General features: G+C 62.5%; 805 protein-coding genes, 3 tRNA genes, 3 rRNA genes, 48 pseudogenes and 2 riboswitches (2 of these 861 only partly in view). Of the genes and pseudogenes, 447 read left to right on the top strand and 412 right to left on the bottom strand.

All coding sequences use genetic code 11. The features are described from left to right. The 8 genes and pseudogenes from G5S42_RS08480 to G5S42_RS08445 all read left to right on the top strand — a co-directional run. Window positions 1-190, top strand: the final stretch of a protein-coding gene (locus G5S42_RS08480) for an alpha/beta fold hydrolase (RefSeq protein WP_008919381.1). It extends 650 nt beyond the left edge of the window; 190 of the gene's 840 nt are visible here — the last part of the coding sequence; the start codon falls outside the window, past its left edge; it ends in the stop codon at window positions 188-190. A gap of 2 nt (window positions 191-192) precedes the next feature. Continuing rightward, complete coding sequence (locus G5S42_RS08475) at window positions 193-549, top strand: NIPSNAP family protein (RefSeq protein ID WP_176106349.1); 357 nt, start codon at window positions 193-195, stop codon at window positions 547-549. Continuing rightward, window positions 546-1,730, top strand: coding sequence for a quaternary amine ABC transporter ATP-binding protein (locus tag G5S42_RS08470; protein ID WP_176106348.1), 1,185 nt, complete (start codon window positions 546-548; stop codon window positions 1,728-1,730). Before G5S42_RS08475 ends, G5S42_RS08470 begins: the two co-directional genes overlap by 4 nt. Next, the gene (locus G5S42_RS08465) at window positions 1,723-2,658 is read left to right on the top strand and encodes an ABC transporter permease (RefSeq protein ID WP_176106347.1); all 936 of its coding nucleotides are present in this window, start codon (window positions 1,723-1,725) and stop codon (window positions 2,656-2,658) included. The genes G5S42_RS08470 and G5S42_RS08465 overlap by 8 nt, the downstream gene beginning before the upstream one ends. Window positions 2,659-2,743: 85 nt before the next feature. Further along, entirely contained in the window at window positions 2,744-3,766 is a 1,023-nt protein-coding gene (gene proX / locus G5S42_RS08460; protein ID WP_176106346.1) for a glycine betaine/L-proline ABC transporter substrate-binding protein ProX, read from the top strand. Between the two features lie 113 nt (window positions 3,767-3,879). After that, complete coding sequence (gene pcaC, locus G5S42_RS08455; protein ID WP_176106345.1) at window positions 3,880-4,272, top strand: 4-carboxymuconolactone decarboxylase; 393 nt, start codon at window positions 3,880-3,882, stop codon at window positions 4,270-4,272. A gap of 326 nt (window positions 4,273-4,598) precedes the next feature. Further along, a pseudogene (locus G5S42_RS08450) lies at window positions 4,599-4,769 on the top strand (IS256 family transposase); the annotation flags it as partial. A 132-nt stretch (window positions 4,770-4,901) separates the two neighbouring features. Then, window positions 4,902-5,660, top strand: a pseudogene (locus tag G5S42_RS08445) (ISNCY family transposase); the annotation flags it as partial. Between the two features lie 41 nt (window positions 5,661-5,701). On the opposite strand, the gene G5S42_RS08440 reads toward G5S42_RS08445, so the two are convergent. The 5 genes from G5S42_RS08440 to G5S42_RS45720 form a co-directional block, all read right to left on the bottom strand. Continuing rightward, a complete protein-coding gene (locus G5S42_RS08440; protein ID WP_246391872.1) occupies window positions 5,702-7,480 on the bottom strand; it encodes a recombinase family protein in 1,779 nt (592 codons plus the stop codon). A 23-nt stretch (window positions 7,481-7,503) separates the two neighbouring features. Next, window positions 7,504-7,755, bottom strand: a complete 252-nt coding sequence (locus G5S42_RS43790) for a recombinase family protein (RefSeq protein ID WP_217709863.1) — start codon at window positions 7,753-7,755, stop codon at window positions 7,504-7,506. Continuing rightward, window positions 7,752-7,895, bottom strand: a complete 144-nt coding sequence (locus G5S42_RS43785) for a hypothetical protein (protein WP_217709843.1) — start codon at window positions 7,893-7,895, stop codon at window positions 7,752-7,754. The genes G5S42_RS43790 and G5S42_RS43785 overlap by 4 nt, the downstream gene beginning before the upstream one ends. 143 nt (window positions 7,896-8,038) lie before the next feature. Continuing rightward, on the bottom strand, window positions 8,039-8,449 hold the full coding sequence (locus tag G5S42_RS08430) for a helix-turn-helix domain-containing protein (RefSeq protein WP_312883543.1): 411 nt from the start codon (window positions 8,447-8,449) through the stop codon (window positions 8,039-8,041). 215 nt (window positions 8,450-8,664) lie between these two features. Further along, entirely contained in the window at window positions 8,665-9,039 is a 375-nt protein-coding gene (locus G5S42_RS45720) for a DUF5372 family protein (protein ID WP_376776868.1), read from the bottom strand. Between G5S42_RS45720 and G5S42_RS08420 the strand changes: the two are divergent. Next, window positions 9,006-9,728: pseudogene (locus G5S42_RS08420) on the top strand (transposase family protein); the annotation flags it as partial. The gene G5S42_RS45720 and the pseudogene G5S42_RS08420 overlap by 34 nt on opposite strands. Window positions 9,729-10,031: 303 nt before the next feature. Here the strand turns inward: G5S42_RS08420 and G5S42_RS08415 are convergent. The 3 genes from G5S42_RS08415 to G5S42_RS45715 form a co-directional block, all read right to left on the bottom strand. Continuing rightward, window positions 10,032-10,487: a hypothetical protein gene (locus tag G5S42_RS08415; protein WP_176106343.1), complete on the bottom strand. Its 456-nt coding sequence runs from the start codon at window positions 10,485-10,487 to the stop codon at window positions 10,032-10,034. 36 nt (window positions 10,488-10,523) lie between these two features. Next, window positions 10,524-11,072: a hypothetical protein gene (locus G5S42_RS08410; RefSeq protein WP_176106342.1), complete on the bottom strand. Its 549-nt coding sequence runs from the start codon at window positions 11,070-11,072 to the stop codon at window positions 10,524-10,526. Window positions 11,073-11,169: 97 nt separating this feature from the next. Next, window positions 11,170-12,693, bottom strand: a complete 1,524-nt coding sequence (locus G5S42_RS45715; RefSeq protein ID WP_176106341.1) for a TniQ family protein — start codon at window positions 12,691-12,693, stop codon at window positions 11,170-11,172. Window positions 12,694-12,826: 133 nt separating this feature from the next. Between G5S42_RS45715 and G5S42_RS08400 the strand changes: the two genes are divergently transcribed. Next, a protein-coding gene (locus G5S42_RS08400) for an IS5 family transposase (RefSeq protein WP_176105867.1) occupies window positions 12,827-13,638 on the top strand; the annotation gives its coding sequence in 2 pieces (ribosomal slippage) (window positions 12,827-13,175 and window positions 13,175-13,638; 813 coding nt in all). Here G5S42_RS08400 and G5S42_RS08395 read toward each other — a convergent pair. The 4 genes and pseudogenes from G5S42_RS08395 to G5S42_RS45710 all read right to left on the bottom strand — a co-directional run. Further along, window positions 13,627-15,063 carry an AAA family ATPase gene (locus tag G5S42_RS08395; RefSeq protein ID WP_176106340.1) on the bottom strand — a complete coding sequence of 479 codons (1,437 nt, stop codon included), beginning with the start codon at window positions 15,061-15,063 and terminating at the stop codon, window positions 13,627-13,629. The two genes, G5S42_RS08400 and G5S42_RS08395, sit on opposite strands and share 12 nt — an antisense overlap. Further along, window positions 15,060-17,228, bottom strand: coding sequence for a TnsB C-terminal domain-containing protein (locus G5S42_RS08390; protein ID WP_176106339.1), 2,169 nt, complete (start codon window positions 17,226-17,228; stop codon window positions 15,060-15,062). The genes G5S42_RS08395 and G5S42_RS08390 overlap by 4 nt, the downstream gene beginning before the upstream one ends. 83 nt (window positions 17,229-17,311) lie before the next feature. Beyond that, a pseudogene (locus G5S42_RS08385) lies at window positions 17,312-17,525 on the bottom strand (IS256 family transposase); the annotation flags it as partial. Continuing rightward, window positions 17,519-17,644, bottom strand: a pseudogene (locus G5S42_RS45710) (IS256 family transposase); the annotation flags it as partial. The pseudogenes G5S42_RS08385 and G5S42_RS45710, both read right to left, overlap by 7 nt. Before the next feature lie 719 nt (window positions 17,645-18,363). On the opposite strand from G5S42_RS45710, the pseudogene G5S42_RS44170 reads away from it, so the two are divergent. Both G5S42_RS44170 and tssJ read left to right on the top strand, forming a co-directional pair. Next, window positions 18,364-18,492, top strand: a pseudogene (locus tag G5S42_RS44170) (type VI secretion system baseplate subunit TssG); the annotation flags it as partial. Window positions 18,493-18,518: 26 nt separating this feature from the next. Then, window positions 18,519-19,040: a type VI secretion system lipoprotein TssJ gene (tssJ, locus tag G5S42_RS08375; RefSeq protein ID WP_176106337.1), complete on the top strand. Its 522-nt coding sequence runs from the start codon at window positions 18,519-18,521 to the stop codon at window positions 19,038-19,040. 13 nt (window positions 19,041-19,053) lie between these two features. Here the strand turns inward: tssJ and G5S42_RS08370 are convergent, their stop codons facing one another. Beyond that, entirely contained in the window at window positions 19,054-19,647 is a 594-nt protein-coding gene (locus tag G5S42_RS08370; RefSeq protein ID WP_176106336.1) for a ParB-like protein, read from the bottom strand. 86 nt (window positions 19,648-19,733) lie between these two features. Beyond that, window positions 19,734-19,871, bottom strand: coding sequence for a hypothetical protein (locus G5S42_RS44165; RefSeq protein ID WP_246391870.1), 138 nt, complete (start codon window positions 19,869-19,871; stop codon window positions 19,734-19,736). Between the two features lie 177 nt (window positions 19,872-20,048). Between G5S42_RS44165 and G5S42_RS08360 the strand changes: the two genes are divergently transcribed. From G5S42_RS08360 to G5S42_RS08310, 11 genes are all read left to right on the top strand, one after another. After that, window positions 20,049-20,627 (top strand): DUF8082 domain-containing protein, encoded by a 579-nt coding sequence (locus tag G5S42_RS08360; RefSeq protein WP_176106335.1) that lies wholly within the window; start codon window positions 20,049-20,051, stop codon window positions 20,625-20,627. Continuing rightward, on the top strand, window positions 20,624-20,818 hold the full coding sequence (locus tag G5S42_RS08355; protein ID WP_176106334.1) for a DUF8082 domain-containing protein: 195 nt from the start codon (window positions 20,624-20,626) through the stop codon (window positions 20,816-20,818). Before G5S42_RS08360 ends, G5S42_RS08355 begins: the two co-directional genes overlap by 4 nt. 41 nt (window positions 20,819-20,859) lie before the next feature. Next, the gene (locus G5S42_RS08350) at window positions 20,860-21,639 is read left to right on the top strand and encodes a glucose 1-dehydrogenase (protein ID WP_176106333.1); all 780 of its coding nucleotides are present in this window, start codon (window positions 20,860-20,862) and stop codon (window positions 21,637-21,639) included. Window positions 21,640-21,899: 260 nt separating this feature from the next. Further along, window positions 21,900-22,655 (top strand): hypothetical protein, encoded by a 756-nt coding sequence (locus G5S42_RS08345; RefSeq protein WP_176106332.1) that lies wholly within the window; start codon window positions 21,900-21,902, stop codon window positions 22,653-22,655. Between the two features lie 130 nt (window positions 22,656-22,785). Beyond that, entirely contained in the window at window positions 22,786-23,106 is a 321-nt protein-coding gene (locus G5S42_RS08340; RefSeq protein ID WP_176106331.1) for a DUF4148 domain-containing protein, read from the top strand. Window positions 23,107-23,241: 135 nt separating this feature from the next. After that, window positions 23,242-24,192, top strand: coding sequence for a ketopantoate reductase family protein (locus G5S42_RS08335; protein WP_176106330.1), 951 nt, complete (start codon window positions 23,242-23,244; stop codon window positions 24,190-24,192). Beyond that, window positions 24,189-24,581, top strand: a complete 393-nt coding sequence (locus G5S42_RS08330) for a VOC family protein (protein ID WP_176106329.1) — start codon at window positions 24,189-24,191, stop codon at window positions 24,579-24,581. Before G5S42_RS08335 ends, G5S42_RS08330 begins: the two co-directional genes overlap by 4 nt. 3 nt (window positions 24,582-24,584) lie before the next feature. Next, window positions 24,585-25,046 carry a MaoC family dehydratase gene (locus tag G5S42_RS08325; RefSeq protein ID WP_176106328.1) on the top strand — a complete coding sequence of 154 codons (462 nt, stop codon included), beginning with the start codon at window positions 24,585-24,587 and terminating at the stop codon, window positions 25,044-25,046. Then, window positions 25,046-26,266: a CaiB/BaiF CoA transferase family protein gene (locus G5S42_RS08320; protein WP_176106327.1), complete on the top strand. Its 1,221-nt coding sequence runs from the start codon at window positions 25,046-25,048 to the stop codon at window positions 26,264-26,266. Before G5S42_RS08325 ends, G5S42_RS08320 begins: the two co-directional genes overlap by 1 nt. Then, window positions 26,266-27,099 (top strand): shikimate dehydrogenase, encoded by an 834-nt coding sequence (gene aroE, locus G5S42_RS08315; RefSeq protein WP_176106326.1) that lies wholly within the window; start codon window positions 26,266-26,268, stop codon window positions 27,097-27,099. The genes G5S42_RS08320 and aroE overlap by 1 nt, the downstream gene beginning before the upstream one ends. Window positions 27,100-27,196: 97 nt before the next feature. Continuing rightward, window positions 27,197-28,108 (top strand): LysR family transcriptional regulator, encoded by a 912-nt coding sequence (locus tag G5S42_RS08310; RefSeq protein WP_176106325.1) that lies wholly within the window; start codon window positions 27,197-27,199, stop codon window positions 28,106-28,108. Here the strand turns inward: G5S42_RS08310 and G5S42_RS08305 are convergent. The 5 genes from G5S42_RS08305 to G5S42_RS08285 form a co-directional block, all read right to left on the bottom strand. After that, window positions 28,089-28,682 (bottom strand): EAL domain-containing protein, encoded by a 594-nt coding sequence (locus tag G5S42_RS08305; protein ID WP_312883542.1) that lies wholly within the window; start codon window positions 28,680-28,682, stop codon window positions 28,089-28,091. The genes G5S42_RS08310 and G5S42_RS08305 overlap by 20 nt on opposite strands. 148 nt (window positions 28,683-28,830) lie before the next feature. Then, window positions 28,831-30,192, bottom strand: a complete 1,362-nt coding sequence (locus G5S42_RS08300; protein ID WP_176106324.1) for a metallophosphoesterase family protein — start codon at window positions 30,190-30,192, stop codon at window positions 28,831-28,833. A gap of 214 nt (window positions 30,193-30,406) precedes the next feature. Continuing rightward, the gene (locus tag G5S42_RS08295; RefSeq protein WP_176106323.1) at window positions 30,407-31,699 is read right to left on the bottom strand and encodes an NRAMP family divalent metal transporter; all 1,293 of its coding nucleotides are present in this window, start codon (window positions 31,697-31,699) and stop codon (window positions 30,407-30,409) included. A gap of 167 nt (window positions 31,700-31,866) precedes the next feature. Further along, entirely contained in the window at window positions 31,867-32,559 is a 693-nt protein-coding gene (locus G5S42_RS08290; protein WP_246391868.1) for a PleD family two-component system response regulator, read from the bottom strand. A 15-nt stretch (window positions 32,560-32,574) separates the two neighbouring features. After that, window positions 32,575-33,408: a class II glutamine amidotransferase gene (locus tag G5S42_RS08285; RefSeq protein WP_176106322.1), complete on the bottom strand. Its 834-nt coding sequence runs from the start codon at window positions 33,406-33,408 to the stop codon at window positions 32,575-32,577. Window positions 33,409-33,656: 248 nt separating this feature from the next. Between G5S42_RS08285 and G5S42_RS08280 the strand changes: the two are divergent. The 3 genes and pseudogenes from G5S42_RS08280 to G5S42_RS08275 all read left to right on the top strand — a co-directional run. Continuing rightward, window positions 33,657-33,885: pseudogene (locus G5S42_RS08280) on the top strand (nitrate reductase); the annotation flags it as partial. Next, window positions 33,879-34,049: pseudogene (locus G5S42_RS44160) on the top strand (MFS transporter); the annotation flags it as partial. The pseudogenes G5S42_RS08280 and G5S42_RS44160, both read left to right, overlap by 7 nt. A gap of 86 nt (window positions 34,050-34,135) precedes the next feature. After that, window positions 34,136-34,807: a SagB/ThcOx family dehydrogenase gene (locus G5S42_RS08275; protein WP_176106321.1), complete on the top strand. Its 672-nt coding sequence runs from the start codon at window positions 34,136-34,138 to the stop codon at window positions 34,805-34,807. 45 nt (window positions 34,808-34,852) lie between these two features. Here the strand turns inward: G5S42_RS08275 and G5S42_RS08270 are convergent, their stop codons facing one another. Together G5S42_RS08270 and G5S42_RS08265 are read right to left on the bottom strand one after the other, a co-directional pair. Further along, window positions 34,853-35,164 carry a hypothetical protein gene (locus G5S42_RS08270; RefSeq protein ID WP_176106320.1) on the bottom strand — a complete coding sequence of 104 codons (312 nt, stop codon included), beginning with the start codon at window positions 35,162-35,164 and terminating at the stop codon, window positions 34,853-34,855. A 135-nt stretch (window positions 35,165-35,299) separates the two neighbouring features. Then, on the bottom strand, window positions 35,300-36,241 hold the full coding sequence (locus tag G5S42_RS08265; protein WP_176106319.1) for a cation diffusion facilitator family transporter: 942 nt from the start codon (window positions 36,239-36,241) through the stop codon (window positions 35,300-35,302). Window positions 36,242-36,451: 210 nt separating this feature from the next. Here G5S42_RS08265 and G5S42_RS08260 point away from each other — a divergent pair, with 210 nt between their 5' ends. Both G5S42_RS08260 and benC read left to right on the top strand, forming a co-directional pair. Then, the gene (locus tag G5S42_RS08260) at window positions 36,452-36,937 is read left to right on the top strand and encodes an SgcJ/EcaC family oxidoreductase (protein WP_176106318.1); all 486 of its coding nucleotides are present in this window, start codon (window positions 36,452-36,454) and stop codon (window positions 36,935-36,937) included. Between the two features lie 191 nt (window positions 36,938-37,128). Beyond that, window positions 37,129-39,702, top strand: a complete 2,574-nt coding sequence (gene benC, locus G5S42_RS08255; RefSeq protein ID WP_176106317.1) for a benzoate 1,2-dioxygenase electron transfer component BenC — start codon at window positions 37,129-37,131, stop codon at window positions 39,700-39,702. Here the strand turns inward: benC and G5S42_RS08250 are convergent. After that, the gene (locus tag G5S42_RS08250; RefSeq protein ID WP_018437509.1) at window positions 39,699-40,604 is read right to left on the bottom strand and encodes a helix-turn-helix domain-containing protein; all 906 of its coding nucleotides are present in this window, start codon (window positions 40,602-40,604) and stop codon (window positions 39,699-39,701) included. The genes benC and G5S42_RS08250 overlap by 4 nt on opposite strands. 111 nt (window positions 40,605-40,715) lie before the next feature. On the opposite strand from G5S42_RS08250, the gene G5S42_RS08245 reads away from it, so the two are divergent. Genes G5S42_RS08245 through G5S42_RS08235 form a run of 3 tightly spaced genes read left to right on the top strand, consistent with a single transcriptional unit; the run spans window position 40,716 to window position 43,609 of the window. Continuing rightward, the gene (locus G5S42_RS08245; RefSeq protein WP_176106316.1) at window positions 40,716-41,549 is read left to right on the top strand and encodes an SDR family NAD(P)-dependent oxidoreductase; all 834 of its coding nucleotides are present in this window, start codon (window positions 40,716-40,718) and stop codon (window positions 41,547-41,549) included. A 21-nt stretch (window positions 41,550-41,570) separates the two neighbouring features. Next, window positions 41,571-43,280, top strand: coding sequence for an FAD-dependent oxidoreductase (locus G5S42_RS08240; protein ID WP_176106315.1), 1,710 nt, complete (start codon window positions 41,571-41,573; stop codon window positions 43,278-43,280). Continuing rightward, complete coding sequence (locus G5S42_RS08235) at window positions 43,274-43,609, top strand: NIPSNAP family protein (protein WP_176106314.1); 336 nt, start codon at window positions 43,274-43,276, stop codon at window positions 43,607-43,609. Before G5S42_RS08240 ends, G5S42_RS08235 begins: the two co-directional genes overlap by 7 nt. 411 nt (window positions 43,610-44,020) lie before the next feature. On the opposite strand, the gene G5S42_RS08230 is transcribed toward G5S42_RS08235, so the two are convergent. Next, window positions 44,021-44,776, bottom strand: a complete 756-nt coding sequence (locus G5S42_RS08230) for a TetR/AcrR family transcriptional regulator (RefSeq protein ID WP_176106313.1) — start codon at window positions 44,774-44,776, stop codon at window positions 44,021-44,023. Here G5S42_RS08230 and G5S42_RS08225 point away from each other — a divergent pair. From G5S42_RS08225 to adhP, 9 genes are all read left to right on the top strand, one after another. Next, entirely contained in the window at window positions 44,766-44,903 is a 138-nt protein-coding gene (locus G5S42_RS08225) for a hypothetical protein (protein ID WP_176106312.1), read from the top strand. The two genes, G5S42_RS08230 and G5S42_RS08225, sit on opposite strands and share 11 nt — an antisense overlap. A gap of 188 nt (window positions 44,904-45,091) precedes the next feature. Further along, window positions 45,092-46,162 (top strand): VOC family protein, encoded by a 1,071-nt coding sequence (locus G5S42_RS08220; RefSeq protein ID WP_176106311.1) that lies wholly within the window; start codon window positions 45,092-45,094, stop codon window positions 46,160-46,162. A 34-nt stretch (window positions 46,163-46,196) separates the two neighbouring features. Beyond that, window positions 46,197-47,153 carry a fumarylacetoacetate hydrolase family protein gene (locus G5S42_RS08215; protein ID WP_176106310.1) on the top strand — a complete coding sequence of 319 codons (957 nt, stop codon included), beginning with the start codon at window positions 46,197-46,199 and terminating at the stop codon, window positions 47,151-47,153. Then, window positions 47,150-49,129: an acyl-CoA synthetase gene (locus G5S42_RS08210; protein ID WP_176106309.1), complete on the top strand. Its 1,980-nt coding sequence runs from the start codon at window positions 47,150-47,152 to the stop codon at window positions 49,127-49,129. The genes G5S42_RS08215 and G5S42_RS08210 overlap by 4 nt, the downstream gene beginning before the upstream one ends. A gap of 580 nt (window positions 49,130-49,709) precedes the next feature. Continuing rightward, on the top strand, window positions 49,710-50,447 hold the full coding sequence (locus G5S42_RS08205) for an OmpW/AlkL family protein (protein ID WP_176110430.1): 738 nt from the start codon (window positions 49,710-49,712) through the stop codon (window positions 50,445-50,447). Window positions 50,448-50,672: 225 nt separating this feature from the next. Then, a complete protein-coding gene (locus G5S42_RS08200; RefSeq protein ID WP_176106308.1) occupies window positions 50,673-53,651 on the top strand; it encodes a molybdopterin-dependent oxidoreductase in 2,979 nt (992 codons plus the stop codon). A gap of 11 nt (window positions 53,652-53,662) precedes the next feature. Then, window positions 53,663-54,526, top strand: coding sequence for a 4Fe-4S dicluster domain-containing protein (locus tag G5S42_RS08195; protein WP_176106307.1), 864 nt, complete (start codon window positions 53,663-53,665; stop codon window positions 54,524-54,526). 37 nt (window positions 54,527-54,563) lie between these two features. Further along, complete coding sequence (locus G5S42_RS08190) at window positions 54,564-55,223, top strand: TetR/AcrR family transcriptional regulator (protein WP_312883541.1); 660 nt, start codon at window positions 54,564-54,566, stop codon at window positions 55,221-55,223. 102 nt (window positions 55,224-55,325) lie between these two features. Next, window positions 55,326-56,351, top strand: a complete 1,026-nt coding sequence (adhP, locus tag G5S42_RS08185) for an alcohol dehydrogenase AdhP (protein WP_176106305.1) — start codon at window positions 55,326-55,328, stop codon at window positions 56,349-56,351. A gap of 472 nt (window positions 56,352-56,823) precedes the next feature. Here the strand turns inward: adhP and G5S42_RS08180 are convergent, their stop codons facing one another. The 3 genes from G5S42_RS08180 to G5S42_RS08170 all read right to left on the bottom strand — a co-directional run bounded on the left by G5S42_RS08180 (window position 56,824) and on the right by G5S42_RS08170 (window position 59,871). Continuing rightward, on the bottom strand, window positions 56,824-58,548 hold the full coding sequence (locus G5S42_RS08180; protein ID WP_176106304.1) for a cytochrome c biogenesis protein DipZ: 1,725 nt from the start codon (window positions 58,546-58,548) through the stop codon (window positions 56,824-56,826). A 170-nt stretch (window positions 58,549-58,718) separates the two neighbouring features. After that, window positions 58,719-59,477, bottom strand: coding sequence for an alpha/beta fold hydrolase (locus G5S42_RS08175; protein WP_176106303.1), 759 nt, complete (start codon window positions 59,475-59,477; stop codon window positions 58,719-58,721). An 88-nt stretch (window positions 59,478-59,565) separates the two neighbouring features. Beyond that, a complete protein-coding gene (locus tag G5S42_RS08170; protein WP_176106302.1) occupies window positions 59,566-59,871 on the bottom strand; it encodes a putative quinol monooxygenase in 306 nt (101 codons plus the stop codon). A 108-nt stretch (window positions 59,872-59,979) separates the two neighbouring features. Here G5S42_RS08170 and G5S42_RS08165 point away from each other — a divergent pair, with 108 nt between their 5' ends. Further along, window positions 59,980-60,939: a GlxA family transcriptional regulator gene (locus G5S42_RS08165; protein ID WP_176106301.1), complete on the top strand. Its 960-nt coding sequence runs from the start codon at window positions 59,980-59,982 to the stop codon at window positions 60,937-60,939. 87 nt (window positions 60,940-61,026) lie between these two features. On the opposite strand, the gene G5S42_RS08160 is transcribed toward G5S42_RS08165, so the two are convergent. Continuing rightward, window positions 61,027-62,496, bottom strand: coding sequence for an HD domain-containing phosphohydrolase (locus G5S42_RS08160; protein ID WP_176106300.1), 1,470 nt, complete (start codon window positions 62,494-62,496; stop codon window positions 61,027-61,029). Window positions 62,497-62,659: 163 nt separating this feature from the next. Between G5S42_RS08160 and G5S42_RS08155 the strand changes: the two genes are divergently transcribed. Beyond that, window positions 62,660-63,439 carry an alpha/beta fold hydrolase gene (locus tag G5S42_RS08155; protein ID WP_176106299.1) on the top strand — a complete coding sequence of 260 codons (780 nt, stop codon included), beginning with the start codon at window positions 62,660-62,662 and terminating at the stop codon, window positions 63,437-63,439. Here the strand turns inward: G5S42_RS08155 and G5S42_RS08150 are convergent. The 4 genes from G5S42_RS08150 to G5S42_RS08135 all read right to left on the bottom strand — a co-directional run bounded on the left by G5S42_RS08150 (window position 63,436) and on the right by G5S42_RS08135 (window position 67,670). Beyond that, window positions 63,436-63,591 (bottom strand): hypothetical protein, encoded by a 156-nt coding sequence (locus tag G5S42_RS08150; RefSeq protein ID WP_376776867.1) that lies wholly within the window; start codon window positions 63,589-63,591, stop codon window positions 63,436-63,438. The two genes, G5S42_RS08155 and G5S42_RS08150, sit on opposite strands and share 4 nt — an antisense overlap. A 121-nt stretch (window positions 63,592-63,712) precedes the next feature. After that, a complete protein-coding gene (locus tag G5S42_RS08145; RefSeq protein ID WP_376776944.1) occupies window positions 63,713-65,122 on the bottom strand; it encodes a c-type cytochrome in 1,410 nt (469 codons plus the stop codon). Between the two features lie 16 nt (window positions 65,123-65,138). Next, window positions 65,139-66,914 carry a GMC family oxidoreductase gene (locus G5S42_RS08140; protein ID WP_176106297.1) on the bottom strand — a complete coding sequence of 592 codons (1,776 nt, stop codon included), beginning with the start codon at window positions 66,912-66,914 and terminating at the stop codon, window positions 65,139-65,141. Next, the gene (locus tag G5S42_RS08135) at window positions 66,915-67,670 is read right to left on the bottom strand and encodes a gluconate 2-dehydrogenase subunit 3 family protein (RefSeq protein ID WP_176110428.1); all 756 of its coding nucleotides are present in this window, start codon (window positions 67,668-67,670) and stop codon (window positions 66,915-66,917) included. 938 nt (window positions 67,671-68,608) lie between these two features. On the opposite strand from G5S42_RS08135, the gene tnpA reads away from it, so the two are divergent. The 6 genes and pseudogenes from tnpA (at window position 68,609) to G5S42_RS08105 (ending at window position 72,755) form a co-directional block, all read left to right on the top strand. Beyond that, window positions 68,609-69,040, top strand: a complete 432-nt coding sequence (gene tnpA / locus G5S42_RS08130; protein ID WP_217709861.1) for an IS66-like element accessory protein TnpA — start codon at window positions 68,609-68,611, stop codon at window positions 69,038-69,040. Beyond that, window positions 69,037-69,384: an IS66 family insertion sequence element accessory protein TnpB gene (tnpB, locus tag G5S42_RS08125; RefSeq protein WP_074295443.1), complete on the top strand. Its 348-nt coding sequence runs from the start codon at window positions 69,037-69,039 to the stop codon at window positions 69,382-69,384. The genes tnpA and tnpB (G5S42_RS08125) overlap by 4 nt, the downstream gene beginning before the upstream one ends. A 51-nt stretch (window positions 69,385-69,435) precedes the next feature. Next, window positions 69,436-70,981 (top strand): annotated as a pseudogene (gene tnpC, locus G5S42_RS08120) (IS66 family transposase). 11 nt (window positions 70,982-70,992) lie between these two features. Beyond that, window positions 70,993-71,589 carry a plasmid pRiA4b ORF-3 family protein gene (locus tag G5S42_RS08115; protein WP_176110426.1) on the top strand — a complete coding sequence of 199 codons (597 nt, stop codon included), beginning with the start codon at window positions 70,993-70,995 and terminating at the stop codon, window positions 71,587-71,589. Between the two features lie 82 nt (window positions 71,590-71,671). Beyond that, window positions 71,672-72,007 carry a DUF3331 domain-containing protein gene (locus tag G5S42_RS08110; protein ID WP_176106295.1) on the top strand — a complete coding sequence of 112 codons (336 nt, stop codon included), beginning with the start codon at window positions 71,672-71,674 and terminating at the stop codon, window positions 72,005-72,007. 310 nt (window positions 72,008-72,317) lie between these two features. After that, a complete protein-coding gene (locus tag G5S42_RS08105) occupies window positions 72,318-72,755 on the top strand; it encodes a hypothetical protein (RefSeq protein WP_312883540.1) in 438 nt (145 codons plus the stop codon). A gap of 182 nt (window positions 72,756-72,937) precedes the next feature. On the opposite strand, the gene G5S42_RS08100 is transcribed toward G5S42_RS08105, so the two are convergent. Both G5S42_RS08100 and G5S42_RS08095 read right to left on the bottom strand, forming a co-directional pair. Beyond that, window positions 72,938-74,719: a winged helix-turn-helix domain-containing protein gene (locus tag G5S42_RS08100; protein ID WP_176106294.1), complete on the bottom strand. Its 1,782-nt coding sequence runs from the start codon at window positions 74,717-74,719 to the stop codon at window positions 72,938-72,940. Between the two features lie 348 nt (window positions 74,720-75,067). Continuing rightward, a complete protein-coding gene (locus tag G5S42_RS08095; protein WP_176106293.1) occupies window positions 75,068-75,427 on the bottom strand; it encodes a hypothetical protein in 360 nt (119 codons plus the stop codon). Window positions 75,428-75,840: 413 nt separating this feature from the next. Here G5S42_RS08095 and G5S42_RS08090 point away from each other — a divergent pair. Both G5S42_RS08090 and G5S42_RS08085 read left to right on the top strand, forming a co-directional pair. After that, a pseudogene (locus G5S42_RS08090) lies at window positions 75,841-76,794 on the top strand (GlxA family transcriptional regulator); the annotation flags it as partial. Window positions 76,795-76,881: 87 nt separating this feature from the next. After that, window positions 76,882-77,619 (top strand): response regulator transcription factor, encoded by a 738-nt coding sequence (locus G5S42_RS08085; protein ID WP_176106291.1) that lies wholly within the window; start codon window positions 76,882-76,884, stop codon window positions 77,617-77,619. A 21-nt stretch (window positions 77,620-77,640) separates the two neighbouring features. Here G5S42_RS08085 and G5S42_RS08080 read toward each other — a convergent pair whose 3' ends face one another. Then, entirely contained in the window at window positions 77,641-79,452 is a 1,812-nt protein-coding gene (locus G5S42_RS08080) for a winged helix-turn-helix domain-containing tetratricopeptide repeat protein (protein WP_176106290.1), read from the bottom strand. 545 nt (window positions 79,453-79,997) lie between these two features. On the opposite strand from G5S42_RS08080, the gene G5S42_RS08075 reads away from it, so the two are divergent. The 3 genes from G5S42_RS08075 to G5S42_RS08065 are packed head-to-tail and all read left to right on the top strand — an operon-like array spanning window position 79,998 to window position 83,888. Then, entirely contained in the window at window positions 79,998-82,796 is a 2,799-nt protein-coding gene (locus G5S42_RS08075) for a PAS domain S-box protein (RefSeq protein WP_176106289.1), read from the top strand. Beyond that, complete coding sequence (locus tag G5S42_RS08070) at window positions 82,796-83,167, top strand: response regulator (RefSeq protein WP_176110423.1); 372 nt, start codon at window positions 82,796-82,798, stop codon at window positions 83,165-83,167. Before G5S42_RS08075 ends, G5S42_RS08070 begins: the two co-directional genes overlap by 1 nt. Before the next feature lie 31 nt (window positions 83,168-83,198). Further along, complete coding sequence (locus tag G5S42_RS08065) at window positions 83,199-83,888, top strand: response regulator transcription factor (RefSeq protein ID WP_176106288.1); 690 nt, start codon at window positions 83,199-83,201, stop codon at window positions 83,886-83,888. Window positions 83,889-84,137: 249 nt separating this feature from the next. On the opposite strand, the gene G5S42_RS08060 is transcribed toward G5S42_RS08065, so the two are convergent. Beyond that, entirely contained in the window at window positions 84,138-84,626 is a 489-nt protein-coding gene (locus G5S42_RS08060; protein WP_312883539.1) for a hypothetical protein, read from the bottom strand. Window positions 84,627-85,075: 449 nt separating this feature from the next. On the opposite strand from G5S42_RS08060, the gene cyoA (G5S42_RS08055) reads away from it, so the two are divergent. Genes cyoA (G5S42_RS08055) through cyoE form a run of 5 tightly spaced genes read left to right on the top strand, consistent with a single transcriptional unit; the run spans window position 85,076 to window position 89,863 of the window. After that, window positions 85,076-85,981, top strand: a complete 906-nt coding sequence (gene cyoA / locus G5S42_RS08055) for a ubiquinol oxidase subunit II (protein ID WP_176106287.1) — start codon at window positions 85,076-85,078, stop codon at window positions 85,979-85,981. 7 nt (window positions 85,982-85,988) lie between these two features. Further along, window positions 85,989-87,986 carry a cytochrome o ubiquinol oxidase subunit I gene (gene cyoB, locus G5S42_RS08050; protein ID WP_176106286.1) on the top strand — a complete coding sequence of 666 codons (1,998 nt, stop codon included), beginning with the start codon at window positions 85,989-85,991 and terminating at the stop codon, window positions 87,984-87,986. After that, entirely contained in the window at window positions 87,964-88,584 is a 621-nt protein-coding gene (gene cyoC, locus G5S42_RS08045; protein WP_176106285.1) for a cytochrome o ubiquinol oxidase subunit III, read from the top strand. Before cyoB (G5S42_RS08050) ends, cyoC (G5S42_RS08045) begins: the two co-directional genes overlap by 23 nt. 2 nt (window positions 88,585-88,586) lie before the next feature. Continuing rightward, window positions 88,587-88,919 (top strand): cytochrome o ubiquinol oxidase subunit IV, encoded by a 333-nt coding sequence (cyoD, locus tag G5S42_RS08040; RefSeq protein ID WP_176106284.1) that lies wholly within the window; start codon window positions 88,587-88,589, stop codon window positions 88,917-88,919. 38 nt (window positions 88,920-88,957) lie between these two features. Next, window positions 88,958-89,863 carry a heme o synthase gene (cyoE, locus tag G5S42_RS08035; protein WP_176106283.1) on the top strand — a complete coding sequence of 302 codons (906 nt, stop codon included), beginning with the start codon at window positions 88,958-88,960 and terminating at the stop codon, window positions 89,861-89,863. A 65-nt stretch (window positions 89,864-89,928) separates the two neighbouring features. Here the strand turns inward: cyoE and G5S42_RS08030 are convergent, their stop codons facing one another. From G5S42_RS08030 to G5S42_RS08020, 3 genes are all read right to left on the bottom strand, one after another. After that, on the bottom strand, window positions 89,929-90,342 hold the full coding sequence (locus G5S42_RS08030; protein ID WP_246391866.1) for an SCO family protein: 414 nt from the start codon (window positions 90,340-90,342) through the stop codon (window positions 89,929-89,931). 229 nt (window positions 90,343-90,571) lie between these two features. Further along, window positions 90,572-91,069 (bottom strand): DUF6436 domain-containing protein, encoded by a 498-nt coding sequence (locus G5S42_RS08025; RefSeq protein WP_312883538.1) that lies wholly within the window; start codon window positions 91,067-91,069, stop codon window positions 90,572-90,574. 269 nt (window positions 91,070-91,338) lie between these two features. Then, window positions 91,339-91,647, bottom strand: coding sequence for a hypothetical protein (locus tag G5S42_RS08020; protein ID WP_176106281.1), 309 nt, complete (start codon window positions 91,645-91,647; stop codon window positions 91,339-91,341). Between the two features lie 692 nt (window positions 91,648-92,339). Between G5S42_RS08020 and G5S42_RS08015 the strand changes: the two are divergent. Beyond that, window positions 92,340-92,996: pseudogene (locus tag G5S42_RS08015) on the top strand (GlxA family transcriptional regulator); the annotation flags it as partial. A gap of 86 nt (window positions 92,997-93,082) precedes the next feature. Here the strand turns inward: G5S42_RS08015 and G5S42_RS08010 are convergent. Then, window positions 93,083-93,376: a MarR family winged helix-turn-helix transcriptional regulator gene (locus G5S42_RS08010; RefSeq protein WP_176106280.1), complete on the bottom strand. Its 294-nt coding sequence runs from the start codon at window positions 93,374-93,376 to the stop codon at window positions 93,083-93,085. A gap of 17 nt (window positions 93,377-93,393) precedes the next feature. On the opposite strand from G5S42_RS08010, the gene G5S42_RS08005 reads away from it, so the two are divergent. After that, a complete protein-coding gene (locus G5S42_RS08005; protein WP_176106279.1) occupies window positions 93,394-94,233 on the top strand; it encodes a hypothetical protein in 840 nt (279 codons plus the stop codon). 83 nt (window positions 94,234-94,316) lie between these two features. Here the strand turns inward: G5S42_RS08005 and G5S42_RS08000 are convergent, their stop codons facing one another. Beyond that, window positions 94,317-95,522, bottom strand: coding sequence for a mechanosensitive ion channel family protein (locus G5S42_RS08000; protein ID WP_217709860.1), 1,206 nt, complete (start codon window positions 95,520-95,522; stop codon window positions 94,317-94,319). Between the two features lie 1,107 nt (window positions 95,523-96,629). Between G5S42_RS08000 and G5S42_RS07995 the strand changes: the two genes are divergently transcribed. The 3 genes from G5S42_RS07995 to G5S42_RS07985 all read left to right on the top strand — a co-directional run bounded on the left by G5S42_RS07995 (window position 96,630) and on the right by G5S42_RS07985 (window position 99,833). Continuing rightward, the gene (locus G5S42_RS07995; protein WP_176106277.1) at window positions 96,630-97,562 is read left to right on the top strand and encodes an SMP-30/gluconolactonase/LRE family protein; all 933 of its coding nucleotides are present in this window, start codon (window positions 96,630-96,632) and stop codon (window positions 97,560-97,562) included. Window positions 97,563-97,780: 218 nt separating this feature from the next. Next, on the top strand, window positions 97,781-98,578 hold the full coding sequence (locus G5S42_RS07990; protein ID WP_176110418.1) for a 3-hydroxybutyrate dehydrogenase: 798 nt from the start codon (window positions 97,781-97,783) through the stop codon (window positions 98,576-98,578). A gap of 19 nt (window positions 98,579-98,597) precedes the next feature. After that, complete coding sequence (locus G5S42_RS07985) at window positions 98,598-99,833, top strand: DUF3734 domain-containing protein (RefSeq protein WP_176106276.1); 1,236 nt, start codon at window positions 98,598-98,600, stop codon at window positions 99,831-99,833. 376 nt (window positions 99,834-100,209) lie between these two features. On the opposite strand, the pseudogene G5S42_RS44155 reads toward G5S42_RS07985, so the two are convergent. From G5S42_RS44155 to G5S42_RS07950, 7 genes and pseudogenes are all read right to left on the bottom strand, one after another. Then, window positions 100,210-100,416: pseudogene (locus tag G5S42_RS44155) on the bottom strand (DJ-1/PfpI family protein); the annotation flags it as partial. A 167-nt stretch (window positions 100,417-100,583) separates the two neighbouring features. Further along, window positions 100,584-101,357, bottom strand: coding sequence for an enoyl-CoA hydratase (locus tag G5S42_RS07975; RefSeq protein WP_176106274.1), 774 nt, complete (start codon window positions 101,355-101,357; stop codon window positions 100,584-100,586). A 29-nt stretch (window positions 101,358-101,386) separates the two neighbouring features. Next, window positions 101,387-102,613: a CaiB/BaiF CoA transferase family protein gene (locus G5S42_RS07970; protein ID WP_176106273.1), complete on the bottom strand. Its 1,227-nt coding sequence runs from the start codon at window positions 102,611-102,613 to the stop codon at window positions 101,387-101,389. Window positions 102,614-102,642: 29 nt separating this feature from the next. Further along, window positions 102,643-103,497, bottom strand: a complete 855-nt coding sequence (locus G5S42_RS07965) for an enoyl-CoA hydratase-related protein (RefSeq protein ID WP_217709858.1) — start codon at window positions 103,495-103,497, stop codon at window positions 102,643-102,645. A gap of 67 nt (window positions 103,498-103,564) precedes the next feature. Continuing rightward, window positions 103,565-104,887, bottom strand: a complete 1,323-nt coding sequence (locus tag G5S42_RS07960; protein WP_176106272.1) for an acyl-CoA dehydrogenase family protein — start codon at window positions 104,885-104,887, stop codon at window positions 103,565-103,567. Then, the gene (locus tag G5S42_RS07955) at window positions 104,884-105,843 is read right to left on the bottom strand and encodes a 3-hydroxyacyl-CoA dehydrogenase NAD-binding domain-containing protein (protein ID WP_176106271.1); all 960 of its coding nucleotides are present in this window, start codon (window positions 105,841-105,843) and stop codon (window positions 104,884-104,886) included. Before G5S42_RS07955 ends, G5S42_RS07960 begins: the two co-directional genes overlap by 4 nt. A 21-nt stretch (window positions 105,844-105,864) precedes the next feature. Then, a complete protein-coding gene (locus tag G5S42_RS07950; protein ID WP_176106270.1) occupies window positions 105,865-106,782 on the bottom strand; it encodes a DUF5050 domain-containing protein in 918 nt (305 codons plus the stop codon). A gap of 409 nt (window positions 106,783-107,191) precedes the next feature. Between G5S42_RS07950 and G5S42_RS07945 the strand changes: the two genes are divergently transcribed. Continuing rightward, window positions 107,192-108,487: an NAD(P)/FAD-dependent oxidoreductase gene (locus tag G5S42_RS07945; RefSeq protein ID WP_176106269.1), complete on the top strand. Its 1,296-nt coding sequence runs from the start codon at window positions 107,192-107,194 to the stop codon at window positions 108,485-108,487. Window positions 108,488-108,612: 125 nt separating this feature from the next. On the opposite strand, the gene G5S42_RS07940 is transcribed toward G5S42_RS07945, so the two are convergent. Genes G5S42_RS07940 through G5S42_RS07930 form a run of 3 tightly spaced genes read right to left on the bottom strand, consistent with a single transcriptional unit; the run spans window position 108,613 to window position 111,389 of the window. Further along, on the bottom strand, window positions 108,613-108,933 hold the full coding sequence (locus G5S42_RS07940; protein WP_176110414.1) for a DUF3331 domain-containing protein: 321 nt from the start codon (window positions 108,931-108,933) through the stop codon (window positions 108,613-108,615). A gap of 44 nt (window positions 108,934-108,977) precedes the next feature. Then, on the bottom strand, window positions 108,978-109,961 hold the full coding sequence (locus G5S42_RS07935) for a cytochrome d ubiquinol oxidase subunit II (protein ID WP_176106268.1): 984 nt from the start codon (window positions 109,959-109,961) through the stop codon (window positions 108,978-108,980). A gap of 33 nt (window positions 109,962-109,994) precedes the next feature. Then, entirely contained in the window at window positions 109,995-111,389 is a 1,395-nt protein-coding gene (locus G5S42_RS07930) for a cytochrome ubiquinol oxidase subunit I (RefSeq protein WP_176106267.1), read from the bottom strand. Window positions 111,390-111,713: 324 nt separating this feature from the next. On the opposite strand from G5S42_RS07930, the gene G5S42_RS07925 reads away from it, so the two are divergent. Then, the gene (locus G5S42_RS07925; protein ID WP_176106266.1) at window positions 111,714-111,968 is read left to right on the top strand and encodes a hypothetical protein; all 255 of its coding nucleotides are present in this window, start codon (window positions 111,714-111,716) and stop codon (window positions 111,966-111,968) included. 57 nt (window positions 111,969-112,025) lie between these two features. Here the strand turns inward: G5S42_RS07925 and G5S42_RS07920 are convergent, their stop codons facing one another. Continuing rightward, window positions 112,026-112,415 carry a potassium channel family protein gene (locus G5S42_RS07920; RefSeq protein ID WP_176106265.1) on the bottom strand — a complete coding sequence of 130 codons (390 nt, stop codon included), beginning with the start codon at window positions 112,413-112,415 and terminating at the stop codon, window positions 112,026-112,028. Window positions 112,416-112,673: 258 nt separating this feature from the next. Here G5S42_RS07920 and G5S42_RS07915 point away from each other — a divergent pair, with 258 nt between their 5' ends. From G5S42_RS07915 to G5S42_RS07885, 7 genes are read left to right on the top strand one after another with little or no spacing between them, the layout of a single operon-like run. Next, window positions 112,674-113,204, top strand: coding sequence for a lecithin retinol acyltransferase family protein (locus G5S42_RS07915; RefSeq protein WP_176106264.1), 531 nt, complete (start codon window positions 112,674-112,676; stop codon window positions 113,202-113,204). A 48-nt stretch (window positions 113,205-113,252) separates the two neighbouring features. Continuing rightward, on the top strand, window positions 113,253-113,495 hold the full coding sequence (locus G5S42_RS07910) for a hypothetical protein (protein ID WP_176106263.1): 243 nt from the start codon (window positions 113,253-113,255) through the stop codon (window positions 113,493-113,495). Continuing rightward, a complete protein-coding gene (locus G5S42_RS07905; protein WP_176106262.1) occupies window positions 113,495-113,977 on the top strand; it encodes a hypothetical protein in 483 nt (160 codons plus the stop codon). The genes G5S42_RS07910 and G5S42_RS07905 overlap by 1 nt, the downstream gene beginning before the upstream one ends. Next, window positions 113,974-114,246 (top strand): YtcA family lipoprotein, encoded by a 273-nt coding sequence (locus tag G5S42_RS07900; protein WP_176106261.1) that lies wholly within the window; start codon window positions 113,974-113,976, stop codon window positions 114,244-114,246. The genes G5S42_RS07905 and G5S42_RS07900 overlap by 4 nt, the downstream gene beginning before the upstream one ends. Window positions 114,247-114,257: 11 nt before the next feature. Further along, on the top strand, window positions 114,258-115,313 hold the full coding sequence (gene mdtN, locus G5S42_RS07895; RefSeq protein WP_176106260.1) for a multidrug transporter subunit MdtN: 1,056 nt from the start codon (window positions 114,258-114,260) through the stop codon (window positions 115,311-115,313). Between the two features lie 10 nt (window positions 115,314-115,323). Beyond that, window positions 115,324-117,390, top strand: coding sequence for an FUSC family protein (locus G5S42_RS07890; RefSeq protein ID WP_176106259.1), 2,067 nt, complete (start codon window positions 115,324-115,326; stop codon window positions 117,388-117,390). Then, a complete protein-coding gene (locus G5S42_RS07885) occupies window positions 117,387-118,886 on the top strand; it encodes an MdtP family multidrug efflux transporter outer membrane subunit (RefSeq protein WP_246391864.1) in 1,500 nt (499 codons plus the stop codon). Before G5S42_RS07890 ends, G5S42_RS07885 begins: the two co-directional genes overlap by 4 nt. Before the next feature lies 1 nt (window position 118,887). On the opposite strand, the gene G5S42_RS07880 is transcribed toward G5S42_RS07885, so the two are convergent. From G5S42_RS07880 to G5S42_RS07850, 7 genes are all read right to left on the bottom strand, one after another. Continuing rightward, a complete protein-coding gene (locus G5S42_RS07880; protein ID WP_281374984.1) occupies window positions 118,888-119,445 on the bottom strand; it encodes a response regulator transcription factor in 558 nt (185 codons plus the stop codon). Continuing rightward, window positions 119,439-120,250 (bottom strand): IS5 family transposase gene (locus G5S42_RS07875; protein ID WP_176105867.1). Its coding sequence is split into 2 segments (ribosomal slippage): window positions 119,439-119,902 and window positions 119,902-120,250, totalling 813 coding nucleotides; the frame shifts between segments, so codons are not numbered across the junction. Before G5S42_RS07875 ends, G5S42_RS07880 begins: the two co-directional genes overlap by 7 nt. A 40-nt stretch (window positions 120,251-120,290) precedes the next feature. Next, the gene (locus G5S42_RS07870) at window positions 120,291-120,479 is read right to left on the bottom strand and encodes a hypothetical protein (protein ID WP_246391860.1); all 189 of its coding nucleotides are present in this window, start codon (window positions 120,477-120,479) and stop codon (window positions 120,291-120,293) included. A 19-nt stretch (window positions 120,480-120,498) separates the two neighbouring features. After that, the gene (locus tag G5S42_RS07865; protein WP_176106258.1) at window positions 120,499-120,870 is read right to left on the bottom strand and encodes a response regulator; all 372 of its coding nucleotides are present in this window, start codon (window positions 120,868-120,870) and stop codon (window positions 120,499-120,501) included. Window positions 120,871-120,881: 11 nt separating this feature from the next. Then, window positions 120,882-123,314, bottom strand: coding sequence for a PAS domain-containing protein (locus G5S42_RS07860; RefSeq protein ID WP_176106257.1), 2,433 nt, complete (start codon window positions 123,312-123,314; stop codon window positions 120,882-120,884). Between the two features lie 90 nt (window positions 123,315-123,404). Further along, window positions 123,405-128,777 (bottom strand): trifunctional serine/threonine-protein kinase/ATP-binding protein/sensor histidine kinase, encoded by a 5,373-nt coding sequence (locus G5S42_RS07855; protein WP_246391858.1) that lies wholly within the window; start codon window positions 128,775-128,777, stop codon window positions 123,405-123,407. A 538-nt stretch (window positions 128,778-129,315) separates the two neighbouring features. Further along, entirely contained in the window at window positions 129,316-130,035 is a 720-nt protein-coding gene (locus G5S42_RS07850; protein ID WP_446686551.1) for a DUF932 domain-containing protein, read from the bottom strand. A gap of 1,055 nt (window positions 130,036-131,090) precedes the next feature. Between G5S42_RS07850 and G5S42_RS07845 the strand changes: the two genes are divergently transcribed. Next, window positions 131,091-131,564, top strand: coding sequence for a DUF6130 family protein (locus G5S42_RS07845; RefSeq protein ID WP_176106255.1), 474 nt, complete (start codon window positions 131,091-131,093; stop codon window positions 131,562-131,564). A 360-nt stretch (window positions 131,565-131,924) separates the two neighbouring features. Here G5S42_RS07845 and G5S42_RS07840 read toward each other — a convergent pair. Both G5S42_RS07840 and G5S42_RS07835 read right to left on the bottom strand, forming a co-directional pair. Further along, window positions 131,925-132,629: pseudogene (locus G5S42_RS07840) on the bottom strand (epoxide hydrolase); the annotation flags it as partial. 137 nt (window positions 132,630-132,766) lie between these two features. After that, window positions 132,767-133,801, bottom strand: coding sequence for a GlxA family transcriptional regulator (locus G5S42_RS07835; protein WP_176106254.1), 1,035 nt, complete (start codon window positions 133,799-133,801; stop codon window positions 132,767-132,769). Window positions 133,802-133,907: 106 nt separating this feature from the next. Between G5S42_RS07835 and G5S42_RS07830 the strand changes: the two genes are divergently transcribed. From G5S42_RS07830 to G5S42_RS07815, 4 genes are all read left to right on the top strand, one after another. Then, a complete protein-coding gene (locus tag G5S42_RS07830; protein WP_176106253.1) occupies window positions 133,908-134,267 on the top strand; it encodes a tautomerase family protein in 360 nt (119 codons plus the stop codon). Further along, a complete protein-coding gene (locus G5S42_RS07825) occupies window positions 134,264-134,740 on the top strand; it encodes a hypothetical protein (RefSeq protein WP_176106252.1) in 477 nt (158 codons plus the stop codon). Before G5S42_RS07830 ends, G5S42_RS07825 begins: the two co-directional genes overlap by 4 nt. Next, a complete protein-coding gene (locus G5S42_RS07820; RefSeq protein ID WP_246391856.1) occupies window positions 134,737-135,237 on the top strand; it encodes a hypothetical protein in 501 nt (166 codons plus the stop codon). Before G5S42_RS07825 ends, G5S42_RS07820 begins: the two co-directional genes overlap by 4 nt. A 115-nt stretch (window positions 135,238-135,352) precedes the next feature. Continuing rightward, on the top strand, window positions 135,353-136,327 hold the full coding sequence (locus G5S42_RS07815; RefSeq protein WP_176106251.1) for an alpha/beta fold hydrolase: 975 nt from the start codon (window positions 135,353-135,355) through the stop codon (window positions 136,325-136,327). A gap of 295 nt (window positions 136,328-136,622) precedes the next feature. Here the strand turns inward: G5S42_RS07815 and G5S42_RS07810 are convergent, their stop codons facing one another. The 7 genes and pseudogenes from G5S42_RS07810 to G5S42_RS44150 all read right to left on the bottom strand — a co-directional run. Beyond that, window positions 136,623-137,534, bottom strand: coding sequence for a LysR family transcriptional regulator (locus tag G5S42_RS07810; RefSeq protein WP_176106250.1), 912 nt, complete (start codon window positions 137,532-137,534; stop codon window positions 136,623-136,625). Window positions 137,535-137,593: 59 nt separating this feature from the next. Then, entirely contained in the window at window positions 137,594-138,382 is a 789-nt protein-coding gene (locus G5S42_RS07805; protein WP_176106249.1) for an enoyl-CoA hydratase/isomerase family protein, read from the bottom strand. A 29-nt stretch (window positions 138,383-138,411) separates the two neighbouring features. Continuing rightward, entirely contained in the window at window positions 138,412-139,305 is an 894-nt protein-coding gene (locus G5S42_RS07800; RefSeq protein ID WP_217709857.1) for an alpha/beta hydrolase, read from the bottom strand. A 34-nt stretch (window positions 139,306-139,339) separates the two neighbouring features. Next, a complete protein-coding gene (locus G5S42_RS07795) occupies window positions 139,340-140,521 on the bottom strand; it encodes an alpha/beta fold hydrolase (protein ID WP_176106248.1) in 1,182 nt (393 codons plus the stop codon). Between the two features lie 33 nt (window positions 140,522-140,554). Beyond that, on the bottom strand, window positions 140,555-141,265 hold the full coding sequence (locus G5S42_RS07790) for a flavin reductase family protein (RefSeq protein ID WP_176106247.1): 711 nt from the start codon (window positions 141,263-141,265) through the stop codon (window positions 140,555-140,557). A 35-nt stretch (window positions 141,266-141,300) separates the two neighbouring features. Continuing rightward, window positions 141,301-141,753: a MaoC family dehydratase gene (locus G5S42_RS07785; protein ID WP_176106246.1), complete on the bottom strand. Its 453-nt coding sequence runs from the start codon at window positions 141,751-141,753 to the stop codon at window positions 141,301-141,303. Window positions 141,754-141,996: 243 nt separating this feature from the next. Beyond that, a pseudogene (locus G5S42_RS44150) lies at window positions 141,997-142,215 on the bottom strand (alpha/beta fold hydrolase); the annotation flags it as partial. A gap of 834 nt (window positions 142,216-143,049) precedes the next feature. On the opposite strand from G5S42_RS44150, the gene G5S42_RS07780 reads away from it, so the two are divergent. After that, complete coding sequence (locus G5S42_RS07780) at window positions 143,050-144,642, top strand: MDR family MFS transporter (protein WP_176106245.1); 1,593 nt, start codon at window positions 143,050-143,052, stop codon at window positions 144,640-144,642. A 190-nt stretch (window positions 144,643-144,832) separates the two neighbouring features. Here the strand turns inward: G5S42_RS07780 and G5S42_RS07775 are convergent, their stop codons facing one another. The 5 genes from G5S42_RS07775 to G5S42_RS07755 form a co-directional block, all read right to left on the bottom strand. After that, entirely contained in the window at window positions 144,833-145,546 is a 714-nt protein-coding gene (locus G5S42_RS07775) for a TetR/AcrR family transcriptional regulator (RefSeq protein WP_176106244.1), read from the bottom strand. Between the two features lie 250 nt (window positions 145,547-145,796). Further along, window positions 145,797-147,161, bottom strand: a complete 1,365-nt coding sequence (locus tag G5S42_RS07770; protein WP_176106243.1) for an MFS transporter — start codon at window positions 147,159-147,161, stop codon at window positions 145,797-145,799. Window positions 147,162-147,213: 52 nt separating this feature from the next. Beyond that, the gene (locus G5S42_RS07765; protein ID WP_176106242.1) at window positions 147,214-148,500 is read right to left on the bottom strand and encodes a CaiB/BaiF CoA transferase family protein; all 1,287 of its coding nucleotides are present in this window, start codon (window positions 148,498-148,500) and stop codon (window positions 147,214-147,216) included. A 1-nt stretch (window position 148,501) separates the two neighbouring features. Then, window positions 148,502-149,278 (bottom strand): enoyl-CoA hydratase/isomerase family protein, encoded by a 777-nt coding sequence (locus G5S42_RS07760; protein ID WP_176106241.1) that lies wholly within the window; start codon window positions 149,276-149,278, stop codon window positions 148,502-148,504. A gap of 239 nt (window positions 149,279-149,517) precedes the next feature. After that, complete coding sequence (locus G5S42_RS07755) at window positions 149,518-149,814, bottom strand: DUF1330 domain-containing protein (protein ID WP_013091864.1); 297 nt, start codon at window positions 149,812-149,814, stop codon at window positions 149,518-149,520. 158 nt (window positions 149,815-149,972) lie between these two features. On the opposite strand from G5S42_RS07755, the gene G5S42_RS07750 reads away from it, so the two are divergent. The 5 genes from G5S42_RS07750 (at window position 149,973) to G5S42_RS07730 (ending at window position 154,618) form a co-directional block, all read left to right on the top strand. Beyond that, a complete protein-coding gene (locus G5S42_RS07750; RefSeq protein ID WP_176106240.1) occupies window positions 149,973-151,379 on the top strand; it encodes an NAD-dependent succinate-semialdehyde dehydrogenase in 1,407 nt (468 codons plus the stop codon). 45 nt (window positions 151,380-151,424) lie between these two features. Continuing rightward, complete coding sequence (locus G5S42_RS07745; RefSeq protein ID WP_176106239.1) at window positions 151,425-152,321, top strand: beta-keto acid cleavage family enzyme; 897 nt, start codon at window positions 151,425-151,427, stop codon at window positions 152,319-152,321. Window positions 152,322-152,436: 115 nt separating this feature from the next. After that, window positions 152,437-152,916, top strand: a complete 480-nt coding sequence (locus G5S42_RS07740) for a tautomerase family protein (RefSeq protein WP_246391851.1) — start codon at window positions 152,437-152,439, stop codon at window positions 152,914-152,916. Window positions 152,917-153,289: 373 nt separating this feature from the next. Further along, complete coding sequence (locus tag G5S42_RS07735; RefSeq protein WP_176106238.1) at window positions 153,290-154,309, top strand: zinc-dependent alcohol dehydrogenase family protein; 1,020 nt, start codon at window positions 153,290-153,292, stop codon at window positions 154,307-154,309. A gap of 21 nt (window positions 154,310-154,330) precedes the next feature. Beyond that, entirely contained in the window at window positions 154,331-154,618 is a 288-nt protein-coding gene (locus G5S42_RS07730) for a hypothetical protein (RefSeq protein WP_176106237.1), read from the top strand. 169 nt (window positions 154,619-154,787) lie between these two features. Here the strand turns inward: G5S42_RS07730 and G5S42_RS07725 are convergent, their stop codons facing one another. The 8 genes and pseudogenes from G5S42_RS07725 to G5S42_RS07695 all read right to left on the bottom strand — a co-directional run bounded on the left by G5S42_RS07725 (window position 154,788) and on the right by G5S42_RS07695 (window position 160,452). After that, on the bottom strand, window positions 154,788-155,015 hold the full coding sequence (locus G5S42_RS07725; RefSeq protein WP_176106236.1) for a helix-turn-helix domain-containing protein: 228 nt from the start codon (window positions 155,013-155,015) through the stop codon (window positions 154,788-154,790). A 25-nt stretch (window positions 155,016-155,040) separates the two neighbouring features. Continuing rightward, window positions 155,041-155,205 (bottom strand): annotated as a pseudogene (locus G5S42_RS44145) (IS5/IS1182 family transposase); the annotation flags it as partial. Window positions 155,206-155,224: 19 nt separating this feature from the next. Continuing rightward, window positions 155,225-155,392: an Arm DNA-binding domain-containing protein gene (locus tag G5S42_RS45705; RefSeq protein ID WP_176106235.1), complete on the bottom strand. Its 168-nt coding sequence runs from the start codon at window positions 155,390-155,392 to the stop codon at window positions 155,225-155,227. A gap of 31 nt (window positions 155,393-155,423) precedes the next feature. Next, window positions 155,424-156,512, bottom strand: coding sequence for a fatty acid desaturase (locus G5S42_RS07715; RefSeq protein WP_176106234.1), 1,089 nt, complete (start codon window positions 156,510-156,512; stop codon window positions 155,424-155,426). Window positions 156,513-156,671: 159 nt separating this feature from the next. After that, window positions 156,672-157,460: a CDP-diacylglycerol diphosphatase gene (locus G5S42_RS07710; RefSeq protein WP_176106233.1), complete on the bottom strand. Its 789-nt coding sequence runs from the start codon at window positions 157,458-157,460 to the stop codon at window positions 156,672-156,674. Between the two features lie 101 nt (window positions 157,461-157,561). Continuing rightward, a complete protein-coding gene (gene iaaH, locus G5S42_RS07705) occupies window positions 157,562-159,016 on the bottom strand; it encodes an indoleacetamide hydrolase (protein ID WP_176106232.1) in 1,455 nt (484 codons plus the stop codon). A 191-nt stretch (window positions 159,017-159,207) separates the two neighbouring features. After that, complete coding sequence (locus G5S42_RS07700) at window positions 159,208-159,423, bottom strand: DUF6566 family protein (protein WP_176106231.1); 216 nt, start codon at window positions 159,421-159,423, stop codon at window positions 159,208-159,210. A 324-nt stretch (window positions 159,424-159,747) separates the two neighbouring features. Further along, entirely contained in the window at window positions 159,748-160,452 is a 705-nt protein-coding gene (locus G5S42_RS07695) for an NADPH-dependent FMN reductase (RefSeq protein ID WP_176106230.1), read from the bottom strand. Between the two features lie 497 nt (window positions 160,453-160,949). On the opposite strand from G5S42_RS07695, the gene G5S42_RS07690 reads away from it, so the two are divergent. Beyond that, window positions 160,950-161,663 carry a J domain-containing protein gene (locus G5S42_RS07690; RefSeq protein WP_176106229.1) on the top strand — a complete coding sequence of 238 codons (714 nt, stop codon included), beginning with the start codon at window positions 160,950-160,952 and terminating at the stop codon, window positions 161,661-161,663. Between the two features lie 365 nt (window positions 161,664-162,028). Beyond that, window positions 162,029-162,667: an arsenate reductase/protein-tyrosine-phosphatase family protein gene (locus tag G5S42_RS07685; protein WP_176106228.1), complete on the top strand. Its 639-nt coding sequence runs from the start codon at window positions 162,029-162,031 to the stop codon at window positions 162,665-162,667. Here the strand turns inward: G5S42_RS07685 and G5S42_RS07680 are convergent. Further along, window positions 162,664-163,002: an H-NS histone family protein gene (locus tag G5S42_RS07680; protein ID WP_176106227.1), complete on the bottom strand. Its 339-nt coding sequence runs from the start codon at window positions 163,000-163,002 to the stop codon at window positions 162,664-162,666. The genes G5S42_RS07685 and G5S42_RS07680 overlap by 4 nt on opposite strands. 789 nt (window positions 163,003-163,791) lie before the next feature. On the opposite strand from G5S42_RS07680, the gene G5S42_RS07675 reads away from it, so the two are divergent. Continuing rightward, a complete protein-coding gene (locus tag G5S42_RS07675; protein WP_176106226.1) occupies window positions 163,792-164,100 on the top strand; it encodes a hypothetical protein in 309 nt (102 codons plus the stop codon). Between the two features lie 101 nt (window positions 164,101-164,201). Here the strand turns inward: G5S42_RS07675 and G5S42_RS07670 are convergent, their stop codons facing one another. Continuing rightward, window positions 164,202-164,480: a hypothetical protein gene (locus G5S42_RS07670; protein ID WP_176106225.1), complete on the bottom strand. Its 279-nt coding sequence runs from the start codon at window positions 164,478-164,480 to the stop codon at window positions 164,202-164,204. Between the two features lie 791 nt (window positions 164,481-165,271). On the opposite strand from G5S42_RS07670, the gene G5S42_RS07665 reads away from it, so the two are divergent. The 5 genes from G5S42_RS07665 (at window position 165,272) to lra1 (ending at window position 169,278) form a co-directional block, all read left to right on the top strand. Then, on the top strand, window positions 165,272-165,886 hold the full coding sequence (locus G5S42_RS07665) for a copper-binding protein (protein ID WP_176106224.1): 615 nt from the start codon (window positions 165,272-165,274) through the stop codon (window positions 165,884-165,886). Window positions 165,887-166,032: 146 nt separating this feature from the next. Continuing rightward, on the top strand, window positions 166,033-166,266 hold the full coding sequence (locus G5S42_RS07660; protein WP_018434370.1) for a hypothetical protein: 234 nt from the start codon (window positions 166,033-166,035) through the stop codon (window positions 166,264-166,266). Between the two features lie 162 nt (window positions 166,267-166,428). Continuing rightward, window positions 166,429-167,181, top strand: coding sequence for an SDR family NAD(P)-dependent oxidoreductase (locus tag G5S42_RS07655; RefSeq protein ID WP_176106223.1), 753 nt, complete (start codon window positions 166,429-166,431; stop codon window positions 167,179-167,181). A 78-nt stretch (window positions 167,182-167,259) separates the two neighbouring features. Continuing rightward, window positions 167,260-168,438, top strand: a complete 1,179-nt coding sequence (gene rhmD / locus G5S42_RS07650; RefSeq protein WP_176106222.1) for an L-rhamnonate dehydratase — start codon at window positions 167,260-167,262, stop codon at window positions 168,436-168,438. A gap of 57 nt (window positions 168,439-168,495) precedes the next feature. Then, window positions 168,496-169,278, top strand: a complete 783-nt coding sequence (gene lra1 / locus G5S42_RS07645) for an L-rhamnose 1-dehydrogenase Lra1 (RefSeq protein ID WP_176106221.1) — start codon at window positions 168,496-168,498, stop codon at window positions 169,276-169,278. Window positions 169,279-169,297: 19 nt separating this feature from the next. Here lra1 and G5S42_RS07640 read toward each other — a convergent pair whose 3' ends face one another. Further along, window positions 169,298-170,293: a LysR family transcriptional regulator gene (locus tag G5S42_RS07640; RefSeq protein WP_176106220.1), complete on the bottom strand. Its 996-nt coding sequence runs from the start codon at window positions 170,291-170,293 to the stop codon at window positions 169,298-169,300. Between the two features lie 121 nt (window positions 170,294-170,414). Here G5S42_RS07640 and rhaM point away from each other — a divergent pair, with 121 nt between their 5' ends. The 6 genes from rhaM (at window position 170,415) to rhaS (ending at window position 176,372) form a co-directional block, all read left to right on the top strand. Next, complete coding sequence (gene rhaM / locus G5S42_RS07635; protein ID WP_176106219.1) at window positions 170,415-170,732, top strand: L-rhamnose mutarotase; 318 nt, start codon at window positions 170,415-170,417, stop codon at window positions 170,730-170,732. Window positions 170,733-170,740: 8 nt separating this feature from the next. Continuing rightward, entirely contained in the window at window positions 170,741-171,634 is an 894-nt protein-coding gene (locus tag G5S42_RS07630) for an amidohydrolase family protein (protein ID WP_176106218.1), read from the top strand. A 48-nt stretch (window positions 171,635-171,682) separates the two neighbouring features. Then, window positions 171,683-173,212, top strand: coding sequence for a sugar ABC transporter ATP-binding protein (locus tag G5S42_RS07625; protein WP_176106217.1), 1,530 nt, complete (start codon window positions 171,683-171,685; stop codon window positions 173,210-173,212). Next, window positions 173,209-174,264, top strand: a complete 1,056-nt coding sequence (locus G5S42_RS07620; RefSeq protein WP_176106216.1) for an ABC transporter permease — start codon at window positions 173,209-173,211, stop codon at window positions 174,262-174,264. Before G5S42_RS07625 ends, G5S42_RS07620 begins: the two co-directional genes overlap by 4 nt. After that, complete coding sequence (locus G5S42_RS07615) at window positions 174,257-175,282, top strand: ABC transporter permease (protein WP_176106215.1); 1,026 nt, start codon at window positions 174,257-174,259, stop codon at window positions 175,280-175,282. The genes G5S42_RS07620 and G5S42_RS07615 overlap by 8 nt, the downstream gene beginning before the upstream one ends. A gap of 79 nt (window positions 175,283-175,361) precedes the next feature. Further along, window positions 175,362-176,372: a rhamnose ABC transporter substrate-binding protein gene (gene rhaS, locus G5S42_RS07610; RefSeq protein WP_176106214.1), complete on the top strand. Its 1,011-nt coding sequence runs from the start codon at window positions 175,362-175,364 to the stop codon at window positions 176,370-176,372. An 88-nt stretch (window positions 176,373-176,460) separates the two neighbouring features. Here rhaS and G5S42_RS07605 read toward each other — a convergent pair whose 3' ends face one another. The 3 genes from G5S42_RS07605 to G5S42_RS07595 all read right to left on the bottom strand — a co-directional run bounded on the left by G5S42_RS07605 (window position 176,461) and on the right by G5S42_RS07595 (window position 179,722). Then, a complete protein-coding gene (locus G5S42_RS07605) occupies window positions 176,461-177,612 on the bottom strand; it encodes a CmpA/NrtA family ABC transporter substrate-binding protein (RefSeq protein ID WP_176106213.1) in 1,152 nt (383 codons plus the stop codon). A gap of 7 nt (window positions 177,613-177,619) precedes the next feature. Beyond that, entirely contained in the window at window positions 177,620-178,195 is a 576-nt protein-coding gene (locus G5S42_RS07600; protein WP_176106212.1) for an ANTAR domain-containing response regulator, read from the bottom strand. Between the two features lie 285 nt (window positions 178,196-178,480). Further along, a complete protein-coding gene (locus G5S42_RS07595; protein ID WP_176106211.1) occupies window positions 178,481-179,722 on the bottom strand; it encodes a cyanate transporter in 1,242 nt (413 codons plus the stop codon). A gap of 203 nt (window positions 179,723-179,925) precedes the next feature. Between G5S42_RS07595 and G5S42_RS07590 the strand changes: the two genes are divergently transcribed. Continuing rightward, window positions 179,926-180,669, top strand: coding sequence for a GntR family transcriptional regulator (locus tag G5S42_RS07590; RefSeq protein WP_176106210.1), 744 nt, complete (start codon window positions 179,926-179,928; stop codon window positions 180,667-180,669). Window positions 180,670-180,875: 206 nt separating this feature from the next. Here the strand turns inward: G5S42_RS07590 and infA are convergent, their stop codons facing one another. The 3 genes from infA to G5S42_RS07575 all read right to left on the bottom strand — a co-directional run bounded on the left by infA (window position 180,876) and on the right by G5S42_RS07575 (window position 182,294). Beyond that, window positions 180,876-181,154, bottom strand: a complete 279-nt coding sequence (infA, locus tag G5S42_RS07585) for a translation initiation factor IF-1 (protein WP_176106209.1) — start codon at window positions 181,152-181,154, stop codon at window positions 180,876-180,878. A 135-nt stretch (window positions 181,155-181,289) separates the two neighbouring features. Then, on the bottom strand, window positions 181,290-181,571 hold the full coding sequence (locus G5S42_RS07580) for a hypothetical protein (protein WP_176106208.1): 282 nt from the start codon (window positions 181,569-181,571) through the stop codon (window positions 181,290-181,292). Between the two features lie 504 nt (window positions 181,572-182,075). After that, window positions 182,076-182,294, bottom strand: a complete 219-nt coding sequence (locus G5S42_RS07575; protein WP_176106207.1) for a hypothetical protein — start codon at window positions 182,292-182,294, stop codon at window positions 182,076-182,078. A gap of 237 nt (window positions 182,295-182,531) precedes the next feature. Between G5S42_RS07575 and G5S42_RS07570 the strand changes: the two genes are divergently transcribed. The 3 genes from G5S42_RS07570 to G5S42_RS07560 are packed head-to-tail and all read left to right on the top strand — an operon-like array spanning window position 182,532 to window position 183,693. Next, window positions 182,532-183,176, top strand: a complete 645-nt coding sequence (locus G5S42_RS07570) for a helix-turn-helix transcriptional regulator (RefSeq protein WP_026228479.1) — start codon at window positions 182,532-182,534, stop codon at window positions 183,174-183,176. Between the two features lie 58 nt (window positions 183,177-183,234). Further along, the gene (locus tag G5S42_RS07565) at window positions 183,235-183,462 is read left to right on the top strand and encodes a DUF1653 domain-containing protein (protein WP_176106206.1); all 228 of its coding nucleotides are present in this window, start codon (window positions 183,235-183,237) and stop codon (window positions 183,460-183,462) included. 36 nt (window positions 183,463-183,498) lie between these two features. Then, entirely contained in the window at window positions 183,499-183,693 is a 195-nt protein-coding gene (locus G5S42_RS07560) for a YqaE/Pmp3 family membrane protein (protein WP_013092013.1), read from the top strand. Between the two features lie 60 nt (window positions 183,694-183,753). Here the strand turns inward: G5S42_RS07560 and G5S42_RS07555 are convergent, their stop codons facing one another. Beyond that, window positions 183,754-184,062: a 2Fe-2S iron-sulfur cluster-binding protein gene (locus G5S42_RS07555; protein WP_176106205.1), complete on the bottom strand. Its 309-nt coding sequence runs from the start codon at window positions 184,060-184,062 to the stop codon at window positions 183,754-183,756. A gap of 305 nt (window positions 184,063-184,367) precedes the next feature. Between G5S42_RS07555 and G5S42_RS07550 the strand changes: the two genes are divergently transcribed. Then, window positions 184,368-184,658 (top strand): DUF1488 family protein, encoded by a 291-nt coding sequence (locus G5S42_RS07550; protein ID WP_013092011.1) that lies wholly within the window; start codon window positions 184,368-184,370, stop codon window positions 184,656-184,658. A gap of 25 nt (window positions 184,659-184,683) precedes the next feature. Here G5S42_RS07550 and G5S42_RS07545 read toward each other — a convergent pair whose 3' ends face one another. The 7 genes from G5S42_RS07545 to G5S42_RS07515 all read right to left on the bottom strand — a co-directional run bounded on the left by G5S42_RS07545 (window position 184,684) and on the right by G5S42_RS07515 (window position 191,502). After that, entirely contained in the window at window positions 184,684-185,217 is a 534-nt protein-coding gene (locus tag G5S42_RS07545) for a cytochrome b (protein ID WP_176106204.1), read from the bottom strand. A 123-nt stretch (window positions 185,218-185,340) separates the two neighbouring features. Further along, on the bottom strand, window positions 185,341-186,642 hold the full coding sequence (locus tag G5S42_RS07540) for an NCS2 family permease (protein WP_176106203.1): 1,302 nt from the start codon (window positions 186,640-186,642) through the stop codon (window positions 185,341-185,343). Between the two features lie 163 nt (window positions 186,643-186,805). Next, window positions 186,806-187,300 (bottom strand): YaiI/YqxD family protein, encoded by a 495-nt coding sequence (locus G5S42_RS07535; protein ID WP_176106202.1) that lies wholly within the window; start codon window positions 187,298-187,300, stop codon window positions 186,806-186,808. Window positions 187,301-187,439: 139 nt separating this feature from the next. Further along, window positions 187,440-187,706 carry a DUF4148 domain-containing protein gene (locus G5S42_RS07530; RefSeq protein WP_176106201.1) on the bottom strand — a complete coding sequence of 89 codons (267 nt, stop codon included), beginning with the start codon at window positions 187,704-187,706 and terminating at the stop codon, window positions 187,440-187,442. Between the two features lie 227 nt (window positions 187,707-187,933). Continuing rightward, a complete protein-coding gene (locus G5S42_RS07525) occupies window positions 187,934-188,704 on the bottom strand; it encodes a slipin family protein (protein ID WP_176106200.1) in 771 nt (256 codons plus the stop codon). Beyond that, window positions 188,701-190,371, bottom strand: a complete 1,671-nt coding sequence (locus G5S42_RS07520; protein WP_176106199.1) for an NfeD family protein — start codon at window positions 190,369-190,371, stop codon at window positions 188,701-188,703. The genes G5S42_RS07525 and G5S42_RS07520 overlap by 4 nt, the downstream gene beginning before the upstream one ends. Before the next feature lie 84 nt (window positions 190,372-190,455). Further along, window positions 190,456-191,502 (bottom strand): AraC family transcriptional regulator, encoded by a 1,047-nt coding sequence (locus tag G5S42_RS07515; RefSeq protein ID WP_176106198.1) that lies wholly within the window; start codon window positions 191,500-191,502, stop codon window positions 190,456-190,458. Window positions 191,503-191,723: 221 nt separating this feature from the next. On the opposite strand from G5S42_RS07515, the gene G5S42_RS07510 reads away from it, so the two are divergent. From G5S42_RS07510 to G5S42_RS07470, 9 genes are all read left to right on the top strand, one after another. After that, entirely contained in the window at window positions 191,724-192,857 is a 1,134-nt protein-coding gene (locus G5S42_RS07510) for an acyl-CoA dehydrogenase family protein (protein WP_176106197.1), read from the top strand. Window positions 192,858-192,968: 111 nt separating this feature from the next. Next, on the top strand, window positions 192,969-194,660 hold the full coding sequence (locus G5S42_RS07505) for an AMP-binding protein (RefSeq protein WP_176106196.1): 1,692 nt from the start codon (window positions 192,969-192,971) through the stop codon (window positions 194,658-194,660). A gap of 151 nt (window positions 194,661-194,811) precedes the next feature. Beyond that, the gene (locus tag G5S42_RS07500; RefSeq protein ID WP_176106195.1) at window positions 194,812-196,353 is read left to right on the top strand and encodes a CoA-acylating methylmalonate-semialdehyde dehydrogenase; all 1,542 of its coding nucleotides are present in this window, start codon (window positions 194,812-194,814) and stop codon (window positions 196,351-196,353) included. A gap of 49 nt (window positions 196,354-196,402) precedes the next feature. Beyond that, window positions 196,403-197,320 carry a 3-hydroxyisobutyrate dehydrogenase gene (mmsB, locus tag G5S42_RS07495; protein ID WP_176106194.1) on the top strand — a complete coding sequence of 306 codons (918 nt, stop codon included), beginning with the start codon at window positions 196,403-196,405 and terminating at the stop codon, window positions 197,318-197,320. Beyond that, complete coding sequence (locus tag G5S42_RS07490) at window positions 197,317-198,117, top strand: enoyl-CoA hydratase (protein WP_176106193.1); 801 nt, start codon at window positions 197,317-197,319, stop codon at window positions 198,115-198,117. The genes mmsB and G5S42_RS07490 overlap by 4 nt, the downstream gene beginning before the upstream one ends. Then, on the top strand, window positions 198,114-199,286 hold the full coding sequence (locus tag G5S42_RS07485) for an enoyl-CoA hydratase/isomerase family protein (RefSeq protein ID WP_176106192.1): 1,173 nt from the start codon (window positions 198,114-198,116) through the stop codon (window positions 199,284-199,286). Before G5S42_RS07490 ends, G5S42_RS07485 begins: the two co-directional genes overlap by 4 nt. Window positions 199,287-199,859: 573 nt before the next feature. Continuing rightward, entirely contained in the window at window positions 199,860-200,189 is a 330-nt protein-coding gene (locus tag G5S42_RS44140; protein WP_246391849.1) for a hypothetical protein, read from the top strand. A 178-nt stretch (window positions 200,190-200,367) separates the two neighbouring features. Next, a complete protein-coding gene (locus G5S42_RS07475) occupies window positions 200,368-200,550 on the top strand; it encodes a CsbD family protein (RefSeq protein WP_176106191.1) in 183 nt (60 codons plus the stop codon). A 260-nt stretch (window positions 200,551-200,810) separates the two neighbouring features. After that, complete coding sequence (locus G5S42_RS07470) at window positions 200,811-201,905, top strand: AI-2E family transporter (RefSeq protein WP_176106190.1); 1,095 nt, start codon at window positions 200,811-200,813, stop codon at window positions 201,903-201,905. A 17-nt stretch (window positions 201,906-201,922) separates the two neighbouring features. Here the strand turns inward: G5S42_RS07470 and G5S42_RS07465 are convergent, their stop codons facing one another. From G5S42_RS07465 to G5S42_RS07455, 3 genes are all read right to left on the bottom strand, one after another. Further along, window positions 201,923-203,209, bottom strand: a complete 1,287-nt coding sequence (locus tag G5S42_RS07465) for an MFS transporter (RefSeq protein ID WP_176106189.1) — start codon at window positions 203,207-203,209, stop codon at window positions 201,923-201,925. A gap of 66 nt (window positions 203,210-203,275) precedes the next feature. Beyond that, entirely contained in the window at window positions 203,276-204,112 is an 837-nt protein-coding gene (locus G5S42_RS07460; RefSeq protein ID WP_176106188.1) for a siderophore-interacting protein, read from the bottom strand. A 64-nt stretch (window positions 204,113-204,176) separates the two neighbouring features. Continuing rightward, the gene (locus G5S42_RS07455; protein ID WP_176106187.1) at window positions 204,177-205,010 is read right to left on the bottom strand and encodes a PadR family transcriptional regulator; all 834 of its coding nucleotides are present in this window, start codon (window positions 205,008-205,010) and stop codon (window positions 204,177-204,179) included. A gap of 272 nt (window positions 205,011-205,282) precedes the next feature. On the opposite strand from G5S42_RS07455, the gene G5S42_RS07450 reads away from it, so the two are divergent. The 4 genes from G5S42_RS07450 to G5S42_RS07435 all read left to right on the top strand — a co-directional run bounded on the left by G5S42_RS07450 (window position 205,283) and on the right by G5S42_RS07435 (window position 208,759). After that, the gene (locus G5S42_RS07450) at window positions 205,283-206,224 is read left to right on the top strand and encodes a DUF5996 family protein (protein WP_176106186.1); all 942 of its coding nucleotides are present in this window, start codon (window positions 205,283-205,285) and stop codon (window positions 206,222-206,224) included. 73 nt (window positions 206,225-206,297) lie between these two features. Continuing rightward, window positions 206,298-206,375 (top strand) — tRNA-Gln (locus G5S42_RS07445). A 603-nt stretch (window positions 206,376-206,978) separates the two neighbouring features. After that, complete coding sequence (locus G5S42_RS07440; protein ID WP_176106185.1) at window positions 206,979-207,848, top strand: NmrA family NAD(P)-binding protein; 870 nt, start codon at window positions 206,979-206,981, stop codon at window positions 207,846-207,848. Between the two features lie 122 nt (window positions 207,849-207,970). After that, on the top strand, window positions 207,971-208,759 hold the full coding sequence (locus G5S42_RS07435) for an AraC family transcriptional regulator (RefSeq protein WP_176106184.1): 789 nt from the start codon (window positions 207,971-207,973) through the stop codon (window positions 208,757-208,759). A 65-nt stretch (window positions 208,760-208,824) separates the two neighbouring features. Here the strand turns inward: G5S42_RS07435 and G5S42_RS07430 are convergent, their stop codons facing one another. Next, window positions 208,825-210,426, bottom strand: a complete 1,602-nt coding sequence (locus tag G5S42_RS07430) for a DHA2 family efflux MFS transporter permease subunit (RefSeq protein ID WP_176106183.1) — start codon at window positions 210,424-210,426, stop codon at window positions 208,825-208,827. 226 nt (window positions 210,427-210,652) lie between these two features. Here G5S42_RS07430 and G5S42_RS07425 point away from each other — a divergent pair, with 226 nt between their 5' ends. Together G5S42_RS07425 and G5S42_RS07420 are read left to right on the top strand one after the other, a co-directional pair. Then, window positions 210,653-211,327 (top strand): alpha/beta hydrolase, encoded by a 675-nt coding sequence (locus G5S42_RS07425; RefSeq protein ID WP_176106182.1) that lies wholly within the window; start codon window positions 210,653-210,655, stop codon window positions 211,325-211,327. Window positions 211,328-211,515: 188 nt separating this feature from the next. Beyond that, window positions 211,516-212,568, top strand: a complete 1,053-nt coding sequence (locus G5S42_RS07420) for a rod shape-determining protein (protein ID WP_176106181.1) — start codon at window positions 211,516-211,518, stop codon at window positions 212,566-212,568. Between the two features lie 389 nt (window positions 212,569-212,957). Here the strand turns inward: G5S42_RS07420 and G5S42_RS07415 are convergent, their stop codons facing one another. The 3 genes from G5S42_RS07415 to G5S42_RS07405 form a co-directional block, all read right to left on the bottom strand. Then, window positions 212,958-213,407 carry a hypothetical protein gene (locus tag G5S42_RS07415; protein WP_176106180.1) on the bottom strand — a complete coding sequence of 150 codons (450 nt, stop codon included), beginning with the start codon at window positions 213,405-213,407 and terminating at the stop codon, window positions 212,958-212,960. Next, window positions 213,394-213,960 carry a lysozyme gene (locus G5S42_RS07410; protein WP_176106179.1) on the bottom strand — a complete coding sequence of 189 codons (567 nt, stop codon included), beginning with the start codon at window positions 213,958-213,960 and terminating at the stop codon, window positions 213,394-213,396. Before G5S42_RS07410 ends, G5S42_RS07415 begins: the two co-directional genes overlap by 14 nt. 96 nt (window positions 213,961-214,056) lie before the next feature. Then, entirely contained in the window at window positions 214,057-214,485 is a 429-nt protein-coding gene (locus tag G5S42_RS07405) for a hypothetical protein (protein WP_176106178.1), read from the bottom strand. A 209-nt stretch (window positions 214,486-214,694) separates the two neighbouring features. On the opposite strand from G5S42_RS07405, the pseudogene G5S42_RS07400 reads away from it, so the two are divergent. The 3 genes and pseudogenes from G5S42_RS07400 to G5S42_RS07390 all read left to right on the top strand — a co-directional run. After that, window positions 214,695-215,216, top strand: a pseudogene (locus G5S42_RS07400) (RNase A-like domain-containing protein); the annotation flags it as partial. Window positions 215,217-215,220: 4 nt separating this feature from the next. Continuing rightward, window positions 215,221-215,532: a hypothetical protein gene (locus G5S42_RS07395; protein WP_176106177.1), complete on the top strand. Its 312-nt coding sequence runs from the start codon at window positions 215,221-215,223 to the stop codon at window positions 215,530-215,532. A 441-nt stretch (window positions 215,533-215,973) separates the two neighbouring features. Then, a complete protein-coding gene (locus tag G5S42_RS07390) occupies window positions 215,974-216,762 on the top strand; it encodes an alpha/beta fold hydrolase (RefSeq protein WP_176106176.1) in 789 nt (262 codons plus the stop codon). Window positions 216,763-216,828: 66 nt separating this feature from the next. Here the strand turns inward: G5S42_RS07390 and G5S42_RS07385 are convergent, their stop codons facing one another. Next, the gene (locus G5S42_RS07385; protein ID WP_176106175.1) at window positions 216,829-217,230 is read right to left on the bottom strand and encodes a hypothetical protein; all 402 of its coding nucleotides are present in this window, start codon (window positions 217,228-217,230) and stop codon (window positions 216,829-216,831) included. Window positions 217,231-217,615: 385 nt separating this feature from the next. Here G5S42_RS07385 and gltA point away from each other — a divergent pair, with 385 nt between their 5' ends. The 4 genes from gltA (at window position 217,616) to G5S42_RS07365 (ending at window position 222,803) form a co-directional block, all read left to right on the top strand. Beyond that, entirely contained in the window at window positions 217,616-218,914 is a 1,299-nt protein-coding gene (gltA, locus tag G5S42_RS07380; protein ID WP_176106174.1) for a citrate synthase, read from the top strand. 304 nt (window positions 218,915-219,218) lie between these two features. After that, complete coding sequence (locus G5S42_RS07375) at window positions 219,219-221,501, top strand: amylo-alpha-1,6-glucosidase (RefSeq protein WP_176106173.1); 2,283 nt, start codon at window positions 219,219-219,221, stop codon at window positions 221,499-221,501. After that, window positions 221,498-222,124 (top strand): DUF429 domain-containing protein, encoded by a 627-nt coding sequence (locus tag G5S42_RS07370; protein WP_176106172.1) that lies wholly within the window; start codon window positions 221,498-221,500, stop codon window positions 222,122-222,124. Before G5S42_RS07375 ends, G5S42_RS07370 begins: the two co-directional genes overlap by 4 nt. Window positions 222,125-222,146: 22 nt before the next feature. After that, complete coding sequence (locus tag G5S42_RS07365; RefSeq protein WP_176106171.1) at window positions 222,147-222,803, top strand: hypothetical protein; 657 nt, start codon at window positions 222,147-222,149, stop codon at window positions 222,801-222,803. A gap of 5 nt (window positions 222,804-222,808) precedes the next feature. Here G5S42_RS07365 and lhpH read toward each other — a convergent pair whose 3' ends face one another. Both lhpH and G5S42_RS07355 read right to left on the bottom strand, forming a co-directional pair. Next, window positions 222,809-223,816, bottom strand: coding sequence for a trans-3-hydroxy-L-proline dehydratase (gene lhpH, locus G5S42_RS07360; RefSeq protein ID WP_176106170.1), 1,008 nt, complete (start codon window positions 223,814-223,816; stop codon window positions 222,809-222,811). Window positions 223,817-223,844: 28 nt separating this feature from the next. Then, window positions 223,845-224,966, bottom strand: a complete 1,122-nt coding sequence (locus tag G5S42_RS07355) for a branched-chain amino acid ABC transporter substrate-binding protein (protein WP_176106169.1) — start codon at window positions 224,964-224,966, stop codon at window positions 223,845-223,847. A 186-nt stretch (window positions 224,967-225,152) separates the two neighbouring features. Here G5S42_RS07355 and G5S42_RS07350 point away from each other — a divergent pair, with 186 nt between their 5' ends. Then, complete coding sequence (locus G5S42_RS07350) at window positions 225,153-225,875, top strand: haloacid dehalogenase type II (protein WP_176106168.1); 723 nt, start codon at window positions 225,153-225,155, stop codon at window positions 225,873-225,875. Window positions 225,876-226,658: 783 nt separating this feature from the next. Here the strand turns inward: G5S42_RS07350 and G5S42_RS07345 are convergent. From G5S42_RS07345 to G5S42_RS07325, 7 genes and pseudogenes are all read right to left on the bottom strand, one after another. After that, window positions 226,659-228,359 (bottom strand): hypothetical protein, encoded by a 1,701-nt coding sequence (locus G5S42_RS07345; RefSeq protein WP_176106167.1) that lies wholly within the window; start codon window positions 228,357-228,359, stop codon window positions 226,659-226,661. A 121-nt stretch (window positions 228,360-228,480) separates the two neighbouring features. Then, complete coding sequence (locus G5S42_RS07340; protein ID WP_176106166.1) at window positions 228,481-230,130, bottom strand: AAA family ATPase; 1,650 nt, start codon at window positions 230,128-230,130, stop codon at window positions 228,481-228,483. A gap of 559 nt (window positions 230,131-230,689) precedes the next feature. After that, window positions 230,690-232,417 carry a TnsB C-terminal domain-containing protein gene (locus G5S42_RS07335; protein WP_512882185.1) on the bottom strand — a complete coding sequence of 576 codons (1,728 nt, stop codon included), beginning with the start codon at window positions 232,415-232,417 and terminating at the stop codon, window positions 230,690-230,692. Window positions 232,418-232,504: 87 nt separating this feature from the next. Then, window positions 232,505-232,585: pseudogene (locus G5S42_RS46170) on the bottom strand (hypothetical protein); the annotation flags it as partial. Between the two features lie 160 nt (window positions 232,586-232,745). Further along, window positions 232,746-232,976, bottom strand: a pseudogene (locus G5S42_RS46165) (hypothetical protein); the annotation flags it as partial. Window positions 232,977-233,125: 149 nt separating this feature from the next. After that, window positions 233,126-234,070 (bottom strand): hypothetical protein, encoded by a 945-nt coding sequence (locus G5S42_RS07330; RefSeq protein ID WP_176106164.1) that lies wholly within the window; start codon window positions 234,068-234,070, stop codon window positions 233,126-233,128. A 73-nt stretch (window positions 234,071-234,143) separates the two neighbouring features. Then, window positions 234,144-234,971 (bottom strand): TnsA endonuclease N-terminal domain-containing protein, encoded by an 828-nt coding sequence (locus G5S42_RS07325; protein WP_176106163.1) that lies wholly within the window; start codon window positions 234,969-234,971, stop codon window positions 234,144-234,146. Window positions 234,972-235,665: 694 nt separating this feature from the next. Here G5S42_RS07325 and G5S42_RS07320 point away from each other — a divergent pair. Then, the gene (locus G5S42_RS07320) at window positions 235,666-236,640 is read left to right on the top strand and encodes a hypothetical protein (protein WP_176106162.1); all 975 of its coding nucleotides are present in this window, start codon (window positions 235,666-235,668) and stop codon (window positions 236,638-236,640) included. A gap of 490 nt (window positions 236,641-237,130) precedes the next feature. Here G5S42_RS07320 and G5S42_RS07315 read toward each other — a convergent pair whose 3' ends face one another. After that, entirely contained in the window at window positions 237,131-238,042 is a 912-nt protein-coding gene (locus G5S42_RS07315; RefSeq protein ID WP_176106161.1) for a TniQ family protein, read from the bottom strand. A gap of 475 nt (window positions 238,043-238,517) precedes the next feature. Here G5S42_RS07315 and G5S42_RS44130 point away from each other — a divergent pair, with 475 nt between their 5' ends. From G5S42_RS44130 to G5S42_RS07295, 8 genes are all read left to right on the top strand, one after another. Then, window positions 238,518-238,745, top strand: coding sequence for a DUF6471 domain-containing protein (locus tag G5S42_RS44130; protein ID WP_246391844.1), 228 nt, complete (start codon window positions 238,518-238,520; stop codon window positions 238,743-238,745). 193 nt (window positions 238,746-238,938) lie between these two features. Further along, the gene (locus G5S42_RS45445; protein WP_312883536.1) at window positions 238,939-239,343 is read left to right on the top strand and encodes a BPSL0761 family protein; all 405 of its coding nucleotides are present in this window, start codon (window positions 238,939-238,941) and stop codon (window positions 239,341-239,343) included. Between the two features lie 267 nt (window positions 239,344-239,610). Continuing rightward, complete coding sequence (locus tag G5S42_RS07310) at window positions 239,611-240,165, top strand: hypothetical protein (protein ID WP_176106160.1); 555 nt, start codon at window positions 239,611-239,613, stop codon at window positions 240,163-240,165. Beyond that, complete coding sequence (locus G5S42_RS45440) at window positions 240,089-240,280, top strand: DUF6471 domain-containing protein (RefSeq protein WP_312883535.1); 192 nt, start codon at window positions 240,089-240,091, stop codon at window positions 240,278-240,280. Before G5S42_RS07310 ends, G5S42_RS45440 begins: the two co-directional genes overlap by 77 nt. 268 nt (window positions 240,281-240,548) lie before the next feature. Next, window positions 240,549-240,845 (top strand): BPSL0761 family protein, encoded by a 297-nt coding sequence (locus G5S42_RS45435; protein ID WP_312883534.1) that lies wholly within the window; start codon window positions 240,549-240,551, stop codon window positions 240,843-240,845. Between the two features lie 16 nt (window positions 240,846-240,861). Further along, entirely contained in the window at window positions 240,862-241,299 is a 438-nt protein-coding gene (locus G5S42_RS07305; RefSeq protein WP_176106159.1) for a hypothetical protein, read from the top strand. A 740-nt stretch (window positions 241,300-242,039) separates the two neighbouring features. Further along, window positions 242,040-242,477, top strand: coding sequence for a hypothetical protein (locus G5S42_RS07300; RefSeq protein WP_176106158.1), 438 nt, complete (start codon window positions 242,040-242,042; stop codon window positions 242,475-242,477). Window positions 242,478-242,600: 123 nt separating this feature from the next. Continuing rightward, on the top strand, window positions 242,601-242,789 hold the full coding sequence (locus tag G5S42_RS07295; RefSeq protein WP_176106157.1) for a hypothetical protein: 189 nt from the start codon (window positions 242,601-242,603) through the stop codon (window positions 242,787-242,789). Between the two features lie 803 nt (window positions 242,790-243,592). Here G5S42_RS07295 and istB read toward each other — a convergent pair. Together istB and G5S42_RS07285 are read right to left on the bottom strand one after the other, a co-directional pair. Next, window positions 243,593-244,459, bottom strand: a complete 867-nt coding sequence (istB, locus tag G5S42_RS07290; protein ID WP_176106156.1) for an IS21-like element helper ATPase IstB — start codon at window positions 244,457-244,459, stop codon at window positions 243,593-243,595. Continuing rightward, a pseudogene (locus G5S42_RS07285) lies at window positions 244,456-245,019 on the bottom strand (Mu transposase domain-containing protein); the annotation flags it as partial. The pseudogene G5S42_RS07285 and the gene istB, both read right to left, overlap by 4 nt. Between G5S42_RS07285 and G5S42_RS07280 the strand changes: the two are divergent. From G5S42_RS07280 to G5S42_RS43770, 6 genes are all read left to right on the top strand, one after another. Next, complete coding sequence (locus G5S42_RS07280) at window positions 244,989-245,354, top strand: DUF5372 family protein (RefSeq protein WP_176106155.1); 366 nt, start codon at window positions 244,989-244,991, stop codon at window positions 245,352-245,354. The pseudogene G5S42_RS07285 and the gene G5S42_RS07280 sit on opposite strands and share 31 nt — an antisense overlap. A 215-nt stretch (window positions 245,355-245,569) precedes the next feature. Then, window positions 245,570-245,980, top strand: coding sequence for a helix-turn-helix domain-containing protein (locus G5S42_RS07275; RefSeq protein WP_312883527.1), 411 nt, complete (start codon window positions 245,570-245,572; stop codon window positions 245,978-245,980). A gap of 143 nt (window positions 245,981-246,123) precedes the next feature. Continuing rightward, a complete protein-coding gene (locus G5S42_RS43780; RefSeq protein WP_217709843.1) occupies window positions 246,124-246,267 on the top strand; it encodes a hypothetical protein in 144 nt (47 codons plus the stop codon). Continuing rightward, a complete protein-coding gene (locus tag G5S42_RS44120) occupies window positions 246,264-246,923 on the top strand; it encodes a recombinase family protein (protein ID WP_246391842.1) in 660 nt (219 codons plus the stop codon). The genes G5S42_RS43780 and G5S42_RS44120 overlap by 4 nt, the downstream gene beginning before the upstream one ends. Then, the gene (locus G5S42_RS45430; protein ID WP_312883633.1) at window positions 246,829-247,626 is read left to right on the top strand and encodes a recombinase family protein; all 798 of its coding nucleotides are present in this window, start codon (window positions 246,829-246,831) and stop codon (window positions 247,624-247,626) included. Before G5S42_RS44120 ends, G5S42_RS45430 begins: the two co-directional genes overlap by 95 nt. After that, window positions 247,583-248,320: a helix-turn-helix domain-containing protein gene (locus tag G5S42_RS43770; protein WP_217709853.1), complete on the top strand. Its 738-nt coding sequence runs from the start codon at window positions 247,583-247,585 to the stop codon at window positions 248,318-248,320. The genes G5S42_RS45430 and G5S42_RS43770 overlap by 44 nt, the downstream gene beginning before the upstream one ends. Window positions 248,321-248,361: 41 nt before the next feature. On the opposite strand, the pseudogene istA reads toward G5S42_RS43770, so the two are convergent. Continuing rightward, a pseudogene (gene istA / locus G5S42_RS07260) lies at window positions 248,362-249,060 on the bottom strand (IS21 family transposase); the annotation flags it as partial. A gap of 137 nt (window positions 249,061-249,197) precedes the next feature. Between istA and G5S42_RS07255 the strand changes: the two are divergent. Further along, window positions 249,198-249,797 (top strand): annotated as a pseudogene (locus tag G5S42_RS07255) (IS91 family transposase); the annotation flags it as partial. A gap of 75 nt (window positions 249,798-249,872) precedes the next feature. On the opposite strand, the gene G5S42_RS07250 reads toward G5S42_RS07255, so the two are convergent. Next, window positions 249,873-250,019 (bottom strand): hypothetical protein, encoded by a 147-nt coding sequence (locus G5S42_RS07250; RefSeq protein ID WP_176106154.1) that lies wholly within the window; start codon window positions 250,017-250,019, stop codon window positions 249,873-249,875. A 1,232-nt stretch (window positions 250,020-251,251) separates the two neighbouring features. Between G5S42_RS07250 and G5S42_RS07245 the strand changes: the two genes are divergently transcribed. After that, window positions 251,252-252,709, top strand: a complete 1,458-nt coding sequence (locus G5S42_RS07245) for an NCS1 family nucleobase:cation symporter-1 (protein ID WP_176106153.1) — start codon at window positions 251,252-251,254, stop codon at window positions 252,707-252,709. A gap of 54 nt (window positions 252,710-252,763) precedes the next feature. Here G5S42_RS07245 and G5S42_RS07240 read toward each other — a convergent pair whose 3' ends face one another. Continuing rightward, on the bottom strand, window positions 252,764-253,381 hold the full coding sequence (locus G5S42_RS07240; protein ID WP_246391841.1) for a PDC sensor domain-containing protein: 618 nt from the start codon (window positions 253,379-253,381) through the stop codon (window positions 252,764-252,766). A gap of 959 nt (window positions 253,382-254,340) precedes the next feature. Here G5S42_RS07240 and G5S42_RS07235 point away from each other — a divergent pair. Continuing rightward, window positions 254,341-254,625, top strand: coding sequence for an HU family DNA-binding protein (locus tag G5S42_RS07235; protein ID WP_176106152.1), 285 nt, complete (start codon window positions 254,341-254,343; stop codon window positions 254,623-254,625). Window positions 254,626-255,180: 555 nt separating this feature from the next. On the opposite strand, the gene G5S42_RS07230 is transcribed toward G5S42_RS07235, so the two are convergent. Next, window positions 255,181-256,083: a LysR family transcriptional regulator gene (locus G5S42_RS07230; RefSeq protein ID WP_176106151.1), complete on the bottom strand. Its 903-nt coding sequence runs from the start codon at window positions 256,081-256,083 to the stop codon at window positions 255,181-255,183. 119 nt (window positions 256,084-256,202) lie between these two features. Between G5S42_RS07230 and G5S42_RS07225 the strand changes: the two are divergent. From G5S42_RS07225 to G5S42_RS07210, 4 genes and pseudogenes are all read left to right on the top strand, one after another. Then, window positions 256,203-256,611, top strand: a pseudogene (locus G5S42_RS07225) ((R)-mandelonitrile lyase). A 277-nt stretch (window positions 256,612-256,888) separates the two neighbouring features. Then, window positions 256,889-257,104 carry a tautomerase family protein gene (locus tag G5S42_RS07220; protein ID WP_176110402.1) on the top strand — a complete coding sequence of 72 codons (216 nt, stop codon included), beginning with the start codon at window positions 256,889-256,891 and terminating at the stop codon, window positions 257,102-257,104. A gap of 10 nt (window positions 257,105-257,114) precedes the next feature. After that, window positions 257,115-258,311 carry an arabinose transporter gene (locus G5S42_RS07215; RefSeq protein ID WP_176106150.1) on the top strand — a complete coding sequence of 399 codons (1,197 nt, stop codon included), beginning with the start codon at window positions 257,115-257,117 and terminating at the stop codon, window positions 258,309-258,311. A 292-nt stretch (window positions 258,312-258,603) separates the two neighbouring features. Continuing rightward, window positions 258,604-259,419, top strand: a pseudogene (locus tag G5S42_RS07210) (methyl-accepting chemotaxis protein); the annotation flags it as partial. Window positions 259,420-259,750: 331 nt separating this feature from the next. Here the strand turns inward: G5S42_RS07210 and G5S42_RS07205 are convergent. Then, window positions 259,751-260,938: a porin gene (locus G5S42_RS07205; RefSeq protein ID WP_176106149.1), complete on the bottom strand. Its 1,188-nt coding sequence runs from the start codon at window positions 260,936-260,938 to the stop codon at window positions 259,751-259,753. Between the two features lie 753 nt (window positions 260,939-261,691). On the opposite strand from G5S42_RS07205, the gene G5S42_RS45700 reads away from it, so the two are divergent. After that, on the top strand, window positions 261,692-261,844 hold the full coding sequence (locus G5S42_RS45700; RefSeq protein ID WP_176110400.1) for a GMC family oxidoreductase N-terminal domain-containing protein: 153 nt from the start codon (window positions 261,692-261,694) through the stop codon (window positions 261,842-261,844). Window positions 261,845-262,362: 518 nt separating this feature from the next. Here G5S42_RS45700 and G5S42_RS07190 read toward each other — a convergent pair. Continuing rightward, a protein-coding gene (locus G5S42_RS07190; protein ID WP_176105867.1) for an IS5 family transposase occupies window positions 262,363-263,174 on the bottom strand; the annotation gives its coding sequence in 2 pieces (ribosomal slippage) (window positions 262,363-262,826 and window positions 262,826-263,174; 813 coding nt in all). A gap of 98 nt (window positions 263,175-263,272) precedes the next feature. Between G5S42_RS07190 and G5S42_RS07185 the strand changes: the two genes are divergently transcribed. The 4 genes from G5S42_RS07185 (at window position 263,273) to G5S42_RS07170 (ending at window position 267,408) form a co-directional block, all read left to right on the top strand. Then, window positions 263,273-263,731 (top strand): GMC oxidoreductase, encoded by a 459-nt coding sequence (locus G5S42_RS07185; protein ID WP_176106147.1) that lies wholly within the window; start codon window positions 263,273-263,275, stop codon window positions 263,729-263,731. Between the two features lie 934 nt (window positions 263,732-264,665). Next, complete coding sequence (locus G5S42_RS07180) at window positions 264,666-265,214, top strand: carboxymuconolactone decarboxylase family protein (RefSeq protein ID WP_176106146.1); 549 nt, start codon at window positions 264,666-264,668, stop codon at window positions 265,212-265,214. A gap of 92 nt (window positions 265,215-265,306) precedes the next feature. After that, window positions 265,307-265,729: a cupin domain-containing protein gene (locus G5S42_RS07175; RefSeq protein ID WP_176106145.1), complete on the top strand. Its 423-nt coding sequence runs from the start codon at window positions 265,307-265,309 to the stop codon at window positions 265,727-265,729. 326 nt (window positions 265,730-266,055) lie between these two features. Next, window positions 266,056-267,408 (top strand): MFS transporter, encoded by a 1,353-nt coding sequence (locus G5S42_RS07170; RefSeq protein WP_176106144.1) that lies wholly within the window; start codon window positions 266,056-266,058, stop codon window positions 267,406-267,408. A gap of 86 nt (window positions 267,409-267,494) precedes the next feature. Here the strand turns inward: G5S42_RS07170 and G5S42_RS07165 are convergent. Next, window positions 267,495-268,070 (bottom strand): annotated as a pseudogene (locus tag G5S42_RS07165) (transposase); the annotation flags it as partial. Between the two features lie 140 nt (window positions 268,071-268,210). Between G5S42_RS07165 and G5S42_RS07160 the strand changes: the two are divergent. Beyond that, window positions 268,211-268,867: pseudogene (locus tag G5S42_RS07160) on the top strand (porin); the annotation flags it as partial. 507 nt (window positions 268,868-269,374) lie between these two features. Here G5S42_RS07160 and G5S42_RS07155 read toward each other — a convergent pair. The 5 genes from G5S42_RS07155 to G5S42_RS07135 form a co-directional block, all read right to left on the bottom strand. Continuing rightward, window positions 269,375-270,760, bottom strand: coding sequence for an MFS transporter (locus tag G5S42_RS07155; protein WP_176106142.1), 1,386 nt, complete (start codon window positions 270,758-270,760; stop codon window positions 269,375-269,377). A gap of 745 nt (window positions 270,761-271,505) precedes the next feature. Further along, window positions 271,506-272,297: a carboxymuconolactone decarboxylase family protein gene (locus G5S42_RS07150; protein ID WP_176106141.1), complete on the bottom strand. Its 792-nt coding sequence runs from the start codon at window positions 272,295-272,297 to the stop codon at window positions 271,506-271,508. Window positions 272,298-272,314: 17 nt separating this feature from the next. Continuing rightward, the gene (locus G5S42_RS07145; protein ID WP_176106140.1) at window positions 272,315-273,127 is read right to left on the bottom strand and encodes an SDR family NAD(P)-dependent oxidoreductase; all 813 of its coding nucleotides are present in this window, start codon (window positions 273,125-273,127) and stop codon (window positions 272,315-272,317) included. Window positions 273,128-273,188: 61 nt separating this feature from the next. After that, window positions 273,189-274,304 (bottom strand): amidohydrolase family protein, encoded by a 1,116-nt coding sequence (locus tag G5S42_RS07140; RefSeq protein WP_176106139.1) that lies wholly within the window; start codon window positions 274,302-274,304, stop codon window positions 273,189-273,191. After that, a complete protein-coding gene (locus G5S42_RS07135; RefSeq protein WP_176106138.1) occupies window positions 274,294-275,139 on the bottom strand; it encodes an SDR family NAD(P)-dependent oxidoreductase in 846 nt (281 codons plus the stop codon). The genes G5S42_RS07140 and G5S42_RS07135 overlap by 11 nt, the downstream gene beginning before the upstream one ends. 264 nt (window positions 275,140-275,403) lie before the next feature. Here G5S42_RS07135 and G5S42_RS07130 point away from each other — a divergent pair, with 264 nt between their 5' ends. After that, window positions 275,404-276,438 (top strand): substrate-binding domain-containing protein, encoded by a 1,035-nt coding sequence (locus tag G5S42_RS07130; RefSeq protein ID WP_176106137.1) that lies wholly within the window; start codon window positions 275,404-275,406, stop codon window positions 276,436-276,438. A gap of 242 nt (window positions 276,439-276,680) precedes the next feature. Here the strand turns inward: G5S42_RS07130 and G5S42_RS07125 are convergent, their stop codons facing one another. Together G5S42_RS07125 and G5S42_RS07120 are read right to left on the bottom strand one after the other, a co-directional pair. After that, complete coding sequence (locus G5S42_RS07125; RefSeq protein WP_176106136.1) at window positions 276,681-277,151, bottom strand: hemerythrin domain-containing protein; 471 nt, start codon at window positions 277,149-277,151, stop codon at window positions 276,681-276,683. A 171-nt stretch (window positions 277,152-277,322) separates the two neighbouring features. After that, complete coding sequence (locus G5S42_RS07120) at window positions 277,323-278,231, bottom strand: LysR family transcriptional regulator (protein WP_217709851.1); 909 nt, start codon at window positions 278,229-278,231, stop codon at window positions 277,323-277,325. Between the two features lie 92 nt (window positions 278,232-278,323). On the opposite strand from G5S42_RS07120, the gene G5S42_RS07115 reads away from it, so the two are divergent. From G5S42_RS07115 to G5S42_RS07100, 4 genes are all read left to right on the top strand, one after another. Next, window positions 278,324-280,306 (top strand): flavin-containing monooxygenase, encoded by a 1,983-nt coding sequence (locus G5S42_RS07115; RefSeq protein ID WP_246391839.1) that lies wholly within the window; start codon window positions 278,324-278,326, stop codon window positions 280,304-280,306. Further along, complete coding sequence (locus G5S42_RS07110) at window positions 280,296-281,216, top strand: isocitrate lyase/PEP mutase family protein (protein WP_176106135.1); 921 nt, start codon at window positions 280,296-280,298, stop codon at window positions 281,214-281,216. Before G5S42_RS07115 ends, G5S42_RS07110 begins: the two co-directional genes overlap by 11 nt. A gap of 328 nt (window positions 281,217-281,544) precedes the next feature. Next, window positions 281,545-281,763, top strand: a complete 219-nt coding sequence (locus G5S42_RS07105) for a type II toxin-antitoxin system Phd/YefM family antitoxin (protein WP_176106106.1) — start codon at window positions 281,545-281,547, stop codon at window positions 281,761-281,763. An 11-nt stretch (window positions 281,764-281,774) separates the two neighbouring features. Then, window positions 281,775-282,164, top strand: coding sequence for a type II toxin-antitoxin system VapC family toxin (locus tag G5S42_RS07100; RefSeq protein ID WP_176106105.1), 390 nt, complete (start codon window positions 281,775-281,777; stop codon window positions 282,162-282,164). 425 nt (window positions 282,165-282,589) lie between these two features. Here G5S42_RS07100 and G5S42_RS07095 read toward each other — a convergent pair whose 3' ends face one another. The 8 genes from G5S42_RS07095 to G5S42_RS07060 form a co-directional block, all read right to left on the bottom strand. Next, complete coding sequence (locus G5S42_RS07095; RefSeq protein WP_018434036.1) at window positions 282,590-283,432, bottom strand: SMP-30/gluconolactonase/LRE family protein; 843 nt, start codon at window positions 283,430-283,432, stop codon at window positions 282,590-282,592. A 39-nt stretch (window positions 283,433-283,471) separates the two neighbouring features. Next, window positions 283,472-283,762 (bottom strand): putative quinol monooxygenase, encoded by a 291-nt coding sequence (locus G5S42_RS07090; protein ID WP_176106134.1) that lies wholly within the window; start codon window positions 283,760-283,762, stop codon window positions 283,472-283,474. A 68-nt stretch (window positions 283,763-283,830) separates the two neighbouring features. Continuing rightward, window positions 283,831-285,303 carry an aldehyde dehydrogenase gene (locus tag G5S42_RS07085; RefSeq protein WP_176106133.1) on the bottom strand — a complete coding sequence of 491 codons (1,473 nt, stop codon included), beginning with the start codon at window positions 285,301-285,303 and terminating at the stop codon, window positions 283,831-283,833. Window positions 285,304-285,356: 53 nt separating this feature from the next. Continuing rightward, on the bottom strand, window positions 285,357-286,394 hold the full coding sequence (locus tag G5S42_RS07080) for a zinc-dependent alcohol dehydrogenase family protein (RefSeq protein ID WP_217709850.1): 1,038 nt from the start codon (window positions 286,392-286,394) through the stop codon (window positions 285,357-285,359). Window positions 286,395-286,482: 88 nt separating this feature from the next. Then, window positions 286,483-287,253 (bottom strand): SDR family oxidoreductase, encoded by a 771-nt coding sequence (locus G5S42_RS07075; protein ID WP_176106131.1) that lies wholly within the window; start codon window positions 287,251-287,253, stop codon window positions 286,483-286,485. 115 nt (window positions 287,254-287,368) lie between these two features. Continuing rightward, window positions 287,369-288,565 carry an ABC transporter permease subunit gene (locus G5S42_RS07070; protein ID WP_176106130.1) on the bottom strand — a complete coding sequence of 399 codons (1,197 nt, stop codon included), beginning with the start codon at window positions 288,563-288,565 and terminating at the stop codon, window positions 287,369-287,371. Then, the gene (locus G5S42_RS07065; protein ID WP_176106129.1) at window positions 288,562-290,139 is read right to left on the bottom strand and encodes a sugar ABC transporter ATP-binding protein; all 1,578 of its coding nucleotides are present in this window, start codon (window positions 290,137-290,139) and stop codon (window positions 288,562-288,564) included. Before G5S42_RS07065 ends, G5S42_RS07070 begins: the two co-directional genes overlap by 4 nt. Further along, a complete protein-coding gene (locus G5S42_RS07060; RefSeq protein ID WP_176106128.1) occupies window positions 290,132-291,166 on the bottom strand; it encodes a substrate-binding domain-containing protein in 1,035 nt (344 codons plus the stop codon). The genes G5S42_RS07065 and G5S42_RS07060 overlap by 8 nt, the downstream gene beginning before the upstream one ends. A 775-nt stretch (window positions 291,167-291,941) precedes the next feature. Here G5S42_RS07060 and G5S42_RS07055 point away from each other — a divergent pair. The 9 genes from G5S42_RS07055 (at window position 291,942) to G5S42_RS07015 (ending at window position 302,827) form a co-directional block, all read left to right on the top strand. Then, on the top strand, window positions 291,942-293,324 hold the full coding sequence (locus G5S42_RS07055) for an MFS transporter (RefSeq protein WP_018434045.1): 1,383 nt from the start codon (window positions 291,942-291,944) through the stop codon (window positions 293,322-293,324). Between the two features lie 135 nt (window positions 293,325-293,459). After that, the gene (locus G5S42_RS45120) at window positions 293,460-294,482 is read left to right on the top strand and encodes a zinc-dependent alcohol dehydrogenase family protein (protein WP_026228409.1); all 1,023 of its coding nucleotides are present in this window, start codon (window positions 293,460-293,462) and stop codon (window positions 294,480-294,482) included. Window positions 294,483-294,503: 21 nt separating this feature from the next. Next, the gene (locus G5S42_RS07045; protein WP_018434047.1) at window positions 294,504-295,997 is read left to right on the top strand and encodes an NAD-dependent succinate-semialdehyde dehydrogenase; all 1,494 of its coding nucleotides are present in this window, start codon (window positions 294,504-294,506) and stop codon (window positions 295,995-295,997) included. A 338-nt stretch (window positions 295,998-296,335) separates the two neighbouring features. After that, on the top strand, window positions 296,336-296,644 hold the full coding sequence (locus tag G5S42_RS45695) for a transposase (protein WP_217709849.1): 309 nt from the start codon (window positions 296,336-296,338) through the stop codon (window positions 296,642-296,644). A 785-nt stretch (window positions 296,645-297,429) separates the two neighbouring features. Further along, on the top strand, window positions 297,430-298,812 hold the full coding sequence (locus tag G5S42_RS07035; RefSeq protein ID WP_026228410.1) for an MmgE/PrpD family protein: 1,383 nt from the start codon (window positions 297,430-297,432) through the stop codon (window positions 298,810-298,812). Between the two features lie 261 nt (window positions 298,813-299,073). Continuing rightward, entirely contained in the window at window positions 299,074-299,916 is an 843-nt protein-coding gene (locus G5S42_RS07030) for a hypothetical protein (RefSeq protein WP_026228411.1), read from the top strand. Window positions 299,917-300,008: 92 nt separating this feature from the next. Next, window positions 300,009-300,668 (top strand): aspartate/glutamate racemase family protein, encoded by a 660-nt coding sequence (locus G5S42_RS07025; RefSeq protein WP_018434051.1) that lies wholly within the window; start codon window positions 300,009-300,011, stop codon window positions 300,666-300,668. Between the two features lie 219 nt (window positions 300,669-300,887). Further along, window positions 300,888-301,685, top strand: a complete 798-nt coding sequence (locus tag G5S42_RS07020; RefSeq protein WP_176106127.1) for an HpcH/HpaI aldolase family protein — start codon at window positions 300,888-300,890, stop codon at window positions 301,683-301,685. 176 nt (window positions 301,686-301,861) lie between these two features. Then, window positions 301,862-302,827 carry a 2-hydroxyacid dehydrogenase gene (locus G5S42_RS07015; RefSeq protein ID WP_176106126.1) on the top strand — a complete coding sequence of 322 codons (966 nt, stop codon included), beginning with the start codon at window positions 301,862-301,864 and terminating at the stop codon, window positions 302,825-302,827. 71 nt (window positions 302,828-302,898) lie between these two features. Here G5S42_RS07015 and G5S42_RS07010 read toward each other — a convergent pair whose 3' ends face one another. Beyond that, window positions 302,899-303,828, bottom strand: coding sequence for a LysR substrate-binding domain-containing protein (locus G5S42_RS07010; RefSeq protein WP_018434054.1), 930 nt, complete (start codon window positions 303,826-303,828; stop codon window positions 302,899-302,901). A gap of 879 nt (window positions 303,829-304,707) precedes the next feature. On the opposite strand from G5S42_RS07010, the gene G5S42_RS07005 reads away from it, so the two are divergent. Then, the gene (locus tag G5S42_RS07005; protein ID WP_176106125.1) at window positions 304,708-306,129 is read left to right on the top strand and encodes an aldehyde dehydrogenase family protein; all 1,422 of its coding nucleotides are present in this window, start codon (window positions 304,708-304,710) and stop codon (window positions 306,127-306,129) included. A gap of 557 nt (window positions 306,130-306,686) precedes the next feature. Further along, entirely contained in the window at window positions 306,687-307,763 is a 1,077-nt protein-coding gene (locus G5S42_RS07000; RefSeq protein ID WP_176106124.1) for an alpha/beta hydrolase, read from the top strand. A gap of 193 nt (window positions 307,764-307,956) precedes the next feature. On the opposite strand, the gene G5S42_RS06995 is transcribed toward G5S42_RS07000, so the two are convergent. The 8 genes from G5S42_RS06995 to G5S42_RS06960 form a co-directional block, all read right to left on the bottom strand. Next, on the bottom strand, window positions 307,957-308,304 hold the full coding sequence (locus G5S42_RS06995) for a BON domain-containing protein (protein ID WP_084598334.1): 348 nt from the start codon (window positions 308,302-308,304) through the stop codon (window positions 307,957-307,959). Between the two features lie 244 nt (window positions 308,305-308,548). Beyond that, window positions 308,549-309,337 carry a 2-oxo-tetronate isomerase gene (otnI, locus tag G5S42_RS06990; RefSeq protein WP_176106123.1) on the bottom strand — a complete coding sequence of 263 codons (789 nt, stop codon included), beginning with the start codon at window positions 309,335-309,337 and terminating at the stop codon, window positions 308,549-308,551. Window positions 309,338-309,373: 36 nt separating this feature from the next. Then, window positions 309,374-310,024 (bottom strand): 3-oxo-tetronate 4-phosphate decarboxylase, encoded by a 651-nt coding sequence (gene otnC / locus G5S42_RS06985; RefSeq protein ID WP_176106122.1) that lies wholly within the window; start codon window positions 310,022-310,024, stop codon window positions 309,374-309,376. Further along, window positions 310,024-311,301: a 3-oxo-tetronate kinase gene (gene otnK, locus G5S42_RS06980; RefSeq protein WP_176106121.1), complete on the bottom strand. Its 1,278-nt coding sequence runs from the start codon at window positions 311,299-311,301 to the stop codon at window positions 310,024-310,026. The genes otnC and otnK overlap by 1 nt, the downstream gene beginning before the upstream one ends. 463 nt (window positions 311,302-311,764) lie before the next feature. After that, window positions 311,765-312,646, bottom strand: coding sequence for an NAD(P)-dependent oxidoreductase (locus G5S42_RS06975; RefSeq protein WP_176106120.1), 882 nt, complete (start codon window positions 312,644-312,646; stop codon window positions 311,765-311,767). Next, window positions 312,643-313,560, bottom strand: a complete 918-nt coding sequence (locus G5S42_RS06970; RefSeq protein ID WP_018434062.1) for an NAD(P)-dependent oxidoreductase — start codon at window positions 313,558-313,560, stop codon at window positions 312,643-312,645. The genes G5S42_RS06975 and G5S42_RS06970 overlap by 4 nt, the downstream gene beginning before the upstream one ends. A gap of 341 nt (window positions 313,561-313,901) precedes the next feature. Beyond that, a complete protein-coding gene (locus G5S42_RS06965; protein WP_018434063.1) occupies window positions 313,902-315,383 on the bottom strand; it encodes an aldehyde dehydrogenase in 1,482 nt (493 codons plus the stop codon). Between the two features lie 151 nt (window positions 315,384-315,534). After that, window positions 315,535-316,989, bottom strand: coding sequence for an aldehyde dehydrogenase family protein (locus tag G5S42_RS06960; protein ID WP_018434064.1), 1,455 nt, complete (start codon window positions 316,987-316,989; stop codon window positions 315,535-315,537). A gap of 228 nt (window positions 316,990-317,217) precedes the next feature. On the opposite strand from G5S42_RS06960, the pseudogene G5S42_RS45690 reads away from it, so the two are divergent. Continuing rightward, window positions 317,218-317,691, top strand: a pseudogene (locus G5S42_RS45690) (transposase); the annotation flags it as partial. A gap of 250 nt (window positions 317,692-317,941) precedes the next feature. On the opposite strand, the gene G5S42_RS06950 reads toward G5S42_RS45690, so the two are convergent. Then, window positions 317,942-319,126 carry an MFS transporter gene (locus G5S42_RS06950; protein WP_176106119.1) on the bottom strand — a complete coding sequence of 395 codons (1,185 nt, stop codon included), beginning with the start codon at window positions 319,124-319,126 and terminating at the stop codon, window positions 317,942-317,944. 795 nt (window positions 319,127-319,921) lie between these two features. On the opposite strand from G5S42_RS06950, the gene G5S42_RS06945 reads away from it, so the two are divergent. Continuing rightward, entirely contained in the window at window positions 319,922-320,419 is a 498-nt protein-coding gene (locus tag G5S42_RS06945; RefSeq protein WP_176106118.1) for a cyclophilin-like fold protein, read from the top strand. 62 nt (window positions 320,420-320,481) lie between these two features. On the opposite strand, the gene G5S42_RS06940 is transcribed toward G5S42_RS06945, so the two are convergent. Then, the gene (locus G5S42_RS06940; RefSeq protein ID WP_176106117.1) at window positions 320,482-321,375 is read right to left on the bottom strand and encodes a LysR family transcriptional regulator; all 894 of its coding nucleotides are present in this window, start codon (window positions 321,373-321,375) and stop codon (window positions 320,482-320,484) included. A gap of 316 nt (window positions 321,376-321,691) precedes the next feature. On the opposite strand from G5S42_RS06940, the gene G5S42_RS06935 reads away from it, so the two are divergent. Together G5S42_RS06935 and G5S42_RS06930 are read left to right on the top strand one after the other, a co-directional pair. Further along, complete coding sequence (locus tag G5S42_RS06935; RefSeq protein ID WP_084598335.1) at window positions 321,692-321,970, top strand: DUF4148 domain-containing protein; 279 nt, start codon at window positions 321,692-321,694, stop codon at window positions 321,968-321,970. A 285-nt stretch (window positions 321,971-322,255) separates the two neighbouring features. Beyond that, the gene (locus G5S42_RS06930; protein WP_176106116.1) at window positions 322,256-323,281 is read left to right on the top strand and encodes an XdhC family protein; all 1,026 of its coding nucleotides are present in this window, start codon (window positions 322,256-322,258) and stop codon (window positions 323,279-323,281) included. 187 nt (window positions 323,282-323,468) lie between these two features. On the opposite strand, the gene G5S42_RS06925 is transcribed toward G5S42_RS06930, so the two are convergent. The 4 genes from G5S42_RS06925 to G5S42_RS06910 form a co-directional block, all read right to left on the bottom strand. Next, the gene (locus G5S42_RS06925) at window positions 323,469-324,521 is read right to left on the bottom strand and encodes an NAD(P)-dependent alcohol dehydrogenase (protein WP_176106115.1); all 1,053 of its coding nucleotides are present in this window, start codon (window positions 324,519-324,521) and stop codon (window positions 323,469-323,471) included. Window positions 324,522-324,898: 377 nt separating this feature from the next. Continuing rightward, window positions 324,899-325,675: an SDR family oxidoreductase gene (locus tag G5S42_RS06920; protein WP_176106114.1), complete on the bottom strand. Its 777-nt coding sequence runs from the start codon at window positions 325,673-325,675 to the stop codon at window positions 324,899-324,901. 208 nt (window positions 325,676-325,883) lie between these two features. After that, window positions 325,884-326,714, bottom strand: a complete 831-nt coding sequence (locus tag G5S42_RS06915) for an SMP-30/gluconolactonase/LRE family protein (protein ID WP_176106113.1) — start codon at window positions 326,712-326,714, stop codon at window positions 325,884-325,886. Between the two features lie 266 nt (window positions 326,715-326,980). Continuing rightward, on the bottom strand, window positions 326,981-327,271 hold the full coding sequence (locus G5S42_RS06910; protein WP_176106112.1) for a putative quinol monooxygenase: 291 nt from the start codon (window positions 327,269-327,271) through the stop codon (window positions 326,981-326,983). A 350-nt stretch (window positions 327,272-327,621) separates the two neighbouring features. Between G5S42_RS06910 and G5S42_RS06905 the strand changes: the two genes are divergently transcribed. The 11 genes from G5S42_RS06905 to G5S42_RS06855 all read left to right on the top strand — a co-directional run bounded on the left by G5S42_RS06905 (window position 327,622) and on the right by G5S42_RS06855 (window position 339,942). Next, the gene (locus G5S42_RS06905) at window positions 327,622-329,256 is read left to right on the top strand and encodes a GMC family oxidoreductase (RefSeq protein ID WP_176106111.1); all 1,635 of its coding nucleotides are present in this window, start codon (window positions 327,622-327,624) and stop codon (window positions 329,254-329,256) included. 133 nt (window positions 329,257-329,389) lie between these two features. Beyond that, the gene (locus G5S42_RS06900) at window positions 329,390-330,868 is read left to right on the top strand and encodes an NAD-dependent succinate-semialdehyde dehydrogenase (protein ID WP_176106110.1); all 1,479 of its coding nucleotides are present in this window, start codon (window positions 329,390-329,392) and stop codon (window positions 330,866-330,868) included. 32 nt (window positions 330,869-330,900) lie between these two features. Then, on the top strand, window positions 330,901-331,917 hold the full coding sequence (locus G5S42_RS06895) for a sugar ABC transporter substrate-binding protein (protein ID WP_018434076.1): 1,017 nt from the start codon (window positions 330,901-330,903) through the stop codon (window positions 331,915-331,917). A 140-nt stretch (window positions 331,918-332,057) separates the two neighbouring features. Further along, complete coding sequence (locus tag G5S42_RS06890; protein WP_018434077.1) at window positions 332,058-333,026, top strand: sugar ABC transporter substrate-binding protein; 969 nt, start codon at window positions 332,058-332,060, stop codon at window positions 333,024-333,026. A 9-nt stretch (window positions 333,027-333,035) separates the two neighbouring features. After that, window positions 333,036-334,607 carry a sugar ABC transporter ATP-binding protein gene (locus G5S42_RS06885; RefSeq protein ID WP_312883532.1) on the top strand — a complete coding sequence of 524 codons (1,572 nt, stop codon included), beginning with the start codon at window positions 333,036-333,038 and terminating at the stop codon, window positions 334,605-334,607. 11 nt (window positions 334,608-334,618) lie between these two features. Next, window positions 334,619-335,857: an ABC transporter permease subunit gene (locus tag G5S42_RS06880; protein WP_157646332.1), complete on the top strand. Its 1,239-nt coding sequence runs from the start codon at window positions 334,619-334,621 to the stop codon at window positions 335,855-335,857. A 186-nt stretch (window positions 335,858-336,043) separates the two neighbouring features. Next, entirely contained in the window at window positions 336,044-336,247 is a 204-nt protein-coding gene (locus G5S42_RS06875; protein ID WP_176106109.1) for a hypothetical protein, read from the top strand. Window positions 336,248-336,381: 134 nt separating this feature from the next. Next, window positions 336,382-337,707, top strand: a complete 1,326-nt coding sequence (locus G5S42_RS06870) for an MFS transporter (RefSeq protein WP_312883531.1) — start codon at window positions 336,382-336,384, stop codon at window positions 337,705-337,707. Window positions 337,708-337,965: 258 nt separating this feature from the next. Then, window positions 337,966-338,928: a sugar ABC transporter substrate-binding protein gene (locus G5S42_RS06865; protein ID WP_176106107.1), complete on the top strand. Its 963-nt coding sequence runs from the start codon at window positions 337,966-337,968 to the stop codon at window positions 338,926-338,928. 394 nt (window positions 338,929-339,322) lie between these two features. Continuing rightward, window positions 339,323-339,541, top strand: a complete 219-nt coding sequence (locus G5S42_RS06860) for a type II toxin-antitoxin system Phd/YefM family antitoxin (protein WP_176106106.1) — start codon at window positions 339,323-339,325, stop codon at window positions 339,539-339,541. Between the two features lie 11 nt (window positions 339,542-339,552). Then, the gene (locus G5S42_RS06855) at window positions 339,553-339,942 is read left to right on the top strand and encodes a type II toxin-antitoxin system VapC family toxin (RefSeq protein WP_176106105.1); all 390 of its coding nucleotides are present in this window, start codon (window positions 339,553-339,555) and stop codon (window positions 339,940-339,942) included. Window positions 339,943-340,035: 93 nt separating this feature from the next. Here G5S42_RS06855 and G5S42_RS06850 read toward each other — a convergent pair whose 3' ends face one another. After that, window positions 340,036-340,923, bottom strand: coding sequence for an amidohydrolase family protein (locus tag G5S42_RS06850; protein ID WP_176106104.1), 888 nt, complete (start codon window positions 340,921-340,923; stop codon window positions 340,036-340,038). A 297-nt stretch (window positions 340,924-341,220) separates the two neighbouring features. Beyond that, window positions 341,221-342,138 (bottom strand): LysR family transcriptional regulator, encoded by a 918-nt coding sequence (locus G5S42_RS06845; RefSeq protein WP_176106103.1) that lies wholly within the window; start codon window positions 342,136-342,138, stop codon window positions 341,221-341,223. Window positions 342,139-342,162: 24 nt separating this feature from the next. Between G5S42_RS06845 and G5S42_RS06840 the strand changes: the two genes are divergently transcribed. Then, window positions 342,163-343,683: an MmgE/PrpD family protein gene (locus tag G5S42_RS06840; RefSeq protein WP_246391833.1), complete on the top strand. Its 1,521-nt coding sequence runs from the start codon at window positions 342,163-342,165 to the stop codon at window positions 343,681-343,683. Window positions 343,684-343,903: 220 nt separating this feature from the next. Continuing rightward, window positions 343,904-344,135, top strand: a pseudogene (locus G5S42_RS44090) (ISKra4-like element ISBte1 family transposase); the annotation flags it as partial. 123 nt (window positions 344,136-344,258) lie between these two features. Here G5S42_RS44090 and G5S42_RS06835 read toward each other — a convergent pair. The 3 genes and pseudogenes from G5S42_RS06835 to G5S42_RS45685 all read right to left on the bottom strand — a co-directional run. Beyond that, window positions 344,259-345,857 carry a GMC family oxidoreductase gene (locus G5S42_RS06835; protein ID WP_018434086.1) on the bottom strand — a complete coding sequence of 533 codons (1,599 nt, stop codon included), beginning with the start codon at window positions 345,855-345,857 and terminating at the stop codon, window positions 344,259-344,261. A gap of 422 nt (window positions 345,858-346,279) precedes the next feature. Then, entirely contained in the window at window positions 346,280-347,767 is a 1,488-nt protein-coding gene (locus G5S42_RS06830; RefSeq protein ID WP_176106102.1) for an aldehyde dehydrogenase, read from the bottom strand. Window positions 347,768-348,169: 402 nt separating this feature from the next. After that, window positions 348,170-348,305 (bottom strand): annotated as a pseudogene (locus tag G5S42_RS45685) (IS91 family transposase); the annotation flags it as partial. 248 nt (window positions 348,306-348,553) lie between these two features. Between G5S42_RS45685 and G5S42_RS06825 the strand changes: the two are divergent. Continuing rightward, window positions 348,554-349,570, top strand: coding sequence for a zinc-dependent alcohol dehydrogenase family protein (locus tag G5S42_RS06825; RefSeq protein ID WP_176106101.1), 1,017 nt, complete (start codon window positions 348,554-348,556; stop codon window positions 349,568-349,570). A 166-nt stretch (window positions 349,571-349,736) separates the two neighbouring features. Here the strand turns inward: G5S42_RS06825 and G5S42_RS06820 are convergent, their stop codons facing one another. Then, window positions 349,737-350,648 carry a LysR family transcriptional regulator gene (locus tag G5S42_RS06820; protein ID WP_176110392.1) on the bottom strand — a complete coding sequence of 304 codons (912 nt, stop codon included), beginning with the start codon at window positions 350,646-350,648 and terminating at the stop codon, window positions 349,737-349,739. A gap of 686 nt (window positions 350,649-351,334) precedes the next feature. Between G5S42_RS06820 and G5S42_RS06815 the strand changes: the two genes are divergently transcribed. The 4 genes from G5S42_RS06815 (at window position 351,335) to G5S42_RS06800 (ending at window position 356,659) form a co-directional block, all read left to right on the top strand. After that, window positions 351,335-351,937, top strand: a complete 603-nt coding sequence (locus tag G5S42_RS06815; protein ID WP_176106100.1) for a (2Fe-2S)-binding protein — start codon at window positions 351,335-351,337, stop codon at window positions 351,935-351,937. Continuing rightward, window positions 351,937-354,189 (top strand): xanthine dehydrogenase family protein molybdopterin-binding subunit, encoded by a 2,253-nt coding sequence (locus tag G5S42_RS06810; protein ID WP_018434092.1) that lies wholly within the window; start codon window positions 351,937-351,939, stop codon window positions 354,187-354,189. The genes G5S42_RS06815 and G5S42_RS06810 overlap by 1 nt, the downstream gene beginning before the upstream one ends. A 27-nt stretch (window positions 354,190-354,216) precedes the next feature. Beyond that, window positions 354,217-355,581 carry a c-type cytochrome gene (locus G5S42_RS06805; RefSeq protein WP_176106099.1) on the top strand — a complete coding sequence of 455 codons (1,365 nt, stop codon included), beginning with the start codon at window positions 354,217-354,219 and terminating at the stop codon, window positions 355,579-355,581. Window positions 355,582-355,918: 337 nt separating this feature from the next. Further along, window positions 355,919-356,659: an SDR family NAD(P)-dependent oxidoreductase gene (locus G5S42_RS06800; RefSeq protein WP_217709848.1), complete on the top strand. Its 741-nt coding sequence runs from the start codon at window positions 355,919-355,921 to the stop codon at window positions 356,657-356,659. A gap of 132 nt (window positions 356,660-356,791) precedes the next feature. On the opposite strand, the gene G5S42_RS06795 is transcribed toward G5S42_RS06800, so the two are convergent. The 3 genes from G5S42_RS06795 to G5S42_RS06785 all read right to left on the bottom strand — a co-directional run bounded on the left by G5S42_RS06795 (window position 356,792) and on the right by G5S42_RS06785 (window position 360,403). Continuing rightward, window positions 356,792-358,147, bottom strand: a complete 1,356-nt coding sequence (locus G5S42_RS06795; protein WP_176106098.1) for an NAD(P)-dependent oxidoreductase — start codon at window positions 358,145-358,147, stop codon at window positions 356,792-356,794. Between the two features lie 185 nt (window positions 358,148-358,332). Next, entirely contained in the window at window positions 358,333-359,331 is a 999-nt protein-coding gene (locus tag G5S42_RS06790; RefSeq protein ID WP_176106097.1) for a LysR family transcriptional regulator, read from the bottom strand. A 211-nt stretch (window positions 359,332-359,542) separates the two neighbouring features. Further along, window positions 359,543-360,403 carry a fumarylacetoacetate hydrolase family protein gene (locus G5S42_RS06785; protein ID WP_176106096.1) on the bottom strand — a complete coding sequence of 287 codons (861 nt, stop codon included), beginning with the start codon at window positions 360,401-360,403 and terminating at the stop codon, window positions 359,543-359,545. 1,019 nt (window positions 360,404-361,422) lie between these two features. Here G5S42_RS06785 and G5S42_RS06780 point away from each other — a divergent pair. The 7 genes from G5S42_RS06780 to G5S42_RS06750 all read left to right on the top strand — a co-directional run bounded on the left by G5S42_RS06780 (window position 361,423) and on the right by G5S42_RS06750 (window position 372,305). After that, window positions 361,423-361,713, top strand: a complete 291-nt coding sequence (locus tag G5S42_RS06780; RefSeq protein ID WP_176106095.1) for a DUF1330 domain-containing protein — start codon at window positions 361,423-361,425, stop codon at window positions 361,711-361,713. 702 nt (window positions 361,714-362,415) lie between these two features. Then, a complete protein-coding gene (locus tag G5S42_RS06775) occupies window positions 362,416-363,798 on the top strand; it encodes an MFS transporter (protein WP_026228425.1) in 1,383 nt (460 codons plus the stop codon). Window positions 363,799-363,953: 155 nt separating this feature from the next. Further along, window positions 363,954-366,140 carry a cytochrome P450 gene (locus G5S42_RS06770; protein WP_176106094.1) on the top strand — a complete coding sequence of 729 codons (2,187 nt, stop codon included), beginning with the start codon at window positions 363,954-363,956 and terminating at the stop codon, window positions 366,138-366,140. A gap of 1,127 nt (window positions 366,141-367,267) precedes the next feature. Continuing rightward, a protein-coding gene (locus G5S42_RS06765) for an IS3 family transposase (RefSeq protein ID WP_176106093.1) occupies window positions 367,268-368,403 on the top strand; the annotation gives its coding sequence in 2 pieces (ribosomal slippage) (window positions 367,268-367,532 and window positions 367,532-368,403; 1,137 coding nt in all). Window positions 368,404-369,225: 822 nt separating this feature from the next. Continuing rightward, window positions 369,226-370,080 (top strand): MurR/RpiR family transcriptional regulator, encoded by an 855-nt coding sequence (locus G5S42_RS06760; RefSeq protein ID WP_176110388.1) that lies wholly within the window; start codon window positions 369,226-369,228, stop codon window positions 370,078-370,080. A gap of 306 nt (window positions 370,081-370,386) precedes the next feature. Then, window positions 370,387-371,715: an aspartate aminotransferase family protein gene (locus G5S42_RS06755; protein ID WP_176106092.1), complete on the top strand. Its 1,329-nt coding sequence runs from the start codon at window positions 370,387-370,389 to the stop codon at window positions 371,713-371,715. 35 nt (window positions 371,716-371,750) lie between these two features. After that, window positions 371,751-372,305, top strand: coding sequence for a carboxymuconolactone decarboxylase family protein (locus G5S42_RS06750; protein ID WP_176106091.1), 555 nt, complete (start codon window positions 371,751-371,753; stop codon window positions 372,303-372,305). Between the two features lie 157 nt (window positions 372,306-372,462). Here G5S42_RS06750 and G5S42_RS06745 read toward each other — a convergent pair whose 3' ends face one another. After that, window positions 372,463-372,771, bottom strand: coding sequence for a DUF4148 domain-containing protein (locus G5S42_RS06745; RefSeq protein ID WP_176106090.1), 309 nt, complete (start codon window positions 372,769-372,771; stop codon window positions 372,463-372,465). 319 nt (window positions 372,772-373,090) lie between these two features. On the opposite strand from G5S42_RS06745, the gene G5S42_RS06740 reads away from it, so the two are divergent. The 4 genes from G5S42_RS06740 to G5S42_RS06725 all read left to right on the top strand — a co-directional run bounded on the left by G5S42_RS06740 (window position 373,091) and on the right by G5S42_RS06725 (window position 376,704). Further along, window positions 373,091-373,516 (top strand): OsmC family protein, encoded by a 426-nt coding sequence (locus G5S42_RS06740; RefSeq protein ID WP_176106089.1) that lies wholly within the window; start codon window positions 373,091-373,093, stop codon window positions 373,514-373,516. Window positions 373,517-373,708: 192 nt separating this feature from the next. After that, complete coding sequence (locus G5S42_RS06735) at window positions 373,709-374,338, top strand: TetR/AcrR family transcriptional regulator (RefSeq protein WP_176106088.1); 630 nt, start codon at window positions 373,709-373,711, stop codon at window positions 374,336-374,338. 58 nt (window positions 374,339-374,396) lie between these two features. Continuing rightward, on the top strand, window positions 374,397-375,950 hold the full coding sequence (locus G5S42_RS06730) for an MFS transporter (protein WP_176106087.1): 1,554 nt from the start codon (window positions 374,397-374,399) through the stop codon (window positions 375,948-375,950). Window positions 375,951-376,434: 484 nt separating this feature from the next. After that, entirely contained in the window at window positions 376,435-376,704 is a 270-nt protein-coding gene (locus tag G5S42_RS06725; protein WP_176106086.1) for a YodC family protein, read from the top strand. Between the two features lie 78 nt (window positions 376,705-376,782). Here G5S42_RS06725 and G5S42_RS06720 read toward each other — a convergent pair whose 3' ends face one another. Then, window positions 376,783-377,094 (bottom strand): superinfection immunity protein, encoded by a 312-nt coding sequence (locus tag G5S42_RS06720; RefSeq protein ID WP_176106085.1) that lies wholly within the window; start codon window positions 377,092-377,094, stop codon window positions 376,783-376,785. A 168-nt stretch (window positions 377,095-377,262) separates the two neighbouring features. Between G5S42_RS06720 and G5S42_RS06715 the strand changes: the two genes are divergently transcribed. Both G5S42_RS06715 and G5S42_RS06710 read left to right on the top strand, forming a co-directional pair. After that, window positions 377,263-378,720, top strand: a complete 1,458-nt coding sequence (locus G5S42_RS06715; protein WP_176110387.1) for a M20 family metallopeptidase — start codon at window positions 377,263-377,265, stop codon at window positions 378,718-378,720. Window positions 378,721-378,811: 91 nt separating this feature from the next. Continuing rightward, window positions 378,812-379,915, top strand: a complete 1,104-nt coding sequence (locus G5S42_RS06710; RefSeq protein ID WP_176106084.1) for a malate/lactate/ureidoglycolate dehydrogenase — start codon at window positions 378,812-378,814, stop codon at window positions 379,913-379,915. Window positions 379,916-379,933: 18 nt separating this feature from the next. Here the strand turns inward: G5S42_RS06710 and pdeR are convergent, their stop codons facing one another. Both pdeR and G5S42_RS06700 read right to left on the bottom strand, forming a co-directional pair. Then, a complete protein-coding gene (gene pdeR, locus G5S42_RS06705) occupies window positions 379,934-381,937 on the bottom strand; it encodes a cyclic di-GMP phosphodiesterase (protein WP_176106083.1) in 2,004 nt (667 codons plus the stop codon). Window positions 381,938-382,142: 205 nt separating this feature from the next. Then, window positions 382,143-386,684: a DEAD/DEAH box helicase gene (locus G5S42_RS06700; RefSeq protein ID WP_176106082.1), complete on the bottom strand. Its 4,542-nt coding sequence runs from the start codon at window positions 386,682-386,684 to the stop codon at window positions 382,143-382,145. 271 nt (window positions 386,685-386,955) lie between these two features. Here G5S42_RS06700 and G5S42_RS06695 point away from each other — a divergent pair, with 271 nt between their 5' ends. The 3 genes from G5S42_RS06695 (at window position 386,956) to G5S42_RS06685 (ending at window position 390,232) form a co-directional block, all read left to right on the top strand. After that, window positions 386,956-388,011 (top strand): aldo/keto reductase, encoded by a 1,056-nt coding sequence (locus G5S42_RS06695; RefSeq protein WP_176106081.1) that lies wholly within the window; start codon window positions 386,956-386,958, stop codon window positions 388,009-388,011. A 149-nt stretch (window positions 388,012-388,160) separates the two neighbouring features. Next, window positions 388,161-389,207 (top strand): YncE family protein, encoded by a 1,047-nt coding sequence (locus G5S42_RS06690; protein WP_217709847.1) that lies wholly within the window; start codon window positions 388,161-388,163, stop codon window positions 389,205-389,207. Between the two features lie 20 nt (window positions 389,208-389,227). Then, the gene (locus G5S42_RS06685; protein WP_176106079.1) at window positions 389,228-390,232 is read left to right on the top strand and encodes a sterol desaturase family protein; all 1,005 of its coding nucleotides are present in this window, start codon (window positions 389,228-389,230) and stop codon (window positions 390,230-390,232) included. 75 nt (window positions 390,233-390,307) lie between these two features. On the opposite strand, the gene G5S42_RS06680 is transcribed toward G5S42_RS06685, so the two are convergent. From G5S42_RS06680 to G5S42_RS06670, 3 genes and pseudogenes are all read right to left on the bottom strand, one after another. Beyond that, a complete protein-coding gene (locus G5S42_RS06680; protein WP_176106078.1) occupies window positions 390,308-391,645 on the bottom strand; it encodes an ABC transporter ATP-binding protein in 1,338 nt (445 codons plus the stop codon). A 4-nt stretch (window positions 391,646-391,649) separates the two neighbouring features. After that, window positions 391,650-391,793 (bottom strand): annotated as a pseudogene (locus tag G5S42_RS06675) (ABC transporter permease subunit); the annotation flags it as partial. Beyond that, a complete protein-coding gene (locus tag G5S42_RS06670; protein ID WP_176104964.1) occupies window positions 391,739-391,897 on the bottom strand; it encodes a hypothetical protein in 159 nt (52 codons plus the stop codon). The pseudogene G5S42_RS06675 and the gene G5S42_RS06670, both read right to left, overlap by 55 nt. Before the next feature lie 1,051 nt (window positions 391,898-392,948). Here G5S42_RS06670 and G5S42_RS06665 point away from each other — a divergent pair. Beyond that, window positions 392,949-394,445 (top strand): carbohydrate porin, encoded by a 1,497-nt coding sequence (locus G5S42_RS06665; RefSeq protein ID WP_176106077.1) that lies wholly within the window; start codon window positions 392,949-392,951, stop codon window positions 394,443-394,445. 144 nt (window positions 394,446-394,589) lie between these two features. On the opposite strand, the gene G5S42_RS06660 is transcribed toward G5S42_RS06665, so the two are convergent. Next, the gene (locus G5S42_RS06660) at window positions 394,590-394,931 is read right to left on the bottom strand and encodes a carboxymuconolactone decarboxylase family protein (RefSeq protein ID WP_176106076.1); all 342 of its coding nucleotides are present in this window, start codon (window positions 394,929-394,931) and stop codon (window positions 394,590-394,592) included. Between the two features lie 116 nt (window positions 394,932-395,047). Here G5S42_RS06660 and G5S42_RS06655 point away from each other — a divergent pair, with 116 nt between their 5' ends. Beyond that, window positions 395,048-396,025, top strand: coding sequence for a cupin domain-containing protein (locus G5S42_RS06655; protein ID WP_176106075.1), 978 nt, complete (start codon window positions 395,048-395,050; stop codon window positions 396,023-396,025). 25 nt (window positions 396,026-396,050) lie between these two features. On the opposite strand, the gene G5S42_RS06650 is transcribed toward G5S42_RS06655, so the two are convergent. Both G5S42_RS06650 and G5S42_RS06645 read right to left on the bottom strand, forming a co-directional pair. After that, a complete protein-coding gene (locus G5S42_RS06650; RefSeq protein WP_176106074.1) occupies window positions 396,051-396,623 on the bottom strand; it encodes an FUSC family protein in 573 nt (190 codons plus the stop codon). 72 nt (window positions 396,624-396,695) lie between these two features. Then, complete coding sequence (locus G5S42_RS06645; RefSeq protein ID WP_176106073.1) at window positions 396,696-398,123, bottom strand: aminotransferase-like domain-containing protein; 1,428 nt, start codon at window positions 398,121-398,123, stop codon at window positions 396,696-396,698. 344 nt (window positions 398,124-398,467) lie between these two features. Here G5S42_RS06645 and G5S42_RS06640 point away from each other — a divergent pair, with 344 nt between their 5' ends. The 3 genes from G5S42_RS06640 to G5S42_RS06630 all read left to right on the top strand — a co-directional run bounded on the left by G5S42_RS06640 (window position 398,468) and on the right by G5S42_RS06630 (window position 401,220). Beyond that, window positions 398,468-399,700, top strand: a complete 1,233-nt coding sequence (locus G5S42_RS06640; protein WP_176106072.1) for an NAD(P)/FAD-dependent oxidoreductase — start codon at window positions 398,468-398,470, stop codon at window positions 399,698-399,700. Between the two features lie 35 nt (window positions 399,701-399,735). Beyond that, window positions 399,736-400,884: a branched-chain amino acid ABC transporter substrate-binding protein gene (locus G5S42_RS06635; RefSeq protein ID WP_176106071.1), complete on the top strand. Its 1,149-nt coding sequence runs from the start codon at window positions 399,736-399,738 to the stop codon at window positions 400,882-400,884. Window positions 400,885-401,049: 165 nt separating this feature from the next. Then, a complete protein-coding gene (locus G5S42_RS06630; RefSeq protein WP_246391831.1) occupies window positions 401,050-401,220 on the top strand; it encodes a hypothetical protein in 171 nt (56 codons plus the stop codon). 38 nt (window positions 401,221-401,258) lie between these two features. Here G5S42_RS06630 and G5S42_RS06625 read toward each other — a convergent pair whose 3' ends face one another. Further along, window positions 401,259-401,672, bottom strand: coding sequence for a DUF3175 domain-containing protein (locus tag G5S42_RS06625; protein WP_176106070.1), 414 nt, complete (start codon window positions 401,670-401,672; stop codon window positions 401,259-401,261). 62 nt (window positions 401,673-401,734) lie between these two features. Continuing rightward, the gene (locus tag G5S42_RS06620) at window positions 401,735-402,241 is read right to left on the bottom strand and encodes a PRC-barrel domain-containing protein (protein WP_176106069.1); all 507 of its coding nucleotides are present in this window, start codon (window positions 402,239-402,241) and stop codon (window positions 401,735-401,737) included. A 325-nt stretch (window positions 402,242-402,566) separates the two neighbouring features. Between G5S42_RS06620 and G5S42_RS06615 the strand changes: the two genes are divergently transcribed. Further along, complete coding sequence (locus G5S42_RS06615; RefSeq protein WP_176106068.1) at window positions 402,567-402,878, top strand: hypothetical protein; 312 nt, start codon at window positions 402,567-402,569, stop codon at window positions 402,876-402,878. An 85-nt stretch (window positions 402,879-402,963) separates the two neighbouring features. After that, window positions 402,964-403,260: a hypothetical protein gene (locus tag G5S42_RS06610; RefSeq protein ID WP_176106067.1), complete on the top strand. Its 297-nt coding sequence runs from the start codon at window positions 402,964-402,966 to the stop codon at window positions 403,258-403,260. A 27-nt stretch (window positions 403,261-403,287) separates the two neighbouring features. Here the strand turns inward: G5S42_RS06610 and G5S42_RS06605 are convergent, their stop codons facing one another. After that, window positions 403,288-404,568, bottom strand: a complete 1,281-nt coding sequence (locus G5S42_RS06605; protein ID WP_176106066.1) for a DNA topoisomerase IB — start codon at window positions 404,566-404,568, stop codon at window positions 403,288-403,290. 123 nt (window positions 404,569-404,691) lie between these two features. Here G5S42_RS06605 and G5S42_RS06600 point away from each other — a divergent pair, with 123 nt between their 5' ends. From G5S42_RS06600 to G5S42_RS06575, 6 genes are all read left to right on the top strand, one after another. After that, window positions 404,692-405,036, top strand: coding sequence for a chemotaxis protein (locus G5S42_RS06600; protein ID WP_176106065.1), 345 nt, complete (start codon window positions 404,692-404,694; stop codon window positions 405,034-405,036). Between the two features lie 150 nt (window positions 405,037-405,186). Beyond that, window positions 405,187-405,738, top strand: coding sequence for a type 1 glutamine amidotransferase domain-containing protein (locus G5S42_RS06595; protein WP_013091830.1), 552 nt, complete (start codon window positions 405,187-405,189; stop codon window positions 405,736-405,738). A gap of 80 nt (window positions 405,739-405,818) precedes the next feature. After that, window positions 405,819-406,391: a DUF4142 domain-containing protein gene (locus G5S42_RS06590; RefSeq protein WP_176106064.1), complete on the top strand. Its 573-nt coding sequence runs from the start codon at window positions 405,819-405,821 to the stop codon at window positions 406,389-406,391. Next, complete coding sequence (locus tag G5S42_RS06585; RefSeq protein ID WP_176106063.1) at window positions 406,388-406,732, top strand: DUF1488 family protein; 345 nt, start codon at window positions 406,388-406,390, stop codon at window positions 406,730-406,732. The genes G5S42_RS06590 and G5S42_RS06585 overlap by 4 nt, the downstream gene beginning before the upstream one ends. 100 nt (window positions 406,733-406,832) lie before the next feature. Continuing rightward, complete coding sequence (locus tag G5S42_RS06580; protein WP_176106062.1) at window positions 406,833-407,414, top strand: glycine zipper 2TM domain-containing protein; 582 nt, start codon at window positions 406,833-406,835, stop codon at window positions 407,412-407,414. A 370-nt stretch (window positions 407,415-407,784) separates the two neighbouring features. After that, the gene (locus G5S42_RS06575) at window positions 407,785-408,237 is read left to right on the top strand and encodes a PA2169 family four-helix-bundle protein (RefSeq protein ID WP_176106061.1); all 453 of its coding nucleotides are present in this window, start codon (window positions 407,785-407,787) and stop codon (window positions 408,235-408,237) included. Between the two features lie 91 nt (window positions 408,238-408,328). Here G5S42_RS06575 and G5S42_RS06570 read toward each other — a convergent pair whose 3' ends face one another. Next, window positions 408,329-408,667 (bottom strand): BON domain-containing protein, encoded by a 339-nt coding sequence (locus G5S42_RS06570; RefSeq protein ID WP_176106060.1) that lies wholly within the window; start codon window positions 408,665-408,667, stop codon window positions 408,329-408,331. 510 nt (window positions 408,668-409,177) lie between these two features. Here G5S42_RS06570 and G5S42_RS06565 point away from each other — a divergent pair. Together G5S42_RS06565 and G5S42_RS06560 are read left to right on the top strand one after the other, a co-directional pair. Beyond that, a complete protein-coding gene (locus G5S42_RS06565) occupies window positions 409,178-410,659 on the top strand; it encodes an RNA polymerase factor sigma-54 (protein ID WP_176106059.1) in 1,482 nt (493 codons plus the stop codon). Between the two features lie 165 nt (window positions 410,660-410,824). Next, the gene (locus G5S42_RS06560) at window positions 410,825-412,000 is read left to right on the top strand and encodes a pyridoxal phosphate-dependent aminotransferase (protein WP_176106058.1); all 1,176 of its coding nucleotides are present in this window, start codon (window positions 410,825-410,827) and stop codon (window positions 411,998-412,000) included. Between the two features lie 9 nt (window positions 412,001-412,009). Here G5S42_RS06560 and G5S42_RS06555 read toward each other — a convergent pair whose 3' ends face one another. Together G5S42_RS06555 and G5S42_RS06550 are read right to left on the bottom strand one after the other, a co-directional pair. Continuing rightward, window positions 412,010-412,807 (bottom strand): sulfotransferase family protein, encoded by a 798-nt coding sequence (locus G5S42_RS06555; protein WP_176106057.1) that lies wholly within the window; start codon window positions 412,805-412,807, stop codon window positions 412,010-412,012. 193 nt (window positions 412,808-413,000) lie between these two features. Continuing rightward, the gene (locus G5S42_RS06550) at window positions 413,001-413,990 is read right to left on the bottom strand and encodes a ferritin-like domain-containing protein (protein WP_176106056.1); all 990 of its coding nucleotides are present in this window, start codon (window positions 413,988-413,990) and stop codon (window positions 413,001-413,003) included. 217 nt (window positions 413,991-414,207) lie between these two features. Between G5S42_RS06550 and G5S42_RS06545 the strand changes: the two genes are divergently transcribed. Together G5S42_RS06545 and G5S42_RS06540 are read left to right on the top strand one after the other, a co-directional pair. After that, window positions 414,208-415,947 (top strand): S10 family serine carboxypeptidase-like protein, encoded by a 1,740-nt coding sequence (locus G5S42_RS06545; protein WP_176106055.1) that lies wholly within the window; start codon window positions 414,208-414,210, stop codon window positions 415,945-415,947. Window positions 415,948-416,042: 95 nt separating this feature from the next. Next, window positions 416,043-416,789, top strand: a complete 747-nt coding sequence (locus G5S42_RS06540) for a FadR/GntR family transcriptional regulator (protein WP_176106054.1) — start codon at window positions 416,043-416,045, stop codon at window positions 416,787-416,789. A 44-nt stretch (window positions 416,790-416,833) separates the two neighbouring features. Here the strand turns inward: G5S42_RS06540 and G5S42_RS06535 are convergent, their stop codons facing one another. Together G5S42_RS06535 and G5S42_RS06530 are read right to left on the bottom strand one after the other, a co-directional pair. Continuing rightward, complete coding sequence (locus G5S42_RS06535; RefSeq protein ID WP_176106053.1) at window positions 416,834-417,973, bottom strand: Gfo/Idh/MocA family protein; 1,140 nt, start codon at window positions 417,971-417,973, stop codon at window positions 416,834-416,836. Between the two features lie 3 nt (window positions 417,974-417,976). Then, window positions 417,977-418,744 (bottom strand): sugar phosphate isomerase/epimerase family protein, encoded by a 768-nt coding sequence (locus G5S42_RS06530; protein ID WP_176106052.1) that lies wholly within the window; start codon window positions 418,742-418,744, stop codon window positions 417,977-417,979. Window positions 418,745-418,978: 234 nt separating this feature from the next. Here G5S42_RS06530 and G5S42_RS06525 point away from each other — a divergent pair, with 234 nt between their 5' ends. The 6 genes from G5S42_RS06525 (at window position 418,979) to G5S42_RS06500 (ending at window position 426,999) form a co-directional block, all read left to right on the top strand. After that, on the top strand, window positions 418,979-419,971 hold the full coding sequence (locus tag G5S42_RS06525; protein WP_176106051.1) for a LacI family DNA-binding transcriptional regulator: 993 nt from the start codon (window positions 418,979-418,981) through the stop codon (window positions 419,969-419,971). A gap of 216 nt (window positions 419,972-420,187) precedes the next feature. Continuing rightward, window positions 420,188-420,931, top strand: coding sequence for a (Fe-S)-binding protein (locus tag G5S42_RS06520; protein ID WP_176106050.1), 744 nt, complete (start codon window positions 420,188-420,190; stop codon window positions 420,929-420,931). Next, window positions 420,928-422,331, top strand: a complete 1,404-nt coding sequence (locus tag G5S42_RS06515) for a lactate utilization protein B (RefSeq protein ID WP_176106049.1) — start codon at window positions 420,928-420,930, stop codon at window positions 422,329-422,331. Before G5S42_RS06520 ends, G5S42_RS06515 begins: the two co-directional genes overlap by 4 nt. Next, window positions 422,318-422,902, top strand: a complete 585-nt coding sequence (locus G5S42_RS06510; RefSeq protein WP_176106048.1) for a LutC/YkgG family protein — start codon at window positions 422,318-422,320, stop codon at window positions 422,900-422,902. Before G5S42_RS06515 ends, G5S42_RS06510 begins: the two co-directional genes overlap by 14 nt. A gap of 69 nt (window positions 422,903-422,971) precedes the next feature. After that, window positions 422,972-424,741 (top strand): VRR-NUC domain-containing protein, encoded by a 1,770-nt coding sequence (locus G5S42_RS06505; RefSeq protein ID WP_176106047.1) that lies wholly within the window; start codon window positions 422,972-422,974, stop codon window positions 424,739-424,741. Continuing rightward, complete coding sequence (locus tag G5S42_RS06500) at window positions 424,738-426,999, top strand: ATP-dependent DNA helicase (RefSeq protein WP_176106046.1); 2,262 nt, start codon at window positions 424,738-424,740, stop codon at window positions 426,997-426,999. The genes G5S42_RS06505 and G5S42_RS06500 overlap by 4 nt, the downstream gene beginning before the upstream one ends. Window positions 427,000-427,055: 56 nt before the next feature. Here G5S42_RS06500 and G5S42_RS06495 read toward each other — a convergent pair whose 3' ends face one another. Beyond that, window positions 427,056-429,665, bottom strand: a complete 2,610-nt coding sequence (locus tag G5S42_RS06495; RefSeq protein ID WP_176106045.1) for a mechanosensitive ion channel domain-containing protein — start codon at window positions 429,663-429,665, stop codon at window positions 427,056-427,058. 420 nt (window positions 429,666-430,085) lie between these two features. Continuing rightward, window positions 430,086-431,513 (bottom strand): sigma-54-dependent transcriptional regulator, encoded by a 1,428-nt coding sequence (locus G5S42_RS06490; RefSeq protein ID WP_176106044.1) that lies wholly within the window; start codon window positions 431,511-431,513, stop codon window positions 430,086-430,088. 1,326 nt (window positions 431,514-432,839) lie between these two features. On the opposite strand from G5S42_RS06490, the gene G5S42_RS06485 reads away from it, so the two are divergent. The 7 genes from G5S42_RS06485 to G5S42_RS06455 all read left to right on the top strand — a co-directional run bounded on the left by G5S42_RS06485 (window position 432,840) and on the right by G5S42_RS06455 (window position 438,829). Then, window positions 432,840-433,109, top strand: coding sequence for a hypothetical protein (locus G5S42_RS06485; RefSeq protein ID WP_176106043.1), 270 nt, complete (start codon window positions 432,840-432,842; stop codon window positions 433,107-433,109). 184 nt (window positions 433,110-433,293) lie between these two features. Continuing rightward, window positions 433,294-434,496: a CpaE/TadZ family protein gene (locus G5S42_RS06480; protein WP_176106042.1), complete on the top strand. Its 1,203-nt coding sequence runs from the start codon at window positions 433,294-433,296 to the stop codon at window positions 434,494-434,496. Window positions 434,497-434,632: 136 nt separating this feature from the next. Further along, on the top strand, window positions 434,633-436,072 hold the full coding sequence (locus tag G5S42_RS06475) for a nicotinate phosphoribosyltransferase (protein WP_176106041.1): 1,440 nt from the start codon (window positions 434,633-434,635) through the stop codon (window positions 436,070-436,072). 7 nt (window positions 436,073-436,079) lie between these two features. Further along, window positions 436,080-436,643, top strand: a complete 564-nt coding sequence (locus G5S42_RS06470) for a nitrogen fixation protein NifQ (RefSeq protein WP_376776866.1) — start codon at window positions 436,080-436,082, stop codon at window positions 436,641-436,643. A 50-nt stretch (window positions 436,644-436,693) separates the two neighbouring features. Next, a complete protein-coding gene (locus G5S42_RS06465; RefSeq protein ID WP_376776865.1) occupies window positions 436,694-437,101 on the top strand; it encodes a winged helix-turn-helix domain-containing protein in 408 nt (135 codons plus the stop codon). A gap of 288 nt (window positions 437,102-437,389) precedes the next feature. Further along, complete coding sequence (locus tag G5S42_RS06460; RefSeq protein WP_176106038.1) at window positions 437,390-437,875, top strand: nuclear transport factor 2 family protein; 486 nt, start codon at window positions 437,390-437,392, stop codon at window positions 437,873-437,875. Window positions 437,876-437,968: 93 nt separating this feature from the next. After that, on the top strand, window positions 437,969-438,829 hold the full coding sequence (locus G5S42_RS06455) for a 2OG-Fe(II) oxygenase (RefSeq protein ID WP_176106037.1): 861 nt from the start codon (window positions 437,969-437,971) through the stop codon (window positions 438,827-438,829). An 8-nt stretch (window positions 438,830-438,837) separates the two neighbouring features. On the opposite strand, the gene G5S42_RS06450 is transcribed toward G5S42_RS06455, so the two are convergent. The 3 genes from G5S42_RS06450 to G5S42_RS06440 form a co-directional block, all read right to left on the bottom strand. Beyond that, complete coding sequence (locus G5S42_RS06450; RefSeq protein ID WP_176106036.1) at window positions 438,838-439,275, bottom strand: GNAT family N-acetyltransferase; 438 nt, start codon at window positions 439,273-439,275, stop codon at window positions 438,838-438,840. Between the two features lie 37 nt (window positions 439,276-439,312). Next, the gene (locus tag G5S42_RS06445; RefSeq protein ID WP_176106035.1) at window positions 439,313-440,752 is read right to left on the bottom strand and encodes an MFS transporter; all 1,440 of its coding nucleotides are present in this window, start codon (window positions 440,750-440,752) and stop codon (window positions 439,313-439,315) included. A gap of 244 nt (window positions 440,753-440,996) precedes the next feature. Next, a complete protein-coding gene (locus G5S42_RS06440; protein ID WP_176106034.1) occupies window positions 440,997-441,881 on the bottom strand; it encodes an isocitrate lyase/PEP mutase family protein in 885 nt (294 codons plus the stop codon). Between the two features lie 200 nt (window positions 441,882-442,081). Between G5S42_RS06440 and prpR the strand changes: the two genes are divergently transcribed. The 3 genes from prpR (at window position 442,082) to ahpF (ending at window position 446,582) form a co-directional block, all read left to right on the top strand. Beyond that, window positions 442,082-444,103 (top strand): propionate catabolism operon regulatory protein PrpR, encoded by a 2,022-nt coding sequence (gene prpR / locus G5S42_RS06435; protein WP_176106033.1) that lies wholly within the window; start codon window positions 442,082-442,084, stop codon window positions 444,101-444,103. Between the two features lie 149 nt (window positions 444,104-444,252). After that, window positions 444,253-444,816: an alkyl hydroperoxide reductase subunit C gene (gene ahpC, locus G5S42_RS06430; protein ID WP_176106032.1), complete on the top strand. Its 564-nt coding sequence runs from the start codon at window positions 444,253-444,255 to the stop codon at window positions 444,814-444,816. 173 nt (window positions 444,817-444,989) lie between these two features. Further along, the gene (gene ahpF, locus G5S42_RS06425) at window positions 444,990-446,582 is read left to right on the top strand and encodes an alkyl hydroperoxide reductase subunit F (protein ID WP_176106031.1); all 1,593 of its coding nucleotides are present in this window, start codon (window positions 444,990-444,992) and stop codon (window positions 446,580-446,582) included. Window positions 446,583-446,692: 110 nt separating this feature from the next. On the opposite strand, the gene G5S42_RS06420 is transcribed toward ahpF, so the two are convergent. Together G5S42_RS06420 and G5S42_RS06415 are read right to left on the bottom strand one after the other, a co-directional pair. Next, entirely contained in the window at window positions 446,693-447,106 is a 414-nt protein-coding gene (locus tag G5S42_RS06420) for a DoxX family protein (protein ID WP_176106030.1), read from the bottom strand. Between the two features lie 97 nt (window positions 447,107-447,203). After that, window positions 447,204-447,929, bottom strand: a complete 726-nt coding sequence (locus G5S42_RS06415) for a pirin family protein (protein WP_176106029.1) — start codon at window positions 447,927-447,929, stop codon at window positions 447,204-447,206. 138 nt (window positions 447,930-448,067) lie between these two features. Here G5S42_RS06415 and G5S42_RS06410 point away from each other — a divergent pair, with 138 nt between their 5' ends. After that, a complete protein-coding gene (locus G5S42_RS06410; RefSeq protein ID WP_176106028.1) occupies window positions 448,068-448,979 on the top strand; it encodes a LysR family transcriptional regulator in 912 nt (303 codons plus the stop codon). A 15-nt stretch (window positions 448,980-448,994) separates the two neighbouring features. Here G5S42_RS06410 and G5S42_RS06405 read toward each other — a convergent pair whose 3' ends face one another. Next, the gene (locus tag G5S42_RS06405; RefSeq protein ID WP_176106027.1) at window positions 448,995-450,011 is read right to left on the bottom strand and encodes a 1-aminocyclopropane-1-carboxylate deaminase; all 1,017 of its coding nucleotides are present in this window, start codon (window positions 450,009-450,011) and stop codon (window positions 448,995-448,997) included. 133 nt (window positions 450,012-450,144) lie between these two features. Here G5S42_RS06405 and G5S42_RS06400 point away from each other — a divergent pair, with 133 nt between their 5' ends. From G5S42_RS06400 to G5S42_RS06360, 9 genes and pseudogenes are all read left to right on the top strand, one after another. Continuing rightward, the gene (locus G5S42_RS06400; RefSeq protein ID WP_176106026.1) at window positions 450,145-450,657 is read left to right on the top strand and encodes an Lrp/AsnC family transcriptional regulator; all 513 of its coding nucleotides are present in this window, start codon (window positions 450,145-450,147) and stop codon (window positions 450,655-450,657) included. Between the two features lie 156 nt (window positions 450,658-450,813). After that, window positions 450,814-451,572, top strand: coding sequence for a peptide-methionine (S)-S-oxide reductase MsrA (gene msrA, locus G5S42_RS06395; RefSeq protein WP_176106025.1), 759 nt, complete (start codon window positions 450,814-450,816; stop codon window positions 451,570-451,572). Window positions 451,573-451,879: 307 nt separating this feature from the next. Next, the gene (locus G5S42_RS06390; protein ID WP_176106024.1) at window positions 451,880-452,779 is read left to right on the top strand and encodes a MipA/OmpV family protein; all 900 of its coding nucleotides are present in this window, start codon (window positions 451,880-451,882) and stop codon (window positions 452,777-452,779) included. A gap of 106 nt (window positions 452,780-452,885) precedes the next feature. Continuing rightward, a pseudogene (gene katE / locus G5S42_RS06385) lies at window positions 452,886-455,018 on the top strand (catalase HPII); the annotation flags it as partial. Window positions 455,019-455,306: 288 nt separating this feature from the next. Beyond that, complete coding sequence (locus G5S42_RS06380) at window positions 455,307-458,873, top strand: response regulator (protein ID WP_176110385.1); 3,567 nt, start codon at window positions 455,307-455,309, stop codon at window positions 458,871-458,873. Window positions 458,874-458,907: 34 nt separating this feature from the next. Further along, entirely contained in the window at window positions 458,908-459,753 is an 846-nt protein-coding gene (locus tag G5S42_RS06375; RefSeq protein ID WP_176106022.1) for a CheR family methyltransferase, read from the top strand. 37 nt (window positions 459,754-459,790) lie between these two features. After that, complete coding sequence (locus tag G5S42_RS06370; protein WP_176110383.1) at window positions 459,791-460,408, top strand: chemotaxis protein CheB; 618 nt, start codon at window positions 459,791-459,793, stop codon at window positions 460,406-460,408. Between the two features lie 9 nt (window positions 460,409-460,417). Beyond that, on the top strand, window positions 460,418-461,545 hold the full coding sequence (locus G5S42_RS06365) for a hybrid sensor histidine kinase/response regulator (protein ID WP_176106021.1): 1,128 nt from the start codon (window positions 460,418-460,420) through the stop codon (window positions 461,543-461,545). A 103-nt stretch (window positions 461,546-461,648) separates the two neighbouring features. Further along, complete coding sequence (locus tag G5S42_RS06360) at window positions 461,649-462,473, top strand: helix-turn-helix transcriptional regulator (protein WP_176106020.1); 825 nt, start codon at window positions 461,649-461,651, stop codon at window positions 462,471-462,473. A 72-nt stretch (window positions 462,474-462,545) separates the two neighbouring features. Here G5S42_RS06360 and G5S42_RS06355 read toward each other — a convergent pair whose 3' ends face one another. Beyond that, entirely contained in the window at window positions 462,546-463,487 is a 942-nt protein-coding gene (locus G5S42_RS06355) for a LysR family transcriptional regulator (RefSeq protein WP_176106019.1), read from the bottom strand. Window positions 463,488-463,679: 192 nt separating this feature from the next. Here G5S42_RS06355 and G5S42_RS06350 point away from each other — a divergent pair, with 192 nt between their 5' ends. The 5 genes from G5S42_RS06350 to G5S42_RS06330 all read left to right on the top strand — a co-directional run bounded on the left by G5S42_RS06350 (window position 463,680) and on the right by G5S42_RS06330 (window position 467,592). Next, window positions 463,680-464,879 carry an amino acid aminotransferase gene (locus tag G5S42_RS06350; protein WP_176106018.1) on the top strand — a complete coding sequence of 400 codons (1,200 nt, stop codon included), beginning with the start codon at window positions 463,680-463,682 and terminating at the stop codon, window positions 464,877-464,879. 97 nt (window positions 464,880-464,976) lie between these two features. Further along, complete coding sequence (locus tag G5S42_RS06345) at window positions 464,977-465,771, top strand: class II aldolase/adducin family protein (RefSeq protein WP_176106017.1); 795 nt, start codon at window positions 464,977-464,979, stop codon at window positions 465,769-465,771. A 71-nt stretch (window positions 465,772-465,842) separates the two neighbouring features. Next, the gene (locus tag G5S42_RS06340; RefSeq protein WP_176106016.1) at window positions 465,843-466,826 is read left to right on the top strand and encodes a 2-dehydropantoate 2-reductase; all 984 of its coding nucleotides are present in this window, start codon (window positions 465,843-465,845) and stop codon (window positions 466,824-466,826) included. 203 nt (window positions 466,827-467,029) lie between these two features. Next, window positions 467,030-467,311 (top strand): hypothetical protein, encoded by a 282-nt coding sequence (locus G5S42_RS06335; RefSeq protein WP_176106015.1) that lies wholly within the window; start codon window positions 467,030-467,032, stop codon window positions 467,309-467,311. 53 nt (window positions 467,312-467,364) lie between these two features. Next, a complete protein-coding gene (locus tag G5S42_RS06330) occupies window positions 467,365-467,592 on the top strand; it encodes a hypothetical protein (protein ID WP_176110381.1) in 228 nt (75 codons plus the stop codon). 44 nt (window positions 467,593-467,636) lie between these two features. Here G5S42_RS06330 and G5S42_RS06325 read toward each other — a convergent pair whose 3' ends face one another. From G5S42_RS06325 to G5S42_RS06310, 4 genes are all read right to left on the bottom strand, one after another. Continuing rightward, complete coding sequence (locus G5S42_RS06325) at window positions 467,637-467,822, bottom strand: hypothetical protein (protein WP_013091772.1); 186 nt, start codon at window positions 467,820-467,822, stop codon at window positions 467,637-467,639. Between the two features lie 21 nt (window positions 467,823-467,843). Next, the gene (locus G5S42_RS06320; protein ID WP_176106014.1) at window positions 467,844-469,580 is read right to left on the bottom strand and encodes an FAD-dependent oxidoreductase; all 1,737 of its coding nucleotides are present in this window, start codon (window positions 469,578-469,580) and stop codon (window positions 467,844-467,846) included. Between the two features lie 399 nt (window positions 469,581-469,979). Next, the gene (locus tag G5S42_RS06315; RefSeq protein ID WP_176106013.1) at window positions 469,980-471,953 is read right to left on the bottom strand and encodes an AI-2E family transporter; all 1,974 of its coding nucleotides are present in this window, start codon (window positions 471,951-471,953) and stop codon (window positions 469,980-469,982) included. A gap of 143 nt (window positions 471,954-472,096) precedes the next feature. Then, the gene (locus G5S42_RS06310) at window positions 472,097-473,377 is read right to left on the bottom strand and encodes a DUF445 domain-containing protein (RefSeq protein ID WP_176106012.1); all 1,281 of its coding nucleotides are present in this window, start codon (window positions 473,375-473,377) and stop codon (window positions 472,097-472,099) included. A gap of 209 nt (window positions 473,378-473,586) precedes the next feature. Between G5S42_RS06310 and G5S42_RS06305 the strand changes: the two genes are divergently transcribed. Further along, window positions 473,587-474,789, top strand: coding sequence for a metallophosphoesterase family protein (locus G5S42_RS06305; protein ID WP_176106011.1), 1,203 nt, complete (start codon window positions 473,587-473,589; stop codon window positions 474,787-474,789). Further along, window positions 474,786-477,407 carry an AAA family ATPase gene (locus G5S42_RS06300; RefSeq protein WP_176106010.1) on the top strand — a complete coding sequence of 874 codons (2,622 nt, stop codon included), beginning with the start codon at window positions 474,786-474,788 and terminating at the stop codon, window positions 477,405-477,407. The genes G5S42_RS06305 and G5S42_RS06300 overlap by 4 nt, the downstream gene beginning before the upstream one ends. Window positions 477,408-477,441: 34 nt before the next feature. On the opposite strand, the gene cobJ is transcribed toward G5S42_RS06300, so the two are convergent. The 4 genes from cobJ to cobG are packed head-to-tail and all read right to left on the bottom strand — an operon-like array spanning window position 477,442 to window position 482,025. Next, window positions 477,442-479,196, bottom strand: a complete 1,755-nt coding sequence (gene cobJ / locus G5S42_RS06295) for a precorrin-3B C(17)-methyltransferase (protein WP_176110379.1) — start codon at window positions 479,194-479,196, stop codon at window positions 477,442-477,444. Beyond that, entirely contained in the window at window positions 479,193-479,924 is a 732-nt protein-coding gene (locus tag G5S42_RS06290; protein WP_026229202.1) for a precorrin-2 C(20)-methyltransferase, read from the bottom strand. The genes cobJ and G5S42_RS06290 overlap by 4 nt, the downstream gene beginning before the upstream one ends. A 12-nt stretch (window positions 479,925-479,936) precedes the next feature. Next, the gene (locus G5S42_RS06285) at window positions 479,937-480,563 is read right to left on the bottom strand and encodes a precorrin-8X methylmutase (protein ID WP_176106009.1); all 627 of its coding nucleotides are present in this window, start codon (window positions 480,561-480,563) and stop codon (window positions 479,937-479,939) included. Then, window positions 480,556-482,025, bottom strand: coding sequence for a precorrin-3B synthase (cobG, locus tag G5S42_RS06280; RefSeq protein ID WP_176106008.1), 1,470 nt, complete (start codon window positions 482,023-482,025; stop codon window positions 480,556-480,558). The genes G5S42_RS06285 and cobG overlap by 8 nt, the downstream gene beginning before the upstream one ends. A 311-nt stretch (window positions 482,026-482,336) precedes the next feature. Here cobG and cbiE point away from each other — a divergent pair, with 311 nt between their 5' ends. From cbiE to G5S42_RS06230, 10 genes and pseudogenes are all read left to right on the top strand, one after another. After that, window positions 482,337-483,560: a precorrin-6y C5,15-methyltransferase (decarboxylating) subunit CbiE gene (gene cbiE / locus G5S42_RS06275; protein WP_176106007.1), complete on the top strand. Its 1,224-nt coding sequence runs from the start codon at window positions 482,337-482,339 to the stop codon at window positions 483,558-483,560. After that, window positions 483,560-484,660 carry a cobalt-precorrin-5B (C(1))-methyltransferase gene (locus G5S42_RS06270; RefSeq protein ID WP_176106006.1) on the top strand — a complete coding sequence of 367 codons (1,101 nt, stop codon included), beginning with the start codon at window positions 483,560-483,562 and terminating at the stop codon, window positions 484,658-484,660. The genes cbiE and G5S42_RS06270 overlap by 1 nt, the downstream gene beginning before the upstream one ends. Continuing rightward, a complete protein-coding gene (locus tag G5S42_RS06265) occupies window positions 484,657-485,403 on the top strand; it encodes a cobalt-precorrin-6A reductase (protein WP_176106005.1) in 747 nt (248 codons plus the stop codon). The genes G5S42_RS06270 and G5S42_RS06265 overlap by 4 nt, the downstream gene beginning before the upstream one ends. A gap of 20 nt (window positions 485,404-485,423) precedes the next feature. After that, the gene (gene cobM, locus G5S42_RS06260) at window positions 485,424-486,152 is read left to right on the top strand and encodes a precorrin-4 C(11)-methyltransferase (RefSeq protein ID WP_176106004.1); all 729 of its coding nucleotides are present in this window, start codon (window positions 485,424-485,426) and stop codon (window positions 486,150-486,152) included. 175 nt (window positions 486,153-486,327) lie between these two features. Further along, window positions 486,328-487,332: an AraC family transcriptional regulator gene (locus G5S42_RS06255; RefSeq protein WP_246391829.1), complete on the top strand. Its 1,005-nt coding sequence runs from the start codon at window positions 486,328-486,330 to the stop codon at window positions 487,330-487,332. Window positions 487,333-487,334: 2 nt separating this feature from the next. Then, a complete protein-coding gene (locus G5S42_RS06250) occupies window positions 487,335-488,516 on the top strand; it encodes an alpha/beta hydrolase family protein (protein ID WP_176106002.1) in 1,182 nt (393 codons plus the stop codon). Window positions 488,517-488,735: 219 nt separating this feature from the next. Next, window positions 488,736-489,011 (top strand): DUF1488 family protein, encoded by a 276-nt coding sequence (locus G5S42_RS06245; RefSeq protein WP_013091756.1) that lies wholly within the window; start codon window positions 488,736-488,738, stop codon window positions 489,009-489,011. A 321-nt stretch (window positions 489,012-489,332) separates the two neighbouring features. Then, window positions 489,333-489,968: a carbonic anhydrase gene (locus tag G5S42_RS06240; protein WP_176106001.1), complete on the top strand. Its 636-nt coding sequence runs from the start codon at window positions 489,333-489,335 to the stop codon at window positions 489,966-489,968. Between the two features lie 129 nt (window positions 489,969-490,097). Next, window positions 490,098-490,739: pseudogene (locus tag G5S42_RS06235) on the top strand (DMT family transporter); the annotation flags it as partial. Between the two features lie 199 nt (window positions 490,740-490,938). Beyond that, window positions 490,939-491,682 carry a DUF4148 domain-containing protein gene (locus G5S42_RS06230; protein ID WP_176106000.1) on the top strand — a complete coding sequence of 248 codons (744 nt, stop codon included), beginning with the start codon at window positions 490,939-490,941 and terminating at the stop codon, window positions 491,680-491,682. 31 nt (window positions 491,683-491,713) lie between these two features. Here G5S42_RS06230 and surE read toward each other — a convergent pair whose 3' ends face one another. Further along, window positions 491,714-492,493, bottom strand: a complete 780-nt coding sequence (gene surE, locus G5S42_RS06225) for a 5'/3'-nucleotidase SurE (protein WP_176105999.1) — start codon at window positions 492,491-492,493, stop codon at window positions 491,714-491,716. 118 nt (window positions 492,494-492,611) lie between these two features. Here surE and G5S42_RS06220 point away from each other — a divergent pair, with 118 nt between their 5' ends. The 5 genes from G5S42_RS06220 to G5S42_RS06200 all read left to right on the top strand — a co-directional run bounded on the left by G5S42_RS06220 (window position 492,612) and on the right by G5S42_RS06200 (window position 497,026). Beyond that, window positions 492,612-493,787, top strand: a complete 1,176-nt coding sequence (locus G5S42_RS06220; protein WP_176105998.1) for an epoxide hydrolase family protein — start codon at window positions 492,612-492,614, stop codon at window positions 493,785-493,787. Between the two features lie 66 nt (window positions 493,788-493,853). Next, window positions 493,854-494,468 (top strand): HAD family hydrolase, encoded by a 615-nt coding sequence (locus tag G5S42_RS06215; RefSeq protein ID WP_176105997.1) that lies wholly within the window; start codon window positions 493,854-493,856, stop codon window positions 494,466-494,468. A 49-nt stretch (window positions 494,469-494,517) separates the two neighbouring features. Beyond that, entirely contained in the window at window positions 494,518-495,477 is a 960-nt protein-coding gene (locus tag G5S42_RS06210) for an aldo/keto reductase (protein ID WP_176105996.1), read from the top strand. Between the two features lie 172 nt (window positions 495,478-495,649). Further along, entirely contained in the window at window positions 495,650-496,594 is a 945-nt protein-coding gene (locus tag G5S42_RS06205; RefSeq protein ID WP_176105995.1) for a metallophosphoesterase family protein, read from the top strand. A 36-nt stretch (window positions 496,595-496,630) separates the two neighbouring features. Then, a complete protein-coding gene (locus G5S42_RS06200; RefSeq protein WP_176110378.1) occupies window positions 496,631-497,026 on the top strand; it encodes a cupredoxin domain-containing protein in 396 nt (131 codons plus the stop codon). A 43-nt stretch (window positions 497,027-497,069) separates the two neighbouring features. On the opposite strand, the gene G5S42_RS06195 is transcribed toward G5S42_RS06200, so the two are convergent. After that, window positions 497,070-498,137, bottom strand: a complete 1,068-nt coding sequence (locus G5S42_RS06195; protein WP_176105994.1) for an aromatic acid exporter family protein — start codon at window positions 498,135-498,137, stop codon at window positions 497,070-497,072. 578 nt (window positions 498,138-498,715) lie between these two features. Between G5S42_RS06195 and G5S42_RS06190 the strand changes: the two genes are divergently transcribed. Next, complete coding sequence (locus tag G5S42_RS06190; RefSeq protein ID WP_176105993.1) at window positions 498,716-499,471, top strand: hypothetical protein; 756 nt, start codon at window positions 498,716-498,718, stop codon at window positions 499,469-499,471. Next, the gene (locus tag G5S42_RS06185) at window positions 499,428-500,624 is read left to right on the top strand and encodes a GGDEF domain-containing protein (RefSeq protein ID WP_217709846.1); all 1,197 of its coding nucleotides are present in this window, start codon (window positions 499,428-499,430) and stop codon (window positions 500,622-500,624) included. Before G5S42_RS06190 ends, G5S42_RS06185 begins: the two co-directional genes overlap by 44 nt. Before the next feature lie 12 nt (window positions 500,625-500,636). On the opposite strand, the gene G5S42_RS06180 is transcribed toward G5S42_RS06185, so the two are convergent. The 3 genes from G5S42_RS06180 to G5S42_RS06170 form a co-directional block, all read right to left on the bottom strand. Further along, window positions 500,637-501,287 (bottom strand): glutathione S-transferase family protein, encoded by a 651-nt coding sequence (locus tag G5S42_RS06180; protein WP_176105992.1) that lies wholly within the window; start codon window positions 501,285-501,287, stop codon window positions 500,637-500,639. A 109-nt stretch (window positions 501,288-501,396) separates the two neighbouring features. After that, window positions 501,397-502,872 carry a sodium:solute symporter family protein gene (locus G5S42_RS06175; RefSeq protein WP_176105991.1) on the bottom strand — a complete coding sequence of 492 codons (1,476 nt, stop codon included), beginning with the start codon at window positions 502,870-502,872 and terminating at the stop codon, window positions 501,397-501,399. Continuing rightward, complete coding sequence (locus G5S42_RS06170; protein ID WP_176105990.1) at window positions 502,869-503,084, bottom strand: DUF3311 domain-containing protein; 216 nt, start codon at window positions 503,082-503,084, stop codon at window positions 502,869-502,871. Before G5S42_RS06170 ends, G5S42_RS06175 begins: the two co-directional genes overlap by 4 nt. 351 nt (window positions 503,085-503,435) lie before the next feature. Here G5S42_RS06170 and G5S42_RS06165 point away from each other — a divergent pair, with 351 nt between their 5' ends. Beyond that, window positions 503,436-504,110 carry a MarC family protein gene (locus G5S42_RS06165; RefSeq protein ID WP_176105989.1) on the top strand — a complete coding sequence of 225 codons (675 nt, stop codon included), beginning with the start codon at window positions 503,436-503,438 and terminating at the stop codon, window positions 504,108-504,110. Between the two features lie 131 nt (window positions 504,111-504,241). On the opposite strand, the gene G5S42_RS06160 is transcribed toward G5S42_RS06165, so the two are convergent. Continuing rightward, window positions 504,242-504,541 (bottom strand): hypothetical protein, encoded by a 300-nt coding sequence (locus tag G5S42_RS06160; RefSeq protein WP_176105988.1) that lies wholly within the window; start codon window positions 504,539-504,541, stop codon window positions 504,242-504,244. A 173-nt stretch (window positions 504,542-504,714) separates the two neighbouring features. On the opposite strand from G5S42_RS06160, the gene G5S42_RS06155 reads away from it, so the two are divergent. Further along, window positions 504,715-504,960, top strand: a complete 246-nt coding sequence (locus G5S42_RS06155) for a DUF6723 family protein (RefSeq protein WP_176105987.1) — start codon at window positions 504,715-504,717, stop codon at window positions 504,958-504,960. 46 nt (window positions 504,961-505,006) lie between these two features. Here G5S42_RS06155 and G5S42_RS06150 read toward each other — a convergent pair whose 3' ends face one another. Continuing rightward, complete coding sequence (locus tag G5S42_RS06150; protein ID WP_176105986.1) at window positions 505,007-505,243, bottom strand: hypothetical protein; 237 nt, start codon at window positions 505,241-505,243, stop codon at window positions 505,007-505,009. Window positions 505,244-505,425: 182 nt separating this feature from the next. On the opposite strand from G5S42_RS06150, the gene G5S42_RS06145 reads away from it, so the two are divergent. The 6 genes from G5S42_RS06145 to G5S42_RS06120 all read left to right on the top strand — a co-directional run bounded on the left by G5S42_RS06145 (window position 505,426) and on the right by G5S42_RS06120 (window position 510,554). After that, window positions 505,426-505,758, top strand: coding sequence for a hypothetical protein (locus tag G5S42_RS06145; protein ID WP_176105985.1), 333 nt, complete (start codon window positions 505,426-505,428; stop codon window positions 505,756-505,758). A 61-nt stretch (window positions 505,759-505,819) separates the two neighbouring features. After that, window positions 505,820-505,996, top strand: a complete 177-nt coding sequence (locus G5S42_RS06140; protein ID WP_176105984.1) for a hypothetical protein — start codon at window positions 505,820-505,822, stop codon at window positions 505,994-505,996. Between the two features lie 52 nt (window positions 505,997-506,048). Further along, window positions 506,049-506,594 carry a cupin gene (locus G5S42_RS06135; RefSeq protein WP_176105983.1) on the top strand — a complete coding sequence of 182 codons (546 nt, stop codon included), beginning with the start codon at window positions 506,049-506,051 and terminating at the stop codon, window positions 506,592-506,594. A 278-nt stretch (window positions 506,595-506,872) separates the two neighbouring features. After that, window positions 506,873-508,954: a transketolase gene (tkt, locus tag G5S42_RS06130; RefSeq protein ID WP_176105982.1), complete on the top strand. Its 2,082-nt coding sequence runs from the start codon at window positions 506,873-506,875 to the stop codon at window positions 508,952-508,954. Window positions 508,955-508,990: 36 nt separating this feature from the next. Then, window positions 508,991-509,464, top strand: coding sequence for a ferritin-like domain-containing protein (locus tag G5S42_RS06125; RefSeq protein WP_013091733.1), 474 nt, complete (start codon window positions 508,991-508,993; stop codon window positions 509,462-509,464). Between the two features lie 127 nt (window positions 509,465-509,591). Continuing rightward, window positions 509,592-510,554: a universal stress protein gene (locus G5S42_RS06120; RefSeq protein ID WP_176105981.1), complete on the top strand. Its 963-nt coding sequence runs from the start codon at window positions 509,592-509,594 to the stop codon at window positions 510,552-510,554. 25 nt (window positions 510,555-510,579) lie between these two features. On the opposite strand, the gene G5S42_RS06115 is transcribed toward G5S42_RS06120, so the two are convergent. After that, entirely contained in the window at window positions 510,580-511,542 is a 963-nt protein-coding gene (locus G5S42_RS06115) for a LysR family transcriptional regulator (RefSeq protein ID WP_176105980.1), read from the bottom strand. An 88-nt stretch (window positions 511,543-511,630) separates the two neighbouring features. Here G5S42_RS06115 and ilvD point away from each other — a divergent pair, with 88 nt between their 5' ends. The 11 genes from ilvD to G5S42_RS06060 all read left to right on the top strand — a co-directional run bounded on the left by ilvD (window position 511,631) and on the right by G5S42_RS06060 (window position 526,916). Next, complete coding sequence (ilvD, locus tag G5S42_RS06110) at window positions 511,631-513,346, top strand: dihydroxy-acid dehydratase (protein WP_176105979.1); 1,716 nt, start codon at window positions 511,631-511,633, stop codon at window positions 513,344-513,346. Window position 513,347: 1 nt separating this feature from the next. After that, complete coding sequence (locus tag G5S42_RS06105; protein ID WP_176105978.1) at window positions 513,348-514,730, top strand: MFS transporter; 1,383 nt, start codon at window positions 513,348-513,350, stop codon at window positions 514,728-514,730. After that, on the top strand, window positions 514,720-515,637 hold the full coding sequence (locus G5S42_RS06100; protein WP_176105977.1) for a TauD/TfdA dioxygenase family protein: 918 nt from the start codon (window positions 514,720-514,722) through the stop codon (window positions 515,635-515,637). Before G5S42_RS06105 ends, G5S42_RS06100 begins: the two co-directional genes overlap by 11 nt. Continuing rightward, window positions 515,638-516,924, top strand: coding sequence for an aconitase X (locus G5S42_RS06095; protein WP_176105976.1), 1,287 nt, complete (start codon window positions 515,638-515,640; stop codon window positions 516,922-516,924). Next, entirely contained in the window at window positions 516,921-517,391 is a 471-nt protein-coding gene (locus tag G5S42_RS06090) for an aconitase X swivel domain-containing protein (protein ID WP_176105975.1), read from the top strand. The genes G5S42_RS06095 and G5S42_RS06090 overlap by 4 nt, the downstream gene beginning before the upstream one ends. A 34-nt stretch (window positions 517,392-517,425) precedes the next feature. Beyond that, on the top strand, window positions 517,426-518,751 hold the full coding sequence (locus G5S42_RS06085) for an FAD-dependent oxidoreductase (RefSeq protein WP_176105974.1): 1,326 nt from the start codon (window positions 517,426-517,428) through the stop codon (window positions 518,749-518,751). Window positions 518,752-518,917: 166 nt separating this feature from the next. Next, window positions 518,918-520,324 (top strand): MFS transporter, encoded by a 1,407-nt coding sequence (locus G5S42_RS06080; protein ID WP_176105973.1) that lies wholly within the window; start codon window positions 518,918-518,920, stop codon window positions 520,322-520,324. A 108-nt stretch (window positions 520,325-520,432) separates the two neighbouring features. Beyond that, window positions 520,433-521,623, top strand: coding sequence for a porin (locus tag G5S42_RS06075; RefSeq protein ID WP_176105972.1), 1,191 nt, complete (start codon window positions 520,433-520,435; stop codon window positions 521,621-521,623). A 408-nt stretch (window positions 521,624-522,031) separates the two neighbouring features. After that, window positions 522,032-522,319: a hypothetical protein gene (locus G5S42_RS06070; protein WP_176105971.1), complete on the top strand. Its 288-nt coding sequence runs from the start codon at window positions 522,032-522,034 to the stop codon at window positions 522,317-522,319. Beyond that, window positions 522,316-526,119, top strand: coding sequence for a tetratricopeptide repeat protein (locus G5S42_RS06065; RefSeq protein ID WP_176105970.1), 3,804 nt, complete (start codon window positions 522,316-522,318; stop codon window positions 526,117-526,119). The genes G5S42_RS06070 and G5S42_RS06065 overlap by 4 nt, the downstream gene beginning before the upstream one ends. A gap of 248 nt (window positions 526,120-526,367) precedes the next feature. Then, window positions 526,368-526,916, top strand: a complete 549-nt coding sequence (locus G5S42_RS06060) for an aspartate carbamoyltransferase (protein ID WP_176105969.1) — start codon at window positions 526,368-526,370, stop codon at window positions 526,914-526,916. A 226-nt stretch (window positions 526,917-527,142) separates the two neighbouring features. Here G5S42_RS06060 and G5S42_RS06055 read toward each other — a convergent pair whose 3' ends face one another. Continuing rightward, window positions 527,143-528,204: a DMT family transporter gene (locus tag G5S42_RS06055; RefSeq protein WP_176105968.1), complete on the bottom strand. Its 1,062-nt coding sequence runs from the start codon at window positions 528,202-528,204 to the stop codon at window positions 527,143-527,145. A 128-nt stretch (window positions 528,205-528,332) separates the two neighbouring features. Between G5S42_RS06055 and G5S42_RS46040 the strand changes: the two are divergent. The 3 genes and pseudogenes from G5S42_RS46040 to G5S42_RS06045 form a co-directional block, all read left to right on the top strand. Continuing rightward, a pseudogene (locus tag G5S42_RS46040) lies at window positions 528,333-528,446 on the top strand (chromate resistance protein ChrB domain-containing protein); the annotation flags it as partial. Window positions 528,447-528,615: 169 nt separating this feature from the next. Continuing rightward, window positions 528,616-529,875: an MFS transporter gene (locus G5S42_RS06050; protein WP_176105967.1), complete on the top strand. Its 1,260-nt coding sequence runs from the start codon at window positions 528,616-528,618 to the stop codon at window positions 529,873-529,875. Then, a complete protein-coding gene (locus tag G5S42_RS06045; RefSeq protein WP_176105966.1) occupies window positions 529,872-530,930 on the top strand; it encodes a YncE family protein in 1,059 nt (352 codons plus the stop codon). The genes G5S42_RS06050 and G5S42_RS06045 overlap by 4 nt, the downstream gene beginning before the upstream one ends. A 165-nt stretch (window positions 530,931-531,095) precedes the next feature. Here G5S42_RS06045 and G5S42_RS06040 read toward each other — a convergent pair whose 3' ends face one another. Further along, window positions 531,096-531,734, bottom strand: coding sequence for an alkyl hydroperoxide reductase subunit F family protein (locus G5S42_RS06040; protein ID WP_176105965.1), 639 nt, complete (start codon window positions 531,732-531,734; stop codon window positions 531,096-531,098). 473 nt (window positions 531,735-532,207) lie between these two features. Beyond that, window positions 532,208-533,041 carry an oxidoreductase gene (locus G5S42_RS06035; RefSeq protein WP_176105964.1) on the bottom strand — a complete coding sequence of 278 codons (834 nt, stop codon included), beginning with the start codon at window positions 533,039-533,041 and terminating at the stop codon, window positions 532,208-532,210. A 94-nt stretch (window positions 533,042-533,135) separates the two neighbouring features. On the opposite strand from G5S42_RS06035, the gene G5S42_RS06030 reads away from it, so the two are divergent. Beyond that, complete coding sequence (locus G5S42_RS06030) at window positions 533,136-534,107, top strand: AraC family transcriptional regulator (RefSeq protein WP_176105963.1); 972 nt, start codon at window positions 533,136-533,138, stop codon at window positions 534,105-534,107. A gap of 9 nt (window positions 534,108-534,116) precedes the next feature. Here G5S42_RS06030 and G5S42_RS06025 read toward each other — a convergent pair whose 3' ends face one another. From G5S42_RS06025 to G5S42_RS05995, 7 genes are all read right to left on the bottom strand, one after another. Next, window positions 534,117-534,590: a YbhB/YbcL family Raf kinase inhibitor-like protein gene (locus G5S42_RS06025; RefSeq protein ID WP_176105962.1), complete on the bottom strand. Its 474-nt coding sequence runs from the start codon at window positions 534,588-534,590 to the stop codon at window positions 534,117-534,119. Window positions 534,591-534,748: 158 nt separating this feature from the next. Continuing rightward, window positions 534,749-535,045: a hypothetical protein gene (locus G5S42_RS06020; protein ID WP_176105961.1), complete on the bottom strand. Its 297-nt coding sequence runs from the start codon at window positions 535,043-535,045 to the stop codon at window positions 534,749-534,751. A 198-nt stretch (window positions 535,046-535,243) separates the two neighbouring features. Further along, window positions 535,244-535,672 carry a VOC family protein gene (locus tag G5S42_RS06015; RefSeq protein WP_176105960.1) on the bottom strand — a complete coding sequence of 143 codons (429 nt, stop codon included), beginning with the start codon at window positions 535,670-535,672 and terminating at the stop codon, window positions 535,244-535,246. A gap of 63 nt (window positions 535,673-535,735) precedes the next feature. Beyond that, entirely contained in the window at window positions 535,736-536,842 is a 1,107-nt protein-coding gene (locus tag G5S42_RS06010) for a hypothetical protein (RefSeq protein ID WP_176105959.1), read from the bottom strand. Between the two features lie 223 nt (window positions 536,843-537,065). Continuing rightward, window positions 537,066-538,166 (bottom strand): cell division protein ZapE, encoded by a 1,101-nt coding sequence (gene zapE, locus G5S42_RS06005; RefSeq protein ID WP_176105958.1) that lies wholly within the window; start codon window positions 538,164-538,166, stop codon window positions 537,066-537,068. Between the two features lie 230 nt (window positions 538,167-538,396). Beyond that, window positions 538,397-540,232 (bottom strand): thiamine pyrophosphate-requiring protein, encoded by a 1,836-nt coding sequence (locus tag G5S42_RS06000; protein ID WP_176105957.1) that lies wholly within the window; start codon window positions 540,230-540,232, stop codon window positions 538,397-538,399. 99 nt (window positions 540,233-540,331) lie between these two features. Next, complete coding sequence (locus G5S42_RS05995) at window positions 540,332-541,234, bottom strand: YihY/virulence factor BrkB family protein (RefSeq protein ID WP_176105956.1); 903 nt, start codon at window positions 541,232-541,234, stop codon at window positions 540,332-540,334. A 159-nt stretch (window positions 541,235-541,393) separates the two neighbouring features. On the opposite strand from G5S42_RS05995, the gene G5S42_RS05990 reads away from it, so the two are divergent. The 8 genes from G5S42_RS05990 to G5S42_RS05955 all read left to right on the top strand — a co-directional run bounded on the left by G5S42_RS05990 (window position 541,394) and on the right by G5S42_RS05955 (window position 550,594). Next, complete coding sequence (locus tag G5S42_RS05990; RefSeq protein ID WP_176105955.1) at window positions 541,394-542,476, top strand: ligase-associated DNA damage response exonuclease; 1,083 nt, start codon at window positions 541,394-541,396, stop codon at window positions 542,474-542,476. 10 nt (window positions 542,477-542,486) lie between these two features. After that, complete coding sequence (locus tag G5S42_RS05985; protein WP_176105954.1) at window positions 542,487-544,160, top strand: ATP-dependent DNA ligase; 1,674 nt, start codon at window positions 542,487-542,489, stop codon at window positions 544,158-544,160. 445 nt (window positions 544,161-544,605) lie between these two features. Next, window positions 544,606-545,082, top strand: coding sequence for a response regulator (locus G5S42_RS05980; RefSeq protein ID WP_176105953.1), 477 nt, complete (start codon window positions 544,606-544,608; stop codon window positions 545,080-545,082). A gap of 269 nt (window positions 545,083-545,351) precedes the next feature. Further along, window positions 545,352-546,218, top strand: a complete 867-nt coding sequence (locus G5S42_RS05975) for a glucose 1-dehydrogenase (RefSeq protein ID WP_176105952.1) — start codon at window positions 545,352-545,354, stop codon at window positions 546,216-546,218. Between the two features lie 85 nt (window positions 546,219-546,303). Next, window positions 546,304-546,621 carry a hypothetical protein gene (locus G5S42_RS05970; RefSeq protein WP_176105951.1) on the top strand — a complete coding sequence of 106 codons (318 nt, stop codon included), beginning with the start codon at window positions 546,304-546,306 and terminating at the stop codon, window positions 546,619-546,621. Between the two features lie 150 nt (window positions 546,622-546,771). Further along, window positions 546,772-547,332 carry a (2Fe-2S)-binding protein gene (locus G5S42_RS05965; RefSeq protein ID WP_176105950.1) on the top strand — a complete coding sequence of 187 codons (561 nt, stop codon included), beginning with the start codon at window positions 546,772-546,774 and terminating at the stop codon, window positions 547,330-547,332. Then, the gene (locus tag G5S42_RS05960) at window positions 547,329-548,336 is read left to right on the top strand and encodes an FAD binding domain-containing protein (RefSeq protein ID WP_176105949.1); all 1,008 of its coding nucleotides are present in this window, start codon (window positions 547,329-547,331) and stop codon (window positions 548,334-548,336) included. The genes G5S42_RS05965 and G5S42_RS05960 overlap by 4 nt, the downstream gene beginning before the upstream one ends. Next, a complete protein-coding gene (locus tag G5S42_RS05955) occupies window positions 548,333-550,594 on the top strand; it encodes a xanthine dehydrogenase family protein molybdopterin-binding subunit (RefSeq protein WP_176105948.1) in 2,262 nt (753 codons plus the stop codon). Before G5S42_RS05960 ends, G5S42_RS05955 begins: the two co-directional genes overlap by 4 nt. Window positions 550,595-550,638: 44 nt before the next feature. Here G5S42_RS05955 and G5S42_RS05950 read toward each other — a convergent pair whose 3' ends face one another. Continuing rightward, window positions 550,639-551,061, bottom strand: a complete 423-nt coding sequence (locus G5S42_RS05950; protein WP_176105947.1) for a PRC-barrel domain-containing protein — start codon at window positions 551,059-551,061, stop codon at window positions 550,639-550,641. 294 nt (window positions 551,062-551,355) lie between these two features. On the opposite strand from G5S42_RS05950, the gene glgX reads away from it, so the two are divergent. The 3 genes from glgX (at window position 551,356) to G5S42_RS05935 (ending at window position 556,069) form a co-directional block, all read left to right on the top strand. After that, on the top strand, window positions 551,356-553,569 hold the full coding sequence (glgX, locus tag G5S42_RS05945) for a glycogen debranching protein GlgX (RefSeq protein ID WP_176105946.1): 2,214 nt from the start codon (window positions 551,356-551,358) through the stop codon (window positions 553,567-553,569). A 162-nt stretch (window positions 553,570-553,731) separates the two neighbouring features. Next, window positions 553,732-553,908, top strand: coding sequence for a DUF2934 domain-containing protein (locus G5S42_RS05940; RefSeq protein ID WP_176105945.1), 177 nt, complete (start codon window positions 553,732-553,734; stop codon window positions 553,906-553,908). A 94-nt stretch (window positions 553,909-554,002) separates the two neighbouring features. Beyond that, window positions 554,003-556,069: an AI-2E family transporter gene (locus G5S42_RS05935; RefSeq protein WP_176105944.1), complete on the top strand. Its 2,067-nt coding sequence runs from the start codon at window positions 554,003-554,005 to the stop codon at window positions 556,067-556,069. 46 nt (window positions 556,070-556,115) lie between these two features. Here the strand turns inward: G5S42_RS05935 and G5S42_RS05930 are convergent, their stop codons facing one another. The 5 genes from G5S42_RS05930 to G5S42_RS05910 form a co-directional block, all read right to left on the bottom strand. Further along, the gene (locus G5S42_RS05930) at window positions 556,116-557,717 is read right to left on the bottom strand and encodes an efflux transporter outer membrane subunit (protein WP_246392128.1); all 1,602 of its coding nucleotides are present in this window, start codon (window positions 557,715-557,717) and stop codon (window positions 556,116-556,118) included. A gap of 70 nt (window positions 557,718-557,787) precedes the next feature. Further along, window positions 557,788-559,377: a DHA2 family efflux MFS transporter permease subunit gene (locus G5S42_RS05925; protein ID WP_176105942.1), complete on the bottom strand. Its 1,590-nt coding sequence runs from the start codon at window positions 559,375-559,377 to the stop codon at window positions 557,788-557,790. Beyond that, window positions 559,374-560,570, bottom strand: coding sequence for an HlyD family secretion protein (locus G5S42_RS05920; RefSeq protein WP_176105941.1), 1,197 nt, complete (start codon window positions 560,568-560,570; stop codon window positions 559,374-559,376). The genes G5S42_RS05925 and G5S42_RS05920 overlap by 4 nt, the downstream gene beginning before the upstream one ends. Before the next feature lie 140 nt (window positions 560,571-560,710). Continuing rightward, entirely contained in the window at window positions 560,711-560,884 is a 174-nt protein-coding gene (locus G5S42_RS05915) for a hypothetical protein (RefSeq protein WP_176105940.1), read from the bottom strand. A gap of 39 nt (window positions 560,885-560,923) precedes the next feature. Then, entirely contained in the window at window positions 560,924-562,549 is a 1,626-nt protein-coding gene (locus tag G5S42_RS05910; protein ID WP_176110374.1) for an FAD-dependent oxidoreductase, read from the bottom strand. A gap of 266 nt (window positions 562,550-562,815) precedes the next feature. On the opposite strand from G5S42_RS05910, the gene G5S42_RS05905 reads away from it, so the two are divergent. Both G5S42_RS05905 and G5S42_RS05900 read left to right on the top strand, forming a co-directional pair. Next, window positions 562,816-564,960: a hybrid sensor histidine kinase/response regulator family protein gene (locus tag G5S42_RS05905; RefSeq protein WP_312883530.1), complete on the top strand. Its 2,145-nt coding sequence runs from the start codon at window positions 562,816-562,818 to the stop codon at window positions 564,958-564,960. A gap of 153 nt (window positions 564,961-565,113) precedes the next feature. Then, complete coding sequence (locus G5S42_RS05900; RefSeq protein WP_176105938.1) at window positions 565,114-565,401, top strand: hypothetical protein; 288 nt, start codon at window positions 565,114-565,116, stop codon at window positions 565,399-565,401. 119 nt (window positions 565,402-565,520) lie between these two features. On the opposite strand, the gene G5S42_RS05895 is transcribed toward G5S42_RS05900, so the two are convergent. The 3 genes from G5S42_RS05895 to G5S42_RS05885 form a co-directional block, all read right to left on the bottom strand. Beyond that, a complete protein-coding gene (locus tag G5S42_RS05895) occupies window positions 565,521-566,540 on the bottom strand; it encodes a class I fructose-bisphosphate aldolase (RefSeq protein ID WP_176105937.1) in 1,020 nt (339 codons plus the stop codon). A gap of 97 nt (window positions 566,541-566,637) precedes the next feature. After that, entirely contained in the window at window positions 566,638-567,057 is a 420-nt protein-coding gene (locus G5S42_RS05890) for a secondary thiamine-phosphate synthase enzyme YjbQ (protein ID WP_176105936.1), read from the bottom strand. A gap of 15 nt (window positions 567,058-567,072) precedes the next feature. Further along, entirely contained in the window at window positions 567,073-567,393 is a 321-nt protein-coding gene (locus G5S42_RS05885) for a thioredoxin family protein (protein ID WP_176105935.1), read from the bottom strand. A gap of 172 nt (window positions 567,394-567,565) precedes the next feature. On the opposite strand from G5S42_RS05885, the gene G5S42_RS05880 reads away from it, so the two are divergent. The 5 genes from G5S42_RS05880 to G5S42_RS05860 all read left to right on the top strand — a co-directional run bounded on the left by G5S42_RS05880 (window position 567,566) and on the right by G5S42_RS05860 (window position 571,949). After that, window positions 567,566-567,862 carry a DUF2628 domain-containing protein gene (locus tag G5S42_RS05880; protein ID WP_176105934.1) on the top strand — a complete coding sequence of 99 codons (297 nt, stop codon included), beginning with the start codon at window positions 567,566-567,568 and terminating at the stop codon, window positions 567,860-567,862. A gap of 78 nt (window positions 567,863-567,940) precedes the next feature. After that, window positions 567,941-568,384 carry a hypothetical protein gene (locus G5S42_RS05875; RefSeq protein ID WP_176105933.1) on the top strand — a complete coding sequence of 148 codons (444 nt, stop codon included), beginning with the start codon at window positions 567,941-567,943 and terminating at the stop codon, window positions 568,382-568,384. A 235-nt stretch (window positions 568,385-568,619) separates the two neighbouring features. Further along, window positions 568,620-569,963: a sugar efflux transporter gene (locus tag G5S42_RS05870; protein WP_176105932.1), complete on the top strand. Its 1,344-nt coding sequence runs from the start codon at window positions 568,620-568,622 to the stop codon at window positions 569,961-569,963. 216 nt (window positions 569,964-570,179) lie between these two features. After that, entirely contained in the window at window positions 570,180-571,214 is a 1,035-nt protein-coding gene (gene gnd / locus G5S42_RS05865) for a phosphogluconate dehydrogenase (NAD(+)-dependent, decarboxylating) (protein ID WP_176105931.1), read from the top strand. A 36-nt stretch (window positions 571,215-571,250) separates the two neighbouring features. Then, complete coding sequence (locus tag G5S42_RS05860; protein ID WP_176105930.1) at window positions 571,251-571,949, top strand: HAD family hydrolase; 699 nt, start codon at window positions 571,251-571,253, stop codon at window positions 571,947-571,949. 63 nt (window positions 571,950-572,012) lie between these two features. Here the strand turns inward: G5S42_RS05860 and G5S42_RS05855 are convergent, their stop codons facing one another. Both G5S42_RS05855 and G5S42_RS45115 read right to left on the bottom strand, forming a co-directional pair. Continuing rightward, complete coding sequence (locus G5S42_RS05855; protein WP_176105929.1) at window positions 572,013-572,552, bottom strand: ankyrin repeat domain-containing protein; 540 nt, start codon at window positions 572,550-572,552, stop codon at window positions 572,013-572,015. A 114-nt stretch (window positions 572,553-572,666) separates the two neighbouring features. Next, a complete protein-coding gene (locus tag G5S42_RS45115) occupies window positions 572,667-572,795 on the bottom strand; it encodes a hypothetical protein (protein WP_255208912.1) in 129 nt (42 codons plus the stop codon). Window positions 572,796-573,018: 223 nt separating this feature from the next. Here G5S42_RS45115 and G5S42_RS05850 point away from each other — a divergent pair, with 223 nt between their 5' ends. Next, window positions 573,019-575,412 (top strand): phosphoketolase family protein, encoded by a 2,394-nt coding sequence (locus tag G5S42_RS05850; protein ID WP_176105928.1) that lies wholly within the window; start codon window positions 573,019-573,021, stop codon window positions 575,410-575,412. A 10-nt stretch (window positions 575,413-575,422) separates the two neighbouring features. Beyond that, window positions 575,423-576,574 (top strand): acetate/propionate family kinase, encoded by a 1,152-nt coding sequence (locus tag G5S42_RS05845; protein WP_176105927.1) that lies wholly within the window; start codon window positions 575,423-575,425, stop codon window positions 576,572-576,574. Between the two features lie 24 nt (window positions 576,575-576,598). Here the strand turns inward: G5S42_RS05845 and G5S42_RS05840 are convergent, their stop codons facing one another. Beyond that, window positions 576,599-576,853, bottom strand: a complete 255-nt coding sequence (locus G5S42_RS05840) for a BON domain-containing protein (RefSeq protein WP_176105926.1) — start codon at window positions 576,851-576,853, stop codon at window positions 576,599-576,601. A gap of 139 nt (window positions 576,854-576,992) precedes the next feature. Between G5S42_RS05840 and G5S42_RS05835 the strand changes: the two genes are divergently transcribed. After that, entirely contained in the window at window positions 576,993-577,388 is a 396-nt protein-coding gene (locus G5S42_RS05835; protein ID WP_152852785.1) for a PaaI family thioesterase, read from the top strand. Window positions 577,389-577,520: 132 nt separating this feature from the next. Beyond that, complete coding sequence (locus G5S42_RS05830; RefSeq protein ID WP_176105925.1) at window positions 577,521-578,216, top strand: YceH family protein; 696 nt, start codon at window positions 577,521-577,523, stop codon at window positions 578,214-578,216. A gap of 41 nt (window positions 578,217-578,257) precedes the next feature. Here the strand turns inward: G5S42_RS05830 and G5S42_RS05825 are convergent, their stop codons facing one another. The 6 genes from G5S42_RS05825 to G5S42_RS05800 form a co-directional block, all read right to left on the bottom strand. Then, window positions 578,258-578,776: an SLATT domain-containing protein gene (locus G5S42_RS05825; RefSeq protein ID WP_176105924.1), complete on the bottom strand. Its 519-nt coding sequence runs from the start codon at window positions 578,774-578,776 to the stop codon at window positions 578,258-578,260. 22 nt (window positions 578,777-578,798) lie between these two features. Further along, entirely contained in the window at window positions 578,799-579,842 is a 1,044-nt protein-coding gene (locus G5S42_RS05820) for a rod shape-determining protein (protein WP_176105923.1), read from the bottom strand. Window positions 579,843-579,988: 146 nt separating this feature from the next. Beyond that, complete coding sequence (locus G5S42_RS05815) at window positions 579,989-580,846, bottom strand: IclR family transcriptional regulator (RefSeq protein ID WP_176105922.1); 858 nt, start codon at window positions 580,844-580,846, stop codon at window positions 579,989-579,991. Between the two features lie 85 nt (window positions 580,847-580,931). Further along, window positions 580,932-581,660, bottom strand: coding sequence for an SDR family NAD(P)-dependent oxidoreductase (locus G5S42_RS05810; protein ID WP_176105921.1), 729 nt, complete (start codon window positions 581,658-581,660; stop codon window positions 580,932-580,934). 13 nt (window positions 581,661-581,673) lie between these two features. Then, entirely contained in the window at window positions 581,674-582,975 is a 1,302-nt protein-coding gene (locus G5S42_RS05805; RefSeq protein WP_176105920.1) for an MFS transporter, read from the bottom strand. Window positions 582,976-583,058: 83 nt separating this feature from the next. Next, window positions 583,059-583,580 carry a 2,4'-dihydroxyacetophenone dioxygenase family protein gene (locus G5S42_RS05800; protein WP_176105919.1) on the bottom strand — a complete coding sequence of 174 codons (522 nt, stop codon included), beginning with the start codon at window positions 583,578-583,580 and terminating at the stop codon, window positions 583,059-583,061. Window positions 583,581-583,910: 330 nt separating this feature from the next. Here G5S42_RS05800 and G5S42_RS05795 point away from each other — a divergent pair, with 330 nt between their 5' ends. Beyond that, window positions 583,911-585,329, top strand: a complete 1,419-nt coding sequence (locus G5S42_RS05795; RefSeq protein ID WP_176105918.1) for a Do family serine endopeptidase — start codon at window positions 583,911-583,913, stop codon at window positions 585,327-585,329. A gap of 63 nt (window positions 585,330-585,392) precedes the next feature. On the opposite strand, the gene G5S42_RS05790 is transcribed toward G5S42_RS05795, so the two are convergent. The 6 genes from G5S42_RS05790 to G5S42_RS05765 form a co-directional block, all read right to left on the bottom strand. Next, a complete protein-coding gene (locus G5S42_RS05790; RefSeq protein WP_246391823.1) occupies window positions 585,393-586,910 on the bottom strand; it encodes an efflux transporter outer membrane subunit in 1,518 nt (505 codons plus the stop codon). Further along, a complete protein-coding gene (locus G5S42_RS05785; protein ID WP_176105916.1) occupies window positions 586,903-590,100 on the bottom strand; it encodes a multidrug efflux RND transporter permease subunit in 3,198 nt (1,065 codons plus the stop codon). The genes G5S42_RS05790 and G5S42_RS05785 overlap by 8 nt, the downstream gene beginning before the upstream one ends. Window positions 590,101-590,111: 11 nt before the next feature. Then, window positions 590,112-591,335, bottom strand: coding sequence for an efflux RND transporter periplasmic adaptor subunit (locus G5S42_RS05780; RefSeq protein ID WP_176105915.1), 1,224 nt, complete (start codon window positions 591,333-591,335; stop codon window positions 590,112-590,114). A 346-nt stretch (window positions 591,336-591,681) separates the two neighbouring features. Beyond that, window positions 591,682-593,148, bottom strand: coding sequence for an amino acid permease (locus G5S42_RS05775; RefSeq protein WP_176105914.1), 1,467 nt, complete (start codon window positions 593,146-593,148; stop codon window positions 591,682-591,684). 260 nt (window positions 593,149-593,408) lie between these two features. After that, complete coding sequence (locus tag G5S42_RS05770) at window positions 593,409-594,224, bottom strand: hypothetical protein (protein ID WP_246391822.1); 816 nt, start codon at window positions 594,222-594,224, stop codon at window positions 593,409-593,411. Between the two features lie 631 nt (window positions 594,225-594,855). Further along, window positions 594,856-595,278: a hypothetical protein gene (locus G5S42_RS05765; protein WP_176105913.1), complete on the bottom strand. Its 423-nt coding sequence runs from the start codon at window positions 595,276-595,278 to the stop codon at window positions 594,856-594,858. A gap of 709 nt (window positions 595,279-595,987) precedes the next feature. Here G5S42_RS05765 and G5S42_RS05760 point away from each other — a divergent pair. After that, a complete protein-coding gene (locus tag G5S42_RS05760) occupies window positions 595,988-596,392 on the top strand; it encodes a helix-turn-helix domain-containing protein (protein WP_176105912.1) in 405 nt (134 codons plus the stop codon). Window positions 596,393-596,462: 70 nt separating this feature from the next. Here G5S42_RS05760 and G5S42_RS05755 read toward each other — a convergent pair. Both G5S42_RS05755 and G5S42_RS05750 read right to left on the bottom strand, forming a co-directional pair. Continuing rightward, window positions 596,463-597,419 (bottom strand): annotated as a pseudogene (locus G5S42_RS05755) (pyridoxamine 5'-phosphate oxidase family protein); the annotation flags it as partial. Between the two features lie 43 nt (window positions 597,420-597,462). After that, window positions 597,463-598,104, bottom strand: a complete 642-nt coding sequence (locus tag G5S42_RS05750) for a glutathione S-transferase family protein (RefSeq protein ID WP_176105910.1) — start codon at window positions 598,102-598,104, stop codon at window positions 597,463-597,465. Between the two features lie 109 nt (window positions 598,105-598,213). Between G5S42_RS05750 and G5S42_RS05745 the strand changes: the two genes are divergently transcribed. Beyond that, window positions 598,214-599,128, top strand: coding sequence for a LysR family transcriptional regulator (locus tag G5S42_RS05745; RefSeq protein WP_176105909.1), 915 nt, complete (start codon window positions 598,214-598,216; stop codon window positions 599,126-599,128). Between the two features lie 136 nt (window positions 599,129-599,264). After that, the gene (purU, locus tag G5S42_RS05740) at window positions 599,265-600,140 is read left to right on the top strand and encodes a formyltetrahydrofolate deformylase (RefSeq protein WP_176105908.1); all 876 of its coding nucleotides are present in this window, start codon (window positions 599,265-599,267) and stop codon (window positions 600,138-600,140) included. 55 nt (window positions 600,141-600,195) lie between these two features. On the opposite strand, the gene G5S42_RS05735 is transcribed toward purU, so the two are convergent. The 10 genes from G5S42_RS05735 to G5S42_RS05690 form a co-directional block, all read right to left on the bottom strand. Beyond that, the gene (locus G5S42_RS05735) at window positions 600,196-601,053 is read right to left on the bottom strand and encodes a glycine betaine ABC transporter substrate-binding protein (protein WP_176105907.1); all 858 of its coding nucleotides are present in this window, start codon (window positions 601,051-601,053) and stop codon (window positions 600,196-600,198) included. Between the two features lie 183 nt (window positions 601,054-601,236). Further along, window positions 601,237-602,430 carry an FAD-binding oxidoreductase gene (locus G5S42_RS05730; protein WP_176105906.1) on the bottom strand — a complete coding sequence of 398 codons (1,194 nt, stop codon included), beginning with the start codon at window positions 602,428-602,430 and terminating at the stop codon, window positions 601,237-601,239. Window positions 602,431-602,464: 34 nt separating this feature from the next. After that, complete coding sequence (locus G5S42_RS05725) at window positions 602,465-603,751, bottom strand: aromatic ring-hydroxylating oxygenase subunit alpha (RefSeq protein ID WP_176105905.1); 1,287 nt, start codon at window positions 603,749-603,751, stop codon at window positions 602,465-602,467. A 73-nt stretch (window positions 603,752-603,824) separates the two neighbouring features. Further along, the gene (locus G5S42_RS05720; protein ID WP_176105904.1) at window positions 603,825-604,604 is read right to left on the bottom strand and encodes an adenine nucleotide alpha hydrolase family protein; all 780 of its coding nucleotides are present in this window, start codon (window positions 604,602-604,604) and stop codon (window positions 603,825-603,827) included. Next, window positions 604,601-605,788 (bottom strand): electron transfer flavoprotein subunit alpha/FixB family protein, encoded by a 1,188-nt coding sequence (locus G5S42_RS05715; protein WP_176110370.1) that lies wholly within the window; start codon window positions 605,786-605,788, stop codon window positions 604,601-604,603. Before G5S42_RS05715 ends, G5S42_RS05720 begins: the two co-directional genes overlap by 4 nt. Window positions 605,789-605,795: 7 nt before the next feature. After that, entirely contained in the window at window positions 605,796-607,721 is a 1,926-nt protein-coding gene (locus tag G5S42_RS05710; protein ID WP_176105903.1) for a (Fe-S)-binding protein, read from the bottom strand. A gap of 2 nt (window positions 607,722-607,723) precedes the next feature. Beyond that, window positions 607,724-609,787, bottom strand: a complete 2,064-nt coding sequence (locus G5S42_RS05705) for an NADH:flavin oxidoreductase (protein WP_176105902.1) — start codon at window positions 609,785-609,787, stop codon at window positions 607,724-607,726. A 25-nt stretch (window positions 609,788-609,812) separates the two neighbouring features. Then, on the bottom strand, window positions 609,813-610,352 hold the full coding sequence (locus tag G5S42_RS05700; protein WP_176105901.1) for a DUF5943 domain-containing protein: 540 nt from the start codon (window positions 610,350-610,352) through the stop codon (window positions 609,813-609,815). Window positions 610,353-610,386: 34 nt separating this feature from the next. Next, entirely contained in the window at window positions 610,387-611,358 is a 972-nt protein-coding gene (locus G5S42_RS05695; protein WP_176105900.1) for a dipeptidase, read from the bottom strand. An 18-nt stretch (window positions 611,359-611,376) separates the two neighbouring features. Further along, on the bottom strand, window positions 611,377-612,651 hold the full coding sequence (locus G5S42_RS05690) for a serine hydroxymethyltransferase (protein ID WP_176105899.1): 1,275 nt from the start codon (window positions 612,649-612,651) through the stop codon (window positions 611,377-611,379). Between the two features lie 418 nt (window positions 612,652-613,069). Between G5S42_RS05690 and G5S42_RS05685 the strand changes: the two genes are divergently transcribed. Further along, a complete protein-coding gene (locus tag G5S42_RS05685; RefSeq protein WP_176105898.1) occupies window positions 613,070-614,065 on the top strand; it encodes a GlxA family transcriptional regulator in 996 nt (331 codons plus the stop codon). 114 nt (window positions 614,066-614,179) lie between these two features. On the opposite strand, the gene fdhA is transcribed toward G5S42_RS05685, so the two are convergent. Further along, the gene (gene fdhA, locus G5S42_RS05680) at window positions 614,180-615,379 is read right to left on the bottom strand and encodes a formaldehyde dehydrogenase, glutathione-independent (RefSeq protein WP_176105897.1); all 1,200 of its coding nucleotides are present in this window, start codon (window positions 615,377-615,379) and stop codon (window positions 614,180-614,182) included. Between the two features lie 279 nt (window positions 615,380-615,658). Between fdhA and ampC the strand changes: the two genes are divergently transcribed. Then, on the top strand, window positions 615,659-616,840 hold the full coding sequence (gene ampC / locus G5S42_RS05675; protein ID WP_176105896.1) for a class C beta-lactamase: 1,182 nt from the start codon (window positions 615,659-615,661) through the stop codon (window positions 616,838-616,840). 59 nt (window positions 616,841-616,899) lie between these two features. On the opposite strand, the gene G5S42_RS05670 is transcribed toward ampC, so the two are convergent. The 7 genes from G5S42_RS05670 to G5S42_RS05640 form a co-directional block, all read right to left on the bottom strand. After that, window positions 616,900-618,318 (bottom strand): MFS transporter, encoded by a 1,419-nt coding sequence (locus G5S42_RS05670; RefSeq protein ID WP_176105895.1) that lies wholly within the window; start codon window positions 618,316-618,318, stop codon window positions 616,900-616,902. 164 nt (window positions 618,319-618,482) lie between these two features. After that, window positions 618,483-618,746, bottom strand: coding sequence for a hypothetical protein (locus G5S42_RS05665; protein ID WP_176105894.1), 264 nt, complete (start codon window positions 618,744-618,746; stop codon window positions 618,483-618,485). 92 nt (window positions 618,747-618,838) lie between these two features. After that, on the bottom strand, window positions 618,839-619,495 hold the full coding sequence (locus tag G5S42_RS05660; protein WP_176105893.1) for a sarcosine oxidase subunit gamma: 657 nt from the start codon (window positions 619,493-619,495) through the stop codon (window positions 618,839-618,841). Next, window positions 619,485-622,487: a sarcosine oxidase subunit alpha family protein gene (locus G5S42_RS05655; protein WP_176105892.1), complete on the bottom strand. Its 3,003-nt coding sequence runs from the start codon at window positions 622,485-622,487 to the stop codon at window positions 619,485-619,487. The genes G5S42_RS05660 and G5S42_RS05655 overlap by 11 nt, the downstream gene beginning before the upstream one ends. Then, on the bottom strand, window positions 622,484-622,819 hold the full coding sequence (locus tag G5S42_RS05650) for a sarcosine oxidase subunit delta (protein ID WP_176105891.1): 336 nt from the start codon (window positions 622,817-622,819) through the stop codon (window positions 622,484-622,486). Before G5S42_RS05650 ends, G5S42_RS05655 begins: the two co-directional genes overlap by 4 nt. A 17-nt stretch (window positions 622,820-622,836) precedes the next feature. After that, window positions 622,837-624,081, bottom strand: coding sequence for a sarcosine oxidase subunit beta family protein (locus G5S42_RS05645; RefSeq protein WP_013091654.1), 1,245 nt, complete (start codon window positions 624,079-624,081; stop codon window positions 622,837-622,839). Between the two features lie 45 nt (window positions 624,082-624,126). Beyond that, complete coding sequence (locus G5S42_RS05640; RefSeq protein WP_176105890.1) at window positions 624,127-625,521, bottom strand: L-serine ammonia-lyase; 1,395 nt, start codon at window positions 625,519-625,521, stop codon at window positions 624,127-624,129. 326 nt (window positions 625,522-625,847) lie between these two features. Between G5S42_RS05640 and G5S42_RS05635 the strand changes: the two genes are divergently transcribed. Continuing rightward, window positions 625,848-626,930: a GlxA family transcriptional regulator gene (locus G5S42_RS05635; protein WP_176105889.1), complete on the top strand. Its 1,083-nt coding sequence runs from the start codon at window positions 625,848-625,850 to the stop codon at window positions 626,928-626,930. Window positions 626,931-626,946: 16 nt separating this feature from the next. Here G5S42_RS05635 and G5S42_RS05630 read toward each other — a convergent pair whose 3' ends face one another. From G5S42_RS05630 to G5S42_RS05620, 3 genes are read right to left on the bottom strand one after another with little or no spacing between them, the layout of a single operon-like run. Then, window positions 626,947-627,942: a GlxA family transcriptional regulator gene (locus G5S42_RS05630; RefSeq protein WP_176105888.1), complete on the bottom strand. Its 996-nt coding sequence runs from the start codon at window positions 627,940-627,942 to the stop codon at window positions 626,947-626,949. A gap of 20 nt (window positions 627,943-627,962) precedes the next feature. Beyond that, window positions 627,963-628,865 carry a choline ABC transporter permease subunit gene (gene choW, locus G5S42_RS05625; protein WP_176105887.1) on the bottom strand — a complete coding sequence of 301 codons (903 nt, stop codon included), beginning with the start codon at window positions 628,863-628,865 and terminating at the stop codon, window positions 627,963-627,965. After that, window positions 628,858-630,033: a quaternary amine ABC transporter ATP-binding protein gene (locus G5S42_RS05620; protein WP_176105886.1), complete on the bottom strand. Its 1,176-nt coding sequence runs from the start codon at window positions 630,031-630,033 to the stop codon at window positions 628,858-628,860. The genes choW and G5S42_RS05620 overlap by 8 nt, the downstream gene beginning before the upstream one ends. Window positions 630,034-630,133: 100 nt before the next feature. On the opposite strand from G5S42_RS05620, the gene G5S42_RS05615 reads away from it, so the two are divergent. Next, complete coding sequence (locus G5S42_RS05615; RefSeq protein WP_176105885.1) at window positions 630,134-630,289, top strand: hypothetical protein; 156 nt, start codon at window positions 630,134-630,136, stop codon at window positions 630,287-630,289. Between the two features lie 5 nt (window positions 630,290-630,294). On the opposite strand, the gene G5S42_RS05610 is transcribed toward G5S42_RS05615, so the two are convergent. Then, window positions 630,295-631,422 (bottom strand): VIT1/CCC1 transporter family protein, encoded by a 1,128-nt coding sequence (locus G5S42_RS05610; RefSeq protein WP_176105884.1) that lies wholly within the window; start codon window positions 631,420-631,422, stop codon window positions 630,295-630,297. 101 nt (window positions 631,423-631,523) lie between these two features. Further along, entirely contained in the window at window positions 631,524-631,835 is a 312-nt protein-coding gene (locus G5S42_RS05605; RefSeq protein ID WP_176105883.1) for a DUF4148 domain-containing protein, read from the bottom strand. A 408-nt stretch (window positions 631,836-632,243) separates the two neighbouring features. Between G5S42_RS05605 and G5S42_RS05600 the strand changes: the two genes are divergently transcribed. Next, window positions 632,244-632,615 (top strand): BON domain-containing protein, encoded by a 372-nt coding sequence (locus tag G5S42_RS05600; RefSeq protein ID WP_176105882.1) that lies wholly within the window; start codon window positions 632,244-632,246, stop codon window positions 632,613-632,615. Between the two features lie 123 nt (window positions 632,616-632,738). On the opposite strand, the gene G5S42_RS05595 is transcribed toward G5S42_RS05600, so the two are convergent. From G5S42_RS05595 to G5S42_RS05580, 4 genes are read right to left on the bottom strand one after another with little or no spacing between them, the layout of a single operon-like run. Next, entirely contained in the window at window positions 632,739-633,308 is a 570-nt protein-coding gene (locus G5S42_RS05595; RefSeq protein WP_176105881.1) for a helix-turn-helix domain-containing protein, read from the bottom strand. Next, window positions 633,281-633,445, bottom strand: coding sequence for a hypothetical protein (locus G5S42_RS05590; protein ID WP_176105880.1), 165 nt, complete (start codon window positions 633,443-633,445; stop codon window positions 633,281-633,283). Before G5S42_RS05590 ends, G5S42_RS05595 begins: the two co-directional genes overlap by 28 nt. Next, entirely contained in the window at window positions 633,442-633,828 is a 387-nt protein-coding gene (locus tag G5S42_RS05585) for a HepT-like ribonuclease domain-containing protein (RefSeq protein WP_176105879.1), read from the bottom strand. Before G5S42_RS05585 ends, G5S42_RS05590 begins: the two co-directional genes overlap by 4 nt. After that, window positions 633,825-634,115: a nucleotidyltransferase family protein gene (locus G5S42_RS05580; protein WP_176105878.1), complete on the bottom strand. Its 291-nt coding sequence runs from the start codon at window positions 634,113-634,115 to the stop codon at window positions 633,825-633,827. Before G5S42_RS05580 ends, G5S42_RS05585 begins: the two co-directional genes overlap by 4 nt. 199 nt (window positions 634,116-634,314) lie before the next feature. On the opposite strand from G5S42_RS05580, the gene G5S42_RS05575 reads away from it, so the two are divergent. Continuing rightward, window positions 634,315-635,709 (top strand): LLM class flavin-dependent oxidoreductase, encoded by a 1,395-nt coding sequence (locus G5S42_RS05575; RefSeq protein WP_176105877.1) that lies wholly within the window; start codon window positions 634,315-634,317, stop codon window positions 635,707-635,709. Between the two features lie 48 nt (window positions 635,710-635,757). Next, window positions 635,758-636,354: a flavin reductase gene (locus G5S42_RS05570; protein ID WP_176105876.1), complete on the top strand. Its 597-nt coding sequence runs from the start codon at window positions 635,758-635,760 to the stop codon at window positions 636,352-636,354. Between the two features lie 64 nt (window positions 636,355-636,418). On the opposite strand, the gene G5S42_RS05565 is transcribed toward G5S42_RS05570, so the two are convergent. From G5S42_RS05565 to G5S42_RS05540, 6 genes and pseudogenes are all read right to left on the bottom strand, one after another. Then, on the bottom strand, window positions 636,419-637,567 hold the full coding sequence (locus tag G5S42_RS05565; RefSeq protein WP_176105875.1) for a DUF1501 domain-containing protein: 1,149 nt from the start codon (window positions 637,565-637,567) through the stop codon (window positions 636,419-636,421). A gap of 5 nt (window positions 637,568-637,572) precedes the next feature. After that, the gene (locus tag G5S42_RS05560; protein ID WP_176105874.1) at window positions 637,573-639,093 is read right to left on the bottom strand and encodes a DUF1800 domain-containing protein; all 1,521 of its coding nucleotides are present in this window, start codon (window positions 639,091-639,093) and stop codon (window positions 637,573-637,575) included. 83 nt (window positions 639,094-639,176) lie between these two features. Further along, window positions 639,177-639,686 (bottom strand): periplasmic heavy metal sensor, encoded by a 510-nt coding sequence (locus G5S42_RS05555; RefSeq protein WP_176105873.1) that lies wholly within the window; start codon window positions 639,684-639,686, stop codon window positions 639,177-639,179. Then, on the bottom strand, window positions 639,683-640,099 hold the full coding sequence (locus G5S42_RS05550; protein WP_176105872.1) for a hypothetical protein: 417 nt from the start codon (window positions 640,097-640,099) through the stop codon (window positions 639,683-639,685). Before G5S42_RS05550 ends, G5S42_RS05555 begins: the two co-directional genes overlap by 4 nt. Then, window positions 640,096-640,692: pseudogene (locus G5S42_RS05545) on the bottom strand (RNA polymerase sigma factor); the annotation flags it as partial. The gene G5S42_RS05550 and the pseudogene G5S42_RS05545, both read right to left, overlap by 4 nt. A 238-nt stretch (window positions 640,693-640,930) precedes the next feature. After that, entirely contained in the window at window positions 640,931-641,248 is a 318-nt protein-coding gene (locus G5S42_RS05540) for a YXWGXW repeat-containing protein (RefSeq protein ID WP_176105870.1), read from the bottom strand. A 210-nt stretch (window positions 641,249-641,458) separates the two neighbouring features. Here G5S42_RS05540 and G5S42_RS05535 point away from each other — a divergent pair, with 210 nt between their 5' ends. Beyond that, window positions 641,459-642,145, top strand: coding sequence for an HAD family hydrolase (locus tag G5S42_RS05535; RefSeq protein WP_176105869.1), 687 nt, complete (start codon window positions 641,459-641,461; stop codon window positions 642,143-642,145). Between the two features lie 209 nt (window positions 642,146-642,354). After that, window positions 642,355-642,594 carry a hypothetical protein gene (locus G5S42_RS05530; protein ID WP_176105868.1) on the top strand — a complete coding sequence of 80 codons (240 nt, stop codon included), beginning with the start codon at window positions 642,355-642,357 and terminating at the stop codon, window positions 642,592-642,594. Between the two features lie 96 nt (window positions 642,595-642,690). Here G5S42_RS05530 and G5S42_RS05525 read toward each other — a convergent pair. Both G5S42_RS05525 and G5S42_RS05520 read right to left on the bottom strand, forming a co-directional pair. Next, window positions 642,691-642,879: pseudogene (locus G5S42_RS05525) on the bottom strand (carboxymuconolactone decarboxylase family protein); the annotation flags it as partial. A 226-nt stretch (window positions 642,880-643,105) separates the two neighbouring features. Next, window positions 643,106-643,258 (bottom strand): hypothetical protein, encoded by a 153-nt coding sequence (locus tag G5S42_RS05520; protein WP_176104963.1) that lies wholly within the window; start codon window positions 643,256-643,258, stop codon window positions 643,106-643,108. 223 nt (window positions 643,259-643,481) lie between these two features. Between G5S42_RS05520 and G5S42_RS05515 the strand changes: the two genes are divergently transcribed. After that, window positions 643,482-644,293, top strand: a protein-coding gene (locus G5S42_RS05515) for an IS5 family transposase (protein ID WP_176105867.1) whose coding sequence is annotated in 2 segments (ribosomal slippage) — window positions 643,482-643,830 and window positions 643,830-644,293 — 813 coding nt in all. Because the reading frame shifts where the segments join, the coding sequence is not laid out codon by codon here. A 180-nt stretch (window positions 644,294-644,473) separates the two neighbouring features. Here the strand turns inward: G5S42_RS05515 and G5S42_RS05510 are convergent. Continuing rightward, on the bottom strand, window positions 644,474-645,904 hold the full coding sequence (locus tag G5S42_RS05510; protein WP_176105866.1) for a mannose-1-phosphate guanylyltransferase/mannose-6-phosphate isomerase: 1,431 nt from the start codon (window positions 645,902-645,904) through the stop codon (window positions 644,474-644,476). Here G5S42_RS05510 and G5S42_RS05505 point away from each other — a divergent pair. Further along, a complete protein-coding gene (locus G5S42_RS05505; protein WP_376776864.1) occupies window positions 645,893-647,467 on the top strand; it encodes a chondroitin 4-O-sulfotransferase in 1,575 nt (524 codons plus the stop codon). The genes G5S42_RS05510 and G5S42_RS05505 overlap by 12 nt on opposite strands. Before the next feature lie 444 nt (window positions 647,468-647,911). Here the strand turns inward: G5S42_RS05505 and G5S42_RS44080 are convergent. The 6 genes and pseudogenes from G5S42_RS44080 to G5S42_RS05480 form a co-directional block, all read right to left on the bottom strand. Continuing rightward, window positions 647,912-648,119, bottom strand: a pseudogene (locus G5S42_RS44080) (glycosyltransferase family 4 protein); the annotation flags it as partial. Between the two features lie 111 nt (window positions 648,120-648,230). Further along, window positions 648,231-648,572: a cytochrome o ubiquinol oxidase subunit IV gene (gene cyoD / locus G5S42_RS05500; RefSeq protein WP_176105865.1), complete on the bottom strand. Its 342-nt coding sequence runs from the start codon at window positions 648,570-648,572 to the stop codon at window positions 648,231-648,233. After that, a complete protein-coding gene (gene cyoC, locus G5S42_RS05495; RefSeq protein ID WP_176105864.1) occupies window positions 648,573-649,178 on the bottom strand; it encodes a cytochrome o ubiquinol oxidase subunit III in 606 nt (201 codons plus the stop codon). Then, window positions 649,178-651,199, bottom strand: coding sequence for a cytochrome o ubiquinol oxidase subunit I (gene cyoB, locus G5S42_RS05490; protein WP_176105863.1), 2,022 nt, complete (start codon window positions 651,197-651,199; stop codon window positions 649,178-649,180). The genes cyoC (G5S42_RS05495) and cyoB (G5S42_RS05490) overlap by 1 nt, the downstream gene beginning before the upstream one ends. 3 nt (window positions 651,200-651,202) lie before the next feature. Next, window positions 651,203-652,096: a ubiquinol oxidase subunit II gene (cyoA, locus tag G5S42_RS05485; protein ID WP_176105862.1), complete on the bottom strand. Its 894-nt coding sequence runs from the start codon at window positions 652,094-652,096 to the stop codon at window positions 651,203-651,205. A gap of 390 nt (window positions 652,097-652,486) precedes the next feature. Further along, entirely contained in the window at window positions 652,487-654,043 is a 1,557-nt protein-coding gene (locus tag G5S42_RS05480; RefSeq protein ID WP_176105861.1) for an NADH-quinone oxidoreductase subunit M, read from the bottom strand. A gap of 681 nt (window positions 654,044-654,724) precedes the next feature. On the opposite strand from G5S42_RS05480, the gene G5S42_RS05475 reads away from it, so the two are divergent. From G5S42_RS05475 to G5S42_RS05465, 3 genes are read left to right on the top strand one after another with little or no spacing between them, the layout of a single operon-like run. Continuing rightward, window positions 654,725-655,459, top strand: a complete 735-nt coding sequence (locus G5S42_RS05475; protein ID WP_176105860.1) for an ABC transporter ATP-binding protein — start codon at window positions 654,725-654,727, stop codon at window positions 655,457-655,459. Further along, window positions 655,449-658,028 (top strand): FtsX-like permease family protein, encoded by a 2,580-nt coding sequence (locus tag G5S42_RS05470; RefSeq protein WP_176105859.1) that lies wholly within the window; start codon window positions 655,449-655,451, stop codon window positions 658,026-658,028. Before G5S42_RS05475 ends, G5S42_RS05470 begins: the two co-directional genes overlap by 11 nt. A 26-nt stretch (window positions 658,029-658,054) precedes the next feature. Continuing rightward, on the top strand, window positions 658,055-659,224 hold the full coding sequence (locus G5S42_RS05465) for a lipocalin-like domain-containing protein (protein WP_246391820.1): 1,170 nt from the start codon (window positions 658,055-658,057) through the stop codon (window positions 659,222-659,224). Between the two features lie 72 nt (window positions 659,225-659,296). Here the strand turns inward: G5S42_RS05465 and rrf are convergent. The 5 genes from rrf to G5S42_RS05440 form a co-directional block, all read right to left on the bottom strand. Next, a 5S ribosomal RNA gene (gene rrf / locus G5S42_RS05460) occupies window positions 659,297-659,410 on the bottom strand. A 202-nt stretch (window positions 659,411-659,612) separates the two neighbouring features. Further along, window positions 659,613-662,492: ribosomal RNA gene (locus G5S42_RS05455) — 23S ribosomal RNA — on the bottom strand. Window positions 662,493-662,809: 317 nt separating this feature from the next. Then, window positions 662,810-662,885: transfer RNA gene (locus G5S42_RS05450), tRNA-Ala, on the bottom strand. Window positions 662,886-662,932: 47 nt separating this feature from the next. Next, a tRNA-Ile gene (locus G5S42_RS05445) sits at window positions 662,933-663,009 on the bottom strand. Between the two features lie 74 nt (window positions 663,010-663,083). Beyond that, window positions 663,084-664,614: ribosomal RNA gene (locus G5S42_RS05440) — 16S ribosomal RNA — on the bottom strand. The 16S, 23S and 5S rRNA genes sit together here with 2 tRNA genes alongside, the layout of an rRNA operon. Window positions 664,615-665,197: 583 nt before the next feature. Between G5S42_RS05440 and G5S42_RS05435 the strand changes: the two genes are divergently transcribed. After that, the gene (locus tag G5S42_RS05435; RefSeq protein ID WP_176105858.1) at window positions 665,198-666,142 is read left to right on the top strand and encodes a flagellar brake protein; all 945 of its coding nucleotides are present in this window, start codon (window positions 665,198-665,200) and stop codon (window positions 666,140-666,142) included. Window positions 666,143-666,207: 65 nt separating this feature from the next. Here the strand turns inward: G5S42_RS05435 and G5S42_RS05430 are convergent, their stop codons facing one another. The 4 genes from G5S42_RS05430 to cobW form a co-directional block, all read right to left on the bottom strand. Next, the gene (locus G5S42_RS05430) at window positions 666,208-666,747 is read right to left on the bottom strand and encodes a vWA domain-containing protein (protein WP_176105857.1); all 540 of its coding nucleotides are present in this window, start codon (window positions 666,745-666,747) and stop codon (window positions 666,208-666,210) included. Between the two features lie 131 nt (window positions 666,748-666,878). Further along, the gene (locus tag G5S42_RS05425; RefSeq protein WP_176105856.1) at window positions 666,879-667,970 is read right to left on the bottom strand and encodes a magnesium chelatase ATPase subunit I; all 1,092 of its coding nucleotides are present in this window, start codon (window positions 667,968-667,970) and stop codon (window positions 666,879-666,881) included. After that, a complete protein-coding gene (gene cobN / locus G5S42_RS05420; protein ID WP_176105855.1) occupies window positions 667,967-671,785 on the bottom strand; it encodes a cobaltochelatase subunit CobN in 3,819 nt (1,272 codons plus the stop codon). Before cobN ends, G5S42_RS05425 begins: the two co-directional genes overlap by 4 nt. Window positions 671,786-671,798: 13 nt before the next feature. Continuing rightward, window positions 671,799-672,890, bottom strand: a complete 1,092-nt coding sequence (gene cobW / locus G5S42_RS05415; protein ID WP_281374983.1) for a cobalamin biosynthesis protein CobW — start codon at window positions 672,888-672,890, stop codon at window positions 671,799-671,801. Between the two features lie 203 nt (window positions 672,891-673,093). After that, window positions 673,094-673,371: riboswitch (cobalamin riboswitch) on the bottom strand. 80 nt (window positions 673,372-673,451) lie between these two features. Beyond that, window positions 673,452-673,720: riboswitch (cobalamin riboswitch) on the top strand. Window positions 673,721-673,964: 244 nt separating this feature from the next. Here cobW and cobA point away from each other — a divergent pair. The 5 genes and pseudogenes from cobA to bluB form a co-directional block, all read left to right on the top strand. Then, a pseudogene (cobA, locus tag G5S42_RS45425) lies at window positions 673,965-674,690 on the top strand (uroporphyrinogen-III C-methyltransferase); the annotation flags it as partial. Window positions 674,691-674,732: 42 nt separating this feature from the next. Continuing rightward, on the top strand, window positions 674,733-675,188 hold the full coding sequence (locus G5S42_RS45420; RefSeq protein ID WP_312883632.1) for a cobalamin biosynthesis protein: 456 nt from the start codon (window positions 674,733-674,735) through the stop codon (window positions 675,186-675,188). Continuing rightward, on the top strand, window positions 675,185-675,787 hold the full coding sequence (gene cobO / locus G5S42_RS05405) for a cob(I)yrinic acid a,c-diamide adenosyltransferase (RefSeq protein WP_018421084.1): 603 nt from the start codon (window positions 675,185-675,187) through the stop codon (window positions 675,785-675,787). Before G5S42_RS45420 ends, cobO begins: the two co-directional genes overlap by 4 nt. Window positions 675,788-675,790: 3 nt before the next feature. Continuing rightward, entirely contained in the window at window positions 675,791-677,116 is a 1,326-nt protein-coding gene (locus tag G5S42_RS05400) for a cobyrinic acid a,c-diamide synthase CobB (RefSeq protein WP_176105853.1), read from the top strand. Continuing rightward, window positions 677,100-677,759, top strand: coding sequence for a 5,6-dimethylbenzimidazole synthase (bluB, locus tag G5S42_RS05395; protein WP_176105852.1), 660 nt, complete (start codon window positions 677,100-677,102; stop codon window positions 677,757-677,759). The genes G5S42_RS05400 and bluB overlap by 17 nt, the downstream gene beginning before the upstream one ends. Window positions 677,760-677,797: 38 nt before the next feature. On the opposite strand, the gene G5S42_RS05390 is transcribed toward bluB, so the two are convergent. The 8 genes from G5S42_RS05390 to G5S42_RS05355 all read right to left on the bottom strand — a co-directional run bounded on the left by G5S42_RS05390 (window position 677,798) and on the right by G5S42_RS05355 (window position 690,000). Next, window positions 677,798-678,412, bottom strand: a complete 615-nt coding sequence (locus tag G5S42_RS05390) for a DUF4136 domain-containing protein (RefSeq protein ID WP_176105851.1) — start codon at window positions 678,410-678,412, stop codon at window positions 677,798-677,800. A gap of 42 nt (window positions 678,413-678,454) precedes the next feature. After that, on the bottom strand, window positions 678,455-680,941 hold the full coding sequence (locus G5S42_RS05385) for a CHASE2 domain-containing protein (protein WP_176105850.1): 2,487 nt from the start codon (window positions 680,939-680,941) through the stop codon (window positions 678,455-678,457). A gap of 66 nt (window positions 680,942-681,007) precedes the next feature. After that, entirely contained in the window at window positions 681,008-682,459 is a 1,452-nt protein-coding gene (locus tag G5S42_RS05380) for a FecR family protein (protein WP_176105849.1), read from the bottom strand. After that, complete coding sequence (locus G5S42_RS05375; RefSeq protein ID WP_176105848.1) at window positions 682,456-683,196, bottom strand: response regulator transcription factor; 741 nt, start codon at window positions 683,194-683,196, stop codon at window positions 682,456-682,458. Before G5S42_RS05375 ends, G5S42_RS05380 begins: the two co-directional genes overlap by 4 nt. Before the next feature lie 1,032 nt (window positions 683,197-684,228). Beyond that, entirely contained in the window at window positions 684,229-687,747 is a 3,519-nt protein-coding gene (locus G5S42_RS05370) for a DEAD/DEAH box helicase (RefSeq protein ID WP_176105847.1), read from the bottom strand. A gap of 218 nt (window positions 687,748-687,965) precedes the next feature. Further along, window positions 687,966-688,505, bottom strand: coding sequence for a cytochrome b (locus G5S42_RS05365; RefSeq protein ID WP_176105846.1), 540 nt, complete (start codon window positions 688,503-688,505; stop codon window positions 687,966-687,968). Continuing rightward, entirely contained in the window at window positions 688,502-689,611 is a 1,110-nt protein-coding gene (locus tag G5S42_RS05360) for a catalase family peroxidase (protein WP_312883529.1), read from the bottom strand. The genes G5S42_RS05365 and G5S42_RS05360 overlap by 4 nt, the downstream gene beginning before the upstream one ends. A gap of 116 nt (window positions 689,612-689,727) precedes the next feature. Next, window positions 689,728-690,000, bottom strand: coding sequence for a DUF4148 domain-containing protein (locus G5S42_RS05355; RefSeq protein ID WP_176105845.1), 273 nt, complete (start codon window positions 689,998-690,000; stop codon window positions 689,728-689,730). 166 nt (window positions 690,001-690,166) lie between these two features. Here G5S42_RS05355 and G5S42_RS05350 point away from each other — a divergent pair, with 166 nt between their 5' ends. From G5S42_RS05350 to G5S42_RS05340, 3 genes are all read left to right on the top strand, one after another. Then, a complete protein-coding gene (locus G5S42_RS05350) occupies window positions 690,167-690,892 on the top strand; it encodes an anti-sigma factor family protein (RefSeq protein WP_176105844.1) in 726 nt (241 codons plus the stop codon). 158 nt (window positions 690,893-691,050) lie between these two features. Further along, a complete protein-coding gene (locus G5S42_RS05345; protein WP_176105843.1) occupies window positions 691,051-691,569 on the top strand; it encodes an RNA polymerase sigma factor in 519 nt (172 codons plus the stop codon). Continuing rightward, window positions 691,566-692,417 carry an anti-sigma factor family protein gene (locus tag G5S42_RS05340; RefSeq protein ID WP_176105842.1) on the top strand — a complete coding sequence of 284 codons (852 nt, stop codon included), beginning with the start codon at window positions 691,566-691,568 and terminating at the stop codon, window positions 692,415-692,417. Before G5S42_RS05345 ends, G5S42_RS05340 begins: the two co-directional genes overlap by 4 nt. A 34-nt stretch (window positions 692,418-692,451) precedes the next feature. Here the strand turns inward: G5S42_RS05340 and G5S42_RS05335 are convergent, their stop codons facing one another. Beyond that, entirely contained in the window at window positions 692,452-693,363 is a 912-nt protein-coding gene (locus tag G5S42_RS05335; protein ID WP_176105841.1) for an AraC family transcriptional regulator, read from the bottom strand. A 229-nt stretch (window positions 693,364-693,592) separates the two neighbouring features. On the opposite strand from G5S42_RS05335, the gene G5S42_RS05325 reads away from it, so the two are divergent. Together G5S42_RS05325 and G5S42_RS05320 are read left to right on the top strand one after the other, a co-directional pair. After that, on the top strand, window positions 693,593-694,498 hold the full coding sequence (locus tag G5S42_RS05325; protein WP_176105839.1) for an NmrA family NAD(P)-binding protein: 906 nt from the start codon (window positions 693,593-693,595) through the stop codon (window positions 694,496-694,498). A gap of 5 nt (window positions 694,499-694,503) precedes the next feature. Further along, window positions 694,504-694,674 carry a hypothetical protein gene (locus tag G5S42_RS05320; RefSeq protein ID WP_217710220.1) on the top strand — a complete coding sequence of 57 codons (171 nt, stop codon included), beginning with the start codon at window positions 694,504-694,506 and terminating at the stop codon, window positions 694,672-694,674. Window positions 694,675-694,706: 32 nt separating this feature from the next. On the opposite strand, the gene G5S42_RS05315 is transcribed toward G5S42_RS05320, so the two are convergent. From G5S42_RS05315 to G5S42_RS05300, 4 genes are all read right to left on the bottom strand, one after another. Beyond that, on the bottom strand, window positions 694,707-695,051 hold the full coding sequence (locus G5S42_RS05315; protein WP_312883528.1) for an ester cyclase: 345 nt from the start codon (window positions 695,049-695,051) through the stop codon (window positions 694,707-694,709). Window positions 695,052-695,120: 69 nt separating this feature from the next. Beyond that, window positions 695,121-695,807 (bottom strand): NADPH-dependent F420 reductase, encoded by a 687-nt coding sequence (locus G5S42_RS05310; RefSeq protein ID WP_176105836.1) that lies wholly within the window; start codon window positions 695,805-695,807, stop codon window positions 695,121-695,123. An 11-nt stretch (window positions 695,808-695,818) separates the two neighbouring features. Further along, window positions 695,819-696,481, bottom strand: a complete 663-nt coding sequence (locus G5S42_RS05305) for an NADPH-dependent F420 reductase (RefSeq protein WP_176105835.1) — start codon at window positions 696,479-696,481, stop codon at window positions 695,819-695,821. Window positions 696,482-696,499: 18 nt separating this feature from the next. After that, complete coding sequence (locus G5S42_RS05300) at window positions 696,500-697,993, bottom strand: aldehyde dehydrogenase family protein (RefSeq protein ID WP_176105834.1); 1,494 nt, start codon at window positions 697,991-697,993, stop codon at window positions 696,500-696,502. 24 nt (window positions 697,994-698,017) lie between these two features. Here G5S42_RS05300 and G5S42_RS05295 point away from each other — a divergent pair, with 24 nt between their 5' ends. Together G5S42_RS05295 and G5S42_RS05290 are read left to right on the top strand one after the other, a co-directional pair. Further along, on the top strand, window positions 698,018-699,085 hold the full coding sequence (locus G5S42_RS05295; RefSeq protein ID WP_176105833.1) for a LysR family transcriptional regulator: 1,068 nt from the start codon (window positions 698,018-698,020) through the stop codon (window positions 699,083-699,085). 831 nt (window positions 699,086-699,916) lie between these two features. After that, on the top strand, window positions 699,917-700,321 hold the full coding sequence (locus tag G5S42_RS05290; RefSeq protein ID WP_176110364.1) for a nuclear transport factor 2 family protein: 405 nt from the start codon (window positions 699,917-699,919) through the stop codon (window positions 700,319-700,321). Window positions 700,322-700,774: 453 nt separating this feature from the next. Here G5S42_RS05290 and G5S42_RS05280 read toward each other — a convergent pair. After that, window positions 700,775-700,972: pseudogene (locus G5S42_RS05280) on the bottom strand (IS21 family transposase); the annotation flags it as partial. Between the two features lie 130 nt (window positions 700,973-701,102). Next, window positions 701,103-701,720, bottom strand: a complete 618-nt coding sequence (locus tag G5S42_RS05275; RefSeq protein WP_176105832.1) for a hypothetical protein — start codon at window positions 701,718-701,720, stop codon at window positions 701,103-701,105. A 515-nt stretch (window positions 701,721-702,235) separates the two neighbouring features. Here G5S42_RS05275 and G5S42_RS05270 point away from each other — a divergent pair. Continuing rightward, a pseudogene (locus G5S42_RS05270) lies at window positions 702,236-702,370 on the top strand (IS481 family transposase); the annotation flags it as partial. Between the two features lie 41 nt (window positions 702,371-702,411). Here the strand turns inward: G5S42_RS05270 and G5S42_RS05265 are convergent. The 4 genes from G5S42_RS05265 to G5S42_RS45680 form a co-directional block, all read right to left on the bottom strand. Next, window positions 702,412-704,466 carry a recombinase family protein gene (locus G5S42_RS05265; protein WP_176105831.1) on the bottom strand — a complete coding sequence of 685 codons (2,055 nt, stop codon included), beginning with the start codon at window positions 704,464-704,466 and terminating at the stop codon, window positions 702,412-702,414. Further along, window positions 704,463-704,606 carry a hypothetical protein gene (locus tag G5S42_RS43765; RefSeq protein WP_217709843.1) on the bottom strand — a complete coding sequence of 48 codons (144 nt, stop codon included), beginning with the start codon at window positions 704,604-704,606 and terminating at the stop codon, window positions 704,463-704,465. The genes G5S42_RS05265 and G5S42_RS43765 overlap by 4 nt, the downstream gene beginning before the upstream one ends. 143 nt (window positions 704,607-704,749) lie before the next feature. After that, window positions 704,750-705,160 (bottom strand): helix-turn-helix domain-containing protein, encoded by a 411-nt coding sequence (locus G5S42_RS05255; RefSeq protein ID WP_312883527.1) that lies wholly within the window; start codon window positions 705,158-705,160, stop codon window positions 704,750-704,752. Between the two features lie 215 nt (window positions 705,161-705,375). After that, window positions 705,376-705,693: a DUF5372 family protein gene (locus G5S42_RS45680; RefSeq protein WP_176110362.1), complete on the bottom strand. Its 318-nt coding sequence runs from the start codon at window positions 705,691-705,693 to the stop codon at window positions 705,376-705,378. A gap of 26 nt (window positions 705,694-705,719) precedes the next feature. On the opposite strand from G5S42_RS45680, the pseudogene G5S42_RS05245 reads away from it, so the two are divergent. The 3 genes and pseudogenes from G5S42_RS05245 to tatA all read left to right on the top strand — a co-directional run. Further along, window positions 705,720-705,950, top strand: a pseudogene (locus tag G5S42_RS05245) (integrase core domain-containing protein); the annotation flags it as partial. A gap of 660 nt (window positions 705,951-706,610) precedes the next feature. Beyond that, window positions 706,611-708,896 (top strand): hypothetical protein, encoded by a 2,286-nt coding sequence (locus tag G5S42_RS43760; protein WP_217709841.1) that lies wholly within the window; start codon window positions 706,611-706,613, stop codon window positions 708,894-708,896. A gap of 374 nt (window positions 708,897-709,270) precedes the next feature. Then, the gene (gene tatA / locus G5S42_RS05235; protein WP_176105829.1) at window positions 709,271-709,483 is read left to right on the top strand and encodes a Sec-independent protein translocase subunit TatA; all 213 of its coding nucleotides are present in this window, start codon (window positions 709,271-709,273) and stop codon (window positions 709,481-709,483) included. Between the two features lie 607 nt (window positions 709,484-710,090). On the opposite strand, the gene G5S42_RS05230 is transcribed toward tatA, so the two are convergent. Further along, on the bottom strand, window positions 710,091-711,209 hold the full coding sequence (locus G5S42_RS05230; RefSeq protein WP_176105828.1) for an NAD(P)/FAD-dependent oxidoreductase: 1,119 nt from the start codon (window positions 711,207-711,209) through the stop codon (window positions 710,091-710,093). 106 nt (window positions 711,210-711,315) lie between these two features. Next, entirely contained in the window at window positions 711,316-712,707 is a 1,392-nt protein-coding gene (locus G5S42_RS05225) for an MFS transporter (protein ID WP_176105827.1), read from the bottom strand. A gap of 122 nt (window positions 712,708-712,829) precedes the next feature. Here G5S42_RS05225 and G5S42_RS05220 point away from each other — a divergent pair, with 122 nt between their 5' ends. The 3 genes from G5S42_RS05220 to G5S42_RS05210 all read left to right on the top strand — a co-directional run bounded on the left by G5S42_RS05220 (window position 712,830) and on the right by G5S42_RS05210 (window position 716,626). After that, window positions 712,830-713,699 carry a LysR family transcriptional regulator gene (locus G5S42_RS05220; protein ID WP_176105826.1) on the top strand — a complete coding sequence of 290 codons (870 nt, stop codon included), beginning with the start codon at window positions 712,830-712,832 and terminating at the stop codon, window positions 713,697-713,699. 882 nt (window positions 713,700-714,581) lie between these two features. Next, window positions 714,582-715,868 (top strand): N,N-dimethylformamidase beta subunit family domain-containing protein, encoded by a 1,287-nt coding sequence (locus G5S42_RS05215; RefSeq protein ID WP_312883631.1) that lies wholly within the window; start codon window positions 714,582-714,584, stop codon window positions 715,866-715,868. 341 nt (window positions 715,869-716,209) lie between these two features. Next, window positions 716,210-716,626 carry a class I SAM-dependent methyltransferase gene (locus tag G5S42_RS05210; RefSeq protein ID WP_312883526.1) on the top strand — a complete coding sequence of 139 codons (417 nt, stop codon included), beginning with the start codon at window positions 716,210-716,212 and terminating at the stop codon, window positions 716,624-716,626. A gap of 146 nt (window positions 716,627-716,772) precedes the next feature. Here G5S42_RS05210 and G5S42_RS05205 read toward each other — a convergent pair whose 3' ends face one another. From G5S42_RS05205 to G5S42_RS05195, 3 genes are all read right to left on the bottom strand, one after another. Beyond that, window positions 716,773-717,810, bottom strand: a complete 1,038-nt coding sequence (locus G5S42_RS05205; protein WP_246391814.1) for a glycosyltransferase family 2 protein — start codon at window positions 717,808-717,810, stop codon at window positions 716,773-716,775. A 760-nt stretch (window positions 717,811-718,570) separates the two neighbouring features. Further along, window positions 718,571-719,323, bottom strand: a complete 753-nt coding sequence (locus tag G5S42_RS05200; RefSeq protein ID WP_176105823.1) for a nucleotide-binding protein — start codon at window positions 719,321-719,323, stop codon at window positions 718,571-718,573. A gap of 9 nt (window positions 719,324-719,332) precedes the next feature. Continuing rightward, a complete protein-coding gene (locus G5S42_RS05195) occupies window positions 719,333-719,797 on the bottom strand; it encodes a hypothetical protein (protein WP_176105822.1) in 465 nt (154 codons plus the stop codon). Window positions 719,798-720,688: 891 nt separating this feature from the next. Between G5S42_RS05195 and G5S42_RS45110 the strand changes: the two genes are divergently transcribed. Next, the gene (locus G5S42_RS45110; protein WP_281374982.1) at window positions 720,689-720,880 is read left to right on the top strand and encodes a transposase; all 192 of its coding nucleotides are present in this window, start codon (window positions 720,689-720,691) and stop codon (window positions 720,878-720,880) included. 264 nt (window positions 720,881-721,144) lie between these two features. Then, window positions 721,145-721,453 (top strand): IS66 family insertion sequence element accessory protein TnpB, encoded by a 309-nt coding sequence (gene tnpB / locus G5S42_RS05185; RefSeq protein ID WP_368614379.1) that lies wholly within the window; start codon window positions 721,145-721,147, stop codon window positions 721,451-721,453. A gap of 38 nt (window positions 721,454-721,491) precedes the next feature. Here tnpB (G5S42_RS05185) and G5S42_RS46160 read toward each other — a convergent pair whose 3' ends face one another. Next, entirely contained in the window at window positions 721,492-721,719 is a 228-nt protein-coding gene (locus tag G5S42_RS46160) for a hypothetical protein (RefSeq protein ID WP_512882028.1), read from the bottom strand. A gap of 110 nt (window positions 721,720-721,829) precedes the next feature. Here G5S42_RS46160 and G5S42_RS46155 point away from each other — a divergent pair. Both G5S42_RS46155 and G5S42_RS46150 read left to right on the top strand, forming a co-directional pair. Further along, window positions 721,830-722,266, top strand: a pseudogene (locus tag G5S42_RS46155) (IS66 family transposase); the annotation flags it as partial. Between the two features lie 105 nt (window positions 722,267-722,371). Beyond that, window positions 722,372-722,479 (top strand): transposase domain-containing protein, encoded by a 108-nt coding sequence (locus G5S42_RS46150; RefSeq protein ID WP_512884382.1) that lies wholly within the window; start codon window positions 722,372-722,374, stop codon window positions 722,477-722,479. 432 nt (window positions 722,480-722,911) lie between these two features. On the opposite strand, the gene G5S42_RS05175 is transcribed toward G5S42_RS46150, so the two are convergent. The 7 genes from G5S42_RS05175 to G5S42_RS05145 form a co-directional block, all read right to left on the bottom strand. Beyond that, the gene (locus G5S42_RS05175; RefSeq protein WP_246391813.1) at window positions 722,912-723,334 is read right to left on the bottom strand and encodes a transposase; all 423 of its coding nucleotides are present in this window, start codon (window positions 723,332-723,334) and stop codon (window positions 722,912-722,914) included. A 314-nt stretch (window positions 723,335-723,648) separates the two neighbouring features. Further along, window positions 723,649-724,107: a universal stress protein gene (locus G5S42_RS05170; protein WP_176105821.1), complete on the bottom strand. Its 459-nt coding sequence runs from the start codon at window positions 724,105-724,107 to the stop codon at window positions 723,649-723,651. Window positions 724,108-724,109: 2 nt separating this feature from the next. Beyond that, a complete protein-coding gene (locus tag G5S42_RS05165; RefSeq protein WP_176105820.1) occupies window positions 724,110-724,481 on the bottom strand; it encodes a hypothetical protein in 372 nt (123 codons plus the stop codon). A gap of 771 nt (window positions 724,482-725,252) precedes the next feature. After that, window positions 725,253-726,359 (bottom strand): IS5 family transposase, encoded by a 1,107-nt coding sequence (locus G5S42_RS05160; protein WP_376776852.1) that lies wholly within the window; start codon window positions 726,357-726,359, stop codon window positions 725,253-725,255. A 342-nt stretch (window positions 726,360-726,701) separates the two neighbouring features. Then, window positions 726,702-727,676 (bottom strand): LysR family transcriptional regulator, encoded by a 975-nt coding sequence (locus tag G5S42_RS05155; protein ID WP_176105819.1) that lies wholly within the window; start codon window positions 727,674-727,676, stop codon window positions 726,702-726,704. 198 nt (window positions 727,677-727,874) lie between these two features. After that, window positions 727,875-728,270, bottom strand: a complete 396-nt coding sequence (locus G5S42_RS05150) for a response regulator transcription factor (RefSeq protein ID WP_176105818.1) — start codon at window positions 728,268-728,270, stop codon at window positions 727,875-727,877. Window positions 728,271-728,426: 156 nt separating this feature from the next. Next, window positions 728,427-729,083: a response regulator transcription factor gene (locus tag G5S42_RS05145; protein WP_176105817.1), complete on the bottom strand. Its 657-nt coding sequence runs from the start codon at window positions 729,081-729,083 to the stop codon at window positions 728,427-728,429. A gap of 331 nt (window positions 729,084-729,414) precedes the next feature. Here G5S42_RS05145 and G5S42_RS05140 point away from each other — a divergent pair, with 331 nt between their 5' ends. Next, window positions 729,415-730,353 carry a GlxA family transcriptional regulator gene (locus tag G5S42_RS05140; protein ID WP_176105816.1) on the top strand — a complete coding sequence of 313 codons (939 nt, stop codon included), beginning with the start codon at window positions 729,415-729,417 and terminating at the stop codon, window positions 730,351-730,353. Window positions 730,354-730,473: 120 nt separating this feature from the next. Then, a pseudogene (locus tag G5S42_RS05135) lies at window positions 730,474-730,641 on the top strand (SDR family NAD(P)-dependent oxidoreductase); the annotation flags it as partial. Window positions 730,642-730,913: 272 nt separating this feature from the next. Here G5S42_RS05135 and G5S42_RS05130 read toward each other — a convergent pair. Then, window positions 730,914-731,555 carry a DsbA family protein gene (locus G5S42_RS05130; protein ID WP_176105815.1) on the bottom strand — a complete coding sequence of 214 codons (642 nt, stop codon included), beginning with the start codon at window positions 731,553-731,555 and terminating at the stop codon, window positions 730,914-730,916. A 630-nt stretch (window positions 731,556-732,185) separates the two neighbouring features. Further along, window positions 732,186-732,386 (bottom strand): copper chaperone, encoded by a 201-nt coding sequence (locus G5S42_RS05125; RefSeq protein WP_176105814.1) that lies wholly within the window; start codon window positions 732,384-732,386, stop codon window positions 732,186-732,188. Between the two features lie 326 nt (window positions 732,387-732,712). Between G5S42_RS05125 and G5S42_RS05120 the strand changes: the two genes are divergently transcribed. Together G5S42_RS05120 and G5S42_RS05115 are read left to right on the top strand one after the other, a co-directional pair. Further along, the gene (locus G5S42_RS05120) at window positions 732,713-733,747 is read left to right on the top strand and encodes an LLM class oxidoreductase (RefSeq protein ID WP_376776863.1); all 1,035 of its coding nucleotides are present in this window, start codon (window positions 732,713-732,715) and stop codon (window positions 733,745-733,747) included. Next, the gene (locus tag G5S42_RS05115) at window positions 733,725-734,114 is read left to right on the top strand and encodes a nuclear transport factor 2 family protein (RefSeq protein WP_176105813.1); all 390 of its coding nucleotides are present in this window, start codon (window positions 733,725-733,727) and stop codon (window positions 734,112-734,114) included. The genes G5S42_RS05120 and G5S42_RS05115 overlap by 23 nt, the downstream gene beginning before the upstream one ends. 134 nt (window positions 734,115-734,248) lie before the next feature. Here G5S42_RS05115 and G5S42_RS05110 read toward each other — a convergent pair whose 3' ends face one another. The 3 genes and pseudogenes from G5S42_RS05110 to G5S42_RS05100 form a co-directional block, all read right to left on the bottom strand. Further along, window positions 734,249-735,766 (bottom strand): CoA-acylating methylmalonate-semialdehyde dehydrogenase, encoded by a 1,518-nt coding sequence (locus tag G5S42_RS05110; protein WP_176105812.1) that lies wholly within the window; start codon window positions 735,764-735,766, stop codon window positions 734,249-734,251. 266 nt (window positions 735,767-736,032) lie between these two features. Beyond that, window positions 736,033-741,543 carry a trifunctional serine/threonine-protein kinase/ATP-binding protein/sensor histidine kinase gene (locus tag G5S42_RS05105; RefSeq protein ID WP_176105811.1) on the bottom strand — a complete coding sequence of 1,837 codons (5,511 nt, stop codon included), beginning with the start codon at window positions 741,541-741,543 and terminating at the stop codon, window positions 736,033-736,035. A 125-nt stretch (window positions 741,544-741,668) separates the two neighbouring features. Next, window positions 741,669-742,064, bottom strand: a pseudogene (locus G5S42_RS05100) (TolC family protein); the annotation flags it as partial. 999 nt (window positions 742,065-743,063) lie between these two features. On the opposite strand from G5S42_RS05100, the pseudogene G5S42_RS05095 reads away from it, so the two are divergent. From G5S42_RS05095 to G5S42_RS05070, 6 genes and pseudogenes are all read left to right on the top strand, one after another. Continuing rightward, a pseudogene (locus G5S42_RS05095) lies at window positions 743,064-743,153 on the top strand (3-oxoacyl-ACP reductase); the annotation flags it as partial. An 89-nt stretch (window positions 743,154-743,242) separates the two neighbouring features. Beyond that, on the top strand, window positions 743,243-743,476 hold the full coding sequence (locus G5S42_RS05090; protein ID WP_176105810.1) for a tautomerase family protein: 234 nt from the start codon (window positions 743,243-743,245) through the stop codon (window positions 743,474-743,476). Continuing rightward, window positions 743,422-744,060 carry a DUF3331 domain-containing protein gene (locus G5S42_RS05085; RefSeq protein ID WP_312883525.1) on the top strand — a complete coding sequence of 213 codons (639 nt, stop codon included), beginning with the start codon at window positions 743,422-743,424 and terminating at the stop codon, window positions 744,058-744,060. Before G5S42_RS05090 ends, G5S42_RS05085 begins: the two co-directional genes overlap by 55 nt. 92 nt (window positions 744,061-744,152) lie before the next feature. Beyond that, the gene (locus G5S42_RS05080; RefSeq protein WP_176105809.1) at window positions 744,153-744,839 is read left to right on the top strand and encodes a type 1 glutamine amidotransferase domain-containing protein; all 687 of its coding nucleotides are present in this window, start codon (window positions 744,153-744,155) and stop codon (window positions 744,837-744,839) included. 1,413 nt (window positions 744,840-746,252) lie between these two features. Beyond that, window positions 746,253-746,525, top strand: a complete 273-nt coding sequence (locus tag G5S42_RS45105) for a DUF4148 domain-containing protein (protein WP_312883524.1) — start codon at window positions 746,253-746,255, stop codon at window positions 746,523-746,525. A 587-nt stretch (window positions 746,526-747,112) separates the two neighbouring features. Then, window positions 747,113-748,051 carry a LysR family transcriptional regulator gene (locus tag G5S42_RS05070; RefSeq protein WP_176105807.1) on the top strand — a complete coding sequence of 313 codons (939 nt, stop codon included), beginning with the start codon at window positions 747,113-747,115 and terminating at the stop codon, window positions 748,049-748,051. Window positions 748,052-748,182: 131 nt separating this feature from the next. On the opposite strand, the gene G5S42_RS05065 is transcribed toward G5S42_RS05070, so the two are convergent. The 8 genes from G5S42_RS05065 to G5S42_RS05030 form a co-directional block, all read right to left on the bottom strand. Continuing rightward, the gene (locus tag G5S42_RS05065; RefSeq protein ID WP_176105806.1) at window positions 748,183-749,013 is read right to left on the bottom strand and encodes an intradiol ring-cleavage dioxygenase; all 831 of its coding nucleotides are present in this window, start codon (window positions 749,011-749,013) and stop codon (window positions 748,183-748,185) included. Between the two features lie 84 nt (window positions 749,014-749,097). Further along, window positions 749,098-750,168 (bottom strand): maleylacetate reductase, encoded by a 1,071-nt coding sequence (locus G5S42_RS05060; RefSeq protein ID WP_176105805.1) that lies wholly within the window; start codon window positions 750,166-750,168, stop codon window positions 749,098-749,100. A gap of 17 nt (window positions 750,169-750,185) precedes the next feature. Next, window positions 750,186-751,073 (bottom strand): FAD synthetase family protein, encoded by an 888-nt coding sequence (locus G5S42_RS05055; RefSeq protein ID WP_176105804.1) that lies wholly within the window; start codon window positions 751,071-751,073, stop codon window positions 750,186-750,188. Window positions 751,074-751,173: 100 nt separating this feature from the next. After that, window positions 751,174-752,727: a 4-hydroxyphenylacetate 3-hydroxylase N-terminal domain-containing protein gene (locus G5S42_RS05050; RefSeq protein ID WP_176105803.1), complete on the bottom strand. Its 1,554-nt coding sequence runs from the start codon at window positions 752,725-752,727 to the stop codon at window positions 751,174-751,176. A 39-nt stretch (window positions 752,728-752,766) separates the two neighbouring features. Then, window positions 752,767-753,348, bottom strand: coding sequence for a flavin reductase (locus G5S42_RS05045; protein WP_176105802.1), 582 nt, complete (start codon window positions 753,346-753,348; stop codon window positions 752,767-752,769). Window positions 753,349-753,496: 148 nt separating this feature from the next. Beyond that, window positions 753,497-754,369, bottom strand: a complete 873-nt coding sequence (locus G5S42_RS05040) for an ABC transporter substrate-binding protein (RefSeq protein ID WP_176105801.1) — start codon at window positions 754,367-754,369, stop codon at window positions 753,497-753,499. 82 nt (window positions 754,370-754,451) lie between these two features. After that, a complete protein-coding gene (locus G5S42_RS05035) occupies window positions 754,452-755,192 on the bottom strand; it encodes an SDR family NAD(P)-dependent oxidoreductase (protein WP_176105800.1) in 741 nt (246 codons plus the stop codon). 324 nt (window positions 755,193-755,516) lie between these two features. Beyond that, on the bottom strand, window positions 755,517-756,479 hold the full coding sequence (locus G5S42_RS05030) for a SphA family protein (protein ID WP_176105799.1): 963 nt from the start codon (window positions 756,477-756,479) through the stop codon (window positions 755,517-755,519). 805 nt (window positions 756,480-757,284) lie between these two features. On the opposite strand from G5S42_RS05030, the gene G5S42_RS05025 reads away from it, so the two are divergent. Continuing rightward, window positions 757,285-757,542: a RidA family protein gene (locus G5S42_RS05025; protein WP_246391811.1), complete on the top strand. Its 258-nt coding sequence runs from the start codon at window positions 757,285-757,287 to the stop codon at window positions 757,540-757,542. A 100-nt stretch (window positions 757,543-757,642) separates the two neighbouring features. Here G5S42_RS05025 and ilvB read toward each other — a convergent pair whose 3' ends face one another. Genes ilvB through G5S42_RS05010 form a run of 3 tightly spaced genes read right to left on the bottom strand, consistent with a single transcriptional unit; the run spans window position 757,643 to window position 761,037 of the window. Then, window positions 757,643-759,508, bottom strand: coding sequence for a biosynthetic-type acetolactate synthase large subunit (ilvB, locus tag G5S42_RS05020; RefSeq protein WP_176105798.1), 1,866 nt, complete (start codon window positions 759,506-759,508; stop codon window positions 757,643-757,645). Beyond that, entirely contained in the window at window positions 759,505-759,759 is a 255-nt protein-coding gene (locus G5S42_RS05015; RefSeq protein WP_176105797.1) for a hypothetical protein, read from the bottom strand. Before G5S42_RS05015 ends, ilvB begins: the two co-directional genes overlap by 4 nt. Before the next feature lie 48 nt (window positions 759,760-759,807). After that, the gene (locus G5S42_RS05010) at window positions 759,808-761,037 is read right to left on the bottom strand and encodes an MFS transporter (RefSeq protein WP_312883523.1); all 1,230 of its coding nucleotides are present in this window, start codon (window positions 761,035-761,037) and stop codon (window positions 759,808-759,810) included. A gap of 142 nt (window positions 761,038-761,179) precedes the next feature. On the opposite strand from G5S42_RS05010, the gene G5S42_RS05005 reads away from it, so the two are divergent. Then, window positions 761,180-762,100, top strand: a complete 921-nt coding sequence (locus tag G5S42_RS05005) for a LysR family transcriptional regulator (RefSeq protein ID WP_176105796.1) — start codon at window positions 761,180-761,182, stop codon at window positions 762,098-762,100. Window positions 762,101-762,164: 64 nt separating this feature from the next. Here the strand turns inward: G5S42_RS05005 and G5S42_RS05000 are convergent, their stop codons facing one another. From G5S42_RS05000 to G5S42_RS04980, 5 genes are all read right to left on the bottom strand, one after another. Then, the gene (locus tag G5S42_RS05000; protein WP_176105795.1) at window positions 762,165-763,688 is read right to left on the bottom strand and encodes an efflux transporter outer membrane subunit; all 1,524 of its coding nucleotides are present in this window, start codon (window positions 763,686-763,688) and stop codon (window positions 762,165-762,167) included. After that, window positions 763,685-764,761 carry an HlyD family secretion protein gene (locus G5S42_RS04995; RefSeq protein WP_176105794.1) on the bottom strand — a complete coding sequence of 359 codons (1,077 nt, stop codon included), beginning with the start codon at window positions 764,759-764,761 and terminating at the stop codon, window positions 763,685-763,687. Before G5S42_RS04995 ends, G5S42_RS05000 begins: the two co-directional genes overlap by 4 nt. Before the next feature lie 12 nt (window positions 764,762-764,773). After that, on the bottom strand, window positions 764,774-766,381 hold the full coding sequence (locus G5S42_RS04990) for an MFS transporter (RefSeq protein WP_176105793.1): 1,608 nt from the start codon (window positions 766,379-766,381) through the stop codon (window positions 764,774-764,776). A gap of 404 nt (window positions 766,382-766,785) precedes the next feature. Beyond that, window positions 766,786-767,322 carry a G/U mismatch-specific DNA glycosylase gene (mug, locus tag G5S42_RS04985; RefSeq protein WP_312883630.1) on the bottom strand — a complete coding sequence of 179 codons (537 nt, stop codon included), beginning with the start codon at window positions 767,320-767,322 and terminating at the stop codon, window positions 766,786-766,788. A 31-nt stretch (window positions 767,323-767,353) separates the two neighbouring features. Continuing rightward, entirely contained in the window at window positions 767,354-768,325 is a 972-nt protein-coding gene (locus tag G5S42_RS04980; RefSeq protein WP_176105791.1) for a GlxA family transcriptional regulator, read from the bottom strand. Window positions 768,326-768,744: 419 nt separating this feature from the next. Between G5S42_RS04980 and G5S42_RS04975 the strand changes: the two genes are divergently transcribed. From G5S42_RS04975 to G5S42_RS04960, 4 genes are read left to right on the top strand one after another with little or no spacing between them, the layout of a single operon-like run. Next, on the top strand, window positions 768,745-771,606 hold the full coding sequence (locus G5S42_RS04975; protein ID WP_176105790.1) for a 2-oxoglutarate dehydrogenase E1 component: 2,862 nt from the start codon (window positions 768,745-768,747) through the stop codon (window positions 771,604-771,606). A gap of 6 nt (window positions 771,607-771,612) precedes the next feature. Then, window positions 771,613-772,224, top strand: a complete 612-nt coding sequence (locus G5S42_RS04970) for an AraC family transcriptional regulator (protein ID WP_176105789.1) — start codon at window positions 771,613-771,615, stop codon at window positions 772,222-772,224. Further along, window positions 772,218-772,517, top strand: a complete 300-nt coding sequence (locus tag G5S42_RS04965) for an ArsR/SmtB family transcription factor (protein WP_176105788.1) — start codon at window positions 772,218-772,220, stop codon at window positions 772,515-772,517. Before G5S42_RS04970 ends, G5S42_RS04965 begins: the two co-directional genes overlap by 7 nt. Further along, window positions 772,517-773,446, top strand: a complete 930-nt coding sequence (locus G5S42_RS04960; protein WP_176105787.1) for a LysR family transcriptional regulator — start codon at window positions 772,517-772,519, stop codon at window positions 773,444-773,446. The genes G5S42_RS04965 and G5S42_RS04960 overlap by 1 nt, the downstream gene beginning before the upstream one ends. Before the next feature lie 60 nt (window positions 773,447-773,506). Here the strand turns inward: G5S42_RS04960 and G5S42_RS04955 are convergent, their stop codons facing one another. From G5S42_RS04955 to G5S42_RS04935, 5 genes are all read right to left on the bottom strand, one after another. Further along, window positions 773,507-774,817: an HlyD family secretion protein gene (locus G5S42_RS04955; RefSeq protein ID WP_176105786.1), complete on the bottom strand. Its 1,311-nt coding sequence runs from the start codon at window positions 774,815-774,817 to the stop codon at window positions 773,507-773,509. Between the two features lie 34 nt (window positions 774,818-774,851). Further along, window positions 774,852-776,372 (bottom strand): efflux transporter outer membrane subunit, encoded by a 1,521-nt coding sequence (locus G5S42_RS04950; RefSeq protein ID WP_176105785.1) that lies wholly within the window; start codon window positions 776,370-776,372, stop codon window positions 774,852-774,854. Window positions 776,373-776,426: 54 nt separating this feature from the next. Then, window positions 776,427-776,864 carry a MarR family winged helix-turn-helix transcriptional regulator gene (locus G5S42_RS04945; protein ID WP_176110353.1) on the bottom strand — a complete coding sequence of 146 codons (438 nt, stop codon included), beginning with the start codon at window positions 776,862-776,864 and terminating at the stop codon, window positions 776,427-776,429. Between the two features lie 106 nt (window positions 776,865-776,970). Continuing rightward, on the bottom strand, window positions 776,971-778,533 hold the full coding sequence (locus G5S42_RS04940; RefSeq protein ID WP_176105784.1) for a DHA2 family efflux MFS transporter permease subunit: 1,563 nt from the start codon (window positions 778,531-778,533) through the stop codon (window positions 776,971-776,973). A gap of 84 nt (window positions 778,534-778,617) precedes the next feature. Further along, a complete protein-coding gene (locus tag G5S42_RS04935) occupies window positions 778,618-779,055 on the bottom strand; it encodes a MarR family winged helix-turn-helix transcriptional regulator (protein ID WP_176105783.1) in 438 nt (145 codons plus the stop codon). Window positions 779,056-779,255: 200 nt separating this feature from the next. On the opposite strand from G5S42_RS04935, the gene G5S42_RS04930 reads away from it, so the two are divergent. Next, the gene (locus tag G5S42_RS04930; protein ID WP_176105782.1) at window positions 779,256-779,678 is read left to right on the top strand and encodes a VOC family protein; all 423 of its coding nucleotides are present in this window, start codon (window positions 779,256-779,258) and stop codon (window positions 779,676-779,678) included. 195 nt (window positions 779,679-779,873) lie between these two features. After that, window positions 779,874-780,584, top strand: a complete 711-nt coding sequence (locus G5S42_RS04925) for an SDR family NAD(P)-dependent oxidoreductase (protein WP_176110351.1) — start codon at window positions 779,874-779,876, stop codon at window positions 780,582-780,584. A gap of 30 nt (window positions 780,585-780,614) precedes the next feature. On the opposite strand, the gene G5S42_RS04920 is transcribed toward G5S42_RS04925, so the two are convergent. From G5S42_RS04920 to G5S42_RS04900, 5 genes are all read right to left on the bottom strand, one after another. After that, on the bottom strand, window positions 780,615-781,562 hold the full coding sequence (locus tag G5S42_RS04920; RefSeq protein ID WP_176105781.1) for a LysR family transcriptional regulator: 948 nt from the start codon (window positions 781,560-781,562) through the stop codon (window positions 780,615-780,617). Window positions 781,563-781,743: 181 nt separating this feature from the next. Further along, window positions 781,744-782,844 (bottom strand): NAD(P)H-dependent flavin oxidoreductase, encoded by a 1,101-nt coding sequence (locus G5S42_RS04915; protein ID WP_176105780.1) that lies wholly within the window; start codon window positions 782,842-782,844, stop codon window positions 781,744-781,746. Window positions 782,845-782,901: 57 nt separating this feature from the next. Continuing rightward, window positions 782,902-784,185: an MFS transporter gene (locus tag G5S42_RS04910; protein WP_176105779.1), complete on the bottom strand. Its 1,284-nt coding sequence runs from the start codon at window positions 784,183-784,185 to the stop codon at window positions 782,902-782,904. Continuing rightward, entirely contained in the window at window positions 784,182-785,390 is a 1,209-nt protein-coding gene (locus G5S42_RS04905) for a YbfB/YjiJ family MFS transporter (RefSeq protein WP_176105778.1), read from the bottom strand. The genes G5S42_RS04910 and G5S42_RS04905 overlap by 4 nt, the downstream gene beginning before the upstream one ends. Before the next feature lie 119 nt (window positions 785,391-785,509). Continuing rightward, window positions 785,510-786,442 carry a LysR family transcriptional regulator gene (locus tag G5S42_RS04900; protein ID WP_176105777.1) on the bottom strand — a complete coding sequence of 311 codons (933 nt, stop codon included), beginning with the start codon at window positions 786,440-786,442 and terminating at the stop codon, window positions 785,510-785,512. 334 nt (window positions 786,443-786,776) lie between these two features. Here G5S42_RS04900 and G5S42_RS44065 point away from each other — a divergent pair, with 334 nt between their 5' ends. Further along, window positions 786,777-787,112, top strand: coding sequence for a hypothetical protein (locus G5S42_RS44065; RefSeq protein ID WP_246391809.1), 336 nt, complete (start codon window positions 786,777-786,779; stop codon window positions 787,110-787,112). Window positions 787,113-787,233: 121 nt separating this feature from the next. After that, the gene (locus tag G5S42_RS44060) at window positions 787,234-787,461 is read left to right on the top strand and encodes a cytochrome b/b6 domain-containing protein (RefSeq protein ID WP_312883522.1); all 228 of its coding nucleotides are present in this window, start codon (window positions 787,234-787,236) and stop codon (window positions 787,459-787,461) included. Between the two features lie 436 nt (window positions 787,462-787,897). Here G5S42_RS44060 and G5S42_RS44055 read toward each other — a convergent pair whose 3' ends face one another. The 3 genes from G5S42_RS44055 to ribA all read right to left on the bottom strand — a co-directional run bounded on the left by G5S42_RS44055 (window position 787,898) and on the right by ribA (window position 789,797). After that, window positions 787,898-788,026, bottom strand: coding sequence for a helix-turn-helix transcriptional regulator (locus tag G5S42_RS44055; RefSeq protein ID WP_246391807.1), 129 nt, complete (start codon window positions 788,024-788,026; stop codon window positions 787,898-787,900). A 231-nt stretch (window positions 788,027-788,257) separates the two neighbouring features. Beyond that, window positions 788,258-788,983: an integrase arm-type DNA-binding domain-containing protein gene (locus G5S42_RS04885; RefSeq protein ID WP_246391805.1), complete on the bottom strand. Its 726-nt coding sequence runs from the start codon at window positions 788,981-788,983 to the stop codon at window positions 788,258-788,260. A 163-nt stretch (window positions 788,984-789,146) separates the two neighbouring features. After that, window positions 789,147-789,797: a GTP cyclohydrolase II gene (gene ribA, locus G5S42_RS04880; RefSeq protein ID WP_027193807.1), complete on the bottom strand. Its 651-nt coding sequence runs from the start codon at window positions 789,795-789,797 to the stop codon at window positions 789,147-789,149. 314 nt (window positions 789,798-790,111) lie between these two features. On the opposite strand from ribA, the gene G5S42_RS04875 reads away from it, so the two are divergent. Next, window positions 790,112-790,564: a CBS domain-containing protein gene (locus G5S42_RS04875; RefSeq protein WP_176105776.1), complete on the top strand. Its 453-nt coding sequence runs from the start codon at window positions 790,112-790,114 to the stop codon at window positions 790,562-790,564. A 274-nt stretch (window positions 790,565-790,838) separates the two neighbouring features. On the opposite strand, the gene G5S42_RS04870 is transcribed toward G5S42_RS04875, so the two are convergent. Continuing rightward, window positions 790,839-791,186 carry a DUF4148 domain-containing protein gene (locus G5S42_RS04870; protein ID WP_176105775.1) on the bottom strand — a complete coding sequence of 116 codons (348 nt, stop codon included), beginning with the start codon at window positions 791,184-791,186 and terminating at the stop codon, window positions 790,839-790,841. A gap of 227 nt (window positions 791,187-791,413) precedes the next feature. Further along, complete coding sequence (locus tag G5S42_RS04865; RefSeq protein WP_176105774.1) at window positions 791,414-792,043, bottom strand: DNA-3-methyladenine glycosylase; 630 nt, start codon at window positions 792,041-792,043, stop codon at window positions 791,414-791,416. A gap of 324 nt (window positions 792,044-792,367) precedes the next feature. Here G5S42_RS04865 and G5S42_RS04860 point away from each other — a divergent pair, with 324 nt between their 5' ends. Then, window positions 792,368-792,727 (top strand): BON domain-containing protein, encoded by a 360-nt coding sequence (locus G5S42_RS04860; protein WP_176105773.1) that lies wholly within the window; start codon window positions 792,368-792,370, stop codon window positions 792,725-792,727. 285 nt (window positions 792,728-793,012) lie between these two features. After that, window positions 793,013-794,095: a calcium:cation antiporter gene (locus G5S42_RS04855; protein WP_176105772.1), complete on the top strand. Its 1,083-nt coding sequence runs from the start codon at window positions 793,013-793,015 to the stop codon at window positions 794,093-794,095. A gap of 36 nt (window positions 794,096-794,131) precedes the next feature. On the opposite strand, the gene G5S42_RS04850 is transcribed toward G5S42_RS04855, so the two are convergent. After that, the gene (locus G5S42_RS04850) at window positions 794,132-795,025 is read right to left on the bottom strand and encodes a LysR substrate-binding domain-containing protein (protein WP_176105771.1); all 894 of its coding nucleotides are present in this window, start codon (window positions 795,023-795,025) and stop codon (window positions 794,132-794,134) included. Window positions 795,026-795,517: 492 nt separating this feature from the next. On the opposite strand from G5S42_RS04850, the gene G5S42_RS04845 reads away from it, so the two are divergent. From G5S42_RS04845 to G5S42_RS04810, 8 genes are all read left to right on the top strand, one after another. Next, window positions 795,518-796,612, top strand: a complete 1,095-nt coding sequence (locus G5S42_RS04845) for an ABC transporter substrate-binding protein (protein WP_176105770.1) — start codon at window positions 795,518-795,520, stop codon at window positions 796,610-796,612. Between the two features lie 5 nt (window positions 796,613-796,617). Further along, entirely contained in the window at window positions 796,618-797,601 is a 984-nt protein-coding gene (locus G5S42_RS04840; RefSeq protein WP_176110350.1) for an ABC transporter permease, read from the top strand. After that, window positions 797,598-798,470 carry an ABC transporter permease gene (locus G5S42_RS04835; RefSeq protein WP_176105769.1) on the top strand — a complete coding sequence of 291 codons (873 nt, stop codon included), beginning with the start codon at window positions 797,598-797,600 and terminating at the stop codon, window positions 798,468-798,470. The genes G5S42_RS04840 and G5S42_RS04835 overlap by 4 nt, the downstream gene beginning before the upstream one ends. A gap of 25 nt (window positions 798,471-798,495) precedes the next feature. Continuing rightward, complete coding sequence (locus G5S42_RS04830) at window positions 798,496-799,590, top strand: ABC transporter ATP-binding protein (protein ID WP_176105768.1); 1,095 nt, start codon at window positions 798,496-798,498, stop codon at window positions 799,588-799,590. A gap of 62 nt (window positions 799,591-799,652) precedes the next feature. After that, the gene (locus G5S42_RS04825) at window positions 799,653-800,465 is read left to right on the top strand and encodes a transporter substrate-binding domain-containing protein (RefSeq protein WP_176110348.1); all 813 of its coding nucleotides are present in this window, start codon (window positions 799,653-799,655) and stop codon (window positions 800,463-800,465) included. Between the two features lie 62 nt (window positions 800,466-800,527). After that, complete coding sequence (locus G5S42_RS04820; protein WP_176105767.1) at window positions 800,528-801,295, top strand: amino acid ABC transporter permease; 768 nt, start codon at window positions 800,528-800,530, stop codon at window positions 801,293-801,295. Between the two features lie 2 nt (window positions 801,296-801,297). After that, window positions 801,298-801,954 (top strand): amino acid ABC transporter permease, encoded by a 657-nt coding sequence (locus G5S42_RS04815; RefSeq protein ID WP_152854273.1) that lies wholly within the window; start codon window positions 801,298-801,300, stop codon window positions 801,952-801,954. Window positions 801,955-802,417: 463 nt separating this feature from the next. Then, on the top strand, window positions 802,418-803,008 hold the full coding sequence (locus tag G5S42_RS04810) for a winged helix-turn-helix transcriptional regulator (RefSeq protein ID WP_176105766.1): 591 nt from the start codon (window positions 802,418-802,420) through the stop codon (window positions 803,006-803,008). A gap of 41 nt (window positions 803,009-803,049) precedes the next feature. Here the strand turns inward: G5S42_RS04810 and G5S42_RS04805 are convergent, their stop codons facing one another. The 4 genes from G5S42_RS04805 to G5S42_RS04790 form a co-directional block, all read right to left on the bottom strand. Continuing rightward, window positions 803,050-803,508, bottom strand: coding sequence for a MarR family winged helix-turn-helix transcriptional regulator (locus tag G5S42_RS04805; RefSeq protein WP_176105765.1), 459 nt, complete (start codon window positions 803,506-803,508; stop codon window positions 803,050-803,052). Window positions 803,509-803,765: 257 nt separating this feature from the next. Further along, on the bottom strand, window positions 803,766-804,038 hold the full coding sequence (locus tag G5S42_RS04800; protein WP_176105764.1) for a hypothetical protein: 273 nt from the start codon (window positions 804,036-804,038) through the stop codon (window positions 803,766-803,768). Window positions 804,039-804,107: 69 nt separating this feature from the next. Next, window positions 804,108-804,554: an Ohr family peroxiredoxin gene (locus tag G5S42_RS04795; RefSeq protein WP_176105763.1), complete on the bottom strand. Its 447-nt coding sequence runs from the start codon at window positions 804,552-804,554 to the stop codon at window positions 804,108-804,110. 108 nt (window positions 804,555-804,662) lie between these two features. Further along, a complete protein-coding gene (locus G5S42_RS04790; RefSeq protein ID WP_176105762.1) occupies window positions 804,663-805,109 on the bottom strand; it encodes an Ohr family peroxiredoxin in 447 nt (148 codons plus the stop codon). Window positions 805,110-805,508: 399 nt separating this feature from the next. Between G5S42_RS04790 and G5S42_RS04785 the strand changes: the two genes are divergently transcribed. After that, window positions 805,509-806,213, top strand: a complete 705-nt coding sequence (locus G5S42_RS04785) for an SDR family oxidoreductase (protein WP_176105761.1) — start codon at window positions 805,509-805,511, stop codon at window positions 806,211-806,213. Window positions 806,214-806,299: 86 nt separating this feature from the next. Here the strand turns inward: G5S42_RS04785 and G5S42_RS04780 are convergent, their stop codons facing one another. The 3 genes from G5S42_RS04780 to G5S42_RS04770 are packed head-to-tail and all read right to left on the bottom strand — an operon-like array spanning window position 806,300 to window position 810,331. Beyond that, entirely contained in the window at window positions 806,300-807,604 is a 1,305-nt protein-coding gene (locus tag G5S42_RS04780) for a c-type cytochrome (protein ID WP_176105760.1), read from the bottom strand. Window positions 807,605-807,621: 17 nt separating this feature from the next. Then, window positions 807,622-809,874: a xanthine dehydrogenase family protein molybdopterin-binding subunit gene (locus G5S42_RS04775; protein ID WP_176105759.1), complete on the bottom strand. Its 2,253-nt coding sequence runs from the start codon at window positions 809,872-809,874 to the stop codon at window positions 807,622-807,624. 1 nt (window position 809,875) lies between these two features. Further along, window positions 809,876-810,331 (bottom strand): (2Fe-2S)-binding protein, encoded by a 456-nt coding sequence (locus G5S42_RS04770; protein ID WP_176105758.1) that lies wholly within the window; start codon window positions 810,329-810,331, stop codon window positions 809,876-809,878. 350 nt (window positions 810,332-810,681) lie between these two features. Between G5S42_RS04770 and G5S42_RS04765 the strand changes: the two genes are divergently transcribed. Beyond that, window positions 810,682-811,080 (top strand): hypothetical protein, encoded by a 399-nt coding sequence (locus G5S42_RS04765; RefSeq protein ID WP_176105757.1) that lies wholly within the window; start codon window positions 810,682-810,684, stop codon window positions 811,078-811,080. Window positions 811,081-811,331: 251 nt separating this feature from the next. Here the strand turns inward: G5S42_RS04765 and G5S42_RS04760 are convergent, their stop codons facing one another. Both G5S42_RS04760 and G5S42_RS04755 read right to left on the bottom strand, forming a co-directional pair. After that, entirely contained in the window at window positions 811,332-812,276 is a 945-nt protein-coding gene (locus G5S42_RS04760) for a peptidoglycan DD-metalloendopeptidase family protein (RefSeq protein WP_176105756.1), read from the bottom strand. Between the two features lie 426 nt (window positions 812,277-812,702). Next, a complete protein-coding gene (locus G5S42_RS04755; protein ID WP_176105755.1) occupies window positions 812,703-813,881 on the bottom strand; it encodes a porin in 1,179 nt (392 codons plus the stop codon). 526 nt (window positions 813,882-814,407) lie between these two features. Here G5S42_RS04755 and G5S42_RS04750 point away from each other — a divergent pair. Further along, the gene (locus G5S42_RS04750; protein ID WP_176105754.1) at window positions 814,408-815,520 is read left to right on the top strand and encodes an OpgC domain-containing protein; all 1,113 of its coding nucleotides are present in this window, start codon (window positions 814,408-814,410) and stop codon (window positions 815,518-815,520) included. Window positions 815,521-815,642: 122 nt separating this feature from the next. Continuing rightward, a complete protein-coding gene (locus tag G5S42_RS04745; protein ID WP_176105753.1) occupies window positions 815,643-816,515 on the top strand; it encodes an alpha/beta hydrolase in 873 nt (290 codons plus the stop codon). A gap of 7 nt (window positions 816,516-816,522) precedes the next feature. Here G5S42_RS04745 and G5S42_RS04740 read toward each other — a convergent pair whose 3' ends face one another. Continuing rightward, window positions 816,523-817,617, bottom strand: a complete 1,095-nt coding sequence (locus tag G5S42_RS04740) for an AI-2E family transporter (RefSeq protein WP_176105752.1) — start codon at window positions 817,615-817,617, stop codon at window positions 816,523-816,525. Between the two features lie 343 nt (window positions 817,618-817,960). Here G5S42_RS04740 and G5S42_RS04735 point away from each other — a divergent pair, with 343 nt between their 5' ends. Further along, window positions 817,961-818,248, top strand: coding sequence for a DUF3331 domain-containing protein (locus G5S42_RS04735; RefSeq protein ID WP_013091570.1), 288 nt, complete (start codon window positions 817,961-817,963; stop codon window positions 818,246-818,248). 274 nt (window positions 818,249-818,522) lie between these two features. Further along, on the top strand, window positions 818,523-821,108 hold the full coding sequence (locus G5S42_RS04730; RefSeq protein WP_176105751.1) for an adenosylcobalamin-dependent ribonucleoside-diphosphate reductase: 2,586 nt from the start codon (window positions 818,523-818,525) through the stop codon (window positions 821,106-821,108). Between the two features lie 518 nt (window positions 821,109-821,626). Here G5S42_RS04730 and G5S42_RS04725 read toward each other — a convergent pair. Beyond that, a complete protein-coding gene (locus G5S42_RS04725) occupies window positions 821,627-822,004 on the bottom strand; it encodes a hypothetical protein (protein ID WP_176105750.1) in 378 nt (125 codons plus the stop codon). A 259-nt stretch (window positions 822,005-822,263) separates the two neighbouring features. Here G5S42_RS04725 and G5S42_RS04720 point away from each other — a divergent pair, with 259 nt between their 5' ends. Then, complete coding sequence (locus tag G5S42_RS04720) at window positions 822,264-822,452, top strand: hypothetical protein (protein ID WP_176104962.1); 189 nt, start codon at window positions 822,264-822,266, stop codon at window positions 822,450-822,452. 176 nt (window positions 822,453-822,628) lie between these two features. Here G5S42_RS04720 and G5S42_RS44050 read toward each other — a convergent pair. From G5S42_RS44050 to G5S42_RS04705, 3 genes and pseudogenes are all read right to left on the bottom strand, one after another. Continuing rightward, window positions 822,629-822,739, bottom strand: a pseudogene (locus tag G5S42_RS44050) (cation:dicarboxylate symporter family transporter); the annotation flags it as partial. 171 nt (window positions 822,740-822,910) lie between these two features. Next, window positions 822,911-824,086, bottom strand: coding sequence for a UxaA family hydrolase (locus G5S42_RS04710; RefSeq protein ID WP_176105749.1), 1,176 nt, complete (start codon window positions 824,084-824,086; stop codon window positions 822,911-822,913). An 89-nt stretch (window positions 824,087-824,175) separates the two neighbouring features. Then, window positions 824,176-824,517, bottom strand: coding sequence for a UxaA family hydrolase (locus G5S42_RS04705; RefSeq protein ID WP_217709839.1), 342 nt, complete (start codon window positions 824,515-824,517; stop codon window positions 824,176-824,178). Between the two features lie 268 nt (window positions 824,518-824,785). On the opposite strand from G5S42_RS04705, the gene G5S42_RS04700 reads away from it, so the two are divergent. Continuing rightward, a complete protein-coding gene (locus G5S42_RS04700; RefSeq protein WP_176105748.1) occupies window positions 824,786-825,544 on the top strand; it encodes a GntR family transcriptional regulator in 759 nt (252 codons plus the stop codon). A gap of 115 nt (window positions 825,545-825,659) precedes the next feature. Next, window positions 825,660-827,138 carry a sensor domain-containing diguanylate cyclase gene (locus tag G5S42_RS04695; RefSeq protein ID WP_176105747.1) on the top strand — a complete coding sequence of 493 codons (1,479 nt, stop codon included), beginning with the start codon at window positions 825,660-825,662 and terminating at the stop codon, window positions 827,136-827,138. A 57-nt stretch (window positions 827,139-827,195) separates the two neighbouring features. Here G5S42_RS04695 and G5S42_RS04690 read toward each other — a convergent pair whose 3' ends face one another. The 3 genes and pseudogenes from G5S42_RS04690 to G5S42_RS04680 form a co-directional block, all read right to left on the bottom strand. Then, complete coding sequence (locus G5S42_RS04690; protein ID WP_176105746.1) at window positions 827,196-827,498, bottom strand: putative quinol monooxygenase; 303 nt, start codon at window positions 827,496-827,498, stop codon at window positions 827,196-827,198. Between the two features lie 104 nt (window positions 827,499-827,602). Beyond that, a pseudogene (locus G5S42_RS04685) lies at window positions 827,603-829,010 on the bottom strand (heavy metal sensor histidine kinase). Beyond that, window positions 829,007-829,676: pseudogene (locus G5S42_RS04680) on the bottom strand (heavy metal response regulator transcription factor). The pseudogenes G5S42_RS04685 and G5S42_RS04680 overlap by 4 nt, the downstream one beginning before the upstream one ends. 247 nt (window positions 829,677-829,923) lie before the next feature. Between G5S42_RS04680 and G5S42_RS04675 the strand changes: the two are divergent. From G5S42_RS04675 to G5S42_RS04665, 3 genes are read left to right on the top strand one after another with little or no spacing between them, the layout of a single operon-like run. Then, window positions 829,924-830,553 carry a DUF5666 domain-containing protein gene (locus G5S42_RS04675; RefSeq protein ID WP_176105745.1) on the top strand — a complete coding sequence of 210 codons (630 nt, stop codon included), beginning with the start codon at window positions 829,924-829,926 and terminating at the stop codon, window positions 830,551-830,553. A gap of 42 nt (window positions 830,554-830,595) precedes the next feature. Next, on the top strand, window positions 830,596-831,246 hold the full coding sequence (locus G5S42_RS04670) for a cytochrome b/b6 domain-containing protein (RefSeq protein ID WP_176105744.1): 651 nt from the start codon (window positions 830,596-830,598) through the stop codon (window positions 831,244-831,246). Next, window positions 831,243-832,049 carry a molybdopterin-dependent oxidoreductase gene (locus G5S42_RS04665; RefSeq protein ID WP_176105743.1) on the top strand — a complete coding sequence of 269 codons (807 nt, stop codon included), beginning with the start codon at window positions 831,243-831,245 and terminating at the stop codon, window positions 832,047-832,049. Before G5S42_RS04670 ends, G5S42_RS04665 begins: the two co-directional genes overlap by 4 nt. On the opposite strand, the gene G5S42_RS04660 is transcribed toward G5S42_RS04665, so the two are convergent. Next, window positions 832,046-833,014 (bottom strand): AraC family transcriptional regulator, encoded by a 969-nt coding sequence (locus G5S42_RS04660; protein ID WP_176105742.1) that lies wholly within the window; start codon window positions 833,012-833,014, stop codon window positions 832,046-832,048. The two genes, G5S42_RS04665 and G5S42_RS04660, sit on opposite strands and share 4 nt — an antisense overlap. 337 nt (window positions 833,015-833,351) lie before the next feature. Between G5S42_RS04660 and G5S42_RS04655 the strand changes: the two are divergent. The 3 genes and pseudogenes from G5S42_RS04655 to G5S42_RS04645 all read left to right on the top strand — a co-directional run bounded on the left by G5S42_RS04655 (window position 833,352) and on the right by G5S42_RS04645 (window position 836,103). Next, a pseudogene (locus tag G5S42_RS04655) lies at window positions 833,352-834,403 on the top strand (NAD(P)-dependent alcohol dehydrogenase). Window positions 834,404-834,871: 468 nt separating this feature from the next. Further along, window positions 834,872-835,150 (top strand): hypothetical protein, encoded by a 279-nt coding sequence (locus G5S42_RS04650; RefSeq protein ID WP_176105741.1) that lies wholly within the window; start codon window positions 834,872-834,874, stop codon window positions 835,148-835,150. Continuing rightward, window positions 835,147-836,103 (top strand): LysR family transcriptional regulator, encoded by a 957-nt coding sequence (locus G5S42_RS04645; RefSeq protein WP_026228225.1) that lies wholly within the window; start codon window positions 835,147-835,149, stop codon window positions 836,101-836,103. The genes G5S42_RS04650 and G5S42_RS04645 overlap by 4 nt, the downstream gene beginning before the upstream one ends. A gap of 33 nt (window positions 836,104-836,136) precedes the next feature. Here G5S42_RS04645 and G5S42_RS04640 read toward each other — a convergent pair whose 3' ends face one another. The 6 genes from G5S42_RS04640 to G5S42_RS04615 all read right to left on the bottom strand — a co-directional run bounded on the left by G5S42_RS04640 (window position 836,137) and on the right by G5S42_RS04615 (window position 842,583). Next, window positions 836,137-837,282 (bottom strand): nucleoside hydrolase, encoded by a 1,146-nt coding sequence (locus G5S42_RS04640; protein WP_176105740.1) that lies wholly within the window; start codon window positions 837,280-837,282, stop codon window positions 836,137-836,139. 169 nt (window positions 837,283-837,451) lie between these two features. Then, window positions 837,452-838,933, bottom strand: coding sequence for a glucose-6-phosphate dehydrogenase (zwf, locus tag G5S42_RS04635; protein WP_176105739.1), 1,482 nt, complete (start codon window positions 838,931-838,933; stop codon window positions 837,452-837,454). Window positions 838,934-839,167: 234 nt separating this feature from the next. Beyond that, on the bottom strand, window positions 839,168-840,100 hold the full coding sequence (gene lhpI / locus G5S42_RS04630; RefSeq protein WP_176105738.1) for a bifunctional Delta(1)-pyrroline-2-carboxylate/Delta(1)-piperideine-2-carboxylate reductase: 933 nt from the start codon (window positions 840,098-840,100) through the stop codon (window positions 839,168-839,170). 83 nt (window positions 840,101-840,183) lie between these two features. Then, window positions 840,184-840,468 (bottom strand): hypothetical protein, encoded by a 285-nt coding sequence (locus tag G5S42_RS04625; protein WP_176105737.1) that lies wholly within the window; start codon window positions 840,466-840,468, stop codon window positions 840,184-840,186. 89 nt (window positions 840,469-840,557) lie between these two features. Next, the gene (locus G5S42_RS04620; RefSeq protein ID WP_176105736.1) at window positions 840,558-841,190 is read right to left on the bottom strand and encodes a cysteine peptidase family C39 domain-containing protein; all 633 of its coding nucleotides are present in this window, start codon (window positions 841,188-841,190) and stop codon (window positions 840,558-840,560) included. Window positions 841,191-841,242: 52 nt separating this feature from the next. Continuing rightward, window positions 841,243-842,583, bottom strand: a complete 1,341-nt coding sequence (locus G5S42_RS04615; RefSeq protein ID WP_176105735.1) for an NAD(P)/FAD-dependent oxidoreductase — start codon at window positions 842,581-842,583, stop codon at window positions 841,243-841,245. A 234-nt stretch (window positions 842,584-842,817) separates the two neighbouring features. Here G5S42_RS04615 and relB point away from each other — a divergent pair, with 234 nt between their 5' ends. The 3 genes from relB (at window position 842,818) to G5S42_RS04600 (ending at window position 845,578) form a co-directional block, all read left to right on the top strand. Further along, window positions 842,818-843,072 carry a type II toxin-antitoxin system RelB family anti-toxin gene (relB, locus tag G5S42_RS04610; protein ID WP_018433135.1) on the top strand — a complete coding sequence of 85 codons (255 nt, stop codon included), beginning with the start codon at window positions 842,818-842,820 and terminating at the stop codon, window positions 843,070-843,072. A gap of 1 nt (window position 843,073) precedes the next feature. Next, window positions 843,074-844,411, top strand: a complete 1,338-nt coding sequence (locus tag G5S42_RS04605) for a type II toxin-antitoxin system HipA family toxin (protein WP_176105734.1) — start codon at window positions 843,074-843,076, stop codon at window positions 844,409-844,411. 312 nt (window positions 844,412-844,723) lie between these two features. Further along, on the top strand, window positions 844,724-845,578 hold the full coding sequence (locus G5S42_RS04600) for a helix-turn-helix domain-containing protein (RefSeq protein ID WP_176105733.1): 855 nt from the start codon (window positions 844,724-844,726) through the stop codon (window positions 845,576-845,578). A gap of 40 nt (window positions 845,579-845,618) precedes the next feature. On the opposite strand, the gene G5S42_RS04595 is transcribed toward G5S42_RS04600, so the two are convergent. Further along, window positions 845,619-847,466 carry an ATP-binding response regulator gene (locus G5S42_RS04595; protein WP_176105732.1) on the bottom strand — a complete coding sequence of 616 codons (1,848 nt, stop codon included), beginning with the start codon at window positions 847,464-847,466 and terminating at the stop codon, window positions 845,619-845,621. Further along, the gene (locus tag G5S42_RS04590) at window positions 847,436-848,005 is read right to left on the bottom strand and encodes a putative pterin-binding protein (RefSeq protein WP_176105731.1); all 570 of its coding nucleotides are present in this window, start codon (window positions 848,003-848,005) and stop codon (window positions 847,436-847,438) included. Before G5S42_RS04590 ends, G5S42_RS04595 begins: the two co-directional genes overlap by 31 nt. Before the next feature lie 181 nt (window positions 848,006-848,186). Here G5S42_RS04590 and G5S42_RS04585 point away from each other — a divergent pair, with 181 nt between their 5' ends. Beyond that, complete coding sequence (locus tag G5S42_RS04585; protein ID WP_176105730.1) at window positions 848,187-849,134, top strand: phosphoribosyltransferase; 948 nt, start codon at window positions 848,187-848,189, stop codon at window positions 849,132-849,134. Between the two features lie 17 nt (window positions 849,135-849,151). On the opposite strand, the gene G5S42_RS04580 is transcribed toward G5S42_RS04585, so the two are convergent. Next, window positions 849,152-850,819, bottom strand: a complete 1,668-nt coding sequence (locus G5S42_RS04580; RefSeq protein WP_176105729.1) for an ATP-binding domain-containing protein — start codon at window positions 850,817-850,819, stop codon at window positions 849,152-849,154. Between the two features lie 234 nt (window positions 850,820-851,053). Between G5S42_RS04580 and G5S42_RS04575 the strand changes: the two genes are divergently transcribed. After that, a complete protein-coding gene (locus tag G5S42_RS04575; protein WP_176105728.1) occupies window positions 851,054-851,680 on the top strand; it encodes a glutathione S-transferase family protein in 627 nt (208 codons plus the stop codon). Window positions 851,681-851,796: 116 nt separating this feature from the next. Then, a complete protein-coding gene (locus G5S42_RS04570; RefSeq protein ID WP_176105727.1) occupies window positions 851,797-852,378 on the top strand; it encodes a Fur family transcriptional regulator in 582 nt (193 codons plus the stop codon). A gap of 157 nt (window positions 852,379-852,535) precedes the next feature. On the opposite strand, the gene G5S42_RS04565 is transcribed toward G5S42_RS04570, so the two are convergent. Next, on the bottom strand, window positions 852,536-853,048 hold the full coding sequence (locus G5S42_RS04565) for a response regulator (RefSeq protein WP_176105726.1): 513 nt from the start codon (window positions 853,046-853,048) through the stop codon (window positions 852,536-852,538). A 548-nt stretch (window positions 853,049-853,596) separates the two neighbouring features. Between G5S42_RS04565 and G5S42_RS04560 the strand changes: the two genes are divergently transcribed. Next, window positions 853,597-854,328: a ribonuclease activity regulator RraA gene (locus G5S42_RS04560; protein ID WP_176110344.1), complete on the top strand. Its 732-nt coding sequence runs from the start codon at window positions 853,597-853,599 to the stop codon at window positions 854,326-854,328. Between the two features lie 48 nt (window positions 854,329-854,376). Here the strand turns inward: G5S42_RS04560 and G5S42_RS04555 are convergent, their stop codons facing one another. Beyond that, window positions 854,377-855,147 (bottom strand): TetR/AcrR family transcriptional regulator, encoded by a 771-nt coding sequence (locus G5S42_RS04555; RefSeq protein WP_176105725.1) that lies wholly within the window; start codon window positions 855,145-855,147, stop codon window positions 854,377-854,379. 117 nt (window positions 855,148-855,264) lie between these two features. Between G5S42_RS04555 and G5S42_RS04550 the strand changes: the two genes are divergently transcribed. The 3 genes from G5S42_RS04550 (at window position 855,265) to G5S42_RS04540 (ending at window position 859,747) form a co-directional block, all read left to right on the top strand. After that, window positions 855,265-856,806: an MDR family MFS transporter gene (locus G5S42_RS04550; protein WP_176105724.1), complete on the top strand. Its 1,542-nt coding sequence runs from the start codon at window positions 855,265-855,267 to the stop codon at window positions 856,804-856,806. A gap of 420 nt (window positions 856,807-857,226) precedes the next feature. Continuing rightward, on the top strand, window positions 857,227-858,417 hold the full coding sequence (locus G5S42_RS04545) for a hypothetical protein (RefSeq protein WP_176105723.1): 1,191 nt from the start codon (window positions 857,227-857,229) through the stop codon (window positions 858,415-858,417). Between the two features lie 256 nt (window positions 858,418-858,673). Further along, window positions 858,674-859,747, top strand: a complete 1,074-nt coding sequence (locus tag G5S42_RS04540) for a TAXI family TRAP transporter solute-binding subunit (RefSeq protein WP_176105722.1) — start codon at window positions 858,674-858,676, stop codon at window positions 859,745-859,747. A gap of 42 nt (window positions 859,748-859,789) precedes the next feature. Here the strand turns inward: G5S42_RS04540 and G5S42_RS04535 are convergent, their stop codons facing one another. Continuing rightward, complete coding sequence (locus tag G5S42_RS04535; RefSeq protein WP_176105721.1) at window positions 859,790-861,229, bottom strand: aminotransferase-like domain-containing protein; 1,440 nt, start codon at window positions 861,227-861,229, stop codon at window positions 859,790-859,792. A gap of 110 nt (window positions 861,230-861,339) precedes the next feature. Between G5S42_RS04535 and G5S42_RS04530 the strand changes: the two genes are divergently transcribed. The 3 genes from G5S42_RS04530 (at window position 861,340) to G5S42_RS04520 (ending at window position 863,912) form a co-directional block, all read left to right on the top strand. Then, entirely contained in the window at window positions 861,340-862,227 is an 888-nt protein-coding gene (locus tag G5S42_RS04530) for a DMT family transporter (protein ID WP_176105720.1), read from the top strand. A 118-nt stretch (window positions 862,228-862,345) separates the two neighbouring features. Then, window positions 862,346-863,254, top strand: a complete 909-nt coding sequence (gene sapR, locus G5S42_RS04525) for a sap1 transcriptional regulator SapR (protein WP_176105719.1) — start codon at window positions 862,346-862,348, stop codon at window positions 863,252-863,254. Between the two features lie 76 nt (window positions 863,255-863,330). After that, window positions 863,331-863,912 carry a GNAT family N-acetyltransferase gene (locus tag G5S42_RS04520; protein ID WP_176105718.1) on the top strand — a complete coding sequence of 194 codons (582 nt, stop codon included), beginning with the start codon at window positions 863,331-863,333 and terminating at the stop codon, window positions 863,910-863,912. Window positions 863,913-863,962: 50 nt separating this feature from the next. Here the strand turns inward: G5S42_RS04520 and G5S42_RS04515 are convergent, their stop codons facing one another. Further along, entirely contained in the window at window positions 863,963-864,517 is a 555-nt protein-coding gene (locus tag G5S42_RS04515) for a putative glycolipid-binding domain-containing protein (RefSeq protein WP_176105717.1), read from the bottom strand. A gap of 187 nt (window positions 864,518-864,704) precedes the next feature. Here G5S42_RS04515 and G5S42_RS04510 point away from each other — a divergent pair, with 187 nt between their 5' ends. From G5S42_RS04510 to G5S42_RS45100, 3 genes are all read left to right on the top strand, one after another. Beyond that, window positions 864,705-865,577, top strand: a complete 873-nt coding sequence (locus tag G5S42_RS04510) for an urea transporter (protein WP_176110342.1) — start codon at window positions 864,705-864,707, stop codon at window positions 865,575-865,577. 167 nt (window positions 865,578-865,744) lie between these two features. Next, on the top strand, window positions 865,745-866,521 hold the full coding sequence (locus G5S42_RS04505) for a class II aldolase/adducin family protein (protein WP_176105716.1): 777 nt from the start codon (window positions 865,745-865,747) through the stop codon (window positions 866,519-866,521). Further along, window positions 866,439-866,765 carry a 4-oxalocrotonate tautomerase gene (locus G5S42_RS45100; RefSeq protein WP_176105715.1) on the top strand — a complete coding sequence of 109 codons (327 nt, stop codon included), beginning with the start codon at window positions 866,439-866,441 and terminating at the stop codon, window positions 866,763-866,765. Before G5S42_RS04505 ends, G5S42_RS45100 begins: the two co-directional genes overlap by 83 nt. A gap of 165 nt (window positions 866,766-866,930) precedes the next feature. On the opposite strand, the gene G5S42_RS04495 is transcribed toward G5S42_RS45100, so the two are convergent. The 7 genes from G5S42_RS04495 to garD form a co-directional block, all read right to left on the bottom strand. Then, the gene (locus G5S42_RS04495) at window positions 866,931-868,169 is read right to left on the bottom strand and encodes a porin (protein ID WP_176105714.1); all 1,239 of its coding nucleotides are present in this window, start codon (window positions 868,167-868,169) and stop codon (window positions 866,931-866,933) included. A 78-nt stretch (window positions 868,170-868,247) separates the two neighbouring features. Continuing rightward, complete coding sequence (locus tag G5S42_RS04490; RefSeq protein WP_176105713.1) at window positions 868,248-869,600, bottom strand: TRAP transporter large permease; 1,353 nt, start codon at window positions 869,598-869,600, stop codon at window positions 868,248-868,250. A 13-nt stretch (window positions 869,601-869,613) separates the two neighbouring features. Beyond that, on the bottom strand, window positions 869,614-870,123 hold the full coding sequence (locus tag G5S42_RS04485; protein WP_176105712.1) for a TRAP transporter small permease: 510 nt from the start codon (window positions 870,121-870,123) through the stop codon (window positions 869,614-869,616). 167 nt (window positions 870,124-870,290) lie between these two features. Beyond that, complete coding sequence (locus tag G5S42_RS04480) at window positions 870,291-871,283, bottom strand: TRAP transporter substrate-binding protein (RefSeq protein ID WP_176105711.1); 993 nt, start codon at window positions 871,281-871,283, stop codon at window positions 870,291-870,293. 610 nt (window positions 871,284-871,893) lie between these two features. After that, a complete protein-coding gene (locus G5S42_RS04475) occupies window positions 871,894-872,823 on the bottom strand; it encodes an SMP-30/gluconolactonase/LRE family protein (protein ID WP_176105710.1) in 930 nt (309 codons plus the stop codon). Continuing rightward, a complete protein-coding gene (locus tag G5S42_RS04470) occupies window positions 872,823-873,674 on the bottom strand; it encodes an NAD-dependent epimerase/dehydratase family protein (RefSeq protein WP_176105709.1) in 852 nt (283 codons plus the stop codon). Before G5S42_RS04470 ends, G5S42_RS04475 begins: the two co-directional genes overlap by 1 nt. 100 nt (window positions 873,675-873,774) lie before the next feature. Next, window positions 873,775-875,364, bottom strand: coding sequence for a galactarate dehydratase (garD, locus tag G5S42_RS04465; RefSeq protein WP_176105708.1), 1,590 nt, complete (start codon window positions 875,362-875,364; stop codon window positions 873,775-873,777). 255 nt (window positions 875,365-875,619) lie between these two features. On the opposite strand from garD, the gene kdgD reads away from it, so the two are divergent. The 3 genes from kdgD to G5S42_RS04450 all read left to right on the top strand — a co-directional run bounded on the left by kdgD (window position 875,620) and on the right by G5S42_RS04450 (window position 879,053). Beyond that, the gene (gene kdgD / locus G5S42_RS04460; RefSeq protein ID WP_176105707.1) at window positions 875,620-876,537 is read left to right on the top strand and encodes a 5-dehydro-4-deoxyglucarate dehydratase; all 918 of its coding nucleotides are present in this window, start codon (window positions 875,620-875,622) and stop codon (window positions 876,535-876,537) included. Between the two features lie 189 nt (window positions 876,538-876,726). Next, window positions 876,727-878,085, top strand: a complete 1,359-nt coding sequence (locus G5S42_RS04455; RefSeq protein ID WP_176105706.1) for an MFS transporter — start codon at window positions 876,727-876,729, stop codon at window positions 878,083-878,085. Window positions 878,086-878,309: 224 nt separating this feature from the next. Further along, complete coding sequence (locus G5S42_RS04450) at window positions 878,310-879,053, top strand: FadR/GntR family transcriptional regulator (protein ID WP_176105705.1); 744 nt, start codon at window positions 878,310-878,312, stop codon at window positions 879,051-879,053. A 143-nt stretch (window positions 879,054-879,196) separates the two neighbouring features. Here G5S42_RS04450 and G5S42_RS04445 read toward each other — a convergent pair whose 3' ends face one another. Further along, window positions 879,197-880,780 (bottom strand): aldehyde dehydrogenase (NADP(+)), encoded by a 1,584-nt coding sequence (locus G5S42_RS04445; protein WP_176105704.1) that lies wholly within the window; start codon window positions 880,778-880,780, stop codon window positions 879,197-879,199. A 231-nt stretch (window positions 880,781-881,011) separates the two neighbouring features. Between G5S42_RS04445 and garL the strand changes: the two genes are divergently transcribed. The 4 genes from garL to G5S42_RS04425 all read left to right on the top strand — a co-directional run bounded on the left by garL (window position 881,012) and on the right by G5S42_RS04425 (window position 884,263). Next, window positions 881,012-881,812, top strand: coding sequence for a 2-dehydro-3-deoxyglucarate aldolase (garL, locus tag G5S42_RS04440; RefSeq protein WP_176105703.1), 801 nt, complete (start codon window positions 881,012-881,014; stop codon window positions 881,810-881,812). Beyond that, window positions 881,809-882,738: a 2-hydroxy-3-oxopropionate reductase gene (locus G5S42_RS04435; protein WP_281374981.1), complete on the top strand. Its 930-nt coding sequence runs from the start codon at window positions 881,809-881,811 to the stop codon at window positions 882,736-882,738. The genes garL and G5S42_RS04435 overlap by 4 nt, the downstream gene beginning before the upstream one ends. Window positions 882,739-883,129: 391 nt before the next feature. Continuing rightward, complete coding sequence (locus G5S42_RS04430; RefSeq protein ID WP_176105701.1) at window positions 883,130-883,963, top strand: RNase A-like domain-containing protein; 834 nt, start codon at window positions 883,130-883,132, stop codon at window positions 883,961-883,963. Window positions 883,964-883,972: 9 nt separating this feature from the next. Then, complete coding sequence (locus G5S42_RS04425) at window positions 883,973-884,263, top strand: contact-dependent growth inhibition system immunity protein (RefSeq protein ID WP_246391803.1); 291 nt, start codon at window positions 883,973-883,975, stop codon at window positions 884,261-884,263. A 201-nt stretch (window positions 884,264-884,464) separates the two neighbouring features. On the opposite strand, the gene G5S42_RS04420 is transcribed toward G5S42_RS04425, so the two are convergent. The 3 genes from G5S42_RS04420 to G5S42_RS04410 form a co-directional block, all read right to left on the bottom strand. After that, a complete protein-coding gene (locus tag G5S42_RS04420) occupies window positions 884,465-885,763 on the bottom strand; it encodes an MFS transporter (protein ID WP_176105700.1) in 1,299 nt (432 codons plus the stop codon). 45 nt (window positions 885,764-885,808) lie between these two features. Continuing rightward, window positions 885,809-886,606: an NAD-dependent epimerase/dehydratase family protein gene (locus tag G5S42_RS04415; RefSeq protein WP_176105699.1), complete on the bottom strand. Its 798-nt coding sequence runs from the start codon at window positions 886,604-886,606 to the stop codon at window positions 885,809-885,811. A 364-nt stretch (window positions 886,607-886,970) separates the two neighbouring features. Then, a complete protein-coding gene (locus G5S42_RS04410) occupies window positions 886,971-887,792 on the bottom strand; it encodes an alpha/beta fold hydrolase (protein ID WP_176105698.1) in 822 nt (273 codons plus the stop codon). A gap of 530 nt (window positions 887,793-888,322) precedes the next feature. Between G5S42_RS04410 and G5S42_RS04405 the strand changes: the two genes are divergently transcribed. From G5S42_RS04405 to G5S42_RS04390, 4 genes are all read left to right on the top strand, one after another. Next, entirely contained in the window at window positions 888,323-889,735 is a 1,413-nt protein-coding gene (locus G5S42_RS04405; RefSeq protein WP_176105697.1) for a cytochrome ubiquinol oxidase subunit I, read from the top strand. A 22-nt stretch (window positions 889,736-889,757) separates the two neighbouring features. After that, the gene (cydB, locus tag G5S42_RS04400; RefSeq protein WP_176105696.1) at window positions 889,758-890,762 is read left to right on the top strand and encodes a cytochrome d ubiquinol oxidase subunit II; all 1,005 of its coding nucleotides are present in this window, start codon (window positions 889,758-889,760) and stop codon (window positions 890,760-890,762) included. Further along, the gene (locus G5S42_RS04395; protein WP_176104961.1) at window positions 890,737-890,934 is read left to right on the top strand and encodes a hypothetical protein; all 198 of its coding nucleotides are present in this window, start codon (window positions 890,737-890,739) and stop codon (window positions 890,932-890,934) included. Before cydB ends, G5S42_RS04395 begins: the two co-directional genes overlap by 26 nt. Window positions 890,935-891,370: 436 nt before the next feature. Continuing rightward, complete coding sequence (locus G5S42_RS04390; RefSeq protein WP_176105695.1) at window positions 891,371-892,114, top strand: response regulator transcription factor; 744 nt, start codon at window positions 891,371-891,373, stop codon at window positions 892,112-892,114. A 38-nt stretch (window positions 892,115-892,152) separates the two neighbouring features. Here G5S42_RS04390 and G5S42_RS04385 read toward each other — a convergent pair whose 3' ends face one another. Both G5S42_RS04385 and G5S42_RS04380 read right to left on the bottom strand, forming a co-directional pair. Next, window positions 892,153-894,048: a hybrid sensor histidine kinase/response regulator gene (locus tag G5S42_RS04385; protein ID WP_176105694.1), complete on the bottom strand. Its 1,896-nt coding sequence runs from the start codon at window positions 894,046-894,048 to the stop codon at window positions 892,153-892,155. Between the two features lie 239 nt (window positions 894,049-894,287). Next, window positions 894,288-894,446 (bottom strand): hypothetical protein, encoded by a 159-nt coding sequence (locus G5S42_RS04380; protein WP_176105693.1) that lies wholly within the window; start codon window positions 894,444-894,446, stop codon window positions 894,288-894,290. Here G5S42_RS04380 and G5S42_RS04375 point away from each other — a divergent pair. Beyond that, window positions 894,445-895,236, top strand: coding sequence for a hypothetical protein (locus tag G5S42_RS04375; protein WP_176105692.1), 792 nt, complete (start codon window positions 894,445-894,447; stop codon window positions 895,234-895,236). The two genes, G5S42_RS04380 and G5S42_RS04375, sit on opposite strands and share 2 nt — an antisense overlap. A gap of 268 nt (window positions 895,237-895,504) precedes the next feature. Beyond that, complete coding sequence (locus G5S42_RS04370; RefSeq protein ID WP_176105691.1) at window positions 895,505-898,921, top strand: alpha/beta fold hydrolase; 3,417 nt, start codon at window positions 895,505-895,507, stop codon at window positions 898,919-898,921. 236 nt (window positions 898,922-899,157) lie between these two features. Here G5S42_RS04370 and G5S42_RS04365 read toward each other — a convergent pair whose 3' ends face one another. Both G5S42_RS04365 and G5S42_RS04360 read right to left on the bottom strand, forming a co-directional pair. Then, window positions 899,158-900,594: an FAD-binding oxidoreductase gene (locus tag G5S42_RS04365; protein ID WP_176105690.1), complete on the bottom strand. Its 1,437-nt coding sequence runs from the start codon at window positions 900,592-900,594 to the stop codon at window positions 899,158-899,160. Between the two features lie 11 nt (window positions 900,595-900,605). Continuing rightward, window positions 900,606-901,580 carry an isopenicillin N synthase family dioxygenase gene (locus G5S42_RS04360; RefSeq protein ID WP_176105689.1) on the bottom strand — a complete coding sequence of 325 codons (975 nt, stop codon included), beginning with the start codon at window positions 901,578-901,580 and terminating at the stop codon, window positions 900,606-900,608. A 238-nt stretch (window positions 901,581-901,818) separates the two neighbouring features. Here G5S42_RS04360 and G5S42_RS04355 point away from each other — a divergent pair, with 238 nt between their 5' ends. From G5S42_RS04355 to hutC (G5S42_RS04335), 5 genes are read left to right on the top strand one after another with little or no spacing between them, the layout of a single operon-like run. Then, a complete protein-coding gene (locus G5S42_RS04355) occupies window positions 901,819-902,646 on the top strand; it encodes a transporter substrate-binding domain-containing protein (RefSeq protein ID WP_176105688.1) in 828 nt (275 codons plus the stop codon). Between the two features lie 50 nt (window positions 902,647-902,696). Beyond that, window positions 902,697-903,347, top strand: a complete 651-nt coding sequence (locus G5S42_RS04350; protein WP_176105687.1) for an amino acid ABC transporter permease — start codon at window positions 902,697-902,699, stop codon at window positions 903,345-903,347. A 28-nt stretch (window positions 903,348-903,375) separates the two neighbouring features. Beyond that, entirely contained in the window at window positions 903,376-904,038 is a 663-nt protein-coding gene (locus tag G5S42_RS04345; protein ID WP_176105686.1) for an amino acid ABC transporter permease, read from the top strand. A 13-nt stretch (window positions 904,039-904,051) separates the two neighbouring features. Then, window positions 904,052-904,939: an amino acid ABC transporter ATP-binding protein gene (locus G5S42_RS04340; RefSeq protein ID WP_281374980.1), complete on the top strand. Its 888-nt coding sequence runs from the start codon at window positions 904,052-904,054 to the stop codon at window positions 904,937-904,939. Further along, complete coding sequence (gene hutC, locus G5S42_RS04335) at window positions 904,936-905,748, top strand: histidine utilization transcriptional repressor HutC (protein ID WP_176105685.1); 813 nt, start codon at window positions 904,936-904,938, stop codon at window positions 905,746-905,748. Before G5S42_RS04340 ends, hutC (G5S42_RS04335) begins: the two co-directional genes overlap by 4 nt. Before the next feature lie 20 nt (window positions 905,749-905,768). Here the strand turns inward: hutC (G5S42_RS04335) and hutC (G5S42_RS04330) are convergent, their stop codons facing one another. From hutC (G5S42_RS04330) to G5S42_RS04315, 4 genes are all read right to left on the bottom strand, one after another. Then, window positions 905,769-906,548 (bottom strand): histidine utilization transcriptional repressor HutC, encoded by a 780-nt coding sequence (gene hutC / locus G5S42_RS04330; protein WP_176105684.1) that lies wholly within the window; start codon window positions 906,546-906,548, stop codon window positions 905,769-905,771. Window positions 906,549-906,660: 112 nt separating this feature from the next. Continuing rightward, window positions 906,661-907,341, bottom strand: a complete 681-nt coding sequence (locus tag G5S42_RS04325) for a methyltransferase family protein (protein ID WP_176105683.1) — start codon at window positions 907,339-907,341, stop codon at window positions 906,661-906,663. Window positions 907,342-907,364: 23 nt separating this feature from the next. Then, the gene (locus tag G5S42_RS04320) at window positions 907,365-908,201 is read right to left on the bottom strand and encodes an arylamine N-acetyltransferase family protein (protein WP_176105682.1); all 837 of its coding nucleotides are present in this window, start codon (window positions 908,199-908,201) and stop codon (window positions 907,365-907,367) included. A gap of 86 nt (window positions 908,202-908,287) precedes the next feature. Then, window positions 908,288-908,965, bottom strand: a complete 678-nt coding sequence (locus G5S42_RS04315; RefSeq protein WP_176105681.1) for a hypothetical protein — start codon at window positions 908,963-908,965, stop codon at window positions 908,288-908,290. Between the two features lie 280 nt (window positions 908,966-909,245). On the opposite strand from G5S42_RS04315, the gene G5S42_RS04310 reads away from it, so the two are divergent. The 6 genes from G5S42_RS04310 to G5S42_RS04285 form a co-directional block, all read left to right on the top strand. Beyond that, window positions 909,246-910,769: a carbohydrate porin gene (locus G5S42_RS04310; RefSeq protein WP_176105680.1), complete on the top strand. Its 1,524-nt coding sequence runs from the start codon at window positions 909,246-909,248 to the stop codon at window positions 910,767-910,769. Window positions 910,770-910,950: 181 nt separating this feature from the next. Next, on the top strand, window positions 910,951-912,045 hold the full coding sequence (locus G5S42_RS04305) for an NHL repeat-containing protein (protein WP_176110336.1): 1,095 nt from the start codon (window positions 910,951-910,953) through the stop codon (window positions 912,043-912,045). Between the two features lie 37 nt (window positions 912,046-912,082). Then, complete coding sequence (gene efeB, locus G5S42_RS04300; RefSeq protein ID WP_176105679.1) at window positions 912,083-913,387, top strand: iron uptake transporter deferrochelatase/peroxidase subunit; 1,305 nt, start codon at window positions 912,083-912,085, stop codon at window positions 913,385-913,387. A gap of 71 nt (window positions 913,388-913,458) precedes the next feature. Beyond that, window positions 913,459-914,490, top strand: a complete 1,032-nt coding sequence (locus G5S42_RS04295) for an iron ABC transporter substrate-binding protein (RefSeq protein WP_176105678.1) — start codon at window positions 913,459-913,461, stop codon at window positions 914,488-914,490. Then, on the top strand, window positions 914,491-916,095 hold the full coding sequence (locus G5S42_RS04290; protein ID WP_176105677.1) for an ABC transporter permease: 1,605 nt from the start codon (window positions 914,491-914,493) through the stop codon (window positions 916,093-916,095). Between the two features lie 57 nt (window positions 916,096-916,152). Continuing rightward, window positions 916,153-917,017, top strand: the 5' portion of a protein-coding gene (locus tag G5S42_RS04285) for an ABC transporter ATP-binding protein (RefSeq protein WP_176105676.1). 191 nt of this gene lie beyond the right edge of the window; 865 of the gene's 1,056 nt are visible here — the first part of the coding sequence; it begins with the start codon at window positions 916,153-916,155; the stop codon falls past the right edge of the window.

Genomic DNA, 917,017 nt, shown 5'->3' with positions numbered 1-917,017 from the left:
GACCTTGATTGCCACGGGTGAGGACGACCAGGGCTCGAACCCAAGGATGGCGCGGTACATGCACGAATGCATAGAAGACTCACAACTGGAGATCTTGCCGGGCTTACGTCATTCGATCCTGATTGAAGCGCCAGAGCTCGTTGGAACCTTGCTGCGTCGTTTCTTTGCAGAAGCTATGTCGAGGAGTTGACCATGGTAGTGGAAGAGCGCATTTACAGCATCCGAAGCGGCGCAATGCTGCGCTACCTCGATCTCGTGCGCAACGAGGGGATTGCAATCCAGCAGCGGATACTGGGCCGACTGATCGGATACTTCACGACAGAAATCGGCACGCTGAGCCAGGTTACACACATGTGGGCCTATGCGAGCCTCGAAGACAGAACCCGCCGGCGCAGCGAGTTGGCGCAAGACCCTCAGTGGCAGGCATTTGTGCCGCGACTCGCGCAATACATCGAGCGTGCGGAGAACCGCATTCTGGTGCCGACCGATTTTTCCCCGCGGCCCGGATTCGCACATCATGCGACGACACTCGAGGAGACGCAGTCATGACCGAGCGCCTGGTAATCGAACATCTCTACAAGATTTTCAGCGACAGGCCCGAACCTGCACTCGCCATGTTGCGCGCCGGAAAATGTCGCGCTGATGTGCTGGAGAAGCTGCGGCACGTCGTCGGTCTCGATGACGTCTCGCTAAGCGTTCCTTCCGGAGCGATCTACATGATCATGGGTCTGTCGGGTTCAGGAAAGTCGACGCTTGCCCGTTGCATCAATCGGCTTCACGAACCGAGCGCGGGCAGGATCCTGCTCGATGGCGAGGATCTCTGCGCGCTGGGAGACAAGGAGTTGCGTGAAGTACGGCGAAACCGGATTTCGATGGTTTTTCAGCATTTCGCGTTGCTTCCGAACAGGCGCGTGATTGAGAACGTCGAGTTTGGTCTCAAGCTTCGGCGGATGCCAGCGGCACAACGTCGAAGACGTGCTGAGGAGGTACTCGCTGTGGTGGGGCTGTCGAAGTGGGCGTACCACATGCCGCATGAGCTAAGTGGCGGTATGCGCCAGCGTGTGGGTCTCGCCCGCGCGCTCGCGACGGAAGCCGACATCCTGATCATGGATGAAGCGTTCAGCGCGCTCGATCCACTGATTCGCACCGAAATGCAGGAGGAACTGCTTCGCCTGCAGCGCACCCTCAACAAAACGATTCTCTTCATTACGCACGACTTCCAGGAGGCGCTCAAGCTCGGTACACGCATCGCCATCATGTCAGAGGGACGGGTGGTGCGTGAAGGTTCACCGCAGTCGATCGTACTGGATCCGGGAAGTGATTACGTCGCCGCATTTACGCGTGAGGTGGACCGTGCGCGACTGTTCGACGCGCGCTCCGTCATGACGGCGCTATCACCCGTGTGGCGAGATGCGGGCCGGATCCTCATGGCAGCGAGCCCGCTTGGGCAAGGGCCAGGGTTCGTGCTCGACGCCGAAGAGCGCGTGCTTGGGGTCCTGACAGGCTCCGAAATGGCGCAGGCGCGTGACGGTCGAGCCATCCCTGAACCAGACAGGCGGTTTGCATGTGTTTCCGCATCGACGCGTTTGGTGGACGTGGCACACCAGTGCGGTCAGGGGAGTCCGATCGGGGTGACCGACACAGACGGCAAACTCATCGGACTTCTGGACGCGAGCCAAGTTCTCGCAAGAATTGGCGCCGGCAGTGGCGCAGAGGTACATCATGCTTAGTGCTGACCAGCTTGCAATTTTCCCGGTGGATCAGTGGATTCAGGAATGCGTCCACTGGATGGCCACTCACTTGCGGCCTTTGTTTCTGACGATTCGATGGCCAGTCGAGCAATTGCTGAACTTCAATGACAGCATTCTCCATGCCGTGCCTTTTCCTGTGCTCGTAGCGCTCACCTTTGCCGTGTTCTGGCGTTTGGCGGGTTTGCGCGTGGCGTTATTTGGTTGTGTGGTCCTTGTTGTCATCGCCATGCTCGGAGTGTGGACCGAGGCGATGACAACACTGTCCCTTATCGCGACGGCCATTCTTTTCTGCGCGTTACTTGGCATTCCGATCGGAGTTTTATGTGCGCGCAGTCCACGCGTGTGGATGGTGGTGCAGCCTGTACTGGACATCATGCAAACCACGCCAACCTTTGTTTATCTCGTGCCAGTCGTGATGCTCTTTGGTGTCGGTACTGTGCCGGGAGAAGTTGCCGTCGTGACAGCGGCCATGCCACCACTGATCCGTTTCACGCATCTTGGAATCAAGATGGTTGAAACCGAAATCGTCGAGGCGGGTAAGGCCTTTGGTGCGGACAAGTGGCAGCTCCTATGGGAAGTGCAATTGCCGCTCGCGATGCCGACGATTCTGGGGGGACTCAACCAGACCGTACTGACAGCCATGGTGATGTCGGTCGTTGTATCGATGATCGGCGCGGACGGATTGGGACTGGTGGTGTTGCAAGGTCTGGGGCGGCTGGACGTAGGACGTGCGGCGGTAGGAGGGATCGCGATCGTCCTGCTCGCGATGATGCTCGATCGCTTTTCGCAGAAGATCGCCAAAAAACAACCTGACAAGCAGCGTCATTTTCGCACTGTCCTCAAGCGCTTTTTCCGGGGAGGTCACGAGGAGGCACATACGCCCGGCGATGCGCGTGAAGCGCTGTAAGGGCGTGCATCAGTGCAGCAACGGGTTTCCCGGGAGCATGTTGTGTCATTCGACGAATGAACATTTGAACGATGGAGGAGTATCAATGAACGCATTGGCAAAAGTGATCGCTGCGGTTGCGACCGGTTTTTTGTTCGCCGGTACGGTGGGCGCGCAGACACTTCCGGGTAGTGGAAAGACCATACGCTACGCGCAAGATGACAGTCTTGGCGGGAACTACGTAGTCGCTCAGATAACGTCGCAGGCCCTCAAGAAACTCGGCTACGACGTCCGGCTGAGCACCATGGATACGACGTTGTTTTTTCAAGCGGTCGCGCAAGGTGACATGGACCTGGCAACAGACGTGACGTTGCCTCAGCGCGAGCCGGGGTTTCGCGCGATCGCGCAGCAGGCGGCGGTGGTCGGTGACGGCATGATCATCGGTGGAGGAATCAACGGCTATCTCGTCGACAGGAAAACTGCGCTTGCTCACAACATTACGAATCTGGAGCAGATGAAGGATCCGAAAATCGCTGGGCTGTTCGGCCGCGATGGCAAGGCGGAAATGATCAGTTGCGATCCTGCCTGGAGTTGCGGCGTCGTCGTGGACTATCAGCTCGACAAGTTCGGCTTGAAGCAGACAGTCAGTCCCGTGCGAGGCAAGTACGAAGCCCTCATGGCAGACGTCATTACGAAGGTGCAAAACGGGAAACCTGCGTTTTACTACGCATGGAGTCCATCGTGGATGACCAATGCTTTGAAACCCGGCACCGATGTCGTATGGTTGCCCACTCCACAGGACGCGCTTCCGCCCAATATCCCGAACCGCGGTACGGCATTGGTCAATGGAGTGGTCGGCTGCGCTGGCGGAGCCAATCCGTGCCGAATGGCGATGGGCTCGTGGAACTATGACACGGTGGCAAACAAGGCATTTCTGGCGGCGAATCCCGCGGTCAAAGCCCTGATCGAGCAAATCCGGTTTCCACTCGCAACGTGGTCTGAATGGGAAGGCGCGATCAGTAAGGATGGCGGGTCCGTGAGCGTTGTGAAGAAGCTTTCGGATGCGTGGATCGCGAGCAACCAGTCTCAATTCGATCAATGGGTCGCCACAGCAAGCAAGGCTCATTGATTTTACGGATCTCCTCATCAACGATTCGAGAAGTTTGGCGCAGATTTCGATAACGGGGCAGGGCATTAGAAGTCGTGAGACTGCCACGCCCCATATCCGAACAGGAGATTCGCATGAGTCAGGAATTATTTGAAACCGGTATGAAGATCCGCCGAGAGGTGCTGGGTGACGCGTATGTCGACTCCGCCATGGCGAATGCGGATGACTTCAACATGTCGATGCAGACACTCGTCACCCAGTACTGCTGGGGGGCGGTGTGGAGTAGGCCAGGGCTGGATAGGCGGACACGCAGCCTGCTCAATCTGGCAATGTTGACAGCCCTTAACCGTCCGCATGAGCTGAGGCTTCATATTCGGGGGGCTCTCAACAACGGGGTAACAAAGGAAGAGATCCGTGAAGTCTTTCTACAAACCGGAATCTACGCGGGGATCCCCGCGGCGATCGACAGCTTTCGGGTTGCGCGAGAAGTATTCAAAGACGACTTTGAGAATTCTCAGGTTTCTTGATACGTTTTCCGACGACTCGAAGATCAGTTGCAGATTGGAGCTGTCGAAGCTATCGAGGCTAGTGATATACCCGATCGCTTCACATATGTATGACTTGCGGGCGGCCACATAATCCTCGAAGCGACGCATATTGTCGTGCGGTATGTCGCGTGGACGTCACCTCCGCAATGACGCGGATGCCCTTGAATGTCAGTGCACAATGGCGGATTCAACCGGTGGATGCAACACAATGAACGCTGCATGAGCGACGGGAGCGTTGCATCCACCGATGCCTGTCAGATTTTTAGTGTGCCGAGGTCATGAGACGATAACGGAAATAACGTCCTATGACCGAAGCAACAGTGACCAAGAAGAGCAAGAACCCGAAGGCGCCGAAGCTGTTCCCCGACGAACTGATCGATCAACTGCTGGCGCAGGTGCAAAGCAAGGATGCCGAGTCGATTCTGGGCGAATCAGGCCTGGCCGGCCAACTCAAGAAGCAACTGTTCGAGCGCGTTCAACAATTTGACATAATGCAAATGTCCGTCGCGCAGCATGTGGGTCCCAAATAGAAATGTCGGGTTTCCGCTAAATAGAAATGTCGTGTTCTGGGTAGGTTAAGCGCCGGACATCTGCTCAGGGAGCCGGCGATGAACGCGACTGGGACGATCACGATGACGATGCGTGAGATCGATCGGCTGAAGGTCATTCAGGCCGTGACGGAGGCCCGGCTCAAGCCGGGCCAGGCCGCCGAACGCCTGGGGTTGAGCGTGCGCCAGATCGAACGGCTGGTGCTGCGTTACGACGCGGCCGGCGTGGCCGGGCCGGTGTCAGGCAAGCGTGGGCGTGCGGGCAATCACCAGCTGCCTGCTGGCAAGGCGCAGCGGGCGCTGGCGCTGATCCGCGAACGCCATGCGGATTTCGGGCCGACGCTGGCGCGCGAGAAGCTGCGGGAATGTCATGGCATCGAACTGGCGGTCGAAACGGTGCGCACGCTGATGATTGCCGCGGGACTGTGGGTGCCGCGCAGGGATCGCCCGCCGAAGGTGTACCAGCCGCGTAATCGCCGTGCCTGTCTGGGCGAACTGATCCAGATCGACGGCAGCGATCACCACTGGTTCGAGGACCGGGCGCCCGCCTGCACGCTGCTGGTATTCATTGACGATGCGACCGGACGGCTGATGACGCTGCACTTCACGGCGACGGAGTCGACCTTCAGCTATTTCGAGGCACTGTCGAAGTATCTGGGCGCGCACGGCAAGCCGGTGGCGTTCTACAGCGACAAGGCCAGCGTCTTCTACGTGAAGCAACGCTCGGAGACGGCGGGCAAAGGCGTCACGCAGTTCGGCCGGGCCCTGTACGAACTGAACATCGACGCGTTCTGCGCGAACTCGAGCCAGGCCAAGGGCTGCGCTGCATAGTGCACCTCATAGGTCGGTTGAGTTGGTGTTTATGCGGCCGAGCGTCGGCCACGGGTCTTTCCCTGGTGCTGGAATTTCACCGGCGCTTCGGCGCCGGGCGGTTCGAAGAGATAGCCGCCCTTGTCGTCGTAGCGATGCGCTATAAGCAGGCCTGCACGACGCCATGTCTTGATTGTCGTCGGCATCACGTTCAACCGCTCTGCGATCTCGTCCAGGGTGAGCATTCCGCGTGCGCGCAGCCTGTCATGATGACTGGGTAGCTTGTGGGATAGTCGAAGCCGCGTGATCATTCTGGAAGTAAACCGCTTGCCCCAGCCGGAGGCGAGCCCCTGACGGTTAAGCTGCTCTGCCGTTTCACTCTCGGTGTACTCGTTGAGAAGCCGGTCCATTTCGGCAATGACTGCGCGAGGGGTTTGCCGCAATATCCACGCCGGCTTGGACAGCGGCACATGTAGCGTATGCGTGGCGCCGCCATTAAAGCGTATCTGAACGCAGATGTCTGCACCCTTGAGCAAAGTCGCGTCGGCGATGAGCAGTCGCGCCATGCGCTTTCGCTCGCGATCCGGTGTGCGCGGATCGTTCCATAGACGAGGGAAGTCTCTGGCGAGTGTCATGATGTTCGCACGCTGTTTATCGTTAAGTCCTGCGCGATCAGCTTCGCGCTGCTTTTCGTAGTGATCCTGAGCTTCGGTAAGAGCGCGTAGCGCCTGATTCCATTCCGATTCAAGCGAGTCCGCGACCAATCGATTCGCTGGATCCACTTGCATATAGCGGCGCCGCGCCAGATCGGCCTCGTAGCGTGCTCGTTCGAACTCCTGGCGGTGCAGTCGGTCGCGCTCGTCAGAACGGCTCTCGAGTTCTTCCTGTACCGCAAGCGCGACTTCAAGCGTGACCGGCGTGACTGTCTCCACGAGCAGCCTGCCGATGGCCTTGTCAAGCTCGCCACCGTGAACATGCTGGCACACCGGCCGCCCATGTTTGACGCCGTGGCGCTGGCACATGTAGTCCGGCACCCTGTGTGTGCCCTTGACGTGATAGCGCACTGTCATCCGCTCACCGCATCTGGCACATATCGCCAGGCCCTGCAACAGCGCCGGGCCCTCACGTGGTGCCCCTCTTTCCCGATCGATGCCCAGTGCGTGAGCATTCTCGCGCAACACCTGAACATTCTGTTCAAACTCTTCCCAGCTCACATAAGCCTCGTGGGCGTCGGGAATCAGCGACAGCCATTCCGCAGAGGGCAGCCGGGCGGAGACTTTCTGCCCATCGGGATGGTTTCGATAGCGCGTGCGCCCGAAGCAGTACGCACCTGCGTACCGCGGATGATGCAGAACCCACAGTACGCGTGAGTGCTCGAGCTCGCTCCACAGCACATCATCTTTGCGAACTCCGTGATGGACCCGATGCGGGAACAGAAGGCCCTGCTCACGAAAGGCCTTGACGGTTGCAGTGGCCGAACCGGTGCGCCGAAACGTGCGGAAGAGATGACGGATGCTTTCCTGGATACGTGCGTCGGGATCCAGACGAACGCGCGATTCGGTGTCGTAGACAAAGCCGATGGGCAAGCGCGTCTCCAGCTCGCCGCGACGTGCCTTATTGAGGATGCCGCCGCGCAGTCGTGCCCGCATGACGTGCAATTCAGCCTCGCTCATCGTGCCCTTCAGGCCAAGCAGCAATCGGTCATTGAAGTGCGCGGGATCGTAGACGCCATCCTCGTCAAGGATCAGACAGTCGGCCAGTGCGCAAATTTCTAGTAGCCGATGCCAGTCGGTGGAGTTGCGCGCCAGGCGCGACACTTCGAGCCCCATCACAATTCCGGCGCGGCCCAGGCTCACCTCAGCGACCGGGCGCTGGAACCCCGGCGATCAACCGAGGACGCGCCAGACAGTCCGAGGTCCGAGTCGATGACGACCACCTGATCAGTGCGCCATCCGAGCGCAATCGCGCGTTGTCGCAGGTTGTATTGGCGCTCGGTGCTCTCGGTATTCTCAAACAGCTGTCGCAACGTAGACTGCCTGACATACAGGTAGGCGTTTCTCTTCAGATGCCGGGCCTGAACTTTCGCGTGCGTCTGATCGGTCATGCCATCACCTCCGCTGTCGCAATTGCCATCGTCGCCACGACGGCGACCAGATTCTGTTCGAGACCGGCAGGCAGGTTCAGCCCACTCGGGCGCGCAACCGGTAATGGACTAAACGGAAACGCTTCGGTCACAGACTTCATCCAGATCGCCATGCCTTTGAACATGAACAGCGCACGGCCACGCATCAGAGTGGGACCACCTCCGCCGGGCTCGAGAGCCTCCTGCCGCAAGATCTCGTAGCTTTGGCTCAGGGACTGGGTATCGCGCGCCGTTACGGGAGGATTTACCGTAGTTTTTTTTTCAAACGCGCCAGGGCGCGTTCCACGGTGCGTCGATGCACCGCCGTGCCAAACTGTTCCGCAATCAGATCAACCAGCTCCTGCACTTCCGGCTCAGCGTGAGTCACGCGCGCTTCTTCGATGAAGCGCATCACCTCATCGGTGATCTTGTGAGGTCCGTGTGGGCCGCGCTTGACCGGCAGCAGACCGGCCAGGCCATCGCGCTCGAAGTCGGCCTGCGCCTTGTAGAAGGTCGGCCGGCTGACTCCGAAGTGTGCGGCGGCATCCGCGACGGTTTGCCCTTCGACGCGTACGCGTCGCAGCATTTCGTATCGGACTTGAACCAGATCCCGGGGATCGAAGAAGTCGCTGTCAATGAAGGCAGGATCATCGATGTCATGAGGGCGCGGATTCACCGTGCCACTCTCTTCGAGAGCAGTGAGTTTGGGATCGGGCTTTCGTGTACGAGTCATATGTAATGTAAATTATGCCCATATATAGCCGATGTCAAGGTGATTTTCGAGAACTCCGTCAGGCACTCCCCGTAGAAGAACGGATAGACACTTATTCTGGTCCGAGACGAAGCACATCGGTTTCTGAAAATGGCATAATTTATTTTACACATATGGCATTATTTGCTTGACAGCTTGCGCCTGCCTGCCCGCCTTTTGGCTTGTCTGCTTGTTTCTCTGTACCGCGCAATTAGCATGGTCAACTGCAACAGATCTTCGATGCGGAAATGCGATCGCCCCGCCGAAACCGTCTCGAATGCATTGGGCGCCGCGGCGCTCGTCCAGGCTGCCGGCATACGTTTCAGGTCACCGCGGTCGTCGTGGAAGTAGACGCGGTCTTCTCCCCAAGTGTTGCGCCGATCCGCAAGCGCGAACTCTCGCCCATACAACGGATGGAAGGGATGCGTGACCCGGAATAACTGTGCTTCATCGGTCAGATCGCGTGCAGTTGACTGCTTTTGCCAAGGGACGCGTGGAACGCGCCAACCAGACACTGCAGGACCGGCTGGTCAAGGAGCTGAGGCTGCGCGGGATCAGCACGCGGGAAGCCGCGAATGCGTATGCGCCCTCCTTCATCGCTGACTTCAACCGGCGGTTCGGCAAGCCACCCAGGAGCGACTACGATGCGCACCGGCCGCTGCACGCCGACGAGGATCTGCGGCAGATCCTGGCCTATCGTGTGCCGCGCAGGATCTCGAATGCGCTGACGGTGCAGTATGACCGTGTGCTGTACCTGCTCGATGACACGCCCGTAAGCCGGGGGCTTATGCATGAATATGTTGAGGTCGTCGAGTATCCCGATGGCGTGATCGAGGTGCAGGCCAGTGGTGCGGCACTGCCCTACCGTCAATACGACCGCATCACGCGGATCGATCAGGGCGCGGAGATCGAGAACAAGCGCCTCGCGCACGCACTGGAAGTCGCACGCCGCGTACAGGCCATCCGCGATGATCGGCGTGCGGCGGGCTCACCATCGCGCACGCACTGCGGCGAGCAGGTTCAGGCAAAGAAGGCGCTGGTAGGTCTGAAGAAGCAGCGCGCAATCGGGGTTGCCGACATCAATCAGGCGATTCTCGAAGTCAGCACGAACAGGACGGAGGGACGGGGGGCGGCTTCGCCGCCCCACCCCAAAACCTCAAATAAAAACAAAAAACGGCAAGTCAAATGCGACATTTCTAGTTAGCTGGCACCACGACGTTTGAACTTAGCGGGGACACAGCAAGCAACCTGTCGTCCGTTTCCGGGCCGCGAAGCGTGGCGGTGATAACACCCGTTATCACGCCGTGGACGGATGCGCGCAACCGCCGGCAAATATCTGGCCTAACATGGTTGATCAATCCCGGATTTGACGAGGTAGCCATGGACACGATCGTGGACGACGAGTACGAGTGTTTTACATGTTTCAGGCGAATCTGGCAGAGTATGTTCAATATTTCACGGGGATGGGAGCGCGTGGACTTCAGCAAAGCCTTGCCCGAGGTTGACATCATCGATACTTACGGTCTCGAGTGTTACTGCTCCAAGCGCTGTCTGGGGAGTACGCCGCGACGAAGTTATGACGGAAGAGAACGTGCCAATCTGTCACCCGGGGGTGGGTCCTGTCGAAAGCTGCGCCAAGTGCCGCGGCCCCGTCGATATGAGCGAGTTTCATCTTGCGTATTTGGAGAACGAATCCGTCGACGAAGGGACCTTCGTTTCCAGAACGATCGACGTCATCTATCTGGCGGTTGTCTGCAATCGATGCCGCCCGCGTAGCATCCTGCGATCGACCTATGAGTGCCTCGTAGATCCGACAGCTCAACCCGCCGATTAAGACCGCACTCTCGAGATGATCGAGAAAACCATAGCCAGCGTCGTGTGCGACCACTGCCATGGGTGTTAGCGGCACTGACCAGATTTCCGGAACGCTGCCGCCGGCAGTGATGCGGCTGCGCAGGATCAAATGCAAATCCTAGCGGTTCCCGGCCGGGGGGGCGGCTCAGGGTTGCCTCGGTGCGGGGAGCGCACGGATGGCCTCCATGCCGGATAAAAATTCACGTGCAAGTTTCCGGTTTTGCGAGTTATGTCCCATCCGGGCTTCCCGTAGTAGCGAGTCCCCAGACAGCGGCACCCCGACAGCATGAAGCTCCTGCGCTGCACGCTCAAAACGGATCTCCTGTGAATGGTCGCATTTGGAAGACAACAGGCGCAGTTTCTCCCGGAGGGCTGGCACTGTCCGTAACAGGTAGCGCGTCGACCAGTACGACAGACCGGCGCGCTCCGCGAGTTCGGTGAGCATGCATCGAGTACCTGTGTCATGAAGCTCAAGCGCTGCTTCGACGGCACTCAGCCTGGACGTCCATGTTGCGCGGCGCATTTCTTCCTTTTCGGACACCAGGCGGGTAGTACCCGGGGTTGGCTTCACCGCCCGCGGTTTGTAATGCAGAATGGTGCGCGACCATTGCTGCTCAAGCCACTTCGGGTCGCGGATTCGCGCACGATGTCCTGCGGCCGACTGCCACGCCAGAACCCACGCGCTGTGAGTCATTCCAGCGTCGCAATCTCCAGACAGCCGTCGCCTGAGATATACGCGATCATCCCGCAGTGAAGGGACGGTTAGGGCTCTGGTCTGAGGAAAGTGCTTTTTAAGCCAATGCGGATCTTTCAGCCGAACGACCCAATATGATATTCCTGAGCCATAGGACGGTGCTCTCAACGGCGCCTCGGACTTCCGGCGCAAAAGGGCCGCTTTCGCCTGGGCGAGGTCGGGTACACGCTTCCTGTAGAAATTTGTCGGCGGCAACGTCGAACGATGCCTGATGCCGATCAGAGCGACGCTTGCTTTTGTCGGTGGGTCCGGCGCGCAGCGTATGGTCGCTTAGTTGATCTAGCCATTCCCGGTCCCGGACTCGCGCCCGCTGTGCGGCACTACAGTGCCGCACTAGGCTCACCGCGTAGCTGGAAGGGCTCGTTGCCGCGACTCGAGCGAGATGGTGTCGGATGGCCGCGCGGTCCGCAGTCACGGATGGAAGCGGGCGACATTTGCTCTGCGGGAACCGTTGCGCAAACCACTCGGGGGCACAAATTCGCACTATCCAGTAATGGATGCCGAAATGCGACGGAGAGGTGTGCGGTGAACGGTTCGTCAGTTCGGACAGGATGTCGCACGCTCGCCCGACGCTTGTCGCCATGCGTAGCGATGTTGGTTCGGGCGCGGTCGTCTGTTCTGGTGCCTTGGTACGCGCCGCGCCCCGGGCCGCTGTCTTAAAGTCGATCCCTAACGCTGCGAGAAGGGCGCAGCATGCAGGCGCTCGCATTCCGTCGACTGATTTATTCTCCTCCAGCAACAGCCATGGATCTCTAATCAGCGTATTTGAGCCGGCTTCCGTTTCGTCGCCCCACGCGTCAAAGAGACATGTTATTGCGCTTGTTCCGTGCAGCTTGGATTGAAGGAATGCGCGCATCTGTTTGCGATCCCATGTTGTGCAGTGGTTGGCAAGTGCGTCGAGGCTGACCGCTGCGTGTCGCACCTGCAGCGCAGTGGGCGTAATCGTTTCCCTGTCTTGCGAGAGGGCGAACCCGCAGGGGCAGGTAAGGCGCGGCAATGGACTGCGACCATTCATGTCCGGGAAAAAAGCACGTCCACACCGGGGGCAGGCGGAACGCAGCGCAACAAGGTGCATGGGACAGTACCTTACCAGGGGTAGCTGATGGAATCGATGCCAGTAGGGTTCGCCGAAATTCGAGAGGTCGGTGACGAGACAAGCAGGACAGTACCGGAGGCCATTGACAGGCATGCTTCGTACTAGTCCAAGTCGCTGCACTGTGCGTCGTGGCTTTCCATAGGCACCGCAGAGCAGAGGAAGTGCAGACGTGCCCTGCAGAACGCCGGAACCGGGTGACGAACCATCAAATGAGAGCCAGTATGGGAAGGTCGTGAGATGTAGCAGGGACGCTTCGAAAGTCGTCCCGAGGGACGTCAATAAAGATCCAAGCTCCGGTGAATAATCGGGCCCATCTGTGATCTGTCCGCCTGGTGCGGATGTGTAGCCCGCGGATCGGCGCAGGTCTTGCCAGGCCCACTCCCCATTTAAAAGGCGGAGGCGTTCCAGCCAAGACCCGAGAATCCCGTCAGGCAGGGGCGGTGGACGGAAGGGAAGGCTAAACATGACGGAGTCAATTCGTTGGGGATGCGAGCGGATTCTCTACTGGGAATAAGAAACCTTAACAAAATGAACAAAGGGGCTGTTTACTCTCGATGAATCCTGTTAACCTTTTCATTGTTTCGACGACGAAAAGGACATGGCTAAACCCATACTCGACGACGAACTTTGGGCACTCATTGAACCGTTACTGCCCCCTCCCAAACCAAGGCGAAGCCGTTATCCTGGGCGCAGGCCGCTCGATGATCGTGCGCTGCTCACTGGCATCCTATTCATCCTTCAGACAGGCCTGCGCTGGGACCTGCTGCCACGCGAGATGGGCTGCGGCAGCGGCATGAGTTGCTGGCGCCGTCTGCGGGACTGGCAGGCTGCTGGCGTCTGGGACCGACTGCATGAAGTCCTGCTCGCCAGGCTGCGCGCGGCTGACCAGATTGACTGGTCGCGTGTCGTCGTCGATTCCTCCTCGATCCGCGCCGTGGGCGCAGGTCAAAAACGGGACCGAATCCCACGGACCGCGCGCGACCCGGTTCAAAGCACCACCTCATCACCGAAGCGCAGGGCATCCCGCTCGCGGTAATTCTCACGGGCGCCAACCGTAACGATGTTACCCAGCTTCACCCACTGGTTGACGCCATCCCACCCATTGCTGGCAAGCGTGGCCGGCCGCTTTCGAAGCCCCGCATTGTTCAAGGCGATCGGGGCTACGATCACGACAAATACCGCCGTCCGCTACACGCAGCCGGCATCGCGACTGAAATCGCCCGACGCGGCGAGCCCCACGGCAGCGGACTGGGCAAAACACGCTGGGTGGTCGAGCGCACCATTTCGTGGCTTCATAACTTTCGACGACTGCGCATCCGCTTCGAACGTCTTGCATTCATCCATGAAGCCTTCATGAAAATTGCCTGCTGCATCATCTGCTGGCGAAAGCTGAAGAACTCATTTTGTTAACGCCTCTAAGTCCGACGGGTTTCTCCGGGTGGCCGTTCGCGGTCCTCCCGGTCGGCGCTTAGCAGGAGTTGGCGAGGCTTCCGATGCGAGGTCGTCGAACTCCTCCACCCCGGTGTCGGTATCCGCGCCGAGTGGAAACTCGCCAATTGAATCAAGCAGCGCCTGCACCTTGGGATCACGGAAAGTGAGGTCTTCGAATTTATTAAGGCGATCTGGGTCACCGGAAAGAAGTGCGCTCACGGCCGGTTGAAGTATCGCCATGTCAGTACCCATCACGCGGCGAAAACCATCGGCGTCGACGTGCTCAACGCCGCCGATCGCATTGCGCTGTGCGATCTGGAAAGCGGCGACGGCAAACCCTGTATCTCCGGCAGAGACCTCAAACCAGGCCTTCAATGTATCCTTGGTCAATCGCGCGTGCTTTTTCGTGTACGTGTACTGCCAATGAACATGGCAAAAGTCACACCATTCCGCGCTATTCCTGATCATCGGTGTCAGGGATACACTTCCCGTCGTTACTGTCTTTCTGGCATTGCGGACATCCTGCAGCAGGACCATGCCGATGGCGGGCGTCGCGAGCACGAGAAGGCTGATTCCGAGCCTTTCGATGATGGTGCCAAAAAGGTTCAAGGTGTACTCTGCATTCGCCCCCCTTGCGGCACCAAGGTTCTGCAACTCATCTATCGCCATTAGTGATAGCGACACGGCTGTTGCCACAGTTCGCATCAATTCGACCATGGGTGCGATGTTGCGGATCGTGCGTGCTTTCTCAGCGTTCTTGCTGCCTGTAATCCGGTCAATCTCGACAACGAATCCTATGCACAGACTCTTCAGCGTTGCGTCATGTGGAATGCGAAGAACAATATAGACAACCTGAAGGGCAACGAGCGATTTTCCGTGGTAGTGTTTATGGTGTATCGCCTCGGGGTAGTGCAACAATATGGCATCAAGAAATGTCGTCTTGCCCATCCCGGTGATACCGAAGATACCGTAGCCCTTTGCCGACGACTTCCAGTTTGCCGGAAAGGGCACTCCGTCGTCACCCGCCGCAATTGCGTGTCGACGCTGCATGTCGACACTAGTAACCGGATTCCGCGCGACATAGGATTCCCGAATCATGGTCGTTATTGCGAGAGCCGCCTTCGCGTAGTCGGTAAATGGATAGACCACATCACCTATCGTGCTGAGTTCCATCAGACGGACGATTTCAGGTGAGTTGCGGGTGGCACGTGTCGGTTTCGGTGGGTTGTTTTCCAACTTGGCGAGAAGGGCGTTGCGATCCGGGTCAAGGGGCGGGAGCGCCTCGATAAACGGATTGCCATCAAAGCGAACGACTCCCGTTTTGTGATACTTTGCGTCTACAATAACGGGCGGCCTGTCTCGGTCAGAGAGGAACTGGAATTTGTCTTCTGCGCGAACGGTCATTTGCGCCTCCTGCGCTCTTGAACCTTGGACAATAAAGCTTCCTTTTCCTGCTGCTCAATCTTTTTCCAGGCAGAATCCTTGCTTGTACTTGCGTGAATCGAAGCACCGGCATTTTGGGAGTATCGGCGCGTGAGCCGCCTCTTGACATCAGCGGAATCACTGGCGGCCGCCTGGCCGCCTTTCGCAGGTCTCCCGCCACGCTTCCTGCTCGTCTGTTCGGCGACCGCGGCACCCACGCGTGATCGAGTTGCTTCATGCTCGGAAGATGCCCAAAGTTCTGACTCAATGCGCGACAGCGCCTCCTCCTCATCCAGTGCCAAACCACGTATTTCGTTTGCCGCACTAATTTTTATTCTGAATTTGGCCCATGGCTCCCGGCTCGAAGGAACAAACACCTCTCGCGGAAAGGTTTTGTCAACGCGAACAGAGACGGACTTGCCGCGTTTGGTTGAATTAAGAGCTATGACCTTTGCAGCAGTGTTGACAGGCTGATAGGACCTGTTTCGGTAGCGGAGTTTTCGCTCCGTGATCGTGGCGGTATCGGTGCCGAGAAGGAGCCGCTGATAGTCCGCGTCGGGCAGGGGCGGAACCCGCATGCCCGTGATGTTTTCAAGCCCCCATAGATAGGCGGCCTGCGGCGTGGGCACGACGCCTGCTTGCGTGAGGTCCTTGTTGCGTCTCAGCGAGCGATGTGGTCTGTTATTGTGCTCGACTACAAGCTCAATCAGGATCCGGTAAGCATCCGACAGAGTGTAGATTGCAGCAGTTTCTGCCTTAAGCGCCGCAGCTTTGGTCTCTCGATCTATTGGTCGATTGGCGTAGGCCCCCTGGTTGCTGGCCATCCTTTTTTTGAGTGTCCTGATAAGGCGCTCAACGATGGCTTTTCCGTCTGGGCACCGCGGTGGAAGAATCTGCAGTTCGATCCGGAGGTCATCTGCAATCGCCTGCTTGGCGGAGGCGCAGACTTGGTCGGGTCCTCGATCTTCGCAGATACACGCGCTCATTCGTCCGCGAGGCCAGCGTCGCTCGTCGACGTCGACATCAAGATCCGAAAAGCGCGATTCCCTGTCAGTGAACATAATAAGCAACAGGTAGCGCAACTCTTCATAGGAAGGGGGGCGTAGCGAAAGATAAACTGCGGGTATGTATCGGCTCCATCTGTCGATTGCCAGATAGATTGTCGGTTTACCGACGCAAACAGTTGGGGACTTTCTTGAGACAAGATGAATCCGTCCGCGCGTTGAGTCGATTTCGGTTATCTCGCCAGGACCGATCGCGACCAGTCCGCTCTCATAATTCCGCCCGTCCTCAACTGAGCCAGCCGCGAGATCACGTATAAACTGAAACGCCTCGTCTGTGTAATAGCGGAGTTGCCTGAGGGTCACTGGTACCTGTCTCAATTTTTCAACATATTCCGCCATGATATGCGGGTTTCGGGCACGGAACTCATTTGCAAGGTAATCGACGTGAATCTTGGAGAGGCTATGCCCATCCCGATTCTTTTCCAGCGCGAACCTGTGGAGCATGTCGGCAATATCGTCACTGGATACTACGAAGTCGTTTACGCCAAGGGTCGACGTGTTCGCCGATTTTCTGCCTCTCCTGGCCGGTTTTTTTGCGAGGGACGAGGTGGTAGCGGCGTTGTCGGACTGCCTTTCATAGAGCGGCGATGGTCCATACGGTAAGGGGAGCAGTGCAGATTTGATGCTGCCAAAATAATAGTAGCGAAGCAGGAGTTTTCTGAGCGTTACTTCGCTCATTTGTATCAGCTCTGCACGACGGCTGATGTGTCGAGTGAAAAAGTACCTGTTAAGGTTCTTTTCCTGTTTGAAGGCGCAAACCAAGGGCTCGATAATGGCCCAAGAGTGCTCCAGTTCACGGTCCTTTTCGGAGTCTTTCGCGGGAGTGTCGCTGAGTGCGGCAGGTAGAGCGACACGTCCCCAGCAGGAGTTGGCTTCGCCGGCAAGTTTCTCGATATCGGCACGGTCGACTCGCCGCGGTCGACGCGCGGTCCGGACCTCTACAGGCTCGCCGATGCGCATCACGTAAACGCAAGTCCGGAATACATGAGTGACTCGGAGGTACTGAAATTCAGGTGCAGTCCCGCTACGCAACACAAGTCCAGCGGCAAGCGCCGGATTCCGTTCGACTTTGAAGTCAATCATGAGCTCTCTGTCGCAGTACGAGTGGGAGATTGCGAGCGAGATAAGGTCAAGTCTGGTGTATGGGCCGTTGATAGCGGGCGACGTCAAGCGGCGAGTTTCTGCTGACCCGGTTGATCGTCTTGCACCGGCTCGCCGTCCTGGAAGGCAATGCCCTCCAGCAACAGCTGGATCTGTTCGGGGCCGTTGATGCGGCGCCAGGTTTTCTCGGCATTCCTCGATCAGCTTGAATGCCAGACCGAGGAAGGTCGGTCGCGACACGCAGTTGCGTGTACGCGTAGTACGGTGGCGCACCGTCGCTCATCGGCCCATTGCGCCTTCAGACGGCTCACCACATTGGCCGACAAGCCTTTGGCGTCCTCACCCAGCAGCACGCTCAGCGCTTCGCTCATGTCGCCCGTCGAGATGCCTTTCAGATAAAATGTTTTTTCGACCAGGTCTTCAAGCAGGACGTTCGTGGCGTACTCCTTTAGAAAGCGTTCAGAAAAACGCTTCGCGATCGCAGCATTCGGTGTGTAGCGGTGGACGTACCATGTTCGTACGAATCGAAGTGTATCGACGACGGTTTGTGAGATTGCGGAGCTGTCGACCAATGCCCACACAACTCCTCTTTCGTTGCACCACGCCTGTCTGATCATCAGCAGGCTCTGCTCTCGTACGTCGAGGCTCTTCTCAGCGTGCAATAGGTTGACCGCTTTGTATGCCTTCTCAGAACGCTGTTCCGTTATCAGGAAGTCGAAAGTGAGCGGTTCAGGTACACCGCGTCGGCATGGGTGAGCGACGCCGAACTGATACGCGAGCTGCAGCGTCCGGCTGAGATCGAGAATCGGCCACCGCTCCCTGATGTCTTTGATGGTTCGCTGGCGCTCTAGCAGATAGAAAAGTGTGACTGATGCAGCGTCAGTCAATTCATAGTTGCGGCTGACACGAATCCCATGCACTACCCTTCCCGTGCCACTTGTCGGCAAGTCTTGAAGCTCACGCCACGCCCTGTAGTTCGCGCCTTCCCCAATGCCCATCCCCTTGCGAATGCAGGAACGGATATAAGGCGGGTATAGGGCCGGGTCATTCGGCCAGTCCATAATGCATACAGCATAGTTGTTTTGACGAAAATATCCACGACTTTAGGAAACCAGCGCCCGCGCCGCGCCTCGGCTGGACGACCGTGCTGCCCGCCGCGAGAGAGCGCCTGATCAACGTCGCGCTCGGGGTTTATCAAGCGTTTCCGAAGCCCGCGGCCAATCCATACCTGACTCGATCCGCGTGATGAACAACGCGCCCAAAGGACTATCGATGAATCTTCGTTCTACCGTTTCCACGGTTGCGGCCGTTGCGCTGCTGTCCGCCTGCGGCGCATGGCAATCCATGTCGGACGCGTCGTCGAGCGCGTATCACGCGGTGTTTTTCAAGCGGATCAAGGTGCTCGACGTCGATCTGTCCGCGCGCGAAGCGCTGAACCCCGACGACGCCGGTCGCGCGACATCGGTCGCGGTGCGCGTGTATCAGTTGAAGGACCGTAAGGTGTTCGATGGCGCGTCGTACGAGGATCTGCTGAAGAACGACCGCACGCTGCTCGCGCAGGATTTGCAGGCGAGCATGGCATCGGTGCTGAATCCGGGGGCGTCGGCGAGCCTGTCGCAACCGATGCAGGCCGATACGAACTATGTGGCGATCGTCGCGTTTTATCGCAATCCCGGCAACGGGGATGGCTGGAAGTATGTGATCGAGAAGAAAAAGCTCGACGCGGACAAGCCGTTGAAGATCTCGTTGATGGATCAGTTTCTGGTGACGGCGGGCAATCTGGCCCACGATTGAGTGAGCCACCGGCTCAATCCTTTCGACCGAGATAGCCCGGCAGTCCCAATGCCCGGTCGCTCTTTGCCAGCTTCAAGGCTTCCTTGAGCAAAGCCGAGAACTTTTCGTCGTTATCGGGCCGCGGCAACATCGCGCGAAAGAAGTCGGACCAGCGAAATTCTTCCAGCGGGACATTGGTTTTTTCATAGCCGCCGGCATCGCGGACCGCCGCCGCGAGGCTTCGGTATTCATCGTCCTTCATTTCCCACACGTGCCTGGCCAATTCGGCAAACGGCCGGCGCACCCCTTGCGCGTCATACGGAAAGGTCCATCGTTCGTTTTCCATGCTGAGCCAGAACGACGCCCACGTGTACGAGGAAAGATCCCGCACCAGCACGACCGGAACCGAGCGCACGCCAACCTGCCACAGCGCCGCCGCCACATGGTGATGATCGATGGCGAACGGTATGCCGTTCGGTCCGCAGACGACCGGTATCGGCTTTTCGGCAATGGCCATTTGCAGGTCATGGGCGCTCAGCGATCGGTATTGGCGGGCTTTTTCCCGGACCTCGCGCGCGCCGTGGGTGATCTGCGTCGGACGCAGATCTTCGATTTGCCGCGTGTCCATGTCGGTCTCCGTGTCGGGATGCGATCACGCGGATTCCGCAAAATTCATGCCGCAGCACGAAGCGTCGCTCGCGTTCCGCCAGACGTCTACGGCGCGTCGTCCACGCACAGCACCGGATCGCTGACCAGACAATCCGCATCGGATGCGCCAGGTGCTCCGCCGCGCGTTTTCAACGACGTCTGCTGCGCGGCGATGCGCAAGCCTTTGGGCAGCAGCACCCACATGCGCAGCCGCTCTTTGGTGCGGCTCGCCTGGGTCTGCGCGGTTTGACCGAAGCCGTAGAAATAGTCCGCTCTGACCGCGCCCTGAATCGCGCATGAAAACGAGTCTCGCCGAAGCGCTGCGGATGCTGGGGGCGTAAGCTGGCGTGATCGGCCAGGCGCCTCTCGATCGGAACCCGCATGAGCGATCCGGTATTTGCCAATCCGAGTAGGCGTTGCTTCGCGATGCTCGTCAAGGCACTTGCGAGGCGGCCAGAAGACCGCTTCGGTTCGGCCGCGGAATGGCTCGCGAGCTTGAGGTCGTTGGCCGTCTCACCCGCCGCGGCCGACGATGACCGGACTATCGTGACGCCCTCCGCGTATTGGTCCGCGTCCGCAGCCTTGCCAGCGCATGCGACGGGCGGCAGCAACCCGCCGATGCCTGTGCCTTCGGCGCCGCGCAACTGGCCCCCTGAGATGCTCGCGCGCATCGAACGCCAACTCGCGATCCACATGGGCCCGCTCGCGAGCCTGCTGGTGCGACGCGCGGCCACCCAGGCGAACGACCTGCCAGCGCTCGGCGCGCAACTGGCGGCGGTGTTGCCCGACACGGCGCGGCTCGATTCGAGCAGGCCTTCGCGCGGCCGACGGCGGGCTCGCCCGATATGTCGATGGTCGCGTCGTCATCGCCGGGCTCAGGCCTCGCGGTGGCTCCGGCTGCGGCGAAGGTATCGGCTGTATCGCCCGCGAGCGCCGCAGGTAGGGCGCCGGGCAGTGTGATCGAGCAGGCCAGCATCGATGCCGTCGCCGTTAAACTGGCCGTCTATGTGGGGCCGAACGCGAAGATGATTGCCAGTCGCGAGGCGCGGCATGCCGCAAGTTTCGACGAGTTCGTTCAACGGGTCGAAGCTTGCATCAGCGGCGCCGCGCAGCGCCGCCGGTTCCGGCACGATCTCGATTCATCGGGTTAGCTTCACGAATCGAAAGCTGCTACATCGAATCCAAAAGGGGGATGAAGTTGAACCACAGTCTGCAGATGTTCGACCTGAGCGGGCGTCGCGCGCTCGTTACCGGATCGAGTACCGGTATCGGTTATGCGTTGGCACAAGGGCTGGCAGGAGCTGGTGCGGAAGTCGTGCTGAACGGCCGCAACGAAGCGAGGCTGGCGGAAGCGGTCAGCCGCCTGCGCGACGCAGGCGCGATCGTGCATGGGCGATGTTTCGACGTGACGGCTCCGGAGGCGGTGGAAGCGGCGGTGGCGCAGATCGAAAGCGAGATCGGCGCGATCGATATTCTCGTGAACAACGCCGGCATGCAGCGGCGCGCGCCGCTCGAGCAGTTCTCCCACGCGCAATGGGAACAGCTGATGAAGACCAATGTGGATAGCGTGTTTCTGGTCGGGCAGGCGGTCGCGCGCTACATGATCGCGCGCAAGCGTGGCAAGATCATCAACATCTGCTCGGTGCAAAGCGAACTCGGCCGGCCCAATATCGCCGCCTATACCGCGAGCAAAGGCGCCGTGAAAATGTTGACGAAAGGCATGGCGATCGATTGGGGCCAGTATGGCATTCAGGTCAATGGCCTCGGCCCCGGCTACATCAGGACGGAACTGACCGACGCGCTCGTCAACGATGAAGCGTTCAGCAACTGGCTGGTCAATCGCACGCCTTCGCGACGTTGGGGCGATGTGCAGGATCTGGTCGGCGCGGCGATCTTTCTCGCGAGCAGCGCGTCGGACTTCGTCAACGGTCATGTTCTTTATGTCGATGGTGGGGTGACGGCGACGCTTTGACTGGCTTTCAGGCCGCCGCCGCAGAGGCCTGCAAGCCTCCCCGGCACCACCTTCACGGCATGCAGGTCGGGTATGCGGTGTCGGGCGATGTCGCGCGCAACGCGTGATAGGGCGATGATGCGGCGAATCGAATCGGGAATAAGCACCGCATCTCGGTGGTCTTGCAGGTAAGACTGACATCGGATGGGTGATCAAATGAACCTGATCGACGAGGCGGCGTTTGCCCCGCACGTGACATACGGCATCAACGGGACGTTCGCATGACGTTGCGGATGCAAGCCGCTCTGCGGCGATTGCAACTCGGCTCCGGCGTGGTGTTGCTGGTCTATCTCTTTCTCCATCTGCTCAATCACGCACTCGGAATCTGGTCGCTCGAACTCGCCGGACGCGGTCTGGTTCTGGCGCTGCGGCTCTGGCGCAGCGCGCCTGGAACGATCGCGTTATACGGAGCGGCTGCGCTGCATTTCGTGCTGGCGATGCGAACGATTTATGCGCGCCGTCACTGGGCGTTGCCTCCGGCGGAGTGGGTGCGTCTGTGGGCAGGACTCAGCCTGCCGCTGCTGCTGATCCGTCATGCGGTGACGACCCGGCTCGCGTCCACGCTCTATGGCTTCGAACCGGACTACGAGCGTGTCGTGATCCAGTTGCTGACGACCGGTACGCAGGGTTTGCAGCTTGCGCTGCTCGCGCCCGGATGGATACACGGATGCCTCGGACTATGGTTTCGCTTGCGTCACATGCGATGGGCGCTTCGCATGAAGCCGGTGCTGTTGACATCGGTCATCGTGCTGCCATTGCTGTCCGCCGCAGGCTTTGTCCGGATGATGCGAGCCGTCGAAGCGAAGCGGGCAGTCCTTCCAACTCCCGATCCGAAACTGATTGCGCATCAGCTTGCGCTGAACGCATGGCGTCACGATCTCGTGGCCTTGTATCTGGCTCTGATCGTCGGCGCGTTCGTCGCAGGTCAATTGCGCAATGGGATCGAACGTCGGAAATTGCGTGGTAGTTCTATTTAGAAAGACCGGGAATATCCGACGAGAAAACTCCGTCTACCGGATGTGCATCGCGTAACACTCACGATCTGACGAGACGGTCCGAAGTGAATACGGATGCGCGAATACATTCTCAGGTCAAAAGGAGCACATCATGAAATCGGAATCGTTGAGTCAATACGCGGTTTACTCGCTACTGAGCTGCGTGTTCGCCGGTGCGATGATGATGGCGGGCTGCACAAGCGCGGAGGCGCAAACTGTATCGGAGCCCGAGCCGCATCAACTCACGCGCGCGGAGGTTATGCACGAACTCGAGGAGCTGGAAGCGGCGGGATACAACCCGTCGATGGGCGATGATGGTTCGTATCCCGCCGATATTCAGGCCGCGGAAGCGAAGGTGGCCGCGATGCATCGAGCGGACAGAGCCGCGGCGATGAACGCGGGACAGAGCGGTCAGACGGTCCGCACGCATTGAGGGGAAAGACTGGAACGTTGATCCACCTCCGCTGGCGTACCGTAACATTAAAATTTGCAATGACCCTATTGCGTTCATTGAATTGCCAGCATGAGATAGGAATCGTATCTTCGTCTCTAAATCACGGAGACATCTATGAAGATCGCATTCCTGGGAGCCGGCGCGTTGGGTTGCGCGATCGGCTCCGCGCTGACTGAAGGCGGCCATCAGACGTGGCTGGTCGACCGCTTCGCGGCGCACGTCGAGGCCATGCGCCGCGACGGCCTGCTAGTCGACGATGCCAACGGCTCACGCCGCGTAAAAGTCCGCGCGACGATGAACCCCGCCGAAGTCGGGCCGGTGGACCTCGTCATCGTGCTGGTCAAGTCCTTCCACACCGATTCGGCAATGCGCGGCGCGCTCGATCTCGTCGGACCCGACACGCTCGTGTTGTCGCTGCAAAACGGCCTCGGCCATGAAGACGTGCTCGGCGAAATCGTCGGCCGGGAGCGCGTGCTGGCGGGCAAGACCTATGTGGGCGGCGTGCTGAAGGCGCCCGGGCACATCCAGTCGGGCGTGAACGGAAAGCTGACCATCGTCGGCGAGCTCGATGGCCGGGTCACCGACCGGGTCCGCGCCATCGCCGACGCGTTCAACAGTGCGGGGCTGACGACCACGATCAGCGACAACATCCTCGGCACCATGTGGGACAAGTTGCTGATCAACGTCGCGACGGGCGCGATCACCGGCATCACCGGTCTGACGTATGGGCAACTGTACGAGGAGCCCGTTCTGAAAGCCGCCGCGTTGGCGGCGATCGAAGAAGCGATGGCAGTCGCGAAGGCCGCCGGCATCCGTCTTTCGATCACGAAAGCGGAACAAGCCTGGACGCTCGCGGCCGAAGGACTCTCGCCCGCGTTCAAGACCTCGATGCTGCAGAGCCTCGAAAAAGGCTCGGTCACGGAAATCGACTTCATCAACGGAGCGGTCGTGCGGTGGGGCGAGCGCCTCGGCGTGCCGACGCCGGTCAATTCGACGCTGGTCGCGTGCATCAAGGGCATCGAGCGCGCGATGACCGACCGTCAGCGAGAAGGAGCGACGGCATGAGCGGCGCGAAAGCCTATCTGGAGCACGTCGCCATCTGGGTGACGGACATCCACTGGCATATCCGCTTCTTCGAACAGGTCTTCGGCATGACCATGCGCGAGGTGGATGGCACGCGCGACGAGCCGCGTCAGTACTGGACGCTCGGTGGACTGCAGTTCATCAGTGATCCGCGCTACGAAGGTCCCGAGGGCCGGCTCGCGCATCTCGGCGTGATGTGCGAGGACATCGAGGCTTCGCTCGCCGCGGCGCAAGCGTTCGGCGTAAGTCAAATGCCGCAAGGGCGCAACTGGCTGCGCCTGCCGGATGGACTCGCGGTCGAACTGATTCAGGCCAAACCCGCCACGTGCGTTGCGCGGGCGCTGGCGATCAATCCACGCGCGGAGGCGTAAAGCATGAGCACGATCATCGAAAAGTACTGGGACGATGCGAACGAAGGCGACGAGTGCGTGAGCCCGACCTATACCGTCACCAAAGAACGCATTCTCGCTTACGCCGATCTGACCGGCGATCACACTCCCGTGCACGTCGACGAGGAATATGCGAACGCGAGCCACTTCGGTTCGATCGTCGCGCACGGGCTGTTCGGCCTGTCGATCGCGGATGGCCTGAAGACGCAGAGCGACTATCGCTTCCTGCCAGGCATGTCGCTCGGCTGGACGTGGGATTTCCTGCTGCCGATCAAGGTCAACGACGTGCTTCACGTCAAGTTCCGCGTCGGCAACATGCGCGCGAGCAACAGCCGTCCGGACTGGGGCATCGTCGTGCTGCTGTCCGAGCTGATCAATCAGGACGGCCTGGTCGTCCAGCGCGGCGAACATCGGCTGATGGTGCCACGCCGTCCGGGAGCGAACTGATGCAAGCCCGCCCCCTCGAAGGTATTCGCGTCGTCGACTACAGCCACTTTCTTGCTGGTCCGTACGTGGGCCGCTGCCTCGCGGCGCTCGGCGCCGAAGTGATCAAGGTGGAGCGTCCCGGCAGCGGCGATGCCGGCCGGCAGCACGCGACCATCCTCGACGACCAGCAAAGCGCCTACTTCCTGCAATTGAACATGGGCAAGCGCGGCGTCAGCGTCGACATGAAAGATTCGCGCGGCAAGGAGTTCATGCGGCGTCTGTGCGATTCGGCCGATGTGTTCATCGAAAACTATCGGCCGGGTGCGCTCGACAAGCTGGGCCTCGGCTATGCCGCGTTGTCCGAACGCAATCCGGGTCTCGTGTACTGCTCGATTTCGGCGTACGGTCACACCGGGCCCGACGCGCATCGCGCGGGCTTCGGTCTGATCGCCGAGGCGAAGAGCGGCATCATGCAGATGGTCGGCAGTCCCGGCGAACCGCCGCCGCTGATGCGCATTTCGCTCGGCGATATGTACACGGGCATTCACGCGGTCGCCGCGATCAACGCCGCCTTGCTCGGCCGCGTGAAGAGCGGTCGCGGCCAGCATATCGACATGGCGTTGTACGACACGCTGGTGTCGATGCACGAATACGCGGTGCAGTGCTACACGATGCAGGGCGTGCTGCCCGAGCAGACGGGGCACGACATGCCGACGTCGACGCTGTACGGCGTGTTCCGCGCGGCCGACGGCGATCTCGTGATCGCCGCGCAGGTCGACGATGCGTGGAAGCGGTTTGCTTCGCTCGTCGAACAGCACGGCGGTCCGGCCGGCTTCGGCACCGATGCGAGGTTCCACAGCCTGAACGGACGCAACGCCCATCGCGACGAAATCCTCGCGGTCGTGAAGCCGTGGGTTGCGGCGCGGCCGGTCGCCGGCGTGCTGGCGCTGCTCGATGGCGTCGACGTGCCTTGCGCAAAAGTGCAGCGCATCGATGAAGTGGTCAACGATCCGCAGATCGTCGCGCGTGGCATGGTGATCGAGCAAGACCATCCGCGCTTCGGAAAGCTGCGCCTGCCTAACCTGCCGTTCCGCTTCTCTGACTGCGACACGTCGATCCGCGAAGTCGGCCCGGATCTCGGTCAGCACAACGCGCAAGTCGCGCAGTCGTTGGGCTTCAGCGCCGCGGAAATCGACGCGATGCAGACCCAGGGCGTGCTGTTTTCGAAGAGGAGTGCGTGATGAGCGACCAATACGCGGTGATCGGCAATCCGATCGGCCACACGAAATCTCCGCTGATTCACGGTCTGTTTGCGCAGGCGACCGGACAAGACATCAGCTACTCGGCGATCCAGGGTCCAATCGAGCCCGCCGATGCTTTCGCCGAGACCGTCAAGACGTTCATCGCCGCGGGCGGCAGAGGCATGAACGTCACCGCGCCTTTCAAGATGCAGGCGTTCGCGATTGCCGACGAGCGCAGCGAACGGGCCACGCTCGCCGGCGCCGTGAACGCGCTGAAGTTCGAAAACGGCCGGATCATTGCGGAGAACTTCGACGGCGTCGGTCTCGTGCGCGATATCGAAGTGAACCTCGCTCAGCCGATGGCGGGCAAGCGCGTGCTCGTGCTGGGTGCGGGCGGAGCGGTGCGTGGCGCGTTGCTGCCGTTCATCGCGGCGCGTCCGGCGCAACTGGTCGTCGTGAATCGGGATGTGCGCAAGGCAGAGGCGTTGGTCGCGCAAGTCGCGAGCAGCCGCCCATTGATCGCATGCGGCTACCGGGAACTCGACGGGATGGGGCAGTTCGACCTCGTCGTGAACGCAACATCGGCGAGCCTGACCGGTCAGTTGCCTGCGGTTCCCCCGGACGTGTTCAGCCGAGCAGGAACCGCGTACGAACTCGCGTATGGAAAGGGGCTCACGCCGTTCCTGCGGCTCGCGCGAAATGCGGGCGTGCAGGGCATCGCCGACGGCGTCGGCATGCTCGTCGAGCAGGCTGCCGAAGCGTTCGAGTGGTGGCGCGGCGTTCGACCGCAGACGCAAGCGATCATCGACCGGCTGACCGTTCCGCTCATTTAATGCATGCGGTGGGGCGAGGAGGCCCAGCTCACGGACGCCCGTTCATGGGGCATAGCGCAATGGATACAATGGCGATATTGCAAATGACAATACCGCCATGAGTACCACTGAGCTTCCGGACCTCAAGCTGCTTCAGCTTTTCGACCTGCTTTACGACGTGCGAAGTGTCACGCGCGCCGCTGAGCAACTCGGGCAAAGTCAGCCGACGGTCAGCATCTGGTTGGGTCGCTTGCGCGAGCATTTGCAGGACCCGTTATTCGTTCGCACGCCGGGCGGTATGACCCCCACTCCGCAGGCTGACGCGTTGATCGGACCGTGCAGGGAAATTCTCGAGTCGCTGCGCCGGTTCGCTGCGTGGGAGATATCTTTCGATCCCGCCACAGCCAAACGACGGTTTCGAATCTGCATGACTGACGCGAGCCACATTACGCTGCTGCCGCGAATGTTGGCGCATTTGCGGGCGCAGGCGCCAGGCGTTCGGCTCGAAGCGGCAAGGATCGACGGCAATACGGAGCGGGCGCTCGAATCCGGCGAGGCGGATCTTGCGATCGGGCATGTGCCCTGGCTGGGCGGCGGTATGTACCAGCAACAGCTTTATATGCAGGACTGGGTATGCCTTGCCAACCGCAATCATCCTCGCGTGCGTGCGCGGCTGAGTCTGAAGCAATACCGCAGCGAGGGGCATGTCGTCATTGCGGCTGGCACGGGCGGGCAACTGCTCGAACAGGCGTTATTGCGCGAGAACATCGAACGCGACGTCGTGCTCGAATTGCCCGGCTTCCTCGGACTAGGATCGATCATCAAGTCGACCGATCTGATTGCTACCTTGCCCCGCCACATTGGCGAGACGCTGGCGCGGGCGAATGACGTCGTGGTCCATTCGTGTCCTTTCCCGGTGGACAGGTTCGCGGTGCGCCAGCACTGGCACGCGAAATACCATCACGAAGCCGGCAATCGCTGGCTGCGCTCGGTCGTCGCGGATCTGTTTCTCAATGGGAGCAGAAGCTAGTTGCCCCGGCTGCTGCTGACGAGGGCACAGAGTATTCGCACTGAACCGGATTCTCCGCCTTCATCGGCTTCGTCAAAAAGAACCCTTGCACGAAGTCGCAGCCTGCCTCGCGCAGCGCATGCCACTGTTGATTCGTTTCGACGCCTTCGGCCGTCACTTTGATGCCGAGTTCGTGCGACATCTGGATGATGCCCCGGACGATCGACGCGGCCGCCGAGTCGCGGCCCAGCCTGGCCGTGAACGAGCGGTCGATCTTCACGATGTCCGGCGAAAAATCGGCCAGATAGCGCAGGCTCGAGTATCCGGTTCCGGAGTCGTCGATGGCGATGCGCACGCCCAGGCGCTTGAGCGCCATCAACGTTGCCTGCGCGAGTGAGGGGTATTCCATCAACGCGCTTTCGGTCAGTTCGATCTGCAGGCAGCGCGGCGGTACCCGGTGTTTTCGCAGCGCCTGGTCGACTATCGCGACCAGCGAGTCATCCCGCAGCTGACGCGCGGACACGTTCACCGACACCGACAGCTCTTTTTTGCCGGCGGCCCGTTTTCTAGGGCACGAGGCCGCTTTGAATCTCACGCTGTTCTCCGACTACCGGGTTGAGCGACGGCTCGAACGCTGCGAGCCGCCTCACTTTTACGATTACGGTAGATCTTCGCGAATCTGTAATGCGGGAAAACCAGCGGGAGCCGCGGATCGCATCGGATCGAGGCGAGTTGCGCACCTGTCAGTCTTCGCGAGGCTGGACCCGCGCGAATTGACGAATGCGCTCGGCAAGAGCGGGTATGCCCGAGTCGCGAGCGACATAGTGCGCGACCTGCCGGGTGGCCAGATCGATGGTCACCTGATCGTCGGGGGTTTTCGTGTTGGGGCCGTCGACCGCGGGATGGTATTCGATGCGCAACTGCCTCGCGTTGGCGACGAGCCGTAAATAGCCGAAGTTGCGGTCGTCGTAGCTTTCAAGGACGACCGCATCGGTGTCTTTCGACGCGGCCTGGATCAGCTGCGGCGCGCGAAGCGGCGGCTGTCCGTTGGTGGTGAGCTGCTGCACCGCGTGACCCCCGTTGCCACAAACGATGTAAGGGATGTGGGTGCCATCGGAACGGGTTCGCGTAAAGCGCTGATAGTTGTGCGCGTGTCCCGCGAGGTCCGCATGTGGCCAGATACCGACCTCATCGCAAACCGTGTCGATCTGCTGTTGCATTTCCACGCTCCAGCCGTGACGCCCGCGCGCCACATACGGCGGATGGTGATGCGCGAACAGCAGCGCGCCTCGATAGTTCTCTTTCTTCACCCGCAATAACGCCGCTTTCAGGAACTTCAGCTGACTGTTGCCGATGTCACGGTCCGCGATCACACCGGGGTCCTCGAGCGTATTGCTGTACAACGCGATGATGCGCACGAACGGCGCCTCGAACGTGAAGAAAACCCCTGGCTGAATTTGCGCGGTCCGTGAAAGGTGGCCCGCGTCGGGAGAGACCTGGAAGCAGTCGGAGCAAAAGTTCCTCAGAAACGCCTGCAGGCTTTTCTCATGCTTCAACGGCGAAACCATTCCGTCGTGGTTGCCGGCAGCGGCGAGAATCGGCGCATGGTAGTTGCGGTACGGTTCATAGAACTGATCGTAGTAGTACTGCGCCTCGCCAAAGCTGTAGACGATGTCGCCCAACAGAAAGTTGAATTGCGGCACCTCGGCGGGATCGGCTTCGTCGAAGTCGCTGACCATCTTGTCCGCGACTTCGTTCTGGGTGGCCGGACCCTTCGTACTGCCGCAATCGCCGGTGGCGTGAAAGACGATCTGTCCACTCTGGCTAATCGTATCGATGAGCTGCTGGTTGTTGTTCACCACCTCCGCAAACGTCAGCCGGGGCTCGGTGCCGCCGCGCGGCGGCGGAAACGGCAGCGCCTTCAGCTTGTGCTCGCGGTTCAGTTCGTCGATGACCTTGTAGGCCGCGGTATCGGATGCGTGCCTGACCACGAAGGTTTGCGGGTCCGGCGTGGGCTGCGGCTGCGAGAAAACCGGCGCGGCGAGAATCCTGCCACTGCGGTTGCCGCGTGAGGGTGACGATTCGTCTGAACGCTTCTTCGGCATGTGCAATCCTCCTTGGTCGTCGATCGGGAGCGGCCACGCGGTTGTCGGCAAACCGTCAGCATGTGACGGCACTGTCGATGGCCAGATGCACCGTTCAGACGAACGTATAACCAGGAAGTTCAGATGCGGCTGCCGTTGCGCAACCCGTACGGCGCGAATTGCTAAGCATGGTTTTCCCGTACGAAAACCGGGTTCGTGGTGAACACGCGTCTGGTTACGACGGCACGAACACGCCAACCGCCGCCAGCGCCATCGCGAGCGTTGCGAGCCATCCTCCCCACGCCAGCACGCCCTTGACGGCGAACTGTCCCATGACCCGCCGACTTCGCGCGATCAGCATCATGACGACCATGATCGGCACCGCGGTAACGCCATTGATCACCGCGCTCCAGTACAGCGCGCGGATCGGGTCGAAATGCATAAAGGTGATAGCCACACCGCCGACGATGGCCAGTGCGATCACCGCATAAAATTCGCGCGCGAGCGTCAGATGCAACGCCAGACTGCTGCGCCAGCGAAAGCTGCCCGCGGCGGCGTAGGCCGCCGAGCCGGCTAGAACCGGCAGTGCGAGCAGGCCGGTGCCGATGATGCCGAGCGCAAACAGGACGTAAGCAAAACGCCCGGCAAACGGCTCGAGCGCTCGCGCGGCATCGGCCGAGGTTTTTACTTCGATGTGGTGCAGATGCAGCGTAGCCGCCGCAGTCAACATGATGAAAAATGCAACGAAGTTCGACACCCCCATGCCGACCCACGTGTCGAAGCGGATTCTTCGCAACTGCGCCGGCGCCTGGTGCGGCACGCGGCGCAGCGGCGCCTGTTCAGGTGCCGAGCGCATTTCTTCGACTTCCTGCGACGCCTGCCAGAAGAATAGATACGGACTGATCGTCGTACCCAGCACCGCGACGATCATGGTCAGATAGTCCGACGTCAGCGAGATGCGCGGCAACACAATCGCGCGCGCGACTTCGCCCCAAGGGATGGGCACGATGAGAGCGACCGCGACGTACGCAAGAAGCGATACGGCGGTCCACTTCAGAATCCGCGCATAGCTATCGTATGGGACAAAAATCTGCAGGATGACCGAGAACGTCCCGAGGCCGACGACATAAAGGTGCTGCGGACCTGGGAGCAGCAGTCCGGCCGCGGCGCCCATCGCCGATAGGTCTGCGGCGATGTTGATCACGTTTGCCACGACGAGCAGGGCAACCGCGCCGTACAGCAGCCACGCCGGATAATGCGCGCGGATGTTCGACGCGAGGCCCTTGCCGGTCACCCGGCCAATCTGCGCGCTCACCAGCTGGATTGCGGTCATCAACGGATACGTGATCAGGATCACCCACAGAAGGTTGAACCCGAACTGCGCGCCGGCCTGCGAATAAGTGCCGATGCCGGATGGATCGTCGTCGGCCGCGCCCGTAATCAGGCCGGGGCCCAGGCGTCTGATCCAGGATCGCTCGACGGGGTCGCGTACGGCGGATTCCGGCTCGATCAGTTTATCGTCGTTCATATATATGTCACCTCGCCGCCACATTTAGCAAATTGCGGGCCCGGGGTGTTCGGGGCGGCGTTGCGCGGCTTCGGCAAGCAGATGCGAAGCGCGGCTTCGGTGAAAGTGCGCGGAATGCGAGCTTCTATAGGGGAGGAACGAACCTTGGGCCGTGCCGACGGACACCGTCACCCATGATGCGCTGGAGCCTTCGTCTGCAACTGGATCAAGTCGATTGCGTAAAGCAATTCTTCGAGCACGATGGGCTTGGCAACGACGGCATCGACCTTGCCAGCGAAACTGACCGCGTCTTCCGGCCGCGCCAGCGCAATGATGTGCGGCTTATCGGTGCTTGTATCGAAGCTCTCCACGAACCACAACGCTGTCGTAATCGAATTGACGGGAACGTCGAGGATGATCAATTGGCGCGACGGCTCGAGCCATATTTCATGCCAATGGTCGAAACCGAGCGCTTTGGAGCGCCCATATCCCTTTACATTGAGCAGAACCCGCAGAGAATCCCGGACCGCCTTGTCGTGCCCAACGATGACGACCGCGCCGATGCATTGTGATGGTCTCTTCACTGCGTGGGCCGTCGCGGCCCGCAGTTGCCACTGACAGCGCTGCCATTGCACCCGGGACAATTCGTAGTCGCGCTGCGCTTTCGACAGCGCATTCAGCGATGTTGCCGGGTTACTTCTCAACTGTTGCAGATCGCGAGTCGCCTGGTCCAGTGCGGTGCAGGCAACGCAGAAGGCGAGCTTGTCTTCTGCCGTCGGTCCCGGATTCGAAGATGACACGCCGCGTTTCTCCCGAGCCGGTATGCACGTTTTGTGCCGTAGACCTTGCTCATTCCCGCAGCATAGGGCGGCAGGGCGCAAAATTCCAGGCGCGGCTCAGTCCATTCGCGGCTTGAACGCATACTGCTCGATCTCGCCGCCGCGTGCGACCACCGCCGTGCTCTCGGGAATTTCCTGCCAGATGCCCGGCAAGTCCGAGAGCGGCTCGGACAGCACGAGGAACGCATTCTCGCCGGCCGTCCTGATGCGCTCGTCGTCGGGATACAACTCGCGCAGATGGCGGAACGAGGTGCTGTGAAACAGCGAGCGCGACTGGCCTTCGCTCGAATAACGGACCGCGATGATCTGCTCGCCGTCGGTCGCGCACACGGTCATGTTCAGCGGTTCATCGACGCCATGCCGGCGGCCGGTGGCTTCGACGAAGCCGACCATCCGCTCGAGCGCGGTGACGGGCGTGAGCTCCAGCCCGAAAGTCAGCGCCAGAAAAAACAGCACCTCGGAATCGGTCGAGCCCTCGATGGACGGGAACAGATCGGGGTCGATCTGCACCATCAGATCGCGGCGCACCTTCGGGTAGTTGCGCACCAGCCCGTTGTGCGCGAACAGCCAGCGGCCGTGGCGGAACGGATGACAGTTGGTTTCCTGCGACGGCGTGTCGGTCGCCGCGCGTATATGAGCAACGAATAGCGGCGAATGGATCGCCCGGGCGGCCTCGCGTAGATTGCGGTCGCTCCATGCGGGCTGAATGCAGCGGTAGCGAAACGGAATGTCGGTGGGATGGCCATACCAGCCGATCCCGAAGCCGTCGCCATTGGTGGTGGTGGCGCCGAGCCGCGAATGCATGCTCTGATCGATCAGCGAATGCCGGGCGTTGAACAGCACGGTTTCGAGCTGAAGCGGATTGCCGGTATAAGCGAGCCAGCGGCACATGATTGGCCTCCTGTCGGTTGCGCATGACAAACCTACACCACCGCACGGGCGGCGTTTGTAGGACCAAAGTCCGATTGAGGGAGACTTGATGCATGTCACCATAGACAAAGACGTTGCGCGCTAAGGTGCGTCCGTGCCGGGCATCAAGGCAGCCCTCCATGCACGAAGCGGACGTCATCCGCAGTTTGTCCGTTTCAAATCCCTTTCGCGACCTCGCGCCGACCTAATCCGATAGAGGCAGGACGCACATGAGCCATTTGCTGGACAGGTTACGTTACTTTACGGCCCCCCGTCCGCAGTTTTCGGATGGTCACGGTGCTGTCGCAGATGAAGACCCGGCAATGGGAGGACGCTTACCGCAAACGCTGGCAGCACGACAAGATAGTTCGTTCCACTCATGGAGTGAACTGCACGGGGTCCTGCTCATGGAAGATCTATGTGAAGGGCGGCATCGTCACGTGGGAAACGCAGCAGACGGCCTTGGCGGATTCCTGCTGCCGATTATCTTCGGCATCCTGCTGGATTTTTTCAGGGTGCGTTCCACCTGCTTCATGTTCCTGTACGGGATCGTCTGGGTTTCGCTGATCTTGATCTATCTGTCGGAAGTGCGGCGTACACCGGTCGCGGGTTCCGTGGCCTAGCCGTGTTCGCCAACGCGCAGCACTGAGATTCGCGCAGGCTGCAGGCTCTGCCAGCCAGCCTGCTTTTTTGCTGATGGAGGTGACCGATGAAACGCCGTGAACTGTTGGTTGCGCTGGCCGCAGGCGCGCTCGCCGAGGGTTCTACCAGCCTGGCGCAGGGCGCCCAGGCGAAATTCACCGATCAGATCGAGTTGCCCAAGCCCAACCTCACAGGCACGGTGTCCCTCGAGGAAGCCATCGCGAAGCGCAGGTCCGTGCGCCGATTCGCGTCGAAGCCGCTGCCCGTCGAAGTCATCGGCCAATTGATGTGGGCGGGGCAGGGCATCACCAGCTCGGACGGTAAGCGCGCGGCTCCGGCGGCCGGCGCTTTGTATGCGCTCGAACTTTACGTGGTGACCGCCGCGGAGGTGATGCACTATCTGCCGGAAGGCCATCGGGCCGAGAAGCGCGCCAGCCACGACCTGCGCCCCGCACTGCGAGCGCTTGCGGTCAACCAGGCGTCGGTCGAGGCGGCCCCGGCCTTGCTCGTGGTGGCCGCCGACCCCAGCAGGCTCACCGCGAGATATGGCGGGAGAGCCAATCTGTATGCCGATCTCGAGGTCGGGCATTCGACCCAGAACATGCTGCTGCAGATCGTCACGCTGGGGCTAGTCGCCGTGCCCGTGGGCGCCGTCGACGGGGCTCCGGCGGCGCGCAAGCTCGGGCTGCCTCACGGCCAGACCGTCCTCTATCTGATCCCGGTAGGCTATCCGGCCTGAGTCGTTCGGAGAGGCACGATCAGTTCGATCAAACCTTCGCGAGTTTTACGGTCTCCAGCGTCGGGCGATGATCGGCCAACGCCTGGGGCTGCACTCGCTTTGTTGCACGACCGGCAGTAGCGTATCGACACAGTCCAGCGCGTCCGTCAAGCGCCCGAGCACGATCAGCGAGCGCGCCGCATCGAGACGACCGTGAAACATCGCGTCGCGCGGTCCGGCCCGTTCCACCATATCGATGAGCTGCCCCATCTCGGCCTTCACGCGCGCGCGGTCGATAGGCCAGTGGCGGTCAATCCAGTTCCGAAGTGCCCGAACCAGCACCACACAATCGTCGTACTCACACTGCAAGCTATCCATTGCCACCCTCAGCCGTATCCCGGGTCGGCCTGACCGAGCCGTTCATTGGGGGAACAAACCATCCCCATCTCGCCCGCATCTATGTGTCAATCAAGCAAGCGGCGCGCCACGTGTCGCCGGTGCTGTGCATCGTTGCTAGAGCGGGGCTCGGCCATGTTCTCGCAATTCGGGCTCGAAGAATATCCATCGAGCGGTTGGAAAGCGCTCCTTCAATTCGTGCTCGATGCGGTCGATCGTGCGCACCATCTCGTTTGCATTGTCGTGCGGTTCGAGTTCGGCCTGAATCGCAACCACCAGATCCTCCGACCACTTCAAGGCGATCAGACTGACGATGCGACGGACTTCGCGGCGCTCGCTGAGCCACGCGCGCATCTCCTGGCGTATGCGCTGGTGCGCCGATTCACCCACGAGAAGCGATTGGATCTCGCGCATCGAGAACAGCGCCGTGGCCATCAGCACGATGCCGACGCCGACACTGCCGAGCGCATCGTAAAGCGGATTGCCGGTAAGAACCGTAATGCCGATCGCGATGAGGGAGACGAGCACGCCCGTTACCGCGGCGGCATCCTCGCTGACCGAGAGCATCACGGACGGCCTGCCGCTTTCCCTGAACCAGTTCAGTAGCCCGCCGGCGCGATGCCGCGGCTCGATCGTGCGAATGGAGGCTCTGAGAGCGACTGCCTCGATCACGCCGGACACGCACAACACGCCGATCGCGAGCAAGGGCTGTTCGAGCCGTGAGTAATGGATTGCTCGAAAGCCGCCGATCACCATCGACACAACGCCGCCGAAGATGAAAAGCTGCATCGCCACCAGCATTGCGTAGACATAGGTCGCGCGTCCGAAGCCGAGTGGATGTTGCTCGTCGGGCTCGGCTCGCGCGGCGCGGTGACCGACGAGCAGCGCAACCTGGTTCAGACAGTCGGCGCTGGAGTGTACGGCTTCGGCAAGTGCGGACCCCGAGTTGGTGTAGAACGCGACGGCGAACTTGCACACGGCGACGGCGATATTCGATGCGAGGGCGTAGTAGACCGCCCGTGGCGCAGATGATATGGGCCGCCCGGACCCGGCCCTCATGACCCTATCTCCTTGTTCAAATCGAAAACGGGCGATTCCCGACCTTGGAGATTGAACAGCAAAAAGCAGACCTCGAGACGCGAGACGCGAGACGCCTGTCGACTACAAGAGAGTCCAACCGATCACGCGTCCGTTGCAGTGTGCGAGCTGGAACGTTCCCATTGACCCTCTGTCACATCTATTGAGGAAGCTGACGAACGGAGACGCAACATGATTTCCCACGCGACGACTGCCGGCGATCAACCGAACCGGCCGACACTGAGTGCCGACGCATCCGCAACGCGGCAGGCAAGCGACGCGGTCGCGCGCTTCGTCGAGGAACTCCAGGCCGGCTGGGACCAGCATGACGCGGACCTGTCGAACCGCCACTTTGCCGCGGACATCATCTGGGGCAGCCCGTTCGGTGCATCTGTTCGTGGCTACGCGGAACTGCATCCGATCCATGCGCGATTGAAGCGATCCGGAAAGGGTGGCAATGCTTCCCGCTTCGAGATCGTCGGTGTTCTTGCGCCGGCTCCGGACGTGGCGGTCGCGCAAGTTCGGCGCGTAGCGCTCGGCCCGGACGGACAGGTGGCGGAACCGTCCGATGACCTCGCGGCGTCGTTCTCCGAGATGGCCCTTTACGTACTGGTGCGCCGGGACGGAGTGTGGTGGGTCGCGGCAGGGCAGAACACGCCCATTCGGCCCGCTCCATAGCGTGACGACGGGACGCTTGCGGGCTTCATATCGGCCTTCCGGTGGCTTTTTCGTCTTATATTCCCCCTTTCCTGGATGCAGGTTTTGTCCTGCTAAATAGAAGGTCTGTCCGTTGAGCATGTGACAATTTGGCCCTACAGTGCGTCTACTAAAAACAGTCTGACCGTTCGGTTCAGCACACGGAGCGCACTATGGTCTATCAGATCACCCTCAATTTTGAAGACGGCGTAACTCGGCTTATCGACTGCGAACAGGGCGAGCGCATTACCGACGCCGCGATTCGCGCCAAACTCAATATTCCCCTCGATTGCCGTGACGGCGTGTGCGGTACCTGCAAGGCCGTATGCGAATCCGGCGAATACACGACGGGTGACTGCACGGATGAAGCCATCAGCGCGGAAGAGCTGGCCCAGCGCAAAGTCCTGACCTGCCAGATGAGCCCGAAGTCCGACTGCGTGATCCAGATCGCGTCGAGCTCGACAGGCAAGAGCGCTCGCATGCACCAAGGCCGTCTGACGTCGATCGAGCGCGTTTCGGAAAGCACCATTGCATTCGCCGCCAAACTCGAAGACCGAGTTGGTCTCGAATTCAAGGCCGGTCAATACGTGAACGTGACGGTTCCGGGCACGGATCAGACCCGCAGCTACTCATTCTCCTCGGGGACCCAAGACCGTGACGTCTCGTTCCTGGTGCGCAATGTGCCGCAAGGCCTGATGTCCACGTGGCTCGCCGAGAAGGCGAAGGTCGGTGCTGCGATCGAGTTCAAGGGTCCATACGGCGGTTTCTATCTGCGTGAAATCGGGCGTCCGGTTCTGATGCTGGCCGGTGGCACGGGGCTCGCACCGTTCCTGTCGATGCTTGACGAGGTCCTGAAGAGCGGCGGCAGCAAGTATCCGATTCACCTGATTCTGGGCGTGAATACGGACAACGATCTGGTGTGCGTTGATCAACTCGAAAGATACGCAAAGCAGATCCCCGGTTTCACGTACGCAACGGTCATCGCGGACAAGACGAGTGCTCACCCGCGTAAGGGTTGGGTCACCGATCACATCGAGGCCGCTCACCTCAATGACGGCGAAGTCGACATCTACCTGTGCGGGCCGCCCGCGATGGTCGATGCAGTAAGCAAGTATCTCAAGGACCAGAACGTGAATCCCACGAGTTTCCATTATGAAAAATTCGCTACGGCAGCGCCTGCACAAGCTGCTGCTCCGGCTGCGGCTTCTGTAGTCGTATCGCAAGCGGTGGATGTGCCCGTTTCGACCTCGGACGCGGCCAGGGCTCTCGAACTGGGCTTGCTGCTCGGTCGCCTGAACGCAGATCAGATCCAGAAGTTCGGGGCCTTCGCTGCGGCACAGAAGGCGCTGGTTCAAGCAACGGGCGATGATCAGCTGGTCAAGCTGTACGCAGAATTCGCACAAGACGATTTCGTGATGAAGGCGCTGGCCAAGCACGTGAAGCATGATTCCGGGGCTATGTCGGCTCTGGCTGAAGAAGCCAAGGCCGGTGGTTGCCCGTTCCACGCGATGATCGACCAGGCGCCGGCGACCGCGCTCCCCCCATACTCGCATGAATTGAAGTGGCCCGAGGGTATGGAGCCGTTCAAGGTCGTTGACGACGGTTCGCAGGGCGACCCCTACGCTCACTACGAGTGGATGCGTGAAAACGCGCCGGTTCTGCGCTGCCAGTCCACGACGTCCGACGTCTGGTTCATCTCGCGTTACGAAGACGTGTTCAAGGCCGTCCGTAACACGAAGCTGTTCTCGTCGGAAGTGGTGAAGCCGGTGCCGCTTACGTTCCTCACGCTGTTTGACGGTGAAGCACACTCGCGTCTGCGCACGATTCTGCAACCGTCGTTTACGCCGCTGGCAATCGATCCGTTTGTTGAAGCGGTGACCGCACGTGCCAACGAACTGCTGGATGCGATGATCGCCAAGGGCGGTGGCGACGTGGTTCAGGACTTCTCTATTCCGCTGTCGATTCGCACGATTTCGGCCATGCTGGATGTTCCGGCAGAAGACGAAGAGAAGATGAAGTTCTGGTCGGACGAAACCTTCTCGTACTTCGGGCGTATTGCACGTAACGCGCTGGGCACCGGTACCGATGAGCAGAGTGCTAATGATTTTTGGGAATACCTCCGCGTCCAAATGCTGAAGCTCATGGACACGGACAGCCAGTCGATTGGCGCGCACATCGCACGCATGTGGAAGGACGGGCTGCTCAGCGAGAAAGAGGCAAAGGAGCTGTGCTCGTTCGTGTTCATCGCCGGTCACGACACGACGACTATCCTGGTGGCCAACGCGTTCCGTATGATGGCCGAGCAGCCGCACCACCTCGAACGACTGCGCGCCAACATGGACGACTGCGAGAAGTTCGTGGAAGAGACGGCACGCTATCGTGGCACTGTTCAACGCGTGTCCCGCGTGACGACCGCTGAGACGACGGTCGCCGGCGTTCACATCCCGAAAGGTTCGATCATCCGACTGCTGCTGTCCTCGGCCAACCGTGACTCGCGCAAGTTCCCGGACGGTGAGACGTTCAACATCGACCGCGATAACGAAGCACACATGGGCTTCGGAAACGGGATGCACAAATGCCTGGGTATGCCGCTGGCGAAGCTGGAGACGCTGCTGTCGGTGCGTGCGCTGGCACAGAAAGTGGGTTCGATCTCGCTCGATGCCACGAAGGAAATCAAGTACGTGCGTGGCAACAACTTGACGAACTCGGGACCGGAGCACCTGTTTGTCAAGCTCACGGGGCGCTAACCCAGCAGGAATCGCTCCTGGGCAGTAGAACGATACTCGGTTGGCCGTTCTCCCACCTGTTTGCGGAAGAAACGGCCGAAGTAGGCTTCATCCTGGAATCCTAGTTCGTTGGCGATTTGCTTCACGCTCATCGTTGAATAGCCGAGTAGTCGTTTTGCTTCATGGATAGAACGTGCGTCGATAGCCTCGATCGCTGAAGTACCAAATGCAGCATGGCAGATTCGGGAAAGTTGGCCCGTGGTTACGCCCATGTCTTTGGCGTACTCACCGACTGCCCGACGTTCCCGACAGTGCTTGTCGAGTAGGGCGCGGAATTTTTCAATTCTGTCGGCCAGTGTTCGTTGCTCGGGATTCGCAGCCAGTTTCGCACTTTCGCTAAGACGTCCGACCTTAACGAATAAAGCGATCATCCGTGCAGCACCCGCAGCGAGCTGCCAACGCGCGTCTACCAGCGTCTCTTGTCGGATCGATTGAAAAACGGTCTCTAGCGGGGTGCCCTTGTCAAGGTTGAGTATTCCCGACAGAACTGCCGGAGTTCGAACGAATTCCAGTAGATCTGGGGCCAAGGCCATGATCACGGATTCGAGTGCTGGCTGAGCCGCCGTAACAACGTGTCCCTCAATGTCGTTCGCGAAGTGGAAGTTATGCACCGATTGTGCAGGGACCGCGATGAGGCAGGGGGCCTGAAATGTCCAGGTCCTGCCGTCAATCGAGGTCTCTCCACCACCGTGGGTGATGTATAGAACCTGGATGAGGGCACGGTGGACGTGAGGCTTGATTTCGAAGTCAAAAAGACTGGCACGTAGTGAGATAGGCTCGTAATGAACCATATCGTCATGAGGGGCATTGCTCTCCGCTCCGTAGAGCACGAAGTTCGAAATCGCATTTTGCTCCTGTTGCACAGTTTGTCCTGTTATTTGAATGGTTTCTCCATTATCACATAGTTGGCCTGCGTGTCAAATGGCGGAGCGATTCTCTATAGAAGTAACCTTTCCAAAAAGTTGGGTATCCATATGAGTCAAGAAATCCAGAATCCGGTGCAGCCTGGGCTGCACCTGAATGGCAAGATCGTTGTCGTGACGGGCGCAGGCTCGGGTATCGGTGCCGGCATCGCACAGGCGTTCGCGCGCGTGGGGGCCCACGTTGCTCTCGTGGATAAAAACTTCGAAGGTGCGAAGGCCGTAGCCTTGTCGCTGCGTGATGAGGGTCTGGTTGCATTGCCGTTCGCTTGCGACGTATCGGATGAGAAGTCGGTAGCCGCTGCCGCTGACGATGTGCGTGCCACGATGGGTCCGGTCAACGCCCTGATCAACAATGCGGGCTTGCTCCGCGCAGGTTCGCTGGAAACGGTTTCGATCGAGGACTGGAATCTCTCACTGTCCGTGAACCTGACGGGCTATCTGCTGTGCGCTCGTTCGTTCGGCAAGGATATGCTGGCCGCAGGCAAGGGCAGCATCGTTCACGTGGCTTCGATCGCAGCGCTCAACCCGCAAACGAATAGCGGCTCGTATTCGCCGGGTAAGGCAGGTGTGCTCCTGCTCTCGCGTCAACTGGCGGCAGAGTGGGGCCCCCGTGGTGTGCGCTCGAACTGCGTGCTCCCGGGCATGATCCGTACTGCACTGTCGGCCAAGTTCTATGAAGAGCCGGGTTTCGAAGAGCGTCGTGCGCAAGTCGTGGCCTCGCGTCGTATCGGTGAACCGGAAGATCTGGCAGGACCCGCACTGTTCCTAGCCTCGGACCTCGCGGCCTACGTCAACGGCGCAGAGATTCTCACCGATGGCGGTCTGAACTGCATGCTCATGGACCAGGTTCCACGTCCTGGTTTCAACGCAGTGCCTGCAAAGTAATCAACAACAAGGAAGTCAGACATGACGAAGATAACTTGCGATTTGGTGGTCGTTGGTTCCGGTGCAGCCGGACTTGCTACGGCAATCACTGCAAAGAAGCGCGGCCTCAATGTTGTGGTCGTGGAAAAGGAAGCAGTGTTCGGTGGCACAACCGCACTGTCAGGCGGCGTTCTCTGGATTCCGCTCTCCCACTATGGCCGTAAGCAGAATCAGGCAGACTCGGTAGAGAAGGTCAAGCAGTACCTGCAGGAAGAAGCGGGCAAGAATTACGACGACGCTGCTGTCTCGTGCTTTATCGAGAACGGCGCGAAGATGGTGGACTTCTTCGAGAAGGAAACCGAGACGAAGTTCGTACCCACGATGTATCCCGATTACAACCCGCATAAGTCAGGTGGACAGGATATCGGCCGCTCGATTTTGGCCGCACCGTACGATATTCGTGGCCTCGGCAAGGACATGAATCGTCTGAAGCCGCCGCTCGAAACGATCACGTTCATCGGCATGATGTTCAATTCGAGCAATGCCGACCTCAAGCATTTCTTTCAGGCAACGAAGAGCTTCAAGTCATTCTGCTACGTGGCAAAGCGTCTGGCCACACACGTCAAGGAACTGACGCTCTATCGTCGCGGCATCAACGTCACGAGTGGTAATGCGCTGGCCGCACGGCTCGCGGCCTCGGCGCTGAAGCTCGGTATTCCGATCATGACCTCGACGCCGGTTCGTGGTTTGCTGACCGAAAATGGCAAGGTCACGGGCGTGCACGCTGTGGGCTCGGACGGTGAAGTCCAGATCGTGGCAAAGCACGGTGTCGTGCTCGCAGCAGGCGGGTTCCCTCACGACCCCAAGCGACTGGCCCAAGTCTACCCGCACGTCAAGAATGGGGGCACCCACTTGAGCCCGACGCCGGAAAGCAATACCGGTGACGGCGTCAACATGGCCGAGAAGGCTGGTGCGGCACTGGGTATGGGCTATGCCGACGCCAGCGCATGGATGCCGGTGTCGAAGGTGCCGCTCAGTGGTGGTCGTACCGGCGTGTTCCCGCACCTGCTGGACCGCTACAAGCCTGGCATTATCGGTGTGCTGTCCAATGGCAAGCGCTTCACCAACGAATCAAATTCGTACCACGACGTTGGTGCAGCACTGATGCGTGCATGCGAAGGCAAGCGTGAAACCGCGATGTGGCTCATCTGCGACAAGGATGCGCTGGCGAAATACGGTCTGGGCTACGTCAAGCCTGCACCGATGCCGACCGGTGGTCTGATCAAGAAGGGCTACCTGATCAAGGGCAAGACCCTGCGTGATCTGGCGAAACAGTGTGGTATCACCGCGGACACGCTGGAAAAGACGGTCGCTGAATACAACAAGGGCGCGGTCGTCGGCCAGGATATGCAATACGGTCGCGGCACGACGGCGTTCAACCGCTATCTGGCTGACCCGGAAAACAAGCCGAATCCGTGTGTCGCACCGGTCCAAAACGGTCCGTTCTACGCGGTCAAGGTGCTGATGGGCGACCTCGGCACGTTCGACGGTATCGAAACTGCGGTCACGGGCGAAGTGCTGCGTAAGGATGGTTCGCAGATCGCAGGTCTGTACGCAGTGGGTAACGACCGCAAGTCAATGATGGGCGGGGCTTATCCGGGCGCTGGTATTACCCACGGTCCGAACATGACGTTTGGCTACGTCACGGGCAACACGATTGCAGACAAGGTGAATGGGAAGGGCGCATGGTAAATCTCGCAAAGCCGCTGGTCGATCACCGGACGTACACGATCGCACTTCGCAAGATGCCGGAGTTTCTGGAGGTGTTCAATCGATTGGCCATGCCGATTCTGCTCGAAACGCTGGGCCATCCTTTGGGTTTCTGGACATCGATGGTTGGGCCACAGAATCAGTTCACCCATTTGTGGGGCTATGAGGATCTGGCCGACTACGAGCGCCGTTGTCGAGCCCGTGACACACACCCGGACTTTCCCAAGTATCTGGCGGCGTCGGGCCATCTGATTGCCGCGCAAACGACCCAGCTTATTCGCGCTACATCGATGCCCGGCGTCGCAAAATAACAGCATTGCAGCTGGGGCCTAGTGAAGCGATAAGGTATGCGATTTATTAATGGACGAGTCCAGGCTGGGCCCCGGTATAACTTAGGTGAAGCGTTGCGGTTTCCGTTCGGCCCGTGCACCATGGTGCGCGTACACCATCCATGAGGCCGCTGCTTGCGATTGCAACAACCATGAGATCGCACTGTGCTGTCCGCAATTCGCACGCTGCACGGGAACAGGGCAGTTACACGCTTTGAGGAATGAGTCGGTGCGAACGGCGGGGGAACATGCATGCCTTCGCTTTATCTGCTGGTTGCCTCGCTGATTTTTCCGTCGACGCAGAATGCGATCCGGCTCATATGCTCAGCGCTTCGCGAATCAGCGAGGTATCACTGCGAGACGCTCGACAACCACGGCCGGGACACTATCAACTCAGCCCTGATCGACGGCTTCCTCGACGGCGGGCAACGGACGCGTAGCGATCTTTTCCGCCTCCGCGCGCTTCAGCCCGAGCGTTTGCAGCAACATCGCTGCCGTGCGCTCGGGAAAATGCTCGCCGCTAAAGCCCAGTTCTGTCAGCACGCCCGCCGCGCTCGCGCCCGGCACGACGAAGTTCAACTCGGCGGCGATGGCACACAGAACCGTGCCGCCCACTGCAAGAAATCCGATAAACGGGTCCGCCACGACGAACCGCTTCGCCGCAATCCCGCTGCCGATGTCGCGCAGCAGTCGCTGACCGAGTCCGCGGCTCATTGCGCGCGCAGAAAACCCTTCACGTATCAGAAAACGTCCCCACACGGGATCATGCCGCGCCCGAAGGACCGTATGGCGCACCGAGACGGCGACTACTTCTGCGGGGTCGGAAACGCCGCCTGTAAGGCGATCGAGCATGTTCGCGAATTCTTCAAACACGTTGTCGACGAGCGTCGCATAGATCGCTTCCTTCGATTCAAAGTGGTTGTAAAACGAGCCGAAGCCCACGTCGGCGGCCTCCGTGATTTCGTTGATCGCCACGCCCTCCATGCCCTTTTCGGCCACCAGCCTGAGAGCAGCGTCGAGCAGACGGGTTCGCGTCTCGCGCTTGCGACGTGCACCGCGCGGCTCCCGTTCTTCGGCAACGGGTACGGGGGCGACGCACGCCGCAACGGTGGAACGCTTGCCTGCCCGGCGATTTGTCGTGTTGGTCATCGTGATTGCCGATCTGGACATACCGCGCAGTATAGATTTGAATCTCTATATTGACAAAAACATCAGCGATGAGTTTAATGTCATCAAAGGCCTCGACGAGCCGATTCCACCAGAACCGATGGAGTGATCATGGAGACAGCAGCCAGAAGCGGTGCCGCCCCGCGGCGTTGGCATTGCGCCGCCCGCGCGCCGATGCGGGCATCCGGACCCGCTTTCGATAGCGCGTCGGCGAAGCATCTATTGCGGTTCGATCCTGCCGCCGATGCGGCAGGTTTCAAAGTCGAATCGGCCATTGCGACAGAGTGAGGTTCCGACATGAAACTGACTACTGCACAGCCCGCTCGTCATCCTCATCCAACTGCAAAAGCGACCGCATTGGCCTATCTGGTATTCGAGCGACCGGACCTCGAACAAGCGGAGCGTTTTCTCAACAACTTTGGGCTTCGAACGGTATCGCGGGACGAGGCGCTGCTCCTTCTGCGCGGGACAGACGCTTCGCATTTTTGTTATGTGGTGCGTAGGGCGTCGAAAGCGCGGTTTGTAGGGTTCGGCCTGCAAGTCGGCAGCCGCGAGGAGCTTGATGCGCTGGCGAAGCTGCCGGGCGCGTCCGAGGTAGAAAACTCCGCGCTACCGGCCGGCGGCTGCGTGGTGCGGCTGACAGACCCTTCCGGTTTCGCTATCGATGCGATATGGGGCCAGGCGCCCGCGTCAGCGTTGCCGCACCGCCTGCCGTTGCCATTCAATTCCGTCGACGCCACCGTTCGCGTCAACGATACGCAGCGACCGCCCGAGCGGGCTCCAGAGGTCATCCGGCTAGGGCATGTCGTACTGGAACTCGCCGACTTTCAGGAAACCTGTGCCTGGTACACGCGGCACTTCGGGTTCATCCCGAGCGACGTACAAGTGCTTCCCGACGGCTCGCCGGCGGTCGCATTCATGCGTCTCGATCTTGGCAGCAACCCGGCCGATCATCACACGCTAGCGCTTGCTCAGGGATTCGCCGCGACCTACAGCCATAGCGCTTACGAGCTCATCGACGCGGACGCGGTCGGTATGGGCCAGCGCGTTTTGCGCGACAGTGGCTGGACGCACGCGTGGGGGATCGGCCGACATATCCTCGGCAGCCAGATTTTCGACTACTGGCGAGACCCGTGGGGCGACAAGCACGAACACTATTGCGACGGCGACCTGTTCACGTCCGATGAGCCGACGGGAATCCATGCCGTGAGTCGCGAGGCAATGGCTCAGTGGGGGCCGACCATGCCGCGCAGCTTCACGAAGCCCAGATTCACGCCCGCGAGCATTGTGATTCTATTCAGAAACTTGCGTCGCAGCCCTGACCTGACTCTGAGCAAGCTGCGAACGCTGGCAAAGATTTTCGCCTGAACCAGGCATCCCTACTGATCCGGAGAATTGAACAATGGCACTTCACGTCCTGCATTATCTTCATCATGGCCGTGCCCAGTGGGGCGTGGTCGCAGAGGGCGCCATCACGCCGATTCCAGGCGAATACGAGTCGACCGCCGCGTTCATCGAGGCCAATCCGGTCGAGCGACTCATGATACTCAGCGGGCCGTCAATTTCCGAATCGGAGGTGCAGTGGCTGTCGCCCGTGACCGCCAACCAGCAGTTCATCTGCCAGGGCGCGAATTATCGCCAGCATATGATCGAGTCCGGCATGGATCCGGACGTCAAGAAGTTCAACATGATTTTCACGAAGGCACCGAGCTGCATCGTTGCGGCGAACTCGGCCGTCGTGAAACCACACGCGGTGCGATTCCTCGACTATGAGATCGAGCTCGGTCTCGTGCTCAAACGAGACATCACATCCGGTGAAACAGTCACCGAGGAAAACCTTCACGAGTACATTGCGGGCGCTGTGATCGTCAACGACTATTCAGCACGCGATATCCAGATTCCGCAGATGCAGTTTTACAAGGGCAAGAGCTACCGGACATTTGGCCCTGTCGGTCCTTACCTCTGCCTGCTCGAGAAGCACGACATTCCGAAGCTGAAAGAACTCGTGCTGACGCTGACGGTCAACGGAACCGTCCGCCAAAACGACACGACTGCTGGCCTTGTCTATGGCCCGGCAGAGACCCTGACTGAGCTTTCCCGTGTGCACGACCTCCGCACAGGTGACCTGCTCGCAACCGGCACACCATCTGGATGTGCGCTGAGCATTCCTTCGCCGGAGAAGCAGCGCGCTGCGGCGCAGTTGCCCGAAGAAGAAAAATGGCGGCTTTTCCTGAAGATGCAGGAGGACAGGCCTCAGTATCTTCAGGTTGGAGACGTTGTCGAGGCATGGATTGTCAGCCGCGACCGCTCCATCAATCTTGGCGTGCAGCAAAACGTCGTTGTTGAAGAGGCAGTATGAAAGACGCCGTAAAAGGACAGGATGTTCTCGCTATCGAAGCATCGGGACAACTGCCGGAGCTTCCGTCGAGCACCTACGAAATGATCTGCAGGGGCGCTGCCATCAATCCATCGGCGCCCGCGCTTTCCTTCTTTCGAACAGCCGATGACTATGCCAGCCCGGAGTGCTGGACGTACAGCGACCTGTTGCGTGATATCAGGCGCACTGCAAACATGTTTTCGCGACTGGGCGTGGAAAGGAACGCCGTCATCGCCTATGTGCTGCCGAATCTGCCTGAAACGCACTTCGTGATCTGGGGGGGCGAAGCGGTGGGCATTGTCTGCGCGATCAACCCGCTGCTTGAACGCGAAGCCATCGGCGAGTTGTTGAAGGCATCGGGTGCCAGCGTGCTCGTAACGCTCGCGCCGTTCCCCGGGACTGAACTATGGCAAAAAGTGCAAGCGGTTTTGCACCACGTCCCCGCCATAAAAGATCTGGTGCTCGTTAATCTGGCCGATCGGATACCGGGAGAAAAAGGATTAGAAGCCCGGATCCTGCAACGCGGCGAAACTGCAAGCCTGCATGGCAAAGGCGGCGTGCGCAGCGCGGTTCCAGCGCAGATCCGGGTCCATGATTTTGGCATCGCAATAGCGAACGAGTCAGGAATATCGCTCGACGACTCGCCCTCGGCGCGGATCGACGATATCTCGTCCTGCTTCTGCACGGGCGGCACCACGGGACTGCCGAAGATCGCGATGCGCCGGCACCGCAACGAGGTTGCCAATGCGTGGAACACGGGGCGGTTTCTCGGCGAAAGCATCGGTCCGGGCAAAACGATATTTTGCGGACTGCCGCTATTTCATGTGAATGCCGTGATGGTGACAGGTCTGCTGGCGTTTTCGCGCGGCGCTCATGTCGTTCTCGGCACGCCGCAAGGATATCGCGGCGACGGTGTTGTAAAGCGCTTCTGGGAAATCGTTGAACATTACCGCATCAATTTCTTCAGCGGGGTGCCAACGCTCTATGGGTCACTGCTCGAAGTTCCTGTTGGCGAGCACGACATCAGCTCGCTCGAGTATGGGCTGTGCGGTGCCGCGCCGATGCCAGTCGAATTGCTTCGCAATTTCGAGCATCGCACGGGGATCCAAATCCTCGAAGGCTACGGACTCACTGAAGGCGCCTGCGTGAGCAGCGTTAATCCACCGCTTGGCGAACGCAGGGCGGGCTCGATTGGCCTTTGCGTTCCGGGTCAGGCAATGAAGGTCGTGGTGGCCGATGAGGCCGGCCGGTATACACGCGATTGCGCGGCAGATGAAGTCGGGCAGCTGGTGATCTCCGGACCGAATGTGTTCGTTGGATATTCCAGGCCAGAGCAGAACAGTGGGATCTGGATGGAACTCGGCGACGGCGAACGTTGGCTCAATACCGGCGATCTCGGGCGCCGCGATGCCGACGGGTACTTCTGGCTAACGGGCCGGAAAAAGGAGTTAATCATCCGGGGCGGCCACAACATCGACCCTGCGGCTATCGAAGAAGCCTTGCATCGTCATCCGGCGGTACAGATCGCCGCCGCGGTGGGCCGGCCCGACGCGCATGCGGGCGAGTTGCCGGTTGCCTATGTCCAGCTCAAACCAGGCGTCACGACAACCGAAGCGGAACTGGCCGCATTCCTGCGCGCCAGCATCAGCGAGCGGGCTGCGCTTCCTAAGGCAATCCGCGTCATCGATACGATGCCGCTGACAGGCGTCGGCAAGATCTACAAGCCGGCGCTGAAATGGCGAGAAATGGCGGACGCATTGCGATCCGCACTCGTTGAAGCCGGCATCAACGATGCAGCGGTGAGCATCGTCGAAGACAGCGCTCGCGGGCTGACGGCTCATATCGAGCTTAACAGCGCCGAGCTCGAAGGACTGGCGCGCGCGACGGTCGGGCGCTTTCCATTCGGTTTTTCGCTGTCCGTCGCGGCGAGCCCGGGCGGTAACGCGGGTCACGCCTAACCGCCAGTGGCATGGGTTGTCGAGCCAGAGCAGTGGCTTTGGGTTGGAGAGGAAGATGGGTACTGAATCGGAAATGACTTTGCGATCGCTTGTTGAAAAATGGCTCGGGCCAGTTTCGGCAACGCCGCTGCGGATTACCCGATCGGGCGCGCGCAGTCGAATAAGGGAGTCTACGTACACATCGAAGTGGTTCTGCCGGGGCAAAGGGTTGGCCTGTTTTTCTTCCGGCACTCCGATGGTTCGTGGCGGGTGTTCCCGCCGGAGGCTGCGCGCCCGTCAATTCGGTTTCACTGACATATCGGGTTATCGAGAGCGCGTCGGAATTTCACGCCAGGTATAGACCTGTAACCGGACGCTTCTGCTGGAGGCACGAAGAAGAAGCGCGGTGGATGGCATCAGCAGAGACGTGAAGGCGCGTCATTTCACTTAGTACGACTGCATAAAAAGCGGGCGTGATGTGATTCGATGCAATCGAATGAGAGCTATGCCGACGCTAGGCCGTCACGGGCGCCCCAAGCAGCGCCCTGAGCGGTAGGCGACAAAAAAAGTATTCAGCCAATGAGACAGGAGAAGACACTTGATGAAAGACAGGAGAACGGTTCGATCCGCTGGTTTTGCGGTGTGCCTCTGTGCGGCCGCGCTTGCTGGTAATGCGAACGCCCAGACGGCTGGGAGCTTTACCGTGGCGACCGGATGGCTCCACGTCGCGCCACAGAGTAGTGCAACGCCGCTGACCGTGGAAAGCGTGGGTGGGATGACAGTGAACCAGCAACTGCCCGGTACTGGGGCGCACGCGACGTCCACGGACACAATTGGGATCACGACCGAGTACTACGTCACCGACCACATCGGCGTTGCGACGCTCATCGGGCTCCCACTGACGGTGGATCTGGTCGGGGATGGCGCGCTCGCGAAGTATGGCACTCTGGGCTCGACGCGGCCGATTCCGCCCGCGCTTGTCTTTCGATATCACCTGCTTTCCGCCCAGTCAAAGTTCCGTCCTTTCATCGGGCTGGGCGTGAACTATACGTGGTTCACCCAGGTGCGTACGACTAACAGCCAATTTGTCACTGACAGTCTGGGACCGGGTGGCTCGGCGCACGCATCCCTCAGTTCGTCCTGGAATCCGGTATTCGAGATCGGGGCTTATTACGCGATGACGAACCACTGGTCAGTAGGAGCCAGCGTCGGTTACGTTCCCGTAAAGACTCACCTTACGCTGGACGGCACAACGGCTAATGGGACGCAAATCGTTTCGAAATCGACGATCCGTCTCAATCCGGTAAATGTTTTCCTGAATGTCGCTTATACCTTCTAGCCCGCAAGGACAGCATTTCAGGCGCCGGACACGGCGGAATACGTTCAACCAGTTTTGAGGTTCAAATGCACAACAAAACGAGGAAATGCGATCATTCGATACACGCTAATGACGCCCCGATGGACGTAACGCTGCGGCGTACGGTTCCGGTTGCGCGCGTGGGAATAATGGTTGTGCAAGCGCTTTGGCCATCTCCTGCTTCAATGTTTCATCTCGGGTGAAACCATGAAGCGACAAGTGCTCAAATCGATTCTGTTCGCGCTGCCCAAAGTACTCGACCTGACGGCACGCCGCTTTCCCGCCTATCGTCAGCGCCTCAAGGAGCGGGACATCGTCGCCCAGATTGGGCTGATGGACCGGAGCCTCGGCCGCGTCGTCGAAATCAGGAACGGTCGCATCCGATCGCGCGCTTGCACAGGTTGGCAAGCCGACGTGAGTATTCTGTTCAAAGACGTCGGCACGGCCCTGAAATTCCTTTCCCCACGGCAGGACCATGCTGAAATCATTCATGCGGCAAAGAACTTCAAGGTGGTGACGGAAGGCGACGATGAACTGCTGGTGTGGTTCATGCAAACGCTCAGTATGATGCAAACCATTGGACTGCCGATGGGCACGCCAATGCGGGACGGCACACGCCGGTACACGACCTGCACGAACGGTGGCCCATTGTTCGTGTACGTGAAGGATGGTCGCATCATTCGGGTGACGCCCATCGATCTGGACGGCAAGGACGCCGCCAGCTGGGAAATCGAGGCGCGCGGGCGCCGCTTCAGCCCACCACGGCGAGGTCTGGTCGCGCCGCACGCATTGGCGATCAAGTCGCTTGTCTATTCCGACAAACGGATTCTTCGTCCGTTGAAACGCGTTGACTTCGACCCTGATGGCGAGCGCAATCCGCAGAACCGCGGCAAGTCGGGCTACGTGCCGATCAGCTGGGACGAGGCGCTGGACATCGTCGCGAAAGAAATCAACCGGCAGAAGCGTGTTCACGGTCCCGGCTCGATTACGTTCCCCATGTCGTCGCATCATCAGTGGGGGAACGTCGGCTACTACCTCAGCGCGCTCACCCGCTTCGCCAATCTGATTGGCTTCACGCGGGTTGCCGCGAATCCGGACAGTTGGGAAGGCTGGTACTGGGGTGCGATGCATCACTTCGGCAATTCGATGCGCGTCGGTGTGCCGTCAGGCTATGGCGGCATTGAAGACTGCCTGAAGGAGGCGGAAATGATCGTCTTCTGGTCTTCCGATCCGGAAAGCACTAACGGGGCGTATGCGGGCTTCGAGGGTACGCCGCGGCGCCTGTGGGCCAAAGAACTGGGCATCGAGTTCGTGCACATCGACCCACACTGCAATCCGACCTCGCAGTTGCTGGGCGGGCGTTGGATTCCCATTCGACCGCAAACCGATGCAGCTCTCGCGACCGCGATCATGTACGTTTGGGCCGTGGAGGGTTTATACGACGAGGACTACGTTGCCAACCGCACGACCGGCTTCGACGAGTGGCGCGCCTATCTGCTGGGCGATACGGACGGCGTGCCGAAGACGCCCGAATGGCAGCAGTCCGAGACCGGCGTGCCCGCGAAGGATGTGCGGGCGCTCGCTCGCCTGTGGGGAAAAAAGAAGGTCTATCTCTCTGTTGGCATGACAGGCGCGGGTTTCGGCGGGGCAGGACGCGGCGCGACCGGGGCGCAATGGGCGCGCTGCATGATCATGATGATGGCGATGCAGGGATGGGGTAAGCCGGGCGTCAATTTTGGGTGTCTGCAGTTGGGTGCTCCGCACGACCTCCACTTTTATTTTCCCGGCTACGCGGACGGTGGGATGTCTGGCGACCTCGCATGGACCGCCAATGCCGTCAACAACTATCAGCGCATGCCGCACATCCTGACGATGAATCCCGTCAAACAGATGGTCCCGCGGCAGCAGCTACCCGATGCCATCATCAACGGCCATGCGACAGGATACCTGTGGGACGGTATGTCTCAGGAAGCGCAGTTCGCGCCGTTCAGCTACCCGATGCCGGGCTATTCACCGATCCACATGATCTATCGCTATGGTGGCTCTTCTTTCAGTACCGTCACGAAGTCCGGACGCTGGGCCGATGCTTATCAGCATTCCAGCATTGAGTTCGTGGTGAACCAGTCGATCTGGATGGAAGGGGAGGCGCAGTTCGCCGACATCATTCTGCCGGCCTGCACGTCGCTCGAGCGATGGGACATCGGCGAGTGGTCGAATTCGGGCGGCTATGCGCATCATGGCTTCAACACCGTCAATCATCGCATGGTGACGATGCAGCACAAATGCATCGAGCCTTTGGGCGAATCCCGCTCGGACTACGATATCTTCGCCGCGATTCTGACCCGTCTTGGCCTGGGCGGCGTGTTCACCGAGGGCTGCGGCGAACTCGATTGGGTCAAGCGGGTATTCGAATCGTCGGATCTGCCGGATCACGTTTGTTGGCGCGAATTCTGCCGCAAGGGCTATTTCGTCGTACCGTCTGAAAAGCCCGAACTGCGCCATCCGGTGGACATGCGTTGGTTCGCGGAAGGTCGTCGCAAGGATTTGCAGGAACCGCATCCCATGCCGTCGCAGTATGCCGAAAAGTTCGGCATGGGGTTGCAGACGCCGAGCGGCAAGCTCGAGTTCATACCCGAGTTGCTGAAGCGGCACACCGCCGACAACCCCGAGCGGCCCGCACTGAACAGGTATATCCCGTCGTGGGAAGGTCTGCGCTGCGAGCGGGCCGGGCGCTATCCGCTGCAATTAATCGCAACTCACAGCCGCTACAGTTTTCATACCCATTGCGACGGCAAAAATTCGTCAGTCAACAGCGTCGAGGATCATCGTGCGCTGATCGGCGGGCATCGCTTCTGGCTGCTGAGGCTCGGGTTCGCAGACGCGGCCGCGCGGGGCATTGCTCATCGTGACCTCGTCAAGGTCTACAACGACCGCGGCGCCGTAATCTGTGCGGCTGATGTATCCGCTCTGTTGACCCCAGGCGTCGTCAAGTCATACGAGGCGAGCGCGGAATTCCAGATGATCGAAGTGGACGGCGAACGTGTCGAGATTGGCGGCTGCATGAACATGCTCACGCCCGACCGCTCGCAAACGGCAGGCACCAGCAGCATGAGTCCGAACTCATGCCTCGTGCAGGTCGAAAAATGGAAAGGCGCCGATGCGTTCCTGCTCGGTCGTGCAGCGTGAGGAGAAACGCCATGAGCAAGTGGAATCTGGTTATCAAGGTCGGGCGCTGCGAAAACTGCCAGAACTGCGTGATCGCAGCTCGCGACGAGCACGTTGGCAACGAGTTTCCCGGTTACTCGGCACCGGCTTCGGCCGATACCGAAAGCAGCATTCGCATCATGCGCCGCGTACAAGGCGATTCGCACATGGTCGAGACGACGTACCTGCCAGTGATGTGCAACCACTGCGACGACGCACCATGCATGCGTGTAGGCGGCGACGCCATTCGCAAGCGCGCCGATGGCATCGTCATCATTGATCCGGACAAGGCGCGGGGCAGAAAGGACATCGTCAAGGCCTGTCCATACAAGGCGATCGTATGGAATGAAGCATTGCAACTGCCGCAGACATGGATCTTCGACGCCCATCTGCTGGATCAGGGTTGGCAGCACCCGCGATGCGAACAGTCCTGCCCAACGGGCGTTTTCGAAACCGTCAGGCTCGATGACGCCGCGATGGCAGAGAAGGCAAGACGGGAAGGACTCAAGGTTCTGGAACCGAGACTAAAAACCAGTCCGCGCGTCTGGTACAGCGGCCTCGATCGTTGGGAAACCTGCTTTATCGGCGGCAGTGTCAGCGCGCAGGTGGGGCAGGTCGTCGAGTGTGTCGCTGATGCGGCCGTTGCGTTGTACTGGTGCAATCGGAAGGTCGCCGAAACCGTCACCGACGCGTTCGGCGACTTCCGGTTCTCGCGGCTCATCAAAGATAGCGGCCATTATCGGATCGAGATTCGTCATGCGCTGGGCAATGCGTCGCGCGAATGCGTGTTGGGCGAGAGCGTGTATGTCGGCGAGATCGGCCTCGTTCAGTCGACGAATGCGGTTGAGGTCGACTGATGCCGGCGCTGTGTATCCATCCATGAGACCGGTACGCGTGACACGCGCATGCAAAAAAGAGCAGACCCGAGAGCGCCTGCTCGACGCAGCGCGCCGTTCGTTCATCGAGCGGGGCCTGGCAGCGACGAGTGTGGAACACATCGCCGAGGCGGCCGGTTACACGCGTGGCGCCTTCTATTCAAACTTCAGCAGCCAGCTGGAACTGCTACTCGAATTGCTGCAACGCGATGTAGAAAAGACGTGTGCGGACTGGCAGGCGATCATCAAATCGCCTGGCGCGCCGGACCAGGAAAAGGGTCGCGCACTCGCGCGTCTGAGTTGCGCTGAATTCGACAATGATTGCTTCCCGCTGTGGGTCGAAGCGGGCCTCCTTTCGTCCCGCGATAGCACGGTTCGGGAGCGGGTCACCGGGCTGCGGCAAAAGAAGCTGGCGAAGCTGGCTGCGTGTCTGTGCGCAGGCGCGCGTCCAGGCGACGGCGGCTGGCCTGCTCAACCTGAAGCGCTCGCGGCGGCCCTCCTCAGCCTCTGCGACGGCATGCGTTTCTTCCGGCTGTGCAATCCGGAAGGAATGACGGACGATTCGATTCGAGCCATTTTGGCGGCCTTGTTTTCCTGCACTTCGTCTGGTCCGGTACTGGAGAATCTTGAGTCGCCGGATGATGCCGGTGCAACGGTCCGCTTCCACTTACGCTCTTAGATCAATACGTTAGGGCGGGTCGTTTACATTGATCTATCGCAAAGCATTAGCGGGCCTGGCGAGGATACTCGTGAGAATCACAAACTCACTGAGGAGCGACTGATGGCTCAATTCATGAAAGCTGCGGTAGTCCATGCCTTCGGCGAGCCGCTGCGGATAGAAGAAGTGGCGGTTCCTGCGCCCGCTGCGGGTCAGATTCTCGTCAACGTGAAGGCGTCCGGGGTCTGCCACACCGATCTTCATGCCGCCGATGGTGACTGGCCGGTCAAGCCTCGCCTGCCGTTCATCCCTGGTCACGAGGGTGTCGGATATGTCGCGGCGATTGGCGCGGGAGTCACGCACGTGAAGGAAGGCGACCGCGTTGGCGTGCCGTGGCTCTATACCGCATGCGGTCACTGCGAATACTGTCAGACGGGCTGGGAGACGCTTTGCCACGAGCAGCAGAATACCGGCTATTCCGTGAACGGCAGCTACGCCGAATATGTGGTCGCCGATCCGGACTACGTAGGTCATCTACCGAACGGGGTCGCGTTTGACGAAATCGCGCCGATCCTCTGCGCCGGGGTCACCGTATACAAAGGCATTCGGGTCACGGACACCCGGCCCGGTCAGTGGATCGCCATCTCGGGCATCGGCGGCCTCGGTCATGTCGCGGTCCAGTACGCCGTCGCGATGGGCCTGCATGTCGTTGCCGTGGATGTCGCGCCCGACAAGCTGGAACTTGCGCGCAAACTCGGTGCGCAAATCACCATCGACGCCTCGACGTCCGATCCTGCCAGCGAGGTCCAGAAACAGATCGGTGGCGCACATGGCGTTCTCGTGACCGCTGTCTCGCGCGGTGCGTTTGCGCAAGCGCTCGGCATGGTGCGTCGCGGCGGTACCGTCGCGCTGAACGGCCTGCCGCCCGGCGACTTTCCGCTGCCGATTTTTTCCACGGTACTGAATGGCATCACGGTTCGCGGTTCCATCGTGGGCACGCGTCGCGACCTGCAGGAATCGCTCGATTTCGCGGCCGACGGAAAAGTGCGCGCACATATCCACCATGAGCGGCTAGAGAACATTAACGAAGTGTTCACCGCATTGCGCGAGGGCAACGTCGACGGCCGCATCGTACTCACTGAACTTTGAATGAGCCACTGCCTGGTGCCGATATCGCGCGCCGTGCGCGTCCAGTTGACGGTTCATCGCTGACCAAATGACCGACGGCATTGATCCACGTCAGCTGGGCTCGGTGCTGCACGAGTAGTCTTCACGAGTTGCACGTCAATCGGTGCGCGCGTGCGAGTCCTCCCGCGAGACAGCCGGGGCGACTGCGCGCGCCCTCAGCCAATGTCGCGCTGAAATGGGCCGCAGACCTTCCCAGGGGCGGAGGGCGACACCCGAAAATATATCTCCCAACCGACACGGCGCAATGCGCGGACCGACCGCCGTTCGCACGGCGTCATCCGGACGTTTGAGATCAGCTCAGCGACAGGAAGCTCGCGCGAACCTCGGGCGAGCACCCTTGTGGATGCTGCGAGGCGGCGAAGTTTCCACCCTGTGGGGAGGCGGTTACGGTGTGAAGGTGGGGGATGAGGCTCTTCTTGCGCCAAGGTGGGACTCAGCCGAACGTGAACGCGTAAGCCAGCACGCCCGGGTCGAGAAACGTGATTTCGAAGGTGCGTTCGCCGCTGCCATGGGCTTGCCGCACGAGCTGGTAGAGACGCTGCCCGGTGACCGTTCCGTTGCCATTCACATCGATGTCCGTGCCGCGGTCGGCACCTGGCGCCTTGCCGTCGATCAGCACGCGAAAGCGCACGGGCTGGCCGTCGCCGCCGGGCCCCAGCACCATATGCAAGTCACGGCCACGGAAGCGATAAACAATGCGTCCGTCAGGGCTGTCAAGCCGCGCAGTTTCGTCGCCCACCAACCAGCGCCCGTCGAGCGACCACTGGTTGACCTTCAGGGTCTGGGCCGCGTGATACGTGGCAGTCGCGTCCTGCGCCACCGGCCCACCGGCGAAGTTCTGTGCGCGTGCGTAGCCCACGTAGGTTTCCGGCGAGCGATTGGCATCGCCCGAGCTGGCGGCGGCCTGTGCGACCTGCGCGACCGGTTGCACGTAGCCGTCAGGCAGGTTCTTCTGGCCGGCCTCGGCGAGCAGCCGGCGGATCACGTCCTCGCTTTGCTTGTAGTCGCCCTCGCCAAAATGGTGGTGACGAATATGCCCCTGCGGGTCGATGAAGTAATGCGCAGGCCAGTACTCATTGCTGAAGGCCTTCCAGATGGTGTAACCGTTGTCGAGTGCGACAGGGTAGTTCACGCCCAGGTCCTTCACGGCGTGGGCGACGTTGCCCGGATCTTTCTCGAACGCGAACTCGGGCGCGTGCACGCCGAGCACCACCAGGCCGTAATCCTTGTACTTGTCAGCCCAGCCCCGCACGTACGGCAGCGAGCGGATGCAGTTGATGCAGGAGTAGGTCCAGAAGTCGACCAGCACCACCTTGCCGCGCAGCGACTGCGCCGTGAGCGGTGGGCTGTTGAGCCACTGGGTGGCGCCATCGAGCGCGGGCAAATCGCCTTCCACCGGCAGCGTATCGCCGGCCTTCACGGCGATCTGCACGAGAGGCGCAGGACGCGCCGCGTCGATCAGCTTCTGTTCGATGCCGCCCGTGCTGGCCAGCGACACGCGTGTCAGCAGCCCGGTATCCAGCCCCAGCGCGATGGTGGCCACACCCGCCAGCACGGGCACGCCAAGGGCGCGGCGCACCCATTCGCCCGCGCCCAGCGAACGCTTCATCAAGGCGAAGACGCGTCCGCCAATCAGCAGCGCCAGCGCGAGCGAGGTCGCCGCGCCCGCCGCGTAGGTGAGCAGCAACAACGTTGTCTGTACGCTGGCGCCTTTGAGGGCCGCACCCGTGAGCAGCAGGCCCAGGATCGGGCCCGCGCAGGGCGCCCACAGCAGCCCCGTGGCCACGCCCAGCCCGGCCGCCGAGAGTACCGAATCGTCCTGGCTCCCGGTGCGCTCGGTGAGCTTGTTGCCAAGCACCACGAACGGACGCGTGATCCATTCGGCGACGCGCTCCGACAGCAAGGTCAGGCCAAGCACGGCGAGCACGGCGAGGGCGACGAAGCGGCCGTACTGGTTGGCGCGCACGGCCCAGCCGCCGCCGACGGCGGCCAGCGTGGCGACCACGGCAAAGGTCAGCGCCATGCCTACTAGCATCGGCAGTCCATTGCGCGCGAACGGGCGGTCTGCTCGCGAAAATACGAAAGGTAGCACCGGCAGGATGCACGGACTCAGAATGGTCAATGCACCGCCGAGGTAGGCAAGGATCAGTAATAGCATGGTGGGGACATCCGGGAAGGGTTGTGGTCATGTGCCAAGCTGAGTGGCATGCACCTGCGATTGACGCGATTTGAGAACCACCGTGGCTATCTGTGATGGGGCGGGCCGACTGGCGACGTTGTCGGCGGTCGGCGCAAAGCCGACAGGTGCCCCATCGAGACGATCACCGGTCAGTTCGTCGACTTCGCCGCAGCCTCAATCACTCGCGCGACCGTGGCTGGCTGAGAGATAAAGACAGCGTGGCTTGCGCTCACCTCGGTCACCTTGGCACCCGAGCGCTGATACATCCAGCGCTGAAGCTGAGGGCTCACCATGTGATCCTGTGTAGTCAGGATGGCGTAGCTGGGCTTGGTTCGCCATGCCGCCACGGAGACCGGCGCGCCCAATGCTTTCTCGGCGAGTTGGTCCTGTGAGTCCGCCAGGAATTGCGCGTCCGAGGGCGAGACGTCCGCTGCGAAGTTCTCACGAAACTTCGCAGGCGGGAGGAAGAAATACTTATCCGGCGTCGCTCGCATCGCATCGTTGGGCGCGGCGAACTTTTGCAAAAGCTGGCCGCTGGCTTCGCCCGCATCGGGTTGCAGTGCGGCCACGTAGACGAGCGAGCTGACCTTCGGGTCCGCACCTGCCTCCGTGATCACGGAGCCGCCGTAGCTGTGACCGACCAGCACCACCGGGCCCTGCTGCTGATCAATGACGCGCCTGGCCGCATCGACGTCCTCGGCGAGGCCCGTGAGCGGTTCTTGCACGATCGCCACATGGTAACCATCCTTGACCAGGAGGTCGTGGACGGCCCGCCAGCCGGAACCATCCACCAGTGCGCCGTGGACAATGACAACATCTTTCGAGGCCGCCTTCGCCTCGGCGTGCGCCATCGCGGTGCCCAGGGCAATCAGGGCGGCAATGGCCAGTTTGTTTCGCAGTGCAGACATTTGAAGCTCCAAGGTTTTACCTAAGTGCCGTCGTTTCGCGCAATCGCGCTTGACGGGCGAGGATTGATCGGTGATGGCTAACCGCGAATCACGGCAGCCTGTTCTTCATAGCCAGAACGTCGATCGGTTCTAGCGACGGAGGGCTCGCAAGCATCTCGTCGACCCGAGCCATCAGGGCACCGGCCATGCTCCCGTGCAGGTGTGCCTGGCGATCCTCTTCGCTCGCAAAGGCGTCGAAGACGCCGAACGTCGTCGGTGACAGTCTGAGGGCGAACCAGATCGGTGTGGTCGCCTCCCGATTCGTGAGTTCGAGGCCAGTGTCGAGGAAGTCTGCGACCGCCTGCTCCTTGCCCGGCTTGGCTTCAAGTCGTACGAATAGCGCTTTCGTGATCATCTTTGCTCTCCAGTTCCGCGTGATCCATTCACCCGGTGAGCCAAACTTTACAAATGGAGCGCCTGGGAGAATACTGTCTCAATCGACAATTTTGGTATCAATCCCGCCATGCGAATATATGTCCTCGCGCTCGAGGGGGTGTTCGACACCGGCCTCACCACGGTGCTCGACGCCTTGACGACGGCCAACGAACTCGCGCGCGCGACGGGGATGGCCACACCGGGCTTCGATATCACCGTTGTAGGGATGCGCTCAGAAGTGCGCACCGCGCTTGGGCTGCAGGTTCCCGTCCGCGATATGAGAGATGCGGCCGCCCCGGACTGGGTCGTCGTACCCGCGCTCAACAGGACGACGACGGACCTGCTCGTGCCTTCGCTCGGCCGGGCCGACGTGATCGAAGCGCTAGGTGCATTGCGCTCGTGGCACCATGCCGGCGCCCATATCGGCGCTGCCTGCACGGGCACCTTCGTGCTGGCCGAAAGCGGCTTGCTCGACGGGGGCGAAGCCACCACCACCTGGTGGCTCTCGCCGGTGTTTCGGCAACGTTACCCGCGCGTGCATCTGGATGTGCATCGCATCGTGGTTCCCAGCGGCGACACAGTGACGGCAGGGGCCGCCCTGAGCCATCTCGACCTGGCGCTCTGGTTGATCCGCAACAACAGCCCGGAGCTTGCGGCGTTGGTGGGCAAGTACCTCGTATTCGATTCGCGACCCTCGCAGTCGGCCTTTGCGATCTCCGATCACCTGGCCCATTCGGACCCGCTCGTCGAGCGTTTCGACCGCTGGGTGCGCGAACACCTCGACACGGCCATCGCCCTTGACGACGTCGCGAACGCATTGGCTACGTCCACGCGAACGTTGACGCGGCGTCTGAATGAAGTGCTCGGTAAAACGCCCGTCGAGTACATACAGGATCTGCGGGTCGAGCGCGCCGTTCATCTGCTGAAAACGAGCAAGGACAGCGTGGATCGCATCGCCGAGCAGGTCGGCTACGCAGACGGCGTCACATTGCGGACGCTACTTCGGCGGCGGATAGGTAAGGGGGTCCGTGAGTTGCGGGGGTCGTGAGTCTTATCGACTATTGGAGTATGCGGTGGCCGTGGGCGCGTCAGTACCAGCAGCCTTTAGGAAACGGCTGATCGGCCGCCAGCCCGCTCACAGCAGCCCCATGGTCGAGCCCTTCAATGTCGCCGCAGCACGCGTGGAGCAGCCGAGCTTGCGAAACACGCTTTCGACATGGGTGCGCACCGTGCTCGGACTCAGCGCCAGTTCGCGAGCGATCTCCTTGTTGCTCGCACCGAGGCTGATCGCACGTAGCACGTCCGTTTCACGCGCCGACAGACTCGCCGCCTGCTGCCGCGAGCGGGTGCCGCCACGTGGCGTAGGCCTGGAAACGATCAACGCATCGACGACATCGCTATCGAATCGTCCCTGGTCCGCTTCCGCGCGTAACACCTTCTCTGCTTCGTCCGCCGGCATGGCGTCGCGCCAGGGCCGCAGGGAGCGCAGGGCGACCCACGCCACTGACGCGGCGAGAATACGCGCCTCGAGCGTCAACGCTTCGCCGCTCACGCCTCGAAAATACCCAGAGCCGTCGAGCCGTTCGTATGCGTACGATGCAAGCTCGGCGACCTGCGCGAGCGCCCCGGTCTGCTTGCCCGCGCGCGCGGTCCAATACGGGACGAGCCGTACTTTTTCCCACGCGGATGCGGATAGACGTCCCGCCGATTGCCACAGCGCATTGGGCACTGCCGCGCGCCCTATGCCGTGAATCAGGCCTGCGCAGTAGAGGCGGTCCTGTGCCGCTGCGTCGAGCGCGAGCCGTGCGCAGCACGTGGCGGCCGTCGCCGCGACTGCGCGCGAGAATCCCGTCATCCACGGCAGCTTGAGATCGATGACGTCGGCGATGAGTTCGGCCGACGTCGTCTGGCGCATCTGCGGCGTCATCAGCTCGTTGTCGGCCCGAGCCACTTCGGTATGCTCCAGAGCATCCAGCCATTGCGACGCCTGCGCGATGACGATCATCGCCAAACGCCGCGGATAGCGCGCGTCGGCCTGGTGGGCGATCGATTTGAGCGCACGCCCGAGTCCGTAGACACGGCTGAATATTTCCAGGTCGCCGGCCAGCCACACCACGAATACGGCATCCGGCACCGCGGCGCCGGGCAACCGGTCTGGCATGCCGCTGCCGTCCCACTTCTCGAAGATGTGCCGCAGGGTGGCCTCGGTCTCGCGCTCAAGTCCCATGATCCGCGCGACTTCGCTGGACACCTCGCAATGGATCTGAGTCAGGGGCGTCAGAGCGACCCTCACCCCGCCGAGCGCTTCAAGCGGTCCTGCCCAGTCGGGTCGCAGCGCCAGCATGGCCTCTCGCCCCGCGACATCGTCGCCGAGCACATCGGTGAATCCCGACGCATTCGCGGTGCAACCGGACCAGCGCAACAGCGAAGCCTCCACCGCCGCGGTGCGGCTGGATTCGTCGAGACCGGACGCGCGGGCCAGCCGGGCCGCGAGCCACGCCGTGCGCGACGAGTGGTCGGTCGGTTGGCCCATGCTGAGGTCGCCGATAAAGGCAAGCGCTTTGACCGCGTCGAAAACACGAATTGCGAAACCGTCGTCGTTCATCTCTGACGATGCCCCTAGGACTCGGGCCTAAATGGCGTCCATCCAGGATGGGCACGATGCCCATCGCCGGCTTGCGGCGGGGTCGGTTATTTGACCGATACCGTCCGGACAGGCTGCTCGCGATACTGGTGGCTCACTCTACACCCTTGAGGAAACGCCCATCATGAACCATCAGTTGAAGAGATATCTCGCTTCGGCGCTATTGATCGGGAGCGCATTTTCGCTGAACGCCGCCCTTGCCGCCCCGCCGCAGGATCTGAAAGGAACGAATATCGTCCTGGTGCACGGCGCTTTCGCCGACGGATCGAGTTGGGACAAGGTGATCCCGTTGCTCGAAGCGCGCGGTCTTCACGTGGTTGCGGTTCAGAACCCGCTCAGCTCGCTTGCGGATGACACGGCAGCCACCCAGCGCGCAATCGACCAGCAAACCGGTCCGGTCGTGCTCGTCGGCCATTCGTGGGGCGGCGCCGTAATCACCCAGGCCGGCAACGACGACAAGGTCAAGGCACTCGTGTACGTCGCCGCTCTCGTCCCGGATAGCGGCGAATCGGTCAACGACTTGTTCAAAGGCAAGCCGGCGACGCCCGGGGCGGGCGAGTTCAAGAAAGACTCCGCGAATTTCCTGACGTTGTCCACCAAAGGCGTGGTGAACGATTTCGCCCAGGACCTGCCGCCGGCGCAAGCGCGCATCCTCGCCGCGACCCAGGGCCCCTGGTTCGCGGGCGCCCTGGACGACAAGGTGGGCACCGCAGCGTGGCACACGAAGCCGTCATGGTACCTGGTCGCCAACCAGGATCGGATGATCGATCCGCACGCCGAGGAAGCGATGGCCAAACAGATCGGCGCAACGACGACGCATGTCAACTCGAGTCACGTCCCGATGTTGAGTCAGCCGAAGGCGGTTGCCGACGCGATCATCGCAGCGGCAAGCAAAGTCCGCTAACAGTGGCATTGGCTCGCGCCGGTGTTGCTGGTGCGTTCGTTGCTGCGGTAGGTAATACCCGCATCGACGTAAAGCGCGACGGCGCTTTGCGCCGCCGCTGTTTCCGCTAGCGACAAGAGAATCGGTGCAGAAATCAGAAGCTTTTTGATCATGTGCTATCACGACCATTAACAATGGACCGTTACACGAGTGGAACGGCCCAGCCGGCCAGCGACGGGTGCTGGAAGAAAACGCGACTGAAAGCGCCAGCGAGTTACTGCATTGGCGTTAGCGTTAGTGCTTGAACGAGGCGCCCGGCGGCAGTTCGGGCGCGTTGACGGCCACCATCTTGCGGACCTTGGCGACGTCGTCGGCGATGACCGGCGCGCCGGTGTTGCCCCAGTTGAAGCGCACGAAGGTGGCCACATCGGCTACGTCCTGATCGGACAGGCGCCAGCCGAACGCCGGCATCGTGAACGGCGAGGGCGCCGATTTCGTGCCTTCGAGCGTGTTGCCGCTGAGCAGTACATGAATCAACGATGTGGGGTCTTTGCCCTGCACCACCGGATTGCCGCCGAGCGCCGGAAACACGCGCGTGTAGCCGCGCCCGTCGCTGCGGTGGCAGGCCATGCAGTTGTCGCGATAGACGGCTGCGCCGCGTGCGCTCGCGTCGCCGCTTTGCAGCGCGTTCGCGGCGATGGCGTTATAGGCGTAGGGCGTTTCCTTCGGGTCGTTCGAGGGCAGTGTCTTGAGGTACCGAGCCATCGCGAGCAGGTCCGCATCGGTCATGTGCTGCATGCTGTGCTGAACCACGTCGGTCATGCCGCCGAAAGCGGCCGTGTGCAGATTGCGGCCCGATTTGAGGAACTGCACGATGTCGTCCTCGGACCACGCGCCGATGCCCGTGCGCGCGTTGCCGCGCAGGTTCGACGGCACCCAGCCGTCGATCGGTGCGCCGCCCGCGAGGAAGTCGTCGCCTTCGAGGTCGGTGAGCGCGAGTTCCTGCATCGTGCGCGCCCGCGGTGTGTGGCACGCGCCGCAATGGCCCAGGCCCTGCACGAGATATGCGCCGCGCGCGACGACCGTGTCGCTATAGTGCGAGCCGTCGAACACCTGCACCTTGGGCGCAAATAGCGTGCGCCAGATCGAAAGCGGCCAGCGCATCGAGAGCGGCCAACGGATTTCCGCGGCGCGGTTCTGTGCGTGTACGGGCGCGACGCCCTGCATGAAGTACGCGTAGAGCGCCCTCGTGTCGTCGTCGGAAAGGCGCGCGTACGACGGGTAGGGCATCGCCGGGTAGAGCGTTTCGCCGTTCGGGCGCACGCCCTGGCGCACGGCTTTCGCGAAATCGTCGTAGCTCCATTTTCCGATGCCGCTCCCGGCGTCGGGCGTAATGTTCGTGGAGTAGATCGCGCCGATGGGCGTATCGAACTTCAGTCCGCCCGCGAAGGGCTTGCCGCCCTGGGCGGTATGGCAAGCGATACAGTCGCCAGCGCGAGCGAGGTACTCGCCGTGCGCGACGAGGTCGGGGTCTGCGGGCTTGGCAGTGGCGTTGGCGGCACGGGCCGTGAGCAGCGCAAACGCCATGGATAACACAGCACAGGCGGCGAGCGTGATCGCCGCCTTCGAAACGGGGTTCAGGCGGCGCAGTGCGCCGCGTGCGCTTTTACGAGCGAATCGCATGGGGACCAGGTTTTTCTTCATGATCGTCATGGGCTTCTCATACGCTCACCAGAGGGCCGGGGTTCTTCAGATACTGGCTGCGAATCGCTTTCGCGGACCAGTAGGCGAGAGCGGCGACGAGGCCGGTGGGGTTGTAGCCGATCCCCTGCGGGAACGCGGATGCGCCCATCACGAACACATTGGGCACGTCCCAGCATTGCAGATAGCGATTGATGACGCTCGTCTTCGGATCGGTGCCCATCACGGCGCCGCCCACGAGATGAGTGGTCTGGTAGCGGCGCGAGTCGAAGTGCGCGCCGAATTCGCGCGTGTAGACGTTGATGGCCTTTGGGCCCATCGCCTCGGCGATCTTCTGCATCTGGCCCGTCACGTACCGCGCCATCTTGATGTCGTTGTCCTTCCAGTCGAAGGTCATGCGCAAGAGCGGTTGACCGTACGAGTCGCGATAGGTCGGATCGAGGTCGAGGTACACGTCGCGGTACGACATATTGGAGCCGTGCGCGTCCATCGAAATGGTGTGCGCATAGTGGTCCTTCACGGCCTTCTTCCACCCGGCGCCCCAGTTCGGCGTGCCCGGGGGTGTGGCGATGCCGCTGATCGGCTTCACGCCCGCCTGGTTCACCCAGAGCGGCGAGCCGCCGACGAAGCCAAGCGGCCCGTGGTCGAAGTTGTCGGCGTTGAAGTCGTCCACGGCCACGCCGTTGCCGCCCGCGCCGATGAACGGATTCGTCCACGTGTCCTTGTCGAAGAAAGCCGTGATGGTCGAGAGGTTCTGGTATGCGAAGTTGCGGCCCACCACGCCTTCGCCCGAAATCGGGTCATAGGGCTTGCCGATGCCCGAGAGCAGCAAGAGGTGCACGTTGTGATACTGGAACGCGGCGACGATCACGAGATCGGCGGGCTGGAACACTTCCTGGCCCGCGGGATCGACGTAAGTGACGCCCGTGGCGTGTTTTTTCGTGTCGTCGAGCTCGACGCGCAGCACGTGGCACTTTGAGCGGAGCTCGAAATGCTTCTCCTGCTTGAGCGCGGGCAGGATGTTGAGGTTCGGCGAGGCCTTTGAGTACATGTAGCACGCGTAGCCGCTGCAGTAGCCACAGAAGTTGCATGGGCCCATCTGCACGCCATAGGGGTTGGTGTACGGGCCCGAGGTGTTGGCCGAGGGTAGTCGGTAGGGATGCAGGCCGAGCGCTTTCGCTGCGTCGTAAAAGCGCTGCGCGGAATACGTGTTCAATTGCGCGGGCAACGGAAAGTTGTCGCTGCGCGCCGCCTCGAACACATTGCCGTCGCCGACCACGTTGCCCTGCACCTTGTACGCCTGGCCCGAGGTGCCGAACACCTTCTCGGCGAAGTCGAAGTGCGGTTCCAGTTCGTCGTAGCTCACGCCGTAGTCCTGGATCGTCATGCCTGCGGGGATAAACTTCTTGCCGTAGCGCTCCTCATAGTGGCTCTTCATGCGCAGCTCTTCCGGCGTGATGCGGAAATGCACGCCTGACCAGTGCAGGCCCGCGCCGCCCACGCCTTCGCCGGGCAGGAACGCCGCAAGCTGGCGGTAGGGCAGCGCCGTGTCGTTCACGCCGTGGCGGATCGAGACCGTGGTCTTTGAAAGATCCAGGAAGAGCTTCTTGCGGACGTTGTGCGTGAGCTCGTCGATTGTGTTGGGGTATGCGCCGTCCGGGTAGGTGTCGCGGTACTCGCCGCGCTCCAGCGCCACCACCTTCAGGCCCGCCTCGGTCAGTTCCTTTGCGAGGATCGCGCCGGTCCAGCCGAAGCCGACCACCACGGCATCGACATGCGGTTTCTTCTGGGTCATTTACGCACGCTCCCCGTTGATCGAAACCGGGCCGTACGGATAGGGCTTGCCGTTCTGGTTCACGAAATCCATGAAGTCGGCGCGCGCGCCGGGGAAGCCGATCATCTTCCACGCGGCCATGTCGCGGTTGCCGCCGTGGATCGGGTCGCAGAAGTAGCCTTCGCGCGTGTTCTGCAGCAACTGGCCGAAGAACACGGAGGCGGGCACGCCGTCCATGTCGACCTTGCCCGCTTCGAGCGCCGTCAGCACGCTGTCGCGCGTATTGGCGTCGAGCGCGTCGAAGTCCTTGCCGTAGGCCTTCGAGCAGTACGCGTTCACGGCCTTGATGGCGAGCCGGTAGATGTCGCGCGGCACGAGCTTCAACTGATAGCCGAGTTCGGGCACGCCTTGCTGAAACGGCCCCTGCATGTACCAGAGCGCGCCGTGCGCGTAGGGCGTGTCCATCTGCCGATCGATGAATTCGGGCACGCCGGCCGCTAGCGCGCCAGGGCCTTCGGAATCCGCGGGAATCATGCGGTCCACGGCCGCTTGCAGGAACGCCCACTCACGGGCGTCGAAAAAGCGCGGCTTGTAGTCTCCGTGGACTTGATGCGCCACACCCGCGGACTCGGAAGGCTGGCCGCCTTGCTGCGCAGTACCGGGGGAAGCTCGCGAGCCGCGTTCGCAGCCGGCAAGTGCTCCTGCAGGAACGAGTACTGCCGCCGTGCGCAGGAAGCCGCGGCGTGACGTGAGAGGAGAGTCTGACATAGTTGAAATCCGTATCAAAACTGCGCGGCCTGTTTCGACTGAGACGGCAAGCGGAGACTGGCTCATATAAACTGCGTGAAATGCTCAACGCGTGGCGCTGCATCGTGCGCGTGGATGCATGTTGCGTTCGCTGCCGCATGCGTCCTCACACCTGGAACGAGTATTAACAACAGGCGCCTGCCTTGCCTGAGACGCTCGGAAGTGTTCAATTCGTAAACTCTTCTGTTCTTTTCCTCATTCATTTAGGACGTCTTAGACAAAAGGATAATCGGAGATTTCAAGACACACCATTCTCCGATGGTGTAAACGCTCGATGTTCAAGTTCACCAATTGGTGAAGCAGACCACTGATTGCTCCGGTTCTCAGGGAGCGATAGCAACGAGGGTTAGATCGCGGTCACAATCAGCGGTGCGCCGATGAGCACGACCTCGAACCCGATCCGTAGGTCCGGAAGCAACGGAGACGATGCCCATTGCGGCACCCGGTTGCCCACGAATCTCGGTGGTATGTGCATGACGAGCTGGCCGAGGAGATCCAGGCCACCAAGCGGGGAGACACTCAACGCCGCCGCGTCAATGGCTTTAAAGAAAATTAGTCCCTCGGGTTGCGCAGGTCAGCCGCTTTCCTGAAATCCACAAGAAGGCTTTCCGCCTACGAGCCAATCTAGAGTAGGCCACGCGAAGACGCAAATACACTTTGGGTTAGCTATGACATGACGCTACTTCCCATCGACACATAGATGTAGGTAAGCCATTGTGCAGTGGACCGCCACACCGCTTGCATCCTAGAGTTGCTGTCATGTCGCGCTGTTCACTCACGGCATCGAACACATGATTCGCCGTTCAGGGTGAATTGGATGAAGTGTCTCAAACACGGTAAGCGTCATTCCGTGGCCGCATGGACAGAGCTGATGCCGGTGTCCAAAGTGATGCCCGTTACTTCAAGTGATGGGGACTACTTTGGACACACGGAATGCGCGATCATCGAACCGCAAGGGCCGACCGAATTACACACCAGAGTACCGACGGCAAGTTGCCGTCGCGGCGTGCGAGCCGGGTATTTCGGTGGCCAAGCTCGCGCAGGCGCACGGACTGAATCCGAATATGGTGTTCAAGTGGCGCCGGCAACTGCGGGCGGGCCTGTTTGAAGGGGTGGCGCCCAGCACAGCGGTGTTGCTGCCCGTAGCGTTACCCGATGCACCGACCGGCGAGACCGCAGAACCGGCGTCGCTCGCTCTAGAGCCTGTCGAGCCACATCGCGAGAGCGTACCGGCGGCGTCGGGCATCGAGATCGAACTGAACGGTGCCCGTGTACGCGTCACGGGCATGGTCGACCCCGTGCAGTTGCGCCTCGTGCTGCGCTGCCTGATGCCAGCATGATTGCGCCGCCAGGCGGTACCCGCGTATGGCTGGCAGCGGGCGTTACCGATATGCGCCGTGGCATGGATGGACTTGCCGCGCTGGTGCAGTCAGCACTCGGTCGTGATCCGTTCTCGGGGCACATCTTCCTGTTTCGCGGGCGTCGTGGTGACCTCATCAAGATTTTATGGTGGAGCGGCGACGGCATGAACCTGTACGCGAAACGACTCGAGCGTGGACGCTTCGTGTGGCCGCAGGCGGACTCGGGAACAGTCCATCTGTCAGCCGCCCAACTGTCGATGCTGCTCGAAGGGATTGACTGGCGGCATCCCGAGCGGACGTGGCAGCCGACGCACGCGGCATAAGGCAGGGTGCGGGAGCCCACAGGCGCGTGGCCTTCATTTACACTGTCATGCATGCCAGCCAGCCATCTGCCCGATGACATCGCCGCTCTGAAGCGCATCGTTGCCTCGCGCGACGAGACCATCGCGCAGTTGCTGGCCGAGATCTCGCGACTGAAGCGATGGCAGTATGGCCGCTCATCTGAGCGCATGACAGAACTGATGGACCAGCTGCAGCTCGCGCTCGGTGAGCTGCCTGTTCATGAACCAGATATGGCCGCACCGGCGAAGGCGCCTGATGCCGACGCGACTGCGGATACGTCGGCCACTACGAACCTTGTCCCACTGCGCCGCAAGTCACGGCACTTCCCCTGCCCATCTTCCTCGCGAAACAGTTGTGCATGCGCCGTCAAACTGCGGATGCCCGGAATGCGGCAAACAGATGCGTGCGCTGGGCGAAGACGTCTCGGAGGTGCTCGACTATGTGCCCGGCTACTTCAAGGTACTGCGTCACGTACGTCCGAAGCTGAGCTGCCCGCGCTGTGCCGCAGTAGTACAGGAGCCGGCACCTTCGCGGCCGATAGCACGCTCGATGGCGGGTGCGGGGCTGCTCGCACAGGTCGTCGTCGCGAAGTACGCTGACCATATGCCGCTATATCGGCAGGCCGGCATCTATCGCCGTGCGGGCATCGAACTGGACCGGGCAACACTGGCTTCGTGGGTGCGTGAAGCGGCTGCCCTGCTGCAACCCCTGTCCGACGCACTCGGTGGTTACGTGCGCGCCGCAGACAAGATCCATACCGACGACACGCCCGTGCCGGTGCTGGAGCCGGGGCGTGGCAAGACACGCACGGCGCGCCTGTGGACCTATGTGCGCGATGACCGCCCGGCAGGAAGCCACGCGCCACCAGCCGTCTGGTACAGGTACTCACCCGACCGCAAAGGTGAGCGACCTCGGGAACATCTGGCGGGCTACACGGGAATCCTGCAGGCAGATGCCTTCAGCGGGTACGACGCGCTGTATCGTGACGGCACGGTCATCGAGGCCGGGTGCTGGGCGCATGCGCGGCGCAAGTTCTATGACCTGTACAAGCTGGACAGCTCACCAATTGCCGAGGAAGCACTGCGCCGAATTGGGGCGCTGTATGCCGTTGAACGCGAGGTTCGAGGCCAGACGCCGGACGTGCGCCTGTCTGCGCGTCAGCTGCGCTCGGCCCCATTGCTCGCTGATCTGAAGGCCTGGTACGAACACACGCTGTCACAGGTATCGGCGAAGTCGGGGCTGGCGAAGGCGATTAAGTACTCGCTGGGGCACTGGCATGCGCTCACACGCTATTGCGAAGACGGGCGCGTCGAGGTGGACAACAATACGGCGGAGCGCGCGATCAGGCCGCTGGTTCTCGGCAGGCGCAACTATCTGTTCGCTGGCTCCGACGGCGGTGGCCAAAGCGCGGCGGTGATCTATAGCCTGATCGGTACGGCACGCCTGAACGGCATCGAGCCGTTTGCCTACCTGCGCACGGTGTTTGAGCGCATCGCCGATCATCCCATCAACCGCATCGACGAGTTGCTGCCGTGGCGCCTGAAGCCGGCTGCATACATCGAGCAGCAAGCCGCCTGACAATCAATCCGATGGTCCAACCCCGCAAACCTGCCGTGCGCTCGGTCAAGGCGCCAGTGCCCGACTACGTACTGCGCGTTGAGCTGAAGTACATCAAGCCGGCGATCTGGCGACGAATCATCGTTCCCGGCTCGATCCGGCTGGGCAAGCTGCATGTCGTGCTGCAACTAGCCATGGGCTGGGAGGGCGGGCACCTGCACGAGTTCGTCTTCGGCGAAACCAACTATGGTGAACCTGATGACTTCGGATTCCAGAGCGATCCACCGATGCTCAATGAAGCACGGGTCACGCTGGCGAAGGCGCTGGGCGGGCTGAAGTCATTCACCTACATCTACGACTACGGTGACAACTGGCAGCATCGGATCAAGGTCGAGAAGGCGCTGATGCCTGATCCAGACATGCGCCGGCCGCTGTGCCTGGACGGGCAGAATGCGTGTCCACCGGAAGATGTCGGTGGAGTGCCAGGATATGCCGACTTCCTCGAAGCGATCACCGATCCGACGCACGAGGAGCACGACCACTTCCTCGAGTGGTGTGGCGGCAACTTCGATCCCGCCGCCTTCGATCTCGTGCTCACGAATCAGCGGCTCTCAGAGGTCAAGTTCTGATCGTCAAGACGGCCTCAGATTGACGCTTACCAAACACGTGGATACGCGGATGATTGAAACGGGCCGATTTCAGGAGTAGCTAATGATGACGAGAGAGTGCTCTGAAGTAGAAGTAGCGCGTGTCCAGATTGAAGTTCTTGAACAGTTTGAAGATACTCTCATTATCCGGTGGGTGGAGCCAGGGCGATGCCACTATGGCGAGCAGCGCTGGCGCTGTCGTTTTGCGAGGACCCCCGGTGTGTGCGTTTTGTCGCAACTTGCAATCCGTCGCGGTGATGCGGTGTTTAGTCCCGCCGAACGCCCTGCTCGGGCGAACGCATCTGCGATGATATCTGTGGATGCGTTTGGGCTATTCAACTTGGCATCCCGAGAATATCAGTGGACGCGCGACCTCCGGCGACTGACTCACCGGCCGTAGCGAGAAGGCTATATTGGCGCTCTGATTTTGTCTGACAAGACGTTGGCTCCGCCGCTGCGGAAGTGTGAACTTGGGCTATACCATAGTGCAATTGAAACGCGTACCGGCTAACGGTTAATCTTCCTTTTGAAAATGAACGATCAGGAGAGTCAAGAGATAGCTAGCAGTGAGGCAGCGCGCAGTGTCGGCTGCAGGCGATTATCCCGCCACGTCCGAGAAGAGCCGCGTGAGCGGATCTCGCGGCGCAAATGCGATCGTGCGACGATGGGATTACTGAATAGTTGAACCGATTTTCCAAAGGTAGGTATCCGTGAAAGTCTCTCATTTCATTCGATGCGCAGCCATCGGAACAACCATCGTATCGAGGGTAATACACGCACACGAGATCGGTGCAAACTTCGATTGCCGTGCTGGTCCGCACACATTCATTGAACAGTTGGTCGAAGGAAAGGAGATCGATCCGCGACCGATGAAAGTGTCGGACAATGCGGTCAACGTGTATCGGGTGAAACCGAATCAGAACTTCACCGCTTTTGGATTCAGGGTGCGGGCCGTTTTTGGCTACGCCCATAACGACGACATGTTCATTCAGAGGCGAGGCGGAGCTGAAGTGCCCCACCAGGTCTATGGGGTCGTCGTGATGGCCGGGAAAGATACGGTCAACAATCGCATCAGTGAAGCCGGAAGCCCGGCGACAGTGAGAGAGGTCATGCCGCTTGTCATGTCGGCCGTCGTTTGTGAGAAATAGCTTGACTTCGACGGCCCGATGGCCTGAAGGAGCCACTCTAATCGTTGGTCAACGAGAAGGTGGTCAGGACCAGCCCCGACAGCCGAGCGCCTCGCGTACTGGCAGAGACGGCAAATACATTCGGCTTGTCCGTGGAGATGACATCTGCTGTAGTGGTGCAGGCAGCCATGCGCAGCCTAAATTCATTCCTGTGCACGTGGCTCCTGGCTAGGCGTCAGTGGCGGTCGATCTTGCAACCATTCGCTGCGCCCCATCTGTGCGATGATTTCGCAAAACCGCGGATAGCGATACAAGCAGGACGCCATGGGAAAGTATCTGGATAATTGCAGGTAATTGGGATCGCGGATTTCGTAGACTTCGCGGGCGTAGCGAATCGCCTCATCCTCCCTCGCCACCGCGCAAGCCGCGATAGCGAGTACCGTCGGCGTAACATATTCACGACGCGCTCGGGCCTGCATTTCCGCGTAAACCGCGTCGGCCTCAGTGGCTTTGTCCCATTCTGCGAGGGCCACGACAAGCCAGGCCATAGGCCAAGGGTGCCGGCCGGACATCGCCAAAGTCGCTTCTCCCGCCGCGACGGATGTTTCGAACTGACCGTTCACCAGCAGTGCCGCCTGCAGCACTCCATTAGCAAGCCAGCTCTCGGGATCGAGTTGGACGGCGCGCCGGCTGACCTCCACACCTTCCCCGGTCTTGCCTGCGACAATACAAGTCAGAGCGTATATGGCGTGCGCGTAGGCCGATAGCGGGTCCGCTGTCAGTGCTAACCTTGCTTGCTCCATTCCCTCCACCAGCCGCCCTTCCGAGTACTGGAGATAAAGAATTCCGTACCAGCAGAGTGCCGGGATGTACTTCGGATTCAGCTGTAGTGCGCAAAGAAACTCATGCTCGGCGTCCGCCGTGTTCCAGGCCCCGATCAGGGCGGCGAGAGCCAGGGCGCAGTGTGCTTCGGCAAGCGATGAATCCAGTGCCACTGCGTGTCGAGCGGCCTCTATGCCCTTTGGCATGAAAGACCGAGGATCTACAAACCCGTACCAGCAAAGGGTTGTGTAGCAATCGGCAAGACCGGCCCACGCCAATGCATAGTCTGGATCGAGATCCACTGCCCGCTGGCAACAGGCGAGGGCATGGGCAATAGCGGGCCCCCTCTTGTAGAGCAGAGCGTGACCCTTCAGGTAGGACTCGTAGGCCTCGAGATTCGGGGTTCGAGGGTACACCAGGGTTTTCGTACCCCACGGGAACGTGATCTTCAAGCGCTGCACGATCGCCTGGGCAATCTCCTCCTGAATTGCGAACACTTCCTTCATCTCACGGTCATAGTGCTCCGACCAGAGATGATATCCGTCTACCGCAGACACGAGCTGTGCCGTGATACGCAGCCGATTACCAGCTCTGCGCACACTTCCCTCGAGAACGGTGCGGACGTTAAGTTGCTCGCCGACAATGCGCAGGTCGATGTGTTTACCCTTGAACGAGAAGGCGGAGCTCCGCGCTACGACGTGAAGCTCCCGGATCTGGGCTAACGCGTCGATGATTTCTTCAGTGATTCCGTCGGCAAAGTATTCGTGCTCCGGATCTGCGCTCATGTTGACGAACGGCAGCACCGCGATGGAATCGTTTATCACACTCTCGGTGGGGGCTGGCGTGGCGCTGCCTGCGGTTACGGGTGCGACCAGCCGGTAGCCTCGTTTCGAGATCGTCTCGATGACGCGTGGATCGCGGGCATCGTCGTCAAAGGCGCGACGCAACTCGGCGATGCAGCGCTTCAATACATCCTCGGTCACCACGGTCCTGGGCCACACGGCTTGAAAAAGCTGCTCTTTGGAAACCGTGTCTCCTGGGTGCTGGGCCAGGCACACCAGGACTTCCATTACTTTGGGCTCGAGGCGAGTGGTCCTGCCCAGGGAAGAGATGCTGTTGAGGCTCGGGGTCACCACCCAGTTCCCCACTCGGAGGTCGTCCATCGGGTCTCTCCTCCAGCCGGTCGGTTGTCAGAATTATAGCTTTGCTGAATACCGTTCGCACGGGCATTCGCGGACGCAGAGGAGCTGTAGGGCGATCTCGCCGTGGAGCGCGTCTGTCGCGGTGGTTGCAATGCAATTCGCGCTGGTCGATCAGACCGGCGCGCACACCCTAAAGCGGTGTTTCAATGCGTGCTTGCAAGGCGCCTGGATCTCCCCGTGCGCATCTCCCGATGCGCTGATGCGCGGCTACGGAGACGCGCTTGCATAGCTCCCTGGCGAGCTGGGCACTGATCTTCAGGTTGTCGCAAAGGAATCTGCGCCCCTGTTGCAGCGCGACGCGTCTGAAAGTCATCGGTTGCCAGCAGCCGGATCCGGATGCAAGGCAGCCTTGGCATCCCGGATTTCGACGAGCAATACGCCGGCATAGAGCGCCTCGGTTGCCGCCAGCGGGCTGGTCGGGGTGCGGCGAGCGGGCACCCTCGAGCGCGTGATGCGCTTCGAGCAGTTCCCGGAAGAGGTGCGCACGTCAAAGGCTGGCGAATGATTCCATCGAACGATGGTACCGTCCTCACCAAAATTCCACCGCGACATTACCGTCTTCTCACGACTTTCGGGCACATCCACACCAATAATGCTCCCGTCGTAACCATATTTTTGAAGGAGATGGTGTGGACGCGGCGCGATGATCAAGACCGGACTGTTGACCATAGCCTCATATTTATCGAAAGGACCATGATGAGCATGTACGCAAGAGATTTGCTCGAACTACGCCGAGATGATCCGGCGTCGATAGAACTACGGAAGATGGCGATGAACATCATCGCCGCCGGCACCCGAGATCAACGTGAAGGCTGCTGACATGAACGCTCTCGAACGGTGGCGCTCACGACCGTTGCAGGTCCGTGCCTTGACTCGCTGCGATGAATGCGGCGAGTTGAAGGAGAACGCCAAGAAGCGCGTGAACTATTGCTCGAATATGACGGTCGTCTGTTGTGCAAAGTGTACCGCGGAGATGACTGAATTTCATGAGGCGGAGCGAGTCAGAAAACTGCGATTTCCGATAAATGTCGGAGGCCGGACGAGCGCCGACAGAGCGTCAACTGACGTGATGGAGAGCGAACATGTGCCGGATTGGCTTTCTGATCAGTGAGGGTTTTCAGATCATGGATCTCGCGACCCAGTCGGTGTTCGAGTGGGCGAACATCGTGGCGGATGAACCGTTCTACGCGCTTGAAAACTTTTCCGCAGTAGGCGGAGAAGTGCGTTCGTCACTTGGCCTGACAGTGAGCACACGATCATTGCATGGGCACGTTGACGTGGACACGTGGATCGTTGGCGGGGTCATTGATCCGCTCAGTTCGCCGCCTCCTGACACTATAGTTGCGTTCCTGCGCAAAGCGAGCATCAGCGCGAGGCGCATAGGCGCGATCTGCACCGGCGGATTCATGCTCGCGGAAGCAGGCTTGCTGGCGCGGCGGCGCGCCGCGACGCATTGGGCGTATGGGCGCGCAATGCAGGAACGTTTTCCGGATATCCACGTCGAGGAAGACCAGATCTACATTGTCGATGATCCGATCTGGACGTCCGTGGGCATGACGGCGGGCCTTGACCTGGCACTCGCGATGGTAGAAAAGGATCTGGGTGTGGAAACGGCCCGTGCAGTGGCGCACAGGCTTGTCATGCCTCAGCGGCGGGCGGGCGGCCAGTCGCAGCATTCCGAAATGCTGAACCTCGCACCGAAATCCGATCGGATCCAGAATGCCCTGAACTATGCGCGCCAGAATCTGAGGCGTTCGCTAACGGTAGAGGAGTTGGCCGAAATCGCTCACCTGAGTCCGCGGCAGTTCAGCCGTGTGTTTACGCTCGAAACGGGAGCGTCCCCGGCCAAGGCTATTGAAAGACTTCGGCTCGAGGTTGCGCGGCTGATGATCGAACAAAGCCGGCATCCGCTTGAGGTCATCGCTAGAGAGACCGGTTTTCGCGACTGCGAGCATATGCGCGACGTTTTCATGCGCGGGGTTGGCATTCCGCCTCAGACGGTCCGACGCGACGCGCGCATGGGAGTCCGAGGTACCTCGCGGATTCAACCGGTCGATGCTACGCGACCGCATCGGATTGCAAGTTCGAATGATTCATCCAGGTGCCTGTGAATGGAGCTTGTTATGACACCCTGCCACGCAGTTGAACGCGAATCGGAATCGTCGTCAGCGCACGACACGCCGGTGGTATTTGTCGTCGACGATGACGTTTCGGTGCGTGAGTCGCTCGAAGCAATGGTTCGCTCTGCCGGCCTCATTCCTGAGATGTTTGCTTGCGCGCAGGACTTTCTTGGGCGCCCGCGTCCGATGGTCCCGAACTGCCTGGTGCTGGACGTCAGTCTTCCCGAACTCGGCGGCCTCGACCTGCAGAAACTGATTGCAACCGAGCGTACCGACATGCCGATCATCTTCATGACCGGCTTCGACGAGGTGCGCACGGCGGTGTGGGCCATGAAAGCCGGGGCGTTTGATATTCTCACCAAGCCCTTTGACGACCATGTCCTGCTCGATGTCATTCGCCTGGCTATCGAGCGCAGCCGTGCGGCAATGCGCGAGGAGGCCGAGTTGCAGGCGATCCAGGATCGCTACACCGCGCTCAGTCAACGCGAGCGCGAAGTGATGGCGTTGGTGGTGACCGGCCTTCTGAACAAGCAGGTGGGGGGCCAATTGGGCATCTGCGAAATCACTGTGAAGATGCACCGCAGGCACGTCATGCGAAAGATGAGCGCCCGCTCGCTCGCCGATCTGATAAGCATGGAGTGGAGACTTCATCCTGAACTCGCCCCACGGGCGGTGCTGCAACGCAGCTTCGTGAGCGATGGGGGGTATTGCGCCGTGGCAGCAAGTCCGTTATTCGAATAGAGCAGCCAGTTGCATGACCATCTAAAGAGCCTTGTCAGGTGGAGCAGCGCGCAAAATTGTGCTGCGTGGCTCCTGCGCAACCGTTAGCGGCGGCTCATCGCGCAACCAATCACTGTGCCCCATCCGTGCAATGATTTCGCAAAACTGCGGATAACGATACAACCGGTATGACAAAGGAAAATATCTGGAAAAGTAAAATAAATTGGTGTCGCGGATTTCGTACGCTTCGCGGGCGTAGCGAATCGCCTCATCTTCCCTCGCCGCCGCGCAAGCCGCGATAGCGAGTGACGTCGGCGTAACGTATTCACGACGCGCTCGGGCCTGCATTTCCGCGTAAACCGCGTCGGCCTCAGTGGCTTTACCCAAACTTGCGAGGGCCACGGCAAGCCAGGCCATGGACCAAGGGTGCCGGCCGGACATCGCCAATGCCGATTCTCCCGCCGCGATGGACGCTTCGAACTGACCATTCACCAGCAGTGCCATCTGCAGCACCCAGTTAGCAAGGAAGCTCTCCGGATCGAGTTGGACGGCGCGCCTGGCGGCCTCCACGCCCTCCCCGGTCTTGCCTGCGACAGTACAAGCCAGTGCGTATATGGCGTGTGCGTAGGCCGATAGCGGGTCCGCTGCCAGCGCTAGCTTGGCCTGCTCCATTCCCTCCACCAGCCGCCCTTCCGAGAACTGGAGATAAGCGCTTCCGTACCATCCGAGTGCAGAGATGTACTTCGGATTCAGCTGTAGTGCGCAAAGAAACTCATGCTCGGCCTCCGCCGTGTTCCAGGCCCAGAGCAGGGAGGCGACACCCAGGACGCAGTGTGCTTCGGCGAGCGACGGATCCAGTGTCACCGCGTGTCGAGCGGCCTCTATGGCCTTTGGCATGAAAGCCTGAGGAGCTGCAAACCCGTAGAAGCAAAGCATCGAGTAGCAATCGGCAAGATCGGCCCACGCCAATGCATAGCCTGGATCGAGATCCACTGCCCGCTGGCAACAGGCGAGGGCATGGGCAATAGCGGGCCCCCTTTTGTAGAGCAGGGCGTGACCCTTTAGGTAGGACTCGTAGGCCTCGAGATTCGGGGTTCCAGGGTTCACCAGGTTCTTCGTACCCCACGGGAACGTGATCTTCAAGCGCTGCACGATCGCCTGGGCAATCTCCTCCTGAATTGCGAATACATCCTTTAGCTCACGGTCATAGTGCTCCGACCAAAGATGATATCCGTCCACTGCAGACACGAGTTGTGCCGTGATACGCAGACGGTTTTTCGCTCTGCGCACGCTTCCCTCGAGAACGGTGCGCACGTTAAGTTGCTCGCCAACAATGCGCAGGTCGATGTGCTTACCCTTGAACGAGAAGGCGGAACTCCGCGCCACGACGTGAAGCTCCCGGATCTGGGCTAACGCGTCGATGATTTCTTCAGTGATTCCGTCGGCAAAGTATTCGTGCTCCGGATCTGCGCTCATGTTGACGAACGGCAGCACCGCGATGGAATCGTTTATCACACTCTCGGTGGGGGCTGGCGTGGCGCTGCCTGCGGTTACGGGTGCGACCAGCCGGTAGCCTCGTTTCGAAATAGTCTCGATGACGCGTGGATCGCGGGCATCGTCGTCAAAGGCGCGGCGCAACGCAGCGATGCAGCGCTTCAATACATCCTCGGTCACCACGGTCCTGGGCCACACGGCTTGAAAAAGCTGCTCTTTGGAAACCGTGTCGCCCGGGTGCTGGGCCAGGCACACCAGGACTTTCATTACCTTTGGCTCGACGCGAACGGTCCTGCCCAGGGAAGAGATGCTATTGAGGCTGGGGGTGACCACCCAGTTCCCCACTCGGAGGTCGTCCATCGGGTCTCTCCACCAGCCGGTCGGTTGTCGGAATTATAGCTTTGCTGAATACCGTCCGCATGAGCATCCCCCTACGTCGAGGCGCTGTATGGCGAAGGTCGACAACTACCGTCAAGGCTCCATCGAAATTATCAAAGGCAGGCCGGAATACTATGCGATGTCGAACGCGTTCGAAGTTGCGAACTGCGTCGCGCTCGTACGAGAGGATCGTCGTCGGCAAGAACCTCAAGTGCGGTATCGATGGCGAGATCTCCGCGCATTGGATTCGAGTTACGCCACCGGGGGGCTCTGATCGCCGAAAGCCGTCCTCACCAAAACTCCACCTCGACATCACCGCCTCCTCACGACTTCCGTGCACCTTCTCACTAATAATGGTCCCATCGGAACGATTTATTCTGAATGGAATACTTAATATTTTTCGAGCCATAGGCGTGTGCGCCTTTTCGGACGTCCAGAAACGCAGCACGAGTTCGCCGAACGCCGCCCCGGCTGCTGGTGCCGACCGAGCGCTGTCAGGCCAGCACATCCTGCAGAGAAGAACCGCAATGGAAGATGAGCTCAGTCGAACTGTGGATGCGCTCCCGGGCCTGGTATGGACCGCAGTGCCGGACGGCCGCATTGAATTCGTCAATCGCCCCTGGTGCGAATATACGGGGCTTTCCGTAGAGCACGCGTGCGGCGAGGGCTGGCAGTCGGCGATCCATCCCGAGGACCGAGCCGCACTGCTGGAGGTCTGGCGAGTCGTCGTTGCTTCCGGCGTGCGGGGCGAGGCGGAAGCGCGAATGCGTCGCTTCGATGGCACGTATCGCTGGTTTCTATGCTGTGTCAGCCCAGTCGTCGATGCTGCCGGAAAAGTCGTGAAGTGGTGCGGTATCAACACGGATATCGAGGACCGTAAGCAGGCCGAAGCTGCGCTGCGGGCAGACCAGGAGCGCTTTCGGCTAATCGTAGACGGGCTGCCTACGCGTGTGATTCTTTTTACGCCGGAGGGAGAGGTATGTCACGCCAACCGCCATACGCTCAAATATTCTGGCGCGACGGTTGAAGAACTAAAGCAGTGGACTAGCAGAGACTTTACCCACCCGGATGATCGACGCGCGACTGTTGCCCGTTTTTATGCGTCGATCAGAACCGGCGAGCCATACGATTTTGAGTCCCGCCATCGTCGCGACGACGGCGTTTATCGGTGGTTTCGCGTACAGGGCTTTCCGTTGCGGGATAAGGAGGGGCGAATCGCTCTTTGGTACTTCTTGCAGACGGACATCGACGACCGTAAGCGGGCCGAGGCGTTGCTTGCAGGCGAGAAGCGCCTGCTCGAAATGGTCGCCATGGGCCTGCCTCTGCCCACGGTTCTCGATGACTTATGCCTGTTGGTCGAACAGATCGCGAGCGACAGCTTCTGCAGCATCGCGTTGATCGATCCCGGCGAAATGACATTCCAGCGGGTGAACGCGCCAGGCCTCGCTTTGACCTACACCTATCCGTCGAGTGGCGGCCGCGTCCACCTGGACATGGGACCCTGCGGATTAGCAGCATCCCTCGGCGAGCAGATAGTCGTATCAGATATCGCGACCGAGTCACGCTGGCCACGGGCATGGCGCGACCTGACTCTCGCGCACGGTCTGCGCGCGTGTTGGGCGACGCCGATTCTGTCGCGTACAAACGAAGTGCTGGGAACATTCGCGATATTCCGGTCGGAGCCTGGAATCCCCACTCCGTTTCAAACCGATCTCACAGGACGGCTTACACACCTCGCGAGTATCGCGATCGAGCGTGCACGGAGCGAACTCGCACTGAAGCGAAGCGAGGAGCGTTTCCGTGCGATCGTGGACACGACACCGGAAAGCGTGACGGTCCTCGCTAACAACGGTACGGTATTGTGGATCAATTCGGCTGGACGCCGCGCTTTGGGATCGTTGCGTGCGGAAGGCGCGATCGGTGCGTCTTACTTCGATTTCGTTGCTCCTGAACATCGCGCGCGGTATGTCGAGTTCAACAGAAACATTTGCTCGGGAAGGGATGGCGTCCTGGAGTTCGACTTAATCTCGCCACACTGCGAGCGAAGGCACCTCGAAACCCATGCCGCGCCGATGCACGACAGCGACGGCGCGATCGTGCAATTGGGCGTCACACGTGACATCACCGCACGCAAGCAGGCGCAGGAGCAATTGCGCAAGAGCGCGGCGTTGATGGCCAAAGTGGAGCAGCTCACATTGAGCGGAAGCTTTAGCTGGCGCCCAGAGACTGGTTCATTCACCTGGTCGGAACATCTCTATCGAATCTTCGGCCTCGAGCCAGGGGTGACAATCACGCTGGACACGATCGCCGCGCGAGTCCACCCTGGCGATCTTCATCTGCTGCATGAAATGATCGAGCGGGCGCAGGATGGCCAGCACCTGGAATTCGAGCACCGCCTGCTGCTGTCCGACGGCTCAGTCAGATATGTGCGCATACAGGCCCACGCCACGCGTAACGCGCAGGGCCGGCTGGACTACATCGGCGCCGTACATGATGTCACCGAACGCCGCGAGTCCGAAGAAGCGCTCTATGGCCTGCGCGCCGAATTGGCGCACGCAAGCCGGGTCAACAGCCTGGGAGCGCTGACCGCCTCGATTGCGCACGAGATCAACCAGCCGCTGGCCGGCATCATGACCAACGCCAACACAGGCTTGCGCATGCTGAGCGCACAGCCACCGAATGTCGAGGGCGCGCTCGGCACCGTGAAGCGCACGATCCGGGACGGACAGCGTGCCTCGGAGATGATGACACGTCTGCGCGCGCTATTCAGCAAGAGGGCGGTAACAGCGGATGCCGTCGATCTGGTCGAAGCCGCAAACGACGTCATCGAACTGCTGCGCGCAGAGCTTCGCAAGAAGCGGATCGTGCTACGACTGGAGACGGCCGACAACCTGCCGACGGCCATAGGCGACAGGGTCCAGCTCCAGCAGGTGGTGCTGAACCTTCTTCTCAACGCCATGGAGGCGATGAATGGCATCGATGACCGCTCACGGCAGATGCTGGTCAAAATAGAGCGCGACGATGGTGACCACGTACGACTCGCTGTGACTGATTCCGGCGAGGGCATCGCCCCGCAGCATGCGGACAGGCTCTTCGACGCGTTTTTTACGACCAAGAGGGAAGGATTGGGCATCGGGCTGTCCGTAAGCCGCTGCATCATCGAGCGCCACGGTGGTCGCTTGTGGGCCACCTCGAACGAGCGTTTTGGTGCCACCTTTTCATTCTCGATCCCGTGTCGAGCCGAACGCATGGCGGCCGCGGACGGTTCTGCAGACAAGGGCCTGCAGCTGCGCTCGGACATACAGCAGATCGTGAGCGACCCGTGATGATCGAACGCTCGCTTATCGCGGTGGTCGACGACGACGAGTCGGTACGCGAATCTCTACCTGACCTGTTGGGCGAGTTCGGCTTCGCGTCGCGCGCCTTTTCTTCGGCGGAGGCGTTCCTGGCCTCCAGCTGTGTTGGCGAGGCGCGCTGCCTGATCCTCGATATGTGCATGCCCGGTATGTCCGGCTGGGACCTGCAGCGCAAACTGCAGCAGCGCCGCCAAACCGTTCCGATCATCTTCATCACGGCGCATGGCGATGAAGCCCTCCGCCTACGCGTGTTAGAAAAGGGCGCCGTTGAATGTCTCTTCAAGCCATTCAGCGATACCTCTCTACTCGGGGCGATCCGGGCCGCGCTCTACGCCAAATAATTCATCCAGGTGCCTTAGAATGGAGTTCTCAATGACACCAGCATATGTAGTCGAACGTGAATCGGAACTCTCGCTGGCGCAAGCCATGCCGGTCGTCTTCGTCGTCGACGACGATGTCTCGGTACGTGAGGCGCTCGAAGCCATGATCCACTTTGCAGGTCTCAGGGCAGAGACGTACGCCTGCGCACGGGACTTTCTCGAACGTCCACGCGTCCGGGCCCCGAGTTGCCTGGTGCTGGACGTCATGCTTCCCGATCTCAGCGGCCTCGACCTTCAGAATCTCATTGCCGCCGAGCGTACCCACACACCGATCATCTTCATCACTGGCTACGGCGACGTGCCTATGACAGTGCAGGCCATGAAAGCTGGAGCGCTTGAATTTTTCACCAAACCCTTTGACGACCAGGTCATGCTCGATGCTATCCGGCACGCCATCGGGCGCAGCCGCGTGGCATTGAGCGAGGAAGCCGAGATGCAGTCGATCCGGGATCGCCACGCCTCACTCAGTGGGCGCGAGCGCGAGGTCATGGCGTTGGTCGTGACCGGGCTCCTTAACAAGCAGGTGGGAGGCGAGATGGGCATCGCCGAGATCACTGTCAAGATGCACCGCAGGCAGGTCATGCGAAAGATGAACGCACGCTCGCTCGCCGAACTGATCAGCATGGCGCGAAGACTTCATCATGACCGCGCGCCCAACGCCGCGCTGCAAAAAGTCGCGTAAAGCGGTCGGCATATCGCCGGAAGACTACGCGAGCGACCTGACCATGCATCAGGAAGCCGTGTGCGCGCCAGCTCCCGCTGCTCCCGATCGGCTAGCGACGAATCGAGCATCGATCCGGGGGTGTCTAGCACTGATGCTGCGCCGCGTTCGTATGAGCGATTGCACGTAAGCGCCTTGCGTCTGACCCACAAAGGGTCGACGCTGGCCGCCTGGCGCTCTGATTTGGCCGATACAATGCGGCTCACAAGCTCATGTTTGGTCGTTGGTCGTGCGTTTTCTTACGCTCAAGTGAACGCCAACACTGTCTCCCGCCAACGACGCGATGGCGAATGATGCAACGCACGCTGCTTTGGCAATGCACTCAATCGTCGAGAAGATTGCGATGGCAACGTAGCGCGTGTACTCAAGGGGTAGCGCTGGTGCCAAGGCGAATACGCTCACTCCACAGATGAACGTAAAGAACTGACGGGCAAAGCGCAGGTTGGCTACGGCAGCCGTGCCAGTGAGGCCGAGCAGTACCTCCGACGCCACCAAGGCAAGCAGCGCGGTTGGATCAAGCGCGCCACCAAGCTCCAAAGGTGTCTCAATCACTGCCCAGACGCATACCGCGATGACAGATGCGCTGAAAAGCAGGTCCCATTTTTTCGCTAACTCGACGGGTTCTTTGGGAATACGTTCGGATAAGACGTCCTTGTAGTCCATCGGGTCGATCATGTTGGTTGCTTTCTTGGGATGCACGAGAAATCCTCCTCTGAGCGGGACACGTGTCCTCATGGCGCACCCGCCATGAAGAAAAGTCACGTTCAATGCACTAAGCGGGCGTTGCGGTTAAAGGTTGATAGTTCTGCTGCCACGGCTCTAGCGGCACCTTACGGTTTATACATATCGCGTGCATTTACGAAGAATCTTTCGCCGACTAGGGGATGTCATGCGTGGACGTGCGGCAGACCTGCGTTTGGAGCGTCGGCCTGTGAACGAATTTAGGCCATGCCCTATGTGGCCGCAATGACACTTTGGGTGAGGTGTGAATAGAGATTCACTCGTGTCGATGCGGCGATGTTCCCACACCATTGTGCATTTGAGTTGTGCGCCACCTTGCGCTTAAGCTTTTCTCCATCGAATGAAGTTCCTCTTCCTTCAACCCTTTCCCTGCCGCTTTCAGAGCGGCCATAGAGCAAGGTGCCTGTATGAGAGAAATCTGCCGGAAAGTTCTTCGTCCCGCTGCAATAATCGCAGGGCTGTCAAGCCTCGGTGGCTGCAGCTGGGTCCTGTTCAACACGAAGGGCAGTGTCGGCCTTCAGGAGCGCGACCTCATCATCCTATGCATCGCGTTGATGCTGATTGTGGTCTTGCCGGCCATCGTGCTGACCTTTGTCTTTGCGGGGCAGTACCGGTCGTCGAATCACAACGCCACGTATATGCCCGAGTGGGCACATTCAACGCGGATCGAAGCGGTGGTGTGGGGTATCCCGATCCTGATCATCGTCACACTGGCAATCATCGTGTGGAAATCGACACACGAGCTGGATCCGTACCGGTCGCTCGACGTGCCCGGCCAGCCCATCAACGTCGATGTCATCGCAACCGACTGGAAGTGGATCTTCATCTATCCAGAGCTGGGAATCGCCACGATCAATCAACTGGTATTTCCGGCACATCGCGAGGTGACGTTCAGCATCACCTCCAACTCAACAATGGGGACCTTCTTCATTCCCCAGCTCGGCGGCCAGATTTATGCGATGGCAGGCATGCGGACCCAGCTGCACCTCATGGCAAACGAGGAGGGGAAATTTCGTGGCATGTCGGGCAATTTCAATGGACCCGGTTTCTCCGACATGAAGTTCATCGCGACCGCCACCAGCGAGGCTGACTTCCAGCACTGGGTGAAGCAGGTCCAGACATCGCCTAACAGGCTCGATTTCAACACCTTCCAGAAAGTGGCAAGGCCCAGCCAGGGTACTGCGATCGTCCAGTTCTCGCAGGTTCAGCCGGGCCTTTTCAAGGCGGTGATCGACCAATATGTTGGCCCGGGAGCGGACGCCGCGGCGCAAGCTGCTCTCGACGTCAGCGCTTCGTCGAAAAGAGAGGAGTAACACATCCATGTTCGGCAAATTGACATGGGCGGACGTGCCGCTGCACGAGCCCATCATCGCGGTCACCCTGGCGGGCATCGTGCTCGGGGGCGTGGCTGTTCTGGGCGCGATCACCTACTTCAGAAAATGGACGGTGCTCTGGAACGACTGGATCACCTCGGTCGACCACAAGCGTATTGGCATCATGTACATCTTCGTGGCGATCGTGATGCTGATCCGCGGCTTCGCCGACGCCATCATGATGCGGACGCAGCTTGCGCTCGCCGGTCCCGGGCACCTGGGCTACCTGCCGCCGCATCACTATGACCAGATCTTCACGGCGCACGGCGTGATCATGATCTTCTTCGCCGCGACGCCGTTCGTCGTGGGCCTGATGAACATCGTCGTGCCGCTTCAGATCGGGGCTCGCGACATGGCGTACCCATACCTGAACGCCTTCAGCTTCTGGCTGTTCGTCGTGGGTGTCGTGCTCGTCATGCTGTCGCTCGGCGTCGGCGAATTCGCGCAGACAGGCTGGGTCGCTTATCCACCATTGTCGGACATAAAGTTCAGTCCCGGAGTGGGGGTGGACTACTACATATGGTCGCTGCAGGCATCGGGTCTCGGAACGCTGTTGACGGGCGTTAACCTCTTCGTGACCATTCTCCGGATGCGCGCGCCGGGCATGACGCTGATGAAGATGCCGATCTTCACGTGGACGGTGTTCGTCACGAGCGTGATCATCATTGCCGCCTTCCCGATCCTGACCGTTGCGCTCGCTGCGCTGGCGCTTGATCGCTACCTGGGCTTCCATTTTTATACGAACGAGTTCGGCGGTAATCCGACGATGTACGTGAACCTCGTATGGGCGTGGGGGCACCCAGAGGTGTACATCCTCGTTCTCCCGTCATTCGGAATCTTTTCCGAGGTTACCTCGACGTTCGCCCGAAAGAAGCTGTTCGGCTACAAGTCGATGGTGGGCGCGACGCTGGCAATCGGTATCCTGTCGTTCCTCGTCTGGCTGCACCACTTCTTCACGATGGGTTCCGGCGCGGACGTCAACAGCTTCTTCGGCATTATGACGATGATCATCGCGGTTCCAACCGGTGTGAAGATCTTCACGTGGTTGTTCACGATATACCGCGGGCGCGTCGAGTTCACGACGCCTATGCTCTGGACGCTGGCGTTCCTCGTGACGTTCACGATTGGCGGCATGACCGGCGTTTTGCTCGCCATTCCGGGGGCTGACTTCCTGCTTCACAACAGCCTGTTTCTCGTCGCCCACTTCCACAATACGGTCATCGCAGGCGGGTTGTTTGGCTATTTCGCCGGCTTGAACTACTGGTTCCCAAAGGTCTTCGGCTTCAAGCTTAACGAGCGTCTCGGCAAATACTCGTTCTGGTGCTGGGTGATTGGCTTCTATCTCGCGTTCATGCCGCTTTACATGCTCGGCTTCATGGGCATGACCCGGCGCCTGAATCACTATGACAACCCCGCCTGGACGCCGTATCTCCAGGTCGCGTGGGTGGGCGCGGTCTTCATCCTTGCGGGGATTGGACTCCTCATCGCGCAGATTCTCGTCAGTATCCGCGAGCGCAAGCAGAATCTCGACGTCACAGGCGATCCATGGAATGCACGCACGCTGGAGTGGTCGACGTCGTCGCCGCCGCCGTTCTACAACTTCGCCGTGGTTCCGTGCGTGGATGCCGTCGACGCATTCTACGTGGCGAAGAAACGCGGACTGCCGCCGCGCCCGAAGAAGTACGAGCCGATTCATATGCCGCGCAGCACCGGTGTGCCGTTCATCCTCGGTGTATTCATCCTGCTGCTGTGCTTCGCGCTGATCTGGCACATCTGGTGGCTGGTGGGGGCCAGCTTCGTTGCCACAATCGCGACGGTGATCGTCCGCTCTTATAACGACGATATCGACTATTACGTTCCGGCCGACGAAATCGCACGGATCGAGAAAGCACCCGTTGCTCTCATGAAACGAGATCTGAACCATGTCTACGCAAACACTAATTGAAACAATCGAGACTGAGGATGAGCATGCGCGTGATGGCCACGACACGGGCTCGCGCAAGGTGCTGGGCATGTGGATCTACCTGATGTCCGACTGCATCCTGTTCGGTTCACTGTTCGCGTCGTACGCCGTATTGAGCGGCGCATTTGCAGGTGGCCCCGGCCCGAAGGGCATCTTCGAGCTGCCGTACGTGCTGGCCGAGACGTTCGTGTTGCTGCTCTCCAGCATCACCTGCGGCTACGCGATGCTTGCCGTGCACCGCCGCGATCAGGACACCGTGCTCCGATGGCTGACCCTGACCTTCATTCTGGGCGCCGTCTTCATCGGCATGGAAATACACGAGTTCCATCACCTGATCTCGCTCGGCTTCGGACCGCAGCGCAGCGGGTTCCTGTCTGGCTTCTTCGCGCTCGTCGGCACGCACGGTCTGCATGTCGGGTCCGGCCTGCTCTGGATGGCGGTGCTCCTGCATCAGGTGGCGATCAAAGGACTGACACCCACCAATGTGACACGCCTCTCGTGCCTGAGCCTTTTCTGGCACTTTCTGGATCTGGTCTGGATCTGCGTGTTCACGATTGTCTATCTCATCGGAGCATTCTGACCATGGCAAGCGATGCGACTACCCGCGCCGGCCACGCCCACGGCAGCGCGAATTCCTACAACACGGGCTTCATCCTCTCGATCGTCCTCACGGCCATCCCGTTCGCGCTGGTGATGCATCCGATGCTGCCGCGTGCGACGACGCTTCTCGTGGCGGTGATATTCGCGGTCTTGCAACTCGTGGCGCACCTCGTGTACTTCCTGCACATGAGTCGTTCCTCGGAGGGCGGCTGGAACCTGATCAGCTTCGTGTTCACGCTGGTGATCCAGTTCATCGTCGTGGCGCTCTCGGTCTGGGTCATCTGGAGCACGCACTTCAACATGATGATCCACTGATGCGCCGCGCACATCCGACGAAGAACACCCCCCGGACCATGTATCGACCTTACCTGCAACTGACGAAGCCCGGCATCGTGATCGGCAATCTTATCGCCGTCACGGGCGGTTTTCTGCTGGGTTCGTACGACAGCATCGACTGGCTCCGGGGCGCTCTGGTGGCCGTCGGTGTCATGCTGGTCGTCGCGTCCGGGTGTGTGGTCAACAACGTGATCGACCGGGATATCGATGGCCTGATGGCCCGGACACGCAATCGCCCAATGGTGACCGGCAGCGTATCAGTGCCGTCCGCCTTGCTGTATGGCGTCGTGCTCGTCCTCGCGGGCATGAACGTGCTCTACGCGGGCACGCGGTGCGTCCTGCCCCTCGCGCTGATACTCGTCGGCTACGCCGTGTATGTTGGGCTGTATAGCCTGTACATGAAGCGCAATTCGATTTACGGGACGCTAGTCGGCAGCATTGCCGGTGCGATGCCGCCAGTGGCCGGATACTGTGCGGCGAGCACCAGGTTCGACGCCGCCGCCGTCACATTGCTAGTCATGTTCAGTCTCTGGCAGATACCGCATTCGTATGCGATTGCGATCTTCCGGGCCCAGGATTATCGCGCGGCTTCGATTCCCGTTTTTCCGCTTGTCCGAGGCTTTGCGGCGGCGAAGCGCCACATGTTGGCCTACATTGTCGCCTTTACGGCGGCCACCCTGACGCTCGGCTTCCTCGGCTATGCCGGCAAGATCTATATGCTCGCCGCGCTCGCCGCGGGGTTGTACTGGTTCGGGCTCGGCGTCGCGGGATGCACCGCGGCAAACGAGGGCAGATGGGCACGCAAGATCTTCTTTGCGTCGATCATCATCGTCAGCGTATTGAGCGCCGCGATGTCGGTGGATGGCTCCGCGCCCCAACCGGCAACCCATCTCGCGCTGATTGCGAGGGGTTTCGGCGGGTAGCGCGGCGAGCTTGCTGTACGCGAGCAACTGCGGGTTCGGCAGTGGCATTGATGGGTCGCTCGTGCTTACTGGTGTGCAGACGAACGCATTCGGCGTCCGGCATTTTCCTGGAGCAGAAGTCTCAGGTCGTTCGCACTGTCCTCGGCAGGTTCCTCATATTGCAGCGCGAAGCGCACCACACCCTTCGCGTCGATTACGTAATCGGGTCCGATAAACGTCGGGTCGAAGGCTGCGGTGTAGGCCTTCAGAATCGACGGCGTGTCGCGCTCAGGATCGATCGAGATAAAGAGTACCTTCGGCCCCTTACCCTGATCTCCGAGCGACCGTTTGATCTGTGCAGCGCGAGCCAGGGTCGTTGGGCACACGTCTGGACACCGCGTGTATCCGAAGAGAAGCAAGACCACATTGCCCCGGAAGTCCTCCAGCGTTCGCGGATTGCCGCTGGTATCGCGCAGATGGGACGTCCCCGGCAGCTTCATCGAGGACAGGTCGACACCGTGCAGCTTCGATCAGATTCTTTTGCCGCACGCCGCCACGGCGAGCAGGAGCGCAGCACCGAGCAGACGGCGGCGACGTGATGACGGAGCACTTTGGAACGGGCGGCGCTTCATGGTCTCGTACATGCTGAAATTCCATGAGGAGGAGGCAGGGGCGAAGCTGGTCGCGTGCGGAGCACAGCGTGTCGTTAGCGCGACCAACGATACACCTCTATGCGTGCTGGCCGCGGGCGGCATTCCACGGGCAATAGCAGCCGACGGCGACCATCGGAGCAGGTTCGACATGTGCACCTGCGACCAGCTTGTCGAGAATCGGCTCCACGAAACTGTTGTTCGAACTACAGACAAGACCCGCGCGATAGGGTCCCGCGTAGGCGAGCTTGCCATCCGCAGCCCAAATGGCGATAGCGGGACTGGCCGGTATGCGCTCCATTCCTTCGATTCCCGGTAAAGGCTTGAGCTTGCCTCGCAGGAAGGCCGGTAATTGTCCGTGGGTACCGGGCTTGCGCACGCTGTAGAAGTCGATATCCGCGCCTCTGAACATCGTGATCAGATAGTTCAAGTGGGCGTCGGTGTTCTCGTTACAGCTTGCGCAGTCGGGGTCCCAGAAATGCACGACACGAATGCGTCCGGTATTGCCTGCCAGGTCCGGCGGCAGACGCAGGTCGGAGTCTAGGAAGAGAACAGCCTGATTCGAGTAACTGGTCACTCCACCAACGCCGAAGTATCGCCACAGTGCTACGCCGGTCCCGACCAGAATGCATACAGCTGCACAGAGAAACAGGATGACCGGGCGGCGACGCAGCAGGGGAACGGTTGATCGAGGGAGTTCCCCGGTATTGGCTGGAAACATGTGTGGCAGGCGAGGTATCGAGTCTTGTGATCAGCGGCGGAACCGACCATAGACGGTGTGACCGAAGATTCGGTTGCCGCTCGCAAAGTGCAATAGGGTCGTGCGGCTGGTCGAACAAATATTTCCTAAAGGTCACGATCCCGAGGCTGGCGAACGAGGTCGATAGCCTCCCTCAATGTCATGGCGGTTACACCATTCTTCTGCGTTTTGATGCGAGGCAGTGTTATGTAGGTGCGGGATATCTCACGGTAATACTCGTCATGGGCCTGCTCACATAACCAGTTGAGTCGTTCGCTGTCCGCATTGCTGGTATGGGCCTCGGCCAGGTGCCTGCGAAGCAGCTCGATCTCGTTGGCGACTTGTCGAAGGGTATCGGCCACCTCACCCGTCATCAATTCCGCCTGTTTCCTTATCTGTTCAAGATCAACGCACATGATCAGGTATTGTAAGTAATGCAATAACGTCGCCGAACAACGTCCTCTTCTCACGCGGAATGAGGCCCTTAACGTAGTCTCTCGCATCGAACGAGCCAGCTGCTTTGATGAAGTCCACAACAAGGCTTCCGTCTACGAATGAATTTAAAGTAAGCCCCGCGCAGTCGCAATAGTACTTTGGGTTACATATGAGATGGCACCTGGTGCCACCCGTACGAAGGTTTAGCTAGTCCATTGTGCATTGGAGTGGTGCACCTCCTGCACGTAGAGTTTCGGTCATGTCTCGCTGTCCACTGACGGCATCGGATGTGTGACTTCCGCGGTCATGCTGGTCCGGATTGGCCTGTTGTTCCCGGCGATGTTCGGCGAGAACCTGTACCCTCGCGATTTCCGCGGCGGGGTGAACGGCAGGATCCACGCGGGAGGGTACGCGAACCAGTCAAGCGGTTTGAGCGGCGCGAATATCGGCATTGCCGGGCACATCTCCCGGAAAGCGACGAGATCAGTTTGCAGGCGAGGTCACATGCATGTGCACGGTCGCGGGGTCGAGATTACCTGGGTCGCTCGCGAGGTGAAAATACAGCAACGCAGTAAGGATAGCGATGCACATTGCGATTCCCGAATACTTCGCATCGACGCTGTTGATCGCGCGGATCAGAGCACGCCGCCGGCGCGCGGTAGTGTGAAGGCCCGCAGTCATAGGCTTGCTGGCGCAGCGGCGCGCCACGACGCATTGGGCGTATGGGCGCGCAATGCAGGAACGTTTTCCGGATATCCACGTCGAGGAAGACCAGATCTACATTGTCGATGGTCCGATCTGGACGTCCGCGGGCATGACGGCTGGCCTTGACCTGGCACTCGCGATGGTGGAAACGGATCTGGGTGCTGAAACGGCCCGTTCAGTCGCGCACAGGCTTGTCATGCCTCAGCGGCGGGCGGGCGGCCAGTCGCAGCATTCCGAAATGCTGAACCTCGCCCCGAAATCCGATCGGATCCAGAATGCCCTGAACTATGCGCGCCAGAATCTGAGGCGTTCGCTGACGGTAGAGGACTTGGCCAAAATCGCTCACCTGAGTCCGCGCCAGTTCAGCCGTGTGTTTACGCTCGAAACGGGAGCGTCTCCGGCCAAGGCTATTGAAAGACTTCGACTGGAGGTAGCGCGGCTGATGATCGAACAGAGCCGGCATCCGCTTGATGTTATCGCGAGAGAGGCCGGTTTTCGCGACTACGAGCATATGCGGGACGCTTTCATGCGCGGGGTTGGCCGTCCGCCCCAGGCAGTCCGGCGCCACAAACGCATGGGTGTCCGAGGGATTCTGCGGACTGACCCGGTCGATGCAACACCATAGAGGCTGGCGGGGGCAGCGTTTGCAGCTGACGGTCGGCTACAGGCAGAACAATTCGTCAATAGACATTTCTTTTCAGCTACCAGCCTTCACGGCTCCCCAAAAGCTACCGCAAATTCATCCGAATAAATCTCCGCGAGTGCAACGCGCAGCGCCGCCGCTCGTTCCTCGCCATAGATCTCTTCAAAGCGACGCTGCGCTTTTCGCCAAAGGCGATTGGCCTCAGCAAGCTTCGCACGGTCGGCGGCTGTCAAATCGACGCGCCGGCTTCTGCCATCGTCCTCGTCGGGCCGCAGCGCGAGATACCCGTCGCGTTCGAGCGGCTTGACGTTCCGTGCAAGCGCCGATCGGTCAAGCACCATTGAGTAGGCGAGTTCGGTCATGGTTGGGCGAAGACTCCATGGAAGACCTTAGTAGACGTCGCAAATTCTTGCAGGCCGGGATCCTCGGTTCTATGGGTTTCATCTTGGGTTCCGCCGGCATACCGAAGGTTTCAGTTGGTGGCGAATCCGGCATACAGCAACCATTGCTCGATGAGGCTATTGCTGCCCACGGCGGATTGGACAGATGGCGAGAATTGACGCAGTTTTCGGTACGCATGTCGCTTTATGGACAACTGTTTGATCGAAAGGGTCATGGCGGTGGTGAACTCGCACATCTTGTCTGCGAGGGAACCACCCGCGAACAGTATTTTCGAATGACGGGCTTCCGAGAACCCGACCTACGCCTGACGTACAGGCCTGACCGCGTAGCTTTGGAGCGGACAGACGGGACGTTGTTACAGGCGCGCATCAATCCGAGTGACGCATTTGCAGGTCACACCGCCATGTCCCAGTGGGATGATCTGCATCTCGCGTATTTCTGCGGATACGCCAATTGGAACTACTTCGTCGTTCCCTTCGTGTTTGCAGATCCGGGTTTCGAATGCGTGGAGGACGATATCTGGCAGGAAAATGGCGAAACATGGCGTCGACTCCCCGTCATGTACCCGTCCGAATTTGTGACTCATACACCTGTGCAGACCTTCTACTTCGACGGTAAAGGCCATTTGCGACGACTGGACTATGGCCCGACTCTGGCGGGCCCGGGGCACGTCGCCCATTACTGCGATGAGCACAAGATCTTCAACGGCATCGTGATGCCCACGAAGCGCCGCGCTTACCGACTTGAGGCCGACGGCAACGTCGTCAAATCGCTCTTATTGGTAGGTCTTGATATTTCGTCGGCCGAGTTTTCATGATCCGTGAGTAGCGTTCGTCTGCCCCGTGGCGATGATGTGCATCTGCGCGGCTGCCGTGAGTTGAGGACGGGGAAGACGTCAAATCATGCCAACTTGTGATGGATTGCCTCGATACAGCGATGTAGCCACTGCATCAGTCCATTCTCTGCCATGTGGACCTCTGGAGACACCTGCATCAGGGCTTGTCCTTTTCGTTCGCGTGCCTCGAGCTTTGCAGCGAAAGCGTGTGCGACATCGGCATGTTGTTTAAGGAGATTCATCACGGCGTGGTCTGGTAATTCATAGACGATTACATAGGTCCGTGCGACGAACGTAACCATTGAAGCAATACCCGCGATTGGTCCGCTCTCGCCGAAGTATTCTCGAGGACCAAGACGGACGATGTCGTAGTGGCCACCAGAGTCTTGCGTTGCGGATGCCGCGACGACTCCATACCCGACAATTGAAATGGATTGTGAGCACGTTCCGGCGCCAAGCAGCACTTGTCCGGGTGCGCATTCGCGACGAACCAGAGATTTTGCTAGTTGAATCCGTTGGTCTTTAGAAAGCATCCCGAATATACCGATAGCTTCAACTAGTCGATATGCGAGTGTTCCGCCTGGGATGTCGGCGAATTCGTTCCCATGTTCCAGTGGAACGGTAAACGACTCCAGATGGCGATGAGCTGCGTCATAGAATTTGTTCAGCACCTCTACTTCTGATCGTTCACCCGTTCTGGAAAAGGTGATGCCGTACATGGCTGTTCTTCGACCGATGGAGGTCGTAGCCACGCTCGGCTTAGGATCTTTGGAGATGCCAACACAGGTTTGCAGGGCGAGTTCGAGGGCATGAACAACTTCAGACGGTCGAAGCTGCGTCGTGGTCTCAAACTTGGCGACTGTTGCGTGAGGACCGAGAGGGAAGCTGCGGTTTACGATTCGCGATTTGGCGATGACACTGTTTGGCACGACGACCATGTCGCGGTTTGCTTTGGCTATGTGGGTCGCGCGCCAGGTAACTTCAACAACTTCCCCGTCCGCTACCTCATCCAACGTTACGGAATCTCCGACACGATAGGGAGACGTAGCGTTAATCAACAAGCCGGAAAAAAGGTCTGAAAGGGTGCTTTGGAGCGCGAGGCCAAGGATGATGGCTAAAGCGCCAGAGGTGGCCAGGACCCCCTTGAGCGGGATGTCGAATACATCGGCGACAATTGCGATCACTGCTCCAAGATAGAGCAGGGCTGCGATTACGTCCAGCGTGAACCGGTTCTGACGCAGTCGATAGCCAACAACGTAGTAGGCTCGCACTACGGCCATAGTCGTCGCGGCTGCTAACAGCCACCATCCCGTTTCAAGGACTCCGTGAAGAAAGTGAACGGATGGGTCCGAAAATCGATGCGCGGCTTGGGTGGGGACGATGCCATATCGAAGCATCGACACTGTCAGAAGCACGAATAGGGCGCATTTTAGTGCCGCATGCAGGACGGGCTGCCGTCGGCCAGGCGACCAAAGCAGGACCAGTACATTTATCACGGCTGCCCCGCATGGATAGAGTATCTGGTTCAATGGCTCGTTCACGGTAGTGGGCTCTGACTCAATTGCGATGGGCGTTACCACTCGCTACGGCGGAAATGGCTCGTATGGGCCGACGCCAATGAGCGGAATATCGGAGCCCGTATTTCGCATCGCAGGTTTCATCCCCGTAAATCCGAAGCCGAGAGATTCACCGTTGGTTCCGGCGGCCTGCAATTGCTCTCGCTTTATCTACGCCAGCGCTCAAAGATGTTGCTCTTGACGAAACCTTAGGTTGCAAGCGGGCGCGATGCAATAGCACGATGGTGTTAGCAACACCATATCGAATGGAATGAGTGTCGTGTAACACCTAATCCAAAGTGTAATTGTGACTGTCCTCGGCATACCCTAAACTGTGTTCGAAGGCCGGCGCTCAAAATGAGGCACATGCATGGTCTTCCCGCTATGTCGAGGGATTTTTCCCATGTTCGGGCGTTAACTGTGTATATGCATCGACATGTATTTCCATGTCATTGAAGGTGCAGATGCAGGTGCAGGTGCACATTGGCGCTCGAAGCTTGTTCAGCAACGAGGACCGGCACCCGAACGTGTTTCGGATTACAGAGACGTGCAATGTCTCGGTCAAGCGCAACGTCATATGCTGACTGGCCAGGCAGTCGAGCCGTCGTGCGGCCCTCGTGGTCATCCAGATGTCCGTGGGTTCCGCGGTCGACGAATGGGTGATTCGGTGCAATGCGTTAGGCAAAAGACGACCCGGTGAAAGCGTTTAACGATTGAATCCGAATGTCCGTTGAACATTGAGAAGCGTCCTGCTGTGGGACTAAGGATCTGACTCGGAGCTGGACGACGACAGTTATTTTGACTAGATGGAGGGTACTTACTGTGGCTACGAAGAATGGCGGTACGCTATATGTCCTGCAGGCACGTCCACCAGCGATCATCGCTCTGTTGCCGGACGGTTCACACGAGGTCGTTATCGCGAATCTCACGCGCACGCCCGACGGCATCAAGGTCGATGCTGAAAACCGGGTGGTGTACTGGACTAACATGGGAACCGGCATCCATCTGGTCGACAGCGATCCGGCTTCCGGCGCAGTTCCCCCCAATGACGGAACTATCGAAAGCGCGAAGCTCGATGGAAGGGAGCATCGTGTACTGGTGCCTTCCGGCCTGGCCGGGACGCCTAAGGAACTGGCGCTGGACAAGGAGGGCGGTCATCTCTATTGGTGCGATCGCGAAGGCATGCGGGTCATGCGCGCGCGGCTGGACGGTACTGAGGTGACGGAACTCGTCCGCACCGGGAGTTTCCCGGAACATACGGGCGATGCGACCCGCCATTGTGTAGGCATCGCATTGGATACGGCAAACGGCCATGTCTATTGGACTCAAAAGGGATCGCCGGATGCCGGAGAGGGCCGCATCTTCAGGGCTGGCATTGAGCTGCCGCCCGGTGCGACACCCGATCAGCGCCCGGATGTCGAATGTTTGCTGGCCGATCTGCCCGAGCCGATCGATCTCGATATCGATCACCGCGATGGCGTACTGTACTGGACTGACCGTGGCGACGATACGCATGACGGAAATACACTAAATCGCGCAAAAATCACGGCGTCCGGACTGGTTGATCACCAGGTGCTCGCCCGCGCGCTGGAGGAAGGCATTGGTGTGTCTCTGGATCCACTGGGCCGCCGCGCATTTGTGACCGATCTGGGGGGCAACGTCCGCGAGCTGAACATCGATACGAAGCAAGAGTCGCGATTCACTACAGTTGCTCATCTGGGTGTGCTGACTGGTATCGATTACGCCGACATCTAAGTCCGATCCCGTGGGGCTGCACGTGCAGATGGCTGAAACTGTTTGGCGCAGTGTTGCCGGGAGTTGCACCGGGCCTACGAGATGTGAAGGTGTGCGTCCCGTGGCGGACCTCAGGCTGGGGACTTTCACGAAGTTGCATTCGAGTAACTCAATGGGCGTCGAGTGAAAAGCGTGCGCGCGGAACATTCGAGCCGTCACAGTCAATTTGGGAGATGCTGATGTCTATGTTGAACAGGAGTCTCATCGGAAGAGTTGCACTGGTTACCGGCGCCGCAAGCGGCATCGGCAAACAGATCGCGTTGACGCTCTCGGCTGCGGGCGCGGCGGTTGCGATCGCCGATTTGAATCAGGGCGGGGCGAACGCCGTGGCCGAGGAAATCAAACAGGCTGGCGGCAAAAGCATTGGTGTGGCGATGGACGTCACGAAGGAAGATGCCGTCAACCAGGGATTCGACACGGTGGCTGCGGAATTGGGCGCAGTCGACATCCTGATTTCAAACGCCGGCATCCAGATTGTCAATCCGATCGAAAACTATGCATTTTCCGACTGGAAAAATATGCAGGCGATTCACGTCGACGGTGCGTTCCTGACTACCAAGGCCGCATTGAAGCACATGTACAAGGACGACCGCGGCGGTGTCGTGATCTACATGGGGTCCGTGCACTCGCATGAAGCTTCGCCGCTGAAATCCGCTTATGTGACCGCCAAGCACGCGTTGCTCGGCCTCGCGCGCGTTCTTGCGAAGGAAGGGGCGAAACATAACGTACGCTCCCATGTGGTTTGCCCGGGGTTCGTGCGCACGCCGCTCGTCGACAAGCAGATTCCCGAGCAGGCCAAAGAACTCGGCATCAGTAAGGAAGAAGTGGTCAAACGCGTGATGCTCGGCAACACCGTAGACGGCATGTTCACCACGGTAGACGACGTCGCACAGACGGTGCTGTTCCTGTCCGCGTTCTCGAGCGCAGCTTTGACCGGCCAATCGTTCATCGTAAGCCATGGCTGGTATATGCAGTAAGCCCGCAAGGAGAGGCGTCATGGTGCAAAGCAACGTCAGGCGGGTCGGCGTCGGCGCCCCCGGAAATGGGGTGGGTGAGCGTGCCCAAGCGTCGGTGGACGTTCGCGCCAGTCCGCGTATCGAGTTGCCCCAGTACGAGACGATCGCGCTGATGTTACAGGGCGGGGGCGCGCTGGGGGCCTATCAGGCAGGCGTCTATCAGGGCCTTGAAGAAGCAGGTATTCGCCCGAACTGGCTGGCCGGCATTTCGATTGGTGCGTTGAACGCGGCGATTATCGCCGGCAATGCGCCCGAGCACCGGGTGGCACGGCTCTCAGAATTCTGGGAGACGATCTGCCAGCCTGCGTTCGGAATGCCCATACCGGCCGCGATCGAGGACACGTTGTTCAACGTGCATGACGGTGTGCGTAAGAGCTTTACGGCATTTCAGGCTGCGAGCGCGATTGTCAATGGCCAAAAGGGATTTTTCGTACCCAGGTTTCCGCCGCCCGCTTTCCACTCAACCGGGAATCCGCAAACGGCAAGCTTTTACGACACGAGGCCGCTCAAGGCCACGCTCGAGCGGTTCTGCGACTTTGACCGAATCAATTCGGCGGAGGTACGGGTTTCGGTGGGCGCCGTGAACGCCCGCACAGGAAACTTCGCCTATTTCGACAATACCCGCATACCGTTGCGTGCCGAGCATTTCATCGCGTCCGGTGCTTTACCGCCGGGCTTCGCGGCTGTGGAGATCGAGAACGAGTATTACTGGGACGGCGGCCTTATGTCGAATACTCCGCTATTCGAGGTTATGCAAGCGACGCCACGTCGCGACACGCTCGCTTTTCAGGTTGATCTGTGGAGCGCGACCGGGCCGGTGCCGAGCGATCTAAGCGAAGTCATGGGACGCGTCAAAGATGTCCAGTACTCCAGCCGCACTCGTCTCGTGACGGACTTGCTGCAACGAACTCAACATTTTCGGCGCGTGGTGCGGGAGTTGCTCGAGAAGTTGCCCGCGGGAAGCGAAAAGGATCGCTGGTACGAACTCGCACAGGAAGTATCATGCGACAAGCGCTACAACATCATTCATTTGATCTACCGAGACAAGGAGTACGAAGGCCATTACAAGGACTATCAGTTTGGTATTTCGACAATGCGGGAACATTGGCGAACCGGATTGGCCGATACCAGGAGGACCTTGCAGAATCGGGATTGGTTGGATATGCCGATCAACGACCTCAGCTTTGTTACGCACGATATCCATCGGGACGATTGATGCATTCGTCCGGTGCAGATGCCAAGCTCTTCATGAGACAACATGCAACATGTATTACGGCGACCCGCAGGCCGTACTTACCCAGAAGATGCGGGCGATCAAGGAAGTGGTCGTCTAAATTCAGGAACTCGATCCGTTCTTTCTGAGGAGTTGGGACATTGCCTTGCCCGAAATTGTTAAGTTCGACATGCCACCCTCTGCGGTTACCCGACATATTGCCTTGCTGGAATCACATCTGACCGCATAGTTGCTCAATTGGAACATTGCACCCAAAGTGTTATTGCGGCTGCGCTGGGCTTCTCTTAACTTGCTGTGTAGGTGAAAGCCTTGCTATGAATTTCGAGGAAAGCAGCCGACTTAATCAATTCTACAGACTCGCCCAATGCGTCGCGCCGCGCCGCTGCGCCAGCAAGCCTGCTTCCACGAGCACGACTCCGCCGGTGCAGATTGCGCCTATGCGCCTCGCGCTGATGCACGCTTTACGCAGGAACGCAACTATAGTGTCAGCGGGCGGAGAACTCAGCGGATCAATAACCCCGCCGACGATCCGCGTGTCTACGTCAACGTGCCCGTGCAATGATCGTGGCGGGCGTGCGGCCGTGTCGCGAGGAGCATATACACAGATATAGGCGCACGCTGTGCCTTTATGGGACGCCGGGGACATCGCCCGGTGGATCATTTGCACGGCAGCAGGTTCACGCTGACTCGGCGGTATTGGTGAGTGGTTGATTGGCGATGCGAGGCACACCATCAACCCTTCGGGCTCTTCGTAAAATCGGGCGCACGTTTCTCGAGAAAGGCCGAGAATGCTTCCTTGGCCTCTGCTGAGCTCACCTGTGCAAAAAACGTCTGGTTTTCACTCTTCACAGCCTCCTGGAGCGGCTGAAGCACAGCCTGCTTGATGAGTCGTTTGGTAGCGAGCAACGCGCTGCCCGGTTTTGCGGCGAGCTTATGTGCTGTTGCAGTAGCGGTCTCAAGTAGATCGCCGTCGGGCAGCACGCGAGTCGCGAGGCCCAGTTCCACTGCTCGCGACGCAGTGAAAGGCTCCCCGAGCAGAAACAGGTCCGCTGCCCCTAGATGTCCTACGCGCGCTGGTATCGAAAAGCTCGACCCGAATTCCGGCACCAGCGCAAGGTTGATGAACGGCAACTGGAACTTCGCAGTTTCGCCCGCGTAGACGAAATCGCAGTGGGTCAGCATCGTGGTTCCGCCGCCGATCGCCGCGCCTTGCACGGCCGCCACGATGGGCTTTTCGAACCGGATGAGAGCCGAGATCAGGCGGCCCTGCGGAAAGTCACCCAGCCGGGGCGGATGCTTGAGAAAATCCCCGACGTCGTTGCCTGCGCAGAATGACTCGCCCACGCCGTGCCAGAGCACGACGCGGACTTCTTCGTCTTCGGCGGCCTCGTTGAAGATGTCCGCGAGATTCGTGTACATGGCTCCGGTCATGGCATTCTTCTTCTCGGGGCGATTGAAGGCGACCCGCAGGACGCTGCCGGTTCGCTCGGTGATGATGTCGCTCATGCTTGCTCCTTTCTTTCTGTGCTCGTGTGTCAGGCGGCGTGTTGCTTCATGCTCGCCACCGCGCCGCTCGCGCGCAGGCCTTCGACGTCGTTTGCATCGAAGCCCAGCTCGCGGAGGATGTCGTCGGTATGCTCGCCAAGATCGGGCGCGCGTCGCGCCGGCACTTTGTCGACGCCATGAACCCGGATCGGATTGCTGATCGTCGAGGTCAATTTTCCGCCGGCGCCCTCGAGCGGAACGATGACATCGTTGGCTCGCAGCTGCGGGTCGTCGATCACCTCTTGTGGTCCGCGCACGGCGCCGTACGTGACGTGGAGATTGCTGAATGCCTCGTGCCAGTGCGCCATCGGCTGCGCGCCGAAAACCTCGTCCAGGATGGCCGTAAGTTGCGGCATGTTCGCCGCCACCTTCGCCGGATCCGTAAACCGTGCATCAGTCAGCAGATCCGGGCGTCCGATGGCTTTCGCGACGGCCGCCAACTTGTCGTGCATCACCACCAGGACGAACCAGGTGCCGTCTGAGGCGCGGTACACGTTGAGCGCCGCATTCGCGGGATGCGTGCGATCGTGCGGTGCTGGAAACGTCGCGCCGGCCAAGGCGGCCTGGATCGCAACGCTGGCCGACCAGACGCCTGAGGCAAGGAGCGAAGTCGTGACGTAAGAGCCTTTGCCCGTGCGCTCTCGGCGGTAAAGCGCCGTGACGATCGCCGAATAGATTCCAACTGCCGTCGCGTTGTCGCCGCTTCCGGCCACCGGCCAGGTTGGTGGCGCGCCCGCGTCACGCGTCATCGACAACAGGCCGCTACGCGCCCAGAACGCGGTCAGATCGAAGCCGGGCAGATCGGCATCCGGGCCGCTTTCGCCAAAGCCGGTGATATCCGCATAGATCAGTCGCGGGTTCCAGCGCGCCAGATCGTCGTACTCGAGATTCAACTTCTTGCGGGCCGGATGTGGCGTATTGACGGTGAACACATCAGCCCATGTGACGAGCCGCTGGAGCACTTGCTGGGCGCTGGGCGACCTCAGGTCGAGCGCGATGCCGCGTTTATTACGATTGGCGAGATGCCACTGATACGGCTCATCTGCCATCGGTTGCGACGGGATCTGGTGCCCGTGTCGCCAGGGGTCACCGCTCGGAGGTTCGACCTTGATCACATCGGCGCCGAAGTCCGACAGCATGACGGCGGCGCCGGGCGCAGCGATAAAGCTCGAAAAGTCGACCACCTTCAGTCCGGAAAAAATATTGTCGCTTGCCATTGGGTCACTCCTGAATCGAGTTGTCTGCTTCACCGTCCCACGAACTGCGGGGCGCGCTTTTCGAGGAAGGCGGAGGTGCCTTCCTTTTTGTCATCTGTACCCGCGCACAGCCCGAAGTAGGAGGCTTCGAGAGCGAGACCTTCGCTCTGGTTCGCGTCCAGGCCCTTGTTCACCGCTTCGAGCGATAGCCTCACCGCGACAGGAGCGTTCGAGGCGATCATCTTCAGAATGGCTTCAGCGCGTCCAATGAGATCGGCCGCGGGAACCACCTCGTTGACGAGCCCGATGCGCCATGCTTCCTGCGCACTGATGAGCTCCGCGGACAGAATGAGCTGCAGCGCGCGGCCTTTCCCGACAAGGCGCGGCAGCCGCTGCGTGCCGCCTCCGCCTGGCAGCAGCCCGAGCTTTACCTCGGGCTGTCCGAGCTTCGCGTGCTCCACGGCGATGCGGAGGGTGCACGCCATTGCCGTCTCGCAGCCGCCGCCGAGGGCAAAGCCATTGATTGCGGCGACCACCGGTTTGCCGAGGTTCTCGATCAGGTCGAGCACGGCTTGCCCAAAACGGCTCGACTGCTCCGCTTCGATCGCGCTCGCGTGCGCAAGCTCACTGATGTCCGCGCCGGCGATGAACGCCTTATCGCCCGCGCCGGTGAGAATGACGCCGCGCACGACGGTGTCCTCGCGTGCATCCTCGAAAGCCGTTCGCAGATCCTTCCATGTCTGCGTGCTCAGGGCATTGAGGACCTTGGGACGGTTGACGGTCACGTATGCGATCCCATTGCGCTTTTCGTACAGAACGTTCGCGAGCGTGACGACTCTCGCCTGCGGATCATCAGGCACTACTACTACGGGTGAAGCTGGGGCTGTCACTGTTGTCGATGACATGTTTAGCTTTCCTTCTAATTCGGGTGAATCGGGGGACGGCGACGAACTCGCCGTCACGCCTGCAGTCTTAGATAAACGCGCTAAACCCAGTGATCGCTTTCCCGACGATCAGGTTCTGCATCTGGTAGGTGCCCTCGTAGGAATAGAGCGCCTCGGCGTCGGCAAAGAAACGCGCGACGTCGTAGTCGGCGAGAATGCCGTTGCCCCCAAGCAGCTCTCGCGCCCACGAAACGGTCTCACGCGCCTTGGACGTTGTGAACGCCTTCGACAGCGCGGCTTGCTGGTCCGTCAGTCTGCCTTCGTCGGCGAGCTGTGCCGTGCGAACCACCATGCCCTGGCACGCGGTGACGTTGGCGAGCATCTTCGCAAGAAGATCCTGAATGAGCTGGAACGAGCCGATAGGCTTTCCGAACTGCAATCGCTGCTGGGCGTACTGCAGCGCGTGCTCGTACGCACCCATCGCGCATCCCGTCGCTTCCCATCCAACGTAGTACCGCGTCCCACGCAGCACGCGTGCGGTGTCGCGAAAGGACTGGTCGCCCGATACGAGCCGGTTCGCTTCCGGCACCCGGCATTCCTTCAACGTGATCTGGCCGTTCTGAACCACCTTGAGCGCGATCTTGTTCTCCATCTTCTCGACGCTGAAGCCGGGTGTGGTCTTGTTCTCGATGATGAAGCCCTTGACCTGGTTGTCATCGACGTCGCGCGCCCAGATGATCGAGATATCGCACCAGGGTGCGTTGCCGATCCACCGCTTCTGTCCGTTCAGAATCCAGGTGTCGCCCTTGCGCTTCGCCGTGGTGGTTAGTCCGCCTGCGGCTCCCGAGCCGATCAGCGGTTCGGTCAGGCCGAAGCAGCCGATCTTGTCCATGCGTGCCATCGGCGGCAGCCATTTTTGTTTCTGCTCCTCTGATCCAGCGACCGCGATCGAACCCATCGCCAGGAAGTTATGGACGCCAAAGAAGGTCGCAATCGAGGCATCGATCCGCGCCATTTCTATCCCAATCAGACCGACCAGCAATTGGCTCCCGCCGGCGCAGCCGTACCCCTGGATGCCGAGGCCGCCGAGATTCAGTTCCTTGACGGCAGGCAGCAGCTCGAACGGAAAGGCGTCCTCGATCCAGTACTTGTTGATGATGGGCGCGACTTTGGACTCCATGAATGTGCGCACCTTCCGAAGAATCGCTCGCTCGGCTGCGTTCAAGGTGTCTGCGTAGTAGTAGAAATCACTGTTCGGTGGCGGAAGCTCCTTGGCGGCTTTGCTGTCTGTTGCAGCGATGGACATTTTGCGACTCCTGTTGCTATGACTAGAAGGTGGGAAGAAAGACCTGTCAGTCGGGTGAGCAATCCGGAAGGTTGTGCCTGGGCTCACGCGACCGGAGGGAGTCATTTCGTCTGTTTCGAATCGCCAACCTTGCGGCGTAGCTCGAGCAGACCGAGCAGAACCTCATCACGCTGCGCCTCCAGCTCTTCGATGGAGCGCGATCCGGCCTCAACGTGGACGCTGTCTACGAGCTTCTTTTGAACCTCAGGACTCAGGACCGGCTCGCCGAGCGTCTTCCACCACGCCGTCATCGGGCCGCTGAACTGCTGGAAGAAGTGCTCGATGCCGCCAGGGCCCCCGCCAAGATGGTTGAGCATCATGTTGCCCATCACGCCCCAGCGCAGGCCCGGCCCCCAGCACAGGGCGGTGTCGACGTCGGCGGCGCTCACCACGCCCTCGGCGACGAGGTAATAGACCTCGCGCGCCAGCGCGGCCTGCAGCCGGTTCGCGACGTGGCCCGGCATCTCCTTGTTGACCCGCACCGTACGCTGCCCGATCGACGTATAGAATTCGGCTGCGCGCTGGATCGTCGCTTCGGAGGTCTTCGCCCCGCCGACGATCTCGACCAGCGGGATCAAGTGGGGCGGATTGAACGGATGGGCGATGACGCAGCGCTCGGGATGCGTCGCGGCGCCCTTCTGGATTTCGCTCATGGTGAGCCCCGACGAACTCGAAGCAACGATCACGTCGGCAGGCAACAGCTCGTCGAGTTGTCCATAGAGCTTCTGCTTGAAATCGATCCGCTCGGGTCCGTTTTCCTGGACCAGGTCCGCGCTCACGAGTGCTTGTTCAAGCACGGGCGTGAATGTGAGGTTCGTGAGCGATGCTTCGGGCGAAAGGCCCAATCTCGTGAGCGCCGGCCACGCGGACTCCACGAATTTATTCAATGACGCTTCCGCATTCGGTGCTATGTCCGTCGCCACGACATGCAATCCTTTGGCGAGAAACAGCGCGGCCCAGCTCGCGCCAATCACGCCTGTGCCGATGATGGCGACGCGGCGAATGGGCTTGGTGTCAGTCATGTGATTTCTCCGATGTACGGGTCAGACTTCGGCGTAGGCAACGCCGGTGAGGTTGCCCTGGGCGTAGAGAAAGTTGCGCAGATTGCTGCCATCGAGTTGCGCTGAATAGACCGATCCTCCCAGATCCGTGACGAACATTCGGCTACCAGCAACGTCGAGCGTGATACCGATCCCTTCCAGCAGATGCGTGATGACGATCTCGGGCGTCGCCGCTTCGTCGACCGGGGCGCGATTAACTGTGTTTCCGCGCGGGGGATCGCCGCGGTCCGTCCAATAGAGGACGCGGTTCTCCTCGTCGAACTCGAGATCGATCGGTTCCGGCAGATGGTCGAACAGCACGTCGATGTCGGAGCGGGTGGCCGCATCTTCGCCACTCGGGATCTCCAGATTCGCGCGGAGGATGCGGCCCTGGTCGCCGTTGTCAGGGCCCTTTTGTGTCCAATAGAGCTTCTGGTGCACGCGATCGACAGCGACTCCGACGCACCATCGGTTCTGGTCGTGGCGGTCGTTGTCGCCGCGCCCGGTCTCGACCAGTGTTTCGATATCAGAGCCGTCGCAGTTGACGCGCATCACGCGCATGCCTTCGCGGTCGCACCAATAAAGTTTTCCACCGTCGCGGTCGAGCTGGATCTGCTTTGGCGTATGCGTGAGGCCTTGGGGGACGATGACCACGCGGTTGTTGCCGTCGAGGTCGGCGCGCTCGATCGATCCGTCATTGGCGCTCAGAGCGTGACCCATGTTGGTCCAGTAAATGTGGCCGGCGTGCGCGTCCACTGCAATGCCATCGGGGAGGTGGCAGTCCGTGACGATCGTCTTGCGGTCGGATCCATCTGGATTCATCGAGTAAATCGAGTTGCTGCTCAATTCGAGGAGAAACAATCGTCCCGAGCAAACTGTGTCCTGAGAAACGCTGCTTGAATTGGTGTGAGTCGTAGTCATGTGCCATCCTTAACGTTTTGCCGGAGGTGATGTGAACGCAGAACATCGGGCAGAGAGCGAGCGCCACAGGTATCGGAATTTTCGCTCGCCGAGGCGCGCGATGCGCCCGTGACGTTGAGCGACTGGCCGGGGTTTGAACGACGCCGGTGTCGGGGGCGTTGTTCATGGACATCAATCTATGTGGTGATCGGCATCGACTCAATTGCACGATGGTGTAACGACACCATCGTGTCGATGGGAAGACTTGTCGATCAATCCTGCGCCCAAGGTGTAATTGCGGACCTCCTACTGCATATCCTATTTTGCGAAAGTACCGATGAGTCCCATTGGAGGAACCGCTATTGCCAACCAGTGCATTGTCGTCGGCACAGGTTAATCGAAATCGTTCTTCGTTTATTGAGTGATTGCTATGAAAAAGCCAACTCGTATCGTTATCGTAGGTGGCGGAATCGCCGGGATTCTGCTTGCAACCAGACTCGGCGACCGGTTAGGCCGGTCGGGTGAAGCAAGCGTGACTTTGATCGACAGAAGCCCGACGCATATCTGGAAACCGATGCTGCACACGATTGCGGCAGGTACGCGCGATGTGAATCAGCAGCGTGTAATCTATCTTTCCCATGCGCGCGAACACGGCTTCACGTATCAGCCGGGAGAAATGTGCGGACTGGACCGACAAGGACGTGAAGTTCAACTTGCCGCAATCGAATCGCACGATGGCGGCTTGATGCTCGAGCGGAGAACAGTTCCATACGATGTGCTGCTGCTGTCCATAGGCAGCCGCGCGAACGACTTCGGCGTGCCTGGAGTCCTCGAGCATTGCCATCTTATTGACAGTCAACAGCAGGCAGAGACATTCAACGTCGCATTGCGCGAGCATTCTCTTCGTTCCGTGGTCAAGGATGAGGAGCTCAGGATTGCGATCGTGGGCGCTGGTGCTACCGGGGTCGAGTTATCGGCCGAGCTCAGTCATCTTTTCGAGCTCGCGGCCAGCTACGGCGATCCTGCGATTAGAGACAGGCTGCGCTTGACGCTTCTGGAGGCCGGACCACGCGTGCTTCCCGCATTCCCTGCGGAGATCTCGTCAGCCAGCCAGCAACGGCTCGAGAGAATTGGCTTTCGCGTTCTGACCTCGACTGGAGTCTCCGCTGTGGAACCGGGAGGCTTTGTGTACGGAGACGCCAAGCTTGCCGAAGCGGATTTGATGGTATGGGCGGCAGGCGTGAAGGCTCCCGATTTCATGAACCGGCTTGCTGGCCTCGAGACCAACCGGTCGAACCAGATCGTGGTGTCGGGCACGCTGCAGGCCTTGGGCGACGAGAATATTTTCGTGCTCGGCGATTGCGCTTCGCTCACGCCGCAAGGTGCGCAGCGACCGCTGCCTCCTACTGCGCAGGTGGCGACTCAGCAGGCCGAGCACCTGGTGCGCCATTTGCCGGAATGGGTCCTTCACAACAAGCCTCTTCCTCGCTTCGTATTCCGGGACTTCGGATCGCTCGTGTCATTGAGCGAGTACGACTCGTTCGGTACGCTGGGTCGTTTTGGATTGTTTCCTGGGGGGATCATTCGGGGCAAGCTTGCCCAGCTCAGTCACGCGATGTTGTACCGACGCCATCAGCAGGCGCTGCACGGTTTTCGCCGGGCAACTCTGCTCTGGACGGCGGAGCAAATCAACGGATTGGCTCAACCGGCGATTCGACTCGCTTGACGGGCTTTCGCGGTCCAGCAGCTGTTCATGTTCGCCGCTCTTTGGAGCGGCATGTTACTTTCCGATGCGAGCGACTTGAGAACGACGCTGCAGCGCAGCGTCGCTAATGAGGAAGAGCGTCGGAATTATATGCGACGTGCGGATTCCGTTGAGTTGAAGCCAACGCCGCGATTTGAATAGCCAAACGCTTCAACAGAGATCATCGCCGATGCATTTGCTGGAGTGGGGCGCTCGGCGGGGCGAAAGACGGCGTCGCCGCGGCGGATTGCACGCCGCGACACGACGCACACGCCCGGCGCATTCGCATGGCGAAGACGCCAGCGCTGCTCCCCATAGTGACATCGTCCAGGCTCCACCCAGCGAATGATGAGTGTGGTCTCGGACTGTTCGAGAATTTCGACCTGGACTCGTGCGTCGTCTAACGTAGCGTACTCTGACGTTTTCACTGGCTGCTCCTGGAATGGGGCTTTTTCGCTGAAATCGCGTGCTGTCACGCGTGGGGCGTCTCGATAACCTTGCCGCGGAAGATCGCATACTGGTGCAGGTTGTAGCCGATCATCACCGGGAACACGAGGCCGATTCCGATCAACATGAACGCGAGGGTCAGGGTGTCCGACGCGGCTTGCAAGATCGTGAGCCTGCCCGGAATGAAGTAGGGGTAGAGGCCAATCGCAAGGCCCGCGAACGACACGATGAAAAGCGTTATCGCCGCCCCGAAGGGCCCGCGGTCGCGTCCGCGATAGAGCGACGCCACGAGCCAGCCGTACGAGAGGACGGCGAGTACGCCGAGCACCGCAAGCGGCGCGAACACCCCCGGCTCGGACCAGCGGGCATGGACCGCCACGCTGTCGAACCAGGTCGCCGCGGTGAGCACGATCGCGGCCGCGACGGTGAACTGTGCGCTCAACAGGGCCAGCCGGCGGGCCCAACGTTCGAGCGGACCGACCGCCTTCCTGGCGAGCCACGTCGCGCCGAGCAGGCTGTAGCCGCTGACGACCCCGATGGCTGTCACCGTGATGAACGCAGTGCTGGATCCTCCTGGCACGAACCCCGTGATCACCTTGCCGAGTACGATGCCCTGCGAGATGGCCGCGACGAGGCTGCCCACGCCGAACACGACGTCCCATAGGCTTCCGTGCTCCGCGCTATGGCGGAATTCGATGGCTGCACCCCGCATGATCAGCCCGGCTATCATCGCCATGACGGGCAGATAGAGCGCTTGCATCAAGGCCGCATAGGCAGCCGGGAACGCGCCGAACAGGGCGCCTCCGACCACGACCAGCCATGTCTCATTCGCATCCCACACGTGACCGATGGTTTGAACCATCACGTCCCGGTCTCCGCGATTTCTGCTCAGCAGAGTGAGCATACCGACACCAAGGTCGAATCCATCGGTCACGACGTAGAAGGCCAGCATCAGGCCGATCAGGCCGAACCACGTGAGGGCCAGCAGGGAATGAGTGGTGCTTTCCATCGAACGATCTCCCTTGAGTTTGAGAAGGAAGTTTCAGTATTCGGCCGCCATCGTTTGGGGCGTGATGCTCGTGGTCGTGGGCGGTGTGGCAGCGAGATCGGGACCGTTCTTCAGCCAACGCCGCGCGAGTAAGAAGAAGCTGATGAGTAACACGACGTCGAACACGAAGAACATCGCCATGCTGGCCGTTACCGAGGACGCGGGCACGGCGGACACGGCTTGACTCGTTCGCAGCAGTCCGTAGACGACCCATGGCTGACGTCCCACCTCGCGTACGATCCATCCGGCCTCGACGGCAACGTAAGGCAGCGGGATGCACAGTACCCATGCGAGCAGGAGCTTGCGCTGCGCAAGGAGGCGCTCGAGATTGCCGCGCGCTTTGTGCAGCGCATACGCGCTCCAGAGCGCGAGCAGCATGAACGCGAAGCCGATGCCGGCCATCACCCGGAACGCGTAGTAGAGGAGCGGCAGCATCGGCGGTTGGTCGGTGCGCGGGAAGTCCGTGAGCCCCGAGACCCGTCCGTGCAGCGAGTGCGTGCCGAGAATGCTCAGGAGGCCCGGCACTTCGATCGACCAGTCATTACGCTGTTTTTGCTGATCGGGCCATGCAACGAGCGACCATGCGGCGCCTGTGCCCGGCTTGTTGGTCTGCCAGTGCCCTTCGATGGCGGCACCTTTCGCGGGTTGAGTCGCGAACACGCTGGTGCCGCTGGAGTCTCCCAGCCAGACCTGAAGCGGTGCAACGACGACGAGCACGCCCAGTGCGATCTTGAAGGAACGCGCAAAGAATTCAGGGTGCCTCCGGCGGAACAGGTGGTATGCCGAGATGCCTGCGATCACAAACATCCCGGTTTCGATCGCGGCCGTCCACATGTGAGAGACGGCCCACACCATGTCGGGGTTGAAGATGGCCGCTGCATAGTCCGTGATCACGAGCTTGCCGTTGACGACGGTGATACCGGCGGGCGTCTGCATCCACGAATTGGCGACCATGATCCAGAATACGGAAATGCTGGATCCGAGCGCGACCATCGCCGTGGCAAAGACGTGGACGCCACGTGACACACGTCCCCAGCCGAGCATCATCACGCCGATGAATCCGGCTTCGAGCATGAACGCCATTGCGCCTTCGAAGCCGAGAATATTGCCGACGAACTGGCCACTGAACTGTGCGAAGCCGGACCAGTTGGTACCGAACTGAAATTCCAGCGGAATACCAGTCACCACTCCGATCGCGAAATTGAGCGCGAGCAGCTTGCTCCAGTGGCGGGCGTGGCGGTAGTACATCACGTCGCCGGTGCGAATCCACATTACTTCGATCAGCAGCAGAAATGCCGACAGACTGACAGTGAGGATAGGCCACACGATGTGGAAGATCGTGGTCATCGCGAATTGCGCGCGCGAGAGTTGGAGTACGTCAGTGAGCATGATGACCGTCCCATTGCGGTGTGCGATTGGCTACGTTCGAGCGACGTCAGCGTTGGGAGACGTTGCCCGTATAGAGCAACTTTAGGCCGTTGATGTTGCGCGGCTCAATTGCACGAAGGTGTAACCACACCGAGGCGCCGAAGGAAAGAAGGCCACCGAAACCTGCTACCAAAGTGTAGTTGCGACTGTGGCCGGCGAGGCCTAAATTGGTGCGCAGCCTAAACTTTCTTCGCGAATGCCAGCGAGATGGCGGTCAGATCGGCTCGCTATACAAGGTCTTTGTCTTGGGACCTGTCTGGATGGTGCTTGCGGCGCCCCTTCATCATGAAAAGCGAAATCTTCACCCCCATTGCGGCGCGCCTTTGTAGCGCTTACATCACAGGCCAGGTGCGACGCATTATCCAGATCGCGACGAGCGCCAGACAGTGGGCTGCCGTTGCCGGCGGCCCTATGACACCGGCCGGTTACTTGATTCTCGCGTTCATGGTCGGCGCCATGCTTCTGGCCGCACTACTGACGACCTGTTGGGCGCGTGTTGGCATTGGCAGCGTATTCCGGGTGGGCTGCTGGTTTTCGTGAAGCCGGAGCGGCTTCGTCATTTTTGCCAATGTCGGACTTGCCGCGGCCGCATAGGAGCTAGGCATCATCTTGCGTGCGGGCGTGGCGCGCTGCCTCCTGAACCGCGTGCACGAACGCGGCTGTGACCATACTCGTCACCAATACGCCCTGCACTCCGATCAGCACCGAATCGATCCGACCCACGACGGTGGTGGGCACCACGTCGCCGTAGCCGATCGTGAGCGCCGTGATTATGCAAAAGTAGAGGACTTTCCCAAACGAGGATGGCGTTTCGCTTGCCGTTTCGATTGGACCGCCGGCGTAGTACATCACCGCCGAAAGCACAAGAAACAACACAAATAACGCTGCAAGCGGCGCATGGAGGTACCACAGAGTCCTCGCAAATTCTTCGAACACATGGCCAGCCTTCAGTGGGGCGGGCGCGGAACGCCCACGATTCTTATCCATGGATCATCTCCAACAGTCTTCGTACACCAGGCGAGGTTAGGCCCGCGGCGGAGCGGGGAGCCATTGCACGATGGTGTTAGTCACACCTTCGGATCTCAGCAAATACGTGTCTTGCACCCCAAGGTGTAATTGCGCCTGCGTTGGGGACGCCCTAGATTGGTTCGCAAGCCGCCACTCCAAACGAGCCCGCTTTTTCATGCACTGGCATGGCTCGTTTGTAGCATCGGCCGTTTGCCCCCGAGGACCTGGAGCTGAGCAATGAATCGTAACCGCCACCAATCAGGCACTGAATACTGCGCACAACGTGCAGCCGCCTATACATCGACCGACGTCGCGCTCGGCGACTCAAATGACGAACCCGCTCTCGGTGCCCACCTGATCACGAAACGCCACGGCTACGAACATCACGGCATTTATGTCGGTAGCGGCAGGGTCATTCACTACGCGGGTTTCGTGAAGTCCGTGCGTCGCGGCCCCGTCGAGGAAGTCCCGCTCGACGAGTTCGCGGATGGTCACACGGTTGCCGTGCGTCGGCGTCCGTACCCGAAGTATTCCGGCCTCCAAACCGTGCTGCGCGCCCGCTCGCGGCTCGGCGAAGACCGCTATCGCCTGCTGACGAACAATTGCGAGCACTTCTGCGCATGGTGTCTGGTTGGTGAAAGCCGCAGCGAACAGATCCATGCATTCCTCAAACATCCGGGCGCAGGCGTCCACGCGCTGCTGTGTCTCGTGAGCGCCCTCATCGGCATCCGGCTCAAAACCGATCGCGCAGCGGTTACTGCGGCGTGAATCCCCTCACTTGAGTTTGATACGGACAAAGGCGCGAAGGAGGCCACCATGAGCCCGACCGAAATGACCCTGCGCTGGGCCGTCGAGAAATGGCTCGCGCCTACGCTCGCGATGCGCGCGCATGTCGTGCGGGTTCGCGGCACTGGCATGCATCGGCGCTGCGTGTGCGTCGAAACGGTGCTTTCCGGCGGTCTGCTGTCGATTTTCTTCTTCCGTCACGACGATGGATCGTGGAATGTATATCCGCCAGCGCCAGCGCGGCCTGCCATGTCCGGGTGGAGGGCTGTGTGATGAACCACGGCTTTGGCAATTTGACGAAGCGCGTTCCCGGCGAGCACTACGTGTCGGGAGTCTCGGTGGATGCCGACGATCTCGCGCCCAGATCGGAGCGCCTGCTCAAGGTATCAATCATTGTGGTCTGTTGCTGGACACTGATTGAGGCACCGCTCGAACTGAGTGGGTCGATTGATTCAACCTCACTGCTCGCTGTGGTGGCGTCGAAGGTACCGGTTTGCCTCATTGGTTTCGCTGCCATTGTCGACCTGCGCTTGACCCGTCACGTCTTCGCATTCATTTGCGCCGCAAGTGTATTTGCCGTAGCACCGGCGTTACCTCTCGAGTACACGCACAGCATTGCCCTTGCTCTCGTCTCGACGGTCGAATGCCTCGGTAAAGGCGCATGTGTTGTCGCGTTCGCTCTGGCGGCGTGGAACGGAGACAGTGTCAGCGAACGTTTGAGCGAAGGTCACCCTACGGCCAACGACCCGCAATGAGCCGCTCGAGTGTCGTTAGTCTGGCATTGCTGACAATGCCCGCTGTGTTGCTCAGCGGTTGCGCATTTGCGCCATCGATCCCGCTGTTGGGTGCAGCCTTTCCGGACTGGTTGTTCTGCATTCTCGGCGGCATCACGGGGACTATTCTCGTCCACCTCGCATTGAGCCGGCGCGGTGCGATCCTGGCGCTCGCACCGCTCGCCGTCAGCTATCCGGCGCTGAGTGCGCTGCTCGCGATGGCCGCCTGGTTGGCGTTTTTTCACCGTTGACGTGGGCCAAAATGACTGACGACGCTCGCGCCGCGCGGCACATGAAGAAGCTTCCTGCCGCTGCGATTGTGCTGATTGCCATCGGCTTGCTGGTCGTGGTTCTGTGGCGGCTCGATCACGCACCGTCCACCGACGACGCGTATGTGTACGCGGACACGATCAGCGTCGTTCCCGAAGTCAGCGGCCGGATCATCGAGCTTCCCGTACGCGACAATCAGGCCGTCAAGCAAGGCGATCTGCTACTGCGTATCGACCCGCGCCCCTATCAGGCTGCGCTGGATCAGGCGCGCGCACGGCTCGACACGCTCAACAACCAGATCGTTTTGACGCAGCGTACGGTCCATGCGCAGCAATACAACGCGGATTCCGTGCAGGCTGCCGTCGAGCGGGCCCGCGCAGTGGCAAATCAGGCCGAGGACACACTGCGCCGTACTGAACCCTTGCTCGCGCAGGGTTATGTATCCGCCGAGGAAGTCGATCGCGCACGTACTGCGCAGCGCTCCGCGCAGGCGGAACTCAATGCCGCGATGCGCGAGGCGCAGCAGGCTAGCGCGGCAGTTAGCGGCGTTGATGCGCTGGTCGCGCAGCGCGCGGAGGTCAGGGCACAAATTGCCCTTGCCGAGCTGAATCTCGAGTTCACGGAGGTGCATGCGCCGTTCGACGGTCGGGTGGTCTCGCTGCGCACGACGGTCGGGCAATTCGCATCGGCACTGAAGCCTGTTTTTACGCTGATCGATACGCGGCATTGGTATGTCGTCGCCAACTTTCGGGAAACGGAGTTGAAGGGCGTCCATGCAGGGACGCCTTCGACCGTGTACCTGATGAGCGACACCGCCAGACGTTTCACTGGCGTGGTCGATTCGGTCGGCTATGGCGTGCTGCCAGACGATGGCGGCGTAGTGGAACAGGGTCTTCCGAGCGTGCAGCGCACCATCAACTGGGTGCATGTATCGCAGCGCTTCCCGGTCAAGATCGCCGTGCGCAATCCCGATCCCGAGCTGTTCCGCATCGGTACTTCGGCGGTCGCAACGCTCAACCGCGGCGACGCGGCGACATCCAGACGTTGAGGGCGACGTGATGGCGACAGCCGACGTACATTCATCGGGCTTGCGGCGATTCTCCCGCTTTCTCGTCGATGAGAACCGCGCTCAACCGGGGCGTGCAAACGTGATGCTGCGCTGCGTATTCGCGTGTGCGATCGTCATTACGATATCCATGACGTTACAGGTGCCGTTTCTCGCGCTGTCGTTACTCGTCGTGTTTTATGTCACACAGTCGAACGTGGTGATGACGCGTCTGGTCGGCGTCGTGTTCGTGGTCGGTGTGACCTTGGCCATCGGTAGTGCGATTCTTGTGCTGAAGCTGACGTTCGATTACCCGTTGCTGAGAATCCTGCTGTCGGCAGGACTGTTCTTCGTTAGCGCTTATCTGATGCGGGTGGCAAAAATCGGTGCTGCTTTCTTTGTCGTCGGCATCGTGGTGATCTATGTCCAGTCGTTCGTGGACCTGACCGATCACGCCGAGGCGCTCGTACGGATTGTGCTATGGGTGTGGGTCGCTGTGAACTACGCGATTGCGATCACGCTGCTGATCAACACGTTATGTCTGCCTGCGGAGCCTGTAGAGCAACTCGAAGATGCCATGCTTGGGCAACTTGCGGTAACGCGCTTGGCTCTCGCGCACCTCGAGCGTGGCGAGCGCGGTGTTGTAGCGCTCAACGCGCGAGCAATACAAGACGGAACTCTGACGCTGCAACGTCTGCTGCGGTTCGCGACGATGCGGGACGCCAATTACCGGCGCCGGCAGGCGTTTCATCTGGCGCGTGTCGCAACGGTGTCGCGGTTGTATGCGGCGGCGGCTCATTTGCCCGAAAGCATGGCGAATGTCCCGGCTGGCGTCCTGCATGCACTGGGCGGCGCATACGAGCGTTTCGCCCACGCCATTCGCACGGGGGAGCGCTTCACCGTGCCGGAGCGGCTCACGAACATTGTGGACCTCGGCATGCCAGGTGCGGTCGAGGAGATGCGGGAAGCGTTTCTCGCATTTGCCAGCAGATCGGCGGCGCCCGATTCGACGGAAACGGAACGGGAAAAACAGCGTTTTCTTGTCCCTGATGCGTTCTCGAACCCGGTCTATCTGCAGTTCGCGTTGAAAACACTACTAGCGGCGATGGTCGGCTACCTCTTTTACCTGGCGACTGGTTGGCAGGGCATACACACGATCATGCTGTCGTCGCTGATCGTCGCGCAACCAAGTCTCGGCGCGACGAGTCAGCGCGGGATCCTGCGGATTGGCGGTGCAGCGCTCGGCAGCGCGATCGCGCTCGCGATGGTGGTATGGGTGGTGCCGCGCCTCGACGGCATTGTCGGCCTGCTCATGATGTCGTTGCCGGTGATTGCGCTGGGTGCATGGATCAGCGCGGGATCGGAGCGGATCAGCTATGCGGGCACCCAACTCATGTTCACGTTCGGGCTGGCCTTGCTCGGTCAGTTCGCACCGACGACGAATCTCACCGAGATCAGGGACCGGATAGTCGGCATTCTGCTGGGGGTGGCGATATCGACCGTCGTGCATGCATCGATATGGCCCGAAGCGGAAGGCGAGGCGCTGCGTCAACGTGTCGGCGCTCTGCTGCGCAAGCTTGCCGCCAGTTTGCGACAGCAGGAAGACGCAATCTCGGCGCCCAATGCGCTTTGGGCTGAACTTGCAGATTGTGAGGCGATGGCCGCTCGCGTCGCGCTGGAGCCTGGCTGGCAAATGGGCGAAGGGCAGCGGGAAGGTTTTCAGCACCATGTCCAGACGGTGCTTGCGCAGACCCGCGAAATCCTGCTGGCTGCGGGCGCTTTCGAAGCGGAACGCCGGTCGCAGCCGAATGGGGAGGGTAGTGCGCGGCGCGCCGCAGCGATCTGGGCAACGACGGTCGCGGTATCGCTGGAAGGGTACGCAAGCAACTTGACCGGGGGCCAGCAGTCAGTGCACGCACCGGTTCCCGTTTTCTCCGATGAGGAAGCGTTGTTGCTCACGGATGCAGCGAAGCGTGCATACGATCGGTTGACTGCACGGGCGACGCGTCTGATGGGACTGGTGTCGACCCTGCCGGCATGGCGCGATCATCAGTTCTTCGACAACGGGATCGCGACATGAACACCGCAATCGCGACCGGCTCTTCTGATCCGCTAGCGTATCGTTTGCTGCGCAAAGGCGTACTGGCCGTATTGGCGTGCACATTGTCGGCCTGCGCGCTGATCCGGCACGATACAAAACCTTATGCCGTAATCGCCCCGGAACAAATCCGCATTAGCGGCGACATTCATCTCGAACCAGGCGATTGGCCAGCCAGGCAATGGTGGAGCGCTTACGGCGATCCGCAACTCGATTCGTTGATCGCGCGGGCACTTACCAGCTCGCCGACGATCGTGATCGCGCATACGCGCGTCGCGCAGGCGAAATCGGATATCGATCTGGTGCGCGCGGGGACGAATCTGCAGGTTACGGCGCTCGCCGCGCTCGACCGTCAGCGCGTGTCGTCGAACGGCTTCCTCGGGGCCTACTCGACGAACGAACCTGCGATCGGTGCGACGGGGCCGTGGTACACGGAGGGCATCGTTGGGCTCGGCGCGAGCCTGGACATCGATATCTGGGGCGAGCAGCGCGCGCAAGTTGAAGCTGCGATCGGCGTGCACAACGCTCGGCTGGCGGAAGTCGCCGGCATTGAACTCGAAATGTCCACGGACGTCGCGCAGATTTACTATGGTATCCAGACGACGTATCAACTGATCGATCTGCTCTCGCAGTTGCAGGATGTCGCAGCGTTCGATGTGGATGCACACGCGACACGTGCCGCACGAGGCCTGGAGCCCGTCACCCAGACCGAGCTGGCGCGTGCGCAACTGTTGGCGACGCAAAGGCGGCTTGTGGCGGCGCGCGCCAGCGTCACGCAATTTCGTGAATCGCTGCGTGCGTTGCTTGGCGCAGGTCCGGACGATCTTTCCGACATCAGGCCCGTCGCGTTGCCGCTGCAGCAGTCCGCATTGCCGCCGACACTGTCATACGAACTGCTTGCTCGTCGTCCGGACCTGCAAGCGCTGCGTTGGTATGTGCAGTCTTCGTTCGACCGTATCGACGCCGCGAAGGCCGCGTTTTATCCGAGCTTCGACGTCAAGGCGTTTTTTGGCCTCAACGCGCTGCACCTTGCGGACCTCTTTACACATGCCAGTCAGCAGATCAATCTGATTCCCGGTCTGTATCTGCCGATCTTCGACGGCGGCCGGCTCAACGCCAACCTGAGCGGCGCGCGCACGGCGAGCAACGCGCTCATCGCGCAGTACAACGAGGCCGTGCTGAACGCCGTGCGCGACGTAGCCGCAACGGGTAGCAGACTTCAGGACCTCGACCAGGAAGCCGTGCTGCAGGCAGAGAAAGTCGACGCGGTGTCGTTCGCCGAGGCCAGTGCGCAGGCTCACTATGAAAGGGGCGTTGCGAGCCGACTGACGGCAATGGACGCTCGCCAGGCAGTGTTGCTCGAACGCATCTCCATGCTGGAGCTCGACGGGCAGCGCCTGAGTCAGGCGATCGCGCTGTCGAAAGCGCTCGGAGGAGGCTATCGCGACGAGGCACCTGTTGAATTGCGGGTAAGGTGACCTAGCCTTCACGCCCGTGCGTGCTCTGGGTTAGTCGTCCCGCGATGTTGACGAGTTCGGGGAGCGAGCGCGCGTCCATCTTTCGCATCACGTGTCGGCGGTGCACCTTCACTGTGATCTCGCTGATGCCCAGTTCGGCTCCGACCTGTTTGTTCAGCAGGCCGGATACCACTAACGCCATGACCTCCCGCTCGCGTCGACTGAGTGAGGCGTAGCGATCACGGATCGACTGCATCCCGGCTTCTTCGGTCAGCGCCGCGCGGCTGCGCTCGAGCGCGTGCCGGATGGCGTCGAGCAGCACCTGGTCGTCGAACGGCTTGGTGAGAAATTCGGCCGCTCCCGCCTTCATGGCTCGCACCGTCATCGGCACGTCGCCGTAGCCGGTGATGAAGATGATCGGCATGTCGGTACGTTCGGAAGCAATCAGATTTTGCAGGTCGAGGCCGCTGAGATCGGGCAGGCTGACATCCAGCACCAGACAGTTCGGGACCATCGCGCGCGTGCGTTCGAGAAAGTCCTGGGCGCAAGCAAAGGTCTCTGCCCTAAGAGGCGTTAACAAAATGAGTTCTTCAGCTTTCGCCAGCAGATGATGCAGCAGGCAATTTTCATGAAGGCTTCATGGATGAATGCAAGACGTTCGAAGCGGATGCGCAGTCGTCGAAAGTTATGAAGCCACGAAATGGTGCGCTCGACCACCCAGCGTGTTTTGCCCAGTCCGCTGCCGTGGGGCTCGCCGCGTCGGGCGATTTCAGTCGCGATGCCGGCTGCGTGTAGCGGACGGCGGTATTTGTCGTGATCGTAGCCCCGATCGCCTTGAACAATGCGGGGCTTCGAAAGCGGCCGGCCACGCTTGCCAGCAATGGGTGGGATGGCGTCAACCAGTGGGTGAAGCTGGGTAACATCGTTACGGTTGGCGCCCGTGAGAATTACCGCGAGCGGGATGCCCTGCGCTTCGGTGATGAGGTGGTGCTTTGAACCGGGTCGCGCGCGGTCCGTGGGATTCGGTCCCGTTTTTGACCTGCGCCCACGGCGCGGATCGAGGAGGAATCGACGACGACACGCGACCAGTCAATCTGGTCAGCCGCGCGCAGCCTGGCGAGCAGGACTTCATGCAGTCGGTCCCAGACGCCAGCAGCCTGCCAGTCCCGCAGACGGCGCCAGCAACTCATGCCGCTGCCGCAGCCCATCTCGCGTGGCAGCAGGTCCCAGCGCAGGCCTGTCTGAAGGATGAATAGGATGCCAGTGAGCAGCGCACGATCATCGAGCGGCCTGCGCCCAGGATAACGGCTTCGCCTTGGTTTGGGAGGGGGCAGTAACGGTTCAATGAGTGCCCAAAGTTCGTCGTCGAGTATGGGTTTAGCCATGTCCTTTTCGTCGTCGAAACAATGAAAAGGTTAACAGGATTCATCGAGAGTAAACAGCCCCTTTGTTCATTTTGTTAAGGTTTCTTAGACCAGCAAAGCGAATCATGGCTTCGAGCGACTCACGCACCGAGACATCGTCATCGACGACGAAGACGACCGGCGTGGCTTGCGCCGACGACGATTTCGAGGCGGCTTCAACTGCACGAGCGGGTATCATTTCGAACTCCATTCACAGGCCCCGGGGTGAATCATTCGACCTTGAGCGCGGCCTGGATCGCCCCGAGAAGGGCGGTGTCGCTGAAGGGTTTGAGCAGACAATCGACGGCACCTTGTTCGAGCATGCGCGGGCGCAGCACCTCGTCCCCATGCGCCGTGATGAAGACGATCGGAATGGCTTCCCGGCGCCGCTTGAGCTCGTGCTGAAGGTCCTCGCCGGACATGCCGGGCATGGCGACGTCGAGGATCAGGCAGCGCACTTCACCGGCGCATCCGGAGGCCAGAAATTCTTCTGCCGACCCAAATGCCCGGGTTGCGAAGCCGAACATATGCAGCAGGTCGGGCAGCGATTCGCGCACCGACTCGTCATCGTCGACCACCGCGATAAGCGGGCGCTCTGTCATCACAGATTCCTTTAGGGTCGCTCCGCGTCCGCGCGCGCGGACTGTCCTGTGGGCGCGGACCGCTCGGCGGCGGCCACGCTGTCCGCCCGACACGGAATGGAGAAAGTAAATGTGGCGCCGCGGTCTTTGTTCGGGGAGGCCCACAACCGGCCGTCGAGGCTTTCGATGATGCAACGGCTCACGGACAGGCCGATGCCCATGCCTTCCCGCTTGGTCGTAAAAAGCGGATCGAAGAGCTTGCCGGCAAGCTGCGGGTCGATGCCCACGCCCGAATCGGTCACAGAGAGCCGCACGTGGTCGCCATCGTCGGGCTCGATGCTCACCAATATCTGCCGTGGCCGGTCGTCGACGCCATTCATCGCCTCCACCGCGTTGACAAGAAGGTTGAGCACCACCTGCTGGAACTGGATCTTGTCCCCGGCGACAGTCGGCAGATTGTCGGCCGTCTTCAGATGCAGCACGATCCGCTTGTTGCGAATCTCGCCTTGCAGCAGATCAATCACCTCCCGAGTCGCTTCGACCAGATCGACCGTATCGGTCGTGATGGATTTGTTGCTGAACAGCGCGCGCAGGCGTCTCATTACCTCGGATGCGCGGTGCCCGTCGCGGATCGTGCGTCGTACCGTCTCGAGCGCGCCTTCCACATTGGGCGGTTCTGCACTCAGCATGCGCAGACCGGTGCTGGCGTTGGTCACGATGCCAGTCAACGGCTGGTTGATCTCGTGCGCGATCGAGGCCGTCAACGCGCCTTGACTGTTGACCCGGCTCAGATGGGCCAATTCGGCGCGCAACGCGAGGAGCGCATCTTCGGACGCCCGACGCTCCGTCATGTCCTGCGCGGCGCCGATGTAGTCCAGCGAGCCTTGCGGGTCGCGCGTGGCGTGCGCCTGTATGTGAATGTGCCTGACCGGGCCGTCGGGCAGCAGCAGGCGGATTTCGAACTCCAGATCTTTGCCATCTCGCGCCCGCTCGATCATTTCGTCAAGTAGATGGCGGTCGCCAGGGTGGAAGCGGGAGGCGATCGTGTCTATCGTAATCGGCACCCCCGGTTGGATCCCGAAGATGCGGTAAAGCTGATCTGACCATGTGAACGCGCCGGTTTCAAGGTGCCAGCAGAAGCTTCCGCTCGAACTGAGCTGCTCCACTTTGGCCATCAGCGCCGCGCTTTGGCGTAAGCGCTCATCCGCCTCCTGGCGCGCAGCGATGCTATGTGCCCGCTCGATGGCGATGCTCGCGATGTGCGTGAACTGTGCGATCAGTTCGCGCTGGATAGGCGTGGGATCGCCGGGAGCGGACCGAAATAGCGTGAACGTTCCCAGCACTTCGTCGGTACGCGACAGGATCGGCGTCGCCCAGCAGGAACGCAATCCATGCGCGAGGCTGCGCTCGCGCCACGCCTTGGTCCAGCGCGCGTCCGACGCGACATCGGGCACGATCACCTGCGCCTTGAGGGACACCGCCATGCCCAGCGGGCCGGAGTCAGAGGAGGTGGCACGCGTACCGGCACGAGGGAGGAAACGCTTCGGGAGACCGGGAGACCCCAGATGCAGGCACGCGGTGTCGTGTGTCTCTTGAAAGGTGACTCTGCAGACGCAGTCGGTCGCGATCTCTTCGACCAGTCGGCATAGGTCGTCGAGAACGTTCGGCAAAGGCTGCCCTGTCGCGACCATCTCCAGCAGGCGATTCTCGCCCTCGAGCAGCGCCTCGGCACGCTTGCGATCATCGATATCCGTCTGAAGGAAATACCAGAGAGCGATTCGGCCCTCGTTATCGCGCAACGGAAAGCCTTGCACGCGGAACCATCGGTAGACTCCATCGGCACGGCGATGGCGCGACTCCGCATCATAGGGCTCGCCGGTGCTGATCGACGCCCGGAACCGGGCGATCACCGCCGCCCGATCATCGGGATAGGTCAGGCCGTTGGTTTTCCATCCCCGTAACTCCTCGAGGGTCGAGCCGGAAAATTCGAGCGTATGACGGTTGGCATGCAAGACGTCCCCGTCGCGCGAGAAAAGGATGACCCGGGTGGGGAGGCCATCGACGATCAGTTCGAAGCGCTGTTCCTGCGCGCGCAGCGCAGCTTCGGTCTGCTTGCGGTCCTCGATGTCCGAGTTGATCCCACACCACTTTACGGCTTGACCGGTAGCATCGGTGATCGGACTGGCTCGGCATGTGAACCAGCGATACACGCCATCGAAGCGACGCATGCGCGCTTCCGCCTCGCCCCGCTCGCCGGAGGCGAGGACGGTTCGCCAGGCTTCGATCAGTCCCGGCTGATCATCGGGATGGAACGCCGTCTGCCAGCCTTCGCCCGACGCTTGCTCGACGGAAAGCCCCGTATATTCGCACCAGCGTCGATTGACGAACTCGATGCGGCCGTCAGGAAAGGCTGTCCAGACCAACCCGGGGAGCGCATCCACAGTACGCCTGAGTTCGTTTTCCATCGCGACCCCATTCTACAGCGTGCCTCACGATACAACGATCGGCTTTTGGGAACCGGGAGTCAATATACCTTGGTGTCGGTTTGGGCCGGCTTATGCTGAAACGGCCGGATCGATGGGCAACGTGAATTGAAAGATCGCACCGCGGTCGGGGTCGTTGCTCGCCCACAGGCGGCCGCCATGTGCCTCGACGATTGAATTGCAGATCGGCAGCCCCATGCCCATTCCGCTGGCCTTGGTCGTATAAAACGGCTCGAAGAGGCGCTCGAGGTTCTCCGGGGCGATACCCGGGCCGGAGTCGCGCACGGCCACACGGACGACGCCCGGCTCGGTCATCGCGGTGTCGATCGACAATTCCCGCGGCCCTGTGTCAACCGCACTCATTGCATCGATGGCGTTGATAATGAGATTCAGGATCACCTGCTGTATTTGCACGCGGTCGCCCTTGACGGGCGGTAAATCCTCCGCAAGCCGCGACCGCACGGAAACGCCGTTCCGGTTAGCCTCGCCGGACGTGAGCGCCATCACCTCGCGGATCGCTTCGTTGATCTCCACGATCTCATTGCTCATAGGGGCCTTGATGACAAGGCCATGAATCCGCTTGATCACCTCGCCTGCACGCCTCGCGTCACGAACGATACGATCGAACGCCCGACGGGCTTCCTCGACATTAGGTGGGTCGAGACCCAGGCAGCGCAGACCTGTCGACGCATTGACAGTTGTCGCAGCAATCGGCTGCTTCATTTCGTGGCTGATCGACGCTGCGAGTTGCCCAATGGCAGTGACGCGGTTCGCATGCGCGAGCTCGAGCTGCATCTGGCGCGCCTGAGCTTCCGCCCGTTTGAGCTCGCTCAGATCGAGCACAAACGCGATAGCTTGAGTCGCGTTCTCGCCGAGCATGGCAATGCCGACCAGCACCGGCACGCGGCTGCCATCCTTCCTGAAGTACTCTTTTTCGTAGGGCTGCAATATCCCGGTCTTCTCCAGCTTCTCCCATTCAACACCGCTGCGCTCGAGCCACTCAGGCGGCGTCAGGTCCCTCCATCTCAGACGCCCCACCAGCAGATCGTCATGGCCGTATCCCAACATACGAAGGAACGCGTCATTGGCTTCGAGGATCCGACCTTCGAGATCCCCGATCAAAATCCCGACGATGTTGGAATCGACGAGGCGCCGGATCTTTGCTTCACGTTCTGCAAGGTCACGGTAAAGGCGCGCGTTTTCCAATGCGATCGCCGCCTGCGACGCGAGCAGCTTCAGCAGGGCGATGCGCTTCGGAGCGAAGACGCCGGGCGTGAGGTTGTTCTCCAGGTAGAGCACACCGATCAGCCCGGCCTGCTTGAGCAACGGCAGACAAAGGACTGAGCGAGCGCATTTCTGGCGGAGATAGGGATCGTCGGAGAAGCGGTTTTCGGCTGAGGCATCGTCAATGATGACAGGTTCACGCGTGCTTGCGACGTAGCGCAAGAGCGAGTCCGGCAAGGCCACCGGTCTCGGTGGCTGTTGCTGCAATTGCACGATGACCCGGCCACCTTGAATGGTGGCTTCGGCCTCGACGCGCAGCAGGGCGCCCTGTGGAAGGATCAACAGACCGCGTTCGGCGCCAGCATGCTCGATTGCAGTCGTCATCAAGGACTTGAGCAGGTTTTCGAGCACCATTTCGCCTGAGATTGCCTGAGCCGTCTTCACGATGGTCGCGAGATCCAGCTGCTCGCCGCGTTCCTCGATGGTCACGCGTGAGACAGGCGCGGCTTCGGGTTTGCTCAAGGGGTAGAGCCGATCCAGTTGTTCGACCTTGCCGTGCGCGCCCCATTGGGAATAGCAGTCCCGCGCCTCACGCAAATAAGCGTACGCGGCGCGTTCGAGGCCAGCGGCAAAGCAGCATTGCGCAGCGAGCTCGTTGGCCAGTGCCTGGTCCTGGACGAATCCCTGCTCGCCTGCCGAGCGGGCTGCATGCTCATAGAACCGCATGGCCTGCATTGCGTGCCCGTTCAGACGGGCCAGTTCGGCGCGCAGCAGCAGATGCTTGTGCGCAAACGTGATCGGGCAGCTTTTCGCCCATCTTGCGAACGCCTCGATATTTGCGGTGATGTCCGCCTTGATCTGCGCTTGTCGATCAGCTGATGCAGAGCCGTGAACCGCGGCGAGCGTGAGCGAATGATAAAGGCAGTAGTTCGCGAACTGGATGTGGCAGCGTCCGGACCAAAGCAGTGGTTTGGCCTTGTCGGCGCACGCGAGCGCCTTCTCAGGTTCGCCCAGCAGATAATGGCGCTGGACCTGCAAAATCCAGTGGAAACAGTTGACCACGGCAATGCCGCCTTCCGTGATCTGAGCATCGATCGCGGCGTCCTCCATCACCGTCGGGTCGCGGGTGCGGCCGCGAAGCCTCTGGATGAAATGTTGGATGCTGGACAGAATATCGTGCACGTGACGGAAGTGGATTCGTTTCACGAACTCGATTGCGTTGATCGAATCGAGCCACGCCTCATCGAGGCGATAGCCGCGTGCCAGAAGGTCCGTCAGCCGATGTTCGAGGCTGAAGCTGGCATAGATGACTTCGCCTGTTTCTTGCGCATGTCGCATGGCAGTATCGACGCACCCTAATGCGACCTCGATCGGTTGCGTCCAGAGAACCGCCATTTGCAAGAAAAAGTGCGCGGCCACTTGTTGAGCCGCGAAACTATGTTTCTCCGCGACGGCGACCGACAACCGGGCGAACGCCTCGCCGTCCCGGTATCGGTGGAAGTATGGACCTAGAAGAATGGAGATGAACGCATAGGCGATGACAGCCGATTCGGTCGTGCCGTATTGCAGCGTCACGACGACCATTCGGCAGGCAATCGTCTGGGCGAGGTTCATATCGGTGAAATAGGCGGTCTGCCCTAGCATATGGTAGATCTGCATGACCTCTCGCATCTCGGGGTCTTCCATCATCGGGAGGTCAAGGAGGCTTTCAATCGGGCGCGCGCCGAGGCGCATGAAGACGGCATCGTACTCTGCAGATAATTCGTCATCCGTAGGATGATCTGGCAAGTCGATGCCGAACATTTCCAGACATTCGCGAGCGGTTCTGACTGCGGACGCATTGTCGGCATTCACCAGCTGCAGGACCATCCTGAGCCGGTAGGCCTCGGCGCGGTGGATTTTCGATCGCGCTCGAAGCAATATGTCATCGATCCATCGGGTGGCTTCGCTGAAATGGGAGAGTAGAAACTCGCATTCGGCCCGTTCGAACCAGACGCTGAAGGTCAACTCGTAACAGTCGTCCCACCCTTGCTGCGAAAGCAGCGACGCAGCGGCCGCGAGATAATTGCAAGCCGAACGATACGCGGTCGAGGCCTTCGCCTTCTTCGCGGCATTGAGGTTGAGGGTCGCTGCGCGATGTTGTTCGGACCGTTCGATCATCAGCTCGGATCCATGATTCAACTGGTTCACGAGATCAAAAATCCTGGTCGTAATGTCCGCTTCATCGAGCTTCGACAAAAGCAGGCGGCCAATGCGCAAGTGATGCTCTGCGCGGGATTCGGTCGGAATCAGTGCATAGGCGGCTTCTTGCACCCGGTCATGGAGAAACTTGAAGCTGCGGTCCATGGACACGATCGCGCCGGCCCGGACGGCGTCGGCGAAATCCGCAAGGACTTTGGCCTCGGAGTCGCCCCAGACGCTCGCCAGGGTGCTGAAGTCCGCCTGGCTGCCGAGGCACGCCAGCAACTTCAACGCGTCCTGTGCACGAGGCGAGAGCCTCTGCAGTCTGCAGATCATCAGCTCTACGACGTTTTCGGTGAAGCCCTTCGCGTCGATGTACTCGAGATTCCACCGCCACGAGGCTGAATCAGGCTCGAACTCGAGAAGGCCTTCCTCAACGAGATTCGTCAATAACTGGCCCGCGAAGAATGGATTGCCGCCGGTTTTCCGGTGCAGCAGTCTGGCTAGAGGCAGGGCTTGCTCGCGCGTGCATCTGAAAGCGTCGCAAAGCAGTTCGCCGAAGTCCTCCGGCGAGAGCGGGCCGAGTACGATCTCATGCACCATGGTCCCGGCCTTGCGAATCGAACCGAGCATATCCATCAGCGGATGCCCGGTCGCGACTTCGTTGTCGCGATACGCGCCGATCAATAGCAAGTGGTGCGTGTCCGCATGGGTGATCAAATATTCGACCACGGTTAATGTGGCCGGATCGAGCCACTGCAGATCGTCCAGGAAAATCACGAGCGGATGCTCGGCGCGCGCGAACACGCCAACGAACTTTTGAAAGACGGATTGGAACCTCAACTGGGTTTCCAGTGGCGAGAGTATGGGAACGGGAGGCTGGGGCCCGATCAAGCTCGCGAGTTCGGGAATCAGATCGGTCAGCAATCGCCCGAGTTGGCCAACGGCTTCTGCGATCGCATCGCGCCAGCTCGCAATTTCGGCATCCTGGCCGTTCAGAATTTGTCGGATCAGTTCGGCAAATGCCTGGGCCAATGTTGAGTATGGGATGTCTCTCAGGCGCAGGTCGAATTTTCCCGAGATGAAGATACCCCGGGGCAGCACGATCACCTTGTGCAACTCATTGACGACGGAGGATTTTCCAATTCCTGAGTAGCCGGATACGAGGACCAGCTCGCGCGTGCCTTGCACCGCAACGCGCTCGAATGCAGCCAGAAGCGTCGCGATTTCACTGCAGCGCCCGTAGAGCTTCTCGGGGATCAAAAGCTGTCGCGTTGTATCGTGCGTTCCGAGCGGGAAAGGATCGATCCGATGAGCGGCTTGCCATTCAGCCAGACATTTTCTGAGATCCCACGCGAGGCCGGCCGCGGTTTGATAGCGATCCTCGGCGGGTTTCGACAGCAGTTTCATTACGATGGCCGAGAGCGGGGCAGGAATGCCTGAGACGCGCTCATCCGGCGCAGCGGGCTGTCGCGCGATGTGGCAGTGCACCCATTCCAGGGGATCCAGCGCAGTGAATGGAAGGGTTCCGGTCAACATCTCGTACAACGTGACCCCGAGCGCGTAGAGATCGCTGCGCGAATCGATCGACCGGTTCATCCGGCCGGTCTGCTCGGGCGCCATGTACGCGAGGGTTCCCGCAATCAATTCGGGATGTTCCGGGCTCTGGCGTTCGCGCGGGAGTCGCGAGGCGATGCCGAAGCCGGTGAGCCTAACCTCGCCCGTTGCGTCGTTCACCAGGATATGCGCCGGCTTGATGTCCTTGTGGATGAGGCCGCGCTGATGAGCCTTGCCCAAAGCAGTGACGATGTCAATGGCGAACTGCAGGAAGCGTTCCAGTCGAATGGGAGTGCCTATCAGCCGGTCGAGCGGAACGGCGCCCGAATCCTCCAGAACCAGCACGGCCTGACCGCCCTCAGACACTAGTTCGAGCGGCCGTACGGCCCAATCGCCGGAAAGCTCTTCCTTCAGATCGTATTCGTGAGCCAGGCGTTCGAGGCTCGCGGGCGAGCAGCCGGTAGCCAAAGGTCGCAACTCCATGACCGAAGTCGGCGCGCCATCCGGGCTCAAGCGCGATGCGCGCGAGAAGATTCGCTCGCCATCCTCCCATAAGACCTGGCTGCTATCTGCAATCGAGTGGGACCGAGGCTCAGATGACATGCTCTGGAGGAATCGCTTTCGTGACGGAGGCCAAAGTCATGGTTTCCGTGTTTTGCAGCTCGGGCACCGCAATAAGAGGGCGATAGACGGCGTCGCCTGCGCGAGTGACTTGCCCGCTCAGTGTTCGAATAGATTCCGCTTTTGTGCGCAGCGCAACGTCGCCAGAACGGTTCGCCTTAGCGGCACGCTGCCGCATCGCTCCATGCGACGGTGGCGGGCAAGCGGCTTTAGCAGTGCAACCAGCTCGTTCACATGACCGAGCACCTTACCGATGATGTCATGGTCCGCAGACATTTTTCGGGTTATGCCGTATGACCGTTGATTCGAATGGTAGCAGAAGCATAAAGGCACTTCTGCGCGAGAGAACACCTGGCGTAGAGCTTCTCCGTCTCGCGACTTATGCAGTCACTGAAAAAATTCATCGATTGCATGAGAGGTGAGCTATTTCGGGCAGTGGACGCTCGGTCAGAGAGGGAGACTGCGATTGTTTGCAACGCGGCGAAAAGCTCGCCAAGTCGGAGCGCGGTTTCTTTGGCGCGGGCGCTTCGGCATCGGTTGGGTCGTAACGCCACGCGAGTGCGGATCGGGCGAACGCCTGTTGTTCGTCGCGATCGAGCGTCATGGCGCGCATGCCTTCCTTTTGCTCGTGGATCAGGTCGAAGCCCTCAAGGACGTCGAAAGCGCCATTGATCACGTTCTGGATGACGTTCCTTTGTGTGGCACGCGGATATCGGCGATGTTCTCGCCCGCGACCATGCCGTTCTGGCAGACAAACCGGAATGTGCCCGCCAGCATCTGGTAAGTGCTGGGTGCCGTCGTGCGAGTTCAGCAGCACGATTTCGTCGGCTTCCTCGCCGGGGATCTGGTCGGCGTGGCGAAGCCGCAGCATGTGTTTGGTGAATTCGCGCTTGCCCTGATCGCGTACGCGGGTCTGGCAGATCATGAACGGCTGAAAGCCTTCGTTGCGCAGGCCGCGGAGCACATCGATGGTGGAAATGTAGGTGTAGCGCTCGGAGCGGCTTTCGTGCTTGCCGTCCGCGAAGATGGAAGGGGCAACGTGGGGAATCTGGTCGTCCGAAAGCGGCGAGTCAGCGCGCAGCATCGGGGACCCGTAATGGAAAGAGGAAGCGAGTTGCATGGCAATCTCCACAGTCAAGGGTGAGGACCTGAACCGGGCGAGGGGAGGTGTCTTGCTATTGCGGCTGGACACTTCCCGGTGGAACTCGGGGTTGGCGTTGCTACCGCCTGGCTCCCGGGTTCCCGCCCGTGCGACTGGAGGAGTCGATCGCGCGCGTGTGTCAAGGAAAAAGGCGAGGGAGGGGTGCGGGCAACACGGTCCCTTGCCCCTTGATGCGCGCCCGCTATCGGCTACTGTGGCGGGTCAAGGGCGGGAGGCTGGGAGCCGGGTGCATGCCATGCCTCGGGTTGACCGGGCCTGCAGGTGTGGTCCTACGGGCGCGGCCGCGTAGACCACCCCTCGCTAAAAAGCGACGGGGTTGACTGCTGCGCCCGGAACTGATGACCGACAACCGGCGCCATCAGGTGATTTACAACCGTGCGCGGCGGCAGGCTAGGATGGCACCTCGAGCAGCCGGATTGATGGCGGTCGTGCGGTCCGCGGCTCCACGGCCAAGCGGCCGTGCGGCCTCTCCTAGCGAAGGGATCGGGAACTTGCTGATACCGCGACGTGGGGCCGGTCTTCGGCCACAGCGGTCGTTGGTCCCTCAAAGTATCAGCGGCTGATACGGGTCCTCAGCTGACGACGGTATCGGGCCGGTCTGGGCAAGCGGCAGCTTCAGTTGACGTCGAGCGGCTGTGCACGACCTCAGAGCCTCCGTGAGAGTGCTCCCATCAGAACGGGCCGTTGTCAGAGCCTCAACCGACGTTCGCTCATGGTTCTGTCGCTGACCGGCAACCGGGCGTCACGTTGAGCATCGACTGATTCTCAGCGCAGGCGTCCGCCCCGCACCGCATCCTTTTGTATCCCGCTGTATCTACACCGGTCAGGGATACGCACGCTTACGCACAGCCGACTTTCTGACATCAGCGGGATACGCTCACCCGCTCAAATACGCCATCGCTGTCCCAGAGCTTCGGAAGTCACATCTGTCCAACTGCCATGACATGGCCCAGCGATTCCAAGCTAAGTTATTCGGACTTTCTCTACTTGGGGATCAACTAGTGAGAACGCAAATGAACATGCTGATCAATACGCTTGCCGCAGTTACGGCTGGTGCCGTGCTCGCAACGAACGCCTTCGCCCAGAGCACCGGGGAGGTCGGGATCGCTTCACCGTACGCCGCCATCAAAAACGAGCCCCAGCCCAAACTGATCGTGGATCCCACGCCGCTTCCGGCAGGGCTGGCCCACGGGATCGTCTGGATCCAATATCGGGTGGAGAACGTGCATATCGTTCCGGTGTTCGGGGCAGCCGCGCTTACCGTGTCTCCACGAATCGGGCATCTGCACGTACACATCGACGATTTACCTTGGGGTTGGGTAGAAGCGAATGATGTCAATACAATCAGCGTCGCGGGTCTGCCACCCGGCCAGCACAAGATGCTCGTGGAGTTGGTCGACGCTCAACATCACGTATTCGCTGATTGCACGGAGTGCCGGCGGACGGTGACGTTCACGGTCCCTGAGGGCACGCCTCATTCGCACTGAAGGGCTGTCAAGACCCTCTTCGCTGGTTCCTCGCGAATGACGTCCAACGCATCGTGAATTATGAGCGTTCTACCCGATGACTGAGTGTTCTTCTTTGACATGGGACGGCCCGTTACAAGGCAGAGCGCGCGCCCGAATGTCGAACCGTCAACGTATGCGGGCGGCCGTTTGTGGCCGCTTGCACTCGCTGGAGCATGACGCTGTCCAGCGGCCGTCCGCGCGAATGTTTCCAGTCCGTGTCGCGCAATCAGGATCACATCGCCGCCGCGCGAGCTGATCTGGCCGAGATTGATCACTGCTGCGTTCGATTTGCCCGACAGCGTGAGCGCTCCGACACTTGCGTGCTGGAGCGCTTCGCATTTACGCGCGCAAGGGCCTTAACCCCGTACGCACTTCATTCGCGAAGATCATCGGTTCTTCCCAGGCGGCAAAGTGCCCGCCAGTTTCGGGCTTGTTGAAGTAAATCAGGTTGTGATATGCCTTATCGGTCCAACTCTTTGGCGCCTGGTAGTTCTCTCCCGGAAACGCGCTCACAGCGGCGGGCACATTGACGTCGGCCGCGAGAAAGAAGTTCGCGTGCGATTCCCAATAGAAGCGAGCCGCCGAAACCCCGGTATTGGTGAGCCAATAGAGTGTGATGTCGTCGAGCACGTCGTCGCGCGTGAGCGCACCTGCGGCATGACCGTTGACGGGATGACCGAGCATTGCCGCGCTCAACGCCGCAGCGGGCTGGCCGTAGCCATCGCCATGATCGAGCAGCCAGGACGCCAGCGCGACCGGCGAGTCGGCGAGTCCGTACAGCGTCTGCGGGCGTGTGCCCATTTCGAATGCGTAGCCGCGCTTCTTCTTGAAGTTGGCGCTCAACTGTTCATACGCGTGCTGCTCCTCGTCCGATAAGCCGGCAGGCATCGCGTCGCCCGCGGCGAGCGACTTCAGAACCTCTACAGGAACGGAAGCAGGGAAGTTCACGTGAATCCCCATCAGTTCGGGCGGCGCCTGTTTAGCCATGATGTTCGTCACGATGCCGCCGAGATCGCCTCCCTGCGAGGCAAATCGTTGATAGCCCATTGGGTGTTGCGCTGCGCATGAAGTGCGCGACGTGCAGCTTCACGAAGTCATGCGTGCCCGTAGGTTTGCGTCCCGGCGCCCGGTTCGCGATCGCGTAAGGGAGTGACCACTGGGGTGCGTAACGTCGTGACGTCTCAGTCGCCTTTGCTGTCCGGCTCGGCTTCCATATTCATTGCGCCACGCGAAGACCTCATTCGATATTCACTCGGAGACAATCCGGTCTTGCGCTTGAACAATTGTCGAAATGTGCTGATATCGCCATAACCGACACGTTGGCTCACGGCCTCGAGTCCAATTGGGCGCGTTTCCAGCAGGCGTTTCGCGACCTCGATGCGCAGGTTTTGCAAATACGTCAACGGTGCCAGCCCGACGGCTTCCTTGAAACGGCGATTGAGCGTGCGTTCGCTGACAGCAAGCGATACCGCCAGATCGCTCAACCGGAATCCCTGCTGCAGTGTAGCCTCCATCTGCTGCTGGGCGCGCGCGACGAGCGTGTCGGTATGCCCATGTTCTTCGAGAAGCGTTGCGAAGGAAGCCTGCGAAGTGCGGTTCATGTCGATCAATAGCGCCTTCGCGGTCATCGTAGCGAGTTCTTCGCCGGCGAATGTTTCGACGAGCCGCACAGCGAGATTCAGATACGAGGTCACGGAGCCTCCCGAGATGATGCCGTCTTGCGCGATCAGCAGTTCGTTTGCGCGAACTTCGACGCGCGGATAGCGGCGCGCAAAGTCCGACGCTCTCGCCCAGTGCGTCGTTGCGGCGCGGCCATCCAGCAGGCCGGCCTCGGCGAGCAGGTAATTCGCCGTGCAAAAAGCCGCCAGGACAGCGCCTGCCTTGCGTTGGCGCCGCAGCGCGGAAGACAGTTCGTTCAACTGCTTGCGGCGCCCGATGAACTCGTCGATGTTCGAGAAAAACGGTGCCGTCAGCAAAACGGCGTCCGCCCGTTTGCGCGGGTCGATCTTGCCGTCGACGTGAATGGTCTGACCCGACGCAGACCTGACGGGATGACCGTCGAGCGATTCCACGCGCCATACGAACAGGGGCGCGGATGTCGTTCCCGGTGCAGTCTTGCGCGCATGGAACTGATTAGCGGCGCTGAAGACGTCGACAGGGCCCGCGACGCCGGACGCGAGGATGCCGTCATAGACCCAGATGCGCACGATAGCCATAAGCGTGTCCGAAGTTCCACGAATAATGGCGATGCTGCCACTTTTGGGCGAACCGGTAAACCCCGATCATGGCCACATTCCATGAACTGAAAGCAGGAGCAGCGCCATGCCAATGATCGATGCACTGTGGCCCGAGGATGCCTTGACGTCCGAAGCCGAAGCGCGCCTCGTCAGGGAACTGACCGACATCCTCATCAGGGCCGAAGGGTACGATCCCGCCAGCCACGTCGCGCCGCGCGTCTGGGTCTTCCCAACCGAGATACCCGATGGCGCTTGGGGTACGGGCGGCGCAATCTGGATGCTGCCCGATATTCATGCGCTGCTGGCGGGCGATTCGGAGCGCGACGCAGGCGTCGCCCGGCTTGCCCGACGCCGCCTCGAAAAAGCGCGCATTACGCTCGAAGCGGCGCTCAATTCCGCCAGCGCAGGCATTGCGAGCAAATCGTCACTGGAGCGCCCAGCATGAAATTCAATGACACAGCCCCCGTAATGGCACCCGCAGGCGGTCCGCCGCTCTGGCTGACGAACCTCGCTGAAAACGCGACGCTCGAGGCCTCCGTGCTGAAGCGTCCGATCGAAGGACGAGCCGATATTCTCTCCGTGATCAAACACGCGGTCTCACTCTACGAATTCCAGCAACACAGCTATAAGGGCGCGATTGGCGATAGTTTGTATATGGAGTCCTATCGCTCGCAGATCCAGGGTATGCCGATCGAGACGGTGGTCGTCGCGCACATGAACGAGCACGGCGAGACGGAGTCCGTGGTCATTAGTCATCGCCCGCTCAACGCGGTGCTGCTGTTTTCGAAACTTATGTGGGAGCGCGTCGATGAGCGCTTTCGTGATCGCTATCTGAGCGGACCGGAAGCAGCGGCACTGAATAAGGTATCGGACGCGGCCTCACGCGAGGACGGCTGCACTGGAGCGACTTCTCGATGACAGATGCTCCTGATGGCGTACGCGAACGCTATCGCACGACCGATCTGATCGAGCGGCTGAAAACTGCAGTCACAGACGGTGTTCGAGGCCGTGCGATGAAACGGCTTCTTCTTAACTTGACGACAGCCACTGTGCTGATCGCTTCTGCTGGAGTTTCCATGGCCCACACCACTCCGATGCCAGCCACGCCGACCACGAAGATACTAGCGATTGGTACTTTTCCACCGGGCACGGACATGCAGCTTGTCCAAGACATTCTTCCGTCCGAAGCTCGCGAGACGGCGCAACTCTACCTCGAGGGCAAGATTGATCAGTGGTATTCACTGCAAGACCGGGCTGGGGTGGCGTTCATTTTGAACGTTAACGACGTGAGTCAAGCGCATGAAATGCTCGAGGCACTTCCATTGGGGAAAGCGCACTTGATGACATTCTCGCTGCTCCCAATAGGCCCACTGAAGCCGTTGGGTAAGCTTTTGAATTCGCCTTCGCCCCAGTAGAAAGCGCTGGAGCGTACAGGGCCGCTGCGCCACCGCTTTGGGGCGCCCCGAGGAATTCCGAAGCAACGAAGCGCCTTTAGCTGGCGCAATTTCGCACTAAACGAGAGTGACGATCATGTTCAAACTAGTTACGAAGCCGACAGTCTTCCCCGCAGTAGCTGTGGGCGGTGCCGCATGCCAGATTGTGCCGGCATCATCCTCGTCGGCGCCGAAGGTTGAGGTCGGCGAGTTGCAGGTCAATCCCGACATCAAGCTGCGTCATATGGTCTATCGGCCCGCGCATCGCAAGGGTACGGTGTTGTTGCTGCACGGCTTCCCGGAGACGATGTATGCGTGGAAGCCAATCGCGGAATCCCTGTCGAGCGACTACGAGGTGCATGCTTTTGACTGGCCTGGCTACGGGCAGTCTTCGCGTCCAGGCGCCGATCGCTTCGGCTACGCGCCGTTGGATTATGCGCATGTGCTCGCAGACTATGTCCGCACGTCCGGCATCGACAGTTCGAAGCTTGTGATTTATGCGACCGATATCGGGGCCCTGCCTGCGCTGCTGGCGGCATTGGAGCAACCGGATATCGCCAGCGAGATCATCGTGGGTGACTTTGCCCCGTTCAACCGTCCACAGTACATGTACGAAAGCCTGCAGGGCCTGAAGTCAAAGCCTTCGTCCGACGCCGTGCGTGCTGCGATGAACAAGAACCGTGACGAAATCCTGGCAAACACATTCTTCCGCGGCATGTCGGCGGAGGAGCGCTACGCGTTGCCGCGGGAGTTCACGGACGATATGGCGAAAGGTTGGGGCGGTGATGTCACGTCGGCAGATGCGTTCTTCCACTATTACTCCCATTTCACCCGCGACCAGGACTACTTCGAAGCGAATATGGCAAAGCTGAAGATCCCCGTGAAGGTCGTGTGGGGTGAGCAGGATATCTATATCAAGAAGGAAATGGGCGTTGAGTATGCGAACCGTAACGGCTTAAAGCTTTCGATTCTCCCTAAACTCGGCCATTTTCCGCATCTGCAAGCGCCTGAGCAGACAGTGGACGAAGTTCGGGCCGCGTTTAGCGCGGGCAGCAATCCTGTCAGTGACTAGTGGGAATGCGCGAGTGATGCACACGCGCTTCCCGACACCGCGGTGGCCTCGTTTGCCGCGCTTTCGGTCGCGCAATCCGAAAAGATGCTCCAGACAGCGATCCGCGAAGTGTCCGGCATGCCCGCCGACGTCCGGGCTTTTTCACGCTCGATCGGAAAGCGCGCTGCCCGCGCTTGAGCGGTTCGTTGCTGCTAGAAACGGCTTGCGCCCTGGCCAGCGTTGGCGTGATAACCACGCCCGAGCGAGTGGCAGAAGTGAAGCCTCGCCGATTTCGCGCCCGCGCATCCCTGTCACCTCACCGACGACGCAAATGTTCGTCCCGTTCGAATAGTTCCACGAGCCAGTCGATGAAGACGCGCACTTTCGCGCTCAGATAACGGTTGGGTGCGTAGATCACATGCACGGGGATAATCGGTTGCCGCCAATCCACGAGGAGAGGCACGAGTTTGCCCGCCACGATTGCGTCGCGCACCGAGTAGGTCGGCGCCTGGATGACGCCGAGACTGGCGAGGCCAGCCGCGAGATATGCATTCGTATCGTTGACGACGAGCCGATGACTCAAGTGGAGTCCCTTTTTCCGATCGTCATACAAAAACGGGAACGACGGGGGGTAGCCTGCGGTGGACGGAATCATGCCGATCGTCGGCAGATTGCATAACTCGTCCGGTGATGCCGGCGCGCCGTGCGCGTCGAGCAGCGCGGGCGTCGCGCATGTAGTGAAACCGAAACTGCCGATCTGCCGGGCCACCATGAACTGCTCGTCGACCGTGCCGGCGCGGATCGCGCAGTCGAAGCCTTCGGCGATCAGATCGGCGCGTTCATTGCCGACTTCGAGTTCGATTCCGATCTCGGGATAGGTGCGGTAAAAGTCGTCGAGAGCCGGGACCACCACGAGCGCGCCGATTGCCGTCGCGGCCTCCACACGGAGTCGGCCCGACGGTTTCATGCGCGCATGCGTGGTCGACGATTCGATATCCGCGAGTTCCGCAAGCAGGCGCACGACGCGCTCGTAGTAGATCGCGCCTTCCGGGGTGACGGTGACCGAGCGGGTCGTCCGGTGCAGCAGACGGACCTTCAGTTCTTCTTCCAGCTTCTGGATGAGCCGCGTCAGCGACGCATTCGGCATGTCGAGTGTTTCCGCTGCCTTCGTGAACGTGCCGGCTTCCACCACACGGACGAAGGCGTTCATCGCTGCGATGCGGTCCATGATCGGCGTCTCCGTTATATAAGGAAGACGCCATTAGACCGCAAATCGCGACCCCGCTGCTATTGACCGGTGAAGTCCATGACCGGCCTCGGACGTCCGGCCTTCAGCGCCTCGACGGCGGAACGGATGCCCCGCTGTGCGTCGTCGGATTCGAACAAGGGCATCGCAATGTCGAACATCGCTTCGTCAGCGGCCGCGACACCGCCCCCCGCCCACGCGCGCAGCAGCGCCTTGTGCGCGGCATAGGCGCGCGTGGGGCCGTGTGCGAGCTTGCGCGCGAAATCGGATGCAGCCTTCAGCAGATCGGCGTCGGCAACGACGCGATTGACGATGCCGAAGCGTTCCATCGTCGCGGCCGGGACTTTCTCCGATGTCAGCGCCCACTCGGATGCACGCGCTCGACCGGCGCGCTCCGCGACCCGATAGATGCCGCCGAGCACGGTGACGATGCCGAGCGTCTGTTCGGGATGGCCGAACGTCGCGGATTCGGCCGCCAAGATAACGTCCGCGCGCAACGCGAGTTCGAAGCCGCCGCCGAAGCACAGCCCTTGCACAGCGGCGACGACCGGCACCGGAAGACGCTCGAAGCGGTTAAACACGGACATGTAGTGCTCGAAGCGCGCACGCAGCTCACGCACGTTCGCATCGGGCCACGTCATGATGTCGCCGCCGAACGAGAAGTTTTCGCCTTCGTTGCGCACGAGCACAGCGCGCGCGTCGCTGCGCTCGATCGCGGTGACTGCTGCGGCCAGCTCGTCGATCATCTGGTCGTCGATGCGATTTTGCGGAGGGCGGTCGATGACGATCGTCGCGAGCCCTTCGTCGAAATGGACAGTCAGGTGAGCCATGGAGAGATCCTTTGTCGTGGGGATGGACGTTAGGCGAGGTGCTGTTTGAACCACTCGACAGCGGCTTCGCTGGAAAGGCGGAACTGCGACAGATACGGGTCGAAGTGTCCACCTTCGATCGTCACGAGCCGCTTGGGCTGCAGCGCGCGTTCGTAGGCTGCGAGTTCGAGGTCGGTCAACGTGATCGTGTCGCTCGTCGCGACCACCATCAACAGCGGCGTTGGCGAAACGCGCGCGATCCATTGGCCCGGCTCGTACATTCGTGCGGCACGCGTCGAGCGAACCGTTACGTTGTTTTCCCAGGCTCCATCCGGCAGCGGCTGCAAATAAAATTCGAGAGCGTCTTTCGCTCGATACGACGCGGCAACCGCGGGATCGCTACTGACGACCGCCTGACGCCGCGGCGGCTCGCCGCGCAATTGCGCGCGATCGTCATCGGCAAACGCTTCTTCGAGGGCGGCGACATTCTCCGGCGCAATGCGGCGCAGCCCCTGTTCGTAGCCGCTGATCGTCGGTACTTGCGCGACGACGCAGCGCAGCCGACGCTCGGTCGCGCCGAGCACGATCGCGTGACCGCCCGCGTAGCTCGTGCCCCACAGGCCGATCCGCTTCGGATCGACGACGTCAAGCGTTTCGAGGAAGCTGATCGCGCGCCGCCAGTCCGCGATCTGACGCCACGGATCGATGTCGTGACGGGGCGTGCCTTCGCTCGCGCCGAAGCCGCGATGGTCGTGCAGCAACACCACGAAACCGGCTTCCGCGAAAGCGCGCGCGAACGGTTCGAGTCCGTGTTCCTTCACTCCCGCGTAGCCATGTGCCATCGTGATCGCGGGGCGGCGTCCGTCGCCGGCGGGAACGAACAGCCAGCCGCGCAGCTTGACGCCGCCGTCCACTTCGAATTCAACGTCGGTACGTTTCACCATTTCAATCTCCAGGGAATGTGACTCAGCGCGCGGATTACGCGCTGCGATAAAAGAGGCTCGCGTCGACCACGCCTTGCAAACGATGGCCGAGTTCAGCCGAGAATCTGAGCGCACCGCCGAGCGGACGATGATGGATCGCCACGTGCACGATCTTGCCTTGCGGATTCGTCGTCAGGACGGTAATGCCGCGCATCTGTTCGCCGCCGAAGGCCTGCACTTCCCATTCGAGGTAATCGCGCAGCCCGCTGTGTGCCTCGTGCGTGAAGGAGAGCGACTCATAGATCCGGCTCGCGGTGGTCATGACGGTCTTGACCTGATCGATGCCGACGACCGGCTTCGCGAGCACACTCGCTTCGAGCATCACATCGGGCGAGAGCGTCTCGGCGAACGCATCGGCGGATTTCTGCCCGAACGCGCGGGTCCATCCTTGCGGCGACACCGGCACGTCTGGAGCGTTCAGCCCTGCCCCGTTGGCCTCGATGTTCGCGAGAAAAGATCCGACGGCATGCGCGATCGCGGCGGGTTGCTCGACGTGCGGCCAGTGACCGGCGCGCTCGATCGATGTGACGTGCGGTGCCCTGAAACGTGGCGTTACGCCGAGCGAGATCATTTCGGCCGTGGCGAAGGTGTCTCCATCGCCGCGGATGATCAGCACCGGGCCGAGGTATCGCGAAGGGTTCGCACCCGTGGGATGGCCTTCGTTCCAAAGGTCGGCGAAGGTGCCTGTCGCGTTTGCATCGACACGGTCGCCCAGTTGCCCAAGCCGCTCGAGTTGAGCGTCGTCGAGATTCACCGACACGTTGCGACGTAACTCGCGTTGCGCGGCCGGATCGCCGCCGAGCGCATGGAACCCGCGCATCGCTTCGGCCGGCAGACGGGTGCCGCGCAACGGTACCGGCGTCAGAAGCACGAGGCCTCGTACCTGCTCGTTTAGCCGTACCGCGACGAGTTCGGCGATCTGCGCTCCCATGCTATGACCGATCAGCACCACCGGCCGCAACAGCGCGCGGATCTGCGTCGTGATGTCCGCGGCGAAACTATCGAGACTGTATGGGCCGGGGTCGGCGGCGCGCGCCCCCATTCCCGGTAGATCAACGCACAGTGCGCCGGATGCGCGCTCGCCGAGATGCTGCGCGAGGTCGTCCCAGACTGCGGCACCGTCGAGGAATCCGTGGATAAACACGAGCAAGGGCCGGCTCGGATGAGTGGGATTCATGGATGTTCCCTGTCAGGCTGTTGGAATTGAAAATCAGCGAGTCGCGCCGGATGCGGACCAGTTCGCCGCGTCGATCGGCGAGTAACCGTCCGCGAAGTCATCGAGCCGGCCGATGCGGTGGTCCTGGAGCCGCGCGAGCACCTGCGGGTCGAGCGGCGTCGTGAACGCGCTTTGCACGACCGTGTATTCGGCGGCAAGGCGACCGACGGCTTGCAGTGCCGCGGTGTCGATGCGGCCGCGATCGAGGTAAAGGTCGTCGCGGATCTGAAAGCGCAGCACTTCGCCGAACACCACATGGTCGTGCTGGTCGCCGATCGGGATGATCCGATCGACCTTGCATTCGAGCGCGATGGGCGCGGCCTTCACGCGCGGCGGCCGGACCATCAGCGATGCCGCCTTTTCCAGGCCAACTGCTTCGAACTCGTCGACGTCGGACGGGAATTCGAAAGCGCTGCGGTGCATCGCATCCGCGAGTTCGAGATTGACGATGTTGACGACGAATTCGCCGGTGTCGCGAATGTTGATGAATGTGTCCTTCAGCGTGACGCCGTCGGAACGCGGTTGCATCGAGATCGAGATCATCGGCGGCTTGCGGCCGACCGCGGTGAAGAACGATATTGGCGCGAGGTTCGCGACGCCCTCTTTTGAAAGCGTGCTGACCCACGCAATGGCGCGCGGCAGAATCGAGCCGATCAACAGCTTGTAGTTCGCGGCGGCGTCCTGGGTGGAGGGATCGACGATCATGATGGAGGTCCTTGCGAAGTGACGGGCAATCGGCGTTACGTAGGCCGGCGTGCGACGATCAGTTTTGCGGTCATGTCCTGCACGATCTGGCCGTGCTGATTGATCGTTTTCGATCGCAGCGCGACGGTTCCGCGATCGGTGCGTGAGCGCGAAGGGATCAGTTCCACCACTTCGCTTTCCACGTGCAGGATGTCGCCGGGGCGCGTCGGCGTCTTCCATTCGACTTCGCAGCCGGCTCCGAGTACGCCGTTGATCAGCTTCGGGCCCTCGCTGACGAGCAGACGCATCGTGATCGCCGCGGTATGCCAGCCACTCGCTGCGAGGCCGCCGAACATGGTGCCGCGGGCGGCTTCCTCGTCGAGATGGAATGGCTGCGGATCGAACTCCGCGGCGAACCGCTTGATAGCGGCCGCGCTGACTTCGTACGTACCGGTGATGGAGGTGTCGCCGACCTTGAGGTCGTCGAAATAAAGCGCCTGCCGATTCATGAATGTCTCCTCTTGAGCCAGGGATGCGGGAGACCGGCTGGTAGCATTGGTATCCCGTGTGTCGTGCAGCTACTGTAGGGAAGGGCTCGGCGAGGAGTAAGAGGGTGCCGCTGAATGGATTATTTCAGGCGGATCAATAATTGAACGGGCTGCGGGCGCCCGGGTTGCCGCGAGGTTAGCCGCTCGAGTGCATGTTCGCGCGCCGCATACTGAGGTGCGCAAACATGCACGTTGGCTTCGAAACTAGTAGCGAGCCACTTCGATTATTGCGTCCGCAAACGCCTGCGGTGCCTCCTGGGGCAAATTGTGACCAATGCCGCCCCCGATAGTACGTTGCGTATATCTGCCGACGAATTTCCCCGCATACGACGCGGGCTCCGGATGAGGGGCGCCGTTCGCATCGCCTTCCAGCGCGATCGTCGGCACGCTAATCACAGGTGCTGCTGCGAGGCGATCGTTGAGTACCGCTTATTTGCGTACAATCAAATCCGTGCATCCATAGCGCATTTATATGAGCGGCCGCCGATATCGCAAAGGACGTAGAAACTACGGTTTCAGGACACCACTCGAAGGAATCGCCGTGCCGTCAGTCGCGTTCGTCGGGTTCGATGGGTTTCACGCCATGTCGCTCGCCGCGCAGCCGGTGTTTTCGTTTGCCAATCAGAAATTCGGTGAATCGTTCTACGAAATCGTCACGCTGTCGGAACGTGGCGAGCCAGTCAGACCGATCGGTGGCCCCACGGTGATGACCGAACCCATACGGCTTCGGCTGGGGATACCGCGCCTTCGAACCCAGGCCAGAAGTTGTTTGCGAATACCTCGGAGCGGCAGAGGACAGCCAGAAGCAGTTGCTGCTCGCGTTTCAGTTGGCAAGGCAAAGGCTAGCGGAAGTTGCGGAACGCAGAATGCCGCCATCTAATGGAGAGCGTATCGAGATTACTGGCCAGGATCTTTGAAGTGCACCGCGGCAGTGCACATATCCGGCAGGTTCGGCCTATGCAACGGACGTTCACCGTTTAAGCTGACCGGACACACAGAAACCGCATGCGCTCACATCAACGCCGTTGACCACCGCCGTCGCGAGGGCGCTCCGATCGCGCAATCGCCCCAGCCTTGCGACTTGCTTGCGCGCATGCAGGCCTCTCACGAACAGCCGGGACTCAGCCGTCACGTTCGCGTTTGAAGGCGTACCATCACTGCACAACGCATGAACGTTGCACACGCGGGGCCGACCGGTTCAACGAAGCCGGGCGCCGCGCAGCAGATCAGCCGCTTCTCAGCGGCGAGGAGCGCTTCATGGCCACTGGCATCGAACTTGACGATAAACGACGGCAACTGCTGCCATTTCGCGAGTCGATATTGGCGATGCTAGGAGTCGCATCGGTTTCGATGCTGATCGCGCTCGACCAGACCATCGTTGGCACCGCGATGCCGCGCATCGTCGCGGAGCTCAAGGGTTTCGAACTCTATGCATGGGTCGCGACGGCCTACATGCTCACGTCGGTCATCACAATTCCGATCTTCGGGCGTCTGGGCGATCTGTTCGGTCGCAAGCCCTTCATGCTGTCCGCCATCCTTGTCTTCACCCTCGCATCGGTGCTCTGCGGGATGGCGACCAACATGCTGTTTCTGGTGCTCGCGCGCGGACTTCAGGGCATCGGTGGCGGCATCATGCTGGGGACGGTGTTCGCGACCGTCGCCGACCTGTTCCCCGATCCGAGGCTACGGCTGCGTTGGCTGGTGTTCGTGACTTCGGCGTTTGGCCTTGCGAACATGGTCGGGCCAATGCTCGGGGGCATGCTGACTCAGCACGGAAGCTGGCGGCTCGTGTTTTTCGTCAATGTGCCGGTGGGTGTGGTGGCGCTGTTCCTCGTGCGTGCTTTCCTTCCGCACTTGCGCCATGCCCGCAACGGCGCGCGGCTGCGCCTCGACTGGCTCGGCGCATTCGTCGTCGCCGTGACGTTCGGCGCGCTGCAGCTGGCGATCGAGCTCTTGCCGAGGCAAGGATGGACTGCTTCTACGATCATACTGGCCGTGATCGCGCTGGTCTGTACGCTGACGCTTTTCTTCTGGGAAAAGCGCATGGGCTATCCGATCATCCCCGTGGACATGCTGCTCGACCGCAGGCTCGGTGCGCTTTTTGCAATGTCAATGCTCGGCGGGTTCGCGCTGTTCTCTCTCGTTTTCTACGTGCCGCTGCTGTTTCAGGGCGGCTATGCGATGTCTCCGCGTGCCTCGGGCATGCTGATCACGCCGCTCCTGCTCGGCACGACGGTCGGCAGCTTCATCAATAACCGCGTGGTCACGCGCATCCGGCGCGCCAACGCGATCCTCTACGTCGGCTTCGCGTTGTCCGCTTTTGCGAGCCTCGCGGTGGTCGTGCTGCGAGGCCACGAGCCGTACCTCGTGTGGATGGCGTGCATGGGAGCGAGCGGCCTGGGGTTGGGCCTCGTGGGCACGAGCCTCACGGTCTGCTCGCAGCAGATCGTCTCGCGAGACCATCTCGGCGCCGCCACCGCATTGCTGCAGTCGCTGCGCACATTCGGCGGCATGCTTGGCACGGTGATGACAGGCGCGCTGCTGGGGCACCTTTACACGATGGGCGTGAATCGCTCGCTAGATTCATACCAGGCGGCGCAGTGGTTCAAGTCGTTTGCAAGTCCCGAACTGCTCGTGGACCGTGCCGAGCAGGCCGCGCTGATCAGTCGCCTCGTGAGCGCCGGGCACGCCGGCGACGCGATGATGAACTCGGCGCGCAGCGCGCTCGTGGATTCGATCCACACTGGCCTCATCGTGGCCGCTGTGGCTGCGATGGTCGGCTTGTGTCTCGCGTGGTTCGTGCCGCCGGTGCGGGTCGGCTATCTCGAGGCGCAGCCACAAAATAGTTGACGATGGGTTACCCCGGTGTCGGCTGCTGCCTGCGAGCTCGTACATGGTTAGCGACGTTCCGTGGTAGCTGGGGCACAGCGTGACCATGCTGGGAGTGCGACTGAACTCCGCAGCGTCCCTCGTTGATTACGATGTCGAACACCTCCAGAACAGTATGCTGCGCGGCGCTCACATTTGACAGCGACGACGGCTACGCTTTGGCGCGCTTGCGCGCTGTGCGGGTCACCACAGGCTTTTCAGAGAGCATGCACTGCTGAATCACGCGCTGGAGATGATCCGGGCCGGCCGTGATCGCGCTTAGCAAAGTCATCAAGACGAAATCGATCAACTTAGGTATTGCGACCTTGGTGTCCGCCCTCGGTGCGCGGTTCGCCAGGATCAGCGTGGCGAGACCATGTTCCATGCTCCACGCGGCATGAGTCACTAGCTTGAGATCGGCATGGGCCCAGCCACTCTCGATAGCTAGTGCCTCAATCGTCTCGGAAAACAACCCAAAAGACCTGTTACTTTCCTCGGTGAGTTCTGGATACGCCTGATGCGCCACGATGCGAGGTCCGATCATCAGACCGAACAGTCCATTGTGGCGCTGCGCGAACTCAACATACACCCGCATCATCCGGTACGCTTTGGCAAGTGCGGTGTCGTCGCTGTCACGGATCGCAACGCGCAACGCAGCGAGGTCGCGATATCCACTCGCCGCGATCGTGGCCAGAAGTTCGTCGATACCGGCAAAATGTCGCGAGGGCGCGGCTTCTGATACGCCCACCATTCGCGCGAGGTAACGAAGACTCAGATCTTGTGCAGACACATCCTTGAGCGCGTTGCGCCCCGCTTCGATGAGCGCATTGCGCAGATTGCCATGGTGGTAATCCGCGTTCTTTGTGATAGATGACTTAGGACTCACGTGGCCTTCGTTGGTGGAGCAAAACAAGGAATCGATTATAAATTCTGCGCAAAGAGGCAAGCAATATCCGGATGGGCCGCTAGACAGGCGAGCATCACTACGCGCATTCTGGCGGCTTGCTGGCGTGGCTGGATGTCAGGCTACACCGCATGCCCATCTGCTCCAGGCAGACCGCGCCGAAGGCCGCCTTTTAGCGCGCAACGCGGGCGCTTGCCATGACTACCCGGTCCGCCCCGTTGGCATCGACTGATCAAGTGGAGCATCGAGCCGATACGTCGTCAACGGGCGATTGCCTCCTGACAATGTGTTGCACGCCAAAAAGAAGAACCGCTACGCCGATTGCCTGGACACACGCAATCATTATGAACCCGCTCGCATAAGTTCCAGTCGCGTCGCGGACATATCCGATAAGAAAGGGTGTAACGAAGCCTGCGACGTTGGCGACGGAACTGATCAACGGCACGCCGACCACTAACGACTTACCGCTGAGGAGGCCGACAGTCATTTGCCAGAAGAGCGTTATACCCGCTCCAGTTCCCGCGAAGCCCAGCGCAAGGAGAAAAAACGTCGCGATGGGGCTGCTGTGCCATACGAAGACGAGCGCCGAAAGGCTCACCGCAGTAAAAAACGACGCCAGCGCACAGAAGAGCCGCCGACGCTGCGCACTGCCCCCGATGCTACAGATAAGCACATTGCCCAATGCCCCTAAAATGCAGGCACCCGCGACTGCACGGCCGATCACTTTGTATCCGCCGAATCCCGCCTCGCGAAGTATCGTCGGGGAGTAGAAAAACAGTGCGGCCGTCGCGGCGAGGAGGGAGAAGTAGGCCGCGCTCAGGATCCAGACGGCGGGGCTGAAGAAAAGAGGCCGGTCCTCGTCGTGCGCATCGTTCATCGTTTCGGCGCTATTTCGGAGATCGTCCTCGACGAGCGTACGCTGGCGCGCCGAAAGCCACTTGGCGCCGCGAGGCAGATCCGGAGGTATCATGAACGCAACGCACGCCAACACGACTGTAGGGATGGCCTGAGCGAAGAACATCCATCGCCAGCCTTGAAAGCCGGCCAGTCCGTTCATGTGCTCGAGCACGAAGCCTCCCGTTAGGCCGATCGTGACCGTCGAGAAGAGCGATCCTGAATGGAAGATGCTGAAGTTGCGCGTGCGCCTTGTTCCCGGGAACCACGCATTGAAGTACAACACGACACCCGGGTAGAATCCGGCCTCGAACACACCGAGCAGGAACCGCAATGCGTAGAACGTCGGCGCGTTATTGACGAACGTCATCGCGACACTGGTCAGTCCCCACGCGCCGGCGATACCAGCAAGCACGGCACGCGCGCCAACTTTCTTTTGTAGCATCGTGGTAGGGACGCCGAACAGCACGTAGCCGACGAAGAAGAGGCCGGCGCCCAGTCCATAGACTGTCTCGCTGAATCGCAGATCCACGACCATTTGCAACTTCGCGAAAGCAACGTTCGAGCGGCCGACCCACGCCAGCATCCATAAACCAAACAGTATCGGCAGTATCCTCCATTGCGCCGAAGCGTAGGCTTTCCGAAGGAGGGCGTTGTCATCCGACGATGACGCCTCTATGCAGGCTTGTTTCACCACTTCCATCCAGTCCTCCGACGTGATGTGTTGACACCGGGAACGAGGCGTACCTCGGCGATCAAAGATCGTCCGCCACTTTCTGCAATTCACGCGCGTGCGGAACAACGGACGCGCCGATCTTCTTCGTTAATGGCGGCGGTCCACCGACCAGAATGCCGCTATCGGTTGCATTGCGGATTTCGGCATCCGCGAGGCCCGCTTCGCGGAAAACCTGCTCGTTGTGCTCGCCGCGAAATGCGGGCGCGCTGCGCATTCCAAGCTCGTCATCTGAAAAGTGCCATGGATAGCCGTGTATCAGATATGAGCCGCCGCGGCGATCCGAAATCTCGTGCACCGCACCCCATTGCTTGGCCCAATCGGTCTCGGCCAATTCCTTCAGCGTACGAATCTGGCCGATCGCGATTTTGGCCTCGTCGAGTTGCGCATCGAGCGTCTTCAGATCGCGGAATGACCGCATCCAGGTCTGGATCACTGCGTGCAATGCCTTGTAGTTCCGCAGGCGGTGCTCAGCGGTGCAGAAACGCGGATCGTGCGCCAGGTCCATACGACGCATCGCCTTCAGGTAATTCGGAAACGTGTTGCTGCCGACGATGCTTTGCGCCGCCACAAACTCTTCGCCACCCGGGCCGACGAAATGAGGGCCGTCGGCGGCACCGAGGATGCCCGGCTCCGCGCCCGTATCGACACCCGCGAGATCGAGGTGAGCGCGCTCGTTGATCGACAGCATCACGGCCGCCATTGCGACGTCGATGTACTGGCCGCGCCCGGTGACTTCTCGCTTGCGCACTGCCGCGAGCACGGCGATGGTCGCTTGCAGGCCCGCATAGACGTCCGCATGCGACAGGGGATCGGTCCATCTACGGCCGTCGCTGGCGTTATCGAAATGTCGCAGTGTGTTGTGCGTGAATCCCGTTTCGGCTTGCACGGTCGGCGCATAGGCCATGCGCGACGCCCATGGACCGTGTTGGCCGTAGCCCGTGATCGAAACGTAGACCAGCTTGGGATTGCGCTGCGCGAGTGTCGCGTAGTCGAGTCCAAAACCCTTGAGCGTGCCAGCCCGAAAATTCTCGACGATGATATCGGCCTCGTCGCACAGGCGTAGCACGAAATCGCGTGCGCCCGGTGCGTTCAGATCGATGCTGATGTTGCGTTTGCCGCTATTTTGCTGAGCGTAGTAGCCGGACATGCCGTCGCGATTCGGAAATGCGGCGCGCGACACGTCGGGTCGCGGTGGCTCGATCTTGATCACATCGGCACCAAGATCGGCTAGCGTCCGCGCGCACAGCGGGCCGGCCAGCACGCGGGAAAAATCGACGACCTTGAGTCCTTCGAGCGGTCCGGTCATGTCAATTCCCTTTGAAAATAGCGGAGCCAGGACCAGTCTTATCGAAGGCCTCCAGTCCGCGTTTAAGATCCTGCGACGCCCAGATCGGCTTTTGCAACTCGAACATCGCTTCGTCGGCGGCGGCGACCCCCTCATTGACCGCAACACGCACGAGTTGCTTGGTGGCGGCATGCGCGACGGTCGGGCCGGCGGCGAGTTCCTGCGCAATCGACAGCGCCACTTCATCGAGCTTGTCGTCCGGCACAACGAGATTGATCAGGCCCCAGCGTTCGAGCGTGGCCGCGTCATACCGGCGACCGAGCAACGCGAGTTCTTTCGCGCGTGCCGGACCGGCTCGCATCACCTGACGCTGAATGCCGCCGAGCAGCGGGTGCAAACCTAGTGCGACCTCAACCGAGCCGATCTTTGCCGATTCGGCGACGACGCTGAAGTCGCAGGCGAGCGCCACTTCGAATCCGCCGCCGAGGCATGTTCCGTTCACCGCGACAACAATCGGGATCGGTAGTGTCTCGAAGCCACGCAGCACCTCGAGCGGATCCATCAGCGCTTTGCCTTGCGTGGCAATGCGATCGGGAAAAAGCGCCACTTCAGCGCCGGCTGAGAAGTGCCGCAGACCACTGCGCAGCAGGATCGCGCGCGAGCCGCGTTTCACTGCCTGATCGAATTCATCGAGCAGGGCGCGATACAGCGTCGGGCCCATCAGGTTGTGCGGGCGACGGTTCATTGTAAGGACCGTCACGGGGCCTTTGATTTCTCTCTGAACAAGTGCTTCGTCCATTCTTTGTTCCATTTCGTCAGATTCGGACATTTCCACATCCACATGTTAACGAGCATAACATCGCAATAAAAACATTGATGTCGGCATTTTCTGGTTGAAAAGAGGTGACAACCGAAGAGATTATTTCCCGTGTCGTAGCGGCAATTAATCAGGCTACGGCGCGGTACGAGGCGCGGTATGTGACGCGATATAAGTACTATGGCGAACCAAGATGGCCTTAGCGGTTACTTCGAAACGTCTCAATCTTCGAGACCGGCGACTACGCGCGCATCTCTTTCAGCGCCGTCTCCCAATACCGCTAGCGCTTCCTGATAAGCCTCACTCTGGAACGTGGCGAGAGCCTGCTCGAAGCTCGGGAATTCGACCACGACGGTGCGTTCTTTGAGGCCGGCCTGAAATGCAACGACTTCGCCGCCCCGCACCAGAAATTTTCCACCCGCCGCTTTCACCACCTGTGTCGCGAGGACACCGTACGCCGCGAGTTTGCTTGCGTCATGGACCGCCCGATAAGCCGCCACCCAATATCCTTTTGCCATTTCGCTCTCCGGTTGAAGGTGCATACAAATGTTAACGGCACAAACATCAATATCAATGAGGGTTTTTCCTGGCTAAAAAAAGCTGGCGCGGATACGTGTTAACGGTGTTAGCATGTGCCGACGCATTGACTCGATGCCAATTTTTCGCGGAGAACTTCATGCCATACACGACTACCAATCCAGCAACCGGCAAACTGCTTGCCACCTACGACGACATATCCGACGAGTTGCTCGAAACGAAGCTCGCTGCCGCGCAGCGCGCTTTCGAAACTGACTGGCGCCATCGTCCCGTCAGCGATCGGGCGCGCATCATGACGCGCGCGGCGGCGCTGTTGCGCAGGAAGGCCGACGAATACGCGGGCTATCTGACGCTGGAAATGGGCAAGCGCAGCGGCGAAGCGCGCAAGGAAGTGGAATCGTCTGCAAACATTCTCGACTACTACGCAAAGCATGCGAGCACCTATCTGCAACCCCGTCCACTCGCGGAAGCGCCTGGCGCAACCGTGCACATCGAGCCAATCGGCGTGCTTTTCGGTATCGAGCCATGGAATTTTCCGTACTACCAGATCGCGCGCGTAGCCGGCCCGCAACTGATGGTCGGCAACGTCCTGGTGCTCAAACATGCGGAAAGCGTTCCGCAATCCGCATTGGCCTTTGCGCGGTTGTTCGAGGAAGCGGGCGCGCCCGAAGGCGTCTATACGAATCTGTTCATTTCGATCGACCAGGCGGGGCGTGTCATTGACGATCCGCGCGTCCAGGGCGTGACACTGACGGGCAGCGAGCGCGCCGGCGCTGCCGTTGCTGAGCGTGCCGGCCGGAATCTGAAGAAAGTCGTTCTCGAACTGGGCGGCAGCGATCCGTTCATAGTGCTCGAGGATGCGCCGCTCGATTGGGCGATTCAAAGCGCGGTCGCGGGGCGAATGCTCAATGCGGGTCAATGCTGCGTAGGATCCAAGCGAATCATCGTGGTCGGCAAGGCGCGCGGCGACGCTTTCCTCGAAGGCTTCGCAAAGCAGATGGCCGCGCTCTCGACGGGCGATCCAGCCGATCCAGCCACCGCAGTCGCACCGCTGTCCTCCGAGCGCGCATTGAATCTGCTGCTTGAGCAAGTCGATCGCGCGGCTTCGCACGGCGCGTTCATCGTGTGTGGCGGAAAGCGCGTCGAGCGCCCGGGCTTCTATTTGCAGCCGACTGTCCTGACCGACATCTCGCCACAGAATCCCGTGTTCGCCGAAGAGCTGTTCGGCCCGGTGGCCGCCTTTCACGTCGTCGAGGACGAAGCCGCCGCAATTGCGCTTGCCAACGGTACGCCGTACGGTCTCGGTGCGTCGGTGTTCACTGCGGATACCGAGCGCGGCGAGCGGGTCGCCGCGCAGATCGACAGCGGCATGGTGTTCATCAATCAGCCGTTCGGCACGGCGGCCGAACTGCCGTTCGGTGGTGTCAAACGTTCAGGCTTTGGCCGGGAGCTGTCTCAGTTGGGCTTCGACGAATTCGTCAACAAAAAGCTGATCAGGGTTGCACCCGTTGGGGCGGCGCCGTTCGGCCCCGCGCGGGCCGCGTGAACGCACGATGGCATTGCTCAATTCCCACCTTTTTGAACGAACATCATGACAGGCAAGACGATTATCAGTTGTGCACTCACAGGAAGCGACGATACACCGCGGCTGAACCCCGCAGTGCCCGTGACGCCTGAGCAAATCGCCGATGAGGCCATCGCTGCGTGTGAAGCCGGTGCGAGCATCGCGCACATTCACGTACGGGATCCCAAAACAGGCGCTCCGAGCACTGAGTTGTCGCTTTATGGTGAAGTCGTCTCGCGCATCCGCGATAGCGGGTGCCCGATTTTGATCAATCTGACGACGGGCCCAGGCGCACGTTTCGTTCCCAGCGACGAAGACCCGAATCGGGGAAGCGAACTGAGTACGATGATGACGCCCGAGGCGCGCGTGCGGCATGTGCTCGGATTGCGTCCGGAAATCTGCACTCTGGACATTGCGACCATGAACTTCGGCAGTCGCGCGTTCGTGAACGTGCCCGACCATTTGATCAAAATGGCAACCTTGATTGAAGAAGCGGGGGTGAAGCCAGAAATCGAGGTATTCGATCTGGGCCATGTGCGGCTGGCGCGCCACCTGATAGAAACGCAGGGCATTCTGCAGGCTCCGCTGTTTCAGCTGTGTCTTGGCGTGCCATGGGGCGCGTCCGCCGACACCGAGAGTCTTCTGCAGATGAAACGCTATCTGCCCGAGAACGCTCGCTGGTCGGCATTCGGCATCTCGCGCGCTCAATTTCCAATCGTGGCGCAGAGTGTGATTCTTGGAGGACATGTCCGCGTCGGCCTCGAGGACAACCTTTATCTTGCCAAAGGGGAACTGGCGCCGGGCAACGCCGCACTGGTCAAACGCGCGGTCAGTATCGTCAGAAGCATTGGCGCGGACGTGGCAACACCTGACGAGACGCGCAACATACTCGGCCTTCCCCGTCGCGAACAGATGCGGGACTGAATTCACTAGAAATGCTGCGTTGCGAAATCATTGGTTTCAAACGGTAGCCTATTCTTTGGCTATTCATACCGCCGCCTCACTCTGTCTGGTTCATCCTTTGTTTCAGGAGACCTGGATGCTCTGGCATAAGGAACGCGGCATCTATCGATGCATGGAGAGAAAAATGCCTTTGTGGAATATCTATCATCCCGTCGGTGCCTACACGGCAGAAGACAAGCAGGAGATGGCGAAGCGAATTGCCGACATTTACATCATCCCTCGCTTCTATGTCGGTGTACTGTTTCACGAACAGCCGAAAGACTCCTTCTTTATGGGGGGAGTGTCGCGGGACGATTTTGTCAGAATCCGATTAGATCAATTCGCCAGGCACATTGCCAAGGACCCCGTGTGGACTGAGTCGTGGTTGCGCAAGGCGAACGCTGCGATTGCGCCATTTGTCCAGGAGCGGGGCTATCACTACGAGTTGCACGTCGGCGAAACGCCGCGAGAACTGTGGTTGATCGATGGCATTCGACCACCTCGGCCTGACACGGAAGCTGAGAAGAAATGGAAGCTGGAAAACCGGGCGTCGCCATATGAGCCGAGCGAGGGTTGAGTGCATTAGTCAGATCTGGAACTAGCCGGGGCATGAACTCAATCGACTGCGGTGAAAGCCGGGCTTTCGCCGCAGTCTCTCTACAGGTATCGCTCGATACCAAAAGGGAGAATTGTTTGGGTGGCCCGAATTTTTCCATGGTCAAGCGGAGTGATTGTCGGACGGGCTCGATCCGGGCAGCGCGACAAACCGACCGCCACGCCTCCTATTGACCACCTCTTACTATTCGCCGAGGAAGTGCGGCCGTAGCAGTACGCGTAGCGATGTGGCGAGTCGGCGTCCGTCGTGAAAGTGTCTGGCACCCATCGTTGCCAAAGGGCGCGAGCCGTTGGGCATCGTACGTTCATACCTACGCAGGTGAAGGAGACAGTACATGAAGGCCCTGATATTCGAACGCAATGGGGAGCCGTCAGAAGTAGTTCACTGGCGTGATGCGCCCGATCCCACGCCCGGGCCGGGCGAAGTCCGCGTGAGGATGCTGCTGGCGCCCGTGCACCCGTCTGACCTGCACGTCATCCGTGGCCGTTTCGCCAGTCAGCGTCAGCCGGAACTGCCGGCTTCACCGGGATCCGAGGGCGTCGGCATCATCGACGCCGTGGGCAACGACGTGCCGCGCACGCGGATAGGAGAGCGTGTCGTCTTGCTGGACGTGCCCGGAACCTGGAGAGAGCAGGTTATTAGTCCGGCCGACCGTGCGATACCTGTACCGCAGGCGATCTCCGACGAGGACGCAGCACAGGCACTCATCAACCCGATGACGGCATGGGCGATGACGGTGAGCGAGCACCAGCTCGGGTGCGGCGACTGGCTTGTGCAGAGCGCGGCCGGCTCGACGGTCGGTCGGCTCGTCCTGCAGATCGCGAAAGCGCAGGGGTTCCGCACCATCAACCTCGTTCGCCGCGAAGAGCAGGTCGCGGAAATCAAGGCGCTTGGGGGTGACGTCGTGCTATGCACTGCGGACCAAAACTGGTCCGAGCAGTTGAAGACGGCCACTGGCGGCAATGGCATCGCGAAGGCGATCGACTGCGTCGCCGGCCGCACGGGCGCCGCGCTTGCGCGTCAATTGGCCCCGAATGGATGCATGCTCGTCTATGGAGCCTTGTCGTCGCATCGTCAGACCGACCCCGCAGCCTTTGAGATGCCGATTTTCGCCCCAGCGCTTGTCTACTCGTCTGCCGAGGTTCGCGGCTGGTTCATCTTTTCGTGGCTCGCACGCAAGGGGGCAAGTGAAGGCGGTCAGATGCTGCGCAGTCTGCTCGACGGTATAGCCCGGGGCACCTTGAAGCCGCCGGCAGCGCGCCGCTACCGACTCGACCGAGCGCACGAAGCCTTCGCTGCCGCCGAAAGCTCCGCACACGATGCCAAGCCGCTGCTAGCGTTCGCGGATCTCTAAGAAGCACTAGCACAATAAATTTTGAAGCTGTCGTCAGCAGATGACGCAGCAGGCGACGTTCATGAACGCCTCGTGGACCAATGCGAGTCGTTCGAAACTAGCGCGCCGTCGCGTGAAGGTGTGGAATCAGGCGAATGGGCGCTCAACAACGCATCGGATTTTGCCGGGGCCACTGCCATGCGGGTCGCGCCGGCGGGCGATTTTCGGGTGACGCTGCCGGCAGCTTGCGGTGGCTTGCGATATACCGCCCTTATCACCGGAAAGCCGCCCAACTTGCTTGAGCCAGTTGCGAGCTTGCCGGAGCGCTGAGAGCTAGCGCCTAGCGAGTGATGGACGCCCGGTTATTGGAGAGGCAAATCGCCCTCGCGAGACCAAAGTGTCCGCCTCGGCCAAGGTCGCCGCAGCCGCGGATGTGGCGATTCGCCTAAAGCGGCGTCCGTCATGGGATCCTTTGGGCAGCGCCAGCCCGCTACGCCTACTACTCACTGGCGACGGCCAACAGCCGGCTACGCAGCAGGGCGATTGTCCGTTCAACCTCTTTAGGTGTCAGTCTTTCCATGTAAGCCACCGCTAGAAGGGTCAGCGGATGGACGCCCAGCACGTCTGCCAGTTGCTCGATTTTTCCCAATGTTGGAGATTTCAGACCGCGCTCGACCGTGCTGATGTAAGTGCGGCTGGATACCAGTCCGAAATCTTCCTGTGTCACTTCAGCGGTCTGTCCTGCATCTCAGGTCCCGCGTACCTGACACGCTCTTTGCCGAACTGGGCGCAGAAATCAGTGTCGCGTCGAGTATCGAGCAGGCCTTCATGATCAGACCTTTCTCGCGGAGAATCTCGTTGACCAGAACCAGCATTTCTACCACCACTCCCCGGTCTTTAGGAAGGTGACGAAACCGAGGGTGGATGAAGTGAACGCTACTGCGCCTTAGGGTGGATGCCAGACGCGACCAGCTTGGCAGCAGCGTTGCGAAGTTGACGGGCGTCCGCTATCGATACATCGGGGAATCGGCCGAGAGTGTAACTGCAGTCCTTGCCATCCAACCGGTCGTCATATTTCCAGACTTTCGAGCCCGAGACCGACACCCGCAACTACATGGAATCGCGATCACGAAGTTTATAGGGCTTGCTCAGCGGTTTGGCGTTCTGCAGGAGCGGGTAGGTGAGCCTCATGGAGTTCTCCTTGGCGGACAACTACCATAAATTTTACCCGCAATTTACCCGCAAAACCGGCGGAAGCAGGCGGATTTCGTCGGCCTGAGTCGGACGTGCCGATCGCCACCGGATGCGCCACCGAAGCGAATCCATAGCGTCTGACCCATTCGCTGTAACCCTTAACCAGAAAGGCCCCGGAGCGTTCTATGTACTGCTGGCGGGACGTTTGATAGACCGTCCGCAGCGCGAACCACGGCACCTGAGGCAAGTCATGATGAACCAGATGATAGTTGTTGTTCAGAAACAGCAACCGCCAAAGCCATCCCGCTTCGTTGATGACCGTGCGATGCGCGGGCTCCTGCGCAATCCGATGCTCATGAAACGAACGCACCGATGCAAGCGCGAGCGAGCCGTACCCAGCACCGACGATAAACACCCACGCCGGTATCCCGCACATCTGCTGCAACCACACTGTGAGTGCAACCAGCGCGGCGAGATGCGCGAGCCATGCGGGTAGGTCGCGCCAATCGCCGTCGCGAATCTTGTCGAGTGCCTGCGCACCGGTCGCGGCAATCGCAAACGCCGGCCCGACCAGCAAGCGACCCGTCAACGTATTGCGGAAAACCAGCAACGCACGCATCGCGATGCCCGCACGTTGCCACTCCGCTGCGCTAACGAAATAGCTTTCCGGATCGCTGCCGGGCTCGGTCAAGCGCGCATCGTCGTGATGGCGCAGATGCGACTCGCGATATACGTGATATGGGAACCACACCGCGAGCGGCGCAAAACCGAGCAGCGCGTTGACGAATTGCGAGCGCGTCGGATGACCGTGCAGCAGCTCGTGCTGCAACGACATGAACCACGCGCCGAAAATGGCCAGCAGCGCGGCCGTCAGTGGCAGACCCAGCAGAGGCGCGTGCGCGGCGACGCCGAACCAGCCGCCGTAGATCGCGACGATCAGCGCCCATGTCGGCCATTGCGTGCGCCAGGTCCGGCTTGCGGCCAGACGGTCGATATCGTTGCGCTGGGTGTCGTCGAGATAGGTCGCCATCGTTGAATCGGTCCGAGTGCATATTCGAACCCGCGGCTGTAATTCGCAGGTCCAGACCGATCGTACGGGGCGACGCTGTGCGCCCGAACCATTTTATTGAGCAATGCATCTGCTCAATCGTGGAAAAGCGGGCGCGGATAGCGTGTATCCGGTAAGCGTTCAATGATCGTCAGCGAAGCGGCACGCGTGATCGAGCAGCCCTTCGGCCGTGCCGCTGCCGCCATCGATGTCGATACCGCTGTTGACGATCAGCCAGCCATCCCGAGCCGCCGATGGTCCCGCGCCGGTCACGAGGATGGTTTGCGTGGCCATCGTCGCCGGATCGGGATTGTCGCGCGCGACGATCCTGAACGGGTCGTTTGCGCCGCCCAGCGAGCTCACGCGCATGATCCTGTAGCGCTCGCCATCGAGCGTTGCCCAGCGCCATTCGCCGGGCGCGTCGTGAGCGTGACCGGCGAGCGCGGCGCTGACTTCACGCCGCATGCAATCGATGTGGATATGCAGCTGGTTTTGCGAGCGACGGTATTCGGAGTTGATTTCGAGGCCGAGCTGATCGTCGGGCATTTCGCGTTTGACCGCTTGCTGCACGAAATGGCGCGAATCCCACGCGTCGCTCCAGTAGTCTTTCGCATCGGGCGCGAGGATCAGCGGACTTTCGATGCCGGTGATGCGATCAGTCGGCATCAGCAGAAACTGCGAGCGGCCCACAATGTCCTTCAGGACGACATAGCGTTTGTCGAGATCGACGAGCGAGCATTGCCCCGGCGTGCCGGTGGCCTGCTGCGACGGCACGCAGCGGATGTCGACGATTTTCCACAGCGCGTTGGAATCGACCGTCGCGAGGCGCGCGCAGGCGCTGGCGGCGAGAGCGACCGTGAGCACGGCGGTCGAATGAACGATGCGGCGCGCGAGGCCGCGAGATGAGAGGGCGGTGGCGAGGTTCGTCATCGTCGCTAGGGTGGGTTCGGGCGGGGAAAGCGTTGGAATGCGGGCTGTAATGCGCAGGCATTAAAACACAAACCACATGGCGCCGACGTGAAACACGGGCTTCACAGTACCGGCGCCGGCAACGCTCCCAGTACCTGTTCGATCGCGACGCCGATGGCCAGCAGCCGCCTGTCCGAGCCGAGCGGTCCATCGAGTTCGAGGCCGACCGGCAGCCCGCTCGCGCTGATGCCCGCCGGCAGTGACAGCCCCGGAATGCCGGATGTGCTGGCCGGGTCGGTATTACGCAGGAACGCCTCCATCGTATCGATCGGCGGACCGCCGTCGATCGTGACCGTCGACGAGCCATTCAAATCGTCGATCGGCACCGCGACGAGCCGCGTCGTAGGAAACAGCAAAGCATCGAGACCGGCATTCGCGAACGTCGCCGCGACGTAGTTCTGCAGCCGCGGCCGCCAGTAATTGAGCGCCGCCGAATAGTGCGAGCCGAGCACGTCGGCGAGCACGTCGTCGTAGATCGCGCGCACGTCCGGGCTCGCGATGCGCACGGCCAGTTCGGCGACGGTCTGCACCGGCGCCTGATTCGCGACGAGCCACGCGCGCACGTCGTCGCGCGCTTCGTGAATGGCGAGCGGACCGCCGACCATGCCGTTCAGATGCTCCAACTCGGTCATCGCGACCGACACGAATGTGACACCCGCGGCTTCGAGCTTTTGCAGCGCTGCGCGCGCGACGTCTTCGACCTGTCGTTCGAGAGCGTCCCACAGCGGCGCGGGCAAGCCGATGCGCAAGCCTTCGAGCGCAATCGCAGGCAACGCGCCGTCGCCGGTGATCACGCCGTCGAGCAGCGCCAGATCAGCGACGCTGCGCGCCATCGGGCCCACGGTGTCGCGCGTATGGCTGATCGGCACGACCGCATTCGGGTCGTGATAGCGCCGCTCTGCGCCGCCGTTGCCGACCGAAGGACGAAAGCCCGCGGTGCCGGTCAGCGCGGCCGGGATGCGGGTCGAGCCGCCGGTGTCGGTGCCCAGTCCGGCGGGCGCGATGCGCGCGGCGATCGCCACCGCGGTGCCGCCCGACGAGCCGCCTGGCATCAGCGACGGATCGTACGGGTTACGCACCGGCCCCGCGTGCGCGGACAGGTTGGTGCTCGTGATGCCGAACGCGAGCTCGTGCATATTGGCCTTGCCGAGCACGATCGCACCCGCGTCGACGAGGCGTTGCACCGATGGCGCGTTGGTGTTCGGCACAAAGCCGGCGAGCGCGGGCGTGCCAGCCGTCGTCGGCAGGCCCGCGGTGTTGATGTTGTCCTTGACGACTATGGCGAGGCCGCAAAGCGGCAGTCGCGCCCGCTCCGCTGGCGTCAATGCGTCGATGCGCTGCGCGGCGGCGAGCGCGCCGTGGAAGTCGAGCGTGGTGAGCGCGTTCAGCTGAGTGAGCGCGGCGGCGCGCGCGAGCAGGGTGGCGACGTAGTCGGCGGCTTTGAGCCGGCCGGATTGCAGCGCCTCGACCGCTTGTGCCGCGCTGAGCGCGAGTTGTGCATCGACGGTCCATGTCATTACGGGCGTCTCCGTATCGATGGATGCGTCGCGGGCGGCGCGAGGTTCGACTGCATCCGTCGAAGAAGCGGACAGGTCACGCGGGCAGACAGCGAACGCAAGGGTTCAGCTATTCTGGCACATCCGCCTGAAAGCCGATGCCGGGCGATGCACAACGCGCGTCGCGCTCGCTGTCATCGATATCGATGCGCTTACCGGTGATTGTCGATCCACATGCGCCCCCAGTCGGACGCATAGGCGAGCGCATGCTCTTCGTCGAAGAAGTAGTCGAGCGCGTCGAACGAATAAGCTTTGCGCGTATTCTCGTCGCGCTGCTCGATCGTCAGATTGGCGGCGAATAATCCGTTGGGGAGCAGTTGCGTTGCCGCTTCGACCTCGTAGCCCTTGTAGCGGATGTGTGAGTTCATGATCTTGACTTGTCTGTGTGTCCGCGCGTGTCGTGCGGAATACCAATGCGTGCGGCGCGGCCCTGTCGTTGCCGAAGGTGTGTGAAGCGGCGGGCAGGGTCAAGCGTAGGGCGCGCTGCGCAGCGGGTGAACCAATCTTTCGTCGGAAGCAAATCAGCGCGGGGCGGGAGTGGTAAGCAGAAGCCCGGATCGGATCAAAGTCGCTGTGTTCGGTGACTCTATTCGCGCGGGGTCGCGATGTCTGTTATGTGGCGCACGGTCGCTCGGCGCAAAGCGTGGCGCCGTGCGCGATGGCGGCGGCGTCACGGTGCCCGGGAGAGTGTTTCAGACCGCGTGCAAGACGCGCGCGGAACGGCTGTCCGCGGCGATCGGGGTGGTGGTGCCTTGTGCGGATGCCCGGCTCGCGGCCGAATGGCTGGACGCGGTGGGTGCGCCGTGCGCACGCTGTGCATTGAACGCGAGCGCGAACTGCGCGGCTTGCTGGCCGACGGTCGAGAGTTGTTCGATCACTTTCGGATCGGAGCAGCTGTCGACGCTATCGAAGCGCGTCTCCAGCGTATTGATGCCGGCACCGAACGGCGTAGGCCAGCCACGCAGCGCATGCACGATCGAGCGCAGCGACGTCAGCACGGAGCCCGCCGCCTGCCAGCCGTAGGCGGTGACGATGCAGCCCACCGCGCGGCCATCCAGATACGGGCGCTCGTCGGCGCGCAATTCCTCGAGCGTGTCGAGCGCGTTTTTCACGAGCCCGGATACGCCGCCGTGATAGCCGGGTGTCGCGATGATCACCGCGTCCGCGCGACGCACAGCGTCGATCAGCTCGAGCTGTTCGGCGGTGCGGGCCGGCTGTTCCGGCGCGTAGTGCGGCAGGCTATGCAGGAAACTGCCGCCGAACAGGCGGGTTTGCGCGCCGGCGGCTTCGGCGCCGCGCAACGCGAAGGCCAGCGCGCGCTCGGTCGACGAGGCCGCGCGCGTCGTACCGCCAATACCGACGATGAGCGGCGGGCGGGAATGATCGGATCTGCTCAACGAAATGCTCCTTCGATTGCGGTTCACGCTGCGGTTGACGGCGCGGTCGATGCGGGACTCATGCAGCGTCAGCAACGCACGTGCACGGCCGTGAACGGACCGGCCGGAGCGAACCGGACTTTGAAGTGTCATCTTAATGAGCGAGCGCCGCGCGGCTAAGCGACTTTTTGTTCTAACGATATAACCATGCGGCCACAGCTCGCCGAGTCGCTCTGCAATGCACGTGAGCACGCGGCCGATAAGCATATGGCGAATCGTTGGTTGGGCGCGTGCGGGCAAGACCCTAAGATGGACTTGTCTCCTCCATAAATCTCCTTAGACATGGGACTCGGCCTCGCTACGCAAGTGGTGGGGCCTTTTTTTCTTGGGTCGCCGGCGGACGATGCGCCATTGCGGTAATGCCGATTGCATGCGCGTGCGTGGTACCCGCTTCACGATGACGCCGCTTTTTGCATGCTACGATGCCCGCAGTGATTTTCCGCGAGATCGAGCCCAGCATGGCAACCCTGTATGACACGCTCGGCGTGCCCGCGCACGCCACCGACGACGAAATCAAGCGGGCTTACCGCAAGGCCGCGATGAAGTGGCATCCGGATCGTAATCACGGTGCCGAGGACGTGGCGCGCGCGGCGTTCCAGGAAATCAAGGACGCGTACGCGATCCTGTCGGATGCCGAGCAGCGCAAGGTCTACGACACTGTCTACGCTGAGCAGATGCGCGAGTGGGAGGCGCAGCACACGCGTCGGCAACGCGCGCAGGCGAAGCGTGAGGCGGCGGCGCGCGCAGCCGACGAAGCCGCGTATGCGGAGATGGTGTCGATCGCGATCCGCTTCGCCGACCAGGGCCACAATCGCGACGTGCTGTTCGGCGTGCTGCTCGGACGGCAATGCGAACTCCAGCGCGCCGCGCAGATCGCCGACAGCGTCGCGGCGTTGCAGGCGGCGCGCCGTGACGAGGCGGACGCCTCGCAAAATGCCCAACGCGCAGGGAAGGCGGCGAAGGGCGCGGAAGCGGCGCAAGCTGAGGCGGCCGAGCCCGAACTGGCGAAAACCGCGCACGATACCGGCACGGCTTCAGAAACCGCTTCTCACGACACGCCGCATGTCAAACGCGCGAATCACGCGAAGCGCGACGAGACCGCGAGCGACATCCATCCGGCCGGCGCGCTCGGCAATCTGTGGTTCCAGTTCCTCAACAGCCTGAAATTCTGACGTGTCGCGACGACCCGGGTCGCCCGCGGCAACCTCATTCGAGGCAACGCCTGCCGCGTATACCCTTACCCCCAGGTCCGCGCGCTGGCGACCGCGACCGGACAAGCCGAGCGCGCCGAACCGCCGGTACGGCGGCAGCATCGCTTGATCTGGCAAATATTCAAAAAGGGTGCTGAAAGTGGGGGCAGGACACTGGTACACTGCCCATCGTTCGCAAAGTTGTGCTCTGTGCCCCGGACTCGAGATAGCTGGCGCGAATCCCGTGGCGCAAATAAAAAAGACGCAGTAGTGTCACGGGGGCGCAAGACTGGAGCGGCACAATTCCGCCCAGAGGCTAAATAAAAAAACATCGGTACGGGGTAAGCGTGTCCAGAAAATATAAGGTGTTGTTTCTCTGCCGCGATAATTCGATCCGCAGCATCATTGCAGAAGCTTTACTTCGCGAACTGGCGGGGCACCGGTTCGAGGCGTTCAGCGCGGGCCCTGAACCGGCGGCGCGCCTTCATCCACTTGCGGTCGCGCAATTGCAGCCCGGCATTTCGGGGCGCGCGGTGCTGAGCCCCAAAAGCTGGCTGGAATTCACCGGTGAATGGGCGCCGCGCATGGATATCGTGATCGCGCTCGACGAATTCGTCGGCGGACTGCATGCGCCGGTATTTCCCGGCACGCCCGCGTTCGTCTATTGGACCATTGCCGATCCGCTTGCGGGCGGCCACGGGTCCGCTGACGAGCACGCCCGTCTTTTCGACAAGACCTTCTGGCAGATCGTGCGGCAGGTCAGCGCGTTTATCGAACTGCCGCAATATGCGCAGCCTGCGTCGAATCACGCGAATCACGCGAATATCGCCGATCCGGCGAATGCCATCAATGCGGGGAATACGGTGAATGCCGCGAATACCGTGAATATGCCAGGCGGTGGCGCAAAACCGGTGCGTGGCACGGCGGTTCGTTTCGAATCCGCAGCCATGGTGTCCGCGCCTTCATGCGCGGCGGCCTGCACCTAGCGGTTATTCGGGCGCGCGAGCCGCGTGCCGGCGAACGGGTCATTCGACCAGTCCACCTGTTTTTTCGGTTGGGTTTTCGGTTGGGGTGCGGGCGCCGGCTTTGCGGCCAATTCGAAATGCTCAATGCTCTGGCCGGCACTAATGGCTTGCTTCAACCATTGCGGCATTTCGCCATTGCCATCCCAGCTGTCTCCGGTCGCATTGCGATAGCGCTCAGCTTTTTTGGCCAATGACTCGGTTGCCAGCGCCGCGGCGAGGTCTTCTGGCCTGATACCAAACTCTTCCATGCGATGGCGGAGATACGCAATCATGCTATCTCGCTTCCTTTCGTCCATAGGATATTTGTCCTTCTAAAACGTGCAGCGTACTGTCGAAGACAGATTGCGGGGAAAAAGCTGCGAAGCGTCGAGCCCGACTGAATGGGGCCGCCCCGCGGTGGGGTTGTCAATTGACGGAAATGCCATGTGCCGGGTTAAAAAACGTTGCTCCCCGAATTGCAGTACGGCTTCGGACGAAGTCGGCCGCTGGAACAACCGGCCCTCGAACTGAGAGTCTCGATCAGCAAATATTTCAGCATGTCGCAGCGCGGCGAACGAGGCCGGTAAGCCTGACGTTCGCGATGAAAAACTCTGAGTCTCGATGCAATGATTGCGAATGGATGGAGTCACTCCACGCTGTCCGTCTTTCACCGGACTTTCGTCGATGTGCGGGTTCGCTATTTTGTGCTTTGTAGCAACATCATAACGCAATGCGCGAGCAAAGCACGCTTAGTTCACGTTGAATTTATCAGTGAATGCGGTTTATCGAACGGTGCGGACGATCGGTCACTCTGCTGGAAGCTCCTGGATTGAATTCCGGGTGGCGCGACCTATAAAAGAAAGACGAAAAGCTGCGCAACGCAGACTTACAACCGCCTTATGCGCACCGATTCCGCCGACGCTCCGGGAAAGCGTCGAGCATCGGTTGCCAGCGCGGTAATTCTTCATCTGTTTAGTTCGGTGACCCGTCGCAGCAGTAGCGCATTGGCATCGACCCGTTCCTCGGCCCCATTGGGCAGGCTGGCTGTTCGCGGATCAATTCTTGTGGAGGACGAACACTGCTGCGCCGGATCGAGGAGTCCGGAAATGAGAGCACGTATATTGATGATTGCCGCGACCGCCGTCCTGTTTCTGGTACCGGGGAAAGCCGCCGCGGAGGAGCTGAGCGGCCAGGCGGACCCCGGCATGTCAGGTCGCGCGATGATGCAGTTCAATGCGAACGAATCGGCGCAGGCGACGACCGACATGTCCTACGGTCGGAGCTGGGACCCGCGCGAGCAGGGCGTGCGCAACGCGTCGTATGGCGGTGTTGCGGCGGGCGAGTCGCAAGCGGGTGGCCGGCGCAGCCAGTCCTGCTCGTTCAGCACTGAGTGCAAAACCTATTTCGGTCAATGACCGGTCCGCGAGCGGCAGCAGGGCGCGCCGGATGAGCGCGCCCGCAGTGGGGCGCCGCGCGCCGCCACAGTGCATGCGCTTCACCGCAAGCGCATGCCATTTCACGAGAATGCCAATTCCCGCGGAACATCAGCGCTGCGCTCGCCGAGGCGCGCGACGATATCGTCGACGCCGGGTGCCGTGGCGCGGTTTTCCGCCGGATCGTAGTAACCGCGGAACACTTCCAGCAGAGCGCGCCATGACCCATGCCAGCGCGTTTCGCGTAGACAGACGCCGGTCGGATCGGCAATACGCAATACGCCGTTGTCCGGATAGAAAGTGAGCGTGACGAGACGGCCGTCGATGACGCAGGCGGCGGTGCAGGGGCGAGTCGTGACCATGTGTGTGGTGTCCTTTCGATATTCCAATGTTTGTGCGTTAAACGCCGACGCGAGCTACAGCAAACGCTGTGCCTGCGATGCCACATGACTGTGACCTCGACGGCAAAATTCGCTCGATCGATCCGGCCGTGTTGCGCAGTATTCCAATGATTGACGACAATTTTTTGTATTCGTCGCGAAGTGATGCGCAATAGCGTCAGTGTCATCCATTAAGGGTTTATGCTGAGTCGTTCGCCGATTGCCAATTCGTCCACAGTCGAAACAACGACCATCATATTTTTATGGCAAATGAATCGCCACTCGTCATAAAAGATTTGACGCAGCAAGCCCGATTAATCCGGAATTGCGATGCGCGATCCCTTATCTTGCCATTCCTTTACCCGTTTGCTAGCATCCCCGAGACAGTTTGAAACAGTCATAACGTAGGGCAATTTCCGGCCCCACTTACATTGGGTCGCCCGGTGGTCCATCTCGTTGCGAGGCACCTGTTATGGCTAGCTCTCAACCCCTGCGCTGATGCTTCGCGAACGCGTGCGCAAAGCCGCGCGGGCTCTTTGGCGCGCGGTCACCCGCTACCACGCGCTTTTCACGCGCAGTTTTGCGAGACAAATCGGCGCATCAGAAAACGAACCGTTATTGGTTTCAAAAAGTGCGTACCCTGTCTGATAAAAGCGATTAATAGTGCGCTTTCCTTTTTATTCGGAGCGACCGCAGTTGCCGCTGCTGCGCGTAGTACGCGATCTGCGACAAACCATTTGCCGTAACAACGACGCAATCAATAGGAGCAGTTCATGGCTTCCAATACAACGGGCTCCGGGCTCATGCGGGCGAAGGCGATCACGGTTGCGTTAGCGGTTTTGGTTGCGGCGGCGGGTTCGGCGTTCGCGCAGGACAACGCGGCGTCCGCGCCGGAACAGCGGGCAATCGGCGCCGCCGCGCTGCTGCACGTTCAGGCGCGCGTCGTCGCGATCGATCCCGCGACGAACAGCGTGACGCTGCGCGGCCCCCACGGCGGCGACGAAACCTTCGACGTGAATCCGCAAGCCGCCGACATCAGCAAACTGCATATCGGCGACATGGTGACGATTGCGTACAAAAAGGCGCTATTGGTCGGCGTCGACAAACTCGCGCCGAGCGGAATTCGCCAGCGCATCGATACCGAAGTCACGCAGCCCGCGGCCAACGGTGTGGTTGCATCGGCGCGGCGCGTCGAAGTCGTGGCGACAGTGCGCAAGATCGATCGCAAGCAGCGCACGATCACGCTGCGCGGGCCGTCGCGCACCGAAACGCTCGACGTGGCGCCGGATATTCCGCTCGAAAGACTGAAGGTCGGCGATTCGGTGCGCGCGGTGTTCGTGTCGGCTATCGCGGCGTCGGTGTCGCGCAACGGCGCGGACGTCAAATAACGGCGCTCGGGAAGGCTTAAATAAACTACGCTGAAGCGTATCGAGGCGCGCGGAGTCGAACCGCAACCGGGGGTTCGATGGCGCGCGCCGGCCATCGCGGCTCGGGTTTCACCAGGGTCATCGCGTCGCGCGCGAAGGAGCGGGGAATGGAACAGAGCGAAACGGAAACCACTGCCGAATCGGAGCGCAAAAGGCTCGTCCGCAGCAAGATCCACGTGGGCCTCGCGGCGGTCGGCACGTTGTCGTCGGTGTTCGGGATCGGCATAGCGATCATCGGCGGCATCAACTTCGACCGGACCAAGGTGCTGGTCGGTGTCGGCATCATCGTCGTGTCGACCATTCTGTATGTGTCGATGCTTTTCGTCGCTGCCGATGACTAGCATCTTCGCTTCCCATTAGCGCTCGATCCCGCTGCCGATTCACTTTTGCTATCGCCCCCTCCGATAGTCGAATTGTTGGTGCATCGCACCGCCCGTATATTGACTGCAGCGATATACAACAACTCGACGGCGCGCCGCACGGCGGCCCACAGGAGCACAGCAATGAATCGGATCGATCTGGAGGGGCGCGCGGTCGTTATCACCGGCGGCGCGCGCGGCATCGGCTACGCGGTCGCGCAGCGGGCGTTGCAGTCGGGCGCGTCGGTGGCGTTGTGGGACGTTGATAGCGAACGCCTCGCGCGCAGCCAGCGCGAGCTGAGCGAACTCGGCAAGGTCAGCGCCGTCACGGTCGAGCTGACCGACGAAGCCGCGGTCCAGCAAGCCACCGCGCAAACGGTCGCCGAGCACCGCTCGATCGACGTGCTGATCAACTGCGCGGGCATCACCGGCGGCAACGGCACGACATGGGAGCTCGAGCCGGACCTGTGGCGCCGCGTGATCGACGTGAATCTGATCGGCCCGTACCTGACCTGCCGCGCGGTCGTGCCGCAGATGCTGAAGCAGGGCTATGGCCGCATCGTCAATATCGCGTCGGTGGCGGGCAAGGAGGGCAATCCGAATGCTTCGCACTACAGCGCGTCGAAAGCGGGCTTGATCGGGCTCACCAAGTCGCTCGGCAAGGAACTCGCGACCAGAAACATCCTCGTCAATGCGGTCACGCCGGCCGCGGCCAAGACCGAGATCTTCGATTCGATGTCGCAGCAGCACATCGACTACATGCTGTCGAAGATTCCGATGAACCGTTTCCTGCTGCCGGAAGAAGCGGCGTCGCTGATCCTGTGGCTGTCTTCCGAAGACTGCGCGTTCAGCACCGGCTCGGTGTTTGATCTGTCCGGCGGCCGCGCCACTTATTAATCGCGCTGCTCGAGCATTGCACACGCGTCGAACGCGCGTTGTCGAGCCGCTTCGACGCCTCTCTCACGGAGCCCTTTCATGGCCATGCCTACCATCCGGCACGTGCGTGCCTTCATCGTTCGCGGCGGCGGCGCGGACTATCACGACCAGGCCGGCGGGCACTGGATCGACGATCACATCGCGACGCCGATGGCGCGTTATCCCGAGTACCGTCAGAGCCGCCAGTCATTCGGCATCAACGTACTCGGCACGCTGGTCGTCGAGATCGAGGCGAGCGACGGCACCGTGGGCTTCGCGGTGACGACCGGCGGCGAGATCGGCGCCTTCATCGTCGAGAAGCATCTCGCGCGTTTTCTCGAAGGGCAGCTCGTCACCGACATCGAGAAGATGTGGGATCAGATGTACTTCGCGACGCTGTACTACGGGCGCAAGGGCGTCGTGCTCAATACGATTTCCGGCGTCGATCTCGCGCTGTGGGATCTGCTCGCGAAGGTTCGCAAGGAGCCCGTGTATCAACTATTGGGCGGCCCGGTGCGCGACGAGCTGGTGTTCTATGCGACCGGCGCGCGGCCCGATCTCGCGAAGGAGATGGGCTTCATCGGCGGCAAGCTGCCGTTGCAGCACGGTCCCGCGGAAGGCGAAGACGGACTCAGGCAGAACCTCGAGAAGCTCGCCGATATGCGTTCGCGCGTCGGCGACGACTTCTGGCTGATGTACGACTGCTGGATGAGCCTCGACGTGCGCTACGCGACGCGGCTCGCGCAAGGCGCGCACGAATACGGCCTCAAATGGCTCGAGGAATGTCTTCCTCCCGACGATTACTGGGGTTACGCCGAACTGCGCCGCAACGTGCCACGCGGCATGATGGTGTCGACCGGCGAGCACGAGGCGACGCGCTGGGGCTTCCGGATGCTGCTGGAGATGCAGTGCTGCGATCTGATCCAGCCCGACGTCGGCTGGTGCGGCGGCATCACTGAGCTAATCAAGATTTCCGCGCTCGCCGATGCGCACAACGTGATGGTGGTGCCGCACGGTTCGTCGGTGTACAGCTATCACTTCGTCGTCACGCGCCATAACTCGCCGTTCTCCGAGTTTCTGATGATGGCGCCGAAAGCCGACGAAGTCGTGCCGATGTTCAACCCGCTGCTGCTCGACGAGCCTGTGCCGGTGAACGGGCGCATGAAGGTGCCGGATACGCCGGGCTTTGGCGTGCGGCTCAATCCGGAATGCGCGCTGGTGCGGCCTTATCAGCATTGAACGAGTTGAATGCTTTGAACGTAGGCCGAACGGCGAACCCTGGCAAAGGAGACTAAGGTGCTGCTCAAGGACAAAGTCGTGATCGTCACCGGCGGCTCGCGCGGCATCGGACGCGCAATCGCGGTGGCCTGCGCCCGCGAAGGCGCGGACGTGGCGATCAACTACTGGGGTGACAACGACGCATCGTATGGCCGCCGCTCGGCGGTCGAGGAAGTGGTCGGCGAAATCGAGGCTTTGGGGCGGCGCGTGATCGCGGTGGAAGGCAACGTCGCGGCGCGCGATACCGGTCAGGAGCTGGTGCGCCGTACGGTCGACGCGTTCGGCAAGGTCGACGTGCTCGCGAGCAATGCCGGCATCTGTCCGTTCCACGCGTTTCTCGACATGCCGGCCGATGTGCTCGAATCGACGGTCGCGGTCAATCTGAACGGCGCGTTCTTCGTCACGCAAGCGGCCGCGCAGCAGATGAAAAAGCAGGGCACCGGTGGCGCGATCGTCGCGACGAGTTCGATCAGCGCGTTGGTGGGCGGCGGCATGCAGACGCATTACACGCCGACCAAGGCCGGCGTGCATTCGCTGATGCAGTCGTGCGCGATTGCGTTGGGGCCGTACGGCATCCGCTGCAACTCGGTGATGCCGGGCACGATCGCGACCGATCTGAACGCCGAAGATCTCGCCGACGAAGCAAAGAAGACCTACTTCGAGCAGCGCATTCCGCTCGGCCGCCTCGGGCATCCCGACGACGTCGCCGATTGCGTCGTGTTTCTCGCGTCGGACCGCGCGCGCTATGTGACGGGCGCTGCGCTGCTCGTCGACGGCGGCCTGTTCGTGAACCTGCAATAAGCGACGCGCGATGCGGGCGTCAATTGACCGTGGCGGGCGCAGTCAGCGTGCCGGGTGCGATGGCGGGATTGTCGCGCGCGAGGTTGCGCGAGAAGCTGCGCAGCAGATCGATCAAGCGCAGCGCCGGCTCGGCGAGCGGCTCTTCCTTGCGCGTCAGAATGCCGAAACCCGCGAGGCTCTTGCCGATTTCCAGCGGCAGCGCGACGAGCAGCCCGCCGCGCACATGATCGCGCACGACCGATTCCGGCAGCATCGCGACCGCATCGTAGTTTTCGAGCAATTGCAGCGTCGCGAAGATCGATGCGCATTCGGTCAGATTGACTGGCGTGGCGAGCCCCGCGCGCGCGAGTTCTTCCTCGAACAGCACGCGCGCCGGACTCGTGATCGGCTGCGCCACCCACGGCCACGCAACCAGTTCGCGCAACGTGATGCGCGTGCGCCGCGCGAGCGGATGCACGGCGCGCACGACCAGCAGCAGCGTTTCGCGCGCGAGCGGCTCGAAACTGAAGTCGTTGTGCTGCAAAGGATTGGTCAGGCGCCCCAGGGCGAGATCGACCTCGCGGCGATGCAGCAATTGCACGACCTGGTCGCTCGTTTCACCGAGGATGCGCACGTTGAGCAGCGGGCTTTCGGTCTTCAGCACGGCGACCGACATCGCCAGCAGATCGGGCGCGGCGCCCATGATCGCGCCGACGGTCAATTGCCCGTGACCGCCGCGGCGTTTGACATCGAGGTCTTCGGCGAAGCGTGTGAGTTCGGCAAGCGCGCGGCGCGCGTAAGCGAGCGTGACGACGCCGAGCGGCGTCGGCGTCATGCCGCGGGCGTTGCGCTCGAACAGCAGAAAGCCGAACGCTTCCTCGATATCGCCGAGCATGCGGCTCGCGCTCGGTTGCGCGACGTTGACGGCCTCGGCGGCATGATGCAGGTTGCGGGTGTCGTCGAGCGCGACGAGCAGGGCGAGATGCTTGAACTTGAGACGATTGACCAGTGCGACGGCGGCTGAATGTTGGCTCATGGTGCCAGTAGAGGTGCCCGTGCGATTCGGTTTATGGATCGCCCAATCCCAACAACGGATTGAGAGGCTATCGATGCAGGAATTATAGTCGTTCGAAGAAGTCGACAGGAGACAGGCCGCAATGGAGACGATCGCTTTCCGGATGGTACTGAACCCCGGCATGCGCGAAGAATACGAACGGCGTCATACGGAGATCTGGCCCGAGCTCGTTGACGCATTGCACAACGCCGGCGTGCGCGACTACCGCATTTTCTTCGACCCCGACACGCATCATCTTTTCGCGGTGCTTTCGCGCACCAGCGATCACACGATGGATCAGTTGCCGCAACTCGACGTGATGCGCAAATGGTGGGATTACATGGCCGACATCATGCAGACCGCGCCCGATCACACGCCGCTGTCGCAGACGCTCGAACCGGTCTTTCATCTCAGTCATTGAGGTGCCGCATGCAGGTTGTCGATTCGCATATCCATCTGTGGGATCTGAAAACGCATCGCTATCCGTGGCTGGAGAATCCGGGCGTGTCGTTCGTCGGCGATGCGCGGGAGCTGAAGCATGACTATCTGCTCGAGCATCTGCTCGGTGAAGCGGGCGACATCGACGTGCTGAAGCTCGTGCACGTCGAAGCGAATCACGATCCGGCCGATCCCGTCGAAGAAACGCGCTGGTTGCAGTCGATCGCGGATCGCGACGCGTCGCGCGGCATGCCGAATGCGATCGTCGCGGCTGTCGATCTGTCCGCGCAGAACGCACCGGCGTTGCTCGAAGCGCATGCGTCGTTCGCGAATACGCGTGGCATCCGGCAGATTCTCAACGTGCACGACAACAAGCTGTTCGATTACGTCGGCCGTCACTATATGCGCGAGCCGCAGTGGCGCGAGCATTTCGCATTGCTGCGCCGGTTCGATCTGTCGTTCGACCTGCAAATCTATCCGTCGCAGATGGAAGAGGCGGCCGCGCTCGCGCGTGCGCATGCGGACACGCTGTTGATCGTCAATCATGCGGGCATGTTCGTCGATCGCAATAGCGTGGCCGGTTATCGCGCGTGGCGCGATGGCATGCGCTTGCTGGCGGCCTGTCCGAACATCGCGGTGAAGATCAGCGGACTCGCGATGTTCGATCATCACTGGACCGTCGAAAGCCTGCGCCCGTATGTGCTCGAAACGATCGATACGTTCGGCGTCGAACGCGCGATGTTCGCGTCGAACTTTCCGGTCGACCGGCTGTTCGGTTCGTACACGGATTTGTGGCACGCGTATGCGTCGATCGTTGGCGATGCGAGCGAGGCTGAGAAAGACGCGCTGTTTCGGCGTAACGCGGAACGGTATTACCGGATTTGACGCGCCGCCGCGTCGAGCAGAACACAGCCGAAAAAAAGGAGACACGCAGTGCAGCCATCCCCATCCGCGGTGCCGCGACTCGAATTGCGGCACGCGAGCAAATCCTTCGGCCGGGTGCGCGCGCTGTCCGACGGCGACCTCGTGCTGTGGCCCGGCGAGGTGCATGCGCTGCTCGGCGAGAACGGCGCGGGCAAATCGACAGTCGTGAAAATTCTCGCCGGCGTGCATCAGCCCGAGGCCGGCGAATTGCTGGTGAACGGTGAGCCGCGCCGCTTCGCGACACCCGCCGAAGCCCGTGACGCCGGACTGGCGGTCATCTATCAGGAGCCGACGTTGTTCTTCGATCTGTCGATCGCGGAGAACATCTTCATGGGCCGGCAGCCGGTCGATCGCTTCGGCCGCATCCAGTACGACGCGATGCATCGCGAAGTGGACGGACTGCTTGCGTCGCTCGGCGTCGAACTGCGCGCGGATCAACTGGTGCGAGGTCTTTCGATTGCGGATCAGCAGGTGATCGAAATCGCCAAGGCGTTGTCGCTGAACGCGAGCGTGCTGATCATGGATGAACCGACGGCCGCGTTGTCGCTGCCCGAAGTCGAGCGGCTGTTCGCGATCGTGCGCAAGCTGCGCGAACGGGACGTCGCGATTCTGTTCATCACGCACCGGCTAGACGAAGTGTTCGCGCTGACGCAGCGCGTAACGATCATGCGCGACGGCGCGAAAGTGTTCGACGCACTGACCGCCGATCTGAGCACCGACGCGATCGTCGCAAAGATGGTCGGCCGCGATCTGGAAACGTTCTATCCGAAGGCCGATTGCACGCCTGGTGAAGTGCGTCTGTCGGTGCGCGGCTTGACGCGCATCGGCGTGTTCAAGGACGTCTCGTTCGACGTGCGCGCGGGCGAGATCGTCGCGCTCGCGGGTCTGGTCGGCGCGGGGCGCAGTGAGGTCGCGCGCGCGATCTTCGGTATCGATCCGCTCGATGCGGGCGAAGTGTGGCTGTGCGGCAAGCGGCTCGACACCGGTAAGCCCGCGGCCGCTGTGCGTGCCGGGCTCGCGCTGGTGCCGGAGGATCGTCGCCAGCAAGGCTTGGCGCTGGAACTGAGCATCGCGCGCAATGCGTCGATGACGGTGCTCGGCCGGCTCGTGCGGCATGGTCTCATTTCGACGCGCAGCGAAACGCAGCTCGCGAACAAATGGGGCACGCGGCTGCGCCTGAAAGCCGGCGATCCGAACGCGCCGGTCGGCACGCTGTCGGGCGGCAACCAGCAGAAGGTCGTGCTCGGCAAATGGCTCGCGACCGGCCCGAAAGTGCTGATCATCGACGAACCGACACGCGGCATCGACGTCGGCGCAAAAGCCGAGGTCTACAGCGCGCTGGCCGAACTCGTACGCGACGGCATGGCCGTGCTGATGATTTCGAGCGAGTTGCCCGAGGTGCTCGGCATGGCCGATCGCGTGCTCGTGATGCACGAAGGCCGCATCAGCGCGGAGATCGCGCGCGCCGACGCGAACGAGGAGCGGATCATGGGCGCCGCGCTCGGTCAGGGACTCTCACCATTGGGACGTGCAGCATGATGCGCCATTCGACCCATCCCGCGCCGGTCCAGCAATCGCTGCCGAAACGTTCGGCCGCTTCGTCGGGCGGTCTCGTCGCGAGCATCGCGAAGAGCCGCGAAACCACGTTGTTCGTCGTGCTGATCCTGCTGATCGCGGGGACCGGGCTTGCGAAGCCGCAGTTCCTGAACATGCAGAATCTGCGCGACGTGCTGCTGAACGTGTCGATCATCGGGCTGCTGACGGCGGGCATGACCGTCGTGATCCTGATGCGGCATATCGATCTGTCGGTCGGCTCGACGGTGGGTGTCAGCGCGTATGCGGTAGGGAGTTTGTACGTTGCGTTCCCGCATATGCCGGTGCTCGTCGCACTGGCCGCGGGACTCGCGATCGGGCTCGTCGCGGGCGGCATCAATGCGCTGCTCGTCGCGGTGGGGCGCGTGCCTTCGCTCGTCGCGACGCTGTCGACGCTGTACATCTTTCGCGGCGCCGATTACGCATGGGTGCACGGCGGCCAGATCAACGCGACCAGTCTGCCCGACGCGTACTCGCGGCTCGCGACCGGCACGCTGTTCGGTATTCCGACGCTCGCGCTGATCGCGGTCGTCGTGCTTGCCAGCCTGTCGGTGTATCTGAAGCAGTTTCGCGGCGGTCGCGAGCACTACGCGATCGGCTCGAATCCGGAGGCCGCGCGGCTCGCGGGCGTGAACGTCGAGCGTCGCGTGATGTCGGGCTTTTTGTTGTCCGGCGCGATTGCGGGCTTTGCGGGCGCGTTGTGGCTCGCGCGCTTCGGCACCGTCGATGCGAGCACCGCGAAGGGCATCGAATTGCAGGTCGTCGCGGCGGCGGTGGTCGGCAGCGTCGCGATCACGGGCGGCGTCGGCACGATCCTCGGCGCGACGCTCGGTGCGCTCGTGCTCGGCGTGATCAGCATCGCGCTGGTCGTGCTGCACGTGTCGCCGTTCTGGGAGCAGGCGATCCAGGGCGCGCTGATCGTCGCCGCGATCGCCGCCGATACGCTGCTGGCCCGCTCCGTCGCCAAACGCATGATGAGGAAACGCGATCATGGCTAAACCCGATTCCGCGCTGCTGACGCGCAAGCGCGAAACGCCGCTGCAATGGGAAGTATTGCTGGTGATCGTGCTGATCGTGTCGCTGGTGTTGGGGCGCTGGCTGTCGCCGGTGTTTCTGACCGGCGCGAACCTGAGCAACGTGTTCGCCGATCTGACCGAGATCGCGCTGATGGCGCTGCCGATGACGCTGATCATCGTCGCGGCCGAAATCGATCTGTCGGTCGCGTCGGTGCTGGGCGCATCGAGCGCGTTGATGGGCGTGCTGTGGCACATGGGTCTGCCGATGCCGGTCGTGATCGTGCTGGTCCTGATCGCCGGCGCGTTGGCGGGTCTGCTGAACGGCCTCGTGATCGTCAAGCTGAACCTGCCGTCGCTCGCGGTCACGATCGGTACGCTCGCGCTGTTTCGCGGTCTCGCGTATGTGCTGCTCGGCGATCAGGCAGTCGCGGATTTTCCGGCCGCGTATACGGCGTTCGGCATGAACACGCTTGGGCCCACGTTCATTCCGTTGCCGTTCGTGATCGTGATCGTCGCGGCCGTGCTGTTCACCGTGCTTTTGCAAGCCACCGCGTTCGGCCGCAGCCTCTATGCGATCGGCGCGAATCCGACCGCCGCCGCGTTCTCCGGTATCGAGGTCGCGAAGATCCGTTTGCGTCTGTTCGTGATGTCGGGTCTCGTCAGCGCGCTCGCGGGCATCGTCTATACGCTGCGCTTCACCAGTGCGCGCGGCGATAACGGCGAGGGCTTCGAGCTATCGGTGATCGCGGCGGTGCTATTCGGCGGCGTCAGCATCTTCGGCGGACGCGGCTCGATGGTCGGCGTGCTGTTGTCGCTGCTGATCATCGGCGTGCTGAAAAACGCGTTGACGCTCGACGACGTATCGAGCGAAACGCTGACCATCGTGACCGGCGTGCTGCTGCTCGCGTCGGTGCTGATTCCGAACCTCGTCGCGCGCTGGCGTGCGGCGCGCGACCGGCGTTTCATCGCGAAGTCCGCAGCAGCGTCTTCTTCATCCTAGTGGTCACCGTTCGTACGAAGCTCCCAAGGACCGATAACCCGGACCCCTCTCTGTCCAACAACAACGCAGGAGACACTTCATGTTCAAACCTCTACGTCACACCGGCATGGCCGCGCTATGCGCCGCGTTGCTCGCGATCAGCTGCGGCGGCGCGTTCGCCGCGGACCTGAAAAGCGGGTTGAAGATCGCGTTCTTGCCGAAGCAGATCAACAACCCCTATGAAGTGATCGCCGACGACGGCGGCCTCGCCGCGATCAGGGAGTTCGGCGGCGTGGGCAAGGCGGTGGGACCGTCGGATGCGGGAGCATCGTCGCAGGTGTCGTACATCAATACGCTGATCACGCAGCACCAGGACGCGATCGTGATTGCCGCGAACGATGCGAACGCGGTCGTGCCGTATCTGAAGAAAGCGATGGGGCAGGGCATCAAGGTCGTTACGTTCGACTCCGATACCGCGCCCGAAGGCCGCCAGTTGTTCGTCAATCAGGCGAACGCGGAGGGCATCGGCCGCGGTCAGGTGCAACTGGTCGCGAAGCTGATGGGCGGCGAGGGCGAGTTCGCGATCCTGTCGGCGACGCCGAACGCGACCAACCAGAACACGTGGATCAAGTGGATGGAGGAGGAACTGAAGAAACCGGAGTACTCGAAGATCAAGCTCGTCAAGATCGCTTACGGCAACGACGACGATCAGAAGTCCTTCGTCGAAACCCAGGGGCTGCTGCAGGCGTATCCGAACCTGAAGGCGATCGTCGCGCCGACGACGGTCGGCATCGCGGCGGCGGCGCGCTATATCTCGTCGTCGTCGAGCAAGGGCAAGGTGGCGGTGACGGGCCTCGGCACGCCGAACCAGATGCGCGCGTTCGTGAAGAACGGCACCGTGACCGCATTCCAGCTGTGGGATCCGAGCGAGCTCGGCTATCTGGCCGCGTACGCGGCGGCCTCGCTCGCGTCGGGCAAGATTTCGGGTAAGGAGGGCGAATCGTTCGATGCCGGCAAGCTCGGCAAGCGCACGATCGGCGCGCAAGGCGAAATCATTCTCGGACCGCCGACCACGTTCGATGCGAGCAATATCGACAAGTACAACTTTTGAGCTTCGGCGACGCCGACTGTCCACTTGACCGCCGTTGGCGGCGCGTGGGCAGTTAGCGCATCAGTACGAGCGTTCGCGTGCGGTCTGCTCAGCGGCGGATCGCGAAACGCTGTCCATACGCGGCGGGCGATGATCCGCTTCCCCATACCTCGCCATCGATCAATTCCCTTGTCACATCCTCGCCAGGCACCCGCACGTTCACGCGCGCGGCGGCCTCGCGATACAGCTGCGTCTGGTTGATGCGCTCGGCGATCGCTTCGTAATCGTCGCGCGCATCGATGATCCCCCAGCGCTCGAACTGCGTAAGGAACCACGCGCCTTCGATTGGATGCGGATAGTTGACCGCGCCGTCGTCGAAGAAACGCATCGGCAGGCGGCGCGGGTGCGCCGTGTCGACGTGGTCACCAAGGCGCGTCGCGATCAGCGATTCGTCGATACCGATGTAGTCGGACCGCGCAAGCCAGCGCGCGATCTCGTCGCGATGCCCGGCGCCGTCGAGCCAGCGGCACGCTTCGAGCACGGTCTGCACGAGCGCGCGCGTCGTGCGCGGATGCGCGTCGACGAAATCGCGTCGGCAGGCGAGCACTTTCTCCGGATGCTCGGGCCACACCTCGCTGGTATAAGCGATGGTTCTGCCGACGCCGTGCGCCTCGGCCATCGCATTCCACGGCTCGCCGACGCACAGACCGTCGAGCCGGTCTTCGGCGAGCGCCGCGACCATTTGCGGCGGCGGAATCGCGACGCTGTCAATGTCGCGCAATGGATCGACGCCTTGCGCCGCGAGCCAGTAGTACAGCCACATCGCGTGCGTGCCGGTCGGGAAGGTGTGCGCGAACACCGGCTTGCGGCCGAGCGTCGCGAGCGCCTCGCGCAAAGTCCCGTGCTTCGCGAGCGCCTCGGCGAGCCGATTCGACAGAGTGATCGCCTGGCCGTTGCGGTTCAGCACCATCAGCACGGCCATGTCGGTGCGCGGTCCGCCGAGGCCGAGCTGCACGCCATACACAAGCCCGTAAAGCGCGTGTGCGGCGTCGAGATCGCCCGACAGCAGCTTGTCGCGCACGGCGGCCCACGACGGCTGGCGGCACAGTTCGAGCGTGAGTCCGTGCGCATGGCCGAACTCGAGCAGCTTCGCGGCGATCAGCGGCGCCGCGTCGGACAACGCGACGAAGCCCAGCCGCAGATGGGTCTTTTCAGGCGGCTCGGCAGAGGCCGCCGCGGTGACGGAAGTGGCTGGATTCATGAGCGCATCATTTGAGCGAGCCGGCCGACGCGACGACCTCGCGCGCGACCTCGGCGAGTTTGACGCCCTGGTTCATCGCGCGTTTGCGCAGACTCGCGTAGGCGGCCGGTTCGGTGAGTTTCTGCTGATCCATCAGCAGGCGTTTCGCGCGATCGATCAGCTTGCGCTCGGCCAGTTCGTTTTCGGCCTGCGCCAGCCGCTCGCGCAATTGCGACTCCTGCGCGAAACGCGCTAGCGCGACTTCGAGAATCGGCGCGAGCCGCTCGGTCGCGAGGCCTTCGACCAGATACGCGGTGACGCCCGCGTTGACCGCTTCGCGGATCAGTTGCTGGTTCGCGTCGTGGCTGAACATCAGCACGGGGCGCGGCGCGGTCGCGTGCATCACGGCGAGTTGTTCGAGCGTATCGCGCGACGGCGACTCCGTATCGATGATGATCACGTCGGGTCGCTCGTCCTGCACCGCGCGATGCAGCGCCTGCGGCGTCGCGGTGCCGGCCAGCATTTCGCAGCCGAGACAGGCGAGCGCGTCGCGCAGATCGCCGATGGGTTTGTCGGTGTCGGTGACAAGGAGAACGCGCAGCATGGAGTCAGGGGAAGGGACATCTGACTACCGGTAAAGCAATGGATATGCCAGTCACCGCGCGACGGGGATTGGCGACGCGTGTGAACAGCGTTGCGCGTAAAAATACGCGGGCCGATTGGGATTTTCTTGCTGGCGATGGCTGCGAATCATCCGCGAACGAGGTGTGCGGCCACGTCGGTCGCGCTGCACCGGCAGGGGGCATGCGGGACAGCGGACGCCCGATGCACCGAAGCGGCGCATCGCGTACGAAACGGTCGAGGCTCAAAGGCTCAAAGGCTCAAAGCCTCAAAGCCAGCGCGAATAACTGCGTGGAGAAAACAGCAAGGTCACCGCCATCATCGCGGCGATGCAGCCGCCGAGCATGATCCACGCGGCGGCGAACCCGCCGCTCCAGCCGCGTACGATGCCGGCGACGAGCGGCGTGACGGCCGCGACGATAAAGCCGACGCCCTGCGTGAACGCGACCAGCTGGCCGGCCACGCGATAATCGCTCGAATGATCCATCGCGGTCACGAGCGTCAGCGAAAACACGCCGCCGAGCCCCGCGCCCGCGATGCCGACCCATAGCAGCGGCGCGGCGTCGGGCTGTGCGATCAGGCCGAGCACGCCGGCCAGTTGCGCGGACAAGCCAAGCATCAGCCACGGTCGGCGATCGCGGAACGACGCGGCGGCCAGCGGCAGCAGCAATGCCGACGTGGCCTGGAAGACCGTCATCGCGGCGAGCAGCGAGCCGCTCGCTGAGACGCTCATGCCGCGCTGCTGATAGAACGCCGGCAGCCACGCGACCAGACTCGTATAACCGCCGTTGACGATGCCGAAGTACAGGCCGAGCGTCCACGCGCGCTGAGTGGTCCACGGCGAGAACGCCGGCGCGGGCACGGCAGGGGTGCGCACGGCGATGTGGACCACGGCATGCCGCCGCGTCAACAGCCACCAGCCCGTGAGCGCGACGCAGGCCGGCAGCGCCCACACCGCGAGCCCCGCATGCCAGGAATGCATCGCGCGGCTGACCCACGGACTCAGACTCGCGCCGAGGCCGCCGCCGCCCATGATCGACGCGGAGAACACGCCCATCGCGAGTGGCACGCGGGCGTGGAAACGCTGCTTGATGACGGCGGGCAACAGCGCCTGAATCGCGGCGACGCCGGCGCCCGCGAGCAGCGCCGTCGAGAGCAGCGTGAAGCCGCTCGACGCCAGCCAGCGCGCCGCGCATGCAAGCGCGATCGCGACGAGGCCGAGCGCGACTCCGCGCGTTTCGCCGACGCCGCGCGTCAACGCCGCCGCGCCGAATGCGCCGACGCCCATCGCGACGACCGGCAGGCTGGTCAGCAATGACGCGCCGTAGAAGCTCAGGCCGGTCGCGTCGCGAATCGTCGTCATCAACGGGCTGATCGAGGTCAGCAATGGCCGCAGATTGATGCCGATCACGACGATCGCGCCGAGCCACGCGAGGTCGTGCCATGTGAGCGCGGCGCGGGCGCGGTTTGCGGAGGTACTGTGGGGAGCAGCGCTGGTGGGCAAATTCATGGCGAGCCTGAGAGCCGGACTGCGGAAAACGTTGCAGTCTCCGTTTTGGTCAACCATAGTAACCGAATATGGTTAACCATTTGCGCGAATGTCCGGTATAAGCGGCGGCGTAGCCAGGCAGATTGGCGTCGTGCGCGGGGCATCGCTAGAATGCTGCGGCGTTGTTCCGTTCTTGTTTTCCACCGTCCACGGTCACTGAAATCATGGCTGCGCGTTCCCCGCGTTCTTCCTCTGCCGAATCCGCTTCATCCGCTTCCCTTGCGAGCGGCGACGCCTCGCCGAGCGTCGAAGAGCGCATTTATGCGTCGATTACCTCGGCCCTGCTGCAGGGGCGTTTGCGGCCCGGTGCGCAACTGGTCGAGCGCGATCTCGCGGCCGCGTTCGGCTGCACGCGCGGCGCGCTGCGCAAGGTGCTCGCGCGGCTGGGCTTCGAGGGCAAGCTCGTGCTCGAGGCGAATCGCGGCGCGTTCGTGCCGTCGCCGTCGGAGGAGGACATTCGCCAGGTGTATCGGGCGCGGCAGATCGTCGAGGCGGGCATCGTCGCATCGCTTTGCGGTGCGCTGAGCGCCGCTCATAAACGGCGCTTGCGCGCGCATGTGCGCAGCGAGGAAAAGGCGCTGCGCGCGGGCGCCATCGATGAATCCGTGCGCCTCGCCGGCCAGTTTCACGTGCTGCTGACGGAGCTGGCGGGCGGCACCGAGTTGCTTGGACTGGTCGGGCAACTGGTCGCGAAGACCGAGCTGTACAAGGCGCTGTTCGATCCGTCGAAGGGTTCGAGTTGTTCCGCCGATGAGCATGCGCGGATCATCGACGCACTCGATGCCGGCGACCTGCAAGCCGCGTTGACGGCGATGCGCGAGCATCTGTCGGAGTTGGAGGAGCGGGTGGTCGAGCAGGTGCGCAAAAGCGCGGATGGGGAGGATCTGGGGGCGGTGTTCGGAGTTTAGCGAGACGCGCCGCGACGTGCGTGGTCGCCCAAGCGGCGCGCCGCCAGATTCCAGTCAAGACGCCGCGCGTTCGTTCGAGCAGAACGCGGAGCCGAAGGTGGGGCGCGAGTCTGTAGGGTCTCGCGCTGACTCTCGAGGTTCGGGCGGGCTGCCCGCGTCACCTGCAATGGCATGGCAGGTACGCAGGGCGGCGCCGTCACCACTGCTTATCTACGCCGCGCACCCTGCGACGCCGGTCGTGGCGCACCGCCACCGCTCTGGCGTTCGTCCTTGTGGCGGAAATTGATCCGCCCCTTGGTCAGGTCGTAGACCGACATTTCGAGCGTCACGCGATCGCCCGCGAGAATACGGATATGGTTCTTGCGCATGCGTCCGGACGCATAAGCGCCGACCACGACGCCGTTGTCGAGCGTCACGCGGTAGCGGCTGTCCGGAAGCACTTCGTCGACGATACCGTCAAGTTCAATCAGTTCTTCTTTCGCCATGCATCACTCCTGGTCGATGGGATAAAGGGGAAATCGGCCGCGGGCATTGCGAGCGGCGCGACTGTGGATTCGTTGGAAAAGCAACGGCGCCCAAACGCACGCTGCGCGACATGAGTGACGCGCCGATGACGCCGCTCAAAGATCGGTGACCGACTGACCGCTCACCTGGCCGTCGATCAGCCGTTCCGCATGCGCCATGCACGCGATGCGCGCCTTGCCCATGCCGTCGAACGGAAACAGATACTGCAGACGGAACACCCGGCCGTCGGCCGCCGGATTGGCGCCGACGCGGCAGATGCGCACCGATGCGTCGTAACCGGCGCCAGGATCGCGCGTCGCTTGCGCGCCCGGCGGGCGGCGCGGATAAACGAGCGGGTGAATTTCGTAACCCTTGTAGGTCTTGACTGCTGAATTCATGAAAACGTGTCCTGTATTGCGTGGTCCGCGCGCCGCGTGCGGGGCGCTGCTTCCGGCATCGTCTGCTCGAGGCGTCGCGACGCGGACCGGCGGCGCAGCACCCGATGGGCGCGCCGCGATGAAAATGGTTGGCACAGGCCTGCTAGACCCGGCGGGCTCAATGACAATGGCTCGAGCGGTCGCGCGAAAACGCGGATTCGACCGAAAACGCTGAAGCGGCGCGCCAATTCGTGCGCCGGACGCATGATGCTGAACGACCGCTCGGTGTACTTCTCGCGACGGCGAATGCGGACGGCGCATTGCCGGAGTGACGGGATCGCCGATAAGGGGCGGTCGAACTGTCGGGGGTGGTGCGGAGATGCCGGGTTGAGACTGCCTGGTGCTGCCAGTGCTATATGGGTGCGAGGTGCAACTATTGCAATATGATGCCTGAAATAGGGCTGATTGGATAGTGCAAACTTCAGTGCACGGCCGGAACGCCCGCCTGGCGGGGCTTCGCGGGCGTCAGCGCGACGTCTCGGCGACGCGCTTCTGCAATTCGCGCGCGGCCGCCAGCGGCAAGCGCGCATCGTCCCAGCCGGCCAGCCATTCGACTTCCTTCGCCGTGAAGACCTGACCATAGTTGCGCAGTGCGTACTGCAGCGAATCGATGACGTGATTGCGAATGATCTCAGGCGTACGCGTGTCGTCGAGCACGGCGCGAAGCGCTTCGAGTGTGGCCATCGGTCGGCTCCGTTCGGTTGGATGTCGGTGGTTCAGCGTTTATCGCACGAAAAAAATGCGCTCGCGAGGTGGACAAAATTGCCGTCCGGCGGCGATTCGCGGCGCCAGCGCGAGGCCGCTACAATGGCGGCTTCCTGAATGGCGGACCGAGCGTGCGCGCCGAAGCCTGCTGCTGGCATCTGGCATCGTCGGCATTCGCGATCGCGCGCCGCCTCCTTCGAACCTCGCGGTTTTTCCTTGCGCAACCCGAACGTGTCTCCTGTCAAAGACCTGCTGTTAAAGCGCTACGCGCCGATTGCCGACGGCATCGCCGCGCTGCTCTATCCGTGCGCCGAAGTGGTGATTCACGATCTGCGCGATCAGACCATCGCGTATCTGGCGAACAATCTGTCGCGGCTCGAGGTGGGCGCGCCGTCGGTGCTCGACGACGCGCACTTCGCGGCGCGCGGCCAGACCATCGGTCCCTACGAGAAACTGAACTGGGACGGGCGCCGCATGCGCTGCGTGAGCAACATCCTGCTCGACGACGATGGCAAGCCCGCCGGCATCCTGTGCGTGAACTTCAACATCGCGGTGTTCGAGGACGTGCGCTCGACGCTCGATCTGTTCATCAAGGGCGGCACGATGACGGACGCGCCAGGCGACGATCTGTTCCGCGACGACTGGCAGGACCGCATCAACACGTATCTGCACACGTGGTTGCGCGACCGGCAGATCGGCATCAATGCGCTGACGCGCGAGCACAAGCGTGAAATCGTCGAAGCGCTGCACGCGCAGGGCGCGTTTCGTGGCCGCAGCTCGGCGAACTACGTGGCCGCGGTGCTGACGATGGGTCGCGCGACCGTCTACAAGATCCTGAAGCAGATGAAAGAGGGCGGCTGAGTTCAGGCGCGCGGTGCTTGAAAATGCTTCGATGACGCTCAAAATAAGGACATACGCGATGCGCTACCGACATTACAAAGGCGGCCTTTACGAACTGGTCTGCGAGGCCACGCTCGAATCGGATCCGACGGTCACGATGATCGTCTACAAGGCGGCCAATGGTACGATCTGGACCCGTCCAGCGACGGTGTTTTTCGAGCTGGTCGAGCAGGACGGCGTCAAGGTCCCGCGCTTCGCGCCGCTCGATGAGTTCAACGACGAAGCAGATGCGTCCCGCTCGGACTAACGCATGCTGCCTTAACGACAGGAACAGGAAAACCGAATGCGTCTTTTGCTTGCCATCATTCTGCCGTGGTTGCAGTTTTTCACGATCGGCCGTCCGTTTGCGGGCATCATCTGCCTGATTCTGCAAATCACGGTGATCGGCTGGGTGCCGGCGGCCATCTGGTCGGTGTATGCGCTGAGCCAGTACAACACGGACAAGAAAATCGCCCGCGCGATGGGCAATGGGCGGTAACACGCGGCGTCTGAAGCGTCGGCGAGTGTGGGCGCGTCGCGCTCACGCTCGCGCCATCATTCACCCCACCGGTATTACGACCGCATCCGGCACTTCGATCACCACGTCGGTTTCCGCGATCGCCACGCACGGCAGGATATAACCGTCCGCCTTTTCCTCACGGCTCACCCCGGGCCATTCAATCGAATAGCGCACACGCCCGGACGTCATCCGGCACAAGCAGGTGCGGCACGTGCCGTTGCGGCACGAACGCGGCAAACGCAGATTCGCGAAAGCGGCGGCTTCGAGAATCGTCAGCGAATCGGGCGCTTCGAAGCTCTGGCCGAGCGGTTCGACGCGAACTACAGGCGGGCGGGTGGGGGCGGACATCGTGCAGGTTAGTCACTTGGTGCGCGACACTTTACACGGGATCGGACGCCGCTTGATACCGCACTGCAACATAGGCAAATCAGTCGTGTTGTCAAGAAAAAATCGGGGAAATCTTGCACCTGGCCCGAACTCGTCTAAAGTGAATCAATTCACCTCCGCGTGGCGCGAACTGACTATGCCGCGATGAGATGACGGCCCGCGTCGACTGCATGGGACAAGGAGGAACGAGCGGCTGGCGCGATAGCGAGCAATCAGCGCGTGCATTACCCAAGCGCATCGTACGCGCACTCTTCCAGGTGACTCCCATGCAGATCCAATTTCCGAACGAAGCCCCTGAATATTCAGGTCGCGAACTTACCTTGGCGTTTCCGGCAATGGTCGATGGGCAGAGGGTGGAGTGCATGATCACCGCGGAAGCGCTCGAGGATCACTTCGGCGCCGCGTCCCCCCGGCAGGAGGACATGATCGTTGCGTTCGACACGCACCGGCCGCGCATCGAGGCGGCCACGCGCCGGCTGTTGTCGGAAACGCGCGCGCAGTGTCTCGTGCTCAGAAGCGGCTACGTGCGTTTTTATGAGGCGAACTGGCGTAACTGACTGCACGCAGCCAACCCCATCGCTTTCAAATGATCCGCCGCAGCGCCCGATCCTTGAACACCACATGGTGCGCGATGGCGGCGAGCGCATGCAGTCCGATCACCCAATAGAACACGTTGCCAAGCCACTCGTGTGCGTCGTTCAACAGCGGCCGCGCGATCGAATCCGCACGCACCAGCGTGAAGCTGATGTCCGTCCACGCGAGCGACACCGGCCGCCCGCCCGCGTTGACCATCAGGATACCGAGCAGCGGCTGCGCGAAGATGAACACATAGAGCGCGAGGTGCGCGGAGCGCGCGACAAAAGCGAGCAGCCGGTTGTTTTCGAGTTCCTCGGGCGCGCCGGCCCACAGTCTCCAAAGCAGCCGCAGCACGGCCAGCACGAGCACCAGCGTGCCCGCCCAGAAATGCACGCCGGTCCAGAACTCGCGGCCGTCGGAGCCGCGCGGTCCGCGGATTTCGATGGCCAGATAGGCCAGCGCGACCAGCAGAAAAATCATCCAGTGGAAGAAAATCGCGGGCCTCGTGTAGCGGTCCGTCGTGCGGTTATATGAGGACATGGCGGCTCCTGGGGGCGACCCGATCTATCGCGACCCGATCGATCGTCGTTCGAAACATCGGATGATAAACGGTCACCGAACCCGAGGACACTTTCGACCACGCAACCGAACCGCGCGACGTCCTCACTCGCTGCCGAGATAGAAATACCGGAACAGGAAAATCGCCGCGATGATCCACACGACCAGCTTCACCTGGCGCGCCTGGCCCGTCAGCAGCTTGAGCGCCGCGTACGAGATGAAGCCGAACGCGACGCCGTTCGCGATCGAGTAGGTGAACGGCATCAGCAGCGCGGTCAGCGCGGCCGGCACGACTTCGGTCGCGTCGTCCCACGGCAGGTCGACCAATTCGCGCAGCATCAGGCACGACACGTACAGCAGCGCGGGCGCGGTCGCATACGGCGGCACCACTTCGGCGAGCGGCGCGAAAAACAGCGCCGCGACGAACAACAAGGCGACCGTGATCGCGGTCGCGCCGGTACGGCCGCCGGCCTGCACGCCGGACGCGCTTTCGATATACGCGGTCGTCGACGACGTGCCGAGCATCGAGCCGGCGAGAATCGCGGTGCTGTCGGCGAGCAGCGCGCGATTCAGCCGATGCATCTTGCCTTCGACGAGCAGCCCCGCGCGGTTCGCGACGCCCATCAGCGTGCCGGTCGCATCGAACAGCTCGACGAGGAAGAACACCAGTACCACGTTCAGAATGCCGCTCGACAGCGCGGTGCGGATATCGAGCTGGAACAGAGTCGGCGCGATCGACGGCGGCATCGACAAGACGCCGTGAAACTGGTTGCCGCCAAAGAAAAAGCTCAGGATCGTCACGCCGACGATACCGATCAGGATCGCCCCGCGCACGCGCAGATGATCGAGGGTGACGATGCCGAAGAAGCCGATTGCCGCGAGCACGACGTGCGCGTCGTGCAGATTGCCGAGCGTGACGAGCGTGGCCGGATTGCCGACCACGACGCCGGCCGACTTCAGCGAAATGATCGCGAGAAAGAGGCCGATACCGCCGGTGATCGCGATCCGGATCGAATGCGGGATGCCCTTGACGATCACCTCGCGCACGCGGAACAGCGTAACGATCAGGAACAGGCAGCCGGAGATGAACACCGCGCCGAGCGCGGCCTCCCACGTGTAGCCCAGGCCCTTGACGACCGTGTACGCGAAGTACGCGTTCAGGCCCATGCCGGGCGCGAGCGCGATCGGGTAGTTCGCGTACAGACCCATGATCAGCGACGCGAGCGCGGACACGATGCAGGTCGCGACGAACACCGCGCTCTTCGGCATGCCGGCGTCGCCGAGAATCGCCGGGTTCACGAAGATGATGTAGGCCATCGTCAGGAAGGTGGTCACGCCGGCTAGCACTTCGGTGCGCAGGTTGGTGTCGACGGCGTCGAAGCCGAAGTAGCGTTTGATCGAGTCCATGTGGCGGGTTTTCTCTTTCGTCGTTCGGAAAGTGTTTTTGTGATTTAGGCAGTCGCCGCGCGGCCCGGCAAAACGGGCCGCGCGGCGGTGTTACGGCGGAATTGTAAACACCAACGGCGGCGCCTCGTCGCTTGCGGCTGCGCCGGCAGCCCTCTCGGGCCCGTCAGGCGGGCGGTTTGCCGGGCGACTGTGGCGCCGGCACATCACCGCGCGGCGCATGACGCGCGAGCCAGCGATCGAGTTCGCCAGCAAACGTCTTGCCATCCCGCGCGCTGAAGGCGGACGGACCGCCCGTGTCGACGCCGCTCGCGCGCAACTGGTCGAGCATCGAGCGCATGCGCAGCCGTTCTTCGATCGTGCCGGGCGTGAACCAGTTGCCGCGCGGATCGAGCGCGTGGGCATTTTTTGCCAGCACGGCGGCGGCGAGCGGGATGTCGCCGGTGATCACGAGGTCGCCCGCGACGACGCGCTCGACGATCAGCTGATCGGCGGCGTCGAAGCCGGCCGGCACCTGGATCGCGCGGATCAGCGGCGACGGCGGCACGCGCAGGAACGCGTTGGCGACCAGCGTCAGCGGCATGCCGGTGCGGCGCGCCGCGCGATAAAGCATGTCCTTGACGACGGCCGGGCAGGCGTCGGCATCGACCCAGATTGGCATGGTGCGGATTCCGGCTAGGTGCGGCTGGTTTGCTGCGTGGGAGTTGGAGGGACGGGATGATACCTTGCCGCGACGCAAAGGGTTTCCCTGCCGCCCGCGGCGGGCGGCATTCAGGCTGCGGGTGCGGCAGCGACTGCTGTTACTGCACTGTCGTCGGTTCGAGGCCTTGCCGCTCTGCGCGGCGTTGCGCGACGATCCGGCCGGCTTCCTGCGCGTTCTCCGGATAGTTGACCCAGTCGTTCGGATCGTAGCCGGCGGCAAGCCATTCGATGAGTTCGGCGCGGACCTGGGCGCGCGTTTTCGGCGCCGACGGGTCGTTGGGCTGCATCACCGCTTGCGCGTAGACAGTGCTGATACTCACGGCGGCAACCAGCGCGCCGAGTCCAATGCGGGAGAACAGATTCATGGCGGGCTCCTACGGAGCAGAAAAACAGCCGGGCCTGGTCATTTTTCGGTGCGCGCCGGGTGAGGCGGTAGAAAGCAGCGCACCATTTCTGCCGGCAAATCGAACCCGCCGCGAGCCGCGTTCCCCACGTTAGCGCAAGCAACGCGGAAAGCGGCGGGTTTGCTTAAAACTTCAAAAGTTCGGCGCTAGTCGATGCCAAATGGGCGTCCTGACAAAGTCTCGTCCTATCACGTCGAAGGCTTGTTGAACCGTTCCATCACCGCGCTCACCAGGTCGATCGGCAGCGGAAACACGATCGTCGAGTTCTTGTCGGCGGCGATCGTCGTCAGCGTCTGCAGATAGCGCAGCTGCATCGCCTGCGGCTGGCGCGCCAGCGTCTGCGCTGCTTCGAGCAGCTGCCTCGACGCCTGCAACTCGCCTTCCGCGTGAATCACCTTGGCCCGCCGTTCGCGCTCGGCCTCAGCCTGACGCGCGATCGCGCGGATCATCGTTTCGTTGATATCGACGTGCTTGATCTCGACGATCGACACCTTGATGCCCCACGCATCGGTTTGCGCGTCGAGCACCTTCTGGATGTCGGTGTTCAGCTGCTCGCGCTCGGACAGCAGCTGGTCGAGGTCGTGCTTGCCGAGCACCGCGCGCAGCGTCGTTTGCGCCAGCTGGCTGGTCGCCTCGAAGTAGCGCGCGACCTGGATCACCGCCTTCTCCGGATCGACGACGCGGAAATACACGACCGCGTTCACCTTCACCGACACGTTGTCGCGGGTGATTACGTCCTGCGTCGGCACGTCGAACACGACGGTGCGCAAATCCATCCGCACCGCCTGCTGCACGATCGGAATGATCAGCACCAGTCCGGGCCCCTTGACCTTCCAGAAGCGGCCGAGCATGAACACGACGCCGCGCTCGTATTCGCGAAAAATCCGCACCGACGACGCGATCAGCACGGCCACCAGCAGGATCAGGATGCTGCCGAAGCCGAATGTGAAGCCGATCATGAGGGTTCTCCTTGTCCTTGTATTGGGGCGGCCGGTTTGACGGGCACCACGGTCAGCGTGAGGCCGTTGCGCGCCGTGACGCGCACGCTCTGCCCCGGCGCGGCCGGCGTCGTGCTCGACACGCGCCAGCGCTCGCCGTGCACGCGCGCCCAGCCGCCCAGCGGGCCGCTGGCCGAGTGTTCGGGTTCGGGCAGCAAGCCGCCGTCCAGCACCACGCCGACGCAGCCGATCAGCGCCTCCGAGCCCGTCACGACCGGCCGGCGCCGCGCGCGCAGCGCGAGCCGCGACACGCCGAGCACGAACGCGACGCTGAACACGACGACCGCGGCGATCAGCGGCAGCGGGATGCCGTAGCCGGGCACATCGGTATCCATCAGCATCATTGCGCCGACCACGAACGCGACCACGCCGCCGAAACCGAGCGAGCCGAAGGTCGGCAGGAACGCTTCGCCGATCAGAAAGGCGATGCCGAGAAAGATCAGCCCGAGGCCGACATAGCTGACGGGCAGCATCTGCATCGCGAACAGGCCGAGCAGCAGGCTGATCGCGCCGACCACGCCGGGCAGCACGAAGCCCGGATTGGCGAATTCGAAGAACAGGCCGTACATGCCGAGCATCAGCAGAATCAGAGCGACGCTCGGATCGGTGATCACGGCGAGGAAGCGGCTGCGCCAGTCGGGTTCGAGCGTGATCAGCGGCGCATGCGCGGTCTGCAGCGTGACGCTGCCGGCGCTCGTGACGACTGTGCGGCCGTTCAGCTGGCGCAGCAGGTCGGGCACGTCGCGCGCGACGATATCGACGACGTGCTGCGCGAGCGCTTCTTCATCGGACAGGCTGACCGCTTCGCGGACCGCGCGCTCGGCCCAGTCGGCGTTGCGCCCGCGCATCTGCGCGAGGCCGCGGATGTAGGCGGCGGCATCGTGGACCTGCTTGCGCAGTTCGGTCGATTGGGTGTCGAGCGGCAGCGCGCTGGCGGCTTCGGATGATGCGCCGGGTGCCGCAGGCGCGGACGCGGACCCGGAAGCGCCGCCGGGCAGCGTGCGCATGTCCGGCAGTCCCGGCGTGCCTGGAGTGCCCTGCGTTCCCGGCGTTCCAGGTGTGCCCGGCATTCCCGGCGGGCCGCCGCCACCGGGTGGCTCGTTGCCGCCGATGCCCATCTGGATCGGCGTCGCGGCGCCGAGGTTGGTGCCCGGCGCCATCGCCGCGATATGGCTCGCGTAGACGATGTAGGTGCCGGCACTGGCGGCGCGCGCGCCGCTCGGCGCGATGAAGGTCGCGACCGGTACCGGGGAGGCGAGGATCGCCTTGATGATCTGCCGCATCGACGTGTCGAGTCCGCCGGGCGTATCGAGTTGCAGCACCGCGAGTTGCGCGTGCTGGCTCTCCGCGCGCTGTAAACCCCGCACGATGAAATCGGCGGTGGCCGGCCCGATCGCGCCGTTCACCGGAATCACCTCGACGCTGTTCGAGGTCGCGGCGCCGACGTTGGCCGGTGTCGCCGCATTGGCCGCTTGCAGCGGCGCCAGCGCTCCGCACGTCGCGAAGCCGAGCGCGCACAGCACGCCGAGCACGGCGATGCCGCGCATCAAACGGCCCGCGGTGCCGCCGTGGATAAGCGGCGTGCGCGGACCGGACTGCCGGAGCGGGAGACGCGGAGTCGTGTTCATCGCTGACGGCCGTCGCGCCAGCCGGTGCGAACCAGCGGCGCGGGCCCATACCTCGATCAAGGCTGGCCGGTTGCCGCTTAAAGCTTAGTCCGATTCGGCGCGACGCGTGAGATCGAGCCCCGTGGCCCGGGCCGGCCGATAGTCGGTCGGGCGCATGCCGGTCCATTTGCGGAACGCGCGATGAAACGCACTCGGCTCGGCGAAGCCGACGGCGTTCGCGATATCGGCGATGGTGCGCTGTGTGCGCTGCAGTTCGGCAATCGCGATGTCGCGCCGCAGCGCGTCCTTGATCGACTGATACGTGTGGCCCTCCTGCTTCAGGTGCCGCCGCATCGTCGCCTCGGCGACGTGCAGGCGCGCGGCCATCTGATCGGCCGCGGGCCAGCCGGACATCGGCAGTGCGCGCAGCGTCTTGCGCACGCGCGCGGCGAGCGAACCGGGATTGCGGTACTTGACGATGAAGCTGCCCGGCGCATCGCGCAGAAACGGGCGCGCCGAGCGCGAAGTCTGGATCACCGGCAGCTCCAGAAACGCGGGGTCGAGATCGACGTACGACTCGGGCTCGTCGAAATGCATGTCTTCGCAGAACATCAGCCGGTATTCGTGCGCGGCCGGCGGCGCGGCGCAGCGAAAGCGCGCTTCGAGCAACGGAATGCGCCGGCCGACGAGCCAGCAGACGAGTCCGTACACGAGGATGAAATACGTCGCGTAAGCGAACATCGCCGGCTTGCGCGCGCCCGCGCGTTCGACGAACTTCAGGCGCACGCGCTCCGCCTCGGTGTCGATCGTCGCGCCGAGATCGTCGAGCACCAGCCGCATGAAGCCGACTGCGCGCGCGAGCGCTTGCGCGCCATTGCGCGCGCCGAGCGCCATCTGCGTCATCGCGATGAAGCTGCCGCTTTTCATCGGATGCGAATCCTGGCCGAAGAACTCGTCGTCGAGCGCGCGCGCGATGCCGGCCCACAGCGCGCCGTATTGCGCCGACGAAACGCGGCTTTTCGGCGACGCGAGCATCGGCGCGGCGATGCCGGCCGCCTCGGCGAACGCTCGCGCATCGAGCCCGCGCGCCGTTGCGAGCGCGAGCGTTTCCTCGACGAGACTGACGGAGATCGTGCCTTTGTCGCTTTTCATCGGAATTCGGTTTATCTGGCAAAAGCGCTCAGCATCGGTTGGCTCGTGGTTCGTGAAACCCCTGAAATGACGAAGCCCCATGCACGCGCATGGTAGCAGGATGGCAAAAGCGCTCAGCAAATGTGAGCGGAGCGAGCATCGAGTGGCGCGAGCCGCTTGCCTACACTTGCCGCATCACCGAGATCGCCAGCACGGCCGTCAGCACCCACGAGGACGCAGTCATGGACAGCTTCTACACCGACGAACAACGGATGATCCGCGACGCCGCGCGCGACTTCGCGACCGAGTGTCTGGCGCCGCACGCGGCGCAATGGGATCGCGACGCGCAACTGCCGGCCGAGGTCGTTGCGCAGATGGGCGAACTCGGTTTTCTGGGCATGATGGTGCCGGCCGAGTGGGGCGGCTCCTACACCGACTACGTCGCCTACGCGCTCGCGCTCGAAGAGATCGCAGCCGGCTGCGCGGCCTGCGCTACGCTGATGAGCGTGCACAACTCGGTCGGCTGCGCGCCGATCCTGAACTTCGGCAGTGCCGCGCAGAAGGACCGCTATCTGCGCGACCTTGCGACTGGCCGCACGATCGGCGCGTTCTGCCTGACCGAGCCGCAGGCGGGCTCCGAGGCGAACAATCTGCGCACCCGCGCGCAGTTGCGCGACGGGCAGTGGATTCTGAACGGCAGCAAGCAGTTCGTGACCAACGGCGCGCGCGCCGGGCTCGCAATCGTGTTCGCGGTCACCGATCCCGAGCGCGGCAAGCGCGGCCTGTCGGCCTTCATCGTGCCGACCACGACGCCGGGCTTCGACGTCGGCCGGCCGGAGCACAAGCTTGGCATTCGCGCGTCCGACACCTGTCCGATCTCGCTCGATCACTGCGCGGTGCCCGAGGCCAACCTGCTCGGCGAACCGGGCGAGGGTCTGCGCATCGCGCTGTCGAATCTCGAAGGGGGGCGCATCGGCATCGCCGCGCAGGCGGTCGGCATCGCGCGCGCCGCGTTCGATGCCGCGCGCCGCTACGCGAGCGAGCGCGAACAGTTCGGCAAGCCGCTGAAGGACCATCAGACCATCGCCAACATGCTCGCCGACATGGCGACGCGCCTGAACGCCGCGCGCCTGCTCGTGCATCATGCGGCGCGGCTGCGCTCGGCGGGGCGGCCGTGTCTGTCGGAGGCGTCGCAGGCGAAGCTGTTCGCGTCGGAGCTGGCCGAGGAGATCTGCTCGAACGCTATCCAGATTCATGGCGGCTACGGCTATCTGGAGGACTATGCGGTGGAGCGCCACTATCGCGATGCGCGCATCACGCAGATTTACGAAGGGACGAGCGAGGTGCAGCGGATGGTGATCGCGCGCCATGTTTGAGGGCGGCGTTTGAGCGCACAATAGCCTGGCCGTGATGCTTCGTTGAGCGGAAGAGCGGCAAAAACCAGCGGCAAAAAAACTGAGCGCCCAGAGCGCCACCTGGAGACGACGATGACAGCAGCGAAAGCCTTTCTCGAAGCGCGCGATCTGCTAGTGCGCCATCGCACCGACTACGAGCGCGCGTACCGCGAATTCACGTGGCCGGCGCTCGGCGAGTTCAATTGGGCGCTCGACTACTTCGACGCGATTGCGCGCAACAACGACAACCCCGCGCTGTGGATCGTCGACGATCCTTCCAGCGACGGCCTGCGCCTGTCGTACGCGCAGATGTCGGAGCGCTCGTCGCGGATGGCGAACTTTCTGCGCAGCGCAGGCGTCGGTCGAGGCGACCGTGTGCTGCTGATGCTGCCGAACCGCGTCGAGCTATGGGACGTGATGCTTGCCGCGATGAAGCTCGGCGCGATCGTGCTGCCCGCCACCACGCAGCTATCCGCCGACGACGTGCGCGACCGCGTGCAGATCGGCGGCGCGAAGTTCGCTGTGGTCGACAGCGCGGAGCTGGGCAAATTCGATGCGCTAGACGTGCCGCTCACGCGCTTCTCGGTCGGCGCACCGCGCGACGGCTGGATCGATGTCGCCGCCGCGTACGAGGCGGCGCCGGATTTCACGCCGGACGGCGTCACCCACGCCAGCGATCCGATGCTGCTGTACTTCACGTCCGGCACCACGTCGAAGCCGAAGCTCGTCGAGCATACGCATCAGAGCTATCCGGTCGGGCATCTGTCGACGATGTACTGGATCGGCCTGCAACCCGACGACATCCATTGGAACATCAGCTCGCCGGGCTGGGCCAAGCACGCGTGGAGCTGCTTCTTCGCGCCGTGGAACGCGCAGGCCTGCGTGTTCGTGTTCAACGTCCCGCGCTTCGTGCCGAAAGACACACTCGCCGCGCTGGTGCGCTTCAACGTGACCACGCTGTGCGCGCCGCCGACCGTCTGGCGCATGCTCGTGCAGGAGCCGCTCGGCGACTATCCGGTGAAGCTGCGCGAGATCGTCGGCGCGGGCGAGCCGCTGAATCCGGAGGTCATCGAGCGCGTCAAGCACGCGTGGGACATCACGATCCGCGATGGCTACGGCCAGACCGAGACGACCTGCCAGATCGGCAATTCGCCGGGCCAGCCGGTGGTGGCCGGCTCGATGGGGCGTCCGCTGCCGGGCTACCGCGTCGAACTGCTCGATGCCGACGACCAACCCGTGACCGAAGGCGAAATCGCGCTGCCGCTCGCCGAACGGCCGCTCGGCCTGATGACCGGCTACGCGAACAATGTGAACGCGACCGCGCAGGCGATGCGCAACGGCTTCTATCGCACGTCGGATGTCGCGCTGCGTCGCGACGACGGCTACTACGTGTACGTCGGCCGCTCGGACGATGTGTTCAAGTCGTCCGACTATCGGCTGAGTCCGTTCGAACTCGAAAGCGTGCTGATCGAACACGAAGCGATCGGCGAGGCGGCCGTCGTGCCGAGCGCGGACGCGTTGCGCCTGTCGGTGCCGAAGGCGTTCGTCACCGTGCGTCAGGGCTATGAGGCCGGTCCCGAACTCGCGCGCGCGGTGTTCGCGTTTTCGCGCGAAAAACTCGCGCCATACAAGCGGATCCGTCGTCTGCAATTCAGCGAACTGCCGAAAACGATCTCCGGCAAGATCCGCCGCGTCGAGTTACGGCGCCGCGAAATGGAGCGCGCGGCCGAACCCGCGCGTCTGCCCGACGAGTACTGGGAAGAGGATTTCCCCGACTTGCGTTGACTGTCTTCATTCCTCGCCATTGCTGGTGTTGCCGCCCCGGTCTGAATCGCACGCGTCGAATTCGAGCTTCGGATTCAATGCGTCGGGGCACTGTTTTTTCCTTCCCTATCGCTGTCCGGCCGCCGCGCGGCCATCGCACAGGAGTTTCAGCATGAGCACCCTTGCTTCGAACGAGACCAGCCGCGACGTCGCCGGCGCCGTGGCCACCGTCAAACTGCTGATCGACGGCGAGTTCGTCGAATCGAAGACGACCGAGTGGCGCGACATCGTGAACCCGGCCACCCAGGCGGCGCTCGCGCGCGTGCCGTTCGCGACCGTCGCGGAAGTCGACGCGGCGGTGCGCAGCGCGCACGCCGCATTCAAAACGTGGAAGGACACGCCGATCGGCGCGCGCATGCGCATCATGCTGAAGTACCAGGCGCTGATTCGTGAGCATATGCCGCGCATCGCGAAGACGCTGTCGGCCGAGCAGGGCAAGACGATTCCCGATGCCGAGGGCGACATCTTCCGCGGTCTGGAAGTCGTCGAGCACGCGTGTTCTATCGGCACGTTGCAGCAGGGTGAATTCGCCGAGAACGTCGCTGCTGGCGTGGACACCTACACGTTGCGTCAGCCGCTCGGCGTCTGCGTCGGTATCACGCCGTTCAATTTCCCCGCGATGATCCCGCTGTGGATGTTCCCGATGGCGCTCGTGTGCGGCAATACCTTCGTGCTGAAGCCATCCGAGCAAGACCCGCTGTCGACGATGCAGCTCGTCGAACTTGCGCTCGAAGCCGGCGTGCCGAAGGGCGTGCTGAACGTCGTGCACGGCGGCAAGGACGTGGTCGATGCGATGTGCGCGCATGAACTGGTAAAGGCGATTTCGTTCGTCGGTTCGACGGCGGTCGGCACGCACGTGTATCGCCTCGGCAGCGAACACGGCAAGCGCGTGCAAGCGATGATGGGCGCGAAGAACCACGCGGTGGTGCTGCCCGACGCGAACCGCGAACAGACGCTCAACGCGCTCGCGGGCGCCGCGTTCGGCGCGGCCGGTCAGCGCTGCATGGCGACTTCGGTGGCGGTGCTGGTGGGCGCCGCGCGCGAGTGGCTGCCCGAGCTCGTCGCGAAGGCGAAGACGCTGAAGGTCAATGCGGGGCACGAGCCGGGCACCGATGTCGGGCCGGTCGTGTCGCGCGCGGCGAAGCAACGCATTCTCGGTCTGATCGACGCGGGCGTGAAGGAGGGCGCGACACTCGCGCTCGACGGCCGGGATGTGAGCGTGCAGGGCTATGAGCAGGGTAACTTCATCGGCCCGACGGTATTCAACGACGTCACGACCGACATGGAAATCTACCGCACCGAAATCTTCGGACCGGTGCTCGCGGTGGTCAACGTCGCGACGCTCGACGACGCGATCGCGCTCGTCAACGCAAACCCGTTCGGCAACGGCGTGGGCCTGTTTACGCAAAGCGGCGCGGCGGCGCGCAAGTTCCAGAGCGAGATCGATATCGGCCAGGTCGGCATCAACATTCCGATTCCGGTGCCGGTGCCGTTTTTCAGCTTCACCGGCTCGCGCGGCTCGAAACTCGGCGATCTCGGTCCGTACGGCAAGCAGGTCGTGCAGTTCTACACGCAGACGAAGACGGTCACCGCGCGCTGGTTCGACGACGACACCGTCAGCGACGGCGTCAACACGACGATCCGCCTGCGTTGAACGCATTGAACGCATTGAACGCATTGAACGCACATACGGAGACGACACCATGAAAATAGGCTTTATCGGACTCGGCAACATGGGCGCGCCGATGGCGCTGAACCTGCTGAAGGCGGCCCACGCGCTCAACGTGTTCGATCTCAGCGCACAGGCCGTGCGCACGCTCGTCGATGCGGGCGCGCAAGCGGCCGGCTCGCCGAAGGCCGCCGCCAGCGACGTCGAATGCGTGATCACGATGCTGCCCGCCGCGGCGCACGTACGCAGCGTGCTCGTCGCGGACGACGGCATCCTCGCCGGCATCGCGGCGGGCGTGCCGATCATCGATTCGAGCACGATCGATCCCGCCAGCGTGAAGGCGTTTGCCGAACTCGCCGCGGCGCATGGCAACAGCTTCGTCGATGCGCCGGTGTCGGGCGGCACGGGCGGCGCGGCGGCGGGCACGCTGACCTTCATGGTCGGCGGCAGCGCGAGCGCGTACGAGCAGGTCAAGCCCGTTCTGCTGGCGATGGGAAAAAACATCGTCCATTGCGGCGATACCGGCACCGGCCAGGTCGCGAAGATCTGCAACAACCTCGTGCTCGGCATCTCGATGGCGGGCGTCGCGGAGGCGATGTCGCTCGGCGAGGCGCTCGGCATCGACACGAAGGTGCTCGGCAGCATCATCAATACGTCGACCGGGCGTTGCTGGAGTTCGGACACGTATAACCCGATGCCGGGCGTGATCGAGACCGCGCCTTCGTCGCGCGGCTATACCGGCGGCTTCGGCACCGACCTGATGCTGAAGGACCTCGGCCTCGCCACCGATGCCGCGCGCGGCGCGCGTCAGCCGGTCTATCTCGGCGCGCTCGCGCAGCAGCTTTATCAAACGATGAGCACGAACGGCGCGGGACGTCTGGACTTTTCGGCGGTAATCAAGCTGTATCGCTCGCGAGAGCGCGGCGGCGACGGCCAGGGAGGCACCCAATGATCGAGCTCGATTACGCGCACGACGGCGCGGTTGCGTTGATCACGTTGAAACGGCCGCCCGCGAACGCTTTCACGCCCGACGGTTTGCTGCAATTGCAGCGCACCGTCGAGCAGTTGAACGCCGATGCGCGCGTGCGCGCGCTGGTGATAACCGGCGACGGCCCGAAGTTCTTCAGCGCGGGCGCCGATCTGAACACCTTCGCCGACGGCGATCGCGAAGTGGCGCGCGCCGCGGCGGCGCGTTTCGGCGCGGCGTTCGAAACGCTGCAAAACGCGCGGCCGGTCGTGATCGCGGCGCTCAACGGCTATGCGATGGGCGGCGGTCTCGAATGCGCGCTCGCATGCGATATCCGCATCGCCGAGCAGCATGCGGTGCTGGCGCTGCCTGAGACCGCGGTCGGACTGCTGCCGTGCGGCTGCGGCACGCAGACGCTGCCGTGGCTGGTCGGCGAAGGCTGGGCCAAGCGGATGATCCTGACCGGCGAGCGCGTCGATGCGGCGAGCGCGCTGCGCATTGGCCTCGTCGAAGAAGTGGTGGAGCGCGGCGCCGCGCGTGAAGCCGCGCTGAAGATGGCGCAGCGGGTCACGGGTTTGAGCCCGCAGGCGGTCAGCTTCAGCAAGGAGCTGATCCATCAGGCGCGGCATGGCGTGCCGCGCGCCGCCGCGCTCGCGCTCGAACGCGAGCGTTTCGTCGATCTGTTCGATGGCGCCGATCAGCGCGAGGGCGTCAACGCATTCCTCGAAAAACGTGCGCCGCGCTGGCAGACGAGCCATGCACCAAGGGAGACGCAGCGATGAGCACTTTGCAAAGCGTTGCGGTCGAAGCGCGCAATGCGCCGAATACGCAAGCCGAAGCGGACGTGCTGTTTCGCGTCGTCAACCGTGTGGCGATCATCACGCTGAACCGCCCTGCTGCGCTCAACGCGCTGTCGCACGCAATGGTGCGCGAGCTCGCCGTGCTGGTCGAGCAATGCCGCACCGATCCCGGAATCGTCGCGCTGGTGCTGAAAGGCGCCGGCGACAAGGGCTTTTGCGCGGGCGGCGACGTGCGCGAGGTGCATCGGCTCGCAACGCAGGGCGACCCGCGCTGGCTCGCGTTCTTCGTCGACGAATACCGGCTCGACTACGCGTTGCACACGTTTCCGAAGCCGGTGGTCGCGCTGCTCGACGGTATCGCGATGGGCGGCGGCATGGGCCTCGGCCAAGCGGCGCGGCTGCGCATCGTGACCGAGCGCAGCCGCATCGCGATGCCGGAGACGCGCATCGGCTTCGTGCCCGATGTCGGCGCGAGCCGCTTTCTGAACGTGATGCCGGCCGAGCTTGCGCTGTATGTCGGTCTGACCGGCGCGACGCTGGCGGGCGCCGATGCGATGCGCCTGCAACTGGCCGACCTGTGCGTGCCGGCCGACTGGCTCGCGAGCTTCGAGGAACGTTTGCAGCGCATGCCGCACGACACGTCGGACACCGGGCGCATCGACGCGTTGCGCGCCGTGTTCGAGCCGCCGTGCAACATCGTGCCGCACGCGCCGCTCGGCGCGCTGACGCAACTGATACTGCGCCACTTCGACCGGCGCTCGGGCGTCGAGCGCATCGTCGCGACGCTGCGTCAGGATCTCGAACGCGAACCGCCGCGCGAGGTGCGGCAATGGCTGCAAGCGACCTACGAGGCACTGAGCGCCCATTCGCCGACGATGCTGCACGTGACGCGCGAAGCGCTGCTGCGCGGTCGGCAGATGACGCTCGCCGACTGCTTCCGGATGGAGCTCGGCATCGTGAAGCGCTCGATTGACGAAGGCGATTTCCGCGAGGGTGTGCGTGCGCAATTGATCGACAAGGACCGCCGGCCGCGCTGGTCGCCGGCGACGCTCGCCGATGTGCAACCCGAGCGCGTGCGGCATTTCCTGAGCTTGCCGTGGCAAGGCGGCGCGCATCCGCTGGCGGCGCTGGGCGCGGGGCATGGCGACTGACTTGTGCGGCATCGCGCATGCCGCAAGGTGTGCGCGGTGAGCGGGGCCCGGCGTCGGCGCGCGAGCCTGGAGCGCGAGCGCCATTGGCTCTGCCTGGCATCACGAGTCCCAACGTCCCACCCAGCAGCCGCCCGATACTGATTGTGGTGTGGCGTACACAGACCACGCGCGCCAATTGACATCCACCCGGGCGCAATCTTAGATAGAGAGTTCATCCCCGTCCCGACTGGCACAGCCTGCTCACAGCCCTCATCACGGGCACTCTTCCGACCTACGGTGCGTTCCCACGGCACCGTTGCCGATTTTCTCGATCTATCGTTTCTTCGATATCGACAAGCAATGGTGGACCCGAGAGACGTGGGACGAGTATCGCAACAGCTCCGCGGGCGACGGAGTCGGATGAAAGGTCTTTGCTCGTACTGTCGATCCATGCGTTGGGGCGCTGTTACGAAGTGTTGCAACTACAACTTTACCTGAGGGCCGGTTATCCGATTTACTATGCCGTGCCAGAGGATATTCTGAAGGCCGAAATCTTGCGGTCTTGCGCGAAGAGAAAATCCGCCGAGCATCTATGTGATCGACCGTACCAAGCTTCCCGCATGCTTCATCAATCACGATGCGGGGCTGCTGAGGTTCGAGGGCATCGATCTCGACGGGGGCAGCCGGGAACCGCCGCTGCCGGCGAGCTGCATGCTCGACGAACGCAGGGAGCGCTACCGTAAGCGAGTGCTTTCGTTCAAGCCCGCGGATGACGATGCCGCGCTGCGGAACCTTTTGAATGGCGCAAAGAACAAGGCACTTTTCCGGCATATCTTTCACGGCTCGAAAGGTGATCATCCTGAACCGGCTCACGGCAAGGATGACGCCAGCGACGCCGCGAAGGGCGCCGTCACGGTCAAGTGACGAAGCGTGGCGCAGTAGTATCGGGAACGCGGCATGCTAGCAATTTTCAGGTTGCTCCGACGCGGATCGTTTCGTCAGAAGCGATCCGCGCCATCACGAGGCGCGTCGCGCCGTACGTTGGCTGTTTCGTTGCAACGCCAGCAGGCAACTCCACAGTCAAACCTAGCAGGAAGGCACCATGGACAGGAATCGTGTAGAAGGCACAGCGAAGGAGCTCAAGGGCTCGGTCAAGGAAGCGATTGGCAAGGTCACCGGCAATCGCGCGAAGCAGGCCGAAGGAGCGGCCGAGAAAATCGCCGGCAGGATCCAGGCGAGAATCGCCGAAGAAGCCGAAGAGGAACGTGAGCGCGTGAAGAGCTAGCGCGCCACGGTTTCGTCGCGGTTTCGTGCATCCCAGCGGTATCTATCCGGACAGCCCGGTTTCGGGCGCAGCAAAGTCAGGCACGCGAGCCGTGCACTGACGCACCACGTGCGTAGCGCCTCGCACGCCGTCGGTGCTCGTCGCGTCGCGCCCTCGCGGCGCGGTGTTCGACACACGTATCGTGTAAATTTCTGTTACGGTCCAGAGTCAGCCGGCGCATTCTTTGCGTCGGTACCGCATCGCCCATTCGAGGACGCCTCATGCTGGGATTCGACGTCGGCGCGGCCAGGAAAATCTGGACCGCGTCTCTGCTCGCGCTGCTGTTTTTCGTCATCTATGTCGCGTCGACGACGGTGCTCGTCATCGTGTTCGCGGTGTTCTTCAGCTATCTGATCTACCCGATGGTCGCGCTGGTCGAACGCGTGAGGCCGCGCCGCGTGCCGCGCGTCATGTCGATCGCGGTCGTGTTCGTCGTCGTCGTTGCGCTGCTCGCGGTGGTCGGCTCGGTGTTCGGAGTGGAATTGCAGGATCAGGCGACGCGCCTCTTTTCGCAATTGCCCGGGCTGCTACGCACCGACGTGCCGAACCGTTTGCCGTTGCCGCATTTTCTCGAACCGCTGCGCGAGCGGATCGTCGATTTCCTGCGCAGCCAGATCGAGACCGGCTCCGACAAGGCCGTGCCGTTGGCGCGCAGCCTCGGGCTCGGCGTCGTGCATGCGGCGAGCAACCTGATCTATCTGGTGCTGATACCGATCCTGAGCTTCCTGCTGATCAAGGACGGCGAACGGATGCGCGACGCGTTTCTCGCGTTGCTGAACCGGCGGCATCGCGTGCTGTGGAACGAGATCGTCGACGATGTGAACGTGCTGCTGTCGAAGTACGTGCGCGCGCTGCTGTTCCTGTCGCTCGCCACGCTGTTTTGCTACGGCGTCGCGTTCTCGCTGCTTGGCGTGCCGTACGCATTTCTGCTCGCGGTCAGCGCGGGGCTGCTCGAATTCGTGCCGTTCGCGGGGCCGCTGGCCGCGGTCGCGATCACGCTGGTGGTCGCGGTCTTCAGCGGCTATCCGCACCTGTTGTGGCTGGTGATTTTCATCGGCCTGTACCGGCTGTTTCAGGACTACGTGCTCAATCCGTATCTGATGAGCGAAGGCGTCGAGCTGAGTCCGTTTCTGGTGATCGTCGGACTGCTCGCGGGCGACCAGCTCGGCGGCGTCGCGGGGATCTTTCTCGCGGTGCCCGTGATCGCGACGCTAAAAATCGTGATTGGCCGGGCGCGGGTGTTTTACGCGGCGTCGCACGAACAGGGCGAAGCCGCGCGGCGCGCGCTGACCGGCAGCACCGACGACGAGGCGTAGCGCGCGACCTTGCATCGTTAACCTTCTTCGGCGATGTGGGCTTCAATGCCAGCAGTGCGAGGCATCGTCGCGCCAGCGTCGCTGGCCGGCGCCGCTTCGCGCGGCGCAGCCTTCACACGCGAGACCCACAGCACCGCCGCGCACGCGACCGCCACCGCGGTCCAGCCGACGGTTCCATACCCGGCGATGCGGCCATCGGCCGACGTGCTCAGCATCAGCCCGCCGAGCCACGCGCCGGTGCCCGTGCCGAGCGCCTGCAGCGCGCTGTTCGCGCTCAGGAACGCACCGCGTCGGCTGGGCTCGGGGACCGTGGTCAGCAGCGCCTGCATCGGCACCATGCGGCCGTTCATCAAGACGAGGAAGCACGGGAAGAACAGCACGAGCGCGTAGAACGGCAGGTCCGGCAGATGCGTGACGAACAGCACCGGCAGGAACGACAGCAGCGCCGCGCAGCGGAACACGCGCTGCGAGCCGAAGCGGTCGGCGAGCCTGCCGACGAGGCGCGACGTGAAGAAGGTCGCCGCGCCGCCGCCCATATACAGCCACGACAGCTGAGGCGGCGCGACGCCGTGATTGGCGACCAGCATCGGCGAGATGAACGGAATCACCAGCATGTGCGCGATCATCATCACGAACGTCAGCGCGAACGCATTCAGATGCCGCGGGTTGCTCAGCAGTCCCCACAGCTCGGGCAGCACTGCCGCGAGCGGCGGCTGCCTGCGGCTCAGATGCGCGGCCAGCGACGGCACCTGTCGCGAGGCCGCGAACCACACCAGCAGCGACAACGCGACCAGCAGGAAGAACGGCGCCGCCCAGCCGAACTGCGCGCCTAGCATCACGCCGGCCGGCACGCCGGCGATCGCCGCGAGCGAGAACGCGGTCATGATGGTGCCGGTCGCGGCGCCGCGCCGTTGCAGCGGGATCACGTCGCCGACGATCGCCATGATCACGGAGCCTAGCACGCCGCCCGAGATGCCGGCGAATGCGCGCGCAGCGAGCAGCAGCGCGAAGCTCGACGCGAGCGCGCATGCAAGGTTCGACAGCACGAACAGCGCGTAGATGGCGAGCAGCAGACGGCGCCGATCGAAGCGGTCGATATACGTCGCCGCGAACAGGCCCGACAGCCCCGAGCACCACGAATACGCGGACACCGCCGTCGCGAACGCGGCCGGCGCGATCTGGAACGCGCTCATGATCTGCGGACCGAGCGGCATCATCACCATGAAGTCCATGATGATCGTGAACTGCGTGAGCGCGAGCACCCACAGCAGATGCCGTTCGTGTCGTGCAGTGATTGAGTACATCGGTTGATTTCCTTTTGTTGTTGTTCGAAGTACGCCGCTGATGCCGCGCGCCACGCGAGCAGGAGCTCAGTCGTCGATCGTTTCGTGGACCGCGACGGCGCCCTGTTTCCAGTAGCTGGCCGCGCGAATCCGCGCTTTGTCGACGCCGCGCTCGCCGCACAGATGCTGGCGCACCGCGCGGATCGTCGCCGCCTCGCCGGCGGCCCACACGTAGCCTTCGCCGTTCTCCGGCAGCCAGGTGTCGCGCACCGCGTGCAACAGCGCTTCGCCGCGCGCGCCAGTCTGCGTGTCGGCTTCGCTGCGATAGCACCAGACGAGATGCAGCTCGGCCTGCGTCGTGAACTCGATGCGCGCCGACGGATCGGCGACCTCGATTACCGCGGCGACGCGCGTGCCCGCCGGCAACTCTTCGAGACGTCGTGCGATCGCGGGTAGCGCGGTGTCGTCGCCGATCAGCAGATGCCAGTCGAAGCCGGTCGGAATCACCATTGAGCCGCGCGGGCCGCCGACGCCCAGATACTGGCCGACCTGCGCCTGCGCGGCCCATGTCGCTGCGGGCCCCGCGTCGTGCATCGCGAACTCGATGTCGAGCTCGCGGGCGTCGCGATCGAAACGGCGTGGCGTGAAATCGCGCGCGGTCGGCCGCTTGCCTTCGGGGAACACCGGGCCGTCGGCGCCGGCTTGCGGCAGCGTCGGTTTGTCGGCGCCCGGTTCGGAGAAGAACACCTTGATGTGGTCGTCGAACGACGCTGACACGAAGTCGTGCAGATCGTCGCCGGTGAAGGTCACGCGAATCAGGTGGGGTGTCAGCGCGCGCACCTGCTTGACTTGCAGCAGACGAAACTTCAGCGGATGCCGCACGCGATGGACGGCGAGGTCAGGGCGAGTGAGTTGTTTTTGCATGAGGGTGGTATTCCTGCTCGGTTTGGGAGGACGCGCGGGTTGTCTCGTGGACGAGTGCGCGTTGTCAGACGGTCGGCTCGCTGTCGTTGCCGGTCTTAGCTTTGTCGCCGTTGCTGCCGCCTTCGATGTCGTTGGCCGCGCGCATCAGGATCGCGGCGATGCGGCGCTGCTCGTCGGCCGGCGCGTTGTCGCGGCGCAGCAGCGCGTTCTTCAGCGTGCGGCGCGCTTCGTTCAGCTCCGGCACCCAGCCGCCTTCGCTGACGTCTGCCGGCTCTTCGCCGGCCAACGCGCGGCGCACCGAATCCATCTTGCGGGCGATATGCGAGAGCCGCGCGAACATCAGTTCGACGCGCTCGCGGTTCGCGGCCAGATATTCGCGGCCCGCATCCGCCAGCTCATAGCGCTTGCGGTTGCCTTCGAGCTGCACGGTGACGTAGCCGAGCTCTTCGAGATAGGTCAGTGCCGGGTAGACCATGCCGGGGCTCGGGCTATAGAAACCGTTCGAGCGCGTCTCGAGCGCCTTGATCAATTCGTAGCCGTGACTCGGCTGCGTGTCTATCAGCGATAGCAGCAGCAGTTGCAGATCGTCGGAGCTGAATTTGCGGCCACGCGGGAAGCCATCGCCGTCGCCGCCGAAACCACCATATCCGCCCATGCCGCCGGGGCCGCCATGACCGCCGAAGCGCGAGCCACGGCCGCCGAAGCGCTGCGCGTGATGACGGCCGAAGCCGTGAAGCAAAACGTGGAACAGAAAGCGGTGACGAGGGTCGGGCGAAGTGGCGGTGTCAGCCGCGTCGCGGCCTGCTGAGCCGCCCGCATGCAGCGACGGATGGCCGAAGCCCGCGTGACAACGGTCCTGCGCGCCGCGCGGGCCGGAAAAACGATGAGGATGACGCATCTGGGAATCTCCCATGAATGTCGTAAGATGCATCGTAAGATATATATCTTACGATAGTCTGTCAAACTATTTTTTATCCGTGCGCTCACAGAACGCGCTCGGCCGAACCGAGTAGTGCGGGAGCAGGCCTGCGCAACCGGTAACCATCGGATTGCGCGATAGGTGACAAGACTTTGCGTCTGGCGTAAGGTCATTCAGCGACCAGCGCACCTTGAAGGACTGGGGCGCGCGTCATTTGGCGATGACACAGACGAATATGTGATGGAGCCTCTATGAGCGCGACCTGGACTGATATTCCGTACGACGCCTGGCGCGGCACATGCACCGCGTTGCACCTCTACACGCAAATCGCCGGCAAATACAAGCTCGCCCGAACTCCATGGCTGAACCATTCGTGGCACGCTACGTTGTACGTTAGCGCGCGTGGCCTGACGACGTCGCTTATCCCCGATGCGAGCGGCGTGGAGATCGAGTTCGACTTTCTCGAGCATCGCGTGGTCGGCAGCGCTGCCGATGGACGCAAGGCGCACTTCGCGCTCGGACCGATGTCGGTTGCACAATTCCACGCCAACTTTTTGGATCTGGTTGCGCAACTCGGTGGCAAACCCGTGTTTCACGGCCGACCCAACGAGATCCCGAACGCCGTGGCGTTCCAGGACGACCATGCAGCGCGCCCTTACGACGCGGATGCCGTGACCCGTTTCTTTCAAGCGCTCGTCACGGTCTGCTGTGTGCTGGAGCGGTTTCGTACCGGCTATATCGGCAAGGTTAGCCCGGTCCATCTTTTCTGGGGTAGCTTCGATCTCGCCGTGACGCGTTTTTCTGGACGCCGCGCGCCTCTCCACCCCGGCGGCGTTCCGGCGCTACCCGATGAAGTGACGCGCGAAGCCTACAGCCACGAAGTATCGTCGGCCGGATTCTGGCCGGGGGGACCGGCGACACCTTTCCCGGCGTTTTACTCTTACGCTTACCCGTCGCCTGACGGCTTTGCCAAGGCAACACCCCTGCCGGCCGGCGCCTATTTCGACGACAAGCTCGGCGAATTCATCCTTCCGTACGAACGGGTCCGCACGTCGAACGACCCCGAGCGAGCGCTGCTGGCTTTTCTCGAGAGCACCTATCAAGCCGCCGCGGATCTCGGCGGCTGGGACCGGGCGGCGCTCGAATGCCGTGGAGGTGAGCCGCTCAGGCCGCGACCGGTGGATCACCATTGAGCGAACCCATCTCACCAGATCTGCGAGACCCTTTGCTCTTTGCGAATCCTTTGGTAGGATCTCGCCCCTACGTAGGGGAGTCGCCAAGCTGGCCTAAGGCACCGGATTTTGATTCCGGCATTCGAAGGTTCGAATCCTTCTTCCCCTGCCATCACTCTCCCTCGAGCCCTGGATCTATCCAGGCGTCAGTCTTTCTAGCTGACATCGCGCACTTCGCTCTCTGAGCGACGACACCACCCTACATGCAATCGAGCCCTTCACACTCGATGCGTCCCATTTTCAGACATCCCGCCAACGTCGATCTTCTGTGAGCGTCCGATTTTGCGACACTTCGCAGCTGCACATGACACCTCGCTTTCCCCGCGCCTCGGTGCGGCTCACTATTCCGGCTGTAGCACAATGCTCGGCCTCGCATTCGAAGGTCGCCGCCATGCCGGGCGACACAGGCACGCCACCTATCCCACTTTCCAGTGAAGGTCGGCCAACTTGTCCGTCGTTTCACCGCGGACGCTACGCGGCGCTGGTGCAGGATGGAATGTAGTCATCGGATGAAGGACCGGCGCAAACACGTCTCAGGTGTTGTGTCCGGCCTGGTTCCCTGATCTGGTGTTTCTGTATAGAAAAGCGACGCTCCGAACGGTTGGCTTGATGACACGGAGTCACTAAACAAATGACATCCATGCTCTCGCGAAATCGCCGCGCCACACCGAGAATTCTTCCCATCACGGCATCCGCCGTCATCGAGGAGAAGAGCATGTTTGCAATTACCGGTGTGACAGGACAGGTGGGCGGCGCGGCGGCACGCGCGTTACTCGACGCGGGGCACGCGGTGCGTGCCGTGCTGCGCGACGAAAGCAAAGCGGCACCGTGGCGCGAGCGTGGCGCCGAAATCGCGATCGCGTCGTTCGACGACGCCGACGCGCTCACCGCCGCGTTTCGCGGCACGGCCGGCGTGTTCGTCATGATCGCGCCGAACTTCGCGCCGCTGCCCGGTTATCCGAACGCGCATGCGGCGGCCACGGTGCTGAAGGAGGCGCTGTCGAAGGCGCGGCCGGGGAGGGTGGCGGCGTTGTCGTCGGTGGGCGGGCAGCGCGAAACGGGGCTCGGCCTGATCACGCAGGTGCATATTCTCGAGCAGGCGCTCGCTGATCTGTCGATCCCAACCGCGATCCTGCGGCCGGCCTGGTTCATGGAGAACTCGCTGTGGGACATCGACCCGGCGCGCACATCCGGCGTGATGCCGAGCTTTCTGCAGCCACTCGAACGTGCGTTTCCAATGGTCGCGACCGCGGATATCGGCCACGTCGTTGCGCAGACGCTCACGCAGTCGTGGCAGGGGCGGCGCGTGATCGAGATCGAGGGGCCGCGGCGCTATACGCAGCGCGACATCGCCGAGATGCTCGGCGACCTGCTCGAACGCCCGGTCGAAGCGCGCACGGTGCCGCGCGAGCAGTGGCAAGCGCAGTTTCAGGCCCAAGGCACCGAGTGGCCCGCGCCGCGGATCGAGATGCTCGACGGCTTCAACTCGGGGTGGATCGGTTTCGAGGATGGCGTGAACGAGCGGGTGGTCGGGACGACCTCTTATCGGACGGTGCTGGAGCAGTTGGTGAGGCGGGAAGGATAAGCCGGGTCTCGTGCGGGGCCGCGCTCGAGGCTGCCGGACCGTATGAAGCCGCCCCGCAACCGGGCCCCGCGCGCGTGCTAATCTTGCTCCCTTCGCGGACGTCCCGCGTCAGAGCAGACACCATGACGGAAGCCTTCGATCCGGACGGCATCGAGCAAGCGGTCTTCGTGGTCGGCGAGCGCCATGCGACGCTGGACGAGCCGTGGCGCGCGTATCGGCGCGCGCATCTGATTCACGTCAGCGAAGGCGTGCTGACGGTGCGCACGAAGTCCGGCCGCTGGGTCGTGCCGCCCGCCCGCGCGCTGTGGATCGCCGCGAATACGTTGCACTGCCTGCACGCGAGGCGGCCCGTGCAGTTGTATTCGCTCTACGTCGCGACCGATTCCGCGATGGACGACCCCGCCGACCCTGCCGCCGACCCCGCGCCGCTACCCACGCAAACCGGCGCGCTCATCCCCGACACGCTGGTGCAGGCGCTGCTCGCCGCCGCGGCCGATCTGCCGCACGATCACTTTCCCGACGAACCCGCCCGCCGTCTGCTGCAGGTGCTGCTGGATCGCGTCGCCGGCTTGCCCGCCGCGCCGCTCGGCCTGAACTGGCCGGGCGATCCGCGCGCGCAGCGCATCGCCGAGGCGCTTAGCGCGAATCCCGCGCAATCGCTGGTGCTCGAGGAACTCGCCGCGGCTGCCGGCGTGACCGCGCGCACGGCCGCGCGTCTGTTCGCGAAGGAAACGGGGCAGACCTTCGGTCAATGGCGCCAGCAGTTGCGTCTGCTAGCCGCGCTCGAACATCTCGGCGCCGGTGAGAGCGTCACGCAGGTGGCGCTCGAAGTCGGCTATAACGACGTGTCGTCGTTTATCGCGGTGTTTCGCGATGCGTTCGGCGACACGCCGGCCCGCTATTTCCGCTGACGCAACCTCGCGGCCACTGCGCAGCCACCGCGCGAGCGTCGCCGTCGCGCGAAACCGAAGCTGCGTCAATGCGCGCCGGCCGCATCCGGGCCGCCGCCGCCTTTGGCAGGCCGCGTGATCCAGATCAGCGGAATGATCAGCACGAAGATGATCGCCGACACAAAGAAAATGTCGTTCAGGCCCATCATCGCGGCCTGGGTGTTCACGGTGAAATCGAACAGCGCATCCGCCGATTGCGGACTCAGATGCAGCACCGACTCCGTGTTGTCGATCTGCTGCGCGAACAACGGGTTGTCGACCGACGCCTGTTCGGTGAGCCGCACGTGATGCAGGATCGTGCGGTTGTTCCATGCGGTACCCGCGATCGACGTGCCCACCGCGCCGCAGAACACGCGCACGAAATTCGACAGACCCGCCGCCGCCGGAATCCGGCTCTGCGGCTGGCCAGACAGGATGATCGCCGTCAGCGGCACGAAGAACAGCGCCATCGGAATGCCTTGCAGCAGCGTCGGCAGCACGAGGTGCCACGTGTCGACCTCGATCACGTACTTCGAGCGCATGTAGAACACGATCGCGAAGCCGACGAACGCGACCGTCGAGATCACGCGTGCGTCCGAATGCGGCAGCACGCGGCCGAGTATCGGCGCGAGAATGATCGCGAAGATGCCGAGCGGTGCGGTGACGAGACCAGCGTCGATCGATCGGTAGTTCAGATACTCCTGCATCCATTGCGGCAGCAGCACCAGATTGCCGAAAAACACCCCGTATGCAACCGAAATCGCGATCGTGCCGCCGAGGAAATTGCGCTGCTGAAAGAGCCGCAGATCGACGATCGGGTGCTCCTCGGTCAGCTCCCAGACGAGGAAAAACGCAAAGCTGATCAGCGCGACGAGGCCGAGAATCGAGATCACCGGCGACGAGAACCAGTCGAGATCCTTACCCTTGTCGAGCATGATCTGCAGCGACGCGACCCACGTGATCAGCAGGCCGAGACCGACCACGTCGATCGGCGGTCTGCGGGTCGGCGATTCGCGATTGCGGTAGATCATCCACGTGACGCCGGCCGCGAACAGGCCGACCGGGATGTTGATGTAGAAGATCCACGACCAGCTATAACTATCGGTGATCCAACCGCCGAGCGCCGGACCCGCGATCGGACCGACGGTGGCGGTCATCGCCCACAGCGCGAGCGCGGTCGACGATTTCTCTTTCGGATACGAGCCGAGCAGGATCGCCTGCGACAACGGAATCAGCGGGCCGGCCACGGCGCCCTGGAATACCCGCGCGAGCAGCAGGATCGGCAGCGTCGGCGCGACGCCGCACAGCCAGGACGCAAGCGTGAACGACAGGATCGCGCCGACGAACAGCTTGACCTGGCCGATGCGCTGCGTGAGCCAGCCGGTCAGCGGAATCGCCACTGCGTTGGAGGCCGCGAACACGGTGATCACCCATGTGCCTTCGTCGACCGAGACGCCGAGGTTGCCTGAAATGGTCGGAATCGCGACGTTGGCGATCGACGTATCCAGCACGTTCATGAAGGTGGCGAGCGCCACCGCGATCGTCGCGAGAACCAGCCGGCCGCCTTCGAGAGGCGCGGGCGGCGGCGGTGGCGCGGGGGGCTGAGGCGGCGGCGACGCGGAATCAGACGCGGCGTTGGGCTGGCTCAAACGGTGTTCTCCGGATTGTTTTGCCTCGGACCGCGCGTCACGGCGGCGGCTCCGTCGATGCGCAAAAGCATACCCGCATTCGCCCGCCGGCGTCGGCCACAGCAGCTGCCACAGCAGCGGCCGATGCGGGTCCCGGCGACGCGAACGCTGCACGCGGCGTATGCTCCCGGCTAAGGCTGAGCCACCAAGGCCAGAACCACTAAACCACGGAAAAAAGGACGCCACCATGAGTTGGCAGCAATTCGAACACGGCTGGCGGCGCGCGCCGCACACGGCACCGCGGAACGCGCCCGCGACGAGCCTCGTCGTGCTGATGCACGGCGTCGGCAGCAACGCGCGCGATCTGATGCCGCTCGCCGATATCTGGAGCGAGGAGCTGCCCGGCACGGCGTTCGTGTCGCTCGACGGCACCGACCCGTTCGACGGCGGCTTCGGCGGCCGCCAGTGGTTCAGCCTGCGCGACGTCGACGGGGCGAACCGCGAGGCGCGGGTCGTCGCCGCCTACCCGGCGCTGCGCCGGGTGCTCGATGCCGAGCTCGCGCATTGGCAGTTGTCTTTCGATCGGCTTGCGCTGGTCGGTTTTTCGCAAGGTTCGATCATGGCGCTGCATCACGTCGCGTCGAGCGCGGAGGGCGCGGCGGGCGTCGTCGCGTATTCGGGGCGGCTCGCCTCGCCGATCGTGTCGTCGAACCGCGCGACGCCGCTCACGCTGGTCCACGGCGAGGACGACGAGGTGATCCCGGTGCGCGAACTCGAATTCGCGGCCGACGCTTTCAGCGCCGCCGGCTATCCGGTCGACGCCTACATGCTGCCCGGCGTCGGCCACACGATCACCGCCGACGGTGTCGCGCTCGGCCGTGACGCGCTGGAACGCGCGCTGGGCAAGCTGTCGCGCGATTGACACAACTCCGATAGAAAGCGGGCCTAAAGATTCTGATGAGCTTGCCGTCATACGGGCAATAGCTTGAAAATCACCCCCGCCGCGCGGGAAGCGCAACGCCCAGCGGGCGTGTCGCGCGGCTTCGGGGACCCGGGGGCGCATTTCCAGACCGCCCAAGAAGGCGGATAACGACACATCAGAGCCTGCATATGGCCAGACCGACGCCGCATTACCCGCTCTTTGAGCGACTGTTCCGCTACTCCGTGGCGGTGGATCTCGGCACGGCCAACACCCTTATCTATACCGACGACGGCGGCGTCGTGCTGAACCAGCCGTCCGTCGTGTGTTTCGAGACGCAGCCCTCGAGCGGGGCGAAACGGATCGCCGCGATCGGCGCCGAGGCGCACCAACTGCTCGGCCGCGCGCCGCGCAATCTCGAAACGGTGCGGCCGATGCGCCACGGCGTCATCGCCAACTTCACGGCCGCCGAACACATGATCAAGCAATTCGTCGACATGGCGCGGCCGCGCTCGCTGTTCAGCCGGCGCGCGGCATTCACGCTGTGCGTGCCGGCCGCGGCGACCCATGTCGAGCGCCGCGCGATCCGCGAAGCGGCCGAGGCGGCCGGCGCGTGGAAGGTCAGCCTGATCGGCGAATCGCTGGCGGCCGCGCTCGGCGCGGGCCTGCCGGTGCGCGATGCGACCGGCTCGATGGTGGTCGACATCGGCGGCGGCACCACCGAGGTCGGCGTGATCGCGCTGGGCGGCACCGCGTATAGCGGCTCGGTGCGGGTCGGCGGCGACAATTTCGATGCGGCGATCATCAGCTACGTGCGCAATCTGTACGGTGTGCTGCTCGGCGAGCAGACCGCCGAGCACGTGAAGAGAGCCATCGCCTCGGCCGTGCACGACGTGCCGCTCGAGCAGATCAACGCAACCGGCCGCAGCGTCGACGACGGGCTACCGCGCACGGTGCGGCTTAGCAACCGCGATATTTCGGAGGCGATCGAAGCGCCGCTGAGTCAGGTGATCGGCGCGGTGAAGCGCGGGCTCGAATCGGCCCCCGCCGAACTCATCACGGACATCGCGTACAAGGGCATCGTGCTGACCGGTGGCGGTGCGCTGCTCCGCAATCTGGGGCGGCGTTTGAGTGACGAAACCGGCCTCGACGTGCACGTCGCCGACGAACCGCTGACCTGCGCGGTGCGCGGCGCTGGGGCGGCGGCAGCGGCGGGGTGGGTGGATGAGGCTGGGGGCGAGTGAGTGGTGGGCGGGGGCTTGGTTGTCTGCCGAATTGCATTCCACCCCATTGCATCGCAGGTGCACTAGCGCGACAGTCCCGCGCTTGTGCGAAAGCGCGGCCACGTGATATTGACCCAGACGACAACACTCGCGCGGCCCGATGATGCAAGCATCGGCGCATGCGTATCTGCGAAGTTCACGAAGCAAACGTGCGAGAGTGTGCTCATTGAGCTTGCTCATTGGACCGTTTGGGGGCGGGGCCGCGGCAGTTGCACGCCCATGCGTAACCCAGCGCTCCGGCCATGGCGTAGCCGCGAAGGCCGCATCGTACCGGTTCGTTGCATGACACGACGCGCGATCTACAGCGCCGAAGCGCCCAAGGTAAAAGCCCCGCCGAAGCGGGGCATCTGCTATTTATGTTGCCCCAAGGCTTCCTTGAGCGCTGCACATTTCGGCTTGTCTGAAGTCTCGATATCATCAGGACAGGCGAGCCAACTATAAAACTCTAGTTCTTGTGCTGATATCTTTAAACGGCATTCTGCAATTTGAAAGTCCGTATCCGGCGAATAGTCGTCTCCCCAATCATTGAATGCTCTTCCTAAAACATCGCAATCTGATTTGAGGCGACTTTGCCAAATATTGAAATTACGATCTAGCGCGACTTGCTTTTCGCCTTTTGTCAATGGCCTGATTGCCTGGTACAAACGCATCGCTCCAGATAACGCCCGATCCGTATCAATGCTGGTGCAAGCCAGAAAGTCGTCGCGCGTCTTTGCCTTGGCGTCGCAGGCAGCGTCAGCAAATGCGGAAATCGAAACGCAACCAATGAGAGTTGCGGCTAAGACGTTAGTGACTCGCATCGTAGATTCCGTCTCTGAACATTTTTGCCTCAGCGTGTCGGCGTTTCAGTAAGCCGCCTGGGTGAGCCCCGCTCGCACTGGTATATTCCAAAAATTTTGCGGGCACTCTGTCATAGTGACCAGTGTTTACCAGTTTCAGCAGACTTTCCTTGGTATGCCCCCGAACGTTATAGACAAAATCGACGAGCGAGTCATATTCGTATTGATAAAGCGGAAGTAGAATCCTTTGATTTATTATGCGCTCTGCAACCTTGATATCCTCACGAATTAGCGCGAAGGCTTGAGGCACCGTGACACCCGCTAACCACGGAGTCTCCGATGCGGAGCCATTGATCGGCCCCATATGTACCAAATGGCCGTATCCGATCGTGGTATTTCCGCCCCGGCCGCCGCCATCATTGTCGTAAAGGTGTGCACGAAATGCTTCCCACTGCGCGGTGAACTGAATCAGATTTTCGGTGACGGTCCACGGCTTGCCATGCCTGTCGCAACGCAGGTCAACGCACGAATGCGGGTTTGTGTCTGTTAGTGCGCTTCCAATTGCATCAGGCATTACGCCCCCCGTGATCAATGAAATCTGAACCGATCGGGTCCCGTCTGTACTGTAGCGCCCGGTGCGTTCCCGTGAATCTGCGATAGATGGCCGACATTAAGCCTCCCTGTGTCCAAGGTACACCGCTAGTTGCTGCCCGTCGCGTGTTCTGTGGCGGGCTGTACGTCCTGCGTGATCGGTAACGCCATGTTTCAGTTCGCCCGACGGGAAACGGACCGTATAGGGCGTCTGTGGAAGCGAACGGCCATCGCTGTCGCGCAGCGTGAACTGCTGGTCGAAATGCTTCTGTGAGCGTCCGCGACAGTTGCACGCCCATGCGTAACCCAGCGCTTCGGCCATGGCGTAGCCGGATTTCATCTTACGGACCCTGTCAAACGGAAAGAACTCGCCGGTTTCGGCGTTCAGGGCCTGTGCGTGCGGCATCGGCGGGAAGTTCGAGTAGATCGAATAGGTGATACGGCAAAGGTCGCATTCTTCCTCGACTGTCCAATCCGTTCCACTGCTTTGCTGTTTCAGTAGCTCCATTGCACTCCTCAAGAGTTTTCAGGTAATGCCTCGCGAATTAACCATCGAAGCGGACCCACGGTCAATCACATTAATTCGGGATAAGCCCGTTTTGACAACTATTTACGATTTCGTTGATCGCAACGAGACATTACAATCATCCATCGCCCATTCCGTGCCGCTGTGGTCGCCTGCTAGCTTGGCAGTCCCAATAGCTACTGGAGTTCGGAATGTCGTATCAACAGGATTCGGATGGCGTGCGCGTTGTGCTCAGTGCGCCGCAACTGGCGGCGGTGCTCTCCCGCCAGTCGATCAGCCCCACGGAGATGCTTTCCAACCGTCTATGGGGCGGTTTGCAGGTTGTCGGCGGAGTGCTTGAAATGATCGGAGCGGCAGGGCTTTGTGTGCTGCCGGAACCGACGATGACGAGCAAGGCCGGATGTGTTGTGTTCGGCGTACATGGCTCAGATACCGCGTCGGCGGGTTTGCGCCAAATCTGGACGGGCCAAGACACGGCCACATTGATCCAACAGGGCACAACGAAGCTGGCTGCGGCGATGAAAGCCAGTCCTGATATAGCGAACAATATCGGCTTGTCGGTTGATATCGTCGTGCCGTTCAGCTTTGCCGGTTCGATTAGAGCGGTACGCGCGGCCAGCGTTACGATGGGCCGGATCAATCTGATTGAGCATGAGGCCCAAGCTGGCAGCCGGGTTGGTGGGCATACAATCGCAAAGCATGTAGGACGAACAATCAATGGAACTAATTGTAAGTCACCATATCGATTGCGGTGATCGCGATGAAAATGGAATGTATGAATATTATTACGAGTACGGTATTTATGAATTTGGCAATGGGAATGTTAGTTATATGGCCAGAGCCTATGTGGACGAACCAGGCGACGCACATTTCCTAAAGATGAAAGGAGACGGCGATCACGATTGGCGAACAATCACGGAGCGGGACAAAGATGATTCCCTGTTTAAAGAGGCCGTCACGTATCTAAGAAGTATCGGGAAATCCAATATACGGTGTTTTATGGGGCGCGCTGGTTATGTGGATCTTTAGGAAACGGCCGACTGATGAAGCGCGCTCCAGGTGAGTGGTCCTCCTTTGTCGCCACGCGTGGATGGATTGATGCCGTCCGGCGCTTGCTCGCGCGGCGATGCTAGCGGAAGAGCTGAACACAGCGGCCTCGTCCAGAGCAAGCGATGTAGCGCATTCGTTTTTCCGCATGGTGCGTCTTTCTTCCGAGGGCGCTCTATCAGCGCTTGGAAGGGGGCACCTTGCAGACGCCTGCCCGCCGTGTCGCCGACGCTTATGTGACAATACGCATCGCGTCCCATTTTCGGAGCCGCCGATACGCTCGTTTCCCAATGCCCGTTGGCCGCCCAGCACGCATCCGCGCCCCGAAGCCGCGCCGCCTTTACACCACCCGTGAATCAATCCGTCTTCACTTCGTCTCTGTCGTCCTCACCATCCTTCATCGACCTACGTAGCGGCTTGCGCATGCCTTACATCGAGGTCGGCGCCGGCGAACCGCTGCTGTTCGTGCACGGCTCGTTGTGCGACTACCGCTACTGGCAGCCGCAACTGGCCGGTCTGTCGAAGCGCTATCGCTGCATCGCGGTCAGTCTCACGCATTACTGGCCAGTCACCGATAGCGCGTCGGACCTGCCGTTCAGCTGGAGCAGCCACGCCGATGAAGTGGCGGAGTTCATCGCTGGTTTCGGCGCAGGGCCCGCGCATGTGGTCGGGCATTCGCGCGGCGGTTGCGTCGCCTATCATTGCGCGCGACGCCATCCCGAACACGTGCGTACGCTGACGCTCGCCGATCCGGGCGGACCGCTGCAGATCGCCGGACGTCCGCCCGCGAGCCTGCCGGAGCCGGTCAACGCATTGCGCGCGAAAGCGGCTCAACTGATAGAAAGCGGCGAGGTCGAAGCAGGCTTGCAACTGTTCGTCGATTCGGTGAGCCGCCCCGGCTTCTGGGCAATGAGCACGCCGGGTTTTCGCCGCATGGCGACCGACAACGCGCACACGCTCGCGCGGCAATTCCGCGATCCGCTACCCGCCTACGTGCCCGAGGACGCGGCCGACCTGCGCTGCCCGGTGCTGCTGATCGACGGCGAGAAAAGTCCCGACATGTTCCACCGCACGGTGACCGCGCTGCAGGGATGGTTGCCCGATGCACGCCGCGAAACGGTACGCGGTGCGTCGCACGGCATGAACCTCGCGCATCCGTCCGCGTTCAATCGTTACGTGGATGAATTCATTCAGGCGGTGAGCGCGCGCTGAGGAAGTGAAGCGAGGATCAACGGCGATCGGCCGGCGCGCGTCGCCGCCGATCGCCCGTTGACTGCATCAAGCCTTGCGATGCGCGTCCTTGTCGAGCGCGCGTTCGGCCGCTTCGCCGACGAGCCCGTGATAGTACAGATGCACGCCGATCGCGAGCGAATCGTTGCGGATTTCGTGGAACACCTTCCATGCCTTCACCGGGTCAGTGAACAGCAGATAGTGCGCTTCCCGCGCGATCAGATCCGCGACTTCATGCAGGCCGTGTCCATGCAGCACGTCGACGAGCGCGTCGAGACTGCGATGCGTGCGCGCGTCGGTGCGCGGATAGAGCATGTGCAGCACCGCGACGTTCTGCGTCTTCAGCGCCGCCGACAACGCCACGACGATGTCCTGATGATTCAGCGCGGTGACCGTGTGGCCTTCGGTATGGACGTGATCCGGAAACAGCGTTTCGAGAGAGGCATTCATTTGTATTCGTCCTGCTTTTCTGTGTGATCAAAAAAGCCCGCTTCGAATCGCGGGCGGCAAGCATCAATGCACGAATTGAGTATCGCAGACAGATCCAGATCGACGCAGTCTGCTGGCAACAAAACATTGTTGCAGCTGGTGTTCCGACTTTCGAACAACTTTCGTCGGCAGCGCGATGCCAGCGCCCCATGCCAACAACCAATGTTGCGCACGCGGAGATGGTCTGTTGCGAGCAATCGACGCAATCAACGACACGCCGGCCCGTAGAATGCGCAGCGGAACCTCAGCATGCCTGTACTGGTTCGAGAGCGCCGAGGTCGCGCCTCGCCGTACGACCGCGATGCATGCCGGAACGACTGCGGTATCAAGCAAAAGGAACACGTAGATGAACTCGAAGTCACACGCCACGCTGAGCTTTTCCGACAGCGACCAGACCATCGATCTGCCGATCTATCAGGGCTCGCTCGGCCCCGACGTCATCGACATCCGCAAGCTGTACGGCCAGACCGGCAAATTCACGTACGACCCGGGCTTCATGTCGACGGCGGCGTGCAACTCCGAAATCACGTATATCGACGGCGACAAGGGCGAGCTGCTGTACCGCGGCTATTCGATCGACAACCTCGCGCAGAACGCCGACTTCCTCGAAACCTGCTACCTGCTGCTGAAGGGCGAATTGCCGAACGCGCAGCAGAAAGCCGAATTCGAGAACACCGTCAAGCAGCACACGATGGTGCACGAGCAGATGCAGTTCTTCTTCCGCGGCTTCCGCCGCGACGCGCATCCGATGGCGATTCTGGTTGCCGCGGTCGGCGCGCTGTCGGCGTTCTACCACGACTCGCTCGACATCACGAGCCAGCAGCATCGCGACCTATCGGCGATCCGCATGATCGCGAAGCTGCCCACGCTGGTCGCGATGGCTTACAAGTACAGCATCGATCAGCCGTTCGTGTATCCGAAGAACGACCTGTCGTACAGCGCGAACTTCATGCGCATGATGTTCGCGAATCCGGCCGAGGAGTACGTGGTCAACGACGTGCTGGTGCGCGCGCTCGACCGTATCCTGATCCTGCACGCGGACCACGAGCAGAACGCGTCGACGTCGACCGTGCGTCTCGCCGGTTCGTCGGGCGCGAATCCGTTCGCGTGTATCGCGGCGGGTATCGCATGCCTGTGGGGCCCGGCGCACGGCGGCGCGAACGAAGCCGCGCTGAACATGCTGGAAGAAATCGGCTCCGTCGACAACATTCCCGAGTTCATCAAGCAGGTGAAGGACAAGAACTCGGGCGTGAAGCTGATGGGCTTCGGCCACCGCGTGTACAAGAACTACGACCCGCGCGCGAAGCTGATGCGCGAAACCTGCCACGAAGTGCTCGAGGAGCTGGGCCTGCACGACGACCCGCTGTTCAAGCTCGCAATGGAACTCGAAAAGATCGCGCTCGAAGACGAATACTTCGTGTCGCGCAAGCTGTACCCGAACGTCGACTTCTACTCGGGTATCGTGCAGCGCGCGCTTGGCATTCCGACGTCGATGTTCACGTGTATCTTCGCGATGGCGCGTACGGTCGGCTGGATCGCGCAGTGGAACGAAATGATCGCCGATCCCGAGCAGAAGATTGGCCGTCCGCGTCAGCTGTTCGTCGGCGAGACGCTGCGCGAGGCGAAACCCGTCGCAAAGCGGTAACAGGCCGGATAGACGTCCAACAACGCGTTTAACGACGGTCCCGAACCCACGGCTCAAGAGGCCGTGGGTTTTTTTGCATTCCGCGCATCCCGCCGCCTGCACGTCCTGTGCCACCGAAAACGGCGTCAAAAAAATGGCGCAATAAGCCGAAACTCCTACGCGATAACTTCGTCTGACGCCCTCAGAGCCTCTACAATCGGATGGGCTGGCCAACCAGGGGCGGTCAAGCCGGCCAACCCGGCGGCGAATCCGGGGCGAGACCCGAAGTGCAACTGAAAGCAGCATCGAATTCATAGGAGCGACCTTGAAACAGCAGCCAGAAGCCCTCGGCGGGCTGACCCACTCGGGCGGCGTCGATCATCGCGATCCCGAGCAGGACGGCGTCTTCATCCCGACGGAAAACCTCAACGTCGCGAGCGCCACGCAGCACGTGCTCAAGTCGGGCGACACCTTCATCGTCAACGATCCGCTCGGCGATATCACCGGTCACGACGACGGCCTGTTCGTCAACGACACCCGCGTGATGTCGCAACTGCGCCTGACCTTCGGCGGGCGCGCGCCGTCGCTGCTGTCGGGCAGCGTCAGCAGCGACAACGCCACGTTCACCGCGCATCTCACCAACCGCCCGCTGCCGCCGCTCGGCGGCGACAGCACACCCGAAGGCGTGATCCACGTCCAGCGTGTGCGCGTGCTGTCGGGCACCGTGCTCAACGAGGCGATCGAGCTCACGAACTACGGCACGCGCGATGCGACCGTGCCGCTGTCGATTTCGTTTTCCAGCGATTTCCGCGACATGTTCGAAGTGCGCGGCCTGAAGCGCGACAAACAGGGTCGCGTGCAGCCCGCGCGTGTCGAGAATCAGCAGGTGCTGCTCGGCTATGTCGGTCTCGACGACGTCGCGCGCAACGTGCAGATCGCGTTCTCCCCGCAGCCGGACAAGCTGTTCGCCGACCGCGCCGACTACACCGTCAAGCTGCCCGCGCAGGCATGCGTGTCGATCTATCTGTCGGTGGCCGTGCACGTCGTGCCGATGAGCAGCAGGCCCGGCGCCGACGTGTCGCAGCCCGTGCACGCGCTGAGCGAAGCGCATATGTCGCAGATCGACGCGGAACGCCCGCGCGTCGGCCGTGCGGCGGTGCGCGCGGCGCTGGTGGATGCCCACCTGGTGATGCGCGAGCGACGCCGCGCGAGCGCGCGCGTGCGTTCGAGCAACCCGCTGTTCAACGCATGGATCGACCGTTCGTTCGCCGACCTCGAACTGCTGACGACGGATCTCGCGACCGGCCCGTACCCGTACGCGGGCATCCCATGGTTTTCGACCCCGTTCGGCCGCGACGCGGTGATCACGTCGCTGCAAACGCTGTGGCTGCAGCCGCATCTCGCGGCTGGCGTGCTGCGCTTTCTCGCCGAGCATCAGGCGCGCGAGAACTCGCCGTTTCGCGACGCCGCGCCGGGCAAGATCATGCACGAGATGCGCAAGGGCGAAATGGCCGCGGCCGGCGAAGTGCCGTTCGCGCTGTACTACGGCGGTGTCGACACTACGCCGCTGTTCATCGTGCTGGCCGGCGCCTACGCGGCCCGCACTGGCGACGTCGCGTTGATCGATGAATTGTGGCCCGCGCTCGAGCGCGCGGCGCAGTGGGTCGCGGGCGTATGCGACAAGAACCGGCACGGACTGCTCGACTACCAGCGCGAATCGGATGGCGGCCTCGCGAATCAGGGCTGGAAAGATAGTCACGACTCGGTGTTTCATGCGGACGGGCGCTTCCCCGACGGCCCGATCGCGCTCGTCGAAGTGCAGGCCTATGCGAGCGCCGCGTTCGACACGATGGCGCGCTTCGCGAAGCTGCGCGGTCTGCGCGACGCGGCCGCGCAGTATGCGGAGCGCGCGAAGAAGATCCGTCGCTGCGTCGAAGAAAAGTACTGGATGGACGAGGTCGGCTTTTACGGCATCGCGCTCGACGGTCATGGCGAGCTGTGTCGCGTGATGGCATCGAACGCGGGACATCTGCTGGCGTTCGGCCTGCCCACGCGCGAGCGCGGCGAAGCGTTGGTGCGCGCGCTCGACTCGACGCTGTTTCATACCGGCTGGGGCGTGCGCACGCTGGCGGCGAGCCAGGCGCGCTTCAATCCGATGGCGTATCACAACGGCTCGGTTTGGCCGCATGACAACGCGCTATGCGCGCGCGGGCTGTCGCGCTATGGCGCCAAGGGGTCGGCCGTGAAACTGCTGCAGGCGCTGTTCGAGGCCGCGGTCAATTTCGACATGCGCTTGCCGGAACTGTTCTGCGGCTTCCCGCGACGCCGCGGCGAGCCGCCCACGGCCTATCCGGTCGCGTGTTTGCCGCAGGCATGGGCGGCCGGTTCGCCGTTCATGATGCTCGAGGCGTGTCTTGGCATCACGATCGACGCCGAGCGCCGCGAAGTGCTGATCGAACAGCCGATGCTTCCCGAAGGTATCGACTGGCTCGAGGTCAGCGATCTGCGGGTCGGGGATTCGTCGGTGTCGATCACGTTCCGCCGGATCGGCGAGAAGGTGGTGGCGTCGGCGGAGCAGGGCGATGTGAGGGTGGTGGCGCTGCTTTGACGCCGCCGACCGTCGCGGGCATCGATGTCGGCGGGGACCGGAAGGGCAACCATCTGGTCATCCTGCGCGGCACTCGGATATTGTGCAAACTCGGCAACGCGACCGCCGAACAGATGCTCGAGCGGTGTCGCGCGCACGAGGTGGCGGCGGTCGGCATCGATGCGCCGTGTCGTTGGCGAACGGGCGCCGCGGGAAGGCTTGCCGAGAAGGCACTCGCGCGGCAGCGCATCTTTTCGTTTGCGACACCGGCTCGCGAACTGGCGATGGCCAGCAAAAGCGGCTTCTATGGATGGATGTTCAACGGCGAGCGCGTCTACGACGCATTCGCCGCGCACTTTGCGCTTTTCGGGGGCGGCAAAGAAATCACGGGTCGCGTGTGCTTCGAAACGTTTCCTCACGCGATCACGTGCGCTTTTCTCGGGACGGACGTCGCATCCGCGAAGCAAAAGGGCCCGCAGCGCCGGGCTATTCTCGAACGGGAAGGCATCGCGACTGCACCGCTGACATCGATCGACCATGTCGACGCGGCCCTATGCGCGTTGGCGGCACGTTATCTGCTGGAAGGCAGAGTCGATACATACGGTGACGAGTCGGGCGGATTCATCGTGGTGCCTGGACTTTGACGCTCACATTCTCGGAGGACGGGTGCACTTGGCACGACGTATTGGAGTATTGCTGCTATCCCTGGCGGCGTTGGGTTCGACCGCGGCGTCGGCGAACGACATTCAGTGTGCAACCACACAGCAGCCCGCTGAGCGCGTCATTTGCGATCACGCGATCCTGAACAACGAGTACGACGACATCTTCGCGCAACAACAGGCACTGCTCGGCAGCGGCAAACTGTCGTCCGCGCAGCTGGCGCAGTGGCGGCACGCGCGCAACGCGTGTATCGACGTGCACTGCGTGGATGGCGTATTCGACAAGTGGAAGACCATGGCGCGGGCGCTCGAAGCCGGTCCTCAGGCGGCCGCATCTGTCGTGGTGCCTTCGCAAACCACGCTGGCGCCTGTCGGCCCCAATCCGCAAGCGCCTGCTGTCGCGTCCGCGCCTGAAGTGCCCCAGGCGTCCCCGGCCTCGCCGACATCGGAGGCTTCTCTGGTACGTCAAGGTAGTGCCGCGGGTGTGGCGCTTCCGCAACCGGTCGCGCCGGTGGCTTCAGCGCCGGTGGCTGCCTCCGCGGCGCCCAGTGCGACCAGCAGCATGACCGGTCTGCCCGGCATGGGGGGCGGCCTGATCGTGGTCCTGCTGGTTGCGCTCGGGGCCGGTGTGTACTTCGCGCTTCGGAACCGGAGGAGCGCTTGAGCCGATTATCGGACGAGGAAACCGTAAGTTAGCGGGTCACGCTCGTCCACGATCCAGGTAGCGAAGCCGCAAACATGGGCGCTGCCCTCGACCTCGGGGATGACCGCCTTGAAGTCGCCGACGGTCGTCTCGCTGAGTACGCGCCCCTTGAAGACAGTACCGATGATGGACTCGTTGACGAGCGTCTCGTTCATGGCCAGTTCGCCGCGCAGATAGAGCTGCGCGACGCGCCCGCCCGTCCCTGAGCCGGTGGGCGAACGGTCCACCTCACGGTCGGCGAACACGCAACAATTGGCTTGCGTGGAGCCTTCGTGCCGCGGCGCATTGGCAATGATGGTGCCGTAGATGTGGTTGATTTCCGGGATGTCGGGATGCTCAACCGGGTAAGCGTGATTTGCGGCTTGTTTTACCTCGGCGCCAAACCTGATGAGTTCCTCGACTGAAGACTCGCGGACCGCGAGGCCGTGCGGTGCACCGTCCGTATAGAAGTAGAAGGCACCACCGAACGCGATGTCACCCCTGACCGTGCCAAACGACGGCGTCTGAACCGTGACATCCGCTTCCCAGATGAACGATGGAACGTTCACGAAACGTACGTTGCCGGCGTGTTCACCATCCCATTGCACGAAGGCCTCGATGAAACCACAAGGAGCGTCGATGCCAATGCGGGTCTCGGGAATCTGGCGCTGAACCCACCCCAACTCGACCGCCGCGGTGGACAGCGCGATCACGCCGTGCCCGCAGTGGTCGCTATAACCCTCGTTGTGGACGAAGATGATCCCGAAGTCTGCCGTGGGGCTAACGGGTTCGGTCAGGTATCCGCCGTACATGTCCGCATGACCACGCGGTTCGAACATCAGCGCGGTACGAATTTCGTCGGCGTTCTCTTTCAGCCACGCGCGACGCTTGACGATGGTGTCGCCGGGAAGACGAGGCAGCCCGCTCGTCACGATACGGAACGCTTCGCCGCCGGTGTGAACCTCGACTGTTGAAATTGTGCGGGTGATTTTCATGGGTGCTTTGGGGTTGCTCGATTGAACGTCACTGCCCGTACGGCACCGGAAGGCCGTTTCTGATCACGTAGACGGTCGTGGGTGCGCCCTTCAGATCGCCGTTTTCATCGAACGAGTAGGTGCCTGCCACGCCCTTGTAGTCGGTCTTTGCCAACTGGGCGGTCAGCTTTGCCTTGTCGGTCGTGGTGCCTGCTTTGACCATCGCATCGGCCAGCAGTTTTACGCCGTCGTAATAGCTGACCGCATAGACCTGCGTGTCGGTGTTGAAGGCGGTCTTGTATTTCTGCAGAAACTCGCGGCCGGCTGGGGTCTTGTCGAGCGCAATGCCGCCCTGGGCGCAATACACGATGGAGGCCGCGTCACCGGCGACCTTACCCATATCGGCCGAGCAAATGCCATCGCCGCCAAGCAGCTTGGCACGCAGCCCGCGTGCGCGCATCTGCTTGGCCATCGGCGCGCCCTGAGCAGCGTATCCGCCGAAAAAGACGACATCCGGATTCTTGGCCTTGATGCTGGTCAGAATGCCGAGGAAGTCAGTCGCCGACGAGTTCGTGAACTGTTGGTCCACGATCTGAATTCCGTTTGCCTTGGCCTCTTTGATGAACTGCTCGGCCACGCCTTGCCCATAGGCCGTGCGGTCGTCGATCACCGCGGCGGTCTTGGCCTTCAATGTCTTGGCCGCAAATTGGCCCATCGTCCCGCCTAGCTGCTCGTCGCTCGCGCCGATACGGAAGATGTTCTTGAAGCCTTGCTTCGTCAGCGCCGGATTGGACGCAACCGGCAGCATCGGTACGCCACCCGTGTTATAGACGCGCGATGCCGGAATCGCCACGCCCGAGTTGTACGGGCCCAGCACGGCGATCACGCCGCTGTCGACGAGTTTCTGCGCGACCTGAACGCCGATCTTCGGGTCTGCCTGATCGTCTTCGGAGTCCAGCTTGAACGTTACCTTCTGGCCAGCAACCGTGACACCGCTCTTGTTGAGTTCGTCGATAGCGAGGCGGGCGCCGTTCTCGTTGTCCTTTCCGTTCGGCGCCTGCGGGCCCGTGAGTGGAGCTGAGTGACCGAAGGTGACCACCGATTGAGCGTTGACGGATGCGGAGATGCCGGCGGCTGTCAGGACAGCCATTGTTATGACGAGGGGGCGCATAAAGTCTCCAGGTGTTGGACCGGTTGATCAGATTAGCTCCGCTTCGGCGTGGGATCGCATTCGGGAAAACGCCAGGGTTTGCGAAGAGAAATGACGCTGTCGCTTCGCTGCTGCATTAGAGTTCTGGTTCCGGCAGTTGCTCAATCCATTGTGATTTTCATCATGGACATCTGACAGGAGGGAGTCGTGAAACTGACCGATTTCGAGGCACTGACTTTTGACTGCTACGGCACCTTGATCGACTGGGAGAGTGGCATCCTTGAAGCCCTGCAGCCTCTGCTGGAGCGAGCCAGGACGCCGCTCACGCGCGACCAGGTTCTGGAAGCCCACGCTCGCCACGAGTCGTCGCAGCAGATATTCACGCCCGCGAAGCGCTATCAGGAACTGCTGTCCATCGTGTATAAGCGCATGGCAGAGGAATGGGGCCTCCCCTACACCCACGAAGAATGCGTGGCGTACGGTCGCTCGATCAGAAACTGGCCAGCATTCCCCGATTCGGCGGCCGCGCTGCAATATCTGAAGCAGCACTACAAGCTGGTCATCCTGTCGAACATCGACAACGAAAGTTTCACCTACAGCAACGCGAGGCTGCAGGTTGAGTTCGACGCGATCATCACGGCAGAGGACGTCGGCTCCTACAAGCCGTCGCCGCGCAACTTCGAGTACATGCTTCAGAAGCTCGATCAGCGGGGCATCAGGAAGGGAAAAATCCTTCACACCGCAGAAAGCCTTTTTCATGACCACAAGCCCGCAAACGAGTTCGGGCTGGCGTCGTGCTGGATTTACCGTCGTCATTCGAAGCCGGGCTTCGGCGCGACGATGGACCCGGGCTCGCAGCCGAACCTCGACTTCCGCTTCAACAGCATGGCTGACTTCGTCGACGCGCATCGGGAAGCGCTGGTGGAGTGAGCTTACGGGTGATCGGAACAAACTCTTCGCGGCTGGAAGCCGCCGCCAGGGAACTCGGCGGCGCCGCGCTTGCGCTGTCTGCGGACTTGCGCGATCCCGCCGACGTCGGCCGCGCAATCTGGAGTCACTGAAGGGCGCCAGAGCTGGTGGCTCGCAAACGAAAGCTCTCCTGAGGACGTTATCTAAACTATTAAAAGCAAAGGGATTGCCATTTTTTTAGATACATGCTTGTTGCAATGAATATCGGCCCAAGGCATGTTCGCTTCATTTTTCGCGTGGCAAACGAAATCTGTCCTGGCCTTGCAATCAAAGTTGTCGGGCCGTTCGCCACATCGTCTGTTGAGCCCTAATGGTCGTGCACCTTTAGGTTTCGGTGCGACGCCGGACAACTCGTTGGATGGCGCGGGTCTGTACCTCTACCTTTGGGGTGAGAGCTGAAACTGCCCGGAGCCGCGCTCGCTCCTGAACGCGGTATCTGCTTCACTATAGCCTTGACCGAAGCCGCCGCACGCTGCAGTCAACAATCCGCCCCATTTTCGCGAGAAAGATGATGCCAGGAAAGCCTCTGCAACACGTGGTTGCAAGGCCGGCCGTTCATATGGAATGAACCTACGACCTGTGTACCCCGCAACTACTGTTATCCAATTGCTTGACGGCCAAGCCGTGCGTGTGGATGGGCCCGCGCGTCTATAGTGAACGCGAACTGCCTGGCTCACACACCGGCATTGATCGCGATATGATCGAGACAGGCGGTGTTCATTGCGTCCGCACAAGACCCCTACGTCATTTTCCTTTCGTCACGGTCCGGTCAGCCAACCCTCTGGTGTTGCGAAGAACAGAACAAATGTCTTGCCACCGACCGTCGCTTTTCAGACGCGCGAGCGTCTTGCTAAGCACTGTCGGACAGATGCCGTTACTCCTCCCAACATCCGCCCACGACGTTCCGCGTCCAAGTTTTTCGACGATACAGTCAACCAGCAGGCGAGCGCGTCGATGCAAGCTCGACCGGGAAACGTCACACCTGTTTACGATAGGTTGGATGGTCTTCCATTCTGCCTCTGAAAGCTGCCAACCCTTAGCCCTGGGTGGAAAATCGACGATCGTTGTTTTGGCTCTTGTGTTACCGAGCACGGAGCGGATTTGCGCCCAACGGCCGTCAGCATTTAATTTTTGATAGGCGCCTAGGAGCGTCGTTCGGGACACGCCTCTAGAAGTCACGATATCTGACCAAGTCTTCCCGGTTCCAAGTTTTTCGATGATGCTGTCAATAACCAGGCGAGCGCGGTGACACATATATTGGGAGTTGCCGTTGGTCCCGGTAACAATAACCTTGATAGCCTTCCACTCGACATCCGAGGTTCCCCAGTTCCAGCTCCAATATCGTGGCAAAAGTTCAGGATCTTTTGTCCTCGCCAGAAACCGTTGAACCTGTCTCCCGGTTGCGATTGGGCAAATGTCCATATTATCGTTATTCCGCGATGACCTCTCGGCGGTATTTCGACGCCGAAGTAAAATGGTTCGGATCTCTCGCCACCGACCATTCCTTACCATACTATAGTACGCTTCAAGTACCGCAACCCCGGGGCGATTGACCGCGCTCCATGGCTTTCCTTCCGTAAGTTTTTCGAGAATCGCGTCTATAACAAGTCGCTGTTGCATGGGATCGCGTCGGCTAGATTTTGTTGCTATCGGCTCAATCAATCCCCATTCGATATCGGACAATGATGAAGTTCCATTCTGTCTCGATAAATCAAAATCCGTTAATCGACGGGCTTGAACCTCCCGCAAACCACTTGCGTCAAAGCGGATCTCGTTTTGATCGGATTGCGCCCATTCTGTTGGAGTTTCCTTGGGGCGAAGCGTCAATATGCGAATTCTTCTTGCAAATATGACATTCCCAACCTGTTTTCCATGTATAAGGCAGGTAATGTCTGCCTCCGGAAGATCAATTCCGATTTTACCTTGGCGTGCAAACTTATAAACGCTTATCCATGCTCGATACGCAGATGGAAAGGCAAAGAACCAATTAATACGATTCATGCCGCATTTGCTGCTTCTTAGAATAAAATGTTTCGCTTTTGCGTGAAGGCAGGCAACATATTTATCGTTTAGTAATTCGGGGTGACATAAACGCTCAAATCCGTTTACGCAGTAAAGATATTTAAAAATTACCGAGGGAGGTGAAAACAAATCGCATTGTAGTACCCAGCTTGGAACAAAAATGGTAATTAAGTTGCTTATGAAGCGATAGACAATATGATGTATTGTTGCGTTTTTCGGGATTGAATAGCCATCGGCATATTGATTTGCTGACGCACGTTGCCACGACGTAAAATTCGTTGCCACCCTGAGGTGGATATTTTCCTCGATATTTTGCTTCTTCTTGTAGGCGGTCGCTATGTCAATAAAATTGTTCTTTCCGTTAGCAGAAACGTCAACGACAAAGTATTCGTTGTTTTGTCTATAGATTCGATCGAACCACATGGTAGCTCCCTGATACCTCGCTGAACGTATCGATTCAGCCAAGTGATGGGCAATGTCGAGCGGCGTGGATCGAAATACCTAGCGTGGGCTCGACATAAGAGCGGTGGAAAGTGGACGGTGTTCACTCCTCAAGCGAAGCGTCAAAATCGAATAGCGCGCCCATGCTGCGGAGTTTGCTGAAGACAGAACAACCTTCTTCTCGGGCAGCGCGAATGGCTAACCGGTAGTCATCGGGCGCCAAATCCGGGTTTGCGATGGCTGAATCTGCTTTCGCTTTCCGTTTTGATGGATGGGTTGGAATGGTCTTGCCGACGAGGGCTGCTTTGGTCGCTTCATGAACGTTTTTCGCCTTTCCTTTTAATTCAACCTGCTTCGCTTTCTCAAGAGCGCGATGAGGCTCCATACCCGAGCTCACGAGTTGATTTGCAACTGCTGGCGCGAAGTTTTTGTCGCCAGGGCGAAGAGAGGCGCTCGGATCACGGGGGCTTTGATACTGGAACTTTACTTGCTGTAAAAGTAATTCAAATTCAATCGGAGCGATATCCTGGTACTGTTCAAGCGCTGTCTTATCGCCAGACTGGCATGCGGCGATCATCGGATGAATGAGGGTGAAGTGGTTTTCCCATGCTCGCTTGATGCCCTGTTCAGTTATGGTCTCGCTCCCGTCGAAGATTGCCTCTAGTTGAACCGCCACGAACAGCTTCAACGCAATATCAACCAGTCCCTGGCAATAGGCATACATTAGCTTTGACAGCTCTGGGTTGAGTTCAGTCGGTTTACGCAACCACTGAAGAGGCCAGAACGCCTCGATGAAATGCTCCCACTCGCCACGCTCTTCACGTTCGAAGTTGTGGGTTGCTTCCAAGAGATTCCAAGGAGTAAACCCGCTTCCGACCGAACGTCGGCCGGGACTGAAGTCCAGTCCCAATAGCTTGCTCGCTTTGCTCGTTCCAACGAATAGTACCGGTACACCTAACTCGTTGGACGCAGCAACAAGCACGTTTAATAAATTTAGCTTCCCTTTTCCATCGTATTTCAGTCTATGTATTTCGTCAACGATTAACAAACCAACGTTACACAGGTGCATAAGTCGCGCGGTGTCATTCATCATAATTGTTTCGTTAGCGTACTTTCTCGACGAAATATCCTTGTAGGGTACAGCGTCCGGAGCCAGTGCTTTTAACTGACGTTGGATTGCAGTTGCGAGCCCCTTCACAGAAGTGCCATCTGCAGGAGCTTCTACGTGAAGCCATGGAATCTGAGTAACTCCGAGTTCTGGATGAAAAATAGCAGGGAAATAGAAGTCAAGTATGCGTAGGAGGGTTGTAGTTTTTCCTATGCCAGAAACACCAACAAAAGAGCTGGATCTTTGTGCAAAGTCTTGCTCGTCCATTCCGTCAGATCTGAGAATGTGGCCCGCCTGTCTAGCTTCATAAAGCTGCTGGAGGATGGCGACGTGCGAGGCCGTGCGAGGAACTCTACCTACATAGCCTTCTCTTATTATGGTATCTATTGCATGAGCGAGTCGAATGTGTCGCTCTAAGGGAACATGAAAATTTAACAGGCGTGCGATCATCTTGAATCGTTGTTGTGGCGGCCATTCTCTTTGTTTCGGATCAAATTTTGGCCTCGCCCAAAGAAAATCATGCCATTCATCGGTATCCGGAGATCGAGGCAATGCTTCGATAAGTTGATTTCCCTTGTAATGCGGAATGTCCTCTGTCCGGTATCGTGCCGTGACGATATACGATCCAGTGTTTTCGGAACTCACGTCGCACCTCCTGTCTTTTGTAAGCAATGCGTATCCCCGCTACTTGGTAGCTTCGAGCCAATACTGATTTGAATGCGTACGGACTTCATGAACTGTCGAAGACGCATCGATTCCATGTTAGAGATGAAGAATGGGGTGCGGAGATCAGGATGGAATCGGAGGAGACTCGAAGTTTTCCCCATGCCAGAAATACCGATGAAGCAAGCTGAACTTTGTACAAAGCCGTGCACGCCTCTTTCATCAAACTTTGGGAGGGCTGCGACCTGCTGAGCGTTGCGTGGAACCCGACCACTACAGTCACCTCTTAGCATCGTCTCGATTGCACGAGCGACTCGGGTACGCCGCTCCGAGCGTACTTCGAGATCTTGCAAGGGTGCGATCATCCGGAGTTGTTGATGTGCGGACCGCGCGCTTTCGGTTAAGATCGATACGCCAAATGGTGCGGAGAAGTTCACCCCATTCACCGTCCTGCGGATATCGGGGCAGCGCTTCGACAAGTGGATTCCGCTGATACTTTGGGAATTCCTGACACCGTGTCATGACGACACGTGAATCGGTACTATTTCTGAAATTCACGTTGCAACTCCTGTCTTTTCAGAGCAAGGCGTTTCTCGATGCTAATCGGCTTCGGCACATTCTCGACGTTTTTGTCATGTGGGTACGAACCGGGATCAACCGATGAAGAAACTTTCCTGTTGCCATTGGACGCATCAAATTGCTTGGTTTCAGATGGGACGGCGACTACACTCGACGACGACCCCGATGCCTCGCAACCGGCTACATCCTGATCTTCGCCGCCGATGTTAGGCATGGCTGCCTCCGTCTGACGTCTTGCGGTTTTTTCCGCAGATCGTTCAGAAGCCGTATCGGCCGTGCGAGAACTTCTTGATCTACCTTTGGTAGCCACTTTCATTGCTGCATGTGCCGGAACCGTGATCGCAGACGTGTCTTTTCTGAAATCCGAGCGCCTTTGCTGATTGTCCTGCTCGTCGTCTGCAATCACTTCTTTTAATTTACGAATAACGTACTCAACCTCTGGAAAAGAATATCCTTTGTAGCATTCGGAACGTTTGGTCAACTTACATCTATATGCCAATTTTCCGTCGTTGGGATCGTAAGCAACGATTGTGTCAACCAGGCGCCGGTCAAACGACACCGAAACGTCTGATCGTCCTCTGTTTGCGGCCGCTATGAACCAACCTTTCTTTTCGAGTTCGGGACAGGAGTAGTAGCAATGCTTGAAAAGGATTCCCCGTTCTGTGATTTTTCCCTCTGAGCGTGGTAGTAATCTAAGATGTAAATAGTCTTCACTGTACCGTTGAATTTTGCCAACCCGTGTTATGACACTGTCATTCCAGAGTTCGATCGGGACCGGTCGGGTTCGCAAAATGACTTCCGGCGAAGCTTGATAATTTTTCATCAAAGTGTGGTTGTGCAATCGAATCGATAGCAATATGACGCTAGTAAATTGATCAACGGTGAGGCACGCATCATTCTTAAAATGCTTTCCTCGCCGACGTTTCGCGTTGCTTGGTGGGTCGTAGCCGGGGACAACGGAAGCGATTCGAACGTGGGTTAATCTAAAACCGCATTCGACGGTTCCCTTTGTTTGTGGACTCAACGGCGAAGCATTGATAATTGTCCCTTCCATTCCTTCGCATATCCGGTTGCTATTGCGAGAGATCATTTCTGCGCAGTCACCCAGAAACTTAGAAGGAAATATGCCATCGGCGGGGTAATCCGAGGGATCGTACGGAATGTCATGCTTTCTGCACAAGGCTTGCTTGTCCTCCGCGATGCTGAGAATCGCTTGCATTGCGGATTCCCAGGATGCACTCTCTAAGCCGACATAGAACCCGACGCAGAGTCGGCTCCATCTGTCGTAAATCAGGTACATAGTCGGTTTTCCGATGATATTTTTCGGGTTAGCCTTTGCAACCAACCATACATCGGCGATTGTGGCGTCGATTTCATATATGTGGCCCGCGCCAATCGCGTCGTACAGTGCGCCGGTCAAATGTTGGTTGTGGTCGCGATTAAAATCTTTTTTTCCTTTTCGCTTACGCAATATAAGTGCTAAAGGAAACGAACGTTTAACGACCTGGCGAAATTGATGATCCGATGGCCGTTCGCCTAGTGGTTTGTTGTCTGATTTTCCATTTCCGTCGAGATAGGAATAGTAATTGCCCAGCATCCAGGAAAATGTGTCTGCGAGCGTTGCTGTCGGATTTTTAAAATAGTGTTTTTTAATGGAAAATTTTATGTTTTTAATGTCCTGTTCATTCATTTGGTACGTTTCGTATTTCTCGGTGCGACGTCCGCGGCGATTGGTTTGATAGTGCTGACTTGTGCCAATATCGGCGAAGGCAGGGAGCAGTGCATCCTCTGTCAAACCCCCAGTCCAATACATTCGTAGATACTTGTTTACTGTTGTTTTTGAAAGCTCGGTCTCCTCGGCTACTTTTTTTTACCAATATTCCGCGCTGCCTCGGATTGTAGATCTCCGGGTTGGAGATCAAGGGCTTTATCGCCTCATACGCGGATTTTTTTCGCGCGTCTGCTGCAGGGGAGCGAAAGGTAGGTTGGCAGTGGACGCCGGTTTTGACCACGAATAGACGACGGTCCTTAGCCTGCTTTACCAGGTCAGAGTAGTCGCGCAGCCTGGGCCAACAGTTGTCATTGGTAAGATCGAAGACCCAGGCGTCATTCTCGAATACGTCCAAAAGTCGGAAGCGCGTTCCATTCTCGTCTGCGAAGACGTCGTTCCTGACCAGAAGTATGGGTGGGTCGAATGGTTGCCCGTTCGCCGCGCGCTTTCCGACGAGGGTGAGAGGACACGATCTCATGGTCTTACTTCCCAAATGCAAATCATCGGAGGCGGTTGACGCGGATCACAAGCGTTGGGCCGAAGTTGCTGAGCTGGATGTTCCTCGCGAGTCGGCGGTCTGCTTGTTCTTAAGGGTCCGAGGGCCGGTTTCCGTTCAAATCCGCAGATCTAACCCTCGAAATGGATGTGGAAGCCCACGCAAAGTCGACTCACGCTGTCGAAAATTGAATACATAGTCGGTTTTCCGACGATCTCTTTATTTGGGCCTGTCCCGGCCAGGCGCACATTGGCGATCGTAGCGTCAATTTCGTGCAGGTGGTCCGCAGCGGTTAGGTTATGCGGCGTGCTGGGTGAGTGTTGATTATGGTCACGATCGAATGCTTTAGTACCTTTCCGATTACGGAATACATGTTCCAAAGGAATCGATGCTTGGTCGATGCAGCGAAATTCGTGAGTGAACGGTCGCTCGCCTCGCGGGATTGTATGTTGTTTACGCATTTCATCGAGGGGCGGAAAGCGATCGACTAACATCTGGCGGACTTTTTCGCTGTAGTATTCTTTACTCCCGTCGTCATATACTTTGAGGGGACGCCCGCACCAATCGTTCAGATCATGCTGGCTCGAATCAATTGCCTCGAACGGAGGGAGCAGTGCATCCTCCGTCTGACCACCGATCCAATATCTCCGTAGGTAGTCGTTTATTGTTTTCTTTGAAAGACGGGTCTCTTTGGCTGTCTTTTTTACTAACCGCCGGCGCTGTTCCGGATCATAGATAGCAGGGTTCACGACCAAAGGATGTATCGTTTCATATGCCGCTCTATTTCGCGCCACTGATGAAGGTGAGGTGGGCGTCCGGTTGCCGACGCCGGTTTCAATCACGAAGAGACGACGGCGATCAATCTGTTTGAGCAACACAGAGTACCGGCGGCCGGTTGGAGAACTATTGTGATTGGTGAGATCGATGACCCAGGCGTCATCTCGGCAGACATCCAGGAGCCGGAAGCGGGTTCCGTGTTCGTCCTGGTAAACCGCGTTTATCGGAAGCTTGGGTAGGGCATACCGTTGATGTTTCGCGATGCCTTTGCTGACGGGGTGGGGAGTTGGCGATTCCATGATTTCATTTCCAAGAATGCGAATCAGCGGCCTAGGTTGACTCGATTGGTGAGGGATAGGCCGGGGTGACGAATTACCTCGCGGCTGCGAATCGGTGGTCGCGCGATGTCGCGTTGAACCTGAATGCGGCGAGCGGGCAACTCGCGAGATCCGGATTGTTAAGATCACAAAGCAGGATGCGCTCATGCATAAGGATCTTCGCAATCCTTAACCCATCGCCGGTACGGAGGCCGTGGCGGATTTCAAACGACTGGCAATACTGCCACAGGGGACTATTTCGTTTTGAAAATTCCAGTTCGTTCGCCATGCAACGCACGCCCCCCAGCAGGGCGTCTGGGTAGGATTCCTCTTCCCCGGGCTTAATAGTTCCACCGCGAATCCATTCGATGTTCCTCATCTTTTGTTGGGGTATCTCTGAGTCGCATATTAGTCGATGGGGTATGTCCATCCCGGCAAAATATTTTTGGACGATTGTTAGTTTTTCGATTGTTCTCTCGTCCTCTGCATCCTCCGCGGTCTTGCAATCGTACGTCTCGAGACGATCGACAGCGTCAATTTCTCTTACCACGAAGAAATCTACAGTCATCACCGTAGGGACCTGGGTTCCGGGATAGTAGGGATGCTGGATTCCAAGATGGCTTGCGAGTTCCAGAGTTATGTCCCTGTCCAGCGGATACTGTTCCCGTATTTCCTTAACTGTTTTCTGCCATTCCAATCCGTAGAAAATTTGGGCTTCCAGAGTGGACATTAGATGTACTGTTCGCCCGAGTTTGTTGCTGTATATTCGGTTAACGTTACCGTCTGACGAGAAGTCGAACACTTCCAACCATGGTTTATAGGTTTGTTTCGCTCCGGAGCCGCGTCCTTCCGCCTGCCATCGCGTGATGATCCCTTCGTTCATCTTTCTTGGTCCGCGTCCCATTCACTCCTCCGAGAAATCTATGCGCCGAACGACGCTATCAGGTATCCTCGTGAATCTTGCACTGGTGCGTCGCGAGACAATTGACAGCATCAATTTGACTTACCACGAAGAAACCTACAGGGATCACCGGAGGCGCTTGGCTGACCTGTGTCTCGGTTGAATCGATACTGTTCCGTTATGTCGAGAACGATGGTCGGCAATATGAGGCCGCGGAAAGTATTGGATTCGGGCGTTGACATTAGGTGTACAGTGCGCCCGAGTTTGGTGCTGTATGTAAAGTTGACACTGCCTTCTGACCAGAGGTCGAACGCTTCCAACGAGGGGATTATAGGTTTGCTTCACTCCAGAGCAGCGTCCTTCCGCCCGCCATCGCTTGATGACGTCCTGAGTCATATTTCTTGTTCCGCGTCCCATTTACTCCTCCGAGAAACTATGCGCCGAAAGACACCGTCTGGTCGGCGCACGCATTAGCGGTTCCTGTATACAGAGATTGTTCTTTTATGTAGATAACGATTAACTGCCACGACAGGCCGTATGTATCAGTTTAGTTTCGGCTTTAGCGGTACTGCGCGCCCGGGGTTCGTGCTGCGCCGCATAGGCGGAGGGCGCTTCTTTTTTAGGCATACGATGTCTCCAAGCTGTCGAGTTGTCACGTAACATTTTGGGAGGAAAAATGTTCGTAGATCTTGCCCGGTCCTTTACACCCATATCGCTGGTTGAGCGGTGCGCTGATCACTGTCTGCAGCTTGATCCGGGAGACTACTTAAGGTGGAACCACGCGACGCGCGAAAGGGAATTAGATGTCGTCAGATGGCTTCTCTTCTTTCGACTTGTTGCAGAAATCGCGGGCAGTAGCAGGCCGCACACGATGGCGCAAGCTATGTGTAACCTAACGGATAGCCCTCTCGCGGTAAAGCAACGTTTTGTTCGGATGAGTCGATTTATCGGTTCATTCGATGCCTCGGCGAGGCGCAAGAACGGTGTCGTCGCTTCGAGTAGGACCAAATTCGGAGACAGGTGTGCGCTTTTTGATGAGCTGATTGACGCGCCAATTTGGAAGATAGCAAAGAGATGTTCGTGGGATCTGACGGATCTTGATGCACTGTTGTCGAGCGTGGAAGGGATGGGATTCGAGATCACCGAGACGCATGATCTGGAAACTTCTTTCTCGTGCGGAGATATTTTTCATAGTACAAGGGAAAGAAAGGTGCGCGGCTACTTCGGTCGATCGAGTCAGTGGGCGTTGCTGAATACGGTTTTTTTTCGCATGAGGCGGGCCGAGGCGGTCGGTGATGTCGAAGGATACATCGATGGATATTATGAAATGCAGGGATATCTCGAGTGTGGCCTTTTACTCGCAGTACTTAGGAAGGGACGGTATGACAAGTTGCAGTCCGCCTTTTTCACTAACCTATGCCAGATGTTTAGTATGTTCTTGTCTCACTGGCATTCCCGAATTCGGATGAACTCCAGTTCTAACATTGAGATAGTTCATTTGGTTAATGACCTTCGTGAGCGGGGATTGCCAGTCTGGGGTCTGTCAGTGGAAAAAAGCGGGAAATTGCGCAGCATTGCTGGTCGAGCAAAGGAATTTGAGTTGTGGAAGAGTAAGCTCGTCGCGGCTAGCAAAGATATCGCATCCAGTTGATCGAATTCTTCGCAACTCTTCAAGCCTACATCGTGGTGATGGAGTGCTCCGCAGGCGCTCGCTCCATGACACGCAAGTCCATCCGGTTCGGACATGCAGTCTGGCTGATCTCTCCTGCTTCGGGGCGCCAGTTGGTCAACGGCCATAAGGATGGCGACCGAGTAGGCAGCGCTGCTTCCGTTGGTGAAGCCGACGTCGGCGCCCTAGCCTGTGGTCTCAAAGCTGCATCTGATGCTTCCACGCGAGCGACTTGAACATCCTGTGGCTGTGTGGGGCGCGATGCTCCAGGCGCCGCGTAAGTCTTCAGCACGAGCGAATTGCTAGGCTGCCCACGGGCTTGAATGTCGACCGTAATCTGTGTTTGCGAACGGGGGCGCCAGCGTGACATGTCAGTGAGCAGCGACAAATCGGATCGAGTCGCAGACTGCCGTGGCGTGGAGCGCTGGTTCCGGTGGATGAAGGGGACGATTGCGCAAGCAATTGTGACAATCTAGGGTTTGTGTGGTGTCTGGTCTTTAGGCCTCCACGCGGTTTGAAGAAAGAGACGAAGCAGGATGTGGCGCAACTGCAAAAGTAAATATGGGTGAGCGCCGCGCAACAGCGTTGCCGGCCACGCATCTGTATCCAGGGACGTCAAGCCGAGACCGATTCTTTGGAGGAACTCGAGTCCATAGAAACGACCAAACTGAGCTACCATCGGGTCCACATGCCAATGGCGATGTTCGTGCGTGGCGGCGATCGAAGAAACGATGGCGCAATACTCTAAACTCGCTGTGTCCCAGGTGTGCGCGGGCAAGTCCGTTGTGTCTAACACGGCTCTCGCCAGGCGTCTCATGCTCTGCTCGTCGAGGCCCCAGTTGCCAGGTTGTCCCGTGACCTCTTGGGGAAGCTTGGCGTTGCCTGCCGACAGTTTTGGCAGCACTGAAATACCTGAGATATGGAGTGTCTTTCCGTGATGCGGGCACACAAAAACGCCGGGCAGCATGTGTTGCGTGTGCCAGTAACTTTCTCCGTTACGGTCGCGGTCTTCATGGCAACATTGTTCGCAATAACGTCGGCACGAAAGCGCCTCGATGTGAAGCCCGAGAGTAGAGCGGAGGCGAACGCTATTTCCGCGCGCTGACGCTGACAGTAAATCACGCGCGAGGATGGAGCGCTTTTGTGTCGACAGACCTATCGCTGCATAAGGGAAAACAGTATGGTTTATTAGCAACTCCTGAGTTGGAACGCGGGTGAGGCGCGAAATGCCGTTGAAAAACGAAGGGTAAACGAAAGACAAATCGCCTGACCCATCCCCTAGCAAATGAACCAGTGCAGTCGGCGATAAGCCAAGATGGTGGCAAGCCCGAATAAGCAGACCGCCTAACAATTCGTCCGGATAAGGCGAGGGGAAATACAGCATACGAAGTCAACCGGTATTTCGAACGGGGTGAACCCGCGCGGGTTGCCGACTTTGTCCATTTTTGAACGTCACCATTGCTGACTCGTACGATGTTCTTGAGCGATGCGCGCTTTCTGGACTCATAGTGAGGCGAGGTCTCGGCTAGAGATCTACGAGCTTTCAGGGGCCAAGCTGCCGATTTTTATCCAATGGGCCGCGCATGAATGGGCGTAGAGGACGAAGTGATCGCGCACATTGAACCACCTCTTACGGTGGAGATGGCGGGACTAGTGCAACTGAATCCAAGTCCGCGTGGCACTCAATAACCAGCCGAAAGGGGCCTAGCAGCATGTAGCGCGCAGGGCATCAATCTGCACGTTATTTTCCAGGTGGCATGGCGATCCCAAAAAGGATGTAAAAATCCCATATGTGGGATTATAGAGGCATATCCGAGAGAGGCAAGGAATAATGCGCCTTTTTTGCGGGGGCGCGGCGGATGGATTGGTATCAGGTAGCGAGAAACGTGCTTCGTGCGGAGCTTGTTCGGCACGGCGTTAGCTATCGACAACTAGCCGTATCACTCGCTGCCATTGGGGTCAGCGAGACGGAGCGTTCTATCGCTAACAAGTTGTCCCGCGGTAGCTTCAGCTTTGCCTTTTATCTGCAATGCATGAGAGCGTTGGGACGAACAGATTTCCGCATAGACCTTACTGACGTAACGTAACTCCGTTATTGCACCTGCCGGGCTTGGCCGCTCTTCTGGACAACATAAACCATGGTGCCTTCAGACTGCAGATTCTCTCGGCGCGGCTTGTTGGGAACACCGGCGTGAGTCGCGCTTTGACGTTTTAATACATCCCCCAACATCGCTTCCGACTTGAACATCTCGTATATGAGACTATAGTCTTGTTATCAAGATGACGATTGGCAGGTGCGAACTGGCCGGTGTGGACGTGCCGTCAGGGCGCGCGGAGAGCGAAATGACGACACCTGCAGAACGCACACGCTCGGTGCACGGGACCAGACAGTTCCTCGAGATACTAGCTGGTCACACCGGCCGGTTTAATCATGCGCTTGTCCGGACTCTGGCTATTCGACTGTTGCGCCACTTTCCGTCAGACGCCGACATCGCACACTCAAGCCGTTCACTTCCGACAATATGGGGAGCGTTGCACGGGGGCGATTCGGGTCCGTCAATGTCGGAATCGAATGAGTCTAACAACGAGACATTGTGTCCGGACGCCCAACATGTTCGCCAAGTCGGGGATGACGCAGTGAGTCGGAGGATTGTGAAGCGCACCGACAGCGACGCGAGGTCTTGACGATCTGGCAAACCGATGGACGAGCATAACGGGTGGTGGTCCTCGCGAAGGTGCGCTGCATGCCAATACGGCTGCGCCCGCCCCGGGCTGCGGTGCCGGAGGATGCGAGGGACCACGTGGCAGGAGCACCGCACGGGTAGTCCGCTGGGGAGACGCCCCGTTCGATCGACTGCATGAAGTGGAGCATCATTTGGGTGGCATGTCTGCGCGTCGGTCTCAATGGCCGTCTTGGTGGCGATCCTTCTCAAGCACACTCACTGGTGAAACATGCTCGAATATCAAGATAAAGTCGTGCAGGACGTTGCCGCGTGTACCTGTGATCGCTGCCAGCGCCGCATGACGCCCGACGATCCAGAGTGGCAAGAAATTCTGTCAGTCTCTTTCCGCGGAGGCTTCGATTCGATTTTCGGTGATGGGTGCACGGTCGAAATCGACCTGTGCCAGCAGTGCGTCAAGGAAACGCTCGGAGCATGGCTGCGGATCTCGCCACCTGAGTCGTGGATGGACCCAGTGTGGCCCCACGACCTGCATGTCAAGGCCAAAAAGTCTGTCAAAGCGTATCCCGACGCCATTCGGAAAATGAGGGATTGTCTCGGTGAACAAGGTCGCTTCTATACGGATCATGATCTGGCATTCGCTTGGGCTAGTTACTCCGATAGCTTGTGCGCGTCATGGTTATCATTGCCTGATGACGCAATCGAACTGACAACGAAACTGCGCCAATTCCTACCAGCTAAGGCGGGCAGTGCTGCCCAACGTCTCGGTGAGCTGGGCGGGAGTCAACCGGGCATCAAAGGCACTCCGCGAAGGGAGCGAGACTGAACGATCTATCGCGAACAAGCTGTCTAGAGGTAGCTTTAGCTTCGCGTTTTACTTGCAGTGCATGAGGGCATTGGGTCGAGCGGATTTTCGCGTGGACCTCACAGACGTAACCTAACCCCGACTTCATCTTCTGCGTGGGCTTTATCACCTTGGCAGCACCCCGAGTGTGGCGCCGATGCAGCCGACAGGTTGCAGGTGCGGTGTAGATGATCAGGAGAGTCCCCTCGCCGTGGTCGCGTTACTTTTTGTGCCGCCAGCGTTCCCCCATCGGAATGCAGTATGCCTGGAAATGCCACTTGCCGCAGCTTGCATATCTCATATATGAGACTATAATCATGTAAATGGGATTGTTTTGAGCTAGCCCCCGTGTCGTGCGGCAAGCAATGGAGGGTGCGATGACGACGCCTGCAGAACGGACCCGCTCCGTGCGTGGGACGAGACAGTTACTCGCGATACTTGCTGGTCATACCGGCCGGTTTAACCACTGCCTTGTCCGTACCCTGGCCATTCAACTCTTGCGACACTTCCCGTCAGACGCCGACATTGAGCTCTCAAGCAATTCACTTCCGACGCTGTGGGGAACGTTGAGGGAGGATTACTCTCAATCGCCGACGTCCAGATCGGATGCGCTGGCTACCAAGAAGTTGCTTCACAGCTCTCGCAATTCCCAGAGTCGCTGAAGGGGAGGTGAGTCGGATGCTGCGAGTCACCGTTGAGTTGCTACCTTGTGGAAGTGAATGCGCGAAGCGTGTCATCGCAACGGCGGACATTGCGCGGCTGGGCGACGGCGCACTTGGGGACTATAGGGTGATCTTGCAAGAAGCGTCGCTCGGTGTGGTCGGCGAGCCTGCATTCGTCCGAGATTATCCGCGATGGGCGAGCAGTGTATGGGATCTCACTGCGCGCTGCGTCGCGGCTGCCCTCAATGACGGTCGCGAAGAACTTCCACCGCGACCTGTGAAACCCGCAGTGACGGTCCGGACGAACGATGCGGGCCACCATTACGTGCGGCTGGACGAGATCCCGGAGCCCACTCGAACATTCTTTGATCAGAACCTGAGCGGTTCGTCCATTCCCGATCACGGCTGCGCCTATGCGCACGATTGGTTCGACTTTCTTGGCGGCCAACGCTGACGAGATGAGTCGCACGAGCCGGCCGCCTGACCAGCGTCGGGCACTGTTTATCGTCAATATAGTCTGTGGTCCTGACGATTGAAGGCGGAGCCATCTGGGCGATCGCTCGTGCCGCATGATAGCGGCGGGAGGTGCGTTTCCGGTACCGGACGAGATGAGGAATGGGATGGGAGATGCATGTGGAGAATCGTGGCCTGGCGAGCCCGACCCCGAGCGCGTGTTGATGCGCATCCGGGCGCGGCTCGAAAGCGGTCAGCCAGCCGGACAAGTGGATCCAGTCGGTCTGGAGGCACGGATCGTCCATGCATACGAGGATGCTACGGACGTGTTTGAAAATTCCGTGATCGGGATTCAATGGCTGCTGACGCCTAACCAGGCACTCGGAATGGCCAGACCGGTCGACTGCTGTCGGCCGTAATTGGGGTGGACCGTGTCCAAACGACTCTCGAGCGCATCCGCCATGGGATCTGGGTCTAGCCCCGTTATTGAGTCAGGATGTACAGGAACAAAGATGCTGGTCGGCACCTCGATTTGCTCGCCAAGGGACCCCGGGAGTGTGATTTTCGCGGCGCAGGTAGAGGCGAGAGGTGCGTTACACGGCTAGGCATGCGCTCAAAACTCAACGAACTTGCGAGGGCGCTGTTTGCTCTGGTCGGTGGCAAGGAGGCGGTCGTTTCGGCGGGCGATGTAGTGTGGTCGGCCATGCATAGTGAACCCGAAAATTGATCACGGAGCGGGCGATGGAGAAAGCGCAACGAGACGACAGGACAAAGGTGGAGGCCGCACCTTTGCGCGACGGGATGGAGGCGAAGGCGGCACAAGCGGTGCTCAACGGTACGAATTGGTTGACGGCACAGACGGTCGGTAAGCGGGAGAGCGCGGGAGTAAGTACGGAGGCGGCGGACCAGTGGCAGGCGGAAGGTAAAGTGTTTGCCATCGAGTGGGCTGGCGAGACCTTGTATCCCGGCTACGTCTTTGACGTGCTAGGAAATCCGATTGCTGAAATGGTGGAGATCCTGAAGGTGTTCAAGGGATACACGCCTCTTCGGATCGCCTCATGGTTTGAGTCGACGAACAGCATGTTGCACGGCAAGCGCCCGCGCGAAGTCATAACGTCGGCCCCTTCGGCTGTGCTGGAGGCTGCGAGAGACCATGTGGCAGGGGAGGTGCATGGTTAGTCCGCTGCGCAAGTTGCGGATGACTGAGATCGGCATCTGCAATGAGCACTTGCACAACCTGCGCGATCCTTTCGCGCTGGACGGGCACGCATTCGACGTCAATTTCCGCATAGGAGGTTCCGCATGATCCAGCTGACCGAGCGTCTCCGCCGCCAGGAAACCATGCGGACCGTGTTGGAGCTGGGCGAATGGCTGACCGCAGCGCAGGTCAACGCGCGGCAAAAGAGGCCGCCTTGCAGAAGGTCTCAACCTTACAGCACACCCTCTAATTTCGCGGTAAAAACGCCGTCCGGCTCGAACAGATCTGTATAGGGGCTCCTGGTGGGCAGATCGTCTGCCTCCTCATGCGCGGGAGTAATATCCGTGGCGCTCATGACATGTTCGCGAGCGTGTACGGCGGCGGCGTGTGCCGCCCGCGAAAGCGCGTTCCATCATGCATCCACTTTCAGATGATTAGGTCAGCGCCTCACGATATGTCGCATCTTCATAGCGTCTGCCGTGTCGGGGTTGAGGCACAGCGCTCCTAATTCTCCCTTGCCTTGGACCGCAACATCACCTACGGCGGCCCTGTGGATTCTACTGTTACTTGCAGGTCTAGAGCGGACCGATTGAAGGGAGCGAACCAGCCATCCCCACGTTCGAATTCGCAGACCGACGGAGCTGTCGCGGGTGACGTGCCCGGCTGCCCATTTGCCGTCGGTTTGAGCCAGCACTGCATATGGCCGCCCTCGGGCAATAGGGAGTCGCTCGGCGCGGTCTGTCGGGAACAGGCGCGTACCTTGACCTTGATGCTTTGATCGTTGAGCCCATTCGAGAATTCGTAATACGTAATCCGTCCGCGACAACTTTTGTTGACATGAAAATCTCATATGTGAGACTATAGTCTTGATAATTGCTTGCCTATCAGCGTGCTGGCGGCGATCCTGCGCCTAGGCACACGGGGAGTGAGTTGGGGCGTTTGCAAACCCAGATGCTCAACGTGTGGGGACTGCCTGCACCTATGCCACTTGCCGTTGCGCGATTGGGATGCAACAAATCACCGACTGGCTGTCAATCCCGCCCGTAATTTCCCCAGAAGTGTCGAAGTAAAAATCCCCACCCTGTGTAACCGGTGATCAGCCGGAGGTGTGATCGGACGAACTCCGTTTTGGACGACCTGGCCGTCGACGGACTGGTTCGGCGGGTACCTGGTTGAGCGAAGTTGGCCGGTTGCGTAAATGTTCGGGCAGCAGATCGGCGTGTTCGCGCAGACGATACGATGAGCCCTCGATGTGAATGACGACCGCATGATGCAACAGACGGTCGAGCAGCGCCGCCGCAACCACGCTGTCGCCGAACACTTCGCCCCACTCACCGAAGCTGCGGTTCGACGTCAGGATGATTGCGCATCGCTCATAGCAGGCGTTGATGAGCTGGAAGAACAGGTTGCCGCCGTTCAGGCCGACAGGGAGGTATCCAATCTCGTCAACGATAAGCAGACTGTTGCGCGCAAGGAAGCGTACGCGCTGTGCGAGGTTGCCTTCACGCTCGGCCTTGACCATCGACGCGACGATCTCGGCAAGCGTGCCGAAGTAGACGCTCTTGCCGGCGCGTATGGCCTCGACGCCAAGCGCTATGCACAGGTGCGATTTGCCGGTTCCAGGCGGACCAAGGAAATGCACGGCCTGGCGTCGTTCGATGAAGTCGAGTTGCGCCAGTGCCATGACGCGATCACGATCGAGGCCCGGCTGGAAGCTGAAGTCGTAGCCAGCCAGTGTCTTGATCGTTCCCAGGCGCGCTGTCTGCAGCGCCATCTTGATGCGGCGGGTTTCGCGCGTCGTGAACTCCTCGCCCAGCAGCGTTTCGAGCACCTCGAGCATGGAGCTGTCGCCCTGTTCGAAGCGCGCCAGGGTCGCATCCAGCGCCTCCAGTGCACGTGGCATACGAAGGCCGACCATGTACCTGCGGATGCGCTCAAGTGTTGATGCCGGCACGTTGTTCATGCGGACCTCCCGGCATTGGCAAGACGTCGCGCCACCTGGTCATAAAACGACAGCGGGCGACGGCTCACCACCGGCGATGCTGGCGGCACGGTGTGCTGCGCCGCCGACTCGTGCCGATGATGCGAGCGTCGATGTCCCGGTAGAAGCGAGGTCCGTCGTCTGCCTTCGAGTACGGGATGAACAGCGAGCAGTTCGCCGTCCTCGTAGATTCGAACCTCATGAGCCAGGCTGTGAACCTCGAGTGTGCGTCGGCGTGTCCGGTCAGGAACGCTGTAGTAGTTTCCGCCGACGGAGACGAGACCCTCGTGACTGACACGCCGTTCGAGGCGGATCACACCATTGAAGAGGCCGGCAGGCAACGCCTGGAGCGCCGCGCGCTCCTCGCTGAAGTGCTGGGCCACGACGCGCTGCGTGGTGCCATGCACGCGAACATTGGCGACGGTATCGAGCCATTCACGCAGTTGCCGGTTCAGATCGCCGAGATTCTGGAAACGGCGTGCGAGGAAGAAATCCTGCCGGATATAGCGGTATGGACGCTCGATTTTGCCCTTGGCAAAAGCAGTCAACTGCACGCGATCTGACCGATGAAGCACAGTTATTCCGGGTCACGCATCCCTTCCATCCGTTGTATGGGCGAGAGTTCGCGCTTGCGGATCGGCGCAACACTTGGGGAGAAGACCGCGTCTACTTCCACGACGACCGCGGTGACCTGAAACGTATGCCGGCAGCCTGGACGAGCGCCGCGGCGCCCAATGCATTCGAGACGGTTTCGGCGGGGCGATCGCATTTCCGCATCGAAGATCTGTTGCAGTTGACCATGCTAATTGCGCGGTACAGAGAAACAAGCAGACAAGCCAAAAGGCGGGCAGGCAGGCGCAAGCTGTCAAGCAAATAATGCCATATGTGTAAAATAAATTATGCCATTTTCAGAAACCGATGTGCTTCGTCTCGGACCAGAATAAGTGTCTATCCGTTCTTCTACGGGGAGTGCCTGACGGAGTTCTCGAAAATCACCTTGACATCGGCTATATATGGGCATAATTTACATTACATATGACTCGTACACGAAAGCCCGATCCCAAACTCACTGCTCTCGAAGAGAGTGGCACGGTGAATCCGCGCCCTCATGACATCGATGATCCTGCCTTCATTGACAGCGACTTCTTCGATCCCCGGGATCTGGTTCAAGTCCGATACGAAATGCTGCGACGCGTACGCGTCGAAGGGCAAACCGTCGCGGATGCCGCCGCACACTTCGGAGTCAGCCGGCCGACCTTCTACAAGGCGCAGGCCGACTTCGAGCGCGATGGCCTGGCCGGTCTGCTGCCGGTCAAGCGCGGCCCACACGGACCTCACAAGATCACCGATGAGGTGATGCGCTTCATCGAAGAAGCGCGCGTGACTCACGCTGAGCCGGAAGTGCAGGAGCTGGTTGATCTGATTGCGGAACAGTTTGGCCTGGCGGTGCATCGACGCACCGTGGAACGCGCCCTGGCGCGTTTGAAAAAAAAACTACGGTAAATCCTCCCGTAACGGCGCGCGATACCCAGTCCCTGAGCCAAAGCTACGAGATCTTGCGGCAGGAGGCTCTCGAGCCCGGCGGAGGTGGTCCCACTCTGATGCGTGGCCGTGCGCTGTTCATGTTCAAAGGCATGGCGATCTGGATGAAGTCTGTGACCGAAGCGTTTCCGTTTAGTCCATTACCGGTTGCGCGCCCGAGTGGGCTGAACCTGCCTGCCGGTCTCGAACAGAATCTGGTCGCCGTCGTGGCGACGATGGCAATTGCGACAGCGGAGGTGATGGCATGACCGATCAGACGCACGCGAAAGTTCAGGCCCGGCATCTGAAGAGAAACGCCTACCTGTATGTCAGGCAGTCTACGTTGCGACAGCTGTTTGAGAATACCGAGAGCACCGAGCGCCAATACAACCTGCGACAACGCGCGATTGCGCTCGGATGGCGCACTGATCAGGTGGTCGTCATCGACTCGGACCTCGGACTGTCTGGCGCGTCCTCGGTTGATCGCCAGGGGTTCCAGCGCCTGGTCGCTGAGGTGAGCCTGGGCCGCGCCGGAATTGTGATGGGGCTCGAAGTGTCGCGCCTGGCGCGCAACTCCACCGACTGGCATCGGCTACTAGAAATTTGCGCACTGGCCGACTGTCTGATCCTTGACGAGGATGGCGTCTACGATCCCGCGCACTTCAATGACCGATTGCTGCTTGGCCTGAAGGGCACGATGAGCGAGGCTGAATTGCACGTCATGCGGGCACGACTGCGCGGCGGCATCCTCAATAAGGCACGTCGCGGCGAGCTGGAGACGCGCTTGCCCATCGGCTTTGTCTACGACACCGAATCGCGCGTTCGTCTGGATCCCGACGCACGTATCCGGGGAAAGCATCCGTCATCTCTTCCGCACGTTTCGGCGCACCGGTTCGGCCACTGCAACCGTCAAGGCCTTTCGTGAGCAGGGCCTTCTGTTCCCGCATCGGGTCCATCACGGAGTTCGCAAAGATGATGTGCTGTGGAGCGAGCTCGAGCACTCACGCGTACTGTGGGTTCTGCATCATCCGCGGTACGCAGGTGCGTACTGCTTCGGGCGCACGCGCTATCGAAACCATCCCGATGGGCAGAAAGTCTCCGCCCGGCTGCCCTCTGCGGAATGGCTGTCGCTGATTCCCGACGCCCACGAGGCTTATGTGAGCTGGGAAGAGTTTGAACAGAATGTTCAGGTGTTGCGCGAGAATGCTCACGCACTGGGCATCGATCGGGAAAGAGGGGCACCACGTGAGGGCCCGGCGCTGTTGCAGGGCCTGGCGATATGTGCCAGATGCGGTGAGCGGATGACAGTGCGCTATCACGTCAAGGGCACACACAGGGTGCCGGACTACATGTGCCAGCGCCACGGCGTCAAACATGGGCGGCCGGTGTGCCAGCATGTTCACGGTGGCGAGCTTGACAAGGCCATCGGCAGGCTGCTCGTGGAGACAGTCACGCCGGTCACGCTTGAAGTCGCGCTTGCGGTACAGGAAGAACTCGAGAGCCGTTCTGACGAGCGCGACCGACTGCACCGCCGGGGAGTTCGAACGAGCACGCTACGAGGCCGATCTGGCGCGGCGCCGCTATATGCAAGTGGATCCAGCGAATCGATTGGTCGCGGACTCGCTTGAATCGGAATGGAATCAGGCGCTACGCGCTCTTACCGAAGCTCAGGATCACTACGAAAAGCAGCGCGAAGCTGATCGCGCAGGACTTAACGATAAACAGCGTGCGAACATCATGACACTCGCCAGAGACTTCCCTCGTCTATGGAACGATCCGCGCACACCGGATCGCGAGCGAAAGCGCATGGCGCGACTGCTCATCGCCGACGCGACTTTGCTCAAGGGTGCAGACATCTGCGTTCAGATACGCTTTAATGGCGGCGCCACGCATACGCTACATGTGCCGCTGTCCAAGCCGGCGTGGATATTGCGGCAAACCCCTCGCGCAGTCATTGCCGAAATGGACCGGCTTCTCAACGAGTACACCGAGAGTGAAACGGCAGAGCAGCTTAACCGTCAGGGGCTCGCCTCCGGCTGGGGCAAGCGGTTTACTTCCAGAATGATCACGCGGCTTCGACTATCCCACAAGCTACCCAGTCATCATGACAGGCTGCGCGCACGCGGAATGCTCACCCTGGACGAGATCGCAGAGCGGTTGAACGTGATGCCGACGACAATCAAGACATGGCGTCGTGCAGGCCTGCTTATAGCGCATCGCTACGACGACAAGGGCGGCTATCTCTTCGAACCGCCCGGCGCCGAAGCGCCGGTGAAATTCCAGCACCAGGGAAAGACCCGTGGCCGACGCTCGGCCGCATAAACACCAACTCAACCGACCTATGAGGTGCACTATGCAGCGCAGCCCTTGGTCTTGGCACGATACGCCTTGCACGCACGCGGCGTAAAACTGTAGTGCCCGGCGAATGCAATCATCTTTGCGTTGTACACGACGTGCCTCTCGAGCTCGCCGAGCACCGCGGTCTTCATCCGGTCATAGAGAATCTCGCACGGCAAGCCACCCAGATGGGCGAACGCTTCCATGTGACAGCGCAGCACGGTCTGCAAATCCTGATGTTCGACGAAACGGCCCCATAGATACCGGCTGTGTCCCAGCACGATCGAGAACAGCCAGATCGAGCGGCGGTGGCCGGGTGTGTCGTCGAATTCAACGTTGAAATGGGCGAAGTCCACCTGCGCCTGCTGACCGGCCGGCGTCTCGAAACGTACTTCAAAGCCACGCTGGCGCGGTGGCCGTATCTCGCGCACCAGATCGCCCAGCGCGGTGCGGCTGCCCGGATAGCCCATCGCCCGGATCTCCCGTAGCAGCCGCTCGACACTCAGTTCGGGGAAGGCACGCACCCGCTCGGTCACATAGCTGACGAACGGGTCGACGACACAAGGTCGCGGCGCACGCGGGCCGTAGCGCGGCGCCTGAACGCCGTCCCGGATGTACTTGCGAACTGTCTTGCGATCCATACCAAGCCGGGCGGCAATGGCTGAGACATTCAGTCCCTGCCGATGCAGTTCCAAGATCGTCATCACATCTCCCAGATCGATCATCGAAATCCCCGTCAGCGTGGACCTGAACGGGACATCGTCGGTGATCAGGCGACGAGGTGCGCGTCTACGCCGCGCACCTCTTCCTTCAACCAACTGGGGATTTTTACTTCGACAAGTGGGGATTATTTATCCGACAGCGACACCGCTTCGTCGAAGCGCTCACCGATGCCCACCGGCACGGCCAGCTGCAGTTCTTCGGTGAGTATGCGGCGCTCGCCGATCCCGCCACCTTTGCACGGTGGCTGGCACCGCTGCGTGCCTGCGATTGGTTTGTGTACGCCAAGCGTCCCTTTGCGGGACCGGAAGCGGTGCTCGCCTACCTCTCGCGCTATACGCACCGCGTCGCGATCTCCAACCAGCGTCTGCTCGCCTTCGATGAGCGCGGCGTGACGTTCCGCTGGAAGGACTATCGCGAGAATGGGCGCACCCGCTACAAGACCATGACGCTGGACACCGGCGAGTTCATGCGCCGCTTCCTGTTGCACGTGCTGCCCGGCGGGTTCCATCGCATCCGTCACTACGGGCTGCTCGCCAACCCGGTGCGCCGCGCCAGTCTCGCCAAGGTGCGTGCGCTGCTGCATGTCACGCCCGAACCTGACACGGCATCCGACGACACCGGCACCGAAACCCGGCCCACCTTCATCTGCCGGCACTGTGGCGCCCCGATGATCGTCATCGATATCCTCGAGCGCACCGCACCGATTCGCGCACCACCCATCTCGCGGGGCGCAACATGAACGCTACTGTTCCATGCTTACCAACGTCGGCTTTGCGGCAACGCGACCCACGAGCAGACGTTCGCGCCCGCCGCTTCAAGCACTCCCTTGCACGCCGACTTCGTCATCATCGTCGCGCGAATTCATCGCATCATCCAGGCGCCTGGGCACTTCGAGCATCCCGTTTGCGCCGCCTTGCTCTATCAAAGGTGAGGATGCAGGACCATCAATCGCCATAGCCATCCAAGACTCTGACCGTAACGGACCACTCCGCGGTTTCCTCCCTCGAGGCTTATTCGACGCCTGCCCGCAAGCGCCGCACGGTCCTGGGCGTATGGGCAGGCATCGAATAACCCTTAACGACAGTACGCATTCGTTGAACTCGGTAGCGGCCGTTCGTAGCCCCGTCTCGGCGAACGGCCGGTGAGCGCCCGTAAGCACGCATGTCGGCGTCGACACACGAGCGTCAGCATTGGCCGATCTACTGTCACTGAAACGCCGGCCCGGATGTCCGCACTGCTCCGTCAGCTGCCCCGGAAGGCCGGACGGGGCGCCGGCGGCAGTGGGGCGCATTTGCTGCCCCGGCGGGCGTCGGGATCAGCCTGGCATGCGTGGGCGGGACGGGGGCCGGCGGATCGCGGCGATAACCGGAATTATCGCGGCGTGAGTGCCCCGCCTTTTACTTCACAGCCCGCTTCGGACATCCGGGCACGAGAGGAGCACGGCTATAAGGACAAGAAAGATTAGCTTAATAGTCGGATCGAGTTTCGATTTTCCAAGCAAACTTGACCGCTCCGCGTGCAGCACAGGCTTGCTGGCGCGCACATGAATTGTGCGATTCACGGACATCACGGAACCGTGGCTGTCGACCGCGTGGCGCCTCGCGATTCTGCATCTGGATAGCCTGGGCGCTCAGCGGCTCGGCTCGCAGGACGGCGAGCCGGTCGGATTGAGCCAGGACGCTAGCCGCTACGTGTCGCTGGCGTACCTGGAACGGACCGGTCCGTTTGCGGATTACGTCGTGCATGAGGCCGCACACGTACTGCACAATTGCCGCCGCACCGCGCTTGGTCTACCGGAGCGTCGCCACTGCCTAACGGCGCTCGACATCGCTTTCCATCAGCGCGAGACCTTTGCCTACGCTTGTGAGGCCCTACAGCCGGATTTGCGATTGCGCAGGATGGGGAGTCCCGACAGGTGGCGCGCTGCTCGTCGGTCAGCCACTCGGTGCTTTCGATAACGGGCTTCATGTCGTCGTAGGGCTCATGGAAGAGTATCAAATACCGAAAAAGTACATTCCATGTTGATGTGCGGGGTTCGCTCACGCCAGGATGCATCTCCGTCAGGGTTAACCCATTTATTTCGGCGCTGCAAAGCACATACAGTTGTTGATACGAGCCTGCTTCAAACGCCGCGCGGCGCCGCGCGTCGTCTGGCAGTGTTTCCCCCGTTGCGCGAATTTGAGGAGATCACAGATGGAAATCCGAAATCCTTCGCCCGGCCTTTACAACGCAGATCTCGCACCCGCCAGGGTGCGCAACTGGGGGGCCTTCAGCATATTTAACGTATGGACGTCGGACGTGCACAGCCTTTGGGGCTACTACCTCGCGGCCAGTCTGTTTCTGCTGTGCGGCAGCTTCATCAACTTTGTGGTGGCGATCGGACTCAGCTCACTCGTGATCTATGGGCTGATGAACCTGATCGGCTATGCCGGCGAGAAGACCGGAGTGCCGTATCCGGTTCTGGCGCGCGCGTCTTTCGGCGTATGGGGTGCGAACCTCGCCGCATTGGTGCGTGCGGTGGTGGCCTGCTTCTGGTACGGCGCGCAGACAGCGGCGGCTTCCAGCGCGATCGTCGCGCTGTTAATTCGCAGCCCGAGCCTGATGCATTTCCAGACCACCTCGCACCTGCTTGGCCACTCGACGCTTGAAGTGATCTGCTACGTCGTCGTGTGGGCGCTGCAACTGCTCATCATCCAGAAGGGCATGGAAACGGTGCGCAAGTTTCAGGATCTGGCCGGCCCGGCTGTGTGGATTGCGATGCTGATTCTGGCCGTCGGCCTGTGCGTGAAGGCCGGCGGATTCTCATTTGAGCATGGCATTCCTATGGCCACGCTGCTCCAGAAGACCGGGGACGCCGGCGTCAGCGGCGAACCCGGTTCGCCGTGGGCATTGATGGCCGTAGGCGCGACATGGATTACGTACTTCGCCGCGCTGTACCTGAACTTTTGCGACTTCTCGCGCTACGCAAAGGACCGCGACGCGGTCAGGAAAGGTAATCTGTGGGGTCTTCCGGTCAACCTGATCGCGTTTTCGCTTGTCGCCGGCGTGACCACCATCGCAGCCTTCAAGGTATACGGCGAAGTTCTGCTGCACCCGGAGCAGATTTCAGCCAGGTTCGATAGCTGGACGCTCGCGCTGATCGCTGCGGTGACGTTCGCAGTCGCCACGCTAGGCATCAACGTCGTGGCCAATTTCGTTTCGGCGTCGTTCGACATCTCCAACACGTTCCCCAGGCGCATCAGCTTCAGGACGGGCGGTCTGATTGCTGCGGCCATCGCACTGATCCTCTACCCATTTGCGCCGTGGGAAGGCAACGCCGCGCATTTCGTCAATGCCATCGGCGCGACAATGGGCCCGCTGCTGGGGATCATCCTCGTGGACTACTACCTGGTGGCCAAGGGCAGCATCAACGTCGCGGCGCTCTACGAGGAATACGGCGAATATCGCTATGAAGGCGGCTGGAATGTCAACGCGCTGGCCGCGGCGGCAACCGGTAGCGTCTTTTCGACCTTCTTGCCGAACCTCAGCAATCTGCTGCCGGTCTGGTGGAACACTTATGGCTGGTTCTTTGGGGTCCTTATCGGCGGCGGAATGTATCTGATTCTCGCGACGCTGCGACCACGCACAGCGATCGCTCCGACACGCGTTTGACGTCTTTTCATCGGGATCAGGTAGTTGGCGCGGACCATTGCGCCGGCTTGCGATTCATTGTCTATCGCGCTTCACTTCGTCGGACGTAATGCAGGTGGCAATCTGTGACGCTGTTTCGCAGCCGTCCGGACGGTTGATGCGCCGCGTCGCCTGGATCGACGTCTGACGCGAAATTCGGCCGACGACCGGATGACTGAGATAGAGCCCGACATCCGCGTGCTCACGATGCACCCAAAAATGCTCACGGTCGCTCAGGTCAACGTCGCCAGAAAACGGAATGGTCGATGCGATCACGCATCCGTCTGTGCCCACGACCGTCACCTGCAGCGCGGTATCGGCCGTAACGAGTCCGTAGGCCTGGTACTTCTTGATGTCGAAGGTCGTGGGCGAACTCTCGTACCCGAACTTGATGATCAGCGCGATCTCGTCGATGTCGTGGATCGCCTTAAGGGTATGCGTTTGCAGCGCACCCGCTTCCGTTCGTGCCGCGATGCGTGCGTCTTGGAGGGCAGCGTCAGTTTCGACACGTAGCCTCTCGAGGATCATGATCCACAACACGGCGAGAATCAAAACCGTCAGAACGGGCAGCAGGATGAGCGCGCGTTGCGGCGCGCCGGCTTTGTCGGAGCCAGTCGGTCCGATCCATCCGGGAATTTTCTGGAGTCTGCTCACGTCTGGCGCGGCTCCTTGCGTGAGCCTTACTCGCTGCTGGGTGACGCTGTCGCGCGTCGACCCGGCCTTGACAGAAGAAGGGACCTCGCCCCTCGTTTTGCTGCACATTATTACGGCATCCTCGCCCGGAAGTTAATGACGATTTGCGAAACAGCACGGACGTGCTCATCGCGTCAATGACGGGACTCTTCCGCTTCAACGCCATGACGTCCCGCAGTCTCGCTTTTCGGACTCACAAACCTTCGCGCGCGAGGGGGCCCTGCGCAAGCTGGCAGCAAGACATCGTCAACGGGACGAGCACCATACTGTTGTCGTCGGTTCCCAAACGCGCACAGACCGGCGGCGGCCACCGGGATATTCACCTGTACGTGAGGTCCGCAATTTGCGCTATATGCGTGCTCGTAGCGCGACAAGCACAAGCGATGAGTCTGGCGGGATCAAGGGGTGAGATGAACAAGCAGCAGAGGGAGAAGATCGGGGCGGTGGCCGACAAAATTGTTCTGGACATGATGACAATTGCTCTCACATAGGATGAGGCGGTCGCGGTATTTGGTCTTGCCGCCAACGCAACGATTGACGAAAGGAATGTCCGCAAATGAGGGGCGGATAGTTGGGGCTATCCGCCCCTTCATTTCTGGACGTTTTATTAGTTAGATAATTACTTTATTGATTTTCGGGGCAAGGTAGCCGGCTGTGGGGCCGGCGCCGGCCCGCCACGGCGAAACCTGTGGTACGCGAGCGAACGGTGTCGCTTCCCTGGGAAATCGACGTCGCCTGCCTGTCCCTCGCCGCAGCCGTCCATTGAACCAGGCACCGCCACCAAGCCGGAATGTGTTCGTCGCCGCTGGCGCGTGACCACGCCTTGGCCAACCGCTTCCGTGCTTGCCCGCGCCGGTTGGCGCACGCCGGCGGATCGGGTAGGGTGACGGCTTCACTTCCCCACTTCTGGAGGACAAACAATGAACAGGCAGGAACTGGTCGATGCGGTCGCCGCGAAGACGGGCACTACCAAAGCCGAAACCGCTGAAACGATCGATGCGCTGATCGGCACCATTACCACCGCGGTCACGCAGGGCGACACCGTGCAGCTGATCGGGTTCGGGTCGTTTTCGACGGGCGCGCGGGCCGCGAGGGTGGGCCGGAATCCCTCGACCGGTGCCGAAATCCAGATTCCTGCGGCGAAGACGGTTAAGTTCACCGCTGGCAAGGCATTCAAGGACACAGTGAACGGCGTCCGCGGCTGACAATGGCTGGCAAACAGTTCTGCCAGCATTGCCAATGGTCCAAAGGATGGGTCCCGGGAACTCCACGGCCCAGACAGACGTTATGGCGCTAGCGCCGTTTCACCGATGCCGCGCTCACTGCCGTTGAGGTGTCCCAGCTACGCAGGATCAGCCTGATGCGTCATCGCTCGGCAATCGGTGCAGCACGGCCCACGTTCACTTGATATCGCCCCTTCTGATTAGCGGAATTATCGTTGGGCGAGGGCCGCGTATCTTCCTCTGCCAGCCCGCTTCGCCACGCGGGGCGCAGCGGGGACCACGGCCATAAGTACAAGAAAACTCATCGTAATGTCGCGATGATGCGGCGTTCTTCCCTGGATATCAGGCCTACTATCAAAGCCGTTGGGCGGCATCGCCGGCTTCCATTGCGCTTGTCGATGCATTGATGCAGCGCCCTTGAAGTGATCGAGCTTAGCCGGGCTTCTTGGAACACTGGCGGCTTCGGCGAGTTGCGCAACGTGATCAGCTGGAAGGTCCGTGGAGGCACCGGCGTGGCCGAAGCCGGCCAGTGAAAAGTTACCGCCCCCGACGCCTGTATCCAGCCTTAAGCGCATCCATGACGAGTTGCACCGCCCGGGACGATTTTCGCCGACTCGTATAGTAGACGTGGTGCCCGACAAAGGTTGGGAACCAGTCTGCGAGAGCCCAACTCAGCCGGCCAGCCTTCACATGAGCGTCCGCGAGATCCTTCGGTACATATGCAAGCCCGAAGCCGCCTAGCGCCGCATCGATCATCTGATACACGTTGTTGAACGTGAGCTGGCCCTCGACCCGGACCTGCAATTCACGCCGTCCTTTACAGAGTTCCCAGGGAAGCAGCGAATCCCTCGTTGGCAGTCGCAGGTTGATGCAGTTGTGCAGGGTCAGGTCGTGCGGTGTCTTCGCAAGGGGTCTTGACTGCAAGTAGTCGGGCGAGCCCACGATCGCCATCGTCATGTCCGGCGCAATGCGTACGGCGATCATGTCTTTGGCCACCTGGTCGCCAAGCCGCACGCCGATATCGTAGCGATCCGCGACGATATCCGCGAGGCCGTAGTCGTTCACCAGTTCGACCTTCAGCTCGGGATACTGGCGCAGGATGGTCTGCAGTCGCGGCCAGACATAAGTGTTCGCCGCATAGTCCGTCGTCGTGATCCGCACCGTTCCCGCCGGCCTGTCCGTCATCGCCCGAAGCGACTCGAGTTCCTCCTCGATTTCTTCGAATCGTGGCCCGATCGACGTGAGCAACCTTTCCCCCGCTTCGGTCAGCGAAACGCTGCGCGTCGTGCGCGTCAGCAGTTGCAGGCCCATTCGCTCTTCGAGGCCGCGCACTGTCCGGCTCAATGCGGATTGCGAGACGCCCAGCTGCGCGGCAGCCCGCGTAAAGCTGCGCTCGCGCCCGACCGTCATGAAACCGACCAGATCGTTGAAGTCTTCCATCGATTAATGCTCCACAGCATAAGGGCATGCCGATATTGCCATCTAGTCGCATGAATGGATAGTCGGTAGATTAACGACATCGGCTTTTACGCCTTGACAGCACATTGAGAGGATCAGTCATGGAACTGAAACGCGCGGGCTCACAGCCCTCGAAAAAAGGCCCGGAAGAGTGGTTCACCGGCACGGTACGGCTCGATCCACTCAACGCTCCTCCACCGCCGGCGCGTCTCGTGCGCAGGCGTCACATTTGAGCCGGGCGCGCGTACTGCCTGGCACACCCATCCGCTCGGCCAGACGCTGATCGTGACGGCAGGATGCGGCTGGACTCAGTGTGAGGCCGAGCCGCATGTCGAAATTCGCGCAGGCGACGTCGTTTGGTGCCCGCCCGGTCATAAGCACTGGCATGGCGCTACTGCAACCACGGCTATGACTCATATCGCCATCCAGGAAGCGCTCGACGGCAAGAACGTCGACTGGCTGGAGAAGGTGACCGATGAGCAATATCTGGGCAGCGGCGCGCAAAACTGACCAGACTCGTCCTCATCGCGGCCGTGATTCAGACTCCCTGACCGCATCCGCCGTCAACTTCGAGTCCGCTGGTATCAAGATCGTGCGTAACGGTTCGCAGCCCTGCGGCGGAGCAACGCGGCGCTTCAGCGGCCAATCGTGAGTCCGCCGGTTCTTTCAAGTCAACGCGGCTGCAGAGGAGCGATTTCGTACGAGCGGACCAGCGGACCGCGAGACACAGCCATTTGCATGACCAGACGCCGGTCATCGCGTTCGATCCGGCGGAAAAGCGCATGTCATCGTCAAAGCGTGGCCCGGGAAGACCGAGGAACAAAAGCGACGTCAGGCCGAGGCAATCACTCGTGATGTGATGGATATCCTCGGATACGGCGCTGAGTCCGTCTCGGTCGCTTTTGAGGAAGTCACGCCGGACCGATGGAAGCAGGACGTCTATCGTCCCGATATCAAGGCACGTTCAGACAGGCTCTACAAAAAACCCGGATACAAAATGTAAAGGTACCTCTATGTCCCATACACCTCTGGCGAGCGCGGCCGAAGGTTCTGTTGTCGCTACGCTGATGCCGGTAATGACCGCCGTGCTCGTCGGCTTCGCGATCATAGGCATTGCGCTTCCGGGTCTTCCTTTACACGTGAGCCACCGTCTTGGCTTCGGGACCTTCGTAGTTGGCCTGGTGGCGGGCGCGCAGTTCGCCGCTTCGCTCGTCTCGCGTGTCTGGGCCGGGTCCTATTCCGATAGACGCGGCGCCAAGCGCGGCGTGTTCGCCGGTCTGATTGCAGCGTCAGCGGCAGGGCTGCTCTATTTGTTGTCGCTCGCCTTCGTTACGGTCCCGGCGCTATCCGTCGCGATCCTGCTGATCGGGCGCGCGGTGCTCGGCGGGGCGGAAAGCTTCATCATCACCGGTGCCGTCGCGTGGGGCCTCGGCCTCGTCGACAAGCGACACGCCGGGAAAGTGATCGCCTGGGTGGGGACAGCGATGTTCGCGGCATTGGCGCTGGGTAGCCCGATTGGAGCCACCCTGTACACATTGTTCGGATTTGTCGCGATAGCGTTGATCACGGTGCTGCTGCCGCTGATCGTACTCGCGCTCTTGTTCCGGATGCCGGCAGTGGCGCCGCACGCCCACACGGACCATGCGCCCTTCGGCACAATCATCGGAGCCGTCTGGCTACCGGGGCTGGGCGCAGCGCTGGCCAGTATCGGCTACTGCACGATCCTCGCGTTCAGTTCGCTCCTCTATACCGAGAGGCAGTGGCAGCCGGTTTGGATGGCTTTCACTGCCTTTGGTGTCGCACTTATCGGTGCGCGCGTGATCGCGGGTCATCTTCCTGACCGGTTCGGCGGTGCGAGAGTCGCTTTAATATTCGTGATAGTCCAAGCGACCGGTATGCTGCTGATGGGAGTTGCCGGGACGGCTCTCCTCGCGTCCGCGGGAGCCGCGCTTGCCGGTCTCGGCTATTCACTCGTCTATCCCGGACTCGGCGTTGAGGCAGTGAGGGGTGCATCGGCTAGAAATCGCGGGATGGTGATGGGCCTCTATACAGCATTCCTCGATCTGGCGATGGCCGCGGGCAGTCCGGCGCTCGGATGGGTGGGTGGGCACGCGGGCTTGCGTGCAGTTTTTCTGGTTAGCGCGATGACCGTCGTTTGCACCGCTGGCGTCGCTGTCAAGCTGCTTCGTCAGCACCGCGTAGCCCGATGAGTCTGCATGGAAGCCGCCTGCTCTTCCGTAAGTGGCAAGGGCAAATCGTCTTATGGCAAACGGAGGAGTGTATTTGCCTCAGACAGCGTGTTCTCGGCGTCGACAGAGGCAATGGACCGCCGTCACCGCGCGCACGATCACTTGTTCGCTTTCACAGCAGACGCCCGCAACAAGCACGTGTGCGTGATCTGCGTTGGCATAGCGCTTGAAAAAGGTGCGAGGTGAGTCAACTAAAGACATGGACTCACCCGGGCTCGATGTGAAACTGGCGACCAGTGACAGCCAAGGAGACGGCAACGACTTTGTCGGTCAGGTGGTGACCACAATGACCGAGATCAGTGACAGCTCGTCGAAGATCGCCGATATCACCGGACTCATCGAAGGCATCGCTTTCCAGGCCAACATTCTTGCGTTGAACGCAGCGGTCGAGGTGGCACGCCCCGGCGAACAAGGCCGTGGATTTGCTGTAGTTGCGAGCGAAGTACGCTCGCTTGCACAGCGCTCATCGAGCGCGGCTAAGGAAATCAAGGAGCTGATCGGTGCATCGGTGCAGAAGATCCACGAGGGCTCGGCGGCAGGCGACGCTGGCAAGACGATGACGGAAGTGACGCGGGCCGTAGCACGCGTGACCGACATCATGGGGGAAATTGGAGCGGCATCGACCGAGCAGAGCTGGGAATCGAGCGGGTCAACCAGGCGATCACGCAGATGGACGAAATTACGCAACAGAACGCGGCGTTGGTCGAGCAAGCCGCTGCGGCTTCGAAGTCGCCGGATGGATCAGGGCCGGCTGCTGAACGAAGCGATTGCGTTTTTCCGGCTCGATGAGGCGGCTCAGGTCTCGACAAATGCTCATCGGGTCGCCTCCGCCAAGGGAAAGTCTGGACCTGCTGCGCGATCTGTAGAGTTGCCACGCCCCGTAACGGCAGCCGTTTGTCAGAAAGGGCAGTCCGGCGAGTTGCCCGTGGCCTTCGCAACAACGTCAGCGGCTGGAAAGTCATCGGATGAAACTCGGCAGACTTTCGTCACGCGTCACCCGACCAACGCGCGAGCGCAACGATCAGTGATGACGCGAGACCATCGGGCGGCGCTACACCGCGTGATATAGTCGTCAGGGAGAGGATGGTCAGGGTAAGTGAGCCCGGTACTCACCGAATCGGTGGCGTGTATTCCGGAGTAAGCGTCGATGGTTTATCCATCAAAAGAAGATTGCCATGAAGCTCTTTCTATGACTTCGGCCACCGGAACGGGCTTTCCCTCTTAAATCAAGTTCGCATTTCGACGCATGACATCTCCACATTGTACGTCGCTTCTTAAGCAATCTCGCGAGACAAGATCGAATGGAAGAGTACTACGTCCGCCCGGAGGAGATCGGATCGCTCAATCTTCCCGGCTCCTCGAACAATGTCCAGAAATAGAAGGACGCACCGGGAAGTTGTCTAGAACTTGTGACGTATTGCCACCCGGAATACAGCCTGTCGATCGTTGCTCGATGGCGTGATGCCATTAATTGACGCGACGGCGGCATTGCCAGTCGAGGAGGCGCCGCTTGCCTTTTGATACACTCCGATTGCGTACACATCTGTTCGCTTCGACAGGAAGTAGTCGACGCCAAGCGAACCCTGGTTATACGTCGCGCCTTCCACGCCATTTGCGCCACTATTCCTTGTGTAGACATACGAAGCACCAGCCAGCAGTGCCGGGGTAATCTGATATTTAAAGTTCAGCTCCGCGTTGTTGAACGTCGCAGTTCCGCTAATGCCGCCCGCCGGAACTGGACCTGACGTTCTGTCACCTAACGACATAAATTTGACGTTTGAATAGACCACCCCAACCGTTGCTGCCCCGATGCCGTATGCCGCACCTGCCGCGAAGACCTGCTGTGTATGGGCTGACGCGTATCCTGAGATCGTGGGCGACGCGCCGAAATTCGATCCTGGAACGCCGTTTACCGTAGGCGCGACAGTACCGCCAGCACCATAAAAAGAAGTATTCGGGTTGCGTACGTTCAGATATCCAATGCCTAACGTCAGCGGACCGTTCGAGTAGCCAGCGCCCAGCGACCAGATCTGATTGCGGGTGACATTTCCAGCAACGCCACCCAAAGCGTACACCCCGCCAAAGCGCAGCCCGCCATAATTGGCGCTGGTGTATTTGATAGCGTTGTTCGTCCGCGCAGTATTGTTCAAGTTGTCGGTATCGCTTGGATGCGCGACATATGTGCCTCCCCATTGTTCGCCCGCCCCAAGAGGACCGACATAGTCGACGACCGAATCGTACTGGCGACCCAGCGTTAAGGTGCCGTATGGACTCGACAGCCCCACATAAGCTTGCCGACCGAACATTAGGCCGCCTTGCCCAAGCTTCCCGCTATTGACGTCGAAGCCGTTTTCGATTGTGAATATTGCAGAAAGTCCTCCGCCCAGATCTTCGGTCCCTTTCAGACCAAATCGACTGCCTTGGATCACACCACTATAGAGGTAGTATTGCCGGTGACCATCTGAGTTGGTATTGATATTGAGGCCTTCGTCGACGATACCGTAAAGGGTAACACTGCTTTGGGCGAGCGCAATTCCGCTTGTCATGCCGAAGACCAACCCGACCCCTACACAATACAGCTTTCTCATGACTCAATCTCCATTGATTTATAAAAACCAAATTTATTTCTTGCCGTTATTTTTTATCGATCTTCAAGACCTCTTCCTCGTTTTTATAAAATTCACGCTGGACACCATTAATCAACAAAAGTTTCCGAAGTTAAACGTATAAACCGAGGCGAACAAATTTCCTTTGGAAAGGTAATTCACACTACTAATTTATAGTGAGAACATTTAAGCCGTTCAAACCGCCTACGGCGGAGGGGTAAAGATCAATTCCAACGGCGGTGGTCCGTCATCGCCATTCTGTTATATGAAAATGAAATGTTGCCGCAGCGAGCGTTAGTACCGCGGCACTGCCGGCCGAGACGAATGTGCCCAGTACTTGGTGCGCTTTCCACAATGTCAAGTGCCGCCTCGTCCTCTTATCATCAGCTGATAAACATTCAATAATGTGTAGCACTACGAAGTGCATGGTAGCGACAATGACGATCTGAGCAGCAGAGGCTAGACGTCCCCCTCTTGTCTGTGAATTACACACATTCAAAGGCAGCAAATGCGTGGGAAGCGACGATCCCATTCTAAAGACGCGTCAGACTGCGCACTAGATCGCCCTTTGGTAAGGACCATTGCTTACGGCGCAAAGGCAGGCTGCGTCTTGGCAAACCGTCTATCAGAAGGTTCTGGGACCAAGATGCTGCTCCTCGAAGCGGCGCCGAAATCCGACAGATTCTGGGTTCACACACCTGCTAGCGTCGCGAAGCTGTTACGACAAAGAGCTCAATTGGAACTCTTTACCGAGCCAATGCCCGCGTTAGACGGACGAAAGATGTACTGATCTCGCGGAAAAGGATTGGTGGATCAAGCTCGATCAACGGGATGATATACATCCGTGGTCATCCTGATGACTTCGATAACTGGCAAAGGCTGGGATGACCCGGCTAGGGCTATGAGGATGTCTTACCGTTTTTTAGAGAAATTGAACACAATGAGCGTGGAGCGAATAAGTATCGAGGGGTTGGGGGACCTTAGTGGATTAGCGACCCTGCCGTCAAGGAAGTGAGCTCCTACGACTTCATCGAAGCGTCCAGAAGATTCGGGATCCCGGGAACCGACGACATTAACCTTGAGGGTTCACGGTATCTTATGGCGCGCGGTGGGTATATGGTGTTGGGAAAATCCCAGGTAGCTGCCTTCGTCAAGAGCAGGCCGGAGGTTGATTGTGCTCACATTCAGATCTGCTTCCGACCGATGACTTTCATCTTTCATGCGGACGGACATGTCAAGGTAGACAAAGATCCGGGCCGTCGGGGTATCGGCATTCATACGGCGCCCAAGAACGATGGGCAAGGTTACCCTGCGCTCGAGCAATGTTGCTGAGGTCCCCATCTTCAACCCGTATTTCCTGACGGACGAGGAGGTTGTTCGCGCGATGGTAAGCGGCCTAAGAGGCGTTAACAAAATGAGTTCTTCAGCTTTCGCCAGCAGATGATGCAGCAGGCAATTTTCATGAAGGCTTCATGGATGAATGCAAGACGTTCGAAGCGGATGCGCAGTCGTCGAAAGTTATGAAGCCACGAAATGGTGCGCTCGACCACCCAGCGTGTTTTGCCCAGTCCGCTGCCGTGGGGCTCGCCGCGTCGGGCGATTTCAGTCGCGATGCCGGCTGCGTGTAGCGGACGGCGGTATTTGTCGTGATCGTAGCCCCGATCGCCTTGAACAATGCGGGGCTTCGAAAGCGGCCGGCCACGCTTGCCAGCAATGGGTGGGATGGCGTCAACCAGTGGGTGAAGCTGGGTAACATCGTTACGGTTGGCGCCCGTGAGAATTACCGCGAGCGGGATGCCCTGCGCTTCGGTGATGAGGTGGTGCTTTGAACCGGGTCGCGCGCGGTCCGTGGGATTCGGTCCCGTTTTTGACCTGCGCCCACGGCGCGGATCGAGGAGGAATCGACGACGACACGCGACCAGTCAATCTGGTCAGCCGCGCGCAGCCTGGCGAGCAGGACTTCATGCAGTCGGTCCCAGACGCCAGCAGCCTGCCAGTCCCGCAGACGGCGCCAGCAACTCATGCCGCTGCCGCAGCCCATCTCGCGTGGCAGCAGGTCCCAGCGCAGGCCTGTCTGAAGGATGAATAGGATGCCAGTGAGCAGCGCACGATCATCGAGCGGCCTGCGCCCAGGATAACGGCTTCGCCTTGGTTTGGGAGGGGGCAGTAACGGTTCAATGAGTGCCCAAAGTTCGTCGTCGAGTATGGGTTTAGCCATGTCCTTTTCGTCGTCGAAACAATGAAAAGGTTAACAGGATTCATCGAGAGTAAACAGCCCCTTTGTTCATTTTGTTAAGGTTTCTAAGGCAGATTCGGATGATCATGGCCATGAAACCGATGGCCTCCCGCGTCATAGACGAGCGACTTCCCGGCAAGGCGATTCGGACCGACGATCACTGGCTCGAATTCATGCGGAAGACATGCAACACTGCGTCGCACCAGACGAGCACGTGCAGAATGGGCAATGATGCAATGTCAGTCGTGGATGAAAGGCTTCGCGTGAGGGTGGTGGATGGATTGAAGGTAGTGGATGCGTCGATCATGCCGCACGTCACCTCTGGCCACACGAACGCACCGTCTCTGATGATCGGGGCGAAGGGCGCAGCGATAATCATCGTAGATGCGGTGTCCAGGGCGCGTCAGTTAGGTATAAGTTTGCTTCGACATGCACCCGCGTCTTTTGGAGCAGTCGTCGATGACAACTCGTTGCGCGTGTTGACAGGCGCGCCACACTGGAGGCCAGCAACGCGGAAGCTTTCGAGAGGCATGGAATGACGTCGGCTCGCACAGGCGCGTAGCCGCTGAGTGAGTTGTGTATCAGGTGGATTTTACTCTGCTTTCCACTTGATGCTCTCGAGCATTCCCTGCGGTCGTTTTAGCGTTCCGTGAGTTCCTGCCAACCGGGTCGATTGCCCATCACAACGTTGAGCGTCAGCACCAAATCTGCGGTTTTCGGCAACGCAAATCCTTCGCGAGAACGGTATGGCCGTCGTCCGTTGCAGGTTAGGAATGAGGTCACGAATCTTTGCTTTTAAGGCAATGATGCTTGGCGCTGGGGCGTCTAGTTTAATCGATGGCAGATTTCTAGAATTGTTTCTGTCAGAACGCTTCACGCAACCCTGCCTCGGAAGCTTTCCTTAGTGAACTGGAGACGATTGGAAATGTACGACGCGACGACGGAAACGCAGCTGCGGGAGGCTCGAGCATTGACGCCTGCGGAGAGCGTGACGCGGTGGCTGGAGTCTTTTGTGAGCCGCCGAATCAGACCACCTGCCAAAAACTTGCGCGAGTTGTTGGCCCCGTGATGGTGCCCTTTTAAGCGCCGGCGTGCAGGCGGCCGCTGACACGCTCTTCGTAGAGTCGCCGCGCTCGATTGATGAGATTGCCGAGATCCGAAGACGTCTGCCTGGAAAGCGTGTGTCCAACCTGGCGTCGAGCGAAAAGACCCCGATCCTGTTCGTGGATGATGTGGCGCGTTGGGCTTCAGGCTCATGTTGGTTCCCAACTTCGCCACACTCGCAGCGATTAATGCGATGAGAGAAGTGCTGACAGAGATGAAGTCGACTGGGGCAGTCGCTGGAGTAGTAGATCGGTGCGCGAGCTTCAACGAGTTCACCGCCCTCGGCGGCCTCAGGCAATTCCAAGAGATTGAAAAGCGACATGGCGTTCCTTCACCCTCAACAACATTTTGAAACTGAGTATTGACCTTATGCGTATCTCAAAGTGGACCATAGAACAACAGGCACAACCAGCTGAACTCGTCGAGGCGATCGTTGAGCGCCGTGGTGGCAAGCTGATAGACCTTGATCGCGCTCTGCTTTGGAGTGAACCGCTGGCCCGCGCCTGGAACGTGTATCTGAAGGGGGTGCGCACTGAGCTTGGGGTCAGCCGGAAGCTCCGGGAGCTGGGCATTTGCACCGTCGCGCTAATTACCGGTGCCCGCTACGAATATCATCACCATGCACCAGACTTCCTGGCTGCCGGTGGAGCGCAGGAAGAACTCGAATCATTGAAGGCATATCTTGAACGGAACAACATTGATGCGCTTCAGGGAATGGACGAGGACGAAGCGCTGGTTGTTCGCTATGCGGAACAGATGACGCGCAATGTACAAGTCGATGATGCTTTTTTCGAGACTCTGCGACAACGTTTCAACACGCAAGACCTCGTGGAAATTCCAGCGTCAATTTCGACCTACAACATGGTCGCGCGCTTTCTCGTAGCACTCGGTATAACGCCAGAAGAAGAGATCAGGTAACGAATTTACCGAATCGCCAGCTCTTGACCCTCCTGGTCGGCTGCAGCTTGCGTTGACCACGCGAAGTTTATAGACTCTGATGGTGCAAAAACATGACTGCGACAACTCACTTCTCTCACGTGCACCCCGGCGACACGGCGTTCAAAAGCGGCGGCCTGCGGGACTTTTTCGTTTATCGTGACCTTGGAATCGCCACGGCTACGGAAGGAAAAGTTGTAGCACATCTCGTCCGCGCGAACGCCGAACCCGAAGCGGGAACCGGATGGCACGTTCACAATGCCGAGTTTCACATCGTGTACATGCTCAAGGGCTGGGCGAAATTCATGTACGAGGGGCAAGAGACTTTAGTGTCCGCGGGTGATTGCGTACATCAACGTCCGGGAATCCGACACTTTCTATTCGACTATTCGCCGGACATGGAATATCTCGAGGTAGTTGGCCCAGCCGACTTCTCCAGCGTCGGCGTGGAAGGACCGTGTTCAGTGCCGGCGCCGAGCGGGTGGAGTACGGACTGAGAGTTTCGGGTGAGGTCTCTTGTTGGTGCCATTCCGAAAGTGTGGATCAGTGTTTCCTGTCTTCACTGTGCCAACGTGCTTCCCATTGAGCGCAATGCTCGTTTGCGCTCCGTCGCCGGCCCACGCTTCCCCGTATGGAGGATTACATTCTGAGCGCCGAGTCGATGTTTGAACATCAAGGTAGAGACTATCGCGGTGTTCTCAGTCAAGTTTACCTCGCCTTGCAATTGAGGCTCATGACAAAGGCAGGGAGATGCTTAGAAAATTCCACTTCGCCGGCAGTAGGCGCGGACAAAGCCGCTCAACTATAGTAAGGAGACGAAAATATGCAGACGCTCGAACAAAGCAAGACGAGTGATGAAGATGAAAGCAGCGTCAATGCAATTGGACGTTCCGATGAATCTCTCGAACGGCGAACGATTGGGAGGGCAACAAAAAGGCTCGTTCCATTCATCCTCCTCTGCTATTTCATTGCATACCTGGACAGAACCAACATCGGCATTGCTGCGCTCCAGATGAACAAAGACATCGGGATCACCGCGTCTCAATTTGGATTCGGAGCGGGGCTGTTCTTCCTGATGTATTTTTCCATGGAAGTTCCCTCAAATATTTTGATGACCCGTTTCGGAGTTCGTCGGTGGGTCGCGCGTATCATGTTCACGTGGGGCGTCGTCGCGGCGGGAATGGCTTTCGTCAAGGGAGCGAATAGTTTTTACGCCATGCGGGCGCTACTCGGGGCGGCGGAGGCCGGTTTTTTCCCCGCAATGCTTTACTACTTGACCACATGGTTTCCTGCCGCGTATCGCGGCCGTGTGATTAGTTACCTGCAAGTCGCTGGCCCTATGGCGTTCCTCATTGGCGGTCCAATCTCAAGTGCTCTTCTCGGTCTCGATGGGTTTCTCGGATTACGTGGCTGGCAGTGGATGTTCATTCTCGAAGCGGTGCCCGCAATACTCCTCGCGGGGCTCGTTCTTTCCAGGCTGCCAGACAACCCGAAAAGTGCGAAATGGCTGCCCTCGGACGAAAAGGACTGGCTTACCTTCACGCTGGCCGCGGAAGAAAAGCGACGCATGGATGTCCGCCAGTACTCTGTACTGCAGGCGATGCTGGAACCGCGGATCCTCCTTCTGGCCCTTGTCCATTTCAGCATTGTTTTGACCGTGTTCGGCGTTGGCTTCTTCCTTCCACAGATTGTGAAGCACTTCGGCTTGAACAACTTCCGCACGGGGCTGGTGTCCACCATCCCGTACATCGCTGGATGCGCTGGCATTGTCTGGCTCGGCCGTCGGTCTGATGCCAAGAAAGAACGTCGGTTGCATACCGCCGTTCCGCTGTTCGTGGCGGCTGTCGCTCTGATCGCGGCTGCGACCACGCAGACGCTCGAAGTGAAAATGGTAGCCTTCAGCTTTGTGGCATTCGGCGCGTATGGCTGTGTTTCGGCATTCTGGACACTTCCATCGACGTTTCTGAGCGGTACTGCGATCGCTGGAGCGATAGCCATTATCAGTTGTGTTGGAGCTTTGGGTGGTTTCGCGGGACCTTGGGTGATGGGTCTCGTAAAAGACGCAACCGGTAGTTTCTCCGGAGGGCTGTACTTTCTTGCAACGATGAATGTCATCGCAGCCGTTATTATCTTATCCTTGTCGAGCTTGAAAGAGTATGACGCGAAGAGAGGGTAGTAGAGTGGGCGGCGCGCTAGCGCCGCTAACAATTGATACTTTCGAAAATTTATAGCGGTCTTTGTCAACGTAGTTGCCGCGTCACTTCACGCACACTGCTTTAATTCGGTCCGAGGCATTCGCTCCGGATTGAGCCAGACTTCGTCCTTCAATTCCCAATTACGGATCGAGCGAAACCACCGTTGATGGTTGTGCGCCATGGTGCCATGGCCTGCGCATAGACGACTTCCCGCTGCGTCAACACTTCGGTAGCGACGCCGCTTTGACGCTGCGCCGGCGTGACGAATTTCAAGCCATTGTGTTTGTACTCGTGGTTGTACCAACGAACGAACTGCTGCGTCCAGGCACGAGCCTCGTCGAGACTCGCGAACGCCTTGCGCGGGTAGTCGGGCCGGTACGTGCACGTGCGGACCAGCGCTCTCGGCGTACGGGTTGTCGTTACTCACGCGTGGTCGGTTGAACGAAGCCATCACGCCCAGGTTCTGGAGCGTGGCGAGCATCGTCGCACCCTTCATCGCGCTACTGTTGTCCGAGTGCAGCACCAGAGGACGTCCCGCCAGCCCCTTTGCCGGACGCGTGCGCCGCATAAGCAACGCGGCAAGTTCTGCAGATTCCGCTTCCTGCACTCCGGGGCCCACAATCTCGCGGCTGAACACATCCAGCGCACATCAAGCAACTCGAGGAGGAGTTGCAGCGCAAGGAGAAGGCACTGGTAACGGATATGCCGCACTCGTAGCGGATATCCGCGGTTAGAGTTGCACCAAAACAGTGAACCTAGAAACAATCCTACGGAGATCATTCGATGCAAAAGTCGCTTCTCGCTCTGACAGCATTGGGCACATCTTCAGGCGTGGCTCACCCGCAGAGCAGAGTGACCCTTTACGGCTTCATTGATGAAGGTTTCAACATCAATGCGAATGCAGATGGCCACCACTTGTATAACGTGTCGAGCGGCGTGCTGTAGTGCAGCCGTTTCCTTCTGCGCGGCACGGAAGACCTCAGCGGTGGCGTGAAAGCTATCTTCGTGATCGAGAACGGTTTTGACGTGAACGCCGGCAAGCTGGCTCAAGGCGACCTCATGTTCAGCCGTCAGGCTTACGTCGGCATGTCGAGCCAGTTTGATATGGTCACGCTGGGTAGCCAGTACGACTCCGTCGTCGACTACGTCGGTCCGCTGGAAGTAGGCGACCAGGCGGGTGGCGCCATCGCGGCTCACCCGGAAGACGTGGACAACTTCAACAACACATGCCGCACCAACAACACGGTCAAGTACATAAGCGCGAACTACAACGGTCTAACGCTCGGTGGCACGTACAGCTTCGACGGCATCGCCGGCAACATGTCGGAAAACCAGATCCGGTCGCTGGGGGCCGGATACAGCAACCGTCCTCTCGTCCTCGGCGTCGGCTACCTGAACGCGCGTACACCGACAAACTCCGGTGGCCTGTTCAATAGCAGTGCACGATTCCATCCGACCAGACGGCATCGTCGCAATTTAGCATCGGTTAGATGTGTTGATGGTTCATCGACTTCCGCATTCTTAATTAACAATGTTCCGGAATCCGCATAACAGGTCTTTTTGGTTCTGGTGGAAAGATGCACCAGACTCCATCTCGGTGACGATAAAGGAACATCGCCTTCGAGCCTGTTCCATTGTCTGCGACAACGCAAACGTAATGCCCAATCCTCGATCGCCAATAGTGGCTGACTCTGAAGCCTCGCTCAGGGTCTGGCGATAAGCAATCTTGGATCATTGTCCTCAGTGATCGTCCTGCTATTTCCCATTCCCTTCTCCATTTGTTTCGACTTCATCATTCTTCTAGAAGCGGTTTCAAAATGAGTAGTGGGGATGTTGCTCACTTCATATCAGACAGGGCATTGATTGGACACGGTCGGATGAAGACCCAATCACTGTCACCGCGAGCAGCCGGCTGTACGCGTCGACCAGTTTTCTTATTACAGGACATTAGGTTCGAAGAGTGCCGGGGGTGCGTCGTTCCGGAATGCCGTGCAACCCTGACTCGTGCCCATCGTCGCAGACCGATCGGCTAAGCAAGACGTCCTTTGTCTCGGGCAGGAACTGAATCAGCAACAGATTTACTACCGCAAATCCAGTGACGTACCATCCTGGCGCGAGCGGTGTATTTAACGCGCTAATCAGCCAGGCACACATTAGCGGAGTGGTGCCGCCAAGGATCGCAACCGTAATCTGGTATGCAAGCGCGTGCGCTGTCGCGCGAGACTGCGTCGGGAACAACTCTGTACTTGTGACGGTGCACGTGGCTCCATACAGACCGATACCGATTCCAATTGCGATCTGGCCGAGCACCACCCAAGGTAGAGAACCATTGGCGGCCAACCAGACGGACGGGTAAGCGACCAATGCTATCCACAGAGCGCCAGCTGTCAGCAACCTTTTACGTCCGAAACGATCGCTAAGTGTTCCCGCAGCAGCGCCAAGCAAGGAGTACGTCAATATGCCGGCGCCATTTGCAAGTAGCGCAGTTTTTGAGTCTAGTCCAACCTGCCTCATGAGGAAGGTGTACATGAAGCCGAGGAGAAGGTACGCAGCCACAGCCTGGATAGGCATGAGCATCGCAACATAAAGCATCGACTTTCTTGCTGACCGCGTCAAGCCTCGATACTTGTCTTCAAACACTGCACTCTTGCGCGCCAACTCGTATTCAGCAGGATCGTCCAAACCTTTACGCATCACAAATCCGAATATACCGATCAGCCCGCCGAAGAGGAACGGGATTCTCCAACCCCACTCGAGATAGTCCGCTTTGCCGATCAAGCTTTGAAATCCGAGAAGGATCGCTGTCGCAATGGCCAAGGGGAGCGTCGCGAAGGTGAACGCAATGCCCACCCATTGGCCTCTACGCCCTTGAGGCGCCGATTCCACGATGTAAATCATGCTTCCGGTAAATTCACCGCCCATCGCCAGCCCTTGCGCGAACCTCGCAGCTACGAGCAAAATCGGCGCTGCAATTCCGATCGTGTCGTATGTTGGGAGCAACCCGATAGATGCCGTACCAGCAGCCATCAACCATATTGTGATCACGAGCACTCGGACCCGTCCGACCCGGTCCATCAAATAGCCAAACAGGACGCCGCCGAATGGCCGCGCGCCGAAGGCGACTGGATATACAGCGAATGTACTCAGGATTGCCGCTAGGGGCTGCCCCACTGGAAAAAAGTGTTTCGCCAGGAATGGGACCGACAGTCCAAATACAGTGAAATCGTAGATCTCACCAAGATTCCCAATGGAAATGGCGCCAATTTTGCGCACAGCTTCACTGAATTTCACTAGGATGTCTCCTGTTTGATCCTGTTTTGCGGCGTTTTTCATTGACGCCCGTTTTGAATTGGCATCCAGACGCGGCCGGGGATGTCTGAAGCATGCCGCGCACTAAATGAGTGGCGGGTACTTTCTTGAGCCCATATCAAGTGCATAAGCTGCGTGAAGGCTCATTGGCTGGAAACGAACGCCCGATGTATTTGCGACTTCCGACACCAGGTCCGATAAGCCGAAGTTGAAGTGCCGGTCCTGGTCTTGCGAGCAGTGTTCTGTCCTGAATTCATTCTAGGACCGGGCGGCGGCGGATAACAGGCGGCCGCACGGTAAGGAACGTTGCCCCGGACGCAAAAGTGAGAAAGGCTCCTTGCGTGGCTAATACCTGTCGGCCACTGTCAAACGATCTAAAGGTGCCCAATATCATCCAAACGGCTCGGGGCTCAATTCCTGGAAGGCGGAGAAATTGTCGGGTGAATCAGGCCGAGCGAATGCCTTCGCCCGACCTGATCTCCCCCGGGGGCGGACGCGATGCGCATCACCAAGGCTATCCTAATATCAATCCTATCGATTTCCGGGCGCGCTTGACGGAACTGAGCACAGCCGCGTCTCCCGGTACAAGACAGGCTGTCAAGCCGGTTGAAACGGCATCACTGCTCGGCGCACGGCCGGCGTCGGAGCGCCGAGAAGCTGCCGCTCCTTTGCTTGAAAGGCGTCTTTGCTGCCTGCGCCGAAAGTCCGCCGGCGCCGCTATACGGAAAACAAAATGGCGTCTTTAAGCCGATTTCGAACGGGCTCCGAGTTACTGTCGAGGGTTGTCGTGACCGTAAAGCGCCTCGGCGCCAAGGATGTATCCAGACAGGCCGGTCATCGCAGCGAGATGGAAAACCTCGAGAATCTCGGCCCGGGTTGCTCCCTGCTTCAGGGCTCCTCGGATGTGAATGACCAGCCCCGGTTCGTACATGTGAGTCACCGTGCAGTCGATGCCGATGCAGACAAGTTCACGTTCTTTGTCCGTTAGTGAACCGTTCGTCCAGGGCTCGGCAGATAACTGTGCGAGAGCGGTGAAATAGTCCGGCATCGCCCTGACAATGACATCGCGCTGGTCGTTCCAAAAGCCGCGCGCGCGGATGAATTCTTCTTTGACGGTCTCCGATTCGGCAGTAATCGGCGGAAGCTCAGCATCGGGGTGGCCAAGCGACCGCAATTCGCGCATCAACACCGGCACCGCGAAGTACAGCGCGTGGTTAGCGATGCCGACGATCGTCAGCAGAACGTCGAATATGTCCTGCTCGGAAGCGCCTGCCGCGACCGCCCGATCGGCGTGCCGTCGAACTCCATCGCTATCGAGCGCCGTTGAGGTTGCGTGCAGTGCCAGAAGGATTAGCTCCTTCACGCGCGGGGTCAGCGCTGGAGCCGTTTGCGCCGATTGCCAGAAACGCTGAGCCGCTGAGTAGTTCGACGGCGCGATAGTTCGAAGCTTCTTTACTACCGCCGGGCTGCTGAAGATGCCGTCTAAATCTGCGGCGCCGTCAATGTTGGCCGAGCCTCCTGCTGCGTCGCCTGTGCCGTCGAGATTTCGGTCGTTTGTCATATTGATTTTCCGCTGTTTCAGTAGCCGATCCGCATGAGCATGCCGCCGTCCACGGGCAGGCTGACGCCAGTTATGAAAGAAGCCTCGTCGGAGGCGAGGAAGACTGCCGCATTGGCTACGTCCCAGCCAGTTCCCTGCTGCCCGCGCAAAGGCACCTCCCGGCTGCGCCTGGCCACCAATTCCTCTCGTGAGCCGCCGAGGAGTTTCACCCGCTGGTCGACGGACATCGGCGTGTCGATGACACCTGGCAGGATCGCGTTTGCCCTGATGCCATGCTCAGCATGTTGGATGGCCAGTTGCTGCGTGAATGCAATCAGGCCGGCCTTGCTGGTTCGGTAGGTAATGTTCGGCCGCGTTGTCTCGATGGCAGACACGGACGCCACGTTGATGACCACGCCCGACTGTTGCTGACGCATGATCGGCACGACATATTTGGCAGCCATCACGGCGCCGCGCAGGTTAATGCTGGTGATGCGATCGAAGACGTCATCGGTGATCTCGTCGATGGGGCGGTCTCCACCCGCGATTGAAACACCTACGTTGTAAAACAGGATGTCGATACGCCCCCACCGCGCCACCGCGAATTCGGCAGCCGCTTTAAGACTTTCCGAGACCGTCACGTTCGATTCGAATGCTTCCGAGCTTCCGACCGTATCGCCGGCGAGTTGGATCGTCTCGCGGGCGGAATCGAGATTACGGTCGACAGCCAACACGGTTGCACCTTCCTGCATGAATCGCAGGGCTGTTGCTCTGCCCGTTCCTACACTTTGGCCCGGGAACTGCCCGGCGCCCACCACGATGGCAACCTTGCCCTGCAGTCGTCCACTCACGAATGTCTCCTGGTTGTAATCTGACCGTGCACTAGTCTCACGTGTTGTTGGAGCCGTCTCATCACCGGTTCGATGACGACATAACCATACTCGACTCCGGCAAGCGATAGAACGTCTGTGCCGAGCGCCAGAATATGTTCGCCCTGTCATCACGGCTATATTCTGCCGTTAATCTCTTGAGCGCGTTCAGGCCGATGCCATAGCCATAACTACCTTTGTCAACGGGGAAGTTGCTGCCGTACATGCATCGGTCGGGCCCGAAGGTGTCGATGCACGTGTCGATCCAAGGGCGCCAGGCGTCGGCAAGCTCGTCAGAACTGGGCGCGCGTTCGCGGTCCGAAAACGCAAAACCACCAAGCCGCATCCCTAGACCGCTAAGTTTCACCATGACATTGGGACAGTCCGCTAGCTCCTGCAGACCCAGTTTCCAGTGCGTGAAAACCTCGGCTTGTCGATTCGCGTACGCTGCAATGCCGAGGACTCCGCCACAGTGGTTTAACACAATCTGGGTCTGCGGGAATGCGCGCGCAAGTCCGGCGACCCTCGAAAGCTGGTGGAAGAAAACCCAGGCTTCGAAGCTCAGCCCCAATGGGGCAAGATGCGCGAACCCGCGGCGGAAGAGGGGTTCGTCCATCATGGATTGCGTAGTGGGATAGAGGGGGTTCGTAAGCGAGGCGTCTGCATCCCAGGTCAGGGACTGTCGCACGCCTCTAAACCGACCGCCCGTGTCGATTGGGCCGCCAGCCAGCGAGATGTGGCGTTCCAGCACCGGTCGAATGGCATCCCCCAGCGTCAAATCCGCAAATCCAACAATCCCGGCGCAAACACGAGCGTCGCCGTAGATTCCACTCGCACTCATGGCGGCGACGCCGTTGGCGAATTCTGTTTCACCAAGAGGTTGCAAGTGCGCTGGGACATCAGCTCTAAGCATCGATCGGGCTTGCACAATTACCGTGGCGCGAACATTGTGGCCATCGCGGATATCGCACAGAAGATCGTCGAAAAGATACCGCGAGCCCGGCCGGTCGTACAGGTGGTGGTGCGAGTCGATAACCGGAAGAGCCGGATCCAACGCCATTTCGCTGTGCGTGGCCAACCATTCAGCGCGGACGGGCAGGTGCGTTGACGAGTTGGTCACAGCGCTTTTCTCGGAACAATATTGCTGTTCAGCGGGCATCGGAGTCAACGTTCCCCGGTCGCGCTGCCGTCACTCCGCCATCGACGACGAGTTGTGTCGCCGTTATGTATCCTGCTTCGTCACTTGCCAGGAAGACTACAGCATTCGCGACGTCCCAAGCGTCGCCCATGCGGCCCATTGGAATGAGCGCATTGCGCTTGGCTGCCAGGTCTTCGGCATTCGCTGTACCAAGCTGCTGCGTGAGTCGATGCGCTACAAGTGGCGTGTGCATCATTCCAACCACGACGCTGTTTACGCGAATGCCTTTCCTGACATAGGCGATAGCCGTCGCGCGGCTCAGTGTCTCGAGGCCAGCCTTCGAAGCGGCGTATGCCACGTGCACTCGTCCATCGACCTGAAAGCTCATGCTCGCAATGCTGGATACATTGACAATCGCACCTCCCCTGCCTTCCGCGGCGAACTGGCGTTCCATCACCGGCAGGACATGCTTGCATCCGAGGAATGCTGTCTTCAAATTTCGGTCAAGCTGACCGTCCCATTCATCGACCGACATCGAAACCGGCGTACCGGGTGCGCTTCCGCCAACGTTGTTGACAAGGATGTCTATGCGGCCGTATCGGCTAAGGCACTCGGCCACGGCCCTTTCAACCTCCTCGCTGGAGGTCATGTTGGCCAGCCAGCCGGTCCAGTCCGCGCCTGCTTCCTGTTCCATGGCGGCTGTTGTACCTGATAGCGCCTCAGCACTATAGTCAACGCCGAACACCTTGGCGCCCTGACGCGCCATCAGGACGGCGGTCGCGCGGCCGTTTCCCCAACCTTCGGCGACCGAGCCAGCGCCCGCGACAAAAGCTACCTTTCCGTGCAGATTCAGCATGAGTTTGATGCCCTCCTTGGATAGAAGGTTAGAGGCGCATGAATTCTGCAGCAACTGGCGGACGCGGTAAGCACCTTGCGGTCTGTCGCAAGAATCGGATCGGAACGGCGCACGCGAAACCAACCGGATCGAACTCATCGTTAGCTTTGCTCAGTGCGCAAAGCTCCTTTCTCCGGTACAGACTGTCCCGGTTCAAGATTCGAGACTAGAGTCTGGCGCGGAGGCCAACGAGGCCGATAAAGAAATAAATTCTCAAGGAGACATATGGCTCTGCGCAACACTTCGCCCGGCCGCCGCGCGGTCGCTACCTTCTCGTTATGTGCGGCCGCACTCGCTGGCACGGCAAGCGCCGCAGACAGCTCAGTTTTGATCGGTGTCGTTTTTCCAACCCAGAATCAAGCTCGCTGGGCGATCGAAGAAAAAATCTTCGTCGCGCGGGCGCAGGCGAACGGCGACAAAGTAATCTTCCAATATTCGAACGAGAGTGCCGCGACCCAGAAGAATCAAGTCGAGAGCATGATTCAGCGCGGCGTCAAAGTCCTGGTGCTGGTAGCCATCGACCCGGTAGCAGCAGCCGGCTTGGTCAAGGAAGCCCAGGCCAAGGGCATCAAGGTCATCGGCTATGACCGCTTCGTCGTCGGCGCCACGCCCTCGTACAACATCGGACGCGACTACTATGAAACCGGCAAGCTTCAAGCCGCGACGGCGCTGCAAATTTCCCCCTCCGGCCAATATGCGCTTATTCGCGGCGATAAGGCGACCTTGGCGCAGGTTGAGATGTCGAAGGCCTACAACGACGTCCTAATCAACAAGGCGGGTATCAAGGTCGTGTACGACGCCCTGACTCCTAACTGGGAGACCGCATCAGCTCAGCGCGAGGTGGAGGCGGCGCTGCAAAAGAACCCGAACATTAAGGCAGTCGTCACCATGTGGGACGACGGTGGGCAGGCTGCGGTCCAGGCCTTGAAATCGGCCGGCAAGAAGCCCGGCGACGTCTACGTCTCCGGGACCAACGCTTCGACGCCGAGCTTGCGCTACATCGCGCAGGGTTGGCAGACTCAATCAGTGTGGGCTCCAATCGACAAATTGGCGCTGACAGCTGCCGATGTTGCGCACGCGCTCGGGACGGGGGCGGCTCCGCCTGCTCCGAGTGCGACCGTCAACGGCGTGCCGACCTACTATGCGCCGCAGGTCAACATCACCAAGGCCAACCTCTGCGAGTTTGTGAGAAAGATCGCCCCCACCGGTTGGGTGACAGCCAAGGAGGTCTTCGGCGCTGACAGCAAAAGCTGCAGCTGACTTCTACCTGGGTTGCGCCGACAGGACAAGGCCGCAGGAAACCGCGGCCTCGGCGCTGGCAGTGCCAGCAGGAATGAGGCGGCGTCAACTGGCAGACGGCGCTGGCGCCTCTCTTCCAGACGTGCGTGTTTCTTGTGAACGTGAAGAGCGGCGAGGGGTGCGCGCTCTACACAGCTGAGCGACTTCCAACTGCGCGGTCTGCATCAATCTCGTCTCTATTCAGCCATCTTTACCGATTGCGCCTAGTCTGCCGAGTGCACCGAGTGCAACGTAGACTCTTCCAAGGCCATGTGGTCATGCATAAGGAGGGCAAAGTCGTCAATTGCGGCGATCAGGTCCTGACCATCTTTCGCAGATGCGCCCTCCGCAGATGTTTCAAGCTGCGCTTGAATGTCCAACCATTGCAATTCGATCCAGGCGTGGTCTTCTCGCAGGCGTTCGATGACCTTGTGCACCGTCGCATCGGTGCCGGCCAGCAGTGGTGGAAAGACGAACTTTTCCTCGTCGTAGTGGTGCTCGCGTGAGGCTCCAGTGAAAAAGTCGATCACTTCGCGAACCTGGCCGCGGACAGTCTCGTTAGAAGGCGCGGTTGGTAGCAACTGTGCAAGCAGCTTGAGCCGCTCCAGATGTAGAACGATCGCCCGATGGGTCTCATCGAGAGATTCATAAACATTCATCGACATTGTTTGACGATTCGATGGCCTGGATTTCACGGCATTCTCCATACACTTGGCACGTTACCAGTTTGCCGCATCCGCTGTTGCGTGGGTCGCCAAGGTCCTTGGCACGCCCCGCGAGAAGGCTCGGTGAAGCATATCGATTAACAGCGAGTCTGGTGGCCGGGAAAAGGGCTCCTTTTGTGGTGCCATCCGGTTCTACCAACGTCAAGCGGGCTCGTCTCCGTGGCTGAAGGCCTCGACCAAAAAATCGACGAACGCTCGGATCTTGCGAGAAAGCCCACGGCTAGAAGGAAACACTGCATACAGATCGGCGTCGCCGGGCCGAGGGTTGACGATATAGTCGCCTAAAAGCTTGATCAAACGCCCATCTGCCAACGCGCCGCGCACCATCCATTCGTGCGCGATTATGATGCCAACGCCAGCCTCGGCCGAAGCCAGCAACACGAGGCCGTTGTCGGACCGGATGTTGCCGTGCACTTCAACATTCTCAATCTGCCCCGCGCGGGTGAAGCTCCATTGGTTGCTGTATGACGGAGCGGCGAACACCAGGCACTTGTGACGGCTCAAATCCTGGGGAGTTTGCGGTGGGCCGTAACGCTCGAGGTACGCCGGCGCCGCGCAGACGATTCGCCGCGTCGGACTGAGTCGACGGGCCACGATCTCGGCGTCGGGAATTGCTCCAAGCCACATTGCCACATCGATGTTGTTGGCAACCAGATCGCATCGCTCGTCGTTAACGGTGATGTCTAGTTCCAGTTCAGGATGGCGCGCCAGAAAGGCCGGCAAGGCTGGGACAACGACCGTCGTTCCGGCTGTTACGCGCAGCCGCACTCGTAGAACGCCTTTGACTTCCTCATGTATCGACGTGACCTCGGACTTCGCCTTGTTCAAGTCGTTCACGATCGCCGTTACCCGTTCGTAAAACTGACGCCCGGCATCGGTGAGCGCCAGGCTGCGAGTAGTGCGGTTGAGCAGGCGGGCTCCCAGTTCGTCCTCAAGGGACTTGACCTGACGTGCCACGGAACTGACCGAATATTGATTGCGTGCCGCGGCTGAGAAGCTTCCCGCCTCCACGACCTTGATGAAGGTTTTAATACGTGCGAAGTCGTCCAACAGATGTCCCCTCGGCAGTCGATATAAATAAGCGTTGATCTTTGCGCGCAAGGCAAGGGTCATTGGCGCGCACGCGGCTAGGCGCATGCCGCATGTTTCCCTACATTAAAGGGCATCGGGCGAACCGGCAATACGGTGTCTCGCCTACTTATTACGACTGGAGCATCGCGATGGCTGAAAGTTCTTACGGAGTCAAGGAATCGTCCGTTCAATCCATGCCGGATATCGAGCGTGTGCAGCACTGGCTGTCTAGTTTCGACGAGGCGCTGCGCGGACTTGACGCGTCGGCTTTGGAGGCGCTGTTTATCGAGGATGCCCATTGGCGCGACCTGCTCGCGTTCACTTGGACCATCACGCCATCAGACGGCCGTAAAGCCGTCGTTGACCGCCTACTGAGCGAGCAACCACGCGTTCAAGCTCATGGTTTCAGAATTGCCGAGGGTCGGACCGGCCCACGGCGTCTGACGCGGGCCGGCGTAGAAGTGGTAGAGGCCATCATGCACTTCGAAACGGCCGTGGGCCGGGGACAAGGCGTCCTGCGCATGCCGACCGCTAATCCGGGCCGGGCCTGGGTGATCAGCACGTCATTGCGCGAGCTCAAGGGCTTCGAAGAGCCGATTGGGCCGAATCGACCGGATGGGTCGCAACAACGTACTTTCGGCGGTGAACCTTGGGGCGAACGCAGAGCCAAGGATCAGCTCTATGTCGACCGGGAGCCAGCGGTGCTCATCGTCGGCGGCGGTCACAACGGCATCGAACTGGCCGCGCGGCTGCGTCTGCTAAACGTGGATGCACTCGTCGTGGAGCGGCTTCCGAAGGTTGGCGATGTCTGGCGGCGGCGGTATAGCGCGCTGGCGCTACACAATGGTATCGAACTGAATCACCTGCCTTACTTGCAGTACCCGTCCAGCTGGCCCCGGTATCTCCCCAAAGACATGCTGGGCGATTGGATAGAGTCGTATGCGAGAACGATGGAGTGTAACGTCTGGACAAACACGACGTTTGTCGAGGGACGATTCGACGAGAAGCGCGGCGTCTGGAACGCCCGCGTGCGACTGGGCGATGGGCCGGAGCGCATACTCCATCCGCGCCATCTGGTATTTGCGAACGGCGTGGTTGGAGAGCCCAATGTGCCAGACGTACCGGGGCTGAGGGACTTCAAGGGCGAACTCATTCACTCGCATCACTTTGACAGCGGCGCGAAATGGGATGGCAAGAAGGTCATGGTGCTCGGCGTGGGCAACACTGCCCATGACATCGCGCAAGACCTTCATGCCCATGGCGCAAAGGTCAAGATGATTCAGCGCGGGTCACTGACGGTGTTTAGCGTGAAGTCGGCCAGTATCAACCATTCGATCTATTACAACGAAGGGCTGCCACTCGATGATTGTGATCTGATCGTCAGCTGCAACACATTCGAGGTTCTTCTGCGCGGCTACAAAATTGCCACGCAGCGCATGCTCGAAAACGACAAGGAACTGCTCGATGGGCTTCAGGCCAAAGGCTTTAAGCTAGACATTGGTGCAGAGGGTGGTGGTCACCAAATGAAGGTTCGTGCGAGTCACGGCGGCTACTACCTCAATGTCGGATGCTCGGACCTCATCGTCAACGGCGAGATCGGCCTGTTGCAATACAGCGATATCGAGCGGTTCGTTCCCGACGGCGCTTTAATGAAGGACGGTCGGATAGAGCCGGCCGACCTGGTCGTCACGGCCACGGGCTATCAGTTGCCCCATGCGGTCGTGCAGCAACTGCTGGGCAATGAAATCGCGCAGAAGCTCGGCCCGGTCTGGGGCATGGACGAAGGCGGAGAAATGTGCAACATGTACAAACCCACGCCGCAAAAAGGGCTGTGGTTCACCGGCGGCGGATTCGCCCAGGCGCGCATCTGGACCCACTACATTGCGTTGCAGATTAAGGCACGCGAGGCTGGTATCGTCACCGACGAAAAGCTTCCAGAACCGCCGAAGCTGCATCCGATGACTGGCAGAGCGATTCCCTATGGCCAACAATCTCCGGCGGCGACCACTGCGCTGGCCTCGAGTGGCGCAGCGGCTGGCACCGATGGACTCTAAAGATCAAACCCGCACGGCTTCCCCCGGGCGAAAGCTGCGGGCGCTGCTACGGTCCGGCCGAACGCTCATTGCCCCGGGCGCCTTCAGCCCGATGCCAGCCAAGCTGGTGGAGCAGGCGGGCTTCGAGGCCGTCTACATGCCGGGGGGCGGTACGGCAATGGACCGCCTCGGCGTCGCAGATCTCGGCCTCATCTCGATGACGGAAATGGTGGCTAACGCCGCCGCGATCACCCAGTCCGTCAGCATCCCGGTGATTGCGGACGCCGACACGGGTTTCGGCAATGCACTCAACGTCCAGCGAACGGTGCGGGAATACGAGCGGGCTGGCGTCGCGGCGATCCATCTGGAAGATCAGCAGTTCCCCAAGCGATGTGGACACCTTCTCGGCAAGAGTCTGATCCCGCTGGAGGAAGCGGCGCTGAAAATTCGCGCGGCTGTCGAGGCACGCTCCGATCCGGACTTCATGATCATTGCGCGCTGCGATTCACTGGCGGTTGCGGGCATGGACGAGACCGTTCTACGTTGCAAGGCATATCTGGACGCCGGCGCGGACATGCTGTTTGTCGAATCGCCAAGCACACTGGAACAAATCGCGCAAATTCCTCAATCGATCCCCGGTGACCATCTGTTCAACGTGGCCGCCAGCGGCAAGACGCCGTTTCTAACGCCGGACGAATTATGTCGCCTCGGCTACCGGTTAATGATTCTGCCAAATTTCACCACCCTGGTCGCCATCAAGGCCATGGCTGAGGCGCTGGCCGAGATTCGGCGGGTAGGCACCGTTACGACCATCCTTGATCGATGCGCCAGTTTTTCTGACTTCACCGCGCTCGGCGGGCTGCCCCGTTTGCGGGAACTCGAGCAACGCTTCGCACCTTCGACGCAGATGCCCGCGGATCGCATCGACTGAGAGCGCTTTCATGCACATTCCCGGATGGACGTCCGAGCTTAAGCCTCAACCAGACGAACTGCTCAGGGCAAATTGGAGCGTCGCGGCGGGGATCCACGTACGGGTCAATTCGTGGAACTTGCTACGCCAGCCATCACGAAATCCAATATCGCGAAATGCGTACCACAATGATAAGAGGCGTGGGGGCGAAAGAGATCACAAGGCTCCTTTGTAATTCACGGAGTGGTGCTTCTTGCCAGCTTGCCTCGACCGGCCGTTGCGGATAAAAGGTGGCGCTTTTGTAAGCCGCTAGTAGCAGCTATGCGGTGAGTGAGATCGGGGAGATAAGATGGAAAAGCGCATCTCGAAGGCGACGTTTAAGGCTAAAGCTTGTGAACTGTTCCGCCAAGTCGAGGCTCTGGGTGAAAAGGTGGTTGTGACGAGTCGTGGCAAGCCAACCGTAGAAATTCGCCGTTATACGTCGGGTCGCGATGATCCGATAGACGTTCTTCGTGCTGGAATCGTGTACTTCGATCCGGAAGCCACACCCGACCTAACTCAGAGTTGAGAGAGCGCTCCATGATTGTGCTCGATACTTGCGCCTTGCTGCTGTGGCTGTGCGACCAGGGCAAGCTGAGCGTAGCAGCTCGTGAGGCAGTCGAGCGTGGAATGGAAGCGAGCGAAATTGCGATTTCGAGCATCAGTGTGCTTGATGTCGGCAAGTTCATTGAAGACGGGCGACTCGCATTGTCGGTGAGCACCCGAAGCTGGCTGTTGACATTGGCTACGATAGAGGGAATGCGCGTGATTCCCGTCGATTTCTCGATCGCCGTACGGGCGGCGAACATTTCGGTGCCGCTCACGTCCCATCAAAAAGTCATCGTTGCCACGACCATTGCGCTCGGTGGTGCCCTCATTACTCCAGACGCTTATCTCCGAACGCACACCTATGTGGACTCAATTTGGTGAGCGGACGGGGCCCGGGCCGATTGGCGAGTTGGATGTTGGCCCCTCGTCATCGGCCTCGATTTGCCCATAGGAGGGTTGGCTACAGCACGGCTTTCTATGGCCTAGGGCAATGGTCGAGGCGATACGTCTTGATCGCGTTACCGCGAGAGATTTTCAGTCAATCTCATAGTGGTCCACTTTCTCGTAGCCCTTGCTATTGCGCCCGAGAACTGGAGGACTGGCGCCGCAAACCGCCGCTGACGTCCCGCAAGGGTACGCAACGACTGCGCCCGCCGGGGGCTGTGCGAAAGCGCTCGGACCGGTAAGCGTCAGCGTTAGGCGGTATGTCGATCGGGACTTACTTCGTCGTGGTCGACATACCGTCAAACATTAGTTCTCTCCAGCGAAATCGGACGAATGCCGCGCACTATCGATAGTGAATAAGGTTAGGCAGGCTGCCCAACATCGATCTTTGCGCTGAATAGCGCGCTTTTTGGTTTTGCCAGTGCCACTTCCTCGTTGGCGCCCAGGAACGCAGTCATGTAGAGGGTGCGACCGTCCTCCCCTCCAACAACGCAAGATATGGCGCGCCCGTCGAAGGCAAAGCGATCGGTGATCTCTCCACCGTCAAGCACACGAAGGATCTCGCCCGAGTTATAGCAGCCGACCCAAATTGCACCCGAGGCATCGGCGCACATGCCATCGGGGCCACGCTCCCCCAAATGTGCGAAAACGCGTCGGTTGATGAGCTTGCCGTCGGTCGTCAGATCAAAGGCCGTCACGCGGCCCACCCAGGTTTCGTTGACGACCAGAGTGCGGCCGCCATTGATAATGACAGCCCCATTGGGGAAGTCCATGCCCGTAGCGATTTCGGTGATGCTGCCATCTGGATCGACGCGGTGCATCCTGGCCGGCTGTGGCGCCTCACCTTTGTTGTAATGGTAGCCGTAGTTACCGAGGTAGATTCGGCCGTTCGCGTCGATCGCGAAATCATTGATCCAGTAGGGAATGACGGCTGAGAGATCCGCGTAGACGGAGAGCTCGCCGTCTTTCCACTGCATCAGTTTTCGGTCCCCGTGCGAGGAAATGATCAGCCGGCCATCCGGCATGAAACCCAGACCCGCGGGCATCAAAGGGATCTTGCACACCAGTTCGCGCTTGCCCTCCGGCGTCACCGTATAGACTGCCCGGCCGAAAACGTCTGACATCCAGATCTTGCCGTCTCGCCACTTCGGCGCTTCCAGGAAGCAGAAGCCGTCGGCTACCAGTTGCGCTTGTCCAATTCTCACGGTTTGTCTCCTTGGTCTTCTAGATGCGTGGAGTGCAAATTACCGCACATGATCCAGAGCGAAAAACTCCGCATACTCAAGCCAGTCGCTCGCAAGCTTTCGGTAGGCTTCAATGTGAGGCGCGGCGACATGGGCCTGGAATGCGGTATCGTTCGCCCACCGCTCAATGACGACGAAGCGCCTCCGGTCGTTCCTATCCTGATGCAGATCGTACTGCAGGGCGCCGGCCTCATTGCGAACCGGATTGACGAGCCCCCCGAGCGCTGCCTTCAGACGCTCTTCGTATCCGGGCTTGGCGATTGATATGGCGACGACTGACACTTCTGACATGGAACACCTCTGGATGGACAGAATATTTTGAGAATGCCGAAACCCGCGCGACGCTCGTTGTGCGTGAACTAGGGGCGAGGGCAGTAAGCGTAGCCCTCGGGTACACCGATCGCCTTGTATTCAAAATATGGCTCGAACCCTTCCGGGCCAGCCTCGCGTCCTAGCCCGGAGGCCTTGACTCCGCCTATTGGCGAGAGGAAGCCAACGCCGCAGCCATTGATCTCGACGATTCCAGTCTTGATACGCTGTGCGATAGAAACAGCGCGCTCGACGTCAGCCGAGAACACGGCGCCGTTGAGCCCATATTGAGAGTTGTTGGCGATGGTGACGGCATGATTCTCATCGTCATAGCAGAGGATCGACAAAACCGGTCCGAAGATCTCTTCCTGCGCGATAGTCGCGCCAGGATCGACATCGGTGAACAACGTGGGCTGTACGAACCAACCATGTGAGAGGCCCGGCGGAAGGCCAGGCCCACCCTTGGCGAGGCGCGCGCCCTCCTTGATGCCTTGGGTGATATAACCGGACACACGGTTCATCTGTCGGCTCGACACCATCGGACCAATCTGGGTCGCGGGATCATTCGGATCTCCGACGGGCATCGTATCCAGCAGCGCCCCCAGCGCCTCGACGACGTCGTCCCTGCGCCGACGAGACACCAGGATGCGGGTCTTCAGGCTGCAGATCTGGCCGGAGTTGCGGAAGGCACCGACGCGAAGCTTTTCAACGGCATCCTCAATGTCGGCGTCGTCGAGAATCAGTGCGGCCGATTTGCCGCCTAGTTCGAGCGTGATCGGGCGCAGCAGCGCGCCGCACCTTTCGGCCAGATGCCGGCCAGCAGCCGTTGATCCCGTGAACGAAACCTTGTCGATACCAGGGTGGAGCGCGAGATACTCGCTCGGGCCCCGGTCGGCAGGCAGCACGCTGACCACACCCTCCGCAAAGCCTGCTTCGTCGAGCATCTCGGCCAGGAGCTGGCCGGACAAGGCCGTTTCCGGCGCTGTTTTGACAATGACGCAGCAACCCGCGAGCAAAGCAGGGCCCAGCTTCATCGTGATGCTCATCATGGGTGCATTCCACGGCACGATGGCGGCTACCACGCCTTTGGGCTGACGGAAGACCTGACCTTGGCCCGTTGCCGCTTTGCGCAGCATGCTAAGGGGTAAGTCGCGAGCGATCTCGATGAAGGCGTCGAGCATCAACAGCGGGATCTGTGCCTGTTGGGTCAGCGATGCCGTGATCGGGCTGCCCATCTCACGCGTGATGACCTCCGCGACTTCACTGCGTCGTCGGGCCATGATGTCACGTAAGCGCGCCACCGTCGCGATCCGTTGATCCATGGACAAATTTGGCCAGGGCCCGAAATCGAATGCGCACCGCGCCGCAGTGACCGCCTTGCCCATGTCAGCCGGTGAAGCCGCCGCGACACTCGCAATGACACTCTCCGTCCACGGCGAGACGATATCGATTCGATCATCGCTAGCGGGTGGCAGCCACCGGCCGCCGATGTAAAGACTGTTATCGCGTGCTTGCCAGTTCATAAAGTCGTTCCCTTCCATCAGATCAGGTGGGTTTTTTAAGGTAGGTGCAGCGGTCAGAAAAGGAACACGCCCTTACCGCTCGACTGTGCGTCGAGTACCCGATAGGCTTGCTCCGCTTGATCCAGACGCCAGCGGTCGGTGAAGAGGCGATCCAGGTCGAGGTTGCGGGAAACGATGAATTCGGCGCATTGATACTGTTGCACGGTCGACATCGTGTACGAGGTCATGACCGTAACCTGGCGGTCCAGTAGTGCGCGAGTTTCAATAGAGACCTTGCTGCCGATGCCGACCATGCAGACTTTCCCCCAGACGGCGGTGCTGTCGATGCCCGCCTGAGCGGCCTGCGACGAACCGGAGGTCTCGACGACCATCTCGATCCCGTGGCCCGAGGTCAGGTCTCGCAGCGCCTCACAGACGTCAACGTCGTTGGCATTGATCGTCTGCGCAGCGCCGAATGACTTTGCGAGAGCGAGGCGATCATCGTCCAGATCGATGGCAATCACCCGGGCACCTCGGGCGGTTGCCAGCATGGTCGCCGAAAGACCTACGGGCCCTTGGCCAAAAACGGCGATGGTTTCATTGCCACCGGGTTTCAGACGCTCCAGCGCCCCCCATGCCGTTCCAGTCCCACAGGCAATGGCAGCGCCCGCCTCGAAACTCAGTGACTCGTGCAGGCAGACCCGTGTCGAGGCCGGCACCTTCATGTACGGCGCGTGCGCGCCATGCGCATTGGCACTGTACGTCGTGCGGGTCGCGGGACGGCACAGTTGCGGCCAACCCGTCCGGCAATGCGCGCAGGTTGTGCAGCCGTGGTAGTGGTGCACCATCACGCGATCACCGGGCTTGGCGACATGCTTCGGCACACCTGGCCCAACTTCGACGACGACGCCACAGGGCTCGTGACCGCCAATGAAGCGTCTTTCGAGCGGGATTTCGGAATCGTGGGGCGCCCGGTACGGATGCAGGTCGCTGCCGCACATGCCGGATGCTTTAATCTCGACCACCACCTCACCGTGGGCCGGCGTGGGGTCATCAACCGACGCGAGGACGACCTGGCGGTCACCAAGAAAAAACAAACCTTTCACGCCCATCTCTCCCGCTGAAGTTGCGCAAACCAGGCGCCAGATTCATGGCGCTGGATGAGTTCTAGTTCTTGGACCTATCAAATAAGGGCGTCGATTACTGAGTCGTGTAACCGCCGTCGACAGCGAGTGCCTGGCCGATGACGTAAGTCGAGCCCGAGCTGCAAAGCCAAAGCACAGCATCGGCAATTTCTTCGGCGCGGCCCATGCGCTTGATGGGGACGCTCTTCTCGACAAGTTCAAGGTCAAGATCGTTGGATTCCGACATGCGCATGACCTGCGGGGTCACCATGGTGCCGGGGCACACCGCGTTCACCCGGATGCCGCGAGCAGCGTATTCCATGCCGACGCTCCGCGTCAGACCCACCACGCCATGCTTGGCGGCGTGGTAGCCGGGACGGCCATAACCGCCAACCAGGCCGGCCAGAGACGAGCAGTTCACGATAGTGCCGGAGCCTTGGCTTTCCATCTGGAGCAGTTCGTACTTCATTGCGTTCCACACGCCTTTGAGGTTGACCGCCATCAGACGGTCATAGTCGGACTGGAGGATCTCGGTGAAATCCGTCGCACGCGGCACGATGCCCGCATTGTTGTAGGCTGCGTCCAGCCTGCCGAAAGTCTTGACCGTTTTCTCGACCATTTCCTTCACCTGGCGATCGTCACTGACGTCGCAGCAAATGCCGAGCACTTCGCGCCCCTCGTCCCTTAGACCCTTGACCGCCGCCTGCAGGGCCCCCTCGTCGATATCAACCAGCGCGACTTTTGCTCCGCTCGCCGCAAAAGCCTTGGCGGTGGCGAGGCCGAGGCCAGCCGCCGCGCCAGACACCAATGCAACTTGGCCCGAAAAATCATAGGTAACGTTACTCATGAAAACTCCTGTCACATTGTGAGTGCACGGCATGGAGTGCCGCAACAGATAAGGGTTTGCGATAGATTTCTTGATCGCAGCCGCTGGACGCACTACGCGTCTAAGGTCCCTGGGTTTACCGTGTCGAGCGGCGTCGCGTCAAATAGCCGTCTAGCCCGACAGCGAAAACGAGAATGAGTGCCTTCACGACGTTCTGTGCATAGCTGGAAACGCCCAATAACGACATTCCGTTATCGATCGTTGCAAGCAGGAAGGCACCGAGCAAGGCACCGCGCACCGAGCCGATTCCGCCTCGGAGCGACACGCCGCCGATGGTCGCCGCCGCGATCGCCGTGAGTTCAAGATTGATGCCTGAATCAGCCGTCGATGTTCCTACCCGTGCGATGAGCATCGTTCCCGCGATGCCGCAGATCGCCCCCATTACGACGAAGCCAATCAGGACGGTTCGTCGGACGTTGATGCCGGCGTACACGGCAGCCTCACTGTTTGACCCAACAAGGAAGGTCTGGCGTCCGAACTTCGCGCGCGTCAGGATGATGTCGAGTAATACCGCGATCGCGCCAATCCACAAGATCGCATTCGGCACGCCGCCGCCGCCGATGTAAAACCACAAAAGACCTCCGGCGGCAGCCACGCCAAGGCCCAGAGGAGCCGCGGCCGATCCAAATGAAACGGCGCCGTGCTCTTTTGTCGAGCGGTATCTCGCGTAGGTGCTCCAGACAGCTAGTAAAACGACTGCCGCGATCAAGCCGAAAGTCATGAGGGGCGACATGCGACCCTCCGTCAGGTTCGCGAAGTCCGCATCGACGGGGCCAATGGCCGCCGCGTTGGTCCATGCCAGCCCCAGGCCTCGCCAAAGCAGCAATCCCGCGAGTGTGACGATGAACGCCGGCACGGACAGTCGTGTCACGACGATGCCCTGCACCAGGCCGATCGCCACACCTGTGCCGATCGCGGCCAGCACGCTTGCCGCCACACCGTACCCGGACATCTGACATTCGGCGGCGACCAGGCCGGCCAAGAATGCAGTGCTGCCAATCGACAGATCGATTTCACCCATGATGATGAGAACCGTGACGCCCGCGGCGACCACTGCCACAGCCGCAGTCTGACGCAGCAGAAGCGACGCGTTGGCCGACGAAATGAAAACACCGTCGGACATGACCTGAAAATAAAAGAACAGGATCACCGACGGCAGCAGGAGCGCCATCGCCCGCGACTTCATCAGCTCGATCAACAGCGCTTTTGATCTCGGCGCGGCTGCAGGCTGTGAGAGCACTGCCGCGTTTGAAGACAGTTCTTGCGATTTCATGCGTGCAAAGCTCCTGTTGCCGCGGATAGAAGCTCGTGGGACGTGACGCCGCGTGCGAACTCACCTTGGATTCGCGACTTGTACATCACGAATACGCGGTCCGCCTCCGCCAAGATCTCTTCAAGGTCGCTTGAAATGATCAGAACGCCCACGTCTCGCTCTCGTGCGATCGACTGCACCTCTTTGTAAATGTCGACGCGGGCACCGATGTCGACACCCAGGGTTGGCTCGTCAAGGATGAGTACCTTCAGTCCCTTGAAGAGGCAGCGCGCGAGGAGGACCTTTTGCTGGTTGCCGCCACTCAGTGCGTTGAGCGAAACACCCGGGTCGGCAGGGCGCACGCCGAGCTTTGCGATCATGTCGGCCACGTGCCGGCGTTCCCGCGGAATGTCGATGAGTAACTTAAACATCGAAAAGTCCTCCAGCATGGACGCCGTCATGTTGTTGCTGATGGACTGGCCGCGCATGACGCCCTGAGACTTGCGGTCTTCCGCTAGCAGCGACATGCCACGCCGGCGTGCTTCGTGCGTATTGCGAGGCACTCCTCGGTGCCCCGCAATGACGCACTCGCCAGTCACTGGTCCGGGCCACGCGCCAAACAACGCTCTCGCCAACTCGGTGCGCCCCGCGCCGACGAGTCCGTAGAGCCCAACGACTTCGCCCGGATAGACCTCGAGGCTGACGTTGGTCGATCGAGCCCGGCGTTGCGGAGCGTCGACGTACACCGATAAGTTCTTCACCTGCAGAACGGGCGCTCCACGGCGCGAGCGCGGACTCGACGGCTCACGTTGGGCGTTGGCCTCAAAGGTTTCACCGAGCATCGCTTGCACCAACTCGGCCTTAGCGGGAACCGAATTGAACCGACCCGTGACGGCGCCGTTTCTGAGCACAAGGATTCGGTCGGCGATCTGCCCCAGTTCATCCAGCCGATGCGTGATGTGAACAATGCCGACGCCTGCGTCGCGGATCAATCTGAGTTGCTCGAACAGCAGATCGGTTTCGACATCCGTCATCGCCGCCGTCGGCTCATCCAGGATGAGCACGCGCGCAGATCGATGCAGCGCTGCCGCCAGGACGATGAGGCGTCGCTCGGACGGTGTGAGGATGGCGCTGCGCGCGCGAGGATCGACATTGAGGCCGAACACTTCAAGGGCTTCCCGTGCCATGCGGACCGCTGCTGTCTCGTCATAGAGTCCAAAGCGCCCCGGCAGCCGGGACGCAAACATATTCTCCGCAATCGACAGGTGCGGAATGACATGCAGTTCCTGCGGCACCAGCACGATGCCGGCCTCTTCGCTAGCGCTGAGCGAAGCAAAGTGCGCGGGGGCTCCGTCGATCTCAATCGATCCCTCGTACTCTCCCTGTGGAATGATTCCCGAGAGGATTCTCATCAGTGTCGACTTGCCTGCGCCGTTCTCCCCCAGCACCGCGAGGACTTCGCCAGCTCGGATCGCGATATCGACACCACGGAGGACCGAAACACTTCCGTAAGACTTGCCGAGCCCGCGCCCCTCGAGCAGAGCGCCCGTTTTTGCGGGCTGATCGGAGCCCAGCCCGGGGACGCTCTTATTCACAGCTCTTACCCTCCGGCCCAAAGACGTCCTTGGCAGTGACCCAGCCCGCAGGCGCGATCTTCGTGATGAACTCGCAAAGATTGGCCTTGGTGACGTTGACTTGCGGCACATAGAATGTGGGCACGCCATTCACCGTCGTAGTGGGGGCGGGTGGCGCGACGCCCGTTCCAAGCGCGTGAGCGACGTCGGCAGCCTTCAGCGCAGTTTTGTCGATCGGAGCCCACACGGACTGGGTCTGCCAACCCTGCGCGATGTAGCGAAGGCTCGGCGTCGAAGCATCACTGCCGGAGACATAAACCTCGCCCGGCTTTTTCCCGGCGGATTTCAACGCCTGCACGGCAGCCTGGCCACCGTTGTCCCACATGACGACGACCGCCTTAACATTGCGATTTTTTTGCAGTGCCGCCTCGACCTCTCGCTGTGCCGTCGCAGTTTCCCAACCCGGGGTCAGCGTGTCGTACACCACATTGATGCCAGGCTTGTTGACCAGGACGTCGTTGTAGGCCTTCGACATTTCGACCTGTGCCAGGGTCGCCTTGTCACCACGAATCAACGCAAAGTCGCCAGAAGGGAACAGTTGCTTCGCCGTGCTGGCCTGAAGATTCCCAGTTTCGTAAAAGTCCCGGCCCACGTTGTACGACGGCTTGGCGCCGACGACGAAGCGGTCATAACCGATGACCTTGATTCCTTTCGCCTGCGCCTCCTTGACCAGGTCAGCAGCCGCCACTGGATCGATCGCCACCAGCACGAGGACCTTCACGCCACGCTGAATCATGCTTTCGACCTGATTTTTTTGCGTCGCAGCACTTTCGTTGGAATACTGAAAGATGACCTTGTCGCCGTTCGCCTGCGCTCGGGCGACGAAGATCTTTTCCTCTGTCGCCCAGCGAGCTTGATTCTGGGTTGGAAAAACGACGCCGATTAAAACGGAGCTGTCTGCTGCGCTTGCCGTGCCAGCGAATGCGGCCGTACAGAGCGAGATGGCAGCGACCGCGCGACGGCCGAGGGAGCTGGTATGCAGAGCCATATGTCTCCTTGAAGGATTCTTTCTTTATCGGCCTCATTGGCCTCTGGGACAGACTCTAGTCTCTAACCTTGAGAGAGGACAGCGCTTGCCGAAGAAAGGAGCTTTGCAGTAGAGACAAAGACCGACGGGATCGGTGCCACGAGAGCGAACAAACGAGTTGAAGTGGAAGGCCTAACTAATGAGTTACGATCGAGATCGCCAGTCACTAACAAACACTCCAGCGTTGGCTACCTGAATTCCCGGCCCAGACATGGCGGATGCCCGCGCGAAATCCGCGATCGGCGGTGGTTTCGAGAGCGTCGCATATGAACGTCTTGCGCGGCCGAGAACCCAGTTATGGACAGCGGCGCGGAGGCCGAGGTTAGCGGAGCTTACCAACGGACGAAGAAAAACAGACTGTACGCATAAGAGGCAACGGCGCAAAGTAGACGCATAACGACGGCTACAAGACTAGTCACTCCGGAGACAACTTGCATCAAGAGCCCGCCTCATTTTTGACCTGCCGCAATACATTGCGGCCGTGTTGTTCGAATCGTGCGCACATCACGGCGCCTTCACCGACTTGCGCTTCAACAGACCAGGTGCTCGAAACGCTGAGACTGGTTTGGTCTAGCTGCGAGGTGAAGAATGCCGCTGCGCGGACGCACAAATATGGCCCAATATTCGTCCAACTCCATTCACAGCGCCTATTGCTCTGAATTGGAAAATGCCTAGAAATGTGGTGATGTAACGCGCAGGCAATGACCGGCGTGTGGATTTGACGGAGACACTTTTAATGACTAACAACGTGAATGCTGGCGCGCGACTCGATCGCCTCCCGATAGGGGCTTTCCATACACGCGTCTTATGGCTAGTCGGCATGGGTATGTTTTTCGACTCATTCGACAACACCCTGTCGAGCTCAGTGCTGGCAGCAATGCTCCATAGTGGTTGGTCTACATTGCAGCTGAACTCGCTTTTCATGTCTGCCACCTTTGTCGGGCTCACGATCGGTGCGGGGCTTGCCGGTTGGCTGAGCGATCGGTTCGGGCGGCGGTTCGCGTATCAATTTAATCTCGCAATCTTCGGTGGAATGGCGCTTCTGTCCGCCTTCGCTCCGTCCATGCCGTGGCTTATCGCGCTCCGCTTCGTGATGGGTCTGGGCATGGGTGCCGAGTACGTGATGGGTTACGGGCTCGTTATCGAGTTTGTGCCGCCCGCCAACCGAGGTAGATATTTGGGTCTGCTGGCGTTGATCGGTGGATCGGGCGTCTTCATCACCTCTGTGGTGGCCACGATTGTGATTCCGTGGCTGGGCTGGCGTCCGATGTTTGTGATTGGCGGCATCGGTACGCTGTGGGTTTGGTGGATGCGTCGTCACCTGCCTGAGTCTCCTCGGTGGTTGGAGCGCGTTGGCCGCAATGCGGAAGCAGAGGAGATTCTTCGAGCCATCGAGAACGAGGCCGGCATTAGCGACCCGCTCCCCATCGGACGCCAGTCGCGAGAAAGGGAACCGCATTGGGTGCCGATCTCCGCGCTATTCTCGCGGACCGTCATCCGGCGCACCATGCTGGCCATTATTGTCAACGTCATCTGCCTGTTTGGTTCATATAGTCTTACGGGCTGGATGCCGACCTTCTTTGTTAAGCAGGGTATGAGTGTTACCCATTCCCTTGGCTTTAATGCCGCCATGATGGGTGGCTGGATCGCCGGGCCTTTGTTTCTCGCTTACATCTCTGATCGCATTGGCCGGCGCAGTGCGATTATGTTGTTCGGCGCTGTATGCGCATGTCTGGGGACAATCTATCCGTTCCTGAGTTCTCCTATCGCCATCGTTCTTTGTGGCTTCCTGCTGGTTTCGGCAGTTGCAATCTTCTTGACGTTGGGCCTTGGTACGACTCCAGAGCTGTTTCCGACCGAATATCGATTCCGTGGTGGTGGCGTCGCTCAAATGATCGGTCGACTGGGTCTCATCGGGTCGCCGTTCATCGTGCTGGCGCTTTTTAATCGATTCGGCATTACCGGCGTCGTTGGCGCCATCGCAGGGGCTTATCTCTTTGTCGCGTTGCTCATGTTGGTGGCCGGGATCGAGACGAATCAACAGTCTCTCGAGGCGTTAGAGCCTGAGGAGAGCTCCGATACGACCCAGGTACTGGCACATACTGCCTCGCGACGCTAGACGTATCCAGCGCGTTGGCGCGGCCCGACAACAGCTTCCGAGTATCGGCGCAACCGCTCGGGCGGTTTTCGGGCTGCGAGTCAGCTCACCGCAATGTGCTCACTGTTGAATTAAGACTGAAGAGGAAATCAAGGCATGCGTGGCGTTGTCTTTCGTGGAAACTGTACTCTCGAGCTTGCGACTTTCCCTGATCCGACGCCGGGCGTCGGTGAGGTCGTCTTAGAGATCAAAGCGTCCGGTATGTGCGGCAGCGATCTACACTTTTACCGACAACCGGAAAACGTAGCCCGGCGTTCTGTTATCGGCGGCCACGAGCCGTGTGGAGTCGTGGTTGCAGTCGGCCCCGGCGCCATCGGACCTCATGCACGCGTTGGTGCGCGGGTCATGGTTCATCACTACAGCGGTTGTATGGGATGCCCCGACTGCCGTTCGGGATGGCCGCAAATGTGCAGAACAACGCCTGTAACGGTATACGGCACGGATGCGCACGGCGCGCACGCGCCGTACATGAAAGTTCCCGCAGACACGTTAGTGCCACTGGACGAACGACTCAGTTTTGAAGCGGGCGCGGCGATCTCGTGTGGCACAGGCACTGCATGGGGTGCGTTTGAGCGCATCGGTCTAACCGGCCGAGACACTGTCGCCGTGTTCGGCCAGGGGCCCGTCGGTCTATCCGCAACGCTGCTTGCTAAGGCTCAAGGCGCTCGCGTCATCGCCCTTGACATCGACGAAAGTCGACGCAACACAGCAAAATCCTTCGGTGCGGATGCAGTGATTAATCCCCGTGACGGTAGGGTTGCCGAGGCAATCCGGGAACTGACGGGAGGGAAGGGTGTCAGCGTCGCGTTAGAGACGTCCGGCGCGGTGACGGCAAACCAGGACGCTCTCGACTCAGTAAGTCCATGGGGCACGGTATGCCTCGTCGGCATTGGCTCAGAATTCAGCTTCTCTCTGGCCAAGTATCTGCGGACTCAAGTGCGCATCCTGACCTCTTGGACGATGTCAATTCAAGGTCAGCGAGCCTGCGCGGACTTTGTCGTGGCGCGAGAAATCGATCTCGACAAACTGTTCACGAACCGCTGGCGACTCGACCAGGCAGAAGAGGCATATCAAGCTTTCAATCGTCAAAGCGGCGGTAAGGGTGTGTTTTTGATGTAAGGCGGGACTTCGACAATCTGGATGTCGTTGCTCGAAGAACAAGATACAGGGAATCAGATGACGACTACGCGAGCGGATGCGGTCAAACGGTATCCGAAGCTAGGTCAGCTTATTGCTGGCGAGATGAAATACGGTGATGGTCGATCGACCATGGACGTCATTGATCCGACAACGGGCATTACTCTTGGCCCGGTTTCAATGGCGACCGAAGCTGACGCCGATGAAGCGGTTGATGCGGCGAGTGCGGGTTTCGGTGTATGGAGAAAGACATCCGCTTTTGAGCGAAGCAGACTATTGCGCAGGGTTGCGGACCGCATGCGGGAGCGAGCTGAGGCGCTCGCGGAGCTGCTGGTGCTTGAACTCGGCAAACCATGGAACGAGGCTCTTGGCGAGGTTGAAGTGGCGGCGGGGATGTGGGAGTGGGCCGCCGAGGAAGGCAGGCGCGCGTACGGTAGGGTGATTCCGTCACGGGAAGGCAACGCGCGCCAACTTGTGCTCGTCGAGCCCGTAGGACCTGTGGCTGCTTTTGTCACCTGGAATGGACCGCTCGTTACGCCGTCGCGCAAGATGTCGGGCGCTCTCGGGGCCGGTTGTTCTATCGTTCTTCGAGCCTCTGAAGAGGTGCCCGCGTGCGCGTTCGCGCTTGGGCAGATTGTGTATGAATGCGGCCTTCCAGCGGGCGTTCTCTCAGTCTTGTCAGGAGATCCGGTGATGCTTTCGAACAAATGGCTCGAAAGCCCCGTTACACGCGCCGTGACGTTTACCGGTTCGACGCAAGTCGGAAAGTTGCTGTCGCAGCAAGCCGTGGCACATATGAAGCGACCCATCATGGAGCTGGGCGGCCATGCACCAGTCTTGGCGTTTGACGGAATTGATGTTCAGACGTTCGCTGAGCGGGCGGTCGCCGCTAAATTCGCCAACTCAGGGCAGGTGTGCTTCGCGCCGACCCGGTTCTATGTTGAACGTTCTATCTATGCAGATGTCGTCGACGCGATGACTGCCGAGGCGAAGAAGATAATCGTTGGGTGTGGATTTGACCCTTCGACCCGCATGGGGCCTCTGAAGAGCGAGAGGCGGCTCAGGGCAGTGGAAGAGCTTATTGCGGATGCGAAACGGTGCGGTTTCAGGGTCACCACGGGAGGCACGCGTCTTGACCGGCCAGGATTCTTCTATGCACCAACTATTGTTGCTGATGCGACTACCGAAGCGAAGCTTTCGAACACCGAACCGTTCGGCCCGATCGCGGCGTTGACCCCCTTCGACACGTACGACGAGGCTATCAACTTGGCTAACCGCCTGCCATATGGCCTCGGGGCTTACGTGCATGCTCGTGAGTTCGAGACGCTTCATCGAGCCACTGACGATCTCGAAGCCGGTAACGTCATTTGCAACGGATGGAGGGTCACTTATCCTGAAACGCCGTTTGGAGGCCACAAGGAGAGCGGCATGTTCTCCGAGGGCGGAGTTGAAGGGCTGCGAGCGTTCCAGAACGTGAAGTACGCGTCGCTGTCTTGATGTCACCGAGCTGTCAATGGTGGCGTTTGGGTCTACGGTAAACGTAACCCCAGTGGGGAGAGGCGGCAATCGGCGACTGCACGTGGCCCCTCACCCCGAGTGCCTGCGTGATACCGGGCCAAAGAGACTTCGCCGGGGCGCTATTTCCACACATTTCACGACCCCAGTGAATCATCACGCGTGGTTTGTCAGTGTCAGGCTGTGAGTTCCGATGACGATGACCACCTTGTCACACAGGACCCCTGCCCGGCGTATCTCGTGGATGCCGACCATGATGTATGGGCACGGCCCGGGGCTCATAGGAGCTGCTCGCTTTCAACGCAATCGTGGTAACCGGAATGCACACTTATAATCCACTGAGCGACGCCGAGTGGGAGAGTATCTCCAGTCTGTTTCAATATGACGAGGCGAGACGTTTTGGGAAAGCACCTCGGCATCCACGTGATATCTTGAATGCCGTCCTGTGGGTGACAATACAGCAGAAACCATGGAGCTGCTTGCCCCTTGGCATGCCGCCCGGTAAGACTTGCTACATCAAATGGTTTCAATGGCATCGAGACGGAACATTGAAACGGGCGGAAAGCATACTTGGACGAAGTTTCAATGACGTCGGTATTCGCTGCGCTAACGACGCCGAGCTTCGCTGATTTGCCAAGGTCACGCTTGAGCGTAGGGACTTCGCTTTTGAGCACGATGTAAGCGACTCGGTTTCGGCATAGGCGTTGTCGTAGCTGCCCTCATTGCGGATTGCACACCGGCTCCAAGTCACGGCTCCTACGTCATGACGGTCGCAGACTCCCAATCAGCATTCCGGATGGTGGTTGCGGGAGAACTGCTGGGCGCGGTCGACGTCTCCGGGCTTGCGCGTGATGCTGGCGCGGCGGTCACCACACATCAGCCGCCGAATAGAAGAAGCGGTGAATCGCTCGCACACCTATCTCCTGCGCCAGTCAGATATCTTAACGACGGTCAAGAGCCGCATCGGGGTTCCACATTCACGAGGCTACGCGACCGACTAAGGAGCGATTCCCGCCAGATTCCATCGGCAAGGTGCGATATTGCGTTCTGTTTTCGATCGAGAGAGAGGCCGCTCTGGGACCAATTCGTGTGCCAGTTTAATTGGCACAAAACGGGCACGCCGCGCGATAAATTGTAACTGTATTGATCGGGCCGCTGGGCGTGAAGTCGGCAGTGACGTTAGCGCAGCTTACCAGGCTGTAGAAGAAAACGAACTGTACTTAAACAGCCCCGACGCGCAGAATTAACAGCACGATAAAGGTGCAGCCAGAAGTGAGGCTGCGCAGAGGGGCGACGAGCGGCGGTTTGACTTGGCGTCACTGGAGACTCCCCACCTGTGAGCAACGGCCCAACTTGCGTTGGCATGCTGAGTCGCGAACACTTCGCTGTAACGGATTATCTGAGCATTTTATTCATGAACGATGACATGGACCTTTGCCAGCACTTCGGTAACTTCGTAGCCAATGCTCGCTACGAAGACCTGTCTGATGACGCCATCGAGGGCGCGAAGAAGACGATTCTCGATACATTGGGCGTGACGCTTGCAGCGAGTGGCATGGAACCAGCGGTACGGGCGTTGGTAGAGCTGCTGCAACAGGGCGGTGGAAGTGCGGAAAGTACCGTTCTTGGTTTCGGTGGGAAGCTGCCTGCAATTTCGGCTGCGTTCGCGAACGGCTCCATGGCGCATTGCTTGGACTTCGACGACCAGACTCCGTGGGGCGCGCACGCGGCTAGTTCCATCGTCCCGTCCGTCTTCGCGATCGGCGAGCGCATGGGAGGCGTTTCGGGAAAGACATTGATTACAGCGGTAGCAGTCGGTCAGGATCTCTTTGCGCGACTGCGTTGCAACGTCGGCTGGAATCAGAACTGGAACCTGTCGTCCATGGTTGGCGCATTTTCCGCTACGGCATCCGCAGCCTATATCCTCGGGCTCTCTGCCGAGCAAACAGCTCACGCACTTGGCATCGCCAGCCAGCAGTCCTGCGGGACGATGGAAGTCATCTTCGCAACAGGCAGTGACCTACGCGGGATGTACGCTGGCTTTACAGCGAAGGGTGTAGTGATTGCAGCGCTTCTCGCACAAAAAGGCATTACTGGGATCAAAACGCTGTTCGAAGGGAAGGCAGGGATTTTCAACGTGTACTTCGGCGGAAAGTACGACCGCGAAAAAATGCTTGACGGCTTGGGTGAGCGGTTCCTCGGTGGAACCACCCTATATAAGGCTTGGCCTGCGGTTGGGAATTCGCACACATACATACACGCCACCATTGAATTGATGAGGGAAAAGGGAATCGCGGCGAAGGATATCGAGACGATCCGAACCTTCGTCGGTGATTTTACGTACACCATGTGCACGCCGTTGGATGTCCGCCGCGCGCCAAAGACGCTCGTGGATGCAAAGATGAGCCTGCCTTTCATCGTTGGTATTGCGGCGAGCAAAGGAAAGATGGACATCACCGACTTCAGCGAAGCAGCGCTGGAGGATCCCGAAGTACTGGCGATGGCGGCGAAGGTCGTGCCGGTGCAAGACCCCAATCAGAATTGGACGTTCAAGCTGCCCGATGGGCGGATCGAGATCGTGACGCGAGACGGTCGGGTCTTCGAACGCCTTGGGGACAACATTCCTGGCAGTTCAGAAGCACCGCTTAACTGGGAACAGCTTACCGAAAAATTTGCAAGTTGCGCTTCAGTCGCGGCGGTCCCGCCATCGGAGACCGCCATCAAGAGGGCTCAGCAACTCGTGCGGACGCTGGAGAATTCCAGCGACGCCACCGAGGTGATTCGGGCGCTCGCGTAAGGACTTCTCGTTTGCTCGGCGAAAAGGGAGCCCGACGGCTTGGAATGGCACGGTTGCCTCTGCGGATAGGAGTGGTGCAACAAACACCCCCCAGAGAAAATGGTCGCTGCCGAACAGCGAGCTGTTTAGGCTAGAGAAGTTGAAGAGATTTTTGACGAAAACCGTAGGACAACGAATTCAACTCCCTGCGGATAACTTTAAATCACGCCGTCAGGCGTAGCCGCGAGAACGCGGCTTGCTTTAGACCACAAGGAGGGTCAAATGCGAGTTTCAGAGGCCTCGACGACAGATTACGGCAGAATTGGCAGCAATATGCGGGAAGGTGTTCTCGAACAAAAGTTTCTGCTGCAGGGAAAGCCCGGTTCTCCAAATAACTACCTCATCAACGTGGGACGCACGGGCTCGGGCGGCTGGACGGCACCGAGCCACCGACACAATTTCGATCAGGTTCGCTACGTGATCAAAGGCAGCTTCCCCTATGGTGAGGGAAAAAGCATGCCTGAAGGTTGGGTCGGCTATTTTCCCGAAAGCGTGTACTACGGACCGCAAGACCGCCCAGAAGGGTTGGAAATGATGGTGGTCCAGTTTGGTGGTTCGAGCGGTTACGGCTTCGCGAGTGTGGAAGAGCGCGAGGCAGCAAATCAGGAGCTGAAGACTAAAGGTGAATTCAAGAACGGGATCTTCACCTGGTACGACGAGTCAGGCAAGAAGCACAATCAGGATGGCTTTGAAGCTTGCTTTGAAAAAGTGATGGGTCGCAAGCTCGAATATGCGAAACCTCGCTATGAGGACCTCGTGCTCATGAATCCGGCCAGTTTCGAGTGGATTCCGGAAGCAACGAAGGGCGTTTTCCTGAAGTGGCTTGGGTCGTTCACGGAACGTAACACCCGGCTTGGCTTTGTAAAGATTGAAGCCGGTGCGACCTTTGCGGCTGGCATGCAATCGTCGATCGAGCTCCTCTTTTTGAGCAAGGGAAAAGTCAGCTTCGAGGGGAAAGAATTCGGTCTTCACACTGCGTTCGAGTTTGAGGCCAACGAAGGTCCGGTGCCGCTCAAGGCGGTTGAGGAGACCGAGTTCTTCCGTCTGGTGCTTCCGACGTTCTGACGCTGGTTATTGGCGCGTGGTTAAGCCGCGCTGCCTACAGAGCCGCAGCCGCATCCAATCACTTCATATTTTTTGCGAATTTGGATCAAGTTATGACTACCATCGCCGTGGTTCACACCGGGCCGGTTACGGTCCAGCCCATCAAGGATCAAATCAGCGAGCAAATCCCTGAGGCGCGCGTTATCAACATCATGGACGACAGCTTGCTCAACGACGTCCGCGCGGCCGGCCATCTGACGCAGGAGGTTGCTAGTCGAATCCACTCGTACATGGCTAACGCGCAAGCGATGCATGTTGACATCATCCTGAATGCCTGCTCGTCCGTGGGCGAAGCCGTTGACTCGGTGCGCAACTTTGTCAGCACCCCCATCGTGAAGATCGATGAAGCGATGGCGGAGGAAGCGAGCTCGATCGGTCGTCGCATCGGGGTGGTTGCGACCGTGTCGACCACGCTCGAGCCCACTGTCCGCCTGATTAGGAAGAAGGCCGACGAACTCTCACGCACTATCGAAGTCAGCGAGCGAATCGCCGACGGCGCTTTCGAGGCTCTTCTCAGTGGTAACGCTGCACTGCACGACGAGATCGTGAAGAATACCATCTCGGCATTGGCGGAGGAGGTCGATGTAGTCGTGCTGGCCCAGGTTTCGATGGCGCGACTAGTCCCGCAATTGGAAGGAGTTCGCGTTCCGGTGTTGTCAAGCCCGCGTAGCGGCGTCGCCGCCCTGAAACGTGCGCTCAGCCACGTGCGTTAGCCGGAAGCTTTTGAAGTTATTAGTAAGTAGTCGGTTGGCATCGGTTTGAGCAGGTATCCATGCTTTGTTGGCTTGGAGATCCAGAAAGTGCGATTGAAGTTCTCGGGCGCAATGAAATGCGACAGGGCAACAGGCAGTTAATGCAGTTTCTAGCTATGCTAAGTATGAGCCGCTCGTCTGATAGTCGAATTCTTCTGCGTCTGAAATTGAGGGGACAAAATGAAAGTAGCTGCGCGGGATCTGGTTCGGAACGTCGTTAAGGAAAAGCTCGCACGCGATGAGGTGGCGCTCTCGATGACCGTTCGCCTGGTAAGGACAGCGGAGATCGTGGCGATCGCGAAAACAGCTGGCTTTGATACGTTCTACATCGACCTGGAACACAGTACCCTGTCGATTGAATCTGCCGCTCAGATTTGCATGACGGCCATGAACGCTGAGATCGCCCCGTTCGTTCGATTGCCGAACCTATCTCCAGATGTCATTGCGCGGATTCTGGATGGTGGCGCACTCGGCGTGATTGCGCCGCATGTAGAGTCCGCGGAGCAGGCCAGGCAGGTCGTCCGTGCGGCAAAGTTCCCGCCGCTGGGGGAACGCTCGCATGGTGGAGTGCTGCCGCATATGGGCTTTCGTTCGCTTCCAAGCTCGGAGGTCGGCCAAGCCGTGAATGACGCGACGATGGTCGTCATCATGATCGAGACCAAGGAAGCGCTTGCCGCGATCGACGAAATTGCCGCGATTGACGGTGTCGACTTGCTGTTCATCGGAACGAACGACCTTTGCGCATCGTTGGGCATCCCGGGTCAGTTCGAGCACGAGATGATTCGCGATGCTTATTCGAGGGGCATGGCAGCTTGCCGCAAGCACGGAAAACACCTCGGTGTTGGTGGTCTCAACTCGCATCCGAAACTCGTCGCTCAATTCGTTGAGATGGGCGCCCGCTACGTTTCTGCTGGCACGGACATTTCCTTCCTGCTCAGTGCTGCGAGCGCCAAGGCAGCGGTGATGCGAGACCTCTGAGCGGGCGTTCCAGCAGGAACGTCTGGCGCGGCTGGAACCGGCGAGCGGCAGGCTTGCGACTAGTTTCAGTTGTGCTTTCAGTTCAGGTGATCACGAGCCCGCCAATGAGGACTGGCACCCCCGTCTTGCTAGTCGGCCGACTTGGGACGCTGCCACATATCTTGAGGATTTTTTGAATGAAAAAGATCGTAGTCTACAAACCACTCCCAGAAGAAACGATTCAATACCTGCGCTCTCACGCAGAAGTGACGATTGTCGATCCGAAGCAACCTGGCGCGCTAATTGAAGCACTCAAAGATGCCGATGGGGCAATCGGAACCGGCGTCAAAATGAATGCCGAAACGCTGGATGGTGCAACCCGTCTCAAGGTGCTTTCCACTGTTTCGGTTGGATTTGATGCTTTCGACGTCGACTATCTGAACCAGCGTGGGATTTTGCTAACCAACACACCGGATGTTCTCACTGAGTCCACTGCCGATACTGCGTTCTCGCTGGTCTTGCTTACCGGACGACGCTTGGCCGAACTGGCGTCATATGTGAAGGCTGGTAACTGGACGAAGAAGATCGCTGAGGATCGGTTCGGGGTGGATGTTCACCATAAGACGCTGGGCATCATTGGGTTGGGGCGTATCGGGACGTCGGTTGCTCGACGCGCGGCCTTGGGTTTTGAGATGAACGTCCTGTATACCGATCGAGCCGTCAACGCGCTCGCCGAACGCGAGTACGGCGCGAAGAAGGTCGGATTGGACGAACTACTGAAATCGTCCGATTTCGTTCTCGTGCAAGCGCCGTTGACTCCGGAAACACGCAATCTGATCAGCACGCCACAACTCAAAGCGATGAAGCGCAGCGCGTTCCTCATCAATGCATCACGTGGTCCGATTGTCGATGAGCCGGCACTGATCGAGGCGCTGAAGGATGGCACCATCGCGGGCGCCGGTCTCGACGTATATTGGGAGGAACCTCTCCCGGCAGAGTCGCCGTTGCTGAAGTTGGACAACGTCGTGACGCTGCCCCACATAGGCTCTGCGACACACGAAACTCGTCAAGCCATGAACAGAAATGCGGCAGAGAATCTTATCAGCGCGCTGGATGGCAACCTGAGCGCGAACATGGTGAACCCGGATGTATTAAAGCGTTAGCACATCCTGGCGTCTCATACAAATCCTGCGGCCTCTGGAGCGTCGAACGACCCCAGAGGCCGCGGGCCATATTACTTCGACAGATTCTTCACGATCTCGATCATCTTGTCGAGGACAGGGTCATTCTGCCGGTGCACCCATCCGAATATGAACCTTGTCGAATAGTTGAGGTTCATCAGTGGAACGACCGTCACGTCGCTAGGGTACTGGAAGTTCTTCCCCATGACCGCCAGTCCGATACCCATACCAACGGAGATCAGGTTAAGCTGAGACGCAATTGTGCTGACCTCCTGAACGATATTGGGCTCGAATCCTGCCGCCTGACAGAAAGCATAGAGCTGTCCGTAACTAAGGCTACTGCTCGACTTAGGATCTACCACTAGCGGTTCGTCGGCAAGATCTTCGAGCGTGAGTGACTTTCGACGCGCAAATCGGTGGTCGTTGGGAACCGCTACACCAACACTGCCTGTTTGAATGCATACGGAATCCAGGACGATGCCTTCACGCTCCATGTTGATCTCGGTACGTCGCTTTCCTGGATGTGGATTGGGTCCCAGATGCATGAAACCGGCATCAATTTTTCCTTCCGCGAGAGCCTTCGCTTGTTGAGAGGTAGACACCTCCACCAAGGACAGATTGATTTCGGGATAGGTCGTACGAAAGAGCTTCACGGCGGCCTTGAATAGCGAATGCATCAGGGTGAGAGACCCGTAACCTATTCTTAGCGTCCCCGTCATGCCGTGTCCCACACGCTTTGTGAGGACGATCGCTTCATTCAGATCGTCCATCACTCTTACGAGTAGGGGAAGTAGGGTGCGGCCAGCTGCGGTGAGCTTAACGGTGTGCGCAAGCCGTTCGAAAAGCGGCGTCCCCAATTCCCCCTCGAGATCCGCGATTATCTGAGAAACGGCAGGCCGGGTAATGTGCAGGCGCACGGCTGCTCGCCCGAAGTGTTCTTCCTCCGCCGCAGCTATGAAGTAACGAAGGTGTCGAAGTTCCATCTTTGTCGTGTCTCCTATGCAACTGCTAAAACCGACCTTCAGCTTGTCCGGTTTGTCGCATGTTGCGGCACACCTTCTTTGACTTCGGCGGTCGGTTAGCGCCGCTTACCAATGCACCATAATAGCTGACTTGACCCTACGCCTGTGCGATTTCAAACTTCTATCATCGTCGCTGCCAACGCTGAAACCCGTCATGGTATCGATGACCGCGTCGGCGGGTTGACGGACTGGCGCGGGCCGCCGGGCGAGGATTGCTTGCGGCGCGACTTCCTGGTTGCCGTTGGATTTGGATGGCGGCTAGGTGGTCCTAACTCATGGAAGCGGGAGTAGATCAGTGAACGTTTCGGGAAGATCGCTGCGCGCCCTCGTCGAGAGGTGGATTGGGGCTGCCGATGGCATACGAGTTACTCACTTCAACCACAGTCGCGATGACCAATTCAGATTCGTGCGTGTGGAAGGTGTTTCGAATCCTGAGATAGCGTTTATTTTCTTTCGCCACGGCGACGGCAGCTGGTGTGTTTTCCCCCCAGACGGTAAGCGACCGGCGATGAGTCTGCAGGGCTAGGCGCGGGATATAACGCTTTCGATGCGACGGGACGGCGCAGTGTGCGCTCCGTCGTGAAATCGCTATTACCTCGGCCCCGCGTGCTGAACATCATAGCTGTTGGGCTGGTCGATAACGAATACTCACCCATCCGAGCGGGTCAGCAGGAACGCGCCGCGGAGGTAACCGCTTCAAGAGGTTAGGGATTTCGTGGCGACGAAGGAAGGAAGGTAAAGGCGCCGTCGAACTGGATACGCTTCACAGAGCAGACTTTCTTCCGGTCCAATATGTACATAGGGCGGAACGTCGGCCGATTGAATTAACAGGAGACTTATATGCGGTCGTACGAAAAGTGCTACATCAACGGAGAGTGGGTCTCTCCACTCACCAGCAACATATGGACGCTGGTCAACCCGGCTACCGAGGAGCCGTTCGCAACTGTCGCACTGGCAGGTGCCGAGGACGTTGACGTGGCTGTAAAGGCCGCGCGGGCTGCATTCCCGTCGTATAGCAACACATCGAGGGCTGAGCGGGTCGACTTGCTTGAAGCAATTATCGAGCGCTTCATTCGGCGCGAACATGATCTGGCAGAAGTAGTGACGCTCGAGCTCGGTACGCCGGTCTCACAGAAGATTCATGCGCCTGCAGCTCTCGCGTCGTTCAAGCAGGCATTGGCTAGCCTCAAAGATTACGAATTCGAATATCATCTCGGCCCCAACACGGTTCGTCGCGAGCCGATTGGCGTTTGCGGCCTGATCACCGCTTGGAACTGGCCACTTCAGCTGCTCGCCACAAAGCTCGCGTATGCACTCGCGGTCGGCTGCACGGTGGTCCTGAAGCCGAGCGAGTTCACCCCACTCAGCGCAATCCACCTCACCGAGGTGCTTCACGAAGCGGGCGTACCGAAGGGCGTCTTCAATCTGGTGCTCGGTGATGGACCGGTCGTCGGAAACGCCATCAGCAAGCACGTGGACATCGATATGGTGTCGTTTACGGGTTCGACCAGGGCCGGCGTTTTGATTGCAGAGGCGGCTGCGCCGTCGGTAAAACGCGTCGCTCAGGAACTTGGCGGCAAGTCAGCGAATGTCATCCTTGATGATGCAGACCTGCGGGCGGCCGCGAAGTGGAACGTGACTCGTGCCTTCTCGAACACTGGGCAATCGTGCCACGCGCCTTCCCGAATTTTGGTGCATGAAAGTCAGATGGACGAACTGCTGGACTTGCTTGAAAGTGAAGCGGAAGCGATCAAGGTCGGCAATCCGCTAGACCCACAAGTGAGCATGGGGCCGGTCGTGAATAAGTTGCAGTTCGACCGGGTGCAGGAATACATCAAAATCGGCATCGAGGAAGGTGCAACCGTCCGCGTAGGTGGCGTTGGTCGCCCGGAAGGACTTCAACGTGGCTACTTCGTGAAGCCGACGATTTTTGCGAATGTGAAACCGGAAATGCGTATCTCACAAGAAGAGATATTCGGCCCGGTGCTCGCGGTGATTCCTTACTCCACGGAAGAAGAGGCCGTTCAGATCGCAAACGGGACGCCATACGGTTTGGGTGGCTACGTCTTTACGACGAATCGTGAGAGAGGCGTGTCGGTGGGCCGTCAATTGCGCGCGGGCCGCGTCTTTCTCAACGGTGCGGTAAGCAATACCGAGGCGCCGATGGGCGGATATAAGCGTTCTGGGAATGGTCGCGAGATGGGCGTTTTCGGCCTCGAGGAATATCTGGAAGTTAAGGCGATGATCGGTTTCGACAATTAGAAAGCCGGCGTCAGCTCCAAGTCCCGCAGTCGGCTAATCGTACTCGGGCTCCCCGTGGTTCCTACCTCTCGTAAGAAGCGAGGTCGGCACTGGCCAGCGCGGAATTCAGGAGTTCCCCGGGCTCAAAGCAAGACGGTCCATGGGGTTACGGCGGTTTTCAAACCACAGCGGGTAGCGGTCGAAAATCTCCCGTGGCGCTGGCGAGCACAGAGGCGGCAGACGATGCAAAAGCACCTCCCTATCTGGCGACAATCGCCAACGCAGAGTCGTGCGATGGTCGCGCCCACGCTGAATCGGATAGAGGCGCAATTCTTGATGTTTACGAGAATGCTGCCTACTATGCAAAATTCGCTGGGAGCCTCCTGAGGTTCGACAAAGACACAAACATTTCTCATATTCTGAGGTGGGCAAACTGCGGACGACAAAGCAGGATGCTCGGGCCTAATAGCCGGTTAGCATGTCCGCGTCATTACAAAACGCTTCTTCATAAGTGAGCGGTCCAGACCGTTTACTCTCGGTGGCGCCTGGCCGGACCTATCTATTCCGGAGGTCTAATAATGGACGACGATATTAAGCGCCAAGTGAGCGTGGACATTGGGCGACGGAACCTGCTGAAACTAACTGGCGTCAACGCAGCGGCCGCTGGCGTGTTGTCCCTGTCGAACCGCATAAGTTTCGCCCAAGGCACTTTGGCGTGGGATAAGACGTTTCCCCGAAGCGACCGCGTCGATCAGGCCAAGGTGCGATTCTATAACCGACTCGGCATCAACCTGGTCGCGGACATGTATGTACCCAAGAACCTCGATCGTTCGCGGCAATCCCCAGCGATCATCGTTGGCCATCCGTTTGGGGGCGTGAAGGAGCAGACGTCAGGTCTCTATGCACAGCATATGGCCGAACGGGGTTTCATTACCGTAGCCTTTGATGCATCCTACAATGGCGAGAGTGGTGGCCAGCCGCGTTCCATTGCCTCTCCAGAAGCCTTCGTTGAAGACTTCAGTGCCGCTGTAGATTTTTTAGGCGTTCACCCTGCGGTGGACCGGAATCGCATTGGTGTCATTGGCATCTGCGGGAGTGGGGGGTTTGGACTCAGCGCGGCGCAGATCGATCCTCGCATAAAGGCCGTCGTGACCATCAGCATGTACGATATGGGCCGCGACCGACGGCAAGGACTCGGCGATACGATGTCCGAGGCAGATCGCAGGAAAGCGATTGAAACCATCGCCCTTCAGCGCTGGATCGAGGCGGAGAAAGGTGAGAAGATTTTCGTCATCGGCACGCCTGAGGTCATCAGCACTGATTCACCTGCGGTTGCGCGCGAATTCTATGACTACTATCGCACGCCCCGAGGCTTCCATCCGCGATCGACGACAGCTATGTCCCTCACCAGCGACGGCGCGCTGATGCAGTTCTATCCCTTCCAGAATCTTTCGTGGATTTCTCCGCGTCCAATTCTGCTCATTGCCGGTGAAATAGCTAACTCGAGATACTTCAGCGAGGCCGCATTTAAGGAGGCAAAAGAGCCGAAGGAACTCTATATCGTCCCGGGGGCGGGACATGTAGACTTGTATGACCGGCTGAATTTTATCCCGTTCGATAAGATTCAGTCATTCTTCACCAAACATCTCGTATAAGGATTCCAATTGCTAGGCAGAGTCGGAAACCATAGCGCCGACGCACCTTCCGGCATCTCCCTGCTATGAAAGCATTATGTTGGCATGCAGCGGCGACAGTGATAGGAGGTCAAAGCCTTCCGGAACACTTCGATCTCCAACGCAGCGATAGATCGTCGAACGCCAATGCATGCCGAACGCTAACGCTGACGGACTACTGTTGCACCACGCTCAGTTTGTTCGATACGGAAGTTACACCCGGTACGCTCTTGGCGGCGTCACCTGCAACGTCAATCTGACTTCGGGTAGGAACTGACCCGGTCAGCACCACTGCACCCCCGCGCGCCCGTACAGAAATACTCGACACGTTCAGACCTTGCGTCCTCGCGAGCGCGCCGCGCACCTTGCGAGCCAATGCCCTGTTCGTCTGGTTGCTTCCCTTGTCGCTGGGCGCAGTCGCTGTTGTTTCCGTTGCCGGATTGCTGCTCTGGGCGCATACGCTGGATGCGATTGTCAGCGCTATGATCGAAGTCAACGCTTTCAAAAGGCTGAATGATTTCATATTCCGTTCTCCATACTTTCGTTTGGACGGCATTGAACTGGATCTCTCCATAAGAGAATTTGCATTCCACGTGAAAGCGACCAACTAGGAAATCGTGTTGCGTGGCTCAATGTTTTTACTTCGATTCTGAATTGGGGTCAATCGGTTTCGAAACTCTCAAATTGACTATTCGCCACTCCTTGAAATGCTGCGATGGTATTTTGCACAAGCCGCTTAAAGATTGCGGCAGCTATGGCCGATCTTCTCAAAGATACGGATTTAGCCAGCCGAGGCCTTGGGACGTGCCAGCTTTCGGCCGATACTCGCAGCCGATCCACCCGTCGTAACCGAGTGCGTCAACCAGTTCGAACAGATGTGGATAGTTCAGCTCGCCGAGATCTGGTTCGTGTCGTTCCGGGACGCCCGCAATCTGAATATGGCCGATGCCTGCATTCGGACGCACCATGTCTCGCTTGAGTTTCACAGAGACATCGCCTTCGACAATCTGGCAGTGGTAGACGTCGAACTGCACCTGTAGGTTCGGTGCGCCGATCTCGCCACATACGGCTTGAGCATCGTCTTGGCGATTCAGGAAAAATCCCGGAATGTCGCGCGTGTTGATCGGTTCGATGACGATTGTGACGCCGTGTGACAGCGCCTCTTTCGCCGCGTACTCGAGGTTCTTTAGGTACACCGCGCGGGGCCTGTCGCGTGGCTCGCCGGCGGCAATGAGACCGGCCATTACATGAAGCTTCGTATTGCCTAGAACGGCCGCATATTGGAGCGCTTTCTGAATACTTCGCTTGAACTCTTCCTCGCGGCCCGGCAATGACGCGATGCCGCGTTCGCCGACCTCCCAATTTCCAGGTGGAGCATTGAAGAGCGCCTGCGTCAGTCCATTGTCTGTCAGGCGCGCTTTGATCTCTGCGGCAGGGAACTCATACGGGAACAGAAATTCGACCGCCTTGAAGCCGTCTTTGGCGGCGGCCGCGAACCGGTCCAGGAATGTGTACTCGTTGTACATCATCGTCAGGTTGGCAGCGAATTTTGGCATATGCCTCGTCTCATGTTTGAAATGTTGGTACGGTGCTTACCAGCGCGCGCCGAACGTCTTCCGCAATTCGTCGATGGCGGATTCCGGTAGCGGTTCAGGACGCGGCCATGTCGAAAGATAAAGTTCTGCCGTTTCTTCCAATTCCTCCAGCGCGTAGCTCGCCTGTGACACGGACTTTTCCCAAACCACCGGCCCGAGTCGCTCAAGCAATACCCCGCGCACTTTCGAAGCGAGTGTAGCGACTTCCTCGGCAACGGCGGGGTCGCCGGGACGACGGTAGCGGACCAGTGGCACGTGGCCGACCTTCATTACGTAGTACGGCGTGATCGGCGGAAGAATGTCGTCGTTCCTCCATACACCCGCGAGCGTCAGCGCGACAAGATGTGTCGAATGCGTATGCACCACCCCGTTTGCTTCCTTGTTGTTCTCGTAGATCCTGCGATGCAGAGCCAACGTCTTTGACGGTCGTCCGCCCGAAATATGATTGCCTTGTAGGTCGACCTTTGCGATGTCGTTGGGATCGAGGCGTCCGAGGCATGCGTCGGTCGGCGTGATGAGCCAACCATCGTGGAGACGCGCGCTTATGTTACCCGCACTCCCTACCGTGTATCGGCGCTCGTATAGGCTTTGACCGATGATGCAGATTTCTTCACGTATGCTGCTCTCACTAGCTGAGATTGTCGCCATTACAGTGCCTTCAGCGCCTTCGTGAAAAAATCGGTTGTGCCAAAATTGCCAGACTTGAGTGCGAGCGCGAGGGGTGCCTTATCATTCGCGCCGACGGATTGCGTCGCGGGTACGCCGGGGTCGATCTGGGGCCCGATACGTAGCGTGCGCACGTTGAGTGCTTGCACCACTGCGCCGGAGGTTTCGCCTCCGGCAACAACGAACTTGCGCACGCCGATATCGCGTAACCGTCGTGCGATTGTCGCGAGCGCCTCTTCGACGAGGTGCCCAGCCTTTTCGACGCCCAGTTTCTTCTGTACGGCCCTCACATCTTCTGGCGATGAAGTAGCGTAAATCAGCACTGGCTCGCGCTTGTTTAAATAGCTCCGCGCAAACTCCACGGCACTATTAACCACGTCGTCGCCGCGCGAAATCGCCATCGGATCGATGTGGAAGCTCGGCTTCGAGGTGCGCCACGCTGCGACCTGTGCATTGGTAGCCTTGGATGCACTGCCGGCCAGAACAACGGCCTCGCCGTCGATTTTCGGCAGGTCGCCGGCTTCTCCGGAGTAGACGAGCAAGTCGGCTGAGTGGAAATTTTGAGGCAGACCGAGCGCAATTCCTGAGCCTCCGGTGACCAGGGCGAGATCTCGGCACGCTTTGCCGAGCGTATATAGGTCCGCGTCGCACACGGCATCGGCGATGGCAAGCCGAACGCCGTCTTCTTTCAACTCGTCGATGCACGCGCGGATCGCGTCCACACCTTTCGCGATTATGTCGTAGCGTATCAGCCCAACTTTCGACTTGGTTTGGCGTTGCAAGACGCGCACGAGGTTGGGGTCGGTCATTGGCGTGAGCGGATGATTTTCCATCCCAGACTCACTCAACAGTACCTCACCGACGAACAGGTTGCCGCGGTAAATCGTTCGGCCATTTTCAGGGAATGCGGGACAGGCGATCGTGAAGTTCTCGCCAAGTGCGTCCAGCAGGGCATCCGCGACAGGACCGATATTACCCTTGTCAGTAGAATCGAAAGTGGAGCAATACTTGAAATAGTATTGGCGGCAGCCTTGCGTTCGGAGCCAGTCTAGTGCCTCAAGCGATTGGCGGACGGCCTCTTCGGCCGAGATCGTGCGCGACTTGAGCGCGACGACAATGGCGTCGGCTTCAATATGCGTCCCGGCGGCGGGCACACCGATGGTCTGTACTGTGCGCATTCCGCCTCGCACAAGCATATTGGCGAGATCGGTCGCCCCGGTGAAATCGTCGGCAATGCAGCCAAGCAGTGCGTTCGCCATTACCTAACTCCCTTCAATTTTCGAATGCAATATCGTGCTCACGCGAGCGCCATCGCCAACTTGGCTCGCGCAGGAGGCAATCGTGGCTTACTGACGTCCGTTACCGAGACCATGTTGATGCGTTGAGGCTGACCCGGCGACCGGAGCTTGAACCCCGTTCTTCACAGTAAGTTGACGGCCACTTGCAGACAGACTGTGTGAAGGCTCTGCGGCACGCGATGCTTGAAGTGACGCGAGTGCGCTGGTTCATATCCAGTACCACATAGCCGGCCGGCGATAACTCTAAATTGATGTACCGCTAGTCCAACCGGGAATCGCCGTCCGCAGTGCCCAGCGGCGCACGGTGGGGCAACAGAGTTCTCGTTTCATTGGCAAGCCGACGTCCCGCTTCGCATGACCGCGCGAGTACTCAGCCCCACGCGCAGTCGCGCCACTGTCATATCAGGCGACCGCGACTATTCGGTCAGGCTGCGCCCGGGGCAGGAAGTCCCGAATCGGCTTCCCAAATCTCGGCTAACGCATCGATGGTTCTCGATTCACCAAGTCGATTCGAAGCTGCATCGAGCGTTGAGCGAGCCATCGTAGCAATGAGCATTGGTGCCCCGTATCGCATTCCAACGGCTGACGCTTTTCTCAGGTCGTTCGCACAAGCGCCGAGCGTTACATCCGCGGTTCGTTTATTAGCGGCCAACGCCGGAAGTACGCGTGCAGACGCGCTGTTATAGCCGGAACTCTTGTTTAGGACAGTCGCCATGTCGCCCATCGCAAGCCCGTTTCTTGCACCCATCGCCGCACATTCGTAGGTGATGAGGCGATTACATGCAGCAATTGCGGCGACGATCAGCCGCATGGCGTGACCAGTGCCGACCTCGCCGCAGTGGATGACTTTCGGGCAGACAGCCGTCAGAACATCGCGCACTGAGTCGAGCACGGTCACCGGGCCTCCGAAGAAGATGGCCGATCCTTCCTCGATTGCTTCGGTATTCTCGGTGTGAAGGGGGGCGTCGACATACGTGATCCCGCGTTCGCTAAAATCTTTAGCGAACAAGCTGGTTTCGTCGGGGTCTCCTTGGCTCATGTCTACGAGGATTGGGCTTACTGCGGAGGCTGAATTGATCCAATCCGAGCGTCGAAGCAGTGAGTCGCGTGCCGCGTCTGAATCAGTGCACAGGACGACGATTTCCACGCCTTTGGTCAAGGCTGTAGCGCTGTCTGCCTTCTCTGCACTTTCGCAACGAAGAGGCCCGCCATCTACGTCGAGGACACGAACTTTATACTTGCTCGCCAACTGGCGAACCACAAACGCAGCGATGTTGCCGCTTCCTGCCAGTCCTATCGTGGTCACTTTGCGTCTCCAGTCTCTGCGTTCGTCGGCGCGTCGACAAACTTGGTATCGGCCATCGACTCAATGACGCCAATCATCTGCTCAAGCTGAGCGTCTTTACCCAGTGCATTCAGTCCAATCTGCAAGATGGATCGGGCTGCGCCCCCAATCGGCATCGGAACTTTCTGTTCGGCCGCGAGCGTGATTGCCTGATGGATGTCTTTCACCTGTAGAGCCAACCAGAATTTCGTCGATTGACGCCCCTCGGCGATGGCGGGCAGCATGCCTTGAGACGTGTAATTTTTTGCGGTCGTGGCGTTGATCGCTGCTGTCATTGTTTGAAGGGGAAGGCCAAACTTGCGTCCCATCGCCACGACTTCGAGAGTGGCGAGTCGGCAACTGACATTCATCATGTTGTTGACGGTCTTCATTGTCTGACCGTTGCCTACGCGCTCTCCACAATGGAAGACGTTTGGACTAATGGACTGCAAAACAGGCAGGACCTTCAGGAATGCGGCGTGCGGACCAGAAGCAATGATGGAGATGGTTCCGGCGATGGCTGTGGCCATTGCTCCCGAGACAGGGGCGTCGAACAGCGGCACACCGATTTCTTCAAGTTGACGGGCAAACTCTCTCGTGTCGGCGGGGACGCCGCTGGTCTGATCAACGACAATTTTGCCAGCGGAAAGGCCCTCAGCAAGACCGTTCGGCCCGAAGAGGACAGCTTTGACATCCGAGCTTCTGGGCAAACAAAGTAATACCACGTCGCTGTTGCGTGCGAGTTCTGCTGGCGTTGCCGCCGCAGCTGCACCGAGTTCGACAAAGGAATCTACAGCCGTCTGATTCAGGTCGAACACGCTTAGCGGAAATTTGCCGATCAGATGACGGGCGAGCGCGCCACCCATGGCGCCCAACCCGATATACCCGATGCGCATGTATCTCCTCCTGATTTTTGCGTTACTGCCGATGCTGTCCTCGGCGGACCGCCGCTCAAATGCGGCATTCCAATATCGTGCGCCCTGCGGCGATCATGGTCGAGTGGTTTTTTCTCTGCCGTAAGGTAAGCGCGGCTTACCGGGTTAGGGAAAGGCAAAGTGACCTTCGCCATCACCTCAGCATCCTCGTTGAAGCGTTGCTGAGTGGACTGAGGAGACCTGGGCAAAAAAAAGGCCGCTGACGCAGCCCCAAGCGTGGATACCCTCACGTAGTTACCTTAAGTTCCAGGAGCATGGCGCGCCTTCGAGCGCTTGGAGGGCCTTGTGGGCGTCATGCTTTTCTAGCGCTGAACAAACGGATTCGCTGGCGGACCTGCCGCGGTGGACAGGAATACGCTTTTGGTCTCGAGAAATTCATGAACTGCCTCGATCCCATTCTCGCGGCCGAGGCCTGACATCTTCATCCCGCCAAACGGCATCATGAAGCTGTATGCTCGGTACGTGTTGACCCAGACTGTTCCTGCTTTGAGCGCCTTCGTCATGCGCATCGCCCGGCCGATATTTTCCGTCCATACGCCAGCCACGAGGCCGTATATGACGCTGTTGCCCAATTGAACTGCATGATCTTCGTCTTCAAAGCCGATGATAGAGAGCACTGGCCCAAAGACTTCCTCTTGGGCAATACGCATGTCGTTGGTTACGTCGGTGAAAATGGTCGGCTCGACGAACTGGCCACCGGTCAGTTCGGGGCCAACCGCAGGCTTTCCGCCGAGAACGCAACGTGCGCCGTCTCCTCGAGCGATTTCGATATAGTCTAGTACTTTCGCATACTGTGGCGGTGTGGCGATCGGACCTACGTTGGTCGTTGGCTGCATCGGGTCCCCGAGCTTCACATCCCGCGCAAGCTCGATTAGTCGCTCAGTGAAGCGCTCCTTAATCGACTCCTGAACGAGAAGTCTTGAGCCGGCAATACACATCTGACCTGCGGCACCGAAGATGCCTGAGACGACGCCGATAGCTGCAGCGTCGAAGTCTGCGTCTTCAAAGACGATGTTCGGTGACTTGCCACCCAACTCCATGGCGACTCGCTTCATCCCGCGCGCCGCAGTTTCATAAATCCGTGCGCCCGTGACGTCGGACCCGGTGAAGCTAATCTTGGCGACATCCTTGTGCTCGACGAGTGCAGCGCCGACTTCGCTACCGAAGCCAGTGACGACGTTCAACACACCGTCGGGTAGGCCGGCCTCCTTGGTGAGAGCAGCGAACTCCAGTGAGCTCACGGACGCGAATTCAGATGGTTTGACTACCACGGCACATCCGGCTGCCAGCGCGGGAGCGCACTTCAACGCCAGGAATTGAAGGGGCGAATTCCACGCAGTCAATGCTGCTACGACGCCAACGGGCTCATGAGTGGTGAATGCGAAGACATTTGCCTTCTCGACTGGCATGACCGAGCCTTCAATCTTGTCCGCCAAGCCGCCGTAGTAGTACCAGTACTCGGGGATGGTCTTCAACTGCCCCTGCATCTCCGAGAGAACTTTACCGTTGTCGCGGGTTTCAATCTCCGCCAGATTCTTGGCGTTTTGCGCGACGAGGTCGCCTATGCGACGCATGATCTTGCCGCGCTCCGTGGCGGTCATTTTGCTCCACGGACCAACGGTCATTGCCCGCTTTGCAGCTTCTACGGCGCGCGCAGAATCTTCGGCTGTGCCGCGTGGAATTCTCGCCCAAGTCTCGCCGGTATAAGGATTAGCCGTGTCAATCCACTCGCCGTTCGCAGGGTCTTTGAATTCCCCGTTGATCCAGAGCTGATACTTCTTCATCCGTCTACCTCCATTGGTCAGCTATTTCTTTGAACACACCGGCGCTCGTCCAATAGCGCCGTTCTCTCGGCATAACTGCCACTACTCGTTCCGACCCGGACCTGCGACAGAATCGGGAACACACCACGTCAATGTGTCGGTGTGCAGCAGATCAGCGAACCAGGTCAGGCAAACCAGCGGCCTTCTCAGCCAGTCCATACACTGATTTGATCTCAAGGTATTCCTCGAGTCCGAAAACGCCCATCGAACGGCCGATCCCTGACTGCTTATAACCGCCCATCGGAGTCACCGAATTGGTTGCGGCCCCATTAACGCAGATTCTTCCAGCGCGCAAGCCCTTGGCGAACTCATAGCCTCGCTGAAGATCGCCCGTGAACACGTAGCCGCCCAACCCGTAGATCGAATCGTTGGCGATCTTCAATGCCTCATCCTCAGTTCGATAAGGGATCACCGCCAAGACCGGGCCGAAGATTTCTTCTCTTGCGATGGTCATGTCGGCTGTAACGTCACTGAACACGGTCGGCTGAACGAAGAAACCCCGGTCCAAACCGGTGGGAGATTCAAGGCCACCGCAGACCAGCCTCGCGCCCTCGTCGATGGCGGACTGAATGTAGCGTTTGATGCTTTCGTACTGTGTACGATTGATCACCGGTCCCATCGTCGTTGCGGGGTCACGGGGATCGCCTATGCGAAACTTACTGCATTCGTCTACCAGGTACGGCAACACCCTCTCAACCTGGTCCTCGTGGATCAGCATTCGGCTGGGCGCGTGGCAGCTCTGGCCGGTGTTGAAAAAACAGCGCGCGATATTCCAACGCGCGGCAGCCTCCAGATCGGCATCTTTGAGTACGATGTTGGCAGACTTGCCACCGAGCTCCAACGAAACACGTTTGACCGTGCGGGCCGCTGCTTCGCCGACCTTGATGCCGGCGCCTGTTGACCCGGTAAAGGACACCAGGTCCACATCGGGATGTCGCGACAGCGCTTCGCCTACCACGCTGCCGCGCCCAAGAATCAGGTTGAAGACCCCGGGAGGCAGTTCCGCCTCGTCAATGACCTCTGCCAGCAGAATGCTGCTGAGTGGAGACGCATCTGAGCCTTTCATGATGGACGTGCAGCCAGCCGCAAGCGCATAGATGAACTTGATCACCGGCGTCTGGATTGGCCAGTTCCAGGGAGAGATCAGCGCGCAGACGCCGATGGGCTCGCGGCGGACGATGGTATCTTCCACGCGCGTTTCGAATCGGTAAGACTGCAGCAGATCGCGCGCAACCTTCATGTGTGCGATGGGGCCAGTGACCTGCGCACGCGCCGAGCGGGGCACGCCGACTTCACGGGCAAGAACCTCAGAGAACTCGTCCAGACGCCGCTCGTAGGCCGCGATGATGCGGTCGATGATGGCAACCCTCTCGGCAATGCTGGTGTGCGAAAAGCTCTCAAACGCGCGGCGCGCGGCGACCACGGCACGTTCTACGTCCTCAGGCGTGCCGCCGTTGGCGGCGGTAGCGAACACGACTCCGGTGTTAGGGTCCACCATTTCGCGCTTGTCGGATCCGGATGGAGCCACCCAAGCGCCGTCGATGTAGTGATATGGATAGTTCGTCATGGTTCACCTTAAGAAATCAATTTGAGGGTAGCGCGCACAGGTGGTCGCCAGGGGTGGCGCTGGATAAAGGAATCTTCATCTGCTGTGGTGAGTCCACTGTCCCTTGCGACGGTCTGCTCAGTCAGCAACGACTGGGGGACGAGAACCTGGTGAGGCCGACCAGATCGGTAGAGCGTGTTAGCCACTTTCGGTTGGACCTGGTATCCCGGCTGGATGAGCAAACGCAAGCGGTCGACCTGCGAGAGCGGGCCTCGCGCAGGTTACGACGGTTACACGCGCAAACAAGGCAGCAACGTTCACATGGCCGTGGATACCTTGGGACGGTTCCTTGCTGTGCATGTGACTCCGGCCAATGAACGGCAGCGCGCGCGAGTCGGGGAACTGGCGCGTTAGGTCCAACGGGCCAGGGGCCAAACGGTCAAGGTGGCGTTCGCCAACCAGGGAGATACCGGCGAGGAACCAGCGCAGGCAGCGTTTGATGAGGGAATCGGGCTTCAGGCAATCAGGTTGGCGAAGGCGAAGAAAGGTTTCGCGCTCTTGCCACGCCGCTGGGTAGTGGAGCGCAGCCTCGGCTGGCTGAACCGCTTTCGGCTGCTTGCTCGAGACTACGAGCGCTTGTCCGAAACCCTTGCCGGACTGCACTTTAAGGCCGTCTCCGTACTGATGCTGGTTCATTTCGTAAACCTTCCGAATAGTGCCTAACGCGCTCCAGAATCAGGCTGGATCGCGGCTTTGGGACTGTTCGGCAGACGCACGCGTGAGACGTGCTTTATGAGGGAAGCTGCATTCTCATAATTCTGTACAGGCACGAGCGAAGCGTCGAGTCGGATTTGCTTGTCGAATGGAAAGCTGGGCTTACCACGGCGAGCTTTCCGTAACGCTTTGGTTGATATACGAACCTCAAGACCTCGACTCGATGGTTCACGTCAAGGCTGGCCCCGTTTCCCATTCTCTACGTGTCAGGCTGGATCCGCTTTCCGCTGCCGATAATAATCGCGGAGAAGAGCATCAGCGCGACGCCACCGATGAATGCCGCGCCAATGGAGAAGTGGTCGATCAGCGCGCCGCCGAGTTCAGCACCAAGCATGATCGAGAGCTGAATAGACGCGACCATCAGTCCGCCGCCGCTTTCCGGCTTGTCCCTTACGGCCTTCGACAGCCACGTTGACCATGCGACCGGGATTGCCGCGTTTATCGCGCCCCACACAATCACTAATATCGCGACTGCCCACAGGTTGTGGCCAGCGGGAAGCAGTGCGAGCGTCACGCCAGCCAGTGCCAGCGGCATCCCCATCATAAGCCGATAGAGACGCTTATTCACGACTGCGCTGGCGCCATACGTGCCTGCGAAGCCAGCTAAACCCATCCCAAGCAGGAGGAAGGACAGCTCCGACGCGTCCGCGTGAGTGTAGGTCTCAAAAAATGGCCGGAAATATGTGAAGACAGCAAAAGCACCACCGAACGTCAGCATCACAGCCAACATCGCGAAAGCTACGTGTGGTCGCCGAAGCAGAGACAGAACGTTGCCGCTGGGTTGCTGCGTCCGTTCCGGCATCGACGGAACCGTGGTCAGCAACAGCACCAAATTCACGACAACGATGGGAGACAGCGCCCAGAAAACGCCTCTCCAGCCGATAACGCTTCCGAGATAGCTACCAATCGGCGCAGCAAAAGCTGTGGCAACTGCATTGCCGGTATACAGGCCCCCCAAGGCCTTGGGCACAGATTCTTCCGGAACGAGCTGCATGATGGTGGCGGTCGCTAGCGACCAAAAGCCGCCCACCGCGATTCCCAGGAGGGCTCTGGCGACCATCAGGGTCGCAAAGCTGCCAGCCTCGGCGATAAGGACTAGCGACACCAACATGAGTGCCGCGAGAGCCGCCAGAACGTATCGGCGGTTAAGGCGACTGGCTACTGATGGAATTAGTAGGCTCGTCATCACGGCGAACAGGCCGGAGATCGAGATAGCTTGACCGGCCATACCGACGGACGCGCGCAGGTCCGAAGCGATGGGCGTCAGCAGACTAATGGGCATAAACTCAGAAGCGATCAGCATCGCAGCGCACATCGCCATCGATGCTACTGCACCCCATACCTGGCGTCTTGAGGCTGCGGCCTGATTTATCAAGGTAGACATTGAACTTCCTTTCTCTAGGTTGTCCCCCTAGTTCTCGCCTGCCGAGGGCGCGCCGGACAAAAGGAATGCACGACCGGCCAATCGGATTGGCAGTCGATGTAGCGCCGGGCAATGGAAAACGAACGCATACGCATTTGCCTGCGCACGCGGACACGGATTGCGAGAATCTGTTTCGAGGTCGAATTTGACCTCGAAAGAAGGGGTGATGCTTTCGTTACAACCGGCAGCGAGCTACTGCTGAACCGAATGCACGTAGTTTAGCTACGTCACCTAGTGAGATAAACCGGCGTTGAGTCATTGGACTCATGAGTCATCGTAATCAATTGGGACAAGCCCTAGTCGACCTCGCTAGCTTCCCGTTTGCCGGGGTGCGCACTCAGCGTGCTACGGTGCGCAAGATTGCTGCGGGCAGTCCACCGAGGCTCTTGCGCCTGCGGTGATGGTGCGCGCCTTAAAGGGTTTGCGGTCAACTGATTAGCCTGAGTGATAGGTCCTATCAGAATTCACCACCTAGTTCTGCGTCGCCTTCGTAGTTAGATTACGTTGTTCAGGCGCACCAAACTGACGGGCATGATATTCGGCGTCCCTGTTGCCTTTGAGGAGTTCAAGGCAGTTGGTGCGGCAGAAGGGCGTCCCGGTCACTGTTTGCTCGGGCGCGCTTCGTCTATTGCCCGCGTCACCTTTGCTTGTTGACGGCCGCCATTCGACGCACTAATGCGCCGAGCCGAATTGTGAATGCGGGCCCATTTACATTTCGAGTAACTGTCACCACTCGGTATGTCGCTAGGAGCCCGCATGTCCGTACGAGAATTCACGAGAGGGCTTTTGCTTGTAGCCATGCTATCTCTTATCTTCGCAAGAACAAGTGCCGCGGGAGGTGAGCCGCAGAGCATTTCGGCGCAGACATCTTCCGGCGGCGCGGGCGTATCCGGCCAGATGAAGATCAAAGTCAACGTAGCAGGAAAGGAACTTCAGGCAACGTTAGCCGATAACCCGACCGCGCGTGATTTCGCGGCGCTTCTTCCGATTCGAGTGTCGATGGATGATTTATTCGGGCGTGAAAAGGCAGGATCACTTCCCAGAGCGATCTCTACAGGCGGACCAAGTAGCGACGTCTACCAAGTAGGAGACATTGGTTACTGGTCTCCTGGGCACGATATCGCGATTTACTATCGTCAGGACGGGGAGAAGATTCCGTCTCCGGGCATCATCAAAATCGGGCACTTTGACTCGGGAGTTGCGGCCCTCAACGTGCCGGGGTCAGTCGAGGTCTCGATCAAGCGTGTTGAATAGCCAGGCGTGCTGGTCGCGCACTGCCTGGCCCATCACTTGGAAAAGGCCGCTTTTCCCTCGGCCTATGAACGGTGCTTCAAGGCGTCGATGACGAGTTTGAAAGCCCGCGAGATTTGGCGCCGGCTGGGGTAATAAGCGTGATATCCGGGCCACACTGGGCACCAATCAGTCAGAACGCTGCGGAGTTCGCCCTTTTGGATATGTTCAATTACAGCGTCTTCCGGGACGAATGCTAAGCCAAATCCATCCAGAGCCGCTCTAACCATTTGTGGCTGAGTATTGAACGTAAGCTGTCCACCAACGCGCGCTTGCGTTTCGCGCTTTCCCTTCTTCAGTTCCCACGCGTATAGCGCTTTGGTGGTAGTCATGCGTAACGTTATACATTCATGATTCAGAAGGTCCTCGGGTGTCTTCGGAACCTCCCTGTTCTGAAAATACGAAGGAGCGCCGACGATGGCCATCGGAATGTCGGGGCTGATGCGAACCGCGATCATGTCCTTTGCGACTTGGTTTCCGAATCGGATGCCAATGTCGTAGCGTTCTTCGACGATGTTAGAAAGGCCATAGTCGATGGTAACCTCTACCTTGATGTCGGGGTACGAAGGTAGAAGTCGTCGCAGCTTGGGCCAAATGACCGTTTCGACTGGGTGGTCAGTTGCGGTAATGCGCACTACGCCTGCAGCTTTATCCCTGAAGTCTGCGAGAGCCGCCACGCTGGCATCAATCTCATCGATTCGCGGTGCCACTGCCTGGAACAATTCTTCGCCAGCATCAGTGGTCGAGACGCTTCGAGTTGTACGTGTCAGTAGACGTACGCCCAATCTGGCTTCGAGGTCACGTACGGTGTGGCTCAGTGCCGACTGGGACACCCCAAGTTTGGCCGCAGCGCGTGTAAAGCTTTTCTCGCGAGCGACCGCGAGGAAGACAAGGATGTCATTGAGGTTTTCTCGAGCCATCTTGCGTTATCCGGTGATGTTGAAAGCAAGCTTATGCGCGTGTTGATGCGGTAGCGGCTAACTAGATGAGCTAAGCAGGCCAGTTGATTCATGACCAATACTAATAAGCCCAATTGGCCGCAGCCACTTAATCGAATAGGTGAAAACCCTTATATTATGCCCTGAAAGAGGTCACTGACAACCGTGCGCGGTGGCCTTTTAAAACGAGCACGGGTCAGGAGGAGCAATGATCGGGTGCGGAGACATCATCCTGACGGCGGAGGGTTCTCAACGAAGTCGTCGGGCGTGCCTTTACTAATCTTCTGGAGTAGCAGCAATGAATCGACGTCTTACTATCCTTCTCATGGCCATTGGTCTTTCCACGCCTCTCTTGGCTGCGGCACAAACTTCGGCGGCACAGGGCTTGACGCGCGAACAAGTTCGGCAAGAGATGGCCGAGTATGCCGCTGCAGGTTGGAATCCTGCACGCCAGAATCCGCGTACGTGGGTCGACGACGCTCAGGCAGCCTCTGCAAAGGTTATGACCGCAAGAGCAGACGTAGCCTCGCCCCAGCTCGCACAAAGCAAATCGGACGACGCAGGTCACTGCAACTAACTTCTCTGGTCAAGCGAAATGCATGGAACTATCAAGCGCCATGACCGCTTCCCTTTGGCATTGGCGGACAGCCGGGCAGCGAGACGACCGTCTCGCTGCCCGGCAATTGTTTCGGGCAGACAGGGCTGGCAGCGCTTACACGTTTGCGTCTGTCATGCGAACCGGTAACGTACCGACAGGGATTTTGAAGTTTGCTTCGCGGAATCTCGAGAGACCGCTTACCGCCATATCCTCGCGCTCGCCAAGGTCGAGCGACGGCACAAATACTTTCAGTCGACAGGGACCATGGATAGCGTTGATGTCGAGGTTTTAAGAGCGGCCATTTCCTGGCATCAGAATCGAATGCCCGTCATCATGGCAACTGTAATAAGGACTTGGGGATCTGCGCCTCGTCCGGTAGGTTCGCTGCTAGCACTTCGTCTGGACGGCTTGATAAAGGGCTCTGTATCGGGTGGGTGCATCGAGGACGATCTGGTGCGCCAGGCGAAGGACGGCAGGCTCGACTTCCAGCGCATCCAAACCGTCAAATACGGCGTGTCTGCCGAGGAAGCGCACAGATTTGGATTGCCATGCGGTGGCACACTTGAGCTCGTGCTTGAGCCGTTGAATAACGACTCCAAGCTTAACGAAGTGTTCACTGCGATCCTGTCTGGGCAAACGCTTTTACGAACCCTGGATACATTGACGGGGAAAGCTCGATTGAGTTCGGGCGACACACCGGGCCGCACCTTCTACGACGGCCGATACCTTCAGGCAGCGTACGGGCCGCAGCTTCGTGTCGTTCTCATCGGAGCAGGGCAATTATCCGAATATGTTGCGCGTATAGCGCTGCCACTTGGCTATAGCGTCATTGTCTGTGATCCACGTGACGAATACTCAGAAACCTGGGACGTAGCTGATATCGAGGTTAGCCGTGAAATGCCGGATGACCTGCTGATTCGCTTGAAGGTCGATAGCAACACAGCGGTATTGGCGCTTACCCACGACCCAAAGCTCGACGATATGGCACTTTTGGAGGCGTTGAAGTCTGATGCGTTCTACGTTGGCGCCGTTGGATCGCGCTCGAACAGTGGGCGCCGGAAAGAGCGTCTGAAGCTATTTGATCTGAGCAATTCTGAAGTTGACCGACTTCACGCGCCCGTGGGCCTCCACATCGGCGCACAAACACCACCGGAGATTGCTGTCGCGATTCTGGCCGAAATGACAGCGGTGCGTCGTAATGTACCTGTCGTGCAAACGCACGCCGCTCGGAACCGTAGCGACTCGACGTCTGTATGCAAGGTGGAGTTATGGGATGAGGTTCTTTCATGAACTCGCGAACGTATAGCGAATCAATGGCAATCGTTCATTTCCGTAAGCGCCGAAGTTACGACGGCGAAACGTGCCGATCTAACGAGAGGCGCTCCCGATTACCTTTGAACGAGAGCGCTTCTGCTGTTCGGATCGGGGATCGTTGCGCCTTCGCCCTTTCCGGCCCAACTCTATCGTTGACGTGAAATTACGCGGGAATCTCCAGAGACGCCATGTCAATCACGAAGCGGTAGCGAACGTCGGCGCGCTCCATCCGTTCCCATGCCTCATTGATTTGGTCCATGCGAATCATCTCACAGTCAGGTAGCACGTTTTTGCGTGCGCAAAAATCGAGCAACTCCTGCGTTTCGACGATGCCTCCGATCGGCGAACCGGCAATTCGTCTACGACCGACAATCAGCGGCACCGTGCTAGGTTCGTCAAGCGGTCCCACCTGACCGACCAGTACCAAAGTGCCGTCGACATCGAGCAACGGCAGATACGGATTCAAGTCGTGGCGAACCGGAACGGTATCGATAATAAGGTCGAAATTTGATGCGGCCTTTTCCATGGCTGTGCTATCGGTCGATAGCAGGAATGCGTCAGCGCCAAGCGCTTTTGCATCGCTAGCCTTGTCAGCCGTCCGACTCACTACCGCCACAACGGCACCCAGCGCGGACGCGAGCTTGACCGCCATATGTCCAAGACCGCCCAAACCGATGACTCCGACGCGGCTTCCCGGCCCAATATTCCAGGTGCGCAAAGGGGAGTAGGTCGTGATGCCGGCGCAGAGCAGCGGAGCGACCTTGGACACATCGAGTCCTTGGGGAACGCGGAGGACAAAGTCCTCGCGAACGACGATATGTTTGGAATAGCCACCTTTCGTTGGTTCGTTGGTAATGCGGTCGAATCCGCAGTACGTTTGCGTGTTCCCCTCGCGGCAAAGCTGCTCCAGCCCCTTGCGGCATTGGTCACACACCATGCAGCTATCAACCATGCAGCCGACAGCGACATAGTCCCCGACCTTATAACGCTTCGCTTGCGGTGCGACATCAATGACGCGCCCGACGATCTCGTGACCAGGCACCAGTGGATAGTTGGACCATCCCCAGTCGTTCCGCGCTTGATGCAGATCTGAGTGGCATACACCGCTATAGAGGATTTCGATTGCCACATCGTTGAAGCGTAGTTCGCGGCGTTCGAAGTCGTATGGTTCAAGAAGCGACTTGGCCGTTTGAACGGCGTAGCCTCTGGTCTTCATTGCGATACCTCATGGGGGAAGGATGGAGGAGCCCTATGTTGGGTCGGCTCGGTCGTGCTGCTCGGACCGTGAGGGATCGGCACGCAGCGTATTTTCTGTCTATGGCGCACTCGCTTGCGCACCGCGAGTGCCTTGATACGCGATTCTATGAAAGGATGAGGACGATATTAAGATGCAGTGTTTGCATGGTCCGATGAGCCAATCTCACGAATCGTGAGGCGTCTTATGAAACACGAACGGTGATCTGGGGCGGATGCCGGTGAGTTCTGTTACGCACGCAGGAGTCGAGGAGTGTCAAGTCCGCCACAGCATTGTTAGTTGGAAGGCGAGGGCGGTGACGCCGCCCTCGCGTGGACGCTGTGTGGATCTACCGACGATCAGAGGCCAGCGGTTTGTCCACCGTCGACCACCACGGCGTGACCGATTGCGAATCCGGCAACGTCAGAGCATAGCCAGAGAACGGTGTTGGCAATCTCTTCGGGCCGGCCCAAGCGACCGATCGGCTCCTGTGCAATCATTCGCTTGCGGTTCTCTTCGGTCCCTTGGGTAAATCGGCCGATCATCGGCGTATCGATGATGCCCGGGCATACGGCGTTGATGCGCACGCCGTCCTTCGCGTATTCAAGAGCTGCAGACTTCGTGAGGCCAATGACGCCGTGCTTGGCGGCGCAGTATGCGCCTTGACCTCGAATGCCGACAACCCCAGCACCGGAGGAAGTGTTCACGATTGCACCGCCGCCGTTTTTGAGCATGAGCGGAATCTGGTGCTTCATGCAATAGAAGACGCCTCCGAGGTTGACGCGAAGATTTCGCTCAAACGTTTCAACGCTGACGTCGGCAGTGTATGCGAGCGGTTGCTCGATGCCGGCATTGTTGAATGCGAAATCCAGTCGACCAAACTTCTCGATGGTAGCCGCGAGTGCAACCTGCACGTCTTCAGGATTCGAGACGTCGCATCGCACGGCAAGGGCGCGACCGCCTTGCTCCTCGATCATCCGCGCAGTCGCCTTGGCACCATCTTCCGAAAGGTCGACCACGACAACGTCTGCGCCCTCTTGGGCAAAGGCCAACGCAGTAGTTTGCCCGATGCCGTTTGCAGCACCCGTGACAAAAGCGACCTTCCCCTCATAATTCCACTTGCGATGAGTCGTCATTGATTCCTATCTCCATTAAGCTGCTCGCGTTGGAAGCAAGCAATGTTTCCCCAGAACTTACGTACATTCGGAGTGTCGTTATTGTGGCCGGCGCAACGGCACAAAGTGAGGCCGTTGATGGCGCTGAGCGTCGAAGATCGAGCCGCACCTCGGGATGAGACGATGAGCGAATCGTCGTTTACGTGTATCTGCATGATCAACGCCACTGCTAAGCGGATAGCTCTGCCTTATAAATCGCGCTGCGAGGCTCCCGAGCTCGCAACTGTTCGTCGGTACCGAGGTACACACAGCAATAGAGTGTGGTTCCACTTTCGCCGCCGATTGCGCACGAAACCGCGTTACCTTCAAACTTGATGCGATCAGTGATTTCGCCGCCTTCAAGAACGCGGATGAACTCGCCCGTGTTATAGCAACCGACCCAGATGCCGCCGCGCTCGTCTGCGCAGATTCCATCGGGTTGCCGGTGCCCCAAGTCCGCGAATAGTCGTCGGTTAGATAGTTCGCCGTTTTGGTCGCGGTCGTACGCGGTGAGCTTTCCACACCACGTTTCGGCTACGACGAGCGTGCGTCCCTCGTCCATGATCACCGCCCCGTTGGGAAACTCGAGTCCGGTGGCCGCCACACGAACCGAGCCGTCGGGGTGAACGACGTGCATCTCGGTGGGCTCTATCGGCGCGCCGCCGAAGAGGTCGTAGCCGAAGTTACCGACGTAGACGCGACCGATTTCATCAATGACCAAATCGTTGAGGTCGCCCGCTGCTATGTTCGCCAGGTCTGCGTAGACTGACAGCATGCCTTCGGAAACGCGCATCAGCTTTTTGTCGGCGCACGACACAACGATAGGGGTGTTATCCGGCAAGAAGCCGATTCCCGCTGGGCGTCCCGGGACCTCGCAGACCACGCTACGTGTACCATCCTCAAGCACGGTATACAGTTTCGAACCAAAGACGTCTGATACCCAAAGACGACTATCTCGCCACCGTGGCGCCTCGAGGAAGACGAAGCCCTCAGCCACAAGCGTCGCCTGATGCTCTTTCATGACATTCTCTTCTGATGGAAATAAAGCGGTGGTGTCTCCTTCTAAATTAGGTTATTGCCTGAAGTGTCGGTAGGTCCAGTTCGATTTCATTGCGTCGACGGTAAGCTTTCCTGACAGGCAAGTCTACAGAGGACGGGGGGAACCTAAGCAGATCCGACCGGCGCTATGTAAGCGAATAACGAACATGAACCGCACCTGAAAGGGCAGACGAATGAGGCGGATCGTTCGCGATCCGCCTTCCCGGCGTGGGGTGCCGACCGCCTGAGCTACTTCCCTTTCCTCAGGACATGGATCTTGTTGCTCTCGACCCAACCATCTACTTTCTTCAGATATGCTGACACGTGGGGCGAACTACAATGGTTATCGAAGGTCTCTTCGCTCTCCCACCGCTCGATGAAAACGAAGCAACGGGGCTCCCGCATATCGCGATACATCTCATATTGAAGCATCCCCTGCTCTTGGTGCGTTGGGGCTAGCAGCCCTTCAAGAGCGTCCGCCAACTTCTCCTCACATCCAGGCTTTGCCACTGAAATGGCAACCGCGGATACCTCGGCCATGTTGTCCTCCGGAAAAGAGAAAAAAGGAATCGCGAGGATATATGGGCGAACTTAATAAAGGAAGTGTTCACTTGTGCGCCCGCTTCCGATTCGTTGATGTCTCGTCGGAAGGTAGCGCACCATGATCAGGTTATACCCTTAAGACAGAGATGTTCTGAATCGCGTGCCGGACCGCGACTAGCGCGGCGAACGCGCTACACCGGGCATCTGAAGGCGATAGAAACAAGAACAGCCAGGGGGGTTTAGCGCAACTTACCTTGGTAGCCAGAAAAACGAACTAGACCTAACCATGGGGGCGGAAATAATCTTCAAACAAACGGAGACACCCTTCTGACACGCAGCTCATCGGCATGGAAACCTACGACTACATCATCATTGGCGCCGGCTCGGCCGGTTGTCCTATCGCTCGCGGTCTCAGCGACAACCCCGATAACAAGGTCCTGCTCCTCGAAGCCGGCCCGCCCGCTGACCGATTTTGGGTCAATACTCCTGCTGGCATGGCAAAGCTGTACTTCCACAAGGACTTGAACTGGAACTACTTCACGGACCCGATGCCCGCACTTCGCAACAGAAAGATGTATTGGCCTCGTGGTAAGACGTTGGGCGGTTCGAGCTCGATCAACGGAATGATTTTTATCCGTGGACACAGGAGCGACTTCGACAGCTGGAGAGACCTTGGCAATCCGGGCTGGGGTTACGACGACGTGCTTCCATACTTCAAGAGGATGGAACACAACGAGCGCGGTGCAGACGAATATCGCGGCGCGACTGGACCGCTGTGGGTCAGCGATCCCGTAAAGAAGATGGCAAGTTCTCACGACTTCATTGAGTCGGCGGAGCGTGTGGGTATCCCTCGTACCGACGATTTCAATGGTGCAGTGCATGATGGTGTTGGCTTCATGCAGCATACCATTCGAGACGGGAAGCGTTATTCCGCGTACACGGCGTTCGTTGAGCCGGTACGCAATCGACAGAACCTTACTGTTCTCACTGGCTGTGCCGTTCAGCGCATCGTGTTGGAAGGCAATGTTGCTACCGGGGTCGAGGTCCTCTGCAACGGGGAAATAAGGACGTTTGTCGCAGCGAGAGAAATAATTTTGTCGGCGGGTTCGCTCAATTCGCCTCAGGTGCTCATGCTGTCGGGCATTGGGCCCGGCGAGGAGCTGCAGCGACATGGGATTCGTACCCGCGTGGAGTCTCCGGGCGTCGGGCTCAACCTGCAGGACCACTTTTACGTGCACGGAAGCTATAAATCCACACCAGACAGTTCCTACAACACAGAGCTCGCTGGTCTGAGAAAGTACCTTGAAGGCGCTCGTTATCTGCTGACACACAAAGGCTATCTGGCACTTGGCTCTTCGCAGGTGGGTGCGTTCGTAAAGAGTCGGGCTGACGAGCCCTACGCTGATTTGCAGATCAGCTTCAGGCCGATGACGTTCACGTACCACCCAGGTGGCGAGTGCGAAGTTGACAATGAGCCTGGTATGGGTGTCTCCGTCTACCTCCTGCGTCCACGTGCTGCTGGGACTGTGACACTGCGTTCAGCGAATCCCGCAGACTCCGCCGTATTTAAGCCCAACTTTCTGACGAATGAAGACGACAATCGGGCGATGATTTTCGGCGTGAAGAAGATTCGGGAAATTATGTCAGCGCAGCCGATGGCATCGCGTGTCATTGAAGAGCAGATTCCGGGCCCCGCTGTGAAGACAGATGAGCAGATTCTCTACTGGATGGAGATGACGGGTAACTCTGCCCACCATCAGGGCGGTACTTGCAAGATGGGGCGTGACCGTCTCGCGGTAGTAGACGAGCGTTTGCGCGTACGCGGAGTCGAGCGTCTTCGCGTGGCGGACGCATCGATCATGCCGCATCTCACTTCCGGGAATACCAATGCCCCTTCAATCATGATTGGCGTAAAGGCGGCAGACATGGTCTTGCAGGACGCTACCCCACGGCGACTTATCAAAGACACGGTTGCCGCTTGATCGGCGCTTTCGGGAAATATTTGGCTGGCGTGAATAGGGCAGCCGATATGGGCGACGAATGTAGCGGGAAGTGGCAAGAGCGTTCGTAAGGCGCATCGTATGCGCTTCAAATTTAGCGAAGAGGATTTCAGTAATGTCAACCACAAGCCAGCAAACTGCCGATAGCGAAGCGCGGCGCGAATACCCGCGCATCGGTTTATACATCGACGGCGAGTGGATCTACGACCGACAGACGGCGACCGAGGTCAGAAACCCGAGTACGGAAGAAATCCTGGGCCCTGTACCGAAGGCTACTCCAGACGATCTTGCACGTGCCTTGAAAGCAGCTTCGCGCGGATTTCTCGCATGGCGCGACACTCCTCCGCAGCAACGGGTGAAGGTAATACAGAAGGCCACGGCGCTGATGAGGGAGCGACTCCATTCAATCGCAACCGCGATCACGCTTGAGAATGGCAAGTTGTATTCCGATGCCTATGCCGAAGCCGACCGGTCCCTCAACTTCTTCGAGTGGAACGCGGCGCAATCACTACGTGACTACGGATTGATCGTTCCCGGCGAGGCGCAGATGCAGAAGTTCATTCTGCGTCAACCGATCGGTCCTGTCGCAGCATTTACTCCGTGGAACGTACCTATCAGTTCTGCTGCGCGAAAAGTGAGTGCGGCCTTGTCGGCCGGTTGCTCGGTGATCTTGAAAGCTGCGGAGGAGACTCCTGGAGCCGCGTGTCTCGTTGTCAAGGCTTTCGAAGACGCAGGGCTGCCTGCGGGAGTCTTGAATCTCGTATTCGGAAATCCTGCGGAGATCTCGTCGACGCTTATCGCCTCGCCCGTAATCAGGCTGGTGACGTTTACTGGCTCTGTGCAAGTCGGCAAACATCTGACCCAACAGGCTGCGGCCGCCATGAAACCCGTGTTGATGGAGTTAGGTGGTCATGCACCTGTGCTTGTCTGCGAAGGTGTTGACGGTGCAGCAGTTGGGCGCCTCGCAGCACGAGGAAAGACAAACGCTAGCGGACAAATCTGCGCGTCTCCATCGCGATTTATCGTTCACCGCAGCGTGTATCAAGACTTCGTGTCGGCATTCGCTGAGACAGTGAATAGCGTTCAGGTCGGAGATGGGTTCCGCAAGGACGTGCAGATGGGTCCCGTTGCCAGCGCTCGCCGACTGGCGGCAATGCAGTCACTCGTGGATGACGCTAGGAAGCGAGGTGCGCGGATCGCGGCCGGGGGCAATCGTATCGGAAACATCGGCTACTTCTTCGAACCAACCGTGCTCGCGGATGTTCCGTTCGATGCAGACGCCATGACGACAGAGCCGTTTGGTCCGCTGTGCGCCTGCGTATCCGTCAATGACCTCGGCGAAGCCATTACGTTGGCAAACAGCCTCTCCGTCGGCTTGGCAGCGTATGCATTCACCAACTCGTTGCAAGACGCTGAGCGCATCAGCCGAGAGCTCGACTGCGGGGTGTTGTCAATCAACCATTTTGGCACGCCAGACGCAGATACACCTTTTGGAGGGGTGAAGGACAGCGGTGTCGGTCGTGAGGGCGGTCCGTCGACGCTGGACGCTTACATGGTCACCAAGACAGTTTTGCAAAAGACCTCGCGAGTTTGAGGAGAGACAAAAAATAGACTCGAAATTGCTCGATGACGGGCAAGCTGCTGGACAAAATTAATCCATATTGGAGACAGACGATGGGCAAGTTTCGAAAGCGTGTTCTCGGCATTGCGGCAGCAGCCCTGTTGTTTTCGTCAGTGGGCGCGGCACAGGCGAAGGAAATCACGGTCGGTTACGTCGCTGCAGGTCTGCAGTATCCGTTCAATGTTGCCGTCGCGAAGGGGTTCGAGGACGCTGCCAAAGCGGCTGGTGTGAAAGCAATTGTCCTGGATCCGAAGACCAGCGTCGAAAGACAAGCCAACGCTATTGACGACCTTGTTTCGCAGAAGGTCGATGGTATCGCCTTTCTCCCGCTAGATGGCGTCGTCGCGCAAGGCTGGGCGGACCGTGTATCTGCCCATGGGATTCCTCTGGTCTCGGTTGCCACCGAGCTGGGCGACCCTCAGAAGCGACCCATCAAGGAGGTATATCCGAAGCTCGCAGCCCTTGTCGCGAGTGATGAGATTCACACCGGATTTAATGCCGGCGAGATTGCAGCGGAGTTGCTTCCGAAAGGTCGCGTAGCCAACATCGCCATCGTGGAGGGTGCACCGGGGTATCCGCAAGTCTGGCAGCGCACCAAGGGCTTCAAGGACGGTCTTGACAAGGCGGGAGTCAAGTATCGGATCGTAGCGTCGCAACCCACAGACTGGACGGCAGAGAAAGGCGAGGCGGTTTGTCAAAACATCCTGACTGCTCATCCAGACGTCGACCTTTTCTACAGCCAGGCCGATGACATGGTTATCGGTTGTGCGCGCGCCGTACATGCGGCTGGTTCAAAAGCAAAACTCGTCGGGTGGGGCGGTTCACGCCTTGGAATTGCTGCAATCAAGGCCGGAGAAGTTGACGGCACAGTGTGCGTAGCACCGGAGGAAATGGGGCAACAAGCGTTCAAGGCGCTGTACGCGGTTGTGAAAAACCCCGACATCCAAAAGGCCAAGTTCATCGAAATCCCGACGCCAGGTGTGACGAAAGAAAATATTTCGAGTTGTATTCCCCAATGGTAATAGGGGCCGGGCATCGTGAGCATTACCTGCGCCAATGTATTCTGACAGAGACATCAGGGCTTACGAAAAGAAGGCCGCTGAGCCACTCGAAATCGATTCGATTGGTTATGCGGGCCAAGACAACTTAAGTGGAGACAGAAATGAAAAAGTGTTTAAAGAGTTTGGCCTGCATCGGCCTGGCTGGTACTGCGGCGCTTCTTACAAACGCCGCGCTTGCCAAGGATATCACGCTGGGCTACGTGGCTGCAGGGATGCAATATCCCTTTAACGTGGCCGCGGCGAAGGGGTTCGAGGCGGCTGCGAAGGCGGCAGGCGTCAAAACTATTGTTCTTGATGCGAAGACTAGCGTGGAGAAGCAAGGAAACGCAGTCGATGATTTGATCGCTCAGAAAGTCGATGGTATCGCTGTGCTGCCAATCGATGCGGTGGTGGCTCAATCATGGGCCGATCGCGCTACTTCGCACAACATCCCGTTCGTCGCGGTCGCAACGCAGATTGGTGATCCTCAAAAGCACGCAATCGCCGATGTCTACCCGAAGCTGACCGCGCTCGTCGCCAGCGACGAGGTGCACGTTGGATATGACGCGGCGCAGATTGCCGCAAAGCTGCTCCCGAAGGATCGGACGGCGAAAATCGCAATTGTCGAGGGAGCTCCTGGCTACCCCACGGTATGGCAGACGACGAAGGGGTTCAAAGAAGGTCTGGACAAAGCCGGTATCAAATATCAGATCGTCGCCTCTCAGCCTACCGACTGGACCCCGGAGCAGGGTGAGTCCGTATGCCAGAACATTCTCACGGCGCACCCGGACGTTGACCTCTTCTTCAATCAGGCAGACGACATGGTCATCGGCTGCGCCCGAGCCGTGCGTGCTGCAGGATCGCACGCAAAGCTCGTCAGCCGAGGCGGATCCAAGCTTGGAATCAACGCCGTCAAGGTGGGCGATGTCGATGGCACGGTCTGTATTCAACCGGGAAAAATGGGAGCGCTGGCGTTCAAAGCGCTGTATGCAGCAGTGCAAAATCAAGGCGTGCAGAAGGCTAAGTTCGTCGATGTCGACACGCCAGAGGTGACGAAAGCGACGCTTTCCAGCTGCGTGCCTGAGTGGTAAGCAGGATTGATGTCAACCGAGGCGGTAGGAGGCAACGAAATGGTAAATGAGATTCCACTCTTGCAGCTACAGGGTGTGACGAAGACGTTCCCGAACGGTCTTGTAGCGTTACGCGGAGTAGACCTTGACGTTTCGCGTGGCACGGTGCATGGGCTCCTGGGCGCTAATGGCGCCGGGAAGTCGACCTTGATCAAGATCCTTTCTGGCTCGTTGCCAGCCTCGGGTGGGCAGATCGTTTGGAAGGGCTCGGCCGTTGAGTATTCGAGTCCGAAAGCGGCGAATGACATGGGAATCGCGACGATTCACCAGCACATTCCCTTGGTCCCGACTCTATCGGTACTCGAGAACGTGTTCTTGAGCGAGGAAGGCCGGTGGCGCCGCAATTCGGCGATTCGGACGCGCTATTCCGACCTGTGTCAGAGAATTGGATATTGGCTGGATCCAGACGGCCTGGTCAGCGACCTCTCCATTGGTCAACGTCAAATGGTTGCGATTCTGCAGGCCCTGGGAACGGGGGCTGATCTGATCGTCATGGACGAGCCGACCGCTTCACTCGCGGCAAACGAACGGGAGGTCGTATACAAAATCGTGCGGCAACTGTCGCGTGTCGAAAACAAGGCCATTCTCTTCGTTTCACACTTCCTGGACGAAGTCGTGGCGCTCACCGACCGAGTGACCATTCTGCGGGATGGACAAGCCGTGGTTGACGCAGCGACCAGTGAACTCGACGAATCGCGTATCGCAGAGGCTATCGTTGGTAGGCAGATCGTTGCGCTAGAAAAAGCACCGCCGAAAAAGATCGAGGCTGGAGCTCCGGTGTTGCTCGAGCTGAAAGATTTGGCGTCGATCGGCAAGCTGGAGCCGATCTCGTTGAGGGTGCGGGCGGGGGAAGTCATTGGAATCGCAGGTCTCCTTGGTTCAGGCCGCAGCGAGCTACTCCATGCGATTTTTGGTGCTGATCCGGATGCTACTGGTGAGGTCCTGGTCGATGGCGAGAAAATTCGGAAGTCGACTGCTTCGGCAGTTCGGGCGGGTCTCGGGTTGGTACCTGAAGACCGGATGGCACAAGGTCTCATACCCGGCTTCGAAATTTGGCGCAATACGACCCTCCCAGCGCTCGATGGTGTTGCGCGCGGTCGCTGGCTCCCGGACAAAGCACGTGAACTGGAACGTGGAGAGGAGGCTATCCGGCGCCTATCTATCAAGGCGAGTTCGGCTGACATTCTCGTGACAGAACTAAGTGGTGGCAATGCGCAGAAAGTGACGATTGCCAAATGGTTATTTAGCGACGTGAAGGTGTTCCTCCTGGACGAGCCTACCGCTGGCATCGATATTGGAGCGAAGACGGACATCTTGTTGCTTGTTCGAGAGCTAGCGGCGGCTGGCAAGGCAGTCGTCATTGTTTCTTCTGAATTCGAGGAAATCCTTGCGGTGAGCAGTCGAATACTCGTCATGCGTGACGGACGTTGCATCGCCGAGCGCGTCGGCCACGAGACCTCCGAGCACGAACTGGTCTTGCTGGCGGGCGGTCACAGTGCGAATTCAGACGACGCACAGCAAAGTAACGCGCAACCCTTGTAGAGCGAGTAATCATGAATCTCACAACTTCAACACATTCCAGCCCCGCTCGCGGTAGCGATGCATCATCGGGTGGACCAACGGGCGGCAGCTCACCAAAAGTTCAGGGACAAATGACCGATTGGCGCCGCTTGTTCAGCCTGCGCGAGATGGGCGTTTATTACGCTCTCGTCTTGCTCGTATCAGGAATCTCGTTTGTGACGGTTTACACGGGACGCCCGAGCTATCTCAGTTTGGGAAACATCTCGAATGTTCTATATCAGGCGTCGTTGGTGGCGATTATCGCTGTCGCAATGACGGTGATCCTGATTACGGGTAACTTCGATCTTTCTGTCGCATCCGTGGCGGCCCTTTCTGCAGCGGTACTTGTGAGTCTGGCAGATACACTTGGGTTTTGGCCAGCAGCGGGCGTGGCGATGCTGGTTTCGGTTCTGGCAGGCTTACTGAATGGTGCGATCGTCCAGTATCTTGGCATTAATGCATTCATCGTTACATTGGGTACGCTCACCGCAATCCGTGGCGTTGTCCAGATCTACACCGATGGGCAATCCTTGTCGGTGCAAACACCTGAAGCATTGCAGGCAATGCGAATGTTTGAATCGGGTCGTTTTTCGATTGCGATTCCGCTGCTTATCATTGGAGCCGGCTTGTTCCTGGCGGGTCTCTGGTCTCTGGTGCGAGCACGTCGTCAGGCGCATAACGTCCCCGTGACGTCGGTTGGCATGGTCATTGGCGGCGTATGCTGTTTTGCTCTTGTGTGGGCGGGCGGACTGTCGCTTTCGATGCCGAAACCTGTCGTGTATATGCTCGTATTCACGATCGTCGTCTGGTTTGTGCTGAATCTGACCACTATCGGTCGCCGCGTGTACGCGGTGGGTGGTAATCCTGAGGCTGCCCGTTTGTCAGGGATCAACGTTCAGAGATACAAGATGGCGGGGTTCATTCTCTGTAGCGCGGCGGCTGGCTTCGGCGGTGTTCTTTTCGGCAGCCGACTTGGTGCGGTGAATCCAACCGCAATGCAAGGCGCAGAACTCACTGTCATTGCCTCGGCCATTCTTGGTGGAACATCACTGTTTGGTGGCGCCGGATCGGTCATCAAGACGCTCGCAGGTGCACTGCTGCTGTTCACGCTGACGAACGGATTCAACATCCTGAACCTGGGCGCGAACTATCAAGGCGTCATCGAGGGAACAGTGGTTGTCACGGCAGCCGCTATCTATACGGTAGGGGGCGCTCGTCGACGGAGGCGATAGAAGCCGCTCTCTGGCGTCGGGAGATTTACGCTCCAGATGGAAAATGACGGATGTCTTGCAATAAATTCTTTCCATGCAGGCCGCCGGACAGAAGGCTAGAACGCGGCGGCCTGCCGAAGCCGGGTTTATTCCGATGCAAGAACGTTGGACGCAGTCTCGAATCGCGCACTGGTTCAGGAGCCGTTCGTGAATAGTACCGGTCAAACCTACATCGACTCTCTCACGGCAGCCGACAGGGAGATTCTGTCTGAGGGGCTGTGCGCATTGTTACGCGAACGATCGGTGGCTTACGAGATTGCGGCGAAGGTAGCACTTGCCCAAGGGTTGGCGAAACCTGATGTTACCGACTTCGGACTTCCCGACATTCTTCGTCTCAGTCGAATCTTATAAGAGCGGTGCCACCAGCTAAGCGCGTCCAGTTCTGTCTGTCAGGGGCATCCAACATAACTCGGACGGCGACCGCCGGTTGAAGCAATGGTGAACTGGCTATCGCGCGTCTAATGCGCAGGTTGATTGGAGGAAACGTGGCAAAGCAAAGTGCAATTCGTACACTGTCGGCCGGCTCCATCGGCAACTTTGGAGAAATTTACGATTTCGCGGTGTTCGGATTTTCGGTTCCGATTCTTTCGATTCACTTTTTTCCAGGCAGTGATCGTACTGCGGCATTGCTAAGTACCTTTGCCGTCTACGCAGTCGCCTTTTTCGCTCGACCGCTAGGGGGGCTGTTGTTTGGTGTTATGGCAGACAAGGTCGGTCGCGTGAAGGTCATGGCAACGACAGTCTGGTTGATGGCGCTGGGCACAGCCGTGATAGGCCTTCTGCCCACCTATGCTCAAGTTGGCATCGCGGCCCCTGTACTCCTAGTCGCGTGCCGAATCGCTCAAGGACTTGCGCTGGGCGGCGAAACCACCGGAACCACCAGCTTTATTCTCGAATCCGCACCTGACGACCGCAGAGGAGGATGGATAGGCCTTACCTTGGTCTTCTCGCATTTGCCTAATGCTCTGGTAGCCGGGTTGTTGATTGCCCTTCAAGTGGGAGCCGGTGCAACTTCGTATTCAGACTGGGTCTGGCGTGTACCGTTCCTTGCGGGCGGACTGATCGGGATTGTTGGATTCTGGCTCCGCCGCAATCTGGACGAGCCCGAGGAGTTTAAGCAGGCCACGCGAAGGACTGGTTCGAAGAACCCACTTGGAACGGCGCTCCGAGCAGGTGGTCTTCGAGGGATGCTCAACGTCGCAATGATTCAACCTATCCAGACGGTCGGTTCATATCTGCTTCTGGGTTTCATGTACACGTTTCTTGTGCGTGTGGCGAAGCTGGAGCCGGCGACCGCGCTTTTTACAAACGGTGCGGCCATCGTTGTGTTGTCGCTCATGATTCCGATTGGCGGGGTGCTAAGTGACCGTTTTGGCCGAAAGCGCATTCTTACCCTAGGAGCCTTGTGGCTAGCCATCGCCGCATATCCTGGCGTATACCTCGCCGCCACCGGAACTATTAGCGGTGCACTTCTGGGTCAGTTGCTGCTTACGGTCGGAGTTGGCTTGTATGGAGGGGCTTGTTTTGTCGCCGCGCCAGAATTCTTTCCGACTTCATTTCGTGCGACCGGACATGCGATCTCGTATCAGTTGAGCGTTGCCGTCTTCGGGGGTGCTACGCCCTTCATTGCAACGCTTCTTGTTCGCGGATTCGGGTCTCCTCTTGCACCTGCATATTACGTTGCTTTCGTTGCGATCGCCTGTCTCATCTTGACGCAGTTTGTCCCGGAGACCAAAGGCGTGCGGCTGCGTACGTCTGCAGGCTTGACTGCGGCAGGCAGCACGTTCGGCGTCCCGAAAGAGACTAGATGAGATTTGCAAGGGGCTCCGCCCGCCCATTGATGTCATGAGCCAGTCCGGAGATTGAAGCCGGTAACTAGCGCAGAGGACGCGAACCCAAGCAGGCAGGTCTTCGTTACGACCATCGTCGTCGTTGTTCGGGTGATACGCCAGTTCAGTCGGACGAAAGAAATTGCAGTGTCGTTCAAAGAATAGTCGCACTCGTAAGTGGTATCGCAGATTAATCGAGCACATTTATTTAATACGTATAACTAAGTAAAAGGAGATAAGATGAGAGGAGTTTGCAAGTGGTTAGTCGCGTTCTGCGGCGCAGGGGCAATGTGTCTTGGTAGCGTGCAGGCGAAGACCCTCACGCTAGGCTACGTGGCTGCAGGGATGCAGTTCCCCTTTAATGTATCAGTAGTAAAAGGATTTACGGAAGAAGCGAAGAAAGCCGGTGTGAAAGTTATTGTTCTTGATGGGAAAGCTAATGTTGAGACCCAAAGTAACGCTATCGACGACTTGATAGCCCAGAAGGTGGATGGCATCGCAATCCTTCCCATTGACGGTTTGGTCGGGAAGAGTTGGGCGGATCGTGTCGCGGCACACGGTGTACCTTTCGTCTCCGTGGCGACCGAAATTGGAGATCCCCAAAAGCGACCAATTAGAGAAGTTTACCCAGAGGTCGCCGCACTAGTCTCAAGCGACGAGATACACACAGGCGAAATCACCGGCGAAATGGCGGCTACACTGTTGCCGAAAGGCCGCGTGGCAAATATTGCTATCCTCGAAGGGGCACCCGGTATGGCTCAAAATTGGCAGCGAACAAAGGGGTTCAAGACGGGCCTTGAGAAAGCCAGCGTTAAGTACCGGATTGTCGCGTCGCAACCCACTAACCTGACGCCTGAGCAGGGCGAGTCAGTCTGCCAGAATATTTTGACGGCTCATCCCGATGTGGATCTGTTTTACAACCAGGCGGACGACTTGGTGATTGGATGCGCGAAGGCGGTACGCGCAGCTGATTCTCACGCCAAGCTGGTTGGTTGGGGCGGCTCTCGTCTTGGGGTAACCGCTATCAAGACTGGCGACGTCGACGGCACAGTGTGCGTCGAACCGGAGAAAATGGGGCGACTCGCATTTAAGGCACTGTATTCCGCTGCTACGAACCCGAACGCACCTAAAGGTCAATTCGTGGAGGTTGATACGCCAGCCATCACAAAATCCAATATCGCGAATTGCGTACCACAATGGTAAGTGGTGTGGGCGGGGAGGGTCACAAGGCTATTTACGGTGTTTGGGTGGCCCCCGTTGGCTAGCGGATGACCGGTTACGGCCGCTGGGGGCTCTTAGGCGTTGCCCGACGCACCGTGAAGTGATCGCCCGGCTCCACGTTTTCGAAGGAATCAAACGAAGTGCAGCGCGGGGTCTGCCGCGCCGTGCAACATTCCAGTGATATTGTTGCATAGACGGCTAGTAGCCATTGGGAGTTGTGACGTGGAGTTACGGGTTGGGGAATCGGAAGATTTCCTTTGTAATCCACCGAGTGGTGCTTCTCGCGCGCTTGCCTCGACCAACCGTTGCGGATAAAAGTGGGGTTTTTGTAAGCAGCTAGTAGCAGCAATGCGGTGAGTGACATCGGGGAGATAAGATGGAAAAGCGCATCTCGAAGGCGACGTTTAAGGCTAAAGCTTGTGAACTGTTCCGCCAAGTCGAGGCTCTGGGTGAAAAGGTGGTTGTGACGAGTCGTGGCAAGCCAACCGTAGAAATTCGCCGTTATACGTCGGGTCGCGATGATCCGATAGACGTTCTTCGTGCTGGAATCGTGTACTTCGATCCGGAAGCCACACCCGACCTAACTCAGAGTTGAGAGAGCGCTCCATGATTGTGCTCGATACTTGCGCCTTGCTGCTGTGGCTGTGCGACCAGGGCAAGCTGAGCGTAGCAGCTCGTGAGGCAGTCGAGCGTGGAATGGAAGCGAGCGAAATTGCGATTTCGAGCATCAGTGTGCTTGATGTCGGCAAGTTCATTGAAGACGGGCGACTCGCATTGTCGGTGAGCACCCGAAGCTGGCTGTTGACATTGGCTACGATAGAGGGAATGCGCGTGATTCCCGTCGATTTCTCGATCGCCGTACGGGCGGCGAACATTTCGGTGCCGCTCACGTCCCATCAAAAAGTCATCGTTGCCACGACCATTGCGCTTGGTGGTGCCCTCATTACTCCAGACGCTTATTTACGAACGCACACCTACGTAGACTCAATTTGGTGAGCGCAGCGGCCTAGGCCGAACGGCGGGTTTGTCGTTGGCCCCTCGTCATCGGCTTCGATTTGTCCATACGAGGTTTGGTTACGGCACACCTTTCTATGGCGTAGCGCAATGGTCGAGGCGATACGTCTTGATCGCATTACCGCGAAAGATTTTCAGTCGGTCTTCACGAGACATATAACGTGTTGATCGGTCGACAAGACTTACCCATTGACGATAAGTCGCGGCCAGTTCGAGTACCGGCCAATCACCTCCAAAGAGGACGCGGTCCACACCAAAGCAGTTGATGACATCGTCAATCAGCGGGAGTACCTGTTCTTCTCTCCATTCTTGATGGTCAGCCTGCGTCAAGAGTCCAGATATCTTGCACACAACGTTTGGGAACGCTGCTATCTTGTATAGTTGCTCACGCCAAAAGTCGAGACGTTTCTCCTTCACTTCTGGTTTAGCCATGTGATCGAGCACAAAAGACACCGACGGACAACGCCCTACCAGCTCTACGGTGTGCGCAAACTGGTGCGGATCGATGCAAAGATCGAAGGTGAGGTCGTACCTGGGCAGCAGATTGACGGCGTCTACGAAGGAGCGCTGCAAGATTATGGACGAGTCGGGCATATTCTGAATGAGGCGTCGTACGCCCCGAACGGCCGGCAGACTGGCAATACGAGCGATTTCTGGCTCGATAGAGACACCTTTCTCCAGCGGTAGGCAGGCGACGCAGGCAAGGATTCTGGCGTCGTGCGCCGCAGTCTGAGTGATCCACGCTGCTTCGTCGAGATACTGCGGCATGTCCACGTCTGCCTCAACTACAACGAAGCCCTCGACATGGTAGGGGGCAGAATCGCTCGAAAGATCGTCGGCAGTCCAACTACGATTAAGTTTGGTTGCGCCGGTCGCCCATGATGAGCCACTGGACCACGAGTAGCCAAAGCGCTCTCGGTCGATCAGGTGGATGTGTGAGTCGATGATGGGGAAGTCAATCATGTAACTGGTTTGACATGATGGATTTTGAAGTCTGGGCTCGTTGCGACATCGCACGAGATCTGCATTTTCGTGAGCGTCACCGCTGGCTGTAAAACGACGCCGAGCCGCAGCTGGAACGTAGGATTAACGTCCGAGCGTACATGAAAACGCGGCTGGAATTGCTGGTTTTTGTTTGTGTATCGATAAGCGGCGCTTATCTACGACAGCGGGCAGTAAAAGCATGCTTGAGGACGCAGCTAAGCTTGCGGGTATGCGCAGCAGCCTATACTCCCGTGCGCGCACCGCGGCGATCGACGTTCATCCACGGAGAAGTTCACTCCTGGCAAACCATCTAATCAGATGCTCGCGGAAGCCCTCGGCCGCTGGCGACAGGGCGCGGTTCGATGAGTGGTAGAGGCAAACCTGCCTCATGACTTCGGGGTTAACTATCGGCCGCGATACCAAGCCGAATCGACGGCCGAGAATGCCAACGTATGCTGGAGCAATCGTGAAGGCAAGTCCCTCGGCAGCCATGCCGAAGGCAGTGCTAATGTTGTCGACGATCTCGATTGGTGTGATTTGTTCGCTTTCGACATATTCAGCTTGCGTGAGTGAGATTGTCCGCTCATAGTCGCGCCCTGCCACAACCAAAGGGTACTGCCTCAATTCAGCCCAGGAGATTTCACGATGTTCAACCATCGGGCTATCGGGAGCGAACCAAAGCACCCAGGCGCTCTGAACTATATCGAAGCGGACGACGTCCTCCGTCACCGCTTGGTCTGATCCAATGGCGAAATCGACAGCAGCGCTCTTGACCGTACTCAGTAGGTTCTCTACTGCGGTATCACGAATTCGGACAAGAACCTTTGGTTGGCACTCACGGTAAGCCTTGATCGCCGCCGGCAAGACGGTACTGGCCAAGATTAAGGGTGCCGAAATACGGACGATCCCGGCAGCTCGATTCCGAATGTCCTCCGCCGCCGCCTCTGCAAGTTCAAGATGTGCCAGTGCGCTTTTGGCAGATGAATAAAATTCGCGCCCGGCCGGCGAAACGGACACGCTTCGGGTCGTGCGATCAAAAAGTCGAAAACCTATTGATGTCTCGAGCTCGCTGACCAGTTGGCTGACCGCGGATGCGGACAGGCTCATCCGCTCGCCTGCTTTTGCAAAACTGCGGACGTCAGCAACTGCTACGAAAGCGCCGAGCTGTCTCGGGGTAAATCTAGGAAGGCCCATGGTGTCGGGAGACGTATTTAGATTATGAAACGACTCTTAACGAAACATCACGATTCATCGCTTGTTCATCGGTACATCTCCCATAAAACTCTTCTACAAGTGTTCCGGAAGGACGAATGGGCGATTATCCTGGTGCCTTATCAACCTATATCCCAATCCATTATGCTATACAGTCCTGACCTTTGCCACGTATTCGCGAACCACGTTGGGAAGACCCGCTTCGAAGATCTTTCCAAAGCAGCCGTCGATGCGGCAAAAAAGTCCATCCTTGACATTGCGGGTGTAACTCTCGCCGGCAGCGGTATGGAGCCGGCTGTGCGAGGGGTCGCCGATGTCGTTTTAGATGCGGGAGGGCGTGAGGAGTCGTCTGTGTTCGGGTTCGGAGGAAAGGTCCCAGCGCAGTCGGCAGCTTTCGCAAACGGCGTGATGGCGCACTGTCTTGATTTTGATGATCAGACACCCTGGGGGGCGCACCCGGACAGCTCCGTGGTTCCGGCGGCACTCGCGCTCGCAGAACGTAAAGGGGCGATATCCGGTCGTGACCTGATCACCAGTGTAGCGATTGGTCAGGATCTGTTCGTCCGCTTGCGCTGCAATGTGGAGTGGCGTCAGGACTGGAACCTTTCGTCGGTCGTTGGCGCGTTCTCTGCAACCGCTGCGGCTGCTTATATTCAGAGGTTGTCTCGAGAGCAGATCTCGCACGCGCTCGGGATTGCCAGCATGCAGTCTAGCGGGACCATGGAGGTTATTTTTGGCATTGGAAGCGACCTGCGCGGTATGTATGCCGGGTTTACAGCGCAAGGCGCGGTATTGGCGGTGCTCCTGGCTGAGAAGGGTATAACCGGTGTCGCGAATCTCTTCGAGGCGAAGGCAGGCATTTTCAATGTCTACTTCGGAGGGAAATACGAACGCGACAAGATGGTCGAGGGGTTGGGCAGAGACTACCTGGGCGCGTCAATGCTTTACAAGGCGTGGCCGGCTGTTGGGAATGTGCATACATACATCCACGCGACAATCGAATTGATGAGAGAACATGGTCTGAAAGCGTGCGACATCCAGCAGATCAAGGTGTTCGTCGGGGATTTTCACCAACGCATGTGCTATCCGTTGGATCTTCGCCGCACGCCGGGGACACTCGTCGATGCGAAATTCAGTCTCCCATTCTGTGTGGCCTTGGCGGCGACGCGTGGCCAGATTCGAATATCCGATTTCAGCGCCGCAGCCCTTCATGACCCGCAGGTGCTTGCAATCGCCCAGAAGGTTGTCCCCCTGGAAGACAGCAGTCTTGACTGGAAGGTGAAGATCCCCGATGGGCGCATGGAGATTTTGACGCGCGACGGCCGGCGCTTCGCTCGGATTGGTGACAACGTGCCGGGCAGCCCCGAAGCGCCAATGTCGTGGGAGCAGATCGCCGCGAAGTTCCGCGACTGTGCGTCGGTTGCGGCCAACCCTCTGTCCCGAGAGAGAACTGAAAGAGCAATCGACCTGGTGCTCAATCTTGAATCACTTGACAATACGAGCGCCTTCCTCAGTACGTTTTCTTAGCATGCCCCGTTCGTACACGGGTGGTGCCTTCGCGTCGCACTTGAGAGATTTCAACGGAACAGATATTTTCTATATGCGTTCGGTACGATAAGAGAAATTACCATGAAGCGATTCGAAGGAAAGGTGGTTGCCACCACAGGTGCTGCGTGTGGTATCGGTCTAGCGTGTGTGCGATGGTTGTGGGAGGAGGGGGCTGCTGTAGCTTTGGCAGACAGCGATCGGAGACCGCTACCGTCATGGGGGCCGATTACCTCGAGCTTCGTCGAATCGGCGGTCAACCAGGTGGTCAGCAAGCGCTTTGTGAAGCGGCAGCAGATGGCGTGGCGGCCCGCACTCGCGCATCTCTTCTGCGGGTGAGGACGGTGGTCCTGAATTACCAATTGAGAACACGCATCGAGCGATGGTATCCGACGCTCGCGGTCAACAGTCACGCTGACAATATCGCGCCATAGTGCGCCGCTTTGGCGCGGTCTCCGTCCCCCGAACTCCCATTGCCCCATCGATTTACGTGCTCAAGCCCAGGTTCCTCAGGGCAGTTGGCAGGCTGAGTGCAGCCAGCTTGGTTTTCGCACCTATCAGTTTTTGAGTTGCCGCCCCAGCTTCTCGCCGATCATCATGCACGCCGCGTTGATGTTTCCGCTGATCAGGTCAGGCATCACCGACGCATCGGCGATCCAGAGGTTCTCCAGTCCTCTTACCTTGAGGTCGGGCGTCACTACTGCCATGTCGTCGACTCCCATGCGGCAGGTGCCCGACGCGTGGTACGCCAGCCCGGCGCGGGCCTTCACGTACTCGACCAGCGCGGCTTCGGAGGTAGCGTGTGGGCCTGGTTCGACCTCCTCCATCACCATATCGGCCAACGGCGACTTGGAGACGATACGACGCAGAAGTCCTATCGCTTTCACCAACGTTTCCACATCTCCGGAATTTCCCAGAAGGTTGGGTTCGATTAACGGCGCTGTCTTAGGGTCCGCGCTGGCGAGGCGGATGGTGCCCCGGCTCAAGGGATAGCTCTTGTCGAGCACCATTGAGAACGAAGGATAGGGCAGCACCTTCAAGCTCTTGTAGAACTTGAGCTCGTCGTCGTTGACCGCGCCTGCGACCGAGAAGAGCATATGTACATCCGGTATGGGTTCCGTGCTTGAAGTCCTCAGGAATCCCATGGCCTCTGTAATCGTGGCAAGCGGTCCTTGCCCCGTCAACAAGAACTTGGCTCCAAAGCCTGCCATTCGCAACCAGTTGCTTGTTGGGCTGTAGCTCGGCCGCTTCACGCGCCAACTCGGCCTAATGAGGGGGTGCTCCATCAAGTTGCGTCCAACGCCAGGCTGATGCAGAACAACATTGACGCCAAGCGCTTGCAGTTCCGCTCCATCGCCGATGCCCGATAGCATCAGAAGCTGTGGCGTATTGATCGCTCCGCCGCACAAGATGACGCGGCCAGCCCGGGCCTCGTGCACGACGCCATCGCGCTCGTAGGTGACGCCCGTAACCCTACCTTCCTTTACCAGTAGTTTGTGTACGAGCGCATCCGTGACCAGCTTCAGGTTCTTGCGCTGCAACGCCGGTTTGAGCCATGCATCGGCCGAACTGACTCGCATTCCGCGGTGCTGGTTGAATTGTCCGTAGCCAACCCCTTCTTGCTGCGCACCGTTGAAATCGTGTGTGCGCGGAATGCCGGCCGCTTGTGCAGCATCGAGAAACGCCTCCGTGAGCGGATGGCAGTGCCGCACCTCCCGGATGGGCAGCGGACCAGAATCGCCACGGATTGAGTAGTCAGGCGGCGAATGGTAGCCGGGCTCGCAACGCTCCATGTCCCGGAACAGAGGCATGACGTCATCGGCCGACCAGCCGACGTTGCCCATGGCAGCCCAACGGTCGTAGTCGGCACGGGCGCCGCGCACATAGTTCATGCCATTGATACTACCGCTGCCGCCCACAACGCGTCCGCGCCGCCAATGGTCGGTTCGCATATTGCGAGTGGAGTCGGACTGGGACCAATAGCCCCACTCGAAGCGTGAGAAGTCAAGATAATAGCTGAGGCCGAACGGTTTCATGAGCCATACATCCGGGGGGCCGGCCTCAAGGACGAGAACGCGCCGCGAGGGGTTCTCGCTGAGGCGAGCAGCCACGACGCAGCCCGCGCTTCCCGCACCGACGACAATGTCGTCCCACATGTTTGAATCTCGATCCACGTAATTCACTTTGTCTCTAATCCGTGCGTGCAACTATGTTCAGAGGTCGGGGCGGCGTGCGTCCGACACTGGCGTTTTCCTACCAGCGGCAGGGAATTGGGTCGCTTAGTGGTTTGTCGCCGATGCGGCTGCGACTGGTGGTGGAGAAATGGTTCGGCGGACTGGTCTGGGCATCTCTCGATGCAAGCGTTCAAGACAGGATTGGAACGAACATCCTGCTCATGTCCCAAAAAGGATCCACGGCCGCCGCCATAGGTCGGGACGGCTTGACATGTTTAAAGCGTCAAGGCCGATGCCTGTTCGGGCTTATGTCCTGATTGCACTGTGCTATCGCGTTCCCTGGTTGTTGTCAGTGAGGCACGCAGATCGAAAGATTCGAAACTAGTCCACGATCAAATGTCGGATCATCGTTGAACGAAAGGATTTTCCGGCGTGCTCGACGCAGTTGAAATCATGATGCTTTTCGTTTCGAGGTAATCGTTGATCGCCTCCATTCCGCTCTCGCGCCCAAGGCCCGATTGTTTCATTCCGCCAATTGGCGTCGTGAAGCTGTAGGCTCGGTACGTGTTGACCCAGACCATCCCGGCCCTTAGCGCCTTCGACATCCGAATTGCGCGCCCCACGTCTCGCGTCCACACTCCGGCCGCCAGCCCGTAGATGACGTCATTGCCAATTTTTATCGCGTCGTCCTCAGTGTCGAAGCCGATGATCAATAGTACGGGGCCAAATACCTCTTCCTGGGCAATGCGCATGCTGCTCGAAACATCAGTAAATATCGTGGGTTTCACGAATTGTCCCGCGCCCAATCCCGCCCCCTTCGCAGCCTCTCCCCCGAGAATACATTGGGCGCCCTCAGCTTTGGCGAGATCGATGTAATGCAGAACCTTCTCGAATTGAGGTGGGGTAGCAATCGGGCCGATGTCCGTGTCCGCGCGCATCGGATCACCCAGCTTCAGTTTGCGTGCAATACCGAGCAAACGTTCGGTGAAGGCATGTCGGATAGAGTTCTGCACCAGCAGCCTCGAACCTGCAGTACACATCTGCCCGGACGCCCCGAAGATGCCGGCGACCGCCCCGATGCAGGCGCTTTCGAGATCCGCGTCGTCGAACACAATGTTCGGTGATTTACCTCCTAGTTCCATCGACACCCGCTTCATCGTGCGTGCCGCGGTTTCATATACCTTGGCGCCGGTCACGTCGGAGCCGGTGAACGTGATCTTTGCCACGTCCGGATGCTCGACCAGCGGCGTACCTAGTTCCTGTCCAAGCCCTGTGACAACGTTGATCACCCCGTCTGGCAGACCCGCTTCCTTTGTCAACGCTGCGAACTCAAGGGAATTTGCCGATGCGTACTCGGACGGCTTCAGTACGACAGAACAGCCCGCCGCGAGTGCCGGCGCACACTTGATGGTGGAAAACATCAAAGGGGAATTCCACGCGGTAAGTGCTGCCACTACTCCAACGGGCTCACGACAGGTGATCGCGAGCATATCGGGCTTGTCGACAGGGACCACACTGCCTTCAATCTTGTCGGCCATGCCAGCAAAGTAGTACCAGTGTTCAGGAAGGTACTTCAGTTGCCCTTGCATCTCCGCGAGAATCTTGCCATTATCCTTGGATTCGATTTCAGCCAAACGCTGCGCGTTTTTGGCATCCGCGAGCAGGTCGCCGATCCGGCGAAGAATTTTTCCGCGCTCCGTCGCAGTCATGCGACTCCACGGTCCGTGGTGCATCGCATCGTACGCAGCCGCCACGGCGCGGTCGGCATCTTGGCTGCTGCCCCGCGGAATCCGGGCCCACACCTTCCCGTCGTACGGATCCACTGAATCGAGCCATTCAGCGCGCGCGGGACTCACCCACGCTCCATTAATCCAATGCTGGTACGTCTTCATTTCGCCTGTCGCTAATGTAAGTGAGTCGATCCAGATCAAGGCGCGCGCAAACGCACTTCGTTACACCCAAGTACCGGCGCGCGCGTTATGCCTTTCCTGCTGGCTTGTCCGAACTAAGCCCCCATACGTACGGAATCCATGCAGTCTGGGCAACGTCGACCGAAACCACTGCTCCGGTCATACAGCGTCTCCGGCAGAGGGAATTGTTTTGAATGTGGCATCAGTCTCGCCGCACATCGCTTGATCAACAAGCAATGAATTATGAGCAATCAATAAGTTGGACTTCACAATCACAAGAGGACCGGTCAGACCACCGCGTATGTCCACGTTACGCCGAGACAACTCAATGGCTTTATCACCCATTGAAAGGCCATTGGAAAGCGGTACAGCACTACGCACCGGTCAGTGCACATGGCTCTGATCAGGTGGCGCCCGCGGCAGGATGGCCAGGCGTGTCATCAGCCAGCGCACCCTCGAGGTGGACCGTGTGGCCTTTGCCGCACACTGAGCAGTCGCGCAATGATCTACCGGTAAGGCGCAGCTACCCGCGCGCTGCGTCGTTCAAGCCATCGATCGCGAGGCGTCGGCCATCTTCGCTGCGTGTCGAAGAATCGGCGTTCCGTGACCCCGTGGGACTCATTTGCTGATGCCGAGTGTGCATTTGTCAGAGCTCTTGCGGGTCAATTGATGAGACACGTTTATAGGGCCTTGCTGCTCAAGTAATGAATGATCGAGCGTACCGCACCCTAGAATGAGTATTGGTAAATGACGTGAGGAATCTGAGAAATGCTAGGAACCGTTCTGTATGGACCGGGAGATGTACGTTTCGAGGAGCGTCCGACTCCGACCATCCTGAAGCCGACTGATGCCATCATCCGGCTGTCGGCTAGCTGTATCTGCGGATCGGACCTGTGGCCTTATCGCGGACTAAACGAGATCACCGAACCGATGGCGATGGGGCACGAGTACTGCGGCATCGTTGAAGAGGTCGGTAGCGAAGTTACCTCGGTCCGTCCAGGACAATTTGTAATTGGCTCGTTCTGTCTGTCAGACAACACTTGCCCACATTGCCGCTTTGGCTTCCAGTCGTCTTGCCGACAGCGTGAGTTCATGAGCGGGGCGCAAGCACCACGTGCGCGGGTGCCGCTTGCCGACGGCACACTGGTAGCGACATCCGATCTTCCCGCCGATGATCTGATTCCAAGCCTGCTTGCCGTGTCCGACGTACTGGGAACTGGGTGGTACGCGGCGGATGCGGCGGATGTAAAGCCCGGCTCAACCGTTGCCGTGGTCGGCGACGGCGCGGTGGGGCTCATGGGAGTGCTCGCGGCGAAGCAGATGGGCGCAGCGCGCATCATCGCGATGAGTCGCCACAAAAGCCGCCAGGCGCTCGCGCTCGAATACGGCGCCACCGACATCGTTACCGAGCGCGGCGACGAAGGCGTGGCGCGCATCCAGGAACTGACACAAGGCGTGGGCGCAGACTCCGTGCTGGAGTGTGTGGGGACGCAAGAGTCGATGCTTCAGGCAATCAATAGCGCGCGTCCGGGCGGGTCGATTGGTTACGTCGGCGTGCCGCATGGCGTCGCTTTGGAGGGGGAGCGGCTCTTCTTTGGCCAACGGCGGCTTCTCGGCGGCCCCGCGCCAGTGCGTCGCTTCCTGCCTGAACTGATCGACCTGGTGCTTGCGCGAAAGATTAATCCAGGCAAGGTGTTCGACCTCGAATTGCCGCTCGCGGAGGTGGCAGAAGGCTATCGTGCAATGGACGAGCGGCGTGCGATCAAGGTATTGCTGCGCCCATAGTCAGGGGTCGGTCTGACCGGCCGCGTATCGCGGCCGGCCGAAACAAACATACCCCGATGGAGTTTTTGTGCTCCAAGGGGCGTGCTTGTAGGCGATGTGGCTCGACCTTCGCCTTGGGTGCATGGAGAGAGGGCTAACGAGTCGCGCCATCATGTTGGCTTCTAATTCACCGCCTTGTCGGGCTTGAGGCGGTTTGGCGCAGCGCTTGCACCACCAGCGAAAACGCTGGCGATGGCTGACGCCTGCTGGGGTAATACAGGTGGTAGCCATCGAATTTTGGGCACCAATCCTCCAGCACGCGTACGAGTCGGCCGGCCTCGATATGATCCATCAGTTCGTCGTCGGGCAGCAGGGCGATGCCTAGTCCCGCTAGCGCCGCGTCCACCTGAGGCTGAGCGGTGTTGAAGATCAACTGACCATCGACGCGTACGTTCAGACGGCGTCCTCGGCGCTCGAAATCCCACACGTACAATCCGCCGGACGTAATCATGCGTTGATTGATGCAGTCGTGCGTCGTCAATTCATCTGGAGTCTTTGGGATCGGGTGCACAGCAAAATAGGCCGGCGACGCGACCACCGCCAGTCGCAGTGGCGGGCCGATAGGTACGGCGATCATGTCTTTGTCGATCGTGTTGCCGAGACGAACCCCAGCATCGAACCTGTCAGCTACGATATCGCGAAAGCCGTAATTCACGTCGAACTCGATCTTGAGGTCCGGATATTCGCGCAGTAGCGGCGTGAGTTTGGGCAGCAAGATGCTGTGGAGCACGTTGTCACCACACGTGATGCGCACGGTTCCCCCGGGCTTGGCGCGCAATTCAGTCAAGGCCTCGAGTTCCGCTTCGATCTCCTCGAAGCGATTACCGATTGCAGCCAAGAGGCGCTCGCCTGCCGTGGTCGGCGAGACGCTTCGTGTGGTGCGCGTGAGCAGCCGGATTTGTAGGCGCTCCTCCAGACCGCGAATGGTCTGGCTTAGTGCCGATTGGGTCACGCCTAACGCTGCGGCGGCGCGGGTAAAGCTGCCTTCGCGCGCCACCGTGACGAAAGCCAATAGATCGTTGAGGTTGCGTCTAGCCATCATGCAGTCTCGTATTTGGGGTATTAATTAGTCTATCTTATGTGGCCTTTTAGACATTGATTAGATAATCAAGGAACTATTCGAGGCTTCTCCTGTTAGTCGCACGGTCGCGCAAACTGCGCGCGAAACAATCTCCTCTTCGTAGTGGGTGCGTCTTTGCAACGAGCATGTGTGGGTTCGTGCTGATCGCCTCGGAAATCATCCCCGTTAGCCTGCCGACGCAGATGGCTGCGACTGTGCACGCCACAACCTGAATGACGATGCGAGGCATCGCCATCTCCGGCGCATCCGCGGTAATGGCGAAGCTGGCCATTTCCGATTGTGCGACTACCCTGAATCGAAAAGACGTTTTTGCCCGAGTTAGCGGGATTAATGGCTCTCTCCCGAGCACTCATCGCGCTCGCGCCCAATCTTTGATTTGTTTTCGGACGGGCGCCTGCGCTAGGCGATCACGCGTCCTTTTCGTCCGCGAGGCGTCACGATAGGCGGCGCCTCTCGACATGAGGCCAGCCCATGATTGATAAGTGCGTCTTATGTCCCCGTTAAGGCTTTTTAACTAATCAAATCCGGCTGCGTCTAGGAAAATAGCGTGTCGTCCAGCGAAGACGGAATGTCAATACGGGACGGTACCTGTCTGTCGGATCTCGTTGCGCCGGGGCCGACTTCAATCGAGCAATTGGAGAGCTATGAAGCTTCAGATCAACGGCAAGACCTATGAGGTAGAGGCGGATGCCGATACGCCCTTGCTGTGGGTGATCCGCGATGAACTAGGTCTGACGGGTACGAAGTACGGCTGCGGAATCGCGCAGTGCGGAGCCTGTTCCGTGCTCATCGATGGCGCAGTGGTACGTTCCTGCGTAACCCCAGTAGAAGGTGTCGCGGGGCGGAGCATCACGACGATCGAAGCCATCGAAAACGATGAGGTCGGTAAGCGCGTCGTCGCAGCCTGGGTCAAGCATCAAGTTCCACAGTGCGGCTACTGCCAGTCCGGTCAGGTTATGGCAGCAACCGCGCTCCATAAGCAGAATCCTCGTCCGAGTGACGATGACATCGCGGCCGCGATGACCAATCTGTGTCGATGCGGAACCTACAACGCGATCCGCGCGGCAGTCCATGAAGTGGCGGGCGGCGCGCCACACACGGCTAGTTCGGCGGCTGGCAATCCCGGGCAGTTGGCGGCACATCCGGCAGGCGAACCGGTTGCGGCGACTACTACGATTGCGTTGGCTAACATTGGAGCTGTCAGCGCACGCGTTCGACAAGGGACGGTCGACGAGGAGCAAAGCTAATGACGAACCTGCTGGATAGCCCGTCGGAGCAGTTCCCGATCGAAGAGCAGCCGCGCAATATTTCACGACGGCGTTTTTTGCTCGCGTCCGTGGGGACGGCGGCTGGCGCCTTGGTCCTCGGTTTTGGTCTGCCGGTCGGTCGGGCGCGCGCGCAAGCCGCGGCGAACTCGGCGCCGGGTACGAACGTACCGGCTTTTCTCGAGATACGGCCCGACAGCACTGTCAGGCTGCAAAGCCCATTCATCGAGGGCGGCCAGGGCGTTTTCACGGCCATGGCGCAGATCGTCGGCGAAGAATTGGACGTAGACCCTGCGACGTTCATCGTGGATACCGCTCCTCCTGGACGGCAGTTTCAGGTCATGGACATTGGTACACGGTTTACCGGGGGCAGCATGTCCGTCCGGTCGAGTTATCCGACGATGCGTCGGCTGGGTGCGCTTGGCCGCGCAATGCTGCTGCAGGCGGCGGCTCAACATCTGCGCGTACCGGTCGGCGAACTGACGACCCAGCCGGGACGGGTGATCCATGCGTCATCGGGCCGATCGCTCAGCTATGGAGAACTCGCAACGAGCGCAATGGACCTGCCGGTTCCTCAACCGGATAGCGTGAAACTAAAGAATCCGAGCGAGTTTCGTTGGATCGGCAAGCCCATGGGGCGGCTGGATGTCCACGAGAAATCGACAGGTAAGGCGATTTACAGTATCGACGTACGCGTGGATGGCATGTTGCACGCGGCTGTCCAGCACGCGCCCAGACTTGGCATGACCGTTGGTTCCATCCGTAACGAAAGCCAGATCAAGGCAATGAAGGGGGTGCATTCCGTTCATCGTCTGCCCGGCGCAGTCGCGGTTGTCGCGGAACGTTGGTGGAACGCCAAACGCGCGTCCGAGGCCGTTCAGGTCGAATGGCACGAGCCTGGACCGGAATCGACGCTGCGCTACATGCCTGCCGACTTCTCGACGCAGGCGTTTCGCGACCGACTGGCCGCCGAACCTGGATCGGGCGATACTGCCGAGACTATCGGCGACGTCAGTCGCGCACTAAAGGACGCGCACACGACCGTCACCGCGACCTATCACAGTCAGTACCTCAATCATGCGCAGTTGGAGCCGCCTTCATCGCTCGCGCGGTTCAATGCAGACGGTACCCTCGAGGTGTGGCTGCCCAACCAGGCGCCGGACTTGTTTCTGGCCGATATGGTCAAAAGAACTGGACTCGATCCGGCGAAGATTACGATTCATTCACCGTTGCTCGGCGGCTTCTTTGGACGACATTTCATCTACAACACCGCCAGTCCGTATCCGCAGGCTGTCCAGCTTGCAAAGGAGACCGGGCGTCCAGTCAAGGTGATCTGGAGCCGCGAAGAAGAGTTCCTCCGTGACATATTGCGGCCAATGGCGGTGGTTCGCTTCCGCGCGGGGCTCGATGAGAACGGGATGCCTGTTGCCCTCGAAGCAGTGAGCGCCACCGAGGGACCCACCGAGGGGATCGCCAACAAGCGCGACACGAAGCTCGATCCGACCGCACTCGAGGGACTGACGGGCAAAGCCTATACGATTCCGAATCGACGCATTGCGCAGCTCTATGTAAAGACGCCTGTGATGCTCGGCTACTGGCGCTCCGTTGGTAATTCCCACAACGACTTCCTCTACGAGACGTTTCTCGATGAGTTGGCCGATAAGGGCGGCCACGACCCTTACGATTTGCGGATGCGGCTTTTGCAGGGCAATCAGCGGTTGACGCATCTGTTGAGCGCAGTCGCCGAACTCTCGGGAGGATGGAAGCGTGGACCATTCACCGCCGAGGATGGCACCCGGCGCGCACGCGGTGTCGCAATGGCGTCGCCTTTCGGCTCGCAGACCGCGGCTATCGCGGAGGTGTCTATCGAGAATGGTCACGTCAAGGTCCACGATGTATGGGAAGCAATCGACCCGGGAAGCATCGTGAATCCGGCCATCATTGAGCACCAGGTTAGCGGTGCTGCCGCACTGGGGCTCTCTGAGGTTCTGCTGGAAGAGGCCGCTTACAAGAAGGGTATGCCGGTTGCACGCAACTTCGACATGTACCCGATCCTTCCGCCCGCTCGCATGGCACGCGTGCATGTCCGGATCGTCGAGAGCGGTGCAAAGATGGGGGGCATCGGCGAGCCTCCACTTCCAGCCGTTCCGCCTGCGGTCGCGAATGCCGTGTCGAGACTGACCGGTCAGCGTGTGCGCAGCATGCCGCTGTCGCAATACAACTTCAAGGCGTAAGTAAGGTCGCAGGGACGATAACAACAGATGACGAAAAGTCGGTCCAAAAGAATCTTCGCTGTGTTGGCGGTGGTTTGCGTCGCGGTTGGCGTGACGTGGTTCGTCACGCGCAAGCCGTCGTCGTCTTTCGACGGGATTGCGGACACAAATCCGCCATCGGTGGAATTGATCCAACGTGGTGAATATGTCGCCCGTCTAAGCGATTGCGTGGCGTGCCATAGCACCCCGGAAAGCGCGCCTTTCGCCGGCGGCCTTGAGATGGCGACGCCGATGGGCTCGATCTTTGCCACCAACGTCACGCCCGACCCGCAAACTGGAATAGGCAGGTACACCCTTGCCGATTTCGATCGGGCAGTCCGTCATGGTGTCGCAAGCGATGGACATCGACTCTACCCGGCCATGCCGTATCCGTCCTATGCAAAGCTCAGCGACGACGATCTGCGAGCGCTCTATGCCTACTTCATGCACGGCGTCGAGCCGGTTCACGCGGCAAACAGATCGTCTGATATACGTTGGCCGTTGAATATGCGTTGGCCGCTAGCGCTGTGGAACGCGGTGTTCACGGCGTCGGCCCCGTATCAGGCTAAGACGTCGGGAAGCGCAGATATGCAGTGGAACCGAGGCGCGTATCTCGTTCAGGGTCCTGGCCATTGCGGCAGTTGCCATACGCCGCGCGGGTGGGCGTTCAACGAAAAGGCGCTCGATGAAGTCAGTCCGCTCTTTCTCTCTGGCTCGGTGCTGGATGGATGGTATGCCCCAAGCCTCCGGGCGGACCACAATACCGGCCTTGGTCGATGGAGCGAGGCCGACATCTATCAGTTTTTGAAAGCTGGGCGCAACCCGCACGCCGTCGTCTTCGGATCGATGACCGACGCGTTCAACAACTCGACGCAGTTCATGACAGATCAGGACCTGCAGGCGATCGCGCATTACCTGAAATCGCTACCTGGCGATGCGAATCGGGACGGGGCGCCGTGGACATACGATGCCGCGTCCGATAGGACTCTGGCCGCCGACGAACGATTGAAGATTCCCGGTGCCCAGACGTTCCTGGCGAAATGCAGCTTCTGTCACGGACAGAACGGACGCGGTCAGGGACAGTGGATACCGCCGCTTGCAGGGAACGCATCGTCGATGACAAGCGAGAACGCCTCCAGCATCAACGTGACCTTGAACGGCTCGGCGCGAGTTGTCGCAAATGGTGTTCCCGATTCCTATCGAATGCCGCCGTTCCGTAATCAGCTTTCCGATGAGGAAATCGCGGACGTTCTCAGTTTCATCAGGACTTCATGGGGTAATAGAGGCGGCGCGGTGAAACCGGAGGAGGTCAAAAAGCTTCGCGAACGGACGAATCCGGCGAGCAGCAATGTCATCGTCCTGCAAATGCGTTGAGTGTGGTGCAGCCAAGCGTTCTACTTTGGAGCCATCGGTTCGCGTCGTGATGCCCACGGCGGCGGCGATCACCTGATGACGCATTCGGGGAGACCATTGAGACGATCTCACGACTTCGCCTACGTTGGCAGTAACACGCCGGCCGAAATCTCCGTGCGTGTCATGACCGAAATCTTGGCCGTAAGGAACGGCGTATCGCTACCTTCGGATGTATCGGTCGCGCACGCTAAACTCGGGTGAGTTGTTGCGCGCGAACTGGAAGCAGGTCGGGCATTGACCTGGTCCACCTAGCGTTTATGCGCGACACCTGTTTGGGATCGCAGACATCGAAAGGCTGATGACATTCATGGCACGCATATTTATTACTGGCTCTGCCGACGGCCTCGGTCAGGCCACGGCGCAGACTCTCCTTGCGGAAGGGCACCAGGTGGTCGTTCATGTGCGCGCCCCACAGAGGCTCGTCGCCGTACAGAATCTTATCGATCGAGGCGCGGAGGCAGTTGTCGGAGATCTTGCTGACTTTGATCAGACACGCGACATTGCCGAGCAGGTGAATGAACTCGGACCAATGGATGCCATCATCCTCAACGCGGGCGTGTACTCCGGTCCCACGGTACTTCCTGTCAATGTCGTCGCGCCCTACATAATCACAGCTCTGACTGTTCGACCGCAACGCTTGATTTTTCTAAGCAGCAGCATGCACCGCAACGGACGGCCGTCGCTCGCCGGGATGGATTGGACCGGGCAGCGTGTTACGGGCTCATACTCGGACAGTAAGCTTTTCGTCACCGCGCTTGCTGCCGGTGTCGCGCGACTGTGGCCTGACGTCTTCTGCAATTCTGTAGATCCCGGTTGGGTACCCACCAGGATGGGCGGCCCCAATGCTCCGGATGATTTGCGGTTAGGACATCTCACGCAAGAATGGCTTGCCACTAGCGATGACGTTGAGGCACAGACTACGAACGGGTACTGGCATCACCAACAGAAGGCTGATCCGCACCCCGCGGCGCGCGACATCAATTTTCAAATCCATCTGGTCGATCAATTGGCTCGAGCCACTGGACTTTCATTGGCGTGAAAATAGGCGGCCCTAGAGTACGAGTTGACACGGCGTTACATTCCAAATCGCTGCGTGCAGTGACGAACCTGGCGACGAGTAGGACGCAACTAATCTAACCCATTGCGGCAGGTCTGCCGCATCGGGCACCTACTAGACAGCGAACTGCACAGCGGCGGACATATTGTGATAGAACACCGTGAGCACAGGAGTCAAGTCATCCGGATCGGCAGTATTGAGTGCGTGCTCCCAAATATTTCTGACGGCGTTCGCAATCAGCAGCGGTGCGCCGAGCCGAATGGAAAGTGAGCAAATTTGATTTAAATCCCGGACACTCTCCTTGAGTTTCGTGTCCTTGATCGGGACACCCTCAGCGAGGGCCGGTAAGAGCGTTCGGGAACACTCGCTCCATCCTGAGCTGGTGTTGATGACATTCGAAATCGCCCGCATAGACAAGCCATACTTAAGGCCCATCATCGCGCACTCGTAAGTAATATGCAGACACAGTGCTGCGATTGCGCTTTCAAGGAGGTCCTCTAATGATGGTTTGCCGGTGCCAACGGACGCCGTCGCTTCGCCAGTGCACGCTCGTGATTGATCGCCTGTTGCCTCCTGTAACCGAGAGCCTAGTTGTGTGCCGGCAAGCATTTCAATTACTCTGACCATATCCTCGAGACGGGCTTTGCTTGGGAGTGTATTGGCGCCGATCTGCAAAAGGCCTCGAACGATGGTTGTGACGTACATCGGAGTACCAACTGCCATGCCCAGCGATAGTGCCTGATTAACGTCCTTGAGCATTAGTGCCAGTGCGAAGTTCGTCGATGTTTTCCCTTCAACAAGGGCGGGCAGCATTTTGTCCGTCGTCTGATTTCTGGCTACGCCTTTATTGAGGGAAACTGCCAGCTCCCTTAGAGGTATCCCTGCTTTTCTGCCCAGCACAGCAACCTCAAGCGTTCCGAGGCGACATGCTGCGTTCATCGCATTATTTACGATTTTCATTGCCTGTCCGTCGCCAACTAGAGTACCGCACCGATAAATCGTCTCAGTAATTAATTTCAGTACGGGTTTCGCTCTTTCGAATGCCTCGTCGGCACCGCCGACCATTAGGGTCGCCCCGCCTAGTGGGACCATGTGCGGACTTGCGGACACGGCGGCGTCGACAAATGTGATGTCGCATTTCTGCAATTCGTTCGCGATCTGCCTCGTCTCCTCTGGTACACCGCTCGTCTGATCGATAAGCAATGAACCGCGCGACAACCCAATGGATAAGCCAGTTTCGCCGAATATCATGTCCCTAACATCAGAGCTTCTTGGCAGGCAGACTATGATCGTCTGACAATTCTCTGCTAGTTCAGCTGCTGATTTAGCAACATGGACTCCTGCTTCGTCCGAAAAGGCCACGCGAGCTTCGGCACTGATATCCCAAACCCAAAGCTCTGCTGATCCAATGAAACGACGTGCAAGTTGGCTCCCAAGCGCGCCCAAACCGATATAGCCCACTTTAATCATTTTCGTCTCCACTATCTAAATTTCAATTCGAATTCGTAATTCGCGGTACCAACGCCATCAGGAATCGTGCGCAAAGCCCCGAGCGCAATCTCTCTAGGAGCGCTTGATAAATGCGCGAACGGCGGTTCACGACTTGAGCGAGCTCTTGCAGATTGGTCTCATGAGCACCGGGAATTTCCGACTGCTCATTCTGTACAAAGCTCTTTTCCCACTGCCTCAAGATGAGCGATGAAGTCACGATGCATGTCATTGAGCGGCGCCGTTTCCCGAAAAATCACCGCGATGTTTCGTTTCAATGCTGGAAAGGTGATGGGCAAAACCTTGATAGACCCTTCCTTCACTTCGACGATCGTGGAGTGTGCGGGCAAGAGGGCCAGGTGATCACTCTCCGCGACCAAGGTTTTGGTGAATTCAATTGACCCGCACTCGATAAACTGTTGCGGCGGGGGCACCCCTTCGGCCTCGACAAGCTTCTCGAATACGGCTCGCTGATGCCATCCGATCATCGGACTCACCCACGGAAATCGCGCGAGGTCAGCCCACGACGGTTCTACTAACCCAAATAGGTAGTGATCAGGTCGTGCGAAAACGCAGAGGCGGTCGCGAAAAAGTACGCGCTGCTTAAGCCCTTCAGGAAAGATGTCGAAAAACTCAGTCTGTGCGATGACGAAATCAAACTCGCGGCGGAAGAGCCCCAGCAACAGATCGACCTGGCGTCTTTCGATGACGCGCAACATTACATTGGGAACCTGCGCTTTCCAGCGAGCGACCGCAAGAGGGAGCACCCGGCTCGCAATACTCGGTAACGTGCCGACCGTTACGACGTTAGTTGCTGCAGAGTCAGCCCGAAGCCGCGTTTCGGCGAGATCAATCTCATCTCGGATGAGCTTGGCATGAGAATAGACGAGTTCGCCGAGGGGAGTCGGAATAATTCCTGTTGGTGTCCGGGTCAGCAGTTGCATTCCCAGTTCGTGTTCCAGGCGGTCCATTGACTTGGTTAGCGCAGGTTGCGAAATGGACAACTTTTTGGCCGCTTTGGAGAGGCTTCCCTGTTCGATGGCCGTCACCATATACAGGAGCTTGCGCGGGTCCATGGCTAGTCCAGGGAGCGCCGCGCTCGCTCCATTTTCAGATTCGCTTTGTGGGGTGATCTTCGCGCGATCAGGCATGGCTGCTATCGTCATGGCATATCTCTGTCTATCCGTGATATCAGATAATCGGAGTAATGCGAGTTGCTTCGCAGACGTCCTTCGTTAAAAACGACCGGAACTGAGAGGTTGTCAGTCGTCTTGTTCAAGTTCGCGGGTAGTCAAGATTTAGCCGACCGTTGTAGCCACCGGCGCCCTAAGCTGGTCGGAGCGCCAAACTAGCGTAACCCCTAAGCCTGTCGAACGCCTAGACGAAGCGATTCGTGAGCGTCCCCAGACCCGTAATAGAGATTTTAACCTCGTCACCCGCCTTCAAGAATCGGGGCGGATTAAACCCTATGCCAACGCCTGCAGGGGTGCCAGTCGCGATGACGTCGCCGGGCTCCAGCGCCAGCCCAGCCGAGATTGTGGCAATGAGAGCCGGTATGGGGAAAATCAGATCTCGCGTGTTCGCGTCCTGACGAAGGTCACCGTTGACCCAGCATTTGACGTCAAGTCCGTCAGATTTCACCTCATCGGCCGTAGTGACCCATGGCCCCATAGGACAGAAAGTGTCGAGCGATTTACCAAGAAACCACTGTTTGTGCTGTCGCTGACGGTCGCGAGCAGTCACATCGTTGATAATGGTGTAACCCCAAACATGATCCATTGCATTCGCAGCCGCGATGTCACTACCGCCCTTGCCGATAACGATAGCAAGTTCCGCCTCGTAATCGACGCAGTGGGTGACATGCGAATGCAGTTGCACGGCGTCTCCGTTCCCGACAATTGTTGACGGAGGCTTGCTAAAAACCGCAGGATATTCGTCGATTTCGGCTCCCTTAACCGCGCCGGCTTCGTAACCGCTGCCTGCGAACTCCTTCGCATGCTCACGGTAATTTTTCCCGACACAGAAGATGTTGCGACGAGGAATAATCGGCGCAAGCAGCTTGATTTGGTCGAGTGGGATTTCTTCGCCCTTGGCGGCCGCGGACAACAGCTCCGCAGTCTGAGCGATGATCTGAACCACGTTCTGCACTGAGACATCGAACGGCCGAATGACGGACTTTTCCAAGTCGACGATCCCGAACCGTTCAGTCTTCCCCAACGAAAAGCGGGCGAGTTTCATGCAATTGCTCCCGGAGTCTTAAGAAGTATTCGAAACTAGAATGTCGACAAGACAATTAGTAGCAGCGCGGTCTGTTTTCAATACGGAAATCTTGATGGGCTCACATTCGCTTTAAGCTAACATGGACACCACAGTCTGTATTCATTTTAGACCGTAAACAATTAGCCCGTTAAAAGTTACATCAATTTCCGTCGTTTGTTGCAGGCCAGGTCGCTCATTTTGAACTAGTCAGCATCCGGAAAAACCAAAATTTAGTGTCTTTCTCTGTAACAAGTTCCGAGCAGTTTGTGTTAATCGCCCGACTGCGAATCGGGAAGTCCCATACGGGGCTCGTTGGATTAATAAAAATCAAATCCCAGTAGCGACGTTTTTGGTTATTGGGTTTTTCGGTGATTTCTTTGAAATCCCATCAAAACCGTCATGCTTATCCTCGTCGGCGGTGCTTGCCAACTGCCGGCGCCTGACTAACCGGCGTCGAGCACGCAGTTGTCGGTCGTGCCAACGTCTCCGGTCAACAGGAACTTCTGCGTCAGGACGCCTCGCGCATGCTTTCTCCATCCCGCGAATCAAGTTTGTCGCTTCATTTGCTTCCGCCCGCTGTTCGCATTTGGGTGCGAGACATCCTCACTGCTTGCCGTAAGTCTAGGTTTCCGTTTTGCCCTTAACTAGACTAGGGCGGCAGCCGATATAACTTAAGGTTATTACTGCGTAGGCAAGCCTTGACCGCCCCCTGTCCGTTGCTGATCATGGTAATGGGATGAGGCAAATCTGGCGTATTTGTCTGGTAAACGATCTAAATGTTTTTTTAATGAAACTAATCGATGACTGACGCGACAGCGGAATCAATCGTTAAACTCGCAAAAGCCAAGGGTTGAAGAAAGCTGAGCTCTTCGACAGAAAAGGCAAAGCGCTCCCGAGATCATGGAGGATTTCAGTCGCTATTCACCAAACAAAGTGCGCGACTGAAACGGACAAATTCTAACTTTCAGTGTGGAACGCACTGTGCAATTGGAGGTGTTATGTCGAAGGTTTATTGGATTGCTGCGTACCGGGCTATCAAGAACGCCGACGCCCTTGCGGCTTATGGGAAATTCGCGGGCGCGGCCATTCAGAGCGGGGGTGGCCGCTTTCTCGCGCGCGGCATCCCTGCGCAAGTATATGAGCAAGGATTGCAAGAACGCACAATCGTAATCGAGTTCGACAGTCTGGAGCAGGCAATTGCTACGCACGACGGGAGTGCGTATCAGGCAGCTCTCAAGGCATTGGGCGATGGTGCGGAGCGCGACATCCGCATCATCGAGGCAAACTGAATTTTTTCGGCAGACATTCGACATTCTTGTTTTTAGACGAGAACTTCAGGCAGTAGAGGCGTTGTCGAGTCGGGCAACTGCACATCCGTCCACCTTGCGCACGTATCGCGCTCCTTGAAATCATCAGCGAGCGGCTTGGGCCGCGAGAATACGGTTCTCAGACGCGGCAACGAAGGAGTCTAGGGCCCCGCGAGCCAAGAATTCATACGACAGCGCCGCTGACATCAATCAAGCAGGCTGATGGCGTTCCTGGGAATCCGGCACGGCTACGAGCGGATACCGGAGTTCTAGGAACGGCAGGGAGACGGGCGGAAAGCGAAGTGTCAGTACCGAAAGCCCAAAAGCGCGCCGAATCGCGATACTTCTCATAACCTGCAGTCATATTGGGGTAAGCATACACGTTGGGCCCAATTGAGGTGACGGATATGATGGTTCTATTGGTTTCAATAGTAGGTGTTCCATCATTTCCGTAATCTAGCCGGATCGCAGTTCGAGACAATACCAAGCAACTTCATGTTGCGGATTAAGGAGACAGATACATGAAAGTCGATCATTTCAACAGATTCCGGTCTATTGCAGGGTGGCATCGGCACACGCAAGCTCGATAAATCAACTTATGTGCGACGGAGTGAGATTCGCCGTCGATTTCGGGTTTCGTCTAAATACCTATGACAGATCTCCGAATATTTTGGGAGCTTACGGATGAACAGTGTGAACGCAGGTGCCCGACTGGATCGCCTTTCAATTGGACCGTTTCATCGGCGCGTTTTATGGCTCGTCAGCATGGGTGTATTTTTTGACTCATTCGACAACACGTTGTCGTCCTCAGTTCTCGCAGCGTTGCTTAAGAGTGGTTGGTCGACTCTCGAACTCAATTCTCTATTCATGTCTGTTACCTTCGCTGGGTTGACTATCGGCGCGGCGGGTGCGGGCTGGTTGAGTGACCGTTTCGGTAGACGTTTCGCGTATCAATTCAATCTGTTGATCTTTGGTTGCATGGCTGTGGCTTCTGCGTTCGCTCCTTCCATGCACTGGATGATTGTGATGCGCGGGATCATGGCACTTGGCATGGGCGCCGAATACGTAATGGGCTGGGGCTTGATAACCGAGTTCGTGCCACCCCCGCAGCGCGGTCGCTATCTGGGCTGGTTCGGTTTGTTCGCGGGAATTGGTGTATTCGTCACATCTGTCATCGGCTGGCTGATCATTCCTAAGTTCGGCTGGCGTCCAATGTTCTTGATTGGTGGTATCGGCACGCTGTGGGTGTGGTGGGAGCGTCGCAAACTGCCAGAGTCACCACGATGGCTCGAGCGAATCGGTCGCGGCGGCGAGGCCGAGGCGATCATGCAGCGCATCGAGAGCGAAGCGCAGTTGTTTGAACCGCTGCGACCGTTTGTCATTGTTCCTCAACCAGAGCCCAAGTACATCCCTGTCGCGGTTCTGTTTTCGCGTCCAATGATTCGACGCACGGCACTCGCAATTATGATTATGGTTGTCGGTCTATTCGGTTCGTATACGCTTTCGGGTTGGATGCCGACTTTCTTTGTCCAGCAGGGTATGAGTGTTACGCGATCGCTTGGTTTCAACGCGGCGATGATGGGCGGCTGGATTGCAGGGCCCCTCATCTGCGCAGGCATAGCAGATCGAATCGGTCGGCGTTGGGGGCTTGTGCTCTTCGGCTTGGTGTGCGCGGGCTTTGGTGCTGCCTATCCATTTCTCAACTCCGACGAATTGATTGTATTAGGCGGGTTCCTGTTGGTATCCGCGGTCGCGTCCTTTTTGATCTTGGCCTCCGGATGTAGTCCTGAGCTGTTTCCGACTGAGTGTCGTTTCCGCGGAGCGGGGTTGGCCCAGTCAATTGGGAGGGCGGGACTGATTGTGTCTCCCGCGATCGTGCTCACTCTGTTCAACAACTACGGAATTGGAGGCGTCATCGGAGCCCTTGCTGCTGGGTATGTAGCGGTGGCTCTGATCATGACATTGGCTGGTGTGGAGACGAACCAGCGCTCTTTGGAGGCTCTAGACCCTAGTGCAGTGCCGGAGCCGTCGTCTGATGCAATTCTGAGTCCAATTCGACATAAGTAATGTGAGTTCTTCGTACAGTGTCCAAAAGACGCTCGGGTAATTGCTTGGGGAAGTCAGTCCACGCCAGGGGAAGAACGCGTAGAGATACGGAGACTTCACCATCGCCTTGTTGAGGACGGATCGCGAAGCAAGTTGTGCAGTAGGTTTTGACCAAAATGTTTGACCTCGCTGGAGAAAATATGTCGTGTACGCCATCCCCCGATTGGGACCCCCTTGATCCCGCACATCATGGTGATCCGACGGAGATCCATGCTCAACTTCGTGAAAAATGCCCAGTGGCTTGGAGCGAGCGATTTGGTGGCTTTTACGCGCTGACTCGCTACGAAGACGTCACCAGGGCGGCGCAAGATTATGAAACCTTCACCAGTGCTCAGAAAACACCTATCCCGGAGGCTACCGGTCCGGACCGGCCGCCGCGAGCCCCCGCAGAAGTCGACCCGCCAATCCATGGGGATTTCCGAGATCTACTAAACAGGTTCTTTACGCCTGATCGCATCCGTCTGCTTGAGCCGGTGATCCGAAGAGCCGCGCGTGATTTACTTGGTCGGTGCATTTCTATTGGAGAGACCGACGCAGTCGAGTCCTTCACTTTTTTTATGCCGATCCAGGTGCAGTGCATCTTCCTCGGGATCTCAGTTGAGGATGCTCATACGATCAAGACAATCATCAACAGGATTATCGACGCCGGCGCAGCTGGCGATGTCGCTGTCCACAAAGAAGCGAACGACCAGATTTATACGTATATTGACGGCGTGATAAACGCCCGTCGAAAGACTCCTTACGACTCTAATGACGTAATCAGCTCGTTATTGAATGAGACTGTCGGTGGTCGAAAACTCACGCAAGAGGACGTCGCGGGAACTATCCGGCTCTTCCTCCAAGCGGGACATGGCACGACAACGAACGCTCTTGGAAGTATTATTCGCCATCTCGCGTCGACGCCTGAGGATCAGAAGCGTCTGAGGAATGAGCCAAAACTGATTCCCCAGGCGATCGAAGAGATTCTTCGGGCATGGACACCCGTTCGGCTTGTGGGGCGCAGGACGACCTGCGACGTCGAGGTTGAAGGCACGATCATTCCCAAAGGTTCGAAGGTCGGCTTGATGGTATCAGCCGCGAACCGAGATGGCGCCAAGTTTGCCGATGCCGACACTGTGGATTTTGACCGCAAGCCAAACCCACATATTGCATTCGGTTATGGGGTTCACCGGTGCATCGGAGCGTCATTGGCTCGTGCGCAACTACGCGTTGCTGTTGAGGAGTTGTTGTCGATGACAGACGACTTCATACTCACAGGGGAACCCGAATTCAGTACGTGGTCTCATTTGGGCCCCTCCAAGCTGCCCATAAGATTCGTTGCGCGTTCGGCCGATATGGCAACAATCAGCGTCCGGGCTGGCCACAAGGAAATGGCGTTGACCGTCAGTGACATTCGCCCCTTGGCTGAGCGGATCATCGAGCTTACTCTGCGTCCCGCGACAGGCGCTGAACTGCCAGAGTGGACGCCGGGTGCTCATATTGACCTCGTTCTCCCTGGCGACATCATCCGTTCTTACTCGCTGACCGGAAATCTTGCGGATAGAAGCAGTTGGCGAATAGCCGTACTGCACGAAGTGGGCGGACGGGGTGGCTCCGATATCATCCATCGAATGAAGTTGGGGGACGCCGTGCGTGTCCGTTGGCCCTTGAATAACTTCGAATTGAAACCGGCTGAGTGCTATCACTTTTTCGCTAGTGGGATTGGTATCACACCAATCTTGCCAATGATTGAAGCCGCTCAAAGACAGGGGCGACCATGTCGGCTGGACTACGTAGGGCGCAGTGGCGATCAACTTGCTTATCTCGAACGTATCGCTGCCTTAACAGAAGCACATGTTCACTTCACGTCTGAGACTGGACGGCCAAACCTGTCCGAGTTGCTCACAGAGAGCGGGGACGATGCTGAGGTTTACGCCTGCGGTTCGGAAGGATTTTTGCTTGATTTAGAAGCGGCAGCAACAGCTGCTGGACGATCGTTTCACACCGAATGGTTTGCGCCGAAGCCAGGTGCGCGCCAAGCAGCTGAAGGTGCGCTAGAGGCGTTCACTGTGAGGCTGGAACGCTCGAACCTTGAGGTGACGGTTGTTCCGGGACAGTCAATTATCGATGCGTGTGCAGAAGCGGGAGTAGTGATTCCATCGTCATGCTTCGAGGGCACCTGTGGTTCTTGTTTGTCAACGGTGTTGGAGGGGGTGCCGGACCATCGCGATTCGTTTCTTCTTCCAAATGAGCGCAGGGGCAACCGCTTGATAGCGCCTTGCGTTTCGAAATCGATGACAGACTGGCTAGTCCTGGATCTTTGATATCGGTCCGGCCGCGTTCCGCAGATCCGGTGCTTTTCGCTGCAGCCGCAGCAATGTTTTCCGCATACGTCACGTGTAGCCGCCCGGTTAGAAGAGGCGCGCACTGCCTTATGCAATGCGCATAACTGTGTGCTATAAGAACTCGACTAGCAGGAGCGCCCATATTTCAGTCTATAAGGCTACAATGCCGCACAATTGCTTCCAGGTAACCTTGATGTGACGCATATCACTTTCCCAGCGATGAGCACCTAGCTGCGAGTAGTGAGTATCTGTCGCGATGAATCGAAGAATCGAAATGGCGATCCTATAGCTTTGGGTCTGTCTGCTTGTCGCAGCGGTGCATCTAGCACCGCTTGCAGGGGAGACTTCTGACATTGGAACCGGTGATTCTAGGCGGTCGACTATCGACGGTTCTTTTTTTGTGTCGATCCGAGCGGCCGCGCTCCTGCCCTTTAGAGGACCGGCCGGATCAAAAGTGTGAATTCATCGATCACGACAGCTTCCGTCCGCGGCGTGACGCCGCCAACCTCAGCAAGCAACACTGATGACGCAGAACGTGACCTCGCCCCAAGTCGGCTCTGGCCGAATCGCGAGCGTTCTACGTTGCGGCGAGAACCGTTCAAATATCTCAACCGGACGCAAGTTTTTCGTTGTATCGGGTACGCCACGACTCGAACATAGCATTCTTTCCATCAAGAGTTTGACTTTGGAATTCTCGATCATTGAGTCTCTCTTCGAGAGACCGAAGACAACGTGGTATTTCGGGGAATCCCCTCAGCGCTTTATCGATGTATGCTTTGGCCGGCTTTGAGAAAGTGCTGCCTGCACTGACGAGAGCGTGCTGCAAACGGACGTTGTCAGTCACGAGTATGTCTGGAGGGGAGTCCTTCGCCGCCAACTCATAGATCGCTCTGTGCTCCCAGAGAAGCGCAGGACTGTCGAATATCCTAATGCATAACCAAGAGGGGCGCGGGATTTCGAACACGAATAACCAACTGCCCGAGGGAACGCCTACATACTTACCGGCGTATGTGGTGATAAGAGGTGGCCGCGCAAATTCGGACAGCCGGATAAGTGGAACGCTCGGGGCCTGAGCCGGCGATAATGCCGACAAAGGAACCTGGAAGATGACGAAGAGAACCCGACGGACACACTCAGCCGCGTTCAAAGCGAAAGTGGCGATGGCGGCGGTCAAGGGCGAGCGCACGCTGGCCGAACTGCCGCAGCAGTTCGATGTGCACCCGAACCAGATCACCGAATGGAAGCGGCAGTTGCAGGAACGTGCCGCCGATGTGTTTGGCGCAGGCGGCACGGCGTCGAGCGAGCCACAAGTCGATTTGAAGGAGCTCCATGCGAAGACCGGCCAGCTCACGCTGGAGAACGATTTTTTAAGCGGCGCGCTCAACAAAGCGGGATTGCTGAGCGCAAAGCGATGATCGATCGTACGCACGCATTGCCGATCTCGCAGCAGGCGCGACTCGTTGGTATCGCAAGATCGAGCGTGTATTACCGGCCGCAACCGGTGAGCGAGGCAGACCAGTTGCTGATGCGCCGGATCGATGAACTGCACATGGAGTTTCCGTTTGCCGGAGCGCGGATGCTGGCGCGACTGCTGCGTCGCGACGGACATGAGATTGGCCGCAGGAGTGTGCGCACGCTGATGAAGCGCATGGGTATCGAGGCGCTGTACTGCAAGCCGAACACGAGCCGACGCAATGCGCAGCACAAGATCTGGCCGTGTCTGCTGCGGGGCATGACGATCAATCGGGCAAACCTGGTCTGGGCACTGGATACGAGTTATATTCCGATGGCGCGCGGCTTCGTGTATCTGACCGCCGTGGTGGACTGGGCCAGCCGGAAGGTACTGGCCCACCGCGTAGCGATCACGATGGAGGCGATGACCGCTGTCGAGGCGTTGGAGGAAGCGTTCACGAAGTACGGGCAACCTGAGATCGTCAATACCGACGAGGGCGCCCAGTTCACCGCGACAGTGTTCACCGAGGCAGTGCTCAGTCGGGGCATCCGCTTATCCATGGACGGCAAAGGCGCCTGGCGAGACAACGTGTTCGTCGAGCGCGTGTGGCGAAGCGTGAAATATGAAGAGGTTTATCTGAAAGCCTATGAATCGGTCAGCCATGCCCGCCGTTCTATTGGCGACTACCTGAACCTTTATAACCACAAGCGGCCCCATTCAAGTCTGTCCGATCAGACGCCGGATGAGGCATACTTCGCGACGCTGCCTGCGATCAAATTGGCAGCATGACTGCCTCGGACGTTCCACTTATAAATCGCAGAAAACTGTCCGAACGAGTGAGGCGACCTCTATAAACCATATCCGCGTGTCACCGCTAAAATCGGCAAACTCCAGTTCCGTGTATGGCAGGTGGACCATTTGCTCCTCCGCGAGACGCCTCTATATTGGACCGCACGCATACCAATGTTACCTCGTGGAGTGGTGTCCAGTACTCAACGCAACGACGTGAATTTGCAATCGCTATATCCCGGGTTCGTAACAGAACCGAGGGTTTCGGGATGACCTGAAATCAACGCTCGACGCATCTGCTTGTCGAGCAGTTGGCGGCAGGCATGGGGTGCGATGCGGTAGGGAACTAGCCCCGAAACCGCGTGAGAGCCAATCGGGGGCGTGTCCACACTACGCTTGATAATGTCTTTAAGATCAAGCAATTATGTTGGTTTTCGTTAGGTCAGGTCAAATTGCGAACGATAAAACTCAGGCCACGTTTATTTGCAAAAATTTTTTCTAACTTATTGATTTCATGGATAGTACGTTTGCGCTCCGCTTTTGCACGTCATTCGGACAGGCGTTTATATTTTTTACAAAGCAGGGGAAGGGCGCTTGCCGAGAGATGCAGAGTTGACTGCAATCCCTTATGGAGACGGGAGTCGAACGTCTAGGTCGATTATTCAAGTTAGTTTTATTTGCGAAAAATCGTGACGACAACTTTGTTTGCGAAAGAACAGATTTCGTTTGTCGCTCACCAGAGCGTCTTCGCGCCGTTGAAACACTGCTACCCGGTGGTAACATTTGTTGTCATCTCTTACCCCGGCGCCGCGCCACCTCAACATGCCAGACAGCTTCGATCAGCTCGTCGCCCTGATCCGGGCGCGCTTCCCCGAACTGAGTCCGCAGTTCCAGATGGGGGCGGCCTTCCTGCTCGATCATCCGGACGAGGTCGCGGTGTCGTCGATGCGCAAGGTGGCCGAGCGCGCGCAGGTGCAGCCGGCGTCGCTGGTGCGGCTGTCGCAGCAACTGGGCTTTCCCGGTTGGAACGAATTGCGCGATCTGTTCGTCGCGCGCGTGCGCACGCGGCCGGAGCCGTTGACGAGCCGGGCGCGCTCGATGGTCAAATCGAAAGATGCGCTCGCGAACGACCTGCTCGTCGCGCAACAGCACAATCTCGAAACGACCGCCGCGCATAACGGTCGCGTGATCGTCGAGGCCGCGCGGGTATTGCGGCGCGCGCCGCACGTTCACGTGGCGGGCTTCCGCTCGTGCTATCCGGTGGCGTTCGGCCTCGTCTATGGCTACCGGCTGTTTCGGCCGTCGGTATCGCTGCTCAACGGCGAGGCCGGCACGCTCGAAATGCAGCTGCGCACGATCGAGCGCGACAGCGCGACCATCGTCATCAGCTTCGCGCCGTATTCGGTCGAAGCCGCGCGCGTCGCCGAAGCCGCGCTCGAAAAAGGCAGCAAGCTGATCGCCATCACCGACAGCGCGGTGTCGCCGATCGCGCTGAACGCCGACAAGGTGCTGATCTTCTCGCACGAAAGCCCGTCGTTCTTTCCGTCGCTGGTGGCCGCCACCGCGATCACCGAAGCGCTGGTCGCGCATCTGCTCGCGCTCGAAGGCGCGGATGCGCTCGAGCAGCTCGCGCTCGCCGAACAATCGCTGCATGCGAAGGGCGCGTACGTGCCTTGAACGATTGCGTGAGGGCACGCCGCGCTCCAGCCGGTGCCGTCCAACAACGTTTGACAACAAATGTTGTATAGGCGTATAAATACGTACCGATTGTTGAATATCGGTGCGGCCCGTGGCGTCGATGCAGCGACGATCCGCACGATTCCGACGACGAAAACACCTTAGGGACCGTGCTGTTCGGCAGTGCGGGCGTGTCGATGAGGCGTATCGCCAGCGGCAATGCGTGTTCGACACTTTCATCGCGTGAGCGACGCCCGAGCCGGCCTGCGTCTCAGTCCGCACCTCCATCAGCAGGAGCTGAACATCATGACCAACGTTTTTCATCGTTCTCCGAAGCAGTCCTTGCCGGTGGCCGTCGCGGGCGACGGCATCGAAATCATCGACTCCACGGGCAAGCGCTATATCGACGCGTCGGGCGGCGCCGCCGTGTCGTGCCTCGGCCACAGCAACCAGCGCGTGATCGACGCGATCAAGCGGCAGGCGCAACAGCTGCCGTACGCGCACACGTCGTTCTTCACGACGGAGCCGGCCGAGGAACTGGCCGACCGGCTCGTGGCGAGCGCGCCGGCCGGACTCGAGCACGTGTACTTCGTGTCGGGCGGCTCGGAGGCGATCGAGGCGGCGCTGAAGCTCGCGCGTCAGTATTTCGTCGAGAAGGGCGAGACGCAGCGGCGTCATTTCATCGCGCGTCGGCAGAGCTATCACGGCAACACGCTCGGCGCGCTCGCGATTGGCGGCAATGCATGGCGCCGCGAGCCGTTCCTGCCGATCCTGATCGAAGCGCATCACGTGAGCCCGTGCTACGCGTATCGCGAACAGCGCGCGGACGAAACCGAAGAAGCGTTCGCGCAGCGTCTGGCCGATGAACTCGAGCAGAAGATTCTCGAACTCGGCGCGGACACGGTCGCCGCATTCGTCGCGGAAACGGTGGTCGGCGCCACGGCGGGCGCGGTGCCGCCGGTGCGCGAATACTTCCGCAAGATCCGCGCGGTGTGCGACCGCTACGGCGTGCTGCTGATTCTCGACGAGATCATGTCGGGCATGGGCCGCACCGGTTATCTGTTCGCGTGCGACGAAGACGGCGTGGCGCCGGATATGCTGACCATCGCCAAGGGCCTTGGCGCGGGTTATCAGCCGATCGGCGCGACTCTGGTCAGCGACCGCATCTATCAGACGATCGTCGGCGGCTCCGGCTTCTTTCAGCATGGCCATACCTATATCGGCCATGCGACCGCGTGCGCGGCCGCGCTCGAAGTGCAGCGCGTGATCGCGGAAGACAATCTGCTGGCGAACGTGCAGGCGCGTGGCGAGCAGTTGCGCGGCCGGCTGCGCGAGCTCTATGCGCGGCACCCGCATATCGGCGACGTGCGCGGGCGCGGCTTGTTCGTCGGCGTCGAACTCGTGAAGGATCGCGGTACCAAAGAGCCGTTCGACGCCAAACTGAAACTGCACGCAACGATCAAACGCGAAGCGTTCGCGCGCGGCCTGATGGTGTATCCGATGGGCGGCACCGTCGACGGCAAGAGCGGCGACCACGTGCTGATCGCGCCGCCGTTCATCTGCACGGAGCGCGACATCGACGTGATCGTCAGCCGCCTCGACGATGCGATCGGCGCGTCGCTCGCCGCCGTCTAAGCTGTTCCGAACCATTGCCCTTAGCGAGAACCATGATGACCGAGCGCTTGCCTCACTTCGAGATGTCCACCGCCACGCCCGAGCAGAAGGCGGTGCTCGACGAAATCCTGTCCGGCCCGCGCGGCAACCTGAACGGGCCGTTCCTCGGCTGGATCCATAGCCCCGAACTTGCGCAGCACGCGCAACGCCTCGGCGCGTTTTGCCGCTACCAGACCGGGCTGCCGCTGCGGCTGTCGGAACTCGCGATTCTGGTCACCGCTTCGCGCTGGCAGGCCCAGGCGGAGTGGCACATCCACTATCCGATCGCGCTGCAGGCGGGCGTGGCCGCTGCGGACGCCGAGACGATCCGCCAGGGGCGCCGCCCCGAGTTCGCCGATGCCGACGACGCACTGATCTACGACTTCGCAAGCGAACTGTATGAGACGAGGCGCGTATCGGACGCGACGTATGCGCAGGCGGTCCGGCGGTTCGGGCATCAGGTCGTGATCAACCTGGTCGGCCTGCTCGGCTACTACGCGCTGGTCGCGATGACGCTGAACGTGTTCGACATGCGCGCAGTGGGACAGCAAAACCTGCCGTTTCCCGAATAGCGCTTTTACCGACGGGCGGCCGCGCAGCAGCGCCGCACCCGCCAACGAAAAAAGCCCCGGTTGCCGAACTTCGCAACCGGGGCTTTTTACTGCGTGCTGCCTTAACTGCCAGCGTGCCTGGTTATCACGCTTAGTCAAGACGCTTGGTTACCACCTTTTAGTTACCGCGATACGTCGAAAACAGACGTTGCTGCACCGTCGCCGGCGCACCTGCGTCCGACGAACTGGCCTTCGCGCCGCCGACATCCTGCGTACCCTCCGCCGAAGCGGTGACGATCGTCGAGTCATGCGGCACGGCCTTCGGATACGTGGTGTCGTTCTGGTTCAGAAGGCCCGCTTTTTGCGCGGCTACGAGTTCGGCGCGCACCTGAGCGCGCGTGATCGGACCGTTTGCCTGCTGGGCGAACGACACTGCCGGAACGATAAGAGCGGATGCGACGACAACTGCGGAAAGAAGCGATTTCATGACGACCTCCAAGATTGTGTGGTGGACCGGTTTGAATTGCATTTCCCGATCCGTTGAACGCAGTCTATTTCTTACGAGGTCGGCAAAAAAGCGGCTTTCTGGTGAAATATTGTTGCGGGTTTTGACATAGTGGAAAGGGCGCTTTTCCGCGCCGAAACACGGAAGCGCCTATCATTGAAATCCGGTCCACACCGGCGCCTGCAAGCCGCGCGGCACCTGCGACCGATGCCCAGGCACGGACACATCCGGGCGGACCGCCGCGGCGGGCATCATCTTCGGTCGAGCAGCGTGCGCGGCAAGGCATCAACAGGAGAGAGCAATGAAGCGCAAGGCATCGGCAGTCTGGCAAGGCGGCCTGCAGAACGGCAAGGGCTCGATTTCCACCGACAGCGGCGTCCTGAAGGACACCCAATACTCGTTCGCGACGCGCTTCGCGGACGGCATCGGCACGAATCCGGAAGAGCTGATCGCGGCTGCGCATGCGGGGTGTTTCTCGATGGCGTTGTCGGCGGAGCTGGGCAAGGCCAACATCACGCCGGAGCGGATCGGCACCACGGCCACCGTCACGCTCGACAAGGACGGCGGCGGCTTCACGATCACCGCGGTGCATCTCGACGTCACCGTCAAGATTCCGGGCGCAGACAAGGCCGCGTTCGACAAGGCCACGGCGGACGCGAAGGCCGGTTGCCCGGTGTCGAAGGTACTGAATGCAACGATTACAATGGATGCGAAGCTGGAGACCTAAGCCTTTGCTGTCACTTTCAGCGCAACGAAGCCGGCGAAGGGCGATGCCCGCCGCCGGCTTTTTCATCACGGTCGTCGGAATGAACGGATGACCCCGACGCGAGTAGGCCTACGGAAGGCCGTCCTTGATTTATTGAACACCCAGTCATAATATCCACAGACCGACGCCAACGTAGCAACGAGGTCATCGCAATTGAGTCATTCCAGGCAAGCCGCGAAAAAGGCCGGCGAAACATCCCAGCGCGGCCGTCCGCGCGAGTTCGACACGGACACCGTGCTGGCGAACGCAAGCCAGGTGTTCTGGGATCACGGCTACCACGCGACGTCGATCGACGATCTGTGCAAGGCCACCGGTCTGCTGCGCGGCAGCCTGTACGGCGTGTTCGGCGACAAGCACGGCATCATGCTCGCCGCGCTGGAGCATTACTCGGAAGGCGCGGTCGCACGGCTTGCGCAGCGGCTGAGCGCGACGGCTGATCCAGAGCAGGCGCTGCGCGACGCGCTGCTGCACTACGCGCGGGTGTCATGCGCGTTGAGCGGCCGGCGCAGTTGTTTCATCACGAATACGACGCTCGAAATGCAGCCCGATGACGAATTGCTGCGCGCGCGCGTCGCCGCGATTCAGCGGCGCATGGCGACCCTGCTCGCGGCGGCGGTGATTCGCGGGCAGGCGAGCGGCGCGTTCGATTCGTCGCTGGACGAAAAAGCCGTCGGCGATTTCCTGCTGTGCGTGATGCAGGGCCTGCGGGTGATGGGACGGGTCGCGCAACAGCAAGATGCGCTGATCGGTATCGTCGATGTGGCGATGCGCGCGCTGGTCTAGCAGCTCGTTCGCGAACACCGGCGCAAAAATTTTTTAACCATTTCTTGAACGATTGGTCATGAAAAGAGAAGCGATCAAGTCCGCTCCGGCGGCATTCGGTGGGTCCGCTAGCGGCGCGGCCTGCCCAGCCGGGGCGGTGACTGTGCCCGGCCCCGCGATGGCAGGCATGGCTGTCGCCGCCAAAGCGGCGGCGCCCGGCTTCCCGCGCCAGGCGCTCGCGCTCGCGGTGCTGTTCGTCGGCGCCTTTCTCGCGCCGCTCGATTACTTCATCGTCAACCTGGCGCTGCCGTCGATTCACACGGGCCTGAACGCGAGCGACGCGCAGCTGCAACTCGTCGTCTCGGCCTATGCGTCGGCCTACGCGGTGCTGCTGATCACGGGCGGGCGCCTCGGCGATCTGTTCGGCCGCCGTCGCATGTTCATGACGGGCATGGCGGCTTTCGTGATCGCGTCGGCGTTGTGCGGCTTCGCGACCAGCGGCCATATGCTGGTGATCTCGCGCATCGTGCAAGGCATCGCGGCCGCGGTGATGGCGCCGCAAGTGCTCGCGACGATTCGCGCGGTCGTACCGTTGCATCAGCAGACGCGCGTGATGAGTCTGTATGGCTTCGTGTTCGGCTTGTCGTCGATCGTCGGGCAGCTCGGCGGCGGCGCGCTTATCACGTATCACCCGTTCGGGCTCGACTGGCGCGTGATCTTTCTGATCAACATCCCGATCGGCATTGCGGCGTTCATCGGCACATGGAAGTTCGTGCCGGAGAACCAGCCGGCCACGCATACCGGCGTCGATCTGAAGGGCGTTGCGCTGCTGTCGGCGGTGCTGCTGCTGGTCATCTATCCGATGACGCACGGCCGCGAAGCCGGCTGGCCCGCGTGGACTTTCGCGATGTTCGCGCTCGCGGTGCCGGTGTTCGCGCTGTTCGTCGCGACCGAACGGCGCGTCGAGCGCGGCGGTGGCCATCCGCTCGTCGATCTGCAACTGTTCCGCAATCGCGCGTTCGCGCTCGGTCTGGTGCTCGCATTCCTGTTCTATTGCAACAGCGCGTTCTTCCTGACCTATGGCATCTTCCTGCAGACCGGCCTGCACTGGACGCCGCTCGCGTCGGGCATCGCGATCATGCCGTTCGCGCTCGGCTTCGTGATCGGGCCGCTGACGTCGCCGGCCGTGGTCAAGCGCATCGGCGCGCATGTGCTGACGCTCGGTTTCTCGATGATGACGCTGGGCTTCGCCGTGACCGGCTGGTCCGCGACTCGATCCGCGACGCCCGATCTGCTGTTCTACTGCGGGCTGGTGTGCGCGGGTGTCGGACATGGTCTGCTGTTGCCGTCGATCATGCGCATCGTGCTGCAGGAGGTGGTGCCCGAGAAGGCGGGGCTTGCATCGGGTGTGGTGTCGTCGACGTTGCAGATCGGCTCCGCGTTCGGCACCGCGGCGGTGAGCGGCGCGTTCTTCGGGGCGCTCGGTGGCAGCGCGGCACCCGCGTCGTATGCACACGCGTTTCAGCTGAGCCTGGCTATCAATGCCGCGCTGATGTTCGTGTGTATCGGCCTGAGCGTGCTGCTGGTGCGTCATCAGCAAAGCGTACGGCGCTCAGTCGCTCCGGCGGTTTGAAATTGAGCCATTGGTAATCGTTTTCATTAGCTGGCTCGCTCAGCAAAATCGTTCAATTTGAACGAAGCGGTATAACGAACTACGTGGCATTTACCGGCGATCTACTCGTTCACAGGTAATTCTGATTTAGATCAAAGAGGTCTTTCTGATTAACGGCTCAACGCTATCGCGTCGGGTTTTCTAATCAGAGGAAACCGGCGTCGTATTTTCTACCGGCCTGCAAACGGCCTGCAGTAACTGTTGCGTTTGTGCGGTAGCGCACATAGGGTTAGCCGCAATGTTTTCGCCGAGAATGTTTTGGGAATGCCGGGAACTTTAACCATTGGGCATCAACCGCGGTTCCAGTGAAAACGGTATCAATAAAAAGCGCTTGCCGCGTTTAAATTCGATTGTTAATCTGTCTAAACTTTAGAGCATCAATTCAACAGGTCGAAGTCGTTAAAGCCGGGCTCAACTTAAAAACGCTCAAGATAGGGGGACCAAGATGCTGACCGCTACCATTGACGCATTCCAGACAACATCCGCCGCCTTCAACGTGGGCGACGTCGTCAAGTTAAAAGAAGGGGGCCCGCGCATGACCGTGACGTATGCAGGTCCGGTCGCGCGCAATCCGGGCGACTGGCTGATCTGCGAGTGGTTCGATGAACACGGCGAACTGCGTCATGAAACCTTTGCCGTGCAAGCCGTGCGTGCGGAACCGCGCTCGATTCCGGCGGGCTCGGTACAGTGGAGTCGCATCGGGCGCGCGGCCTGAGTGACGCACGTGCGCTTCAATCAAGCCGTTTCCTGTTATTCGTTTATTGCTCGTATTGCGCGAGCCGCCCGAATCGTTTCAGCGCTCGGGCCGGTCGCGCGCGGCCTCGCGTCGCCGCACGCGCAGCGTCAGTGCCGATGAAAACGCGCGCAAGGTCGACATCTTGCGAGTCTGGGCGACGTCGCTCGCCAGGCTCTCCGCCGGATTCGGCTGTAGCGCCCAATACAGCGCGAGCACCCAACCAAGCACGGTCCAGCCGAGGCAGGCGTTAAATAGCGCGAGCGTCAGCACGTCACGACGCTTGCGCCGGTCCGCGATGATCGCCGGCAGAAAATACAGCGCTAGCGCGAACGCCGCGCCGATGGCCTGAACGGCCACGTTGCCACTCATAAAAGCTCCTGATGCGCGATGCAAGTAGTGATTGTCGCGCGAATGGCCGCCGCCCGCCGCGCACCCTGCGCGTTCCAGTCCCCACCCAATCACCGCAAGGGGTTCAGCCCGACACGCATCGGGACTATGATGATCGTTTCGACCGAACAGTACTTCACGGACCCGATCATGATCACCGACACGACCCAGCAGGCCCACCTCAATCCGGACACGCTACGAGCATTCGTCGAGCGCAAGTGGAACGACGAGATCGTGCCCGCGCTGACGGACTACATCGCGGTGCCCGCGAAGAGCCCGGCCTTCGATCCCGACTGGGCGAAGCATGGTTACCTCGAGCGCGTGATCACCGACGCCGCGAAATGGGCCGAGCAGCAACCGGTGCGCGGCCTGAAGCTCGAAGTGATCCGTCTGCCGGGACGCACGCCGGTGATCTTCTTCGAGACCGCCGCGACCCGCTCGGGCAGCACCGAAACCATCGTGCTGTACGGCCACCTCGACAAGCAGCCCGAGTTCGATGGCTGGCGCAACGACCTCGGTCCGTGGACGCCGAAGCTCGAGGACGGCAAGCTGTACGGCCGCGGCGGCGCGGACGACGGCTACGCGATCTACGCGAGCCTGACGGCGCTCGCCGCGCTCGATGCGCAAGGTGTCGAGCGTCCGCGCTGTGTCGGGCTGATCGAAACCTGCGAAGAGTCGGGCAGCTACGATCTGCTGCCCTACGTCGACGCGCTGCGCGAGCGGCTCGGTAACGTCGGGCTGGTCGTGTGTCTCGATTCGGGCGCGGGCAATTACGATCAGCTGTGGCTGACGACGTCGCTGCGCGGGCTCGTCGCCGGCGATCTCGAAGTGCAGGTGCTCGACGAGGGGATTCACTCGGGGGTCTACGGCGGCATCGTGCCGTCGAGCTTCCGCATCATGCGTCAACTGTTCGACCGTCTCGAAGACTCCGCGAACGGCACGCTGCTGCCAAAGGGTTTTCATTGCCCGGTGCCGGCCGATCGTCTGCGCGAAGCGGAGGCTGCCGCGAGGATTCTCGGCGATGACGTGTGGAAGAAGATGCCGTGGGCATGCGGGCAGGACGGCCGTCAGGTGCTGCCCACCACGACCGATCCACAGGAGGCGCTGCTCAATTCGACGTGGCGTCCTTCGCTGTCGGTGACGGGCGCGGCCGGCTTGCCCGCGCTCGCCGACGCCGGCAACGTGCTGCGTCCGCGCACCGCGTTCAAGCTGTCGCTGCGTCTGCCGCCGACCATCGAAGCGGAAAAGGCCGTCGCCGAACTGAAGGCGCTGCTCGAATTCGATCCGCCGTACAACGCGAAGGTCACGTTCAAGCCGGATGCGGGGGCGGCGAGCGGCTGGAACGCACCGGAGGTCGCACCGTGGCTGGCCACCGCGCTCAGCGATGCATCGCGTCAGCATTTCGGCGCAGACGCGGCCTACATGGGCCTCGGCGGCACCATCCCATTGATGAACGTGCTGAAGGCGGGCTTCCCGAAGTCGCAGTTCATGGTGTGCGGCGTGCTTGGGCCGAAGTCGAATGCGCATGGGCCCAACGAGTTCCTGCACGTGCCGTACGGCAAGAAACTGACGGCCGCGGTTGCCGAAGTGATCGCCGCGGCGCCGTGAGTCGTGGCCTCGTTTGAGTGGGGCTCGGGCGCGACCCGGGCCCGTGCTTACTGATGCTTTCTTCTCCGTTCGAACCACACCGATAAGCTGAATGACCGACTCCCAGACTGACCAAGCCAACACGCCCCGGATTCCGGCCGATCAACTGCATGCCTACGTCAGGGCGATCTGGGAGCGAGCGGGCAGTGCGCCGCGCGAAGCGGAGCTGATCGCCGATCATCTGGTGGCCGCGAATCTGACCGGACACGACTCGCATGGCGTCGGCATGATCCCGCGCTATGTCGAATCGCTCGCCGACCAGCAACTGCAACTTAATCGGCATGCCGACGTCATCAAAGACGCGGGCGCGGTGCTGACCGTCGAAGGCGGCAAGGGCTTCGGTCAGGTGATCGCGTTCGAGGCGATGGAGCGGGGCATCGAGCGCGCGCGGCGGCTCGGCATCTGCGCGGTGGGCTTGCGCGGCGCGCATCATATCGGCCGCATCGGGCACTGGGCCGAGCAGTGCGCGCGCGCCGGCCTGGTGTCGTTCCACTTCGTCAACGTGGCGGGCGATCCGCTCGTCGCGCCGTTCGGCGGCGCGGACCGCCGCATCGGCACGAATCCGTTCTGCGCCGCTTATCCGCGACCCGGCAAGCCGCCTCTCGTGCTCGACTTCGCGACCAGTACCATCGCGTTCGGCAAGACGCGCGTCGCGTATAACCAGGGCAAGCACACGCCACCCGGCGCGCTGATCGATCACGAAGGCATGCCGACGCTCGAACCGAAAGTCATGCACGAAGCGCCGTTCGGCGCGCTGACACCGTTCGGTGGCCACAAGGGTTTCGGGCTCGCGGCGATGTGCGAGATTTTCGGCGGTGCGCTGTCGGGCGGCTTCACGACGCACGCCGACACGCTCGGCACCACGCACGCGATCATCAACTGCATGCTGTCCGTGATCATCGATCCGACCGCATTCGACGCGCCCGATGCGCAAGCCGAAGCCGATGCGTTCCTCGCGTGGGTGAAGGCGTCGCCGCTCGCGGCGGGCACCGAGCGCATCTACGAACCCGGCGAACCCGAGCGCGTCACGCGCGCGCAACGCGAGGCCGCCGGCATTCCGATCGACGCGGCTACGTGGATGCAAATTAACTCCGCGGCGCGCGCCGTCGGAATGAGTGCGGACGAAGTGGCAGGCTGGTCCGCGCGCCTCGGCTGAAGCGCGCGACAGCAAGGTTCAGGCGATCAGCCTGAGCTTGCGCCTATCGAGCAGCCAGCGCTCGAATTCGGCGGCGGGCATTGGCCGCGCGTACAGGAAACCCTGCACGTAATCGACGCCCAGGCCCTTCATGAAGGTTTCTTCCGCATCGGTTTCGATCCCCTCGGCGACGACCTGGAAATCGAGTTCCTGCGCGACCGCGACCATCGAGCGCACCAGCGCCTGTGCCTTCATATCAGCGTGGATCGAGCGCGTGAAGCTGCGGTCGAGCTTGATCACGTCGAGCGGAATACGGCCGAGTTGCGACAGCGACGAGTAACCGGTGCCGAAGTCGTCCAGATGCACTTGCGCGCCGAGCTGGCGGAACTGCTTGATCAGTTCGATCGCGGCCGCTTCGTTTTCGATCAGACAGCTTTCGGTCAACTCGAGATCGACCAGGCAGGGATCGAGGCTCGCATGCTGCAACGCCTCGGTGAAATGGCGGACCACGGCCGTATCCGTGAGCTGTCGCGCCGACACGTTGATCGCGACGCGCAGGTCATAGCCGGCCGCCTTCCAGCGGGCCGCCTGTTTCGCGGCGGTCTCCATCACCCAGCGGCCGAGCACGCCGATCAAGCCGGATTCCTCGGCATAACGGATGAATTCCGCGGGCATGATCTGCCCGCGCTCCGGCGAGTTCCAGCGCACCAGCGCTTCCGCGCCTTGCACGGCGCCCGTGGCGAGGTTCAGCTTCGGCTGATAGTGCAGCGCGAACTGGCCTTCCTCGAGCCCGCGGCGCAGATTCGTGTCGAGCCACATGAACTCAGCGACGCGGCGGTTCATGTCCGGCGAGAACACGCGATGCGTACGCTTGCCTTCGTCCTTCGCGACGTACATCGCGGTGTCGGCCGAACGGATCAGCGATTCGAGCGTTTCGCCATGCTCGGGCCAACGCGCGATGCCGATCGAGCAGCCGGTATAGACCTCGACGAGCCCGACCGCGAACGGCATGCGCATTCGATCGAGAATGCGCTGCGCGGTGTTTTCCAGGCCATGCGCGGAGCCCTTCGCCGCGAGCACGATGAACTCGTCGCCCCCGAGGCGCGCGAGCGAGTCGCCCGGATTCAGACAGTTGCGGATCGCGTCCGACACATCGCAGATCAGCCGGTCGCCGAACACGTGGCCGTAGTGATCGTTGACCTTCTTGAAGTTGTCGAGATCGAGAAACAGTACGCCGATGGTTTCGCCGGGCGCGGCCTGTTCGATCGCGATCTGGATGCGCTCCTGGATCGCGTTGCGATTGGCGAGGCCGGTGAGCGGGTCGGTGGTGGCCTGCTCGATCAGCCGGTCCTGCGCGAGCCGTTGCTCAGTGATGTCGGTGCCCGAGCAGATCAGGAACTGGTCTTCGATGCCGCTGCCGCTGCTCACGAACTTGTTGCGAAACAGGAACAGCCGCTCCCCATGCACCGTTTTGATGCGCCGTTCGATCTCGTACGGTTCGCCACGGTTGAAGAAGTGCGCGCTGACCTGGTTCGAGACCGCGCCGTCGTCTGACGACATGAACAGCGTCCAGACGCTGCGGCCGATGATGTCCTCTTCCTTGAGCCCGGTCAGCTCCTCGGCGAGCCGGTTGAAGCGTTGTATCCGGCCGTGCCGGTCGACGATGACGACGACCGAATTGACCTCGGAGACGACCTGTTCGGCGAACGACAGACCGTGCAGCAGTGCGCGCGCGACGGATTCGGTGTCGGCATGGGTCGAGGCGGTGCCGCCCCAGCGATGACAATCGAGTTTCTTGCCGACCAGATGCAGCCGCAGCGGCGCGCCGTCCAACTGCACGTCGACGACTACGTGCGAGGTGACGCCGCTCAGCGCGCGGATCTGGGAGGCTTGGCAAGAGTTGAGGGGAATGGCGACGCCGGCAGCCGCGTGGCCGTGCGCCGGCGCGAGTTCCAGCGTGTCGCTGGCCGCCGCTAGGCGCCAGCGAGGGCTGCTCGTGCCGAACCGCGCGTGAAGCACCTGGTCGTGTAGCTCGTCGCTCATGAAATCCCCGGAGAGTGCCGGCGGTCGCTATCAAGGCGGGCGGCGGCAGACGGTCTTCCTCATACTAAAGTGAAACTGTCCCATTGTATCCAAGCGTGACAATTCGAGCGACGAATCATTAACGTTTTGCTAACCAGGAGCACGAGCCGGGGTGGCCGCGCGCGGCGGCACGATGGCATGGCAAAACGAGGCCACGGTGACGTCGTTAGAAGCGGTGTGTGAGCAGCGCGCGGGCGCGTTCGCGGTCGATCGGATTGGCGTCGAGCGCCGCGTCGAAGCAGAACTTGCCGGCCACCAGCGTGGCCGCCGGCACGCCGTCGCGATACAGCACGCGGTTGCCGGTCACGGCCGGCACCTTGTCGCCGACCAGCAGCGTGCCGACGAGATTCAGCGGATCGGTTCCCGCGACGCAGATAAGCGCACCGTCGTTCGCTTGCCGCCGCACCTCGCGCAGCAGCGGAATCGCCTCGGGCAGCGCGAACTGCTCGCCCGCGAGCCCGTTGACGAAACGCCCGCCGCGGATCACGCCACGCGCCTCGAGCCGCTGCAGCACGCGCAGCAGATCGCGCCACGGCGGCAGCCATTCGGCCTCGCGTTCGAGCACGCGCCAGAACACCACGCCGTAGCGGCGCAACAACGTCATTGCGACGTGTTCGAGCACCTCGGGCGGCAACTGACTGCGCCGCTCGGACGGATTTTCCGGCGCGACGGCGGACGGACGGCTTACGAGCGCCCAACGCCCGGCGTCGTCCATGCCGCCGATCAGCGCGCTCGCTCGCGCGCGCCGGCTGCTGGAAAACGCGTTGCGTTTGGCGACCGGCTTCAGCAACGCGCGCAGACCCGCGAAGCTGTCCGAGTTCGCGAGGCCGGCCGCGACCAGCTCGCCGAGCGCGTTTTCGAGCTCCATGCGCAGCACGCGCACCTCGGCGAGCAGTTCGTCGAAGAACATCGCGCCGTGTTGCGCGAGGGTGTCGTGCACGCTTTGCGCGAGCGCCGACAACTCGACCTGGCGCGCGGGATCGAGCAGCGCGCGCCAGGCGCGCAACTGCGCGCGCGGCAGCAGCACGATCGGCGTGCCGCGGACCGGACCGGCGGCGCCGCGCGCCCGCTCGGTCAGGCGGGTCCAGACGATCTTGCCGGCGCGGCATAGCTCATCGAGCGAACTGCTGGTGTAGGCGCGCACCCGCGCGGGCAGGATGTCCTCCTCCCATGCGCCGGCCGCGGCCTGGAAGCCTTCGAGCTGGTCCAGCGCGGCGGCGAGCGCGTCGCGGCCTTCGGCGCGCGTGGTCGGCGTCAGATGCTGCCATTCGAACAGGAAGCGCATGAAGTCGTGCCGCTCGACCGGCTCGATCTCACGCCGCAGCCGCTTCACCGTGTAGCGATGGATGCGTGCGAGCAGGTGCCGCTCGCACCATTCTTCGTGGCTCGTGTGCGGCGTGAAGCGGCCGCGCAACAAGTAGCCTTCGGCCTCGAGACGGATCAGCGCCGGTTCGATCCGCGCGGCCGGCCATCCGAGCGGGCGCGCGATCGCGTCGACCGTCAGCGGGCCGAAACCGGTCAGCCGCGCGCGCAGCACGTCGACGAGTGCGTCGTCGGCGCTCCAGCTTTCGGTGTAGCCCTTCGGGGCGCTCAGCGGCGGCGTGTAGCGATTGCGCGCGACGCCGGGGTAGAGCGCTTCGAAGCAGGTCAGGCGTTCTGCGGGCAGCCACAGTGCGCCGTCGCTGACGTCGTCGTTGCCCGTGCTTGCGTCTGCTTGCGCGGCGAGCGGCAAGCGCGTCGCCCGGCCGGCTTTCGCCAACGCCGCAAGCAGAGTCGGCCAATCTTCATGCGTGCGCGCCTCGGCTTCTGTGATGCAGGCGAGGCCCGTCAGCGCTTCGTGCATTTCGTCGGCGTTGCGTGCTTGCGGCCAGGCCTCGTCGCGCACGCTGTCGATCGCGGCGGCGTCGAGCGCGCCGAGATCGTCGGCGCTTTCAGGGTCGGTCCAGCGGCGGTTCAGCACCGCCTGGGTGCGGCGCTCCTCGATCGGCGCGTCGTCCAGGTACGCGTACGGTTTCGCGGTCAGGATTTCGGCGGCGAGCGGCGACGGCGCCGGCAGATCACGCGCGACGAGCCGCAACTCGCCGTGCTCGATCTGGCGTAGCAGCGCGAGCCAGCGTTCGCTGTCCATCGCGTCGTGCAGGCAGTCGTCGATGGTTTGGTCGACTAATGGGTGGCGCGGCACCTCGCGTTCGCCGACGACGTTCTCCAGACACGCGGCCTGTTCGGGAAACACGCTTGCAAGCAGATCCTCGCTACGCATGCGCTGCAGTTGCGGCGCGGTCTTGCGCCCGCCCGTGTAGCGCGGCAGGCCGAGCGAGGTCGTCGCGTTCCAGCGCCAGCGCACGCCGAATAACGGCGCATCGAGCAGCGCCTGGGTCAGCAGATGCTCGGCGCTGTTCGAATGCAGATAGCGCCACACCTCGTCGAGCACGAACGAGTGGCTGCCGGTCAGCGACAGCACGATCGCGTCTTCGGTGGCCGCCGCCTGCAGCTCGAAGTTGAAGCTGCGGCAGAAGCGCTTGCGCAGCGCGAGCCCCCACGCGCGATTCACGCGGCTGCCGAACGGTGAGTGGATCACGAGCTGGGTGCCGCCCGATTCGTCGAAGAAGCGCTCCATCACGAGCGTGCTCTGCGTCGGCAAGACTCCGAGCGCGGCGCGGGCGCGCGCCAGGTATTCGACGATCTGGCGCGCGGCCGGTTCGTCGAGCGCGAGGTTGTCGGCGAGCCAGGTGATAGCGTGGTCGAGACGCGGCGCGGTGGGCTCGAGTTCGCTTGCGGCTACGGCGGTTGCCGTGGTTGCTCGTGTCTCGCCCTCCGTCAGCAACGCTTCGACCTGCTCCCGCAATCTCGCAACCGCGAACGACAGCTCGTCGCTGCGCCCCGGCGCCTCGCCGAGCCAGAACGGAATGTTCGGCGGCTGGCCTTGCGCATCCTCGACCCGCACGCGGCCGCTTTCGATGCGCAGAATCCGGTACGACGCGTTGCCGAGCTGGAACACATCGCCGGCGAGGCTTTCGACCGCGAAGTCCTCGTTGACGGTGCCGATATTGAGCGCCTGCGGTTCGAGCACGACCGCGTAATCGGCGTTCTCGGGAATCGTGCCGCCCGAGGTCACCGCGACCAGCTTGCCGCCGCGCCGGCCGCGCAACGTGCCGCTGACCGCATCGCGATGCACATACGCAGCACGCGGACCGTGGCGGCTCGTGTAGCCCTCGGCGAGCATGCGCAGCACCGCGTCGTATTGCTCGCGCGGCAGATCCGCATACGGCGCGGCACGCCGCAGCATGTCGAACAGCGCATCCTCGCTCCACTCGGCGCTCGATACCTCCGCGACGATCTGTTGCGCGAGCACGTCGAGCGGCGCGCGCGGGATGCGCAACGCATCGAGCTCGCCACGCCGCACGCAATCGAGCAGCGCCGCGCATTCGAGCAGATCGTCGCGCGAGGCCGGAAACAGCCGCCCCTTCGGCATGCCGCCGACGTGGTGTCCCGAGCGGCCGACGCGTTGCAGGAACGGCGCGATCGCGCGCGGCGAACCCATCTGGCAGACGAGATCGACGTCGCCGATATCGATGCCGAGCTCCAGCGACGCGGTCGCGATCAGCACGCGCAGCTCGCCGCGTTTCAGGCGCTGTTCGGCGTCGAAACGATGTTCTTTCGCGAGGCTGCCGTGGTGCGCGGCGACCGCGTCCTTGCCGAGCCGCTCGGTCAGATGGCGGGCGGCGCGCTCGGCCATGCGGCGCGTGTTGACGAAGATCAGCGTCGTGCGATGCTGCGCGACCAGTTCGGCGAGCCGGTCGTAGACGCGCTCCCACACTTCGTTGGCCATCACCGCTTCGAGCGGCACCGGCGGGATCTCCAGCGCGAGGTCGCGCGCGCGGACGTGACCGACGTCGATCACCGCGCACTCGGCCGGCACGTCGCTATCGAGGCTCGCGCCGCCGACCAGAAACCGCGCGACCGCGCTGACCGGCTTTTGCGTCGCCGACAGCCCGATGCGCGGCAGGGGCCGGCCGCAGAGCGCGTCGAGCCGTTCGAGGCTCAGCGCGAGATGACTGCCGCGCTTGCTGCCCGCGAGCGCGTGAATTTCATCGACGATCACCGTGCGCACCGTCGCCAGCATGCGGCGGCCCGAATCGGAGCCGAGCAGCACGTACAGCGACTCGGGCGTCGTCACGAGAATGTGCGGCGCGCGTTTTTTCAGCGCGTTGCGTTCCTGCTGCGTGGTGTCGCCGGTGCGCACGGCGGTGCGGATGTCGAGCGGCGGCAGGCCGAGCGCGTCGAGTTCCGCGGCGATGCCTTGGAGCGGCAGTTGCAGGTTCAGACGGATGTCGTTCGACAGCGCCTTCAGCGGCGACACGTAGACGACCAGCGTTTCGTCGGGCAGCACGCCGTCGTTCGCGAGGCCTTGCGACACCAGGTCGTTCAGCGCGGACAGGAACGCCGTCAGCGTCTTGCCGGAGCCGGTCGGCGCGGCGACCAGCGTCGAGCGGCCGCTGCGGATTTGCGGCCAGGCGGCGGCTTGCGCATCGGTCGGGGCGGCGAAGGTTTTCTGGAACCAGCTGGCAACGGCCGGGTGAAAGCCGGCGAGCGCCTGCGGAGCTGGCGGTAAGGCAGGTGCGACGGGCCGCGCCGCGTTCGCGGTGGAGCGGGCCTTGCGGGAGCGGGGCGCCGCGTCGAGTGCGGCGGCAGTTTTTGCCGAAGTCATGCTCGTGTAGATGAGGGCGGCGCGGGGGATATCCAGTGGGGGTGGCTGGATCAGTACTCGCTAATGGCGCCCGTTTTTGCAGTTGCTGGGCATTCCACGCTGCCGACGCAATAGCGGTCAGTCTCGCAGGTTTTCGGCGCTCGTGTGCGGCGCGTTGGGCGTTGCGTAACTGCTGGAATTCGTAGTTTCGCCGCGTGCGCCCGTCCTGCCAGCCACCGCCATTTGCAGTACGCTTGACGATTCTCCCTGTCCCCACGATGGAGCGTCGACGATGCGATATAACCAGTTGGGCCGTACCGGTGTGTTTGTATCGGAGTTGTGTTTGGGCACGATGACCTTCGGCGGTGGCGAAGGCATCTGGCGGCAGATCGGCGATCTGCAGCAAAGCGACGCGGAGCGGCTGGTCGGCCGGGCGCTCGACGCGGGCATTAATTTCATCGACACGGCCGACGTCTACGCGGGCGGCCTGTCCGAGCTCATCACGGGCAACGCGCTCAAAAATCTGAAAGTGCCGCGCGACAAGGTCGTGATCGCGACCAAGGTGTTCGGCCAGACCGGCGAGTTCGCCAACGCGCGCGGTGCGTCGCGCTATCACATCCTCGACGGCATCAAGGCGAGCCTGAAGCGTCTACAACTCGATCACGTCGACCTCTATCAGATCCACGGTTTCGATCCGGCCACGCCGATCGAAGAAACCGTGCGCGCGCTCGATACGCTCGTGCAGCACGGCCACGTGCGCTATGTCGGCGTGTCGAACTGGGCCGCATGGCAAATCGCGAAGGCGCTCGGCATCGCCGAGCGGCTCGGCACCGCGCGCTTCGAAACGTTGCAGGCGTATTACTCGATCGCGGGCCGCGATCTCGAACGCGAGCTCGTGCCGATGCTGCAAAGCGAAGGCCTCGGTCTGATGGTATGGAGCCCGCTCGCCGGTGGTTTTCTGAGCGGCAAGTACGGACGTGAACAGCAGGGTGAAGCGGGCAGCCGTCGCACGACTTTCGATTTTCCGCCGATCGATCGCGAGCGTGCGTACGACTGCATCGACGTGATGCGCGAGATGGCCGCGGCGAAGACCGTATCGGTCGCACAGATCTCGCTGGCGTGGCTGCTGCATCAGCGTGTCGTCAGCACGGTGATCGTCGGCGCGAAGAAGATCGAGCAGCTCGACGACAACATCGCGGCGACCAACGTCGCGCTATCCGCCGATGAGCTCGCGAAGCTCGCCGAGGTCAGCGCGCTGCCCGCCGAGTATCCGGGCTGGATGCTGGAGCGGCAGGGCGAACAGCGCCGGCAACAACTGGCCGAGGTTCGGCATGTCGTGCAGCGATAGCGCGACGGCGTTCTCGCGAACGAAGGCCTGAATCTTCATCGTTGGGCGGCGCGAGTTCGAGGCTCGCGCGGCCGCGATCTTCATCACATTTGCCACGCGATTGCGCGTAGACTTCACACGGCAGGTCTTCTTCCGCATCGGCCGCACCGATGCCCAGCGTCGTATTTCAGAGTCCTATCCGGTTCGTGACATTCGCATTCGCTTCGATTACAAAAACCGGCGCTTTCGTGGCGTTGGCTTGCTGTTCGCTGACATTGCCTCATCTCGCCCACGCCGCCGACAACGTGATCGTGCTCGACTCGGGCGAAGCGCAGCTTACGTTGATCGATCCCGTCACGCACAAAGTGATCGGCACCGAGCCGACCGGCAAGGAGCCTCATCATCTGATGATCACGCCCGATGGTCGTTCGCTGATCGTCGCGGATGCGTTTTCGAACGACCTGATGTTCGTCGACCCGCACAGCGGCCGGGTGCAACGCCGTGTCGCGGGCATCGAAGACCCGTACCAGCTTGGTTTTTCGCCCGACCACAAGTGGTTCGTCACCGCGGGCCTGAGGCTCGATCGCCTCGATATCTATCGCTACGATGGCGAGAACGTGACGCTCGCGAAGCGGATTCCGCTCGCGAAGACCCCGAGCCACCTGACCTTTGCAGCCGATAACCGCACCGTGTTCGTCACGCTTCAGGGCACGGGCGAGGTCGCGGCGATCGATCTGCCGACACAGTCAGTGTCGTGGACGCTGCATGTGGGCAAGACGCCGGCCGGACTCTGGATGACCCCGGGCGATCGTTATCTGCTCGTCGGCATGACGGGCGAAGACAATGTCGCGGTGGTCGACTGGAAGAACCGCCAACTCGTGAAGAAGATCCACACGGGCCGCGGCGCGCACAACTTCCGCAATCTCGACGATGGCCAGCATCTCGCCGTGTCGAATCGCGTGGAGAACACGATCAGCATTCTCGATTACAACACGCTGACCAAAGTGGCCGACATAACCGGTTTGATGCCGGGCCCTGACGACATGGAACTATCGGCGGACCGGCGCTATCTATGGGTCACGTTCCGCTTCGCGAGGCACGTCGGCGTCATCGACCTGAGCACGCATCGGCTGGTGGATACGATCGTGGTGGGGCGCTCGCCGCACGGTCTTTATTTCGCCAACCGCGCGCCGGTCTACGCGCCCAATCCCGACTGAGGCAACCCGAAAGGCTTTACATGATTCACGAACTCGTCGCTCAACTCGACAATGGCATCTCAGCCCTGCAGACGCTGCTGTACGTCGACGTGGTCCAGCCGATCTTCTACCGCTTCAATCTGATGGGCTATGACGAAGACACTTACGACGCGCTCTACTGGGTGATCGTCGGCGCGATGCAGATACTGGTGTCGTACCTGGTGTTGCGCCCGCTCGAAGCGCTGCGCCCGGTGGAGACATGGGCGGACCGCAGGGCGTTGCGCGCGGACGTGGTCTACACGTGGATCGCCAAGCTCGGCATCGTCAATCTTGCGTTCTTCTTTCTGCTGCAGCCGTTCTTCAATCATTGGCAGAGCCTGATGGCGATCCACGACGTGCCCAACATCGACGTCGATGATTTGTGGCCGGGCGTCACCGATCAGCCGCTCGTGTCGTTTCTGATCTACCTGATCGTGCTCGATTTCGCCGGCTACTGGTATCACCGCTGGCAACATCGGTTCGGCGTGTGGTGGGAATTGCATGCGGTTCATCACAGTCAGCGGCAGATGTCGCTGTGGGCCGACGACCGCAATCACTTTTTGGACGACATCTTGCAGGCGGCGTTTTTTGCGGCCATTGCGCTGTTCATCGGCGTGCAGCCAAACCAATTCGTCGTGCTCGTCGCGCTCGGCAATTTCATGCAGAGCGTGCAGCACGTGAATGCGCGCCTCCCGTATGGATGGCTGCTCGAACGCCTGATCGTGAGCCCGGCGTTTCATCGGCGTCATCATGCGATCGGCTATGGCCACGAAGGCACCCGCTACGGCTGCAACTTCGGCGTGCTGTTCCCGTGGTGGGACATGCTGTTCGGCACCGCGTCGTGGGAGCGCGCCGTCGAGCCGACCGGCATCCGCGATCAGCTGCCCGCGCCGCATGGTGCCGCGCGTTCGTATGGGGATGGGCTGATCGCTCAGCAGTGGTACGCGTTCGGCCGCATCGCCGGGCGGCTGCGTGGCCGGCCCGGTGCGGGCGAGATCAATCCGTGAAGATCGGTGCGAACTGGAAAATGGCCGCGGAGCACCTGCGTCGGGTTCTCCGCGGCCATTTCGTTTCGGCCCTGCTTAGGTCTCGACATCCGCGAGACTGAAGGTTTCCGTCTTGTCGTTGTACGAGAAGATTTCCGCGTAACGGCCCCAGTCGATCACCGCATCGAGGGTTTCCTGCGCCGCGCTGTCGGACAGCAGGTCCTCGAGCTCCTGCTCGAAGCGCACGCGCGGCGCGCGATGTCCGGGCCGTTCGTTGAGGACCTTCCTGATTCGCGCGGCGAGCGGCACACACTGCAACAGATGATCGGCGAACATGATCTTGCGCTCCTGCGTGCTGCCCTCGGCGAATCGATGCGCGGGCGGCGTGAGGAACACATCGCCCTCGCTGACTTCGGCAAAGCCGAGGTACTGCAGCATCTCCGCGATCGGGAACAGTTCGTCGACTTCCAACTGCAGCGTGCGCGCAATCTCGGGCATGTCGGCGCGGCCGTTATAGGGCGCTGCCGCAAGCGTTTCGATCAGACCAGCCATCAGGTTCGTCGACACGTTCGGCAACCAGCTGCCGGGTTCGAGTTCGCGTTTGGCCGCGGCTCCAGTGGGGCGCGCGGTCATCTTCGCGTAGATTTCGTCGACGAGCGCGCGAAAATCCGGATCGAGCCGGTTGCGCGGATGAGCGAACGGCACCACGGTCTCGGCCACCACGCGCCCGGGGTTCGACGACAGTACGAGGATGCGATCGCACATGAAAACGGCTTCCTCGATGTTGTGCGTGACTATAAGAACCGCCTTGATCGGCATGCGGTCCTGGTTCCACAGGTCGAGCAGGTCGGTACGCAGCGTTTCGGCGGTCAGCACGTCGAGCGCGGAGAACGGCTCGTCCATCAGCAGGATGGTCGGATCGACGACGAGCGCGCGTGCGAAGCCGACGCGCTGCCGCATGCCGCCCGACAGCTCGCGCGGATACGCGTTTTCGAAGCCGTCGAGACCGATCAGATCGATCGCCGCGAGCGCGCGCGTGCGCCGCTCCTCGATGCCGACGCCGAGCGCCTCCAGCCCCGCTTCGACGTTCTGCAGCACCGTCAGCCACGGAAACAACGCGAAGGTCTGGAACACCATCGCGACGCCCTCGGCTGGACCGTCGAGCGGCTTGCCCAGGTAGGTCACGTTGCCGCTCGTCGGCCGGATCAAACCGGCGATGATGCGCAGCAGTGTCGACTTGCCCGAGCCCGAGCGGCCGAGCAGTCCGACGATCTCGCCCTCGCGCAGCGTCAGATTCACGTCGTCGAGCACCAGCAGCTCGCTCTGATTTTTATGAAAGCCGCGGCTCACGTGCTCGATGTTCAGCACCTGCGCGCCCAGGCGCGGCGACGACGGGAGCAGGTCGGCGGGGATGGCTTGAATGACGTTTTGCATGGCTTTACTCCTGGTCGAGTCGGAGCCTTGATTCGGCGAAGGCATACAGGGGGCGCCACAGCGCGCGGTTGAACAGCGTGACGAATAGCGCCATCACGGCGACGCCAAGGATGATCTTCGGAAAGTCGCCGGCGGCATCATGTCGAGCAGCCAGGACTGCGGCGCGTTGCCCGAACTCGTGGTCTCCATGCGGAACTTGTCGGCCCACGCGACGAGCGGACGGAGCAGCAGCTGGTCATAGGCGAGGATCACGTATTTGTGAGCAGCGAAGTCGTGCTGCCGTACAGGGCGGTGGCCTGCGCATCGATTCGCGACGGATCGTTGAGTTGGAACATGACGAATTGCAAGTTGATGAAAGGGCTTATTCAGCAAGCAACGGTCACGACGAGGCAACACCACAATCTTTCGATGATGGCGTCGATTCGTGACAGGAGCTTGGCAAAACATCGCACGCTTGGCGCGGCGTCAGGGTGCTAGCTGCTTTCCTTCTGTAAGGCTGAAGGGAAGGGGCATAAACAACAACTGTCACTGTCGGGCATGTCGGCCCCTCGTCGGGTTGAACTGCGCGCATACGCGCAGCGTGGCTCTACCGAACTCGTCCGAACCCGCGAGCAGGCGCGGGTATGGGCGAGCGCCGGCCGCAAACCCGAAGGCTTGCGAGGGCGTGCCAGCGTGGACGAGCGAAGGCCGCGTCCACATGGCGCTAATGATCGAGGTGCACGAAGGGGCTTTGCTGCGGCGCGCACCGTTCTGCCGGTCAGGCAGTGAAACTGTTCGAAGATTGACTACTGCAGGTGTCCAAGGCATCAGCCTCATTTGAGAAAACGGGCGAATTCCAGACGCGGTAAAGAACCGGAGTCAACCAGATTCTGTAAGCAGAGCCAACATTCTTCGAAAGAACCCGAGGCCGTCCTTGTGCGATTTTTACTTGCGCTTTTTGGGAGCATGTCAATACAATCCGCCCCAACGTATCGAAGGAGTCGTCCATGGACCCGTGTCCAGAAAGTGGAAGTCCGATGCCGGCCAGCACCGGCAGCACCACCGCGAGATAGTCGCCGCAGGTTCACTCCTTCGCCGCTGACTCGCTGAAGTCGGGTTAGCGCGCTTCAATTCCAACCGGCCTTGCCGTCGGTTTTCTGTAGCACGCCTGCTCTTTTTTTGACCGTCGTTTGCGAGCCTGCTTGCAGAGGCGATTGCGCTTTCGCATTTGCGCTTGCTGTTTGCCGGATCTTTCACACACGTCCATGCGCATGTGCGAATAACGACGGAGCGATCCGCCTATAACTCCAATCCCCAATAACCGATGAAAAATATCGACAAGCGCAGACTACTGGGCTCCGGCGGTTCGATCGCCGTGACTGCGGTTCTTTCCCTCGGCCTCGGCCCTTGCGCGTTCGCGCAGACACCCGGCGACGCCACCCCGGCGCAAGCGGCGCCATCGACTGCACCGGCCGCACCGGTTCCCGGCGCCACGGACAACGCGGCGCCCGCCGGTCAGACCGTCGCAGCGCCGACCGGATTGTGGGAGCGCTCGAACCTGTTCGGCGAAATGGGCGGCCTGCGTCCCTGGCTCGGCAACTACGGCGTGACGTTCAATCTGCAGGAGACCAGCGAATACATGGGCAACCTGTCGGGCGGCACGAATCGCGGCGGTGCCTATCAAGGCTTGACCGGGTTCGGACTCGTCGTCGATACGGAAAAGGCCTTCGGATTGCCGGGCGGCACCTTCAACGTCTCCGGTCTGCAGATTCACGGCACGAGCCTGACCGCCAGAAATCTGCAAACACTGCAAACTGCGAGCGGCATCGAAGCCGACGCCGCGACCCGTCTGTGGGAACTGTGGTATCAGCAGTCGCTCGGCAACGTCGATGTGAAGATCGGCCAGCAGAGTCTCGATCAGGAGTTCATGGTCAGCCAGTACGCGGCCACCTTCATGAACGCAACGTTTGGCTGGCCGGTGCTGCCGGCCGTCGATCTGCCCGCGGGCGGACCGGCCTATCCGCTGTCGTCGCTCGGCGTGAGGGCGCGCGCATCGTTCGCGAACGGCGTCACCGTGCTGGGCGGCGTATTCGACGGCAACCCGGCGCCAGGCGTCGGCGATCCGCAAAAGCTCAACGCGAGCGGCACGAACTTCAATCTCGGCAACGGCGCGCTCGTGATCGGCGAACTGCAGTACGCGATCAACCAGCCGTCGGCGAATCCTTCCGATCCGAGGCCGGCTGGCCTGCCGGGCACCTACAAGCTTGGCTTCTGGTACAACAGCAACCACTTCGCGGATCAGGGTTTCGACACCGGCGGCCTGTCGCTGGCGAATCCGGCGAGCAACGGCATGCCGACGAATCATCGCGGCAACTACAGCTTCTACGCGGTTGCCGACCAGATGGTGTGGCGCGCGGGCCCCGACAGTCCGCAGTCGGTCGGCGTGTTCGCCCGCATCATGGGTGCGCCGGGCGATCGCAATCTGGTCGATCTCGGCGTCAACGCGGGCGTCACACTCAAGGCGCCGTTCAAGGGGCGCGACAACGATGTGGTCGGGCTTGCGCTCGGCTATGCAAAGATCGGTTCTCACGCGCAGAATCTGGCGAGCGCGCAGGCGCTGTACACGCCGGGCTATCCGTCACGCAGCGCGGAGACGGTGCTCGAAGCCACTTATCAATACCAGGTCGCGCCGTGGTGGATGCTGCAAGCGGACTTCCAGTACTTCTGGCGGCCGGGCGGCGGGATTCCGGACCCGGACGATTCGTCCCAGCGCATCAGGAACGAAGCGGTTCTCGGCTTGCGCACGACAATCCAGTTCTGAGGAAAGGTCGCGCGGCTGGCTGATACTCGCTTCATCAATCGCTTCAACAAAGGCCGCGCGCCGCATCGCCGAACATGATCGGTCGATGCGGCGCGTTACGAGGCACGCCGACTTGGCGAGCGCCCCGGCTCATCATCGACTCGCTTACCCCTGCGCATGCGCGGCGACCGCGTCCAGCGTGCGCGCCGAGTACACCAGCGTCGCGCCCGCGTTGACCGCCATCGCGACGCCGAGCGCTTCGGCGATTTCCTCGCGGGTCGCGCCGTGCTTCAGCGCCTCGGCCGTATGGACCGTGATACAGCCGTCACAGCGCAGGCTCACCGCGACCGCGAGCGCAATCAGCTCGCGCGTTTTCGCTCCGAGCAGATCGGTCTTCTGACCGGCATTCGACATCGCCTGATACGCCTTTACGCTGTCCGGCGCGAGCTTCGACATTTCGCCGATACGGCCGAACAGTTCCTTGCGGTAATCGATCCAGTCCAACATGGCAGTGCTCCTTGGTCCGTTGCGCGCCAGCGGTTGCCGGCGTCGTGGAAACAGTATTGCGCCGCGCCGCGATATCCTGAATACTCATTCGACTCAACTTTTAGCGCGCTCGTCTCATGGACACGCTCAGTCGCCTGATCGACCTTGCCCGGCCGCAAGCGAGTCTCGATCTTCGCTGCCTGCTATCAGGCGCATTCGATATCGATCACGCGCCGCTGGAGAGGGGCGTCGCGCCGTTTCATCTGGTGCTCGACGGCAGTTGCGTGATCGAGACCGCCGCCGGCGAGCAGCTCGAATTGAAGGCCGGCGATTTCATGCTGTTTCCGCGTGGCGCCGCGCATCGCGTGCGCGACGTGAAGCGCTCGTCGGGCGGCCTGCCGCTGACGCTCGGGCACGACGGCATGCTGCCGGTGCGGCGCAACGACGGTGAGGAAGCCGCCACATCCGCGCAGACGCCCAACCACACCGCGACTCATGAAGGCGTCGATCTGCTGTGCGGCCGCTTCGTCTATGCGCCCGGTTCGTCGGCGTTGCTGCTCGATGCGCTGCCCGATCCGCTGCGCGTGTCGCTCGGGGACGCGCAGACGCTCGATGCATTGCAAACGCTGATCACTTTGATGCGCGGTGAAGCGGCGCGGCGTCAGCCTGGCGCGCTCACCATCGTGACGGCCTTGAGCCACGCGCTGTTCGCAATGGCACTGCGCGTGCACGGCGAGCGCAATGCGGACAGCGCCGGCATGCTCGCGTTGCTGACGGACGCACGACTCGGCGCATCGGTGCAAGCGATGCTCGACGCACCCGAACGCGCGTGGACGATCTCCGAACTCGGCGAGCGCGCGGCGATGTCGCGCGCGACCTACGCGCGCCGTTTCAACGAGCGCGCGGGCATGACCGTGATGGATTTTCTGACGCAGATCCGCATGGCGATCGCCAGCGACCTGCTGTTGCGCACGCAACGCAGCGCGGCGGACATCGGCGAGGCGGTCGGCTATCAGTCGGAGGCGGCGTTCGGCAAGGCGTTTGCGCAATGCGTCGGCGTGACGCCGGGACGTTACCGGCGTCGCGCGCAAACGGACGATGCTCCGGATGACTGACTAAAGAGTCGAGGCGCGCGTGATTCTATTTGGGCGTTTCGCCCTTGCTGAACGCACGTCTTTCGAGCGACGCCATCAGCCGCGCGACCACGAGCGCGCAGACCGTCCCGAGCGTCACTTCGGCAAGCCGCAGAAAAGCCTTGTCCCACGCGGGGCCGATGCCCGGCGCCAGCAGCATGATCGTCGCGGTGATGCCGCCAAGGCGCGCCGCGCTGCCGACGTTGACGACCCAGCAGATCAGGATCGCGGCCGCGACGGTCGCCGCGTACGCGGCAAAATGGCCGCCGCCCGCGAGTGTGCCGATCAGCCCGCAAATGCCGCCGACCATCGCGCCGATGAACTGGTCGCGCGACAGCTTGCGAGTGTCGATATAGCTGTGCTGGCTCACCGCGATCGCGGTGATCGCGGCCCAGAACGCCTGCTCGGTGTGCAGCGCGCGGCCGATGCCGAACGCGAGACTCGCGCCCGCCACCGCCTGCACGGCCATGAAGCCGCCCTCGATCAAGCGGTCGCCGAGCGGCAGCGTCTTCAGGAACGCGAACAGCGCATCGGCGGCGGGCGTGCGCGAGGAGGGGCTCGAATCGTCGGACGGAGTCATCGGATGAAGGCGGCTCGCAGGGGCAGGGTCGTGCCGTATTCTAGCGGCTCCGCCCGATGCTTCCACCGCAGTCTAGATCGTGCCGAACAGCGCGCGCGGCCGGTCGCGCAGCGTGTGCGCGAGAATTTGCAGGCCGCGCGTCAGCTGCTCGCGCGACTCGGCGCAAGCGAGATTGATGCGCACGCCGTGTTCGACCGTCGAGCGATCCACCGCGAACGCAGAGGCCGGCATCGTGTTGACGCCGCGCGCGAGCGCGTTGGCCGCGAAATCGTCCGAGCGCCACGGCGGCGGCACGCGCAACCACACGAACATGCATGCGGGATCGCTCTTCAGATGCTCGGCGGGCAGTAGTTCGCGCGCGATCTCCTGGCGAGCGCGCAACTCGGCCCGTTGCGCGTCGAGGATCGTCTGCGCGGTGCCGTCCTCGATCCAGCGCGTGGCGATCAGCGTGGACAGCGGCGCGGGCATCCACGCGGTCGTGCGCACCGCTTCCGCGGCCAGCGCCGCGCCATGCGGCGGCGTGTGCAGATAGCCGATGCGCAGGCCCGGTGCGAGGATCTTCGAGGTCGACGTGATGTGGAAGGTCAGCTCCGGGCACAGGCTCGCAATCGTCGGCAAGCGCGCTTGCAGCAGCGGGCCGTACACGTCGTCCTCGATGATCACGATGTGATGCCGGCGCGCGATCTCGGCGAGCGCCGCGCGACGCGCGAGGCTCATCGTCACGACGGTCGGGTTCTGCAGATTCGGCACCGTGAAGATCGCCTTTACGCGCCGATGCCGGCACGCGTCTTCGAGACGGTCGGGCAGCAGCCCTTCGTCGTCGCTCGGAATGCCGACCAGTTCGAACTGAAACACCGGCGCGAGGGCTTTCAGGCCATAGTAGGTCAGCTGATCCGACAGGATCACGCCTTCATGCCCCATCAGGCTGCTCAGCACCGCATACAGGCCATGCTGCGCGCCGCTCGTCACGACCACGCTGTCGGCGCTGGGCGTGAAGCCGGGCGCGGCGAGCCATTGCGCGCCCGCGGCCCGCGCCCATTCGGGGCCCTGCGGCGGCTGATATTCCTGGGTTTGCGGATAGCGGGGATCGTGCGCGATCTGCGCCATCGTCCGCGCGAGCTGTGTGAGGAATTCACCGGTGGCGGGCCGGTTCACGGTCAGGTCCAGCACGGCGTTCGCGTCGGCGTGGCCGCTTGCAGATGTGCTGTCGCTGCGGGCATGCACGGCAGGCATGGCGCCGCCGGTGACGATCGAGCCGCGCCGCTTGCTCGCGACGATCAGCCCCCGCGCCTGCAACTCCTTGTACGCGCGCGACACGGTGGAGACATTCAGGCCCAGCTCCAACGCGAGCTCGCGCTGCGGCGGCAGACGGCTGCCGGGCGGGTAGAGGCCGCTGCGGACTTGTTCCTCGAGGCTGCGCGACACTTCGAGATAAGTCGGCTGACGGCCCTTTGTCTGGAGCACGTCCTCACCGTTTGTGTGGTCAATTGCGCTTTTCATCCAGCGTGAATCTCCATGCAAAATCCCGTTCGAGCGTGCAGGACCCTGCCAATACTAAACCCCTTCGTCGTCGCATCGGCAACTGGAGGTACATCGCACTGCACGATGCCAGCCCGTTTCGCTCGGGGAAAGTACCTAAGTCCACACAAAGCCAAATTAATTGCACACAAAAAAACTTTGTGTGAGTATTAAAGCATGATTTGTGTGGCGTTGTGTCGAAAGACGACGCGCAACTGTGGTACAGGAGGGACGGTCGTGACAGAGCAGCAGAGCACGCTCCTGCCGGTCGATGCATCGGGCGGAAGTTCGGGTCGGGCGGCCAGTGCGGCCGGGCGGCGCACGCGATGAGCGAAGTCGCCGTTCTGGGCGCGGGCTTCATCGGCCTGTCGAGCGCCTACTGGCTGATGCGCGACGGTCACCACGTCACGCTGTTCGACGCGCTCGGTCCGGGCGAGGCCACGTCATACGGCAATGCGGGCACGTTCGCCAACTATGGCTGCATTCCGGTGAACAACCCGGCGGTGTTCCGCAATCTGCCGCGTTTCCTGTTTTCGCCGACGAGTCCGCTGCGGATTCGCTGGCGCTATCTGCCGCAACTGGCGCCTTGGCTTGTGCGCTTTCTATGCGCGTCGATGCCGCGGCGCTACGAGCACAGCGCTCGAGCGCTCGCAAGCCTGCTGTCGCGCGCGTTCGACGGTTACCGCGAGATGCTCGAAAGCGATAACCTGTCGCGCTTCGTGCGGCCGCGCGAATGCCTGTACCTGTATTCGAATGCGGCGTCGTTCGACGCGGCCCAGCCGTCGCTCGCGTTGCGCCGCTCGCTCGGCGTGCGCTTCGAAAACTTCGATCGCGCCGGCATTGCCGCACTCGAACCGAATCTCGCGCCGATCTTTGCGCACGGCACGTTGTTCAACGGCAGCTGGTTCCTCGGCGACCCGCACGGCTTTTTGCAGGCGTTGCACGCGGCGCTGCTCGCTCGTGGCCTCCGGCATGAGCGCGTCGCGGTTCGCACGCTCGTGCCGGGCGCCAACAGCGTGCGCATCGTCGACGACGCAGGTCGCGCATATGATGCCGCGCAGGCGGTCGTCTGTGCCGGCGCATTTTCCGGCCGCTTCGCGCGCCAATGCGGCGACCGCGTACCTCTCGATACCGAGCGCGGCTATCACGTGCGCTTCCCCGGCACGTCGTCGCTGATTTCACGGCCGTGCGGCTGGGCCGAGCGCGGCTTCTACATGGTGCCGATGGACGGCGGCATCCGCGCCGCGGGCACCGTCGAACTGGGCGGCTATGGACCGCAGCGCAATGCCGCGCTGCTCGATCTGATCACGCGCTCCGCGCGGCTCGCGCTGCCGCAATTGCCTCAACCGGATAGCGACTGGCTCGGTTTCCGGCCGAGCCTGCCCGACGGCCTGCCGGTCGTCGGAGCGTCGAGCGCGTCGCCGCGCGTCGTCTACGCATTCGGTCATCAGCATCTGGGCGTCACGCTGGGCGGCGTGACGGGCAGCGTCGTCGCCGATCTGGTGGCGGGGCGCGTGCCGCCGGTCGATCTCGCGCCTTACAGCCCACGTCGTTTTTAACCACCGCAACTGCTGCACGGAAGAGGACGGACATCATGAAACGCAGAAACCTGGTTGTCGCACTCGCCCTTGGGATGTTGTGCGCGCATGCGCCGTCGTACGGCGCCGAGCCGCAAATCGTGAAGATCGGTTTCGTCGGACCGCTGACCGGACCGGTCGCGCGGGTCGGCAAGGATCTGCAGAACGGCGCGCAGCTCGCGGTGGATGAAGCGAACGCGAAGCATCCGATGATCGGCGGCAAACCCGTCAAATATGTGCTCGACGTGCAGGACGATCAGGCCGATCCGCGCATCGCGATCCAGGTCGCGCAGAAGCTCGTCGACGACGGCGTGGTCGGCGTGATCGGCCATTACAACTCGGGCTGCAGCATTCCGGCCTCGGCCGTCTATCACACGGCGAACGTCGCGATGATCACGCCGGGCTCGACGAATCCGGCGCTCACGGCGCAGGGTTTCGCGAACGTGTTTCGCACGATGGGGCACGACGGCGTGGGCGGTGTGATCGCGGGCGAGTTCGCGGTGCAGCAGTTGAAGGCGAAGCGCATCGGCATCATCGACGATCGCACCGCGTTCGGCCAGGGCCTCGCCGATGCGTTCGAGAAGGGCGCAAAGCAGGCGAACGGCAATGTCGTCGATCGCGAATTCACGAACGACAAGGCGGTCGATCTGCGCGCGATCCTGACTTCGTTGAAGCAGAAAAACGTCGACCTGATTTTTTTCGGCGGACTCGACGAGCAAGGCGCGATGCTGGTCAAGCAGATGCGCTCGCTCGGCATGCCCGCGCAACTGTTTGGCGCGGGGGCGCTGAAGAGCAACGCGTTCCTGCAGATTGCCGGCAACGCGGGCGAGGGGACGCGCGATCTCGAGCCCGGTCCTGCGCTCGACAAGCTGCCGTCCGCGCAGGAGTTCGGCAAGCGCTACAAGGCGCGCTTCAATCAGGATGTCGAGCTGTATGCGCCGTTCGCCTACGACGCCGCGCTCGCGATGATTCAGGCAATTCAGAGCGCGGACTCGCTCGATCGCGCGAAGATCGTCGCGGCTTTCCCGAAAGTGAACGTAACGGGCGTGACGGGGAAAATCGCGTTCGATCCGCATGGGGATCTGATCAAGCCGCCTTATACGCTGTTCGAGGTGCAGCAGGGGCAGTGGAAGAGTCAGCGGACCGTGGGCGGCGGTGGGGTGTGAGGTCGATCTGATCGATTGTCTTGACCCACGCAAACAGTTCTGCAGTTTCGACACCTTCAATGACGACTCGCTTGCCCATAAATCGCAGGTGAGATCGAATCACCGATAAGGGGGATCGGCGGCGCGATGGGGATGGTCAATAGCTTCGTGGACGAGGGACCGCCGATGCGTGCGTTACTGGAACGCTTTCGCCGCGCGCCATCGGAAATCGCGAGCGGGCACGCGACGTATATCGGCGCGGTGCTGTCGGCTTTCGACGAAGCGGATAACCCGCCATCGTCTTCGCCGGGTCATGCCGTGCAGAGTGCATTCGGCATTCAGCCTGGCGACGACTGAAGCGTCTGGCCGCGTAATGCCGCCGCGATCCCGGCAGCTCACCGCGGCTCGCGTCCAAACGCTTCGCGCAGCTTGCGCTTGGCCTGTTGCAACGTATCGCGCCGCTCCTTCGGCAGGTTTCGGCCCGCCCGATTGACGTAGAAATTGAGCATCGACATCGCCGATTGAAACGGCGTGCCCTTGCGTCGTCGGCTCACCGTCGACGAGTGCTTCAACGATTGCGCGATGGACTCCGCGCTGCCGGTTTTGAAAATATTCTTCTGGATGTCCATCGCGTCGCTCGTTTCCATCACATGATGCGACCATTTCTTCGCGCCGGATGCGCCGCTCGACTTCGCGGTTTTGGCGCGATGCGCGGCCTGCGCCTGCGCATGGCGCTGGCGCGGTGGCCGTCCCGACTTGCCACGCGACACAGGGCGTTTCGATCTGCTGCTGGTCTTTCGGGTCGCCATTGTGTTTGCTCCTGAAGCGGAATGCCGGACTGGCCACGCATCGGAAATGGTCGGTTCGGCGATCAGAGCTTCACGCCGCCGGCCTCGGGTGCATCCGACGAACCCGGGGGAATTTCACCGACGCCCACGTCGTTGCGGTTCGTATAGACGTCGCCGCCCCAGTACGGTTCGCTGCCGTAGTACTGATGCACGGTGGTGGCCCACGTCTGATCCGCCATCGATGGCCAGTGATCCTTATCGAATCCCGGTGCGTTCTTCACGCGCTCGGCCACCATGTTCAATACGAAGCATTTTTCCTGCGTATCGAGCGTCAGCGCACTCCACGGAATCGCGAGCAGCTTGTCGCCGATGCCGAGAAAACCGCCGCTCGACAGCACTGCATACGCGATGCGGCCCGACCGCACGTCGAGCATGATGTCCTTGATCTTGCCGATGTGCTCGCCGTCGCTGCTGATGACCTTGTTGCCGTCGAGCGTAGCCGCAGCCATTACGTCCGGGCCTGGGCCTTCCGCGGTCGCGGCGCCTTTGCCGACGATGTTCGCGCCTTGCGTCTGGGTCTGCATCACCATGATGGGCTCCTTTGATGGGGTGAATGTACCGAGACATTTAGCAACGGCCGTTCCATCGGGCCGTGCGGCGCAGTTGCTCCCCCGTTACTCGGCAGTTTCTCGATACCAGCCGGCGCCGCATTCTCCCGACGAGGCGCCGCGCGCGTAAAGGATGCGAGCGCGTTTGCAATTATTGCGTCCATGCCGACGCAAGCGCTGCCCGGCGAAGCGCGAAGCGCGCATGCGACGCATGCATCGCGCGGCATAGGCCTTGCTCGACTTTCAGCGATGGCGGCAGGAACTGAAGGATCACAACCGTCCTTTTTACTTCATGGAGAGAAGCCAGATGAGCAAGTATCCGAAGGCATGGCTGGTCGCGGCATGTGTGGCCGCGTCGGGCGCCCTCGCGTCGGGCGCCGCGTTCGCGCAGACGGGCGGCGGCAACGGCAATAGCGGCGCCGGCGGCGGCAATGCGCATGGCGCGGCGACCGCCGCGCCGACGGCGGGCAACGAGCCCGCACCGAATGCGATGGGCAGCACCGGGGGCTCGACTTCGTCGATGAAGCACCATCACAAGAAGTCGAAGGCAACGAAGCCAATGAACGACACGACGAACACGCCCGGCGCCGATGCCAGCAGCGATACAAAGGGACAGTAACGCTGGATCGATGCGCAAGCGGCGATGCACCGTTGCGTTCGTCGTGACGCACGGACGATGCCGCTTCGCATCGGGGGAGAATATCGTGACCAGGAACATTCACTATCAGGCGAACATCTGCGGGGGGGACTTCGCGCACGTTCGCGAGTGCTTCAGCAACTGGAAATCCGAGACGCTCGTGTATCGTCGGCAACAGCCGATGTTCGAAGGCAAGCAGGAAGTGCGGCCGTTGTCGGAGCGCGTGTTCGACAACGGCGAAGTCGCGCATAACACGCTCGCGAGCGTTTGTTCGCCTGGCGACGAGTATGCGCTGGCGGCGGAGATACGGGACGGCGAGCGCGATGTCTGGCTCGTGATGGCGGCATTCGAGGAAGACGTTTGAGCCTTCGCCGATTCATCGCCGAGCCCGTCACTGGGCCGCCGGTTTCGATTCAGATGGAAGTTCCAGCCCAGTGTGCATTTGGGCCGCGGCGCTTTCGTGTTTCGCGGCCGGGGATTTCTTGCGCACCACGCGCGATTTTTTCAGCAGACTCGTCAGCGAACCGTTGATGGTGTCGTCGGCCGGCGACTCCCGCGTCTTGCGTCCTTTCCCACTGGTCGCGCGCGCGAGTTTCGCCGCGCGTTTTTCCGCCTGCGCCAGCAGCACCGCGAAGGCCACTTCATCCACCTTGAGTCCGCGGCGCGCTTGACCTGGCGCGAGGCTCCGCAATTCGTCGGCCTCGAACGCGCTGATGATCGCCGGGTGGATATAACAGCGCCGGCAGACAGCGGGCGTATTGCGCAGCAGGCTCGCCACGTCTTTCACGGTTGCGACGATATGACCGCGCGCTTCGGCTGCGCTGCTGCACATCAAACGGCGCAATGCCGCCAGCGCATATACGCTGCCGGCCCATGTGCGGTAGTCCTTCGCGGTGAAGTCGGCGCCGCTCACGCGGCGCAGGTAGTCATTGATATCGGCCGAGCCGACGCCGTGGCGCGTGCCGTCTTCGTCGAGATACTGGAACAGGTCGTGGCCGGGCAGCTCCGCGCAACGTCGCACGATGCGCTTGACGGTTGGATTGTCCACGGTCACGTCGTGCTCGATGCCGCTCTTACCGCGGAACTGGAGGCGCAATTGACCGGCCTTTATCTTCACGTGCCGCTTGCGCAACGTCGTTAATCCGAATGACTGATTGTCGCGCGCGTATTCGGCGCTGCCGACGCGAATCAGCGTCGTGTCGAGCAACTGCACGATGGCCGCGACGACCTTGTCGAGCGGCATGCCGGTCAGCTTCAGGTCACGCGCGACACGCGCGCGGATTTTCGGCAATGCGCGGCCGAACTCGGCCATCCGTTCGTACTTGTCGGCGTCGCGCGTTTCGCGCCAGCGCGGGTGATAGCGGTACTGCTTACGGCCGCGCGCGTCGCGGCCGGTCGCTTGAAGATGACCTCGCGGATCGGGGCAGATCCACACGTTTTCATAGGCGGGGGGAATCGCGAGCGAGTTGATGCGCTGGATCTCGTTCTCATCGACGATGCGCCTGCCGTTCAGGTCGAAATAGCTGAAGCCGTTCCGCTCGCGCTTGCGCGTGTAGCCGGGTTTCGTGTCGTCGGCGTGGCGCAGGCCCGGCGGCATCGGCTGCGGTGCGGTGTTGTCGGTCGCGCTCGCCGGGTTGCGTGATGCGGTCGTGGAATGAGTCGCGGTAGTCATGGTCGCAAGTAGAAGTTTCAAGCGGCTGAAGCAAGGGGAATGCCATTCACCCTGAACCGGGGCGCTCGAGCGGAACGGTCCTTGCGGAATAAGTCGACGTGACCAACTGGAAAGGGGGCTTTCATGACCAGCACACTTAATCCCGATGAAGAGCCGCAGCGGACTGTCAAGCAAACCTCCGGCACGACGGGCGCGCTGGGTCCCAGCGACTCGTCCGATAGCGGCAGCGACGTGGCGGGCGCGAAGCGTCACGATTTCGACGTCGATACGGAGCTCGACAATCACGCGCTCGAAACCGGCGACGCGGAGCTCGGCAGCGATACCGATCGCTCGGGTACGGGCGAGCGCGCGTCGGCCGACGGCGATTCGACGTTGGAAGCGGATCGCGATATCGACACCGACCACGTCGTCGATCCGCGAGTGCCTCCGGGCGCGGAGCGATCCGGTGAAGAGGAAACCGATGTCTGACCGGGTTGCGTTTCGCGCACGAAGCGGCTCGCGCTGACCGGCGCAAGCGGGCACGCGTCTTGCGGGACAACGTTTTAGTGAAGGCGCCGCGCTATGCACCTGCATAACGAGCAAGCGGGCGAGCGCGGCGCCACTGTAAGGAGAGGACGCATGACTGATGCACTGAATGGCTACAAGGTAGCGGTACTCGCCGTAGACGGCTTCGAGCAAGCGGAACTCGTGGAGCCGAAACGCGCGCTCACCGAGGCGGGCGCGACGGTCCACGTGATTTCGGCGAAGCCGGGCAAGATCCAGGGCTTCAAGCACGTCGACAAGGGCGACACCGTCGATGTCGATGCGACGTTCGACAAAGCCCGTCCCGAAGACTACGACGCGTTGGTGTTGCCGGGCGGCGTCGTGAACGGCGATGCGTTGCGACTGCTGCCGCAGGCGCAGGCTTTCGTCAAAGCGGTCGACAACGCGAAGAAGCCGATCGCGGTGATCTGCCACGGCACCTGGCTGCCGGTATCGGCGGGGATCATCAAGGGGCGCACGGTGACGAGCTGGCCTAGCCTGCAGGACGATATTCGTAACGCGGGCGGCACGTGGGTCGATCAGGAAGTGGTCGAGGACGGCAATCTGATTTCGAGCCGCAAACCCGCCGACCTGCCCGCATTCAACAAGACGCTGATCGGGCAACTGACGAAGCGCAAGGCGGCTTGATCGAATGCGGCGCGCTGGCTTCGACGCCGGCGCATCGTGATTCGACACTGCGCATCGGCGATTCGACAGGGAGAAAGTGCATGAAATTCCGGTATTCCCTACAAGTGTTGACCGCCGCGCTGGCCGCGTTGGGCGCGAGCGCGGCAACGATCGACACGGCCAGCGCGCAGGCGAGCGATGCGCCCGCGAGTGCCGCGCCGGCCGGTAAAACGACGCTGTCGCCCGCGGATCAGCAGTTCGTGCTCGAAGCGTCGAAGTCGGACGCCACCGAAATCGCCGCCAGCAAGATCGCGCTGAAGAACTCGAACGATCCGCAGGTCAAGAAGTTCGCGCAACAGATGATCGCCGACCACACGAAGCTCGCGCATGCGATGGCCGCGCTGGTCGCGAAGAAGGGCTTCAAGCCGACGCCGTCCGCGGATTCCGCGCTGGTCGGCAAACTGCAGACGTTGAAGGGCTCCGGGTTCGATGCGGCCTACGTCGAGCAGGTCGGCGTGGAAGCGCATCAGCGTGCGGTGGATCTGTTCCAGCAGCAAAGCGAAAGCGGCACCGACGCGCAACTGAAGGCCGCGGCCATGCAAGCGCTGCCAACCATCAAGCATCACCTCGAGATGGCGCAGCAACTGGCCGGCAACTTGAAGGGCTCGTCATGAACGCGATCCTGCCACGGCCTGCTTATGAGGACTCTCTGATGCAGATCACTTTCCCCGACGACGACCCGGTCTTCGACGGCGCCAATCTGACCGTGCGGTTTCTTGCGCGCGTCGATGGCGAGCCGGTGGTCTGCTTGATCACCGCCGAGGCTCTGGAAGATCATTTCGGCGCGGAATCCGCGCTCGAACCTGCGTTGATGGCCGCCTTCGACAGAGGCCGTCAGCGCATCCGCTCGGTCTGCGCGGAAGCGCTCGACCAGAACAACGGAGAAGGCGTGGTGTTGCATAGCGGACTGTTCAGAGTGGAAGGCATGGAACCGGATCGCGGCACCGCGGCGTAGGGGTGCCGCGTGTCGCACTGACTGGGCGCGCTGCTCGTGACGCGCGCCACCCCGGCGACGGTATGGTCCGTGAACGCCAATCAACGATAAAGGAGGCGTAATGTCACTCATCGTCGCAGCACGCTTCACGACGTTTCCGGCCGCGGAAGGCGCGGCGCAAAAGCTTTTCGAGGCGGGTTTCGTCGAAGAGGACGTCACGCTGTTTTTCGTCAATCCGCGCGGCCAGCATGCGCGCTTCCCGATCGGCGGCGACACCGATGCCGACCCCGGCGCGCGAGAGGCGCCCAAAGGCGGAGGCCTGGGCGTGACGATCGGTGCGGTCATCGGCGCGGTGATCGGCGTGGCGATTTTCGCGGCGTTTTCCGCACCGCTGCTGGTGTCGCCGATCGCGGCGGGCGTCGGCGCGTATGTCGGCTCGCTGATCGGCGCGATGTTGCGCACCAAGGAGCATGGCAAATCGGACTATCGCGTGCCGTATCACGAGGAGGCCCGCAAATCGGGCGTGCTCGTCGCCGTGCACGTGTCGCCCGACAATCAGCTCGATGCCGCACGCGTGCTGCGTGAAGCGGGCGGCGTGTCGATCGAGAAGGCGACCGGCCGCTGGCAGCAGGGACACTGGGCCGATTTCGATCCGCTGAAGACGCCCGAACCGGTCAAGGAATTCGCGGAGAAGCGCGAGTGATGTAAGCGATGCGGTATGCCAACGGAAAACGGCCCGATGACGATGATCGGGCCGTTTTCGGTTTACCGCGCGATTTCGACGTCGCGTTACACCCACGGTTGCCGCATGTCGTGCGGCGGCTGAAATCGTTCGAGCTGCCTTTCGCTATTCGTCGGCCAGCATGAGGAAGGCGTGATGCCGTCATGCGAGCGGCCGCAACTGCTGTGCCACTCCAGCGAAGATCGAAACGCGGCGCCAAGCGTGTATGCCGGGCACGCGTGATGCGAGCTCTCCCATGCAGCCCGCCGCGCGTCGAACCGATTCATCGCGACGCACATAAAAAGCTCCGCGCGGCGGATTCCGCGATGAACGAAACCCTTGGAGGTATTGAATGGCTACCAACGTTGTTTCCGTATTGAATGACCTGGTCGAAACGTCGAAGGATGGCGAAAAGGGCTTTATGAAGGCAGCCGAGGATGCGCACGACGAAGAGCTGAAGATGCTGTTTCGCTCGACAGCAGACGAGTGCTCGCGCGGCGCGCGTGAGTTGCAGGATGTCGTTCAGACCCTGGGCGGCAAGCCGGAAACCGGCGGCAGCATGACCGGTGCGCTGCATCGCGGCTGGGTCGACGTCAGATCGGCGGTTTCGGATCGCAGCGACCATGCGATTCTCGCCGAGTGCGAAAAGGGCGAGGACGTCGCGAAGAAGCGCTATCACGATGCGCTCGAAAAGGATTTGCCGGCCGATGTGCGTGCGATCGTCGAGCGGCAATACCAGGGCGTACTGCAGAATCATGATCGCGTGCGCGATCTGCGCGACCGGTATGCGGCGATGAAGCGTTGATCGACGCATCGATGCAATAGAAAGAGCCGGCTCCGCAGCCGGCTCTTTTCGTTCCGCTCAGTCGAATCGGCGTGAACCGATCATGCGGATATCAGTCGGCGGCCACCTTCAGATGGTTCTTCACGCTCTCGACACCCTTCACGTTCTGCACGACATCCTCGGCGGCGGTCTTGTCTTCGGCCGATGGCACCGAACCCGTGAGCCACACGACACCCTTGCGGGTCTTCACGTGGATATGCGTCGATTTGACGTTCTTCGCGGCAAGCAGATCGGCCTTGACCTTGGTCGTAATGGTGCCGTCGTCGATATGCTGGCCGACGCTTTCCGACGCCGCGGGCGGAGCCGAAGCGCTGGTCTGGGCGTTCGCGTTCAGCGCGAACGCGACGACAGCGATACTGCCTGCGGTCTTCAGAAGCTGGATCGTCTTCATGGTTTTCTCCTTCAGGTGGTGATGAAAATGGCGGTCTTGTTGCCGGTGGCCGATCGCGGCGCAAGCCGCTGATGACACACGTGGGGTCGTGGCCGCTACGGTACCGTCAGGGGCCCGTTTCTCGACACCGGGCGCCGTACTCGCATCCACGCATGACTGGCGTGTCTACGAAGGGCGGCGTCCCTCCACACAACGCTGCTCCGCATGTATCGTGCCCGGCCGCTGGGGTCCCGGTGACACCGCTCGCGAAAGCCGTATCCATCAGGGTTTTTCGACTGATGAATAGGGCTGCGTTGCGACCGTGCCCGAGGCCGTCCGAGGTGTGAAGAAAAGGGACCGGAAATTGCCAGCCGTTTGTAAAAACCGGCGCTCGCGGTCCCGTTAATTCCTCGGCCTGAATAAACAAAGCGTAATCAAAACAGCGTCTTGCGCGACCTGGTACGGACGTTGCATTGAAGAGTGCACTCGGCTCATTGAGTCTTTGACTACCAACGAACGGGATCAACTCCAATGCCTTCAATCGAACTACGCACAAGGCAGTCTCTTGCACTGACGCCTCGTCTTCAGCAGTCGGTGCGTCTCTTGCAATTGTCGGCTCTCGAGTTCCAGCAGGAATTGCGCACGGCGCTCGATACCAATCCGTTCCTCGAATACGACTCATCCGAAGCAGAGGACGTCGCGCTCGCCGGCACGACGCCGGCTGATGGCGAAGACGCCAACGTGCCCGCCGCCGATGCGCTAGCCGCCGAGCCGGACGGACTGCCGGCGGAAAACTCCGCTAGCGATACGCTCGAAAGCGCGGGCCAGGACGACATGCCCGCCGATTTTTCCGGCGACTACGGTTCGCGCAGTTCGGCGCGCCAGAACGGCGACGCGGACGGCAGCGACCCGGCTGAATGGGCTCGCTCGCAACCCACGCTGCGCGAGCAGTTGCACGACGCGTTGCGCCTATACCGGCTCGACGACCGCGATCGCGCGGTGGCCCGTTTCATCATCGAGGCACTCGACGAAGACGGGTATATGCGGCAGTCGCTCGCCGACCTCGCCGACAGCGTCGATCTCGAGCCCACGCTGACCGAGGAAGAACTGCTGGTGGCGTTGCGCCTCGTGCAATCGCTCGATCGTCCGGGGCTCGGCGCGCGTTCGCTGTCGGAATGTCTCGCGCTGCAGATCAATGCGCTGCCCGCCAACACGCCGGGGCGCGACGTCGCGCGGCAGATCGCCGAGCATCATCTGGAACGTCTCGCGCGCCGCGAGCAGGCCGAGTTGCAAAAGCAGATCGGCTGCAGCGCGGAGGAACTGCGCGTGGCCTGCGCGCTGGTGCGCAAGCTCGATCCGAAGCCGGGCAATTGCTACGGCCGCGCCGAGGATAACTATGTGGTGCCCGACGTGATCGTGCGTCAGGCGCGCAACAAGTGGGTCGTGTCGATCAATCCGGCAGTGCAGCCGCGCGCGCGAATCCATCGCATGTATGCACAGCTGTTCGCGCAGTCGGCCGGCGCGAGCCGCTCGCCGCTCGCACAGCAGCTGCAGGAAGCACGCTGGCTGATCCGCAACGCGCAGCAGCGCTTCGACACGATCCAGCGGGTGGCCGAATGCATCGTCGCGCATCAGAAGGCCTTCTTCCAGTACGGCGAGATCGCGCTGAAGCCGATGGTGTTGCGCGACGTCGCCGACGAGCTGGGTCTGCACGAATCGACGATCTCGCGGGCGACGGGCAACAAATATATGGCGACGCCGCGCGGCATCTTCGAGTTCAAGCATTTCTTCCCGCGCGAGCTCGGCACCGAAAGCGGCGGCACCTGCTCGGCCGCGGCGGTGCGCGCGCTGCTCAAGGAGATGATCGCCGCAGAGAACACGCGCGATCCGCTGTCGGACGTGACGCTCGCGAAGATGCTCGCGGATCAGGGCGTGCTGGTCGCGCGGCGCACGGTGGCGAAATACCGGCATCTGATGAAGGTGCCGCCGGCGGAACTGCGCCGGCAGCTTTGACGCACCGAAGTTTTAACGGGGGTTTGAAGCAAAGCAGTCGTTCAAACAGCAGTACATTGCGCACAGGGTCATGCGAGGTTGTCCGCTCGCATGACCCTTTTTCGTATCTGGACGTTTCGCCGGCGTGCCTTTACATTGGCGGGTCGAATGGAACGGGTGAGCGCAATGAAGTATTCGAATCTGGTCGAGCGGCTGCAAGGGCGTCGCACGTCGGCGTGGGAAATTCATCGGGTCGCGCAGCAGGCGGCAGCGACGGGCGAAGACGTGATCGTGCTGAGCGTAGGAGACCCCGAGTTCTCGACGCCGGCGCCGATCGTCGAGCGCGCGATCGATGCGCTGCGCGCGGGCGATACGCACTATACGGCGATGGCCGGTCGCGAGCCGCTGCGCGCCGCGATCGCCGCCGAGCACGCGCGTACCACGGGCCGTGACGTGAGCGCGGCCAACGTGGTGCTGACCGCCGGCGCGCAAAACGGCGTGTTCGCGGTGTCGCTGTGCCTGCTCGAAGCGGGCGACGAAGTGATCGTTCCCGAGCCGATGTATCTGACCTACGAGGCCTGCGTGCGCGCGGCGGGCGCGACGCTGGTCGCGGTGCCGGTCGATCCGGCGCGCGCGTTTCACGTCGATTGCGACGCGCTCGCAGCGGCGATCACGCCGCGCACGAAGGCGATCTTCTTCGCGACGCCATGCAATCCGACCGGCGTCGTGATGCAGCGCGCGGATCTCGAGCGCATCGCGCGGCTTGCGTGCGAGCACGACCTGTGGGTGCTGTCCGACGAGGTCTATGCGGAACTGACGTTCGAACGCGACCATGTGAGCATTGCGTCGCTGCCCGGCATGGCGGAGCGCACGGTCACGATCGGCAGCTTGTCGAAGTCGCACGCGATGGCGGGATGGCGCGTCGGCTGGGCAATCGGGCCGGCGACGCTGATCGAGCACATGGCGCGGCTCGCGCTCGCAATGCTGTACGGCCTGCCGGGCTTCATCCAGCAGGCCGCATTGACGGCATTGGAGAACAGGGCCGAGTTCGTCGCCGAGATCCGCGAGATCTACCGGCGGCGGCGCGACGTCGTGTTCGAGCGCTTGCGTCGCGTGCCGGGCTTGCGATGCCTGTTGCCCGAAGCCGGCATGTTCGTGATGGTCGACGTCAGCGGGACCGGGCTCGATACGACCGAGTTCACGTGGCAGCTGTTTCGCGCGCAAGGCGTGGCCGTGCTCGACGCGAGCGCGTTCGGGGAAACGGCGAACGGCTTCGTCAGGTTGGGGCTGGTGGTGGGCGAGGATCGATTGATCGAGGCGTGCGACAGGATCGCGCGATTCGTGGAAGGGGTGCGCGGCTGAGAGGCCACCTCAGGCCGCCGCATAACCCAGCCGGCGCGCCTGGCTTCCCGCGAGAGCGAGCAGGGTGTCGTCGCTCGCGGCCGTATCCGGAATCAGATATAGATCGCCGATATCGGTCACCGGATCGCTGAACGGCGTCGGCGAGCGGCGTTGCGAGATCAGGAAGTCGCTGATCGGCGATGCATCCGCGAGGCCGAGAAACTGCCCGATGCTGGCCGCCGTCTCACACGGTTCTTCGATGACCTTCCGGTACGACACGGTCAATGCGTGAGGCGCCGGGATCTCTTCGAAGAATGCGTTGATCTCGCCGACGTATTGCCCCCACACGCGGATGCCGTCTTCGATCGATCCGGTCCAATGCTTGTGCAAGAGCGAATTGGCCACGTGGCGAGGATCGCGGTGGATATGAATGAAGCGCGCCTGCGGCAGCAGTTCGCGTATCAGACGCAAGCAGGAACCGGAGCGCGGCAGGCGTTCGATCGAGCCCGTTCGGCCCGACAGTACCGTAGGGTCGGCGTACGACGGATGCTTGTCGCCCCAGATCGGCGCGCCGAACTTCAGTTCTTCGCGATAGAAGCGCTCGACCCACCCGCCCAACGTACGATGGCCGAATGCGAGCAGGCGGTCGCGTGAACTCTCGCCGAGCAGATCGGCGCGATGGCAGCCGACTTCGAGGAAGTCCTTCAGCAATGCAAAGACGCGGCATTCGTTGGTCAGCTGGATCAGAGGATGCGCGTTCAGCACGGAACAAAGAAAGGTCGTTCCGGACCTGGGCGAGCCGACGATGAACAGCGGGAAAGACTCCATTGCGCGCTCCTTGTCGTTCGTCTGGGTTCCTAGCTTACGCAAGCCGCATGGCGTCAGCCTGACGCGGGCATGACTCCCGCGCCATTCGCTGCGATGGCGAGTGACTTCGACCGTCAAGCAGCGATTCGCAATTCTCGAATGTGGGGCGCGCGCCGGCAGAACGCGTATGCGTTCCGCGTGGCTTACTCGCGGTTTACCTTTTCTTGCGCACGAACTTCAAGCCGAAGCGCACCAGCCGCGGCATCGTTTCGGGCCGCAACAGTCGTGGGTCATACCCCGCGAAGCGACGTTCGTTTTCCTGAAGACACAGTTGCATCAATTCGGGCACGCTGATATCGACATCCGTCACTGACTGCGCGCCGTTGACCGTGAAGTTGTTATCGTGCTCGTGGACGTTGCCATCGGCATCCATCGCACGCGCGAGCCCGATGCGCTCCCAAATCAGAAACGCCCACACGCCCGCCACCTTGAGCTCGAAGCGGATGCGCTGCCACCACGAAAGCTGCGCGCGATGCCAGGCGACCCAGTTCGCGAACAGCAGAATGTGGCGGCACTCTTCCTGCATCACCGGCTCGAACGTCTCGGTCAGTTCCGGCGGAAACAGGCCCGAGCGCCGCGCCACCTCGAACAGGCCGAACGCGAAGAAGCTGTCGATACATTCGCTATAGCCGGTCACGAGGTAAGCCCGTTCCGTGTCTTTCGGATAGATGTACGGCGGCTCGCTCGCGAGCTCGATGCCATACGCATGCACCATGCGCGACAGCACTTCCTTATGGCGGTTTTCTTCCCACGCGTTAAGAGCGAGCGCGTCGCGCAGGTCCGGGGTGTCGAGCGTCGCCGCGTAGGCGGCCATGCGCAGGCGCGCTCTGCCTTCGGTTTGCACGGCGATGTCCCAGATCGGCAGATCGACGATGCGCTTGAGCGTCGCGGCTTCGAGCGGCGGCCATGCGAGCACGGACGGGCGATACGGATTGAAGGTTTCGCGAAACATGCGGCACATTTCGCGCCGGTGCACGTCCGAGCCGGGCGTCAGCGGGCCGCTGACGGCGCTCGTCCAGTGCCGCATCGCGTGCTCGGCGACGTCGAGGGTCGAGGCGTCCGGCTGTTCCTGCGGCAGGTGTGGCGCGCGAAAGCCGGGGATCAGCGCGGCGGCGTCGAATGCATCCAGTACCAGTTGGTCCATTGGGTATTCTCGGCAAGGCGACGAAGGCGCTGTCGATTCTGCCATGACTGCGCAGGTGTGCGCCACGTGGAGGAAAAAGCGCTTTATAACGTTGGCGCGTGCCGTGACATCGACGGTTGACGCCGCGCAGACTTGCGTCAAGAATCGAACGCCGGCTTTGCCCCGGAATCTGGCTAGACGGAATTCCACCGCACTTCGACTCGTCGCGGACGACTTCATGATTCTTCGCTTCTCTTCCTCATTGCGCCGCTTGCTGACAGTGGCATTGCCGGGCGCCGCGCTGACGGTGGCGCTTTCCGTCGCCGCTGTGGTGCCATTCGGCGAACGGTGCATGGCAGCCGGACAGGCCGATGCGAGAGGAGGCACGGACGCCGCCGCCTCCGCGCCGACCGCGCAGCAGGTCGGCGAATCGAACGAGCCGCACCCGATGACAGCGCGCCCGAACGACGAGCCGCGCAAGCGGACGGCTGCGTCGAGTGCACCGGACTCGGCCGACGCGACGGCGAGGCCACGCAACGATAGGGTGTCGACGCCGGCGATTCCGGTGCCGCCCGAAACCACCAGCGTGACCACGCATTCGCTTCGCTTGAACGGTCGCAAGCTCGACTACACGGCGAGCGCCGGCAATCTGTTGCTGCACGATAAGTCCGGCGTGCCCACCGCGAGCGTGTTCTATGTCGCGTACACGGTGCCGACCAAAACGCCGGCGACGCGTCCGATCACCTTTCTGTTCAACGGCGGCCCAGGCGCTGGCAGCGTATTCCTGATGATGGGCTCGGTCGGCCCGAAGCGGGTGCGCACCGCGAGCCCCGCGAGCACGCCGCCCGCGCCGTACACGCTCGAAGACAACCCCGACAGCCTGCTCGAGGTCTCGGACCTCGTGTTCGTCGACGCGGTCGGCGCGGGCCTGTCGAGACCGGTCGGGCATGGCACGGGCAAGGACTTTTGGGGCGTCGATCAGGACGTCAGTGCTTTTGCGCAATTCATCGACCGTTATCTGACGGTGAATCAGCGCTGGAATTCGCCGAAGTACCTGTTCGGCGAATCGTACGGCACCGCGCGCGCGGCGATGCTCGCTTATCAGCTGGGGCAGAACAATATCGCGCTGAACGGCGTGATCCTGCTGTCGTCGGTGCTCAATTCCGCGGCGTTCACGCCCGGCACCGATTTCAAGAGCGTGAGTTATCTGCCGAGTTTCGCGGCGATCGCGTGGTATCACGACAAGGTCACGCCGAAGCCCGCGAACTTGACGGCGTTTCTCGATGAAGCGCGCGCGTTCGCACGGGGACCGTATGCGCAGGCGCTCGATCAGGGCGATGCGCTGCCCGACGATCAGCGCGACGCGATCGCCGCGCGCGTCGCGTACTTCACCGGTCTCGACATGGGCTTCGTGACGCGCAACCGTCTGCGTCTTTATCCGTCGCGCTTTCGAAACGAGTTGCTGCGCAACGAGTCGCGCAGCGTAGGGCGCTACGATGCGCGAGTCGAAGGCCGGAATTACGACGATGCAGCGGAAGATCCCGATTTCGATGCGTCGGTGAACAGCGTGTCGAATGCGTTCAATGCGGCGCTTCATCAGCATCTGTCGGAAGACCTGCATTACACGCCGACCGACCGTTATCTGGTGTTCAGCGACGACGCGTTGAAGCAGTGGGACTGGAAACACCGTGAATGGTGGGGCGAACGGCTGGAGCTGCCGTACGCGGGCGGCGATCTAGCCGAAGCGATGAGGCAGAATCCGCAGTTGCGGGTGCTGTCGCTGAACGGCTACTTCGATCTCGCCACGCCGTTCTACGCGACCGAATATGCGCTCGCGCATCTCGGCCTCGACCGGTCGCTGCGCGAGAACGTGCGGATTGCCTACTATCCGACCGGCCACATGGTGTACCTCGACGATGCCGCGCTGCACGCGATGAAGCGTGATCTCGTGAGCTTTTATACGGCTCAGCCGCGTTGAGATCGGCGAATCGGCGCACGATGTCGAACGGTATAATTCCACGCACCGTGCAGTAGCCGCGCGCCTTGTCAACTGCGCTTCATCGTTTGCCGCTTATGCCATTCACCCCGATTCCGTCCTTCGCGCGCAAGCGCATTTCCGACGTGGTTTCCGACCAGATCAAGCAACTGATCTCGGAGGGCTCGCTGATGCCCGGTGACCGGCTGCCGGCCGAGCGCGATCTCGCGGCGCAGCTCGGCGTGTCGCGGCCGTCGCTGCGCGAGGCTCTGATCAGGCTGGAAGCGGACGGTTACATCGAAACGTCGGGGCGCGGCGGTTTCACGGTGGTCGACGTGACCGCGCCGATCATCTCGAAGCCGCTTGCCGAACTGCTGCTGCAGAATCCGCGTACCAGTGCCGACATTCTGGAGCTGCGCCAGGGGCTCGAAGCGATTTCGACGGTCTATGCCGCGCAGCGCGCAACCGCCACCGACCTGAAGAAAATCCGCGCGGCGTTCGAGGCCTTGAAGGCTGCGTCCTTGTCGCGCGATCGCGCGAATCTCGCCGAACTCGATGCCGCGTTTCATCTCGCGATCGCCGACTCCACGCACAACGTCGCGCTGGCGCACGTGATGCACGGCATTCACACGCTGATTCGCGAGGGCATGCGCCAGTATCATCGCTTGATCGATTACGACGATGCGATGGAAAAGCAGTTGATGAGCCAGCACCAGGCGATTTACGACGCGGTCGTCGCACGCGATGCGCCCAAAGCACGCAAGGCCGCCGAGCGGCATCTGGCCTTCGTGCGCGAGATTTACAAGGACGATGCGACGAAGCCGTCGGCTGCCGTGATTTCCTGAGTTGCCCGGCCACGCGAAACCTCTGGCGACGCAGGCGAGGCGGGTCAGTCGGCGAGAAATACCTCTTCGCCTCGTCCCAATGGCACGACCACGGGTCGCTGCACGGCGGTGTCGATATCGATGTGCCGTCCCTCGCGCGAAGAGCGTTCGAAGGCATCCAGCACCTCCAGCACATGCAACGCCAGTTCGCCGCTCGCGCGATGCGGCCGATCCCGACGCAACGCCACCGCCATGTCCAGCACGCCCACGGCGCGGTAGTTGGCCACGTGCGCGCCGCTCCTCAACGTGAAGTTGTCGACACCAAAGGGATGATGCTGTGTGTCGAGCGGCTTGAAGCCACTATCACGTTCGGCCACGCGCGGACTTCCGCCAAAGAAATTCGGGTCGACGCCCAACAGCGTGCCTTCGGTGCCATAGATCTCGATGGGCGCACGCTGATGGGCCCACACGTCCCACGAGGCACTCATCGACACGTTGGCTCCGCTCGCAAAATGCAGGATGCCGTTGACCGTCGTGGGCACCTCGACATCGATGATCTGGCCGCGAAGCGGCTCACTGGAGATGATGCGCTGTGGAAAACCGATGCTCGCGCACGCGGTCACGCGTGCTACCGGTCCCAGCAGGTTGACCAGCTGGGTCACGTAATACGGGCCCATGTCGTGAATGGGACCGCCGCCCGGCTTGAAAAAAAACTCTGGATTGGGGTGCCAGGATTCCATGCCGCGGGACAACACGGCCACGGCCCCGCCAATGGCGCGCCCGATGCGGCCGGCATCGAGCGCCTCGCGGCAGGCCTGATGGGCAGCGCCGAAGAAAGTGTCAGGTGCGCAGCCCACCCGTAATCCCGACGCCTCGGCTCGCGCCAGCATCGCGCGTGCGGACGCGAAGTCGGTAGCCAAAGGCTTTTCGAGGTAGACGTGCTTGCCCGCCTCGAGAATCTGCAGGCTTACCGGCACATGCGCGTGCGGCACCGTCAGGTTGATGACGATTTCGATGTCGGGGTCGGACAGCAGCGCGTCCACCGTCATCGCGGCAACGCCGTGCTGCGCGGCCTTGTCCCGGGCGGCTTCCGGACGCAAGTCGGCGCAAGCCTTGACGCGCGCGAACTCGGAATTTGCCGCGCCGGTGAAATAGGCATCGCTGATGTTGCCGCAACCGATGATGCCGATGAGGACAGGTTTCATGGATCAGGCTCCGAGCTGGTGCAGATAGGCAAAGGCATTGCGGGCGAAGCGTTCGCCGTCGCTGGGATTGTCGTGCTCGGCGGCGAGGAAACGCGCACCCGCTTCGCGGCAGGCCGCGGAGAGCGTGGGCCAATCCATGACGCCGTGACCCACGTCGGCCCAGCCGTCTTCGTCCAGTTTTTCACCCGCGGGCGCGAGGTCTTTCGCATGGGCCGAGACTACACGGCCCGTATAACGGCGCAGCCACGGCAGCGGATCGGCGCCGCCGCGAACGAGCCACGCTACATCCACCTGCCAGCCGAGCGGGCTTGCCCCGGCGGACTCGAACAGCAGTTCCAGCGCCGTGGCGCCGTTCTCTTTCGCTCTCAGTTCCCAATCATGGTTGTGGTAAGCGAGACCGATGCCCTGATCGGCCAGCCGATGAGCGAGCTCGCCCAGCTCGCTGCCGAGCGCCCGCCAATATGCGGCATCACCGTCGCGCTCGGCTGGCGGCACGGCGGGCATGACCAGCTGGGTGAAACCGATCGTCTCGCACGCCGCGATCACTTCTTGCAAACGCTCACGCAGCATGGCCATGCTGAGGTGACTGGACGAGGCGCTCAGGCCGCGGGCCCGAAGCTTGTTCCGGGTATCGGCCGCATTTTCCAGCAAGGACCCGATCAGCTCGACCTGGCGAAATCCGGCTTGGGCTGCAATGTCGAACTGCCGGTCGAGGTCGCCCGCATTACGCAGGCTGTAAATCTGGATGGAAATGGGCAAGGCTTGATTCATGGTCGTCAGTCCAAGGAGGCAAGGGATGCGGCACGGATTGGAGCAGCGATTGCAGTGAAGCAGTGCAGGTCAGAGGGTAAGCGCTTTCCTGCTTCTCCGGAACATGGGCTTTACCCCTATGCAGGCAGATAGAGCCACGACCCCGGCAATTTACGTCTGCATCTCCACTCAATTTGCTTTCTGAGTAATGCGTATCGGGAAAAAATTTTCCCAGCGGTGCTACAATTGTTACCTATGCGAAGCAAACCCTCTATCGAAGCCGTAGCCCGCGAAGCTGGCGTGTCGATTGCCACGGTGTCGCGTGTGCTCAACGGGACGAAGCCCGTGTCGGCGGCCACGCGTGAGCGGGTCGAGGCGGCTGTGAGCGCACTGGACTACCGCGTCAATCCGTTCGGCCGCAGCCTGAGTACCGGGCAGAGCCGCATTCTGCTGATGCTGATGCCGGATTTCGCCAATCCCTATTACGCCGAGATCGTGCGCGGGGCCGCCGCGGTCAGTCGTCAGGCTGGTTACACGCTGCTTCCGGCCGACCTGGAAGCCTGGGCGGGCACAGCGGACGCGTCGCTGCCGACGCTGCTCGGCAGTCTGAGCGACGGCGTCATCAATCTCGTGCCGATGTCCGACCAGGCAGCCCGGCGCGAAGCGGCGAATGGCAAGCCGTGGGTCAATTGCTCGGAGTTCATGCCCGGTAGTGATGTGCCTTATGTCAGCATCGATCACCGCCAGGCCGCGACGGACGCAGTGCAGTACCTGATCAACAAGGGCCACCGGCGCATCGGCTTCATCACGAGCGATGAGCGCTTCCTGTATGCGCGTCAGCGCCGCGAGGGCTATGACGCGGCACTGTCGCGCGCCGGCCTCGCACCTGCGCCCGAGCTTGTCTGTGTGACTGGCGACAACAGCTACGCCGCCGGAAGCCAGGCGGCGGCAAGTCTGCTGGCGGTGGTGGACCCGCCGAGCGCGGTGTTCGCCGTGTCGGACACGTTGGCGATCGGCGCGATCAAGTGCTTTAGCAAGGCCGGCCGGCGGGTGCCGCACGACGTGGCGGTAATGGGCTTCGACGATGTGCCCATCGCCGACATCTTCGAGCCGGGGCTGACCACCGTGGCCCAGCCGATGGTCGAACTGGGCGCCGCGGCCGCCGAAATGCTGCTGGCGCTGCTGGACGGCCGACGCCCCGCGCCGCGCATCTTGCAGCATCGGCTGGTGCTGCGGGAGTCGGTTTGAGCGGTGGTGTTGGAGAACGAACGCGGCGGCTCGATGGCCGACGAACAAGCTCCCGCTGTCCAAGGTCGCGCTTACTCTGCCGTGGTGATCGGGCCGCTCGAATTGACACCGCCAACCGCCTTTCTTATAGTCTTGGTCAGACCAACATGACCAAGACGGCCAGACGGGCCGCACCGGTCAATCGACATCATCCCCGCCGCATTTCCTGAAGGCCCTATGAAAGTCGCGCTGTTCATCCCGTGCTTTATCGACGCGTTCTATCCCGAGGTCGGCATCGCGACGCTCGAACTGCTCGAACGTTTCGGCATCGAGGTCGACTATCCGCAACAGCAGACCTGCTGCGGCCAGCCGATGGCCAATAGCGGCGCGCATGCGGACGCCGCCGCCACCGAGCGACTATTCGCGCGCAACTTCGCCGGCTACGACTACATCGTCGGGCCGTCCGCGAGTTGCATTCATCACGTGCGAGAGCATCTGACCGCGCTCGAGCAGACCGATGAAGTGAAGAAAGTGCGCGTAAGCGCTTACGAGTTGGTCGAGTTTTTGCACGACGTGATCGGCGCGCGCGAATTTCCGTGGGCCGAGTTTCCGCATCGCGTCGGTCTGCACATCAGTTGCAGCGCGCTGCGTCATCTGAGGCAGGCGTCGGCGTCGGAAATTGCCGGCACGCCGTTTTCAAAGCCGCGCGCATTGCTCGAAGGCGTGAGTGGCATCGAGTTCGTTAAGCCGGCGAGGCCCGACGAATGCTGCGGTTTTGGCGGCACGTTCTCGGTCACCGAAGAGGCGGTGTCGGTGCGCATGGGGCAGGACAAGGTGCGCGACCATCTGAATGCGGGTGCCGAGTACATCGTTTCGGCTGATATGTCCTGCCTGATGCACCAACAGGGTTGCGCCGAACGCATGAAGGCCGACGCGCGCTTCATTCATATCGCGCAGGTTCTCAATGGAGCACGCGCATGAGCGGCGACCATCACCGCATCGATCACGCCAAAGCCGCGGGTTCTTTTATCGGCAAAACCGAGCATGTCGCGTTTCACGACAAGCGTCTGTGGGACCTGCGCGAGAAGCGCGACGCGCAGGCGCACGGCATTGCCGAATGGGAAACGTTGCGCTCGCTGGCGTCGGGCATCAAGGAGCACACGCTGTCGCATCTGGCCGACTATCTGGAGCAGTTCGCGGCGGCGGCCGAGGCCAATGGCGTGGTCGTGCATTGGGCGGCGAACGCGGAAGAGCACAACGCGATCGTCCACCAGCTGATGTCCGAGCGCGGCATGACGACGCTCGTGAAGAGCAAGTCGATGCTGACCGACGAATGCCGGATGCGCGAGTATCTCGAACCGCGCGGCATTACCGTGATGGAGACCGACCTCGGCGAGCGCATCCAGCAGCTCGATCATCAGGACCCGAGTCATATGGTCGTGCCGGCCGTGCACAAGCTGCGCGCGGACGTGGCCGAGCTGTTCGGCCGTACCATCGGCACCGATCCGAAGAACAGCGACATCCATTATCTGGCCGAAAGCCAGCGCATGAATACCCGGCCGTATTTCGTGCGCGAGAAAACGGCTGGCATGACCGGCTGCAATTTCGCGGTGGCGGAAACGGGCACGGTCGTCGTCTGCACGAACGAAGGCAATGCCGATCTTTCAGCGAACGTGCCGCCATTGCATATCGCATCGATCGGGATCGAGAAGCTGATACCGAAGGTGTCGGATCTCGGCGTGTTCGTGCGCATGCTGTCGCGTAGTGCGTTGGGTTCGCCGATCACGCAGTACACATCGCATTTTCGTGCGCCGCGGCCGGGCACCGAGATGCATTTCATCCTCGTCGATCATGGCCGTTCCGAACGGCTCGCGATGGAGGACTTCTGGTACTCGCTCAAATGCATACGCTGCGGAGCGTGCATGAATACGTGTCCGGTGTATCGACGCAGCGGCGGCCTGTCGTATGGCGGCACCTATTCGGGGCCGATCGGCGCGATCATCAATCCGACTTTCGATCTGAAGCGCTATAGCGCGCTGCCGTTCGCATCGACACTCAACGGCAGTTGCACGAACGTGTGTCCGGTGAAGATCAACATTCACGAGCAGATCTATAAATGGCGCGCGGTGATCGCCGAGCAGCACGAAGTGCCGTTCGTGAAGCAGGAAGTGCTGAAGATGGCGGGGCGTCTGCTATCGAGTCCGACCTTGTATCGCGCGACGGTGGCGTCGATGGGCAGCGCGTTACGGCGGCTGCCGAATTTCGTGCTGTACAACCCTCTGAATATCTGGGGCCGGCAGCGCGAATTGCCGGAAGCGCCGAAAATGACTTTCCATGCCTGGTACAAAAAGAATCGCGGAGGCGGCAATGACAACGCGTGAGGCTTTTCTTGCCAAAGTACGCGCCGCGCAACCGGCCGCGCGGCCGCGTCCCGACGTGCCGCTGTTCGATGCGGTTGGCGGCGATCTGCGAGCGCGTTTCACAGCGGCGCTGCAAACGATGGGCGGCACTTGCGTCGAGGCGGCAAGCGCGAGCGACGTTAGCGAACTGATTCGCGAGCGTTTTGGCGCGGCGGTATCCATTGCATCGGCGAGCGCGCAAGTGCCGGGCACGCGCGTGATCGGCGCCGATACCGACCCCGCGTCGCTGCAGGACGTCGACGTCGGTGTGGTGCGGGCGCGCTTTGGCGTCGCCGAAACCGGCTCGGTGTGGTTCAGCGAGCGCGAATATGTGGTCAATGCCTTGGGCTACATCGTCCAGCATCTGGTCGTGTTGCTCGATCCCGCGCAATTGCTCGATGGACTGCAAGAAGTCTATCGTCGCGACGATTTTCGCAGCGCGCGCTACGCGGCGCTGGTTACCGGCCCGTCAGCCACCGCCGATATCGAGGGCGTACTGATTCGCGGCGCGCAGGGCGTGCGCTCGTTGACGGTCGTGTGGCTCGCAGCCTGACGCGCGGCAGTTACCGCGCCGGACTTTGCTATCATCACTGTATAAACATACAGGTCCTGCACAAAGTCCGTGGCAACCGATGCTCGCTCAGAGATCCGCTCTGAGGCCCCTTACTACCTCCTGAATTTCGAGCGCGCGCTGGCGTGGCTCGCCGCGCGTTACGACGACCTGCTCGACGACGAAGAGCACGCTTTTCTGAGCACTTTCGCGACATTGCCGCAGGCATCGCGTGCGTTGCTGGTGCGCATGCTGATGCGCAAGGGCATGTTGTTTCGCGCGAGCCGCCTCGTTTATGACGAAATCGGCTGTCCGTTGCAGGCGGCGATGCCGATGACGGTGCATCGCTGGATCGACACCGAACCGGCTCTGTCGCTCGACGATCTGTTTGCCCTCAGCACGCGTGCGCAATTGCTGGAGATGTTCGCGCACGCGTTCGCGCGAATTCCCGGCGCAAAGGCATTGCGCAAACCGGATCTGCTCGAAACGCTGCGCGCGTTTTACGAAGCTGAAAGCCGCGAAGCGCAAGCATGCCCATCACGTCCGCTCGCCGCGTGGCACGACGCCACTACGGACCGCGTGCTGCACGTTGCGATCGCGCCGTTGTGCGATCGCTTGCGGCTGATGTTCTTCGGCAATCTATATCAGGACTGGTCGGAGTTCGTACTCGCCGATCTTGGCGTGTTCCAGTACGAGAAGGTCGCGTTCGGACCGTCGTCGCGCGCGTTCCAGAAACGCGCGGACATCGACGTTTATCTCGCGCTGCACGCGTGCCGCGAAGTGCTCGAATGGCTACCGGTCGACACCGGCGCCGCCACGCTTGAAGAACTGATCACGACCGTCCGCTCGATCGATACCGCGAATCCGTGGCTAGAAACGCGTCGCGGGAAACTGCTGTTCCGGATCGGCCAGGAGTGCGAGCGGCGCGAACAGTGGAGCACCGCACTCGAGGTGTACGACGCATGCGCGTGGCCGGGTGCGCGTCATCGACGCATGCGCGTGCTCGAGCGCAGCGAGCGTGACGGCGCAGCGCTCGCGCTGGCTTTGCAGGCCGATGCAGCGCCCGAGAGCGAAGAAGAAGCGCAGCGTGTCGCCCGGATGTTGCCGCGCCTGCGGCGCAAATGCGGCGTGCCCGTGCCGCGCGCGGCGGCGGCGCGACGGGTGGAGCGCGGCACGCTGGTGCTGCCGAAGCCTGACACGCCGGTGCCCGTCGAATACGTGGTGCGCGATCATCTGAGCAGCGACGCCGCGCCGGTGCACTACGTCGAGAACGCGCTGATCAATTCGCTGTTCGGCCTGCTGTGCTGGGAGCCGGTGTTCGCGGCGCTGCCCGGCGCGTTTTTTCATCCGTTCCAGCGCGAACCGGCCGATCTGCACGCGCCCGATTTTCACGCGCGCCGCGCCACGCAGTTCGCGGCCTGCTTCGCGCAGCTCGATAGCGGTGTCTATCGCGACACGATTCTGCGGCATCTGCATCAGAAGACCGGTATGCAGTCGCCATTCGTATTCTGGGGACTGTTGACGCCCGAACTCGTCGCGCTTGCGCTCGACTGTCTGCCCGCCGCACATCTGAAGCTGTGGTTCGAGCGCTTGCTGCGCGACATTCGCGGCAATCGTTCCGGCTTGCCCGACCTGATCCGGTTCTGGCCGGCCGAGCGTCGCTATGAATTGATCGAGGTAAAAGGCCCCGGCGATCGTCTGCAGGACAACCAGATCCGCTGGCTCGCGTACTGCGCGCAGCACGGCATGCCGGTGCGCGTCGTCGACGTGCGCTGGGCCGGGCAAGAGGCGCAGGGCGAAGCGGACGTCGCGACGCGAGCCGAAGCGGAGCGCGCCGTATGAGCTACGTGGTGGCCGTCCGCGCGATGTGCGAATTCACCGCGCGGCGCGGCGATCTCGATCTGCGCTTCACGCCCGCGCCGACTTCGCTCGAAGGCATTGCCGGTCATCAGATGGTCGCCGGCCGTCGCGCGGGCGGCTACGAAACCGAACTCACGCTGACGGGCACGCATCGCAGTCTGACCGTGCGTGGCCGCGCAGACGGCTACGATCCAATCGCGAACCGGCTCGAAGAGGTGAAGACCTATCGCGGCGATCTCGCGCGCATGCCCGCCAATCATCGCGTGCTGCACTGGGCACAGGCGCTCGTCTATGGGCATCTGCTGTGCGAGGCGCGCGGGCTCGCCGAGCTGACGGTCGCGCTGGTGTACTTCGATATCGGCAGTCAGAAGGAAACCGTGCTGACACAGCAGCACAGCGCGCGCGAACTCGAAATCTTCTTCGTCGACCAGTGCGAACGATTTCTCGATTGGGCCGTGCAGGAAGACGCGCATCGCGCTGCGCGCAATGCGGCGCTCGTCGAGTTGCAGTTTCCGTATGGGCAGTTTCGCCGTGGGCAGCGCGAGCTCGCGGTGGCCGTGTATCGTGCGGCGCGCGACGGCAAGCCGTTGATGGCGCAGGCGCCGACCGGCATCGGCAAAACGCTGGCAACGATTTTTCCGTTGCTCAAAGCCTGCGGCGAAGACCGGCTCGATCGCGTGTTCTTTCTGACCGCGAAGACGCCGGGCCGCGCGCTTGCGCTCGACGCGATCGATTCGCTGCACCATAGCGCGCCGCTGCCGCTCAGAACGCTCGAACTCGTCGCGCGCGACAAAGCCTGCGAGCATCCGGACAAGGCCTGCAACGGCGAGTCATGTCCGCTCGCGCGCGGCTTTTACGATCGTCTCGATGCGGCGCGCGCCGCGGCGCTGGCGACGCCGCGGCTCGATCGCGCGGCGGTGCGCGAGGCCGCGCTCGCGCACGACGTGTGTCCGTACTATCTGGCGCAGGAGCTCGCGCGCTGGGCCGACGTGACCGTCGGCGATTACAACTACTACTACGACGCGAGCGCGATGCTGCATGCGCTCGCGCAGATCAATCAGTGGCGCGTGGGCGTGCTGGTGGACGAAGCGCACAACCTGCTGGAACGCGCGCGGCGCATGTATACCGCGTCGCTCGATCAAAGCGCGTTCCGGCTCGCGCGCAACAGCGCGCCGGCGGCGCTGAAGAAGCCGCTCGAACGTTTGCAGCGCGAATGGAATGCGCTGAAGCGCGCGCAGACGGCCAGCTACCAGGTGTACGCGGAGATCCCCGGAAAGTTGCTATCCGCCGCGCAGAATCTGATTGGCGCAGTGACCGATCAGCTCGCCGACGCGCCGTTGTCGATCGACGAACACGCGCTGCGCTTTTTCTTCGATGCGATGCACTTCGTCGCGCTCGCCGAGCAGTTCGGCGAGCACTCGATGTTCGACGTGACATTGAGCGCCGACCGTTACGCGCCGCGCGACAAGACCAGTGCGACGCTATGCGTGCGCAACGTGATCCCCGCGCCGTTTCTCGCGCCACGCTATGCGGCTGCGCGTACCACGGTGATGTTCTCCGGCACGCTGAATCCGCAGCATTTCTATCGCGACACGCTTGGGCTCGCCGACGACACGCAATGGCTCGATGTCGAAGGACCGTTTCGCGCGGAGCAGTTGCAGGTGCACGTAGCGGCTCATGTATCGACGCGCTGGCGCGATCGCGAGCGCTCGCTCGCGCCGATCGCCGAACTGATTGCGAAGCAGTACGACACGCAGCCCGGCAATTATCTCGGGTTCCTGAGCAGTTTCGATTATCTGCAACGCGTGGTCGCGCTGCTGCGCGAGCGGCATCCCGGCTTGCCGGTGTGGACGCAGGAGCCCGGCATGGACGAAGCCGCGCGTGATGCGTTTCTCGCGCGCTTCAGGACGATGAATCAGGGGATCGGCTTCGCGGTGCTCGGCGGCGCGTTTTCGGAGGGAGTGGATCTGACCGGACAGCAACTGATCGGCGCGTTCGTTGCGACGCTCGGTCTGCCGCAGGTCAACGACGTCAACGAGCAGATGCGCCGTGCGCTCGATGCGCGCTTCGGCAATGGCTACGACTATATGTACCTGTACCCGGGATTGCAGAAAGTCGTGCAGGCGGCGGGGCGCGTGATCCGCACCGAACAGGATCGCGGCGTCGTGCATCTGATCGACGACCGCTTCCGCAGGCCGGAAGTGCGGCGGCTGTTGCCGCGCTGGTGGCAGGTTCGCTAGCGCTGCGCTGCGCGGCGCTAGCGAACCTTTACGCGTGCGACGCGCGGCGTGTCACGTCACGCGTGCGGCGAGGTCGAGCCCGGATTGGCGGGCGTGCCGGGGCCACCGGCCGGGCTCGGATCGACGGGGATCTGATCGTCGCGCGGCGCGTCGCCCTTGTGCGGAGTGTGCTCGCCGCCATCAGACTGTCCAACGTGGTGGATGCGCGGCACGCCCGCATCGACCTTGGCCTTGCTCGCCGGGTCCCACGTGAGCAGATGGCGCTGCGGATTCGCGATCTCGATGCCGAGCTCGCTGAAGCGCTCGAGGATGCGCCGGTTGAACTCGCGTTGCACGCCCCAGCGCGACGTATCGCGGCATTGCATCTGGCCGGCCAGCGTGATCGCCGAACCGTCGACCGCATCGACGCCCCAGAACGAGAAGTTCGCCAGGATGCCGTCCTTGAACTTGTCATCCGCGCGCAGCGACGCGCCGATTTCCTTCAGCGTGTCGATCGCGCGCTCGACGTCCTGGCCGAACACGATATTCACGCGCACCGCCGCGTTGCCGATGCCGCGATTCGTGTTGTTCACGGTCGACACCGAACTGAACGGCACCGTAAACAGCGAGCCGTCGCTGCCGCGCAGGCGCACGGTGCGAATCGACAGATATTCGACGGTGCCCGACACGCCCGCGAGCGTGACCCAGTCGCCGACCTGCATCGCGTTTTCCATCAGCAGGAAGATGCCGGTGATGAAATCCTGCACCAGCTTCTGTGAGCCGAAGCCGAGCGCGACGCCGAAGATGCTCGCGCCCGCGAGCAGCGGGCCGATGTTCACGCCGAGTTCGCTCAGCCCCGTCAGCACGACGACGAGCGCGATCACGCAGAACAGCGCGCTGCGCAGCATCGGCATCAGCGTGCGCAGGCGCGCGGCGCGCACCAGATCGCCGCTGCTCGTCCAGTCGTCGAGGCGGCGCTCGGCCGACACGTTGACGACCTCCCACACCACCAGCGCGATGATCGCTGCGACCGCGATCGTCGCGAGCGCCGAGGCGAGGCGGTGGCCGATCGTGCCGCTGCGGAACAGATCGACGACATCGACGCCCCACGCCTGCAACAGCACGAACGCGGTGACAATGCCGATGACCCAGCCGATCACGCGCCGCAGCGCCGGATAGTATCGATACGCGTGCTGATGCACGAGCGAGCGCGACGCTTCGTCCTGCACGTGGAAGATGCGCGCGAGCGCACCGAAGATCACGATCGACACGAGCCGCGCGCCGATCAGTATCGCGAGCGTCATGCCGCCGATATTCACGAGCGCGTGATAGCCGTTCTGTACGTCGAAGGCCCACACGAACCACAGGCCCATCACGATGACCACGGCAACCCAGGCCCACGCGTCCGCGAGCGCGTTGCCGAACATCTGCAACGACTCGTGCGCGGAAAAGCGAATGCGAATCCGGTTGGCAACCGGCTTCGCACAGTGCAGCACGAGGATCGAGATCATCACGTGACCGACCAGCGCGACCACTTTCAGCAGCGCGAGATGCGCGGCGTCGTTCATCCCGAGCGCCTGCGCGACTTCGGCAAGCGCGACGCCGGCGCCGACCACGCCGACGATCCGCACGATCCAGCCGAGGATGAACGCGGCCCACGCATCGCCCATGCGCAGCAGCCGCAGACGCGGCGCGCTCGGCTGCAGGAAGAACGCGCCGACGATCACGACGCAGCGGCACACCACATAGACGTCGATCAGCGAATCGAGCGCGCGGTCCTGCGGCGTGCCGTTGTCGGTGATGATCGAAATCACCGCGCTTGCCGCGGCGACGAACACGGCAAGCGGAATCAGCCTGACCAGCGTGATAAGCAACGAGCGCGGCAGACGTTGCAGCAGCGTCCAGTGGTGCGTCGCGTTGCGCTTGCCTTCGGCTTCGATCGCGCGGCCTTTCTCGGATGGCGTCGCGTACGGCGCGGCGGGGCCAGTGGCGACGGCTTGCGCCTCTGCCTCGAGCACCGGCGGCACCGACGACCGAGCGGGCAGCGGCGGCGTGTTCGTCGGCGTATGACCGGCCGGCGCGGCGCCGTTGTCATCCTGCTGCGCGGCTTCGCGGCGCGCGGCGATCGCCCGGTAGACCCGCCGCAGCAGCCGGCGCGTCAGCCATTCGAGCAACAGTGCGGGAATCAGCGCGGCGAGCAGCGACGACAGCACCTTGAGCAGCACCACGCGCGCGTGCGGGTTGGCGAACTGCCAGTTCCACCATGCGCGCACCGAAGCGACATCGAGCAGCGCGGCGATCGAGCCGCGCAGCGAGGTCGCGAGATAGCCGACGTAATGCGCGCCCTGACGCGCGATCTGCGACGCGAGGCCATTGCTTTTGAACGCGGCAGGCACGAGCGAGGCTGCGCCGCTGGCGGCGGCCGGTGCCGACGCCGCGGCCGCCGGCGCGGAAGCGGGCGGCGCGCTCAACGCGCCGGCCGCGGCGATCGCCTGCAGCGTATCGGCGACCTGTGCGCGGCGTTTGGGGTCGTTCAGGACGGAGAGCGCGTCGCGAGCCTGCTGAGGTGTCAGCGTGACGGCGGCGGAAGCGGGCGTGGGATGGGCGGGCTCAGGCGCGGCGGCAAACACGGGCGCCGCGCCGGCGACCAGAAAAATGAAAAAACAGATACGGAGAAATTTTTGCATGGGATGTAGAGCGGGACGAAGCCAGGGCGGACGATTGTGCCGGAACGCAGGGCTGTTTCAGCGGGGCGACCCCGGACGGACACGGGTTCGGGCGCTGAAGTTCCTGCGGCGGAGGCCCGCCGGACGGGCGAAAGGGCCGCGAGGGCGGCGCTCGCCGGATGGGGCGTTGAGCCGATAGCATAGCCGATGATGGCCGGCAGGCCCGGCGAAGTCGGCAGAAAGCCTGTCCGGAAGGCCCCGTGGGCGAGGCGGCGCAAGGGGTAGGAGGCCGCTTGCCGGGTGGCAATGCTGGCGGTGACGCGGGGACGCGCCGTATGACTACGCTAGCGGCAAGCAGAGCGCTTGTGAGTCTTCATCGACCAATTGCTGTCACCATGCGCTGCTAAGCGTTCACTGCAAAAAAAACGCTTAAATCCGCGCTCATGCCAACGACGAAGTCTGGCGCTCGGCTTCGTCGCCGGCATCGGGACCGCTGCTCGCGCCGCGTCCGGGTGGCTCCTGATGCAGCCGGTTCGCGTGCATCAGCCGGTACAGCGTCGCGCGCGAAATGCCGAGTTCGGCGGCCGCATCGGACAGCTTGTAGCCGTGTCGCAGCAGCGCGTTCTCGATCGCATCCTTTTCGGCCTTGCTGCGGATTTCCGCGAGCGTGACCGCCGGGCCATTGTCGGCCTCGGGCAGGCCCAGGTCGCTCGCCGTGATGAAGCGGCCCTCGCTCATCACGACCGCGCGGCGCACGCAGTTGATCAGCTCGCGCACGTTGCCGGGCCACGGATAGTTCGACATGGCGACGATCGCGTCGCTCGACAGCCCGCGCAGCTTGCGCGCGCCGTCCTGCTTGTACATGCTGAGCGCGTAATTGGCGAGCAGCTTGATGTCGCCGCCGCGCTCGCGCAGCGGCGGCTCGACGAGTCGCAGCACGCACAGCCGGTGATAGAGGTCTGAGCGGAAACGGCCGTCCTCGACGGCGCGCTCCAGGTCGACGTGCGTGGCCGAGATCACGCGCACGTCGACGCTGATCGGACCGTTGCCGCCAAGCCGCTCGATCGTGCCTTCCTGCAGGAAGCGCAGCAGCACCGCCTGACATTCGTGCGGCATGTCGCCGATTTCGTCGAGAAACAGCGTGCCTTCATGCGCACTCTCGATGCGGCCGATCTTGCGTTGCAGCGCGCCGGTAAATGCGCCGCGCTCATGGCCGAACAGTTCGGCCTGCAACAGGCTCGGCGGAATCGCCGCGCAATTGATCGCGACGAACGTGCGGCCCGCGCGCGGCGAGCGATCGTGAATAGCACGAGCGGTCAGCTCCTTGCCGGTGCCCGATTCGCCTGCGATGAACACGGGTGCGTCGGTCACGCCGCATTTGTCGATGCGCCGGTAGAGCTGCTGCATCGGCTCGCATTGACCGACCATGCCGTGACGGCCGACCGACGGCTCCGGCGCGACGCGCGGCTGACGCAGGTTCGACAGCCCATGAGCGTGGCCGAGCGCGAACACGAGCCGCTCGTTGAGCCACGGCTGCGTGACGAAGTCGAAGCAGTAATCGAGGATGAAACGGCTGACCAGTTCGTTGTCGGCCTGGCCCGGCACGATCTGCGCGACCCAGTTGGTCTCGACGCGGCGCATGCACAGCGCGAACGCGGATAGCTGCTGAGACGTGCAATCTTCGGGCAACTGAACGAGACCAACCTTGATGTTGCCGCGTTCGATCATGCGTTCGGCCACGGCCGTGCTTTTTGCGTGCACGGCTTGCCATCCCGACGCGGCCAGAAACTCGGCGAGTTTCTGGTCGGGCGCGTTCGCCACGTACAGAACGGTGCGTTCCGCGTCGGCCGGCGTGCAAGTCGTAGTCATGATTCCCCCCGTTCGATCCTCAGGACTGCTGTGCGGCGTTGTGAGATTCAGGCGGCCAGTTACTGCACTCCGGCTGCGACGCATTCACGGCAGCAGCGAACACGAACAAGGGACACTGCAAGCGCGGCGCGAACCGGAACGCGCTGCATGGCGGACCGATTCATGCAATGGCGGCGACCTTGTCGTTCATTGCTGAAACTGCCCGGCGACTTTATCCCCGAATCGTGAAAACCACTTGAACCGTGGCTTGCCTCGTTGACCTGATACAAGCGCTCTGATTGGCGCATGGCCTAACGATAAGCGAAAGCGCCTGAAAGCGCCAGATAAAAGAATCATGGATCAGGAATGCGTGTTGGCTTTCGGATTAACACGGATCACTAATGAATAAACGGTCAAGGTCGGTTATGCGAGGAATCGCACATTGCGTAGCAATTGCCCTGGTATTAAGGCGTGACTAAAACTGACGAAGCGTAAGCAGTCGTGTTTCACAGTTGCGACAGATTGGACAGCACGAGTCGACTGCGCTTTGCGGTGCCGGGCGGGACGCTTTTGCAACCTCGAGGAACGGCGAAGCCGCGTGTAGCCGGCCTTGCGGCCAGCCTGGAGGCTGGCGGGAGGCGGCGGGGAGCGCGCTTTGCCGCCAGCGCGCGGGGAATTGGCGTGTCAGAAACGAATCAATGCGCGCTGCGCCAAAAATCGGGCAGGCCCGCGCCGCGCCGAAAGCAAACCGATTTCACGGCAGCGTGAAGCTTTGACGGGCGCCTTACCGCTTGTTAAGCGGGTTGGCATAAGCGTTGCAATAAGGTCTGCACAGAAAAATGTTTTGCAGCCAGGTCGACGGTACGGGGAAAACCGGATTAAAAAAGACTGGCGGTAAAAAGCTCACTCGCAGGCATGGTCGGGGAAGCCATCAAGTATCTGCGGGAGCGCGGCGGGGCCTTATTAAATACGTGAGAAAAACGGTTGAGTGGCGGACCGGTATGACGGCCATTCAAAACCGGACGACAAAAGGGCATCGACTTCGCCGTTTTTCCTTTTCGACTTTTTGTCCTGACGACGCGAAAAGGATGGCGATAACGACAGGCAACGCGCTGGCAACATTCGCGAGCGACGCGCCGCAAAGGGAAGGGGCAGCGCCGGATCAGGACCGGCCGGCGCGATGAAGCGGGGAGAGAGGCCATCGTCTCCACAGAGAGACGAATGTACGAAGTGAACCAGGGGCCGTGTCCGTGGGTTGGCACGGGCACGGCAACCTGGCCCGACGGCCGGGGCACTGCGACGAAGCGGCGTGACCTGGCGCAAATCCGATCGACATCGGGGGCTGTCATGAAACCACAACTGATTCGCAGGCTGGCCGCTTCGGACGGAACGGGGCGCACTTACCGGCGGTATGTCGCGGCGTCGCGCGCGCGCTTTTTCGCGCAAGCGGCGGGCTCGTCGGTCAATCTGCTGACGCTTGTCGTCGCCGAGGCGCTCGAGCGCCGCGCGCAGGCCGAGATCCGTCGCGGCGTGCTGCGCGACGGGCTGTACGAGATGTCGGTGCGCGCTGAACGCAGCGCGGCGCATCGGCGTGACGACGATGAAGACGACGTTTGACGCCTGCTGCTCGATACCGGCTCGCGACGGCCGTACGGGAATTCGATAACACCGTTTGCCGGCTGATGGTTTTCACGGAGGAGCGCCGCGCCAAGGATTTCGCGCCGAAGCCTGCGTCGTCAATCGTGAACAGACGACTTGAATAAAAACCCGCGCATGACGCGCCACGCGCCGCAGAGCTGCCATGATCGACATCTTCCTGATTGCCGCGAGCATTGAAAACGCGCAGCGCATCGTCGTGCGGCTCGAACAGAGCGGCGTGCGTTATCGGCTGCACACCGCATACGGTTCGGCCCGGCAACTGCCGATCCACGCGCGCATGCTCCGCACAGCCGACCTGCTGATCGTCGACGACGCCCGTCTGAACGTCCGCGGACTCGACGGCGTCGAGGAGGCGCTTGCCTGCGCGCCGACGCTGCATTGCATGCTGGTGACGCCGGCGCCGTCCAGCGCGCTGATCGACGCGGCGCTGCGCGTCGGCGTGCGGCAGGTGCTGTCGTGGCCGCTCGACGCTCACGCCGTCGCCGATGCGCTCGCGCAGATCGAAGCTCGGCGTCGCGCGCCCCAGCGGCGCCACGCGCGCGTGGTCACCCTCGCGTCGAGCAAGGGCGGCAGCGGCACCACGCTGATCGCGGTCAATCTCGCGTGCGCGCTCGCCGCGCGGCGTGAGCGGCGCGTGCTGCTGATCGACCTGAGCCAGCAATTCGCCGACGCGAGCCTGCTGATGGCGAATCGCCCGCCGCCGATGACGCTCGCCGATCTGTGCTCGCGCAATGAGCAACTCGACGCGGCGCTGTTCGACGCATGCGCGATGCACGTGCGCCCGAACCTCGATCTGCTCGCCGGCGCCGGCGATCCGCTGAAGGCCGCCGAACTGCTGCCCGGCCAACTCGAGCGGATTCTGACGCTGGTGCGCCAGCGCTACGACGCGGTGCTGATCGACGTCGGCCCGAGCCTGAATCCGTTGACGATCCGCGCGCTCGCGCATAGCGACGCGATCTGCATGGTGGTGCGGCAGAACCCGCTGTACCTGCATGGCGCGCGCCGCATGCTCGATATCTTTCGCGAGCTGGGGCATCCGGCCAGCAAGGTGCGGGTCGTCGTCAATCAGTACGACAAGGATGCGCAGATCAATCTGCCGATGCTCGAACGCACGCTCGGCGCAAGGGTCGCGCATCAACTGCCGCGCGACGATCGGCACGTCGACGAGGCGCTGAGCCTCGGCGTGCCGCTGGTCGCGTGCGCGCGCGACAGCGGGCTCGCGCAAGGCATCACCCTGCTCGCGAACATGCTGTGGCCGGCGGGTGCGGAGCGCCGCAGAAGCATGCTCGGCCGGCTGCTCGCGACGTGGCCGAATCTGCCGCCGCAATTGAAGCCAGGGGTCTAGGCCGACGACGAGCGCTATCGCGCATACCGTAGTAAGGTGAGATGCAGGGTCATCCTGCGGCCTATTCTGAAGAGGTAGAGCGGCTCGCGCCGTCCGGTCACTCGAGCGAGAAAATCACGTGAGCGCAGCACCGTCCATGCAAAACGCGCAGGGTTTCAGCGACCTCGCGTCGATCCTGTCCAATCCGATTCTGAATACGGATTCGTACAAGGCATCGCACTTTCTACAATATCCGCCCGACGCGACGGCAATGTTCTCGTATATCGAATCGCGCGGCGGACGTTACGAGCGCACGCTGTTTTTCGGCTTGCAAATGCTGCTGAAGGAATACCTATGCCGGCCGGTCACCGGCGCGATGATCGACCAGGCGCGCGCGTTCTTCAGCGCGCACGGCGAGCCGTTCAACGAAGCGGGCTGGCGCTACGTCGTGCAGCAATATGGCGGCCATCTGCCGGTGCGGATTCGCGCGGTGCCCGAAGGCTCGGTCGTGCCGACGCACAACGTGCTCGTCACCGTCGAATGCGACGATCCTCACGTGTTCTGGCTCGCGTCGTATCTGGAGACGATGCTGATGCGCGTGTGGTATCCGATCACGGTCGCGACACAAAGCTGGCATCTGCGCCAGACGATCCGCGCAGCTCTGCTGAAAAGCAGCGACGATCTCTCGCAGTTGCCGTTCAAACTGCACGATTTCGGTGCGCGCGGCGTGTCGAGCGCGGAGTCGGCCGCGATCGGCGGCGCGGCGCACCTCGTCAGCTTCATGGGCTCGGATACGGTGCTCGGCGTGGTTGCGGCGAATCACTACTACCACGACAGCATGGCCGCGTTCTCGGTGCCGGCGGCCGAGCACAGCACGATCACGGCGTGGGGCCGCGAGCGCGAAGTCGACGCGTATCGCAACATGATCGCCCGCTTCGGCAAGCCGGGCGCGATCGTTTCGGTGGTGTCCGACTCTTACGACCTGTTCGCCGCGCTGAACGCATGGGGCGGCGAGTTGAAGCAGGCCGTGCTCGATTCCGGCGGCACGCTGGTGATTCGCCCGGATTCCGGCGATCCGTGCACGATCGTGCTGTACACGCTGCGCTCGCTGGAGGCGTCGTTTGGCTCGCAGACGAACAGCAAGGGGCGGCGCGTGCTCGACCACGTACGCGTGATCCAGGGTGACGAGGTGAACCCGGATTCGATCCCCGCGATTCTTGCCGCGATGGACGAGGCCGGCTTCGCCGCCGACAACATCGTGTTCGGCATGGGCGGCGCGCTGTTGCAGAAGATCAACCGCGATACGCAGCGCTTCGCGATGAAGTGCTCCGCGATCCGGCTCGGCGACACGTGGCACGATGTGTCGAAGGACCCGGTCACGGATCACGGCAAGCGCTCGAAGAAAGGCCGGCTCACGTTGCTGCGCCATTGCGGCAGCGGCGAGTACCGGACGGTCAAGTTGCCGATCGTGTGGGACGAGCGCACGGTGGCGGGCGAGTGGGACGAAGTGCTCGAGACGGTGTTCGATACGGGCCGCTTGCTGGTCGATACGTCGCTGGCCGAGATTCGAGGCCGCGCCTATGCGGAGGAAGTTTGACCCAGCCATGCCTGACGATCCGTTGATGACCGACTGCATGCATGCGTGGCTACGCGGGTCCACCGAACCGGAGGACGCCGATGCGCGTCTGTTCGCCAAACTGATCGCCGCGCGCGACGCTCGCAACGAACTCGCGTTGCTCGGCCTGCAAGCGCATGCATGGCGCGCGCTGCTAGCGAGGCACTTCGTCCGTGCGCGCATTCCGGCATTGCCGCTTCCGGTGGTCCCCAGCGAACACGCGAGCTTCGTCCATGCACTGCACGCGCTGCTCGTCGCGAGCGCGAGCAGCACGGTCCATCCCGACGACGCGCATTGTCTCGCGACGATCATCGCCCATGCGTGTTTGCGTCCGGATCATCTATGGCGCGACCTTGGCCTCGCGGGCCGCGATGAAGTGACGTGGATGCTCACGCGCTACTTCCCGACGCTGGTCGAGCGCAACGTCGATAACCTGCGCTGGAAGAAATTCCTCGCCGCGCAATGCGCGATCTGGTTGGGTCTGCAACCGGGACCCGCGCCGGGTTGCCCGGGCTGCGAAGACTACGGGTACTGCTTTGCACGGCAGCCTTGAAGCGCGCCACTGAGGGGTCGGCGCGAAACCGTTCGTGTATGCTTGCGCGCATGGCCGACACCGCAAAACCCGCTAAAAGCAGAGCCGCTCCGGCGACGAAGTCCGCCAGCACGCGTCCCGAGGTGCGCTTCAGAATGCGCATCCGCAACGGCGATGCGGTTGCACTCGGGCCAGGCAAGGTCGATCTGCTCGAAGCGGTGCGCGAATATGGATCGATCTCGGCGGCGGCGCGGAGTCTCGACATGTCATACCGGCGCGCGTGGCTGTTGATCGACGAGCTGAATCGCTCGCTGAAGTCGCCGGCCACGCAATCGGAGCAGGGCGGTCAGAGCGGCGGCGGCTGCACGCTGACGCCGGTCGGCGAAACCATCATCCGGCTGTATCGGGACGTCGAGGAAGAGGCGCGGCGAAGCTGCGCGAAGCAGATCGCCGAACTGGTGAAACTGATCCGCTCGTGAAGGGCCACGATTGCGGCGGCGCTGGGAGTGGCGGCGCTCGTCGCGGCGTCGATGGCGGCGGTGGTGTGGGGGGCTCGCCGGGCGGGCGGAGGTGGCGCGTTTCAAGGCGGCGGTATCGCAAGGGTAAAGCCGTCGTCGGCTCGCGCCGGCCCCCCATTCACACCGTTTTCCTATATCGTGTGCGCCATGCCCGCCGCCTGCCGCGCGCGGGCTGTTTTTCCGGAGCGTGGCGCGACTCTGCGCGTGCATGACACGTGATGCGCTCCCGCAATGCACCACACGACATCAATGAGCCATCCCAACATCGAACTGATCGAGCGTTTCTACACCGCCTTCCAGCAACGCGACGCCGAGACCATGGTCGCCTGTTATGCCGACGACGCCGTCTTCAGCGACCCCGCCTTCGGCGAGCTGGTCGGCGACGAAGTGCGCGACATGTGGCGCATGCTCGTCAAGCATGCGCAGGACTTCACGCTGAGCTTCAGCGACATCGAGGCGGACGACCGTACCGGCCGCGCACAGTGGGTGGCGCGCTACCGTTTCGTCCAGACCGGGCGCGACGTCGTGAACCGGATCGAAGCGCGTTTCGTGTTCCGCGACGGGCTCATCGTCGAGCATCGGGACCGCTTCGATCTGTGGCTGTGGATGCGCCAGGCGATGGGCGTGCGCGGCACGCTGTTCGGCTGGTCGCCGTTCGTGCAGCGGATGCTCAGGCAGCAGGCGCGCCGGGGGCTGCTGCACTATCGCGGGCAGTTGAATCGCGAGCGCGGCTAGGCGCGTGCGGGCGGCGGCGCGCGCATCGCGCTTGCTATCATCGAAGCACGCGCGTGCCCGCACGCCTTGCCGGGCCGCCGCACAGGAAACGCTATGCGAGTCGTCGATGCCGCCTGGCAAGAATGGCTGAGCAGCAATGTCGCGCGCGGCTGCACGCCGGGCTCGATGATCGACGCGATGGTGCAGGCCGGCTTTGCCGACGGCGAAGCCCGTGTGGCGGTCCACCATGCGTTCGACCGGCGCGCGTGCGGCCCCCCAGCGCCCGCCACCGTGGCCGATCCCGCCACCAATCCTTATCGATACGACGCTGCGCCGCTCGCGCGCGGCAACCTGATCCGCGCCGCTGACCGCGACGTACGCGTGCTGCTGCGCTGTGAGCGCCCGCAGCTGGTCGTGTTCGCCGACGTGCTGTCTGCCGTGGAATGCGCCGAGCTGATCGAACGCTCGCGGCATCGGTTGAAGCGCTCGACGACGGTCAATCCGCTCACCGGCCACGAAGACGTGATCCGCAGCCGGACCAGCGAAGGCGTCTGGTATCGGCGCGGCGAGGACCGGTTGATCGCGCGAATCGAGCGACGCATCGCGAGCCTGACGAACTGGCCGCTCGAAAACGGCGAAGGCCTGCAGGTGCTTCATTACGACACGCGCGGCGAGTACAGCCCGCATTTCGACTTCTTCGCGCCCGATCAGCCGGGCAGCGCGAGCCATACCGCGCAGGGCGGCCAACGCGTCGCGACACTGATCATCTATCTGAACGACGTCGCGGACGGCGGAGAGACGGTGTTTCCCACGGCGGGCCTGTCGGTCGCGGCGCGGGCGGGCGGCGCGGTGTATTTCCGCTACATGAACGGTGAACGCAAGCTCGACCCGTCGACGCTGCACGGTGGCGCGCCGGTGCTGGCCGGCGACAAATGGATCATGACGAAGTGGATGCGTGAGCGCGCGTACGGCTGAGGCGGCGCCTATTCGGCCGCTTTATAAACATCCGGCCGATGCAGCTCCATATACCGCTCGGGGTTCGCGAGCGACGTGAACCCGTGCGGCGCATAGACGTGATGCGCGTCGGTCGTGACCAGCACGACTCTGCGCAGACTGGCGAGCGACGGGCTCGCAAACATATGTTTCATCAGCGCCGACGCATACCCCTTGCCGCGATACGCCGGCAGCACGAACACGTCGCACAGGTAAGCGAAGGTCGCCTCGTCGGTGATCAGACGCGCGAACGCGATCTGCTCGCCGTCGACAAAACCGCCAAAGCACAGCGAACCGGCGACGGCCCGCTCGAAGATCGCGCGCGGCATGCCCTTGGCCCACGGCGTTTGCTGCGACAGGAACGCGTAGACCATGTCGAGGTCGAGATCGTCGATGCGGCTGGAAATCGTCAGTTCGCTTTCTTGCACGGGGTGTCTCCTGGTTCGCGTAGCGGCGGCGTGTGCCTTAGCCCTTCGCGGCAGTCTCGCCACCGCGCGAACCCCCGCCAATGCTCTGTCCGGCATTGCGCGCGAGCCCCATATAACCGATCACCGACAGCAGCGTCAGCACGCCGGCGAACAGGAACGCGAGGCGGAAATCGTCGAGCGTGAACACGTGGCCGGTCGTCTCGCCGTTGAACAGCGCCGCCACGCGCAGCGACACCGCGCCGAACGCGATGCCCAGACCGATCGTCATTTGCATGGCCGCGCTCCACAGCGTGCTCGCCGCACTCATCTGCGTCTGCTGGATATCGGCGTAGGCGAGCGTCGCCAGCGTCGACAACTGCATCGAGCGCGTGACGCCGTACACGAACACCACGATCAGCACGAACACGAGCGGTACGTCCGGCGTCAGCAGTCCGCACAAGGTGATGAAAATGCCTGCCACGACCACGTCGACGATCGCCACCATCCGGAAGCCGTAGCGCTGCAGGATGCGCGTGGTCAGCGCCTTCATGCCGAGGTTGCCGACCGCGCTCGCGAGCAGCAGCAGCCCCGAACGGAACGCCGACAGCCCGAAGCCGACCTGGAACAGCAGCGGCATCAGATAGGGCACCGCGCCGATGCCGATGCGCGTGAATGAACCGGTGACGACGGTCACCGAGAACGTCGGCACCTTCAGCGTCGACACGTCGACGAGCGGATGCGAATGACGCTTCGCGTGCAGGAACGCGATCGCGCCGACCAGCAGACCGCCCGCCACGACCGCGATCGCGAGCCACGCATTGGTGGCCGGCTGGCTCGCGAGCTCCGCGCCGTACAGGATCGCGGTCAGCGCGACGCCGCTCAGCAGCAGGCCGACGACGTCGAGAGGCTTGCGTTCGGTGCCGCGCAGGTTCGGCACGATGGCGAGCGCGACGGCGATCGCCGCGAGACCGAACGGCACGTTCAGCAGGAAGATCCAGCGCCACGACGCGTAAGTCGTGATGAAGCCGCCGATCGGCGGGCCGACCACCGGCGCCGCGATGGCCGGCCAGGTGATCGTCGAGATCGCCTGCATCATGCGGGCTTTCTCGGTGCTGCGGACCACGATCAGACGGCCGACCGGCACCATCATCGCGCCGCCGATGCCTTGCAGCAGCCGCGCGGCCGTGAACTCGGGCACGTTCTGCGACAGCCCGCACAGCACCGACGCGACCGTGAACACGCCGATCGCGCTGACGAACACCGTGCGCGCGCCGCAGCGGTCGGCGACCCAGCCGCTCGCCGGGATGAAGATCGCGAGCGCGAGCATGTAGGCGGTCATGCCGAGGCTCAGGCTGTTCGGACCGACGCCGAACGAACGCGCCATCTGCGGCAGCGCGGTGGCGATCACCGTGGTGTCGAGGTACTCCATGAAGAAGGTGGCCGCGACGATGTACGGCAGCCAGCCGACATGCGCGGTGCGGGTGCCGCTGCTGCTCATCGCGCGAGCTCCCGCGGCGCGCTGGTAGGTGCGCAAAGACCATTGACGGGCCGGCGCGCGGCGCGCGAAGCGTGTGACTTCATGGTGCTTGAGATTACCTGTCGTGTGCGTTTTTGTGCTTCGGGCTGGCGGTGACATCAGCTTGCCTGATTTTCAGCCCCGCTTTCCAGCCCTGAATCCTAACGCAAGAAAGGATCCCTTTTCACGCAGGCGTGCAGCGCGCCGCCGCGCCGCCGCCGTTGCGTCAGTCCTTGGCCGCGTATTCCTTGTCCAGCCGGTCATACAGCGGCTTGTTGACGAGCCGCTGGCGCTCGCTGAACGGCGCGACGATCGTCGCGTCCTCGTCGAGGCGGCCGTTGCTTTGCAGCGTGCCGAGCGCGCGCTGCATGCCGAGCACCGCACCCTGCAGCGCCGCGTTCGCGTACAGCACGATGCCGTAGCCGAGCTTCGCGAGCGCGTCGCGCGACTGCACCGGCGTCTTGCCGCCGATCACGATGTTGATGAGCTGCGGCACGTCGAACAGCCCCGGCAGACGCTCGATGTCGGCGAGCGATTCGGTCGCCTCGATGAACAGGATGTCGGCGCCGGCCTCGATGAAGCGATGACCGCGCTCGATCGCGTCCTCGATACCGTGGACCGCCGCCGCGTCGGTACGCGCCATGATCTGCAGGTTCGCGTCTTCGCGCGCGTCGACGGCCGCGCGGATCTTGCCGACCATCTCGCTCGTCGCGACGACTTCCTTGCCCGCAAAGTGGCCGCATTTTTTCGGCATTACCTGGTCTTCGAACTGGATCACATCGGCGCCGCTGCGCTCGAGCACGCGCACGGTCTGGCGCACGTTCAACGCGTTGCCGAAGCCGGTGTCGGCATCGACGATCAGCGGCAGCGCGACCGCGTCGCGGATGCGCGCGGTGTGCTCGGCGACTTCGGCGAGGCCGATGAAGCCGAGATCGGGCAGACCGAGCGACATATTGGTGACGCCCGCGCCGGTGATGTAGACCGCCTCGAAGCCGGCGTCCTCGATCACGCGCGCGCTCATCGCGTTGAACGCGCCGGGCACGAGCAGGCCCTGACGCTGGTTGACCTTGGCGCGGAAGGCGGCGCGGCGGGTGGCGGAAGTGGTGGTCATGATGCGGGTCTCCAGAAGGGAAATCGGTAGTGGAACGCGGGCGACATTCTGCAGGAAACGTGCCATTGGCGCGCATTCCACGCGTTGTGCCGATGGAACAACGGTTTGCGCGCGGTGGGCTCGGCCTGGGCGTTCGTGGCACAATCGTTGAAACGTTTCATGAAACGTTTCGCGGAACGTTTCAATCAAGGAGAGCCGCGGTGTCCACGTTCACCCCATTCGTCGCGAACCCGAGCCCCGCTGTCGATGTCGGCCGCCCCGGCGTCGCACTCGTCAGTATCAGCCGACTGCAATCGCTTTGCGAGGCGGTAGCGCCGCGCTATGCGGGCCGCGCGAAATTCTTCACGGTGCGGGAGGGTTACGGCGCGGCCGTCGCCGCGCTGCAGGCGTACGTGGACGCAGGTTCCGTCGATGTCGTACTGTCCGCCGGCTCGAACGGCGCGTATCTGCAAGAGAATCTCAGCGTGCCGGTCGTGATGGTCAAGGTGAACGGCTTCGACGTGTTGAGCGCAATCACGCGCGCCACCGCCACGTGGCCGCAAGCGCGCATCGGGCTGGTGCTGCATGAAGCGATCGCGCAGGAGCTGGCCGATCTGAGCCCGCTGCTGAATGTCGATCTGCGGCAGCGCGCGTACAGGTCGATCGACGAAGTGCGGCTCGCGGTCGATGAACTCGCCGCGCAGGGCTGCCGCGTGGTGGTCGGCGCGGGCATGGCCTGCGATCTGGCCCAGCAGGCCGGCATGGAAAGCGTGTTCCTGTACTCGCTCGCCGCGGTCGAGGAAGCGTTCGAGCGCTCGGTCGAACTGGCGCGCGTGAGCCGCCAGAAGGAATCGAAGCGGGTGCGCCTCAATACGATCGTTGCGCATCTGCGGGACGGCGTCGCCGCGTTCGACGAAGCCGGCCAGCTCGAAGCCGTCAACCCGGCGATGCTCGACCTGCTCGGTTCAGGCTCCGCACAGGCGGCCCCGCACTACGACGAGGATACCCCCGCGCGGGTCGGACGCGCGCTCGCGCCGCTGTTGCGTGAGACGCGCGTCGCCGACCAGCCGGTCGACGAACGCATCGAGCAGATCGGCGGGCGCCCGCTGATCGTCAGCTGTGTGCCGATCGTCGAGCAGGGCGCGCGGGCCGGGTTCGTCGTGACCGCGCAGGACGCGCTCGTTGCGCAACGGATCGACCGCTCGCTGCGTACCAGCCAGCGGCCGAGGCATCTGGTCGCGCGGCATCGGCTCGACGATCTGATCGGCGCGTCGGTGGCGCTCGAGCGCGTGCGCCGGCTCGCGCGCGCCGGCGCCGCGCACGACGCGACCGTGCTGCTGAGCGGCGAAAGCGGCACCGGCAAGGAACTGGTCGCGCAGGGCATCCATAACGCGAGTCGGCGGCGCGGCAATCCGTTCGTCGCGTTCAACTGTGCGGCGCTGCCCGAGGGGCTGATCGAAAGCGAGCTGTTCGGGCACGAGGAAGGGGCGTTCACGGGCGCGCGACGCGGCGGCAAGCCGGGGCTATTTGAAATCGCCCACACAGGTACCATCTTTCTCGATGAAATCGGCGAAATGCCGGGCGCGCTGCAAAGCCGGTTATTACGAGTGCTGCAGGAACGCGAGGTGATGAAGCTCGGCGCGGGCCGCGCGACGCCGGTCGACGTGCGAGTGATCGCCGCGACGCACCGCGATCTTCATGCGCTAGTCGAGCAGGGCGCGTTTCGCGCGGATCTGTATTTCAGATTAAATCTGCTTCAGATAAAATTGCCGCCGCTGCGCGAACGCCGCGCCGACATCGCGCCGCTGGCGCGGCATCTGCTGGAGCGCAGCGCGCTGCAGTACGGCTTGTCGGCGGCGGCGCTCGGGCGGGTGCTCGCGTTTCTCGACCCGCTTTTCGCGAACTACGCGTGGCCCGGCAACGTCCGCGAACTGGAAAATCTGCTGGCGCGCGCGGCGATTTATATCGGCGACGGGACCAGCGAGATGTCCGGGAACTCGACCGCCGACGCCTTGCCAGACTGGTTGGCGGTGTTTCCCGAGTTCGGCCGGATCAGGCCGGCCGGGGACGAGCGAATCACGGAAGCGTCTCAGGACGCCAGGCCTGGCAGCACGGCGCCCCGCGCCAGCCCCAGCCGCGAGGATGCGCTGCGCGCCCTCGAACAATCCGGCGGCAATCGTGCCGCCGCCAGCCGCGCGCTCGGCATCGGCCGAACCACGCTGTGGCGGCTTCTGAAGGGCTGAAACGCCGCGCCATTCGTCCCGATAGTCTCGACCGACCAAACTAATAGGGCGCGACTATCGAACTCATTAACACAATCCACTTTACCTATTAAGTGTAGTCTGAGATACTGACTCTACTTTCCAACCACCCTCCAAAGAGGATTCAGCAAATGCCGATCATCAACAGTCAAGTCAAACCGTTCAAAGCACAGGCTTACCACAACGGCGATTTCAAGACCGTCACTGAAGAAGACCTGAAGGGCAAGTGGTCGGTTTTCGTGTTCTACCCGGCGGACTTCACCTTCGTGTGCCCGACCGAACTGGGCGACCTGGCCGATCGTTACGAAGAGTTCAAGAAGATTGGCGTTGAGATCTACAGCGTGTCGACCGATACGCACTTCACGCACAAGGCATGGCACGACACGTCGGACACGATCCAGAAGATCAAGTACCCGATGCTGGCTGACCCGACGCTCGCTATCTCGCGCAACTTCGACGTGCTGATCGAAGAAGAAGGCCTCGCGCTGCGCGGCACGTTCGTGATCAACCCCGAAGGCGAGATCAAGCTGTGCGAAATCCACGACAACGGCATCGGCCGTGACGCTGGCGAACTGCTGCGCAAGGTTCAGGCTGCGCAATACATCGCGGCTCACCCGGGTCAAGTGTGCCCCGCCAAGTGGACGCCGGGCGCAGAAACGCTGACCCCGTCGCTCGACCTGATCGGCAAGATCTAAGGTCCGCGCAGCTCACGCTGCACTCGCAGTCTGCATCTGCCGGGGTCATCCCGGCGCATCACCGCGCGAATCGCCTGCTACGGCGTTTCGTGCGTTCCCCGGGCCCAGCATGTCCTATCCGGATGTGCGCGGCGCCGGGACACCAACACCCCTCGTCACGGAATCGCAACGCCATGCTTGACGCCAATCTCAAGACTCAACTGAAGTCGTACCTCGAAAAAGTTAGCAGGCCTATCGAGCTCGTCGCATCGCTTGACGACAGCGCGAAATCGCAGGAACTGCTGGCCCTGCTGAACGACATCGCGACTCTGTCGGAGCGCGTTACGGTGATCGAGCGTCGCGGTGACCACGAGCGCAAGCCGTCGTTTTCGATCGGCGAAGCGGGCAAGGAAGCGGGCATTCGTTTCGCCGGCATTCCGATGGGGCATGAATTCACGTCGCTCGTCCTCGCACTGCTGCAGGTCGGCGGCCATCCGGTCAAACTCGACGATGCGGTGATCGAACAGATCCGCAGCCTCGACGGCGACTATCAATTCGAAACGTATTTCTCGCTGTCGTGCCAGAACTGCCCGGAAGTCGTGCAGGCGCTGAACGTGATGGCGTTGATCAATCCGCGCATCCGTCACGTCGCGATTGACGGCGCGCTGTTCCAGAACGAAGTCGAAGCGCGCCAGATCATGGCGGTACCGACGATGTTCCTGAACGGCGAGACCTTCGGCCAGGGCCGCAGCGGCGTGAAGGAGATCCTCGCGAAGCTCGACACCAACGCCGGTGCGCGCGCCGCGAAGGAACTGGAAAAGAAGCCGGTGTTCGATACGCTGATCGTCGGCGGCGGCCCGGCGGGCGCTGCGGCGGCGATCTACTCGGCGCGCAAGGGCATCGCGACTGGCGTCGTGGCCGAGCGTTTCGGCGGCCAGGTGCTCGATACGCTGGCGATCGAAAACTTCGTGTCGGTGACCGAAACCGAAGGGCCGAAGTTCGCGACCGCGCTCGAACAGCACGTGAAGGCCTATGACGTCGACATCATGGACGTGCAGCGCGCCGAAGCGCTGATTCCTGGGCGCATCAACGAAGTGCGTCTGGCAAACGGCGCGGTGCTGAAGGCGAAGACGATCATCCTCGCGACCGGTGCGCGCTGGCGCGAAATCAACGTGCCGGGCGAGCGCGAGTACCGCAATCACGGCGTCGCCTACTGCCCGCACTGCGATGGCCCGCTGTTCAAGGGCAAGCGCGTCGCGGTGATCGGCGGCGGCAACTCGGGCGTCGAAGCGGCGATCGACCTCGCGGGTCTCGTGCGCGAAGTAACGCTGCTCGAATTCGGCGCGACGCTGCGTGCCGACGAAGTGCTGCAACGCAAGCTGCGCAGCCTGTCGAACGTGACGATCGTCACGCAGGCGCAGACCACGGAAATCACCGGCGACGGCAAGAAGGTCAACGGTCTGGTCTATAAGAACCTCGCTTCGGGCGAAGTGAAGCAGGTCGAACTCGAAGGCGTGTTCGTGCAGATCGGTCTCGTGCCGAACACCGAATGGCTGAAGGGCACGGTCGAGCTGTCGAAGCATGGCGAGATCGTCGTCGATGCGCGCGGCGCGACGTCGGTGCCGGGCGTGTTCGCCGCCGGCGACGTGACCACGGTGCCGTTCAAGCAGATCGTGATCGCGGTAGGCGAAGGCGCGAAGGCATCGCTGTCCGCGTTCGATCACCTGATCCGCCACAGCGAAGAAGTCGCGGCGGTCAGCGAAGCGGAAGCCGAAGCAGCAGTTTGATCCGGTAGATCAGAGACGCAAACGGCGGCCCGCGGGCCGCCGTTTCAGTTTGCGCACGAAAAAAGACCCGCTGTATGCGGGCCCTTTTCGTTAAAGCACGGAAATCGGTATCAACGCCGGTCGAACGAATACTTGCCGGGGCCGGTCACGCACAACAACAGCAAGCCACCGATGATGCCGATGTTCTTGTAGAAATGAATCATGTTGTCGTATTGCATCGCGCCCGTCATATTCCAGTAGTGATGGCCGATGATCGCGGTGCCGAGCGTATACAGCGCAAGCAGCAGCGCCAGCGGTCGCGTGAAGAAACCCACCAGCAGCGCGACGCCCACGGCCAGCTCCATCACCACCGCGATAACGGCGGACAACTCCGGCACAGGCGCGCCGGTCGACGTCATATAAGCGACGGTGCCGGAAAAGCCGGTCAGCTTCGACCAGCCGAACATCACGAACAGCACCATCAGCAGGATTCGAGCGACGAGAACCACAGCGTCTTTCTGGTTTTCAAACAGCGTATAGCGCATGATTTTTCCCGTTAGGGTAGAGAGTTGAAGCTCGCTGAACATCGTCGTCCAGCGAGCCACGTTCAAGATTGAGTCATTAACGGCGCAAGCGGAGCGCTTATGCCCACAGTGCCGAGGTCTCGATGTTGCGCAGGTCGAACACGAGCACTTCCGCGTCGCGGCCCTGCGTGAACGTCAGCGCTTCTTCGCCACGCACCCGTGCCCCGTCGCCCTCGCCAAGCTCGACGCCATTCACCGTGACGCTGCCGCGCGCCACATGAACATACGCATAACGGTCCTTCGCGAGTTCGAGCCGCGCGGTTTCGTCACCGTTGAAAAGACCCGCATACACACGTGCGTCCTGTTGCAATTGCAGCGAACCGTTCGCACCGTCCGGCGACAGCACCAGCCGCAGCACGCCGCGCTTGTCGGCCGCGCCGAAGTGCTGTTGCTGATAGCGCGGCTTCGTGCCTTGCTGAGCCGGCGCGATCCAGATTTGCAGGAAATGCACCGGCTCGCTCTTCGAATGGTTGTATTCGCTGTGCGCCACGCCGGTGCCCGCGCTCATCAACTGGATGTCGCCCGGCACGATCACCGAGCCCGTGCCCATCGTGTCCTTGTGTTCGAGCGCGCCTTCGAGCACGTACGAAAAGATCTCCATGTCGCGATGCGGATGCTTGCCGAAGCCTTGCGCCGGCGCCACACGGTCGTCGTTGATCACGAGCAGGTCGGAGAAGCCGTTCTGCTTCGGATCATGATAGTGCGCGAACGAAAACGTATGGCGCGAGCTGAGCCAGCCGTGTTCCGCGCGGCCACGTTGGTTGGCGTGTCTGATTTCGAGCATGCTGTTTTCTCCTTGAGTTTTGTCGTGTGATCCGGGCCAGATGTTTGGCTGCGATCGATGAATGACAGTGTAGGTCAATCCGGATCGTTATAATCATGGTCAAACCGGAAACACTGTCACAATGAAGTGGACAATACGATGCAACTCGATGACATGCGAATCTTCGTCGCGACCGTCGACGCCCACAATTTCACCGCCGCGGCAAACCGGCTGTCGCTGTCGAAACAGTTCGTGAGCCGCCGTGTGATGGCGCTCGAGGAAGCGCTCGGCGTGCAACTGCTGATTCGCAATACGCGCAAGCTGGCGGTGACCGATCTGGGCCAGGAGTTCTACGAGCGGGCGAGGCGCATCCTCGGCGAGGTCGAGGACGCCGAGCAGGCGATGTCGTTGCGCCGTGCCGGGCCGCGCGGGCTGCTACGCGTGAGCGCGCCGATGTCGTTCGGCATGACGCATCTGTCGCCGCTCGTCGCGGCGTTTCTGCGCGAGCATCGCGACGTGCGCTTCGATATGGAACTGAGCGATCGCGCCGTCGATGTGGTCGGCGAGGGCTTCGACATGGCGATCCGTATCGGCACGCTGGCGGATTCGTCGCTGATCGCGCAAAAGCTGATCGATGTGAGGATGATCGCGTGCTGCAGCCCCGGTTATCAGCGGCGGCGTGGCAGCCCGGCCGTGCCGGCCGATCTCGTGAATCACGATTGCCTGCTGTACGGCCACGGCGGCGCGGTGGGCTGGGAGTTTCGGGTCGACGGCGCGGTCAGGAGCGTCGAGGTGCGCGGGCCGTTGCGGGCCAATAACGGCGAGCTGATTCGCGATTCGGCCGTCGCGGGACTGGGCATCGTCCGGCTGCCCGATTTCATCATCGCCGATGCGCTCGCCAGCGGACAGCTCGTGCCCGTGCTCGAAGCGTTCCTGCCGTCGGCGACGGGCGTCTATGCCGTGTATCCGCAGCATCGGCAAAGCTCGGTCACGATCCGGGCATTCGTCGAGTTTCTGCGCAAGCATTTGAGGAAAAAGCTCGCGGCCGAACCGCGGACGCCCGGCGGCTAAATCTTCTAAACCCCATCAACCGTCGCGGAAGATGAAGCTGTACGCGCTCAACGCCGGCACGCCGCCCAGGTGCGCATACAGCACGCGCGAGCCGGCCGGAAATTCGCCGTTACGGACCTTGTCGATCATGCCGTGCATCGACTTTCCCTCGTACACCGGATCGGTCAGCATGCCTTCGAGCCGCGCGCACAAACGGATCGCCTCGAGCGTGCCATCGTTCGGCAGACCGTATTCCGGGCCGCCGTAGCGTTCGTCGAGCACGATGTCTTTCGCGGTGATGTCGCGGCCCAACTCGACGCTCTCGGCGGTCCGCTTCGCGATGCGCGTGATCTGCTCGCGCGTCTGCGCCGGTTTCGCCGAGGCGTCGATGCCGATCACCCGATCGGCGCGGCCGTCGGCGGCGAAGCCGACCACCATGCCCGCCTGGGTGCTGCCCGTCACCGAGCACACGACGATGTAGTCGAATTTGAAGCCCAGTTCGGCTTCCTGCTGGCGCACCTCTTCGGCGAAGCCGACGAAGCCGAGCCCACCCAGCGGATGATCCGAGCAGCCGGCCGGAATCGCGTACGGCTTGCCGCCGGCCGCGCGCACGCTGTCGAGCGCGTCTTCCCAGCTCTTGCGAAAGCCGATGTCGAAGCCGTCCGGCACGAGCCGCACGTCGGCGCCCATCATGCGCGACATCTGGATGTTGCCGACGCGGTCGTACACCGCATCCGAGTAATTGACCCAGTTCTCCTGCACCAGCACGCATTTCAGGCCCAGATGCGCGGCAACCGCCGCGACCTGGCGCGTCTGGTTCGACTGGATGCCGCCGATCGTCACGAGCGTGTCGCAGCCCTGCGCGAGCGCGTCGGGGATCAGATATTCGAGCTTGCGGGTCTTGTTGCCGCCGAACGCGAGGCCGCTGTTGCAGTCCTCGCGCTTGGCATAAAGCTTGACCTTGCCGCCGAGATGCTCGCTCAGACGGTTGAGCGGCTGGATCGGCGTGGGCCCGAAGGTGAGCGAGTAGCGGGGGAAACGTTGCAGGTTCATCGCGGCTCCGTGGTGGGTGATTTCCGTGGGTTCATGTTAGAAAAAATCATCGGAAATGAGCTTGCGAAAAAAATCGCGCGCACGTACTTTTAAAAATTAGCGAATGTCTTCTTCACCATAAAAGTTCGTACACATGGCCGTCAGCGCAACAAAAGTTCGTACTGGGTCGAAACCATCCGATCCCCACCGCGCGCTCGATCGCATCGATCGGGCGATCCTGCGGCAGCTGCAAACCGACGCGTCCATTTCGAACGTGGCGCTCGCCGCGAAAGTCAAGCTGAGCGCGCCGGCGTGTTTGCGGCGCGTCGAACGCTTGAAGGAATCGGGGCTGATTCGAGGCGTGGTCGCGCTGCTCGACCCGAAGGCGGCGGGCGCGGGCATGCTGGTGATCATCGGCGTGGTGCTCGATCGCTCGACGCCCGAGTCGTTCGCCGAATTCGAAAAGGCCGCGCAGAAGGTGGCCGGCTGCATGGAGTGCCACGTGGTAACCGGCGAGTTCGACTATTTCATGGTGATCCGCACGCGCGACAGCGACAGCTTCAATCGCCTGCATGCGGAGCAGTTGCTGTATCTGCCGGGCGTGCGGCAGATCCGCTCGTTCATGGTGCTGAAGGAAATCCTGTCGACCACGAAATTTCCGCTGTAAGGCGCTCGGCCACCCGGCCGCGCAGCCGACCGCAAAAACGCGCATGCTGTCATAAACGCCGCGCCCGCGCGACCAAGCTTCGGCGCACCCGCGTGCGGCCTGGCTGCACGGTGGCAAGGCGGGGGCGCGCGTCTGCACTTTTTCGGAGCGACCATCATGACTGGCAACAGACCGCAATCCCTTACATCGCTCGGCGGCAACTCTAAACGCTCACGTGCGGCCGCGCTGTCGTTGCTGCTCGGCGCCGCCGCGTTCGCGTTGCCCTTCGTGCAGCGCGTCGCGTTCCCGGCGGAGAACGCCGTCGTCATTGCACCGCCCGCGCTCGACGAACCGCTCCCGGCCAGCACCGCGCACGAGGAAACCGCGGTGCTCGCGGGTGGCTGCTTCTGGGGCGTCCAGGGCGTGTTCCAGCATGTGCGCGGTGTCACGCGGGCGGTGTCCGGCTATTCGGGCGGCTCTCGCGACACCGCGCAGTACGAGACCGTCAGCGGCGGCGATACGGGGCACGCGGAATCGGTGCAGGTCACCTTCGATCCCGGCAAGGTCACCTACGGTCAGTTGCTGCAGGTGTATTTCTCGGTGGTTCAGGACCCGACCGAGCTGAATCGTCAGGGGCCCGACAGCGGCACGCAGTACCGCTCCGCGATCTTTCCGCTGAACGACGCGCAACGGCGCGTCGCGCAAAGCTACATCGCGCAGTTGGACAAGTCGCACGTGTTCCCCGCGCCGATCGTCACGAAGACGGAGCCGTACAGGGGCTTCTATCCGGCCGAGTCGTATCACCAGAACTATCTGACCTTGCATCCCGATTCGGCCTATATCGTGTTCAATGACATGCCGAAAATCGCCAACCTGAAGCGCCTGTTCCCCAGCCTGTATCGCGACAAGCCGGTGCTCGTCGAAGTAGGGCAATGACGCGGCCGAACGGTTGCGTCGCGCTCGTCATCAATCTTCCACAGACTTGGCGCATATCTTGCGAAGCCATGCTCCGTGGGCCGTTGTCCGCGCCACCGCGGCGCGCAAGCATCATGCGCAGTGGCCACATGACCGCGTGGGTCACGCGGGCTCGCCGCGCCTCGTGCGCATCGCGCCGCCCGCGACATCGATTGGAAAAATTACACGCCGCAAGTAGCAGTGCGGCGGTCGTCCGTGCTTTTTGGGTCCGCGCTGGACCCCGGGCGAAAACCTAACCTCATCGCGATGAGCGGATCGGAGGCTTCCGGTGGTGAATAGCCGTAGAAAGAAGCGGGGCGCCTCGCCCCCCCATAAACAAACCGGCATCGCGGCGAGCTTCTTCGTCGCCGCGACCTTGAGTGCGATGGCCTGCGTGCCGGGTGTGGTCTTCGCGCAGACGCCGTCGCCGCTCGGCGAATGGCAATACTCGGTGGGCGTTCCGCTGCAGAAGATGTGGCAGCCGAACATTCCCGACTGGCAACTGCGCTTCGGCGTGGCCACGTCGTTCCAGCCGCGCTTCGAGGGATCGGACCGCTATCACCTGGTGGCCGGTCCGAGCATCGACGTGCGTTACAAGGATCTGCTCTTTCTGTCGAGCGGCGAAGGCTTCGGCGTGAACTTCGCGCAGGGCGAGAACTGGCGCATGAGTCTCGCCGCAGTCTACGATCTCGGCCGACGCGCCCAGGACGATCCGCAGGAACTCAACGGGCTCGGCAACATCAACCCGGCGGTCGGTCTGAAGCTCTCGGGCGAGTACGTCATTTCGAAGGATTTTCCGCTCGTGCTGCGCGCCGATATCCGCCGCTATTTCGGCGGATCGAACGGCTGGATCGGCGATCTCGGCGCCTATATGCCGATGCCCGGCAGCACCAAACAGTTCTTCTGGTTCGCCGGGCCGAACGTGGTGCTCGCGGACTCCAAGTACATGAACAGCTGGTTCGGCGTCAATCAGGAGCAGGCCGCTCACTCGCAGTATCCGCAGTATCACGCGAGCGCCGGCTTCAAGTCGGTGGGTTTCGGTGTCAGCGCGATCTGGCTGTTCAGCAAGCACTGGTTCGCGACCGCCGACGGCGCGTTCGAGCAGCTCGTCGGCGGCGCGGGCAACAGTCCGATCACGCGCAGCCGCGCGACCGGTGTCGCCGACGTGTCGATCAACTACCGGTTCTGACGTAGCGCGCCGCGCAGCCCTTGCGCCGCGACTTCGTAGGTATAGCCCTTGCTGACTCCGTAATCGCGCGCCGCGACGCCTTCGTCGCCGCGCGCCCGAACACAAGGAGTCGATTCCCATGGCAGGTAAAGCGAATACCCCGAAGCCCGCGGCCCACGCAAACGGGGCGGCGCAGTCGAACGACGCGAAATCGAACGATCTCGAACGCAATCGCGTGAAGCCGCAAGGCGAGGCGCTGAGAACCAATCAGGGCGTCAAGATCGCCGACAACCAGAACACGTTGCGCGCGGGGCCACGCGGCCCGTCGCTGCTCGAAGATTTCATCATGCGTGAGAAGATCACGCACTTCGATCACGAGCGCATTCCCGAACGGATCGTGCACGCGCGCGGCTCGGCCGCACATGGCGTCTTCAAGGTCTACGAATCGATGCGCGAGTACACCAAGGCCGCGTTTCTGCAGGACCCGGCTACCGAGACGCCGGTCTATGTGCGTTTCTCGACCGTGCAAGGTCCGCGCGGCTCGGCCGACACGGTGCGCGACGTGCGCGGCTTCGCGACGAAGTTCTACACGCAGGAAGGCAATTTCGATCTTGTCGGCAACAACATGCCGGTGTTCTTCATCCAGGACGCGATCAAGTTTCCCGATTTCGTGCATGCGGTGAAACCGGAAGCTCCGAACGAAATGCCGACCGGCGGGTCCGCGCACGACACGTTCTGGGACTTCGTTTCGCTCGTGCCCGAATCGGCGCACATGGTGCTGTGGACGATGTCGGATCGCGCGATCCCGCGCAGCTTACGGACGATGGAAGGCTTTGGCGTCCACACGTTCCGCTTCGTCAATGCAGAGGGCAAGGCGCGCTTCGTCAAGTTCCACTGGCGTCCGCTGCTCGGCTCGTATTCGCTGCTGTGGGACGAAGCGCAGAAGCTCGCGGGCAAGGACCCGGACTTTCACCGGCGCGACTTATGGGAAGCGATCGAACGCGGCGATTATCCCGAGTACGAACTGGGCGTGCAGATCGTCGAGGAAGCGGACGAGCACAAGTTCGATTTCGATCTGCTCGATCCGACCAAGCTGATTCCTGAAGAGCTGGTGCCGGTGAAGATCATCGGCAAGATGACGCTCAATCGCAATCCGGACAACTTCTTCGCTGAGACCGAACAGGCCGCGTTCCATCCGGGGCATATCGTGCCGGGCATCGATTTCACCAACGACCCGCTGCTGCAAGGGCGCTTGTTCTCGTACACGGACACGCAGATCAGCCGTCTCGGCGGCCCGAACTTTCACGAGATTCCGATCAACCGGCCGGTCTGTCCGTCCGTCAACAATCAGCGCGATGCGATGCATCGACAGGCGATTCACGTCGGCCAGGCGTCGTACGAGCCGAACTCGCTGAACGACGGCTGGCCGAAGGAAACCGATCCGGCCGCCGAAGATGGCGGCTTCGACAGCTATCAGGAACGCGTCGAGAGCACGAAGATTCGCGTGCGCAGCGACTCGTTCGCCGATCATTTCTCGCAGGCCGCGCTGTTCTACAACAGCATGTCGCAGCCTGAAAAAGACCATATCGCGGCGGCCTATCAGTTCGAACTGGGTAAGGTGACGAAGCCCGAGATTCGCGCGCGCCAGGTCAACGAGATTCTCGCGAACTTCGACGCCGGTCTCGCCGCGAAAGTGGCCGTTGGACTCGGTCTGCCGGCGCCGAAGCAGGGCACGGCCAGGCTGGTTGGGCCGAAGGCATCGCCGGCGTTGAGTTTGCTGAATCGCGTAAAGCCCGGCATCAAGACCCGCAAGATCGCGCTGCTCGCCGCGCCCGGTTCCGATGCCGCGGCGATCAAACAGCTGCAGCAGGCGCTCAAGGGCGAAGGCGCGACGCCGATGCTGATCGCACCGACGCTCGCCGGCATCGATGACCTCGCACCCGACGCGACGATCGCCGGGCTGCCGTCGGTGATGTTCGACGCGGTGATCGTCGTCGGCGGCGAGAAGGGGGCGAAGGCGCTATCGCAATCGGGCGATGCGAGGCACTTCGTGCTCGAAGCGTTCAAGCATCTGAAGGCGATCGCGGCGCTTGGCGCGGGGCGCGATCTGCTCACGGCCGCGCAGTTGCCGGCGCAGTCGGACGGCGTCGCGACCGGCGAGGACTCGCAGTCGGCCGATGTGTTGAAGGCGTTCCTCAATGCCGCGGGGCAGCATCGCGTGTGGTCGCGCGCGGCGCAGGCGGAATCGGTGCCGGCCTGAGCGGGCCGGGCAGGTTGCGCTGCCGCGTTAGCCGCTAAACGGCGCTGAGCGTAGCCGCAATGCGGCGTGTCGATGATGTGTGTTCGATGCAGGAACCTGGCCGGTGCGAGCCGGCCAGGTTTCTTTATTTGCCGCGCCCTGCCAGCAAGCTCAACCAGCCGCCTTCCGTTACAGGATGAGTGTCGTCCTTGTATGATGACGGCGGTCGCTTCGCGGTACTCAACACCGTGCGCAAACCCCGCAAAATATTCCGCATCGACCCGATTCGCCATGCCACTTACAGAAAAAATGACCGCATCGCAGGCCGTCGATCCACTCCGTTTCCGCCGCATCCTTCGCCGCAATATCGCGCTGCCCTTGGGCGTCGGCCTCGTCACGATGGCGCTGTTCGTCGGCCTGATCGCTTATCTCGTGTCGACAATGAGTTGGGCCGAGCACTCCGAGCGCGTGATCGGCGACGCCAACGAAATGCTGCGGCTCGCGGTCGATCGCGAATCGTCGATGCGCGGCTTCCTGATCACCGGTGACGAGAGTTTCCTCACGCCGTATGAAAACGGCGGCCCGAAATTCAAGGCGCAGCTCGAAACCTTGCACGAGCAGGTCGCCGACAACCCGCTGCAAATCGCGCGGCTCAAGCAGATCGAGGCGCTGCAGCAGCGTTGGACCCACTTCGCCGAGGAGATCATCGACGCGCGCCGCCGCAATCTGGACTATGAGAGCGCGATCGCAGCGGGGCGCGGCAAGGTGGAATTCGACGAAATACGCCGCGAATTCGGCGATTTTCTCGATGTCCAATTGCGCCTGCGCCAGCAGCGCGCCGAAGCGACGCGCAATGTGACGGCGACGCTGGTCGGCCTGTTCCTGCTGTTCAGCCTCGGCGTCAGCGGCCTGCTCGCATGGCGGGGTCGTCGCGAACTGCTGGACCTGTCACAGACCTACGACGACGTGCTGCGTCAGCAGGCCGAGCAGACCACGCTGCTCGAGCAGCAGGTCTGGTTGCGCTCGGGCCAGCGCCTGCTAGCGGACAAGGTCGTCGGCCAGACGAGCGCGCCGCTCGTCGGCCGCGCGATGCTCGAGTTTCTCGCCCAATATCTCGATGCGGTCGTCGCCGCGCTGTACGTGCGCGACCGGCAAAGCGGCACGCTGCGTCGCATCGCCGCGTATGGATACAGCCGCGACAGCGAACAGACCGCCGCTCTGAGTTTCGAGGAGGGCGAAACGTTGGTCGGCCAGGCCGCGCGCTCGCACCGCACGCTGGTGCTGCGCGACGTGCCCGCCGATTATGTGCGGGTCATGTCGGCGACGGGCAGCGGCGCGCCGCGCAATCTGCTGATCCTGCCGATCGACAACGACGGCCAGGTCAACGGCGTCATCGAAATGGGCTTTCTGCGCGAGGTGAGGCCGCGCGACGAAGAGTTCATGGAGCTGATCCGCCACAGCATGGGCGATTTTCTCGAAGCGGCGCTGTATCGCGAGCGCCTGCAGGATGCGCTCGCCGAGACGCAGCAGCTCAACGAGGAGTTGCAGGTCCAGCAGGAGGAGTTGCGGGTCTCGAACGAAGGTCTCGAGGAACGCGGCCGCGCGCTGATGGAATCGCAACGGCGCCTCGAAGCACAGCAGGCCGAGCTCGAACAGACCAACGTGCAGCTCGAGGAATACGCGCAGCGGCTGGAGCGGCAGAAATCTGATCTGCTGCGCGCGCAGAACGATCTGGCGGCCAACGCGGAGCGCCTCGAACAGTCGAGCCGCTACAAGTCCGAATTCCTCGCGAATATGTCGCACGAATTGCGCACGCCGCTGAACAGCTCGCTGATTCTCGCGAAGCTGCTGCAGCAGAATCGCAGCGGCAATCTGACCGACGAGCAGGTGCGCTACGCGGAGACTATCCACGCGTCGAACAGCGATCTGCTCGTGCTGATCAACGACATTCTCGACCTGTCGAAGGTCGAGGCGGGGCAGTTGACGGTCGAACCCGAAACGGTGTCGATCGAGGCGACGCTGCAATCGCTCGACGAAATGTTCCGGCCGATCGCGGCGACCAAGCACTTGCGGGTCGCTTTCGACAAGTTGCCGGGTACGCCGGATACGTTCGTCACCGACGGTCAGCGGCTCACGCAGATTCTGCGCAACCTGCTGTCGAACGCGGTGAAGTTCACCGAGCGCGGCGAGGTCACGCTCGAGGTCGCGAAGGTCGAGGACAACGTGCTGCGCTTCGACGTGCGCGATTCCGGCATCGGCATTCCGGCCGACAAGCTCGACATGATCTTCGAAGCATTCCAGCAGGCCGATGGCTCGACGAGCCGTCAATATGGCGGCAGCGGTCTCGGGCTGTCGATTTCGCGCGAGTTTTCGCGGCTGCTGGGCGGGCGCATTACGGTCGCGAGCGAAGTCGGCAAGGGCAGCGTGTTTTCGCTGTGGCTGCCGCTCGATACGCGCGAGGCCGCGGACAGCGCGATGAACGCGGGCATGGGCATGTGCATGGGCATGGGCGCGCAGGCGACGGCGGAAGCGCCGTTGCTGCACACGCCGCTCGACGCCGCGCCCGCCGCGGTGATCTCGCCGGCGAATGGTCTGGCAAACCGGGCGTCGCCCGTCGCTTCGCGCGACGCTTTGCAGCCCGGCACCGTCGAGCCCGCTGCTGCGCCAATTGCCGACGATCGCGACAACCGCACCCGCGCAGGCCGTCTGATCGTCGCGGTCGAAGACGATCCGCCGTTCGCCGCGATTCTGCGCGATCTCGTGCACGAACTCGACTTCGACTTCGTGCACGCGAGCGACGCCGCCAGCGGCCTCGCGCTGGTGCGAGACATGCGGCCGGCCGCGGTGCTGCTCGATGTCGGTTTGCCGGACCGCTCGGGCCTCACGGTGCTCGAATGGCTGAAGAACGATCCGCTGACGCGCCACATTCCGATTCATATCGTGTCGGCTACCGATCACGCCGACAAGGCGCTGCACCTCGGCGCGATCGGCTACACGCTGAAGCCGACCGCGCGCTCGACGATGGAGGCCGCGATCCGCCGCCTCGAAGCGCGGCTGCAACAGCGCCTGAAGCGCGTGCTGGTGATCGAGGACGACGCGCCGATGCGTGCAAGCATCCGCGCGCTGCTGCAAAGCGAGAACACCGAGATCGTCGCGGTCGCGACGCTCGCCGAGGCGTTCGAGCAACTGTCGACGGTGGCGTTCGACTGCGTCGTCACCGATCTCGCGCTGCCCGACGGCACCGGCTACGATCTGCTCGAACGTCTCGCCGCCAACACTGCGCATGCATCGCTGCCGGTGATCGTCTACACAGGCCGCATGCTGTCCGACGAAGAGGAGCACCGGCTGCGCCGCTATTCGAAGTCGATCATCATCAAGGGCGCGAAATCGCCGGAGCGTCTGCTCGACGAAGTCACGCTGTTCCTGCACAGCGTCGAGTCGTCGCTCGCGCCGGAGCAGCAGCGCATGCTGCGCACCGTGCGCCAACGCGACAACGCGCTCGAGGGCCGCACGATCCTGCTCGCCGAAGACGATGTGCGCAACATCTTCGCGCTGTCGCACGTGCTGGAACCGCTCGGCGCGAAGCTGTTGATCGCGCGCAACGGCCGCGAGGCGCTCGACGAACTGGAGAGCGGACCGGAAGTGCATCTGGTGCTGATGGACGTGATGATGCCCGAGATGGACGGCCTGACCGCGATGGGCGAGATTCGCCGCAATCCGCGCTTCGCGCATCTGCCGATCATCGCGCTGACCGCGAAGGCGATGGCGAACGATCGCACGCGCTGCCTCGAAGCGGGCGCCGACGACTACGTGTCGAAACCGATCGATGTCGACAAGCTCGTCGCGCTGTGCCGCGTGTGGCTGCGGCAGCGCTGAGAGCGCGAGCGCAAGCATGCAAGCGAGAAACGCGATGAAACCGTCCGCATCTGACGTACCTCAGCGTCTCAGCGATTTCGACATCGAGCTGCGGCTGCTGCTCGAGGCGATCTATCTGAAGTATCAGCACGACTTTCGCCACTACGCGATGTCGTCGCTGCGCCGCCGCCTCACGCAGGCGCTCGATGAATTCAACGTGGAGACGCTGTCGCAATTGCAGGACCGCATCATGCGCGACGGCAACGAGTTTTCGCGGCTGTTCCGCTACCTGACCGTGCAGGTCAGCGACATGTTTCGCGATCCGTCGTATTTCCTCGCGCTGCGCGAACACGTGCTGCCGCGCCTGCGCACCTATCCGTCGATCAAGGTGTGGGTCGCGGGATGCAGCACCGGCGAGGAGCTGTGGTCGCTGAAGATCCTGTTCGACGAGGAGGGCCTCACCGAGCGCACGCTGTTCTATGCGACCGACATCAACCCCGACGCGCTCGCGCGCGCGGAGGCGGGCATCTATGCGCTCGAACGCATCCAGGGCTTCACGCAGAACTATCTGGCGGCGGGCGGTACCCGTTCGCTGTCGGACTACTATCATGCAGCGTATGGCGGCGCGCGCTTTGCCGGCTCGCTGAAAGAGCGCGTGGTGTTCGCCGATCACAGCCTGTCCACCGACGAAGTGTTCCTCGAAGCGCATCTGGTGTCCTGCCGCAACGTGCTGATCTATTTCGATCGCGGCTTGCAGGATCGCGCGTTGGGGCTGTTCGAGAACGCGCTGGTGCGGCGCGGCTTTCTCGGCCTCGGCAGCAAGGAAAGCCTGCGGTTTTCGCGTCACTACGCGGCGTTCGACGAGTTCCGCGCGGCCGAGCGCATTTATCAGAAGCGTTAGCGAGGTCGCGATGCCATCCTTGAACGTCGAACCTGCGATGACCCAGACCGCCGATGCCGGCGGCGCCGCGCACACGCACGCGCCACGCGGTTACGAGCTGGTCGTGATCGGCGGGTCGGCGGGCGGCATCGAGGTGCTCAACGTGCTGCTCGCCGCGTTGCCCGCGCGCTTCGCGGCGGCCGTGATGATCGTCATGCATCTGCCGCCCGATTCGCCGAGCTATCTGGTGCCGGCGCTCGCGCATCGCTGCGCGCTGCCGGTGCTCGAACCCGATGCGGGCGAGCTGCTCCTGCCGGGCCGCGTGCACGTCGCGCCGCCCGGTTACCACATGCTCGTCGAAGTGGACCGCACGGTCGCGCTATCGACCGATGCGGCGGTGCGCTTCTCGCGGCCGTCGATCGACGTGCTGTTCGAATCGGCCGCCGCGGTGTACGGCGAGCGGCTGCTCGCGATCCTGCTGTCCGGCGCCAACGACGACGGCGCGCTCGGCCTCGAACGCGTGCGCACGCTCGGCGGCACCGCATGGGTGCAGGACCCCGCCAGCGCCGGTTCGGCGGAAATGCCGCGCGCGGCGATCGCGCGTGGCGCGGCCGACGCGATCTACACTCCCGAAACCCTGGCCAAGCGCCTTGCCGCGCTGCCGACTTCGCTCTGATCCGGTGCCATGACGAACTCACCTGTGAACATCCTGATCGTCGACGACATCGCCCACAACATCACCGCGCTCGAAGCATTGCTCGCGCGGCCCGACGTCGCGGTGCTGGTCGCCGACTCCGGCACCGCCGCGCTCGATCTGCTGCTCAAGCACGAAGTCGCGCTGGCGATTCTCGACGTCAATATGCCCGGCATGAACGGCTTCGAGCTGGCTGCGCTGATGCGCGGCAGCCCGCGCACCTCGCACGTCCCGATCATCTTCCTGACTGCGACCGCGCAGGACGCGTCGCGCACGTTCCGCGGCTACGAGGCGGGCGCGGTCGATTTCCTGTACAAGCCGTTCGATCCGCGCATCCTGCAGTCGAAGGTCGACGTGTTCGTGCAGCTGGAGCAGCAGAAGCGCCAGCTCGCCGCGCAACTGGTGACGACGCGCCAGATGCTCGAAGCGAACGAAATGCTGATGGCGGTGCTCAGTCACGATCTGCGCACGCCGCTCGGCGCGGTGCTCGCGTCGGCCGAATACCTGATGCGCACGGCTGCCGACGAGCAGGCCGCGACCGTTGCCGCGCGCGTGAAGAACAGTTCGCTGAGGATGGCGCGGATGGTCGATCAGCTGCTGAACCTCGCGCGCCTGCAAGGCGGACGTCTGCCGTTGCAGCCGCGCTCGATCGACCTCGCCACACTGTGCCGCTCGGTCATTGATGAATGCGCGTCGCAGAAGAGCGGCAAGCAGATCGTGTTCACCTGCACCGGCAATACGGCCGGCGCGTGGGATACCGATCTCGTGTGGCAGGCGGTGTCGAATCTCGTCAGCAATGCGCTGCATCATGGCGCGCCGGAGGGTGATATCGGCGTGGAGGTCGATGGCGACGCCGAGGATTGCGTGCGGCTGAAGGTGTCCAATCGCGGCACGATTCCGGCCGAGGTGTATCCGCATCTGTTCAAGGCGTTCGGGTCGAACGGCAACGGCGCGCGCTCGCGCGAAGGGCTCGGGCTTGGTCTGCATATCGTCCAGGAGATCGCGCGCATGCATGGCGGCGACGTCAGCGTCGGATCCAGCGACGAGGCCGGCACGACCTTTACGATCGAATTGCCGAGGGTGGTGGCGTTGCAGCGAGGGTCATTCACCCGGCGATAACGCGTCGCTAATGAGTCGCTCACCGTGGCAGCCCTGCGCCGCGCGCCGGCTGTGCTACGCTTGCCGCAACCCAATCCACGCAGCGCAAGCACGAATCCCCATCATGCGTTCCTGGCGCCTCGCATCACCGCAGCGCAGCGGTCAGATCAGCACCGCGCGCGCCACTGACCTCGTCATGGCGATTTCGCACCCGGATGCCGACGCGCTCGCCGCGAGCATTCTGCAGACGGTGGGCGAATCATTGTCGCTGCCCGTTTCGCAGTGCACGATCTTCGCGTACGAGTTCGATGCGCGGCCGCGTACGGTGTCGGCAGCAGATCATCGCGGCGGGCATTTTCTGCGCGACGTCGCCGAACGCTACGCCGCCCATTTTTATGCGCTGGACGGCAATCGCGCGATCATCGGCCAGACCCACGACAGGCGGCGCAGCGCTTCACGCGATGCGCTGGTGTTGCATCAGCAGCGCGGCGACGAAATCGAGAATGAAGCGTATCGCGCGGTCTGCTACGCGCAGCCGAACGTATCGGACCGGCTGTCGTTGCTGGTGCAGCCCGCGGATAGCGTGTGGCTGTCAATCAACCTGTATCGCGACCGCGCGTACGGCGTGTTCACGCCGGGCGATCTGGAGCGGATCGAAAGCGTCGCGCCGCTGTTCGCGCATGCGGCCAAGGGTCATTACGCGCTGAATGGGCAGCATCAGCAGGGCACCGGCGCGGCGATGCTCGCGCGCGTGCGGCGCGCATGTCCGGCGCTGACGCCGCGCGAACTCGACGCGTTGCGTGGCACGCTCGAAGGCGCGAGCGCCGCCGAGATCGCCGGGCAGATGGGTGTGAAGCCGGCGAGCGTCGTCACGTATCAGAAGCGCGCATATGCGCGGCTCGGGATTTCGAATCAGCGGCAGTTGTTCGCGCTGTGTATGCAGCCCTAGATGCACGATGCACGATGCGCGCTGCGCCGAAGCGCGGGTCGCCTGGCGCTTCAGACCCGCTTCAAGCCCGCTTCAACTCCGCTTACCCCGCGCGTCGGCCTGCGTCTCCCGATCCCAGCGTTTCAACCACGGCACCACGAAATCCGCGAAACCATCGGCCGATGGCGACAGCGCCCGTTCGGTCGAGCGATACACGCACACCTCGCGAATCGTTTCCGGATCGACGATGCGCTTCATCACGAGCCCGAACGTGCGCGCGAGCGGCGCCACATAGGCCGGCGCGAGCGTGACCGCCAGCCCTTGCGCGGCGAGGCCGAATGCGGTGGTCACGTTATCGACGACATCGACCGGAATGATGCGTGCCTCGACCGGCAGATTGGCGCGCATCTGATCGACCGCGCGCTCGTGGTCGCGGCCGGTCGCGACGATCGGCACGTCGCGCAGATGTTGCCACTGCACGCGGCGGCGAGCGGCGAGCGGATGCGCGGCCGCGCACCACATGACCCACGGACTCGCGAACGCGGCCTCGGAGCGCACGCGCGGCCCGCTTTGCCGGTCCGGGCCGATCGCGAGATCGATATCGCCGCTTTCCACGCGCTCCACCAGTTGCTCGACCACGGTATCGCAGACCCGCACGACCACCTTCGGCTTGCCGCGCGCGTACGCGGCGATCGCCGCGGGCAGCGCCGTCGATGCGATCACGAGCGGCGCGCCGACCCGCACGATGCCGGCCGCGCGGTTGCGGATGTCGTCGGCGGATTGGGCGGCCATGCGCACGTGGCGCAGCACCGATTCGGCCGACGCCAGAAAGTCCTGCCCCGCGCTGGACAGCGCGACACGCCGCGTGGTGCGATCGAACAGCCGGAAGCCGAGCTCCGTTTCGAGTTCGGCAAGCAGTTGGCTGACCGCCGACGAAGTCAGCCCGAGCCGCTCTGCCGCGGCGCCGATGCTGTGCAGATCGACGATGGCGAGGAACGCTTCGAATTGGCGGATCGTGACGCGGGTAAGAGGCATACGATCGATTCTAAAGTAAAACTTACGAATCGTGAAAAATCGATTGATTGTGCGCGGCCCGGCGGCGACCGACACTCGTGCGGGTCGACTTAGCCCGGCAAACCCGCTTAGACTTAAGGTTTGCCCTGTCGTCACGCGGCGCGCGGACGACCGCTACAACAGGCCTGCACAGGCCGCCTTCAAGGACCCGTCATGTTCGACCATATTCCCGCCTATCCGGGCGACCCGATTCTGAGCCTGAACGAAGACTTTCAGCTAGACCCCCGGCCGAACAAGGTCAACCTCAGCATCGGCATCTACTTCGACGACGCCGGCAAGCTACCGGTGATCGACGCGGTGCGCCGCGCCGAAACCGCGCTGCTGGACGCGATCGGCCCACGCTCGTATCTGCCGATGGCGGGTCTGCCGCTCTATCGCGACACCGCGCAGGCGCTGGTGTTCGGCGCCAATAACGCGGCGCGCGCCGAAGGCCGGATCGCGACGCTGCAAACGCTCGGCGGCTCGGGCGCGCTGAAAGTCGGCGCCGATTTCCTGAAGCGCTATTTCCCCGGCTCGCAGGTGTGGATCAGCGACCCGAGCTGGGAAAACCATCGCGTGATATTCGAAGGGGCGGGCCTGACGGTCAACACCTATCCGTACTACGACCCGCAAACGGGCGGCCTGCGTTTCGCCGAGATGCTCGCCGCGATCGACGCATTGCCGGAAAAGAGCGTCGTGCTGCTGCACGCGTGCTGCCATAACCCGACCGGCGTCGATCTGAGCCCGGCGCAATGGGCGGAACTGGCGCCGGTTTTGCAGCGCCGCAAGCTGATCGCGTTCGTCGACATGGCCTACCAGGGTTTCGGCGCGGGTCTCGAAGAAGACGCCGCACCGGTGCGCCTGCTCGCCGACGCGAACGTGCCGCTGATCGTCGCGAACTCGTTCTCGAAGAATTTCTCGCTGTATGGCGAGCGTGTCGGCGCGCTCAGCGTGGTCTGCAAGAGCGCCGACGAAGCGGCGCGCGTGGCGGGTCAGCTGATGTCGGCGGTGCGGGCGAACTACAGCAATCCGCCGACGCACGGCGCGCGTCTCGTCGCCAACGTGCTCGCCGATGCGACGCTGCGTGCGTCGTGGGAAGCCGAGCTCGGCGCGATGCGCGAGCGCATTCTGGCGATGCGCAACGTGATCCACGCGGGGCTCGACGGACGCGTCGATGAAGTGATGCGCGCGCGCTATGTCGCTCAGCGCGGCATGTTCACGTACACGGGCCTGTCCGAAAGCCAGGTCGAGCGTCTGCGCAACGAATACGCGGTGTACGTGCTGCGCTCGGGCCGCATGTGTGTCGCCGGGCTGAACGCGCGCAACGCGGACTATGTCGCGTCGTCGATCGCGGCGGTGGTGTCGGGCGACTGAAGCCGTCCGGCGGTCCAGCCGCTGTTGCGGCACGCGTGAATAGGGTGGCGGCGCGCATGGGCGTGCCGTCACAACCACAATCATGGAGACACTGACGATGGCCACGACCCTCGAAGCGCAGCCGACAAGCCCGGCCAGACCGGCCGCGATGCATCCGGACGAATGGCAGGCGCGAGTGCAGCTCGCCGCGTGCTACCGGATTTTCGATCTGCTCGGCTGGACCGAGATGATCTACAACCACATCACGCTGCGCGTGCCCGAAACCGTCAGCGGCGCCGAGCGCCACTTCCTGATCAACCCGTTCGGGCTGCACTACAGCGAAGTCACCGCGAGCAATCTGGTGAAGATCGATGCGCAGGGGCGGGTGCTCGACGGCTCGCCTTTTCCGGTGAATCCGGCCGGCTTTGTCGTGCACGCGGCGATTCACGAAGGCTTGCCCGACGCGCACTGCGTGATGCATACGCACACCACATCGGGCGTCGCGGTGGCCTGTCTCGAAGAGGGCCTGCAGCAGACCAACTTCTATAGCGCGCAGTTGCACGACCGGGTCGCGTATCACGACTTCGAAGGCATTACGATTCATGCGGAAGAGGGCCCGCGGCTGCTCGCGCATATCGGCGACAAACAGGCGGTGATCCTGCGCAACCACGGTCTGCTATCGTGGGGACGGACGTTGCCGCAGACCTTCGCGATTCTGTGGACGCTGAATCGCGCGTGCGAAATCCAGATGGCGACGTTTTCGATGGGCCGCGCGCGGCCGGTGCCCGAGGAGATCGCGATTCGCTGCTCGCGCGACGCGTTGCAGTTCGACCCGCGCCACGGCGCCGGGCAGGACGTGTTCGATGCGCTGGTGCGGCGGGTCGACCGGATCGATGCGAGCTACCGGCAATGATTGAAGCCACGCATAAAAGAGCGCGACAATCAACGCTGCGATAAACACAGCAACAGGCAAGGATTCAGGCGATGAAAGTAGCGATCTACGGCGCCGGCTCGATCGGCGGCTGGATGGGAGTAAAGCTCGCGCAGGCTGGGCATCAGGTCAGCGTGGTCGCGCGCGGCGCGACGCTCGACGCGGTGCGCCAGCACGGTCTGCGGCTGATCGAAGGCGGCGTGATCTACGCGGAGCAGGTGAAGGCGAGCGACAAGCCGGCCGATCTCGGCGTGCAGGAGCTGGTGGTAATCGCGGTGAAGGGCCCGGCGATGGCGGCGGTGGCCGCGCATATCAAACCGCTGCTCGGACCCGAGACCATCGTGCTGACGGCGATGAACGGCGTGCCGTGGTGGTTCTGCGACGGCCTCGGCGGCGAGCTCGCCGGCCAGCGCCTGAAGACGATCGATCCCGACGGCGCGATCGCAGCCGCGATCCCGGCCGCGCAGACGGTCGGCTGCGTCGTGCATGCCAGTTGCCTGACCGACGCACCCGGCGTGATCCGGCATCACCAGGGCAATGGGCTGATCGTCGGCGAGGCGTCGGGTAAGGCGAGCGAGCGTGTCGAGTTGCTTGCCGCGCTGCTGCAGGCGGCGGGCTTCCATGCGACGGCCTCCGCGCAGATCCAGCGCGACGTCTGGTTCAAGCTATGGGGCAACATGACGATGAACCCGGTCAGCGCGATCACCGGCGCAACGACGGACCGGATTCTCGGCGACGAACTCGTGCGCGGCTTCGTCACGCACATCATGCTGGAGGCGAAGGAAATCGGCGCTCGCTTCGGCATCCCGATCGACCAGGCGCCCGATGACCGTCACGCGGTCACGCTGAAGCTCGGCGCGATGAAGACGTCGATGCTGCAGGACGTGCAGGCCGGCAAGGCGGTCGAACTCGATGCGCTGGTCGGCGCGGTGCGCGAACTCGGGCAGCTGACGCATGTGCCGACGCCTTATACGGATGCGTTGCTCGGGCTCGCGCGGCTGCATGCCAGTACGTTGGGCTTGTATCCGAAGCAGTGAGGTTGTTGTCGTAACGCCTTCGCTTCGAAGAAGGAAGAAATGCCGCGCGTTGATCGCGCGGCTTTTTTGTGGGCATTCGCAGAATAGCAGGGTGCCTTCAAAACGCATCGAACGTCGCCGTTCTTTAGTCAGCGGTGTAACGACCGCCACGGGCACACGGGCAATTACGCGTCGCTGTGGCCGTCTGCAACTGGGAGACAGCGATGGGTATCAATGTAAATGGCCAACTGCTCGGCAGCGGAGTCGATCTGAATGCGGGCGACTCCGCGTTCTGGTGGGTGGGTCCGATGAACTACGGCGAAATCCTGTGGGCGGCAGCGATCCCCCTGTCGGGACCGCCGTGGGACAAGAACGTCGAAGTCCGCAACCTTTCCAACGATTGCGACGCCGAAGGCAATCGCGTGGTGCTGCTGGAAGTGCATAACAAGAGCGCAACCGACTATGCTTCCTACGGACTCTTCATTGCATGGACCGACGCAATATGAACCTGGCCGCTGTGCATCCGCTCAATTCCATCGAACATGACGAGGAGTCCTCCATGAAGGTCCATATCGAATACGATCAGCAAGGCAATATCAAAGCGATCGCCGTGCTGGCCAGCGGCGGCCAAAAGCGCGGGATGCTCAAGGCGAGCGCTGGCCACAGCATCGCCGAAGTCGATTTTCCCGACGGCAAGCATCCCGGCGATCTCGATCATTTGAAGGAGATTCGCCAGCGCTATCGCGTCGAGCCGCATGCCGGCGGTCATCGGCTCGCGGAAAAATAGTCGGCTCGTTACCGCCTCCAGGGAGGCGGTTTTTTTTGCCTGCGCTAGGCCGCGACGGCAGCTGGCAGCTTCGCCGCTTCGATCAACGACAACGCGCGCCGCGGGTCGTCGAGTTCGGTCAGGCACAACAGCGCGAGGCGCGCCAGATACAGCGACGCCTGCGCTTCGCCTTCGTGGGTCAGCGTGTTGCACAGCGTCGTATAGACGAGGTCGAGATCGGAATCGGTCATGGTGTCGAGGGTCCTTGCGCGTTAGTTCTGCGGCGTCAGCGTGGCATCGAGCGCGTGCCGCACGGCGGCCGCGCTGCCGTTGCGCCAGCGCGCCAGCACGTGGCCGTCGGGGCGGATCAGATAGACGGTGCCGGGCTGTGCGTCGAGCATGTGGTGCAGACGGCCGGTTGGATCGATCGCTTGAGGGCTGATTGCCGAATGCGCTTCGGCCGTGACGATATCGATCAGGTTGAACGGAATGTCCTGGCTGGCTAGCATGCTTTGCAGTTGCTGCCACGACTCACCGTCGTTCGCGTGGTCTGGGTCGAAGCGCAGCGCCGTAAAGCACGGTCCGAGCAGGTCGGTTAGGTGAATGCCGAGCCGTGCGCCATCCTGCGATCGTTTCAGCAGCCTGCACTCGGGCAGCACGGTGCCGGGCGCGGGGCCGCGATCGAATGCATCGGCCTTGTCGCCCACGAAGTTCAGCGGCGATTGCCGATACGCGATCGCATGCGTCTGGCGCGGATTGATCAGCGGCCGCACCGCCGCATGACGCTCGGCGAGTCCGAGCACGGCCGTGCGCAGCAGATCGAACGCGAAGGTCGGCGGCGCCATGAATTCGGTGCTTTTCATGCCGTAGCTCAGATTCTCGCGCGCCGCGTACACACGTTCGTCGGTATAGCTATCGAGCAGCGCTGGCGACGCGCTCCCGTTGATCACGCAGCCGAGCTTCCAGCCGAGATTGTCGGCGTCGTCGATGCCGGAGTTCGCGCCGCGCACGCCGAAGATCGGCACCAGATGCGCGGCGTCGCCCGCGAACAGCACGTTGCCGTGCCGATAGCGGTCGAGCGTCAGCGCATTGGCCTTGTAGATCGTGATCCAGATCGGCGACCACGCGCCGGTTTCGCCCATCGAGTCGAGCAGGTTTTGCACGCGCGGCATCACGTTCTCGGGCAGCACGGCGGCGTCGGGGTCTTCGTCGTCGCGCAACTGATAGTCGATACGCCACACGTTGTCGGGCTGCTTGTGCACCAGCACCGTCGAACCAGGATTCGACGGCGGATCGAAATAAGCGAGCCGTTCTGTCGCGCGCGTGCTGTCGAGTTCGATATCGACGATCACGTAGCGGCCTTCGTAGGTCGTGCCGGTAAGCTTAAGCCCGAGCAGGTCGCGGATCGTGCTGCGTCCGCCGTCGCAGGCGACGACCCACGCGGCGTCCATCTGCCAGCTCGCGCGTTGCGAATCGGCAGATTCGGCGCTGCGCAGCGTCAAGGTCGCGCCGCCTCGCGGCCGTTGCGCGAGGCCCGTCACACGCGTTTGCCAACGCACGTCGATCAGATCGGCGTGCCGTTCGATCTCGTCGAGCAGCAGTTGCTCGATCTGATACTGCGCGATATTGATCATCGGCGGCAGCGACTGCTCGTCGTCCTGATGCATCGCGAAGCGGAACACCTCGGTGTCGCGATAGAAGCTGCGCCCGCCGGTCCACGCCAGCCCCTTTTGCAGAAACCCCTCGACGACGCCGAGCCGTTTGAAGATTTCGAGGCTGCGTCGCGAGATGCAGATCGCGCGGCTGCCGGTGCAGACGCTGTCGTCGGCCTCGATCAGCACCGAGCGCACCCCCTGGCGCGCGAGCGCAATCGCGAGCGTCATGCCGACCGGACCGCCGCCGACGATCGCGACGGCGCGCGTTTGTGGATCGCGTCCGTCGACGAGCGGCGGCAGCGCGGCGGGATAACGGCGCGGCGCGAACGGATAGGGTTTGAACGGACGGGTCATGCGTGTCTCCGGTTTGCTTGCGTTATCGGCGCAGTATGCGGCAGCGCGCGTGCGCGGCTGTCCGCATTTTGGGTACGACGCCGCGACGCGAGTTGACCCCGTCCAGGCTTGCGTCAGTGGGCCTTCAGGAATTCGACGATCAGGCCTGCGATTTCCTGCGGTCGTATCGTTGATGCGCGTATGGTTTTCGAAGCCGTTGAGCTTCAGCGTACTCAGGATATTGAAGCCGAGTTCTCCCAGAACGGATTCAAGGCAAGCCTCGACGGACCATGAGAATGGGATTCGAGCGAGGCTTAACATAAGCCCTGAGCGGGGCGGTGCGCGCTAGCCACAGCCGCAGATGGATGCTCGAAGCAAAAATCCTGGTTTTTCGACCTGGCCTGCTTCGGGCCAGCAGCCTCAGCCCGCGCTGGCCGTCTGCGATTGCTGCCGCATGGGCTGCCCGCTCGTCGCCGCGTGACAAGCCTGGATCATCGCGCGGAACGTCGGCGACGCATGCAGCTCGCCGCCCGCATCGAGTTCGGCGCTGTCGTCCGGCGCGTCGCCGACGCCGACCACCAGCGTCGCGCGTGGCCGCCATTCGCGCGTGCGCCGCAGCATATTGCGCAGATACGGCGGCGACTCGGGCGCGTCGAGCGACACGATGCAGATGATCGAGGTGTCCTTGAAGCTCGGCTCATCGGCGCGCGCGCTGCGATAGCCGGAGTGCGTCGCCATCAGCGGCGCGAAGCCCTGGCGGTTCAGCAGTTGCACGGCGATGGCCGTCGTCACTTCGTCGAATGCGCCGCGGCCGGGCACGCACAACACCGCCGCCTTGCCCGCTTCGTCCGCCTGTGGCGAGCGCGACAGCGGATCGCTGCCGTAGCGCTCCGAAGCACCCGCGCCCGGCGACGCCAGCTCCGGCGCCCCCGCGAGCAGCGCGTTACCCGCACCAGCCGATTCGGCAGGCGACAGCGTATCGCGCAGCCCGTCGGCGATTTCGAGGTTCTCGACGATATCGGCGAGCGCGTCGTTGATCCGCTGCAACTGCCCGGGCATCAGCACGCCGCGCTGCGCGTCGTTGCGCGCGAGCCGCAGGCCTTCGAGCGCGACCTTGTCGTAGTAGTCGATCAGCGACATCTCGCGCAGCAGCCGTTCGGCCTGCACGATCGCCTCGTGCGGATCGTCGGCGAGCAGGCGCTGATAGAAGTTCTGCGCGGGCGTCAGCGCGGGCTGATCGCCGAGCAGCACGGTCAGGAAGTTCAAGCGGTCCGCGTAGCGCCCGAGCGTGACGACGCACAGCGTGAGCGGCGTCGACAGCACGAGGCCGATCGGCCCCCACAGCCAGCTCCAGAAAATCGCCGCGACCACCACCGCGAGCGGCGACAGGCCCGAGCGATGACCGTACAGCAGCGGCTCGGCGATCTGCCCGGCGACCACGTCGACGACGATGAACAGGATCAGCGTGAGGACCGCCATCGTCCATTGCGGCTGGATCGCGGCCGCGAGAAACACCGCGAGGATCGCGGCGATCCAGATGCCGATGTACGGCACGAAGCGCAGCAAAGCGGCGATCACGCCGAACAGCAGCGCACCCGGTACGCCGATGATCGCGAGCCCGATCGCGATGATGCCGCCCGCGCTCAGATTCACGCCGAGCTGCGCGACGAAATAGCGTGACAGGCGCCCGGCGGCGTCGTTGATCGCGGTGGTCGTGCGGTGCAGATCGCGCGAGCCGAACAGGCTGATCAGACGGTCGCGCAAATCCTCGCGCTGCAACAGGATGAAGATCGTCACGACGAGCACGATGAAGGTCGTCTCGATCGGCGCGATGGCCGGCGTCAGCGCGCGCTGCGCGAGCTGCACCGGCGTCGGCGCGGGCTCGTGCACCTCGACCTGTTGCGGCACCTGCGGCGCGTTGCGCGCGGCGCGGCCGGTCGGGCGCGGCGGCGCGGGACGCGACGGCGCCATGCGCTGCAACGCGCTGGCAGCGCTGCTCATCAGCGAATCGGCGCGGCCCACGGTCTTTTCCTGCACGGTTTCGATCTTCTGCTCGATCGCTTCCTGGTACTGCGGCAGGGCGTTCGCGAGCTGCACGAGCTGCGCGCCGATCAGCGCGCCTATCGCGAGCAGCGACGCGAGAGCGAACAGCACCGCGATGAAGATGGACGGCAACTGGCCCATGTGCAGACGCCGCAGCATCTGCACGAGCGGCGCGAGCAGGAAGCTCAGCAGCACCGACAACGTGATCGGAATCAGCACCTCCCGCCCGAAGTACAGCGCGCACACGACCACCACGCCGGTGATTAGCGACACGAGGCCATGCAGGCCCGGCGTGCCCGGCGGATAAACGCGATTGGGGCGCCCATGCGGCGGCGGTAGCGATATTTTCATGTAAACACAATTCCGGTTGGGACGCGTTGACGACCGAGCGGAGCACTGGTCGTCCGCAAGACATATGCCCGAATTGTAGGCGGTTTGGTGGGAGCAGGGCTCAGGCGCGGCTGCGCGGCGGGTCGGTCGATGAGCTCGAATCGTCAGCCTACATGCACCCGCAATATCTCCAGCAACTGCGAACTCACATACAGCAGCAAGCCGATAAATCCGCCGACGATCGTCCCATTGATGCGGATGTACTGCAGATCTTTGCCGATATTCATCTCGACCTGCCGTGACATCTCATGCGCGTCCCAGTTCTTCACGGTATCGCTGATATGGCGCGTCAGGAACTGCGCAAAGTCCGGCGCCATCGCGCGTGCGGCTTCTTCGAGGTGATCGTTCAGCGATTGCCGCAGCGCTGGGTCGCGCGCGAGTTCGCGGCCGACCCACGCGCCCATCGCGGCGACACGCGCATGCAGTGCCGAGTCGGTGCTTTGCAGATCGCGCTTGAGCCACGCGCGCAGTTCGCCCCACATGTCCTTCACGTAGCTGCTGAAAGCCTCGCCTTCGACCAGATAGCGCTTCAGCGCTTCGCCCTGTTGCAGAAAAACCGGATCGGTCTTCAGCCGCACGATCAGCTTCTGCACCACCCGGTCGAACCTGTCGCGCAGCTCGTGCGTGGGGTTCTCGGCGATCTGTTCGAGCATACGGTTCGCGGCGCTCGCGATCGCTTCGGCGCCCTTGTCGCCGATCCACGCCGACGGCAGAAACTTCTCCATCGTCGGATACTCGCTTTTCACCCAATCGACGATGCGCGCGGCAATGAACTCGCGCGCCGGCGCTTCGCGCAGCACCGCGATCACCTGATCGATCGCGGTGTCGAGCAGTTCCTGATGACGGCCGTCGCGCGTCAGCGTGTCGAGGATCGCGCCGAGCGATTGCGACAGATCGACCTTCGCGAGCACGTCGCGCAAGCCGTCCTTGATGAAGTTCTGGATGCGCGCGTCGTCGGCCACCTCGAGGATGCCGCCGGTGAGGCGCACCACGTAGTCGCCGAGGCGCTCGGTGTTGGCCGATTCGCTGAGCCACGCGGTGATGCTCTGCGCCGGATCGTGCCGGCGGATCAGACCGACCAGCGACGGCACGTCGAGAAACTTGTCCTGCACGAAGTGCGCGAGGTTGTCGGCGATCTTGTGCTTGTTGCGCGGGATGATCGCGGTGTGCGCGGACACGACCGGAATCGGTACGCGGCGAAACAGCGCCGCGACCGCGAACCAGTCGGCGAGCGCGCCGACCATCGCGGCCTCGGCGACGGCCTTGATGCCGTCGACCCACAGGCCGCGCGGCAGGAACGCGGTGACGACGAAAACGCAGGCGGCCGCAAGCAGCAGCAGTAAAGGCGTGCGCTTGGCCTTCTTCAGTTCGGTGGTCTTGTCCATCGGGCGCGGTTGATCGTGTCGGGCGGCGGGCGGCTGAAAGGTGGCGCGGCAGCCGGTTCGGTTGCAATGATGCGGTACGGCCCGCGCACGCGTCCAGCCTGGATGCGCGCGCGCAATACGCGCCGGGGCTTCGGCAAGGTAACATTCGCGGTTGGGCTCGTCGTCGTGCCGTACGCAAGACGACGCAACGCAATCGCAATGGAGGCACAGTGATCAGGTTTCTGCACACCGCGGATTGGCAGATCGGCACGCAGTTCGGTCAGTTCGAAGCGGACGAGGCCGCGCATCTCGCTCAAGCGCGCTTCGACACGGTGCGCCGCATCGCCGAAGAAGCGGCCGCGCGCAACGTCGACGCGGTGCTCGTCGCGGGCGACGTGTTCGATCTGCAGACGGTGTCGGACACCGTGATCCGGCGTTTGTTCGCGGCGCTGCAAGCGTTTTCCGGAACGTGGATCATGCTGCCGGGCAATCACGACGCGGCGCTGGTCGAAAGCGTGTGGACCCGCGCGCAGCGGCTCAATTGCGTGCCGCCGAACGTGCGCGTCGTGCTCGAAACCGGCGTCGTGCTGCTCGACGCGTGCCGTTGCGCGCTGCTGTGCGCGCCGCTCACGCAGCGCATCACCTACGACGACACCACCGCATTCTTCGATTCCACCGAGACGCCGCCCGGCTATCACCGCGTGGGGCTCGCGCATGGCAGCGTCGGCGGCATCCTGCAGGAGGGCATCGATTCGTCGAACCCGATCGCGCCGACGCGCGCCGCGAGCGCGCGGCTCGACTATCTGGCGCTCGGCGACTGGCACGGCCATCTGCGTGTCGACGAACGCACGTGGTACGCGGGCACACACGAACAGGACCGTTTCCGCGCGAACGAGCCGGGCTTCGTGCTCGACGTCACGATTAGCGAGCCGGGCGCGATGCCGCAGGTCGACGCGGTGCGAGTCGGGCAATACCGGTGGCATCGCTGGGACGAGACGATTTCGGTGCCGACCGACATCGACGCACTGAAAGCCCGCCTCGCCGAACTCGGCGCGAATGACGTGCTGCGCATCGAGGTCGGCGGCACCGCGGCGCTCGCCGATGCCGAGGCGCTGCATGTCGCGGTCGAAGAGGCTCGCGCGTGCGTGCGCGCGTTGCGGGCCGATCTGAGCAGCCTGCACGTGCTGCCCACCGCCGACGATCTCGCCGAACTCGGCGCGCAAAGCGGCTATCTCGCGAAGGTGGTCGCGCGGCTGCGCGGCTTGCAGGAAGACGCGCAGGCCGATCCGCAGCAGGCGCGGCGCGCGGCCGAAGCGTTGCTGCTGCTGGCGCGCTTTCAGCGCGAACAGTGGCACCGCGATTCCCATGCCGCACCACCCGCGCAGGCGCGCGATCGGCAACCCGAAGCGCCGCGTGAAGGAGCCTGCGCATGAAGCTGCAACGTATCGCGATTCAGGAATTCAGGCAGTTCGGCGGGCAGATCGTGATCGACGATCTGCAGCCCGGTCTCAACCTGTTCGTCGGCCCAAACGAGGCCGGCAAAAGCACGATTGCCGAAGCGGTGCGCACGGTGTTTCTCGAACGCTACAAGGCCTCGCATTTGAAGGACCTGTTGCCGTGGGGGCTCGCGAACGGGCAGCCGTCGGTCGAGGTCAGCTTCGAACTCGATGGTGTCGCGTGCCGTCTGTCGAAACAGTTCGTGTCGCGTCAGCGCTGCGAGCTGAGAATCGGCCAGGCCGTGTATAGCGAGGACGAAGCCGAAGACAAGCTCGCCGCGCTGCTCGGCTTCTCGCGCGCGGCGCGCGGTCCGATGAAAGCCGAGAACGCCGGCGTGCCGGGTCTGTTGTGGGTGCAGCAAGGCGGCACGCAGGAGATGCGCGATTCGACCGGGCACGCGGCGCAGTATCTGCGCGACGCGCTCACGCAACTGTCGGGCGGCCGCGAAGCGGGCGGCGAGGACGCGCTGATCGCGGCCGTGCAGCGCGAGCTGCGGCAACTGCTGACCGCGCGCACGCAGAAATCGACCGGGCCGCTTGCCGAGGCGGAGCAGAAGCTCGCCACGCTGATCGCGAGCCGCGACGAGCTGCGACAGCAGCGCCAGCAGTTCGACGACAACATCGCGCGCCTCGCCTCGCAACAGCAGGCATTCGACGACGCCGAGCGCCGGCGTCCGTGGGAGCTTCACGAGCAGAAGGCCGCGCTCGCGCAGCAACGTGCCGCGGCGGTCGAACAACTCGAACGCGGTCTCGAAGGGCTCGCGCAGTCGCTGAAGATCGGCGAGGCGGAACTCGCGTTGTCAGTGCAGCAGGAGCAGGGTGCGCTCGAACTGGAGGCGGCCATCGCGCGCGAACGCGAGCAGCTCGACGCGGCGCGCGCCGAAGTCGCGGCTGCGCAAACCGCGCATGCGCAGGCGCAAAGCCGCGTGGCGCAATTCGAGCAGGCGGCCGCCGAGGCGAACCGCGCGCTCGAACTCGCGAACGCGGCCGTGACCGCCGCCGACCTGCGCAGCCAGGTCGATTTCTATCGGGCCGAGAGCCAGCGGCTCGAAGCGTCGATCGGTGAGGCGGACAAGGCGAACGCGGCGGTGCTGCAGGCCGCGCGCGACGCGGCGGCGCTCGAACTCGACGACGCGCAGTTCAAGCGCCTCGTCACGCTCGACAGCGAATTGACTGTGCTGCGCGCGCGGACCGAAGCGGCGATGACGCGCATCGAGTACAGCTTGAACGGCGAGTTACGCGTCGGCGCTGAGACGATCAGCGGCACAGGCGTGCTGCGTGTCGACGAAGAAAAACGCATCGGCCTCGGCGAGCTCGGCGAATTGCGCGTGATTCCGGGCGTGTCCGATCTGTCCGCGCGATTGTCGGAGTTGGCGTCGCTCGAGGCGAAACACGCGCAGTTGCTGCTGACGCTCGGCGTCGCGTCGGTGGGCGATGCGCAGGCGCGTCACGAGCAATGGAAAACGCTGGTCGCGCAACAGAAGAGTCAGACCGGGATACTCGCGGTCCATGCGCCGCAAGGCATCGATGCGTTGCGCGCGGCGCTGGCATCGACGGCTGCGCGCTTGCAGGCGTCGAGCGAGCGCCTCGCCGGTCTTCCCGACGTGTCGGCGGCGCCGCCGCTCGACGACGCGCGCCGCAATGCCGATATCGCGCGCGACGCGTTGGAGGCCGCGCGCAAGGTGCTCGCGCAGGCGGCGGGCGCGCAATCCACCGGCGTCGCCAAGGCCGATTCGCTGACGGCGCAGCTGCAGCGTAAAGAAGCGCAGCTGAACGACGAAGCGTTCCGACGCAACCGCGCGCAGTGGCAGGCGCATATCGTCGAGCAGCGCGTGAAGGTCGATGTGCTGAAGAACCAGCGCGGCGAGCGCGAGCGCGAACTCGATGCGGCGCGTCTGGACGATCCCGTGGCGGAGGCGAAGCGCTACCGCGCATCGGCGGAACTCGCGCGCAACGAGCAGCATGAGCGTCAACTGCGGATCGCGGAGCTGCGCAGCCAGCTCGAAACGATGGGCGCATCGGGTCTCGGCGAACGGCTTGCCGTGCTCGAGGCGCAGGTCGAGCAGGCCACGCGCCGCAAGGACGAACTGAGCCTGCGCGCGAGCGCGCTGAGTCTGCTCGACGAAGTGCTGGTCGACGAACGCGACGCCGCGCTCGCGCAACTGCGCGCGCCGCTGACCGAGCGGCTCGGTCATTACCTGAAGCGGATTTTTCCGCAGTCGAGCCTCGCGCTCGGCGACGATCTGATTCCGGCGATGCTCGATCGCGACGGCCGCGCGGAACTGCTCGACGCGCTGAGCTTCGGTACGCGCGAACAGCTCGGCATCCTGACGCGACTCGCGTACGCGGACCTGTTGCAGGCCTCAGGCCGGCCGACTCTGCTGATGCTCGACGATGCCGCGGTCCACACCGATGCCGCGCGCCGCGACGCACTCAAACGCGTATTGATCGACGCGGCGACGCGGCATCAGATTCTGGTGTTCACGTGTCATCCGGAGTTGTGGGACGACCTGGGCGTCAGGCAGCGGGCGGTGCAGGATCTGAAGATGGCATGAGCGGAGCGGGCTGGCACCACCCGGTACGGCCCGCTTACTCGTACCACCGCGGCGTGTACACCCACTGCGCGCCGTTGTCGCCGCAAGCGAATTTTCTCGTCAGCGACGACCCGACGATCACCATCGTACGCATATCCACGTCGGCCGAGCGCAGCTCGCCGAGCGGCAGCGTGCGCAGCGTGCCACCGGGCCGGCCGATGTCGCGCCCGAGCACCACCTGGGTCGATGGCGCGCGATATTCCCGCACGATATCGAGCGCCTTGTCGAGCTGCCACGGACGCGCGCGCGAAATCGGGTTATAGAAGGCCATCACCAGATCGGCTTGCGCCGCATGGCGCAGGCGGGTTTCGATGATCGTCCACGGCTTCAGGTTGTCCGACAGCGACAGCATGCAGAAGTCGTGGCCGAGCGGGGCGCCGGCCTGCGCGGCGGTCGCGAGCGCGGCCGACACGCCCGGCACGACCGATAGTTCGACGGCGGCCCATGCGTCGTTGCGCGAAGCTTCGAGCGCTTCGAGCACGGCGGCCGCCATCGCGAACACGCCGGGGTCGCCCGAGGACACCATCACGACCGAGCGGCCTTCGCTCGCCAGCTCGAACGCGTGCCGCGCGCGCTGCAATTCCTCGCGATTGTCGGTGCCGCGCACACGCTGATCGGCGCGCAGCGGGCCAGCCATTTTCACGTAGGTGTCGTAGCCGAGGATGTCGGTCGCTTCGTTCAACGCGGTGCGCGCGGCCGGGACCATCAGTTCGGCACAACCGGGGCCGAGGCCGATCACGGTCAGACGGCCGCGCGGGCGGCCGAGCGTCGCCGGGTCGATGGCGAGTGAGGAGAGGGCGAGCGCGACGTTCGGGTATGCGTCGTCGTGCAGCGTTTCGTGGGGGACGCGTAGCGCGGTATGCAGCAAGCGTGCGGCGCTCGTTTCGCCCGGTTCGGCGCTGGCATCCGCGAAGCGTAGCGGCACTTCGAGAAGCCGTGCCGCTTGCGCGAGCGCCGGGTCGGTCATGCTCGGCGACGGCGCGAGCAAGGCCGCGAGCGAAAGCATCGCGAGACCGTGCGCGCTCAGTGCCGCGCGCACGCGTGCGACGATCGCATCGGCGCAGTCGGCATCGTCGCTGACGACAGCCGCCACCACGCTGCGCGGATGAATCACGAGCTCGTCTTCGCGCCCATCCCACGCGCGCGGCGTCACGCGAATCGCGAGACGCGCCGAGTCCGAGCGCGGCAGTTGCGCGTCGTCGAGCCACGGGGCGTCGCCTTCGATGCGCGTGCTTTCGCCCGCCAGCAGATCCGACACGAAGCGCTTGCCCTGGCCGAGATCGGCGAGCGCATAGCCATCGGGTGGATTGAGCACGCAGGTGCCGAAGCGCAGCTCGCCGCTCGTCGTGATCGCGGGCTGCACGGCCAGCGCGGCAGCGATGTCGCGCGCCATCAGGTTGACGCCCGCGAGGCCGCCGAGCAGCGGCACGACCGCGCTGCCGTCCTCGGCAACCGCTAGCACCGGCGGCTCGGCGCCTTTGTTCGACAGCAGCGGCGCGAGGCAGCGAATCACGATGCCGGCCGCGCACAACGCGACGATCGGCGTGCCGCGCGCATACAGCTCGCGCAGATGCGCACCGAGTTCGCTGTACGACACGTCGGCCTCGACGCGGCCTTGCAGCGCGTGGACCTGACATGCCGCAGCAACGCCGGCCGCGGCATGCGCGCCACGTTCGACATACAGCGCCTGAATCCGCCGCGCCGTCGCGAGCGCGCCCGTGCCGAGAATCACGATCGCGGGCGCGTTCATCCTTGCCATTTCTGCCCCGGCACAACCAGCAGCGAGAAATACGGCGATGCCATCGGATCGACTTCGGCGAGCGGCACGATGCGCTGATTGCGCATCGTCGCGCGTTCGACGTACAGCGCGCGCTGCGCGAGTCCAAGTTCGTCGAGCACGCGCCGCACCTTGTCGAAATTGCGGCCGAGTTTCATGATGACCGCCGCGTCGGCATCGGCCAGACGGCGGCGCAATTCGTCTTCGGGCAACACCCCCGACAGCACCGACAAGCTCTGGTTGCGATACACGAGCGGCGCGCCGAGCACCGCCGCGCCGCCGAGCATCGAGCACACGCCGGGCACTACCTCGCTGTCGTAGCGCGCCGCGAGCCGGTCGTGCAAATACATGTACGAGCCGTAGAAAAACGGATCGCCTTCGCAGACCACGGCGACGTCGCGGCCCGCGTCGAGATGGCCGGCGACGACTTCGGCGGCGGTGTCGTAGAAGTCCGCGATGATCGCTTCGTACGACAGCGGCGGTTCGAGCGCTTCGGTCGTGACCGGATAGACGAGCGGCAGATGCTGCTGCGCGTCGTGCAAATGCGCCTCGATGATGCCGAACGCGTTGCCCTTCTTGCCCTTCGCGACGAAATATGCGACCACGGGCGCCGCTTTCAGCAGCCGCAGCGCTTTCAACGTCAGCAACTCCGGGTCGCCGGGACCGACACCGATGCCGTATAGCCGTCCGCGGCTCGTTATCTGGCTCGTCATTTATTCGACCTCCGTCGCAAGCGCGTTGACCGCGGCGGCGGCCATCGCGCTGCCGCCGCGCCGTCCGTGCACGACCACGTACGGCACGCCGCGGCTGTTCTCCGCGAGTGCCGCTTTCGATTCCGCCGCGCCGACGAAGCCGACCGGAAAGCCGAGAATCAGCGCGGGCTTCGGCGCGCCGGCATCGAGCATGTCGAGCAGATGGAACAGCGCGGTCGGCGCATTGCCGATCACGACGACGCTGCCCGCCAGACGCGGGCGCCACAATTCGAGCGCGGCGGCCGAGCGCGTGTTGCCGATCTCGCGCGCCATCGCGGGCACGTCCGGGTGCGTCAGCGTGCAGGTCACTTCGTTGTTCGCGGCGAGCCGCGCGCGCGTAATGCCTTGCGCGACCATGCCCGCGTCGCACAGGATCGGCGCGCCTTGCGCGAGCGCGCGGCGGCCCGCGCTGCCTGCGCCGGCGGAGAACGCGAGGTCGTCGATCACGTCGACCATGCCGCACGCGTGGATCACGCGCACCGCCAGTTTTTCGAGGTCGGCGGGGATGCGCGCGAGGTCGGCTTCGGCGCGGATCGTCGCGAACGATTGGCGATAGATCTCCTGACCGTCGCGAATGTAATCAAGCATGTGGAGTACTCCGGGCGAGGCGCGCGAGCAGCGCGGCGGCCTCGTCGATCGTCAGTTGGGGCGCGACGCATTGGCCGAAACCGGGGCGGTCGTCGCGTCGATAAAGGTCGTAGCGGCCGGGCGCGGCGGCGAGCAGCGTGTACGGCGCGCGATGCGCGGCCGCGCACGAGCGCGGGCAGCCGGTCAGATGCACGTCAACGCCTGCGGGTAAGCGTTCGGCGAGTTGCAGGGCGTCGGTCTTGGTGTCGGCGAGGCCCTTCGCGCAGCCGGCCGAACCGGCGCAGGCGATCACATGCGTGATGGCCTGCGCCGGATCGGAGGCGAGGCCGAGTGCGCTCAGCTTCGCGAGCACGGCGGGCACGGCGTTCGTCGCGATGTCCGGCAGCAGCACGCTTTGCCACGGCGTTGCGTGCAGCATGCCGTTGCCGTGTCGTTGCGCGAGCGCGGCAAGGCCGCGCAGCGTGGCCGCGTCGATCCGGCCGAGCGGCGGCTGGCCGCCGACGTGCCACATGCCGTCGCTGCGCTGTGCGTGCGCGCCAAGCCGCAGCGATGCGTCGGCGGGAATGTGGCGTTGCCAGCGGCGCAGCGATGCGTCGCGCGCGAGCGGGAAATCGACGTAACGTTGCGCGTGTCGCAGCAGCGCATCGGCGGAGTGCGTGGCGAGCAGGTCGCGCATGCGGGTCGCGTCGGCGGCGGCGAGGTCGAGGAACGTGTGCAGCAACGCGCGCACGAGCGCGGGCACGCGCGACGGCGGGACGGCCGCGAGGGCGCCCGTGCCGTCGGCATCGGGATGGCCGCCGGCGTTCGCGTTATTGCCTGTCGAGCCGGGGCACCCCGCGAGGCCGAACACGAAGCGCACGCCTTGTTCCTCAGCCGAGGCGGCGAGCCACACGTCATGCGGATGATCGACTCGCGCGAGTCGTTCGCCGCCGTCGAGCAGCAGCGCGAATTTCGGCGACAACGCGGCGAAACGCGCATCGCTTTGCAGCAGCGTGAGCAGCTCCGCGCACAGCGGCGTCGTGTCGAACAGCGCGTGCGGATCGCGGCCGGCGGCGGGGCTGATCATCACGTTGCGGACGTCGTCGGCGTAACTGAGCGCGGTGGGGACGGTGGTGTGAGGGTCGTTCGCGGTGGACGGTCCAAGCCCCGCGCCAATCAGCGCCGCGCTCAACGCAGCTTCGTGTCCGCTACGCACGCCGCGCAGTTGCAGATTCGCGCGATTGGTCAACTCGGCGACGCCGTTCGCGTGCCGTGTGCTTGCATCGGCGATCGCGTGTGCCTGCGCCGCGCTCAGCACGCCGCCGGGCAGTTTGATGCGGCAGATGCCGCCGTCGCGTGCGGGGACGATGCGCAACAACCCCGGACATGCCGAGGACCGCGGTGTCGTGACCGCGTGGGACGAAACGGTGGGAGGCGAAGCTCGATTCAATGGGGCACCGGGTTTAGCGTCGCGCGACGGCATGGTGGCGGCCTCGCTGCATGCTGCCCGATGAGGGCCGGCGTGAACCATGCGGCCGAAAAGCGCTTCGGGCTGACCGTGGGCAATGAAAGCGGCCATTATATCTTTACGCAATGGCCGCAGCGCCTGTTTGCCGGCCATCGCACGATGCCGCCGATCGCGGCGCACGGCGCCGTGCCGCGGACCCGCGGGCCACATGGCGGCGGTATCATGCGGACTTTCGCAACCCGCGGTCCGAGCCTGCGCGCAGCCGCATGCATGACGCGGCGCGGTGCAATCGCTCAAAAATCGACGCAACTGATGAGGATGGATGCATGCCGGCATGGCTGACCGTAGTGGGCATTGGCGACGACGGCTTCGCCGGTTTGGGGCGGCCCGCGCGGCGTGCGTTGCTGAGCGCGTCGGTCGTGTACGGCGGCGAGCGCCATCTGGCGATGCTGCCCGCGCGGCTCGCCGCGCGCCGTGCCGTGTGGCCGCGTCCGTTCGATCTCGCGCCGTTGCTCGCCGAGCGTCCGCATGCGGTGTGCGTGCTCGCGAGCGGCGACCCGATGCTGTTCGGCGTCGGCGCGACGCTCGCGCGGCAGTTGCCGGCCGGCGAATTGCGCGTGCTGCCCGCGCCGTCGTCGCTGTCGCTCGCGGCCGCGCGGCTCGGCTGGCCGTTGCAGGATGTCGCGACCGTGTCGCTGGTGGGCCGGCCGCTTGCCGCGCTGAATGTGCATCTGCATGACGGCGCGCGTCTGTTCGTGCTGAGCGCGGACGGGCGCACGCCTGCGGCGCTGGCGGCCTCGCTCGCTACGCGCGGCTTCGGTGCGACTCACATGACGGTACTCGAACATCTGGGCGGCGAACGCGAACGGCGCGTCGATGGCCGCGCCGATCAATGGCCGGGCGGCGAGATGGCCGCGCTCAATTTGATCGCGCTCGACTGCCGCGCGGCGGCGCAAGCGCCGCGTCTGCCGCTGACCTGCGGCCTGCCCGACGACGCCTTTATCCACGACGGCCAGTTGACCAAGCGCGACGTGCGCGCCATCACGCTCGCGCGCCTCGCGCCCGCGCCCAGTGAGTTGCTGTGGGACGTCGGCGCGGGCAGCGGTTCGATCGGTATCGAATGGATGCGCGCGCATCCCACTTGTCGTGCGATCGCGATCGAAGCGAATGACGCGCGGCAGCGCTTCATCGAACAGAATCGCGATGCTCTGGGCGTGCCCGGTCTGCAACTCGTGGCCGGCCGCGCGCCGGACGCGTTGCGCGGGCTGCCCGCGCCGCATGCGGTGTTCATCGGCGGTGGGGTGACGGTGCCGGACGTGCTCGACACCTGCTGGGCGCAATTGCGCGATGGCGGCCGGCTCGTCGCGAACGCGGTCACGCTGCAAGGCGAGGCGGTGCTCGCCGCGTGGCGCGAGCAGCATGGCGGCACGCTGACACGCATCGCGCTCGCGCACGCGCAACCGCTGGGCGGCTTCGATACATGGCGCCAGGCGTTGCCGATCACGCTGCTCGACGTGACCAAACCCGCCAAACCGTCAGCCGATTCGTGATGCGCGACGAAACCCCCGAACAGCCGGCGCCGCTGCGCAGCGGCTATACGACCGGCAGCTGCGCGACCGCAACGTCGCTGGCGGCCGCGCGTCTGCTGCTGGCGGGCGAGGTCAGCGAGGTCGCCGAGATCGTGTTGCCGAAGGGCCAGCATGTGCCGATGCGGCTCACGTTCTGCCGTCTCGTGGAGATGGACGGCGAGCGGATCGCCGAAGCCGGCACGATCAAGGATGCCGGTGACGATCCCGACGTGACGCATGGCGCGCTCCTGTTCGCGCGCGTGCGCCTCGTGCCCGAGCCCGGTGTGATTTTTCGCGCGGGGCCGGGCGTCGGCACGGTCACGCGCGCGGGGCTCACGCTGGCGGTCGGCGAACCGGCGATCAATCCGATCCCGCGCCAGATGATCACGCAGCACCTCGACGAACTCGCCGCGCACCACGCGTATCACGGCGGCTTCGAAGTGACGATCTGCGTGGAAAACGGCGAGGCGCTCGCGCTCAAAACGATGAACCCGCGGCTCGGCATCGTCGGCGGACTGTCGATACTCGGCACGACCGGCATCGTGCGGCCGTTTTCGTGTTCCGCGTATATTGCGTCGATTCATCAGGGCATCGACGTTGCGCGCGCGAACGGCTACATGCATGTGGCCGCTTGCACCGGCAACGCGAGCGAGGACGCGATGCGCGCGCACTACGGCCTGCCCGATATCGCGCTGATCGAAATGGGCGACTTCGTCGGCGCGGTGCTCAAGCATGTGAAGCGCGCGCCGGTCGAGCGTCTGAGCATTTGCGGCGGCTTCGGCAAGCTCAGCAAGCTCGCGGCCGGCCATCTCGATCTGCATAGCCGCAACTCCAGCATCGATCTCGAACAACTCGCCGGCTGGGCCGCCGAGCAGGGCGCCGACGCCGAGCTGCAAGCGGCGATGCGCGCGGCCAACACGAGCCAGCAGGCGCTCGCGCTCGCGCACGCGCAACAGGTGCCGCTCGGCGATATCGTTTGTCAGCACGCGTTGGCCGTTGCACGCGATATCGTGCCGCCGCAGGTCAGCGTCGAAATCTTCGCGATCGACCGGCAGGGCAAGTTCGTCGGAGTAGCCCGATGACGCGCATCCTGCTTCTCGGCGGCACCGGCGATGCGCTGAAGATTGCGCGCCAACTCGGTCGCGCGCATGTGTACAGTCTCGCGGGGCTCGGCAAGGTGCCCGACGACCTGAAGTGCGCGGTGCGCGTCGGCGGCTTCGGCGGCAGTGAGGGGCTGGCGCGTTACCTCGCAAGCGAAGCGATCGGCCTCGTGATCGACGCGACGCATCCGTACGCGGCGCGGATCAGCGCGAATGCCGTCGAGGCGTGTCGCGTCGCGAAGGTGCCGTGCTGGGCGCTGCGGCGTCCGGCGTGGCAGCCGCAAGCGGGCGACGACTGGCGCATGGTCGATGACTGGAACGAACTGATCGATGCGCTCGCGCTGTTCAGACGACCGCTTTTCACGCTCGGACGCGAACCGCTCGCGCATCTCGACGAGATTCCGCCGTATCAATTCTGGACCGTGCGCGTGCTCGATTCGCATCCGGACACCGCGCGCTCGCGCATCCTCGCCGCGCGCGGACCGTTCACGCTCGACGGCGAACGCGCGCTGTTCGCGCTGCAGGCGTTCGACGTCGTCGTCAGCAAGAACAGCGGCGGCGGCGCGACCGAGGCCAAGCTCGACGTTGCGCGCGAACGCGGCTTGCCGGTGATCATGCTGCGACGGCCGGTGTTGCCCGACGTCGATCGCGAGTTTGGCAGCGTTGCCGATCTTCTCGATGCGTTGCCCGCGCAGGTGGATTCGGCTTCGGCTTCGGATCAGTGAGCAAATAACTGGAGTACTGAATGACAGTGTTTTTTATCGGCGCGGGTCCGGGCGACCCGGAACTGATCACGGTGAAAGGGCAGCGTCTCGTGCGCAGTTGCCCGGTGATCCTGTATGCGGGGTCGCTGGTGCCGGCGGCGGTGCTCGAAGGTCATAGCGCCGAACAGGTCGTCAACACCGCGGAACTCGATCTCGACCAGATCGTCGCGCTGCTCGCGGCGGCACACGCGAAGGGCCAGCATGTCGCGCGCGTGCATTCGGGCGATCCGTCGCTGTACGGTGCGATCGGCGAGCAGATCCGCCGCTTGCGCGAGTTGGACATTCCTTACGAAATCGTACCCGGCGTGACCGCGACGGCCGCATGCGCGGCGGCGCTCGGCTGCGAGCTGACGCTGCCCGGCGTGTCGCAAACGCTGATCCTCACGCGCTACGCGAGCAAAACGTCGATGCCCGAAGGCGAGCAGTTGGCCGATCTCGCGCGGCATCGCGCGACGCTGGCGATTCACCTCGGCGTGCGGCATCTTGTACGCATCGTCGATGAATTGCGGCCGCATTACGGCGGCGCGTGTCCGATCGCCGTGATTTATCGTGCGAGCTGGCCCGACGAGGAAAAGATCACCGGCACGCTCGACGATATCGTCGCGAAAGTGCAGGGCAGCGCGATCGAGCGCACCGCGCTGATTCTGGTCGGGCAGGTGCTGGCCGCCGAAGGTTTCGCCGATTCGACGCTGTATGGGAGCGGCAGTTGACGGTGCCGTGACAGCCTCTTGGGTGCCGGAAAGCGGCGTGGCTTGTCGATCATAATGTGACGCAGCGCGCGAGCGTGGCCTTCCGTTTCCTGGCAAAACGCGAAAACGCGAAAGCGCGAAAATCCGCAAGTTCTGCACCGCCACGCGGCGTGCAGACCGCTATCGTGGCGCCATGATGAAGCCCAACACCGAACGTGATTACCGTCGACGGATCGCTCGCGTGGTCGAGGCCATCCTGGTCGAGCCCGGCGCGCGACACACGCTCGACAGCCTCGCGGCCGTCGCGCATATGTCGCCATACCACTTCCACCGGATTTATCGCGCGTTGATGGGCGAGAGCGTCGTCGATACCGTCAAGCGTCTGCGGCTCGCCGAGGCGGCGCAGCGGCTGACCGACGCCGCGCAAGTCACGGCGGTCGCGCACGACGCTGGCTACGACAGCCCCCAGGCGTTCGCGCGTGCGTTTCGCGATTTCGCCGGTGTATCGCCGAGCGAGTTCAGGACCCGGCAGCGGCATCTGGTGGGGAATCCGGCGGCTTCGGCGGCTTTGGCGCGGACGCGGCGAACGGCGCATGCGCGCATCGCGCGGCATGGCGAAGGCGATCGCATAGGCGTTGACGGCTGCAGCGACGAATACGCTGAAAACCAAAGCACGCCCGCATTACCATCCGTCGAAGTCATCGAGATCGCGCCGCTCGACGTGCTATGCCTTCGCCATGACGGCCCGGTCGCGACGATCGGCCAGACCTTCCACACGCTGATGACGACGTTGCGCTGCGACGAGAACCCGGTGTTGCAACAGCGCGTCGGCATCTGCGCGCGCGATCCGTCGATGGCTGGCGGGCTTTGCTACCACGCGGGAGTCGTCGCGGGGTCGCCGGCGGCGTGCAGCGATGCGATGCGACGGCTCGACGATGCCGCGCAACGCTCGCGTGTTGCGGGGCCGCCACCGGGCATCGAGCCGCTGCGGCTCGAAGGCGGGCTGTACGCGGTGCACCGCCTCGTCGGTCCTTATGCGCTGATCTCGCCGACTTTCAGGGCGCTGTACAGCGGCTGGCTGCCCCGCAGCGGCTACCGGCGCGATCAGCGGCCGGGGCTCGAACTGTATCGAAGCGCGCCCGATCGCGGCGCGCTGGACCCCTGCATTACCGATCTGCTGATCCCCATTCGCGAGGACTAACCATGATGCGTCGAAGCTGTGCCGCGCTGTCGAGCGCGGTGGTGGTGTCGTTGAGCGTGGCATTGTCGGGGGCGCTGGGCGGCGCGATGTGGGCTGCGTCGCCGGCGCATGCCGACGCGCGAACCGCATCCGCCGACTGGCATGTCGGCGAGACGAGCCGCGTGTTTCATCCCGACGTGGCCCGCAACTGGCGCGGCGCGCAAACGCAGGCGCTGATCACGCGCATCTGGTATCCGGCCGATGCGACGCAAGCCGAGACGCCCCACGATATCGGCGCGCCCGGCCATCCGATGTTCGTCGGCCACGCCGCCGCCGACGATGCGCCGCTGTCCACCGCGCAGCCGAAATACCCGTTGCTGCTGCTGTCGCATGGCACCGGCGGCAGCGCGGACAGTCTCGACTGGCTCGCGGCATCGCTGGCCGCGCAGGGCTATATCGTCGCGGGCGTCAATCATCCGGGCAACAACGCGCTGGAGCCGCGCACGCGCGACGGGTTCATCCTCTGGTGGGAGCGCGCGACCGACTTGAGCGAAGTGCTCGACGGCGTGCTCGCGGACCCGCGTTTCGGTCCGCGCATCGACACGACGCGGATCGGCGCGCTCGGCTTTTCGCTCGGCGGCTACGCGGTGCTCGAAGTCGCGGGCGCACGTACCGATCGCGCGGCGTTCGAGCGTTTTTGCACGTCGCCCGAAGCCGATGCGATCTGCTCGCCGCCCGAAGCCGCGAGTCTCGCGCACGCGCCGGACGCGCCGGCGTTGACGGTCGACGGGCTATCGGCCGAAACGAATGCATCGCGCGCGCGTTCGGGCGACTCGTATCGTGATCCGCGCGTCAAGGCGGCGTTCGCGATCGCGCCCGCGCCCGGCGAGGCGTTCAACAGTTCGTCGTTCAAGGAAGTGACGATTCCGGTCGCGCTGCTCGCGGGCGAGGCGGACACGACGGCGCCCGTCAACACCAATATTCACCGCATCGCGGGCTTCATGCCGCAAGCGACGGTGACGATGGTGCCGGGCGCCTCGCACTACACCTTCATGGATGTGTGCGAGCCCGAGCTGATGGAGCGTCTGGCGCCGATCTGCAAGGACGGGCCGGGCGTCGATCGCGCCGCGATTCATGCGCGAACCGCGGCACAGGTACGTGATTTCTTCGCGGCGACGCTGCCGGCGCGCGGGCGTGAAGATTGAGTATTGCGGGACATGAAGGGCGTAGTATCGGTATGTTGAGTGCGTCGACGGCCCGGAGGAGGCCTTACTGCGGCGCATCGGCGCGGCCGCGCATGACGGCCGCTCAGGTGTATGCACCTTGCGCAGAATGCGTGCTCGCGCCAGGGCAGCCGGCCAGCCGGCCGGTTTGGGCATGAGCGTTGCGTATTCGGATTTCCCTTTGACACACGGAGGACAACCATGAGGATCGAATTCACCGGACGGCGGGAAGTGGTGGCTGCTGCGCGCGTCGCCTACGAGGCCAATGTGGACGGGAAGGACGTATGGTGCAGCGTGTCGCTCGACGCGCTCAATGACCATTTCGGCAACGGCAGCCTCGGCAACGGCGCCCCGTCGGCTCACGATCTGGTGGGAACGTTCGAGGCGAACCGCGCCCGCATTGAAAATGCTACGCGGCGGGTGCTCGAACGCAACGGGGGACGGTCCGTGGAACTCGAAACGCGCGACTTCGATTGAGCGGCCCGCCTGCGCGTATCGGGTCAACTGATTCGCGCCGCGGTGGAAAGGACTCTTCCACCGCGGCGACTATATCCGCGACGCCGGCGCGGCTACAGTATCGACGCACACATTGCTTCATGCGTGTGAGCGAGAGAGTTGGACCCGGCTGCCGGCAGCCGGGTCTTTTTTTATGGGCGCGTCCAGGCACACCATTATTTCGCTGGCAATTCGCCGCTGGAGCGTCCGACGATTAGCACGGTGATTCGCGCGACGAGTGAAAGGCTGCGGTATAGTCGCGGCAAACTTTAAATCCGTCTCTTCGATTCTCTGGAGAAAATCGTGCAGGAAATCATCGAAGGTCTGATCCGCTTTCAACGCGAGGTCTTTCCACAGCAAAGCGCGCTCTTCAAGCGTTTATCGACCGCGCAGAATCCCAGCACGCTCTTCGTGACCTGTTCGGACAGCCGCGTGGTGCCGGAACTGCTGACGCAGACCGAGCCGGGGTCGCTGTTCGTGATCCGCAACGCGGGCAACATCGTGCCGTCGTATGGCCCGGAGCCGGGCGGCGTGTCGGCAACCGTCGAATATGCGATCGCCGTGCTCGGCGTGACCGACATCGTGATCTGCGGCCATTCGAACTGCGGCGCGATGACGGCGATCTCGTCCTGCACGAACCTGGAGCACATGCCGGCGGTCGCGAGCTGGCTGCGTCACGCGGATGCGGCGAAAGCGATCAACGCGTCGCGTCACTATTGCTCGGATGCGGAGCGTCTCGCGGCGCTGGTCAAGGACAACGTGATCGCGCAGCTGGCCAATATCCGCACGCATCCGTCGGTGGCGGTCGGACTCGTGAACAAGACGCTGCGGCTGCATGGCTGGATCTTCAATATCGAAAGCGGCGAAATGCTCGCGCTCGATGGGAATACCGGTAACTTTTTGTCGCTTACAGAGAATCCGGAAATTTATGCGGGTTGACGTGGCATTTAAAACGGGTTTTTGCTTTGAGAAATTAACAGCCCGAGCTTGCTGAAAGCCTTGCCTAAAAAGAACGCGGCGCAGCGGATTTTCCGGTGCGCCGCGTTGTTTTTTGAGGGTTGACCGGCGCTGCTCGGCTCATCGGGCCTGTTCTTTGCCGGGTTGCCGTATATGCCGCTCGGTGAGGCGGTCGCGATCGTCTATTCGGAGACCTTGCTCGTGATCGTGCTGGCGCCGCTGCTGTTGCATGAAACGCTGAAGCCGCGCGACGCGCTGGCCGCGGCGGTCGGTTTCGCCGGCATGCTGCTGGTGGTGCGTCCCGACGGCTCGCATTCGAGCTGGCTCGGCCCGGCGCAGCTGATTGCGAGTGCGTTGTGCGGTGCGCTGTCGATCATCCAGATCAAACGCATCAAGGCGAGCGACGATTCGGGCACCACCGTGCTGTACTTCACGCTGGTTGGCACCGCGGTGATGGGTGTATCGCTGATCTTCGCGTGGCGCACCCCGTCGTTCGATGCGCTCGCGATCATGGCGCTGCTCGGCGCGCTCGCGACGGCGGGACAGTTGCTGATGACGATGGCGTTCCGCGATGCCGACGCCGGCGCGCTCGCGCCGTACAACTACACGAGCATCGTGTGGGCCGCGCTATTCGGCTACCTGGTGTGGGGCGAGACGATTGGCGGGATATCGATGCTGGGTATCGCGTTGATCGTCGGCAGTTCGGTTGCTGTCGCGATGCGCCGCAAGACCGAGGAAGGGCCGCTCGTTTAAGCCCTCTTGGGACTCCGATTAAAGGGCCCGTTTGCACAGAAGAATACCCGTCGGATTCGGACACACCCACGACCAGATCCGCCGATTCGTCAGTTGTTGGGTCTAAAAGGAAAACACTGTCCTTCGGATCGCCGACACTTTGACTAATGGGTCGTCGATCTGTCGGAATGGGGAGCGTGCTTTGTACAGCGAACCGAGAATGATCGTGTTGACGGGCCTCGTCTTCGGCGCGGTGACGATTGGGGCCTACGTGTCGCAGTTGGACAACGACTGGTCGTCCGGCCGGGACGTGAGCCTCGTCGCCGATGGCGAACGGGGTGTCGGCGCGACGGGCGCGGCGGCGACGCGGCACCATGCGCTGCGCGACGACGTGACTGCGCTGCGGTCTCAGCCGGCCGCGTCGATCGGAGCGCAGGCAGGCGACGCACTGGCCATCGCGGCGCTACAGTACGCGCGGGAGTCGAACAAGCCGCAACCGCAGGTGCAACCGCAGCCGCAGCCGACGAATCTGCCGCCACAGCCCGCGGTCACTTCGAACCGGACCCAGGCGCCGCCCGCGGCAAAGACCGTGCGCGCACACCATAGCCGGATTGCATCGGGCACCACCACGAAACCGCATTCAGCGCAAAGCGCTGTGACGACATCGGGTACTCACGCACGGGGCAGCAGCTACCGGAAAAGTTCTACTGCCGAGCGCTCCGGCAAGAAAGCGGCTGGCGTGATGCCAGAGGCGCGGCCGTCGCCGCCACATGCAACGCAAGGCGTCGAATCGGCGTGGTCGATGCCGCGCGCGGGGCAGACCAGCGAGGCCGTGACTCAAGCGGTTGCCAACAGCGGCCCCAAAACCCGCGCCGAGGTAGAGGCCGAACTCGTGCGCGCGAGAGAGAACGGCACGATGCCCGCGTTCGGCAGACCCGCACCGTCGGGACCTGGAGCGCACTGAAGCAGGGCGCCGCGCCGCGTCCCATCAACCTTTAGATCAACGACGCGGCGAGCCGCGCGAAGGTGGTCTCGTCGGTGCGATCGAACGCGAGTGGCGTGACCGATACGCGGCCCGCCGCGACCGTCGCCGTTTCGCTGTCGGCATCGTTCTCGCGCGGGCCGCGATCGAAGCGCAGCCAGTGATACGCGATGCCGCGCGGATCGACTTCCGGCAGCACCTCGATGTCCCTGACGAGCCCGACGCCCTGGCGCGTCGGCGTCAGCGGACCGGCATCGGCGGCATCGACGTCCGGGAAGTTGATGTTCAGGCAGGTCGGCGCCGCATGCTCGATCGCGAGCAACTGACGGATCACGCCGGGCGCGAGCGTGCGCGCGGTTTCCCAGCGCACGCGCCCGCGATCGGTGAATACCTGGCTCAGCGCGAACGACGGCAGCCCGAGCAGCAGCCCCGTCATCGCCGCGCCGACCGTGCCCGAAAACATCGTTTCGATGCCGAGATTGCCGCCGCGATTGACGCCGGACAGCACCAGCGTCGGCGGCGCCTCGCGCATCAGATGACGCACGCCCATCACGACGCAATCGCCGGGCGTGCCGGTCACGCCGAAACGGCGTTCGCCCTGGCGGCTCACGCGCAGCGGCGAATGCAGGCTGATCGAATGCGACGTACCGCTCTGGTCGTGCTCGGGCGCGACCACCCAGACTTCGTGCGCGAGCTCGGCGGCAACCGCTTCGAGCACGGCGAGGCCGGGCGCGTCGATACCGTCGTCGTTCGTCAGCAGCACTCGCGGCACCTTGGATTTGTAAGCGGACATCGATTCAATCTCCTGTGGGTCGGTCAATGGATCGTAGGGAAGGGACGCCCATTATCCGGCTTTCATTCGACGCGCGTACGATGACGTTGAGCCGCTAACCGACCCAGGACGACCCGCCATGCAGATCGACCCGTTTGAGATTGCGATCGCCGATCAGGACATCGACGATTTGCGCCACCGCATCCGTGCGACCCGCTGGGCGCCCGCGACGCCCGCGCCCGCGTGGCAGCAGGGCGCCGACCCGGCCTGGCTGCGCGAACTCGCGACCTATTGGGCTGGGCAATTCGACTGGCGCGCGGCCGAACGCAAGTTGAACCGGCTGCCGCAATTTCTCGCCGACGTGAACGGCCAGACCGTGCACTTCGCGCATCGGCGCGCCGCGAGCGTCACACCGGGATTCCAGGCTTATCCGCTCGTGATCACGCACGGCTGGCCCGGTTCGTTCTTCGAGTTTCACGCGCTGCTCGATCAGTTGTGCGATCCGGCCGCGTTCGGCGCCGATCCCGCCGACGCCTTCGACGTCGTCACGCCGTCGCTGCCGGGCTTCGCGTTTTCGCCTGCGCCCGCGCAGGCCGGCATGTCCGCGTTCCAGGTCGCGGACCTGTGGGTGTCGCTGATGCGCGGGCTCGGCTACGAGCGCTTCGGCGCGCAGGGCGGCGATCTTGGCGCGGGCGTGTCGATCGCGTTGGCCGCGCATCATCCGCGGGTGGTCGACGGCATCCACCTGAACTTCCTGCCGAGTTCCTACGAGCCGGCGATCGGCGCGGCGCAGCGGGAGCTGACCCCGGCCGAGCGGGACTATCTGCGCGAGAAGAACGACTGGGCCGCACTCGAAGGCGGCTACGCGCATCAGCACAGCACCAAACCGCTGACCGTCGCCGCGTCGCTGAACGATTCGCCCGTGGGACTCGCCGCATGGATCGGCGAGAAGTTTCGCGCGTGGAGCGATTGCGACGGCGACGTCGAAAGCGTGTTCTCGATCGACGAGCTCCTGACCAACATCTCGCTGTACTGGTTCACGCAGTGCATCGGCCCGGCGATGCAGATGTATTGGGAAAACCGCCTGCAGCCGATGCGTTTCACCGACGGCGAGCGCATCGACACGCCAGTCGGCTTCGCGCTGTTTCCGAAAGAGATCAATCATCCGCCGCGCAGCTGGCTCGAACGAACCTTCAACGTCGTGCAGTGGAGCGAAATGCCGGCCGGCGGGCACTTCGCGGCGATGGAAAAGCCCGAGTTGCTGGCGGCCGAGATTCGCAAGTTCTTCAGGCCGTTGCGGCAGAAAACACGTTAGGCCGCAGCGTAGCGCGCAAAAAGCGCATCGCACACGGCGCAAACTTCAACCCGGGAGACCCACGGCATGAGCGCACCCGTCACGCTGCTTCTGTTCGACCTGGAAGGTGTGCTGTCGCACTACGACCGCGCCGCGCGTGTCGAGCGTCTCGCGGCGATCGCGGGCTGCACGGAAGAGACCGTGCGTCATGCGATCTGGGGCTCGGGACTCGAGGCGCGCGCCGACGGCGGCGAAATCAGCGACGACGAATATCTGCGCGAACTCGGCGCGCTGCTCGGTTATCCGGTGAGCCGCGCCGAATGGCTCGACGCGCGGCTCGCGTCGATCATGCCAAACGAAGCGGCGCTCGCGCTGGCGTCGCGCGCGGCGCAGCGTTGCCGCATCGCGATACTGACCAACAACTGCCGCCTGCTGACCGACCACATCGCTTATCTGAATCCGCCCGTGGCGCGGCTGTTCGGGCCGCACGTCTATTCGTCGGCGGTGTTCGGCGCGGCGAAGCCCGCCGCGCAAACCTATCTGCGCTGCGTCGAACGGCTCGGCGCGGCCGCAACGGAGACGCTGTTCATCGACGACAGCGAGGCCAACGTGGACGGCGCGCTCGCGGCTGGGTTGCAGGCCTACCGGTTCGTCGACGCGGATGGCCTGGCGGTCGAATTCGCGCGGCGGGGTGTGCTTTAGCCGCTGCGATGACGGTCGAACTTCCACGCACGAGGGCACCATAACCGCTATGGCACTTGCGTCGAACCACGATCACCGCCGCCGCTTTCTGCGCGCGGCGCTCGGATTACCGGCAACACTCGCGTGGTCGCGCGTCACGTCCGCACAGACTGAAACACCCGCGCAATCCGGTACCTCCTTACCCCGCATGAACCGCCGCGCGATCCCGTCCACCGGCGAAGTGCTGCCCGTGATCGGCTGCGGCACGTGGCGCACCTTCGACGTCGGCGACGATGCCGCCGCGCGCGCCCAACTCGCCGACGTACTGCGCATCCTGTTCGAAGCGGGCGGCTCGGTGATCGATTCTTCGCCGATGTACGGTTCGTCGGAAGCGGTCGCGGGCGCGCTGCTCACCCAGCTCGACGCGCATCGCAAGGCCTTCGTCGCCACCAAGGTCTGGACCGAGGGACGCGCAGCCGGCATCGCGCAGATGGAGGAATCGCTGCGGCGTTTTCAGCAGCCGCATGTCGATCTGATGCAGATCCACAATCTGCTCGACTGGCGCACGCAGCTCGCGACGTTGCGCGACTGGAAAGCGCGCGGCCGGATTCGCTATCTCGGCATCACGCATTACACGTCGAGCGCGTTCGACGACGTCGCGGCGGTGATGCGCAGCGAGAAGCCCGACTTCGTGCAGATCAACTACGCCGCCGACGACCGCGCGGCCGAGCAACGCATCCTGCCGCTCGCGGCCGATCTCGGCATCGGCGTCGTGATCAATCAGCCGTTCGGCGGCGGTGGTTTGCTCGCGCGCGTGATGAAAACGCCGCTGCCCGCATGGGCCGCGGAAATCGGCTGCACGAGCTGGGCGCAGATTCTGTTGAAATTCGTGCTCGCGCAGCCTGCGGTGACGGTCGTGATTCCCGGCACCGGCCGGCCGCAATACATGGCGGACAACGTGCGCGCGGGATCGGGACCGCTGCCCGACGCCGCGATGCGCGCGCGGATCATCGCGGCGGTCGGCGGCTGACGCGATGCGCAATCCAGTGCGCAATCCGTCACGGTGTTTACGCGCCGCTTTCCATTTGCATACACGCGCCGCGTCCCGCAAACGCCGCACGATCCGGGAATAAAACCCGCCACACGACAGTCATGCCTCACGAACCGGGTTCGGTTCGGCGAATCCCTATCGTGAGGTCATCATGTCGTCACAACATTCATTCGATCCGGCGCGTCGCGGCGCGCTGAAGTGTCTTGCGTTCGGTGGCCTGGGCACCGTGTTCATGCTGTCGGGCGGCGTGCTGACGCCGGTCGAACTCGCGCTCGCGGCCGACGCGAACACCGCGACGCCAGTGGCGGGCACGCCGCTTTTCCTGCAGATCAGCGACACGCATATCGGCTTCAACAAGGAAGCGAATCCCGACGTCGCGGGCACGCTGAAACAGACGATCGATTACGTCAACGCGATGCCGTCGCGGCCGCCGCTCGCGATTCACACCGGCGACATCACGCATCTGTCGAAGCCCTCTGAATTCGATCTGGCCGCGCAGCTGATGTCGGGATTGAAGATCACCGAGCTGCACACGGTCCCCGGCGAGCATGACGTCACCGACGGCCCCGGCACCGAGTACTTCAACCGTTTCGGCAAGGCGTCGGATAACCGCGGCTATTACAGCTTCGATCATCAGGGCGTGCATTTCGTCGGCCTCGTCAACGTGATGCATTTCAAGCCGAATGGCCTCGGCGGTCTCGGCAGCGAGCAGCTCGAATGGCTCGAAAACGATCTGAAAGGCCGCACGTCGAGCACCCCGGTCGTCGTGTTCGCGCACATGCCGATGTGGACGATCTACGAGCCGTGGGGCTGGGGCACGGGTGACGCGGGACAGGCGATGGACTATCTGAAGCGCTTCGGTTCGGTGACGGTGCTGAACGGTCACATTCACCAGATCGTGACGAAGGTCGAAGGCAACGTGACGTTCCATACCGCGCGCTCGACCGCCTATCCGCAACCGACCGCCGGCCAGGGCGAAGGCCCGGGGCCGCTGAAGGTCGCGAGCGACCAGTTGCCGAAGATGCTCGGCGTGACGAGCGTCAGCATCGCGCGTCATCCGCTGAAGGCGACGCTGGACGACACGACGCTCGCCTGACCGTACGCGCTACTTTTACGCTCGAGGAGATCAATGATGCCAACCAACCTGATGGACCGAGTACTCGCAGTTGCGCTCGGCGGTGCCGCGATTCTGGCGGTGTCGGCGGGGCTCGGCTTCGCGCAAACCACCATGCCGATGCAGATGCCGATGAAGCCGGCGCAGCAGCAGACCGTCGCGGCGACGCCTAACGCGATGTTCATGAAAAACTTTAATTTCACGCCGACGGATTTGACCATCAAGGCGGGCACGACGGTCACATGGAAAAATCTCGACGGCGAGCCGCACACCGTGGTCAACGACGCGGGGCTGTTCCGCTCGGCCGCGCTCGATCAGAACGACACCTATCAATTCAAATTCGATAAACCGGGCGTGTACAAGATCTTCTGTGGCATTCATCCGAACATGAGGGCCACCATTACCGTGCAATGAGCGGTGCCATGAGCGGCGAGGCGAACCTGGCAACCCGCGCCGCTCACGCGGTATGCAGCTCGCTCAACCGGCACAGCAGAATCCCGTAGCCGGTCAGATGTCCGAGGTACACGCTCGTAAACACGTTCGACGCGGGCAGGTCCTCGGTCAGTTGACGCAGGTCCTCGATATGCAGAGGCGGGGCGTCGAGCGGCGGACGCTCGACTCGCAGGTCCGCCGCCTCGGCCAGTTGCCGGTGAGCGCTGACGAGCCGCGCGAGCCGCGCGAGAAACATTTCGCGCCACGCGGCATCGAGCGCGGCGAACTGATCGTGAAACGTGTCCATCGTTTCCAGAAAATTGACCAGCGAATCGAAAGTCTCCTGATAGCACGCGAACACCGGCAGCCTTGCCGCGTTGCGCTTCAGATGTGGCGACACCCACGCCTGCTCGAGATCGGTCTTCAGCAGCAGGTGAGCCTGCTTCAGGTTCGTGCTCAGCGTGCGCAGCTTCGAGGCCGCCGGCTTGATCTGCACTTTGTCGAGCTGAGCCGCGGCTAGTTGCGCGACGACATCGGTGGCCTCTTCGTTGCCGTCGTTGACGAGCGTGTTCGCCCAGTAGCCGTGATCGGGCGGAAACGCGATCTGCTGGATCACGAAGCCGAGGAACATACCGAGTACCACGCCGATCAGACGCTGCTCGAGCAGAGGGAGATGTTCGCCCGTATAGAGCACGAGCGTGATCGGCACCGTGATGCTGGTCATCTGGAACAGCGACGGCCGCAGCGCGACGATGCTGAAGATCACGAGCGGCAGCAGTGCCGCGCCCATCCACAGGTGCGGTGCGGTCAGCCAGATCAGCAGCGTGCCGATCGGCATCGCCACCACGTTGGAAAACACCCGCTTGTAGAAGTAGCTTCGCGCCGCCGAAATCGAGCTACCGAGCGCCAGCGTCAGCATCGTCGAACCGGCGAGCGGCACGGCCGCGTCGGGAAAACCGAGCAGGTACGGGATGCCGAAACCGATCCACAGGCCGAGCGTCAGCTTCGTGTACCTGGCGGTTTCCGAAAGAGAAAAGCGCGCGAGCGCGCGGCGCAGCGGCGTGAGGGGTTGGTGCTGATGCCTGTTCGACATGATTCTCATGCTGACCGATGAGGTGGGGCCGGGCCGCGTCAGGCCGCGCCGCGTCAGGCACGGCGCGCGTTCGCGACATGCGCGCAGGTGACCTTACCACCGGGCGCGAACGGTTTCGGGAATTCGCACGCTATCAGGTTCGCGAGATGCTGCTTAAGGGCGCGCGGCGCTCAGTCCCACGAGGGTTTCAAACGGCGCTGTCGGGGTGCGCGTGAGTGCACCTTCAGGCGCGGTTGTTGCATGCGAAACGGCCACCGCTATGGCGCGTTTCGCTGAACCCGCGTCGCATCGGGCGTCGCGGTGTCGGCAGGCGCGCGGCTGGCTGTCGAGCGATTAGGGAGTTGGAGTTTTTACCAGCTTTGCGCACTTTTTTGCCAACTCACGCGGTATCCGGCGGCGTCGTTCGAAGCACCTGGAAGCGACGCGGAAACGCAACGCTGCTGTGTTGTCGGCGGTTCGCGACAGGATTACATTCATTGAGCATTGCGTGCGGCGGCAGCCCGCGAGCGCGGCTTACGCGGCGGCTCGTCAGTGCGCCAGCTGGTCAGCAGGAAGTGGCATACCCGGAGCGTATTGCGATGGCTACCGATCCCGACGATACCGACTTGCGTCATTCCACAACGGACGGCCGTTCCTCCTTCGAACCCGACGGCACGGACGAATCGGGCGTCCCGCCGCCGCGCTTCGGCCGCCTCGCGCTGTGCCTCGCGGCGGCCGGCGCGCTGACCTTTGGCGTGATGGGCACCGTCGCCTACGGCGTCTGGTTCAACCAGGATCAGCAGACCTACGCGGATGCCATTGCGGGCGCACGCCAGGCGCTCGGTTCATCGGCGCCCGCGGTGCCGACGGTAGCCGTCGCGCACGCGCCGCAGGAGGCCGCCGCGCCCGCCATCGCGCAGTCAGCCACCCAGCCCACCGCGTCAGACGTCGCGCTCGCAACGGCCGGCTCGAACGGCGGCTTCGAGGACACCAACCCGGCCGTGTGGTCCGGGCAGGTCCACCCGAGTACGCCCGAGTCGAATCTCACCGCCGCGCTGGCCGATACACCGGTGGATACCTCGGGGGATCTGTCGGCGGGTCTGTCGGACCACCCACCCACCGCCCCGATTGTTCCGACGCCACCGCCGCGCTCCATGCGGCACGTCGCGAATTCGACCGCGAAGCCCGCGGGCGGTCAACATGCGAAAGAAACGCGCGTCGCGCAGCAGGAGCGGCGCGCGTCGTCGCAGCACAACGGCGGTCTGTTTGCGCGGATCGGACAGTTCTTTCGACGCGTGAGCTATCGTCAACATGACAACGGCCGACAGCAACCAGATCCGTACTCCCATCCCTGAGCACGGGGTCGCCGGGTCAGCGGGGCAAGCGGGGCTGCGCGGCGCCGCACGCGCGCGCGGGCCAGTGTGGCGCTTCCGGCCGGGGCCCGCGAGCGTCGCCGTGGCCGCGCTGTTGTGTCTGCTGTTCGGCCTGCTGTATGTGGCGATGCAGATCCGCACGGTGTTTTCCGATCAGCTGAAGCAGGAGTACGCGGGCCTCGTGCTCGAAGCCGCCGGGCGCGTCGACAGCGCGCGCGAACAGTTGGCCGCGTGGCAGCACATGGCCAACACACCGGCGAGCCACGACGGGTCGTTCGTGCCGGCCTATGATGCGGCGCGCGCGGAACTCGCGCGGCGTTTCGCGTCGCTCGCGGCGCTCGTCAACGCGAGTCCGTCGCCGGCGCCGCCCATTCCGTCGATGTCGCCGGCCCAGGCGACGCCCGAAGCCGTCGCGGCGGTGCGCGGCAGCGTCTCGGCCTACTGGCGCGCGCAACGCGACGCGGCGAGCGCCGACGTGCGGCTGCGCGTCACGCACGTCGCGCGCACGCTGATCGCGCTCGCCGCGCTGCTGTTCTGCATGCTGATCACGGCGCTCGGCATGTACGCGAAGCGCAACCGCCAGCTCGCGGGGCAGTCGCACGAGTTCGAACTGGCGTCGCTGCACGATTCGCTGACCGGCCTGTCGAACCGACGCAAGCTGCTCGGCGCGCTCGACGCCGCCGCCAGAAGCGCGCGGACCGCGGCCGTCGAGCCGCGCCTCGCCGTGCTGTATATCGACCTCGACGGGTTCAAGCAGGTCAACGATTCGTTCGGGCATCGCACCGGCGACGAATTCCTCGCCGCGGTGTCCGCGCGGTTTCGCGCGTCGGTGCGCAAAGGCGATCTGGTCGCGCGCATCGGCGGCGACGAATTCGCGGTGCTGGTGCGCACCTTCGCCGGCGATGACGAGCTCGCCGAGATCGCGCGCCGGCTGATGGCCTGCGTGGTCGAGACCGACGAGCAGATGGGAATCGGCCGCGTGCGCGCGAGCGTGGGCATCGCGAGCTATCCCGACGACGTCGACGATCACCGCCGTCTGATCGCCGCCGCCGATGCCGCGATGTATCGGGTCAAGCGCGACGGCAAGAACGGCTTCGCGTTCGCGGCGCAGACGGGCAGGGAAGCGACGATGTGAACCTGTCGAGCGTCACTGAGCCTCGTTGCGCCACTCCGTCAGCTTCTCGCGCTCATTGAGTTCGATGAACGCCGGCCGCGCGCGCAGCATGCGGATATAGCGCGCGAGATGCGGCCAGCCCACCGTCGCCGGGTGCGGCATGTTGCGGGTCCAGCGCATCAGCACGAGCGCGAGCAGATCGGCGGTGCTGAGCTGCTCGCCCGCGAGGTACGCGTGGCCGCCGGCGAAATGCGCGTCGAGCCGCTCGCACGCCGCTTCGATGCGGCGTTGCGCGAGCGCGCGCACCGCGTCGGCGCCGGCCGGGTCGCCGTCGCTGCCGGCGTAGAACCAGTCGCGCATCGCGGGCAGCAGCGTGTTCGCGAGGTAGATCATCCATTCGAACCATTCGCCGCGCGCGGCCGACCCCGGCGCGGGCGCGAGCCCGGCGTCGGCGTGGCGCTCGGCGAGCAGCATCAGCAGCGCGGCCGATTCATGCCGGGGCACGCCATCGACGACCAGCGTCGGCACGCGTCCGGCCGAATTCAAACGCAGATACTCGGGATCGTGCTGCTGGCCCGCGTCGATATCGACGAGGCGCGCTTCGAACGCCACGCCCATTTCCAGCAGCATCCAGTGCACGGGCATGCTGGCCGCGCCGGGCGAGTAGTAGAGAACGTAGGACATGTCGGGCTCCGTGGGTCGAGGGATGAGCGGTCGAACCGTGAACCGGAAGAATAAGGGGCTGTCGCCGAAGCGAACAGCCCCTTCAGATGCATCAGGCGCTAGCTGTCTTTCAATGCGCCGACGCGTGCTTCTCCTGCTCGGCCGCGCTCGGCTGCGTCACCGCGCTGACGATCACGAACACGATCACGTTCACCGCGAGCGCGAGGAAGCCGATGTTGACGTCCTTCAGCGCCTCGGGCAGGAACGGCATCAGTTGACCGACGCTCCAGTGCAGCGTCGTGGTCAGCGTGACCACCGCGACGCCCGCGACGATCCCGCAGAACGCGCCTTGCCTCGTCGCGCGGTTGCGCGGGAACAGGCTGCAGATCACGGCCGGGAACAGTTGCGTGACGAAGCTGTAGCCCATCAGCAGCAGCGCGACGATGGTTTCGCCGCCGTTCAGCGTGAAGAAGACCGCGACCAGCGCCACGATAGGCACGAGGACGCGTGCGATCATCGCGACCGACGCGTCCGACGCGTTGCGGTTCACCATGCCGCGGTAGACGTCGTTGGCGAGCAGCGTCGAGGCCGAGGTCAGGATCATCGAGCCCGGCACCAGCGCGGTCAGGATACCGGCCGCGCCGATCACGCCGACGAACCACGGATCGAACGTCTGCAGCGACAGGCGGAACAGCGACAGGTCGATGTCGGCCCCTTTCAGACCCGGCACGCGCAGCGTCGCCGCGAAGCCGACGAAGAACACGAACAGCAGGATCAGCTGGTAGAGCGGCAGGATCGCGGCATTGCGGCGGAAGATGCGCTCGTCCTTCGCCGTGAAGATCGAACCGAACGTATGCGGCCACATGAAGAAGCCGAGCGCGGTCAGCAGCACGGTCGACTGGAACCATACGACGCTCGAGCCGTGCGCCGGGAAGGTCAGGAAGCCGGGCCGGGCGGCGTCGATGGTGCGGAACATCGCGGCGAAGCCGCCGTAGTAATGCAGCGGCAGATAGATGCCGAGGAACAGCACGATCGCGAGGATCAGCAGGTCCTTGACCACCGAGTTCCATGCGGAGCCGCGCACGCCAGACACGATCACGTAGGAGGTCACGACGATCGCGCCGATCCAGATCGCCGCCGTCGACGAGATCACGCCATAAGACGCGGTCGCGACGATGATGCCGAGGCCCTTCAATTGCAGCACCAGATACGGAATCAGCGCGGCCACGCCGACCAGCGCGACCAGCGTGCCGAGCGCCGGGCTTTCGTATTTGCGCGTGAAGAAGTGCGGCTGCGAGACGAGGCGGTGCGCTTTCGCGTAGCGCCAGATCGGCGGCAGCATCCAGTACGACAGGATGTACGCGAGCGTGCCGTACGCGAGGATGTAGTAGACCGGTGCGCCCTTGCCGTACGCAAAGCCGCTGCCGCCGAGGAACGTGAAGGTCGTATAGATTTCGCCTGCCATCAGCAGGAACACGAACGCGGTGCCGAAGCTGCGGCCGCCCACGCTCCATTGCTCGAGGCTCATGTCGTGGCCGCGCCTCGCGCGCACGCCGAGGAACAGCGCGAACAGCGTAACGGCAGCGATGATGACGAGTGCGCTCATGGACGAACCTCCTCGCCATTGGCGGCGACGCGCCGGTTGGACGGATCGAGGTTGTAGACGATCGCCATGATGATCGCGCTCAACACCACCCACATGACGATCCAGGCCAGCACGAACGGCATGCCGAACACGATGGGCTCGACCCGATTGACAAACGTAACGCCGACCAGAATGCCGATGAACGGCAACGCGGCAAGTATACGAAGAAGCATGCGGGCAACTCCTCGAACGGGTAGTTATGTGTCGTTGAAATTCCGGCTTCGCTGATGACTGTATGCCGGATACTTCGCTCCCGTAAAGCAGGTCAAAATAAATGCGAGGATTTCGACCGTTGCAATTGCATCTTTCCCGCACGGATTGCTGCGGTGCAAAGCGGGACGCGGCGTGACGCGCCATGTATCGCGCGGCTTTTTTACTGGGCGACTGGCGCGCCGCGATATGATCTGCGAGCATTCCAGCATTTTCCGGTCCGCGCGATGCGTGCCGGATTCATGACCGGCACCGCGCCCAGGCGCGACCCCCCGCGAGCACATGCAGGCACACGCAGACACACGGACACGCACATGGTCGAAAGTCTGATCTCGGACATTATGTTCGGCTTCATCGGCATGATCAGCATCATCAATCCGTTCGGCGGCGCGTTCGTGTTTCTGGATCGGACCGCATCGTTGACGCTCGACGAGCGCGACGCGCTTGCCCGCAAGGTCGCGATCAATGCCGCCTGCGTGCTGCTGGTGGCATTCTTCATCGGCACGCCGATCCTGCATTTCTTCGGTATCTCGATGGAAGCGCTGCGCATCGGCGGGGGGCTCGCGCTCGCCGTGGGCGGCTGGCAGATGCTCAATGCGCCCGACACGCCGGCCGAGCAGACGGACGTCAAGCGCGTCGATGCCGAGACCGCGAAGGCCCGTGCATTCTTTCCGCTCACCGTGCCGCTGACCACCGGGCCCGGCTCGATCGCGACCGCGATCGCGCTGTCCGCGAATCGTACGCACAAGCTGTCGGCGTTCGTGATGTCGAGCATCGCTTCGGTCGCGATCACGTTCGCGGTGGCCGTCTGCGTATATCTGATCTATAGCCGCGCCACGGTGTTGGCGCGCTATCTCGGCGTCGAGGGCACCAAGGTCGCATTGCGGGTGTCGGCGTTCCTGCTGCTGTGCATCGGCGTGCAGATCATCCTGACCGGCGTGTCGGAATTCCTGACTCCGATCGCGACGATGCGGGCGACTACCCCGTAGCGACGCGTCGCGCGCCGATGAAGACCGAGGTCGTCGTCCTTGTTGCCGTCTTCGTGTTCGATAAGGTCGGGCGCGCTCATGGCAATGAGGATAACTGTCGATCCTCCCATATTGGCCGTCCCGACATGGGCTCAATCCGCGATGCACGGCAACCGTCGGCGCCATGCGTGCAACGGCGGCGGCGCCGCGGGCGGGTCGCCTTCCGGTGGTCCGTTGGGGTCGTCGAGCGGATCGTCCGGGATCGGATCGGGGTCGATGTTCGGCGGCGGCGTCTTAGGCGGGATCTCAGGGTCGACCTCGGGCGGCGTCGGCACATGCAGATGCAGCGGCAGCGGCAGCGTCTGCGTCGAAATCCGCGCCAGGGTGGGTGCGTCCAGGTCGAATGTGCCGATTGCACGGGGCGCTTGCCGGCTCGTGTCAGGTAAATCCATCAGGGTCTCCACAAAGTCTTCGTTCAGACGCGCAATGCTCGTGCCGCATGACGACGGATGTCGTTGCGTGGAACGTGACTTGCTGAAAACCCGCACACGCCGCATCGCGATGCCCGCACGCGCCCGGCTCGCATTGGACATCACCCACGCAAAGCACAGGAAGAGGAACGCATATGGCGCGACACAAGGCCGACGTTGCTGACGACGAGTTCGAGATTTTCGCCAGCTATCACGGAACAGGCGACGGCCGATACATAGGTGGACTGAAGGTCGTGAGGAAAGCGGACAGGCGGATTCTGTTTCCGTTCGACGGCGCACCGCAGATCGGCCCCTATGCGACCGCCGACGAAGCTCGCCGCGCCGCGATCGCGTATGGCCGCGAGATCGTCGCGGCCGATCGCGCCGCACCCGAAGGCTGAGCGCGCGGCCGGTGCGGTGCCCGTTCCGCGACACGTGCGGACGCGATCAAGGCATACCGCCGAGCGACGGCGAAATCGTGCTGCCACGCGCGGGATCGTCAGGATGTTCGTCGGGCTCGATGGGGCGCGTCGCCAGCGGCGGGTGATCGCGATAGCAGGTGTCGACCGAACCCTCGACGAGGCAGTTCTGGAACGCATCGGCGTCGCTCTTTTGCGCGAACGTGTACAGCGTGCGCTCGACCTGCACCTCGGTGCCGGATACGCGAATAGTCGTGATGCTCATAGGGTTCTCCTTTTTACAAAGCGAACGTGCGGCGCTACTGCCACCGAGATCGCAATGGCCGTGCCTGTCGCGCTGCGCTTGACTTCCTCGGCAAGGCTCGAATGTTGCTGCATGAACCGGGTGGCTGTTCGACATGCCGCGTCACGACGCGAATCGACGGCCGAACACACGAGGAGGGCGTGATGCCAGATCCCCAATCGACCAACGCCGACACCCAGCAGCAGGCCGCCACCCCAGGCGGCGAGCAGTCCACGAGGCCGGATGAACGCGCCGCCCCCGCGATATCCGACGAAGTCAAAGCCCGCAACAGGCCGAGTGGCACGCACTACGTCGAGCCGAGCCCGCTCGGCATCGAACCGGTCGTACAGACCGGCGTGGATAAAGCGACCAATCCGCCACGTTCGAGCGAGAGCCCGCGGCACGGCGCCGAGGTGCCGCTCGGCACCGGCGAGCACGCCGAACCGCCAGGGGGCGGCGGGCGCGAATCGCATCGCAAGCAGCCGGGCGAGCAATGACGCGGCGCGTTGTGAGCCAGCCCGTGCATCCAGTCCGTCAACCTTCAACCGGAGAAAGCGCATGCAACCGGACAACTCAACCGAATCGATGAACCCCGGCGACGAAGCGCCGCCCAACACACCAGGCGCGGGCGAAGACATTTGCCGCGCCTGCCACGGCACCGGCACGGTAGACGGTGCTCGCTGCACCGTGTGCGGCGGCACGGGCAAGGTGCTGCAGGGCATCGGCGGAGGCTAGCCGGTGCTGGAGCGCCGGTTCGCGGCAACCGCATCACAAGCCAGGAGCAATCATGTTCAACGAGTCAAAGCACGGCTTCGACGCCGCGCAGACCGAATACGAAGCTTTCATGCTGGAACCGCACGGCTGGGTGCCGAACAACAGCAAGCTGCCGGTCGTGCTGTACCGGCGCGCGCTGTCGCCCGGCAGCGGCAATCTGCCCGCCGCGTTCGAAATCCTGTTCGAGCGCAATGCATGGCCCGCGCAGTGGCGCAACAGCATCTTCGACTTCCATCACTTTCACGCGACCGCGCACGAGGTGCTCGGCGTGACCGACGCGAGCGCCGAAGTGATCGTCGGCGGACCCGGCGGACGGGTGGTGAGGCTGCATACGGGCGACGTGCTGCTGCTGCCGGCCGGCACCGGCCATTGTCTGCAATCGTTCGAGCCGCATTTTCAGGTGGTGGCGGGCTATCCGTTGGGGCAGCAGTGGGACATTCGCCGCGAAGCGCTGACGCCGCAGGAACTCACCGAGATGCTGGCGCTGCCGTTTCCGCCGCTCGATCCGATCGACGGCAAGCATGGTCCGGTGGTCGAGCTTTGGCTGCAGGCGGCGTGAACTTCGTGGTTCGCGAAGCAGCCGGTCTGCTGCGGGGTGGCGTGCAGAGTTGCGCGGTTAGGCGCATCATCTGTGGGCTTCGCCGCGATTTTCCCGCGCGCTTTCGGCAGTAACGTCGGCACGTGTGCGGTTCCACGTGAGGCTTTGCGTCCCGCTTCGTGTCCTCGTGGATACGCCCGGACGCGCGCGTTTTCCATGACGACACGATGCGCCGATCCGTCCGCGCGCTCAGCGGTGTGCGTCGGCCGTCTCCCGAAATGCCGAACAAGGAGCGTCCCATGCAAAACGATCCCTCCCTCGATCAGCTGTGCATCAACACGATCCGCACGCTGTCGATGGACGCCGTGCAGAAGGCCAATTCCGGCCACCCCGGCACGCCGATGGCGCTCGCGCCGATCGCCTATCACCTGTGGCAACACCATCTGCGTTACGACCCTGACGAGCCGCTGTGGCCGAATCGCGACCGCTTCGTGCTGTCGGTCGGGCATGCATCGATGCTGTTGTATTCGCTGCTGCATCTGGCCAACGTGAAAGCCGTCGACGAACACGGCAAGCCGACCGGCGCGCCGGCCGTGTCGCTCGACGACATCCAGCATTTCCGCCAGATCGACAGCAATACGCCGGGCCACCCCGAGTACCGGATGACGACCGGCGTCGAGACCACCACGGGACCGCTTGGCCAGGGGCTCGGCAATAGCGTCGGCATGGCGATGGCCGCGCGCTGGCACGAGAACCACTTCAACCGCGCGGACGCGCCGCTGTTCGATTACCGCGTGTACGCGATGTGCGGCGACGGCGACATGATGGAAGGCATCTCGCACGAGGCGGCCTCGCTCGCGGGGCATCTGAAGCTGTCGAACCTGATCTGGATTTACGACAGCAACCGCGTGACGATCGAAGGCCATACCGACCTCGCGTACAGCGACGATGTGGCAAGCCGCTTTCACGGCTACAACTGGCACACGCTGAACGTCGGCGATGCGAACGACACCGCCGCGTTCGAAAAGGCGCTGGTCGAAGCGAAGAGGGTGACCGACCGGCCGACGCTGATCGTGGTCCACAGCATCATCGGCTGGGGCGCGCCGCACAAGCAGGACACCGCGTCCGCGCACGGCGAAGCGCTCGGCGTCGACGAAGTCGCGCTGGCCAAGAAGTTCTACGGCTGGCCCGAGGACAAGTTCTTTTACGTGCCCGAGGGCGTGCACGAACGTTTCGCGCAAGGCATCGGCGCGCGCGGCAAGGCAGCGCGCGAACAATGGCAGGCGAAGTTCGACAGCTACAAAAAACAGTACGCGGAGCTCGCGCGCGAATTCGCGCAGATGCAGGCGCACGAATTGCCGCAGGGCTGGGACAGCGACATCCCGAGCTTCGACGCCGATCCTAAGGGGATCGCGACACGCGAATCATCGGGCAAGGTGCTCAATGCGATTGCCGCGCGCGTGCCGTGGATGATCGGCGGCGCAGCCGACCTGTCGCCGTCGACGAAGACCAACCTGAAGTTCGAAGGTGCCGGCAGCTTCCAGGCGGATAGCTATGGCGGCCGCAATCTGCACTTCGGCATTCGTGAACATGTGATGGGCGCGGTAGTCAACGGGCTCGCGCTCTCGAATCTGCGCGCGTACGGCTCGACGTTCCTGATCTTCAGCGACTACATGAAGCCGCCGATCCGCCTGTCCGCGATCATGGAAGTGCCGGCCATCTATGTGTTCACGCACGATTCGATCGGCGTCGGCGAAGACGGTCCGACGCATCAGCCGATCGAGCAGCTCGCATCGTTGCGCGGCGTGCCCGGCCTCACGGTGCTGCGTCCCGGCGACGCGAACGAAGCGGCCGAGGCGTGGCGGGTCGCGCTGACGCAGCCGCATCGGCCGGCGTGCATCGTCGTGTCGCGCCAGCCGCTGCCGACGCTCGACCGCAGCCGCTATGCGTCCGCGAGCGGCGTGAAGCGCGGCGCGTATGTGCTCGCCGATGCGCCCGATGGCAAGAAGCCCGAGGTGATCCTGATGGCGACCGGCAGCGAGCTGTCGATCTGCGCCGACGTGTACGAGAAGCTGAAGAGCGAGGGCATCGCGGCGCGCGTCGTGTCGATGCCGTCGTGGGACATCTTCGAGCGCCAGGACGGCGCGTATCAGGAGTCGGTGCTGCCGTCGGACGTGGAAGCTCGCGTCGCGGTCGAGCAGGCTGCGTCGCTGGGTTGGGATCGGTATACGGGGCGGCTCGGCGCGCAGGTCGTCATGCATACGTTCGGCGCGTCGGCGCCGATTGCGGATCTGAAGAAAAAGTTCGGTTTCACGCCGGAAGCGGTTTATCAGGCGGCGAAGCAGCAGATCGAGCGGGTGAAGAAGGGGAGGGGCGCTTGAGCGTGGGGCGACGGTTTGAGTGAAAGGAGAGTTCAAATGGCCGAGATCAATAAGGAGGACGTGGTTGCGGTGCTGAACCGGATTCTCGAATCCGAGTTGGCCGGCGTCGTCCGATATACGCACTATTCGTTGCTTGTTTTCGGATTCGGACGCATCCCGATCCGGGAGTGGTTGCGCGCTCAGGCGGATGAATCGTTGTTGCACGCACAGCAGGCGGGCGAATGGATTACCACGCTGGGCGCCTATCCGTCGCTGGCGATCGGTCCTCTGCTCGACTCGCATACCTTCGATATCGCTTCGATCCTCCGCGAGTCGTTGCAAGCCGAGAATGTCGCGTTGCAGTTGTATCGCGATCTGCTGGCGCTGGTGGAAGACCGCTCGGTTGCACTCGAGGAATTCGCCCGTCAGATGATCCACGTCGAAGAGATGCACGCGGGCGAGGTCGACAAGATGTTGCGCCGCCCTGGGGAAATGACGACGTCGGAGGAACGGCAGGCACCCCGGGCTTGATCGTAGACGGCCCTCTGTGATGAGCGGGGCATCGCAGAGGGGCCGGTCAGGCGTCGCGTTTCGCGTAGATCTCGTAGTCGACGCCATTCGTCACCACGCCGCCAAACCTGCGAGTACGGAGCCAACCATGAATTCCCCCCATTCAGGCGACGCCATCTCGACGCTGCCGCGCAGAGTGCTGATCGCAGTCGATTCATCGGAAGCATCCCGACAGGCGCTCGACTACGCGCGAAACCTCCTTCCCGCCGGATGCGACGTCCGCCTCGTGAGCGTGGCCGAGAATCCCCATAAGCTATTTCCGACCGGCCGGCGCGTCGGCCACATGCTGGATCTGGCGCGCGATGAATTGCTCCGCGATGCGCTCGAGGCGCTCGATCGGGCGACGCAATCGCTAGCCGCGTGTGATGCACGTATCGACTCGGAAGTCATCGACCTCGCGAAGCGCGGTAACGACGTCGTGGATGCCCTGATCGATGCGGCCGACACATGGAGAGCCGACCTGATGGTGATAGGCTCGCGTCAACACCAGGGGTTGCAGCGTTGGGCCGAGGGTACGGTGTCCGAACGGCTGACGAGACGTCTGCGCTGCCCGATGCTGGTCGTCCCGCAGAGCTACAGCACGACGCAAAGCGAGTTGCCCGAGCGCATCCTGTTCGCGGTCGATGGAAGTTCTCTGTCGATGTCCGCGGTGCGGTACGGAATACGGTTCGCTACGTCCGACACCGAATTGCGAGCGGTCTATGTGATCGATCGCGCCGTGCGGCTCTCCGATTGGATCCCGATCGATTCGCTCGAGGACTCGTTCGTCGGCGAAGGCAAGGAGGCAATAGCCGCTGCCGAGCCGGTTCTGGCGCGCGTGTCGGCGCGGGTCTCGACAGCGCTCGTCAGGACGAACCGAACCGACGATGATGTTGCTCATGCGATCGTGCGCGAGGCGGCCGGCTGGGAGGCGCAACTGATCGTGATGGGTACGCATGGCAGGCGCGGCATCACACGCTGGATACTCGGCAGCGTCGCTGGGCGGGTCTTGCAAATCACGCAAACGCCAATTCTGCTGATCCACGCTGGCGACGCCACTTCCGCATCGTGAGCGAGTAGCGCTGATACAGCCCGGACTATGGCGCTGCGTTCAAGCGCGTCCGTTTCGTATTCGGCAACGGCTCGTGCTGCATCGGCCCCTTGATGAGCTCGCTCATCGCGTCGCGAATCCAGCGGTTGGCCGGCTCGTGATGAAAGCGCGGATGCCAGTGCAGATAAAAGTCGTACTTGGGCGCGGGGAAGGGTAAAGGCAGCAGCTTGACGTTCACGAACTCCGCGAAGCGCCGCCCGACCGCCTGAGGCACCGCTGCAATCATGTCCGAGCCGGCGACGACGAACGGTACGCCGATAAAACGCGGCACGCTGAAGCGCACGTTGATGCGAATCCCGAGGCGTTCGTGCGTGCGAGCGAGCACGTCCTGCTCGCGGCCTTCCGGATGCACCATCACGTGCGCGGCCGCGCGGTACTGATCGAGCGACAGCGTGTCGCCGATTTCCGGATGATCTTCGCGCGCAATACACACATACGAATGCCGGTACAGCGCTTTGCGCTTCAGCGATTCGCTGTTCAAACCCGGAAAGTAGCCGATCGCGAGATCGACGTCGCCGCTCGCCAGACCTTCCTCCAGCTCCGGCATGCTGAGCGCGACCGTTTTGATGGTCACGTGCGGCGCGGTCTTGTCGAGAAAGTTCTGCAAGCGGGGCAGGAACACCATTTCGCCGATGTCCGACATACACAGCACGAAGCTGCGCGACGACGCGGCCGGACGGAATTCGGGCATCGGCAGGATTTCGGTCTGCACGAGATCCAGCAGCCGCGCAACTGGATCGCCGAGCGCCTGCGCGCGCGGCGTCGGCTCCATGCCGCGGCCGGTGCGCACGAACAGCGGGTCCTCGAACAGCTCACGCAGCTTCGATAACGCATAGCTCATTGCCGGCTGGCTGAGCCCGATGCTCACGCCCGCCTGCGTCACATGCCGCTTTTTCAGCAACGCATCGAACACTTTCAGCAGATTCAGGTCGACCTGACGAATATCCATGGTTTGGATGATGCCTATCGATGTCACATAATTGAAGGATTTTATCGCGCTTCCTAACATCGTTTCCACAACAAAGGAGTGAGACGCCATGTCCGATGGACGCAAGCCGCAACGCCCGTTGCGCAGCAATTTCCCGCGAGGTTCGTATCTCGGCGCGGTGCGCGCCGCCCAATGGCGCAATCTCGGCATCAGCGAGGAAGACCTCGACAAGCCCAAGATCGCCATCGTCAATTCCTCGTCCGAACTCGCTACCTGCTTCAGCCATCTCGACGGCATCGCCGCACAACTGAAACAGGCGATCCGCGCGGCGGGCGCGCTGCCGTTCGAAATCCGCACCGCGGCGCCGAGCGACTTCATCACCGGCGCGGGCGCGCGCGGCGCGTACATGCTGGCCGCACGCGACCTCGTCACGAACGACATCGAAGTGGCCGTCGAAGGCGCGCAACTCGACGGCATGGTGTGCCTCGCTTCGTGCGACAAGACCGTGCCGGGCCAATTGATGGCCGCCGCGCGGCTGAACATCCCGAGCATCGTCGTCGCATGCGGCTATCAGCCGAGCGGCGAATTCCGCGGCGAGCATGTGGACATCGAGGACGTGTTCGTCGGCGCGATGCATACGCTGACCGGCACGCTCCCGGTCGAGGACCTGATCGGCATGAGCCAGAACGCGATTCGCGGGCCGGGCGTGTGCTCGGGTCTCGGCACCGCGAACTCGATGCACATGGTCAGCGAGGCGCTCGGCATGTCGTTGCCCGGCAGCACGCCGGTCGCCGCCAACAGCGACAAAATGTTCGCGTCCGTGCACGAAGCGGGCGCGCGCATCGTCGAGATGGTGCGCGACGACCTGAAGCCGCGCGACATCCTGACGCCCGGCGCGTTCGCGAATGCGGTGAAGACGGTGCTCGCGGTCGGCGGCTCGATCAACACGGTCAAGCACTTGCAGGCGGTCGCGGCCGAGGGCCAGCTCGACGTCGACGTGTACGCGCTGTTCGAGGCATTCGCCGCGCAGATTCCGGTGCTGACCGGCGTGCGTCCGGTCGGCTCGCACACGATCGAGCAACTGGAGGCGGCGGGCGGCGGGCGCGGCGTGATGAAGCGGCTCGAAGCGTGGCTCGACACCGGCGCGCTGACGGTGACCGGCCGCACGGTGAAGGACAACCTGGCCGAGGTCCGGATCGCCGACGACGACGTGATCCGCCCGCCGGAGCGCGCGTTCGCGAACCATCCGGCGATCGTGCTGGTGCGCGGCAACCTGGCCCCGCAGGCCGGCATCGTGAAGTTCGGCATCTCGCCGACCAAGCAGCGCGCGTTCACCGGCGAAGCGATCTGCTTCTCCACCTCCGACGATGCGATCGCGGCGATCAAGGACGGCCGCGTGCAACCGGGCAAAGTCGTCGTGATGCACGGCGCGGGCGTGTGCGGCGGCCCGGCGATGGGCGGCGGCGCGTCACGCGTGGTGTTCGCGATCGACGGCGCGGGCCTGTCCGAGCAGGTCGCGATGCTGACCGACGGGCATCTGTCGGGCCTCGTCTGCAAGGGGCTGGTGGTCGCGGAAGTGTCGCCGGAGGCGGCGACCGGCGGACCGCTCGCGTACGTCGAGGACGGCGACACGATCGAGATCGACCTCGAGCGGCGCGTCTGCGATCTGAAGGTGGACCAAGCCGAGCTGGCGCGGCGGCGCGCCGCGTGGCAGCGTCCCGCGCCGGTCAACGACACCGGCTGGCTGAAAATCTATCGCGCGACGGTTGGCACGATGCCGCAAGGCGCGGTGCTCGGCGCGGATCGCCCGGCGCGGGAGCGCTGAGATGGGCGACCAAACCGTAATCGACATCGGCTCGGTGATCGAGCGGCAGCAGACGAACCGCTTCGGTGTGCTGCTGATCGTCGCGATGGGCGTGATGATGATGACCGAGGGCTACGACCTCGCCGCGATGGCCTTCGCGGCCCCGGCGCTGAGCCGCGCATGGCATCTCGAGCACGGCGTGCTTGGCCCGGTGTTCGGCGCATTCGTGTTCGGCACGATGATCGGCGCGTTCGTGCTCGGCTACCTCGGCGACGTGATCGGCCGCAAGCGCATGATCGTGATCGGCAGCGTCGTGCTTGCGGGGTTCACGCTCGCGGCGTCGCGCGCAACCGCGCTCGACCAGATGCTCGTGCTGCGGTTCCTGGCGGGCATCGGCATCGGCGGCGTGGTGCCGAACGCGATCGCGTACACGACGGAGTTCGCGCCGAAGCGCTGGCGCGCGACGTGGGTCACGCTGATGTACACCGGCTACACGATCGGCAGCAGCGTCGGCGGGCTCGTGTCCGCGTGGCTCGTGCCGAAGTTCGGCTGGCAGGTAGTGTTCGTGATCGGCGGCATCGCGCCGCTGGTGTCGAGCGCGATGTTGTGGTTCGCGGTGCCCGAGTCGATCCGCTTCCTGACGCTCAAGGGCCGTCACGCCGAAGTCGCGCGAATCGTCGCACGTATCGCACCGGGTTTCCACGTCGCGCCGGGGGCGCGCTTCGTGACCGGCGGCGCTTCGGGTGGTGACGCACATGGCGACGGCCGCGACGGCTCGCTGCGGCTGCTGTTCGCGGGCCGGCTGCGCGCGCTGACGCCGGTGCTGTGGGCCGTGTACATCGCGAACTCGATGGCGCTGTTTTTCCTCAGCAGCTGGCTGCCGGTGCTGATCGAAAGCGTGGGCCTTGCGCCGCGCGAGGCGGCGCTCGTATCGACGATGTTCCAGCTTGGCGGCACGCTCGGCGGCCTCGCGCTGATGCGCTTCGTCGACACGCGCGGCGCCATCATCATCACCGCGCTGCCGCTTGTCGGCACGCCCCTCGTCGCGCTGCTCGGCACCGGACTGCCCGGCCCGATGCTGGTGGCAGCCGTGTTCCTGACCGGCTTCACGGTGGTCGGCACGCAGTTCGGCCTGAACGCGGTCGCGGCGCTCGTCTATCCGACCGCGCTGCGCGCGAAAGGCACAGGCGCGGCGGTCGGCATCCAGAAGATCGGCGCGATCGCCGGGCCGGTGATCGGCGGGATGCTGATGTCCGCGCATCTGCCGGTCGAGCAGCTGTTCTTCCTCGGCGCGGTGCCGGTCGCGTTCGTCGCGGTGCTCGCGTTCGCTCTCGGCCGTCTGCATCGTCGCCGCGACGATGCAGCGCCGGACAACCCTCAAACAGGAGCAGCCCATGCCGCTTGAAGTCGTTCCCATTGACGCCGCGCGTCCGGACTTCGTTGGCCTCGCCAGAGGCATCGATCTGACGGCGCCCGTTTCCGAACAGCTCGCGTGCGCGATCGATGCCGCGATGAACCGCTACGCGGTGCTGGTGTTCCGCGGACAGCCGCTCACGCAGGACCAGCAGCTCGCGTTCGCGCGCTCGCTCGGGCCGCTCGATCTCGGCTTCAAGCGCGTCGCGCGTCCGCATGCGCGGCTCGCGTATCAGGAGCTCGCGGACATTTCGAATGTCGACGAATCCGGACAGATCGCGGACCGCGCGCACCGGCGCATCGTCGGCAATCTGGCGAACCAGTTGTGGCATAGCGACAGTTCGTTTCAGCAGCCGGCCGCGCGCTATTCGATGCTGCATGCGGTCGTCGTGCCGGAGTCGGGCGGCGAGACCGAGTACGCGGACATGCGCGCCGCGTGGGATGCGCTCGAGCCGCGCGAGCAGCGCGAACTCGAAGGGCTCGAAGCGGAGCACTACGCGCTGCACTCGCGCTTCCTGCTCGGCGACACCGACTACAGCGACGAGCAGCGCAACGCGCTGCCGCCGGTGCGCTGGCCGCTCGTGCGCGAGCACGCCGGTTCGGGACGCCGGCATCTGTTCATCGGCGCGCACGCGACGCATATCGCCGATCGCACGCTTGCCGAAGGACGCGTGCTGCTGATGGACCTGCTCGAACACGCGACCGCGCGCCGCTTCGTGTATTCGCATCGCTGGCAGCCCGGCGATCTCGTGATCTGGGACAACCGCTGCACGTTGCACCGGGGCCGCCGTCACGATCTGTCGGTGCGCCGCGAGCTGCGGCGCGCGACGACGGTCGACATCGACCGGCACGCGGCGCCGCAAGCGGAGCTACTTGAACCTGTCCACGGAGTGCGCTAAATGCAGCTGAACGACGACGAACGGGCGATGCTCGACGGCCGCGACGGTGCGGCCGTGCAGCGCGCGATGGATCTGCTGGTGCGCTACGGCGAAGCACTCGGCGCGCCGAGGCTGGTGGACACGAACAACGTATGCGGCACGGTCGGCGCGACGATGCCGTTCCTGCGCGATTACGCGGCGAAGCACGGCGGCCTCGACGCGGTGTTTTCCGAATTCAACCTCGATAGCCCTGAGGTAGTCGAGGTGCCGAAGGCCAAGGTGTTCAGCAGCCATCTGCAGCAGGGCCTCGACCCGCAGCATGCGCAGCGTCAGGGCATCGACGGCGAGGTCGTGAAGCTGTACCGCCAGGGCGAGGCATTCACGGGACGGCTCGGCATCCAGCCACTGAACACCTGCGCGCCATATTTGACCGGCAACGTGCCGGTGCGCGGCGAGCATTGCGCATGGATGGAGTCGTCGGCGGTGATATACATCAACGCGGTGCTCGGCGCGCGCACGAACGCGGAAGGGCGCGAGAGCACCGGCGCCGCGATGCTGACCGGCAAGATTCCGTACTGGGGTCTGCACCTCGACGAAAACCGTAGCGGCACGCATCTGATCGAGCTCGGCATCGACGTCAAGACGGTGCAGGACTGGGGGCTGCTCGGCTACTACGTCGGCGAACTCGTGCAGGACCGCATTCCGGTGATCGACGGGCTGCGCGACGTGCCGAACCTGCCGAAGCTCAAGCACTTCGGCGCGGCCGCGGCGTCCTCGGGCGGTGTCGAGATGTATCACATCGTCGGCCAGACGCCGGAGGCGCGCACGCGCGACGAAGCGTTCCGCGGCCGCAAGCCGCTCGAGGTCATTCGCTACGGTGCGGCCGAGCGGCGCCTCGCGTACGAGCGCGTGAACACCACCGCGAAAGACGCGCAGGTCGACTTCGTGATGCTCGGTTGTCCGCACTATTCGATCGAGCAGATCTGGGAGGTCTGCCAGCTACTCGAAGGCCGCCGCATCGGCGCGAATACCGAACTGTGGATCTTCACCGCGCGCGCGACGCGTCAGCTCGCGGACCAGGCCGGCTATACGAAGCTGATCGAGGACGCGGGCGGTGTATTGATGACCGACACGTGCTCGGCGATCGGCCGCGTGATGCCGAAGGGCACGCGCGTGGTCGCACTCGACTCGGCGAAGCAGGCGCACTACCTGCCCGCGATCATGGGCGTGCAGGCCTGGTTCGGCACCACGGCCGATTGCATCGAGGCCGCGGTGAGCGGCCGCTGGACAGGAGGGCTGGCCGCATGAGCACGAACCAGGAGACGACAGACACGTTAGGCACACCTGAGCCGGCCGCACCGATCGTGCTGCGCGGGCGCAAGGTGGTCGGCGGCTATGTCGAGGGCGAGGCGCTCGTCACGCGCGATCGCATCTCGGGCTGGGGCGGCATCGATCCGCGCACCGGCACGATCATCGAAACCCGTCACGAACTGCGCGGCCAGAGCTTCGCGAACAAGGTGCTGGTGTTTCCCGGCGCGAAGGGTTCGTCGGGCTGGTCGAGCCAGTTCCATATCGCGCGGATCGCCGGCACGGCGCCGGCCGCGATGCTGTTCAACGAGATGACCACGAAGATTGCGCTCGGCGCGGTGGTGAGCCATGCGCCGTCGCTGACCGACTTCGACATCGATCCACTCGACGTGATCGAAACCGGCGACTGGGTGCGCGTCGATGCCGAGCGTGGCGTCGTCGAAGTGCTCAAACGCGGCCGCGCATGATCTTGCTGCGCGGGACGGTTCGCGCGCAACCGCGATGGTTTTTCAAGGAGGAAATGTTTTGAAGACTGGTACTCGTATCGTCCGCCGCGGCGGCCAACCGACGGGCTGGAAACTCGACGCCGACGTGTGCATCGTCGGCGCGGGCATCGCCGGCACGTCGGCTGCGCTCGAAGCGGCCGCGCTTGGCCGCAAGGTCGTGCTGGTGGACAGCCTGCCCGCGCTCGGCGGCCAGGCGGTCAACTCGATCATCGGCACGTTCTGCGGGCTGTTCTCGAACGGGCCGCAGCGTTTCCAGGTGACGCACGGCATCGCGGACGGCATCCTGCGCGATCTCGGCGAGAAGGGCGCGCTGCACTACAAGGAAGGGCCGCTGACGACCGTCGTGCTGTACGACGAAGTTGCGCTCGCGCGCTGGATCGAGCAGAAGATTCTCGACGCCGGCATCACCGTCGTGCTCGGCGCGGTGCTGCGCAACGTCGTACGCGAAGAGCGGCGGGTGCGCGAGCTGGAAGTCGCGACGCGTTACGGCGACGTGCGCATCGCGGCGAACGGCTTCGTCGATGCGAGCGGCGATGCGGCGCTCACGTGGCTCGCAGGCTTCGACTGCCAGGAGCCGGAAACGCCGATTCGCGGCACGCAGATGATCGTGCTCGAAAACCTCGACGAAACCGATCTGCCGACGCCGCCCGCGTTTCGCGAGCGCGTCGAGGAAAAGGCGCACGCCTATGGGCTCGAGCGCAAGGACGGGCTCGTGTTCTACTTCCGTGGCCGCAATATCGGCATCGCGAACATGACGCACATCGAGACGCCGCTCGAACCGATGGCGGCGTCGCACACGGCGCTCGTCGGCCGCGACCAGGCGGACCGCGCGTTCGAGTTCCTGCGCGGCGAGTATCCGCACATCTATCGCAACGCCCACATCCGCAGCTATGGTCTGCCTGGCATCCGGCAGACGCGCTGGATCGTCGGCGCGCAGCAGTTGAGTTCGGAAGACGTGATCGCCGCCCGGCAGTTTCCCGACGCGGTCGCGCGCACGTCGTGGCCGATCGAATTGCACGATCGCGCCGAAGGCTATGAATGGAAGCCGTTCGGCGACGACCATCTGCATACCGTGCCGTTCGGCAGCCTCGTCGTGAAGGACGCGGACAACCTGATCGCGGCCGGCCGCTGCATCGACGCGGATGCGACCGCACTGTCGAGCGTGCGGGTGATGGGGCCGTGCATCGCGATGGGCGCGGCGGCCGCGCACGCATTCGATCTCGCCGACGGCGGCAGTGTTCACGACATCGATCGCGGCATGCTGCGCGAGCGGCTCGCCGACAACGTCGATCGCATCGATCCGCCGCATCTGAAGAACTGACGCATGATCCGCCGGCGGCGCGGCAATACCAAAGAGGTGCAGCGCGAGCTCCGCGAGGAGGCTCCCGGCGAGCACCCACTGCCGCGCCAGCCAGAGACGATATGACGGAACCGCGCGACGCGCCGGGATCTGCCCGGCCGCCGACGCGGCACCTCTGGAGGAGACGATGATTCAAACCCTGCCCGATGCGCGCACGGTGGACGTGTCGCGCCTGATCGACGAACAGAAGATCGGCCGCTTCGCGATCCTGCTGATCGCGTCCACATGGCTCGTGATGCTGACCGACGGCTACGAGCTCAGTGCGCTGGCGTTCGCCGCGCCTTCGCTGATTCGCGCGTGGCACATCGAGCGCAGCGTGCTCGGTCCGGTGTTCGGCGCCAACATCTTCGGCATCATGGTCGGCTCGATCCTGTTCGGCTATATCGGCGACCGGATCGGGCGCAAGCGCGCGATCCTGCTCGGTGCGTGCTGGTACGGGCTCATCACGCTCGCGACCGCATGGGCGGCGAGTGTCGACCAGCTGCTGTGGCTGCGCTTCGCCGCGGGCATCGGCATCGGCGGCGCGGTGCCGAATGCGTTCGTGCTGGTGTCGGAATTCGCCCCGAAGCGGCTGCGCGCCACCTGGGTCACGCTGATGTTCACCGGCTACACGCTCGGCGCGGGCTTCGGCGGCGGCGTCGCCGTGTGGCTCGTGCCGCACTTTGGCTGGCCCGCGGTATTCGTGGTCGGTGGGCTCGCGCCGCTCGTGGTGGCGGCCGGGCTGTCGTTCGTGATGCCGGAGTCGCTGCGCTATCAGGTGCTGAAAGGCTGGCCCCGCGACGGCATCGCGGCGACCGCCGCGCGCGTGCGGCCCGAACTCGCGTTGGTGCCCGGCGCGCAGTTCGTCGTGACCGACGAGCGCCGCGTCGCCAGGTTCTCGCCACGAATGCTGTTCGCCGGCCGCCTGCGCTACGTGACGACCGCGTTGTGGCTCGCGTACATCGCCAATTCGATGGCGCTGTTCTTCCTGCAGAACTGGCTACCCGTGCTGATCGAGGCGACCGGCGTCGCCGCGCATCGCGCCGCGCTGATGACGACGCTGTTCTCGGTCGGCGGCACGCTCGGCGGCCTCGTGCTGATGCGCTTCATCGATCGCCACGGCGTGAGGCTCGTCACCTGTCTGCCGCTCGTCGGCTTTCCGCTCGTCGCGGCGCTCGGCATGGACCTGAATACGGCTTTGCTGACCGCCGCCGTGTTCGGCGTCGGCTTCTGCGTAGCCGGCACCCAGGCGGGTCTCAATGCGGTCGCATCGATCGTCTATCCGACCAGCTTCCGCTCGAAAGGCACCGGCACCGCGATCGGCGTCGCGAAGATCGGCTCGATCTCGGGCCCGATGATCGGCGGGATGCTGCTCGCCGGACATCTGCCGGTGCGCGAGCTGTTCCAGGTCGCGGCGCTGCCGGTCGTCAGCGTCGCGGCGCTGATGTTCGTGCTGGGTCGCATGTACCGGCCGGGCGATGCGCACGACGACGGCCTCGCCGACCACGATCTCGCGCACGGCGCCGAGCCGCCGCTGTCCGCGGCCGAGCGGTAGGACCAGCAGCAGCGGCAGGGCCGGCTGTGCGCGGCGCACCGTCGCGCACGAGGCTCGCTGCCGCCCTTCATCCGCATCACCCAATTACATCGAAACCGGAGAAGCACAATGAAAACAGCAGTCTGCACTGCTGCGGTGGTTTGCGCCTTCGCGGCGCCGCTCACGGCCGACGCGCAAAGCTCGGTCACGCTGTACGGCATCATCGATACGGGCATTGCCTGGACGAATACGGTCGCGTCGTCGATCAAGGCGCAAGGGGCCTCGCGCTGGTCGATGGCGACCGGCTGGGGCAGCGGCGACCGCTTCGGCTTCCTCGGACGCGAGGACCTCGGCGGTGGCCTGTCCGCCGTGTTCCAGCTCGAAGCGGGCTTCAGCGGACTGAACGGCACGTCGTCGCAGGGCGGCCGGCTGTTCGGGCGACAGGCGTACGTAGGGTTGGCGAGCAAGCAGTACGGCAAGCTGACGCTCGGCCGCCAGTACGACTACACGTTCGACTACGTCGCGCCGCTGATGTCCTGGCTGATGTTCGGCAGCATCTACGGCGCGCACATCGGCGACGTCGACGACAGTTTCCAGACGTTTCGCCTGAACAACAGCGTCAAGTACGAGGTGAGTCCGCTCGCGGGTCTGAAGCTCGGCGCGCTCTACGCGTTCAGCAACCAGGCGGGCGGCGACGCCGGCCAGGGCTTCGCCAACAACCGCGCGTACGGCTTCGGGGTCGACTACCTGCGCGGGCCGTTGCATGTGGTCGCGAGCTACCTGCAGCTGAACAATCCGTCGGCGGGGCTCGCGTCGGGGAACAATCCGAACGGCGCGATCGGCGACGAGTACAGCGGCTCGACCAGCATCTTCTATAACGCGGGCTTCGTCGAGCGCCAGCGGATCTCGGCGCTGGGCGCCGGCTATACGTTCGGCGCTGCAAACGTGAACTTCATCTTCACCAACACGCTGCTCGACTATCGTGGCGGCCACAGCCTGCGTGTCAATAACTACGAGATCAACGGGCGCTACTACTTCACGCCGGCGCTGATGGCGGGGCTCGGCTACATCTTCACCGATGGCGATGGCTATACCGGCAGCGGCGCGACGTCGTTTGCAACCGGCGAGCGGCCAAAATGGCATCAGGTGGACGCGGGCATCAGTTACCTGCTGTCGAAGCGCACCGATCTGCATATGTCGATGGTCTATCAGCGTCTGGCCGGCGATGCGAGCACCGTCGCAATCAACTTCTTCGGACCGGCTGGGGCGGGGCGCAATAGTCAGATTGCGGTGCTGGCGGGGTTGCGGCATCGGTTTTGAGCGAGGCGGCAGCGGTAACGCTGAGCCCGCAAGTTCACAGCGACCCGCCCGACTCAACCGACGAACTTCCTTAGCCGACCCAACTCAACCACAAGACCCCGCGCCACCTTTACGACCGCTTCCAGGGTCAAACGGTCCTTTCATAGAGGCGGCAAAAGGGTTCACCTGGTGGGCTCCGCCAATGGCTCTTCCACGTAGCGCAAGATGGTCTCCACGAGGTCTTCGCGGGGGTACGTATTCTGTGTCACGATCAGCGCGCTGGTGGTCGAATGCGTCCGGTTGCCGTGCAACTCCCAGCCAACTGTCGGAATGGGTCGCATTGTCGAGGGCGAGGCAAACTCTGGGCGGACGCTGGCATTACACCCAGCCATCGACTATTCTCGACAAGACGCACGTTTGGAGCGGCCAATGGCTATCGAACGATTCCTTGTCTACGGCCTTGCAGCGATTTTCTTTGTCGTCGCAATTGCAAGACTGAGGCGATCGAACGTCCTGAAGGCAAGTAAGGTCCAGGGAAATATCGTTGTCGGGAACCAATCAGGCCACCTGACGCAAACCTATTCGGAAATGGCCGCGCCATCGGGTAAAGAAGGTCCAAGCCGGACTGCCCCGCACGGTGACCGCGTTGCGTGGGTGATCGGAATCGTGGGCGCATTGATCGCGGCGGCTCAACTGGTTCACGATATTCGCAAATGAAATTCCCCCGCCTTTTTCGTTGGGGCAGTTATGCGGTGTCCTCCGAAAAGATCGTTGGGAACGTCTTCGTCGGGTCGAATTCCGGTCTTGTTTATCAGGTGTACGACGGCCGGCAGCCATCACCACCGCCTATCGTGGACTGGGCCTCGGGCTTGCCCAAGCAGGGCGACCCTTTTGAAGTTTTCAATCTACTCTCCTGGCGGTGCAGGCTTGCGGACGACCTGATCGGCCGGGGTCCCGAACTCGACGAACTCCTCAGTTGGGCTCGATCGGGACAACCTTTGCGCATCAGGTTTCTTGTGGGTGCCGGAGGCAGTGGCAAGTCTCGCCTGGCCGCCGAACTTGCCGAACGACTGAAAGCGGAGGGCTGGTATGCCGGCTTTTCTGCGCTTGAGCAAGGCGCGTCCCTTCCTGTTTCTGACAAGGGGCTATTGGTCATATTGGATTATCCCGAAGCATGGCGCGAGCAGGTGAGGAGTCTGCTTCGTGAAGCAGGTCGGGAAGACCGGCAAAAGCCGTCCGCGCCGGTTCGGATTCTGTTGTTGAGCCGTCGCCCTTTCGACGAGTGGAGACAAGACGTCCTCGATGCCCGTGCTTCACACATCTGTGACGCGCATGAGGTGGCAATCCGCGCGCTTCCCACAGTCTCAGCGACGGTTTTGTTCAAGCGTGTCGCCTCTCGACTCGCCCAGCATCGTGGCTACAGCAAGCCACAGTTCGATGGTGCTGCAATCGACAATTGGCTCTCCCAAAGCCCGGAGCTTTTTGCATTACCCCTGCTGATCACGGCCGCGGCCGTCCACTTCGTGGACTCACCTGACGAGACGCTCGACCTGACAGCGCCAGACATCGTCGCCGCTCTGATCGATCGTGAGCGCACCCAGCTAGATCGAGTCGGACGCAATACAGGGTGGGGAGAGCATGGCGCCTCCCGGTTGGTCGGGCTCGCGGCTTTGCTTGACGGCCTCGACGCTTCAACGATGCGGCGACTTGCTGCACCTGAGCTCGGGATCGGGCTGCCGGCTCCTCAGTATGTGGTCGATGGGGTGCGTCTGCTGGGCTGGTGCAGAGACAATCGATTTCCATCGCCAGCGCCTGACATCGTTGCAGCCGAACTGCTGCGACAGGTGCTCATCGATGCTCAGGACCGTCGCGCTGACTGGGTATGGGCGACACTGTCTGAAACCGGAGCGGATCACATCGAACTCTTGAGCAGGCGTATGCACGACTTGGTTACTCTGCATGGACCTGCTGAACGGATCTTGCGTGACTCGCTTGTTGAAGCGGTCACGGGGAAACCTGAACGTGCCAAAGCATGGCGGGGCTTTCTTGAGGCCAACGCAGTCGGCTTCCGGCTAAGTCCGGTTGGTATCGCAGTTGGCCAGGCGCTGCTTGGTATGGCTGATCTTCCAGCTGCCGAACGCGCAGAAATTCTCAACGATCTGTCAAATCGCCTCGGCGACGCCGGCGATGGCGGGCCCGGGCTAGCCGCGATCCGCGAAGCGGTAGAAATCCGGCGGCGTCTCGTAGAGATGGACCAGCGCCAGTTTGCCCCCGGTCTTGCTGCGAGCCTCAACAACCTGTCCGTCCGTCTCAGTGATGCAGGTGATCGCGCGGGCGCGGTAGCTTCAGCCCGCGAGGCAGTAGATATCTTTCAGTCTGTCGCGCAGGAGAACGAAAGTCAGTTCGCACCCGATCTCGCCATGAGTCTCAATAGTCTTTCTGACTTCCTGGGCAACGTCGGCGATGACGTGGGCGCATTGGCTGCGATCCGTCAGGCGGTAGAGATCCGGCAGAGTCTCATGCGGGAGAACCCGGGCCGCTTTGCACCCGATCTCGCCATGAGCCTTAACAACCTGTCGCTCCGCCTTCACAATGCCGGTGATGGCGCAGGCGCACTGGCCGCGATCCGCAAAGCGGTAGAAATCCGGCGGCGTCTCGTGCAGGAGAACCCGGGCCGCTTCGCACCCGATCTCGCCATGAATCTCAACAATCTGTCTGTCCGCCTTCACGATGCTGGCGATGGCGCAGGCGCGCTGGCCGCGATCCGCGAGGCGGTGACGATCCGGCGGCGTCTCGCACAAGAGAACCCGGGCCGCTTCGCAGCCGATCTCGCCATGAGCCTCAACAACCTTTCACGCTCCGTCGGCGATGCCGGCGATGGCGCCGCCGCGCTGGCCGCGATCCGCGAGGCGGTGAAAATCTATCGCTTTCTCGCGGAAGAGAACCCGGACCGCTTCTCGCCCGAGCTCGCCGGCAGCCTCCACAACCTGTCGCTCCTCCTGGCCAAAGCCAGTGATGGCGTAGGCGCGCTGGTCGCGATCCGCGAGGCGGTGGAGATACGGCGGCGTCTCGCCCAGGAGAACCCGAGGTACTTCGCTCCTGATCTAAGCGTGAGCCTTAACGACTTGTCGCTCCGCCTCGACGATGCCGGCGACAGTGCCGGCGCACTGATCGCGATGCGCGAGGTAGTGAACATCCATCGTTTTCTCGCAGAGGAGAACCCAGACCGCTTTTCGCCCGATCTCGGCAGCAGCCTCCACAACGTGTCGCGCCGCTTGGCCGATGCCGGTGATGGCGGCGGCGCACTGGTCGCGATGCGCGAGGCGGTGGAGATCCGGCGGCGTCTCGCACAGAAGAACCCGGGCCGCTTCGCTCCCGATCTAGCCGGGAGCCTTAACGACCTGTCGCTCCTTCTCCGTAATGCCAGGGATGGTGCGGGCGCGCTGGCCGCGATCCGCGAGGCGGCGGAGCTCCAGTGGCATCTCGTACAGGAGAATCCAGACCGTTTCGCGCCCGACCTCGCAACCAGTCTTTACAACCTGTCGCTCCACCTCAAGGATGCTGGCGATGGAGCGGGCGCGCTGGCGGCGATCCACGAATCAGTTCAGATCCGGCGGCGTCTCGCACAGGAGAACCCCGGCGGCTTCGTACCTGCTCTTGCCGCGAGCCTCCAAGCCCTTTCGAACTGTCTTGATACTGAGGGCGATGGCCCGGGCGCATTGGCTGCAATACGCGAGGCGGTGAAGCTCCGGCGACGGCTAGTACAGGATGACCGGGACCGCTTTGCAGCCGATCTCGCCATGAGCCTCAACAATCTGTCGGTCCGCCTTGGCGATGCCGGCGACGGCGCGGGGGCACTGGACGCGATCCGTGAGGCGGTGAATATCTATAGTCCTCTCGCAAAAGAGGACCCGGGCCGCTTCGCATCCGCTCTCGCCATGAGCCTCAACAATCTGTCGCTCCGCCTTGGCGATGCCGGCGACGGTGCGGGGGCACTCGACGCGATCCGTCAGGCGGTAAGAATCTATAGTCCTCTCGCAAAGGAGGACCCGGGCCGTTTCGCTCGCGATCTCGCCGCCACATTCCACAACCTGGCGAGCTGTCTCCACAATGCGAACGATAGCGCGGGAGCACTTGCCGCGATAGCCGAAGCGGTCAACATCTATCGCTCGCTCGCAAAGGAGAATCCGGGCCGCTTTGCGCCCAGTCTTGCCAAGAGCCTCCACAATCTCTCGGACCGCCTCAAAGACACGGGCGATGGCGCGGGTGCGCTGGATGCGATTCGCGAGGCGGTGGAGATCCGTAGGCGTCTCGCACACGAGAACCCAGACCGCTTTGCACCTGACCTTGTTAGGAGCCTCAACAACTTGTCGGCCCGCCTTATGGATGTCGGCGATGATGCCGGCGCGCTGGATGCGTCGCGAGAGGCGGCCGACATCTCGCGGTCTCGCTCTCAGGGGCAAGGCAACAGTGGCCTGCATGGCATCCGTCGCGTTTCCGACGGCGACCCCGCCTGAGTTAGTCCCGTTGACTTCGGCGAACGCTTGCCTCTCGCGTTGCCAGTCCAGTTATTTCCTTTTGCTGCGCGGCAGTCTGGTCGTTTTCCGTTATTTCGGGCGAGTCATCGCCCACATATCCAGTTGCGGAAGAGGTGAACGACTACCGAGGCGTACGCCCGTAGTCGACCCTGAAGGGAGGTTCGCCAATACCGGAAACGGACAGTGAACGCTAGACTATGCGTTCTCTCTTTCGATTGGAGCAAACCATGTCGCGCCCGTCGGCGGCTGTTGTCGCGGTCTCAACCGCGGTCCTTCTCGGGATAGCTGTTCTTTCGTCGTCCGCCATCGCCGACGTTACGCCACGCCAGAGGGAAGTTGAGCAATACGGCACGGAGGTAATGCCGTTCTCCCTTGCAGCCACCACACACATCTTTACGAAGACGGCCAATGGCGGAACCCAGCAGGTCGTCACGAAGCATCATGATCCGAAGCAGGCCGCCATGATCCGCGGACACTTGGCCATGATCGCCCGGCAGTTTTCGGAGGGAGATTTCAATGCGCCGGTGCAGATCCACGGCAACGACATGCCGGGCCTAGCCGTACTACGTGCCGCGAAGCAGGGTGAACTGACGATCCACTATCACGACTTGCCTGATGGAGGCGAAATCGTATATCACGCGGACGAGCCTCGCCTCATCATGGCGCTACACGAATGGTTCGACGCCCAGTTGTCCGATCATGGCCACGACGCGATGGCAGGGCACGATCCAGGCATGATGCACCATCATCCGGCAGACGCCTCGACAGCGGAATAGATAGCGCACACGATCAGGATGCGAATGATTGGCCGGTCCGATTTCCCGCCCGGTCAGTGGCGGGTCAGCGCCGGACCTTTGACTTGTTACGAATTCAGAAGTGAGCGCCGAAGGGCCGCTTGTGGCCGTACCAAGCCCCACAGCGTCCGCCTCAATCCGACCTTGAACGTCCGGTTGCCGATACCTGGCGTGGGAGCCATATCCGGTCTTCAAGCCGTGCGCACAACTAGTGCGGATGCCGATGATGAATATCGGGGAAATGTGCGTGCGAATGGGTAACAGGCAGATGCACGTGAGGATGTGTGTGCGGCTCGTCACCGGCATAAGGAAAATCATGCTCGTGCTGATGATGCTCGTCATGACGATGCCGGTGCGTGTGTTCGAGAAACTCATGACTGTGCTCATGCTCATGCCGTTCGCGCACATGCAGCCAGATACCCAGCGCCATCAGGGCCGCGGCACTCCAGAAAGACAGGTTGGGCAGGGCGGGCCATATGATCAGCGAAAGGATCACACCGAAAAGCGGCGCTACAGAAAAGTACGCGCCTGTACGCGCCGTACCGAGATGCCGAAGCGCGATAACGAACAAGACGAGGCTGATGCCGTAACCGCTGAGCCCGGTCAGCATCGCCGCCGCCATGGTTCCTGCTGAAGGAAGCGAAGCGCCAGCCGCGAGCGCGATGCCGAGATTCACGGGACCGGCCACCAACCCTTTGAGACACGCGATCACCATCGCGTCGTTCGCCGAGACCTTGCGCGTCAGATTGTTGTCGATTGCCCAGCACAGGCACGCGCCGACGATCAGTAACGCACCTACCGGCACGCCTGTCTGGCCCGGATGCCACGACAGAAGCACGCCGCCCGCAACGATCGCCACCATCCCGAGAAAAACCTGAATGTCGACATTTTCCCGGAAGACCACCCAGGCAATCACTGCGGTCAACACGCCCTCGAGGTTGAGCAACAACGAACTCGTTGCCGCTGGTGTGGTGGACAGCCCCAGCATCAGCAATGCAGGCCCGGCGACGCCGCCCATCGCTATTGCCCCGATCAGCCAGGGTAGCTCGCCTTTGGTGATGCGGTGGTGCGCGCCGGACTGATGCCCGCGCGACCGGAAGGCGCGCCACGCGATGCCGACGCCAAGCCCCAGGCCGCTACCGAGATAAAACAGGCCTGCGAGCATGAATGGGCTGACCGAGCCGAGCAGCGCCTTGGCCAGCGGTGTCGCGGCGCCGAACAGCGCCGCAGCGGCCAAGGCGGTGAATATCGCGGCGTATCCTGATTTCACAACTTCAACCTCATGTTCGCAGCAGAAGGGACAGTTTACAGACCATTGCTGAGGTGACGGATCAAACTCGCAGCAGGCAGCCAAAAGCTTGCTTGTAGAAATCGTTACTGCGACGTAACGTAATCTACATGAGCACGCTTTCAACCTGGTTGCTACTGGTGCTGACTCTTCCGACAGAGAACGCCACCGCGCGGATGCGTTACTGGCGTGCGCTGAAAGCCCGCGATGTACACGCATTTCGCGGCCAGTGAAAAAGGCAGCGAAACGGGAAGGCGCCCATGAGCACGACGAGCGCACACGTGCCCGGCTGTACGCGTGGTCAGATGGCCAGTACGTCAGCCAGCTTTTCAACATCACCAACTGGGAACGCGGCTTAGCGGCTAAAGGCAGCGACGCGCGCATAGCACTGTCATGCGATGCAACGTCTCATCGGCGACGCTTCACTCCCGGCTCTCCAGTCTGGTTCTGCCGGGCGGCGTGGAAGGTGGCGCGTTGACACTGCTTGCGGCTCGCGGTTTGCGGGGTATCTGCGATGGATTCGTCGCGGTGCTGCTGCCTGTCTATCTTCTCCGGCTCGGATTCGGCCAACTGACTGTCGGGTTGATCAGCACCACAACGCTATTCGGTTCTGCTCTCGCCACGGTTCTGATCGGCTTTGTGGGCAATCGCGTCGCCCTGCGCTTGTTGCTGCTGTTTGCCGCGGCGCTGATGACAGCTACAGGTCTTGCGTTCGCCAGCCTTTCTTCGCTGTGGCCGCTGCTGGTCGTCGCTTTTATCGGAACCCTGAATCCGGGTTCCGGCGACGTAAGCCTGTTCCTTCCACTGGAACATGCACGGCTCGCGGAATCCGCTAGTGGCGACGCGCGTACTTCGCTCTTTGCACGCTATAGCCTGATCGGCGCATTGTCGGCGGCGGTGGGCGCGCTCGCTGCCGCACTGCCGGACAGGATCGCTACGGGTCTGGCCGTCTCGTCACTGTCCGCGACGCGAGCCATGTTCGTGGTCTATGCGCTGACGGGGTTTGCCATCTGGCTTCTCTACCTGCGCTTGCCCGCGCGCGTGCCGCAGGCGCGTGTTGTGCGTGCGCCGCTCGGACCGTCACGCGGGATCGTGATCCGCCTCGCACTGCTGTTCAGTGTCGACGCGTTCGCGGGCGGTCTTGTCGTCAACTCGCTGCTCGCGCTGTGGCTGATCCAGCGGTTCGGGCTTTCGCCCGGCGCAGTGGGCCAGTTCTTCTTCTGGGCCGGCATGTTGAGCGCTGGGTCCCAACTCGTCGCAGCGCCGCTTTCGCGAAGGATTGGTCTGCTGAACACGATGGTGTTCACGCATATGCCATCCAGCGTCTGCCTCATCGCGGCCGCGTTCTCGCCGTCGCTCCCACTGACTCTGGCGCTGCTTCTCGCGAGAAGTGCCCTGTCACAGATGGACGTGCCGACCCGCAGCGCCTATGTGATGTCGGTAGTGACGCCCATGGAACGTCCTGCCGCCGCGAGCTTTACCGCCGTCCCGCGAAGTCTTGCGGCGGCGCTCGCGCCTGTGCTGTCGGGTACGTTGCTTGGCCTCGGATGGCTGGGCGCTCCGCTTGTCGCTTGCGGCGTGCTCAAGATCGCCTACGATCTTTCGCTGCTCGCAGCGTTTCGCCACATCGAACCGGAAGGCGGGTCGCCATGACGCGCACGCGCCCCTGCGGGCCACCAGCCATATCGCTTTACGTCTTCCTGCTCGTAGTGTCGGCGGCGGCAGGCATTCTGGTACACGTCATTTCAGCAGCGCGCGCCGCGCAGTCGGAGGCCCGCCTGCCGCTCGATCACAGCGCCGACGTCCCGTTGCCGGGCCGCGCCACGCGTCTGGACTACGTAAGCCATGACGCTGACCGGCACCTGCTGTTCATCGCTCATCTTGGCGACAGTGAAGTCGTGGTGTTCGATACGCTCAGGTCGAGCGTTGTGTCCCGCGTCGCCGACATTGCGTCAGTACATGGGGTACTGGCCGTGCCGGAACTCGGGCGGGTGTATGCATCGGCGACCGGCACCAACGAGGTCGTAGCGATCGACGAGGCCAGCATGCATGTGGTGGCGCGTGTGCCGGGTGGCATCTACCCCGACGGCATCGCATATGAGCCCGACTCCCAGAAACTTTATGTGTCGGATGAGACGGGCGGCACGGTAACCGTGGTCGATACGCACACCAACCAGCGAAAGAGCACTATCCAGTTGGGTGGAGAAGCGGGCAACACGCAGTACGACCCCGACTCGCACCACATCTTCGTCAATGTGCAGACGCGGCGGCAGCTCGTCGAAATCGATCCGTCGACCGACACGATTATCAGCCGGATCGATCTGCCTGGTGCGAAAGGCAACCACGGCCTCGCCATCGTTCCTCAATTGCATCTCGCGTTCATCGCGTGTGAAGACAATGACAAGCTGATCGTGCTCGACCTGCTGACGAAGCGCGTCACTCAGACTTTCGACGTCGGAGGCGGGCCTGACGTGCTCGCTTACGATCCGGGCGCGCATCTGCTTTACGTGGCCGGCGAAGCCGGCATCGTGTCGATGTTCCGCGTCTCGGAGTCTGCCGTATCGAAAGCAGGTGAGGGCAGGGTAGGACCCAACGCCCATGTCGTCGGCGTCGATCCCGCGACACACCGCACTTACTTCCCGCTGAAGAACGTCGATGGTCGGCCCGTGCTTCGCATCATGGCGCTTGCATCCACGGGATCGCGGTAGCGGTGCTTGCGTCGGCGCTCCTCGAAGCTCATTTCGGTGGCGCGTGGATCAATCTGATCGTACGCGATCGCGCGAGCGAGGGCATGACGATGCTGCTCGCGATCCATGAAATGGGCTTCGCGCGCGAGGTTTCGTCAAAGGTTGGTTTTCTGTGCGACGGCTCGGTTACGACTTGCTCGCCGCACGCAGTGCCGCTCTCATGCTCATTTCTATGTCGAGAAGTCTTGCGCCGAGCTCCACGAAGCTGCTGCGCCCCTCGCCGAAGACCTCGCCGTTCATGTAGATCGTCGGCACGACGCTAATTTCACGCGCGGACAGCTCACTTTGAAAAATTCCGCCGTCGATCGTAACGTTGTGAATCCGTGGATTGATCACCGCCATCATGTTCAGCGCTTGCACAACGTCCACACAGCTTCCGCACGACAACGAAATATAGGTTTCGAAATAGTAGTCACGTTCCAGTGTTCGAATCCGTTCGATGGTCGTACTGTCGGCTACGACGGGATGCCCTCCAACCTGGAGAATTGCAAGAACAAGGGACGAAAATTCAGGCCCTGTTGGGGTGGCGGCAAACTGAATGCAGGCATCTGCTCCCACCTGCCTGATTGAAAACGATGGCTTGCGCTCGTCGCCGTGCTGCTCCTCGACGACCGTGACCAGGTCGGTCAACGACGCAATTTCGTTCAGCATCGCCAGCATTTCGTGCGATGTTCGACTACCGCCCGGCGACACGATTAATTCGACGGGTCTGCGAAGGTTTCGCAAATACGTCTGCAGTTGTGACCTGAGATCGATGTTCAGCATTTGAATTTCGATTCCGTAGCAACCTGCACAGGGCTATGTGAGGAGCCTAACGCCACAACAACACGCGAGTGCCCACAACCGGCGGCGCCGGTCGGTGGGTAGAGGGTGCCTCGCAATGCTCCCCCCGAATGTCGGGACGATTTGGTGCGCTATCGCACACATTCAAAGCGTTCGCGAATTATCTCCAATGATTGTCACCGTGCCTGCTTCGGCGGCAACTTCGGCCAGCGTCGAGAGTGACAATGCCACCGAAGCGTCCGAAGCGCAACTGATCTTCAAAGCTCGATGACGTATGACTGGCCGGGTTCCAGTGCGCAAATTGTCAGAAAGCGAAGTGGGCGTTCCGGGTCGCAGCTGCTAAAAAGCGTATGTTGCACGTCGCTGCCTTTCTCGTCGAGGTGCTTGGGCGGGACAACCCAGTCGACGCCGCCTGACAGTGAGGCCGCCCGACCGCGTCAACAAGACGGCGTTCATCAGCCATCCGTCGAAACGGTGATAGCCTCCCACGCACCGATTTCCGCGTTCAACGCCGACATCTTGTCTCGAACGAGACCGAGTGCGTCGCTACCGAGCAAAAGATGCGCGGGCGGATGTTCCGCTGCGATGGCGGCCAGCATTGCGCGCGCCGCTTTCCTTGGATCTCCCAATTGCTTGCCGCTTTTTTCCTCGCGGGCTTGGCGGATGGGATCGAAAATATCGTCGTAATCCGGAATCGAGCGGGGCGTTCGGGTCATCGAGCGGCCCGCCCAGTCTGTGCGAAACGAGCCCGGCGCCACCGCCGTCACGGCAATACCGAAGGGCTTGACCTCTTTGCCGAGCGCCTCGGAGATGCCCTCTAACGCAAACTTGCTGCCGCAGTAGTAGGTGATTCCCGGCATCGTGATGTAGCCGCCCATCGATGTGATATTCACAATGTGACCGCGGCGGCGCTCACGCATGAATGGCAGGACGGCCTTCATCATCGCGACCGCACCAAATACGTTCACATCGAACTGACGGCGCATCTCCGGGAGCGGCGATTCCTCCATGATGCCCTCGTGACCGTAGCCGGCATTGTTGACCAGCACATCGATGGGTCCGACGCTAGCCTCGATTTCCGCCACCACGCCGTCGATCGCGTCGAAGTCGGTCACGTCGAGCACGCGTCCCCAAGCGGCGTTCGCGGACAGGGACTCGAATTCGCGCTTTGCCTGGGCAGTTCTCACCGTACCGACGACCTTGTGACCCGTCGCCAGCGCTTCCTGTGCGAGCACGCGGCCAAAACCGCTGCTGACGCCAGTGATGAGCAGAGTTTTGCTGGATGTCATTGAAGCTTCTCCCGAAAGTCGATTGGAGAGTGCATACTAATCTGACAGACGAGGCAAAATAAGCCGAATTCCGCTGAGTTTCTTGCACAAAACTATGAGCACGCCACGCGCTTCGACCCAGCACCCAGCTCTATCCTCGCGCAGCCAGAAACGCATGGTTGCGCTGCTGCGCGCGTTGGCGCCCGACGAGGGTTACAACCTGACGGCGCTGCCGAGCGTCCGCATCTTGCGGTCGAACCGGGCGCTATCGCGCACGCCCGTTCTGTACGACCCCGGTATCGTGATCGTCTGCCAGGGCCGCAAGCGAGGCTATTTCGGCGACCAGCTGTACCTGTATGACGAGCATCACTATCTGGCCGTATCCGTGCCAGTGCCATTCAGCATGGAGACCGACGCAACCGAGGAGCGACCACTGCTCGCGCTGTATCTGCACCTCGATTTCGCCTTGGCCGCCGAACTTGCGGAGCGGATCGACCGCGAAGGGGGGGCTGAGCGCACACCAGCACCTCGGAGCATGATGTCGACGCCGATGGATGACGCGATGCAAGCGTCCGTGCTGCGCTTTCTCGAGGCGATGCATCGGCCACTCGAAGCTGCTGTGTTGGGTGCAGGGCTGCTGCGTGAGCTGTATTTCCGGGTGCTCACGGGGGCCCAGGGAAGCTCGTTGCGCGAGGCCTTGGCGATGCGAGGACAGTTCGGCCAGATAGGCCGCTCACTCCGCGTGATTCATGCAAGCTATGCGCAGCCTCTCGACGTAAGGCGACTGGCCGACGAAGCGGGTATGAGCATTCCGAGTTTCCACAGCCACTTCAAGGCCATTACACAGGTGTCGCCGATGCAATACGTGAAGTCGACGCGACTTCATCAGGCTCGCCTGTTAATGGTGCGCCAGGACCTGACCGCGGAGGCCGCCGGACACGCTGTGGGTTACGCGAGCCCGTCCCAGTTCAGCAGGGAATTCAGGCGTCTGTTCGGCTTGACGCCGGCAGCGGAGGCTAAGCGGATGCGCGAGAGCTTCGCGATCCCGGCTGTATTCGCTGATACGTCTTATGTGTCGTCGCACTGATGCCAGCGCTCATCGCTTCTGATAGGTGCCGATCAGTTCGGCCTGCGTGAGTACGTGCCCGTGCATGGCCTTCTCGAGAGCGGCCTTGCTGGGGCTTTTCAAATCGGGCAGTACGGTGTCGAGCGCATACAGCTTGTGGAAATAGCGGTGGCGTCCCACGGGCGGACACGGGCCGCCGTAAGCGGCACGCTTGAAGTCATTGGTGCCTTCGAGCGTGCCGCCCGGCAAAGCCTGTGCATCAGCGCCATCGGCTAGCCCGGTTGCTGTCGGCGGGATGTTGTAGAGCACCCAATGTACCCAAGTCATTCTCGGCGCGGCGGGGTCCGGCGCGTCGGGGTCGTCGACGATCAGCGCCAGGCTTTTTGCGTTCGCGGGCACGCCGGACCACGCGAGCGGCGGGGATACATTGGCGCCCTCGCAGGTATGCTGCACCGGAATCTCGCCGCTCTGTCGGAAGGCTTGCGACGTTAGCGTGAGTGTCATGGCAGCCTCCTCGTTGGGTCGCGACCATGCTTTTATTCTAGGTCAGCGTCCACCGAAGTCGCGCGCGGCGAGTGCACGCATTCGCGGATCGAACGACCGCATGCCGGGGCAGAGGCGACGTTCGATTTACCGCGCGGGGTTGCCAGCCGAGCTTGCGCTTATTGGCCGGCTGGCGACTTCGTGGATGGGGTCGCCAGTGAGTTGTTGACCCCGTAAGCGGGCTGGCGGGACGTGGAACTACTGTCCGTGCTCATCGTGCTCATCGGCTGGCCCGAGTTCGGCGATGCCGAGCCGCTGTCCGAGCCGGTGGCGCCAGGCGTGCCGTAGCCACTCGTTGGAGCGGCCGGCGACTTCGTGGATGGAGTCGCCAGCGTGTTGTTGCTTTGGGCATATACGCCGCTCGACAGCATCAGGGCGGCGACAGCCGCGATCAATGTGCTGGTTGCCTTGTTCATGAAGCGCTTCTCCTTTAATGGATTGCGATATCGACGCAAACGATGCTCACGTACGTTTCCGTCAGGGTCGCGAGACTCCAAGTTTAGGAAAGCGAGGGCTGATAGTTATGCGCATTATTCACAATGGTGAATATCGATTTCAGGAATTAACCGGGCAATCCGATGCGCGCTCGTCCCTGATCTGCGCGGCGGCCGTCATCATTTCTTGTCCCGCAGCCAGGGCGTATACGTGATTCCGATCAGCAATCCTTCCGGCCCGATAAAGCGGCTGACAGTCTGGCCCCATGGCTCATTCCGGTTTCTGACCAGCATTCGATACCCTTGCGATTCAAGTTCTGCCGTTGCCGCTTCGACGTCGTCGACATCGAACTCGATCCAGGCTTGCGGGATGGGTACCTCGGGAGGCCACGCTTCGGTGCCGAAGCAAGACTGAGCGGCGTGAGAGAGCGGCCACAACGCGAAAGAGTTTGCGCCGTTCAGGCTCTCCGTATGGAGATAGCCGCCGTTCTCTTCCTTGAAGGGGATACCGAAGGCCCGGCCATAGAGATCGCGGCTTGGCTGGGCCTCGGTCACGATCGGGCCAAAGCCTGCGATGAATAAGGCGGTGGTAACTGGGATCTTTTCCATGGCTTCTCCTTTGCCGCGAAAGAGCGGCGGGTGAGCGGCAGGTGAGCCGCTTACATTCGCTCGTCAATTCGCCGGAATCGTCACCACCGGCGCCTTACTGCTCGTATCCGACTCCGCGAGCGCCATCAGATTCTGCACGACCGTAAACGCGTATTTCGAGTCGAAGTCATTGCGCTCGACCCAATACACCGAAGGCCCATATGCGATCGACACATAAGCATCGGCCGGCGCGACCTTGCCCGAATGCACGATGATCGTCGGCCTGGTTTCACCGCCGACCAACCCGACGGTCGGCTTCGTCGAACCGTCGCTGATGCGCTCCTGCGGCACCTGCACCTGCGCGCCGAGATCGCTGAGGATGCCGAGCACCGAGCGCGTGACCATCGTAATGCGCTCGCCCTTCGCGGAAGTCGACGACGGCCCATAAACGACCTCATAGCTACGTGTCTTCGTAGACAGATGCAGCAGCCTGCGCACGCGCGCGACATCGGCGGCCGTGCTCGGCGACTCGCCGCTGGTGGTCGCGCCGATCGACAGGAACACGGCCAGTGCGGGGCTTTGGCCGCCTTTGAGATCGGCCTTCACATCGAGCTGACGTGTCTCGACGTTCAGTTCGCCCGCCAGTTGCAGACGACGCAACGCCTGCAGCAATTCGAAGAAGCCCGGCGCGCCCGCGCTGTTGTTGCCGCCGAGCACATCGCCGTTGCGCAGACCGCCGATCGATTGCGCGGTGATGCGCAACAGCAGATCGATCGGCACGCCGCCCTCGGCGAGCGGCAACACGAGCGCCGGCGCGAGCGGCCGGATATAGGCGGACGCGAACGCTTCACCGGTGGTCGGCGTGAACGTGAAGGTCGGCCGGTTCGAGTACGACACGCTGCCGGTCGCCTGCGCGTAGTTCGGCATGGTGCCCGAGCCGGCGTTGAGCGTCGCGCCGCCGGTGGTGTCGAACGTGTAGGCGGCGATGATGCTGCTGACGGTCAGGAATGCGGGCGCATCGCCGTAGCGCAGACCGATCACGGCGGCGAGGATCGCGCGTTTCTTCGCGTCGCCGAGCGCCCGCGCATAGTCGACCTGATCGGCCTTCAGACGCGAGGGGCCGATATGCACGCAGGCGGACGTGAGGCAGGCCGCGCACAATGTGGCGGCTACGGAAGCGGTTCTGAGCATGGACGGGCGCGAGCGGCGGTAATCCGCTGAACAATGGGGTCTGCGCTCGGCGGTAGCAGAACCCATTCCCGCGCAAGCGGCGGGCCGGGTCAGCGGGCGGCTTCGTTGTCGCTCCGGCGCCGCGCGCGGCGGCGTCGCGCGTGCGTCGATGCGCAAGGGCGTTGGCACGCTTTACCGCTGCCTTGCAAGAATTGCAGAAATGCGCAGGGTGGATGCCCGGCTTTCAAGCTTCGGCGTCGATCCCGTCTTGCGCTTGGTCCTCGCCGCCTCGCTCGAGCGCGCTGCGATACGCGCGCGATTGCATCTCGGCGAGCCGGCTCAGCGTACGCGACAGATCATGCGCGCCTTCGAGGCCGATCAAGGCGGTCCCGATCGGCTGATCGGACGCGATGAAGAGCGCGCGCTTGCGGTCGTAGAAGATGTCGATCAGCCACACGAGGCGCTGCAGCGTATGCGACTGCCTCAATGCTTCCGTATGCAGACGATCGACGATCAAGCCTTGCCATTGCTCGGCGAGATCGAGGTAGTCGAGGTGCGAGCGGCTCGCGACACATAGCTGCTCGAAGTCCGCCCACAGCAGCGCGCTGCCGGCCGCGCGCGCTTCGAGCGGGCGGCCCGCCGCGCTCAGCTTCACCGGTTCGATCGCAGCGCCGCTTTCATGGCTCGTGAAGATCTCGCGCAACGCGGCCTCACTCGACGCATCGAGCGGCGCGAAAAAGCGCGGCACCTCAGCCGCTTCGCCGCCGAAGCGGTAATCGCGCGCGCCGTCGAAATGGATCACCTTGAAAGCGCGTTTGATCTGCGCGATGGTCGGCACAAAGCGCTCGTGAAACTCGGGTTCGGGCAGCAGATCGTCCGGTGCGTAGTTCGACGTCAGCACGATCCGCGTGCCGAGGTTGATCGCGGTGTCGAGAAAGCGGCCCATCAGGAACGCGTCGGCGATATCGTGCACATGGAATTCGTCGAAGCACAGCAGCTCGATACCGTCGAGCCATTGCCGCGATACGTCGCCGAGCCGGTCGTCGCCCCGCGGCGCCTGGACGAGCCGGTGGTTCATCTCGCGCAGGAACTCGTGGAAATGCAGGCGCCGTTTGCGGCACCGCGCGAGCTCGAACAGCGTATCGACGACGAGGCTCTTGCCGCGCCCCGGCAAGCCATGACAGTAGACACCTTGCGGCCCGAACGCGGCGGTGGACCATGCACGCCGTGCCCGCTGCTGCGCGCCGAGCAACGCGACGAGCGCGCTGATCGCCTCACGCTGGCGGGGATCGGGCGTGATGCCGCGTGCGGTCAATGCGCGTGCGATGCGGGTTTCGTCAAGCATGGGCGAGAGCGTCCATGCCAGGTGATGCAAATGATGCGACTTGCGCGAATGACGCAGAATGGGCCACCGCGAAAACGGCGAGGACGTGTGTGAGCATGAGGTAAGGGGCGGCGTGATGGGCTGCGCTGAAGCAGGCCCAATGAGCGCGTGCACGAAGCGCGCGCCATTTTACCAGTCACGTCCCCTGTCGAACCGTTGGCGCGCGCACACGTCGTCGAGCCACTACCGCATCATTTGTCGTGATGCCCCGGCAGCACCGCACCGAGCACCTGCCTGGCCGTCTCGACCACCACGTTGCCCTGATCGGGATCGCCCTTCAGCAAGGTCTCGGCAAACGCTTTGGCCTGCGCGAGTGTGACGTGCGGCGGTAGCGGCGGCACGTTCGGATCGGACTTCACCTCGATCACGACGGGACGATTCGACGCGAGCGCGTCGTCCCAGGCGGTCGCCATCTGCTCGGGGTTGTCGACATAGATGCCCTTCAAACCGATCAGCTCCGCAAAGCGGTGATACGGCACGGAAGGAATGTCCTGCGACACCTCGAACTTCGGATCGCCTTCCATCACGCGTTGCTCCCATGTGACCTGGTTCAGATCGCCATTGTTGAGCACCATGCAGATCCAGCGCGGATCGCTCCAGCCTTGCCAGTACTTCGCGACCGTGATCAGCTCGGCCATGTTGTTCATCTGCATCGCGCCGTCGCCGACCAGCGCGATCACGGGCCGCTCGGGGTACGCGAACTTCGCGGCGATCGCATACGGCACGGCCGCGCCCATCGACGCGAGGCCGCCCGACAGCGAGCACATCATGCCGCGCTGCACCTGCAGATCACGCGCGTACCAGTTCGCGACCGAACCCGAATCGCTGGTGACGATCGCGTTCGACGGAATGCGCTTCGACAGCTCCCATACCGACAGCTGCGGATTCAGGCCATCCTTCGCGGGTTCGTGCGCGCGTTTTTCCAGCGTCTTCCACCAGTCGGACACCCAGCCTTCGATGCGCTCACGCCACAGCCGATCCTGCTTCTGCTCGATGAGCGGCAGCAGCGCGCGCAGCGTCTCGACGCTATCGCCGACGAGGTTCACTTCCATCGGATAACGCAGGCTCAGCATGTCGGCCTTGATGTCGATCTGCACGCCGCGCGCGTCGCCTTCCTTCGGCAGAAACTCCGAGTATGGGAAGCCGGAGCCGATCATCAGCAACGTATCGCAATGGGTCATCATGTCGTAGCTCGGCTTCGTGCCGAGCAGGCCGATCGAGCCGGTCACCCAAGGCAGATCGTCGGGCAGCGCCGCCTTGCCGAGCAGCGCTTTCGCGACGCCGGCGCCGAGTTTCTCGGCGACCGCGATCACTTCGTCGGTCGCGTGCAGCGCGCCAGCGCCGACCAGGATCGCGACCTTGCGGCCGGCGTTCAGCACGTCGGCGGCCTCGCGCAACTGCTGGTCGCCCGGCACGACGCGCGGACGCGCGTATCCGATGCCCGAATGCAGCGTGCCGTGCTTGCGCCCCGGCGGTTCATACGGAATGTCCTGCAGATCGTTCGGCAGTATCAGCGCGGTCACCGCGCGCTCGGCAAGCGCGATACGCACCGCCCGATCGACCAGATGACGCACCTGCGCGGGCATCGTCGCAAAGCCGACGAACGAGCCGGCCACGTCCTTGAACATCGCCGGCAGATCCAGCTCCTGCTGATAGTGTCCGCCGATCGCCGCGCGCGCCTGCTGACCGGCGATCGCGAGCACCGGCATGTGATCCATGCGCGCGTCGTAGAGGCCCGTCAGCAGATGAGAAGCGCCGGGCCCCGAGGTGGCGATGCACACGCCGAGTTCGCCGGTGAACTTGGCATGCGCGGCGGCCATGAACGCGGCCATTTCTTCGTGGCGGACCTGGATGAATTCGATCGGGCCCGGCTGATCCGTGCCTCTATGGCGCTTTTTCGCTTCGCTCTGCGCGCGGTTCAACGCGCCGAACACGCCGTTGATGCCGTCGCCCGGATAGCCATAGATACGCCGCACGCCCCATGCATGCAGCCGCCCGATGATGAAATCGCCAACGGTTTCAGCCATGATCCTCGCTCCCTCGATATCCAGTCGATGCCGCCGCGTGGAACGGGCGGCTTTGGTCGGTATCGAACGAGCAAGGGCTGTTCCTTGCGACTGGCTCGCTCAGCCGGTCTTGATCTTCGGCTGCGGCGCGTCGAGCGGTTCGGTGCCGAAGCGCTCGTACTGCGATATCACCTGCGCGCCGAACAGCAGCAGCGTGGCGAGCCATTCGAAGCTCAGCAGGATCACGATCGCCATCGTCAGCGAGCCATAGACGAGGCTCACCTGCGACAGCGTGGCGAAATACCAGACCAGCACGTGCCGCGTGACCTCCCACAACACGCCGGCCACCACGCCACCGATCAGCGCGTGTTTGAGCGACGGACGTCCGACCGGCATCACCAGATACACCGAAGTCAGCACGAAGATTTCACCGGCGAGCCCGAGCAGATACAGCAGCACTCGCGTGAAGCCCTGCAACGACACATGCAGGCCGAACAGTTGCAGACCTTCGGCGCCGATCGTGTCGAGCGCGCTCGATACGAACGTGACGATCAGCAGGCCAACGCCGAGAAACATGATGTAGCAGTAGGGCAGCAACGCCGAGACCAGGAAGTGGCGCCGCTTCACGACGACGCGGTGCACGAAGATCAGCGACATCGCGTTTTCGAGCACGGTGAAAGCGAGCGAGCTGAAGAACAGCATCGTCAGCAGCAGCACCCAGCCAATCACCGCGCGATGCTGCAAAAAGTTCGACAGCTCACGCACGAGCGCGGCCGATTGCCCGGGCACGAGCCAGCGCAGCAGATGCGACAGCGCTTCGAGCACCAGCTGCTGCGGCACCACGCGCGACAGCACGATGACGACCAGGATCAGCAGCGGCACGATGGACAGCAACGCGTAGTATGCGACCGCGCCCGCGAGCAGCAGCCCCTGGTTCGCGCGAAACGCTTTCAGCGTTTGCAGCAGGAAGCGCCCGGGATGCCTGGCGATAAACAGCGCATGCTGGTCGAGCAGGATGGGCATGAGGCCTCGCGGTGCGCGCCGGGCGCTGCCGGATGGCAGCCGCTCTCGACACGCGTGTGTGCTTTATATACCGTAAGCAGAAACGGGGCCATCAATGGCGCGGCATACAGTTTGCTTGGCCGCGTTCGGAAGATCGCCCGCCATTCCCGAGGACAGCCGATGGATCAGCCGCCCCGTCAGAACAACACCGCGCCGCAAGCCAATGATCTGGTGGTCGCGCGGCCCGAGGGACTGTATTGCCCGGCCGGCGATTTTTACATCGACCCATGGCGGCCGGTCGAACGCGCGGTGATCACGCATGCGCATTCCGACCATGCGCGCTTTGGTCATCAGCGCTATCTGGCGACGCGCGCGGGCGCGAGCGTGCTGATGGCGCGGCTGCCCGGCATCGCACTGCACACGCTCGACTACGGCGAGCCGCTCATGGTTGGCGCTGCGCGCGTGTCGCTGCATCCGGCCGGGCACGTGCTCGGCTCGGCACAGGTGCGCATCGAACACGCGGGCCGCGTATGGGTCGCATCCGGCGACTACAAGCTCGAAGCCGATCCGACCTGCGCCGCGTTCGAACCGGTGCATTGCGATACCTTCATCACCGAGTCGACGTTCGGCCTGCCGATCTATCGCTGGGACACGCCGCAAAGCGTGTTCGATTCGATCGATTCATGGTGGCGTCACAACGCATCCGAAGGGCGCGCGTCGGTGCTGTTCTGCTATTCGTTCGGCAAGGCGCAACGCGTGCTCGCGAGCGTCGATGCCGCGATCGGGCCGATCTTCTGCCACGGCGCGCTCGAGCCGCTCAATCGCGCGTATCGCGACGCGGGCGTGCGTCTGCCGCCGGTCAATCTCGTCAGCGAGATCGCCGCGAAAGACAAGGCCGTGTTCAGACAGGCGCTGATCGTTGCGCCGCCGTCCGCGCAGAACAGCGCGTGGCTCAAGCGCTTCAGCGATTACAGCGATGCATTCGCGTCGGGCTGGATGCGCCTGCGCGGCGCGCGGCGCCGGCGCGGCGTCGATCGCGGCTTCGTGCTGTCCGATCACGCGGACTGGCCGGGTTTGCAAACGGCGATCCGCGAAAGCGGCGCCTCGCGTGTGATCGTCACGCATGGCTCGATCGAACCGATGGTGCGCTGGCTCAACGAGCAGGGCCTGCAGGCGAGTGCGTTCGACACGCAATACGGCGACGATACGGTCGAAGCCGATGCGGCCGGCGCCGACGAAGCGCCGGCGGCGAGCGAATCATGACGGATACCGTATGAAACGCTTCGCGGCCCTCTACACCGCGCTCGATGCGACCACGTCGACGCACGACAAGCTTGCGGCGCTGACCAGTTATTTCTCGGTGGCCGAGCCTGAAGACGCGGCATGGGCGTCGTATTTCCTCGCGGGCGGCAAACCGCGTCAACTGGTGCCGACGCGTTTGCTGACCGACATCGCGCGCGAGCGCGCCGGCTTGCCCGAGTGGCTGTTCGAGGAGTCGTATCACGCGGTGGGCGATCTGGCCGAAACCATCGCGCATATCCTGCCGCCCGCGTCGCGCGACTCCGAGCTGGGTCTCACGCAATGGATCGAGCAACGCATGCTGCCGTTGCGCGGCCTGCCGCCCGACGAGTTGCGCACGCGTCTACTCAGTTACTGGGACGAACTCGACTGGGGCGGCCGCTTCCTGCTGACCAAGCTGATCGGCGGCGGCTTTCGTGTCGGCGTCGCGCGGCAACTGGTGGTGCGCGCGCTCGCCGAAGTGGCCGGCGTCGATCACAAGCGGATTGCGCAACGAATGGTCGGCTGGACCGATTCGCGACAGAAGCCCGATGCGGCGCGCTATCTGCGTCTGATCGCGCCGCAGACCGACGACGATACGCAAGCTCATGCGCGTCAACACGATAGCGACCTGGGCCTGCCGTACCCGTTTTTTCTCGCGCATCCGTTGCAGACCGATCCGGCGACGCTCGGCGATCCCGCGCATTGGCTGATCGAATGGAAGTGGGACGGCATACGCGCGCAACTCGTCAAACGCGGCGGGCGCGTGTGGTTATGGTCGCGCGGCGAGGATCTGATCACCGATCGTTTTCCCGAGGTCGCGGCATTGGGCGAGTCCTTACCCGATGGGTATGTGATCGATGGCGAGATTCTCGCCTGGGAACCCGGCGCGGCCGCGCCGTTGCCGTTCGCGCGGCTGCAACCGCGCATCGCGCGCAAGACGCTGACTCGCAAGATCCTTGCGGATTCGCCGGCAGCGCTGCTCGCGTACGACCTGCTCGAAGCGAACGGCCAGGACCTGCGCATGAACGCGCTCGTTGATCGGCGCGCGCGGCTCGATGCGTTGAGCGCGTCGGTCGATGGCACGCTCGCGCGCGGTCTGCTGCGCGTATCGCCGCTCGTCCGTGGCGCGGATTGGAGCGCGCTCACGGCCTTGCGCGAGGAGAGCCGCGCGCGCGGCGTCGAAGGCTTGATGCTGAAGGAGCGCGAATCGATGTATGGCGTCGGCCGCACCAAGGCATCGGGCACGTGGTGGAAATGGAAGATCGAGCCCTATGCGGTAGACGCTGTGCTCGTGTACGCGCAGCGCGGTCATGGCCGTCGCGCGAGTCTCTACACCGACTACACATTCGCGGTGTGGGACGAAGCCGACGGCGTGCGCACGCTCGTGCCGTTCGCGAAGGCCTATTCAGGGCTTACCGACGAAGAGATGCATCGCGTCGATGCGATCGTGCGCAAGACCACCGTCGATAAATTCGGCCCGGTGCGCAGCGTAACGCCGACGCTCGTGTTCGAGATCGGCTTCGAAGGGATACAAGCGAGTTCGCGCCATAAGTCAGGCGTGGCCGTGCGTTTTCCACGCATGCTGCGCTGGCGTACCGACAAACATATCGACGACGCCGACACGCTCGCGATGCTGAAGGGCTTTATCGATAATCGTGCGGGATAACCCGCAGAGCACAAACCCCTAACACGTCGAGCATTTTTTTATCGGCATCGTCGCTTATCCTTTGTTTATGACCGCGTCATCGATTCGCGCCATAAGAGCGCTCGCGGCATGCATTGCGTGGCCCCCTCAATCCGTTGGAATACCGATGTCGTGCGACGCCCCTGAGCGAGGCGGATCGCACAACGACAGTGCGTCAGACGATGTTGCGCAGCACGCACATCGCTGTCGCCGTCATTCAAACGCCGTGATGTATGGGCACGCTAAATCCCGCATACCAGGTAATTGCAACGCTGGAGTGCGGGACGACGCGTGCCGGCCGCGCATCGTCCGAATGAAGCGGAAATAGCAAAAAAACCTGGCCGCAGTCCGGCAGACGCAATGGGATCGAATCTTGCGCGCGTGGCGCGAGATGCCCTTCAGGGCGAATGTAAAAGGGCGAGAAAAAATGACTGTGTTCAACGACAGCGTGGACAGCAGCGACGACGTGCTCGTATGGCGGCCGATCCGCTATGCGATGGCCGCGCATCGTCGCGTGCTGGTAGTCGACGATTACCGGGAAGCAGCGGACGCGCTGCAAATGCTACTGACGGCCGACGGCTTCGAGTGCCGTGCGCTCGACGATCCGTATGCCGTGTGTCAGACCGCGTGCGAGTGGCAGCCGTTTGCGGTGCTGCTCGACATCAAGATGCCGGGGCTCGACGGGCTCGAACTTGCGCGGCGTCTGCGCGCGCATCCGCAGACTGCGCATATGCTGCTGGTTGCGTGTACCGCGTTCGCGTCGCGCGAGGATCGCTCGCTCGCCAAGGCGGCTGGCTTCGACGCGCATTGCGCGAAACCATTGACGCCCGAGCGTCTGTTGCGCGTGCTCGAATCGGCGGCCGCGTTGCATGCGGCGGAGCCATCATCTGAATCAGGCTGTTAGCGAAAACTTGCTGACCGTTCTGTCATTTCTGCAGGGTCGTCGTCGGAAATCGCACTCGGTGCGGTGCGAATCCGTTTGTCATTTGTTTGCCATCTGGCTGCCACCGTTCTATCCGCCGCAGCTTCCTTAGCCATGCGAGCCCCTACGTTGCAGTTCACGCAGGGGTTTCACTTCGCTCGCACACGCAGGCCCACTCGTTGCTAAAAGACCGATGACGCGGCGCGCTCGGGCGCGCCGCCGAGGGTCATTTGCAACGAGGGAGATCAGACATGAGCGACAAGCAACGCCCGGCACCGCCGTTTCCTGAACAGCAGCAGGACCAGACGCCCGGCCGCACGGCCGGCATGAACCCGCAACCGGATCACGGCGAGAAAACCTACGAAGGTTCGGGGCGTCTCGCTGGCAAGGCAGCGATCGTGACCGGCGGCGACAGCGGCATTGGCCGTGCGGTCGCGATCGCGTTCGCGCGTGAAGGCGCCGATGTGCTGATCGCCTATCTCGACGAAGAAGACGATGCGCGCGAGACCGCGCGCTGGGTCGAGGACGCCGGTCGCAAGGCGGTGCTGGTCGGCGGCGATATCCGCGATCGCCAGCATTGCGATGCGATCGTCGACAAGGCGATCGAGGCTTTCGGCCGGCTCGACGTGGTGGTCAACAACGCGGCGTATCAGATGAGCTATCCGTCGCTCGACGCGATCAGCGACGAAGAATGGGACAAGACCTTCGATACCAACATCGGCGCGATGTTCAGGATCACGCGCGCGGCGGTCCGCCATATGAAGCCGGGCGGCGCGATCATCAACACGTCGTCGATCAATGCCGATCATCCGAACCCCGGCCTGATCGCCTATGCGACGACCAAGGGTGCGATTCAGAACTTCACCGGCGGCCTCGCGCAATTGCTCGCGGAAAAGGGTATTCGCGCGAACTGCGTGGCGCCGGGACCGATCTGGACGCCGCTGATCCCATCGACGATGCCGCCCGACAAGGTCGAGCAGTTCGGCAAGCAGGTGCCGATGAAGCGCCCCGGACAACCGGCGGAGCTCGCGGCCGCGTATGTGATGCTCGCGTCGGACGAAGCGAGCTACATCTCGGGCGCGACGATTGCCGTGACAGGCGGCGCGCCGATTATTTAGGTTGGCGAACCGAAGGCGGCGAGGCTGCCGGCGAGCGCATGGCGCTTCTCGCAGTGGTTTCCATAACGTCATAAGGGAGAGTGACATGAAGATCGATGTATCCGTCAAACTGGGGGCCGCGCTCGTGTCGGGCTGCCTTGCGCTAGGTTTTGCGCAGGCGGGCTTCGCGCAGACCGGTTCCAATCCGTCTACGCAACCCGGAAAGTCCGCCGCAAAACCGGGCGCAAGTCTGGAAGAATCGCGCACGCCGGATACGACCGGTACGAACGACGCGAACGGTAATGTCGGCGAGTCGGGGGGCGCGACCAATGGTGTCGCCGGCGGCGGCAATGGCCGCACCACTACCGACAAGCGCTTCAAAGGCGCGACGCCGCCGCGCGCGGGAAGCGCGGCGGGGCAATAAGCGTTCAGCCGGGCGCGTCGAGCTGCGACGCGCCGCACGCCGCGGCGGCATCGCGCTCGCGCGCTGCCGCCGTTTTGCATGGGTTCGAGTTGCATGGAGTTTCGTCGCGCGCCGCGTTGCTTGCGCGACGCCTTGTGAGGAGGAAATCCGATGGCTACCCCCGATGCTGAAACCGCGCAGGCCGACGCGCCCGCGTCGCATGCATTGACGTTCGAGATCAACGGCGAGACGCGGCACTTCGACGTTCTAGCGTGGACCTCGCTGCTCGATCTGCTGCGCGAGCATGCGCACCTGACCGGCACCAAGAAGGGCTGCGATCACGGCCAATGCGGCGCGTGCACGGCGCTCGTCAATGGTCAGCGGATCAATACCTGCCTCGCGCTCGCGGTCGTGTACGACGGTGCATCGATCACGACCATCGAAGGTCTCGCGAACGGCGATACGTTGCATCCATTGCAGCAGGCGTTCATCGAACACGACGCGTTCCAGTGCGGCTACTGTACGCCGGGGCAAATCTGCTCGGCGTACGCGATGCTCGAAGAAGGCCATGCGCGCTGCGCGGACGACGTGCGCGAGCAGATGAGCGGCAATCTGTGCCGCTGCGGCGCATATACGAATATCGTCGCCGCGATTCTCGACGCGGCGCATTTCGGTGACGAGGATGCAAGGCAAGCCAGTCCGGTCGCGAATCAGCGCGGAGCGCGGCCATGAACCACTTCTCGTACACGCGCGCCGAGGCGGTGCAGGATGCGCTCGAACGGCATCGGTCGGACAAGGCCGCCGCGTTTATCGCGGGCGGCACGAATCTCGTCGACCTGCTGCGCGAAGACGTGGCGCGGCCGGCTTTGCTCGTCGACATCAACCGTTTGCCGCTCAGGCGGATCGAAGCGTCGGCGCAAGGCGGCCTGATGATCGGCGCGCTCGTAACGAACAGCGCGCTCGCGTATGACGATACCGTCGCAGCGCGCTACCCGCTGCTTGCGAAAGCGATCCTGGCCGGCGCGTCGCCGCAGATTCGCAATGTCGCGACGGTCGGCGGCAATCTGCTGCAACGCACGCGCTGCTACTACTTCTACGACGTGGGCACGCCGTGCAACAAACGCGAACCCGGCAGCGGATGCCCGGCGCTGCACGGCGTGAACCGCATTCACGCAATCCTCGGCGCGAGCGAACACTGCATCGCCGTGCATCCGTCCGATATGTGCGTCGCGTTGGCGGCGCTCGGCGCCACCGTGCATCTGATCGGCAACGACGGCGTACGCACGTTGCCGTTCGCGGATTTTCACCGGCTGCCGGGCGACACGCCGCATATCGATACCAACTTGCGCGACGACGAACTCGTGACCGCGATCGAGCTGCCGGCGCAAGGCTTTGCCGCGCATCACGCGTACGTGAAGGTGCGCGACCGCGCATCGTATGCGTTCGCGCTGGCGTCGGCCGCGGTCGGTGTCGAACTGGATGACGACTCGCGCATCGTCGATGCGCGTTGCGCGCTCGGCGGCGTCGCGCACAAGCCGTGGCGCGATCCCGCCGCCGAAGCCGCACTGCGCGGCGAGACGCTGAACGCGCGGACGGTGCGCGATTTCGCGGGGGCGCTGCTGCGCGATGCGCGCCCCCAGCGCGACAACGCGTTCAAGATCGAACTCGCGGCGCGCGTGATCGTGCGCGCCTTCGGCGAGGCCACACAACGTTCGTTCGAGGAGGCCGCGCGATGAACCGTGCCGAAACCTTGCCATCGACAGGCAGCCCGAAGCACGCGATCGGCGTGCCGCATTCGCGTGTCGACGGCCTCGCCAAAGTGACCGGCGCCGCGCAATATGCGGCCGAGTTCTGCGCCGAAGGGCTCGTACATGGCGTCGTCGTGTCGGACACGATCGCTTCGGGCAAGATCGTCTCGATCGATACCTCGGCCGCCGAAGCGCTGCCCGGCGTGCTGCTCGTGCTCACGCATCGCAAACGCCCGGCGCTGCCATCGGACGTCGATGCGTTCAAGGACATGATCGCGCCGGCCGGCACGCCATTGAGACCGCTGTGGGACGAGCGCGTGTGGTACAGCGGGCAGCCGGTCGCGCTGGTGGTCGCGCAGTCGCTCGAACTCGCGCGCTACGCGGCGTCGCTGGTGCGGGTGCGCTCCGAGGCCGCTTCTCATCAGACCGATATCGAGGCGGCGTTGATGAGCGCCGTACCGCCGTCGGCCGAGAAGGGCGGCTTCGACCCGCCGCCGCCCGAGCGCGGCGACCCGCGCAAAGCGTTGGCCGATGCCAGGGTGCGTGTAGATGCGTTCTACACGACGCCCGCGCAATACCACAATCCGATGGAAATGCACGGCTGCACCGTGGTGCCCGATGCGCAAGGACACTTGACCGTCTACGAGAAGACTCAGGGCGTCGTCAATACGAAGGGCTATCTGCAGCGCGTGTTCGGTTTGAAAGACGACGAAGTGCAGGTGGTTTCGCCGTTCGTCGGCGGCGCGTTCGGCTCCGGCTTGCGGCCGCAATATCATCTGGCGCTCGCGGTGATGGCCGCGCGCGAACTGAAGAAACCCGTGCGCGTCACGCTGACCCGGCAGCAGATGTTCACCTTCGCGCATCGGCCGCAATCGGTGCAGCGCGTCGCGCTCGGCGCGTCGGCGGATGGCCGCCTGCAGGCGGTGATCCACGAGGCGGTGTCGGAAACCTCGCGCTATGAGGAGTTCTGCGACGTGGTGGTCAACTGGGCCGGGCAGCTGTATCGATGCGACAACGTGTCGATGGGCTACAAGGTCGCGAAGCTCGACGTGCCGACGCCAGCCGACATGCGCGCGCCCGGCGCGACCCAAGGGCTCTTTCCGCTCGAAGTCGCGATGGACGAACTCGCCGAGGCATTGCGGATGGACCCGCTCGAATTGCGGCTCGTCAACTATGCGGAGCGCGACGCGAACAAGAACCTGCCGTTTTCGAGCAAGGCGCTGCGCGACTGCTATCGCGAAGGCGCGGCGCGCTTCGGCTGGGCCGGGCGGCCGCTCGAACCGCGTGCACGCCGCGAAGGCAACGAGTTGATCGGCTGGGGCATGGCAACCGGTGCGTGGGACGCGATGCAGAACAAAGCGGCCGCCCGTGCGGTGCTGACGCCCGATGGCTGCGTCAGGGTGTCGAGCTCGACCGCCGATATCGGCACCGGCACCTACACCGCGATGACGCAGATCGCCGCCGATGCGCTCGGCGTGCCGCTCGCGGACGTCAGCTTCGAACTCGGCGATACGCGGCTGCCGAAGGCGCCGATCGAGGGCGGATCGTGGACGGTGTCGTCAGTGGGCAGCGCTGTCGATGCGGCCTGCACGCGCCTGCACAATCGTCTCGTCGAACTCGCGCGCGAACATGGCGGTGCGCGCTTCGCGTCGGTGGATCGCGAAGCAGTGCGGCGCGAGCGCAACCGGCTCGTGTGCGGCCCGCACGCGGACGACTCGATCGCGATCGCGACGCTGCTCGAACGCGCCGGACTCGATGAACTCGAGGAGCAGGCGAGCGTGGAGCCGCACGTCAAGCAGCAGGCATATTCGATGGGCACGCATTCGGCGGTGTTCGCCGAAGTGCGCGTCGACGAAGCGCTCGGCACCGTGCGCGTGACGCGCGTGGTCAGCGCGGTCGCGGCGGGGCGCATCGTCAATCCGAAGACGGCGGGCAATCAGATCGCGGGCGGCGTCGTGTGGGGCATCAGCATGGCGCTGCACGAGCACGGCCAGTTCGATCACGTGCTCGGACGGCAGATGAATCACAATCTCGCCGAATACCACATGCCCGTGAATGCCGACATTCACGAGATCGACGTGCTATTCGTCGAAGAGCGTGACGACATCGTCAATCCGCTCGGCGTCAAAGGCGTCGGCGAAATCGGCGTGGTGGGCGTGGCCGCGGCGGTCTGCAACGCGATCTGGCATGCGACCGGCAAACGCATCCGCGATTTGCCGATTACACCCGACAAGCTGCTCGGCTGACGGCCCGTAGCCGCGTCGATCGATTCGACGCGGCAGCGCCGCGCTCAATCCGCGTACTTGAACTCCGGCAACGCCTCGAGCGATTTCTTCGTCCCGTCGGGCAGCACGATACGCCGGTTGTCGATCTGCAGATCATTGAACGGCACGGCGACCAGATGCTTGCCCAGGCCGAGAAAGCCGCCGACCGACAGGATCGCGTAGGTGGTGCGCTCGGTGCCCGGCGATACGATCAGATCGTCGAGCGTGCCGATATTGTCCTTGTTGCGGTTGTACACGTCCGCGCCCGACAGCTTCGACGCGCGATATCCGCTCGCGAGCTGCACGACGTCGGTGCGTTTTTCGGTGATCGCTTGCGGAGCGCCTTGCGCGAACGCGCTGCCGGACGGACCCAACGCGGAAATCAGCGTAATGGCGGCGAGAAGCGATGCGGAAGCGGCCAGCGGTTTGATCTGCGTGTTGCGCATCATCTTGGTTCTCCCTGATTGCTGTCGTGGCTTTTCGATGGCGCGGAACGCGTGCGCCTTGCCGCTATGCTGCAAATCTCATGCCGCGATTTTTGATCTGAGGGAAAGCAAGCCCGTCAGGCCCAAAAGTTGCTGTTCGAACTCGCCTGCTGGGTGCGCGCTGTGCAATGTCCGGCGCGTTCGCCCCGAATGCCTAAACTTGAATAGCGCGCAGCCCGGAACACATGGGAAGGCAGTTGAAAAAAGCACATGCATGCCCCCGAGATACCAGCCTCCTTGCATCCACTGAGAACATCTATGTCATCCCCAGCCAGCTACTCGACGCGCATTTCCGAAGGCACGCCATTTCCGCTCGGCGCGACATGGAACGGCAGCGGCGTCAACTTCGCGCTGTTCTCCGCGCACGCGACGAAGGTCGAACTGTGTCTGTTCGACGAATCCGGCCAGCACGAACTCGAACGCATCGAACTGCCCGAGTACACCGACGAGGTATGGCATGTGTTCGTACCGAATCTGAAACCCGGTGCCGTCTATGGATATCGCGTGCATGGCCCCTACGAGCCCCAGAACGGGCATCGTTTCAATCCGAACAAGCTGCTACTCGATCCGTATGCGAAGGCGCACATCGGCGAGCTGAAATGGGCGCCGGAAATTTTCGGCTATACGCTCGATTCGGAAGAGCTGGACCTGTCATTCGATGAGCGCGACAGCGCGCCCTTCGTGCCGAAATGCAAGGTGGTCGACGCGAATTTTTCGTGGAGTCATCCGGAGCGCAACGCGCTGCCGTGGGAGCGCGTGATTCTGTACGAGACGCACGTGCGCGGCTATACGAAACGTCATCCGCAAGTGCCCGAGCGTTTGCGCGGCACGTTCGCGGGTTTGGCGCAGCAGCCGGTGCTCGACCACATCCGCAGCCTCGGCGTGACCACGGTCGAGCTGATGCCGATCCAGACCTTCGTCAACGACAAACATCTGCTCGACAAGGGGCTGACGAACTACTGGGGCTACAACACGATCGGCTTTTTCGCGGCCGATCCGCGTTTCTTCGCGTCGTCGACCGAGTCGGTCGGCGAGTTCAAGGAGATGGTCGACCGCTTTCACCAGGCCGACCTCGAAGTGATACTCGACGTCGTGTACAACCACACGGCCGAAGGCAATGAACGCGGCCCGACGATCTCGTTCAAGGGCATCGACAACGCGTCGTACTACCGGCTGATGCCCGACGAGCCGCGCTACTACATCAACGACACCGGCACCGGCAACACGCTGAACCTGTCGCATCCGCGTGTGCTGCAGATGGTGACCGACAGTCTGCGCTACTGGGTCACCGAAATGAAAGTGGACGGTTTCCGCTTCGATCTCGCGACGATCCTCGGCCGCGAAGATCACGGCTTCGACGAAGGCGGCGGCTTTCTCGACAGCTGCCGCCAGGACCCGGTGCTCTCCAGCATCCGGCTGATCGCCGAGCCGTGGGATTGCGGCCCGGGCGGCTATCAGGTGGGCGGTTTTCCGCCGGGCTGGGCCGAATGGAACGATCGCTTCCGCGACACCGCGCGCGCCTACTGGAAGGGCGACGAGAGCACCGCCGCGGATCTCGCCACACGCATCACCGCGTCGGGCGACAAGTTCAATCACCGCGGCCGGCGGCCGTGGGCGAGCGTGAACTTCATCGCCGCGCACGACGGCTTCACGCTGAACGATCTGGTCTCGTACAACGACAAGCACAACGACGCAAACGGCGAGGACAACCGCGATGGCCATGCGGACAACCGGTCGTGGAACATGGGCGTCGAAGGACCGACCGACGACGCCGACATCCGCCAGCAACGCGAGCGCCAGAAGCGCAATCTGCTCGCGACGCTGCTGCTGTCGCAGGGCACGCCGATGATCCTCGCCGGCGACGAATTCGGCCGCACGCAGCAGGGCAACAACAATGCGTATTGCCAGGACAACGAGATCAGCTGGGTCGATTGGGATGCGATCGACGACGACGGCCGCGGGCTGACGGAGTTCGTGCGCAAGCTGACCACGCTGCGCCACCGCTTGCCGGTGCTGCGGCGCGGCCGGTTTCTGACTGGCGAATACAACGAGACGCTCGACGTGACCGACACGCGCTGGCTATCGCCGGACGGCACCGACATCACGGACGAGCAATGGGCCGATCCGGCGATGCGCTGCTTCGGCCTCGTGATCGACGGCCGCGCGCAAGCGAGCGGAATTCGCCGCCTCGCGTCCGACGCGACCTTGCTGCTGGTGCTGAACGCGCATCACGACGTCGTCAATTTCACGCTGCCCGACCTTCCCGAGGGCGAGAGCTGGACCTGCCTCGTCGATACCAACATGCCGGTGCGCGCCGAGCTGCCGCAATTCAGCGCGGGCGATTCGTACCAGGTGACGGGCCGCTCGCTGCTGCTGTTCGCGCTCGAAGCGCCGAGCCGCGCGACCCAGCGCGTATTCGACCGCCTCGAAGAGCAGTTGACTTCCGACGAAGGCGACTCCGCGCCAGGCTAGGTCCTGGTGAGTGAGCGACGCCAGTTCCGTTGCACTCCGTTGTACAAGCGGGCCGCAGCCCGGGTACAACGTTTGCTCCCTCTGTGGTTGACGACATGCACGCGTCTCCGTTCTTCGCGACGATAGACGCGCGAACGCAAACAGCCAGGCTGGGGTGAACAAATGGAACAGGAACCGAGCGTCGACGAGCAGATCCGCACGCGCGCCTACTATCTGTGGGAGCAAGCGGCCGAGCCGAAGGGCACGCCCGAGCAATACTGGGAGCAGGCGCGCAGTGAGATCGAGAAGGAGGCACCACCGGTCGAGAGCGGGCCGGTGTCGGGCGACACGATGAAATAGGCATTACTTAGCCTTCCGGAGTAACGAGACTCTGAGCCGGCGCATCGCGCGCGGCTCGGGGACCGCTTTCCCATGCCCGATCTTCCTTCACAAGATGAACGACACACCCGAGCCGCGCGCCACGAGCCCCGCCGCGCGTATTCAGGCAGCGACCGCCGCCTTCGGTATCGAGGGCCTCGTCACATTCGTCGTCGCGGTGATCGCGGTCGCATGCCTGTACTTCGCGAGCGCGGTGATGATTCCGATCACGCTCGCGATCCTGTTGAGCTTTCTCGTCGCGCCGCTCGCCGATGCACTGGCCCGGCTCAAACTCGGCCATGTCGCGTCGGTGTGCGCGGCGGTGCTGATCTCGGTGTCGGTCATCGCGCTGTTGTGCGCGGTGATCGCCACACAGTTGACCGATCTCGCCGCCGGCATGCCGCGCTATCAGGCGACCATCCATCACAAGCTCGATACCGTGCACAGCCTCACGATCGGCAAGCTGAACCGTTTCGCGAGCGAGGCAGGGCAGGCGTTGCAGCCCGCGACGATCGAGCCGCCGCAATTACCAGCGCCGAACGGTGCGGCGGCCGCGGCGAGCCCGCAGGCATCGACGGCGGTGCCGGTGGAAGTGCGCGAGCCGGTGCCGACGCCGTTCGAGCTCGCGCGACGGGTATTGTCGCCGGCCATCAGTCCATTGGAAACCGCGTTCATCGTGTTCGTCGTCACGATCGTGATCCTGCTGCAACGTGACGACCTGCGCGATCGCGCGATCCGGCTGTTCGGCTCGCGCGACCTGCATCGCACGACCACGGTGATGGACGAGACCGCGCGGCGCCTGAGCCGCTACTTCGTGTCGCAGCTCGGCGTGAACACCGGCGTCGGCGTCGTGATCGGCGCGGGGCTGTTTCTGATCGGCGTGCCGAGCCCGGTTCTGTGGGGCATTCTGGCGGCGCTGCTGCGGCTCGTGCCCTACGTCGGCATCTGGATCGCGGCGATACTGCCCACCGCGCTCGCGGCCGCGGTCAGTCCCGGCTGGGAGATGGCGATCTGGTCGCTGGTGCTGTTCGTGGTCGCCGAGCTCGCAGTGGGGCAGGTGGTCGAGCCGCTGCTGTATGGGCGCAGCACGGGCCTGTCGCCGTTTTCGGTGGTGGTCGCGGCGATCTTCTGGAGCTGGATCTGGGGGCCCATCGGACTGATCCTGTCGACACCGTTGACGCTGTGTCTGCTGGTACTCGGCCGGCATGTGCGGCGTCTGGAGTTTCTCGACGTGCTGCTCGGCGATCAGCCCCCGCTGACGCCGGTCGAAAACTTCTATCAACGCGCGCTCGCCGGCGATCCGGATCAACCGATCGAGCAGGCCGAAGTGCTGCTGCGTGATCGCTCGTTGTCGGCCTATTACGACGAAGTCGCGATCGGGGCCTTGCGGCTCGCGGCCAGCGACGTAACGCGCGGCAGCGTGACGAGCGCACAGCTCGCGCGCATCGAATCGACGACCAACGAGCTGGTCGACGGCCTCGACGGCTACGAGGATCGCGAGCCCGCACCGCTCGCGACGCAGTCGCACTGGGGCGCGGCGGGGCCGCTCGCGCCCACCGACGAAACGCGGGCCGCGCGGGCGATGCCACGATCGCTCGACGCGGCGAACAGTGGCATGAGCACCGCGACGGTCACGCCGGAGGAGACCCACGGCCCGCAGCAGGAGCCGGGCAGCGATCCTTCCGTCATAGAGCCCGTATTCGCGTGGCATGCGCCGACGAGCCGCGCGTTGTGCCTGCCGGGCCGTGGCCCGCTCGATGCGCTCGCGACGATCATCCTGCTGCAGTTGCTCGGCAAGCACGGCTTCGCGGCGCGCTCGCTGCCGCACGAGGCGGTGTCGCGCGCGTCGATCGATAGCCTCGAGGCCGACGACGTCGGCATCGTCTGCCTTCTGTATCTGCAGATCGACGGCATTCCGTCGCATCTGCGCAATCTGATCCGGCGCATCCGCGCGCGCTTGCCGAACGTGTCGATCGTGGTCGGCCTTTGGGCGCCCGAGGATACGCAGCAGTGGAGCGCGGAGCAGCAAGAGTCGCTGGAAGCGGATTGCGCGGTGACGTCGTTGCAGCAGATGCTAGCCGCGTGCCGTCATCTCGATGCGACGCGAACGGTGATTGAGGAGCCACAGTTCGAGCATGGCTGACGCCTTGCGGCCTTGCCGTCTTGCGGCCTCGCCGCATCGCGGCCGGTTATCCGCCACTGCCTGGCGCCGCCGCCGCGCCAGCCGCTCCCGCCGCATCCGCATCGCTCTGCCAGCCCCCGCCTAGCGCCTTGTAGAGCGCCACCAGATCGGTGCTGACCTGGGTCGTGCCTTGAGCGTATTGCTCGCGTGCCTGCGCGAGCTGCCGTTGCGCATCGAGCACGTTGATGAAACTCGTGAGCCCCTTGCGATAGCTGTCGCGCGACAGATCGAACGAGGTCTGCTGCGCGCTGACGCTGTCGGCGAGCGCATCGCGCCGCGCCTGATCGGTGCGATAGACGACGAGCGCGTTGTCCACGTCCCGCAGCGCGCTCAGCACGGTTTTGCGGTAATCGAGCGCGGCCTCGGCCTGCTCGGCCTTCGACATGCGCAGATTGGCGACCAGCGCGCCGCCCTCGAAAATCGGCAGCGACACGGTCGGTCCGAACGAATAGAACAGGTGCGACCAGCGCGCGAGATCGCGCGCATTCGTCGCGCGCGTGCCGGCCTTGCCGGTCAGCGACACGTCCGGATAGAACTGCGCGACCGCGACGCCGACACTCGCCGTTGCCGCATGCAGGTTCGCCTCGGCGCGGCGGATGTCGGGCCGGCGCCGCGCGAGCGTCGACGGCAGGCCTACCGGCACGACGGGCGGCACCGGCGGCACGGTCTGCGGCGCGCTCAGCTGCGCTTCGAGCGCACCGGGCGGCTCACCGATCAGATACGCGAGCGCGTTCAGCGCCTGGGCGATCTGCTGGTCGTATTGCGGCAACTGCGTTTTCGTTTGCGCGAGCTGGGCGCGGGCGCTTTGCACATCGAGCTGGCTCGCGAGTCCGACCTTCGCCTGGTTCTCCGTCAACGCGACGGTTTCACTTTGCTGCTCGACGAGGCTCACCGCGATGTCGTGCAAGGTCTGCGCGCCGCGCAACTGCATATAGGTCTGTGCGACCTCGGCTTCGAGCGATAGCAACGCGTCGTTGCGGCTTTCGTACGCGGCCTCGGTTTGCGCGTTCGCGGCCTCGACCGAGCGACGCACACGGCCGAACAGATCGAGCTCCCAGGTCGCGTCGAAGCCGACCTGCCACAGATTGATCGGCGCCGTGAGCTGATCGAGCAGGTTGTTCGCGCCGTTTTGCAGCGCGGCGCCCGCGCCCGGTGCGATCGCATTGACCGGCGAATTCGGCGCGCCGAGCTGATCGACCTTATCGAAGGCGCCGTTCTCCTGCAGAAAACCTTTGAGGCCCAGCTGCTCGCGCTGATAGCTGCCGGTCGCGCGCAGGTTCGGCAGACCCTGGGCGGCCGCCGCTTGCACCTGGGTGCGCGCTTCGACGATGCGCAGCACCGCCTGCTGCAAGTCCAGGTTGCCGAGCGCCGCGCGAGCTATCAGCGCGTCGAGCGTCGGATCGTTGAAGCTGCGCCACCAGCGCGGGTCGGGATCGGTGTCGAGCGTCGGCACCGAAGCGACGTTGGCCGCCGTTGCGGATGATGCGCCGCTTGCGGCCGCATCGCTCGCAGCGGTGCGCTGGGTATCGTGCCACTGCGCCGGCACGTCGGCGTGCGGCGCATGAAAGTCGGGGCCGACCGTGCAGGAAGCGAGCAGCAGCGCGGGCATGCCGACGACGACACACGCAATCAAACCCGTAGCGGAATCGGGAACGTTGCGCCTTAAACGAAGCTTCACTTCAAGGTCCTCCGCCGCCGGACGCTTTGACCGGTGAAAAGAAAATCGTGATCGGAATGCAAAGCGTGCAGAAAATCGCGAGGAACGCGAACACGTCGACATAGGCGAGGAACGTCGCCTGCGAGATGTACGTGGTGTACAGATGGCCGTTTGCGGTTTGCAGCGCCTGCGAATGCGGCATGCCATTCATGTCGGCGATCCTCTGGGCGTTGCGTTGCAAGGTATCGTTGTAGTTCTGCGAAAGCGGCGACATGAACTCCGACAGGTGCGCCATGCGCGCCTGCGTGCGCTCGCGAACCATCGCGGTCGACAGCGAGATGCCGATCGAACCCGCGACGTTGCGGAACATCGTAAACAGCGCGGACGCGTCGTCGTTGAGTCGCGGCGGCACCGTCAGATACGCAAGCGTCGTGATCGGCACGAACAGGAAGCCGATCGCGAGCGACTGCGCACTGCGCATCTTCACTAGCGTGAAGTAATCGATGTCCGGCGTGAGCGTATGCGAATACGCGAGCGCGCACGCGAGCAGCCCGAAGCCGGTCGCCACCAGAAAGCGCGTCTGCACGTGCGGCATCATTTTGCTGATCAGCGGAATTTCCATCGTGATCAGCACCGCTCCCGGCGACAGCACGAGGCCCGCGAGCATCGCCGTATAACCGAGCTGCTGCTGCGCGAGCTGCGGCACGAGCACCGCGCTGCCATAGAGAATCGTTGCGAACGCGGCGATCGTCACGCAGCCGAGCGCGAAGTTGCGGTCCTTCAGACAGCGCAGATCGACGACCGGCTTTTTCGTGTACAGCAGCCAGTAGGTCGCGCCGACGATGCCCGATACCGCGAGCACCGTAAACATGCGAATGAAGTTCGATGAAAACCAGTCGTCGTCCTCGCCGCGATCGAGCATCACCTGCAGGCAGCCGAGGCCGACCGCGATCAGAACGATGCCCACGTAATCCACTGACACGCGCAGGTCGCCCTTGCGTTTCCATGGCGGGTCCTCGACCAGCTGCATCACCGCGAGCGAGGTCAGCACGCCGAACGGCACGTTCACGAGGAACACCCAGCGCCACGAAAAGTTGTCGGTGATCCAGCCGCCGAGCGTCGGCCCGAGCACCGGCGCGACGACGATCGCGACCGCGGAGATCGAGAACGCGCGGCCGCGCTGCTGCGGCGGAAACGTGTCGAGAATGATCGACTGCTGGTTCGGTTGCAGCCCGCCGCCGAAAAAGCCCTGCAAACAGCGGAAGATGATGAGCTGCCACAGATCGGTCGCGATGCCGCACAGAAACGAGCACACGGTGAACGCAATGATGCAGACGAGGAAATAGCGCTTGCGGCCGAGCAGCCGGCCGAAGAAGCCCGAGAGCGGCAGCACGATGCCGTTGGCGACCAGATACGAGGTCAGCGTCCACGTCGCTTCGTCGTAGCTCGCGGACATCGTGCCCGCGATATGCGGCAACGCGACGTTGACGATGGTCGTGTCGAGCACTTCCATGAACGCCGCGAGCGTGACGACGATTGCGATCAGCCACGGATTCGCGGATGGCTTCCAGTTCGACGATTCGTCGCCTGGCGCGGCATCGGACGCCGTCATTTCAGGTACACCTTCGGCTTAACCGACAAGCCGAGCCCGAGCGGATGATCGCGCGGCAGACCTTCGTCGATGATGATCTTGACCGGCACGCGCTGCACGATCTTCACGAAGTTGCCGGTCGCGTTTTCGGTCGGGAACGCCGAGAAGCGCGAGCCGCTGCCGAGTTGCACGCTATCGACATGGCCGCGCAGCTCGAGCTTCGGATACGCGTCGACGTCGACCTTGACCTTGTCGCCGGGGCGCATGCGTTCGAGCTGCGATTCCTTGAAGTTCGCGGTGATCCACACCTGCGGCGTGACGATCGAGAACAGCGACACGCCCGCGGTGAGGAAGCTGCCGAGCTGCACGTTGCGCCGTGTGATCCAGCCATCCGACGGTGCGCGCACCTCGCAATACGACAGATTCAGCTGCGCCTGTTCGAGCTGCGCCTCGGCCTGATGCACCTGCTGGCGGCGTTCGTCGACGCTGGCCTCGGCCTCGCGCAACTGCTGCGGCACGAGGCTCGCGGTGCGCTGCTGCGCACGCGCCTGCTCGACGCTCGCGCCGGCCGACTGGCGCTGCGCGTCGGCGGTATCGACGTTCTGCTGCGTAGTCGCGCGCGGATCGACCGAGTGCTGACGCTGCCAGGCGGCTTGCGCCTCGCGCAGATTCGCTTCCGCCGACGAGGTCTGCGCCTTCGCCTGGCGGTACTGCGCGGGATACTGCACGCGCGCGATATCGAGCTGCACCTGCGCGGCGTTCAATTGCGCCTTCGCAAGGCCGAGCTGCGCCTTCGCCTGATCGACCTGTGCCTGGTAGTCTCGCTTGTCGATCACGAGCAGCAGGTCGCCCTTGTGCACGAACAGGTTGTCGTCGACCGCCAGCGTCACCACGTAGCCGGAGACTTTCGGCGCCATCGTGATTGCGTTGCCATCGGTGTAGGCGTCGTCGGTCGTTACTTCGTTGCGGGTCGCGAACCACCAGACGAAGCCGACGATGCCGATCAGGATCACGACCGCGCCGAGGATGATCAGCGGCTTTTTGCCGGGCTTTTTCTGCTGGCTGTCCTCGTCGCCGTTGTCCTTGTTCTTGCCGTTGCCGCCTTTGCCGTCGTCATCGCGTGCGTCGTTGCCGTCGCGGCGCGCATCGCCGTGCGACGCATCGCGCCCGGATGCTTCCTTCCCGGTGCTGGCCGAGCCGGTCTCGTCTGACATGGTGAGTCGTTTCCGTCGTTCCAGGGGGTTGAGAATGGGGGAGTGCAGTAGATGCCACCCGCGGCCGCCGTGATCACAGCAATGCACGAGGCCGCGGGCGCTCGGGAAACACGGGCAGCGCGCAGCGCGCCGCCACGCGCCTATTGACCGGCGGGCTTGTCGTGCCCGGCCTTTGCCTTGTCCTGCTCCGGCTCGATCTTCGTGGTGCCGCCGGTCGAAGGCGGGTCGCTAGCCGGGAAGCTGTCCTCGACCTGTTCGTCGATCTGCTGTTCGCTCTTTTCCGAGTGCGGATGCTGTTCCTTGTGTGTCGTCATGGTGGCTCCTTTCTCAACGTTGAACGGCAAGACGATGGCTCACGACGCCGCCGCTTGCGGCGCGCTGCCGGCCGTCGCGCCGATGATCGTGAGCGCTTCGGCGCGCGACAGCCCGCCGCGCATCGCGTCCGAAAGCCGCGCGGTCAGCGCGTCGCGCTCGCAGGCGAACACCGCGTCGACATTGCCGTCGCGCACGTACAGCGCGATGAACTGGTGATGATCGAAGTCGCCATCGACGACGATCTCATCCCACTCGCTCGCGTGACCCAGGTATTCGAAGTTCTTGCCGTAGTGATAGGTCCAGAAGAACGGCACGTCCGCATAGCGGGTACGCAAGCCGCACATGTTCTGAGCGGCGATGCGCGCATGCTGCTGCGCGACGCGCCAATGTTCGATACGCAGCGGCTCCTGGTTCTCGTGCAGCGAGAACACGGCGATATCGCCGGCCGCATACAGACCGCACGCGGCGCTCATGCCGGCATTGACGACCACGCCGCCGTCCTTCTGCAACGGCAGTCCTTCGACGAACCCTGTAGCCGGCGCAACCCCCGTGCCCAGCAGCACGACATCGGCGGCGATGGCTTCGCCGTCCGCGAGCATCACCGTATGCACGTTGCCTTCCTCGCCCTCGAGCGAGGCGACCTTCGCGTCGAGATAAAACTTCACGCCATTGCTTTCGTGCAGCGCGCGAAACATCTGGCCCGCGCGCTCGCCGAACTGCTTCACGAACGGCACCTTGTCGCGCGAAATCACGGTGACGGGCACGCCGTGCTTGCGCAACGCGGATGCGACTTCGAGGCCGATGAAACTGCTGCCCAGAATCGCGACGCGGGTTTGCGATGCATCGTCGCCGAGCGCGTCGATCAACGCGGCGGCATCGTCGAGGTGCCGCAGCACGTGCACGCCGCCGAGTTCGCAGCCTGGAATGTCGGGCACTTTCGGCACGCTGCCGGTGGCGAGCAGCGCGGTGTCGTATTTGAGCGGCTCGATGCTCTGCCCGCCATTACCCGCGCCGGCTTCGAAATGGATCGTGCGCGCGGGCACGTCGAGCCGCGCGACCTTCGCGACGATCCGTTCGATGCCGTGCGTGTGCAGCCAATCGGGCGGCAACAGCGGCGGCACGTCGGCGGGTGGCATTTCGAACGATGGAACGAATTTGCTCAGCGAGGTGCGGTCGTACGGCGCGTGCGCTTCGTCGCCGATCAGCGTGATGCGGCCCTCGAAGCCGAACTCGCGTAACGCGGCACAGGCGGCGGCGCCGGCCGCGCCCGCGCCGATCACCACGTAGTGCTTGCGTTGCGCGGCGGCATCGAGCGCGGGCGTGCGCGCCGCCGCATCCGGCGCGGCGATTTTTTCCGCCGATACGAGCACGTCGTCGCCATCGAGCGTGACCGGGTAGCGATCGAGCGGCAGCAGCGGGGGCGGCTCCAGCACGTTGCCGGTCGTGACATCGAAGGTGCCCTTGTGCCACGGACAGATGATGCGGCCGTGGCACAGCGCGCCCTCTTCGAGCGGGCCCCCCGCATGCGGGCAATCCGGGGAGTACGCGCGCACGGTGTCGCCGTCGCGCACGAGCAGGATCGGCGTGTCGTCCACGGTGACGCGCACCGCGCGCTCCGCCGGCAATTCCGATAGCCGCGCAACGCGGCGGGCAGTCGTCGACATGGTGAGGCCTCGCGCATGGAAAGGCTCGCGCAGCGCAGCGAGGCGCGTCGCGAGCAGGAACGGACGTGGGCTTGCCATCAAGCAGCGATAGGGCAGCAATCGGTGTGCCCGCGCGGCTTAGCGAAGTGATGCAGCGAACCCGCTTGGGAAGATAGGCCGAGTTGCGGTAAATTTCGAGGCAGGGGAATTAGCGCGCGAACAGCGGCGTGCGAATTCACAGGCAATGCCTTCCCTGACCGTAGCCAACTTTGATGGAGCAGGTGACCGTGCAGCGTGCAGAACGTGTCGCAGTCGATGTGCCGATGCCGTCACGCAACTTCGCGGCGACACGGCGCATGTTGCTGATCGTGCTGGCCGTGTCGATTGTGTTTCCGTTGGCCTGCCTCGCGGGCTACGGCTACTTCGACTACCAGCGCCGGATCTCCGATGCGAACGATATGATCGACCGCCTCGCGCGCGTGGCGCAAGAGCAGGCCGTCAAGGTGCTGGATCTGAACCGGCAGATGGCCTCGCGCGTGATCGAGCTGCTCGGCGATTCCGACGATGCGCAGATCCGTACGCGCGAGCGCGAATTGCATGAGCGCCTGCAGAGCATTGGCGGCGACTTTCCGCAGGTGGCATCGATCGCGCTGCTCGGCGTGAACGGCGAGCTGCTCGTGTCGAGCCTCGCGTATCCGGCGCCGGCGGTGCAGATCGGCCAGCGCGACGATTTTCTCGCCGCGAAGGCGATGCGTCCGGAGCCGTATTTCTCGCTGCCGATGTTCGGCCCGCTCTCGAAGGTGGACGTCTTCACGACCGCGATCGGCCGCTCGGACGCGAACGGTCGGTTTCTCGGCGCGGTCACGGTCGCGCTGCGCAACGAATATTTTTCGCGTTTCTATCACGAACTGACCAACGGCGATCAGTCGCTCGCGCTCGCACTATACCGGCAGGACGGCAATCTGCTGGTGCGCTATCCGCCATGGCCGGCCGGCGCGCGGCCGTCGATGCACAGCGCGTTCATGTCCGCGTTGCGCGAAAAACAGCTGTTCGGCCACGTGCGTCTGGATTCGAGCGTCGACGGCGTCGAGCGGCTGCTCGCGTTTCGCCGCGTCGGCGACTACCCGTTGTATGTGATGAGCGCGTACGCGACGTCGTCGATCGTGGCGGCATGGCGCATGCACTTTCTGTTGATCGCGGCGCTGACGGCGATGCCCTGTATCGCGATCTGGGCGCTCGTGCTGTATTCGCTGCGCCAGCTCGAAGCGGAGCGCCGCGCGTGGGAGCGCTGGCAGGGCGAGGTCGCAATGCGTCTGTCGGCCGAAGCGTCGAGCCGGCAACTGCAGCGCATGGGCGCGCTCGGCAATCTGGTCGCCAATGTCGCGCACGATTTCAACAATCTGCTGATGGTGGTGTCGGCCAATACCGAGCTAGCGCGGCTCAAGCACTACAACGATCTCGAGAAGGAAGTGCAAGCGGTCGAGCGTGCCACCGCCACGGCCGAAGCGCTGACACGGCGTCTGCTCAGCGTCGCGCGCAAGCAGCCGCTGAAGCAGGAGCCCGTCGAGCTTGCGCGCTGGCTGCCGGCCGCCGTGCCGCTGATCAACGCGGCGCTCGGCGACACGATCGAGCTGGCGCTGCGCATACCGGAGGGCCTGTGGCAGGTGCTCGTCGATCCGACCGATCTCGAGTTCGCGATCGTGAACATCGCGATGAACGCGCGCGATGCGATGCCGCGCGGCGGGCGCTTCGTGATCCGCTGCCAGAACAATCGGCTGGTCGGCAGCGACACGCTGCTGCCGGACGGCGAGTACGTGCTGATCGCCTGCTCCGACGACGGCGAAGGGATGCCCGAATCGGTCGCGCGACGCGCGTTCGAGCCGCTCTTCACGACCAAGCTGCGCGGCTCGGGCACCGGCCTCGGGCTCGCCCAGGTGCTGTCGATGTCCGAGCAGGCCGGCGGCACCGCGAAGATCGACAGCGTGCTGGGCAGCGGCACGACGATACGGATGTTTTTGCCGCGCTATCGTGAGCGCGCCGCAACGGCCGGCGCCGATGCGCGCCAGCCGCTGCCGGCCGCGGCCGGGGTCATACTGCTTGTCGAGGACAACGAGGACGTCGCGGCCGGCGTGACCGCGGTGCTCGAAACCTTCGGCTGCGAGGTCCATCACGAGCCGACCGCCGACCAGGCCTTCGACGTGCTGAGCGCCGGCGAGCGCTTCGAGCTCGTGCTGTCGGACATCCAGATGCCGGGCAAGCTGAACGGTATCGACCTCGCGGAGAAGATCCGCAGCGCGTGGCCGTCGCAGAAGATCGCGCTGATGACCGGTTACGCCGACGAGCTCGACCGCGCGCGTCGGCTCGGCATCGCAATCCTCTCGAAGCCCTTCAATATCGACGAATTGCATGCGCTGGTGGCGTGCGGCCCCTGAAGCCGCGGCACGCCGTTCGCGCATTGCGTGCATGTGCTTTTCCTGTCGTGCTGTGCTGCGGCACAGCCCTTGCTGAAAAGACTGCGAGGTTTGCGCGTGCGGCTGCCGCGCGCCCACTTCGTTTCGACCCTCTCGACACCCAGGAGAATCGCCATGAAGATCAGACACGCAGTGCTCGTTTCCACCTTGCTCGCGGCTTCGTCGCTCGCGATGGCCCAAGGTGCCGGCGGTGGCGCCGGTGGCGGCGGGGGGCCGGCTGGCACCGACCCGAACACCAACGCCGCGACCTCGTCGCGCGAGGGCGGCGATGCGGGCCCGGCGACGACGGCTACGCCTGCGACCCACCATCACATGAAGAAGCACTCGAAGTCGAAGAAGCCCATGACCGACTCGACGAATACGCCGGGCGCCGACGCGAGCAGCGATACGAAGGGGCAGTAAGCGCCGCGTATTGAGGCAGAAGAACGGCAGGAGCCGCGCGCCGGTCCCCCGGCGTGTCGGCTCCTGCGGTTTCGTACAGAAGCGTGATGACGGGCGATTCGCGCTGCGCCCGCCGGCGCTCAATCCTTTTCCATCGACGGGTCGTACTTGCCGAGCGCGGCCGCGCCATTCAGACGCGCGCGCTTGAGCAGCGCCTGCTGCGCTTCCTTTACGTTGCCCGGCTGGCCGCGCCACGCATTCAACGGCGGCTCCTGCAACGCGCGCCCATACGAAAAGCTCAGATTCCACGGCAGCGCGCCGAGCCGGTTCATCGCGCTGAGATTGGCGGTAGCCTCCTCGGGCGACTGTCCGCCCGACAGGAACACCAGACCCGGCACGGAAGAGGGCACCGTGCGCATCAGCACGCGCACGGTCGCCGCCGCGATATGCGCGGTGCTCGACTGCTGCTCATGCTCGGAGCCGGCCAACACCATGCTCGGCTTCAGCACGATATGTTCGAGCACGACGCGATGCCGATGCAGCGCATGAAACACCTCGTGCAACACGGCCTCGGTCACTTCGGCGCAACGCTCGATCGTGTGATCGCCGTCCATCAGCACCTCGGGTTCGACGATCGGCACGATGCCGGCTTCCTGGCTGATCGCCGCGTAGCGCGCGAGCGAATCGGCGTTCGCCTCGATCGCGAGCCGGCTCGGCAGGCTCGCGCTGATGTTGTAGACCGCGCGCCACTTCGCGAAGCGAGCGCCTTGCCGCTTGTAATCGACGAAGCGTTTGGCGAGACCGTCGAGGCCTTCGGTGATTTCGTCGCCCGGAGCGAGCGCGAGCGGCACTTTGCCGAGGTCCACCTTGATGCCGGGCACGATGCCGTTCGCCGCGGCCACTTGCGGGAACGGCGTGCCGTCGTCGGCTTTCTGGCCGAGCGTTTCCTGGTAGAGGATCACGCCGCTCACGAACTCGCCGAGGCCGGGTGTCGTCAGCAGCAGGTTGCGATACGCGCGACGGTTTTCTTCGGTCGATTCGAGGCCGATCGTCTTGAAGCGTTTGGCGATGGTCGGGCCGCTTTCGTCGGCGGCGAGAAGCCCCTTGCCCGGTTGAATCATCGCCTTGACGGTGGCTTGCAGCTCGCTACGGGTGTCCATGAGGTGTGCTCCCTTGGGTAGGCTCCGTACGATGCGGTGTGCGGAGAAGTGCCGGTGACGGTTTCCTTTGCGTGACGGGTGGGTGCGAAAGCGGACTTTATTCGCCGAGCAGATGCAACACGATATCGCGCGGCTGTGGCTGACGCCGATGTTCGAACAGATAGAGCCCCTGCCATGTGCCGAGCACCATTCTTCCATGCTCGACGGGCACCGATAGCTGCACCTGCGTGAGTGCCGTGCGCAGATGCGCGGGCATATCGTCGGGGCCTTCGGCGTCGTGCTCGTAGCGCGTGTCGTCCTCTGGCGCGAGGCTCTCGAAGTAGCGCTGCAGATCGCGCCGCACCGATGGATCGGCGTTCTCCTGAATCAGCAGCGACGCCGACGTGTGCCGGCAAAACACCGTCAGGAGACCCGTACGGATGTCCGTATCGTCGACGAAGCGGCGCGCGTCGTCGGTAAATTCGACCAGGCCGCGGCCACGGGCCTGGACACGCAGATGATGGATGACCTGGCGCATGATGGAGCTCGAATGTCAGAGCGACGCGAATGCGTCCTCGATGTCCTCGGCGCTGCGAGGCCGCACCACGCGCGCGACCTCGGCGCCGTCGCGCATCAGCACGAGCGTCGGCCACAGCTTGACCTTGAACGAGCGGCCGAGCGGGCGGCCGGGACCGTCCTCGATCTTCAGATGCCGCAGGCCCGCGTGCGGCGCGAGCGCCTGCCGGATCGAGGCCTGCGCGCCCTGGCAATAGCCGCACCAGTCGGTGCCGAATTCGACGACGGTGGCGCCGGGCAGCGAGTCGAGCTCGGCGCGGGAAGGGGCTTTCGGGGAATAAGCTGTCGAGGAGGTCATGCGTGCTCCGCTCTTGATCTTGATCTGCCAAGGGTAGCAGCTATGCTGCGGATCGTCAGCGCAGCGGCCGTATGCAGCCGATGCGCGTGATGTCGCCGCGGCATGTTAAAAAGCGGTGCGCGCGTGCTCGACCGATCGACGCGCCGCGTCATCGCACGGAACCTCGCAAAACATGAACGCCCGAATCTATCTGCAACATCCGCAGCACAAGGACGCAATCGCGGTCGCGACCGGCTTCAGCTGGGGCGCGTGCCTGCTCGGCTTCATCTGGGCGCTGTCGAAAAGAATGTGGTTCGCCGCGTTCGTGATGCTGGGCATCAACGTGATTCTGCTCGGCATCGGTCTGTGGGGCGAGACGGCGGACCTGATCGGCTTCGCGCTGTCGATCGTGTTCGCGTTCGCGTGCGGCGCGTATGGCAACCGTTGGCATCGCTGGACGCTCGAACAGCGCGGCTACGTGACCGTGTGATGCGTTCGCGCTGGAGCGGGGATTGCTGCGCGCAGACGTGTGATCGAAGCTGAGTTCAACCCGTGATGGAGGCGTTTCATGCTCATTGGATCGACAGTCGCTGGTCTCGCCGTTTCGTTGGGGATGTTGGCCATCGCGCCGCTCGCCCACGCCGCCGACGCGGCGCCCCCTGCCACGCTCGCCGCCACCCCCGCCACACCAGCGTCCGCTCCCGCCGACGACACCTTCCTGCTGACGATCTTCCTGCGCCACGACGAATCGAAGCCGCTGCCGAAGATCAACGATCAACTGCGCGAGCAGGGCTTCTTCAAGACCTTTCCGCCGCCCGGCATCGAAGTCGTGTCGTGGTACGTGATGATGGGCATCGGACAGGTCGTGACGCTGCGCGTGCCCGCGAGCCGGCTGCGCGAAGTGAACCGTGCGATCGAATCGACCGCGTGGGGCGGCTATCACACCGAGTTCTATCCGACCTACGACTACAAGGCGCAGGCGCAGCAAATGCGCGCAACTGAGGGCAAGTAGCGGCGAGCGTGCCTGCAGCTTGCCGCTAACCGCACGCATCGGCGCGGCACGGCGCGAGCAGCGCTGCGCACGGGCGCGCGCATTCCACATTTGGGACGGCTGTTGCGCGGGTTTACGCGGGCCGCGCTCCGGGTCGATAATGCCCCGGTCGTTTTGGCCCCGAGCCCGCGACGCCTATCGTGCCGTCGAGCGCATCGAAGCGCAGCGAGGCCGCTCCACCTGACCCTCCGTCCCCGTGTTGAAAACTGCGCGTTTTTTCGACCTGCTTCGCATTCCTGGCTTCAAGCCGCTCGCTGCCGCCACCCTGATGCTCGGTGTGGCGATGTCCTTCACCGCACCGTATCTGTCTCTGTTCGGCATCGAACGCGCCGGCATGACGCCGTTCCGGCTCGGCGTATTCATGACGCTGATCGCCGCGAGCGGCGTGCTCGCGAGCACGGCCGCCGGGCGCTGGAGCGACCGGAGCGGGCGGCACCGGCCGTTGTTGCTGGCGGCGCTGATCCTGGCCGCGCTCGGCTACCTGTGTCTGTGCGTGGTGCGAGATTACCGGCTGCTGCTCGTGGTCGGCATCGTTTTCATCGGCGCGGGCGGCTCGGCGATTTCGATGGTGTTCTCGTTGAGCCGCGCGGCGCTGCCGGTGCCGGACCCGGCCGAACGTGTGTTCGCGAGCGCGACGCTGCGCACGATCCTGTCGGCCGCATGGGTGTTCGGGCCGTCGGTCGGCGCGCTGGTGCTCGCCGCGACGAGCTTCACCGGGCTGTTCCTGTTCGCGGCCGCGAGCTTCGCGACCTGTGGCTTCATCGTCTGGCGCATGCAGGAGCCGCAGAGCCATCTCGGCGATCACACGGTCGAGGACACCGCGTCCGAGCCGTCCGCGTCGATCACGGTGCCGCCGCTGCGGCAACCCGGCGAGGATGCGCACGAAACGCTGCCAGCCGCGTCGGCGAACGACATCCTGCGCTCGGTGACCGCGCTGACCTTGCTCGGCCTCGCCGCGAACGCGACGATGATCGTGCTGCCGCTCTACATCGTGCACGGGCTGAACGGCACGCATCTCGACGTGTCGGTGATGCTCGGTCTCGGCGCGCTGACCGAGATCCCGATGATGCTCGCGCTCGGCGCGAAGTCCTCGTCGCTGCACAAGCCGAACTGGCTTGCCGCGTGCGCGGCCGTGCATGCGGTGTACTTCGTCGCGATGTCGCTCGCCGGCAACGTCAGCGTGCTGATCCCGATGCAGATGCTGAACGCGTTCGTGGTCGCCGTGACCTCGTGCCTCGGCATGACCTACGTGCAGGATCTGATGCCGCATTCGCCCGGGCGCGCGACCGCGCTGTTCTTCAATGCGGCGCGGGTCGGCTCGATCCTGTCGGGGGTGCTGTCCGGGCTGCTCGTGCAGGCGTTCAGCTATCGCGGCACGTTCCTGTTTTGCGGACTGCTGGGGCTGTGCGCGCTCGTGCTGTTCGCGGTGCCCGGCTATCGCTATCCGCTGATGTGGCGCGCGGTGAAGCGCTTCGCGGCCGAGCAATACGCGAAGCTGGCCGCGCGACGCGGCACGCGCCTGCCCGAGCGCAGCGAATGACGCGCGACACCGCCGCATCCGCCTTCGTGCGGATGCGGCGCGCCTCCAGCCGCGCGGAAATTTGACCCGCGCCGCACCTCCGCAAAAAAGTGCGGCTTATTTCGACCCATTCGGCGCACCTCGCGACACAGCGCCTATGCTTAAGGGCAACCACGCCGCCGCAACACGACGACCAGAAAATCGGACAGCGCAACGCAGCATCTTCCGGAGCGAGCTATGCAGCTAGGCATGATTGGATTGGGACGGATGGGCGCCGACATGGTGCGGCGCCTGACCAGCGGTGCTCAGCAATGCATCGTGTACGACGTGCAGCCGGCGGCCGTCGACAGGCTGAAGCAGGAAGGCGTGGCCGGCGCCAGCTCGCTCGAAGACCTCGTCGCGAAGCTCGCCAGGCCGCGCGCCGTGTGGCTGATGGTGCCCGCCGCGGTGGTCGACGCGACGCTCGACAAACTCGTGCCGCTGCTCGAACCGGGCGACATCGTGATCGACGGCGGCAACTCCTACTATCACGACGACATCCGCCGCGGCCAGCAGCTCGGCGCGCGCCAGCTTCACTACGTGGACGTCGGCACGAGCGGCGGCGTGGCGGGGCGCGAGCGCGGCTACTGCCTGATGATCGGCGGCGAGGCCGAGGTCGTGAAACGGCTCGAACCGATCTTCTCGGCGCTGGCGCCCGGCGTCGGCTCGGAGAGCGCGACACCGGGCCGCGCGGCGGCCGCGAGCACCGCCGAGCAGGGCTTTTTGCATTGCGGCCCGCAAGGCGCGGGGCATTTCGTCAAGATGGTTCATAACGGCATCGAGTACGGGCTGATGGCCGCTTATGCCGAGGGCCTGAACGTGCTGCGCCACGCCGACGCCGGCCGCCACGCGCGCGAAGCCGATGCGGAGACGTCGCCGCTGCGCCACCCCCAGCAGTATCAGTACGATCTGAATCTCGCCGACATCGCGGAGGTGTGGCGGCGCGGCAGCGTGATCGGCTCGTGGCTGCTCGACCTGATCGCCGGCTCGCTCGCCAGCGACACAGAGCTGAAAGGCTACGCGGGCCGCGTATCGGATTCGGGCGAGGGGCGCTGGACCGTCGCGGCGGCCATCGACGAAGGCGTGCCGACGCCGGTGCTCAGCGCGGCGCTGTTCGCGCGCTTCAGTTCGCGCGGAGAAGCCGATTTCGCGAACCGCGTGCTGTCGGCGATGCGGCACGATTTCGGCGGCCATGCGGAAAAACCCGTCGCGCCGGACGGCGGGCTGAAGTAGCCGAGGCGATCCACGAACCTGCCACGAGGAACCGCGATGCCAGTCACTTCCGCGACGCCGCACGATGTCGTATTTCTATTCGATTGCGATAACACGCTGCTCGACAACGATCACGTGCTGCAGGATCTGCGCGCGCACATGATGGGGCAGTTCGGCGAAGAGAACAGTGCGCGCTACTGGGAAATCTTCGAGAACCTGCGCACTGAACTCGGCTACGCCGACTACCTCGGCGCGCTGCAGCGCTACCGGACCGAGCATCCACGCGACACGCGCCTGCTGCTGATGTCGTCGTTCCTGATCGAGTATCCGTTTGCGAACCGGCTCTATCCGGGTGCGCTCGACGCGCTGCGGCATGTCGGCAAGTACGGGCCGACGGTGATCCTGTCGGACGGCGACGTCGTGTTCCAGCCGCGCAAGATTTCGCGCTCGGGCCTGTGGGACGAAGTCGAAGGACGCGTGCTGATCTACATCCACAAGGAGTTGATGCTCGATCAGGTGATGGATTGCTATCCGGCGCGCCATTACGTGATGGTCGACGACAAGCTGCGGATTCTGGGCGCGATGAAGAAGGCATGGGGCGCGGAGCTGACGACCGTGTTTCCGCGCCAGGGACACTATGCGTTCGATGCGAAGGAGATCGCGAACAATCCGCCCGCGGACGTGAGCGTCGGGCGAATCGGCGAGTTGGCGGAGATCGACGTGGAGACGCTGTTGCGTAGCGGGAAGGGCAACTAGGCGGCGCCGCGCGCGATGTGCGGGCACCGCTTCAGGGGTGAAGCCGCGGGTGAAGCCGCGAGATCAAGCGCCCAGCGCTTTCAGGCGCGCCTGGGTATCGGCGGCGCCCATCCGTGCGGCGGCATCGGCCGCGCTGACGCCGTTCGCGTCGCGCGCATGCGGGTCAGCGCCGTGCGCGAGCAGCAAATCGACGATTGCGGTGCGGTTGAACATCGCGGCGATCATCAGCGCGGTGCGGCCATCGGGCGATGCGCCTTCGACGTCGGCGCCATGCGCGAGCAAGGTTTCAATCACGTTGTCGAAGCCCTTGAACGCGGCGCCCGCGATCGGCGTCTGTCCCGCATCGTTGCGCAGGTTCGCATCGGCGCCCTGTTCGAGCAGCGTGCGCACCGCGTCGACGTGGCCGTGGTAGCTCGCGAGCATCAGCAGGCTGTCGCCGCGTTCGTTGCGCAGATTCGGCGGTACGCCTTTTTCGATGACAGCGGCGAGCATCGTCGCATCGCCGCGTCGCGCGAGGTCGAAGACTTCGCGGGCGAGCGCCTGCAATTCAGGATCGGGCTGCGAAGCGGGCGGGTTGTTGGTGTGGTCGCTGTGGTGGGCCAAAGCTCTCTCCTTGCGTTGAATGAGCGGCGCGAGGCAAATGTCACGCCAGGTCTTGCAAAGAGCATACACATTCCGCGGCGCTCGCGTCCGCGTGCCGACAGCGGCGCCGCTGTGCTAGGCGTGGCTGAACAGCTTGACCAGCAGCCCGAATACGCCTATCGGTATTCCGACCGCCACGAACGTCAACACGAGCGTCAGGACCAGAACCTTAAGCACTTTGAGCGCACTGGGAGATCTCGACATGGCGGCCATTGACCTGAGACAGAGGATCACGAAAAGAAAGCAGACAGCGCAAGGCAATTGCAGTACGAATGCCACATTCAGCGCGAGATACTGCGAGGGGTAGAAAAACATTCGCCCCCGGTTTGAGCAGCTTAGTACATTCGACCCGTGCCCCACGGCTTCGTTTCGATTGCACCGCATCATCCGCCAACCAGCCTGACAGTTCTTTTCGAGGAGTGACGCCATGGCCGAAGCAACCTCGCATCCCACCCCACCGCAAGTTCTGGACCCCGATACGCTGCGCAACCTCGATCGCTACTGGCGCGCGTGCAATTACCTGTCGGTCGGCATGATCTATCTGCGCGACAACCCGCTGCTGCGCGAACCGCTGAAGCCCGAGCACATCAAGAACCGGCTGCTCGGCCACTGGGGTTCCGACGCCGGCCAGAGCTTCGTGCTCGTGCACCTGAACCGGCTGATCCGCAAGCACGATCTCGACATGATCTTTCTGTCCGGCCCCGGTCACGGCGCGCCGGCGAGTCTCGCGCACTGCTATCTGGAAGGCACCTACTCTGAGGTCTATCCGGACCGCAGCGAGGACGAAGACGGCATGCGGCGCTTTTTCCGGCAATTCTCGTTCCCGGGCGGCGTCGGTTCGCATTGCACGCCCGAAACGCCGGGCTCGATTCACGAAGGCGGCGAACTCGGCTACTGCCTGTCGCACGGCTACGGCGCCGCGTTCGACAATCCTGAGCTGATCGTCACCGTGATGATCGGCGACGGCGAAGCGGAGACCGGACCGCTCGCCACCTCGTGGCATTCGAACAAATTCCTGAATCCGATCCGCGACGGCGCGGTGCTGCCGGTGCTGCATCTGAACGGCTACAAGATCGCCAATCCGACGCTGCTCGCGCGCATTCCGCGTGAAGAGCTCGAGGCATTGATGGTCGGTTACGGGCACAAGCCCTATTTCGTCGAAGGCGACGATCCCGACACGATGCATCAGCAGATGGCGGCGACGCTCGAACAATGCATCAGCGACATTCGCGCGATCCAGCAGAACGCGCGGCAGAACAACGACACCACGCGGCCGCGCTGGCCGATGATCGTGCTGCGCTCGCCGAAGGGCTGGACCGGGCCGAAAGAAGTGGATGGTCACAAGGTGGAAGGCTCGTGGCGCTCGCATCAGGTGCCGGTGGCCGATGCGGTGACCAATCGCAAGAGTCTGAAGATCGTCGAGGATTGGCTGCGCAGCTACGGTCCCGAAACGCTGTTCGATGCGAACGGCCGGCTCGTCGAAGAACTGCGCGCGCTCGCGCCCGAAGGCGCGCGCCGCATCAGCGCCAACCCGCACGCGAACGGCGGCCTGCTGTGCAAGATGCTCGACATGCCGTCGTTCCGCGATTACGCGGTGGCCGTGAAGAAACCGGCGGCGGCGTATACGTCGCCGACCGCGGTGCTTGGCACCTTCCTGCGCGACGTGATGCGCAAGAACATGTCGAACTTCCGGCTGTTCGGCCCCGATGAAACGTCGAGCAATAAACTGCATGCGGTTTATGAAGTGTCGGGCAAGACCTGGCTCGATCCCCTCGAACCGAGCGACGCCGACGGAGGCTACCTGTCGCCCGACGGCCGCGTGATGGAGATGCTCAGCGAGCACACGCTCGAAGGCTGGCTGGAAGGCTATAACCTGACCGGCCGTCATGGGCTCTTCGCGACCTACGAAGCGTTCGTGCACGTGATCGACTCGATGTTCAACCAGCACGCGAAATGGCTCGAAAAATCCAAGCGCGAGCTCGGCTGGCGGCAGCCGGTGCCATCGCTCAATCTGCTGATCACGTCGATCGTGTGGCGCCAGGATCACAACGGTTTCACGCACCAGGACCCCGGTTTTCTCGACGTGGTCACGAACAAGAGCCCGGAAGTGGTGCGCATCTATCTGCCGCCCGATGCGAACTGTCTGCTGAGCGTTGGCGACCACTGCCTGCGCTCGCGCGACTACGTCAACGTGATCGTGTCCGACAAGCAGCCGCATCTGGATTATCTCGACATGGACGCGGCCGTCATTCATTGCACCAAAGGTATCGGCATCTGGGACTGGGCGTCGACCGACCAGGGCGCCGAGCCGGACGTGGTGATGGCGTGCGCGGGAGACATCGCGACGATGGAAGCGCTCGCCGCCGTGCAGATCCTGAAGGAGCACTGCCCGACGCTGAAGATCCGCTTCGTCAACGTGGTCGATCTGTTCCGCCTGATGCCCGAGCGTGCGCATCCGCATGGACTGTCCGACCGCGATTTCGATTCGCTGTTTACGACCGACAAACCGGTTATCTTCAACTTCCACGCGTATGCGGCGCTCGTGCACAAGCTCACGTACAACCGCAAGAACCACGGCAACATGCACGTGCATGGCTACAACGAGAGGGGCAACATCAATACCCCGCTCGAACTCGCGATCATCAACGGCGTCGACCGCTTCACGCTGGCGATCGATGCGATCGATCGCGTGCCGACGCTGCGCGGTGTCGGCGATCATACGAAGGAGTGGCTGCGCGGGCAGATCATCGAGCATCTCGCGTATGCGCACGAGGAGGGGATCGACAAGGAGGAAATCCGCAACTGGACGTGGAAAGGCTGAGGGGGACACCATGCACGACCACGATCAGGAACGCACGATCCTCGTGTTGAACAGTGGGTCCTCGTCGCTGAAGTTCGGGCTTTTCGCACCCTCGGCCGACGACCAAACGCTGCTGCTCGAAGGCGCGGCCGAGGGTATCGGCCGCACCGATGGCCGCCTGCGGATCAAGGCGGCCGATGGCCGCGTGCTGTTGCAGCAGGACCAGAAGCTCGACTCGCAGACCGAGGCGCTGCAACAGCTTTCGCAACTGCTCGTGCAACAGCATCATGCGCGGCCCTCGGCGGTGGGGCATCGCGTCGTGCATGGCGGCCCGCATCTGCGCACGCACCAGCGCATCACCGACGACGTGCGCCGTCAGTTGCTCGACGCGCTGCACTTCGCGCCACTGCATATCCCGCCGGCACTCGAGTTGATCAACGAAGCCACGGAGATTTTCCGCGACGCTACGCATTACGCGTGCTTCGACACCGCGTTTCATGCGACGCTGCCACCGCGCGCCGCGCGGCTCCCGCTGCCGCGCCGTTATGCGGACGCCGGCGTGATCCGCTATGGCTTTCACGGGCTGTCGTACGAATCGCTGGTCAAGCAACTCGGCGCGGCTTTGCCGTCGCGCGCGGTGTTCGCGCATCTCGGCAATGGTGCGAGCCTGTGCGCGCTGCTCGACGGCCGCTCGGTCGATACGACGATGGGCCTGACGCCGACCGGCGGCATCCCGATGGGCACGCGCAGCGGCGATCTCGATCCGGGCGTGCTGCTGTATCTGATGCGCGCGGAACGGCTCGACGCCGATGCGCTGGACACGCTGCTCAATCGCCAGAGCGGTCTGGCCGGTTACGCGGACGGCGAAAGCGACATGCAAGCGCTCCAAAAAAGCGCGGCGGCCGGCGATGCGCACGCGTCGCTCGCGCTCGATGCGTTTGCGACCGGAGTGCGCAAGACGATCGGCGGATACGCGGCACTGCTTGGCGGCATCGATCTGCTGGTGTTCACCGGCGGGATCGGCGAGCACAGCGCCGAGGTTCGACGGCGCGTATGCGACGGTCTTGCGTTTCTCGGGCTCGTCGAGGGCGATCCGGCGGGCAAGGTGAAGGTGCTGCACACCGAGGAGGAGAAGCAGATCGCGCGGCATTGCCGGGAACTGCTGCAAGCAGGCCTGAGCTGAACGGCCTGACCCGCCTGGGCCGCGTTATGCCGATTTGACGACGGTCCGGTCCGCGATGCCGGTGACGCCGAACAACCGCGTCACGTCTTCGAGCATCGCGGTGCGCTGTGCTTCGCGCTGAAGCTCACCCGACAGCGTGATGCGTCCGTGCGTGACCTTCACGCGCACCGCGCGCGGCGGCACGGCCGAGTCCCACGCGAGACGGCGCGCCGCTTCAGCGGCGATCTGCGCGTCGGTCAGGCGGGCAGGCTCGCCAGATTTCCAGCTAGCGGAGCGCATCGAGTCTCCACGAAACAGAATGTCCATCCCTTCACACTAGCAGATGCGGCGGGATTTGCCCGCGTGCGCGCCTGGCCGCTGCCGCGCGCGTTTCAAGGGTATGCTCACGGTTCGTTCCGACCGAGCCCACGCCCGAATCATGTCCGACTTTCCCATCGACAACCCGTTTCTCGAATCGCTCGGCGTGCGTCTGACGCAATGGCGCGACGGCTACGCTGAGCTGCTGATGCCGATCGACGCGAGCAAGCTCAATCGTCAGGGCGTGCTGCAAGGCGGCGCGATCGCGACGCTGCTCGATGCCGCCGCAGGCTACGCGGGCCTGTATGCGCAGCCGGGACAGCCGGCCCGGCATGGCTTCACGCTGTCGCTGACCACCAACTATCTGGACAAGGGGCTCGGCGCGACGGTCACCGCGAAGGGCTTTCTCGAACGGTCGGGCCGCTCCATTTTCTTTTCGCGCGCCGAAGCGTGGGTGGACGGCAAGCTGCTGATCGCGAGCGCGCAGGGCACCTTCAAGTATTCGAAGACCGCCTGACGCGCGGCGGCGCCGGCAGCGCAGATTCCCGCACCGCGCGAACCGCGCCGCGTTTATCATAGTGGCCACCTGACAGAACGCGCCGTCCAGCCGCGAACGGCGCGCGCATCTTCCACGAGACCTCGCATCCCCATGAATTCGACTCCCGACGCTCCTTCCCGACCCTCGCTGCGCGCGCTGACCGCGCTCGAAGGACGTGTTCTCGGTGTGCTCGTCGAAAAACAGAACACAGTACCCGACAGTTATCCGCTATCGCTGAACGCGCTGACGCTCGGCTGCAATCAGAAGACCGGCCGCGCGCCGGTGATGAACGCGACCGAGGCCGAGGTGCTGACCGCCATCGACGGCTTGAAACGCCTGAGCCTCGTGTTCGAGGGCAGCAGCAGCCGCGTGCCGCGCTTCGAGCACAACATGAACCGCGTGCTCGGACTGCCGGGACAGTCGATCGCGCTGTTGACCACACTGCTGCTGCGCGGCCCGCAAACGGCCGCCGAATTGCGCCTGAACAGCGCGCGTCTGCACGGTTTCGCCGATATCTCGTCGGTCGAAGCGTTTCTCGACGAGCTGGCCGCGAACGATCCGCCTCGCGTCGTCCGGCTGCCGCGCATGGTGGGCGAGCGCGAGAATCGCTGGATGCATCTGTTGTGCGGCGAGGTCAGCATCAGCGAAGCCGCGCAGTCGGCGGTTGCCGAGGACGACAGCGTGCCGCTGTCCGCATTCGAGGCGCTGAAGGCCGAGCAGAAGCGTCTCGCCGATGAAGTCAGCCGTCTGCAGGCCGTCGTGCGGCGCATGGCGGCCGAGCTGGGTATCAGCGCGGACGATTTGTGATGTGAATTGCACACGGAAACGGAAACGTAAAGCCGCCCGTTTCACGCATCGCGCCGACGCGGCCTGTCCGCCAGCAACGTGCGCTGCGTGCGATAGAAGATCCGCGGCGGCACGTTCGGCGAGTCTTCTGCGAGACGGTCGAGTTCGGTACGGATCCCGGTGAGGTAGTGCGCTTCGCGCGCATCGGCGTCGCCGGCAAACACCGCTTCGAGCCGCCGGCGCACCGCGCCATAGCGCGCACCGGCCGCGCGATGCTTCTCGGCACGCTCCGCATAGCGCAGGAACGTTTGCAACGCCGCGGAAATCGCCGCCGTCACGCTGACGAGTCCAACGAATATCCGCATCTCGAACGACACCGGCGGCACGCTCAACGACGCGAACACCGCCGTGCCGACGAACGCGGTCAGCGCGGTCACGAGCCAGCCCATGCGGCGCTCGCGCGCGGACAGCAGATCCGCCATGTCGTAATGGCTCATCTGCGATTCGCGCGCGCGGCGAATCCATTTCAACAGCAACTCGGTTTCGTCGACGGGCGGCTCGTAGGCGGGCAGGGTCGTCATCGTTCAGTGGTCGGCACGCACATCAATCGTAGGAAAACGAGCTGCCGAACTTCTCGATCCGCTCCAGCGCCATGCCCGAGCCGCGGACGACGCAGGTCAGCGGCGCCTCGGCGACGAACACCGGCAGGCCGGTTTCCTCGGCGAGCAGTCGGTCGAGATCGCGCAGCAGCGCGCCGCCGCCCGCGAGCGTGATGCCGCGCTCGGCGATGTCCGCGCCGAGTTCCGGCGGCGTCTGTTCCAGTGCGATCTTCACCGACGACACGATCTGGTTCAGCGGATCGGTCAGCGCTTCGAGAATTTCGTTGCTCGACACCGTGAAGCTGCGCGGAATGCCCTCGGACATGTTGCGGCCTTTGACCTCCATCTCCATGACCTCGGAGCCCGGAAACGCGGAGCCGATTTCCTTCTTGATCGCCTCGGCGGTCTGCTCGCCGATCAGCATGCCGTAGTTGCGGCGGATGTAGTTGACGATGGCGTCGTCGAACTTGTCGCCGCCGACGCGCACCGAGCCCTTGTACACGATGCCGCCTAGCGAGATCACGCCGACCTCGGTGGTGCCGCCGCCGATATCGACGACCATCGAGCCGGTCGCATCCGACACCGGCAGGCCAGCGCCCGTCGCGGCGGCCATCGGTTCCTCGATCAGATAGACCTGCGAGGCGCCCGCGCTATGCGCGGCCTCCTTGATCGCGCGACGCTCGACCTGGGTCGAACCGCATGGAACGCAGATGATGATGCGCGGCGAGGGTGCAAAGAGCCGCGCCTCGTGCGCCATCTGGATGAAGCGCTTGATCATCTGCTGGGTGATGTTGAAATCGGCGATCACGCCGTCTTTCATCGGCCGGATCGCCTCGATGTTGCCCGGCACCTTGCCGAGCATCTGCTTCGCTTCACGGCCCACGGCGAGGATGATCTTCTTGCCGTTCGGCCCGCCTTCCTGGCGGATCGACACGACCGACGGCTCGTCGAGAACGATGCCCTTGCCGCGCATGTAGATAAGCGTGTTCGACGTGCCGAGGTCGATCGCGAGGTCGTTGGAAAAGTAGCCGCGCAGAAAACCGAACATGCGTATTCCTGTCTTTGCGAAGGCGGGCGCGCGAGCGCCGCCGGGAGCTTGTCGGGGTCTGCCGCTTGCACGCGGCGGGCGGCCAGAGCGGCCGCGCGACAGCAAGAATAGCAGTTTATCGACGGCCGCGGCCGCACTATCGTCCGCTATCTGCCGCTTGCCGGGCCCAGCCGCGCCGCGATCGTGCGGCATGCCGCAAGCAGCGGCTCGATGTAAGTAGCTTGCACATCGTCGCGACGGCGGAAGGTCGGCATGCTGATGCTCACGCAGCCGGCCGCGCGGCCGTCCGGGCCGAGAATCGCGGCGCCGTAGCAGCAGATCGATGCTTCGTTCTCCTCGTGATCCTCCGCGTAGCCGCGTTGCGCGGTCGCATCGATCTCGCGGCGCACGGCGTCGAGGTCGGTCAGCGTGTGCTCGGTGAAACGCGCGAGTGGCGCGTTCTTCAGCAGCGCCTCGCGCTCGGGCAACGTGAGTGTCGCCAGATACGCCTTGCCGACCGAGCTCGACGTCAGCGACACGCGCGTGCCGATGCGCGAGGCCATGCGCACCGCGTGCGGGCTTTCGAGCTTTTCGATGTAGACCATCTCACCCTGACTCGGCACCGCGAGGTGGATCGTCTCCGACGTGAGGTCGCGCAACGCCGTCAACGCATCGACGGCCGCGAGCCGCAGGTCCGAGCGCTCCCAGCTATGGCTCGCGAGATTGATCAGGCGCGGTCCGAGGCCGAAGGCGTTGCCGCTGCCGCTCGCGATGATCAGCCCTTCGGCCTGCAATGCGGCGACGATGCGATGCACGGTCGGGCGAGGATAGCCGCTCGCCGCGCTCAGTTTCGCGACGTTGGGCGGAGTTGGCGCATCGGCGATCAGTTGCAGCACCGCGATGAACTTCGAGAACGCGGCGGCGCCGGCGACGGCCTTGGAGTCGGTCTTGTTTTCAGCGTGCCGGACGGCATCATGGCGGGCCGCGCCAGCGTGCGAGGAAGGTTTGGAAGCGGAACTGGACATTACACAGAGGCAGGGCAGGGGTACGCAATTATGCCTTTATCGATGGCCTCAATCGACGGTGACGCCGCTTCACGCAACGACTCGCTCACGCGACCAGATATCCGCCGTCGACCGGAACGATCGCGCCCGTCATGAACGATGCCGCCGGCGTGCAGAGGAACACCGCGACCTGCGCGACTTCTTCAGGCGTGCCCCAGCGACGCAGCGGTGTGCGCTCGAGAATTGCCTGCGAGCGGGCAGCGTCGTCCTGCAACGCCTGCGTGAGCGGCGTTGCGATCCAGCCCGGCGCCACCGCATTGACGCGAATGCCGTCGGCCGCATACGCGATCGCGAGCGACTTCGTTAGCTGCGCCACCGCGCCCTTGCTCGCGCTATAGGCGGGCACGAGACCGCCGCCGAAAAAACTCAGCATCGACGCCGTGTTCACGATGCAGCCCGCCGATGCCTTCAGCAAGTCGCGCGCGGCCGCGCACACCCGCATCGTGCCGTTCAGATTGATATCCATCACGCGTTCGAATACGTCGAGCCGATGTTCTTCGACGCGGCTGATCACGCCCGCGCAGTTGACCACGATGTCGAGACGCTCGAACGCGTTAACCGCTGCGCTTACCGCCTCGGCCGAGCGCACGTCCAGCGTGACGCGCGGAATCTCGCGATCGAGCGTATCGGGTGCGCGTTCGGGCAGCGGCAAACCGGCCGCAACCGTGTGCGCCCCGAGGTGCGCGAGCGCGTTGGCGATTGCCGCGCCGATGCCGGACAAGCCGCCGGTCACGAATGCGGTCTTGCCTTCGAGTAGCTGATTCTGGAATGTCATGTGAGAAGCCGCGTCAGGTGGGTTGGGTCTCGATCGAGGTCGCGAGCGGCGCGGGCGCGACTTCCTTGACGACGAACAGATAGACGAGCGCCGCCGCGAACGCAACCGCCGCGCTGATCAGGAGCGCGTTGACGAACGAATGCGTCCGATCGACGACGATGCCGGTGATCACCGGCGCGAACGAGCCGCCCAGATAGCCGCCGAAGTTCTGCATGCTGCCGAGCGACGCCACCAGATGGCGCGGCGCGGCGACGCTGACGAGCGCCCATGCGCTGCCGCTCGACAGGTTCACGAACAGCATCGCGAGCGACACGTAGACGATCGCGAGCGTCGTGCTCGGCGTGTAGGCGGCCGGCACCGTGAACGCGGCCGCGCCGACGAGGCCGATGCACAGCGGCCACTTGCGGCTGCGGATCGGCGCCATGCCGCGCTTCAACAGATAGTCGGCGATCACGCCGCTGCTCGCCATGCCGATCGTGCCGAACACATAGGGAATCGCGACGAGCCAGCCGGTGTGCGCGATGCTCAAATGACGCTCGCGCTCCAGATAGCCGGGCAGCCAGGTCAGATAGAGCCAGACCATGTAGATCACGCCCATGAAGCCGAAGATCATGCCCCACGTATTGCGCAGCTTGAACAGCGCGCCCCATTCGGACCAGCTGAGGCCCTGCGGGTTTTCCTGGGCGGTTGCGCCTTCGTTCAAATGCGCGGTTTCGGCTTCGGTCAGCGCGATCTCGCTGCGATTACGATAGACGACGTACCATGCGAGCGCGACGATTATGCCGACCACGCCCATGATGACGAACATCGTTCGCCATCCGAAGGCCAGCATCAGCACCGTGAGCAGCGGCGGTGCGATCATCGGCGCGATGGTGGATGACGAGATGAAGGTGCCGATCGGCGTGCCGCGCTCGCGTACCGCGAACCATTCGCTGACGACTTTCGCGCCGGCCGGAAAGAGCGGCGCCTCGGCGATGCCGAGCACGACCCGCGCGCTCAGGAAGTGATTGAGCGTCTGGATGAAGCCGCCCGCGACCTGGGCGATCGACCATACGAGCATGCCGAGGCCGAGCATCACGCGCGAGCCGAAACGGTCGAGCAGTGCGCCGACCGGCAACTGAGCGAACGCGTACGACAACGAGAACGCGGACAGCAGCAAGCCCATCTGCGAAGCGGACAGATGCAACTCCTCGCTGACCAGATGATTCGCGATCGACAGCGTGCTGCGGTCGAGATAATTGACGATGCCCGCAACCGTCAGGAAGACGACGGCCACCACCTGGATACGTTTCAGACGCTGCGACTTCTGAAGCATGCTTGTCTCCTGCGCAATGTGTCCTGCTGGGTGGGATGGTGTTGCTGTGACGCCTGGTATTGCAGAGTCGTCGGGCGCGTTGTTTACCGGATGAACTGATCGACGTAGTCTTCGCCGAGCCCGATCGCCGCGTAGTGCTTGCGGCACATGTCGATCTTCGTGAACACGTCTTCGTAGCCGGTGTGGTTGCCGTACGGATCGCAATAGAACATCACGCCGTTGACCTGGAAGTACGTGATCATTTCCTCGACGTCCTCTGGCACATACAAGGTATGCGTTTCGCCCGGCGGCTCGTACACATAGCTGCCTTCGGTTGCGACCCAATCATGTTCGAGATAGCGCCAGTGGCCCTTGAGCACCATGCCGTGCACGGCCTGCGGATGACGATGCCGGCTCAGCACACCCGAGCGGCGCACGCGCAGCAGATTCATCCAGTATCCCTGCGACGCGTTCAGGCACAGCGGACGGAACGACACGTTTTCGGCCTGCGGGACCCACACGCGTTCGTCGGTCGGAATCGCGAAGGGCACGACGATTTCCTTTTGCGCTTCCTTCGGGAACGGCAGCTGGTACGGCGTCAAATCGGATTGATTGGCCTCTGGCATGGGGAAATTCCTCGCGAAGTGTGCCAAAAGAACTTCATGTCCACATGGTGGATATCAAGTCCACGATATGGTTATTATCGGAACCGGTTTCGGCGAGGTCAATCCTGGGGAAATCACCGGTCGGGCACGATAAGCCACTCGTGCATTCATCCTCACATCGCGCGACAGGTGCATGCGCAACGGTGGCCACAAGCGCGCACGGCGCGCAAATGACCCACAAATCAAGGCTTCTTCGCCTGTTCTGATCGAGCACCATCTTTAAGCCTTGTTTAAGAGGAGGCCACTACATTACGCATCCATCTCGAAATTTTCGGCAATATTCCCTTGACTATGACCACGAAAAAATACTGGAGCGGTAGCGCTGCGATTTGCGTAGTACTCGCCTTTGGCGGCGCGTATGCACTGAGCCATCGCAATGCCGATGCATCCGTGAGCGACACGCAGGGCTCGACGTCGTCGCTGCATGCGGTGTCCGATATCGTCGGCTCGCGCTCGTCGGCGCCCGACTTCTCCAGCATCGTCACGCGCTATGGTCCGGCGGTCGTGCATATCGGCGTCAAGGAAGCCGCGTCGATCGACGAGAACGGTCAACGCAAGAGCGGCGGCGAAGCGCTCGGCTCGGGCTTCATCATCAGCCAGGACGGGTACATCCTGACCAACAATCACGTCGTCGACGGCGCGACCAGCGTGAGCGTGAAGCTCACCGACGGCCGCGAATTCCGCGCCCGTGTGATCGGCAAGGACAAGACCACCGACGTCGCCGTCGTCAAGATCGACGCGAACAATCTGCCGACCGTGAAGATCGGCAACCCGGACAGCAGCAAGGTCGGCGAATGGGTCGTTGCAATCGGCTCGCCGTACGGCTTCGACAGCACGGTGACCTCGGGCATCATCAGCGCGAAATCGCGCTCGATGTCCGACGATAGCCCGATCCCGTTCATCCAGACCGACGTGCCGGTCAATCCGGGCAACTCGGGTGGTCCGCTGTTCAATCTGAATGGCGAAGTGATCGGCATCAACTCGATGATCTACTCGCGCACCGGTGGCTTCCAGGGTCTGTCGTTCGCAATTCCGATCGATGCGGCGATGCACGTGAAAGACCAGCTCGTGAGCACTGGTCACGTGACTCGCGGCCGCATCGGCGTGGCCGTGCAGCCGCTCAGCGCCGACAAGGCGAAGGCGCTCGGCCTCGACTCGACGGGCGGCGCACTGGTCGGCTCCGTCGATCCGAATGGTCCCGCGCACGCAGCCGGTCTGCGCCAGGGCGACGTGATCGTCGGAGTGAACGGCAAGCATATCGATAACACCAGGGAATTGGTCGGTCAGGTTGCGCAACTGTCGCCGGGCAGCAAAGCGACGATCAGCGTGTGGCGCAACGGCAGCGAAAACAAGCTGTCGGTGACGGTGGGGACGCAGCAAGCGTCGGACTTGGCGTCGGCCGAGCCGCGCGAAGAGCAGCAGCCCCAACCGCAGCAGCAAAACCGTCCGCGTCTGGGCGTCGCCGTGCGCCCGCTGAGCCGCGACGAACTCCAGCAAGCGCAGCTGCCGGGCGGCGTGGTGGTGCAGCAGGCCACCGGTCCGGCCGCCGAGGCAGGCATTCAGGCGGGCGACATCATCGTTGCCGTCGATGGCAAGGTGATTCGCGGCGTCGAGCAGTTGCGCCGCATGATCGCGCAGGCGGACGAAAGCGTGTCCGTCACCGTGGTGCGCGATGGTGAACAAGCGTCGGTCGACGTGACGCTTGGCTGATGAGTAGAACCCGCCGGTGCAATGCCGGCGGCGGGCACGACGCGCTGATGCAGCGCGCGTGCCTCAGTTGGACGGCTGGACCCCATCCGCGTGAGACGTGCTGTGCGATACGTTCGGCGGCTCGTCGGGTCCGCCCCCCAACGCGACGTAGAGCGACACGCCATTCTGCAAGGCCGTCGCCCGAAGCTGGATCAGCTGCTGCTCGGCGGCAAACTGATTGCGTCGCGCATCCACAACCTCGAGGTAGATCGAGATCCCGTTTTCGTAGCGCAGCTCCGCCGTTTCGGCGAGCTGCCGCTGCGCCTGCACCGCCTGCTCCTGCGCCGCGATCTGCTCCTTGTAGCGTTGCCGTGCGACCAATGCATCGGAGACCTCGCGAAACGCGTTCTGCACCGTGCGCTGATAGTCGGCGACCAGTTCGTCGCGCCGCGCGCGCGCCTGCGCGAGTTGCGCCTGGCGCTGTCCCGCATCGAAGATCGGCATGCCGACCAGCGCGCCGAACGACCACGCCTGTTTGGCCGGCACGAACAGATCGCCGAGTTCGGGCGACACATAACCGAAGCTGCCCGTCAGCGCGATGCGCGGGAAAAAGTCCGCGCGAGCGGCGCCGATGTCGGCATTGGCCGCGCGCAGCTGCTGCTCGGCCTGCTGGATGTCCGGCCGGTCGATCAGCAACGCGGAGGGCAGGCCCGCATCGAGCTCGCGGAACTGCGCGGCGTCGGCGATAGGCGGCGCTTGCGGTAGCGCCTCGTTCAGCGGGCCGCCGATCAGCACCTCGAGCAGATTGCGCTGCTGCGCGGTGGTCCGTTGCAGCTCCGCGAGCTGCGTTTGCGCCTGCGTGACGAGAATGGCGGCCTGGTCGTAATCGACCATCGACGTGACGCCCGCGTCGAGCCGCATCTTCGCGACTTCCAGCGCGTAGCGCCGGCTGTCGAGCGTCTGCTGCGCGAGCGCGATGCCTTCTTCCCCCGAACGGATCGCGTAGTAGTTCGACGCGACATTGCCGATCAGCGACAAACGAAACGCGTGCTGCGCGTCGACGGTGGCCAGATACCGACGCCGCGCCGCTTCGCTGGTGTTGCGCACGCGCCCCCAGAAATCGAGTTCGAACGACGTCACCGCGGCCTGCACGTTGTACTGGTTGAACTGGACCGAGATGTCAGTGTTGTCGAACTCGGGATCGATCGAACCGAGCGGCGCCTTCGTGCGGGTCGCAGCCGCGTTCGCATTGACCTGCGGCAAACGCGCGGCGTTCTGGATGCGATAGAACGCGCGCGCCTGCTCGATGCGCGCGATCGACGCGGCGAGATCGCGGTTGTGCTCGAGCGCGGCCTCGATCAGCAGCTTCAGTTGCGGATCGGCGAAGAAGGTCTGCCAGTCGACTTCGCTTGCCAGATGCGCGGTGGCCGGATTGGCGGTCTCCGTCGTGTCGAAATGATCGGCGATCGGCAGTGAGGGCTGCTGATACTTCGGCGCAAAGTTGCAGGCGGCGAGCGCGCAGCAGAAGAGGGGCAGCAGCAGGCGCTTATGAAGGCACCGATGAAGGCTCTGATGAAGGCTCTGATGAAGGCTCTTACGCATCGCGCTGCCCTCCACCCAATTCGCCCGGCGTGGCCGTTGGCCGATCGTCATCGTCCAGATCGATGCTGCGCTTCTTGCGGCTCAGCCAGCGACGCGCGGCGACATAGAACAACGGCGTAAAGAAGATGCCGAACATCGTCGCGGTCAGCATGCTGCCCATCACGCCGGTGCCGACCGCGCGCCGGCTCGCAGCGCCCGCGCCGGTCGCGAGCACGAGCGGCAGCATGCCCAGCACGAACGTGACGCTAGTCATCAGAATAGGGCGCAGACGCTGCTGCGCGCCGTTCTTCGCGGCGGCGTGCGCGTCCTTTCCTGCGGCTTCCTCCTTGATCGCGAACTCGACGATCAGAATCGCGTTCTTCGCGGCAAGGCCGATGATCGTCACGAGGCCGATGTTGAAGTACACGTCCGCGGACAGTCCACGCAGCATCGTCAGCACTACCGCGCCGATCACGCCGAACGGGATGATCAGCAACACCGCGACCGGAATCGCCCAGCTCTCGTACAGCGCCGCCAGCAGCAGGAACACGACCACGAGCGACAACCCCAGCAGCATGCCGATCTGCCCGCTCGCCTGTTTTTCCTCGAACGCGGTGCCGGTCCATTCGTAGCTCAGGCTGCCGGTCAACACGCGCGACGCGATGCGTTCCATCTCGGCGATCGCCGCGCCGCTCGAACGGCCGGGCGCGGCCTGCCCCGACAGCGTCGCGGACGGAAAGCCGTTATAGCGTTCGAGCTGCTGCGGCCCGGAAATCCAGCGCACGTGCGAGAACGCCGAGAACGGCACCATCTCGCCGCGGTTGTTGCGCAGGCGCAGCGCGCTCACGTCCTCGGCGCGCATGCGTTGTTCGGCGTCCGCCTGCAACAGCACGCGCAGCACGTTGCCCTCGAACACGAAGTCGTTCACGTAGTTCGAACCGAACGTCAGCGCAAGCGCCTGGTTCACCTGGCCGATCTGCAGACCGAGCGCGCGCGCCTTCACGCGGTCGATCTCGACATACAGTTGCGGCGCCTCCGGCATGCCCTCGGCGCGCACGCCGGCGAGAAGAGGGCTTTGCGACGCCTCGATCATCATGCGCCGCGCGGCCTGTTGCAGCGCTTCGCCGCCGACGCCGCTGCGATCCTGGATCTTCATCGTGAAGCCGGTCGCGGTGCCGAGCGACGGAATCGGCGGCGGATCGAGCGCAAAAATGATCGCCTCGGGAATCTGCCGGAACGCGGCGTTCGCGCGACGCACCAGCGCGCTCGCCGAATTCTCCTCGCCCGAGCGCTCGTCCCACGGCTTCAGATCGACGAACGACAGCGCCGCCGATTGCCCCTGGCCGAAGAAGCTGAAGCCCGTCACGGATGCGACGTTGCGCACCTGCGGCTGCGTTCGCAGAAATGCCTCGACCTGATCGATTGCGCGCTGCGTGCGCTGGTCGGTGGAACCCGGCGGCCCGGTATAGGTGACGAAAATGTATCCCTGGTCCTCGGTCGGCAGAAAGCCGGTCGGCAGCCGCGTGAAGAAAAACGCGGTGATCGCGCAAGCCGCGACGAACACCAGCAGCCAGCGCAGCGGCGAGCGCAACATCGCATCGACGCCGCCGATATAGCGCGTGGTGCCCGCTTCGAGCCCGCGATTGAAGCCGCCGAACACGCCGTGCAGCAGACGTGAGGCCGGGTTCTTCGGCCGTTCGTTGGCGGCCGCCTCGCTGCGCAACATCGCCGCGCACAACGCCGCGCCGAGTGTCAGCGCCAGCACCGTCGACAGCAGGATCGACACCGCGAGCGTGACAGAAAACTGCCGGTAGATCCCGCCCGTCGAGCCCGGAAAGAACGCCATCGGAATGAACACCGCGACGAGCACCAGCGTACTCGCGATCGCCGCGCCCGAAATCTGCCCGATCGCTTTCACCGTTGCGCGCGGCGCGCCGAGCCCTTCCTCGCGCATGATGCGCGCGACGTTTTCGACGACGACGATCGCATCGTCGTTGAGGATACCGATCGCGACCACCATGCCGAACAGCGACAGAATGTTGATCGACAGCCCGAACAGATAGAGCCCCGCGCACGTGCCGATCAGCGCGATCGGCACGACGATCGTCGGGATCACGGTCGCGCGCCAGTCCTGCAGGAACAGGAACACCACGACCGTCACGAGCAGCAGCGCCTCGACCATCGTGCGGATCACGCCCTGCACCGAGGTCGTGATGAACGGCGTGGTGTCGAATGGCACGGTCCACGTGACGCCGCGCGGGAAGATCGTCTGCAATTCGCGCATGCGCTGGCGCACCGCGTTGGCGACCGCGAGCGCGTTCGCGCCGCTCGCGAGCTGGATCGCGATGCCGGCCGACGCCTTGCCGTTGACGGTGAGCAGGTTGCCGTAGCTGTCGTTGCCGAGTTCGACGCGCGCGACGTCGCCCACCCGCACGGTCGAGCCATCCGGATTCGCGCGCACGATGATTTCGCGGAACTGCTCGGGCGTCGTGAAGCGGCTTTGCGTGACGATCTGCGCGGTGAATTCGGAGCCCGGCGCGATCGGCTGATCGCCGAGGCCGCCGCCGGCGGTCTGGCTGTTCTGCTCCTGGATCGCCTGCAGCACCTCGCTCGCCGACAGACCAAAGCCCGCGAGCTTGCGCGGATCGATCCAGATCCGCATCGCGTACGACGAGCCGAATAGCTGCACGTCGCCGACGCCGTCGATCCGGCGCAGCTCATTGACGATGTTGTTCGACGCGAAGTTGCCCATCGCGACGGCGCTGGTGGAACTGTCGGTCGCCTGCAGCGCAAGCAGCATCAGAAAGCCGGATGACGCCTTCGTCACGCGCACGCCGACCTGTCGGACTTCGAGCGGCAGGCGCGGCTCGACGCGGCTCAGACGGTCCTGCACCTGGCTGCGCGCGACGTCGAGATCGGTGCCGGGCTTCAGCACCACGGTGATCTGCATCGTGCCGTTCGAGCGGCTCACCGACGACATGTACAGGAAATTGTCGATGCCGTTCATCTCGTCTTCGACGATCGACGTGACGGTACGCTCGAGCGTGTTCGCGTCGGCGCCGCTGTACACCGCGGTGATGCTGAGCGACGGCGGGGCGACGTCGGGGTACTGCTCGACCGGCAACAGCGCGAGCGCGATCGCGCCGAACAGCACGATGAACAGCGCGATGACCCACGCGAAAACCGGCCGGGCGACGAAGAATCGATTCATCGGGCCGCCCGTCAGTGCGCGGCGGAAGCGGGGGCGGCGGGCTTGGCCAACTGCGCGGCCGGCTGCGCCGCTGGCGAAGCATCGGGCGCGGGCCGCGCGTCGACATGCTGACCCGGTTGCACCTTCTGCCAGCCGTCGACGATCAGGCGCTCGCCGGGCTTCAAACCACCGCGCACGGTCCAGCGTCCTTCGCCCTGTTCGCCGAGATCGATGTTGCGGCGGACCACGGTGCCGTCGTCGGCGACCAGCGCGACGCTCGCAACGCCGTTGTCGAGCTGCACCGCCCGCTCTGGAATACGGATGCCCTGCAGAGTGCCCGCCGCGATGATGCGCCCGCGCACGAATTGCCCCGGCAACAGCGTGCGGTCCGGATTCGCGAAGCGCGCGCGCACCGTCTGCGTGCCGGTCGATGGATCGATGACGAGGTCGGCGAAGTCGAGAAAGCCGCGCTCGTTGTAGACCTGGCCGTTGGCGAGGATCAGTTGCACCTCGACGTGCTTCATGCTGGTCGGCTTGCGCGCGCCCGCCTGGATCTGCTGCTCGACATCGAGCATCACGGTATTCGACTGCGTGAACACCGCGTTGATCGGCGTCAGCTGATTGACCTGCGTAAGCAGCGTGGCCGCGCCCGCGCTGACGAGCGCGCCTTCGGTGACGAGCGCGCGGCCCGCGCGCCCGGCGATGGGCGTGCGTATGATGCAGCGATCCAGCCGCAGTTGCGCAAGCGCAACCGCGGCTTGCGCATCGGAGACATTGGCCTGGGCCTGCTGCATCGTCGCGAGCGCGGCGTCGTATTCCTGCGCGCTGACCGCATGACGGCCGACGAGCGGCTTGAACCGCTCCACGACCGACGCCGCGTTGTCTCGCACGGCGGTCGCGCGCGTGAGCGCGGCCTGCGCCTGCTGCAACTGCGCGCGATAGTCGCTCGCGTCGATCTGGAAGAGCGGGGCGTTGGCCGGCAGGTCCGTGCCTTCCTGATACAGCGTGCGCTCGACGATGCCATCGACGCGCGCGCGAATCTCGGCGGTGCGCACGGCCTCGATGCGGCCCGGCAACTCGACGACATCGGCGACAGGGGTGGTGGAAACCGTTTCGACCAGAACGGGAACCGGCGGCGGCATCGACGCGGCGGTGGGAGTCTGCGACCGGTCGTTGCAGGCGGCAAGCAGGAACGGCAAACCGGTGATCAGCAGCGACACGGCACGACTACGCAGGCGGAATGCGGAACAAGGCAAGAGAAACTCCTTTGATCAAGGCAGTCTTTTTTGCGCGTGAGATCGGTGACGGTTTTTCCGGTTTGCGGTCGAATTAACTATTCGGAACGAGTGTGGGCGCGTTAATGCGCGGGAAAATATTTCCGTTGATCCTACCGTGTCTGGGTGGCTTGTCAATTTATTCTTGGTGGTCGCGAGTGGGGAGGGCTTGCCGCTCGCAAGCGAGACACCGCGTGGGTTGCCGAACAGAGACGCAGCGCGCATGTCCAAAGAGACCGGCAGGGTGAATGGCAATCGTCAATTACATGTCAATTGCCATCCGGCAATCGCCGCTAATTAATGGCATGCAATTGTCACCCAATAACAGTCACGTATGCTTGCGCTCAGGATGGCGCAACACCGAATGATTGCGGCCGTACGACAGATAAATCGTCATGCCGATCACGAGCCACACGACGAGCCGCAGCCACGTGACGAGCGGCAGGCCGACCATCAGCAGCACGCAGAACAGGATGCCGAGCACCGGCACGACCGGTACGCCGGGCGCCCGGAATGGACGCGCCGCCTCGGAGTCGCTGCGCCGCAGATAGATCACCGCGCCGCACACGAGCACGAATGCGAATAGCGTGCCGATGCTGACCATCTCGCCGAGCACGCCGATCGGCGTCAGCGCCGAGACGATCGCGACGACCGTACCGATCAGGATCTGGCTCAGATAAGGTGTGTGCAGACGCAGATGCACCTTCGCGAAAAAGTGCGGCAACAGACCGTCTTGCGACATCGTGAAGAAGATGCGGCTTTGTCCATAGAGCAGCACGAGTATCACGGTGGTTAGCCCCGTCAACGCGCCGATTTTGATCAGTATCGCGAACCACGTGAGCCCGATCGTGTCGACGCCCTTGGCGATCGGATCGGGAACGTTCAGCTCGGTGTAGGGAACGAGGCCGGTCAGCACGGCGGCGACGAGGATGTACAGCACCGTGCAGATGATCAGCGAGCCGAGAATGCCGATCGGCATATCGCGCTGCGGCTGTCGCGCCTCCTGCGCGGCGGTGGACACCGCATCGAAGCCGATGAACGCGAAGAACACCACGGCCGAGCCGCGCAGAATGCCGCTCATGCCGAAACTGCCGAACTGCCCGGTATTGGCAGGAATGAACGGATGCCAGTGTTCCGGCTTGATGAAAAACAGGCCGATCGCGATAAATGCGACCACCACGGTCAGCTTGACCGCGACCATCACGTTGTTCAGGCGCGCCGATTCCTTGGTCCCCAACACGAGCAACGTGGTCAGGATCGCGATGATCACCACCGCCGGCAGGTTGATCACGCCGGTGACCGTCGAGCCATCGGCCAGTTTGACGACGGTGCCGGGGGCGGCGGCGAGGGTAGGTGGAATATCGATACCGACATTGCGCAACAGGCTCACGATATAGCCGGACCAGCCGACCGCGACGGTCGCGGCGCCCATCGCGTACTCGAGGATCAGGTCCCAGCCGATGATCCACGCGAAGATTTCGCCGAGCGTCGCATACGTGTACGTGTAGCTGCTGCCGCACACGGGCAGCATCGCCGCGAGCTCCGAATAGCACAGGCCGACGAACGCGCACGCGATGCCGCCCAGGATGAACGACAGCGTGATGGCCGGGCCCGCGAACTGCGCGGCGGCGGTCCCCGTCAGCACGAAGATGCCGGCGCCGATGATCGCGCCGATGCCCATCGCGGTGATACTCGTCGCGCCCAGCGTTTTCGACAGATGGCGGCCTTCTTCGACGTCGGCGCTGGCGACGATCTCAGCGATGGTTTTGCGTGCCATGTAACCGGTATCGGCCATGATGAGTCGTCCCTTTTTCAGTGTTGATTAGGCACGAACCGGTCAGACTGTCATCGGCTCGCGGAGCACGACAAAAACATCCGTCGCCGCGCACGGCAACGGTCACGGCAAGTGCAAAGAAAGCGTCTAACGGAAAAAGTCTGAATTCAGTCTATGCCGGATTAAAAGCAAAGTGAAATCGGCTTGCTTCGTCGGGGCGACGGGGCAGTGGCATGGCTGGCGCGCGCAGCAGCGGGCGTGCTGCGGGCCGATGTGCAATCTCAGCCGATCCGCCCGCGCCGCAGCACGCCGCTCAGGCCGAGCGAGTGACCAGGGTCGTAGTAGTGAATCAGGAGCGTGCGCCGCTGCCCGTTCTGTACGTCGAGGTTCGCATGCTGAAGCGCGAAGCCATTGAATTCGTAGACGCTGCCGGGTTTGACCGGAATGCGCTTGCAGTTGCCGACACGCAGATCATGCAGGGTATGCCAGCTGCGCCAACTGAGCGGCAGGCTATGCAGGAAGCCATGACGCATCTTGCAGATCAGGTTGGTCAGCGTCGTGACCGACAGGCGCGGCTTGCAATACATCACGAGATCGCCGTTGTGAACGCCGTCGGGTGCGAGCTGAAGCGGAACCAGCAGCGTCAGCAGGTGCGAGTCGTAATGGCGGCAGTGGCTTTCCGCCAGCGAAGTCTTGCTCGCGCAGCGCAGTACGTGGAACGGCTCGGTCGGTAAGTTTGTTTGCCCGATTTTGGCGGCCATCGCGCGCGCATTCGCGCAGATCGACTGCTCGAGTTCGCGAAAGGCCTGAGCGCGACGCAGCATCTCGGCGATTTTCGCGCCGGATTGCGAGCGCGGTGCGGTGGTGTCAAACAGATGGTCGATGAACTGGTTGATTTCGGCGATCGTCTCCTGGGGAATCACGTCATCAAAAGATTTCAAGGCGACGCTTTGGTCGATTCGAATCCCGTTAATCTCAGTGTGCCCACGCACGTCTGTCAGGGTGTCCATAGCCCAGATTTCCATTCGTTTTTTTGCTCTACAACCGTAATGAAAAATATTCCCTACTAGCCGCGCACAATGTGCGGAAGCGTACATAAAGCCCTCAGGTGATTGATTCCGATCATTAAATCTGAAGTCGGATTTCTCTGACCGCTTTTCTAAATCACGTTACGAGAATTTGGAAATGGCTGCGACTACGACGATGCGCGCCGGTGTTCAGAAACCCGACATCTGTATTTAGCGGAAACACGACATCTGAATTTAGCCATTACAAGATTTGATGTTGATAATTTATCTTATGTCAAATGCCATATTCGTCGGAGACGGCCACCACTGGGACACCGACGATGCCCCGTCCCGATGGCGATGCATCCAAAGCGCGCGTTTCCTTCATACCGCAATCGACACCCGGATGCTGGACGGTTCAGTAATCGTCAACAAAACTGCCTCGACAATTTGATGTCAACCTTACCGCGCGCTCAATCAGATCCTTCACGACTTACCATCCTCCACGCGGACCGGGAGATTTCATGCACACCAGCCGAAATTAGACAATCGTTAAATCCTTCTTGGTGCACCACGAGAATAAGCTTTCAAGCTAACGCGAATACCGCTGTCGCCGCTCAAGCGGATTTTTAATCGTTGTCTATTGCATCGTGGCTCAGAGACGTTTCGCATATTCTCTCGACCCGCGAGCGTCTCGTCGCGCTCGGAGACTGCGCATGCGCTACGTGCATTTCGACGCGGCGTACGGACACAACGCGTTCGCCGCGTTCCCATTTGCCTCGGTCTGCGATGCATGTTCGAACACCCGCAGACGCTCGGCATCCGCAATCAGTCGTTTCTTGGTCGTCGAGCGTCCCGCCGATCCGAAGCCCATCACCTTTTCGTATTCATGCGGCCTGTCGTGCCTGAAACGATTAAAGAAGTCATCACCCGGCAGGCCGTTATCGAGGCTCATCAGGCAGCCGTAGTCGAGCGACGCGCAATCGCTCAGCGAGCGCGCCGCGTCGGCCAACGCGCGATAACGGCTTTGCAACGGTTCGTCGCGACCGAAAAGCGCGTGCAGTTCCTGATAAGACACGAGTCTCTTGCGCCTGGCGGCACGCAATAGCATCGCGGCGATATCGCGGGTCCTATCCGTGTTCATGTCATTCTCCTTACCGCCTGCTGGCTGATGCCCGATGGCACCGACGCAAACGCTGTCCCCTTTGATCGATTTATGCGTATTGAGTCAAAAAGTGCCCGGCGAAAAAGTATTTCCGGGTATTGAGCGACGCAGTCAAATTAAGCAGACGGTTACTGGAGTCGGGATTCACAGCGACACACTCTGCGCGAATGTCCCGTTTCCCTATAATCCGCCTGGAAAAGCGCCGCGAAACGGTTTTCAATCTTCAGAACCCATTTTTCGCAGATTTCCAGCGAACACCAGCCTGCATCGAAAAATGCATTCGAATTGCATTCGCAAAACAGAAATCCACGCATTCAAACGATTCAGTCTTCCGGCATGCCGCGCGCACTGACAAGCCCTAAACGTCAAGCTCTATGCGGCTTGGAGGTATTGGCGCTAGCCGCGCGAGGCAGGCCGGATTGATCTTTTGTTTAAATCAGTTCAATCAGGTTAGCAAACGTGAAATTCAATCGCAAGGAAGATCTTTACGTGAAGAAAGAAAAACACAGTGCGAACGTCTTAGCCGAGGATTACGTCGTTTTCTATCAGAGGAATGACGCGATTGATTTTTTATTCTTTTAGACACAGCGGGCGATTTTTCGATTATCTGTAAGTGGCGTGCCCTCTTCTCTGTCTACACCAGCAACCGATTGCAGTCCGGTCAGCGACCCAACGGCGGAGTTCTCCAATGCATCGACCGAATGACGATTTACCGACCGTCGCACGGCGTCTCACGGCGGGCAAGAAACTGCTCGACGGCATCGCTGCGGCCGAGGTCGCGAAACAGATGGGAATGGCAAAGACCACCGTCGAACGATATCGCAAGCTGTTGGAGCAAGGTGGGCTCGACGCGCTCAGAAACATGAGCGTCGGCGGCCGCCATTCCGCGCTCGCGGTGGCGGATCTGGACTGGTTGGCCGAGGCGCTGAGGGCCTCGCCGCGGGACTATGGCTTCGACTCCGATGGCTGGAGCAATGCGCGCATGCGCGAGTTGATAAGCCGCCAGTTCGGCATTTCTTACTCGCGGGTCTATGTATGGCAACTGGCCACCAGACTTGGCGTGTCTTACCGGCTCGGCCGAAATGCACACTGAAACGGCGGCCGCACCCAGCTAACCCACGCGCGTGCGCATCGGCTCAGGCGCTTTCCCGGACCTTTGGCAGAAACTGCGGCGCGAGTTCGACCTGCGACCATTGGAACGGCAACGCGCCGCGGCTGCGGCGCACTTCGTCCACATGGAACCGCACGAGCCGCTGCGCGCCGGCAAATGCCGCGAGTTCGTCGCCGTCCCAGATGATCTCCGCTCGCACCGCCAGATAAAGCAGATCGCCGGTTGCGAAGTCGATGACCAGCAGGCCCGCGCGCGGATCGTGCACGAGGTTGCCGATCGTGTTGAAGAAGCGGTTGCCGCTGTAGTCGGGCGTGGTCAGCGTAGTTGCGTCGTCCACGCGCACGAAGCCCGGTGCGCCGCCGCGGTGCGAAACGTCGACCCCCTTCCCCACCCCCGCTTCCTCGCTCAGATTCGCACTGGCGATAAAGAACGTGTCCGCGCTCGCGAGCAATTCGCGGTCGGCACTGCCCAGCCGCTCGGCGATCTCGGGCTGCGCGCGCGTCGCGGCCAAGTCCCGCTCGATGAAAGACGGCGTACGGCTCTGGATGTACTTCGGGCAATTGCCGAAACTCTGCATGACTTCGAACTGCAACGTGTCGCCTTGCACGGACCGTACGACACCATTCACCCGATTGCGGCGCCGCGTGCGCGGCTCGATGCCCAGCGCACCGAGCTGCGCGCCTTCGCGCCACGCCGCGGCGAGCGGGTCGCCCGGCAATGCGCCGCCTTCGATGCGCAGCGTGCGCGCATCCGGTGACGTGACGAAGCCCGGCGAACTCGCGCGTAGCGTCGCCCACGGCTGACCGCTCGCATCGACGCCGCCGATCACGAGGAACGGCTGCGCGGCAAAGAACTCGCGATGCTGCTCCGGCATGAAACGGCGAATGCCCCGACGCCCCATCGACTCCGCCACGTCACGCACACCCGCGCGCTGCTGCGCATCCTGCTCGCCGGCATGAAACGGCGACACGTCGGCTCCCCAGTTATTGAGCGGAACGAACTCGGACATGATCTGACTCCCTTGCAAGATCTGAAGCGGCTCCAAACGCGTATCACGCCGCCAGCAAACCCGCCTTCGTCGACGGCATCGCGATGAAACGCGGCAATGCTTCCACTCGATCCAGCCACGCACGAATGTTCGGATACGGCTGCAACGACACACCGCCCTCGGGTGCGTGAGCGATATACGTGTGCGCAGCGATATCGGCGATCGTCACGTGTGTGCCAGCCACGAACGGCTTGCCGGCAAGCTCCGCGTCGATCACGTCGAACAGCTTGACGGCGATCTGCTTTGCACGCTCGTGGTCGAGCGGCGCGCCGAATACGGTAACGAGCCGCGCCGCGCACGGCCCGTATGCGATCTGGCCCGCCGCGAGCGACAGCCAGCGCTGCACCGCCGCGGCGCCGAGCGGATCGTCCGGCAGCCACGACGAATCACCATAGCGCTTCGCCAGATAGACGAGAATCGCGTTCGAATCGAACAGCGTCAGCTCGCCGTCCTGAATCGTCGGCACCTGACCGAACGGGTTTAGCGCGAGGTACTCGGGCTTGCGGTTCTCGCCCGCCTTCATGTCCAGCTCGACCACCTCGAACGGCAGATCGAGCAGCGACAGAAACAGCTTCACGCGATGACCGTGGCCTGACAGCCGTGTCGTATAGAGCTTGATAGGCTGGGCGGGTCGGGTGGCGGACATGGAGGTCTCCGGACAGGTTGAATGACACGCCCAGCATAGGGCGTAGGCACTGTCGCGCGGAAGCCCGATAATCCGGGAAACACAGTCAAGCGAGAATGGACAATCGATCATGGCCGATGTGCGCAACGTCAACCTGAACCGCCTCGCGATCTTCGTCGCGGTCATCGACGCGGGCTCGCTGAGCGCCGCCGCGACTCGGCTCGGACTCGCGAAGACGATGGTCAGCACGCACATGCAGCGGCTCGAGGCGGAGGTCGGCGCGAGCCTGCTGGTGCGCACCACGCGGCGGCTCGGCGTCACCGAGGCGGGCCGCACGTTCTACGAGGCGAGCGTGAAAATTCTGCGCGCCACCGAGGATGCGCTGAACGCACTCGGCGGAGAAACCTCGCCGGTGCGCGGCACGCTGCGCGTCAGCGCGCCGAACGACTACGGCGCGCTCGTCGTCACGCCCGCTCTGGTCGAATTGCGCCGCACGCACGCGCAGCTCGACGTCGAGCTTCTGAGCAGTGACCGCTACGTCGATCTGATTGCCGACGGCATCGACGTCGCGATCCGGCTTGGTCGTCTCGCGGACTCGAACTATCGCGCGGTGAAGCTCGGCAGCTTCGTCAAGTGGCTCGTCGCGAGTCCCGAGTTCCTGCGCACGTGGGGCGTGCCGAACACGCCGGCCGCGCTGGAGACGCTGCCCTATTGCGCGTTGTCGGTGCTGCCGCATCCGTTGACGCTCGATCTGCGGCACGTCGACGGTAAAACCGCGAGCGTGCGCTGCGCGTCCGCGCTGCGTGTCAACACGGCCGATGCCTGCCGGGCGGCGACGCTCGCGGGCGGCGGCATCGGTCTGCTGACGGATTTTTCGATCGCGGACGACGTCGCGGCGGGACGGCTGATCCGGCTGCTGCCCGAATGGGCAACCGCGCCGGCGAGCATCCAGGCCGTGTTTCCGCCGACGAGTCATCCGCCGGCGAAAGTCCGCGCGCTGATCGATACGCTGAAGCGAAGGCTCGGAGCGGACCCTGCCGACTAGTGCGGCAGATCCTCCTGGCGTTCCCATTCCAGCGCAACGGCGGTTAGCTTCTATCCCCGCGATCACCCGATTTGCTCTACTGCGACGATGCGCGCCGCGCCCCGCGGCCTCGCCTGATCGTCAATGTGGAGAGCTCATGTCCGCCATTTCCCGTTCTGCTCAAGGGGTCCTCACCGTCGCGTGTCCGAGCGCGGCGGGCCAGGTTGCCGCCGTCGCCGGCTTTCTCGAACGGCATCGTTGCTATGTCGACGAACTGACCGTATTCGACGACGAACTCAGCGAGCGCTTTTTCGTGCGCTGCGTGTTTCACCACGTCGATCGCGACGACGCGCTGCAGATCGCCGCGCTCAAGCAGGAATTCGCACCGATCGCCGAACGCTTCCGGATGACGTGGGCGATCCACGATCTGTCGGTCCGGCCGAAGGTCCTGATCATGGTGTCCAAACTCGAACACTGCCTCGCCGATCTGCTGTTTCGCTGGCGCATGGGCGAGCTGAAGATGGACATCGTCGGCATCGGCTCGAATCATCGCGATCTCGAACCGCTCGCGCGTCAGCACGGCCTGCCGTTCCATCATCTGCCGATTACCGCCGACACGAAGCCACAACAGGAAGCGCAACTTCTCGAACTGTTCGAATCGTGCGGCGCCGAGCTGCTGATTCTCGCGCGCTACATGCAGATCCTGTCCGCCGAAACGAGCCGCGCGCTCGCCGGGCGCGCGATCAATATCCATCATTCGTTCCTGCCCGGGTTCAAGGGGGCGAAACCGTATCACCAGGCCCATGCGCGCGGCGTCAAGGTGATCGGCGCCACCGCCCATTTCGTTACCGACGATCTCGACGAAGGTCCGATCATCGAGCAGGGAGTCGAACCCGTCGATCACTCGTACAGCCCCGAACGGCTGCTGACGACCGGACGCGACGTCGAATGCATTACGCTCGCGCGCGCGGTGAAGGCGTTCGTCGAGCGGCGCGTGTTCATCAACGGCGAGCGCACCGTCGTGCTGAGGTAAACAGAAAACGCCGCTGAAAAGCGGCGTTTCATCAGGCTGCGCAACGCTTGCCGGCTTACTTCACCCAGCTATCCACCCGATCCGAGTGCGCGCTGATCCAGGCGTCGGCGGCCGCGGCCGGCTTTTCGCCGTTCTGCGTGGCCAGCATCACCGCGTCGATTTCGCCCGGCTTCCATTGGAACTTCTTCAGGAACGCGACCACCGTCGGCGCTTTTTTCTCGAGTTCCGGATTCACCACGCTATCGACGTGCTCCGCTTCACCGAACACCTTCTTCGGATCGTCGAGGAATTTCAGCTTGTACTTCGCGAACATCCAGTGCGGCTTCCAGCCGGTCACGATGATCGGCTTGCTGGCCGCCTCCGAGCGCGCCAGTTCGGCGGTCATCGCGCTGCCGGAACTCGGCATCAGCTGATAGTCGAGCCCGTAGGCTTTGATCGCCTCGCTGGTTTTCTGCATCACACCCGCACCAGCGTCGATGCCGACGATGCGCGCGCCGAATTCCGTCTTCTTCGCCTGCAGATCGCCAACGCTCTTCACGTCCACGTTGTCCGGCACGATCAGCCCGATCTTCGCGTCGTTGAAGTTCGGCCCGAGGTCGACCACCTTGTCCTTGAAGTTGTTCCAGTACGCGCCGTGCGTGACCGGCAGCCACGCGGACAGCGTCGCGTCGAGATCGCCGCGCGCCACACCCTGCCACATCACGCCGGCCGCGACCGGCACCAGCTGCACCTGATAACCGAGGCGTTTTTCGATCACCTCGGCGGCCACGTTCGACGTCGCAACGCTATCGTCCCAGCCCTCCACGTAACCGATCTTGATGGTCGGCTTCGAATCGGCCGACACGCCCGCACTGACCGCCGCCAGCATCATCCCCAACGCGCTTGCCACCACTACCTTTCCGATCAGTCTCATCGACGTTCTCCCGTTGATACATTTGCCCATTGACGCGTTTGCCATCGAACCGCAGATCGCGCATTTAGAATCGCCAACCAGAATTGCCGGGTAGCGTTGTTTTGCGACATGCAGTTGTCTGCATGCGACTTCCACGCAAATCCGCGCAGTATTTGCCGTGTTCTTGTGGTGTTGTCAATCGTATTACTTGTCGACGACGAGATCGCTCAGCGGCTTGCTACAGCACAGCAGCACCATGCCCTGATCGATCTCGCGCTGACGGATACCGCCCGCGTGCTTCATCGCCACTTCGCCCGACACGAGCTTCACCTTGCAGGTGCCGCACATGCCTTGGGTGCACGACGCCGGCAGCCGCACGCCCGCCTGCTTCGCCGCTTCGAGCACATGCTGGCCGGCGCCGCATTCGATCTCGCGATGACTGCGCGTAAAGCTCACCTTGTAGCGTGTTCCGGTTTCGACCGGCGCCGCCGGCGCATCGCGCAGCGCGTCCGCGACATGCGCTTCGGTCAATTGCGCGGCCACCTCGCTGACGGTCTCGAACGAGAAGCTTTCCTCGTGATAGTGCTGGCGGTCGAAGCCGCCCTCGTCGAGCAGTTTGCGCACCGCTTGCATATACGGCGCGGGGCCGCAGGTGAAAATTTCCCGCTCCAGAAAGTCCGGTGCAATCAGCTTCAGCAGCGGCAGCGTCAGAAAGCCGGTGATGCCGGGCCAATTGGTGCGCGCGCCCACGCGCTCACAAACGAACGCTGTGCGGAAATGCGCCTGATTCGCGGCGATCAGATCGAGCTCGCGCGCGAAGATGATGTCGTCCGGCGTGCGCGCGCTATGCACGAAGACGATATCGCTGTCCTCGCCGAGTTCATGATGCGTACGGCTCATCGACATCAGCGGCGTGATGCCCGAGCCCGCCGACAAAAACAGGAACTTGCGCGCCGGATGCCGCGCGCAGGTGAACTCACCGGCAGGCCCCAGCACGCGTATCTGCATGCCCGCATGCAGATTGTCGTGCAGCCAGTTGGACACCGGGCCGCCCGGCACGCGCTTCACGGTGATCGAAATCGTATGGGGCCGCGTGGGCGGCGACGAGATCGTATAGCAGCGATTGACCCGCTCGCCGTCGATCTCCAGCTCCAGCGTAATGAACTGCCCCGGCTCGAACACGAACGCCCGGCCGGATGGCGCGCGGAAGAAGAAACTCTTCACGTCGTGCGTTTCGCTGCGAACCTGGCAGCACTCCAGCGTGTCGTCGGAATCACTGCTCCAGCGCGCCGGCAGCGCATCCCAGAAGCCCGGCTGGGTGACGCGGCTCGGCGCGCCAGCTGGATTCTCAGAAGTCTGCTCGATGTCCGGTTGAAACATGGCCTGATCGCGCATCATGGTTGTCCCCCCGCTCGTCATTGCGGTGTTGCACTCAGCGCGCGAACGACACGACTTTCTCGTCGTGCGCTGCTCGCGGGTTCGCGTCGTAATCCGCGAGACGGCCGATATACCATTCGCAGAACTTTTCGACGAGTCCTTCGGTGAATGGCGAATACGGACCCGGCTCATACGCGCTGCTCGTCGCGCCGCGCTGCGAATATTCGACGAGCGCGCGATCCTGGTCGTTGGTCGCGCGCCACACGGCGGTCAGATTGTCGACGTCGTAATCGATGCCTTCGCGCGCGTCCTTGTGCACGAGCCATTTGGTGCGCACCAGCGTCTTGCCGGCCGACAGCGGAATCACCGAGAAACTGACGATATGGTCGCTCATGAAGTGATGCCACGAATTCGGCTGCGTCCAGAACGACAAGCCGCCGAGATCGGCCTCCTTGAAACCGCCGAGCAGTTTCTTCGAGGCGACCTTCGCGTCGAGCGTCTGCGATTCGCCGTCGCGATCGAGCGGCAGACGTTGCGTGCGAAACCCGGTGACCAGATCGGCGAGCCGCTCGATTTCCGCCGATGGCAACTGCATCGCCTCCCACTGCGCGGTGCGGCGCGCGACCGTCGCCTCGAACGCGGCCATGCCCTCCTCGTTCGCCGGCGTGCGCTGATAACCGAAGCCGTATTCGTACAGCGAGACGGTCAGCTCCGGATGATTCGCGACGCAGTGATAGCACTCGCGATTGTTCTCCATCGTCAGCTTCCAGTTGCCCTCCTCGATGATGTCGATCGACGCGGCGATCTTGCAGCCGGCCAGATCGTGCGGCAACAGATACGGTTCCATCGCGGCGCGCATCACAGCAAAATCGGCGGGCGGCTGCTCGGCTAGGCAAATGAAAATCAGCCCGGCGAGATTTTCGACATGGACCGCTTTCAGGCTATGTTTGCAGCGGTCGAACTGCTCGCCCATGTGTTCGGCGAACATCAGGTCGCCATTGAGGCTATACGTCCAGCTGTGATAAGGACAGACGATATTGCCGAGCGAGCCCTTGCCGGTATTGCACAGACGCGCGCCGCGATGGCGGCAGACGTTATGAAACGCGCGCACCTGCATGTCGTCGTCGCGCACGATCAGGATCGAGTCGTCGCCGACCTCGACCGTCACGTAGTCGCCCGGTTCGGGCACATCGGGTTCGACCGCGACCTGAATCCAGTGCTGGCGGAAAATCGCGTCGATATCGAGCGCGAATATTTCCTCGCTCGTATAGAACGGCGCTTCCAGCGTGTAATTCTGCTTGCGGCGTTCGATCATTGCGCGAACGTCTGCGGAAACTTTCATTGTGTGCTCCGTTGCGTGTCACGTCTGGCGCCGCGCCAGGCCCTCCTGGTCGCATGCTGGCCCGAGCCGGAATTCAGTAATCCACCAGTTGATGCTCGCGCAAATACGCGAGGATCACTTGTGCTTTTTCGACGCAACTCCCTTCAATTACGACGCTGCCGCCGCGGCTCTCGGTCGTCGTCGCCGACAGCATGCGTGCGTGGCCCGAGCGCTTTTCGGCGGCGGCGAGCCGCGCTGGTTTCGCGGTGGCGGGGCCGATGGTCCATGCGGACTGTTCGGGAGTAGTGCCGTGCGGCGCGGCGGCGCCCGGCGCGGCGGTGCGCTCGATCTTGCCTTCGCGCAGCCGCGCATATGCGTACGACGTCGCGGCGTTCGCGAGCGGATGCACGGCGATCAACGCGGGCAGCCGCACTTCGACGCGCCGTCGCAGGCCCTTCGGCATGAACTGCCGGACCTGCGCGCAACCGTCGCGCACCGCCAGATCGACGGCGGCGCCGACGAGCGGTACCGCCAGCGCATGCGCGACGCGATACGGCAACATGCCGCTATCGAAGCCGCCTTCGGCGCGCGTGCCGCTCAGCACCAGCTGGTAGCCACGCAAACGCGCGGCGAGTCGCGGCGCCGGATCGGCGTCCGGTGGCATGTCGAGCACTTCGACCGAACGCGCGCCGAGCGCCAGATACTCGTTCAATGCGGCGTTCGACGGATCGCCCGCATGCAGCACGTCGAGCGTCGCGCCGTGCGTTCTCGCGAGCGACAGCGCCAGCGTCAACGCCGCCGCATCATTGCGGCTGTAGCGCGCGACGCCGCTGACCGGATGACGTCCGATTGAAACCAGCACGGCGATCTTCATGCGAGCACTCCTTCGGCAAGCTTGCCCGGCTGCAGCAGTGCGGCCGAGGTGGCGCGCGCGCCGCGCGCCGCGGCCGCGGCTTCGTTGAGCGCCGCGATGGTTTCCTGCGCGTCCGCGATCACGGTCAGATTCGCGCGCTTCGCGATCGGCGCGCTCGCGTCGAGATTCACCGCGATCACATGGCGGCAATCCTTGATGCCCTGCAGATGCTGAACAGCGCCGGAAATGCCGAACGCGATATACACGCTCGCCTCGACGGTCTTGCCGGTCGCGCCGATCTGCTTGTCGCGCGTGAACTTGCCGTCGTCGACGGCGACCCGGCTCGCGCCGATCGCCGCGCCGAGGGTCGTCGCGAGCCGCTCGAACGCGGGTACGTCGCTCACGCCGTTGCCCGCCGATACGATGAAGTCCGCCTCTTCCAACGCGACTTGCGCCGCATCGATTTCGTCGATGCCGAGATCGCGTATTGCGCGCTGCTCGACCGGGCTATCCGCCTCCCGCTCGAAGCGCCACGCGACCCGTTCGCCCGCGCCGACGAACGGCAGCTTCGGATCGACCGCATTCGGTGCGAGCAGCACCACTTCAGGCAGCGCGCGGCTTGCGAGCGCCGTATTCGCGCGAATATAGGTGGACACGTGCGCTGCATCGATCTCGACGACGTGCGTCGCGATGCTTGCATCGGCCACCGACGCATAACGGCGGCCCAGGTCGCCGTCGCCGGTGGCGTTGTCGGGCAGAAAGACGTGGGCGGGCGCGTAGGCTGCGACGCAGGCCGCCAGCGCATTCAGCTCATCGTCCGGCGCGTAGGTGCGGCGATCGAACATCGGCAATTCGATCAGCTTGTCGGCGCCGAGCGCGGCGGCATCGCCGGTGAATTCGCCGAACACGAGCAGCACGACTTCGGCTTGCAAGTCCGCGATCAGCGCGGCGGCGGCAAGCGTTTGGCGCGCATGTTCATCGAGCGCGCCCCGATCCGCGTGCGCCGCAACCAGCAGCACATGGCGCGGCGTGGCCGTCGTGCGGCGCGGCTTCGGCTGTTCGTGATGCGCGGCGTGACGCGCTTCAGCCAGCGACGCACTGCCGCCGGCATCCGCCACGCCAACGGCGCCGAGCGTGATGCGCCGGAGTCCCTGCGCGGTCACCGTGAACGGCCGGCGCGGATCGATTCGTTTGAGCGTATTCATCATCGCGTTACTCCAGCGCCGCGGCGACCAGTTCGGCCACGTCGAGTACTTCCGGGCGCGGCCCCACTACTCCTTCGAGCATCGCCGTGCAATTCGGGCAGCCGACCGCGACGATCTCCGCGCCGCTCGCGCGCGCGTCATCGATACGGATGTCGGGAATCCGCCGTTTGCCGGGGATATCGGTCAACGGTGCGCCGCCGCCACCGCCGCAGCAGCGCCCGCGCATCCCGTGTCGCTCCATCTCGACCACCTTGATGCCGATGCTCTTCAGCACACGGCGCGGCGCTTCCGTCTCACCGTTGTAACGGCCCAGATAGCACGGGTCGTGATACGTGATGTTGCGATCCGCCACGGCGGCGGCCACACGCGGCGACAGCTTGCCGCTCGCGATCAGTTCGTCGATCAGCGCCGTGTGGTGCTGCACCTGATAGAAGCCGCCGAGCGCGCGATACTCGTTGCGCAGGCTATGCAGCACATGCGGATCGGCGGTGACGATGCGTGCGAACGAGTACTTGGCGAGTGTGCCGATCAGCGTACGAGCCAGTTGCTGGAACGTCGCTTCGTCGCCGAGACGCCGCGCGGTGTCGCCGGTATCGGTTTCGACGCCGCCCAGCACCGCGTAATCGACACCCGCGCGGTTCAACACCTTGACCAGCGCGCGCAGCGTGCGCTGATAGCGCATATCGAACGCGCCTTCGCCGGCGATCAGCAGCACGTCTACGTGACGACCGGGTTGCGCCACCTGCACCTGCAGATCGACGGCCCAGTCGTAACGCGCGCCGATGTCGTAGCCGTTGCTGCTGCCGGTCTCGCGCAGATTCGCGAGTGTCGCCGGCCCCTTGCCCGGCACGCTGCCCTCGACGAGCGTCTGGTTGCGGCGCATGTCCACGATCGCGTCGACATGCTCGATCAGCATCGGGCACTCCTGCACGCAGGCGCGGCAGGTCGTGCACGACCACAGCGTGTCCGCTTCGATCAGCGTCGAAATGAGCGGCTTGCCCGGCGCGCCCCCATGCTTGCCGATCGGAATGCCCGGCGTCGGGCTGCCCGCGTATTGCGCGTCGGTGCCGCCGACCATGCCCGTCACCAGATCCTGAATCAGCTTCTTCGGGTTCAACGGCTGTCCCGCCGCGAACGCGGGGCACGCCGCTTCGCATTTGCCGCATTGCACGCAGGCATCGAAGCTCAACAACTGGTTCCAGCGGAATTCGATCGGCTTGCCGACGCCGTATTCCTTCGCGTCGAGCAACGGTGTTTTCAGCGCGGTGGGCGGCACGGCATCGCGAGCGTGACGCGCTGCGGTGGAATCGGCAAAGCGCTCCTGACGCGGATGAAACGCGAGGTGCAGCAACCCGGCCAACGCATGCTTCATCGGACCACCGCGCGCCGCGCCGAACGTCATCGTGAACGCGCCCGCCGCGATCAGCAGCGCGACGATCACCGCGAGCGCACCGGACATCGCCGTCGCAGGCAATGCGATGAACAATGCCAGACCGAGCGCGAACGAACCCAGCAGCAGCGGCAACTGATCCCAAGGTCCACGCGAGAGCCGCGCCGGCACCGTCTTCGCGCCATGCCGGCGGCGCCAGACGAACACCGTGCCGATCAGCATCGCCAGCGCGGCGACGAAGATCAGCTTGTCGAGCCACGGCGAGTAGATCGCGAAGCCGTAGTTGACGAACACGAGCGCCATCGCGAGGATCGCTCCGCCCGCCGTCGCAACGTGCGTGCGTGCGATGTACGGATCGCGCGCAACCACATGATGCAGGTCGACGAAGTAGCGTTTCGGGATCGCGAGCAGATTGGCCCAGCCGTAGGCGCCCGCGACGGTCGCGCGGCCTTCGCGCCAGTAGGCGGCGCGGCGTGCCAGCGCGAACGCGAGACCGGCCACCGACACCCACAGCAGGACGGTGATGACAAACACGGGGCTCATCGTCAGAAATCCTTGCAAAGGCGCAGCGCGTCGTAGATCGCGCCGTGAATGTTGTGCATCGAGATGCAGTCGCCGACCCGGAACAGCAGGAAGCGGCCATTGCCGAGTTGCTCGTCCAGACACGGCTGCGGTTCGGACGCGAACAGCTTGTGCACGTCCACCTGCCCGCGATTGACCGATTCAGTCTTCAGCTTCCAGTAAAGCTGATCGTTCGGCGTACTACCGTTTTCGATCACCACCTGATCGACCGCGCGTTCTTCCTGCTCCTCGGTGTACTCGTTGCGGATCACGGCGATCTTCTTGCCGTCCTCTTCGTACACCTTGTCGAGCCAGTAGTTCGGCGTATGGATCACGCCTTGCGCGTACAGACGGCGATAGAAGATCGGGAATGTGGTGCCGCCGACGTCGTCGGCAACCTTCACATCGGGCGTGACGATCTCCACGTTGCCGCCACGGCTCGCGATGAAATCCGCGACGCCCGCGCCCGCATGCGTGCTGACGCCGTCGTACACGAGCACGTTTTTGCCCGGCTCGACCTTGCCGGCCAGCACGTCCCACGAACTGACCGCGAGCCCCGCTTCGACACCCCACGCCGCGACCTGCGACGTGAACGCCGAACCGCCGGTGGCGAGCACGACGATGTCGGGCTTCTCGGCCATGATGGTCCGCTCGTCGGCGGCGACACCGAGGCGGCGGTCCACGCCGAGGCGCTTCGTCTCCATGTCGAACCAGCGCACGATGCCCGCCATCTGCTCGCGCTGTGGCGCTTTCGCCGCCAGCATGATCTGGCCGCCGACGTGATCGTTCTTCTCGAACAGCACCACGTCGTGACCGCGCGACTTCGCGACGCGCGCCGCTTCGAGCCCCGCCGGCCCCGCGCCGACCACGACGACTTTGCGCTTCGGTCCGCGCGACTTCGCGATCACGTGCGGCATCGTCGCTTCGCGTGAGGTCGCGGCGTTCTGCACGCACAGCACGTCGAGCCCGTTGTACTGACGGTCGATGCAGTAGTTCGCGCCAACGCACTGCTTGATTTCGTCCTCGCGGCCATCGCGGATCTTGATGACCATATGCGGATCGGCGATCTGTGCGCGCGTCATGCCGACCAGATCGACCATGCCGCTCGCGAGCAGCCGCTCGGCCTGGCCCGCGTCGCGAATGCTTTGCGCGTGCATCACCGGCACCTTGACGACCTGCTTGATGCCGGCCGCCAGATGCACGAACAGCTCGGGCGGCAGCGCCATCGGCGGCATGCAGTTGGCGAGCGTGTTGTGGGTGTCCGCGCCGGAACCAATCACGCCGAGATAATCGATCAGACCGCTCTCGCTCATCGCCTGGGCGATTTCCTTCAGCTGTTCGTGATCGAGCCCGTCTTCATGAAATTCGTCGCCGCACATGCGCAGGCCGACGCAAAAGTCGGCGCCCACCGCCGCGCGCACCGCCTGCAACACTTCGACGCCGAAACGCAGGCGGTTTTCGAGCGAGCCGCCCCATTCGTCGGTACGGAAGTTGGTACGCGGGCTCCAGAACTGATCGATCAGATGCTGGTGCGCGGCCGAGATTTCGATGCCGTCCATGCCCGCATCCTTCACGCGCTTGGCGGCCGCCGCGAAGTCGCCGATGATGCGGCGAATCTCCTCGACCTCGATGATCTTCGCGTTGCCGCGATGCACCGGTTCGCGCACTCCCGACGGCGACATCAGATGCGGCCAGTGCTCGCCGTGAAACGCCGAGCGGCGTCCCATGTGAGTGGCCTGAATCATGATCTTCGCGCCATGCGCGTGCATCGCTTCGGCGAGCCGCGCGAGCGGATCGACGATCCTGTCGGTGGCGAGATTCACCGACTTCCACCAGCCTTGCGGGCTGTCGATCGACACCGGGCTCGACCCGCCGCACACGGCGAGTCCGACGCCGCCCTTGGCCTTTTCCTCGTAGTAGCGGATATAACGGTCGCCGGGCAGGCCGCCCGGTTCCGCGTAGACCTCCGCGTGCGCGGTACTGACGATGCGGTTGCGCAGCGTCAGCTTGTTCAACGTGAGCGGCTTGAAAAGGTTCGGGTAACGCATCGCGATCGACCTCGGAATGCTCGGATTAGATTGACGCCAGCGGCGACACTTCGAATACGCAGTACTCGTGTCCCTCCGCCGCGCAGCTTGCTTCTTTCGATTGCGACGGCGGGCCCTTGCGCGCGCCGTCGGGCGCGGTGTCGTTGACCCAGTCCATCGCGCCCGCGAACCAGCCGGCGAACATGTAGCAAAGCTTGCCAGTCTTGCCCGGTTGCGCGAGCACGAACGACGAGTGCCGTAGTTCGATCCGCGCATGCGAGCTCGCCGGATCGGCTTCGATGATCCTGAACAGGCCCCAGCCGCGCTGCGACAGACGGTTCAGGTAGTGCTCGAATACCGCCATGCCGGTGAGGCCATGCTGTTTCGCTTCCTTCTCGCACCAGAAATGGGCGGACTTGTAGCCGGCCTTGTAGAGAATCTCGGCGTACGTGTCGCGGCCGAGCGCTTCCTCGACGGCGACGTGGTTGTTGGTGAAGAAATGACGCGGCACGTAGAGCATCGGCAGCGCGTCGGTGGTCCAGACGCCGGTGTCCGGATTCACATCGATGGGCAGTTGAGGTTGCATGTGGGAACTCCGTTTTTATCCGCTGTAAGAAGGCTCACACCTTCCAGACTTCGCCGAACACCCGTACCCAGTTCTCGCCCATGATCTTGCGGATGCGCGTCTCGCTCCAGCCGGCGCGTTCCATCGCGGCGGTGAGGTTCGGAAACTCGCCGATCGTGCGAATGCCTTCGGGATTCACGACCTTGCCGAAGTTCGTCAACTGGCGATAACGGCCCTTGTCGTGCGTGATCCAGTCGAAGAACTCGGTGCTGTAGCCCTGCGTGAAATCGGTGCCGATTCCCACCTGGTCCTCGCCGATCACGTTCACCACGTACTCGATCGCCTCGAGGTAATCTTCGACGGTCGCATCGGGGCCGCGCTTCAGGAACGGCGCGAACATCGTCACGCCGACGAAGCCGCCCGCATCGGCGATCTCCTTCAGCTGCTCGTCGGTCTTGTTGCGCGGATGCTCCTTGAGGCCCGACGGGCAGCAATGCGAATAGCAGACCGGTTTGTTCGACGCCGCGATCGCCTCCGACGAAGTCTTGCCGCCCACATGCGACAGATCGACCATGATGCCGACGCGGTTCATCTCCTGAATCACTTCGCGCCCGTAACCCGAGAGACCGCCGTCGCGCTCGTAGCAGCCGGTGCCGACGAGGTTCTGCGTGTTGTAGCAAAGCTGCACCACGTTGACGCCGAGATCTTTGAACGCTTCGATATAGCCGAGGTTGTCCTCGAACGCATGCGCGTTCTGGAAGCCGAAGATGATGCCGGTCTTGTTCTCTTTCTTCGCGCGCAAGATGTCGTCGGTGGTACGCACCAGCGTGAGGATCTCGCTGTGCTCGCGAATCTGCTGCTTCATTTCGGCGATGTTGTCGACGGTCTTCTGGAAGCTTTCCCAGACCGACACCGTGCAGTTCACGGCGGTGACGCCGCCCTTGCGCATGTCCTCGAACACCGAGCGCTCGAACTTGGAAATGTTCAGCCCGTCGATGATGATGCTGTTCTCGTGCAGTTGACTCATCGTTTGCTCCACGCGTATTCAGTAGATGGGAAAACGGTCGCACAGCGCGAAAATTTCGCGGCGCACGCGTTGTTCGGTTGCGGCGTCGCCCTCGGGGGACGCACGCAGCGCATCGAGCACCTCGACGATCAGACGCCCGACCTCGCGAAACTCACTGACGCCGAAGCCGCGCGTCGTGCCCGCCGGCGTGCCGAGACGAATGCCGGAGGTGACGGTCGGCTTCTCCGTATCGAACGGAATGCCGTTCTTGTTGCAGGTGATGCCCGCGCGCTCCAGCGCCTGCTCGACCTGATTGCCCTTGAGCCCCTTCGGCCGCAGATCCACCAGCAGCAGATGGTTGTCGGTGCCGCCCGTCACCAGATCGACGCCGCCCGCTTTCAGCACTTCACCGAGCGCCTGCGCGTTCGCGAGCACGCTGTCGATATAGGTTTTGAAGCCCGGCTGCAACGCCTCACCGAAGGCGACCGCCTTGCCGGCGATCACGTGCATCAGCGGGCCGCCCTGCAAGCCGGGGAAAACGGCGGAGTTGATCTTCTTCGCGATCTCTTCGTCGTTGGTCAGCACGAAGCCGCCGCGCGGACCGCGCAGGGTCTTGTGGGTGGTCGACGTGACAACGTGTGCATGCGGAACCGGATTGTCATGACGGCCGGCCGCGATCACGCCCGCGATATGCGCCATGTCCACCATGAGCTTCGCACCGACGCCATCGGCGATCGCGCGCAGCCGCGCGAAGTCGAGCGCGCGCGGATAGGCGGAGAAACCGGCGATCAGCAGCGTGGGCTTGTGCTGCTCAGCCAGTTCTTCGATCTGGTCGTAGTCGATCAGCATCGTGTCGCGCCGCACGCCGTACTGCACCGCATTGAACCACTTGCCCGACAACGCGGGCTTCGCGCCGTGCGTCAGATGCCCGCCCGCGTCGAGCGACATGCCGAGCACCGTATCGCCCGGCTTCGTCAGTGCGAGCATCACCGCGCCGTTCGCCTGCGCGCCGGAATGCGGCTGCACATTGGCGAACTTCGCGTCGAACAGTCGCTTGATACGATCGAGCGCGAGCGTCTCGATCTCGTCGACGTATTCGCAACCGCCGTAGTAGCGCTTGCCCGGATACCCTTCCGCGTATTTGTTGGTCAGCACCGAGCCCTGCGCGTCGAGTACGGCGCGCGACACGATGTTTTCCGACGCGATCAGCTCGACTTGCGACTGCTGACGCTCGAGCTCTTTCAGAATGGCGCCGCGCACCGCCGGATCGCGCGCCGGCAGCGAGTCTTCGAAGAAGGGATTCGGGTTCGACATGGAAGGTCCGTAAGAACGTTGACGGGAGGCTGTTGCGGGTTGCCGGCGGATCGCGCCGCCGCTTTGCCTTGGATCTATTCTTGACGGTCGGCCCGCGCGTCGATTTACGAATTCAGACGCGTTCTTTGCCTTTTCCGCCATGCGCGTCCTTTTTCGACAAGTCGGCGCAGTCCGCCTGCGCGGGGCTGCACTACAAGGCAGTCTTACTGCGCCGTTCGGGTGCGCCGTACCGCCGTCGCGGCGCCGTTCTGGTGCCGCGTGGAAGCGATTTCATCAGTGGGTTGCCTAGCCATTCCACGCTTTGTGCGCAGCATCCAAGGGTTTAGCCTGATGGCACGGTAGTTGCCCTGATATTCAGAATTGAGATAGTCGCCTTCCCCGCGGCGACGCGACATTCAAATCAGGATTTCCCGTTCCCATGTCCACCGATCGCACGGCATCGTTGTCGCATTTCGCATTCATGCCGGTTCCGAACTTCACGATGATCGCGTTCACCAACGCGATCGAAGTGCTACGCATGGCGAACTACCTGACGGGCCAGACGCTTTACCGCTGGTCGATCGTGAGTCCCGCCGGCGGGCCGGTCACGGCGAGCAACGGGCTTTCCGTCGATACGGGTCCGGTCGAATGCGTCGGGCAACCCGATATCGTGTTCGTGGTCGGCGGCATCGACGTGCAGCGCTCGACTACCGCCGAGCATCTGTCCGCGCTGCGCCGTTTCGCGCGCATGGGCTGCATGCTGGGCAGTCTGTGCACGGGCACCTATGCGCTCGCGCGCGCCGGTCTGCTGGCCGGTTATGCGTGCGCGATTCATTGGGAAAACATGTCGGCGCTGAAGGAGGAGTTTCCCGACACGCGCTTTCTGAAAGAGCTGTTCGTGATCGATCGGGATCGGGTGACTTGCACCGGCGGCGTCGCGCCGCTCGACATGATGCTGAACCTGATTTCGCCACGCGTCGGTACCGCGCGCGTCACGCAGATCGCCGAGCAGTTCATCGTCGAACACGTGCGCGACACCAGCGCGCAGCAGAAGATGCCGCTGGTCGCGCGGCTCGGCTCGGCCAACAAGTCGCTGTTCGAAGTGATCTCGCTGATGGAGAACAACATCGAGGAGCCGCTGTCGCGCGAGGAACTGGCGCGGCTCGCCGGCATGTCGCAACGGCAGTTGCAACGGCTGTTCCGCGAGCACCTGGGCATGACGCCGACGCATTACTACCTGACGCTGCGCCTGCGGCGCGCACGCGAGCTGCTATTGCAGACCGACATGTCGATCATGCACATCACGATGGCGTGCGGCTTCCAGTCGGCCTGCCACTTTTCGAAGAGCTATCGCGATGCGTTCGGCACCGCGCCGACCCGCGAGCGCCGCAGCCAGGCGCCTTCGCTGTCCAATGCGCCAGTGCTGGCGGCTTGATCAATGAAGATACGCGCTGAACGGCGTACCCGTTCAGCGCGTGCGTAAGACAACGCGCTGCGTGGACCGGCAGCCCACCCAGCGCTTCGGCGGCACTCTGGCGGCTGGCGAACCTCAAGCCGCCTTCAAAAGCCCATGCGGGTCGATCACAAACTTCTTCGGCGCGCCGCCGTCGAATTGCCGATAGCCCTCGGGCGCATCGTCGAGCGATACCACCGTCACGTTGACGATATCGGCGATCGGCAAACGATCCCACAGGATCGCCTGCATCAGATTGCGGTTGTACTTCATGACCGGCGTCTGCCCGGTGTGGAACGAATGCGACTTGGCCCAGCCCAGGCCGAAACGCAAACTGAGGCTGCCCTTGCGTGCGGCGGCGTCGGCCGAGCCGGGATCGTCGGTCACGTAGAGGCCGGGAATGCCGATCGCGCCGGCCGCGCGGGTGATTTCCATCAGCGAATTGAGCACCGTGGCCGGGGCTTCCTCGTGTGAGCCGCTGCTGCCGTGACCGTGCGCTTCGAAGCCGACGCAGTCCACCGCGCAATCCACTTCGGGCTTGCCGAGGATCCGCTCGATCTGTTCGCCGAGCGTCGCGTCCTTCGACAGATCGATGGTCTGGAAGCCCATCTTGCGCGCGTGCGCGAGGCGCGCCTCGTTCATGTCGCCGACGATCGTGCAGGCCGCCCCCAGCAGGCGCGCCGACGCGGCCGCCGCCATGCCGACCGGTCCCGCGCCCGCGATATAGGCTGTCGCGCCGGGCTTCACGCCGGCCATCACCGCGCCGTGATAGCCGGTCGGCAGAATGTCGGACAGGCAGGTCAGGTCGCGGATCTTCGCCATCGCCTGCGCCGGGTCCGGGAATTTCAGCAGATTGAAGTCCGCATACGGCACGAGTACGTATTCGGCCTGGCCGCCAATCCATCCGCCCATGTCGACATAGCCATACGCGCCGCCCGCGCGCGACGGATTGACGTTCAGGCACACGCCGGTATGCTGTGCCTTGCAGGTCGGGCAGCGTCCGCAGGCTACGTTGAACGGCACCGACACCAGATCGCCGATGCTCAGCGTTTCGACGTCGCGCCCTACCTCGATCACTTCGCCGGTAATCTCGTGCCCGAGCACGAGGCCGACCTCGGCGGTGGTGCGGCCACGCACCATGTGCTGATCGGAGCCGCAGATATTCGTGCTCACCACCTTCAGGATTACGCCATGGCCGATCGAACGGCCGCGTGGATCGACCATCTTCGGATAGTCGATCGACTGCACTTCGACCTTGCCCTGCCCCAGATACACGACGCCGCGATTGCTGCTCATTGTCTCGTCTCCATGTTCGTGAGCGGCGCGCCCGCACGCTGCATGGCGCGCCGTTCCACCAGCGTAGCGGCCGCTCGCAGCGGCACCTGTGCCGAACCCGACACGCGTTTGGCCACAACCGACAACGCCGGCATCGCTCGCGCTGCGGGCCCACAACTTTTTCTTTACCCCCGCGCAACATATCCTCGTTTGCCAGCGTTTCGCAAAAGCCCGATAGTGCTGCGTCGGCCGAATCGCCGATCCGCCGACTCACACTCCCCGACCGAGGACCCGTTTGCAATGAAGACCCGAGCGCTCAAACTGATAACAACCGCGACGTTCGCGCTGTTCGCGCTGTCCGCGATCTCACCCGCCGGTCGCGCGGCCGAGGCCGCCGCCGCGCAACGCCAATCCACCGTCGATGCGGCGATCCGGCCGCTGATGGCGAAGTACCATATCGCCGGCATGGCGGTTGGCGTGATCGACGACGGCAAGCCCTACGTGTACAACTACGGCGTCGCATCGACGCAAACCGGCAAGCCGGTCACACGCGACACGCTGTTCGAACTCGGCTCGGTCAGCAAGACCTTCACGGCGACGCTCGCGTCGTATGCGCAGCTCGACGGCAAGCTGTCGTTGGCGGACGGCACGGAGCGCTATCTGCCGACGCTGCGCGGCCGGCCGTTCGGCAAAGTGAGCCTGCTGAACCTCGGCACGCACACGCCCGGCGGTCTGCCGCTCCAGGTTCCGGACGACATCCACAACGACGCGCAATTGCTGCAGTACTTCCACGACTGGCAGCCCGCTCATGCGCCCGGCACATTCCGCACCTACTCCAATCCCAGCATCGGCACCCTGGGCCTGATCACCGCGAAAAGCATGGGGCAGGACTTCACAGTGCTAATGCAGCAACGCGTGTTTCCGGCGCTCGGCATGAAGAGCACCTACATCGACGTCCCAGCGGCAAAGATGCCGGACTACGCGCAGGGCTATGCCAAAGATGGTGCGCCCGTCCGCCTGACGGGCGGCGTGATTGCCGCCGAAGCGTACGGGGTGAAGTCGACCGCCGCCGATATGCTGCATTACGTGCAGGCGAACATGAACCTGCTTCCGCTCGACAGCCAGCTCCAGCGTGCGATCACGGACACGCATACCGGCTATTTCCAGGCGGGCGTGTTGACCCAGGATCTGATCTGGGAGCAGTACCCGTATCCAGTCGCGCTGCCGACCTTGCTGGCCGGCAATTCGGCGGAAATGGTCCTCGACGGCAAGCCGGCGACCGAAATCAAACCACCGCTGCAGCCGCAGCAGAATGTCTGGATCAACAAGACCGGTTCGACCAATGGCTTCGGCGCGTATGTCGCCTTCGTGCCGCAAAAGCGCATCGGCATCGTGCTGCTCGCCAACCGTAATTTCCCGAACGAGGCGCGCGTGAGCGCCGCGCATCAGATCCTCACGGCGCTGGATGGCGGCGAGCATTGATGGATTGAGTACGACGGGACGGGGTACGGTCGCGTGCGGCGCGCTCCGTCCCGTGACTTTCATTCCCGCACAGCGGTCAACGCGCTGCGCGCATCGGCTTCGACCGCTTCGGACATGAGTGTTTCCAGCGCCATGCCACGCGTTTCGATCCCGAGTATCCACACCGCCGCCGCGGCGACCACGAAGCACATCGCGCCCAGCGAGAACACACCGCCCTGTCCGAAGACCGGCAGCACGACGCCCACGACATAAGGACCGATGAGCGAGCCGACCCGGCCGACCGCGGACGCGAAGCCCGATCCGGTCGCCCGCGCGCCGGTGCCGTAAAGCTCGGGGGTGTACGTGTACAGCACCGCCCACATCGAGAACATGAAGAACTGCATCGCGAGTCCGGCACAGATCAGCAGCCCCGGCGTCTGCACATGGAGCGCCGTTTGCCCGTAGACGTACGCCATCACCGCGCTACCCGCGAGCGACGCGATACAGGTCGGCTTGCGGCCCCAGCGCTCTACGAGCCACGCCGCGCAGATGAAGCCGGGCACGCCGCCCAGGGAAATCAGCACCGTGTACAGCACGGACTTCGTCACCGCGAAGCCAGCCTGCTGCATCAACGCGCCGAGCCACGACGTCAGCCCATAAAAGCCGAGCAATGCGAAGAACCACAGCGTCCAGACCATGATCGTGCGACGCCGGTACGCCAGGCTCCAGATTTCGCGTAACGCGCCAGTGCCCTTCGCCGCCGCGGGTTCCGCCAGCATCACCGGTGCTGGCAACTGGCTCACGTTCGCCGAGCGCATCACCTTGGCCTCGATGCCGGCGAGAATACGATCGGCTTCCTCATGACGGCCACGATGTTCGAGCCAACGCGGCGACTCGGGCACCACACGGCGGACGATCAGCACGAACACCGCCGGAATCGCGAGCAGCGCGAACTCGCTGCGCCAGCCGAAGTTCGGCAGCACGAAATACGACACCACGCCCGACGTGATGAAGCCGAGCGGCCAGAAACCATCCATCAGCGCAATCAGGCGGCCGCGCGATGCGGCGGGCACGAACTCCGACAGCAAGGTCTGCGCGATCGGAAACTCCATCCCCATGCCGACGCCGAGCAGCACGCGATACAGGATCAGCACATCGACGCTCTGCGCGGTCGAACACAGATACGACGCCAGCCCCCACAGCACCATGCTCCATTGAAACACGGGCCGGCGTCCGAAGCGATCCGCCAGCAGACCCGCCACGGCCGCGCCGAGCACCATGCCGAAGAAACTCGCACTGGCGACGAGCCCCGTCGTCGCGGTCGACAGATGGAACTCGTTCTTGATCGAACCGAGCACGAAGGTCATCGTGGCGAGGTCGACCGAATCGAAGAAGAACGCGATCGCGACGATGATGAAGAGGGTTCGGTGATAGCGGGAGAACGGCAAGCGTTCGAGCCGGGCGGCTGCGCTGGCGCGAAGCGGGAAAGCAGTGGACATGTGATCCCCTCGTGGATACGGCGGTTGACGCGGTGACTTCCGCGTGGATGGGGCAAACTGTGTCCTCAGTAGATGCCGACATAAATCGGCCACATAGAAGAAATGCGTCGTCGGGATGGAACAGAGGCGTCGTGACGCGTCCGCCATGCCGCCAGGTTTCGGCGCTACGTGCGCAGCCGCGCATGCGCGGCGGTGGCGATCCGCGCCAGCGCCTCTGCGCTCAGACGGGCCGCGACTTTTTCGACGTACGCGTGATGCCGCGCTTCGAGCGGCGCACCGAGTTGCCGTGCGAGCAGATAACGGATCAGCGCGATGCGGCGGTGGCGCAGCGCGATGCTTTGATCGAGCAGCGCGAGCGCGGCACTGGCATCGTGCTCATCGCACGCGCGCGCGGTGAGACGCGCGGTGGCGACCCGGGTCGACGTCATGGCGGAAGACGGGGAAGAAGAGACGGAAAAAACGGCGGCCGGGGCGCGCACACACCGGCCGCCATCGATTGGCAAAGCCCATCGTGTCCCGCTCAGGACATCAACGGCTCGGCGGCGTCGAGCATGATCCTGACGAAGTAATCCGCGAAGCTGCGGCGCACGACGATGTCGAAACTGTCGGCGCCCGTGGGCAGCAACGTGATCGACGCCTTGAAATAATGGCTCTGCGCGCACTGCCCCACGCCGAATAGTTTCGGATGCAGATCGAGCGGGCAGCCGCGCGCGAGCACGTCGCGCGTCCGGGTGCCCTTGATTTCGAGTACCGTATAGCCGCTGCCGACATCGACCGCCGAGGCGAACACGCCCGCGAAAGCCGCGCCGAGCAACGCCAGCAACGGCGCCGTGCGCGTCGCATCATGCGCGGCCTCCGAACGCACGAGCCATTCGTCCGGGCCGAGCCACAGCATGTCGTAGCCGTTGCCGCGCGCGACGGTGTTTGCCTTCTCCGGCGGCTTGCAGCCAATCACCTGTTCCACCGCACGGATGAACGCCGCGTCGCGCATATCGCCGCGCACGTTGACGAGTTCGAGAAACGGCCGCTCGCCGAGCCGGAACGCGGCAGTCGCGTTGGCCTGATGCTGTTTCAGCAGGCCATCCACACCGACCAGCGGCGACTCCTGCCACGCGCCGTTCTGCCGCCCGACCGTACGGTCCACGATCGATACCGTTCCGCCTGTTTCATTCCACATGTTGACGTGCTCCTTCGCTGTCGTAGAACACCGGACTCGCGATTTTCGCCGCGATCTGTTTGCCGCTCGCGAGCGGAATCGTGACCGTCGTGCCGATCTTGTCGAGGCCGCCGTTGACCACCGCCATCGCGATCGAGCGCTGCAGAATCGGGCTGTAATAGCTCGACGTGACATGCCCCAGCATCGGCGCGGTATCGCCCTGGAACGGACCAGCGACGATCTGCGAGCCCTCGGGTATCACGAACGACGCATCCTCCGATAGCAGCCCGACCAGTTGCTTGCGGCCCGCCTTCGCGGTGTCCGAGCGGGAGAGCGAGCGCTTGCCGAGAAAGTCTTTCGACTTCGCAACGAGCCCGCCCATGCCGAGGTCGTGCGGCGTCATCGAACCGTCCGTGTCCTGGCCGACGATGATGTAACCCTTCTCCGCGCGCAGCACGTGCATCGTCTCGGTGCCGTACGGCGTGATGCTGAACTCCTCGCCCGCGGCCATCAACGCTTCCCATACCGCGCGTCCGACGTTGGCCGGCACGTTGACTTCATAGGCGAGTTCGCCCGAGAAGCTGATGCGCATCACGCGCGCCGCCGCACCGGCGACCGTGCCTTCGCGATACGTCATGAACGGGAACGCCGCGTTCGCGAAGTCAATGTCGTCGCAAACCTTTTGCAGCACCTTGCGGCTCTGCGGTCCGACCACCGCGAAGGTAGCCCAGTGATCGGTGACCGACGCGAGCCGCACGCGCAGGTCGGGCCATTCGGTTTGCAGCCAGCGTTCGAGCCACGTGAGCACACGCGCCGCGCCGCCGGTGGTGGTCGTCATCATGTAGTGCTGATCGGCGAGGCGCACGGTCACGCCGTCGTCGAAGATCATGCCGTTCTCGTCGAGCATCAGGCCGTAGCGGCATTTGCCGACTTCGAGCTTGGTCCACGGGTTCGTGTACACCCAGTTCAGCAGCTTCGCGGAGTCCGGGCCCTGAATGTCGATCTTGCCGAGCGTCGACGCATCGAGAATGCCGACGCTCGTGCGCACCGCGAGCGATTCCCGCGCAACCGCCGCGTGCAGGTCCTCGCCTTTCTTCGGGTAGAACCACGGCCGCTTCCAGTTACCGACGTCTTCGAACGCCGCGCCGTGTTCGACGTGCCATTCATGAATCGCGGTCTTGCGCACCGGGTCGAGCAATTCACCCAGCTCGCGGCCGGCAAACGTGCCGAACGTGACCGGCGTGTAGTTCGGCCGGAACGTCGTGGTGCCGGTCTCGGGAATGGTCTTGCCGAGCGCCTGCGCGAGAATCGCCATGCCGTTGATGTTGCCGAGCTTGCCCTGGTCCGTGCCGAAGCCCATCGCGGTGTAGCGCTTCACGTGTTCGACCGATTCGAAGCCTTCGCGCGCGGCGAGGAAGATGTCGGCGGCCGAGACGTCGTTCTGGAAATCGACGAACTGCTTGGGCCCGCGCGTGGCCAGCTCGCGTCCGCCGACGAGCCACAGCGGCTCCAGCTTCGTTTCGCTCAGCTCGGCGACCTGCACCGGCTTGGGCCGCGCGACGATGTGCCCGACTGCGCGCGCCGCTTCGACGCCGGCATCGACCGCGAAACGGATGCCCTGGCCGAGCGTGAAGTCGCCCGCGCAGGCGCCGACGCTGGTCTCCGGCTGGACCGCCTTGCCCGGCACGAAGCAGGCCTTGTCGTCATGCCAATGGGCCTTGCCGCCCGACTGCGCGAACAGATGCAGCACCGGGCTCCAGCCGCCCGACATCGCGAGCAGATCGCACGGCAGTTGGCCCTGTTGCGCCGTGATCTGCCCTTTCGCATACGACGCGAGCGACACCGACGCGACGCGCAGCTTGCCATGCGCCGCCGTGACGACCGTGCCGTTCAGCACCTTGATGCCGTGGCGGCGCGCGAGCGCGGGCAGCGTGCCCTTCGATTCACCGGCGCGCGGATCGATCACGCTCACCTGCGCGCCGGCCGCTTTCAGGTCGAGCGCGCATTGATAGCCGTCGTCGTTGTTGGTGAACACGACCGCGTTGCGACCCGGCAGCACCGCATAGCGATGCAGATAGGTCGATACCGCCGACGCGAGCATCACGCCAGGCAGATCGTTATTGCCGAACACGATCGGCCGTTCATGCGCGCCGGTCGCGAGAATCACGCGTTTCGCGCGGATCTTCCACAGCAGTTCGCGCGTGCCCTTGCGTTGCGACACGGGCAGATGATCGGTCAGGCGCTGCGTGACCGTGACGAGGTTGTGGTCCTGATAGCCGAACGCTGTGCTGCGGCTCAGGATCTTCACGTCGGGCAACTGCCGCAATTCGTCTTCGATTTTCTGCACCCACTGCAGCGCGGGCTTGCCGTCGATCTCCGCGCCACACGACAACAGCGTGCCGCCGAGTTCCGGCTGATCGTCGACGAGCGTCACGCGCGCGCCGGACAACGCCGCCGCGTGCGCGGCCGCGAGCCCGGTCGGGCCGCCGCCGACCACCAGCACGTCGCAATGCGCGAAGCACTTGTCGTAGCGGTCCGCGTCGCGCTGTTTCGGCGCGGTGCCGAGGCCGGCCGCGTCGCGGATCGCTTCCTCGTACTTCGGCCAGAGTTTGCGCGGCCACATGAAGGTCTTGTAGTAGAAGCCCGCCGGAATGAAGCGCGCGATCTTCTGGTTGATCGCCATGCGGTCCTTCTCGATGCTCGGCTTCGCGTTCACGCTGCTCGCGACGAGCCCCTGGTACAGCTCGACCTCGGTGGCCCGCGCGTTGGGCACCGTGTAGGCGCCGGTCTCCAGCTGCACGACCGCGTTCGGCTCCTCGACACCCGCGGTCACGATGCCGCGCGGCCGATGATATTTCCAACTGCGCGCGACGAAGTGCATGCCGTTCGCGAGCAATGCGGACGCGAGCGTATCGCCCTGATAGCCCTGGTATTCGACGCCGTTGAACGTGAAGCTCAGCGCGATCGCGCGGTTGATGCGGCCGCCGGTTGGGAGTCGGTCTTTCTGGCTCATGATGCTTTGCCCTCTTGTGCCTTTGCCTGTACGTTGGCTGCCCGTGGATCGCTACTGTCTAACGCCAGCAACGGACGCTCGAACGTCTGATAACCCTGGAACGCATAGCTGACGGTGTCGCGCTGCGCCTTGAACCAGCGGCGGCAGCCCTGCGTGTGGAACCATTGCTCGCGATGCACGCCGCGCGGGTTCTTGCGCATGAACAGGTAATCGCCCCATTCCTTGTCGGTCAGCGATTCGGTGTCGAGCGGGCGGGCGATGTCCGCCTCGCCGCCGCAGGAGAATTCGGTTTCGGCGCGGGGACCGCACCACGGGCATTCGATCAGCAACATCTGTGTCTCCTCGTCGACTAGTGGGCCACGGCGGCAGCGCCGTGCTCATCGATCAGATGACCGGTATAGAACCGGTCCAGCGAAAACGGCGCGTTTAACGGATGCGGTTCGTCCTTCGCGATCGTGTGCGCAAAGACCCATCCCGAACCGGGCGTCGCCTTGAAGCCGCCCGTCCCCCAGCCGCAGTTGAAGTACAGCCCCTTCACATCGGTCTTGCTGATGATCGGGCACGCGTCCGGCGACACATCGACGATGCCGCCCCACTGCCGGTTCATCCGCACGCGAGAAAACACCGGGAACATTTCGACGATCGCCTCGAGCGTGCCCTCGATGATGTGGAAGCTGCCGCGCTGCCCAAACCCGGTGTACTGATCGACGCCCGCGCCGATTACCAGATCCCCCTTGTCGGACTGGCTGATGTACGCGTGGACCGCGTTCGACATCACGACCGTGTTGACCACCGGCTTGATCGGCTCCGACACCAGCGCCTGCAACGGATGGCTTTCGAGCGGCAAGCGCACGCCGGCCATGTCGGCGAGCGTCGACGTGTTGCCGGCCGTGACCACCGCGACCTTCTTCGCCTTGATGAAGCCCTTGGTCGTGTCGACGCCCGTCACCTGGCTGCCGTTACGGCGAATGCCGACCACCTGGCAGTTCTGCACGATATCGACGCCGGCCTGATCCGCGCCGCGCGCGAAGCCCCAGGCCACCGCATCGTGCCGGGCCACGCCGCCGCGCCGCTGGATCGATGCGCCGAGCACCGGGTAGCGGCTGTTCAGATTGATGGTCGGTTCGAGTTCCTTGATCTGCGCGGGCGTGAGAAATTCGGCGTCCACACCATTCAGCCGGTTCGCGTTGACGCGGCGTTCGGTGTCGCGCACGTCCTGCAGCGTATGCGCGAGATTCATCACGCCACGCTGGCTGAACATCACGTTGTAGTTCAGATCCTGCGAGAGCCCTTCCCACAGCTTCATCGCCTTCTCGTAGAGCCCGGCGGATTCGTCCCACAGATAGTTCGAGCGCACGATCGTCGTATTGCGCGCGGTGTTGCCGCCGCCGATCCAGCCCTTCTCGAGCACCGCGACGTTGCGCACGCCGTGTTCCTTCGCGAGGTAGTACGCGGTCGCGAGACCATGCCCGCCACCGCCGACGATCACGACGTCATACTCACGTTTAGGCTCGGGGCTGCGCCATTGCCGCTCCCAGTTCTCGTGATACGACATCCCGTTGCGCAGCAGGCTGAATATCGAATAGCGGCTCATCGTGGGTCCTTTGCGGTTTTGCAGATACGGTATAGCGGTAGCGGTTCAACACTCGATGACGTTCACGGCCAGCCCGCCGCGCGACGTCTCCTTGTATTTCGTCTTCATGTCGGCGCCGGTTTCGCGCATCGTGCGGATCACGCTGTCGAGCGACACCACGTGCTTGCCGTCGCCCTTCATCGCGAGGCGCGCCGCGTTGATCGCCTTGATCGCGCCCATCGCGTTGCGCTCGATGCACGGAATCTGCACGAGCCCGCCGACCGGGTCGCAGGTCATGCCGAGGTTGTGTTCCATGCCGATTTCGGCGGCGTTCTCGACCTGCGCGGGCGTGCCGCCCATCACTGCCGCGAGCGCCGCGGCAGCCATCGAGCAGGCCACGCCCACTTCGCCCTGGCAGCCCACTTCGGCGCCGGAGATCGACGCGGTTTCCTTGTAAATGATGCCGATCGCAGCGGCGGTCAGCAGGAAGTCGACGATGCCGGCGTCGTTCGCCGCATGCATGAACTTCACGTAGTAGTGCAGCACCGCTGGGATCACGCCGGCCGCGCCGTTGGTCGGCGCGGTGACGACCCGGCCGCCCGCGGCGTTTTCCTCGTTGACGGCCATCGCGTACAGGTTGACCCAGTCGAGCATCGACAGCGGGTCGCGCAGCGATTCCTCCGAGCGTGCGCGCAAGCGCTCGCACAGTTCGGCCGCGCGGCGCTTCACGTGCATCGGGCCGGGCAGTTCGCCGCGCACCTTGCCGCCGCGTTCGACACACGCGGCCATCGTGCGCCAGATTGCCAGCAGGCCCTCGCGCACTTCGTGTTCGGGCCGGGTCGCGCATTCGTTGCGCAACGTCACTTCAGCGATCGACAGGCCGCTTTCGCGGCACACGCGCATCAGATCGTCGCCGGTGCGAAACGGATACGGCACCTCGGCGGTCGCGCGGCGTCCATTCACGCGATCGCCGTCGCGATTGACGACGAAGCCGCCGCCAATCGAGAAATACTCTTTCTCGACCAGCAACTGGCCGTTCTCGTCGAAGGCCTGAAAGCGCATGCCGTTCGGATGCACGACACCCGAGCCCGGTGCGCCCGGCATCAGCTTGCGGTAGAAGCCGACATGCTCGCGCTCGTCGAACGCGACTGGATGCTTGCCGAGCAGCACGAGCTGCCTGGTCTCGCGAATCGTCCGCAGCCTCGGCTCGATCAGGTCGGGGTCGATCTGGTCGGGCAGATTGCCTTCGAGGCCGAGCAGCACCGCCTTATCGGTGCCGTGGCCCTTGCCGGTCGCGCCGAGCGAGCCGAACAGCTCGGCTCTGACGCGCCGCACGAAGCCGAGCAGATTCGCGTCCTCGACATGCGATGCGAAGCGGCATGCGGCGATCATCGGCCCAACCGTGTGTGAGCTCGATGGACCGATGCCGATCTTGAACAGATCGAAGACGCTGACGTTCATGGCTTGCCTTGTGCGTTGTGTCTTGCGAGTTGCGATGGCCGGAAGCGCTTCGACTCGACTGATGCGCCCGGATGGAAAGTGCGTCTATTGCACCGCACGGCAGGCCCGATCGATAGAATAAAAACGGCATCGCAATGGGATGGCGTCGTCAAATGACCCGCCACGCGGGCCTCCCGGCGGATTTGCGATGACTTGCGACGCATTCGCGAAAGGCGACCCGACGCCGGCAGGCAATGCTGAAGGTCCGTGGTGCTATGCTTGCCTACAGCCTTTTCGGTCAACGTTCGTTCCTCTTTCGCAGCTCTGATCACCGACCCGCCGCGCGCATGAATTCCGCTGAAACGCTTGCCCCTTCCTCACTCGACACCGCCGCGAAGCAGCGCATCCGCTTCGGCATCATCCTGCTGCCGAACTTCACGCTGACCGCGTTTTCGGGTTTCGTCGATCTGCTGCGCCTGTCGGCCGACGAAGGCGACTTCAGCAAGCCGGTGCGCTGCTCGTGGAGCGTGATCGGGGAAACCCTTGCTCCGGTGCGCGCGAGTTGCGGCATCCAGATCACGCCGTGGGAAACCTTCGAGACCGCCGAAAAGTTCGACTATGTGGTGGTGGTCGGCGGACTGCTGCACTCGGGGCCCGCCGCGAGCGAGGCGACGCTCGCGTTCATCCGCCGCGCCGCCGCGCGCGACGCGACGCTGGTCGGCATGTGCACCGGCGTGTTCTCGCTGATGCGAGCGGGCGTGCTCGACGGCCACCGGATCTGCGTGAGCTGGTTTCACTACTGGGATTTCATCGAGCGCTTTCCGTCGGTCGACGAACAGATGCTGGTCGCCGACCGGCTGTTCGTGATCGACCGGCGGCGCATCACGTGTTCGGGCGGGCGCGCGTCGATCGACGTCGCCGCCGCGATCCTGCTGCGGCACTTCGAAACCGCGACGGTGCAGAAGGCGCTGCGCATCCTGCTCGTCGACGACCTGCAGAAAGGCAACGCGCCGCAGCCGCATCCGCCTGGTCTTGCGCCGGCCTCGCATCCGAAGGTCAAGCGCGCGATCCTGCTGATGGAGCAGCACGTGGGCCGCGCGCTGTCGCTCGACGAACTGGCGGGCAAGCTCGATCTGTCGCCGCGTCAATTGGAACGGCTGTTCAAGGCGCAGACCGGCAAGGCGCCGCAGGCCTACGCGAAGCAGGTGCGTCTGCGCACCGCCGCGTGGCTGCTGACGAGTTCGGACAAGACCGTCGCCGATATCGCGTCGAGTTGCGGCTTCTCGGACGCGTCGCACCTGGGACGGGAATTTCGCAAACAGTTCGGCGTGCCGCCGATGATGTATCGCGAGCAGCGCGGCACGGCTGAGCAAGTCGACGACGGCTCGTGCTACGACGAAACCTTTCCGGGCCGCGCGCAGGCGATCTGAATTGACGCGGCGTGCGCTACTCCGGCATGCGCCGCTCTACGCTCGGCGCATGCCCGAACTGCGCGCGGTACGCCTTGCTGAAATGACACGGCGAATGAAAACCGCACACCGCGGTCACGCGCGCGATCGATGCATCGGTATTGCGCAGCAGATCGCGCGCGCGGCGCAGCCGCAGGCTCAGGTAGTAATGCGTCGGCGACACGTTCAGGAACAGCTTGAACATCCGCTGCAAATGGCGCTGCGACAGGTTCACGAGCCGCGCGAGTTCATCGAGCGATAGCGGCTCCTCGATGTTCGCTTCCATCAGCCGCACCACTTCGATCAGTTCGGCGCGCGACAGGCCGACCCGCGCATCGACCGGAATATGCTGGCAATCGGTCGAACCGCGAATCCGCTCGACGATGAACTGCTCGGACACCTGCGCGGCCACCGCGGGCCCGAGCCGCATGCCCACCAGATGCAGCATCAGATCGAGCGGCGCGGTGCCGCCTGTGCAGGTGAGCCGGTCGCGGTCGATCACGAACAGCTCGTCGTCGAAGTGCACATGCGGATAGCGCTGGTGCAACGGCGACATGTCCTCCCAATGCACGGTCGCCCGATAGCCGTCGAGCAGCCCGGCCGCGAGCAGCGCATACGGGCCCGTGCAGATGCCGCCGAGCGGCACGCGGTGCGCGGCCGCCTCGCGCAGTTGCGTGATCACCGCGTCGTTCACATACTCGCGCACGAGCCAGCCCGCGCATACGAACAGCAGGTCCGGCATGCCGGCCTCGGCGAGCGTGGTGGTCGGCTTCACCGTGATGCCGTTGCTCGCGCGCGCCGGCTCGCCATCCGGTGTGACTACCGACCACCGGTAGTGCTGCGCGCGGCCCACGTAGTTCGCCATGCGCAGCACCTCGACCGCGCTGGTGAACGCGATCATCGAGAAGTTCGGCAACGTCAGGAAGCCGACGTGCGCGACGGCTGACAGCCGCGCATTGGCTTGTTCGGCGGTGGCGATTGCGTCGCGCTTCATGGACGTATCGGATCAGGCCATCAGCCGTGTTGCGCCGCCGGCTCGCGGCGCACTTTCAGCGCCTGGCGCAATCCGGCGAACAGCGGTGCGCGTGCCTTGCCCGGCGCCCGGCCGAAGCTTTCGGTGATGCGGTCCAGAATGATCGCCAGCATCACGACCGACATGCCGCTTTCGAAGCCGAGCCCGATATCGAGCCGCTGGATGCTCGCGAGCACGTCGTTGCCGAGACCGCCCGCGCCGACCATCGACGCGATGATTACCATCGACAGCGCCATCATGATGGTCTGGTTCACGCCGGTCATGATCGACGGCAACGCGTTCGGAAATTGCACCTTGTAGAGCAGCTGCCACGGCGTGCAGCCGAACGCCTGCCCCGCTTCGACGATTTCATGATTGACGTGCTTGATGCCGAGCGCGGTCAGACGCACCGCGGGCGGCATCGCGAAGATCACCGTCGACAGGATGCCGGGCACGCGGCCGAGGCCGAACAGCATCGCAGCCGGAATCAGGTAGACGAACGCGGGCATCGTCTGCATCAGATCGAGGACGGGGCGCACGATCATTTCGACGGTGCGGCTCTTCGCCATCCAGATGCCGAGCGGTACGCCGAGCACGAGACTGATCACCGTCGACGACAGCGTGAGGCCGAGCGTGATCACCATCTGATCCCAGAAGCCGGTGCCGTAGATCAACAGCAGCGCGGCCAGTGTGAACAACGCGAAGCGCCAGCCGACGCGCCACAAGCCGATGCCGACGAAGAACGCCATCAGCGCCCACATCGGCACGGCCTGCAAACCGTGCTCGACGGCCGCGGCGAAACTCTCGATGACCTTGCCGATCGTGTCGAAGGTCTTCGCATCATGATCGAGCAGGTAGTGAACGCCGTGATCGACCCAGGCGCCAAGCGGAATGATTTCAGACATGGGAACCTCGATGATGCGTGAGAACGCTCAGCACGTTCGTCTTGTTGACCGAGCCGCAGTAGGAGCCGTCCGCTTCGACGACCGGCAGCGGCGCGCGGCTCGCCACCACGCGCTCGACCACGTCGTTGAGCGGCGTGCTGCGATGGATGCATTCGATCTGGTTGAGCTGCGGCGACACGCTGCCCGTCGCATCGCGGCACACGAAGCCGCGTATCCTGCGCTCGCTGTCGAGCACGAACGCGTAGTCGGCGCTGCCGTTCAGCGTCGCGGCGACGCTCGACGCGTCGATCTGCGGCGCGTGCATCAGCGGCACGTCGTCGGTTTGCATCAGATCGCCGGCCGTCAGATAGCGGCTCGTGTCGATGCCTTCGAAGAATGCGCGCACGTAGTCGTCGGCCGGGTTCTTGATGATTTCCTGCGGCGTGCCGATCTGCACGACGCGCCCGCCTTCCATGATCGCGATGCGCGTGCCGATGCGCATCGCCTCCTCCAGATCGTGCGATACGAACAGGATCGTGCGCTGCTGCTCGCGCTGCAGATCGAGCAGCACGTTCTGCATTTCCTTGCGCTTGAGCGGATCGAGCGCGGAGAACGCCTCGTCCATGATCATCAGCGACGGGTTGACCGTGAGCGCCCGCGCGAGCCCGACGCGCTGCTGCATGCCGCCCGACAGCTCGGCGGGCAGCTTCTGCGCGAACGGCGCGAGGCCGACCTGTTCGAGCACCGCCAGCGCCCGCGCCTCGCGCTGCTTGCGGCCGACGCCCGCGACCTCGAGGCCGAACGCCGCGTTGGCCAGCACGGTGCGCTGCGGCATCAGCGCGAAGGACTGGAACACCATGCTCATGTCCTTGCGGCGCAGCGCCGTCAGCTCGGCGCGCGGCACGCTCGCGACATCGCGGCCGTCGATCAGCACCTTGCCGGCGCTGGGGTCGACGAGCCGATTGATCAGGCGAATCAGCGTCGACTTGCCGGAGCCTGACAGGCCCATCAGCACGAAGATTTCGCCCTCGCGAACCTCGAACGACGCGTTGTGCACGCCGACGATCTGACCGGTGCGGGCAAACACCTCCTCTTTGGTGGCGCCGCTGGCCAGCATTGCGAGCGCCTGTTTCGGGTTGGTGCCGAACACCTTGCACAGCCCTTCGACCACGACCTTGGGGGAATTCATCGAATGCTCTCCTCGCTTGCGGACGTCGCCCGCGCTGTGCCTACATAGTTGCTAGAAAAAAGTGCGGCTAGCCGACTATTTCCGACAAGCACATGAGGAAATGCGACACCCGGCCGCGCCGCGAGCGCTCGACGCGGCGACGAAAGCCTTGTGGCAGAAGGGATTGGCGCCGGGTGGCCGGCGCGCGGAGGATGTCGCGACAGAGCAAGCGGTGCTCCCGGACGGCAGCGAGCGCGACACGGTGCCCGCGGGTTGAACCGCTCAGGAGATCGACACGCCCAGCAAACGTCCGACGCCGAACGTAAATCCCGCCGCGAACAGCCCGATGATGATCTGGCGCATCGCCGAAAATCCCGCGCTGCGGCCGTTGAACAGCGACGTGAACACGCCGATCGACGCGAGCGCCAGCATGCTCAGCACGACACACTGCACGATCGCGCTGACGCCGTGCGACCACAGAAAAGGCATCACCGGAAAAATCGCGCCCAGCGAGAACAGACAGAACGACACGCCCGCCGCCGACCACGGGTTGCCGCCCAGTTCCGCCGGATCGAGACCGAGTTCCTCGCGCGTGAGGGTGTCGAGCGCCTTGTCCTTGTCGCGCATCATCTGCGCGGCCACGCGTTTCGCCTCGTTCGCGTCGAGCCCCTTCGCGCGATAGATCAGCGCGAGCTCGTGCTCCTCCGCTTCGGGCTGCTCTTCGATCTCCTCGGCTTCCTTGGCGATCTGGGTGCTCGCGAGTTCGCGCGCATTGGTGACCGACAGCCATTCGCCGAGCGCCATCGAACAGGCACCGGCGATCAGCCCGGCGAGGCCGGTCAACAGGATCGCCTGGTTGCCGGTGCCCGCGCCGGCGACGCCCATGATCAGGCAGAAGTTCGACACGAGGCCATCGTTCGCGCCGAGCACGGCCGCGCGCAGATCGTTGCCCGACGCGGCGCCCTTGTGCCACGACTCGGCTGCGGCGATGCGCGCGCCGGGCGACAGGTCGGGGTTGCTGGTGCTGGCGAGCGTCTGCACGACCGCCGCGTGGTGATGCTCATCGGCCGACATGTGGCCTGCGTCGCCTTGACCTCGATATTTGTTGCGGTCCGCGTATTCGGCGGCGGCAAGAGTAGGCAGCACGAAGTCCGCGCCGCACACGCGCACGAGCCCCTTCATCAAACGCGTTTTGATAGCATGACCGCGGCCTTTCGGTTCGATGCCGTTGGCTCGGAGCTTGTCGGCCCACACTTGCGCGTGACTGTGTTCGGATTGCGCGAGATCCTGATAGATCTGCTTGCGGGTCTCGTCTTTCTCGACGCGCGCGAGCGTCTCATACAGGGCGGCGCTGTGCAGTTCGTCGGAGAGGTTCGCCTTGTAGCGTTTCACTTCATGCTTCGTTGCCATGATCACGTTCCCCGCGGATCGCGTTGCTGACGGCAAAGCCTAACCGAAGCCGCCCGGCGTCTCGTCGGCGCTGAATACCGCGCCGGGCGTGGGCTTGTCCGTTACTGGCTGGCCGGCGCACCGACGCCGGCCTTTTTCTGCGCCGCCTGCAGCTTGTCCGGATAGTTCGGATCGTTCTGCGCCGGCTGGTAGCCCGCGTCTTCGAGTTTCTTCAGCTCGGCGTTCTTTTTCGCGCGAGCCTGTTTGCGCGCTGCCTTGCGCTCGGCCTTCGTTGGCTTCGGGGTGGTTGTCGTCGCGCCTTCCTGGGCCGCGGCATCCGTCGAGCCCTGAGCGAGCGCGAGCGGAATGGTGCCGGCCATCAGTGCGACGGCCGAAACCCCAAGCATGATTCGTTTGATGGCGAAGCTCTTCATAACTGAGATCCCTTGGTTGATTGGTAATAACGTACGAGTCCGTCTGCGAATCGTGAAGCACCACAGCGGGTCGCGCAGCCTGGACGCGAACCCGTCAGGGAAGCTTACAGGCAAATGGCGGGATGCGCGCTGTAAGGGTCGGCGGGCGCGTTCGTCGCTTCGTCACGAACCGCTCTGCTACCCGATCCATCACAGTGATCTCCGGCATTGGGCGATCAGACATTCATTCGTGATGCGGTCTTTTGGCAAGACCGCCCCGTCAGGAGTATCGTTTAACCGCGCCGGAAGCGCCGAAACCACCACTCCTCTACAAGACAGGCACTTCCCAGAGCTCAGACCAGCTCGACAAAAGCGCGACGTTTCTAACATGCAACGAAGCGACATCAACTTATCGAGGATGGTGAAACCGTGAAAACACTCAATCTTTTGAAGGTGCTCGGTATTGCATTGTGCGTGGCAACGGCATCCAGCGCCTACGCGCAGGCAAGCGACGCGCAGGCGCCTGCCGCCACGGCAGCCGCGCCGGCCACGACCACCCAATCGACGCGTGCGGCGGATCGCAAGCTCGGCCGCGACGTGCGGCGCGCGCTCTCGAGAGCGCAGGGCTTCAACGTGTCGAATGTGTTCGTGCGGGCGCGCGGCGGCGCAGTGACGTTGACCGGCTCGGTGCCTGAGAGCGGCATGATCCAGCAGGCTGCCGACGTGGCGAAAGGCGTGCCAGGCGTGACCTCGGTGACCAACAAGCTCACCCTGAATTTCCCGTCCCGCGGAGGTGGTTGAAGCTGAGCGTCGGCATTCGACTCGCAAACGGGAGCGCCGCGAACCTGCGATGCATGCGGCGTCTCCCGCTAATCCCCGGTCGTCGTCCTGCTATCTGGACTGCTGGGCACGATCCGGCACAGCTCAGCGCCGCACCAAGCCCACCACATATCTGCACACCTGAGTGCCAGCATTGAAGAACTCGCAGTCGACCGGCGCACCGAGTTGCAGGCAGTCCCCCGCTTCCAGCTGGTACGTCAGCGAGCCCTCGCGAAACGTCAGCACCCCTTGCGTGACCCAGATCTGCTGATGCTGAAACGCGAACGCATCCGACGGATAAGGCACCCTCACCCCGATCGGCAATTCGATTTCGAGCAGCTCCAGCACGCCGCCGGTGGGCGGTGAAATACGCCGCCGCGTATAGCCGGTTTCGGGGTCTTCCCACAGCGACTGGTCCGCATGACGCACGAGCCGCTCGCCGGTCTGCTCGGCGAGCGCGAGCAATGTCGACAGCGTGAGCCCGAACGCGCCCGACAGACGCCCGAGCACCGTCGCGGTCGGACTCGCCTCGCCACGCTCGATCTTGCTGATCATCGCCTTCGACACACCCGAGCGCTCGGCCAGTTCGGCGAGCGACCAGTTGCGCGCCTCGCGCTCGGTCTTTACGCGCGCGGAGATCGCCTGGGTCAGATCGATTGCGGAAGTTTCGGACATGGAAGGGGCGTCGGTGCGGAGGTGGGGGTACGGGCATAGCCGATCATCGTGGCGTGACAGCGCCCATTGACGAGTTCGTTGCCGCCGGCGGCCGAGATAGTTGCCTTCAGTTCCGTTAACTCGATCCGCTCGGTCATTGCTTCAATCCGTCGTCCTTGCGGTCTTCATCTTTGGCATCCCGGCACGCAGCAGGCAGTTGTTTGAGTAGCTCCGGTAGCGCCGTTTGCACGGTGTCCCACACCACATCAAGGTTGATATCGAAGTATCCGTGGGCGATGCGGTTGCGCATCCCGCGCATGCTGCGCCACGGCACTTCGGGGTGCGCCTGAGCGAAGTCCGCATAGCGGTCCATTACTTTCGTGGGGGCCTCGCCAAGGATGATGAGGCTCATGACGACGGCCCGCTGGGTGCGCTTGTCTACAAGGAACTGATCCTTGGCCTGCCCCTTCACGAAGCTGCAAGCATCAGTGGCGGCCTGCTGCATGTGGTCGAGGTAGTCCGGCAAGCGGTTCTCGTTCATACCGGCTGCGCCTCCGCTAGCACCTTGGCCCGGGACTTCTGCGGCAGGTCGGCCGGGGTCAGCAGATCGACGTGGACGCCGAGTAGCGCTTCCAGTTCATCCTGCAACCCCCCAAGGTCGAACAGCGTCGCCCCGGGCAGCGCATCGACCAGCAGATCGAGGTCGCTGCCGTCCCGGTCGGTGCCATGCAGCACCGAGCCGAACACGCGCGGGTTCGCTGCGCGGAAGCGGCTCGTCGCTTCGCGCACTACGCTGCGCTTCATCTCGAGTACAACGGACGGTCGCATGGGCATCCTTTCTTGTCGAAACTCATCGAGACGATAAGCGATTGAGTCGAGACTCGCAACGCCTTCACCTGCGCCATGCCGGTTGCTTTGGAGGGCTGGCTGCCCCCGCAGGCAGCCAACGATGTCTTGCATAGTGATTTTTCGTCCACTATATTAAACGAAATCCATCGTCCGAACCGCTCACCAGCCGGAACACACCATGCCGAAGCAAATCGTACTCAACGCGTTCGACATGAACTGCGTAGGTCACATCCAGCAAGGGCTGTGGACCCATCCGCGCGATCAGTCCACGCGCTACACGGACCTGCAGTACTGGACCGACTATGCGCAAAAGCTCGAAGCGGGCCTGTTCGACGGCATCTTTTTCGCGGACGTGGTCGGCGTCTACGATGTCTACGGCGGCAACCCCGATGCCGCGATCCGCGGTGCCGTGCAGGTGCCGGTCAACGATCCGACGCTGCTGATTCCGGCGATGGCCGCGGTCACGCGGCATCTGTCGTTCGGCGTCACGTCGAATCTATCGGTCGAGCAGCCGTTTCTGTTCGCGCGCCGCATGTCCACGCTCGATCATCTGACGCGCGGCCGGGTCGGCTGGAATATCGTGACCGGCTATCTGGACAGCGCGTCGCGCGCGATCGGCTTGACCGGTCAGATGGCACACGACGACCGCTATGATCTCGCCGACGAGTACATGGAGCTCGTCTACAAGCTGTGGGAATGCAGCTGGGAGGACGACGCGATGCTGCGCGACAAGGCGCACGGCGTCTACGCGGACCCGTCGAAGGTCCACGTCATCCACCACCACGGCAAGCAATACCGCGTCGATGCGATGCATCTCGCCGAGCCGTCGCCGCAGCGCACCCCCGTGCTGTATCAGGCCGGCTCGTCCGCGCGCGGCAAACAGTTCGCGGCGGCACACGCGGAGTGCGTGTTCGTCAACGGGCAGGCGAAGCCGGCGGTCAAGTCGATCGTCGACGACCTTCGCGCGCACGCGGTCGCCGGCGGCCGCCGCGCCGACGACATCAAGGTGCTGCTCGGCCAGACCGTCATCACGGGCCGCACCGATCAGGAAGCGCAGGAGAAATTCGACGAGTACCGCCGCTATGTAAGCTCGGAGGCGGCGCTGGTGCACGCGGCCGCATCGCTTGGGATCGACTTCGCGCGTTACGACATCGACGAGCCGATCGAAACCGGCAAGAGCCAGGCGATCGTGTCGAACGTCGAAGCGATGACGCGCGCGGCCGGTCCGCAATGGACGAGGCGCAAGCTGCTCGAACAGATGGTGCTCGGCAGCCGCCAGCAGCCGCTCGTCGGCTCGGCCGAGAAAATCGCCAGCGAGCTGATCACATGGACCGAGGAAGCCGGCGTCGATGGCTTCAATCTGTCGCGCACCGTCGTGCCCGAGTGCTTCGACGATTTCATCGAACTGGTCGTGCCGCTGCTGCAGGAACGTGGCGCGTATAAGCGCGCGTACCGCGACGGCACGCTGCGCGAAAAACTGTTCGGCCATGCGCGGCTGCCCGAGACTCACACCGCGGCGCGCTTCCGATCGCCGGCTTGCGCGGCGGCACCGGCCGACGAGGCTCGCGGCTGACGCGATCACCGTTGTCTTAGCGAACCCCGACTTCCAGCAGAGGCCTTCATGCTTGACAAGAGCACGTTCCGCGACGCGATGGCCGGTCTTGGCGCGGCCGTCAACATCATCACCAGCGACGGCGAAGCCGGCCTTGCGGGCTGCACCGCGTCCGCGGTCTGCGGCGTCACCGACGAGCCGCCGACGCTGCTCGTCTGCATCAATCGCGGCAGCCGCAATAACGCCGCGTTTCGCAGCAACGGCAAGCTCTGCGTGAACGTGCTGAGCGCCGAGCAGCAGGCGCTTGCCGCGCACTTCGCCACGAGCGCGCTCGCGATCGAAGAGCGCTTCGCGGCCGCGCAATGGGACAAGCTTGAGACCGGCGCGCCGGTGTTGCAGGACGCGCTCGCGTCGCTCGATTGCGAGATCGGGTCGGTGACTGAAGTCGGCACGCACACGGTGTTCTTCTGCGCGGTGAAGGCCGCGCGCACGCGGGGCGCGGGCGATGCGCTGATCTACTACGGACGCCGCTACCATCGCGTCGGCGAGCGCTCGGTGCACGCGACGCATCAGGTCGCGGCGAATCAATGCGAAGCGTCCGCCTGCGCGTTGAGTTCGCACGGCTCGTTGAGATCGGCGGACCGCCGCGATCGTCCGGCCGAATAGCGCGTCTGCGGCGCGGACCGGATCGAGCGCAATACTTTCGCTCGCCGCGCCGACCATCGACTCGTCACGCCCGTACGACGCCCGTCATCGGTCCGCCCGCCACGGTCCGGCCAAACAGCGCTGCTGCCGTCCGTTGCGGGTCGAGCCCGAGACTTTCACTCGCGGCGCCTGCGATCAACGCATCGAGCGAGGTGGTCGGCTTCAGGTCACGCGACTGATACAGCTGATACGGCGCGAGCCCCGGCCAATCCGCTATCACGCGACCGCCCTGCACCGAGCCGCCCAGCACCATCGCGACCGAGCCGGTGCCGTGATCGGTGCCGCCCGTGCCGTTCGCGGCCGCGGTCCGGCCGAACTCCGTCGCGACCAGCACCGTGGTCTTGCTCCACGATGGTCCCATGCCGTCGCGCAACGCCGCGAGCATCGTGTCGAGCGCCTTCAGCTGATTCGCGAGCCGCGCGTTCTGCGCGCTGTGCGTGTCCCACCCGCCGGTCTCGATCATCGCGATGCGCGGACCGTCGTCGCGCGCCAGAAAACTCGCCGCGAGCTTGCCGAGGCTCGCCGGGTCCTGACGTGCGCCGGCATCGCCGGCGACGCTGCGCGCCGCCATCGCCGATTCCCACAGCGGACGCAACTGCGCGTCCTGCTCGTAGAGTTGCGACACGCGGGCGAGCAGATCGTCGGACGCCTGCGGCAACCCCGACGGCGCATACGACGTCACCGAAGCGGGGCCGCGCAGCGCCATCGGCACGGTCGGCGCGAACGCGATCGCGTTCGCGCGGGTCGCGGGCAATTGCGCGGCGAGCCGGTTGAGCCAACCATCCTTCGTCCGATACGGCGATGTGCCACCCGTTTCCAGCACGTTCTGTCCGTCGAAATGCGAGCGGTCGCGGTACGGCGAAGCGACCGCGTGCACGAATAGCGCCTCGCGCTGCGCGTACAGCTTCGCCATTTGCGCGAGCGCCGGATGCAACGCGAACGTGCCGTCCAGATGCGGCGCGTTCGACGCATCGATCGCGAGTGGTCCGCGCAAACTCGCATACGCGGGGTCCGCGTAAGGCACGACGATGTTCAGGCCATCGGCCGCGCCGCGCTGGATCACGAACACGAAGCGGCGGTCGGTCGCGACATGCGCGAACGCTATTCGCGGCGACACGAGCAGTGCGCCGGCACCAGCGGCGGCGACGCTCAGAAACTGGCGGCGTGACAGCATGGCGTTCACCTCCGTTGAAAATCGGGCGATACGAGCAGCAGCGCGATCGCCGTCGCCGCGCTTTCCGCGCGCGACACCGCCGTGGCCGTCGGCTCGCTGAGCGAGCCAGCCAGCAAGGTCTGCCCGAGCGAGCGCGCATCGAGCCGGTCGCCCACGCGCGAAGCGAAGCGTTGCGCGACTTCGACGCGGCGCACGAGCGCATCGGGTGCGGCCCAGCTCGCGGCGATATCGTCGTAGCCGGCGGGCGAACCGGGTCGCCACACCGGCTGCCCTAGCTGCGTCAGGATCGGCGCGCTCTGCAGATTACCGAGGTCGTGCCAGCCGAGTCCGCGCATCGACGAAATGGTCCACTCCCACGGCGTCTTGAACTTCACCGCGCCCGGCGACCACGCTTGCGGCATATCGATCAACGCGCGATAGACGGTCGGCAGATCGCCGTCGCTGCGGGTGAACGCATCGGCCAGACGAACGCTCACGCCAGCCGGCGGATTGTCGGCGACGAAATGGCGCGCGAGCTTCGCGCCGATATGCTGCGCGGTGGCCGGCGCGTGCGCGAGGTCGTGCAGGATCGCGAGCGCCTGCTGCTCGCCGGCTTCGTCGTAGCGGCGTCCCATGATCGTGCGCGAGCCCGGTTCATGCAGCGCCTGGCGAAACACGAAGCTGCCGGGTTCGCCGCTTGGCTCCATCGTGCGCCGGTTTGCATTGGCGCCGCCGTTCCCCGGATTGCCGACGAGACTCCAGCCGGTCAGCGCACGCGCGAACTCGGTCACGTCGTCCTGGCTATAGCCGCTGCGCACGCCGAGCGTGTGCAGTTCCATGATCTCGCGCGCGAGGTTCTCGTTGAGTCCGCGTCTGTTGTCCGGATTGCGCTGCGCGGCGCGCAGCGCCGCCATGCTGTCGGGACCGACCGAGCGGGTCTGGTCGAGGAACAGCTGCATGGCCGGATGACGCTCGACGGCCACCAGCATGTCCTCGAAACGGCCGAGCACGTGTGGGCGAATCGCTTCCGCTTCGAACGACCCGGCAAGCGCCGCGACGCCGGGTTTTTCGGCCGACACCGCAAAGTGGTTCGCCCAGAAATGCACGAGGCGTTCGACAAATGGCGTCTGCGTACTCAGCGCGCTTGCGACGCGCGCATTGACCGACGAGCGGTACAGGTCGAGGATTTCGACGCGAAACGCCTTTCGTTCGGATAGCTTCGCAGCTTGCGCGTCGGTCTGGCTGGCTGCTGCCGCGTTGCTGGCGATGTTGGTTGCGATGTTGTTCGCGTTCCGGTTCGAGTTGGATTCCTCGCCCGCCTTCTGCTTCGCCTGCTGCTCGATCTGCATGCGCTGCTGCGCGAGCTGCGTCGACAACGCGATCGAATCGGGCTGATTCGCCCACGCGTCCGGCCTCGGCTGGTACTGCTCGAACTGGGCGAGCAGCCATCCCTTCGGATCGGCTGGCGGCGTATCGTCGGCGCGTGCGCCGAGGCCGAAGCGGTTCAGTGCGACCGCCGCGGCATTCAGGTTCGGTGAGTGGGCCATACGATCCTCGTCGGCAGGTAAGACGCCTGCATGTTCGTTAAACGGCCGACGCGCCGGAATCCGTCGCCACCGCACGCATTTTTTTATTCGCCCGAGGCGGCATTCGCCGCCGGTTTCCTTGCGTTCGGCGCCGGCTGCGCTTCGCGCCATTGCCCGCGCAGCTTCAGGCTCTCGGCGAATTTGACACGCTCCTCGGGCGTCAGCGTCGCCGCGAAATCGGCGACGCTCGCTTCGACCATCGCGCGCAGGCTGCTGTCGGCCGCGCGGGTGCGCGCGAGCGCGGCATCGAGCGCGGCGCGATCGAACTGCGGCGCGGCCAGCAAACGCAATACCTCACGACGCCCTTCGCGAGCGTCACGCGCATACTGGCGCCCGTCGCGCCGCGCGTTCTTCAAGCCGTCGATAAACGCCTGCCGCTGCTGCGCCGACAGCGGCTCGGCGGCGAACCGTAACGCGCGCTGGTCCTGCGTCACCGGCTGATTCGCACCATGCGTGGCGAACCACTGATACGCGCCGCCGGCGATCGCGCCGAGCAGGAACACGTTGAGCACCGCGGAGCCCAGCAGCGCAAATTTCCACGAGCGCCCGTTCATTCGCCGCTCCAATCGGCGGAGCTGCCGCCGAAGCTCGAAGTCAGATACGAGGATTCATGCAAGACCGGCGCGTTCTCGGTCAGCACGAAGAACGACACCGCGAGCGCGCCAGCCAGGCCACCGAGCAGCCCGACGCCTGCCACCGCCGCGCCCGACCACCACAAACGCCAGCGCGCGGCCGGGCGTCGCGACGGCGCGCCATCGATGATGCGCCGTTGCAGTTCGAGACTCGGCGGCTCGATCCGGTCCGCGGCGAGCCATGCATCGAGGCCGGCCGCATCGCTCAACACCGCGTCGGCTTCGTCGCGATGCGCGCGCGCCCACTCCTGCGCGGCCTCGCGTTCGCGCTCCGGCCAGCGACGCGCGTCGGCGCCGTACGCTGCGACGATCTGATGGAATCTTTCGGGCGTCATGACTTGTCCTTGCTAAGGCCGCTGCCGGCCAGTTGGGCGCGCAAACCGCGGCGCGCGCGGCTCAGCAGACTTTCCAGCGCATCGACGCTAATGCCCATCAAGGCGGCAGCGTCGACGTTCGACATCTCCTGGTAATAGCTCAGCACGAGCGCTTCGCGCTGTCGCGCCGGCAGCGCGGCGAGCGCCGCGCGCACGCGCGCGTGGTCCGCGCGTGCTTCGAGCCGCGCGTCGGGTGGCGCGGCGGGATCGGCCGCGTCGGGCAGTTCGTCGCTCGGGTCTTCACGCTGACCGCGCAAACGGTCATAGCAAAGATTGAGCGCGACCCGATGCATCCACGTGTCGAACTTCGCTTCGCCTTCACGCCAGCGAGCCGCCTGTTTCCAGATTCGCACGAAGACCTCCTGCGCGACGTCCTCCGCTTCCATGCGATCGCCGAGCATGCGTGTGGCAAGCGCGAGCAGCCGCGGCAGTTTGCGCGCGACCAGCGAGCGGACCGCGCCGGGCTCCTCGCGGCCCACCCGCGCGATCAGCTCGGCGTCCGGATCGGGCGGCGCGTCGCTCAAGGCGTGCGGCTCCGTCGCGACATCACGCGCGCGCGTTCGCGTGCGGGCCGCATCACGGGATCAACGTCGTTCACTTGCCGCCGCTCCTTCGACTATCGTTTTGTTATGGTTTTCGTGCGCTACGGCGCTAGCCGGCCGGGTATCACGTATGCGGTCAATATACGACGACCGCCGGCCGGTAATAGGCCGGACGTGCCGGATAGACCACACAGCCAGCGAGCGAGGCCGCCAGCAGAATCATCACGAGTGTTTTCATCGCAAGCCTCGCTCAAGCCCAATGTCCTTCGATCCAGCGCCAGTGCGGCCCACGTTGCGCCCAGTGCCCGGGCACCCAGTGATAGCCGACCCGCACCGGCTGCCAGTGGCCCGGCGCCCACACATAGCGGCCGTGCTCCCAGCGCCAGCGGCCCTGATCCCACACATAGCCGTCCCGAGGCGCGGGCACGAGTTCGACGCGCGGCGGCGGCGGCGCCATTGGCGCGATCACCACTTGTGCGAAGGCGGGTGCTGCGGTCAGCGTGGCCGCGCAGCACAGCGCGGCGCTGAGCGTGGAACCGAGCAGGCGACTCATGCGGTTTGAGATCATGTCGTTTTCTCCCATAGGACCGAAAAGAGCCGGAGCCAGAGTGGCTCCGTTTCTGCTTCAACGGGTCAGCGGGGAGAAATCCGTCGCTCTGTCTGCAAAAAAAGTGCGACGGGAAGGAAGCGTTTCACTGTCGGGCGGCCATCGCGCTGCGGCCCGCGAGCCGGTGGGGTATCCTTGCCGCTTTAGCGAACCTCATCCGTACCCTCCCCGATGGCCGATTTTCCTTTCGACGCCGTGCTCTTCGACTGCGACGGCGTGCTCGTCGATTCCGAACCCATCACGAACCGCGTGCTCACCGAGATGCTCGGCGAGCTCGGGTGGCATATGAGCGTCGAAGAGACGATGCGCATTTTCGTCGGCAAGATGGTCAAGGACGAAGCGGAACTGATCGAGGCGCACACCGGCTTTGCCATCACGGCCGAGTGGCTGGCGCAGTTCCGCGCGCGTCGCAACGTGGCGCTCGACAAGGAGTTGCGCGCGATCGACGGCGCCTCTTTCGCGGTGCGCGCACTGCACCATACGTTGAACGGACGCATTGCGGTGGCGTCGGGCGCGGATCGCATCAAGATCGAATTGCAGCTCGTGAAGGCCGGCCTCCTCGACTGCTTCGACGGGCGCATCTTCAGCGGACACGAAACGCCGCGCAGCAAGCCGTTTCCCGACGTCTACCTCGCCGCGGCCGCGGCACTCGGCGTCGAGCCGGCACGCTGCGCGGTGATCGAGGATACGGTGACGGGAGCGACCGCGGGCGTCGCGGCCGGCGCGACGGTATTCGGCTATTGCCCGACGCACCTCGGCCATAGCAGCGCGACCGCGTTGCATGGCGCGGGCGCGGTGCACGTGTTCAGGGACATGGCCGAGCTACCGGCGTTACTCGCGGGATGGAGTACGCGCTGATTCGGCCGACGTGTTGGCAGTTGAACGACACCGGCCTGACGCGAGTTGGCCAACCACAACCGGTTTTCGGCTGCGCAGGTGCGGTCGATCAGCGCTTGCGCCAGTACCGACGTTGAATCCCGCCGCATGGCATGTTGCGTGCAACTGGAACGCCCGAGCGCAAGGCATTTGCGCGCTCGATACCCATCCAACGTTGCCGGAGATTCATCATGTCCAACTTGACCCTTGCCGACCTGTCGCGCTGCGACGACCTCGACCACGCAGCTGCGCAGTCCGTGCGCGGCGGGTACTCGCGCGAGTACCCGCCTTCGTGTTACAAGCCGCCGGTGTGCAGCCCGCCTCACTACGAACCGCCGCACTACAACCCATGCCCGCCGGTGCACTTTGGGTGTGGACCGGTCTACACCCCGATCTGCCATCCGGAACCGGGCAAGATCGTGCCGCTGTAAGCACGAGGCCTCGCGCCGTTGCGTACGACGGCGCAAGCCTGTATGTGTTGCGGCCCAGGTCGGTATGACCGGGCCGCAGCGTGCGTTTCGTGCGCTTTACTCGAAAGCAGGATCGATTGGCACGCGATAGCCGACCGCAAGCCGGTTCGTTTCGTTAGCCATTCCGACGATCGCCTGCAGTTCACCGAACATCTCGTCGGTCATGCCGGCGCGACGCGCCACCGCCGTGTGGCTCGCGACGCAATAGCCGCAGTTGTTCGTCACGCTGACCGCTACCGGAGCGAGTTTGGGAGCAAGTGGACAATTCCTGACTTACTGAACTTGACGACCTATGATCAGGCGAAGTGTGCCGCTTGACTTTGCGACACGTCTCGATCAGAGATGCCTATCGGGCCCAAGTAAGTCCCCCCCAACGCGGGACATATTCATTGCGAAAATCTTTCCAGCTGCTTGATGCGGTTCTCGGTGAGGGTTGCATCATATATTCCCTGCGCGAAAACCCGCGCCTCTGTTATCCGTCGCTGACGCCGGCTTCGGCGTTCAGGGCCTGAGCGTGCGGCATCGGCGGGAAGTTTGAGTAGATCGAATAGGTGATACGGCAAAGGTCGCATTCTTCCTCGACTGTCCAATCCGTTTCACTGCTTTGCTGTTTCAGTTGCCCCATTACACTCCTCAATATTTTCAGGCGATACCTCGCGAATTAACCATCGAAACGGACCACGGTCAATCGCACTAATTCGGGATAAGCCATTTTTGACAACTTTTTACGATTCTGATGATGAGCATTGTTCAACGACAGCTAAGAAACCTTAACAAAATGAACAAAGGGGCTGTTTACTCTCGATGAATCCTGTTAACCTTTTCATTGTTTCGACGACGAAAAGGACATGGCTAAACCCATACTCGACGACGAACTTTGGGCACTCATTGAACCGTTACTGCCCCCTCCCAAACCAAGGCGAAGCCGTTATCCTGGGCGCAGGCCGCTCGATGATCGTGCGCTGCTCACTGGCATCCTATTCATCCTTCAGACAGGCCTGCGCTGGGACCTGCTGCCACGCGAGATGGGCTGCGGCAGCGGCATGAGTTGCTGGCGCCGTCTGCGGGACTGGCAGGCTGCTGGCGTCTGGGACCGACTGCATGAAGTCCTGCTCGCCAGGCTGCGCGCGGCTGACCAGATTGACTGGTCGCGTGTCGTCGTCGATTCCTCCTCGATCCGCGCCGTGGGCGCAGGTCAAAAACGGGACCGAATCCCACGGACCGCGCGCGACCCGGTTCAAAGCACCACCTCATCACCGAAGCGCAGGGCATCCCGCTCGCGGTAATTCTCACGGGCGCCAACCGTAACGATGTTACCCAGCTTCACCCACTGGTTGACGCCATCCCACCCATTGCTGGCAAGCGTGGCCGGCCGCTTTCGAAGCCCCGCATTGTTCAAGGCGATCGGGGCTACGATCACGACAAATACCGCCGTCCGCTACACGCAGCCGGCATCGCGACTGAAATCGCCCGACGCGGCGAGCCCCACGGCAGCGGACTGGGCAAAACACGCTGGGTGGTCGAGCGCACCATTTCGTGGCTTCATAACTTTCGACGACTGCGCATCCGCTTCGAACGTCTTGCATTCATCCACGAAGCCTTCATGAAAATTGCCTGCTGCATCATCTGCTGGCGAAAGCTGAAGAACTCATTTTGTTAACGCCTCTAAGTCCGACCGTCCGCACAGGCTTTATATCGCCGGCCCGTCGACCATCTGCTCGATGCTCACCCTTCGCGCGCGCCGTCAGTGTCCAGATCCGCTCGCATGAATAGAAAAAGGCCACCGGTCTTTCGACCGATGGCCTTTGAGGCGCGACGCCGGGGCTAAACCCCGAGGGTTTTAAACCTTCGCCACGCGCCCGTACGTATCCTCGAACCGCACGATATCGTCCTCACCGAGATACGCGCCCGACTGCACCTCGATCAACTCGAGCGGAATCCTGCCGGGGTTCAGCAGCCGGTGAGTAACGCCGAGCGGAATATAGGTCGACTGGTTCTCAGTCAGCATGATTTCCTTGTCGCCGTTCGTCACGACCGCGGTGCCCTTCACGACGATCCAGTGCTCGGCGCGATGATGATGCATCTGCAGACTCAGCTGCGCGCCCGGATTGACGACGATGCGCTTGACCTGGAAGCGCTCGCCGCTATCGATGCCCTCATACGAACCCCAAGGCCGCACCACACGACGATGCGTGACCGACTCGTGCCGCCCCATCGCATTGAGCTGCGCGACGATCTTCTTCACGTTCTGCGCCTGGTCACGATTAGCGACCAGCACCGCGTCCGCGGTCTCGACGATCACGACGTTCTCGAGCCCAATGGCGGCCACGAGCCGATGCTCGGCGCGAATATACGAGTTGCTGACCGCGTCGGTCAGCACGTCGCCGATCAATGCGTTGTTCTGCGCATCGCGCTCGGCGATGTCGGCGAGCGCAGTCCACGAACCGATGTCGTTCCAGCCGAGGTCGGCGACCGCGACGACGGCCGCGCGCTGGGTCTTCTCCATCACCGCGTTATCGACGGAAATGTTCGGGCAGGCCGCAAACGACTCGGCATCGAGACGCACGAAATCGTAATCCTGCTGCGCGTTCTGCAGCGACAACTCGGCCTGACGCGCGATCTCCGGCTCGTAGCGGCGCAACTCGTCCATATACGTCGACGCTTTCAGCATGAACATGCCGCTATTCCAGTAGTAGCGGCCCTCATCGATGAAGCGCTGGGCGGTCGCGGCATCGGGCTTCTCGACGAACGAGTCGACCGCGAACGTCTGCGTGCCGTCGATCAGCGGCGCACCCGCGCGAATGTAACCGTAGCCGGTATGCGGCTCGGTCGGCGTGATGCCGAACGTGACCAGACGTCCATCTTTCGCGATCTGCGCCGCCGCTTCGACTGCCTTGACGAAGGCGGCCTCGCCCGCGATCACATGATCGGACGGCAGCACGAGCAGCAACGCGTCGGGCGTGTCGCGCAATGCGAGCAACGCGGCCACCGCGATGGCCGGCGCGGTGTTGCGACTTGCCGGTTCCAGCACGATGTTTGCGGAACCCACGTCGACCTGGCGCAGTTGTTCGGCGACAAGAAAACGCTGCTCGTTGTTCGTGACGACGATCGGCGCGGTGACACCATCGATGCCGCCCAAGCGCAACACGGTTTGCTGGACCAGCGTGTGTTCGCCTGTCAGTGCGAGGTACTGCTTCGGATAGCCGCCGCGCGACATCGGCCACAGTCGCGTGCCGCTGCCGCCGCAAAGAACTACGGGATGGATGTGCATGTTTTCAGGTCCTCGTTTGTGTCTTATGAATCGACTGCATCGGGCATCTGCCTCGTGATTGCGTCGCATCTTGCAGGCCGTCTCTGTTACGGCGCCCGATATTCTTTCCCCACCCACTCCATTCGCACCGATTCGAGCTCGCGCGGCAGGCGCGCCGAGATCGGTGCGCTGCGCGGCAATTCGACGAAGCCGAGACGCCGGTACAGCGCCTATGCGCGCTTGTTGCTCACCAGTACATCGAGCCTTTTCGGGGGCTGCGCGGCTTTATATCACAACTGGTTGTTACACCTCGGGCCCGCCGTTGGATTTAAAATTGAGGCTACCCAACACATAGCAATGACCTACGTGAGCAAACCTCTGTTCTTCATACATCCGCCGAAATGTGGCGGTTCCACTGTTATTTCCTTTTTTGACCTTAATCTCGATCGCGATAAGTTCATCAATTTCGTATGGGGTGGTGTATCTCAGGAAAAAACGCGAGAGCGATTTTTGGCAAGCGGAATCGGCGGCGGTCATGATCCTATCGGCATTCATCGAGACCTAAAAATGCCGTTGGAATATTGCAGTATTTTGCGCGAACCGCTCAGTCGGCAGACCTCGCATTACTGGTTCGCGCGTAATGGAAAAAACGGGGGCGTCGCGCGCGGAGTTTCCGTTTCCGAGGCTGAAGCGCTGGCGCAAGGCGGTGAATTGTCTCTGGACGATTGGGTGGGCGAATCGTGCGGCGGCAAGAATCTGTTCGTGCAAATGCTGAGCGGTCATGGCCGTGTGAACCGTGAAAGCCTTGAAATCGCGATTGAGAACGTCCGGCAACATATCCCGACAGTCGGTCTCTGTGAAGACATGAGCGATTTTCTGCTTCGTCTTTGCGGTAGAACCGGAATGCGTTTACCGTTCTTCATCCGTACGAATGTGACGGAAGGCGTGCCCAAGGAGCGCTCGCCGCTATCCGAGCGAGCCCGTGAAAAATTTGTCGAAGACAATCACCTGGACTACGAGTTGTACCAGTATGTGTGCGATGAGATCGCACGGGAAAGGGAGTCGTACGGCGCTATCTATACCCAGGCCATAGAAGCTGTTCGCCAGATTCAGCGGCGGATCGATGCTCTCGACAATCCCTATATTTATACCGGCAAGTCGAACATGTTCGGGTTCGACGAAAATCATCTACGTATGGTGCGCGAGGTTGCTACTTCGGCTGATCTCTCTCCGATCGATGCATATATCGAGCTGGCGCAATCGCGTCGCCGCGAATGCGGCGACCTGTTCGATGGTTTCGTGGACGCAGTGAATGACGACATGGTGCACGGCTGGGCGGTGAATCTGAGCGTACCGGACAAATGCGTACCGATTGAAATATGGGTACGGGAAAAGCTGGTTGCGACGACGCTGACTGGCAACCCGCGGCCGGATGTGGCTGCTGCCGGCTATGCGTCCGAGCGTTGTGGCTTTGCTGTTCGGTTACCGGAGGAGGCGCAGGAGGGATTCAGAGTCAAGATTGCGGGATCTGCGCAAACGATACGATCTGCGGGGACCTGGCAGCGGGGTTGGCATGTGGCGTGAGACGCCGTCCGGGTCCGGTCGTGCTCGCTCGCGTTTGAGCACTACAACGAACGTCATTCTCGTAGCGTGCGGAAGTACCACGCGCCACGCGAGCTCAAGCGCACGACCGATTCATTAAATCAAGCGTGAGGCGGTGTCCGGAGATTCAGGGGGCTGCTCCAAGTATGGCGTCTCGGGGCAAGTACGGCGAACGTGGGACGCGATTGCCGAAGGCGGCCAGACGGTGTTAGTTGCCGCAGCGGAAGGTTGGCGTCTGTCGTATAAGGTCTTTGGATTCTCCTTGTCATGCCTCCAGGGGTACCATGGTTTGACCGGAAGTTCCTAATACCTTCTACTGCAAACAGATACGCAATGTTCCGATGCGCTCTACGCGCGTAGACGCTGTGCTTGAACCTGACAGGGGCTCAGTCCGCTGGCGCCCCGGCATCGACGCGACGGATCGAAATCGCACTCACTCTCGAGTATCGGTACTTTGAACTCGAGCGCTTCGGCGAGCGGCATCCCGCAACCTTCGACGAACGACGGAAAAAGCAGTGCCCTGACAGTGTTGCAGATACGCATGTAGCTTTTCGTCGAAGCAGTGGGCTTCTTCTATTACGACGGCCTTTGGCGATTCGCAACGCTCCTGCATATCGATGACGTTTTCGTATTCCGCGCACCACGAGCACAGTAAAAAACAAACCGTCCAGACAAAGCAAAAGCCCCGCAAGATTTCAATCTTGCGGGGCTTTGTTACCGATGCTAACGCTAAAGCGTTATCCGCTTAGCGCGACATCATGTTCATACTGACGTTATGCATCACCCACAACGTGCCGCCGACCACGATAACCGCGGTCAGCACGGTGAACACAAACGCCGTCACGTTCCAGCGCTGCGACGACGACGTGTTCATATGCAGGAAGAAGACCAGATGCACGAGGATCTGCACGACCGCGAGGCCCGCGATCGCGAACAACGCGCTCTGGCCCGTCAACGTACCGGTCATCACGATCGCGAATGCCGCGACGGTCAGAATGACGGAGAGCACGAAGCCCGTCATGTAGCTGCCGAAGCTGCCGTGACCGCCTTCCGAGTGTGCGCCATGGGCGCTATGGCTATGGTCCATTTAGATCACGCTCGCAAGATAGACAAAGGTGAAAACGCCGATCCACACGACGTCGAGGAAGTGCCAGAAAAGGCTCAGGCACGTCAGACGGATCATGTCGCGTTCGGTCAGGTCGCGATGACGCATCACTTGCAGCGCCAGCACCACCATCCAGATCAGGCCGAACGTCACGTGCAGACCGTGCGTGCCGACCAGGGTGAAGAACGACGACAGGAACGCGCTGCGGCTCGGACCCGCGCCGTCGGCGATCATGTGCGAGAACTCGCGCAATTCCAGTACGAGGAACGAGAGACCCAGCAGGAAAGTCACGCCGAGCCAGCCGAGCAGCGCGCCCTTGCGGTTCTTGTGCGCGCCGAGCATCGCGAAGCCGTAGGTGATACTCGAGAGCAGCAGCATCGTCGTTTCGAGCGCGACGCCGGGAATCTCGAACAGCTCCTTACCGCTCGGACCGCCCGCGAACTGCTGGCTCATCACCGCGAACACTGCGAACAGTGCCGCGAAGATGATGCAGTCGGTCATCAGGTACACCCAAAAGCCGAACACCGAGTGCGACGGCACGTGGTCCGGCGCGAGATGCGGCTCAACCGCTATAGTCTTCTGTAACATCAGTCCACCTCCAGCGCGACCTGCTTGCCGACGCTTGCGCCGACACCGGCCACGGCGCCAGCACCGCCGTTGCGTTTCTCTTCAATCAGCGCGACAGTGTCCGCCGGAATGTAATAGCCGTCGTTGTCCATGAAGCTGTAGACGATCACGGTGACGATCGTGCCAATCAGGCCAACGATCGCAAGCCACCAGATGTGCCACACGGCTGCAAATCCGAGCACCAGCGAGAACAGCCCCACCAGCAGACCCGCGGACGTATTCGACGGCATGTGAATGTCGCGATACGCCGGCACTTTGACGCCGCCCTTGCGCGACTTCATTTCGCTGAACGCGTCAAGCGAGCGGACGTCCGGGATGTGAGCGAAGTTATAAACCGGCGGCGGCGAGCTCGTCGCCCATTCCAGCGTATGACCGTCCCACGGATCGCCCGTGAGGTCGCGGTTTTCCATCTTGTTGCGATTGCGGATGCTGACGACCAGTTGCAGCAGCTGGCAAGCGATACCGATTGCGATCAGCACCGCGCCGAACGCGGCGATGATCATCCACGGATGCCAGTCCGGGTTGTCGTAATGGTTCAGACGACGAGTCGCGCCCATGAAGCCGAGCACATACAGCGGCGTGAATGCGACCCAGAAACCAATTTGCCAGAACCAGAACGCGGCCTTGCCGAGCTTCTCGTTCAGCTTGAAGCCGAACGCCTTCGGGAACCAGTAGTTGAAGCCGGCCAGATAGCCGAACAGCACGCCACCGATAATCACGTTGTGGAAGTGAGCGATCAGGAACAGGCTGTTGTGCAGCATGAAGTCCGCGCCCGGGATCGCCAGCATCACGCCGGTCATACCGCCGATCGTGAACGTGATGATGAAGCCGATCGTCCACAGAACCGGCGTCGTGAATTTCAGACGGCCCTTGTAAATCGTAAACAGCCAGTTGAACACCTTAACGCCGGTCGGAATCGAGATCACCATCGTCGCGATGCCGAAGAACGCGTTCACGTCCGCGCCCGAACCCATCGTGAAGAAGTGATGCAGCCACACGAGAAACGACAGCACCATGATCGCGCAGGTCGCCCAGACCATCGTCTTGTAGCCGAACAGCGGCTTCTTCGCGAAGGTCGCGACGACTTCCGAGAAAATACCGAACGCCGGCAGGACCAGGATGTACACCTCGGGGTGACCCCAGGCCCAGATCAGGTTCAGGTACAGCATCGCGTTGCCGCCGGCTTCGTTCGTGAAGAAGTGCATGCCGAGGTAACGGTCGAGACCGAGCAGCGCGAGCGTGACGGTCAGGATCGGGAACGACGCCATGATCAGCACGTTCGCGCACAACGAGGTCCACGTGAACACCGGCATCTTCATCCACGACATGCCCGGAGCGCGCATCTTCACGATCGTCACGAAGAAGTTCACACCAGTCAGCAACGTGCCGACACCGGAGATCTGCAGACTCCACAGGTAGTAGTCGACGCCGACACCTGGACTGAACTGCAATTCCGACAACGGCGGATAAGCGAGCCAGCCCGTCTGTGCAAATTCACCAACCACCAGCGAAATGTTGATCAGGATCGCGCTGACTGCCGTCAGCCAGAAGCTCAGCGAGTTGATGAACGGGAAAGCGACGTCGCGCGCGCCGATCTGCAGCGGCACGATGATGTTCATCAAACCGATCATGAACGTCATCGCCATGAAGAAGATCATGATGACGCCGTGCGCGGTGAAGATCTGGTCGTAGTGATGCGGCGGCAGATAGCCTGGGCTCAGGTACGACAGCGCCAGTTGCATACGCATCATGATTGCGTCGGCAAAGCCGCGCAACAGCATGATGAACGCAACGACGATGTACATGACACCGATCTTCTTATGATCGACGGACGTCAGCCATTCGCTCCACAGATAGCGCCATTTGCCGAAATACGTGATTCCGCCGAGCACCGCCAGTGCGGCGAGGGCCATGCCGGCGCCCGCCGTGACGATGATGGGCTCGTGATACGGAATCGCATCGAGAGTTAGTTTTCCGAACATGAGTTACCCCTTAGGCGCACAGTTGGCGTCTTTCATGTTGTCGATGACGTTGCCGTTGTTGTATTTGGCAATGATGTTATTGAAGAGCTTCGGATCGACGGTCGAGAAGTACCGCACAGGGTCCTTTTCGCTCGGCTCCGACACCGCGTGATAGCGGTCCATGTCGAGGCGGTCCGACGAAGCGCGCACCTTCTCAACCCAGGCGTTGAATTCTTCAGGCGACGAGGCGAGCGTACGGAACTTCATGTCCGAGAAGCCCTTGCCGCTGAAGTTCGCCGCGAGGCCCGCGTAGTCGCCGGTGTGATCGGCGATCAGGTGCAGGCGAGTCTGCATGCCTGCCATCGCGTAGATCTGGCCGCCCAACTGCGGGATGAAGAATGAGTTCATCACCGTGTCCGACGTAATCCGGAAGTTCACCGGCGTGCCGACGGGGATCGCGAGCTGGTTCACCGATGCGATACCGAGGTCCGGATAGATGAACAGCCACTTCCAGTCGAGCGCGACGACTTCGACGTTGATCGGCTTGACCTGAGACTCGAGCGGACGATACGGGTCGAGCTCATGCGTGCTCTTCCACGTCAACACGGCGAGGAACAAAATGATCAGCGCCGGAATCGTCCAAACGACGACTTCGATCGCGGTGGAATGCGTCCACCCCGGTTTGTATTCAGCGTTTCTGTTCGACGCGCGATAACGCCACGCGAAAAACAGTGTCATCAGAATGACCGGCACCACGACAATCAGCATGGCCCACACCGAAGTCGCGATCAGATCACGCTCCGCGAGTCCCACACTCCCCTTCGGATTCAGAATATCGAGGTTGCTGCAACCCGAAAGCAGCAACATGAGGCTGACGGAAACGAAACTTGCCGGCCTTCTCAGCGCCCGTCCTTTCATATCCACTGCCTCGTTTTTTTGACTTCAACGAACGTCATTCGACGGCTCTCCAGTAATAAGCGCTCGCATAATAGGGGGGCAGCGAATGCTAATAAACACTCGAATTTGCAACGATCTATTGCATCGCGCCGCAGTGCGACACGTTGCCGCATTCCCCGCACACCCTATTCACCAGCGTCGTTTGCGACGCTTCAAAAACGAAGCATCGAAAGTTGACGCATCGCAAGATCCCCTTCAAATAAGCACTGGAAAACCGCCGGACGCGCAGCGGTTTCGCAGTACTTCGTCGAGCATGCATTCACAAAGGGATTCGTAGCGACGGGCAAAAGCGCAAAAGCGTCGCCGCATCCTGACGCGCGGATGCGACAACGGTTCTTGCGCTCTGTTCTTTTAACCCGGATTGTGCGTGGCGACGGGTGCCGGTCCGGGCGCCGCCGCCTGCAGATGCTCGCCAGCTTCGGCCCGCACGTTGTCAGAAGGAAGCGCCGAGCGTTCGGATTGCGCTAGCAGCGTGCCGACCGACGGATCGATCGCATCGGTAAACGGCTTCGGATTGAGACCGATCGCGAGCACCAGCAGCGCCAACGCACCGAGCAGCGCGAACTCGCGCTTGCCGAGGTCCTTCAGATTCGCGACGCGCGCATTGGCGATCGCGCCGAAGATCACGCGCTTATACATCCACAGCGTGTAGGCCGCGCTCAGGATCAGCGTGGTCGCGGCGATCGCGCCGATCCAGAAGTTGAAGCGGATCGCGCCCATCAGCACCATGAATTCGCCGACGAAACCCGACGTGCCCGGCAGACCGATGTTGGCCATCGAGAACAACATCACGAAAGCGGCAAAGCGCGGCATCGTGTTGGCGACGCCACCGTATTCGGCGATCGATGCGCTTTTCGTGCGGTCGTACAGCATGCCGGTGCACAACAGCATCGCGCCGGACACCACGCCATAGGAGATCATCTGCACGATTGCGCCGGCCTGGCCGAAGCGGTTGAAGACGAACAGACCGAGCGTGACGAGGCCCATATGCGCGACCGTCGAATACGCGAGCAGGCGGCGCATGTCGGTTTGCACGAGCGCGAGCAGGCTCGAATAGATCACCGCGACGAGCGACAGCGTGATCATCATCGGCGCAAAGAAGTGGCTCGCTTGCGGCGCGATCGGCAGCGCGAAACGCAGCAGACCGTAGCCGCCGATCTTCAGCATGCCGATCATCACCGCGGCGCCGGTGGGACCGTCGAGGTGCACGTCGGGCAGCCACGTGTGCAGCGGCCACATCGGCACCTTCACGCCGAACGCGGCGAGGAAGCCGAGGAAGATCAGCGCCTGCGGCACCATGTCGAGATGCGCCTCGCGCCACACGGCGAGGTCGAAGCTGTGCGTCTGGCTATACAGATAGAGCAGCGACATCAGCATCATCAGCGAGCCGAGCAACGACACGAAGAAGAACTTCACCGCCGCATACGTGCGGTTCTTGTGACCGTACGTGCCGATCAGCAGATACAGCGGGATCAGCGTCGCCTCGAATGCAATGAAGAACATCATGCCGTCGAGCGACGTGAACACGCCCTGCATGAAACCCGACAGCATCAGGAACGCGCCGTAGTACTGCGCGGTACGCTGGGTGATCGACTCCCACGACGCGATCACGATGATGATCGTCGTCAGCGCGGTCAGCGCGACGAGCCACAGCGAAATCCCGTCGATTCCCACATGCCATGCGATATCGAACGTCGGCGACCAGCGGACGTTCTCGACGAACTGCATCGAGGTCACGTCGTTGCGGAAATTCGCCACGACCGGAATCACCGGCAACAAACCCGCCACCGCGCCGATCAGCGCGAGCCAGCGCGTGCGATTACGCGCCGCGTCGGACCCGGCGCGCAGAACCACGAAGCCGGCGACGATGGGGATCCAGATGAGAAGACTTAGGAGAGGCAATGGCATGTGCTCTGTCAAAACTTGAAGTACAAAACGCTGCGTCAATGCCGCCAAAACAGCAGGCATTGAAATTGGAATGTAAGTTGGAGTGCGCTGAAATTGACGCGTGGAGGGGTTTCCCGCTACACGTTTACCCGCAGCCGACCGACCGAGGGTGGGAGATTACCAAGATAAGAATAATTTTGCATCGCAGCAGCCAATAAATCCCTTCAGATTAGATTGTTGCGACCTGGACGCTTGCAAAACGCATCAAAATGTGCGTTTTCACTTTGTTACAAAGACCCCGCAGGGTCTTGAGAATTTGGCAGCAAAAGCTGGCAATTACCGGGAGGTTGGCCGCTTTTAGGCATCGCCTGTTTGTGGGGCCGGTTCGGCTGGAACGGATCGTGCTGAACGGTGCTTTTCGGCCCGCGGCGACGACCCGCATCTGAACAAGAATTTGCGTTGTCGACGACAAAAAATTTTTTTGTCCGGGCGGTCTGAATCGACCGGCGAAAAGGGGCAACGATAGCGAGCGCCTCGGATCAAGATGCGCTAAAACTGCGCCACCGAGGCGCGCCAATCTTCCAATCACCTTACGAAAATCAACGTTTCGCCTGGTAGCTGCTGCGGAAATCCGCGCGGCGAGGCACACTCATTTCGCCTGGCCGGCGCCCCTCGCCCGGCCCCTTTTCCGGACCTCCTCGCATGGCGCTTCGTGACGACGACGTCGTACCCGCACTCGAATGCCGCGGCCTCAGCAAGCGGTACGGCACCGGCCGCATCGTGCTCGCGCAGCTCGACTTCACGCTCGCTGCGGGAGAGTTCGTCGCGATCATGGGCGACTCGGGCGTTGGCAAGTCGACGTTGCTCAACCTGATCGCCGGACTCGACCGCGCCGATAGCGGCAGTGTGCTGATCGACGGACGCCCGGTCGAGCAACTCGACGATAACGCCGCGACGCGTCTGCGCCGCCAGAAGCTCGGCTTCGTATTCCAGGCGTTTCATGTGCTGCCGCATCTGACGCTCGCGCAGAACGTCGCGCTGCCACTGCTGCTCAACGATCTGCCGACGGCCGCCGCGCTCGACATGCTCGCGGCGGTCGGGCTCGGCGGACGCGGCGACGACTTTCCGCGCGATCTCTCCGGTGGCGAATTGCAGCGCGTAGCCATTGCACGCGCACTCGTGCATCGTCCAACGCTGCTTCTCGCCGACGAACCGACCGGCAACCTCGATCCCGCGACGGCGCACGACGTACTCGGCCTGTTCCGCGCGCAAAGCAAGGCGACGGGCGCGGCGACGATCATGGTCACGCATTCGGAAGCCGCGGCAGCCGTGGCCGACCGGGTGTTGATCCTGAGCGACGGCGGCTTGCATGCCGCGCGCGATAAAGCCGCGAACGTCGCGCACGCCGCGGCCCGCTCGACCGACGATGGCCGCTGACCTTCAGCCACTGCCGCGCGCGCCCGGCTATCGCGTTCTCGCAGGCTGGCTACTGGCCGCGGAATGGCGCAGCCATCGCGGACGCGCACTCGTCGCAATCGCGACGATCGCGCTCGGCGTCGCGCTCGGCTACGCGGTGCAACTGATCAACAGCGCGGCCTTCAATGAATTCTCCGCGGCCGCGCGCAGTCTGTCCGGGGAAGCGGACCTGCAAGTGCGCGGCGCGCAGCCTTTCGTCGACGAGTCCCTTTATCCGCAGCTGGCCAACGAGCCGGGCGTGGCGCTAGCGAGTCCCGTGCTCGCGCTCGACGTCGCGGTGCCCGGCCGCAACGGTGCACTGCCCGTTCTCGGGATCGACGTCTTCAAGGCGAGCCGGATCACGCCCGATCTGATCGGCGTAGCCTCGCCTGAGCGCCCGTTCGACACGCTCGCCTCCGATGCGATATTTCTGTCGACGGCCGCGCAGCAATGGCTGAACGTCAAGACCGGCGACGACGTGACGCTGCGCGTCGGCACCTCGGATCTGCAGTTGCGCGTCGCGGGCGGGCTCGTGCGCACGCGGCCGGGTCAACGGCTCGCGGTGATGGACATCGCCGCCGCGCAATGGCGGTTCGGCAAGGTGGGCAAGCTGTCGCGCGTCGACGTGCAGCTCGAGCGCGGCGTCGATCGGCAACGCTTCAAACGCGATCTGCAGCAGCGACTCGGCAGTGCCTGGGTAGTCGCCGAAACGCGCGATACTGAGAGCCGTACCGATCGCCTGTCGCGTGCTTATCGGATCAACATGAACGTGCTCGCGCTGGTCGCGCTGTTCACAGGCGCGTTCCTCGTGTTTTCGACGCAGGCGCTCGGTGTCGTGCGACGCCGCTCGCAGTTCGCGATGCTACGCGTGCTCGGCCTCACGCGAGCTCAGCTATTGCGGCAGATCCTGCTCGAAGGCGCGCTGCTCGGGCTACTCGGTTCGTTGTTTGGACTTGCGCTCGGCTACGCGATGGCAAGCGGTGCGCTGCGCTTTTTCGGCAGCGATCTTGGCGGCGGCTATTTTCCGGGTGTGCAACCGCGAGTCGGTTTCGAGCCGCTCGCGAGCGCGGTGTTTCTCGCGCTCGGGGTCGCGGTGTCGGTGTTGGGCAGCGTCGCGCCCGCCATCGACGCGGCACGCGCACGGCCTGCCGCGGCACTCAAGGCCGGCGCCGAGGAAACCGCGCTGGCGCGGCTCGCGACGCCGTGGCCGGCGTTCGGCTGTTTGCTGGCGGCCGCCGCGCTGACGCGCGTGCCGCCGTGGTTCGATGCGCCGATTGCTGGTTATCTGGCGGTCGCGTTGCTGCTCGTCGGCGGCATCGCACTGATGCCGCGCGTGACCGCGCTGATTTTTGGTGCGGCGAGCCATGTGCGCGGCGCGCGACGCCGCGCGGGCGCGACGACTACGCTCGCGATTGCGCGTCTCGCGAATGCGCCGGGGCAGGCGTCGATCGCGATGGGCGGCGTGCTGTCGAGCTTCGCGCTGATCGTCGCGATGGCGATCATGGTGGCCAGCTTCCGCGTATCCGTCGACGACTGGATCTCGCATCTGCTGTCCGCGGATCTCTATGTGCGCCTAACCTCCGGCGGCAATAGCGGTGACAGTGGCGGCTTGCGGCCCGACCAACAGACGCGCATCGCGACGGTCCCCGGCATCCGCCATGCTGCGTTTTCGCGCATCACGCATCTGACACTCGATCCCGCCCGCCCGGACGTCGCGCTGCTCGCCCGCGAGATCGATGCGGCCGATCCGGGTGCGACCCTGCAGATGACCGGCGCGGTGCTCTCCCCGTCCGCGCTTCGCACCGGAGACATGCCTATTTGGGTTTCCGAAGCAATGGTCGACCTGTATGGGTATCAGTCAGGTCAACGCGTGCGGTTGCCGCTCGGCGAGCAGGGCCAGACGTTCGTCGTCGCCGGTGTCTGGCGCGACTACGCGCGGCAGAGCGGCGCGATTCAGATACGGCTTGGCGATTATCGGCGGCTCACCGGCGACTCCACCGCAACCGATGTCGCGGTGACTGTCGAGCCGGGCGTGAGTGTCGAACGCGTCGTCGCAAGTTTGAAGGCGTTGCCGTTCGGCGCTTCGCTCGATTTGTCGCAACCGGGGGAGATCCGTGCGCGCACGCTGGTCATCTTCGATCGAAGTTTCGCGGTCACGTATCTGCTCGAGGCGGTGGCCATAGTGATCGGCTTGTTCGGTGTCGCCGCGACGTTTTCCGCGCAGACGCTCGCGCGCGCCCGCGAGTTCGGGATGTTGCGCCACGTCGGCGTGACGCGCGCGCAGATTTTTGCGATCCTCGCATCGGAGGGCGGCCTGCTCACCGCATCCGGCATTGCGCTGGGTTTCGCGCTTGGTTTCGCGATCAGCCTGATTCTCGTGTTCGTCGTCAATCCGCAGTCGTTTCACTGGAGCATGTCGCTGCATGTGCCGTGGTTCGTGCTGGGCACGGTCGCGTTGGTGATGCTAGTGCTGTCGTGCACGACGGCGGTGGTAGCGGGACGGGGTGCGGTGTCGGTGGATGCCGTGCGCGCGGTGAAGGAGGACTGGTGATGCGAGTTGTGCGGCGTGCGTGGGGGATGCGATTGCTTTGGAGTCCCAGCAAATCTTCACTCCCATACCCTCATCGAACTTTTCGGAGCCTACTTTGCGTTGGCATAGCCGCTGCGTCGCCCTCTTTTGCCGCTAGCAGCGACTCCTCTGCATCCACGCCGGCCGCCTTCGCGATAGTCACGCCAGAACATCTGATCTCGTTTCCGCGGGACACCGGTGCCCATCCGGAATTCCGCACCGAATGGTGGTACGCGACGGGCTGGCTCACGACACCCGACCACCAACCGCTCGGATTCCAGATCACGTTCTTCCGTTCGGCGACTGGTCACGATGCCGCCGACCCCAGCGCCTTCGCCCCCTCGCAACTGATCATTGCGCACGCTGCGCTGAGCGATCCGGCCATCGGCCATCTCGTTCACGATCAACGCATCGCCCGGCAAGGTCTCGGGCTTTCCTACGCGAAGCCCGACAACACCAACGTCAAACTCGACGCATGGAAAATGATTCGCGCCGCGGACGGTCACTACGACGTCATCGCCGACGCAAGCGGATTCTCGCTACACCTCCAACTCGCGCCAACGCAGCCTCCGCTAATTCAGGGCGAGCGCGGTTACTCGCGCAAAGGAGCGCGTCCCGAACAGGCAAGCTATTACTACAGCGAACCGCAACTCCGCGTGACGGGCACTGTGGTGCGCCCGGCCGCGGGTGCAAACGACTCGACGCGCAATGCTGCCGTGACGGGTACCGCATGGCTCGATCACGAATGGTCGAGCACGTTGCTCGACGCCAATGCGGTCGGATGGGATTGGCTCGGCGCCAATTTGACGGACGGCTCGGCGCTCATGATATTCAAGATCCGTAGCCGCGATGGACATGCAACATGGGCCCACGCGACGCTTCGCAGACCCGATGGGCAGGTAACGAACTTCGGCCCCGGCGAAGTTGCGTTCACGCCGCATCGCATGTGGCGGTCGCCGCACACAAATACTTTGTACCCGGTATCGATGACGGTTAGAGCCGGAACTCTGACATGGCAACTCGATCCGCTGATGGACGATCAGGAACTCGATTCACGACAGTCGACCGGCGCAGTGTATTGGGAAGGCGCGGTGCGAGTGAGCCAACAGAATGCCGATGTAGGGCGGGCCTATCTGGAACTGACGGGTTACGCGGATGTGCTGCGGATCGGAAAGTAGTGAAGCGCGCGGAATCGACCGCGTAAACGCAAAAACCCCACCGCTGCGGGTGGGGTTTCTGGCTTTGGGGGAGCCTGACGATTACCTACTTTCACACGGGCAATCCGCACTATCATCGGCGTGGAGTCGTTTCACGGTCCTGTTCGGGATGGGAAGGGGTGGGACCGACTCGCTATGGTCATCAGGCATGACGGGGTGCTGCGTCGCTGTCGGGTTGGGCTCAACCCGGCGCCACAGCCAATCGGGAAGAAGCGTAAAGGATTCGTGTGTTTGGGGTTGTGTTGTTGCTGGCACAACACTGATCTCAAACTGCATGTCTTCATCCCCTTCGGGGATCGGACACCCGTAAGCGCTAAAGCGCTAACGGTTGTCGAGACACACCTGTTATAGGATCAAGCCTTACGGGCAATTAGTATCAGTTAGCTCAGTACATTACTGTACGTGCACACCTGACCTATCAACGTCCTGGTCTTGAACGACCCTTCAAGGGGCTCGAAGCCCCGGGGATATCTCATCTTAAGGCGAGTTTCCCGCTTAGATGCTTTCAGCGGTTATCTCTTCCGAACATAGCTACCCGGCGATGCCACTGGCGTGACAACCGGTACACCAGAGGTTCGTCCACTCCGGTCCTCTCGTACTAGGAGCAGCCCCCTTCAAATATCCAGCGCCCACGGCAGATAGGGACCAAACTGTCTCACGACGTTTTAAACCCAGCTCACGTACCTCTTTAAATGGCGAACAGCCATACCCTTGGGACCGGCTACAGCCCCAGGATGAGATGAGCCGACATCGAGGTGCCAAACACCGCCGTCGATATGAACTCTTGGGCGGTATCAGCCTGTTATCCCCAGAGTACCTTTTATCCGTTGAGCGATGGCCCTTCCATACAGAACCACCGGATCACTATGACCTGCTTTCGCACCTGTTCGACTTGTCAGTCTCACAGTCAAGCACGCTTATGCCATTGCACTATCAGCACGATTTCCGACCGTACCTAGCGTACCTTCGTACTCCTCCGTTACACTTTGGGAGGAGACCGCCCCAGTCAAACTGCCTACCATGCACTGTCCCCGATCCGGATCACGGACCAAGGTTAGAACCTCAAACAGATCAGGGTGGTATTTCAAGGACGGCTCCACGCAAACTGGCGTTCACGCTTCACAGCCTCCCACCTATCCTACACAGACCGGTTCAAAGTCCAATGCAAAGCTACAGTAAAGGTTCATGGGGTCTTTCCGTCTAGCCGCGGGGAGATTGCATCATCACAAACACTTCAACTTCGCTGAGTCTCGGGAGGAGACAGTGTGGCCATCGTTACGCCATTCGTGCAGGTCGGAACTTACCCGACAAGGAATTTCGCTACCTTAGGACCGTTATAGTTACGGCCGCCGTTTACCGGGACTTCAATCAGGAGCTTGCACCCCATCATTTAATCTTCCGGCACCGGGCAGGCGTCACACCCTATACGTCCACTTTCGTGTTTGCAGAGTGCTGTGTTTTTATTAAACAGTCGCAGCCACCAGTTTATTGCAACCCCTTCACCCTCCTGGCGCAGGCCAGTCAAGCTACCAGGGCGTACCTTATCCCGAAGTTACGGTACCAATTTGCCGAGTTCCTTCTCCCGAGTTCTCTCAAGCGCCTTAGAATACTCATCTCGCCCACCTGTGTCGGTTTGCGGTACGGTCACTGTGAAACTGAAGCTTAGAGGCTTTTCCTGGAACCCCTTCCAGTTGCTTCGCTTCCGAAGAAGCTCGCGCCACACCCTTGAGTCCTGTGCCCGGATTTGCCAAGGCACCCTCTCCAATGCAGCGACCGGGACTTCCAACACCCGGACAACCTTCCGCGATCCGTCCCCCATCGCATTTCACAATGGTGCAGAAATATTAATCTGCTTCCCATCAGCTACGCATTTCTGCCTCGCCTTAGGGGCCGACTCACCCTACGCCGATGAACGTTGCGTAGGAAACCTTGGGCTTACGGCGAGGGGGCCTTTCACCCCCTTTATCGCTACTCATGTCAGCATTCGCACTTCCGATACCTCCAGCACACTTTCCAGTGCACCTTCGCAGGCTTACGGAACGCTCTCCTACCATGCACATAAATGTGCATCCGCAGCTTCGGTATATGGCTTAGCCCCGTTACATCTTCCGCGCAGGACGACTCGATCAGTGAGCTATTACGCTTTCTTTAAAGGGTGGCTGCTTCTAAGCCAACCTCCTGACTGTTTTAGCCTTCCCACTTCGTTTCCCACTTAGCCATATTTGGGGACCTTAGCTGGCGGTCTGGGTTGTTTCCCTCTTGACACCGGACGTTAGCACCCGATGTCTGTCTCCCGTGATTGCACTCTTCGGTATTCGGAGTTTGCTATGGCGTAGTAATCCGCAATGGACCCCACAACCATGACAGTGCTCTACCCCCGAAGGTGAGACACGAGGCACTACCTAAATAGTTTTCGGAGAGAACCAGCTATTTCCAGGTTTGTTTAGCCTTTCACCCCTATCCACAGCTCATCCCCTAACTTTTCAACGTTAGTGGGTTCGGTCCTCCAGCACGTGTTACCGTGCCTTCAACCTGGCCATGGATAGATCACCTGGTTTCGGGTCTACACCCAGCGACTGGACGCCCTGTTCGGACTCGCTTTCGCTACGCCTGCCCTAATCGGTTAAGCTCGCCACTGAATGTAAGTCGCTGACCCATTATACAAAAGGTACGCCGTCACCCCTTACGAGGCTCCGACTGTTTGTATGCATGCGGTTTCAGGATCTGTTTCACTCCCCTCCCGGGGTTCTTTTCGCCTTTCCCTCACGGTACTGGTTCACTATCGGTCGATCACGAGTATTTAGCCTTGGAGGATGGTCCCCCCATCTTCAGACAGGATTTCACGTGTCCCGCCCTACTTCTCGTACACCCAGTTCTTTCCCGCTGTTTTCGTCTACAGGGCTATCACCTGCTATGGCCGCACTTTCCAGAGCGTTCGACTAACAATGAAAAATAAAGAGTACAGGCTGATCCCATTTCGCTCGCCACTACTTTGGGAATCTCGGTTGATTTCTTTTCCTGCGGTTACTTAGATGTTTCAGTTCACCGCGTTCGCTTCACGTAGCCTATGGATTCAGCTACGGATACTCCATTAGGAGTGGGTTTCCCCATTCGGACATCTCCGGATCAAAGCTCGTTTGCCAGCTCCCCGGAGCTTTTCGCAGGCTACCGCGTCCTTCATCGCCTGTGATCGCCAAGGCATCCACCACATGCACTTGTTCGCTTGACCCTATAACGGGTGTGTCTCTCACCACCTTCACTGGGAAGGCAGCGTTTTTCACACACGCTACAGGTTGAGTATTCGTGTTGCGCCGTATTCCAAAGCGATCTCTCGATCACCTTTAAAATACATCGATACAATCACAACCCTGATTCACCTACTCACGCACCCATCTCCAGGTACGCTTTCGTGAATCTCTTTACTACTTCTTCCTGATTGTTAAAGAACGACAGCCGATATAAAGCCTGTGCCTCATACCGCGCTGACTGGCTCAATCGCCAATGCGCAACGCTCTGCCTTCATGCAGAACCCTGCGCATTGAGGATTGGTGGAGGATGACGGGATCGAACCGACGACCCCCTGCTTGCAAAGCAGGTGCTCTCCCAGCTGAGCTAATCCCCCGGTCATACCCTACTCAAGGGTGTCCCAGTCAGCACCACAGACAAAGATGGTGGGTCTGGATGGATTCGAACCATCGACCCCCGCCTTATCAAGACGGTGCTCTAACCGACTGAGCTACAGACCCCTGAGTCTGTCTGCGTTGCTTCTCTAAACCACAGCCGATAAGCGTGAGCGCTTGCGCAGCAATGCAAGCTCTGGAAAGGAGGTGATCCAGCCGCACCTTCCGATACGGCTACCTTGTTACGACTTCACCCCAGTCATGAATCCTACCGTGGTGACCGTCCTCCTTGCGGTTAGACTAGCCACTTCTGGTAAAACCCACTCCCATGGTGTGACGGGCGGTGTGTACAAGACCCGGGAACGTATTCACCGCGGCATGCTGATCCGCGATTACTAGCGATTCCAGCTTCACGCACTCGAGTTGCAGAGTGCGATCCGGACTACGATCGGTTTTTCTGGGATTGGCTCCACCTCGCGGCTTGGCAACCCTCTGTTCCGACCATTGTATGACGTGTGAAGCCCTACCCATAAGGGCCATGAGGACTTGACGTCATCCCCACCTTCCTCCGGTTTGTCACCGGCAGTCTCCCTGGAGTGCTCTTGCGTAGCAACTAGGGACAAGGGTTGCGCTCGTTGCGGGACTTAACCCAACATCTCACGACACGAGCTGACGACAGCCATGCAGCACCTGTGTGATGGCTCCCTTTCGGGCACTCCCGCCTCTCAGCAGGATTCCATCCATGTCAAGGGTAGGTAAGGTTTTTCGCGTTGCATCGAATTAATCCACATCATCCACCGCTTGTGCGGGTCCCCGTCAATTCCTTTGAGTTTTAATCTTGCGACCGTACTCCCGAGGCGGTCAACTTCACGCGTTAGCTACGTTACCAAGCCAATGAAGGCCCGACAACCAGTTGACATCGTTTAGGGCGTGGACTACCGGGGTATCTAATCCTGTTTGCTCCCCACGCTTTCGTGCATGAGCGTCAGTATTGGCCCGAGGGGCTGCCTTCGCCATCGGTGTTCCTCCACATCTCTACGCATTTCACTGCTACACGTGGAATTCCACCCCCTCTGCCATACTCCAGCGCTGCAGTCACCAATGCAGTTCCCGTGTTAAGCCCGGGGATTTCACATCGGTCTTACAGCACCGCCTGCGCACGCTTTACGCCCAGTAATTCCGATTAACGCTCGCACCCTACGTATTACCGCGGCTGCTGGCACGTAGTTAGCCGGTGCTTATTCTTCCGGTACCGTCATCCCTCACGGATATTAGCCACGAGGTTTTCTTTCCGGACAAAAGTGCTTTACAACCCGAAGGCCTTCTTCACACACGCGGCATTGCTGGATCAGGCTTGCGCCCATTGTCCAAAATTCCCCACTGCTGCCTCCCGTAGGAGTCTGGGCCGTGTCTCAGTCCCAGTGTGGCTGGTCGTCCTCTCAGACCAGCTACAGATCGTCGGCTTGGTAGGCCTTTACCCCACCAACTACCTAATCTGCCATCGGCCGCCCCTTGAGCGCGAGGTCTTGCGATCCCCCGCTTTCCTCCACAGAGCGTATGCGGTATTAATCCGGCTTTCGCCGGGCTATCCCCCACTCCAGGACACGTTCCGATGTATTACTCACCCGTTCGCCACTCGCCACCAGACCGAAGTCCGTGCTGCCGTTCGACTTGCATGTGTAAGGCATGCCGCCAGCGTTCAATCTGAGCCAGGATCAAACTCTTCAGTTCAAACCTGTTACTGTTTTCGGTTCCGCAGTTTCCTGCTTATGAACCGGTCGCTCACTCAACGTACTGACGATGATCAATCCGTCTTTCGACAGATAAAACCTTCCTCTAATACTGTGTGAGGCTTCTGATACTTTTGCCTTGCAGCAGATCCAACGGATCCGCCGCCGCATTCCGCATCAAGCGCCCACACTTATCGGCTGTTAGTTTTTAAAGATCGATCCGCCCAACCCGCAGCACCTGAACCACCACCCGGCACTGCTTCGTTTGCGTCGCTGCGTCTGCAGCAGAGAAGCGAGATTATGGAGAGCGGTCGGCAACCCGTCAAGCCCCTTCTGCGAATTTCTTTTGGGAGCAAAGACACTCGTCTCCATCTCCTTGCCCACACCCGCAAAAGAGTCAACTCACGTCAGACCTAAAAAGAAGCAAAAATAGTTAGTCCTCCAATTCAATCCACTGAAGTCCAGATACCGACAAAACAAAGTAGTCCGTGCACAGCTCGAATCCGCCACCGCTCCCCAAGTTAAAGTTTTACCCTTCCTCGCCGTCAATCAGATCATCCCGCCACTTAAATTAGCTGCCGACTATGGACAATCCCGTCGACGCACACGTCGAGGAAACCCAGCGCGCCGCTGCATCGCCGGCGCTCGAACCCGATTCGGTGCCGGTAGGCACGCCGCTCCCATGGCCGATCGTCGATGCCGACGGTACGCTGCTGTTCGCAAGCGCGACGACGCTCGCGACCACCGACGAACGCGCCTTTCTGTTTCAACACTTCCACCCGCACCGCGGCGACCTGTACGACCTCGGCGCACAACAACCGCCGGCGCCCACGACCCAGCCCGACGAGACCGGCGAGCTGACGCTGAAAGACATGCACCTCGAGATCGGCGCCCTGATCGGCATGCGTTCGCAACTCGGCAGCGGCGCGCCGATGCACCCATGCCGCATCATCGGTTTCGCACCGAATCATGCGCTGTTCGTCACGCCGCCGATGCAGCAGGGCCAACCGCTGCCGCTCACGCCCGGCGAGAACGTCGAGCTCGTCGCGATCGCGAGTCAGGCCGTGTTCCGTTTCGTCTGCACGGTCGAAGCAGTCTGCCGCGTGCCGTTCGACTATGTCGTGTTGTCGAGACCCGGCATGGTCCGCCGGCTACGCGAGCGCAAATCGATCCGCGTCCACGCGCATCTGCCCGTGCGGTTTGGCATCGGTGGGGCCGGCGACACGTACGAAGGCCTTGGCCTCGCCAAAGGCATCAGCGCACTCGGCATGTCGTTGTGCGCGTCATGGACACTGGGCGAGGTCGGCGAGCGGCTACGCATCGCGTTTCGGCTGAAGTCGGCCGAATACGATTCGCAGATCGAGACGATGGCAGTGATCCGCAACGTTCAGAAGGGCAAGACGCCTGGCGAGCCGTCCATGCATGGGCTCGAACTGGATCAACTCGATTCCGCTCAACAGATGGCGATGAAGGTGTTCGTGTTCGATCGTCAGGAGGATGTGCAGCATTGGTCCAACGGGCTGAAATAGACGCTCCGGCTGGCAACCAACGCGCGCGCGGACGGAGCAGTCCGAGCTCGCTGCGCACACATCGATCAGCCGATCAGCTGTTCCGGCGTCAACCGCCGCGCTCCCCACGCATTGGCGAGCACTTCGCAACGGCCGAGCCGTATCGCACCACGCTCGAAATCGACGAACACGACTTCGTCGGCGTCGGCCGGCCGCGCGGGTTCGTCGCGCGTGCGGCCGTCGGTCAGAATCCAGAGCCAGCGCTGCTGGGCCGGCCGTCGCCGCGCGCAGCGCTCGAGCAAATGCGCGGCGCTCCGCACGCCCGACGCGAGCGGCGAGCCGCCACCTCCGCCCACGGGCGCGAGCCATCGCTCGTTCCACCAGCGCGGCACGGCGGGGCCGAAGCGTATGTCCGCGCCCGCACCGCCGAAGCAGATCAGTGCAGCCTCGGTGCGCATCGCACTCGCACGGTCGAACAAGGCAGTCAGTAGCCCCTTCGCGAGCGCGAGGCGTTGGCCGGCCAGCATCGACCCGGAGCAATCGAGCACGAAGCAATGCAGCACACCGCCGCGCGGCGCTTCGCGTGCGAAACGCAGATGCTCGCGACGCAGCGTGCGCTCGCGCATCGCGGCGAGCGTCGGTGGCCAGGCAATGCGCCGGACCGGTTCGCCGCGCGATGTGTCGCGCGCACCCGCCCCCGCACCTTGCGGCCATCGAAAACCGCTGCGCGAGTCAGCGGCGGCGCCCTTCCGATGGCTCAGCGTTTTTTTGCGTCGAGCGGAATGACGCCTTTGACAGGCACAGTCGCGGTCGGCTCGGGCGGCAGGTAACCCCAGTCGGAGTCAGCGGAAGATATCGCCGTATCGCCGGACGCACCCTCGGCGACGCCCTGTGACCGCGCCTCGCTTTCCGGCTGACGCTGATTCACATGTTGCGAATCATGCTGACGTCGCCGATGAAGCAACACCGCATCGGCGACGCGCTCCACATGTCCGACAGTCACCGCATCCGTCTGTTCGAACGCGGCCAGCGCGCGCGCCGCGCGCAGCATCACGAGGTCGGCGCGCAGGCCGTCGACGGCCGCGTCGATGCACAACGTGCTCACGCGCGCATGGACGGTGTCATCGAACGCCAGCAGCGGCAGCGCCGCGCGCGCCGAGCGAATTCGCTGCACGTATGAAGCCTGCCGCTCCGCATAAGAGGCACGAAACCCCGCGGGATCGAGATCGAACGCGAACCGCGCTTTGACGATCGCCTGCCGCACCTGCGGCTCGAACGCGTTCTGCAACTCCACCATCAGACCGAAGCGGTCGATCAGCTGGGGCCGCAACTCGCCCTCTTCGGGATTCATCGTGCCGATCAGCACGAAGCTCGCGTCATGACTGTGCGACACGCCATCACGTTCGACGGTGTTCACGCCGCTCGCCGCCGCATCGAGCAACGCATCGACGAGCGCATCGGGCAGCAGATTGACTTCGTCGACGTACAGCACGCCGCGATGCGCCTTCGCGAGCAGCCCCGGCGAGAAGCGCACCGAGCCGTCGCGCAACACGGTTTCGATATCGAGCGTGCCGATCAGACGATCCTCGCTCGCGCCAAGCGGCAGATTCACGAGCCGCCCTTCCGGCAGCAGTTCGGCGAGCGCGCGCGCGGCGGTGGACTTCGCGGTGCCGCGCGGTCCGCTAATCAGTACGCCGCCCAAGCCCGGATCGATCGCGGCGAGCACCAGCGCCTGTTGCAACGAAGTCTGGCCAATCAGCGCCGCAAACGGAAAAACCGGCCGCGACGCGGTGCCCGATGAGGAGCCGGCGCCACCCAGGTCGTCCGTTCCTCGCATCGCTCCATTCATGTTTGTCTTCCTTCGATCTGCTGTTCGCTCGCAAGCAGATGCGCTTCCACCTGCGCGCGATAGTCGCTCGGCTGCTGCCACAGCCCTCGCTGCATCGCTTCGAGCAAACGCTCGCAGATCGAATGCAGCGCATGCGGGTTGTGCCGTTGCATGAACGCGCGGGTGTCGGCGTCGTTCAGATAAGCATCGGCGACGAGCGCGTATTGATGATCGGCGATCACGCGCGCGGTCGCGTCGTAGCCATACAGATAGTCGACGGTCGCGGCGATCTCGGCCGCGCCCTTGTAGCCGTGGCGCTTCACGCCATCGAGCCATTTCGGATTGACGACGCGCGAGCGGATCACGCGCGCAATCTCCTCCTGCAGCGTCCGCACGCGCGGCGCGGCCGTATTGCTGTGATCGGCGTGATAGACACTCGGCTGCTGACCGGCCAGATGCCGTACCGCCGCGACCATGCCACCCTGAAACTGGTAGTAGTCGTTCGAATCGAGCACGTCGTGCTCACGGTTGTCCTGGTTCTGCAGCACCACATCCAGCGCTGCGAGGCGCGCGCCAAACGCTTGATGCGCTTCCTCGCCCGCGCTCTTCTGCGCATACGCATATCCGCCCCACGCCTGGTACGCGTTCGCCAGATCGGCGTCGCTCTGCCACTCGCGCGAGTCGATCATCTGCTGCAGACCCGCGCCGTACGCGCCGGGTCGCGCGCTGAACACGCGCCAGCCGGCGCGCTTGCGCGCATCGACCGGGTCCATGCCGCGGGCGATCAACGCATCGCGTTCGCGCTGCACGCGCGCGCGAATCGGATTCAGCTCCGCGGGCTCGTCGAGTTCGGCAACGGCTTGTACGGCCGCATCGAACAGATGCATCACGTTGGCGAACGCATCGCGAAAGAAGCCGGATACGCGCAGCGTGACGTCGATACGCGGCCGGTCGAACGCTTCGATCGGCATGATCTCGAAGTCCGTCACGCGATGACTGCCCGGTGCCCACTTCGGCCGCACGCCGAGCAGCGCGAGCGCCTGGGCGATATCGTCGCCGCCGGTGCGCATCGTCGCGGTGCCCCAGACCGACAGGCCGATCGCGCGCGGATAATCGCCATGCTCCTGCAGATGCCGCTCGATCAGTTGCTGTGCCGATTTCAGGCCGAGTGCCCACGCGGCTTGGGTCGGCACCGCGCGCGTGTCGACCGAATAGAAGTTGCGGCCGGTGGGCAATACGTCGGGCCGACCGCGCGAAGGCGAGCCGCTCGGACCTGGCGGCACGAAACGTCCTTCGAGGCCGCGCTTGAGCTGCGTCATTTCCTGCGGACCGCAGGCGTCGAGGCGCGGCAGCACGTCGTCGCGCAGGCGCGCGATCACCTGTGCCGCTTGCGGCAGACTTTCGTCGCCTGCGGGGACGGCCCGCGAACGATCCGCGTCATCGCAATCGACACCGCAGACGCCGCGCAACAGCTCGCCCGCAAGCAACTCCAGCCGCTCGCGGGTATCGCCGCAATGTCGCCACGGTGCGTCGCTGATCCGCTGCAAAACTTCGGGACGCCGGCCGTCCCATGCGGCGGCCCAATCCACCCTCAACGGATCGAACAGATGATCGATGCGCAGATCGCGCGCCAGCGCGTCGACGAGCCCTGCCTTGCCGCCCTGTCCATCGCCGATGGGAAAGCGCCCGAGCGCGAGCAGCGTATCGCGCCGCTGCACGCCGCGCGGCGACTGCCCGAACGTATGCAGGCCATCGCGAATCTGCGCTTCCTTCAGCTCGCACAGCCACGCATCGACGCGCGTGAGCAGCGCGTCTTCATCGTCCTGTCCGTTCGGCGCCGCGAGACTCAGCTCTTCGTGCAGCCGATGCTCGACGATCGTCGTCAGAATCGTGCGACGCAAGAGCTTTGCGCGACGCGAATCGACCATCAATGCTTCGTAGTATTCGTCGACCTGGCGTTCGAGGTCTTGCAGCGGCCCGTAGCTTTCAGCGCGCGTAAGCGGCGGCATCAGATGATCGATGATCACCGCCTGCGCGCGCCGCTTCGCCTGGCTGCCCTCGCCCGGATCGTTGACGATGAACGGATACAGATGCGGCATCGGCCCGAGAATCAGATCGGGCCAGCACGCATCGCTCAGCGCGACGCTTTTGCCCGGCAGCCATTCCAGGTTGCCGTGCTTGCCGACGTGCACGACCGCGTCGATGCCGAACTGGTGGCGCAGCCAGAAGTAGAACGCGAGGTACGCATGCGGCGGTACGAGCTCGGCATCGTGATAGCTCGCATAGTCGCCTTGCTCGCGCGAACGCGAAGGCTGAATGCCGACGAACACCTGCCCGCAGCGCCAGCCCGCGATCATGAAACGGCCGCGCCGCAGCGTCGGGTCCTGGTCGGGCTTGCCCCAGCGCGCGTTCAACGCGTCGCGCACGCTCGCCGGCAACGCGTCGAAATGCGCGCGATAGTCGTCGAGTGCGAAGCTTTGCAGGGCCGGACGCAGATCGCGGACGACCGGATCGTTGGTCACGCCCTCGGTCAGCCTGTTCAACAACGCGTCGCCGCTGTCTGGCAATTCGCCGACACGATAGCCTTCATCGCGCAGCATCGACAGAATGCCGACCACCGATGCCGGCGTATCGAGTCCCACGCCATTGCCGATGCGCCCTTCGCTCATCGGATAGTTCGCGAGAATCAACGCGACTTTCTTGTCGGCGTTATCGAGCGAACGCAGACGGCACCAGCGCCGGCTCAGCTCGGCGAGAAAGCGCACCCGTTCGAGGTCGGGCTGATAACGAACCACGTCGACCTGCGTATGCGCACAGCGATACGCGAGCCCCTTGAAGCTGATCGCGCGCGTGATGATGCGCCCGTCCACTTCGGGCAGCGCGACGTGCATCGCGATATCGCGCGAATTGAGGCCGTGGTTGTCTTTCAGCCAATCGTCGCGATTGCCGCCGCTCAGGATCACCTGGAACACCGGCGCGTCGCCGGCGAGTGCGAGCGGCTCGGGGTCGTCGATCGCGGACGCGGCGAACGCGGTGGTGTTCAGCACCAGCGCGACGCCATGTTGCGCGCACAGCGACTGCACGACATCGCGGCTCATCGCATCCTTCAACGACGTGATCGCGAGAGGCAGCGGATTGAGCCCTTGCGCTTCGAGCGCATCGATCAGCGCATCGAACACCGCGGTATTGGCGGCCTGCAGATGCGCCTTGTAGAACAGGATCGCGACAACCGGCGCGTCCTGCCGCCAACGCGCCTGCCAGTCGGCAACGGTAGGCGTATCGCGCTCGGGGTGATACAGCGACGCGGCCGGCAATGCGCGCGGCGGCTCGGGCGCGCGCCCCCAACCGAGCGCGCGGTACGCGATGCAGCGCAAAAACGCCTCGGCGTTCTGCGGACCGCCCTCGCGCAGATAGCGCCACAACTGCTGACACAACTCGGCGCTCGCGGTGCTGCGCGCGAGCAGGTTCGGGTCCTCCTGCAGATCGCCGGAAAACATCGCGAGCGTTTGCTGTTTGCGCTGCGCGAGCGCGACGACCTGCTCGATGCCGTACGGCCAATACGCTTCGCCGCCGAGATGATCGACGACGACCACGCGCGCATGCTGCAACACGTCGTCGAGATAGAAATCGACCGAGGCCGGCTGACGCAGATACGTGACGTTCGCGAGCCGCAGGCTCGGGAAGCCGTCATCGAGACGCGGCACCACGCTCGCGAGCAGCGACAGCGTGGTGTCGGCGGAACTGAGCACGACGATCTCGGCGGGCCGCTGATCGATGCGGATCACGCCCTGCGTATCGTCGACGAAACCGCCCGGCGTCGTGCGCAGCAAATGCATGCTGGTGCGCCCGTTATGCCGTCGCGTTCGACGTCGCGCCGAGCGCCGCGTCGAACGCCTGTTGCAGCGCGGGTTGATCGAGGTCTTCGCCGATCAGCACGAAGCGGCTCAGGGCGTCGTCGCCGCTTTCGCCCGCCTGCCAGCGCCGGTCGAAGTAGCTGTCGAAGCGCCGGCCAACGCCCTGGATCACGAGGCGCATCGCCGCGCCCGGCAGTGCCGCGAAGCCTTTGACACGGTAAATCGTGTGGCTTTCGACCAGCGTCTGCAACGCGGCGAGCGCCGCGTCGCGCGACGGCACCGATGCCTGCACGACGACCGAATCGAATTCGTCGTGATGATGATCGGGGTCGTCGGCGGAACCGTGGTGGTCGTGACGCAGATGGATCGTCTGTTCCGACGCCGCTTCGAGCCCCAGCAGCGTATGCAGGTCGAGCTGCCCCCGCTGCGCGCGCACGATCTTCACCTGCGGCGGAATCTCCGCGCGGATCGCGGCTTCCACTTCGTGCTGCCGCGCGTCGTCGATCAGATCGGTCTTGTTCAGAATCACCAGATCGGCGGCCGACAACTGGTCTTCGAACAGCTCGTGCAGCGGCGACTCGTGATCGAGATTCGGATCGGCCTTGCGCTGCGCATCGACGGCGACCGGGTTATCGGCGAACTGGCCGCTTGCGGCGGCGGGGCCATCCACCACCGTCACCACCGCGTCGACCGTGAAGCCGTTGCGGATCTGCGGCCAGTTGAACGCCTGCACGAGCGGCTTCGGCAATGCGAGCCCCGAGGTTTCGATCAGCACGTGATCGAGTTCGTCGCGCCGCTCCGCGAGCTTTTCCATCACCGGGAAAAACTCTTCCTGCACGGTGCAGCACAGACAACCGTTCGCGAGTTCATACAATTGCCCTTCGGTCTCGACGCCGTTTTCATCGCAACCGATGCCGCAGCCCTTGAGGATTTCGCCGTCGATGCCGAGTTCGCCGAACTCGTTGACGATCACCGCTATGCGCTTGCCGCCCGCATGCTGAAGGATGTGCCGCAGCAACGTAGTTTTGCCACTGCCGAGAAAGCCGGTAACGATCGTGACGGGAATCTTGCGCAATTGAGTTTGCATCGTGAGGTCCATCCCTTTGCGTTGCATCGGTCTGCCGCAAGTTCCGCGCATCGGTCGGCATCGGCTGGCGAATGGAGCGAATGAAGCACGCGCAACAGTACCAGCGATCACCAGACACGGGGACGAACGACGGCATTGCCGCGACAACGGAAATACAGAAAGCGGAACTGAGGTCATGAACGCGCCGCCGCATCCCCGCGGCGGTCGTTCTGCTTCTTCGGGCCGGTATCCGGGCTGGCGAAAGCGCCGCTTCCCCTTCCCGGACGAGTGGTTTCTCGTCCAGTGGTGATATGTCGACGCGACCTTGCGCGAGGACATCGAAGCCGGCACCGCGGCGCCCGGCTATCAAGCCGGAACCGCTTTTCGCTTACCGTTGCGGGGACAGCACAGGTTAGCCGCTCTAGCGCAGATGGCTCCCTGTTTCCCGTTTAACTGCATGCGCACGAACGCGCACGCGAGCACCCAAAGTGCGTGCGAGTGTAGGCCCCCGGGCATGCGCAGTCAAGGAACGCGGGGCGCCGGAAAGCGCCGCCGCGGCTTATCCGGCAAGGCGTCATGTGCTATCGTATGCGCGCGTTTGGTGCCCGCACATGCGCTCGCATGTGCAGTTAAACGGGAAACAGGCAGCGCGTCGCGCGTTCAACCTGTGCTGTCCCCGCAACGGTAAGCGACCTGCGGCGCGCGGTTCGATTCAGCTTCGATTCCGCTGTGCCGCGCATGCGTTTTTTGATGCCACTGTCCCCGCGAATCCGCAGATTCGCAAACCGGGACGGGAAGGCGAAGCGCGTGAGGCCGCCAGCCCGGATACCGGCCAGACGCGGAGGCGGCGCCGCATGCATGCGTGCATCGGGTTGCGCCGCCGGCCGCCGGAATCCGCGGGGAACGGATGTGAAGGCGTAGTAGCGCGGCATCGCGCGTGTCGTGGCGTTCTCACTGAAGAATCCGCCGCGAACCGCACGAGTGGCCGCGCCCGGATTCGCTGTACCGCATGACATCCATATTCACCGCCGCGCGCACCGTCGCACGCCGCCACTCCCCTCCCATCTCCGCATGGCATGCGCCATGCACGCCGCGATGACGCGCGCCTGGCTGATCGGCGCCGGTCCCGGCGACGTCGAACTGATGACGCTGAAGGCCACCCGTGCGCTCGCGCAGGCCGATGTCGTGCTGGTCGACGATCTGGTCAATCCCGACGTTCTGCAGTTCGCGGGCGCCAACGCGCAAGTCGTATACGTCGGCAAGCGCGGCGGCCATCCGTCGACTCCGCAAGCGGACATCGTCGCGCAAATGCTCGGGCATCTGCGCGCGGGACGCAGCGTGGCGCGGCTCAAAGGCGGCGATCCGTTCGTGTTCGGCCGCGGCGGCGAAGAATTGCAGGCGCTGCAGGCGGCTGGTGTTGAAGTCGACGTGATCAACGGCATCACGGCCGGCATCGCCGCGCCCGCGACGCTCGGCATCGCGGTCACGCATCGCGATTACGCGCAGGGCGTCGTGTTCGTCACCGGCCACGGCGCCGGCGGTGGCGAGCCGGACTGGGCCGCGCTCGCCGCGACGCAGATGACGCTCGTGATCTATATGGGCATGCGGCGGCTCGGCGAAATCGTCGGCGCGTTGCTCGCGGCCGGCATGTCCGCCGATACGCCCTGCGCGGCGATCGAATCGGCGACGCGGCCGGAGCAGCGTCACGTGCTCGCGCCGCTGCGCGAGTTTGCCGAGGCGGTCGTGCGCGCGGGGCTCGGCTCGCCGGCGATCGTCGTGATCGGCGGCGTGGCCTCGTTCGCTCTTGCGCGTGATGCGGCCAAACGCGACGGCCGAGTCGCTCACGAACAAGCTGCGAGCGCGATTAAAACGCTGAGCGTCGGCATAGGTTGCCGCTTGCACAGCGATGCGGCTGACATCGAAGCCGCCGTGCGCGCAGCACTCGGTTCGAATGCCTTCGAGCAGATCCACACCATTGCGACGATCGACGCCAAAGCCAACGAAGCAGGTCTGCTCGAATTCTGTTCGCGCCATCAACTACCGCTGCAACTGTTCAGCCGCGAGCAGATCGCCGCCGCACCGTTCGCGTCGCCGTCGGCGGCCGCGCGCGCGCATCTTGGTGTCGACGGTGTGTGCGAACCGTGTGCGCTACTGGCGGCAGCAGCGTCGGTCCGCGCGACAATCACGCAAAACGCACGTCTGGTCGTACGCAAGACCACGCACGCCGGCATTACCGTCGCGATTGCGGCGGCGAGCGACAGCGCACCCGGCGACGTAGCGCCCTTCCATCCCGCCCCTCAAGACCAGGACCTCCGATGAAAACCGATCCCGAATCGCATCAACGCATGACCGAACGGCGCCGCGAAGGCCACGAAAAGAAGCAGGCCAGCGCTACCGTCGAAAAAGGCCTGCTGATCGTCAACACCGGCACCGGCAAGGGCAAGAGCACGGCCGCGTTCGGCATGGCCGTGCGGGTGCTCGGCCACGGCATGCGGCTGGGTGTCGTGCAGTTCATCAAGGGCGCGCTGCATACGTCGGAGCGCGATTTCCTCGGCGCGATCGCGCAATGCGATTTCGTCACGATGGGCGACGGCTATACGTGGAACACGCAGAACCGCGAAGCCGACATGGCAACCGCGCGCAAGGGCTGGAACGAAGCGCGGCGGATGATCGAAAGCGGCGACTATCAGATGGTGATCCTCGACGAGCTGAACACCGTGCTGAAGTACGAGTACCTGCCGCTCGACGAAGTGCTCGCCGTGATCAATGCGCGCGCGCCGATGCTGCACGTCGTCGTGACCGGGCGCCATGCGCCCGACGCGCTGATCGAAGCCGCCGACCTCGTCACCGAAATGCGCGCGATCAAGCATCCGTATCGCGAGCAGGGTGTGAAGGCGCAGCGCGGCGTGGAGTTCTGAGCGATGTCCGCGCCCCCCAAGGGGACTCGCTCCGCAGCGTGCCCCGCGCTGTTCATCAGCGCGGCCGCCTCGGGACAAGGCAAGACCACGATCACCGCGGGTGTCGCGCGCTATCACCGGCGGCTCGGACGTCGCGTGCGCGTGTTCAAGACCGGGCCGGATTTTCTCGACCCGATGATCCTCGCGCGCGCGAGCGGCGCGCCGGTGCTGTCGCTCGATCTATGGATGGTCGGCGAAAGCGCGTGCCGCAACCTGCTCGCGCAGGCGGCACAAGAAGCCGATCTGATCCTGATCGAAGGCGTGATGGGCCTGTTCGACGGCACGCCGAGCAGCGCCGATCTGGCGACCACGTTCGGCGTGCCGGTGCTTGCGGTGATTTCCGCGCAGGCGATGGCGCAGACCTTCGGCGCGCTCGCGTTCGGCCTTGCGCGCTTCAGACCGCAACTGCCGTTTCATGGCGTGCTCGCGAATCGCGTCGGCTCGACCCGGCACGCGCAGATGCTGCAGGAAGCGCTGCCGCCTGAACTGCGCTGGTGCGGCCACATCGCCACGAGCGACGAGATCACGCTGCCCGACCGGCACCTCGGCCTGCATCAAGCCGATGAAATCGACGATCTCGAAGCGCGCCTCGAACGCGCGGCGGATACGCTCGCGTCGACCGCGCTCGCCGAACTGCCGCCGCCGGTCGATTTCGGCACACCGTCGCCCGAGGTGCTGCCGCGTCTGCTCGAAGGCACGCACATCGCGATCGCGCGCGACGCCGCGTTCTCGTTCATCTACCCCGCCAACGTCGCGCTGCTCGAAGCGCTCGGCGCGCGGCTCAGCTATTTCTCGCCGCTCGCCGACGAAGCGTTGCCCGCCGACGCGCATGCGCTCTATCTGCCGGGCGGCTATCCCGAACTGCATATGGCGACGCTCGCGGGCAACATGAGCAGCGCGGCATCGATCCGCGCACACGTCGTGGCGGACAAACCGGTGGTCGCCGAATGCGGCGGCATGCTCTACCTGCTCGACACCCTGACCGACGCGCAAGGCACGCGCACGCGGATGCTCGGCCTGCTGCCCGGTCACGCGACGATGCAAACACGCTTCACGTCGCTCGGCATGCAGCAGATCGACGGCCTCCACGGCACGCTGACCGGCCACACGTTTCATTACTCGAAGCTCGCGACACCGCTCGAACCGCAGCGCTTCGCCACCCGCGCGCACAGCGACACCCCCGGCGAAGCGGTGTTCCGCGTGGGCCCGATTGTGGCAACCTATATGCACGCTTACTGGCCCTCCAACCCGGCTTTCACGGCCGCCCTCTTTCATGGCGAAGCCTTTTGACGACTCCGAGCGCGAGGCGGTCTATCGCGCGATTTACGAACGCCGCGACATGCGCCACTTCGTGCCCGATCCGGTCGATCCAGCGGTGCTGCGGCGTCTGCTCGACGCGGCGCATCACGCGCCGAGCGTCGGCTACATGCAGCCGTGGCGCATCGTGCGCATCACCGATGCGGCGCTGCGCACGGGCTTGCGCGACATCGTCGAGCGCGAACGGCTCGCCACCGCCGACGCGCTCGGCAAGCGCCGCGACGAGTTCATGAAGCTGAAGGTCGAAGGCATGCGCGACTGCGCGGAGCTGCTGGTGATCGCGTTGATGGACGGGCGCGAGCGGCACGTGTTCGGCCGTCGCACGCTGCCGGAGATGGACCTCGCTTCGGTCGCGTGCGCGATCCAGAACATGTGGCTCGCCGCGCGCGCGGAAGGACTCGGGCTTGGGTGGGTGTCGCTGTTCGATGTCGACGCGGTGCACCGGCTACTGGCGATGCCGGAAGGCGCGCGGCCGGTCGCGATTCTGTGTCTCGGCCACGTCGATGCGTTCTACAGCGAGCCGATGCTCGAAACGGAGCGCTGGGCGAGCCGTCTGCCGCTAGCCGATTGTGTGTTCGAAAACCGCTGGCCACGCGGCGAACCGGTGCCGGAATAACCGACACGCACGGCTCCGGCGACTCGAAGCTGCGTTGTTTAGCGCTGCAGCGGCTCCATCGACTCGACGTTCGGCGCACCGCTCGCCTTGTCGATACTGAGCTTCACGCGCCAGTCGGCCGGCGCGTCGTACGGCAGCTTCGCAAGCGCGGTTTTCACGAGCAGCGGCAGCGCACGCAGCGGGGCCGCGTCGCGATCGCTATACACCGCGCTGACCTTGTAGCGCTCGGTGCCGCTCGCATAGTCGAAAAAGCGCAGCGTCAGCGCGTGCTGATACTTGCGCCCGAAAAGCAGCGCGCCTGGACCGTCGCTACCCGCGCCGCAATCGGGCGGCTCGCAACCCGCACCGCCGATGCCGATCGACGCCGGCCGCGTGCTATACGCGATCGACAGCAGGTAATGCGCGGGCTTGCCCGCTGTATCGACGAACCCGTGCTTCGCCAACTCGTCGCGCAGCAGCTTTTCGACTTGCGGATGGTCGGCGCTGTCGTCCTGCGCCTGCGTGCGCGCGAGCGAATAGGTCTGCTCGCCTTGCAGCGCAACGGCGTGGTCGGCGCTGTTAGCGCAGACGGTGTGCACGTCGGCGCCGAGGCCCGCGCAAGCGGTGAGGCTCGCCGCGGCCAGCGCGGCACAGAGGTGAGCGATCTTCGCCATTTTCTGTCTTCTCTCTAGTCCATCGAATCCATCACGAGCGCATCAGGCGCGCGGTGCGCTCGTTTCATCGAGCGGCGCGTCGTCGAGCGCGGGCAGCCAGATCGTAAACGCCGTCCCCTCGCCGGGCGCGCTGACGACTTCGACGCTGCCCCCGTGGCGCGTAACGACGGTTTTGATGAACGCCATGCCGAGTCCCGCGCCGCCCACTTCCGGCCGCTCTGCCTCGTGAAAACGGCGAAAGCGCTCGAATAGCCCCGCCTGCTGCTCCTTCGGGATGCCATAGCCCTGGTCGCGAATCGTGCACGCCACGCGTGCCGCCCCGCTGCCCTCGCGCCTCGCCGCCGGCTGGCTCGCGAAGCTGCACACGATGCGCGTGTCGGGCGGACTGTACTTGACCGCGTTGTTCAGAATATTGACGAGCGCGCGTGTCATCAGCGAGCGGTCGGCGCAAATCCAGGGTTCGTCGTTGCTGTCGTCGCCGGTTTCGGTATGCAGCGTGATGCGCTTCGCGTGCGCCTGCGGCCAGACCTCGTCGCTCGCATCGATGACGAGTTCGGTCAGGCTCAGCGGCTCGAGCACATAGGCCTGCGATTCGGCGCGCGCCAGTTGCACGAAGTCGTCGGCGAGCGTGAGCGCGCGTTGCGCGTAGCGTTCGATGCGCTCGAGCACGCCGCGCGCGAGCGCCGGCTCGGTCCGCGCGCGCTCGATCTCGACTAGCGCAATGATCGACGTCTGCGGCGAACGCATGTCGTGCGACAGCAGTCGCAGCGCGTCCTCGCGCTGACGCTCGGCCGCATGCAGCGCCGACACGTCGACCAGACCGGCGATCCAGCCGGTCGTCTCGCCCTGCGCGTTGGTGCAGGTCGCATAGCGCAGCAGATGGTCGCGCTCGTTCGTGTCGCGCACCTCGACACCCTGCGCCATCAGCGCCGCGAACTCGCCGCGCGTCGGATCGAGCGGCGCCGGCCAGTGCGCGTGTGCGTGCACGTTGCGCTGGTTGTCCGAGGCCGCGCCGGTATCGATCGTCTTCACGAGCGTGAGCCCGCCGAGCACGTTATGCATCGGCTGGCCCTCGGGCATCGGCGCGCCGAGCCGCGCGAAATGCGCTTTCGCCGCGTGATTCGCGATCAGCACGACGCCGCCCACATCGCTGACGAGAATCGGCTCCGGCATGCTGTCGAGGCTGTCCCACACGAAGCGCTTCATGTCCTGCACCCGTTGCGCGGCCTCAGCCATCAGCGCCATGTGCTGCGCGAGCACGTCGCCGCCGAACTCGCGGCGGCGCTTCGGCGTTTCGGGCAGCAGATGCGGCTCGTCGGCGAGACGTTGCAGCTCGCCGCGCAGATACGCCATCGTCATTTCGAGGCGTCGCCAGTTCCAGATCGGGTAGACGATCGCGACGCTGAGGATCGCCGGCACCGGCGACATCCACAGCCTGCCGCCGTACAGCAGCAGCGCGCTGCCGGCCACGGCGAGCAGCACCAGCGCGCCGGTCAGCATCAGCGAGCGGCGCGGCGACAGTACGAGGAAGCCGCCGAGCAACGCGGCGAGCGGCGCGAGTGCCGCCGCGAACACGATCCACAGCGCGACCGGCTGGATCTCGCGGCCGGTCAGCAGCGTGTCGAGCACGTTCGCGTGGATGTAGACGCCTGGCAGCGGACCGAGCTCGCCCGACACAGGCGTCGCGAAGCGGTCGTACAGACCCGACGCCGTCACGCCGATCACGACGATGCGCCCGCGCAACTGATCGGCCGGCACCTTGCCGGCGAGCACGTCGGCGAAACTGAAGCTCGCGTAGTTCGCGGCATTCGGGCCGAACGGTATCAGGAAGCGGTCTTCGCGGCCGTCGTCGCTGCCGCGCGCGGGCTCGTTCGAGCGACGCGGCGGCAGCCCGTTGCGCAGATGCAGCTTGCCGTGTTCGACCGCGTCGGCGACGAGCACCGTCAGTTGCGGCCAGCGCGAGTGCTCGTCGCCCTGGAAGCGCGCGACGCTGCGCACGATGCCGTCGCTGTCCACTTCGAAATTGATGTGACCGAGCCCGGCGGCTGCCTGCGCGAGCGGCGTGACGGGTTCATCGACGGTGCGCTCGCCGCTCGCATCGGGCGGCGTCAGCAGCACGGGCAGATAGGTCGGGCTCAGCGCGATGGCGTGGGCGAGCCGGGCGTCGTCGACGTTGGGCTCGGTGAACAGCACGTCGTAGATCACCGCGGCAGGTTTGGCCGCGGCGAGCCGATCGAGCAGCCGCGCATGCACGCTGCGTGGCCACGGCCAGCGGCCGAGCGCGTCGATGGTCGCATTGTCGATTTCGACGACGACGATGTCCCACAGCAGCGGCTGCGCGCGCAGCTTCAGAAACTGGTCGTACACCAGCAGATCGATGCCCGCGCCGACGCGCCCGAACGACGTCAGCAGGATCACCGCGAGGCCGAGGCAGCCAACGCTGAGCCACTCGGTCAGAAAGCGCCGGCCGGCCCGCCGTCCGAGACGGGCGCGCGGATCGAGGCTCAGTCGCGTAGAAGTGGCGGGCAAGGGACGATGTAGTCGGGAACCAGAGGACGGACCGGCCAGCAGGCCGGCTCCGAGAATCTACCAGCGTCAGCGCGCCAGCGTAAAGGAGCGGACCGGGCTGCTCTTTTCGTAGAAGCGCCCGTTGTCGAACTGCTCGGCGACGATCGTCCAGTAGTAGACACCTGGCGGCAGATCGCTGATCACGAGCTCGCCGCCCGCGAGATCGGTGCGATCGATCACGGGATGGCTTAGATCAGCCGTCATCGCGAGCACGAAGCGAAAACGCGTCGGCACGTTGCTGTGGCTGACGAACCAGCGGAACTCGTAGTCGTGGCTGCCCGCGCGCTGCGCGGCCGAAGCGTCCAGCCCGAGTTGGCGGCGCTCGAACGCATACACGCTCGGCAGGCCGTCGAGGCCGTTGCTATCGGTCGACGCAACACGCACGAAGTACGTGCCGTCGGGCAGATCGCCGAAGTCGGCGTGGGGCACGCTCACGCGTAGATCGCGCACCAGGTCGAGCTGATCGGCATCGTGCGAAATCTGCAGCCGATAGCCGAGCGCTTGCTCGGCCGGGTTGACGTCGAACGCGACGGTCTTGCCGTCCTGCACGCGCGCCGGCCGCGCGAGCGAAGGTGCCGGCAACAGTTGGAGCGGACTGCCGACCGCTTCGCCCGAGTGCGTGACGTTGCCGAAGCTCGCCTTGACCAGTTGGTCGGACGCCTGCAGCGGCCTGCCCGGCGCCGGCGCGGCGCTCTGGCCGTGCTGCGTGGCCGGATCGACGCCGACCGCGCCATCGAGCACGGCCACCGCGGTGGTCTGCGTGTCGCCGTTGTAATCGACGCGGAAGCGCGTACCGCGCACCCCGGCGACCACCGAAGGCGACCGGATCTGGAAGCGATCGTCGCGTCGCGTCGCATGCGTGACCTGGCTTTCGACCTCGCCCGAACGCAACTGGAAGATGCGATCTGCCGCGCCGGTCAGCGTGATGTGCCGCAGCCTCTCGATATTGAGTTCGCCGTTTTGCGCGACCGTCACATACGAGCCGTCGGGCAGTTCGAGCGTCGCGAACCCGTTCGCGCCGGTGCGCAAGTGATCGCCTTCGGCAAGCGTTTCACCGCTCTTCAACGGCAGATAAGGGCTCGTGTCGAACGCGTGCTCGACCGGACCGCTGGTCGCGACCACGCGCGCCGTGTCCCGATCCTGGCGCAGCCTTTGGAACGGCAAACGCAGCACGATGCCGGCCGGCATGCGGCGCGGCGCGGGCACGTGATTGAGCCTGCTCAACAACGCCCAGTCGGACGGGTCGGCCATGTAGCGGGCGGCGATGTCGTACAGCGTGTCGCCTTCGTGCGTGGTGTACGAAGCGTAGACCGGCAACGCCTTCGCACCGGCCTTGCCGCGCGCGGGCTGCGCGTGCGCGAGCGCGCTCCAACCGGTCGCGCCCGTTGCGATCAGACAGGCCGCGGCAAGCCACGCGGCGGCGCGGCGGCCGGAGATAGCGCCGCTGCCCGACGCCGCCCCACCCACGCAGACCGTCACGCCTTCCCCGCTTCTTCAGTGGGTTCGTCGTCGGCGGTAGGTGGTGTGTCGGCTTCGATCCGCTCGAGGCGGTAGCCATAGCCGTAGATCGGTGTGAGCCGATAACCCTGCTCCGGGCGCAGACCGAGCTTGCTGCGCAACATCGACACGTGGGTGTCCATCGTGCGCGACGGGATGTCGGTGGCCTGCTTCCAGATCACGTCGAGAATGTGTGCGCGCGACAGCGGCCGGCTCATATGCTGAAACAGCAGCAGCGCGAGTTCGAACTCTTTCTGCGTGACGGAGACCGGCGTGCCGCGCACGACGACGTGCTTGGCGCTCAGGTCGAACTCGAAGTCACCGAACACTTCCCTGGTTGCCGGCGGCTTCAGGTAATACGCACGCCGCAGCAGCGAGCCGACCCTGGCGAGCAGCACCGCGCCCGACACGGGCTTGACGAGATAGTCGTCGGCACCGATGTTCAGAATCGAAGTGATGTCGGATTCGCGGCCGCGGCTCGTCATGAACAGCACCGGCAGACGCTCGGACAGGCTCTCGCGCACCCACCGAAGCACCTCTTCACCGGACATGTCGGGAACGTTCCAGTCGAGCACGAGCAGGTCGAACGTCTGGCGACGCAACTGGCGCACGAGTTCGCGCCCTGCGCCATACGCATGACAGACGTGTCCAGCGGCGGATAGCGTTTGACACACAAGGTCGGCCTGAGCCGAATCGTCTTCGAGGACAGCAATTCTCATAACACCCCACAACGTAACAGCGCCTTTCGCGGCTGACGGCCGGCGCACCGGCTGACGACCGGGATGACGACATAGCGCCGCCGATCCAGCTTTCCATTAAATTCCGGCTGCTACTTTCTGACTAATGGTCCCTCGCCGTACCCCGCCATGACGCTGGTTTCACGAAGCTGAAATCAGCGCATAAATGTCATTTCCATAGCGATTTATGCAGGGCATGATAATCGAAAACCCTCTTTCATCCCGCTTACCGTGGACCGGCAATCCGTCGCGAAAAACCCTAATCGAAAACGATTGGCGTGTTTCTTAGGTTCCTCCGGTCTGCCAGCACTGCGAGGCACCCGGACGGACATCACAATGCGGGCCGCAGATCCTTGCTGGAGCGGCTTTTCGGCAATGCCGCTTATCCGCTTTAAGATTCCTTTCAGATACTCTTATTTAACAATTGCGTGTTCAGTATAAGAATAATCTCAGAATAAATCGTTTAAACATTGTTAGATTTCGTCTCGGGGCGAGTTGTCATTTGATGCAATCCTTATGCAGTGCGCGAGACGCGCAGCCCGTTTTTGTATGAGGCGTTCGAGTGCTTCACATTGATGGCCAATGCGATGACGCAATGCGTCAAAGGCAGTCAGCGGATGATGCCGGGCGCGCGTGTCGCGGGCAAAAAAAAAGCGGCGTTGCCCCTGTCGAAGCAACGCCGCCTAAAGAACACTACACACGCTCGCCGGGGTCTAGCCGCACGAGTAATGTCACGTTAGCCCGGCGCGAAGCCGCGCTCAAGAAGAAAGAACTTCCTTTGTAACCGCTGGGAAAGTAGTTATTACGCCTGGTCCGGAAGCACGCGACGCGCAAGTCTTGCACAGCGCGAGTTCGAAATTGGTATGAGTTGAAGCCTCCCGCGGCGGCCATTTACACACGCAGACGTTTTGTTACAGTCCGGCCCCCTTTAACGTTGCTGCAGCGCATCAGATTCCCAAAGCTGGGATGCTGCGCATTGCCTCTGCATTGCCTCGTTCGATCGTCAGCTCGCGCTCACCGCGCGCCCTCGATTTCCGGTATCGGTGCGAACAGCGCGTCGAGATCGTCGTCCGAGAACTTCGCGGCGCCTGCCGCGTCTTCCGCGAGAATGCTGTCGGCGAGCCCGGCCTTGTGTTCCTGCAGCTCGACGATCTTTTCCTCGATGCTGCCGGCCGCGATCAGCTTGTAGACAAATACCGGCTTGTCCTGTCCCAGCCGATGCGCGCGGTCGGTCGCCTGGTTCTCGGCGGCGGGGTTCCACCATGGGTCGTAGTGGATCACCGTGTCGGCGGCGGTCAGGTTCAGCCCCACGCCGCCCGCTTTCAGGCTAATCAGAAACAGCGGCACCTCACCCTGCTGGAACCGCTCGACCGGCGTCACCCGATCAGCCGTGTCGCCCGTCAGCATCGCGTATGGGATCGCGGCCTCGTCGAGCGCCTCAGCGATCAGCGCGAGCATGCCGGTGAACTGCGAGAACAGCAGCACGCGACGACCTTCCTCGATCAGCTCGGGCAGCATCGACAGCAGCAGATCGAGCTTGGCCGAGCGCATCGCCCGCTCGCCGCCGCTCGCGGCCGCGCCGTCCGTGATGCCACTCGGGGTGCGCACGAGCCGCGGATCGCAGCACACCTGGCGCAGCTTGAGCAACGCATCGAGCACGATGATGTGACTGCGCGCGAGCCCCTGCGCGCTGACCGCAGCGCGCACCTTCTGCTGCATCGCCGTGCGCACGGTTTCGTACAGGTCGCGTTGCGCGCCTTCGAGATCGACCGGGCACACGATCGTCGTCTTCGGCGGCAGTTCCTTCGCGACCTCGTCCTTGCGCCGGCGCAGCGTGAACGGCCGGATGCGGCGCGCAAGCAACGCGCGGCGCACGTCGTCGCCGTTCTTCTCGATCGGGTTGCGCCAGCGTCGCGTGAAGTCCTTCTGGCTGCCGAGAAAGCCCGGCAGCAGAAAATCGAACTGCGACCACAGCTCACCGAGATGATTCTCGAGCGGCGTGCCCGTCAGACACAGCCGATGCCGCGCCCGCAAGCCGCGAATCGCCTGCGCGGCCTTGGTGGTCGCGTTCTTCACGTACTGCGCTTCGTCGAGAATCAGCAGATGATAGTCGTGCTCGCCGAGCACCTTCTGATCGCGCCACAGCAGCGCATAAGTGGTCAGGATCAGCTCGTGTTCGCCGATCTGCTCGAAGCGTTCCTTCCTGTGCGGCCCGTTCAGGGCCAGCACCTTCAACTCCGGTGCAAAGCGGCGTGCTTCCTCGCGCCAGTTGTGCACCAGCGTGGTCGGCACGACGATCAGCGCGGGCTGCGTGAGCCGCCCCGCTTCCTTCTCCGCGAGAATGTGCGCGAGCGTCTGCACGGTTTTGCCGAGCCCCATATCGTCGGCGAGCACGCCGGCCAGATCCTGTTCGCGCAGGAACTGCATCCAGTTCAGGCCCTGGTGCTGATACGCGCGCAGCTCGGCCTTCAGACCGCGCGGCACCGCCACTTCGCGCAAGCCGGGTCCGGCTTGCAGACGGCGCGCGAGCTCGCGAATCGAAGCGTCGCCGCTGAACTGCCAGCGACCGGTGTCGTGCAGCGCATCGAGGCGGCCGGCATCGACCGCGGGCACGCGCAGCGGCGCGCCTTCGGCAAGCGCGCCGCCGAGCGAATCGAACAGATCGACCAGCACCCGCACCACCGGCTTCAGTCGATCGGCGCGCAACCGCAGACGCTTGTTCTCCTCCGTCTTCAGCTCGATCGGCTCGTCGTCGCGGATGCTCTCCAGCGCGCCAGACAGCCAGCGCCGGTCGCGCCGGAACAGATCGGCCAGCAGCGGCTCGAGCCGCACGTTGCGCTCGCCGACGCGGATGCCCATCTCCAGATCGAACCAGCCGTCGCCGGCTTGCTGCGCGGTGCCGTCGATCGAGTCGATCTCGATCACGTTGTAGCGGAACTCGGGCGCCATCGTCACGCGCCAGCCCTTCGCGACCAGATCCGGCACCGCGTCGTTGACGAACTCGGACCACGCGTCGGCATCGGGCAGACCGAGCATGGTGTCGGGCAACAGACGCGCCGCCTGCATATTGCGCGTCGGCACCTTCTGCAGACCGGTCTTGCGCAATTCCAGCAAGCGCTTTTTCTCGACGTCGTAGCGCCGGCGGATGTGAATCACGTCGCCGCCCGGCAGCGGCACCAGCGTCACGCTGCTGTCGGCGTTGATGCTGACGCCGTCGTATTCGAAGCTCGCCGCGGCCAGCTCGACCGCGGCGGACTTGTGCTCGGCGGCCTTCGCGGCCTTCGCGGTTGTTGCGGCCTTCGCCGTTTTCATGCCCTTCGCGGTGCCCGGCAGCGCGTGGCTGTTCAGCGTCAGCACCGGCACCGGCTCGACATCGATCACCCGAATCGCGGGCGCGTCGTGGGTCGGCGGCAGCGGCAGCTCGGGCGCGATCTCGCGCAGCACCGACGCGACGAGCGGCGCCTCGGCGAGCGAAATCGGCGGCATCGCGAGGTAGTCGGGCAGTTGCTGGAACGGCAGCGACAGCGGCACAACGCCCGCCTCGTTGGCGACGCCGTCCACGTACCAGACCGGCTCGGTCGGCAGCACCATGCTCGCGCGCGGTTCGGTGCGCAGCACCGGGCGCAGACGCTCGTCGGCGAGCGGCTCCCATTCGATGCGCCCGGGCCGGTCGGCGGCGCGCGCGAGCGGCGTCGGTCGGGCCTCGCCCGGCGCGATCCTGAAGTCGAAGAACAGGCGGCCGGTCGCGATCAGCTTCTGCAACGTTTCCGCGCCACTCGTGCCGCGCAGCACGAACTGACCCAGGTCCTCGCGCGAGCGGCCGAGCCACAGGCCGCGCAGAATCGACAGGTCTTCGTCGGACACGAAGCGCGGCTGCCTGTGCAGCGCGCCTTCGACGTCGCCCCAGCTGTCGCCGACTTCGACGATCACGCCGTCGGCGTCGCAACGCGCGCGATGCAGCACGACCTCGTGGCGCAGATGAAAACGCGACCAGTTGAGCCGATAGGCGAGCGTTTCCCTGCTCGGGGCCTCCACCTTGCGGGCGGCATTTTTTTCGGCGGCGGCGTCAGCCGCGCGGGCTCGCGCGCGAAAACGCTCGAGCCAGCTGACCAGTTCGGGCCGCACACCTGGAGTCGAAGATGGTGATGGTGATGGCGCCGGCGGCACGCCCGGGACCGTGATCCGTCGCGCGACGAACACCTCCGACGTCGCCGGGCCGCTGTCGTCCTCGACCTGCGTGATGTGATCCATCTCGTCGTGGTAGTCGAGTTCCGCGAGCAGCAGCGCCGCGACGTGCTTGCAATTGCGCCCGACCGGGCACGTGCATTCGCCTTTGGCCCACGGCGACCCGCCATCGGTACGAAATCGGACCCGTGTCCGGTAAGGCTGGGGCTGCGAGCCCTGCACGTCGCCCGACAGCGTCTCGCCCTGCCATTTGACGTTGCTGACCGCGCCCACCGAGCGCGCCTTGGCGACGGTGTGCTCACCGAGCCATTCCGCAATGCTTTCCCGATCGAAGAAAACTGACGACATCCGCGTGCATTCCTGTTCAAACCGGCGAAGGCAAGCGCGCGCGGGTCGAACCATGCGACGGGAGACGCTCGCTCGCGACGCCCGGCCGATTCTGAACAGCTGCGATTTGCCTGTGGTAACCGGCCATTTTACGCGTTGGACGAAAATCGCTGGGCCGGCCGATCTGGTCGAATCGAGAACGGCCCGAACGAGCCGCGGCGCGGCCGGTTCGGCCGGGATCAGCGTCCTGCGCGGGCCATGCTGCCCCACACCCCGTCGCGCAGGATCAGCCCATGCAGCAACGCCGCCGCCAGATGCAGCAGCACCGTTGCGAACAACGCGAACGCGAGCCACGTATGCAGCGCGCGCAGCAGCGCGAACAGCGCGACGTCGTGCGGTGCGATCGGCGGCAGATGCAGCGGACCTAACAGCGTGACCGGATAGCCGGCCGCCGACAGCATCGCCCAGCCGATCAGCGGCATCGCGAGCATCAGCCCGTACAGCACGACGTGCGACGCATGCGCCGCGATTCGCTGCGGCTTCGACATGCGCGTGGGCAATGGCGGACTGCCGCGCATCACGCGCACCGCGAGCCGCACCAGCACGAGCAGCAGCAACGCGATGCCGAGCGGCCGATGCAGCGCGACCAACGCATCGTGGGTGCGCGATACCGTCGCGACCATGCCCACGCCGATGAACAGCATCGCGACGATCAGCGGCGCCATCGTCCAGTGCAGCAGCCGCGCGAGCGGACTGAAGTGAGTGCGATCGCCGGTCATGAGTGCTCTCCGTTTGGCTGGGTTCGATGGAGCTCGGGATGCAGCGCCTCCTCGCGCGTGCGGCGTTGAAACGACTGCGCGTAGGCCGCCGAGCGCGCGGCGAGCAGCGGATCATCCGATGGCGCGATGCCGGCCGGCACGATCGTCGGATCGAAGTTGACGTCGCGGCAGGCGCCGTCTTCCTGCGACGCCGTGCGTTCGATCACGAGCGTCCCCGCGTCGATGCGCTGACGGTCCTCGGGCCATTGCAGCGTCGCGTCGTTCGTCGGGTCGCCCGGCTGCGCGACGGTCAATATCAGATGCCAGCGCAAGGGCCCGTGTTGCAGACGCTCGTCGAGATCGGCGGCGAGGAAGTTCTTTTCGGCCTGTTGCTCGGCGGTGATCGGCGCGTATGGCGTATCTGGCACGACGGCCCAGCGCACCGCGCGCGTCGTGCCGTGAGCATCGGTAAACAGAAACGCGTCGATACCGTAGTACGCGGCGTTCGCGAGGCTCGACGACGGCGCGTGCGACTTGACCCAGCGCTGGAACGGCTGCGTTTCGGGATTGGCCGCGTAGAACGCCTTCAGCTTCGCGGGGTCCGGTTTGCCGGTCGCGGGGTCGGGCTTCGAGGCCAGCAACTGCTGATAAAACTGCGCGGGCGTGTGCACCGCGAACACCGGCGTCGAGTTCATGCCGGTACGCCACTGTTCGCCATCGTGAAGCCGGAACTGCAGCGCGAGACTGCGCACCGGCGAGCTCGTATCGGGTGCGGACGGATTGCCGCCGGGCACCGCGAAGCGGCCCGACACCGGCGTGCGGCCCGGCGCGAACACTGCCGCGTGCGACAGCGCCGCGCCATTGCCGTTGCTGTCGAAATAGCCGTCCACGCATAGGCCTTTGGCGTGATTGCGTCGATAGCCGGGATGCTGGCCCGCGACTGCTTCGAACGTATCGATGATGCGCGGAGCGGTGAGACGCGCGGGCGTGAGCCAGCCCGCGGTGTACGCGAAGCCGCCCGCAAGCGCGAGCACGACCGCGCCGATCGCGGCGAGCCGGCATGGCACGCAGATCGGCCGCGGGCCGGAGCCGGGGGGATGAGGTTTGGGTCGGGAGGGTTGTGTCACGGAGACTCCTTGCCGGATGGATACCAACGTACGGGCAAACACGCCGCGCAACGATCTATTCCATCCGGCACCGGCGCGCCCGTTCAAACCCCATTCGCGCGCCGGTGGCCGATGCTTCAACGGGTGCCAACAGCTGGCGCGCCCGAGTTCGCGACGTGGCTCGCGGCGGCCGCCGCTTGCGTGGCAAGCGCAATCTTGTGCTGCTCGACCTGACGTGCGAACACGGGACTGACGTCGGGGTACGACGCGTCGGTGACGTAGTCGAGACCGTTCTGCTGGGCCTCGATCAATTCCTGGTACACCTGAGCGCGTGTCTTGGCCTGCGCAAACGCGCTCGACGAAGCGGCCAGAACGACGAACGACAAAGCGACGAACGAAAGCTTTTTCATGATCGACTCCAGTGAGTGTTGTGCGGGTTCGCACCAGGGAGAACCACGAGTCCGCAGCGTTTATTCCTGTATTCGCCGCGTGAAAAAAACATCGCCGGCGCGGGGAATAAATGCGCAAGCGCCTGTGTTTGCACTTGGATAGCAGCAGTCAACACCGCGCATCACCATGACCTCGACTCATCGCCCGTCCGGCACTCCTCCGTCCGAAGACGACATCCAGGCCTATGCCGACGGCACGCTGACGCCCGAACGTGCCGCGGCGCTGCGCGACTATCTCAACAAGCATCCGGCGGAAGCACGGCGGGTGGCCTTTTACGACCGCTTGAACGCACAGATCCAGGCGACGTTTCAGACCACTGAGGAGCCCGCGCATGAGTACCTGCGCGGATCGCGCCGGCTTCGCATGCGCGCGCAACCGGCCGGTCCCGCGCGTCGAACGCTCGTCGCGTTCATAGGCCTCGCGCTGATGGTGATCGCCGTCAGCGGCTGGCTCGCGGCGGCGCAGGTATCGGCACAAGCACTCGACAACGCCGCCGTGATGGCGCTCGCCGAAGCCAGCGCGCGGCCCTTTTCGTCGGCATCGCCAACGCGCGCCGATCCGGCCGCGCCGGATCTCGGCGCGGTCGGCCTGCGCCTCGTCGAGCAACGCGTGCTGCGGCTCGGGCCATTGCAGCGCGTGGACGAGCTCGTCTATCTGAACGGCGATCAGCAGCCGGTGGTGGTGCTGTCGGCGGCGGCGCCGTTTGCGCGCGAAGAGCCGCAGTGGGCCGCGCGCCGCATCGGCGAATTGCGGCTGTTGACGTGGACCGCGCGGCGGCAGCGTTTCGTCGTCGCGGGCGATGCGCGCACCCACGGCCTGATGCGCGCCGCCGATCTGATGACCGCGCGCTGACGCCGGTGCGCGCGGCCCTCGCGGAATAAAATGCACTGACAGGTGTTTGCAGTACGAACGCATCGCGCGACGGAAGCTTCCGCGACCGGCCCGGTGCGTATCGATACCGACGCGAGTGAAGCCGATGCCACCCCCACGCCCCCTGACCGGGACCGACCATGGATGTCCGTGACGAGCTGATCGAGCACGTGCCGCGTCTGCGGCGCTATGCGCGGGCGCTGATCAACAATCGCGAGCTCGCCGACGATCTCGTGCAGGACACGCTCGAGCGCGCGCTCGGCCGCACCCGTCTGTTCCAGCCGGGCACCGATCTGCGCGCATGGCTGTTCACGATCATGCACAACGTGTTCGCGAATCAGGCGCGCAAGGCGGCGGCGCGCGCGGTCCACGTCGCGGTCGATGACGACAGCATCGCCGAAAGCGAGCTCTCGGTGCCGTCGGGCCAGACGCGTTCGCTCGAAATGCGCGACCTCGACTACGCGCTGCAGCGGCTGCCGGTCGAACAGCGCGAGGTGGTGCTGCTGGTCGGTCTCGAGGAGATGAGCTATGCCGACGTCGCGCTCGCGCTGAACATTCCGATCGGTACGGTGATGTCGCGGCTGTCGCGCGGACGCGAACGGCTGCGAGCTTTGATGGCGGGCGCCCAGCCCGGTGCGAAATTACAGGTGGTGCGATGAGCGAGCCGCAAATGCCGATCGGCGAAGAAGACTTGCACGCGTACGTGGACGGCACGCTGTCCGGCGAGCGCCGTGACGAGGTCGAGCGCGCGCTCGAACAGAATCCGGAGCTGGCCGCGCGCGTCAGCGATTACTTTTCTCTCAATGGGCTGCTTCACGAGCGCTACGACCGCGTGCTCAGCGAGCCCGTGCCGAAGCGTCTGCAGACCGTCGCGCCGCGCCGCTCGCGGGCGGCCGCGAACTGGCCGCGTTATGCCGCGCAGTTCGCGGGCATGGCTGCCGCGCTCGTGCTCGGCCTAGGCATCGGCATGCACAGGAACGATCTGATTCCACCCGTTCCGATCGATCGAACCGATACCCGGGCCGACACCCAAGCCGGCGATCGTGCGGTCAGCGCGACCAGCGCCGAGGGTTTCGCGCGCCGGGCGGCGGTCGCGCATGTCGTCTACATGCCGGCGATCGACCGGCCGAGCGACATGAGCGCCGATCACGAGCAGGACTTCGTGCAATGGCTCGCGGACCGGCTCGGCACCGAGGTCCATCCGCCGATGCTGTCGAAGAGCGGTTTCATGCTGTCGGGCGGCCGCCTGCTGCCCGGCGACGACGGACCGACCGCGCAGTTCATGTATCGCGGACCGAACGGCGAGCGTGTCACGCTGTGCATCTCGCATCGCCGCGAGAACGCGAATACAACGGCGTTCAAGCTGTATCAGGCGGGGCCCGTCAACGTGTTCTATTGGGTCGACGGCGATTTTGGCTATGCGGTGTCGGGCGGAATCGATCGCAACGAGCTGTTGCAGCTCGCGCATGATGTCTATGCGCAGTTGACGGGTGCGGCGCATGGTTGAATCGAATGCGTTCCGCGCCGCGCGGTTCCGCGCATCAACGTAGTGTCTTCGCCTGCTCCGACGTCACCGCGTCATCGCGCGCGGCGACGCGCAGTTCACGCGGCGTTGCACCCAGCAAACGCGACATCCAGTGCGCCATATGGCTCTGATGCGCAAAGCCCGTCTCGAGCGCGATCTGGCTTGCGCTGAGGCGTCCTTGCAGCAGCAGCGTTCGCGCGCGCTCCACCCTGCGCTGTACCACGTACTGATGCACGGGCACACCGAGCGTGTCGCGAAACAGCACCTTGAAATGCGGCACGCTCAGTTGTGCCTGCATGGCGAGCTCGTCGAGCGTCAAACGCTGATCGAGATGCGCGTCGATAAACTCGATCACGCGCGCGGCCGTACGCGGCGCCAGCGTCCGCCGCCGGTTGGCGGGCAGCGGTTCGACGCCGATCAGACGCACCAGCATCGCCGTGCACAGACTTTCGGCGTACAGCGGATCGGATGCATCGTCCGCTTCGAGCTCCGCGCGCAGCGCCCAGGCGAGATGCTGAAAGCGCGCGTCGCGCATCTGGAAGCGCGGACGCAGCTGCGCGTCGGCCGGTTTCAATGCGAGTTGCTCGACGGTCCGTCGCGCGAAGTCCTCGGCAAACCAGACGCTGAAAATCGTGCAGGCGGCATCATCGCTCCACTGACCTTCGAGCCCCGCGGGGATCACGTCCGCGTCGCCGTGCGCCTGAATCCGCGTATGGCGGCGCGCATCGCACAGACAGCGCGCGGTCACCGGCGCGCCGACGTGCACTCCCACACGGTGATGGACGAACGCCGGCATCCGATGCAAACCGGCCGACACGTTGACCAGATCCGCACCGAAACCATGCCAGCCGAGCGCCCTGCTGGTGCGTACGGCGATGCGCGAGCCGCTGTGCGGCGCAGGCGCGGGAATCGGGGTGACGGCATTCATCGCTTGTCTCCTGAGTGACTTGAATGACGGCGAGAAACCTGCATTGTGCGGTGTTTTCGGCGGCTTCGCCGGCGTGACGGAATTTCGTAACACGCCAACCGCCAACGCGATCCGCGCGACATCGCAGTAAAAAATCATCCATATCTGCGCAATGTCATCCGGATCTGAGCGCCTCGCGGGCACCGCGTCCCTACCATCACGCCATAGCGATCCTCACAAGGAGCACAACGTGTTCGTCATTTTCGGAGCGGCCGGTCATGTGGGACAGGCGAGCGCAGCCGCCTTGCGTCGCGCGGGCCAACCAGTACGCGCGGTGGTGCGCGACGCAACCCAAGCGGAAGCGCTCGCGGCAATCGGCTGCGAGATCGCGCGCGCCGACCTCAACGACGCGGAATCGGTCGCGCGCGCGATCGACGGCGCGCAGGCGGTGCAATGGCTCTGTCCAGTCCCGCGTGCGCATGACGATCCCGCGGCCGCCATGCGGCGCATCATCGACGCGGGCGTCGCCGCCTTGCGCACGGCCGCGCCGCCGCGGCTCCTCGCGCTATCCGACTACGGCGCCGAGCACTCGGACGGCACCGGCATCACGACGCTGTTCCACTACCTCGAAACGCAGTTGCGCAACGTCGCGTCATCGCTGATCTTGCTGCGCGCCGCCGAGCACATGCACAACTGGGCGCGCGTGCTGCCGGTCGCGCTCGGCCGGGGCATGCTGCCGAGTCTGCATGATCCGCTCGACAAGCTGTTTCCGACCGTCGCCGCCGAGGACGTCGGCGCGCTTGCCGCGCAGTTGCTGCTCGATGAAGCGCCATCGCGCGAGACGCCGCGGGTGGTCAGTATCGAAGCGAAAGAACGGGTGAGCGCGCTCGACGTCGCGCGCACCCTGGCGGAACTGTCGGAGCGGCCGGTGATCGCCCAGCGGGTGCCGCGCGACCAATGGGGTGGCGTGCTGCGCGGCGCCGGGCTCGGCGAGCGTCACGCGCAATTGATCGTCGATCTGTACGACGCGCACAACGCTGGCCGCATCGACGTGGAGGCGAACGTGAGCGAGCGACGCTTCGGCGCCACGACGTTGCGACAAGTATTGGAGGCGCTGCTATCGCGCGTGGGCGGTACGCAAGCGGCGGCGCGGTGAGCTGCGTGGACGTCCGGCAAGCGGACGGCGTGGCGCGAGCAGCGGCGTACCCAGACTCACGCGCCGAGTGGTGGCTGCGCGCGGCGATAACGCTTTCGAGCCTGATCGGCTGCCGCGCGCTTGCGAACCTGCTCGCCGCGATTCCCGATAGCAACGACGATTTCGGCGTGTTCTAGGTTGCTGGCGTTCCGGCTTACTGCGGCTTTTGTCACACTGCGCGCGGCGCGGTCACCGTGGCCCATCTCTCGACAATCCTGCGATTCGCAAATCGCCACAGGACGAAGCCGTGGAACTCGATCTTCTGTCCGGACGCCGCGTCGGTCGCGCGCCAGGTGTTTCTGACCATCACCTTGTCCCGCTCAGCGAGGATGTCTTCGACAGTGACATGCAGGTCCGGCCATTTTTTGTAAAGCTCCGTCATCATCTCAATCGCGGCTTCGGGGCCGACCTGGGGACCTGACGGTTCGTCGTGGTCGAGGAAATCGACGCTCAGGTTCTGCCGCGCAACTTCCGCTTTCTTCCGGTTCACGAAGTTCTCGAAGTGCTCGATCACGAACTGCTTCATTTCTTCAAGCGTGAATCCCGGATCGCCTGCCGGTGGCACGGGTAATGGCTGCATGGCTCACCCCTCGCTGGTCAATAGCTTGAACGCATGCCGCCATTCGTTGCGCAGGAAGCCCGGTAGACACCACAGCATGCAAAGCGGTTCGAGCGCGCGAGCCGAGACAATGCTTCCGCAGTCGTAGGGTTCCCAGCCGAACTCGCGGATGATCGCGGCAACCCGTTCCTTCGCCTGTTCGTCGTTGCCGCAGAGGAACATGGTCGGCGTTCCTTGCGGGAACTGCGGATCCACCATCAGCGCATTACCGACGCTGTTGAATGCCTTGACCACGTGCGTACGAGGAATCTGGGCCTGAATCTGCTCGCCGACTGATTCGTTCGGACCTGTCGTATATCTCAGCACGCCGTTGACCGGTGGTTCATCGGCGAGCGGATTGGTGGCGTCGATCAGGGTCTTGCCGGCGAGATTGTCCGCTCCCGCAAGCTCGATCACGTTTCCCGCAATGCGGCCAAGGACTGCCAGCACCACGATGTCGCCGAAGCGGGCGGCCTCGTCGAACGTACCGGTCCTTGCGCCGGCGTGATTGCGCGCCCATTCCTGCACGTCGTTCTTGCCGGGCGTGCGCGTACCCAGCATCGGTTCGTGCCCATGCTTGAGAAAACCTGCCGCCAGTGCCCGCCCGACATCACCTGAACCCAATACACCAACTTTCATTTCACCCTCTCCTCCGCCGGCGATCGCCAGCATCACCTGCGCGATCAGGAACGCGCGCCGCCAGGCACGTTTTCCGCTATATCGCGCAATAACGAGAAGCCGATTCTCGTGCCGAACCCGCGTGTGTATGCGAGTTGTACGAGCAGCATGGCGGCAGGTTCAGTGTAGCGCGCAAGCGTGAGGGGCCCGGCGTCGATCGGCTCGGCGCCGATGTCGCCAACCAGTTGCGCGACGACCGTCCGCGCGTTTGCGTCGTCGCCGCAGACAAACACACCTACCCGCTCGCCACCGACCCTTACTTCCGTCGAATGCAGCAACTCCGCGAAAGGCGGGATGGCCTTGACCACTGTTGCCCAGGGGGCGAGCTTTGCGATCTCTTCGGCGCCGGAAGTCGTCGTGCCGACGACGAGACCACTCATGTCGGGCCTCAGCGCATTGGTACAGTCCCACAACACCTTCCGCCCGGGTGGCGTGCCGACCTGCGCGAGCGCGTCGGCCGCGGCGCCCCAGGGCGTCGCCAGCACCGAGACATCAGCGAATCGCACCGCTTCGGCGACACTGCCGACCTCCGCGCCCAGCTCCGCCGCCGTTGCCCGGAGCTTCTCTGTGTCGAGACTGAAACTCAGCATCACTGAGTGCCCTTTGCCGAGCAGATGCTTCGTGAGACCGGTTCCGACATTTCCCCCACCGATGATGCCGATTTTCATGGTCGAGCCCCCCTATCGTCAGGCCTGCGAAATGTTTGCCCAGATGGACTTGTATTGCGTATAGCTCTCGAGCGCTTCGGCACCTTGCTCGCGGCCGTAGCCTGACATCTTGTAGCCGCCGAAGGGTCCGCTCGGGTGGTACTTGTGCCAGGTGTTGATCCAGACCGTGCCGGCCTCGATGCGATCCGCGAGCCGCAATGCGCGGCCCAGATCGCGAGTCTGGATGCCTGAGGCGAGCCCATACGGCGTGTCATTCGCGATGCGCACGGCCTCCTGTTCGCCCTGGAACGGAATGACCGGCAGCACCGGTCCGAAAATCTCCTCGCGGCTGATGGCCATATCGCTCGTCGCGTCGGCGAACACCGTGGGCTCGATGAAGAGCCCCTTGCCGTTGATCCGGCGGGTGCCGCCACCGGCTACGAGGCGGGCCGCCGATGACTTGCCGGCGTCGACGTACCGCTGCACCTTGTCGAATTCCGCTCTCGACGCAATCGGCCCGACCTGTGTGCGCGGATCGAGCGGATCGCCCAGCACGGCGGCCTGCGCCATCCGCGCCAGCTTTTCGACGACCTCGTCGTAGACCGGCCGCTCCACGAGCAATCGCGAACCGGCGACGCAGACTTCGCCCTTGTTCCAGAAGACACCCCAGAAGGCCGTCTGGACTGCCGTATCCACATCGGCATCTGCAAACACGATGTTCGGCGACTTGCCACCGAGCTCCATCGTCGTGTGTTTCAGCGTGTCCGCGCCGTTGCGCATAATCGTCTGGCCGACAGCGGTCGAACCGGTAAAGGCGATCTTGTCGACGAGCGGGTGTTTCACGAGCGCGTCGCCGAGCGATCCGCCGGGTCCCGTGATCAGGTTGTAGACGCCTTCCGGCACCCCTGCATCGAGCATCACCTGAGCGAGCGCGAGCGCGGTCAGCGGCGTGTCGGACGCCGGCTTGTGCACGAGGGTGTTGCCGGCTGCCAACGCCGGCGCAACTTTCGAGCAGGTGAGCGCCAGCGGAAAATTGAAAGGCGTGATCGCTGCGACCACGCCTAGCGGTTCGCGACGCGTCAGGATACGGATGTGTGGTTCGTATGACGTGCGATAGGCGCCTCCCATCGCGTGCATCGCGATCCCGCCGAAGAAGCGGAAAAGGCCCGCGCAGTGGGGCATGATGACGTCGACGAAATCGCGGTACGGCATGCCCATATCCATCGATTCACGCAACGCGAAATCTTCCGCCCGCTCTTCGAGCAGGTCGGCCACGCGAAACAGGATTCTTGCCCGCGCTTCATGATGCATGCGCCGCCAGGCGCCCGTCTCGAATGCCCTGCGTGCTGCTTTGACCGCCGCGTCGGCGTCCGTCACAGTCGCCTTCGCGAACTCCACGACCGTCCCTTCGGTGGTCGGATCAATGCTCGAAAGGGTCGAGCCGTCGGATGCGTCACGCCAGTTGCCGTCGATGAGAAGCTGACCGCGCGGCATGCACTTGCGCCGCGGGAGCGCCGTCGATTCCTGGACCATGATCGACCTCCTGACTGTTGCCAAGTGGAGACCATTTTCAGCGCCGGGGCAGTGCTCGTCTATGCTACCCGGAGAGAAAACAGTTGTGAGCGGAGGTGCAAAATGAAAGCGGACGGAGCCAGCTCGATTGACCTCTTGCGGGCATTGAAGACGTTTACCGCGACGGTCGATCTGGCGAATTTCTCGGCCGCCGGCCGCCAGCTCGGGGTCACACCCGGCGCTGTGAGCAAACAGATTGGCATGCTCGAGGCGCTGGTCGGCTGCCGGCTGTTTCAGCGGACCACGCGGCACCTGTCGGTCACCGAGCAAGGGCGGCGGCTTTACGCGCAGGTGCGGCAGCCGACGCAGCAGATCGAGGACGCAATCACGACGTTGTCATCCGACGAAACGCAGTTGAGCGGACCCGTGAAGGTATCGTTGCCGATCGCATTCAGTCGCGCGGCGCTGCTGCCCGTGCTGGGCCGATTCAGGGAGCGCTTCCCCCTGATCGAGCTCGATCTGCGTTTCGATAATCGCCGCGTGGACCTGATTTCGGAGGGCTATGACTGCGCGATCGGTCAGCTCAAGGATACGGATTCGAGTGTGGTCGCGCGAACGCTCGCACCGTTGACGTTGATTCTCTGCGCGGCGCCGGCATACCTTGAACGGCATGGGGAGCCCTCGTCCGTCGAAGAGCTGGAGCACCACGAGCTTATTTCGTTTCGTTCGCCGAATACCGGACGAATTCAGACGTGGAAGTTTCAGGCGCGCACGAGCGAGATCGTGCTTCAGCCTCGCTCCCGCCTGGTCGTGACGGACACCGAGGCCTTGACCGAACTCGCCGTCGCGGGCTGTGGCATCGCCCTGTTGGGCGCACATCACGCGGCGCCGTTGATCTACGCCGGCAGACTGAAGCATGTACTGCCGGGATGCGCCGAGCGGCGCAGCGACATCTGCGTCTACTACCCCGCTCGCAGGCATCTGCCGCCACGCGTCACGGCATTTGTTGAATTTGTCGTGGCGGAAGTGCGGGAAAGCGAACCGGTGAAGCGCGCGATCGCGATCGGACGGCGGCAGCAGGCCACGCAGGCGGAAACACAGGCTCCCGGGTAGGCTGCCGGGCGACGGAACGGGGAGCGGTCCTTTCCCAATTTTCTCTATTCGTTCTCGTCGAAGTAGTGAAGCGGCCTTGCCCAACAGGCCTCTGCCAACAAACCTACGCCAAAACCTGCGCTGAGTTCCGTTGCGGTTCCTAGGCTAATTAGTGTTGCGTTTCACGACAGACGACCCGAAGGTGGCGAACCTGTCGCGGCATGACGGGGAGGCAGTCCCAAAGCAAAACACGTTCGGAGCAGATCCAACACCCACTCAATTGACAACAACCCGCCGCAAACCCAATGCTGGGCCTAATTCGGGTCCCATAGCGGCCGCCGATCCCGTCAGCGATACCGGCATTCCCCCCCGGCACTCAACGGCCTTAGGTGGGCCGCATCGGAAAATCAGCTCCGCGCGCTTAAGAAAGATCGTCCAAGCCTTGCATCTCCAGATGACTTCGGAGGTTGATGCCGCCAGCGATACCGTCAGGTCACAGCTGCCTTGAGCCTGCCGGCGGCTGGTCGGCCAATGCGGACGCTCGCCGGTCAGGCGCCGTGTGGCTGCTGCATGTCCCTTTGCTGTCGTTGGCAACCAGGTGCCGGCGAATGTCGCCTTCCGGGGAATGCGAACGAGTCTTCACGACCCATCTCTGCCTCTCGACCCGGCCGGACCTCGACGGCGGCTGTCAGGATTCCGACAGCCATCCATGAGCCTGGAGCGTCCAGCAGGTTCTAAGATTTTTGCTGCTTGGCGAGCACGATTTCGGTGACACAACTATGATGATCTTGTACGGATCTCGATTCCGCTGCGATGCTGGAAGATCTCCAAATGGCGATTATGGGAGGCGCGATGATCGAGCAACTCAACGTTCAATTGGTGCAGCAGGCATACGATGCATTCAGCAAGGCCGATATCGAGGGCGTCCTGAAAACGCTCGCCGATAATGTCGACTGGTTCATACCTGGGCCCACTGAAATCATCCCATTCGCCGGCAGAAGGCACGGCCCTCAGGAGGTCGCGGAATTCTTCAGTGCGCTTGCTGCGACTCAGACTGCCGAACGATTCGAACCTCTCGATTTTATTGCCAGCGAAGACAAGGTGGTCGTGCTTGGGGTCCAGCGCTGGCGCGTAAATTCAACTGGCATTACGTATGAAGATGAGTGGGCTCACGTCTTCACAATCGAAAACGGAAGAGTCACAAAATTCAAGGAATACCACGACACGGCGCGTGAAGCGGCGGCCCATCGGCCATAGAGATCATTGGCCTACAAGGTTAGATCACGTATGGCAAATCTGGATGCCGAATTCGACCTAGTCCCGGCGATTTAGCGCAACGCGGAAGGCTGTCCATCTCCGCAACAAGAACGCGGATCAGGTGTTGCCCGGCCCATAGCGAGGGGGCGTCACCGCAAAGCGGCGAAGGGACCCCGACGCGTTAAGCGTCACGCCGGCACGGTAGCCACGAAGCTGCATCGGGCGGGATGACCCGCGCAGCGCGACGGCAGGGATACATCGCGAATACATCGGTGGTGCTTTGCGCGAAGCGCAATGCACGCCGGCAGGCAGCGCGGGAACGAATTACAACGTGCCGAACTTCCACCGCATTATCGTCTTTGAAACTCTCTTTCTCGTCGTTTTTGCTTTGGCAGAACTGGTCCTGAAGCGCCACGATTCATTGCCTGTTTCAACGATGTGGCAATGGTGGGTGTCCACGGCGGTCTTCATGTTGTCGTAGATGCCGCGACGCGGCACGCCGCCGAACGCGGCAAATGCGCGTGCGTGCGCATCGAACAACATCTCGTGACTCCGTGTGGGATATGCGATCAGCCAGAAGGCGCGGCTGGCGTTCAGTTTGACGTGGGCGACTTCGAGACGGCGCCGCAGACCGCCGATGAAGGCGTACTCACAGCTTATTTCATCTATCGCGCGCAGCAACTCCTTTAACGCGAGTGGCTTCTTGAGACGTAGATCGCCAAGCCCGCGCTCGACCTGGACGACCGGATGGCGTTGCGTGCGGCGCTATTTCAGGGTCGAGCTAAAAAGGCGGCAAGCTCAATCGTCCGGCTGGCGCCGAACCGGCAACCACGTCCCCGCCGGACAACGGAGCCAATAGCCGCTCCACACGCGGCCGCGCCACCGCCAACGCAGTCCCGATCCCGCCCAGCAGCCCCACCCCGTACAAGGCTAGAAAGGCCGTATAGGACATCGCCGGGGCGATAAGGCGCGCCACGCCTACAAAAGACGCATAGAGCCACGACACCGAACTGATGGCCCCCAACAAGACGCATATCGTCGCCGCCCGACGTGGGCGACGCTGCGGTGTGGTCAGCATCGGAAACGCGACTCGATGCAGCAGCAAGCCGTTCGCCGTCAGCAGGCATACCACTGTCAGCTTTGCAGCCAGCTTCGGCTTGGAGACCAGCACAGCCATATGTAAGCCGGTGCCAAGCAGGATCATAGCGACGCCCGTTATCCAGAGCAGGCCGAGCAACCCTGGAATGGTACGTCCGGTGGCTTCCAGTCTGACGGCATCAATGCGCCGAGCGGTGAGCAGCGCCACGTCTTCCCGCAACACGCGCGCGATGGCGAAGGCGAAGACGAGGGTGTGGCTATATAACAAGAGCTGGCGAGCGGTGATGGTAAGCATGTTCATGACGGGCCTCACTTCCTTATGAGGGTTTCGCGGACCGACTCCTGCCCGGCGGTCGGTGATCGTTTTTTGAGGCGCGTGGCCTTCCAATTTCCGACCAGAGCCCACTGTGCCGACGGTTGCATTTAACGGCTTGCCGACTCTACCGTTCTAATCGTCAGTCCGGCTGGTGAGCGTCGCGGCTACTGCTCGACAAAGCTTCGGGAATCTGGCCAGCTGCTACTCCCCGTATGATCTTCCGGCAGTTCCGGGCGCTTCGTTGCGGACACAACGAACGTCGACAGTTTTGCGAACTTGCTCACGGCAGGGTCTCTCATAGGGCCTTGTCATTTTTTGATAGTGCAAGGAAGATGATAGATGGGCCATATGTTTTTAGTACGCGCGTTGGGAAAAAACCTGTTGTGTTGTTTGTGTTGTGTTGGAAAACGAACATAACGAGGACAAGTAAAAAAACGGTTCTAGAGGTACGCAAAGAGGTTGTCCTCGCAATCTTTTTATTCAACAACAGCGTATCTGTCCCACTGCTGCGTGTGCTGACCGATCGCGGCACGGAACACTGCGGCAATCCCGAGCATCACGAATATGAGCTGTATCTGGCCGTGGAGGATATCGATCACACTCGTACCAAGGCCAAGTCGCCGCAGACCAAGGGCTGCGCTGCATAGTGCACCTCATAGGTCGGTTGAGTTGGTGTTTATGCGGCCGAGCGTCGGCCACGGGTCTTTCCCTGGTGCTGGAATTTCACCGGCGCTTCGGCGCCGGGCGGTTCGAAGAGATAGCCGCCCTTGTCGTCGTAGCGATGCGCTATAAGCAGGCCTGCACGACGCCATGTCTTGATTGTCGTCGGCATCACGTTCAACCGCTCTGCGATCTCGTCCAGGGTGAGCATTCCGCGTGCGCGCAGCCTGTCATGATGACTGGGTAGCTTGTGGGATAGTCGAAGCCGCGTGATCATTCTGGAAGTAAACCGCTTGCCCCAGCCGGAGGCGAGCCCCTGACGGTTAAGCTGCTCTGCCGTTTCACTCTCGGTGTACTCGTTGAGAAGCCGGTCCATTTCGGCAATGACTGCGCGAGGGGTTTGCCGCAATATCCACGCCGGCTTGGACAGCGGCACATGTAGCGTATGCGTGGCGCCGCCATTAAAGCGTATCTGAACGCAGATGTCTGCACCCTTGAGCAAAGTCGCGTCGGCGATGAGCAGTCGCGCCATGCGCTTTCGCTCGCGATCCGGTGTGCGCGGATCGTTCCATAGACGAGGGAAGTCTCTGGCGAGTGTCATGATGTTCGCACGCTGTTTATCGTTAAGTCCTGCGCGATCAGCTTCGCGCTGCTTTTCGTAGTGATCCTGAGCTTCGGTAAGAGCGCGTAGCGCCTGATTCCATTCCGATTCAAGCGAGTCCGCGACCAATCGATTCGCTGGATCCACTTGCATATAGCGGCGCCGCGCCAGATCGGCCTCGTAGCGTGCTCGTTCGAACTCCTGGCGGTGCAGTCGGTCGCGCTCGTCAGAACGGCTCTCGAGTTCTTCCTGTACCGCAAGCGCGACTTCAAGCGTGACCGGCGTGACTGTCTCCACGAGCAGCCTGCCGATGGCCTTGTCAAGCTCGCCACCGTGAACATGCTGGCACACCGGCCGCCCATGTTTGACGCCGTGGCGCTGGCACATGTAGTCCGGCACCCTGTGTGTGCCCTTGACGTGATAGCGCACTGTCATCCGCTCACCGCATCTGGCACATATCGCCAGGCCCTGCAACAGCGCCGGGCCCTCACGTGGTGCCCCTCTTTCCCGATCGATGCCCAGTGCGTGAGCATTCTCGCGCAACACCTGAACATTCTGTTCAAACTCTTCCCAGCTCACATAAGCCTCGTGGGCGTCGGGAATCAGCGACAGCCATTCCGCAGAGGGCAGCCGGGCGGAGACTTTCTGCCCATCGGGATGGTTTCGATAGCGCGTGCGCCCGAAGCAGTACGCACCTGCGTACCGCGGATGATGCAGAACCCACAGTACGCGTGAGTGCTCGAGCTCGCTCCACAGCACATCATCTTTGCGAACTCCGTGATGGACCCGATGCGGGAACAGAAGGCCCTGCTCACGAAAGGCCTTGACGGTTGCAGTGGCCGAACCGGTGCGCCGAAACGTGCGGAAGAGATGACGGATGCTTTCCTGGATACGTGCGTCGGGATCCAGACGAACGCGCGATTCGGTGTCGTAGACAAAGCCGATGGGCAAGCGCGTCTCCAGCTCGCCGCGACGTGCCTTATTGAGGATGCCGCCGCGCAGTCGTGCCCGCATGACGTGCAATTCAGCCTCGCTCATCGTGCCCTTCAGGCCAAGCAGCAATCGGTCATTGAAGTGCGCGGGATCGTAGACGCCATCCTCGTCAAGGATCAGACAGTCGGCCAGTGCGCAAATTTCTAGTAGCCGATGCCAGTCGGTGGAGTTGCGCGCCAGGCGCGACACTTCGAGCCCCATCACAATTCCGGCGCGGCCCAGGCTCACCTCAGCGACCAGGCGCTGGAACCCCTGGCGATCAACCGAGGACGCGCCAGACAGTCCGAGGTCCGAGTCGATGACGACCACCTGATCAGTGCGCCATCCGAGCGCAATCGCGCGTTGTCGCAGGTTGTATTGGCGCTCGGTGCTCTCGGTATTCTCAAACAGCTGTCGCAACGTAGACTGCCTGACATACAGGTAGGCGTTTCTCTTCAGATGCCGGGCCTGAACTTTCGCGTGCGTCTGATCGGTCATGCCATCACCTCCGCTGTCGCAATTGCCATCGTCGCCACGACGGCGACCAGATTCTGTTCGAGACCGGCAGGCAGGTTCAGCCCACTCGGGCGCGCAACCGGTAATGGACTAAACGGAAACGCTTCGGTCACAGACTTCATCCAGATCGCCATGCCTTTGAACATGAACAGCGCACGGCCACGCATCAGAGTGGGACCACCTCCGCCGGGCTCGAGAGCCTCCTGCCGCAAGATCTCGTAGCTTTGGCTCAGGGACTGGGTATCGCGCGCCGTTACGGGAGGATTTACCGTAGTTTTTTTTTCAAACGCGCCAGGGCGCGTTCCACGGTGCGTCGATGCACCGCCAGGCCAAACTGTTCCGCAATCAGATCAACCAGCTCCTGCACTTCCGGCTCAGCGTGAGTCACGCGCGCTTCTTCGATGAAGCGCATCACCTCATCGGTGATCTTGTGAGGTCCGTGTGGGCCGCGCTTGACCGGCAGCAGACCGGCCAGGCCATCGCGCTCGAAGTCGGCCTGCGCCTTGTAGAAGGTCGGCCGGCTGACTCCGAAGTGTGCGGCGGCATCCGCGACGGTTTGCCCTTCGACGCGTACGCGTCGCAGCATTTCGTATCGGACTTGAACCAGATCCCGGGGATCGAAGAAGTCGCTGTCAATGAAGGCAGGATCATCGATGTCATGAGGGCGCGGATTCACCGTGCCACTCTCTTCGAGAGCAGTGAGTTTGGGATCGGGCTTTCGTGTACGAGTCATATGTAATGTAAATTATGCCCATATATAGCCGATGTCAAGGTGATTTTCGAGAACTCCGTCAGGCACTCCCCGTAGAAGAACGGATAGACACTTATTCTGGTCCGAGACGAAGCACATCGGTTTCTGAAAATGGCATAATTTATTTTACACATATGGCATTATTTGCTTGACAGCTTGCGCCTGCCTGCCCGCCTTTTGGCTTGTCTGCTTGTTTCTCTGTACCGCGCAATTAGCATGGTCAACTGCAACAGATCTTCGATGCGGAAATGCGATCGCCCCGCCGAAACCGTCTCGAATGCATTGGGCGCCGCGGCGCTCGTCCAGGCTGCCGGCATACGTTTCAGGTCACCGCGGTCGTCGTGGAAGTAGACGCGGTCTTCTCCCCAAGTGTTGCGCCGATCCGCAAGCGCGAACTCTCGCCCATACAACGGATGGAAGGGATGCGTGACCCGGAATAACTGTGCTTCATCGGTCAGATCGCGTGCAGTTGACTGCTTTTGCCAACGGGATCGTCGAACGGCTGCACAAAACCATGCTCAACGAGTTCTATCGTGTGGCCTTCCGAAAGAAGATCTACGAATCGATAGACGTGTTGCAGACTGATCTTGATGCGTGGCTCGACCAGTACAACAATGAACGTGAACATCAGGGACGATGGTGTTACGGCAAGACCCCGATGCGCCCCTTTCTCGATTCACTGCAACTCGCCAGGGAGAAACTCATTCCCCATTGATCGCGTCTTCTCTATCGGCCCAGACTACCTGTCAGATCGAGTTCCAGCTAACACACTTCAGCTATGGGATTCGTGAAACAGGGGCAAGGTCACTTTCCGGCCCTGAACGCTCCCCAAGATCATTGGAAAGATAAGGAATTGGAAGCGTCGCAGCCGCGGAGCAGGCAGGACCGCCCCGTGGAAAAGTGCTCATCGTCCACCACCCTCTGGACGTTCGTCGCTTCCAATTCGCAGACCGCGAAAAAAGTAACCTGCGGGCGCCTTTTTATCGCAAGAATAAGCCTATTTTCCGCCGTGCTCTAACCTCCGGCCCACTTCCTGCCGACATCCAGTAGTATCTCTTACCTGATGAGAGGCTCCAAAAGGTAATTGTTACCGAATCCCTATCACTTATTCCCTTTTTGCGAATTCGCTCGCTGACTGCGCAAAGGCAGGTCAAGTGAGGATCGCTCCGGTAATCGAAATCCCTCCGACAAGCAGTTCGATAGAAAACGCGGCGCCTTGATGAACGCCTGCGAGCCGTCGTCCGATCGTATTGCAGCGGTTTGATAAGCATACCGAATTAAAAGATGCAACCACTTTCTGGCGCACGTCAGACCCGTGTGACTCGAGTGCTTACCAACTGAATTTGGCCGGGTCTTCCGGCTGCGGATTATTTCTGTGATCAATCGACGACGATTTCTCGGCTGCCTGACGGCAGCTGCAAGCAGCTATGTACTGGTGGCGTGCGGTGGCGGGAGCAACAGCGACGCCACTGCGCCTGGCAGCAACAGCAGTGCGGCCAAGGCAAACGCCAGCGTATCCACCTCACCTAACGGCACGGCAACCCCGCCGGCAGCGTCCATTGTCGACGCCTCCGGCATCGTGTGGACGACCTCGAACGGGTATATCTACAGGAACGGGACCAAAGACCCCTACTCGTACAACGTCACAATGCTGCTGTGGTACAACGGCAGCGTCTTCCAGCAGAACACGAGCGGGGATTACTATGTGTGGCTTGGGACGGGGTGGACAAACTCTGTCGATCCGCGTCTTATTGCGGCCAACGGTACGACTTCTGCCAACGGCACGACAACCCCGCCGGCGTCCGCCATTGTCGACGCCAGCGGCAGTGTGTGGTTGACCGCCAACGGGTATATCTACAGGAACGGGACCAAAGACCCCTACTCGTACAATGTCGTGATGCTGCTGTGGTACAACGGCAGCGTCTACCAGCAGAACACGAGCGGAGATTTCTATCAGTGGATTGGGTCGGGATGGACACCGGCTTCTAATCCCTGCCTCGGGGGCACTTCGGCCAACGGCACGACAACCCCGCCTGCGGCGTCCATTGTCGACGCCAGCGGCATCGTGTGGATGACCTCCAACGGGTATATCTACAGGAACGGGATCAAAGACCCCTACTCGTACAACGTCGCGTTGCTGCTGTGGTACAACGGCAGCGTCTACCAGCAAAACACGGGCGGGGATTTCTACAAATGGCTTGGGACGGGCTGGACACCCTCAGTCGATCCGCGCGTCGGGGGTAATATTTCGGCCAACGGCACGACAACCCCGCCGGCGACGTCCATTATCGACGCCTCCGGCATCGTGTGGACGACCTCCAACGGGTATATCTACAGGAACGGGACCAAAGACCCCTACTCGTACAACGTCACAATGCTGCTGTGGTACAACGGCAGCGTGTACCAGGAAAACACGAGCGGCAATTTCTATCAGTGGCTTGGGTCGGGATGGACGTCGTGTATCGATCCGCGCCTTGGCGGCACTTCGGCAGACGGCACGACGATTCCGTCCGCCGCCTACATCATCGACAAGTCCAGCAACATCTGGACGCTTTCGAACGGCTATATCTACAAGAACAAGGTCAAGGATCCGTCCTCCTCCAACGTGAGCCTGCTGTTGTGGTATGGCGGCATGATCTACCAGTCGGGGACGGGCGGGCAGTTCTCTGTCCTGACATGGAATGGCAACTGGTTACCGTGTACGGACCCGCGTATCGCCGCGGCGGCGACGCCGGGCGCGTTCTACGGCATCAACGGGCACTACGATTATACGTTTACGCCCGCGCAGGTCGTCGGCGCGCTGCGTGCGCTAGGATGCACGACGTATCGCGTCGGCGTTTTCAACACGCCGACCCAGATAAACGCGTTGGTAGCCCTGGCAAGCGCTTTCAAGTCCGCCGGACTGACGCTTTTCCCGCTCGTCGAATACGGGCTCCGTGACACAAACAACAACCTGTACACGAGTGAATCGGCGGCCTATCAGGCTTCATTCTCAGGGGCTGCGGCGATTGCCACGGCGCTGGCGCCGTATGGCGTCACGATGTACGAATGTGGCAATGAACTGACCCGCGACGGGGCGATCATCCTGAATTCGGCAACAGCCGGAACAGGCAGGGGCGACTTCAACAACGCGAACTGGCCGATGTTGCGCGGCGCGATGCGCGGCATGATCGATGGCATCAAATCCGTGCAGCCGAACGCCAGGTGCGGCATCAACTTCTGCGTGGCGGATATTGCCGCCTCCGACATGCTATGGGATGGCCTGCAGCCGGATGGAACGAGCGGTTACCCTAAGGTTCGCTGGGACATCACGACGTGGCACAACTACCAGCCTTATGGCGATATCTTCGATGTAGGCTCGGACGGTGCCGGTCCAGGCTTCAACCTGCCGATCTACTGCAAGGCGCGCTATGGAGTGCCGTTCATCATCTCCGAATGGAACGCCGCCCCCGAAGATACCGAAGCGTTCCGCGCGACCTACGTCAGTCAGCAACTCGGCGAATTCTATGCGGCGCGCAAGACGTCTGCGGTTCAGTCGGTGATGTACTACGACTTGACGAGTGGTGACCAGACGTTCGGCATCGTCTCGAACAGTCTGGTACCGATCCAGCCGACTTACGGTGCGTTCCAGAGCTTCGTCGCAGCGAATCCTGACACCTGAGCCGATGCGGACGCCAGAGTCGGTATTCGCGATCGTCACGGCACTAGCATGTCTCGATATGCCGAATGTGCGTAAACGCTAGCGTTTTCACACCTGGCTTCTGCGTTTGAGAAGGTCCGCAATTGCGTCGGCAGCGAACGCTTCGAACGCTGCGAACGCAAATCACGGCTGGGACGACCGGAGCTTTCTTGAGTCTGCGGGTGACACGCATTGGTGGCGGCAATCACGGTTTCGATTCCGCAAATGGCTCAATGAGACGGGATCGCTTCGGAGCTTGACAATGGGGGCTACACCGGAACCCGCTACTAATTTCCGGAACGTGCGGAAAAGCTGCGCGTCATCGTTCAACGTTTTTCTAGTTCTAGAGGTTTGATATGGGAAGTCTCAGCATCGGTCATTGGCTAATCGTTCTGGCCATTATTGCGCTTGTTTTCGGCACCAAGAAATTACGTACCGCCGGTTCCGACCTGGGCGGTGCCTTCAAAGCATTCAAGGAAGGCATGGGTGGTGGGTCACCGTCGACCACTAATGGAGCCGCGGCCCAGCCGACGATTGATGTTCAGGCGAAGGATGTAATCGCGAAGTAACGGACCCGCCACATTAGCATCCAGAGCCACAGCCTCCGGTTTACAGAAATTCGCTCGTTTCTGCGGTGTGCTCGGTACAAGCCCCGATCTCGCCGATATCCTGCCAGGCGGCCGCGCCGAGATCGTCCCACTCAATGTGAACAATAACGAGCCTGCGGTGCCGGCTCCAAAGGCAGTTGATGGTTGAGAGTGTGAGTCCGGCGATGCAGGTAGCAGGTGTCCGGCCGCTCGATAGCTCCACCGTCGGCAATCCGCCACACATTGCTGACCTAAAATCCAGCCCGCTCCAATGTCGGCTCTGGCCGACAACTGGGGTTGAGCACCATGCGGGTTTCGAAGTGGACGGGTCGTTCGAACGACCACCGCATGGCTCAGGCGAGCGGCAGAAAGTGGCCGGTTGTACGCATTCAACTCCCGTCATTGAAAGCCGCCGTTCCCTACGGCAGCGGCAGCTTTGTGGCGCCGTATCTGAATGGGTACAACCGGCCAATAGGCGACGGTCGTCGCCCTTCGGTCGGAGACCTTCAGGCGGCCGGAGGGCATTGGCAAGCGGTCATCAAACCGAGGCCGTTCATGGCGGTCCGCCTGAATGGGGTCACAGCCTTGCTTAATCGGCAAAGCGCTGTGAGCGATACGGGTCCAATAGATTCACAGCCACGCCGTCAAGCAATTCAGTCGCGATAAGCTGCGACAATCCGGCTGCCAGACTGATGCCCGCGTTCGTTGTGATCGAAAACACGCCGGGCAGGTCTTCAGAACGGCTCACGACGGGCAGTCCATCAGCGGGAATGACGCGACGCGTTTCGGTGACTTTCTCTACAACGGCGTCCTTTAAGCCGGGCAGCACGCGCGCGGCGACACGTACAAGCTCCTCGGGGTCGGGCGTGCTTGGATCGCCAACGGGCGAACCGGAGAAGTGCTTGGCGATGACCACACGACCGTCGATGCGCTGGATCGCGTGAACATGCGCGCCAAGAATGACCGAATCGAAAATCCGTGGCAACGGCGCGAGATGGACGACGCTCCCCGTGCTGTGGATGAGCGGTGCCTTAAGCCCCGTGCCTTCGACGAGTTCCGGGTTCGCGATGCCGCCCGCGAAGATGAGGATATCGGCCTCGCGCTTGCCACTTCCGCTTTGGATCTCGTAACCGCCCGCCGTCTTGGTGAAGCCTTGATACGCGTCGTGCGGCGAATATTGCGCGCCTCGTGCGACCGCCGCATCGAGCATCATTGACGTCAGTTGCACAGGCGACATCATCCCTTCATCGGGCGTGTAGAAAATGTCCGTTTCGGCTCCCGGCTCAAACCCCGGCTCAATCTCGCGTGCCTCGGCCGCGGTGACGCGGTACGTCGGGCTGCCCCAGCGCAGGCGCCGGTCCAGTTCCGCCGCGAGTTCCCGTGCCTCCTCGGTGCCGGGCTCGGCGCTTTGAAAGCAGCCTGACCAGCGAATCGGCAGACCGTCGATTTCGCTTTGCAGGAAACGCCAGCGCAGGTGCGACAGGCGATGCAGACTGAAGTAATGCTGCGCGCCAACTTCGCCAAGCGAGTCCGCATTGCGGAACTTCGTCTGATTCGTTATCCACGCGAATGATCCAGAAGTGGCGCCTCTCGCGACTTCGTTCTTGTCGAGCACGGTGACGCGCGCGCCGCGTTTCGCGAAATCATAAGCGAGTGTGGTGCCGATGATGCCAGCGCCGATGATGATGACTTTAGGTGCCGAATTCATAGAGTGCCTCTTTGCATTGGTGCAAGAAGTGTTGCCAGGGTGAGATTCTTAAGTCCGAGTTGCTGTGGCTGACCGGCGTCAGCGATGGCTACGCCGTCCTTTCCGCTCAGCTGCGAGCCTCTCTTCGCTGCAGAGAGTGTTCGCTGGCGCTCGCTGCCATGCTCGGAGCATTCGCCGCGCCGAGCGACACGTTACGGGTCTCGGGAGCCATGCGAACCGATACGAGCAGGCCAATCAGGCTGATCCCACCCGCGATAAGCAGACCAGTCGCGCTTCCAAAATGGACTAGCACGGTAGGAAGGAGGAACGTTCCTGCCGCGGCTCCGATGCGGCTTGCAGACATCGCGAGTCCCATACCGGTTGCACGAAGATCAGTCGGAAAAATCTCGTTCGGGTAGATGAATTGCAGCCCGGAGCCGGCAGCTTCGGCCACCGTGAAGAGAACGAACAAACCGATCGCAACCGTGGCAATGTTCGACATCGGCGTTGCCAGAAGAAAAAGCGCGAGCGTTGCAAGAACGAAAGAGACCAGACAAAGCGTGCGCCGACCGACGCGGTTGACGACGAACATGCCGATCGCAGTTCCGACGATGGCAAATGAAATGATCACGAGCGAGCCGGCGAGTGGCTGAGTGACGCCGAGCGATTTCAATAGCATCGGTTGAAACGTCTTGATTGCGAACGAAGGCGCAATCTGACACATCCAGAAGATCGAGCAAAACACCAGCATGCGCCCATAGCCTCGCGAAAGCAGTTCGCGAATTTTGGACAGCCCAAGGCCACGCCTAGAGGTGCTCACGCGCGTTTCAGCAACGAGTGCATCGAAGTCAACCTGTGGCCCAAGGTGCTGTGCCACGATGCTACGAGCCGCCTCTACGCGTCCTGCGGAAATCAACCAGCGCGGCGACTCGGGGATGCTCAGGCGCAGCAGCAGGAATATCGCCGAAGGGATCGCAGCGCTCGCAAGAATGTAGCGCCATACACCGCTATCACTACCGCTAACGATCAGACCCGTTGCAAGGCTTATGGTGTATCCGACCCAGAGCAAAAGCACGAGGCTCGCGAGCACCGGCCCGCGAAGCTTCCGAGGCAGAAATTCAGCTGCGAGCGCGGTCGCTATGGGATAGTCCGCGCCCAGCGCAACCCCCATGACGAAACGAAGGACGAACAACGTCGTCACGTCATGTACGAACAGGTGCGCGAGTGAGCAGATAACGAATACGGCCAGATTAAGCACATACATCTTCTGGCGGCCGAAGCGGTCCGTCATGGGTCCGAAAACCAGGCCGCCGGCGAACATGCCGATCAGGCTCGACGCGCCGATCAGACCGATCTGCAGCGCGTTCAGCGCGAGGTCCTTCGCAATGAACGGCAGCGCTACAACGATGATCCCTAGCAGATACCCGTCACAGAACGGTCCCCCTGCCGCCACGAGGGCTATCCTCTTATGAAAGCGGCTCGGAGGTAAATCTTCGATGCCGACGAGTGCCTTTCCCATATGTGCCTCCAAACGTTACCGAATCAAATGACGGGATTTGTTTTTCTATTCAGCTAGGCTAAGGTGGGGGCACAATATCGGTCAATGTCAGATTTTATTCACCAGATATCGAAGGATTCGATATGCTGTTCAGGGAGGAGATCAACACGTTCCTGGCGGTGGTCCGCTCGGGAAGTTTGCTTCAGGCGGCCGAGATCGTATCTACGACGCAATCGACCGTCTCGTATCGGATCCAGTCCCTCGAGCGCCGGATAGGGCATCCGCTGCTCCTGCGCTCGCGGGGAACCAGGGGCATAACACTGACCTCCGAGGGTGAGCGTTTTCTCGACATTGCCGAGCGCTGGAAAATGCTTGAAATTGAGGCCGAGCAACTTCAGGCCGACCAGGTACGACATCTTGCTGTGGGTTCCGTAGACGCGGTCGCGATCAACGTCCTGCCTCCGTTTGTCGCTGCGCTCTGCGATGAGACACCGCCCGTGCGTCTGCACATGGAAAGCTCGCGCTACTTTCAACTCGCCAACCGGGTTGCATCTGGTCATTTGGACGTAGCCTTCACGCTGTCCCCATCCGAACACATCGATCTTATTTCAAGGAAGGTCCGGGATTACGCGATGCTTGTGGTCTACGCTGGCTCGGGTAAGACCTCGTTGCCGGAAGCCCTCGACATTACCGACCTCGAACCGTCAAGAGAAATTTATCTGCCGTGGTCGCCTCAGTTCGACATGTGGCGCAGCCGCCGCGGATTGTCGCGGCACGTAAATTGGGTTGAGAAAGCACACATGCTCGCGCCGATGCTCAGAAATGCAGCGTGGGCCCTCGTTCCGAGTTTTTTGACGACCCCATTGGCGAAGGAGACGGGCTGCACGATCCACCGGATCGCGCTAAGTCCGCCCGACCCACTTTCTCTTTTTATGATTTTGCGCAAACAGAGTAGCGACGCTACCGGACGTCAGCAACAACTTATCGAAATGGCTCTCGCCGCCCTCAAATGAATTGGCGCGGCAACAGCACGATGAACCGGCAAGGATCGTGATCGGCTTGGCTGTCTGGGATTCTTGACGGTGGACCAGAAACGCTGCGCTGGCCATTAGCATCAACGCCGCCCCTCCAGGCTCCGACGATCACTAAGCGAGCATGATGGACCAATGACCGTTTTGCCTTGCAAGCTGCCATGCGCCGTTGCTCGCTTTGAACGACCGGAGAGGGTCGATACTGTTGAAAAAGTCACTGCTCGTCCTTCGCGCTAGGTTTTTAGGGGTCTTCTTACCCTTGGCCGGTGTGCGCGAGCGGTCTGTGGGCCGATCTGAGAGGTCGATTTTCTCGCGGCGGGACTGATAAAACCACGCAGCGACTTTTTCAACAGTATCGGCCGAGAGCAGCCCGACGCGTCAGGAAACAGCAACACCGCGAGCCTGACGGCGAATTTCTCCGACATGCTGGCAAGCGTCGGATAGTCCGACTCGTTGAACAGCCCGATGATCAAGCATTTCGATGTCGCTCGGCGCATACCGCGTATCTTATGTCGCATACCGTGTAATTGAAAGCGGAGCGCGGGAGGTATCATTTTGCCAATTCCGAACAGACCCAAAGGGCGCCCAAAGCATTCACGTCGCAGTGAGTAACCCCGCGTCAAATTGCCCCGGTGCGGGACATGGTTGCCACTATGACCCGCCATCTCGTCCACGTGCAGCTTCGTCAAAGATCGGAGAAAGTGATCGATGAGGTTATATCCGCTCGCGCCCGCCTACGATGCCGGCGGCATTTTCGAACTCGCCGTCGAGCCAGGGCGCCGCTTTTCTGTTGCAATCTACCGGCAAGGCATCGGAGAAGCGCTCGAGTTCCACTGCGGCATCCTTGTAGAGGACCGCGGCGCGATGGATTGCGACAGCGTGAGTGGCCAATGGGTGCTGACTTCGCCGCGCGGACGAACCGCAACGCGTTGCGACGCTGCATGGCGGTGGCCGAGCTTCCGGTTTCGCTTCGATCGTGCCGATGCGACGTCGGGGGTGTATGTCGCGGTGGCTTACGAGGTGCGCGCCAACGGCGAGCCCGTGCGCCCGCTGGGGCGCAACTGCGCCGCGCACGAGCCTCTATACGGGCTGCCGCCGGACAGCAGAAGTATGGCAATGTTGGTCGCGCGCCCTCCTCGACCATCGGCGTCGGTCGCTTACATCGTGCCTGTCGCGACGTATCAAGCGTACAACTCGATCGGCGGCGGCGGTTTTTATCACGATCCCGTTCGACGTAAGAAACCTGTCACGACCGTGACCCTGCTAAGACCAGGTGGCGGCTTCGGGGCGCAGTTCGGCGAGCCTGCCGACCCCTATGAACCTCGGTCCCCGCGCCAACAGTTCCCGCACTGGGACGCGAAGTTCGTGCGCTGGCTGCAGGCGAAGAACATTGCTTGCGACTTCTACTCCGACCTGGATCTCGATGATGGTGACCGGCTTGATCTAACCCAGTATCGCTGCGTGCTTAGCGTGGGTCATCATGAATACTGGAGCGGGCGCATGCGTGACAGGATGGCCGGCTTCATTGCAAACGGCGGACACTATGCGATCTTTAGTGGAAACACCTGCTATCGGCCAATCGAATTTTCGCGCGGCAGCCCTCACGCTCCCGATCTGCGCGTGACTCGCCTCGCGGAAAATTGGCCCGGTCACGACGAAAGCGACCTGATCGGGCTCAGTTATGGTTATGGCGGCGGCTGGTGGGGAGAATGGCGTCTACTGCGTGGTGGCTGGATCCGGCGCGAGCGCCCAGCAACCGGATTCCGGGTCGAGGACGCGAGTCACTGGGCGCTCGCCGGTACGGAGTTGAACAACGGAGACATTTTTGGTGCCGAAGATCGTCTGGTGGGCTACGAAGTAGACGGCTTGCCGCCGAACCCCAATGGTTTCCACGTGCTTGGCATGACAAGCGCGCTGAATGGATGGGACGTCGGCGGACGCGGCGTATTTGGCGTGCTGCAGCGGGCGGCTGGAAGAGGAGTTCAGCCGGGCATCGTCTTCAACGCAGGCACGACAGATTGGGCTCGCGTGCTCATGGATCCGCACGCCGAAAGTCATGCTGTCGTCGACCGTATCACCAGCAACGTCTTCGAACGCTTGCTGGCCAATCCGAGCAATCGCGACAGACAGTCCGTTACAGCACAGGCTTAATGACGATTCTGCCGCGCACCTAAAGTCGCGCGGGGATATCTGGTGCTGGCCTGAAGAAGCCACGTAGCGTCAGTTGGTTTGACATGAGAGCCGACCATGCTTAATCCGCCAGATAGAAGAGGAGTGTACGGCTTCCTCGGTAAAGCCATAAAGTGGCCTGTTAAAAGGTTTGTCCCCCAGCGATCAAGGCCACGATACTGCCGGCTCACAGCGTCTCAATCTCGGATGCGACGTGGAATCAGGCGTACGGCTCGGGCACCTGGGATTATCTGGGGACGACGCAGGAGATTGCCCGCTATAGCGTGATCGCCGGGTGCAAGCACCTGAAACCCGCCGCGCGAGTGCTCGACGTTGGATGCGGCGCTGGTGTTCTTGCAAGTTGGCTTTCGGGCGCCTCGATTTCTAGCCATTTCGGCGTCGATCTTTCCGAAGTCGCCATTGAGCAGGGCCGCCAGGCGAATATCGATGGAGCGGAGTTCGCCGTCGCCGATGCCGCTACCTTCGAGCCTTCGCAGGTATTCGACGTTATCGTCTTCAACGAGATGCTTTATTACCTGGAAGAACCGGAGGAACAGATTCGTCGACTCGCGCGCTGTCTCGCGCCCGGGGGGCTATTGATCGTCAGTATCTGGTATCACGACGACGGAATACGGACGTGGAACAGGTTGAAGGCTGCCTTCGACGAACTCGAGCGTGTCCGTATCACACACGCGTCGACGCGATTCAAATGGGACGTGGCCGTGCTGAAGTTGCGGTAAATTTTGCACGCATGCATCTGATCAAATGCCGCCCCTGAGCGGCCGCCTCGAGCCACGCTGTTCTGGAAAATCGCAGGCATCGCCCGCGCCCCAAAGGGCGCCCGCACCCTCCGTTGCGGACGTGCCGGCATCCGTCGCGTCTCAGCTCAAAGTCCCAAAGTCACGGCGCGGCGTTTGTTTCTGAGTACGAGAAAGTGAAAATGCTTCGCAAGGAATTGCGCGGCGCAACTGAGGACCCAAGGGTGATGCATTGTGTGCCGAAAGGCTTGTGCGAAACGTCTTTCACGAACTGCCTCGGTGACATCGACCCAGCGAAGCTGGGTTTCGAGGGTTCGCTGCCGATGCGCACACGCGTGGGCTAATCTTCCTGACAGCGCGTGCGATGCGCGGAAACGCGCGTTTGCTTCGAGCATGCCTCGAAGCGCCCGTCGATCCGCTGACTTGTCTGTGGAAAGCGAATCATCACGTCTGCGATAGTGGTAACCCATAGCCGGATAGACGACCATTTCCGCTTCGTGCCTGACCAACATGCGCAACAAAAGATCGAAGTCTTCGGCGGAGCGAACCCGCTCGTCATACCGAAGCTCGGACAGCAGTTCGGTTCTGATCATGGGCTGCAGATAGCCGAGTTGCGGCGCTTTGACAAGCGCAACGGCATCGACGGTCCTCGCGGTCCGCAGGCCAAGCAGCGAATACCCGGTCAGCGAGCCGCTTTCGCTCATGATGAGCAAGTCGTCCGCTACAATGCCCGCGCCGTCCGATTCGGCCCTTGCGAGCATCGACTGAAGGCGTCCGTCCGCAAACACATCATCACTGTCGAGGATCGTGATCCAGCGTCCTCGCGCACATGCCAGCGCACGGTTGCGCGCGACCGAGGGCCCCGCGTTGGAAGAAGATGTGAGGAGAACGATACGTGGGTCGTTAGCAGCAGCGGCGCGGACAATCTCAGTGCTGGCGTCGGTTGACGCATCATCAACAACGATCAGTTCCCAATCCGCGAGGCTCTGTCTCTGGACCGACCTGATCGCCTCTCCGATCCAGTTCTCTCCATTGAAGTTGGCCATCACGACAGTGACAGAAGGTGCCAACGCGGAAATGCTCGTACGATTCGCGGTGGCTGGCTCCTTGTCGTCGAAACCGCTTTGAAGTACCGCCGATGCGAGATTTTTGCCCTTTAAGCTCATAGTCATGGTTCTGACGCAAGTTTGCAAAGATTGTCGGACAGCGTTCTGCTGAAGTCGGGATAGGCGGAAATAGCGCGGGCGATGCCGTATCGCACCCCAAAGCGAGGGTGGAGATTTTCCAGATCGACGGGTTGCCTGCGACGATGCCCTCGCAGTCGGACTCCCCAAGTAATAGAGGCAAAGCCCCGCTGAGTCGACAGATAATTGGTGGTCTCGGTGCGCGCCCCCACATATAACGATCGAATGGTGCGGGTTTGTCCTGGATAGGTGTGCGACGTATTCAGCACTGCCGATGGCAATGAACAGGCCGAGGAATCCTGTGAGATCCTGCCAACACCACGGCGGTTTTACACGCAGGTCAGATGAAATCTGACCGTCCTGGCGCGGCCCGAACATATGCAAAACAGGTTGAAGCCAATTTAACGCAGAAGCCGAGTGAAGCGCCACTTTCCATATGTAAGTAGTGTAAGTGGCAGTTGAAACGCAACAGCGAACGTCACGTATTCGAATCGGTCCTGAGTCGATGCATGGCGGAGGGACTCGTCGGCGGTGAAGGCTTCGCCGTCGATGCGAGCATCGTCAAGGCCGACGCCAATCGTGCTCGGTATCCCGGGTGCCGACGTCGCCAACTGGAGGGTGAGCGAAGAGCATTTCGATGCTAGCCTGGATTGTCCAGGAGAAAGAGATCCCGCTGTCGGCTCCTCCAGTCGCACGGGCGGGAACCCGCAGGCTGGCCTCGTCCGGAACATCGCCGGAGACTTCATGAAACAGGCGGGTGAGCGGATCGGCCGATCTCGATTGCCTGGTTCTCATGAACCGTCCGGTCAACGCCGATGACCTTTGAGAACATCGCGTCGCACAGCTCCCGCCAGCGGAAGAGCTCCGCGCGCTGCCCGATATGCATGGTCTCCGACGCCTTGCGGATCGAGGTGCGCTGACTACGCAGTTCGTCCGCGACGCGATCCGCGAGATCGGGAAAATCCAGCGACCGGCCCTGTGCCTCGACGGCCTTGCGCAGGTTCGACTCACGGTATAGCGTGAACTTGTCCGGCGTGCCGAAGTAACCATTGCGCACGACATGTGTGAGCGCCCGCGGGAATGTTTCGCCAAACTCAAGCAGCAGTTCGAGACTGTCGCGCTGGCGGTTAATGACCCATAACACGACGAGACGCCGGGCCATGTCATCCAGCGTACTGGCTAGCGTTCCGCCGTACCGGGCAACGCCGGCCTGACTGCGCGCCGCCGTATTGACGATGACCGTCGCATCCCGATGCTCAGCGCAGAAATCGACGAAATCGATCCAGCCGCCCGCCTCATCCAGATCACATGAGGCGCATTCGATTTCATCATGGACGGCTTTCATGACATCGGGATTTGACGTGTCCGTCTCCACCAGCACGGTGTGGACATCCGTGCGCCAGAGATATTCGACCAGCGCCAGCGTGACGAAACTCTTGCCAACGCCGCCCTTGCTGCCGCCGACCATATAGATAGCAGGATCTTCCATTGCCATTTCGTACCTTTACAGGTTTTCGGTATCCGGCCTGATCGGAAATCCGAGGAAGCCCTGGATCTCTGTGCGTTCCGGCCGGGTGATTCCCCCATCCCCTTTCCGTTGTGATCCGACGCGCGCATGGCTCGAATGTGATGGCTTCGCCTGAGTGCCCTTCTTCACGCGAGGTGATGTCATGGCGGCATTCGTAGCGACGTGCCGCTCCACCTGCACGGCCTTTTCTTCCCTGGCAGCGCGCTGCATCGCGTATCGCAACGTTCCAGCGCTGATTTCAACACCGTCCTGGGCGATCTGCTGGACGATTTCTTCCTGCGTGTAGCCGTTTCTCTGTGCATCGATAATTTGAGGCTGCATGGACCTCATTGCGTCGCGGACATCGACGCGGTGCTCATGCGCGGGCTTTTCCGGCAGTGCATCGAGACGGCGCGCTGCGGCGTCCCATTGCGCCTGGGTAAAGCTTTTCGCCGTCGGCATGATTGGCTCCTGCACACTCCTTCCATGCCATCTTGCAAAGGGGACTGGCACGCGTCAATACGTGGAAACAGGCTCGAACCGGCGTGATGGAATGTTCTGGATTGAATAGGACTTCTCTGGAATAAAAAACTTTTTTTGCGCCGTCGCGCGCGCGCAACGTACCGGGATTTGCGCGTCGATCAATACGAGTGCATCGGCCTTCAGTTCGAATGATCAGAGGCTCTGCGTTGACAACGGGCCGCACATGAAATCCGTCACTCGCCAATTTGCGTCGAATGATCGCTGGAATTGATGTGACGTGTCGGTCCGATGTCATTCCTGCGGGACCGTGCGGAAATGTCTTTGTTCAATTTGCGCGAGCGTCTGCATTCTGGCACGCGGATTCAATACGACTTTTGAATTTTTCTGTGCGGAGCACGGCAGTCCATGCTCATCCACGTTGCGTCATCCGTCACCTTCGCGATGCCGGTCAATCATCTATTTGCGTGGTGGGGGAAGACCCACTCACGCGATACGATATTTTTTCTGCCGGGCCAGTTCGTTTTGCTGCGTGGACGAGTAGATTTTTTTTGCAGCAGGTGGTCATTTTTTTGCGCGACCATCGGTGACCACACTCAAAGGATTTGCGGATGACAAAAGAAAGAGAATAACGACGAGGGATGGCAGGATAGGCAATCGCCGGTTTTGGGCGCCCAAGGATCAACGCTAAGTGAAGAACTCGATTAGCTGCCGACGCGATACCCTCTTTCGAAATAAAACCTTGCCAGACACGTCCTGGCCGTGGAGGTGAAATAAGCGCTTGACGATGAAAACGCAAACAGCATTCGGAGGAGCACAGTAAGCGGCTCGCGGTGGCCGTTGTAGACGGCCGCAAGTATCGGCATCAAAGTGATGTCCATCATTTTCGAAGTGGTGGACACCATTTTGTCAGAGCCAACACAGAGGCCCGGTAGCCGTAAAGGTCGCCCGAACCATAGTGCCGAATTCCGTCGTCGCCTGGCGATGGCAGTTTGCGAACCGGGGGTGTCAATCTCCAGGTTGGCCCGCAAGAACGGCTTGAACGCGAACCTCGTGTTCACCTAGCGGCGCCGATATCTGGCGGAACAGCAAGCCGAGGCGGTGCAACTCGTTCCAGTGGCAATCGTGAACGAGGTGTCATCGGTCAATGAACCTTCTGCGCTGCCAGAGTCTGAGGTCGTGAGGCCCGCTGCGCCGGCCGGGTCAATCGAGGTTCGGATCGGCCGGGCACTGGTTAAGGTCGACGGTATTGTCGACGCTGAGATGCTTCGGACAGTGTTGGGGAGCTTGCGCTCGTGATTTCTCTGCCAACGGGTACGCGTATCTGGCTTGTTGCGGGCATCACGGCCATGCGCTGCGGCTTCCAGGGCCTGGCTGCCAAGGTGCAAGGCACTCGAGGAGAATCCGCTGGGCGGCAACCTGTACATTTTTCGCGGGCGCCGCGGCGATCTCGTGAAGCTTCTGTGGGCGACCGACGACGGGCTTTGGCTGATCGCAAAGCGTCTGGAGCGAGGCCGTTTTATCTGGCCACAGGCCGATGGCGGCAAGATTCATCTGACGAGCGCACAGTTGTCGATGTCGCTCGAGGGCATCGACTGGCGACAGCCACGACGCACCGCCGCACTCTCGATGTTGTAAACCGCGAGGAAGGCTCGTAAACTGCGACGCATGCCCGATCAAGCGCCGCTGCCCGATAACGTCGCCGAGCTCGTGCCATGGTGCTCGCGCAACAGGCATCGCTGCTTGAGCACCAGGCATCGATCGCGAAGATGGTGCAGGAACTCGCCGCGCGAGATGACGAGATCGAACGCCTGAAGGCGCAGATCGACAAGCTCGAGGCGCAGCTGGAGGACCTGACGGGCGGCCGTGGTGCTGCCGAGGCGCGTAACAGCGAGACGGGACACCGAATGCGCCGGCCAGCAAATCGGCTTCGCGAGAGCCGCTCCCGCCACACCTGCCGCGCGAGGAGATCGTACTCGAGCCTGATCCGCTCTGCCCCAGATGCGCGACGAACATGCATTCGCTGGGCGAGGCGCTCGGGCTCGGCGGACCTGCGGCAGTCTGGTTCACGTACTCGTCGGACCGCAAGGGTGTTCATCCGCAAACGCATCTCGCCAACTTCGAGGGAATCCTGCAGGCGGATGCCTACGCCGGCTTGATCACCTGTATGCGAACGGCGACGTGCACGAAGCGGCGTGCTGGGATCACGCGAGGAAGTACATATACGACGTTCACGAGCGTACACCGACTCCAGATACCCGGAAACTACTCGAGATGATTGGCGAGCTCTACAGCATCGAAGCCGACATTCGCGGCAAACCACCCGATGAGCGGTTCCCTGTGCGGCAGGAAAAGAGCAAACCGCTGCTCAACACGTTCGAATCGACGATCAGGGCCAAGCTTGCGACGCTGTCGAAGAAGTCCACGCTCACGGGCGCGATCAACTACTCGCTGAACCACTGGGCGGCACTCACGTTCTACTGCGAGGACGGATGCGCCGAGATCAGCAACTACCTGTTCGTCGGCTCCGACAGCGGCGGTGAGCGTGCGGCGGCGATGTACAGTCTCATCGGTACGTGCGAACTCAACGAAATCAACCCACGTGCCTATCTCGAATACGTGCTCACTCATATTGCGGACCACAAGGTCAACCGCATCGACTAACTGCTTCCCTGGAACGTGGCCGTCAAACTGAATCCGGCCACTCCGCCCCCGCCCGCCGTTTGACCGGGCAGATCCAGATAGATCGTGTCCACGATCATGGAACGATCTCACGTGATCTACCCGGACCTCCTCACGCCCTCACATCATGCTCCACGCGCGCGCGGATCGGGGACCGGCCCTGCCGAGCCGCTTACGCTTACTTTCAAAGATGAGCAAGGTACTGCCGTCTGGATCACGCAGGTTTTTTGCGCCGGTGATTTGCACGGTATGGCTGTTGATGCGCCAGCACCGCCCAGCCTATTCGGGCGAGCTTGGTGGCCATGGCGACGATTGCGACGTTCAACGGACGCCGCTGTTTCATCTGCTCCACCCACTGCCCCGGCTCTTTGGTCCGATAGATAATCCTGCGCGTTCCATGAACCAGCAAAGTCCTCAGATATGTGTCACCTCGCCTACTGAGTCCTCACAGCCTGATATCCCGCCCAAGCCAGTCTGGCCCGGCACAAGACCCAGCCATGCAGCAAACTCGCGGCCGGATCTGAAGGCTTCGGCGTGTTCCATCGTTGCCACTGCCGGCGTCGAAGTGAGTAGCCCTACGCAACGAATTGCTGCGATCGCTTTGGCTGAGTGATCTTCCTTCATCCACTCCAGCAACCGGCGCTCGATCTGACCGACCTGCCGGTCGATCGTATCCAGGCCTCTCCACTGCTCTCGCAGCGAGTCGATCAATACCGCGGGAAGACGTCCTGACAACCTTTCCAGAACTCCGGCCATCCCCTTTTCAACCGTTGCCCTACCTCCTGCCGTATCGCCATGGTTCGTCTGCATAACATCATCCTTCGTTTGTGCGCGCATCGCTTCGTTCCTCGGAATGGACCCAAGGCTATCGTGCTCCGCCCACGAACGGCGGCGATGTTGGAATCAACTCAACGTAAGATCATGAGGCACACGACGAACTGCGGTGCGGCGGTGTCGGGCCAATCTGAAAAAGCGTCTATCGCGCATCTGGCACTTTGCGCCTTTACAAAAGTATTGACGCGTTGCAGCGCGGGCGGATAGACAGCAGCCAACTGATTTTGCACGTATTTGATTTGGCGAGCAAAGGCAAACCCACGGCTAGCTTGGGTGCGGCTAGCCGGAGAATTGACCGGAAATCAAAGTCACCCCGGTTAGCCTTTGTCCCATGTCTCGATCAGTACCGCACACGGCGACCGATCAATGACCTCCCCGCTCGTCGACGGGTTCGCCCAGCGGCGTAGCCGCGACAAATGGTGATGTCCCATCACAATGACCTCCGCGGTCAGCAGCCGGGCTTGTTCGATGACGACGTCGGCCGGAGAATTTCCCGCGCAGAGGTGCTGTTCCACGGTGAGATTCCGGTCGGCAAGCTGGGCGGCTGCTGCAGTCAGAACGGCTTGTGCGAAAGATGTCTGCGCCCGTGCAGGCGGATAATTCAGGCGATCGGGTGCGGTGCCACTTTCGCTACCGGGAGGCAAAAAGTAGGATGGGTCGACAACGCAAAGAAGGTGTACGGTTGCCCTGCCTGGAGCCGCCACGCGGCTGGCCAGGTCGACGACGCGGACACTCTGGGCTGTGCCGTCCAGCGGAACGAGGAGGATATTGAACATGGCTAGAGATACCCTTTGAAGATACGATTGACATGCTGGGTGCCATCGCCGCCTGGAAGCGTGTCGGGCCAGTAGTTCCTGACATCCTCAAACTGGTTCGGCCAACGGCAGAACTCCTGCAAGATGCCGGTCTTCCTGAGGCGTGCCTCCGCGACAAGCGCGATAACCTGCGGCTGCCGACCAAGCGCGCCATGCGAAGCTTGGAGCAGCATGGAAAGCTCGTTCTCCGGGCCACGAACTCCGTAAAAGGCGTTGTGATACACGGAAGCGCGGTCGCGCCGATACGGCCGATGAACCTTCGCCCGCACGCGTGCCCGTAAGAAGACCCCCGAAAACCTCGTGAGGGAGACGGTCATTGGGTTCTTCCACAGCATCGACCCATCCTCGTCCACAAGCGAGCCGGCACCAGGAGCGATCGCTTTCGCGGCAGGTCAGTGCAAGCCGTAGGTTTTATGATTCTGCACCGATGCGCTCCGATGGCTGAATGAAGTTCAGGCTCGGTCGCAACCCGGAGTCATGCGTTCACCTGGACACGCTGTGCGCGCCAATCCGGCGGTTGAGTTCAACGACGAGAAACTATGGTCGCCGCGCCTCGATGAGGGGATTCACACGCTCGGTGAATCGCTCTTTTTTCCCGCTGTGTGTGCTCGATCGCGATCAATCGATGCGCGCGGCGCCAACCCTTAGCAACCTCAACTGCCAAAAAACAGGTCGCAGAAACTCGCCGGACCCACACAGGCATTAGGGTCCCTGGCCGGAGCCAAAGCCCGGCGCCACGGCGCGCGATTCGTATTCGCCTCGGATGTATTCGCCGCGGACGTACCCGCCTCGGCCGCCTGTTGAACATCCGCATGCGCGGGGGCAAGGGGTTCTGCGTGAACAGCGAAGCTGGCCGACAGCGAACATGCAAAAAGAACAGCAGTAAGCAATTTCATTTCGATCTCTCTAGCAAGGTGATGGAGGGGCGCCTCCCCGGGGAAACACCTAGCAGGCTGTTGAAAAGCGCCCCGTCATGACGACCGAAGCTATGTTCAGGAGACTTGCGCGTGCGATATTGCGCTGAATTAACGGTTCACCGCGCGATCTGCGCGGGGCAGGCGCACGCATGCGGCTCGTCTGGCGCGCAGTCTTCGCGCATTGGCGGCTCATCGCGTCGCTCCTCGCGGCACCATCCCTGGCATTCGGGCCATGCGGGTCAGATTGCTCGCAACCATCGTCAGCTTGAAGTGCTGGTCGACGCGCTTGAGGCCGCGATAGACCGTCTGCCGGATCCGCCCGATGGTTTTGCCCCAGCCGAAATGCTCTTCGATTCGTTTGCGGATGATCTGGCTAGTCCGGTAGCCCGCATGCCGCGAAGTGCGACCGTCGATGGCGCTGCCGCCCCAACGCTCATCGTTGCGCGCGACATGCGGTGTCACGTTGCGAGCGCGGCAATCGTTCACGAAGTCACGGGTGTCATACGCCTTGTCGGCGCCAACTGTCTTCGCATGAGTACCTGGCACGCAATCGAGCAATTGCAATGCGCTGGCCCGCTCGGCAAAACCATCTGCGTGACTAACCACGGCGCCGACCACCAGCCCCGAGCGATTCTCCATCAGGATGTGCCCGTGGTAGCACAGGATGGCCGGGCTCTTGTGGCTCTTCTTGAACAATCGCGCCTCCGGATCAGTAGTCGACTCGTGCGTGGCATTGCTACGTCGCTCGCCTTTCCAGTCGGTGTCGGCGTTGCGGCCACCGCCGGCTGGCGGACCATCGTCCGGGCCGTCCTTGCGGCGGAAGCTTTTGTGACTGGCCCACGCCTGAATCAGCGTGCCGTCCACCGAGAAATGCTCTCTCGACAGCAAGCCCCGCTTGTCCGCCAGGCTCATGACTTCGGTGAAGAACGCTTCCACGACTTCATGCTCCAGAAGCCGGTCGCGGTTCTTCGAGAACACCGAGTGGTCCCACACGGCGTCCTCAATCGCCAGCCCGACAAACCAGCGGAACAGCAGGTTGTAGCGCATCTGCTCCATCAGCATGCGCTCGCTGCGTACGGAGTAGAACACCTGCAACAGCAGCGCCCGCATCAGCTTCTCAGGCGCAATCGAGGCACGACCGGTGTCCGCGTAGATGACGCTGAACAGCCCGTTGAGCCGTTTCAACGCATCATTCACCAGCAACCGGATCGGTCGCAACGGGTGATCTGCCGGGACGAAGTCCTCGAGCTTGACCGTCGTGAACAGGGGTTCCTGCATCTCGTCCATTCCGCGCATCGCATCCGCTGCCAAAGATCATGAACACGATATCCATAACGCCCGTCCTTCAAACCCCGTTTACACGGGATCCAAATTCAACAGCCTGCTAGGCAGATTAATCACCTTCAATAGCCAAGAGAATCCCATAGCCTCGGGAATGATCCTTCCATTCCATGGGAGTATCGAGAAGCTGGCTTACGGGACGTCGTCAACGAGTGGTGGCAAATATCGCAATGAGGCGTCGCTGCGATACCACCTCCTCAAATACGCCCACACTATTGCGGGCATCTCCTCTCCCAGTTAGGGCTGCGGGCGTCCATTTCGCAAATACGGCGCGAGTGGGGGGGCATCAACACGCCATCACGAAATCATCTCGAGATCTTTGGTCCGCACGGCCGGTCGCGGCACGCGCATTACATCAATAACTGTCGACCTGGCAGGAGCCCGAAAGAACTCAGTGCAGAAGTCGACGAACATCCTGATCCGTGCCGAGATCAGTTCCCGATGAGCATAGAAAAGGCATATTTCAATGCTGCTTTCCGATGCCGTACATTCCGGCAGGACGTGCACGAGATCTCCCCTATCAATGTCGTCGCGAACCATGGTTTCAGGCAGCGTGGCAATGCCGGTACCTTCGAGCGCTGCCGCGCGAAGCAGCAGCTGGTCACCTTCCATCGACGACATGGGCAAAACGCTCACCTTCCGGACACCCTCATAGAGATCGATGAACTCCGCATTTTTCTTTCTCGTTTCCGGATCGATCAGTAAAAAATGATTGGCGACCTGCGCAGCGGATTCCGGTGCGCCATATTGCTCGAGATAGGCCGGAGCGGCGACGAGAATGCGAGGCGAGTGCGCTAGCGTCCGGCGAATTACGGTGGACTGCTCGACCAGCTGAGGCGGAAGAATGGCGATATCGAAACGGCCATCGAACAGGTTCGCGGGGTGATCCTGAACGGAAACCATCAGATTCACATGAGGCGCGATGGCTCGATAGCGCCGCACCAACCGTGGGAACACCCCGTTCACCAGCATGGGGTGCACGACAAGGCTCAATTTTCCGCCATTGACCTCGTGCTCCATCGCAATGCGCCGGTTAGCCTCGTCGAGCTCTTCGAGCAAACGGCAACAAATCAGATAGTACGAGTGTGCTGCGTCTGTCAAGGAAACGGACCTCGTGGTCCTGAGCAGGACTCTCGTCTGGACGCATTCTTCAAGCCTGGCGATCGCTTTTGAAACAGACCCGGTGGTCACATTCAACGATTCGGCGGCCTTGCTGAAACTCTGATACCTCGCAGCAGCGACGAATGCACGCAACATGTAAAGCTGGTCCATCTCGCACCTCGCAAATTTCGCTCTGGTCGACGATTCAAGCGTAATCGCGTAAGCCGCGCGGCGGTATCGTCCAATATGATGTGACGCCTGATGCAGGCGCGTGCGCGTCTAATACATCCGGATGGCCTGAACCAGCGGCCGGCATAGCGGCAGATCCCTCAGGCCAGATAGCGCCCAATTTCAGAGCGTTCGGCCACGTCATTGCGTTAGCAGTTCACTAACCCGTGCGAGAAGTCCCGCGTCATCCACAGGCTTCGAGAAGAAGCCTGCGGCGCCGTTACGATTTGCGCGCTCCAGCACTTCCGGGGTCGTGTACGCGGTAATGAAAATGACGGGGATAGGACGCTTCCACAGCTTGATCGACTCGAGTAGCGCAAAACCATCCATGCCTGGCATCTGGATATCGGCGACGACGAGTTTCAGTTTGGAGCGGCGCGTATCGCCCAGAAGATGATGCGCGGACGCGTAGTCGATGACGTTCCAGTTCGCCGAACGCAGCGAACTGGACAGTGCCATCCTGACGGACTCATCGTCGTCCACAAGGCCGATCATTGCAGACGAAAGCGCTGGTTTTATCTGGGGTCCGGTGGCCATCGAAATGATGCAGAAAGATTGAATCTTTCTGCAAAATACAAGCCGGCCGATTGAGCAGCAATCACACCTTCGAATGATTCTTGTGCCAGTCCGTATTAGCTGGGGGAGATCCGCGCGCTGACGCAGGCAGCCACCGCGCAACGAATGGGCAAATGCTTATCTGGCGCTCTGAGGAGCCTGCACTTGCTGCAACTTCTTGATGAGCTCGGCGACAGAGCGCGCATTGAGCTTGTGCATGGCCTGCGCCCGATGGATCTTGACCGTGACCTCGCTGAGACACAGGCGGTCGGCAATCTGTTTGTTCAACAGACCCTCCGCAACCATCCCGATCACCTCGCGCTCGCGGGAGGTCAGTGAATCGTAGGCTTGACGAATGCCCGCAACGAGCTTCGCCTGGCGCCGCAGTTCGCCATCGCGCTTGAGCGCCGCAGCGATCGTATCGAGCAGATCCTGATCCTTGAATGGCTTTGTCATAAAATCGAAAGCACCGGCTTTCATCGCCTTGACGGTCATGCCGATATCGCCGTGTCCCGTCAGAAAGACGATGGGAAATCGAATGCTCTCTTTAAAAGCTTCCTGCTGAAGCGTGAGACCGCTCTCGCCTCGCAATCGAATGTCGAGAATGAGACAGCTCGGCACATCCGGCATCTTCTCGGCGAGAAATTCGTCAGCCGATGCGAACGCTCGAACCTCGATGCCCACCGACCTCAGCAGACTGGTGAGCGCGCCTCGGATAGACTCATCGTCGTCGATCACGTACACGAGCGAGTCTGGTAGTTGTTCACTTCGCGTCCCAACGCTATCGTGTGTCATCGCTCGATCTTCGAAATGTTCGTGACGGCGTAAAGCTGCCGATGCTCGCCTTATGGTAAGCAATATCGAGACTTATCGCTACCGCTTGCAAACTGTGAGCATTGCTTTCCTTTGAAGCAGGCGCCCCCATAAATCATACTCGTCAACCCGGCTCCTTATGGCACACCACGCCTGAGAGCTTCACGGGTCATACCGGCGTATGAGGGACCGCATGCCGGCAAGATACAGCTTCAGCCATTCGGAGAATGGTCAGGGTGGCGCTGCACGCCTAACCTATATTACGAACGGGTCATCGCGCTGTCGGCATCGTCGGTCAGAGTGGGTGCGCAAAATGAAAGTCGCTCTTGTAGTGCATGATGGTGTTCAGGCGATGGACGTGGCAGGCGTGCTCGACGTGTTCGCCGAAGCGAATCGTTTACTCAGCGAGCCACGTCGGTATCAGGTGTCCCTCGTCGGAGAGCACGCAGGCGCGGTGGCCTGTTCGAACGCAATGCAACTGTGCGTGCCGTGGGCTTACGCGGACTTTCGCGCAAACCTCGATCTTCTGCTGGTGACAGGCGCCTTTCACGCAACTCACGTCCGGCCGAAGCAGGATTTTCTGGACTGGCTGCGGCGACGCGCACTCGAATCGAAGCGATACGGCTGCGTTTGCAACGGCGCATGGCTGCTGGGGCGCGCAGGTCTGCTCGATGGCAAGGAGATCGTTGCGAATTGGGCCGACGCGAGCCAGATGGCCGGCGAATTCCCGCGCGCCCGGATACGTCCCGACAAGAATCTGATCCGCGACGGACGCCTGATTTCATCTGGCGGCGCGACTGCCGGACTCGACCTTGGCCTCTCTCTCGTCTCGCAAGACTGGGGCCAGACGCTCGCCGAACAGGTGGCAAGGCGTCTTGGCGCCAAACTGCACAGCGAGTCCTGCGAACGCAATCCTTGCATTGCCACGCCAGGCGATGAAAGCACGATTATCAGAAGAGTACAACGCCATATCGACGACCATCTGTCCGATGTACTTTCGATAGAGCAACTCGCCGGCGCGGTCCATGTAAGCCGGCGCACGCTATCCAGGATCTTCGCGAAGCATCTCCACACGACCCCTTCTGCATTCGTGGATCAGGTCCGTGTCGGTGCGGCGAAGAAGCTCCTGGAGGAACGCAACATTCCGATGAAAACCGTCGCGTTCGATTGTGGCTTTTTGTTTCAAAGGCTCCTCGAGCTCACCCCCCGGCAATACCGCCAACAGTGCCACCCGACCGAGGTCGCCGCCTGAGTGATCGCCGCGTGCGCAGCGTCGTCAGCCCGCCGCGATTTGTTCTCATGACGCAAGACTCTTTGTCCATGGTGTGTGTTCGCATGAGCAACCGATGCGCCTACAGTGCTCCTTCACCGGATCCGTCGATTCGAACGGCCGTCCGGCCGACTTACCCTTACTGCGAGATACACAATGAGCACTTCCAGGATCGTCATCGTCACCGGGGCATCGCAAGGCATCGGCGCGGAAACCGTCGAGGCCTTCCGCGCGCAGGGCCATCGCGTGGTCGCCACGGCCCGTGGCCTGTTTGCAACACCCGCAAGGTACTCGTCCATCGTCTTTAGCAGGGCTGGCCATTCACCTCCCCCCGCCACGATCGCGTGCGCATCGAACACCATTCTCAGTGGCTTTACATCCCTCGCCGGATGGCGTCGGAATAGTGCTGGACGAGTTCGACGATTTCGACGCTATTGTTCGTTGCAGTCCGCTCCTTATTGATTTCCGCCCGGTCCGCAATTCGAAACGGGCTGTGCAATCGCTTGCGCAGCCCGTTTCGAACAACCCAGGATCAAACGCGATCAGGCAACCAGCCGCTCGATCTGGTTGAATCTTTCTTCGAGGGCGTTGACGCTCGCGTAGCCCGAATTCACGGCGTACATCCGACCTTGCTCTTCAAGCAGCAAGGTCGGAAACGACGCGACCCCAAGCGCCCGCGCGCGCGCGAAATCGCGCTGCGTCTCTTCTATCGCTTCTGCCCCTGCCCATGCCAGGTAGAACGAGTCGGCATTCACCTGAACGCCTACGGCCGCCAGCGCCGTCGCTGCGATATCGCTCAACACGCGAGCGTCGGTCGTATCCAACCCCTGCACATAGAAGCCATTCTGAAACGCGCGAAACACCGAAAGCAAAGCATCGCCACTGACGAACCGGCGCGCCGCCACAACGGCACGGCAAACCGGCTCGGTATCGTAGACGAACCCCTCGCGCGCCATGAACGCTTCGCGGTTGAACGGCAAGCCGCTCAGCGCTTCCACGCGTTGCCAGTGCTGCAGCCGGAAACGCTTGCCGGCTGCATCGAGAACATCGGTCGCGCCCGCGCGAATGCCGCCGACCACGATTTCCAGTTTCAGATCCGACACGCGCGCGACGAGCGCTGAGAGTTCCTTGCCAAAGCCATAGCACCACGAACACATCGGATCGCCGACATAGATTAGTTTCATTCTTGCTCGCCCAAATGAAGAGACAACGCGGGGCCCGCAGGACCCCATGCCCCGCATCGCTCCCAGCCATCGCAATGACTATAGGGTTGCGGTCTGACTCGATAAACGCAGTAGCCAGAACTTCTTTTGTTACATGGCGGAAAGACGCAATGCGGCTCACGAGCGAGCCCGCGCGCTTGTACCGGGCTGGAACATGTCCGAAGCCGGTTGATCACCTGCGCGCGTGCCCCCGGACTGGTCGCGGTCCCTCGATGGAATGAAACTTTTCCACCACGAACCGCGGCTGAATGCGATATGCGCAACGTGGCGCGCTCGCGGCGCAAATGCCTGAGGGCGGCCGCCGGCGACGCGATCGTCGACAATCGCGGCACGCGGCACCTTCCGCAGATCAGGATCATCGGGACCGAATCGCCATTGCAATCGGCAATCGGCAATCGGTGTCACGGCATGGGTCGCGCCGGGACCCGACGTCACCATGAACGCGCCGACCTTTCCACTCGCGCCGGCGTGCCCGCAGCGATGAAACCGGCGGTCGGTTCGTTGGCGGGTACGACGAGGGTGATCCGACGCTCGGGCTCATCGGCGTGGCAGTTCGTTAAACGGAACACCGCGGCTGACCGTCGGTTGCCCCTACCATTCGGCAATGCCTACGTCCAAGTCCTCGTCGTAGAACGCCACGAGAAACTCTTCTGGCATCAACCACGAATCGACGCTCACGGTTTGTGCGCCAACATCGACATCGACCTTCGCATCGGCATCCACGGACTTCATCGCATGCACGATCGTCGGAAGATCGTCGTTGCGGATCTCAGTTTTCATCGCGAACTTCATTTTCCACCTCTCTGTATGGGGAACCAGTCTGGACAACTATAGGATCAACGTCCACTGCCACCAATCAGGGCCGCCTCAATTCACTCTTTACACGGCGTAATCAAAGCCCCGTCAATCCGGTGCATGCGGGGCAAGCGCCGCGGCCGTTGAAGCTGCGCGCGTTTCTCGACTTCATGTCGCGGCGCCTCGAGGCGCGCATGTCCACCGCTTGAATTCCCCGCGTTATTGCGCGCGAGTATCAACTGTTGTTCATCGCAGGCGGTTTCTGTCAGCGTCGTTCGTGCGTAATCTTGGCTCGCAATAGGGAAAACGCAAGGCGAAACGCAATGGATATGTCAGCAATCACCGCCATCAAGGCTTCCGCGCCCATCGAACCCGCGCTTTCGGAGCAGCCCGCGTGGCGCCGGGTGTTTCGCGAGGGGGCACTCACGGTCGGACTCATCCTGCCGCTCGAAACGCATCCGGACTCGCCTTTCCCGACCATGCGCGATCATGTCGCCATGGCGCAGCGCGCCGAGTCGATGGGTGTTGCCGCGCTGTGGATGCGCGACATCCCGTTCTACGACCCCGCGTATGGCGACGCCGGGCAGATTTTCGAACCGCTGGTGTATATCGCCAGCCTTGCGGCAGTGACGAGCGAGGTCGCGCTCGGCACGACCGGCATCGTCTTGCCGATGCGCGACCCGCTCTTGCTTGCCAAGCAGGTGAATTCGCTCGACCAGTTGACGAATGGAAGGCTGCTGTTAGGCATGTCGTCGGGAGATCGGCCCTCCGAGTATCCTGTTTTCGGCATCGACTTCGATACGCGCGGCGAGCGGTTTCGCGACGCCTTCCAGACCTACCGCACGGTCGGCGAGCAACCCTTTCCTGTGTTCTCCTCACTCCGCTTCGGCAAATCGGATGGCACGCTCGACATGCTGCCCAAGCCGCAGTACGGACGCATCCCGGCGATTGCGGTTGGACGGGCGCAGCAGAGTCTCGAATGGATCGCGGCGCATATGGACGGTTACCTCGGCTTCGTGCCCCGCCCCGACGCGCTCGATGCATTCGTGCGCGGCTGGAACGAGCACGTCGCTCACTCGATGGGCCGCGAAGCCTTCAAGCCGATTGCGTTTGGCGGCTACCTCTATCTGCACCCAAGGCCTGACTACCCGTTCCGCACCATCAGGGGCGGATTCGTCATCGGCAGCCGCTCGCTCAGATACTTTCTCGAGCAGGCACGAGAAGCGGGCGTCAGCCACGTCGCGCTGAATCCGAAAGTCACGCCGCGCCCGTATGCCGACGTATTGGACGAATTGCACAGCGAAGTACTGCCGTACTTTATCCCGGAGGTTTCTCATGCAACACGCGAACATACGTGAAGCGCTGCATGCGCACTGGCAAGCGTCGGCGGCCGGCGATCTCGAAGCCGAACATGACATCTACGCCGACGACGCCATCTGCGACTATCCCCAATCGGGCGAACGCATCCATGGGCGCAGGAATTTGCAGGCCTTACGCGGACATCACCCCGACAGGCCGTCCGGTTTCAAGGTCAGACGAATGCAGGGAGAAGGCAATCTCTGGGTGACCGAGTACACCATCACATACCAGGGGCGATCTGCTTTCACCGTGAGCATCATGAAGTTCCATGACGGCAAGGTCGTGCACGAAACTCAATATTTTTCGGATCCCTTTGAGGCGCCCGGTTGGCGCAGCCAATGGGTTCAGAAGATCACACCCACTTAGCCGATAACCAACTTGGCTTTAGCCCCTGGACGCCTTCCAATGGCCCAGGGGTGCACCCGTACAAAAGCGAGTGGTAGCCGGCCATGCCCGGCCGGCCAACTTCGAGCGCGCGGCGTATTCACGCCGCGCTTCGCTCACTTCGACGCGGGCATGGCGAATTCAGCGCCCTTGTCGATGCTGTCGGGCCAGCGCTGCGTCACGCTCTTGTAGCGCGTGTAGAAGCGTACGGCTTCCTCGCCGTAGGCGTGATGATCGCCGAACAGCGAGCGCTTCCAGCCTCCGAACGAATGCCACGCCGACGGCACTGGACTCGGGACGTTGATGCCCACCATGCCGATCTGAATCTTCCTGGTGAACGTGCGCGCCGCTGCGCCATCCGCTGTGAACAGGGTGACGCAATTGCCCAGTTCGTGCGCGTTGACAAGTTCGATTGCACTGGCGAGATCCGGGACGCGCACCACCGAAAGCACCGGCCCGAAGATTTCTTCCCGGTAGATTTTCATATTCGGCTGCACGTTGTCGAAGAGCGTGCCGCCGAGGAAGAAGCCCTCTTCGTGCCCCGCCACGGTATGGCCACGCCCGTCCACGACGAGCTTCGCGCCAGCCTCGACGCCCGCATCGATATAGCCCCGCACCTTGGTGCGATGTGCGGCGCTGATAAGCGGCCCCATGTCCAGATCGGGCTCCATGCCCGAACCGATGCGCAGCGCGCGCACGCGCGTGGCGAGACGCTCGACCAGTTCGTCGCCGATGCGCCCTACCGCCACCGCGACCGAAGTCGCCATGCACCGCTCGCCCGCTGAGCCGTATGCCGAGTTGATCAGCGCATCGACGGCTTGATCGAGATTGGCGTCGGGCATCACGACGAGATGATTCTTCGCGCTGCCCAGCGCCTGCACGCGCTTGCCGCGTTTGGCGCCCTCCGCGTAGATATATTCGGCCACCGGCGTGGAGGCGACGACGGACATCGCTGCTACGTCGGGATGCTGAATCAGCGCGTCGACGGTGCCCTTGTCGCCATTCACCACGTTGAAAACACCCTTGGGAAAACCCGCCTCGATGAAGAGTTCCGCCAGCCGGATCGACGACGACGGCGTGCGCTCCGAAGGCTTGAGGATGAATGTATTGCCGGTCACGGCGGCCATGACGAACATCCAGCACGGCACCACCACCGGAAAATTGAACGGTGTGACGCCGGCAATCACGCCCAGGGGCTGATGCAAATTCCAGCTGTCGATGCCGCTGCTGCTTTGATCGGTGAAATCGGTCTTGAGCAGGTTCGGAATGCCGCACGCGAATTCAACGATTTCGATGCCGCGCATCACCTCGCCCCTGGCGTCCGAGAGCAGCTTCCCGTGGTCGCGTGTAATGAGTTCGGCGATTTCGTCCAGATGTGCCTCTAGCAGCTCCTTGAACCTGAACATCAAGCGTGCGCGCTTGAGCGGCGGGGTTTCGCTCCAGGCCCCAAAGGCGGTCTTTGCGGCCGCGACGGCGGCGGCAACTTCAGTGGTATTGGCAACCGGCACGCGCGCTGAAACGCGGCCGAGGGCGGGATCGTACACGTCGTTGAATCGGCCGCTCGCGCCAGCGGTGTATTGACCGTCGATAAAATGTTTCAGTTGGCGCACCGCGCCCTGGTTTGCTTCGCCCATACGTCCATCCTTTACAGTCCAGCGCTGCGCATGGATCGAAAAGAGTCCGCATTGCAGCGCGCATCAAGTCAAGTGGCCGGGCATCTGCATGACTCCCCGCCGGGATCGACAGTCATTGACCACCGACGAGAACAGTCTATGTTTTACGGCTGCCGGCTGAGGTGCTAGCTGCGACGGTTTCGGGACATTCCGGGCTCGTTTCCGGCCAGGGCGACCAGGCGGAAGTCATCGCTATCCGAAGAGTCGAATGGCGTGGCGATGCAGCGCTAAACACGGCCTGGCGGCGAGGCGTTGCCTTGTGCGGGAAGCGTGAAATGAAAGCGGGCGCCAACGGGGTCGTTCGGCGTCACCCATAAGCGCCCGCCGTGGCTTTGCACGATCGAGCGGCAAATGGGCAATCCCATGCCCAGACCGTCGGACTTGGTCGTGAAAAAAGCCTCGAATACGTCTTCCGGATTGCCGGCGCCGAGTCCCGGCCCGGAATCCTGCACGGTAATGCAAAGTTCGTTTTCGCCGGCCCTGTCCGTGCGGACAAGTAGCGTGCGCTCGCCGGCTTTCATTTCGCTCATCGCTTCGAGGGCATTGATCATCAGATTGAGCATGACCTGCTGCAGTTGCACCCGGTCGCCCTGAACGCGCGGCAACCCCTCGGTAAGCTCCGCCGTGAGTTCAACCCTGGACTTGCCGGCTTCGCCGCGCACGAGCGCGATCAGTTCCCGAATCATGTCGTTGACATCGAGCCCATCGGTGCGCAGCGGCTCTTTCTTGAAGTAAGCGCGGGTCCTGTCGACAATGCCATTGGCGCGGTCGCTGTCCGCGACGATCCGGGTCAGCGCGAGACGCGCTTCGTCGAAATTCGGCGGGCGGGCCGCGAGCCAGCGCAAGGCCGCGCTCGCATACGCCGCGATCGCGGTGATCGGCTGCTTAACTTCATGCGCGATCGACGCCGATAGCTGACCCATCGTCGCCACGCGGTTCGAATGCGCCAGCACCGTCTGAAGTTCGCGGTAGCGTCGTTCGCTGTCGCGCACATCCTGTTGCGCACGCTTCTGCCCGGTCAGGTCCAGGATGAACGCGACGCCCTGCCCCTCGCGGTCGCCGAATGCCGCTGCGCCGACCATGACGGGCACCCGGCTGCCGTCCTTGCGAAAATATTCCTTCTCGAAGGGTTTGGCGCTACCCGTGGCCGTCAATTCGGCCCTCACATGTTCATCGCGTTCGTGCCATTCCGGCGGAGTGAGGTCGGGCCAGCGAATCCGCCCGGATCGGAGATCTTCGGCGGAATAACCCACGATGCGCAGAAACGCATCGTTTGCGTCGACGACATTGCCTTCGAAGTCCCAGATGTGGATGCCGATGATATTGGAATCCACCAGACGCCGCACCTTTGCTTCGCGTTCCTGAAGATCGGCATACAGGCGAGTGTTCTCCAGAGAAATGGCAGCCTGCGACGCGAGCAAATCGAGCAGTGCGGAGCGGCGTGCAGTGAACACGTGCGAAGTCTCGGTGTTCTCCAGATACAGCAACCCACTGAGTTTTCCCTGTCTGACGAGCGGCAGGCAGAAGACGGACCGCGTGGCTCCGCTCGCCAGATACCCGTCTTCAGGAAAAAGACCGGATGTCACGGCATCGTCGATGATGACGCGCTTGCCCGTGTGTATGACGTAACGCAGCAGCGCGGCGGGTGTCGCGCAGCCACTATCCGGCAAACGCTTCACCTCGATTCCGTTGCCGTCGATACGCGCTTCCGCCTCGACGCGGTAGCCGTCTGGCTGCTCGGGCATGATCAGCAGACCACGGTCGGCGCCTGCGGTTTCCAGCGCGATCGTCATCAGGCGCTCGACCAGGCTCTTCAGTTCGATCTCGCTGGAAAGCGCGTGGGATGCCTTGAGCAGCGTTGCGGCGTCGAACTGACGCCAACCGAAGCTGAGCGTCGAGGTCAGCGTGCTGCCTTCGAGATCGGCCAGACGCGGGAATTCGCTGTCGAGCTGCACGATCTTGCTTTGCGCGCCCCAGGCGACGAAGCATCGGCGCGCATTGCGCAAATGGCCTTCGGCGCTGGTCGCGAGACCCATGCGCAAATAGAAGCGGCCGGCAAGTTCGCTGGCGAGGCCTTCGTGATGCGCAAAGCCATTCTCGCGAGCGGAGCGAATGGCCTGCTCGTACAGGTGCATCGCGTCGAGATCGCGCCCTTCCAGACGCGCGAATTCCGCGCCGAGTAACGCATGGCGGTTCTGATAGTTCTCCGGACAGTGTGCGGCCCAGATTTCAAACTTCTCGAGTGCCTCGGCTAGCGTGCGTTTGTAAATCCTCTGCTGCTCGGCGGAGGACTGGGGATAAAGCGCCGTCAGCGTCAGCATATGAAAAAAGTGAAAGGTCGGCTCGATCGCCAGCGCCATCACCGGACTAAGTACTGCCTGTGCCCGCTGCGCGGCCTTCAGCGCATCGGCGTAACGGCCTTCGAGAAACGCAAGAATGACTTTGATGATTCGATAGACGCCAATGGCACAACCGAAATTCGACTTGACGATCGACTCGAAACAGGCGGTTTCGTCGAAGGTCTCGTCATTCAGATCGAAAGCTTTGGCGGTCCGGCCCCGCAGACTGATGACGCATTGCCGTTCGACGCGAATCAGTTCGTAGACCGCGTCGTTGTGGCTCTGCCGCATGAGCGCCGCGTACCTTTCCGCTATCGCCTGCACGTCTTCGAGCGCGGCCCCGCTCTCGAGCGCCTGCCAAACCGCGTTGAACGCCACGTTGCCGGCAAAAACGAAATCGCCCGCTTCCATACATTCGGCTGTCGCCCGTTCCAGCACCGGAAGATTCTCGGCGATGTGGCGGCGCCAGAAATTGACATGAGCGCCGTACAGGTGCAGCAGTTTCCCATTGAGGTGCCGATTACCGAACTTCTCGTTTAGCTTCAGCGACATCTCCGAAACCTGAACCGCAGCTGGGATGTCGCCGATCAGCGAAACCAGGATGAGCGCGTAATTGCCGAACGCAAAACTGGAGTTGTCAGTATTGCCGTGCTGCAAGGACAGATTGACCGCCTTCAGCGCGATGAGCGGATAAAACGCGGGCCGCGCCGCAAAGGCGCAGTTCATCGCCTGCAGGAGCAGATTGACGATCGCGTGGATCGCAGGGTCCGTCGCCACCGGCGCCTCAACCAGTTCGCCGGCGGAGCGGCCGGCCTGATTGACGCGAACGTCGTGCAGGGCGGTATGGAACGCCGCCTGAATCTCCTGGTCGGTTTCAGGAAAGCAGACACCGAAGCCGCGAAGCGCGACGAGCGCGACCGCGAAGCTTTCGTCATATCTTCCTGCTAGCTGATACAACTCGATGCGCAAGCTGTAAATCTTTGCGCGGTCAAGACTGGAGTGCGCCGCGGCAAGCATCATGTCCGCCAGGGCATCCGCTTTTGCAAAATCGCCCACCAGATATTCGCACTCCGCTAACGCAAGATAGAGTTCGAACGTGCTCTCGTAGCGCCGCGTCCACGCATCGGGCGACAGCAACGCCACGGCTTGCGCCAGATAGCCGCGCGCGGCCACGTAGGCCGTCGAACGCATGGCCCGCCTTCCCGCGATGAGGTTCAAGGCAACGGCCTGCTCACGCTCCGTTTCGTCCACGATCAGCGCCGCGCCGCGATTGAGATGATTGACGATATCGAAAATCGCATCTTCGAGTGCATCCGGCGGCGTGCGCGACACCAGCGCACGGCCTATGCGCAGTTGCGCGGCGGCACGCTCGTCGGCGGGAATGAGAGCGTACGCTGCCTCCTGCACCCGATCGTGCGCGAATACATAGACATTGGCCTCGCGAAACACCAGGCCCGCTCGCACGGCTTCCCACAGGTCAGCGTGCATCTTCTCTTCGGAGCCGCCTCGAACCCAGGTCAGCGCGGCGACTTCGGCAACATTGCCCAGGCACGCCAACTGGCCTAGTGCGTCGCGCGCGGCGGGCGGCAGCCGGCTCAACCTGGTCGCCATCAGATCGGCGACGTTCTCGGTGTAGCCTTTTGCGCGAATGCGCGGCAGTTCCCAACGCCATTTCGCCGCGCGCGGGTCGAATGTGAGCAGGCCTTCATCGGCGAGCGCGGTCAGAAACTGGATCGTGAAGAACGGATTGCCGCCGCTTTTCTCATGCGCCAGTTGCGCGAGCGGTGCGGCGTTCGCGCGGTCACAGTGAAGTGCATCCGCCACGAGGTGTGCCACGCTGTCCCTCGTGAGCGGTGCAAGCTCGATTTGCCGCACTCTGCCTTCGGACCGGGCAATCGACTCGAGCGTGCGGGCAAATGGGTGCGAAGCGTCGACCTCATTGTCCCGATAGGCGCCGACCAGCAGAACGTGCCGCACGTCCGGATGCGTGGCGAGATGCGCGAGCAGATCGAGCGTCGCCGTATCCACCCACTGCAGGTCGTCGATAAACAAGGCGAGTGGGTGCTCTGGCCGCGCAAATACGCCGAGAAAACGTCGAAATACTATCTGGAAGCGATTTTGCGCGTCTTGAGGCGGCAGCGTCGGTGCGGCCGGCTGCTCACCGATGATGAGCGCAAGCTCGGGAATCAGATTCACGATGAGTTGCCCGTTGGGCCCGAGCGCTTCCATCAATGCGCGCCGCCACGGCTCGACCTCGGCTTCCCGCTTGCTCAGCAGGTTGCGCACGAGGCTCTGGAAGGCTTGCGCGAAAGGCACGTTCGGAATGCCGCGCCGGTACTGGTCGAACTTGCCGGACGCGAAGAGACCGCGCGGCGGGACCAACACCCTGTGCAGCTCGTTCACGACCGACGACTTGCCGATGCCTGGATAGCCCGAGATCAGCACCAGTTCGACCGACCCGCTGCCCACCACGCGATCGAACGCGGTGGTCAGTGCCTCGATTTCCGCCTCGCGCCCGTACAGCTTCTCGGGAATCAGCAACTGGTCGGACGCGTCGTGCTCCCCCAGCGGGAAGGGGTCGATGCGATGCTGCGCTTCCCATGCTGTGAGGCATGAGCGCAAATCGGCCTCCAATCCCGCCGCAGTCTGATACCGTTCTTCGGCGGCCTTCGAAAGCAGCTTCAGCACGATGCCCTCGAGCGCCTGCGGAATCGCGTCGCGCAATGCACGGGGCGGCGTGGGCTTGCGCGCGATATGGCAATGAATCCACTCCATCGCGTCCGAGGCCTTGAACGGCAGCGACCCGGTGAGCATTTCGTAAAGTGTGACGCCGAAAGAATAGAGATCGCTGCGCGTGTCGATCGAACGGTTCATGCGTCCGGTCTGCTCAGGCGCCATATACGCGAAGCTTCCGGCCACGATCTCGGGCGGTGGGGGCGGCTGATGTTCGTGCGGCAGTTGCGAAGCAATGCCGAAGCCGGTGAGCCGCACGTTGCCGCTACTGTCGACGAGCACGTTCGCCGGCTTGATGTCTTTATGAACGAGGCCACATCGATGCACGTGGCCCACCACCTTCGCCAGATTGACCGCGATGCGCAACAGGCGCGCGAGTTCGAACGGGCCCGCAAGCGAGCGACTGAGCGGCTCGCCGCCGTCGTCGTCGAGCACGAGCATGGGCGGCTCTCTGTGCCGGTAGAACGCGAGAGGCCGCGCCGCCCAGCTCGAATCGAGCAACGCGGCAAACCCGTATTCGCGCTCGAGGCGCTTCACGCCCGCCAGGTCCGCACGCGTGGCGACTAGCGCGAGCACCGAGACGGGATGGCTGGGTTTGCGGGCGCGATACAGTGAAAAATCGCCGTCGTCGCGCAGCGGCTCCAGCTCATATCCAGCGACATCCACGGCGGACGCTCCTGTCATGATGCGATTTTCATTCGCAGATGATTTTGCGCGCGCGCCCGTCTTTGCGCCATCGCCGGCGCAGCGAAGTCATCGATTGACCTGAACAATGGACATCGAGCGATGGATTACCCGCCATAGGTCGACTGCCATCCCGCTCGCAGCGCTTTACAAAGCGTAATAAGATTCGTGGCCGCCGTGGCTCTGCGCTGTTCGAGGTTTGCTCCTGCGCGACCGAGAGCGCGCGCTCGTTCATGGTCACGGCCTGCGCCAGCCGGTCGCGGCGGCGCTGTTCGGCCTCGTAGGTTACGAGCGCGTCGTCCACCTCCTGCCACGCGCCCAGCACCGTCTCCTCGTAGGCGATCGCAGCCTCCTGTTGTTGCGCCTCACGCAGCTGCGCCGCTTCTTTCAGGCGACTGCGTTTGAAGAGGGGCCGTCGTGAAAGGGCCGACGACGAACTGCCCGGGCGCCCAAGTGGCCAGACTCGAGGGTTGCAGACTCTGAAAGCCCGCACTTCCGTTGAGCAGTCAGCGTGAACGCGGTTTGCCCAGATCGTCTCACACGCCTGCTTGAGGAAGGCGTGGATATCGCCATAAGTATCGGTCATCTCGAAGAATCGTCCACATTTGGGGGCGTTTCGGCTCCATGCGGCGGCAAACCTTCGCGGCTCCCGCTTATTTCGCCGAGCATGGAGAACCCACGCATCCGCGCGATCTGGTCAGCCACATTTGCGTTTCCGTTACCGGAGTTTCGCAACCGCGGAAATCTGGTGCCCACTTTTCGGTCATACGAGCAGAAATCAACGCCGGTCAACCTGCTTCATCTCAAGCGGCGCGGGACGAGCCGAAAAATTCGGTCTTTCATGTCCTTCGTTACTGAAACGCTGCGAAACAATGCGTATCTTCTATGCGAGAGCGGCGTGACGACCGAAGGCGAATGCATGCTGAGTCAACGCGATAGTGAACTTTCAAGGCGTTCCGAAGCGCATGCCCAATATCTACAGCCGCTTATTCATTCACGCGACACGTCAGCCGTCATACTGAGTTCTCGGTAGCCAACTCGGACCGGGAATCGTCGTTATGCACTCGTCCCTCCCCCGGAATCGCACGTGAAGTTCTTTTGGCGTGATGCTCAGCCCCCCGAGACAACGCCATGCGCATATGCGGGGCGCGATGAAAGCGCCGCATTTGAATGCTAGCGTCTTGAGCGGCGAATCAGGGTCCTCCAGGAGTTTCCACGCCATGTCGACGCGAACCCGCTCGACGAACGTGCGGCGGGAACAATCGCCAGAACGTTGTTGACGCAGTCGCATGGAAGCTAGCCTGATCCCAAGCAAAGTAAGCGTCCTTCGTATGGCTTTTTCACTGCGCGTCATCGCGCCCGGCTTGCTGCCATTTGTTCCTGCGACTCACAACTGTTTGTCCACGTCCCGTATTCACGCCGGAGGCGTAGATGCGTAAATTTGTCGTCATCGGAACAGCAAGCCCGATCAGAAAGATAGTCCAACCTATTTCGAGGTTTAGATGGTGAACGCCATTCTCTATCTCGACTCGGCGCCATTCGTGACGGGCGAAATCCTTCACGTCGACGGCGGTCAGGTCGCCGGCCACTAAAGCGCGCTGCGCTCCACTGGCTCCGCCAGACAGACGAGGAGCGCCGTTCGCCGGCGCGCCTTGCAAAGATCAACATTAAGGAAAGCGAAATGCCGATCGTCACAATTCAGGTTACACGCGAGGGCACACGGCCCGGCACGGATTCCGTCACCGCGGAAGAAAAGGCCCAGCTTATCAAGGGCGTGAGCCACCTCATGCTTGACGTGCTGAACAAACCGCTGGAGGCGACCTTCGTCGTCATCGAAGAAGTGCCAACGGAAAACTGGGGATGGGGTGGCCTGCCTACCGACGTCTATCGACGACAGAAGGGACTCATCAAGTAAACGCGCGCGGCCCGCTCGAGAGCGAGCTTCCCGCGCAATTGCACCGGTTGCATTGTGGCGCTATCAATCTTCATCTGAGGCCTCGCATGAACACGGACGAGGGACTTCGAACACGTTCGCGAAATAGCCGCGCGAACGTGGCGGCAATGGCTGGCAACAAACACGCCTCACGCCCGGACCCATGGGAGCAGACACTCCTGCTACTCGACAGGCTGGGTGCGGCGGAATCACGCGCACAGAGCCTCAGCTCCACCGAACCCGCACCCAGTGCGCGCATCGCCGGGCCACACCGCAACGACGGAAGGTGCGGCAAAGGGCGCGACGCTACGATCGACGCACCCTGCGCAGCCGTCGTTACGCTGCTCGAGCGCCTCTCCCCCCGAACCGTTGTGTTGCGCTGGTGCTCCGCCTCGTGCCACTACGGCTATCAAATCTGGGTCTGCGCAAAGGCACGCCGGGCCGGCATGTGCGCGGTGAGCGGCAAAGCGATCCGTCGCGGCGATATCATCTACCGGCCCTCTACCCGAACGCCTGTCCTTCCCGTGAACGTGAACGCCATGATTCATCTTGCTGCTTTGGGCTGATGGCGGATCGGTAATCTGATTCGGCGCGCCAAGCGCGTCGACCGGAATTCTCTGCAACCGGAAGTTGTGAAAATGCATTCAAGGAGAGCATCGTGAAGATTCTGATGGTTTTGACTTCGCACGACGAATTGGGCAATACGGGACGCAAGACCGGGTTCTGGCTCGAGGAACTCGCCGCGCCCTACTACGTGTTCAAGGACGCCGGCGCGCAGATCGTGCTCGCGTCGCCCAAGGGTGGCAAGCCTCCACTAGACCCCAAGAGCAACGAGCCGGACTTTCAGACTGACCTGACACGTCGCTTCGAAGCCGACCCGGCTGCAGTGGCGGACCTGGGCAACACGGCAAAGCTCAAGGATGTCGCCCATGACGAATTCGACGCCGTGTTCTACCCCGGCGGCCATGGTCCACTCTGGGATCTCGCGGAAGACCCTGTCTCCATCGGGCTTATCGAGCGCACGATCGCGGCCGGGAAGCCCGTCGATCTCGTCTGCCACGCGCCCGGGGTTCTGCGATACGTGAAGGGTCCGGATGGCAAGCCGCTCGTCAACGGCAAGTCGGTCACCGGCTTTACGAACAGCGAAGAGGAAGCGGTTGGGCTCACCAAGGTGGTCCCGTTCCTCGTTGAAGACGAGCTCAAGGCGAAGGGCGGAAACTTTTCGAAGGGCCCCGACTGGCAGCCGTATGTGCTCGAAGACGGGCTGCTGCTCACCGGGCAGAATCCCGCATCGTCGGGGCCGGCCGCAAAGGCATTGCTGGAGAAGTTGAGCAAGCGTCAATGAGACTCGGCCCTCGTGCCAAAAGAGTGGCGGCTGCCCGGCGCGGGCGCCGCCCGCAACTCATCATGGCAAATCGTCATCACCGGAGCGTTGCAGTACCGGGTCGCGAAATGGGAACGTGGATCATCTTTGAGGCATCTATAGCTATCCGCAAGCGTTGGGTCGCTATCGGGATGGATCATGGCCAGAGGAGCGTGAGCATTTTCTTGCGCATTGTTCCGAACGGGGTTTTGCGCGCGCGGCACTTCGACAGATCGCCGCTGAACTCCTCGTTGTCGCGCCCAATACTTCGATATCAGTGAATTCACGTTCGTCGCACAGGACGTAGAGGCTGCCGCTGATCGCTGGGTGCGCCTTCAGTGTCGACGCCAGCGGATTCGCCATTGTCGCTGGTCTCGTCAGCGATTCGTTTCAACGGCCAGATCATGGCCGCGTTTTCTCGATTGTCTGGAGCAGCCACAACAGGAGACCCGACCCTTGGCACATCTGATCGAAGAATTTTCGGACTTCATGCACGATTGAGCGTGGACTGTCTTCAAAGACCATCGCGGATCGATGCTGGTAGGCGCGTCGCCGTCTCGACCACTTACAAACCGCAAAGCACCCTTTGGCGCGCCTAGCGGTGCGAACGACTAGGCGCAACTGTCGTCCCTGATTTGCCGATTGTCGATTCCGCTGTCAATCGCGACCTTAGTGTTCTATAACATAGATGCAGCAAGGTTCTTATTGGTCAATGACTTGACAACGTCCTTTCGCCAGCACACTTGTTGCGCACCCCCTCTGCCCCGCCCGGTCCCAGCCTCGCCCACGTAGTCATCGAATAGGTCAGGCGTTGCGCGCAAACGGTGCCACAAGCCAACCTCGCATTTGCTCGGCTAAACGTCGTTGGAGACGACGCTGTTTGGCATCTGATGGAGCGAAAAAAGAATCGGCAAGTAGCGAGAAAAGGTCTATTGCAACTTTCGCACGCTACACGGGATGCCAATTTCCTTGTTATTCGAGGATCGTGCTTTTTGCAACCCATTGACGAAAAAGAGGTGACGAGATGAAAGTGCAACTTATAGGTATAGTCAGTGCGGTGTACCTGCTCGGTGCGACCGGCGCCGCCCAGTCGCAGCAAATGCAACCGCCGGGCGCAACCGACCCGTCGTCTGCGCAGCAGCCCATGACAACTGTTCAGCCGGGCACGGCTATGGACCACACCACTGACCCGGGCTATGGACCCCAGCCCGGTGGAAGCAGCGGCAGCGGCAAAGCCAGAAACGGTGCGCCGTGCACAGTGGGCCTTTCGTGCGATATCTTTCAGGGCAGCTAGCTCGCCCTATGTCGCCAACGCAGGCCTGACCCGCACGCGGAAATTTCAATGACCACGCGTTGATTGGGCCGCGAGCCAGAAAACCAAACCTATCGAACTTCATGGAGTACATAGATATGAAATCGCCAAAAGTCGTGGTAGCAATCGCCGCGGTTATTGCATTCGGATATGTCCAGGCGCAGGATATGGCGCCCGCAACACAGCCCACAAATCCCAGCGTGTCTTCGACAAATTCTGTGGGTGGTGTGCCCGCCACGAGGAGTGACGCTGGCGCTCCAATGGGAAAGACCCGGGCCCAGGTTAAGCAGGAGCTTGAGCAGGCACGCCAATCGGGCGAACTCGACCGCATAAACGCGGAGTATGGGGGTCAATAAGCACGGCGATTGCTCGCACCGGTCCGGGCTGATGTGTTCCATGGTAGTCGTCAATTTGCTATGCGGCTCGGGAAAAGGCCAGGCATGTTGCCCCCGAGAACGCAAACGATGGACACGGGTTGTGTCGCGATAAGAATATTGCGACGACGCGGTTCCTGGAAGATCAGGATCACTTATATATTCGGCGAATAGGATTGCTCGACACAGTCCGCTAATACCCGCGTCTTTCATCTGCCATTTTCCTGACCATTTTCATTACTTCGACACCTGACAGGGTAGCCTATCGCATGACTGCGCGCTCGGCTCGGTGGTTGGTCGACGCCAGCCTGCCGACACCGGCCCGTTCACAGTGATCCGAAACGGCGATCTTCAGCTCCGGGATGCGTGCGTGCGGTATCGGCCGTTCGTTCCAGATATTTCGAATAATCACAGAACCATGCGTGCTCGCCACGGTACACTCCACGGCGGCAGGATTTGGCGATTGGCGCGCTTTGAAAAGCACGCACGACGTCGGTGATAACGCCGAGTGGCAGCGATTTCTGAATCGGCTACAGTGGCCAATCAAAGATTGATAGGGCTGCTTCTGCATGCACACCATTCCCCAAAAGAGTGAGAGCGACCTCGAACTCGATCTTCACCATCTGCAAGTATTCGATGTCCTGCTGACCGAACACAGCCTCACCAAAGCCGCGCGCGTGCTCAACCTTTCGCAGCCCGCGTTGAGCAAGACGCTCGCGCGGCTGCGACTGTATTTTGGCGACCCGCTGTTCGTGCGTGTGGGATTGCGCATGGAGCCGACGCCCAAAGCGCTCGAGCTGTCGGAACCCGTGAGGTCGATACTCAAGAACTTTCGCGCTCTTCGCTCCGAGTACGCATCATTCGATCCGAAGATGTCGACACGCAAATTCAGTTTCTTTCTGGTCGATGCGGGGGCAATCAAGATCTTCCCGGCACTTCTGAACTATCTCGCGGCGGAAGCACCCGGCATCTGCGTACAGTCGATTCCCTGCGATGCGCAACATCTAGATCTGTGGCTCGAGTCGGGTCTCGTCGACCTCGCGATCGGCTCCTTCCCTTCGCTGACGATGGGTATCCGGCGCGTCCCGCTGTGGACTGAGTCCTATGTGAGCGTAACGCGCAGGGACCACCCGCGCATCGGCAGTCATCCGAGCAAAGCGGATTTCATCGCGGAGAAGCATGCACTCGTGTCCGCACTGGGCACCGGTCACGAACACCTGGCCGTAGAGCGGCTCATCGAGTCCCAGGTACCGAGCCGGAACATCGTGTGTCGGGTTCCGGTCTTTACGTCGGCGGCGCTGATAGCGAAACACTCGGATGTTATCGCAACCGTGCCGCGAAGCCTCGCCGTTGCAATGTGCCGCGATCTCGATTTGCAACTGGTTGAGCCGCCGATCGAGCTGCCCAGGCTCGAAATCGCCCAGTACTGGCACGATCGATGTCACCTCGAGCCCGGCAACCAGTGGCTTCGCAATACCTTTCGCAAGCTCTTTTCGACGCGGTGCTGAACTGCATTCCGCCACGGCGGGATCGAATGGAAACCCGAACGCGAATCCGGATGGAAGTTCGCATCGGAATCCGCGGGCGTCGCAAGATCTTTGCTACGGCTGCGGCACACACGATATGTGCACCGCCTGGCTCAGTTCACTGAGTTCAGCACAAAATCGTAGTCTAGCGTGTAGCCACCGTCCGGCTGTTTGACCCACTCCGCCACCAGCGTTTCTCTCACGCCGAATACGGCATCGGAATCCAGATAGCGATCCCCTTCGCGGAACACATGCGTGACGAGGGTCTGATAGTTCTTTGCGTTGATCATGAAATGAAGGTGCGCAGGACGCCACGGGTGTCGCGCAGTCGCGCGCAGCAGTTCCCCGACCGGGCCATCGTCCGGAATCGGGTAGGCGACGGCGAGCACGGTACGAAATTCGAAGCTGCCGTCCTCCTGTGAGCTGAGCACGCCTCTCGCCTGATGGATGTCGAGATTCGGGTACTGAACGTCGTAATTACCCGCGGCGTCGGCCTGCCACACTTCGATCCGCGCACCCGCCACCGGTACGCCGTCGAGGTTCTTCACCGTGCCACGCACGATGCAAGGTTCGCCCGATGCCCCATTGGCGATGTCCGCACCGTTTGCGTACTCGGGCGCGCCGTCCACGTGGAATGGGCCGAACACCGTCGATTCCGTGCAACCTCGCGGCTTCCTGTTGTTCATCGCGACGGTCAGCATCGACAATCCCAGCACGTCGCTCAACAGGATGAATTCCTGACGTTTGTCGTCGCACTTGTGCCCGGTCCGGGTCAGAAATTCGATCCCAGCGCGCAATTCGGCTTCGGTCAGTTCGACGTCGCGGGCGAAATCGTGCAAATGAGTAATGAGGCTCGTGAGGACGAACTTCAAACGGGGATCCGGCGTAGCGGCCAGCAGATCGAGCACTGCGTCCGTGACAGTGTGTTCGTCGAGATTGCGCATGTTTGGCTCCGGAGGAAGTTGCGTGGATAACGCTAATCGAGCGATGCGAAAGCCTATGTCACACCGCTTGCTGAACTCGCCGTGTCACATACTCGGCCGCACGCCTTCGTAGGCGTCCTGTAGCAATCGCCTGAGCGCCGACTTTTCTAGCGCCCGGGGATTCGGATACTGATTCTGCAGCGCGATCGCGCACGCCTTGTCGAGGTCCGACTCTTTCATGCCGATGTCTTTCAGCGCCAGCCGTGCGCCGTTCTTTTCCGCGAGGTCGAATACGGCTTGCGGTGCGCTGACGCCATAAAGCGCGCTCGCGATCCGCCCCATCGCACGTGTGGCGGCCTTCGCGTTGTAGGCCAGTGCGTGCGGCAAGATGATCGCGTGCGTCTGCGCGTGCGGCAGGTCGAAGCTTCCGCCGAGCGTATGGCAAAGCTTATGGTGCAGCGACATCGTCACCGCCCCCAACACCGATCCGCACAGCCATGCGCCATACAGCGCATCCGCGCGTGCGCGCCGTACGTTCGCATCGTCGGCATCGAGAGTCAGTAGCGGCAGTGCCCGTCCGATCGCGGCGATGCCCTCGCCCGCGATCAGATCCGTGATCGGATTTGCGTCCACCGCGTAAAGGCCTTCAGCCGCATGAGCAATCGCATTGATCGCGCTGCTCACGCTCAGCGATACCGGCAACGAATACGTGAGCTCGGGATCGTAAATCACTGTCCTCGGTATCACGCGACTGTCGCGGCCGGTCTTTTTTAAACCCGCTTCGGTGATGCCGTAGATCGGTGTCATTTCAGAGCCGGCGTAAGTCGTCGGAATAGCGAGGATCGGAAAGTCCGACTCCAATGCAATGGCCTTTCCGAGTCCTGTCGTTGATCCTCCACCGATGGCGATCGCACAGTCAGCGTCGAGACGGCGCGCCACCTCGCGTGCCTCGCGGGCAACTTCGATAGGCACATGCATGGCCGCTTTCGCAAACACGCCAGCTACGCGCGCGCCGAGAAGTGCCGCAACGCGCTCGGCGTCCTCGCGCTGATCGGGAGTCGCGAGTATCAATGCGCGATGGGCGCGCAGCCGCTCGACTTCCGCTTCCAGCCGGCTCAAAGCGCCGGCACCAAATACGACGCGCTGAGCATGGCTCGTATAAACGAACTCGTTCATGATAGTAGTCGCCTCAATTACTTTGGATCGGCTGTCGTGCCGACCGCAACGCGGCTCGCAGTCACGTTGGTTCGATCGAGGAACCGAACGGTCATTGCGTCACCGATGACGATCTTCGTGGTTCTCGCGGCCAGCACGCGAACCGTGCGGCCACCGCGGCCGGGTTGTTGCTCGCGTACCTGCAGGACCGCGCTGGTCCACGGCGACGCGCCCTGCTTTTTCACGGTGCCGGCGTAGTTTCCGGCGGGGGGTGAACACATGTCACCGGGCACGGTCAAGTCGATTGCATGGCAAGGCGCCGCGAGCAGGCCGTGCACGGTGCCGGGCAACTCGTGCGGACGGGCCAGCATCGCATTGGCCGCGACCATATCGCCTCGCTGGATCAAACGTCTGGTCTCGCTCGACGAGCAATGCGCGCCACCCGCGATGCGCGAATCGAGTTGCAACGGCACCGGAACGACCTCGAACCCGAGTCGGCCGCCGAGCGCGCTCAGATACTCGATATCGCCCCGTCGCCCGCTGCCGCACGCAAAGTTCTCGCCGACGACGAGTGAGCGCATGCCGAGTCTGCCGCCCAGCGTTTGCTCGACGAAATCGTCTGCGGACTCTTCGCTGCGAGCCCGATCGAACCGCAGCACCACGCAATAGTCGACGCGGCCTGTGGATGCGAGCAGCGACATCCGACCTTCGAGCGTGGACAGGAACGCGGGACAGGCGGCGGGACGCAAGGTGGCGAGCGGATGAGGATCGAACGTGACCACCACCGTAGGAAGCGACGAGACCGCACCTCGTTCCCGCAACTTCTGCAGCACATGTCGGTGTCCGTGATGGACCCCATCGAACATGCCGATCGACACCACCGACCCCGATAGTCTGAATTCGCGTGGATCGGAGATGACTAGCATTCAAGACTCCCGTTGTTGCGAAAGAACGGTACCGTGCTCATGCACGGTACTCGCATTGCCCCGCCGCTCGAGTCACACGTTGATCCGAGCCGTTGACTATTCAGACGGCCATGGTGCCGCTCAATGCCAGCGACTCCTGATGCCGCGCCGAATCGAGCGCCTTCGCGTAGTCCGCGGTCGCCTTGTAGTCGCTGTCGTCGTCGATTTCGGACTCGATTCCGCAGACGCGCCGGGCGAGCTTCGCGTACGGGCCCGAGCCGGAGAACTCGGCGCGCTGCATCGTCAGCGTGCGAATCGCTTGCAGCGGCGTGCCATTGAAGTTTTCGAACACGAACAGACGGCTGCCCCAGTCCGTCAGGAACAGGTCGCGGATCACTCGGCCTATCTTCAGGCGGTCGTGCGGCTTGCCGACCGGGCCGCTGTTCAGGCGCTCGAACCACGGCTTGAGCGTCGCATCGTTCCACTGCTTCTCGCTCGCGAAGATCAGCGCACTGCGCCCGCACAGGTCGACGAGCTCGTAGATCATCGCCGAGAAGTGCTCAAGATACAGTGCGCGTCCAAAGTCGTAGATGAGAATATTCGGCTTGTAGTGCCCCCCCGGCGTATGAAACCCGAGTTCTTCCGCCCCGATCACGTGCGCGAGCATCGCCTGATGGAACCCGATCAGCTTCGCGACCCGCGTCATCACCGCGGGAATCTTGCTGGTTCCGATATGCTCGGTGATCAGCACAGCAAGACCCGCCATCAACTCCGCGCGCACCATCTGACGCACCAGTGCATGGTAGTGGAGCCAGTCAAAAACCCGTTGCGGATAGAGCTTCGCACGCTCGGGATTGCCGATGTGAAACACGTGTGACCACGGAATGAATACGTTCTCGAAAAGCGTCATGCCGTCCAGTTCATCCCCCTGCGATGCGAGCGGATGTTCTATCGAGTCCTCCTTCGCGAGGCCTTCCCGGCAGACGATCGTCACCCCCTTCGTATTGACCGGCGTAGCCGCGAAAATAACCTGCTCACCGGGTATGCCAGGCCGGAAGAACACGCCGATATGAATCCAGTCGGCGAATGCGACGCCCGTGCCGATCGCCTTGATGCCGTTGACGACGATGCCTTTTTCGTTCTTCTCGACGATCTGAAGGGCCGGCGAGCGCGCCTGTGCGTCAGGATTCGAGCGGTCCATTTGCGGATCGACGAATTGCGGCGCGCAATTGAAATCGTGGTCTTTCGCGAAGTTGACGAAATCGACGATGTTCTTTGCCTTGATATGGCCGTCCGCGCCGATCGATTGCTTCTCCCACGGCACTGGATCGTCGAGGTAAGTCTGCAGCACGTAGTTGTTCACGTCCGGACTACGCGGAAACGACGCACCGGCCATTTCCCGCATCACCGTTTCGTGATACTTCCGCTTGCGCCGTAGTTGATCCTTGTTGTGATGTCCGTACCATTGCATCGAACGGCGCCCGCCGTTCTCGTCGACGTAGGTCAGGACGTCCTGCAAATCCTCACGATGATGCAGGTCGTAAAAATCCGCGTGGCGCTGCGCATGATCGCGCGTTTTCGGATGCGTGGCGACGTTGTCGATCTTTTCGTTTCCCACCCAGACTTGGCGCCCGTCATTCAGGGATTCGAGGTATTGGCGACCGGTTCGGATCATGACTATTCCTTTTGCGTAATGAAGTGAAGAGACCGCTGATTAACAGGTGGCGGGGTGAGTCGTTACATAGGCGCGCCGATAGTAAGCAAGCGGCCGGCCGTCGTCCGACTGAATCGTCGCGATCACGCGAGCGAACAACAGGCTATGCGTGCCGAACTCGATCGCATCGACGAGATGGCAGTCGAGCGTCATCAGCGCCTGTTTGCAATACGGCGCACCGCTCGCGAGGGTTCCCCACTCGCTGCCGGCAAACCGTTCCTGCATGGAGGCGGCACCGACGCCGGCGAAGAGCTGCGAAAGTTCGCTCTGTTCGGCTCCGAGCCAGTTGAGCGTGAGTACGCCATTCGCCTTGATTACGCCATTGGCGAAGCTCTTGCGGTTCACACAGGCGAGCACGGTCGGCGGCGTGTCGCATACGGAGCAAACGGCCGAGCAGGTCACACCCGCCCTTCCGTTGGGCCCATCGGTGGCGAGAATCGTGACCGGCGTGATCGCGCTGGACAGCGCCTGCCTGAAGTCGGTCGCGCTCACGTCCGCCACCGTCGTCGCCGGCAGATTCGGCTGCAGCGTGGCGATGGCAGAGTCGGATGCCAGCTCTCGTCTTTTCTGCGTGTTAGGCATGACGCGGTCTCCAAATCCAATGTTATGCGGGGGCTGCGTTTCCAAACGCCACGGAAGCGCATCGCGCCCGCGAACCCGGGACGAGAAGGTATGTGGCGAAGTACTTCGGCACCTTCTCCAACTCGACCCGATTGACTTGACTACCCGATTACAACGTCGCCAGGTACATCTCGTCGGCCCCTTTCGTGGCGAGCCCCAGTTCGGCGGCGACCGCTGCCACCCCCTGTTTCGCAAGCGCGAGATCGACCCGGCCATCGGAGGTGAAATGCGGCCGGATGTAGCGTTCGTAGTGTTGTTCCGCTTCGCTGCGCGTGAGTCGCCCCAACATCGACGCGATATGTTCGACCGCGAGGCTCGGCTGTTCGGCGATCGTTTTCAGCGATCGTTTGTACGCGCGTACCAGCGCTTGCAGCGCCGGGTCGTCGAGTGCGATGCGCGAAGGGTCAACCGCGAGCCCTACGGTGGGGATCTGGAAGTGATCGCCGACCCACGCCAACACCGAAAAGCCTTCTTCGCGTGCCACCTGTTCTGCCGACAACGTGCTGCCCACGTAAGCCGCGTCGATCGTTCCGTCGCGCAGACGCCGCAAATCCATCTGGTAGTCGCCGGGGATTCGCTCGACGCACTCGACGTCGCGATCGGGATCCAGCCCGTGCTTGCGCAACACGATCCGCGCGAACACCCCCGGCGCGGTGCGCGCCCCGTGCACGGCCAGACGGCGGCCACGCAGCTGTTCCATCGACCGCACGCCATTAGCGCCGACGAACCAGAACAGCGGTTGGTGCGTATTGACGCTCAGCGCCGTCCATTTGATGCCGTCGGTCATCCGCGACAATAAAGCGCGGCCCAGACCGATGGTTGCGCCGGCGCGCACGCGCTCGGTTTTCCAGACGGCGCCGTCACGCAACGCGACGTGAACGCCTTCATCTTCGAAATATCCCTCCTGATCAGCGACATGCGCGACCAGTTCTTCGTGAATACCCGCACCAACATAAGTCAGGTCGATCGAGAGCTTCGTCATGTGAATCTCCTGTCAGGACAATCAGATGCAATTGAAAGTGTGTTTCGCCAGGTCGTGGATCCGATTCGGCGTCCTGCCGTGTTTACTCCATTCCAAAGCCGCCGCTGACGGGAAGGTAGTGCCCGGTGGTGAAGCCCGACGCTTCGCTTGCGAGGTAGACGACCGTATCGGCCACTTCCGTCGGATGCGCGAGCCGGCCCATCGGTATCGATGCCGCGATCGCCTTCAGGCGCTCCGCGGAAATCAGGCCTGCCGAGGTCGCACCTTCGACGGTGGTCGGCGCGACGAGATTGGCGGTAATGCCGTGCGGCGCCAATTCAAGCGCGACATAGCGCACAAACTGGTCGAGAGCCGCCTTCGCGGTGCCGAGCGTGATCATCCCGTTGCGCGGCCGACGTGACAGCAGCGCACTCAGATAGATGAGCCGGCCATGCCTCCGGGTCATCATGCCCGGAACCACGGCCTTGGTTGCCAGAAAGGCGGCGTGCAGTTCCGTATCCAGCTTTCCGCCAAGCTGCTCCCAGCTCAGGTCGGCGAACGAGGTCACGTCATACGGCGTCAGCGCGTTGTGCACGAGGACGTCGACTCCGCCCCAGCGCTCGTTCACGTGCTCCACCATCGCGGCGACGTCGTCAGACCGGGTGACGTCGGCTTTAATCGCGATGGCTTCACCGCCGGCCGCAGCGATCGTGGCGACCACGTCATCGGCCTGAGCCGCGCTGTTGCGATGATTGACGACGACCTTGTAGCCTTGCCTGCCCAAGGCGGCCGCAATGGCTGCGCCGATACCTCGGCTTGCTCCAGTGATTAGCGCGACGGACATGGTGTCACCTCCGTGTTGGGATTGATTGGATATTCACAACTGGAGCACGCGCGCGGCTCCGCGTTGGTGTAATTCGTTGTACTCATGTGCGAAGCGACTCCTTATCAGGTCAGTGATGGATGCATCGGCAAACAACGCGCAAATCATGGACACTTATTGCATTCGTCGCGTCGTGAACGCGTCGTGTGTCTTTCTGTTATCTACAGTACCGCGTCGATATGTTCAGTACTACGCATGTCGGGTCATGGACACTATTCCGTCGTGGAATGAAGCTCGTCTCTCCTCATGCGATGCGGATCGACGAGGCATCCGATCGCACATCTACTATTGAAACGGCATATACATCTGCAGCCAGACGCGGTTTCCTTCTGGCCGGTTGCGGACCATCATTTCGCGCTGGTACTTGAGTGCGACGGAAAACTTGCGATTGCCGTATGCGATCGACGGGCCCACGCCCAACGCCTGTCCGCGGTTGCCATTGCCGTTGACCGGAACGCCGTGTTGTAAATCGTCCGTCGTCTGCTTGTAGAAATACCCGCTCACGCCGACCTGCCACATCGGCGTGAAGCGATAACCGGCGTTGTAGTCGACGATGAATTCATTGCCGGAGTGATAATCGGTAGCGTGATTGACCGAGCTCACGCTGTAAAGCGCTCGCGCGCTGAATTCGATATTCGGCGTCGGCAACCATGTGACCGCGTAATTCGGCTGCATCGAATAGTAGTTGCGGCCGGGATTGACGATCCGGCCCGGGTCGTAGCTGCCTGTCGGGACAAAAAATTCGAGGCCAATCACCTGATGCAGGTTGCCGATATGCCAGCCGAGGAAAAGCGGTCCGAGCGTCAGATCGGACCGCCCCGTCGCATGCCCGCTCTTGTGTACCCGACCTTTTGGCGTGTGCGCGTCGAAGTGCACGTCGAGATTGACGAACGGGATGTTGGTCCTCGACTCGAGCGTCGCACCGAACAGCGTCACGTCCCGCCACACGTGCGACAAGCGGAATGCCAATGCCTGCGCATGAAGCGAAAAATCCGATACGCTGCTCGATGGGTCGCCGTTGTTTCCTGCCAGCGTGGTCGCTTCGTAGTCTTGCAGGTAGACATACAAGTGATTGCCAGGGGCCGGCTGAATGCCCGGCAGCAGTGTGTTCACGCCGACCGGATAGTTGTTCCCCCCGCCCTCGGTTGCATGGACGGTTGCTACCCGGCAGCATGATGCAACCGCGGCGCCCGCGATGAGCGGGACGCTGACACACCGACGCAAGCCGCGATACTCGAAAAAGGGCATGGCTTTCCCTTCGCGCTCGTCAGGCAACGCACGGCGCTTTAGATATTGCTCTGAGTTGGACTGCGAATGAAGTGCTTGTGAGAGGCCGTGCGCCTCACGCACCAGCCCGGCGATGCGAACCGGGCGTGTGCGTGTGCTGTAAGCACAAGCACCGCAAAGCGTCTGAAGCGCGCTTCGTCGGGACGCTATGAGTTTCGGTCCCGATCGGAATGGACCGGGTAATCGGGTGCGAACATCAGATTGGGGATATCGGGCTTGTTTGCGGCAGAGGTTCGCGAACCGTTATACGTCATGGGCTCGATTGCACGGGAATGTCCTGCTCGCGAATCGTCACTTCGCAAATCTTCGGCGTGCGGATATCGTCGTGGAATGATGCACGCTGCGGACTCGCGCTCGAGTCCGCGCGGCGCCGCTTGCGGTGGTAATTGCGCGTAGGACATTTCACTTCTCCCGGTATCGGGCAGACCTACCGGTCACCCGCAATGGAGAACGCTCGGGATTTGGCCGTACACCGTGCCTTCCGAACCGTCGCTGTTGGACTACATTAGGCTAGCCAGAATGATCGCTCTATAGACGCGGCGTCATAGACACTATTCCGCCGCGTAATGGGGCGGACCGGCGTAGGACGTAATCAATCTGCCACCGGTCTTGCCAGTAACCGCAGGCAAGAACGCACGCAAGATGACACTATCCAGACAGCCTTGAACTTCAGCGCGATGTGAAACGAGTTAAGGATGCTTCCCCTAGCGAGCTGGCTGCCATCCACAGCCTGGCCGAATTCGCGAGCGTCATCGCTGATCTGCGTTTGCTGGAATGGCTCCGCCGTTGCAGGCAATCCGAGGGACGACAGGTAGCGGTCGTGTTCGCTTGCCCATTGCGCATGCACGCGAGTTCAGCCGATGGCTTCTACGATCAGCCCGCCGTGGTCGGCGGCGTTTTGGAGGCGTTCGCCGCCGTGGTCGCCGACAAGGCGGCCCATGCGCGCTCGGCGTTTTCGCATAGCGAGGTTGCCGCCAACGCTGCGGTCGAAATTGTCGCCATTGCTAAGATTCCGCGCGCCTGAGCGGCCCGCACCACACGCAATTGATGCCCTTCCCGCTTCGCGCCCCGCAAGTCGCGACTCGAAGCGCCTCGTGAGCCGGCCCAAAGCCGGCTCACTTCACTTAGAACATATCCGACGCCGCCTGACGCACCGCGTGCTTGCCGCCAGCTTCCTGCTCATTGCGAGAGGGGATGAAAGGCCCGGTGATCATCTCCGCATAGCTTTGTCCCGGCCCGACCATCGGAAACACATCGGCGTTCTGGTCGATCATCACTTCGAGAAAAGCCGGCCCGGGGAATCCGACGAAAGCTCGGAGCTTGCCTTCCAATTCGGCGATCGCCTCGACGCGCTGCGCAAACTCGAACCCGTCGGCCTTGGCCGCCATCACGAAGTCCTTCCGATGAAGTGACTTGTCGCTCACGCATAAGCGTCCGTCATAAAAGAGACGCTGCCACTGCCGGATCATCCCGTCACCGACGTTGTTGAGCAACAGCACCTTGATTGGAACGCCATACGTGGTCGCGGTCTCGAGGTCGCCGATATTCATCCGCATGCTGCCGTCGCCGTCGATGTCGATCACGAGGGCATCCGGGCGCCCTATCTGCGCGCCGATCGCCGCGGGCAGCCCGAAGCCCATCGTCCCCATGCTGCCCGAACTCAGAAAGCTTCGCGGCTCGACGAAGTCGAAGAACTGCGCAGCCCACATCTGGTGCTGCCCCACGCCGGTAGTCACGATGGCCCGGCCGCCGGTGATCTCGCTGAGCTTTTCGACGACGAACTGCGGCTGGATCAGCGGGCTGTTGCGCTCGTAGTTCATGCCGTAATGCCGCTTCAGTTCGCCAATATGGTCGAGCCACGCCGCCGGAGCCTCGAACTGTGCATCGTGGTCCATCAACGACAGCAACGCGTTCTTCGCATCGCCGACATGAGCCCAATGCGCGCGTTTCACCTTGTTGATTTCGGCCTCGTCGATATCGATGTGTGCGACGTGGCGCGCTCGCGGCGCAAACGCGTGTGGGCGGCCGCCGGCGACCCGGTCGTCGAACCGCGCCCCAACCGCGATCAGAAAATCGCAATCCTCCACTGCATAGTTCGCACAGGCTGCCCCGTGCATGCCGAGCATGCCAAGGCCCAGTTCGTGTTTTACCGATATCGTGCCGAGCCCCATCAACGAATGCACCACGGGAATCCGGTAACGCTCGGCAAACTGCCGCAGCTCCCGGGTCGCCCCAGCTGTGATGATGCCGCCGCCGACATACAGCAGCGGACGCCGGCTTTGCGCGAGCAAATCGAAAAACTCGGCGCGCTTGCCGTGGTCGAGATGCGCGCCTTTGGCCACCTTGCGAAGACGATCGGAGTAGCCGCGAAACGCGAGCGTGCCCTGCCCCTGCCACCTACCGGTCCAGTTCTGGATATCTTTCGGCACATCGACGACGACGGGGCCGGGCCGTCCGGTGCGCGCGACTTCGAATGCAGTGCGCAGTGTCTGTTCGAGTTTGTCCGGATCGGTGACGAGAAACACCTGCTTCGCGCACGCCGACATGATGTTGAACACCGGCGCCTCCTGGAATGCATCGCTGCCGATCGCGCCGCGCGGCACCTGTCCGCAGATCAGCACGACCGGCACCGAATCGCCGTTGCAGTCGGCGATCGGCGTCACCGCGTTGGTCGCGCCGGGGCCGGACGTGACCATGAAAACGCCGACCTTGCCGCTCGCGCGCGCATAGCCCGCGGCCATGAAGCCCGCAGCCTGTTCGTTGGCCGGTACGACGAGGTTGATCTGCCGTGCCGGATCGTGTGCATGCAGTTCGTTGAAACGGAACACAGCGTCGTAGGTCGGCAGGATTGCACCGCCGCTATAGCCGAACACGGTATCGACGCCCTGTTCGCTGAGCACGCGCAAGATGATGTCGGCACCCGACATCGATTCACCGGCAGACGGTGCTTCATGAATTTCCTGCACGGCAGTTTTCGAGTTTTTGCTCATACCTGACTCGCGTCAAACTGGTCCTCTGGATTCTGACGACAATCGCCGCGGCTTGCCTGGACAAAAGGTTCATCCACGGGCCAGCATGGATCGCATCCGGGCCATCCAACGGCGCGGCGATCCGATCCGGCGAAGCGGCTTCGGATGACGACGTCGACTTCGACTTTCGCGTCGGGATCGACCGACTTCATCGCATGCACGATCGTCGGAGCATCATCTCTACGGACGACAGTTTTCATCGCGACCTTCATGATTTACCTCTGCAGTCAACGACGTTCGAACCAGGCGGTAACGCGCGATCAATCGGGGGTTGTCTGGACATCGACTACCGCCCCCCGATTCGCGCCGATCCAGTGAATCGCGGCGGCGAGCACGCCGAGCGCGATGCCGAATACGACGATGCCGGTCCACCCATAGCGCGCCATCAGCCAGCCGCTAAGCGTCGCGCCGACCGCACCGCCGAAAAACGTGGCCGTCATATAAAGGCTATTGATGCGCCCCTGAGCTTTCGGATCGACGGCAAAAGCGCGCGTCTGATTCGATACAAGGCCGGACTGCACGCCGATATCGAGCACGATCACGCCGACGATCAACAGCGTCAGCGAGCTCGCCGCGCCCGACAGCAGCAGATACGCGAGCGTGACGATGCCGATGCTGGCGCCGATCACCTTGCGGAACCCGACGCGATCGGTCGCATTGCCGCCGAGTGAAGCGGCGAACGCGCCGGCCGCGCCGATTACGCCGAAACCGCCCGCCCACGCGCTGCCGAGATGCCACGGTCCGCTCGCGAGAAGCGCCGCGAGATTGACCCAGAACGCGTTGAAACACGCCCACAGCAAAGCCTGGATCAGCATCGATTCGCGAATTGGACGGTTGTCGCGCGCAAGCGGCCACAGCGAGGCGAGCAGACGTCCATAGGAGAGGTTTGTCGACGGCACGCCGCGCGGCAGCAGCGCCGCGGCCGCGATCCAGACCGGCACCATGAAGGCCGCTTCGGCGCCGTACACCGCGCGCCATCCATACGCCGCGCCGATCACGCCGGCGACCGTACGTCCGGCCAGGATGCCGATCATGATCCCGCTCACGACGGTGCCGACGTTCCGCCCGCGCTCGCTCGGCACCGACATGACGGCGGCGAACGGCACCAGTTGCTGCGGAACGCAGCTGACGATGCCGAGACCAAACGACGCCCCGACGAGCGACCAGATGCCGGGCGCGACGGCCGCGGCGACGCCGAACACGCACGCGAGCGCGATCTGGATCAGCACGAGCTTGCGGCGGTCGAACCGATCGCCGAGCGGCAGCAGCAATGCGAGCCCGCTCGAAAAACCGAGCAGTGCCGTCGCGGCGACCAAGTCGACCGTCGTCACGTCGACGCGCAGGCCCGCCGCAATCAGCGGCAGGATCGGCTGCGTGCAGTAAATGTTGGTGATCACCGCGCCGGCGATGATCGCCATCATGAGGATCTTTCCGCGCGACGCGAATGCGGGCGCGGCGAAACGATCAGTGAGGTGGGTTGAGTCGCGCACTGCAAAGCTCCTTATTGTTTACTCCTCCGGCTTTTGCGGCGACATGCCGCCCTCCGGCTTCCGGTTATGAACGTTACGCGCTTGCGTTGATCAAGAGAATCCGTCAGGATCGAGATTCATCCTTCCATCGAACGAGAGGATCATGAACCGTCTCGAAGCGATGTCCATCCTCGTCGCGGTCGTCGATGCGGGCAGTCTGTCGGCTGCCGCCCGCCGGCTCGACATGCCGCTCGCCACGGCCAGCCGCAAGGTTGGAGAACTCGAATCGCATCTGAAAACACGTTTGCTTCACCGCACCACGCGCCAGCTATCGTTGACCGAGGCCGGCGCTTCCTACGTCGCCGCGTGCCGGCGGATTCTCGAAGAGATCGGCGAAGCCGAGCGCGCCGCGACGGGCGAATACGCGGCACCGAGGGGCCAACTGGTGGTCACCGCGCCGATCGTTTTCGGCCGGCTGCACGTCGTGCCGGTGGTCGCGGATTTTCTGGCGCACTACCCGGAAATCGACATCGATCTCGTGCTGACGGACCGCATCGTGCATCTGCTCGACGAGCACGCCGACGTCGCGATCCGGATCGGCGAACTCCCCGACAGCACGCTGGTCGCGAGGCGCGTCGGCGCGGTGCGCCGGGTCATCTGCGGCAGTCCCGCGTACCTCGATGCGCAGGGTGTGCCGGCCAGACCACCGGATCTCGGCGCGCATCGCTGCATCACGTTCGAAGTGCTCGAGTCGACGCGCGCGTGGACCTTCGGCTCCGGCCAGTCGGTGCTGACCGTGCCGGTGCAGTCTCGCCTCACCGTGAACACGGCGGACGCCGCGATCGCGGCGGCGATTCTCGGCGTCGGACTGATACGTGTGCTCTCCTACCAGGTGGCGGACGCGATCCATGCGAACGAGCTTCGTGTCGTGCTCGATGCGTTCGAGTCGGCGCCGTTGCCGATCCATCTCGTGCATGCGGGGCAAACGCCGTTGCCTTTGAAGCTGCGCGCCTTTCTCGACTTCGCGACACCACGGCTGCACGCGCGCATCTCAGGACAACCGATCAGAGCGACCGACGCCTGAGCGCGGCCGCGTCGCGGCGGTCTCCACTCCGGACGCGATTTCCACGACATCGCCGGGGCGTTGGTTACCCGCCGTAGGTCGATTCCCATCCCCCTCCCAGCGCTTTGCAGAGCGTGATCAGATTGGTCGCGGCGGTGGCTTTGCTCTTCTGCAGATTGCTCTGCGCTTCGAGCAATTGCCGCTGTACGTTCAGCACGTCGAGATAGTCGAGCGCGCCCGCCTTGTAGCGTGCCCGCGCGACCACGAGCGCGCGCTCGTTCATGCTGACGGCCGCGGCCAACCGATCGCGGCGGCGTTGTTCGGCATCGTAGGTGACGAGCGCATCGTCGACTTCTTGCCACGCCCGCAGCACCGTCTGCCTGTAGACGATGGCGGCTTCCTGTTGCTGCGCTTCACGCAATTGCAGCGTGCCCTTCAGACGACCGCCCTCGAAGATCGGCAACGTGATCGACGGTCCCACGACGAACTGCCCGGACGCCCAGCTGCCGAGATTCGACAATTGCAGGCTCTGCAGGCCCGCGCTGCCGTTCAGCGTAATGCGCGGATAGAAATCGGCCTTCGCGACGCCGACCGTCGCGGTCGCCGCATGCAGGTCCGCCTCCGCCTTGCGGATATCGGGCCGGCGCTGCACGAGCTCCGACGGAAAGCCGATCGGCACCTGTGCGGGCAACACCGGCACCTCGCGAGGCGCGGCAAGCGTCTGCCGCAGCGCCCCGGGTTCCTGCCCGAGCAGCAGCCCGATCGCGTTGATCGTGGTCTCGGAGCGCGACTCCAGCGTCGGAATCAGGCTTTCGATGTTTTCCACCTGCGCGGCGGCGTTCGATACGTCGAGATCGGTGGTGACGCCTTCATGCGCACGAACCCGCGTGAGCTTGAGCGCATCATTGGCGATGTCGAGATTCTGTTTCGCGATCTGGAGCAGGTCCTGCGTGTCGCGCAGCTCGATATAGTCGCGCGCCAGCTCCGCGCGCGCGCTCAACAGCACGGCGTTGCGGTCCTCGTACGAGGCCTCTGACATCGCGGTCGCCGCTTCGACGCTGCGGCGCACGTGCCCCCACAGATCGATCTCCCACGACGCATCGAACCCAGCCTGATACAGGTTATAGGCGGGCGAGCCATTGGAGCCCGGCATGGCCGCCACCCCGAGCGGCGCGCTGCCGGAAGCCGATTGCGGCTGGCTCTGCGTCGGGGTAACGCCGAGCAGCGACAGGATGCCGTTTTCGCTGCCGCGTTCGCGGTTGTACGAAGCGGCGCCGTCGAGGGTCGGGTACTCGGCCGCGCCGACCACGCGGCGCTCGGCCCGGCTTTGCAGCAAACGCGCGGAGGCCGCTGCGACGTCCAGATTGGCGTCGGCTAGCTGCTTTTCCAGATCGTTCAATACCGGATCGTTGAACAGCGTCCACCAGTCTGGACCGAACTGGGCTTGCACGGCGCGGCTCGGCGACTGCGCGGCTTGCGTGCGCTCGAACACCCGCGGCGTAGCCGTCTGTGGGCGTTCGAAGTTCGGACCCACCGTACATGCCGTCAGCGCAATACAGGTCAGAAGCGCGGCGACGACACCGCGCAAGGAGTATTCGCTCGTGTTCATTCTCTTTCCGCTCCCTCGGCCGTGGCTTCGTCACCGTGGCCTACCTTGACTTCCGCCTCGACCGAAAGCCCCACGCTCAATGCCGACGCCTTCGCCTGGCCGCGATCGATCGTGATCTTGACGGGTACCCGCTGCACGACCTTCGTGAAGTTGCCGGTGGCGTTGTCGGGCGCGATTGGCGCGAAGCTGACGCCGGTCGCGGGAGCGAGACTATCGATCCGGCCGCGGATCACGACGCCGGGCAGGCTATCCACCGTCACGCGCACGGTTTCACCCGGCCGCATGTTGGTGATCTGGCTTTCCTGGAAGTTGGCGACCACGTACGCATCCGATAGCGGCACGATCGCCAGCACCGGCGCGCCAGGCGTCACGAACGCGCCGACCCGCGCCGATCGGCGGCCGACCTTGCCGTCGACGGGCGCGCGGATCTCCGTATACGAGAGGTTCAGCTTCGCCTGCTCGAGCGCAGCCTCGGCATGTTGCAGTGCGCCTGCGGCCTTGTCGCGCTGCGTGCGCAGCACGTCCAGATTCTGCTCGGTGGCCAGCAACGCCGCCTGATCGTGCGACTGCTGCGCAAGCTGCTGCGCGAGTGTGCTCGAAGCGCGTTGCTGTTCCTGTGCCGTCCCAGCGCCGGCGTCGGAAAGGTTCTGGTAACGCGACGCGTTGGCCCGAGCAAAACCGATCGATGCGTCGTCGGCACGCAGCGTCGCGCGCGCCTGCTCGACCAGCGACGGCTGCCGCGCAATCTCCGCGTCGAAGTTCGCCACCGACGCCTTCGCCGCGACCACTTCCGCCTCGGCGCTCATCAACGCCGCGCGAAAGTCGCGGTCATCAATGCGCACGAGCAATTGGCCCGCTTTCACGTCCTCGTTGTCGTTGACCAGTACGTCGGTGATCTGGCCCGGGACGCGCGGCGCGACGAGCGTGAAGTCCGCGGTGACGTAGGCGTCGTTGGTGGACTCGGTACTCGGGCTCGCAAAGAGCCTCGTAGCAGCCCATGCAGCAAGGCCGACGACGCCGATGACCGCGGCAACACGAAAGATCTTCAGTGGGGAGGGCATAGTCGATGACATGGAAATCGTTCCTCAATGCGAAGAAGGCGGCGTCGTGCTCCACGGCGGATAGATGCGCACAGGTAACACGGGAACCAGCAGAAGAAGCGCAACGGCAACACACGCCATCACGCGATACAGATCGGCGGAGGTCAGAACCACCGCCTGTTCGTGAATCCGGTGCGCGAACTGACCGAGACCGTAGTTCGCGTCGACGCCCTGGTTCGCGATCAGTAACCGGTTGCCCAGTTGATCGACCAGCATGCTCGAATGAAAGTGCTCGCGCGCAGTCCCCACAGCTTCGATGAGTCCGCTCGCCAGCGCCGCGGAAAACGTCTTGACGGTATTGAACATCGCCGAAGCGAACGGACCCTCGGTGGGCGGCAGCCCCGTCGTCACGCCCATCAGGATCGACATGATCACCAACGGCTGCGCGACGATCTGCAACGATTGCAGCAGGTAGAAGTTGTCGCGAATCCATTCCGACGTCATAAAGCTTCCCAACGCGCAGGTCGCGAACATCAGCGCGAGACCCGTGGCGATCACCCAGCGGTGATCGGCGCGGCGCGTGTTGAGCAAAGCAGCCGTCAGCGGCAATGTGATCAACAGCGGGATGGCCAGAGACAGCGACAGCGGCGCGGTCTGCAGCGGGCGGTAGCCATGCACTTTCGCGAGATACTGGCCCGGAATCGCCGCCATGCCCACCAGCAGGATCACGGTGCCGACCAAGGTCGAAAGTCCATGCGTGAAGTTCCTGCGCGCAAGCAGCTGAAGCTTGAAAAACGGCACCGGCTGAAACCATTCGTTGACGAGAAATGCGACCAGCAACAGCGACCCCGCGCCGAACATCACGCGAATGAACCCGGAGTCGAACCAGTCGAGACGATCGCCTTGCAATAGACCGGTCACGAGCATCGCGACCGCGGGAAATCCGGTCACGAAGCCGACCCAGTCGAACGAGCGAAACCGCTCGAGCTTCATCGGGTCCGCGGGAAGCCCCTGCTGAATGGCTACGCAGCACAGCACGCCTAGCGGAACGATCTGCCAGAACGCCATCCGCCAGCTGACGAACTCGGTCCACAATGCGGCGAGCGGCGTGCCGAGGGCCGGCCCGAAGGTCGCCGTCAGCGCATAGCCGGCGAGGCCATACAGCTTCAGATTGGGCGGCAGATAGCGCAGCGCCACGATGATTAGCATCGGCGGCAGGCATCCGCCCGCGATTCCCTGCAGGATGCGCAACAGGTACAGAGCCGGCAGATTTGGAGCCAACGGGCACAGCAGGCCTAAGCACATCGTCGCCAGCACCGCGCCGATCGTGAAGCGCTTGAGCGTGAACGTGATGCCGAACCACGGCGCAAACACCATCGTTGCGACGTTCGCCGCTTCGAATAGTGCGGTTAGCCAGGTTGCGTCATCATGTCCGATCAGGAAGGCGCCCTGGATATCCGCCATCGCGGCCGCGGTGACCTGCTCGTTGAGGATCGCCAGCAGCGACGCGAACAGCATGCCGACGAGCCCGAGCGCGATGCGCGCCGTAAAGCTCACCTGCGCAGGGGGCGTCTGGGGCGGCGCCGCCATCACGCGCAAGGGAGCGGGCTCCGGCGATCGCGGAATACTCGGCGCTTCCATTTCAGTCGTCATAGGTTTCACCCGCTCCCGTTTGGTTAGCTGTACTGCCCGATAGGCATAGTCAGCTGTCGGCTCACCGCGCTTCGCTGCTGTTCACCGATTGCTTAATTGTCAGAGATCGGGACGATTTCCGAAAGCTTCGGCATGTCGGGTTTTGGGCCATCTAGTACGGAAAACTGGCCAGGCCACGCTGTCGCGAACGGCTGCGTGCCGCGCGCGGCACGGGCGCAAAAGCGTGCGTCGCGACGAAACCGGGTGGTTCGTCGCGGGCCATTCCATTCAGTTGCTGGCTTGAGAGTCAGGCGAAACGCCGATGCGCGACCAGCGGTTACCGGCTGGCCGGAATTGACCCGTATGTGTTCGGGCCAAAGCGGGAGATATGGCTTAGTGCGGCCGTGGAGGCAGCAAGCGGCCGCCTAATCGAAGCGCGTCAATTCCGCCGCAATACGGAGCTCGCGATACGCGCTCACCAGTGCATCGAGGCTGAAGGACCGGTTCAGGCCGCTTGGGTTAGGCAGCACCCATACGCGCGCACCGCCGAAATTGCGCGCTTGCAGGCCCCATTCGATCTCACGCTGGCCGGACATTTCGGCGAGCGCCACCTTGCCGAGAAACGCGATGAATCGCGGCGCGTAGTGTCGGATCTTCTGTTCGAACTGCGCCGCAGCGGCTTGAACCTCCGCCTTCGACAACTGGTCCGCACTAGCCGTCGGGCGGGCGACCGCAGCAGTCAGACCATATCCACCGTTCAGCAATTGACGGTCGTTCTCGGGGCGAAACTCCTCCTGTGTGAAACCTGCACGATGAAGAACCCTCCAGAACCGGTTGCCCCTGCCTGCAAAGTGATGTCCAGTCGACGCCGCGAGCAATCCGGGATTGATGCCGCAAAAGAGGATCGACAATCCGGGCCCGATGACGTCGGGCAGGGATTGCGCGGCATCGTCATTCGCTATCGGCGACACGTCTGAAAGCTCCGCGATGGACTCACTGTTGCGCACTCGCCTCCCCTCTGAATCGCATCCGATATTGCTTCGGGGTGACGTTGAGTCGCCGCGAGAAAGTCGTGCGCATATGCGTGGCGTTGTGAAAGCCGCATTTGAACGCGACCGTCTTTAGCGGAGCATCGGTATTCTCGAGCAGCTTTCTTGCTGTATCGACGCGCACCTGCTCGACGAACACCGAGGGCGTCAACTTCGCGTGCTTCGCGAACACCCGCGACAAGGTGCGGCGGCTCACCGAGGCCGCGCTCGCGAGGTCGTCGATCGACAGCGCCTCGGTAATATGCTCGCTCACAAATCGATAGACCTTGTGAAGGATCGGATCTTCGTCCTTGCCCGCACCAATGTAGGGGCTGTACTGCGACTGACCGCCTTCGCGCTGGATATACACGACCAGACGCTTCGCGACCCGCACCGCGAGCTCGTGCCCCCAGTCCTCGGCAACGAGCGCGAGACACAGATCGATGCCAGCGGTCACGCCGGCCGATGTGAATAGCCGTCCGTCGCGAACGAAGATTCTGTCCGGCTGCACATTGGCTTGCGGAAATTCACTGGACAGCCGATGCGCGTCCGACCAGTGCGTCGTGACCTCCTTGCCGTCGAGCAACCCGGCATGCGCGAGCACGAACGCGCCATTGCACACGGAGCCGAAGCGGCCCGCGCTGCGCGCCTGATTCTGCAACCACGCCAGGAATTCATTCGATGGCTGGGCATCGGGTAACTGCGGTCCTCCTGCGACCAGCAGCAGGTCCCATTGAACGTCACGGTCGGCATAGCCGAACGAAACCGCCAGCTGCATGCCATTCGAGCAGGTCACGGTGCCCGCCTCGCGCCCGACCAGTGTGACCTCGTAGCGCTGATGCTCGGGCAGAAACGTATTCGCCTCGGCGAACACATCGAGTGGGCCTGCTACATCCAGCGCCTGCACACCATCGAATACAACAATGGCGACTTTCATGCCGTGACCTTCATGACGGGAACTATGTTTGCGATGCGTGGCGCAGCTTACCGCATCATCGGCCGCGCATGCCGTCAGCGTCTGGAAAAACTATTGTGTCTGCGAGTAACAAATCTGTCGCGGCCACGATGCCCGACACGCCGCACGCCTCGACCGCGTGCGTGGCTCAAAACCTCAACTAGTTGGCAGATGAACGCACCATCCGCATGTTTCCGCCACTGCCTCGCTTAACTAGACTGTGTACACGACCGCGGCCCGGGCATATCAACCGGGCATGCCGGGAAGTCTCCCGCTCAGGACGGCGCTTGTGACGCGCGTCAATGCCTGGCTGTACCGTGGGCGACTATACGCAGCGATAGCAGTCACTTCATGTGTTGCGGCCGGCTCACGACCGCACAGCGACCAAGGGCAGATTCATCATGTTCAAGGAACGTCAGAGATCCTTCCTGTTCGGGGGCAACGCCCCCTACGTCGAAGAGCAATATGAGCTTTACCTGGCTGACCCGGATGGGGTCACGGCCGAGTGGCGGGCGTGGTTCGATGCGTTGCGCGATACCCCCGCCAGCGACGGCAGCGATCGCGACGACCAGCCGCATGCACCGGTGATCTCCAGCTTCGTCGAACTGGCAAAGCGAACGCCGCGTGCCGTCGTCGCGGCCGGCCACGACGACGATAACCAGACCGATGAGAAGGCCGTCGACGCGCTGGGCCTCGCGAGAAAGCAGGTCGCGGTGCAATCGCTGATCGCCGCGTTCCGGATGATCGGCACGCGCGTCGCCGATCTCGACCCACTCGCCTGGACGCCGCCCCGCTCCTACGCCGAACTGACCCCGGCCTACTACGGCCTGTCGGCCGCCGACATGTCGACCACCTTCAGCACCGCCGACACCTTTCTGTTCGAGGACGACGCGACGCTGAAAGACATCGTCGACGCGCTCGAGCAAACGTACACCGGCACACTCGGCGCCGAGTTCATGCACCTCGCCGACGCGCAGCAACGGCGCTGGTGGCAGATGCGGCTCGAATCCACGCGAGCGAGACCGACGCTACAAGCCGCGGAAAAACTGCGGCTGCTCGAACGTTTGAGCGCGGCCGAAGGGCTCGAAAAACACCTGCATTCACGCTATGTCGGGCAAACGCGTTTCTCGCTCGAAGGCGGCGAGTCGTTGATCGTGCTGCTCGACGAACTGGTCCGCTATGGTGCGTCCAAAAAGCTGCGCGCGCTCGTGATGGGCATGGCGCACCGCGGCCGCCTGAACGTGCTCGTGAATATCGTCGGCAAGCCGCTACGCGCGCTGTTCGACGAATTCGATGGCAAGAATGCCGAGAAACTGACGGCAGGCGATGTCAAGTATCACAAGGGCTTCACGAGTTCGGTCGAAACCGACGACGGACCGGTTGAAGTGACGCTCGCGTTCAACCCGTCGCACCTGGAGATCGTCGATCCCGTCGTGCAAGGCATGGCGCGCGCGAAGGCGGAGCTCGCCGGCAGTGCCGACGGCGACGACGTGCTGCCGGTGGAAATCCACGGCGACGCGGCGATGTCCGGCCAGGGCGTAGTGATGGAAACGCTGAGCCTTTCGTATACGCGCGGACACGGAACGGGCGGCACCGTCCACGTCGTCGTCAACAACCAGATCGGCTTCACGACTTCCGATCCGCGCGACACGCGTTCGTCGTTCTATACGACCGATGTCGCGAAGATGATTGAAGCGCCGATCCTGCACGTCAATGGCGACGACCCAGAAGCGGTCGCGATGGCGGTGAGGATGGCGCTCGACTATCGCACCACCTTCAAACGCAGCGTCGTCATCGATCTCGTTTGCTTCCGCAGATACGGGCATCAGGAGCAGGACACGCCAGGCATCACGCAGCCGCTGATGTATCGCTCGATCGCGAACCATCCAGGCGTGCGGACCCGCTACGCAAACCGGCTGATCCAGCAAGGCTTGCTGACGGCCGAAGAGGCGCAACACTACGTCAGCGCGCGCCGCGAGCTTTTCGAGCGGGCGCACGAAACCGTCGGTTCCTATGCGTCGCCGCTGCACGAGGAAGCCGGCAAGCGCGCGCGCTCAGCCCCGCAGAGAGGCGCAGCCCGCCACCTCGTCCCATCGGCCGACGATCTGCGCGCGCTCGCGCAGCGGATCTCGACCGTCCCCGCAGACCTGACGCTGCATCCGCTCGTCAGGAAGATGATCAGCGGGCGGCAGGAAATGGCCTCCGGAAAACGCCTGCTCGACTGGGGCATGGGTGAACACCTGGCATTCGCCTCGTTGCTCACAGCCGGGGTCAGTGTGCGGCTCAGCGGGCAGGACAGCGCCCGCGGGACCTTCAACCACCGGCACGCGGTGCTGCACGATCAGACTCGCATGCATCGTCCCGATGGGGTCTACGTTCCGCTCGATCATCTCGGCGCAGCGCAAGGCCGGTTCAGCGTGACGAACACAATTCTTTCCGAGGCCGCCGTGCTGGCATTCGAGTATGGCTATTCGACGGTGAATGGCAATGCGCTGGTGATCTGGGAAGCGCAATTCGGCGACTTCGCCAATGGCGCGCAGGTGGTGATCGACCAGTTCATCGCGGCGGGCGAGGCCAAGTGGGGACAACACAGCGGCCTGACGCTGTTCCTGCCTCACGGGCAGGAAGGCCAGGGCCCCGAGCATGCATCGGCGCGGCTCGAGCGCTACCTGCAATTGAGCGCGCAGAACAATATGCGGGTGACGCAACCGACCACCCCCGCGCAGTTGTTCCATTTGCTGCTGATGCAGGCCGGCACCGTCGCACGGCGCCCGCTCGTGGTGATGACGCCCAAGTCGCTGCTGCGCCACGCGGAAGCGACCAGCACCTTCGACGAGTTGAGTCACGGCGAATTCCGCGAGGTTTTGCCGGACCTCCACATCGACGCGTCCCGCGCGGCTGGTGTAGAGCGTGTGATCGTAACGAGCGGCAAGCTCTACTTCGAATTGCTCGATCATCGCCGCAGCGTCGGTATCACCGACACCCCGATCATCCGGGTCGAGCAGCTCTATCCCTTTCCGGCGCAACAGCTGGCTGCCGAACTCGCCCGCTATCCGAACTTGAAGACCGTGGTCTGGTGCCAGGAGGAAGCGCGCAACCAGGGCGCATGGAGTTTCGCCGAGCCGCTGCTACGCGAGATTCTGCCGACCGGCAAGGCGCTGCTGTACGCGGGACCGGATGCCTGGGCATCGACCGCGCCGGGATCGCACGCGGCGCATGCGGCAGTGCAATCCGCGCTCGTGTCGCGAGCGTTCACCGGCTGAGTGCGTATGCGTGTCGCGATGATGCTCTATGCAGGATTTCAGCTGCTCGAAGTCAGCGGTCCGATGGATGTGTTTCATCAGGCAAACCGGCTGTATGGGGGTGTCTTCTATGAATCGCATCTGATCGGCCCGTCGCCCGGGCCGGTGCTTGCTTCGAACGGAACGGCCGTGGGTACGACGGAATGCCTGTTCGATTCGCGCCCGCCATTCGATCTCGTCGTCGTGCCCGGCTCGCCGGTGCCCGGTTCTGCGCGCGAGCATCGCGAACTCGTGGACTGGCTGAGCGATGCGGGGCCAAAGGCCCATAGGCTCGCCTGTATTTCGAACGGCGCGTTTCTGCTTGCCAGCGCCGGTCTCGCCGATCGCCGCTGGCTGAATACCCATTGGCGCGACGCCGATCGCCTCGCGGCCGAATATCCGCTGGTCCATGTGATATCGAATCCCGGCTGCCTGAAGGATGGCAACCTGTACTCGTCGGGCGGTGCGAGTGCGGCAATTCACCTCGCGCTGTCGCTGGTGCGGGAAGACCTCGGCGAACATGCCGCGGGAACGATCGCCACGGCGTTGTTGACGCTGCCGGAACGAAACGCCGGGTGCGTACGGAGAAATCGATGTTAGACATGAACCTGATCCACAAGGCTCTCGCGAATCCGCTGCGGCGCGACATCCTCGGGTGGTTGAGAGCCCCCGCCGCGACCTTTCCGGACGACTACGCAGGCCACGGCCGCGGCGTACCCGTGCACGCGATCCAGGCGCGCAGCGGTCTGGCGCAGTCGACGGTATCGATGCATGTCGCCCTGCTGGTCGAGGCGGGACTTCTGGTTCCGCGGCGAGTCGGCCAGTGGGTTTTCCTGTCGCGCAATGAAGAAGTGATACGGGCATTTACCGAACAGATTCGCATGCATTTGTAATGGATAAGCTCAACATGATGCGGATATTCGTCCGCATCGCTGAAGAAGGAAGCTTCACGGCAGCGGCCTCCCGTCTGGACATTCCGACGGCCAACGCGTCGCGGGCGGTCGCGCAACTCGAGATGCATCTGCGCACCCGTCTGCTGCACCGGAGTACCCGGCGGCTCGCGCTGACCGAGGCGGGCGAGCGATATCTGGATCGCTGCCAACAGATACTCGCCTCGGTCGACGAGGCCGACGCCGAGGCAGCCAATGCGCAAGTCAAACCCTCGGGCCGGCTGCGCGTGCATGCGTCGCCTGGTTTTGGCACGACGTATCTGGTGCCGGTAGCGGTCCACTATCGTGAGCGCTATCCTGCCGTGTCGGTCGAGCTGACGTTATCGTCTGGCACGCCCGATCTTCTCGACGATGGCTACGATCTGATGCTTCGATTGAGTTCGACCGATCTTCCGGACTCCGGACTCGTTTCGCATCGGCTCGGCGACGTCCACAGCGTGCTGTGCGCCGCGCCCGCTTATCTGCATGCGCGCGGCACGCCGCGCACGGTGCAGGACATTCGCGGTCACACGTGCCTACAGCTCGTCATGTCGATCTTCCCGCGCGATCGCTGGCATCTGGACGGACCCAACGGCCGCGAAACGATCGTGCTTCCAAGAGCCGCGGTCGAAATGAACTTGCCTGATGCGCTCGGTGTCGCCTTGCGCGAAGGGGTGGGCATCGGCGCGCTGCCGATGTCGAGTGCCCTGCCCTTGCTCAACAGCGGTGCGCTGGTTCGCGTGCTGCCGCAGTATCGGCTGCAGAAGCTGACGGCCTTCACGGTCCATGCATCGCGCCAGTATCTGGACGCCAAGATCAGAACTTTCGTCGATTTTCTGCGCGAGACCGTGCCGACGGCACTGGCCGAAGATGAGGCGGCGCTCGGTAGTTGAGCCCCGCCTCGGTGGCCTGCCGCTCGATGCCGTGTCGCGGCTGGCTGGACCTGGATCGATTCAACCCGCGTTTGCCTTGTGCTGGTGCGACGCCAAGCCTTGCGATTGGGATTGTGATTGCGGTTGCGCGGCTATCGCGCGGGAAACCATTTCGTTTTGCTTGATGATCCTGTCGATCTCGGCGTCGGCCTTTGCATCGTACCGCGCAAAAACGTCGGTGCTATAGCGCGTGTTCTGCGCTGCGCCCAGCTGCGAACCGGACTCGTCCCGCGTGTCGGCATCGACCGTCATCGACAGGCCGATACGCAGCGGATGCGCGGCCAGCTCGGCGGGGTCGAGTTCGATGCGCACCGGTAGCCGCTGCACGATCTTGATCCAGTTGCCGGTGGCGTTCTGCGCCGGCAGCGTCGCGAACGCGCTGCCAGTGCCGGCCGAAAAGCCCTCGATACGCCCGTGATAGCGGGCGCGGCGGCCGTAGACGTCCGATGTGAGCGTGACCGGCTGGCCGATCCGCATGTGCTTGAGCTGCACTTCCTTAAAGTTGGCGTCGACCCATACGCCGTCGAGCGGCACGATCGCCATCAGCGGCGTGCCCGGCGCGACGCGCTGGCCGACCTGGACCCGGCGCTGCGCGACGTAGCCGGTCACCGGCGCTGGCAACGTATCGCGCGCATACGCGAGCCACGCGGTGCGCACTTTCGCGGCGGCGGCCTGCACGTCCGGATGCTGTTCGACCGTGGTGCGGTCGGTCAGCGCGTGATTGGCTTCGCCCTGCTGGCGCGCGGCGTCGAGCGCGGCCTGCGCGACGCTGACGGCATCGCGGGCGTGCGCGATGTCTTCGGCGGACACGGCGCCCGTGTCCGCCACGGCCTCGCGCCGGCGCAGGTCGTCGCGGGCTCGGGCCAGATCGGCTTCGCGCTGCGCGACGTTCGCCGCGTAGAAGTCGTTGTTCACATACAGGCCGGAGACGCGCCGCACGGTCTGGCCCAGCTGCGCTTCCGCATCGGCGAGCGCGAGCTTTGCATCGGCCGGATCGAGCGTAACGACGGGGTCGCCTTGCTTGACGATCTGCGTGTCGTCGGTGTTGACCGCGATCACCGTGCCGGTGACCTGCGGCGTCAGTTGCACGAGATTGCCGCTGACGTACGCGTCGTCGGTTTCCTGATGATAGCGGCCCTCGGTGTAGTAGTAACCGCCGTAGGCCGCGCCCGCGAGCACGACCGCGGCACCGAGCAGCGCGATCAGGCGCTTGCGGCTCGACGGGGGCGTCGCCTTGTTGTCGCCTTCGGGCGTGGCGGGCGCTTGCGCGCCGCTCTTGTGTTCGGCTTCCTGATCCGCCAGTTCGCGGTCGGTCGTGATCGAATCGCTCATTGCAGTTCTCCTGATAGGTTTCCCGGCGTGCCGTTCAACGTGCGGCAACCGTGGGATTGACTTGACTGGCGGATGCGCGAGCCGCGTCCGCATGATGGTCTGTGCCCGCCGACGTATCGACATAGCCGCCGCCCAACGCCGACGCGAGCTCGATCTGCTGGTCGCGGCGGTTCATCTTCAGATTGGCGATCGCCTCGTCGGCGTTCAGTGCGGTGACGTCGGCATTGAGCACGGTCAACTGGTTGGTCAGGCCAGCCTTGTATTGGGTGGTCGCGAGGCGATCGGCATCGCTCGCGGCCTGCTGCGCGGCCAGCGCATCGCCGAGCTGCGCGTCGCTCGCGCGAATCTGCGCGAGCTGCGTGGCCACGCCGCTCAGCGCGCCGATCAGCGTCTGGTTGTAGGTCGCCACCGCATAGTCGAACTCGGCGTAGCGGCCCTTCAACTGCGCGCGCAACTCGCCCGCATCGAAGATCGGCAAGTGGACCGCCGGGCCCACCGACGCGGTGCGGCTCGCGGCGCTCAGGAAGCGGCCGAAGCCGAACGCGTCCAGACCGATCGCTGCGCTCAGGTTGATGTCGGGATAGAACTCGGCCTTCGCTTCCTTCACTTCGTGCGTGATCGCGTCGACGCGCCAGCGCGCCGCGACGATGTCGGGCCGCCGGCTCAGCAGATCGGCCGGCAGGTTGTCAGGCAGACGCACGTCGTCGCCGACGCCGAGCGTCGGCCGCGTGATCGCGAGTCCGCGGTCGGGACCCTTGCCAAGCAGCGCCGCCAGTTGATACCGGGTGGTCAGGATGCTGCCGTCGAGCGCGCTGACACGGGCACGGCTCGTCGACAGATTCGCCTCGGCCGTCTTGCGCTCCACTTCGGTGTCGAGACCGTTTGCGATGCGGCCGGAGGTAATGCGGTCGATCTGCTCGCGCCGCGCGACTTCCTGTTGCGCGATATCGCGTAACGCGTAGAGCCGCGCCAGCTCGTTGTACGTGCGGGCGATCGAGGTGTCGAGCGTGAGCCTGACGACCTGCTCGTCGGCCTCGGCAGCGGACGCCTCCGACACAGCCGCGCGCAGCGCTTCGCGGTTCTTGCCCCACAGATCGAGATCGTAGGAAGCGCTGAGCAGCCCCTTGTTCTCCGTCTGCCACGAGCCGGCATAGGGCGGCGGGATCAGCGCGCTGCTGCTGAACTGCTGGCGCGTCAGCGAGTACGAAGCGTCGACGCGCGGCAGCGTGCCCGCCTTCGCCGTTTCGCTGTAGGCTTGTGCCTGTTCGACCCGGGCGCGCGCCTGGGCAAGCGTCGGACTGCCTTGCAGCGCCTCGGCGATCAACGCCTTCAGTTGAGCGTCGCCGAACTGGTCGGCCCAGTCCGGGGACGGCCAGTTCCCATGCTCCTGCGGCAGGCTCCGGGCCGTTTCCAGCTGTTGTGGCTGATTGATCTGCTTGTCGCTGTGGATGCCCGCATAGTTTGCACAGGCTGCCAGCACTGCGAATGAGATCACCGAAACACCGAGCTTCAGCGTACGGGCGACGGTGTTTGCCCTGGAAGTCTGCGTATTCATTTTCTGACAAATCAGATTAATGGGTGAAAAAAACGCGGCCCACGGCCGCGCCGCTCAATCGCCTGTGAACTTGCGAAGCAGGCGGTCCAGCTCGGCAAACTCGGCCTTCGTGAATTTGCGCAAGCGCGCGTTCAACACATGCGGTGCGACTTCCGGAATCCGCGCGGCGGTTTTCTGCCCCTGCGCGGTCAACGTCAGATTGACCACGCGGCGATCTTGCGGGTCGCGCGAACGTTCCAGCAGCCCTTTCGATTCCAGCTTGTCCAGCATCCGCGTCATCAGGCCGGTGTCGATTCCGAGCAGCTTCGACAGCTCGAAAGGCGTAGTTGCCACACCCTGCTTCAGCGAAAGCAGGATGCCCATCTGCTGCCCGTTGATGTCGAGGTCCTTGAGCGCCGCGTCCATTTCCGCGACGACGACGTTGCGGGCCTTGACGAGCCTGAAGCCGATACTCTCTGTAAGCATGAAGTTCTTCGTCGTGTAGTGGTCCATGGCGGCGTCCTCCTTGTTGATTTTCACAATATCTGCATTATCAGATAATGTCAAGAAGAGGATTGTGTGTTTCATTTTCCGTCCGAACCGGGTTGCCCAATCGGAATCAGTGTCCGCCGGCGGCTGCCGCGCCCGCGGCACCACCTTTGGTCGGCTTCGTCACCCAGATCAGCGGGATGATGACCACAAAGATCACCGCCGAGATCCAGAAGATGTCGTTCAGGCCCAGCATCGTCGCCTGCGCGTTCAGCGAGGCTTCGTAAAACTCCGTGGCCTTGGGAATGCCCGCGTCCAGCGCCGCCTGCAGGTGCGCGATCGCGCCGGAAAAACCAGGGTCCTCCACGCTGCTTTGCTCGGCAAGTCGCGCATGGTGCAGGATCGTACGATCGCTCCATGCGTTGCTCATCAGCGACGTGCCCACCGCTCCCGCGAAAATGCGCACGAAGTTGGACAGACCCGCCGCCGCCGGAATCTCCTCCGGCTTCAGACCCGACAGGATGATCGCGGTCAGCGGCGTGAAGAACAGCGCGGTCGGAATGCCTTGCAGCAAAGTGGGCAGCACGAGCGTCCACGCGTCGATGCCGGTCGTGTAGTTGGAACGCATGAAGAACACCCCGGCGAATCCGACGAACGCAAGCGTGGCGAGCACCCGCATGTCCGAGCGCGGCATGATCTTGCCCATCACCGGCGCGAGGATCACGGCGAAAATGCCGAGCGGCGCGGTCACGAGCCCCGCATCCACCGCCCGGTAGCCGAGGAAGCCCTGAATCCACTGCGGCAGGATCACGAGGTTGGCGAAGAAGATCGCGTAGGCGACCGAAATCGCAATCGTGCCGCCGAGGAAGTTACGTCTGGCGAAAAGCCGCAGGTTGACGATCGGCTTTTCCTCGGTCAATTCCCAGATCAGGAAAAACAGGAAGCTGACCGCGGCGACGATCATCAGCGCCCAGATCACCGGCGAGCTGAACCAGTCGAGGTCGCGGCCCTTGTCGAGCATGATCTGCAGCGGTGCGACCCATGCGATCAGCGAGATCAGGCCGACCTTGTCGATCGGGAGCTTGCGCGACGGCGTCTCGCGATCGCGGTAGATCGCCCAGATCGCGCCCGCGGCAAACAGGCCGACCGGCACGTTGATGTAGAAGATCCACGACCAGCTGTAGCTGTCGGTGATCCAGCCGCCGAGCGCCGGACCCGCGATCGGCCCGACCGTCGCGGTCATCGCCCACAACGCCAGCGCGTTCGAACTTCTTTCCTTCGGAAACGACGCGAGCAGCATGGCCTGCGACAACGGCACCAGCGGCCCCGCCACCGCGCCCTGCACGACGCGGGCGACGAGCAGTACCAGCAGGTTCGGAGCGAGTCCGCACGCCGCCGATGACAGCACGAACAGCAGAATCGCCCAGACAAACAGCTTGACCTGGCCGATGCGCTGCGTGAGCCACCCCGTCAACGGAATCGACACCGCGTTGGCCGCGGCAAACAGCGTAATAACCCATGTGCCTTCGTCGATCGACACGCCGAGGTTGCCCGAGAGCGTCGGAATCGCGACGTTGGCGATCGACGAATCGAGCACGTTCATGAAGGTGGCGAGCGCTACGGCAAACGTGCCGAGTGCGAACTTTGCGCCAGTCAGCTGGGCCGGCGCGGCCGGGTTGGTCGATGGGTTCATTGCAACTCCTCGTCTCGGTTCGAAGCGCCCTTCGATTGCGGGCTGATATCTGATATGTCAGATAATCGAATAAAAAAATGCCGCCTAGTCGTTCAGCAGTCTGGACAGCAGCACGTTCAACGTATCGAAGTCCGACTTCGAGAAGTGCGAGAGCCGCTCGCTCCAAGCGCCACGGGTGACTCGGACATTGCGGGCGGCGACGGCCTGCCCTTCCCGGCTCAACGACACGTCCACGTGACGGCGATCCCTCTCGTTACGCGCGCGCTCGATCAGTCCGCTCTTTTCGAGCTTGTCCAGCACCCGGGTCATCCGGGCCGGGGGGATACCTGCCTGTTTCGAAAGTGCGGCCGGCGTTGTGACGTTGCCGCGCGCAAGCGTGAGCAGGACGCCGCGCGCCTGCAGGTTCAGCCCTGCATCCGCGAGCCCCGATCTGAGCTCGCTTCCAATCAGCTGACGCGCCTGACCCAGCACAGACACCAGCTTTTGCGCGCGCTCAAAGTCTTCGTTGGTCGAATCGTCCATCGGTCGTCTCCAAGATATCTGACTTCAGCTTATTTGACTATGCAGATTTGAGCAAGCGGATTTGTTCGCCAGATGCGCCACATGGTGTAAAAACTGAATTGCGCCGCCAGCGACAATCGACGCCATTTCATGTGGCTACATGTGGCTATGATGTTCTGGCGGGGATTCGACCGCCGCTTTCTTTTCAGGAAGACAGAATCATGACTGACAACCCGCTTACTTCAGGTATCGATCACGTCGGACTCACGGTCCGCGATCTGAACCTCACACGCGACTTCTTCGTGAAGTGCCTCGGCTGGAAACAGGTTGGCGAACGGCCCGCTTACCCGGCGGCGTTCGTATCGGACGGACACGTGATGTTGACGCTGTGGCAGGTCACCGACCCGAGCCGCATCGTCGAATTCGATCGCAAGGTTCATGTCGGACTTCATCATCTTGCGTTGCGCGTGAGCAGCGAGAAAGCGCTCACCGATATATTCGCGCGCGTATCGGCGTGGCCCGGCGTGAAGGTCGAATTCGCGCCGGAGGACCTCGGTGCCGGTCCCAAACGCCACACGATGGTGTATGAACCGGGCGGGATCAGGCTCGAGTTCGATCACGATCCGCGAACGCAAACATCCTGAATGCGGATCGGTGCCGCTGAGGTCAGACGCCGCGACACGCACGCGACGTGTCACGACTGACCTCTTGTTCCTGCCGCTCACAAGTGTTTGTCCGCGCCCTGTATGCAAAAGCGGAGCACGACTGCATAAATTAGTAGCCGTCGGAGCCATCAGCCCGATCACACAGTGCTGATCCAATTTACTTCGAGGTTCACTATAAGTCAGTCTCCCAAAGTCATCGTGGTTACCGGTGCGTCGCAAGGCATCGGCGCCGAAACGGTCAAGGCGTTTCGCCAGCTCGGCCACAACGTCGTCGCGACATCGCGCAGCATCAAGCCGTCGGACGATCCCAACCTCGTCACCGTGGCCGGTGACATCGCCGATCCGGCCACCGCTCGACGGGTCATCGAAACAGCCGTGGCGCGCTTCGGGCGGGTCGATACGCTCGTCAACAATGCGGGCATTTTCGTGGCCAAGCCGTTCACGCAATACACGGCCGAAGATTACGCGACGGTCACCGGCATCAATCTCGCGGGATTTTTCTACATCACGCAGCTTGCGGTCGCCGAGATGGAAAAGCGTGAGCGCGGCCACGTCGTCAACATCACGACGACGCTCGTCGATCACGCGATCGACGGCGTGCCGTCGGTGCTGGCCTCGCTGACCAAGGGCGGCCTCGCCGCCGCGACGCGCTCGCTCGCGATCGAGTACGCGAAGCGCGGCATCCGCGCCAACGCGGTGTCGCCCGGCATCATCAAGTCGCCGATGCATGCGCCCGAAACGCATGCGGCGCTCGGCGCGCTTCATCCGATCGGTCATATGGGCGAGATGAGCGACATTGTCAACGCGATCCTCTATCTCGACTCGGCACCGTTCGTGACTGGCGAGATCCTGCACGTGGACGGCGGCCAGAGCGCGGGTCACTGAGTGGACCACGACACGACGCGCGTACGAGGCTCAATGCGCGCGCGTCACCGGCGCGGCGGGCGTCATGGGCTTCGCCAACTGCTCCATCAGAAAATCGACGAAAGCGCGCACGCGCGACGTCAAATAACGCGCATGCGGATAGAGCAGGATGAACGGCCGCGTGCGTGCGCCCGCGTCGCGCAACACTTCCACGAGGCGCCCTTCGCGCAGATCGTCCTCGACGACGAAGCGATAGGTCTGAAACAGCCCCGCGCCGGCACGCGCGAGCGTCACGCCGGCAAGCGCGTCGCCGGAGGTTCGATAGCTTCCGCTCGTCAGCACGTCGCCATCCTCGGGCGAGCGCTCGAAGGTCCACGCGAGATGACGCCCGCTGCTCGGCATTTCGAACTGGATGCACTCGTGGGCCTGCAGGTCCTCGACGGTGTTGGGCACCCCCGCGCGTTTCAGGTAGGCGGGGCTCGCCACCACGACCATTTCGGCATCTTCGAGCTTGCGCGCGACGAGGTTTGAATCGGCCGGTGCGCGTCCGCGTATCGCCAGATCGAAACCTTCGTCCGCGAAGTCGATGTTGCGGTTGCTCAGGTGCGTCTCGACCTGGACTTGCGGATAGCGCTCGCGAAACGCCGGCAGCAGCGGCAACACGCGATAGTGCCCATACGGCGTCGGCATGCTGATGCGCAGCACGCCTGCGGGTGTGGTCTGCTCGCCCGTCACTTCGCGCTCGGCGTCCATCAGTTGCGACAACGCCTGACGGCACTGCTCGAAGTAGCGCCGCCCCGCGTCGGTCAGACGGATCTGGCGCGTCGTGCGCACGAACAGGCGCACGCCGAGCCGTTCCTCGAGCCGCGCCACCGAGCGGCTCACCGCCGCCGGCGTGACACTCGCGGCGTTGGCCGCGAGCGTAAAGCTTCCGAGCTCCGCCGCGAAACAGAAGAGCTCGATGCTGCCCAGCAGCAGATCGTCGAATTTGCGTTGCATGCCTGTCCGCCTTCGTCTTTTGGCTCAAGAACCTGTCGATCCCGGCCGCGCGGCAGCGAACGCATGGACGCGGAACTGACGACCGACAATTGACGCGCCGGAAGCCACACCCGCATCGGCAGGTGCGCGCGCCACGTGTTTCGATGCCATCCATGCGTGCGAGGCATCGAGGCCCGACTGCTCAGTTCCACACCGATTGCAGCCGCTCGATACTTTCCCGCGTTTCGCGCTCCAGCTGCGCCATCAGTTCGCCCGCCGCCAACGACCGCGCAAGCGGCGCAGCCTGGCCCGCCCATTGCGCGCCGTAGCCGAACTCGCCCTTGGCCTTGGCCGCTGCGTTGAGCGCCTTGCCCGCGTCGTAGGTGATCGGATAGGACGGCGTACGCGGCGCCTGCGGGTCCTCGCCGAGCGCGGTGAAGCGATTGACGATGCTGCGCGCGAGGCGCCCCGAGATCGCCGACGTGAACGTCGTCGAGCGCGCCGCATCGCTGAGCAACGCGCGGCGATAGCCGTCGTCGATCGAGGTTTCCGGGCACGCGACGAACGCGGTGCCCAATTGCGCCGCCTGCGCGCCCAGCGCGAGCGCGGCCGCGATGCCGGCGCCGTCCATGATGCCGCCCGCCGCGATCACCGGCAGGTCGAACTCGCTCGCCAGCAGACGCGTCAATGCGAACGTGCCGAGGCGCTCGTCGCGCGAGGTCGTGTCGAATATGCCGCGATGACCGCCCGCCTCGATGCCCTGCGCGACGATCGCATCGACGCCTGCTTCGACGGCCGTCGCCGCTTCGTCGAGATTGGTCGCGCTCGCCAGCAAACGGATGCCCGCGTGCTTCAGTTGCGCGATCACCGCATCGGGCGGCAAGCCGAAATGGAAGCTGACGACGGCCGGCTTCTCCGCGAGCAGCATCGTCTGCATCGCGGTATCGACGACGAAGCTCGTGTAGATCTCCGACAGCGCTTGCGGCGGCGTCGCGCCGTATTGCCGGAACACCGGTTCGAGCCATTCGAGCCACGCGCGCTCGACGGCGGCATCGGGCGTCGCCGGACGATGACAAAACACATTGACGTTGAACGGCCGCGTGGTTAGCTCGCGGGTCTGGTGGATCGCGCGGCGCGCGTTCTCCGCGTTCATCGCGGCAACGCCGAGCGAGCCCAGACCGCCCGCGTTCGACACCGCGGCGGCCAGCGCCGGCGTGGTGACACCGGCCATCGGCGCCTGAATGATCGGCTTGTGGATGCCGAGCGTGCGCAACAACGCGCGGTTGTTCGCTTGAGTGCTCATGTTCCCTTCCCACCGGATGCGTTAGAGGTTCAATGTGGCTGCCACCTTGCCAGCCGGTCAGGCTCCAGTGCGGCGGTGCGCCCAGCGCGCGAGGCCGCCGCAGGCGATCAGCAGCGCGCCAGTCACGAAGAACACCGCGTGCAGCCCGAGGTGAACGCCGATCACGCCGCCGATCACCGGGCCCACCACCTGGCCGCTGAATTGCGCCGATTGCAGATAGCCGAGCATGCCGCCGGTCCTGCTTTCATCCACCGACTGCCGCGCGAGCTTGCCGATCGACGGCAACAGACCCGCGAGCGTCATACCCATCAGCACGCGCAACCCCGCGAGCTGCCACCACTGCGTGACGAAGGCTTGCGGCACCATTGCCAGTCCCGTCAGCACGAGGCAGGCGACGATCACGCGCCAGCTCCCGAAGCGGTCGGCCAGCGCGCCGAGGCGCGCGGCCGTCAGCATGCTCCCGAGCGCCGAGCATGCCATGACCACGCCCGCAACGCGAGCAAGATGCGGCGCGCTCACGCCGAGGTCACCGATGTACACGGTGATGATCGGCTCGATCGACATATTGGCGAGCAACACCATCATCGCCGTGACGAGCAGCGCCGCGACCACCGCGTAGTTGGTGCGCCGCACGGGTACGTCCGAGCTGCCGGATGCGCGCGCTTTGCCGTCGCTGGCCGGGTGAAACTCTTCCTTCACCATGAAGATGGTCAGCAGCGCCGCCGCCGCGATCATCGCGCCGCCCGCGAAGAACGTGCCGCGAATGCCGATCCAGTCCGGCAGCACGCCGCCGACGAGCGGCCCTACCAGGTTGCCCGCGAGCGCGCCCGTCGACAGGATGCCGAGCGCCCAACCCGCGCGTTCGCGCGGCGCCTGGGTGCCCACCATCACCGTGGAAGCTGACGCGTAGCCGCCTACCAGACCGGCGATCAGACGCAGTGCGACCAGTTCGTACACATTGTGCGCCACGCCGATCAACGACATCACCACCGCCATACCGATCGCCGCGCGCACGAGCATCGGCTTGCGCCCGAAGCGGTCGGCCAGACGCCCCCACAGCGGCGCGGTGAGCGCGGTGCCGAGAAAGGTCGCGCCGAACGCGATGCCCGACCACTGGATCACCGCGGACTGCGAGCTGACGCCAAGTTGCCGCACATAGAGCGGCAGGAACGGCAGCAGCATGCTGAGGCTCACGAGCGTCGTGAACGAGCCGAACACGCAAACGACGAGATTGCGCCGCCAGTACTGGACGTTGCGCTCCGCGTAGCCGCGCGGCCGCGCGTCGTGCCGCGCAGGCGGCGCCGCGAGCGCCGCCGATGAGGACGAAACCGGGGAGTTCATTTCGCGCTCCGTGCGGCCAGCAGATCGACCGCGAGTGCGAGCAGCAGCGCCACCGCGCCGATCGCGTAGAGCACCGGATAATTGCCGCCGCTCGAAGAAAACACGAACGAAAGACCATAGGCCGCCAGCGCCTGCATCACCGCGAAGCTCGTGGTCGCGCGGCTCCACGCGCCCTTGACCGCGGACGGATGGTGCGCAAGCAGTTCGTTGACGCGACCGAGCGCCAGCGGCACGATGCCCGGCGTGAACGCGCCTACGACAAAGGCGGACACCATCAACCCCGCCGCGCCGAACAAGCCCACGGCCGGAATCGCGACCGCAGCGGCCTGCGCCAGATACGCGACACGCAGCGCGCGGCCGAAACCCGCGCGGTCGGCCAGATGCCCCGCCGCGAGCGGCCCGACGATCGCGCCCAAGCCGTACAGCACCCAGAATTCAGCGCCCGCCTCGACGCCGCGCCCCAGCCCGCGTGCCACGAAATCGACGAGAAACAGCATGTGCGGCACGAGTCCCACCGCGTTCAGGCCATATTCGACATAGAGCGAGCGCAGGCCGGCGCGCGGATAGGCCGGGGCTGTTTCGAAGCGCGAATGCGCATGAACATGCGCCGGTGCCGCGTGCTCGGGCCAGCCGTTCCACGCCACCGCGGTCAACCCGAGCGAAACGGCCGCGAGCCCGAGCCACGTCCACGTGAGTCCCTGACGCAGCAGGATCGGCACGATCGTGCCCGATGCCGCAATGCCGAGCCCGATGCCGGTGAAGATCCCGCCGCTCGCGAAGCCGCGACGAGCCGCCGGCACGTGCGCAAGGATGGTGGGCGCGGCGAGCACCATCAGCGCGCCGCCCGAAATTCCCGACGCGAGGCGCCAGATGAAGAACCACAGGAACGACACGGGCACCGCGCAGGCCACGAAGGCGATGGTTGCAAGCAGCATCATCGCGCGCAGCACGGTGGCGGGTTTCGCCACGCGCACCATCGCACCGGCCAGCAGCGCGCCGGCCAGATAGCCGCCGAGGTTCGCCGCGCCGAGATAGGCGGCGGTCGAAGCAGGAAACCAGTGCGCGCCGATGATGGCAGGCAAAAGCGGCGTATAGGCAAACCGCGCGAGACCGATGCCGATCAGGCTCGCGCTGGCCCCGGCGAGCGTGCCCCGCCAGACGTTGTAGCCGGCCGGACCGGCCGGATTCGAGACGGCTTGCTGCATGACGACTCCCGCGGACCCGTGCTGTTAAGCACCCGATGAAGATGGGAGCAGTCTAGCTCGAGTCGCATTCCGGGAGAATCGCCGCGCTGCGTAAGTCATTCTTCCGCGCGGCGATCGAATCAGCGGCGATCGGCGTCGGTGATCTGCTTCGCCTGTTCGAAATACTCGCGCAGCAGCGGCGCGGCGAAATCGACGAAACTGCGCACCTTGGGCACGGCAAGGCGGCCGTGCGGCGTCACCAGATTCACGGGCAGCGGCGTGTGCTCGCTGTCGCGCAGCACGATTTTCAGCGCGCCGGCCTTGACGTGATCTGCCACGTGATAGGAAAAGAGCCGTGTGAGCCCGCGCCCCTCCACGGCCGAAGCCCGCGCCGCGCGAATCGTGTTGACGATGACGCGCGGCGTGAACCGCACGACCTGCGGCAGCGCCGTTTGACGGGTCGCCGGAAAGCTCCATGAATCGAGCCCGAAATGCGTCATCGAGATGATCGGATGGCTGGCGAGATCGGCGGGCGCGACGATGGCCGGATGCGTGGCGAGATAGTCGGGCGACGCGACCACCACCCGCCTCACCTCGCCCACCGGAATGGCGACGAGCGTCGAGTCCTGCAGATGCGCGATGCGCAACGCCACGTCGATGCCTTCGTCGATCAGGCTCACGGGCCGGTCGAGCAGATGCAGGCGGATCGACGCCTGCGGATGGCGATCGAGAAACGAATCGACGATCGGGCGCAGCACCTCCTCGCCCACTGCGATCGCCGCCGTCACGCCGAGCAGGCCGCGCGGCGCGGAGCGCTCGTCGGCGGCGAGCAGGTCCGCCTCCTCGAGGTCCGCGAGAATGCGCCGGCACGCGAGCGCATAGCGCTCGCCCGCCTCGCTCAACCGGATCGTGCGCGTGGTGCGGTGTAGCAGCGGCGTGCCCGTGTGGGTCTCCAGAAACGCGATGGCCCGGCTCACCGCCGCCGGCGAGCGGCCGAGCCGGCGGCCTGCGCCTGCGAGACTTCCCTCGTCGAGCGTGGCGACGAAGACCTTCATGGCGTCGATACGGTCCATGGCGTGTTGGGTGGTGAACTTGCGCTTAGGCGTGGCACTTGATGGTGCCGCCGTCGTGTGGGTCGGTTAATCCCGCGACGATCTTAGCGGAAGACGACCAACGTCAGAGGAGCCGGCCACAGGCTTGCGGCAAAAGAACGATGGCGGGTCGCATTGAACCCCGCGTCGCGTCGACGACGACGCACTCGAAACGCATCACTATGCAGACCCGGAAGCAAAAGAGGAATGCTGGTTCAAGGCCGACCAGTTCCTTCAGAAAGCCTTCAGTTCCAGGTACGCGCTCTCGACAGTAGCGCACGCGCGCGCCGGAGGTAGCGAGCGCCATGACCTTACCATGTCACCGAATGCTCGCACTCAGCGCGATTGCCAACCTGTCGCAGCCCTGCTTTTTTCTGGCGCCTTACCGTTCTTATTCCTTTCGCTCGACCCGATGACAAGGCTCAAATATTCCCCTGCAACCGCGACGACGACCCCAATCGCGGCCGGCGACGACCACACCCAGTACGACGCTTTCTCGATCCTGTTGGATCACGGCCATTCTGGCGGTGAGCAAATTGTACTGGCCCACACCTGGGGGTTTGCGTCGAAGTCCACGCGTCACCTGATGATCGTCGGCCACATGTCGTTCGGGGTCATGCTGTCGGCCGTCTTGATCGTGCGCAGCCGATAGCGGCTGATACCCGGACATCATAGTCCCGTGTCCGCCGTGGGATGGATCGAGTCGGGCGCCAAAGGCATCCATTATCTTCTGTACGCACTGCTGTGGCCGAAGCGGTGTTGGGTTTCGTGCTGTGCTGGTCCGGCAACGAATCGATGAGCTTTTTCGGGCTGCTGATTCCCGCGCCGTTCGCGCCGACCGCAAGGCCACGCCTCATTCTATCGGCGAGGCGCACGATCTCGTCGGCTGGGCCATCATCGTCATCGCTGCGGTGCATGCCGCCGCCGCGCTGCTTCATCATTACGTGCTGCGCGATGAGGTATTCAAGCGCGTGCTGCCCGGCAAGCCGGGCGGCACGTAGTTCACTGCCGGCAGACCGCGCGCTCAGTCGATCGACAGACAATCGACGCGCGCGTCGATCTGAACGTCGATGTCCTTTTTTCAAAGCGCCCGCTTCGTCGATCACTCCGAGAAGCGGAAAAAGCCGCTGTGCAGCACCACGCGTTTGGCGCCGACATCTTGTCTGTTCATCTGGCCGATTCCTTCTCCGCTTATCTACTGCTGGGTCGCCCCAATTTGTCATCCCCACAATAGATCTCCAGAACTCAAAGCACTCTCGCGGGCGTCCGAATGGCCGCGTCACTTGTCGCCGCAGTTCTCGCCATGGAGTCCAAATCGTCTTTATTTCGGCCGCTCACGTCTCGAGGGACTTGCCGCTTCTTAGCGCCTGAATTCTCTGGCGGCAGTAGCTTGGCGATCGGGCGTGCGTCAGCCCAGTTCTGAACCTCATGTGCGAGTCATCCCACCCTCCGGCCGGAAAGCAATCGTGGTTCGGGGAACGTTTTCTCGCGTACCAGTTGCTGTACGGTCGTCGGTGACAGAGAGAGTGCCTCTGCCACTTCTTTTAGAGAGAGACAGATCTTCATTGCGACTTTACCTTCGTCTGTTACCGTTGGTTCCGGACTGCACTGAGGCGTCGTCAACATGAACGAACGGAGGATTGATCTGCGAGCGATTCATCGTTACGGTTGAGCACGCACATCGGAATTTAATTGGCGGCACTAATTGTGGCAAACGCCCTCAGAGAAAGAAAATTCTGTTTGCCAGCGCAGCCACCAAGCGATGCGCTTCCCGAAAGTTCCGCAGAGAGCCGCTTGCTAGACGACGCTGAGCAGGAAACTTCTCAATGCCTGCTGCTTGCCTTCAATCTTGCGCCCTTTGCTCTTCAGTTGCCCTCGTCGAACTTCCTTCCACCAATTCGCGGTGTTTTCAGGAAGACGACCGGCATCTAGCGCGTAACGCCAGGCATTACCGAGCTCCATGCGAAGGCGTGCAGCGAGAACAGGCGTCGAACGATATGACTCCAGGAAATCGAAAGCCTGGGCGCGCGTGACAGCAATTGCACGCGTATCCGCAACCGGCCCTAACATCGCCCTGAATATACGTGCGACCTCGGTCGCGCCCTTTGCCTTTCGATTGAGCTCTACATATCCCTGCAGATAGTCGCGGCACAACTGTCTAACGGTGTAATCACCTGGCGATGGGCGATTGGCCTCATTTTCCTGCTTTCGACGCAGCGCGGAGAGTTCCGCACCGGAGTCCCTCTCGATACGGCTCTTCTCCCACGCAGCGATAGCTGCGGCAAACGACATTGCCGGCCATTCACCAAGCTTCACTTGCCGCATGCGGCTGTCGATTGGCGACTTGTACCGGTACGTCCACGATTTGCGGCTCGCCGAAGCTTGGAGTCTTAGTCCTGGAAACCCCTCAAAGGTCATGTGCTCGCCACTGGGCAGCTTAGCTGCGACACGTGCATCAAAGCGCATACTTCCCTCGGCGTAGGTTTTTCTGAGAGAAGCATACTCGGCGTAGGTTTGCAGCACAATGCAGCAAAAACCTACGCCAAGGTAGCGAGTTTAGTCGCACACAGAAAAGCGTTGATGTGCCAATTGAGCTAGCCATTCCGATATTTTTTCTTTTTTATTCAGATACTTGAAGCATCCATTGGCTCACTATGGACGAACCCGGACAGGTCTCGACTTGCTACTACTCGTTCTCGTCGAAGTAATGCCCGAACTTCAGCTGCTTCGTGCGGATATAGCGCTCGTTTTCCTCGCGCATCGGAATTGCGAGCGCGACACGCTCGCACACCGGAATGCCGTGCTTCGACAGCGTGTCGAACTTCTCGGGATTGTTGCTCATCAGCCGCACCGACGTGACCTTCAGCGTGCGCAGGATGCCCGCGGCCGAATCGTATTCGCGTGAATCGTCGGGCAGGCCGAGATCGAGGTTGGCTTCGACGGTATCGCGCCCCTGCTCCTGCAACGCATACGCGCGGATCTTGTTCGACAGGCCGATGCCGCGTCCTTCGTGGCCGCGCAGATACAGCAGCACGCCGCAACCCTCAGCCGCGATATAGCGCAGCGCGAGGTCGAGCTGCTCGCCGCAGTCGCAGCGATAGGAGCCGAGCACGTCGCCCGTCAGACATTCCGAATGCAGGCGCGTCAGCACGGACGACTGGTTGGCGACATCGCCCATTACGAGCGCGAGATGTTCGGCGCCGCTGTCGAGCACGCGAAACACATAGGAAGTGAACGTGCCATAGCGCGTGGGTAGCGTGGCGGTGGCGTCGAGAACGACGCATTCGCCGGTGACGGCGCCGTCCGCTGCGGGCGATGAATCCTGAGACGTGAGCATGGCGTTAAGCAATGGTGCAGGCATGAACCCGGCGAGCCGGGGATAAGGTGTGGACTGCGAGTTTACCGCTAATCCGCCTGCCGCACCCGGATGCCCCTTCGCGAGCACGGAACGCAGCCCCCCGCGACAACGGCTGGCGCCCCACGACGGGACCGGCAAGTCCGTGCGAATCTGGCCGATCCAGCGCGCATCGTCCGGCGTGCCAGAGGTATTCCCGGTGTACCGCGGGCGAACCTCGCGCCTATACTGGAATCGCCTGTCCCTCACGACAGCGCGCCACTTCGGCGTGCTGCATTGCGAAACGGAGCCGCTCCATGTCAAGCGTTGCACAGCTTCTCAGAACGAAACCGAACCCCTCCAACGTCTACACGATTGGCGCCGACGACTCCGTCTATGAGGCGATCCGGTTGATGGCCGAGAAGGGTATCGGCGCGCTGGTGGTGACCGACGGCGACAGCATCGCCGGCATCATCACGGAGCGCGACTATGCTCGCAAGGTGGTGCTGATGGACCGGTCGTCGAAGGCGACGCCCGTACGCGACATCATGACGAAGGCGGTGCGCTTCGTTCGCCCCGACCAGACGACCGAAGAGTGCATGGCGCTGATGACCGAGCGGCGCATGCGTCACCTGCCTGTCATCGAGAACGACCGGCTGATCGGCATGGTGTCGATTGGGGACCTCGTGAAGGACATTATCGCGGAACAGCAGTTCACCATCCAGCAACTCGAGTTCTATATTCACGGCGAACGACTCCACGGCGAATGACGCTGAAGCACGAGCTGCGCCGAGCGATCGCCTGGCGTTCATCCGCTCGGGACCGGCCGCAAAAAAAGCCCAAGCCAGGAAGAGCTTGGGCCAAGCTACCTTGCGGCAGCGGAGGTTCCTTCGGAAAGAGGAACGCAACCCGCGCACGGACGGCACGCTCGCGGCTCATGGGTGCGGCGCGCTCGATTGAAAACAGTACCTTGTACGAAACGCTGTGCGCCCGCGAAAGCGGCGCACAGCGTGGTGCTACGTGCGTGGTTACCGGTTAGCGAAATTAGTTACCGAAATACACGCTCTTCGGGCCGCTCGTCGGCTGCGGCTGCGTCACGCGACCCGCTTGCGTCGCTCCGCTCATCGGCGCGCCGTAACCGCTGGTATTAGCGGTCGGCTGGGTTTGCGCGACGGCCGGATTTTGCGCTTGCACGCGCTGTTCGGCGGCCTGGACGTCGGCCGGATATTCCGCGTCGTTCGAGGTCGACGGGTTATAGCCCGCGCGCTCCAGTTGGATCAGTTCGTTGCGAACCTGGGCGCGGGTGACCGGTTGCTGGCTCGATTGCGCGAACGATACGATCGGCGCGGCGGCAATGGCTGCAATGGCAACTGCCTTGATCAGCGATTTCATGATGACTTCCCTCCAATGTGGCTTTATCTGCATCGCCGACACCGTGGTGTGCAGCGAATAGGTTCAGTCTAGTCACCGCATGAACAAGGGAAAACCCTTAATTGTGAGATAGAAAATTGTTTTGATCGCAATAATGCCGGGGAATATCTCGGAGTCGATGCGCCCCGCATGATGTTCCAGGCAACAATTGTACGGAACGTCACCTTTGCGTCTGATGTTTCCGAACGTCATGCGCCCGAATGCGGAATCGTCAGCAGCTTGCGCGGGCCGCTGACGAACGCGCTGCCCGGCTCGAAAAATCGTAGCGGCCGGTGCATCTCGCGCGAAAGGCCAATGCGCGTCGTCACGCCGACCGGTGCGTCGCCGGCTTCGATCACGCCGATCCATAGCCCGCGCCCCGTACACAGATCGTGGCCGTCGAACGCCTGGCCGATGCCGAATGCCACTGTCAGCCGGCCGGGTCCGCGGGCGAGATCGCGCAGCGGCACGCCGGGACGGCGCGCTTCCATCAGCGCAAGTCCTTCGAGCGGTTCGATCGCCCGCAGCAGGATCCCGGCGCCGACCTCCTCCGCTTCGGACGACATATTCAGCATGTACGACACGCCGTAGGTCAGCCGCACGTAGGCATGACCGCGGGCGAGAAACATCGAGCCGTTGTACGGACGACGTCCGATAAACGCGTGGCTCGTCGAATCGCCGAGCGGATACGCCTCGGTCTCGACGATGCGGCCGCTCAGGCGTCCTTCGCGCAGATCGTGCACGAGATATTTGCCGACCATGAAGCGCGCGAGTTCGACCGTATCGACCGGCAGATCGTCTCGGCGTAATGGTCGGATCGGAAGTGCTTCGTTTCGCATGGGCTGGATGTCCTTAAGTCGATGCTGAAATCCCACGTCATAGAGGGTTGCGACCGGCAAATTCGTTGTACCGACGCCTCATTTTCTGCGCCGGCAAGTCAACATGGCACTAATTGCTGTATCGTGTGCTTCCGGCCGGTAACACGGCCGTTTGCATGTCTCGGCGCGCACTTCGCGGCTCGCGGAAACATCCGTGTCGGCTGAAAGTGTTCGCATGGCTGCTGTACCTGTTTCATTCGCATTGAATCCCGCTGTACCCGCTGATGTAAAAAAAATCGACCCCATCCGGGGGATCGACGTTCTACGACAACAGGAGATGGTTGAATGAAAGCATTCTCGGCAATCAAGGTGATCGGCGGCGCGCTGGTCGTTCTCGCTTCCCTCAACGCGTACGCGCAAAGCAGCGATGCGGCCGCGACCGAAGCGCCGGCGGCAGCGGCACCGACCACCAAGCAGGATAAACAGGCTAATCGCGCTCTGCAGAAGAAGGTCCGCGCGAAGCTCGCACGTACGAAGGGCCTGACCGTCGGCAACATCACCGTGCGCGCACGCAACGGCGCGGTCACGCTGGAAGGCTCGGTGCCGGAGCAGGCTCAGATCGAAATCGCGACGAACGCCGCTCAAGGCGTGGAAGGCGTGACGTCGGTGAAGAGCGCACTGTCGATCCGCGCAATCGGCCAGTAAGCCGGTCAACCAGCCGAAGAAGTTGCGGTAAAAGCAGCAAGCTGGCGTCGATGGCGGAAAGCTCCGTCGCGACGCCAATTTTCTCTCCGATCCGTCGCTCGACACGATTGCCCCCGGTGCAGCCCTCGCACCGCCCGACGCGACGATTTCCTCGAAACCGCGATATGTTGAACGACTCCGTGTCGCACTGGTTTCTTGCGACAATTTTCTCTTATAGTTTAATGGCTTAGGGTCTATCGTTAAGATATCACCTTAAGTTCATACATGCACCGAAAGGAAGGCCGCATGACTTCGCCGGCGACCGTCTTGCCCCGTTGGACCCTCGTCGCGCCACTCATTAGCTGGATCGTGCTCGGTGCCGCCTATGCGATGCCGGGCAATGCGCTGCTGCTCGCGCTGGTCGGCGTGTCGCTGTGCGCGGCGGTGTTTGCCGCCGTCCATCATGCCGAAGTGGTCGCGCATCGCGTCGGCGAGCCGTTTGGCACGCTGGTGCTCGCGGTCGCCGTCACCGTGATCGAAGTGGCGCTGATCGTCTCGGTGATGCTGACGTCCGGTCCCGAGAAAGCCGGCCTCGCGCGCGATACGGTATTCGCGGCCGTGATGATCGTCTGCAACGGGCTCGTCGGGCTATGTCTGCTGGCGGGCGGCATCCGCCATCTGGAACAGGACTTTCAGAGCCGCGGCGCGGCGGCCGCGCTGGCGGTGCTCGCATCGCTGTCGGTGCTGACGCTCGTGATGCCGAACTTCACGACCACCAGCCCGGGGCCGGTCCTGTCGCCGCCGCAGCTCGCGTTTGCCGGTGTGTCGTCGCTGGTGCTGTACTGCGTGTTCGTGTTCGTGCAGACGGTGCGCCATCGCGACTACTTCCTCGCCGGCGTGCCCGACGAAGACGTCCATGCCGAGCCGCCGGGCGCGCGCTTCGCAGCCATCAGCGGCGTGCTGCTGCTGGTGAGTCTCGTCGCGGTCGTGCTGCTCGCGAAAGTGCTGTCGCCGGTGGTCGAATCCGCGGTGCTCGGCGCGGGCGCGCCGCCGGCGGTGGTAGGGATCGTGATTGCGTCGCTGGTGCTATTGCCGGAAGGACTCGCGGCGCTGCGCGCAGCGCGCGCCGATCGTCTGCAGACCAGCCTGAACCTCGCGCTCGGCTCGGCGCTGGCGAGTATCGGCCTGACCATTCCCACCGTCGCCGGTGTGTTCCTGTATATCGGTCAGCCCATCGTGCTCGGCATCAACGGCAAGGACATGGTGCTGCTCGCGCTGACGCTGGTGGTCGCCACGCTGACGCTCAGCACCGGACGCACGACGATTCTGCAAGGCGCCGTGCATCTATCGCTGTTCGCGGCTTATCTGTTTTTGTCGTTCGCGCCTTGATCTGATGTCCAATCTGACGCTGGGGCGGACGGTGACTCACTCTTCCCAGTGCTCGACCATCCAGTCGCGGAACAGATTCAGCTTCTGCTGTTGCGCGACCGATTCCGGGTACACGAAGTAATAGCGCCAGCCGGTCTTCAGCACGGTGTCGAACGGCCGGATCAGGCGCCGCGCCGCGACGTCCTCGTCGATCAGCGCGAGATCGCTGATCGCGACGCCGAAGCCCTGGGCGGCGGCATTGGTCGCCATGTCGAGCGTATCGAAGCTCGGGCCGAGCTCCGCGTCGATCGTGGCAGCGCCCGTCGCATCGGTCTCCGCGACTTTCGCGAGCCACATCTTCCAGTCGCGGTGATCGCGCGTCGGATGCAGCAGCGTGTGCCGCGCGAGATCGGCCACCTGCGCGAGCGGCTTGTCCTTCAGCAGCTCGGGCGTGCAGACCGGCGTCAGACGCTCCTCGAACAGCGACACCGCCTGTACGTCCGCACCGGGCGACGAACCGTAGATGATCGCCGCGTCGAACGGCTCGCTCTGGAAATCGACGTCGTGCTGCCAGGTGGTCGTGATCTGCACGTGCAGATCGGGATACTCGGACTGGAAGCGCATGATCTTCGGCAGCATCCAGCGCATTACGCAGGTCGGCACCTTCAGCGCGAGATCGGTGCGCTGCCTCGTCAGGCGCAGCGACATTTCCTCGATCCGCGCGAAGCTCTCCTTGACCGTCGGCAGCAGCATTTCGCCCTCGGCGGTCAGCGTCAGCCCCTTGGCGTGACGCTTGAACAGCGGAAACTTGTAGTATTCCTCGAGCGCGATGATCTGCCGGCTGACCGCGCCTTGCGTCAGGCACAGATGGTCGGCGGCACGCGTGAAGCTGCGATGCCGCGCGACAGTTTCGAAAATCTGCAGCGCGTTGAGCGGCGGTAGGCGTCGCATCGGATGTCGTCCCGGATCAGAAAAAATCATTGCGCGGCTGAGGCACCGCCCGTCGCTGCCCTGCCCGCAATGCCCAAAGCATACGCGATCGGCCGCGCGCGCACGAGCCGGCGCGCGGGCCAACCCGCATGCGTTCGGCTCATGGCGCGCGAAAAATGCGCGTTCCGGCCGGTGTCGCACCGCCGTGGTGCGAAAGACCTGCGGCACCCGCACCAGAACCGAGCTTTCCTCATACCTCGATGCACCCCCGTATTCACAGGTCGGAGATGGACGTTAACCCGCATGCACCGTCGCCCGTAGTCTCCTGTCGCGTCGCTGAACTGCGCGCCGCCGCGCCCGCGCACCGCGAGCCATGAGCGCAGGTCATGCCACCCATGCGCATATTTCGATTGTTGCGTGATTTTGGCAAACCTACAGTGCCTCCACGCACGGTTCATCCGGCAGCGGTCATAGCGATTCATGGGCAACGGGCGTTCATCAAAGGAGACCGTCATGCAGCAGATCAAACGCGGTAGAAGGCAGGTCATCAAGACGATCGGTACGGCGCTCGCGGCATCCGCTCTGCCGATGCCGTTCCTCAATCTGCGCGCACAGGAGCACAACTTCAGCGGCAAGACGCTGCGCATCCTGACATGGTCCGACGATACCGGCACGGCCGCGCTGCGCAACATCGCCGCGACGTTCACCGCGAAGACCGGCGCGAAGGTGATCGCCGATCGCGCCGACGGCACCTCCGGCATGGTCGCGAAGGTCAAGGCGGCGGGCGAGCGCCCGACCTACGACGTGATCACGCTCGCCGGCGTCGGCGCATCCGGTCTCGCCGACGCTGGCCTTCTGATGAAGCCTGATCTCGACAAGTTGCCGAATCTGAAAGAAGTCGCGCCGCAATACCGCACTGGCGCGAACGGCTTCGGCGTCGGCTATCTGTTGTGGTCCGACGGCCTCATCTACAACACCGCGACCATCAAAACGCCGCCTTCGTCCTACGAGGCGCTGTGGGACCCGAAATACGCCGGCCGCGTGTTCTTGCCGCCGCCCGAGTGGGCCGAAGCGGTCGACCTCGCGATCATCGCCGCGAAGATGAACGGCGGCTCGCAGCAAAACATCGAGCCCGGCTTCAGGAAGCTCGCGCAACTGAAAGACCACGTGATGACGCTCGGCGAGAACCCGAACCAGGTGGCCGACCTGTTCCGCACCGGCTCGCTCGACATCGGCGGCATCTACTCGCCGGCGTTTTTCCCGGACCAGATCCGCAAGCCCGAGTACAAGATGGGCGTGACCTACGGCATGAAGGAAGGCTTCGCGACGCAGCTGATGTTCACGGTGATCCCGAAAGCGCATCCGGGCGACAGCGACCTGATCCACGCGTTCATCAATCATTCGCTCGACGCCGGCGTGCAAGGCCGCATGGCCGCCGACGTGCTGAACGGCCCGGTCAATTCGAAAGCGATGATTCCGGCCGAGAGCCGCGCGTTCGTGCCGAGCCCGCAGCAGATCGCCGAGAAAGCCGTGCTGCATGACGACAAGGCGCTCGCCGTCGTGCAGCCGGCGTGGATCAAGCGCTACACCGAAATCTTCTCGGCGTAACCACGATGCTCGCGCGCTTCCCGCGGCGTGCCGCGATGATGCCGGACGAAGCGGCGCCGGGTCCGACGCCCGGCGGCGCTGCTTGCGCTTCCGTAATCGTCGAGACTGCCTTGACCGCCCCCGCTGGCGGCGCAACGACGCTCGCGAAAGCCCGGCCGTGGCTGCTGCTCGCGCCGATCCTGGTGTTTCTGGCGATCCTCGGCGCGGCCGCGCTGGTCGTGCTGCGCATGAGCTTCGGCACGTCAGGCAACGAATGGCGCAGCTTCACGCTGCAGAACTACGCGGACCTGCTCGACGGCTACTTCCTGAGGTCGTTGTGGCTGACGCTGCGGCTCGCGTTCCAGAGCATGCTGTGCGCGGTCGTGCTCGCGATTCCGGTTGCGCTCGCGATGGCGCGCACGACCTCGCGGCTCGCGCGCCGGCTGCTGCTCGCAGGTGTGCTGCTGCCGCTGCTGGTCAATCTGCTGCTGCAAGGCTATGGCTGGCTGGTGATCCTCGGCCCGGCGGGCCTGCTCAATCACGCGTTGCTCGCGAGCGGGCTCGTCGAGCGTCCGGTCATGTGGCTGTATCGCGAGCATGGCGTACTGCTGGGGCTGATCCAGACCGCGTTTCCGCTCGCCGTTCTGCCGCTGTCCAGCGCGATGCGTGCGGTGTCGATCTCGTACGAGGAAGCCGCCGCGACGCTCGGCGCAACGCGTTGGCAAACGCTGCGCCACGTGCTGTTGCCGCTCGCGATGCCGGGCCTCGTGTCGGGTGCGCTGCTGGTGTTCGCGTATAACGCGAGCGCGTTCGCGGTGCCGCTGCTGCTCGGCGGCCGGCGCGTGCCGATGCTCGCGGTGCTCGTGCACGATCAGGTCGCGCCGCTGTTGAACTGGCCGGCGGCCTCCGCTTCGGGCGTCGTGCTGATGGTCGCGACGCTCGCCGTGATGGCGCTCTCGCAACGGCTCGTGCGCCGCACCCAACGTCTGACCGGGGAGCCTAACTCATGAGCACGCCGCTGCCAGCTTCGCGCTTGCCGCGCTTCCCGCGCCTGCCCGATACGATGCCCGGCCAGCTCCGCCGCGCAACCGCGCTCGTGGCCGGCGTCGTGCTGTTTCTCGCCGCGCTGCCGATCCTGACGATGATCGCGATGTCGTTCAGCGCGGCCGACACGCTCGAATTCCCGCCGCACGCGTACAGCCTGCACTGGTATCGCGCGGCGTGGCACAGCTTCGTGTCGCCGGACGCGACCGATACCCTCTCGATGGGCGCCGCGCTGACCACGAGCCTGGTGGTCGCGCTATCGACGATGCTGATCGCGACACTCGTCTCAGTCCCCGCCGCGTACGCGTTGTCGCGCTACCGCTTTCGCGGCAAACCGGTGGTCGAGCAGTTGGTTGCACTGCCGCTCGTCTATCCGCTCGTGATGCTCGGCCTGTCGCTGCTGCTCGTGTTCAACGTGTTACCGCTCGAGCTTGGGGTCGGCCGGCTGATCATCGCGCATGTGATCCTGGCGCTGCCGTTCACGGTGAAGAACTGCGCGGCGTCGGTCGCATCGATCGGCCCCGAGTTCGAGGAAGCCGCGCTCGTGATGGGCGCGAACCCCAGCCGCGCGCTCGTCGACGTGGTGCTGCCGCTGATGCGCCCCGGCATTCTCGCCGGCATGCTGTTCGCGTTCATCGTGTCGTTCAACGAGTTCACGGTGACGTTTTTCCTGTACAGCATCGACACGATGACGCTGCCGGTGTGGCTCTATAGCCGCACGGTGTCCTCGCTCGATCCGACCGTGTTCTGTTTCGCGGTGGTCATCGTCGCGATCGACTTCGCACTGATCTGGCTGCTCGAAAAGCTGATCGGCGACGAAGGCGTCGCGCTGTGAACCCGCCACCTTGCTGGAGCCTGCGATGACCCATCTGACCTTGCAAGCCGTCACGCGGCGCTTCGGCGCCGTGCATGCCGTCGACGACGTCGACCTGAGCGTGCCCGACGGCAAGCTCGTCTGCTTCCTCGGCCCGTCCGGCTGCGGCAAGACCACGCTGCTGCGGATGATCGCCGGGCTCGAAACACCGAGCTCGGGCAGCATCCATTTCGCCGGCCGCGACATCACGTGGCTGCCGGCCAACCGGCGCGACTTCGGCATGGTTTTCCAGTCGCTCGCGCTGTTTCCGCACATGACGGTCGCGCAGAACGTCGCGTATCCGCTGAAGCTGCGCAAGGTCGCAAGAGAGAAGCAAACGCGCCGCGTCGCCGAACTGCTCGAACTGATCCAGCTGCCGCACATGGCGAACCGGCCGGTCACGCAGTTGTCGGGCGGACAGCGTCAGCGCGTCGCGATCGCGCGCGCGATTGCTTCGGAGCCTCAACTGCTGCTGCTCGACGAACCGCTGTCCGCGCTCGACGCCAAGCTGCGCGAAGCGATGCAGGTCGAAATCCGCCTGCTGCAGCAACGCCTCGGCATCACGACGATCATGGTCACGCACGACCAGCGCGAAGCGATGACGATGGCCGACGAGATCGTCGTGATGGAGAAAGGCCGCATCGCGCAGGTCGGCAAGCCCCTCGACATCTACCGCGATCCCGTCAGCGAGTTCGTCGCCGACTTCATCGGGCTCGGCAATATCCTGCCGGTGCAGTACGACGGCGCGGGCGTCGTGAGCCTGCCGGGCGGACGGCGCATCGCGGTGACGCCGAGCCCCAGCGCGCCGCTCGCCGATGCGCGGCAGCCGGTTGCGAGCGGCGACGCGATCCGCCTGTTGATCCGCCCCGAGGACATCTGCGTGAAGGCGGCCACGGAGACACCGGACGCGAACCGGCTGCCCGGCACCGTCACATTCATTCGCGACGTCGGCGCCTCGCTCGAAGCGACGATCGATTGCGCGGGCTTCACGTTGACCGCCGCGACCACGCCGCGCGAAACACCCGGGCTCGCGCTCGGCATGCCGGTGCTCGCCGAGCTGCCGCCGCACGCCTGTAAGCTGATCGCAGCGCGCACCGCCTGATACCCGAACCCATCCCACACGCTTCGCTTCGATAAAACCGCATGACGACAGAGGACCAGATGATGAACCAGCGCCCCGCTCTCCAATCGACCCGCCGCGTGTTCGCGACCCTCGCCGCGACGCTCGCAATCACCGCGCTCGGCGCGCTGCCATCGGCCGCGCATGCCGACGCGCTCGACGACATCGCGAAGTCCGGCACCGTGCGCATCGGCGTGTTCGAAGACTATCCGCCGTTCGGCTCGATCGGTGCGGACATGAAGCCGGTCGGCTACGACATCGACGTCGCCAATCTGATCGGCAAGGCGCTCAACGCGAAGGTCGAACTGGTACCGGTGACCGGCGACAACCGCATGGCCTTCCTCGCCGACCACAAGGCCGACATGCTGCTGTCGGTCGGCCAGACGCCGGAACGCGAAAAAGTGATCGACTTCTCGCAGCCGTACGCGCCGTACTACCTCGCGGTGTTCGGTCCGAAGTCGCTGCCGGTGAAGAACGCCGCCGATCTCGGCGGCAAGTCGATCTCGGTCGCGCGCGGCACGCTCGAAGACCTGAGCGTCACTAAGATCGCGCCGCCGTCGGCGAACATCAAACGTTTCGACGATCCGAACGGCGCTATTTCGGCGTTTCTTTCTGGTCAGGTACAGTTGATGGTGGTCGGCAACGACGTCGGCGCGACGATTCTCGCGCGGCATCCGGCAAACGATCCGGAGCAGAAGTTCGCGCTGTTCAGCTCGCCCGATCACGTCGGTCTGAACAAGAACGAGCCGCGCCTGAAGGCGAAGGTCGACGAAACGATTGCCAAGGCCCGCAAGGACGGCACGATGAACGCGATCTCGCAGAAGTGGCTGCGCGCGCCGCTGCCAGCCGATCTCTGAAACCCGTGGCGCGGTGCTGTGAAGTCCGCGCCGCAAACTGATCCTACGATGGGCACGAGGCCATGACTTACGCATTCGATTTCAGCGGCTTCGGCCTCTATGCAGGGATGCTCGCGCGCGGCGCCGCCGTGACGCTCGGTCTCACGGCCGTTTCGACCCTGGCGGGCGGGCTCGTCGGGATTGCCGGCGCGAGCATCGCGGCGGCCGGGCCGAAGTGGGCGCGCTGGCTGGTCGCGAGCTACGTCGAGCTGATCCGCAACACGCCGTTTCTCGTGCAGCTGTTCTTCGTGTTCTTCGGCCTGCCGAGCCTTGGCATTCATATCGACGAGATCCAGGCCGCGATTCTGGCGATGAGCGTCAATCTCGGCGCGTACGCAACCGAGATCGTGCGCGCCGGCATCGATTCGATTTCGCGCGGCCAGGTGCAGGCCGCCGAGGCGCTCGGCCTGCATGGACGCCAGGTGTTCCGCTACGTCGTGCTGCCGCAGGCGCTCGCCAACGTGTTTCCCGCGCTGCTCGGCCAGGTGCTGATCGTGATGCTCGGCTCGGCCGTCGTGTCGCAGATCTCGGTGCCCGACCTGACCTATGCGGCGAACTTCATCCAGTCGCGCAACTTCCGTTCGTTCGAGAGCTACGTGATCATCACGGCGACCTATCTGCTGATGTCGATCGTGTTGCGGCAGTTGTTGAACCGCTTCGGCCGCGGGCTGTTCGCGGGCCGCGCCGCGCGTGGCGCCAACAACAGCAGCAGCGGCAACGACGGCTTGCCGCGCAACTGGCGCGGCCGCCTGATGTGGCGCGGCGCGCGTACCCTGCCGACGGAGCGCTGATCATGGTCGAATTCACGCTGTGGGATATCGCCCGTAATCTGCTGCTCGCCGCGCGCTGGACGGTGCTGCTGTCGCTGATCGCGTTCGTCGGCGGCGGGGTCGTCGGGCTCGTGCTGCTCGCGATGCGCGTCTCACCGATCGCATGGCTGCGCCGCATCGTCGTGCTGTACGTCGAGGTGTTTCAAGGCACGCCGCTCTTGATGCAGCTCTTTCTCGCGTTCTTCGGCTTGCCGCTCATCGGCATCGACGTGTCGCCGTGGGCCGCCGCGGCCGTCACGTTGACGCTCTATACGAGCGCTTATCTGGTCGACATCTGGCGCGGCTGCGTCGAAGCGGTGCCGCGCGGTCAGTGGGCGGCGGGCGCGAGCCTCGGCATGACGTTCGGCCAGCAGTTGCGCTATATCGTGTGGCCGCAGGCACTGAAGATCGCGGTCGCGCCGACCGTCGGTTTTCTCGTGCAGGTGGTGAAGAGCACCGCGCTTGCGTCGATCATCGGCTTCATCGAACTGACGAAGACCGGCACGATGATCACGAATGCCGCGTTCCGGCCGTTTCCGATTTACGGCATGGTCGCGATGATCTACTTCGCGATGTGTTTTCCGCTGACCTGGTATGCGCGCGTGCTGGAGAAGCGGCAGAAGGTCGGGCAGCATCGCTGAGTGATGGGAGGCTATGCGCGGCGCGCCGCGCCGGCGTGCGCCGTACGGATTGCACGACGGGGCTCAGCCCTTTGGCGCGCCGTCAAGCGGCGGGACCGTGTGATCGTCGCCCGCCGGCCCTAGCGTGGGCATGTACTTGCCGAAATTCAGTTCAAAGTCGCTCGGCACGCCGTAGGCGAGGCTACGGAGCTTGGCCCGACGCGCCTGCCCACTTGGCGAGGCGAGAGCCGGAAAGAACATGTCGATGCTCGACTGTAGTTCGGCGGCCGTGGGCGTTCCGACCCGATTGATCTGTGCTTTTGCGGCGCCGAGCTGACCGCAAAGATTCCCGGACGCACTGCCGCGGAATGGATCAGCGAGTCACCGGCTCCTCACGCCTCACGAGTGCGTTGAGCCGCAAACCCCTGCCAATATTGCTATGATTATCATACTTACGATCGCAGCGATTTCGATGGAGGTTTGAATGAGTGCCTTGCCCGACAAGGGCGATACGCTGTGCCCAATCGCGCTGTCTCAGGCTGTCATCGGTGACCGCTGGGCTGTTCTGATCCTGCGCGAACTGTTTATGGGTAATCGAAGGTTCGACAGTCTGGTGGCGCAGTCGCAAGCGACGCCGCAGATGCTCTCGTCCCGGCTCAAACGGCTCGAAGCGGACGGCATGATCGAGCGCAAGCGCTACATGACAACGCCCCCTCGTTACGAATACGAACTCACCGAGATGGGCCGAGCGTTTTACCCTGTCATGCTGGCGCTTCGCGAATGGGGCGAGAAGTGGCACAAACCGCAGGGCGAGGATGTCGCAGTACGCTTCACGCACGTCACCTGCGGCAACGATGCCGGCATTGGCACGGTTTGCCAGGCCTGCGGTGAACCATTGCGGCGCGAAGATCTGAAGACTGAACTAAGCCCTTCCTACGCGCAGGAGCGCGCGACGCGACAGGATGCAGCGAAGACCGGCAAGCCTGCGGCTGAGCGCACTCGCTCGTCTAAAACAGGTCCCCGCGAGGTCCGATCGACCGTGAAGTCCCCCGTGAAGCGCCAAAAAGTCCGTTGAATGTCTGACATAGGCGCCCCTGCTATGCGACCGTTACGCGTTCATTCGTCGTTCTGGACTGACTTGATGAGATTGTTCCGCAACGTCACGACCGATGCCTGAATTTTCGCGAACTCGTCGGACGCAAGGCCCGTCTCGACGGGGTTCATCTTCAGGGCTTTTTCGCGTAGCCGCCGGCCGCTCTTCGTGAGACTGATCCGCACCTGGCGCTCGTCGCCCGGATCGCGTTGTCTTTCCAGATAGCCCATCGCCTCGAGCTTCTTCAGCATTGGCGTAAGCGTGTTGGACTCGAGAAACAGCTTGGCGCCAAGACCGCTGACGGTCTGGTGGTCCTCCTCCCACAACGCAATGATCGCGATGTATTGCGGGTAGGTAAGCCCAAGTTCCTCGAGTATCGGCTTGTATGCCTTGCCAAAAGCCAGGTTCGCGGAGTAGACCGCAAAGCACAGGTAATCGGAAAGCATCAGATTTTCGGGTGCCAGTTGATCCTTGGGTTTCATGTGTACCCTCCTTGGCTGGAGCCTGACGTTTCGCAAGATATATATCGCATACGATTATATCGCGCTACAACATATGGCGCATCGCTGCCCGAAGGCGACAACCCACCGTCGGCGAAGAGCGCCCAGTACGGCATCGTAGAACCGCTCTGAACGCTGCTTCTTTCTCAGTGGCTAAATCATCGACCGTCCGATTGCCGTGACCGGCGCGCAGCAGCAACGAGGATGCGCGGCGGCCGAGCGACGGTGGGATCGACGACCTAGTGGTGTGCGAAGAGTTTGTCACTCGACCTCACGGCGACATGGCCGCCCGATTGCGACTGTCCCGAAACCGCTCCGCCGTACGCCTTTTCAGGGGTAGCTTCGTCGCCGCGCTCGGCGGCGACGGTTCGCAGGCTCTGACCGCTTTGCGATGCCGGTGCACCAACCGAAGGCTTGTAGAACGGGGCCGGTCCATAGCCGCTGGCGAACGCGGGTGCGGTGACGGACGCGGAAACTGCGACGAGCAGTGCAACGATGAGCTTGGTCTTCATGATGGGAATTCCCTCAAAGATGTTCAGTAAAGGGCACCTGCCCCGGGCCGAGACACGTGCCCTGACGGATTACGCCGTGACGATGTTGGTGCTGACCTCGATGTTGCCGCGCACCGACTTCGAGTACGGGCAGATCTGATGAGCCAGGTGCGCAATTTTCTCGACGACTTCCTTGTCCACACCGGGCACGCGGATGTCGAACTCGGCGCCGAGGAACCACGCGGCCCCGGTCTGCCCGATGTTCACCCGGATGTCCACGGAATAGTCGGGCGGCAGCGTGACCTTGTTCAGTTGGGCCGCCATGCCGAACACGGTGGTGTAGCAGGCCGACCAGGCGCCGGCAAACAGCTGCTCGGCTCGCGGGTGCGGTTCGGTGCCGATATAGTCGAGCGACTCGACGCCAGGCGCGGTTAGCTTCAAGTCATAGACGCCGTACTCGCCGCGCTGTGCAGCGGGGTCGCGATTGACCGTGGCGTGGGAGTTGCCTGCAGTGAGGACTTTTTCGATCTTTTCCATGATGGATTCCTGTGTGTATGGTGGTAACAAACGGGGTATCAAGCGGGTGTCAAGCGGGTGTCAAGCCGATTTGATTCCCGTGCGATTCAATCGTGTGCGACAGATAAGTCACGCTGTCACGACGTTCAGGCTGACCTCGATGTTGCCGTGCACGGCCTTCGAGTACGGGCAGATCTGGTGGGCGCGGTTCGCGATCGCCTCGACGACTTCCGCTGCCAGACCCGGCGCACGGATGGTGAACTGCGCGCCGAGACAGAACCCGTTGCCGACCGTGCCGATACTGACCTTGATGTCCACCGAATAGTCCGACGGCAGCGTGACCTTCCTCAGCGAGGCCGCAATTTCGAAGGCGCTGATGTAACAGGCTGACCATGCCCCGGCAAACATCTGCTCGGCTCGCGGGTGCAGCTCGGTGGCAATGAAATCGCGGCTTTCACCGTTGAGCGCCGAGAGCTTGAGGTCGAGCACGCCGTGCTCACCGCGCTGGAGCTCAGGGTCGTGATTGACCGTGGCGTGGGAGTTGCCTGAAAAGAGGACTTGATCGATCCGGGTCATGATGGGTTCCTGTGTGAATAAGGGGTTAAGCGGCTTAGATCGTATGCGATGTAATCGCTTGCGTCGAATAATGGACAAAGACGCGCCCGTTGTCAATCGCAAAAGATTTAATCGCATGCGATCAATCAATAGCGAAAACGAATGTTCACCCAGAGCCTCGCCGCACTTGACGGTATGAATATCATAGTTATATGCTGCGCCCATTGTCATATGCGACGCGTGAGAGCTCACGAATCGTCCGACATAAGCCATCCGGCGCTGGCTGCGCGACGCGATTGGCTGCTGCGCGGGAAAGGCGCGGCGCAACGGCTCGGTTAGCGAATGCAGCCTCGTTTCCACCACATCTCACGCGTACCGCGAGCTGGCGTGCATGTGACTCACCACGTGAAAGGAAGGACTATGAAGATCGAAGATGCTGTCGTTTTCGTGACGGGCGCGAACCGCGGGCTTGGCCTCGAGTTCGCGAAACAGGCGCTCCAACGAGGGGCGCGGAAGGTCTATGCGGGCGCCCGCGATCCAGCCAGCGTGACCTTGCCTGGAGTCGTCCCCGTCAAGCTCGACGTGACCGATCCGGCGGCCGTGGCCGCGGCTGCCGATGCGGCTCGCGACGTCACGCTGCTCATCAACAACGCGGGCATCGCGCGACTCGGCAGCCTGACGGACGACGGCGCGCTCGACGCGTTGCGCGATCACTTCGAAACCAATGTCTTTGGCATGTTGGCGATGTCACGTGCGTTCGCGGGGAACCTCGCCGTGAACGGCGGCGGCGCGATCCTGAACGTGCTGTCGGTCGCGAGCTGGGTGAACCGGCCGATTCTGTCTGCCTACGGCGTTTCGAAGTCGGCCGCGTGGGCTCTGACCAACGGCCTGCGCCAATCGCTGCGCGAGCAACGCACGCAGGTCATCGGGCTGCATGCTGGCTTTATCGATACGGATCTGGTGCGCGACCTGGAAGTTCCGAAGGCAACGCCGGCCGACGTCGTGCGCCAGGCGTATGAGGCTATCGAGGCAGGCTCGGAGGAAGTGTCCACCGACGAATTCACGCGGCAGGTGAAGGCTGGACTGTCGGTAGGCATCTATCTGAACGACTCGACGCCACGCTGATCGCGCGGAAGCGCTCTTGCCCAAAAAGCGGCAACCCCGCGCCGCATGGGTTGCCGCTTTTGCGTTCCGCAGCACTCACCTCTCGATCACCGCCCCGCCTGCGTCGATTGCCGCAACTTCGCCACCTCCGCCGCCCCAACCGCCGGCGCGCCGTTGTTCCAGCCCGCGCGCACGAAGCTCAGCACGTCGGCGATCTGCTTATCGTCGAGCACCGCCGCGAAGCCGGGCATCGGGAACGGCGACGGCACGCCGTTGATCACGAGATCGCCGGTGCCGTTCAGCGTCACGTTGATCAGCGACGATGCGTCCTTCGCGAGCACGTTCGGATTGCCGGCAAGCGGCGCGAGCATCGGCGCGAAGCCGCGTCCGTCGACACCGTGGCAATGCATGCAATACGCGGTATAGACGCGCGCGCCGGCATCGTTCGCGGGGCGATCGAGCGACACTTTCGTCGCCTGCGGATCGTACGTATAGGCCGCCGCGCCGTTGCCGCCGACCGGCGGCAACGACTTCAGATACGCCGACACCGCCGCGACGTCCTGATCGCTCAGCGCTTGCGTGCTGTTGTTGATCACGCTCGTCATCGCGCCGAACGCCGACGCATGGCGATTCGCGCCGGTCTTCAGGAACGTGCGCAGATCCTCGTCGCTCCAGCGGCCGAGCCCGCTGTTGTGCTCGCCGGTCAGGTTCGACGCGAACCAGCCGTCGAGCAGCGCGCCGCTCAGGAACGCGCTGCCGCTTTCGTCGAGCGCGCTTTCCTGGAACGCAACGCCGCGCGGCGTGTGACACGACCCGCAATGTCCGAGCCCTTGCACCAGATACGCGCCCCGATTCCACGCGACGTCCTTGCCCGGCTTGTCGCGATACGCGCCCTTCTGCAAAAACGCCATGTTCCAGAACATCAGCGGCCAGCGCATGTTCAGCGGCCACTTGATGTCGGACTCGCGATTCGCCTGCTGCACCGGTGCGACGCCGTGCATGAAGAACGCGTACAGCGCCTTCACGTCGTCATCGTTGACCTTCGCGTAGGACGGGTACGGCATCGCCGGATACAGGTTGTGCCCGTCTTTCGCGACCCCCTCGCGCAGCGCTCGCGCGAAGTCCGCTTCCGTGTAGCCGCCGATGCCGGTCTGCGCATCGGGCGTGATGTTGGTCACGTAGATGCGGCCCATCGGCGTGTTCATCGGCAGACCGCCAGCGAACGGCTTGCCTTTCGGCGCGGTGTGGCAAGCCGCGCAATCGCCGAGTTGAGCGAGATAGGCGCCGCGTTGCACGAGCGCTTGATCGGCTGCGCCGGCACCCGCCGGAGTCGCGGCATCAGCAGGCGCTTGCGCGAGCAACGGCAAGGCGACGCACAGCGCCGCGCCAAGACCCTTCAGCATGTTTTTCATGTCGGGCTCCTTGCGCGTTACGCGCTGTGCAGTTGACGGCCAACCGGCAACTGCCGCAGCCGCGTGCCGGTGGCCGCATAGATCGCATTGGTCAGCGCGGGCGCGAGCGCCGCGGTGCCGGGTTCGCCGATGCCGCCGGGCGCCTCGCCGCTCTTCACGAGATGCACGTCGATCGGCGGCGTCTCGTTGATGCGCAAAATCCGGTAGTCGGTGAAGTTGTTCTGCTCGACGCGGCCGTCCTTGATCGTGATCTCGCTGTACAGCGCCGCCGTGATGCCGAAGATGATGCCGCCCTGCACCTGCGCCTCGATCGTGTTCGGATTCACGTACATCCCGCAATCGACCGCGCAGTTCACGCGCTTGACCGTCACCTCGCCCTGCTCGACCGCGACCTCGACGACGATCGCGAAGAAGCTGCCGAACGCGTGCATCACCGAGATGCCGCGCCCTTGCCCCTTCGGCAGCGCGCTGCCCCAGTTGCCGGCCTGCGCGGCCACGTTCAGCACGTTCAGCGCGCGCGGCGATTTGCCGAGCAGATTGCGCCGGTACTGCACCGGATCGATCTTCGCGTGCGCGGCGAGCTCGTCGATGAAGCTCTCGACGACGAACGTGCCGCGCGTCGGCCCGACGCCGCGCCAGAACGCGGTGGGCACCGCGTGCGGTTCCACGCGCACGTAGTCGACCAGCTGGTTCGGCAGGTCGTACGGCAGATCGGCGGCGACTTCCACCGCGTCGGGGTCGAGCCCGTTCTTGAACGCGGGTGGCGCAAAGCGCGCCATGATCGACGAACCGGCAATGCGATGCTGCCACGCGATCGGTTTGCCATCCGCGTCCAGCCCGGCCGAGATCGTGTCGTAGTAGTACGGCCGGTACATGTCGTGCTGGATGTCTTCCTCGCGCGTCCACAGCACCTTGACCGGCGTCGACACCTGCTTGCCCACCTTCACGGCCTGCGTGACCATGTCGGTTTCGAGCCGCCGCCCGAAGCCGCCGCCTAGCAGATGGTTGTGCACGATGATCTTGTCGGCAGGCAAGCCCGTGACCGCGGCCGCCGCATCGACGACGCGCGTCGGCACCTGCGAGCCGAGCCAGATTTCGCACGCGTCGCCGCGCACGTGGACCGTGGCGTTGACCGGCTCCATCGTCGCGTGCGCGAGGAACGGCTGCTGGTAGACCGCGTCGACTCGCGACTTCGCATCGCCGAACGCGCGGCCGACGTCGCCGTCCTTGCGTGCCACCGCGCCGCCGTGTTGCGAGGCCGCCGCGAGATCGTCGACGATGCGCTTCATCGAGACCTGTGCGCCCGCGCCTTCGTTCCACTTGATATCGAGCGCCTGCAAACCGCGCTTCGCGGCCCAGGTATGGTCACCGATCACCGCGACCGCGTTGTCGAGCTTGATGACTTCGCGCATGCCGGGAATCTGCTTCGCATGCGCAGCGTCGACGCTCGCGAGCGTGCCGCCGAACACCGGGCAGTTCGCGATCGCCGCGTAGACCATGCCGGGCAAGCGCACGTCGAGGCCGAACTGCGCGGTGCCGTCGACTTTCTCCGGCGAATCGAGACGCTTCGCCGGCGTGCCGATCAGCTTGAAATCCTTCGGGTCTTTCAACGCCACGTTCTGCGGCGCGGGAAGCGCCGACGCCGCCTGCGCGAGCTGACCATAGCTCGCGCTGCGATTGCTGGCCGCGTGGATCACCTGCCCGCCTTGCGCATGGCAACTGGCCGGATCGACCTGCCACTGCTGCGCGGCCGCGTTGATCAGCATCGCGCGCGCAGTCGCGCCGGCGCGGCGCATCGGCTCCCACGCGAAGCGGATCGACGTCGAGCCGCCGGTCAACTGCCCGCCGAGCAGCGGGTCCATGAAGAGCTTTTCGTTGGGCGGCGCGTGATCGAGGGTGACCGAGTCGAGTGGGACTTCGAGTTCTTCGGCGATCAGCATCGGAATCGACGTATAGACGCCCTGACCCATCTCGACCTTCGGTATCACGAGCGAGACCTTGCCGGCGGTGTCGATCTGGATGAACGCGTTCGGCGCGAACACGCCGCTTTGCGGCGCCTCGTTCGCATCGCCGCCGATCACGCTCTTGCCCGACTTCTGATCCTGGCTCGCGGCCGGCATGCTGAAGCCGAGCAGCAGACCGCCGCCAGCCGCCGCGCCGACCGTCGCGCCGAATTTGAGGAACGTGCGCCGCGAGATGCCGTGTGCATGCCGCGTGTTGGTGTCGGTCGGCTGCGCGCCATTCTGCGCATCGAGCAATCCCTGGGACATGTCAGGCCCCCTTCGCAGCTTGCTTGATCGCCGCGCGCACGCGGTGATAGGTGCCGCAGCGGCAGATGTTGCCCGCCATCGCGGCGTCGATGTCGGCGTCGCTCGGATTGGGATTGCGCGCGAGCAGCGACGCCGCCGACATCACCTGCCCGGACTGACAGTAGCCGCACTGCACCACGTCGAGTTCACGCCAGGCCTGCTGCACTTTCTGGCCCGTGGGCGTGGCGCCGACCGCTTCGATCGTGACGACCTTGCGGTCGCCGACCGCCGCCGCCGGGAACACGCACGAACGCACCGCGACGCCATCGAGATGCACGGTGCACGCGCCGCATTGCGCGATGCCGCAGCCGAACTTGGTGCCGGTCAGCCCGACGAGATCGCGCAGCACCCACAGCAGGGGCATGTCGGGCGGGGCATCGACGGTATGCGTTTCGCCGTTGATATTGAGCGTTGTCATGAGCGGCTCCGGTGGGGATGTTGTCGTGGTCACGCGGTTTAGATCGCGACACCGCACCAGAGCGCGAACATGCGCCGTTTTGTTCGGCATGTCGCGCTAATCCGCGATGAAAAGCGGCCTGTGATCGAGCGGGTGTCGACAGAAAACCGGCCGATTGTAGTCGTGTCGAAAGAACTACGCTTTGGCGGTGCCAGGCGGCACATCGCATGCTATGCGGGGTGGATCGCATGTGCCGGCTGGGGCGATGCGTTACCATCGATGGATCGATCCGTCTCGCGACCCGCTGCATCGCATTGAGTGGTGTTGCGACGCGCGATTCCGTCGTGTCACCTCAGCCGCTGGAGCCGCCGATGAACGACCCGCAATGCATTCAATTCCTCACGGATGTTCGCCGACCATTGCTTGCGCTGCACAAGGCGATTCTCGATCACGAACGCGCCGTATACGAAAAGGAGTTCGGCCCGGTGACGCCGGCGGCATTCCTGCAGGTGCTGATCAACGGTTCGGGGTTTCGCTGGCTGACACCGCTTTCAACGGTGATCGCGAGCGTCGATGAGACTCTCGACGACGCGGAGGCCGAGGCCGGCGACCGTCTCGCGACGGCCGAGGCCGTGATCGGACTGTTCTCGCCCGAGCAACCGAACAACCACTTCCTGCCGCGTTATCTGCCGCTGTTGCAGGCCGATCCGGCGATCCTGCATTACCACGGCGAGGTATCGCGTTTGCTGCGCGCCGTGCAAACGAGCTAACGGCGATTCGCGCGGAGCACGGCGACGGCGCGTGCGCTGCTTGCCGGCTCCTGCATTTCCTCACCGTTGATAAGCGGCGGCACGTCGGTGTGGCATCGTCGATGGCCGGTACTTTTGCGTAAATTGAGCGAAATGCTCTGACGTGAAGGTACTTTGGCAACGATTTATCGACCGCCTGGAAGGCGCGGCCGACCAGATTACCTGGGTTAGCTGAATAAATTCAAGGTGAGCTTTTGCGGGAACGCCAAAGCTCAACTGCGCCCCTGCGGCAGGTAACGCAGCGGATCGACCGGCTTACCGTCGTGCCGCACTTCGAACCCGACCGACACACGCGAGTTGTTCTCGTCGCCCATCTCCGCGATCTGCTGCCCCTTGCGGACGATGTCGCCCATCTTGACCAGCAGCTTGCGGTTGTGCGAATACGCGGTCAGAAAATCCTTGTTGTGTTCGACGATGATCAGACTGCCGTAGCTGTTCAGTCCGGTGCCCGCGTACATCACCTTGCCGTCGGCGGCGGCTCGCACCGGATCGCCCGCTTTGCCGCCGATCTCGATGCCGCGTGTTTCGCCCGGCTGAAACGCTTCGACGACGCTGCCCGCGGCAGGCCACGCGAGCGTCACGCTGCTCGCATGCCGGCGGGTTTCCTGCGTGACCTGGCGGACTTCCGCGGCATCCGGAGCGGGTGCTGCGGACTGCGTCGAAGCTTGTGCCGACGTTGGCGCTGTCGCTTGTGAAGCACTGGGCGCCGCGGACCCCGCCGCCTTCGCGGCGGCCGCCGCATTGGCCGCCTTCACCGCGCGCACCGTCTCCGGCGACGCAACGTGCAGCACCTGCCCCGGCTTCAGCCGCGCCGACGCCTTCAGCCCGTTCCATGCCTGCAACTGCTTGACGCTGATGTGGTGACGCTGCGCGACCCGCGCGAGCGTGTCGCCGCGCCTGACCCGATACACGAGCGGCGGCGACTTTTTCAGCGGCACGTTATCGCTGGCATCGATCGACAGCGGCGCGGCTGCCGCCGCATCGCCAGACCCTGTCCCCGTCGCATTCGCCGCCGGCACGCCGGACGCTGCGCTGGTGCTGTTTGCCACATCGTTCTGCGCATTCGGCTGCCCGACGTTCGCGCAACCGCTGACGGCCAGCGCGACCCATGCGCCGGCGAGACCGGCCAGGATCGTTCTGTCGAAACGCTTTCTCATTCTGTCCGACTCCTGCTGTATAGATGCGCAAGCCGGATACGCCGCTGCCGCTGACAAGGCGCGCGATCTTCGGACGCGCGGCCTTCCCGACGACATGGCGAAGCTGCCTCGAAGGGCGCTCACTCCGTGCCTGCTTGCCGATCAAATTTCTGGCGGAATTCTAAAGTGCCGTTTAATAAAAACGCGCCGCGCCACACACTCTGATACAGACGTTACGAGCCGTGTTTCCGCGTTACGACGGCACGTGTTTCGGCACATCAACGACGCACACATCGCCGCTTCGCCGCGGCGCGTTCAGACTCGTTGACCTTCGGCTTATCGGCAGATGCGGGGGGAACTTGAATAGTCATCGGTCGAGGCGGAGAGCACAAAAAGCCAGCCTTCGAAATTCGAAGGCTGGCCGATCCGCGTTCGACGAGCAACGAACTAGAACTTATGCCGGATCGCCGCGCGCACGACGACCTGCTTCGACGTCGACGACGGCGACTGCGTGCCGGGGATGAATGCGAAATCGAGGATCGACAGTGTGGAATCGCCGGCGACCTGTTGATAGGCGCCCTGCAGATAGACGTCGGTGCGCTTGGACAGGTTGTAGTCGGCCATCAGCCCGAACGTATGGATGCGCGGCTTCACGCCGCCGTTCGATGCGTCGTAGGTTTCCATCGTGTACACGTACTGCGCGCCGACGAACAGCACCGGCGAAATCTGGTACTTGCCGTTGATCTCGAAGTTCTGGTACTTGAGCGAGTTCAGCAGCACGCCCGGCGGCGTGACGGGCACGAGTGGAACTAACGGCTCGATGCCGAGATAACCGTTTGCGGTCGGCTCCAGATAGTTCGAGTTGCTGTAGACGAAGCCCGCCGTCGCCGGTCCGAACGTATAGGTGATGCCGCCGCCGAACACGCGCATGCGCGTCGCGACGAAGCCGGCGTCGTTCGTGGCGACCGCGCCGTTCGCACTGCCGCCAGGATTGTCGGCCTGCAGATAGGCCGCCGCGACCAGCAGCCCGCCATACGTGTACTGGCCGCCGAAACTGTACGCGCGATTGTTGGCGAAGCTCGTGTCGTTGCTGAAGCTGTAGGTGCCGCCAAACTGGAAGCCCGAGATCGACGGGCTCGCGTACTTGACGGTGTTGTTCAGGCGGAACGTGTTGTCGGTGTTGTCGTTGTCGTACGGATGCGAGAACAGTTGACCGCCCCAATTGCCGTTGGCCGTTGTCTGCGCCAGATAATCGACGACCGAATCGTATTGTCGGCCAAACGTTAGGGTGCCGTACGCCTGCGAACTGAGTCCGACGAAAGCCTGGCGGCCGAACAGGCGGCCGCCCTGCCCGAGCCGCCCGGAATTCAGATCGAAACCATTCTCGAGCTGGAAGATCGCCTTCAGTCCACCCCCGAGATCCTCGGCGCCCTTCAGGCCCCAGCGGCTCCCCTGTGCAAGGCCGCTGGCGAGTTCATAAACATGGCCGTGGCCGACATTGTTCGTGTAGTTGATGCCTTCGTCGATCACGCCATACAGCGTGACGCTAGTCTGCGCGACGGCAGGCACGGCAAGAACGGAAGACGCAGCAACGGAGACAGCCAGCGCGAACACTTGCTTGTTCATGATGATCTCCCTGCACCTCGAGTGATAGGACAACTCGATCCGGCCGCTTTGTTCTCTTTGCTTTTTATTCTCATCACTTTCCCAGCAGTTCTGAGGACTGCTCCAATGGCTGCGCTTTCCAGAAATCCTCACATGACATCGTCCGGCCGTCCATGAGTGGATGCGCCAAGCATCGGGAATGTTGCTAATTCTCCACTGCGCGTTGTTTCCTCTTTTTTCGTAAGGTCGGTTCAGGTAAACGGCAGCCGCGGCTGCCGGTCTCACTGCGTGATTGTCATGAAAAGAAATATAATCCCCTGCCTCTGCTGCCATGCAACGGAACTCGATGCCGCAGCGCAGGTCCTCTTTACAGCCCGCTCACCCGCCACCTAGAAATGGCGGCCGAAGTCGGCGACGCGGACCACAGGCGACGCCAACCCGGATCGCCTTCCCGCCGCAGCACCCAATCCCATATTAGAAAGCCTTGTGAGACGCCCGCCGCGCTGGATCAGCGCGCCGTCGCACGGGGCTGCTTTTGACTCGAACAATGCCTGACAAGCCCTCCTCCCGCCTGATCGAACTGGACTTTTTCCGCGGACTGGTTCTGCTGATCATCGTGGTCGATCACATCGGCGGCAGCATTCTGTCGCGCGTGACGCTGCATGCGTACGCGCTGTGCGATGCCGCCGAAGTGTTCGTGTTCCTCGGCGGCTTCGCGACCGCCACCGCCTATGCGACGCTCGCCGAGCGGCGCAACGAGACGGTCGCGCGCGGCCGCTTCGTGCGCCGCTCGTTCGAGATCTATCGCGCGTTTCTCGTCACCGCCGGGCTGATGCTGCTGGTCAGCGCGGTGCTCACCGCATTCAGCATCGACGGGCCGAATCTCGCCACGACCGATCTCGACGACCTGATCGACACGCCGCTCGCCGCACTGCGCGACATCGTGCTGCTGCGCCGCCAGCCGTACCTCGCGTCGGTGCTGCCGATGTACGCTTTCTTCGCGCTGCTGGTCCCCGCAATCCTGCCGCTCGCGCGCAGCAAGCCGTGGCTGCTGGTCGCCGGCAGCGTCGCGCTGTGGGCCGGCGCGCCGGCGATCAACAAGTACCTGCCCGCCGCGCCCGACATGCACTGGGACTTCAACCCGTTCGCGTGGCAACTGTTGTTCGTGCTCGGCGTGCTCGCGCGCTGCCAGCCGGTGTATCAGCGAACCCGCGCGCATCGATCCGGCTGGCTCGTCAGCGTGCTGGCGTTCGCGGTGGTCGTGGGCGCCGCCTACTACAAGCTGGTTCTGCTGCACGCGCCCCTTCCCGGAAGCCTCAAGCAGAATCTGTCCTATCTGCGCGCGGGCAACTTCCTCGCGATCGCGTGGCTCGTCGCCAATCTGATCGAGCTCGGCTGGGCGAAGAAGGTCGCGGGGCGGCTGCCGTGGGTCGGCTTGATCGGCCGTCAGGGCTTGCTGTGCTTCATTGCCGGCGCGGTGATTTCGCTGGTGATCGACTCGGTGCTCTACGCGGCGACCGATGGTTACCTGAACTATCCGCTCGGACTGCTCGCCGATGCGGCCGCGGTTGGCGCGCTGTTTGCCGTCGCGCTGGGCGTGAAGCCGCTGAAGCGCTTCGTCGCGCGGTTCGTTGACGGGCGGCTGCGGACCTCGGGCTGAAGAACCTTGCGCGCATAAAGCGCCGTCCGCCTGTCCGCCACTTCCCATCTCAAATCTGGCGCCAATGCTGATAGGATGACGGCCGCGCGCGAATCCCGCGCCAGCCGGCCATCCTCACTGACATGCGTCGATTCCTCTGTTTCGCCCTCGCACTGCTTGCCTCCGCCGTCGGCGCGCCCGCGTTCGCGAGCACGCTCGCGAGCCGCAGCTTCCATTCCGATGCGCTCGGCCGCGACTGGAACTACACGATCTACCTGCCGGCCGGCTATCGCGCGGACGGTCCGCGCCTGCCGGTGCTCTACCTGCTGCACGGCAATAACGGCGACGCCAACGACTGGCTCGCGCAAGGTCATCTGCAGAGTGCCGCCGACACGCTGATCGAGCGCAAGGAGATTGCACCGGTCGTGATCGTGATGCCGCAAGGCGGCACGGACTGGTACGTCGACCGCAAGGAAAAGATGGAGAGCGCGTTCTTCGGCGATCTGCTGCCCGAGATCGAAACGCACTACGCGGTCGCGACGCAGCGCGGCGGCCGGATGATCGGCGGCGTATCGATGGGCGGCTTCGGCGCGCTGCGCTACGCGCTGACGCAGCCCGAGATGTTTTGCGGCGCGCTGCTGCTGAGTCCCGCGATCTACGCGAACGAGCCGCCGCGCGCGTCGGCGGCGCGGCGGGTCGGCGTGTTCGGCGAGCACCAGTTCGATCCGCGCATCTGGCACGAGCTCAACTACCCGGCGCAGTGGGACCGCTATATGAGCCAGCCGTATCGCCTGCCGATGTTCATCGCATCCGGCGACGACGACCTCGACATCCAGGCCGACGCGTCGATGCTGTACACCCGTCTGCGGCTGGCGGGCAATCCGGCGGCGCTGCGGATCATCGACGGCGGCCACACGTGGGACGTATGGAGCGCGCTGTTGCCAGCCGCGCTCAAATACACGCTCGGCTGCGTGAAGCCGCCGGCGCTGGAGCATCCGTCGAATCAGCGGCCTTGAGCCGGCGCTACTCCACGAGATCGGTCCACAGCACCATCAGCACCGTCATCAACGCGGGGCCGATGAAAATCCCCAGCAGCCCGAACGTCTCGGCGCCGCCGAGAATGCCGAACAGCACCAGCAGAAACGGCAGGCGCGTCGAGTTGCCGATCAGCACCGGCCGCACGAAGTGCTCGGCGACGAACACGACGACCGCGCCGAATATCAGCAGCCCGGCCGCTGCGACCATCGAGCCCTGCACGAGCAGCCACAGCGCCGCGAGACCGAACACGATCGGCGCGCAGAACGGCAGCATCGCGGCGATCGCCGTCACGAAGCCGAGCAGCGCCGCATGCGGCACGCCGGTCACGAAGTACGCGACGCCAAGCAGCAGGCCCTCGCCGACGCCGACCACGATCAAGCCCGACACGGTGGCGCGCACCGCGGTCCCCATATGCGCGACGAGGTCCGCGCCGCTATCGCCGAAACCGCGTCGCGCGGCCTTCAGCAACGAGCCGGACAGGCGCGGCCCCGCCTGAAAAATCACGAACAGTGTGACCAGCATGAACGCGAACACCATCGCCGCATGCGCGGCGCGAGCGCCGAAATGCCGGCCGAGCGTCATCACCGTTTCGCTGTGCAAGCCTTTCATCGCCGCCGAGTCGCGCAGCGGCTGAGCGAGATTGGCCTGCCACCACGAGCTGATCTGCTGCACGCCGAACGGCAGACGGTTGATGAAGTCCGGCAGCGGGATGCCGTTCTCCTGCGCGCTGCGGAACCATTCGTTCAGTTCATGCGCCTCGCGCAGCGCCTGCGCGATGCCGAGCCCGAGCGGCAGCAGCACGAGCACGGCAATCACCAGCGTGAAGACGGTCGCGAGCAGGGTCGTGCGTCCCCTGAACCAGCGGCTCCCCGCCACCTTGTGCAGCAGCGGCCACAGCGCAATCGCGACGACCGCCGCCCACGCCACCACCACGATGAAATCGCGCACCACCCACAATGCGAGCAGCACGAGCCCGATATAGAGCACGACCGACGCGGCCCTCTGCTTTTTCTGGCGCTCGACGGCGACGGACGACGGTTCGGGAGAGTTGGGCGGGACGGCGGGAGGGCGTGGAATCATGTGAACTCTGGTGTTTTTTGAACAGTGTGCGCACGAGCCGACCTGAAAAATTCAAACCCGCTACACTGACGGCTCAGTTCGCCGCCCGACACCCAACATCTTAAAGGAAGCGTTGCCGCCCTTTTCCCGGCGGCCCTCCTCGTCGCGCGATATGCAACACAGCGTTGCAAAAATGTGCATTATTAAAAAATCACATAAAAATGCTTGTAACGCCCGTCATTTCAGCAAGTCGCAAATGTCAAGTGTGATTATTGCTAATTCCGGAACGGTGTTTCAACGATGACACAATGGCTATCCGGCGCGCACGGGACTAAATTCGGCACTCCACAATACGGAGTCGATGATGACCCTGGAGTCCATCCCCCTCGACGGTAGCAATGGCGTACGCATCGAAATTCTGGAGAGCTCCGACACGACGCTGGTGATCCGCTGGGTCGAGCCGGGCCGCTGCCACTACGGTGAACAGCGCTGGCGCCGCCGCTCGGCGCATTCGTCTGGCACCTGCGCGGTGTCGCGCCGCAAGATCCGCCGCGGTGACCCGGTGTTCAAGCCGGCCGAGCGCCCGGCGCCATCGAATGCGTCCGCGATGATCTGCGCGGAAATTCTCGAACCGCTGCTCGAAGCGGCCTGACGCACGGAACGTTCCCGACTACCGCGGCCGGAGCGCGAGTTTCAACCCCGTCTGTCTCCCTACCGCCCATGCGCCCCTTAACGACCGTGTGCCCGGCCGCCGCGGCATCGCATGATCCGCCGCCGCGCTGCCCCCGCTCACGGTTGCCGCCCCGCGCCTCGTGCGTTAAGGTGGACTCGTTGCGCCCGCCCGACTGCCGGCTCGCTATCCGGCGCCGGCTGCGCGCCTTCCACCACCGCGCCGCGCCCGCCGCGACGCCGTTTGAGGGCCGATCATGGCAGAAGACACGCCGCAAACCCGCGCGGCCACCGCCGCTTCCACGCCTCCCGCTTCCTCCGCTCCTCCCGCTTCGCTGATCCCGCCGCAGCAGTTCTCGCTCGACGTGCTGCTCGAAAAGTATGCGAAGGGCGACGAGCAATCCGCTGACGACGTGTATCGCCGCGTCGCGCGCGGCGTCGCCGAGGCCGAGCCGCCCGAGTTGCGCGCGTCGGTCGAGGAACAGTTCTTCGACAATATGCGCCACGGCGCGCTCGGCGCGGGCCGCATCATGAGCGCGGCGGGCAGCGGCATCGCCGCGACGCTGATCAACTGCTTCGTGCAGCCGGTCGGCGATTCGATTCAGGGCGTCGATGAACAGGGTTTGCCGGGCATCTACGTCGCGCTGCTGCAGGCGGCCGAAACGATGCGCCGCGGCGGCGGCGTCGGCTACAACTTCTCCGCGATCCGGCCGAAGGGCGCGCGGGTTCACACGACCAGCTCGGCCGCCTCGGGTCCGTGCAGCTACATGGACGTGTTCGACGCATCGTGCCGCACCGTCGAAAGCGCGGGCTCGCGGCGCGGCGCGCAGATGGCGGTGCTCGACTGCAACCATCCGGACCTGCTCGAATTCATCGAGGCCAAGCATTCGAAGGGGCGCTGGAACAACTTCAACGTGTCGGTCGGCGTCACCGACGAATTCATGCGCGCGGTCGAGAACGACGAGCCGTGGCAACTGGTCCATCGCGCCGAGCCGTCGCCGGCGCTGCGCGCGGCCGGCGACGTGCGGCAGCGCGATGACGGCCTGTGGGTCTATAGCGAACGTCCAGCGCGCGCGATCTGGGACCGCATCATGCGCTCGACGTACGACGTCGCCGAGCCCGGCATCGTGTTCATCTCGCGGATGAACGAGGACAACAATCTGCGCGCGGTCGAAACGATCCGCGCGACCAATCCGTGCGGCGAGCAGCCGCTGCCCGCCTACGGCTGCTGCAACCTCGGACCGCTCAATCTGACGCGCTTCGTCGTCGATCCGTTCGCGCAGATGCAGGGGCGCCAGCCATCGTTCGACTGGGACGGCCTCGGACGCCGCACCCGCACGCAGGTGCGCTTTCTCGACGACGTGCTCGACGTCACGCTGTGGCCGCTGCCCGAGCAATACGCCGAATCGCGCGCGAAGCGGCGCATCGGCGTCGGCTTCACCGGCCTCGGCGATACGCTGGTGATGATGGGCCTGCGCTACAACTCGCAGGAAGGCCGCGATTTCGCGGTACGCATCGCGCGCTTGATGCGCGACGAAGCGTATCGCGCGTCGGTCGAACTCGCGAAGGAGCGCGGCGCGTTCGAGCTGTTCGACGCCGCGCGCTATCTGGAAGCCGGCACCTTCGCATCGCGTCTGCCCGACGACATCAAACAGGCGATCCGCCGCGACGGCATCCGCAACAGCCACCTGCTGTCGATCGCGCCGACCGGCACCGTGAGCCTCGCGTTCGCGGACAACGCGTCGAACGGCATCGAGCCGGCGTTCTCGTGGACCTATACGCGCATGAAGGTGATGGCCGACGGCGGCCGCGAATCGTTCGACGTCGAGGACTACGCATACCGGCTTTATCGCGAGCTCGGCGGCGATGTGACCAGCCTGCCCGACTATTTCGTCAGCGCGCTGCAGATGTCCGCGCGCGACCATCTCGACATGATGGCGGCCGTGCAGCCGTACGTCGACACATCGATCTCGAAGACCGTCAACGTGCCCGCCGACTATCCGTTCGACGCGTTCGAAAGCCTCTACTTCGATGCATGGAAAAGCGGGCTGAAAGGCCTTGCCACCTATCGCCCGAACGACACGCTCGGCGCGGTGCTGAGCGTGTCGTCCGCGCAGGCCGACGACACGCTCGCCGAGATGGATCAGGACCCGCTGCGTATCGCGATCGATCATCGGCCGAGGGGCGAATTGCCGGCAATCATCGAGAAGGTCGAGTATCTGACGCAGGCCGGCAAGAAGTCGCTGTATGTCGCAGTGTCGTTCATCGAGGTGACGGGGCGGCTCGGCGGCGAGGACGTGACGATCGAGCGGCCAATCGAATTCTTCATTCCGGTCGGTCAGCGCGACGAGTCGCAGCAATGGATCACCGCGACGATGCGTTCGCTGTCGCTGGCCGCGCGCGGCGGCTTCGTCGCGCGCAATCTGCAGGATATGCGCAAGGTGTCGTGGGATCGCGGCCAGGTGCGGCTTGGCGACGTGCAGCGGCTCGACGGTCATCGCGCGCCGCGCTGGCACGATTCCGAAGTGGCGGCGCTCGCGTTCGCGATCCAGCAGATCCTGTATCGACGCGGCTTTCTCGACGCCGAGGGCAATCAGGTCGCATCGCGGATGCTTGCGCGTTTGCCGCGCGGACAAATGAAAACGGACTTGGCGCTGTCCGCCGATTTCGGCCTGCGCCCGAATCCGGCGGATAGCGCCGACGCGTTGCTGCAGCCGAACGGCACGCAAGGGCTGCACACGATGCTCGGACGCAAATGCGCTTCGTGTGGCGCGAATGCGGTGATTCGCAAGGATGGCTGCGATTTTTGTACCGCGTGCGGGGAGGTGGGGGCGTGCGGGTAGCGGGAGGTGAGGAGCGAGCGGCGTGGATGTGAGTATTCCCGTAAGGTCGCAAAGCGACCGTGGCAACTAATCTAGGCCGTGAGGTCCGAAAAGGTCGCATTCAGCCGCCGCGTCGACCCGGGCTAAAACGATGCGCCTGCTGTTCCCCTCGCCGAGATCAATGCAGGATTTTGGCTCGACGACGTGCAGGATAGTTGCCCTGCCGCATCGGGCCGCGTTGTACGATGGATTCGGCAGCAAGCTCTTTTGGGCTTGTCGTTTCGGTATCTGGTTCGCTCATTTTATGGTTATGACGGGGACTAAAGATTTAACTGGAATTTTGTCGAGTGGGCGCGCTCGCATATGGTTGCGAACAAGGTTGATGTGGCCTATCACAAGACTGACCTGCTCGAACAGCGCTGCCCGATGAAGGAAGAGTGGGCGGCGCATGTCTCCGGCATGGCGGGTTGATTGTAGAAGCGGCCGAAGAGAGAGGCACAAAAAAAAACGACTTGTGAGGGGCGGCATATTCGTCTCCACTATGCATGTTCCCGGATGATGAACAAATCGAACTCTATAGCGATCGCAAAGCCGGCAGTCGGATGCAGATAGACAATGTGTTGAGCTGTTCTTTTACCCGGCAATGAGCACTTCAACAGATTGCGTGCAAGTGCTTCAACTTGCGTGTTCGGCCGTGCCCTCTCCATCGACAGCACGATATTGACTGTACCGCCGTTCTCGAGCCCTAGACGGGTCACTCCTTGAAAGGTGGCTGTGACTCGACGCGCACCGAGTTTGAGACCCAGAATCAATGTGTCAGGACAAGTCAAGTCAGATTCATTTTGTAGCACGATGCTTTCGACATGCCAGTCATGGAAGTAATCATACGCGTGGAGCGTTGCGTCAATATCTGTCACAGTTTGCCTCACTAAGGGAGAATTGAAACGGGCCAACCTTGATCGCGCACGTTGCCATCCCAGTTATGTGCATGCGGATTAGGCTGCCCGTGGTGGGAATCAAAGTCTATGTCAACCGCTGCCGAGCCATTAGAATCAAACATGCGCCATTGCTTCTTCATACCGGGGTGGGACGCGTTTTCAGCCGATGTTGACCCTGATACGAGCGGCATCGTGCTCCGGTTGCCAGGGAACACCTGAGGGTGTTGATCGTCACGGGATGATCATCAAGTTGGACGAAACAGGAATCCGCACCGTTGCGTGCGTGCGCGCGGTGCTCGAAGGTGCCAGCAACTTCCTGCGCGACGGCGTCACACTCAATGGCCTGCAGCAGGAAGCACAGCGTCTTACTGACATCGAGGCCGCCCGTCAGGTTCGGGAAGCCCGCGAGGCCATGCTGAAGAGGTGATTGCCCAAACGCGACCAATCTACGGAGACATCTGGAGTTTCGCCACCACCTGCGCTGCCTGATTGCAATGCCCTACAATCCCACCGACTTCTTCTATAACGATTGGCTTGCCGAAAGAGTGAGTTCTCTCAGGGTCATTTCGGTTTTGTAGAGTACTAAAAGCGCCCGCACACACAGTCGCCGAGCGGTTTCATCTGCACGCCGAACACGGGCGCGAAATGACCGACGAGAATGCCAGCCGCAAGTCCGATCAGGACCTGCACGTAGAGATGTTTGAGCACGCGCAAGATGGTGTCTCCTCCACTCGCTGCTGCCAGATGTCGAGCCGGCGCCACTGCCGCATGAGCTGCCGGTCACGGGGGCATCGTTGGCCGCTTCTCCGTGCCGGCATGCGCCGGGAAGGTGGGGACCGCGGCGCGCGAGCCGTGCGGCTCGCCGCGGCGGCCAAGCCGCCCGTGTCAGGCGCTTTCGAACAGACGCGTCAGGACGAACTCGCGATGACCGAGCGCTTCGGCTGCGGTGAAACGGCCGTTGATCGTCGCCATCATGCATTGGAGCAGTTTGTCGCCGCTCTGGTCGAGGTTCTGCTCACGCTGCAGAATGCCGGTCACATCCACGTCGATATGCTCGCCCATCGTGCGGACCGTGCGCGGATTCGCGCAGATCTTGATGACCGGCACGATCGGATTGCCGATCACGTTGCCTTGTCCCGTCGGGAAGAAATGCACGACGAAGCCCGATGCCGCGCACAAGGTCACCATCTCGGCCGCGGCCGATGACGAATCCATGAACCACAGTCCCGAATGCGTCGGCTCCTCGGCTTTGTCCAGCACGCCATCGACCATGCACTTCTTGCCGATCTTCTGGATGTTGCCGAGCGCCTTTTCCTCGATCGTCGTCAGGCCGCCCGCGATATTGCCCTTGGTCGGCTGCGACTCGGACAGGTCATCGGTTTTCCAGCGGTTGATCATGTCCTGGTAGCGGTCGAACATGAACTGGAAGCGCTCGCGCACGCCCTCGTTCGCGCAGCGCGCGGCGACGATCTGCTCGCCGCCCGTGAGCTCCGAGGTCTCGCCGAATAGGAGCGTGGTGCCGAGGCCGTAGAGTTTGTCGAACGCATTGCCGACGGTCGGGTTCGAGCCGCAGCCCGACGTGGTGTCCGACTCGCCGCACTTGGTCGACACCCATAGCTCCGAGATCGGGCACGCCTCGCGATCGAGCGAGGTCGCGTACTGCACCATTTCCTTCGCGGCCTTCGACGCGCGCATGATCGTGTCGTGATCGCCATGCAGTTCGATGCCGAAGCCCACCACCGGCTTGCCGGTTTTCGCAATACCGTCGACGACGCGCTTGGTCCAGCCCTCCTCGATCCCGATCACGACCACCGCCGCGACGTTCGGATTGCTGCCCGCGCCGATCAGCGTGCGGAAATGCAGTTCGAGGTCGGCGCCGAATTGCAGCCGCCCATACGGATGCGGCAGCGCCATGGCCCCCTTGATGTTGTGTTCGACCGCCTGTGCCGCGGCATTGGACAGGTCGTCGACCGGCAGGATGATCACGTGGTTGCGTACGCCCACGCGGCCGTTGTCGCGACGATAGCCGCGGAAAGTGGTATCCAGGTCAATCACGCTCATGGTTTCTCTCTCGTTCGGGTTGCCAGTGAGGGGCGGCCCGATGCCGCGAAGCGGGATGCGGCAAAACAGGCAGCAATTGCGCGCGTTGCTTACCAGCGCTTCGTCTTGATGTTGTGCACGTGCGCGTGCTCGCCGGCCTTGATCGGCGCGACCACCTTGCCGATGTCGACGCCGTACTTGAACACCGTGTCGCCGACGGCCATGTCCTTCAGCGCGACCTTGTGACCGATCGGAATGTCCTGCTTCGCCGGCACGGTGACGATTGCGTCGTCGTCCATGATCCATGCGTTGAGCTGCATGCCCGCCTTGATGCCCTCGACCACCGCCACGCCGACCGTGTCTTTCGCCTCGTGCAGCACAATGTGGATCGTTCTGCGTGGCGCCGACGCGCCCGCTGCGGTGTCGTTGATGTCTGCCGTGGGATTGCTCATGAGCGTCTCCATTCGTAGTTTGAATGCGGTGAGGGTGCCGCCGGGGCAGCGCAGTCAGGTGCGCCGCGGTGAATCGATACTAGGCGTCCACTTACTCAATGTCAACTAGGTCATATATATGTGTTAGAGGACTGAATGAAGACCCATGCCGCTGTCGCGAATCGCCGACAACATACGATTCATCCAGATGTATTAGATGACCTGGTCGTTTAGAATCAGGCCAGGTTCAACGCAGGCGAGCTACGACTCGCGTATCCCAGAGGTTTTCATGAGCACGCTCGCGATCAACGCGCCCGCAGTGGGCGCCACACGGTACAAGGAGGTCAAGAGCGCGATTCTCGCGGCGCTCGCGGCCGGCGAATGGAAAGGCGGCGAATGCATTCCTTCGGAAAAGCGCCTTGCCGAACGCTTCGGCGTGTCGATCGGCACGCTGCGCAAAGCCATCGACGAACTGTGCGCCGAGAACATTCTGATCCGTCATCAGGGGCTCGGCACCTTCGTGGCGATGCATCAGCGCGACCGGCACTTCTTCCGCTTCTTTCGCATCGTGCGGCGCGACGGCGACAAGGCCTACCCGGTCGTCACGCTGATCGGGTTCAAGAAGGCGCGAGCGTCGCGCGAGGCGGCCGCCGCGCTCGGTATCGAGACCGGCGCGCGCGTGCTGCAGTTCGTCAACGGGCTCGCGCTGCACGGCAAGACCGTGCTGATCGAACATATCACCGTGCCCGAAGCGCTGTTTCCCGGCTTGACCGAAAGCAAGCTGCGCAACCGGCCGAACACGCTGTACAACTTCTATCAGGACGGTTTCGGCATCAACGTGGTCGAGACCGATGAGCGTGTGAGCGTTGCGCTCGCCAATGAGCTCGAAAGCGCGCAGCTTGGCGTCGATGTCGGCGCGCCGCTGCTCGAGATTCGGCGCATCGCGTACTCGTATCACCGCAGCGCGGTGGAACTGCGCATTTCGCGGCTCAATACCGAGGAGTACGAGTACATCGGCACGCGCGCGGCGCGCGACGATCAGAAATAGCGGACCACCGTCACTCGCCAGGCCCATCTGCGCAAAAACGACAGGCCAATCGTCTTTCATTTTCGGCCGGCGCCAACCTGTCTAAAATAGCCGCACTTCCGAATCCGAGAACCTCATGCTGGATACCCTCACGGGCGGCGCCGCGCCCATCAACGACGACTCCGGAATGTTCGAACTCGCGCCGGTGTCGCTGTGGCTCGAAGATTTCAGCGGCGTGCGCGCGTTGTTCGATGAATGGCGAGCCGCGGGCGTGACCGATCTGCGCGCCCATTTCGCCGCAGACCCGCGCCGCGTTGCGGAATGCGCTCACCGCATCCGCGTGATCAAGGTCAATCGGCAGACGCTCACGCAATTCGAGGCCGCCGATTTCGACACGCTGACGAGCAACCTCGCGTCGGTGTTCCGTGACGACATGCTGAAAACGCACCTCGAGGAGCTGTGCCAGCTCTGGGCCGGACAATCGAACTTCACGAGCCACACGGTCAACTACACGCTCGGCGGACGGCGGCTCGACGTGCTGCTCAAGGGTGCGGTGCTGCCCGGTCACGAGCAACGCTGGGACCGCGTGCTGGTGTCGACCGAAGACATCACCGAGCTCGAAGGCGCGCGGCGCCGTGTCGCGGAAGCGGAAGAATACGCGCGCGGGCTCTTCGAACATTCGCCGGTATCGCTGTGGGTCGAAGATTTCAGCGCGGTCAAACGCCTGCTCGACGGCGCGCGCGCGGCCGGCATCAACGATTTCCGGGTGTTTACCGACGTCCATCCCGAGTTCGTCGAACGCTGCATGGCGGAAATCCATGTGCTCGACGTCAACCACCACACGCTGGGTATGTTCGGCGCGAAGGACAAGAAGACGCTGCTGGCGCGCCTCGCCGACGTGTTCCGCGACGAGATGCGCCCGCATTTCCGCGAGCAGCTGATCGACCTGTGGGACAACAAGCTGTTCCAGCAGCGCGAGGTGCTCAACTATTCACTCGACGGCAACGAGGTTCACGTACACCTGCAATTCTCGGTGCTGCCCGGCCACGAGCGGGACTGGGATCTCGTGCTCGTCGCGCTGACCGATATCACCGCGCGCAAGAAGGCCGAGGCCTACCTGGAATTCCTCGGCAAGCACGACGTGCTGACCAAGCTGCGCAACCGCTCGTTCTACGTCGACGAACTGAACCGGCTGGAACGCAAGGGACCGTGGCCCGTCACGATCATCATGGCCGACCTGAACGGCCTGAAGCGGGTGAACGATCAGCTCGGCCACGCGGCCGGCGACGCGCTGCTGCGGCGGGCTGGCGAAGTACTCGCGAAGGCGATGGAGTCGCCGTTCCACGCGGCGCGGATCGGCGGCGACGAGTTCGCGATCCTGATGCCCGATACCGACGAGCGCGGTGGCGCGGCGATGATCGACGCGATTCGCCAGCTGGTCGAGATGAACAACCAGTTCTATCCGGGCTCGCCGCTGAGCTTCTCGATGGGCGCGGCGACCTGCCAGCGCGGCGATCGGCTGGAAGCGGGCGTGCAGCGCGCCGATCTGCTGATGTATGAGGAAAAGCGCGCGCACTACGACGCGCAGCCGGGCGCGGACGCGCCGGCGAAGTAACGGCCGAGGGCGTCAGGCGTTCGCCGCGTCGGCGCAACGCTCGACGCTCGAGCTCACTCAGCCCGGCAGCTTGGCTGCCAGCACATCCAGCCTGACGATGCTCGGCGGCGACGCGAACAGCTCGGCCGCCTTCTCCACCAACGCGGCCGCGACCTTGCCGTTCAGATGCGCGTCGCGGCCGGCTTCATCGTCGAACGCATCGAAAATGGCGTAGATCGACGGACCGAGTTTCAGACCGAACCACGCTGCGGTGGCCGGTTCCTGCTCGACGAGCGGCAGGCCGCCGAGCAGAAACGCCTCGACTTCCTTTTCCTTGCCGGGCTTGGCTTCCAGACGGACATACAAAGCGAGCTTGACCATGATGCGACTCCTGGTGAGGTCGGCAGCGAACGATCCTTTCAAAGCGCTTTGAAAAGTATAGGCGGCGGCGTCTGACGCGGCGCCGGACCTACGCCGCGAACAAGTCACGCGCCCGGAAAGCGCAGCTCGAAACGCACCACGCCCGGCAGCGGACACACCACGCGCGCGCTGCCGCCATGCAGATGCATGATCGCCTTCACGATCGCGAGCCCGAGTCCGTTCGATTCCGTGAACGCGCTGCGCGCCGCGTCGCCGCGATAGAAGCGATCGAACAGCCGGTCGAGTTGCGCGGCCGGAATCGGCTCGCCCTCGTTCTCGACCGTCACCAGCGCGCCCGCCTGGTCTTGCTCGCCGCGCAGGCGCACGATCGTGCCGCCCGCGCCGTAACGCACCGCATTGACGGCCAGATTGTTGATCGCGCGGCGGCACAGCATCGGATTGGCCGACGCGATGCCTGCCGCGTCGACTTCGAAACGCATGCCGCGTTCGTCGGCCAGGCCTTCGAAATAGTCGGCGATTCTGACGAGCTCGCCACGCAGATCGACCGGCTGCCGCTCGATCGACAACGCCGCATGATCCGCATGCGCGAGAAACAGAATGTTCTCCGCGATATGGCTCAGGCGATTCAGCTCCTCCAGATTCGATTCGAGCAGTTGCTGATACTCGTCGGGTTCGCGCGGCTGCGCGAGCGCCACCTGGGTCTGGCCGACCAGCGCGCCGACTGGTGTGCGAATCTCGTGTGCGAGATCGGCGGAAAACTGCTGCAGGCGTTGATAGCCGTCGGCGAGACGATCGAGCATCGCGTTGAACGCGTGCGTGAGTTGACGCAGTTCCACCGGCGCCGCTTGATCGTCGAGCCGCACCGTCAGATTCGTCGGGCTGATTTGCGCGGCGCGGGTGGCGATCTCGCGCACCGGTCGCAGCGCGCAGCGCGCGGCGCAGCACGCAGTAAGCGAGCAGCGTCGCAGCCAGCATGCCGCTCAGCGTCGCCAGCACGATGCGGTTGCGGTACTCGGCCAGCATGCGCATTTCATGTGTCATCGGATGGCCGGCGATCACCTCGACTTCGGTGCCATCCTCGCGCGCTGTCGCGGTCGCGATCGCCCAATGCACCGGCACGCCGTCGGCAAGGTGCGTCCGACGGACGTCGGTGGCGCGCGGCGGATCACCTGCCGGGGCGAGCGGCAAATCAGGCACCGCGAGGCCGCCCGGATTCACGTCGACGAACGGGACTTCGCCTGGCCGCCGGAAGATCAGCACGTCCTCCTCCGCGCCGAGCATCGTCTCGAACAGCAGCGGACGCTTCTTCAATTCGCTGACCGAGTAAAGGTCGTGCACGATGCGGCTGAAATGCTCGACGCGGCCGCTCAGCACGACATCGGCGCGGCGTTGCAGCGCGACTTCGGCGGAATGATAGAAATACGCGCCGAGCGAACCGATCACCGCGCAGGCGATCAGCGCGAACAGCAACGTGGTGCGCGCGATCAGCGAGCGTTCGGTCCAGAGTCTCATGCGCCGTCGCCGAACGCGTAGCCGATGCTGCGCACCGTGTGAATCAGCTTCTTCTCGAACGGGTGATCGACCTTCGCGCGCAGGCGCTTGATCGCCACGTCGACCACGTTGGTGTCGCTATCGAAATTCATGTCCCACACTTCCGACGCGATCTGCGAACGCGACAGCGCTTCGCCCTCGCGGCGCACCAGTAGATGCAGCAGCATGAACTCCTTGTTGGTCAGCGGAATGTCGACGCCCTCGCGCGTGACCCGGCGGCGCAATACGTCGAGCTTCAAGTCGGCGACTTCGAACACGTCGCTTTCACGGATCACCCCACGGCGCAACAGCGTGCGAATGCGCAGCCAACTCGGTAAACGAGAACGGCTTGACCAGATAGTCGTCGGCGCCGAGTTCCAGACCGCGAATGCGGTCGCTGACCTGATCGCGCGCGGTCAGGAAGATCACCCGCAAATCGCGTCGCGCGCGCAACGCCCGCATGATTTCCCAACCATCGATGCCGGGCAGCATCACGTCGAGCACCACGAGTTCGTAGTCGTGCCCGAGCGCCAGGTGAAGGCCGTCCGTGCCGGTGCGCGCGAGGTCTACCGCGTAGCCATTCTCGCGCAAGCCCTTCTTCAGATAGTCGCCGGTTTTCGGATCGTCTTCGATAACCAGAATGCTCATGATGCTCGCCGCTCCTGCGCACGATTCGACCCGCAAGGCCGCGCTCGCGCGCGCAATAAACGCCTGACGGGAGCGCTCGAAAAAACCTGCGACGCTCCCCCGGCGGCCATTCTACGTGGCCGCCGTCGGCCATTGATGACGTTTTTGTCATCCTCCCGTCACCTTGATGAGCCGATGTGGCGGCTAGTCTGACAGCACCATCCACCACGCTGCATCCCTTTCCTGGAGTTGCCTGATGAAGACCCGCATGAACACTGTCCGCGCACGCACGCTGCGCGCCCTCGCCGTCCCCGCACTCGCCGCCGCGCTGTTCGCGACGACGTTCGGGGCTTCGGCCCAGACTGCCGTGCCGACCGGCGTGCGCGGCACGGTCACGTCGCTGTCGGGCGATCTGCTCAAAGTCCACACGCGCGACGGCCAGGACGTCGACGTGAAGCTCGCCGCCGACACGCCGATTCGCGGCGTCACGCTCGCGAACGTCACCGACATCAAGCCGGACAGCTATGTCGGCACCGCCGCGATTCCGCAGTCCGACGGCACGCTGAAAGCGCTCGAAGTGCACGTGTTCCCGCCGAGCATGCGCGGCTCGGGCGAAGGTCATCGACCGTGGGATCTCGGCGCGAACAGCACGATGACGAACGGCACGGTCGGCTCGCTGGTGGTCAGCAACGGCCGCACGATCACCGTCAAGTATAAGGACGGCGAGAAGAAGATCGTGATTCCGCAGGACGTGCCCATCGTCAGTCTGGAGCCTGGCAGCCGCGCGCTGCTGACGCCCGGCGCGAAGGTCGTGCTGTTTGCGCACAAGGAGGCGGACGGCTCGATGGCGGCGAATTTCATTTCGGCCGGTGAGCATGGCGTGACGCCGCCGATGTAACGCGGCACTTCGTTCGTCTTCCTCCTCTCGTCTTTGAAGCCAATGCCCGACTCGCAAGCAGCTCTGATCGTTCATCCTCTCTTCGTTCGCGTGACGCACTGGATCAACGCGTTCGCGATGGTCTGCATGGTGATGAGCGGATGGGCAATCTATAACGCGTCGCCGATCTTTCCGTTCCGGTTTCCCGTATGGGCGACGGTCGGCGGATGGCTCGGCGGCTCGATCGCATGGCACTTCGCGGCGATGTGGCTGCTGTGCGTGAACGGGCTGCTGTATTTCGCGTACGGCGTCGCGAGCGGCCATTTGCGTCGCAAGCTGCTGCCGGTGCGTGCCCGCGACGTGGCGCGCGATGCGGCGCTCGCGTTGCGCTTCAGACTGCCGCACGAGACCGGCCGGTACAACGCGGTGCAGCGCGCGCTGTATCTGCTGGTGCTGCTGCTCGGGGTGCTGCTCGTCGCATCGGGACTGTCGATCTGGAAGCCGGTGCAGTTCTCGTGGCTGACCGCGCTGTTCGGCGGCTTCGATTTTGCGCGGCGCGTGCATTTCGTCGCGATGGCCGGCGTGGTCGGCTTCGTCGTCGTGCATCTGCTGCTGGTGCTGCTGGTGCCGTGCACGTTGCCGCCGATGTTCACTGGACGCGCCCGGCACCGCACGCATCGGATCGATCAAGCCCCTCGGAGGACTCGCGCATGAGCGCCCCGCAACGAACCGACACGGCGAACGATACGCACGCCAATACAGACGACGCGCGCCGCTCACGCATCGTGCTTGCCGAGCACCGGCCGCAAATCGAGCAATTGCAACGCCGCTTATTTCTGCGCTCCTCGCTATCGATTGGCGCGCTCGCGATGCTGTCCGGCTGCAACCTGCAGGACAACGATTCAGTGGACAAAGTGCTGTGGGCGATGTCGCGCTGGAACGATCGCGTGCAGGCGTGGCTCTTCAATCGCAACAAGCTAGCGCCGACCTATGCCGCGCGCGATATCGCCGACCCTTTTCCTTTCAACGCGTTCTATCCCGAGTTCGATGCACCCGATATCGACGGCTCGAGCTTTCGGCTCGAAGTGTCGGGGCTCGTCGCGGACAAGCGCAGCTGGAGTCTCGAGCAGCTGCGCAAATTGCCGCAGGTTTCGCAGATCACGCGCCACGTGTGCATCGAGGGATGGAGCGCGATCGGACAATGGAGCGGTGTGCCGTTTCGCACGTTTCTCGAACTGATCGGCGCCGATCTGAGCGCGCGCTACGTGGGCTTCAAATGCGCGGACCGCTATTACTCGAGCCTCGACATGGCGACCGCGCTGCATCCGCAAACACAATTGACGCTCGCTTTCCGCAACGCGCCGCTGCCGGCCAAATACGGTTATCCGCTGAAGCTGCGCGTGCCGACCAAGCTCGGCTTCAAGAACCCGAAGCATATCGCCGCGATCTTCGTCACCGACACGAACCCCGGCGGCTATTGGGAAGATCAGGGCTACAACTGGTTCAGCGGACTTTAGACCGCGGTCACGTAACGCGGCACCGGCTTGTGCGCGCGCGGCAGCGGCGCATCGTGAGCGGCGCGCATGCGCTTGACCTCGTCGACGGGACTCAGGCCGAATAGCCGCTTGAACTCACGGCTGAACTGCGACGCGCTTTCGTACCCGACCCGCGCGGCGGCCGCGCCGGCATTCAAGCCATCCTGCACCATCATCAGACGCGCGTGATGCAGACGCGTGGTCTTCACGTACTGCATCGGCGACGTCGCGGTCACCGCCTTGAACTGCGCGTGAAACACCGCGAGGCTCATGCCGGCCTCGGCCGCGAGCGTATCGACATCGAGCGAGCCGTGGTAGTCCGCATGAATGCGCCGCAGCGCCTTGGCGATGCGGCCAAAGTGATTCTGGTGCGTGAGCGCCGCGCGAATCGCGCCGCCCTGCTCGCCGGTCAACACGCGATAACAGATTTCCCGCACGATGCCAGGGGCGAGGATGCGCGCATCGAGCGGCGATGCGAGTGCTTCCATCAGACGCTTCACTGCGCCGCTCAGCGCGGGATCGAGCGGGGTCGAGTAGATGCCGGCCGGTTCGTGCTGCGCGATACCCTGGGTCTCGTTGAGCGCCATCAGCAACTCGGCGACCATCGTCAGATCGACGCGCACGGAAATGCCGAGAAAAGGCTCCTGTTCGCTTGCTTCGGTCTCGCATTCGAACGGCAACGGCACCGACAACACCAGGTACTGCTGCGCGTCGTACTGGAACACCTGATCGCCGATAAAGCCGCGCTTGCGTCCCTGGCAGACGATCACGATACTCGGCTCGTACATCACCGGCCTGCGCGCCATCGGCTGATTCGCGCGCAGCAGGTCGACGCCTTCGAGGCTCGAACGCGTAATGCCGGCATTCGGCGCGAGCAGATTGAACAGTTCGAGCACGCGGCGCTGCGCCGCATCGTTCGTAACGGAATCGAGAGCTTGAGTGGACATGACGATATGGTGACAGCCAGGAGAATAATGCCTGGAATTTAGCACCAAACAGTGTATCGCGCTGCTCCTCCAGAGTTTTAGGCAAACCTTCAAGACAATCAGGTATTCCCCGGTGGGTGTCGGACTCCTAAGATGGGAACCCTGCCGGATCGCCCTTTTCGCCGCGCGCAGCGTGCGCGGTAATTGGCCACCATCATTCTGCTGGACGCTGATGTTGGCCACCTATGCACGCTCCCCGACTCCGGTTCATGCTGCGGCCCGCCGCATCCGCAACCCAGTGTTGCGCATCGCCGGCGCGTCGCATGTTGCGCCATCACCCTCTTTGCTGGAGCTACCCATGAGCACGACGTATGCCTATGCAGCGACCGACGCCACCACGCCGCTCGCCCCGTTTGAATTCCAGCGCCGCGCACCGCGCGCCCATGACGTGCAGATGGAAGTGCTGTACTGCGGCGTGTGCCATTCCGACCTGCATCAGGCGCGCAACGAATGGAAGAACACCATCTACCCGGTTGTGCCGGGCCACGAAATCGTGGGCCGCGTGACCGCGGTCGGTCCGAACGTAACGAAGTACAAGGTCGGAGAACTGGTCGCGGTCGGCTGTCTGGTCGATTCGTGCCGCACCTGTTCGAGCTGCGCGGAAGGTCTCGAGCAGTATTGCGAGAACGGCTGGGTGGGCACGTACAACGGTGTCGATCGCGTCGACGGACAGATCACGTACGGTGGCTATTCGACGCAACTGGTCGTCGACGAAGCTTTCACGCTGCGCGTGCCGCAGAATCTCGACCCCGCGGGTGTCGCGCCGCTGCTGTGCGCGGGCATCACCACGTATTCGCCGCTGCGCACGTGGGGCGTGGGCCCGGCAAGAAGGTCGGGATTGTCGGCCTCGGCGGACTCGGCCATATGGGTGTGAAGCTGGCTCGGGCGATGGGCGCGCATGTCGTGCTGTTTACGACGTCGCCGTCGAAGATCGAGGATGCGAAGCGGCTTGGCGCGCATGAAGTTGTTGTTTCGAAGAATCCGCAGGAGATGGAAGCGCATGTGAATAGCTTCGATTTCATTCTCAATACGGTGGCTGCACAGCATGATCTCAATCCGTTTTTGAATCTGCTGAAGCGCGATGCGACGATGACCCTGGTTGGTGCGCCGGAGCACGATCATCCGTCGCCGCAGGTGTTCAATCTGATCTTCAAGCGGCGGCGCCTTGCTGGTTCGCTGATTGGCGGTATTGCGGAAACGCAGGAAATGCTCGATTTCTGCGGGGACCATGGCATTACTTCGGATATTGAAATGATTCCGATGCAGAAGATCAATGAGGCTTATGAGCGGATTCTCAAGAGCGATGTGAAGTACAGGTTTGTGATTGATATGGATTCGTTGCGGAAGTAATAGCTGCTTGTTTGCCGCGCAGCGGGTGGTTTTTTTTGCGCCCGCGGCGCGGGGTTCTGTTTTGTTGTTGTGTTTTTTTGCCTTCGCTCTTTTTTTCTGTGTTCTTAGGGTGTTGGCCTTTCCTTGATTTGTTGTCGGTCTATTAGCGTTGCCCCTGTGCGGGGCGGCACCTACTTTCTTTGCTGCTGCAAAGAAAGTAGGCAAAGAAGACAGCTCAAACCGCAAGCTCATAAGCGGGTTCCTCGGTCTGCCTGAGCTAGTGGTGCATCTGGAATCTGTCACCTCGCACATTCCGCGTTAGTGACAAGGCTGTCATACCTCCGGCGGCGCTGCGCGCGCCGAAGCACTGTTCTCAAACCATCGGTTGTTTTGGCTTGTCGCCGAGCGCAGCCGATGGCCCCACTAACACAAAAAAACACACTGGTTTCCCCTGTATACCGGTCCGCGACGCACGTAGTGCGGAGTGGGATGGATGACGGCTTTGTCACTGCCGTCGAATGTGCGGGGGCACGGATTCCAGATGCACCACTGCCGCTTGTGGGGCACGGTGCCCGCTTAAGAAAGCGGTTTGAGCTGTCTTCTTTGCCTACTTTCTTTGCAGCAGCAAAGAAAGTAGGTGCCGCCCCGCACAGGGGCAACGCTAATAAACCGACAACAAATCAAGGAAAGGCCAACACCGCAAAGAACAAAGACAAACCACCCGCCGCAGGCAAAAAAAGAGAAACCTCATTTGGAGCATCCCAGTGATCGACAGAATAACTGCAATGCGCACATTCATCCGAATCGTGGACACCAACAGCTTCACCCGCGCAGCGGAATCCCTGAACATTCCCCGCGCAACGGCGACGACGATCGTGCAGAACCTGGAAGCCCTGCTCGGCACAGCGCTCCTGGTCCGCACCACGCGCCGCCTGAGCATCACACCAGAAGGCGCCGCCTATTACGAACGCTGCGCGCAAATACTGGCCGACATCGACGAAATGGAAGCCAGCATCCGCAACTCGACCGACAACCTGACCGGCCGCCTGCGCATAGAAATGCCGAGCGCAGTAGCAAGCGCAATCGTGCTTCCATCGCTAGACGAGTTCCACGCCCTCTACCCGAACCTCGATCTCGCGATCGGCGTCAGCAACCGCACCGTCGATATGGTTTCCGAAGCAATCGACTGCAGCATCCAGCTCGGTGAATTGCCCGATTCCAATCTCGTCGCGCGCCAACTCGGCACGCTCGATCAGGTCACCTGCGCGAGTCCAGCCTATCTGGCCCGCCACGGCACGCCAGCCGATCTCGACGAGCTGCGCGCGCACGTCGCGGTCAACTGCGTGTCGCCGCATAGCGGCCGCGAATGCGACTTCGATTTCGAAGTGGACGGCGAAGCGCGCAAGGTCAAGCTCAACGGCTTCGTGCAGGTCAGCGACGAACAGGCGTACCTCACCTGCGGACTGCAAGGCCTCGGCATGATCCAGCCCGCGCGCATCGCCGCACAGCCTTACCTCGACTCGGGCTTGCTGCATGAAGTGCTGCCGCAATGGAAACCCGTGCCGATGCCGGTCTCGGTCGCGTACGTGAAAAACCGCCGCGTGTCGCCGCGCGTGCGCGCGTTCGTCGATTGGCTCGCGGAGCTGTTCGAGAAGGCCGGCCACGTCGAGCAGGATCTGTCGCGCGTGCGTCAGTTGCTGCGCGGCCTGCATCCCGCATAAAGCGGGTGCGGGCGCGCGGCGCTCGCGCGTTGATTAGTCCATCGGCCGCACCGGCACGGGCCTCGTCAACAGATCGACATAGAAATTGAAAAACGCCGGATTATCAAATCGTTTGACGACCGTCATCTTCTGCAAACCCGGCGGCGGCGAACTCGCGTAGCCCGTTGCCTTGCCATCGTTGGCGCCGAAGCTCGTATCCACATCCACCCACTCTTCGACGGTCTGCGCCGCGAACGACGGATGCATCAGATACGCGAGCGTCAGCGTGTCCCAAATGTTCGTCGTGTAGTTCGGATTGGTCTCGAAGCCGTTCTTGCCGTCGTAGCCGTAACCGTTCAGCGTCCTGAACAGTTGCGTGATGATGGTCTGCTTCGCCGGATCGTGTGCAATGCGGTCGTAAAGTGCCTTGTCCATTTGCACGGTATTCGTTACGTCGAGCGGAATCACCGTCTGTTTGATCGGCAGACGCAGCACTGTTTTCGCCGCTTCGGGATCGAACCACCAGTTGAACTCGGCAGTGGGCGTGGTATTGCCCGGCACGTCGATCGCGCCGCCCATGTAGATGATCTGCTTGATCAGCGGCACGATTTCGGGGTGCTCGCGGGTGGCCAACGCGATGTTGGTCAGCGGGCCGATTGCGAGGATCGTCACCTCGCCCGGATAGCGCTTCACCGATTCGACGATGAAGTCGATCGCGCTCTGGCTTCGCACCTTGGTGTGCGTCGCGAAGCCATCCGGCGGCGCGACGAGCTCGCTTGCCGATTTCGGCTCGGGCTTGCTCCATGCGCCAATGTAACCGTCCCCGCCGGGGAATTCTTTCAGTTCCCGCTGGATCGTCGTGAAGTCGTGCGACAGCGCGTAATTCGCGCCCGCATACACGCCGATCTGTTGTTCGACACCGAGCCGCTCGACCGATTTCAACGCATCGGCAACACCCTGCTTGAGCCACTGATTGCCGGACACCACGGTAATGCCGAGCACTTTCAGCGAACCCTGCGCCTGCAATTGCGCGGCCATCACGCCGAGTTGCCCGTCGTCGCCGAGCGTGTTGTAGTCGCTGTCGATGATCACCTTCGGCGGATCGCTTCGGGCATTGACACCGGTGCTGGCGTAAGCCGTGAGATCGAGTGTGATTGCCACGCTTGCCGCCCAGATCAATGCCACGAGAATTCGCCTCATCGATGCCGCCTTTGAAATGCCGCTGAGTGACGCGGACAAGGAAACCATCATAGGGGCAAGCCATGTGAATGACGAACAATCAACGCACAACGACAGCGCAAGCAAAAGCGGCTCGCGACGCCACTGCAACGTCGCGAGCCGCCTCGAATTGCGCGCCGTCAAAGGCGCATTACTGCGATTCCTCCGCCCACACGGCGTTCTCCCGCGTCATCAGCGAGGTCGATGCCGCCGGTCCGAACGTGCCCGCCGAATACGAGCGCGGCCGCTCGCCCGACTTCGCCCAGCCGTCGAGAATCGGCTCGGCCCACGCCCATGCCGCTTCGAGTTCGTCGCGGCGCATGAAGTGTGTCAGCCGTCCGCGGATCACGTCGATCAGCAGCCGCTCATAGGCTTCCGCGCGACGCTCGGTGAACGCCTGCTGCAGGTCCAGGTTCAGGTTCACCGGCAGCATATGCATGCCGCTGCCGGGTTCTTTCGCGAGCACCTGCAGCTGGATCGACTCTTCCGGCTGCAACTGGATCACCAGCCGGTTGCCGTAGGTGCGTCCATTGCTCGGAATGATCGAGAACGGCAGCTCGGAGAATTCGATGACGATCTCCGACAGCTTCTTCTGCATCCGCTTGCCGGTGCGCAGGAAGAACGGCACGTTGGCCCAGCGCCAGTTGTTGATCCGCGCGCGCAATGCGACGAAGGTTTCGGCGCGGCTGCCCGCCGGCACGTTTTCTTCTTCGAGGTAGCCCTTGACCGCCTCGCCATCGACGGCGCCCGCCGTGTACTGGCCGCGCACGGTGTCGCGGGCGATGTCCTCGGGCGTCATCGGCCGCAGCGAGCGCAGCACCTTCAGCTTTTCGTCGCGCACCGCGTCGGGATCGAGCGACACCGGCGGCTCCATCGCGACGATGCACAGAAGTTGCAGCAGGTGGTTCTGCACCATGTCGCGCAGCGCGCCGGTCTTGTCGTAGAACCCCGCGCGAGTGCCCACGCCGACCGTTTCGGCCACCGTGATCTGCACGCTCTTGATGTACGGCGCCTGCCACAGCGGCCCGAAAATCGGATTGCCGAAGCGCAGCACCATCAGGTTCTGCACGGTTTCCTTGCCGAGGTAGTGGTCGATCCGGTAGATCTGCGATTCTTCGAAATGCTTGCCGACCGCGTTGTTGATCTCCTGCGCGGACGCGAGATCGTGGCCAAGCGGCTTTTCGAGCACCACGCGCGAATGGGCGTCGACAAGCCCGGCCGCCGACAGGTTGTCGCAGATATTGGTGAACAGATCCGGCGACGTCGCCAGGTAGAACACGCGGTTCACGCCGTCGCGCGATGCTTCTTTCAGGCGCTGGTAGTCCTCGGGCGAATCGACGTCCATCCGCACGTATTCGAAAATCGCGAGAAATTTGTCCCACGCGGATGCATCGAACGCCTTCTTGTCGATGAAGGGCTTAGCCTTCTGCTCCATGAATTCGCTGATGTATTCCTCGCGCGACCAGGGCTTGCGCCCGATCGTCAGAATGCGGGTGTCCGGCGGCAGGTTGCAGTGCAGATGCGCCATGTACAGCGCGGGCAGCAGCTTGCGGAACGACAGGTCGCCGGTGCCGCCGAAGATGATCATGTCGAGCGGCAGGTCGGGTGTGGCAGGAGCTTGTTGGGTCGTCATGGCACGGTCGCAGCGTCTAGGGGGAAGGCGTCGATCAGGAATCGGCGGCGGGCGGACGGGCTATCGCTCACGTCCGGTATGGCGCTTTTTCCGGCAAACTTCTATGGTGCAACGTTTTGAGATAGTTTGCACGGCAACATCTGCCGCAGGTTAGCGCAAGTTGCCAAGCTTGCGCGCCACGCGGTTGTTTTTTCGGGATATTTTGCGCGATTTTGGCGGGTGGACCGCCGACGGTCAGCCGCGCGCCAGCGCGTCTCGCGCGACCCGGCACGCGGCCAGATCCCACGCCGCGCAGCCGACGCTCTTGAACACCACCGGTCCCGCCGGCACCGGCTGCGTCTTACCGAGCACCGCGGCGATCCCGCCCACCCGCGCCCAGTCGACGCCCGCCTGGATGAAATCGCCGGCCTCGTGCTTCGCGCCGGCCTCGTCGTCGACGAACAGCGCGCTGCCCGCGATCGTCGTCGCGCCGATCTCGACCATCTGCGGCGTGAAAGCGCCGACACCGATCACGAGCCGCTCGGCGCGCGCCGTCTCGTCGTAGACCGGCTGTTTGCTCGTGGTCAACGCGATCACGATCTCGACCGAAGCCGGAATTGTCGCGCCGGTTTCCGCGAGCGGCCGCAACTCACGCACCTTGCCGCGCTGCGCCGCGCAGAACGCTTCGGCGCGCGCGGGCGCGCTGCCCTTGACCCACACGCACGCGTCGGGAAACAGTTCGCCGATCGCTTCCAGATGATTGAGCGCCTGCGTGCCGGTGCCGATCAGCAGGAATTCGCGCGGCGTGCGCGCGGCGAACGTCGCGATGCCGAGCATCGACATCGCCGCGGTCCGACGGCCCGTCACGGTCGGACCGTCGAGGACGAACAGCGTCTCGCCGGTATCGGCATCGAAGGCCATCACCTGGCCGTGGATCGTCGGCAGATGGCGTGCGCCGTTGCTCGCGCACACGTTGACGAGTTTGTGGATCGCCAGATCGGGCGCGGTGGCGGGCATCGACAGCATGATACCGCCGGCGTTCAGCGGCACGACGAGCCGTTCGGGGCTCACGATGCGTCGTTGCGCGTAGTCGATGCTTGCGCGCCGCAATGCGTCGACAAGCGCCGCATAAGGCATCAGCCGCGCGGTGGCGGCGGCGTCGAAGATCTGCGTGGTCGGGCGGGTCATGGGCGGGACGGTCCAATGCTGGATGGAGTGGGCATGGCGTCACCGTAACCGAGCGCAAGAAAATTGACTAGTCGTGTGGGCGGCTACTTCCCGCCGTTACCGTCGCGATTCTGGTCGCCGTTCTTGCCGTTGCCGTTGCCGTTACCGTTGCCGTTGCCGAACATCGCCCGACACGCCGGGCTCAGTTCGTCGAGGTGCCGCTTCATGCAGGCGATGATCTTCGCCCGGTGCGGAATCTCCGCGGCGCAGAAATGGAACGCATCATGACGGCACGCATGGGCCTGTTCTTCGCGGGTCGCGGCCTGCGCGGCGCCGGCAGCCTCGAGCACGACGAGGCTGGCGGCAAGCAGGCGGAAGGCTCGATTCATGGGAGCTCCGATAGGTCGCACGTCGAAGATGCTGCCTCAGCAGGAAGCAGACCCGAATCGCGAAGGCCGCGTCATGCCCAGCGCGCCAGCTAGCTCGTGCTGCGGCCGAGCGTCATCCCCCGCCCCGCATAGAAACGCGACATCGTCGCGAACGGCAGGTACACGTCGGACTGATGCGGCGCGACACCCGACGGGTTATGGAACCACACGCCGTCGCGATCCCGGCCGTGCAGCAGGATCAGATGACCGCCCCGCTGCAGGTTCGGCCGCTCCGGATAGCGGATCTCGGGGCTCACCGACACGATCGCGAGCGTATCGGCGTCGAGCCGCGCCGCGATCTCCTCGAGCGACGCCTGCGGCAGCACGTCGACATCGAGGCCGAAGGCCGGGCCCGCCCAGTCGGCGAACGGCCGGTAGATCAGCCCGTCGACACCGCCATCGTCGCGCAGCCGATACACGCCGTGCCGCAACGCGTCGTCGAGCAATGCGGCGCGTGGCGGGTGATCGATGCCCCAGTAGTCGAGCGCCGACTCCAGGCACGTCAGCCCGCACAGGCGTTGCGCCCAGAAACGATAGCGCTCGGGGTCGGCGAAACCGCTGCGCTGCCAATGCGGGTCGTCACACGGATCGCGCTGCTGTTCGACGATGTCGCGCACCCACTCGGGGCTGCCCCATTGCGTGTAGTACGGAACATCGGCGTGGCGGAGAACGGGTTCGGTCATCGCTGGTATCGGTCGGGTTGAGTTGTACTGGGTCGGGTTGCGTTGCGCACGATCACAGCATGCTGCGCGGCCGCTTCATCGTGCCGTCGAAAAAACGCTGCAAACGGAACGCCGACAGATCGAGCGACGCGTTGCCGCCATCGTTGAGTTCCGCGAGCAGCTTGCCGACGATCGGCCCCATCGCGAACCCATGTCCGCAAAAACCGGTCGCGATCGTCAGGCCAGCGACCTGCGGCGGCGCATCGATCACAGGAATTCCATCGGGCAACACGTCGATCAGCCCGGCCCACGCCTCGACCACCTGGGCGTCGCGCAACGCCGGAAACAGCGCGCGCAGCTTGTTCAGCGCGCGCGGCGCGTGGCTCGGGTTAGGCTGCGGATGCGGGTCGCGCGGATAAAGCACACGTTCGGCGTCGGGCACGCCGCCCGGCAGACGCTCGCGCAAATCGCGCAGACAGGCGCCGTTCAGATGGAAGCTGAACTTCTCGCGCTGCGTCCACAGTTCTGGCAAAAACCACTTGAGCGCGCGGAAATGGCCGAGTGTCATGTCGACGTCGACCTGCATGTCGTCGGCGAGGTTGATCGCGCCGTTCGCGCGCTGCCGGATGCCGAGGCCGTGCCCCCAGAACGTCGACGCCGTGATCGGCGGCAGCGGATTGGTGCGCATGCAGGTACCGCGCACCGCCTGCTGAGGCAGTTCGAGACCGAGCGTCCTGAGGAGCCGCCAACTGCTCGCGCCGGCCGCGCAGATCAAACGCGAGGTACGAATCGTGCCGCGCTCCGTGACCACGCCGGCGATCGCGCCACCCGCGCGTTCGACGCCGACCACGCCGCAGCCCTCGAAAAATAGCGCGCCGGCTTCGGCCGCGCGCGCCGCGAACGCCGCGGCCGCACGGCGCGGTTCGGCCTGACCGTCGCTTGGCGTGTATAAGCCGCCGAGCGCGGGCCCCTGCATGCCGGTGACGACGGCGTCGATCTGCCCGCGGTCGAGCGTGCGGGTGTCGAGGCCATACTGACGCGCGACCTCGAGCCATTGCTGGAACGAGGTCCAGTCTTCGTCATTGGTCGCGACATACAGGCAACCGCCCTGGCGCCATTCGAGATCGAAATTCAGCTCACGCTCGAGTTCTTTCCACAATGGAATGCACGCCATCATCAGCGGCACCTCGGCGGCTTCGCGACCCTGCTGGCGCACGAAGCCCCACGCGCGCGATGACTGCTGCCCGGCGATCCGCGACTTGTCGAGCACCACCGCCGACAGGCCGCGCCGCGCCAGGTAATAAGCGGCCGCGCAGCCCATGATGCCGGCACCCGCGATCACGACGTCGGCGCGGCTGGGAAACGGTTGATCGGCGGGCGTGAAGGTCGAGTGCAGCGGGTAAGTCGTGGTCATTGGTTGGGCGGGTTGGAGACGTGGGCGTCATCTTCGCAGTGGCGGCCATTGTCCGCAATGCCGCGTGAGTTCGGCACCGCTGCTGGTCGCGGCCAGGACGACGACGCGCGGGCTCCTGCCGGATTCCGCGATTATCCGTCACACGGATATTCGTCGATTATCTGTCACGCAAATATTTGACAAATATTCGTGTGACGCATAAATTGCGTTTATTCGTCTCGCAAATAATCCGCCATGCTCCATCTGATCACCACGTCGGACCAGCTCGCGCAGTTGCTGGCGGCCAGCCGCCGCCAGGCCGGCTTCACGCAGACCGAGGCGGCCGCGCGCGTCGGCGTGAGCCAAAGCCGCATTTCCGCGCTCGAAACCGATGCGAGCGGGCTCACGCTTACGCAGCTGCTCGCGCTGTGCGGCGCCTACGGCCTGCAACTGCAGTTGCGCGACAAAAATCAGCCGAGCGCCGAGCCGGCACCGAACGTCGAGTGGTGAGATGGCCCGGCAAACCGCCTCGAAGGCATTGTCGGTCTGGGCCAACGGCGAGCGCGTCGGCGTCTGGCGCCTGCCCGCGCGTGGTCCGATGGAGTTCGCCTACGACGCCGCCTGGATCGCGTCGCCGGCGGGTCGTCCGTCGCTGTCGCTGCCATTCACGCCCGGCAACATGACGCACAAAGGGCCGCGGGTGCTCAACTACTTCGACAACCTGCTGCCCGACAGCGACGCTATCCGCAAACGCATCGCGCAGCGCTACCGGACCGAAACGCTCGACGCGTTCGACCTGCTGCGGGCCATCGGCCGCGACTGCGTCGGCGCGGTCCAGCTGCTCGGTGAAGACGACGCGCCGGTCGGGGTTCAGCGCATCGAAGGCACGCCGCTCTCCGACGACGACATCGAGGCGCTGCTCGCGCAAACGGTCGGCAAACCGACGCTCGGCGCGCCCGACGAACCCGACGACTTCCGCATCTCGCTCGCCGGCGCGCAGGAGAAAACCGCGCTGCTGTGGCACGACGGCCAATGGCAGCGGCCGCACGGCGCGACGCCGACCACGCATATCTTCAAGCTGCCGCTGGGGCTAGTCGGCAACCGGCTCGCCGATCTGAGCACGTCGGTCGAAAACGAGTGGCTGTGCATGCGGATTCTGCGCGAGTTCGGCCTGCCGGTCGCGAACACCGAGGTGCTCAGCTTCGGCCAGCAGCGCGTGCTCGCCGTCGAACGCTTCGACCGCCAGATGCATTCGAGCGGCAGCTGGCTATTGCGTTTGCCGCAGGAAGATTTCTGCCAGGTGTACGGCGTGCCGTCGCATCGCAAGTACGAGAACGAGGGCGGCCCCGGCGTGCTCGATCTCGCGCGGATCCTGCAGCAGTCGGTCGATGCGCGGCAGGACCTCGAGACCTTGCTCGCGAGCCAGATCCTGTTCTGGATGCTGGCCGCGCCGGACGGCCACGCGAAGAACTTCAGCATCCGTCTGCTCGCGGGTGGCCAGTACCGTCTGACGCCGCTTTACGACGTGATGTCGATCTGGCCGGTCGAAGGCAATGGCCCGAACCAATGGTCTTGGTACAAGGCGCGGCTTGCGATGGGTCTGTGGTCGCGCAGCAAGCACGAGGCGTTTCGCGACGTGCAGCGGCGTCATTTCAACGCGATGGCGTTGAAGTGTTCGTACGGCGCCGACGCCGAGCCGCTGATCCAGCGTCTGATCGAGCAGACGCCCGGCGTGATCGAACGGGTGTCGGCGGCGTTGCCCGAGCGCTTTCCGGGCAAGGTCGCCGAGCGGATTTTCAAGGGACTTCAAAACTCGGCGGCCCGGCTCGACACGATGCCGGCGAGTTGAGCGCTTTGCGGCCAGAAGCCGGAACCGTTGGCTTGCGCACAACTCATTCGTGGATTCCCTACGGTTTCGTCATCGTTTCACCGGTAGAATGCTTTTTGATGCTCAATGCATCAAAAGTCACCCGCGCGACGGCTGCGTCGCTTGCATTAGCGGCCTCGGCGACGGTCTGACAAAATCATAAACAGTGAATTTTTTTACGGTACATTTGCTGTCCCCGCGTGGCCGATTCATGCGCATTGCATGCGCAAGGTCGGCTTGCGCCTGTCGACCGCGTACCACCTGTACCTTTTAACTCGCGGATTTTCACGCAGTATGGCCAACGAAACACACTCACCGGACTCCATCGCGGTTGCCGAGCGCGTGCGCGAGTTGATGAGCCGGCATGGAATCGGCAAGCGCCAGCAAACCACGGAGCTATGCCGCATCCTCGATCTGAGTTTTTCCCAGGGGCACCGCAAACTGCGCGGCAATAGTCCATGGACGCTGTCGCAGATCAAGAAAGTCGCCGAGGTGTTCGACGAACCGGCGGCGCAGCTGTTCGGCGCGCAGTCGCTCGATCCGGGCGTGGTCGGCGCGATCGCCCAGGAGGCGGTGTTCTGCATCGGCGCGACCGAAATCGCCTGTACCGCGTGGGTCGGCGCCGCGCTCGAACCGGGTAGCCGTCCGGAGTTCGTCGCCTATTCGCGGCTCGGTCAATGGCGTGTCTCGCGACATGATGGCGCGCTGTATCAGAGCGCCTATGAAGTCCACAAGATCGAGATCTATCCGCGCCGCGCCGAAACCGACAAGCCTTCCATCGCGGTCGTCGACGACGATTGCGCGAGCGCCGATAACCTGCGCGACTATCTGGAGCGCAGCGGCTTCGCGGCGGTCGCGATCTATGGGCTCGCGGCCTTCAGCGAGCAGTTGCAAACGCAGGTGTTCGACGGCGTGATCATCGACTGGCTGTTCGGCTCGCAAACTTCTGCGGCCGCGATTCGCGCGGTGCGCGCGTCGGAGAACCCGGACGCGCCGATCTTCGTGCTGACCGGCGAGCTGCTGACCGGCAAGGCCAGCGAATCGGAGATCAGCGAGGTGATCCGCGATTACGACGTCGCGTGCTACGAAAAGCCCGCGCGCATGGCGATCCTCGTCGCCGATCTGTCGAAGCGGCTGAATCGCCCCTGATCCGCTGGCGCCGATGCGCGCCCCGGGCGCGGCGCCGCCCTCACGCCTGATGCCGCGCCGCCAGCGCGCGCTGCAGCGCGTGCTTCAGATCCTCGTAATGGACCGGCTTTAACAGCGCCTCGAACACCGACGGCGCGCCAGTCACCCCACCTTCATCATCCCGCACGACCTCCGGCGCGTACGCGCTGACCACGATCACCGGCACGCCCGCCGACGGTCCACCGCGCACCGCGAAGTCCTCGAGAAACGTGTAGCCGTCGCGCCCCGGCATATGCAGATCGAGCAGCACCACTTCGCACCGGTGTGTATCGAGCCACGCGAGCGCGTCGTTCGCGTTGCCGAGGGCGAGCGAGTCGTAGCCCATGTGCGCGACCATTTCGCTGAGTGACTCGCGGATCAGGCTGTTATCGTCGATGATCAGCACGCACGGTTGCGCGCCGTCCGGCTCGGCTTGCGCCGTGACGTCGGCCGGCTCGACGGTAGCGACCGGCACGACCGGAATCGTCACCGTGAAGCGGGTGCCCTCGCCGACCGTGCTCGCGACATCCACCGTGCCGCCGAACAGCTTGACGAGCCCTTGCACGATCGTCAGCCCCATGCCGGCGCCTTCGAAACGGCGCGAGCGCTTCGCATCGAGCTGAGTGAACTCCTCGAAGATCAGCGGGATCTGCTCGGACGGCACGCCTGGTCCCGTATCGCTGACGACGAAAACCAGCAGCGCCGGCTGCTGGCGCAGCTCGACGCGCACCGTGCCGGTCTCGGTGTAGCGGATCGCGTTGGTGACGAGGTTGTTGACGATCTGCCGGATGCGGTGCGGGTCCGACTCGACGAGCCCGCTCGCGCCGCTCGCCTCGCTTTCGAGCTTGAGGCCGCGCGCCTTGGCGGACATCGTGTGTTCATCGACGATCGACGCCAGCAGCTCGCGCGGCTCGAAATGCTGGTGCCGCAGTTCGAGCTTGCCGGCGCCGAGGCGCGCGTAGTCGGTCAGGTCCTTCATCTGCGCTTCGAGATGGCGCGCCGCGGTTTCGAGCCGCTGGATCACTTTGCGGTCGGCCTCCGTGTGATAGTGGAAGCCGAGCAGTTCCACCGACGACACGATCGCATGCAACGGCGTGCGCAGCTCATGGCTGATCATGCCGAGAAACGCATCTTTCGCGAGGCTCGCCTCGCGCGCCGCGCGGCTTGCCTGATGCTCGGCTTCCAGCGCCGCGCGCTGCTGGCGCATGAGCCGCGTGCGGCGCCGGCCGTTGAGCACGAGCAGCAGCGTCGCCGCCGCCGACAGCAACAGCAGCACCAGACCACCCGCGAAAAGGAGGCGGCGTTTGTCGATGAAATCGCGGTTCATCGCTTCGCGGTCGGCGACATCGGCGAAACGGCGCGACAGCGCAAGATCGTTGACCTCGCTCCAGTGCTGGCGCAGCTGCGCGTCGATCCGCGCGGCACGGGTGCGGTCGCGCGGCAGTACGTCGATCTCGGGCTGGATGTCGTCGAGCACATTCTCGAGCGTCCTGATTTCGTCGATCTGCCGTTGCAACAGAGCGAGCTGCGCGGAGAGCCGCTGCGTCGAGCCGGCCATCACGCGCAGCTTCGATTGCAGGAGCTGAAAGCGCAGCAGCAACCGCTGATAGTCGTCGTCGGCGCCGGACTGATACAGCAGCAGCTGGTTCTCGAAGCGAGCGTAGGCGATCTGCAGTTGTGCGGCGTCCCAGTAGAAACCGTCGTAGGTGCCGGTCAACTGCTCGGTCGCGCGCGGGTTCAACAGGTTCGCATACAGCAGGTAGCCGATCGCACCGACGGGCGCGGCGAGCGCCATCAGCCAGATCAGCACGTACATCGCGCGCCGCCACGGACGACGCGCTATTTGACGATGAGGGCCTTGATCTGCCATACGAATTTCGAGTCGCCGACCGCGCCAGTCAGTTCATCCGGAAAAGCGTCGCGCGGATAGATCAGAAACAGCGGCCCGAAGTCGCTGAGTTTCAGGCGCTGGCCGTTCATGCTGTACGCGACGATCACGCCGTAGCGTTCGCAGTCCGCGACCGGCACGGTGTAGGTGTAATCGTCGTACGTGTGAAGCTCGATTTCGCTGCCGCGCGCGCCGACGGCCTTCAGGATGTCGGCGAGCCTGGGACCGGCGAACGTCGAGCGCGGTGTCCAGGTGGTCGAAGTCGTGATCGTATGCACGGGCAGCGCGAGCAGTTGAGCCTCGTCGAAGTGATAGGTGTGATGCGCGGCGTCGTTGGTGTTGCCGATCTTGCCCTCGACGTCGAGCGCCAGCGCCGGCGACTGCCGCACGCCCGGCTGCGCATGCGCGCCATAGACGGTAAGCCCGACGATCAGTCCCGCGAGCCCCGCCAGCCAGCGCATCCGCGAGGGCACACCGGTTTCGCCGGCTGCATTGCGCAGCGTTGCAATCAGGTTGGCCATTTGCTTTTTTTATCCGTTTTAGTTGATTCGCCGGACCGTGGGCGGCGCCACGGTCAGCCGATCTTATGCCAGCGAAGTGTTGCGCCATACCGTGCAGTCAAACGCGTGCCACCCCGACACGCGACCTTTGACCCGCATGCATAATATCGCCAAAATGCGCTGACTCAAAAACCCGATAGTCATGAACAAGCCGGTCTTGCCCCTGACGTACGAACAGCTCGATCACTGGATCGAATCGCTGCAACCGGAGTTGCTCGCCGAGCGTTTCACGATCGCGCTCGGCATTCTGCGCGGTGGCGCGCCGCTCGCGCTGATGGTGTCGCACGCGGTCGGCGCGCCGGTCGCGTTCCTGCGCTACGATCGCCAGACGCGTGCGGTCGCATGGGAGTCGACGCTGCCGATCCCGCCCGCCGGCTCGAAGGTGCTGTTGTGCGAGGACATCGCTGGACGCGGTTTTACGCTCGCCGATTGCATCGCGTTCCTGCAGTCGCACGGGCTCGAAGTCAAAACGCTGACCGCCGCGGTCGATGAACTGAGCCGCGTGCAGCCCGACTACGCGATCGACGCGCGCGGCTACTTCGCCCTCTTTCCATGGGAGCGCCAGGCGTACACCGAGCGCTACCGAGACGACTGGGCACGCGTCGAAGCCGGCGCCGCGCCGGCGATGGCCAACGACCACGAATACGCGGCTTACGCGATCGACCTCGACGGCATCCTGCTGCCCGACGTACCGCTCGCGCGCTACGACGAAGACCTTGCCGGCGCGCTCGCCGAGCGCGACGCGCTGCTGCCGTTCGAGGTGCTGCCCGGCATCGACCTGCAACACGTGCGCACGATCATCACGGGCCGCCCGGAGATGGATCGCGCGCGCACCGAAGCGTGGCTCGCGCGACACGGCTTCGCTCATCTGCAACTGGTGATGCGCGCGCCCGGCCTGCACGACGACAGCCCCTCCGGGGCGGCCGCGCACAAGGCGAGCGCGGCGCTGCGCTCGGGTGTCACGCACTTCGTCGAAAGCGATCCGGTGCAGGCGCTGCTGATCGCGCAACAGGCGCCTTTGTTGCGCGTGATCTGGTGGGATGCGCTGACGCGCACGGGGATGCTGGTGAGCGCAAGGGCGTGGAGTTGAGCCGAGCTCAGCGTTCTCTACTTGTCCTTCCCCTCGCGCAACTGCAAATGACGCGCGGCACGCTGCGACGCGACGACGATCAGCTTCATCGTCGCGCGCGTCGCGCCGACGAACAGCTTGCGCGCGACGCGTTCGTCGAACGCGTCGAAGTCGATCTCGGTGAAGATCACGCACGGCGCCGCCTGCCCCTTGAAGCGGTAGATCGATTCGAACAGCACGTCGCCGTCGCGATACTCCGGGTTGCCGAACAGATCGTATTTGCCGGTGAAGCTGCGCAGCCGATGCGGTCCGAGATGATCGAGCGCGCTCATCGCCGAACCGTCCCTGCCGCGGAACGACAGCACCACGATGTCCTGCTTGCGAAAGCCGAGCCCGAGCGCGTGGGTGATCGCGCGCTTGGTCGCGTCGATACTACTTTCGGCGGCCTGCGCTTCGTCGTAGACCGACACCGAAACGTCCGAGCCGTCGAACGGACTGCCCGACGCGAGCGCCGCGGCAAGCGGCACCGACGAGCCGACCACATCGCGCAAATAGTCGAGAATGTCACGCGGACTGCGGTAATTGGTGGTTTCCTTCAGCGTGGCCCAGCCGGGTAACGACACCGGCTCGCGCATGTACAGATTCTGCAGCGGGTCTTCGAGCCACCACCACGCGCCGCCCGGCCGCAGCAGCCGCTCGAGCGAGGCAATCCACGACTGCTGGAAATCCTGCCCTTCATCGACGATCAGCACGTCGAACTGCCAGCGCGGCTCGATCGACGTGTCGGCGAATCCGGCCTCCAGTTGATCGAATACCTGCGCGGACTGGAAATCGGGCGCGCGGCCCGCGTCGCGCATGATCCAGTCGCACAGCTGGTGATAGTTCGCGACCTTCGCCTCCGGCGGCGCGACCCGCGCAATGTGATCGGCGAGTGGCCGGTTGAAGCACACGTACAACGGCCGCTCACGGCGCGCGACCGCGTCCTTCATCACCTGCACCGCGAGTTGCGTCTTGCCGGAGCCCGCCGTGCCGACCACGCGCAAACGGAACGGCGTGAATTCGAGCCGCCGGGCCCACGTGGCGAGTCCACCCGACAGGCGCGTGACGAGCGTGCCCGCCTGGCCGACGAGCGCGCTCGTGTCCGGTGCCAGCGCGAGTTCGTCGGCGAGAAAGTGATGGATTTTCGATGCGCTGGGAAGGCGCGGCTCATCGGCCGGCAGCGCTTCGCGGATGATCGCCGCCAGCCGTTCGCGCCGCGTCGCGTCGACGATGCGCGCGGGATTCACACCGGCGATCGCCGCATCCTTGACGATGTGATCGGGACAGTACAGCAGTTCCTCGATGAAATACGTGCCGGCGCCGAACGCCGCGGTAAAACGCCGGTGCAGACTCTCGATCGTATGCGCGAGCGCGATCGCGACGTTGCGCTCGGTCTGCAGGTACACCTTGACGAGCCCCTTCGGCGTTTCACGCAGAAAGCCGGTCTTCTGCTCGATGATCATCAGACGCCCGGCAGGACTCACGATCACGAAGTCGGCCTCGCCGAATACCGAAAAGTTCTGGTTCAGGCGAGTCCAATGCACGCCGTGATAGACGGTGTAATCGGCGGGCAGTGCATGTTCGAGCAGTGCCAGCGTTTCGCGTTCGCGCGCCGCCGCGCCGGTCGCTTCGAGGCTCTTCCAGTCGTCGGGAACAATGCGGGCCATGCGATGCCTTATCGGGTTTGGATGCGTGAGTCCACGCGTGTCGGCTCAGTGCGCAATTCGGGGTGCGGTCATTGTACGCAACGCGGTGGCGGGCGTCGCATCCGCGAGGCTGCGCCGCCTCGCGCGGAGGGCGCCTTTCGGATGCCGCGCAAAGCTTCGCGCATCGTGTATCGTAACTGGCTGAACGCCGCGCGAGGCGCGGCTTGCCAACCGAAAGAGAAAAGGATTTACCGGATGATTACGATCTGGGGACGTACCAATTCAGTCAACGTCCAGAAAGTTTTGTGGTGCTGCGACGAACTCGTACTGCCATTCGACCGCATCGACGCGGGCCTGCAATTCGGCCGCAACAACGAACCCGACTATCTCGCGATGAACCCGACCGGCAAGGTCCCGACGCTGGTCGACGACGACTTCGTGCTGTGGGAATCCAACTCGATCCTGCGCTATCTGGCGATGCAATACGGCGAATCGAGCCTGCTGTATCCGGCCGAGCCGAAACTGCGCGCGAGCATCGACCGCTGGCTGGACTGGTCGCTGTCGACGCTGCAGCCGGTGGAGCGTCCCGTGTTCTGGTCGCTCGTGCGCACGCCGGAGGCCGAGCGCGACGCCGCCAAACTCGCCGCCGACGTGAAGGCGGTCACCGTGCTGTGGCGCCTGCTCGACACGCATCTGCAGGGCCGCTTCTTTCTCGAAGGCGAAAAGTTCACGCTCGCCGATATCGTGATCGGCGCGTACGCGAAGCGCTGGTTCGGCCTCGACGGTTTGCAGCGGCCGCCGCTGCCGAGTCTGGAGCGCTGGTATTCGCGTCTGACGACGCGCACCGGCTTCAAGAAGTACGTGGATTTTCCGTTGACCTGAACGGCCGGTTCACTGGCGACTTCGTAAGCGCCGCCCGCGCGCTTGTGCCGCGCCTGTGCCGCGCCGATCCCCCGACCGGCGCGGCGACCCACCGCGCATGCCTCTATAATCGACGCATGAAAACCCCCAACCCCGCCGCAACCGGCCATCCGGTCACTCCCGCACCTGCCGCCTCCGCCGCCGATGCGCACGAGCATCATGCGCATCACGACGTGCATCAGCCGTCGCAGGAAGCGGCTCTCGCACTGGCCGAGCAATATTGCCGCGAACGCGGCGAAAAACTCACGCCGATCCGGCGCAAGGTGCTCGAACTGCTGCTGAACTCGGGACGCGCGACCAAGGCCTATTCACTGCTCGACGAAATGCGCCAGATTCACCCGGGCTCGGCGCCGCCCACCGTCTATCGCGCGTTGGATTTTTTGCTGTCGGCGGGACTCGTGCATCGGATCGAGTCGATCAATGCGTTCACCGTCTGCCATGATCTGACGCAATGCCAGCACGGCATTCTCGTCGTATGCCAGCAATGCGGCAGCGTCACCGAATTGCATCAACCGAAGCTGCGCCAGGCCCTGATCGCGCAGATCGAAGACGCGGGCTATCGGCTCGCGAGCGACGAAATCGAGTTGAAGGGCCTCTGTGCGGCCTGTCAGGCGGCCGCAATGGCTGGCGAAGCCGCGCCGGTGGCCGCGGCGAAATAGCGGCGCGCTACGCGTCAGGTGCGCAACGCGGTGGGATGCGCTGCGAAGCGCCGATGGCCGCGCGCTGTTCCGCGAAACGACGTCTTCCCGCCGCGCGCCGGCCTGCTACTACTCGCTCTCCACGAAAGCTCGCTGCGAGCCCGCTACGAAGCGGCGATCACCCCGCCGCGCGGGCGTCGATCGCGTCGCGCAGCAACGTCACGAGCGCTTCGGGCAACGCGGGTTTGGTCATGAAATGCTGGAAGCCTTCGCCGATGCTGCGCAGGCGATATGCGTCGTCGGTGTGGCCGGTCAGCGCCACCGCCACCGCGGGCGAATGGCCGCCGCAAATCTCGTGATCGCGCAGCCGCTGGATCAGATAGAAGCCATCCATGGTCGGCAAGTCGAGGTCGCAGACGACCGCGTCGGGAAGCAACTCCATCGCCGCCACGACACCCTCTTCCGCATCGGCGACCGCGCATACCTTCGCGCCTTCCGCCTCGAGTAGCAAGGTCAACGATTCCCGGCTGTCGGGGTCGTCCTCTACCAGCACGATCGTGGCCTGATCGAGCCTCATTGCTGCATTCATCGTATGTTGTTGCTCTGGAAAACCGGTTAGGCCATCGGAAGTGGCCAATGTTTCACTCTGCTGATTGCCGCCGATTTGCGCGGCCGAGGTGTTGCTGTCCATGGTTCCGACTCGATTTCGCACGCCGAGTTGCAGACAGGTCCGCGATTGTAAAACATTGCTGAGCACCTTCCCGAGTACAACGCGTGCGCACGGTAACGCGCCAAAATTGCACGTCGATGAAAAAACGGCGCTCGACGCATGCCGCGATTTAGCTGCTGAGTGTCCGCAGTTTTTCCGCGGCTCGCCGATTGCCGGCACCCGATGTTCCGGCGCGGTTCGCACGAACCCCGTTCGTACGGCCTTCTCCGCCCGGTCTCGATTCCGTCCTTCGTATTGTTTGCGCCACGCGGCGCTGTCGTTCGTGTTGCGCCGCTCGCATCCGACGACTCTGCAAGCATGTCGCGTGCCTTGCTGCAGGGGTTCGCGTCACGTGAAGAGGGGCCGGGTCGCGCGTGTCGATGACACAAAGATGAATTGGCGCTTACCCGCTAACCGTTGGCGCCGCGGCGCTATCATCGTGGGCGCGCATGCGCGGCATGCTTCGGTTCGCGGCCGTCCGCACGCGTCTATCGATGTCCACTCATCCCAACCCGAGGCCACCCGACACCATGTCCGCAACATCGTCCGCGCTTTGCACCGCGACGCTCGAGATCCTTCGTCACGTCAGCACCGCCACGCTGACCACGCAGCTATTCAAGCGCGGTCTGCGCAATACCTTCATGCAGGGCGTCGCACCACTCGGTCCGCGCCGCGCCGCGAATCTGGTTGGGCCGGCGTTCACGCTGCGCAATATCCCGTCGCGCGAAGACATCGACGTGCTGGAGCTATTCGCGGACCCTGAGTACGCGCAACGCAGATGCGTCGAGACCATTCCGCCGGGCCATGTGCTCGTGCAGGATTGCCGCGGCGAGCGCGGCAGCGCGTCGTTCGGTTCGATTCTGTCGCTGCGTTTGCAGGTGCGCGGCGTGGCCGGCATGGTGTCCGACGGCCCGGTGCGCGACAGCGCGACGATCGCCGCGCTCGATATGCCGGTGTTTTGCGCCGGCGCGAGCGCGCCGCCCAATCTGATCCGCCATCACGCGGTCGACATCAACGTGCCGATCGGCTGTGGCGGCGTCGCGGTGTTTCCGGGCGACGTGATCGTCGGCGATGGGGATGGGGTTGTCGTGATTCCGCTGAAGATGGCCGACGACGTCGCGCAAGCCGCGGCCGAGCAGGAACGGCTCGAAGCGTTTCTGACCGAAAGGATTCGTGCCGGCGCCGCGCTTCCCGGCACCTATCCGCCGAACGACGAGACGAAAGCGGCGTTCGACGAGTGGAAGAAAAACCGCAAAGTCTAGGGCCTTTTCAAACGACACGGCGACCGGTGCACCACACCGGCCGCCGGTTCAAGCGCCCTTGGCGGGCCCGATGCCCTGCACCAGCAACGCCACCGCATGCCGTGCGATCTCCGCGCCGCCGATATTGCGGCGCAACGGATCATTACGCCACAGCTTCGAGGTGGCCAGCGGCAGAATCGTCATGCCGAGCAGCGTGACGAACACGAGCGCGGGTTCGAGCGATGCATTCAGGCGCCCCTCCTTCTGCCAACGCGCGATCGCGAGCAGCGACTCCTTCTGATGCGCGAAGCCGAAACGCTCATGCATGCGCTGGCGCAGCAGACCGCCGTCGCTGATCACTTCGCGAATCCACAGCGACGCGAACCACGGGTTATCGCTCGCGATCTGCACGAGCCGCTCGGTGAACTGCGTGATCGCCGCGACCGGAGCGTCGGGATTTTCCCGGAACGGCAGACCGAGGCTTGCGCGCAACGGCGCGAAACACTCGTCGATCAGCACATCGAGCAGTTGGTCGCGTGTCTTGAAGTAGTAGTGCACCATCGCGGGTGTGAAGCCGGCCTCGCGGGCGATCTCACCGAGCGATGTCTCGACGATGCCCTGCCTTGCGAACAACGTCAGCGCAGCGTCGAGCAAGCGCGCACGTTGCTCTGGGCCGCGCGCGGCGCCCGTCGGCCGGCCGGGGCGGCGGGCGGGCGACCCGGTTGGCGCGCCGCTTGTGAGATTCGCGGTTTGCGCATCCGCTTGCGTCGCCTCGAGTTTGGGCTTCGACGCGCCACGCTTTTTCGCGGCAATTCGCGCGGGTGGCCCCGCATCTGTCACGACGTGGTCCGCCGCGGCGTCATCAGACGAGATCCTTGTCATTGCATTGAATTTGACGTGAGAGGCGATGTCGCCTATATTAATCGTTCAGTTAATTAATTTCAACGCGTTGCCGCCATGGAACAACCCGCTACGACCCTGTCCGTCGACTCCGCGCCCGAGGAACCCCGCCTGGCCTCGGCCGCAGACGCAGCCGATCATCCGCCGATCCGGCTGCTGTTTCCGGCGCTGCTGCTGGTCATGCTGCTCGCCGCGCTCGACCAGACGATCGTGTCGACCGCGCTGCCCACCATCGTCGGCGATCTGGGCGGGCTCAATAACCTGTCGTGGGTCGTGACCGCCTACCTGCTCAGCTCGACGATCGTCGTGCCGCTGTACGGCAAGTTCGGCGACCTGTTTGGCCGCAAGATCGTGCTACAGACGGCGATCGTCATCTTTCTCGTCGGCTCGGCGCTGTGTGGCATCGCGCAAAACATGAGTCAGCTGATCGTGCTGCGCGCGCTGCAAGGTCTCGGCGGCGGCGGCCTGCTCGTCGTGACGATGGCGGCGATCGCGGACGTGATTCCGCCCGCTGAGCGCGGCCGGTATCAGGGCGTGTTCGGCGGCATCTTCGGTCTCGCCACCGTCATCGGTCCGTTGCTCGGTGGCTTTCTGGTCGAGCATCTGACCTGGCGTTGGATCTTCTACATCAACCTGCCGCTCGGCATCCTGTCGCTGATCGTGATCGGCGCGGTGTTCAAGCCGCACGTGCGCCACGTCAAGCACACGATCGACTACATGGGCGCCGCTTTTCTCGCCGGCGCGCTGACCTGCATCATCCTGTTCACGAGCCAGGGCGGCACGATCCTGCCGTGGACCTCGCCGCAACTGTGGTTCACGCTCGGCATGGGCCTCGTAGCGATCTGGGGCTTCATTCACGAAGAGCGCAGCGCGGTCGAACCGATCATGCCGCTCGGACTGTTCAAGCAGCGCACGTTTCTGATCAGCAGCCTCGTGAGCTTCATCATCGGCGTATCGCTGTTCGGCTCCGTTACGTTCATTCCGCTCTATCTGCAGGTCGTGAAGGGCTCCACGCCGTCGCAAGCCGGCATGCAGATGCTGCCGATGATGGGCGGCCTGTTCATTCTGTCGATGGTGACGGGCCGTCTGATCAGCAAGATCGGCAAGTATCGGCTGTTCCCGATCATTGGCACGTTCCTCGTCTCCGTGGCGATGCTGCTGCTCGCGCGCCTGCAGATCGATACGCCGATTCATGTGATGTATCTGTACATGGGCCTGCTCGGCTGTGGCCTCGGCATGGTGATGCAGGTGCTGGTCCTCGCGGTCCAGAACACCGTCGAGTTCAAGCATATGGGGGTGGCGACGTCGGGCGTTACGCTGTTTCGCTCGATCGGCGGCTCGATCGGCGTGGCCGGTTTCGGTGCGGTGTTTTCGAACGGACTGGCCTCACGCCTCGAAAAGCTGATCCCGCCCGATACCGAACTTCCGCAGGCCTTGGGTCCCGCCGCGATTCGTCAGCTACCCGAAGCATTGCGCAACGACTATCTGCATGCGTTCGCTGGCGCGTTGCATACCGTGTATCTGTCGGCCGCATGCGTCGTGGTGCTCGCCTTCGCGCTGGCGTGGCTGCTGAAGGATCATCCGTTGCGAAAGCACTGAGCGTTCTTCTGCGCCTGATCCGGATGCTGATGCAAACACTTACCGGCAAGCATCCAATAGCCGGGCGATCACGAGGCCGCACGCGCAGCGCGTCGGCCTCGTTGTTTTTTTGTCGCGTTCACTACATGGGGCGCGCCCGTGCATTTGTCGTGAAACAACAGACACATACATTCGTTTTTGAGCGTATCGGCAAAGTTTCTTCATACCTCCGAATGAGCGGTAGCGCACACAATCCAGGGGCCTACCGCGTTGACGTCCCCCGTGAAACATCACATATTGGAAACCGTGGAAACGCAGGCGCGGCCTACGTCTCCGCGACCTCCGGCGCATGTGGATCGTGATTCCGCGGACAAGGCTCCTGCCTCAACACGATCCGGAGCATGCCTTTACGGCATCGTTTTCCAAAGGTGGGTCCACGGCATGTCCACCCAGACAGCAACCGGCCAAAGTTTCCCCACGCCCTGCAAACGCTGCGGCGGCGCACTGTACCGACAAGTCGACGCCTGCCCCTACTGTGGCGCTGCGCATCCGTTCGAGCAAGACGATCCGCACATCCGCACCGGTATTCCAGGCAGCCGCGCGAGCGCCACGCACAAGCCGCTGCCCCGCTTCGACGACGAGCTCGGCACACGGGATGAACCCGTCATCGCCTCGGCCGCGATGGCGTCCGAATCTCTGTTGCAGAGCGAGCCGATCATGCACACGGCGCTCGTGTCGACCGACACCGCTATCCCACCTTACGAAGATCCGATGTACGCGCCGCGCAACACTGCGCAGACGATCTGGCGCGTGCTATACGTGATCGGCGCGGTCATCGCGATCGGCCTGGCGTATATCGCTTATACGTTATTCAGCGACGGTGGCGAATCGGAAGATAAAGGCGTCGAGCAGATCACTCAGGATGTCCGCACCACGACGACCGGCATGATCGCGCCGCTTGCGTCCGCACCGGTGATGGCTCAGGCACAGACCGCACACGCGCCGGCCGCGGCCAGGCCAGTCCCACCGCCCGTGAGCGAACTGGCGGCGAAGCCCGCGCCCGTCGTACCCGCGGTTCCCGTCATTCCAGCGACACCGGCTGCGCCGCCTGTCACGCCGCCGCTCGCCGCGACGCCCATGCGGCCCGCGACGCAATTCCACGACGCCGCACAGGCGTTGCAGGTCGCGAGGACCGCGTTCCGCGCCAACGACCTGTCCGCCGCGCAGGCCGCTCTCGCGGCCGCGCAAACGTTACAACCGGGAAACAGCGATGCGCAGGTTCTGGCCGATCAGATGCGGCCGCTCGTCCAGCGTCGCGATACCGCGCTGCAGGCCGCGCAGGTCTGCGTCGCGCAGCAGTCGTGGCCGTGCGCGCGTCAGCACGCGAACGAGGCGCTCGCGATCGACAGCAGCAACGACGCGGCGAAAGTGATCCTCGAGCGCGTGATTCGCGAGACCGGCTGGGCGCCGCTGACTCCGCCGCATGCGGCAGCGGACGCCGCGCCGGGCGCGCCGCTCGCGCAGGCGCAACTGCAGGTACCGCTGCCCGCCGGCATGCTGGAGCACGGCGCGCTTGCCGCGACCGCAACGAACGCCGGCGTCGTGAGAACCGCGACGCCGCGGAGCAACTAGCGCTCAAGCGCGACGCAACCCTCCGCTCAGGGTCGCGGAGACGCCAACGACTGCGCCGTCGCGCCCAAACATTGCTTCGCATAGCAGATCGAATGGTCGCCGTCTGTGCCGATTCCCACATAATCATTCGTCCTCTGAGCGGCAACAGACGGAGCGGCCCTGACAGCAGTTTGAACATGACATGGCAACCGGATCACTGGTGCTTCCACGCGCCACGCGTGAAGCGGGATCAACCTGACCGATAGGTAGAATGACCATGCTGAAGAGACTTCTCGCGGGCTGGCTGGGGCTGGTGGTACTGGTCGTATGTTCGCTGGCCGGCGCGGAACCGGCCCACTACAAGATCGTCACCGGGCCGGAGCGCGGCACCTATATCCAGATCGGCAACGACCTGTCGAAATGGGTGGCCCAGCCGGTCGGCATCGACCTCGAAGTGGTGGCGTCGAAAGGCTCGGCCGAAAACGTGCAGCGCATGCGTTTCGAGCCCGGCGTGAAGCTCGCGCTCGTGCAGTCCGACGTGTACCAGGCGTTCATCGACATGGCCAACACGGGCAACCCCGATGCGGGCACGACGATCCGGCCGTTGCGACTGATCATGCCGCTCTACGACGAGGAAATTAACGTCGTCGTGCGGGCGGATTCGCCGCTGAAAACGCTCGCCGACATCAAGGACAAGACCATCAGCGTCGGCCTGCTGGGCAGCGGCACCGCGCAGTCGGCGACGACGCTCTACCGCCTGATGTTCGGCCAGCCGATTCCCGAGCAGAACGTCGTGCATCTGAGCAACGAGGACGCGCTGGCCGCGCTGATCGTGAAGAAAATCGACGTCGCGATCATCGTGGTCGGGCAACCCGCGAATCTATTCACCAGCATGAAGCCCGACCTGCTGTCACAACTGCGTCTGCTGCCCGCCGATCCCAACGCGCCGGAGACGAACCGCGCAAAGCAGACCTACTTTCCGACGACGATCCGTCAGAGCAGCTACCCAGGCTGGCTGAAGGAAGACGTGCCGGGCCTCACGGTCAAAGCGTTTCTGGTCACCTACGACTATGGCTTGCGCGACACCGTCAGCAATCTGAATCATTTCGCCGACTCGTTGTGCGCGAACTTCGACAATCTGCAGGAGCACGGCCATCCGAAATGGAAACAGGTGAAGCTCGAATTGCCGACGCTCGTACGCGGGTGGAAGTATTACGGTCCGGTCGAGAAGCACCTGCGCGCGTGTCTCGCGAACCGCACCGCGGCGATGAGCGCGGCGGCCGCGCAACCCGCGCCGAAACCGCATACGCCGTGCTCGGAACAGGAGCGGATGCTTCTGCTGTGCAAATAACGCCGTAGCAAGGACCGCGCGCCTGATTCGATTCAGTTCGTTTCAGACGCGCTCGGGCCCCGCGTCGGCCGACACCGCGCACGCATCCATCGCCCGTTGCAACGCCTCGTACACCTTCGGGCGATTGCATTGCGACACGTTGAAACGCAGAAAGCCCGCCGCCGCCTGCGACGCGCTGAACACGTTGCCCGGCGCGAGCACGACGCCCGCCGTCAACGCATGACGGGCGATGTCGGCGGCATCGAGCGCCTCGGGCAAGCGCGCCCACACGAACAGGCCCGCGCGCGGCCGTGTCCAGATATCGAGGCCCGCATAGCCGAGTCGCCTGATGGTCTCTCCCATCGCATCGGCCAGCTTCGCGCGCATCGCCTCGAGATGACGCCGATAGGTACCGTCGACCAGCATCCGATGCACGACGCTCGCCGAGAGTTGGCCGTTGCCGAACGACGTCGCGAGCTTCAGATCGATCAGCGGTTCGACCCATTCGGCCCGCGCGGCGATATAGCCGCAGCGCACCGCCGCCGACAGCGTCTTCGAAAAGCTGCCGATCGACACGACGCGAGAGAGCCCGTCGAACGCGGCGAGTCGCGGCGCAGGTTCGTCTTCGAAGTCCGCGAAGATGTCGTCCTCGACGATCAGCAGATCGTGCTCGCCGGCGAGCTTCAGCAGCCTGTGCGCGACGGCTGGCGCGAGCGTCGCGCCGGTCGGGTTGTGGATCGCCGAGTTCGTCACGTAGAGCCGCGGACGCTGCTCGACCAGAACGCGCTCGAACGCCGCGAGATCCGGTCCCTGCGGCGTGTACGGCACGCTCGCAATCCGCACGCGATGCGCGCGCAGCAGCGCCTGAAAATTGAAGTAGCACGGATCGTCGATCAACACCGTGTCGCCCGGTTCGAGCAGGAAGCGGCACACGAGATCGAGCGCATGGGTGCCGCCGTCGGTCAGCAGGATCTGCTCGGGCGGCGCATCGACGCCGTGCGCGGAGAGCCGCCACGCAAGCTGCTGACGCAGCGCCGGCAAGCCGGCCGGGCTCGCGTAGTCGGCGAGCAGTGACTGCGGATCACGGGCGACCGCACGCAGCGCGCGCCGCACGCCATCTTCCGGCAGCCACGAAGCCGGCATCCAGCCGCAGCCTGGCTTCAGCGCTTTCGAGCCGGTCTCCAGCGACTGCCGCGTGAGCCACAGCGGATCGACCTCGCGATCGAGCCGGGGGCCGAGATCGGCGAGCGCGAGCGGCGGCGCATGGCCCGACACGAAGAACCCTGAGCCGCGCCGCGCGACGATCACCCCTTCCGCGACGAGCCGGTCGTAGGCTTCCACCACGGTCGATTTCGACACGCCGAGCGTGTCGGTCATCGCGCGAATCGACGGCACGCGCGCGCCCGGCATCAGCGAGCGGCTCGCGATGCGCTCGCGCAGATTGTCCATCACGAGGCCGACGCGCGTGCCCGGCACCGTCTCGTTGTTGTCGGTTCCCGCCATCTGTACTGCTCCATGTTCGGTACAGTTTGTGCGAACTGTACTGATCTGTAGCTTAACGTTTACGGCGGCGGCGCGCATCATGTGACTCTTTGAGCGCAGGGATGTACGTAATGGACAAGACCACCAACGGCTGGCTCAGCGGTTTCGCAGGCGTGCTGATTTTCAGCGGCTCGCTGCCGGCCACGCGGCTTGCCGTGCAGGGACTCGATCCGGTGTTTCTGACCGTGGCGCGCGCGACGATCGCGGGCGTTCTCGGTCTTCTATTGTTGCTGGTGTTCCGTGAGACGCGGCCGCAGCGCCGCGATCTGCTGCCGCTCGTGGTGGTCGCGCTCGGCGTCGTGGTCGGCTTTCCGTTGCTGACCGCGCTGGCGCTGCGGCATGTGAGCGCTGCGCATGCGGTCGTGTTCATCGGTTTGCTGCCGCTCGCCACCGCGATCTTCGGCGTGCTGCGCGGCGGCGAGCGGCCGCAGCCGGCGTTCTGGCTGTTCTCGGCGCTCGGCAGCGCGGCGGTGGCCGCGTTCGCGTTGCGGCACGGCATCAGCGCGTCGCCGCTCGGCGACGCGCTGATGCTCGCGGCGATCATCGTGTGCGGGCTGGGCTACGCGGAAGGCGCGCGGCTGTCGCGTCACCTCGGCGGCTGGCAGGTGATTTCGTGGGCGCTCGTGTTGTCGCTGCCATTGATGCTGCCGCTCGCCTGGTGGACGCGCCCCGTGTCGTTCGATGGTGTCGGCGCCGCCGCGCTGTGGGGACTCGCGTATGTGTCGCTGTTCAGCATGCTGATCGGCTTCGTGTTCTGGTACCGCGGACTCGCGCTCGGCGGTATCGCGGCGGTTGGTCAACTGCAGTTGCTGCAGCCGTTTTTCGGGCTTCTGCTCGCCGGCGTGCTGCTGCACGAACAGGTCCCGCCGTCGATGATCATCGTCACCGTGATCGTGGTCGCCTGCGTGGCGGGCGCTCGGCATTTTTCGCGCGCGGCGCCGGCGCGGCGGGCGGCCTGACGCGGCTCGACCAGCGCACGGCGAGCAGTCTTTTTCACGATCGAATTGCGCGAGTCGTGGGTCGATATGTCATCATTTCGCAGATTGGCACAACCAGCGCCTTGCGCCGCGACTGACGATGACGACCGCTTTTGCCCAAACCGTCGAAGCCCGTTTTGCCGAACTCACGCCGACATCGAAACGCGTCGCCAGCTACATGCTCGCGAACCTCGACCGGCTCGGCCTCGAGACCGCCGACCAGATCGCGCAGCAAGCCGGCACCAGCGGCATTTCGGTCGGCCGCTTTCTGCGCAGCGTCGGCTATCGCAATCTCGACGATCTGAAACGCGAGCTGCGCGGCACGCAGCAGCGGCCCTGGCTGATTACGGACCGGCTCGACGCGTTCCGCCGTGGACCGAGCGACAGCACCCAAATCCGTGAGCCGCATGAACCGGGCGTCGCTGACGGCGCTTCGCCGCGCGACGCGGCGCTCGCCCAATCGCTCGAACTCGAGATCGGCGCGATCCAGCACGTATACGAACTCGCGCGCTCGCCGGCCTTCGCGCGCGTCGCCGAGCGCATCGCGAACGCCGATGCGATCTATATCCTCGGCATCCAGTCGACGCGCGGTATCAGCAATGCGTTTTACAGCTACCTCGAATACATCCGCCCGCGCGTGTTCTATTCGGATGGCATGTCGGGTTCCTACGTCGATTCGTTGAACTCGGAGTTCAGCACGCCGTATCTGATCGTCACCGACACGCGCGCCTATTCGACGATCGCGCGACGCTATTGCCAGGCGGCCTCGCAACGCGGTCTGCCGTTCGCGCTCGTCACCGATATCTACTGTCCGTGGGCGCGCGATTTCGACGGCGACCTGCTGCAGGTGAAGACCGACGTCGGTCAGTTCTGGGATTCGCTCGCGCCGCTGACGTGCCTGTTCAACCTGCTGATCTCGGCGGTCGTCGAACGGCGCGGACCGGCTATCGACGAACGCGTGGCGCGCAATCGCGAGTTGCAGAGCGAGTTCGACCAATTCGATCTTTGACCCGCTTCAAATCCGCGCCGGCCACAGGCATAGTGAAGGCTTCCACCAAACTGAGCCTGCCACGACCGGACCACGCATGAGTTCACCCCGCCCTCCGCTCGACGCCCCGCTGATCCGCGACGCCACCGAAGCCGACCTCCCCGCGATTCAGGCGATCTATGCGCATCACGTGCTGACCGGTGTCGCGTCGTTCGAAGAAACCCCGCCGTCCGTCGACGACCTGCGCACGCGGCTCGCAAGCGTGCGCAGCCACGGACTGCCGTATATGGTCGCGGAGATCGACGGCGAGGTCGCCGGCTATTGCTATGCGACGCCGTATCGCCCGCGCGCCGCCTATCGCAACACGATCGAAGACTCGATCTACGTGAACGACGCATATCGCGGACGCGGCATCGGACGCTTGCTGCTGCAGGCGCTGATCGATCGTTGCGAGACCGGACCGTGGCGTCAGATGATCGCGGTGATCGCCGATGGCGGCAGCGGCGGCTCGCTCTCATTGCATACGCAGCTCGGCTTCGAGCTGACCGGCACGTTGAAGGCGGTCGGCTACAAGCACGGCCGCTGGCTCGACACGACACTGATGCAACGCACGCTCGGCCGCGGCGCATCGACCGGGCCCGACGACGTTTCAAACGCGGCAGGCGGCACGCACGGGTAGTCCGCCGCGCGCACGGCGCGGCGTAGCAACCGCGACGCCGAAGGCTAAACCTAACGCGCGCGCGGCAAACGCGCGAACAAGGTCGGATAGTCGATCACGAGGCCATCGCTATCCACGCGCATATTGGCGGTGAACTCGCGAAAAATGCCTTCGTAGCGGTACTCGCCATTCAACTCGATGCACGTGTATGCCTGCTCGGCGCGCGTAACCTGCAAGTCCGGCGTCGAGATGTACGCGACTTCGATCGGTTGACGTTCGCCCTCGGCCAGTTGCAGCCGGCGGATCGGCAACGTATTGGTGTACGGCGTCGCGGCGATATCGATATCGATGCAGCCCTCGATCGCACTCAGCGCGAGGCCGTGCCCGTCGTGCCAATGGCCTTCGCCATCGCCATGCAATTCCAGCTCGCCGCCGCCGACGATCTTCAGGTGCGCATAGCGCGTGCGCCAACGCGCGTCGCAGCGCACCGTGTAATGCAGCCCGTACGCCTTGCCATAGCGCTGCCCGATCACGACGCTTTCCACGGCGAAGCCGTCGTCGCGCGCATCGAATACCAGATGTTCGATGCCGTCGCCCTCTTCCGAGGCCCATCGTAATTCACGCATCGGCGTCTCCTCACGAAACGGCGCAGTGGGCGCGCCGGCCTTTCATCGTAGCGCGAAAGTGCGCGCGCGAGTCAATCCCGACCCAGGCGCTTACGGCCGGCAAATAGCCAGTATCAACGCGCGGGATGCCTGAGTGTTGGCCGCTCGACTATGCTCGCGGTTTGTCGTGACTCCGAACCCGCCGCCGATGCACGCCGCCGCGACCGATGCCCCCTCTTCCTCGCCCAGCGCCCCGCTGCGCACGCTGCTGCGCAGCCTCGGCCAGATCGTGCTGCAATCGAACGCCGCGACCGGCGTGTGCATGCTCGGCGCGTGGCTTCTCAGCGAGCCGCGTCTCGTGTGCGCCGCGCTGCTCGGCGCGATCGCGGCCAACGTCAGCGCGATGCTCGCCGGTTCGGCTGACGCCGACCTGCGTGCTGGCCTGCCCGGCTTCAACGGTGCGCTCGCGGGCCTCGCCGCGTTCAGCTTCATCGGCGATCCGGCGCGCGCGTCGGCCGTCGCGATTCTTGCGGCGACGGCCACCGCATGGCTGCTGCGACCGTGGTCGCGCTGGTTGCGTGTGCGTGGGCTCGGTTATCTGTCGAGTCCGTGCCTGATCGTCACGTGGCTATGGTTGCCGCTGATCGCGAGCCGTTCCTTGTCGGCGGGTCCCGACGCCGCTCATCCGCTCGACGCGATGCGGTTCGTCAGCGGCGTGCTCGCGGGCGTTGCGCAGACCGGCTTCGCGTCGGGCGCGCCAGCGGGTGTGCTGGTGCTGCTCGGGATTGCCGCCGCCTCGCCCAAACACGCGCTCTATGCGCTGGGCGGCGCGACATTGGCGAGCGCGGCACACCTGTTGCTCGGCCCGAGCGTTGCTTCATTCGACGCCGGCCTGTGGGGGTTCAACGGGGCGCTGACCGCGCTCGCGCTAGCCGACTCGGGCTACGCGGCGACACTCGGCGGCATCGCGATGTCGGTGCTGTTGCAAGCGGCCGCGCTGCATTGCGGTTGGCTTACGATGACCGCGCCGTTCGTGCTCGCAACGTGGAGCATGCAGTCGCTCGGGCGCCGCAGCGCGTAACGGATGGGTCGTGCGCTGTCGCCACCCGCACGGCATTGTGCGGTAGCATCCCAAGCCGGTTCCCGCGTCGCGCGGCCTCGCATTCAGCAACCTTCTTGCGTCGGCGATCAATCGCATGGCGCCGGAGTCAGTGCTGAAACACTCACTCCAGCCGACAGGAGACAGATATGTCGTTCGCCCACTCACCCGCCGGCCGCATCGCCGAGACCGGTCCGCTGTCGGAAGCGGAACAGCAAACCCGCATCGATCTGGCCGCCGCTTATCGTCTCGCCGCGCTCAACGGTTGGGACGATCTGATCTACACACACATTTCCGCAAGCGTGCCCGGCGAACCGGGCCACTTCCTGATCAATCCGTTCGGCCTCGCGTTCGATGAGGTATGCGCGTCGAATCTCGTGAAAATCGACATCGCGGGCAATATCGTCGGCGCCAGCGAACATCCGGTGAACGCCACCGGCTTCGCGCTGCACGCCGCCGTGCATGCCGCGCGCGACGACGCGTTCTGTGTGATGCATCTGCATAACACCGCGGGCGTGGCCGTGTCCGCGCAGCCGGAAGGATTGCTGCCGGCGTCGCAGCACGCGCTGCGCTTTTACGGCCAGCTTGCATATCACGACTACGAAGGCCTCGCGTTCACGCCGGCCGAAGGCGAGCGCCTCGTCGCGCATCTCGCCGATCATCCCGCGATGCTGTTGCGCAATCACGGCACGCTGACGCTCGGACGCACGGTTGCCGAAGCTTATGTGCTGATGGCGACGCTGTTGAAAGCCTGTGAAATCCAGATCCAGGCGCAAAGCTGCGGCGCGCCGCTGGTGGTGCCGAGCGACGCGGTCGCCGCACGCACGGCGGAGCAGCTCTACGATGGCGGCGCGATCGAAGGCGCGCTCGAATGGCCCGCGCTGCTGCGCAAGCTCGATCGACTCGATCGCGGCTATCGCGCCTGAACGCCCGAGCCGGTCCGCTTCATTCCAGTCCCAACTCTCAACCCCACGGAGCAACGTCATGCCCACGTTTCATATCGAACTCTTCGAAGGCCGTACGCTGGAACAGAAACGCCAGTTCGTCGAAGCGATCACGAAAGCCACCTGCGAATCGCTCGGCGTCGAGCCGAACTCGGTCGACATCATCCTGACCGACGTGAAGCGCGAAAACTGGGCGACGGGTGGGCGTTTGTGGTCGGAGGCCTGATCGACCCGGAAAAGCGCTGGCGAGACCAGCGCTTCGATGCATAAAACGAGGCATCGAAAAAAAAAGCTGCGCACGTGAGGTGCGCAGCTTTCGAGGCTTACAACGCGAAAAAAATCGCGTCGATGTGGCGGCAAAACAACGTGCCGCCACGTATTCAGTAACTGTTTAGAACTTGTGGATGATACCAACGCCGACAGCGACCTGGCTGCGCGACGATGCCGGCGCGCTGTTCTGACCGTCACCAATGCTTGCTTGTGCGTTGATGATCGTCTTGCCGTCGCCTGCCAGCGTCTTGCCGTTAGCACGCTGATAGGCTTCCAGCGCGTACAGACCGGTGCGCTTGGACAGGGTGTAGTACTGCGACAGGTTGAACTGGTTGTAGCTAGCCGTGTCCGAAATGCCGTTCGACGACGTTGCACGGGTGTAGCTATAGCCAGCGGCCAGGTCCAGCACCGAGATCGGCTTCCAGTGCAGCACTGCGCCACCCGTGTTCCAGATTTGGGTGCCGTGGAACAACGAGCCCGAACCCGCAGCGTATTGAACGTTCGAGTATGCGAACGAAACGTCCAACGCCGAGGTGAACGCGTAGCCGCCCGTCACTGCGACGCGCTGCTGCTTCGCTGCAGTCTGGAAGCCGTTGTTGATTGCCGAGACCGCCGGCTGTGCGCCGTTGTTCGACATCGCCGAATTCCAGTTCGTGCTGGCTGCGGCCGTGGCGGTGGCGGGGGTGAAGATGCCCGCATTGTCGATACGCTGGATACCTGCTGCGATGCCGACCGGGCCGTTCAGGTACTGTGCTGCCACGCTCCAAACCTGGCCAGCGGCGAAGCTGCCTGCATTGCCGCCCAGCGAGTACGAACCGCTGACCGTCAGGCCGCCAAAGCTCGGCGACGTATAGACCAGCGAGTTGTTCGAGCGGTACAGCGTATCCAGCGAGTCGATATCACCCGGGTGCGCGCCGTAAAAACCGGTCAGCCACGTGGTCGGGCTATACGGCGACAGCAGCGTGTAGTACGAGGTGTACTGGCGGCCGGCCGTCAGCGTACCGAACTGGCCGTTCGTCATACCCACCCATGCCTGGCGGTTGAATGCCAGACCCGACACGCCTTGCGCGCCGGTTGCGCTGTTAAAGCCTTGTTCCAACTGGAAAATTGCCTTCGTGCCGCCGCCCAGATCTTCCGAGCCCTTCAGGCCGAAACGGCTACCAGCCCAGACGCCGTTGATCATTTGGACTTTCGAAGCACCACCGGGCGAGGGCTTCGACGATCCCAGTGCGCTCAACGACGTCGAGCTGTTCTGCCAGCCCAACCCAGCATCGACAATACCGTAGAGCGTCACGCTGCTTTGAGCATGTGCACCAAGCGCGACCAACGCCACTGCCGAAGCCACGAGAGTCTTTTTCATTTCTACTCCTCTGTTAAAAACTTTTTGAAGCAGCGCTATGCAAGCGCCGCAGAGTGTGGGTAAGACGTTTTATTTGAATCAGAACACCGGATGACCGTTGATGACGCTCGGCAACCACGTCGAGAACCACGGTACGTAAGTGACAATATTGATGGCCGAGAAGATAGCGAGGTAATACGGCCACGCCACCTTAGTAGTTTCCCCTATCGACACATTGCCAATTGCGCAACCAATGAACTGCACCGAGCCAATCGGCGGATGCACGAGACCCAATGCGCAGTTCAGCAGGATCATGATGCCGAACTGAACCGGGCCCACGCCGTTGTGCATCGCCATCGGCAGGAACAGCGGGGTCGTGATCAGGATGTGCGCCGCCATGTCGACGAACGTACCGAGGAACACCTGAATCACGTTGATGTACAACAACATCAGCCACGGCAGCGAGGTCGCGCCGTCGAGCATGCGTTCGATCGCGTCCGGGATCTCCAGATAGGCCATCTGGAAGCGCAGCATGTTCGACACGCCGATCAGCAGCAGCACCACGCCGGTCGTTTTCGCGGCCTTGCCGAGCGCATGGCCGAGCTTCTTCAGCGTCAGCGTGCGATACACGACGATGGTCAATATCAGCGAATAACCCACGGCGATCGCGGCCGCCTCTGTCGCAGTGGCGATACCGCGCGCCACGCAGAACAGAATGATCGCGATGACCATCAGACCCGGCACCGCGCCGATGAACGTACGCAGCACCGCCATCCAGCCCGGGAAACGCTGCAATTGGGTCGAACCGTCGGGACGGCGCGGATAGCCGAACTTGACGGCCTGCCAGTAAGCGGCGATCAGCACGAGGCCCATCACCCAAAGCACCGGCAACAGACCCGAGAACAGCAGATCGCCGATCGACACGCCGCTCATCTGCTTGCCGTTCAGCACGCCGCTCACGCCTTGCGCCGCGAACGCGTAGATGATCATGTTGGTCGACGTCGGCATCAGTGCGCCGGCGAGCGACGAGTGCGTGGTCACGTTGACCGCGTAGGCGGCGCTATAGCCTTCGCGCTTCATCAGCGGGATCACCACGCCGCCCATTGCCGACGTATCCGCGGTCGGCGAACCCGACACGCCGCCGAACAGCGTACAGGCGACCACGTTGGCCATGCCGAGGCCGCCGCGGAAATGGCCGACCGTGGCCTGCGCGAAGCGCAGGATGCGGTCGGCGATGCCGCCGTGGAGCATCAGCTCGCCGGAGAAGATGAAGAACGGCACCGCGAGGAACGAGAAACCGTTCATGCCGGAGATCATCGACTGCATCGCGGTTGCGGTCGGCAGACCTTCGAACAGATACGTCAGGACGCAGGACAGGCCCAGCGCGAATGAAACCGGAACCCCTAGAAAGAGGAAAACCAGAAAACTGACGGTAAGGAGGGCAAGTTCCATGATGGCTCTACTTTTATTCCGTGGCGGAGAGTTCGAGCGCTGGCTCTTCCCGTTTCCCGGCAAAGAGCTCGAGCAGATGCTCGATCGAGAACAACGCGATGCACACGCTCGCGAAGATCGGGATGCAGTAGCGCACGCCTTCCGGCACGCCAATGATCGGAATGCGGTCGCCCATCGTGGTTTCGGCCATCTCGAAGCAACCGACGAAAACGGCCACCGCGAAAGCAATCAGGCAGAGGTGCTGAATCCCTTTCGCGATCACCTGGCCCTTCTCGGGCAATTTCTTGACGAGCGAGTCGAGTCCGATGTGACCGCCCTCGCGAACCTTCAGTGCGGCGCCGAACATCGCGATCAGGATCACTAGCAACAATGCGATGGGCTCAACGTAATCGGGTGCGTCGCTAAACACGTAGCGCATCACCACGCTATAAATCACGAGCAGGCAAAGTGCGGCGAGGCTAACCGACGCCACGACCAGCAGCACGCGAAAAAGAAAATCATTTGGGCGTTTCAGGAAACTCATGACCCTGTCCTTGCTTACGTCCGACCTGTGCTTGAAATTCAGCCGTCCCGACGCGATCCGCGCACGCGAAACAGCGCGGCGGAATGTCTCGCGAGTTTCCTCGCGGACCATTCACGCCGCTGCTGCGACAAACGTTGCTATTGCTGATTGCGCCCGGGACGCGAGACTTACTTGATTGCCTGGATCTCGTCGACGATCTGCTTCATCTGCGGGGTCTTTTCGTACTTCGTCCACACAGGCTGCATCACCTTCACGAAAGCCGCACGGTCGATCTGCGAAGCCGCGACCACCGTTGCGCCGCCCTTCGTGACGGTCTTCTGCGCGTCGGCTTCACGCGCGGTCCACAGCTTCTGGTAGTACGGCACCGAGTCAGCCGCGGCCTTCTTGATGATCTGCTGCTCTTGCGGCGACAGCGTGTCCCACACCTTCTTCGAGAACACCAGCACTTCGGGGGTCATCGAATGCTGGGTTTCCGAGTAGACCTGAGCGACTTCGAAGTGCTTGGTTTCTTCGTACGACGGGATGTTGTTTTCGGCGCCGTCGACGAGGCCGGTCTTCAGGCCCGTATAGACTTCCGAGAACGGCATCGGCGTCGGCGTGCCGCCCATTGCCTTGATTTCGTCGACCATCAGGTCGGACGGCTGCACGCGAACCTTCAGGCCCTTCATGTCTGCCGGCGACTTGATCGCCTTCTTCGCGTACATCGAGCGTGCGCCGCTCTCGTAGAACGTCAGCGCGATCATGCCCTTCGCGGTGAACGCGTCGAGGATCTTCTGGCCTTCCGGACCGTACATGACCTTGCGGAAATGATCGACGTCGCGGAACAGGAACGGCAGCGACGGGATCATCGATTCCGGCACGATTTCGTTGAACGCAGCACCGTTCGCGCGCGTCATGTCGAGCGCACCGATACGAACCTGGTCGATCGTGTCGTTTTCCGAGCCGAGCGCGCTGTTGCCGAACACCTTCACGGAGTCCTTGCCGTCGGTCGCCTTGCTGATCTGCTCGCCCATGTACTTCACGGCCATGTTGGTCGGGAAGGTGTCGCCGTGCACATCGGCAACGCGGAACACGCGTGCTTCAGCCGACATCGTGCTGAACGCCAACGCCGCGGCTGCGACGATCATCGAAACACGGGAAGAGGCAAACTTCTTGTTCATCGTGACATTCCTTGAAAAAAGACCATCCCAGCGACAGCGGATGTGACATGGTTTTGACGCGTCTCCGGCTTCGCGCCCGCCGCCTTCGCAGGTGCGGGCGCTGGCCGTACTGGCTGTGCAACTTCCCCGGCACAGTTGACCCAGCACTCCAGTCGATAGCTCGACTACTTACTTCAATCATGCCGGCCGGCTTCCGACATGCATGCGGCATCGACCACAGCCGCACAACCGACCTGAAAACCTACCGAATTGCACTTGTCACACAAACACAGAAAGCCGTTTGTTGGGACTTATATGTTGTACGACGACATATGAAGTCTATAAAAGGGGTTTTAACTTGTACAGAGGGTATTTACCCGCATCAGGAAAAGCGCCGACACCTATGACCGGCATCGCACGCCGCCAAGCCCCGCGCCGTCTGGCGCTGAATGAGAGCGAATTGGCATGGGTCTCCGGAATTGTTGTATTTTTGCCGAACAAAGATGCGGGAACATGGTCCTGCGCCAAATGTTGTATGACGAGTGACGAATAAAGGGCCACACGAACGACCCCGAAAATGAAAACGCCGGGAGAAAAACTTCGTCCCGGCGCATGTCTCATGTAAGCAAGATTACAGTTGGCCCGCGAATTCGGGCTCAGGCAGCCCGCTCACGCCAGGCCGCAGCGCGAACACATGGCCGTCGTGCTCGCTCGCGCCGTTGGCCGGGCGGATCGACGTGACGAACAGCGTATCCAGATCGCGGCCGCCGAACGCGCACATCGCGGGCTTGATGGCCGGCACCGGAATCTGCCGGTCGAGCTTGCCCTGCGGCGTGAAACGCAGCAGCAGACCGGCGTCGTTCGCGCAAATCCAGTAGCAGCCGTCCGCATCGACCGCCGCGCCGTCCGGACGGCCCGAATAGTGATGCAGATCGGCGAACACGCGGCGGTTGCGCGGCTCGCCGGTGTCGACGTCGTAGTCGAACGCCCAGATCAGCCGGCGCAGCGGATGCGAGTCCGACAGATACATCGTCGTACCGTCCGGCGACCAGCCGAGGCCGTTCTGCGTGATCAGCGAATCGACGACCGGGGCCGACAGCACGCCCTTCTCATCGAAGCAGTACAGCGCGCCGCCCGGGATCGCCGCCGCCATGTCCATCACCATGGTGCCGGCCCAGAAGCGCCCTTGCCTATCGCAACGGCCGTCGTTGAAACGCATGCCGCCATGCGGGAATTCAGGCGCCGCGAGCTTGCGCAGCGACGCTGTCAGCGGCTCGCCGCCCGGCGCATTCGACGCGTCGGCGAGCGCGACCGCGAACAAGCCGGTCTCGCAGCCGGCGAGCACGGCGCCAGCGTGATCGAACGCGATACAGGCAACCTGCTCCGGCAGTTGCCATTCGGTGCGCTTGCCAGTTTCGAGCGAGCCGCGCACGATTTTCCTCGCCGGAATATCGACCCAGTACAATGCCTGCTCGGCCGCGCGCCAGACCGGGCTTTCACCGGTGGCCGCGGGCAACGGACCGGCCGCTTCGAAGCGTTCCACTTGCGGATTCGCGCTCATTATTTAGGCTCCCGCTTCGGCTCCATCGGACCGGCGAGCACGAACGGGCCGCCCTGGTACAGCTGGGTCGGGTCGTCGAAGCGCGTGTCGGGGGCGCTCGGCGGAAACAGGTGTTCGAACTGCGCCGAGCTGTCTTGCGGACGGTAGCCGAGGAACGCGGCGTTCGTGTTGTCGACCCACGCGGTGCGGTTGTTCGACACGCCGTAGACGATCGCGTGGCCGACGCGGTTCGTGAACAGCGAGCAGCGCACGAGCTCGATGAAGTCGCGGTAGCTCAGATACGTGACGAGCATGCGCGCGGTCTTCGGCTGCTCGAACGACGAGCCGATCCGCAGACACACGGTTTCGAGGCCGAAGCGGTCGAAGTAGTAGCGCGACAGCGATTCGCCGAAGCACTTCGACACGCCATACATGCCGTCCGGACGCAGCGGCGCGTCGGTGCCGAGCACCGACGTCACCGGATGGAAACCCACCGCGTGATTCGAGCTCGCGTAGACGATGCGCTTCACGCCGTGCTTTTGCGCCGACGAGTACACGTTGTACAGGCCGCGGATATTCGCTTCGAGGATGTCTTCGAACGGCGCTTCGACGGAAATGCCGCCGAGATGCACCACCGCGTCCACGCCTTCGAGCAGCGCGTGCACGGCCGCTGCATCGGCGAGATCGACGACGGCGGCTTCCTCGTGCGCGGCGACTTCGCCGAGCGGCGCGATATCGGATACGCGCACGATGTCGGCCCACTGCGCGAGAGCGGGACGCAGTTGCTTGCCGAGGTTGCCCGCGGCGCCAGTGAGCAGCAGACGGTGGAAGGGTTTCTTTGCCGCGGAGCGGTCAACGTTCAAATCGGTCATGTCTCTTTGCTGTTGTGATTGCGATCGGGTCTTCTGAACGGAAAAGCGAGCGCCGGTTGGACCGGCGCTCGCCTGAGATTAGATGGTGCGGGTTGCCTGATCAGGTCACCGGCGCCGGGTTGAAGAGGGTCAACGCATTGTGCAGCCCGAGCTTCTCCGCGCAGGTTTCCTTGCGGCCGCTCGCGACATCGAGCATCAGGCGGAACAGCTCCCAGCCCACCTCTTCGATGCTGGACTGGCCGGTCGCGATCGTGCCGGCGTTGATGTCCATCAGATCATGCCAGCGACGCGCGAGGTCCGAACGCGTCGCCACCTTGATGACCGGCACTTCGGCGAGGCTGTACGGCGTGCCGCGGCCGGTCGTGAACACGTGCAGCGTGATGCCCGACGCAACCTGCAGCGTGCCGCAGATGAAGTCGCTGGCCGGCGTCGCAGCATAGATCAGGCCCTTCTGATTGACCTTCTCACCGGGCGACAGCACGCCGGAGATCGCCGAGTTGCCCGACTTGATGATCGAGCCCATCGCCTTTTCGACGATGTTCGACAGGCCGCCCTTCTTGTTGCCGGGCGTCGTGTTCGCACTGCGGTCCGCGCCGCCGCGCTTCAGGTAATCGTCGTACCACTGCATCTCGCGAATGATCGCCGCCGCGACCTCCGCGTTGGCCGCGCGCGCGGTCAGCTGATCGACGCCGTCGCGCACTTCGGTGACTTCCGAGAACATCACGGTCGCCCCGGCGCGCACCAGCAGGTCGGTCGCGAAGCCGACGGCCGGGTTCGCGGTCAGGCCCGAGAACGCGTCGCTGCCGCCGCACTGCACGCCGATCACCAGATCCGACGCCGGACAGGTTTCGCGACGACGGTTGTTCAGGCGCTTCAGATGCCCTTCGGCCATCCTCATGATCGACGTGATCATCGACTGGAAGCCGACGTGCGATTCGTCCTGCAGCACCACGACGTCGCCGTTCTGGTCCAGCGCGACATCGCCGATGTCGGCGACGTCGTCGACCACCGCTGCCGCGGCGATCGGGATCGTACCCGGCGGCATCAGACGCTCGGGCTGCAGCTTCTCGCAGCCGAGGCTCACCATCATCACTTCGCCGCCGAAGTTCGGGTTCAGCGCGATGTTGCGCACGGTGCGGATCGGCACCATCGCGTCGGGCGCGTCGATCGCGACGCCGCAGCCGTAGGTGTGGCCGAGGCTCACGACATCGTCGACATTCGGATATTTCGGCAGTAGCTCGGCCTTGATGCGCGTGACCGCGTGTTGCACGACGTCGGCGACGCACTGCACGGTGGTCGTGATCGCGAGGATGTTGCGCGTGCCCACCGAGCCGTCCGAGTTACGGTAGCCCTCGAACGTGTAGCCTTCGAGCGGCGGCATGTCCGGCGCCCTGGTCGTGGCGATCGGCAGGTCTTCGAGTCCGGGCGGGCTCGGCATGCGGATCACGTGCTCGTTGATCCAGCTGCCCTTCGGCAGCGGCTTCAGCGCATAACCGATCACGACGTTGTAGCGGATGACCTCGTCGCCTTCGGCGAGATCGGCCAGCGCGACCTTGTGGCCCTGCGGCACACGCTCGCGCAGCCTGAGCCCATCGGCAAATACCGCGCCCTCGCCCAAACCGCCGTCGTTGACGACGATCGCGACATTGTCATTGGGATGAACGCGGATGTAGAGCGGAGTTTGTTCCATTGATCAATCCTTGAGGCGTGATAGGCCTGCTTCGCCAGCAATCATACGTCATCCTACAACGCTAAAGTTTGCTCGGATGTTCCGTATTTACCCTATGGACAGCATTATGCCGCTAACACCCCGTTGAGTTACGAGATTCGTTGTTGTACGATGACGTATAAGAAATCTGTTTTCCAAGATTTTCTACTAGTACGACGTCTGTCGTACTAGTTGGATCCTACTAACGACCCCATCCGACGCCGGGATATTTAGATCATGACGACACCGCAGGAACTCAAGCAGATCGTTTCGGAAGGCCTCCTGTCCTTCCCCGTCACCGACTTCGACGCTAACGGCGACTTCCGCGCCAACACTTACGCAGAGCGCCTCGAATGGCTCGCTCCGTACGGCGCTTCGGCGCTGTTCGTCGCCGGCGGCACGGGCGAATTCTTCTCGCTGACGCAAGACGACTACACGCAAGTCGTCAAGACCGCGGTCGAAGTCTGCAAAGGCAAGGTACCGATCCTCGCCGGCGCAGGCGGCCCGACCCGCGTGGCGATCGCCTACGCGAAGGAAGCGCAGCGCCTCGGCGCGCACGGCATCCTGCTGATGCCGCACTACCTGACCGAAGCAAGCCAGGACGGTATCGCCGCGCACGCCGAAGAGGTCTGCAAGGCCGTTCCGGGCATGGGCGTGATCATTTACAACCGCGCGAACTCGAAGCTCAACGCCGACATGCTCGAGCGTCTGGCCGACCGTTGCCCGAACCTGATCGGCTTCAAGGACGGCGTGGGCGAGATCGAAAACATGGTGACGATCCGCCGCCGCCTCGGCGAGCGCTTCTCGTACCTCGGCGGCCTGCCGACCGCAGAAGTCTACGCTGCCGCGTACAAGGCGCTGGGCGTGCCGGTGTACTCGTCGGCGGTGTTCAACTTCATCCCGAAGACCGCGATGGAGTTCTACCGCGCGATCGCCGCTGACGACCACGCAACGACCGGCAAGCTGATCGACGAATTCTTCCTGCCGTACCTGAAGATCCGCAACCGCCGCGCAGGCTATGCGGTCAGCATCGTCAAGGCTGGCGCGAAGCTGGTCGGCCACGACGCAGGTCCGGTGCGCGCACCGCTGACCGACCTGACGCCCGAAGAACTGGAACAGCTCGACGCGCTGATCAAGAAGCTCGGACCGCAGTAACGCACCGGCGTCGGGCTTCGAGCGAAGAAGCTCGCGAGCCTCATCGACGAGGGCTGCATAGACGGCCCCGTTGCGAACGCCCGGCACGGCAACGTTGCCGGGCGTTCGTGCATTTGCGCGACAGGCAGGTGGTCTGCGGACCGCCCGGCGCAGAGACCACACCTCGCCCAACGATACAGGAGATGACCCATGGACTTGAGCCGCACGGCCAGTTCCACCGACGCCGCCTCTAGCGCGGCACGCACCAAGGTCCGCTACGGGATTCTGGCGCTGATCTTCGTGATCACCACCCTCAACTATGCCGACCGCGCGACGCTGTCCGTCACCGGTTCCGCGATGCGCACCGCGTTCAGCCTCGACGCGATCCGCATGGGCTATATCTTTTCCGCATTCAGCTGGGCCTACGTGCTGTCGCAACTGCCGGCCGGCTGGCTGCTCGACCGTTTCGGCGCGCGCCGCGTGTACGCGGCGAGCATCTTCTCGTGGTCGCTGTTCACGCTGCTGCAAAGCTCGGTCGGCCTGCTCGGCAGCGCCGGTGCGGCGATCACCGCGCTGTTCGTGCTGCGCTTCGTGATGGGCGCGGCGGAGTCGCCGGCGTTTCCGGCGAACGCGAAGGTGGTCGCGAGCTGGTTCCCGACCAATGAGCGCGGCACCGCATCGGCGATCTTCAACGCCGCGCAATACTTCGCCGCGGTCGTGTTCACGCCGCTGATGGCGTGGCTCACGCATGCGTTCGGCTGGGAGACGGTCTACGTCGTGATGGGCGTGGTCGGGCTGCTGCTCGCGCTGACGTGGCTGAGGGTCATGAAGAATCCCGCCGATCACCCGGGCGTGTCGCGCGCCGAGCTCGAGTACATCGAGCAAGGCGGCGGCCTCGTCAGCGGTGCGCGCAAGACGGGTCCGGACGACGTCTCGAAGACCGGCGGCTGGACGCTCGTGCGTCAGTTGCTCGGTAACCGCATGCTGCTCGGCGTCTATCTCGCGCAGTACTGCATCAACGTGCTGACCTACTTCTTCCTGACGTGGTTTCCGATCTACCTCGTGCAGGCGCGTGGCATGACGATCCTGAAGGCGGGACTCGTGGCCTCACTGCCGGCGATCTGCGGCTTTCTCGGCGGCGTGCTCGGCGGCGTGCTGTCGGACGGGTTGATCCGCCGCGGCTGGTCATTGACCGTCGCGCGCAAGGCGCCGATCGTCGGCGGCATGCTGCTGTCGACCTGCATCATCGGCTGCAACTACGTGTCGACCGACTGGATCGTCGTGGCGCTGATGTCGCTCGCGTTCTTCGGCAAGGGCATCGGCGCGCTCGGCTGGGCCGTCGTCGCCGATACGGCGCCGAAGGAAGCGCTCGGTCTGTCCGGCGCGATCTTCAATATGTTCGGCAACATCGCCGGCATCGTGACGCCGATCGTGATCGGTTATCTGGTCGCGCGCTCGGGCTCGTTCAATGGCGCGCTCGTGTTCGTCGGCGCGAACGCCTTGATGACGGTGATCAGCTATCTGGTGATCGTCAAGGACATCCGGCGAGTCGAATTGCGCTCGGCGTGAGCCAGTTATAGGCTCAGTTATCGTTCCGGTTATCGTACTTCCGGCCGGCGGACGCCCGGCGCCTCGCGCGAGCCGTGCGCACCGAGGCGCCAAACTTCAGGCATCCGCCGATATATGTGACAATCGCGCCGAATTCGATCCGGCGCTTATATAATCAGTCGTCAGACGACGATATAATAAAAATGCAGGATTCCCCGCGATTTTTCAAACAAGGAGCGTTTTCGATGGCTACACCACTAGCATCCGCGGCACCGCCACGACGCGCTCGCAATCTTGCCGAGTTCGTCGTCAATTACGTCACCGAGCAGATCGCGGCCAACGTGCTGAAGCCGGGCGACAAACTCCCGACCGAATCGCAGCTGATGAACACGCTCAGCGTGAGCCGCACGGTGATCCGCGAGGCAATCTCCCGCCTGCAGGCAGGCAAAATCATCGAGACGCGGCACGGTATCGGCAGCTTCGTGCTCGAGCCGCAGCGCGAAAAACTCGGCATCGACATGGTGCCCGCCACCACGCTGCGCGACGTGCTGTCCATTCTGGAACTGCGCATCAGCCTCGAAACCGAATGCGCCGGTCTTGCCGCGCAACGCGCGAAACCGGACGACCTCGCGCACATGCGTACCGCACTCGACGCGATCGAGGCCACGCGTCACAACGGACTCGACAGCGTGGAGGCCGACCTGCAGTTCCACATCTCGGTCGCGCGCGCAACCGGCAACCGCTATTTCGTCGACATCCTGTCGCAGATGGGCAGCGCATTGATTCCGCGCAACCGGCTCGACTCGGCCGGCATCGCGCGCGCCGATCCTGATGCATATCTGTCGCTCGTGAACCTCGAGCATGAAAGCATCCTCGAGGCAATCAGCCGGCACGACGCCGAAGGCGCGCGGGCGGCGATGCGCATGCATCTGTCGAATAGCCGCGAGCGGTTGCGTCGCGCGAATGAAGCGAACGACGCGAACAGCTGATTTTCACGAAGCACGCAGGCGAAAAAAATGGCCGGGAATATTCCCGGCCATTTTTTTTGTGATTGCAACCGCCCTTCCCTTCGATGCGCGCCCATGCCCATATTGGCACCAGGCGCGCATCCGTTCAGGACGGCGTCACACGATTAACCGCGCGTGAGTTCGCCATCGCGACGACGCCACAGTTCCAGCGGGTTGCCGTCGGCCAGCGTTTGCGGCAGCAGCTCGGCCGGGAAGTCCTGGTAGCAGACCGGGCGCAGGAAGCGGTCGATCGACGTGGTGCCGACCGAGGTCGCGCGGCTGTCCGACGTTGCCGGGAACGGGCCGCCGTGGACCATCGCGTGGCACACTTCGACGCCGGTCGGGAAGCCGTTGACCAGAATGCGGCCGGCCTTGCGCTCGAGAATCGGCACCAGCTTCTTCGCAGCCGCTACGTCGGCGCTGTCCATCTGCAGCGTCGCGGTTAGTTGGCCGGCGAAGTGCTCGGCGACCTTCAGCATTTCCTCCTCGTCCTTGCAGCGGATGATCGTAGACACCGGGCCGAACACTTCGTCTTCGAGCGCCGGGTTCGCGAGGAACGTCTGCGCGTCGGTCACGAACAGCGCCGCGCAAGCCTGGGTCGGGCCGGTAGCGGCGACGCCGCGTGCCACGACTTCGACACCCCTGGTTGCAGCCAACTTGCCTTCGCCGTCTTGATACGCGGCGTGGATGCCCGAAGTCAGCATGGTCTGCGCCGGCTTGGCGGCGAGCGCTTCCGATGCCGTCGCGACGAAGCCCTTCAGCGGGTCGCTGTCGATTGCGATCGCGAGACCCGGGTTCGTGCAGAACTGGCCCGCGCCGAGCACGAGCGAGTCGACGAAACCGCGCGCGATGCTGTCGCCGCGTGCCGTCAGAGCGTTCGGCAGCAAAAACACCGGGTTGATGCTGCTCATTTCGGCGTAGACGGGGATCGGCTCCGGACGTGCCGCCGCGACGCGCATCAGCGACGTGCCGCCCGCGCGCGAACCGGTGAAGCCGACCGCCTTGATGGCCGGATGCGCAACCAGCGCCTCGCCGACCGAGTTACCCGCGCCGACGATCATCGAGAACACGCCTTCGGGCAGATCCATTTCCTGCGCGACGCGCTGGATCACACGACCGACCAGCTCCGAGGTGCCGAGGTGCGCGCGGTGCGCCTTCACGACGACCGGGCAGCCGGCAGCGAGCGCCGCGGCGGTGTCGCCACCCGCCACCGAGAATGCGAGCGGGAAGTTGCTCGCGCCGAACACGGCGACCGGGCCGAGCGCGATCTTCTGCATGCGCAGATCCGAGCGCGGCAACGGCTTGCGTTCCGGCAGCGGCGAATCGAGCGTGGCGTTGAGCCACTGGCCCGCACGCACGGTTTGCGCGAACAGCTTCAACTGGCCGGTGGTGCGGCCGCGTTCGCCTTCCAGACGCGCCTTCGGCAGGCCCGATTCAGCCATCGCGCGTTCGATCAGCTCGTCGCCGAGCGCGGTGATGCCGTCCGCGATACGATCCAGAAACTCAGCGCGCACTGCGAGCGGCAGTTGACGGTAGGCGTCGAACGCCTGTTGCGCGAGCGCGCAGGCCTGCTCGACGTTCTCGACGGTGCCGCTGCCGAACACCGGTTCGGCAATCTCGGAACCCGTGGCAGGATTGAACGCGCGCAGCGGTTTTTCTTCGCCGCGCACTGCTTTGCGACCGATCAGCATTTCGCCGGTAATGGGCATTGTGGCTTTCCTTGAATGAAGGCTTCAGATATAGGTCATCCTACAACATTGCGGGGGCTCCATGCAACCCGAAACGCTTGTCGGACAGGGTCATTCGGGTTTACACGACCGTTACAACCAAGGGGCTCGGTGCTAACAGTCATACGACGACTTATAACCTCGCATTCTGCGTGGTTTATTGCGGTCGTCGAAGCTTTGTTCCCGACACATCGTAGTTCGAGGAGACACCGCATGCCCGCCGTCACGCCTTACGAATCCTTGCCCAACCGCTTCCGGCGCGCGGTGCGCGAGGGAAAAACCCAGATCGGCTGTTGGGCATCGCTTGCCAGCCCGATCGCCACTGAACTGCTGGGCACGGTCGGCTTCGACTGGATGCTGCTGGACGCCGAACACGCGCCCAACGACGTGCTCACGCTGATCCCCCAGTTGATGGCGCTCAAGGACAGCGGCAGCGCGCCGGTCGTCCGACCACCGGCTAACGACAGCGTCGTGATCAAACGATTCCTCGACAGCGGCTTCTCGAACTTTCTGGTGCCGTTCGTCGACAGTGCTGACGACGCGGCCCGCGCGGTCGCGGCAACGCGCTATCCGCCGCAGGGCATCCGCGGCGTGTCGGTCGGCCATCGCGGCAACCGCTATGGCACCGTGCCCGACTACTTTGCGCTCGCCAACGACAATATCTGCGTGATCCCGCAGATCGAAAGCCGCAAGGCAGTCGAGGCGATCGACAGCATTCTCGCGGTGGCCGGCATCGACGCGGTCTTCATCGGTCCGTCCGACCTCGCGGCATCGTATGGCCACCTCGGCAACGCGAGCCATCCGGACGTGCAGCAGGCGATCGCGCATGTGTTCGAGCGCGCGCGGGCGGCAGGCAAGTCGAGCGGCATTCTCGCGCCGGTGCAGGCCGACGCGGAACGTTATCTGTCGATGGGCGCGCGCGTCGTCGCCGTCTGCGCGGATCTCGGGCTGCTCAAGGGCGCCGCTCAAGCGGCGCAGAAACACTTCATGCAGAAACCGGCGGGCGAAGCTTGAACGCGGCCGCCACGATATCTTCGGAGCATTCCATGAAAAAAGCAGGCTTTATCGGACTCGGCATCATGGGCAAGCCCATGGCCGCCAACCTTCTGAAAAACGGCGTGTCGCTGGCAGCGTTCACGCGTAGCGGCGTGCCCGCGGAACTGACGCAGGCCGGCGCCGTCGCATGTGACAACCCCGCGGCGGTCGCAGCCAACGCGGACGTGATCTTCGTCATGGTGCCGGACACGCCGGACGTCGAGCGCGTCCTGTTCGGCGAGAATGGCCTCGCGAGCGCGCTGCGCGCCGGCCAGACCGTCGTCGACATGAGCTCGATCTCGCCGATGGCGACCCGCGAGTTCGCGGCGCGCGTGCGCGAAACCGGCGCCGACTATCTTGACGCGCCGGTGTCGGGCGGCGAAGTCGGAGCGAAGGCCGGCTCGCTGACCATCATGGTCGGCGGCGAACAGGCCACGTTCGACAGCGTCAAGCCCATGTTCGACATGATGGGCAAGAACGTCACGCTGATCGGCGCGGTCGGCGCCGGCCAGGTGTGCAAGGTCGCCAACCAGGTGATCGTCGCGGCGACCATCGAAGCGGTCGGCGAAGCGCTGCTGCTCGCGTCGAAGGCGGGTGTCGATCCGGCGCGCGTGCGTGAGGCGCTGATGGGCGGCTTTGCGTCGTCGCGCATTCTCGAAGTGCACGGCGAGCGCATGACCAGGCGCACGTTCGATCCGGGCTTCCGCATCGAACTGCACCAGAAGGATCTGAACCTCGCGCTGTCGACCGCGCAGGCGCTCGGCGTGTCGCTGCCGAACACCGCCACCTGCCAGGCGCTGTTCAACGCGTGCATCGCGCACGGCGGCAAGGCGTGGGACCACTCGGCGATGGTGCGCGCGCTCGAAGTGCTCGCGAATCACGAGATTGGGCAGAAGACTGCGTGATTTGATGTAGGTTCGAAATCGTTGCAATCGGGTTGTCCGTCGGTGTTCATGTGACCGATGGACGGCTCGATTGCATTTTGCATTTCTGGGGGCGTGCGTAGTTCGCACGTGATGCCCTTTCCCTCTTCCGGGCCGTAGGGCTCTTTCGCCGCGTGACGCGACACGTTCGTATCGTGTTTGGCGATGGCGACGCCCCGCCCCGTGTCTCCTCGGATTGCCGTCTGCTCCGGCGCGTTAAGCCGCGTGGCTAGTGCATGACCACGAGCGATATGCAGTCAATGACTCGCAGCTCATCGGATTAATGGGACACAAGAATCCTCCATCGCCCATTTCCTGTCCCTTTGGTCGACTGCTACGTTGGCGGCCTCGAACAATCACAGAGGAATACCGAATGTCGCGCGAACAAGATGGAGACGGCGTGCGTGTCGTGCTGAGTGCGCCGCAACTGGCGGCGGTGCTGACCCGCCAATCGATCAGCCACAGCGAAATGCTTTCCAACCGGTTATGGGGCGGATTGCAACTTGTCGGCGGTTTGCTGGAAATGGTCGGGGCCGGCGCGCTGTGTGTGATGCCTGAACCGACCATGGCGAGCAAGGCTGGATGCGTTGTGTTCGGCGTACATGGCTCGGATACGGCGGCCGCTGGCTTGCGTCAGATCTGGACGGCGCGAGATACGGCGACGCTAACTCAACAGGGCACGACGAAACTCGCGGAAGCGATGAAGGCCAGTCCCGATATGGCGAACAATATCGGTTTGTGGCTCGATATGGTCGTGCCGTTTGGCTTTGCTAGTTCGATCAAGGCTATACGGGCTTCGCGTATCGCGATGGGCCGGATCAGTCTGGACATGCACGAAGCGAAAGCAGGGAGCGGGATTGGCGGACACACGCTCTTGAAGCATGTCGGACGGACCGAAGCGCAGTTGCGAGAAAGACTCAACCGCGAGCCGCGTCGAGAGAAGGTTTCGTCGTTCACAAACCTTGAGCGGGCCGAATCGGCCATCTCAGAAGTCATGCGCGCCAATGCGACCATCATTCGGGAATGGGCGCAGTCTTCGGGCAGAGGCGGCCCTCTCGCTCTGACGCGGCGCGTGGCGGGTAACGTCGGCTATGGCATAACGAGGGAGACAGGAAAACTGACGCCCATGAATGAGGTTGTAGTCGTTCTGAAATATCAAACCTACAACGGAATGCCATACTATATCGTCACTGCTTACATTAAATAGAGAGAATTTATGCTGTCAACTCGCTACCCCAAAATGTATCAGCTGTTTGGCGTATACCTGAATGAGGATTTCGATATATGGGGAGATACGATTCCCGATATCATCGCTTGCTACAAGAGCGACTGCCCACGCGAGAGCCACCTCGAGATGGTTCATGAAATCAATTCATTTATGGGCGAACACCGGGACGATTTGGACTCAGCGTTCAAAGATGCCTATGGTCAAGATTTTTCTCCCAAACTATGGGGCTACACGACCGCCTCATTTCTTGACGAATTAAAGAGGCTTCTCATCGAGTAGTTTGTCCCGGTGCTCCCGCATCCTTCTAAGAAGAATTAAAACCGTCTACTGGGCGACTAGTCTGCTTGTCGGCTGCAACACTCACGGCGCGACATCGCCAACTCGAAAACGGCCGCACAACCGACCAAAAAAAACGGCGCCCACCTCATGAGCGCCGTTTCTTTCGCCGGATCGGCCCACACAAGCCGACCCCACTTCGCCTTACTTCGCCGCCACCGCATCGGACGACACCCACTGCGGCTCCGGCATCTTCTCCGAACTCCTGGCCATCAGACACACCACGACCGCGGCAATCAGATCGAACACCGCCAGCACGACGAACAGCGGGCTATAGCCGATCTGCGTGACGAGCACACCGAACAACGCGGTGAACGCGGCAGCGCCCAGATACCCCGCCATGCCGCCCATGCCCGTCGCGGTCGCGACTTCGTGCTTGCCGAACATATCCGACGTGATCGCGTACAGTGCGCCCGACAGCGTCTGGTGCGCAAAGCCACCGACGCACAGCAGCGCCACCGCCATGTACGGGCTCTCGACGAGACCGACGCACGCCGGCCCGATCATGAACAGCGCACCGACCACGAACACCATCTTGCGCGAAGTGAACAGCGACACTTTTGCGTACTTGTGAAACAGCGGGCTCAGATAACCGCCGAGCACGCAGCCGATATCGGCGGCGAGGAACGGCATCCACGCGAACATCGCGACTTCCTTCAGGTTCATGTGACGCTCGGTCATCATGTACAGCGGAATCCACGCGTTGAACGTTTGCCAGGCCGGCTCGGACAGAATCCGAGGAATACCGATCGCCCAGAAATCGCGGCTCACCAGCATCGCGCGCCAGTTGCGCTTCGGCGTGTTGATGTCATCGTGATGCTTCGCTTCCTGGCCGCTCAGAATGTAGTCGCGCTCGGCGTTGCCCAGCAGCTTCTGGTTGCGCGGATGCTTGTAGACGATGATCCACAGCAAGCTCCACACGATGCCCGCGACGCCGACGATCACGAACGCAAGTTCCCAGCGGCCGTGAAACAGCGCCCACACGACGAGCGGCGGCGCGAGCAGCGCGCCGATCGACGAGCCGATATTGAACCAGCCGATCGCAACCGAACGCTCCTTCGCCGGGAACCACTCGCTCGTCGCCTTCACGCCAGCCGGAATACCCGCCGATTCGGCGAGTCCGAGGAGACCGCGGAACACCGCGAGGCTACGCCAGCCCGTCGCCCATGCCGCCGCCGCGCAAGCCACCGACCACGCCAGCGCGAACACCGCGAAGCCGATCTTGGTGCCGATCGTGTCGAGCACGAAACCGGCGACCGGCTGCATGAACGCATAGCAGAGCTGCCACGCCACGACCACATGCGCGTACTGCTCGGTCGTGATGTCGAGCTCCTTCATCATCGTCGGTGCCGCGACCGACAACGTGTTGCGCGCCAGGTAATTGATGATCAGGCCGGCCGCGACCAGCGCGACCATCCACCAGCGAATACCCTTGATCTTCACTACTCCATCTCCTCGTGATGCATTGCCCGTCGAACTGCCCGGGACTTAGTCCTTGCGCGAATAGTCGATGCCGACGAAGCCGCCGCCCTGGAAGCGCTGGCCCAGTTCATCGAGCGGATTCGGGCGCGACAGGATGTCTTCGGCGTAGTCTTCGGCGTTCTGCTTCGGCTCGTAGCCGAGACGCGCGGCGCCGACGCTGTTGTCCCACCAGCTGCGCGTATTGGCCGACACGCCCCAGATGGTCATGAAGCCGACCTCTTCCGCTTCGATGCAGCGATCGAGAAAATGCATCAGGTCCTTGTGGCCGAACCAGGTGCTCAGGTGACGCTGCTCGGTCGGACGCTCGAGGCAGCTGCCGATGCGCACGCACACGCTTTCGATGCCGTGCTTATCCCAGTACATGCGCGCGAGCGCTTCGCCCCACACCTTCGACAGACCATAGAAGCCGTCCGGGCGCAGTTCGCAGTCGAGGCTCAGATGCTCGGTGACCGGATACATGCCGATCGCGTGGTTCGAGCTCGCGAACACGATGCGCTTCACGCCGTTGCGGCGCGCGCCTTCGTAGACTTCGACGAGGCCGCGCAGGTTGTTCTCGATGATCTCGGGCAGCGGACGCTCGACGCTCGTGCCGGCAAAATGGATCAGCACGTCCACGCCGTTGAGCAGACGGTCGACGACCGCCGGATCGCGCAGGTCGCCGTTCATCACGTCTTCGCCTTCGACGAGCGGCGTCAGCACTTTCGAGCCAGCGGCCGAGCGCAACGGCACGCCGCGCGCGACGAATTCAGCACGTACCACGGAGCCGAGCTGGCCGCCGGCGCCACTCAGGGCAATCTTCTTCATAGGGGTTCCTTTAACTGCGCCGCGCGCGAGGTCTACAGAGAACAGACAGAGGTTTGAGCGGCCGGCGGGTCGCGCTGTGCGCGTCGCATAACCCACTCAAGTTGTACGATAACGTACTATCGACGATGAACCAGCAGATTTCAACTCCGCATTTACCCTTAAACCGCACGGGGCCAGTTTCCTAGTATCTTAAAAAACAAAGACATACGAATATCGCGTTCATGTGACATCGTATAACTCAAACTGCTTTTTTGTTCGAGAAGTGGATTCGCCTGACGCCCGCGGTCGCCTGGCATCCGGCGCGAGCGGCGGCTGTGCGCCGCCCCGCAATCACCAAATCACTTCATTGCGCGTTTCTGATCGCTCAAGCGCCGATGAATTCGAGCAGGTCGGCATTGACCTTGTCGGCCTCCACGGTGCACATGCCGTGCTGGCCGCCCGCATAGACCTTCAACGTCGCGTTCTTGACGATCTCCGCGGTGCGTCGGCCGGCCGCGTCGATCGGCACGATCTGGTCGTCGTCGCCGTGCAGCACCAGGGTCGGCACGTCGATCTTCTTCAGATCTTCGGTGTAGTCGACTTCGGAGAACTGCTTGATGCAGTCGTACAGCCCCTTGATCGAGCCGGCCATGCCTTGGCGCCAGAACGAATCGATCACGCCCTGCGACACCTTCGCGCCCTCGCGGTTGTAGCCATAGAACGGCACGGCCAGATCCTTGAAGAACTGCGAGCGATCGTCGAGGACGCCCTTGCGGATGCCGTCGAACACATCGATCGGCAGGCCGAGCGGATTATCGGCGGTCTTCAGCATCAGCGGCGGCACCGCACCGATCAGCACGGCCTTCGCGACACGCCCCGTGCCGTGCCGGCCGATGTAATGCGCGACTTCGCCGCCGCCCGTCGAATGGCCGACTAGCGTCGCGTCCTGCAAATCGAGATGTTCGATCAGTGCGGCGAGGTCATCGGCGTAGGTGTCCATCTCGTTGCCGTCCCACGGCTGCTCCGAGCGGCCGTGGCCGCGCCGGTCATGCGCGATCACGCGAAAGCCCTTGCTGCCGAGAAACAGCATCTGCGCATCCCACGCATCGGCGGTCAGCGGCCAGCCGTGCGAAAACACGACCGGGCGACCCTTGCCCCAGTCCTTGTAGAAAATCGAAGTACCGTCTTTCGTCCTGATCGTGCTCATCTGCTGACTCCTTTTCGATGAAGTCTGCCGTCGCCGGCAGGTGGATGAAGCGGAAGCTGCTCACGAAGCATGCGCGCGACGCATGACAGAACGCCGTGCGAATACGGCAATGGATAACCGAACTACGGAAACGGCCGAATCGTAGAGACAAAAAAATCGCCTGACTAGCGCGCGAGCCGACGAAGTCGGTTTGGATGGATCGATTGTCGGCTGACGACGGGCACCGCTCTCGACCTTGTCGCGCAAGGCCGCGCGAGAAGCATTGCTGCAGCGCGGTCGATTGACGCAGCACCCGCAACGACGCACATGCGGCCATGCATCGGCCGCCAAAGGAAACTCGAGACTCATCAACGGCTTGCCTCATCAATTAGCGTATTTCGCATAAAACAAGGCGGTTTTTTGACGCACAGCGCATTGCAACACATTTTGTTTCGATCCCCTACTCTTGCGCCATCTGCCCCGCGCAGTGCGCACCGATATCGGTCGATGCGCGTAATTCCGCTCACGCGGCCATCACGCACAACAGGATCATGAACTCGGCACTATCGGCATTCGATCTCGCGCGCATTCAATTCGCGTTCACGGTTTCTTTTCACATCGTTTTCCCCGCGCTCAGCATCGGTCTCGCCAGCTTCATTGCGGTTCTCGAATGGCGTTGGCTGAAAACCGGCAAGGCCTACTACAAAGATCTTTGTCTGTTCTGGTCGAAGATCTTCGCAGTGGCCTTCGGCATGGGCGTCGTCTCCGGTGTCGTGATGGCCTATCAGTTCGGCACCAACTGGTCCGGCTTCTCGAGTTTCGCCGGGCCCATCACCGGTCCGCTGCTGATGTACGAGGTGATGACCGCATTCTTTCTCGAAGCGGGCTTCCTCGGCATCATGCTGTTCGGCTGGCAGCGCGTGAGTCCGCGCGCGCACTTCGGCGCGACGCTGATGGTCGCGATCGGCACGCTGATCTCGACCTTCTGGATTCTCGCGTCCAATAGCTGGATGCAGACGCCGCGGGGCTTCGAGGTCGTCGACGGCCATGTCGTGCCGCTCGACTGGTTCAAGATCATCTTCAATCCGTCGTTCCCGTACCGGCTCGCGCATATGGCGCTGGCGGCGTTCATCGTCGCGGGGCTGGTGGTCGCGGCGGTCGGCGCGTGGCATCTGCTGCGCGGCCGACGCGATCCCGCCGTCAAGAAGATGTTCTCGATGGCGCTGTGGCTGCTGCTGATTCTGACGCCGATCCAGGCATTCGTCGGCGATCAGCATGGCCTGAACACGCGCGAATATCAGCCGGCGAAGATCGCGGCGATCGAAGGCATCTGGGACACCGAAAAAGGCGGCACCGCGCTGAACCTGTTCGGCATCCCCGACATGAAGGCCGAAACCACGCACTACGCGGTGTCGATCCCGCACCTCGGCAGCCTGATCCTCACGCATAGCTGGGACGGCGAAATCCGCGGGCTGAAGGAATTCCCGCCGCAGGACCGGCCGGATTCGGCCGTGGTGTTCTGGAGCTTCCGCATCATGGCCGGCCTCGGCGTGCTGATGATCGCGATGTCGATCGCGGCCTGGGTGCTGCACCGTCGCGGGCGACTATTCGAAGCGAAGTGGTTCCAGCGGCTGTGCGTCGCGATGGGGCCGAGCGGCTTCATCACGCTGCTGGCCGGTTGGGTCACCACCGAAGCGGGCCGTCAGCCGTGGGTCGTCTACGGCGTGATGCGCACGTCGCAGGCGGTGTCGCCGCTGACCACGCAGCAGGTCGGTCTGTCGCTGATGACGTTCGTGGCCGTCTACTTCCTCGTGTTCGGCACCGGCATCTACTACATGCTGAAGCTGATGCGCTCGGGTCCCGCACTGCCTGGCGGCAAGCCGCACGACACGCCGCAGCCGACGCCCGCACAGACCGCGCGCCGCCCGCTGTCCGCCGCCGATCGGATGATCGACGTCGTCTAACCCACGCTACGAGAGAAAGAATATGGACGTAACCATCGTTTGGGCCGCGATCATCGCGTTGGGCCTTTTCATGTACGTCGTGCTGGACGGCTTCGACCTCGGCATCGGCATCGTCTTTCCGTTCTTCCCGGACGAGAAAGAACGCGACCTGATGATGAACACCGTCGCGCCAGTATGGGATGGCAACGAAACCTGGCTCGTGCTCGGCGGCGCCGCGCTGTTCGCGGTGTTTCCGGTCGTCTACTCGACCGTGCTGTCAGCGCTCTATCTGCCGCTCGTGTTCATGCTGGTGTGCCTGATCTTTCGCGGCGTGTCGTTCGAGATCCGCGCGAAGTCGCGTCGCACCAGGCATCTGTGGGACCTCGCGTTCATCGGCGGCTCGGCGGGTGCGACGTTTTTCCAGGGCATCGTGCTCGGCGCTTTCCTGCAAGGTATTCCGGTCGTTGATGGCGCGTATGCCGGCGACGCGTTCGGCTGGCTCACGCCGTTCAGCCTGCTGACGGGCCTCGGGCTCGTCGCGACCTACGCGCTGCTCGGCTGCTGCTGGCTCGTGGCGAAGACCGAAGGCGACCTGCAGCGCCGACTGCATCGCGTGGTCTGGCCGCTGACGCTGGTGCTGCTCGGCTTCATCGCGCTCGTGAGCCTGTGGACGCCGCTGATGGATGCGGGCATCGCGCAACGCTGGTTCCATGACGGGATCTTTTATCGTCTGCTGCCGGTGCCGTTCCTCGTCGCGATCTGCGCGTTCTTCATGCATCGCGCGGTGCGCGCGCGCCACCACAACACGCCGTTCGTGCTCGCGCTGGCGCTCGTGCTGCTCGGCTATCTCGGGCTGCTGGTGAGCCTGTGGCCGTACGCGATTCCGTCGAGCCTCACGCTATGGGAAGCCGCCGCGCCACGCACGAGCCAGACGTTCACGCTGGCCGGCGCGGCGGTGATCCTGCCGATCATCGTCGCCTATACGACGATGGGTTACTGGGTCTTTCGAGGTAAGGTGCGTCATGGCGACCAACATCACTATCACTGAAAAGCTGAGTGTCCGCGCTTCGGCTCCCACTGCCAATGCGGCAGCGCCCGGCCGCAAGCTGCCGGGCTGGCTCTGGTTCATCGCGCTCTGGTGCTTCGGCGTGGCCGCGGCGATGTCGCTCGGTTTCGCCTTCAAGCTTCTGATGAAAGCGACGCTGTTTGCGGTCAGATAGCGGCGCGCGAACCCGTGTCGATCCGGTGGGCATAATCTCCCGGATCGCGCGCCAGCGCTTCAAAAAAGCTGCGCACGCCTCGTCTACGTAGCAAGCCGGAACCTATGCGCGGGAGACCTGCCTTAACATCACGAAGCGCATCGAACGATGCCGGCAGCCGGCCATGCGCGTCGCAGCCCTGCTAGCGGCGCGCGGCACGGCAAGGGAGCGGGACCCTGGCGAGCTGGAACGATGCCGGATGCGAATCGCAGCACGAGAGAACGGCAATCGGATCGGCCCGTCCGGGGTCCCTGGGATCGACCAAGAAGCGCGGAAGACCGGCCATGATGTGTGTCATGAGTACCGCAGTTATTTACGCTGCAAGTGCGCAGCCCGCAACGGCGGAATGTGCATCGGCGGCAGCCCTCAACGGACTGGCTCGACTCGCGGAGACATCATGAAGTTTCTTGTAGCCGACGACCATGAACTGATCCGGCAAGGCGTCAAAGGCATGCTGCGCGGCTTCGATCCCGACGCCCAGTTCGACGAAGCCGACAGTTGGGAAACCCTTGCGACCGCCGCGCGCCCCGACGCCAATCACGATCTGGCGATCGTCGATCTGCATATGCCGGGGATGAGCGGCGCGACGTCGCTCGAATCGCTGCTGAAGGCGAATCCGGCGCTGCCGGTCGTGGTGCTGTCCGCGGAGGAATCGCCCGACGAGATGCGCGCGGTGCTCGCGGCCGGCGCGCTCGGCTTCGTGCCGAAGCGCCAGCCCGCCAGCGTGATGCTGAAGGCAATCGAACTGGTGCTGTCCGGCGGCGCTTATGTGCCGATGGAAGCGCTGAGTCTGCTCGGCACGCGCGAGACGCAGGCGGCCGGCTGCGCGCGCGCAGAAGCGGATGCATCGGCAGCAGCGCCGCCCCCGAGCGCCGCCGCGCAGACCGAACCGCTCAGGCCGGTGCCGTCGCTGCAGCCGCACCAGCAGCATTTGCTGGAGAATCTGTCACCGCGTCAGCAGGACATCATGCGGCTCGTGCATCGCGGCTGGACCAACAAGATGATCGCGCGCGATCTCGGCGTCGCCGAGGGTACCGTGAAGGTGCATCTGTCGGTGATCTTCCGCGCGCTCGGCGTGCATAACCGCTCGACGGCGATCGCGGTAATCAATGGATGGCTGGAGGCGGGGAAAACGCTTTAGCGCTGCGCCGCAGCGCCAACCGTCGCTGATTCCCGTTGCTAAGGCTGCGTTTCGCTTTGCGCCCCGGAGCCCGCTTCCGTTTGCGGCGAGCCGCCCCCCGCGCGCGACTGCGCTGAACCGACCTGTGCCGCCCCGTCTCCCAACACTACTGGGCCCGCCAGCCGCCCCTTGTCGAGTTCCGCCTGCTGCCACAGCATTTCCAGCGTGCGTCGCAACCGCGCCGGCGTCACCGGCTTGTGCAGCACTGGAATTCCCTGCAACGCGAGCGCCGCCAGCTCCGCCGACGCCATATCGCCGGTGATCAGCAGCGTGACCACATTGCCGTGCCCCTCGCGCGCGAGCGCGCCGCGCATCGCGCTCAGCGCCTGCGCGCCGGTGCGACGATTGGCGAGCTGGTAGTCGCACAGCACCGCGTCGGGCACGAAGCCGTCCGCCAGCGCGGCGAGCGCACCGGCTTCGTCGCGCGCGCCGCGCACCTCGCAGCCCCAGCGCTCGAGCAGGCTCGCGAGGCCTTCGAGTATCGACGGCTCGTCGTCGATGCACAGCACGCGCCGCCCCAGCGAAGCCGGGCCGCCCGCGACCGAATCGTTCAGACTCGCGACGATGCCGCTCGCGTCGCCCGCCTGCACCGCAAAGCGAAACACCGAGCCGCGCCCCGGCGCCGAGCGCAGCTGCAACTCGCCGCCGAGCAGGCCGACCAGCCGCCTGACGGTCGGCAATCCGAGCCCATGCCCCTGACGCGCGTCGCGCTGCGGATTCTCGACCTGGTAAAACTCCTCGAAAATGCGCTGATGCTCCTCCGGCGCAATGCCGACGCCCGAATCGCGCACCTCGATATAGCCGCCCTTTTGTCGCCCCGCGCGCCGGAAGCCGAGCCAGATCGCGCCTTGCTCGGTATAACGCACCGCGTTCGACAGCAGATTGCTGAGCACGCGCTCGAGCAGCACGGGATCGTCATAGACGACCATCGAAGTCGGCGCGATGCGCAGCGCGAGCCCCTTCGCGGCGGCCTGCGGACGATACTGGCTGCCGACCCGCTCGAACAGCTCGGCGAGCCGGAAGTGCAACCGGATCACCTGGGTCACCCCGCTTTCTAGCCGCGCGAGATCGAGCACCTGGTTGAACAGCTGATTGAGCGCCTCGACGTTATAGACGATGTGCCCGGCCGTCTTCGCGTGCTGCGCGGGCGTCGCCGCCGGGTCGTTCAGCGACGCCGCGAGCAGGCCGATCGCATGCAGCGGCTGGCGCAGATCGTGGCTTGCGGCCGCGAAAAAGCGCGTCTTCGCGAGGCTCGCTTCCTCGGCGACGCGCTTTTGCGCGGCCAGCGATTCCGCGAGGTACTGCTGATCGACACGCGCCTGCACGACCTGGCGAAACAGCTTGCGATAGCTCATCGCGTAGACGTTGATCGCGCAGAAGAAAAACGCGAGCACGATCGCGAGAATCGTGCGATCGAACGTATGCGAGCCGAAATGCAGCACGATCGACGGCAGCAGCAGAAACGGAATCGACGTCGAAAAATTGAGGAGATCGAACCCATTCGACATGAACACGCCGGCCGCGAGCGTCACCAGCAGCACGGTATGCAATAGCGGCAGATCGGTTTGCGGACTCTGGAACGCGAACCACACCGCGAAGCCCGGTCCGCTGTACAGGAGCACGCCGCGCAGCGCGTGCAGATAGATCCAGTCGCGCGGCGACAGCAGCTGCGGATAGCGACGATTGCAGATCCACAGCGCGAGGCCCGCGCAATTGGCGAGCGCATAAAAAACGAAGCACGCGATAAACAACGGCGGCGCCGGCACATGCGGCCAGTAGATCGCCACCAGCACCGCGATCGAAAACCAGTGCGAAAAGAACGCGATCGGGTCCTGCGCGTAGAGCACGCGCACGAGGTCTTCGTCGATGGCACGCTGGATCGGGTCGGCCCGCATCGGGCGGTCTCCTCTGTCGATCGGCGTTAGCGCTATAGCGCCTGCTCCGATCCCACGCAGTTTGATCGCGGGGGCATGGCAACCACGTCGAGACGAAGCACTGACCAGGCGGCGGTGCTCCGGCAAAACCGCGGGTCGAACCGGGCGACCGAACGCGCCGCCCGCGCGCTTCATTCTACGGCGAATGCGCACGCTTCAGACGAATCGTCAGCAATCCGTCAGAAGGTTTACCCGGCAGTTTACCCATCAGCTAACACTTCTTCCATATAGGCGAAGGCCTTGCCGCGAACCATACTGCATTCACGTTTCAGCGCGGCATCACAGGCAACTTCCCCCGCTTCGCGGCCCACGCGCCGCGGCTCACCGCGCTCCCTGCCAACCGTGACGGAGGTTTCCATGGGCGCAGTCCCGAGCTACGAATTCGCACGCCGACTCGACGACGCGATCCTGCCCGACCTGTGGCGCAGACGCACCCGGCTCTCCGCGGACGAAATGGTGTCGATGGTCGAACTGGTCAAGCGCGCGTTGCGGACCTATCACCCGCTCGAATTGCAGGCGCTCGGCGAGGACAAGGAAGAACTGGTCGCGCAGTTCATCTACGCGAAGGTGTTGCGCCTCGCGCCCGGCCACACCGAAACGAACGCCTGCGCCGACAGCGCGCCGTCCAACAGCTACGCAGTGTGCGCGTATTTCCGCCGCTATCTGATCGACTGCCTGCGCAGCGCGTGCCATCAGCGCAACGTGTCGATGGAGACCGAGGGCGTCGCGCAGGAAATCGATCTGCACGCGCACGCGCTCGAAGACCCGGTGGAAAGCGTGCTGCTGCAATACGGCCTCGACGAACAGCAGGTGCGGCGCGCGGCGCGCGAGTTCATTGAAGGGCTCGACGAACCGGAGCGGATCGTGCTGGCCGGCAGCCTCGGCTGGTGCTCGGAAGGCAAAGGCGGGCTTTCGGCGGTGGCGGCGCAGCATCGAGTGCCCTCTTATCACTATCGCGCCGTCAAACTCGGCGTCACGATGAAAAAGACGGCCGGCGCCGCGGAATTTTCCAACACCAAGATCGGCCGCTGGCTCACCGACGCGCTCGGCATCGAGATCGACGTCGACAGTCGCGCGGCGATTCTGGTTGCGCTGAATCTGCTCGCGGCGGAATCGAGCGATAGCGAATTCAATGAAGTGGCCGCGTAATAGTTCGGAGAACCAACAGGCCACATAAGAAGCGGAGTAAGAGCGCATGCCCGTATGGCCGGATACACCCGGCAATGGCCGGCCGGTCATGCCGCCCTGAACGTCGCACGCTACGACTTCGGCGCGCCCCTTCATGGCGCGCATTTTTTGCATTCGCTTTTTTTGCAGCGATATTCCGCCTACGATAAAAAAGCTGCCGCAGCACGCCGTCTTTGTTCCGAAGCCGCGCTTCCTTTCCCCGCATCCGATTCCAGACGAGGTGGTCCTGATGAACCGCTTATCGAGCGCGCCGACGGCGCTGCAACGGCATTACGAGGTGGTGGTGATTGGCTCGGGCTACGGCGGCGCGATCGCCGCGAGCCGCATGGCGCGCGCGGGCCGTCGCGTATGCGTGCTCGAGCGCGGCCGCGAATTCATGGCCGGCGAGTATCCGCGCACGCCCGTACAGGGCGCCGAGAATATCCAGTACAACACGGCCGAGGCGCAAATCGGTTCGCCGCTCGCGCTGCTCGAAGTGCACGTGAACGAGGACGTCAACGCGGTGGTGGGCTGCGGGCTCGGCGGCACGTCGCTGATCAATGCGAACGTCGCGCTCGAGGCCGATCCGCGCCTGTGGGACGACCCGCGCTGGCCCGCCGCGCTGCGCGCCGACAAAGCCGGACGCGACGACGGCTATGCGCTCGCCCGGACTATGCTGTCGCCGTCGCCGGTCCCCGACGACTTCCCGCCGCTGCCGAAGCTGCAGGCGCTCGAAAAATCGGCGCAGGCGCTCGGCATGGCGGACCGCTTCAGCCGTCCGCCGATCACGGTCACGTTCGAGAACGGCCCGAACGCGGCGGGCGTCGAGCAGCAGCGCTGCGTCGGTTGCGGCGATTGCAACTCGGGTTGCAACTACGACGCGAAGAACTCGACCCACATGAACTATCTGCCCGACGCGGTCGCCCACGGCGCGCAGATTTTCACCGGCACGGCCGTGCATTCGGTGCTGCGCGATCCCGACACCCAGCAATGGAAGGTCAACTTCCAGCTCGTGAAGCTCGGCCGCGAAAGCTACGACGCGCCCGATCTGTTCGTGCTGGCCGATATCGTCATCGTCGCGGCGGGCACGATCGGCTCGACCGCGCTGCTGCTGCGCTCGCGCGCCGCCGGCTTGAGCACCTCGGAGATGCTCGGCCAGCACTTCACCGGCAACGGCGACGTGCTCGCCTTCGCATACAACACGAAGGACCCGATCAACGGCGTCGGCTGGGGCGAGCACAAGCCAGGGCAGATTCCTCCGGTCGGGCCGACCATCACCGGCCTGATCGACAATCGCGCCGCCGAGAAAAACGTCAGGGATGGCTATGTGATCGAGGAAGGCTCGCTGGCCGGGCCGGTCGGCGAAGCGCTCGTCGGCATGCTCGGCGCGGTCGCGCCGCTCGAAGGCGTGGATGCGGCCGGCGCCCCGTCGCTGCTCGAACGCGCGGCCTACGACGCCCGCACGATCGAGAGCCTGATCCGCGGCCCGTACCACGGTGCGCTCAATCACACGCAAAGCTACCTCGTGATGGCGCACGACGACGAAAGCGGCCGCATCAAGATCGGTGACAAAGGCCGTGCGCGCATCGATTGGAAAAACGCCGGACGCCAGCCGATCTTCCAGACCGTCGAGGACGTGCTGATCGAGGCCAGCAAGCCGCTCGGCGGCAAATATCTGCGCAACCCGATCTCAACGAAGATCGCCGGCCGGCGCACCGTGACCGTGCATCCGCTCGGCGGCTGCGGCATGGCGGAGGACGCCGCGCATGGCGTGGTCGATCATCTGGGCCGCGTGTTCAGCGCCACGGACGGCGACGCGGTGCATGACGGTCTCTACGTGATGGATGGCGCGGTGATGCCGATGTCGCTCGGCGTCAATCCGCTCCTGACCATCTCCGCGCTCGCCGAACGCAACTGCGCGCTGCTGGCCAAAGCGCACGACTGGTCGATCGATTACGCGTCGAAGGGCACCGCCGCCACGCCGCCCGCGCAGAAGATCGGCCTGCGCTTCACCGAGACGATGGTCGGCACCTACACGCCCGAGGTGGCGGGCGAAGCTGCAAAGAGCCCGATCGAATTCACGCTGACGGTCGAGTCCGACGATCTCGCCGACATGCTGAGCAACCCGGATCACCTCGCGCGCACCGCCGGCACGCTGACCTGCGGCGCCCTCTCCGCACGACCGCTGACGATCAGCGACGGCACGTTCAACCTGTTCGTCGTCGATGAGTCCGACGTCGACGAGCGCAACATGAACTACCGGATGACGCTCGACGCGGCCGAAGGCAACACCTGGTATCTGACCGGTAGGAAGATCATCACGCGCACGTCGCCGATCAACCTGTGGGAGCAGACCAACACGCTGTATGCGGAGATACGCGCGTCGGATAACGACGATGCGCCCGTCGTGGGCACCGCCACGCTCGTCATCACGCCGGAAAACTTCCTGAAGCAGCAGCGCACCCTCGAAGTCACGCACGCGCCCGACCTGAAGACGCGCCTCGAATGGACGCTGAAGTTCGGCAAATTCTTCGCGGGCGTGCTGTTCACCGAATACGGCGGCGTCGCCGCGCCGCTGCAGTTCTACGATCCTTACACGCCGCCGCGCGCCAAGCGCGCGCTGCGCGCGCCGGCGCCGCAGATCACCTACTTCGATACACCGGACCGCACGCGGCTCAAGCTCACGCGCTACTTCGATCCCGCCGCGGACAAAGAGTCGAAGCCGATCCTGCTGATCCACGGCTCGGGCGTCTCGAGCCGCATTTTCTCGACCGATCTGATATCGACCAACCTCGTCGAATATCTGTACGCGTCGGGCTACGACGTATGGCTCGTCGATCTGCGCGTCAGCATCGAACTGCCGAGCGTGCTCGTGCCGGCCAACGTCGACATGGTCGCGCGCGAAGATATTCCCGCCGCCGTCGCGAAGATTCGCGAGGTAACCGGCGCGCCGAACATCCAGGTACTCGGCCACTGCCTGGGCGGACTCGCACTCAGCATGTCGCTGCTATATGGACTCGAGGGCGTGCGCTCGGCGGTGATTTCGCAGGTGTCCGCACATCCGGTGCCGGGCACGCTGCAACGGATCAAGGCCGGCTTGCATATTCCCGACCTGATGCAGCATCTGCGCATCCGCGACCTCACTGCCTATACGCAGGAAGATTCGTGGCCCGCGAACCTGTTCGACGAAGCGCTGCGTCTCTATCCGGTCGATCACGACGAGGGCTGCGGCAATGCGATCTGTCATCGCGCGACGTTCCTGTATGGCCTGCTCTATGAGCACGACAAGCTGAACGAGACGCTGCATGCGAACCTGCAGGAACTGTTCGGCATTCACGACATGGCCGTGTTCCAGCACCTGGCCACGATGGTCCGCGCAGGCCATGTCGTCGATGCGCGCGGCGACGACGTGTATCTGAGCGGCGCAAACGGCATGAAAGGACTCGAGGGCATGCGTTTGCCGATCGGCTTCATCCACGGCGAGAAGAACGAAACCTATCTGCCGGTCAGCACCGAACGCACTTACGACCTGCTGCGCGAGCGCTTCCCCGAGCAGCCGTACGAGCGGCATCTGGTTCCCGGCTATGGGCATATCGACTGCATCTTCGGCAAGAACGCGGCGGTCGATGTTTATCCGCTGATCGTCAGCTATCTGAACGCGCATTGACGGCGCGGCATCGCCGATGTGCCACGCGTTATCCGCGCGTGGCGGGTTCTCGTCGCGCCGCCATTCCGGTATGGTTGCGGTTGCGCATCGATCTCCTTCGCCCTCTGTAACCATACCGATGAAAAGATTCCTTCTGGCCTTGTTCACTGCCGGGCTGCTCGGTAACGGCGTCGCGGCCACGCAAGTACAGGCAGCCGAACTTCACGTGATGACCTCGGGTGGCTTCACCATCAGTATCAAAACAGCTTGCCCGGATTCAGAACGCCGTGCGGATCGAGCGCATGCTTGATCGCGACCATCGCGGCAAGCTCGGCTGGCGAGCGTGAAATCGGCAGGAACTCGCGCTTGAGTGAACCGATGCCATGCTCCGCCGACACCGATCCGCGCAACGGCCCCAGCATCTCGTAGACAAACGCATAGACCGAGTGATGATCGACGCCAGGAATCGAATGGCCATCAACGGTCAGATGCAGATTCGAATCACCGATATGCCCGAAGAAATACGCTTCGTTGCCGGGCCAGCGCTGATCGAGCGCCGCGCGGCAACGGTCGACGAACCTGCCGATCTCGCCGATCGGCAAACTCACGTCGAAGTTGATCGGGTCGAGCTTGAGCGGAAACTCCGCGGTGCACTCGCGGATCGCCCATAGCGCGCGCGCATCGGCGACCGACTGCGCGATCACCGCGTCGCGCAGCGCGCCCGCCTGTAGCGCATCGCTCAGCGCTTGCGCGAAGCGTTCGCCAGCGTCGTCGGCATCGAAGCCCGCGTGCTCGATCAACGCATAGAGCGGATACGCGGCGTCGAACGGCGAGCGCGCGCCGGTCAGCTTCACGCCGAAATCGTAAAAGTCCGGCCACATGAGCTCGAACGCGCCGATGTCGTTGCCGAAGCGCGTCGCGAGACGGCGCAGCAGGCTCACCGCGGCATCGTAATCGTTCAGCGCGACTAGCGCCGTATGACGCGCCGCGCGTCGCGGATGCAGCCGCAACACCGCGCGCGTGATCACGCCGAGCGTGCCCTCCGAACCGATGAACCAGTGCTTCAGGTCATAGCCGGTGTTGTTCTTGACCATCTTGCCGAGCGAACTGAGCACGTCGCCATTCGCGAGCACCACTTCGAGACCGAGCACCTGATCGCGCGCGGTGCCGGACTGGATCACGCGATTGCCGCCCGCGTTGGTCGCCAGATTGCCGCCGATCTGGCATGAGCCGCGGGCGCCGAGATCGAGCGCGAGTTCGAAGCCTGCTTGCTCGGCGGCTTCCTGCGCGGCCTGCAACGTGGTGCCGGCACGCACGGTCAGTGTGGCCGACGCCGCGTCGAGTTCTTCGACACCGCTCAAGCGTTCCAGCGACAACGCGATATCGTTGGCGCGCGCGATCGCGCCGCCCGCGAGTCCGGTCATGCCGCCTTGTGGCACCACTGGCTGATGCGCGGCGTGGCAGATCGCGAGCGCGCGCGATACCTCGTCGGTCGTGCGCGGCAGCAGCAACGCCGCCGGACGTGTCGGCTCGTGGCGCGTCCAGTCGGTCATCGCGTGTTCGCCGATCTGTTCGCCGACGCGCACCGCGTCGGCGCCGAGCGCGGCGCGCAACGCCTCGAGTGTCGTCGCGAGAGGCGCGGTCGCGCTTGCGATCTGGGTCCTCTTGTCTTCAGTGATGCTCTGCTCTGTCATGCAGGAGTTCCTTACCGTGCCGTAGCGGCGAGCTTCTTACGATAACCCATCGAATCGTTGATGCGGCCGAGGATATAGTCACCCGCGGCGACCGGCTGATATTTGCTTTGCGCGTCGCTCGCGCCCAGCTCACGGGGATCGACGAGCGCGCCATAGGTCGGATCGTAGAACGTCGCGATCGAATAGCGCTCGCGCCCCGATGCATTGATCACGCGATGCAGCGTCGAGCGAAAGCGGTCGTTGGTCCAGCGTGCGAGCAGATCGCCGACGTTCACGACGAAGCTGCCTTCGACGGGCGGCGCCTCGACCCAAGTATCGTTGGCGATTTCGCGCACCTGCAGGCCGCCGACCTGATCCTGCCACAGCAAGGTGATGCAGCCGTAGTCGGTATGCGGCGCCACGCCGAACTGATCTTCATCCGATTGCGGCGGCTGCGGCGGGTAGTAGACCATTTGCGTGCGCTGCATGCGCTTCGTGTAGCGCGGCACGAAGAAATTTTCTTCGACGCCGAGGCTCACCGCGACCGCGCGCAGCAGATCGGCGCCGCACGCGCCGACCGCCTCGTAATAGTCATACAGCACCGGCCGCAACCCGGGCATGAAGTCCGGCCAGTTGTTCGGCCCGCGCAGTGCTTGCCCCGCCAGCACGTCGGGATCGTCTTCCGGCAGTTCGAGGCCGATGCTGAAGAACTCCTTGTAGTCGGGACGCTTGGCCTGGTACATCGTCGCGTCGCCCAGCGCATTGAAACCGCGATGCCGATGATTGACGGCCGCGCGTCGTTTGGTGTCGACCGGAAACGCGAAGAAGGTGCGCGCGGCTTGCGCGGCGGCATCGATCGTCGCTTGCGGTACGCCGTGATTGACGATGTAGAAAAAACCGATCGTCGTACACGCTTCATGAATTTCTTTCGCGACGCGTCGGAGCGCCTGCTGATCGCCCGCGCGCACGCCGGCGACATCGATGATCGGAATGCGAGTCGCGGGCATCGCGCTGCTCCTTGGAGGATCGGTATTGCAGTGGTATATACCGCCAAAAGCACTGCTGCAAGTTGCTTCGCGTACCTCCATATAAGGGCTTTTCTCTACTCGCGCGAGCATTTATTTTTCGCCGGAAACGCAGTATATACTGCCCTGCAGGGCCCGCGATCTGCGTCGGCGCGGCGGGTCCACAACCAAGACTTCGACACGCCGGCCACCCAACACCAATTCGCCCCCGGAGAACCCCATGCGTATCCTTGCAGGCTGGAAATGTGGTCTGGTCGTGCTGGCGCTGTGCGCGGCGAGCGTCGCAGCGCACGCCGAAGACCAGCTCGCCAAAGTGAAGAAAGCCGGCGAACTGGTGGTCGGCACCGAAATGCAGTTCGCACCGTTCGACTTCCTCGAGAACGGTCAGCAGGCCGGCTTCAACAAAGACCTGTTCGCGGAGATCGGCAAGGAAATCGGCGTCAAGGTGCGCTTCATCGATCTGCCGTGGCCGAGCGTGCTGCCCGGTCTCGAAGCGGGCAAGTTCGATATGGTCGGCGGCCCGTTGACGGTCACGAAGGCGCGCATGGAACGCTACACCTACACGCTGCCCGTCGCCGATGCGACCGACGCGCTGCTCAAGCGCGCGAACGATGCGTCGATCAAGCAATCGGCGGATAGCGCGGGCAAAACGATCGGCGCGGGCAAGGGCTCCGCGCAGCTCGATCAGCTGAAGAGCTACGCGGCCACGCTGCCGAAGCCGCCGGAAATCCGCGAGTACGTCGACAACAATCAGGCTTACGCGGACCTCGCGGCAGGCCGCATCGCCGCGGTGGCGAACTCGATGACCAACATCGCGTATGTCGCCAAGCAGCGCCCCGAGATGTTCGCGGTCGTGCAGCCGCCGTTCGGCGCGAAGGTCTATTTCGCATATGCATTGCGTAAAGACGCCGACAGCAAGCCGCTCGCCGACGCGTTCAACGCGGCGCTCGTGAAGATGCAGAAGGATGGCCGGCTCGCCGCGTTGCAGAAGAAGTGGTTCGGTGTCGCGATGGAGATGCCTTCCACGATGCCCACGCCGAACTACTGAGCGTCCGTGGGCGGCACGCGTCGTCCTTCCCGTTCCACCGGCCGCGACCCATGTTCAACACGACCGTCTTCGTTCAGGGCCTGCCGCTGCTGCTGCATGCGGCGCTCGCCACCGTCGGCATTTCGCTGACGGGGCTCGTGATCGGCTTCTTCGTCGGCATCGGCGTATGCACCGCGCGGCTGTCGCAGCATCGCGCCGCGCGGCTCGCGGGCGGCGCCTACGTGTTCTTCTTTCGTGGCGTGCCGATGCTCGTGCAATTGCTGCTCGTCTACTACCTGTTGCCGTTCGCCGGTATCAACGTGTCGCCGATCGTCGCCGCGATCAGCGCGGTGTCGTTGTGCTCGGCCTCGTATATAGCCGAGATTCTGCGCGGCGGGTTTCTAAGCATCCCGCCCGGACATCTCGAAGCCGCGCGCATGCTCGGGCTTTCCCCGCTCGATACGCTGCGGCGCATTCTGGTGCCGCAAGCATTCCGTTTGACGCTGCCGTCGCTCGTCAACGAAATGGTGCTGCTGATCAAGGCTTCTTCGCTGATCTCGGTGGTCGGCGTCGCCGAGTTGACGCGCACCGCGCAGAACATCGCCGCGAGCACTTACCGGCCCCTCGAAGCGTATGTCGCGGCAGGGCTGATCTACTTCGTGATCTGCGGCTCGCTCGCGCTCGTCGCGCATGCGGCCGAGCACCGTTTGCAGCACGCCTGAATCGACTCACGTTTAAGCCAACCTCGCCATGCAAACGTTCGATCCGACCGTCATCACGCACAACCTGCAGCCTATCGCCGCCGGTCTCGCGACGACGCTCGCCAGCTGGGCCGCGGGCGTCGCGATCGGTCTCGTGATCGGCTTCCTGATCGCGGTGCTGCAACTGTTCTGCGGACGCTGGCTGCGCGCCGCGCTGCGCGTCTATATCGAACTGTTGCGCGGCACGCCGTTTCTCGTGCAGCTGTTTCTGCTGTACTACGGCGGCCCGTCGATCGGGCTCACGCTCGAACCGATGACGGCCGGCATCGTCGGCCTGGGTCTCTACGGCAGCGCGTATTTCGCCGAGGCGTTCCGCTCCGGCTTCCAGTCGGTGCCCAAAGGCCATCTCGAAGCGGCGTCGTGTCTCGGGCTCACGCGCTGGCAGGCGATCGCACGCATCCAGGCGCCGCAGATGCTGGTGCTGATCGTGCCCGCGCTGACCAATCTGATCATCGTGCTGAGCAAGGAAACGGCCGTGCTGTCGATCGTCACGGTGCCCGAACTGACCTTCGTGCTGACCGGTATCGGCTCGGCCACCTTCGCTTTCGTCGAAACGCTGCTGGTGCTGTGCGTGTGCTATCTCGCGCTGGTCGAGCTGACCTCGCGCGCGGGCATGTGGGCCGAAGCCCGTCTCGCACGCTTCATGGCATGATTCCGGGACCCCTATGAACGCCATCGCCGACATGCACTCCCCCGCGCAATCATCCGCGCCGTCCGCCAGCGCAACGGCGAACGCATCGAATGCCGCGCCGCTGATCGAAGTGCGCGATCTGCGCAAACGCTTCGGCGACGTCGAGGTGCTGCGCGGCATCGATCTCGAGATCGCGCGCTCGGAAGTGGTCTGCATCATCGGGCCGTCGGGCTCGGGCAAGAGCACGCTGCTGCGCTGCCTCGCCGCGCTCGAAACCTACGATCACGGCGACGTGCGCATCGAAGGCGAACTGCTCGGCTATACCGAGCGCAACGGCAAACGCGTGCGCGCGTCGCATGGCGAGATCAACCGCGTGCGCCGCAACGTCGGCATGGTGTTCCAGCAGTTCAACCTGTGGCCGCACATGACCGCGCTCGGCAACGTGATGGAAGCGCTGCTGCGCGTGCGGCGCCTGTCGAACGACGAAGCGCGCCGCCGCGCGAACGCGATGCTGGAGACGGTCGGCCTCGCGCACAAGGGCGATGCGTATCCGGCGAAGCTGTCGGGCGGTCAGCAGCAGCGCGTCGCGATTGCACGCGCGCTCGCGATGGAGCCGCACATCATGCTGTTCGATGAACCGACTTCGGCGCTCGATCCAGAGCTCGTCGGCGAAGTGCTGCTGGTGATGAAGCAGCTCGCGCGCGACGGCATGACGATGGCCGTGGTCACGCACGAAATGGGCTTCGCCGCGCAGGTCGCCGACAAGGTCATGTTCATCGACCAAGGCCGCATTGCCGTGCAGGGCAAGCCGCGCGACGTGTTTCACGATGCCGCGCAGCCGCGTCTGCGGCAGTTTCTGCAAAACTATTTCGACCGTAATGCGTTCTGGACGCGCGGCCCAGACGACACCCAGCCCCTATGAGCACCACCGCTCGCAGCAAGCCTCACGGCAAATTCTCCGCCAGCGCGGCCCGCGCCGCGGCCAGAACCGCGCGCGGCAGTGATGAGGCGCCCGCCGCGCGCTATGAGCAGGTCAAGCAGCACATCCGCCAGATCATCGACTCGGGCGAACGCCAGGCGGGCGATCGTCTGCCCTCCGAACTCGATCTCGTCGGGACGCTCGGCGTATCGCGGATGACGGTCAACCGCGCGCTGCGCGAACTCGCCGACGCGGGGCTCGTCACCCGCGTATCGGGCGTCGGCACCTTCGTCGCACCGAACAAGCCGCAATCCACGCTATTGATGATCGCCCATATCGGCGACGAGATCCGCTCGCGCGGCCACGCATATCGTTGCGACATGGTGCTATTGCAGCGCGAGACCGCATCGGTCACGGTGTCGAACGCATTGGGGCTGGCGCCGGGCGCTTCGGTGTTTCATGTGGTCTGCGTGCATCGCGAGAACGGCCTGCCGGTGCAGCTCGAAGATCGCTATGTGAATCCGGCCGTCGCGCCGGATTTTCTGCAGCACGATTTTTCGGCGCTGAAGCCGTCCGAGTATCTGCTGACGGCCGTGCCGATGCACGATCTCGAACACGTCGTGGACGCGGCGCTGCCGACGCCCGCCGAAGCCGAGCTGCTCGAAATTCACGCGGAGGAACCGTGCCTGACGCTGACACGCCGCACGTGGACGAGCGGCGTCGCGGTGACGTTCGCGCGTTTCGTGCATCCGGGTTCGCGCTACCGGCTTGGTTGCCGCTTTTCGCCGAATACGTCGCAGCGGCAGGGATAAAGCGTGCTTCAGCAACCGGGCTACACGGTCCCCGCCAGATGAAACCGCGACGCCGGATGCCATAGCCGCACCGACGTCGCGACGTTCTCGCCGACCCACGTGCGCCGCCACAGCAGCAGACACGGCTCGCCGATATCCATCATCAGATGACGCCGCACATAGGCGTCGGGCTTCTGCGCATAGATGCGAAACTCGGCACGCTGCACGGGCGCGAGCCGCACCATGTAGTGATTCGGTGTTTCGACCGAGAAGTCCTGTTGCAGATATTCGGGGAACACTTTCGGATTGACGAAACGGTCCTCGTATTGAATCGGCTCGCCCTCCTCGCTGTGCACGATGCACGAATGAAACGCGGGACCGCTCGCGAGACCGAGCGCTTCGAGCGCCTCGGCGTCGTGGCTCGGTTCGAGCGTCAGCACGCGCGCCGAATGACGATGACCGCGCGCGGCGATTTCATCGGCGATATTGCGGATCTCCAGCACCGTCGATTCATATCGCTGCGGCGCGACGAAGGTGCCCGAGCCTTGCACGCGCGTGAGCACGCGCTCGGCGGTCAGCTCGCGCAGCGCGCGCGACACCGTCATGCGCGCGACGCCGAACTCCTTGACCAGCTCCGTTTCGGAAGGAATCAGTCCGCCCGGCTTCCATGCGCCTTCGCTGATGCGCTTGAGCACGTAGCGTTTGATCTGCTCATAGGCGGGCATCGCCTTGACCGGCGTGTCGCGGTTGCGATCGGCGGCGTCCTGGTTCTGCTCGGCCTGTGCGGCGGGCGCGATGCGCGCCTGTGTAGTTGTTTTCACTCCAAACCTCATCGGTGATTCGCCGGTGTTACATCAGGTACACCGTGGCCGGTTCTCCGGCGGCCGGGAGCCATCTTACCCGCTTCGACGGCGGCGAGACCACCTGGACGCGCTACCAGATGAACGGCACGAAACGGTAACGCACACGTTCCATGTACGCCGTGTAGCCGTCGAGTTGCTCGGCCAGCAGCCGCTCCTCGCGCACCGCGCGCCAGCCCATGCCGTACGCCATCACGGGCAGCGCCACAAGCCCCCACCACGAGCCGAGCATCAAGGGCGTGCCGACGAAGAACACCAGCGCGGCCGCGTACATCGGATGACGGACGTACGCGTAAGGCCCGGTGTCGGCGACCTTGTGCCCGCGGCTCGCCTGAACCTTGACCACCGGCGCGGCGTAGCTGTTCGCGCGAAACACGAAGCGGCACATGAAGATGCACAGGAACACGCATAGCGCGCCGAAGCCCATCAGCCACAACGGCAGCGGCCCGGACCAGCGAAACCGCATCGCGTCGAAGCCCATCAGGACCAGCCAGCCGCACCACGCGGCTCCGATCGCGACCATGAACACACGATCCCAGCGGCTCTGCTGCGCCTGCACGAACGGCGCGAGCCGCTCCGCGAGCAGCGCGGGATCATGACGCGCGAGCCACAAGCCGACCCACAGGCTCAACACCACCAGCTCCAGCAGATACCACCACGCGGCCGGCCACGCGAGCGTGCCGGCCGCGCCGAACAGCAGCACGCCCATGAACGCCAGCCAGGCCAGCGATTGCAGGATCAGACGTGCGACCATCGCGGCTCCCTCATGGGCTGGTGTCATGCGGACGCATCACGCGTGCGCACGCGCTCGAACACGTCGGCGATATCGATGTCCTCCAGGTTCAAGCCGAAGCGCTCGCGCAGGCAGTCGGCGAGTTCGGCGGCACTCGCGAGGCGCCGTTCGCTGACGATCTGCCCTTGCGCGTCGCGCTCGTTCAACTGATCGTTGAATAGCGCGACGCGCAGTTCGGGTAGCACGCGGCACGCCAGCAGGTTATTCACGAACTTCGAATCGGGCGACGTCGACGTGTACCAGTTCGAGATTTCATAGTCGACCCACTCGACTGCGCGCAGATCGACGTGATAGACGCGCGACCAGCTCTCGTCCGGCGCCAGCACCTCGAGATAGACGGTGTCGTGCCCCGCGTTGGCGAGACGGAACGTGCCGAGCGGAATCGGTTGTGCAAGGCCGGCGGTCAGGCGCAGCGGCGCGGTCAGCGTGACGCCGCCGAAGCCGACGTCGGCGATCCATTCGTCGCCGTCGATATCGACACGCAGCACCATGTGCGTACGCGGCGAGATCGTGCCGGGCTCGCGGCCCCATATGACGCGCGCAAGCATCGGCGTGATCTTGAAGCCGAGTTGCATCAGCACGTTCGCGAACAGAATATTCTGCTCGAAGCAGTAGCCACCGCGCTTTTGGGTCACGAGCTTGCGTTCGATCGCTTCGAGCTCGAGCCTGACCGGCTGGCGAGTCAGCGGGTTCAGGTTCTCGAACGGGATCGCGGCGGGATGGAGCAGGTGAATCGCCCGCAGCACTTCGAGCGTGGCGGCGCGCGGGCCCTGATAGCCGATGCGGGCGAAGTAGTTTTCCAGATTGACGGAGTGGGACATCGGCGGAATTCCAGTTGAGGAGCGGGTTCGACGCGATCATAGCGCTTTCGCGCTGAATCGATCGCGCGAGGCGAAGCGAAACGCGCCTACATGCCCTTCAACGCCGACGTCGCGATCGACGGCACCGTAATACCGTGGCTCGACGCGAACTGCACGGCCGAGCTCAGCGTCGACATCAGCGACTGCAACTGCCCCGGCGCCGACTGCGCGATATACGAAGCGCTTTGCGCGGTCTGCGGATTGAGGCCCGATTGCAGCAGCGACGACGGACTCATCTGACCAAGGCTGCCAAGCCCCGACTGCAAGCTCGAATACTGGCTCACTCCCTTGCCGAGCGACGACAGCCCCTGGGTGAACGCTTCCTTGTTGACCGGCGTCGCCGACGCGCCGCCACTTGCATGATTTGCGAACGCATCGGTGAGCTTCTGCGACAGCGACTCCTGTGTGCTGCCGACCTGCGTCAACTGACTGACCGACGGCGTGCCACCGCTGAGCAGCCCCGCCGCCTGCTGCGCCTGGCCGGCCGCACTCGTCATGCCCATCGCCGACGCGAGGCTCGACTGCCCGCTCAGCACCTGCTGGTTCGCGCCAACATAGCTCTGCAGCAGCTGCGACACGCCGCCCGACGACGCCCCGGCACCGGCCGAGCTGTCACCGCCCCCGCCGATACCGAACTGCTTCAGATTCAACTGCGCGTGCGCGGCGCCGCCCAACAACAGACCGCCACTCGCCAGCAACGAAACCAGAAGAATGCGCTTGCTCATTTCGACCTCCTCACTTTGACTTTCGGGGTTACTCGTGCACTTCGACACCTCACCCTTTCGCGCGTTCGGTCTGACCACATCAATACTATTTCATTACGTTGCTGTTACGACATCATTACATCTTCATGCGCTTTACGAGCGGTCCGTAAATCCCGGGTTTACATGCCGGTAATCTTGATGCGAATCGTTCTCATTTGTGTTGACTCTCGCAAATGGCCTGCGTACGATCTCGCCATCAGCTGCTTCGGCATCGGACGAAACAACACTAATAAGGATTTCGATGAAGTTCGCCCAACTCAATGGACTGCGCGCCAACGCGCCTCCCTTTTGCGACGCTTCGGCACGTACCGGCGCAATTCATCGTACGCGTTTGCCTTCGATGCGGCGCGTCGCACTGTGCACGGCCGTCGCGTGGGCCTCGTTGACCGGCCACGCGGCGCTGGCCGAAGCCAATCCCGATGCGAACCCGGAAGCGCCCGAAGCCGACCTGAACATTCAGGCGACGCAGACCAACCAGTGGACCGGTTTCTGGAATCGTCAGCAGATGCTCGGCGACATGGGCGGCCTGCGTCCGTGGCTCGGCAAGTACGGCATGACCTTCACGCTGACCGAAACCAGCGAAGTGCTGGCCAATCTGCGCGGCGGTCTCGCGCGCGGCGCCGACTACGACGGCCTGACCACCGCCACCTTGCAGATGGATACGCAAAAGGCGTTCGGCCTGCCGGGCGGCCTCTTCAACGTCAGCGCGCTGCAGATTCACGGCTCGAACCTGAGCGCGAACAAGCTCGGCACGTTGAACACGGCGAGCGGCATCGAGGCCGACAACGCGACGCGTCTGTGGGAGCTCTGGTATCAGCAGTCGTTCCTCAACAAACGCGTCGACGTGAAGATCGGTCAGCAGAGTCTCGACCAGGAATTCATCACGAGCACGTATGCGGCGCTGTTCCTCAACACCATGTTCGGCTGGCCCGCGCTGCCCTCATACGACCTGCCGTCGGGCGGTCCCGCCTATCCGCTCGCGGGTCTGGGCGTGCGCGTGCGCGGCCAGATCACCCCTGCGTTGACCGCGCTGGCCGGCGTGTATTCGGGCGATCCGCTCGGCAACAACCCGAACAACATGAGCGGCACGAACTTCAACCTGCATAACGGCGCGTTGTGGATCGGCGAGCTGCAGTACGCGATCAACCAGCCGTCCGACGGCGAAATGGTCGGCACGGGCGGCGGTGGTCTGCCGGGCACCTACAAGCTCGGCGTCTGGTACAACACCAACGAATTCGCCGATCGGCGTTTCGACAACATGGGACTGTCGCTCGCGAATCCTGCGTCGACCGGCATCGCCGCGAATCACAGCGGCAACTACAGCTTCTATGCGGTCGCCGACCAGATGGTGTGGCGCCCCGACCCCGACGAACCACGCAGCCTCGGCGTGTTCGCGCGCGTGATGGGCGCGCCGGGTGATCGCAATCTCGTGCAAGTCGCGGCCAACCTCGGCGTGGTGCTGAAGGCGCCGTTCAAGGGCCGCGACAACGACAGCGCCGGCCTCGCGCTGACCTACATCAAGGTCGGCAGCCACGTGAACGGACTCGACAAGGACTTCCTGGCATTCAACGGCAGCCCGTACGGCGTGCGCACCAGCGAAACCACGCTCGAGGCGACCTACCAGTACCAGATCAATCCGTGGTGGCAAGTGCAGGCCGACGCGCAATACACGTTCAACGCCGGTGCGGGCCAGAACCCGAACGACCCGACGCAGCCGCTGCGCAATACGTTCGTCGTCGGCGTGCGGACCAATATCAACTTCTGATGCCGCCCGCCGCGCGCTTTCATCCACGCAAGCACATGCCACCCCACGCAACCGGACCAGCACTTCCCATGCTTTCGACCGTCACCGCCACTCCCGCTTTGTGCGCCCGCACGGAGGCCCAATCGTGAACCCAGTCACGCGCAAGTTTGCGCCGCGCGCCGCGCGCTCCCTGCTCGCCGCGATGGCCGGCGCTGCCGCCCTCACGATGGCTGCGCCCGCGCAGGCCGAGCCGCAAGGCTTCCTTGAAACGATCAGGCATCACACGACGCTGATCAACACCGTCCCCGACAACGGCGACCAGAACCCGTACGCGATCGTGGTCGCGCCCGTCAGCGCGGGCACCGTGAAGCAAGGCGACGTGCTGGTCGGCAACTTCAACAACTCGACGAACCTGCAGGGCACTGGCAGCACGATCATCGACTATCACCCGGACACCAGACAGATGACGGTGTTCGCGACCGTGCCGCGCGATCTGAAGGAATGTCCGGGCGGCATCGGCCTGTCGACCGCGATGACGATGCTGAAGTCGGGCTGGGTGATCGTCGGCAGCACGCCGAGCAACGACGGCACGACCGGCACCAAAGGCGCCGGCTGCCTGATCGTGATCGACCCTCAAGGCAAGATCGCCTCGACGATCTCGACGCCGAACATCAACGACCCGTGGGGCAACATGGCGGTCGTCGACAACGGCGCGAGCGCGACGCTGTTCGTCAGCAACGCGGGCTTCGGCGTCGGCGGCGCGGAGGGCAATCCGCCCGTATTCAAGCAGGCCACCGTGCTGCGCATCGACCTCGACGTACCGCAAGGCAAGCCGCCCGTCGTGAAGAAGGAAACCGTGATCGGCAGCGGCTTCGGCGCGCAGGCCGACAAGGGCGTGTTCCTCGTCGGGCCGACCGGGCTCGCGCTTTCGGCCGATCAGAAATTGCTGTACGTGTCCGACGCAATCGGCAACCGCATCACCGAGATCGACGATCCGCTCACGCGCGACACCAGCGCGGGCGTCGGCCGCCAGCTGGGCGCCGACGGCCTGCTGCATCGTCCGCTCGCGATGGCCACCGCGCCCAACGGCCACCTGCTCGTGACCAACGCGTTGAACGGCCAGGTCGTCGAAATCGCCCCGGCGAGCGGCAAGCAGCTATACGCACGCTGGATCGATACCGACAAGGCGCAATCGCCCCCCGGCAACGGCGACCTGTTCGGTATCGCGATGACGCCAGAAGGCGACGGCTTCTACTACGTCGAAGACGACGTGAACACGCTGGTGCTCGCGAAGTAAGCGGCACCCACGCAGGCTGCAGGAAGGTGAAGTGACCATGACAAACGATCAACCCCCACGGCCGTCACGACGCGGCTTTCTCAAAGCGGGTGGCGCGGCGGTCGCCGCCGGTGCATCGCTGGGCGCCGGCCTCGCGAGCTCGCCGGACGCGCTCGCGACGGCGCCCGCGCATAGCGCGCAGAACGCCGATCCGCAGCTCGCGGTCGTGCCGTTCTACGGTCCGCATCAAGGCGGCATCGTCACGCCGCAGCAGAGCCACACCTACGTCGCCGCACTCGATCTGACCACCGACAAGCGCGACGACGTGATCGCACTGCTACGCACATGGACCGAAGCAGCCGCGCGCCTGACGCAAGGCGGCACGGCCTTCGCGATGCCCGCCGGCGACGACCAGCCCGCCCCCGATTCCGGCGACGCGCTCGGCCTCGGCCCGAACGGTCTGACCATCACGTTCGGCTTCGGCCCAGGCCTCTTCACGAAGGACGGCAAGGACCGCTATGGGCTCGCGTCGCGCCGCCCCGCCGCGCTCGTCGATCTGCCGCGCTTCAACGGCGATCAGTTGATCAAGGAGAAGACCGGCGGCGACCTGTTCATCCAGGCATGCGCGAACGACGCGCAGGTCGCGTTTCACGCGGTGCGCCAACTGTCGCGCCGGGCCTACGGCGTCGCGGCGATGCGCTGGGGCCAGGCCGGTTTCCTGTCCGGTCCGCGCGGCCAGACGCCGCGCAATCTGATGGGCTTCAAGGACGGCACCAACAATCCGTTGACCGCGAAACCCGAGCTGATGAACCAGTTCGTGTGGGCCCGCGCCACCAACGACGCGCCGTGGATGGAAGGCGGCACCTACACGGTCGTGCGCCGCATCCGCATCACGCTCGAACACTGGGACAACACCGAGCTCGGCTTCCAGGAACAGGTGTTCGGCCGCCACAAATACAGCGGCGCGCCGCTCGGCAGCAAGAACGAGTTCGACGCGGTGGACCTGAAAGCCGAGGACAAGGACGGCGATCCGGTGATCCCGGAGAACTCGCACGTGCGTCTGTCGAATCAGGCGAGCAACAACGGCGCGCAGATTCTGCGGCGCTCGTATTCGTACAACGAAGGCACGAACTTCTATATCGAGCGCTGGCCGCCGTGGCGTCAGGAAACCGAGTACGACGCGGGGCTGATTTTCATTGCGCATCAGAGCGACCCGCGCACCGGCTTCATCCCGATCAACGACCGCCTCGCGAAGTTCGACATGATGAACCAGTTCACGACCCACGTGGGCAGCGCGATCTTCGTCGTGCCGCCCGGGGCGAAGCCGGGTTCGTATGTCGGCGCGGGGCTGTTCGAAGCGTGATGAAGCACATGAAGCACGCCGGGCGCGCAGCGCCTCGCTCACTAAACACAATCTAAACGGACTTCTGCAACATGGCTCATTCCTGGTTTGCCTCCCGCCTGCGCGCACTCGGTAGCGTGGCCGCGCTGTCGCTCACCGCACTCGCGACGATGCCGTCGGCGGCCCATGCGGCATCGATCACGCTGTACAACGCGCAGCACGAGCAGGTCGTCAATCTGCTCGCGAAGGACTTCGAAAAGCAGTCGGGCATCCCGGTGAAAATCCGCAACGGCGAAGGCCCGGCGCTCGCCGCGCAGATCGTCGCGGAAGGCGCGGCCTCGCCCGCCGACGTGTACTTCACCGAGAACTCGCCGGAGCTGATGCTGCTGGAGGAAAAGGGTCTGCTCGCCAAGGTCGACGCAGCGACGCTCGGCGCGGTGCCGGCGCGCTTCAATTCGCCGAGCGGCGTATGGGTCGCCGTAACCGCGCGCGAGGGCGTGCTCGCATACAACACGGCGAAGCTGCAGCCGTCGCAACTGCCGCAATCGGTGTTCGACCTCGCGAAGCCTGACTGGAAAGGCAAGGTCGGCATCGCGCCGAGCGACGCCGACTTCCTGCCGCTCGTCAGCGCGGTGCTGGCACTGAAGGGCGACGAGCAGACGCTCGCGTGGCTGAAGGGCCTGAAAGCCAACTCGCAGATCTTCGACGACGACGAAGGCCTGGTCGCCGCGGTCAATCGCGGCGCGGTCGCCACTGGTCTGATCAACAACTACTACTGGTCGCGTCTGCATGCGGAAATCGGCGATGCGAAAACCCGCAGCGCGATCTACCACTTCAGCCACGGCGACGCCGGCGCGCTCGTCAACGTCTCGGGCGCGGGCGTGCTGAAGTCCGCGCACAACCCGGACGGCGCACAGAAGTTTCTCGCGTACCTGGTCAGCGAACGCGCGCAGCAGTTGATGGCCAATAGCCACGTGATGTTCGAGTACCCGCTGCATGCGGGTGTCGCGCCTGACCCGGTCCTCAAACCGTTTGCCGAACTGACTCCGCCCACGCTGACGATCCAGCAGCTCGGCGACGATAGCCAGGCGGGCAAACTGCTGCGTCGGGCAGGCCTGCTGTAAATGAGCGAAGCCCTGTCAGCCGGTCCGCCGTCTGTCCCCCCTGCCCCGGCGCGTGCACGCACGCGCGCGCCGCGCGGCCTGCTTGCGGCGGCGGCACTCAGCGCTTTGCTGGTGCTGCTGCCGATTGCGTTTACGTTCTGGCGCGCGGCGAGCTTCGGCATCGGCGACGCGCTCGATCTGATCTGGCGGCCGCTCGTCGGCGAGCTGCTCGTCAATACGGTGTTGATCGCCGTCACCACTACTCTCGTTTGCGCGGTGATCGGCACGGCCGCCGCGTGGTTCGTCGAACGCACGCATCTGCCGGGGCGGCGTGCGTGGGCCGTGCTGTGCGCCGCGCCGCTCGCGATGCCGGCTTTCATTTCGAGCTACGCGTGGGTGTCGTTGAGCGAGGACTTGCAGGATTTCAACGGCGCGCTGCTCGTCTTGACCTGCGCGTATTTTCCGCTCGTCTATCTGCCGGTCGCCGCCGCGCTGCGCGGCATGGACCCGGCACTCGAGGAAAGCGCCCGCGCGCTCGGCTGCAACCGCTGGACCAGCTTCGTGCGCGTCGTGCTGCCGCAACTGCGTCCGGCGCTGCTCGGCGGCATGCTGCTGGTCGCGCTCGGCGTGCTGTCGGAGTTCGGCGCGTTCACGCTGCTGCGCTTTCATACCTTCACCACGCAGATCTACGCGGAATTCCGCACCAGCTTCGACGCCGGCGGCGCATCGCTGCTCGCGTGTCTGCTGATCGTGATCTGCCTCGTCGTGCTTGCATTCGAGTTTCGCGTGCGCGGCGCGGCGCGCTACGAGCGCGTCGATCGCGGCACGCGCCGCGCGGTGTTGCGCTACGAGCTCGGTGCGTGGCGCTGGCTCGTCGTCGCGGGCTTTGCGCTGCTGACACTCGCGACGCTCGGCGTGCCGCTCGGCATGATCGGCTTCTGGCTCACGCAGCCGGGCGCGGCCGCGGTGACGCCCGCCGATGTCTCGCCCGAATTGCTGTGGAACGCGACGATGTCTTCGCTCGGTTTCGGCCTCGCCGCCGCCGTGCTGACCACGTTGCTCGTGGTGCCGCTCGCATTTCTGCTGGTGCGTTACCCGACCCGTTTCGCGACGCTGTTCGAGCGCACCGTGTTTCTCGCGCAAGGCGTGCCGGGGCTCGTGATTGCGCTCGCGATCGTGTCGCTCGCGGTGCATGCGCTGCGGCCGCTTTATCAAAGCGCTACGCTGCTGATCGTCGCCTACGCGATTCTGTTCATGCCGGTCGCGCTGGTCAGCGTGCGCGCGGCGTTCATGCAGGCGCAGCCGCGCCTCGAGGAAACCGCGCGCGCGCTCGGCCTGAACTGGACGCAGACGCTCGTGCGCGTCGTGCTGCCGCTCGCGAGCCCCGGGCTCGGCGCGGCCGCCGCGATGGTGTTCATCTCGGTCGTCACCGAGCTGAACGCGACGCTGCTGCTGTCGCCGCTCGACACGCAAACGCTCGCGACCCAGGTGTGGGCCGATACGTCGACGATGGCGTTCGCCGCCGCCGCGCCGTATGCGGCGCTGCTGACCGGCATCTCGCTGTGCGCGTCGGGGCTGCTGTTCGCGCTGCTCGGCCGCTCGGCGCTGCTCGGCGAGCGCGGCTGACCCGGCACGCGTCGGCTTTTTCATCGCTGCTTTTGGTTCGACTTTCTTCGGGATTTCATGAGCGAACTTCGTATCCGCGGACTGCAGAAATCGTTCGACGGTCATCCCGTGCTGCACGGCATCGATCTTTCGGTCGAGCGCGGCACGCTGCTCGCGTTGCTGGGGCCCTCGGGCAGCGGCAAGACCACGCTGCTGCGGCTCTTATGCGGCTTCGAGCGCGCGGACGGCGGCAGTGTCGAGATCGACGGCCGACGTGTCGTCGGCGACAACCTGCACGTGCCGTCGGAGCAACGCCGCATCGGCTACGTGCCGCAGGAAGGCGCGCTGTTTCCGCATCTGTCGGTTGCGGACAACATCGTGTTCGGCCTGCCGCGCACGCAGCGTCGCGCGCGCCACCGGGTGGCCGAGCTGCTGGAGCTGGTGGGTCTGCCCGCGCATTTCGGGGAGCGCGCGCCGCAGCAGTTGTCGGGCGGTCAGCAGCAGCGTGTTGCGCTCGCCCGCGCACTCGCACCGGCGCCGACGCTGGTCATGCTCGACGAGCCGTTCTCGTCGCTCGACGCCGCGTTGCGCGTCGAGACGCGTCAGGCGGTCGCGAATGCGCTGGCCGCGGCTGGCGCGACTGCCGTGCTGGTCACGCACGATCAGTCCGAGGCGTTGTCGCTCGGGCATGAGGTCGCGGTGCTGTGGAACGGAAGGCTGATCCAGACCGCGACGCCCGAAGCGCTGTACCGCCGTCCGGTGACGCGCGAGCTTGCGTCGTTCATCGGCGAGGCGGTGTTGTTGCCGGGCGTCGCGCAACAGGATCGCGCGAGCTGCGAGCTCGGCGAACTAGCACTGGCCGCGCCCGTCGGCAACGGCGCGGTCGACGTGATGCTGCGTCCCGAGCAGATCCGTCTGCTGCGCGCCGACGAAACCGCGCGCA

The organism is Paraburkholderia youngii (assembly GCF_013366925.1).
In the GTDB taxonomy this organism is placed as follows: Bacteria; Pseudomonadota; Gammaproteobacteria; order Burkholderiales; family Burkholderiaceae; genus Paraburkholderia; species Paraburkholderia youngii.
This window is presented reverse-complemented; position numbering and strand designations above follow the sequence as displayed.

Excerpts from the sequence above, each read along its gene's own strand:
- G5S42_RS08475 (WP_176106349.1), top strand. The coding sequence starts at position 193 with ATGGTAGTGGAAGAGCGCATTTACAGCATCCGAAGCGGCGCAATGCTG.
- G5S42_RS08470 (WP_176106348.1), top strand. The coding sequence starts at position 546 with ATGACCGAGCGCCTGGTAATCGAACATCTCTACAAGATTTTCAGCGAC.
- G5S42_RS08465 (WP_176106347.1), top strand. The coding sequence starts at position 1,723 with ATGCTTAGTGCTGACCAGCTTGCAATTTTCCCGGTGGATCAGTGGATT.
- proX (WP_176106346.1), top strand. The coding sequence starts at position 2,744 with ATGAACGCATTGGCAAAAGTGATCGCTGCGGTTGCGACCGGTTTTTTG.
- pcaC (WP_176106345.1), top strand. The coding sequence starts at position 3,880 with ATGAGTCAGGAATTATTTGAAACCGGTATGAAGATCCGCCGAGAGGTG.
- G5S42_RS08440 (WP_246391872.1), bottom strand. The coding sequence starts at position 7,480 with ATGGGGCTCGAAGTGTCGCGCCTGGCGCGCAACTCCACCGACTGGCAT.
- G5S42_RS43790 (WP_217709863.1), bottom strand. The coding sequence starts at position 7,755 with ATGACCGATCAGACGCACGCGAAAGTTCAGGCCCGGCATCTGAAGAGA.
- G5S42_RS43785 (WP_217709843.1), bottom strand. The coding sequence starts at position 7,895 with ATGAAGTCTGTGACCGAAGCGTTTCCGTTTAGTCCATTACCGGTTGCG.
- G5S42_RS08410 (WP_176106342.1), bottom strand. The coding sequence starts at position 11,072 with ATGACTCACAGCGCGTGGGTTCTGGCGTGGCAGTCGGCCGCAGGACAT.
- G5S42_RS45715 (WP_176106341.1), bottom strand. The coding sequence starts at position 12,693 with ATGTTTAGCCTTCCCTTCCGTCCACCGCCCCTGCCTGACGGGATTCTC.
- G5S42_RS08395 (WP_176106340.1), bottom strand. The coding sequence starts at position 15,063 with ATGACCGTTCGCGCAGAAGACAAATTCCAGTTCCTCTCTGACCGAGAC.
- G5S42_RS08390 (WP_176106339.1), bottom strand. The coding sequence starts at position 17,228 with ATGATTGACTTCAAAGTCGAACGGAATCCGGCGCTTGCCGCTGGACTT.
- tssJ (WP_176106337.1), top strand. The coding sequence starts at position 18,519 with ATGAATCTTCGTTCTACCGTTTCCACGGTTGCGGCCGTTGCGCTGCTG.
- G5S42_RS08370 (WP_176106336.1), bottom strand. The coding sequence starts at position 19,647 with ATGGACACGCGGCAAATCGAAGATCTGCGTCCGACGCAGATCACCCAC.
- G5S42_RS44165 (WP_246391870.1), bottom strand. The coding sequence starts at position 19,871 with ATGTGGGTGCTGCTGCCCAAAGGCTTGCGCATCGCCGCGCAGCAGACG.
- G5S42_RS08360 (WP_176106335.1), top strand. The coding sequence starts at position 20,049 with ATGAGCGATCCGGTATTTGCCAATCCGAGTAGGCGTTGCTTCGCGATG.
- G5S42_RS08350 (WP_176106333.1), top strand. The coding sequence starts at position 20,860 with ATGAAGTTGAACCACAGTCTGCAGATGTTCGACCTGAGCGGGCGTCGC.
- G5S42_RS08345 (WP_176106332.1), top strand. The coding sequence starts at position 21,900 with ATGACGTTGCGGATGCAAGCCGCTCTGCGGCGATTGCAACTCGGCTCC.
- G5S42_RS08340 (WP_176106331.1), top strand. The coding sequence starts at position 22,786 with ATGAAATCGGAATCGTTGAGTCAATACGCGGTTTACTCGCTACTGAGC.
- G5S42_RS08335 (WP_176106330.1), top strand. The coding sequence starts at position 23,242 with ATGAAGATCGCATTCCTGGGAGCCGGCGCGTTGGGTTGCGCGATCGGC.
- G5S42_RS08330 (WP_176106329.1), top strand. The coding sequence starts at position 24,189 with ATGAGCGGCGCGAAAGCCTATCTGGAGCACGTCGCCATCTGGGTGACG.
- G5S42_RS08325 (WP_176106328.1), top strand. The coding sequence starts at position 24,585 with ATGAGCACGATCATCGAAAAGTACTGGGACGATGCGAACGAAGGCGAC.
- G5S42_RS08320 (WP_176106327.1), top strand. The coding sequence starts at position 25,046 with ATGCAAGCCCGCCCCCTCGAAGGTATTCGCGTCGTCGACTACAGCCAC.
- aroE (WP_176106326.1), top strand. The coding sequence starts at position 26,266 with ATGAGCGACCAATACGCGGTGATCGGCAATCCGATCGGCCACACGAAA.
- G5S42_RS08310 (WP_176106325.1), top strand. The coding sequence starts at position 27,197 with ATGAGTACCACTGAGCTTCCGGACCTCAAGCTGCTTCAGCTTTTCGAC.
- G5S42_RS08300 (WP_176106324.1), bottom strand. The coding sequence starts at position 30,192 with ATGCCGAAGAAGCGTTCAGACGAATCGTCACCCTCACGCGGCAACCGC.
- G5S42_RS08295 (WP_176106323.1), bottom strand. The coding sequence starts at position 31,699 with ATGAACGACGATAAACTGATCGAGCCGGAATCCGCCGTACGCGACCCC.
- G5S42_RS08285 (WP_176106322.1), bottom strand. The coding sequence starts at position 33,408 with ATGTGCCGCTGGCTCGCTTATACCGGCAATCCGCTTCAGCTCGAAACC.
- G5S42_RS08275 (WP_176106321.1), top strand. The coding sequence starts at position 34,136 with ATGAAACGCCGTGAACTGTTGGTTGCGCTGGCCGCAGGCGCGCTCGCC.
- G5S42_RS08270 (WP_176106320.1), bottom strand. The coding sequence starts at position 35,164 with ATGGATAGCTTGCAGTGTGAGTACGACGATTGTGTGGTGCTGGTTCGG.
- G5S42_RS08265 (WP_176106319.1), bottom strand. The coding sequence starts at position 36,241 with ATGAGGGCCGGGTCCGGGCGGCCCATATCATCTGCGCCACGGGCGGTC.
- G5S42_RS08260 (WP_176106318.1), top strand. The coding sequence starts at position 36,452 with ATGATTTCCCACGCGACGACTGCCGGCGATCAACCGAACCGGCCGACA.
- benC (WP_176106317.1), top strand. The coding sequence starts at position 37,129 with ATGGTCTATCAGATCACCCTCAATTTTGAAGACGGCGTAACTCGGCTT.
- G5S42_RS08245 (WP_176106316.1), top strand. The coding sequence starts at position 40,716 with ATGAGTCAAGAAATCCAGAATCCGGTGCAGCCTGGGCTGCACCTGAAT.
- G5S42_RS08240 (WP_176106315.1), top strand. The coding sequence starts at position 41,571 with ATGACGAAGATAACTTGCGATTTGGTGGTCGTTGGTTCCGGTGCAGCC.
- G5S42_RS08235 (WP_176106314.1), top strand. The coding sequence starts at position 43,274 with ATGGTAAATCTCGCAAAGCCGCTGGTCGATCACCGGACGTACACGATC.
- G5S42_RS08230 (WP_176106313.1), bottom strand. The coding sequence starts at position 44,776 with ATGACCAACACGACAAATCGCCGGGCAGGCAAGCGTTCCACCGTTGCG.
- G5S42_RS08220 (WP_176106311.1), top strand. The coding sequence starts at position 45,092 with ATGAAACTGACTACTGCACAGCCCGCTCGTCATCCTCATCCAACTGCA.
- G5S42_RS08215 (WP_176106310.1), top strand. The coding sequence starts at position 46,197 with ATGGCACTTCACGTCCTGCATTATCTTCATCATGGCCGTGCCCAGTGG.
- G5S42_RS08210 (WP_176106309.1), top strand. The coding sequence starts at position 47,150 with ATGAAAGACGCCGTAAAAGGACAGGATGTTCTCGCTATCGAAGCATCG.
- G5S42_RS08205 (WP_176110430.1), top strand. The coding sequence starts at position 49,710 with ATGAAAGACAGGAGAACGGTTCGATCCGCTGGTTTTGCGGTGTGCCTC.
- G5S42_RS08200 (WP_176106308.1), top strand. The coding sequence starts at position 50,673 with ATGAAGCGACAAGTGCTCAAATCGATTCTGTTCGCGCTGCCCAAAGTA.
- G5S42_RS08195 (WP_176106307.1), top strand. The coding sequence starts at position 53,663 with ATGAGCAAGTGGAATCTGGTTATCAAGGTCGGGCGCTGCGAAAACTGC.
- adhP (WP_176106305.1), top strand. The coding sequence starts at position 55,326 with ATGGCTCAATTCATGAAAGCTGCGGTAGTCCATGCCTTCGGCGAGCCG.
- G5S42_RS08180 (WP_176106304.1), bottom strand. The coding sequence starts at position 58,548 with ATGCTATTACTGATCCTTGCCTACCTCGGCGGTGCATTGACCATTCTG.
- G5S42_RS08175 (WP_176106303.1), bottom strand. The coding sequence starts at position 59,477 with ATGTCTGCACTGCGAAACAAACTGGCCATTGCCGCCCTGATTGCCCTG.
- G5S42_RS08170 (WP_176106302.1), bottom strand. The coding sequence starts at position 59,871 with ATGATCACGAAAGCGCTATTCGTACGACTTGAAGCCAAGCCGGGCAAG.
- G5S42_RS08165 (WP_176106301.1), top strand. The coding sequence starts at position 59,980 with ATGCGAATATATGTCCTCGCGCTCGAGGGGGTGTTCGACACCGGCCTC.
- G5S42_RS08160 (WP_176106300.1), bottom strand. The coding sequence starts at position 62,496 with ATGAACGACGACGGTTTCGCAATTCGTGTTTTCGACGCGGTCAAAGCG.
- G5S42_RS08155 (WP_176106299.1), top strand. The coding sequence starts at position 62,660 with ATGAACCATCAGTTGAAGAGATATCTCGCTTCGGCGCTATTGATCGGG.
- G5S42_RS08150 (WP_376776867.1), bottom strand. The coding sequence starts at position 63,591 with ATGATCAAAAAGCTTCTGATTTCTGCACCGATTCTCTTGTCGCTAGCG.
- G5S42_RS08145 (WP_376776944.1), bottom strand. The coding sequence starts at position 65,122 with ATGAAGAAAAACCTGGTCCCCATGCGATTCGCTCGTAAAAGCGCACGC.
- G5S42_RS08140 (WP_176106297.1), bottom strand. The coding sequence starts at position 66,914 with ATGACCCAGAAGAAACCGCATGTCGATGCCGTGGTGGTCGGCTTCGGC.
- tnpA (WP_217709861.1), top strand. The coding sequence starts at position 68,609 with ATGGGGACTACTTTGGACACACGGAATGCGCGATCATCGAACCGCAAG.
- tnpB (WP_074295443.1), top strand. The coding sequence starts at position 69,037 with ATGATTGCGCCGCCAGGCGGTACCCGCGTATGGCTGGCAGCGGGCGTT.
- G5S42_RS08115 (WP_176110426.1), top strand. The coding sequence starts at position 70,993 with ATGGTCCAACCCCGCAAACCTGCCGTGCGCTCGGTCAAGGCGCCAGTG.
- G5S42_RS08110 (WP_176106295.1), top strand. The coding sequence starts at position 71,672 with ATGATGACGAGAGAGTGCTCTGAAGTAGAAGTAGCGCGTGTCCAGATT.
- G5S42_RS08100 (WP_176106294.1), bottom strand. The coding sequence starts at position 74,719 with ATGGACGACCTCCGAGTGGGGAACTGGGTGGTGACCCCGAGCCTCAAC.
- G5S42_RS08095 (WP_176106293.1), bottom strand. The coding sequence starts at position 75,427 with ATGGTCAACAGTCCGGTCTTGATCATCGCGCCGCGTCCACACCATCTC.
- G5S42_RS08085 (WP_176106291.1), top strand. The coding sequence starts at position 76,882 with ATGACACCCTGCCACGCAGTTGAACGCGAATCGGAATCGTCGTCAGCG.
- G5S42_RS08080 (WP_176106290.1), bottom strand. The coding sequence starts at position 79,452 with ATGGACGACCTCCGAGTGGGGAACTGGGTGGTCACCCCCAGCCTCAAT.
- G5S42_RS08075 (WP_176106289.1), top strand. The coding sequence starts at position 79,998 with ATGGAAGATGAGCTCAGTCGAACTGTGGATGCGCTCCCGGGCCTGGTA.
- G5S42_RS08070 (WP_176110423.1), top strand. The coding sequence starts at position 82,796 with ATGATCGAACGCTCGCTTATCGCGGTGGTCGACGACGACGAGTCGGTA.
- G5S42_RS08065 (WP_176106288.1), top strand. The coding sequence starts at position 83,199 with ATGACACCAGCATATGTAGTCGAACGTGAATCGGAACTCTCGCTGGCG.
- cyoA (WP_176106287.1), top strand. The coding sequence starts at position 85,076 with ATGAGAGAAATCTGCCGGAAAGTTCTTCGTCCCGCTGCAATAATCGCA.
- cyoB (WP_176106286.1), top strand. The coding sequence starts at position 85,989 with ATGTTCGGCAAATTGACATGGGCGGACGTGCCGCTGCACGAGCCCATC.
- cyoC (WP_176106285.1), top strand. The coding sequence starts at position 87,964 with ATGTCTACGCAAACACTAATTGAAACAATCGAGACTGAGGATGAGCAT.
- cyoD (WP_176106284.1), top strand. The coding sequence starts at position 88,587 with ATGGCAAGCGATGCGACTACCCGCGCCGGCCACGCCCACGGCAGCGCG.
- cyoE (WP_176106283.1), top strand. The coding sequence starts at position 88,958 with ATGTATCGACCTTACCTGCAACTGACGAAGCCCGGCATCGTGATCGGC.
- G5S42_RS08030 (WP_246391866.1), bottom strand. The coding sequence starts at position 90,342 with ATGAAGCTGCCGGGGACGTCCCATCTGCGCGATACCAGCGGCAATCCG.
- G5S42_RS08020 (WP_176106281.1), bottom strand. The coding sequence starts at position 91,647 with ATGTGCGTTGATCTTGAACAGATAAGGAAACAGGCGGAATTGATGACG.
- G5S42_RS08010 (WP_176106280.1), bottom strand. The coding sequence starts at position 93,376 with ATGACCGAACTCGCCTACTCAATGGTGCTTGACCGATCGGCGCTTGCA.
- G5S42_RS08005 (WP_176106279.1), top strand. The coding sequence starts at position 93,394 with ATGGAAGACCTTAGTAGACGTCGCAAATTCTTGCAGGCCGGGATCCTC.
- G5S42_RS07990 (WP_176110418.1), top strand. The coding sequence starts at position 97,781 with ATGTCTATGTTGAACAGGAGTCTCATCGGAAGAGTTGCACTGGTTACC.
- G5S42_RS07985 (WP_176106276.1), top strand. The coding sequence starts at position 98,598 with ATGGTGCAAAGCAACGTCAGGCGGGTCGGCGTCGGCGCCCCCGGAAAT.
- G5S42_RS07975 (WP_176106274.1), bottom strand. The coding sequence starts at position 101,357 with ATGAGCGACATCATCACCGAGCGAACCGGCAGCGTCCTGCGGGTCGCC.
- G5S42_RS07970 (WP_176106273.1), bottom strand. The coding sequence starts at position 102,613 with ATGGCAAGCGACAATATTTTTTCCGGACTGAAGGTGGTCGACTTTTCG.
- G5S42_RS07965 (WP_217709858.1), bottom strand. The coding sequence starts at position 103,497 with ATGTCATCGACAACAGTGACAGCCCCAGCTTCACCCGTAGTAGTAGTG.
- G5S42_RS07960 (WP_176106272.1), bottom strand. The coding sequence starts at position 104,887 with ATGACTCCCTCCGGTCGCGTGAGCCCAGGCACAACCTTCCGGATTGCT.
- G5S42_RS07955 (WP_176106271.1), bottom strand. The coding sequence starts at position 105,843 with ATGACTGACACCAAGCCCATTCGCCGCGTCGCCATCATCGGCACAGGC.
- G5S42_RS07950 (WP_176106270.1), bottom strand. The coding sequence starts at position 106,782 with ATGACTACGACTCACACCAATTCAAGCAGCGTTTCTCAGGACACAGTT.
- G5S42_RS07945 (WP_176106269.1), top strand. The coding sequence starts at position 107,192 with ATGAAAAAGCCAACTCGTATCGTTATCGTAGGTGGCGGAATCGCCGGG.
- G5S42_RS07935 (WP_176106268.1), bottom strand. The coding sequence starts at position 109,961 with ATGGAAAGCACCACTCATTCCCTGCTGGCCCTCACGTGGTTCGGCCTG.
- G5S42_RS07930 (WP_176106267.1), bottom strand. The coding sequence starts at position 111,389 with ATGCTCACTGACGTACTCCAACTCTCGCGCGCGCAATTCGCGATGACC.
- G5S42_RS07925 (WP_176106266.1), top strand. The coding sequence starts at position 111,714 with ATGAAAAGCGAAATCTTCACCCCCATTGCGGCGCGCCTTTGTAGCGCT.
- G5S42_RS07920 (WP_176106265.1), bottom strand. The coding sequence starts at position 112,415 with ATGGATAAGAATCGTGGGCGTTCCGCGCCCGCCCCACTGAAGGCTGGC.
- G5S42_RS07915 (WP_176106264.1), top strand. The coding sequence starts at position 112,674 with ATGAATCGTAACCGCCACCAATCAGGCACTGAATACTGCGCACAACGT.
- G5S42_RS07910 (WP_176106263.1), top strand. The coding sequence starts at position 113,253 with ATGAGCCCGACCGAAATGACCCTGCGCTGGGCCGTCGAGAAATGGCTC.
- G5S42_RS07905 (WP_176106262.1), top strand. The coding sequence starts at position 113,495 with ATGAACCACGGCTTTGGCAATTTGACGAAGCGCGTTCCCGGCGAGCAC.
- G5S42_RS07900 (WP_176106261.1), top strand. The coding sequence starts at position 113,974 with ATGAGCCGCTCGAGTGTCGTTAGTCTGGCATTGCTGACAATGCCCGCT.
- mdtN (WP_176106260.1), top strand. The coding sequence starts at position 114,258 with ATGACTGACGACGCTCGCGCCGCGCGGCACATGAAGAAGCTTCCTGCC.
- G5S42_RS07890 (WP_176106259.1), top strand. The coding sequence starts at position 115,324 with ATGGCGACAGCCGACGTACATTCATCGGGCTTGCGGCGATTCTCCCGC.
- G5S42_RS07885 (WP_246391864.1), top strand. The coding sequence starts at position 117,387 with ATGAACACCGCAATCGCGACCGGCTCTTCTGATCCGCTAGCGTATCGT.
- G5S42_RS07870 (WP_246391860.1), bottom strand. The coding sequence starts at position 120,479 with ATGGAGTTCGAAATGATACCCGCTCGTGCAGTTGAAGCCGCCTCGAAA.
- G5S42_RS07865 (WP_176106258.1), bottom strand. The coding sequence starts at position 120,870 with ATGACAGAGCGCCCGCTTATCGCGGTGGTCGACGATGACGAGTCGGTG.
- G5S42_RS07860 (WP_176106257.1), bottom strand. The coding sequence starts at position 123,314 with ATGGAAAACGAACTCAGGCGTACTGTGGATGCGCTCCCCGGGTTGGTC.
- G5S42_RS07855 (WP_246391858.1), bottom strand. The coding sequence starts at position 128,777 with ATGGAGTTGCGACCTTTGGCTACCGGCTGCTCGCCCGCGAGCCTCGAA.
- G5S42_RS07850 (WP_446686551.1), bottom strand. The coding sequence starts at position 130,035 with ATGCAACTCGCTTCCTCTTTCCATTACGGGTCCCCGATGCTGCGCGCT.
- G5S42_RS07845 (WP_176106255.1), top strand. The coding sequence starts at position 131,091 with ATGAACATGCTGATCAATACGCTTGCCGCAGTTACGGCTGGTGCCGTG.
- G5S42_RS07835 (WP_176106254.1), bottom strand. The coding sequence starts at position 133,801 with ATGGCTATCGTGCGCATCTGGGTCTATGACGGCATCCTCGCGTCCGGC.
- G5S42_RS07830 (WP_176106253.1), top strand. The coding sequence starts at position 133,908 with ATGCCAATGATCGATGCACTGTGGCCCGAGGATGCCTTGACGTCCGAA.
- G5S42_RS07825 (WP_176106252.1), top strand. The coding sequence starts at position 134,264 with ATGAAATTCAATGACACAGCCCCCGTAATGGCACCCGCAGGCGGTCCG.
- G5S42_RS07820 (WP_246391856.1), top strand. The coding sequence starts at position 134,737 with ATGACAGATGCTCCTGATGGCGTACGCGAACGCTATCGCACGACCGAT.
- G5S42_RS07815 (WP_176106251.1), top strand. The coding sequence starts at position 135,353 with ATGTTCAAACTAGTTACGAAGCCGACAGTCTTCCCCGCAGTAGCTGTG.
- G5S42_RS07810 (WP_176106250.1), bottom strand. The coding sequence starts at position 137,534 with ATGGACCGCATCGCAGCGATGAACGCCTTCGTCCGTGTGGTGGAAGCC.
- G5S42_RS07805 (WP_176106249.1), bottom strand. The coding sequence starts at position 138,382 with ATGGCTCACCTGACTGTCCATTTCGACGAAGGGCTCGCGACGATCGTC.
- G5S42_RS07800 (WP_217709857.1), bottom strand. The coding sequence starts at position 139,305 with ATGGTGAAACGTACCGACGTTGAATTCGAAGTGGACGGCGGCGTCAAG.
- G5S42_RS07795 (WP_176106248.1), bottom strand. The coding sequence starts at position 140,521 with ATGAATCCCACTCATCCGAGCCGGCCCTTGCTCGTGTTTATCCACGGA.
- G5S42_RS07790 (WP_176106247.1), bottom strand. The coding sequence starts at position 141,265 with ATGATCGTCGATCCCTCCACCCAGGACGCCGCCGCGAACTACAAGCTG.
- G5S42_RS07785 (WP_176106246.1), bottom strand. The coding sequence starts at position 141,753 with ATGAATCGGCAGGCGCTTTATTTCGACGACCTCAAGGTCGGCGACACC.
- G5S42_RS07780 (WP_176106245.1), top strand. The coding sequence starts at position 143,050 with ATGGCCACTGGCATCGAACTTGACGATAAACGACGGCAACTGCTGCCA.
- G5S42_RS07770 (WP_176106243.1), bottom strand. The coding sequence starts at position 147,161 with ATGGAAGTGGTGAAACAAGCCTGCATAGAGGCGTCATCGTCGGATGAC.
- G5S42_RS07765 (WP_176106242.1), bottom strand. The coding sequence starts at position 148,500 with ATGACCGGACCGCTCGAAGGACTCAAGGTCGTCGATTTTTCCCGCGTG.
- G5S42_RS07760 (WP_176106241.1), bottom strand. The coding sequence starts at position 149,278 with ATGGACGAAGCACTTGTTCAGAGAGAAATCAAAGGCCCCGTGACGGTC.
- G5S42_RS07755 (WP_013091864.1), bottom strand. The coding sequence starts at position 149,814 with ATGGCAAAAGGATATTGGGTGGCGGCTTATCGGGCGGTCCATGACGCA.
- G5S42_RS07750 (WP_176106240.1), top strand. The coding sequence starts at position 149,973 with ATGCCATACACGACTACCAATCCAGCAACCGGCAAACTGCTTGCCACC.
- G5S42_RS07745 (WP_176106239.1), top strand. The coding sequence starts at position 151,425 with ATGACAGGCAAGACGATTATCAGTTGTGCACTCACAGGAAGCGACGAT.
- G5S42_RS07740 (WP_246391851.1), top strand. The coding sequence starts at position 152,437 with ATGCTCTGGCATAAGGAACGCGGCATCTATCGATGCATGGAGAGAAAA.
- G5S42_RS07735 (WP_176106238.1), top strand. The coding sequence starts at position 153,290 with ATGAAGGCCCTGATATTCGAACGCAATGGGGAGCCGTCAGAAGTAGTT.
- G5S42_RS07715 (WP_176106234.1), bottom strand. The coding sequence starts at position 156,512 with ATGGCGACCTATCTCGACGACACCCAGCGCAACGATATCGACCGTCTG.
- G5S42_RS07710 (WP_176106233.1), bottom strand. The coding sequence starts at position 157,460 with ATGACGAACCTCGCCACCGCCCTCTCATCTCGCGGCCTCGCGCGCCGC.
- iaaH (WP_176106232.1), bottom strand. The coding sequence starts at position 159,016 with ATGACATGGACCGTCGATGCACAACTCGCGCTCAGCGCGGCACAAGCG.
- G5S42_RS07700 (WP_176106231.1), bottom strand. The coding sequence starts at position 159,423 with ATGAACTCACACATCCGCTACAAGGGCTACGAGGTCGAAGCGGCAACG.
- G5S42_RS07690 (WP_176106229.1), top strand. The coding sequence starts at position 160,950 with ATGGCAACCCTGTATGACACGCTCGGCGTGCCCGCGCACGCCACCGAC.
- G5S42_RS07680 (WP_176106227.1), bottom strand. The coding sequence starts at position 163,002 with ATGGACGAAAGGAAGCGAGATAGCATGATTGCGTATCTCCGCCATCGC.
- G5S42_RS07675 (WP_176106226.1), top strand. The coding sequence starts at position 163,792 with ATGAGAGCACGTATATTGATGATTGCCGCGACCGCCGTCCTGTTTCTG.
- G5S42_RS07670 (WP_176106225.1), bottom strand. The coding sequence starts at position 164,480 with ATGGTCACGACTCGCCCCTGCACCGCCGCCTGCGTCATCGACGGCCGT.
- G5S42_RS07665 (WP_176106224.1), top strand. The coding sequence starts at position 165,272 with ATGGCTTCCAATACAACGGGCTCCGGGCTCATGCGGGCGAAGGCGATC.
- G5S42_RS07660 (WP_018434370.1), top strand. The coding sequence starts at position 166,033 with ATGGAACAGAGCGAAACGGAAACCACTGCCGAATCGGAGCGCAAAAGG.
- G5S42_RS07655 (WP_176106223.1), top strand. The coding sequence starts at position 166,429 with ATGAATCGGATCGATCTGGAGGGGCGCGCGGTCGTTATCACCGGCGGC.
- rhmD (WP_176106222.1), top strand. The coding sequence starts at position 167,260 with ATGGCCATGCCTACCATCCGGCACGTGCGTGCCTTCATCGTTCGCGGC.
- G5S42_RS07640 (WP_176106220.1), bottom strand. The coding sequence starts at position 170,293 with ATGAGCCAACATTCAGCCGCCGTCGCACTGGTCAATCGTCTCAAGTTC.
- rhaM (WP_176106219.1), top strand. The coding sequence starts at position 170,415 with ATGGAGACGATCGCTTTCCGGATGGTACTGAACCCCGGCATGCGCGAA.
- G5S42_RS07630 (WP_176106218.1), top strand. The coding sequence starts at position 170,741 with ATGCAGGTTGTCGATTCGCATATCCATCTGTGGGATCTGAAAACGCAT.
- G5S42_RS07620 (WP_176106216.1), top strand. The coding sequence starts at position 173,209 with ATGATGCGCCATTCGACCCATCCCGCGCCGGTCCAGCAATCGCTGCCG.
- G5S42_RS07615 (WP_176106215.1), top strand. The coding sequence starts at position 174,257 with ATGGCTAAACCCGATTCCGCGCTGCTGACGCGCAAGCGCGAAACGCCG.
- rhaS (WP_176106214.1), top strand. The coding sequence starts at position 175,362 with ATGTTCAAACCTCTACGTCACACCGGCATGGCCGCGCTATGCGCCGCG.
- G5S42_RS07605 (WP_176106213.1), bottom strand. The coding sequence starts at position 177,612 with ATGAATCCAGCCACTTCCGTCACCGCGGCGGCCTCTGCCGAGCCGCCT.
- G5S42_RS07600 (WP_176106212.1), bottom strand. The coding sequence starts at position 178,195 with ATGCTGCGCGTTCTCCTTGTCACCGACACCGACAAACCCATCGGCGAT.
- G5S42_RS07595 (WP_176106211.1), bottom strand. The coding sequence starts at position 179,722 with ATGAATTTGCCCACCAGCGCTGCTCCCCACAGTACCTCCGCAAACCGC.
- G5S42_RS07590 (WP_176106210.1), top strand. The coding sequence starts at position 179,926 with ATGGCTGCGCGTTCCCCGCGTTCTTCCTCTGCCGAATCCGCTTCATCC.
- infA (WP_176106209.1), bottom strand. The coding sequence starts at position 181,154 with ATGGCGAAAGAAGAACTGATTGAACTTGACGGTATCGTCGACGAAGTG.
- G5S42_RS07580 (WP_176106208.1), bottom strand. The coding sequence starts at position 181,571 with ATGAATTCAGCAGTCAAGACCTACAAGGGTTACGAAATTCACCCGCTC.
- G5S42_RS07575 (WP_176106207.1), bottom strand. The coding sequence starts at position 182,294 with ATGGCCACACTCGAAGCGCTTCGCGCCGTGCTCGACGACACGCGTACG.
- G5S42_RS07565 (WP_176106206.1), top strand. The coding sequence starts at position 183,235 with ATGCGCTACCGACATTACAAAGGCGGCCTTTACGAACTGGTCTGCGAG.
- G5S42_RS07560 (WP_013092013.1), top strand. The coding sequence starts at position 183,499 with ATGCGTCTTTTGCTTGCCATCATTCTGCCGTGGTTGCAGTTTTTCACG.
- G5S42_RS07555 (WP_176106205.1), bottom strand. The coding sequence starts at position 184,062 with ATGTCCGCCCCCACCCGCCCGCCTGTAGTTCGCGTCGAACCGCTCGGC.
- G5S42_RS07550 (WP_013092011.1), top strand. The coding sequence starts at position 184,368 with ATGCAGATCCAATTTCCGAACGAAGCCCCTGAATATTCAGGTCGCGAA.
- G5S42_RS07545 (WP_176106204.1), bottom strand. The coding sequence starts at position 185,217 with ATGTCCTCATATAACCGCACGACGGACCGCTACACGAGGCCCGCGATT.
- G5S42_RS07540 (WP_176106203.1), bottom strand. The coding sequence starts at position 186,642 with ATGGACTCGATCAAACGCTACTTCGGCTTCGACGCCGTCGACACCAAC.
- G5S42_RS07535 (WP_176106202.1), bottom strand. The coding sequence starts at position 187,300 with ATGCCAATCTGGGTCGATGCCGACGCCTGCCCGGCCGTCGTCAAGGAC.
- G5S42_RS07530 (WP_176106201.1), bottom strand. The coding sequence starts at position 187,706 with ATGAATCTGTTCTCCCGCATTGGACTCGGCGCGCTGGTTGCCGCCGTG.
- G5S42_RS07525 (WP_176106200.1), bottom strand. The coding sequence starts at position 188,704 with ATGATCGGCTTCACATTCGGCTTCGGCAGCATCCTGATCCTGCTGGTG.
- G5S42_RS07520 (WP_176106199.1), bottom strand. The coding sequence starts at position 190,371 with ATGAACACGACTCCGCGTCTCCCGCTCCGGCAGTCCGGTCCGCGCACG.
- G5S42_RS07515 (WP_176106198.1), bottom strand. The coding sequence starts at position 191,502 with ATGAAAAGCGACAAAGGCACGATCTCCGTCAGTCTCGTCGAGGAAACG.
- G5S42_RS07510 (WP_176106197.1), top strand. The coding sequence starts at position 191,724 with ATGGACAGCTTCTACACCGACGAACAACGGATGATCCGCGACGCCGCG.
- G5S42_RS07505 (WP_176106196.1), top strand. The coding sequence starts at position 192,969 with ATGACAGCAGCGAAAGCCTTTCTCGAAGCGCGCGATCTGCTAGTGCGC.
- G5S42_RS07500 (WP_176106195.1), top strand. The coding sequence starts at position 194,812 with ATGAGCACCCTTGCTTCGAACGAGACCAGCCGCGACGTCGCCGGCGCC.
- mmsB (WP_176106194.1), top strand. The coding sequence starts at position 196,403 with ATGAAAATAGGCTTTATCGGACTCGGCAACATGGGCGCGCCGATGGCG.
- G5S42_RS07490 (WP_176106193.1), top strand. The coding sequence starts at position 197,317 with ATGATCGAGCTCGATTACGCGCACGACGGCGCGGTTGCGTTGATCACG.
- G5S42_RS07485 (WP_176106192.1), top strand. The coding sequence starts at position 198,114 with ATGAGCACTTTGCAAAGCGTTGCGGTCGAAGCGCGCAATGCGCCGAAT.
- G5S42_RS07475 (WP_176106191.1), top strand. The coding sequence starts at position 200,368 with ATGGACAGGAATCGTGTAGAAGGCACAGCGAAGGAGCTCAAGGGCTCG.
- G5S42_RS07470 (WP_176106190.1), top strand. The coding sequence starts at position 200,811 with ATGCTGGGATTCGACGTCGGCGCGGCCAGGAAAATCTGGACCGCGTCT.
- G5S42_RS07465 (WP_176106189.1), bottom strand. The coding sequence starts at position 203,209 with ATGTACTCAATCACTGCACGACACGAACGGCATCTGCTGTGGGTGCTC.
- G5S42_RS07460 (WP_176106188.1), bottom strand. The coding sequence starts at position 204,112 with ATGCAAAAACAACTCACTCGCCCTGACCTCGCCGTCCATCGCGTGCGG.
- G5S42_RS07455 (WP_176106187.1), bottom strand. The coding sequence starts at position 205,010 with ATGCGTCATCCTCATCGTTTTTCCGGCCCGCGCGGCGCGCAGGACCGT.
- G5S42_RS07450 (WP_176106186.1), top strand. The coding sequence starts at position 205,283 with ATGAGCGCGACCTGGACTGATATTCCGTACGACGCCTGGCGCGGCACA.
- G5S42_RS07440 (WP_176106185.1), top strand. The coding sequence starts at position 206,979 with ATGTTTGCAATTACCGGTGTGACAGGACAGGTGGGCGGCGCGGCGGCA.
- G5S42_RS07435 (WP_176106184.1), top strand. The coding sequence starts at position 207,971 with ATGACGGAAGCCTTCGATCCGGACGGCATCGAGCAAGCGGTCTTCGTG.
- G5S42_RS07425 (WP_176106182.1), top strand. The coding sequence starts at position 210,653 with ATGAGTTGGCAGCAATTCGAACACGGCTGGCGGCGCGCGCCGCACACG.
- G5S42_RS07420 (WP_176106181.1), top strand. The coding sequence starts at position 211,516 with ATGGCCAGACCGACGCCGCATTACCCGCTCTTTGAGCGACTGTTCCGC.
- G5S42_RS07415 (WP_176106180.1), bottom strand. The coding sequence starts at position 213,407 with ATGCGAGTCACTAACGTCTTAGCCGCAACTCTCATTGGTTGCGTTTCG.
- G5S42_RS07410 (WP_176106179.1), bottom strand. The coding sequence starts at position 213,960 with ATGCCTGATGCAATTGGAAGCGCACTAACAGACACAAACCCGCATTCG.
- G5S42_RS07405 (WP_176106178.1), bottom strand. The coding sequence starts at position 214,485 with ATGGAGCTACTGAAACAGCAAAGCAGTGGAACGGATTGGACAGTCGAG.
- G5S42_RS07395 (WP_176106177.1), top strand. The coding sequence starts at position 215,221 with ATGGAACTAATTGTAAGTCACCATATCGATTGCGGTGATCGCGATGAA.
- G5S42_RS07390 (WP_176106176.1), top strand. The coding sequence starts at position 215,974 with ATGCCTTACATCGAGGTCGGCGCCGGCGAACCGCTGCTGTTCGTGCAC.
- G5S42_RS07385 (WP_176106175.1), bottom strand. The coding sequence starts at position 217,230 with ATGAATGCCTCTCTCGAAACGCTGTTTCCGGATCACGTCCATACCGAA.
- gltA (WP_176106174.1), top strand. The coding sequence starts at position 217,616 with ATGAACTCGAAGTCACACGCCACGCTGAGCTTTTCCGACAGCGACCAG.
- lhpH (WP_176106170.1), bottom strand. The coding sequence starts at position 223,816 with ATGAAAATCACCCGCACAATTTCAACAGTCGAGGTTCACACCGGCGGC.
- G5S42_RS07355 (WP_176106169.1), bottom strand. The coding sequence starts at position 224,966 with ATGCGCCCCCTCGTCATAACAATGGCTGTCCTGACAGCCGCCGGCATC.
- G5S42_RS07345 (WP_176106167.1), bottom strand. The coding sequence starts at position 228,359 with ATGTGGTTCGATCGAATCTATAGACAAAACAACGAATACTTTGTCGTT.
- G5S42_RS07335 (WP_512882185.1), bottom strand. The coding sequence starts at position 232,417 with ATGAATGAACAGGACATTAAAAACATAAAATTTTCCATTAAAAAACAC.
- G5S42_RS07330 (WP_176106164.1), bottom strand. The coding sequence starts at position 234,070 with ATGGAATCGCCAACTCCCCACCCCGTCAGCAAAGGCATCGCGAAACAT.
- G5S42_RS07325 (WP_176106163.1), bottom strand. The coding sequence starts at position 234,971 with ATGAACGAAGGGATCATCACGCGATGGCAGGCGGAAGGACGCGGCTCC.
- G5S42_RS07320 (WP_176106162.1), top strand. The coding sequence starts at position 235,666 with ATGTTCGTAGATCTTGCCCGGTCCTTTACACCCATATCGCTGGTTGAG.
- G5S42_RS07315 (WP_176106161.1), bottom strand. The coding sequence starts at position 238,042 with ATGCTGTATTTCCCCTCGCCTTATCCGGACGAATTGTTAGGCGGTCTG.
- G5S42_RS44130 (WP_246391844.1), top strand. The coding sequence starts at position 238,518 with ATGGATTGGTATCAGGTAGCGAGAAACGTGCTTCGTGCGGAGCTTGTT.
- G5S42_RS45445 (WP_312883536.1), top strand. The coding sequence starts at position 238,939 with ATGACGATTGGCAGGTGCGAACTGGCCGGTGTGGACGTGCCGTCAGGG.
- G5S42_RS07310 (WP_176106160.1), top strand. The coding sequence starts at position 239,611 with ATGCTCGAATATCAAGATAAAGTCGTGCAGGACGTTGCCGCGTGTACC.
- G5S42_RS45435 (WP_312883534.1), top strand. The coding sequence starts at position 240,549 with ATGGAGGGTGCGATGACGACGCCTGCAGAACGGACCCGCTCCGTGCGT.
- G5S42_RS07305 (WP_176106159.1), top strand. The coding sequence starts at position 240,862 with ATGCTGCGAGTCACCGTTGAGTTGCTACCTTGTGGAAGTGAATGCGCG.
- G5S42_RS07300 (WP_176106158.1), top strand. The coding sequence starts at position 242,040 with ATGGAGAAAGCGCAACGAGACGACAGGACAAAGGTGGAGGCCGCACCT.
- G5S42_RS07295 (WP_176106157.1), top strand. The coding sequence starts at position 242,601 with ATGATCCAGCTGACCGAGCGTCTCCGCCGCCAGGAAACCATGCGGACC.
- istB (WP_176106156.1), bottom strand. The coding sequence starts at position 244,459 with ATGAACAACGTGCCGGCATCAACACTTGAGCGCATCCGCAGGTACATG.
- G5S42_RS07280 (WP_176106155.1), top strand. The coding sequence starts at position 244,989 with ATGGACGCTCGATTTTGCCCTTGGCAAAAGCAGTCAACTGCACGCGAT.
- G5S42_RS43780 (WP_217709843.1), top strand. The coding sequence starts at position 246,124 with ATGAAGTCTGTGACCGAAGCGTTTCCGTTTAGTCCATTACCGGTTGCG.
- G5S42_RS44120 (WP_246391842.1), top strand. The coding sequence starts at position 246,264 with ATGACCGATCAGACGCACGCGAAAGTTCAGGCCCGGCATCTGAAGAGA.
- G5S42_RS43770 (WP_217709853.1), top strand. The coding sequence starts at position 247,583 with ATGCAAGTGGATCCAGCGAATCGATTGGTCGCGGACTCGCTTGAATCG.
- G5S42_RS07250 (WP_176106154.1), bottom strand. The coding sequence starts at position 250,019 with ATGGCTATGGCGATTGATGGTCCTGCATCCTCACCTTTGATAGAGCAA.
- G5S42_RS07245 (WP_176106153.1), top strand. The coding sequence starts at position 251,252 with ATGGAAATCCGAAATCCTTCGCCCGGCCTTTACAACGCAGATCTCGCA.
- G5S42_RS07235 (WP_176106152.1), top strand. The coding sequence starts at position 254,341 with ATGAACAGGCAGGAACTGGTCGATGCGGTCGCCGCGAAGACGGGCACT.
- G5S42_RS07230 (WP_176106151.1), bottom strand. The coding sequence starts at position 256,083 with ATGGAAGACTTCAACGATCTGGTCGGTTTCATGACGGTCGGGCGCGAG.
- G5S42_RS07215 (WP_176106150.1), top strand. The coding sequence starts at position 257,115 with ATGTCCCATACACCTCTGGCGAGCGCGGCCGAAGGTTCTGTTGTCGCT.
- G5S42_RS07205 (WP_176106149.1), bottom strand. The coding sequence starts at position 260,938 with ATGAGAAAGCTGTATTGTGTAGGGGTCGGGTTGGTCTTCGGCATGACA.
- G5S42_RS07185 (WP_176106147.1), top strand. The coding sequence starts at position 263,273 with ATGATCATGGCCATGAAACCGATGGCCTCCCGCGTCATAGACGAGCGA.
- G5S42_RS07180 (WP_176106146.1), top strand. The coding sequence starts at position 264,666 with ATGCGTATCTCAAAGTGGACCATAGAACAACAGGCACAACCAGCTGAA.
- G5S42_RS07175 (WP_176106145.1), top strand. The coding sequence starts at position 265,307 with ATGACTGCGACAACTCACTTCTCTCACGTGCACCCCGGCGACACGGCG.
- G5S42_RS07170 (WP_176106144.1), top strand. The coding sequence starts at position 266,056 with ATGCAGACGCTCGAACAAAGCAAGACGAGTGATGAAGATGAAAGCAGC.
- G5S42_RS07155 (WP_176106142.1), bottom strand. The coding sequence starts at position 270,760 with ATGAAAAACGCCGCAAAACAGGATCAAACAGGAGACATCCTAGTGAAA.
- G5S42_RS07150 (WP_176106141.1), bottom strand. The coding sequence starts at position 272,297 with ATGACAAACGACCGAAATCTCGACGGCACAGGCGACGCAGCAGGAGGC.
- G5S42_RS07140 (WP_176106139.1), bottom strand. The coding sequence starts at position 274,304 with ATGCCCGCTGAACAGCAATATTGTTCCGAGAAAAGCGCTGTGACCAAC.
- G5S42_RS07135 (WP_176106138.1), bottom strand. The coding sequence starts at position 275,139 with ATGCTGAATCTGCACGGAAAGGTAGCTTTTGTCGCGGGCGCTGGCTCG.
- G5S42_RS07130 (WP_176106137.1), top strand. The coding sequence starts at position 275,404 with ATGGCTCTGCGCAACACTTCGCCCGGCCGCCGCGCGGTCGCTACCTTC.
- G5S42_RS07115 (WP_246391839.1), top strand. The coding sequence starts at position 278,324 with ATGTTTCCCTACATTAAAGGGCATCGGGCGAACCGGCAATACGGTGTC.
- G5S42_RS07110 (WP_176106135.1), top strand. The coding sequence starts at position 280,296 with ATGGACTCTAAAGATCAAACCCGCACGGCTTCCCCCGGGCGAAAGCTG.
- G5S42_RS07105 (WP_176106106.1), top strand. The coding sequence starts at position 281,545 with ATGGAAAAGCGCATCTCGAAGGCGACGTTTAAGGCTAAAGCTTGTGAA.
- G5S42_RS07100 (WP_176106105.1), top strand. The coding sequence starts at position 281,775 with ATGATTGTGCTCGATACTTGCGCCTTGCTGCTGTGGCTGTGCGACCAG.
- G5S42_RS07090 (WP_176106134.1), bottom strand. The coding sequence starts at position 283,762 with ATGTCAGAAGTGTCAGTCGTCGCCATATCAATCGCCAAGCCCGGATAC.
- G5S42_RS07085 (WP_176106133.1), bottom strand. The coding sequence starts at position 285,303 with ATGAACTGGCAAGCACGCGATAACAGTCTTTACATCGGCGGCCGGTGG.
- G5S42_RS07080 (WP_217709850.1), bottom strand. The coding sequence starts at position 286,394 with ATGGGCGTGAAAGGTTTGTTTTTTCTTGGTGACCGCCAGGTCGTCCTC.
- G5S42_RS07075 (WP_176106131.1), bottom strand. The coding sequence starts at position 287,253 with ATGAGTAACGTTACCTATGATTTTTCGGGCCAAGTTGCATTGGTGTCT.
- G5S42_RS07070 (WP_176106130.1), bottom strand. The coding sequence starts at position 288,565 with ATGAAATCGCAAGAACTGTCTTCAAACGCGGCAGTGCTCTCACAGCCT.
- G5S42_RS07060 (WP_176106128.1), bottom strand. The coding sequence starts at position 291,166 with ATGGCTCTGCATACCAGCTCCCTCGGCCGTCGCGCGGTCGCTGCCATC.
- G5S42_RS07055 (WP_018434045.1), top strand. The coding sequence starts at position 291,942 with ATGACTAACAACGTGAATGCTGGCGCGCGACTCGATCGCCTCCCGATA.
- G5S42_RS45120 (WP_026228409.1), top strand. The coding sequence starts at position 293,460 with ATGCGTGGCGTTGTCTTTCGTGGAAACTGTACTCTCGAGCTTGCGACT.
- G5S42_RS07045 (WP_018434047.1), top strand. The coding sequence starts at position 294,504 with ATGTCGTTGCTCGAAGAACAAGATACAGGGAATCAGATGACGACTACG.
- G5S42_RS45695 (WP_217709849.1), top strand. The coding sequence starts at position 296,336 with ATGCACACTTATAATCCACTGAGCGACGCCGAGTGGGAGAGTATCTCC.
- G5S42_RS07035 (WP_026228410.1), top strand. The coding sequence starts at position 297,430 with ATGAACGATGACATGGACCTTTGCCAGCACTTCGGTAACTTCGTAGCC.
- G5S42_RS07030 (WP_026228411.1), top strand. The coding sequence starts at position 299,074 with ATGCGAGTTTCAGAGGCCTCGACGACAGATTACGGCAGAATTGGCAGC.
- G5S42_RS07025 (WP_018434051.1), top strand. The coding sequence starts at position 300,009 with ATGACTACCATCGCCGTGGTTCACACCGGGCCGGTTACGGTCCAGCCC.
- G5S42_RS07020 (WP_176106127.1), top strand. The coding sequence starts at position 300,888 with ATGAAAGTAGCTGCGCGGGATCTGGTTCGGAACGTCGTTAAGGAAAAG.
- G5S42_RS07015 (WP_176106126.1), top strand. The coding sequence starts at position 301,862 with ATGAAAAAGATCGTAGTCTACAAACCACTCCCAGAAGAAACGATTCAA.
- G5S42_RS07010 (WP_018434054.1), bottom strand. The coding sequence starts at position 303,828 with ATGGAACTTCGACACCTTCGTTACTTCATAGCTGCGGCGGAGGAAGAA.
- G5S42_RS07005 (WP_176106125.1), top strand. The coding sequence starts at position 304,708 with ATGCGGTCGTACGAAAAGTGCTACATCAACGGAGAGTGGGTCTCTCCA.
- G5S42_RS07000 (WP_176106124.1), top strand. The coding sequence starts at position 306,687 with ATGGACGACGATATTAAGCGCCAAGTGAGCGTGGACATTGGGCGACGG.
- G5S42_RS06995 (WP_084598334.1), bottom strand. The coding sequence starts at position 308,304 with ATGAAATCATTCAGCCTTTTGAAAGCGTTGACTTCGATCATAGCGCTG.
- otnI (WP_176106123.1), bottom strand. The coding sequence starts at position 309,337 with ATGCCAAAATTCGCTGCCAACCTGACGATGATGTACAACGAGTACACA.
- otnC (WP_176106122.1), bottom strand. The coding sequence starts at position 310,024 with ATGGCGACAATCTCAGCTAGTGAGAGCAGCATACGTGAAGAAATCTGC.
- otnK (WP_176106121.1), bottom strand. The coding sequence starts at position 311,301 with ATGGCGAACGCACTGCTTGGCTGCATTGCCGACGATTTCACCGGGGCG.
- G5S42_RS06970 (WP_018434062.1), bottom strand. The coding sequence starts at position 313,560 with ATGCGCATCGGGTATATCGGGTTGGGCGCCATGGGTGGCGCGCTCGCC.
- G5S42_RS06965 (WP_018434063.1), bottom strand. The coding sequence starts at position 315,383 with ATGAAGAAGTATCAGCTCTGGATCAACGGGGAATTCAAAGACCCTGCG.
- G5S42_RS06960 (WP_018434064.1), bottom strand. The coding sequence starts at position 316,989 with ATGACGAACTATCCATATCACTACATCGACGGCGCTTGGGTGGCTCCA.
- G5S42_RS06950 (WP_176106119.1), bottom strand. The coding sequence starts at position 319,126 with ATGTCTACCTTGATAAATCAGGCCGCAGCCTCAAGACGCCAGGTATGG.
- G5S42_RS06945 (WP_176106118.1), top strand. The coding sequence starts at position 319,922 with ATGTCCGTACGAGAATTCACGAGAGGGCTTTTGCTTGTAGCCATGCTA.
- G5S42_RS06940 (WP_176106117.1), bottom strand. The coding sequence starts at position 321,375 with ATGGCTCGAGAAAACCTCAATGACATCCTTGTCTTCCTCGCGGTCGCT.
- G5S42_RS06935 (WP_084598335.1), top strand. The coding sequence starts at position 321,692 with ATGAATCGACGTCTTACTATCCTTCTCATGGCCATTGGTCTTTCCACG.
- G5S42_RS06930 (WP_176106116.1), top strand. The coding sequence starts at position 322,256 with ATGGATAGCGTTGATGTCGAGGTTTTAAGAGCGGCCATTTCCTGGCAT.
- G5S42_RS06925 (WP_176106115.1), bottom strand. The coding sequence starts at position 324,521 with ATGAAGACCAGAGGCTACGCCGTTCAAACGGCCAAGTCGCTTCTTGAA.
- G5S42_RS06920 (WP_176106114.1), bottom strand. The coding sequence starts at position 325,675 with ATGACGACTCATCGCAAGTGGAATTATGAGGGGAAGGTCGCTTTTGTC.
- G5S42_RS06915 (WP_176106113.1), bottom strand. The coding sequence starts at position 326,714 with ATGAAAGAGCATCAGGCGACGCTTGTGGCTGAGGGCTTCGTCTTCCTC.
- G5S42_RS06910 (WP_176106112.1), bottom strand. The coding sequence starts at position 327,271 with ATGGCCGAGGTATCCGCGGTTGCCATTTCAGTGGCAAAGCCTGGATGT.
- G5S42_RS06905 (WP_176106111.1), top strand. The coding sequence starts at position 327,622 with ATGGAAACCTACGACTACATCATCATTGGCGCCGGCTCGGCCGGTTGT.
- G5S42_RS06900 (WP_176106110.1), top strand. The coding sequence starts at position 329,390 with ATGTCAACCACAAGCCAGCAAACTGCCGATAGCGAAGCGCGGCGCGAA.
- G5S42_RS06895 (WP_018434076.1), top strand. The coding sequence starts at position 330,901 with ATGACGGGCAAGCTGCTGGACAAAATTAATCCATATTGGAGACAGACG.
- G5S42_RS06890 (WP_018434077.1), top strand. The coding sequence starts at position 332,058 with ATGAAAAAGTGTTTAAAGAGTTTGGCCTGCATCGGCCTGGCTGGTACT.
- G5S42_RS06885 (WP_312883532.1), top strand. The coding sequence starts at position 333,036 with ATGTCAACCGAGGCGGTAGGAGGCAACGAAATGGTAAATGAGATTCCA.
- G5S42_RS06880 (WP_157646332.1), top strand. The coding sequence starts at position 334,619 with ATGAATCTCACAACTTCAACACATTCCAGCCCCGCTCGCGGTAGCGAT.
- G5S42_RS06865 (WP_176106107.1), top strand. The coding sequence starts at position 337,966 with ATGAGAGGAGTTTGCAAGTGGTTAGTCGCGTTCTGCGGCGCAGGGGCA.
- G5S42_RS06860 (WP_176106106.1), top strand. The coding sequence starts at position 339,323 with ATGGAAAAGCGCATCTCGAAGGCGACGTTTAAGGCTAAAGCTTGTGAA.
- G5S42_RS06855 (WP_176106105.1), top strand. The coding sequence starts at position 339,553 with ATGATTGTGCTCGATACTTGCGCCTTGCTGCTGTGGCTGTGCGACCAG.
- G5S42_RS06850 (WP_176106104.1), bottom strand. The coding sequence starts at position 340,923 with ATGATTGACTTCCCCATCATCGACTCACACATCCACCTGATCGACCGA.
- G5S42_RS06845 (WP_176106103.1), bottom strand. The coding sequence starts at position 342,138 with ATGGGCCTTCCTAGATTTACCCCGAGACAGCTCGGCGCTTTCGTAGCA.
- G5S42_RS06840 (WP_246391833.1), top strand. The coding sequence starts at position 342,163 with ATGAAACGACTCTTAACGAAACATCACGATTCATCGCTTGTTCATCGG.
- G5S42_RS06835 (WP_018434086.1), bottom strand. The coding sequence starts at position 345,857 with ATGTGGGACGACATTGTCGTCGGTGCGGGAAGCGCGGGCTGCGTCGTG.
- G5S42_RS06830 (WP_176106102.1), bottom strand. The coding sequence starts at position 347,767 with ATGAAGACGTACCAGCATTGGATTAATGGAGCGTGGGTGAGTCCCGCG.
- G5S42_RS06825 (WP_176106101.1), top strand. The coding sequence starts at position 348,554 with ATGCTAGGAACCGTTCTGTATGGACCGGGAGATGTACGTTTCGAGGAG.
- G5S42_RS06820 (WP_176110392.1), bottom strand. The coding sequence starts at position 350,648 with ATGGCTAGACGCAACCTCAACGATCTATTGGCTTTCGTCACGGTGGCG.
- G5S42_RS06815 (WP_176106100.1), top strand. The coding sequence starts at position 351,335 with ATGAAGCTTCAGATCAACGGCAAGACCTATGAGGTAGAGGCGGATGCC.
- G5S42_RS06810 (WP_018434092.1), top strand. The coding sequence starts at position 351,937 with ATGACGAACCTGCTGGATAGCCCGTCGGAGCAGTTCCCGATCGAAGAG.
- G5S42_RS06805 (WP_176106099.1), top strand. The coding sequence starts at position 354,217 with ATGACGAAAAGTCGGTCCAAAAGAATCTTCGCTGTGTTGGCGGTGGTT.
- G5S42_RS06800 (WP_217709848.1), top strand. The coding sequence starts at position 355,919 with ATGACATTCATGGCACGCATATTTATTACTGGCTCTGCCGACGGCCTC.
- G5S42_RS06795 (WP_176106098.1), bottom strand. The coding sequence starts at position 358,147 with ATGATTAAAGTGGGCTATATCGGTTTGGGCGCGCTTGGGAGCCAACTT.
- G5S42_RS06790 (WP_176106097.1), bottom strand. The coding sequence starts at position 359,331 with ATGACGATAGCAGCCATGCCTGATCGCGCGAAGATCACCCCACAAAGC.
- G5S42_RS06785 (WP_176106096.1), bottom strand. The coding sequence starts at position 360,403 with ATGAAACTCGCCCGCTTTTCGTTGGGGAAGACTGAACGGTTCGGGATC.
- G5S42_RS06780 (WP_176106095.1), top strand. The coding sequence starts at position 361,423 with ATGTCGAAGGTTTATTGGATTGCTGCGTACCGGGCTATCAAGAACGCC.
- G5S42_RS06775 (WP_026228425.1), top strand. The coding sequence starts at position 362,416 with ATGAACAGTGTGAACGCAGGTGCCCGACTGGATCGCCTTTCAATTGGA.
- G5S42_RS06770 (WP_176106094.1), top strand. The coding sequence starts at position 363,954 with ATGTTTGACCTCGCTGGAGAAAATATGTCGTGTACGCCATCCCCCGAT.
- G5S42_RS06760 (WP_176110388.1), top strand. The coding sequence starts at position 369,226 with ATGCCAGACAGCTTCGATCAGCTCGTCGCCCTGATCCGGGCGCGCTTC.
- G5S42_RS06755 (WP_176106092.1), top strand. The coding sequence starts at position 370,387 with ATGACCAACGTTTTTCATCGTTCTCCGAAGCAGTCCTTGCCGGTGGCC.
- G5S42_RS06750 (WP_176106091.1), top strand. The coding sequence starts at position 371,751 with ATGACCGAGCGCTTGCCTCACTTCGAGATGTCCACCGCCACGCCCGAG.
- G5S42_RS06745 (WP_176106090.1), bottom strand. The coding sequence starts at position 372,771 with ATGAAATCGCTTCTTTCCGCAGTTGTCGTCGCATCCGCTCTTATCGTT.
- G5S42_RS06740 (WP_176106089.1), top strand. The coding sequence starts at position 373,091 with ATGAAGCGCAAGGCATCGGCAGTCTGGCAAGGCGGCCTGCAGAACGGC.
- G5S42_RS06730 (WP_176106087.1), top strand. The coding sequence starts at position 374,397 with ATGAAAAGAGAAGCGATCAAGTCCGCTCCGGCGGCATTCGGTGGGTCC.
- G5S42_RS06725 (WP_176106086.1), top strand. The coding sequence starts at position 376,435 with ATGCTGACCGCTACCATTGACGCATTCCAGACAACATCCGCCGCCTTC.
- G5S42_RS06720 (WP_176106085.1), bottom strand. The coding sequence starts at position 377,094 with ATGAGTGGCAACGTGGCCGTTCAGGCCATCGGCGCGGCGTTCGCGCTA.
- G5S42_RS06715 (WP_176110387.1), top strand. The coding sequence starts at position 377,263 with ATGATCACCGACACGACCCAGCAGGCCCACCTCAATCCGGACACGCTA.
- G5S42_RS06710 (WP_176106084.1), top strand. The coding sequence starts at position 378,812 with ATGACCGACTCCCAGACTGACCAAGCCAACACGCCCCGGATTCCGGCC.
- pdeR (WP_176106083.1), bottom strand. The coding sequence starts at position 381,937 with ATGAGCGACGAGCTACACGACCAGGTGCTTCACGCGCGGTTCGGCACG.
- G5S42_RS06700 (WP_176106082.1), bottom strand. The coding sequence starts at position 386,684 with ATGACTTCGGCAAAAACTGCCGCCGCACTCGACGCGGCGCCCCGCTCC.
- G5S42_RS06695 (WP_176106081.1), top strand. The coding sequence starts at position 386,956 with ATGCGATATAACCAGTTGGGCCGTACCGGTGTGTTTGTATCGGAGTTG.
- G5S42_RS06690 (WP_217709847.1), top strand. The coding sequence starts at position 388,161 with ATGCCCAGCGTCGTATTTCAGAGTCCTATCCGGTTCGTGACATTCGCA.
- G5S42_RS06685 (WP_176106079.1), top strand. The coding sequence starts at position 389,228 with ATGATTCACGAACTCGTCGCTCAACTCGACAATGGCATCTCAGCCCTG.
- G5S42_RS06680 (WP_176106078.1), bottom strand. The coding sequence starts at position 391,645 with ATGCAAAACGTCATTCAAGCCATCCCCGCCGACCTGCTCCCGTCGTCG.
- G5S42_RS06665 (WP_176106077.1), top strand. The coding sequence starts at position 392,949 with ATGAAAAATATCGACAAGCGCAGACTACTGGGCTCCGGCGGTTCGATC.
- G5S42_RS06660 (WP_176106076.1), bottom strand. The coding sequence starts at position 394,931 with ATGTTGGACTGGATCGATTACCGCAAGGAACTGTTCGGCCGTATCGGC.
- G5S42_RS06655 (WP_176106075.1), top strand. The coding sequence starts at position 395,048 with ATGGACACGCTCAGTCGCCTGATCGACCTTGCCCGGCCGCAAGCGAGT.
- G5S42_RS06650 (WP_176106074.1), bottom strand. The coding sequence starts at position 396,623 with ATGACTCCGTCCGACGATTCGAGCCCCTCCTCGCGCACGCCCGCCGCC.
- G5S42_RS06645 (WP_176106073.1), bottom strand. The coding sequence starts at position 398,123 with ATGAAAAGCGCAATTGACCACACAAACGGTGAGGACGTGCTCCAGACA.
- G5S42_RS06640 (WP_176106072.1), top strand. The coding sequence starts at position 398,468 with ATGAGCGAAGTCGCCGTTCTGGGCGCGGGCTTCATCGGCCTGTCGAGC.
- G5S42_RS06635 (WP_176106071.1), top strand. The coding sequence starts at position 399,736 with ATGAAACGCAGAAACCTGGTTGTCGCACTCGCCCTTGGGATGTTGTGC.
- G5S42_RS06630 (WP_246391831.1), top strand. The coding sequence starts at position 401,050 with ATGCGTGCGTTACTGGAACGCTTTCGCCGCGCGCCATCGGAAATCGCG.
- G5S42_RS06625 (WP_176106070.1), bottom strand. The coding sequence starts at position 401,672 with ATGGCGACCCGAAAGACCAGCAGCAGATCGAAACGCCCTGTGTCGCGT.
- G5S42_RS06620 (WP_176106069.1), bottom strand. The coding sequence starts at position 402,241 with ATGGTGATGCAGACCCAGACGCAAGGCGCGAACATCGTCGGCAAAGGC.
- G5S42_RS06615 (WP_176106068.1), top strand. The coding sequence starts at position 402,567 with ATGAGCAAGTATCCGAAGGCATGGCTGGTCGCGGCATGTGTGGCCGCG.
- G5S42_RS06605 (WP_176106066.1), bottom strand. The coding sequence starts at position 404,568 with ATGACTACCGCGACTCATTCCACGACCGCATCACGCAACCCGGCGAGC.
- G5S42_RS06600 (WP_176106065.1), top strand. The coding sequence starts at position 404,692 with ATGACCAGCACACTTAATCCCGATGAAGAGCCGCAGCGGACTGTCAAG.
- G5S42_RS06595 (WP_013091830.1), top strand. The coding sequence starts at position 405,187 with ATGACTGATGCACTGAATGGCTACAAGGTAGCGGTACTCGCCGTAGAC.
- G5S42_RS06590 (WP_176106064.1), top strand. The coding sequence starts at position 405,819 with ATGAAATTCCGGTATTCCCTACAAGTGTTGACCGCCGCGCTGGCCGCG.
- G5S42_RS06585 (WP_176106063.1), top strand. The coding sequence starts at position 406,388 with ATGAACGCGATCCTGCCACGGCCTGCTTATGAGGACTCTCTGATGCAG.
- G5S42_RS06580 (WP_176106062.1), top strand. The coding sequence starts at position 406,833 with ATGTCACTCATCGTCGCAGCACGCTTCACGACGTTTCCGGCCGCGGAA.
- G5S42_RS06575 (WP_176106061.1), top strand. The coding sequence starts at position 407,785 with ATGGCTACCAACGTTGTTTCCGTATTGAATGACCTGGTCGAAACGTCG.
- G5S42_RS06570 (WP_176106060.1), bottom strand. The coding sequence starts at position 408,667 with ATGAAGACGATCCAGCTTCTGAAGACCGCAGGCAGTATCGCTGTCGTC.
- G5S42_RS06565 (WP_176106059.1), top strand. The coding sequence starts at position 409,178 with ATGCCTTCAATCGAACTACGCACAAGGCAGTCTCTTGCACTGACGCCT.
- G5S42_RS06560 (WP_176106058.1), top strand. The coding sequence starts at position 410,825 with ATGAAGTATTCGAATCTGGTCGAGCGGCTGCAAGGGCGTCGCACGTCG.
- G5S42_RS06555 (WP_176106057.1), bottom strand. The coding sequence starts at position 412,807 with ATGGAGTCTTTCCCGCTGTTCATCGTCGGCTCGCCCAGGTCCGGAACG.
- G5S42_RS06550 (WP_176106056.1), bottom strand. The coding sequence starts at position 413,990 with ATGGACCAACTGGTACTGGATGCATTCGACGCCGCCGCGCTGATCCCC.
- G5S42_RS06545 (WP_176106055.1), top strand. The coding sequence starts at position 414,208 with ATGATTCTTCGCTTCTCTTCCTCATTGCGCCGCTTGCTGACAGTGGCA.
- G5S42_RS06540 (WP_176106054.1), top strand. The coding sequence starts at position 416,043 with ATGCCATTCACCCCGATTCCGTCCTTCGCGCGCAAGCGCATTTCCGAC.
- G5S42_RS06535 (WP_176106053.1), bottom strand. The coding sequence starts at position 417,973 with ATGAAACCTGTCCTCATCGGCATCATCGGTTGCGGCAACATCAGCGAT.
- G5S42_RS06530 (WP_176106052.1), bottom strand. The coding sequence starts at position 418,744 with ATGAATCAAGCCTTGCCCATTTCCATCCAGATTTACAGCCTGCGTAAT.
- G5S42_RS06525 (WP_176106051.1), top strand. The coding sequence starts at position 418,979 with ATGCGAAGCAAACCCTCTATCGAAGCCGTAGCCCGCGAAGCTGGCGTG.
- G5S42_RS06520 (WP_176106050.1), top strand. The coding sequence starts at position 420,188 with ATGAAAGTCGCGCTGTTCATCCCGTGCTTTATCGACGCGTTCTATCCC.
- G5S42_RS06515 (WP_176106049.1), top strand. The coding sequence starts at position 420,928 with ATGAGCGGCGACCATCACCGCATCGATCACGCCAAAGCCGCGGGTTCT.
- G5S42_RS06510 (WP_176106048.1), top strand. The coding sequence starts at position 422,318 with ATGACAACGCGTGAGGCTTTTCTTGCCAAAGTACGCGCCGCGCAACCG.
- G5S42_RS06500 (WP_176106046.1), top strand. The coding sequence starts at position 424,738 with ATGAGCTACGTGGTGGCCGTCCGCGCGATGTGCGAATTCACCGCGCGG.
- G5S42_RS06495 (WP_176106045.1), bottom strand. The coding sequence starts at position 429,665 with ATGCAAAAATTTCTCCGTATCTGTTTTTTCATTTTTCTGGTCGCCGGC.
- G5S42_RS06490 (WP_176106044.1), bottom strand. The coding sequence starts at position 431,513 with ATGACTACGACTTGCACGCCGGCCGACGCGGAACGCACCGTTCTGTAC.
- G5S42_RS06485 (WP_176106043.1), top strand. The coding sequence starts at position 432,840 with ATGAAACCACAACTGATTCGCAGGCTGGCCGCTTCGGACGGAACGGGG.
- G5S42_RS06480 (WP_176106042.1), top strand. The coding sequence starts at position 433,294 with ATGATCGACATCTTCCTGATTGCCGCGAGCATTGAAAACGCGCAGCGC.
- G5S42_RS06475 (WP_176106041.1), top strand. The coding sequence starts at position 434,633 with ATGCAAAACGCGCAGGGTTTCAGCGACCTCGCGTCGATCCTGTCCAAT.
- G5S42_RS06470 (WP_376776866.1), top strand. The coding sequence starts at position 436,080 with ATGCCTGACGATCCGTTGATGACCGACTGCATGCATGCGTGGCTACGC.
- G5S42_RS06465 (WP_376776865.1), top strand. The coding sequence starts at position 436,694 with ATGGCCGACACCGCAAAACCCGCTAAAAGCAGAGCCGCTCCGGCGACG.
- G5S42_RS06460 (WP_176106038.1), top strand. The coding sequence starts at position 437,390 with ATGAGCCATCCCAACATCGAACTGATCGAGCGTTTCTACACCGCCTTC.
- G5S42_RS06455 (WP_176106037.1), top strand. The coding sequence starts at position 437,969 with ATGCGAGTCGTCGATGCCGCCTGGCAAGAATGGCTGAGCAGCAATGTC.
- G5S42_RS06445 (WP_176106035.1), bottom strand. The coding sequence starts at position 440,752 with ATGAGCAGCAGCGGCACCCGCACCGCGCATGTCGGCTGGCTGCCGTAC.
- G5S42_RS06440 (WP_176106034.1), bottom strand. The coding sequence starts at position 441,881 with ATGACCACCACTTCCGCCACCCGCCGCGCCGCCTTCCGCGCCAAGGTC.
- ahpC (WP_176106032.1), top strand. The coding sequence starts at position 444,253 with ATGCCGATCATCAACAGTCAAGTCAAACCGTTCAAAGCACAGGCTTAC.
- ahpF (WP_176106031.1), top strand. The coding sequence starts at position 444,990 with ATGCTTGACGCCAATCTCAAGACTCAACTGAAGTCGTACCTCGAAAAA.
- G5S42_RS06420 (WP_176106030.1), bottom strand. The coding sequence starts at position 447,106 with ATGCGCTATACGCTGTTTGAAAACCAGAAAGACGCTGTGGTTCTCGTC.
- G5S42_RS06415 (WP_176106029.1), bottom strand. The coding sequence starts at position 447,929 with ATGCTCGAAATCAGACACGCCAACCAACGTGGCCGCGCGGAACACGGC.
- G5S42_RS06410 (WP_176106028.1), top strand. The coding sequence starts at position 448,068 with ATGCAACTCGATGACATGCGAATCTTCGTCGCGACCGTCGACGCCCAC.
- G5S42_RS06405 (WP_176106027.1), bottom strand. The coding sequence starts at position 450,011 with ATGAACCTGCAACGTTTCCCCCGCTACTCGCTCACCTTCGGGCCCACG.
- G5S42_RS06400 (WP_176106026.1), top strand. The coding sequence starts at position 450,145 with ATGGCCGTCAGCGCAACAAAAGTTCGTACTGGGTCGAAACCATCCGAT.
- msrA (WP_176106025.1), top strand. The coding sequence starts at position 450,814 with ATGACTGGCAACAGACCGCAATCCCTTACATCGCTCGGCGGCAACTCT.
- G5S42_RS06380 (WP_176110385.1), top strand. The coding sequence starts at position 455,307 with ATGACCGCATCGCAGGCCGTCGATCCACTCCGTTTCCGCCGCATCCTT.
- G5S42_RS06375 (WP_176106022.1), top strand. The coding sequence starts at position 458,908 with ATGAAACCGTCCGCATCTGACGTACCTCAGCGTCTCAGCGATTTCGAC.
- G5S42_RS06370 (WP_176110383.1), top strand. The coding sequence starts at position 459,791 with ATGACCCAGACCGCCGATGCCGGCGGCGCCGCGCACACGCACGCGCCA.
- G5S42_RS06365 (WP_176106021.1), top strand. The coding sequence starts at position 460,418 with ATGACGAACTCACCTGTGAACATCCTGATCGTCGACGACATCGCCCAC.
- G5S42_RS06360 (WP_176106020.1), top strand. The coding sequence starts at position 461,649 with ATGCGTTCCTGGCGCCTCGCATCACCGCAGCGCAGCGGTCAGATCAGC.
- G5S42_RS06355 (WP_176106019.1), bottom strand. The coding sequence starts at position 463,487 with ATGCCTCTTACCCGCGTCACGATCCGCCAATTCGAAGCGTTCCTCGCC.
- G5S42_RS06350 (WP_176106018.1), top strand. The coding sequence starts at position 463,680 with ATGTTCGACCATATTCCCGCCTATCCGGGCGACCCGATTCTGAGCCTG.
- G5S42_RS06345 (WP_176106017.1), top strand. The coding sequence starts at position 464,977 with ATGGCCACGACCCTCGAAGCGCAGCCGACAAGCCCGGCCAGACCGGCC.
- G5S42_RS06340 (WP_176106016.1), top strand. The coding sequence starts at position 465,843 with ATGAAAGTAGCGATCTACGGCGCCGGCTCGATCGGCGGCTGGATGGGA.
- G5S42_RS06335 (WP_176106015.1), top strand. The coding sequence starts at position 467,030 with ATGGGTATCAATGTAAATGGCCAACTGCTCGGCAGCGGAGTCGATCTG.
- G5S42_RS06330 (WP_176110381.1), top strand. The coding sequence starts at position 467,365 with ATGAAGGTCCATATCGAATACGATCAGCAAGGCAATATCAAAGCGATC.
- G5S42_RS06325 (WP_013091772.1), bottom strand. The coding sequence starts at position 467,822 with ATGACCGATTCCGATCTCGACCTCGTCTATACGACGCTGTGCAACACG.
- G5S42_RS06320 (WP_176106014.1), bottom strand. The coding sequence starts at position 469,580 with ATGACCCGTCCGTTCAAACCCTATCCGTTCGCGCCGCGCCGTTATCCC.
- G5S42_RS06315 (WP_176106013.1), bottom strand. The coding sequence starts at position 471,953 with ATGAAAATATCGCTACCGCCGCCGCATGGGCGCCCCAATCGCGTTTAT.
- G5S42_RS06310 (WP_176106012.1), bottom strand. The coding sequence starts at position 473,377 with ATGGACAAGACCACCGAACTGAAGAAGGCCAAGCGCACGCCTTTACTG.
- G5S42_RS06300 (WP_176106010.1), top strand. The coding sequence starts at position 474,786 with ATGAAGCTGCAACGTATCGCGATTCAGGAATTCAGGCAGTTCGGCGGG.
- cobJ (WP_176110379.1), bottom strand. The coding sequence starts at position 479,196 with ATGAACGCGCCCGCGATCGTGATTCTCGGCACGGGCGCGCTCGCGACG.
- G5S42_RS06285 (WP_176106009.1), bottom strand. The coding sequence starts at position 480,563 with ATGCTTGATTACATTCGCGACGGTCAGGAGATCTATCGCCAATCGTTC.
- cobG (WP_176106008.1), bottom strand. The coding sequence starts at position 482,025 with ATGCCGTCGCGCGACGCTAAACCCGGTGCCCCATTGAATCGAGCTTCG.
- cbiE (WP_176106007.1), top strand. The coding sequence starts at position 482,337 with ATGCCGGCATGGCTGACCGTAGTGGGCATTGGCGACGACGGCTTCGCC.
- G5S42_RS06270 (WP_176106006.1), top strand. The coding sequence starts at position 483,560 with ATGCGCGACGAAACCCCCGAACAGCCGGCGCCGCTGCGCAGCGGCTAT.
- G5S42_RS06265 (WP_176106005.1), top strand. The coding sequence starts at position 484,657 with ATGACGCGCATCCTGCTTCTCGGCGGCACCGGCGATGCGCTGAAGATT.
- cobM (WP_176106004.1), top strand. The coding sequence starts at position 485,424 with ATGACAGTGTTTTTTATCGGCGCGGGTCCGGGCGACCCGGAACTGATC.
- G5S42_RS06255 (WP_246391829.1), top strand. The coding sequence starts at position 486,328 with ATGAAGCCCAACACCGAACGTGATTACCGTCGACGGATCGCTCGCGTG.
- G5S42_RS06250 (WP_176106002.1), top strand. The coding sequence starts at position 487,335 with ATGATGCGTCGAAGCTGTGCCGCGCTGTCGAGCGCGGTGGTGGTGTCG.
- G5S42_RS06245 (WP_013091756.1), top strand. The coding sequence starts at position 488,736 with ATGAGGATCGAATTCACCGGACGGCGGGAAGTGGTGGCTGCTGCGCGC.
- G5S42_RS06230 (WP_176106000.1), top strand. The coding sequence starts at position 490,939 with ATGATCGTGTTGACGGGCCTCGTCTTCGGCGCGGTGACGATTGGGGCC.
- surE (WP_176105999.1), bottom strand. The coding sequence starts at position 492,493 with ATGTCCGCTTACAAATCCAAGGTGCCGCGAGTGCTGCTGACGAACGAC.
- G5S42_RS06220 (WP_176105998.1), top strand. The coding sequence starts at position 492,612 with ATGCAGATCGACCCGTTTGAGATTGCGATCGCCGATCAGGACATCGAC.
- G5S42_RS06215 (WP_176105997.1), top strand. The coding sequence starts at position 493,854 with ATGAGCGCACCCGTCACGCTGCTTCTGTTCGACCTGGAAGGTGTGCTG.
- G5S42_RS06210 (WP_176105996.1), top strand. The coding sequence starts at position 494,518 with ATGGCACTTGCGTCGAACCACGATCACCGCCGCCGCTTTCTGCGCGCG.
- G5S42_RS06205 (WP_176105995.1), top strand. The coding sequence starts at position 495,650 with ATGTCGTCACAACATTCATTCGATCCGGCGCGTCGCGGCGCGCTGAAG.
- G5S42_RS06200 (WP_176110378.1), top strand. The coding sequence starts at position 496,631 with ATGCCAACCAACCTGATGGACCGAGTACTCGCAGTTGCGCTCGGCGGT.
- G5S42_RS06195 (WP_176105994.1), bottom strand. The coding sequence starts at position 498,137 with ATGTCGAACAGGCATCAGCACCAACCCCTCACGCCGCTGCGCCGCGCG.
- G5S42_RS06190 (WP_176105993.1), top strand. The coding sequence starts at position 498,716 with ATGGCTACCGATCCCGACGATACCGACTTGCGTCATTCCACAACGGAC.
- G5S42_RS06185 (WP_217709846.1), top strand. The coding sequence starts at position 499,428 with ATGACAACGGCCGACAGCAACCAGATCCGTACTCCCATCCCTGAGCAC.
- G5S42_RS06180 (WP_176105992.1), bottom strand. The coding sequence starts at position 501,287 with ATGTCCTACGTTCTCTACTACTCGCCCGGCGCGGCCAGCATGCCCGTG.
- G5S42_RS06175 (WP_176105991.1), bottom strand. The coding sequence starts at position 502,872 with ATGAGCGCACTCGTCATCATCGCTGCCGTTACGCTGTTCGCGCTGTTC.
- G5S42_RS06170 (WP_176105990.1), bottom strand. The coding sequence starts at position 503,084 with ATGCTTCTTCGTATACTTGCCGCGTTGCCGTTCATCGGCATTCTGGTC.
- G5S42_RS06165 (WP_176105989.1), top strand. The coding sequence starts at position 503,436 with ATGGTCGAAAGTCTGATCTCGGACATTATGTTCGGCTTCATCGGCATG.
- G5S42_RS06160 (WP_176105988.1), bottom strand. The coding sequence starts at position 504,541 with ATGGATTTACCTGACACGAGCCGGCAAGCGCCCCGTGCAATCGGCACA.
- G5S42_RS06155 (WP_176105987.1), top strand. The coding sequence starts at position 504,715 with ATGGCGCGACACAAGGCCGACGTTGCTGACGACGAGTTCGAGATTTTC.
- G5S42_RS06150 (WP_176105986.1), bottom strand. The coding sequence starts at position 505,243 with ATGAGCATCACGACTATTCGCGTATCCGGCACCGAGGTGCAGGTCGAG.
- G5S42_RS06145 (WP_176105985.1), top strand. The coding sequence starts at position 505,426 with ATGCCAGATCCCCAATCGACCAACGCCGACACCCAGCAGCAGGCCGCC.
- G5S42_RS06140 (WP_176105984.1), top strand. The coding sequence starts at position 505,820 with ATGCAACCGGACAACTCAACCGAATCGATGAACCCCGGCGACGAAGCG.
- G5S42_RS06135 (WP_176105983.1), top strand. The coding sequence starts at position 506,049 with ATGTTCAACGAGTCAAAGCACGGCTTCGACGCCGCGCAGACCGAATAC.
- tkt (WP_176105982.1), top strand. The coding sequence starts at position 506,873 with ATGCAAAACGATCCCTCCCTCGATCAGCTGTGCATCAACACGATCCGC.
- G5S42_RS06125 (WP_013091733.1), top strand. The coding sequence starts at position 508,991 with ATGGCCGAGATCAATAAGGAGGACGTGGTTGCGGTGCTGAACCGGATT.
- G5S42_RS06120 (WP_176105981.1), top strand. The coding sequence starts at position 509,592 with ATGAATTCCCCCCATTCAGGCGACGCCATCTCGACGCTGCCGCGCAGA.
- G5S42_RS06115 (WP_176105980.1), bottom strand. The coding sequence starts at position 511,542 with ATGGATATTCGTCAGGTCGACCTGAATCTGCTGAAAGTGTTCGATGCG.
- ilvD (WP_176105979.1), top strand. The coding sequence starts at position 511,631 with ATGTCCGATGGACGCAAGCCGCAACGCCCGTTGCGCAGCAATTTCCCG.
- G5S42_RS06105 (WP_176105978.1), top strand. The coding sequence starts at position 513,348 with ATGGGCGACCAAACCGTAATCGACATCGGCTCGGTGATCGAGCGGCAG.
- G5S42_RS06100 (WP_176105977.1), top strand. The coding sequence starts at position 514,720 with ATGCCGCTTGAAGTCGTTCCCATTGACGCCGCGCGTCCGGACTTCGTT.
- G5S42_RS06095 (WP_176105976.1), top strand. The coding sequence starts at position 515,638 with ATGCAGCTGAACGACGACGAACGGGCGATGCTCGACGGCCGCGACGGT.
- G5S42_RS06090 (WP_176105975.1), top strand. The coding sequence starts at position 516,921 with ATGAGCACGAACCAGGAGACGACAGACACGTTAGGCACACCTGAGCCG.
- G5S42_RS06085 (WP_176105974.1), top strand. The coding sequence starts at position 517,426 with ATGGTTTTTCAAGGAGGAAATGTTTTGAAGACTGGTACTCGTATCGTC.
- G5S42_RS06080 (WP_176105973.1), top strand. The coding sequence starts at position 518,918 with ATGATTCAAACCCTGCCCGATGCGCGCACGGTGGACGTGTCGCGCCTG.
- G5S42_RS06075 (WP_176105972.1), top strand. The coding sequence starts at position 520,433 with ATGAAAACAGCAGTCTGCACTGCTGCGGTGGTTTGCGCCTTCGCGGCG.
- G5S42_RS06070 (WP_176105971.1), top strand. The coding sequence starts at position 522,032 with ATGGCTATCGAACGATTCCTTGTCTACGGCCTTGCAGCGATTTTCTTT.
- G5S42_RS06065 (WP_176105970.1), top strand. The coding sequence starts at position 522,316 with ATGAAATTCCCCCGCCTTTTTCGTTGGGGCAGTTATGCGGTGTCCTCC.
- G5S42_RS06060 (WP_176105969.1), top strand. The coding sequence starts at position 526,368 with ATGTCGCGCCCGTCGGCGGCTGTTGTCGCGGTCTCAACCGCGGTCCTT.
- G5S42_RS06050 (WP_176105967.1), top strand. The coding sequence starts at position 528,616 with ATGCGATGCAACGTCTCATCGGCGACGCTTCACTCCCGGCTCTCCAGT.
- G5S42_RS06045 (WP_176105966.1), top strand. The coding sequence starts at position 529,872 with ATGACGCGCACGCGCCCCTGCGGGCCACCAGCCATATCGCTTTACGTC.
- G5S42_RS06040 (WP_176105965.1), bottom strand. The coding sequence starts at position 531,734 with ATGCTGAACATCGATCTCAGGTCACAACTGCAGACGTATTTGCGAAAC.
- G5S42_RS06035 (WP_176105964.1), bottom strand. The coding sequence starts at position 533,041 with ATGACATCCAGCAAAACTCTGCTCATCACTGGCGTCAGCAGCGGTTTT.
- G5S42_RS06030 (WP_176105963.1), top strand. The coding sequence starts at position 533,136 with ATGAGCACGCCACGCGCTTCGACCCAGCACCCAGCTCTATCCTCGCGC.
- G5S42_RS06025 (WP_176105962.1), bottom strand. The coding sequence starts at position 534,590 with ATGACACTCACGCTAACGTCGCAAGCCTTCCGACAGAGCGGCGAGATT.
- G5S42_RS06020 (WP_176105961.1), bottom strand. The coding sequence starts at position 535,045 with ATGAACAAGGCAACCAGCACATTGATCGCGGCTGTCGCCGCCCTGATG.
- G5S42_RS06015 (WP_176105960.1), bottom strand. The coding sequence starts at position 535,672 with ATGGAAAAGATCCCAGTTACCACCGCCTTATTCATCGCAGGCTTTGGC.
- G5S42_RS06010 (WP_176105959.1), bottom strand. The coding sequence starts at position 536,842 with ATGCTCAGAACCGCTTCCGTAGCCGCCACATTGTGCGCGGCCTGCCTC.
- zapE (WP_176105958.1), bottom strand. The coding sequence starts at position 538,166 with ATGCTTGACGAAACCCGCATCGCACGCGCATTGACCGCACGCGGCATC.
- G5S42_RS06000 (WP_176105957.1), bottom strand. The coding sequence starts at position 540,232 with ATGGCTGAAACCGTTGGCGATTTCATCATCGGGCGGCTGCATGCATGG.
- G5S42_RS05995 (WP_176105956.1), bottom strand. The coding sequence starts at position 541,234 with ATGCCCATCCTGCTCGACCAGCATGCGCTGTTTATCGCCAGGCATCCC.
- G5S42_RS05990 (WP_176105955.1), top strand. The coding sequence starts at position 541,394 with ATGGATCAGCCGCCCCGTCAGAACAACACCGCGCCGCAAGCCAATGAT.
- G5S42_RS05985 (WP_176105954.1), top strand. The coding sequence starts at position 542,487 with ATGAAACGCTTCGCGGCCCTCTACACCGCGCTCGATGCGACCACGTCG.
- G5S42_RS05980 (WP_176105953.1), top strand. The coding sequence starts at position 544,606 with ATGACTGTGTTCAACGACAGCGTGGACAGCAGCGACGACGTGCTCGTA.
- G5S42_RS05975 (WP_176105952.1), top strand. The coding sequence starts at position 545,352 with ATGAGCGACAAGCAACGCCCGGCACCGCCGTTTCCTGAACAGCAGCAG.
- G5S42_RS05970 (WP_176105951.1), top strand. The coding sequence starts at position 546,304 with ATGAAGATCGATGTATCCGTCAAACTGGGGGCCGCGCTCGTGTCGGGC.
- G5S42_RS05965 (WP_176105950.1), top strand. The coding sequence starts at position 546,772 with ATGGCTACCCCCGATGCTGAAACCGCGCAGGCCGACGCGCCCGCGTCG.
- G5S42_RS05960 (WP_176105949.1), top strand. The coding sequence starts at position 547,329 with ATGAACCACTTCTCGTACACGCGCGCCGAGGCGGTGCAGGATGCGCTC.
- G5S42_RS05955 (WP_176105948.1), top strand. The coding sequence starts at position 548,333 with ATGAACCGTGCCGAAACCTTGCCATCGACAGGCAGCCCGAAGCACGCG.
- G5S42_RS05950 (WP_176105947.1), bottom strand. The coding sequence starts at position 551,061 with ATGATGCGCAACACGCAGATCAAACCGCTGGCCGCTTCCGCATCGCTT.
- glgX (WP_176105946.1), top strand. The coding sequence starts at position 551,356 with ATGTCATCCCCAGCCAGCTACTCGACGCGCATTTCCGAAGGCACGCCA.
- G5S42_RS05940 (WP_176105945.1), top strand. The coding sequence starts at position 553,732 with ATGGAACAGGAACCGAGCGTCGACGAGCAGATCCGCACGCGCGCCTAC.
- G5S42_RS05935 (WP_176105944.1), top strand. The coding sequence starts at position 554,003 with ATGAACGACACACCCGAGCCGCGCGCCACGAGCCCCGCCGCGCGTATT.
- G5S42_RS05930 (WP_246392128.1), bottom strand. The coding sequence starts at position 557,717 with ATGCCCGCGCTGCTGCTCGCTTCCTGCACGGTCGGCCCCGACTTTCAT.
- G5S42_RS05925 (WP_176105942.1), bottom strand. The coding sequence starts at position 559,377 with ATGACGGCGTCCGATGCCGCGCCAGGCGACGAATCGTCGAACTGGAAG.
- G5S42_RS05920 (WP_176105941.1), bottom strand. The coding sequence starts at position 560,570 with ATGTCAGACGAGACCGGCTCGGCCAGCACCGGGAAGGAAGCATCCGGG.
- G5S42_RS05915 (WP_176105940.1), bottom strand. The coding sequence starts at position 560,884 with ATGACGACACACAAGGAACAGCATCCGCACTCGGAAAAGAGCGAACAG.
- G5S42_RS05910 (WP_176110374.1), bottom strand. The coding sequence starts at position 562,549 with ATGTCGACGACTGCCCGCCGCGTTGCGCGGCTATCGGAATTGCCGGCG.
- G5S42_RS05900 (WP_176105938.1), top strand. The coding sequence starts at position 565,114 with ATGAAGATCAGACACGCAGTGCTCGTTTCCACCTTGCTCGCGGCTTCG.
- G5S42_RS05895 (WP_176105937.1), bottom strand. The coding sequence starts at position 566,540 with ATGGACACCCGTAGCGAGCTGCAAGCCACCGTCAAGGCGATGATTCAA.
- G5S42_RS05890 (WP_176105936.1), bottom strand. The coding sequence starts at position 567,057 with ATGCGCCAGGTCATCCATCATCTGCGTGTCCAGGCCCGTGGCCGCGGC.
- G5S42_RS05885 (WP_176105935.1), bottom strand. The coding sequence starts at position 567,393 with ATGACCTCCTCGACAGCTTATTCCCCGAAAGCCCCTTCCCGCGCCGAG.
- G5S42_RS05880 (WP_176105934.1), top strand. The coding sequence starts at position 567,566 with ATGAACGCCCGAATCTATCTGCAACATCCGCAGCACAAGGACGCAATC.
- G5S42_RS05875 (WP_176105933.1), top strand. The coding sequence starts at position 567,941 with ATGCTCATTGGATCGACAGTCGCTGGTCTCGCCGTTTCGTTGGGGATG.
- gnd (WP_176105931.1), top strand. The coding sequence starts at position 570,180 with ATGCAGCTAGGCATGATTGGATTGGGACGGATGGGCGCCGACATGGTG.
- G5S42_RS05860 (WP_176105930.1), top strand. The coding sequence starts at position 571,251 with ATGCCAGTCACTTCCGCGACGCCGCACGATGTCGTATTTCTATTCGAT.
- G5S42_RS45115 (WP_255208912.1), bottom strand. The coding sequence starts at position 572,795 with ATGTCGAGATCTCCCAGTGCGCTCAAAGTGCTTAAGGTTCTGGTCCTG.
- G5S42_RS05850 (WP_176105928.1), top strand. The coding sequence starts at position 573,019 with ATGGCCGAAGCAACCTCGCATCCCACCCCACCGCAAGTTCTGGACCCC.
- G5S42_RS05845 (WP_176105927.1), top strand. The coding sequence starts at position 575,423 with ATGCACGACCACGATCAGGAACGCACGATCCTCGTGTTGAACAGTGGG.
- G5S42_RS05840 (WP_176105926.1), bottom strand. The coding sequence starts at position 576,853 with ATGCGCTCCGCTAGCTGGAAATCTGGCGAGCCTGCCCGCCTGACCGAC.
- G5S42_RS05835 (WP_152852785.1), top strand. The coding sequence starts at position 576,993 with ATGTCCGACTTTCCCATCGACAACCCGTTTCTCGAATCGCTCGGCGTG.
- G5S42_RS05830 (WP_176105925.1), top strand. The coding sequence starts at position 577,521 with ATGAATTCGACTCCCGACGCTCCTTCCCGACCCTCGCTGCGCGCGCTG.
- G5S42_RS05825 (WP_176105924.1), bottom strand. The coding sequence starts at position 578,776 with ATGACGACCCTGCCCGCCTACGAGCCGCCCGTCGACGAAACCGAGTTG.
- G5S42_RS05820 (WP_176105923.1), bottom strand. The coding sequence starts at position 579,842 with ATGTTCGGTTTTCTGCGCGGCTACTTTTCCAACGACCTCGCGATCGAC.
- G5S42_RS05815 (WP_176105922.1), bottom strand. The coding sequence starts at position 580,846 with ATGTCCAGTTCCGCTTCCAAACCTTCCTCGCACGCTGGCGCGGCCCGC.
- G5S42_RS05810 (WP_176105921.1), bottom strand. The coding sequence starts at position 581,660 with ATGACATTCCAGAATCAGCTACTCGAAGGCAAGACCGCATTCGTGACC.
- G5S42_RS05805 (WP_176105920.1), bottom strand. The coding sequence starts at position 582,975 with ATGCTTCAGAAGTCGCAGCGTCTGAAACGTATCCAGGTGGTGGCCGTC.
- G5S42_RS05800 (WP_176105919.1), bottom strand. The coding sequence starts at position 583,580 with ATGCCAGAGGCCAATCAATCCGATTTGACGCCGTACCAGCTGCCGTTC.
- G5S42_RS05795 (WP_176105918.1), top strand. The coding sequence starts at position 583,911 with ATGACCACGAAAAAATACTGGAGCGGTAGCGCTGCGATTTGCGTAGTA.
- G5S42_RS05790 (WP_246391823.1), bottom strand. The coding sequence starts at position 586,910 with ATGCGTAAGAGCCTTCATCAGAGCCTTCATCAGAGCCTTCATCGGTGC.
- G5S42_RS05785 (WP_176105916.1), bottom strand. The coding sequence starts at position 590,100 with ATGAATCGATTCTTCGTCGCCCGGCCGGTTTTCGCGTGGGTCATCGCG.
- G5S42_RS05775 (WP_176105914.1), bottom strand. The coding sequence starts at position 593,148 with ATGGCCGATACCGGTTACATGGCACGCAAAACCATCGCTGAGATCGTC.
- G5S42_RS05770 (WP_246391822.1), bottom strand. The coding sequence starts at position 594,224 with ATGTACGCTTCCGCACATTGTGCGCGGCTAGTAGGGAATATTTTTCAT.
- G5S42_RS05765 (WP_176105913.1), bottom strand. The coding sequence starts at position 595,278 with ATGAACACGGATAGGACCCGCGATATCGCCGCGATGCTATTGCGTGCC.
- G5S42_RS05760 (WP_176105912.1), top strand. The coding sequence starts at position 595,988 with ATGCATCGACCGAATGACGATTTACCGACCGTCGCACGGCGTCTCACG.
- G5S42_RS05750 (WP_176105910.1), bottom strand. The coding sequence starts at position 598,104 with ATGTCCGCCACCCGACCCGCCCAGCCTATCAAGCTCTATACGACACGG.
- G5S42_RS05745 (WP_176105909.1), top strand. The coding sequence starts at position 598,214 with ATGGCCGATGTGCGCAACGTCAACCTGAACCGCCTCGCGATCTTCGTC.
- purU (WP_176105908.1), top strand. The coding sequence starts at position 599,265 with ATGTCCGCCATTTCCCGTTCTGCTCAAGGGGTCCTCACCGTCGCGTGT.
- G5S42_RS05735 (WP_176105907.1), bottom strand. The coding sequence starts at position 601,053 with ATGAGACTGATCGGAAAGGTAGTGGTGGCAAGCGCGTTGGGGATGATG.
- G5S42_RS05730 (WP_176105906.1), bottom strand. The coding sequence starts at position 602,430 with ATGATGCGCGATCAGGCCATGTTTCAACCGGACATCGAGCAGACTTCT.
- G5S42_RS05725 (WP_176105905.1), bottom strand. The coding sequence starts at position 603,751 with ATGAAAGTTTCCGCAGACGTTCGCGCAATGATCGAACGCCGCAAGCAG.
- G5S42_RS05720 (WP_176105904.1), bottom strand. The coding sequence starts at position 604,604 with ATGAAGATCGCCGTGCTGGTTTCAATCGGACGTCATCCGGTCAGCGGC.
- G5S42_RS05715 (WP_176110370.1), bottom strand. The coding sequence starts at position 605,788 with ATGAATACGCTCAAACGAATCGATCCGCGCCGGCCGTTCACGGTGACC.
- G5S42_RS05710 (WP_176105903.1), bottom strand. The coding sequence starts at position 607,721 with ATGAGCCCCGTGTTTGTCATCACCGTCCTGCTGTGGGTGTCGGTGGCC.
- G5S42_RS05705 (WP_176105902.1), bottom strand. The coding sequence starts at position 609,787 with ATGCGTTACCCGAACCTTTTCAAGCCGCTCACGTTGAACAAGCTGACG.
- G5S42_RS05700 (WP_176105901.1), bottom strand. The coding sequence starts at position 610,352 with ATGCAACCTCAACTGCCCATCGATGTGAATCCGGACACCGGCGTCTGG.
- G5S42_RS05695 (WP_176105900.1), bottom strand. The coding sequence starts at position 611,358 with ATGAGTCAACTGCACGAGAACAGCATCATCATCGACGGGCTGAACATT.
- G5S42_RS05690 (WP_176105899.1), bottom strand. The coding sequence starts at position 612,651 with ATGTCGAACCCGAATCCCTTCTTCGAAGACTCGCTGCCGGCGCGCGAT.
- G5S42_RS05685 (WP_176105898.1), top strand. The coding sequence starts at position 613,070 with ATGTCCACCGATCGCACGGCATCGTTGTCGCATTTCGCATTCATGCCG.
- fdhA (WP_176105897.1), bottom strand. The coding sequence starts at position 615,379 with ATGAGCAGCAATCGCGGCGTCGTGTATCTGGGGCAGGGCAAGGTCGAA.
- ampC (WP_176105896.1), top strand. The coding sequence starts at position 615,659 with ATGAAGACCCGAGCGCTCAAACTGATAACAACCGCGACGTTCGCGCTG.
- G5S42_RS05670 (WP_176105895.1), bottom strand. The coding sequence starts at position 618,318 with ATGTCCACTGCTTTCCCGCTTCGCGCCAGCGCAGCCGCCCGGCTCGAA.
- G5S42_RS05665 (WP_176105894.1), bottom strand. The coding sequence starts at position 618,746 with ATGACGTCGACCCGGGTCGCCACCGCGCGTCTCACCGCGCGCGCGTGC.
- G5S42_RS05660 (WP_176105893.1), bottom strand. The coding sequence starts at position 619,495 with ATGTGGAATGAAACAGGCGGAACGGTATCGATCGTGGACCGTACGGTC.
- G5S42_RS05655 (WP_176105892.1), bottom strand. The coding sequence starts at position 622,487 with ATGAGCCAGAAAGACCGACTCCCAACCGGCGGCCGCATCAACCGCGCG.
- G5S42_RS05650 (WP_176105891.1), bottom strand. The coding sequence starts at position 622,819 with ATGTTGCTGATCGAATGCCCGTGGTGCGGTCCCCGCGCCGAAACCGAA.
- G5S42_RS05645 (WP_013091654.1), bottom strand. The coding sequence starts at position 624,081 with ATGAGCCGCTATTCGATATTCAGCCTGCTGCGCAACGGGATGTCGTAT.
- G5S42_RS05640 (WP_176105890.1), bottom strand. The coding sequence starts at position 625,521 with ATGAACGTCAGCGTCTTCGATCTGTTCAAGATCGGCATCGGTCCATCG.
- G5S42_RS05635 (WP_176105889.1), top strand. The coding sequence starts at position 625,848 with ATGAATTCCGCTGAAACGCTTGCCCCTTCCTCACTCGACACCGCCGCG.
- G5S42_RS05630 (WP_176105888.1), bottom strand. The coding sequence starts at position 627,942 with ATGAAGCGCGACGCAATCGCCACCGCCGAACAAGCCAATGCGCGGCTG.
- choW (WP_176105887.1), bottom strand. The coding sequence starts at position 628,865 with ATGTCTGAAATCATTCCGCTTGGCGCCTGGGTCGATCACGGCGTTCAC.
- G5S42_RS05620 (WP_176105886.1), bottom strand. The coding sequence starts at position 630,033 with ATGAATTCCCCCAAGGTCGTGGTCGAAGGGCTGTGCAAGGTGTTCGGC.
- G5S42_RS05615 (WP_176105885.1), top strand. The coding sequence starts at position 630,134 with ATGCGACACCCGGCCGCGCCGCGAGCGCTCGACGCGGCGACGAAAGCC.
- G5S42_RS05610 (WP_176105884.1), bottom strand. The coding sequence starts at position 631,422 with ATGGCAACGAAGCATGAAGTGAAACGCTACAAGGCGAACCTCTCCGAC.
- G5S42_RS05605 (WP_176105883.1), bottom strand. The coding sequence starts at position 631,835 with ATGAAGAGCTTCGCCATCAAACGAATCATGCTTGGGGTTTCGGCCGTC.
- G5S42_RS05595 (WP_176105881.1), bottom strand. The coding sequence starts at position 633,308 with ATGTCCGAAACTTCCGCAATCGATCTGACCCAGGCGATCTCCGCGCGC.
- G5S42_RS05590 (WP_176105880.1), bottom strand. The coding sequence starts at position 633,445 with ATGACCGAGCGGATCGAGTTAACGGAACTGAAGGCAACTATCTCGGCC.
- G5S42_RS05585 (WP_176105879.1), bottom strand. The coding sequence starts at position 633,828 with ATGAACGAGAACCGCTTGCCGGACTACCTCGACCACATGCAGCAGGCC.
- G5S42_RS05580 (WP_176105878.1), bottom strand. The coding sequence starts at position 634,115 with ATGCGACCGTCCGTTGTACTCGAGATGAAGCGCAGCGTAGTGCGCGAA.
- G5S42_RS05575 (WP_176105877.1), top strand. The coding sequence starts at position 634,315 with ATGCCGAAGCAAATCGTACTCAACGCGTTCGACATGAACTGCGTAGGT.
- G5S42_RS05570 (WP_176105876.1), top strand. The coding sequence starts at position 635,758 with ATGCTTGACAAGAGCACGTTCCGCGACGCGATGGCCGGTCTTGGCGCG.
- G5S42_RS05565 (WP_176105875.1), bottom strand. The coding sequence starts at position 637,567 with ATGCTGTCACGCCGCCAGTTTCTGAGCGTCGCCGCCGCTGGTGCCGGC.
- G5S42_RS05560 (WP_176105874.1), bottom strand. The coding sequence starts at position 639,093 with ATGGCCCACTCACCGAACCTGAATGCCGCGGCGGTCGCACTGAACCGC.
- G5S42_RS05555 (WP_176105873.1), bottom strand. The coding sequence starts at position 639,686 with ATGAACGGGCGCTCGTGGAAATTTGCGCTGCTGGGCTCCGCGGTGCTC.
- G5S42_RS05550 (WP_176105872.1), bottom strand. The coding sequence starts at position 640,099 with ATGACGCCCGAAAGATTCCATCAGATCGTCGCAGCGTACGGCGCCGAC.
- G5S42_RS05540 (WP_176105870.1), bottom strand. The coding sequence starts at position 641,248 with ATGATCTCAAACCGCATGAGTCGCCTGCTCGGTTCCACGCTCAGCGCC.
- G5S42_RS05535 (WP_176105869.1), top strand. The coding sequence starts at position 641,459 with ATGGCCGATTTTCCTTTCGACGCCGTGCTCTTCGACTGCGACGGCGTG.
- G5S42_RS05530 (WP_176105868.1), top strand. The coding sequence starts at position 642,355 with ATGTCCAACTTGACCCTTGCCGACCTGTCGCGCTGCGACGACCTCGAC.
- G5S42_RS05520 (WP_176104963.1), bottom strand. The coding sequence starts at position 643,258 with ATGGGGCAACTGAAACAGCAAAGCAGTGAAACGGATTGGACAGTCGAG.
- G5S42_RS05505 (WP_376776864.1), top strand. The coding sequence starts at position 645,893 with ATGGATGTGCATGTTTTCAGGTCCTCGTTTGTGTCTTATGAATCGACT.
- G5S42_RS05510 (WP_176105866.1), bottom strand. The coding sequence starts at position 645,904 with ATGCACATCCATCCCGTAGTTCTTTGCGGCGGCAGCGGCACGCGACTG.
- cyoD (WP_176105865.1), bottom strand. The coding sequence starts at position 648,572 with ATGGACCATAGCCATAGCGCCCATGGCGCACACTCGGAAGGCGGTCAC.
- cyoC (WP_176105864.1), bottom strand. The coding sequence starts at position 649,178 with ATGTTACAGAAGACTATAGCGGTTGAGCCGCATCTCGCGCCGGACCAC.
- cyoB (WP_176105863.1), bottom strand. The coding sequence starts at position 651,199 with ATGTTCGGAAAACTAACTCTCGATGCGATTCCGTATCACGAGCCCATC.
- cyoA (WP_176105862.1), bottom strand. The coding sequence starts at position 652,096 with ATGAAAGGACGGGCGCTGAGAAGGCCGGCAAGTTTCGTTTCCGTCAGC.
- G5S42_RS05480 (WP_176105861.1), bottom strand. The coding sequence starts at position 654,043 with ATGCCATTGCCTCTCCTAAGTCTTCTCATCTGGATCCCCATCGTCGCC.
- G5S42_RS05475 (WP_176105860.1), top strand. The coding sequence starts at position 654,725 with ATGGCGCTTCGTGACGACGACGTCGTACCCGCACTCGAATGCCGCGGC.
- G5S42_RS05470 (WP_176105859.1), top strand. The coding sequence starts at position 655,449 with ATGGCCGCTGACCTTCAGCCACTGCCGCGCGCGCCCGGCTATCGCGTT.
- G5S42_RS05465 (WP_246391820.1), top strand. The coding sequence starts at position 658,055 with ATGCGATTGCTTTGGAGTCCCAGCAAATCTTCACTCCCATACCCTCAT.
- G5S42_RS05435 (WP_176105858.1), top strand. The coding sequence starts at position 665,198 with ATGGACAATCCCGTCGACGCACACGTCGAGGAAACCCAGCGCGCCGCT.
- G5S42_RS05430 (WP_176105857.1), bottom strand. The coding sequence starts at position 666,747 with ATGCGCGAGCGCACGCTGCGTCGCGAGCATCTGCGTTTCGCACGCGAA.
- G5S42_RS05425 (WP_176105856.1), bottom strand. The coding sequence starts at position 667,970 with ATGAATGGAGCGATGCGAGGAACGGACGACCTGGGTGGCGCCGGCTCC.
- cobN (WP_176105855.1), bottom strand. The coding sequence starts at position 671,785 with ATGCATTTGCTGCGCACGACGCCGGGCGGTTTCGTCGACGATACGCAG.
- cobW (WP_281374983.1), bottom strand. The coding sequence starts at position 672,890 with ATGCAAACTCAATTGCGCAAGATTCCCGTCACGATCGTTACCGGCTTT.
- cobO (WP_018421084.1), top strand. The coding sequence starts at position 675,185 with ATGAAAACCGATCCCGAATCGCATCAACGCATGACCGAACGGCGCCGC.
- G5S42_RS05400 (WP_176105853.1), top strand. The coding sequence starts at position 675,791 with ATGTCCGCGCCCCCCAAGGGGACTCGCTCCGCAGCGTGCCCCGCGCTG.
- bluB (WP_176105852.1), top strand. The coding sequence starts at position 677,100 with ATGGCGAAGCCTTTTGACGACTCCGAGCGCGAGGCGGTCTATCGCGCG.
- G5S42_RS05390 (WP_176105851.1), bottom strand. The coding sequence starts at position 678,412 with ATGGCGAAGATCGCTCACCTCTGTGCCGCGCTGGCCGCGGCGAGCCTC.
- G5S42_RS05375 (WP_176105848.1), bottom strand. The coding sequence starts at position 683,196 with ATGAGAATTGCTGTCCTCGAAGACGATTCGGCTCAGGCCGACCTTGTG.
- G5S42_RS05370 (WP_176105847.1), bottom strand. The coding sequence starts at position 687,747 with ATGTCGTCAGTTTTCTTCGATCGGGAAAGCATTGCGGAATGGCTCGGT.
- G5S42_RS05365 (WP_176105846.1), bottom strand. The coding sequence starts at position 688,505 with ATGACCGGCGATCGCACTCACTTCAGTCCGCTCGCGCGGCTGCTGCAC.
- G5S42_RS05355 (WP_176105845.1), bottom strand. The coding sequence starts at position 690,000 with ATGAAAAAGCTTTCGTTCGTCGCTTTGTCGTTCGTCGTTCTGGCCGCT.
- G5S42_RS05350 (WP_176105844.1), top strand. The coding sequence starts at position 690,167 with ATGACCTCGACTCATCGCCCGTCCGGCACTCCTCCGTCCGAAGACGAC.
- G5S42_RS05345 (WP_176105843.1), top strand. The coding sequence starts at position 691,051 with ATGGATGTCCGTGACGAGCTGATCGAGCACGTGCCGCGTCTGCGGCGC.
- G5S42_RS05340 (WP_176105842.1), top strand. The coding sequence starts at position 691,566 with ATGAGCGAGCCGCAAATGCCGATCGGCGAAGAAGACTTGCACGCGTAC.
- G5S42_RS05335 (WP_176105841.1), bottom strand. The coding sequence starts at position 693,363 with ATGAATGCCGTCACCCCGATTCCCGCGCCTGCGCCGCACAGCGGCTCG.
- G5S42_RS05310 (WP_176105836.1), bottom strand. The coding sequence starts at position 695,807 with ATGCTGGCGATCGCCGGCGGAGGAGAGGGTGAAATGAAAGTTGGTGTA.
- G5S42_RS05305 (WP_176105835.1), bottom strand. The coding sequence starts at position 696,481 with ATGAAAATCGGCATCATCGGTGGGGGAAATGTCGGAACCGGTCTCACG.
- G5S42_RS05300 (WP_176105834.1), bottom strand. The coding sequence starts at position 697,993 with ATGGTCCAGGAATCGACGGCGCTCCCGCGGCGCAAGTGCATGCCGCGC.
- G5S42_RS05290 (WP_176110364.1), top strand. The coding sequence starts at position 699,917 with ATGATCGAGCAACTCAACGTTCAATTGGTGCAGCAGGCATACGATGCA.
- G5S42_RS05275 (WP_176105832.1), bottom strand. The coding sequence starts at position 701,720 with ATGAACATGCTTACCATCACCGCTCGCCAGCTCTTGTTATATAGCCAC.
- G5S42_RS05265 (WP_176105831.1), bottom strand. The coding sequence starts at position 704,466 with ATGACCGATCAGACGCACGCGAAAGTTCAGGCCCGGCATCTGAAGAGA.
- G5S42_RS43765 (WP_217709843.1), bottom strand. The coding sequence starts at position 704,606 with ATGAAGTCTGTGACCGAAGCGTTTCCGTTTAGTCCATTACCGGTTGCG.
- tatA (WP_176105829.1), top strand. The coding sequence starts at position 709,271 with ATGGGAAGTCTCAGCATCGGTCATTGGCTAATCGTTCTGGCCATTATT.
- G5S42_RS05230 (WP_176105828.1), bottom strand. The coding sequence starts at position 711,209 with ATGAATTCGGCACCTAAAGTCATCATCATCGGCGCTGGCATCATCGGC.
- G5S42_RS05225 (WP_176105827.1), bottom strand. The coding sequence starts at position 712,707 with ATGGGAAAGGCACTCGTCGGCATCGAAGATTTACCTCCGAGCCGCTTT.
- G5S42_RS05220 (WP_176105826.1), top strand. The coding sequence starts at position 712,830 with ATGCTGTTCAGGGAGGAGATCAACACGTTCCTGGCGGTGGTCCGCTCG.
- G5S42_RS05215 (WP_312883631.1), top strand. The coding sequence starts at position 714,582 with ATGGATTGCGACAGCGTGAGTGGCCAATGGGTGCTGACTTCGCCGCGC.
- G5S42_RS05205 (WP_246391814.1), bottom strand. The coding sequence starts at position 717,810 with ATGAGCTTAAAGGGCAAAAATCTCGCATCGGCGGTACTTCAAAGCGGT.
- G5S42_RS05200 (WP_176105823.1), bottom strand. The coding sequence starts at position 719,323 with ATGGCAATGGAAGATCCTGCTATCTATATGGTCGGCGGCAGCAAGGGC.
- G5S42_RS05195 (WP_176105822.1), bottom strand. The coding sequence starts at position 719,797 with ATGCCGACGGCGAAAAGCTTTACCCAGGCGCAATGGGACGCCGCAGCG.
- G5S42_RS45110 (WP_281374982.1), top strand. The coding sequence starts at position 720,689 with ATGTCCATCATTTTCGAAGTGGTGGACACCATTTTGTCAGAGCCAACA.
- G5S42_RS46150 (WP_512884382.1), top strand. The coding sequence starts at position 722,372 with ATGTACAGTCTCATCGGTACGTGCGAACTCAACGAAATCAACCCACGT.
- G5S42_RS05175 (WP_246391813.1), bottom strand. The coding sequence starts at position 723,334 with ATGCGCGCACAAACGAAGGATGATGTTATGCAGACGAACCATGGCGAT.
- G5S42_RS05170 (WP_176105821.1), bottom strand. The coding sequence starts at position 724,107 with ATGTTCAATATCCTCCTCGTTCCGCTGGACGGCACAGCCCAGAGTGTC.
- G5S42_RS05165 (WP_176105820.1), bottom strand. The coding sequence starts at position 724,481 with ATGCTGTGGAAGAACCCAATGACCGTCTCCCTCACGAGGTTTTCGGGG.
- G5S42_RS05160 (WP_376776852.1), bottom strand. The coding sequence starts at position 726,359 with ATGCGCGGAATGGACGAGATGCAGGAACCCCTGTTCACGACGGTCAAG.
- G5S42_RS05155 (WP_176105819.1), bottom strand. The coding sequence starts at position 727,676 with ATGGACCAGCTTTACATGTTGCGTGCATTCGTCGCTGCTGCGAGGTAT.
- G5S42_RS05150 (WP_176105818.1), bottom strand. The coding sequence starts at position 728,270 with ATGGCCACCGGACCCCAGATAAAACCAGCGCTTTCGTCTGCAATGATC.
- G5S42_RS05145 (WP_176105817.1), bottom strand. The coding sequence starts at position 729,083 with ATGACACACGATAGCGTTGGGACGCGAAGTGAACAACTACCAGACTCG.
- G5S42_RS05140 (WP_176105816.1), top strand. The coding sequence starts at position 729,415 with ATGAAAGTCGCTCTTGTAGTGCATGATGGTGTTCAGGCGATGGACGTG.
- G5S42_RS05130 (WP_176105815.1), bottom strand. The coding sequence starts at position 731,555 with ATGAAACTAATCTATGTCGGCGATCCGATGTGTTCGTGGTGCTATGGC.
- G5S42_RS05125 (WP_176105814.1), bottom strand. The coding sequence starts at position 732,386 with ATGAAGTTCGCGATGAAAACTGAGATCCGCAACGACGATCTTCCGACG.
- G5S42_RS05120 (WP_376776863.1), top strand. The coding sequence starts at position 732,713 with ATGGATATGTCAGCAATCACCGCCATCAAGGCTTCCGCGCCCATCGAA.
- G5S42_RS05115 (WP_176105813.1), top strand. The coding sequence starts at position 733,725 with ATGCAACACGCGAACATACGTGAAGCGCTGCATGCGCACTGGCAAGCG.
- G5S42_RS05110 (WP_176105812.1), bottom strand. The coding sequence starts at position 735,766 with ATGGGCGAAGCAAACCAGGGCGCGGTGCGCCAACTGAAACATTTTATC.
- G5S42_RS05090 (WP_176105810.1), top strand. The coding sequence starts at position 743,243 with ATGCCGATCGTCACAATTCAGGTTACACGCGAGGGCACACGGCCCGGC.
- G5S42_RS05085 (WP_312883525.1), top strand. The coding sequence starts at position 743,422 with ATGGGGTGGCCTGCCTACCGACGTCTATCGACGACAGAAGGGACTCAT.
- G5S42_RS45105 (WP_312883524.1), top strand. The coding sequence starts at position 746,253 with ATGGAGTACATAGATATGAAATCGCCAAAAGTCGTGGTAGCAATCGCC.
- G5S42_RS05070 (WP_176105807.1), top strand. The coding sequence starts at position 747,113 with ATGCACACCATTCCCCAAAAGAGTGAGAGCGACCTCGAACTCGATCTT.
- G5S42_RS05065 (WP_176105806.1), bottom strand. The coding sequence starts at position 749,013 with ATGCGCAATCTCGACGAACACACTGTCACGGACGCAGTGCTCGATCTG.
- G5S42_RS05060 (WP_176105805.1), bottom strand. The coding sequence starts at position 750,168 with ATGAACGAGTTCGTTTATACGAGCCATGCTCAGCGCGTCGTATTTGGT.
- G5S42_RS05055 (WP_176105804.1), bottom strand. The coding sequence starts at position 751,073 with ATGCTAGTCATCTCCGATCCACGCGAATTCAGACTATCGGGGTCGGTG.
- G5S42_RS05050 (WP_176105803.1), bottom strand. The coding sequence starts at position 752,727 with ATGATCCGAACCGGTCGCCAATACCTCGAATCCCTGAATGACGGGCGC.
- G5S42_RS05045 (WP_176105802.1), bottom strand. The coding sequence starts at position 753,348 with ATGCCTAACACGCAGAAAAGACGAGAGCTGGCATCCGACTCTGCCATC.
- G5S42_RS05040 (WP_176105801.1), bottom strand. The coding sequence starts at position 754,369 with ATGACGAAGCTCTCGATCGACCTGACTTATGTTGGTGCGGGTATTCAC.
- G5S42_RS05035 (WP_176105800.1), bottom strand. The coding sequence starts at position 755,192 with ATGTCCGTCGCGCTAATCACTGGAGCAAGCCGAGGTATCGGCGCAGCC.
- G5S42_RS05030 (WP_176105799.1), bottom strand. The coding sequence starts at position 756,479 with ATGCCCTTTTTCGAGTATCGCGGCTTGCGTCGGTGTGTCAGCGTCCCG.
- ilvB (WP_176105798.1), bottom strand. The coding sequence starts at position 759,508 with ATGAGCAAAAACTCGAAAACTGCCGTGCAGGAAATTCATGAAGCACCG.
- G5S42_RS05015 (WP_176105797.1), bottom strand. The coding sequence starts at position 759,759 with ATGAAGGTCGCGATGAAAACTGTCGTCCGTAGAGATGATGCTCCGACG.
- G5S42_RS05005 (WP_176105796.1), top strand. The coding sequence starts at position 761,180 with ATGAACCGTCTCGAAGCGATGTCCATCCTCGTCGCGGTCGTCGATGCG.
- G5S42_RS05000 (WP_176105795.1), bottom strand. The coding sequence starts at position 763,688 with ATGAACACGAGCGAATACTCCTTGCGCGGTGTCGTCGCCGCGCTTCTG.
- G5S42_RS04995 (WP_176105794.1), bottom strand. The coding sequence starts at position 764,761 with ATGTCATCGACTATGCCCTCCCCACTGAAGATCTTTCGTGTTGCCGCG.
- G5S42_RS04990 (WP_176105793.1), bottom strand. The coding sequence starts at position 766,381 with ATGACGACTGAAATGGAAGCGCCGAGTATTCCGCGATCGCCGGAGCCC.
- G5S42_RS04980 (WP_176105791.1), bottom strand. The coding sequence starts at position 768,325 with ATGAAAGTCGCCATTGTTGTATTCGATGGTGTGCAGGCGCTGGATGTA.
- G5S42_RS04975 (WP_176105790.1), top strand. The coding sequence starts at position 768,745 with ATGTTCAAGGAACGTCAGAGATCCTTCCTGTTCGGGGGCAACGCCCCC.
- G5S42_RS04970 (WP_176105789.1), top strand. The coding sequence starts at position 771,613 with ATGCGTGTCGCGATGATGCTCTATGCAGGATTTCAGCTGCTCGAAGTC.
- G5S42_RS04965 (WP_176105788.1), top strand. The coding sequence starts at position 772,218 with ATGTTAGACATGAACCTGATCCACAAGGCTCTCGCGAATCCGCTGCGG.
- G5S42_RS04960 (WP_176105787.1), top strand. The coding sequence starts at position 772,517 with ATGGATAAGCTCAACATGATGCGGATATTCGTCCGCATCGCTGAAGAA.
- G5S42_RS04955 (WP_176105786.1), bottom strand. The coding sequence starts at position 774,817 with ATGAGCGATTCGATCACGACCGACCGCGAACTGGCGGATCAGGAAGCC.
- G5S42_RS04950 (WP_176105785.1), bottom strand. The coding sequence starts at position 776,372 with ATGAATACGCAGACTTCCAGGGCAAACACCGTCGCCCGTACGCTGAAG.
- G5S42_RS04945 (WP_176110353.1), bottom strand. The coding sequence starts at position 776,864 with ATGGACCACTACACGACGAAGAACTTCATGCTTACAGAGAGTATCGGC.
- G5S42_RS04940 (WP_176105784.1), bottom strand. The coding sequence starts at position 778,533 with ATGAACCCATCGACCAACCCGGCCGCGCCGGCCCAGCTGACTGGCGCA.
- G5S42_RS04935 (WP_176105783.1), bottom strand. The coding sequence starts at position 779,055 with ATGGACGATTCGACCAACGAAGACTTTGAGCGCGCGCAAAAGCTGGTG.
- G5S42_RS04930 (WP_176105782.1), top strand. The coding sequence starts at position 779,256 with ATGACTGACAACCCGCTTACTTCAGGTATCGATCACGTCGGACTCACG.
- G5S42_RS04920 (WP_176105781.1), bottom strand. The coding sequence starts at position 781,562 with ATGCAACGCAAATTCGACGATCTGCTGCTGGGCAGCATCGAGCTCTTC.
- G5S42_RS04915 (WP_176105780.1), bottom strand. The coding sequence starts at position 782,844 with ATGAGCACTCAAGCGAACAACCGCGCGTTGTTGCGCACGCTCGGCATC.
- G5S42_RS04910 (WP_176105779.1), bottom strand. The coding sequence starts at position 784,185 with ATGAACTCCCCGGTTTCGTCCTCATCGGCGGCGCTCGCGGCGCCGCCT.
- G5S42_RS04905 (WP_176105778.1), bottom strand. The coding sequence starts at position 785,390 with ATGCAGCAAGCCGTCTCGAATCCGGCCGGTCCGGCCGGCTACAACGTC.
- G5S42_RS04900 (WP_176105777.1), bottom strand. The coding sequence starts at position 786,442 with ATGGACCGTATCGACGCCATGAAGGTCTTCGTCGCCACGCTCGACGAG.
- G5S42_RS44065 (WP_246391809.1), top strand. The coding sequence starts at position 786,777 with ATGTCACCGAATGCTCGCACTCAGCGCGATTGCCAACCTGTCGCAGCC.
- G5S42_RS44055 (WP_246391807.1), bottom strand. The coding sequence starts at position 788,026 with ATGAAGATCTGTCTCTCTCTAAAAGAAGTGGCAGAGGCACTCTCTCTG.
- ribA (WP_027193807.1), bottom strand. The coding sequence starts at position 789,797 with ATGCTCACGTCTCAGGATTCATCGCCCGCAGCGGACGGCGCCGTCACC.
- G5S42_RS04875 (WP_176105776.1), top strand. The coding sequence starts at position 790,112 with ATGTCAAGCGTTGCACAGCTTCTCAGAACGAAACCGAACCCCTCCAAC.
- G5S42_RS04870 (WP_176105775.1), bottom strand. The coding sequence starts at position 791,186 with ATGAAATCGCTGATCAAGGCAGTTGCCATTGCAGCCATTGCCGCCGCG.
- G5S42_RS04865 (WP_176105774.1), bottom strand. The coding sequence starts at position 792,043 with ATGCGAAACGAAGCACTTCCGATCCGACCATTACGCCGAGACGATCTG.
- G5S42_RS04860 (WP_176105773.1), top strand. The coding sequence starts at position 792,368 with ATGAAAGCATTCTCGGCAATCAAGGTGATCGGCGGCGCGCTGGTCGTT.
- G5S42_RS04855 (WP_176105772.1), top strand. The coding sequence starts at position 793,013 with ATGACTTCGCCGGCGACCGTCTTGCCCCGTTGGACCCTCGTCGCGCCA.
- G5S42_RS04850 (WP_176105771.1), bottom strand. The coding sequence starts at position 795,025 with ATGCGACGCCTACCGCCGCTCAACGCGCTGCAGATTTTCGAAACTGTC.
- G5S42_RS04845 (WP_176105770.1), top strand. The coding sequence starts at position 795,518 with ATGCAGCAGATCAAACGCGGTAGAAGGCAGGTCATCAAGACGATCGGT.
- G5S42_RS04840 (WP_176110350.1), top strand. The coding sequence starts at position 796,618 with ATGCTCGCGCGCTTCCCGCGGCGTGCCGCGATGATGCCGGACGAAGCG.
- G5S42_RS04835 (WP_176105769.1), top strand. The coding sequence starts at position 797,598 with ATGAGCACGCCGCTGCCAGCTTCGCGCTTGCCGCGCTTCCCGCGCCTG.
- G5S42_RS04830 (WP_176105768.1), top strand. The coding sequence starts at position 798,496 with ATGACCCATCTGACCTTGCAAGCCGTCACGCGGCGCTTCGGCGCCGTG.
- G5S42_RS04825 (WP_176110348.1), top strand. The coding sequence starts at position 799,653 with ATGAACCAGCGCCCCGCTCTCCAATCGACCCGCCGCGTGTTCGCGACC.
- G5S42_RS04820 (WP_176105767.1), top strand. The coding sequence starts at position 800,528 with ATGACTTACGCATTCGATTTCAGCGGCTTCGGCCTCTATGCAGGGATG.
- G5S42_RS04815 (WP_152854273.1), top strand. The coding sequence starts at position 801,298 with ATGGTCGAATTCACGCTGTGGGATATCGCCCGTAATCTGCTGCTCGCC.
- G5S42_RS04810 (WP_176105766.1), top strand. The coding sequence starts at position 802,418 with ATGAGTGCCTTGCCCGACAAGGGCGATACGCTGTGCCCAATCGCGCTG.
- G5S42_RS04805 (WP_176105765.1), bottom strand. The coding sequence starts at position 803,508 with ATGAAACCCAAGGATCAACTGGCACCCGAAAATCTGATGCTTTCCGAT.
- G5S42_RS04800 (WP_176105764.1), bottom strand. The coding sequence starts at position 804,038 with ATGAAGACCAAGCTCATCGTTGCACTGCTCGTCGCAGTTTCCGCGTCC.
- G5S42_RS04795 (WP_176105763.1), bottom strand. The coding sequence starts at position 804,554 with ATGGAAAAGATCGAAAAAGTCCTCACTGCAGGCAACTCCCACGCCACG.
- G5S42_RS04790 (WP_176105762.1), bottom strand. The coding sequence starts at position 805,109 with ATGACCCGGATCGATCAAGTCCTCTTTTCAGGCAACTCCCACGCCACG.
- G5S42_RS04785 (WP_176105761.1), top strand. The coding sequence starts at position 805,509 with ATGAAGATCGAAGATGCTGTCGTTTTCGTGACGGGCGCGAACCGCGGG.
- G5S42_RS04780 (WP_176105760.1), bottom strand. The coding sequence starts at position 807,604 with ATGAAAAACATGCTGAAGGGTCTTGGCGCGGCGCTGTGCGTCGCCTTG.
- G5S42_RS04775 (WP_176105759.1), bottom strand. The coding sequence starts at position 809,874 with ATGTCCCAGGGATTGCTCGATGCGCAGAATGGCGCGCAGCCGACCGAC.
- G5S42_RS04770 (WP_176105758.1), bottom strand. The coding sequence starts at position 810,331 with ATGACAACGCTCAATATCAACGGCGAAACGCATACCGTCGATGCCCCG.
- G5S42_RS04765 (WP_176105757.1), top strand. The coding sequence starts at position 810,682 with ATGAACGACCCGCAATGCATTCAATTCCTCACGGATGTTCGCCGACCA.
- G5S42_RS04760 (WP_176105756.1), bottom strand. The coding sequence starts at position 812,276 with ATGAGAAAGCGTTTCGACAGAACGATCCTGGCCGGTCTCGCCGGCGCA.
- G5S42_RS04755 (WP_176105755.1), bottom strand. The coding sequence starts at position 813,881 with ATGAACAAGCAAGTGTTCGCGCTGGCTGTCTCCGTTGCTGCGTCTTCC.
- G5S42_RS04750 (WP_176105754.1), top strand. The coding sequence starts at position 814,408 with ATGCCTGACAAGCCCTCCTCCCGCCTGATCGAACTGGACTTTTTCCGC.
- G5S42_RS04745 (WP_176105753.1), top strand. The coding sequence starts at position 815,643 with ATGCGTCGATTCCTCTGTTTCGCCCTCGCACTGCTTGCCTCCGCCGTC.
- G5S42_RS04740 (WP_176105752.1), bottom strand. The coding sequence starts at position 817,617 with ATGATTCCACGCCCTCCCGCCGTCCCGCCCAACTCTCCCGAACCGTCG.
- G5S42_RS04735 (WP_013091570.1), top strand. The coding sequence starts at position 817,961 with ATGACCCTGGAGTCCATCCCCCTCGACGGTAGCAATGGCGTACGCATC.
- G5S42_RS04730 (WP_176105751.1), top strand. The coding sequence starts at position 818,523 with ATGGCAGAAGACACGCCGCAAACCCGCGCGGCCACCGCCGCTTCCACG.
- G5S42_RS04720 (WP_176104962.1), top strand. The coding sequence starts at position 822,264 with ATGATCATCAAGTTGGACGAAACAGGAATCCGCACCGTTGCGTGCGTG.
- G5S42_RS04710 (WP_176105749.1), bottom strand. The coding sequence starts at position 824,086 with ATGAGCGTGATTGACCTGGATACCACTTTCCGCGGCTATCGTCGCGAC.
- G5S42_RS04705 (WP_217709839.1), bottom strand. The coding sequence starts at position 824,517 with ATGAGCAATCCCACGGCAGACATCAACGACACCGCAGCGGGCGCGTCG.
- G5S42_RS04700 (WP_176105748.1), top strand. The coding sequence starts at position 824,786 with ATGAGCACGCTCGCGATCAACGCGCCCGCAGTGGGCGCCACACGGTAC.
- G5S42_RS04695 (WP_176105747.1), top strand. The coding sequence starts at position 825,660 with ATGCTGGATACCCTCACGGGCGGCGCCGCGCCCATCAACGACGACTCC.
- G5S42_RS04690 (WP_176105746.1), bottom strand. The coding sequence starts at position 827,498 with ATGGTCAAGCTCGCTTTGTATGTCCGTCTGGAAGCCAAGCCCGGCAAG.
- G5S42_RS04675 (WP_176105745.1), top strand. The coding sequence starts at position 829,924 with ATGAACACTGTCCGCGCACGCACGCTGCGCGCCCTCGCCGTCCCCGCA.
- G5S42_RS04670 (WP_176105744.1), top strand. The coding sequence starts at position 830,596 with ATGCCCGACTCGCAAGCAGCTCTGATCGTTCATCCTCTCTTCGTTCGC.
- G5S42_RS04665 (WP_176105743.1), top strand. The coding sequence starts at position 831,243 with ATGAGCGCCCCGCAACGAACCGACACGGCGAACGATACGCACGCCAAT.
- G5S42_RS04660 (WP_176105742.1), bottom strand. The coding sequence starts at position 833,014 with ATGTCCACTCAAGCTCTCGATTCCGTTACGAACGATGCGGCGCAGCGC.
- G5S42_RS04650 (WP_176105741.1), top strand. The coding sequence starts at position 834,872 with ATGGATGACGGCTTTGTCACTGCCGTCGAATGTGCGGGGGCACGGATT.
- G5S42_RS04640 (WP_176105740.1), bottom strand. The coding sequence starts at position 837,282 with ATGAGGCGAATTCTCGTGGCATTGATCTGGGCGGCAAGCGTGGCAATC.
- zwf (WP_176105739.1), bottom strand. The coding sequence starts at position 838,933 with ATGACGACCCAACAAGCTCCTGCCACACCCGACCTGCCGCTCGACATG.
- lhpI (WP_176105738.1), bottom strand. The coding sequence starts at position 840,100 with ATGACCCGCCCGACCACGCAGATCTTCGACGCCGCCGCCACCGCGCGG.
- G5S42_RS04625 (WP_176105737.1), bottom strand. The coding sequence starts at position 840,468 with ATGAATCGAGCCTTCCGCCTGCTTGCCGCCAGCCTCGTCGTGCTCGAG.
- G5S42_RS04620 (WP_176105736.1), bottom strand. The coding sequence starts at position 841,190 with ATGACCGAACCCGTTCTCCGCCACGCCGATGTTCCGTACTACACGCAA.
- G5S42_RS04615 (WP_176105735.1), bottom strand. The coding sequence starts at position 842,583 with ATGACCACGACTTACCCGCTGCACTCGACCTTCACGCCCGCCGATCAA.
- relB (WP_018433135.1), top strand. The coding sequence starts at position 842,818 with ATGCTCCATCTGATCACCACGTCGGACCAGCTCGCGCAGTTGCTGGCG.
- G5S42_RS04605 (WP_176105734.1), top strand. The coding sequence starts at position 843,074 with ATGGCCCGGCAAACCGCCTCGAAGGCATTGTCGGTCTGGGCCAACGGC.
- G5S42_RS04600 (WP_176105733.1), top strand. The coding sequence starts at position 844,724 with ATGGCCAACGAAACACACTCACCGGACTCCATCGCGGTTGCCGAGCGC.
- G5S42_RS04595 (WP_176105732.1), bottom strand. The coding sequence starts at position 847,466 with ATGGCAGATCAAGGCCCTCATCGTCAAATAGCGCGTCGTCCGTGGCGG.
- G5S42_RS04590 (WP_176105731.1), bottom strand. The coding sequence starts at position 848,005 with ATGGCCAACCTGATTGCAACGCTGCGCAATGCAGCCGGCGAAACCGGT.
- G5S42_RS04585 (WP_176105730.1), top strand. The coding sequence starts at position 848,187 with ATGAACAAGCCGGTCTTGCCCCTGACGTACGAACAGCTCGATCACTGG.
- G5S42_RS04580 (WP_176105729.1), bottom strand. The coding sequence starts at position 850,819 with ATGGCCCGCATTGTTCCCGACGACTGGAAGAGCCTCGAAGCGACCGGC.
- G5S42_RS04575 (WP_176105728.1), top strand. The coding sequence starts at position 851,054 with ATGATTACGATCTGGGGACGTACCAATTCAGTCAACGTCCAGAAAGTT.
- G5S42_RS04570 (WP_176105727.1), top strand. The coding sequence starts at position 851,797 with ATGAAAACCCCCAACCCCGCCGCAACCGGCCATCCGGTCACTCCCGCA.
- G5S42_RS04565 (WP_176105726.1), bottom strand. The coding sequence starts at position 853,048 with ATGGACAGCAACACCTCGGCCGCGCAAATCGGCGGCAATCAGCAGAGT.
- G5S42_RS04560 (WP_176110344.1), top strand. The coding sequence starts at position 853,597 with ATGTCCGCAACATCGTCCGCGCTTTGCACCGCGACGCTCGAGATCCTT.
- G5S42_RS04550 (WP_176105724.1), top strand. The coding sequence starts at position 855,265 with ATGGAACAACCCGCTACGACCCTGTCCGTCGACTCCGCGCCCGAGGAA.
- G5S42_RS04545 (WP_176105723.1), top strand. The coding sequence starts at position 857,227 with ATGTCCACCCAGACAGCAACCGGCCAAAGTTTCCCCACGCCCTGCAAA.
- G5S42_RS04540 (WP_176105722.1), top strand. The coding sequence starts at position 858,674 with ATGCTGAAGAGACTTCTCGCGGGCTGGCTGGGGCTGGTGGTACTGGTC.
- G5S42_RS04535 (WP_176105721.1), bottom strand. The coding sequence starts at position 861,229 with ATGGCGGGAACCGACAACAACGAGACGGTGCCGGGCACGCGCGTCGGC.
- G5S42_RS04530 (WP_176105720.1), top strand. The coding sequence starts at position 861,340 with ATGGACAAGACCACCAACGGCTGGCTCAGCGGTTTCGCAGGCGTGCTG.
- sapR (WP_176105719.1), top strand. The coding sequence starts at position 862,346 with ATGACGACCGCTTTTGCCCAAACCGTCGAAGCCCGTTTTGCCGAACTC.
- G5S42_RS04520 (WP_176105718.1), top strand. The coding sequence starts at position 863,331 with ATGAGTTCACCCCGCCCTCCGCTCGACGCCCCGCTGATCCGCGACGCC.
- G5S42_RS04515 (WP_176105717.1), bottom strand. The coding sequence starts at position 864,517 with ATGCGTGAATTACGATGGGCCTCGGAAGAGGGCGACGGCATCGAACAT.
- G5S42_RS04510 (WP_176110342.1), top strand. The coding sequence starts at position 864,705 with ATGCACGCCGCCGCGACCGATGCCCCCTCTTCCTCGCCCAGCGCCCCG.
- G5S42_RS04505 (WP_176105716.1), top strand. The coding sequence starts at position 865,745 with ATGTCGTTCGCCCACTCACCCGCCGGCCGCATCGCCGAGACCGGTCCG.
- G5S42_RS45100 (WP_176105715.1), top strand. The coding sequence starts at position 866,439 with ATGGCGGCGCGATCGAAGGCGCGCTCGAATGGCCCGCGCTGCTGCGCA.
- G5S42_RS04495 (WP_176105714.1), bottom strand. The coding sequence starts at position 868,169 with ATGAAAAAGACTCTCGTGGCTTCGGCAGTGGCGTTGGTCGCGCTTGGT.
- G5S42_RS04490 (WP_176105713.1), bottom strand. The coding sequence starts at position 869,600 with ATGGAACTTGCCCTCCTTACCGTCAGTTTTCTGGTTTTCCTCTTTCTA.
- G5S42_RS04485 (WP_176105712.1), bottom strand. The coding sequence starts at position 870,123 with ATGAGTTTCCTGAAACGCCCAAATGATTTTCTTTTTCGCGTGCTGCTG.
- G5S42_RS04480 (WP_176105711.1), bottom strand. The coding sequence starts at position 871,283 with ATGAACAAGAAGTTTGCCTCTTCCCGTGTTTCGATGATCGTCGCAGCC.
- G5S42_RS04475 (WP_176105710.1), bottom strand. The coding sequence starts at position 872,823 with ATGAGCGCGAATCCGCAAGTGGAACGCTTCGAAGCGGCCGGTCCGTTG.
- G5S42_RS04470 (WP_176105709.1), bottom strand. The coding sequence starts at position 873,674 with ATGACCGATTTGAACGTTGACCGCTCCGCGGCAAAGAAACCCTTCCAC.
- garD (WP_176105708.1), bottom strand. The coding sequence starts at position 875,364 with ATGGAACAAACTCCGCTCTACATCCGCGTTCATCCCAATGACAATGTC.
- kdgD (WP_176105707.1), top strand. The coding sequence starts at position 875,620 with ATGACGACACCGCAGGAACTCAAGCAGATCGTTTCGGAAGGCCTCCTG.
- G5S42_RS04455 (WP_176105706.1), top strand. The coding sequence starts at position 876,727 with ATGGACTTGAGCCGCACGGCCAGTTCCACCGACGCCGCCTCTAGCGCG.
- G5S42_RS04450 (WP_176105705.1), top strand. The coding sequence starts at position 878,310 with ATGGCTACACCACTAGCATCCGCGGCACCGCCACGACGCGCTCGCAAT.
- G5S42_RS04445 (WP_176105704.1), bottom strand. The coding sequence starts at position 880,780 with ATGCCCATTACCGGCGAAATGCTGATCGGTCGCAAAGCAGTGCGCGGC.
- garL (WP_176105703.1), top strand. The coding sequence starts at position 881,012 with ATGCCCGCCGTCACGCCTTACGAATCCTTGCCCAACCGCTTCCGGCGC.
- G5S42_RS04430 (WP_176105701.1), top strand. The coding sequence starts at position 883,130 with ATGTCGCGCGAACAAGATGGAGACGGCGTGCGTGTCGTGCTGAGTGCG.
- G5S42_RS04425 (WP_246391803.1), top strand. The coding sequence starts at position 883,973 with ATGCTGTCAACTCGCTACCCCAAAATGTATCAGCTGTTTGGCGTATAC.
- G5S42_RS04415 (WP_176105699.1), bottom strand. The coding sequence starts at position 886,606 with ATGAAGAAGATTGCCCTGAGTGGCGCCGGCGGCCAGCTCGGCTCCGTG.
- G5S42_RS04410 (WP_176105698.1), bottom strand. The coding sequence starts at position 887,792 with ATGAGCACGATCAGGACGAAAGACGGTACTTCGATTTTCTACAAGGAC.
- G5S42_RS04405 (WP_176105697.1), top strand. The coding sequence starts at position 888,323 with ATGAACTCGGCACTATCGGCATTCGATCTCGCGCGCATTCAATTCGCG.
- cydB (WP_176105696.1), top strand. The coding sequence starts at position 889,758 with ATGGACGTAACCATCGTTTGGGCCGCGATCATCGCGTTGGGCCTTTTC.
- G5S42_RS04395 (WP_176104961.1), top strand. The coding sequence starts at position 890,737 with ATGGCGACCAACATCACTATCACTGAAAAGCTGAGTGTCCGCGCTTCG.
- G5S42_RS04390 (WP_176105695.1), top strand. The coding sequence starts at position 891,371 with ATGAAGTTTCTTGTAGCCGACGACCATGAACTGATCCGGCAAGGCGTC.
- G5S42_RS04385 (WP_176105694.1), bottom strand. The coding sequence starts at position 894,048 with ATGCGGGCCGACCCGATCCAGCGTGCCATCGACGAAGACCTCGTGCGC.
- G5S42_RS04375 (WP_176105692.1), top strand. The coding sequence starts at position 894,445 with ATGGGCGCAGTCCCGAGCTACGAATTCGCACGCCGACTCGACGACGCG.
- G5S42_RS04380 (WP_176105693.1), bottom strand. The coding sequence starts at position 894,446 with ATGGAAACCTCCGTCACGGTTGGCAGGGAGCGCGGTGAGCCGCGGCGC.
- G5S42_RS04370 (WP_176105691.1), top strand. The coding sequence starts at position 895,505 with ATGAACCGCTTATCGAGCGCGCCGACGGCGCTGCAACGGCATTACGAG.
- G5S42_RS04365 (WP_176105690.1), bottom strand. The coding sequence starts at position 900,594 with ATGACAGAGCAGAGCATCACTGAAGACAAGAGGACCCAGATCGCAAGC.
- G5S42_RS04360 (WP_176105689.1), bottom strand. The coding sequence starts at position 901,580 with ATGCCCGCGACTCGCATTCCGATCATCGATGTCGCCGGCGTGCGCGCG.
- G5S42_RS04355 (WP_176105688.1), top strand. The coding sequence starts at position 901,819 with ATGCGTATCCTTGCAGGCTGGAAATGTGGTCTGGTCGTGCTGGCGCTG.
- G5S42_RS04350 (WP_176105687.1), top strand. The coding sequence starts at position 902,697 with ATGTTCAACACGACCGTCTTCGTTCAGGGCCTGCCGCTGCTGCTGCAT.
- G5S42_RS04345 (WP_176105686.1), top strand. The coding sequence starts at position 903,376 with ATGCAAACGTTCGATCCGACCGTCATCACGCACAACCTGCAGCCTATC.
- G5S42_RS04340 (WP_281374980.1), top strand. The coding sequence starts at position 904,052 with ATGAACGCCATCGCCGACATGCACTCCCCCGCGCAATCATCCGCGCCG.
- hutC (WP_176105685.1), top strand. The coding sequence starts at position 904,936 with ATGAGCACCACCGCTCGCAGCAAGCCTCACGGCAAATTCTCCGCCAGC.
- G5S42_RS04325 (WP_176105683.1), bottom strand. The coding sequence starts at position 907,341 with ATGGTCGCACGTCTGATCCTGCAATCGCTGGCCTGGCTGGCGTTCATG.
- G5S42_RS04320 (WP_176105682.1), bottom strand. The coding sequence starts at position 908,201 with ATGTCCCACTCCGTCAATCTGGAAAACTACTTCGCCCGCATCGGCTAT.
- G5S42_RS04315 (WP_176105681.1), bottom strand. The coding sequence starts at position 908,965 with ATGAGCAAGCGCATTCTTCTGGTTTCGTTGCTGGCGAGTGGCGGTCTG.
- G5S42_RS04310 (WP_176105680.1), top strand. The coding sequence starts at position 909,246 with ATGAAGTTCGCCCAACTCAATGGACTGCGCGCCAACGCGCCTCCCTTT.
- G5S42_RS04305 (WP_176110336.1), top strand. The coding sequence starts at position 910,951 with ATGGCCGGCGCTGCCGCCCTCACGATGGCTGCGCCCGCGCAGGCCGAG.
- efeB (WP_176105679.1), top strand. The coding sequence starts at position 912,083 with ATGACAAACGATCAACCCCCACGGCCGTCACGACGCGGCTTTCTCAAA.
- G5S42_RS04295 (WP_176105678.1), top strand. The coding sequence starts at position 913,459 with ATGGCTCATTCCTGGTTTGCCTCCCGCCTGCGCGCACTCGGTAGCGTG.
- G5S42_RS04290 (WP_176105677.1), top strand. The coding sequence starts at position 914,491 with ATGAGCGAAGCCCTGTCAGCCGGTCCGCCGTCTGTCCCCCCTGCCCCG.